The organism is Paracoccaceae bacterium (genome assembly GCA_012103375.1).
Taxonomy (GTDB): Bacteria; Pseudomonadota; Alphaproteobacteria; order Rhodobacterales; family Rhodobacteraceae; genus WLWX01.
Genome location: WLWX01000001.1, coordinates 1,012,341 through 1,935,086, shown reverse-complemented (window position 1 = coordinate 1,935,086; position 922,746 = coordinate 1,012,341). Strand labels below are relative to the sequence as shown.

The window sequence follows — 922,746 nt, the reverse complement described above, 5'->3', positions numbered from 1 at the left end:
GCTGCAAAGCGGCGCTGATGCGGGCGCGGCGGCGGCGGATCAGACGGCCCTTGACGAGCCGGAGGCGACCGATCTGACCTATGCGATAGAACCGCTCTGGCGGGTCGAGAATTCCAAGGGCAAGGCGTTCCTGGACATCCAGAATGACGTGACGGTTGATGATGTCCACCTGGCCTTGCGCGAAGGTTACGACAATGTCGAGCACGTCAAACGGTACACTACCGGCGGGATGGGGATTGATCAGGGCAAGACCGGCAATATCAACATTATCGGCACTGTGGCGATGCAACAGGGCGCGCCATTAGAGGAGATTGGCACAACGACTTTCCGTTCGCCTTATACGCCCGTCTCTTTCGGCTCGGTCGTCGGCAGCCGCGAAGACAGCGTCTCCCTGCCCTATCGCCACACGCCGATCACCACTTGGAACAAGGCGAACGGCGCGTTCATGTATGAATCCGGCGCACGCTGGCGCCGGCCCGGATATTTCCCGCGCGATGGCGAAAGCTTTCAGGACACGGTCAATCGCGAATGCCGCGCTGTGCGCAACGGGGTTGGGGTCTACGATGGCTCTCCGCTCGGTACGTTCGAGTTGAAGGGCCGGGATGTGGGGCGGTTCCTCGATCACATCTACACCAACATCATGTCGACGCTGAAACCGGGGCGCGCGCGCTATGGGCTGATGCTGTCCGATGACGGGCTGATCCTGGACGATGGCGTGGCGCTGCGCCTGTCGGCGCATCACTGGATCATCTCAACCTCGACCGGGCATGCCGATGCGATCAATTCGCATATGGAGGAGTTGCTGCAGACCCGGTTTCCCGACTGGAACGTGTTTGTCACCACTGTCACCAGCCAGTGGAACAACGCCACCATCTGCGGCCCGAAGGCGCGCGAGGTGATGGCCGCTTTGGGCACGGACATCGACATCTCGCCTAAGGCGCTGCCCTTCATGGGGTTCGCAGATGGCACCGTTGCAGGCATCCCGGCCTGCGTGGTCCGCGTCAGCTTCACCGGAGAGCTGTCGTTCGAGGTCAACGTCGCCCCGCGCCATCTGGCCGCGCTTTGGGACAGGATACTGGCCGCTGGCAAACCGTTCGGGATCGAACCCATCGGATCCGAGGCGAACCACGTTCTGCGGGTCGAAAAGGGGTTCCTGTCACTGGGTCACGAGGTTGACGGAACCGTGGATCCCTTCGATCTGGGCCTCGGCTGGGTGATGTCGAAGAAGAAGCCGGATTATCTGGGCAAGCATGCCGTTGCGCTGCGCCGGGCAGGCACGGAAAATCGACGCGAACTTGTGGGGCTGGTGCCGGAACCGGATACCATGATCCCAGAGGGCGCGCCACTGACCCCGGGTGGTGCGCGCAAAGCCACCGAAGGGCTGGTGACGGCCTGTGTTTTCAGCACGGTGCTTGACCGCTGGGTCGGGCTGGCATTGTTGGAAAACGGCCACGCGCGCCACGACCAGGTGGTCCATGCGCGCCTGAAGGATCGGACGATCCCGGCCCGCGTCACGGCGCCAATCCACTATGATCCCGAAGGCGAAAGGTTGCGGACCTGACATGCCCTATGACGTGATTATTGACCGATTGCCGATCTTTGCGCTGTTTGATCTGAAGGGCCGCCGGGAGGATCTGGCCACATGGGCGCCCTCTCTGCCCGGTTTTCCGACCAAGCCAAATACGATGACACGCACCGGCGATACTGCGCTGTTCTTCCTCGGGCCTGACCGCTGGCTGCTGTGCGCGGGGATCGAAGTGGAGGACGCTTTGGTCCGCGCGCTGCGCCCGTCCGAGGCACCACCAGGCATCAGCATCGTGACGGTGTCGGATACCATGACCTTCTTTCGCATCACCGGCCCGGATGCCGGTGCGGTTCTTTCCATCGCCTGCCCGCTGGACACGCACCCCGACGCCTTCGGCCCGGATGCAGTCGCCTATTCGGAGTTTTTCGGCCTCAGATCTCTGATCCTGCGCTGTGATGGCGGGTTTGACTGCGCGGTCGAGCAGAGTTTCGGTGACATGATCGCAGACCACCTGACCCGCGCGATTGCCTGAGGCCTGTCGCGGTGAAGCCCCCTGGCGCGGATTGTTTTTGCCCGGGCAGTGATCCGGGCATCGCGACTGTGCCTGAAAATGAGCCCTCCAACAGAACAGAGCGGCACCGCCTGGCACAGCTCTGATCTTCATGGCCTGCGATCAATTGGCAGCTGTCAGGATCCAGACCTGTGAGTCGTTGTTCTGCGCGTTGCGGGTCACGACGCGGTTGTCATTCTCGTTCTGATAAGCATCAAGGAAACGACCGTTGCTAAGCTGCTGGATCGTGTACTGCTTGCCGCCCAACGGCGTGATGATCCAGACCTGCGTGGCGTTGCCCTGCGAGGTGCGGGTGACAACCTGATTGTCGTTAATGCCTTCATGGGCGTCGACAAAGCGGCCATTGCTTTGCTGGCTGACAACATAGCGGTGCGTGCCCGAGACCGGCGCGATGTTCCAGCGCTGCGTGGCATTGCCCTGAAACGCGCGGGTCACCAAGGCATCGTCATTGCTGCCCTGATGGGCGTCCAGAAACAGGCTGGTGCTTTTCTGCTGGATGGTGAAAACGCCGTTCAGCTGAGGCGGGACGGACTTCTTGATGGTCCAGATCTGCGTTGCATTGCTTTGCAAATCGCGGGTCACGACCCGATTGTCGTTGATGCCTTCATGGGCATCCAGAAACCGGCCACTGCTTTGCTGTTGAATGACATAGTTGTCCGCGCTGACCTTGTTCAGGATCCAGACCTGCGTCGGGTTGCCCTGTGAACTGCGGGTCACGACACCATTGTCCGCAACCCCCTGATGCGCATCAACAAACAGAGCCGAGGCCTTCTGCTGGATCGAATAGGTGTTGCCGCCCAGGTGCTTGAAGCTCCAGACCTGCGTGTTGTTCCCCTGTTTGTTGCGGGTGACGACGTGGTTGTCCTTTTCGTTGATATAGGCGTCCAGATACCGCCCGTTGCTTTGCTGCTGGATGGTGAAATCGCCCGACAGGACCTGTGCAGAAGCTGCTGTCGCCAACGTTGCGACCATCATCAAGGCGGTGGCGAAGTACTTGAGTTTGCGGTGAAATATCATCTTGTCGTTCCCTTTGGTTATGGCCTCCGGCAACGTGAACGCTCCGGCGACGGTCTGGTTGTGGGTGCGACTGACAGGTCGAATGGTTCAATTTTTGCGCGATTACGGGCCGGAAGGCCCAAGCCGTCGCCGTCGTATGGTCGGCGTCAGTTCGCAATCGGCCAAGAATGGGCGCGCGCTGGCAAAATCGTCCCCTGGCAGGATCAACCTTATCCCGTAATCCGCCTTTGCAGAACTTCGGCCAATACGCTGACGGCCAGGGTGCGTGCGTCCCGGACCGATGGTATCAGACCAATCGGGCCTGCGACCTTCGCCAGGTCCGACCCCGTAACGCCCAGTTCGGACAGTTTGACCATGCGTTCGATTGCAGCGCTGCGGCTGCCCTGTGCCCCGACAAAGAAGGCCTCGGACGCAACCGCGCGGCAAAGGATCGGCGGTTCCCATTCGTGATCATGAAAGAACAGCACAATGGCCGAAAACCGGTCCGGGCAAAGGTCTTCGGGGAAGACGGCCGAGGTCAGGTGACGTGTCTGGCAACCTGCGTTCTGCGCCGCAGACAGGGTCTGTGTATCGGGGGACAACAGCAGGTTCGGATACCCCGCAGCCTGGACCAGCGCCGCGATCGAGATCGCCTCGGGGCCTTTGCCAAACAGATAGAAGAACGTCTCGGGCTCGATCCGGACGGTCATGGTGTCGCCTTGCCGCCGGGTTGCGCCCTGATCGTGCAGCCCCAATCGCCCCGATGACAGGTCGACATCAAGCACGGCGATCTTGCGGGCTTCGTGGTGCGCGACAAGGTCACGCAGTGTGGCCTGGTCGGGGTTTGGGATAAGCGCAATCTCAAGCCCGCCGCCGCAGGGCAATTTGATATCCACGAATGGCGAACCGCTGCCATAGACCAGGCGGGTCGGCACGCCGCTTTTTAGGCAACGGGCGGCATGGACGGCCATGTCAGCCTCGATACAGCCCGAAGACAAGCTGCCAACCAGCGCCCCATCACCCAATATTACCATGGTCGCGCCAAGCGGTCGATAGGACGGCCCGTCAACCCCGGTGATCACCGCCAGTACGCCAGCCCCCTGGGCCTGCGCCAGGGCGCGGATCGGTTCAACCTCGGATGCAGTTGGAAAGCTGGACTGATGTAACACCGGTGCGACCGATCTCCGTATTGAGGCATTCAACAGGTGCCTGGCCTGCGTCCTGGCACAGGCCAGGCGCGAACATCACCCAGACCGCGCCTCAGCCACCGTCATAAAAGCTGCGCAGCAGATCGAGTGCCGAGGCCGCCGTCGCCGGATTGGCATCGTTCCAGAACCGGTCACTGCCCAGGTCGGCAAACCCTTCGAACCCTTCCAGATCACGGGAATCAACGTTCTTGAAGCCCATGGACCAGTCGCCAAACATGCGCGTTTCAATCTTGCCTTCCTGCACGACGATGATCGTGTGATGCCTGTCGTCGCCGGAAATCCGGTGCCAGACATCGTCGATCCTGTCGTCAGGCCCTTCGAGCACCTGAACGAAATTCCCGCGCGCGAAGTCCTGATTGTACCGATAAATCAGCAGCCCGGTAATGTCGTCCGCAGCGTTGCGCGCCCGGCTGTGCTCTAGCAATACTGACAATTCATCAGTTTGAAAGGGCTTCTCGGCCTGGCTGACGTATACGATATGCTTCATGTTTCTTTCGCCCCTCAGAAGGACCGGATTATCGCAGCACCGGTAGCAGACTGTCCACCGAGGCTTTGGCGTCACCATAGAACATGCGCGTGTTGTCCTTGTAAAACAGTGGATTTTCGATGCCTGAATATCCCGTCCCTTGCCCGCGTTTGGACACGATCACCTGTTTCGCCTTCCAGACTTCCAGCACCGGCATCCCCGCAATGGGAGAGTTCGGATCCTCTTGCGCGGCCGGGTTCACGATGTCGTTTGAACCGATGACGATCACAACGTCTGTATCCGGGAAGTCGTCATTGATCTCGTCCATTTCCAGCACAATGTCATAGGGCACTTTGGCCTCAGCAAGTAGTACGTTCATGTGCCCCGGCAAGCGGCCCGCGACAGGATGGATACCAAAACGCACGGTCTTGCCCGCAGCGCGCAGCTTGCGCGTCAGTTCAGCCACCGATTGCTGGGCCTGTGCGACGGCCATGCCATAGCCCGGTACGATGATGACGCTGTCGGCGTCGTTCAGGGATGTCGCCACACCATCGGGGTCGATGGCGATCTGCTCACCCTCGATGGCCATTGCCGGACCCGAAGTGCCGCCAAATCCCCCAAGGATCACGCTGACAAAACAGCGGTTCATTGCCTTGCACATGATGTATGACAGGATCGCGCCCGAGGATCCGACCAGCGCCCCGACCACGATCAGCAGGTCATTGCCAAGGCTGAATCCGATCGCCGCCGCCGCCCAGCCGGAATAAGAGTTCAGCATTTAGACGACCACCGGCATATCCGCGCCGCCGATCCCCATGATCAGGTGATAGCCGATGAACAGGGCGGCCAATGTCATCAGCAGCAGCGGCAGGAAGCCACCGGTATTGAAATACCAGACCAGGCAGACCACCGATGCCAGCGCCGCGCCTGCATTCAACAGATGCCCGCCGGGCAGCTTGGTCGCCGCCGAAGTGACTTTGCCGGCCAGCTTTCCGAATGCCACGACCGAACCGGTGAACGTCACCGCACCGATGAAAACGCCAAGGAATAACTCGACCCGAAGAATGCTGACCTCGACCGAGGATTTCTTGGCGATCAACGCCGCAAAGCTGCCCATGTCGCCCGGATCCTGCCCGGCCAGCAGTGCGGCACCGACATTTCCAATCTCAAAATGCGCATTGAAGCCGACAAAGACCGCCGCCAGACCGACAAGCGAATGCATCGCCGCGACCAGCTGCGGCATCTCGGTCATCTGAACGCGTTGCGCCACATAGGTGCCGATGGCCCCGCCAACAACGATCAGCACCAGTGACAGCAGCCAGAAGCCCGAACCGGGACCGATAAGCGTGGCAACAACGGCCAGCGCCATTCCGGCGATCCCGTACCAGACCGCACGTTTGGCACTTTCCTGATCAGAAAGCCCGCCAAGCGACAAGATGAAAAGGACGGCTGCGACGATATAGGCCGCTGTTGTGAATCCCAGTTCCATTGCCGGCCCCCCTCACGATTTCTGGAACATGGCAAGCATGCGCCGTGTGACAAGAAAGCCACCGAATATGTTGATCCCGGCCATCAGGACCGAAAGTGCGGCCAGAATGATCACCAGCCACGCCCCCGATGCAATCTGCATCAAAGCGCCCAAAATGATGATCGAGCTGATGGCGTTCGTCACCGCCATCAGCGGCGTGTGCAGCGAATGCGCCACGCCCCAGATCACCTGGAAGCCGACAAAGACCGCCAGTACGAAAACGATGAAATGCTGCATGAAGCTTGGTGGCGCCACCGTCCCCAGTGCCAGCATCGCCACCCCACCGGCAACGATGATCGCGACCTGTTGTCTGGTTTGGGCCTTGAAGGCGGCAACCTCGGCGGCGCGTTTTTCTTCCGGCGTCAGTTCCGGCGGCGGGGGCGCTTTGGGCTGCGCGGCGATGGCCTGCACCTTGGGCGGCGGCGGCGGAAACGTTATTTCGCCCTGATGGGTTACGGTCGCGCCGCGGATCACGTCGTCGTCCATATCGTGATTGATCTGGCCGTCCTTTTCAGGGGTCAGATCCGCCATCATGTGCCGGATATTGTTGCCGTACAGGCTGGAGGCCTGCGCCGCCATGCGGGACGGGAAGTCGGTGTAACCGACGATGGTTACACCGTTTTCGGTCACGATTTTCTCGTCCGCAACGGTCAGTTTACAGTTTCCGCCCTTTTCGGCCGCAAGGTCGACGATGACTGAACCAGGCTTCATCGCCGCGACCATGTCTGCGGTCCAAAGCTCGGGCGCTTCGCGGTTGGGGATCAGGGCGGTGGTGATAACGATGTCAATTTCGGGGGCCAGTTCGCGGAACCTGGACAGTTGCGCTTCGCGGAATTCGTCTGACTGAACGCTTGCATAGCCGCCCGTTGCGGCGCCATCCTGGGCGTTATCCTCAAAATCGAGATAGACGAATTCGGCCCCCATGCTTTCGACCTGCTCGGCCACTTCGGGGCGCACATCGAACGCATAGGTAATGGCCCCGAGCGAGGTCGCAGTGCCGATTGTGTTGAAAAACTCCGAAATCAGAGCGTCGCGGATTTCTTGCGAAAACCTATGAAGCGAAATAGTCGGAAAGCTTTGACCACGAGACAGCGCATGGCTGCGCGTGAGCGCATGTAGGCGATTTGGGCCGACCCCCGCGCCAAAAATTTAGGATCGGGCTGCATGGAAAGAAAAATCATCGTTCAGGCCCTAAAACGGAGTTTTTCAACACAATCTGCCGATAGCGGCCAGTCCCGCAACGCCCGCGCCAACGACCAAAACCTTGGCGGGCGGCACCTTGCCCGCCGCTGTCACTTGGCCGGTAAAGAAGCGGCCAAAGTTGTTGCCCGCCTCGATAACCGCCCGGTAGCCCGCGATATTCGCCATGGACGACAGTGCGTCCATCTTCTGGGCGCGGCTGATGCGGGGCACCATCTCCATTGCGATGACATTCGTGCCAGCGGCTTTCGCGGCGTCCATGCCAGCTTGGTTCGCGGCTGGGTTGAAGAAGGAAATCAACGTCTGATCCTTGCGAAGCAATGCCAGTTCGTTTGCATCCGGCTGGCGGACCTTGGTGACGATGTCGGCGTGCTTCCACAACGCGTCTGCGGTCTGCAAAACCGCGACTCCGGCAGTTTCATAGGCCGCGTCTGAAAATCCGGCGGCGGCCCCGGCACCGGCCTCGATGGCGCAATCATAGCCCAGTTTTTGCAGGAAACCCGCACTTTCCGGCGTCATGGCAACGCGGGCTTCGCCGGGCCATGTCTCCCGGGGCGTTCCGATTTTCATTGGCTAGGCCTCCTTACCGGGGACGGGCTGCATGAAGGCGAAATCGCAGCCTTCGTCAGCCTGCAACACTTCTGCCGCATAAAGCCGGTCGTATCCGCGCCGCTTTTCCGGCGGCACGACATCGGGCGTCCATGCGGCGCGGCGGCGTTCCAACTCGTCGTCATCGACAAGCAATTCGATGCGCTTTTCTGCAACCGACAGGCGGATGCGGTCGCCATTCTGCACCAGCGACAATGGCCCGCCCGTGGCGGCCTCGGGCGCGACGTGCAGAACGATGGTGCCGAAGGCTGTACCGGACATGCGCGCGTCCGAGATACGCACCATGTCTTTCAGACCCTTGGCGCTGAGTTTCTTCGGAATTGGCAGATACCCCGCCTCGGGCATGCCCGAGGCACTTTTCGGCCCGGCGTTCTGCAAGACCATGAAGTCGTCTGCCGTGATGTCGAGGTCGGGGTCATCAACCCGGTTCGCCAGGTCTTCGAGGGAGGTGAAAACCACCGCGCGCCCCTCTTTCTCAAACAAGGTCGCATCCGCAGCTGAGCGTTTCAGGATGGCGCCGCGCGGCGCAAGGTTGCCGAAAAGCGCCACCAACCCGCCTTGCGGTTCAAGCGGTTCGCTGGCGCGCGAGATGATGCGGTGATCGACATAGCCGGGGTCAACTTCCAGGCGGTCACCCAGCGTTTCACCAGTGACCGAGATCGTGTCCAGATGCAGCAAGGGCTTCAATTCGCGCAAAACCGCGCTCATCCCGCCAGCATAGAAGAAGTCTTCCATATAGTCCGAACCGACGGGCTTGAGGTTCACCAGCACAGGCGTGGTGTCGGACAATTCGTTCAGCCGTTCCAGCGACACCGGGATGTTCAGGCGCCCGGCCACGGCGGTCAGGTGGATGATGGCGTTTGTCGACCCGCCAAGTGCCAACAGCACGCGCATCGCGTTTTCGACCGATTTTTCGGTGATGATCTGGCTTGGGCGGATCGGATTGACGATCATCAGGGCGGCGGCCAGGCCCGAAGCTTCGCCGGCCCGCAGCCGGTCCGCATGAACGGCCGGGATGGCCGCAGAACCGGGCAAAGACATGCCAAGCGTTTCGGCGATACAGGCCATGGTCGACGCGGTGCCCATCACCGCACAGGTGCCGCCGTGGTCGCCAGCTTGCCTTCGATCTGGTTAATCTCGGCGTTCGAAACTTCGCCCGCGCGATATTTGCCCCAGAACCGTCGGCAATCGGTGCAGGCACCCAGGCGTTCTTCGCCATGGCGCGAGGTCATCATCGGCCCCGCCACCAGTTGCACCGCTGGTAAATCCGCCGACGCCGCGCCCATCAATTGCGCAGGCACAGTCTTGTCGCAGCCGCCCATAAGCACAACCGCGTCCATCGGTTGGGCGCGGATCATCTCCTCAGTGTCCATGGACATCAGGTTGCGGAATTTCAGGCTGGTTGGGCTGAGGAAAACCTCACCCAGTGAGATCGTCGGAAACTCCACCGGCAGGCCACCGCCCAGCAGAACGCCGCGTTTCACCGCCTCCAGCAGTTCCGGGAAATGCCGGTGACAATTGTTGAACCCCGAAAAGCTGTTGGCGATGCCGACAATCGGTTTCTTCAGCACATCCTGACTGTAGCCCATCGACGACGCGAAGGACCGCCGCAGATACAGCGAAAAGTCGAAATCGCCATAGTTGGTCAGGCCCCGTGCGAAGCCATGCGCATTTTCATCAGTCATGGGCGTCTATCCTGCCTGCTTGATCTTGACGTATTTCGGATCGAGGTAGTCATGGATGCCCTGACTTCCCCCTTCGCGCCCCATTCCGCTTTCCTTGACGCCGCCAAAGGGGGCTTCGGCAGTTGCCAGAAGCATCTCGTTCACGCCAACCATGCCAACCTCAAGATCTTCATAGGCGCGGGTTGCCATGCTGAGGTTGTTCGAGAAGACATAGCCTGCAAGACCGAAGGGCAACGCGTTGGCGCGGGCCATCACCTCGTCATAATCAGTGAAGGTGGTGATGGGGGCGATGGGGCCAAAGGGTTCCTCGTTCATGACAAGGGCGTCGTCAGGCACCCGGCCCAGCACGGTCGGTTCGACGAAATAACCCTTGTTGAACCCCGCAGGCGGCTTGCCCCCCGCCAGAAGCTCGGCCCCGCGATCCAGGGCGTCCTGTGTCATCTTCTGAATCGTCTCAAGCCCGCGCTTGTTGGCCATCGGACCAACCTGAACTCCTTCGTCAAGGCCGTGGCCGATTTTCAGCGACTTGGCAATTTCCGCAAAGCGGGCCGAAAAGGTATCATAGCTGTTTTCGTGAACGTAAAACCGTGTCGGCGAAATGCAGACCTGTCCGCAGTTGCGGAATTTCGTTGGGGCGCAAACCTCGGCCGCGGCCACCGGATCGAAATCGTCGAACACCACAACGGGCCCGTGTCCGCCCAACTCCATCGAGACTTTCTTGACGCCCTCGGCAGCCAGCGCAAGGATCTGTTTTCCTACGGGCACCGACCCTGTGACGCTGACCTTGCGCACAATCGGAGAGCGGATCAGCTGTTCTGCGATCCCACCCGAATTGCCGGTGACGAAATTGACAACACCGGGCGGAATTCCGGCATCGGCGCAGGCCTGAACGATGGCAGCGCAGCAAGCCGGGGTCTCTCCGGCGGGTTTAACGATGATCGAACAGCCCGCGGCCAGCGCGGCCGCGATTTTGCGCGATGGCAGCAGCGCCGGGAAGTTCCAGGCCGAAAATGCAGCGACCACGCCAACCGGTTGATAGATCACGGCCATGCGGCTGTCGCCGGTGCGTGCCGGGATGGTTTGCCCATAAATGCGCTTGGTTTCCTCGGAAAACCATTCGAAGTGGTCCGAGGCAGCAAGCGTTTCGCCCATCGACTCGGCCAGGGGTTTGCCGGTTTCCAGCGACATGAGTTCGGCAATCTGCGCCTGACGTTCACGCATCAGGTCCGCAACCTTGCGGATCTTGGCCGCACGATCCCATGGCCCGGTCCTGCGCCAGACGGCAAAGCCGTCCTCGGCCGCTTTCAGGGCCGCGTCGATATCGTCGGCTGTCGCCACCGCGATTGTGCCAAGAACCTCCTCGGTCGCGGGGTTGTTGACCGGCTTGGTTGCCCGGTCCGAGGCCGCGCGCCAGGCGCCGCCGATAAACAGATTCATGTCCTGGTACATTCCAGCCTCTTTAGATTTTCACCGCTTGATAGCGGCCTTCAACGTCATCAACCCAATTGCCCACGTTCCACGACCCATAGGCGCCCATCCCCGCAATCGGATCGTGACCCGCGTAGACCGGGATATGGATCAGCGACAGACCTTCATAGGCATGGGCCGTTGCCAGCGCCTTTTCCAGATCGGCCCGGCAGAACCCGCCATGCAGTGCCTTCACGCCGCTGACCGCTGCGGCCATGGCGACATAATCGACCGCCACGCTGTCGTTGGTTTTGAACTCGCGCGCATACTGGGCGTGTTGCAGCCCGGTGATCGCGGCCATGCGACGGTTGTCGAACAGCGCCACCATGCCACGCACGCCGTGTTCCACCGCATCAATCAGAATCTGCGGATTCATCATGAACGATCCGTCGCCGGTGAACGCGATGGCGTATTTCGCGTCATCCATGCGCGCGCTGGCCAGAAGGGCGGACCCCGAGAAGCCCATATAGGACGCGCCGGTTTCGGTGAACGTCTGGAACGGGGCGGCGTCTTCGACGACCTGGAACCCGTTCGCCTGCACGTCGCCCGCGTCGAAGAACTTGATCGCACCAACCTTGTTGGCGAAGGATGACACCGTGTGGAGCGCCGCCGGTTGCGTCAGGACCGGGCGCTGCCAGACATCGTCATTCAACGGTGCGGCATTGATGCGGGCCGCCTTGAAACGGGTCCAATCGTCTTTCTTCGCCGCGCAATCGCTCAGCCAGTCGGCGCGCCCCGGCGCACCGGTATCTGCCCCAAGCGCGGCCAGAAGGGCATCAATCACCGCGGTGATATCGCCGGGAAGTCCGATCGTGTTGGCATAATGCGCCAGATCGTCGAGGTCACCGTTGATGTTCAACACAGCCTCGGCCTTCGGATAGCCGATGCCCGAACAATCCGACTGGCAGACGCCGCGACTGCCGATCATGATCACCGCATCGGCGTTTTCCATCGCATGATTGCCCGAGATTGAGCCCTTGGACCCGCCGACATGCATGTTCTGCAGATCATTGTCGGCCAGCACACCTGTCGAGCCTGGTGACAGGACCACTGGCGCGCCGATGGTGTGGGCAAAGCGGCGCACCGCGTCGGAATGGTGGCGCGTTCCGCCCCCCGCCTTGATGGCGATGCGTTTGAACTTGCGCAAAAATGTGACTGCAGCGGCCAGATCGTCCGACCGCACCGGGGCAATCGCCGGAACGCGGGCCGGTGTGGGCAATGTGGTGATGTTCAGGGTCATCCGCTGCGGCTGAGTGTTGATCGGTGCAAGGATGAAGTACGGCCCGGCCTTATAGGGGTGATGCACGCAGGACGTCCCCCGGCGCAGGCATTCGCGCAACGCGCCCGGCGTATGCAGCGTATAGGACTGCCCCATAAGCGCGGTCATTTTGCCAAAGATGCCCTGCTCGGGCTTTGGCACCTGCTGCATGTTGTACCCTTCACCGCCGGTCGTTTCATCGCCGTAGATGTGATAGACCCCAACCCCATTGGACGCAGCCGCCAAAGACCCTGCCATGGCCTGCAATCCACCCGGTCCGATCGACGTAATGACGGCGGGCGTTTTGCCATAAACCCAGGCATAGGCGGTGGCGGCATGGGCCATCTCGACCTCGTTGCGGCAGTTTATGACTTCAACTGCGCCCTCGGCCTCATAGATGCGCAGCACCTCGCCCAGATCGGTCGACCCGTGGCCGAAGATCGCGAAATAGCGGCGCACGCCTTGCTTCATCAGCCCGATCACAAGCGCTTCGGACAGCGTGGTTTCAATCACGCCCGGCAAAGCGTCGTCGACGCAAGCCGTGGCCAGTTGACGGGCGCGGCCCTGCATCGCTTGTTCCGCGTCGGACGGCGAAGAGTTTTTATCAAGCATCGGAAGTCTCGATCTTATCCTGAGGTTTCTTTTTCCGCGTGAGCTCGGATTTCAATTGCAGGCCAACGACCAGCAGCGCGAGCGCGAAGAAGACCAGAACGGTCGGAGAGGTATAGAAGATATCGGTGCTGCCACTGGACAGCATCATGGCGGTGCGGAATTCGTTCTCCAGCGTCGGGCCAAGCACCATGCCAAGGATAATCGGCGTGATCGGCACGCGGATCGCGATCAGCACATAGGCCAGCACGCCAATCAAACCCATGGCATAGATGTCGAAGGCGCTGTTGCGGATTGAATAGGCACCGATGGCGCATAGGACCAGAACCGCAACGGCCAGCATTTCACGCGGGATTTTCAGCACGTGGACGAATATGCGGATGCCGACCAGTTGCAGGCCAAGAACCCAGACATAGGCCAGGACGACGGCGACATAGATGCCGTAAACCTCGGACGCGTGGTTCATGAACAGTGCCGGCCCCGGCGTTATGCCGTGGATCATCAGCCCCGCCAGAACAATCGCCGTTGCCGGATCGCCGGGGATGCCAAGCGACAGAAGCGGGATCAGCGTTCCGCCGGTAACGGCATTGTTGGCCGTTTCGGGTGCGATGACGCCCTCGATGTTGCCCTTGCCGAACCGCTCTGGCGTCTTGGAGAACCGCCGCGCATTGTGATAGGCCAGGAACGAGGCGATGGCCCCTCCGGTTCCGGGGATGGCCCCGATGCCGGTGCCAAGGATCGAGCAGCGGATCATCAGCCAGAAGTTGCGCATCAGTAGGCCGATCTTGGGCAGCTCGGCCTTGACGCGGGCGACGCGCGCATCCTGTGCAGTGCTTCCCGAACGTTCGGAGCATGCTTCGATCACGAAAGGCACTGCGAACAGGCCGATCATGGCGACCAGCAGGTTCACACCCTGCAGCATGTTGATGCTGCCGAAAGTCATGCGCGGCACGCCTTCGATCGCGTCGATACCGATGGTCATGATCATCAGCCCCAGGATGCCCGCAATCAGGCCCTTCAAAAGCGAATCTCCGCAAAGCCCGCAGATCGTCGACATTCCGAACAGGACCAGCGCGAAAATCTCGGCAGGGCCAAAGCCGATGGCCAGTTTTGAAACAAGATCGACCGAAACGATCATCACCAGAAGGCTGAATACGTTGCCAAAGACCGAAACGATGACCGCCGTGCCAAGCGCAATCGACGCCTCGCCCTGTTTTGTCATCTGGTGGCCGTCCAGCACCGTGGCCGCCGCCGAGGGTGTGCCAGGGATCCCCAGCAGGATCGCCGAGACCGATCCACCCGTCATGCCGCCAATGTAGGTTCCAAGCAGCAATCCCATTGCAGGCACCGGGTCCATGCTAAAGGTGATCGGCAGCGCCAGCGCCAGGGCAACCGTGAAGGTCAGCCCGGGGATCGACCCGAAGATCAGCCCGACCAGTGCGCCCAGCCCGATGGCGCCAATGGCCAGGGGCGTCATCGCCAGTGACAGTGCCTGAAGAAAAAGGTCCATGCCGTTACCCGATGTTCATCCAGATACCATTGGCAAGATAAATGCCCAGCACCTTCTCGAAGATCAGCCAGCATCCGACCGTCAGCCCCAGCGCCATCGCAAGCAGTTTCGTGACCGAGCGTACCCGAAGGTTCACCAGCATCACCAAAAGCACGATGGCCGGGGTGGCCAGCACAAAGCCGATCTTCTCCAAAAGAAATCCGTAAAGCCCGATCTCGACCAGCAGCAAAAGTGCCGGACCCCACTTCAGGCCGTCTGAGTCGAGCAGTTCCGCATCGACCGGCCCCTGATCCGGGCGCCCCGGTCGCAGCATCAGTTGCAAAAGCAGAATGGCAGCCAGCACCAGAAGGATGATGCCAAAGGCCAGCGGGAATGCCCGCGCGCCAATCTCACCATCGCCAAAGCCGGGCGGAATGGTGTCGATGACCAACCAGGTCCAGATCACGGCCAGCACCATCAACGTGGTGGCCAGCACGATATCCTGCACGCGGTTGGTCATCTTATCGCTCCCGCGGTCCGGTTACTTCGCCAGGCCCAGATCGGTCAGCAACGCCCCATAGAAGGCATCGTCGCTTTCGATCAGCGCTCCGAAGTCCGCGGCATTCATATAGGCAGCTGAAAAGCCGATGTTGCCGGCAGCTTCCTGAAACGTGTCGCTTGCCACGGCGGCCTCTGCCGCAGCTTGCAGCGCCGCGACCGCGTCGTCCCTGCCGGGGCAGCCAGACCGCGCCACATCGAGATGTTGATGTCGACACCCTGTTCCTGCGCGGTCGGAACGTCCGGCAGAACGCCCACACGCTCGTCCCCGGTCACGGCCAGCACGTTCAACTCACCCGCTTGGGCGTAAGAGGCGAACTGACCCGGCCACTGAATCGCAGCATCAATACGCCCTGCCAGCAGTTCAACCGGCGCCTTGCCCTTGCCGTAAGAGATAAAGGCGACTTTGTCTGTCAGACCCATGGCGTCGAACAGCGCGGCCGAGGTCAAATGCGTGAACGACCCCTTGCCCGAGATACCGACCTTAAGCTTGCCATCCATGGCATTCACCGCGGCTGCAAAATCGTCGAGGTTGGTCCAACCGGTCGAGGCATTGACCGCCAGCGCCGGAATCTCGGTCGACACCCGCGCAATCGGGGTGAAGGCGGTATAGTCGAACGGCACCCGGCCCGTATGGTGCGTGGTGCTGATCGAGTTCGAATTCCACACGATGTTATAGCCATCCGGTGCGGTGCCGACGACATGGGAATACCCGACAGCGCCACCGCCCCCCGTGCGGCTGACCGGAACCACGGGCTGGCCGAGTTCGTCGGACATCAGCTCGGACAGCAACTGCGCGATGGTGTTGGCAGTACCTCCGAACAGGACCGTCATATCGACCGGTTTCTCGGGATATTCCGCCTGCGCAGCCCCGCCGAATGCGATCACCGCTGACGATATCGCAGCAATCAGACCGCCTTTGAGTTTGAGATTGAAATTCATGTCTTCCTCCCTTTTTTGTTGACTATTCGCCTGATCCGAGTGGATCAGGCCGTTACCGCACCATTTCGTGCGGCCTCTGCGCGTAATTGTCGGTTTTCCTGCGCAATCTGGGTGCGTCCGGGCACATGTTCGCGAAGTGATTTCAGGATCTTCTCGGGCGTGGCCGGAAGCGTTTTGATCCGTACACCGATGGCGTCGTAAATTGCGTTCATGATCGCCGGTGCGGTCGGCACCAGTGATGGTTCGCCGATCCCCTTGGCCCGCAAGGGACTCTTGGGATCGGGATCTTCGACGATGATCGAATTGATCTGCGGAATATCCAGCGAGGTCGGAAGGATATATTTGGCGAACCCGTGGGTCACAGCGTGGCCTTTGTCGGTGATGTATTCTTCCATCAGCGCCTGTCCCAGGCCCTGCACGACACCGCCTTCGATCTGGCCCTCAACGCCGCGCGGATTGATTGCGCGGCCAACGTCATGCGCCGCCCAGATGCCCAGCACCTGAACTTCACCGGTCCAGGTGTCCACCTCGACCTCGGCCACCTGGGTGCCGAAAACATAGGCCTGCCAGGGGCTACCAGAGCCATCCACCGGATCCAGCCCGGTCCCGTGCGCGGTGAACGAGGCCGCCCCCACCGGAACCACGCCGCGCGCCTTGCAGGTGGCAACTGCGTCTTCCATGGTCATCCGCAAGTTGGTGTCTATCGCCCAAAGCTCACCATCAAAGGCGCGCAGGACATCGACCTCGACATCCCAGTGGTCGGCGATTTCTTCGAACAGCACCTTCAGTGCCTCGCGCGAGGCCAAGGCCACCGAATTGCCGATCATATAGGTCTGGCGCGTGGCACCTGCATGCGCCGCCTCGGGTGAGCGCGCGGTGTCGTTGTCACCAATGGTCACGTCGCCGGGCTTGATGCCAAGTTCATCAGCGGCAATCTGCGCCAGAACGGTCAGGATACCCTCTCCGATCTCGGTCACGCCGGTGACAACCTTGGCTGTGCCGCCGTCATCCAGTTCGGCCCATGCGCCGGCGCGATCGATCGTCGCTGTGCGTGCAATTCCGTACCAGCTTGCCGCCATACCACGGCCACGCTTCATCCGGGTCATCATGCCACCTTTTCGGTTTTGTCGCTGTCGGTGTCGGCGTCCTTGATCCGCGCGCCCAATGTGCAGGGCTGGCGCGTGTCCGGGCCGTTCAGGTCGCCTCGCGTCGCACCACGCACCTTCGGCGCACCCTTTTCCCAGCGCGACGCCTGTTCCGCCGCATCAAGAACCCGATCCAGCGATGCGGTTTCCAGCTTCTGTTGCGTGTGGGTCCGCGCGCCGATCTTCATCATGTTGATCCGCCGGATTTCAAACGGATCCATATCGAGCGCCTCAGCCGCCATATCCATCATGCTTTCAGTGGCGAACTGCGCCTGCATGCCGCCAAAGGTGCGGAACGCACCTGACGGTGTGTTGTTGGTGTAAACCGCGCGGGTATCGACGCTCAGGTTGTCGACCTCGTAAGGCCCGCAGGACAGGATCGCCGCCTTGCGCATCACGCCTTCGCTGGACATCCCGAAAGCGCCGCCATCGGACAGCATGTCAAAGGCAATCGCCGTGATCCGCCCATCGAACCGTAGCCCCATCTTGTAGTGAACTTTCGACGGGTGCCGCTTGGCCGAGGCGATGAGGCTTTCCTCACGCGTGAAGTTCAGCTGGATCGGACGGTGTGTCTTCATCGCGCAAAGGGCCAGCATGCCCTGATAGATCATGTCTTCCTTGCCGCCGAAGCCACCGCCAACAGGGCTCATGATAAAGCGCACCTTGTTGATCGGCTTGGCGATGATCTCGGCCAGCATATGACGGTGGTGGGTGATGTTCTGGGAGGGAGAAATCACCACAACCACGTCATCGGGATCGACATAGGCAATCCCTGCTTCCGGTTCGAGATAGGCATGTTCCACCTGTTGCGTACCGAAATCGTCTTCCAATATCAGGTCCGCCTCGGCGAAACCCTTTTCGGGGTCGCCCTTGCGGACCGGAATATGCTTGACCAGATTGTCGGGCGCATAATCGTGAATGACCGGGGCACCGGGCTTCATCGCCTCAGCAGGGTCATAAAGGCCCGGCAGTTCTTCGTACTCGACCTTGATTTTTTCAAGCGCGCGCCGGGCCGTCAGATGATCCTCGGCTGCAACGGCTGCCACAGCCTCGCCCACGTGGCGCACCTTGTCGCGGGCCATGATGGGCTGGTCGTGGACAAATACACCAAAGCCATCGTTGCCCGGCACGTCATTGGCCGTAATCACACAGGCCACGCCGTCCATTGCTTCGGCCTCGGCGGTGTCGATTGAAATGATCCTGGCATGCGCGTGCGGTGACCGCAGCACCTGCATTTGCAACATGTCGTGCATTTTCATGTCGGCAGCGTATTTCAACCGTCCTGACACTTTCGACGGCGCATCAAGCCGGCGGACGTTGGCCCCGATATAGCTGTCCCCGACGCTGTCCTCTTCCAGCGCCGCATCAGGCAGATCGCCCGCGATGACGTCGCGGGCCATTTCGACCGCTTCGAAGATCTTGGTGTAACCGGTGCAGCGACAGATGTTGCCGCCCAGACGTTCTTTTATTTCTTCAATATCAGCATTGGGGTTTTCACGCAACGCAGATGTCGCCGCCATGACCATGCCCGGAATGCAATAACCGCACTGGCTGGCGCCGGTCTTGTGAAAGGCGCGCTGTACCGGTGTCAGGTTGCCGGGCGTGGCGAGGCCTTCGATGGTCTCGATCTTTGCACCTTGCGTTTTGGCGGCCGGCATCAGGCAGGATTTTACCAGCTTACCGTCCACGAATACCGAACAGGTTCCGCATTCCCCGGCGCCACACCCTTCCTTGGTGCCGGTCAGGTTCAGATCCTCGCGCAGGAAATCCAGCAACCGGCTGTGCGGAGCGGTGTCTCGCGATATCTTTCGGCCATTTACTTCTGCGTCGATGGTCAGCTTAGGCATTTGCCTGCTCCTTCGCGTCTTCGAATTTGATGTCCACATCGGGTTGGTTGACCAGGGCGTCTTCGATCGCGGCGCGCACGAAATTCACCACGACCTCGCGGCGGTAGTCCTGGCGGCTGCGCGATCCGACGGTGTCAGCGGCGGTCTGCGCGACCTGTTCGATCAACCGGTGCGAGATGCGTTCGCCGCGCAGTGCGCGTTCAGCATCGCGCAAACGGATCGGGCTGGGCCCGACGCCGCCCAGCGCCAGGCGCACGTCCTCGAACACGCGGCCATCGCTGTCAGCCTTCACCAGGCCAGCCGCGCAGGCGACCGAGATCACCAGCGAGCGGCGCTGACCGACCTTCTGGAACGACCCGCCATAGCCGTTGGCGGTGTCTAGAATGACGGCGGTTGCTATTTCGTCTTCTGCGATCTGCGTCCGGCCCGGGCCTTCGATAAATCCGGCAACCGGCACCAGGCGGCGCAGGATGGTGTCGCCGTCAAGGCGTGCCAGTTCGATCTCGCCGTTCAGGGCGACCACGGCGGGCGTGCCGTCCGCCACCGGCGACGCATTAACCAGATTGCCCGTGACCGAGGCCTGTTCGCGGATCTGATCATCGGCAAACCAGATCGCGCAATGGGGCATGCAGGGCAGAGAACGCATCAGCGTCCGGTCCGTCAGAAAATCCTGATAGACCGTGCGCGCGCCCAGCCGAACACGCCCGTTTTCGAATGCGTATCCTGCAAATTCGTCAATCCGGGTCACATCGACCAGTTCCGGCAAATGCACGTCACCGGCGCGCCCCTCACGGGCCCAGGGCAGGATATCTGTCGCGCCCGCGATAAGCCGACTTCCCTTCGCCGCGCCCGACCAAAGCGTCAGCGCCTCGGCCAGGGTTGTCGGCATGTGATATTGATCGCAGGTCAGCATGGCTTGCCTCCTCTGGTGTGCTTATTCAGCGGCCACTTTGCTGGCTTCGGCACGCGGGTTCTTGACGACGACCTTGATCGCGTCCTCGACCCGGTCCTTGGCATAGCGCAGCGCCTCTTTCAGGTCGGCCATGTCGAAGGTGTGGGTGTGAATCAGCGTGGCATCGAACCGCTTCTGGCGCATGAATGCCTCGGCCCGGTGGGTGGCGGTCTTGCCCTCGCCGCGAATGCCGAAAAGGTAGATGTTGTTGCGCACCAGATAAGCGACATCAATTTCATCCGGCTTGCCCGGGAACGCCGCAAGGCACAGCTTGCCGCCCCGGTTCAGCATCTGCGCTGCCTGGTTCACGCCGTCTGGCGCACCGGCGCATTCGACCACATAGTCGACGCCTTTTCCGCCCGACAGTTCGCGCACCTTTTCGACGACATCTTCGTTACGCACGTTGATGACATGGTCGGCGCCCAGTTGTTTGCCGATCTCCAGCCGGTTGTCGCGGGTGCCGGTCAGGATCACCGGCTGCGCGCCCAGCGCCTTGGCCACGGCTGCACCCATCAGACCAATCGGTCCGGGACCGGTGACCACGACGCTTTCGCCGGCAACCAGACCACCGAGTTCGGTCAGCCCGTACATGGCGGTACCAGCGGTCACGACAAGTGTTGCTTCCTCGTCCGACATGTTGTCGTCCACATGCACCAGCGTGTTGATGTTGTTCACGGCATATTCGGCAAAGCCGCCATCGGTGGTGAAGCCGTTGGCGCGGTGACCCTTGTCCACATTGCCATAGTTTTTGCCGTAGTTGTGGCACGAGGTGTACATGCCTTCGCGGCAGCGCTTGCACTGTCCACAACCCGCGTGGATTTCAACGGTCACACGCTCTCCGATTTCGTACTCATCGACGCCTGGCCCCAGAGCGACAACCGTGCCCATGTACTCATGTCCCGGCGTGAAGTTCTTGTTGTGCGGATCGCCGCCTTCGATCATCGCAGGCGGGCCATGGTGAATGATTTCGAGGTCGGTTGCACAGATCGCCACAGCGTCGATGCGCACCAGAACCTCGGCCTTGCCCGGTACTGGGACGGGCTTGTCCGTCAGCGTCAGTTCGCCGGGATCGCCCAGAACCCAGGCTTTCATCGTATCCGGGACAGGATGGGTTGAATCAGTTGTGACGTTATCAGGCATAGCCATGAGAGCACTCCATTCTTCGCTGTCGTTTTGCGCTAAGTTTTCAGGTCGCGCAGTTTGTTGGAAAAACTGTTGGCCGCCCTGATGACTTCCTTGATCAGGTACTGCCGGTAATCTTCTGTGGCGCGTTCAGCCGACACCGTGGTCGAGATTGATCCGATGACGGCACCAGCCCCTTCGCGGATCGTCGCGCCGATACACACGATCCCTTCGACGAATTCCTGATCATCGACGGCGTATTTTCTGCGTCGAACCAGTCGCAGTTCTTCGACCAGGCCGGACAAGGTGGTAATTGTCTGCGGTGTATATCCCGTCAGCCCATTGGCCGAGATCACCCGCACCAGTTCCGTATCCGGGATCCATGCCAGGATCGCCTTGCCGGTTGCGGTTGCATGCAGGGCGGTCATTTTTCTGACTTCATCAGGCTCGACAACGTTGTCGGCGCTGTTTGGAACGCTCAGCTTGGTCAGCAGAGAGGTTTCGCTGAGAACAGCAAACTGAACCCCGTGACCCAGCCGGGCGCCAAGCTCTCGCAGGTCCGGCTCCAACAGAATTGCGGGATCCGATTCCTTTTCCGAGGTTTCGACAAGCTCGGCCAGTTTTGGGCCAAGGGCATAGCCGCAGCTTCGACTGACATGGGTCACATATCCACGATAGACCAGCGTCGTAATCAGGTGGTGGCAGGTCGAAACATTCAGGCCGACCCGTTCGGACACTTCCGAAACCGTAATATCGTCAGAGGCTTCGGCGATCGTCTCAAGCACATGCAATGCCCGGTCAACCGACTGAATCGTGCGTCCCCGCTGATCGTCGCCCGCAGGGGATACACCCCCCTGGTGCAGGTTCCTTCCGATCTGATCCGAGCTTTCGAACTTCATCGTCACCATCGCTTTCCCTCCCAAGGGTTGATCTCGATGGCAATAATAGCAAGATATTTTGATATTGCGGTCTTTAATTTGACATTATCAAATAATGCGAGTCAGATGTGACGAAATGCAAATCTTCGCGGCGTGATGGCGAGGAAATCCACCGGCTCACTTCCCTTGGGCCGCCTTCAGATACCGCGCAGCCGATATAGACCGTTTGCGTCGTTCAGATCATCGGCACAATTTGCGGCGATGAGGTGAGTTGAATTGGCTTCCTGAACCAGGCAGCAGCAGGTGACATTGGGCAGCGGAAAGCCCTGGAAACGGGTAGTGCGTTGCCCATCAGCATAAACATCAATGCGCCCACCGCCCCAGTAGCTGACATAAAGGGCGTCATTCTTGTCGACGAACAGGCCATCAGGATAGGCCGTTGTTTCCGCCATTTTCAGATGCGAGGTGACTTCGCCCTTGTCGATGTCAAACTGCAGAATACGCCTGCCGAATGTGTCAGAGAGGTGGAGCCGCTTGTCATCCACACTGAAGGCAGGCCCGTTGGCGACGATGATCTGATCGCAGATACAGACCCATCCATCTGCACGCTGCAAATAGAATCCGCCGGTTGGCGATGTTTCCGCAATATCACTTATGGCGATTGCGATCAGGCCATCGCGGCCGACCGCGCCGTCATTGATGCAGGTCGCCGGTGTCAGCGGCAATGCGCCCGGAACCGAGGACAGCATCCGGTTTGAGAGGTGGAAGTAATAGAGTCCACGCTCAGAACCGATCAGCAGCCTGTCATCATCCACCGCCTTCACGAACCTCAGATTTCCATCTGTTTTCAGCGCGATCTGTTCAAAATCGCCCTCTGGATACCAGAAGCGCTGCAAAACCTGCGTCGCGTGATCCACCCAGAACAGCTGTTTGGTTGCCTTATGCCAGAAAGGCGATTCCGGAAGCGTATCTGGCGGCAGCGGCAGACGTTTGATCTGTGGTTCAGTCGACATTTCAGATGCTCGGTTGACGCAGCATATGCACTATGTATACATAACTTGAAATGTATACAATATGTGACATGCCCTGATGGACACCCAAAAATTCTCTGGCCCGATGACCGCGCGCATCGTCGATATGATCTCTAACGGAGAGTTGTTGCGCGCCCAGCGTGTGCGAGAGGTCGAGATCTCCAAGAAGCTGGGCGTCAGCCGCATTCCCTTGCGCGAAGCGATGAAGCAACTGGCATCTCAGGGTGTTTTGGAGGCGCGCGAACGTGGCGGAATGAATGTGAAAGCCTTCACCGCCACGCAGATTGACGAAATACGTTCGGTGCGGGCAGCCTTGGAACCGATTGCCTTTCGACAGGCCGCACCGCACCTGCAAGATCAAGAGCATCGCATCGCGCTGAATGCCATTCTTGAAGAGATGAAATGGGCCTGCAAAACCCGTGATCAATCGGCTGTCGCCGCAGCCGACATCGCCTTTCACAGCTTTCTGATTGCGCTGTCTGGCAATGATCTGATCCGCAACATCTGGCATGGCCTCGAATTTCAGTTGCGGATCATCTTCAGATTGGAGCTCTGTGTTCCGACAAATCTTGATGAGGTTGTCCCAAAGCATAAACGGCTTCGCGACGTCCTTTTGAACAATTACCTGGACGGGCTGGAGGCGTTGGTCGCCGATCATGTCCGCCCGGAATTGAGTGTTTCTGGCTGACAACAACTTGGGAGAGGAAATAAGATGAAACATAATGGATTGAAGCTTGCCGTATGTCTGGCTGCCCTTACCGCCGCCGGTGCGGCAACGGCGGGCGAAGTTCGGCTGCTTGCGTTTGAAGGCTACGCCGACGATGCCTGGCGCGTCCCATTCGAAGCAGCAACCGGGTGCACGGTCACGGCCAGCTATGTCGGTGGCGTGGATGAAATGTTCGCCAAGATGGCGGGGTCTGACGGTGCGGATTTCGATCTGATCTCGATCGATACCAGCTGATTGTGTTGAAAAACTCCGTTTTAGGGCCTGAACGATGATTTTTCTTTCCATGCAGCCCGATCCTAAATTTTTGGCGCGGGGGTCGGCCCAAATCGCCTACATGCGCTCACGCGCAGCCATGCGCTGTCTCGTGGTCAAAGCTTTCCGACTATTTCGCTTCATAGGTTTTCGCAAGAAATCCGCGACGCTCTGATTTCGGAGTTTTTCAACACAATCAGCTTGTACCCGCGTTACGCGCAGGCCGGGCTGCTTCAGGCCTATGATGATGGCATGCTGAAAAATACCGGCAATCTGTTGCTTGCGTTCCAGAATGTGGCCGAAGTGATGGACGGATCAGCCCGGATGGGCATTCCGATCGCCTGGGGATCGCAGGGGCTGATCTATGACGCTGATGAGTTTTCCGAACCTCCGACCTCATGGGCCGCCATGTGGGATCCGGCGAATGCCCAGCGAGTGATTTCACTGGATGATTCCAACAACAACATCGTTATGGCAGCCTTGCTTCTTGGCTTCGATGACCCCTTCAACCTGAGTGATGATCAGATGACGCAGGTGCGTGACAAGCTGATCGAACTGAAGGGAAATCTTCTAAGCTATTATGCCGGCTTCGATGAAGGGGTTTCGGTTTGGGAAAGTGGCGCGGCCACCATGATGCTGTCGATGGGCGAACCGCAGATCGGTCTGTTGCTGGAACGCGGCTATAATGCGGTTTATTCCATTCCCAGCGAAGGGGCCGTTGGCTGGCTTGACACCTGGGCGATGTCGGTAGGTGCCAAGGATATGGAATGCGCACATGCCTGGGCCGATTACATGCTGCGCCCCGAAGTCGGAACCGAGCTGATTGTGTTGAAAAACTCCGTTTTAGGGCCTGAACGATGATTTTTCTTTCCATGCAGCCCGATCCTAAATTTTTGGCGCGGGGGTCGGCCCAAATCGCCTACATGCGCTCACGCGCAGCCATGCGCTGTCTCGTGGTCAAAGCTTTCCGACTATTTCGCTTCATAGGTTTTCGCAAGAAATCCGCGACGCTCTGATTTCGGAGTTTTTCAACACAATCAGCTGAATACAAGCTATGGCTATGGCCCGACAACGGTTGCTGCCGAAGGTCTGGACTATGCCGACAATCTGGTATGGCTGAAGCCGGTCGAGGATATGGACGCCCGTGTCCGGCTGTGGAATGAGGTTAAGGCTGCCAATTAAGTCGCAGTCTTGTCATCTGCCGGGGCAATGCTCCGGCAGATTTTCATTCCGGGGTTCAATGATGAAAATTAGATCACTTGATGTGCACGTCCTATTGGCGAACGATTTTGATGAGACGTTAACATCTTCCGCGCAAGACAATCTGCTGGTTGTCATCGAAGACGAAGATGGGGTTCAGGGGATCGGTGAATCAGACGTAAACCCATGGATCGGTCGCGCGTGTATTGATGCGCCAGGCACCCACACGATGGGTTTGGGGCTGCGTGACATTCTGCTTGGCGAACCCATCACGGACATTCGCGCATTCTGGGAACGCGCCTATATCGGCACGGCAATGAATGGCCGCCGCGGCGCGGTCATCCACGCTTTGGGCGCGCTTGAAATGGCGCTGTGGGATCTGCGGGGCAAGCGGGAAAACAAACCTGTCTGGCAGCTGCTGGGGCGCGAAAAGCGCCCCGATCCGGTGGTGCCCTATGCGTCGCTGCAACCAAAAGGCGCCAGCTATCACGAATACCGCGAGGCGCTTTGCGCCGATTGTGTTGAAAAACTCCGTTTTAGGGCCTGAACGATGATTTTTCTTTCCATGCAGCCCGATCCTAAATTTTTGGCGCGGGGGTCGGCCCAAATCGCCTACATGCGCTCACGCGCAGCCATGCGCTGTCTCGTGGTCAAAGCTTTCCGACTATTTCGCTTCATAGGTTTTCGCAAGAAATCCGCGACGCTCTGATTTCGGAGTTTTTCAACACAATCCGCCAATGCCGAACGGGCAAAGGCACTAGGGTTCCGCGCCATGAAGGCCGAGGTTACCATGAACGGGCCATATGCCCATGACGGCATGCACGAACCCTATGACCGCCACACGCAATTGATCGCTGACGTGCGCAACACCGTCGGCCCCGATATTACGCTGATGGTCGATGTCCAATATATGTTCCCGGACGCCGCCACAGCAGCGCCGGTCATGAAAGACTGGGAAGATTTCGATCTGTTCTTCGTTGAAACACCGGTCTGGTGTGATGACTTGCAGGAGCACGCGAAACTGGCCCAGGCTGTGAATATCCCGATTGCCACCGGCGAATGGCTGGCGACGCGGCATGAATTTTCGGATCTGTTGGACCGTGGCGGAATCTCGGTCGCGCAACCTGATGTCGGTCGCGTCGGCGGCATGACCGAGGCTTTGCTAGTCGCTGACATGGCATCCGAAAAAGGGCTGACCATTGTACCCCATTGTTGGAAAACAGGGATCTCGACAACTGCGACGGCACATTTCGCAGCCGTGACGCCCAACTGCAAATTTATCGAATTCCTGCCCCAGGAACTTTGCGTGGAAACGCTGCGCAAGGAACTGACGACGGGCGGTGCGACGATGCAGAACGGGGTGATCACCGGCCTGGATGACGCACCTGGATATGGCGTCACGCTGAACTGGGATGCCGTTCGGGCCTATGCTCAGGCGTGACGCGATGGACCTGACCCTCGATCAGATCGGCAAGCGATACGGGAAGACCTGGGTGTTGGATCAGATTGATCTGACCATTCGCCAGGGCGAATTCTTCTCGCTTCTTGGCGGCAGCGGATCGGGCAAGACCACCTTGCTGAAACTGATCGCCGGGATCGAGGCACCGGACCGCGGGCACATCCACTTCGGCGGTCGCGATATTGCGGGCGATCCGATGGAACAGCGCCCGTTCAACACCGTGTTTCAGGGCTATGCGTTATTTCCGCATATGAACGTGTTCGACAATGTCGCGTTCGGATTGCGGGTGAAGGGGATCAGCGGCGATGCGCTGAAAAAAACCGTGACCGAGATGGTTGACCGGGTCGGTCTGGCGGATCGCCTGTCCGCCTTCCCGGCCCAGCTAAGCGGCGGTCAGCAACAGCGGGTTGCCGTGGCGCGCGTATTGGTTTGCGAACCCAGCGTCATTTTGCTGGACGAACCCTTATCGGCGCTCGACGCCTCATTGCGCGGCCAGATGCAGCGCTTCCTGAAAGAGCTGCATCGCGATCTGGGTCTGACCTTCATCTTTGTCACCCACGACCAGGACGAGGCGATCTCACTCTCTGATCGGATTTGCATCCTGAATAGGGGCAGGATTGAACAGGTGGACACGCCTGACGCGTTGTATCACGCGCCAAATACCCAATTCGTGGCGGAATTCATCGGGCTTAACAATCTGATCCGTGTCACTGGTCCGGGCCAGACCGAATTGGGGGCCGTGCCCATTCAGGCGAACGTGGGCTCGGTGCTGAGCATCCGCCCCGAGGCCATCAAGATCGGCCCGTCGGACCAGGCAATGCAAGTCAATGCAACCCTGATTGACCGACAATTTCATGGCGACAACACGATCATGATATTTCGAACCGAAACAGGGCACGAGATCACACTGCGCAGTGCAGGCACCGGCGCAGCGATTGCAATCACGGAAAACGTCAACCTAAGCCTGCCCTTTGATGCCTTTGCGGTCATCCCCGACGGGGCCGGCTGATGCCCGCAAACCTTCCCGAACAGCTGTGGAGAATTTCTATCTGGGCGCTGCTGCTTTGCGCTGTGCTGTTACCGATTGCCGCATTTCTGGTTTACGGGCTGTTTTCGGTTGAGGGCGGCAAGATCGTCTATGGCATGTCATTTGCCAATTATATCGAGGTTGTGAGCGACGCGGTCTATCGCAAGGTACTGGTCAAAACCGTGTTCATCGCCGCACAGGTTTCCGGCGTCTGTTTTGTTCTGGGCTATGTCGTCGCAATGTTTATCTGGCGGCGCGGTCCGTTCCTGAAATATCTGCTGATCTTCGCCATCGCGATCCCGCTGATGATGAGCTACGTGATCAAGATATACTCCATGCGCGGGCTATTGGGGCATACCGGATTCCTCAATCAATTCCTGATCTGGACCGGCGTAATCGACGCGCCGCTGTCGGTCTTTCTGTTCAACCTGACGTCGGTTCGCATGACGCTGGCCTTTGCGCTTGCACCGTTTTGCATCCTGACCACATTCGTCGGGCTTGAACGTATCTCGACCTCGACGATTGAGGCGGCGCGTGATCTGGGCGCATGCAGCGGCCGCATATTCTGGAAGATCATTCTGCCTCTTTCGCTGCCCTCGGCGATTGTCGGCGTCATGTTCACCTTCGTGCTGAGCGTCGGCGATTTCCTGGCCCCCGAACTGGTCGGAGGCGTCAACGGGCTTACCTACGGACGCCTGATATTCTCGCAATTCGGCATCGCCTATAACTGGCCGCTTGGCGCGGCCCTGTCATTGGTGCTGATGGGGATTTCCTTTGCCGTCATTGCACTGGCAGGATGGATCGGCAATCCGCGTTGGATGCGAAGGAATGCCCCATGAAACCTGCGCGCATCACGCTGAACTGCATCGCAGTTGCAACGATATTCATCTTCTATGCGCCGATCCTGATGGTGGTGCTGACCTCGTTCTTCACGGTACGTCGGGGCAAGGTCAATTGGTCAAGTTTTTCCTTCGACTGGTACGGCAAGCTGCTGTCCAACGAAGGGATCGGATTGGCCGTTCTAAGCTCTTTGAAGGTCGGGGCGATCTCGGTCGCGGTGTCCCTGGGGCTGGGCCTGCTGATCGCGGTCTATGTGACCCGTCAACGCACCCCCCGGTGGGAGGCTGGCGCGATTTCAACCCTTGTGTTCCTGCCGTTTCTGCTGCCGCCGATTGTCACCGGCATGTCCCTGTTGATCGCCATGAAAGAGGCCGGAATCGCCCGCGGCACCAATGCGGTGATCGTGGGTCATGTGGTTTTCATCCTGGCGATCGGGTTCCGCACACTTCAGGCGCGGCTGTCTGCGCTTGACCCCGCACTGGTCTGGGCCGCGCGGGATCTTGGCGCAGGGCCCTGGCATAGCTTCCGATCCGTCGTGCTGCCGCAACTGAAACTGCCCTTGGCCACATCCGCGATCATGTCCTTTGCGATTTCGTTCGATGAAACCATGATCACGCTGTTTTTGATCGGCGACGGTTTGACCCTGCCAATCCGGTTGTACGGGATGATGCGCTATGGCTTTACACCAGAGATATCGGCGCTGGTCACGCTTGTGCTGATCTTTACCGCGTTGCTGACCGCGCTGCTTGCGCTGTTTACACGCGGTCGCACCCAGGGAATTGCCGGATAGAAAGGGCGCGCGATGCAAAACAAAACCTACCTCGTCACCGGAGCGGCACGCGGCATTGGATTGGGCATCGCCCGGCATCTGATCGCGCAGGGGGCAACGGTTGCACTGGCGGATATCGACCTTGATGAATTGCAGGCGCTGGACGGGCTGGGTGCAGATAGCAGCATCCACCAATGCGATGTCTCCGTCGCTGAAGATTGCGCCAATCTGGTCTGCGATGTGTTGGGCGAACATGGCAAGCTCGACGGGTTGGTGAATAACGCCGCCATCGTCGATGTTTCGGCCTGGGACGAGTTGGACATCGCGCGTTATGAACAGGTCATTGCCACCAACCAATCCAGCGTTATGGTCATGTGCAAGGTGGCAACGCCTGCGTTGCGCGCCAGCAAGGGGGCGATTGTGAACATCGCCTCGATCATGGGCATGGTTGGGTCTGAAGAAACGGTGCCTTACTCGATGGCCAAGGGTGCCGTGCTGAACCTGACACGCTGCCTTGCCTGCGATCTTGGGTCCTACGGCGTCCGCGTGAACGCGGTGTCGCCCGGGTTCATCGACACGCGCATGGCGGTTCTGCCCGATGGCGGGCACGAGCATGAAACCGACTATTTCAAAACCGTGTACCTCAAGCACCGCAAGATCCCCCTGGGCCGCGCCGCCATGCCAGAGGAGATCGCCGGGCCTGTTGCGTTTCTGTTGTCGGATGCCGCCGCCTATGTAACGGGTACAAATCTGCCCGTGGATGGCGGGGTGACGGCGACGTTCTAGGGTTGGTCCGCCAAAGCCATGTTTCATCAGCTTCACAGCCCCTGCGCATCGGTCGCGCTGGATCTTCGTGTTGGTCATTTACGAGGTTTCGCCGCGCAGCATGACAACCGCAGGCTGACCCCGCTTTTTACCGCGCCCTGGGCAGATCAGGCGATCAGCCATGACCCGCCGGTGGAGCGGTGTTTGTCGGGCGATTTTTTCTGCGCGCCCTTTGCTGACAGCGATATTGAACCCGCACCGCTCCATGGGTGGTCGGCCAATAGCGCCTGGTCGCTGACAGAGGATATCAGCGAAGCGGAGGCGATCTTTGCGCTGAACCGTGAGATCCTGGGCGCCAGGCTTTTCAAACACCTGCGCTGTGCGCCCGATGCGCCGGTTCTGTATCAGCGTCATTGGTTCGTTGGCGGATCTGGCGCGATTCCGGTGGCGCATCACGTGGTGACCCATATGCGGGACGGCGGGCAAATCAGTCATTCCCCGAAACGGCTGGCGCTGACGCCCGACGCGGTGGTTGGCACGGACATGAATGCCTTGCAATATCCGGCACAGTCAGATGATCTGACCCGCTTTCCGGCTCTGACGGGCATCGCGGATCTGACACGTTTTCCGCTTTCACACTGCCACGATGATTTTGTTGCATTGATCGACGCCCAGACCCAGCAGATTGGCTGGACCGCTGTGTTGCGCAATGCCGAAGACGACATCCTGATCGTGCTGCGCGATGCGGCGGTATTGCCGACAACGATGCAATGGTTTGCCCATGGCTCGCTTCGTGATCCGCCGTGGGAAGGGCAGCAGGGGGTTTTGGGGATCGAGGACGGATGCAGCGGATTGCATAGCGGTCACCGGCGCAGCCTTGAACCCAGCCAGCTGACAGAGCTTGGGGTTCCCACGGCCCTCAACCTCGGGGCGGATCACGTCGTTGAAATCCGCCACGCAATAGTCGCGGTTGCACGACCGGACCAGTGGAATGCCATTGATCGAATTACGGTTCGGAACGGGGCGCTTAAAGTGACAGAGGCCGGTGGTAAACAGCTATGCCTGCCGTTTGACGACCAGTTCTTTGCGGATCAAAACACCTCGGGTTCCGCCTGAGGGGCCCTGCGACAGAATCCGCCTTCGACCCATCAGCCCACCAAACGCCTTGCATACCAGTTCAATCTTGAAGCATACCAGATGCAACGGGGGCGAACATGGCCAAGGCAGATCCGGCAATTGATTTCCTGATCGAGTATCTTGATCGCAAGGACAGCACATCGCCCTTGTATCAAAAACTGTCCGGTGCCCTGGCCGAGGCTGTGAACGTCGGCGTTCTGGGCACCAATGGTGTCCTGCCGAGTGAGCGGACGCTTGCAAGCCGTCTGAACGTCAGCCGGGTCACCGTTCGGCGCGCTCTGGATGACCTGGCCGCAAGCGGTCTGCTGAAACGACGGCAGGGCGCGCGCAGTTCCGTGACGCCTCGGGTCGAAAAGACGCTGTCTGCTAATTTTGTTGAAAAACTCCTGCTTGATCGAGGGCTATGGCGCTGATTCAATCCTCTCAACAAGCGGGAGGATCAGCCATGATGGGACCGAGGCAGGAAGCACAGGCGGCGCTGTTCTATGAGTTCTCGCTGGAAGACCATGTCCCGCAAGATCACCTGCTGCGATCGATTGATCGTTTCGTCGATCTGAGCAGCATCCGCGCCCATCTTGCCGATTTCTACAGCCACACCGGTCGTCCTTCGATCGATCCTGAACTGCTGATCCGGATGCTGATCGTCGGTTACTGCTTCGGCATCCGGTCCGAGCGGCGGCTCTGTGAAGAGGTACACTTGAACCTCGCGTACAGGTGGTTTTGTCGGCTCGACCTGGCCGATCGGGTGCCGGATCACTCGACCTTTTCAAAGAACCGGCATGGTCGGTTCCGCGAGAGTGAGCTGCTGCGCCATCTCTTCGAGACCACGGTCGCGCGATGCATCGCCGAAGGTCTCGTCAGCGGTCAGCGCCTGGCCGTCGATGCCAGCTTGATCGAGGCGGATGCCAACAAGCAGTACTCTGCGCCAAAGGAAGAATGGGACATTGCGCGGATCGATGCAGACGCTGCACCCCGCGCGGTCCGCGAGTATCTCGACACTCTGGATGAGGCCGCATTCGGAGCAGCGACACCGGTCGAGCCAAAGTTCACGTCCTATTCCGACCCAGCCAGCCAGTGGACGGCGGCGCGTAAGGGTCCCGCATTTTTTGCCTACTCCGACAACTATCTCATCGATACCGATCATGGTGTCATCGTCGACGTGGAAGCGACACGGTCGATCCGTCAAGCCGAGGTGGGGTCAACCAAGACGATGCTGAAGCGGGCCAAAGAGCGCTTCGATCTTCATCCCGAACGGCTGATCGCCGACACCGCCTACGGATCGGGACCCATGCTCGGATGGCTGGTGGGTGAAAAGATCGCACCGCACATCCCGGTCTTCGACAAAGCCGGGCGCACCGATGGCACCTGGTCCCGAGCTGACTTCGAATGGGATGCCGAGAACAATCAATACATCTGCCCGGAAGGCGAGGCTCTGAAGCAGTTCCGCCGAAACTACTCCGACCCCAATCGCGGCCCAACCGGCAAGGGCGTGGCCAAGTACCAAGCGCTGAAGCACACCTGCCAATCCTGTCCTTCCAAGCCGAAGTGCTGCCCGAATGCCGACGCCCGTAAGATCACCCGTGAGGAACATGAGGACGCTCGCGACATCGCCCGCGCAATCGCCAAAACGCCGCAATACAAGATCTCGGTGAAGCTCCGGAAGAAGGTCGAAATGCTCTTTGCCCACCTCAAGCGCATTCTCGGCCTGGGACGGCTCCGATTACGTGGACCATGCGGCGCAAATGACGAATTCCTGCTCGCCGCCACTGCCCAAAACCTTCGCAAACTGGCAAAGATCTTTCCTGCACCGCAGCAAACGCGCAAAGCCTGATCAGAAAGGCGCTCGCGCTATGTTCAAATCGCTACTTTCTGCGCCCGCAACACGTTGTTTTTCCACAGAATCGGCGATTACCGGCTTTTCGGAAGAACTGCGCGCCAGGGGGACCAAACCGGGGCAAAGGTGGCTGCTGCGTCAGGTGGCGCTGCCGACGCCCAGCGAGTCGTTGGCATTGGGTGTTCCCACGACAGATCAGATTGTCCGACTGGTGCGGATCAGGTTTGCTGACGACCTGCCCATCGCGATTGAGCGTGCGACAGTCCCCCAGGCATTTCTTCACAGCCATGAGTTGGTCAAGGACTCGCTTTACGAAGCATTGAGAAATGCCAGTTTCGCGCCCGCGCGTGGGGTCCAGCGGATTCGGGCCGGCGTGATGACCCGCGCCGAGGCTGATGCTTTGGACAGTGACGTCGGCCAGCCATTGCTGATCATCGAACGACGCTGCTTTCTGGCGGATGGGCGAACGGTGGAATTTACCGAAACGCGCTATCATGGTGAACGATATGACTTCGTTTCAGACCTCAGCACCGGGCAGTTGATCTAGGGCCAGGCGCTTGCCCTCCGACAAACTGCCATGGTGGGTCCTGCCCAAGCATCTTGGTCCATACCAGTTGGCTGAACATTGACTACTGGTATGTAAGTGGTGTTGTCTGACTGGCATGGGGGACGCCGTGTGCATCAGCTATTGAAACAACTCAGCGAAGGGCTTGTCGTTTCATGCCAGCCGGTTCCATCCGGCCCGCTGGATCAGCCGGACATCGTGGCGCGTTTTGCACTTGCCGCTTTGGCGGGTGGGGCGTGCGGGCTTCGCATCGAAGGGGCTGACAATCTGCGTGCCGTTCGCAAGGTCACGGATGTGCCGATCATCGGGCTGATAAAAAGTGACCGTCCTGATACCGCTGTGCGGATCACCTCGACCATCGAAGATGTGGACGCGCTGGCCCAGGCGGGCGCTGACATAATTGCCTTTGACGCGACCGACCGGGCGCGACCCGAACGGTGCGAGGTTCTGGCCAATACGGTTCACGGGCATGGAAAACTGGCGATGGCCGATTGCTCGACCAGCGAAGAAATGCGTAAGGCGGCGCAACTGGGCTGTGCGCTTCTTGGGACGACCATGTCCGGCTATGTTGATGCCCCGGCCCCGACCGAGCCTGATCTTGCGCTGGTGCGGTCTGCGGCCAGGCTTGGCAGGTTTGTTGTGGCGGAAGGACGCTATAACCGGCCCGACCTTGCAGCGCAGGCCATCGCTGCGGGCGCGGATGCTGTGGTTGTCGGTTCGGCCATCACGCGACCGGAACACATCACATCCTGGTTCGCGCGCGATATCCGCGCCGCGATGTCCCAGCGGAATGGCGACAAATGACAATCCTTGCCATTGACCTTGGTGGAACAAAAACGCTGGCGGCGCTGGCCGACGGCGGGCAGTTGCGCGACGTGCGTTCGTTCCCCACCCGTACCGGGGCAACGCCAGATCAGATGCTTGACGATATTCAGGGCCGCGTCGGTGATTGGCACGGGCGCTATGACGGAGTGGCCTTTGCGGTGACCGGCCACGTTGCAAGTGGGATTTGGTCGGCGCTGAACGACAAGACGCTGGATATTGATGGCAGGTATCCGCTGTCAGATCGCGTAGCGGACCGTTTCGGGCATGTTCCGGTTCTGGCAAATGACGCGCAGGCAGCCGCATACGGCGAATTCGCGTTCGGGGCCGACTTGGGATGGGATATGGTCTTCCTGACAATCTCGACCGGTGTCGGCGGCGGCATCATTGCGGACGGGCGCCTGTTAATTGGCGCATCTGGTCTTTCGGGGCATTTCGGACAAACGCGCGGCATTTCTGGCGAGCGTCTGGAAGACCGGATTTCCGGCAAAGCAATGGAACGCCAGGCGCGCGCGCTTGGCCACAATCTGACTGTCCCAGAGATCTTCGAACAGGCCAAAAACGGTGTGCCCTGGGCCGAGGGTATCTTTGATGCCTCAGCCAAGGGCGTCGCCGCACTTTGCGCAGATATCAAGCTTATCCTTGATCCCGCGCATATCGTGATCGGGGGCGGCATCGGGCTGGTGCCGATCTATCTGGATCGCGTGAAATCACATCTCAAAGGGTTGAGGCTGGAACTGCAGCCTGAACTTCGCCCTGCCGCGCTTGGTGCCAACGCGGGCGTTTCGGGCATTGCGGCACTGCACGATGCAACAAAAACTTAGGGAGCTATCATCATGAAACTGAATGCAAAATTACTGGGCGTCACAGCGCTGACATCCCTTCTTGCCGGGGCGGTGCATGCCGAAGTCACCGTTCTGGGCTGGCCCGGCGGCCCGGAAGAAACCGCATTGCGCGCGGCGGCGGAAATGTACAACGCCAGGGCAGACGTTGCTGACGAAGACAAGGTCGAGTTGCTGTTCACCTCTCGCGATGGGTTTTTTGACAAATTGCAGGTGGATCTGGCCGCCGGCAGCACCGCTTTTGACGCAAATTTGCTGGCGACCTATTCGATCGGGAAATACGCACCATTTCTGGAGCCAATTCCCCTTTCGGATGAGGCTGGCGCGGTGTTTGGCGACACAGTCCTGAAAACCATGCAGTTTGAGGGCGCCCAATACGGCGTGCCGACGGACCTGTCGCTCCACTTCCTTTATTATCGCACGGACCTGATCGAGGCTTTGCTTGCCGACGACGCGGCCAAGGCAAAATACTCCGAGATCGCGCAAGAGCATCTGGGCGAAGCGCTGGCGCCCAAGTCACCGGAAGACTGGACCTGGCAGGATTTTGTGGCCAATGCGCTGTATTTCTCGCAATCGGTGAATCCCGACAGCCCGACGCGCTATGGGACGGTGATTCAAGCCAAGAACCTGTTGTTCAACATGATGGTCTTTCATTCATGGCCGCGCAGCTATGGTGCGGATTGGATGGACGCCGATGGCAACATCACCGTGGATAGCGAGGCGTACAGAACCGCACTGTCGATGGCCAACAAACTGTTCGAACTGGGCGCAACACCCCCTGATTCCACCTCGTATGAATACGCAGAAGCCAACGCGGCCTATTCTTCGGGCCAGGTCGCTGCGATGGTGCAATGGAACGCCGCAGCAAATGATCTGATCGGCGCGCAGCCCGATACGGGAACTTTTGCACCGCCATCGGGCCCCGAGGGTCGGTTCACCCATATTCACGGGCTGGGCCTGGGCCTGAATGCGGCCGCGACCAACAAAGACGGTGCAATCGCGTTCCTGCAGTGGATGTCGACTGAAGAGGCCGCCATCGCCTATGCCAAGGCTGGTGGTGCACCGGGTTTGGCAGGCGCCACTGCGGCGAAGCTTGCCGATGATCGTCCCGATCTGGTGCAATCGGGCGAATACGCCTCGACCTATGGGTTTGTGATGAACGGCGGAACCTCGGCCAATGCGCTGTCCGTCTATGAAGCACAGGCCAAAGAGTTCACGGGCTTCTGGGCCGGGACGCAAGACCTCGACACGGCGCTGGGTAACACAACAGACGCGATGACCGAGCTTTTGAAGTAAACACTATCCGGAACGCGGCGGCTGATAAGATTGCCGCGTTCCATTCTGATTAGGGCACGCGGGCATGGTGAAAAAATACAAGCTTGAAAACGCCGTGCTGGCCAGCCCGACGACCCTGTTTCTTTTGGCGATCCTTGGCTTTCCGGTCATCCTGAGCCTGATTTACGGCTTTTCCGAAACCAGCTTCGAAACACTCAGATCGCCCGAGTTTTCGGGTTTGCAGAATTTTCGCGACGTGACCGCCGACAAGACCTTTTGGCAGGCGGCCTGGTTTTCATTGCGCTTCGGCACGATCACGGCAGTTCTGGAATGCGCGCTTGGGCTGGCGCTGGCCGTCTATCTTGCGCCGTTAATCCAGAAACATTCGTGGATTGTCGCGATCCTTATCATTCCGATGATTGTCGCCCCTGCGATGATGGGGCTGATGTATCGGTTGATCCTGAACGAATTCGCCGGGCCTATCCCCTATTACCTTTACAGCTGGCTTGGCTCCTCTCCCGCATTTCTGAGCCCGAAGAATGTGTTCACCACCGTGATCCTTGCAGAAACACTGCAATGGACACCTTTCGCCTTCTTGCTGTTTCTGACCGCCTATCAATCCATTCCCCAGGAAATGCGCGAGGCCGCGACCGTTGATGGCACAAGGCCTTGGCGGTTGTTCTGGAAGATCGAATTCCCGCTGATGCTGCCGACGTTGTTCGTGGCGGTATTCATCCGCTTCATCGACGGGTTCCGGGTGTTTGATAATATCTATACCCTTGTCGGTTCTGGGCCGGGCGGGTCCACGACGTCAATGTCGATTTATATATTCGAGACGTTTTTGCGCCGCGGAGAGATTGGCAAGTCAATGGCCGCGGCAATCCTGTTGTTCGCCTCTGCCTTTGTCGTTCTGTCAGTCGCCCAGTGGCTACTGCGGAGGGCATCACGATGAAGCGCCGCATGGGTCCGCGATGGATCGTTTTCATAATTGCCGCATTCGTCATGAACTTTCCGGTGATCGCGACATTTGCAACGGCCTTCAAAGGCCCCAGAGAGGTTAATCGCAACCCGTCGCTTTGGATCGAGGCACCGACACTGGAAAACTTCGCGACGGTGTTGACCATCAGTGATCGCCTGAACGTGTACGACTATCTGTGGAATTCGCTGGTGGCGGCGTTGATCGGGGCGATTCTGCCGATGATCGTTGCATTTCCGCTGGCCTGGCCGATGGTCCGGCGCGGTTATGGCCGCAGCATCCTGTTCCCGGCCATCGTGAACCTGCGTGCGCTGCCGTTGATCATCTTCGCGATCCCGATCTATCTAATGTACGCGGCTATCGGCCTGCTTGATACGCAATTGGGTTTGGGTCTGATCCTTGCGATCGTGAATCTGCCTTTGACGCTGATGTTGCTGGTCAATGCGATCGCCGATTTGCCCCTTGAACTGGAAGAGGCCGCGCGCATGGATGGCGCACGCACCGGGCGGCGGCTGCTTCGTGTCGTTCTGCCACTGTGCCGGCCCGCACTGATCACCACATTTGTGTTTGGCTTCATCACCGCCTGGAATGAATTCCTGTTTGGTTTGATGCTGACCACCAGCGATGCGGTGCCAATGACCGTTGGCGCGTCCTTCTTTTTCGCAACCTCCGGCGGCGGTGTTCAATGGGGGGTCGCGGCGGCTGTGATGGTCATCGCCGCGCTGCCGCCGCTTCTTCTGGGTCTGATCATGTATCGACGGATTACCGGCTCGATGGTGGCAGGGGCCGTAAAAGGGTAAATCATGTCTGAAATTCAGATCAGGAATCTAAGCAAATCTTTTGGCGATGTTCAGGTCATTCATGACGTCTCGCTGACGATTGCAGAACAGGAATTCTGCATTTTCGTCGGGCCGTCCGGGTGCGGGAAATCAACGCTGCTGCGCCTGATCGCCGGGCTGGAGGATGCAACATCCGGGCAGATTTCGATCGGTGGGCGGGACGTCACAAACCTGGAACCCTATGATCGCCAACTGGCGATGGTGTTCCAAAGCTACGCGCTTTACCCGCATATGAACGTGCGCGACAACATCGCCTTTGCATTGCGCACAGCGAAGATGCCCGAACCCCGGATTGCCCAAAAAATTGCCGATGCTGCGCGCATTCTTCAGCTTGGCGACTATCTTGATCGCAAGCCCTCCGCATTGTCCGGCGGTCAGCGCCAGCGGGTCGCAATCGGGCGCGCCATTGTCCGCGAACCGCTTGCGTTTCTGTTTGATGAACCGCTGTCAAACCTCGATGCGGCCCTGCGCGCCGAAACCCGCGTCGAAATTGCCGCGCTGCACCGTTCGCTGAATGCTACAACCATTTACGTCACCCATGACCAGATCGAAGCCATGACACTGGCCGACCGTATCGTTGTTCTGAAAGACGGCCGGATCATGCAGACCGGATCGCCAACCGAGTTATACAATCACCCGGCAAATGTTTTTGTCGCTCAGTTCCTCGGTTCGCCCAAAATGAATATCATGCAGGCGGACCTGACCCAGACCGGTATCAAGCCGCCCGGACACAAAGAAATCCCGGTGCAAGAATTCGCTGCCCCGCAAGCAATTCAACTGGGTATCCGCCCCGAATGCATTTCGCTGGCTGAACCTGAGGAGGCTCAGCTGTCCGGTCGCGTCACGCTGAACGAATTTCACGGCGGATCGCGCACAGTGATTGCCGATATCGGGGCAAATACCTCCGTGACATTGCAGATCCCCGCAAGCCAGTCGCCCCAATTGGGTGAGGTTATCGGAATGACGTGCAAGCCTGATGACTTCCACGTGTTCAACCAAAACGGGGACAGGTTGCAGCCGGATGACAAGGGCCAGCCCTGACGCAGGGGTCACTCCGGCAACCAGACCTGCCCCAGCGATTTCGCGCCACACCAACGCGACCAGGCCTCCCCCCGGTCAACGGTACGCGTCGCGGGTCGCTGCCTACTGGCATTGCAACACAAAGCGCTGTTAGTGTCGGACCTGGCGCAGGGGTTGGCCCTGCCCGTCGCCCGGCCTGCACCGACTTGCAAGAACGGGGACCGCAACACATGGCAACCGAAGGCCCCACAACATGAGTGACGCGATTTTCCCCGACTTGCGCGATGCATCGGTCTTCATCACCGGCGGCGGATCCGGCATCGGCGCCGCCCTGACAGAAGGGTTCCTGCGCCAGGGCGCGCGGGTGGCCTTTGTCCAACGCTCGGACGCCAGCGCGTTCTGTGACGAGATGGAGCAGAAAACCGGCATCCGCCCGCTGTTCATCCCCTGCGACATCACCGATACCGAGGCTTTGACAGCCGCCATCGACACCGCCGCCAAGGCCCATGGGCCGGTCACCCGGCTGGTCAACAACGCCGCGAATGACAAACGCATCGCGGTCGAGGAGATCGACAGCGATTTCTGGGATTGGTCGATGGCGATCAACCTCAAGGCTTATTTCTTCGCCTGCCAGGCAGTGATCGCAGGTATGCGCGCCGCCGGGGGCGGGGCGATCGTGAACTTTAGCTCGATCAGCTACATGATGGGCAATGAAGGCTATGCCACATACACCACCGCCAACGCCGGGATCACCGGCATGACACGCAGCCTTGCGCGCGAACTTGGGCCAGACAAGATCAGGGTCAACGCCCTGATGCCCGGCTGGGTACTGACGCAAAAGCAAATGGATCAATGGGCCACGCCAGAAGCCTTGAAAACGCACCTGAAAAAGCAATGCCTGAAAGAACACCTGAGTGAGGCCGACATCGTCGGCGGCACCCTGTTCCTGGCCTCGGACACGGCGCGGATGATGACCGGGCAGGCCATGGTGATCGACGGCGGCGTGGTGACAACGGGATGAGTACGGGCAACCCCATTCGGGCCGATTGGATCGCCGTTGACTGGGGCACCTCGAACCTCAGGGCCTGGGCGATGGACGCGAATGACGGTGTATTGGCCGAAGCGGGATCGGATCGTGGCATGTCCGCGCTAGCCCCGGCGGACTATGAAACCGTATTGCTTGACATGATCGGGGGCTGGCTGGGCGATGGCGTCACCGAGGTGTATGTCGCAGGCATGGCAGGCGCGCGCCAGGGCTGGGCCTAGGCGCCATATGCCGCCGTCCCCTGCGCCCCTGTCGGCCACCCCACCGTCACGCCGCCCACCGGCGACCCCCGGTTGGCCCTGCGCATCGTCCCCGGACTATGCCAGCCAACCCCCGCAGATGTGATGCGCGGCGAAGAGGTTCAGATCGCCGGATACCTTGCCAGCAACCCGGATTTCGACGGCGTCATCTGCCTGCCCGGCACCCATTCAAAATGGGTCGAGGTCAGCGCCGGAGAGGTTGTCAGTTTCCGAACCTTCCTGACCGGAGAGCTGTTTTCGCTGCTTTCCAACAACAGCGTACTGCGCCATTCGATTGGCACCGGCTGGGATGCGTCCGCGTTCGAAGCCGCCGTGTCCGAAGCCCAGAGCCACCCTGAAAGCTTGGCCCGGTCCCTGTTCGGCCTGCGCGCCGAAAGCCTGCTGGCCGACCTGCCGCCCGACACCGCGCGCGCGCCTGTCCGGCACGCTGATCGGGGCCGAACTGGCCGCCGCGCGACCCTATTGGCTGGGCCGTCCGGTGGCCTTGATCGGGGCGGCCAAGCTGGCCGATGTCTATACCGCCGCGCTGCGCCTGCAGGGGCTTGACCCTGCGCGCGCCGATGTCGCCGAGATGACGCGCCGTGGCCTGAGCGCTGCGCGCACCCCCGCCACCCCCACACCGACGCTGCACTGAAAGGACTGATATGAGCCGCCCCCTGATCGCCATCCTGCGTGGCATCACCCCGCCCGAAGCGACGCCCGTCGCCGCCGCGCTGATCGAGGCCGGCATCACCCGGATCGAAGTTCCGCTGAACTCACCCGATCCGTTCGACAGCATCTCGGCGATGGCACGGGCCTATGGCGATGACGCGCTGATCGGTGCCGGGACCGTTCTGACGCCGGGTGCGGTGGCTCACGTGGCGGATGCTGGCGGCAAGCTGATCGTTTCGCCCGATTGCAATCCCGAAGTGATCCGCGCGACCAAGTCGCTTGGTCTGCAAAGCTTCCCCGGCGTGCTGACCCCGACCGAGTGTTTCGCCGCCCTGGCCGCCGGGGCGGATGGTCTGAAAGTGTTTCCGGCCTTCAAACTGGGGCAAGACGGGCTGAAGGCGATCCGCACGGTGCTGCCACCAGCCACCGAAGTGTACATGGTCGGCGGCGTCGGGCCTGCCGGTTTCGCGGACTGGGTGGCTGCCGGTGCCTCGGGCTTTGGACTGGGATCGTCGCTCTATGCGCCCGGCGACAGCGCCGAGATCGTCAGCGCGCGCGCCAGCGAAACCGTCGCCGCCTGGGATGCAATCTGATGGGCGGCGCGACACTTTGGGATGCGCGTGCCTGCACCCTGGGCGAAGGGCCGCTGTGGCATCCGACCCGCAAGCAGTTGTTCTGGTTCGATATATTGGGGCAAAAACTCCTCAGCCGGGATGGCGACACGCCGCTGGAATGGGAATTCGACGAAATCGTCTCGGCCGCAGGATGGGTCAGCGACGACCAGTTGCTGATCGCCAGTGAGTCCAGCCTATCCCTGTTCAATCTTGGCAACGGCACGCGGCAGGTTGTCGCCCCGTTAGAGGCCGACAACCCCAAGACGCGAAGCAATGACGGGCGCGCCGACCCTTGGGGCGGCTTCTGGATCAGCACGATGAGCAAGACAGGCGCGCCGGCTGCGGGTGCGATCTATCGCTATTATCGTGGTGAACTGCGCGCGTTGCACACCGGCATCAGTGTACCGAATGCCATCTGCTTTTCGCCCGACCGCCGCTATGCCTATTTCGCTGACACACTCAGCGGGCAAATCATGCGTCAACCGCTGGCCGAAACAGACGGCTGGCCCAGCGCCCCGCCCGAGGTCTGGCTGGATCTGACCGGCGAAAGGCTGCTTCCAGACGGCGCGGTCACTGACGCAGCGGGCAACCTGTGGAACGCGCAATGGGGCGCATCGCGGGTGGCGCAGTACAGCCCCGAAGGCGTGTTCCTGCAAGCCGTTGCTGTGCCCGCGGCGCACAGCTCCTGCCCCGCATTCGGCGGTGCCGACCTGACAACACTGTTTTGCACATCAGCGCAGGAACACCTGTCGCCGGCCGAAATCGCCGACAACCCCTGCCACGGCCAAACCTTCGTGGCATCGGGATACGGGCCGGGCCTGGCCGAACCGCAAGTCCGCCTTTGATCGGTCGTTGGTTCGCACAGACCCAGGATCCATCGGGGACCACGCAAAAGGCGAACCGCCATGACCCGCCGGACCTGACACTGGCCCGGCGATGTGGTATTTTCCGCGGCCATCGAAAGGGACGCCCATGAAACTCTACTACGCCAAAGGCACCGCTGCCCTGCCCGTCCATATCGCGCTTGAAGAGACCGGTGCGGCCTATGACACACAGGTGCTGGATTTCGCAAAAGGCGAACAGCAAAGCGCGGCGTATCTGGCGATAAACCCGAAAGGCCGGGTTCCGGCGCTGGCGGTCGAAGACGGTATTCTGACCGAGGCTTTGGCGATCCTTGGCTACATCGCGCAAAGCTTCCCGAATGCGGCGCTGGCCCCGACGGACCCGTTCGGATTTGCCCGCGCGATGGCATTCAACGGCTATCTTGCTTCGACCGTTCATGTGGCGCATGCCCATAAACGCAGGGGCGCGCGATGGGCCGACGATGCCGCGACCCATGACGCGATGCGCGCCAAAGTGGCGCAAAACATGACCGATTGCGCCCGCGTGATCGAAGCGCATTACCTCGACGGGCCCTGGGTATTGGGCGACAGCTATTCGATCTGCGATCCCTATCTGTTCACGATCACGCGCTGGATGCCTGCCGATGGCGTCGACATGAGCGAATTTTCGCGCCTGACGGCCCACACCGAAGCGATGATGCAGCGCCCTGCCGTGCAACGGGTCGTGGCTTTGCACAGCTGACCGCCCGGGTCAGAACCACGCGCGGCGGATCAGGTTCAGGCCGAAGAACAGGAACACCAGCAGCATCACCATGCGGAACCGCGCCGGGCTGAGGCGGTTGCGCAGCCGTTCTCCGACGGTGAACCCGGCAAGCCCCGGCAGGATCATTGCCGCCGACAGAAGGGCCAGCCACCCGCCAAGCAGCCCCTGCGCAACATAGCCCGCCGCCAGCGGCAGGCTGCCCAGAAAGATCAGCAAGCCCGACGCGCGCACGAATTCCGCTTTGTCGACCTGTCGCGCCGTCAGATAGATCGCCAGCGGCGGCACCCAAACCGCCGTCAACCCGCCCATGACGCCCGCGACCAGCCCGGCCAGTACCTGCGCCCGTCGGTCCAGGCGATCCGGCAGACGCGGCAGCGACAGTGACAGGTTGGCGGCCACGAAGATCAGGATCGCGATCCCGGTCAGGCCCATCAACGCCCGGTTGGACACCTGCGCCGACAGGACCGAGGTCAGCGCCACTCCGATCATCAGGACGGTGATGAACGGCGCATAACGGCGCAGCGCGGCCAGGGTATCCCCGGACCGCCAGACCTGCCAGGCGTTCAGCGTGATCATCGGCATCAGGACGATCGCAATCGCACTTCTGGGGTCCAGCGTCAGCGTCATCAACCCGATGGCAGTTGTCGGCAGCCCCATTCCGACGACACCCTTGACCGTGCCAGCCAGCAAAAACGCGACTGTGACAAAGATCAACAGGGTGATCACATCCATCGACGTCTACCTCTGCCAGCGCGCGACCAGCGGCGCACCAATGATGACGATGACAATCCGCGCGATGTGATGCGTGACCACATAGGCGACATCCGCGCCCGCAACGATGGCCAGCAGCGCCATCTCGGCCTGGCCACCCGGGGACAGGGCCAGAATGATCTCGGCCAGCGGTGCGACGCCCAGACCATAGGCGACAGCGATGAACCCCGCCGACAAGCCCGCCAGAAGCACACAATAGCCCAGCGCGGCGGCGACAACGCGCCGGACCTCGGACCAGGTGATGCCGGAATAATGCGTGCCAACGGCCAGCCCGATGAAGAATTGCGCGACGACGATGGCCTCGGCGGGTGGGCGGTGGTGCAGCACACCAAGCAGGCTGGCCGCCGCGGTGACGATCAGCGGCCCAAGAATGGTTGCGCCGTACAAGCCGACCGCCTGGGCCAGTTTCCACCCGCCAATTGCCAGAACCACCATCAGCGCAAGTTCGCCAAGCGGCAGATCGCGGGCCGGAACACCCGGCGCGCCAGTCAAATCCAGACCCAGCCACAGTGCAAGTATCGGCGGCAGAACAGACACCACGATCAGCACCCGGGTGGCGTGGATCAGGCTCATGATGCGTGCCGAGCCTCCGGCCTCTTCCCCGAAGATCAGCATATCCTGCAAGCCACCCGGCATCGCGCCGTAAAAGCTGGTGGCCGGATCAAAGCGCCAGAGGTGTCGGAAATACGGATATCCGACCGCGCCGATCAAGACAATGAAAGGCGGGACCAGCGCAATGGACAGCGCCCAACCACCAAGTTGTCCCAGGACCGCCGGGGTGATTGAGGCACCGACCGCGACGCCAAGAATGGTGCGCACTGGCACGCTGATGACCGGCAATCCGGCCAGCGGCACCCCGATCAACGCCGCCGCAAGGCAGCCGAACATCGAGCCAAGCAACCACGGCAGCGGGATGCCCAACACCAGGAACAGCGCAACACCTGCCGCGGCTGCGCAGAAGGCATAAAGGGTGGCGATGCGCGGCACGGGGCCTCCGACCGATGGGGCAGCCCGGATCTGGCTGGTCGCGGTCAACATGTGGCCCCGGCGCGAAATGGTCCAGCGAAATGCGCGCATGACCTTGCCTGCGTCTGACCAATGGTCACTATGGCCCGGCCGGGTGCAGCTGTGCCGGGCAAGGGGGCGCGGCATTTCAACAAAGGGGTGGCCATGGGCGGACACGCATTGATCGCGGGCGGATCAATCGGCGGATTGTTCGCGGCAACGGCCCTGCAGGCGCAGGGCTGGTCGGTCGAGGTCTTTGAACGCTCGGACGTCGAGCTTGCCGGGCGCGGGGCGGGGATTGTCACCCATCCTGAGCTGATTGCCGCGTTGCAATCGGTCGGCGCCCCGGTCGAGAGGCTGGGTGTCGAGGTGACCGAACGGGTCGCCTTTGATCTGAACGGCGATCGCGTGGCGGAAATGCCATACCACCAGATCGTCACTTCGTGGACGCGGCTGCACCAGTTGCTGCGCGCGCTGGTTCCGGATGGGGCCTATCATCTGGGCCGGCATGCGCTGAGTTATGAACACGATGGCGACGGTGTGCGGCTGTCCTTTGCCGATGGAACCACGGCGCGGGGCGATTTGCTGGTTGGTGCGGATGGGTTTCGCAGCTCGGTCCGCGCGCAGATGCTGCCCGAGGTTCAGCCCACCTATGCCGGTTACGTCGTCTGGCGTGCGCTTGCGAAAGAAACCGATCTGTCGCCGGGCGTGCATCAGCGCATCTTCGCGCCCTTCGGGTTCTTCCTGCCCCGCGACACCCAGATCATCGGCTATCCCATCGCCGGGCCGGGCAATGATCTGCGCCCCGGCCACCGGCAATATAATTTCGTCTGGTACTCGGCGGCACCCAAGGCGGCGCTGGACGACATGCTGACCGACACCGCCGGGCATCGTCACGCCATATCCATTCCGCCGCCACTGGTGCGCAAACAGGTGCTGGAGGCGATGATGGAGGACGCGCGCGCCCGGCTGTCAGCGCCCTTTGTCGATGTACTGGCACGTGGCGAGCGGCCGTTTTTCACGCCGATCTACGATCATCACTCTCCGGTCATGGCTGCGGGTCGGGCCGCCCTTGTCGGGGATGCGGCCTGTGTCGCCCGCCCGCATGTGGGTATGGGCGTGACCAAGGCAGCGCTTGATGCGCTGACATTGGCGCGGTGCCTGTCCGAGGGCGACGTGCCCCCGGCCCTGCAGGCCTATTCCGAAGAACGGGTTCCGGCGGCGCGCGCGGCCTATGACCGCGCGCAGCATCTGGGCCGTTTGATATTCGAGGCTGGCGGCGCAGAGCTGAACCGCGATGGGAGGCGTCACCCGGATATGGAACAGATCATGCGTGATACGGCTGTGGCGATCTGAACGCGCGCGGGCTGTCGGATATTAAATCCGCCGGTTCCTGGCCGGGGGCGGTGGCTGCGCGTCCTGTGTTGCGGATGCGGCAACGTGGCATGCACGCAGCGCTGCGGCCACGGCGCACGCGCTGAAACCTGCCTCCGGCAGGGATATTTTGGACGAGAAGACGCCGGAGCGGTGCGTTACTTGATCGCCTGCGGATTGATCGGTGATCCGGCAGCGCCGGGGATGTGCAGCGGCGGGGCGGTGAAGAAGAACTCGTAAACGCCGTCGTCGGCGCAGTCTTCTGCGAGGTCTTTGAGGTAAAAGATCTCTCCCATCGAGACACCAATGGCCGGGATGACGACCCAGTGCCAAGGCTGGTTCGCCTCGTCGGTTTCGTTGGGCCTGACCTCACACCCCCAGGTGTCGGCGCAAATCGCGGCGATGTCGTTGTTCTTGATTCAATGCGCCGTTTCGAACGCCAGGCCCGGTGCGTCGCCACCCGCGTAGCCTGTCCAGTCTTCGGCGGCCAGGCAGCGTTCCTGATGCCCGGTGCGGACGATCACGAAATCGCCCTTGCGGACCTCGACCCCCTGCGCCGCCGCGCAGTCGTCCAGATCGGCGTTGTTGATGGGATAGCCGTCATCGAGGCTATCGACGCCCTTCCAACGGGCAACATCCAACAGCACACCGCGCCCGACCATCTTGTCGCGCACATTCTCGATCCCCAGCCGCTTGGCGCCGTTCACCGTCACATCCGTCGCCCGATAGCCATTGTACATCTTGTCATCGAGGAAGATGTGGCAAAGCGCGTCCCATTGGGTGGACCCCTGGCAGGGCAGGTTGATCGCATCGTCGGCGTAACGCAGATAGGCCTGACCGTCGCCGTCCTGTTCGCCGGTCACAGCATCCGTCCCGGTCGCAAGCATCTGGTGGATCAGATTCCAGCGCCCGCCGAACAGGCCGGACTGGATTTTCTCTTTCAGGTCCAGGCCCAGGGCGAATGTCTTGCCTTTCTTGATCAGCTTTCCGGCGTTCACAATATCTTCGGGGCTGATGTTGTTCAGCGTACCCAATTGATCGTCATCACCCCAGCGGCCCCAGTTCGATAACGCCTTGGCGGTGTCGTAGATGTCCTGTCGCGTCAGTTTTGCCATGTTCCATCCCCCGGGATTTGCCGCTAATTTATCGAGTGAAAAATAGATTCATGCCTCAAGTCAATCATGTTATCGGTCGATAAACAAATTCAGGAACGCAAGATGGCTGAGACGAAAACTTTTGACGTGATATTTGAGGGCACCGGCACATCGTCGGGAAAGATGCGCAATGACATCTCGGTCGAATGGCCGATGATGAAGGAAAAGTTCGAACTGGCCACGGACGAAGGCCCGTTTCATGGCGGCGACGGAACCGCGCCACCGCCGCTGGCGCTGTTTTGTGCAGCCTTGACCGGGTGCCTGATGACGCAGATTCGGGCGTTTGCGAAGCGTCTGAATATCGACTTGCGGCATGTCACGGTCAACACACGTCTGCATTGGCAGGGCGAGCAGGAGGGGAATGACCCTTACGTAACGCAGCCCGTCGGGTTTGACATGGATGTCGATATGGACACCGACGCCAGCAAAGACGACCAGATGGCGCTGTTGGCGGCGGCGAAAAAGGGGTGTTTCATCGAGCAGACGCTGATGCAGGGGCTGGTCGTCGGGCACCGGCTGAAGCTGGGCGACGCGTGGCACGATGCCTGACACATTGCCCGAAACCTCACCCGATACTGCGCCCGAAACCGCGCCAAAGGCAAAGCGCAAGCGCCTGCCCTCGGGCGAGCGACGCCAGGAGTTCATTGCCCAGGCCATCGAGTTCTTTGCAGAAAACGGCTTCGAAAGCTCGACCCGCGATCTGGCCAAGCGGTTGGGTGTGACGCAGCCGTTGCTTTACCGGTATTTCCCGTCCAAGGACGATCTGATCGCCGAGGTTTATTCCGCCGTCTACGTCAAGCGCTGGCGGCCTGAGTGGGAAATTCTGCTGGCAGACCGGACGCGCCCACTGGCGGACCGGATGCGGCAGTTCTATCGCGAGTACACAGATGTGGTCTTCACCCGCGACTGGATGCGGATCTTCCTGTTTGCGGGGCTGAAGGGCGTTGACATCAACATCCGTTATATGGGGCTGGTGCGCAGTCGTATCCTGGACCCGATCGTGGCCGAATCCCGTGCCGAGGCAGGTTTGCCCGATGCGGACGGACCGGCAGAATCCGATTTCGCCTGGCTGATCCATGGCGGGATTTTCTACAACGGCGTGCGCCGTGTGGTTTACGGCGAAGCGGACGCCACCAACAAGGATCAGATGATCGACAACGCGGTTGAAGCGATGCTGTCGGGGCTGGATCGGATTCGCGAGGGCGGGCCTGCGCCCCGGGTTCGGTCACTGTAATTCGTCGCGAATCCCAGGGTACTTTTGGCCTGGAGCGGACATCAGCAGTGCATCGCAAGTAGGGCGCGCGCCGGACCGGTGGGCTGGCGCTGCGCCATTGAGTTTGCATGATTTATGGCCCAGGTTAGACCGTCAACTTGCTTGGACGCGCCAAGCTCAGACCAGCGCCTGACCGGCGGGACCGGTCCGGCGCGCGCCCTGCGCCTAACGGCGCGCACCGGGCGCAGGGTCAAACTGCCTACATCCCCTCCACGCCAGTTGCGACGCTAACTACCCCGCGTTCGTCCCCCGCGCCGGATAACCATTCTCCATTGCGCCCACACGGCTGAGCAGCAGATCAAGATCCGGCCGCGCGAATGGCATGCTGGCGATGTCGATCAAGTACAGGCGGCCATCGGGGCGCACCCAGAAGGTGCCGGGCTCGGGGAAGACGTCGATTTCCGCCTCTTTGATCGACTTGGAAATCCACAGACCCCAGGACCGGGCCACCTCTTCGGTCATACCGTAGGCAACGGGCACGTCTGTCAGACCCCAATCTGTCTTCGCCTTCTCGGCCCGGTCTTGCGGGTCCATCGAGATTGCGACCAGATCGACGCCTTTGGCCGCAAACTCCTTGGCGACGGTTTGCAGCTTGCCCAGATAACCCTCACAAATCGGGCAATGCAGACCGCGATAGACGACGATCATCGAAAACGCCTTGGGCATGCGTTCAGACAGGGTCCAGGTGCCGCCGCCAACCAGCGGCAGTGACAAGGCAGGGGCCTGCTTGTCGGGGGTCAGTTTCATGGCGGCGTGGTCCTTTCGGGGTTTCAACTTTGGCTTGCTGTTTATTTATAGGTCGATAAATTACATGGGCAACAGTGCCGCGCGGATACTTTGGGGGATGATATGAAGGCTCCGGACTTTCGATACGAATGCCCCGGCGATGTGGATGCCGCGCTGGCGCTTCTGGCGGGCGGTGACGCCGCCGCCCTGGCTGGGGGGCAAAGCCTGATGCCGATGATGAACTTCCGGCTGGCCCGGCCCGAGGTTCTGGTGGATCTGAACCGGATCGACGGGCTGGCAGGGATTGCCGAGGATGACGCGCTATGCGGATCTGGCCCGCTCTGACCTGATCTCCGCCCACGCCCCGCTGATGGCCCGCGCCCTGCCGCATATCGCCCATGCGGCGATCCGCAATCGCGGCACCATCGGCGGCTCGGTCGCGCTGGCCGATCCTGCGGCGGAAATGTCTGCCCTGCTGATTGCCCTGAACGCGCGGATTGCCCTGCGTTCGGCCGAAGCGGCACGAGAGGTCGCGGCGGATGACTTCTTCCTCGGCCTGTATGAAACGGCGCGGGCAGAGGATGAACTGGTGACCGAGGTCATTATTCCGAAAGCCCAGGCGGGTACGCGGCACGGGTTTTACGAACTCGCGCGGCGGCATGGGGATTACGCGATGGCGGGGGTGGCGCTGTCAGTTGGGGCGCAGGCACGCGTCGCCTTCTTCGCGATCAGCGATCATGCGCTGCGCGCGCCGGATGCCGAGGCGGCGTTGGCAAAGGGCGACATCGACGCGGCGGTGGCGGGGCTGGAGGGCCTCGATTTCCACGCCGACCCGAATGCGGATGCCGCAACCAAGCGACACCTGGCGGGTGTCGTCCTGCGCCGGGCGTGGGAGGGCGCGGCATGAGCGAAGCGCACGACATAACCGTCACAATCAACGGTGAGGCGATCCGCGCCCGCGTCCCGGCACGCCTGAACCTGGTCGATTTTATCCGCACCGAGGCGGGCCTGACCGGCAGCCATGTGGGCTGCGAACACGGCGTCTGCGGGGCTTGCACCATCGAAGTTGACGGCGCGATGGTGCGCGGTTGCCTGATGCTGGCGGTGCAAGCCGATGGAGCGCAGGTCACAACGGTCGAAGGCTTCGCCGACACCGACTTTGGCCCGGCGCTTCAGGAAGCGTTTCAGAACAATCACGCCCTGCAATGCGGTTACTGCACGCCGGGGATGCTGGCCAGCGCGTTGGAATATCTGCGCGGCAGCGGCGGCCCGGACCGGGACGCGATCCGGGACCATATCTCGGGCAATTACTGCCGCTGCACCGGGTATCAGTCCATCGTCAACGCAATTGCAGACGTTGCGGAGGGCACGAAATGAGTGGTCCCCGGACGATCTTTGACACGCCAAACCGCTATATCGGCCAGCCGGAAGTGCGCAAGGACGCCAAGCGGTTGCTGCACGGGCGTGGGCAATATGTCGATGACCTCACCCTGCCCCGCATGGTCCACGCCGCCTTTGTGCGCAGCCCCTATGCGCATGCGAAAATCCTGTCGATTGACACGGGTGAAGCGCGCATCATGCCCGGCGTCGTGGCGATCTATACCGGGGCTGATCTGGCCGAGTCTGTGGAACCCTATGTCGGGGTCCTCAGCCATATGGTCGGGCTCCGCTCGGCCCCGCAGCATCCGCTGGCGGTGGGTACGGCACGTTGGCAGGGTGAACCGGTCGTCATGGTCGTGGCGCAGTCCCGCGCCGAGGCTGAGGACGCAGTAGAGCTGGTCGAGGTTGATTTCGACCCCCTGACGCCCGTGGTCGATGTTGAGGCGGCGCTGCATCCCGACACGCCGTTGATCCACGACCAGTTCGACAGCAATCTGGCGTGGGAACGCACGGTTGAGGCAGGCGATATCGACGCCGCGTTTGCCGCCGATGGTGTCACGGTCATCGAAAAGCGTTTCACCTTCGGTCGCCATACGGGTGTGACGCTGGAACCCCGCGCGGCGGTGGCCGAATTTGATCCCTCCAGCGACAGGCTGACGTTTCACTATTCGGGCCAGGCGCCCCATATGATGCAATTCATCTTCGCCAAGCACCTGGGGCTGAGTGAGGATAATGTGCGCGTGATCTCCCGCGATGTGGGCGGGTCCTTCGGGATCAAGATCCACACCTACGGGGATGAGGTCGCAACGGCCACGGCGGCAAAACTGTTGGGCCGCCCGGTGAAATTCATCGCCGACCGGATGGAAAGTTTCTCCACCGACATCCACGCCCGTGATCACATCATTGACGCAAAGATTGGCGTGGACCCGGAAGGAAAAATCGTCGGGATCGGCTTCGAGGACCTGACTGGGATCGGCCCGTTTTCGATGTATCCGCGCACCTCGGCGATTGAGGCGAACCAGATCCTGAACCTGACAGGCGCGCCCTATGCGATTGAAAACTATCGCGCAACTTCGCGCGTGGTGTTCCAGAACAAGAACATGATGTGCCAATACCGCGCGGTCGGGCACCCGGTGGCGATGGCAATGGCAGATGGCTTGATCGAGGCTGCGGCGGCCAGCATCGGCATGGACCCGGTCGATATCCGACGCAAGAACCTGCTGGCCGATGATTGCTATCCGACCGTCACTGCGACGGGGATGAAGCTGGACGATCTGTCCCATCACGCCTGCCTGACCAAACTGGTCGAGGCGATGGATTACGACGCCTTGCGCGCCGATCAGGCAGCGGCGCGCGAACGCGGTGTGCATCGCGGGATCGGGCTGATCTCGATGGTGGAAGTCACCAACCCCTCGTCAATGTTTTATGGCATTGGCGGCGCACCGATTGCCAGCCAAGACGGTGCGACCGTGCGGCTGGACGCGGGCGGGGGCTTGCATGTCAGCAGCTCGATCACTGAACAGGGTCAGGGCACCAACGCGATCCTGGCGCAGATTGCGGCGGGTGTATTCGGCGTTGATCTGGACCGGGTGCGGGTGACGACGGGTGACACGGAAACGACGCCCTATGGCGGCGGAACATGGGCCTCGCGCGGGGCCGGGATCGGCGGCGAGGCGATGCTGCAGGCCGCCCATGCGCTGAAAGGTCAGGTGCTGGATGTGGCGGCGGTGATCCTGCAAGGCAAGGCCGATGATCTGGACATCGTCGCGGGCAAGGTCGTCGATACAGGCACGGGGGCAGAGCGCATCGACCTTAGCGATCTGGCACGCACCGTCTATTATCGCGGCAACGAACTGCCCGCTGATCTGGAACCGGAACTGGTGGCCACGCGGCACTACCGCGTCACCGATTTCCCCTTCGTCTTCACCAACGGCGCCATGGCGGCTTATGTGGAGGTTGATACGGAAACCGGCTTTACCAAGGTTCTGAACTTCTGGGCGGTTGAGGATTGCGGGCGCGTCATCAACCCCGCACTGGTTGATGAACAGATCCGTGGCGGCGTCGTACAAGGCATCGGCGGCGCGCTTTATGAAGAGGTGATCTATGACGAAGATGGCCAGCAGCTGAATACCTCGATGGCCGACTATCTGGTGCCGATGGCAGCCGAGATGCCCGATATCGTCGTGGAACATGTCGAGACGCCGACCAAAACCTCGGCTTTGGGGGCCAAGGGCGCGGGCGAGGCTGGTACCGGCGGCGCGCCCGGCGCACTGATGAACGCGATCAACGACGCGCTGCGCCCCCTGGGGGCCGAAGTGACGCAGATGCCGATGACGCCGCAACGGGTCCTCAGGGCGTTGGGTGTGGTCTGAGCGTTCGCCGCGCGCCTGACCGCGCCCATTCTCATCGCGCATTGAGGCAGATCAAAGCGCGCAGAGACACTTCCCTTGCAGACTGCCGGGCACAGCAACGCGAGGTGCCCAATGGATTCGAAAACCGATACGATCCCGCCCGAAGCCGATCAGGCGGCGCGGGTGCAGCAGATCAGCGGGTTTGAGCAGGGCGAATACCCTTACGCAAAACGGTTGGGGCGCGCCACATACGAAGCGGAAAAGGCCGCACTTCAGGCGGAACTGCTGAAGGTGCAAATCTGGGCGCAGGAGACCGGGCAGAAATTCGTGCTGTTGTTTGAAGGGCGCGATGCGGCAGGCAAGGGCGGCACGATCAAACGCTTTACCGAGCATCTGAACCCCCGCACCGCCCGTGTTGTCGCCTTGAACAAACCGACGGAAACGGAACGTGGCGAATGGTTCTTTCAGCGCTACATCAGGCACCTGCCGACGCGGGGCGAGATGGTGTTCTATGACCGCTCTTGGTACATCGCGCGGGCGTTGAACGGGTCATGGGGTTTTGTGAGCCCAATGAATACCTGGAATTCATGCGCCAGACGCCCGAGATCGAGCGGATGCTGACCCGTTCCGGGATCCGGCTTCTGAAGTATTGGTTTTCGGTGACGCAGGGCGAACAGCAGTTGCGATTCAAATCCCGTGAAACGGATCCGCTGAAACGGTGGAAGCTGTCCCCGATTGACCGGGCCAGCCTGGACAAATGGGCTGATTATACCGAGGCGAAAGAGGCGATGTTTTTCTACACCGACACCGCTGACGCACCCTGGACGGTTGTGAAATCAAACGACAAGAAACGGGCGCGGCTGAACTGTATGCGGCATTTTTTGTCGATGGTTGATTACCCCGACAAGGACACCAGTGTCGCAACGCCGCCGGACCCGAAAATCGTTCGGCAGGCCAGTCAGGTGGTTCGACAGGCCGAGCATATTCTGGCCTCGTCACTGCATCCCGACACCCGCGTCACTAAATCCTGAGTATTGCGAAACGCGCAGACCCGGCGCAGATATCACCGGGACTTCAGCGCAAGCGCCCCATTTCGCCCCGGTACCAATCCCCAATTTCGGCCCCCGTCATCCAGGCCACATTTTCGTGGCCTTTTACATAGTCGAGCAGTTCTTCCAGATAGCGGATGCGATGCGGCACGCCGGTGATGTAGGGATGGACCGAGATTGCCATGATCCGGGCGTTGTCTGCGCCCTCGGCATAGAGGCGGTCGAACTGGTCGCGGCCCCGGTTCAGGAATTCCGGTGCCGGGTGGCCTTGCAGGGCATGCACAGCGATGTCGTTGTTTTCGACCGTGTAGGGCAGCGTGGTGACCGGGCCGCTCGGCGTTTCAATCGTCTCGGGCAGGTCATCGATCACCCAGTCGGCGACATTCTTTACGCCGTTGGCGGCCAGCAGGTCCAGCGTCTCGTCGGTTTCGGTCAGGCCGGGGCTTTCCCAGCTGACGGGGCGGGTGCCGCAGAATGCCTCGATCGTGTCCTGGGCGCGGGCAATCTCAGCCGCCTGATTGTCAAGCTTGTGCATCGGGCCCTGGATGTGGCCGTGGCCCATGAACTCCCACCCCGCAGCGGCAACGCGGGGGTATTCGGTGCAGACCGAACCGTTGATGGCGAAGGTCACGGGGATATCGCGGCTGGTCAGGGCGGCGTGCTGACGCCAGAAACCGCTGCGCATGCCGTATTCGTGCCAGCTCCAATTCGGGACGTCGGGCAGCAGCGGCTGGCCCATCGGCGGCGGCAGAACGGTGCGCGGCATCGCGCGCGTCATCGACCAGTGTTCGACGTTGACGATCACCCAGACGGCAATGCGCGCGCCGCCCGGCAGGGTCAACCGGGGCCGATCCGGTGCGGCTTGATAAGGGATGCGTTCAGATAGCAGCATGGAACGAAAGGGGCGCCCGAAAGCGCCCCGATCCAATCATTCGATGACGTAGTCGACGGGCATGTCATAGCCGACATCCGCCACCGCGGCGAGGTACGCCTTCATCACGTCAGACCCCGGCATCCCGCGACCATCAGCATCCTTAGCCTGCTGGTTCGAGAAGCTGGCGAGGCTTTGTGCCCATCCGGCACGCGCCTCTTCCGGGAGCGTCTTGATATTGGCGCCAACCTCTTCCAGGCCCTTCAGACCACTTTCCTGACGCGCATTCAGAGAGGCACCCGCCTGATCTTCATAGGCGCGACCAACCTCCATCAGGATGGTCTGCACGTCTTCGGGCAGACGGTCAAAGCTGCGCTGGTTCATGGTCAGGGCGTTCACGCCCATCGCACCGAAACCGATCAGCGTATAGTTCGGCGAGGGTTCATAGAACTTGAAGCCGAGGTAGGCGGACGGGAACATCAGCCAACCGTTGTAAACGCCGGTTTGCAGTGACAGATAGCCATCAGGCAGCGTCGACTGCACCGGCACCGCGCCCGCGAATTCCAGCCAGGGCAGGTTCGGTCCCGCGCCACCAACCTTGACGCCCTTCAGGTCCTCAACCGTGTCCCAGGGATCGGTGGTGCCAAGGTGATAGTTGTCCCAGCCATGCAGGCCCAGCAGAACCTGACCATATTCGCTGGTGAACTGTTCGGTTAGCCATGGCACCGCGTCATAGGTCGCGCGCACGGCGTCCATCGCCTGATCGCTGTCCTGCGGACCGAAGGGCGCGTAATAGGGGAAGTTGTGCAGGAACAGCTTGGCCGGTTCAAAACAGATGCAATAGCTGCCGATATCAAGGATGCCGTTCTGCACCGACTCGAGCGTTTCAGCCACGCCCGCGATCGCCCCACCATAGCCTTCGACGAACTCAATCTCATGCTCGGTCTCTTCGGCGACCCGGCGTTTGACTTCGGGAACGAAGAAATTCGCGGTGTCGGCGACATAGACTGCCGGGCCATTCGGGTGGCCAGAGCCGATGCGCAGCGTGAATGTCTCGGCCAATGCCGTGGTCGCGCCGAAACCGGCGATGGCGGTGGCCAAGGCCACTTTGCCTAGGGTTGTTGATTTCATTTTCATCCTCCCAGATGGTTGCGCGCCTTGCCCAATGGAGTAGCGCGTCGAAGATCGTTGCCGTTTATCGGGCGATAAACAGTCAATGCATCTCCCCACAGATTAAGGATTCGGTCAAGGGTCAGCGGCCCGGCGCGGTGCTTATTTATCGACTGCTAACTTTTGCGGCTTGACCGGTCGGGCGGACACGGTAGCGTGGCGCCAACGGGGAAGCCTGAGGCAAAGGGGGGACGAAGCGTGGGCGCATCTATCAAACTCGCACGTTCGATCCATCTGGTCAGCGCCTTCTGGACGCTGGGGCTGGCGATTGTGATTATGATCGACGTGCTAGGGCGCAGCCTGTTTTCGACACCACTGCCCGGCACGAAAGAGATTTTGCAGAACTCGGTCGTCTCGATCACCTTCCTGCAACTGCCGCTGGCGATCTATTCAGGCTCTCAACTTCGCACGTCGATCTTCGTCGATGCGATGCCGCCGTTTGGCAAAAAACTTCTGCGGACGTTCGCAGGCGTGCTGGGTGTGGGGCTGTTCATCGGGCTGGTCCTCAGCACCTGGCAGCCGTTCCTGGATGCCTACCGGATTGGCGAGTATGAGGGCGAAGGCGCGCTGCGGGTGCCCACCTGGCCGGTGCGGGGCGCGGTGCTGGTCACCTCGGTCTTCGGGACATTCGCTTACCTCGCGATGATCATCCTCGACTGGCAGGACAAACTGAACCCGGACCTGTCGGCACCGGGCAGTTTCCTTGACCAAGGGGCGGACTAAAGCGTTTCGACATTAACCTGAGACATATCCGGCGGCCTTAAAGTAGTTCCAGCATTCTACTGGGTCGTAGAGATCGCAGATTGCTCCGATTGCTTCGAAGACCTGGGTAAAGGACCTGACCCCGATCCGTCGCAAATGGGCTTTCAGTTTAGAGAAGGCCTGCTCGATGGGATTCAGGTCGGGCGAGTACGGTGGCAGGTAAAGGAACCAGCAGCCGTGATTGCGTAAAGCCTGCGTCGCCTCCTTATTCCGGTGGGTTGCCAGGTTGTCGAGAATGACGACAGTGCCGGGGTTGATCTCGGGGACCAGCACTTCGCGGATGTAGGCCGCGAAGGCGGGGCCATCTATCGCTCCCTTGATGACCCAAGGTGCGATCAGCGCGCCTTGGGTCAGGCCCGCGATCAAGGTTTGGGTTCCCCAGCTTCCGAAGGGCGCATCCATCGTCAGGCGCTTACCGCGCTTGGCTCTGCCGCGTAGGCGCGTGAGGTTTGTCTTCACTGCGGTTTCGTCAATAAAGACAACGCGCTCAGGAAAGGTCGCAATGGCTGGCGAGCGGTATCTGAACCAGTCGGCCCGTTGCTGCCTTACCTTGGCGCGGCGGCGCTCGGTTGCGACCAGCGACTTTTTTTGTACGTGAAGCCGAGCCGGGACAGAAGGTTGGCGATGGAGGAGTGATGCACCCGCACACCCTCTGCATCGGCCAGCGCATTACGCAACTCAAAGAGCGTGATGTCAGGGTCTTGTGCGATCAACTCCTCAAAGAATTCCCGATGCGGAGCCAGCTTTCCCTTGCCGCGCGGCGGTCCCTGCCGGGCAGGTTCCGCATGACCCTTCATCCTCACCTGACGCGCCCACCGCGCGCCTGTGGCAGGCGACAGCTTCAACCGCAACGCCGCCGCGCGCCCGCTCAACCCTTCTTCAATGTATCTCTGAAACCGTATCCGAAGCGCAGATGGCAAAGGTGCTGACATGATCCATCCTCCCAAACAGGATGAATCACAGATCAGGTCTCAAGGGAATCCCTCGCGATTCAGGTTCAAGCCGAAACGCTTTAGGGCCATGGGCGGGGATATCGCACTCTATATGCTGGGTCTGCTGATCGTGTTCATCCTGATGGGTGTGCACATCGGCGTGGCACTGGCGATCTGTTCGGCGCTTGGCGTCTGGCTGATGGTCGGGTTCCTGGATACCGCGCTGTCGATCCTTGGAAACACGGCTTACGAGGCGGTCAGGAAGGATGTCTTTGCAGTCATTCCGCTGTTCGTGCTGATGGGCGATTTCATCGGTCGAAGCGGGGCTGCGGGGGACCTGTATCGAATTTGCGACCGTACTCTGAAGCGGCTTCCGGGGCGGCTGGCGATTGCGACCATTGCGGGCAACACGGTGTTTGCCGCCGTGACGGGCGTTAGCATCGCCAGCGCGGCGGCGTTCTCGCGTATTGCCTATCCTGAAATGAAGAAGGTTGGCTGATTGTGTTGAAAAACTCCGAAATCAGAGCGTCGCGGATTTCTTGCGAAAACCTATGAAGCGAAATAGTCGGAAAGCTTTGACCACGAGACAGCGCATGGCTGCGCGTGAGCGCATGTAGGCGATTTGGGCCGACCCCCGCGCCAAAAATTTAGGATCGGGCTGCATGGAAAGAAAAATCATCGTTCAGGCCCTAAAACGGAGTTTTTCAACACAATCGGCTATAAGCAGACGTTTGCGCTGGGGGCCGTCGCCGGTTCGGCCTGTCTGGGGATGCTGATCCCGCCGTCGATCCTGCTGATCGTCTGGGCGGTCCTGACCGAGATGAGCATCGGCGCGCTGTTCATCGCCGGATTGCTGCCGGGCATCCTGCTGGCGCTGTTGTTCGCCGGTTATGTCATTGTCGCGGCCGCCCGAAATCCGGACATTGCACCGCCGTTTGAGGAGGCACTGGTCCCCCTGACGAAGGAGGAAATGCGCTCGGAGCTGATCGGCGGGCTTGGCATTCTGGGCCTTGTTCTGCTGGTAATCGGCGGCATCTGGACCGGCGCCTTCACCCCGACCGAGGCGGCCGGGTTCGGGGCCATCGGCGCGCTGATCATCGGTGTCATCAAGGGCATGCGGTGGCGCGACATTGTCGAGGCGATCTTTCAGGCAGGACGCACCACCGCGCCGATCATGTTCCTTCTGATCACGGCACAGATGTATTCCAAACTGCTCGCCTTCGGCGGCGCTGTGAATTACATCCAAGGGCTGTTTCTGGGGCTGGGCGCGGACCCTTGGGTGATCATCGCGATGATGATCGTGGTCTGGATCATCCTGGGCATGCTGATCGACTCTGTCTCGATTATCCTTCTGACAGTGCCGATATTCGCGCCCATTGCCATGGCGCTGGGGTTCGATCCGCTGGCCTTTGCGATCTTCGGAATTCTGGTGATCGAGGCGGGGCTGCTGACACCGCCGTTCGGGTTGCTGGTCTATACGGTGAAAGGGTCGGTCCCTGACCCGAGTGTCACGCTGGGGCAGATTTTCGCGGGATCAACGCCGTACTTCCTGCTGATCCTGCTGGCGGCCCTGATCGTCCTGCTGGTTCCATGGCTGTCAAACTGGCTGCCGGCGCTGATGCTGTAGGGGTCAGCACACTAGACCTTAGACGGACGCCTCGATCAGGCTTTGCGAATAGGGATGGCTGGCGTTTTTCTGGCGCAGGTCGGCGACTTCCATGATCTCGACAAACTCGCCGTCTTTCATCACCGCCAGCCGCCCGCACATGTGGCCGACAACCGACAGGTCGTGGCTGACCATCAGATAGGTCAGGCCCCGATCAGCGCGCAGATCGACCAGCAGGTTCAGGATTTCCGCCTGCACGGATACATCCAGCGCCGACGTTGGTTCGTCCAGTAACAGAAGGCGCGGTTCCGGTGCCAGAGCACGGGCGATGGCGACGCGCTGACGCTGCCCGCCAGACAGTTGGTGCGGATAGCGGAAGCGGAACTTCTGCCCCAGCCCGACGTCGTCCAACAACCTCACAACGCGGCTGTCGATGTCGTCAAAACCGTGCAGATACAACGTTTCGGCCAGAAGCTGATCCACCGAATGGCGGGGGTGAAGCGAGGCATAGGGGTCCTGAAACACCATCTGCACGGTCTTGTAGAAGGCGCGCGGGCGCTTCTTTCCAATGGTCTGACCGTCGACGGTGATTGACCCGTTCCAATCCGGGGCCAGCCCGGTAATGGCCCTCAGGATGGTCGATTTGCCCGAACCGCTTTCGCCGACCAGACCAAAGCTTTCGCCCTGATCGACCGCGAAGGTCGCGCCTTTTACGGCGTCGACCCGGTCGCGTCCGTTGCCGAACCAGACGTTGAGGTTATCAACCTGCAGCATCAGCCCGCTTGCCCGCTGATGCTGGCAACCTCGGCCCAGGCGGGATCGCGTTTCAGCACTTCCAGCCGGTCTTTTGGCTGGTCCAGCCGGGGCAGTGAATTCAGCAACCCGCGCGTATAGGGGTGTTTCGCTTCGTGCAGCTTGTCGGCGTCGCAGACCTCGACAATCCGGCCCGCGTACATGATCAGCACCCGGTCACAGAAATCAGCCACCAGGTTGAGGTCATGGCTGATGAACAGCAGCCCCATGCCGCGTTCCTTGACCAGCCCGTCCATGATATCAAGCACCTGACGCTGGACCGAGACATCCAATGCCGAGGTTGGTTCGTCCGCTATCAGAATCTCCGGGTTCGGGATCAGCATCATCGCGATCATGATCCTCTGACCCATGCCGCCCGACATCTCGTGCGGATAAGCGCGCATCACGCGTTCGGGGTTGCGGATCGACACCGCCTCCAGCGTTTCGATGGCCTTGGCGCGGGCTTGTGCCTTGCTGCCTTTGGCGTGCAGGCGATAGGCCTCGATCAGTTGCGCGCCGATTGTCATCACCGGATTCAGGCTGAATTTGGGATCTTGCATCACCATGGTGATCCGCTGGCCGCGCACCGCGCGCATCTGAACCTCGGATTTCTCCATCAGGTTCACGCCGTCCAGCGCGATCCGGTCGGCGGTAACCTGCCCCGGCGGGCGGATCAGGCGCAGAATCGCGCGGCCCGTCAGCGACTTGCCCGAGCCGCTTTCGCCTACGATCCCAAGGCGTTCGCGGCCAAGGGTAAAGGACACTCCGCGCACCGCCTCGAACACGCCGTGGCGGGATGGGAAGCGCACCCAGAGGTTTTCGACGTCCAGCAGATTGCTCATTCGCCGCCCTTCGGGTCCAGCGCGTCGCGCAGGCCATCGCCCAGCAGGTTGAACGCGAGTGAGACAGTGAAGATCGCCAGCCCCGGCACGGTCGCCACCCACCAGTGATCGAGGATGAACCGCCGCCCTTCGCTGATCATCGCACCCCATTCGGGGCTGGGTGGCTGCGCGCCAAGGCCAAGGAAGCCAAGCCCGGCGGCGGCCAGAATGATCCCGGCCATGTCGAGCGTCACCCGCACGATCAGGGACGAGATACACAGCGGCCAGATGTGCTTGGTGATAATCCTCACCGGCCCAGCGCCCTGCAGGCGGATCGCATAGATGTAATCGGACGAACGTATCGTCAGCGTCTCGGCCCGTGCCATCCGCGCATAAGGCGGCCAGGCGGTCAGTGAAATGGCCAGCACCGCGTTTTCGATCCCGGCACCCAGGGCGGCCACGAAAGCCAGCGCCAGCACCAGTCGGGGGAAGGCCAGGAAAATGTCGGTAATCCGCATCAGCACCGTGTCGGTCCAGCCGCCGACATAGCCCGAGATGGTCCCGACCAGCAGCCCGGCGATCGGGGCTATCAGGGCCACCAATGCAACGATATAAAGCGTAATCCGCGAGCCGTGGATCAACCGGCTGAGGATATCCCGGCCAAGGCTGTCCGTCCCGAACACATGCCCGTCCGAACCCAGCGGCGCCAGCCTGTTGCCCAGGTCCTGCACATAGGGATCATGGGGCGCCAGCAATGGCGCAAGCAGCGCGACCAGCAGCAGCGCCACCAGAATCGCCAGCCCGACCATCGCCATCGTGTTGACCCGAAACGCCAGCCAGCCGCGATAGATCGCCGCCAGTTTCGCGTGGCGGCGCGAGGTTGGAACCTCGCTCAGCAGCCAGGCGCGCAGGCCCTTGCCGGTGACGGACCCTCCATCCTGCGCAGCGTTGCGCACCAGTTGCGGGTCGCTGTTTTGCAGGGCGTTATTTGGCACGGGGGTCAAACACCTTATAGAGCAGGTCCGAGAAGATGTTCAGCAGGATGAACACCAGCCCGACGACGACCGTGCCGCCCATCACGGCACTCATATCCGCAGACAGCAGTGCCGTTGTGATGTAGCTGCCAATGCCCGGCCAGCTAAAGATAATCTCGGTCAGAACCGACCCTTCCAGCAGGTTGGCATAGCTCAGCGCGATGACGGTGATCAGTTGCACCCGGATGTTCTTGAACGCGTGTCGCCAGATCACCGCCCATTCCGACATGCCTTTGACGCGGGCCGTGGTGACGTATTCGGCGCTCAGCTGTTCCAGCATGAACGACCGTGTCATCCGGCTGATATAGGCCAGAGAGTAATAGCCCAGCAGCGACGCGGGCAGGATGATGTGGCTGAGGGCGTCTTTGAACACCGCCCAGTTCCGGTCGAGGATTGAATCCACCAGGATCATGCCGGTCACCGAGGGCACGATATCAACATAGAAAATACCAACCCGGCCCGGCCCACCGACCCAGCCGAGGATGCCATAGAAGACCAGCAGACCCATCAGACCCAGCCAGAAGATCGGCATCGAATATCCGACAAGGGCGACGACACGGGCGATCTGGTCGATCCAGCTGCCTTTGCGCACGGCTGCGACGACGCCCAGCGGAACGCCAAGGACGATGCCCATGGTCACGCCAAGGGTTGCAAGTTCCAGCGTCGCAGGAAACACGCGGCGAATATCATCGGCGACGGGCCGGGCGGTCAGCAAGGATTTTCCGAAATCGCCATGCAGCACGTCCCAGACGTAATAGGCGAATTGCACGATGATCGGTTTGTCGAGGCCCAGTTGTTCATATGCGGCGTCATAGGTCGACTTGGTCGCCTGTTCGCCGACGATGGCCAGTACCGGGTCGATGGGCATGACGCGCCCGATGATGAAGGTGATGAACATCAGCCCCAGCATCGTCACGGCAATCGACCCCAGTGTCAGGATTGTCGCCCTGAGCCACAGTTCAAGGGGCGCCTTCTGGCGCCCCCCGTTGGTGTTTTCGGCGATCGCCATCTACTTGGTGATCTGCCAGTAGGATGCCGACGTGATGGCCTGACCCGTCGAGAAGTTGGTCACGTTGTCACGCAGAGCCGATTGTTCGATCTGCTGGAACAACACCGCGAAGGGTGAGATCTGGCGGAATTCGGCCTGGATGTCCTGATACATCTGGGCGCGCACGTCGCGATCATTCTCGACCACGGCGGCTGCGACCTTTTCGGTCAGCCCGCCGGTATCCCAGGCGTTGCGCCAGGCCAGAAGGCCTGTGGCACCCGCTTCGTCCGAGTTATCGGGATTGAACGCAAACGTACCGGCATTGGTGTGCGGATCAGGATAATCCGGACCCCATGCGCCCATGTACATGTCCAGTTCACGCGCACGGTACCGGCCCAGAATGGCCTTGGCGGTGCCGACCGTGATGTTCAGCGTGATGCCCACCTCGGCAAAGGTGTTCTGCAGCGACTGGGCAATCTCGATACGTTCCTGCGCTTCACGCACTCCGACCTCAATCTCGAACGGTTCGATCCCGGCAAGCAGTTCCTTGGCCTTGTCGATATCCAGGCTGAACGGCGCTTCGCTGGACGAGCCAAGATAGGTGCGCGGCAGGAAGTTCTGGTGGATCGTGTACTGACCGTTGAGGAAGCTGTTCTGCATCCCTTCATAATCGACCAGATATTTGATCGCCTCGCGCACTTCAGGCTTGGACAGCTGCGGATGCTTCTGGTTCAGCGAGATATACATCAAGCGGCCTTTAAGCTCTTCCGAGATCTCGACACCATCTGCTTCGCGTGCACCGGCCACATCTTCCGGGTTCAGGTTGCGGGCAACGTCGATGTCGTTGCGTTCCAGCAGCAGACGCTGGGTTGCGCTTTCCTGCACGTGGCGCACGATCACGCGTTCCATCGCCGGAGCACCCAGATAGAAATCAGGGTTCGACGACAGGGTGACGCTTTCATTCGGCTTCCAGCTGTCGACCGAATAGGCGCCCGAACCGGCGGAGTTCGTCGCCAGCCAGGCGTTGCCCATGTCGCCGTCAGCTTCGTTGTCCATGACGGTTTTCATATCGACGATGGAGCCGATGGTGGCCGTCAGGCAGTTCAGCACGAAAGAGGTCGCATAGCGCTTGTCGGTCGTGATGGTCAGCGTGTTGCCGTCGGCCACGATGGTCTCATCCACGTTTTCCGGCGTGAAACCGAACTGGGTCAGGATGAACGACGGCGTCTTGTTCAGGATCACCGCCCGGCGCAATGAGAATTCGGCGTCGGCGGCAGTCACCGGGTTGCCCGAATGGAACATCACGCCTTCACGCATCGTGAAGGTGATCGACTTGCCGTCTTCGCTGACCGTCCAGCTTTCGGCCAGGTCCGGCTGATAGCCCGCATCGAGGTTCAGCGGGTCGAAGTTTACCAGCTTGCCATAAACGTTGCGGATCACGTCAGAGCCTGCAAATTCAAAGCTTTGCGCCGGGTCCAGCGTTGTGATGTCATCAATCCGATTGGCGATGACCAACATGTTCGGCGGCGTTTCGGCAAAGGCGGCGAATGACGTCACCCCCACGGCCAGCCCGATTGCGGCCCCGCTGAGTAATCTGGTGATTGCGTTCATTTTCTTGTCCTCTCAAGTTGCAGTTTCTTTTGGTTCGTTGCTCGATCCGCGCGGCTGCCCCGGCTATTCACCCCAGGTTTTTTCCAGCACACGCAGCCAGTTTCCGTGACAGAGCTTGGTCATCAGCGCATCGTCATAGCCATGCGCCGCCATTGCCCCCCTCAAATTCGGCAGATCGGCGCAGGTCGTCACCTCCTGCGGCACGATCGCGCCGTCATAATCCGACCCCATCCCGACCCGGTCTTCACCCAGATGGGTGATCAGGTGGTCCAGGTGCCGCAGCATCTGGTCCAGCGGAACTTCGGGCACCATGCGCCCGTCGTCGCGCAGGAACGCCACCGCGAAATTCAGCCCCACCATCCCGTCACTGTTCCGGATCGCCGCAAGCTGATCGTCGGTCAGATTTCGGCTGTGCGGGCAGATCGCGTTCACGTTGGAATGTGTGGCGACCAGCGGCGCGTCGGAATGGCGCGCAACATCCCAGAAGCCTGTCGCGTTAAGGTGCTACAAGTCAATCATTATGCCCAACTGATTGCAGCGTTTGATCAGCCGCACCCCTGCCTCAGTCAGCCCTGCGCCGATGTCGCCGGTAGCAGGATAACGGAAGGGTACGCCTTCACCAAAGATTGTCGGACGCGACCAGACCGGCCCGATAGAGCGCAGCCCTGCCTGATAAAGCGTGTCGAGCGTGTGCAGGTCCGGGTCAATCGCCTCGGCCCCTTCGATGTGGAAGATCGCGGCGATGATGCCATCGGCCAGCGCGGATCGGATGTCAGCGGCGCTGCGGCAGACGCGCAGGGCGCCGCGGCGTTCCAGCTCGAACAAAACCGCGGATTGCGCCATGACGACCGACTGCGCCGCGGACCAGTCTATGGCGGGCGGCAGTGGCAGGTCGTAAGATGGTTTGATCATCTCCTCAAATTTCACTTCAAGGTCGACGGGTGACGGCACGTAGACCGCGAAGAACCCGCCGCCGAACCCGCCCGCATGCGCCTTGGGCACATCAATCGCGCCGTCCATGCCGTTCAGGAAGTGATCAACTGCCGACATGCCGCCAGCCCGATATAGCTTGAGCAGCGCATCGTTGTGTCCGTCAAAAACGGCTGGCGTGGTCGCTTGGCTCACATGTCCCCCGATTTGTGGCTGGCCGCAGCGTATAGATTAGTTTGTCATAGGCGATGGCAAACTCTATGAGTTTTTATCATCAACTGATGATCATTCCGCAGGGAAACCCGATGGCCGCTAAAACCTGGCACTCTCTGCCCGAATATCAGGCGCTGCGCGCGTTGATGGAGGCGGGCACAACGGCGCAGGCGGGTGTGCGGATGGGGCTGTCGCAATCCGCGATCAGCCGATCCATCGCCAGCCTTGAGGCGCGGACAGGTCTGATCCTGTTTGACCGTGTCGGTGGACGGTTGACCCCGACGGGTGAGGCGGTGCGCCTGAACCGCCGGCTGGATCCCCTGTTTGCCGCGCTGGATCAAATCGATGGCCCCACGACCCCCACGCAAGAGCGTCTGCGCGTTGTCGCGCCGCCCACCTATGCGCACCGTTTCATGGTGTCCCATATCGCCACATTTCTGGAAACCAACCCGTCCTATTTCGTGGCACTTGAGGTTGCGCCCTCGGACGAGGTGATCCGGGGCATTCTGGAAAGAAGGTTTGACCTTGGAATAACCGGCGTGGAACTGTCGCGCGACGGGCTGAAGCTGACCCCGTTCCGCCTGTCGTCACCAGTCTGCGCCATGCCCGTCGATCACCCCCTAAGCGCGCAAGACGTCATCCACCCCGCGGACCTGCATGACCAACCACTGATCGCCCTGTCGCATCGCCATGCAAGGCGGGCGCAGCTTGAACAGGAGCTGACCGCCGCCGCCAGCAAGCCCCGGATCGTGGCCGAGGTTTCAACCTCGGTCGCGGCGGTTGATCTGGCGCATGCGGGATTGGGCGTTACCGTGGTCAATCCGTTTCCGATTGTGCAATTCCGCTCGGGCGATGTTGCGTTCCGGCCCTTTGCCTCGGGCATGGAATACCGCAGCTATTTCGTCACGCCCGACAACGCACCCCTGCACCGCCTGGCGCGCGCTTTTATCCGCCATCTGCGGCTGCACACCGCCAATGACCCGTTTTCGCGCAAGGCCTGACGCCCATAACGTTAACGAAAACCGCTTTAACCCGTCAGAGGTATTGTATCGCTGCGAACCGCGCGCGTGCTGCGTTTGTGGCCCAGCATCAGCATCGCCGGTGTTACGATCAGCGTCAGGATCGTGGCGATGACCAGCCCCCCGGCGATAGCACTGGACAGCTCGGTCCACCACTGGGTCGAGGGCGCGCCATAGACAATCTCGCGGCTGAAGAAGTTGATGTTGAGGCCGATCACCATCGGCATCAGGCCCAGCGCCGTGGTCACCGAGGTCAGGATCACCGGGCGCAGACGTTGGGCGCCGGTCCGCAAGGCCGCCTCCATCGGGGAACGGCCCGATTTCAGCAGGTCGTTGAAGGTGTCGATCAACACGATGTTGTTGTTCACCACGATCCCGGCCAGCGCGATCACACCTATACCGCCCATGACAACGCCAAAGGGGCGCCCGGTGACCAGCAGGCCCAGCAGGACCCCGGCGATCGAGAACACGATGGCACTCATCACGATGAAAGCCTGATAGAAGTTGTTGAATTGGGTCAGCAGGATCACGAACATCAGGAAGATCGCCGAAATAAACGCCCCCATCAGGAAGATCATGCTTTCCTGCTGATCTTCAGCCTCGCCCGCGAATGACCAGCCGACGCCGGGCGGAAACTCGGCAGCCTCCATCGCGGCGGTCAGGGCGATGACCTGATCGTTGACCAGCAGGCCGGGGGCGACGTTGGCTTCGATTGTCACCACACGCTTCTGATCAACCCTGCGCACAGTGCCGGTGCGCGGCGCGGGTTCGAACGTCACGAAATTCGAGATCGGGACCAGCCCGGCCGAAGTTGGCACCCGCAGGCCCTCAAGCTCTTCCAGGGTGCGATCCTGACTGGGGAAGCGGACGCGGATATCCAGCTCTCCATCAGAATCGTCGGGGCGGTAGTCGGCAACGTTGATGCCTTGCGTCAGAAGCTGGATCGCCTGCCCCAGCAGCGCAACATTGGCCCCGAAACGCGCCGCTTCCGAGCGGTTGACCCGCACCGCCCATTCCACCCCCGGCAGCGGGCGCGTATCGGTCACATCTGTAAAACCGCCGATCTTGGCCATCATTGTGCGGACCCCCTCGACAGCTATGGCTTGCTGTTCGGGTGACTTGGCGGTGATCTTCAGGTTCACCGGCTTGCCCGCACTTGGCCCGCCACTTTCGGTCTGAACCTGTACGTCAATCCCGGCGATGTCGGCCACATCGGCGCGAATATCTTCGCCAATCTCGGCGGCGGTGCGCCGCGTATCCCAATCGGTCAATTCCAGTTGCAGGGTGCCGATGGTTTCCTCATCCCCCTGTCCGGCGTTCAGCATGGAACGGGCATAGACGCTGGCAATCTCATCATACTCCAGCACGCGGTTTTCGACCGCACGCACCAGTGCGTCGCGTTCGAAGATCGAGAAGTTGTCCCGCGCGCGGACCTGGACTTGCATGAAATCCGGCTCGACCGAAGGAAAGAACGTCAGCCCGCGCCCGAATTGGCCGTAAGCGCCGAACGCGCCCAGCAGCAGCGCGATGGCCAGCAGAACGGTCGCGCCGGGGCGCTGGATGGCCCAGCTGAGCAGGCGCACATAGCCGCCGGTGAACCCCTTCATCTGGCGCGGATCGCCCAGTTCGGCAGCGCTGAGGGCGGCCTTTGCCCGCGCCGTCTGCGGCTGGCGCTTGCCGATCAGCCCGCCGACGACAGGAATGAAGATCAGCGCCATGAAGAGCGAGGCGAACAGGGTCAGGATAACGGTGATTGGCAGGAATTTCATGAATTCCCCCACCATGCCTTCCCAGAAAAGCAGCGGGAAAAACACGCTGAGCGTCGTGAGCGTAGAGGCGATGATCGGCCAGGACATCCGCTTGGCCGCGAAACTATAGGCGGTGCGCGCGTCTGCCCCTTCCTGCAATTTCCGGTCGGCCAGTTCGGTGGTGACGATGGCACCGTCAACCAGCATCCCAACCACAAGGATCAGTGAAAACAGAACCACGATATTCATCGTGTAGCCCATCATCGACAGCGCCGTGACCCCGGCCAGGAACGCACCCGGAATTGCCAGCCCGACCAAAATGGCCGAACGCAGGCCCAGCGCGAAGACGATCACGATCATGACCAGAATGACGGCGGCGATCACGTTCGCTTCAAGATCGCTCAGCAGGTCTTTGATCTGTTTGCTCTGGTCCTGAAGATATGTGACGGTGACGGAGTCTGGCCAGTCCGTCGAAAGCGTGTCGACCAGCGCGCGCACGTCCGCCACCGTTTCGATGATATTGGCGCCGGAACGCTTGGTGATCTCCAGCGCCAGTGCCGGTTGGCCGTTGATGCGGGCAAAGCCGGATGGGTCGTCAAAAGCGCGCCGGATGGTTGCGACATCGGCGAATGTGACGACCGTGTTGCCGCGCACCTTCACCGGCATGGCCATGACATCTTCCAGGTTTTCGATCAGCCCCGGCACCTTCAGCACCATGCGCCCGGCCCCGGTTTCGATGGCGCCAGCGGCGATCAGCTGGTTATTGCGGGTGATCTGGCCGATCAGTTCGTCGAAGGAGATGTTGTAGGTTTCGAACAATGTCGGATCGACCAACACTTCGAGGAATTCGAAACGCTGCCCGCCGATGTCAACCTCCAGCACGCCCTCAAGACCTTCGATGCCGTCCTGCAGATCTTCGGCCAGCGTTTTCAACGTCCGCTCGGGCACAGGGCCGGAAAGGATGGCGGTGATAATCGGGAACAGGGCGGTATTGATCTCGGTAATATGAATGTCGCGGGCATCTGCAGGCAGTTCGCCACCCGCCCGGTCTGCAGCCTCGCGCACTTTGGTCAGGGCCTGTTCACTGTCAAATCCGGGATCGAATTCCAGCTGGATGTTGGCGACCCCTTCGGCGGCATTGCTGGTCATGCTGGACAGACCGTTGATCGAGGCTAACTCGGTCTCCATCGGTTCCAGCAGCAACCGTTCGGCATCTTCGGGCGAAATGCCGTCCAGTCCCGTGGACACGTAGAACAGCGGCAGGGGAATGTCGGGGTTCGCCTCTTTCGGGATCGAAATGTAGGAAAACGCGCCAACGCTGAGGATGATGACCAGTCCCAGCACCATAACGCGGGACCGCGAAAAGGCGAGGTTGATCAGCGTGTTCATTGGGTCACCTCGGCGGTGGCGGTCTGTGGTGCGACGGTTTCCCCATCGTTGACATAGCCCTGGCCCACGGTGATGACGCGCGCTTCATCGGTAAGCCCGGTGACCCAGATTCCATCGGTTTGGGCGCGCACAATCTCGACAGGGGTGAACGCAACCTTGTCGTCTTCAACAACGGTCTTGATGCCCAAAGTGCCGTCTGTACCTAGCGACAGGATCGCGGGTGAAAGAAAATGCGCCGAAACATCGCCGGTCGGGATGCGCTCTTGCGCGCTGATGCCGGCGGGGACTTTGCCATTTGCATTATCAACCGCAACCTCGGCCAAAAACGTCCGCGTCGCGGCATCGGCATTGGTGCCCACGAAGGTCACAAGGCCGGGCAGGACGTCACCGGTGATGAATTCGACCTGCGCCATCTGGCCAACCTCAATCCGGGCCAGCGATTGCTGCGGCACCTGGATCGCCACGGTCAGGGGGGTGTTGTCGACGATCCGGGCGACCTCGGTTCCGGGCTGAACGAACTCTCCTTCGTTGATCGTCAGTGTTTCAAGGCGGCCATCAAATGGGACCGTCAGAACCGCGTTATCCAGCGCCTCGGTCGCGGCGGCGAGTTGCGCCTGGGCGGCGGCAAATGACGCGCGTGCGGTGGCAACACGATCCACCGTCGCGGTGCCGCGTTCCAGCAGGGTCTGGGCATTGTCGAATTCACGTTTGGTGCGATCAACCTCGGCTGTGGCACGCTCAAGATCCGCCTGGCGCTGCACCGGGTCAAAGCGCGCGATCACGTCGCCTTCTTCGACATCCGCGCCCTTTTCGACCAAAACTTCAGATATCTGCCCCGAGATTTCGGCGCGCACGGCAGTGTCGCGATCCGGCAGGGCCTGCCCCTCGGCCAGAAAAAACTGGGTGACCGGCTGCGCAACCGAGCGCGCCACGGCCACAGTCACGGGTTGCAGGACCGCGCGTTCTGCAGGCGCATCCGCAGGTTCCGAGGGCAGGACAAAGCCGCTTCCCATCCAGGCGACAAGGACCAGGACAATGGCCGCGGCGATCCAGGTCGAACGCGCCGCACCTTTGTCAGAGCTGAAATCCAGCGTTTCAGGCCGCCGTTCGTTGGTTGTGTCTTTCATGACATCATTTCCGTTCCAAAAAATGCGCGCTCAGGCGTCGCCGCCATCATCAAGTGTGGTCAGTGCGCCCAGCAGGCAAGTCTCCATCGCGCCATAAAAATCGGCGTAGGCGTTCAACCGCGTCCGCACATCAACGTCGGACGCGGGCAATCTGGCGATCGTTGCGTTTATGTCATCGCGGGCGTGGGACAGGCTGCGCTTGGCGCGGTCCAGCATCGTTGCATAGGGATTATCGGCCAGTTGGAAGTAATCCTGACGCTCTCCGGGGCGTGCGGTGCGCTTGACCAGGCCGCGTTCTTCCAGAAGCCGCACGCTGGAGCTGATGCTGCCCCGGCTGACCTGCAGGGTTTCGGCAAGGTCGCTGAATGCGATGGCCGCGCCATCAAAGACCAGAAGGCCAAAAACCCGCCCCGCGATGCGTGGCAGCCCTTCGGTCTGGGCAATCAGGCCGATTTTTTCGATGAACTCGGCGCGAATGGCGTCAAGGGTGTCGTGCTGCATGCGATCCTCAGAGTCGGTTGAGGCGCAGGTGGTACAGGATTGGTTTTCGTGATGTCAAGTTTGTTCAGTCAAAACTAAACGAATTATGTGACTAACCTCGCGTAACTCTGGCGGCAGCGGTCAGGTCTTTTGTTATTACCCGTTTGAAACGCGCCAATCGCGTGGATTCTTTCGTGCAGGCGGTGCACGATTTCGCGCGGAGATGCGCGGCGGCTGGTATCAGGCAGGGGCAACCATGTCGTCACTTCTCTCGAGAATACCTTCATCGGAAACCGGGGTAATCCATTGCTTCGCGGACCTCGAAATGGCCCCGACGCGTTTGGCGGCAGGTTTGTGGTAGCCTGCTGGCATGCGACGATTGCGTTATTTGTAAACCGGGTGGGTATCTGCGTTAAAGGACTGCAAATTATGCCAAAAATGACCTGACCGCAGCATCGGAGCAGGCGGCTCTGGCCCCGAACGGTGACCAAATTCACCCGTATCGCGTTAACATCCTTGCGACTCGCTCAAAGTGTGGTCTATGGTATACCATAGACCGAATGCCTGAATGGCCGGTTTGCTTGGATTGTGTTGAAAAACTCCGAAATCAGAGCGTCGCGGATTTCTTGCGAAAACCTATGAAGCGAAATAGTCGGAAAGCTTTGACCACGAGACAGCGCATGGCTGCGCGTGAGCGCATGTAGGCGATTTGGGCCGACCCCCGCGCCAAAAATTTAGGATCGGGCTGCATGGAAAGAAAAATCATCGTTCAGGCCCTAAAACGGAGTTTTTCAACACAATCCTTGGGGGATGGATGTCGGACAGGGTAACCCTGAAATCAGTCGACGTGAATTTCACGCTGAAGGACCACATTTACGAGGTTCTGCGCAGCGCCATTCTTGACATGAACATCTATTCCGACACCGCGGACCTGCGGCTGGACGAACGCAAGATGGCCGAGCAGCTTGGCATTTCGCGCACGCCGCTGCGCGAGGCTTTGGCGCGGCTGGAACAGGATGGGCTGGTGGAAATTCAGCCCCGCAAGGGCGTGTTCGTGCGCCGCAAGACCCGTGAAGAAGTGATGGACATCATCATCGTCTGGGCGGCATTGGAAAGCATGGCCGCACGCCTGGCGACGACCGAGGCCACGGATGCCGAGCTTCGTTCGCTGCACGCGCTGGCCGACAAGCACAGCCAGATCGATCCGGCCAATGACATCGAAAGCTATTCCCGCGCCAACATCCGGTTTCATCAACGCATCCTGGAACTGTCCAAATGCGTGGCCCTGAAGGCAATGACGGACACGATCTTCATGCACATGCACGCCGTCCGCCGGCGGGCAATATCGGAAGCAGACCGCGCAGCGCGGTCAGTGACGGATCACATGGCCATTGTCGCGGCACTGGAAGCACGCGACGCAGCATTGGCCGAACAATTGGTGCGCGATCACTCGATGCGGCTGCGCCAGCATATCGAAGACACATGGATCGAATTGGAACACGCAACCGCCAGCAAAGCGGCGCGTTGAACAGGATAACCGAGGACTGAATGGCAAACGACCAATCAACTGAGACGACGCAGGATCTGACCGACGGATTCCACCTGCTGATCGACGCCCTGAAACTGAACGGGATCGAGAATATCTATCACGTGCCAGGCATTCCAGTGACCGATCTGGGCCGGATGATGCAGGCCGAGGGGATGCGCGTCGTCTCGTTCCGGCACGAAAGCAACGCGGGCAACGCCGCGGCGATTGCAGGCTATCTGACGAAGACGCCCGGTGTTTGCCTGACCGTTTCCGCCCCCGGTTTCCTGAACGGGTTGGTCAGCCTAAGCCATGCGACAACCAACTGCTGGCCGATGATCCTGATTTCGGGCTCGTCCGAGCGTGAGATCGTCGACCTGCAAAAAGGCGACTATGAAGAAATGGATCAGTTGGCCGTCGCCAAGCCGCTGTGCAAGGCCGCCTATCGCATTCTGCACGCCGAAGACATCGGCGTCGGCGTGGCCCGCGCGATCCGTGCTGCTGTTTCGGGCCGCCCCGGCGGAGTTTACCTCGACGTGCCCGCCAGTCTGCTGGGCCAGACGATGGAGGCTGCGAAAGGCGCGCAGAGCCTGATCGAAGTGATCGACCCCGCGCCGGCGCAGCTGCCCGGCCCTGCGGCGATTGATCGGGCATTGGATGTTCTGAAAGGCGCCAAGAAGCCGTTGATCATTCTGGGTAAAGGCGCGGCCTATGCGCAATGTGATGATCTGGTGAAGCAGTTCGTCGAAAAATCCGGCGCGCCCTATATCGCGATGTCGATGGCCAAGGGCTTGCTGCCGGACGATCACGATCAATACGCAGGCGCGGCGCGGTCGCTGGTGCTGAAGGAAAGCGATTGCGTGATGCTGATAGGCGCGCGCCTCAATTGGTTGCTGAGCCACGGCAAGGGCAAACAGTGGGGAGAGCCGTTCTCCAAGAAATTCATCCACATCGACATCGACCCGAAGGAAATGGACAGCAACCAGCCCATCGACGCGCCGCTGGTGGGCGATATCGAAAGCACGCTGGGCCTGATGGTCGACAAGATGGGCGGTTGGACGCAGCCCCCGGCAGACTGGACCGACGCGGTGAAGGCCAAGCGGGACACCAATGTCGAACGCATGGCCCCCAAGCTGATGAACAACAATGTGCCGATGGATTTCCACGGCGCGCTGGGGCGATTGAAGTCCATATTCAAGGACAACCCGGATGCGATCCTGGTTAACGAAGGCGCCAATACGCTGGATTTCGCCCGCTCGGTCATCGACATGGCCAAACCGCGCAAACGTCTGGATGTTGGCACCTGGGGCGTAATGGGCATCGGCATGGGCACGGCGGTGGCCGCCGCGGTTGAAACCGGCCAGCCCGTCGTCTGCATCGAAGGCGATTCCGCCTTTGGTTTCAGCGGCATGGAGGTTGAAACCATCTGCCGCTATAACCTGCCGATCTGCGTTGTGATCTTCAACAACTCGGGCATTTATCGCGGCACCGATACCGACCCGACGGGCCGTGACCCCGGTACGACGGTCTTCGTGCCGGAAGCCAAATACGACATGATGATGCAGGCCTTCGGTGGTGAGGGCGTGTTGGCCCGCAGCCCCGATGATCTGGAACGCGCGGTGCGCGACGCAATCAAATCCGGCAAACCAACGCTCGTGAACGCGATCATTGACCCGAACGCCGGGACCGAAAGCGGTCGTATCGGCAATCTGAACCCGCAATCCGTCGTCTCGAAAAAGTAAGGTCTACGTTATGAAAGCTCTCGAAGGCGTCAAAATCCTTGATTTCACCCACGTCCAGTCCGGGCCGACCTGCACGCAGCTGCTGGCCTGGTTCGGGGCAGATGTTCTGAAGGTCGAACGCCCCGGTGTCGGCGATGCGACCCGCAAGCAGCTGGTTGATGTGCCGGGTGCCGACAGCCTTTATTTCACGATGCTGAACCACAACAAACGCTCGATTGAGCTGAACTCGAAAAACGAGGTTGGCAAGGAAGTGCTGACCCGGCTGATCGAGGAATGCGACGTGATGGTCGAAAACTTCGCCCCCGGTGCGCTGGACCGGATGGGGTTTTCGTGGGAGCGGATACAAGAGATCAACCCAAAGATGATCCTGGCGTCGATCAAAGGGTTCGGGCCGGGCAAGTATCAGGACTGCAAGGTTTATGAGAACGTCGCGCAATGTGCGGGCGGGTCAGCCTCGACCACCGGGTTTCTGGATGGGCCGCCGCTGGTTACGGGCGCGCAGATTGGCGACAGTGGCACCGGGCTGCACCTGTGCCTGGGCATCGTTACCGCGTTGTTCCAGCGTGAAAAAACCGGACGGGGTCAGAAGGTGACGGCGGCGATGCAGGACGGCGTGCTGAACCTGACCCGTGTGAAACTGCGCGATCAGCAGCGGCTGGAAAAAGGCCCGCTGGAAGAATACAGCCAGTTCGGTGAGGGTATCCCCTTTGGTGAGGCGACGCCGCGTGCGGGCAATGATTCCGGCGGGGGCCAGCCGGGGCGCATCCTAAAGTGCAAGGGGTGGGAGGATGATCCCAACGCCTATACCTATTTCATCACTCAGGCAGCGGTTTGGGGAAAGGTCTGTGACGTCATTGGCGAACCGGATTGGAAAACCAAGGAAGGCTATGCCAAGCCGAAAGATCGCCTTGATAAACTGAACGCAATTTTCGCGCGGATCGAAGAATGGACCAAGACCAAGACCAAGTTCGAGGTGATGGACATCTGCAACCCGCTGGACATCCCGGTCGGGCCGATCCTGTCGATGAAGGAAATCTCGGAAGATGAGGGGCTGTATGCCACCGGCACGCTGGTGCGTGTGCCGCACCCGGAACGCGGCGAATACATCAGTGTCGGCTGCCCGATCAAACTGAGTGACTCGAGCGTCGAGGTTGAGCGCTCGCCCCTGTTGGGTGAGCACACGACAGAAATCCTGTCACAGGTGCTGGGTTATGAAGGCGAAGCTTTGGCGCGGGTGATCGACAGCGGCGCCGTCGGCGAAGTCAAAGAGGCGGCGGAATAGATCATGCGCATAATCGTCATGGGCCAGCAGGCCTTCGGAAAAGACGCCCTTGCCAAGATCATCGAGGCCGGTGTGGATGAGGTTGTCGCGGTTTATTGCGAACCGGATCGCGATGGCAAGCCGGTCGATCCGATCAAGGAATTCGCGCTGGAGCAGGGCCTGCCCGTGCAACAGCCTGCAAACTTTGATGATGCCGAGACTCTGGCTATGCTTGCCGGGTTCGACGCTGACCTGATGGTCATGGCCTTCGTCAATGTCTTCGTCCCCGAAGCGGCACGTGACACGCCGAAAATGGGCTCGATCTGTTTCCATCCGTCACTGTTGCCGTTGCATCGCGGGCCAAGCGCGGTGAACTGGCCGATCATCATGGGCGCAACGAAGTCCGGCTACAGCTGGTTCTATCCTTCGGACGGCCTCGACGAAGGGGACAGCCTGCTGCAATGGGAATGCCCGATTGATCCCGATGACACGGTCATCAACCTCTATTTCAAGAAAATCTATCCTTCGGCGATCGAATCTGTGCTGACAGTCTGCGACCTGTTCCGCGCTGGAAATCCGCCCCATATCGTCCCGGACGAGGCGCAGGCGACGTTCGAGCGTCGCTGCACCAAGAAACATGCGCGCATCGACTGGAACAAGCCGGTCGGGCAGGTCTATGACCTGATCCGGGGCACAAACCCGGCACCGGGCGCGTGGACCACGCTGAACGGCGCCGAAGTTGGCATCTTCGATAGCGCCCGCATCCCCGGCGACGGTATTTCCGGGCGGGTCGTGGACATCTCGGATGACGGCGTGACCGTGCAATGCATCGGCGGCCGCATCCTTCTGAAACGTGTTCGCCCGGCGGGCGAAGGCAAAATCCCTGCATCTGAATGGGCGTCTGCGGCGGGTATCGCCGTCAAAGACGACCTCGGCACCTGAACCTCAAGGAATTCTGACCTATGTCCGACATTGAAATCGCCCGCGCTGCCTCGAAACGCCCGATTCAGGAGATTGGGTCGAAGCTTGGGATTCCAGAGGCTGATTTGCTTCCCTTTGGGCATGACAAGGCGAAGGTAAGCGATGCGTTCATCAAGTCGCTTGGGGATCGTGAGGACGGCGAGCTTATTCTGGTGACGGCGGTGAACCCGACGCTAGCGGGCGAGGGCAAGACCACGACGACGGTGGGGCTGGGTGATGGGCTGAACGCGATCGGCAAGAACGCCGCGATCTGTATTCGCGAAGCCTCCTTGGGTCCGTGTTTCGGCATGAAGGGCGGGGCGGCCGGGGGTGGTTACGCCCAGGTGGTGCCGATGGAGGAGATGAACCTCCACTTCACCGGCGACTTCCACGCCATCACATCGGCCCACAACCTGCTGGCGGCGATGCTGGACAACCACATCTACTGGGGCAACGCGCTGGAGATCGACATCCGCCGGGTGGCCTTCCGCCGGGTGATGGACATGAACGACCGGGCGCTCAGGCAGATCGTCTGCAATCTGGGCGGGGTCGCCAACGGCTTCCCGCGAGAGGCCGGGTTCGACATCACGGTCGCCAGTGAGGTCATGGCGATCCTGTGCCTGGCGCGCGATCTGGACGATCTGGAAAAGCGCCTTGGCGATATCATCGTCGCCTACCGGCGCGACCGTTCCCCCGTTTACGCCCGTGACATTAAGGCCGACGGCGCGATGACGGTGCTGCTGGCCCAGGCGATGCAGCCGAACCTGGTGCAGACGCTGGAAAACAACCCGGCCTTCGTGCACGGCGGTCCGTTTGCGAATATCGCGCACGGCTGTAACTCGGTCGTGGCGACCCGCACGGCGCTGAAGCTGGCCGATTACGTGGTGACCGAAGCCGGGTTTGGCGCCGATCTGGGGGCCGAGAAATTCCTCAACATCAAATGCCGCAAGGCCGGGCTGGCGCCATCGGCGGTGGTGCTGGTGGCGACGGTGCGGGCGATGAAGATGAACGGCGGCGTGGCGCGGGCCGATCTGGGCGACGAGGACGTCGCGGCGGTGACCAAGGGCTGCGACAACCTTGGCCGCCACATCGAAAACCTCAAGAAGTTCGGCGTGCCGGTGGTGGTGGCGATCAACCACTTCGTCACCGATACCGATGCCGAGGTGCAGGCGATCCGCGATCATACCGCCAAGCTGGGCAGTGAGGCGGTGCTGTGCCAGCACTGGGCCAAAGGCTCTGAAGGAACGAAGGATCTGGCCACCCGCGTGGTGCAGGTCATCGACGAGGGCAAAGCCAATTTCGCGCCGATCTATCCCGACGAGATGCCGCTGTTTGAAAAGATCGAGACCATCGCGAAAGAGATCTACCGCGCCGATGAGGTTGTGGCCGATGCGAAGATCCGCGACCAGCTGAAGCAGTGGGAGGATCAGGGCTATGGCCACCTGCCGGTCTGCATGGCGAAAACCCAATACAGCTTTACCACCGATCCGAACCGGCGCGGCGCGCCCGACGGGCATTCCCTGCCGGTCCGCGAAGTGCGCCTGAGCGCCGGGGCCGGCTTCATCGTCGTCATCTGCGGAGAGATCATGACAATGCCCGGCCTGCCCCGCGTCCCATCCGCCGAAGCAATCCGCATCAACGATGACGGACAAATCGATGGGCTGTTTTAGAAATTGAAAAGAAAGATTGCAAAACAACCATAAGGAGTTAGGCAAGAGTAGCGAGCACGAAGAGCGTCGTCGCAGGTCTGTGGAAAAATGGGCGCGGCGACATGAAACTGAACCAAGAGAGTAAATCCATGCTTACCAGACGTACACTTATGGCAGCCGCTGGGGCCGCCGCGATCACCTTTGGCGCTGCGCCGACGGTGCAGGCTGCAAGCCACGCATTCGAGCCGACAAAGCCAATTGACTTTGTTATCATGGCCGGTGCCGGTGGTGGTGCTGACCAGATCGCGCGTTTCATTCAGTCGGTCGCCGAAAAGATGGACCTGACGACACGTCCGTTGGTGCCGAACAACAAGGGCGGAGGCTCGGGCGCGGAAGCACTGATCGCGCTGAACACGGCTTCTGATCCGGATCACACGATCCTGGTGACGCTGAACTCGTTCTTTGCCACTCCGCTGCGCCAGGAAGGCCTGGGCATCGACATCCAGACCTTTACGCCGGTCGCAATGATGGGCGTGGATCCCTTTGTACTTTGGGTCCACAAGGACAGCGGCATCACCACGTTCGAGCAGTGGCTGGACGTCGTGAAAGAAGCCGATGGCGATTACATCATGGGTGGCACCGGGTCTGGTCAGGAAGATTCGACCGTCATCGCCTGGATGGAGGGTACCTATGACATCTCCATCAACTACATCCCCTACGATGGTGGTGGTGCGGTTGCCAAAGACCTGGCTGGTCAGCAGATCAAAGCCTCGGTCAACAACCCGGCAGAGGCCAAAGGCTTCTACGAGTCCGGCGACGTTTTGCCGCTGATCGCCTTCTCGGACGAGCGTTTGGCAGCCTATCCGGATGTCCGCACCGTCAAGGAACTGGGCAACGACTTCAGCTACTACAACCAGCGTGCTGTTGTTGGCGCACCGGGCATGTCCGATGCGGCGGCTGCTTACTATCAGGATCTGTTCAAGACCATCTACGACACTGAAGAGTGGCAGGGCTATATGGCTTCCGAAAGCCTGTCGCCTCTGTGGCTGGATGCCGATGAACAGCGTGCTTACTGGGCCACCCAGGTTCAGAACCACAAAGACCTGTTCGCAGCAATGGGCGGCTAAGCCCGCAAGCTAACGAACGATACAAAAACGGAGGGGGCCAGAATGCGGCTGGGTGAAATCATAACAGCGGGTGTTCTGGCCCTCTTCTCGATCTTTCTGATGTACTACAGTGCCCAGTTGCCAATCGGTTATGAACAAGGCCGGGGGCCTGGCGGCGGCGCATGGCCCTTCTGGTTGTCGGCCATCATGCTGGTGACCACCGGCTTCATCGCCTGGAACTGGTACCGAAAAACCTCACCCCCATCACAGTCCGAAGAACCGGTGCTGGATGGGTACGGGTGGAAGATGTTCGCGCAAGTCGGCGGCGGCCTTCTGGGCTTTATCATCCTGATCGACATCATCTCGATGTATGGCGCAATGGCCGTGTTCCTGCTGTACTACGTTCGGTTTTTGGGCAAGCACTCTTGGACGTTAACCCTGATCCTGGCGATTGCCCTGCCGATCGCCTTCTTTTTCTTCTTCGAAGGCTTGATGCGGATCACCATGCCATCAGGGATGTCCTTCACCGGACCGTTCTACGACATTATGTACGAAATCATCTACTAAGCAGCGGCTGAGGGGCAAGTTATGGAAGTTCTGGGTCTTCTTGGCGATGGCATGTGGCAGGCGTTACAACCGCTGAACCTAATGCTCATCCTGATCGGTGTGACACTGGGCCTGTTCATTGGCGCGATGCCAGGGCTGGGTTCGGTCAACGGGGTCGCGATCCTGCTGCCGATCACCTTTCTGGTGCCACCGGGATCAGCGATCATCTTCCTTGCCGCAATCTATTACGGGGCGATGTATGGGGGCGCGATCAGTTCGATCACGCTGGGGATACCCGGGGCCTCGACCGCCGTCGCAACAACCTTTGACGGACGACCGCTGGCGTTGAGTGGACGCGCCAGCCTGGCGCTTGTCACAGCCGCATTGGCGTCATTCATCGGCGGATCGGTGGCCAACCTGTTGTTCACCGGCTTTGCGCCGCTGCTTGCTTCGGTCGCGCTCAGCTTTGGTCCGCCTGAGATCTTTGCCCTGATGTTGCTGGCCTTTGCCACCTTCGTGGGTCTGGGCGGTGATGACATCCCGAAGACCATATTCTCGATCTGTATCGGATTGGTCTTTGCAGCTGTCGGGTTCGACAAGATCACCGGCACGCCGCGGCTGGTGTTCTTCGACATCTCTGGCTTCCTGCACGGCATCAATTTCCTGGTGTTGGCCATCGGTGTCTATGGCATCGGAGAGATGCTGTGGACGCTGGATTCGACGCGCGGCAAAATTACCAAATCCGATGCGAAGATGTCCGTCAAAGGCATCGTGAGCGATTCCAAGGAAGGCATGAGACGCGGCTGGAAGGGCACCGCAATCGGGTCGTTCCTGGGCTTCTTCGTGGGCATCCTGCCCGCCGCAGGCGCCACGCCCGGTTCACTGATGTCCTATGGCGTGGCCAAAATGGTCGCCCGTAAACCGGAAGAGTTCGGCAAGGGCCACCCGGGCGGTGTCGCCGCGCCTGAGGCTGCAAACAACTCGGCTTCGACCGGGTCGATGCTGCCGATGTTGACGCTGGGCATCCCTGGCTCCCCCACCACGGCGATCCTGTTGGGTGGCATGGTGATCTGGGGTCTGACCCCGGGTCCGCGCCTGTTTGTTGACCAATCCGAGTTTGTCTGGGGTCTGATCGGGTCCTTCTATGTGTCGAACTTCTTTGCGCTGGTGATCAACCTTGCGTTCATCCCGCTGTTCATCTGGATGTTGCGGATGCCGTTCACGGTGCTGGCCCCGTTAATCTTCGTTCTGTCGGTGGTGGGCGGCTATGCCGCGACGCGCGACATGCATGATGTCTGGCTGATGCTTGGCTTTGGCATCGGTGCGTTCTTTTTGCGGAAATTCGACTATCCTCTGGCACCGGCTGTTCTGGCTATCGTCCTTGGCCCGATTGCCGAACAGACCTTGCGGCAATCGCTGCTGATGTCCAAAGGCGATCCGATGATCTTTGTTGACCTTGTCAACCGGCCCATCGCCACACCCATCACGATCATCGCGATCATCCTGATCCTGTTGCCGCTGTTCAAATACATTCGCGACCGGCGGCGCGGGACGGCGCAGACGCCATCGGGGTAACAACCGGGAGGGCCGGATGAGCAGCGAACAACCGGCCTATCATGCATGGAACCCCGGCCTGACTTCGGACATACCGGGGCGGCTGAAGCCGCTGATAACCCTGTTCAGGCCGGAGAATGCGCGCGTTGGGTATGACGAAGCGCGCGAAGCTGCCGAGTTCTGCGGGCTGAAGCCGGTGCAAATGTATGCGCTGCGCCCCGAGCGTCTGATTGCGCATGAGTTGCTGATCAGGGTCACCGCCGATCTGTCCGTGCAGGACGGCCCAACCTATGAAGTTCTGGGCCGCAACTTGCGCCAGATGACGGCACGGATTCATGACGGATACGTGGCCCCCCGTTTGGCAGAATTAACAGATCTGTTCGAGCAAACGCAGGCCGAAGGCGCAAAGATCATCGACGCGGCGCTAAAGCGCGATCTGTTTGCGCCACCACCACAGCCTGCGCGCGCCGGATTGCTGGCGCGCCTGATCGGGCGTTCAGACACTGTTGCCGAAACGCCGGATCCCGCACCGGCGGCACTGGCGCGGTGGCAGGCTGAGGCGGCCAATTCGCCGGATCGCGCCCGGCGTGCCGCCCTGCGCGCGCTGGCGACCATCTTGCAAGCGTTGCTGGCCCATCGCGGGCGATTGATGGCCGACGCCGACATCATTGCCAGGCTGGCGCTGAACATGTTCACCAACAGCCATGGTAGTTGGGTTCTGGGTCAGGCCGTCACGCCAATCATGGCCGACGCCGCCAAGGCCGAGGGGTACCGCTTTCTTCCATCCCAGGACAAACCCGTCATCCTGAACGTCAAGGGGGCGTCCGCCTCGGGCAAAAGCACGATCCGTCCGCAGCAGCGCGAACTGGCCGAAACGCTGAACCTGCCATGGGAAGATTTCGCCTTGGTCAGCCCGGATTACTGGCGCAAATACTTGCTGGATTACGACAGTCTTGGCGATGATGCGAAATATGGGGCGATGCTGACCGGACACGAGCTTGAGATCATTGATCGCAAACTGGATGATTACGTCCAGCAGAAGGCCGAAGCTGCCAACATCCCACACCTGCTGATTGATCGCTTCCGTTTTGACAGTTTCGCCGCCGGGGCGGATGGGCAACCTTCGAACCGCTTGCTGACCCGATTTGGGCATACCGTGTTTCTGTTCTTCATGATCACCCCGCCCGAGGAAACCGTTCAACGTGCCTGGAAACGCGGGCAAGAGACGGGGCGCTTCAAGGCGGTCGATGATCTGCTGCACCACAACATCGAAGCCTATTCCGGCATGCCGCATCTGTTCTTTTCCTGGCTGGCATCGCGCGACAAGAACGTTCATTTCGAGTTTCTGGACAACGACGTTCCCTTGGAAAGCCGCCCGCGAACGCTGGCCTATGGCTGGAATGATGAGATGGTGGTGCTGCGCCCGGAGGGGCTTAACCTGATCGACAGGTTTCGATGCGTGAATGTCGCAGCAACCTCACCCGAAGAGGTGTACGACGCCCCTGCCCCAACAGGCCCCGATTTTCTGTCGCAGTGCCTGGAACGCATTCCGGTGGTGAATTTTGCCGACCCGGACCGGGGCGTGGTTTTTGCCCGTTTCGAAGAAGGTGACTGGACGCTTGCGGCAGATCCGGGTGGCGCCGAAAACGCCTGGCTGACGTCGAAGGGCTTTGCCGCAAACGAGGCGGACAGCGCGATACCACTGGACGCGGCAGGAAACGAACGCAAAGCGCACCGGCTGGGCCGATAGGATCAGACGGCCGCAGCCGCCAGACACAGATGTGTCAGTTTTGCCATCGCCAGATCCCGCCCCAGCATCGCCAAACCACAATCCGGGGCGGCAATCAGGCGGTCACGGTCGATATGTTCAAGCGCAGCGCCAAGGCGTTGCGCAATCTGTTCGGCCGGTTCCACCTGGCTTTGGGCGATGGCAACGGCCCCGAAGATGACCGTTGTGTTCGGAAATCTTTCAAGCAGGGTCAGATCATTGTGCCGGTGCGCGTCTTCAATCGACACCTGGTCGACGCTTGAACGATCAAGCGGCCCGGCCAATCGAAAATAACTCTGCGGGTCGGCCTTGTGATATGTGTGGTCGTCCAGGTGGCCGGGATAGCCACAGCACATGTGCATGACCCGTGTAACGGTGTCTGGCAGACCGTCGAAACAACGCTCCAGGCATTCAACCCCGAAGTTGAGCGCCCGTTGCGTGTTGCGGGCAAACAAGGGCTCATCAATCTGGATATGGGTGCAGCCGGCATCGGCAAGGGCGCGAACCTCGAAATTCAGCGCGTCGGCCAGATCGAAGGCAAGCGCGCGTTCATCGCCATAAAAGTCATCCGCACAGGTATCTATGATCGTCGTTGGTCCCGGCACGGTAATCTTGACGGGCCGGTCGCTGGCCGCCTGGGCCTGCCGATAATCCCGGTCCAGAAAATGACTGCCGTCCGGTTCAATCTTGCCCCGGATTGTCGGCAACTCGGCCTCATAAGCGCCATCCCGCAGGACGCGGCTGGTCAGGTCATGGAAATCGAAGCCCGTCAGATGGCGGCAATGGTAGTGAATGTAGTTTTCGCGCCGCTGCTCTCCGTCGGTCGGTATGTCGACACCGCATTCGATCTGATCGCCAACAGCCGCATGTGTCGCCTTCTGATACAGGGCGTCGTCGTTCGCGTCTTCCTGCGCTGCAGATCTGGTCGCCCGGCGCGTCACCTCGCCCGATGTTGAGGTCAAGCCAAGCTGAACCTGGAACCAGTCTTTGATCGGGACATAGTCAGGTTTCGGATAGGCACCGATGCAGGTGGTTTTTATGGGCACACGAGTTCCTTTTTCGGTCACTTTAGAACCAGCAAGGCACGCTGCGCAATCTATCTTCAATCCATATGTGTACGATCTCGTCCCCCCAACGCAACCTGCAGGCTTGGCGGTGTTTGACCCCATTCTGCAGGAATGCCGTTGCTGTGAAATTTACTTCATATTTAGATTAACCAAATACAATCAATCTATGGGAACTGCGGACAAACACACAATTTATGCCTGAATTTGTTTTGCTGCTTCCTTGCTTTGGCCGAGGTTCGATTGTTTTTTTGAATCGTAGGGCCGTGGCCGGGTTGCGCCATCGACCGATTGGCCGTGAAAACGGCATCAGGCGCGCGCGCTCTGCAGTCTTTCCATTTCCGGGAAATTCGAACCGTGGATTAGTAGATTCTCATCCGCAGTCATTTGAATTCGCGCGATCACCTTCACGCCCAACTCACATTCATGTGGTCAGTGGCGATGCCTGATGACGTACACATGCGCGAAGATAGTCCTCGGCTCGGCCAATGGATCGCCCACAACGCTCAACACCAAACACAGCTTCTTGGGTTGCGAAACCTATGCACCACCAAAAGCAGTAGGCGAATATCATAGAGGGCACCCACCAGCCCCCAAAAAAAAGAGGCTGCATTTCAATCACAGTAAGTCTGAATGATCGAATTGACGCTCAATTACGAACAGAGCGTTTCCGTCGAAATATGGCAATTTGTAGACATTTGGGCAAAACTGTGACAAGTTATTTTACCGTAATATCAAATGGATACGATCCAGAATAGTTAGTGGTAGAGTAAATGCACGTTAGAGTTGTGGCAAAAATGTGGCGGATCGTTGATAACTCCTTGAGTCATTGGACTTGCAGCAATCCAAGCCTGTCGGCCCCGCGCCGGCCATTCCAAAAGAGAATCGGCAAGGCATCTGAACGTAAACATTCGGTTATGGGTCCGTCAGCGGGCATTTGGAACAATCCACAACCGGCAATTTGTGATCAATCGGAGAAGATCAGAGAGTTTTCTGCGTATTGTTCACATCCTGCGCGACAGTTCTTCGACCGAATTGGGCCGGCAACACGACAATGGGTCGCGAATGCGGCCACACTCCTTTGGCGATTAGATGAAATGCTGCTGACACCGCAACTCATTCGGTCGGAAATCCCAGTCACAAGTTTATCGGAAACCACTCCATATCGGGACAACTGTTTCTTGAAGTATGAGGCATCACGATGAAAGTTCAGTCCCACAGCAACACGCAGCAGCGTATATTCCAGAACCCGAGACCTGCCATGAAAACTGTCCTGATCGCGGGCGGCGCTGGCTTCCTGGGCTCTTGGTTGTGCGATTCTCTTATCGCAAGCGGTTGCCGCGTCATCTGCCTCGACAATCTTCAGACAGGCGCGCATGAGAACATTGCTCATTTGCGGTCAAACCCGAATTTCCGGTTTCTTAGGCATGATGTGATTGATGAGATTGTGATCTCTGAAAACATCGACGAAATCTATAACCTTGCCTGCGCGGCCTCACCGCCAAGATATCAGGCTGATCCAATCCACACGTTCAAAACGAATATCTGGGGTTCGATGAACCTGCTGGAACTGGCTCGTCTGCATGATGCGAAGATTCTGCAAGCCTCGACATCAGAAGTCTATGGTGATCCGGAGGTCTCAGTTCAGTCTGAATCATATTTCGGCAACGTTAATACATTCGGACCACGCTCCTGCTATGATGAAGGAAAGCGTGCCGCCGAGACGTTGTTTCATGATTTCCATCATCAACATGGTGTGAAGGCCAAGATCGTAAGGATCTTTAATACCTATGGTCCACGTATGGACATTAACGATGGGCGGGTCGTCTCAAACTTTATTGTTCAGGCGCTTCGGGGTGATGCAATAACCGTTTACGGTAATGGCGAACAAACGCGTTCATTCTGCTATTGTGATGATCTGATCGCTGGCCTCCTGGCTTTGATGGCCACTGACGATGACGTGACCGGGCCGGTGAATATCGGGAACCCAATCGAGATAACGATGTTGGAACTGGCGCAGCACGTCATTCAATTGACCGGATCAAGATCATCGCTGGTCTATCGCGAATTGCCGCAGGATGACCCCAAAAAACGTCGTCCGGATATCAGTCTTGCTGCGAAGGCATTGGGCTGGCAGCCAAAAGTCGGGTTGGCAGAGGGTCTCGAAAGCACCATCACCTATTTCCGAGGCAAGCTGGTCGAAGAGTTGCAGACACGTTGCGTTGAGGCGGCCGAATGAAACCCGTCATCGTTACCGGCGGTGCTGGCTTTATTGGCAGTCACACGTGCAAGCGGATTGCAGAGGCCGGATACCTGCCGGTTACGGTCGATAACCTGAGCACCGGTCATGCCGACCATGCGAAATGGGGGCCGCTGTGCCATGTCGATGTTCGAAATTCTGACGCGATGTGCGATGTCATTCAGGCGCATGGCGCCAAGACCGTCATACATTTCGCGGCATCTGCATATGTAGGCGAATCCGTAGTCGACCCGTTGAAATACTACGACAACAATGTCGGCGGAATGCTTGCAGTGATGGATGCCGCCCGCAAGTCTGGCGTTGAGAGTTTCATTTTTAGCAGCAGCTGCGCGACCTACGGGATTCCAAACCAGCTTCCTATTTCTGAGGAAGCCGAGCAGAATCCAATTAACCCGTATGGGCGGACCAAGTTGGTATGCGAACAAATGCTCCGCGACGTGTCCGCGGCACACGGTATTCGCCACGCTATCTTGCGCTATTTCAACGCCGCAGGGTGCGACCCAAGCGGTGATTTGAGCGAGCGTCATGACCCCGAAACTCATTTGATACCACTGGCACTCCGTGCCGCGTTCGGGCTTACCGCGCCGCTTGAGGTGTTTGGCACTGACTACGACACGCCCGACGGCACCTGCATTCGTGATTATATCCACGTTTCTGATCTTGCAGATGGACATCTGGCCGCTCTGAAGCATCTAGAAGACGCTGGAGACAGCATCTCGATCAACCTTGGTACTGGCAGTGGCTGTAGTATTCTGGAAGTTCTTTCCGCGATAGAACAGGCCACCGGCAGGAAGGTTCCCGTAAGATTCGGGGCCAGGCGCGAGGGCGACCCTGCAGCGCTTGTTGCGGACGTTTCGAAGGCAAACAGGATACTTGGGTTCAAAACTCGGTACTCCGACATCGATACAATCGTCAAACATGCTGCACCTACGTTCGGAATGGGACAAGCAGATGCCGACTGCGCTTAACGATTTCAGGGCGATCCGCTTCGCAAACCAGCGCAAAGGCCATCCCGGGCCTTACCTGGTCCCCCTATTCAGCAAGATGCAGCGTCTGAAATATGCGACTCTGGCTATCCTGTGGGTCCTGAGCATTTCGTATTTCTGGGCGTGGTGGCTCCAGCCTGAGCATGTAATATCAACTCCGCGTTTCGTGATACTCAGCCTTGCGCTGGGATGGGCGACGTTTCTGGAATGCTATTTTCTAACCGTTCTATTAAGGTCGCGCAGACCAGCAAACAGACTGGGCGAGCTGTTTGGGTCCCGCGTTGCCATGATCGTGACGAAGACGCCATCAGAACCGTTTGATATCGTGCGCGTCACTTTGGAAGCCATGCTGGCGCAAGATTACCCGCACGACACATGGCTGGCTGACGAGGATCCATCCCCTGAAACGATAGCCTGGTGTGCTGAACGAGGTGTGCAGATTTCGACCCGAAAGGACCGTCAGGATTATCACCGGTCTGAATGGCCGCGGCGCACACGCTGCAAGGAAGGCAACCTGGCGTTCTTTTATGACCACTATGGATACGAACAGTACGACTTCGTCATTCAAATGGATGCCGACCACGTCCCGCAGGAGTCTTATTTGCGCGAGATGCTCAAGCCATTCGCCGACAAGGAAGTCGGTTATGTCAGTGGACCCAGTATCTGTGCAAGCAATCGGGCCGATAGCTGGGCGGCAAGAACGCGGCTGTACCGGGAATCAATGTTCCACGGGGTCCTGCAGGCGGGGTATTCCAACGGGATGGCTCCGATGTGCATCGGTTCACACTATGCGGTACGCACAGCAGCGCTGCGGGAAGTCGGCGGACTGGGACCGGAATTGGCCGAAGATCACTCAACCTCAATGATCATGAATGCCGGTGGTTGGCGCGGCGTCCACTCGCTTGATGCGATCGCCATAGGCGCGGGACCGGCCAATATCACAGACATGATCACGCAGGAATTCCAGTGGTCGCGCAGTTTGGTCACATTGCTCTTGCGGTATACACCGACATATTTCAAGCGGCTGAGACCCGCGCTGAAGTTCCAGTTCATATTCTCACAGCTCTGGTATCCGATTTCGGCGCTTTTCATGTTGGTCATGTACGCCGCACCTATCTATGCTATCGTTTTCACAGCACCCTTTGCTGCGGTCACCTACCCAGCATTCATAGGCCACCTGCTGCCCGCAGGATTATTGTTTCTGATCATAGCATACGTGATCAAACGCGATGGCTTCTACCGACCGAACTCGGCTGCGTTCATGAGCTGGGAAAAAGCGCTGTTTCCATGTCTTCAGTGGCCCTGGGTGTTTTGGGGATGCGCGATGGCGATCTTTGACAGCATTTCCGGCAGGTTCGTCGATTTTCGCATCACACCCAAAGGAGATTCACAGAAAATTAACCTTTCCTGGCGTGTGATCTTGCCATATTTCGTACTCGCAATCGGAGCGTTGGTCCCGGTTTTTCTTGCGCCTAACCCACAGACAATCCCGGGCTTCTTCGTATTGTCCATCATGAACGCGGCTTTGTTCGGAACAATATTTCTGATAATCGTGTGGGACTACTTACGGACCACAATGTTAACGGATTCGATCAATCCAATCGTTGCTGGAAAACTGGCTATGGCCGCTGTTGTTTTGATTGCAATGATGTCATCAGCGATCTGGATGCGTGGACGTGACAGCATTTTCGCACTAGTGTCTAGCCCCCAAGTTCTGGGCCATTTCTGATTAGAGTTTCTGGCATTGGTGGTCGCATGTTCAGAGCCTGGTGCGGACGTGTGTGGTTGTACTGCTTAAGCCAATGATTGATGACGATCTGTGCCTGTTTCGTTGTTGTGAACCATTCAGCTGTCCTTCCCCCCTAAAACTGGGCCACTACATTGGTCTTGAGAGGGGAATATGTAATGGCACGGAAACGGCATTCGGACGAAGATGTATTGAAGCTGCTGCGTGAGATTGAGCTGAAGCTGACGGGAGGAAGTGACGTTGCATCGGCGTGTCGTAGCGTCGGCATCAGCGATGCGACATATTACAACTGGCGGAAACGGTTTGGTGGTATGGGACGGTCGCAGTTGTCGGAGATGCGCAGCCTGGAAAAGGAGAATGGGCGTCTCAAGAAGATCGTCGCTGAGCTTGAATTGGACAAGCTGATCCTCAAAGAAAGCCTGAACTACTTAAAGCCCAGGGCCTGACGACTGGGGAGCTCCGTCAGGCCGTTATTCATACGCGCCAAAAGCTCGCGACCTCGGAGCGGAGGACCTGCCGGGTCGTCGGTCTTGCGCGAAGCTCTCTGCAATATCGACCCGCGCCAAAAGACGATGATGCTCTACGGCTCGCTTTGATCCGCCTGGCCAAGCAATATGGGCGCTACGGCTATCGTAAAGTTTCGGAACTCCTGCGCATCGAGGGCTGGCGGGTCAATCATAAGAAGGTTGAGCGTCTCTGGCAGGAAGAAGGACTGCAACTCCCGCAGCGGCACAGGAAGCGCAGACGGCTTTATCACAAGGACAGCTCGATCATTCGCCTCAGGCCGACGCATCCGAACCACATCTGGAGCATCGACTTCGTTCACGACAAGCTCAGCAATGGCCGGAGCTACAAGATGCTGACCGTTCTGGATGAGTACACCCGGCAGGCCCTGGCCGTGGAAGTTCGCAGCAGGATGGGCGCCGAAGATGTTCTGGAGGCGCTATATCCGCTGCTCCTCTGCCATGGCACGCCGGAGTATATCCGCTCCGACAACGGCCCAGAGTTCGTAGCCAAGGCGATGCAGGAGTGGTTGGTTCGCGTTGGTGTTCGACCAATTAGAATCTATCCGGGGTCCCCTTGGGAAAACGGATACAACGAGAGGTTCAACGGCACTCTCCGGCACGAGATCCTCAACGCTGAATGGTTCACAACAACGAAACAGGCACAGATCGTCATCAATCATTGGCTTAAGCAGTACAACCACACACGTCCGCACCAGGCTCTGAACATGCGACCACCAATGCCAGAAACTCTAATCAGAAATGGCCCAGAACTTGGGGGCTAGACAGCCGTCAGCAGCACGAACGCTAACTTTTGGCGACGGCTTTGGCAATGTTTCAGGTTCGAAATGTCCAAATCGCAACGCCGCCCAGCCCGGCGACTGTGGCGTATCAACATCATATTGCATCGCCTGATGATACCCTGCCGCAACGCGCCACACCATAGGCTTGCAGCATCGCCTCGGCCCGCGCTATCCCGTTTGTCATGGCAAAGCTCTATTTCCATTTCTCTACCATGAACGCCGGCAAAAGCACCCTTTTGATGCAGGCAAGCCATAACTACCGTGAGCGTGGGATGGACACCTATCTGCTGACGGCGCAGCTGGACAACAGGGCTGGTGAAGGACGGATCGGCAGTCGCATCGGCATCGGGGTTGAGGCCGATACCTATGCACCGGGCGATGATCTGTTCGAAAGGATCAGGTTGCGCCAGGGCAAGGGCCCGGTTGCTTGCGTGTTCCTGGACGAGGCACAGTTTCTGGAACCCGCTCAGGTCTGGCAACTGGCCCGCGCCGTGGATGATCTGAATGTTCCGATCATGTGCTATGGGCTGCGCGTCGATTTTCGCGGAGAGCTTTTCCCCGGTTCTGCCACGCTTCTGGCGCTGGCCGATGAAATGCGCGAGGCGCGCACGATCTGCCATTGCGGCAAAAAGGCCACGATGGTGGTGCGACAGGATGCGGATGGCAACGTCCTGAAGGATGGCGCGCAGGTGCAGATTGGCGGCAACGAAACCTATGTTTCCCTTTGCCGGAAACACTGGCGAGAAGCTGTCGGAGATCGCAAAAGTCAGTCACCGCAGGCATGAAGGCCAGCGCCTTCGTCAGTACATGCGTCCGCCCAGCGGCACATCCTTGTCGGGGGTCAGCAAGACGACCTCGCCCGCGTCATCCGGCACGCCCAGCACCAGCACCTCGGACATAACCGGACCGATCTGACGGGGCGGGAAATTTATCACTCCAAGCACCCGTTTTCCAACCAGGGTTTCGGGCGTGTAGTGCACCGTGATCTGGGCCGAGGATTTACGCTCTCCGATGTCGGGGCCGAAATCGACCCACAGCTTGAATGCCGGTTTCCGCGCTTCCGGGAAGGGTTCCGCACGAATGATCTGACCGACGCGGATGTCCACGGCCATGAAATCGTCAAAGCTGATCTGGCTCATGCGCCCAGTTCCCGACTGCGATCCGCCGCCGCCTTGATGGCGCGTTTCAGCAGCGTTGGAAAACCACTTCCTTCGTCCATCAAAACGCCCAGTGCCGCCGCAGTGGTCCCGCCCGGGCTGGTCACATTGACCCGCAGCTGAGCGGGAGGTTCGTCGGATTTTTCGGCCAGCTCGCCCGCCCCTGCCACGGTTGCACGGGCCAGTTGCAGGGCAAGGTCTTCGGGCAGACCTTCGGCGACCCCGGCCTCCGTCATCGCTTCGATCAGATGAAAAACATAGGCGGGGCCAGAACCGGACACCGCCGTCACTGCATCCATCTGATCCTCTGCACCCAGGCGCACAACCTGACCCACCGCGCTTAGCAGTGTTTCCGCCAAAGCCAGGTCTTCTTCGCCAACAGACGCATTGCCGACAATCGCTGTGATCCCGCGTCCAACGGCGGCGGGTGTGTTTGGCATCGCCCGCACAATCGTGGCATTTGCCCCCAGTGCAGCCTCATAACCGCGGATCGGCGTTCCGGCGGCTACCGTGATAAACAGCGTGTCAGCACCAAATCCGCTGATGGCAGGCAACGCCTCGGCCATCATCTGCGGTTTCACTGCGATCAGCACGATTGCCGGATTGTCAGGCAGCGCCTGGTTGATCGCAACGCCGGTGCCCAGAAGCCACTCAGACGGGGCCGGGTCGATCACATGCACCGAGGTCGCCGGAAGCCCACCATCCAGCCACCCCGCCAGCATGGCCGAACCCATCTTGCCGCACCCCAGCAGAACCAGACCGCGATCTGCAACAGATTTCATATTCATTGACGAACCCCACGGCCATTTCCGCACGAACCTAGTGGATGATGAAACGCAGCGAAACCGGTCACGGGGCAATTCGACCGCCTGTTTGGGTCAGGCGCGACCGTAAGCCTCGGCCATGACGATGCGCATGGCTTCTTCGGGGGTGTTGTTGGCCCAGGTGACCAGTTGCAGCGCCGGGTAATAGCGTTCGGCCGTGGCAACGGCTGAACCGATGAGGCGGTCAATCTGTACTGTCCCGGCAATCTGCCCGCCGGACAGAACCAAGCCATAGCGCCAGACCATCAGGCGTTGCAGATGCCAATAGGTAAAGGCCCCGTCCCAGCACAGGTCATTGATCTGGTTCAGCGCCTCATAAAGCTCGGGCAGGCGCTCCTCGGGCGGTTCCATTTCGAAGGTGCAGATCAGGCGCAGGGTCTCATCGGTTTCCGACCAGGCCAATGTGATCGAATAGGTGCGCCACTGACCCTCGACCGCCATGGCGATCTGGTCTTCGCCAACCCGGTCAAACTGCCAATCGTTATGATTGGCGAGGTTTTCGACGATGTCGATCGGATGTATGTCGCCGGAATCATAAAGCGGCTCGGAAAGCGACATATCGTGCCCTTCAGAGGTTCTAGCCGTTCGCACATTGCCTGCGGCGACGACTTGGGTGCTGCTCAAGGACGGGCGGATCGTTGCCGCCGTCCTACAACATATGGTGGTTGAAAGGCCGAATCGTGTAAACCCTTATTTCCGATTTACCCACAGAAACTTGGCCCGCGCAGGGCGCAGGCCACAAAAAAGGCGCCGCATTGGGCGCCTTTGGTGCATTTTGATGCGGGGCAGGTCAGCTTTTTGGCTTGGTCGCCGCCTTCGGCATTGATTTCGCCTTGGGCGCACCGCCTTCAAGCGCTTCGATCCGCTTGGCCAGTGCTGCATTTTCCTCGCGCGCTTTCTTGGCCATCGCACTGACGGCTTCAAATTCTTCGCGGGTGACGAAATCCCGATCCGCCATCCAGCGGTCAACCCAGCCTTTCATGGCCGTCTCGGCCTCGGACTTGGCGCCCTGGGCAACGCCCATGGCATTGTTCATCAGCTGCGAGATATCCTCGACGATCTTGTTGCGGTTCTGCATGGCACCTCCTTCGCGGTACACGACCATTCACGTGGCTGTCATATGTGTATTCGAAGGGTGTTTTGCAAGGTTGACGGCGCCGGGCAAGCCCTGTCTTTAGGGGGGTGATGATGCCGTTTGCGATCCCCTTCCCCAACATCGGCCCCGAGATTTTCTCGGTCGAGGCGTTCGGTACGACCTTCGCGCTGCGCTGGTACGCGGTGTCCTATATCGTCGCCATCCTGGTGGGCTGGAAGCTGGCGGCGATGACCCTGCGCAAGCCCCACGTCTGGGCGAACAGCACCCCGGTGATGACCACCCAACAGCTTGAGGAATTCGTCACTTGGCTGATCATCGGGATCGTCGGGGGTGGCAGGCTGGGATACGTGCTGTTTTACGCCCCCGAAACCTGGGCCCGCCCGATTGAGGTACTCTACGTCTGGCAGGGCGGGATGAGTTTTCATGGCGGGATGCTCGGCGTCGGGCTGGCGGTGCTGATCTTTTCGCGCCTTCGCAGGATTGAACTGGCCGGGATGTGCGATGTCATGGCGCTTGGCACCCCGACCGGATTGCTGCTGGGGCGACTGGCCAATTTCATCAATGCCGAACTCTGGGGCCGCCCGACGGATTTGGCATGGGGCGTGATCTTCCCGGGCGCACGCGCGCAGGACTGCCCCGGGGTCGAGGGGTTGTGCGCGCGCCACCCTTCGCAGCTTTACGAAGGGCTGATGGAGGGCGTGATCCTCTGGGCTGTGCTGTTCTGGCTGGCATGGTCGCGTGGCGCGTTGAAGCGGCCCGGCACGATCACCGGAGTGTTCCTAGCCGGATACGGGCTTGCGCGCTTCCTGGTCGAATTTGTGCGCCAACCCGACCCGCAGTTCATCAGCCCGGGCAATCCGCTGGGCTGGGCGGTCCATGCCGGGGGGCTGGGCCTGACCATGGGTCAGCTTCTGTCGCTGCCGATGATCGCGCTTGGCGCATGGCTGATCCTGCGCGCGCGCCGCGTACCTGCACCGGCGTGACTCCGCTGGGGCAACGGCTGGCGACGCGGATCAGGGCAACCGGGCCGATCACCATCGCCGACTACATGACCGCCTGCCTTCTGGACCCGACGGATGGCTATTACACGACCCGTGATCCCCTTGGGGCCGCCGGGGATTTCACCACCGCCCCCGAAATCAGCCAGATGTTCGGAGAGCTTCTGGGCCTTGCCATCGCACAAAGCTGGCTGGATCAGGGCGCGCCGGACCACTTTGTTCTGGCCGAGCTGGGGCCCGGTCGCGGCACGCTATTGTCCGACGCGCTGCGCGCCACCGCCAGTGTTCCGGGCTTCAACGCCGCCGCAGAACTGCATCTGGTCGAGGCGTCCCCGACCTTGCGCGCCCAACAGGCCGAGGCGCTGAAGACCCACGCCCCAAAGTGGCACGATACCGTCGACACGCTGCCGGACGCACCTTTGTATCTGATCGCCAACGAATTCTTCGACGCCCTGCCGATCCGCCAGTTCCAGCGCGACGGCGCAGGCTGGTCCGAACGTGTGGTCGGGCTGAAAGATGGTGCGCTGGCCCCAGGGCTGACGCCAGCGCTTCCGATAAGCGCGCTCGATACTCGCCTGGAAGATACGGTCGACGGCGACATCGTCGAAACCTGCTCTCCGGCGCACGCAATCACGGGTGCGATCAGTGCGCGAATTTCGCAACATGGCGGCATGGCCTTGATCATTGACTACGGCGACTGGCGCTCGCTCGGCGACACGTTGCAAGCGGTGCGCGCGCACGCACCCACCGACCCGTTTGAGGCACCGGGCCAAGCCGATCTGACCGCCCATGTGGATTTTGAGGCTTTGGCAATTGCCACCACCAAAGCAGGCGCAGCCCACAGCCGCCTGACGCCTCAGGGCGTTCTGCTGGAACGGCTGGGCATCTCGGTCCGCGCTGCGGCACTTTGCCAAGGGGGTGGCGACGATCAGGCGGCCACGATCACCTCTGCGTGTCACCGCTTGACCCATCCGTCGGAAATGGGAACCCTGTTCAAGGCACTGGCGATATCGCCGCAAGGCGCCGCCATGCCTGCCGGTTTCGCCCCCTGATGCGGGTTTACCCATGACACTGGAAATCCTGACCCACGATGACCTTGCCCCCCTGCAACACGGGTTTTTCACGCGACGTGGCGGCGCGTCTTCGGGGATATTCGACGGGTTGAATTGCGGCCTTGGTTCGACCGATCAGACCGAGGTTGTGCAGATCAATCGCGCACGGGTTGCCACCGCTTTGGACATTTCGCCTGACCGCCTTGTCGGGGTGCATCAGGTGCATTCGTCCAAGGTTGTCACAGTCGATGGGCCGCATCCCGGCGCTGCACCCCAAGCGGATGCGCTGGTTTCCGCAACGCCGGGCGTGGCCTTGTCGGTCCTCAGTGCCGATTGTCAGCCGGTTCTGTTCGCCGACCACTCTGCCGGGGTGATCGGTGCCGCGCACGCAGGCTGGAAGGGCGCGCTTTTCGGCGTTCTGGAGGCAACACTGGACGCCATGGAAGCACTGGGCGCTGACCGCGCATCGACCCATGCGGTCATTGGGCCAGCCATCAGTCAGGCCGCCTATGAGGTCAGTCCGGACTATTTCGAGGGCTTTATGGCCGAAGACCCGGACAGCCCCCGATTCTTCGCCAACGGCGTGGATGGAAAGTACCAGTTCGACCTTCCCGGTTACGGTTTGCACCGGTTGCGCGCCGCCGGTGTCGGGCAATGCGACTGGGTGCGGCATTGCACCTATGGCGACGCGGATCGTTTCTATTCCTACCGACGAAGCCAGCACCGCTCTCAAGCGGATTATGGCCGCCTGATCGCTGCGATCCGCCTGTAGGATCAGAACCCATCAACGCCACAATATTGCCCCGGCACCGGCGTGTTACGCGCGGGATTGGACGGTATTCATGCAAACACTGAATGCCAAACACAGGTTACCTGATGAAAACCCGACGCTGGATCACTGCCGTTCTGCTCGAATCTGAATGCCACGCCGCATCCGCCACCAAACGCGCCGGAAATCGAAAACGGACCTGAGGAGGCGAAAGCCAGACTTTCAACGAAATCATAAACTTACAGGTCACTGCCATGATCTTTGAAGATGTATCCTCGATCTTTGCGCCGACGCGCGCCAACCCGGTTTCGCAACCGCCCGCGTGCCAATTTGACGTGCAGGCCCAGACCCGCACCGGCGAAATCAAATTCGTCACGAAAACCGCGCCAGCGTCGGATCAGTTCCTGCGGGCCTTCGCCGTCATTGGACGCGGCACGGTGCTGGAAACCAGGCGCGGCGTTGTTGCAGTCGAAGACCTGATGCCGGGCGACCGGGTTATGACAGCATCCGGGCGGGCAGAGATCCTGAACTGGTGCGGTTCTGTCACGCTCGATCCGGCGCGATTGCCCGGCTTCGGGCTGGTGCGCGTGCCCGTCGATGCCTATGGCCCCGGGCGCCCAGCCACGGATACAGTGTTCGGCCCCGGCGCAATGCGGGTACATCGCTCTCCTGCGGTCTGTGCCCGACTGCGCGCGTCTGCCGTCCTGTCACCGCTTGTAGAATGCGCTGATGAAGGCGCGATGATCCCGATCGCGCCGACAGCCCCGGTGACGTTCTTTCAATTAGGGTTCAGCCGCCAGACCGGCCTGAATGTTGGCGGTATGGAGGTTGCCAGCCTGTTCGCCGCCCAGCCCGGGCTGGACCAGATCATCCCCGCGATACGCGCCCCCTATTTGTCGATGTTCCCGCAGTATCAGAACGTCGGGGCGGCAGGGCGCGCCATGGGTCCAACGCTTAGCCGCGCGGAAATCGACCAACTGGCGGCCTGAGCGTTGGGCGCCGGTCCCGGGACCCGCGTTAAAGATCAACCTCGCCATCGCCGTCCGGATCTGCCTGTTCCATCGGATCCAGCGGCACTTTGCGGCGGATTATGATATCGCCGTTGGGCAGAACTTCGGGCGGGTGATAGTCGTCAATGTCGCGGAACGTCAGACCGTTCCAGTTCAGGTCGCGCAGGGCTTCGACCATGTCGCGCAATGACGGCTCGGCCTCGTCACGAAGCCCGCGAAACAACAGCTCCGCGCCTTCGCCCAACAGCTCAAAACCGCGCTCAAACTCTCCGTCGTCGGACGCGGAGGGTTCCTGCGCCAACGACGGGGTCGCCAGCAAAAACAGGGACAGCGGATAAACAAGGATACGTGTCATACCCTCAATATAGCACGGATCGGGGCCAATTTTAAGGGGCGGTCGAAGCCTGTAGATCCAGATCGAGGGTGACCGGGAAGTGATCCGATGCGGTCAGCAACGCAGCCCGCAAATCGGCATCATCATAGCAGGGCTGATCATCAAACGGATGCCAGATGCGCCATTCGGGGCGTTTCGACATCAGTTCCGGGCTGATCATGATGTAGTCCAACAGCGCCGACAGCCAGCGTTTTTGCTTGGCCAGATAGAACCGGGCGGTGGCCGGCAGGGTCTGGCCACGCCGCCCCCACAACGCGCGGGCGTGCGGGTCGAACAATTGCAGCTCACCTTCGCCGCCCTGAACAACTTCGACACCCGATCGCCCGAACAGCTTTTCATATTCGTCCAGCCCCGGCCCATCATTGAAATCGCCCATGACGATCAGGGCTTCGGCAGCGTCCAGATGCTCGACCACACGTTTTCGCAGCCAAAGGCATTGCGCCAACTGTTTGCGGCGGTTGGCGATTGACATGCGCATCACTTCGGCAGCGCCGCGTGCGCCATGCGGGGCCTTCGATTTGGCGTGGACACCGATCAGACGCAGTTCGGTGCCATCACGGGTTTTCAATGCCGCCTCAAGCGGGGGTTTGGACCAGCGGACCAGATCCTCGGTCGCGTCGATGTCCAGATCTATGCGGAAAACGCCGTCAAAGCGTGGCGACTGGTCCGATCCCTTCTTGCCCGTCGCATCGCCCCTGGGGTCATGGTTGGCCGTCAACATGTCGGGGTCGTACAGCAGACAAATCTCTTGCTGCGTGTGGTTATCGAACCCCATCAGCGCTTTGCGAATTCTCAGGTCATAATGGGCCGCGAAATTTTCCAGCGCCTCGACCCCGGATCGCTTGCGGTTGCTTTCCGGGGCTTCGATCACCATCACAGCGTCCGCATCCAGCGCGTTGAAGACCCTTCCCAATGCGGCCAACTGGTCGCGGCGCGTCACATCGTGACGACCTGACCAACCATCATCGATCAGCAGCTGGCCATCATCGGCGAACAGGTTCGAGAACCATTCGACATTATATGTCGCAAACCTCATGCGGCAGGTGCCTGTGCCGAGATATCGTCCCAGGCGCGGTTGATCGCGATCAGGCGTTTCTCGGCCAGACGCACAGCTTCGGACGGCACCCCGCGGGCGATCATGCGATCCGGGTGACTGTCGCGGACCAGCGCGCGCCAGGCGGCCCGAATCTGTTCCATCGGCATGTCGGGCGTCACGCCCAGCACATCCCAGGGATCGGGATCGGCATCGGGGACGAAACGTGTGCGCACAGAACGAAATGCGCGCTGATCAATGCCAAAAATCTCGGCCGTTCGGGTCAGGAACTGATCTTCGGCATCATGGTATGACCCATCAGCGATCGCGATGTGAAACAACCCTTCCATCAGATCGCACAGGATACGTTGCCCGGCATCGTCGGCAAACATCGCTCCGATTCTGCGGGCGTAATCCTCAAATCCGGCCACATCCTGACGCGCAAGGTTGAAGACGCGCACGGCATTCGCTTCTTCCGCCTCGGGGATATGGAAGACTTCGCGGAATGCCGCCACCTCATCCCGCGTTACCTGCCCGTCGGCCTTGGCCATCTTGGCGCTGAGCGCGATAACCGCGATCCCGAATGCTGTCGAACGTTCGGGCGGGGTGCGCAGGCGTTCGAACACCACCGACAGTGGTTCTCCGGCGGCGAGCGCGGACAGGGCGTCGGATATGCGGGACCAAAGCGACATGACCCTTCCCTTAGCGGGTTTGACAGGGGTTGAAAATCGCCGCACTGCGGCGATGCCGCGGGCGGGAGTATTTTTGACAAGATGAGGCTGGGTCAGAGCCGTTTCTGCATCAGTACCAGATCCAGCCATCGGTCGAATTTCCGACCAACCTCGGGCAATCTGGCAATAGTTTCATAGCCAAGTGCCGCGTGGAATCTGACCGCACCTGCGTTTTCTGCGCTGACCCCGGCAAACATGCTGTGCACCCCGGCGGCACGTGCGTGGCCTTCGACGGCCAGCATCAAAGCCCGCCCAACGCCTCTGCCCCGCGCTGCCTGAGCGATGATCACCGTGTGCTCCATCGTATGGGCATAACCGACCCCGCCGCGAAACTGGGCGTAGGTGGCGAAACCGATAACACCGCCTTCGTCTGCTACGAAAAAAGCGTGACCGTCCGAGTGTCGGGCCGTGATCAGTGCGGTGACATCTTCGGGTGTTTTTTCGAGCGAATTGAACGTGGCAAGGCTGTCGCGGATCACCGGGTTCCAGATTGCCGCGATCGAAGCGCCGTCAGCGATTGTGGCCTCCCGGATCACATCAGCACACGCGGACCGTTCGGCGTGTCGATCTTGACCCTAAGGGCAAGCGGGCCAGCGGCCAAAACAACGTTCGGCATCGCCGGAAGGGCGTTGCCAAGTGCTGCGTGGTCCGGCGTCATGATTTCCAGGCGCGTCATCCGACAGCCGTTTTCAGGCAGCCGGTCCGAAGGATGCGCAGCGCCCGCCCATTCAATCAGCCCCGGAAACGCGCCATCAAATGGCAGACAGCCATCGGCCGGGATCGCCATACGCCATTTCAGATCGCCGCGCGCAGCGTCCATCGGGCGGCCGGCCCCTGACGGGGCCGCCGCAAGCGCCGCATCCAGATCACCTGTCCGGCAAATCCAGTTGGCCAGCCGGGGCGCGCCGGTGAACCCGTCCAGATTGAACCAGCGCGGATAGGGCGGCGGGTTGGCGTCCGGATCTATCGCAATAACCTCAAGATAGAACCCCGGCCCCAAGCCCAGCAATCGGTTGTGGGTGCCCATGAAATCGTGCCGCCCACCTGGCACCATGGCCACGCCCAGCGCCTCCTCAACATGGGCGACGCCCGCCTCGAGCGTTTCGGCGACAACGGCAAGGTGATCGGGCTGCATCAGGCGCGGCGCGCCCGGATCAGCCGCAGGATATCCGCGGCGGCGTCCGGGATGTTGGTGCCGGGCCCGAAGATTGCGGCAACGCCTGCGTCTTTCAGGAAGGCGTGATCCTGCGCCGGAATAACGCCGCCACAGATCACCAGAATATCCTCGGCCCCGGCGTCCCGCAGCGCTGCGATCAGTTTGGGTGCAAGGGTCTTGTGGCCCGCCGCTTGCGACGAGATTCCGACCACATGCACGTCATTGTCCAGCGCATCCTGCGCCGCTTCTTCCGGGGTTTGGAACAAGGGTCCGACATCGACATCAAAGCCGATATCGGCGAATGCCGTTGCGATCACCTTCGCACCCCGGTCATGCCCGTCCTGGCCCATCTTGACCACCATCATGCGCGGGCGGCGACCTTCTTCTTGCGCAAAAGACTCCACGTCTTTCTGTATCTTTTCAAAGCCTTCGTCGCCTGCGTAAGCGGCACCGTAGACCCCGGCGAGGGTTTTGACCTCGGCCCGGTGCCGCCCGAAGGCGTGTTCCATCGCCATCGAAATTTCACCCACGGTTGCCCGTGCGCGTGCAGCTTCGACGGCCAGTTCCAGCAGGTTCGCATCGCCCTTCGCACCAGCCTGCAACGCCTCCAGCGCCGCATCGCAGGCGGCTTGATCGCGGGTGCCGCGCACCCGTTGCAGCCGCGCCATTTGCGAGGCTCGCACGGCCATATTGTCAACGTCCAGAATGTCGATCTGATCCTCGGTTTCCAGGCGGAACTTGTTGACCCCGACGATCACCTCATCACCCCGGTCGACGGCCGCCTGTCGCCGCGCCGCAGCCTCTTCTATCCGCAGTTTCGGCATCCCGCTGGCCACCGCCTTGGTCATGCCGCCCAGTTCATCAACCTCATCAATCAGGGTCTGCGCGGCGTCGATAAGCTCGGCCGTCAGCGCTTCGACGTAATACGACCCCGCCAGCGGATCGACCACCTTGGTCACACAGGTCTCATTTTGCAGGATCAGCTGCGTGTTGCGGGCGATGCGGGATGAAAACTCGGTCGGCAGGGCCATCGCCTCATCAAAGGAATTCGTGTGAAGCGACTGGGTGCCGCCCAGAACCGCGCTCATCGCCTCATAAGCGGTGCGCACGATGTTGTTGTAGGGGTCCTGTTCCTGCAAGCTGACGCCGCTGGTCTGGCAATGGGTTCGCAGGATCGAGGATTTTTCTTTCTTTGGCTCAAATTCCTGCATGATCCGGTGCCACAGGAAACGTGCGGCGCGCAGCTTCGCAGCCTCCATGAAGAAGTTCATTCCGATGGCAAAGAAGAAGGACAGACGGCCAGCGAACGCATCCACATCCATGCCCCGCGCCACGGCAGTTTTCACATATTCCTTGCCGTCGGCCAGCGTGAACGCCAGTTCCTGTACCAGCGTCGAACCAGCCTCTTGCATGTGATAGCCGCTGATGCTGATCGAGTTGAATTTCGGCATCTCGCGGCTGGTATAGTCGATGATATCCGCCACGATCCGCATCGAGGGTTCGGGCGGATAGATATAGGTGTTGCGGACCATGAACTCTTTCAGGATGTCGTTCTGGATGGTCCCTGATAACGCGGCGCGGTCGACGCCCTGTTCTTCGCCCGCCACGATGAAACTGGCCAGAACCGGGATCACCGCACCATTCATGGTCATGGAAACGCTGACTTTTTCCAGCGGAATGCCATCGAACAGGATTTTCATATCCTCGACGGAATCTATGGCGACACCGGCCTTGCCAACGTCACCTTCGACCCGGTCATGGTCACTGTCATAGCCGCGATGCGTCGCCAGATCGAACGCGACTGAAACACCCTGCTGGCCCGCCGCCAGCGCGCGGCGATAGAAGGCGTTTGATTCCTCGGCAGTCGAAAATCCGGCGTATTGACGGATGGTCCAGGGGCGGCCAACGTACATTGTCGCCTTGGGACCACGGGTATAGGGGGCTTCCCCCGGTACGCTGTTCAGATGCGCAGCGGCCGACAGATCTTCGGGGCCATAGACGGGGCGCACGGCGATGCCTTCGGGCGTTTGCCAGATCAGGTCATCGGGGGTGCGATTGCGCAGCTCATCAGTTGCGCGTTTTGTCCATTTTTTGTCCATCGTTTGCCTATTGCCCGCCGCTTCAGGTGACATCCCTGTGACCCAAAGCAGATCGCCCCTTCGTATTCCTGCCGCTGCACCCTATATTCTGCCAGAACGGAGGACCGATGAAAACGACTCTTGCACTTGTTTTTGCTACCATACTTTGCGGACCCGCCTGGGCCGTGGGCGAGGGCGAAGCACAGACCCCGGTCGAAATCTGGCAGGAAGACCGCACCATTGTGCTGGACGCCGACGACGTCGAGCTGTCGGATTTCCAATGGATCGCACGCCCTGTGGTGGTATTTGCGGATTCCACTGCCGATCCCCGATTTATCAAACAGCTGGACCTGTTGGCCGCGCGCGCCGGGGAACTGGCGGATCGGGACGTGGTTGTGATCACAGATACCGATCCGGCGGAAAAATCGGCGCTCCGGACCGAGTTGCGCCCGCGCGGTTTCATGCTGGTGCTGATCGGCAAGGATGGCGGCGTAAAACTCAGGAAGCCCGCGCCCTGGAACGTCCGGGAATTGACCCGCGTGATCGACAAAACGCCCGAGCGGCAACAGGAAGTGCGCGACCGCGCTTTGCTGGCTGAATGAGGTTTAAGCATCATCCATACAACTTGCACCTTTCCCTGAAGGCGAGTCCCAGCCTTTAGCAGTGCGCGCGCAGGACCGGCGGGTTGGCGTAGCAACAGTGCATAGGCATGATTTATGGTGCCGGGTTAGCCGTCAACCATCCCGGATGTGTTCCCCTCGAACCGACGCCAGACCGGTGGGGCCGGTCCGGCGTGCGCCCTGCGCCTGCGGCGCGCACCGGGCCCAGGCCATTTCGGATGCGATTCAGATATTTGGGAAGGCGCTTTAACGCGCGCACGCGTCGGTGTTTGCAAAGACGAAACAGGCATCGGGAGGCAGGTCTGACACCCATGAATTCAGCGCCTTTTGCGCGGATTCGACGTCTTCGGTGGTTGCGGCGTAAAAGCTGACTTCGGCGTCGCCGACATACCCGGCAGCGCGCAGCATCACCAGTTTGCCCAGTGGCTGCCAGTCAGGCGAAATCCCCGCTTTGATGAAACTGTCATAGATCATGATGACCGCAACGTCGTGACGATCGACCATCGGCCCGGCCCAGCCCGGCGTGGGGTCGAATATGCGCGCGCGGCGCGCCGCGTCGTTGGCGAGACCATAAAGGTCCAGCACGTAATCCGGATTACCCCACACCGCGAGGCCCAGATCATTGACTGCGATCGGGCGTTGCAGATGCTGATGGGCGAACCGGCGCATCTGGGCCTGTTGCAGATATTGTGCACGGATGTTCCAAGGATAATCGCTGATCGTGCGCGGTACATAATTCCAGGCCGCAGGCAGCAATGCGGCGACGGCAATAGCGGTCGCCAGACCGCGCCGATCCCCAACACTGGCTGCAAGGATCAGGGCGCCAAGACCAAGGGCGGCAATTGCATAATGCTCATACCGTTCCATCCAGCCAACCTGTGCGAACAGCAGATGCCCCAGACCCGCCCCGGCAATCACCAGCGCCAGCCAGCCGATCCGCGATTGGCGCAGCCCGGCGTCCAGCAGCCGCATCGCCATGGCGGCAACCACAAGCGCCAGAATGGCCAGCCCGCCCGGTTTGGCGATGTTGATCCGGAATGTGCCGATCACGCGTTGCAGGCGACTGATGCTTTCCTCGCCATCGCTGATCAGCTTGGCCTGAACCGAGTTCGGCAACGGGTCGAGGCCGAGTGACACAAGATATCCCATGAACGCCGCAATCGGGATCAAGCCCAGTGCCGCCCCCAGTACGGCCAGTCGCCAACGCCCCACACTCATCAAAATTGCGATGCTAAGGACAACCAGCGCCAAACCTTCGAATCGCAGAAGCGGTGCGACGAACAGCCCGATCAGCAGCATCGGCACGCCGGTACCATCGCGCAAAAGACGCGCCAAACCAAAAATGATCGCGATGCTGGCCGCCCCGTGCAGCGCGTGTTCCATCCCGGTAAATGCTGTCGAATGTGCCCCGACAACAAGCGGACCAAGGAAGGCCAGAAACAGCCCCAGAAGGCCACGATACCCCGCCCAGCCCAGCGCCCGCCCCCAAAGCCACGCCCCAAGGCACAGACCAAACAGATTCCATGCAAGTGGCAGAAACCGCTGGAACTGGCTATCCGGGAAAGGCGTCAAAATCAGCGGGTAAAGCGCGGAAGAGGCTGCCGACGCGACCTCTCCGTTGTTGACGCCATAACCTCCGCGCGCAAATTCCGACGCCATGGCAAGGTGGATGTAGACGTCATCAAGCGGGTATTCGAAGTTCCAGCCGGATCGGGCCAGTGCTGCGATCATCAGCCCGCCATAGGCGATCAAAGCGCCAGCGACGGCAACACTGCCAAGGCGAAGTTGCTGGGTGTCGGCGTTCACTCGAACTCCAAAATCGCCTCATCCACGGCCAGGCTTGCACCGGGATCCGCATTGACCTTGGCGACTGTTCCCTTTTTCTCGGCGCGCAGGATGTTCTCCATCTTCATCGCCTCGACGGTTGCCAGCGCTTGCCCTTCTTCGACCGTGTCACCAACTTTGACCGCAACCGAGACCAACAGCCCCGGCATCGGACACAGCAGGAATTTCGATGTATCGGGCGGCGCTTTTTCCGGCATCATTGCCGCCAGTTCCGCCTGGCGCGGCGTGCGCACGACGGCCTTAAGATCTGCCCCGCGGTTGCGCAGTCGCGCCCCGCCGCGGATGAAATCGACCTTGACGATCATGAATGAACCGCCAACCTCGCCCTGGAACAGCCGGTCGCCCAGTGTCCAGTCGGATCGCACGCTTATTGTTCCGTCGTCCGCGAACCGGACTTCGGTACCTTCACCGTTTTCCTCGACATGTACTGGGAAGGTCTGACGACCCAGCGCCACCACCCACTCGGGCGCGATCCGGCGGCTGTGGTTCGCCATCGCACCAGAAATCTGCGATTCGCGGGCTTCCTTGTGCATCTTCACGTGCGCCGCAACGGCGGCAAGGCGGCGCAGCGTGCTTTCATCCGGGGTGACGCCAGCGAAACCGTCCGGGTATTCTTCTTCGATGAATGCTGTGGTGATGTCGCCCGATTTGAATTTCGGATGATCCATCACGGCTGCCAGGAACGGCAGGTTGTGGCCGATCCCCTCAACCTCGAATGCATCCAGCGCGTCGCGCATCCCGGCAATGGCCGCCGGTCGGTCCGGCCCCCAGGTGCAAAGCTTGGCGATCATCGGATCATAGTAGATCGAGATCTCGCCACCCTCGAAAACACCGGTGTCATTGCGGACGACGAAGTCTTCCTCGGCCACTTCGAACGGCGGGCGATAGCGGGTCAGACGCCCGGTAGAGGGCAGAAAATTTCGATACGGGTCTTCCGCATAAAGCCGGCTTTCCATCGCCCAGCCGTTCAGCGTGATGTCGTCCTGCGCCATCGGCAATTTCTTGCCAGCGGCGACGTTGATCATCTGTTCAACCAGGTCGACGCCAGTGATCAGCTCGGTCACCGGATGTTCGACCTGAAGCCGCGTGTTCATTTCAAGGAAATAGAAGTTGCGCTCTCCATCGACGATGAACTCGACCGTACCGGCACTGGTATAGCCAACGGCCGCCGCCAATGCGCAGGCCTGTTCGCCCATCTTCTTGCGTGTGGCTTCATCCAGAAACGGGCTGGGCGCTTCTTCGATAACTTTCTGATTGCGTCGCTGGATCGAGCATTCGCGCTCTCCCAGATAGAGGGTGTTGCCGTGACTATCGGCCAGAACCTGGATTTCGATATGGCGTGGCTGGGTTACAAATTTTTCAATGAATATGCGGTCATCGCCAAAACTGGCTGCGGCTTCGTTCTTCGAGCTTTGGAACCCCTCGCGCGCTTCATCGTCGTTCCAGGCGATCCGCATGCCCTTGCCACCGCCACCCGCGCTGGCCTTGATCATCACCGGATAGCCGATTTCGGTGGCGATCTTGACCGCGTGCTCCGCGTCGTCGATCAGCCCCATAAAGCCCGGCACCGTCGACACGCCAGCCTTCGCGGCGATCTTCTTGGAGGTGATCTTGTCGCCCATCTTTTCGATCGCACCAGGGGGCGGGCCGATAAATGCCACACCCTCTTTCGCAAGCGCTTCGGCGAAGGCCTTGTTTTCAGAAAGGAAACCGTATCCGGGATGCACCGCTTCGGCGCCGGTTTCCCGGATGGCTTGCAGGACGTTGTCTATCACGATGTAGGATTGGTTGGCGGGCGGCGGACCGATGCGAACCGCTTCATCGGCCATTTTTACGTGAAGCGCATTGCGGTCAGCGTCCGAGTAGATTGCAACGGTTGCAATGCCCATGCGGCGCGCAGATTTGATGACCCGGCATGCAATTTCGCCCCGGTTGGCGATAAGAATTTTTTTGAACATCGGCCCCTCGTGCGCGTTTTGGTTCCTTTTGCCCGCTACGCGCAAAAATGGAAAGGCCACCGGTGCTTGCGCGCCGGTGGCCCATCGTCGCATCCGGGCCTAAACCCAGAGCATTCTCAGCTTACGCCTTCAGGTGCTTAGCACTTCGGGTCGTTCGGGTAGGTCTGGCAGAATGCTGCGCCAGCAGCAGCGCCAACCACGATGCCGGTGCCAACATCGCCACCAGTTGCAGCAGCGGCAACGCCGCCAATGCCGCCACCGGTCAGCAACTGCTGGCCCAGGGTATCGCCGCAGGACGTAATACCAAGAACGGCGGTCATCGCAATGGCCCAGAATTTCGTTTTCATCTGCATAACTCCTTTGGAACACATCTCAGTCCCTACAATCGCCCGAGCGAGCAGAAAGTTCCAGTGGAAATACCCGCTGATGGGCAGATTGACGCCAAATGACGAATAAATTCACCCGGTATTGGGGCAACCCAGACAAAAGCGGCGGTCCGACCCGGGGAAGGTCGAACCGCCAGAATGGGAAGGGTAACGGTATTGACAACGAGGTCGACACCTTCAACGCCGCCTCATCCGCCACCATGATCCTGCGTGATACCTGTTGGAAGAGGGCGGTGTCACAACGGCATTTCTCAGCCGTTGGTCGCCGACAAATACAACCTATAGGCGAATAATTGCCTAATCGGGGTCCGTGAAGACCTCGGGGAAAGTGCGTTGTGCGGCGTCTGGGTCGATGCGCAGCAGGGCCTCGTAACTGGTTGGATCAAATGGATCTTCTGCGGCAACAACCTCGCGCCAGAACAGCCATGACAGGCGTCCGGCATCCAGGTTCCCACGCTCGAACGGCTGATCACCGAAATGCTGCCACAGGGCCGCCAGAAACCCGATGTCCGCACGCCGGTCGGGTGCACGCCGGTCGGCGTGGCGTTCGCGGATCGTAATCGGTGTCACGCCTTTTGGATTCGGGCGCCGAATGACAAACTGAAAGTCCGTCCCCGGTAGCCGCCCCGGAAAGCCGCGATGTTTCAGCATCTCAGCACGTGCCACGCGTATTGCCCCCGCTTCCTTGCCCCAGAAATGCCGAACGCGCCCGAAGGCGCGTTCGATCCGTCCAATCGTTCGGATGAACGATCAGTATTTGTTGTAAGTCGGCTCGGCCGTTACGGGCTCGGGCTCAACCATGATGATTTCTTCTTCCATGGCTTCTTCTTTGGCGCATGCTGCGACGAAAGCGACGGCACCGATGGCCAGGAATGTTGCGAATTTCGACATCTGTCTCTCCTTCAATAACTATGTGGCGCTTGACCGCGATCGTCGGCTGGCGCGCCCCCACACTCGAGTTGTTGAGGCCCCCGTGGGGAAACCTGCGGGCACTCTAGAGCATGGTCCATTTAATCTGCAACATATCCGGCAGCCTTGAAGAGGTTTCTGCATTCTTCTGGTGGAAAGAGGTCGCAGGTTTGTGCGACGGATTGGAACAGCGCGTCGAAGGTACGTGCTTTCAGCCGTCGCAGATGTGCTTTGAGCTTGGCGTATGCCATTTCGATAGGGTTCAGGTCGGGGCTGTAGGGCGGCAGGAAGAGGAGCCAGCTTCCCTGCGCTTTCAGGATGGCCTGTGCCTTTGCGGATTTGTGAGACGACAGGTTGTCAGCGATCACGACGTCACCTGGCTGCAAGGTCGGAACCAATTGGGTTTCAATGTATATGTCGAAGGCGGCGCGGTTCATGGGGCCGTCCAGAACCCAGGGTGCGCTGAGTTCATCCATCCGCAGCCCGGCGATGAAGGTTTGCGTGCGCCAGTGGCCGAAGGGCGCGTCCGCCTCAAGCCGAGTCCCCCGGAGGGATCGGCCCCGCAGGCGTGTCATCTTGGTGGTGACGGCGGTTTCGTCGATAAACACCAGCCTATGCGGCTCACGGCGCATCCTCGGCATCCGACGCCGCCACTCGTATCGCGCGGCGCGAACCCGTTTGCGCAGCCTTTCCGTTGCGATCAGCTATTTTTTTATATGTGAACCCAAGGCGATGAAGCAAGTGACGTGAGAGCATCGCCGGTGTGGCGATTAGGTCATGCTCCTGCTTCAACGCTTCGGCCAGCTCCGGCATGGTGATGTCCGGTTCAGCTTGCACGCGTAATTTCAACCACTCGGACGCCGCGTCCAACTTGCTGCGTCGAGGCCGTCCTTGAGGCGCAGCTTTCACGCCGCCGGTTCGCCTTTTGCGCTGCATGATCCGCACCGCGCTCGCGACCGATATCCGCAAACGCCGGGCCGCCTCATGGCAGGAAAGTCCTTCATCTACCAGCGCGACGACGCGCTCTCGAATGTCCAAAGACAGTGATTTCCCCATGATCCACCTCCACATTCGGTGAATCACAAAATCAGACCTCTGGGAATCCCATCGATTCAGATTTCAAGGACGGCGCTCTAAAGCGTTTCGGCTTGAACCTGAATCGCGAGGGATTCCCTTGAGACCTGATCTGTGATTCATCCTGTTTGGGAGGATGGATCATGTCAGCACCTTTGCCATCTGCGCTTCGGATACGGTTTCAGAGATACATTGAAGAAGGGTTGAGCGGGCGCGCGGCGGCGTTGCGGTTGAAGCTGTCGCCTGCCACAGGCGCGCGGTGGGCGCGTCAGGTGAGGATGAAGGGTCATGCGGAACCTGCCCGGCAGGGACCGCCGCGCGGCAAGGGAAAGCTGGCTCCGCATCGGGAATTCTTTGAGGAGTTGATCGCACAAGACCCTGACATCACGCTCTTTGAGTTGCGTAATGCGCTGGCCGATGCAGAGGGTGTGCGGGTGCATCACTCCTCCATCGCCAACCTTCTGTCCCGGCTCGGCTTCACGTACAAAAAAAGTCGCTGGTCGCCACCGAGCGCCGCCGCGCCAAGGTAAGGCAGCAACGGGCCGACTGGTTCAGATACCGCTCGCCAGCCATTGCGACCTTTCCTGAGCGCGTTGTCTTTATTGACGAAACCGCAGTGAAGACAAACCTCACGCGCCTACGCGGCAGAGCCAAGCGCGGTAAGCGCCTGACGATGGATGCGCCCTTCGGAAGCTGGGGAACCCAAACCTTGATCGCGGGCCTGACCCAAGGCGCGCTGATCGCACCTTGGGTCATCAAGGGAGCGATAGATGGCCCCGCCTTCGCGGCCTACATCCGCGAAGTGCTGGTCCCCGAGATCAACCCCGGCACTGTCGTCATTCTCGACAACCTGGCAACCCACCGGAATAAGGAGGCGACGCAGGCTTTACGCAATCACGGCTGCTGGTTCCTTTACCTGCCACCGTACTCGCCCGACCTGAATCCCATCGAGCAGGCCTTCTCTAAACTGAAAGCCCATTTGCGACGGATCGGGGCCAGGTCCTTTACCCAGGTCTTCGAAGCAATCGGAGCAATCTGCGATCTCTACGACCCAGTAGAATGCTGGAACTACTTTAAGGCCGCCGGATATGTCTCAGGTTAATGTCGAAACGCTTTAGTGATTTTCGCGCCGGATAACAGAGGCTTCTTCGTTTTTGGGGTTTTTTGCTTTGCGAGTCACAATTCGGGCCGGTTTTACGGGCTTTCGGCGGGGTTTCGCCGGTTCCGGGCGGCGTCAGAGGCCGTCCCAGACACAAGCCCCGTCTTCAGGGCGGAAGGTATCGAAATGTTGCGTGGCCTTGAGGTCGGTCTTCCCAAACGGAACCGGGCGGTCACTGATCGAGATTACGATCTGCCCCACCTCGCGCCCCGTCTCGGCCAGGATCGGCAGGGCGATGGCATCGCAAAGCACGGCGAGGTCGATCTCGATATCCTCGAACGTTGTGTCGGGGTCGAGGTCGGGCGTCAGAAAGCGCAACCGCAAGTCCGTCCCCGCGCCAGCGCTGTCGTCCCACATCGCCTCGATCAGTTCGGCAGAATTGCCAGAGGGCAGGACAAGGGGGGCGGCGTGGGCGGGGGAAATCCCCAGCCAGATCAAAATGAATACAAGTTGAGCGAAGCGCGGCTTGGGACGCATTTTGAGCGTTCGTGACCGATTCAGAGTTCCCGCAAAGCCCATCTCTGTTTCATCCCCTGGTCACAACAACCCGTCGGACTTTATTTCGGGACAACAATTGCTGAACCGTTCCCAGAGTTCCCAGTCTTGCAGATTGCTCGCGCGCTGTAGAGACTCGCAGATCCAGGATTATGCTGCCGCCTTCCGAGACCTTTTCGGCGAAGTAGCTGTAATAGCTGTCCACCGGGTAGTGAAATCCGCACGATAGGAAACTCACGGCCAGGTCCACATTCTCAGACGATTGAGCATCCGCAACGGCAGGGTTCATCGTCGTGATCCGGTCTGGTGCAATTCCGTTGTTTTCAAGGAACTTGCGCGCGACGGACAGAGAGGAGTATGCAGCCCCCTGATCCGCAAATCCGAAGTGACGTTCATCATTCTGTTCAAGGTCGATCAGAACGAGTTCGCTGCCATAGGTCCGTGCGGCAAAAAGATCCCAGAACGCATAGCCGCAGCCGATATTCGCAATTCGCCTAGGGGGCCAGTCCATCCAGGGTCGGGCGCATAGCCACAAATTCCGAATAGATGATTCCAGCGGCACGCCGCGCGATTTCCGTACCGAGGCGTTCAACCTCGGCCTCAATTGGTCCGGGATCGCCATCCATCCACGCGCGGATCACGCGCCCCGATCTGGGTACATCCCAAAGAACTCTTGACCGCTGAAGGATGATATTCAGCAGGTCCGTTGAACCGAAACAGCTGAAATCGAGGTCTGCAACCGCAGGGTCGACAGTATCGTTTTCGGACATGGAGTCAGCGGGCATTCAGTGGCCTTGTCATTTTTCTAAAGTGGCAAATTGTCGTGCTTCTTCCATGGGTTCTCCAGCTTCTTCCCCCGCAGCGACGCAAACGCCCGGCAGACCCGTTTCCGGGTGTTGTGGGGCTGGATCACCTCATCAATGAACCCACGCTCTGCGGCGACGAACGGGTTCGCGAAACGGTCTTCGTAATCCTTCGTGCGCGCCGCGATCTTGTCTTTGTCGCCCAACTCGCTCCGATACAGGATCTCGACCGCGCCCTTCGCGCCCATCACCGCAATCTCGGCCGTGGGCCAGGCATAGTTGAAATCACCGCGCAGGTGTTTGGAGGCCATGACGTCATAAGCCCCGCCGTAAGCCTTGCGCGTTATGACGGTCACTTTCGGCACCGTTGCTTCGCCATATGCATAAAGCAGCTTCGCGCCATGCTTGATCACGCCACCAAATTCCTGCGCCGTACCGGGCAGGAAGCCGGGCACGTCCACCAGCGTCAGGATCGGGATCGAAAACGCATCGCAGAACCGCACGAACCGCGCCGCCTTTCTGGATGAATCAATATCCAGGCACCCGGCCAGCACCGTCGGCTGGTTTGCCACGATGCCCACGGTCGACCCTTCCAGGCGGATGAAACCGGTCAGGATGTTCTTGGCGTATTCTTCCTGAATTTCGTAAAAGTCACCTTCATCCGCCAGTTTCAGGATCAGTTCCTTCATGTCGTAAGGCGTATTCGGATTGTCCGGGATCAGCGTATCAAGGCTGTGGTCGATCCGGTCCGGGCTGTCGAAAAACGGGCGCACCGGAGGTTTCTCGCGGTTCGAGGCGGGCAGGAAGTCGATCAGACGGCGCACTTCCATCATCGCTTCGGCGTCGTCTTCGAACGCACCATCGGCCACGCTGGATTTTTTGGTGTGGGTCGACGCCCCGCCCAGCTCTTCCGCCGTCACAACCTCGTTCGTGACAGTTTTCACAACGTCGGGACCGGTGACGAACATATAGCTGCTGTCCTTCACCATGAAGATGAAGTCGGTCATTGCGGGCGAATAGACCGCGCCGCCAGCACACGGCCCCATGATAACGCTGATCTGCGGCACCACGCCGGACGCTAAGATGTTGCGCTGAAACACCTCGGCATAGCCCGCGAGGGAGGCGACGCCTTCCTGAATGCGCGCGCCGCCGGAATCGTTCAGCCCGATCACCGGCGCGCCGTTCTGCAGCGCCATATCCATAATCTTGCAGATCTTCTGCGCATGGGTTTCCGACAGCGAGCCGCCGAAAACGGTGAAATCCTGCGCGAAAACATAAATCATTCGCCCGTTCACCGTGCCCCAGCCGGTGACCACACCGTCACCTGCGGGGCGCTGCGTGTCGATGCCGAAATCGGTGGCGCGATGGCTGACGAACATATCGAATTCTTCGAAGCTGCCTTCATCCAGCAGCAGGTCAATGCGTTCCCGCGCCGTCAGCTTGCCCTTGGCGTGCTGCGCCTCAATGCGCTTTGCGCCGCCGCCAGCACGTGCGTCCGCACGACGATCTTCGAGTTCCTGCAAGATATCGGCCATGAGTTCGTCCCTATGTTTGCGACCTCTGGAATACCGCGCCGAACCGGCGGTGGAAACGGCGAAATTGCCGCAAGCTGATTGCGATGGACGCCCCGCGCAACCCGCGATAGGTCATTGGCATGTCCACGAACGCCGACGTGCGGTTTTTAGATCGCGCCTCACCCCCGCATATTTCCACGCTGATCTTCATGGCCAGTGTCGCTGCGCTGTCGATGAATGTCTTCCTGCCCAGCCTGCCTGCAATGACGGCGTATTTCCAAACAGATTATCATGTCATGCAGCTGAGCGTGGCACTGTACCTTGGCATGAACGCCGTGATGCAGATGATGATCGGGCCGATTTCGGATCGGTTTGGCCGCCGTCCGGTGTTGTTGTGGTCTATCGGATTGTTCACGCTGGCATCGCTGGGCTGCGTACTGGCCACCACGGTTGAGGTTTTCCTGGCCTTTCGCATGGCTCAGGCGGTGATCGTGGCCGGCATTGTCCTTAGTCGCGCGGTGGTGCGGGATACGACGCCGGCGGACCAAGCGGCCTCCAAGATCGCATATGTGACGATGGGAATGGCGCTGGTGCCGATGATGGCCCCGGCGATTGGCGGGGTTCTGCAGGGCACATTCGGCTGGCAGGCGAGTTTCTGGCTGATGGTCATCATCGGCGTGGCGCTGTTCGTGCTGACCTGGGCCGATCTGGGCGAAACCGCGACCGAGCGCAGCAGCAGTTTCGCCGCACAGATCGCAGATTATCCCGAATTGTTCCGATCCCGCCGCTTCTGGGGCTATGCGACGACAGCAATGTTCGCCTCAGGCGCATTTTTTGCCTATCTCGGTGGGGCCCCTTGGGTCGGGACCGAAATTTTCGGGCTGGAACCAAAAGCCCTGGGGATTTATTTCGGCGCACCGGCCGTCGGTTACGTGATTGGCAATGGCCTGTCCGGGCGGTACTCATCCCGCTTCGGGATCAACGCGATGACGCTGACCGGAACATTGATCTGCGCGGCAGGGATGACTGTGTCGATGATCGTCTTTGCATCAGATGCGGGCGGGCCGATCAGCTTTTTCGGTCTTATGATTTCTATCGGGTTGGGAAATGGGCTGATCGTGCCAAACGCAACCTCGGGCATGCTCAGCGTGCGGCCACATCTGGCAGGCACCGCCAGCGGGGTCGGCGGGGCCATCATGATCGGCGGCGGGGCGGCGCTTTCGGCGCTCAGCGGGTCGGTGCTGAAACCGGATACCGGCGCGACAGTCCTGGTCGGGATCATGCTGGCCACGTCCCTGATGGGCGTAGTTTCAATGATCTATGTGATCCGGCGCGCGCGGGATATTGCGCCATCCTGAAGATCACCAGATGCTTGCCTGAACGGGTTGCCTGCCGCTAAGCTGGCAAAATGCGCAGTTTGCCGCCCCTGACAGAACCGGCACGATGCTAAGTGGCCCCCTTCTCAACCTGCTGGCAACCAGTTGGATTGCCGTCCTTGTCAAACGCGATGAGGCGCAGGTGGTCTATCCGTTTGATCCGGTTCGCACAGCGCCAATGGACGCCGGGCTGATCGGGTTTTCCGAACTGGAATTTGCCGCGAGCGACGGAACCGAGCTGGTCGTCTGGACCCACCCGCCCGCGTCGGGTCAGCCTGTGATCCTTTACCTTCCGGGCAACGCTGGCACGCTGGCCGGCCGCGCCACGCGTTTCCAGACGATTGCGCATATGGGCTATGGCCTGGTCACGATGGCCTATCGGGGGTCCAGCGGATCCGGCGGCAGCCCGGATGAGAACCTTCTGACCGCCGATGCCATCGCGCTGGCCGAACGGCTGGCACTGATTGCGCCCGGTGCACCTGTCGTCCTTTATGGTGAAAGCCTCGGGTCCGCGCTTGCGGTCAGGATCGCCGCCGCCGAAACCGTCAGTGGCATCGTGCTGGAAGCGCCCTTTACAACCTTCCCCGAAATTGTCGCCGCCCAGTTTCCGCGCGAAACCGGACTGGCTGAGATGTTCACGCAGATCTGGGACAACCGCGCATTGATCGGCAAGGTGACCGAACCGCTGCTTATCCTGCATGGCACCGGTGACCGGATGGTACCGTTCGAACAGGGCGAAGAACTTTTGGCGCGTGCCGGATCGACCAATAAATCGCTTTTTGCCATTACAGATGCGCGGCACGATGAAATGTGGACTCCGGCAACACAGCAGGCGCTTTACCACTTCCTTGACAGCCTCTAAGCCGTAAGAAGCAAAAGGGGCATTCGATATGGAACTCAAGGGCAGCCGCATCATCAACGCTGATCGCGCCGTGGTGTGGGAACACCTCAACAGCGCCGAAACACTGGCCGCCTGCATTCCCGGCTGTCAGAAGCTGACGGGTTCCCCCGATGACGGGTTTGAAGCGGTCGTCAAGCAGAAGGTCGGCCCGGTCAGCGCGACCTTCAAGGGGCGTGTGGAGCTTAGCGATATGGTGCCACCGGAAAGCTATCGTATCACGGGCGAGGGCAAGGGCGGCGTCGCCGGGTTTGCCAAAGGCGGTGCGACCGTAAGGTTACAGGACGTGCCCGACGGGACCGAGCTGATCTATGACGTCGATGGCAAGGTCGGCGGCAAAATCGCCCAGCTTGGCAGCCGGTTGATCGACGGATTTGCCAAGAAGATGGCAGATCAGTTTTTTGAACGTTTCCAGGACCGGGTCGAAGGCAAAAGCTAAAGCGTTTCGACATTAACCTGAGACATATCCGGCGGCCTTAAAGTAGTTCCAGCATTCTACTGGGTCGTAGAGATCGCAGATTGCTCCGATTGCTTCGAAGACCTGGGTAAAGGACCTGGCCCCGATCCGTCGCAAATGGGCTTTCAGTTTAGAGAAGGCCTGCTCGATGGGATTCAGGTCGGGCGAGTACGGTGGCAGGTAAAGGAACCAGCAGCCGTGATTGCGTAAAGCCTGCGTCGCCTCCTTATTCCGGTGGGTTGCCAGGTTGTCGAGAATGACGACAGTGCCGGGGTTGATCTCGGGGACCAGCACTTCGCGGATGTAGGCCGCGAAGGCGGGGCCATCTATCGCTCCCTTGATGACCCAAGGTGCGATCAGCGCGCCTTGGGTCAGGCCCGCGATCAAGGTTTGGGTTCCCCAGCTTCCGAAGGGCGCATCCATCGTCAGGCGCTTACCGCGCTTGGCTCTGCCGCGTAGGCGCGTGAGGTTTGTCTTCACTGCGGTTTCGTCAATAAAGACAACGCGCTCAGGAAAGGTCGCAATGGCTGGCGAGCGGTATCTGAACCAGTCGGCCCGTTGCTGCCTTACCTTGGCGCGGCGGCGCTCGGTTGCGACCAGCGACTTTTTTTGTACGTGAAGCCGAGCCGGGACAGAAGGTTGGCGATGGAGGAGTGATGCACCCGCACACCCTCTGCATCGGCCAGCGCATTACGCAACTCAAAGAGCGTGATGTCAGGGTCTTGTGCGATCAACTCCTCAAAGAATTCCCGATGCGGAGCCAGCTTTCCCTTGCCGCGCGGCGGTCCCTGCCGGGCAGGTTCCGCATGACCCTTCATCCTCACCTGACGCGCCCACCGCGCGCCTGTGGCAGGCGACAGCTTCAACCGCAACGCCGCCGCGCGCCCGCTCAACCCTTCTTCAATGTATCTCTGAAACCGTATCCGAAGCGCAGATGGCAAAGGTGCTGACATGATCCATCCTCCCAAACAGGATGAATCACAGATCAGGTCTCAAGGGAATCCCTCGCGATTCAGGTTCAAGCCGAAACGCTTTAGCGTCTTGTCCACTTAGTAAGTGTCGCATATCTAACTGTGCGCCACGCGCAAGCCGGATGCTTGGCCTCAAACACAGAGTAGAGCCACCGCTTTCCGCTCATGGGACTGAAACGCATGGATTGAATGCGATGTTTCCTTAACCGGGCAAAATACCGTGGAAATCGCTGCGCTTTTTCAGCCGATTTCTGGCGCATAGGTCAGGATCACCGGCACGATCAGGTCTTCTTCGTCGCACAGATGCCGGTCGAGGAATTTTTCGAACTCCCCCAGCGCGTTATCCAGGCTGCCAACAGACTCCCGCACATCCGCTTGGTCCAGCCGACGCAGAAACTGGTTTGTCTTATCGGCAAGCCCGTCAATATGCGCGCCCAGGGCGTCATGATCACTGTCGAGCAATTCGAACCCGTGCTCCAGGCGTTTGTCGAGCGTCTGGAGCTGCGGGAAATAGTGATGGTCTTCGATGTTATGATGCACATGCAGCTGGTTCAGCAGAAACCCGGCGTAGTGCTGCGTCTCACGCGCGTGGCGCACCAACTCGGCTTTGCCGTCCAGATAGGCGTGGCTGCCGTCGCGCAGTTTTTGCAGGACGGTGCGGAACATTAGGTGCCGATCCAGCCAGAACCGGGTCATGGCGGTGAAATTCGGGTGCGCCTCCCAATCGGCACGGGGCAGCGTTTCACGCAGAACCAACAGCTCTGGCGGCAATCCGGATCGGGTTTCAAGATCACTCATCAGCCTGCATTACCGTGCAATATCTCGCTCGGCTAGGGGCGTGGCCGGTGATCGGTTACGCCCGCCCTTCTCGCGCGGCAATCTCGGATCCTCGCCCCCGGTCTTAAGATCTCAGCGCTGCGCGACCTGCCAATTCGGATGAACCCAGGGCGCGGTGTTTTCTGCGGCCAGCGGTGCACGACCCAGCAGATGATCTGACATCTTCTCACCCACCATGATTGAGGGGCCGTTGAGGTTGCCGTTGGTTATCGCAGGAAAGACCGAGCTGTCGGCCACCCGAAGCCCATCCACCCCGATCACCCGGCCTTGCGGGTCAACCACCGCGTCCGGATCATCCGCCCGACCCATCCGGCACGTGCCGCATGGATGATACGCGCTTTCAGCGTGTTCGCGGATGAAACCGTCGATCTGGGCGTCGCTAGCCACATCCGTGCCCGGTTGAATTTCCGCGCCAGCGAAAGGCGCGAAGGCAGGCTGGGCGAAAATCTCACGCGTCAGGCGCAGGCATTTGCGGAACTCCTGCCAATCATCCGGGTGGCTCATATAATTGAACACGATCTTTGGCGCTGCGCCCGGATCGGGCGAATTTAATGAAACCCGACCCCGGCTTTTCGACCGCATCGGACCCACATGCGCCTGAAACCCATGCCCTTTGACCGCCGACGTCCCGTCATAGCGCACCGCGATAGGCAAGAAGTGATACTGAATATCCGGGTACTCAACCCCTGCGGCCGACCGGATAAACCCCGCGCTTTCAAACTGGTTCGACGCCCCGACCCCACGTCCAGCGAACAGCCACAGCGCCCCGACCCAGGCCTTCCCCGGCAACCACCAATACGAATAGAGCGAGACCGGCTTGGTCGCCTCCATCTGCACGTAAACCTCAAGGTGATCCTGCAGGTTCCCACCCACACCGGGCCGGTCTGCGACCACGTCGATCCCATGGGCGGCCAGATGCGACCCCGGCCCGATGCCCGAGTGCATCAGCAATTTCGGAGAATTGAACGCCGAAGCCGCCAAAATCACTTCACGCCGCGCCCGGATCACTTCGCGCGCGCCCTTGCGCAAGACCTCGACCCCCACGGCGCGTCTATCCTCGATCACAGCCTTTTGGGCCAGCGCGCGCACCAGGGTGCAGTTCGGACGCGTCAGCGCGGGCTTCAGATAGGCGTTCGCCGCTGACCAGCGCCGCCCTTTCCAGACCGTCGCATCCATCGGGCCAAAGCCTTCCTGCTGCCGCCCGTTGTAATCGTCGGTCGCCGGATAGCCCGCTTCGACCCCTGCCTGCACGAACGCCTGCGTCAGCGGGTTGTCGCGTGGTCCGCGCGTGACATGCAATGGCCCGTCCCTGCCACGCCAGCCGTCATCACCGCCTTGACCGCTGGCATGCCAATGCTCCATGCGCTTGAAATACGGCAGCACATCGCCATAGCGCCACCCCTGCGCGCCCGCCTCGGCCCATCCGTCATAATCCCTGGCGTGACCGCGCACATAGACCATCCCATTGATCGAGCTTGACCCTCCGATCACCTTGCCGCGCGGCGCGGCCAGACGCCGGTTGTTCAGGTTCGGTTCAGGTTCCGAGGCATAGCCCCAGTCGTACATCGGCATGTTCATCGGATAACTCAGCGCGCCGGGCATCTGGATCAACGGGCCTGCGTCACTGCCGCCATGTTCGATCACGATGACCGAGCTTCCGGCCTCGGATAACCGATAGGCCATGGCGCATCCCGCCGACCCGGCGCCGACGATTACAAAATCAGCTTCCATTCAGGCCTCCGGGTGCGCCAGCGGGGCGTAGTCGACCATGACATGCTGCACATATGCGGCGCGCGACGTCAGCCGTTGATAATAGGCCTCGACATTCGGTCGCGGCCTGCGCGGCACGTCGATCGAAAACCAGCGGAACAACAGATGACCGATCACGATGTCGGCCAGGCTCAGCGCATCGCCGGTCACATGGGCGCGCCCGTCAAGCTGACCTTCCAGCAGGTCGAGGTTGTCTTCAAACCTCGTGACCGAGGCTGCAAGCGCCCCCTCATCCCGATCCCGCGCTGCGGTCCGCACACGGGGCCAGAAAATCGGCGCCGTGAAGGCCTGCGCCAGTTCGTTCTTGCCCCACTCGGCCCACATATCGACGCCCGCGCGCGCCACCGGATCGGCTGGCCAGAACGCCCCACCATCGCCATAGCGCGCCGCCAGATAACGCAGGATCGCGCAGCTTTCCCAAATGACCGTGTCGCCATCCTTCAACACCGGAACCAGCCCGCGCGGGTTCATCGCGCGAAACTCCGGCGTGTCAGTGCCGCCATGCACATGTCCATAGTCAAGCCGTTCCGGCCTCAGCCCCAGTTCCGCCGCGCCCCACATCACCAGTTGCACGTTCGAGGATGTCGCCCGCCCGTAGATCGTCAGCGCCATCTCATTCACCCCTTGGAAAACGCTGGCCATCTTCCAGCACATTCAGGTCCATGTGATTTCGCATGAAACGCTCGGATGCTTTCTGCAGCGGCTGGTAATCCCAAGGGTAATAGCCGCCCTGGCGCAACGCCTCATACACCACCAACCGTCGCGCCTGACTGTCACGCACGGCCGCATCAAAGGCGCGCAGATCCCATTGATCCGCCGCCATCGCCCGCAATCGGATCAACATGTCAGAGGCTTCCGGATCGCCCGCCAGATCGGTCAGTTCATTCGGATCAGCCTCCAGATCGAACAATTGATCCCGGTCCTGCGGGCAAGCGGTGTATTTCCACTTGCCATCCCGCAAAGCCACCATCGGCGCAATCGACGCCTCAGCCACATATTCCATCGGCACTGGCCCGCGCGGCGCACCAGTGGCCACCGGCAACAAACTGACCCCATCGGTCCAGGGCGCGACCTGCGCCATGTCGATCCCCGCCAGATCACACAGCGTCGGGCAGACATCCAGCGTGCTGATCGGCGTTTCGACCAGCCCCGGTTCCAGCCCGGGCCCCGAGATCATCAGCGGCACCCGCGCCGACCCTTCAAAGAAGCTCATCTTGAACCACAGACCCCGGTCGCCCAACATGTCGCCGTGGTCGCTGACAAAAAGGATCACCGCCTCTTGCCGGGTGGCCTCCAACGCGGTCAACACCTCGCCGATCTTGTCGTCCAGATAGCTGATGTTGGCGAAATAGGCGCGGCGCGAGCGGCGGATATCTTCTTCGCTGATGTCGAAGGATCGCCAGTCATTGGCGTCGAAAATACGCTGCGAATGCGGGTCAAGGTCGTCGTATGGGATGGCCCCGACATCGGGCAGCAGATGCGCGCAATCTTCGTACAGATCCCAGTATTTCCGCCGCGCGACATAGGGGTCATGTGGGTGGGTAAAGCTGACCGTCAGATGCCAGGGGCGCGCGTCACCGCCGCGCGACAGGTCATAGACCTTCTGCACCGCGTGATGCGCAACCTCATCATCATATTCCAGCTGATTGGTTGTCTCGGCGATCCCGGCCCCGGTGACCGAGCCCATGTTGTGATACCACCAGTCAATCCGCTCACCCGGTTTGCGCCAGTCGGGGGTCCAGCCGAAATCGGCCGGATAGACATCGGTGGTCAAACGCTGCTCGAACCCGTGCAACTGGTCCGGGCCGACGAAATGCATCTTGCCGCTGAGGCAGGTCTGCCACCCCGCCGCGCGCAGATGATGCGCGAAGGTCGTCGTATCGGACGCAAACTCGGCCGCATTATCGTAAACGCCGGTGCGCGATGGCAACCGCCCGGACATGAACGACGCCCGCCCCGGCGCACATAAAGGCGAGGCGGTATAGCTGTTGGCGAACCGCACCGAACGCGCTGCCAGCGCCTTCAGGTTGGGTGCATGAAGCCACTCTGCCGGACCATCCGAGAACAGCGTGCCATTCAACTGATCCACCATGAAGATCAGGATGTTCGGGCCACTCATCGCGCCGCCCCCAACATGCTGTCCAGCGCCGCCGACAACTGATCCGCGGCCTTTTCCGCTGCACCCGGATCATTGCCCAGCGCCGCGCGCAGATAATGCCCGTCGATCAACGAGGCGAGGTTTTCTGCGGCATCCGGCGCACGCACGCCCAACAACGGGCGCAGATCGTGCAGCAGATTGCTGCGCAGGCGGGTCTGATAAATTTGCAACAACCGGCGCGCATCCGGGCTGGTCTGCGCCTGGACGTAAAAGTTCAACCAGGCACTGATTACCTCGGGCCGGAAACTGTCGCCGTCAAAACTGGCCCGGATGATCCCGTCCAGCCGTGCGCGGGGGGTCTTGGCGTGCGCCAGCGCGCCCCGAACTGCGGCCCCGTACATCGACAGAATATGCCCCATCGCCGCTGCAAAAATCTGATCCTTGCCGCCGAAATAATGAAGCGCCAATCCGCTGCTCATGCCCGCGCGCCGCGCGATCTGCCCGACGGTCACATCAAGCGACCCGGCAAAACCGACCTCGGCAATTGTTGCTTCCACCAATGCCGCCCGGCGGATCGGTTCCATTCCCAGTTTCGGCATCTCAACCCCTTCGCGATTCCGTTTGTCGGCCTAGCGTTTTTTATATTGACTGGTCAATCAATAAACCGCCCTGTCCTTCACCTTTTTGAAAATACTCCCGCCGGAGGCTGCGCAACGGATCTGCCACCACACACATGTCGTGAAGGGCTCACATTGCCACCGGCACCCGTAAAAAAGAACGAAGCCGCGAGGCTTCTCCGTTTCTCTGACCTCAGGGGGCGGCCACGGCGCGGCGGGCGACCGCTTCGCGCCAGCTGGTATAACTGACGGCGGCAACAATCAGCGCGCTGCCTAGGATGACAAAGGCATCCACGGCCTCTCCGAACACCAGCGCGCCGATCAGCGTGGCCCAGACGATCTGTAGAAACGTCACCGGCTGGGTGACACTGATCGGGGCGGCGCGGAACGCCATGCCCATGGTGAAATGCCCGCCCGTTGCAAACAGCGCGACCAGGGCGATCCACAGCACTTCCTCAAGGCTGGGCGGCACCCAGACCGCCCAGGCAAACGGCGCCAGCCCGATCGTCACAGCAACCGACAACCAGCCCACGACAACGCCCGGGCTGGCCTGATCGGTGAGTTTCTTGGCGATCAGATAGGACGAGCCAAGGAAGAACCCGGTCCCCAGCATTGCCAGATGCCCGTCCGAAATCTCGCGAAATCCGGGGCGCAGGATGATCAGCGTCCCGATCAGCGCGAGCGCGACCGCCAGCATCCGGCGCAGCGACAGCTTGTCACCCAGAAACAGCGCCGCCCCGATCATCACATAAACCGGCGCGAGGTAGTTCATCGCCGTCACCTCGGCCAGTGGAATGCGCGACATCGAATAGAACCACAGGATCACACCCAGCGTATGGGCCAGACCTCGCAACGCGATCAGACCAAACCCAAGGCGGTCCGGGCGATGCCGCCGCATTGCCGGCAACAACGGAATTACGAAAATCAACCCGATGGCATAGCGCAGAAAGGCCGACTCGGCAGCGGGCAGATCGCTGCCCAGATGTTTCACGACGACAGTGACCCCAACGAAAAACGCGCCCGTTACCAGCATCCAGAAAACGCCAATCAGGTTGGGGGAATCTCGGTTGGGCATGCTGCGGTTAGGTCACGAATGAACGATGGCGACAAGGCCGTCGATACGGCAAGGCCCCTCAATGCGCCAGGATCAGACTGGCCGCGATGGCCCACATCGTCAGCCCGACACCCGCGTCCAGCAGGCGCCACGCAGCAGGGCGCGCAAACACCGGGCGCAGGGCCGCCGCACCGTAACCCAGGCCGAAGAAAAACGCGAAACTGGCCAATACCGCGCCACTGCCAAACACCAGCGTTTCGCCTGAATAGGCCGCCGAGACCGATCCGATCAGCACCAGCGTATCCAGATAGACATGCGGGTTCAGCCAGGTCAGCGCCAGACAAGTGGCCAGCACCGGCCACAGGCGTTCGCTGACCTGCGCGGCCGGGTCCAGCACGCTGCCGCCCTTCCAGGCGGACCGCAGGGCCAGCGCGCCATAGACGGCCAGAAACGCCGCCCCGCCCCAGGTCAGCAGCGGCGGCAACCACGGCACCGACGATGCGATCCATCCCATACCCGCCACCCCGGCCATGATCAGGATCGCGTCAGAAACTGCACAGGTCAGACAAACGGCAAACACATGACTGCGGCGCAATCCCGGCCGCAGGACAAACGCATTCTGCGCCCCGATCGCCAGAATCAGAGAGAAGCTGAGGAAGAATCCGGCAACAAACGCAGTCATTCCCAAGGGGCTAACCCGCAGGGGTCGAAGCGTCCAGATATTCCCGGCCTATGTCCTGTCAGAGTTGACGGGCGCGCGCCTTGGCGTACCCTGTACGCGGACACCACGGTGAATGCTCCATGAAGACCAACCCGACCTCTGTGACAATCGTTCAGGCAACCACCGCGGAACAGGTTCGTGCGGCCCAGCGCATGAAATATAACATCTACGTCAAAGAAATGGGCCGCTATGGCGAGGTTGCCGACCACCACCAACGCCTGCTGATCGAGGATGACGACACCGACAGCCGGATCTTCAACGCCATGATCGACGGGCAGGTCGTCGGAACCTCGCGGTTGTCCTGCGGCGCCGACAATGCGCTGGGTGCCCGACAGGTCGCGCAATATGATCTTGCGAAATTCCTGAAAACCGTTCCCTCGGCCCAAATCGTCGTCGGAGAGCGTTTCATGATCCAACCCGCCTATCGCGGGACCGATCTGCTGAACCAGATTTTCGCAAGTTACATGGGGTTCCTGAATGCCTCTCGCATTCAGTTTGCTTTTGGTGATTGCGAACCGCATTTGCTGAACACCTATCAGGCGCTCGGGTTTCGGACCTACACCAAGAACAATGTCAACAGTCCAAGCACCGGCTTTCTGATCCCTTTGGTCTTCGTCGTCGAAGATCTGGATTATCTGCGGCGCATCGGATCGCCGCTGGCCGGGGTTCTGACCGACTTTGGCGAAGATGCGCGGGTGCCCGATACGCTGGACGCAATGCTTGCCGATGGTGCAGCCGTACAGTCCGAGCGTTTGCTGACGACCCCCGACTACCTTGCACGGGTCAAAGCCGCGACAGACACGGTGTCGACGCTGAATACCGGATTGTTTTCAGGCATGTCGGACAGCGATATTGAAACATGCATCGAAAAAAGCGTCCTGATTACCTGTCGCCGCGACGACCGGGTCATCAAGCAGGGGAATGTTGCCAAGAACCTGAACCTGGTCCTGTCAGGCGCCTTTGAGGTCCGGCAGGGCGATGAAACGATTGCGCAACTTGCCCCGGGCGATGTTTTTGGCGAAATCGCGTTCTTTCTGAAGATGCCGCGCACGATGGACGTGGTCGCCGCGCAGACGGATTCCCGGCTTTTGGCGTTTAATGAGCGGACCTTCAGACGCCTGATTGACGATGACGCGCCGCTGGCGGCGCGGTTGCTTTACAATATGTCGACAACGCTTTGCGCGCGCCTGGCGCAAACCAACGCGCGGCTGGGTGCCGGAAGCGCCGGGCGTGACCCGGTCTAAAGCTGCTCCATCACCTCGTCTGACACCTCGAAATTGGCCGTAACGGTCTGGATATCGTCGTCGTCTTCCAACGCGTCGATCAGCTTCATCAGCTTCTGCATTCCATCCAGATCCAGCTCGGTCGTGGTGGTGGGGCGCCAGACCAGTTTGGTGCTTTCGCTTTCACCCAATTCTGCCTCCAGCGCGTTGGACACATCGTTCAGATCGGTATCGGCGCACCAGATCACATGCCCGTCTTCGCTGCTTTCAGCGTCCTCGGCTCCGGCCTCGATCGCGGCCATCATCACAGTGTCTTCGTCGCCGACCTCAGCCGGATAGGTCACCTGCCCCTTGCGGTCGAACATAAACCCGACCGAGCCTGTCTCGCCCAGATTTCCGCCGTTCTTTGAGAACGTCGACCGCACGGTCGAGGCGGTGCGATTCTTGTTGTCGGTCATGGCCTCGACGATCACGGCCACGCCGTTCGGGCCATAGCCCTCATAGCGGATTTCGTCATAATTCTCGGCGTCGCCACCGACGGCCTTCTTGATCGCGCGATCAATGACGTCCTTTGGCACCGACTGGGATTTCGCTTCTTTCACTGCCAGCCGAAGACGCGGGTTCTTGTCCGGGTCCGGGTCGCCCATTTTGGCCGCCACGGTGATCTCTTTCGCCAGCTTGGAAAACAGCTTCGAGCGTGCGGCATCCTGCCGCCCTTTGCGATGCTGGATATTCGCCCATTTTGAGTGGCCCGCCATCTTGGCCTCCGTTCATGCAATCCGTTGGCCCCGGCTATACGTCAGCCGCATCGGGTGGGGCAAGCCATGGCGGGCAACACGCGGACACGGGCCTTTCGCATCCCGACCTGCCTGCGCTAGACAAGGCGGATGACAACAGACCAGATCATCCTTTTCGCCCTGTTCGCCGCCGTCTTTGGCATGCTGCTGTGGGGGCGGTTCCGATACGACCTTGTAGCGTTTGCAGCGCTTATGGCGGGCGTGGTGCTGGGCGTTGTGCCTGTGAAGGACGCATTTTCCGGGTTTGGCCACCCGGCCACCATTGTTGTGGCGCTGGTTCTGGTGGTCTCAGCCGGGCTGGTGCGATCCGGTGCCGTCTTTCTGATCACCCGCACGCTGGTCGATGCATCCCGCAGCCTTGGCGCCCATATCGCGATCATGGGCGCGGTCGGCGGCGTCCTCAGCGCGTTTATGAACAACGTCGCGGCCCTTGCGCTGCTGATGCCAGTGGATGTGCAAACCGCAAGGAAAGCAGGCCGGCCGCCGGGCCTCAGCCTGATGCCGCTCAGCTTTGCGACGATCCTTGGCGGCATGGTCACACTAATCGGCACGCCGCCGAACATTATCATCGCCACGATCCGCGAAGACGCGCTGGGCGAACCTTTTCGGATGTTCGATTTCGCCCCGGTCGGCAGTGTCGCCGCTATCGCGGGCCTTGCCTTCGTCGCCCTGATCGGCTGGCGCCTGATCCCGCGCGCGGCCGAGGGCGGCGCCGGGCAGCTTGACGAAGTGCGCGACTATATCGCCGAACTGACGGTGCCCGAGGCATCCGACCTGATCGGTCAGCGTGTCCGCGACCTAAACGAAGTTGCCGAAAAAAACGACGTCGCCATCATCGGCCTGATCCGGGATGGCAAACGGCGGTATGGCGCGGCGCGCGCCGTGCAGATTATGGCCGGTGACGCGCTGGTGCTTGAAGCGCGCCCCGACGCGCTGGACGAATTCCGCAGCGCCCTGAACCTCGACTTTGCCGAGGCCGAGCGCGAGGACAAACTGCGCGCAGATTCCGATGGTCTGACCCTGATCGAAGCCGTGGTTCCCGAAGGGGCCCGCATCACCGGGCGCAGCGCGCAACGGATTGGGCTGGGCTGGCGACGCCGCACTGTTCTGATGGGCATCGCGCGCGAGGGTCGCGCCATCACCAGCCAGGTGCGCAAGACCGACATTCGCGCCGGTGACGTTCTGCTTCTGCTGGCCCCATCAGAAACCGCCGACGATGTCGTCGACTGGCTAGGCGTGATGCCGCTTGCCGGTCGCGGCCTGGCTGTCACCGCGAATGAAAAGGTCTGGCTGGCCATCGGCATTTTTGCCGCCGCCGTCGCCGCCGCCGCTTTCGGCCTGCTCTATCTTCCCGTCGCGCTAGGTCTTGTGGTCGTCGCCTTCGTCCTCGCCAAGATTGTGCCGATCAAAGAGGTCTACGACCATATCGAATGGTCGGTTGTGGTCCTTCTGGGCTCGATGATCCCACTTGGGGCTGCCTTGCAAACCTCGGGCGGGACCGAACTGATTGCCGGGTCGCTTATTACGCTGACAGACGGCCTGCCTGCATGGGCGGTTCTGACCGTGCTGATGGTTGTGACGATGACGCTGAGCGATGTGTTGAACAACACAGCCACCACCATTGTTGCGGCCCCGGTCGGCATCCAGATGGCGCAGACACTTGGCGTCGACCCGGACCCGTTCCTGATGGCCGTCGCTGTCGCCGCATCCTGCGCGTTCCTGACCCCCATCGGGCACAAGAACAACACGCTGATCCTGGGCCCGGGCGGCTATGGTTTTGGCGACTATTGGCGCATGGGGCTGCCGCTGGAGATTCTGATCGTCGCCGTCTCGATCCCGGCAATTCTGGTGTTCTGGCCGATGTGATCGAAAGGCGCGTCAGCCGCCCTTGATCGCCTGCGCGGCGCAACGCTTCACAGGTTCACCCGCCTCATCCGGCACGTCCAACAGGCACAGGTTCCAGTTCGGACCGTTCTTGAATGTCCCGAACAGAATATTGCTGGTCGACAGCGCCATTCCCAGCGCTTCCAACCCGAAGAACTCTCGCTGAACAATGTGATAGTCGATCAGGTATTTGCACTGCGTCAACTGACCAGACCAGCCCGGACGGTCATCGGCGACCAGTGCAAGTTCATCCGGGCGAATACCATGGCAGGTCGACCCATCGTTCAGCCTTACGCGAAACCCGCCCGCGTTCATCCACAGCTTTTCGGGCGCAATACCCGGTGGTGGTGGCACAGGCGCACGGCTGACCGGCTCAACCGTCGGCAAACAACCGCACAGGGCCAGGATCATGCCAGCGAACACCGCGACCCTCATGGGGCGTGAAACTTCACGATGCTGCCGTCGTCGATCACCACCGACAGGCTGATGCGTGCCTGTGGCGACCCTTCGCCCGGTTGCAGCGGCAAACGCGCGACATTCGGCGGCACGCGTTCCTCGATTGTGAAACCGTGCAGATGCGGGCAGCCAGACAGGGCGCTGCCCCAGATCGACTTGGCCACCGGCCGGGTCGCCGCGCACAGCGCCTTGTCATCATACACCACGTTCAGCGCCTGTTTATACAGGATCGCGCTTACCGGCCGCGCACCGGCTTGCGACGTTGCCTGCGGCAGGTTTTCAGGTGGCGCAATCGTGCAGGCGACGAGCAGGAGTGGCATGGGCAAAGCGGATAGTCGGAACATCATAACGGCCAGATCATTGGAATTATTGCCGTGGCCAGAAGCCCCACGGACAGGTTAAGCGGAATACCAACCCGCATGAAATCGGTAAAGCGATAACCGCCGGGACCATAGACCAGCATGTTGGTCTGATACCCGATGGGTGTTGCAAAACTGGCGGAGGCCGCAACCATCACCGCCACCACCAGCGGGCGCGCATCGATGCCCAGGGCAGCGGCCAGCCCGATGGCAATCGGGGTGACGACGACGGCGACAGCGTTGTTGCTGACCAGTTCGGTCAGTACGCTGGTCAGCAAATAGATCGCCCAGACAATCAGGAACGGCGGCAGTTGACCCAGCGCTGGCGCAATCGCATTTGCGATTAAAGACACGGCCCCGGTGTGCTCTAACGCGGCCCCGATGGCGAGCATCGCGAAGATCAGCGCCAGCAATCGGCCATCGACCATGGCAAACGCTTCATCGGCGTCGATGCAGCGCGCCAACAGCACCAAAGCCACCGCAAGAATTGCCAGCAGAAAGATCGGCGCAACGCCAAAGGCCGCCAGCCCGACAATCGCAACCAGCGCCAGCAGCGCAATTGGCGCATGGCCGCGGCGAAACGCACGCCCCGTCGGTTTCGAGATATCGACCAGCCGCATATCACTGGCCAGCCGCTGAATATCCGCCGGCGCCCCCTCCAGCAGCAGCGTATCGCCGACCCGCACCACCAGACCATCCAGCGCCGTGCCGATGTTCTGGTTCCGCCGATGCACCGCCAGCGGATAGACCCCGTACCGCCGCCTGAGGCGCATCTCTCCCAGGCTGCGCCCGATCATCCGGCACCCCGGAGAGATCAGAACCTCGACCGTCGAGGTTTCGACCGAACTCAGCTTATCGACCAGCCGCACATCATCGTTGTCCTGCAAGACCAGTAATTCCGCCACCGGCGTGCGCAGGACCACCCTGTCACCGGCTTGCAGTTCTACCCCGTCCAGATTGCGCCTGAGCGAGGCATCGCCGCGCAGCACGTCAATCAGGCGAACGCCATCGCGTTTGAACTGGTCGGTATCCTTCGGCGCCCGCCCGATCAGCGACGACCCCTCGGGGATCGCGACCTCGGTGAAGAACTTCATCTTCGACCGATCACTCAGCAGACCCGCCATGCTTTCGCGATCCGGCAACAGGCGCGGCGCTATGAACCGCAGGAAAATCATGCCCCAGGCAACCAGAATGATGCCCAGTGGCGTCACCTCAAAAATCGTGAACGCCTCCATCCCGTTGGCCCGCGCAACACCATCCACCAGCAGGTTGGTCGAGGTTCCGATCAGCGTCAGCGTCCCGCCCAAAATCGCCGCATAACTCAGCGGGATCAGCATTTTCGAGGCCGAGACACCCAATTTGCGCGACAGCTGCACGAAAATCGGGATCATGACCACGACCACCGGCGTGTTCGAGACGATGCCCGAGGCGATGACGACGAATGCCATCATCACCCCGATTGCAAGCGCGGCGCGCACCTCGGCCTGGGCCTCGGCCTTCTGGGTGAACCAGTCGAGCGCGCCCGTCCGCACCAGCGCACCCATCACGATGAACATCGCGCCAATGGTCCAGGGCGCGGGATTAGACAGCACAGCCAACGCATCGTCATAAGGCAAAAGCCCCAGCAACAGCATCGCAGCACAGCCGCCGATGGCGACCACCTCGGTCGGATAGGATTCGCGCAGAAAAAACACGAACATCGCGGCCACGATCAGCAGCGCGGCAACAGCAGACCCCGTTTGACCAAAAGCTTCAGCAACCATGGCCTAAGTGTCGCCTGCCGCCGCTTGCTGTGCAAGACGCGTCGTCGGACGGGGCTGCACCAGAAACAGCCCGCCAAACATCAGCCCAAGCGCAAGCGAAACCCAGCCGGAATAGCTTTCGCCAAGCAAAACCATCGCCCATAGCACCCCGGACCCGGTCACCAGATAACTGCCCTGGGCGGCAAATACCGCCCCCGCACGCCCTACCAGCCAGACATAGGTGGCATAGACCACCGCGTGGATCAGTGCGGCCAGCACGACGGCCATGTCAGGCGCGCCCCAGGGCGGGCGCGGGTCGATCCATTGCCCGGTCGCCAGCGTAAGCGGCAGCGCAAGCAGCGTTCCGATCAGCGAAGCCCCGAACAACACCTGCACCGGATCCAGACCCCGCGTTCCCCATTTTGCAACCACGTTACCCTCCAGCGCGTAAAACGCCGGAGCAATCATCGCGACGGGCACCCAGGCGATCATCGCACGCTCCGGCAGGCTCGCCTCGGGTCCGACAATCAGCGCGACACCCGCCAGCCCAAGCAGCAGGCCGCACAACCGTGCCCAGCTGAACCGGTCCGTGGCCATCAACAGCGCAATCGGAAAGGCAAACATCGGCACCAGAGAGATCACGATCGAGATGACGCCTGCCGGCAAATACACCGCCGCCTGATAGGACGCCGAATTCGGCAAGACCGTCCCGATCAACGCAATCAGCACATAAAACCGCAGATGCGGGCCCGTCATCGGCAGGCCCTTGCGCCGAATGGCCGAAACTACGCCAAGCGCCACGGCCCCAATCGCCAACTGCCAGAACACCAATCCGAAATGCCGATACCCGTCGCTGACCGCGATCTTGGCCAGCGGCTGCGTCACGCCCCATCCGATTCCCAGCATCACCAGCAAGGCGATCAGTGGCGCGCGCCCGGTCATCGAAAGGTCACTCTGGCCCCGATTGTGGCAGATGCCCGCCCTGCTGCACCGGGACGAGTGTCTTGGCCACCCCAGTCGCATCGTCAGTTTCAACGAACAGACCACTCAACGTCGCCTCACCCGTCGCAGGGGTGAAACGCCCTTTTGGCATTCCGGTCACGAAACGGCGCAAGGGTTCGGCCTTCTCCATCCCGATGACCGAGTGATAATCGCCGCACATCCCCGCATCACTCAAGTACGCCGTCCCGCCCGGCAGGATCATCGCATCCGCCGTGGGAACATGCGTGTGACTGCCAACAACGACGCTGGCGCGGCCGTCGCAAAAATGCCCCATCGCCATCTTTTCCGAGGTCGCCTCACAATGCACATCCACCAGCGAGGCCTGCACCAGCCCGCCCCGCGGATGCGCCTTCAACACTGAATCAATCGCCGCGAACGGATCGTCAAACGGGCGCTTCATGAACACCTGCCCCAGAACCTGCGCCACCAGGATTCTGCGCCCGCCCGACACATCGAATACGCGCGCCCCGCTGCCCGGCGCCGATTTCGAGAAATTCAGCGGCCGGATAATCCGCGCATCGCTGCCGATATGGCTCAGCATATCCTTCTGATCAAATGCGTGATCGCCCAGCGTCACGCAATCAGCGCCTGCCTCGAACAGCGCCTTGGCATGCGCCCCGGACAGCCCCACACCCGAGGTCGCGTTTTCGCCATTCACCACCACGAAATCCAACCGCCAGTCGGCGCGCAAACCCGCCAACCGCTCAACCACGGCCCGCCGTCCGGCACGCCCCATCACATCGCCAAGATACAAAATCCTCATGACCCAAGCCCTAGGCGCGACGCGCACCGCTGTCCACATGATCCCGTCATCATTGACCCGAAAATATCCCCGCCGGAGGTATGAATCTCTTAAGCTACACTCAATAAAAACTCTGCGGATCAATATCTATCGACAACCGCAGGTTCGTGGGCAGCTTGACCTGCGCCACCCAGTCGATCAGCGCCGCCTGCAGCGGCGCGGCCTTGTCAGCCTTCACCAGCAACCGCACCCGATGCCGCCCCCGGATCCGCGCGATTGGGGCAGGCGCCGGCCCATAAACCTGCGCTCCGATCCGGCGCAATGGCCCGTCGCGGCGCGCCAGTTCGCCCCCGATATCAAACACCTGCTGCACATCCGGCGCGCTCAGCACAATTCCGGCAAGGCGGCCATAGGGCGGCACACCCGCGTTGCGACGCTCTTGCGCTTCGGCTTTCCAAAACGGTTCTTCCGCACCCGAAAGGATCGCGCGGATCACCGGGTGTTCCGGCTGAAAAGTCTGCAACAATGCCTCGCCGGGTTGTTCCACCCGCCCGGCCCGCCCGGCAACCTGCCGCATCAGTTGAAACGTCCGTTCAGCCGCACGCAGATCAGACCCTTGCAAGCCCAGATCGGCGTCGATCACACCCACCAGAGTCAGCTTGGGAAAATTATGTCCCTTCGCCACCAGCTGCGTGCCAACTATGATATCCGCCGCCCCTTCTGCAATCTGCACAATCGCCGCCTTCAAGGCTCGGGCCGAGCCGAACAGATCCGAACTCAGCACGGCCAGCCGGGCATCCGGGAACAGCGCCGCAACCTCTTCGGCCAACCGCTCAACCCCCGGACCGACCGGGGCCAGCTTATCCTCAACCTCGCACTCCGGGCAGGTGGTCGGCATCGGTTTCGTTTCACCACACTGGTGGCAGACCAGCCGCTTGAGAAAGCGGTGTTCGACCATCCGCGCATCGCAATGGTCACAGCCGATCTGGTGCCCGCAAGCCCGGCAGATCGTCACCGGGGCATAGCCGCGCCGGTTCAGGAACAGCAGCGATTGTTCCCCTTTGGCGATCCGATCGGCAACCGCGCCCTGCAATGTCGGGGAAATCCAGCGTGCACCGGGCAGGTCTTCAGCTCGCATGTCAATCGCGCGCATATCCGGCAGGATCGCCGGGCCGAACCGTTCGGCCAGCGTCAGCCGCGCGTATTTGCCCGCCTCGGCATTGGCCCAGCTTTCCAAACTTGGCGTCGCGCTGGCCAGCACCACCTGCGCTCCCAGGATCGAGGCGCGCAGCACTGCCATATCGCGCGCGTTGTAGAGAACGCCGTCCTCTTGCTTGTAGGACGTGTCATGTTCTTCATCGACGATGATCAGCCCCAGATGCTGAAACGGCAGGAACAGGGCCGAGCGCGCGCCAACAACCAGTTGCGCCCCACCCTGCGCCACCATCCGCCAACAGCGGCGGCGTTCCGTCATCGTCACGCCCGAATGCCATTCGGCGGGGCGCGCCCCGAACCGCGCCTCGACCCGCGTCAGGAATTCGGCCGTCAACGCAATCTCGGGCAGCAGAACCAGCGCCTGCCGGCCCTGCGCCAGACAGGCGGCGACAGCTTCCATGTAAACCTCGGTCTTGCCCGACCCGGTCACGCCGCGCAGCAGCGTGGTGCCGTAGTCCTGTGTGGCCACACCTGCGATCAGGGCCTGGGCAGCGGCGGTCTGATCCCCGGTCAGCTCCGGCCCCGGCAGGTTCGGGTCCAGACGCGGATAGCTGCTGTCGCGGGGCGCTTCGACTTCGATGACCGCACCCAGTTTCACCAATCCCTTGACCACCGAGGTCGTGACCCCTGCGGTTTCGCTCAGCTCTCCTATTGTCACCGGCATCCCGGCAAATTCATCCAGCGCGTCCAGCACCCGGGCGCGCGCGTCGGTCAACCGTGCCGGTTCGGCCCCACCGCGCTGATACAGGCGGCGCATGGATTGCGGATTGCCCAGACCAGGACTGCGCGTTGCCAGGCGCAGCATCGCGGACATCGGCGTCACGGTATAGGCCGCCGCACGGGCCAGAAAGTCGCGCATTTCATCGCGCATCGGCGGCACATCCAGCACCCGCGCGATTGGGCGCAGCTTGGCGGCGTCAAAACCGCCCTCGCCCGGCCCCCAGACCACGCCCAGCACCAGACGCGGCCCCAGCGGGCATTCCACGAACGCCCCTGTCACACAGCCGCCTTCGGGCGCACGATAATCCAGCATCCGGTCCAGCGGCTGGGTGGTCAGCACACCAACCCGTTCGCCGGGCGCGAAGTGGTGCACCTCAGTCACAGCTAAATCTTTGATTTACCGTCAAAAATTCGCTAACTCGCCGAAGGCGGACCCGTATTTTGGCAGCAACAGACAAGATGAACCGTAGATCCCCGATATTGGCAGAGGGGTGATACTGGCGCTGGCGCAAGGGGCGGTCAACCGATCGCGACAGGAACTTCGCGTGATCCGGGGCGGAAACACTTGAATTCGACACATTTCACACCGATATTGAGGTCAAACCGCCGTGGGATGGTCCTGCGGCGCATCTGAACACGCACTTCGGAGGATAGAATGGCGCAATATCAGACCACTCGCGCCGCTGCGGGGGTCCGCACGGCCGAGATTGACGAGGGCCTTCGCGCCCATATGAACAAGGTATACGGGCTGATGTCCGTCGGCCTGTTGTTGACGGCTGCTGTGGCATGGGGCGTCGGAACCAATGACGCGATGATCGCGGCAATCTTCGGCACACCGCTGAAGTGGGTGGTGATGTTCGCCCCGCTGATCATGGTGTTCGCGTTCAGCGCGATGATCAATCGCCTGTCAGCCGCCGGTGCACAGTTGTTCTTCTATACCTTCGCCGCGGCGATGGGACTGTCGATCAGCTTTATCTTCGCGGTCTATACCGGATTTTCCATCGCTCAAACGTTCCTGGTGACGTCCATCGCATTCGCGGGCCTATCGCTGTGGGGATACACCACCAAGCGCGACATCTCGGGCTGGGGATCGTTCCTTATAATGGGCGTGATTGGCCTGATCGTTGCTTCGATCGTCAACATCTTCCTCGGCTCGCCCGCGATCCAGTTCGCGATTTCGATCCTGGGCGTGCTGATCTTCGCAGGGCTTACGGCCTACGACACCCAGAAGATCAAGACCGACTATATCGCCCACGCAAGCGCGATGGACAGTGAATGGATGGCGAAATCGGCGATCATGGGGGCCTTGAACCTCTACCTCGACTTCATCAACCTGTTCATGTTCTTGCTGCAATTCATGGGCAATCGCGAGTAATTCGCGCAGAGATCCGACAGACCAAAGGCCGGCGGAAACGTCGGCCTTTTTCGTTTTGCCGCGCAGAAGAATGCGCCGGCCCGCCCTATATCAGTCAGGAGTATTTCAGGAATTATCACACGCGCATGGCGTCGCGTTGTGCGCACAAAATCCCCGCCGGTGTTCGACTGAACAACGTTCAGCTGGTGCAGCGTTGCACCGCCCCGTCCATCGCGTTTTTGAATTGGCTTGAGGCACCGTGAGCCAGCCAGAGCGCCATCCCTACAATCTGATTCGCGACTGGAATCACCTGCTCCTGTTGCGCGCCAAATGCGTAAAGCGCGCACGCCCGAACGGTCTCACCGGTCCGGCATTGGTTCGAATTAGGCGCTTCGCTTTCGGGTTGTCGGGTAATACATCCCCATAAATCATGCCCTCGCACCGTCGCTGCGCCAGCCCGCTGGTTCAGCGCTCGTCCTGCCAAGGGGCGGGCGTTCGTCTTCAGGCATGGTGCGGACCAAATGGATTTTTCTCAAGCGCTTTAAAACCTCTGACTTTAAGTCAGTATTGGCCGATACGCGTAATTCGAATACCGCACTAAAGCGTTTCGACATTAACCTGAGACATATCCGGCGGCCTTAAAGTAGTTCCAGCATTCTACTGGGTCGTAGAGATCGCAGATTGCTCCGATTGCTTCGAAGACCTGGGTAAAGGACCTGGCCCCGATCCGTCGCAAATGGGCTTTCAGTTTAGAGAAGGCCTGCTCGATGGGATTCAGGTCGGGCGAGTACGGTGGCAGGTAAAGGAACCAGCAGCCGTGATTGCGTAAAGCCTGCGTCGCCTCCTTATTCCGGTGGGTTGCCAGGTTGTCGAGAATGACGACAGTGCCGGGGTTGATCTCGGGGACCAGCACTTCGCGGATGTAGGCCGCGAAGGCGGGGCCATCTATCGCTCCCTTGATGACCCAAGGTGCGATCAGCGCGCCTTGGGTCAGGCCCGCGATCAAGGTTTGGGTTCCCCAGCTTCCGAAGGGCGCATCCATCGTCAGGCGCTTACCGCGCTTGGCTCTGCCGCGTAGGCGCGTGAGGTTTGTCTTCACTGCGGTTTCGTCAATAAAGACAACGCGCTCAGGAAAGGTCGCAATGGCTGGCGAGCGGTATCTGAACCAGTCGGCCCGTTGCTGCCTTACCTTGGCGCGGCGGCGCTCGGTGGCGACCAGCGACTTTTTTTGTACGTGAAGCCGAGCCGGGACAGAAGGTTGGCGATGGAGGAGTGATGCACCCGCACACCCTCTGCATCGGCCAGCGCATTACGCAACTCAAAGAGCGTGATGTCAGGGTCTTGTGCGATCAACTCCTCAAAGAATTCCCGATGCGGAGCCAGCTTTCCCTTGCCGCGCGGCGGTCCCTGCCGGGCAGGTTCCGCATGACCCTTCATCCTCACCTGACGCGCCCACCGCGCGCCTGTGGCAGGCGACAGCTTCAACCGCAACGCCGCCGCGCGCCCGCTCAACCCTTCTTCAATGTATCTCTGAAACCGTATCCGAAGCGCAGATGGCAAAGGTGCTGACATGATCCATCCTCCCAAACAGGATGAATCACAGATCAGGTCTCAAGGGAATCCCTCGCGATTCAGGTTCAAGCCGAAACGCTTTAGCCCCGCGAAAGCACACGACTACCACAACGCAGCGGCCCCCCAAATTGCGCGAACTAATTCGGTTTTCCGATGGCGGGCGCCTGCCGACAACGGCAAAACGCTGGCCGCAAAGCGCCAGCTTTACCGCTGCCAGATCTTCTGCCTGCGTATGCCCACACTCAGCCGCCGGCCCGAAGCAACAGAATCGCCACGGCTGCTGTCCGCCAGGGGCGCAAGGTCTCTCTCAACCCCGGTCGCCAGATCAGGAGCCGTCCGTAGATGTCGCGCAAACGGCGAAACACCCGTATTCGGGCGCCCCGGTTGATGGCGGCAAGATCATCGACCTGATGCAATATGTTGCCGGTCGGCATTTCCGCCGACAGGCGCTGAAGTTTATATTCCAGTTTCGCGTAATTGCGCGCTGCCGCGGCGGGGGTCATCGCGGTGACAATGCGATACCTCCTGTCGCGGACCGCATAGCCGATCAGCCGTTCCTGAACATGCGCCAAACCGCCGTCCACATGGTGAGGTTCCTCATTGTAATCCTCCCAACGCCAGGCCCACTCAAACATCCGCATCAGCGCGTCGGTTCGAAACCAGTACATCGTGCCATAGGGGGCCATCGGCGTGTGGTCATCCAGCGGCACGTCAATACCCATGTCGTTCATCAATGCGCCCAGCGGGGCCCGGTTGTTGAACCAGGCGTGACCCAAAGTGCCGAAACCCACATGCACCACCGGCGGTGCAACAAGGCCGATGTCGGGCTCCGCCTCTAGCATGGTCAGAAGGTTCGAAACATAACCGGCGCTGCCAATCAGATTGTCGAACAAATGCGCCTTGAAACTTTCCCCGACCCGTCGCGAAACCTGGGGGCTGCGTTTGGAGTGCAGCCGAAGTGCGACCTGGTGTTTGCGCGACAGGATCACGTCGCGCCAGGTGATGAACAGCGAAGACATATCGCGCCCGCGATTCTGCGCGACGACCCGAAGCGTGAAGTCATCCGGCCGCAACCCCCGATCCACCAGATAGGTGCTGATACGCGCCTGATCGTCGGGCGAGGCAGTGGTGATGTAAAGATGCGATGCGCAGGGCAGGCGCCGCACCAGTGCCCAGAACTCGCCAATCATCTCGGCATAATATGCGTGAATGAAGACCGCGACGGGGCCGAAACTCCATTCGGACTTCCCCGGATCGGCGGGCTGATTGGCGACCACTTCATATTGATCCGCAACGGCCGCATAGTCGCGCGGTTTGACATTGCGCACGGCGAAGGCATTCGCCGCGTCATACATCCGGACATCGAGCGAACGCAGGGTGGCCAGCGCGCTGCGCAGTTCGATCGCGTTCAAGTCATGCAACAGCGGATCCAGCGTCATCACCGCAAGCGGCAGGCAGGGTGCGCCGTCGCTCATCAATCGGTGCGCTTCATAAAGGCGCGGGTCAGCGGTTTCGAGGCGATCCTGTGGCACCGCATAGTCGACCCCAAACCCGGTATCTTCGGCCCACAGCGAAAAGGCCAGATCACAGCGCAGGAATTCTTCCCAATGATCACCGCTCGACTGCATATTTGCCCAGAATTCGCGAAACCCGGGCTGCGACAGCACGGCCTGTGCCAGGACGGTATGATCCAAAGACGCAATCCGCGCCTGCTGGGTCAGGTTTTTCAGGCGCGGATCCAGTGCCGGGCAGTGCCAATAGGGTGCGTGGATGTCCACGTTCGGCCGGGATGGTTGTGCTGACTGATCAGCACCCGAAATCGGCCCGAACACATGACCACCGCTCAGCAAGACCGGGCCGGGAGGCGCGGGCTGATCCAAAAGCGCCAATATCCCGGCCTTGTATCCCGCCCGAGAGGTTTGGCCGTCTTGGTGACTGATGACCTGATCCGGGGCCGCAGCGCCAAGCGCCGTTGCCGCAATCGCGGCCTCGCTTGCGCTGGCCACCAGGATGAGATTGCCCGTTCGCGTCCGAAGCCGCGACAGTGCCAGTCGTACATGCGGCGCATCAAGCTGACCGGGCAGCGCCACGTAGATGACGCTGCCATACTCGGCGGATTGACCGGTCACAGCGCATACCCCATTGCCTGCATCGCAGCGCCGTGGCGTTCGTGAAAGCGAGCGATCTGCGCCTCGCTCAGATGCGCTTTGTGCCCACCGCTGGACCGCTTCCAGAAAAACTTGCCATTGGCCGCAGTGCGCCGATCCGCGCCGCGAAAGGTGGCCTCCAGATCAACGTCATGCAGGCCGACGAACCCGCATAGCCGCGCCACCTGATGCGCAAAATCCGCCTCCAGATCTTCATAGCGCATCAACAAAACATCGCCGCCGGATGCAGCCAGCGCCGAAAACGCAATCCAGTGCCCGAACACCGATCCGAACAGTCGGTTTTGCGGCACCAGCGTGCCATGTTCCAGAAATATCGCGAACAGGGTTTCCATCTGCGCCTCGGTCAGCGCATCGACCGAGGCAAACCGGAACGGCAGCGCGGCGCCCGCCTGCGGCGCCACATTCCCCGACACGAAGTTCAGATACGACACAAAGACATCCAGCGGATGCCTGTGGATCGAAACGATCCGATCCGTGGCAAAATGATCGCCCTGATGCCGGGTCAGCACCTGCTGGTGATGAGATTTGTAAAAATACCAGTGCCGTCCCTGGAATGCCCAGGGATCCGTCATGACCCGCCCTTTGTGCGTGTCGGTGACATAGCGCTGAAGCGTGCCTGGATTGTCAGGCATCCCGCAGGCCGCCACAATGATCGAACGAACCCATGTGTTGCCGCTTTTGGGATAACTATAGAGCCCGACAATCCGCGCCGAAGCCTTGGTCATGACCGCCGGCTGATCCATCATCGGGCCGCGCCTTCCAGGCGCTGTTCGTCGCAAATCACATCCAGCGCACGCGCCACACGCACGGTTGCCGCATGTGCCCCGGAACTTGGTGCCCGCTGTCGTTCACCCGCGGCACCACGGGCCAAAGCATCCTCGCCCGCCGTGGTGAAATGCCGGGAGAATATCTTCATGACATGGCGCACGCCTGCCCGCTCGACCGAGCGATGGTCCGGCCCGAAATACCGGCCGCGGGACGACGCGGAGGTTATGATCTCATACGACGGGAAATAGGTTATTGCGGTGTCACCCTGTGCCAGTTGTTCAGCGGCAACCCGCAGTACCGTCTTGGAATAACTGGTCGCGGCGACCACATGCGCATCTGCCCGCGCCGTCGCGGCCAGCGGCACCGGCGATACCGTCAGGATGATCCGCAGATCCGGGTTGTCACGCCGAACCATGGCCAGGAAAGCCCGGAAGTCCGCCACGGTTTCTTCGACCGAGAAATTCACGAACTCATGCCGGTCCGGATCGAAACAGCCACCTGCGACGCCGGGCGCCAACGGATAGATCGCGTCATCGTCCCGGTCGCGCCAACCCTCGGTCAGGCCCAGCGTGAATATCAGAACTTCGGCGCTGCGCATCACCTCGGTCACTGCCGCAAAGTGGGCGCTGCGGTCAGCTTCGAAACTCGCCGCGTCCGGGAAGCCGCCCGGTTCAACCGTAGGCCGGAACGGGTCGATCAACTGACCGCCAGGTTCAGTCCAGCGATCTTCGCGCGGACAAAACGCGCCACCTGCGCGCTGGACCAATTGCAGCAGCTGGCGCGCGGTATAGATATTTCCATAGCGTGCAGAAAATACGCCATAGCCAAATCGCGCCGCAACCTCGGGCGAAATAACCGGATGCGGCGCCTCGGCATCCAGAACAGTATAGCCGCTGGTCCGCAGATGCTGGGCGATGTGCTGGGCAAAGCAGCTTCCTGCCGTCGCGATACGTGTGTCGCGATTCAGTTGGATACCGGGCGCAGTTTGCGGCGAACCGCCCGACTGGTCGGACTGGATCGCAACCGGGTCCAGCAATTGCCCGGTGTCATGCGCCTTCGACCAGAAGCAATGGTCGGGCAAATCGGTGTAAGGGTGCTTATGGCTCATGCTGCGTCCGCCCGGGCAGGGACCAAGCGCGTCAGTATCTGTGCCAGAACCCTGGCCCCATAGCGCGCGTTTGCGTGCGTCGGATCCTGCGCGCGCATGTCGGCGGCAAGGTAAGGTTGGCCCGCATGGCATTCAAAAACCGTGTCGGGCAAAGGCATCAGATCGGCCACGGTACCGGCAAGCGCGTGCGACAGGATATCAACGTATAGCGTCCAAATCCGTGCCCGCAGATCCGGCGGATTCAGCCCATATTCGGCGACTGCACTTGCGAAGCGCCCCGGATGCGCCCTGATATGCCCCTCATCGAAGATCGGTGGCGGGGGTGGCAGCGCAACAACCGGGCAATCCGCTGCGGCAGCAATCTCGGACAATATCAATAGGGCATTCCGTTCGGCCAGTGTCGCGATCTGCGCGCGCATCATGGCATAGGGAATCTGACAGACCCCAGGGGTCGGACGCGCGGTATCGTCCGGGGCAAAGAACTCGAACGGAGGGCCGACCGGTGTCATCGCGACAGCGTTGTATTCATTGCCCATTGGCAGGGCGACGATCAGGTCCGGAGCTTCGCCGCGCAGCAATTCATCAAGGGCCGGGCGAAAACCGGAGGCAATTCGGCGTCCGCCGCGACCCTGTTCAAAATTGGGCTGAAACCTGGCCGAGTTCAGATGCGCCGATCGGTAGTCTATCTGTTGAAGTCCGGCATCGCTCGCCTTCCACGCAAGATCCAGCGCGCCGATGTGGCTGTGCCCGAGGACCAGCAGGCGCGGCTTCCGGCCCAGCGCAGTAAACTGCGGTGCGTTCGATTCAATTCCGGCTGGATCAGTTTCTGCCGGATCAGTTTCCGGTGGGTCCGCAAGCGCAGCCGCTTCGCCGCCGGTCATCGAAACCGGCGCTTCAGCTTGCACAGGTGCGGCGTTGTCGCCCGCGCGCGGCAATGTCTGGTCCACCTGACCTATGGCGGTCGGAAAACCAGCCAGTTGGTCCGCGATCCTGACGATCGCACCCACGCTAAGCGCCGCGTCCGCATCAAAATACTCCAGCTTTGCCACACCGCGGCACAGCTCCACTTGCGTGTTTCGCCCGGTTGTCCAATGCCCGGCCAGACGCGCGCCCAGTTTGGACCACATCTCGGCCAACCCATCCGGCAAGGACAAGGCCAGTTGACGCGCGGTGCGGGGCGCATGTTCCTGCAACAGCGCGGCCAGTTCGGCCACTGCTTGTTGCGGCAGTTTTGCCAGCGCAGTGGCCCTTTCGGATGCATCTGCAATACCGCCGTCCCGGAACAGCACGGTCGATATCAGCCGCAGCGCGTCACTTTGCGCAATCGCGGCATTCGCGCGTTTATCCGGGTCATGCGGCGTTTTGTTCCCCGCAGGCTGCGTCGTGACGACCCCCAGAACGTCGCGGAGTAGGTGGTCAAGAACCGAGGTTTTCAATTGCGCCATTGGAACCGTGTGCAGGCGCAGATTGTCCTGGGCCAGCAACGGCGCACAACTGGCCAGCGGCATTATATCCGGCAAATGTTCGGCCCGGTCGTAAAGCGTTTCCAGCGCACGGTCCAGCGGGTCAATCAGACCGGCGGATACCCGTTGCGTCCAGTCATGCCACAACACATCCAAAGGGTCCGCCAGTGCGACAATAACTTCGATGATTGTTTCACTGCCATGACCCCTGGCAACCTCTGCCAGAACAGCCGGGGCAATTGCAGCCGCTCCGGTGCCCACAACCAGCAGGTCGAGGTTTCTTGCACTTGCCTGAGATCTGGATGTTGAAATCATGGCCGGCGTTGCGGCGGTCTGGCCATCGAGCACCACGCAATGCCAGCCGTCCTTGACCAGATCATCACCCCAGGCGGCGATTTCCGGGGCCAGGTTGCGTATCGGCACATATAACGGCAGTGAAAGGATCAGAGGCATCAAATACGGCCCTCTTCCACCAGGCCTGCGCGCAACACATCGCGAACCGCCCGCCAGGTGCTGCCCCTGTTTGCGCAGCCATGCTTTGCCTGCCGGGTCAGTGGTTTGTGCACCCTGGGGCGGTCAGCACTCGCGGACTGAACCTCGAAGTCCCCGACGCCGCGAAAATCGCCGTTGTCGGGCCTGCCTGGGCCGATTGCTGCCGCGGCAGCTTTATGGGGCACGCGCAACACCTCAGGCCACCGCATGTTTCGGTGCGGCCGCAGCCCATTCGGCAAATCTGACCAAGCCAGCGTCCAGATCCACATTGGGCCGCCATCCCAGCACCGCCTTGGCTGTCGAGATGTCGGCAAGCGCATGGCGAACATCCCCTGGCCGATAGGCCCCTGTCACGTGCAGGCCATCGCGGTCACCTTCCATCGTCTCCAACAGTTTTCCGGCGATTTCCAACAGCGTCGTGGCCTTTCCGGACCCGATGTCGATGGGTTGTGCGGTCACCACCGGGGTCTGCACCATGCTGACAAACGCTTCGACGGCGTCATCCACATAGACGAAATCACGCGTGATCGCGCCGTCTTCGAAGACCTCCAGCTTTTCACCTTCCGAGATCTTGCGCGCAAAGACCGACAAGACACCTGTATAGGGATTGCTCAGCGCCTGACCGGGGCCATAGACGTTCTGCATCCGCAACAGTCCGACATGCGTTCCACTGCCCCACAATCCCTGCGTCAGCAGGTATTCCTGCATCAGCTTGGTCGAGGCATAGATGGATGTCGGTGCTGCCGGTGTATCTGACGCCGTGGCCACAGGGCGCAGGCTGCGTCCGACCCGGTCTTTGGGCGCGTAATCGCCAACCGCCAGATCCGCTTCGCGGCGCGCCACGGCCGTCACGCGCAAACCGGCCCGGTCAACACACGCCCCTTCGCCATAGACCGCGCGCGACCCGGACAGGATGACGCGGCGCACGCCGCCGACGTTGCGAATGGCTTCGACCAGTCGTGCCGTGCCGGTGACATTCACATCGACATAATGCGCCGGTTCGGTATGGCTTTGCCCGGTGCCGGTTTCTGCGGCCAGATGAATGACGGTGCGCGCACGGCTTGCCCGCAACGCCCGTTCGATCAGATCGCGGTCACGCACATCGCCATGAAGCACAGAGATCCCGTCCACCGCCACACCGGCGCGCGCGGCGCTACCGTTGCCATGCACCTGTTCGGCAAAACTGTCGAATACCGTCACCGGATGCCCCAGCCGCGCCAGGCGCCGCGCCAGTCGGGCACCAATGAATCCGGCGCCCCCGGTAATCAGTATTGGCGCGTTGTCAGATGTCATCGGGCCGTCCTTCCAGTTGATGACCTGCGGCATGTTTCACACCATGCCACTTCGGTTCACCTTGGTTATCGGGCCGTAAATCTAAAAAAGTTCTTAATTTGTTCTAGAATTTGAGGCGAACCTTCGCCGATCCGGCACACCTCTTTATTCGCGTATCATTACAGATGGTTACGCGGTCCGGTGATCATGGCCGCTTTCGATCAGATCTTTGATCACGTCCAGCTCGAACCCATGGGCGCGGCGCATCCGTGCCCATCTTTCGGCGTCCATTCCCACATCACGCAATGCGGTCAGAATCAGCGTCGCGGTCGTTTCACCCTGGCCAGTCACAGATCCCGGGACAATCCGCACATAGATCCGCGGCTGCAGTGTCGCGGCTGTGTCACCAAGATGATAGTCGATCAGCAACCGGTCCGGGTCGGGGTCGATGCGCAGCAGGATGGGCGCATTGCTTGCCAGGGCGCGCCCTTCGAACAGCCCGTCGTCAAGCTCGGTCAATGACCAGGTTCCAAAGGACCACAATGTCATCTTCCCGGCATCGGCCATGAAATCGAAAACATCCTGCGCCGGAGCATGTATCACAACTGAAACGGTGTCCGTCCCGCTCATCCCGGGTTCGCCGAACCGCGCAGGGCCTCGACCTCCAGCTCGACATGCGCACCGGGCACGGCAAGCGGCGAACAGATCGTCGTATTCGTCGGTGAGGTGAACCCAAGCCGTTCCTTCAGCCGACCGGAAATCGCCATCACGTCGGCGGGGTCGGGCGCATAGACCCGCACGCGGACAATATCGCCCAGCGAGGATCCGGCCTCCTCCAGCGTGGCCTGGATCGTGTCCAGCGCCCGGTCTGTTTGCGCCTCGGGGCCATCGGCCAGTTCCCCGGTTTTGAAATCCACGCCGACCGTTCCGGAGACATAGATCGCGTCCCCCACGATCACCGCCCGGGCGTACCCGGCCATTTCTTCATAGATCGAGCCCGAGAAGACATGGGTGCGCGGCATGGTGCGTCCTTCAAACTGAAAAGGCCGGGCGCATAATACGCCCGGCCCGGTTGATCATCCGATCAGTTGGCGTCGAGCATCTTGATCAGCTCGGCGACTTCCTCGGTCGACAGATACCCGGTTTCGACGTTTTCATCGCCGTCCAGTTTCCAGGTCATCTTCGGGGCCTGCACATCGCCGTTCTGGTCGAATTGCAACGCGCCGGTTGCACCGACATAGCGAATGGCCTCACCCGCGGCGATTAGCTCTTTCGCGCGCTGAATGCCTTCGACACCGGGATAAACCTCGGTCCCGCCATCCGCCGTGACCACGCGGATGCCTTCGCGGATGTTGTCGCCGGTAATCTCATCGGACGCTTCCATCGCCAGAAGCACAACATTCACCGCATCGAAGACCGAGTGTAGGCCGGGCCCATCGGGGGGGCCGTCAAACTCAGCCTCGAACAGCTCGTTAAAGGTATCGACCGACGCCAGACGCGGCTGGGCGCTATCATAACCGACGAGGTTCGTCAGATACTGGCTGCCAACCGCTTCGAAGTAATCGGAAGAGCGCAGCGAGTTGTTCACGATCAGGTTGTCCGTGCCGCCCAGCGCCAGCCATTCGCGCGTAATCGTCGCGCCATCGACCGGGAAGGCGATCAGGAACAGCGAATCCGGCTCACCCTCCAACGCCTTGGTCACCTCGGCGCGATAGCTTTGCTGGCTTTCGTTGTAGGCGACCGAGGATGTGATCGTGCCGCCCAGCTTGGCGATGTCCTGCTCGAACCGTTTGGCCAGGCCGACGCCGAAGTCGGTGTTCACATAGATCACGGCGGTCTTCTTGAAGCCGCTGTCAACGGTCAGCTTTGCGCCCATCGCCGACTGGCTGCGATTGGTCGCATAGGTGCGGAACCAATAGCCTTCTGTCTTGCCCTCTTCAGCGAGTGCCGTGAAGGATTCGGACGAGCTACAGCAGGATACCTGCACCACCTTCGACGGCACCGCGACCGAGGTCAGAACCGGCAGGCTGACGCCCGAGCTGACGGCCCCGATCAGCGCCGCAACACCTTCCAGATCGACCAGCGATTTGGCCGCGTCGACGCCGATGGCCGATTGGCCTTGGGTATCGCGCAGAACGTATTCGACCGGGCAGCCTTTGACGCCGCCCGCCTCATTGAACAGTTTCACGGCAAAGGCGCCGGTGTTGGAAATCCGTTCACCCACCTGGCCCATCGGGCCGGATACGGGCAGAATCGCGCCCAGTTTCACCGGGCAGTCCTGGGCGCTTGCCGCGCCCGAAATCGCGAAGGTCGCGCCGAGGGCGAGTGCCCCGGCTGTCATCAGTCTTCTCATGTTACTCTCCTTGTTGGCCTCTGGTTTCATTGGGCCGCTTCCCGGCCACTTCGTTCATGTGTCGGCTGCGTGGCGGCTGACGTGGACGTCTTCGCCAATCATCCCCTTGGGACGCATAAGTAACGTCAGCACAAGGATAAGCCCAATCAGCACCGCCTGCAAAGCACCGCTTTGCGCCTGCCATTCGGGTGCCACGATTTTCGAGATCGCAAAGCCGCTGCCGGTCCAGACGCCCCAGACGACGGCGGCCCCCAGCAACGCGCCCTTCATGTTGCCGGATCCACCCACGATCAGCATGGTCCAGATCTGGAAGGTGATGATCGGCAGAAAGTCTGTCGCCCCGACAAAACCGATGAAACCTACGTACAGACCACCCGACAGCCCCATCAGGGCACAGCCCAGCACGAAGGATTCCAGCCGCACCCGCGTCGGGTTCTTACCAAGGCTGACGGCGGCGACCTCATCTTCGCGGATCGCCTTCAGGACGCGACCCCAGGGCGATTGCACGATGCGCTGCAAACCGACATAGGCAAGCACGGCGACCAGAACGACCATGCCCAGATAGATCGCATTCTGCCGCAACGGGCCATCGGCGAGCCCTTTCGAGGGGTTGGGAATACCAATCAGCCCCAGCGTACCGCCGGTCACATACTCCCAGTTCACCGCAACCAGCTGGATCGACACCGCGATGCCGAATGTGGCGACCGCCAGATATTCATCGCGCAGGCGCAGCGTCACAAGGCCGACAACGACGGCCACAAGGCCAGAGGCCAGCATCGCCCCCAACAACCCAACGACGAAGGGCAGTTCGAACCCGCCGAAAACCGCATCCCGCGCCGGGCCAGTCAGGATCGCATGGGTGTAACCGCCAACGGCGAGGAACCCGGCAACCCCGGCATTAAACAGCCCCGTGAACCCCCATTGCAGGTTCAGCCCCATGACAGCGATTCCGAATGTCAGGGCAAGGATCAGGAAGAAGATCAGGTATGAGATTACGCCGATCATTTCTTCTCTCCGAACAGCCCTTGCGGGCGGAAATAAAGGATGGCGAGGATTAACAGGAACGGCACGGCGGGCTTGTAGGTGGTGGGGATAATCATCACGGACAGGTTCTCGGAAAGCCCCACGATCAACCCGCCGATGACCGCACCATAAAGGCTACCAGCCCCGCCGAGGATTGCAGCCGCGAACAACGGCAGGATCAGCGCGAAGCCAAGTTCGGGCCTGAGTTGCACCGTCAGCCCGTAAAGAACGCCCGCCACCGCCGCGCCAGATGCACCGATCACCCAGACCCAGCGAACCACATTGTTGACGTTGACCCCGCTGACCCGCGCGAGGTCCGGGCTTTCCGCAGTCGCGCGCATGGCGATCCCGGTGCGCGAGCGGGTCATGAACAGGTGAAGGGCGATGACCACCACGATAGTCAATGCCAACAGGAACACCTGATCGGGCAGAACCCTGACGTTGCCGGGCAGAAGCACGGCGAATTGCAGCGTGTTCGAATAATAGATCGGGTCTGCCCCGAAAATCAGCAGGACCGCGTTCCTGAGGAGCAGCGCGACCCCGAAACTTGCGAAGACCATGGTCATATGACCGGTGACCTTGGCGAGGCGTTCAAAGATCAGATGATGCAACAGCAACGCCAGCACACTGGTCGCCACCGCCGCAAAAACCAGCGCCAGGATCAGCGGCCAGCCGAAACTTAGGGGTCCGAATGTGCCGCCAAACCCGCCCATCGCCGTTGCCACGCTGACGAAGATCAGGCCGAAGTAGGCGCCCCAGGTCAGCAGCTCGGAATGGCTGAAGTTGGCAAACCGCAGGATTTTCATCGTGAAACTAAGGCCAATCGCGCCAAGCCCGATAATCGCGCCCGACAGGATGCCGTCGGCGGTATGCTGCAGGATCATGTCACATCCTCCGGTCGTGCGCCCAGGAAGATGCGCCCGATCTCGTCATTTTCCAGCAGGTCCGACGCGACCCCGTCGATGCGGTTCTCGCCCTCGGCCAGGACATAGGCGCGGTCCGACATCTTCAATGCCGCCTTGGCGTTCTGTTCCACCATCAGAACGGCGGCCCCGTCCGCCACCAGCCCGCGCACCAGATCGAACAGTTCTGACGCCGCCATCGGCGACAGCCCTGCCGTGGGCTCGTCCAGCAATATGATCTTCGGAGAGGTCAGCAATGCCCGCGCAATCGCCAGAATTTGACGCTCTCCCCCCGACAACACCCGCGCCTTCTCGGACCGTTTCGTGGCCAGCATCGGATATTGGTCGAAAATCCTGTCGATCTGGGCCAACGCCTCGGCCTTCGGCAGTGCTGCGCCGCCAACGATCAGGTTTTCGCGGATCGTCAGCGTTGTGAACACGTTCCCGGTCTGCGGCACATAGGCGACGCCCGCCCCGGCCAGCAGATGGGCAGGCGTGCGGGTGCGGTCTGCGCCATCAATCTCGACAATGCCCGAGGTGATTTTCACCAGCCCGGCAATGGATTTGATCAACGTCGATTTACCGGCACCATTCGGGCCAATAATTGTCACCACCTCACCCGCGTCCAGATGGGCGCTGACACCGTGGAGGATTGGCAGATCGGGGCGATAGCCCGCGACGATATCCGTGGCGGTCAGGCGGCGGATCAATGGACATCCCCCAAATAAGCATCCAGCACAGCCTTGTCTTCGCGCGCCCCGGCGGCATCACCGCGATAGATCAGGCGTCCCTGCGCCATCACCATAATCGGGTCGCAGATCGACATCACGACATCCATATTGTGTTCGATGATCAGGAAGGTGTGGCCCCGCTGGTTCAGCGCCACGATCGTGTCCACCAGGTCGCGCATCAGTGACGGGTTCACCCCCGCCGCCGGTTCGTCCAGCAGGATGATCTTGGGGTCCGCCATCAGCACGCGCGCCAGTTCCAGCAGTTTCAACTGCCCGCCGGACAAGGTGCTTGCGGCATCACGCCGCACACGGGTCAGGCCGCAGAATTCGATGATCTCGTTTGCCTTATCGCGGGTCGCGCGTTCTTCGGCCCCGACCCGGCCCGGCAGGAACCAATTGGCCCAGAACGCCTCGCCCGCCTGGGCGCTTGGCACCATCATGCAGTTTTCCAGCACCGACATTTCCGGGAACGGGCGCGGGATCTGAAACGTGCGCGCCAGCCCCGCAGTGAACACCCGGTGCGGCGCGCTGCCCGAGATCTGCGCGCCATCCAGCGTGACCGAGCCTTCGTCCGGCCCTTCCAACCCTGCCAGCGCGTTAAACAGCGTCGTCTTCCCGGCCCCGTTCGGCCCGATCAGCCCGCCGATGGCGCCCTTGTCAACTTCAAAGCTCACACCGTCCACGGCGGTGAAGCCGTCGAACCGCTTGGTGACGTTGTTGAGTGCCAAAAGGCTCACGCTGCGCCCTCGTTCAGATTGTATTTCATGATCCGGCCATGTGGGCCGGTCTTATCACGTTCCAATCCGTAGACCGGTCCGGACGGCCCCGGCGCCTGTGCCTGAACCGCCGCGATCGCAGCGCGGTCTTCGTCGGTCAACGCGACGTCCAACGCCTTCAGCAGCCGGGGCAGATGCCGCGCATAGCGCGCCCCGATGATACAGGCGGCCACATCCGGATCATCCAGCATCGCGCGAGTGGCCACTGCGGCGATATCGCCACCGCGACGCTCGGCAATGCCGCGCTGCACGCCCAGCAGGGCCTGAAAGGCGTCCCAACCGCCGAATTCTTCAATGATCAGACGATATTTGATCAGGCTGCGGTTTTCGAAGTCGAAACCGGGATCGGGCTGGCCCAGCCAGTGATCGGTCAGGAACCCGCCCGCAAGTACGCCGAAAGCGATAATCGAAACGTCGTTTGCCCGGCACCACTCCGCGAACGCACCCTCGGGCCGCCGGTCCAGCAGCGAGAATTGCACCTGGTTCGACATCAGATCAACGCTGTCCGACACCTGCGCCATCCGCGCTTCGTCAAAATTCGTCACGCCGATCCGGTCAATCAGCCCCTCGCCCTGAAGCGCCGCCAGATAGGCGGCCATCTTCTCGACGCCCGACACCTCTGGGGCCCACCAGTAGAATTGCACCAGATCCAGGCGATCCCGCCCCAGCCGCTGACACGACCGGGCGATGATGCGGCGAATATCGGCGGGGGACAGATCGGCAAGGCTGTCATAGTCCGGCACGTATTTGGTATGGATCTTCACCCGCGCTGCGGCTTCGGCCCCGCGCTGATTGGCCAGCCGGCGCAGCCCTTCGCCATAAATCTCTTCGACGCCGGTATAGATATCCGCGCAATCGAACGTCGTTACTCCGGCATCATAAAAGGCGATCATATCGTCCGCCGCACGCGCGGTTTCGACCGCGCCATGGCCACCGGCCAGTTGCCAGCCACCCCGGATAAGGCGCGAGACCACATAGCCGGGGCGCAACGTGATCGTCGGAACCTCAGTCATCGTTGTGTTCGGGCAAGGGAACCAGCGTCGTCTCGGCATGGCTGAAGGTCGATGTCTTCAGTCGCGTGATCCGAAACCGCGCGCCACAATGCGGGTCAGGGCAGGCGATTTCGGCGTCTGTTGTCATCCAGTCATGGGGATGCGTCGGGCGCTGCTTGGCCGGAAAGAACGGGATCAGCGCGGCCAGCGGATACATTGCGATCCTGGGCCGGTCTTTGGGGAAGATCAGCATTTCCCCGACAACGCGAAAATAGCTCCCCTCCGGGTGGTCACAGACCATGGGCTTGTCCGTGGCCACGACTTCGACCTTCAGATCAAAGAGTTCGAAATTGTCGTCCATCCCCGCCCCCGCTGCGCCGCTCAAATACCACGCATCGTCTTTTATATTCAATTGCATATAAGTTGGACGAATCAAGACCGTGTCAAGCAAACAGCCGTGCGTTAGACGAATTGCCAGGCGCGCGGGTGATTGGTGGTGCTTCCGTCGGGCAAGGCATCTGAACGGGGCGCATCCGACCCATATGCAAACAACGAAGCGCTGATCGAGACCATTAGGATATGACCGACCCATTTGCCATTATGGCGATTTTTGCAGCACTTGCCCTTGGCGGTGTATTGAAAGGCGCGGTTGGCCTCGGCTCTCCGCTTTTGGCGGTGCCGCTTTTGGCGGCGATGTTCGACGTGAGGACGGCGGTCGTGGTGATGGTGCTGCCGAACCTGATCACCAATCTCTGGCAGTTCTGGACCCATCGGCAGGCCATCGTAGGGCGCGGGATGTTCTGGCGGTTTGCTGTCGCGGGCGCGATCGGTGCGATGTTGGGAACCATTGTGTTATCACAGCTGTCCGGGTCGGCGCTGTCACTGGGCGTCGCCGGGGCATTGGTCGCCTTCATTGTGATGCGACTGGCGCGCCCTGACTGGCGGCTTCCCCCCGCCCTGGCAGACAGGCTGACGGTGCCGATGGGCATCCTTGCCGGTCTGCTGCAAGGCGCATCGGGTATTTCCGCCCCGGTCATCGTCAGCTATTTCAATGCAATGCGGTTGGATCGCCATGTCTTCATTGCCGGGATCTCTCTGGCGTTCATCGCGATGTCGCAGGTGCAGGTGCCGCTGCAATTCTCTTTGGGCTTGATGACACCGGCGCTGATGGGCCTCAGTCTGTTTGCGCTAATCCCGTTGTTGACCTTCATGCCTGTCGGCGCATGGCTGGTGCGTACAATCTCAGCTGCAAGCTTTGACCGCATTGTGCTGATCCTGCTTGGCCTGCTAACCGTTCGCCTGATCCAGAGCGCCCTGACCGGATGAGCGCCCGCCCAAACGCATATATGATCTGCACCAGCCCGCGCAGCGGCAGCACCCTGTTGTGCCGCCTGCTGGCCGCCACCGGCTTCGCGGGCCTGCCTGACTCGCATTTCCACCGGCCCGAGCTGGCGGCCTGGCTGAAGACCTATGGTCTGTCGCACGCGGATTTCACTTCAAACCTATCGGCGCTGAAGGCGATCTTCGCGGCGGCGATCGAGCGGGGAACCGGCGCGACCGGCCTGTTCGGGCTACGCATGCAGCGCGTCAGTTTCGATTTCTTTATGCAGCAACTCACCCTGTTGCACCCCGATGCGCGCACCGACACAGACCGCATCGCCGCCACATTCGGCCAGACTCGGTTCATTCACCTGACCCGGCTGGACAAGCTTGCCCAGGCGATATCGCTGGTCAAAGCCCAGCAGACGGGTCTTTGGCATCGCGCCGCCGACGGTAGCGAGCTGGAGCGCGCCTCGGCGCCGCGCGCACCGGTGTATGACGCCGACGCAATCCACCGGGCCTTGTCCGAAGTGAAAGAGTTGGAAGCGGCCTGGGCGGAATGGTTCGACCAACAGGCCATCTGCCCGTCGCGGATTACCTATGAAGACTTGTCCAATAATCCGACCGCAACGCTGTCGAAGGTTCTGGATACGCTGGGGCTTGATCCCGCGTCGGCGGAGGGCATCCAGCCGCCCGTCGCCCAACTGGCAGATGCCACAAACGCAGATTGGGCAAGCAGGTTCCGCGCTCAAAGCAGGTCAATCGGGCGCTAAAGGTCAACCTCGATCACCCCATCGGGGTCCGCTGCGCGGCTTTGGCACAGGATCACCTCGGTTTCGCGCTGCTTCTTGGACAGCACAAAATCGCGATGTTCGACCGCACCCGCGATCAATCCGCATTTGCACACACCACACAATCCGTCCGAGCATTTGACGTCCACGGCCACGCCATTCTCGGTCAGAACATCCGTGGCAGATTTATCCGTCGGCACCAGAAGCTCGCGCCCCGATTTCGCCAGCTTCAGCGTAAAGGGGTGGTTCACATAGTCTGGCACCTCGGGGAGTGAGAAATACTCCAGATGCCGCGCGTCGTCCGGGAACCCGGCACCTTCAGCCGCGGCGATCACGCCGTCCATGTAACGATCCGGCCCGCAGGTATAGACGTGCCAGCCGGGCTGATACCCCGCCAGTGTTTCGGACAGATCACAACGGCTACCCTCGTCCGAGATATGCAGCTGTACCCGATGTGCCCATGGGACCGCGACGAGGTCATCCAGATATCCGGCAGAAGCACGACTTGGGATCGAATAGTGCACCTCGAAATCCGCGCCGATGGTGTGCAGGCGATGCGCGAAGGCAATCATTGGCGTGATCCCGATCCCGCCGCCCATCAGAAAGGTTTTGGTCGCCGCCTCGTCCAGTTCGAAATGGTTGATCGGCTTGGAGATGAAAACCTTCCGCCCTTCCGAGAAGATGCGGTGCATCAGCTTTGATCCGCCACGCCCGGCGTCTTCGCGCAAGACGCCGATCTGATAGACCGAGCGATCCGCCGGGTCGCCCGACATGGAATACTGGCGCAGGAATTCCGGCGCGACGACGATATCCAGATGCGCACCAGCGCTCCATTCCGGCAGGTCGGATCCGTCGAGGCTGCGGAATTCGAATTTGGTCACATCCGGCGACATGGCTTCGGCTTTCGTCACCTCGACCCGAACGACCGGCGCGTCGCCGTGATCCGGGTATTGGTGCATCGGCGGTTCACCACGGGCGGCGCGTTCCTGATACTCCTCGGCCGTGATCATCGCCTGATACGCCTCGATCCCGGCTTCGCGATCCATGTGAAACGGAAACGGCCAGGGGTGGGGGGCAAGCGGGGCGGGATAGACGGCCAGCGTCTGATCCTCATACTTCAGATTCAGGTCTTTTTGCAGATCACGCCAGTTCAGCGGGTGTTTGGAGGGGCGATAGCCGCCTTCCTCTTCCAGCTCGATATCCCACCACCATTTCTTGACGTCGTTCAGCCCGCCATTGCCGACCGCATCGTCGAGTTTCGCCAAGACCGGCGCGGCGGCGGGGATATTCCTCGCGGCCCAGCGAAACGGAGCCTCGGCGAACAGCCCTTCCAGGTTCCAGGGGCAGGTTTTCATGCAGCGCCCACACATTGCCCCGCCCGGCGTAGTAATCCGGTAGGTGGCGCATTTCTGGCTGTCGGATTTCCAGATTTCATAGCCGTTGAACATCAGCTTCGGCCCAGCGGTGATCGCCCCGCTGGGGCATTCGCGGGCGCATTTGTTGCAACTTTCACAGAACTTCTGCAGGCCAAAGTCGATGGGCTTGTCGTGATCCATCGGCATGTCGGTGGTCACCACCCCGGACTTCAGGCGCGGCCCGAGGTAGGGGTTCAGGATAACCTCTCCAATGCGCGAAACCTCTCCCAAACCGCTCAGCAACAGCAGGGGCGGCTGCAAAACCTCTCCGTCCATCACAGTATGCGATTTCGCGGAATAGCCCAGGTTGCGGATGTGCTTGGCGATCACCCCGCCCAGAAGCGAGAACCGCAAATAGGCGCGCATCGACTGCGCCACGGCAATCCAATCGTCGCCGCTGGACCCCTCCATCGTTTCATAGCCCTGATCGATGATCATGCTGATCGCCTGATCGTGGGGCGGATTGATCGGATCGCCGACTGCGTCATGGGAATACCAGGTCCAGTCCGGACAGCGCGACAGGCCCACCGCATCAACGCCCAGGAAGTACGATGCCGCCTTGAGGTTGGCCGCGTTCTGCGCAGCATCGCTGGGGCGTGGGCCGTTTACGGCAGGCTCTCCGTTCTGGATCAGCACGAACGCCCCAAGTGCGCGGCGCTGCGCGAAAGAGGGCGCAGATTTGCGGGCATAATGGCCGCCCTTGGCCTGATCCTGCACGGTCTTGTTCATGTCGCCGAATTGCGCACGTGCGAACATGTCGGCGCGTTTGGGAACACGGGCGACGTTGGGCTCGTCGAAATACGTGGTCGGATCATCGACCCGCTTCAGCTTTTCAAACGGCTGCGCCCCGTCGACGTATCGCCGCTTGGCATAGGGATCGCGGTTCAGCGCGTTCTTGGCGAACCCTTTGCCCAGCCACCAGGCGGGGCCCTGCGTTCGCAGCCACGGCTGATCCGCCATCGGCGCCAGGGGCGCATCCTCGGCCAGGGGCATCGCGGTCGTAATCGCCGCCACCCCGAACCGGGGTCCCACATAGGGCGCGATCAGTTGATCGCCCTCAGGCACGGCCAGCCCGGCGGCGACCGTCAGCCGGTTCAGATCAACGTCACTGGTCGCCGGGGTGTGCGCCTTGGCGTCGAAACCCAGCAGGCGGATGTAATTGGCGATCACCACAGCCGTTTCACTGGCACGCAGGCAGGCGCGATGATCCTGGGCATCGGCCAGCCATTCAGCCCCCGGTTCGTCGGGGTCGGGGTCGCGGTGATGTTCGACCAGAAAGACCAGCGCGTGGGTATGGGCGTCGATGCTGGACGGCGGTGCCTCCATCGATTCCTTCAGATCGGCCATGATCACGTCAATGCCCGAGGCCAGCGTCGCCGTCTGCTTGGTGCGCAGATCCTCGGCCAGGCGGTCAATGTCCGGATTGCGATACGGGGTCATTAACAGCGCCGCTTCGGGCAGGCGGCAAATCCCAACCATCGAACTGTCCGAGAAATAGCCGAATGCCTTCAAATGGTTCGCCCGCTCGGCCAGATCTTCGGGTATTTCGGCCCGCGCCTTGTTCACCAGACCATCCCGGATCGCATCCAGCATGGCCTGATATTCACCCATCGCATTGACGATGCTTTGCGGTTGATCAGGCCGGCGGAAACTCAGCTGTGGTGCCGTGGCGATCGCGGTCAAATCCGGCATTTCGCCGCGAACCAACCGCTCAAGCGGATAAGCGCTCAGATGCACCGGGCGGTTCTTGTCCGAGAAAAAACGCAACCCCATAACCCTGACCTTCAAACCTTGAAATTCGAACTTTGGGCAGACCTTAACGCGGCACTCGGCGGGATGCACGCGGGCAAGATTGGCGCGGTCGACCCCGGGCTTCCCGGCGTGATGAACGCGGCCAGGGGTCTGTTGGCGATCCGGGTTCGACTGCCCGCATCCAAAAACCCCCGCTGCCGATTTTGCTGGATTTCGGCGCAAGATGCGCAGAAACGAAGCGCCATGACACGTCTTGCCTGTTTCAAATCCTACGATATTCGCGGCCGGGTCGGTGACGAACTGACCGAGGCGCTGGCCCTTCGCATTGGCGCGGCCTTCGTCAAGGTCACCAGCGCGACACATCTGGTCGTTGGCCACGACTGCCGCGCCAGCAGCCCGGCACTGTCCAGCGCCGTGGCCCAAGGCGCGATGGCCGCTGGCGCTGATGTCTCGGACATCGGGCAATGCGGCACTGAGGAGGTTTATTTCGCAACCGATCACCTTGGTGCCGGGGGCGGGTTGATGATCACCGCGTCGCATAACCCGATCAGCGATAATGGCATCAAGCTGATCGGCACGGGCGCGACGCCGGTGTCACAGGATCAATTGCAGCGCATCCACGATCTTGTCGTGTCAGACGCCCCCCTGACCGCGCCCGACACCGGCAGCGTCGCGGCTGCAGACCCGCGCGCCGCCTATTGTGACCGGGTGCTGTCCTTCGTGGACCCGGCCGCCCTGCGGCCCATGCGGATTGTCGTGAACCCGGGCAACGGCACTGCCGGGCCGACATTTGATGCGCTGGCCGATGCACTAGCCGAAACAGCGGCCCCGTTGGAGTTCATCCGCCTCCATCACGACCCGGACCCGACATTCCCCAATGGCATTCCAAACCCGCTGCTGCCCGAAAACCGCCCTGTCACGGCGGACGCCGTGCGTGCACATAAGGCGGATCTGGGCATTGCCTGGGATGGTGATTTCGACCGCTGCTTCTTCTTTGATGAGGCCGGAGAATTCGTCGACGGGGAATATATCGTCGGCCTGCTTGCTGCTGCCATGCTCGACTGGGCGCCCGGCGGGCGCATCGTCCACGACCCGCGCGTGCAGTGGAACACGCTGGCCGAGGTTGCGCGCGCTGGCGGCATGCCCGAAGTGTCGCGCACAGGGCATGTTCTGATCAAGGAAACCATGCGCCGCGTCGATGCGGTCTATGGCGGAGAGATGTCGGCGCACCATTACTTCCGCGATTTCATGTATTGCGACAGCGGCATGATCCCCTGGCTGCTGGTCGCGGCCCGCATGTCGGCCCTTGGCCAGCCCCTGTCCGCGATCATCGCCGGAATGCGCGCCGCCTTCCCGTCATCGGGCGATATTAATTTCAGGGTTTCCGATGCAGACGCCGCCATCGATGCGGTCACGCGCAGGATGCTGGACGGCGCGCTGAAGACCGATCACCTTGACGGGTTGTCCGCAGAATTCGACGACTGGCGCTTCAACCTGCGCCGTTCGAACACCGAACCCCTGTTGCGCCTGAATATCGAGGCACGCGGCAATCCGGCATTGGTCGCAGAAACCCTCGCGCGGTTCCGGGCTTTTCTGGACGGCGCCTGACCGCCTTGCGCCTGACGCAACGCGGGCATGCATCTAATCCACCTACTCGTTCGGATGGCGCAGTCCTATTTTTGCCCCACGGGAGCGAAATTCCCGTGTATTCAACGAAATGAGAACAGAACAATGGCCTATGTATCCCACACCGCCCCGTTTGGCAGCGTAATCGGCGCCACATACGGCAAGGTCGCCAACGCGCTGGGCCGCGCCTTTACCATCATGATGAACAGCCGGGACCGGACCCATATCGTCCGCCTGCTACAGGCGAAATCCGATGCTGATCTGGCCCGCATCGGCATCCAGCGCGATCGCATCGTGCACCACGTTTACCGCGACCTGATCAACATCTGATCTGTCAGGAACAGCCGGTGTTGCGCCCGTCGGGTTGAAATCCGGCGGGCGCTTTGTCGGCGGTGGCTGTCGGCCTTTGACCCGAATGGGATGTATGGTCGCGGCTGTCGCCGTGAACGAAGGCGCGAAGCCCGGACATCCATTTCAGGTCACATCCGACCTGCGAACCAACCAAAGCCTCAGCGCGTTGCCGCACCCTCGGCCGTCTCGGACGACTGCGCCCAAAGGTTGATCGCCTCTTCATCGGCCAATCTGTCAATCTCGGCCAGTTCGGCGCTTGAAAACTCCAGATTGCCAACCGCCCCGGCGCAATCCGTCACCTGTTCGGGCCGGGATGCGCCAATCAGCGCCGTGGTGATCCCGCCGTCGCGCAAGACCCAGGCGATGGCCATCTGCGCCAGCGTCTGACCGCGCGCCGCCGCAACCTCATTCAGGCTGCGAATATTCTCAATCGCCCGGTCGCTCAGCATCTCGGGACGCAGGCTTTTGCCCTGGGTTGCGCGGCTGCCCTCGGGCACGCCGCCAAGGTATTTTTTCGTCAGCATCCCTTGGGCCAGCGGCGTGAACGCAATGGATCCGACTCCCAGTTCAGCCAATGTGTCCTTCAGCCCATTCCGTTCCACCCAACGGTTGAGCATGTTGTAAGACGGCTGGTGGATCAGGCAGGGCGTTCCCAGGTCTTCGAGGATTGAAACCGCCGCACGCGTTCGTTCCGAGTTGTAGCTGGAAATCCCCGCGTATAGCGCCTTGCCCGAACGCACGATCTGATCCAGCGCACCCATGGTTTCTTCCAGTGGTGTGTCGGGGTCGAATCGGTGCGAATAGAAAATATCGACATAGTCGAGGCCCATCCGCTTTAGCGATGCATCACAGGACGCGATCAGGTATTTGCGGCTACCCCATTCGCCATATGGGCCGTCCCACATATCGTATCCGGCCTTGCTTGAGATAATCAGCTCATCCCTGTGGCCCGCAAAGTCGGTCGCAAGGATCTGGCCAAACGCCTCTTCCGCGCTGCCCGGTGGCGGGCCGTAGTTGTTGGCCAGGTCAAAATGGGTGATTCCTGCGTCGAACGCCGTCCGACAAATCGCCCGCTTGGTCGAATGCGGCGTGTCATGCCCGAAATTGTGCCACAGCCCAAGCGACACCGCGGGCAATTTCAACCCGGACGCGCCGCAGCGGCGATATACCATTGAATCGTATCGGTTTTCGGCGGGAACATAGGTCATAAGCTTTCCCTTCTGGGTCATGTTCAGAAACTCGGCAGACATTGCGCCGGTCCGTAATTCCAGCGCAAGGCGGAATCGTGATGCGAATTGAGTGAACCATTCGGGCGTTATGTGATACTCACCTGAAGTTAACCGAGATTTGCGAGTTGTCTTCCCGTGTCCCGTGTCCCGCTTCCTGCTTTTCCTTGCCGTCGTGTTTGCCCTGTCGACACCGGCGCTGGCCCAGTCCCAATGTCGCCTCCAGCCCGGATCGGCGCTGCGTGATTTTCTGTCCAGCATCAATGCCGAACGCGCCGCCGAAAACCTGATCGCGCTGCGGCTGTCGGATCAGTTGAACCGCGCCGCGCAAGGGCACGCCTGTGATATGGTGCGGCGCCACTATTTCTCGCATCGCTCACCCAAACACGGGACAATGTCTGCCAGGATCAAGGCCGCTGGATATGATGCCTGCCGCGCAAACGAGAACATCGCACAGGGCCAGCCAACCCGTGATCGGGTGGTTGCAGCCTGGATGCGTTCGTCCGGGCATCGCCGGAACATTCTGGACAGGCAAATTACCGAGGTCTGGTTCGGCTATGCCGGAACCGGCGGCGCGCGACGATGGGTGATGGTTGGCGCACGGTCCTGCAACGATCACGCCCCGCGACATCCCGCACCAACGGATCAGAGCCCGAACAATTATTAAGGGGCCACTCCGCAGCCGGCGTTTCTAAGCCGCGCTGTCCATCCAGATTGTGACCGGCCCATCGTTGATCAGATGCACTTCCATGTCCGCACCAAACCGTCCGGTCGCCACGGAAATGTCCTGCGCCGCAAGCGCTGCTGCAAACCGCTCATACGCCGGTTCGCCCACATCCGGTGCCGCCGCGCTGGAAAAGCCGGGGCGATTGCCGCGCGTGGTATCGGCGGCCAGCGTAAACTGGCTGACCACCAGCGCCGCGCCTTTGGTATCCAGAAGTGAGCGGTTCATTCGCCCGTCATCGTCGCGGAATACCCGCAGTTTTGCGATTTTCGCGGCCAGTTTGTCGGGTGCATCCCCGGGGTCGCCATCCATCGCACAGACAAGGATCATCAGCCCCGGCCCGATCTCTCCGATGGTGGCGCCGCCGACTTCCACCCGCGCCTTTTTGACCCGCTGAACCAGCGCCCTCATGCCAGTTCGTGCGCCCATGGCGGGTTTGCGCCCGCGCGGCTGACAGTGACTGCTGCCGATTGTGCGCCCAGCGCCAGTGCGGCGCGGATCGCATCGCCGTCCAGCCCCGCGATACCGGGTTTGGTCAACGCGCCCGCGCGGTGCAGCGCGGCCAGAACGCCTGCGTTGAATGTGTCACCGGCCCCGACCGTGTCCACCACGTCGACCCGCGTCGCGTCGACCCAGACGTTATGGTCCCGGCTGACCCCACGCGCGCCCTTCGCGCCTTCGGTCACACAAATCAGCGACGGGCCAAGCTTTAGCAACACGCGCGCCTGATCGACGGGGTCGCCCGCACCCAAAATCCAGCTCAGATCCTCGTCCGAGATCTTCACGATATCCGCCGCCGCGATCATCCGATCAATCCGGGCGCGATATGCGCCCTCGTCCCGGATGAAACCGGGGCGGATATTGGGGTCGATCATCGTGACCCGGCGCGAAGCCTCGCGCAGCATCAACGCCTCATAGGTTGCACCGCAGGGTTCGACGACCAGGGAAATGCCGCCAAAGAACATCGCCTCGACCGCGTCGGGAATGTCGGGCAAATCAGCCTCGGCCAGCATCCGCCCCGCCGTATTCTCATCATAGAAGGCATAGGATGCCTGCCCGTCCGTCAGGGTCACGAAGGCCAGCGTTGTCGGACGGTCCGAGCGTGCCGCCAAAGCGGTATCCACATCGCTGTCTTCAAGCGAGGCGACCAGTTTCGCGCCGAACAGATCCGTCGAGATCCCTGAAAAGAAACCGGACGGCGCGCCAAGGCGACCCAATGCAATGGCCGTATTGAACACCGCACCGCCGGGGTAAGGCGCAAAGGCCGCTTCGCCAGCAGCCGTTTCACGGGGCAGCATGTCGATCAGCGATTCACCGCAACTCAGGATCATGATGGCCACTCCGCAACTGTTACAATTCACTTAAGGTATTCAGTTGCCAGCCAACAGATCAATTCATACTCGGCATCCCCGGCCTTCAAGCCGTGTTGCCGACCCGCTACGCCTTTTCGGGCTTCAGATACTCCAGCATCTCGCGCTCTGACTGGGGAAGCGCCTCCCATAGGTCCGCCAATGCGTAATTGCTGATCAGTTCGATATTTGTCTGTTCGGGATTAAACGAGGCCTCATTCCAATCCGAATCCGGATCACCCAGCTTGGTGTCGCATTCCTTTTCCCACTTGATTGTTTGCACGCGGGCATCGCCACGTGTCCGATACCGCCCGATGCCGCGAAAAACGCCGCCATTAGCGTCACGCAGTTCAAATGGTTCGGTCCAGATGATCTTGACGGTGCGCGTGCGCGTCGTATCCGAAACAATACGTTCGCCCAGATAGTCACAATGCCACCCGCACTGCGGAATCGTTATCGCATTGCGCGCCCTGATATCCGCATCAAGTCGGGCATTCAGATCCTGCAGTCGCTGCGCTGGGGTTTTCGATGGCGCGGGGGCTAATCTGGGCTGCTTTTCCAGGACGCCCAGGGTCGTGATGCCACGAACCTTGGTGTAGCGATAATAAGTCAGAACTTTTTTGCACTCATCGGACATGATTCACCTCCTCAAAATTGCATCGAGGAGCAATTATACCACTTTTGCGTGCAAACTCGGCGGAAATTTTACTGACTGTTCGCCGCGACAAAGCCCACCACCGCGGCAATCAGCAGCCCGACAACCACCGCAACCGCAATCTTCATCGGTGAATAAGGGCGTTCCCCCTGCACCTTGCCGGTTCGTCCGTTTACGACAAACCGATAGCTTTTTCCGCGATATTTATACGCCGCCATCCAGACCGGAAGCAGGATGTGTTTGAATGTCAGGTCGCGGATATCGGTGTCCACCTGCCCAACCCGCTGGCGGTCGCCGCCGATGTCAAAGCGCACGTCGCGTTCGATCATGCGGTCCATATGGGCGCGCGCCTCTCCAAAGGCATCTTCCAGCTCAACCCCGTAGGCCTCGGCGCGAAACCCGGCGAGGTATTCAACGCGGTATGGTTCCAACGGAGCCAGATCCCAGGGGGCCAACCCATCGGTGTATCGCTTGGGCAACGCGTGCGAGGCCAACACAAGCACGTCGTCGAAGAACCGGGCCACCCGGCCCGACACCGATTTCCAGCGCACTTTCGCAACCTGCACGTTCTGCCGCTTTCCGTCGCGGACCACGGATTTCGTTTCATAATATACCGTGCCACGCTGACCGGTATAGGATGACTTGGTATCCGCATCGAAGGTCCAGTAGGGCACATAGATCCCGTCCAGCCTGCGCCCCTTGCGTGCATATTGCTGCACACCGCCCGGCGCAAACCACAACCGGCCCAGCCAGCCTTTCAGCTCATCGCGGGCCTGATCCTCGGTCAGTGAAAACGGCAGAACGCCGCGTGGCTTGATATGGCGGGATACGCCCGTGTCCGCCACAAACGGCGTGCCGCAGAACGGGCAGTCGGCGGCGTGGATCGTCGGGTCATATTCCACCGTCGCGCCGCAGTTTTCACAGCCGACGGTGCGCGTCTCTTCCAGGTCGGCCTTGGGCAGTTCGGCGCGGATTGCGGCGCGAAAATCCAGCTCGTGAATCGGATGGGCGCTGCCGCCGCCGATAACTTCGGTATTGCCGCAGTAATCACAGGTCAGTTGATCCGCGCCAGGGTCAAACCGCATATCCGTCCCGCAGGTGTCGCAGGGAAAGCGGTGTTCGGCCATCACCTCAGCCATTCAGAGAAACCTGTGCAATACCTTCGGAGCCATGATCCTGAGCGCATTGTCCCGAACACGCAAGTGTCGCCAGATGTGAAAACCCGCGTGGCCTGTGACGATCACGCCGAGCAGGTAGAATTCATAGATGTGGAATGTCCCGATCCAGTCATTCGCCTGCTTCATTCCCAGGGGTGGCGCGATAGGCAGGAACCCCCCGGCCTTGAGCAACCGGTCCGATGTCAGCCCCAGCAGGAATCCGGTGATCGCCACGCCGAACAAGCCCCACATGATCAGCCTGTGTATCCACCAGTGAAACCGCCGCGCGCGGTTGCCCAGTTTCGGCCCCGGACGCCCCGCCAGCCCGCGCCGCATATAGTCGGCCATCCAGATCAGCGAGATTGTGACGAAGATCAGTGCCAGGACAGAATGAAACCTGAAGATGCCCATCGGCACGACGTCTTCAGGTGTCATCACGATGAACCAGATCAGCAGCGGGATCATCGCCCCGTGCAGCGCCTTCAGCCAGGTGCGGCGGTGCGGCAGACACAGATACAGGCGCTGCATCACTCCGGGTTTGGTCACTTTGGCATCCGTCATATCTCAGTCACGGCTGACCAACGGGAAAAGTTTCACCGCAGACACTTCAGAGGAACCTGTGAAGCGCCTTTGGCACCATGATGCGCAGCGCGTTATCGCGTACCCAGAAATGCCGCCAGATATGAAAGAACGCATGCGCGAATATGGCGATCAGCAGCAGATCGAAGACCAGTTCGTGCAGTTCCTCCATCAGATCCCACAGGCTTTTGATATCCAGATTCGGCACAAAAGGAATGACCCCGAAGGCCAGAATCATATAGGGCGCGAACAGGCCGATCAGTCCCCCTGTCGCCATCATCGCGACCAGCAGCCAGTGCAGACCCTTGTGCATGATCGGATGCACCCGGCGCGCCCAACCGGGCAGTTTCGGCCCGGCCCGCCCCGCCAGCCCCTTGACCAGATACATGCCAAACCACCCCAGCACGACAATCGCCAACACCAGCCCGACACCGGCATGCGTTGCCAGTGCAGCGGCGCCCAAACGCTCAACATCTTCCGGTTCCACCGCCCAGAAATAGAGGATGAGCGCGAGGCTGATCCAATGCAGCCATTTGATTGCCGTTCTGCGGGTCATGAATATCTCTTGTTGGCTGATTGTGTTGAAAAACTCCGTTTTAGGGCCTGAACGATGATTTTTCTTTCCATGCAGCCCGATCCTAAATTTTTGGCGCGGGGGTCGGCCCAAATCGCCTACATGCGCTCACGCGCAGCCATGCGCTGTCTCGTGGTCAAAGCTTTCCGACTATTTCGCTTCATAGGTTTTCGCAAGAAATCCGCGACGCTCTGATTTCGGAGTTTTTCAACACAATCGGCTGATGTCAGTGCTGGATCATGGACCGATCAGATTGCCTGGCTGATTGCCTTGGGTCCGCCCCAGCGACAATCGGTTCTTATCCCGTTTATGCGCCTGGTGGTGGCGGCGGCATGATCGTGAACAGCTGCGCCAGTTCGGCAACCTCGTCCGCGGTTTTCCAGCCGTCCTGCCCGGCAGCCCAGACCAGCGTTTCACGGCTAAGGCTGCCATCGGCGGCCTTGCGTCCCATGCTGGCGCGCGAAAACGGCCCCTCGGTCTTGCCACCCTCGGCGATGTGCCAAACCTTCTCAACCGGCGGCGGGGGTGGCGGCGGAGCTGCAACGGCAGGTGCGGCACCCCAGGGTCCACGCTGCGTCGCCATCTGGGTTGCCATCTGAAGGCCCATCCCGGCACCCATGCCGGTCGCCATCGCAGCACCTGCACCACTGTCGGCATTCGCCAGCGCTTCGGCGGCCTGAAACTGCGTGTACCTGCCCAGATCGCCCACCACACCCATCGAGGTGCGCTTGTCCAGCGCCTCCTCCACCGCCGGGGGCAGGCTGATGTTCTCGACATAAAGCTCGGGCATGGTCAGGCCATAGCTTTCCAATGTCGCCGAGATTTCCGCCGCCACCAGTTTGCCCAGATCGGCCGTGTTCGCCGCCATATCCAGCACAGGTATCCCGGACGAGGCGATCACCCGGCTGAATTCCTGCACGATGATGTTGCGGATCTGAAAGCTGATCTCGTCCATGGTGAATTCGCCATCGGTGCCGACGATTTCGCTCAGGAACTTCGCCGCATCGGTGACCCGGATCGAATAGGTGCCGAAGGCCCGGATCCGCACCGGTCCGAATTCAGGATCGCGGGTGATGACCGGGTTCTTGGTGCCCCATTTGAGGTCGGTGAACCGGGTGGTGTTGACGAAGTAGATCTCGGACTTGAAGGGCGACTGAAAGCCGTGATCCCAATGGTTCAGCGTCGTCAGGATCGGCATGTTGTTGGTTTCAAGCATGTAAAGTCCCGGCGTGAACACATCCGCCAACTGCCCCTCATGCACGAAGACCGCCGCCTGCCCTTCGCGCACCGTCAGCTTGGCGCCATACTTGATCTCATGGCCCTCACGCTCGAATCGCCAGACCATCGTGTCGCGGGTGTCATCGGTCCAGTGGATGACGTCGATGAACTGCCCGGTGAGGAAATCGAGAATGCCCATGGGGGGTCTCCGTTCTAACTGCTGCCGCCAAGCATTTCGGCGGCGATCTGGGTTACAATAGGGGTGGCCACATCTGCAGTCATCCCCGGTTTCAGGCGCGGATCATAGAGCATGCGCAGCAGCATTTCGTCATGGCCTGTCAGCAGCGCGAATTCTTCGTCGTCATTGAAGATCGACGGACGCGCATTAGGGCTGTCGTTGGACAGGCCCATGGCCTGTGCAAGCTCTTCATGAAAACAGGACAGGCGCAGCAGGTTGGGATGCTCCGCCCGTATGACAGCGACGGCGCGCTCATAAGTGCCATCACTTTGCGGATCAAACGCGAAGACAAGGCAATAGCTGGATCGCGGCAGATCGGTGACCGTGCGCACAGCCGAGGCTGAAATGCCGGGGATCAGCTGGCGCAGTCGCGGCCCCAGCGCGCGGCGTTCATCTTCATTGACGACGAAGACGTTAAAGTTGCCGCCACTTTCGACCTGAGTGACCCCAACACCGGTCAACTGCCCCAGCCGTGCGGCGTAAGCGATAATCGCCCGACGATCGAGGCTGGCCTGCGCTGGATCGACGGTCGCGCCAAAATCCACCTCCATCCGAATGGAGCGATCCCAACGATGCAACCGGCTGGCCGTCTGGCGGGCAATGATCGTGCCACCTGAATTATCGTATTCTTCGAACAAGGCGATGCGGGTGAAATTCTCGGCCAGTTGGCGTTCGTTGAACGGCGTATCCCTGCCGCCGGTGTCAATGCGCAACAATCCCTGTCGCAGCATCGTGGCTTCCACGCGCGCGTAATAGTCGCCGATATCGCGGCTGAGCGCGCTGCGCACCGGGGCGACCGGCGCCGCAACGGCAGGCGGCGCAGCCGGGCGCGCTTGTGGCGCAACGGCGCTGACAACCGGCGGCTGCGGCATAACACATCCCGCCAGCGCCCAGATCAGGCCCGTTGCTGCAATCGCCGCTCGCATGGTTGCCACTTCGCCCTTGTCAGTTGCCCGAAACCGCGCCGCCCACGGTTTCACCCGTGCCATCGGCGCGCGCCTTGGCAGAGGCGAGCGTGGTCTTCAGCTCACCTTCCATCTTCTTCAGCTCTTCTTCGGCGGCGGCCCGTTTGGCCTTACCTTCGTCAGCGATTTGCAGGCTTTCCTGGATCGTCGCGATCAGATCGGCATTGGCCTGTTTCACAGCCTCGATGTCGAACACGCCGCGCTCCATCTCGGTGCGGATTGTCGCGTTCGCTTCGCGAAGGTTCTTGGCGTTGGCCTTGAGCAATTCATTCGTCAGGTCATTGGCATCGCGCACCGCCTCAGCCGCATCTGCCGAGCGTTGAATGGTCAGCGCCTGCGCCAGTTGGGTTTCCCAAAGCGGGACGGTGTTCACCAGGGTCGAGTTGATCTTGGTCACCAACGATTTGTCGTTTTCCTGTACCAGCCGGATCGAGGGCAGCGACTGCATTGTCACCTGCCGCGTCAGCTTCAGATCGTGCACCCGGCGTTCCAGATCATCGCGCGCCGCGCGCAGGTCGCGCAGCTCCTGCGCTTTCATGACCGCCTGCTGTTCTGGCGCGGCCTCAACCTCGGCCGCCTTGGCCGGGATCACCGTTGCGTCCAGATCCTCGATCTTCGCCTCTCCGGCGGCAATATAAAGCGCCAGTTCATCGTAGAACGTCAGCGTTTTATCATAGAGCATGTCGAGCGATTTGATGTCTTTCAGAAGCGTGTGTTCATGCCCCAGCAGGTCATCTGTCACCTTGTCGATCTGGCCCTGCACGTCTTCGAAGCGCGCCACGAAATTCGCCATCGGTGCGGCGCGGCGCAACAGGCGTTCCCACCAGGTCCGTTTGCGCCGGGTGTCCAGCTCGTTAACCGAAAAGCCGCGGATCGTGCCGACAATCTGGCGCAGGCTGTCACCCGCCGGGCCGACATCCTTGTTTTTCACGTCAGCCAGCATCGCCTGACTGATTTCCTGCAATTCGGCCTGCGCCGATGACACGAACGATACGATGGACCCGGTATTGGTGATGTCGATCTCGTCCATGCGCTTGGAAATCTCGGCCTTCACATCCGCCGGAGCGGCCTCATAAGGCACCACATCTGTGGTCGGCTCTGCCAGCACGACGGCGTTGACCTCTTGCACGAGGCTCTCGGATCTCTGGGCCTTTTCGCGGATATCAATTGCAGGCATGGGTGTCCCCCTTCTTAGGTTTTATTCGGTGCGGATGCCTTCACGTTCCAACCGCTCGCGCAGCACCTCGATTTCAACGTCGAGGTCGGATCGGTCAGACAGCATCAGTTTTTCGGTGCGTGCCGCGAACGAGGTTTCAAGATCGTCCAACAGCGCTTCGTAATCTGCACGCGCCTGCGGGTCGCGGTTGCGGGCATAGATGTCGGCAAACTTGGCCGTCGCGTCGCGCGCGCCCAGCAAATACACGCTCAGGTATTTGCGTGCCGAGGTCAGATCGCGCGGGTCGTCCTGCAATGCCGCGAACATGTCGCGTGCCGTCGCCTGAAATGTGTCGACCCGACGTTCCAGCCCGCGATCTTTGGCCAGCAGAATGGCGTCTTTCATCGCGGCCAGATGTTTCTCGGCCTCGTCAACCGCGCGGGCGACCCGGTCGGTCTGAAAGGCGTCCACACCCTCCATCCCCTTGTCGCGCATCGGATCGACACCAAAGGCGGTGACATGAAGGGCCGTCGCAATAATGCCCAGAATGACCGGAGCGATGACACCGTTTTCGGGCGAGAATGCCGCCAGCGCCACGCCGATCCCGGTGAAAGCCGAGGCAAACATTTTGCGCGGGATGCCGGGGCGGCGGGCGACCTTGCGGGCGGCCCAGGCGGCCTCGGCACGCAGACCCTCACTCAACAGCCAGGCGGCCAGCAGCAGGATCGCCAGCGCGGCCAGATCGGTGGCCATCCCCAACGCGCCCTGTGCAAACGCGCTGATCAACAGCGGCAGCGGGGCGATGAACAGAAAGTTGCGTCGCGCAGCTGCACGACGCGGCGGCGCCATGGGCCGCTTGCCCGGCGCTGGCCCCGTCCCGTCGGGCGAGTGTTTTCCGCCAAAGCGCTGCGCCATCTAGAGCCCGCCCAGCCAGCCGAGCGACACACCCAGAATAAGCGCAACCAGCGCCAGATAAGCCCCTGTCTGTATCATCGAACGATCCGCCCCCACAGACGCCCAATCGGGACGCGCTTGCGCCAGACCGCGCACAATTGCCCGCAAAATGACCGCAGCGATGGCGACCAGGATGGCAATCAGGATCAGGGCCAGAAACAAACGCTGCACGACGCGGCAAACTCCTTTACGGGCGGTACTTTACGCAAATCAGGCTGTACGGGCCAGCGCGAAAGATTGCGACATTCGGGCCACTAATATGGGCACGCTGACCCGGATTGCCAGAGGGCACGGCCCAGCGCCAAAATCGCGGATCGCCCCATGCTTGATGCCGCATTCGCGCGACGGCATCCCCCCGACCCATGCGATGCTGGGGTCAGTGACGCTGTTCGGCGCTGCGTTCCGCGGCCAGCTTGCGCTGATAACCGGATTGCAGGATTTCCACTGCGAACAACACGATAACCGCGAAATAGAACGTCGACTTGGACATCGGAAGCAAGGCGAATCCGAATACCTTCAGCCCCAGATCGTCATTGTGCATCGCATGCGCAGCCGCCACGCCGGCCTCACCCAGAAGCACCACGCCAACAATCAGCAGGATGAACAGACCCAGAACCTCGTACATGCGGTTGGCCTTCAGGAAGTCCGTCACACTTTCCGCCAGCATCAGCATGGCAATTCCGGACAGGATGATTGCGGCGGCAAGAATCGGGAAAACATCGGTGATCGCCAGAGCGGACAGCACCGAATCAAAGCTGAAAATCAGGTTCATGAACACGATCAGCAGCACCACCTGGGTCGCCGATTTCCCGCGCTTGCCTTCGATGTCGGCCTCAAGATGCTCAATCGACAACATGTGCGAGATTTCTTTGACCGCCGTATACATGATGAAGATGCCGCCGAAGATGAAGACGACCGTGGCGAAATTGACCCCGCCGGTCAGCACACCTTCCCATTCGAACACGTAAAACGGCGCGCTGAGCGCTGCAATCAGCCGTACCATCACGAACAGCAGAATGATCCTTAGGGCCACCGCGATAATGATACCCCAAAACCGCACCGCCTTTTGCTGCGCAACCGGCGCGCGCTGACTTTCGATCGAAATGTACAGCAGGTTGTCGAACCCAAGCACCGCTTGCAGAAAGCACAGCATCAGCAAGTTGCCGATGTTTTCGAAAGTCAGAAGTTCGGCCATGACGCATGGATCCCTTGCAAAATACTACGCCGATATTACGCATGAAGTGCCGAGTGGTTTCAACCGCTCGTCGTTTTGCAGCATTGCCTGGCCCACGAACGATTGGGAGATTTCGTCAACGCGGGTTGGGCTGGATTGAAAGGATCGTCGGGCATTTGCAAAGTCCGGTTCGGATCAAGCGTCACGACATTTGGACAACTGCCCCCGGCAATCACCGCGCCGGTTTGCGCTGCGGCTTGTGCCCGTCGCGCGACCGCAGCACCGTTTTCGTCGTCGGCGCGCGCCGTTTGCCAAGATTTTCCGAGGGGTTGGCGGCATCGCCAGCCGGGCTGGCCATACCCAGCTGATCGCGCAGCACGCGACCCTTCACCTCGGACACCTCACCTGGCTTAAACTGACCCAGCTGGAAGGGGCCATAGCTGACGCGGATCAACCTGTTCACCGTCAGCCCAACAGCCGCCGCTGCCCGGCGAACCTCGCGGTTCTTGCCCTCGCGGATGGATACCGTCAGCCAGGCGTTCGCGCCCTGCACCCGATCTATCGAGACGGTCATGGGCTGAAATCTGACACCCTCAACCTCGATCCCCGCGCGCAACGGCGCAATCTGCGCTTCGTCCGGGGCGCCTTTGACCCGGACCCTGTATTTGCGCAGCCACCCGGTCGACGGCAATTCCAGCTTGCGCTTGATGCCACCATCATTGGTCAGCAGCAGCAATCCTTCCGAATTGATGTCCAGTCGCCCGACCGAAACCACGCGCGGCAGTTCTTCGGGCAGGGCGGCAAACACCGTCTTTCGCCCCTGCTCGTCCCGTTCGGTCGTCACCAGCCCCAGCGGTTTGTGATACAGCCAAAGGCGCGGCGCTTCTGGGGCGTCCACCGGCCTGCCATCGACACTCAGCTTGTCGCGCCCGGTCACGTTCAGTGCCGGGCTGTCGATCACCGCCCCGTTCACCGACACCCGGCCAGCCGCGATCATCCGCTCAACCTCGCGGCGCGAAGCGATGCCTGCGCGCGCCAGAACCTTGGCGATCCGGTCGCCAGGCGGGCTGTTGTCGGGTTTGTCGGTCATGCGCCCGCTTATCGCGTTGCGAAACCCCTTGTCCAGCGCCGCCAGCCGGGGCAGGGAAATGGGATGAGCCGCTTCGAAACCCAGATGCAAGCCGCCCTTGCGCAGGCCCGCGCCGCCGGTGCGCGCGGCGAGGTGCCGGTGGGCGCGGTCCTGACCGACGCCAAAGGCGCGATTGTGGCCCAGGCCGGTAACCGCACCCGCGAATGCGCCGACCCGACGGCGCATGCGGAAATCCTTGCGATCCGCGCGGCCTGCGCCGCTGCAGGGTCCGAGCGTCTGCCAGGCCACACCGTTTGGGTCACATTGGAACCCTGTACGATGTGCGCCGCTGCCATTGCTGCTGCGCGTATCGGGCGGGTCATCTATGGCGCAAACGATCCGAAATCCGGCGGTGTCGCCCACGGCGCAAAAGTGTTCGACCACCCGCAAGCGCACCACGCGCCCGAAGTCATCTCGGGCATTGCTGATGGAGAGGCGCGCCAGCTTCTGGTCGAATTCTTTGCGAACCGTCGCTAAGGCCAGAACCCAAACGCCAACCGCCCCAGCCAGTCGCGCACCAGCGCCTTGAACAGGGCCGGACGTTCCCATGCCAGACCATGCCCCGCTGTATCCAAAGCCGCAAATGTCGCATTCGGATAGGCGGGCAACAGTGCCATCGCCTCGGCATAGCCTGCCATCGCATCCTGTCGACCGTTCACGATCAGCGAGGGGCCAGCGTGCGGGGCGGCCTCAAGCTCAAAATCGAACTGAAACGCACCCGCCAGACGTTCGGCCAGTGCAGCGTCATGACGCTGATCGGCGGGAAGCTTGAGGCGCGCGATCTTGTCCGCAATCTCGGCCGTTTGCACCACCTGGCGCGCCAGCATCTGGCGCAGCACCTCGGGCAGACTGTCCAGCAGGGCCGGATCCGGAACGCGCACCTCATGCGGCGGGCGCGCGCTGGCATCCGTCGAACCCACCTTGTCGGTAACGATCAGGCACAGACCCGCCACCAGGTCCGGTGCCCGCGCCGCCAAGGCCCGCGCGTGATAGCTGCCGCGCGATTCCCCGATAATCGCGATCCTTGGGCCCAGGGTCCGTGCGAAGCGCAGCACACGTTCGAACACATCAGACTGGGTGTTCGGCCCGGTGCCATCGCTTTCACCGTGTCCCGGCAGATCGGCATAGACCCTCTGCCAGTCGCCTGCATCCACGAACGCCGGTTCCAGCGCGTCAATCATGTGGTGCCGGTCCAGACGCCCGCCATGAAGGACAAGAACCGCGGGACCGGAACCGCGTGTTTCAAAGGCAATCCTGTTTGCGGCCATCAAGGCCCCCCCTCAATAGAACGCGCGACAAAAATCCTCCGGGCTTTCGAATACTGCTTTATGCCGCCGCAACCGCGCAAGCGGGACATGACCCTTGCCATTGTCAACGCCACACCGCTTGAAGCCGCAGGGCCACGGCGCTAAACGGGCGCGATCTTCACCTGAAGGACCTGTCATGAGCATCGACACAGACACCGCGCGCCGCGTCGCCAAGCTGGCCCGCATTCGCGTCGAAGACGACGCCTTGCCCGCACTGGCGGGCGAGTTCAACGCGATCCTGGGCTTCATCGAACAGATGCAGGACGTTGATGTAACCGGCGTTGAACCGATGGTCAGCGTCACGCCGATGCGCCTGAAACGGCGCCAGGATGTGGTCACCGACGGCGATCAGCAAGACAAGGTTCTGGCCAATGCGCCCGACGCGCGTGAAGGGTTCTTTGCCGTCCCGAAGGTGGTCGAATGAGCGATCTGAACAAACTGGGCATCGCCCAAGCGCGCGATGCGATGAAGGCGGGCGATGTGACTTCTGTCGAACTGACCGAAGCATGCCTGAAGGCCATTGACGGCGCAACGGCGCTGAACGCTGTGGTTCACAAGACGCCGGATCTGGCCTTGGAACAGGCCCGCGCAGCTGATGCGCGCATTAAATCAGGCGACGCCCCGGCAATGTGTGGCATTCCGCTGGGCATCAAGGATCTGTTTTGCACCAAGGGCGTGCCCTCTCAGGCGGCCAGTGCGATTCTTGACGGGTTCACGCCGGAATACGAAAGCACTGTCACGCGTCAATTGTTCGACGCCGGCGCGGTGATGCTGGGCAAGCTGAACATGGACGAATTCGCCATGGGAAGCTCAAACGAAACCTCGACCTATGGGGATGTGGTGAACCCGTGGCGGCGCGGCAACGACGATGCCAGGCTGACGCCGGGCGGCTCCTCAGGTGGGTCGGCAAGCGCGGTTGCCGCTGACCTCTGCCTGGCCGCCACCGGCACGGATACCGGCGGATCAATCCGCCAGCCTGCCGCATTCACCGGCATCACCGGCATCAAACCGACCTATGGCCGGGTGTCGCGCTGGGGCGTCATCGCCTTTGCCTCGTCACTCGATCAGGCCGGACCGATGACCAAATCGGTGCGCGATGCGGCGATCATGCTGGAAACGATGTGCGGCCACGATCCGATGGATTCCACCAGCGCAGACATCCCCGTGCCGAATTTCGAGGCCGCGCTGACCGGCGATATTCGTGGCAAGACCATCGGCATCCCCCGCGAGTACCGCATGGACGGCATGCCGGACGAGATCGAAAAGCTGTGGTCCGACGGCACCGCGATGCTGAAGGACGCAGGCGCAAAGATCGTCGATATCAGCTTGCCGCACACCAAATACGCTCTACCCGTCTACTACGTGATTGCCCCTGCCGAGGCGTCGTCCAACCTCGCACGCTATGACGGGGTCCGCTATGGCCACCGCGCCCGGCTGGAACAGGGCGACGGCATCACCGAGATGTACGAGAAGACCCGCGCCGAAGGCTTCGGCCCCGAGGTTCAGCGCCGCGTGATGATCGGCACTTATGTTCTCAGCGCGGGTTTCTACGACGCCTATTACAATCGCGCGCGACAGGTTCGCACATTGATCAAGCAGGACTTCGAAACCGTCTTTGCCGATGGCATCGACGCGATTCTGACCCCTGCGACCCCCTCGGCCGCGTTTGGCCTGGGCGAAATGGCCGAGGCTGACCCGGTGCAGATGTACATGAATGATATCTTCACAGTCACGGTAAACCTGGCCGGGCTGCCGGGCGTTGCGGTTCCTGCGGGGCTCGACAAGCAGGGATTGCCGCTGGGATTGCAGTTGATCGGCCGCCCGTGGGAGGAAGGCGATCTGCTGAACACCGCCCATGTGCTGGAGTCCGCCGCCGGTTTTGTTTCCAAACCGGCCAAATGGTGGTAGAAGCCCCGCAAAACAGGCTCAAGAAAAGAAAACACCATGTATCGCGTTACAATTGCTTTTGTATTTGGCCTTGCGGCCTGCACGTCGACAGCCCCCAGCAACGTTCAGGGCGTCGGCTTTAACAGCTATGAAACCGCCCGTGCGTCACAATCGGGCCTGCCCGGCGGGTCCGGCGGCGTCATCAGCAATGCTGATCTGGCCGCTGCGGGCTTGCCGACCGGCGGAACCTCGGTCGCTGCTGGCGCGCGCCCAAGTGGCGTGTCCGACGAACAGGATTTCGACGCGGTCAGCAGCCGTGAAACCATCGAAAGCGATGCCGCCCGTCTGGCGCGCCTGCGTGACGGGTTCGAGGTTGTGCAACCCACCGCCGTCCCGACCCGCGAAGGCGAAACGCCCAGCATCGTGGCCTATGCGATCAAAACCACCAACCAGCCCGGCGAACGCCTGTACCGCCGCAGCCGGTTCCACGCGACCGCGAAATTCGAAAAATCCTGCTCCGGTCACGCGACCCTTGATGTGGCGCAGGAGATCTTCCTGGCCAACGGCGGGCCTGAAAAAGACAAGGCCGGTATGGACCCGGACGGCGACGGTTTCGCCTGTGGTTGGGATCCGCGCCCTTATCGCCAGGCGCTGGCCAACTGACTGTACCGACCGTACAGCAACACCCATCCCCGAACTGCGGACCGCGCCGCGACGGTCTGACGCCGTCGCTGATCGTGCTGCATTACACGGCGATGACCTCGGCCCGGGCCGCGCTAGTACGTCTGTGCTGCCCGGATCACGAAGTATCGTCGCATTACCTGATCGGGCAGGATGGTCAGACATGGCAATTGGTCGATGAAGATCAGCGCGCCTGGCACGCCGGGGCCGGGTCTTGGCAGGGGGTGAGTGACATTAACTCTCGCTCGATCGGGATCGAATTGTGCAACGACGGCACCTCGCCCTTTCCCGACCCTCAGATGACCGCGTTGGAGGCACTTTTGAAGGACATCCAGGCGCGCCGCCCGATCGCTGCATCCGGTGTTATCGGCCATTCCGACATGGCACCGGGCCGAAAAAGCGACCCGGGCCGCCGGTTCGACTGGGCGCGGCTGGCGCGGCTTGGGCTGGCCTATGCCGCGAGGTCCGGCGATTGCGCGGCAGTGGATCCGCCGCGCTTTGCCGTCGATCTGGGGCGCATTGGCTATGACACCACCGGCCCGGACCCCCTGCCAGCCTTCCGCCACCGCACCCGCCCCTGGGCCAATGGCCCGCTTGACGCATATGACATGGCCCTTGCCCGCAGTTGGGCCGACGCCGTTGACGCAGGCAGCGCCAGCGCCTAGGTGAACCCCGCGCGGAGGGTCGGATGATCGCCTGTGGCGCAGCCTTCGGGCCACGCTGCGGGAGGAAAGTCCGGACTCCACAAAAGCAAGGGTGCCGGGTAACGCCCGGCCGGGGTAACCCGAGGGATAGCGCCACAGAAAACAGACAGCCCCGTTCAGGCGGGGCAATGGTGAAACGGTGGGGTAAGGCCCACCGCGGGACGGGCAACCGCCCCGGCATGGCAAGCCCCACCCGGAGCAATGCCAAATAGGGACCCCGCGCCTGATGCCTGCAAAGGCAGAAGGCAGGGCGGCTTTGGCCCCAGGAGGTCCGGGTTGGCAGCTAGATCGCAGTGGTAACGCTGCGGCCAGAGGAATGGTCATCGACTGTCGGGGCAACCCGGCAGGAACAGAATCCGGCTTACAGACCCTCCGCGCGCTTCAACATCGCCCCCGCCGGGCGACTCCGGCCCACCCGCCAAATCCGGCATCGTCATTTGCATTAAATTTTCGGTAACTTCGCAGTAACTTAGCGGTAACTTAGAGCATGGTCCATTTAATCTGCAACATATCCGGCAGCCTTGAAGAGGTTTCTGCATTCTTCTGGTGGAAAGAGGTCGCAGGTTTGTGCGACGGATTGGAACAGCGCGTCGAAGGTACGTGCTTTCAGCCGTCGCAGATGTGCTTTGAGCTTGGCGTATGCCATTTCGATAGGGTTCAGGTCGGGGCTGTAGGGCGGCAGGAAGAGGAGCCAGCTTCCCTGCGCTTTCAGGATGGCCTGTGCCTTTGCGGATTTGTGAGACGACAGGTTGTCAGCGATCACGACGTCACCTGGCTGCAAGGTCGGAACCAATTGGGTTTCAATGTATATGTCGAAGGCGGCGCGGTTCATGGGGCCGTCCAGAACCCAGGGTGCGCTGAGTTCATCCATCCGCAGCCCGGCGATGAAGGTTTGCGTGCGCCAGTGGCCGAAGGGCGCGTCCGCCTCAAGCCGAGTCCCCCGGAGGGATCGGCCCCGCAGGCGTGTCATCTTGGTGGTGACGGCGGTTTCGTCGATAAACACCAGCCTATGCGGCTCACGGCGCATCCTCGGCATCCGACGCCGCCACTCGTATCGCGCGGCGCGAACCCGTTTGCGCAGCCTTTCCGTTGCGATCAGCTATTTTTTTATATGTGAACCCAAGGCGATGAAGCAAGTGACGTGAGAGCATCGCCGGTGTGGCGATTAGGTCATGCTCCTGCTTCAACGCTTCGGCCAGCTCCGGCATGGTGATGTCCGGTTCAGCTTGCACGCGTAATTTCAACCACTCGGACGCCGCGTCCAACTTGCTGCGTCGAGGCCGTCCTTGAGGCGCAGCTTTCACGCCGCCGGTTCGCCTTTTGCGCTGCATGATCCGCACCGCGCTCGCGACCGATATCCGCAAACGCCGGGCCGCCTCATGGCAGGAAAGTCCTTCATCTACCAGCGCGACGACGCGCTCTCGAATGTCCAAAGACAGTGATTTCCCCATGATCCACCTCCACATTCGGTGAATCACAAAATCAGACCTCTGGGAATCCCATCGATTCAGATTTCAAGGACGGCGCCCTAAAGCGTTTCGACATTAACCTGAGACATATCCGGCGGCCTTAAAGTAGTTCCAGCATTCTACTGGGTCGTAGAGATCGCAGATTGCTCCGATTGCTTCGAAGACCTGGGTAAAGGACCTGGCCCCGATCCGTCGCAAATGGGCTTTCAGTTTAGAGAAGGCCTGCTCGATGGGATTCAGGTCGGGCGAGTACGGTGGCAGGTAAAGGAACCAGCAGCCGTGATTGCGTAAAGCCTGCGTCGCCTCCTTATTCCGGTGGGTTGCCAGGTTGTCGAGAATGACGACAGTGCCGGGGTTGATCTCGGGGACCAGCACTTCGCGGATGTAGGCCGCGAAGGCGGGGCCATCTATCGCTCCCTTGATGACCCAAGGTGCGATCAGCGCGCCTTGGGTCAGGCCCGCGATCAAGGTTTGGGTTCCCCAGCTTCCGAAGGGCGCATCCATCGTCAGGCGCTTACCGCGCTTGGCTCTGCCGCGTAGGCGCGTGAGGTTTGTCTTCACTGCGGTTTCGTCAATAAAGACAACGCGCTCAGGAAAGGTCGCAATGGCTGGCGAGCGGTATCTGAACCAGTCGGCCCGTTGCTGCCTTACCTTGGCGCGGCGGCGCTCGGTGGCGACCAGCGACTTTTTTTGTACGTGAAGCCGAGCCGGGACAGAAGGTTGGCGATGGAGGAGTGATGCACCCGCACACCCTCTGCATCGGCCAGCGCATTACGCAACTCAAAGAGCGTGATGTCAGGGTCTTGTGCGATCAACTCCTCAAAGAATTCCCGATGCGGAGCCAGCTTTCCCTTGCCGCGCGGCGGTCCCTGCCGGGCAGGTTCCGCATGACCCTTCATCCTCACCTGACGCGCCCACCGCGCGCCTGTGGCAGGCGACAGCTTCAACCGCAACGCCGCCGCGCGCCCGCTCAACCCTTCTTCAATGTATCTCTGAAACCGTATCCGAAGCGCAGATGGCAAAGGTGCTGACATGATCCATCCTCCCAAACAGGATGAATCACAGATCAGGTCTCAAGGGAATCCCTCGCGATTCAGGTTCAAGCCGAAACGCTTTAGGTTAAATGTATTTAAGCATTTCCAATGCGTTAACGGGCCGCCTCCGCTAGGATCGTTTACGAATTGGAAAGGTTAACGATGCGCCCTCGCAGACTCCATTCCCAGGCAGATCAGCCCAGCGGCGCGGCCGGTGAAGGGGCGGATGGGCCGGTCAGCGACGGGGCCACGGAATCCGGCCAATCCACCTGTTCCTGCGTGCTGGATGACGACGGAAATCTGGTGCTGATCAGCGTCGCGGCCCGCGCGATGCTGGGACTTGGCCACAATTACCGCAGCGGCATGCACTGGCTTGACGCCTGGCCGGCCGAGAATCACACGTTGCTCGACCACGCGCTGGACCGCGCTCAATCCGGCCATCCGGTCGAGTTTTCGGTGTTCCGAAGTGAACCCAACGCACAGGCGCGCTGGATCAAGGTCACGATGGGTCCAGCCCGCAATGCTTCGGACCCCAGACACAAGCTGCACATCAGTTTGCGTGACATCACGGCCGAGAAATCTGCCGAATCTCAAAAGTACCGGTTCGAGATGTGATCCCGCCCGCGCAATCGCGGTTTACGGTTGACTTGGGCGGCGCAATCACTATCATGCGGACTTCAAGATTTCACGGGGCCCTACAACCGCCCCGCCGCAGGAGACAGTCTTATGGCGAAACCGACGACGATCAAAATCCGTCTGAACTCGACCGCTGACACCGGCCACTTTTACGTGACCAAAAAGAATGCGCGAACGATGACCGAAAAAATGGTCGTAAAAAAGTATGACCCCGTCGCGCGCAAGCATGTCGAGTACAAGGAAGGCAAGATCAAGTAAGCGATCTTCCACCCTTACGACCAGACAAGCCGCGCGACACACCGCGCGGCTTTTTCTTTGCCCCCTCGCCGCGCGGCCCAACCAGCCCCAGACGCGAGAGTGCGCCATGACCTGCCCGACCCTTACCATCCGCCCCGCAGCCAGCTGCGACCTTGCCAAGGTCGACGCCTTATTGGCGTCCAGCTATCCGGTGCTGCTGAAACCGGATTATTCGCCATCGGTTCTGGTCACGGCCCTGCCGCTGATTGCGCGTGCAAATCTGCGGCTGCTATCCTCGGGCAGCTACTTCGTTGTTCTGGATCAGGACCAGATCGTCGGCGCGGGCGGTTGGACATGGTCCGCGCCCCACGGCGGCGTTGGCCCGCGCGATATGGGACATATTCGCCACGTTGTGGTTGATCATCGCCGCACCCGTCGTGGCATTGGGCACACGCTGATGACCCGCGTTGTTGAGGATGCGGCCAGTGCTGGCGTTGGCGTCCTCGAATGCCTCAGCACTTTGACGGCGGTGCCCTTCTATTCGGCCTGCGGGTTTCATGCCATCGGCCCGGTCGAGGTCACGTTGCGCCCCGGAATTGGTTTCCCCGCCGTACGGATGCAGCGCCGGATTGCCTGACCGGCGTTGCCTTCGGGCCGACAGCCACGCGCGGTTACGCCGGCCCCAGGCATCGCGGATCTGCCAATCTGTTGCCCCGAAGCCCTACAACAGAAAGTCTGATGAAATCAGATCAATGACGCCTGTCAGTTCAACCTCGAAATCTGCCGCGCCATCGCCGTCGATATCCGCCTGCACCAGCGTGTGCCCGGCCCCGAGGTTTTGTTCATAGCGCACCTGCCCGACACCGGAAAATGCCGCGTCACCGATGAAGGCAAACACCTGATTTCCAGGCGTCACCGGGTCGGCGTCGAATCGGCTGATCTCAATCCGGTCCTTGCCGGTCTGAAAATCGGTAATGATGTCCCGTTGGCCCGCGCCAGGGCGCGAATCCGCGGTCGAGAAATAGATAAACCGATCACGCACCCAACCCTCGCCGCCGGTCATCACGTCAGCGCCTGTATTGCCGTAAAGCGCATCCGCCCCGCCTTCGCCAAACAGCAGATCATTCCCGGCGCGCCCGTACAGCCGGTCCGAGAATGCGCCGCCGTAGAATTCGTTATCGCCCGCATCCCCGCGCAATTGATCTGCAAACCGGGTGCCGTGAATCACCTCAACACCGGTGATCACATCGCCCAGGGCATCGCCCTTCATGAAGTTCGGATTCTGAAGATCGACCCAGACACCAGCAGTCGCATCCGTGTGGGTCACGACATCGCGGCCTGCGCCGCCGGACAGAACATCCGCCCCCGCGCCGCCGTTCAGCGTATCATCGCCGGTATTCCCGATCAGCACATCCGCCCCCGCCGAGCCCACCAGTTTCTGATCAACCACCACGCCCCACATCGGCATGCGCTGCAGATTGACGATCGACGCATCGGTGAAATCGCTTGCATCCAGAGGTGTGAAATCATGGCTGGTGATATTCAGAACCTCGGAAAAGAAGCTGATGGTTGCGCCGCTGCCCGTGCTTTGAATGTTCAGCTGGCTGACCGAATAGAGCAATCCCAGCGCCGACAGGTCCAGCGCGTCGACCGCCGGATTGTAATCCGTGATCGCGTCCGGCATCCCGTCTTCGGTCAAAACGAAGATATCCGCCCCCAGCCCGCCGATCATAACGTCGCTGCCCGCACCATCAACGATAATGTCGTCGCCTGCCCCACCATCCAGCGTGTCAACACCAGCGCCACCGGCCAAAATATCGTTCTGGCTGCCACCTGTCAGAATCGAACCACTGTGCGCCGCCTTCTGCACTGTGCCCAGCGCGCCGACATCGATTCGGAATTCGGTGATTCCCGGTTCATTCTGGCTGGCGACAAAAACCGCCAGATCCCCGGCCGAGGCTGTGGCAGCGATGTCGGTCACGTTGTTCAGCGTGGTCGCACCGGTGTCTGCCACGGTTCCGCGATGCAGCAACCGCCCGTCGGGCAGCAGGCTGAACAGGCTCAGACCATCGTCAGCGCCGCCAGCCAGCACGAAGGTCTGACCCGAGATCTGAACCGACGTCAGTGCCGTAACCCCCTGAAATCGTGTCTCAAGACCGTCCAGCACATGATCTGTCGGAAACAGGCTGCCACCGCCGGTCAGCTTTAGCACGCTGAGCGATCCACTGCCCGCCCCGGCCACAATGACGAAGGTCGTGCCAGCAACCTCGGCAGTGGTTATCGCCGTCGGCGTAGACAGCCCCAGCCCATTCGCCGCCCCGGTCGTTCCGGTCAACTCGGGCGTGCCGTCGGCAAGAATTCGAAAGGCGCTTGCCGCATTCTGCACAGACGAGATGGTGAACAGATAGTCCACACCAGCCACCGTCGCCCGGGCCATGTCGGCCACATCAACACCCTGATATCCGCTGCCGGATCCGTCCTGATCAACCGCGACCGGCGTTCCATTCTGCACCTCATAGGTGGTCAAACCGCCGGTCAGATAATGGCTGACATAGTGAAACGTCTGCCCGGCCGACGTGATGCTTTGGAAGGCCGTCACCGGACCGTCAGAAACATCCCCCACCGTTATCGCCTGGGCCCCTGACAGCGCGCCGGTTGCCCCGGTGAACCCATAGTCACTCATCCCCGCATCCGGACCCCCGAACACAGCCAGCACCGGCGAACCGCCCGGATCGAGGATTTCGATCCGCAGCGGCGTGATCCCGAATGCCTCGGCAGGGTCGTGGCTTTGCTGGTCCTCGATCACCGCTGCGATCGGTGCGCCGGTATCGACCAGATAACTGCTGATCCCGCCGCCCGACCCGGAAAGCGAGATCAGATGAGTCACCCCGCCGATGGTCACGATATCAAGGTCCGAAATACCGTCAACGAAACCCGCAATCCCGGCCGTATGTGTCTGGATAAGGGTGAACTGTCGCACGCCTGCGCTCCCAAAACTGAAGCTCCTAAAAGGCGAGGCAAATTGTTAACCATGTCTTTCCGGATCGGCGCAATTGCGCAAGAATACATAGGGTATTTCAGATAAGTTTGCCGCAAATTTTATATTCTGCGCAGCAAAGCGCCGCCGGTCAATTCAATCCAATCGCATCCAGGCAGCCTCACTCAGCCCAGGAACTTCACATGCCCCTCAGCGCCAAGCGCTGATGCCAGCGATTGAAACCGCGCCTCAGCAACCTCCCCGAACAGGGCGCGCGACGCGCCCGGAACGCGCATCTCAAGCAATTTTTTCTTTGGTCGCCAGGTAAGCTCACCCATCAGAGAGCTGTCCTGAACCGAAAACATCGCCCCGAACCGCATCGCCTTGCCCAGAATCTCGGCCTCCGCAATCTGCTTTTCACTCAGCAGTTCCATCAGCGCTTCGAACCGGGTGCCAGAGCGGCTGTTCTTGTAGCGATGCAGCAACGCCAGACCCAGGAACACCCGTTCGGAATGGGTCAAGCCGCCAAGGTTGGCGCGGGTGGCATTATCAAAACACACCTCGTGCCGGTAATCGGGATGCGCGCGCCAGGTCACGTCGTGCAGCAGACAGGCGGCCTTCACCAGCCGTTTTCGTGCGTCGCTGGAATTGACGTATAGCGGGCGCAAGAAGCCATAGAGCGCCTTGCCAAACCCAGGCATCCGCGCATCTTTGGCTTCGGCAAAACGGCATGCCTCAATCAGCGGGTCACGGCGTCGCAACCGTTCGGGCATCTGTTCATAAAGCATGCCTTCGCGAATTCCGTAAGCAGAGACTGCGATCTCGGCCGGTTTCAGGCGACGCACCAAACGGCGCAGCACTTCCGAGGCGATCGGGACCAGCGACATCCGGGCTTCAGAGGTGTTTGTGCGACCACGCAATTCAGTAAGGTCGTTGTCCGCAATCCATTCGACCGTGGCAACCACGGATCGCGGTGTCATCCGGTATTCATGCAGCACATGCAGCGGATATCCCCGCCGCTCCATATCCAGTCGCGCAATTGCGCGCCAGGAACCGCCAACCAGAAACAGCCGCTTGTGCCTGGTGCCGACCGCCTCGGCCAGCAGATCAAGGTTGCGATCAATCTCGACCTTGCGCGCCTTCTTGCCGCCCTTGATCCCCTCCAGCCGCAGGGGCCCCAGCGGAACAGTCAACCGCTTGCCGACCTTGCCTTCGGAAATAACTGCCAGTTCCAGCGATGATCCACCGATATCACACAGCAGCCCATCAGCCCCGGGCCAGCCCAGCAAGACGCCCTGCGCCGAAAGCCGCGCTTCTTCCTCACCATCAATCACCCACAGGCGCAGCCCGGTTTCACGCAGAACCTCGGCGCGGAATTCCGGGCCGTCCTTCGCCTCGCGCACGGCGGCGGTCGCAACGGCCGTCAAAGTCGGAATGCCCATGGCACTGGCCAGCAACTGAAACCGCTGGATCGCCGCCAGCGCCCGCGCGCGTCCCTGCGGATCCAGCCGCCCGGTTTCGTTAAACCCCTTGCCCAATCCGCACAGGATCTTTTCATTGTAGAAATACGCCGGGCTTCGCGCCGCCCCGTCGAAGATCACCAACCGGACCGAGTTCGATCCGACATCAACCACACCAACGCGCGAAAGCGCGCGCGCCGAAGGGTCGTCAAACAGTGGTTTATCAAACGGGGACCAATCGCCCCCTTCGCTGCCACCCATGATCGCCCCCGGTGCTGGATTCGCACCGCGACTGTGAAGCGCCACCCCGCTCAGGTCAATTCACCCAAGCAGAATCCGCCCCGGCAATTCCATCATTGACCCAAAAATATCCTCGGGGGTGAATTGCCCGGCACGGGCAAGAGGGGGCAGACAGCCCCCTGCCCGCCTCAATCGTCGTCGGTATGCGCCAGTTCGGGCACATCCGATGCACCCGCGCTCCCCCGTCCGGACAGCGACGGGTTTTCCATGAAGAACCGGTGGCAGTTGAACGGAGACTCGATCGCCGCAAGATCGGGCCGCGCATAGCTTCCATCCGCCTGCAGCACCCAGCTTTGCGCCTGATCAAACAGGTTTGCGGCCATGATCTGACTGACGATCTGCGCCTTCACGGTTCCATTGGTGATCTCGACCAGTGTTTCCACGCGATAGTTCAGGTTCCGCCCCATCCAGTCGGCTGAGGAAATGAACACCCGCGCCTTCTTTGCCGGCAGCCCGAAGCCCGCGCCAAAACACGCAATTCGCGAATGCTCCAGGAACCGCCCGACCACGGACTTCACCCGGATATTCTCACTCAGCCCGGTGATGCCGGGGCGCAGCGAACAAATGCCACGGACCACCAGATCAATCTGAACCCCACGCTGACTGGCACCGTAAAGCGCGTCGATCACTTCAGGATCGACCAGCGAATTCATCTTCGCCCAGATCTGCGCCGGACGCCCCGCCTCGGCATGGTCGCCCTCTGCAGCGATCAGATCCAGCAAAGTGGATTTCAGCGTCAGCGGAGAGATTGCCAGATTCTCCAACGCCTCGGGCTGTGCGTAGCCCGACAGATAGTTGAACACCTTGGTGGCATCACGCCCAAGGCTGGCGTCGCATGTGAAAAAGCTGAGGTCGGTATAAATCCGCGCCGTGATCGGATGGTAATTGCCAGTGCCATAATGGGTATAGGTCACCAGCTTGTCGCCCTCGCGCCGCACGACAGTGCTGATCTTGGCGTGAGTCTTGTAGTTGATGAAACCATAAACCACATGCGCCCCGGCGCGTTCCAGCGTGCGTGACTGGCGGATGTTCGCAGCCTCGTCAAAGCGCGCCTTAAGCTCGACCAACGCCGTCACGGATTTGCCCTGTTCGGCTGCCTCACACAGGGCATCGACAATCGGCGACTGGTTCGAGGTCCGGTACAGCGTCTGCTTGATCGCCAAAACATTCGGGTCACGCGCGGCCTGCGCCAGAAAGCGCACAACCATGTCGAAGGTCTCATACGGGTGATGCAGCAACATGTCCTTCTGGCGGATCGCCGCGAACATATCGCCGTCGTGGTCGGTCACGCGTTCGGGCACGCGCGGCGCAAAACTTGGCCACAGAAGATCGGGACGTTCCTCCAGCACCAGTTCCTTCAGGTCGGCAATCCCGATCAGCCCGTCAATCTCGACCACCTCGTCAGTGGTGACATGCAGTTCGTCCATGATCGTGCGGCGCAGCCCGCTGGGTGCTCCGGCACTGATCTTCAGGCGCACCACCTCACCCCGGCGCCGCCGCTTCAGTGCCGTCTCAAACTCGCGCACAAGATCTTCGGCTTCGTCCTCAAGCTCCAGATCGCTGTCACGCAACACGCGAAAAGCGCAATTGCCGGTTTCCTTGTAACCCGGAAACAGGCTGTCGAGGTGCAGCAACAGCAGGTCTTCAAGCGGCAGAAAACGAATGGCCCCATCATCGCCCGGAAGCCGAATGAACCGGTCGATCTGCGCCGGGATCGGCAACAGCGCCTTCAGCTTGCGCCTGTCACTTTTGCGTTCCAGTTGCAGTGCCAGTGAAAACCCGGACGTCGGAATGAAGGGGAACGGATGCGCAGGATCAATCGCCAGCGGAGACAGGATCGGAAACACCTGCGACAAAAACGTTTCTTCCAGAAATGCCCTGTCTGCTTTGGTCAGCGTGTCGCGCGCCAGCAGGTGTATGCCACTGTCCTGCATTTCGACCGCGATCGCCTGCCAGACGGCCTGCTGGCGCTCCATCAGGGCGCGCGCATCGGCATTGATCAGAACCAACTGCTCAGTCGGGGTCAGCCCGTCGGCGGCAGGTGTCACATTCCCCTCCTGCGCCAATTCACGCAGGCCCGCGACGCGGACGGTATAGAATTCATCCAGATTCGCCGCCGAGATCGAGACAAACCGCAGCCGCTCCAACAACGGCACACGCGGATTCTCAGCCTCTTCCAGCACCCGTGTGTTGAACGCCAGCCAGCTAAGCTCGCGATTAAAAAACCGCTCTGGGCCGGTCGGATCAAACCCGTCCGGAGTGACGCCGCCCTGCGGTGTGGAATGTAGAAAATCCGACTGCACCATGGTCCTGTTTTCAGATAGTTATGTGAAACTGGTGTGACTTTATGCCTGTTCCAAGACACCGATGTCCACCGGCATCGCGCGCAGACCGGGCGCGCCTGCACCATCATTGACCCGAAAATATCCCCGCCGGAGGCAAGAATCTTTTTCTAACCCGCCCCCAGAACCCGCCGCGCCAGATCGCGAGTCACATCGCGCCCCTCCGCCAGCGCCGCAGCGTCCAGCGTTGCAACAGCTGACTGCGCGCTTTGAAACGAACGCTCCGCGTGGCGCACCATCCAGTCAATCAGATTGGGCGCAACGCTCAACTGCCGATCCGCGAACAGTTTCACCAGAACGGCCGCGAACAGCGCGTCATCGGGCGGATCCAGCCGCGCCACCTGCGTGGCCTGCATCCGGCTGGCCAGATCGGGCAAACGCAATTGCCAGGCAGCGGGCGCGTTGCGGTCTGTCAGCAGCAGCGCGACCCCCTCAGCCAGTGCCAGATTGTGCAAATGAAACAATGCCCGCTCATCCTCCGCATGACCAGCCACGCCCGAGGCGTTTTCGACCACAATGGCCGGATTACCGGTCAGACCCGGAATATCCGCGTTCGCAAGTTCCTTGGCGCGGACGAATGCAGCACCGGATTCTGCCGCCCAGACGTGGCTCAGATGGGTCTTGCCAGCCCCCTCTGGCCCGACAAGCACCAGCTTGCCGCCCACCCAGTCGCGCCAGCCATCAATTGCCGCCACCGCCAGCGCATTGGACGGGGCCACGAAAAAAGCATCGCGCCCAAGGGCCGGGCGGGCAGGCAGATCAAAGCTGAGTTGCTGCGCCATGGATCAGTCGTCACGCTCGCCCGAGGTCGCGCCAAGCCCGGCATAGAGGCGGCTTTGCTTGTATTGCTCGATCGCGAACCGGGTCAGGACGCCCAGGGCTGCGGCCATCGGCACCGCGACCAGAAGACCGACAAATCCGAATACCGCCCCGAATGCCGACAAGGCGAAGATCAACCAGACGGGATGCAATCCGACACTGCCACCGACCAGTTTCGGGGTCAGCACGTTGCCCTCCAGCATCTGCCCGGCAACAAAGATCGCCGCCACTGCGCCGATCCAGACCCACTCTCCCCAGAACTGGAACAGCGCCATGCCGATGGCGACCCCACCGCCGACCACCGCGCCGACATAGGGGATGAACGACATCAGCCCGGCGGCAAACCCGATCACCAGGCCAAATTTCAGACCCACCAGCATCAGCCCGATGGCATAGAACGCCCCCAGGATCAGCATCACGGTGCCCTGCCCGCGAATGAACGCGGCCAGAGTGTTGTCCACTTCGCGCCCAAGCTGGCGGATCGTCGGGGCGTGATCGCGTGGCAGCAGCGCGTCGATCCGTGCGACCATCCGATCCCAATCCAGCAACAGATAGAAAGTTACCACCGGCACGATCACGAACAGCACCAGAACGTTGACGATGCCGCTAAGCGATCCGATGACACCGTTCAGAAGCTCTCCTCCTCGCTGGCGGATGGTTTCCCCGACCGAGGCCAGCGCCTCACGAACCGGGCCGCCTTCGTCCAGAAGGGTCGGAAACCGCTCGGCCAGGAAGGCCTGGAAGCTGGCGAACATCTGCGGCGCCGTTTCGAACAACTGGGTGATCTGGTTCACCAGCGTCGGGATCACCAGCAGGGCCAGCAGCGCGAACACCAGCACCGCAATCAGTGTTATCACGATGGTCGCGGCAAGCCGGGGCATTCCCATCCGCTCGAACCGGTCGGCGATGGGATCCAGACAATAGGCAATCGCCCCGCCCAGGATGAACGGCAGAATCACATCCCCCAGCCACCACAGGATGAAGAAGAACACTGCTGTCGCGATGCCCCAGTATTTCGCCTGATCCCTTACCGGCAATGCCATCGTCGCCTCCGCTTTTGTTGCGGGCACTCTGCCCCCGAGCGCGGGACAACCGCAAGGCCGCTGTGCTTGTCTGCCCCGACGCGATGTCCTATCCCGGCCCAAAGCCCAAGCCCGCAAAGGTCGAAGAACATGCGCCTGTCCAATTATTTCCTGCCCGTGATGAAGGAAACCCCGTCCGACGCGCAGATCGTCAGCCACCGCCTGATGCTGCGCGCAGGCATGATCAAGCAGGCCAGCGCGGGCATCTATTCCTGGCTGCCGCTGGGCTATCGCGTGCTTCGCAAGATCGAACAGATCGTCCATGATGAGCAGGCGCGCGCGGGCCACATTCCGATGCTGATGCCGACGATCCAATCGGCGGACCTGTGGCGCGAATCGGGCCGCTATGACGATTACGGCGAGGAAATGCTGCGGATCGAGGATCGCAGCGGTCGCGACATGCTGTATGGCCCGACCAATGAAGAACTGATCACCGATATCTTCCGCAGCCATGTCTCAAGCTACAAGGATTTGCCGCTGACGCTGTATCACATCCAGTGGAAATTCCGCGATGAGGTCCGCCCCCGATTCGGCGTCATGCGCGGGCGCGAATTCCTGATGAAAGACGGCTATAACTTTGATCTGACCAAGGAAGATGCGCTGCATGCCTATAATCGCCATCTGGTCAGCTATCTGCGCACGTTTGAGCGGATGGGCCTGCAGGCAATGCCAATGCGCGCCGATGGCGGGCCGATTGGCGGCGATTATACGCATGAATTCCTGGTCCTCGCCGATACCGGCGAGTCCGAGGTGTTCTATGACAGCGCCGTCACCGATCTGACCTTTGGTGACCGCGCCATCGACTATGACGACCACGCCCAATGCGCCGCAGTTCTGGACGAATTCACCAGCCGCTATGCGCGCACCGGCGAAACCCACGATGAAGCGCGCTATGCCGAGGTTCCCCAAGCCCGCCGCCGCAGCGCGCGCGGGATCGAGGTGGGGCAGATCTTCTATTTCGGCACGAAATACTCAGAGCCCATGGGCGCAACCGTTCAGGGCCCCGATGGCAAGCCGGTCCCGGTTCACATGGGCAGTCACGGCATCGGCGTGTCCCGTCTGGCCGGTGCGATTATCGAAGCCAGCCACGACGACAAAGGCATCATCTGGCCCGAAGAGGTCGCGCCGTTCAAAGTCGGAATCATCAACGTAAAACAGGGTGATGACGCCACCAATGCGGCCTGCGATGATCTTTATTCGCAGCTGACCAACGCCGGGGTCGAAGTGCTTTACGATGACCGCAAGGAACGCGCAGGCGGCAAATTTGCCACGATGGACCTGATCGGGCTGCCCTGGCGGGTGACCATCGGCCCGCGCGGATTGGAGAACGGCGTGGTTGAGCTGACCGAGCGGCGGAGCGGCGAAAGCGAGGAACTGTCGCTTGAAGCGGCGGTGAACAAGTTGACCGCGTGATGGTACGCGACGCGGGCGCGTCGTCGACAAGGTTACAGTTGGCCCGAAGTCTATGTTTGCTAATGCATCGCAAGCAGGGCGCGCGCCGGACCGGTGGGCTGGCGCTACACCATTGAGTTTGCATGATTTATTCATCAGGTTTGGCCGTCACCTCGCTTGGACGCGCCATGTTCAGACCAGCGCCTGACCGGCGGGACCGGTCCGGCGCGCGCCCTGCGCCTTGCGGCGCGCACCGGGCGCAGGGAAAGCTGCAAATGTCCGCTCCAAACCATCGCGAGCCAAGCCTAAGGCACGGCCGATCCATCGCGAATCTGGCCAATGACGCGAACAACCACTAAGTCGGGCGGGCGCTTATCAAAGGATCGCCGCTTGGCCCGCAACACCGCCCCGTTTTCCCGTTTCGAATGGATGATCGCCTGGCGCTATCTGCGTGCGCGGCGCGCCGAAGGCGGCGTCAGCGTGATGACATGGATCAGCCTGATCGGGATCACCCTGGCGGTCTTCGCGCTGATCGCAACATTGTCCGTCCGCTCGGGCTTTCGGGCCGAATTCGTCGATACCATCCTTGGCGCCAACGCCCATGTGACGATCTACAACGAAAGCACCGATCCGAACGCGACCAGCCGCACCGGCCCGATCGCCGAGTTTGACGCGCTGGCCGACCGGATCGCAGAGGTCCCCGGCGTCATTCGCGCAGCGCCCCTGATCAAAGGTCAGGTCATGGCCAATTCGCGCGAACGCAACGCAGGTGTGCAGGTTTTCGGCATCCGCCCCGAAGACCTTGCCACGATCCGCCGCGTTGCTGACCCGGAAACCGCCCAAGGCGACATCGCGCGGTTTCCCGAAGGGATCGCCCTGGGATCAGGCGTGGCGCGGGAACTGGGCGTCGGTCTGGGTGACCGGATCAAGATCATCAATCCGAACGGATCGCGCACGGCCTTCGGAACAACCCCGCGGATCAACGCCTATGAGGTCGTCTATATTTTCACGGCAGGCCGTTTCGACATCGACAAAGTCCGCGTCTATCTGCCCTTCGCCGAGGCGCAGACCTATTTTGACCGCGACGGGTTGGCGGACGAGATCGAAGTGATGGTGGACGACCCGGAGGGCGTGCGCTCCATGACTGCGGCCCTTCTTCAGGCTGGCGGTGACGGCACGTTGCTTTGGACCTGGCGCGATGCCTCGGGCGGGTTCCTGCGCGCACTGGACATCGAAGACAACGTGATGTTCGTGATCCTCTCGGTATTGGTGCTGATCGCGGCGATGAACATCGTTTCGGGCCTGATCATGCTGGTGAAAAACAAGGGGCGCGATATTGCCATTCTGCGTACCATCGGCCTGACCGAGGGCGCGGTGTTGCGCGTGTTCTTCATCTGCGGCGCCTTCACCGGCGTGATCGGCACGATGTTCGGTGTCATCCTCGGCTGCCTCTTCGCGATCTACATCGACCCGCTGTTTTCCCTCGTGAACTATGTCGCGGGCGGCGGCGTCTGGGATCCGTCTATCCGGGGCATCTATGCCCTGCCCGCCAAACTGCAGCCGGGCGACGTGCTGTCAGCCGTCGCCCTGTCATTGGGCCTGTCTTTCATCGTCACCATCTTCCCGGCGCGCCGCGCCGCGCGGATGAACCCGGTTGAGGCGCTGCGGTATGAGTGACGCGCTGACCCTTGAGGGGATCGAAAAGGCCTATAACCGGGGCCAGCCGAACGAGGTTTCGGTGCTGCGCGGTGCGTCGTTGACGCTGGCCGCGTGCGAGGTTGTGGCCCTTGTCGCGCCGTCGGGCGCTGGCAAGTCGACCCTGCTGCACATCGCCGGGCTGCTGGACACGGCGGATGCCGGTCGCGTTATTCTTGGCGGTACCGACATGACCGTGATGAGCGACAAACGCCGCACAATCGCACGGCGGCGGGAAGCTGGCTTCGTCTATCAGTTTCACCACCTGCTGCCCGAATTCTCGGCACTGGAAAACGTGGTTTTGCCGCAGTTGGCCAACGGCATCGCCCAATCCGATGCCGAAGCGCGCGCGCAGGAATTGCTGGCCCGGGTCGGCGTCGCAGACCGCGTCCGCCACCGCCCCGCTGCCCTAAGCGGAGGAGAGCAGCAGCGCGTCGCCTTCTGTCGCGCGCTGGCAAACGCGCCACGGGTTCTGCTGGCGGACGAGCCGACGGGCAACCTGGACCCCGAAACCTCGGACACGGTGTTCGCAACCCTGATGGACCTTGTACGCGACACCGGCCTTTCGGCCTTGATCGCAACGCATAACCTGGCGCTGGCAGATCGGATGGACCGGGTGGTGAAAATGGAAAACGGCGTGCTGAGCGACGGTTGAGAGTATCTTTCGTGCACAGCGATTTCTAATATGCCTGTAATCCGCACAAACGTCCGCACAACCTGGCCCGTCCTTGACATGGCGCGCACCATTCGAACAGAAACTCAGATAACCGAAATCGCACATGAGCAGGTGCCGCAAGCGTGATTTCACCGCCGCGCACAGCGTTGTTCATCCGCCGCTCAGTTCGACACGCGCCCCGCCCGGGTCGCTGCAGGCGCGCATGTTTTGATCCTCTGGAAGGTGGGAAATCTTGCGCGAATCCCGTTGAAAACGGGCGTTGCAGGGATGTGACTCACGGCGATGTTACCGGGGCCAAAGTACGAATTGCTTTGACGATTGACGCAACGGTACGCAAAAATCTGCCGACGCTGCCAGTTTGGAGAATCCCCCCCGTGTCCAAAAAAATCAAAGCTCTTTGCATTGCCCTATTGCTTAGCATGCCCGCCGCTGCTTCGGCCCAAACCATCGTTGCGCAGGTCGATATTTCCGACCAGCAGATGAAAGTCTATGTCGGCGGCAAGCTGCGCCACAAATGGCCGGTATCCACAGCACGTGCCGGCAAGGTGACGCCGCGCGGCGCATGGAAGGCCAAGTGGTTGTCGCCAAACCATAAATCCAGCCGCTACAACGGCGCGCCGATGCCGTGGTCGATCTTCTATTCCGGCAATTTCGCGGTACATGGAACGCCCCACATCAAGGGCCTTGGCCGCCCGGCAAGTGCGGGCTGCGTGCGCCTGCATCCCAACAATGCTGAGAAGCTGTTCAAGATGACCCAGAAGGTCGGCCTGAAGAACATGAAGGTGGTTGTGGTCAACTGACCGCGGCCAAGACATGGGCGGGAATCGCCGGTGTTTTGGCAGGGATCGGCCGGTTCGAAATCCGGCGGAATCCACGATGTAACCCCCATATGATCCGCATATGACGGACATACGACTTCGGGCGCGTCTGCGCGGGCGATCCCGGCGCAGGCGTTTGACCTGGATCAACGCCCACCCGTTTCCCTGTGATCAATCTGTGCCCGGGCAACCGAGTGAGGTACAGATGAAACTGGTCCAGATCGCAATTCTGACAGGCCTTCTTGGTGGCCCCGTTGCCGCGCAAGAGGCTGGCGACAACCTCGACGCTGGTCATGGGCTGTACTTCACGTTCTGTGCGACCTGCCACGGTGACGAGGCGAAAGGCGGCGGACCGATGGCTGACGTGTTGAAGGTTGAACCGCCCGATCTGACCGTGCTCAAAAGCGGCAATGATGGCGTCTTTCCAACCGCCCGCGTGGCGTTCCGCATCGACGGGCGCGACCCGATCCCGTCGCACGGCGGCCCGATGCCGCTGTTCGGGCAATTGTTCGAAGGGGACGCCGTGATGGTGGAAAGCGAAACCGGCCAGCCGATCCTGCTGGCGCGCGACATCGCAGACCTGATCGCCTGGCTGGAGAGCGTGCAGGAGTGAGCGGCGAAAAAGAAACTGTCCAGTGGACAGTTTCCGCCGCGAACGGGCGGAGCCCAAGGCGTAAGCCGCGAACGGGCGGAGCCCTGCGGCGGCAAGTGCAAACCTGCCGAACCCTACGGAGGCAAGCGCCATGTTTCAATTCCTGCTTGCCGCACCCGTTCCTCAAATCACCAAGGATCGCGCCCGGCCGAGGGGTGGGAGCATCGCTCCCGCCCCGTGGGGTCGGGCGGGCGCGATCCGGCCCTCGGGGGCCGGGGACTGGGTAGTGAGGGTCAAAGTTATCGGAAATAAGTGTGGGCGCGACGTCTCGTCTCTCTCAAGTGAACTGGCTTGGAGTTGCCCGGCACCGCCGGAGTCCAAGGTATGCAATTCACGAGCGCCCAGACGAGACGCCTCAAGATTTATTCGCGGGAGGGCGAAGTCCATTTCCACGGTCGGGGTCGCTCATGAGTTTGCACTACTGAGTTCCCGCGCGTTTCTGACCTATGTGCGAACCAACCTCCGGCAAGAAGTTGGCAACCATTCATCCGTTACCCATTTCAGCCCTCTTGGGCGCTCATACAGAATTGTCGTTCCGTATCTTCGAGCAAGGGACATTCAAAAGTTTGGTCAAAGGACCCTCCAGACTGCCCCGATGTATCGGGCTAATTTTAATCTAGGTGCGCTAGATGTGGTGTTCAAGGGGCGGCCACCCACTAAACATCCAACTCCTCCACAAACCGCGCGTTTTCCTGAATATACTGGAATCGCATCTCCGGCTTTTTCCCCATCAGACGCTCGACCAGATCGCCGGTCTCGCCCGGTTCATCCTCGTCAATTGTCACCCGGATCAGTTTCCGGCTGTCGGGGTCCATCGTGGTCTCTTTCAAATCCTTGGCGTCCATTTCCCCCAGGCCCTTGAAGCGGCTGACGTCGATCTTGCCTTTGCCGCCCAGGCCCGCCTCCAGCATCTGATCACGCTCGCCCTCATCCAGGCAATAGACGCGGCGCGCGCCTTGGGTCAGGCGGAATAGTGGCGGGCAGGCGAGGTAGAGGTGCCCGGTGTCGATCATCGGGCGCATCTGGGTGAAGAAGAACGTCATCAGAAGCGCCGCGATATGGGCGCCGTCGACGTCGGCGTCCGTCATGATGATCACCTTGTCATAGCGCAGGTCATCCACCCGGAACCTTGTGCCAAGGCCAACGCCCAGCGCTTGGCAGAGGTCGTTGATCTCGGCGTTCGCGCCCATCTTGGACGACGCCGCACCCAGCACGTTCAGGATCTTTCCGCGCAGCGGCAGCAGGGCCTGCGTCTTGCGGTTGCGCGCCATCTTGGCGCTGCCCCCGGCGCTGTCGCCTTCGACGATGAACAACTCGGTGCCTTCACGGTTGGTGGCTGAACAATCGACCAGCTTGCCGGGCAGGCGCAGTTTCTTGGTGGCGGATTTGCGGGCGGTTTCCTTTTCGGCGCGCCGCCGCAGGCGTTCTTCGGCGCGCAGCACTAGGAAGTCGAGGATCGCGCCCGCCGATTTCGTATCCGCCGCCAGCCAGTTGTCGAAATGGTCGCGCACCGCGCCTTCGACCATGCGCTGTGCTTCGACCGTGGCGAGGCGGTCTTTGGTCTGGCCGACGAATTCGGGTTCGCGGATGAAGCACGACACCAGCGCACAGCCGCCTGAGGTCATATCCTCGCGCGAGATGCTGGCCGCCTTGCGGTTCCCGGCCAGTTCGCCGTAGGCGCGGATGCCTTTCAGGATCGCGGCCCAGAACCCGGCCTCATGCGTGCCGCCTTCGGGGGTTGGGACCGTGTTGCAATAAGATTGGACGAAACCGTCGCGCGCGGGCGTCCAGTTCACCGCCCATTCGACGAAACCGGGGGCGTCGAATTTCTCGCGGAACTCGACCTTTCCGGCGAAAGGCTGGTCGGCATAGGTCGCCGCCGCGCCCAGTGTTTCGGTCAGATAGTCGGACAGGCCGCCGGGGAAGCGGAAGGATGCCTCGACCGGGGTGTCGCCATCGTCGATTTCCGATTTCCAGCGGATTTCGACGCCGGAGAACAGGTACGCCTTGGAGCGTGCCATTTTGAACAGGCGGGCGGGTTTGAGGGTCAGCGAACCGAAGATCTCGGCATCCGGGTGGAAGGTCACGGTGGTGCCGCGCCGGTTCGGGGCGGGGCCGACCTTGTCGACCGGGCCTTGCGGGATGCCGCGCGCAAACTCCTGCGCCCAAAGGGTGCGGTCGCGTGCTACTTCCACGCGCAATGTGTCGGACAGCGCATTGACGACCGAGACGCCGACGCCGTGCAGACCGCCGGAGGTTTCATAGGCGTCGCCCGAGAATTTGCCGCCTGCGTGGAGCGTGCACAGGATCACCTCCAGCGCGGATTTGTCGGGGAACTTGGGGTGCGGGTCGATCGGGATGCCGCGCCCGTTGTCGCGCACCGTGCAGGAGCCGTCGGCGTGGAGTTCCACCTCGATCCGGTTGGCGTGGCCTGCCACCGCCTCGTCCATGGCGTTGTCCAGAACCTCGGCCACAAGGTGGTGCAAGGCGCGTTCATCGGTGCCGCCGATATACATGCCGGGGCGCTTGCGTACCGGTTCCAGCCCTTCCAGGACTTCGATCGAGGTGGCGTCATAGGTCTGATCGGACGCGCCGGTCAGAAGGTCGTTGCTTGGCATGGCTGCTCGGGGCCTTATCCGTTGTTTTAGGCAGTATCGCAGGTTTCGCCCCTGTGCCGCAATGGTTGGATCGGCGCATTCTGATCGCCCGTCCAATTGGATCGACGGCGCGGCGGGGGCCTGTAGAGTGGGAGGCAGGACATCAAGGGTATTGCCATGACGGATGCGTTTGAAAGTTTTGATCTGGCCGCGTTCGAACGCGCGCGCGGTGCCCAGCGACGGGCGGCTGCAAAACAGCTGGATCGGATATGCCGAACGACCGGGTTTCTGATTCTGGCCGGGCATGGCGTTCCCGAGGCGGTGATCCGGGGCGTCCGGGATCAGGCCACGGCCTTCTTTGCCCAGCCTGCCGCAGCGAAACAGGCCCTGACGCCGGAACCCGGTGCGCCCTATGGGTACCTGGGTCCGGGGGCCGAGGCGCTGGCAAAGTCGCGTGGCGACGACACGCCGCCCGACCTGAAGGAAAGCTTCAATGGCGGGCCGTTGGCGGTTCCTGCCGGGCTGGACGACCCAGACGCGCTGGCCTTCTGCTTTGCGTCAACGCCCTGGCCGGACCTGCCCGGATTCCGCACCGCCTGGCAGGCGTATTACGCGGCGATGGAGGATCTTGCCGCGCGCATCATGGTCGCCTTCGCAGCGGCGCTGGACCTGCCCGAAGATCATTTCGCGCCGCTGATCGACGCGCCGATCAGTGCCATGCGGGCGCTGAACTATCCGGCCACGGGTCCAAGCGCTGAAGACGGTCAACAGCGCGCCGGGGCGCATACGGATTACGGCAGCCTGACGATCCTGGCCCCGCAACCCGGCAGTCGGGGCCTGGAGATTTTTGCGCCGTCGGGCGCATGGGTCCCTGTTCCCGTCCCCGAGGGGCGGTTCGTCATCAACATCGGCGACCTGATGGCCCATTGGACCAATGGGCGATGGGTTTCGACCCTGCACCGGGTGGTGCATGTGCCAGACCAGCCTGCGCGCCAAAGCCTGGCCTTCTTTCATCAGCCAAACTGGGACGCCTGGATCGCGCCGCTTGATGGAGCGGGCGGTGCCGCGCCGGTGCAGTCCGGCCCCTATCTGATGCAGAAATTCCGCGCCGCGACCCACTGAACCACAAGCCCACTTGCGGATCTTTAATTCCGGGCGTAGTGGGGCGGAATGTCGCAGGTCACACACTCCTGGCGGGCTCATTTCCGGGCCACGCTTGCCCTTGGGCTGCCCCTTGTCGGGGGGCAGGTGGCGCAGTTCGGCATTCACATGACCGACACCATCATGCTGGGCTGGTACAATATCGAGGCGCTGGCCGCGATGGTGCTGGCCAGTACGATGTTCTTTGTCCTTTATATTTTCGGGTCCGGCTTTGGCTGGGCGGTGATGCCGATGGTCGCTGCTGCCGACAGTGTCGGCGACGGGCAGGCCGCGCGGCGGGCAACGCGGATGGCGCTGTGGCTGTCGGCGCTGTTCGCGGCTGCCGTCATTCCGATCATGCTGATGGCGCGCCCGATACTGGAGGCGATGGGCCAGGACCCGGACGTCTCGGCCCAGGCGCAGCGTTACCTGCGCATCGCCGGCTGGGGCATGCTGGCACAGTTGCCCGTTGTGGCGTTCCGCAGCTATCTGTCGGCGCTGGACCGGGCGGGTATCGTCATGTGGGTCACGCTGGCAACGCTGGTGATGAACATATTACTGAACTACGCGCTGATCTTCGGCAATTGGGGCGCGCCCGAACTGGGCATTCGCGGGGCGGCCATCGCCTCGGTCACGGTGCAGTTCGTGACATTTGGCGCACTGCTGGTGATCTCGGCCCGTACACGGCCCGATCATCAGCTTCTGATCCGGTTCTGGAAGCCCGACTGGCGCGGCTTTGGCGAGGTGTTTCGCCTGGGCTGGCCCATCGGGCTGACCTCACTGGCCGAGGCGGGCTGTTCTCGGCCGCGTCGGTGATGATGGGGTGGCTGGGCACCAATGCGCTGGCGGCGCATGGCATCGCGCTGCAGATCGTGGCGACGATTTTCATGGTGCATATCGGGCTGTCGCAGGCAGCAACGGTGCGCGCCGGGCGCGCGCTTGGGCGGCGGGACGAGGCCGGTTTGCGCATGACCGGGATCGTGGCGATATCCATGTCTGCTGTCGTTGCGGCGATGACGGTGACGACGCTGATCCCCGAACCCCTGCTGAGCCTGTTTATCGACCCCGCCGATCCGGCGCGCGATGCGGTGGTGGCGATTGGTATTTCGCTGTTGGCAGCGGCAGCGGTGTTCCAACTGGTGGATGCCGCGCAGGTCATGGCGCTGGGCCTGCTGCGCGGCGTGCAGGACACCCGCGCGCCGATGATCATCGCGATCATCAGCTATTGGGTGGTGGGGCTGCCGGTCAGCTATGCGCTGGGGTTCCCACTGGGGCTTGGCGGGGTCGGTATCTGGCTGGGCCTGACCGTGGGTCTGGCGCTGGCCGCAGTACTGATGATGGCGCGGTTCTGGTTGCGCGCGGTTCGGATTGCGGTGGCTTAAGGCACCATCCTGAATATCTGAATCGCTGCGATAATGGCCTGCGCCCGGTGCGCGCCGCAGGCGCAGGGCGCGCGCCCTGCTAGGGGGCGGGGTGTTCATCTGTGGACCCTGGGGCAGATTGGCGGCCAAACAGCAGCCGCCTGCGGCCATCAACACCCATCGCCTTTTGCCAGCAATATCTGTTTCCAGATTGCCGTCTCATCGAACAGCGTCCATTCGCGCCGCAGCCCCCAGGGGCCGAATTCGGCGTGGGTGATCCCCATCACATAAACCTCAGCACCGCTTGGCGCGCTAAAAGCCCCGGGGCCATCGTGCGACCCTTGCAGGGACCAGCGCACGGCGGCGCGTGGGGGCATGCCCGGATCGTCGCGCCCGGTGGCATGTTCGATGCGGAACAGGGCTGACGGGAATGCGGCGCGCAAGCTCAACCAATGGCGATCCGCGGCACCATGGCCGTGGCCGTCCACATGGCCTGCGTAATGCACCTCGGCCGCGCGGTCCCACCCGGATGGGATCGCCGACATCTCGCCCGACATCACCCGTTCCAGCAGCCCCGCAAGCGTGGCCCCCAGCGGATGCCCGTCACCTGTCCCCCGATAGGGGCCGGGCAGGTCGATTGCTGGCGTGAACGGCGGAACACAGGCCCCCGGCCCGCCTTCGCGGGCGATCAGCGCGCGGGTCCACTCCTGCGGATCCTGTCCAAGCTGTCGGACAATCGCACCCTGATCGCGGACAAGCCATTCGTCTGCCACCTGATCCGCGCGACAAAAGCAGTCGGCCAAAATACGGTATGTCAGACGCTTGCCGGTCGGCGCACCATAGACGCCCGCGCCGCTGTGGGTCGCCGTACACAGCAACCGGTGCGAGCTGAGGAAGCAGCCTTCGTCCACCCCGCACCAAATCACATCCTCGCCCAGCAACGCGCGATCCGGGAATTCGGCCAGCGTTGCCAGCGTTGTCGCGATGATCCCCTGATTGCCTTTCACCACTGACGCGGGCGAACGCACGATCAGATCATCCGCATACCACTTCGTGAGGCCAGCGATCTGCCGCCCTTCCCAGATGTCATGGGTGATGCCAAGGACATAGTCTGCCTCGTCCCGCCAACGAGGATCGAACCCCGGACGGAACCCCATCAGCGCGCGCCGTAAAACAACCCGACGACGTGCTCAGCCTCGGCAAAGAACAACCAGCGGGCGGTCAGCACGCCCAGAACGTGGCTGATGATGGCCACTGCCGCGAATACATGGCCCGGCACGATGATCAGCACCGCAACCGGCACGACAACAGCCAGGATCAACGAGATCACGCGCAGCTGCGTCGCGCGTTTGCGCCCGATGACATAGACCATCTCGCGCGTCAGATAATTCGGCCCGGTGTGTGGGGATTCGAACGCGCGCACCTTGCCGCGCGGCCAAAGGCCGGTTGCGGTGCCGGTGTCCGACCCCGTCTCGGCCAGCGCCTTGTCGCCCATGTACCAGGCCAGCACCTGAACCACGCCGGCCAGCGCCAGCAGCGCAATCGCCGCCGAAATCTGCCCGGCCAGCAACGCTCCACCGCCCAGACCATAGGCAAAGAACAACGGCGGCGTGCTCCAGTGCCGCCAACGCGGCACGGTCTTCAACTGCCCATACATCATCGAGGTTGCGCCAATGGTGCCCAGACACAGCGCCGCACCGATCCAGCCCAGCGGAGCAATCCGTACCCCGAACAGCACCGCGGCTGTGCCATAGAGGCCCATGGTGATCAGCGCACCGCAAGCCAGCCATGCCTCACGGCTCAGCCAGCTTGACCGCCACTGGGTAAACGCCAGCAGCGCGCGTTCGGGATGCCCAAGATGGAAGGTCGAGGCGACAAGCCCGGCAACCGCCGCCGAAAAGGCCGTGCCAAAGGCGATAAAGCCAAGCCATCCGGTCACCACCGGTAGCCCCAGCCCAAGAAAGATCAGCAGCCCGAAGCCAATGCCCGAAAGTGTCGTGAAAACGATGATAGAGGGTGCCGGATGCATGTTACGTGCCTCCACCAGGCAGCTTGCCCAGCGTCCGGTCGATCCAGCCGAGGAAGCCATGTGCGTCGATGGCAACCGGTTCCAGCATCGGCGCCAGAACGTCAATCTCGACGTCCTTCTTTCGGGGCGGCAGGTACTTGTTGACCGGCTTGGTGCCTTGTTCTGGCATCAGATCGAAACCACGCCGATGCGCTACCAGTTCCGAAACCGCGCTGGTCGGATCGCCCAGATCGCCAAAATGGCGCGCGCCCGCCGGGCAGGTGCGCACGCAGGCAGGCTCCCGATCTTCGGGCTCCAGGTTTTCATTGTAAATCCGGTCCACACACAGAGTGCATTTTTTCATCACATTCTCGACCGGGTCCATTTCCCGCGCGCCGTAAGGGCAGGCCCAGGCACATAGACCGCAGCCGATGCAGGCATCCTCGTTCACCAGCACAATGCCATCTTCGGCCCGCTTGTAACTGGCGCCGGTGGGGCAGACGGTGACGCAGGGTGCATCTTCGCAATGCAGGCAGGATTTCGGGAAATGCACCAGCTGTGTGGGGCCTTCGTCGGGCTGCACCTCATAGGAATGCACCCGGTTCAAAAAGCTTCCGACCGGTTCGGCGCCATAGGGGTCTTCGTCGCCCAGCGGCGCGCCATAATTTTCGGTGTTCCAGCCCTTGCAGGCCACCACGCAGGCGTGACAGCCCACACAGGTGTCCAGATCAATGACAAGACCCAGCTTGACGTAGGATGGAGGCGGAAGCTGTGTCATCGCGCCCCCTTTCCATCATTGACCCCAAAATATCCCCGCCGGAGGCTCCGACGATGGCCGCCCGAACGGACGGTCGAGATTTGAACACCCATCACGCCGGCCCCCGCGGTTTGAATTTCGCCAGTTTCTCGGAAATTGTCGCCTGAACCTGCGCGCGGGTAAACGACCGCGCATCGCTTTCGCGGGCCAATTCATCCGGGCCCTTGCCAACCGGGCTGACCTGAGCGTTGAAGTTCGGCTTCACCTCATCGGGTGCGTCGGTCTTTTCCAGGCGGACCCGCAGGTCAAACCACGCTGCCTGCCCGGTGACCGGGTCCGAGTTGGCCCAACGCATGCCGTCGCCCTTGGGTGGCAGCAGTTCGTGAATCAGGTGGTTCAGCAGGAAGCCCTTCTTCGCCTCGGGCGCATCATCGTCCAGCGCCCAGGCGCCCTTGCGCTTGCCGATCGCGTTCCAGGTCCAGATCGTCTGATCGTTCAGCGCCGCCATATGGGCGACCGGCACGACAATCTCTCCATGCGGAGAGGTGACTTTTGCCCAGTCGCCATCCTCGAACCCGTTCGCCACCCAGACGGCGGTGGGGACATACATCGGGTTCACCCCGTGGATCTGGCGCAGCCAGGCGTTCTGACTGCCCCAGGAATGATACATCGCCATCGGGCGCTGGGTCAGCGCGTGCAGCGGGTATTCATCCATATCGGTATCGCCGAAGGGCGCGGACCAGATCGGCAGCGGATCCATCGCGGCGTGAACCCGGTCTTTCAGATGCGCAGGCGGCTGGCGGCTGCCCTGACCTTCGGCGGCCAGCTGGAACCGGCGCATTGGTTCGCACCACAGCGTGAACAGATAGGGCTGCGGCGCATCGAACAGACCCACCTCGACAGCCCAATCCTGATAGGCCTTGTTCCAGGGTTTGTAGTACAAAGCCTCGTCGGGAATATGGCTCATCCAGAAGCCGCCCGCGTCCTTGTAACGCTCGATCTGATTGGCATTGGGCGCGCCGCGCCCGCCCGATTTGCCGTCCTTGCCCCGCCACCCGGCCAGCGGGCCGATGCCGTCGCGACGCTCATGGCTGACCATATAGTCGGCGTAATCGCTGAACTTGGCGGTGCCATCTTCGGCCACGAACCCCGGCAGGCCAAGGCGGTGGCCAAGGTCCAGCAGCACGGACTGAAAGCCGCGCACGTTGCGGTCGGGATCAACGACGGGCCAGCGGATCGCATCTGCCGCCGCCTCAGCCTCCGATATCGGGCGGTCCAGCAGGCTGATGCAGTCGTGGCGTTCCAGATAGGTGGTGTCGGGCAGGACCAGATCGGCGAAGGCGACAGTCTCACTCGAATAGGCATCGGCGACGATCAGATGCGGGATGACATATTCGCCACCCTCATCCATCTCGGTCAGCATGCGCATCACGCCCGAGGTGTTCATCGACGAATTCCAGGCCATATTCGCCATGTAAAGGAACAGAGTGTCGATCTTGTACGGGTCGCCTGCATGGGCGTTCGAAATCACCATATGCATCAACCCGTGCGCGCTCATCGGGTGATCCCAGCTGAACGCCTTGTCGATGCGCAGGGGCGTTCCGTCGTCGTCAATCGCCAGATCGTCCGGCCCGTGGACAAACCCCAGATGCGGCCCGCCCAGCGGCTGACCGGGCACCGCGACGGCGTGGGGCTTGGGGTGTGCTGTCGCGGGCTTGGGATATGGCGGTTTGAAGCGGAACCCGCCCGGAACCTCGACGCTGCCAAGGATGATTTGCAGCAGATGCAGCGCGCGGCAGGTCTGGAAGCCGTTGGAATGGGCCGAGATTCCGCGCATGGCGTGGAACGCAACCGGACGCCCGATCATCTTGTCGTGTTTCTGGCCGCGGAAATCTGTCCAGGGCTGGGCAATCTCGATCGCCTGATCGAAGGCCACTTCGGCCAGTTCAGCAGCGATGCGGCGGATCCGGTTCGCATCCATCCCGATCACCGGGCCGACCACTTCCGGGGCATAGCTGTCGGACATATACCGGTCCGCCATTTTCGACATCACCGTGCGATAGGTGATACCTGCATGGCGCCAGCGCCCGGTCAGATCTGGAATGACGCCTTTCTGATCGAAGGGAACCCGCTGGTGCGTCTCACGGTCGATCACGACTTCCTTGCCATCCTCGTCCCGCAGGATCAGACCATATTCGTCCGAGCTGGCATCGTCGTTCACAAGGCAGGCCGCATTGGTGAAGTTCGCCAGATAGTCGAGGTCGATCTTCCCGGCCTTCATCAGGCAATGCACCAGGCTGAGGATGAACAGACCGTCTGTGCCCGGCGTGATGCCGATCCATTCGTCCGCCACGGCGTTATAGCCGGTGCGGATCGGGTTCACCCCGATGACCTTGGCACCACGTTCCTTCAGCCGCCCCAGCCCGATCTTGATCGGGTTGCTGTCGTGATCTTCGGCGACGCCAAAGATCATAAACAGCTTGGTGTTTTCCCAATCGGGCTGACCAAACTCCCAAAACGCGCCGCCCATCGTATAGATACCGGCAGCGGCCATGTTGACCGAGCAGAAGCCACCGTGGGCGGCATAATTCGGCGTCCCGAAGGCCTGGGCCCACCAGCTGGTGAAGCTTTGGCTTTGATCGCGGCCGGTAAAGAATGCCAGCTTTTCGGGGGCCGTTTCGCGCAGCGGTTCCATCCAGCTTTTGGCAAGTTCCAGCGCCTCGTCCCAGCTGATCTCGGCAAATTGGCCTGATCCGCGTGGGCCGACGCGTTTCATCGGTGCCTTCAGGCGTGCGGGCGACAGGTGCTGCATGATCCCGGCGCTGCCCTTGGCACACAACACACCCCGGTTCACCGGGTGATCGCGGTTGCCTTCGATATAGGCAACCTCGCCCCCCTTCATATGCACGTTGATGCCACAACGGCAGGCGCACATGTAGCAGGTCGTCTGGCGCACTTCGTCCGAGACTTTGGGCGAAGTGTCCACTTTGGGTTGTTGATGCTTTGTCATGCCAGACCGTGCTTTTTTCCACCGCGCACTAAATAGCGATTCCCGCCCCGGTGCGACCAGTTTTTTCCGATCTGAGGCCCAATTGAGGGACGTATGTTCGCCGACCGGTTCAAAAAGCCGTCCTCACCAGACCAAAGGCCGCAAGTCCGATCAACAGGGTCAGGCTGAACGGGCGATACCAGGGCTTGAACCGGGGGATGAACATCCGGCTGCCAATGAACACGCCGATTGAGGAGGGGACGGCAAGGACCAGCCCCCGGATCGCAGCCGTTTCGGTCATGACACCATAGAGCAAGAGGAAAACGATCGACATGAGCGAGCTGATGAACAAAAACAGCACCAGACTTGCGCGCATAACGCGCACGGGCGCGTTCCGTGACAGCACAAACAGCGCAATGACCATTCCCGCAAGCGAGGCGATGCCCGTCGCGATGCCCACTAAAGCGTTTCGTCTTGAACCTGAATCGCGAGGGATTCCCTTGAGACCTGATCTGTGATTCATCCTGTTTGGGAGGATGGATCATGTCAGCACCTTTGCCATCTGCGCTTCGGATACGGTTTCAGAGATACATTGAAGAAGGGTTGAGCGGGCGCGCGGCGGCGTTGCGGTTGAAGCTGTCGCCTGCCACAGGCGCGCGGTGGGCGCGTCAGGTGAGGATGAAGGGTCATGCGGAACCTGCCCGGCAGGGACCGCCGCGCGACAAGGGAAAGCTGGCTCCGCATCGGGAATTCTTTGAGGAGTTGATCGCACAAGACCCTGACATCACGCTCTTTGAGTTGCGTAATGCGCTGGCCGATGCAGAGGGTGTGCGGGTGCATCACTCCTCCATCGCCAACCTTCTGTCCCGGCTCGGCTTCACGTACAAAAAAAGTCGCTGGTCGCCACCGAGCGCCGCCGCGCCAAGGTAAGGCAGCAACGGGCCGACTGGTTCAGATACCGCTCGCCAGCCATTGCGACCTTTCCTGAGCGCGTTGTCTTTATTGACGAAACCGCAGTGAAGACAAACCTCACGCGCCTACGCGGCAGAGCCAAGCGCGGTAAGCGCCTGACGATGGATGCGCCCTTCGGAAGCTGGGGAACCCAAACCTTGATCGCGGGCCTGACCCAAGGCGCGCTGATCGCACCTTGGGTCATCAAGGGAGCGATAGATGGCCCCGCCTTCGCGGCCTACATCCGCGAAGTGCTGGTCCCCGAGATCAACCCCGGCACTGTCGTCATTCTCGACAACCTGGCAACCCACCGGAATAAGGAGGCGACGCAGGCTTTACGCAATCACGGCTGCTGGTTCCTTTACCTGCCACCGTACTCGCCCGACCTGAATCCCATCGAGCAGGCCTTCTCTAAACTGAAAGCCCATTTGCGACGGATCGGGGCCAGGTCCTTTACCCAGGTCTTCGAAGCAATCGGAGCAATCTGCGATCTCTACGACCCAGTAGAATGCTGGAACTACTTTAAGGCCGCCGGATATGTCTCAGGTTAATGTCGAAACGCTTTAGCAGCCCGGTCAGCCAGGTGCCCTGGGTTGAGGCAAGAAACGACAATCGGATACGCGCCAGTTGCAGTCCAGCCAGCGTCAAAATCAATGTCAAAGCGATGAATTTTGAGGTTTCGACCGGCAGCGAGGTTGTCAGCCACAGCCCAACCGGGATTCCCACGGCGGATCCCACGAACAAGGTCAGAACCATCCGGCGGTCTGCCTCGGCAGTGCCGCGGCGCAGCAGCATTAATGACGCGACCATATCGAGAACCCAGCAGATCGGGATCAACTCGATTGGCGCAAGAATTGTCACCGCACTGGCCATCACGAGGGCGCTAAGGGCGAATCCGGAAAAGCCGCGCACCAGCCCGGCGGCAAAACAGATGCCCGCCAAAATCATCAGCGTCGGTGCCGAAAACCCGGTTGCAGCCGATTGTGTTGAAAAACTCCGAAATCAGAGCGTCGCGGATTTCTTGCGAAAACCTATGAAGCGAAATAGTCGGAAAGCTTTGACCACGAGACAGCGCATGGCTGCGCGTGAGCGCATGTAGGCGATTTGGGCCGACCCCCGCGCCAAAAATTTAGGATCGGGCTGCATGGAAAGAAAAATCATCGTTCAGGCCCTAAAACGGAGTTTTTCAACACAATCAGCCAGCAGCGTTTCGATCATGGCGCGCTGACGATGGCGGCCAGCGCAGCCGAGGCAAGCCGCGCCGCGGGCGGGTCGGCCCGGCTGGTCAGCAGGATCGGCACTTTGGCCCCCATCACGATACCGCCCGCACAGCCACCCGACAGGTAGACCAGCGCCTTGAACAGCACGTTGCCGGATACGATGTCCGGCACGATCACCGCATCGGCCATTCCCGCAACGGGATGGCCGCTCAGCCCTTTCGTGGCCACCGCGTCAGGCGACAGGATCAGGTCCAGCGCCAGCGGCCCGGCCACATCCGCCCCGGCAACCTCGGTCGCGGCCCAGGTGGCCAGCTCTTCGCCCTCGACCGAGCTTGGGACCGAGGGGATGACCGATTCCGTCGCTGACAGGATCGCGATCTTCGGACGGCCGTTGCCAAGCCGGGTCAGCAGGTCGACGCAGCCAAGGATGGCGGATTTGCGTGTTTCGATATTCGGCGCGACATTGACCGCCGCGTCCGAGACCAGGATCGGGCGTCCGCCATAGGGGTGGGTGATGTGAAAGATGTGAAACAGCCGCTGATCGGTCCTGAGGCCCGCATCGCGCTGCAACGCCGCCTTCATGAAAGCATCGGTGTGCAACTGCCCCTTCATCAGAACATCCGCCTTGCCCGCGCCACACAGGTGGGCGGCAACCTCGGCGGCCTGATCCTCTCCGGTGGTGTTGTGCAGTGCGTAGGCTGAGATGTCCCAGTTCAGCGCCTGCGCCTCGGCATGGATATCTGGCGCCTCGCCAACAAAGACGGGGATCATGATGCCCGCCTCTGTCGCCTCTTGCGCGGCCTGCATCGGCAGGGGCGATCCGGCGCGGGCGATGGCAACGCGGGGCGTCGGAAGCGCCGCAGCGCGCGCGATCAGGTCCGGCGGACAGACCGGCGCGCGTTGGCAAAGAAATGGGGCGTTCTGGTCCATCGAAGCAGACCCTAGCATGTCGGGCGGGCCATAACCGCCGGTATTATTCCCGGCCCGCCGAGTGGCGGGCCGGGGTCGTCACAAATGCTCAGGCGACCTTCTGCGGGCGCATGTCGTCCTTGGAAATCCCGGCCACGGCGACCGGCTTTTTCATCGCGTCGCGGCGGAAAGGCTCACCCAGTTCCTGGTTGATCATCGCTTCGATGATCGTCGTGGTCCCGGCCTTCTGATCCTTGATCGCCTGATCCAGCGCATCGGTCAGCTCGTCCATGGTGCGCGCCACGACGCCTTTCAGGCCACAGGCCTTTGCGATCCCGGCGTAGGAGACCTGCTCATCCAGTTCGGTGCCGACGAAATTGTCGTCATACCACAGCGTGGAGTTCCGCTTTTCCGCGCCCCACTGGTAGTTACGGAACACGATCTGGGTGATCGCGGGCCATTCGCCACGGCCAATCGCGGTCAGCTCGGTCACGGCAATCCCGAAGGCGCCATCGCCCGAGAAGCCAACGACCGGCGTGTCCGGGCAGCCGATCTTGGCGCCGACCACGGCAGGAAGGCCATAGCCACAGGGGCCGAACAGGCCGGGGGCCAGGTATTTGCGGCTTTCCTCGAACGTCGGATAGGCGTTGCCGATGGCGCAGTTGTTGCCGATGTCGGACGAAATGATCGCCTCTTTCGGCAGGGCCGCCTGAATGGCGCGCCATGCCATGCGGGGGCTCATCCAGTCGGGCTTGGCGCCGCGGGCACGTTCGTTCCAAGTGGTGCCGGGATCGTCGTCTTCGTGGTCCATGCTGGACAGTTGCTGCGCCCAGGCCGATTTGGTCTGCGCGATGGTGTTCTTGCGCGCCTCACGGTCCGCATCGCCTGCTGTATCCGACAGTTTTTCCAACAGCGAGGTTGCGACCTTCTTGGCGTCGCCGATGATCCCCACGGTGACCTTCTTGGTCAGACCGATCCGATCCGGGTTGATATCGACCTGGATGATCTTGGCGTTCGTGGGCCAGTAGTCGAGGCCATAGCCCGGCAGGGTCGAGAACGGGTTCAGCCGGGTGCCCAGCGCCAGAACGACGTCGGCTTTCTGGATCAGCTCCATCCCCGCCTTGTTGCCGTTATAGCCAAGCGGGCCGGCGAACAGCGGGTGCGAACCGGGGAAGGCATCATTGTGCTGATAACCAACGCAAACCGGCGCATCCAGACGCTCTGCCAGGTCTTTGGAGGCCGGGATCGCACCGGCCAGCACCACGCCAGCGCCGTTCAAGATTACCGGGAACTTTGCGTTCGACAGCAGCGCGGCGGCTTCGTCCAGTGCTGCTTCGCCGCCGCCGGGGCGTTCGAATTCAACCATGGCGGGCAGGTCGATGTCGATCACCTGGGTCCAGAAATCGCGCGGCATGTTGATCTGCGCAGGCGCACTGGCGCGTTTGGCGTTCAGGATCACGCGGTTCAGCACCTCGGCAACGCGCGACGCGTCACGCACTTCTTCCTGATAGGCGACGCAGTCGGCGAACATGTTCATCTGTTCGATTTCCTGGAAACCGCCCTGACCAATGGTCTTGTTGGCGGCCTGCGGCGTGACCAGCAGCAGCGGCGTGTGGTTCCAATAAGCGGTTTTGACGGCGGTGACGAAGTTCGCGATGCCGGGGCCGTTCTGCGCGATCATCATGCTCATCTTGCCGGTCGCGCGGGTGTAACCATCCGCCATCATCCCGCCGGAACCTTCATGGGCGCAGTCCCAGAACTTGATGCCAGCAGCGGGGAAATTGTCCGAAATTGGCATGAACGCCGACCCGATGATGCCAAAGGCATGTTCGATCCCATGCATCTGCAGGGTTTTTACAAAGGCTTCTTCAGTCGTCATTTTCATCGGGAGGGCTCCGGTTTCAGATGCAGTCAGGTCAGGCCGCGCATAAATGGCCCGAGAATCGTGCAGACTATAGGGCCAGTGAACACGTCATAATAGGTCCAGATAGTCACAGCGCATAGAGCCAATATTGAGAATTTTGGTCTCAATTATTGATTAATGAGCGCCTTTGCGATCAAACCGACACCCTCTGCAATCCGTTCTTCCGGGATCGAGGAATAGGCCAGCCGATAATAGTTCGCCGGGGCGTCCCGGCTTTCAAAGAACGGACGGCCGGGTTCGATCAACACGCTGTCGCCCCTGAGGCTGCGCGCCAGTTCGTCCGTGTCGACCCCATCGGGCGCGCGCATCCAGAAGGATGACCCGCCGGTCATGCGCGGGTCCGCCATGGTCAGGGCGTTGTCGCGAATCGCCGCCTCCATCACCTTGCGGCGGCTGGAATAGGCGCGGCCCATCCGGCGGATCAGCGCGTCGTAGTGCCCCAGTGACAAAAAATGCGCCGCCGTGCGCTGAATAACGCCCGGTGGATGGCGCAGCACGGTGGCGCGCAGGGCGCGGGCCTCGGCGATAAACGCCGGAGAGCCGACGAGGTATCCAAGCCGCAGCCCCGGAAACAGCGACTTCGAGAACGAGCCGACATAGATCACCCGCCCATCCCGATCCAGCGATTTCAGCGCCGGAGAGGTCGCATCCTGGAACGCTATCTCAAATTCATAGTCATCTTCGACAATCAGGAAATCCTGCGCCTTTGCCCGCTTCAGCAAGGCACGACGGCGGTTCATCGGCATTGTCGCGGTGGTCGGGCACTGGTGACTGGGGGTGGCGAATACCACGTTGGTTCCGGGCGGAATCGCCTCGGGCAGGAGGCCTCCGGCGTCCACGGGTACGGGCGCAAGGTGGCAACGGGACTGGTTCAGGATTTCGCGCAACGATGGATAGCAGGGATCCTCAAAAGCCGCTGTGCGCCGCTGGGTCAGCAGCACCTGCGCGGTCAGCCACAGCGCGTTCTGCGCGCCCAGCGTGATCAGCACTTCGTCCGCATCCGCCGCGATGCCGCGGCGTGGCAGCGTATGTCGCAGAATGAATTCGACCAGGCGCGGGTCGTCGGCGTCATTGTAATCCACCGTCATCGCATCGAAATCGCGCTGGCCCAGTGCCCGCAGAGCCGATTGCCGCCAACTGGCGTGATCGAACAGCGCCTCATCCGCCTGACCATAGATGAACGGGTATCTATAGCGGCGCCAGTCGGTGGGTTTTTCAACCCGCGCCGCACCGGAAAACCGCTGACCGATGGCGCGGTTCCAATCCACGGTTTCGCGGCTTTGTGCGGCGGTGAACTCGGTCGGGCGCGGTGCATTCTCGGAGACATAGTAACCTGATCGCCCGCGCGAGGCGATGTAATCGTCGCTCAGCAATTCGGCATAGGCCAGCGTTACGGTAATCCGGCTGACACCAAGATGGCGGGCAAGCGCGCGGGACGACGGCAGGCGTTCTCCGGCGCGAAAACGGCCTGACAGGATCGCCTCGGCCACGCGTTCCTGAATGCGTGATTGCAGGGTTCCGTCAGCCTCGGGGTCGAGGATGATCATTTCGGCGGGAATCGTCATTCTGGACTTATCCAGACACTGGAACTGGATGTAAAGGAAAGCGGTCCGCAGGCGTAGGGTTCGGGCAGATGATTCTATGGGAGTGACCGTTATGGCGCTGGATGCAAAAACCAATTCGCTTGAAGAATTCTGGATGCCGTTCACCGATAATCGCGGCTTCAAACAGGACCCGCGCCTGATCGTCAGCTCGGCCGGTACCTATATGACCGATCACAAGGGCGGCCAGGTTATCGACGGGTCATCGGGGCTGTTCTGTTCGCCCGCCGGTCACTGCCATCCGAAGATCATCGAGGCTGTGCATGTCGCCATGCAGGACGCGACCTTCGTGTCGCCCTTTGGCTCGGCGCACCCGCTGAGTTTTGCGCTGGCTGAAAAGGTCGCGCGCCTGCACCCGGATGAGATCAATCATGTGTTCTTCGTGAACTCGGGCTCGGAGGCCGTGGACACGGCGATGAAGATCGTCATGGCTTATTGGACCGCCAAGGGCGAAGCGCGGCATCGGTTCGTCAGCCGTGAACGCGCGTATCACGGGGTGAACATCGGCGGCGTCAGCCTGTCGGGTCTGGTCAACAACCGCCGCGCCTTCCCGATAACCATGCCCAACATCGTCCACATGCGTCACACCTTTACCGAGGATGAGCTGTTCACGCCGGGTTGCCGCAAGAGCGGGGCAGATCGCGCCGAGGATCTGCAGCGCGCCATCGACAACTACGGGGGTGAGACGATTGCCGCCGTCTTCGTTGAACCGGTCGCGGGGTCAACCGGGGTGCTGCCGCCGCCCGAAGGATACCTCAAGCGCCTGCGCGAGATTTGCGATGCGCATGGCATCCTGCTGGTGTTCGATGACGTGATCTGCGGCTTTGGCCGGATCGGGGGCAATTTCTCGTCCGATGTGTTCGGGGTGACGCCGGATATCGTGACCATGGCCAAGGCGCTGACCAACGGGTCGATCCCGATGGGCGCGGTTGCGGTGAAAGATGAGATCTATGAAACGGTGACCGACAAGGCCGCCATGGGCGGGATCGAGCTGTTCCACGGCTATACCTACTCGGGCCACCCGGCGGCCTGTGCGGCAGGTCTGGCGGCGCTGTCGATCTATGAGGAAGAGGGGCTGTTCCAGCGCGTGCGCGACATGACCCCCTATTTCGAAGACGCTATGATGAGCCTGAAAGATCATGAACTGGTCCGCGACATCCGCACCATCGGCATGATGGGCAATGTCGAGATGTTCCCGCATCCAAAACCGGGTGTGCGGGGCGTGCTGGCCCAGACCAAGCTGTTCTGGAACGGCTGTCATGTAAAGTTCACCGGCGACAACGGAATCGTGGCGCCGATGTTCATCACCGAAAAGGCGCATATCGACGAGATTGTCGGCAAGATCCGCAAAACGATGGACGAACTGCCACGCTAAGCCGGCGCATGATCTGGTCAGGTCCGATGCAGATCTGATCCCGTGCGGCAGCCCCCGGATATCCGGGGGCTGTTGCGTTTTTGGCGACAGCTATCGACGGCCGGGGCCGGGCCGCAACGCGCCAAAGCCCGCGCCGGTGCCGAGGTTTCGGCACTGCGCATTGCTTGTTGCAGGCAGGCGCTCCGGGATTTCCGGAGTGTGGCCCTAGAGCATCGTCCATTTAATCTGCAGCGATTCCCAAAGTCGAACGCCCAACCTCAGCAGGGCGCGCGCCGGACCGGCGGGCTGGCGCAGCAACGGGGGAAAGGCATGATTTATGGTGCCGTGTTAGCCGTCAACTATCCCGGTTGTGCCCACCTCAAACCGACGCCTGACCGGTGGGGCCGGTCTGGCGTGCGCCCTGCGCCTGCGGCGCGCACCGGGCGCAGATCAGTTCTTTCGCGATTCAGATATTTGGGATGGCGATTTAGCTGGTTTCAGCCGCCGCCACGCGGGTTTCCAGCACATCGAATGGCACCCCGGGCGTGTCTTTGGCGACGCGGATCACCAGCGAGGTTTTGACGCTGCCGACGTTGTCGGCGGTTGTCAGCTCCTCGGTCAGGAAACTCTGGAAACTGCTCAGGTCCGGGGCGACGCATTTCAGCACAAAGTCCACTTCGCCGTTCAGCATGTGGCATTCGCGCACCAGCGGCCAGCCACGGCAGCGGTTTTCGAACGCGCTCAGGTCAGCCTCGGCCTGGCTTTGCAGGCCGACCATGGCAAAGACCTGCACTTCAAAGCCCAGCAAGCGGGCGTCGACATCGGCGTGATAGCCGACGATGAATCCGGCCTCCTCAAGCGCGCGGACCCGGCGCAGGCAAGGCGGCGCCGAGATGCCGACGCGGCGGGCAAGCTCTACGTTCGTCATCCGACCGTCCGCCTGCAGCTCGGCCAGAATCTGACGGTCGATCTCATCCAGTTTATGTCCGGCCATGGCCCCTCCGATTTTGTGAACCTTAGCCAATTGCACCATCCTGAGCAATAATATTTCAACATCACGCAAGAATATTAGGGTTGTGGTCCGAAGGACCGGCGCGACCGCTCACGGATAATTTGCGGGCCGGTGATCCTTGCGGCCTTTCCCCGCCCACCCCGGACGCCTATATCGGGGCGGTATTTCAGATCGATTCCCGGGGGAAACCATGTCCGAACACCGCCATGTCAAAGTGATGATCATCGGCTCTGGCCCTGCGGGGTATACGGCGGCGGTCTATGCAACGCGCGCGATGCTGGAACCGGTTCTGTTCCAGGGCATTCAGCCGGGCGGTCAGCTGACAATCACGACCGAGGTGGAAAACTGGCCGGGCGACACGATGGTCATGGGACCGGACCTGATGGTTCGGATGGAAGAACACGCCAAGGCCACGGGGGCCGAGATTATCTCGGACCACATCAATTCGCTGGACCTGTCGAAACGTCCGTTCACCGCCGTCGCTGACAGCGGTGCGGTCTGGACGGCGGATGCCGTCATCCTGGCAACCGGCGCCCAGGCAAAATGGCTGGGTATGGAGAGTGAGGAAAAGTTCAAGGGGTTCGGCGTGTCCGCTTGCGCCACCTGCGACGGGTTCTTCTATCGTGGGCAGGACGTCGTGGTAATCGGCGGCGGCAATACGGCGGTTGAAGAGGCGCTGTTCCTGACCAATTTCGCCAGCAAGGTCACCCTGATCCATCGGCGCGACAGCCTGCGCAGCGAGAAGATCCTGCAAGACCGCCTGTTCAAGAACCCCAAGGTCGAAATCCTGTGGGACACAACGCTGGAGGAGGTCATCGGCACCGAAAACCCCCTGGGCGTCGAAGCTGTGCGGGTGAAGAACGTCAAAACCGGAGAGACCTCGGAAGTACCTTGTAAAGGCGTGTTTATCGCCATCGGCCACGCGCCGTCGTCGGAATTGGTCAAGGACCAGCTGGAAACGCATATGGGCGGTTATGTGGTCACGGCCCCCGACAGTACGGCCACATCAATCCCCGGTGTCTATGCCGCCGGTGACCTGACCGACCACATCTATCGTCAAGCCGTCACCAGTGCCGGCATGGGCTGCATGGCCGCGTTGGAAGCCGAGAAATTTCTGGCCGAGATGGAGGCGGAAACCCCTGATAGCAAAGTCGCATGACGCTTCGCGCCCATATCTTCACGAAAATTCAACCCCAAAACCTGCTGAGATTGGTATCCGGCGGCTCGGACACTGTTGACGGTGTTACGTTCAGTTTCGGGTTCGACGTACCCGAAGACATTGATGCGCTGCTGGTCTACAATCGCGCATCATTTTCCATCCAAACACGACTGCCGAATTCCCGGACCATCTTCTTCGCAGGAGAGCCCGACGACATTCATCCCTACAGTGCCGTTTTCCTCGATCAGTTTGGCCTCGCGCATACCACGACCGAAAAACCGCTTCAAACCCGCAAGGTTCAGGCCAGCGCATGTGCGCCGCCGTTTGTCGGGCTGAATTTCGCGTCAGCATCGGATTCGCTGGATCTTGATTGGTTTCGAAACTTGTCGGAAAGCCCGCGGAAGGATGACTTGATATCGATTGTGACCAGCACCAAGGCGGACACGCCGTACCATCGCGCACGGCTGGCGTTTATCGAGCGGTTGCAGCACCGCATCCCGGATCGGATCCGACTCTATGGCAGGGGCGTCAATTCGATAGATGACAAGAAAGATGCCCTTCTGGGACACAAATATCATATCGCACTTGAGAATGCCGGCGGGCCATTCACCTGGACCGAAAAACTGGCCGATCCGCTGCTGTGCTGGGCGCTGCCGTTTCATTCGGGTTGCAGCAATGTCGGCGATGAATTGCCGGCGGAATGTGTCGTCTCGATCGACATTACCAATCCCGACGCAGCCATTGACCGGATCATCGCGGCGCAGCAATCCGATCTTTGGTCACAGCGCCTGGATGCAATCGCGGCAGCGCGCGCGATGGTGTTCACCAAGTACAATCTGATGCACAGGTTTGCGGCATTGGTGAAGGATGTCTGCGCAGCAAACCCCGACGTAGTGCTTTGCAAAACGGCGCGCCTGATCCGATCTGAAAGGTCGTTGTGGCCCGAACCCGGATGCCGTGGCAGTATCCCTGAAATGCTGTTCCGGCGCGCGATGCTGGCCGTTGATCCGGGGTTCGAAATGCGAACCCTTGGTTTGCGGACTCGATTACGCGGCTTTCACAGGGCACGCAAAATCCGCAAAGAGGCGCGAAGCGAAGCGAAGTTTCGCAAGGACAAGTCTGACGCGTGACGGACACGGCATCGCCCTAAATGACCACGACTTCCTTGGGCCAAAATTTTAGAACGTCGCAAGCGCCCCAGCGGCCAGGACGGCGCCGGTTGGTGCGCCGGTTGGTGACCCGCCAAGTGGTTCTTCGCTGATGGCCAGCGTCGCCATGGTGATATCTGCGCGCAGGTCTTCCGGGACGGCGATCACAACCTGATCGTCTGCGGGCAGCACCCCGAGGGAGACCGGGGCGTTGTCGCCGATGATGGCCCAAAGCTCCAAGTCGCGCTGGCTGGGTGCGGCGCCTGCTGTGCGGTTCAGTTTCAGCGCTCCGCTGCCCGGTTGATAGACGGCGATGACGCGCAGCGAGGCATCGCTTGCAGCGATATCTGCGGTCAGGATTTCCGCTGTGACGGCCGGCGCGCCGGGGCCAACGCCGGGTGCGGTGAGCATTGGTGAAAACGCCACGAACGCCGCAGCCGCCGCAACAGCGGCCATGCCGATGGCGGCGGCCTGCCAGAGGCGCAGTTTTGACATCAGCGTCGATGCGTGGCCGACATCTGCGAACAACTCACCCTCGATGGCGCGTTTCAGACCGGCGGGCGGCGTGACGGGCGCAACTTCATCCGCGAGCGATGCGAAATGTTCTGTCCAGAACGTCACCTCGGCGCGCACCTCGGGATCCCAGGCGATTGTCGCCTCGAAATCCTTGCGGTCCGCCGATGGCATCAGGTGCAGCACATATTCGGCTGCGTGCATGGCCCCGTCGCGTTCTTTTTTGGTCTCAACGCTCATTTACTCAAGCACTCTCGCAACTTCTCAAGCGACCTGCGAAGCCAGGTGCGCATCGTGTTCAGCGGAACGTCATGGGCCTTCGCCAGATCGGCGTAGGTGTAACCTTCCAGATATGCGCCCCGCACTGCGGCGCGCCGATCAGGCTCCAGCGTGTCCATGCAGGCCCCGATGCGCGCGGCCTCGGAACTGGCGATGGCGGCGGCTTCGGGTGTTGGGCCGGCAGATGGCACTGCGTCAGCCTCGGACAGATCCTCGCCCGCTGTCTTGCGACGGCGCAGGCTGTCGATTGCCGTATTCCTGGCAATCGTGATCAGCCAGGTCATCGGGCTAAGCCCGTTGGCCGCATATCTGTCCGCCCGCTTCCAAACCTTCACGAACGTGTCTTGCAGGGCGTCTTCTGCCGCTGCCCGATCATTCAAGACACGCAAGCACACCCCAAATAGTTTCGCAGATGTCTTGTCATAGAGCTGCGAAAGCGCCTTGCGGTCGCCCAGCGCCAGGCGGGACAACAGGTTTTCAATGTCTGCAGTCGTATTCACGGCCAGTACAAACCCCCAAGATTCGCAGATATTTAGCCTTTGAGAATACACCTTGGCCAGTGGGCATTTCCGATTGGCTGTCCGGGCCACCCCGTAGGATCGCGCATTTTATGAAACAAGCGGTTGTAATGGTACTGGCGGAAAGGATAGCACCCCGCCGAAACACCCACATCCCTGCCCCGTTCCGACTGGAAATCATGTCATGCAAGTCCTTGCCCCGATCCCAGAGCTTTATGTCTCCTACGATTCTGCCCAGAAGCTGAAAATCGACGCGGGCGACTTGCCCTCCTGGGATCTGAGCCCGCGCCAGATTTGTGATCTGGAGTTGCTGATGAATGGCGGGTTCAACCCGCTGAAGGGGTTTCTGGGGCGCGAAGATTACGACAGCGTCGTTAGCACCATGCGGCTGGCCGATGGGACGCTCTGGCCGATGCCGATCACGCTGGATGTCAGTCAGGAATTCGCCGATTCCATAGCGGAAGGCCAGGACATCGCCCTGCGCGATCAGGAAGGTGTGATCCTGGGCACCATGTCGGTCACTGACAAATGGAGCCCGGACAAATCGCTTGAGGCGGACCAGGTTTTCGGCGCCGATGATGCGGCGCATCCGGCGGTCAACTATCTGCACAACACCGCCGGGCCGGTGTATCTGGGCGGGCCGATCACGGGTATCCAGCCGCCGACGCATTACGATTTCCGCGCCCGCCGCGACACCCCGAACGAGATGCGCGCCTATTTCCGCAAAATGGGCTGGCGCCGCGCGGGAGGCCCAGGCGAACCTGCTGATCCATCCGGTCGTCGGCATGACGAAACCGGGCGACATCGACCATTTCACCCGCGTGCGCTGTTACGAGGCGGTGCTGGACCAGTACCCCTCTGCCACCACCAGCATGAGCTTGCTGAACCTTGCGATGCGCATGGCTGGCCCACGCGAAGCGGTCTGGCACGGGCTGATCCGCAAGAACCACGGCTGCACCCATCTGATTGTCGGGCGCGATCACGCCGGGCCCGGCAAGAATTCGAAGGGTGAGGATTTTTACGGCCCCTATGACGCGCAGGAGCTGTTCAAGCAGCACCAGGACGAGATGGGCATCGAAATGGTCGACTTCAAACACATGGTCTATGTCCAGGAGCGCGCCGAATATCAGCCTGCCGATGAAGTGGCCGAAGGGGATACCGTCCTGAATATCTCGGGCACAGAACTGCGCCGCCGCCTGTTCGAAGGGCTGGAGATTCCCGACTGGTTCAGCTTCCCCGAAGTCGTGGCCGAGCTGCGCCGCACCCGGCCCGCACGGTCCAAACAGGGGTTCACCGTGTTCTTCACCGGCCTGTCCGGGTCTGGCAAATCCACCATCGCGAACGCGCTGATGGTCAAGCTGATGGAGATGGGCGACCGGCCGGTGACGTTGCTGGATGGGGATATTGTGCGCAAGAACCTCAGCTCGGAACTCGGCTTTTCCAAAGAGCACCGCGATCTGAACATCCGCCGCATCGGCTATGTCGCCTCGGAAATCACCAAGAACGGCGGCATCGCGATCTGCGCGCCGATCGCCCCCTATGCCACCACCCGGCGCGCCGTGCGCGAAGAGATCGAGACATTCGGCGCCTTTATCGAGGTGCATGTCTCAACCTCGCTGGAGGAATGCGAGCGGCGGGATCGCAAGGGCCTGTACCGTCTGGCGCGTGAGGGCAAGATCAAGGAATTCACCGGCATCTCGGACCCATACGATGTGCCGGAACATGCCGAACTGGTCGTCGATACTGAAAATGTCGAGGTTGATTACTGCGCCCAGCAGGTTTTGCTGAAGCTGGAAGGCATGGGATTGATCGCGGCGAACTGACGCGCGATTGTGGCACATGTCCGATCTGATCATATCCCTGACGACCATCCCGCCGCGGATGCACCAGATCGCTCCGACGTTGCGCGATCTGGTGGCGCAGCGGGCCGATGTGGCCGAGGTGCGGCTGTATATTCCGCGCCGCTATCGCCGGTTCGACTTTGACCCGGCGACCGATCTGCCGGACCTGCCGGACGGCGTGACACTGTGCATGACGGACGAGGATTTCGGGCCCGCGACCAAAGTGCTTCCGGCGGTTCGGGATTTTTCCGGGCAAGATGTCGAGATCCTGTTTTGTGACGACGATCAGCCCTATGCACCGGACTGGGCGCAGTATTTTCTGGATGCCCGACGTGCCCGGCCCGACGCATGCATTGTCGAAAAGGGCTACGATCTGGACACGCGTCCGCCAGGGGCGCGGTACCGGCTGGAAAACCGCATGCAGCCACGCGCGCTGGCGCGCCACAAGGGCGTCGGATACCGCATGTTCCGGTTGCTGACGCTGACCACGATCAAGCCGAAACCCTATATCGTTGACGGCTATGTGGATGTGCTGGAGGGGTATCGCGGCGCGATGATCCGGCCAGAGTTTATCCCGCCCGAAACCTTCGACATTCCCGAGGTTCTTTGGACCGTCGATGACCCCTGGCTGTCCGGCCAGATGACCCGCAACAACGTACCGATCTGGCTGATGACCGCGCCACCGCTTTGGGGGCGGCCTTACGGCGCGCACCATCAGGACGGGCTGGCCAAAATGGTGCATCAGGATCACGGGCGGTTAGAGGCAGACACCGCCTGTATCGAACATTTCCGCAAGAACTTCGGCATCTGGCAGGGCGACGGGCCGTATTGATACTGTGCTGATGCCGCCCCGATGCCGCCCTGAGACCGGGCCGGTGTCGTTAGAGCGCCGTCCTTGAAATCTGAATCGATGGGATTCCCAGAGGTCTGATTTTGTGATTCACCGAATGTGGAGGTGGATCATGGGGAAATCACTGTCTTTGGACATTCGAGAGCGCGTCGTCGCGCTGGTAGATGAAGGACTTTCCTGCCATGAGGCGGCCCGGCGTTTGCGGATATCGGTCGCGAGCGCGGTGCGGATCATGCAGCGCAAAAGGCGAACCGGCGGCGTGAAAGCTGCGCCTCAAGGACGGCCTCGACGCAGCAAGTTGGACGCGGCGTCCGAGTGGTTGAAATTACGCGTGCAAGCTGAACCGGACATCACCATGCCGGAGCTGGCCGAAGCGTTGAAGCAGGAGCATGACCTAATCGCCACACCGGCGATGCTCTCACGTCACTTGCTTCATCGCCTTGGGTTCACATATAAAAAAATAGCTGATCGCAACGGAAAGGCTGCGCAAACGGGTTCGCGCCGCGCGATACGAGTGGCGGCGTCGGATGCCGAGGATGCGCCGTGAGCCGCATAGGCTGGTGTTTATCGACGAAACCGCCGTCACCACCAAGATGACACGCCTGCGGGGCCGATCCCTCCGGGGGACTCGGCTTGAGGCGGACGCGCCCTTCGGCCACTGGCGCACGCAAACCTTCATCGCCGGGCTGCGGATGGATGAACTCAGCGCACCCTGGGTTCTGGACGGCCCCATGAACCGCGCCGCCTTCGACATATACATTGAAACCCAATTGGTTCCGACCTTGCAGCCAGGTGACGTCGTGATCGCTGACAACCTGTCGTCTCACAAATCCGCAAAGGCACAGGCCATCCTGAAAGCGCAGGGAAGCTGGCTCCTCTTCCTGCCGCCCTACAGCCCCGACCTGAACCCTATCGAAATGGCATACGCCAAGCTCAAAGCACATCTGCGACGGCTGAAAGCACGTACCTTCGACGCGCTGTTCCAATCCGTCGCACAAACCTGCGACCTCTTTCCACCAGAAGAATGCAGAAACCTCTTCAAGGCTGCCGGATATGTTGCAGATTAAATGGACCATGCTCTAGTGGAATTTGCGGATTTCACCCGACTTCAGCCGCGCCTGATAGCTTTGAAGCTCTGCCTTCACGATCGGCATCAGCACATAAAGTGCCGCGATGTTGACAACCGCCATGGCAAAGATCGCCGCATCCGAGAAGTCGATGACCGGGCCAAGGCTGGCCGCAGCGCCGATCACGACGAAGATGCAGAAGATCACCTTGAACACCAGCTCCTTGGTGTCGCCCTCACCAAACAGGAAGGTCCAGGCCTTCAGGCCATAGTAGGACCAGCTGATCATGGTCGAGAATGCGAACAGAATCACCGCAATCGCCAGGATGTACTGGAAGAACGGCACCGCGGAAGAAAACGCCGCAGATGTCAGCGCCACGCCCTTGTTGCCATCGACCGTCTGGATCGTGCTTGCGCCTTCGTCCAGCAGATACAGGCCGGTGTTGGGATCGGTGATCAGCTGACCGGTGATGATGATCACCAGCGCCGTCATCGTGCAGATCACAACCGTGTCGATGAACGGCTCCAGCAGGGAAACGAAGCCTTCGGTAATCGGCTCTTTCGTTTTCACGGCCGAGTGTGCGATCGCCGCCGAGCCAACGCCAGCCTCGTTCGAGAATGCCGCCCGCTTGAAGCCCTGGATCAGCGCACCGACCATACCACCGGCAACACCTGCACCGGTGAAGGCACCGCTGAAGATTTCACCAAAGGCCCAGCCGATCAGATTGAAGTTCATCAGCAGAATGACCAGCGCGGTCAGAACGTACAGAACGCCCATGAACGGCACGACCTTTTCGGTCACTTTCGCGATGGATTTCAGACCGCCGACAATAACCGCAAACACGATCACGGCAAAGATGATGCCGGTGATCCAGCCCGGAAAATCACCAACGACATTGGTGATCTGCGCGTGCGCCTGATTGGCCTGGAACATGTTGCCGCCACCGAAGGCGCCAAGGATACAAAAGATCGAAAACAGGACCGCCATGAACTTGCCCGCCGGCAGGCCGCGTTCTTCGAAACCCTTGGTCATATAGTACATCGGACCACCTGAGACGGTGCCGTTTTCATACTCATTTCGGTATTTAACACCCAACGTACATTCGGTGAATTTCGAGGCCATGCCCATCAGGCCCGCCAGGATCATCCAGAATGTCGCGCCAGGACCACCGATGCCGACCGCAACCGCCACACCGGCGATGTTGCCCAGCCCGACAGTCCCCGAAAGCGCCGTTGCCAGCGCCTGGAAATGGCTGACTTCGCCCGCGTCATTGGGGTCGGAATAGTCGCCCTTGACCAGCGAGATCGAGTGCGGGAAGGCCTTGAACTGGATCAGGCCGAAGTAGACCGTAAAGATTGTCGCCGCGACCACCAGCCAAGCCACGATCCAGGGGAAGCTGGTTCCCGGAAACGGGCTGAAGATCAAGTTCACAAACCAGCCAGTCGAACTTGCGAATATCTGGTTTACCTTTTCGTCGATGGATTGCGCAATTGCGGGGACCGCGGACGCCATAAGCGCCGGGGCCGCCAGCCCTGTTATTTTCAGATTTTTATACATCTCTATCCCTGCTTTATTTTTTTATGGAACGATGGTGACCGGCACTGGCGACGCTTGCGCCAGGGTGCCAGCGACCGAACCGAAAAGACGCGATGTCAGCGAAGAGTGGCCCGTTCGGCCGATCACGATCTGCGCGGCATTCGCGGATTTTGCGACGTCGCAGATCGTATCGGCAATATGGCCGTATTTAATCTCAGATCGCGCTTCGACGCCTGCGGCGGAAAGCTTCTTCAGAACCGGCGCGACGACCATTTCTTCGGCGCGTTTCAGTTCTTCGGTCCAACGCGCGTGGCGCTCTTCGATTTCCTGGGGCGTCAGGAACGAATACGGCGACCATTCCAGCACATGCGCAACGGTTATTGAGACACCTTGCGATTTTGCGCGCTCTGTCGCGAAGTCGATTGCGCGATCCGCGCTTTCGCTTCCGTCGTAACCCACGACGATTGTTTTTGTCATGTCCTCTCCTCCAACGTTTTTATGTTTCTCTGGACAGTGTGAGTTTTACACAATCTCGTAAAGAAAAATCGCTCGATGTGGTCGCATTTTCGGAAATTTTCTGTAAGAAATGGGTTTATCCCCCATTGATGCAGGAAATTCTCCGATGGACAGCATAGATAAGAAAATCATGCAGACCCTTCAGACAGACGGCCAGATCTCGATGTCGCGGCTGTCCGAACAGGTCGGACTGTCGCTGTCAGCCTGCCACCGGCGGGTAAAACTTCTGGAAGCATTCGGCATGATCGCAGGCTATGCGGCGCGGCTGGATCGCTTGAAAATCGGGCTGGAATTGCAGATCTTTATCGAGATCAAGATCACCAATATGCGCCAGGAACATATCGAGGCGTTTGAGGCTGCGATCGCGATCATGCCCGAGATTCTGGAATGCCACCTGATTTCGGGTGAATTCGACTACCTCGTCCGGGTCGCTGCACGCGATACGCGGGCCTACGAAAACCTGTACCGCAATCGCCTGTCGCGCATCCCCTCGGTGGCAGAGATGAAGACCCTGATGACGGTGTCGACGGTCAAGGAATTTTCCGGCTACCACATTGATTGATTTAGGGCACCTTGGGCGGTGCATCCCTACCCCGGCGCCGTGCAGGCCCCGAAGCCGTCTGCGTCAGGAACTGGCCGCCAGCAACTCGGCATTGCCGCCCGAAGCCGTGGTATCCACGCAGATCGTTTGCTCGACCAGCAGATCGCGGTCCAGCGTTCGCGCGGTCACCAGCCTGACGATTGGCCCGTCCAGCGCCGCGCAGGCGCGCGCAAAACCCTGCGGCACATTCCCCCAGTAGATCAGGGCCGAAACCCCCTTTAGCTGTGCAACTTCGCCCGGCGTTAACTGTGCTTTGACCAGAACGTTCTGACAGCCCAGGGCGCGCGCAATATCGGCCTGCTGCGCCGCATCCTTGGCCCCCGGTCCGGCGCATATGACGCCGTGTCTGGGTTTCATTGCATAGGAATTGTCCTCTCCCGTAGGTCCGGGCAATCGGGAACTGGTTACTGCACCGGGGGTCGCGCCGGAAACCGCACCGACGTCGTTGCCGCGCGTGAACGCTTCAAGGTATCTGGGCCCCCCGGCTTTGGGCCCCGTCCCGGACAGCCCGTGCCCGCCAAAGGGTTGAGAGCCTACAATCGCCCCAATCTGGTTCCGGTTGACATAGATGTTGCCCACATCGACCCGATCCACGATGTGCTGAACCCGCCCGTCAATGCGGGTATGCACCCCGAAGGTCAGGTCATAGCCTGCGGCGTTGATATCATCGACCACGCGGTCAATCTGATCCGCCTCGAACCGGGCGATATGCAGCACCGGGCCAAAAACCTCGCGCGTCACCTGCCCGATACCGCTGACCCGGATCAGGCTGGGGCCAACGAAATGCCCCGCCTCCGGGGCGGGCCAGTGGCGGATCAGCTTGCCGTCTGCCTGCATCGCCGCGACGTAGTCATTGATCGAGGTCTTTGCCGCCGCATCAATGACAGGGCCAATATCAGCGCTCGGGTCGCTGGGGTCGCCGATTTTCAGGGCGTCCACCGCGCCGATCAGCATCTCCAACAGCGCGTCATGAATCCCCGATTGCACATAGAGGACCCGCAGCGCCGAACAGCGCTGCCCGGCAGATTGAAATGCCGAAGCGACGATGTCTTGCACCGCCTGTTCCAGAAGCGCGGTGGAATCCACGATCATCGCATTGATCCCGCCGGTTTCGGCGATCAGCGGCACCGGCGCGTCCGACCGTTCAGCCAATGCGCGGTTGATCGCCTGGCCGGTTGCGGTCGACCCGGTAAAAGCCACCCCGGCGGTTGCAGGATGCGCGCACAGCGCTGGCCCCACCACCGCCCCGCTGCCGGGGACCAGCGCCAGAACATCCGTCGGCACGCCCGCTTCATGCAGCAGCGCAACGGCGCGCGCCGCGATCAGGCTGGTGGCCTCGGCCGGTTTGGCAATAACCGCGTTGCCAGCGGCAAGTGCCGCTGCGACCTGGCCGGAGAAGATCGCAAGCGGAAAGTTCCAGGGCGAGATACAAAGGACGGTGCCAAGGGGACGTCCCGAAAGCCCGGAAATCCCGCCTGCGTAGTAGCGCAGGAAATCCACCGCCTCGCGCATTTCACCGATGCAATCCAGCAGGGTCTTGCCAGCCTCCTGCGCCAGCAGGGCAAACAGCGCGGGGCGATCGCGTTCAAAAAGCTCCGCAGCCCGGTTCAGCACCTCGGCCCGGTGATCCGGGTCCGCATCCCAGATGCGCAGACGTTCGGCGATTGCGACAACCCCGGCGGCGCTGTGGAATTCAACATGGCCAATCGTTGTTCCGGTCGCCGGGTTGGTGACCACTTGCGCGGACGGCGACGGCGCGCCCCATGGTCCGCAACAGGCATCGCGCGCCCCAAGAACAGAGGCCAGCGCATCCGGGTCCGACACATCCAGCCCGGCTGAGTTCACGCGCGGCGCGAACAGGTCCGCAGGCAGGGAAATCTTTGGCGCCGGTTTATCCAGATCCGCAAGCGGATCGCCGGCCACCACCTCGGCCGGAACCTCTTCATCGACGATCTGGTTCACGAAGGATGAATTCGCCCCGTTTTCCAGCAATCGCCGCACCAGATAGGCCAGCAGATCACGATGCTTGCCCACCGGGGCATAAATCCGGCAGGCGGTTCCATGGGCGTCCAGCACCTGCTGATGCAGCGCTTCGCCCATCCCGTGCAGGCGCTGAAACTCGTACCGTGCGTCCGGCGCAGCCATCCCGAGCACCGCTGCCACCGTATGCGCGTTATGGGTGGCGAATTGCGGATATATCCGGTCGTTGTAGCCCAGCAACTTGCGCGCGCAGGCAAGATAGCTGGCGTCGGTCGCAGGTTTTTTCGTGAACACAGGGAATCCGGGCAGGCCTTCGGTTTGGGCGATCTTGATCTCGGTGTCCCAATAGGCGCCCTTCACAAGGCGCACCATGATCCGGCGATCCAGATCCTGCGCCCGTTGGTACAGCCAGTCGATGACAGCGCCCGCGCGTTTGGAATAGGCCTGAACAACCACACCGAACCCGTCCCACCCCGCCAGTGCGGGGTCGGACAAAAGCGCATCGATAATGTCCAGCGACAGATCCAGGCGGGCGGCTTCCTCGGCGTCGATATTCAGCCCGATCCCTGCCGATCTGGCCAATGAAACGAGTGCGGCAACGCGCGGCACCAACTCATCCAGAATCTGGTCACGCTTCAGCGGTTCATAACGTGGATGCAGCGCCGACAGCTTGATTGAAATGCCGGGGTTCTGTGCGATATCGTCCGACTTGGCAGCCCGCGCGATCTGGGCAATGGCACGGGCATAGGCCAGATGGTAACGCGCCGCGTCCGCTTCGGTGCAGGCCGCTTCGCCCAGCATGTCGTATGAATAAGTATAGCCCTTCGCCTCCATCGCGCCGACGCGGGTCATGGCTTTTTCGATATCCTCGCCCACCACAAACTGGCGACCCATTTCCCCCATCGCGCGCGCGACGGCGGCACGGATCACCGGTTCGCCAAGCCGTTTGACCGCCCCGTGCAGGGTGCCGATCAGGCCGTTGCCGGTATCTTCGAGCACCTTACCCGTCAGCATCAGCGCCCAGGTCGAGGCGTTGATAAGCGGCGAATGTGACCGCCCCAGATGGCTTCCCCAGGCGCTTGGCACGATCTTGTCCTCGATCAGATCGTCGATGGTTTCGGTGTCGGGAACACGCAGCAAAGCCTCGGCCAGGCACATCAGCGCGACACCTTCTTCCGATGACAGCCCGTATTCGCCCAGAAACAGCTCCATCATCGACGGGTTCGCGCCGTCGCGGATCAGCCGGACTAGATCGGCCCCCCACCGCGCAAAGTCTTCGCACTCAGCTTGCGAAAACGCCGCCTGTTTCAGCAGCCGGTCCAGAAGTTCGGCTTCATCCGGATACTGTTGAAGAAGTCGATGTTTTGGTCGGCGCGTTGTTGAGCGAGAGGCGGCCGCGCGCCGTTTTCTTTCACGTTGGCACTGTTGCTGGCACCAACTTCGCCAGTTTCCGGAGGTTTTGAGCTGTTGCTGCGAGTTGGAACTGTTCGGTTGCGCCTTTGGGTCCTCGAAGCCGCATCATCTGCACGCCGATGTATCGTTTCAGGTGGGCAAAGAGCATTTCAACCTTCCGCCTTTGGATGAACGACGTCATGTAGGCATCTGTTTTTCGGATATCGCGAGCGACGTCTCGGGCGGCTTCGTGAACGGACCGCATAAGGCGTCTGCCGTCGTCCTTCGGACAGCATTGCGACTTCAGAGGGCATGCGTCGCAATCGTGCTTTGAGGCTCGGTATCTGATGAACCCGTCTTTGCTGCCATTGGGCTTTCGCGGTTTTGAGAAGTTCCGCCGATATGTTTGCAAGGCTTTGCCGGTCGGGCAAGTATAGCTGTCGGTCGCCGGGTCGTAGACAAAGTCTTCGCGTGAGAATGTGCCGTCAGTTCGTTTTGACTTATCCCAGACCGGAATGTGGGGTTCGATTTGACGTTCGTCCACAAGCCAGCCCAACATCTCGGCTGATCCGTAACCCGTATCACCCACAAGCTTGTCAGGTTTGATGCCAAACCGCTCATGTACACGATCGATCATCTCCCTTGCTGCCCGCGCCTCTGCAGGCCGGATCGGAGCCGTCGGCTCGACGTCCACGATGACTGCATTATCCAAATCGACCATATAGTTAGTGGAATAGGCAAAGTAGGCGGCTCCCCCGTCAGCCCCAGTCCAACGCGCTGCTGGATCAGCCGGTGAGATGTATTTGGGGACGACCTTGGTCGCAGCACCGAAGGCCACATCATCCAGCGTCTCGAGATATTCGTCGACGGCACGGGACGTCAGATCTGCTGGCAGTCCGTCTTTGCTTTCAACGCCGCGCGTCTGGTTTGCATTCGCGGGGATCAGACTGGCATCAACACCAAAGCTGTGGCCGCCAACCAGCCCCTCATCCATGCAGCGCTGCAAAACGACCTCGAACAAATGTCGGAACAAACCGCTCTCGCGGAAACGGCCATGCCGGTTCTTAGAGAATGTCGAATGGTCGGGCACTGGATCAGCCAAATCAAGCTTACAAAACCAACGATACGCCAGATTGACATGAACCTCTTCGCAAAGCCGTCGCTCGGAACGGATGCCCTGACAATAGCCCAACAACAGCATGCGGATCATCAGTTCAGGATCAATCGAAGGGCGGCCATTGGCACTGTAGTATGAAGCGAGCAAGGGGCGCACACCTGTCAGATCAAGGAAGCGATCAATTCCCCGGACGGGATGATCCTTCGGCACAAAACTCTCGATCGAGAACTCATAGAACAGCGCGCCTTGCGCAACTTGCCTTGGACCCATCATCGCCGAACCCTCCACCCTCAAAACAAGTGAATCAGAGCGTGCGCGGCCAATCAACGGACTTTTTCAACAGTATCTCCGCATAGGTATCCACCCGGATCCTGCGGCGCAGATCCATCACTCATCACCCTTTGCGCGCATCACCATACCAAACAGATCCCTCGGGTCGTCCGGATCGGCGATCATGTCGAGCTTTTGATAATCGCCGTAGTATTCCAGCCGTGCATGAACGTATTTTAGCGCAGAAAAATCCTCGGTCGCAAATCCGACGCTGTCAAACAGGGTCACCTGCCGGTCCGATTCCCGCCCGGGCACCTGGCCAGAGACCACTTGCCAGATCTCGGTCACCGGGTGATCGTCGGGCAGTTGCTGGATTTCACCCTCGATCCGGGTCTGTGGCGGGTATTCGACGAATATGTCCGAGCGCATCAGGATATCGCGGTGCAACTCGGTCTTGCCGGGACAATCCCCACCGATTGCATTTATGTGCTGGCCTGCGCCGACCATGTTGTCGGTCAGGATCGTGGCGCATTGCTTGTCGGCGGTGCAGGTGGTGATGATGTCGACGCCCGTGACGGCCTGTTCCGGGGTGCTGCATTCAACCACCTGCAACCCGCTTTCCCGCAGGTTGCGCGCAGCCTTGCTGGTTGCTGCCGGATCAATATCGAACAGATGTACCGTGTCGATTCCGATGATCTTCTGGAACCCCAGCGCCTGAAATTCACATTGTGCGCCGTTGCCGATCATCGCCATGGTCCGCGCGCCCGCTGGCGCCAGGTACTTGGCCGCCACGGCCGAGGTTGCGGCCGTCCTTAGGGCTGTCAGAACGGTCATTTCCGACAGCAGGATCGGATAGCCGTTGTCCACCCGCGCCAACAGGCCAAAGGCCGTCACCGTCTGATACCCCCGCGTCATATTGGCGGGGTGCCCGTTGACGTATTTGAACCCATATGTGATTCCGTCTGACGTCGGCATCAGCTCGATCACGCCTTCTTCGGAATGGGCCGGAATTCGGGGTGTCTTGTCGAACTCGGGCCAGCGTCGGAAATCGTCTTCGATCACCTGGGCGATGCCGGCAATCATCTCGGGCACGCCGATGCGGGTGACCAGCTTCATCATGTTTTCAACACTGACGAAGGGCACCATGGCAAGGGGGGATGGCTGCGGGATCATGTAGGTATACCTTTCAATGTTGGTTCGTCGGACGGTCGAGCACGGCATTCCCCATCAGCGAGGCCGTCAGATCCACCATCAGCTGCGCAGTTCGGCCGCGTTCGTCCAGAAACGGGTTCAGTTCGACCAGGTCGAGCGACGTGACCAGGCCGCTTTCATGCAGCAGTTCCATGACCAGATGCGCCTCGCGGAAGGTCGCGCCACCCGGAACGGTTGTCCCGACGGCGCAGGCAATGCCCGGGTCCAGAAAGTCCACATCCAGGCTGACATGAATGCAGCCGTTGGCCGTGCGGACGCGGTCCAGAAATGCGCTCAGCGGGGCCTTGATGCCGTTTTCGTCGATGGCGCGCATGTCGTGGGTTTCGATCCCAAGATCGGCCAGCAGGGACTTCTCTGCCGCATCGACCGAGCGCAGCCCCATCATGCAGATATTCTCAGGCTGCACTTTTGCCGGCAGGTCGGGGTAATGGCCGCCGAAACCATGACAGCCGGTGACATAGGCAACCGGGGTGCCGTGCAGGTTGCCGCTTTGGGTCGTCGACAGTCGATGCAGATCGGGGTGCGCATCCAGCCAAAGGACAAAGAATGGACGCCCGATGGACGCTGCATGACTTGCCAGTGCCGGGATCGACCCGGCGGCAACCGAATGATCGCCGCCCAGAATAATCGGCATATCCACCTTCTGCGCAGCCCGGGCGGTGGCCTCGGAAACCTCGGCAATCCAGGCCGACGTCTCGGCAAGGGCGTGGATGTTTGCGTTCTCATGCGCTGTCGGGTGGCATACAGGCGGGATCAGATTGCCCCAGTCCGTGGTCGCGATGTTGAGGTCTGACAAAGCCTCGACCAGCCCGGCAGAGCGATAGGCATCCGGCCCCATCGCACAGCCCCTTTGGCGCGTTCCCGATTGCGCCGGAACACCGATTAAAGCGTTTCGGCTTGAACCTGAATCGCGAGGGATTCCCTTGAGACCTGATCTGTGATTCATCCTGTTTGGGAGGATGGATCATGTCAGCACCTTTGCCATCTGCGCTTCGGATACGGTTTCAGAGATACATTGAAGAAGGGTTGAGCGGGCGCGCGGCGGCGTTGCGGTTGAAGCTGTCGCCTGCCACAGGCGCGCGGTGGGCGCGTCAGGTGAGGATGAAGGGTCATGCGGAACCTGCCCGGCAGGGACCGCCGCGCGGCAAGGGAAAGCTGGCTCCGCATCGGGAATTCTTTGAGGAGTTGATCGCACAAGACCCTGACATCACGCTCTTTGAGTTGCGTAATGCGCTGGCCGATGCAGAGGGTGTGCGGGTGCATCACTCCTCCATCGCCAACCTTCTGTCCCGGCTCGGCTTCACGTACAAAAAAAGTCGCTGGTCGCAACCGAGCGCCGCCGCGCCAAGGTAAGGCAGCAACGGGCCGACTGGTTCAGATACCGCTCGCCAGCCATTGCGACCTTTCCTGAGCGCGTTGTCTTTATTGACGAAACCGCAGTGAAGACAAACCTCACGCGCCTACGCGGCAGAGCCAAGCGCGGTAAGCGCCTGACGATGGATGCGCCCTTCGGAAGCTGGGGAACCCAAACCTTGATCGCGGGCCTGACCCAAGGCGCGCTGATCGCACCTTGGGTCATCAAGGGAGCGATAGATGGCCCCGCCTTCGCGGCCTACATCCGCGAAGTGCTGGTCCCCGAGATCAACCCCGGCACTGTCGTCATTCTCGACAACCTGGCAACCCACCGGAATAAGGAGGCGACGCAGGCTTTACGCAATCACGGCTGCTGGTTCCTTTACCTGCCACCGTACTCGCCCGACCTGAATCCCATCGAGCAGGCCTTCTCTAAACTGAAAGCCCATTTGCGACGGATCGGGGCCAGGTCCTTTACCCAGGTCTTCGAAGCAATCGGAGCAATCTGCGATCTCTACGACCCAGTAGAATGCTGGAACTACTTTAAGGCCGCCGGATATGTCTCAGGTTAATGTCGAAACGCTTTAGGGCGCAGGTTTTCTGATGTGTGACCGTCTGCATGGGAAAAACGATAGTGGGTGCGCATCGACCAACGCAGGCCAATAAATGATCATTAGGCAAAATTGATTTGCCATTTTGATCAATCTTCGTTCAATTCGGGCAATGCGCATGTTGGACAACACCGACCGGGACTTGCTGAAACTGCTGCGGCACAATGCGCGCACGACAGTGACCGAGCTGGCCGCGACGCTGTCGCTGACCCGTGCAACCGTCAAATCCCGCATGTCGGCACTGCTCGACGACGGTGTCATCCATCGCTTCACGATCGAAACCGCGGATGCCGCGGATGAGGATCACATCAACGCCATCTCGATGCTGGAAATCGAATTGGCCAAGGTCGAAAAAGTGCACCGCACCCTCAAGCGCCTGCCCGAGATTACGAGTTTGCACACAACAAACGGAAAATGGGCGCTGGTCGCCCGGTCCGAAACCCGGAACCTGACGGCGTTTGACCGCCTTCTGAACCAGATTGGCCGGGTCGACGGAGTGGCAAATGTGGAAACCTGCCTGCTGTTGACCCGTCTAAGCTGATGCGCCCGGATTGTGCTGGCTGATCTGGCCTGACTGATCTGGCCGAGTTCGGCCAACCGCCTCAGCCGACCAGCACGTCCTTCAGGCTGCGCCCGGGCATTTTGCGTTCATTAAGGTCAAGTGCCGTGTGCAGATGCTTCAGATGCTCAAGCATCAGGTCCGCCGCTTGCGCGCCGTGACCCTCTGCAATCGCCTCGACCAGGGCTTCATGAGCGTTTTGTTCGCACAGCGCACTTTCGCGTCGCCAATAGAGCGCGATGATCAGTGACGACCGGGCGATCAGGGCTTCGACAATGCCGGCAATGGTGGTCTGATCGGCGATCCGGGCAACCTCTACATGGAACTGGCCTGAAAGATGCAGTGCCTTGCCGCTGTCGGCTTTGGCCAGGGCGGCGTGTTCCTTCTTGATATGCGCCCGAAGCCGCCTGATGTCGGCCTTGGTGGCGCGGTCCGCCGCGTATTCGGCCATGCGCGGTTCGACCAGTTCGCGCGCCTCGAAAACCTCTTTTGCTTCGCGCACCGTAGGCTGCGCCACAAAGGCGCCGCGGTTCCTGCGAACCTCGACCAATTGGGAATGGGCAAGCGAGTGCAGCGCCGCCCGGATGATCGTCCGCGACACGCCGAAAATCTCGCTCAGCTCATCCTCGCCCAGCTTGGTACCGGGCAGGATGCGATGCTGGTGAATCGCGACGGTCAGCGCCCCGGTCACCTCATCAGTTTGAAGTTTGCGATCCGCGTTCGGCGATTTTTCAGCGGTGCTTTGCATCTGAATAATCCTGGGCAAAGGCCAAATCCCGTAGGCAGCACAGGTTAATTGTCCGCAATCCGCCACAGGTTGTATACAACATTTCGCATCAGTCTTTATCATTTTTGCTTGTAAGTGAAGCCATATCCGGCAAGACTTCCTGTATCGGAGAAACGCTGGGGCTGCTTTTCGTACAATAAACCCGGCGATCTCGTATACATGCGTGAGTGGGGAGAACGCGTGACAGCAAATAATACCGACCTTGAATTGGTGAATGTTACCAAGCGCTATGGAACCGCCGTGGCCGTGGATGCGATCAGCCACAAATTCCAGCCGAATTCCTATACCTGCCTGCTTGGTCCGTCCGGCTGTGGCAAGTCGTCGACCTTGCGCATGATTGCCGGGCACGAGATTGTCACCGAAGGATCGATCCTTCTGGGCGGCAAAGATATCTCGGACCTGCCGCCCGCCAGGCGCGGCACGGCGATGATGTTTCAGAACTACGCGCTGTTTCCGCACCTGAGCGTTGCCGAAAACGTCGCCTTCAGCCTGAAGATGAAGGGTGTCGGCAAGGACGAGCGCATGGCCCAGGGCGGCAAGATGCTAGAGCTTGTTGATCTGTCTGACCTGTCGGATCGCCTGCCCGCGCAATTGTCGGGCGGTCAGCAACAGCGGGTCGCGCTGGCGCGCGCCCTGATCACCAGCCCGCAGGCCCTGCTGCTGGATGAACCGCTGTCCGCACTTGACCCGTTCTTGCGCCTGCGCATGCGCGGAGAGTTGAAGAAGCTGCAGCGCGAACTGAACATCGGATTCCTGCATGTGACCCACGGCCAGGACGAAGCCCTGGCCCTGGCGGACGAGATTGTGGTGATGAATGACGCGGTGATTGAACAGGCTGGCCCGGCGCGCGAGGTCTTCAACGCCCCGAAAACCAAATTCGTCGCACAATTCATCGGCGGGCATAACGTCATCGTCCTGCCCGAAGGCGACGTTGCCGTGCGCACCGATGCCGTTACGACCACCACCGTGAAAGACGGCCGTTTTGAAGCCAGCGTGCTGGCGGTCGAATATCAGGGCAATCACGTGTCCCTGCTGGCGAAAATGGCCGGCGACCAGGAAGTGACCGCCCTGATCCCCGACGCCGAATTCTTCGGCAACCCGCATAATCCCGGCGATCAGATCGGGCTGAACTGGGATCAGAAGAACCAACACCAACTGACTGCATGACCGACGACCCCTAATCACCTAGAAGGAGAGACGAATGTCACGTTACACCAAACGAAATGGACTAAGCCGGCGAACGCTGCTGAAGACCGGCGTTGCGGCAGCGGCGGGAACCGTTGCGGCACCGATGGTCTGGGCGCAGTCCAACATCGTTCTTCGCCAGGCAGGCACCGGCGTTTCTGCGTTCAACGAGATTGCCGCGAAGGCCCAGGAAGATCTTGGCATCACGCTGGAAATGACGGCGCTCGATTCCGACAGTGTGACCCAGCGGGTCGCCACCCAACCTGACAGCTTTGACATTGCCGATATCGAATACTGGATCTGCAAAAAGGTCTGGCCGACGGGCAACCTGCAGGCGATGGATACCTCGCGGATCGAAAACTATGACAAGATCGCCGGGACGTTCCGGTCGGGCAAACTGACCCCCACCAGCGAGATTGCGCAGGGCACCGCGCCCCACACAGTCGGCTTTGTGGAAGGCGTTGACGGCAAAGAGTTCGTCGACAATGAATCCGGTTGGATGACCCTGATCCCGACGATCTATAACGCCGATACGCTGGGCATCCGCCCGGACCTGATCGGTCGCCCGATCGCCAACTGGTCCGAGTTGCTGAACCCCGAGTTCAAGGGCAAAGCCTCGATCCTCGACATCTCGTCAATCGGCATCATGGACATGTCGATGGTCGTCGAGTCGATGGGTGAATACATGTATCCCGACAAGGGTAACATGACCCGCGAAGAAATCGACCTGACGCTTGGCATCTTCACCGAAGCCAAGAAAAACGGCCAGTTCCGCGCCTTCTGGAAATCCTTCGATGAAAGCGTGAACCTGATGGCCTCGGGCGAGGTTGTGATCCAGTCGATGTGGTCGCCCGCGATCACGGCTGTGCGCAGCCAGGGTATCCCGTGCGTCTATCAGCCGCTAGAGGAAGGCTATCGTTCCTGGGGTGGCGGCATGGGTCTTGCGGCCAGCCTGGAAGGTGCCAAGCTGGATGCGGCTTATGAGTACATCAACTGGTACCTGTCCGGTTGGGTAGGCGGCTTCCTGATGCGTCAGGGCTATTACTCGGCTGTTCCCGAAACCTCCAAGTTGTTCATGTCGGATGACGAATGGGGCTTCTGGTACGAAGGCAAGGAAAGCCAGGGCGACATCGTCAGCCCCAGCGGCCAGAAGCTGGAAGGCCCGGGCGTCATCCGTGACGGCGGTTCATTCTTCGACCGGATGGGCAAGGTTGCCTGCTGGAACTCGGTCATGGACGAGAACCAGTACATGGTCCGCAAGTGGAACGAGTTCATCGCGGCCTAAACACTTGGCGGGGGTGCAGCGATGCGCCCCCGCACACCCACCTGAATATCGGCCGGATCCCATGAAGAACCTGTTCACGAAAAACAACGCTGCCGGCTGGCTGATGGTATCCCCGCTGGCGCTGGTGCTGTCGATATTTCTGGTCCTGCCGATCATCATGATCATCATCGTCAGCTTCTGGCAGGCGACCGAGTTTTCGATCATCCCGGCGTTCCAGTTCGACAATTACGAATTCCTGTTCGGCTCTCCCGTCACCTACACCGTTTTCGTTAATACCTTTAAATACGCGATCCTAACGTGGATTTTCACGTTCCTTATTGGCTTTACCGTCGCCTATTATCTGGCCTTTCACATCCGCAGCCTGACCTGGCAGGTCGCGCTGTTTTTGCTGTGCACGATCCCGTTCCTGACCTCGAACATCATCCGAATGATCAGCTGGATTCCGTTTCTGGGCCGCAACGGCATCGCCAATTCGACGCTGATGTCCTGGGGCGTGATTGACGAACCGGTGGAGTGGTTGCTGTTCAGCGATTTCTCGGTCGTGCTGTCGTTTGTGCATATTTACACGCTGTTCATGGTTGTGCCGATCTTCAACACGATGATGCGGATCGACAAATCCCTGATCGAGGCGGCGCGCGATGGCGGCGCGAACGGCTTCCAGACCCTGTGGAACGTGATCCTGCCGCTGACCAAGCCGGGCATCATGATCGGCACGATCTTCGTGGCCACGCTGGTGATGGGTGATTTCTTCACGGTGCGGATCATGTCGGGCAGCCAATCGGCGAACGTCGGGCGGCTGATCTCGAACGATATCGCGCTGCTGCAATACCCGTCTGCTTCGGCCACGGCGATTGTTCTGCTGGTCACGGTGTTGATCGTGATCGGCATTCTGTTGAAGTTCGTCGATATCCGGAAGGAGCTGTAGTGATGACCGTTGAAGCAGCCCGCACCGTCGGCACAGTCCCGGTTACTCAGCAAAAGGACGTGATCTGATGGAACCGCGCCCACGCTCATTCTACATTCTGACCGCGTTTTTCGTTCTGTTCATCCTGTTCCTTTACGGTCCGACGCTGACCATCGGCATCCTGTCGTTTCAGGGGCCGGGCGGCGGGCTGACCTTCCCGATGCGCGGCGTGTCGCTGTTCTGGTTCTATGATCTGTTCGAACAACAGGCGGTGGGGGATATCTGGGGCAGCTTCCGGCGCAGCCTGGTGCTGGGCTTCATGGTAATGGTGACCACCATCGTGGTGTCAGTCATGGGCGGGCTGGCGTTCCGCAAGAAATTCCCCGGCTCGACCATCCTGTTCTACCTGATCGTCACGGCGCTGGTGATCCCGTCGATCCTGATCTCCTTGGGCGTTGGGCTGCTGTTCAGCCAGGCGGGGATCAATGTGCATTGGGCGACGTCGGGATATGGCGCGCAGCTGACCTGGACCCTGCCTTTCGGCCTGCTGATCATGTTCGCGGTCTTCAACCGCTTCGACAAAAGCTATGAGGAAGCCGCGCGCGATCAGGGCGCAACCGCCTGGCAGACGATCCGCTATGTCGTCCTGCCGATCATCGCGCCGTCACTGATCGGCGTGGCCCTGTTCGGATTTACGCTCAGCTATGATGAATTTGCGCGCACGCTGCTGACCTCGGGCAGTCGCAATACGCTGCCGCTTGAGATCTACGGGATGACAACCAACGTGACGTCACCGATCCTCTATGCGCTTGGGACGTTGACGACTGCGTTTTCGCTGATCGTCATTGCGATATTCCTGACCGTGACGATCTGGACCACGCGGCGACGCGCACGGGCCGGGAATGATGCGGGCAAAGGCATGGTATGATCGTCCTGATCAACCCAAACTCGACCGAGTCGATGACCGCGGCCATGCTGGCCACCGCAAAAGCCGCCTGCCCGGATATATCGATCGAAGCCTGGACATCGCACGACGGCCCGCCCGCCATTCAGGGCCCCGAGGATGGGGCCGCCTGCGTTCCGCCGATGCTGAAGCTGGTGCAAAAGGCCTCGGACCTTGGGGCGCGGGCAATCATCCTTGGTTGCTTTGACGACACCGGGCTGGATGACGCGCGCGACATTGCAGCCTGCCCCGTAATCGGCATTGGACAGGCCGGTTATCATCTGGCCGCGTTGGCAGGGTCGCGGTTTTCGGTTGTCACGACGCTTGACGTTGCGACGCCAATTCTGGAAGGCAACATCAACTCCTACGGGCTTGGCGGTCATCTGGGCAAAGTCCGCGCGTCCGGCGTGCCGGTGCTTGCACTGGAAACCGACCTCGACGCCTCAGCCGACCGGGTCCTGCAAGAAATCCGACTGGCGCAGGACGAAGATGACATTCAGACCGTCGTGCTGGGCTGTGCGGGTATGTCCCATATCCCCCACCGCGCAGGCCCCGAGATCAAAGTGCGCCTTGTCGATGGCGTGAAAGCAGCCGTTCAGATCGGCGCGCTGTTATGAGCGATGAGCGCTTGTCCAAGGCCTGCGCCGTGGTTGCGGCCTACCTCGAACGCTCGATGGTGCCCGATCCGGAGGGGGCGGCGAAATACATGGCCCCTGGCGTCAGCATCACCTTCACCGGCGGGCGGCAATTCACCGCCCCGGCGCAGACCAACGGCTTCAACGCCAAGCGATACGCCTGGGTGAAGAAGCGCCCGGGGCGGATGCACGCAGCGCTGGATGCGGACAGCGGCGATATCCATGTCTACAACTCGGGCCATCTGTACGGTGCCTGGCCGGATGGCACCGAATTTGACGGCAACCGCTACATCGACACTTTCGTTATCCGCGACGGGCTGATCGTTGAAACCCAGGTCTGGAACGACAGCGCCGAATGGATACTGGACCGCGCGGGCCTGGCCGAGGCACCGTTGTGATCCCGGCCACACATGGTCGCTATGACTATGCGCCAATCACGGCGCGCCCGAAATTCGACTGGCCCAAGGGGAACGGGCTGGCCGTCTATCTTGGCGTCAATCTGGAGCATTTTTCCTTTGGTGAGGGGTTGGGCGCGGAACTCGCCCCCGGCGGGCCGCAGCCTGACGTGCTGAATTATGCCTGGCGCGACTATGGCAACCGGGTTGGCGCGTGGCGAATGCTTGACCTGCTGGACGCGCTGGACCTGCCCGCCACGGTGTTGGTGAATTCGACGATGTATGGCTACGCGCCGGAATTGCCGGCGGCGCACCGGGCGCGTGGCGACGAGGTCGCAGGCCATGGACGGACCAATTCAGAGCGCCAAAGCACGATGGACGAAGGCGACGAACGCGCCCTGATCGCTGATGCAACGGCCGCCATCAGCAGCGCCGAGGGGGCCGCACCGGCAGGCTGGCTCAGCCCCTGGATCGCGGAGTGTCACACGACCCCGGATCTGCTGGTCGAGGCTGGGTACACCTATACGCTGAACTGGTGCATGGATGATCAGCCGATCTGGATGCACACGCGCAGCGGCCCCCTGCTGGCCGTCCCCTACCCGCAGGAAGTGAACGACATTCCCGCCGTGATTGCCCGCAAGGACAGCCCGGCAGATTTCGCCGATCTGATTACGGATACCTTCGATGAGATGCTGGAACAGGCCTCGGCGCAGCCGCTGGTCATGGGCATCGCGCTGCATCCCTATATCGTCGGCCAACCCGCCCGCCTGCGCCATCTACGCCGGGCGCTGCTCCACATCACCGACCAGCGCGACGCCATCTGGCTGACCAAAGCGGGCGATATCGCCGCGCGTTTCGCCGCCCAGGTGCCGCCCCCAACCACAGAAAGGCAGGATCAATGACACGCAAACTGAACACCGCCGCTGCCCAGATGGGCCCCATCGCCAAATCAGAAACCCGCGCCGACGCGGTGAACCGATTGCTTGCAATGATGCGCGAGGCCAAGGGCCGTGGCTGTGAACTCGTGGTCTTCACCGAACTTGCCCTGACCACCTTCTTCCCGCGCTGGCTGATCGAGGATGAAGACGAACTCGACAGCTATTACGAGACAGACATGCCAAGCGCCGCCACCCAGCCGCTGTTTGATGAGGCGAAGAAACTGGGGATCGGGTTCTACCTTGGCTACGCCGAACTGACGGTCGAAAACGGGGTCAAGCGGCGCTATAACACCTCGGTGCTGGTGGATCAGCAGGCCCGGATCATCGGCAAGTACCGCAAGATCCACCTGCCGGGACACGCCGAACCGCAGCCGGGGCGCGACTTTCAGCACCTCGAAAAACGCTATTTCGAACCCGGCGATCTGGGCTTCAATGTGTGGAAGGGCTTCGGCGGCCACATGGGCATGGCGATCTGCAATGACCGCCGCTGGCCCGAGACGTACCGCGTGATGGGTCTGCAAGATGTCGAGATGGTGATGCTGGGCGGATTGTGTTGAAAAACTCCGAAATCAGAGCGTCGCGGATTTCTTGCGAAAACCTATGAAGCGAAATAGTCGGAAAGCTTTGACCACGAGACAGCGCATGGCTGCGCGTGAGCGCATGTAGGCGATTTGGGCCGACCCCCGCGCCAAAAATTTAGGATCGGGCTGCATGGAAAGAAAAATCATCGTTCAGGCCCTAAAACGGAGTTTTTCAACACAATCGGCTATAACACCCCTTTCGGCCATGTGGGCGAACAAGCGATGGACAGCCTGACCCTGTTTCATAACACCCTGTCGATGCAGGCCGGGGCCTATCAGAACGCCACCTGGGTCGTCGGCACCGCCAAATGCGGCAATGAGGAAGGCTCAAAAATGGGCGGGCAAAGCGTGATCATCGCCCCCTCGGGCGAGATTGTGGCCCAGGCCGTGACGGTCGAGGACGAGGTGATCACCGCCAGTTGCGACCTCGACATGGGGCGGCGCTATAAGGAAACCGTGTTCGATTTCGCCGCCCACCGCCGCCCGGAACACTACGGGATGATTGTCGAACGTACCGGCGCCATACCCCCCACCTGAACGGAGGACGAGATATGTCAACTCTCATCAAGGGCGGCAATATCCTGACCGCAGATCGCACCTACGACGCAGATGTGCTGATCGACGGCGGGAAAATCGCCGCAATCGGCGACGGCCTGTCAGGCGACACGGTGCTCGACGCATCCGGCTGTCACGTCATGCCCGGCGGCATCGACCCGCACACCCATCTGGAAATGCCGTTCATGTCCACCCGCACGGCAGAAACCTGGGAAAGCGGCACATTCGCCGCTGCCTCGGGCGGGACGACCATGGTGGTGGACTACGTGATCCCCGGCGAAGACGGCATCGTTGCCGCGCTGGACGAATGGGAGGAACGCGCCGCGCGCCAGGCCTCGGCCGATTACGGGTTCCACATGGCGATCACCGGCTGGTCGGAACAGATTTTCAACGACATGGCCACGGTGGTTGATCGCGGCGTCAACACCTTCAAGCACTTCATGGCCTACAAGGGCGCGCTGATGGTGAACGATGATGAGATGTTCGCCAGCTTCTCGCGCTGCGCTGCCCTCGGCGCGATCCCCTTCGTGCATGCCGAAAACGGCGATCTGGTGGCCCTGTTGCAGGAAAAACTGATGGCCGAGGGCAATACCGGCCCCGAAGCGCACGCCTATTCCCGCCCGCCGTCGGTCGAGGGCAAGGCGACGAACCGCGCCATCACCATTGCCGACAACGCGGGCGTGCCGGTCTACATCGTCCACACCAGCAGCGAGGATGCGCACGAGGCGATACGCCGCGCCCGCCAGAACGGGCAGCGCGTCTGGGGAGAGCCATTGATCCAGCATCTGCTGCTGGACGAAAGCGAATATGCTAACCCCGATTGGGACCACGCCGCCCGCCGCGTCATGTCGCCGCCGTTCCGCGACAGAAAGCATCAGGATGGCCTCTGGGCCGGGCTGGCCGCAGGCTCGTTACAGGTTGTCGCAACGGACCACTGCGCGTTCACAACGGAACAGAAACGCACCGGCTTTGGCGATTTCACCAAGATCCCGAACGGCACCGGCGGGCTGGAAGACCGGATGTCGCTGCTGTGGACCCACGGCGTTGCAACCGGGCGGCTGACCCCGCATGAGTTCGTGGCGCTGACCTCGACGAACATTGCCAAGATCCTCAACATCTTTCCGCAGAAGGGGGCTGTCCTGCCCGGCGCGGATGCGGATCTGGTTGTGTGGGATCCGAAAGCCTCCAAGACGATCAGCGCAAAGACCCAGAAATCCGCGATTGATTACAACGTCTTTGAAGGGTTCGAGGTGACGGGCATGCCCCGCTACACCCTGTCGCGCGGCGATATCCTGTGGGAGGCTGGCGCCAACAGTCAGCCGCAACCCGGACGCGGCCAGCACATCAAGCGCCCCGCCAACCCATCGACCAGCCGCGCGCTGTCCACCTGGAAAGACCTTGTCGCGCCACGCCCCGTGGCGCGCGATCCGAAACACATGCCAATCGGCGTCTGACGCCAGCTAAGGGAGACCACAATGACCAAGAAAATAATGTGTTCCATCGGAACAGACATCGATTCTGTCGCCGGCTGGATCGGGTCCTATGGCGGCGGCGACAGCCCCTCGGACATCCAGCGCGGCATCTTCGCCACCGAAGTCGGCATCCCGCGCCTGCTGAAACTGTTCAAGAAATACGACATGCCGACCAGCATTTTTATCCCCGGCCATTCGTTGGAGACCTTCCCCAAGGAAATGCAAATGATCGTGGATCACGGGCACGAGATCGGCGCGCATGGCTATTCGCATGAAAACCCCGTCGCGATGACCCCGACCCAGGAAGAAGACGTGCTGGTCAAATCCATCGAGCTGATCGACAAGCTGACCGGCAAGCCCCCGACCGGCTATGTCGCGCCCTGGTGGGAGATGTCGAATTCCACCGCCGCGTTGCTGCTGAAGCACGGGTTTTCCTATGACCACAGCCAGATGTACCGCGATCATCAACCCTATTACGCCCGCACCGGCGATGAATGGACGCTGATCGACTATACCAAGACGGCGGGCGAATGGATGAAGCCGCTGAAGCACGGGCACGAGATTGATTTGGTCGATATCTCGGCCAACTGGTATCTGGATGACCTGCCGCCGATGATGTTCATCAAGAAATCGCCCAACAGCCACGGCTTCGTCAGCCCGCGCGATGTGGAACAGCTGTGGAAGGATCAGTTCGACTGGGTCTACCGCGAAATGGATTATGCCTGCTATGCAATCACCATCCACCCGGATGTCTCGGGCCGCCCGCAGGTGCTGCTGATGCTGGAACGGCTGATCGAGTACATCAATGGCCATGAGGGGTGCGAGTGGATGACCTTCGATTCCATCGCCAATGATTTCCGCGCCCGCTTCCCCTTTGACGGTGATGCCCGGCCCGAGGTGATCTGATGTGTTCCAGTTGCGGCTTTCCGGCAGCGCCGGGCCATTGGACCGAAGCCGGGGCCGCAACGCCGCATGACCGGATGCGTGAACGATTTCGCCGGGTGCAGGTGCTTCAGAAGGTTCTGAAAGGCACCGGGGTGACGGCCCATGATGGCGGTGTTGTGCCGGGGATACAGGTGATCTCGCTCAACGGGGCGCAGACGATTGTACCTAACCTCGAAGGCTTGTGGGCCGAGGTGGAAGCCATGCGTGGCCGCCCATATGACCCGCTTGAGTGAGGGTGGCGAAAACCGCCTGCGGCTGACCATCCTTGGCGGGTTCCTCGGGTCCGGCAAGACCACCTGGCTGCGCCATCAGCTGCACAAAAACACCTATGGCCGTGTGCATGTCATCGTTAACGAGGCTGCCGAGGCCCCGGTGGACGATGCATTGCTGCGCGGCGCAGATGACATCTCGCTGCTTGCAGGGGCCTGCGTCTGCTGTGAAGGGCAGGACAACCTGCGCCGGGTTTTGCGCGGTTTATGTGATCGGCGCAGTGCCATTGCCGACCCCGCGCAACGCCTGAAAAACATCGTTCTGGAAACCAGCGGGCTGGCAGATCCGGCGGCAATTCTTGCGCTGATCCAGGGCGATCAGATCCTGATCCGCCAGATCGCTGTGGTCGAGATTGTGGTGATCGTTGATGCGTTGAACGCGCTGGAACAATTGCGCCACGAGGCGTTAAGCCGCGCGCAGATCGAAGCGGCGGACCGGCTGATCCTGACCAAGACCGACACCGCCGCGCCGGATCAACTTGGGCAACTGCGTGCAACCCTGGCCGCTTTGGCCCCCGGCGCTGCGCAATCGGCGGCCTTGTTCGGCAGCGCGGTCGACCTGCCAGCGCGAGACGCGAGCGCCGCGCCCGCAGCCCTTCCTGCCCTCGACAATCAGGGCGACACACCGATCCACGCCAGTCGGCTTGATCTTGGCGATGCGCCAGACTGGACCGCCTTCACGGTTTGGCTGTCGGCCCTGCTGCATGCCCGAGGGGACCAGATCGTGCGCGTCAAAGGCGTCGTGCGCACGCCCGCAGGCCGATTGCTGCTGCAAACCGTGCGCCACGGGGTTCAGTCGCCGGAAATCCTGCCCAAACAACCCGGAGCCGCGCGTTCCGATAATGAGATCGCCGTGATCGGGCGCGGGTTTACACAAGACCAGCTTGTCACCTCACTGGCACGATTTTCGCCCTGAGGGTCCGATAAGAATCAAACAAGATAAGCACCAGACAATCCGCTTCGCCGTGCTCAATCCGGCCTATAGTTTCGAGAACCGCTTTTCCTGCCGGGCGGTCATGCGGACGGACATGCGATAGCCGTCTTCGCCGGCCTGCTCATCCTCGACCACGCCCTGTTCGTGCAGCCAGGCGCGGCGGCGTCTCTTCGCCGACGCCCAGCCCGTCCATGATCGTGGCCACGTCGCTGGCCTGTTCGCCACTCTGGGGGTGGGCGATGTCGCGGACGTGCAGGATCAGATCGGCGTCCAGAACCTCTTCCAAAGTCGCGCGAAACGCGGCGACCAACTCGGTCGGCAGATCCGAGATGAAGCCGACTGTGTCCGACAGGATCACCTCGGCCCCGTTTGGCAGCTCGATCGAACGCATGGTCGGGTCGAGCGTTGCAAACAGCATGTCCTTGGCGAAGACCTTCGCGCCTGTCAGCCGGTTGAACAGTGTCGATTTCCCGGCATTGGTATAGCCGACCAGCGCCACCACCGGAAACGGCACCTTGGCGCGGGCATCGCGGTGCAACGTGCGGGTTTTCACCACTTTGGCCAGTTGGCGACGCAGGCGGGTCAGCTGCGTATCAATGGCGCGGCGGTCCGATTCAATCTGTGTCTCGCCCGGTCCGCCGACGAAGCCCAGGCCACCGCGCTGGCGTTCCAGGTGCGTCCAGGCCCGCACCAGCCGGGTGCGCTGATAGGACAGAGCCGCCATTTCGACCTGCAACACGCCTTCGCGGGTCCGCGCGCGGTCGCTGAAAATTTCCAGGATCAGCCCGGTGCGATCCAGCAGTTTGACCTTCCAGTCACGTTCCAGATTGCGTTGCTGAACCGGCGTAACCGGGCCGTCGATCAGGACCAGGTCCACCTCAGACGCCTCGAACATCGCGCCAAGCTCGGCCAGTTTGCCGGTGCCGAACAGGCTGCTTGGGCGTGCCTCGCGCAGGCGCACGACCTGTTCGCCGACGACCTCAATCTCGGGCAGGGCATTGGCCAGGGCCACGCCTTCGGCCAGCGCCGCGTCCGGATCCCGGCCACCAGCGCCCTGAATTTCGGGGTGGATTACAAACGCACGGGTCGCGCCCAAGGCTTACTCTTCACCGTCATAAAGGCTGATCGGTTGCGACGGCATGATGGTCGAAATCGCGTGTTTGTACACAAGCTGTGATTGACCGTCGCGCCGCAGAAGGACGCAGAAGTTGTCAAACCAGGTGATGACACCCTGTAATTTGACCCCGTTGATCAGGAAGATTGTCACCGGAACTTTGGTCTTGCGGACGTGGTTCAGAAACGCGTCCTGCAAGTTCTGTTTGTTCTCAGCCATTGTATTCAGGCCCTTTTTTTCTTTTTGCCGTCCCTGTTGGGCCGGATTTTATCCAACCATATGCGCGACTATGGGACGCGCCGGGCGCGGTGACCAGCAGAAAAGTTGCCAAAATCCAGATACGTGGCCTAGCTGCGCCAGTAGTCCGGGTTCAAAAGCGCGATCAGCGCCAGCGTTTCCAGCCGCCCAAGGATCATCGCCGCGCTCAGGATCGCCTTGGCCCAGGGCGACAGCAGCGCATAGCTGATTGGCGCTTCGGTGGCGATATTGGCCAGTGGGCCGGTGGTGGACAGGCTGGCGATGGTCAGCACCAGCGCGGGTTCGAACTCCAGCCCGCTCAGCGACAGGGCCAGCATCACCACGGCGATGGACATGGCGAACAGCATGAAGAATATCCAAGCGTAATAGGCCCCGTTGCGGCGCATGCGCCGGGCAATCTGACCATCGCCGCCGACCGAGGCCGGAATGGCGAGGCGCTCCATCTCGCGTACACCGTGTTTGTACAGCGCATAGACCCGCAGCAGTTTGACCCCGCCCGCCGTGGTCGCAACGCCGCCGCCGACAAGCGCCAGCCCCATCAGGATCAGCCCCGGCGTTGCAAGGCCCGACCAGTTGCGCGCAGCACCCCAGCTGGCGCTTTCGAAGCCGGTGGTTGTCAGAAACGACATCACCGTGAACACGCCGCCCCACAATGCCGCGCTTGCTGTTTGCAGATCGCCTGCGGCGTCCACCTCTAGCGCGCCGACCCAGTGGCGCAGGAACAGACCGACGGGCACCAAAGCGACCACGGCCAGCCCCATGCGCAGCTCGGGGTCGCGTATCAATTGCGCCGCGTCGCCACCCAGAACGTCCCGGCTGAACGTCAGGCGTGTGATGGCAAAGAACAGGAAAGCGAAAATCGCCAGCTCTCCGATGCCGCCAGAACCCGCCTCGGATGGCCCGCTGATGGCCGAGATGCCGCTGGTCGCCAGCGTCGACATGGCATGGGTGACCGCAACCAGCGGCCTGTCACCGGCAACCATTAGGATGATCCACAACACCAGCGTCAGCGCGCCATAAACCGGCGCAAGCCGCAAGGCATAGCGGCGCATGCGGTGCGAGGTTTCGGCCCCCTCGATATTCTGCAGCGCGGACTGCCACTTGTTGTGATCATCACTCTGACCCGCCGCGCGGACTTCGAATCCGCCCAGTTTCAGCGGCGCCAGGATCGCCGCCGCCGTCACCCAGATCAGTAACCCGCCCAACCAGCCGACCAGCGCGCGCCACAGGTGCACGGTATCGGGCAGGCGTTCGGGCTGATCAAACAGGGTCGCGCCGGTTGTGGTCAGCGCCGACACCATTTCAACATAAGCATTCAGATAGCGGGTATCGGGCACAGCCTCGGCAAAAGGGACCGCCAGCACCAGCGGCAACAAAACATAGGCCAGCACCAGCGATGCAAGATGCCCGACCGAGCGGCGCCTGGGCGAATAGCTGGCCGTGGCAAACCCCATCAGGATGAACACAACCGCGAAAATCGCCGCACCGAACAGGAAATCGCGGGCCGGGCCGAGGTCCCCCACCGACCAGCCGAACAGCGCCGGTATCAGCATCGCAACAGCCGCGATCCCGATCAGCAACACCAACAGCGGCAGATCACCAATGCGGCGCCACATCTTAGAAGAAGTCGATCGAGACTTGCAGCAAACGCTCGACCTCGGGGACATCGGCGGTCAGGGCAAAGATCACGATGACATCGCCCTCTTCGATCCTTGTGCTACCGGCCGGGCGCACCACCTTTTCGCCCTTCTGCAAGGCACCGACAATCACGCCTTCAGGGAAGCCCACGTCGCCCAACAACTGCCCCGCAATGGGCGAGGTTGACAGGACCTGCGCCTCAATCAACTCACCCTCGGCGTCACCGATCGAGTAAACGCCGCGCACCCGCCCGTGGCGGATGTGGCGCAGGATGCTGCTGACCGTGGTGGCGCGCGGGCTGATATAGGCATCTACGTCCAGCGGATCGAGCAGCGGCACCAGCGTCGGGTCATTGACCAGACAGATGGCCATTTTGGTGCCAGCAGATTTCGCCCGCACCGCGGTCAGCAGATTGGTCTTGTCATCATCCGTCACCGCCAGGATCGCGTCCGCCTTGGCGACATTCGCCTCGGTCAGCAGGTCCATGTTCATGCCGTCGCCGTTCAGCACGATGGTGCGTTCCAGCGCGTCGGCGGCCAGTTCCGCGCAGGTGCGGTTCTTTTCGATCACCTTGGCGCGAATGCGTTCGGGGCGCGCCTCCAGCGCTTTGGCCACCGCCAGACCGACATTGCCGCCGCCAACGATGATCACCCGATCTTGCCGGGTCTGGGATTTGCCAAAAATCTCAAGCGTCCGGTTCACGTCATCGGTATGGGCGCAGACGTAGATCTGATCGCGCGCATAAAGCTGGTCACCGGGGCTTGGCACGAACAAACGCCCTTCGCGCCGGACCCCGACGACAATGGTACGCAGGGTGGAAAACAGATCCGTCAACTGGCGCAGCGGCGTGTCGAGCACCGGGCAATCGTCGTCCAGCGCGATGCCCAGCAGCTGCGCGCGCCCTTCCAGAAAGCTTTCCGTATCAAACGCGTTTGGCGCGGCAAGTCGCCGCAAAGCCGCTTCGGCAACCTCGCGTTCGGGGCTGATCACCACGTCGATGGGCAGGTGGTCGCGCCGGTAAAGATCGGAATAGATCGCGGTAAGGTAGCTTTGCGCGCGCAGCCGGGCAATCTTGCGCGGGATCGAAAACACCGAGTGTGCGACCTGACAGGTGACCATGTTCACCTCGTCACTGTGGGTGGCGGCGATGATCATATCGGCGTCCTGCGCCCCTGCCCGCTCGAGCACGTCCGGATAGCTGGCAAAGCCGGCCACACCTTGCACGTCCAGCGTGTCGGTGGCACGACGCACCAGTTCGGCGTTGTTGTCCACCACGGTCACGTCGTTCTTCTCACCCGACAGGTGACGCGCGATTTGCCAGCCGACCTGGCCTGCACCGCAGATGATGACCTTCATACTGGCTTCCCTTGCCGGTCAGTGGCTCTGCTTGGCATGGGCAGACGCGCGGTTCAACAGCCTGTTCAGCTATCTGCGCCCTCGGGCTCATCCTCAAGCCGCGCCACACGCGCCCCGCCCTTGGCCGTTGTGACCACGCCCAGGCTTTTGAGTTTTCGGTGCAGGGCCGAGCGTTCCATGCCCACAAACGTCGCTGTGCGGCTGATGTTTCCGCCAAATCGGTTAATCTGGGTCAGCAGGTATTCGCGTTCGAACAATTCGCGCGCCTCACGCAGGGGCAGTGTCGCCAGACTGCCCGACAAGACGATCCGTTCGTCGCCGTCACCGGGCTGATCGTTTTGTGGCAACTCGCTTGCCAGAATCTCACCCTTGTCGGGACCAAGGATCAGCACCCGTTCGATCACGTTCTTCAACTGGCGCACATTGCCCGGCCAGATCATCGTTTGCAGCAGCGCCTGCGCATCGGCGGCGACCCCGCGCAGCGGCAGGCCCTGATCGCGGTTGAACCCTTCGATGAAATGGCTGGCGAGTTCGGGGATATCCTCTCGACGATCCTCAAGCGAGGGGACGTCAACCGGCACCACGTTCAGGCGGTGGAACAGTTCTTCGCGGAAGCGCCCGGCCTCAATCTCGTCGCTCAGGTTCTTGTTTGTGCTGGAAATAACCCGGATATCCACCTTGATGTTGTCGCTGCCGCCAACGCGCGCAAACTGCTGATCGACCAGCACCCGCAGGATTTTCGACTGGGTCCCGGCAGGCATATCGGCAACCTCGTCAAAGTAGAGGATACCGCCATGGGCCTGTTCCAGCAGCCCCTGTTCAATGCCTTTGTCACCTTCGCGGCCAAACAGAACCTCTTCCATCCGATCCGATTCGATCGACGCGGAATTGACCGACACAAACGGCCCGTTGGCGCGGTTGGAATTGGCGTGGATAAAGCGGGCGGCAACTTCTTTCCCGACACCGGCCGGACCGCTCAGCATTACGCGACCGTTGGATTTTGTGACCTTGTCCAGCTGCGATTTCAATGCCTTGAACGGAGAGCTTGATCCGATCATTTCAGTTTGGACGACATCCTTGCGCTTCAGAGCAACATTTTCGTGACGCAACCGGCTGGTTTCCATCGCGCGCCCGATGACCACCATCAGCTGGTCGATGTTGAACGGCTTTTCGATGAAGTCATAGGCACCCTGTTTGATCGCGGCGACGGCAATTTCGATATTGCCGTGGCCCGAAATGATGACGATGGGAATTTCCGGGTGGTCGCGTTTGACCGCCTTCAGAATGTCGATCCCATCCATCCGGCTGTCCTTCAACCAAATATCCAGAATCATCAGCGCCGGGGTTTCCTTGGCGATCTGCGCCATACATTCATCGGCGTTCGAGCCCAGCCGCGTCGAATACCCGTCGTCACCCAGAATGTCCGAGATCAGCTCTCGGATGTCGCGTTCATCATCAACGATCAGAATGTCAGCCATCGTTACTTATCCTTCTTTTCCGGTCGCAAGCGGCAACCGCACCTCGGCGCGCGCCCCGATCTGACCGGATTGATCCAAGGGATCAGCGTCGGTCAGGATCAGGCTGCCGCCATGCTCCTCGATAATTTTCTTGACGATCGACAGGCCCAGCCCGGTGCCCTTTTCGCGCGTCGTGACATAGGGTTCGAACAGTCGCGCGCGGTCTTCGGGAAGACCGATTCCATTGTCCGAGATCGTGATCAGCAGCTGCTTGTCCGCCGCATGCAAGGCCACATGAACCGAGGGTTCGTGCCCATCTGGCGCCCCCTTTTCGTTCAGGCTTTCAATGGCTTCCCCGGCGTTCTTGATCAGATTGGTAAGCGCCTGCGAGATCATGGTCGCATCCACGTCAACCCACACCGGCCCACCACCAATGTCCGAGGTCAGCGGCACGCCAAGCGCCTCTTCCTGCAAGGTTACGGCATCGCGCAGGATCACCACCATATCCTGTTCGGCGATCACAGGTTCGGGCATGCGGGCGAACTTGGAAAACTCATCAACTATGCGCCGCAAGTCCCCGGTTTGCCTGACTATTACGTCCGTCAGCTGTTCCAGCGTATCGGATTCTTCGCCCACCAGAGGCGCGTATTTGCGCCGGATGCGTTCGGCACTCAGCTGGATCGGGGTCAGCGGGTTCTTGATCTCATGCGCGATGCGGCGCGCCACGTCGCCCCAGGCGGCCATCCGCTGCGCGCTGACCAGATCGGTGACATCGTCAAAGGCCACAACAAAGCCTTCACGCTTGCCATCTGCCCCCTTTCGGGTCGCCATGCGGACCAGCAGGTTTTCCTGCGTTCCGCCGCGGGTGACCTTGATTTCCTCTTGAGCGACCTGTGACCGGCTGCGGCGTACCTTGTTGAAAAGGTCACCGAATTCGGGCACCAGGACTGACAGGCTGACCGCCTGGTCTTTGCCTTCGTCTACCTGCAACAGACGCTCGGCCGAGGTATTCACGAACATCACCCGCCCTTCGGCGTCCAGCCCGACGACCCCGGCTGTGACCGAGGACAGCACCGAATCAAACAGCCGCCGGCGCCGTTCGACTTGCTGAGTATTCTCGACCAGGGCCTCTCGCTGGCCTTTCAGCTGATGTGTCATCTGGTTGAAAACGCGGCCAAGCATTGCAATCTCATCGTCGCCGGGTTCGGCGGGAACCTGCACGTCCAGATCACCCGATCCGACCCGCTGCGCCGCCGCCGCCAGCCGCCCGACTGGGCGCGACAAACGCTCGGCAAACCACAGCCCCAGCCAGACAGCTGCTAGGATCAGGATGAAGGCGAAGGCCAGATAAAGCAGACCGAATTCAAGCACCAGCCGCCCACGTTCACTTTCCAATTGATTATAAAGATCAACGGTTTCGCGGGTATCGTCCAGCAGCGACAGGATTTGGCCGTCAACATCACGCGACACATAGAGAAACGTATTCGGCAGCGTTCGCAAAGGCACCAAAGCGCGAAATTCGTTCTGATCCCAATCCTTGATGATCTGGGTTTCGCCACTGCGCGCCGCGTCAATCACCTCGGCCGCGGGACGTTCGAAATCGAACAGATAGCTGCGTTCCCCGCGCGATATGATCTCGCCCGTTCCATCAATCACATAGGCTTCGCGCAGCCCCCGCTGGATCAGGCTTTGCCCTTCGCCCAGCACCTGACGCAGATCGCCGATAGTGGACCGGGCCTGATCACGGCGGCTGTTGTCGATGAACCCGGCCAACGCGACGGCGTCAGTGCGCAGGCCCTTACGCTCATTCTCCTCATAGGCTTCGGCAGCCACGCGAGAGGCCGAGACGACTTCGCGCACCCGGTCCGAAAACCAGCCCTCCAACCCGATATTCACGGTCAGTCCGGCGAATATGGCGACGGTAACGGTGGGGATCAGCGCGACCAGACCGAAGACGCCGGTCAGGCGCAGGTGCAGGCGGGAACCTGCCGATTGCGCGCGCCGGGCGGCGATCATCCGGGCGATGGTGGCGATAATCAGGGCGGCCAGAACCAGCACATAGACCAGATCGGCCAGAATCACGGCCCGCAATGTCGTGCTGTCGGCACCTTTGTTCAGCGGACCCAGAACCAGCAGTGTCAGCAGGCCCAAAACCGGGCCCAGCACGACCATCGCCAGCCGCCCAAACAGCATCAAACGCCGCCGGGACGGCCATTTTGCGAATGCGAACGCCGGTGTTGCCTGTGTTCCGTCGGCCACGCCCAAGGCCCCTACTTCCTGTGCCGCCCATCGGGCCGCACGCCGCCATTTCCCGGTCGCCGTTTCATTTCGGCCACTCTCTGTTGCCGTTTTACATCAATTTGCGACGGCGTGTCACGCGGATATCCAACTCGGTCAGCTTCTTCCTTAGGGTATTGCGGTTGATACCCAGAAGGTCGGCGCATTTGGCCTGATTGCCGCCTGTCGCATCCAACGCGATTTCCAACAGCGGCACTTCGACTTCGCGCAGGATCCGCTGGTAAACGCCGGGCGGCGGCAGCACCCCGCCGTGCATATCGAAATAGCGTTGCAGGTGGCGGGCAACAGACGCGCCCAGGCGATCCCCGTCCGGCGAAGATTGCAGTGGATCGGCGGCGGGCTGACCGGCCAGGGCGCCCTCAACCTCGGTCTGGGAAATCTCGGGCTCGGTTCCGGTGACCGACAGCTGGCGCATCGTGTGTTCCAGCTGCCGCACATTTCCCGGCCAGCTGTAGGTCCGAAGCAGTTTCAGCGCCTGCGCCGACAAGGCACGCGCCGCGCCGCCGTCGCGGTCTGCGCGGGCCAGGAAGTGCTCGGCCAGAAGCGGCACGTCGTCGATCCGGTCGCGCAGGCTGGGCGTCAAAAGCGTTGCCCCGGCAAGGCGATAGAACAGGTCTTCACGAAACGCCCCAACCTCGATCTTCGGGGCCAGATCGACGCGGCTGGTTGCCATGATCCGGGGCGCGTTGTCGCCCAGATCGTCCAGCAACCGCACCACACGGGCCTGCGCATCCGCGTCCAGATCGCCAACCTCGTCCAGAAGCAGCGTTCCGGCGCGCGCGCGCGACAGCAGGCTGGCCCCCGAATCGACATCTTGCAGATCACTGGCCGAGGCTGTGATGAACGGCAAGTTTCGGCGATCCGACAGATCGTGAATAATTCGGGATATCAGCGATTTACCCACACCACTTTCACCCATCACCATAACAGGAATATCGGTGTTCATCACTCGCGCGATCAACCGGTAAAGCGCCTGCATTGCCGGCGTCCGACCGACCAGCGGCAGATCATTGACCGCGGCAACGGGGCCCGGCGGTGTGGTCACCTTTTGGCGGCGCGCCAGGGCGCGGCCGGTGCGCTTCATCAGATCCGGCAGGTCAAACGGCTTGGGAAGATAGTCATAGGCGTCCGCCTCGGCCGCCTGAATCGCCGTCATGATCGTGTTCTGGGCCGAGATCACGATCACCGGCAGGCCGGGCCGCAACTCTGCAATTTTCGGCAATGTTTCCAGACCATTACCATCCGGCATGACGACGTCCGAGATCACCAGATCGCCGCGCCCCTCGGCGACCCAGCGCATCAGTGTCACCAACGAGGATGTGGCGTGCACCCGACATCCCGCGCGGGTCAGCGCCTGGGTCAGGACGGTGCGAATTGTGCGGTCGTCGTCTGCGACCAGAATGGTTCCGTCCATGGGGTTACTCCTTACTGGCGACGGGCAGCGACAGGCGGAAAACGGTCCGCCCCGGGGTCGAGGTGACGCTGATCCAGCCATCGTGATCGGCGACGATCTTGCTCACCAGAGCCAGCCCTAGACCGGTGCCGTTTTCGCGCCCTGATACGAAGGGATCAAAGGCGTTGGTGGCAATCTCGGGCGGCAGGCCGGGACCGTCGTCTTCGATTTCCACCTGAAGCGGTAAGGCGGCACCGGTTCCGTCTGTGCGGCGCAGGCGCAGGGTCATGTCGTAGAACGTTCTTATCTTGATAACTCCGTCTTCGTTATCAGCAGCTTGGGCGGCGTTCTTCAACAGATTTAGTAACACTTGCAGCACCTGATCCCCATCGACCCAGGTTGCAGGCAGTGAGGGATCATAGAGTTTTTCGATCCGCATATGCGCCGCGAAACCGACGGAAGCGGAGGCGCAGGCGCGGTCCAGCAGGTCGTGGATATTGGTTGCGGCGCGCTGCGGCGGGCGCTGGTTGCCGAAGTGTTCGACCTGATCCAGCATGGCAACGATGCGGCGGCTTTCCGCGACGATCAGGTCGGTCAGTTCGGCGTCTTCCCCGCTGAGCCCCATTGACAGAAGCTGCGCCGCCCCGGTGATCCCGGCCAGCGGGTTCTTGATCTCATGCGCCAGCATCTCGGCCATGCCGATCGCCGATCGCGCCGCCGTTTTCACGGAATGTGCGCGGCCCAGCTGATCGGCGATCTGGCGCGGCGTCAGCAGCATCAGCAATTGCCCGGCGCCGGTCGGCATCGGGGCAATCTGGATGTTACAGGCGACCGGGGCACCATTGCCGCCACTGACGTCTACGGTATTGATAAACAACGGGGATTGATCCGCGCGAACACGGGCCAGCGCACCGCCCAGCGGGGCATCTATGGCAAAACGATCCAGCACTGGCGCGCCAGAAACCGATCTGGCTGAGGCATTTAAAAACCCCTCGGCCGCGGGGTTGATATCGGCAATCGCTTCATCCGCACCGATCAGAACCGCAGGGATCGGCAGCGCCGCCCAAAGAATCGCATCGCCGGTCATGCGGCGTCACGGTGGTTTGTCAGCGCGTCACTCAGCAGCGCGTTCATGAGGCGCGGGTTCGTTTCCGTCAAAACCTCGCGCCGCAAATCCGGGGGGGTCCGGGCGCGGTCCATGTACCAGCCCAGATGTTTGCGAATGACCCTTCCGCCAAGGGGTTGGCCATAGAATTTAAGCGTATCTTCATAATGTTGCATGGCTATGTCAAAGTATTGCATCGGGTTTGGAATCGCGCTCACCGGGTCACCTGCCAGTTGCGATGCAACCTCCGCCAGCCTCCAGGGGGCGCCTTGTGATCCTCGCCCGATCATCACGCCCGCCGCCCCGGACAGGCGCAGCGCATTCGCCGCATCTTGCGGTGTCACGATATCCCCGTTGGCGATCACCGGGGTTGACACCGCCTGCACCACCGCGCGGATCGCTGCCCAATCGGCGCGGCCTTTGTAGAACTGGCACCGGGTGCGCCCGTGAATGGTGATCATCGCGATGCCAGCCGCCTCGGCCCGGCGGGCCAGTTCCGGCGCGTTCAGCAGGTCGTTGTCCCAGCCCAGGCGGGTTTTCAGGGTCACCGGCACCTTCACCGCCGCGACGACAGCTTCGATCAAGTGCAGGGCATGATCCAGATCGCGCAACAGGGCCGAGCCTGACCAGCCGTTGACGATCTTCTTGGCCGGGCAGCCCATGTTGATGTCGATGATCCGCGCGCCGCTGGCTTCGACCATCCGCGCCGCCTCGGCCATCCAATGCGCCTCACGCCCAGCGATCTGGACGGCGGTGTTTTCAACGCCAAAGCCCAGCTCGGCACGTTCGCGCACACCCGGTTTGGCCTGCACCATTTCCTGGCTGGCGACCATTTCGCTGACCACCAGCCCCGCCCCGAAGGACGAGACCAGGCGACGGAACGGCAGGTCGGTGATCCCGGCCATCGGGGCCAGGAAGACGGGCGCGTTCAACTTCACATTTGCCACTTGAACGGTCATTTGCCTAATCCTTGGGCATTCGGGCGCTGGTTAGCGGTTCGCAGCGACCCCGGCAAGCCGGTTGGACAGGCTGTCCGCCGCGCGGATCAGACATCGGTGCCGATTGCTCTGCGGGCGGGCAATGCCTAGACAGGCCGGGATTTCACCCTTGCGGAGGCGTCATGCCCATCACAGCCGCCATTATCGTCGCCGCCGGGCGCGGCACCCGCGCCGGGGGCGATGTTCCCAAACAGTGGCAGATGCTGGCTGGGCGTCCGGTGATTGAACACACGATTGCCGCGTTCAGCGCCGCGCCGGGGGTCGGGCCGATCGTTGTCGTGTTGCACCCGGACGATATGGCGCGCGCGGCGGATCTGGGGTCGGTTACTTGCGTACCCGGTGGGGCCAGCCGCAAAGACAGCGTTCTTGTCGGGCTGCACGCGGTTCCGCGCGACGTGACAAATGTGCTGATCCATGACGCAGCGCGCCCGATGGTCAGCGGTGACCTGATCGCGCGGGTTGTGGCCGCGCTTGACACGCATCGCGGCGCGGCACCCGGTCTGGCGATCACAGATGCGCTGTGGCGGGGCGATGGTGGCCGGGTCAGCGGGGTGCAGCCGCGCGACGACCTGTTTGCCGCGCAGACACCACAGGGATTTCGGCTGGATGCGATTCTGGCCGCGCACCGCGCCTATCTGGCGCCGGCAAGTGACGATGTCGAAGTTGCCCGCGCCTTCGGGATCGAGGTTGCGATTGTCGAAGGCGAGGCGAACAATTTCAAGATCACCCACCATCAGGATTTCGCCCGCGCAAAGGCCGTGCTAGGCGGGCACATGGATGTGCGGGTTGGCAGCGGGTTTGATGTGCATCGCTTTTGCGAAGGCGATCAGGTGACACTCTGCGGTGTCCCGGTGCCGCATCCACAGGCGTTGGAGGGGCATTCGGACGCCGATGTCGCGATGCACGCGATCACCGATGCGATCTATGGCGCGCTGAGTGCGGGCGACATCGGGCGACATTTCCCACCCAGCGATCCGCAGTGGAAGGGCGCCGACAGCGCGGTGTTTTTACGTCACGCCGCCGGGCTGGCCAGCGAACGCGGCTATCAAATCAGCCAATTGGATTGCACGATCATTTGCGAAGCCCCGAAGATCGGCCCGCATGCCGGAGCGATGCAGATCCGACTGGCCGAGATTACCGGCGTCGCGGCAGACCGGATCAGCGTGAAGGCCACGACCTCGGAACAGCTTGGGTTCACGGGGCGGGGCGAGGGTATCGCGGCGCAAGCCACCGCGACGTTGATCGCCGGATGACGCGGGCAATCGCGATCTTCTTTGGCGCAGGCCTGCTGCGCCCTGCGCCCGGCACCTGGGGCACCGCCGCCGCGCTGCCGGTTGGCTGGGTGATCCATGGGCTGTTCGGGTTTCCGGGGCTGGTGATTGCCACGCTGCTGGCCTTTGGCCTTGGCTGGTGGGCGACCGCAGTCGAAACCCGTGGCAAGGACGATCATGATCCCTCGGAAATCGTGATTGACGAAGTCGTGGGCCTTTGGATCGCGCTGATTCCGCTGTCTGCCGGGTTGTGGCATGCGGGCGCGGATCCGTGGCTGTTCCCCTGGCCCGGCTGGGTCGGCGCGTTTGTGTTGTTCCGCCTGTTCGACATCTGGAAGCCGTGGCTGATCGGCTGGGCCGACCGGCGCGGCGATGCGTTGGGGGTCATGCTGGACGATGTGATCGCAGGGGTTTTTGCGGCGATCATTCTGGCATTGGCGGCGGGCATTTCTCATGGGATGATACTGGGATGAGTGTTTCGACCCTGATCACACTGGCGCGCAACGCCAAGGCATCCATTGCCACCGCCGAAAGCTGTACTGGCGGCATGGTCGCGGCGGCGATTACCGCGATCCCCGGCGCGTCGGACGTGTTCGATCACGGCTGCATCACCTATTCCAACGCCGCCAAAGTGCGGATGTTAGAGGTGATGCCCGTCAGCATCGCGCAACACGGTGCGGTCAGCGAGGAAGTCGCGCGCGAGATGGCCGAGGGCGCGCTGAAATCGTCCAAGGCGACACTGGCCGTCGCGGTAACAGGAGTCGCAGGGCCGGGCGGCACTGACAAGAAGCCCGAGGGGCTGGTCTGGTTTGCAACCGCGATGAAGGGTGCCGAGACACTGGCCGAGATGCAGGAATTCGGCGCCATCGGGCGTGCCTCGGTCCGGGATGCGGCGACGGATCACGCGATTGCGCTGCTGGTGCGACGGCTGCGTTAGCAACCGCTGACCGGGCAGCCTGACCGGAGTATCCTTCGACATAACCCGCATACTGGTCGGAACATGGTGCAGCAGTTCCTGAACCATTTGCGCCAGGTGATTTGCGGACTTCCGATCTCAGCACAGCCAAAATCTGCCTGATCCTTGAGCATTTTGGCCTGATTTTGCACAATTATCGGGCAAACTCGCTTTTGCCGACGATTTCAGCACGCTCTGGCCCGCTGCCTGTTTTCATCCCGGCCACGTCCGTTTTCATGCTCAAAACATCGAAATCGGAGACGAAAATGGTCGGCGCAGACACAGCATGGATTATTACCGCAACGGCCCTGGTGCTGTTCATGACACTACCGGGCCTCGCCCTGTTTTACGGGGGGCTGGTGCGGGCGCGCAATGTTCTGAGCGTCTTCATGCATTGCTACGCCATCGCCTGCCTGATGAGCATTCTGTGGCTGGCAGTGGGTTATTCCATCGCGTTCGGGGACGGCAACGCGATTTGGGGCGGTCTGGGCAAGGCCTTCCTGAACGGGGTGACCGCCGACAGCCTGTCGGGTACCATCCCCGAGGTTCTTTTCTTCGCCTTCCAGATGACATTCGCGATCATCACCCCGGCCCTGATCGTCGGCGCCTATGTCGAACGCATCGGCTTTGGCTTTGTGCTTTTGTTCAGCGGGTTGTGGATGCTTCTGGTCTATGCGCCCGTGGTCCATTGGATATGGGGCGGCGGCATGCTGTCCGATGGCGGGATTTTCGGAGAGATCGGCGCGCGGGATTTCGCGGGCGGAATCGTAGTCCACGAAACCGCCGGATTGGCCGCATTGGTCATCGCGGTGATGCTGGGCGCGCGCAAGAACCGCACCACGCCGCCGCATAATCCAGGCTATGTCATGATCGGCGCGGCGATGCTGTAGGTCGGCTGGTTCGGATTTAACGGCGGGTCGCAACTGGCCGCTGACGGTGGGGCCGCGATGGCGCTTTCCGTGACGCATATCTCGGCTGCGGCAGCCTCGCTCAGCTGGGCGCTGTGGGAGCGGATCAAATTCGGCAAAGCCTCGCTGGTGGGCATGGTGACGGGCACAATTGCGGGGCTGGCGTCGATCACGCCCGCATCCGGTTTCGTCGGCCCGGTTCCGGCGTTGATCATCGGGCTGGTTGCCGGGGTCCTCTGTCAGGAGGCGGTGAACGTGATCCGCAACAAGGTGGGTATCGACGATACGCTGGATGTCTTCGCGGTCCACGGGGTCGGCGGCGTGTTCGGCACCATCATGATCGCGGTGTTCGGTGCCGGCGCCTGGGGTGCGCAGCTTGGGTCGCTGGTTATCGTCGGTGTCTATACGGTTGTACTCACCGCCATTCTGGTCGTGATCTGCCGCGCAGTAACGACATTCCGGGTGGATGCAGAGGCGGAAACCAACGGTCTTGACCTGTCATTGCATGGTGAACGCGCCTACGACATGTCATCGTAGAAGACACGCACGGCACAATTGGACGGCGCGCGCTTCAGGTGCGCGCCGTCCGCGTTTCCAGCCGGTTTTTTTCACTGCATCATCAGCGCCCGGCCAAACGATTTCGCCAGAGGCGGCGCCCGAAGCAGGTCCGGCGAGTGCAGCATCTTACCCCACAGACGGCGAAACGCTGTGGGCCCATGCGTTGAGGTTATTCCTGCGTAAAGTATGGCGGCGCGTACTCTGCCTCTGTCTCAACACCCCCCGATGTCCGAATTGGTCCAACCGCGCGGCTTGGCGGGACTTTCCCGGCGCGATGTTCTGTGGTTCTGTTCGCGCCAGATTGAGCGGCGGGATCGAGCGGCCACAGTGATAGCACACAGACTTCACGCAGCCGGGCGCGATGCCTCGGAAACGACTGTCAGCCTGGCGCTGATGCTGGGCGGGGCGCTGTGGGGCGTCATCTGGATCCCGATCCGCGCGTTGGAGGCGCAGGGCCTGCCCGGCGCCTGGCCCGGCATGCTGATCTACGCGGCGACCCTGCTGCTGCTGAGCCCGCTTCTGGCGATCCGCTGGCGGCACATCCGCGCGCGGATCTGGGCACTGGCGTTTTGCGGATTGGGCACTGGAGCCGCCTTCAGCCTTTATGCCACCAGCCTGCTTTTGACGGATGTGGTTCATTCGATCCTGCTATTCTACCTCACCCCGGTCTGGGGCACGATCCTGGGCATAATCTTGTTGGGCGAACGGCTGACAGCGCCCCGTATTGCGGCGTTATGCCTGGGCATCGGCGGGTTGGTGGTGGTTCTGGGCGACGAACCGGGCATCCCCTGGCCGCGCAACATCGGCGACTGGCTGGCGCTGGGTGCAGGACTGGCCTGGGCAATTGGCAGTTTCGGTGTCTATCGCATGAAAGCAATCGCCGTCAGCGACCAGATCCTGGCCTTCATGGCCGGAGCGCTGGTCGTCACCGGAGCGACGTTGGTGATCGGCGGCAATGCTCTGGGCGGGACCATCGCGCCACAGGTGTTTTTGGGCAATGCCGGCTGGGGGCTGCTGATTGCCTTTTACGTGGCACCGATGCTGGTCCTGACACTCTGGCCAGCAACGCGACTGACACCTGGCCGTGTCGGAGTTCTGTTGATGACAGATGTGATCGCCTCCGTCGCCTCGGCTGCCTGGCTTGCCGGGGAACCCTTTGGTACGCGCGAAATACTGGGGAGCGTGCTAATGATCTCGGCCGCGCTGGTGGAAGTGCTGGGAAAACGCAATTGAAATTGCTTGCGCCTGCGGCGAGCGGGGAAAAGGGGGGCCGTCTGCCCCCCTCTGTCGCTTCGCGCCATTCACCCCCCGAGGATATTTGTGGGTCAATGATGCTCAAGTAAGACTGTGTTAACCAACATTGCGGATACTCGCACCTGCGGTACAGGCAGGGATACTGATGACCGTGGTCGATGATGGCGGCCCGGCTTGTGAAAAGGTCGGGCCGTTTTCGATATCAACGTCGACGTCATCATTGACCCACAAATATCCCCGCCGGAGGCATAATTCTTTTTGGTCCGACGACGCTGTTAAGCATCCCGCAAACAGGTTGTGAGCGGTGTCAGATCGTGGTGTGCTTCGACCCCATCGACTCGCACCCGCGCGGCAGTTTCCGTCAGCGTTTCATCCCTAGTGATTTGCACGCGGTTGTGCAGCGCAACCAGGGCGGGGTCGGTGCAAGCAGCATCCGAGAACGAGGCGAGCGCGCTGGTATCCCGGCCGGTCAGGGCCATTGCCGCGCATAGTCGCAGTGAGAACTTCGCCTCCAATCCCGTTGTCGGTTCGGGAATGTTGCACACCGTCAGCCAGCGCGGATGGACAGCGACTTCGATCACATCCGGGTCGGGCGCATCCAGTGTTCGAAGCGCCTCGATCATCGCGTGGGTTCCATGGCAGCAGGCGTGAAGCTTGTGGCTGACATCCTCGAACAGCCAGGCAGCACCCATTCCCTCCCATGCGGCATCATCTGCTGCCCCGTAGTGGGTCGCGGCGAAACCGTTCATCCCGTCGAGGGCATCTGGTGTTGAGGTCATTCCGGCGCGCGCGAACAATGCCGCCTCAACCCCATTTGCCGCGGCGTATCCGGCATTCATCGGCTTTCCCATGGTGCCGAACTGCGCCTTGATCCCGCCTGCCCGGCTGGCAACCAGACCAAGCGCATGCCCCGTTTGTTCAGCATTCAACCGCATCAGTTTTGCAGCCGCCAGCGCGGCGCCGATCGCGCCGGCGGTGCCGGTCATGTGGAAACCGGCCTGATAGTGAGGGCGCCCCAGCCAGACGCCAAAGCGAACCGATGCCTCCAGCCCGATCAGCGCCGCCTGCGCGAATTCTGTGCCAGTTGCGCCCACCTCCTCGGCCACGGCCAGGGCTGCCGGGATCACCGCGACCGAGGCGTGGCCGATGTGGGCGAAATGCGTGTCGTCATAGTCCAGCGCATGCGACGTTGCCCCGTTCACCAGCGCTGCCGCGCGCGCAGGAACACGGGCCGCGGCCCCCACAACACTGGCGCGCGCGCCACCGCCGCCGGCAGCATCATGATTTTCTTGCAAAATCATGTCCCGTGCGATGCGCGACACGGGCTCCTCCACACCAGCGATGGCGCAGGCGGTCCAGTCCAGCAGCGACAGCGCAAAAATACGGCGGACCAGCGGCGTCGGCTGCGCCGTTTCGCAGAATGTGATGAGGCGGTCGGCGACCTTCATTCCGTCATCCCGTGGGGCCATAGAGGGTCGCGGCGCGGGTTTCGAAGGCGCGCACGATGCGTTGCATCGCCTCATTGAAGACGACGCCGATGACGGCTTGCAGGATGCGGTTCTTGAACTCGAAATCGGTTGTGAATGTCACCTCGCAACCGCCCGGTGCTTCAGCAAAGCTCCAGACCGAATCCATGGTCTTGAACGGGCCGTCGATATAGGTCGTCTCGATCCGGCGCGCATTTGGCCACAGCGTCACGCGGCTGGTGAATTTTTCGCGGTAGACCTTGAAGCTGATGACCAGCTCCGCCTCCATCACCGAATGATCGTCGTGTTCGCGATGGCGCAGGATGCGGGCGGCGGCGCACCAGGGCAGGAATTCGGGATACCGCGCGACGTCAGCGACCAGCGCGTACATCTGATCGGCGCTATAGGGCAGCTGGCGGGTTTCGGCGTGGCGCGGCATGGGCGCAGCATTAGCACCCCCGCCGCCACCTGCAAGCCACAGTCAAGCGCCCGTGTCATTTTGGTCTGGTGACATTTGCGCGCACTCTGCCCATGGTGCCCGAAACTGCGAATGACGCGACTGCCACGGACGAGACTGCGCATGCCTGATCCTTACGAAATTGACATGATGATCTCGGCCAAGTCCATTGCCGCACGGATCGAAGATCTGTCGCGCGACATTCGAGAGGCTTACAAAGACACCGACAAGCTGGTCGTTGTCGGCTTGCTGCGTGGCAGTTTCGTTTTCATCGCCGATCTGGTGCGTGAGCTGGACATGCCTGTGGAGGTCGATTTCCTGGAAGCGTCTTCCTACGGCGACGGGATGGAAAGCAGCCGCGAGGTGCGCATCCTCAAGGACCTGCGCGGCGCGATTGAGGGGCGCGATGTGCTGCTGGTCGAGGATATCGTCGACACCGGCCATACGCTGAAGCATGTGACCGCGTTGCTGGAAACGCGCAAGCCCAAGCGACTGGAAACCATTGCGTTGCTGGACAAGCCGACCCGGCGCGAGGTTGATATCAAGGCAACCTGGACCGGGTTTGAAATCCCGGATGAATTCGTCGTCGGATACGGCATCGATTTTGCCCAGCGGGATCGCAATCTGCCCTATATCGGCAAGGTGCGGTTTATCTGACTGGGTACGCCCTGACCGTGAGTCAATCCAGGCCCTGACCGCAGGCATAATGGCCTGACTGCAAAACATTTTCGAATAATTGAACCCTCCCCCGCGTTGGCGCGACACAGTTACGACAACACCGTCATAACGCTTTGGAGGACAGTCCAATGAACGCCACGAAAACAGCTTCCGCAACCGCCCTGATCCTGACCGCATTGGCCACGCCGCTTGCCGCGCAAGATTCTTCGGGCCTGACATTCAGCGGTGATATCCGGCTTGAGCACATGTCATTTGGCAGCGATGACGAAACTTTCTTTGTCGGCTCGGGCGATCTGAGCTTCGATTTTGGCAATGGTTTTGGCGTCGTCGGTGCCGCCGACGCTTTTGTCACAGATGGTTTTGATGCCGAAGCGCTGTGGCTTTCGCTGTCCTATTCCGGGGATTGGGGCAGCGTTCAGGTCGGTGTGCCGGAAAGCGTGATCGAGACCTATGCCTCGACCGGGGAATTCAACGGCGCGTCCAATGGCTATCTTTTCCCGATGACCAGCTCCTTTCGCCACTCCTAGTCAAAAGCGTCGCCTTGTTAGACGACGTAACGCCGTTTGGTCTGCGCTATGACGGGGCATCGGGCGACCTGAGCTATGGCCTGAGCTATCACAACTTTGAGGATGGCGCGCTGGAATCCGTTGGCGCGGCGTTCCGCTATGACATCAACGAATACGGTGTTTTCGGCGGTGTCGAGCATATCGCGATGGGCGGCGGCGACCTGACGGTCTGGCGCATCGGGGCCGATGCGGACATGGGCAGCCACGGCGGATCTGCGGTGATCGTGGGCTGGAATGACGGCTTTCCGACAACGATCGAATTGCAGGGCTTTTACCGCCCGAACGATCAGATCACCCTTGGTGCCGCAATTATGGATGTCGATGGGGATGGCACGCTTTACGGTGTGAATGCCGAATATGCCTTCGCCAACAACGCCTATGTGCGCGGAAGTGTCCTGGGGGCCGACGGGATGGATGACCCGATGGTCAACCTGGCGGTCGGGTTCCGTTTCTAACTGAATTTGCAAGCCGGAAGCCCGCGAATTTGTCCACAGGGGCGGTCAGTTATCTGGCCGTCCTTGTTGGATTCCATGGAGGTCGACGCAGCCTCTTGCATCGCAAGACTCACAAATTTGCATTATTTTACGGCTGCTTACCCCAAAAACGCGGTTTTCGATTCACACAGCGAAGCAGGTTCGAATCAGACAATTGTTGCGCCCGCGCTTTTTCGGTTTAATGGGCCCAATCAACCAAAAAACGCCCCCCGGAGACCGAGCAATGAAAAAACCTATGAAACAGACGGCCATTTTGTTGGCCACTTGCGCGCTTCCTGCCGTCACTTTGGCGGGATCCCCCCTATCAGGCCCCGATGTCGTCTATCGCGGGTATGTGGAACTTGAACATCTCAACAGCAGTGGCAGCGACCAGAACACGCTGGGCGGAGAGTTGTTCTTCAATTGGTCGCCCACCGCGATCAGCAGCTATGGCTTTGGTGTCACTGGTGGGTTCGAAGGCATCACCTTGCTGGACAGCAGCAGTGACGATTATGTCGCCCTGTGGCTGGCACTGACCTATTCGATGGCTGGCGGCAGCAGTTCCATGCCCGGCGGTGTCCTGTCGTTCGGCTTCCCGACCTCGCCGATTGATGATTATGCCAGCACGGCAATTTTCAACGATTCGATCCTGATCGACGCTGAGTTTTCGGTCGTCAAAAGCTCTTTCGTCAGATACGCCAACCTGCTGGAATCCGAACGGCCGTTCGGTGTTCGCTATGACGCGACCTCGGGCCCGCTGAGCTATGGTATTGCCTGGCATCACATTGATTTCGGGTCCGACGACGCGAATTCTTTTTCGGCGGCGGCCCGATATACCAGCGGCGCCCTGACCTTCGCAGGCGGCATCGAGCATATCGACGGAAGCGGCGGCGGATCGTTCACAGCGGTGCGTGCGGGGGTTGAGGCTGATTTCGACCCGCTGAAGGCGCATCTTTACATCTATGAAAATGACAGCAGCGGACCGCCGGGTGGTGTTGAAGTTGGTGTGTCTTATGAGGTGATGCCGAACCTGACCGTCGGCGCGAACTTCCTTGATATTGACGGGTCCGGGGATCTTTTCGGCGTCACGGCAAATTATGATCTGGCCAATGGTGGCTATGTTCAGGCCGGCCTGATGGATGGTGACTTTGGCGACTCGGTGATTGACCTGTCGGTCGGATACAGGTTCTGAAACCCGGTCTGACCTGAATGCACCTGCATCATTTTCTGCGGATGGCGCGTTGGGCGCGCCATCCGCCCTCGGCACGGCGGGTGAAACTGGTGCTTGGCGTCCTGCTTGCCTGCGCGGTTCTCCTCACAATCGAACGCACAATCGGATGGCCGGATTTTCTGAGCACGGATACCCCCGCGAGCGGGCGGATCATGCGCTGACGCCCGCGCAACAGGCGATTTTCCGCCTCACCATTCTGTGATCGGCAAACACTTACTCTGCGTAAATGCTCACTGGTTTTCACGGGGTTGTTGGGTATGCTTGCCGGACGAGTACAGTTTTTTTTTGGAGGTTCACATGAAACTCACCACACGCATTTTCGGCGGCGTTATCCTGACGGCTGCTATTGCGGGTACCAGCTTTGCCGCGTCTCATATCGACAAGGCGACGGCTGGGGCGATCAAAGCACGACAGTCGCATATGGAACTTTATCAGCACAACGCTGGTGTCTTGTTTGGCATGGCCGGTGGCAAAATCGACTATGATGCCGAAGCGGCATCGGCACATGCGGCAGATCTTGCTGCGCTGTCGACGTTGAACCAGCGTGGGTACTGGCTGCCGGGTTCGGATATGGAAACGCTTGGCGATTCGACGCGGGCTCTGGCTGCAATCTGGGCTGACGGATCCAACGTCGGAGAGATTGCCGGCCAATTGGCTGAGGCTGCCGCGACGATGAATGAAGTCGCCGGTGATGGGCCGATTGTGTTGAAAAACTCCGTTTTAGGGCCTGAACGATGATTTTTCTTTCCATGCAGCCCGATCCTAAATTTTTGGCGCGGGGGTCGGCCCAAATCGCCTACATGCGCTCACGCGCAGCCATGCGCTGTCTCGTGGTCAAAGCTTTCCGACTATTTCGCTTCATAGGTTTTCGCAAGAAATCCGCGACGCTCTGATTTCGGAGTTTTTCAACACAATCGGCTAGAAGCAGTTCAGGGCGCTATCGGTGCTGTTGGCGCAGCGTGCACCGCATGCCATAAAGCGTTCAGAGGTAGCTGAACTGTCTGAATGAAAGGCGGGGGGCTTTGAGCGCCCCCCGACCCAAAAGATGAGAAAATTGCTGACGCTTCTTGTTGTGGCTGGCCTGATCGGGCTGGCCATTTTCTGGTTTGTAACACAGCCCAAACCCCTGGGGCCCGAAGCATTGGCCGGGACCACAAGCGATGTTGAGGCGGGCAAATATGCTTTCTATGCCGCAGGCTGTTCGTCGTGCCATGCCGCACCGGGGGCCGAAGGCGACGAAAAGTTGAAGCTGGCCGGTGGCAAGCGCTTCGTGTCGGACTTTGGCACGTTCATTGCGCCCAATATCTCGCCCGATCCGCAACACGGCATCGGCGGGTGGAGCGATCTGGAACTGGTCAACGCCGTCATCAAAGGTGTCAGCCCCGGTGGCGCGCATTACTTCCCCGCCTTCCCCTACACCAGTTACGCACGGGCCGAGGTGGCCGATGTGGTCAACATCGCGGCCTACCTGCGCACCCTGCCCCCGGTCGCCGAAAGCGCGCCCGCGCATGAGGTCGGATTTCCCTTCAACATCCGCCGCAGCCTTGGCGGGTGGAAGTTCCTGTTCCTGGACGATAGCTGGCAGATCGACGGCGACCTGAGCGAACAACAAACGCGCGGGCGTTATCTGGTCGAGGCTTTGGGCCGATTGTGTTGAAAAACTCCGTTTTAGGGCCTGAACGATGATTTTTCTTTCCATGCAGCCCGATCCTAAATTTTTGGCGCGGGGGTCGGCCCAAATCGCCTACATGCGCTCACGCGCAGCCATGCGCTGTCTCGTGGTCAAAGCTTTCCGACTATTTCGCTTCATAGGTTTTCGCAAGAAATCCGCGACGCTCTGATTTCGGAGTTTTTCAACACAATCGGCCATTGTGGAGAGTGTCACACGCCCAGAAACTTTCTGGGCGCAACAGACGGATCACGCTGGTTGGGCGGGGCCAAGAACCCGTCGGGTAAGGGCCGGATCCCGAACATCTCTCCGGCGGTTCTGGACTGGTCCGAAGCCGATATCGCCGCGTACCTGAAATCCGGCTTTACGCCCGATTTCGACACCGCAGGTGGCGAAATGGTGGATGTCATCGCCAATACCAGCCAGCTGACGGATGAGGATCGCGCCGCGATTGCGGCCTATCTGAAAGTCGTGCCAGGGGTGGCCGATCCGGCGACGGAATAGATCACGCGGACTGCCGCGTGCAGATGGCAACAGACTGCACGGGCTGACAAGAATAGACCGGTGCGAATTTCTTCGCACCGGCCGAGCGTCATAAAAAAGGCTTTTCGAACGTCACTGGCTACAGGAGCGGGATGCAAAACGCGCCCGGCGCCGTCCGAAACACGCTCAAAAGGGGTCCGGTGCACAGCCGATTGTGACGGGGAGTGTCGAATTCCATCCCAGCGGCGCACTTTCACAAAGTGACAATTTCGTCTGTCTTTTCAAACAGTTCCGAAGCTGCCTAAAACTCTGCACTTGTGAACGTGGGATCATTCAAACCGATTGACCCCCCGTCAAGCAAGGGGTGGTCGGCGGTTCCGCGCGCAATTAACGGTTTATTCACGCTTGTCCGAGTTTTTGCTGCCGTGCAGCGCGCAATCGCGCAAAATCATCGCCTGCGTGATAGCTTGATCGCGTCAGCGGCGTGGCCGAGACCATCAGGAATCCCTTGCCGAACGCCGCCTTTTCGTAAGACGCAAACTCCTCGGGCGTCACGAAGCGGTCCACGGCGTGGTGCTTGGGCGTGGGCTGCAGGTACTGACCGATGGTCAGAAAATCGATGTCGGCGGCGCGCATGTCCTCCATCACCTGCAACACGGCCTGACGATCCTCGCCCAATCCAACCATCAGACCGGATTTGGTGAACATCGAGGGGTCAAGTTCCTTCACGCGCTGCAACAGCCGTAGCGAGTGGAAATAGCGCGCGCCGGGGCGAACCTCGGGATACAGGCCCGGCACGGTTTCCAGGTTGTGGTTGAAGACGTCGGGACGTGCCTCGACCACGACTTCCAGCGCCGAAGGGTCGCATTTGATGAAATCAGGCGTCAGGATTTCGATCGTGGTGCCAGGGGCCTGACGGCGGATGGCGCGGATGGTCTGGGCGAAATGTTCGGCGCCGCCGTCTTCCACATCGTCGCGGTCAACCGAGGTGACAACCACGTGGTTCAGCCCCAGCTTTTTCACCGCATCGGCCACCCGGCCCGGTTCGAAGACGTCCAGCGCCTCGGGCGGTTTACCGGTGGCGATGTTGCAGAAGGTGCAGGCGCGGGTGCAAACCTCGCCCATGATCATCATCGTGGCGTGGCCCTGGCTCCAGCATTCGCCGACGTTCGGGCAACCGGCTTCTTCGCAGACGGTCACCAGCTTGTGTTCACGCATGATGTCGCGGGTCTGTTTGTAGCCCGCCGAGTTCGGTGCCTTTACGCGAATCCACGACGGTTTTCGCGGCTGCGCCTGATCAGGCTTCTTCGCCTTTTCCGGGTGGCGCTGTTCGGGGATTTTCAGATCGCGTGCCATATTCATCCTCTTTCACATGCGTCTTAACGCATGCCCCCTGCCCTGACCAGATTGGCACGCGCATGGCAGCTATGCCAGATCATGCGGCGCGGCGGCGGATTCCAGTTGAACCTTCCGTCCGGCTGTTTAGAATCTTTCTAAACGATTCACTCAAACGTCAGGAGACTGCAATGGACGGCGATATGAAATGCCCGGTGTCGCACCAGAAAAAGACCACGAACCGCGATTGGTGGCCAAACCAGCTGAACCTGTCGGTGCTCCACCAGCATGGCGCCAGCCCCGATCCGATGGGCGAAGATTTTGATTACGCGGCCGAGTTTGCCTCGCTTGATCTTGAGGCGGTGAAGAAAGACCTGATCGCGCTGATGACGGACAGCCAGCCCTGGTGGCCTGCTGATTATGGCCATTACGGCCCGTTCTTCATCCGCATGGCGTGGCATTCGGCGGGCACCTATCGCACCGCAGATGGGCGCGGCGGCGGATCAGGGTCACAGCGGTTCGCGCCGCTGAATTCCTGGCCCGACAATGGCAACCTGGACAAGGCGCGGCGCCTGCTTTGGCCGATCAAGGCGAAATACGGGAAAAAGCTGTCCTGGGCCGATCTGTTCATCCTGACCGGGAATTGCGCCATCGAAAGCATGGGCGGCAAGGTTTTCGGTTTCGCAGGCGGGCGTGAAGATATCTATGCCCCGAACGAAGACGTCTACTGGGGGGCCGAAAAGGAATGGCTGGAAGCCTCGGGCGGGGAAAACAGCCGCTATTCGGGTGAGCGAGAGCTTGAGAACCCCCTGGCCGCCGTCGAAATGGGCCTGATCTATGTGAACCCGCAAGGCCCCGATGGCGATCCCGATCCGATCCGTTCGGGCCTCGACATCCGCGACACTTTTGGTCGCATGGCGATGAATGACGAAGAAACCGTTGCGCTGGTTGCCGGTGGCCACACCTTCGGCAAGGGCCATGGCGCGGGCGATCCCGCAAAGATCGGTGCCGAGCCTGAGGGCGAAGCCCTGCATCAAATGGGTTTTGGTTGGACCAATGCGCATGAAAGCGGGATGGGCGTGCATACCACCACATCCGGATTCGAAGGGCCCTGGACCCCGAATCCGACCCAATGGGACAACGGTTATTTCGACGTACTGTTCGGGTACGACTGGGAAAAAACCACCAGCCCGGCGGGGGCGATCATCTGGCACGCCAAGGACCTGGCCGAGGAAAACCACGCGCCCGAGGCGGACGGTTCGGACAAAAAGGTGCCGTTGATGATGACCACGGCGGATATGGCCATGCGCTATGATCCGATCTATGGGCCAATCTCCAAGCGGTTCCATGAAAACCCCGAGGAATTCGCCGATGCCTTCGCCCGCGCCTGGTTCAAGCTGACCCATCGCGATATGGGGCCCAAGGCGCGTTATCTTGGCCCCGATGTGCCCGAAGAAGACCTGATCTGGCAGGATCCGGTGCCTGCCGGGACGACCTTGTCAGATGCGGATGTGGCCGACCTGAAGGCGAAGATCGTCGCCTCGGGCCTGACGACGGCGCAGTTGGTCAAGGCGGCCTGGGCGTCAGCCTCGACCTTCCGCGCATCCGACATGCGCGGCGGTGCGAATGGCGCGCGGGTACGGCTGGCCCCGCAGAACGGTTGGGCGGCCAATGAACCGGACGAACTTGGCAAGGTTCTGTCGGTGCTGGAAGGCATTCAGGCCGGTCACGGCGCGGTGTCCCTGGCCGACCTGATCGTGCTTGGTGGCGCGGCTGCGGTCGAGGCTGCGGCAAAGGCGGGCGGGCATGATGTCACCGTAGCGGTGTCTACCGGGCGCGGCGATGCGAGTGCCGAGCAGACCGATGCGGACAGCTTTGAGCCGCTGGAACCTGTCGCCGACGGGTTCCGCAACTTCGCCAAGCCGGGCCTTCCGGTACGGGCCGAAGATATCCTGCTGGACAAGGCGCAGTTGCTGGACCTGACGGCGCCGGAAATGACGGCCCTGATCGGTGGCATGCGCGCCTTGGGTGCAACGCATGGCGGGTCTGATGCGGGCGTATTCACCGACCGGCCCGGCACGCTTAGCAACGACTTCTTCAAGGCGCTGCTGGACATGTCGGTGGTGTGGTCCCCGACCACCCCGGAAGAGGATGCGTATGAAGGCCGCGACCGGGCGACCGGCGCACTGCGCTGGACCGCAACACGGGTCGATCTGGTGATCGGGTCCAACGCCCAGCTTCGCGCGCTGGCCGAAGTTTACGGCGCCGACGATGGAGAGGCGCGTTTCGTGCGCGATTTCGTCGCCGCCTGGACCAAGGTGATGGACGCGGATCGCTTCGACATCTGATCACGTCCGGCCCGCCGATTGCGCGGGCCGGCGCCGCCCCTACCGGGCCGGTCAGCCGATCAGGCTGGCCGACCGGCTTTGCGCGCGATAGTGATCGCGCAACCGTTCCAGCGCGATTCTAAGCACGATCTTGCCTGAACGCGCCGACCAGCCCATGTGCTTTTCAGCCTCTTCCATCCCTTCCAGAAAACAGCAGCAGCGCAGCACGACATCGCCAAGACCGGGGCCAAGCGTGCCGAGCGCTTCGCACACCCGATCGCGCGCCGCACCACCGGCACCGGGGCTGCCGCCTGACGGGTCGGGGTGTGAACCGCCGGTCAGAAACGCCTCCCAATCCTGGGCGATGCGTGGCCCGTATTGCGCCAATTCAAAATCTTCGCGCAGGCGTTCGCCTGCGGCAACAAGATCGGCGGCCAGGAACGGGGTGCCATCGCGACGGCGGCGGCGCGCAAGCAATTGCAGCGGGCTTTCCACCGCGCAGTAACGCGCACCTGCGCGGCGGGGCGGCGCCGAGGCACCCGGCACCGCTGCGGCAAAGGGCGCGGGTGCTTCGGCCATGCCCTGCTGCGCACTTTCCGCCTTTGCCAACATCTCTCGCAGGGCGGCCCGCCCTGCCGGGGTGATGTGATACCGCGCGATACGACCCGGTGTGGCGCAGGCGATCCAGTCGGTCAGGGCCATCGCCTCGACCACGGCGCGGTCGGCGACGGCTGTGCGGAGATACTGTTGAAGAAGTCGATGTTTTGGTCGGCGCGTTGTTGAGCGAGAGGCGGCCGCGCGCCGTTTTCTTTCACGTTGGCACTGTTGCTGGCACCAACTTCGCCAGTTTCCGGAGGTTTTGAGCTGTTGCTGCGAGTTGGAACTGTTCGGTTGCGCCTTTGGGTCCTCGAAGCCGCATCATCTGCACGCCGATGTATCGTTTCAGGTGGGCAAAGAGCATTTCAACCTTCCGCCTTTGGATGAACGACGTCATGTAGGCATCTGTTTTTCGGATATCGCGAGCGACGTCTCGGGCGGCTTCGTGAACGGACCGCATAAGGCGTCTGCCGTCGTCCTTCGGACAGCATTGCGACTTCAGAGGGCATGCGTCGCAATCGTGCTTTGAGGCTCGGTATCTGATGAACCCGTCTTTGCTGCCATTGGGCTTTCGCGGTTTTGAGAAGTTCCGCCGATATGTTTGCAAGGCTTTGCCGGTCGGGCAAGTATAGCTGTCGGTCGCCGGGTCGTAGACAAAGTCTTCGCGTGAGAATGTGCCGTCAGTTCGTTTTGACTTATCCCAGACCGGAATGTGGGGTTCGATTTGACGTTCGTCCACAAGCCAGCCCAACATCTCGGCTGATCCGTAACCCGTATCACCCACAAGCTTGTCAGGTTTGATGCCAAACCGCTCATGTACACGATCGATCATCTCCCTTGCTGCCCGCGCCTCTGCAGGCCGGATCGGAGCCGTCGGCTCGACGTCCACGATGACTGCATTATCCAAATCGACCATATAGTTAGTGGAATAGGCAAAGTAGGCGGCTCCCCCGTCAGCCCCAGTCCAACGCGCTGCTGGATCAGCCGGTGAGATGTATTTGGGGACGACCTTGGTCGCAGCACCGAAGGCCACATCATCCAGCGTCTCGAGATATTCGTCGACGGCACGGGACGTCAGATCTGCTGGCAGTCCGTCTTTGCTTTCAACGCCGCGCGTCTGGTTTGCATTCGCGGGGATCAGACTGGCATCAACACCAAAGCTGTGGCCGCCAACCAGCCCCTCATCCATGCAGCGCTGCAAAACGACCTCGAACAAATGTCGGAACAAACCGCTCTCGCGGAAACGGCCATGCCGGTTCTTAGAGAATGTCGAATGGTCGGGCACTGGATCAGCCAAATCAAGCTTACAAAACCAACGATACGCCAGATTGACATGAACCTCTTCGCAAAGCCGTCGCTCGGAACGGATGCCCTGACAATAGCCCAACAACAGCATGCGGATCATCAGTTCAGGATCAATCGAAGGGCGGCCATTGGCACTGTAGTATGAAGCGAGCAAGGGGCGCACACCTGTCAGATCAAGGAAGCGATCAATTCCCCGGACGGGATGATCCTTCGGCACAAAACTCTCGATCGAGAACTCATAGAACAGCGCGCCTTGCGCAACTTGCCTTGGACCCATCATCGCCGAACCCTCCACCCTCAAAACAAGTGAATCAGAGCGTGCGCGGCCAATCAACGGACTTTTTCAACAGTATCCGGATCGTCTTGCCATTGGCGTCTTCGCGCACAACCACGGCCTGTTCCATGTCGGCCGCAACCGCAAGGCAGGCACCGGGTTCGTTCAGGCGGCGCAGGATCCGGGCGGATTCGGCCTGCATTTCATCATCACTTGGCAGGTTTGGGGATGTCGGTCGGGCGCGCGAGGCAGCGGGCATTTGGGCGTGCTCCTGTTTCGTTGAGGTCGGGGCTGTCTTGGGCTTCCGGGCGGCGTCCGGGGTCAGACCGCCAAGCGTGTTCAGCGCCTGATCCACCAGCCAGTCATCGCGCCGCGATTCAAACTGACGCACCTGGCGCAGGATGGTCGAGGCATGGCAATCCGCCTGCCGCGCAAGCGCGCGCAAGGATTGCAAGCCCACGGTATGCGACAGGTAATGACGCGCCGATTTCGGCACCCATCCCGGCAGATGTGGCAATGGCCCGTGATCAGATATTGCAGTCGGCATTCTTGGTTCCCCCCGGCAAATGCAGAAAAATATTGTCTGAACAATGATGCTCGATTCTGCGGATTTGTATAAAATTGTAAACAATCGTGAGTTGCAATTGTTACCGACTTGTTAACAATCCGAACGGTAGATGTCGATTAAATGATAATTCCTAACAACCTAAGGCTGCGTCGGCCGCCACTACCCCAGCTTACGCAACACCCGGCGTGCTGCCCGCATGATGGATATGTGCAACTATCCTTGGGGGATGACATGACCGACAGACTTGAAAACCTGCGCCGCCCGCGCCTGCTGATCCGTGCAGCGCGCTTTGGGCTTGCCACCTATCGGCGCGACCGGGATCTGAAGCGGCTGATCCCGTCCGTGGTGCCGCCATCCCCGGCCCGCGCGGTCGAGATTCTGATGGATCATGAAGCCGATATCGAGGCCAACCGAACCTCGCAATATGCCACATACAAGGTGGCCGAACACGTGAGCATCCTGACCGCGCTGATGGCCGAAGCGCTGCTTGCCGCGGCCAGCGCCGCGCCCGCCCTAATTGAAACCAAGGCGCTTAATGCACCGCTGCCCGCCAATGTCGTGCGACTGCGGCCCGGGCCGCGCCGTCAGCTCATCGTGTCCGGCAACTCCGATTTGCGCCGCGCCACATAGTCGTTCAACTGGTCGAGGATACCGGCGTCCAGCGCCGGTGCCTCGTACCGCGCCAGCATCGCCGCCACTCGGGCCGAGGCGAGCACTTGCGTATCCCGCGCGCCTTCCTCGTCCCAGGTCTCGAACGGTTTGTAGTCCAGCAATTCGGACCGCCAGAATGCCGATTTGAAGTTCGCCTGGGTGTGGGCGCAGCCAAGATAATGGCCCCCCGGCCCCACTTCGCGCAGGGCGTCCATTGCTTGCGCATTTTCGTCATGCTGCACGCCCGCCGCCATCCGGTGCAGAATGCCCAGCTGGTCCGCGTCAATCACGAATTTCTCGTAAGAACTGACCAGCCCGCCTTCCAGCCAGCCGCAGGAATGCAGCATGAAGTTGACCCCCGCCAGCAGCCCCGCGTTCAGCGAATTCGCCGTCTCATACGCCGCCTGCGCGTCCGGCAGTTTCGAGCCACAGAACGACCCGGCCGACCGATACGGCAGCCCAAGACGGCGCGCCAACTGCCCCACGCCATAGGTGATCTGCGCGGCCTCTGGCGTACCAAAGGTCGGCGCGCCCGAGTTCATGTCGATCGACGTCACGAACGCCCCCATGATCACCGGCGCACCGGGGCGCACCAGCTGCGAATAGGCGACCCCGGCCAGAACTTCAGCCAGCACCTGTGTCAGCGTGCCGATGACTGAAACGGGCGCCATCGCGCCCCCGACAATGAACGGAGAGACGATGCAGGCCTGCCCGGCGGCTGCATAAACCTCCAACGCGCCCATCATTGTCGCATCAAACGTCAGCGGAGAGTTGATGTTGATCAGCGATGTCATGACCACGTTGTTGTCGACGACGTCCTCGCCAAACATAATCTTGGCCATGTCCACCGAATCTGCCGCCCGGCTGGGTTCCGTGACCGAGCCCATGAACGGCTTGTCCGACAGCGTCATATGGGCGTGCAGCATGTCCAGATGGCGTTTGGAGACCGGAATATCCGTCGGCTCGCAAACCGTGCCGCCCGAATGGTGCAGCCATTTCGACATATAGCCCAGCTTCACGAAATTGCGGAAATCCTCCATCGTCGCATAGCGCCGCCCGCCATCGGCGTCGCGCACGAATGGCGGGCCGTAAACCGGGGCCAGCACCAGGTCGCGCCCGCCGATATTGACGTTTCGTGCCGGGTTGCGCGCGATCTGGGTGAACTGCGCCGGCGCAGTCTTGCACAGCTTGCGCGCCAGCCCGCGCGGGATATGCACGCGCTCGCCCCGCACATCTGCCCCCGCGTCGCGCCAGCGTTCGAGGGCGGCGGGGTTGTCGGGGAAGTTGACGCCGATCTCTTCCAGAACGACCTCGGCGTTTGCCTCGACAATCTCCAGCGCTTCGGCGCTGATGTAATCCATGTCCGGGGTGGTGCGGGTGATTGGGGGGACCATTTCGATGTGATGCGCTGTGCGCTCGGCCCGCCGGGCCGCCCCGCCGCCCGAGCGTCCGCGTCTGCTGCGTTCCGCCATGTCCCGATTCCTTTGACCGTTGGGTTGTCGTATTCCCGGTCATAGCGCGCAATGCGCCGCCCGAAGTCGCGATTTGCGCCATTTGCGTTGCGTTCCCGACACTGGCAACCATCGCGATGTCGGGAAAGGGGTCTTATGCGGTCGGTTTGCGCTTGCCAGCGGGCGCAGCACAGGCAACTTCGGGCCGGGACAGGACCAAGGGAACAGGCACATGAAAATCGGATTTATCGGGCTGGGCAATGTCGGCGGCAAGCTGGCGGGCAGCATCCTCAGAAACGGATACGACCTGACGGTGCGGGATCTGGACATGGGGCTGGCGCAGCCGTTCCTGGACCATGGCGCGCATTGGGCCGACAGCCCGGCAGAAATGGCCCGCGGCTGCGACTACATCATAACATGCCTGCCCAGCCCCGCCGCCTGCGCCGAGGTGATGGAGGGGGCCGGTGGTCTGCTGGAAGGACTGTCCGAGGGCAAGATCTGGGCCGAAATGTCGACCACCGACGCGGCCGAGGTTCGCCGCATGGCCGAAAGGATCGTCGCCAAAGGCGCGCAGGCCATCGACTGCCCAGTATCCGGCGGCTGCCACCGGGCGGCGACGGGCAATATCTCGATCTTCGCGGGCTGCACGCGCGACACGTTCGAAGCTGCCCTGCCCGTTTTGACCACGCTGGGACGACGGGTTCTGCACACCGGGGAAGTTGGAAGCGCTTCGACCTTGAAGGTGATGACCAACTTTTTGGCGACCGCAAATCTGCTGACCTGTTGCGAGGCGATGGTGACGATGAAGGCCGCCGGGCTGGACCTTGCCACGACGTATGAGGCGATCAGGATCAGCAGCGGCACCAGTTTCGTGCATGAAACCGAAAGCCAGGTGATCCTGAACGGCAGCCGCGATATCAACTTCACCATGGACCTTGTGGCCAAGGATATCGGGTTGTTCCAGAAAATCGCAGATGAGGCGGGCGTGCCGCTTGAAATCTCTCCGTTGATGATCGAGATTTTCCGCGACGGCATGGCGCGCTATGGCGAACGCGCGCAATCCGATGATATCATCAGGCGCCTGGAAGAGGCGACAGGTCTGGACATCACCGCCCCGGGCTTTCCGGCCGAGATGCTGGATGATGAACCCGAAGAACCCGGGTATGAGGTTGGACTGCGATGACGCCCGAGCGCCGGATCAAGGATGCATTGCGCAGGCTGACCGGGCGGCCCACCCGCGCCGATGAACAGGCGCGCTATGTCGAGTTTCTGCATATCAGCAAAACCGCCGGCGGTCAGATCAAGCACGTGGCCAAGCAGATCAATCAATCCACGGACAGCGTCTTCATTCGCACCCACGAGCATCCAAAGACATTGATGAAGCTGCGCGCAGGTCACCGGTACTTCTTTTCGATCCGCGAACCCGTCAGCCGGTTCCGATCAGCGTTCTATTGGTGCAAAACCGGTGAGTTTCATTCCGCACCCCGTGATCTGGAACCGGATGAGAAAGCGGCCTTTGCCCATTTCCCCGAAGCCAATGATCTGGCCGAAGCCTTGTTTGATGACGGAAAACGCGGCCAGCATGCGCGCGCAGCGATCATGTCGATCAATCACTGTTTCACATCGCAGGTCGACTGGATGCGCGGGCGCGGCGCGTTTCTGGACCTGCGCCCGCCCGTGTGGATCATCCGGCAGGAACGCTTTGACGACGATCTGAAGGAATTCATGGCCCGCATCGGGTTCGAGGGCGCAATCTCGTTAAGCGATGATCGCGATCAGGCGCATCGCGTCGATCACTCTGCCGCGCCAGCAATCAGCCCACGCGGGGCGGAAAACCTGCGCGCCTGGTACGTGCAGGACGTGCATTTTCATCGGGCCTGCTGCGATTGGCTTGATGCGGGCGGCGTCAGCCCAAGCTAGGCAGCAGGCTGTCGACGCTGGCTTTCGCATCGCCATAGAACATGCGAGTGTTTTCCTTGAAGAACAGCGGATTCTCGATCCCCGAATACCCCGTCCCCTGCCCGCGTTTGGACACGAACACCTGTTTGGCCTTCCAGCATTCCAGCACCGGCATTCCGGCGATCGGGCTGTTGGGGTCATCCTGCGCAGCCGGGTTCACGATATCGTTGGAGCCGATGACGATGGCCACATCGGTGTCGGGGAAATCGGCGTTAATCTCATCCATTTCCAGCACGATGTCATAGGGTACTTTGGCCTCGGCCAGCAGCACATTCATGTGGCCGGGAAGCCGTCCGGCGACCGGGTGGATGGCAAAACGTACGGTCTTGCCTGCAGCGCGCAGTTTGCGCGTCAGCTCGGCCACCGATTGCTGGGCTTGCGCCACGGCCATGCCATAGCCGGGGATGATGATCACACTTTCCGCGTCTTCCAGCGCGGCGGCCACGCCTGCGGCGTCGATTGGCACCATCTCTCCGTCGATTTCCTGCGCGGGGCCTTTGGTGCCGCCGAAGCCGCCAAGGATCACGCTGACGAACCGCCGGTTCATTGCCTTGCACATGATATAGGACAGGATCGCGCCCGAGGATCCGACCAACGCCCCGACCACGATCAGCAGGTCATTGCCAAGGCTGAAGCCGATCGCCGCCGCCGCCCAGCCAGAATAGCTGTTCAGCATCGAGACGACGACGGGCATATCTGCGCCGCCGATGCCCATGATCAGGTGATAGCCGATGAACAGCGCCGCCAGTGTCATCAGGATCAGCGTCCAGCTACCCGACCCGTTCAGGTACATCAGGATCAACAGCAGCGACAGCGCCGCCGCCGCCGCATTCAGCAGATGACCTCCGGGCAGTTTTTTCGCCACGCCGTCGACGCGCCCGGCCAGTTTGCCATAGGCCACGACCGATCCGGTGAAGGTCACCGCGCCGATCCAGATGCCCAGGACCAATTCAACTTTCAGAATTGCAATCTCGACCGGGGTTTTCTTGGCGACGAGTTCGGCAAACACGCCCTCGACCCCTTCACCAGCGGCTTTTGCCGCCTCGACCATGCCGATGGTCAGATCGGCGTTGAAGCCGACGAAGACCGCCGCCAACCCGACGAGCGAGTGCATGATCGCCACAAGTTCGGGCATCTGCGTCATCTCGACTTTAGCGGCAAGCTGGTATCCGACGACCGCGCCAATCGCGATCAGGATCAGCGATAGCAGCCACAGGCCTGCGCCGGGGCCGATCAATGTGGCGACAACCGCCAGCGCCATGCCGACAATGCCGTACCAGATCGCGCGCTTGGCGCTTTCCTGGTTTTTCAGCCCGCCGAGGGCCAGGATGAACAGGACCGCCGCGACCACGTAAGCCGCTGTTGTGAAACCGAAATCCATCTGTTCGTCCCCTTATGACTTCTGGAACATGGCAAGCATGCGCCGTGTAACCAGAAAGCCGCCAAATATGTTCACCGCCGCCATCAGGATCCCCAGCGCCGCCAGGATCATGATGATCCAACTGCTGGAACCGACCTGCATCAGCGCCCCCAGAATAATGATCGAGCTGATTGCGTTCGTCACCGCCATCAGCGGCGTGTGCAGCGAATGCGCGACGCCCCAGATGACCTGGAAGCCGACGAAGCAGGCCAGCACGAAGACGGTGAAATGGGCCATGAAACTTGCCGGGGCGACCAGCCCGACGGCCAGCAGCAGAGCCGCGCCAATGGCCAGCAGGCCGACCTGATTGCGGGTTTCGGTCTTGAACATCCGCACCTCTTCGGCGCGTTTCTGTTCGGGCGTCAATTCGACCGGTTTCGCCTTTGCGGGCGGTTTGGCGATGGCCGCGACCTTGGGGGGCGGTGGCGGGAATGTCACCTCACCCCCATGGGTCACGGTCGCGCCGCGGATCACGTCATCTTCCATATTGTGGTTGATCACGCCGTCATTTTCCGGCGTTAGATCGTCCATCATGTGGCGGATGTTGGTGGCGTAGAGTGTACTGGATTGCGCCGCCATCCGGGACGGGAAATCGGTATAGCCAATGATGGTGACGCCGTTGTCGCTGACGATCTTCTCATCCGCGACGGTCAGTTCGCAATTGCCGCCTCGTTCCGCCGCCAGATCGACAATGACGCTGCCGGGCTTCATCAGCTCGACCATATCCTTGGTCCACAGCACCGGCGCATCGCGGCCCGGGATCAGCGCCGTGGTGATGACAATGTCGATATCCGGCGCAATCTCGCGGAATTTCTCAAGCTGCTTTTCGCGGAATTCCGGGCTAGAGGGCGCGGCATAGCCGCCTGTCGCCGCCGAATCCTGGCTGGATTCCTCGAAATCCAGATAGACGAATTCCGCGCCCATGGATTCGATCTGTTCGGCCACTTCCGGGCGCACATCGAAGGCATAGGTGATTGCACCCAGTGAGGTTGCCGTGCCAATCGCCGCCAGCCCCGCGACCCCTGCCCCGACAACCAGAACCTTCGCGGGCGGCACCTTGCCTGCCGCTGTGATCTGTCCGGTGAAGAAGCGGCCAAAGTTGTTCCCGGCCTCGATCACCGCGCGGTATCCGGCGATATTCGCCATCGAGGACAGCGCGTCCATCTTCTGCGCACGGCTGATGCGCGGCACCATGTCCATCGCCACAACGGTCGCACCGGTCTTGGACGCCTGACCCAGCAATGCCTCGGACTGAGCGGGGTAAAAGAACGAGATCAGCGTCTGTTCCGGCGCAAGGCGCTTAACCTCGGCCGTGGTGGGCGGCTGCACCTTGGCGATCACGTCCACGCCCTTCCACAGGCCCGGCGCGGTCTTCTGCACGTTCACCCCTGCTTCTTCATATACCGCATCCGTGAACCCGGCTGCGGCGCCGGCGCCGGCCTCAATCACACAGTCGTGCCCCAGTTTCTGCAAGGCGCGCGCGCTGTCCGGCGTCATTGCAACGCGGGCCTCGCCCTCGGCGATTTCTTTCGGTGTTCCGATTTTCAAGTCGCGCCCTCCGGGTAACAATGTTGCGGCATAATTACGCCCCCGGTTGCAATGCGCAACAGCCTCTTTGACGCAGCGCAAACCAGCCATGCAAAATTCACACCTGACAATGCCCGCGCAGCCGGTTACAATATAGTTTAACGCTAAACCATTTGTAGCCCGGGGAGGGAACTGCACCAATGGCCGCACGAAAGACGACGAAGAAAACCGCCAAGCCGAACGTGTCGAAAGACGAGCTGCTACACTATTACCGCGAGATGCTGTTGATCCGGCGGTTCGAGGAAAAGGCAGGCCAACTGTACGGGATGGGCCTGATTGGTGGGTTCTGTCACCTTTACATCGGCCAGGAAGCCGTCGTTGTCGGGTTAGAGGCCGCTGCCGAAGACGGCGACAAGCGCGTCACCAGCTATCGCGATCACGGGCATATGCTGGCCTGCGGGATGGACCCCAAGGGCGTGATGGCGGAATTGACCGGGCGCGAAGGGGGTTACTCCAAGGGCAAGGGTGGCTCTATGCACATGTTCTCGAAAGAGAAGCATTTTTACGGTGGCCACGGGATTGTGGCGGCTCAGGTGCCGATCGGGGCCGGGCTGGCGTTTTCCGACAAATACCGTGGCAATGACCGCGTGACCTTTGCCTATTTCGGCGACGGGGCGGCCAACCAGGGTCAGGTGGCCGAAAGCTATAACATGGCCGAACTTTGGGACCTGCCGGTGATTTTCGTGATCGAAAACAACCAATACGCCATGGGCACCAGCGTCAAACGCGCCACCAAAAGCCCCGATTTCTGGGAACGCGGTGCCGCCTATGGAATCGAAGGCGAAGCGGTGGACGGCATGGATGTTCTGGCCGTGAAAGCCGCCGGAGAGAAGGCCGTCGCCCACTGCCGCGCGGGCAAGGGCCCCTATATTCTGGAAATCAACACCTATCGGTATCGCGGACATTCCATGTCGGACCCCGCCAAGTACCGCACCCGTGAAGAGGTTCAAAAAATGCGCAGCGAACGCGACCCGATCGAGGCTGTGCGCGACCTGCTGCTGACAGGCAAACACGCCAGCGACGCCGACCTGAAGGCCATCGACAAGGAAATCAAAGACATCGTGAACGAAGCTGCCGAATTCTCCAAGGAAAGCCCGGAACCTGACGTGTCCGAATTGTGGACAGACATCTACGCCCAAGAAGCCCCGCAAGAGGAGGACGCCTGATGCCACATTTTGAGATTCACGTATCCGATGTCGAGGCCGGCAAGAAATTCTACGGCGGGCTGTTCGGCTGGCGGTTCGAGGCGATGCCGATGGGCGAAGACATAGATTATCACCTGATTGAAGGCAGCGACATCGGCATGGAAAAAGATGTGACCGGAGGGATGATGCGTCGCATGGGCGACGCGCCCGACGCCGGAGCACCGGTGCGCGGCGGCACCATGACCTTTGACGTCGACGATTGCGACGAACGCTATGAATGGGCGTTGGCCAATGGCGGGGCCGAAGCGATGCCGCCCACGGACATGCCCGGTATCGGGCGCTTTGCCTATGTCGAAGACGGACAGGGCAACATCGTCGGGATGATCAAATCGGAAGGGAGCGCCTAGAATGGCCACAGAAATACTCATGCCCGCGCTCAGCCCGACGATGGAAGAAGGCACGCTGGCCAAATGGCTGGTCAAGGAAGGCGACGAGGTCGCCTCGGGCGATATCCTGGCCGAGATTGAAACCGACAAGGCGACGATGGAATTCGAAGCCGTCGACGAAGGGACCATCGGCAAGCTGCTGGTCAGCGAAGGCACCGAAGGTGTGAAAGTGAACACGCCAATCGCGGTGATGATCGCCGATGGTGAAAGCGCCGATGATGTGGAAACCGCAGGCGCAGCCCCGGCAGCATCGTCCGCCCCGGAACCCGAAGCCGCCAAACCCGCCGCCGCGCCGAAAGCGCCGGTCGCGGTCGCCGCAGTCGAACCGGATTATCCGGAGGGCACCGAAATGGTGACAACCACGGTCCGCGAAGCCCTGCGTGACGCGATGGCCGAAGAAATGCGCCGCGCGGAAGAAGTGTTCCTGATGGGCGAAGAGGTCGCCGAATATCAGGGCGCCTACAAGATCTCGCAAGGATTGCTGGACGAATTCGGCGCGCGCCGGGTTATCGACACGCCAATCACCGAACACGGTTTTGCCGGGATCGGCGTCGGCGCTGCCTTTGGCGGCCTTCGCCCGATTGCCGAGTTCATGACGTTTAACTTCGCCATGCAAGCCATTGATCACATTATCAACTCTGCCGCCAAAACGCTCTATATGTCCGGCGGGCAGATGGGATGTCCCATCGTGTTCCGTGGCCCCAACGGGGCCGCTGCACGGGTCAGCGCGCAGCACAGCCATGACTATGCCGCCTGGTATAGCCAAGTGCCGGGGCTGAAGGTGGCGATGCCGTATTCGGCGGCGGACGCCAAGGGCCTGCTGAAATCAGCAATTCGCGACCCCAACCCGGTCATCTTTCTGGAAAATGAAATCCTCTATGGCCAGTCGTTCGAGGTGCCGAAACTGGACGACTTCACCGTTCCCTTCGGCAAGGCGCGGATTTGGCGCGAAGGGTCGGACGTGACGCTGGTTAGCTTTGGAATCGGCATGAAGTACGCTTTGGAAGCCGCTGATAGATTGGCAGAAGATGGCATTTCTGCCGAGGTGATTGACCTGCGAACACTCAGGCCGATGGACACCGGCACGGTGATCGAAAGCGTCAAGAAAACCAACCGCTGCGTGACGATTGAAGAAGGCTTCCCGGTCTGTTCAATCGGCAACCACATCTCGGCCATGCTGATGCAGGAGGCGTTCGATTACCTCGACGCGCCTGTGATCAATTGCACCGGCAAGGACGTGCCCATGCCCTATGCCGCGAACCTGGAAAAACTGGCCCTGGTCACCACTGATGAGGTGATTGAAGCTGTTAAGACAGTGACTTACAGATGAATGCTAAGCTGAAACATTCGCCACTGTGCAGCCGCGATGGCGGCTGTGAGTTGTATTTCACCGTCAAGAAGGATGCCGCGAAGTTTCGTGTGACAGTCCCGCGCGATATGCTGGACGACGCATGTGGACAAGCCGCGACCGAAGCGTCCCGAAAGGCCTGGGCGAAAGCCAACATGCCGACCATGCTGCAGATCGTTGAAAAGCGACCCAACACCGTCAATCAGCCCCCCTTCAACCAAATTCTGGTCGAGGAGATCAGCTAATGCCCACAGAAATCCTGATGCCCGCCCTGTCACCGACGATGGAAGAAGGCACGCTTGCGAAATGGCTTGTCAAAGAGGGGGACGAGGTTACCTCGGGCGACCTGCTGGCCGAGATTGAGACCGACAAGGCAACGATGGAGTTCGAGGCCGTCGACGAAGGGACCGTTGGGAAATTGCTGGTCGCCGAAGGCACCGAGGCCGTGAAGGTCAACACGCCGATTGCCGTGTTGCTGGCCGACGGCGAAAGCGCGGATGACGTTGCTGCGCAGCCAAAGCCCGCTGATAAGAAGGCGCCAGAAACTGTTGAAAAAGAAGAAGTATCTGCGAAGCCAGCGACCCCCGCCCTGGCGCAATCAAACGGCATTGGCGGCACATCGGGCGGACCGGGCGACCGCATCTTCGCCAGCCCACTGGCCCGACGCATCGCTGCCGATAAGGGGTTGGATCTTGGCAGTATTTCCGGTTCGGGACCGCATGGCCGGATCGTGAAGGCAGATGTTGAAAACCTGCAAGCCGGCGCCGCCGCAGCTGCACCACAGGCCGCCGCATCCGCAGCCCCGGCACCCGTCGCGTCAGCCCCCGCCGGACCCGGAGCCGAACAGGTTCTGGCGATGTATCAGGATCGCGATTTTGAAGAGGTCAAACTCGACGGTATGCGCAAAACCATTGCCGCGCGCCTGACTGAGGCCAAGCAGACGATCCCGCATTTCTACCTGCGCCGCGACATCCGTCTGGACGCTTTGCTGAAGTTCCGCAGCCAGCTGAACAAAGAGCTGGAGCCGCGCGGCATCAAGCTTTCTGTCAATGATTTCATCATCAAAGCCTGCGCCCTGGCTTTGCAGGACGTGCCGCAGGCCAACGCCGTTTGGGCGGGTGACCGCATCCTCAAGCTGACGCCCAGCGATGTCGCCGTCGCTGTCGCCATCGAAGGCGGCTTGTTCACGCCGGTTCTGCGCGATGCCCATCTGAAATCGCTCAGCACGCTTGGCGCGGAAATGAAGGACCTCGCCGCCCGTGCCCGCGACCGCAAGCTTGCGCCACATGAATACATTGGCGGCAGTTTTGCGATCTCGAACCTCGGAATGTTCGGAATCGACAACTTCGACGCGGTCATCAACCCGCCGCACGGATCGATCCTGGCCGTTGGCGCGGGTGTGAAAAAACCGGTGGTGGATGCGGCTGGCGGACTTGCCGTTGCGACGGTCATGTCAACCACGCTCAGCGTTGATCACCGGGTCATCGATGGCGCACTTGGCGCGGAATTCTTTGACGCAATCAAACGCAATCTGGAAGCCCCGATCACCATGCTTGCCTAGGAATTATTGGTTCATCGACGCCGCCCGGTTCAGGCTTGCCAAGGGCATCAGTCGCCGCGAGGCGGCCCCGGTCCGCGCCGTCAGGCGTGGATCAAACCTCGGCCTCGCCACCCGCGGCGTTCAGGATCTGATCCATGCTTAGCGCCGGTTGTTCACAGCCCGCTTCGCCGACGATCTTGGCCGGAACACCGGCGACCGTCTTGCATGGCGGTACTTCTTCCAAAACCACCGATCCGGCGGCAATCCGGCTGCAATTCCCGACCCGGATGTTGCCCAGAACCTTCGCCCCGGCCCCGATCAAGACACCGTCACCGATCTTTGGATGCCGGTCGTCATCTTCCTTTCCGGTCCCGCCCAGCGTCACCGAATGCAGCATCGAGACGTTGTCGCCCACCACCGCCGTTTCACCAATGACGATGGAATGCGCGTGGTCGATCATGATCCCACGCCCGATTCTGGCCGCCGGGTGAATGTCGATCCCAAAGACTTCGCTGATCCGCATCTGGATGAAATAGGCCAGATCGGTCCGCCCCGTTTTCCATAGCCAATGACCAACCCGGTAAGCCTGAACCGCCTGATATCCCTTGAAAAATAACAGCGGCTGCAAAAACCGCGTGCAGGCGGGATCCCGATCAAACACGGCGACGATGTCGGCGCGTGCGGCTGCTGCAAGTTCGGGATCATTGGCATAGGCTTCATCCGCAATCGCGCGGATCGTCTGTTCCGACAACTCGCGCGAGGCCAGCTTGATCGCCATCCTATAGGCCAGCGCCGTATCCAGCGTTTCGTGGCTCAGAACCGAGGCATGCATCAGCCCGCCCAGCCGCGCCTCTGCATCGATCGCACGGCGCGCTTCATCGGACACACGCTCCCAAACGGGATCCAGCGTCGACAGTTTTGTGCGCGATTCAGCCATGACTTGCCCTCCGGTTCAGACGCGTTCTACATCAGTTGGGCACGGCTGGCAAAAAGTCCATAGCACGGGGGCACGCGATGACAGAAAGTGAACTGCAAGCCTTCAGGGCACGGATTCTAGCTGAGATTTCCGCCCTGACTGCGCAGGACGATCTGGGACAGGACGCGCAACAGACCGTCACGCTGGATCAGCAATCGGTTGGCCGCCTATCGCGGATGGATGCGATGCAGCAGCAGGCGATGGCCCAGGCCACCGCCCGCCGCCGGGCCGGTCAACGCCAGCGGCTGGAATCGGCACTGGAACGCCTGGATGCCGGCGAATTTGGAGAATGCGCGGATTGCGCCGACCCATTGCCACTGGGCCGGCTGGAACTTGACCCGACCGCAACACTTTGCGTGTCCTGTGCCGCAGGTTGAGCGAATTCTTCGCCCAACACACACAATACAGCCATCAATGCATTGATATAATGTGGATCATCTAAGAACAGCTCTGCACTTGGCCCAAGCCGCATCGCCGCCGCCATGAGTGACCCGTCGCCGAATTCGGGGTGAAACCTGCCCCGTACCCGCCGCCAGGCGTTTGCCCGGTTTGCGTCGGCCACCATGCGGCGCGCCAGTGCCTGCTGCGCATCCGGTGCCACCTGCATCACAACCCGCGCCGCTGCCGAGACATCGCCCAGCGTGGGCCGCATCATGCGCGCGGCAGGCTCAGCTCGATCAGATGAACCGCCAGGCGCACCTCGCCGGCCGCAAAATCACCGCCTTCGCCGGTCAGCGTCAGCGCCGTATCAGCGTAATAGGCCAGCGGCGTACCCGTTACGCCGCGCATCCACGATCCGGCCCCCAACCCGATACCGGACCCATAGCGGTCATCCGAAACACCGGCGATCCCCAATCGCCAGCTGGTCGCCGCCCCGGTTATTGCCGTCAACACCCGGCCCGTCACCCCCAGCACAATTGCGCCTGACGGAATGATCGTCGCCGTGGCCGAGGATGCCCCGGCCGTTATTGAATGATCCACTTCAATAACACGCGCCAACTGTCCAGCACCATTTGCAGAAACACTCAATCCGTCAAGCAGCCAATCGCCGTCATCAAACAGTGCCGCCGCGCTTTCATCCGCCACCCAAGCGCGCCAACCCGTCGCCGGATCCATGAACTGCCAGCCGCCGTTCGACCAGATCGCCAGCCGCCCCGCCTGCCCGGCCCAATCGTTCACCGCACCTGTGGGAACGGCAAATGTGTCCCCCTCAGCCGCAGCCCCCGGAGGTGTCGCCGTGCTGACCGACAGCAACGTCAGATGCGCCGCCGCATCCATCCGCACCAACGCCTCGTTCACCGTCACATGTTTCTGCGCCTGCGCCGCATCCAGCAGCGGCAGATCCAGTTTTGCAGTCTCAGCCATTGATCTCAATCCTTCTGAAAAGCCCCGGCCCGAACCGGTCCGAGATCTGCGCGACCTCGATCCCGTAACTGCCGCCAATCGCATCTGCCGCCTGCATCGCGGCGGTGTAACTCCACGACGGGGCGGTTAGCGTGGCATCCCGCACCGCGCTCGCCCCATCCAATACGCGCAGCAGATACGCCTCGGACGCCTCGCCCAGCGGCACGTCAGCCGCGCCCCAGATGTCGCCGTCAATCCGCGTGCGTCGTACCCAGCTGAGCGTCAGATCTCCGCCATTTTCCACCGCGCGCAGATGCGATGGCGCATAGGGGCGCAGCCCGATGCCGTCAAAGGCGCGCACCTCCTCGACATAGCTCGCGTCATCCACCGGCCGCGCCGCCGGGCCGACCCGCCATGTCCGCGCCAGCCCACGCGCCGCAGCAGGCAGATCCAGCTGCGCCATTGCGCCATTCAGCAGCACCACGATGCTGCCAATCGGCCAGGTATCGGGGATCAGCGCGTCGGTCCCCCGCTGCCCCCGCAGCCGCGCGCTGACCTCCCAGGTATCTTCGCCGACCAGAACCGCATCGCGGAACTGCAACACCTCCCAATGGTCCGAGGCTCCGTCGCCAATCGCCAGCGCGTTGGCACCGGCCAGCAGCTGCGCGTCGGTGACCGAGGCCAGCGTGCCACCGTAAACCTTGATCCGCAGCGCCGCACCGCGATCCAGAAACCCCGCCGTCGCACCGGGCAGCACCGTCTCGGTCACGCCGATCACCGATGGCCCGGGCACAATCCGGTTCAACGCAAATGCCCCGCCCGCGTCCGAGGCATAGGCCGCGACCGATCCCGGCCAGGGCGTTGCCGTTACTGCCAGATGCGGCGCATGCGCAACCTCGTCACCGGTCAACAGCGGCAGGTCCAGGAACACCGTAAACACCGGCACCGCGGGCACAAACGGGGTCAGGCGCGCGGCAGGCTCTACACTGTCGCTTGGTTGATAGAGGCCCGGCTCCACCCGCGTCGCCTCAACCAGGCGCGCGCCACCGTCCTGCACCCGGTCGATACGCCACAGATCGCCGTCGTTAAAGGACACCACATCGCCGACGCCATGCGCCAAACCACTGGGCGGCAGCGCAAACTGCACGGCATCGCGCGCAATCCGCGCCTCGGCCAGCCAGCGTTCGACGATGGCGCGCGCTTCAACATGGGTCAGCGCCAGCGGCAATTCGGACTGTGCCACGCTGGTCGTCGCCTGATCCGGGAAGATCGCCTCGGCAGTGCGCGCCTCGAAACTCCCGTCCGAGGCGACAAAGTTCAGCCGCAGCCGCCCGGCGGTTTCCGGTGCCGCACTGCGCGTATGATCGCGCGCCGCGCCCAGATCGCTCGACACCGCCAACCGATCCGCATCAACCACGCCATCAACCCGGCCATCCCGGTTCGAAAACCGCAAAACACCGTCGCGTTCAACCGCATCAAACCCATGCGCCAGCATCAGCGGCTGCAACGCCGCCCGCCCGGTCGAGACATCTTCGACCACATATCCCCGCACGATCCCGTACAGGCCCGAAACATCATAAGCCGCAACCCCTGCCGCTTCGCACACTTCGGCCACGACCGGCGCCAGCGACCGCGCCGTCACCCGCCCGGTCAGCCAATGGCCCTTGGCATAATTGCCGCCATCGCTCCAAAGCGCTGTATTGGCTGGAAAAACCGGATAGGGCCGCGCATCCCAGGCCCAGACATGCGCCCGCCCCATGTCGATCATCGACCCGCCATAGACGCCCGAAATCGGGTTGTTCGCAGGTTCACTCCAATAGTCCCCGATCGCCCGCACATACTGCATCTGAATCAAATCATCGCGCCGCCCGTCCGAGTACTTCGGCAACGAACTTTCCGAGGATTTCGGGTCCAGAAATTTGTTCGGCTGATTGGACCCCTTGTCGACCGCCGCGCAGCCGTATTCGGTGAACCAAACCGGCTTACTCTCAGGCACCCAGGCCGTCGGGCTGGCCTGCCGCACCCCCCCGATCCGCTCATGATGCGCATTCTCCCACCAGCCGCGGATGTCCTTGTACCGCCAGACCCAAGGTTCCCCATATTCTCCGTCGGTTATGGCGGTTCGTTGCTGCAAAACCTCGGCATTGGTGGAGGCGTAGTACCAATCGTACCCCTCACCCCCTTCAACATTTGCCTTCAGGTAATCCAGATTCCAGATCGCGCCCCAATCCGCGTCCGCGTGATCGTCCCCATCCCGCCAATCGCTCAGCGGCATGTAGTTGTCGATACCGACGAAATCGACGTTCGGATCGGCCCACAGCGGGTCCAGATGAAAATACAGATCGCCCGAACCATCCTGCGGGTGATAGCCGAAATACTCCGACCAATCAGCGGCATAGCCGATCTTGCACCCGGCCCCGAGGATTCCGCGCACATCCGCCGCCAGCGCCCGCAGCGCCGCCACTGCCGGAAAAACCGCCGGTATCATCGCGCACCTGCGTCAACCCACGCATTTCCGAGCCGATGCAAAACGCATCCACGCCGCCCGCGGCAGCGCACAGATGCGCATAATGCAGAATGAACCGGCGATAAGAGGTCTCCGCCGGACCTGAATAGGCAACCGTATTGCCCGAGGCCGAAAAATCACCCGCTGTGGCATTTCCGAAGAACGCCGCAACCTCTGCCGTTGCCTCACGGTCTGATCCGGGCTGCCCGCACGCCCCGGCGCCTCCGCCACCGTGATCCGCCCGCGCCAGGGCAGTTTCGGCTGATCCAACGCATCCGACCACGGATCATCCAACCCGTTCCCATCCAGCTGATCCATCAGAAGGAATGGATAAAAAACAATGGATTGTCCGGCGTTGTTGAGGCTTTGTATCGCCTGCACCACGGATTGATCCGTCGGTGTCCCGCCATAGATCGGACGACCTTCCTCCTCCGGCACCTCAGCCGCGCTCGCCCGGTTAAGCCCGGACACGCTCCACGGCATGCCGACCGCATCGGCACCGGTCGCCTCGACCTTGGGCTGCACCTGGCACGTCCCGCACCGCAGATCATCCCCAAACCACGACACGATAAGAGAAACGGATTCGCAACTGGGAACTTCCTCAACCAATGCATTCAGAGACGTCTGAAAATCACTCAATCCACTGGAAGAATTCACGTTCACGGTGTCGTTCACACCCGGCCCGCGATTAACGTGAAGCGCCTCGCTCGCCAGCACATATTCACCGCTGCCAGGCATCATCGCCACACCGCGAATGCTACGCGCAAAATCGGGGGGCGAGGACACCCCCGCAGGCTCTGGCCGCGTCACTTCGAAATTGAACGTCGGAACCCGCCCGCCATAGGGGGTCAGGTCCAGATCTTCGAACACAACATAGGCCGTGCCACGATAGGCCGGGGCATCACCCGCAACCTCGATCGCCGGGTCCGGCAGCTGATCTTCCGCGCCGTCATAGACCCGCATCACCAGATCTGCGGGCGAAACCTCCTGCCCGTCCGCCCAGACCCGCCCGATCCGCGCGATTCGCCCCTCGCAAACCGCCACCGCCAGGCTGACGGAATAGGAATATTCGCTCACCATCGGCTCATTCTTGCCCCCGCCCGAGGTCGCCACGTTTTCGCGAAATTCCGACGACCAGATCACCTGTCCGCGCAGCCGCATCCGCCCGAATACCCGCGCGACCGGCGCGCCCTCGCTGGCCCCCATCAGACGAAACCGGTCAATCCGCCCCATCTCGACCGCTTCCGAACCGCCGCCCATGATCGACTGGTCAATCGCCCGTCCGACCGTCGCACCAACGGCCCGCCCGATCACCACCGAAGACAGCCCCAGAATACCGCCGCCGAAGGATGCCCCGACAGTCGCGCCAATCGCAGATAGAACAATCGTGGCCATCACAAACCCCTGTCAGGAAACAAAAATACTTGAACCACGCGCCGCCGCCACGGGGCCGAATACGCGCTTTCAACGACGCCGTGGCGGCTGTAGGCGTGGATGAACGTGGCTTCTGCCAGGATCCCCAGATGACGCGCGCCGCCCGCATCCCGCATGCGAAACACCAGCACGTCACCGCGCGACGGCTGCGCCGTTTCGTCCATGTGCCGCCCCAAGGCATCGCCCAGCGACGGCCCGCCCGCCGCATCCCAGTCCGGCGCATAGGGCGGCGGCACCTCGGTAGCCGCACCCATCACCTCGGCCCAGATACCACGGATCAGCCCAAGGCAGTCACACCCCGCACCACGCACGCTTGCCTGATGGCGATAGGGCGTGCCGATCCAGCGGCGCGCCGCCGCGACAACGTCATTTTCCACCGCCACCCCCGCTTGCGCTCGCGCGTTTCGACGGCACTGCCATCAACCAATCCTCGCCGGGGATTGTTGGAAAGCCGCGAAAGTTCACCACATTGTCGAATTTCAGCCGGCAGGTTTCGATCGCCTTGTCACAGCCTGCGTCCAGCCGGATCATGTCGCCCGGCGCAACCGATGCGCGCAGACCCTCCCACAGCTCAATTTTACGCCCGGCCCCGCTCAGCCGGTCGTTCTTGACCAAAGCGACCAGCCCCGCCGCGGTCCCGGTCAGAATTCTGCAAGTCCCACGCTCGAACCACCGGTCGGAGTAGCTGGCAAGGTTCGAAAAATGAAAGTGCTTGCCACCCGAAATCCCCTCGACGGCAACCTCTGTCGACAGCCCCGGCGCCGCCAGATCAACGGCGCAATGTGCATCGCCCAGCACGGCCCCACACGTCGCCTGATAGACCCGCCCCTGCGGTTGGTTCAACGCCTCGGACAGCCCGCGCAACTCGGCCTCGAACCGCGCGCCCTTGCGCCGGATCTCTCCGATCGAGCCACGAAATAACAGGTGCCGCTTCGCCACATCGGCCCAATTGACCAACCACGCCTAAACCCCGGCCGCATCATAGCGTCCCGCTTCGATATCCGCGTCGGTAATCGCCGCATCACTCAGCACGCCCATCGCTTCGGAGTTATCCACCGACAGGCCCGAGGTTTGCTCCAACGCCCGCGCGGTCAGCCCGGATTCGGCCCGAAAATCCACCTCGTCGAACGACAGATCGCGGTCATGGTCCGTGAACCCCAGGGTCGCGCCATCCGCCCGGCGCACGACCCAACAACGGCACAGGATCGTCAGCCCGCCGTCCAGATGCGCCGCCAATTCCGGCGCGACGCTCATAACCGGATCTCCACGACCGGAACCGAGGGCACATCGCCCGCGCGGAAGCTGGCGACCGACACCTGTATGCGGTCCGTATCAAACCGCACCGGCACGTCAAATTCGAACCCCGCCGTCACCGCGGCAGCCTCGGCCGGGGCGGTGCCGATCGTCACCAACCCCGTGTCCAGGTCCAGATCGTAATCTACACCTAAAACCATGGGATCGCCCGCCAAACCTATCAAAACACTGTTGAAAACGGCCTTCTCAATCGGGCGAACATAGGTCTGCGCCCCGGACGCATAACTTTTCACCAGCTGAAACTCCGTCCGCACCCCGTCACCGAGCCCGATCACCTGGTCCTCGGCCCCCGGCACCTCGGACGGCAGGCAGGATTTGTAATCCGCCCAGTCCTTCCAGCGAAACCCGTGCAACTGCCCCTGGCGCGCTTCAAAGAACGCCAGCAATTGCTCTACATCATCCAGCGAGCGCAGGCTGACACCCGCGTCATAGCGCCGCCGCGACTGCGCCCAGGGCGTGTTGCGTTCCTCAAACCCGTTCTGCAGCGTCACGATCTCGGTCCGCCGCTCCGGCCCCCCGACCGAGCCGAAACTCAAGCTCGCCGGGAAGCGCACGTCATGAAATGTCATCGAAATTCTCCTCAGCGATTGCGCGCGCCACGCCCCAGCGCCCGGCCCATCATCGCGGCGATCTGCGCTTCGGATCTGCGGAACCCCTCGACGTCCGGCGTCTGGACATTCAGCGTCACGTTCACCGCGCGCCCCGCGTCCGCCCGAACCCCCAGCCGCCTGGCTGACGATGCCGCCCCGCGCGAAGGGCATCACGCGCCCCTGCGCAAAGCCAGCCCCGTCGCCGAACGGCAGCAGCCCGTTCACGACCCCCTCGACACTCTGCGCAAGCAGCCCGCCGAAATGGTTCGTCACCGGATTGATCGCCGCCGAATAGGCCGCGCGCGACATCGACTCGGCCACCTCTTTCAGCGCATCGCCCAGCTTCAGCCCATCAAACACCAGCCCGTCAAAGGCAGACCGCAGCCCCCGCAATATCCCCCGGCTCAGAACCCCAACCTCGCGTCCCGTATCCGCCACCGTCGCCTGCATGCGCTTCAGCTCCCCATCGAACGCCGCCGTCAGGGCCACAGCCCCGCCCAGCGATTGCGCCAGCGCGTCCACCTGATCGTCAAACTGATCAATCCCGTCCATCATCCACTCCTTTGTCAGGCCTATCGGGCCACTCCGCCGCCAACGCCTCGAACCGAGGCCGATCCAGCACCGCACGACCGTCGCCAAGCCCCGCCATCAGCATCAGTTCCACCGGCGTCAGCGCCCAGAAATCGCGCGGGTGCAGTTGCAATCCCTGCAACCCCAGTTTCAGCAATGCCGCCCAATCCATCACCCCTGGCCCGGCACCTGAAACGCCCGCGCCAACAGCAGCCCGGCAACGTGCCCCGCCTCCACCGGCCCGCCGCCAATTTCAACCGTCAGCAGATCCGCAGATGTCCCCTGCCAACCCCCGCCGCGCAGCCCCGCCACCAGCAGCGCCAGAACATCCCGCGTCGAAAACGCCCCCGTTTCGAACCGCTCAACCAGCGCCACCAGAGAGTCCGCGCCCAGCGCCGCCTCAAGCTCTGCCAGCGCCCCCAGCGTCAGCTTGCAGACGTGCCGCTGCCCATCCAGCACCAGCGCAACTTCTCCGGCAGCCGGGTTCACCATCAAAGCGCCGTGAAGTTCAGCGCGCCCGCGCTGGCCATCGACATCTCATACGTCGCCTCGCCATCATGGCTGCCCGCGTATTCCAGGCTGGTCACCATGAACGGCCCCTCGATGATGCCGAAATCTGGGATCACCACCTGAAACTCCGGCACTTCGCCGTCGAAAAAGATCTGCCGCGCCCGTTCGTCCATCGCGTCATCCTTGAACACGCCCGACCCCGCGATGGTCGCACTGCGCACGCCCGCGCCGCCCAGTAACTCTCGCCAGCCGCCCTGGCTTTCCAGGCTGGTCACATCGACGCTTTCGGCGTTGAAGCTCAGCCGGGACGCCCTCAACCCAGCGACGGTTTCAAACTGCCCGCCCCCGGTCAGGTCGATCTTGATAAGTAGGTCTTTGCCGTTCTGGGCACCCATGGCCGCCACTCCCGTATTAGAAAATCAGTCTTCGATCCGCGCCCGAAACGTCAGATCAATCCGCCGCACATCGTCATTGCCCACCCGCCGGGCCCGCGCCCGCAGAAAATTCAGGCTGACCAGCCGCCCACGGCCCAGCACCAGCTGAGCGTCCACCAAAACATCAGAAACCGCCCCGGCCGCGTCCTTGGCCACCTGAAACCCCGCCGCATCGCTGACCACGCTGACCACGAAATCATGCGCCGCCCCCGCCCCGGTTTTGTCCGAGCGATCCCGCACAACCTCTGGCCCCAGGCTGACGTACAACCCCGGAACCGGCCCCGCCGGAACCGCGTCGTAAATCGCCGTTCCAACCAACGCGCCCAGCGCCGCATCCCCCGCCAACGCCTGATAGACCGCCGCCTGCAACGCACCCGAAACCCCGTAACTCATGCCGAGATCTCCTCTCGTGCCACGCAGACCAGCCAACGCGGGTCGCCCGGTTTCTCGGCCACCGCATGGATCGCAAACACCTGCGCCCCGTCGCGAAATCGCTGCCCCGGCACTGGCCGCGACGGCGCGCCGTGCGCGGCCGCACGCAGCGTGATCCGATATGGCACCGTCGCCAGCGTCAGCGCCTCGGCCCCCGCCTCGCGCCCCGTTCCGGCGCGCAGCTCGACCCAATGCTCGCCCAGCGGAGTCCACACCTCGGCGAAGCCACCGGCCCCATCGGGCGCGCGTACGGCCGCCTCCAACACCATCTTACGATCGGGCGCGGGCATCACAGCGCCTGCCCGAACAGGCGCACATGGCGATGCGGTTCGATCAATGCGGCCACCTGCGCGGGCATGCCGCGCCCGGCATCCTCGGTCCGATGCTCGTAAAAATCCGCCGCCAGCATCAGCACCGCCTGCGCCAGGTCGCCCGGCTGTCCGGCCCAATCGGCGGCCAGCCCGGCGTCAAACACCACCTCGGCCCGCCCGCCAATCGGGATCGCAGGCAACAGCAGCCCGTTGGCCACCAGACTGGGCGCGTGGTCGTCAATCTCTACCCGGTACCGATCCGCATCGATCACCGTCGCCAGCCCCGCGATATCCTTCACCGTCAGGCTGACGATCCCCGCCACCGGCGCCACCGGGATCACCTGCCGCCCGGCATGCCGCCAGCCCAACAAGCTCCAGTGAAACTGCCGCTGGAACACCGCCTTGCCGGTCCGCGCCTCAACCGCCGCCAGCGCCGCACGCAGCGCCGCCTCCATCACGCCGTCCTGTTCAGCATCATCGCCAAACCCGGTGCCAAGGCGCAGATGATCGCGCAGCTGGGCAATCGGCAGCGCCGCCAGCGGCACCTGAGAGATCTCGAACAACGTCATCGGCTTCTCCGAAAAATTCCGCCCCATTCTGGGGCCAACTCTGCTTGGGATGGGCGCGCCCCGCCCCCGCGCCGCTCGGACGGAGGGAACAGCTAGACGAACGCGAGGGTTGTCGCTTGGCGCGCGCCCACCGACCGGCCCCCGCACACCCCGCGCGGGAACCGGCCTCCTCGGGTCACGTCGTTAGACGACCGAGAACTTCAGCAGCTTGATCGCGGCAAAATCGCTGACATCGCCGCCAACCCGCTTGGTGGCATAGAACAGCACATGCGGCTTGGCGCTGAACGGATCGCGCAGCACGCGCAGATCAGGGCGTTCGGCAATGGTGTAGCCCAGCGCGAAATCACCAAATGCAATCGCCGCCGCATCCGTGGCAATATCATCCATATCCTCGGCAATCAGCACCGGATAACCCAGCAAACGTGCCGGTTCCCCAGCCGCCAAACCATCCGACCAAAGAAAGCGCCCGTCGCTGTCCTTGATCTTGCGCACTGCGCCTGCGGTTTTCGAGTTCATCACAAAGCTCGCCCCGGCCCGGTACCGCGCGCCCAGCGCATAAACCAGATCAATGATCGCATCCGCCGGATTGGTGCCGTCAAAACCGCCGTCAACACCGGTGGCCACATAGCCCAGGTTGCTCCAGCTCCAGGACGCATCCGCCACCTGCGTGTGGGTCAGGAACCCGGTCGGCTTATCTACGCCGTCACCATTGACGAAGGCACCCGCCTCGGCCTCGGCAAATTTGTCGGCAATCCGACCGGCCAGCCAGCCCTCGATATCAAACGCGCTGTCATCCAAAAGCCGCTGAGATGCCTTGGGCATCGCCGACAACTCATGCAGCGGGATCGCAATCCGCTCAATCTGCGGCGTGCTGCTTTCCATCTGCGGGCCAGCCTCACTGGCCCAGCCAGCACCGACATCCGCCGAGTCAATCAGCACGTCGTAGGACGTCGCCTCGACCGCCACGACACTGGCAATCGCCCGGATCGACGCGGTCGAGTTCAGGACCGAGTTGATCTGCTCGGACGTCACCGCATCCACCAGATAGCCACCGTCACCGGCCACTGCCGTCGACATCGCCTTGCCTTCCAGCTCCTGACCGCGCAGCGCGTCGTCGTCGCCGGAACGAACGTAGGCCTCAAACGCCTTCTGATGCGGGGCAGCGGCGCTTTCAGGGGCCGCCAGCGCCGGGCGGCGCGTGGGTTCGGATGTCTTGGTCAGCATGGTCAATCGCTCTTCCTGTTTGCTCAACTTGTCGGAAATGTCGCTCATCAGCCCGGCCAGCGCGGTCTTCACATCGGCCGCCGGATCATTTGGGGCAGGCACATCGCGCCCGGCCCCAGACTTGGTCTGGGTCGTTGTCATCTCGTTTTCCCTGGTTAATCCGCCCTAAAGGGCCGCAAATTCCGTCCGCGCGTCGTCGATAGCCCCGGCCAGATCGCGCAATACTGCCGCGCTCTCCTGCTCGGCCTGTTTCGCCGCAACGCGCCCCCCGACACGGGCATCCGCCAGCATCGGAAACGTCACCAGCGAGACTTCCCACAATTCCAGCTCGGCCAGGTGCCGTTGCCCCTTCTCGTCCTTCGTCGCCCGCACCGTGCGATAACCGATGGACAACCCGTCAATCGCGCCCGCCGCCAGCAATTCCGCCGCTTCCCGCGCTTTCTCCACGCCGGGCAATAATGACCCTTAACGTACAGTCCGCGCCCGTCTTCGCGCACCTCGTCCCACACGCCAATCGGCTGCGTCGGATCATGCTGCCACAGCATCTTCACCCGCCGACCAGAGCTCGCCAGCCGGTCGAGCGAGGCTTGATACGCCCCCGGCTCGACCACATCGCCACCCTGATCGACCGCCCCAAAGACCGAGGCATAGCCTTCGATCATCCGCCCGTCTTCGACGCTCAAGGCCACATCTGGGCGGCAGAATTTGCGCTCCAGCCCGAATTCAGTCGTCTCATTCATCCACGCTTCCTTTGCAGCCGCATTCATGCGTCGTCCCCCATCTCGATCTTCGGCAACCCCAGCAACGCGCGCTTCTCGGCGTCGCTCAGAAACCCCGCCGCAGACACCCGCCGCCACTGCGCCTCACGCTCTGCCGCCAACGCCGGAACCTGATCCAGGTCCGGGGCCAGCGTCACCAAATCGCCGGTGAACTGCGCCAGCCAATGCGAAACCGACGCCGCCACCCGCGTCGCCAACGGCAACACCGTCAGCCGGTAAAACGCCCGGTGCGCTTCCTGATAATTCGCGTAAGTCGCATCCCCCGGAATCCCCAGCAGCATCGGCGGCACCCCAAATGCCAACGCAATATCCCGCGCCGCCGCATCCTTGGTCTTCTGGAACTCCATATCCGACGGGCTGAACCCCATCGGCTTCCAGTCGAGGCCCCCTTCCAGCAGCATCGGACGCCCCGCATTGCGCGCCCCCATATGGTGGGTCTGAACCTCGCTCAGCAGCCGGTCATACTGATCCGCGCTCAACGTTGCCTGCCCGTCCGCACCGGAATAGACAATCGCCCCCGAAGGCCGCGCCGCATTGTCCAGCAACGCCTTCGACCAGCCCGAGGCCGCGCTGTGCACATCCACCGCACGCGCCGCTGCCTCTAGCGGGGCAAAGCCATAGTGATCATCCTGAGGGTGAAAATTCCGCACATGGCAGATCGGCGACGGGCCGTCGCCCACCTGAAACCGATGTGTCTTTGCCCCGACGACGTAATCAAACGCCACCGGCCAGCCGTCCCCACCCGGAACCACACGCATCCGGTCGGATCGCAGCACGTGCAATTCTCGTGGGGCTTCGCCGCCACCGCCCACCGCCTCAACATAACCATTGCCCGACAGCAGCATCTGCGCGATCAGCGCCTCAAGCAAATCCGCCCGCCCCTGCGCCGGATTGGGCCGCCCCAGCAGCGCAAGCAGCGGATGCACGTCATAGCGACGCTCCGCATCGCTCAGCACCAGCGGCAGCGCCGCGCCCGCCTCAGCAATCATCTTGACGCAGCGAAACCCCACAGGATTGCGCTGAAACCCCGCCCGCGTCAGGCTGACCGTATCGCGCGGCGACCAGGCCGCACGCCCCGTCCCAAACATCCCGGCATTGCGCGCCACGATGGGGCCCGTTGCACTGGCCTTGGCCTGGACCGAGGCCTCAGGCACAGCACTGCGTTTCAGAAAATCGAACATCCAGCTCTCCGGCTTGCAATCGGGCGTCCTGCCCTTCGCGTTGCCAACCAGATGCCGCAGGGGTGATACCAACTGGTTACCCCAACGTACGCACCTGCGGATTGCGATAATCCTCGGCCGGTTTCAGCATCAGCGCCGTCAGCGCCCAGACCAGCGCGTCCACCCGGTCCGGGCTGCCCTTGCCGTCAAACCCGCGCGTCGTCATCTGGCACTGCTGATCTTCCAGCGCGCCAAGGCCCCGCAGATGCCGCACCCGCCCCTGCTCATACAGCGCCGCCACCGGCTCGGCCCGGACCACTTTGCCCTTGGTCGCATGCACCTTCGAATAAGCGACCAGAGGGTCCACTTGCCGCACCACGGCCTCAACCATATCGCCGCCCTGGTTGACCTCGGCCACCATCCGGTCCGCCTCATGCCGCCGCATTGCCGCCACCGCCGCGCGCGCCCATTCAACCGGGCTCGCCCCGGAAACCGAGGCATCCTCCAACACCACAGCCCGCCAATCCTGCGGCGGTCCCTCGGTCAGCGCCCCGACCACGACGATCCCGCATTCGTCACTCTTCGCCGTACCTGTCACCGGCGGATCAACCGCCACCACGATCCGGCTCAACTCTCCGGGCAGATCCACCTGAGCATTCTCGATCATTCCATGCGACCAGAGTGCCCCCTCAACATCCGCCAACAACACCCCGTCCAGCTCCTGCCGCCCCTGCCGGGTGCCCGCAAACCGCCGTTCAACCTCCGCCAAAAACGAAGCCGCAAGATTCGCTGCATTCGCCTTGGTCGGCGCATGGGTCGTCACCGTCGATTCCGCTGCCAGCAGGTCCTTCAGCACACCCACATTCTTCGGCGTCGTTGTCACGCAACACCGAGGGTCCTCCCCCAGCCGCAGCGCAAATTGCAAATTGTCCCACGCCTCCTGCCCGTTCGGCCATTTCGCCAGCTCATCCACCCAGGCCGCATCGAATTGCGGGCCACGCAAGCTCTCTGGCTGAAAGGCCGAGAAGACCTGCGCAATCGCCCCGTTCGGCCAAACCAACCGCTTCCGCACCGACTCCCACTTCGGACGCCGGTCCGGCGGAGAAATCGCCATGATCCCGCTGTCGCCGAACACCATCACCTCGCGCACCTGCTCGATGGTCTCACCCACCAGCGCCACGCGCGCCGCGCGCCCCGGATCACCGGGCCAGTCCCCTTCGACCTGCGCGCGCACCCACTCAGCCCCGGCGCGGGTCTTCCCGGCACCACGCCCGCCCAGCGCCACCCAGGTCCGCCAGTCACCGGGCGGCGGCACCTGATGCTCCATCGCCCAGAAGTCGAACAGATAGGGCAGCGCCAGCAGCGCCTCATCGCTCAGCCCATCCAGAAACTCAGCCTGAAGCGCTGGTGCTGCGCAGGCGATCCAGGCGGCTGTTGATTTCCCGTCGGGCCGCGCCAAGGTCAAGTTCTGCGCCAGCGCCGTTTTGATTTCCAAGGACGTTTTCAAGTTGATTCCTCTTCTCCAGAACCGTGATTTCGGCCTGGCTGAATAATGTGATTGTTTTGCGAACTTCCGCCGGCGCGGTCGTACTGCCAGCCTCCAGATCATCGGCCAGCGACGCCAGCGCCGCCGTCATCCGTTCCAGTATCGCCAGCGCGTCCCCCTGCAGCCGCGCCAGCTTCTCACCGTCCCCATTCGGGTCCATTGGTTCCATATGTCTTGAATTGCCTCTCATACGCGGTCCCGTACGAGAGAAACGAAAAGGCGGCCCCGAGTCTCCTCGAAACCGCCCGCCCATTTCTTCTAGCCTGCTCCGACTGCTAGGTCGGACAGGTCGATGCGTCAACCAACAAGGGGTTACCTGATCGGGCGCAACACATTGTTAACATTACGGACTATTACGATCCCGTTCAAATCGCCGCCAGGCCGCCACGTTCTTGTTGTGCTCGGCCAGCGTCTCGGCAAAGGCGTGCCCGCCGGTCCCGTCCGCCACGAAATATATATAGGGTGAGGTATCGGGATTCACCGCCGCCTCCAACGCGGCAAGCCCCGGATTGGCAATCGGCGTCGGTGGCAGCCCGGCTACCTTATAGGTGTTATACGGCGTCTCTCGGTCCAGTTCCGAACGCCGCAACCCGCGCCCCAACACGCCTTCGCCACCCGTCACGCCATAGATCACGGATGGATCCGTCTGCAGGCGAATGCCCTGGTTCAACCGGTTGGTAAAGACCGAGGCGACCAGCCCGCGTTCCTCCGGCTGACCGGTCTCCTTCTCGATGATCGACGCCAGGATCAACGCCTCCTCGCGCGTAGCGACCGGCAAATCCTCTGCCCGCTCTGCCCAGACCTTTTCAAGCCGCGCAATCTGCGCCGCTTCCATATCCGCGATCAGCGTCGCCCGGTCCGCACCCGGACGCACTTCGTAACTGTCCGGCGCTAAGGAGCCTTCGACCGGAAGCCCCTCAACCTCACCACTCAGGAAATCCGCAGCCTTCAAGCCTTCGACCGCCTGCCAGACAGTCGTGCCTTCCACCAGGACAACACTGATCCGCGTATCCGCATCATCGCGCGCAGATACGTAAATTTCCGGCGCCTCATCAACGCCCGGCTCGAACTCTGCCTTGACCTCGAACTTGTCCGTCTCCGGGTTCAGTTCCCGCACCTGCGCCTGCAATCCGTTGACCTTGATCCGATAGATCAGTTCCACCCCGCAGCTTGACGCGCCGCCCCTGGTGATGATCTCGGCAATTTCGTCCATCGAGGCACCGGGCGGCAGAAGGAAGCTGCCCGCTTTCAACAATTGCGACCGGTCGGTGTAGTCCGTCCCGACCCGAAACAACGCTTCGCTGCGAACAGCATTCGAATCCGCCAGCCTTGTAGCAATGCCGTCCATCCGCGAACCCGGCTCTACCTTCAGGCATATCGCCCGGTCCAGTGGCCCTTCGGCGACATATTCAACCTTCGCCCAGGCAATCGCACCCGCCGCCGCAATCAGCCCGACCAACAGGATGGTCAGACCGTTCGATGCAATGTGACGCCACATCAGCTGTCCCCTCGTCCAAAAATAACCGAGGCATTGGTGCCGCCAAACCCGAAAGAGTTCGACAACGCATAGTCTACCTTGCGACTGCGGGCCTCCCTCGGGGCCAGATCAAGCTTGGTCTCGACCGCCGGAGTGTCCAGATTGATCGTCGGCGGTGCCACCTGATCGCGGATCGCCAGAATGCTGAAGATCGCCTCAACCGCGCCAGCCGCACCCAGCAGGTGCCCGGTGGCCGACTTCGTCGACGACATCGTCGCCCCGCTTGCCGCATCCCCCAACAACCGCTCGACCGCGCCCAATTCGATCACATCCGCCATGGTCGAGGTTCCGTGCGCGTTGATGTAATCCAGATCGCCGGGCTGCAACCCGGCATTCTCAAGCGCCGCTGACATCGACCGGAATCCCCCGTCCCCGTCCGCAGCTGGTGCCGTAATATGATAGGCATCGCCCGACATACCGTAACCCAGAACCTCGGCATGGATCGTCGCACCACGCGCAATCGCATGTTCGCGTTCTTCCAACACGACAATGCCCGCGCCTTCCCCCATGACAAAGCCGTCGCGATCTTCGTCAAACGGGCGGCTGGCCGCCTGCGGGTCATCGCCGCGTTTGGTACTCAGCGCCTTGCAGGCGTTGAACCCGGCCACGCCGATCTCGGAAATCGGTGCTTCCGCCCCGCCTGCAACCATCACATCCGCATCATCCAGCATGATCAGCCGCGCCGCATCGCCAATCGCGTGCGCCCCCGTCGAACAGGCCGTGACAACCGCGTGGTTCGGCCCTTTCAGCCCGTGCTTGATACTCACCTGGCCCGAGGCGAGGTTGATCAGCGACGAGGGGATGAAAAACGGCGACACCCGCCGTGGCCCCTTTTCTTTGATCAGCACAGCCGTTTCCGCGATCGAAGACAGCCCCCCGATCCCCGACCCGATCAGCACACCGCTGCGATATTGATCCTCATCCGCCTCAGGCGCCCAGCCCGCATTCGCCAGCGCCATATCCGCCGCCGCAACCGCAAAGACGATGAACGGATCAACTTTGCGCTGATCCTTCGGCTCCATCCAGTCGTCCGCATTGAACGTCCCGTCGCTGCCATCGCCGCGCGGAACCTCGCAGGCATAGGTCGTGGCCAGATGGCTGGCATCGAAATTCGCGATTGTACCGGCACCGGACTGACCGGCCAGCAACCGCTTCCAGCTTTCCTCGACCCCGGACGCCAGTGGCGACACCATTCCCAGCCCGGTTATTACTACTCGACGCATGCGCTTTGCCTCTGAAAATCCGCACGAAATTCACTCGGGCCGTATTACACGCCATCAGTGAACAGGGGCAAGGGCGGGCGTTCCGTGACGCGCCAAACTAGCCGAAGATTGCGTGACCCCGCCGATCGGCGTATCTGTTACCCGGTTGCCAGCACGCATTCCAACGCCAAATCCTTATTCCGGATTACCAATTTCAGGCTTCCCGATGTCGCACTTACCCCAGAAAACCCTGCTTATTTGCACCGCCGGACGCTCGATGAGCTGGACATTCTGCCGTTGCCTCAAAGAAGCGGGCCTTGGCAATCCCGGCGAGTGGCTCGGAGCAGCCTGCTATAACAATAACGCCGCGGCATGGGCGCCCGAACTGACCGACGACGGCAGTTCGGAATTTGCCCTTGCCTGGGTCGCTGCAGTTGCACGCGAAACTTCGGCCAACGGTATTTTTGCCTCAAAACTGATGTTCAGTAACTTCCTGGATTTGCTCACCAATCCTTACGGACGCGAGCTTATGGAAAATGCAGTTCTGGTTTGGCTGGAACGCGCCGAGCCCAGGGCGCAAGTCACATCCCTTGCAGCGGCGATCGAGTCCGGTCAGTGGCTTTCGGGGGACGCGCAAACAACGCCATCGGCCCCCAAAACTCCAACCAAGGCGCTGCTGACCCGCAGCATTCAAGAATCTGCGCTTGATACCGCAGGCTGGCGCAGTTTCTTTGCCATGACCGGCCTGAAACCGATCACTCTGCGCGACACCGATCTGAAACAGGACATGCCCGGCGCACTGGAAACCGTGGCCAGCGCAATGGGAGTAACCATTGATGCGCAGGCTGCTGCCAAGGCGGGCGGCGCATATGATGGGGCCTACATGACAAATCTTGCGGGCAAGAAACGCCTGGATGCCGCCTGCACGGATCTGTTTTCAGACCTCGCCTACCGCAGAGACACCTATTGCCGACCGGTTGATTTTTCGCCGCCACCCGCACTCAAAACAATGCGCCGCAAGCTGCGGCATTCACTGCGCCGGGCATTGAAAATGCAAACGACGCCCCGAAAGGGACGTCGCTGAACCATCTCTGGTAATTGTCGAAGGCGTTTACTGCGCTTTTTTGATGAACCCGACTGCGTCGCCGAACGACTGAATCGTTTCCGCGGCGTCATCCGGAATTTCGATCCCGAATTCTTCTTCAAACGCCATCACCAGTTCAACGGTGTCCAGGCTGTCAGCACCCAGATCGTCGATGAACGACGCATTCTCGGTCACTTTGGCCTCTTCGACGCCCAGATGCTCGACGACGATCTTGCGTACGCGATCTTCAATGTCGCTCATATGATATATCCTCACGTTCCTTGGGGGCCGGGGCCCGCCACTGTCCTCGACCCCGAAGGATCATTCTAACCCTCTGAACAATCAGAGGAAATGCCATTCCCGATCACGGACCGGTGACAAACTGCGCCGCTTCTATCACAAGGTTCACTGAACGCAAACGATCATTGACGCGTTCAGAACATGGCCATACCGCCGTTCACATGCAAGGTCGCACCGGTAACATAGGCCGCTTCGTCACTTGCAAGGTACAGCGCGGCCGCGCCAATCTCGGCTGCATCGCCCATCCGCCCTGCAGGCACCTGCGTCAGGATCGCCGCCTTTTGGTCGTCGTTCAGCTTGTCGGTCATCGCCGTGGTGATAAAGCCCGGCGCGATACAGTTCACCGTAATCCCCCGGCTTGCGACCTCATAGGCCAGCGATTTACTCATCCCCGTCAACCCGGCCTTGGCGGCGGCATAATTCGCCTGCCCCGGATTGCCCGTCGCCCCAACGACCGAGGTGATGTTCACAATTCGCCCCCAGCGCGCCTTCATCATCCCCCGGATCGCCGCCTTGCACAGCTTCATCGAGGCGGTCAGGTTCACCGCAATCACCTGATCCCATTCCTCATCCGACATCCGCATGAAGATGTTGTCGCGGGTGATCCCGGCGTTGTTCACCAGGATATCCAGGCCACCCATCGCCTCGGCCGCCTGTTTCGGCAGGGCGGCAACCGCCTCCATATCCGACAGGTTGCAGGGCAAGACATGCGCGCGACCCCCCAACTGCCCGGCCAGATCGTTCAGCGGCCCTTCTCGCGTGCCCGACAGGCCCACAGTCGCCCCCGCGCCGTGCAACGCCGTCGCAATCGCCCCGCCGATGCCCCCGGATGCGCCGGTCACCAGCGCGGATTTTCCTGTCAGATCAAACATGTCGTCGCTTTCTTATTGTAATCTAGGCCGCATCAATCAACGGCGCGCGTTCCCCAAGGAAGTACCGGAAGACATCCGCATAGTCGAATGCCAGTGAAATCAGGATCGTCAGGATCACCACGCTGAGGATGCGCCGGGGCCAAACCGACATGTCCCGTCCCCGCAGCACCACAATCAGCCAGATCACAAGTGGCGTCCAAAGGATGATATGCGGCAGCCCGATCAGCTTGACGTATCCCAGACGCTCATACATCGCCACCACGCCAAAACCACTCAGGCCCGTTGCCAGAACCGTCAGTATCCCGGCAAGGCGCGTCGGCCTCCAGATCACCAACACCAGCGGCAGGGCGAGCGTTCCGACCAACAGCCAGTTCAACCACCAGGTCAGCCACTGCGGCTGCGTCGCGATTGCCTCCTCCAGCGTCATTGACCCCTCCTAGCCAGCCGCCCCTGCCGCCGCCTTCACATCGTCGGGGGATGACACTGCGCGTGTCCCCGCCTCTCGTGCGATCCGGCGCACCATGCCGCTCAGCGCCTTGCCTGCGCCGATCTCCCAGAATTCTGTGACACCGTTTTGCGCCATGAACTCAACGGATTCGCGCCACCGCACTGCGCCGGTCACCTGTGAAACCAGCAAGGATTTGATTTCGTCCGCATCAGCGGTCGCCGCAATGACATTGGCCACCAGCGGCACCTTGGGTGCCACGATGTCGACACCCTGGACGGCATCGCGCATCGCGTCCGCCGCCGGTTGCATCAATTCGCAATGAAACGGAGCCGACACCGGCAGCAAAATCGCCCGTTTCGCGCCATTCGCCTTGGCAATCTCGCAGGCGCGCTCAACCGCGCCTTTGTGACCAGACACAACCACCTGAGCGGGGTCATTGTCATTGGCCGCCTGACAAACCTCGCCCTCTGCCGCCTGGGCCGCGACGGCCTGCACCGCTTCCAGATCCAGCCCAAGAACAGCCGCCATCGCCCCGACGCCGACCGGCACCGCCTTTTGCATCGCCTCTCCGCGTACCCGCAACAGGCGCGCGGCGTCCGCAATCCCCAATGCGCCCGAAGCTGCCAGCGCCGAATATTCGCCCAACGAATGCCCGGCCACATATCCGGCCTTGTCGACCCCGACCCCTTCGGCCTCCAGCGCCGCCATCACCGCCAGCGAGGTTGCCATCAAAGCCGGCTGTGCATTCGCCGTCAGGGTCAGGGTTTCTGCGTCCCCCTCCCAGATCAGCGCGCTCAGCGACTCTCCCAATGCGTCATCAACCTGCTGAAAGACCGCTTTGGCGGCGGGATAGGCCTCGGCCAAGTCACGGCCCATTCCAACCGCCTGGGCGCCTTGTCCCGGAAAAATGAATGCGCGCATCGTCTGCCCCCTACACCGCAAATCCTGAGGGTCGCATACCGCGCCAAAGCCCGCCGCGCAATGCGGGCGGGCCATCAATGGACAGGGAGTGTTGGCTCAGGCGGCTTTGAACAACGAAGCGCCTGCGGCTTCCTGCATCGAGCGCTTTGCCAGACGTCGGCGGACGGGCTTCAGTTCGCCGCACATACGTTCGTGCAGCGCACTCAGTTCATCCTCGGATCCGACGGCAACGCGCTGCTGCCCCCCGCCACGCAACCGCAAATACAAAGTGGCCGGTTCCAACGGGTTTTTCGTGCGCTTCACATAGAAACTTTCAATATCGCGCATCGTCAAGGTCTTTTGCGGACGCGTGTTGCCCCGGCCATTGACGTATACAAGTCGGATTCTGCGATCCGAAACATCGACCTGCATCTGGGTTTTCAAACCCCGCGCGCCCAGCCAGGAAAAGACGAAACCGGTAATCGCCAGGACCACAGAAAACCCCAGCTTTGCAGGAACCGCTTCGGACCCGGGTAATGCCATCGGCAGGAACCATTGGCCCCCCGCGACAACCAGCATCGCCAGCCCGCTGAACCGAAGCACCAGTTCCAGGCAGGCATCAAAGTCGAAGCGTTTGGAATTTTGCTGCACCGCATATCCAGTTGCAGTGTCGCTGATGACAATAGATCCGGCCCGCTTTGCGGCAGCAGCTCCAAAAGGTTCCCATGCGTTTGTCATGATCTCGGCAATCTCCGACGTGCAGTCTCAATGCGCTTTTGGTGCACGTTAAAGTTGTCTTAATTGGGGCCATAGAAAGTTAACTTGTGACGCTCTTGCGCAGTTTCCGCGACACCCCTATAAGCCGCGCATCCTTCCACACGGATATGAACAGCGCAGCCTCTCGTGGGTCGGGTCGTGGAAGGTTTTGACCCCCCTTTGAAGTGCGCTCGAACATGAACGGAGAACCCATGCCGCTTTACGAGCATGTTTTTATCTCGCGCCAGGACTTGTCCAATACCCAGGCCGAGGGACTCATCGAACATTTTGGCACAGTGCTTTCTGACAACGGCGGCAAAATCGTCGAGCAGGAGTATTGGGGCGTCAAGACGATGGCCTACAAGATCAACAAGAACCGCAAAGGGCACTACGCCTATCTGCGCACCGACGCACCGGCACCCGCCGTGCAGGAAATGGAGCGTCTGATGCGCCTGCATGACGACGTCATGCGCGTGCTGACCATCAAGGTCGACAAGCACGAAGAAGGCCCCTCTGCCCAGATGCAAAAGCGCGAAGAGCGCGAGCGTCGCCGGTAACTCCGGTTGATCTATCGGATTAGAAAAGGACAATAACCAATGGCTTCAAAACCGTTTTTCCGCCGCCGCAAGACCGACCCTTTTGCCGGCGACAATGCACCGACGATCGACTACAAAGACACCCGTCTTTTGCAGCGCTATATCTCAGAGCGTGGCAAGATCGTCCCTTCCCGTATCACCGCTGTCGGTGCCAAGAACCAGCGCGCGCTCGCCAAGGCGATCAAGCGTGCACGGTTTCTGGCGCTGCTGCCCTATGCCGTCAAATAAGGAGATTCCCCAATGGATGTGATCCTTCTCGAACGCGTGGCCAAACTGGGCCAGATGGGCGAAGTCGTCAGCGTCAAGCAGGGCTATGCCCGTAACTATCTGCTGCCCCAGGGCAAGGCGCTTTGGGCATCGCCCGACAATGTCGCCAAGTTCGAAACCCAGAAAGCACAGCTGGAAGCGCGCAATCTGGACACCAAGAAAGAGGCCGAGTCGCTGGCCGAAAAGCTGGACGGCCAGCAGTTCATCGTGATTCGCTCAGCCTCGGACGCCGGTTCGCTGTACGGGTCGGTGTCGACCCGTGACGCGGCCGATGCGGCGACCGAAGAAGGCTTCTCGGTTGATCGCAAGCAGGTTGCCCTGACTGCGCCGATCAAGGAACTGGGATTGCACAAAGTTGTCGTGACCCTGCACCCCGAAGTTGAGGCGACGATCGAACTGAACGTCGCACGTTCCGCGGAAGAGGCCGAGCTTCAGGCCGCAGGCAAATCCATCCAGGATCTGGCTGCCGAGGAAGAGGCCGAGGCCGAATTCGAAATCGCTGAGCTGTTCGACGATATCGGTGCTGCCGGTGTCGAAGACTTTGGCGATGACGATGGCGCCCCGGCGGCAAAACAGTCCGCTGACGACGGCGACGACGCTTCGGACGACGACAAAGACTGATCAATCGATCACTTCTTGTTGAAAGGGCCGTGCCGCAGGGCGCGGCCCTTTTCTTTTGCCCAGATTGCGCCATCCTTACAGGGACCACCGATCTCAGGGAGTGTCCGATGCGCCAAATCGCGATTGCCATGATCTTTGCAACCCTCGCCAGCGGCGCGGCGGCCCAATCCGACGCCCCAGTGCCGCAAGGCGCACCAAACGTCCCCGAATTCTCACCCGCGTTCCCCGAACAGACCCGCGCCCCGGCGATCCAATCGACAACGCCCGAGGTCGCGGTGTTCGCCAGCGGCCTTGAACACCCCTGGGGCATCGCCGAACTGCCCGGCGGCGGCCTGCTGGTCACAGAACGCCCGGGCCGCATGCGCCACGTCAGCGCCGATGGAACCCTGTCGGCCCCAATCAGCGGCCTGCCCGCAATCTGGGCCGGTGGTCAGGGCGGCTTGCTGGATATCGCCATCGGCCCGACATTCGCAGACGACCGCCTGATCTACTGGACCTACGCCAAGCCGATGCCCGACAACCGCGAGGCAACCAGCGCGCAGGATCTGTCAAAGACCATCGGCAAGGTGATCCGTGTGACGCTTGACGGCAACGCACCACACGACAACCCGTTCGCCGACAAACCCGCCCCGCAACCAGAGATCTACAGCTACGGCCACCGCAACATGCAGGGCGCAACCATCGGCCCCGGCGGCGCGCTCTGGACGATCGAACATGGCCCCAGGGGCGGCGACGAATTGAACCGCCCCCAGCCGGGCGCAAACTACGGCTGGCCGCTGGTCAGTTATGGCGAGGATTACAGCGGCCAGCCCATCGGCGACGGACAGACCAGCGCTGACGCCGTGATCGAACCCGCCTATTACTGGGATCCCGTCATCGCACCGGGCGGCATGGCCTTCTATTCCGGCGATATGTTCCCGGATTGGCAAGGCGACCTGCTGATCGGATCGCTCAACCCCGGTGCCCTGGTGCGGCTGCGGCTTTCGGACGGAAAAGTCACCGGAGAGGAGCGGATCTTGCCGGGCATCGCCCGTATCCGCGACGTGGAGGTGATGGCCGACGGCGCGATCCTGCTGGCCGTCGACGCCCCGGACGGGGGCCTGCTACGACTGTCGCGTTAACCAATGAGCTTGGCAACAATCGCCCGATTTTGCCGTCATTGAGTTCAAAAACCGCCACAAATGCCCGATAGACCAGCAGCAGAAATTCGGGCGCAGAAACTATGACGCGACAGAAAGAACACGACGCCGAGGGCGGTTCGGGTTATTTTGACCCGCTGGCCGCAGTGACCCTGCTGGCGGGGCTGTATTTCTTTCAGATCTGGGGTTTTGCCAGCGCCGACACCGGGTCCGCGCTGGGCGGGCTGGTGCCGCTGATTGCACCCGCACTCATGGTGGCATCGCTGGCGATGGTGGTTCTGCCGCGGCTCGACGTGTTGTTGATCGTGAACGCGGCGGCGTTCTGTGGCTACTACGTTGCAAATGCGCCGGTCGCCTCGAACAACCAACTCACCGCTTTTGCGCTGTGCCTTGTGATTCTGGCCGCGCGCGCATCTGTTGCTACAAGATCGCAAGCTAATTTCCGCGCCGCCCTATTCACGGCCATCGCGGGTCCGGGGCGCTGGATATTGCCGGGCATGTATTTTTTCGGCATCTACCACAAGATCAACGCGGACTTCCTTGATCCGTCCGTTAGCTGCGCGGTCGAGCTCTACCGCATCGTCGCCGACCACGTCGCCCTGGCCGAGTTTCGCCCCGGTCATTACTTTGCAATTTACATAACTTTCATAGCCGAAGCCATTGCCATGGTTGCGCTTTTCGTACCCGGGTGGAAACGCTACGGCCTGTTGATCGGGGTGCCCTTCCACATCATCATCGGATTGACCGGCTATGCCTATTACAAGGATTTTTCGACCATTGTTCTGGTGCTTTACGCCCTGTTCCTGACCCCCGCGACGTTTCGGGTTGGATATGCGGCTTTCGTATCGCGATTTGGTGACGCCCCGCGCGCGATGCGCGTCGGGCGGCTGATGCTCCTCGCGCTGGCCCTGATCGTTGGCGCATCGGCACTGGCCTCACGCGGCCTTGTGCCGACCCATAACGGGTTCCTGATCCCTTTCGCGGTCTATGCCATCGCCTTCTACCTCGCCGCGATCCTGTATTTTCGCGAAGGCCGGATTTCTGGCGAGGGCAACGCGAAACCGGTCTGGCCAAAGTGGATGCTGATCATTCCCGCGCTTTACTTCCTGAATGGCTGGAGCCCCTACCTTGGTCTTCGCACCGAAGCCTCAATCGCGATGTTTTCCAACCTTCACACCGAAGCTGCCCGGACCAACCACCTGATCCACGGGCAACTTCCGTTCGCCGCCCTATATCAAAATGACGTTGTCGAGGTAATTTCCTCCGACCCGCCGTGGCTACAGGCCGCATTTGGCGGCCCTGGCAAAGCCCTTGTGCGGTATGAGTTTGATCGCATTCTGGCGCAAAACCCAAATTTCACCGCAACCTTCCGCCACAACGGTCAGGTGCGGGATACATCCGATTGGACCAACAGCTTCCTTGAACACGGGCCGCTGATGCGCGCCTACCTGCTGTTCAAACCAATCGACTTTGCCCGCCCGAAAGTTTGCACCCACTAAATCGGCCGTCGCCCCAGCAGTTTCAGCGTCGAATTTCGTCCAAATCGCAAGACCGGATACATGATCCGCGACAGCCTGGGCGAACGGAAAACCATGGCGTTAAATCGGTTGAAAAATCCCGATCCGGTGCTCATCAATGACAATCTGTGGATACAGTCTGCGCCGTGATGGATGGCCGAGCCATCAATCACCGCCATGCCGTCGTTCAAGTCAAACCCGGCCGCGCGCACCCGGTCAACCGCCGGATCTTCATGTCGTGCATCAACCAACCGGACCGGGCCGACAGCAGCGCGTAGTTTCAAAAGCGAGGTATATCGGCTGCAAAACGGGCATTCGCCATCGTAGACGATGATGATGCCGGGTTCTGCCTTGGGCTTGCCCATCGTTTTGTCCTTCCGGCCCCGTCGCTGATCTGGGCGTGACGGGGCCGGAAATCAAGTCATTTCAACTGACAGTTATTCGTCTTCCAGCGCTTCAATGGCCTTCTGCAGATCCTCTTTCGAGACATCCTTGTCGGTCACCTTGGCCAATTCGAATATATAATCCACGACCTTGTCTTCGAAGATCGGCGCCTGCAACTGCTGGCGCATTTGCGGATTGTTCTGCACAAACTCGAAGAACTGGCGTTCCTGGCCCGGGTACTGACGCGCCTGGTTCATCACCGCTTGCGTCATTTCGGCGTCCGAAACCTCGATCTCGTTCTTGCGGCCCAGTTCGGCCAGAAGAAGGCCAAGGCGCACGCGGCGTTCGGCCAGTTCGTTATGCTCCTTGGTCGGCTCGACCTCGGGGTGATCGTGGCCCTCAACTTCTGGGTTGTCTTCGTGCCACAGCTGATGCGCGATCTGCTTGGCTTCGGTTTCGACCAATGTGGGCGGAAGGTCGAATGTGACCAGCTTGTCCAGCTGATCCAGCAGGCTGCGCTTCATGATCGACCGGCTGGCACCGGAATATTCTTCTTCCAGCCGCTCACTGATCTGCGATTTAAGCGCCGCAAGATCGTCGGCCCCGAATTTCTTGGCCAGTTCGTCGTCAATCTCGGCCTTGGCGGGTGCTTTCACTTCTTTGATCGCACAGGCGAACACGGCGGTTTTGCCGGCCAGATGGTCGGCCTGATAGTCGGCAGGGAAATCGACGCTTACGTCTTTGTCTTCGCCAACCTTCACACCAACCAGCTGTTCCTCAAAACCCGGAATGAACGAGTTTGATCCCAGCACCAGCGGATAATCCTCGGCCGCGCCACCGTCGAAGGCTTCGCCGTCGATCGTGCCTTTGAAGTCGATGACAACCTGATCGCCGTCTTTCGCCTTCGAGCCCTTCTTGCGGCCCTCGAAATTCTGCGCATTCTCGGCCAGGTTTTCCAACGCCTCGGTCACGCTCGCGTCGTCGGCTTTCACCTTCATGCGCTCGATCTTCAGCTTTTTGGCGTCGAAGTCGGGGATTTCAGGCAAGGCTTCATAGGTCATCTCGACCTCGACGTCGTCGCCTTCTTTCCAATCTTCATTGGTCATCTTGACGTCCGGCTGCATCGCCGGGCGATCACCGGTTTCCTCAAAATGGGCCGACATCGCCCCATCAACGGTTTCTTGCATCGCCTCGCCCATGATCCGCGGGCCGAACTGCTTTTTCAGCAGCGCCATCGGGACCTTGCCCTTGCGAAAGCCCTTCATTTCAACGTCGGGCTGTGCCTCGACCAGCTTTTCCTGGACCTTCGCGTCCAGTTCAGTGGCGGGGATGCGGATGGCGTATCCGCGCTTGAGGCCTTCGTTCAGGGTCTCGGTGACCTGCATCTGTCGCGTCCTTATCCAGTCAGTTTGGTGCGGGTGAAGGGACTCGAACCCCCACGCCTTGCGGCGCCAGAACCTAAATCTGGTGCGTCTACCAGTTCCGCCACACCCGCTGAAATCGTAAGGGCAGCCGCATGGCCGCCCCAAAGTCGCGGCTTTCTAGCAAAGGGTGAAACCGGATGCGAGCGTAAAAATCATGCAACGTCATCACGTCAAAGTCGTTCTTTGGCCACATTTGCAACTTTAATTTGCTGTCAGGGCACTAACACATGATTCTAGGCCAATAGAGACCAGTATGAGTGAAGTCGGAATGGACCGCGCAACTATCAAGCCAGTGGTCGCGCCAGATACCGTAGGCGGCGTGAAACCAGCACGCCCTTTCCTTCCCGAAGGGTTGGCCGAGGGCACAACCGTCCTGACCCTGGATGGCGCAATCCCCGTCGAACATCTGCAGAATGGCGACCTGATCATCACCCGTAACCGCGGCCCGGTTGCCCTGCGCGCCATACATTCACGCACCCTCCAGGCTGTTCGCCCGGTAATGCTGGCACCTGATGCGCTTGGCAGCGGCAATCCTGAATTTGAGATCATCATGGCCCCCGGACAGCGCGTCATGCTGCGTGGCCAGGCGGCGATGGATCTGACCGGGCACGAAGAGGCGACGGTCAACATCCTCTACTTGTGCGACAACAGGTCGATGATGCAGGCCAAGAACCCGATCCAAGTGCAGATCTTCACTTTGGATTTCGAGGTTGAGCAGGTGATCTATGCCGCCGGAATCGAAGTTGTCTGCGCACCCTCGACGCAACGTTCGCGCCGCCCGAATACAACCGAACGGCCGGCCATCCTGCAGCAAGTTGCGACAGAACCGGTTAGCGAAATGCCCCAAAGCGCCCGCAGAGTGACCGTGCGCCGGGTCAAGCCACGGCCGCAACACGTGCTGGTTCTGTCAAACGATTCGGACTGACGCAGGCGCCTTGCCGGGGTCAGGGCATCCTGAAACCACAGTGATTACAGACCCAGATCGCGGAACAGGCCCGGCAGCGCTTCGGGCAGGTCCTCGGCAATCAGACCCGGGCCAACCCTGCGCGCGGCCCCGGCATGAAGCCAGACCGCGGTTTCAGCCGCCTGCATCGGGGCAATCCCCCGCGCCAGCAACCCGGCCGCAAAACCGGCCAGAACATCCCCCGTCCCCGCCGAGGCAAGCCAGGGTGCCGCAGTTTCGCCCTGCGCCGAAAAGATCGCCGCATCCCCATCTGGCCCGGCAATCACGCTTTGTGCCCCCTTGAACAGCACCACGCATCCGGCACGCAGGGCGACAGCCCGCGTCGCACTAACTTTGGCCCCGTCGCTGGCACCATCACGGCTTTGCGTCACCAGTCGTTCTGCGATGTCCGGGAACAGGCGTGCGAATTCACCAGAATGCGGCGTCAGGAGGCAGGCGTCGTGCAGCAGGCCGAACAACATGTCAGGGTCATCTGCGAATGCGCTCAACCCGTCGGCATCCACAACCGTCGCACGCCCGGCAGCCAGCGCGACAGGCACCATATCCCGTGCGCGGTCCTGCCCAAGACCGGGACCAACGCACAGGGCGTTGATCCGTGCGTCTTCCAGCAGCGCTGCAAGCGCATCACCATCGCGAATGCTGCGCAGCATGATCGTCGTCAACTGCGCCGCATTCTCAATCAGGGCGGCTGGCGGACAGGCCAGGGTCACCAGCCCCGCACCAACCCTCAGCGCGCCCCGCGCCGCCAGCCGCGCCGCGCCACCACGCCCGACGCCCCCCGACAGGATCAGCGCGTGCCCGTGATCATATTTGTGCTGATGCACATGCTTTGCCAGCGCATCGCGCATCTGGCTGGTCAGGGTGATCTGTCTGGGGTCGGACAAGAGATTCATGCCTCCGGCGGGGATATTTGAGGGTCAATGATGGCGTCAGAGGCCGATATCCTTGACGACGACCTTACCGCAGGCCGCAGGGCCATCGGCAAGCACATGGCCGGGTTTCAGGCGGTGGAAGGTGACGGTGAGGTTGGCCATGGGGCACGAGTCCGCGAAGTGTTCCGTTTCATAGCCCGGATAATGTCCGGTCTCGCTGTCTAAGCCGCTTGGCAGATCTATTGCCACAACATGAGGGAAGCCGGAATTGTGGCGCGACATGGACTGACAGTGATTCAATTGCATTTGTGTATGCTTCAAATCAAGGAACGGGCGCGATAGACCAATCCCGAAAATTTCATCGACGAACAGATCAGTGCGATCCCCTTCATCGGGATAACAATCAAAATACTCATCATAGAGCGGTCGAACTTCCCCACCCTCACACCACCGCTCATAATTCGCCCGCGCATCCGGGTGTCCTTCCCCCCTAAAACTGGGCCACTACATTGGTCTTGAGAGGGGAATATGTAATGGCACGGAAACGGCATTCGGACGAAGATGTATTGAAGCTGCTGCGTGAGATTGAGCTGAAGCTGACGGGAGGAAGTGACGTTGCATCGGCGTGTCGTAGCGTCGGCATCAGCGATGCGACATATTACAACTGGCGGAAACGGTTTGGTGGTATGGGACGGTCGCAGTTGTCGGAGATGCGCAGCCTGGAAAAGGAGAATGGGCGTCTCAAGAAGATCGTCGCTGAGCTTGAATTGGACAAGCTGATCCTCAAAGAAAGCCTGAACTACTTAAAGCCCAGGGCCTGACGACTGGGGAGCTCCGTCAGGCCGTTATTCATACGCGCCAAAAGCTCGCGACCTCGGAGCGGAGGACCTGCCGGGTCGTCGGTATGGCGCGAAGCTCTCTGCAATATCGACCCGCGCCAAAAGACGATGATGCTCTACGGCTCGCTTTGATCCGCCTGGCCAAGCAATATGGGCGCTACGGCTATCGTAAAGTTTCGGAACTCCTGCGCATCGAGGGCTGGCGGGTCAATCATAAGAAGGTTGAGCGTCTCTGGCAGGAAGAAGGACTGCAACTCCCGCAGCGGCACAGGAAGCGCAGACGGCTTTATCACAAGGACAGCTCGATCATTCGCCTCAGGCCGACGCATCCGAACCACATCTGGAGCATCGACTTCGTTCACGACAAGCTCAGCAATGGCCGGAGCTACAAGATGCTGACCGTTCTGGATGAGTACACCCGGCAGGCCCTGGCCGTGGAAGTTCGCAGCAGGATGGGCGCCGAAGATGTTCTGGAGGCGCTATATCCGCTGCTCCTCTGCCATGGCACGCCGGAGTATATCCGCTCCGACAACGGCCCAGAGTTCGTAGCCAAGGCGATGCAGGAGTGGTTGGTTCGCGTTGGTGTTCGACCAATTAGAATCTATCCGGGGTCCCCTTGGGAAAACGGATACAACGAGAGGTTCAACGGCACTCTCCGGCACGAGATCCTCAACGCTGAATGGTTCACAACAACGAAACAGGCACAGATCGTCATCAATCATTGGCTTAAGCAGTACAACCACACACGTCCGCACCAGGCTCTGAACATGCGACCACCAATGCCAGAAACTCTAATCAGAAATGGCCCAGAACTTGGGGGCTAGACACGCCACCACAAAACCGTCGCCGCCGTTGTTGCCTGGCCCGCACAGCACCACGGCGCGGTGGGTCGCTTTGGCCAATTCGGGCCATTCTTCGAACACCGCTTCGACCACGCCCTGCCCGGCGCGCTCCATAAGTTCCAGGCCCGTCACACGGCCACTGGCGATTGCCGCCTGTTCCAGCGCACGCATGTCTGAACTTGTAATGGTGTTCTGCATTGCAACCTCATGTTCTCAAATTGCACAGCCTGGATGCAAGTCGCCTATTTTTTGTGCAAAACCATATCAATTGGCCCTTGCCCCCGGCCCAAGGACGCCCCCCGAATTGCCGCCAACTAAGCCGCGTGATTTCCCCATCTCGACACATCAAAGGAGGCTGGTCCATGAAAAAGATCGAAGCGATCATTAAGCCGTTCAAGCTGGACGAAGTGAAAGAGGCGCTGCAAGAGATCGGCGTTCAGGGCCTCTCAGTTCTGGAAGTCAAAGGCTTCGGCCGTCAGAAAGGCCATACCGAGCTGTATCGCGGCGCCGAATATGTCGTCGATTTCCTTCCCAAAGTGAAGATCGAGGTTGTCCTGCCGGACGACCAGATCGACGGCGCGATCGAGGCCATCGTGAACGCCGCCAAGACCGACAAGATCGGCGACGGAAAGATCTTCGTTTCAACGGTCGAACAGGCCGTGCGCATCCGCACCGGCGAAACCGGCGACGACGCAATCTGATACTGATACTTCAAGACCAAGGGTAACGACCAATGAGCACCAAAGACTTCCTGAAAACCATCCGCGATGACGATGTCGAATACGTCGACATCCGCTTCACCGACCCGCGCGGCAAGCTACAGCATGTCACCGTCATGGCCGACCAGGTTGACGAGGATTTTCTGGACGACGGTTTCATGTTCGACGGCAGTTCCATCGCCGGGTGGAAATCCATCGAACAATCCGACATGAAGCTGATGCCCGATACGCGCAGCGCCTATCTTGACCCGTTTTATGCGGAAAAAACGCTGGCCGTGCATTGCTCGGTTGTCGAGCCCGACACCGGAGAGGCCTATGCCCGCGACCCGCGCGGAACGGCGGAAAAGGCCGAGGCTTATCTGAAATCCTCGGGCATCGGCGACACCTCGTTCTGGGGGCCCGAGGCTGAATTCTTCCTGTTCGATGACGTCCGCTTTTCGGTCGATATCAACAAGGTCAGCTATCAGGTCGATGCCTCGGACGGGTCGTGGAACACCGACACCGATTACGAAATGGGCAACATGGGCCACCGCCCGGGCGTCAAAGGCGGCTATTTCCCGGTGAACCCGATTGATGAGGGGCAGGACATCCGCAGCGAAATGCTGTCGACCATGAAGCGCATGGGCATGAAAGTGGACAAGCACCACCACGAAGTTGCGTCCTGCCAGCACGAGCTGGGGTTGATCTTCGGCACGCTGACCGAGCAGGCGGATCATCTGCAAAAGTACAAATACGTGATCCACAACGTCGCCCATGCTTACGGCAAGTCGGCAACCTTCATGCCCAAGCCAATCGCGGGCGACAACGGCACCGGCATGCATGTCAACATGTCGATCTGGAAAGACGGCAAGCCGCTGTTTTCAGGCGACAAATACGCCGACCTGTCGGACGAAGCGCTGTTCTACATTGGCGGCGTTCTGAAACACGCCAAGGCGCTGAACGCCTTCACCAACCCTTCGACCAACAGCTACAAGCGCCTGATTCCGGGGTTTGAGGCACCGGTCCTGCGCGCCTATTCCGCGCGCAACCGCTCGGGCTGTGTGCGTATTCCGTGGGCGGAAAGCCCCAAGGCCAAACGTGTCGAGGCCCGCTTCCCCGACCCCGCCGCCAACCCCTACCTGTGTTTCAGCGCCCTGCTGATGGCCGGTCTGGACGGGATTAAGAACAAGATCCACCCCGGCGAGGCGATGGACAAAGACCTCTATGATCTGCCGCCCGAAGAACTGGCAGGCATCCCAACGGTTTGCGCCAGCCTTCGCGAAGCCATGGATGAGCTGGAGGCCGACATGGACTTCCTGCTGGCAGGTGACGTCTTCACCCGGGATCAGGTGGAAGGCTACATGGATCTGAAATGGGAAGAGATCTATGCTTACGAACACACGCCACATCCGGTGGAATTCAAGATGTATTACAGCTGCTGACCCCAGCACATTGACGGATCAGCCAGGGCGCCTTTCGGGGCGCCCTGTTCTATTGATGTTCCGATTTCTGCGCGCCTGAACGTCAACAATCACCCCCTTAAAGCGTTTCGTCTTGAACCTGAATCGCGAGGGATTCCCTTGAGACCTGATCTGTGATTCATCCTGTTTGGGAGGATGGATCATGTCAGCACCTTTGCCATCTGCGCTTCGGATACGGTTTCAGAGATACATTGAAGAAGGGTTGAGCGGGCGCGCGGCGGCGTTGCGGTTGAAGCTGTCGCCTGCCACAGGCGCGCGGTGGGCGCGTCAGGTGAGGATGAAGGGTCATGCGGAACCTGCCCGGCAGGGACCGCCGCGCGGCAAGGGAAAGCTGGCTCCGCATCGGGAATTCTTTGAGGAGTTGATCGCACAAGACCCTGACATCACGCTCTTTGAGTTGCGTAATGCGCTGGCCGATGCAGAGGGTGTGCGGGTGCATCACTCCTCCATCGCCAACCTTCTGTCCCGGCTCGGCTTCACGTACAAAAAAAGTCGCTGGTCGCAACCGAGCGCCGCCGCGCCAAGGTAAGGCAGCAACGGGCCGACTGGTTCAGATACCGCTCGCCAGCCATTGCGACCTTTCCTGAGCGCGTTGTCTTTATTGACGAAACCGCAGTGAAGACAAACCTCACGCGCCTACGCGGCAGAGCCAAGCGCGGTAAGCGCCTGACGATGGATGCGCCCTTCGGAAGCTGGGGAACCCAAACCTTGATCGCGGGCCTGACCCAAGGCGCGCTGATCGCACCTTGGGTCATCAAGGGAGCGATAGATGGCCCCGCCTTCGCGGCCTACATCCGCGAAGTGCTGGTCCCCGAGATCAACCCCGGCACTGTCGTCATTCTCGACAACCTGGCAACCCACCGGAATAAGGAGGCGACGCAGGCTTTACGCAATCACGGCTGCTGGTTCCTTTACCTGCCACCGTACTCGCCCGACCTGAATCCCATCGAGCAGGCCTTCTCTAAACTGAAAGCCCATTTGCGACGGATCGGGGCCAGGTCCTTTACCCAGGTCTTCGAAGCAATCGGAGCAATCTGCGATCTCTACGACCCAGTAGAATGCTGGAACTACTTTAAGGCCGCCGGATATGTCTCAGGTTAATGTCGAAACGCTTTAGTATCCTGTTTATTTACAACCCGTTAACGCGTTCCGCGTTGAGTGCGCGTTCTGGCAATACAACCTAAGGTTGCGCACCGGATTTCCTTACCCGCGCCTCACTTCTTCCACATTCGCAGGGCAGTAATTTCCCGCAAGCTGGACAAACCACCGGCAACACCACGCGGCGGCGCGCACCTTGGGCGTCAGAGGGAACACAGATGACACAGCAAAACAGCATCGTGGCAACGCTGAGTTTCGAAGGCCCCGTCGCTTTCGACAGCTGTGCCCTGCGTGAAGAGCTTGGCGGTCTGTTCCGTGATGTGGATCTGGATCTGGTCGCCTGCCAGGGCACCAGCAATGCATTGACCTTCGCAGGGTCCGACATGCTGGTGGATGTGGCGCGCGCCGATGATGCCATAACCGTATCCGTAAGCGCCGCAGGCGATGGCAATGCGCTGCCCGAACGCGCTGGCCAATCCCGCCGGGCGGCCTGCTACAATGTTGTGCGATTGTTGCAGGCGCGCCTTGTGCCCGAATCGGTCCATTGGTCCGATTCCGACATGGCCACCGCGGCTGCAAAGTCCCGCCGGCGCCAGTTGAAAAAACAGCGCGAAGACCGCAATGGATTATCCCCGAAAGAGCGGATGAACCAGATCTTCGGCACGGTCGAAGGGGAAGGCGCGCAGGTTGATTGCGTCTCGCTTGCTGTGCCGCGCAGCCTCACGAACCCCGACGCCGCAGCCCTGGCCGCGACCCCCGCGCGCCCTGCGACGGATGATCTGGAACAGTTGGGCTACCGCGGGCCGCACGCCCGTCTGACAGCCGAGGAGGCCAGCCGATTTCCCGATCTGATGCCCGCCGAGATTGCCCTGCGCGAGGAGCGACGCTCTCTATTTGCCTGTGACGCGATCGAACTGACCCAGTCTTCGGTGCAGGACGAGACGACAAACCCGACGGAACGGGTCGAAGCCGATGACATTATGGCGCGCCTGACCGTTTATGTGCTGAACACCATCCTTCTGGTTCTGGCCTTCCCGGTCGGATTCGGAATGTTGATCTTCAACATTCTGGGTGGTGAGAACCTGCGCACGACGGCGCATGTGATGGCGCTGACTGGAATGGGTACTGCACTGGCTGCGGCGAATATCGACCTCCCCCTGATCCATCTGATCTGAGGCCGGATCATTCGCCTAAGCGCGGCGGATGATCGACGTGTGGATCGTGAAAACAATCGCCTTCGTCTTCGGCAATCGCAAAAGGCTTTGCCGTTCACTTCGCAGGAACCGGGCCGTGTCATCGCAGTGATATGGCGCGTCTGTTTCCCGGCGCGGGCTGAACAGGTCCGCCTTAGCTACACGCATCAGATTGCCCCGCCATACCGGCTGATCGACGCGCAGATTGTCGAAAATGCGCTGCACCCGTTTCGCAACCTGATCGTCGTAGCCCTCAACCGGCTGGTGGATGCGTGTCATCGGGCGGCCGATCTTCTCGGACAGGGTCCAATGCGATGGAAAGCACAGGATGGCACCGGTCAGCACATGTTCATTCCCCGGCTTCTGCATCAGGCACAGATCCTCGGCCACCAGCCGGCCAAGCGTCATCAAGGGGCGCGCCCGGTCCGGCGTGACCGTCACACCATCCGGGCGCAGCACCTCATCTGCGCCGACCCGGAAACCGGGACAGGACGGCAGATGCGTCAGAGCCATTGAATACAATTCGTCCGCCGCGTCTTGCGCTTGCGGCGTTAACGCATGCACCGCTTCGGGACAGCTGCGGATCAGCCGGTCGCGCAGCGACATCTGCCCGGCATAAGCCTCATCCAGCCGCAGCCAGTCGGCAATATCCATCGGCTGCAAACCCGGCAGCCGCCTGCCTGCTGGCGTCTCCCAGGGCGTCGCCGCTAATTCGTTCTGGAGTATCGCCATTCCCATCAGATAGCGCAGCCGCGCGCCGGTGGAATCGCGGAATGCGGATCGCTCAGGCGGCGCAGGCGATCAGTTCGGGATCAGGTTCGGCACAATCGTGACCACCCAGGGGAAGGCCCAAAGCAACGCCAGCCCGACCACCTGGATCAGCACGAACGGCAGCACCCCGCGATAGATGTGTCCCGTCGTGACGCTGGAGGGGGCAACACCGCGCAGATAGAACAGCGCAAAGCCGAAGGGCGGCGTTAGGAACGACGTCTGCAGGTTCACTGCGATCATGATCGTTACCCACTTCGGGTCCATCGTGCCGCCATAGATCACCGGCCCGACGATGGGCACGACGATGTAGATAATCTCCAGGAAATCCAGCACGAAGCCCAGGATGAACAGCACCAGCATCACGATCAGGAAGACGACCCACTCGCGATCGAAACTCTTCAGGAAGTCCTGAATATATTCCTCACCCCCGAAGGAAATCACCACCAGGTTCAGCAATTGCGACCCAATCAGGATCGTGAACACCATCGAGGTGACCTTGGCCGTTTCGCGCACAACGGGCGTCAGCACCGCCGTGCGGAACAGCACGAAACAGCTGTAAAGCAGCCCGCCGATCGCAGTGTAATAGGCGATCTGGGCCGCGAAAAAGGCGATCCATTCTTCTGCGGCGACCTGTTCGCGCCCGACCCGCAGGTCAAAGTTGATGCCAATCAGGATCATGATGACCACAGCAAAGGCGGTCATGATGACAATTTTGCCGCTGCGCTTTTCATCATTCAGCTTGCGATATGCCGCCAGCATGATCGCCCCCCCTGCCCCCAGTGCCGCCGCCGGGGTCGGATTGGTGATCCCGCCCAGGATCGAGCCGAGCACCGCCACGATCAGAACCAGCGGTGGGAAGACCACGCGCAACAGCTCGTTCTGGCCAAGTCGGCGCGCGGCAAAACGCACCCCGTATCCGGCAATGATCAGCGGCAGGATCAACAGCACCAGCGCCGTCCCGGCGGTCGTCGTGGGCGAGATCAGGATCACATCAACCATCGCCACAAGGATCAGCCCGATGGCCCCGGCGATCAGCGGGCGCGGATCGGCGGCGGGCGCGATGCCGCGCGCCACCGCCAGGATCAGCGCGAACAACAGCAGCCCGATGGCAATGCCGGTGCCAATGGGGCCCGCAGCGGCGATCTTGACGGCCAATGCCTCTGTCAGTTCCTCATCACTCAGGGCGCGGGATTGTTCGACACCCCCGGCGGCGTTGATCGCCGTCTGCTCCGCCACCGCGGCGTCCCATTTTTCCTGGCCGTGCAGCTCGATCATGCTGGCCTGGCAGGCGGGCGACACCCGCGTGCGCAGGCTGGCGGTCTGGCCCGCGTCCGAAAAGCTGGCGATGGTCACAGACTGCGACCCGACAACGCCGACCTGCCCCGCGATCAGCGTCCCGGCAATCAGCAGCACAGGCACCCCCAGGAACCATGTCAGCGCATTGCCCCGGCGCGCATCCCCGGCAGCGGCACCATCACCGGCAACCGGCGGCGCCTTGGACGGATTCAGCAGCGCAAACCCGAACGCATAAAGCCCATAGAGCGACGCCAGAAGGATCCCCGGCAGGATCGCCGCCTGAAACAGCGTCCCGACCGAAACCACGGCAGCCTCACCCAGGAACGTCAGCGCATCTGAACAGCCCGCCGCCTGTGCGCGGGTTTCCTGCGCCGCAGAATAAAGATCCCCGGCCAGCGTTCCCAGCAGCACGATCACGATGGATGGCGGAATGATCTGCCCCAGCGTGCCCGACGCGGCAATCACACCTGTCGCCAGTTCGGGCGAATAATTGTTGCGCAGCATTGTCGGCAGGCTCAGCAAGCCCATCGTCACCACCGTGGCACCTACAATCCCGGTCGAGGCTGCCAGGAACGTCCCCACAACCGCGACGGCCAGTCCACCGGGCAGAGGGCCAAAGACCCGCGCCATTGTGGTCAGCAAATCCTCGGCAATGCGCGACCGTTCCAGCGTGATCCCCATCAGCACAAACATCAGCACCGCCAGCAATGTCTCGATGCTTTGGCCCGCGAACACCCGTTCATTCATTCGGTTGACGACAAAGCTGATATTGCGGTCCAGCGCCTGTTCCCAGCCGCCGCTGAACACCGCCTCGGACACCCTCGGCAAGTCGGGAAACCTGAATTTCGAGATATTGAGCGGACTGACCCCGGAATTCACCAGCGTCTGATACTCGGCACTGGTCTTGCTGACCGCCTGATGGATCAGCAGGCCCGAACTATCCAGCGCCGCGATGATACCGAAGGAAATCACCGCCGCCCCACCAATCGCGAACCCCACCGGAAACCCCGACAGGATGCCCGCGAACAGGCTGAGGAACACAATGATCAGACCGATCTCGACGCCATCCAGGCCAAAAAGCATTGATCGAGTTCCTTAACTTAACTTGTCTGCGCGACAGGCGCTGCCAGATCGGCATCGTCGTCGCGCGGCGCTTCGGGTGGATTGTCACGGTCCAGATATTTGCCCGCACTCTCGGGTCCCTCTTTGAATTCGAGGTACGAGCGATAGAAGAACGCAATCGCCTGCAGGAAGACTATCGCGGTGAAGGCGACCAGTAGCACCTTGAACAGGAAGTAGCCGTTGAAACCGTTGGGCGAGAAACCGATGGTTTCGACGTTCCACTTCACCGCGCGGGCCTTCAGCAGCATCCGCTCCAACGTGTCACTGGCGCTGACCTTGGGGGTGATCAGATGGCGCCACAGGAAATACCAGGCGTACATCCATGTCAGCACCGCCGCCGGTATCATGAAGAAGATCGACCCGAACATGTCGATCACGCGTTTCTTGCGAAAGCTGATGGCGGAATAAATCAGATCAACCCGCACATGCCCGCCCTGAACAAAGGTATAGGTGCAGCACAGCGCGACAATCATCGCGTTATAAAGCTTCAGTTCCTCGCCCCACCAACTGAGGTCGAAGGTCACCGCAGACCCGATGCCAAGCGTCAGTTCAGACGCGGCAAATACCCGCTGCGAAAAGATGATGATAATCTGCTGCAGGACCATCAGCAGCCCGGCCCATGCGAAGAAACGGCCCACCGTATTGGCAAACCCTTCCAGCACACGGACAACGCCCCACATGATGGTGTTCTTCCAAAGGCCAACGGCTGTCAGGATGATCAGGGCGACGAAAATGACAAAGAAGAACTCGCGCGAGCCGCCGTAATAGATGAAGCGCATCATGGACTGAGGATCGGTCCAGTTCAGCCACAATTGCGGATGCGTGATCGCATAGCCGGCGTTGACGAACGCCATGCCGATATTGGTGAAAACCCAGACGACAAAGTCCAGCACGCGATCCCTCCCCATGTTGCCCCCGGTCGATCTTGGCCGATCTCAAGGGCGGTGAACCGGGCCAGATGCGGCCCGGTTCCAATGTATATTTATTTAGCCCATCAATCTGTCACGCTGGGCGACAAAGCTACCTTCTGAGATCGACACCCAGGATGAGACCGCCTTGCGAGCCGCTTCGGCGCTTTCGCGAATCTTAGCGTAGAGGGGGTCATCCATGTTTTCGTCCATTACCTCTTTGGTGGCGTCGGCAAATGCCGCCCAGATCTCGTCCGAAAACTGGCGGGTCTTGACGCCCTGGTCCTGAAGCTGGCCCAAAGAAGTGCCGTTCTTGGAAAGGTAAAGTGTCAGGGTGTGTTGATGCGCTTCGGCAGCGGCAATCTCGATTATCTTCTGATGTGCCGGTGAAAGTTCCTCAAAAACATCGCGCCCTACAGCCAACGACAGCGCCACGCCAGGCTCATGAAAACCGGACGTATAAAAGATGTCGGTAATCTCTTGGAAGCCGGCTGCCTGATCGGACCATGGGCCGATCCATTCGGTCCCGTCCAGCGCGCCAGAGGCCAAGGCCTGATAAACCTCAGAGCCGGGAATATTCTGCACCGAAGCCCCCAGCTTGCCCAGCGCTTGGCCGCCCAGTCCGGGCATCCGGAACTTGAGCCCCTGAAAATCTTCCGGAGAGTTGATTTCCTTACGGAACCAGCCGCCAGCCTGCGTGCCGGTATTGCCCGCCAGGAAGGACTTTAATCCGAATATCTGGCCCAACTCGTCATGCAGTTCCTTGCCGCCCATATGATAATACCAGGCTGCGGTTTCGGATGCAGTCAACCCAAACGGATATCCTGTAAAAAACGCATAGCCAGGATGGAGACCCAGAAAGTAGTAATCGGCGCCGTGGTATAGATCGGCCTGGCCCGACGTGACCGCATCGAAAACTTCAAATGCGCCCACAAGTTCGCCACCGGCTTTGACGTCAATGGTCAGACTTCCATCTGACATGGCGGCGACGGAATCGGCCACACGCTGAACAGAATCCCACACTCCGGCTGCGCCGCGGCCCCATGTCGTGACCATGGTCAGCGTGCGCGCGTGGCTGGCCGCGATGGCTGGTGCTGCAAGGCTGGTGGCGGCGGCTGCCGTGCCGCCAAAGGCCGAAGCCCGGATAAATGAACGACGATCCATTGATATTATCCTCCCGTTTGGAATCGCACTGCCCGTTTGTCGGGCGGTAGGTTGCTTCAAGTGGCGCGACACTAGCCGCTGATTGGCGGACTGAAAACACCTCGGCGAGCTGGATTCACACATCTTGCCGCAACGTTTTGGCCAGATCTGCGCCAGTTTGAAATCGGTGCAGCCGCCCAGCGGCGCCCATACTGTGGGTAGATTCACGAAATTTCTTCAAGCCGCGCAGTTGGGTAACTTTCGATCAAAAGAATCCGCTCGTGAATCACAAAAATGCGCAAAATCGCTGTTGACGGCCCTGCACACCCTTCTTAGGGTCCGGCGCGAACCTAACTGTCGGGGGTCAAAATGCTTTGCAATGTGCTGGTTGTCATTCCCGGGCGCAGGGGCTGTTAGCGGTTAACCGCAACAGACCTGTCAAGCGCCCCCGCCTGATCGGGGGCTTTTTTATGCGCGGCAGCTGTCGCGCGACCAGATGGACGGAGACGACGAGATGAGCGGCCGCAAGACGACGAAGAAAGACCAGATGACCGGCGCGAAGATGGTCGTGCAGGCCCTGAAGGATCAGGGGGTCGAGGTTGTGTTCGGTTATCCCGGTGGAGCGGTGCTGCCGATCTATGACGAGATCTTTCTGCAAAACGAAATCCGCCACGTGCTTGTGCGCCATGAACAAGGTGCCGTGCATGCCGCCGAAGGCTATGCCCGTTCCACCGGGAAACCCGGCGTTGTTCTGGTAACCTCGGGCCCCGGGGCGACCAATGCGGTCACGGGCATGACCGATGCGCTGATGGATTCGATCCCGCTGGTCGTGCTGACCGGGCAGGTTCCGACGTTCATGATCGGCAATGATGCCTTTCAGGAGGCGGACACCGTCGGCATCACCCGCCCCTGTACCAAGCACAACTGGCTGGTGCGCGAAACCGACAGTCTGGCCAACACCATGCACGAGGCGTTCCATGTCGCAACCTCAGGCCGTCCGGGTCCGGTGCTGATCGACATCCCCAAGGACGTACAATTCGCCAACGGCACCTATGTCGCGCCCCAAAATCGCAAGACGTCGCATTACGCGCCGCCCACCAAAGGGGACGCCGACGCGATTGCCGCGCTGGCCGAGGCGATGGAGACGGCGAAGCAACCGATCCTCTATACCGGTGGCGGCGTCATCAATTCAGGCCCCGAGGCCAGCAACCTGCTGCGCCAACTGGCGGCGGAAACGAACTTCCCCGTCACCTCGACCCTGATGGGGCTGGGCGCCTACCCGGCAAGTGGTGACAACTGGCTGGGCATGCTGGGCATGCACGGGCTGTACGAGGCGAACCTGGCCATGCACGACTGCGATCTGATGATCTGCATTGGCGCGCGGTTCGACGACCGGATCACTGGCCGGGTCGATGCCTTCAGCCCGAATTCGGTCAAGGCGCATATCGATATCGACCCAAGCTCGGTCAACAAGGTGATCCACGTCGACATTCCGATCATCGGCGACGTGGGCTCGGTGCTGACGGACCTGCTGGACGAATGGCGCGGTCGCGGTGGCAAAACCGATACCAAAGGTGTCGAGGCCTGGTGGCGGCAAATCCGCGACTGGAAGCGGATCAACTGCCTCGACTACACGCCGGATGCGAAATCCATTAAGCCGCAGCACGCGCTGGTGCGCCTTGAGGCACTGACCAAAGACAAGGACCGCTATATCACGACCGAGGTGGGTCAGCACCAGATGTGGGCGGCGCAATACCTGGGCTTTGACGAACCGGGGCGTTGGATGACCTCGGGCGGTCTGGGCACCATGGGCTATGGCTTCCCGGCTTCGGTCGGTGTGCAGATGGCGCACCCCGACGCGCTGGTCATCAATGTCGCAGGTGAGGCTTCGTGGTTGATGAACATGCAGGAGCTGGGCACCGCGATGCAATACAACCTGCCGGTCAAGCAGTTCATCCTGAACAACGAACGCCTCGGCATGGTGCGCCAATGGCAGGAACTGCTGCATGGCGAGCGTTATTCCCATTCCTGGAGCGAATCCTTGCCCGACTTCGTCAAACTGGCCGAGGCTTTCGGGGCCAAGGGCATCCTGTGCACCGACCCCGCCGATCTGGACGACGCGATCATGGAGATGGTGAACCACGACGGCCCGGTTCTGTTCGACTGCCTGGTGGAAAAGCACGAGAACTGCTTCCCGATGATCCCGAGCGGAGAGCCGCACAACAAAATGCTGCTGGGCGAGAATGCCTCGACCCAGGACGCCATCGGGTCCAGCGGCGCGGTGATGGTTTGAGGGCGGGGCCGCCGGATATGAAATCCGTCGGTTCCTGGCCGGGGGCGATGGCTGGGGGGCCAGCCCCCCAGACCCCCCGGCATATTTTCAACAAGAAGATGAGAAAGAGGGCGCAATGTCCCCATTGAAAATCAAAAAAGGCACGTCGCGGCATTCGGCCTATGACCTGAAGGACCCGAACGCCGATGTTGTGGAAACCCACACCCTGGCGGTGATTGTCGAGAATGAGCCGGGCGTGCTGGCCCGTGTCATCGGGCTATTTTCTGGACGGGGCTATAACATCGAAAGCCTGACGGTGGCCGAGATTGACCACACCGGGCACCGCAGCCGGATCACGGTTGTGACCACCGGGACGCCGCAGGTAATCGAACAGATCAAGGCGCAGCTGGGCAGGATCGTTCCGGTGCATGAGGTGCACGACCTGACCGTCGAAGGCCCCAGCGTCGAACGCGAACTGGCGCTGTTCAAGGTCGCCGGGGACGGTGACAAACGGGTCGAGGCCTTGCGCCTGGCCGATATCTTCCGTGCCAATGTGGTCGATTCGACGCTCGCCTCTTTCGTCTTCGAAATCACCGGCACGCCCGAAAAAATCGACGCCTTCGCCGATCTGATGCGCCCGCAGGGGCTGGTCGAAGTGGCGCGGACCGGGGTGGCGGCACTGGCACGCGGGGCGGAATAGTCAGTCCCGTCAGGCGGCAGCCTGATGGTCGGTATCGTCCTTCCAGGTTTGCCGCAACACCCGCATCCAGTTGCCTTGGCACAGCTTTTCCATCAGCGGCGCGTCATACCCATGTGCGACCATCGCGGCGCGCAGGGCGGGCAGGCCCGCGCAATCCCTGATCTGATCACTGACTGTCGCCCCGTCAAAATCCGACCCCATCGCGACGCCGTCTTCACCCAGGTGGGTGATCAGGTGATCCAGATGTCGCAACATGACCTCTGGTCCGAAATCGGTTGCCATCTGTCCGTCTGCGCGCAGAAATGCAGCCGCGAAGTTCAATCCGACCAATCCGCCGCTGTCGCGAATCGCCGCCAGTTGCCGATCGGTCAGATTGCGCGGACTATCGCACAGGGCATGGGCGTTGGAATGGGTGGCGATCAGCGGCGCATCGGACAGACGTGCCACATCATCAAACCCTGCCTCGTTCAGATGTGACAGATCAATAACCACGCCCAGTGCGTTGCATTCACGCACCAAATCCTGCCCGGCACCGGACAATCCGCCACCGATATCGGGATCTCCGGGAAACCGGAGCGGCACACCCTGGGCGAAGATATTGTTGCGGCTCCAGACCGGCCCGACCGAGCGTAGCCCGGCACCGTAAAGCACGTGCAGCATATCGAGGTCGTCGGCTATCGCCTCGGCCCCTTCGATGTGCATCACAGCCGCCATGGGGCCGGTTGGGTCGGCCAGCGTCGCCTCAATGGCATCGACCGACGTGCAGATACGAACCGCCCCGGCACGTTCCAGCGCGCGCAAAATCGCTGCCTGGCGCAGCGTGCCACGTGCACCAACCTGCCACGGGATCGGGTCGGGCAGCGGCAGGTCAAACGCAGGCTGCGCCATTGCGGCGAACATCGCCGGGCCATCCAGATCGCCGGGTACAAATATCGCAAACATGCCGCCCCCGAATCCACCGGCATGGGCGCGCGGCAGGTCCACGTGGGAGGGGCCGCCACCGGCAACCACCTGCTCAACGGATGTATTCCCCATCGAGATCTGCAACAGCAGGTCGTTATGACCGTCAAAAATCACCGGAGTCGTTTGCATTGCACGCCCAATCCTGTTGCAGCGACAGTCTGCGCCTGGACGGTCGAAACACAAGAGAATTCAACAAAAAAAGGGGCGCCCGAAGGCACCCCCAAGGTTTCGCTGATCAGGCTCATTCTCTCGTACCGCCCGGTTTCTGCCAGCGGCCCGATCCGCGTCAGGGGCGAGCGCACCCACCCCGTGTACGTTGAAACGCCCGAGGGCGTTTCAACGGAGCCGGACAGAGCGGGTTTTCATTTGAGAACCTGCGAAGTCCGCCCCCTATCAAGTTGGGCACACTAGGCGCGCCGTTGCTTGACCTAACCCAAGTTGTAGCTTTCGCTTCCATTTGGGTTTGAGCGAGGGATACGCCGCCCATCTGGCAGCGTTTGCACGTGATAGTCTGGGTGCAATCCCCGTTCGTTTTCATCTGCAAGTCTGCCTCTTGGCATCTCGCATCGACCCGGCACGTTAAAAAGCGTGTTCAGGCCAGTAGTTCTTTCACGCGTAACCGTGATACGTTTCTTAGCCATTTGCTAAGTTCCTTTGTCCACAGGCACCCCCAGGTTTTGGTGGGGAAATCCTGTATTTCTCAGCACGCTATTGATCCGCTCCGCCGTTCATGCCTTTTCATAGTAATCGACCCACCTGGGCCGGTTTCGCTTGTCCTGCAGCGTGCTATGCGATTGCAGGATGGGCTTAGGGGGTTGGTGTTCGCGCACCGACCCCCACTCTCAATTCCTCATCAACTACACCCCGACGTCCCGCCGCAGGTGTTGCACTTCATGCAGGTCCCGTTCCGGACCAGCGTATAGTTCCCGCATTCGCCGCAGGGGTCGCCCTCGTACCCTTGCATCTTGGCCTTGGTGCGGTTGTCGATCTGCACGGCGCCGGTCGCCAATGCAGTCTCGCCCGCTTCGGGCACCAGCGTTTGCAGTGCGGCGACCGGGTCGGCGGCATTGACCGCCACGGCCCCCGCCTGCCCGCCTTGCAGCACGACCAGACCCTGCGGCGCGCGGCCGCGCAGATAGCCCGTGGACACCACTTTCTTCAGCACATCAATCTGGCTTTCGCCCTCGGCGCCGGGCACCTCGGTGAAGTTGCGCTTGCCCTCGTCATCGCCGCGCCCAAGCTCATCAAAGCTGGTGCCTTCTGGCTGTACATGGGCCAGATCGGTCCGGTCGAGGTAGCTGACCGCAAGTTCCCGGAAGATATAGTCAAGGATCGAGGTCGCGTTCTTGATCGTCTCGTTCCCCTGAACCATGCCCGCCGGTTCGAAGCGGGTGAAGGTGAAGGCATCGACGAATTCTTCAAGCGGAACACCGTATTGCAGGCCGACGCTGACCGCGATTGCGAAGTTGTTCATCATGGCGCGGAAACCCGCGCCTTCCTTGTGCATGTCGATGAAAATCTCGCCCAGGTTGCCGTCGGCGTATTCGCCGGTGCGCAGATAGACCTTGTGTCCTCCGACGACCGCTTTCTGGGTATAGCCCCGGCGGCGTTCCGGCATGCGGTCACGCTGCCGATTAGCGACTTCCTTGACGATGATCTTTTCGACGATCTTCTCGGCCAGCACCGCAGCCTTTTCCTGCGGACTGCCGGTTTCCAGAACTTCGGCAGCCTCGTCGTCATCTTCCACCAGCGAGGCGGCCAGCGGCTGCGACAACTTCGATCCGTCACGGTAGAGCGCGTTGGCCTTGACGCCTAGTGACCAGCTCAGCTCATAGGCTTTCTGGCAATCCTCGATCGTCGCATCATTGGGCATGTTGATCGTCTTGGATATCGCGCCCGAGATGAACGACTGCGCCGCCGCCATCATATAGATGTGGCTGTCGACGCTCAGGAACCGCTTGCCCTTCTTGCCGCAGGGATTGGCGCAATCGAAGATCGCATAGTGTTCCTGTTTCAGGTGCGGCGCACCTTCCAGGGTCATCGTGCCGCAGACGTGGTCGTTGGCAGCCTCGATTTCTTTGCGCTTGAAACCAAGGTGAATCAGCAGATCGAAGGACGGATCGGTCAGTTTTTCCGCCGGAATGCCCAGCACGTCGGTGCAGAATTCCGCGCCCAGCGTCCATTGGTTAAACACGAAGCGGATGTCGAAGGCGGACGGCAGCGCCGCCTCGATCTTCTCGATCTCTCCGGGGCCAAAGCCGTGGCCGATCAGGCTGGTGTGGTTGATCCCCGGCGCGTTGCCCATGGATCCGTGACCGACTGCATAGCTGATGATCTCTTCAATCTCGGCCGAGGAATAGCCAAGGCTTTCAAGCGCTTGCGGGACCGAGCGGTTGATGATCTTGAAGTATCCGCCACCGGCCAGCTTCTTGAACTTGACCAGCGCAAAATCCGGTTCAATCCCCGTGGTGTCGCAATCCATCACCAACCCGATGGTTCCTGTGGGCGCGATCACCGTGGTCTGCGCGTTGCGATACCCGTGCTTCTTGCCCAGCTTCAGCGCCAGATCCCAGGCGTTCGTTGCCCGCTTGACCAGAGTTTTGTCTGGGCAACCGGCTTGATCCAATGCAACAGGATTGGTCGCCAACGCCTCGTACCCGCTGTCTTTTCCATACGCGGCGTTGCGATGGTTGCGGATGACGCGCTGCATGTGGTCGGCGTTGCGTTTGTGCCCGGGGAATGTCCCGAGCTCCGCCGCCATCTCGGCACTCGTCGCATAGGCCACGCCGGTCATTATCGCGGTCAGCGCACCGCACAGCGCGCGGCCCTCATCGGAGTCATAGGAATGCCCCATGTTCATCAGCAGCCCGCCGATGTTGGCATAGCCAAGGCCCAGCGTGCGGAAGTCATAGGACAGCTGCGCGATTTCCTTGGAGGGGAACTGCGCCATCGTCACGCTGATCTCCAGCGTCACGGTCCACAGGCGCGTCGCATGTTCATAGTCGTCAACCTGAAACTCCCCGTCCTTCAGGAAGGTCAGCAGGTTCATCGATGCCAGGTTGCACGCGGTATCATCCAGGAACATATATTCCGAACAAGGGTTTGAGCCGCGAATCTCACCATCTGCTTTACATGTGTGCCAGTCATTGACCGTGTCGTGATACTGGATGCCAGGATCCGCACAGGCCCAGGCGGCGTGGCCGACCTGCTCCCACAGGTCGCGGGCCTTGATGGTCTTCGCGACTTTCCCGTCCTTGCGGTTGATCAGGTCCCAGTTGTCGTCGTTTTCGACGGCTTTCAGGAACGCATCCGTCACCCGGATCGAGTTGTTGGAGTTCTGGCCAGAGACGCTCGAATACGCCTCGGAATCCCAATCCGTGTCATAGGTCGGGAATTCGATGCTGGTGTGGCCCTGCTTGGCGTAATCCAGCACCCGTTTCACATAAGTCTCAGGGATCGCGACTTTTTTCGCGTCCCGAATCACCGCCTTCAGGCTTTCATTGACCTTCGGGTCATAGGCATCCTCTTCGCGCCCGTCCCAGGATTTGATCGCCGCGAAGATCGCGTTCAGCTTTTCCTCGTGCATCTTGGAACCGGCGACGATGCTCGCCACTTTCTGTTCTTCGATGACCTTCCAGTTGATGAACTGTTCGATATCCGGGTGGTCCGCATCGCAGATCACCATTTTGGCGGCCCGCCGCGTGGTGCCGCCCGATTTGATCGCGCCCGCCGCGCGGTCGCCAATACGCAAGAAGCCCATCAGGCCCGAGGATTTGCCACCGCCCGACAGATGCTCGCCCTCGGCGCGCAGTGACGAGAAATTGGTGCCGGTGCCGCTGCCATACTTAAACAGCCGTGCCTCGCGCACCCACAGATCCATGATGCCGCCTTCGTTCACCAGATCATCGCTGACCGATTGGATGAAGCAGGCGTGCGGCTGGGGGTGTTCATAGGACGACTTGGATTTCGTCAGCTTGCCGGATTTATAGTCGACGTAATAGTGACCTTGCGACGGCCCGTCGATGCCATAGGCCCAGTGCAGCCCGGTGTTGAACCACTGCGGGCTGTTCGGTGCCGCGCGCTGGGTCGCCAGCATATAGCGCATTTCGTCGTAATAGGCGCGGGCGTCCGCCTCGGTCGTGAAATAGCCGCCCTTCCAACCCCAATAGGCCCAGGCCCCGGCGAGGCGGTCAAACACCTGTTTAGCGCTGACCTCACCGCCATAGTGCTGGTCTTCGGGCAGGTCGGCCAGCGCGCCCTCATCCGCGACCGAGCGCCACAGGAATTCCGGCACACCTTTTTCTTTGACCTTCTTCAGGCGCGCGGGAACGCCAGCCTTGCGGAAATATTTCTGAGCAATCACGTCCGAGGCGACCTGACTCCACCCTGCCGGCACTTCGACTTTGTCCAGCTTGAAGACAATGGTGCCGTCCGGATTGCGAATCTCTGAACTGGTCTCGGTAAACTCGATGGTGCCATAGGCACCGGTTTTCACGCCCGTGAAATTGCGGTCAATTTTCATTCCATGCCCCTTTTGGTGCGTCCTCGTCTGATGCGGGCGTCACCATTTCCATTTGCCTTGCGGCGCCGACGTTTTGCGGGTGCATTTGCCCCCGGTTTTCGTGCTAACCGGCCAGAGGTCGGGGCGTGGCACAACAAGTCGACTCATCCAGGCATCCCCGGACGTCGGCAAAACCCGGAGGTCGCTGCCAGATCAGTCGTATGTATTTCCCGTCCCGCTGCTCCGCCACTACATTTAGTGGTCTGCCGGTCAGCGCGCACAAACTGCATGAAGTGGCCCTATGGCGTCAACGATGATTCCGGGACCGGGAAAAGAATCTGTGTCTGAAATGTGAAACCGTCAGACCGCGCCCAGCGCCCGGTTAATCCGATAAGCGATTTTTTGCCCAGATTCCGAAACCTTGGCCCCGAAACATCAGGTAAAAGCGCAGCACAGACCCTGTTGCAAGCCTACAACGCCACCCGAAAATCCTGTGGATAACTTTTCGAACCGGGTGCTTTCCCATGGCCGGAATCGGCCCTTCCCCGCGCGGCAGCTGAGCGGCCCTTTGGGCGGATATTGTATATCCGGGGCCCGCAGCACACAGGGTTTTGTGGCGCAAATTCGCGATCATTTGAACAAAATGAACAGAACCGGCCCGGCCCGCTAATGCCGCTGTCGAAGACAATGATGGATCGGCGCGCGGGGGTGGCGAATTGCGCATCGCCATCGCTGACCGGGAAATCCTTGCACATTCCCCGACACCCAAAAACCGGGCCCCGACACCCAAAAACCGGGGCACCCAAGGCCCAGACACCCAAAGGTTGCATCCGGCAATCCCCGGCTGCAACAAGTGGAACACACTTATGGTTATGTCTTTAGATGGTCGGGGCGAGAGGATTCGAACCTCCGACCCTCTGTTCCCAAAACAGATGCGCTACCAGGCTGCGCCACGCCCCGACTGCGCCCCCTTTACAAAGACTGGACGCCAAGGGGAAGCCTTCGTTTTGGCAAATCCACTAATCAGTTGCCGGAACCGGATCACAGGGCCATGCGGCAAGATGCGGATCAAGCGAGGGATGCCGGATCTGACTGCCTTCGGTGATGCCGATCGCTTCGGCCATGCCGCCGTTAACCTCGAGCACCAGCAGCACGTCATCGCCGCCCGGAATCGGTGTCTCGTCCAGCGGCACGGCATTTGCGTGCACCCGCGTCACGGTCCCGGTTTCATCCGCAACGATCATGTCCAGCGGGATCAGCGTGTTGCGCATCCAGAACGCCGCGCGCTGGGGAAATTCATAGACGAACAGCATGCCCTTGCTTGCGGCCATCTTTGGCACGTTCATCAGGCCCTGCGCCCGCTCATCAGGGTCATCCGCGACATCGATGCTGAAGCTTGCGGTGCCCCAGCCGCCGCGCAGCTCTATTCGGTCGTCACGGCAGGCCCCTGCAAACGCCGGGGCGCAAAGCGTTGTGATCAGGCCAGATAAAACGGCACTGTGGAAGATTCGGGGCCAGTTGGCGCGGGGCAGGACGATCATGCGTCCTGTTTATGCGCCGCCTCCCAGCTTGTCACCAGCGTTGCCATGCGGCCACGCTCACCGTCGGTCACTTGTAGGGCAACGGCCTCTCCGGGTTGCAGATCGGCCAGGCCTGACCGGCGCAGAACCTCTACATGCAAAAAAACGTCTTCGTCGCGGCCAAAGATATTGGCAAACCCAAAGCCCTTGGCCTTGTCGAACCATTTCACCCGCGCGGGTTCCAGCGGGGTGCCGGGGTCAGGTTCGGCAAACAGCGCCGGCTCATCCGGATCGGCATCGCCATCCGTGGGCGGTTCGATGTGATGCACCAGAACGGCCTGCAGACCGCGCGCCGTTTCCTGTACATCGACGTCTACCAATGCCGCATCCGCGACCGAGCTTTGACCATAATTTCGCAGAACATTTGCATGCAGCAAGATGTCTGACCCGCCATCGTCGGCCAGAATAAATCCGAATCCCTTTGCAGGATCGAACCACTTCACCCGGCCATTTACACGCCGAGACACGGCAACTTGTTCGTCCATCATCCGCACTTCCCCACGCAAGCTCCCCAGTTTGCGCCGACTGAGTGTTGACAGGTTTTCGGCATGTTGCAAAGGGAAAGGGTCGTTATTTCACGGATTTTGTCGCATCTGAGGCCCGGAGTAGCGGGATTCAGGGGTGCAATCGCTGAATGTCCCAGGGTGCCGTTGCGGAAGTACGCCGCCAGCGAAATCTGTCGTGCAGGCGGAACTGGCCATCCGCCCAGAACTCGATCTCGACCGGGGTGATCCGATAGCCGCCCCAGAACGGCGGGCGTGGCGGGCTGGTTCCTTTGGTCGCCGTGATCATGGCGACCTTTGCCATCAGGGCGGCGCGTGAAGACAAGGGTTGCGATTGATCAGAGGCCCAGGCCCCCAGACGACTTTGCAGCGCACGGCTGTTGTAATAGGCGTCCGCCTGTTCACCGCCCACACGTGCGACCGAACCGCGCACACGGACCTGACGGCGCAGCGATTTCCAGTGCATCACGAAAGCGGCCTTGCCAGCGCTGTCGATCTCGACCGCTTTGGCGCTGCCATAGTTGGTGTAGAAAACGAATCCGTCATCCTCGACCTCTTTCAGCAGAACCATGCGCGCATTGGGCAGACCGTCGGCGTCAACCGTGGACAGGGCCATTGCCGTCGGGTCATTTGCCTCGGTCTTTTCGGCCTCGGCCAACCAGTCTCGGACCAGCTGAAACGGGTCGTCACCGGCAAAAATACCATCGCGTTCCGACATTTATCTACCTCCGGTTGTTGGCGCGCCCCTTGATGACCTTTGGTCAATGGCCTAAACGCCAAGAACCGACAACTAGCCAGGAGACACTGGATGTCAACGGGACCAACAGCCGGATTGATGGACGGAAAACGCGGCCTGATCATGGGACTGGCCAACGACAAATCCATCGCGTGGGGCGTGGCCAAACAGCTGTCTGATGCTGGCGCGTCGCTGTGTATCTCGCATCAGGGCGGGCCGCTGGAAAAACGGGTGCGCCCGCTGGCCGAGTCACTGGGCAGTGATTTTCTGGTGGAATGCGACGTGGGCGATCCCGCCTCGCTGGACGCCCTGTTCGCCGAAATCAAGAACCGCTGGGGGGATCTGGATTTCGTCGTCCACGCCATTGGCTTTTCCGACAAGAATGAGCTTCGCGGCCGCTATGTCGACACCAGCCCGGAAAATTTCCGCTCCACCATGGATATTTCGGTGTTTTCCTTCACCGCCGTGTGCCAGCGCGCCGCCGCGATGATGCCGAACGGCGGGTCGCTGCTGACGCTCACCTACCTCGGCGCGGAACGTGTCATGCCGCATTACAACGTCATGGGCGTCGCCAAGGCGGCGCTGGAAACCAGCGTGCGCTACATGGCCGAGGATCTGGGCAAGGACAATATTCGCGTCAACGCAATCAGTGCGGGCACAATCAAGACGCTGGCGGCCTCTGGCATCGGCGATTTCCGCTATATCCTGAAGTGGAACGAGCTGAATTCGCCCCTGCGCCGCAACGTCACCCAGGACGAGGTCGGTAAATCCGCGCTCTATTTCTGTTCCGACCTCTCCAGCGCTGTTACGGGAGAGATTCACCACGTCGATTCGGGCTATCATGTGATCGGTATGAAAAACCCCGATGCGCCGGATATGACCAAAGAGCTTTCGAAGGGCTGACACAAATGACTGACCGGCTGCCGCACGAAAAAGGGTTTCACGTCAGCTGGGACCAAATACATCGCGATGCGCGCGCGCTGGCCTGGCGGCTGGACGGGCATGGGCCCGATGGCGGCGACTGGAAAGCCGTGGTTGCGATCACCCGTGGCGGCATGGCCCCGGCGATGATGGGCGATGGCACCGGCGTTCTGATCGTGGATGATCTGGTCGACTCGGGCAAAACGCTGGAAGTGGTGCGCAACCTGTTCCCCAAGGCGCATTTTGCCACCGTCTATGCCAAGCCTGCGGGCAATTCGCAGGTCGACTCCTTTATAACCGAGGTCAGCCAGGACACCTGGATTTTCTTCCCCTGGGACATGGCAATGCAATACGTCCCGCCCTATCGCGGGACGGACTGACCGGTCGTCGCCCGGCGCGCGACGTGATCCTGCGCCTGCCCCCCCCAATGCGTCGCGGGTCGGTGACACCCTGCCCCCTTTCATCCAAGCGGCGGCGGCACTATGACATGGCAAACATCTAACAAAACGAGGGCACTCATGGCTGAACTCACCCATTACATCGGTGGCAACTACGTGGCGGGAAAGTCCGGTCGCTTTGCTGACATCTTCAACCCGGCAACGGGTGAGGTTCAGTCCAAAGTGCCATTGGCGACGCAGGCTGAAATGGACGCCGCCATCGCCGCCGCCGCAGCCGCACAGCCGGTTTGGGCAGCAACCAACCCGCAGAAACGCGCCCGCGTGATGATGGAGATGGTGCGCCTGATCAACCGCGATATGGAACGGCTCGCCGAAGCGCTCAGCCGGGAACATGGCAAGACCATTCCGGATGCAAAGGGCGATCTGCAGCGCGGCCTGGAGGTCGTCGAATACTGCATCGGCGCACCGCAGATGCTGAAGGGTGAATACACCGACAACGCCGGTCCGGGCATCGACATCTACTCGATGCGCCAGCCACTGGGTGTCGTCGGGTCGATCATGCCGTTCAACTTCCCCGCGATGATGCCGCTGTGGCATGTCGGCCCGGCACTGGCCTGCGGCAACGCCGTGGTCCTGAAACCGTCCGAGCGTGACCCCTCGGTCCCGCTGATGCTGGCCGAGTTGTTTGTCGAGGCCGGCCTGCCGGCGGGCGTATTCCAGGTCGTCAATGGCGACAAGGAGGCGGTCGACGCGATCCTCGACAATGACACCATCCAGGGCGTCAGCTTTGTCGGCTCGACCCCGATTGCCCAGTATATTTACTCGCGCGCCTGCGCGAACGGCAAACGCGCGCAATGTTTCGGCGGTGCCAAGAACCACATGATCGTCATGCCTGATGCTGACATGGATCAGGCCGCCGATGCGCTGGTCGGCGCGGGCTTTGGGGCCGCTGGTGAACGCTGCATGGCCGTTTCGGTTGCGGTCCCGGTGGGCGACGAAACCGCAGATCGGCTGATCGAAAAGCTGGTCCCGCGGATCGAGAAGCTGAAGGTCGGCCCCTACACCGCCGGTAACGACGTCGACATGGGCCCTGTCGTGACACGCGAAGCCAAGGAACGCATCCTGGGGCTGATCGAATCCGGTGTGGAGCAGGGCGCGGAACTGGTCGTCGACAATCGCAACTTCAGCCTGCAGGGCTATGAAGACGGTTTCTTCGTCGGCCCGCATCTGTTCGACCGCGTGACGCCCGACATGGATATCTATCAGCAAGAGATTTTTGGCCCGGTGCTGTCGACCGTGCGCACAGGCTCGTACCAGGAAGCGATAGATCTGGCCATGAACCACGAATACGGCAACGGCACCGCAATCTTCACCCGCGACGGCGACACGGCCCGCGATTTTGCCAGCCGCATCAACATCGGCATGGTCGGCATCAACGTCCCGATCCCGGTGCCGCTGGCCTATCACACCTTCGGCGGCTGGAAGAAATCCGTGTTCGGCGACCTGAACCAGCACGGCCCGGATTCGTTCAAGTTCTACACTCGGACAAAAACCGTCACCGCCCGCTGGCCCAGCGGCCTGAAAGAGGGTGGAGAGTTCGCGTTCAAAGCGATGGATTAAGGCGCCGCCCTGACGACCTGAACCGCTATCAGAATGGTCTGCGCCCGGTGCGCGCCGCGGGCGCAGGGCGTTTGATTTCGGGCATCGTTGCAAATGAATAGCACAATACCTCACTGGCGGGGATCACAGCGCAACGCTTTCATTTTGCGTGAGGCTTCGGCACAGTTGCGGACGCAACCAACCGTTCAGGAGCGTCCGCATGTCCGCCGCAAACTTTGTCATGGCCCTCGCAATGGGGGCCATTATCTCTCTTTATCTGCCGATGATCAGCCGTATGTCGCAACTGCTGGGGTCACCCACGATGGGCAATGTGCCGTTCTTTGCGGTCGCCCTGATCGCGTCGCTGGTGATCGCCCTGGCATCCGGGCAAGGGGCCGAGGCGTTCGGGCGCATTCCGTCGCTGCCGATGTGGCTGTTCCTGTCGGGGGTGGCGAGTGCGGTAATGATTGTCGGATCGTCTTATCTAGTGCCGCAGATCGGAACCGGCGCGTTCTTCGTCCTTCTGGTTGCCGGGCAGATCCTGTTTGGTGCGCTGATCAATCAGTTCGGCTTGCTGGGCGTGCCGGTTCAGCCCATCACAATGCTCAAACTGCTGGGCATCGTCATGGCCATCGCAGGTGCCGCAATCGTCAGTTTTGCCCCCGCGGCTTCAACTGGTTGAGCCTTTCGACCAGTTTGCGCCCAGATCGGCGCACCAAGACTAACCACGAATGAGGAGACCAGATCGTGTCAAAAATCACCCGCCGCACCGCCCTCGCCGGCATGACTGCTGCACCATTGGCCACGCTGATCGCCGCCCCCGCACAGGCGGCGACGCATCGCGTGATTATAAAAGGGTTCAAGTATCACCCCGCCGAACTGCATGTCTCGGTCGGCGACCGGGTGGTCTTTACCAATATGGATTCCACTCCGCACACCGCGACAGCCATTATCAAGCGCTGGGATACCGCACAGCTTGGCCGGGGCAAGTCGGCCAAGATCGTCATATCCTCGGCCGGGGATCATTCCTATTACTGCCGCCCGCATCCGGCCATGAAGGGGGTCATCTGGGCCAACTGACGCATTGTAACAAACCACACCATAGGTTCAGTTGCGCTTTCCGCAGGGTCACGTCAACGTGACACCATCACAGTCAAGGAGTTCAAGTTGTGACCAAAATTACCCGCCGTACCGCCATTTCTGGTCTTGCCGCCGCACCGATTGCCGCCTCCATTCCCGGCGCCGCACTGGCCGCCACGCATCAGATTTCCATCGAAGGCTTCAAATTCAATCCGGCCGAGTTGAGTGTCGCCGTCGGCGATACCGTTGTTTTCACAAACAATGACGGCGCCCCCCACACCGGCACCGCCGAAGACAAAAGCTGGAGCACCGCCCGCCTGAGCAAGGGCCAGTCGGAAGAAGTCGTGATTTCAACCGCAGGCGACCATCCGTTCTTCTGCCAGGTGCATCCCAACATGAAGGGCCTGATCAAGGCCGGCTGACACGCCCGGTTTGACAGACCGCCCTGCAATCCTGTCTGGTGGGGGGCAACGCCCGCCAGACGACTGGATCCTGCATGGACGACCCTGCCTTCACGCTTGGGATTGAAGAGGAATACATCCTCGTCGATCTGAAGACCTATGAACCCGCCAATGTTCCGCCCGGCATGCTGGATGCCTGCAAGGCCAAGCTGGGCGGACGGGTCAGCCCCGAGTTCAAGACCTGCCAGATCGAGGTTGGAACCGGCATCTGCCCGACAATCGGCGATGCACGCGCCGAACTGATCGAATTGCGCAGCTGCATTCGCGACATTGCCAATGGCCACGGGCTGACGCCGATTGCGACGTCCTGCCATCCCTTCGCCGACTGGAAGCAGATCGGCCAAAGCGACGGTGATCGCTACACCGATCTGGCCGACGCCATGGGCCATGTGGCCCGCCGGATGGTGACCTGCGGCTGCCACGTCCACGTTGGCATCGGCGACGACGATCTGCGCATCGACCTGATGAACCAGTTCGCCTATTTCCTGCCCCATCTGCTGGCACTGTCGGGATCTTCTCCGTTCTGGGAAGGCGTGGACACCGGGCTGGCCAGTTACCGCCTCTGCGTGTTTGACAACATGCCGCGATCCGGCCTGCCCCCGAAATTCACGGACTGGAGTGAATATCAGCGCTCAGTCGATGTGCTGATCGACACTGGCATAATCGAGGATGCCTCGAAGATCTGGTGGGATTTGCGGCCTTCATCGCGCTTCCCGACGCTTGAAGCGCGGATTTGCGATGTCATGCCCCGGATGGAAGATACGCTGGCATTGGCGGCGGCAATTCAGGCACTGATGCGGATGCTGTGGCGACTGAAGACACGCAACCAGCGCTGGCGGATTTATGACCGCTTTCTGGTGGGCGAAAACCGTTGGCGGGCGCAACGCTATGGCACGGGCGGGACGCTGCTGGATCTGGGTCGCCGCGCCCTGATGCCAATTGCCGAAGCGGTCGAGGAATTGATCGACCTCACGTCCGAGGATGCAAGCGCATTGGTCAGCGCCCCGGAAATTGCGCATCTGCGCAAGATCGTTTCAGTCGGGGCCAGTTCAGACCGCCAGCGTGCCGTATTCAAAGCCGCCCGCGACGCAGGCGCGACCGAGGAGGAAGCCCTTCGATCCGTCGTCGAAAGCATGGTAGCGGAGTTTTCTGCCGGTCTGTGATAACGGCGGAGTGCAAGATGACACCAAGTGCACGCGCCACCCCGCGAAATCCACCAAAGGCACCACCGGCGCGGTCTGAAAACGCCATTCCAAATACCTTAATCGCCACCGGAATCACCTGCGCCCGGTGCGCGCCGCAGGCGCGAGGCGCGCACGCCGGACCGGCCCCACCAGTCTGGCCTCGGTTCAAGGTGGGCACATCCGGGATAGTTGACGGCTAACACGGCGCAATAAATCATGCCTATCCCCGTTGCTGCGCATGCCCGCCGGTCCGGCGCGCGCCCTGCTAACGGCGGGCGTTTGATTTCAGGCATCAGTGCAGATCAAAATGGACGATGCCCTAGCCCAGCCGCTGCCCCACACCGGCCCCAACCGCCCGGTCATAGGCAAGGGCCGCCACCGCGAAATCGCCGATTGCCACGCCGCGGAACAAAAACGCCTGCCGTTTGCCGGGATCAAAGGCCGCTGGAACCGCCCCGGTCACGACCTCCGCCAGGTCGCCGCAAATCAGCGCGGGATCAATCATCGGCGTGCCGCTCTCCGCCTCTTGCGCGCGGTCATCCACAAAGGCCGCATCCAGCGCTGTCATGCCTGCATCCACCCATGGGATGCCCAGGTCAGTGATCGCCGCAAAGCCGCCCGGTTTCAGCCAGCGCGCATCCAGAAACGGCGCCACCCCGTGGTCCAGCGTGATCGACGTCACCACAAGGTCCGCGCCCTCTATCGCCTCACGCGGGGTACAGACCTCTGCGTCGAGACCCCGCGCCGTGCAGGCCGCGACCAGCCGGTCAATATTCGCCTGCCCCCGCCCGACCAGCCGCGCGCGGGCCAGCGGGAACATCGCTCCGAACGCCTCGAGATGGCTGCGCGCCTGTGCGCCGCAGCCGATGAATGCAATCTCGTGCGCGTCAGGATTGGCCAGACGCCGCGCCATCACCGCGCAGAGGCCCGCGGTGCGTACCTGGGTGATCCATTTGCCACCCATCGTCGCCCGCATCTCGCCGGTTTCCGCATCCAGCAGCAATATCGACGATTCGATCCCCGGCAGCCCGCGCGCCGGGTTGCGCGGGCTGACCATGGCAACCTTCACAACCGTCAGCCCCGGCCCGTCGCCCACCGACAATGTGGTCATCAAATAGCGCCCGTCACCGGGCATCAACGCCGACTTTGGCACTGTCCACAACCGCCCCGCGGCCTGATCACCAAGCGCACCCTCGATACAGTCGGCCACATCGCCAGGGCTGATCCCCAGACCTGCCAGATCCTGCTCACTCAGATACAGCGCCGGTATTGCCGCAGACATGATGCCCCCCTGTTTGCACCCACCCTAAAGCGTTTCGGCTTGAACCTGAATCGCGAGGGATTCCCTTGAGACCTGATCTGTGATTCATCCTGTTTGGGAGGATGGATCATGTCAGCACCTTTGCCATCTGCGCTTCGGATACGGTTTCAGAGATACATTGAAGAAGGGTTGAGCGGGCGCGCGGCGGCGTTGCGGTTGAAGCTGTCGCCTGCCACAGGCGCGTGGTGGGCGCGTCAGGTGAGGATGAAGGGTCATGCGGAACCTGCCCGGCAGGGACCGCCGCGCGGCAAGGGAAAGCTGGCTCCGCATCGGGAATTCTTTGAGGAGTTGATCGCACAAGACCCTGACATCACGCTCTTTGAGTTGCGTAATGCGCTGGCCGATGCAGAGGGTGTGCGGGTGCATCACTCCTCCATCGCCAACCTTCTGTCCCGGCTCGGCTTCACGTACAAAAAAGTCGCTGGTCGCAACCGAGCGCCGCCGCGCCAAGGTAAGGCAGCAACGGGCCGACTGGTTCAGATACCGCTCGCCAGCCATTGCGACCTTTCCTGAGCGCGTTGTCTTTATTGACGAAACCGCAGTGAAGACAAACCTCACGCGCCTACGCGGCAGAGCCAAGCGCGGTAAGCGCCTGACGATGGATGCGCTCTTCGGAAGCTGGGGAACCCAAACCTTGATCGCGGGCCTGACCCAAGGCGCGCTGATCGCACCTTGGGTCATCAAGGGAGCGATAGATGGCCCCGCCTTCGCGGCCTACATCCGCGAAGTGCTGGTCCCCGAGATCAACCCCGGCACTGTCGTCATTCTCGACAACCTGGCAACCCACCGGAATAAGGAGGCGACGCAGGCTTTACGCAATCACGGCTGCTGGTTCCTTTACCTGCCACCGTACTCGCCCGACCTGAATCCCATCGAGCAGGCCTTCTCTAAACTGAAAGCCCATTTGCGACGGATCGGGGTCAGGTCCTTTACCCAGGTCTTCGAAGCAATCGGAGCAATCTGCGATCTCTACGACCCAGTAGAATGCTGGAACTACTTTAAGGCCGCCGGATATGTCTCAGGTTAATGTCGAAACGCTTTAGCGGCGCAACAGCCGCCAAAACACCACCAAAGGGCGCAAAACCCGCCGGAATATTGCCAAATCCATGAAGCGTTAAGGAAACCCTCGACATTTTCTGCCGCGGCGTTAACCTTTTGGCAAACTGACAAAGGACGCACCCGTGAAAAAGCCTTATGCAAAACCCGCAGTAGCTCGCCGCGACAGCCTGTCGGCCATTACCCAAACCAAAAGCTCGGGTGACAGATAGCAAGGCAACGGCGCACCCGAAAGCTTGCAAACCGGGCCCGACAATGGCCCGCAATAACTGGTGCATAACAGGAGCAGTACCCCATGAAAAAACCCTATGAAAAACCGGCCATCCTGCGCCGCGACAGCCTGTCGACCATCACCCAGGGTGGTCCGTCGAAGAAAAAGGTCAGCGATGCGCGCCTGAAAACCGACATCACGCCGGTCGGCACGGCCACCAACGGGCTGAACCTTTACACATGGCGTTACCATGGCCAGTCCGAGGTTTGGCAAGGCGTGATGGCGCAAGAGGTTCTGCGCAGCCACCCCGACGCGGTCGAAACCGGCGCGAACGGGTTCTACGGCATCGACTATGACAAGCTGGGCCTGAAAATGGTGCGCGTCAGCTAAACCTCGCGCGATTACGTGCAAAAGCTGCCGCCGGGGGGTAACCCGGCGGTTGCCCCGCGCCCCCGCAACGTCTACATCCGCGCGCAACACCCTGCGGAGTGACCGATGGCGCTGGCCCCGAAAATTCAATCCGACGAAGATCTGGCCACCCTGTGCCGAACCGCGATGCTGTCCGAGGCGGACACCCTGCGCGATGTCGCCGACCGGGTTGCCGATGATCTGGCCGCCGCACTTGCGGTCATGCAACGGGTGACGGGGCCAATTGTTGTCGCCGGTGTCGGGAAATCCGGACATGTGGCGCGCAAGATCGCCTCGACCTTTTCCTCGATCGGGCGTCCGGCCGTCTATGTCCACGCGGGCGAGGCGAGCCACGGCGACATGGGCATCATCCGCCCCGACTCTGCCGTCCTGCTGCTGTCGAATTCCGGCGAAACCGGAGAGCTTTCGGACATGATCCATTTCTGCCGCCAACACGATCTGCCGATGATCGCGCTGACGGCGGACGCCAACAGCACCCTGGGCCGCGCGGCAGAGGTTGCGATTGCCTATGGCCCGGTGAAAGAGGTTTGCCTGATCGGCCTGGCCCCCACAACCTCGACCACTGTGGCGATGGCGATCGGCGATGCGCTGGCTGTCGGGCTGACGCAGTTGCTGAACACCCACCCGGAAGATTTCCGCCGCTATCATCCCGGTGGAAAACTGGGCGCGCGGCTGACGCAGGTGTCTGATTTCATGCACAAAGGTCCGGCCCTGCCGCGTGTTGCGCCCGATGCGCCAATGGCCGAAGTCGTGGTCGAAATCTCACAAAAATCGCTGAGCGTTGCAATCCTGACGGATGCCGATGACCGCATTCTGGGGATCATCACCGATGGCGACATGCGGCGGCGGATCGACAACCTGTGGGACAATCGCGCGGACGGCGTCGCTTCGAAAAACCCGATTACGATCCCGCCGACGACCACCGCCGATGACGTGATGGTGCTGATGACGGACCGCAAGATTACCTCGGTTCTGGTGGCAGACGACGCCGGGCATCTGCTGGGCCTGGTGCATATTCACGACTGCCTGCGGCTGGGGATCGGCGGATGACCCGCGCGGTGATCATCCCGGCGCGCTTTGAGTCCAGCCGTTTCCCCGGCAAGCCGCTGGTGGAACTGCGCGGGTCCGATGGCGTTTCGAAATCCCTGGTTCAGCGCGCTTGGGAGGCTGGCTGCGCCGCCGCCCCTGCCGAGGCGGTCTGGGTGGCCACCGATGACGACCGGATCGCCGATGCTGTGCGCGCCTTTGGCGGGCAGGTCCTGATGACCTCCAGCGCCTGCCGCAATGGTACGGAACGCTGTGCCGAGGCACTGGCGATGCTGCCTGAACGCCCGGACATTGTGGTAAATCTGCAAGGCGATGCGCCCTTGACCCCGCCGTGGTTTGTGACCGACGTCGCCGACGCGCTGGACGCTGCCCCGGCAGAATTCGGCATGGCGACCCCGGTTCTGCTGACCGATCCCGACGCGCAGAAGAATCTGCGCGATGATCGCAAGGCCGACCGGGTTGGTGGGACGACTGCGGTCTTCGGCGCGGACATGCGGGGGCTATATTTCTCGAAGGAAGTCCTGCCCTTCGCGGGCGATCCTGATGTTCCGGTTTATCATCACGTCGGCCTTTATGCCTATCGCCCGGATGCGCTGGAACGCTATTCCGGCTGGCCCGAGGGCGCGCTGGAAAAGACCGAAGGGCTGGAACAGCTCCGTTTCCTCGAACAGGGCGAACCGGTGCTCTGCGTGAAGGTCGAGGCGCGCGGCCGTGTGTTCTGGGAATTGAACAATCCCGTCGATATCGAACGGATCGAGGCTGTGTTATGACCGACCAGGTAACTGTAAAGATTGGCGAAGTTGCGATTTCGCGCGATCTGCCCTTCGCGCTGATCGCCGGCCCCTGCCAGCTGGAAAGCCGCGATCACGCGATGATGATGGCCGAGCGGGTGTTGGAAGCTGCCAGCGCTGCAAATGTGCCGGTGATCTTCAAATCCTCTTACGACAAGGCCAACCGGTCGTCGATCACCACCAAACGCGGGGTCGGGATCGAGGCTGGGCTGGAGATTCTGGCCGAGGTCAAACAGCGCTTCGGCTGCCCGGTGCTGACGGATGTGCACGCGCCTGAACACTGCGCGCTGGCCGCGCAGCATGTCGATGTCTTGCAGATCCCTGCCTTCCTGTGCCGCCAGACCGATCTGCTGGTCGCGGCGGGCGAATCCGGGGCCGCGGTGAACATCAAGAAGGGTCAGTTCATGGCCCCCTGGGATATGGGCAACACGGCGCAGAAGGTCGCCTCGACCGGGAACCGGAAGATCTTGCTGACAGAGCGCGGAACATCGTTTGGTTACAACACTTTGGTCAGCGACTTTCGTGCATTGCCTCAGATGGCGGAAACAGGCTGGCCGGTGGTGTTTGATGCAACCCATTCGGTGGCCCAACCCGGGGCCAAGGGCCTGTCGTCGGGCGGGGATCGCACCATGGTGCCACCGCTGGCGCGGGCCGCTGTTGCGGTTGGCTGTGCGGCGTTATTCATCGAAACCCATGAAGACCCCGACAATGCACCGTCGGATGGGCCGAATATGCTGCGCGTCGATGACCTTGGCGCGCTGCTGAAGACCCTGCGCGCCATCGAAGCCGCCGCCCGTTAGGTGCTGACGCTTTATCGCATCGCCGCCTTGCTTTGGGCGCCGTTTCTGATCGCCAAAACCCTGTTCCACCCCCGCTATCGACGCCCCGGCGCACTTGGCCAGCGCTTTGGCCGCAGCCGCGCGGAAGCCTCCGGCCCGGTGCTCTGGCTGCACGGTGCCAGCAACGGCGAGCTGACCTCGGCCCGCGCCCTGATCGAGCAACTTCTGTCCGATCACCCTGCCCTGCACATTCTGATTACCGCCCATACACCAACGGGTTACGACCTTGCGCGAGGTTGGAACATCAACCGCACATCCGTCCGCCTGGCCCCCTATGACATCGCCCCGGCGATCCGCGCCATCCTGCGCCGCTGGCAACCCATCGCCCATATCACCGTAGAAAATGAGGCTTGGCCGAACCGCATCCTGACCTGCCGCGCGGCGGGCATCCCCTGCTGGTTCGTCGGCGCGCGCCTGTCGGAACGCAGCCACGCAGGCTGGAAGCGCCGTGCGCCGGGGCTGGCGCGGCGGGTGTTTGCCGCGCTTGACCGGGTGTACCCTCAGGACGCGCAGTCTGGCCTGCGGTTCATCGATCTGGGCGTGGACCCGGACCGGATCGGAACCGTGGAAAACCTGAAGTCCTCAGTTCGCCCTGCTCCATTACCATCTGATTTTACAACGCTTTCCGAAATCTTCAAACGTGATCGTACTGTCTTTGCCGCCTCGACTCATCCGGGCGAGGAGGAGGTCGTCCTGACCGCTTTCGCCCGCGCCCGAACCCGCTTGCCAGGGCTGCGCCTGATCCTGGCCCCCCGCCACACACACCGCGCGGAGGAGGTTGCCGAACTGATCGAAAGCAGCGGGATCGCCTTCACCCGGCGTTCCACCGGCGATTTGCCCGGCCCGCTGACGCCGATCTATCTTGCTGATAGCATGGGCGAAATGACCGCCTGGTATCGCCTGTCCGGGGTGACATTCGTCGGCGGAACACTTGTCGATCACGGCGGCCATACGCCCTATGAACCCGCGTTGGAGGGCAGCGCCATCGCCCACGGGCCGCATGTCAGCAACCAGCAGGATGCCTTCGCCGCCCTGACCCGCGCCAATGCGGCCCTGCCGGTCACCAATGCAGATGAACTTGCCCGGGCGTTTCAAACGCTGGCGAAACCAGCAACGATCCGCACATTGGCCAACGCCGCCGAAGGCGCCCTGTTCACCGGCAACGAAGGGCGCACATCACGCGAAATCTCGGGCCTGATCGCGCCTTACGTCAGGTGACTTCCATTTCCGGCAAGGCGATGTTAATGTTCGAAAACAACAAGAAGAACGCCAACCTTAACGTCGAGCCGTGAAGCCCCGCAAGAAAATGAATGTCGAAAAGATAAAACCCCGCCCCATTCGCCTGTCGGCGGCCGGCAAGCGGGATGTCCGCACGCAATTCGCCGCGCTGTGCTGGCGCAAGCGGCGTGATGATGTGCAGGTGCTGCTTGTCACCTCGCGCCGGACCGGGCGCTGGGTGATCCCCAAGGGCTGGCCGATGGACGGGCTGACCCCGACCGAGGCTGCTGAGCAGGAAGCCTGGGAAGAGGCCGGCGCCGAAGGCAAGATCAAGGACACCTGTCTTGGCGTGTTCACCTACACCAAGAATATGGAAGACGATGACGACCTGCCCTGCGCAGTCGCCGTCTTTCCGCTGAAGGTCAAGAAGACCCGCAGCAACTGGCCCGAGGTTGAGGCGCGCAAACGCAAGTGGTTCTCGCTCAAAAAAGCGGCGGCGCAGATCCACGAACCCGAATTGCAACGCATCCTGCTGACCTTCGATCCGGCCCGCCTGGCGGCCTGATCCACCTTGCGTTTTCCGCGTCAGGGCCTAAATCTGGGCCACTGACCTCGGGAACCCACGCGCGCATGATCAACTACAGCCTGAAATGCGGAAACGGTCACGATTTCCAAAGTTGGTTCGCCAATGCCGAAGGGTATGAGGCGCTGCGAAAATCTGGCCATGTGGCTTGCCCCACCTGCGGCGACCCCGACGTTGAAAAGGCGCTGATGGCGCCACGGGTGCGCGCCGGGCGCGATAAGGCCACAGCGCCGGTTGAAAAAACCGACCTGTCCAAACCCGATACCAAGATCGAGGCTGAGTTGGGCAAACTGAAAGAAAAGGTCGAAGCAGAATCCGAATATGTCGGCACCAGTTTCGCGACCGAGGCCCGCGCGATGCATGACGGCGACACGCCGCACCGGTCAATCTGGGGAGAGGCGAAATTCGCCGATGCCAAGGCGCTGCATGACGACGGCGTACCGGTCATGCCACTGCCATTTGTCCCAACCAGAAAGACCAATTGATGACAATCCTGATTACCGGCACCAACCGTGGCATCGGCGCGGAATTGCGCGCCCGGTACCTGGCCGCTGGCCAGAGTGTCATCGGCACGGCGCGCGGTGCGGCCCCCGAAGGCGGCGTCGTGCTGGATGTGACGGACCCGGCCTCGATCGCCGGGCTGTCGAGCCATTTGGACGGTGCGCCGCTGGACCTGCTGGTGTGCAACGCGGGGGTTTACCTGGACAAGGGCGCGGATCTGGACACCGGCTTTGGCGCGGACCTTTGGGCACAGACCTTTGCCGCCAACGTCTCCGGCGTGTTCCTGACCATCCAGACGCTGCTGCCTAATCTTGCAGCCGCAGGCGGAAAGATCGCGATCATTTCCAGCAAAATGGGAAGTTCGACCCTCGCGCCCGGCGGATCCTATATCTATCGCGCCTCAAAGGCGGCGGCGCTGAACCTGGGGCGCAATCTGGCGTCCGATCTGAAGCCGCGCGGCCTCGCGGTCGGGATCTATCATCCTGGTTGGGTAAAGACAGATATGGGCGGCGGCGGTGCGGACCTGACGATCGAGGCATCCGCGCACGGCCTGATTGCGCGCTTTGAGGCACTGTCGCTGGATACGACCGGCGTGTTCGAAACCTATGACGGTCAGGCGATCCCGCTCTGAAACGATAACCACAACGCCAGACCCGCGCACAATGGCGAACCAACATCGCCGCACCCTTGCCCTTCCGCTGCGCGAACCCTAAGAGGTGCGCGAACCTCAGACAGGCAGACCCATGCCCATTTTGGTAATGAAATTCGGTGGTACCTCGGTGGCCACGCTGGACCGGATACGCCGGGCGGCCAAACGCGTCGGGCGTGAGGTTGCGAACGGCTATGACGTGATCGTCATCGTCAGCGCAATGTCAGGCAAAACCAATGAGTTGGTCGGCTGGGTCCGGGAAACCGCGCCGATGTTTGATGCCCGTGAATATGACGCTGTGGTCAGCAGCGGCGAACAGGTGACTGCGGGCCTGATGGCGCTGACGTTGCAGGAAATGGACGTGCCTGCGCGCAGCTGGCAGGGCTGGCAGGTTCCGCTGAAGACAACCTCGGCCCATGGCGCGGCGCGGATTGTAGAGATTCCGACCGAAAACCTGAACGGGAAGTTTAATGACGGCATGAAAGTGGCTGTTGTTGCAGGCTTTCAGGGCATCGGCGATGATGGCCGCGTGACCACGCTGGGCCGTGGCGGATCGGACACCACTGCAGTGGCCTTTGCCGCCGCCTTCGGGGCCGAACGCTGCGACATTTATACGGATGTTGACGGGGTCTATACCACCGACCCGCGCATCGTCAGGAAAGCGCGCAAGCTGGATCGGATCGCGTTCGAGGAGATGCTGGAGCTCGCCAGCCTTGGGGCCAAGGTGCTTCAGACAAGAAGCGTCGAACTGGCAATGCGTTACAAGGTGAAGCTGAGGGTCTTATCGAGCTTTGAAGACAACGATGAACACGCAGGCACGCTGGTTTGCAGCGAGGAGGATATCGTGGAAAGTAATGTCGTGGCCGGAGTGGCCTATTCACGGGATGAAGCCAAGGTCACGCTGATCTCGGTCGCCGACCGCCCCGGCATCGCGGCGGCGATCTTCGGGCCACTGTCCGAAGCGGGCGTGAACGTCGATATGATCGTGCAGAACATCAGCGAAGAAGGGCGCACAGATATGACCTTCTCGTGCCCGGTGGACGAAGTTGCGCGCGCCGAGGCGGCGATGAACGCCGCCAAGGACGCGGGTGAGATCAATTTCCACGATCTGGTCGCGGATGAGGGCGTCGCCAAAGTCTCGATCGTCGGTATCGGCATGCGCAGCCACGCCGGCGTCGCCGCCAAGATGTTCAAGTCGCTGTCCGACGAAGGCGTCAACATCAAGGTCATCACCACGTCCGAGATCAAAGTCAGCGTGCTGATCGACCGGAAATACATGGAACTCGCCGTGCAGGCACTGCATGATGCGTTCGAACTGGAACGGGCGGCCTGAACCCCGCCACGGGGGACGGATGAACGCAACCACCGAAAGCGAAAGCCGCAAGCTGCTGGGCCGACTGCGCGAAGCCTTGGCGAGCGAGGCTGCAGGACAGGAACGCCTGGACAAGGTCGTCGGTCTGGTCGCCGGTTCGATGCAGACCGAGGTATGCTCGATCTATCTGTTCCGCGATGCGGATACGCTGGAGCTTTGCGCGACTGAAGGTCTGAACCCAGAGGCCGTTCACCAGACCCGAATGCGCATTGGCGAGGGGCTGGTGGGTCGCGTGGCCCTGCGGGGCCGGCCCATCAACACGGCGGATGCGCCCTCGGCCCGGGGCTTTCGTTTTATGCCCGAAACGGGTGAGGAGCTTTACAGCAGCTTCCTGGGCGTCCCGATCCAGCGGCTGGGCGAACGCCTGGGCGTGCTGGTGGTTCAGTCAAAGACCGCGCGGGAATTCTCGGAAGACGAGATCTACGCCCTGGAAGTTGTCGCCATGGTTCTGGCCGAAATGACCGAGCTTGGCGCCTTTGCCGGTGAAGGTGCGGCGCTGAGTGCGCGCCACAAGCAGCCGGTCCAGTTTCGCGGCATGACCGGGCAGGAAGGCGCCGCCCAGGGTCAGGTCTGGCTGCATGAACCGCGCGTCGTCGTGGTCAACCCGATTGCCGACGATCCGCATGTTGAATTTGAACGGCTGACCCAGGCGGTCGACGCGCTGCGTCTGTCGGTGGACGAAATGCTGGGCCATGTCGCGCCCAACGAAAAGGATCAGAGGGAGGTCCTGGAAGCCTATCGGATGTTCGCAAATTCCCGCAGCTGGATGCGGCGGATGCAGGAAGACATCGCGCGCGGCCTGTCCGCCGAGGCGGCAGTCGAAAAGGAACAATCCAGCGCCCGCACCCGCATGGGCCAGGTGCCGGATGCCTATCTGCGTGACCGGTTGCACGATCTGGACGATCTGTCGAACCGTCTGTTGCGGATATTGACCGGTCAGGGGGCCGAAACCGGGGCCGAGATGCCGGATCGCCCGATCCTTGTGGCACGCAACATCGGCCCGGCAGAGTTGCTGGAATACGGACGCAGCCTGAAAGGCATCGTGCTGGAACAGGGCAGCGTCGGCAGCCACGCAGCGATTGTCGCCCGCGCCTGGGCCATCCCGTTGGTTATCAACGCGCGCAACATTACGACCGAGGCGTTGAACGGCGATTCGATCCTGGTTGATGGCGATCAGGGCATCGTCCATCTGCGCCCCGAAGACACGGTGGCGACCGCATTCCGCGACAAGATCGCCATGCAGACCAAGGCGCAGGAACGATACTCGGGCCTGCGCGATCTGCCTGCCGAAACCCTCGACGGCCACAAGATCGAACTGTTCATGAACGCGGGGCTGATGGCGGACCTGCCCTCACTGGAAAGTTCGGGCGCCGAAGGCGTCGGGCTGTTTCGCACCGAATTGCAGTTCCTGACCCGCAACACCGTGCCCCGCCGCGGAGAGCTTGCCGACATGTACACCCGCGTTCTGGATTCGGCCGGGGGCCGTCCGGTGACGTTCCGCACGCTGGACATCGGCTCGGACAAGGTTCTGCCCTATATGAAGCCGCAGGATGAACCGAACCCGGCGATGGGATGGCGGGCGATCCGGGTTGGGCTGGACAAATCGGGCGTCATGCGCATGCAACTCCAGGCGCTGGTGCGCGCAGCGAACGGGCGGCCCTTGACCGTGATGTTCCCCTTCGTCGCCCAGTTCGAGGAATTCAGCACCGCCCGAGAGCGCCTTTTGAACGTGATCGAATATGAACGCAAACTGGGCCATCCCGTCCCCGAAACCGTGAAAATCGGCGCGATGCTGGAAACCCCCAGCCTGGCCTTCGCGCCGCGCCAGTTTTTCGAACTTGCCGATTTCATCTCGATCGGGGGCAATGATCTGAAACAGTTCTTCTTTGCCGCCGACCGCGAGAATGAGCGTGTGCGCCGACGCTATGACACCTTGAACCTGAGCTTTCTGTCTTTCATCGAACAGATCGTCGGTCGCTGCACCGAGGTCGGCACCCCGGTCAGTTTTTGTGGCGAAGACGCCGGCCGCCCGGTCGAGGCTTTGTGTTTCGCCGCCATGGGCCTGCGCGCGCTGTCGATGCGCCCGGCCTCGATCGGGCCGGTCAAAAGCCTGCTCCGCCGGGTGGAACTTGGCGCGGCGCGCGATGTCATCAACACGGCCCGCATGGATGGCAGCCAGTCGGTGCGCGGCGCGGTGATGGATTGGCTGCGGAGTGTTCCGCAGGGTTAGTGGGCCGGGTTTTTTGTGGCCTGAAGCGGATATCAGCAATGCACCGCAAGCAGGGCGCGCGCCGGGCCGGTGGGCTGGCGCTGCACCGTTGAGTTTGCATGATTTATGGCTCAGGTTTGGCCGTCAACTCGCTTGGACGCGCCAAGTTCAGATCAGCGCCTGACCGGCGGGACCGGTCCGGCGCGCGCCCTGCGCCTTTCGGCGCGCACCGGGCGCGGGGACAATCTGCCAACATCCGCTTCAGGCAAACACCCGCCTTCTCGGCTCCTGTCAGGCAGGAACGCTAGTTTTCCAGCGCGGCCACCCCGGGCAAGGTTTTGCCCTCCATCCATTCCAAAAAAGCACCCCCGGCCGAGGAAACATAGGTGAAGTCATCCGCCACCCCGGCGGCATTCAGGGCGGCGACAGTGTCACCGCCGCCTGCCACGCTGACCAGCGCACCGGCGCGGGTCTCTGCGGCGGCCTGTCTGGCGGCAGCCAGTGTTGCGGTATCGAACGGCGGTGTTTCAAACGCCCCAAGCGGGCCATTCCAGACCAGTGTTTTCGCCGCCCCCAGCACGGCGGCAATTCGCGCAACCGTCTTCGGGCCGACATCCAGGATCATCGCGTCCGCCGGGCAGGCATCAGCGGCGACAACCGTGCTGGCGGCACCTTCGCGGAACTCGCGCGCGACCACCACGTCGCTTGGCAGCAGGATATCGCAGGCGACCTCTCCGGCGGCGGCGCGAATCTCTCGCGCGCGGTTCAGCAGGTCCGGCTCATACAACGATTTGCCGACATCGGCGCCCTCGGCGGCCAGAAACGTGTTCGCCATGCCGCCCCCGATCACCAGATGATCGACTTTGCGCACCAGGTTCCCCAACAGGTCCAGCTTGGTTGACACCTTCGCCCCACCCACAATTGCAACCGAGGGGCGCGCAGGTTTGCCAAGTGCTGCATCCAGCGCGGCCAATTCCTCGGCCATCAGACGGCCTGCCGCATTCGGCAGCATCCGCGCCACGCCTTCGGTGGACGCATGCGCCCGGTGCGCGGCCGAGAATGCGTCGTTCACATAAACCTCGCCCAGTTCGGCCAGATTGCGCGCGAAGGCGGGGTCATTGGCCTGCTCGCCGCCATGAAAGCGGGTGTTTTCCAGCAGCAGGACGGATCCGGCAGGCAATTCGGCGACCGCGCTGCCTGCGACCGGGCCGATGCAATCCTCGGCGAACTGCACGGGCGCGCCCAGTGCCGCCTCCAGCGCGGGGGCGATCGGGGCCAGCGACATCTCTGGCACCACCTTGCCTTTGGGCCGCCCGAAATGCGCCAGCAGGATCGGCTTGCCGCCTGCCGCAAGGATATCGCGCAATGTCGGCAGGATCCGTTCGATCCGCGTGGCATCGGAGATCTGCCCAGCCGCCATCGGCACGTTCAGATCCACGCGCACCAGCACGCGCTTGCCCGCAAGGTCAATCTCATCCAGGGTTTTCCAGGCCATTCAGGGCACTCCATTCTTTGTTGAATGCTACCTGCCCCGCGCCCGCCGTATCGTCAACCGATCAGCCGTTTCACGCCTGCGGGCTTTCCCTTTTGCGCGCGCCACACTAGGTAACGCCCAAACTTTCTTCAGGAGGGCCCAATGGCCGATATCAAAGACCCAGAAAACACCGTCATCATCGAACTGAAAGGCGGCAACGTCACGGTCGAGCTGTTGCCGGACGTCGCGCCCCAGCATGTCGCCCGCATGAAGGATCTTGCCCGCGCCGGCGCCTATGACGGCGTTGTCTTCCACCGCGTGATTGAAGGTTTCATGGCCCAGACCGGCGATGTCGCCAACGGCAATATGAACAAGGATTTCAACCTTGGCCGCGCTGGCACCGGAGGGTCGGACATGCCCGATCTACCCGCCGAATTCTCGAAACTGCCGCACGATCGCGGCACCATCGGTGCGGCGCGCAGTCAGAACCCGAATTCGGCCAACAGCCAGTTTTTCATCAACTTTTCCGACAATGCCTTCCTGAACGGCCAATACACCGTCTATGGCCTCGTGATCGAGGGGATGGAGCATGTCGACGCCATCACCCGGGGTGAGCCGCCCGCAGAGCCGGATCAGATGATCACCATGAAGGTCGCTGCCGATGCGTAAGCTGCTGATCGCCGCCTTGTTGCTGGGCACACCGGCACTGGCGCAGGATGTCGAAGACGGCGAAGGCCCGAACCTTGAGATTACGGTCGAGGGCAAGGCCAGCGGCAAGATCGTTCTGGACCTTTTTGACGACGTTGCCCCGCAACATGTCGAGCGTATCACCAAGCTCGCGTCCGAGGCTGCTTATGACGGCGTCGTCTTCCACCGCGTCATCGACGGCTTCATGGCCCAGACCGGCGATGTGGAGTTTGGTCGCATCGACGGAGATTCGCTTCAGATGGCCGGACGCGGAGGGTCGCCCCTGGACGATCTGCCTGCCGAATTCTCGAACATACCGTTTGATCGCGGCGTGGTCGGCATGGCGCGGGCGCAGAACCCGAATTCGGCCAACAGCCAGTTCTTCATCATGTTCGATGAAGGCCATTTTCTGAACGGTCAGTACACTGTTGTGGGCCGGGTGATCGAAGGGCTGGACGTGCTGGACGCAATCCAGCGCGGCGATCCGAACCTGAACGGCGTCGTGGTTCAGCCGGACGTAATGGCCGACGTGAACGTCATCAAAACGCCCGCCGAATGACCTGAAACCGGACTGTCCGCCTGCATGCACGTTCGGGCAGCCCGGTTTGCACAACCCTTCTCAAACTCCTGTGATACGGGCTATGCGCGCACGCCTTCCCCGTCTTAGTGTTCCCCGGATGATTTTTTTGGGGAGAACCGAGCAATGATAACCTCTCGATGGATCGGGGCCGCCGTTGCCCTTGCCATGACCGCAGGCGCGGCCCTGGCCGACCCAAGCCGTTGGCGCCATGAATGGCCCGACACCGATTTCACAATGACCGCGGTTGATGACTGGGGCGAAATCCTGTCTGGCGGCCCGCCCAAGGACGGCATCCCGGCGGTCAATGATCCGACCTTCATTCCGGTCGGCGATGAAGACCGGATCGGCGACCGTGAACCGGTTATCACGCTGGAAATCGACGGGGCCACGCCGCGCGCCTATCCGGTGCGCTATCTCACCTGGCATGAGATCGTGAACGATGTGGTCGGCGGCATTCCAGTTGCGGTGACCTTCTGCCCGCTGTGCAATTCCGGCATCACCTTTGACCGCCGCGTGAACGGAGAGATCTTGACCTTCGGCGTATCTGGCAAGCTTAGGAATTCTGACATGGTGATGTACGACCGCGAGACTCAAAGCTGGTGGCAACAGGCCATCGGTCGGGGCATCGTGGGGTCGAACACCGGCACCGATCTGGTCGCCATGGCCAGCTGGATGGAAAGCTGGGGCCAGTTCAAGGAACGCAACCCCAATGCCGAGGTGATGGATCAGCCGAATTTCCGCCGCTCTTACGGGCGCAACCCCTATGTCGGCTATGACGGGTCCACCAAGCCGTTCCTCTACAATGGCGAAATGCCCCCCCACGACATTCCGGCCCTGATGCGCGTGGTGCGTGTAGGCGACACCGCCTGGACGATGGAGCGTATTCGCGCCGAAGGCGTGATCAACGAAGACGGCCTCGTCATTTCGTGGACCGAAGGCCAGGCCAGCGCCCTTGACGGCCCCAGCCTTGCCGACAGCCGCGAAGTCGGCACCGTGCGGGTCCGCGACCAGGCCGGCAAAGACCTGCCTCACGACGTCATGTTCGCCTTCGCCTTCCACGCCTTCTGGCCGGATGGGACTTGGAAGTTGGGCAGCTGACGTCAACTGCACCCGTTGCGGTTGTGCTACACATTGCCGTCGTGTCAGGTGAACTGGTGCGGCGGCCTTGCCTTTGCAGGTGAGAGCCCAGACATTTTCGCAATATAGATCAAATCGAGTCGTTCGATCCACCATCGGGAGCACTGCCATGCCTGTCCGAATGCTACGAAACGGTCTTTTTCTTTTCAGCCTGACCGCCCTGCCCCTCCAAGCGGCAGATTTCACCTTTGACGCAGATACAGAAAGCCCCGGTGGGCTGTTTTCGGTCTGGGGCCAGGGGGTCATCCCGAGCAACGTGCTTCACAACGGCGACGATTGCGATTCAGGCGGCACCGATATCTGCGATGATGCACTCGGCGGCGGTGCCTATATCGGCCATGGCACCCAGTTAAATGACTCGTTCAACTTTTACGGCGATCTGACTCTGGACTACCACGAAGGCATGGACACCGACGGAGATGAAGATCAAAGCGCCTTCTACGCCGGGCTGGGCCTGCACTTTTATTCAAACGAGGCTGATCCCTGGGGCGTCTTCGCTCTCGCCGTTGGCGGCAGCAACTTATCATCTGACAACGAAGCTGGCATTGGCCTCGGCGGCGGCATTGAAAAGCGGTTTGGCAATCATTTCGTCCAGGCGGGTGGCTTCACCAACGTTAGCGACCCGGACGATGTGGATTCGTTCGAGGATTTCTATTTCGCAGGCGTCGGTGGTGATTACGCGCTTGGAAACGGCAATCTTGCGGCCTCCCTTTTCCTCGGGACGGGCGACGCCGACGAGGATTCCGATGAAGTAACGGCCTATTGGGCACAGATTGCCCTGACCTATACCGCACCGCTCGGCGACAGCGGCGTTAATTGGCTCGCCGGGGTGCAGCACGACTGGTACGAAGCGGATGACGGCACGCCCGAGCAGGCGTGGTTTAACACCGTTAAGCTTGGTATCGAAGTTCCGCTGGGCGGCAAGCCGGTGTTCAAGACCCCGAACCTACGCGCACCCGTTACCCTGCCTGGTGAGTTCAACTAGGTATATCGAATGGGGATCAAGACGTCGGTTAGGGGCCATCTGTTTCGCGCCCTTAGCCGATCAGCCCTGTAGCACCACCAACGCATGCCGCTTCTTGCCCGCCGACAGTTTCACCGGCTGCGACAGCGCATCCGCGTCCAGCATCAACCCCGCATTGGTCAGCGGCGCATCATTCAGCCGCGCGCCGTTCTCGGCAATCAGGCGTTTCGCCTCCTTGCCTGACCCCGCCAGCCCGCTGCGCACCAGCGCCTGCACGATGGACAGCCCGTCACCTAGATCAGCCGCGCTGATCGTCAGGGTCGGCAGGTCGTCCCCGACGCCGCCCTTTTCGAACACCTCGCGCGATGTCGCCTCGGCTGCCGCCGCAGCCTCGGCCCCATGGGCCAGGGTCGTCACCTCATTGGCCAGTCGGATCTTGGCCGCGTTAATCTCGGCCCCGTCCAGCGCGCCAAGGCGGTCACAATCCTCTACCGGCAGTTCGGTATAAAGCTTCAGGAAACGCCCGACATCCGCATCCGTCGTGTTGCGCCAGAACTGCCAGAACTGGTACGGGCTGCACATATCCGCATTCAGCCAGATCGCCCCGTCCTGGCTTTTGCCCATCTTCTTGCCGTCACTGGTGGTCAGCAGCGGACTGGTCAGGCCATAGATCTCATGATCCAGCACCCGGCGCGTCAGGTCGATCCCGTTGACGATATTGCCCCATTGATCCGACCCACCCATCTGCAGAACGCAACCATACCGCCGGTTAAGCTCCAGAAAATCATAGGCTTGCAGGATCATATAGTTGAATTCCAGAAAGCTGAGTGACTGTTCCCGGTCAATCCGCGACTTCACGGATTCAAAGCTCAGCATCCGGTTCACCGAAAAATGCCGCCCGATGTCGCGCAGAAAATCGAGGTAGTTCAGCCCGTCCAACCATTCGGCGTTGTTCAGCATCAGCGCATCGCTCGCGCCCGCGCCAAATGACACATAGTTGCTGAAGACATCGCGAATCCCGGCGATATTCTCATCAATCTTCTGGGGCGTCAGCAAAGGCCGCTCGTCCGAGCGAAAGCTGGGGTCGCCCACTTTGGTCGTGCCGCCACCCATCAGAACCAACGGCTTATGCCCGGTTTTCTGCAGCCAGCGCAGCATCATGATCTGGATCAGACTACCCACATGCAGGCTCGGCGCGGTGGCGTCAAACCCGATATAGGCTGGCACGACGCCCTTGATCAAAGCCTCGTCCAGGCCCTGATAATCGGTGCAATCGGCCAGAAAGCCGCGCTCGATCATCACACGCATGAAGTCCGATTTCGGGTGGTAGGTCATGGCAAACTCGGTGCAATCTAAGGGTTCAGGCCGCCAGCTATAAGGGCGCGGCGCGTGAAGGGGAAGAGATGGCGACCAAAGGGGCGATGACTGTGGTCGGCGCAATGTCCGGCACCTCGCTGGATGGTGTGGACGCGGCCGAAATCGTGACCGACGGCGTGACCGTGTTCGAACGCGGACAAACCGCCTATCGGCCCTATTCAGACGCCGAACGCGCCACCCTGCACGCCGCCCTTGGCCGCTGGCCGGACGATGATGTAAGCGCCGCGTCCGAGGTTGTCGAAACCGCCCACGCCGAGGTTCTGTCCCGCTTCGCCCAGGCCGAGGCCTTCGGATTCCACGGCCAGACGCTGGCCCATGACCCGGCCGGTCGTGGCACCCACCAGGCGGGCGATGGCGCCGTGCTGGCACAGGTTCTGCACCGCCCCGTGGTCTGGGATTTCCGCAACAACGATGTGGCGATGGGCGGCCAGGGCGCGCCGCTGGCGCCGTTCTATCACCACGCGCTGGTGCGCGAAATTGGTGCGACCGCACCCCTCGCCATCCTGAACCTCGGCGGTGTCGGCAACCTGACCTGGATCGACCCGAGCGCTGCGACACCCGAAACGCCCGGCGCGCTGCTGGCCTTCGATACCGGCCCGGCCAACGCGCCGCTGGACGATCTGGTCCGCGCCCGCACCGGGGCCCCGCGCGACGAAAACGGCGCGCTGGCCAGTGCCGGATCAGCGGACCAGGGCATCATCGACGCTTTCCTCAGCCACGGCTATTTCCCAAAGATCCCGCCCAAATCACTGGATCGAAACGACTTTTCTGCCCTTCCCGACATGATCGCCCCGCTTTCAACCGAAAACGCCGCCGCAACGCTGACCCAGATCGTCGCCGCTTGCGTCGCGCAGGGCCTGACCCACTGCCCGACCCCGCCAACCCGCCTGCTGGTCACCGGCGGCGGACGGCAGAACCCGGCCATCATGGCCGCCCTGGCCAGCCGCCTGCCCTGCCCCACCGCCCCGATCGAAGATGCGGGCCTCAACGGCGACATGCTGGAGGCCGAGGCCTTCGCCTTCCTCGCCGCCCGCATCCTGCGCGGCCTGCCAACCTCGGCCCCCGGCACCACCGGCGTGGCGGCGGCGATCGGCGGCGGCCAGATCAGCCACCCAACTCCCTGATCCCAGTCGTTGCAGCGCTGCATCACCGATCCAATCCCGCTGATTTTCGCGATTCAAGGGATTCACAAGCCGAATCACCTGTGACATTGTCTCCCGAACCGGCCCGAAAGCGGCCGGACCACAAGGCAGAGCATGACCCGCAAACACCCGGCCCGCGCCATCGGCGCCCTGATGTTTTTCGCCACAGCCATCGCGCTGGGGGTTTATTTCACCTTTGCCAGCGTGCAGGGCGACTATGGCCTGTTCCGCCGGATCGAGATCGAGGCTGAAAGCAAAGCCATCGCCGCTGATCTGGCCGACATCTCGGCCCAGATCGCCGTGCTGGAAAACAAGACCCGCCGCATGTCCGACAGCTATCTCGATCTTGACCTGCTGGACGAACAGGCCCGTGATGTTTTGGGATTTGTCCGCGCGGACGATGTGATCCTACGCTGACGCGAACACCCCTCCCCCTTGTCCATCATTGACCCAAAAATATCCCGGGGAGGTCTGGAGGGGCTGGCCCCTCCAGCCACCGCCCGCGGCCACGACCCGAGGGGTTTTCAATCCCGAGGCACCGCCCTCAGCCCGCAATCGCCGCGACGGCCTTGTCCACTGCCGCCTCAGTCACCTCAAAATCCGCCTCGCTCAGCGCCAGGCTGGGATAGAATTTGCCCGGCAGCTTGAACACGCCGTTCTCGCGCAGCACCCGGTTATAAGTGGCCGCCTTTGCGGCATCGCCGGTCTGGTAGCTGCGGTAATCACGCACCTCACCTTGGGTGAAGACCACGTCGAACAAGGTCACATCGCCAACAATCCGGTGCGCCACGCCGGCGGTATTCAGCGCCCTGGTCTGCATATCCCACAGGCGCTGACCGTTGGTTTTCAGCCGATCATACTGGCCATCGCGGCGCAGAATCTCCAATGTTTTCAACCCGGCCACAGCCCCCACCGGAAACCCCGACAGCGTGCCGAATTGTATCAGCCAACGCGCGTCATCGACCGCCGCCTTGTCAAAATGCGCCATCAGATCAGCGCTGGCTGCCAGCGCCGCAACCGGGAAGCCGCCGCCGATGACCTTGCCCAATGCGCATATGTCCGGGACAACCCCCCAACGTTCCTGCGCCCCGCCATAGTCCAGGCGGAACCCGGTCACGACCTCGTCAAAGATCAGCAAAACACCGTGCCGGTCACACTCCGCCCGCAGCCCTTCAAGAAATCCCGCCTCGGGCGCGACAACGCGCTGCAATGGTTCGACAATCACGGCGGCAACCTCGGGACCGTGTTCGGCCAGAAGCCCGCGCAGGAACGCCAGATCATTGAACGGGGCGATCAGCATCTGGTCGCGCACCGCATTGGGAATTCCGGCGGAATCCGGCACCGCTTGCGGAAAATTCACCCGGGCCGAGGGGGACAGTGACATCAGCGCCTCGGCACTCATCCCATGAAAGCCGCCTTCGAACTTGACGATCTTGTCGCGCCCCGTGGCCGCCCGGGCCAGCCGGATGGCGTACATGTCCGCCTCTCCGCCCTAGGCGACAAAGCGCACCTGCTGCGCGCAGGGCACCGCGCGCACGATCTCTTCGGCCAGTTCGATACCTGCGGTGTTGGTGGTAAAAAAAGTCATGCCGCGCGGCACCTGTTGCAGCACCGCCTCGACCACTTCGGGATGCCCATGGCCAAGCAACATCGGGCCGGACCCGATCAGGTAGTCGACATATTCCTTACCGTCAGCATCCCAGATTCGTGCGCCCTGCCCGCGATCAATCAGGACATCGTTCGCAAAGTTGCCAAATGTCGCCCCCGGAAGCACCGCGCCCGCGCGGGCAATCCAGTCGGCTTGTGAGGTGATCTTCTGCATACCGCCGCCCTCCCCCCTGTCTCCGGCAGCTTCCAACAGTCGCCGCCGGGTTGCAAGGGTCAAGCCAGCAGGGCGCGCGCCGCCTCGGGCGTCAGGGGATCGGGCCGTTCGCAGGTGGTTGTCATCTCGACAAACGCGCCGGTTTCACCTGATTTCAGAACCGAGGTCATGACATCCACCGCATGCACCGCCAGTTCGAGTGAGCATCGATGCCCCCGATCTTCCAGAATGCCCGCCGCCATATCCGCCAGCCCGGCACAACGATAATTCGCGTGGTTATCCGCAGCCTCGTTCACGATACCGAAGGGGTGGTCCCAGGGCGACACGTCCAGCGTATCCGGCTCCTGTCCTGTTACCTTAAGATCGCCACCGAAGAAGTTGGGATCGGGGATGAATATCGAACCCTTGGTGCCGTAAAGCTCGGTATTGGGATGATTGTGCGCCCAGACATCCCAGCTGGTCGACATGGTGATGGTCGCGCTGTTTTCGAACTCAAGAAGGGCGTGGATATTTGTCGGCGTCTTTACCGGAATCTCCTCGCCGTTTCGCGGTGCCGAGGTGATGGTGCGGGTCGCGCTGGCAGACGAGGTCAGCGCCCCGACGCGTTTCACAGGACCGATCAACTGGATCAGGTTGGTGACGTAGTAGGGCCCGACATCCAGCATCGGGCCAGCACCGGGCAGGAAGAAGAAATCCAGGTTGGGATGCCAATCTTCCATTCCGTGGCTCATCACGTGGCAGGATCCGGCGACGATTTTGCCCACCTCGCCCGCGTCGATGATCGCGCGCGCCTGCTGATGGGAACCGCCCAAAAACGTGTCGGGGGCCGAGCCGACGCGCAGCCGGCGCGCCTCGGCCGTATCGCGCAAGGTCTTGGCATCGTCCAGCGACAGGACCAGCGGCTTTTCGGAATAGGCGTGTTTGCCCGCCTCCAGAATGGACTTGGTGACCGCGAAATGCGCATCCGGGATCGTGAGATTGGCAATGATATCAATATCATCGCTGACCAGAAGATCATCAATACGCCGCGCGGACACACCAAATTCCTCGGCCCGCGCTTGCGCCGCATCCATGTTCAAGTCGGCAACCGCAAGCAGTTCGATATGTTTGAACATTGGTGCCAGGCGCAGATAAGCGCCCGAGATATTGCCGCACCCAATGATGCCAACGCCGAGTTTTTCCATTTGATTTATCCTAGAATGACGTCGCCGAGGCGATCGAACGGCTTGCAAAGCGGGCATCGTCGGATGGGTTGTCATGTTCCATCACGAAGTACCGGCAATTCGTGGCCCTCAGCGCGCCCATAAGCCCAGGCCAATTCATCGTGCCGTGGCCAACATCGGCCCAACCATCTTCATCCGTCGCCTCACCCTTGGGCGCGATATCCTTGATATGCGCCGCGATCAGACGGTTCTTGTATCCTGAAATCCAGTCGTTCGGGTTCTGCCCGCCGACCACAACCCAGGCGACGTCCAGTTCCAGCGCAAGACGGTCATCGGCGCCAAGGATCAGTTCCAGCGGCATGACCCCGTCTGAGAGTGCTGCAAATTCGAAATCGTGGTTGTGCCAGCCAAATGTCAGCCCTGCATCCCAGAACGGTTGCCCGGCGCGCGCAAGGCGCTTGCCGAAATCAGTCCAACCGCTGGCGTCGCTTGCGCGATCTTCCGGACCGATGTGCGGCACCAGAACAGCTTCGATCCCCAGGGCCTTGGCAACCTCCACAGCGCCCTGCGCATCGTTTTCGACCTGATCCAGCCCGAAATGCGCGGTCGGCATCGTCAGCCCGGTTTCCGTCAGACCCGCCTTCAGTGTCTCGACAGCCGCCGCATCGGAATGCAAGCCGCCGTATCCTTCAACCTGGGCATAGCCCAGATCGGCCACCATCCGAAGGGTCTGCTCCAGCGGGCCGAAATTGCGGGAACTGTATAGTTGGTACGAGAATTCAGTCATTTTCCTGCCCTTTCAAGGCATTGGCAGCAGATCATCAAGTTTCGCTTCGGGCAGGTGCGCCGCGGATCACATGCGGGTTTCGTCACCCTTGTGAAACAGCGAGGCACGCGCCGGGCCGCTTCCGATCTTCAGCGTATCACCCGCCTTGACCATCGCCTGCCCATCCATGCGGAAGCGGAATTGTTCGCCAGCCAGCGTCGTCCAGACCAGCGTGTCCGAGCCCATGGGCTCTACAATCTCAACCGTCACCTCGGTAGTGAAGCTTTCCTTATCGGCAGCCTCCCCGTACGAGATATGCTCGGGCCGGATACCCAGCCAGGCGGGTCCGCCGGACTTGCCAGCGGGCGCAAATTCATACCCGTCCAGCGGGATCGTCATGTCGGCGGTGCGGAACTTGCCGTCATCGACGACGCCCTCAAAGAAGTTCATCGACGGCGACCCGATGAAATCCGCCACGTATTTGTTCACCGGCTTGCCGTAGATCTCATGCGGGGGGGCAAGCTGTTGGATCAGCCCGTCGCGCATGATGGCGATCCGGTCGGCCAGAGTCATCGCCTCGATCTGGTCATGGGTCACATAGACCATCGTGTTTTGGAGTTGCTGGTGCAGGCGCTTGATCTCGACCCGCAGGTCGGCGCGCAGCTTGGCATCCAGGTTGGACAGCGGCTCATCAAACAGGAAGACATCCACATCACGCACCAACGCACGCCCGATGGCGACACGCTGACGCTGCCCGCCCGACAGGGCGCCGGGCTTGCGCTTCATCAGCGGTTCGATCTGCAGGATTTCGGCGGCGCGGGCCAGGCGCTTGTCAATCTCGGCCTTGGGCACCTTGGCGTTCTTCAGCCCGAACGACAGGTTCCCGGCAACGGTCATCTGCGGGTACAGCGCGTAGGACTGGAACACCATGCCGATGCCACGTTCGCTTGGCTCGGCCCAGGTGACGTTCTTGTCGTTGATGTGAATCTGCCCGCCCGAGACATCCAGAAGCCCGGCGATGCAGTTCAGCAGCGTCGATTTCCCGCAGCCCGATGCGCCCAGTAGGACCAGAAACTCCCCCTCGGCGATATCGAGGTTCAAATCCTTCAGCACTTCGACAGCACCGAAATTCAGGTCGAGGTTCTTGATACTTACGCTTGTCATGTGGCCCTTCCCGGCGCGGTGTGATTGCCTTGCACGTTCACCTTAGTAAACACGCCCCCGGCGCCTTCAATTTCCGTTCGAATACTCATCGTTCAGCCCTTCACCGCGCCAGCCGCGATGCCGCGCACGAACAGCTTTCCGGATATGAAATAGATGGTCAGCGGAACCAGCCCCGTCAGCAGCGTTGCCGCCATGTTGACGTTATATTCCTTCTCACCATAGGTCGAATTGACGATGTTGTTCAGCTGCACTGTCATCGGATAGCTTTCGGGCCGTGAATAGACGATGCCGAACAAGAAATCGTTCCAGATGCCAGTGACTTGCAAGATGATCGCCACCACCAGGATCGGGATCGACATCGGCAGCATGATCTTGAAGAAAATGCCCCAGAACCCGGCACCGTCCACCCGCGCCGCCTTGAACAATTCCCCCGGCAGAGAGCTGAAGTAGTTGCGAAACAGCAGCGTCAGGATCGGCATGCCAAAGATCGAGTGTACGATTATCAGCCCGGTCAGATCGCCGAATACGCCAAGTTCGCGCAGGATGATGACGATGGGATACAGCATCAACTGATAAGGCACGAAGGCCCCGAAGATCAGAATGGTGAAGAAGATGTTCGCGCCGCGATAGGGCCAGTTTGCCAGCGCATAGCCGTTCACACTGGCAATCGCGATGGATACGACCACCGATGGCACCGTGATCATCACCGAATTCCAGAACCCGCTGGCCAGCCCGTTACAGTTCAGCCCCGTACAGGCCGTGGACCAGGCCTTGAACCAGGGGTCGATTGTAACCTCTCTGGGTAGGGCAAAGACGTTGCCGTCGCGGATTTCTGCCACTGTTTTGAGTGACGTCACAATCATCACGTACAGCGGCGCAAGGTAGTACAGCGCCAGCACGGTGATCGTGCCATAGACGAAGATGTTGGTGATCCGGAACGGCGATGTTGGTTTCGGACCGCTGGGGCCGGTCAATTCAGTGCTCATTGCGGCGCCCTCCGAATTCATAGATCGACCATGGGATGATCAGCGCCAACACCACCAGCAACATGGTCGTCGAGGCGGCAAAACCCTGCCCCAGGTTCTGGCTTGAGAACATCATGTCATAGACGTATTTCGCCGGAACCTCGGTCGACAAACCCGGCCCGCCATCGGTCTGGGCCACGATCAGGTCGAAGATCTTGATGATGCCGGTGGCGACCAGCACAACGGCGGTCAAAAAGATCGGGCGCATCATCGGGATGACGATATAGATATAGGTTTTCCAGGTCGGTATGCCGTCGACGCGCGAGGCTTTCCAGACTTCCTGGTCAATGCCGCGCAGCCCGGCCAGCATGATCACCATCACCAGCCCCGTGCCCTGCCACAGCCCGGCAAGCAGGACGCCATAGATCGCCCAGTCACTGTTGGCCAGCGGCGCGAATTGAAACGTCTCCCAGCCCATATCGCGGACCAGTTTCTGCACGCCGAAATCAGGGTTCAGCAGCCATTGCCAGGTCAAGCCGGTGACCACAAAGCTAAGGGCGTAGGGGTAGAGGAATATGGTGCGAAAGACATTTCCGCCACGGATTTTCTGATCCAACAGGGCGGCCAGCAGAAAACCCAGCGCCAGCGACAGGATCATCATCAACGTGCCATAGATCGCCAGATTGCCGATCGAGATGATCCAGCGGTCGGTGTCCCACAGCCGCTCGTACTGATCCATGCCAACCCAGCGCCAGCGTGGCAACAGTTTGGAGCCGGTGAAGGAATAGGCCACCGTCCAAAGCGTGCAACCCACGAAGATCACCACCGCCGTCAGAACCATCGGGATCGAGGCGATTTTGGAGGCGGGATTGCGCAGAATAGAAATTGGCCGCTTGAACTCTGCCATAACGCCCCCCGTCTGTGTCGCGCAATGTCTTGCGCCGCGTGTCATGAATGTTGTGGTTCGGGCAGGCGCTGCGTGGCGCCTGCCCTGTCGGTTTGGGCCCGAATTACTCGGCGCTGCCGATCAGTTCGGCGTATTTGCCCTGAACTTCATCGGCCGACATGTCCGAGTTCCAGAACTGGACCATCAGGTCGTTGATCTGCTCGACCGTGTCGCGCGTCAGCGCCATGTCGCCGCCCGGAAGGATGTTGCCTTCGGCAAGGATCGCAAGACCCTTGTTCATGCAGTCATTGGCAGCCGACAGATCCACATCACCCCGGATCGGGAGCGAGCCCTTCTTGAGGTTGAAGCTGACCTGAACCTCTTTCGAGATCATCAGCGACGCCATTTTTAGCTGCGCTGCCTCGACATCGGGATCCGAGTTCTTGGGGAAGTAGAACGCGTCGCCGCCAAGCTGCAGCACCTCGTTCTTACCAAGACCCGGTAGGCAGGTGTAATCTTCGCCAGCAACCGCTTCGGCCACGGCGAATTCACCCTGCGCCCAGTCGCCCATGATCTGCGCGGCCGCCTGGCCGGTGATCACAGCCGCAGTGGCCAGGTTCCAGTCGGTGACATCAATGTCCTGGGACAGATCACGCGCAATGGCTGCTGCTTCGAAGACCGGCGCGTAGTCTGCGCTGGCCGCGAATTCGGCATCCTTGTCGACGTTCACTTTGCGCCAGGCATCGGTGCCCGCGATGTTCACCGCCAGAACGTTGGTGATCAGACCGCTGGACTGCCAGGCCTGCGAACCGGTAGCCAAAGGCGCAATTCCAGCTTCGCGCAGGGCCGGGGCGGCCGCGACGAATTCGTCCCAGTTCGCCGGAACGTCAACACCGGCCTTGTCGAAAGCGCCATTGCTCAGCCAGATCCACTGCCAGGAGTGGATGTTGACCGGAACGCAGTACAGCTTGCCGTCCAATGTGCAGGAATCCAGCAACGAGGTTGGGAACACAAAGTCGCGCCAGCCCTCGGCCTCGGCCAGTTCGGTCAGGTCTAGGAACAGACCTTCGGCCACCAGTTCTTCAGCCTGACGGCCGTGGTTGAACTGTGTCGCACCCGGAGGGTCGCCACCCAGCATCCGCGACACAACGGCCGGGATCGCGTTGGTGCCGCCGCCGCCGGCAATCGCGCCGTCGACCCACTTATGCTCGCCCGTGGCATCCAGCGCCTTGGCAAATTCGGCAACCGCTGCCGCTTCGCCGCCCGAGGTCCACCAATGCACGACCTCAAGGTCGGCCGCCATGGCGGGGGTGGCGCATAGGGCAGTCGCGCCCAGCAGGAATTTCAGTGATTTCACGATGAGTCCTCCCTGACTTCTGTATCGTTATCGGACGAACTATAACGTTATAGATTTACAAAACAAGATGGTTTCGTAGTATGATGCCAGAAATGATGCGCACCATAATACCGCAGATATCTTACAGGATTTCGGCACGTTAGCGCAAACACCTTCGGGAATCATGCGGTTGCGCCGCACCCGAATGTTCAGATGCCGGCAGGGTCAGACCCGCGGAAAACCGAAAGGCCAAGGTGAGTCCAGATGACTGATTCGGACCCCGCAGCGAACGAGATCACCGGCCTGGCGCCGGGCGAACGCCCGACGCTCAAGACCATCTCGCGGTTGACGGGGCTGGCGGTGGCAACGGTCAGCCGGGCGCTGAACGATGCCACCGACATTGGCGACGATACCAAGGTTCGGGTGCGCGAAACGGCCGCCAGCGTCGGCTATGTCCCGAACCGCGCCGGGGTGCGCCTGCGCACCGGCAAGACCAATGTGATCGCCCTGTTGCTGAGTACCGAACACGAGGTGATGAACCACACCGCGCGTCTGATTAACGCGGCAGCCGGGGCGCTGCGGGCCAGCCCCTATCACATGATCATCACGCCCTATTTCCCCGATGAGAACCCGATGGACCCGGTCCGCTATGTGGTCGAAACCCATTCCGCCGATGCCATCATCCTGAACCAGACCCAGCAAGAAGATCCGCGCGTCGAATATCTGATGCGTGTCAACTTTCCCTTTGTCACCCACGGGCGCACGATCTGGTCGGACCGGCACGCCTATTTCGACTTCGACAACCGCGCTTATGGTCACATCGCCGCGCAGGCGCTTGTAGATCGGGGGCGACGCAATCTGCTGCTGATCGCGCCGCCACTCTATCAGAACTACGCAACGGAAATGCGCGATGGCCTGCTGAGCGTCGCGCAGCAACAGGGCTATCGCGGCGTGGTACTGGACGGTGCCACAAGCGACGATCAGAACGACAAAATAGCCGAGGAAACCCGAAAGTTCCTGCAACAGAATCCGGACACCGACGGGATTGTCTGCGCGTCGGTCATGGCCTGTATGGGTGCGACTGCTGCGATCGAAGGATTGGGCGCGGTTGTCGGCAAAGACATTGATATCGTTGCGAAAGAAGCGATGCCCTTCCTGGCCACCTTCCGCCCGGCGATCCTGTCTGTGAAGGAAAACGTGATGGATGCCGGGCAATTCCTGGCCGATGCGGCGCGCCACGCCATCGACCATCCTGACGTGCCGCCGATGCAACATCTGGACGTTCCGAAAACCGTCGACTGACGGGCGCCGCCGCCCGGTCAGCCGCCTTCGTTCGCCAACATATAATCCACCAGCGCACGGGTCGATGCGTCCTTATCCTCCGCGCTCGCACGGCCTGCGATCAGCGGTTCCAGCGCGGCGGCCAGTTCTTTGCCCAGTTCGACGCCCCATTGGTCGAAAGAGTTGATGCCAAGGATCGCCCCTTCGACAAACACCCGGTGTTCATAAAGCGCGATGATCGCACCCAGCGTGGCCGGGTCCAGCAGCGGATAGACCAAAGTGGTCGAGGGGCGGTTGCCCGGAAACACCCGGTGGCGGGCCTGGCGATCCAACTCGGCCCCCTCCAGCCCTTTCGCGGCCATCAACGCGCGTGCTTCTTCAAGGCTGCGACCGCGCATCAACGCCTCGGACTGCGCCAGGCAATTGGCGATCAGCAGCCGGTGCTGATGGGTCAGATCACCCTCATGCCCATTGGCAGCAATCATAAATTCACAAGGGATTACCCGCGTTCCCTGATGTATCAGTTGATAAAACGCATGCTGCCCGTTGGTCCCCGGTTCGCCCCAGACAACCGGACCGGACGCGCGCGCAAGATCCGCGCCGTCCATCGAGACCCGCTTGCCGTTTGATTCCATCTCTAGCTGTTGCAGATACGCCGGAAGCCGTGCCAGCCGGTTGTCATAAGGCAGTACCGCGCGGGTGGCATGGCCCAGCCCCTGATTGTGCCAGATCCCGGTCAGCGCCAGCATCACGGGCAAATTCTCGACCAGGTCGGCGCTGCGGAAATGCAGATCCATCGCCTGCGCGCCCCGCAGGAAGGCGCGGAAGGCATCCGGGCCGATGGCGATCATCAGGCTCAGCCCGATTGGCCCCCACATGGAATAGCGTCCGCCGACCCAATCTTCGAAGCCGAAAACACGTTCCGGCGCGATGCCGAAGGCGGTGGTTTTTTCTTCGGCGCTGGACAAGGCGGCGAACTGCGCGCCCGGGTCGCTGACCTTTTCCGACATCCACGCCCGCGCGGTTTTCGCGTTGGTCATGGTTTCGATCGTAGTGAAAGTTTTCGACGCGACGATCACCAGCGTCCGCGTCGCATCCAGCCCGTGCAGCGTATCCGCGATATCCGCCCCATCGACGTTCGAGACGAAATGCACCCGCGGCCCGTCGTGATAGGGCGACAGCGCGCGCACCGCCATCGCCGGGCCCAGATCGGACCCGCCAATGCCGATGTTCACTACATTAGTGATTGCCCCGCCCTGCCCGGCAAAGCCTTCGCTGCGCACGGAATTCGCGAATGCCTCCATCCGCGCCAATGTGCCCAGAACGCCGGGCATCACGTCCGCGCCATCCACCATGACCGGATCGCCGTCCAGATTGCGCAACGCGGTGTGCAGCACGGCGCGGCCTTCGGTCTCGTTAATCAGGGCGCCTGCGAACATCGCATCGCGCTTGGCGGCAACGCCGGCGGCATCATAAAGGCCCAGCAGCGCGTCCCGCGCCGCATCGTCCATCGCTGTTTTCGAATAATCCAGCAACAGGTCGCCCGCGCGGGCCGAAAACCCGGTTGCGCGGTCATCATCCATCAGCGAAAGGATATCGCGTTCCTGCGCTGCTGCTGCCTGCGCATCCAAAGCGGCCCAGGCCTGTTTCATCACGTCATTCATTCCAAGCCCTTCGATACGTTACTCAGCCCAATGCACGGTTGCGCCGCCCCAGACGGCGTGAATTGGCGCATCCATGGCGCCAAGATGCCCCGCCTTGTCCAATGCCTCGCGCTTTTCCGGCCCGGTGATGACGATGTGCTTAATGATCGCCCCGTCCAGAACCGGCGCGCTCAGCGTTACCCGCGGCTCCGGCGCACCCGGTGCCCGCATCGCCAAAAGCGGAGGCGCGTGCGGGTCCAGCGCTTCGGCCAGACGATCCGTCCCGGGAAACAGCGAGGCGGTATGCATATCCGCCCCCATCCCCAACAGCAGCACCGAAAGCGGCAGATGCGGCGTCAGACCGGCGGTCAGCTCGGCCAGTTTATCTTCGGGTTCGGGTGCATCGGCAAACAGCGGCACCAGCGTCGCCGCCGCCGCGCGGTTCACCAACAGCCGTTCGCGCAGCAGCCGCGTGTTGGAACGCTCGGACTGTTCCGGCACCCAGCGTTCATCACTCAGCATCACGCGCACGCGCGACCAGTCCAGATCGGCCGCGCAGAGCGTATCGAACACCGGCCCCGGGGTCGTGCCGCCCGGCACCGCAAAGGACACGGTGTCATGCTGCAATAGCGCCATGTTCAGATCGCCTGCCAGCCGGTTGGCCAGGTCGATGGCCAGCATCTCTCGGTCGGGGTATTCGACGAAATTCATTGCTCGATCTCCCTCCAGCGGCGCCTGTCGCGATGCAGCAGCATCAGCGCATCTTCGGGACCGGATGAATAACTGTCATACGGCAGCGGTTTTTCTTCGCGCCCGCGCCAGTCTTCGATGATCGGATCGGTCCAGGCCCAGGCGGCCTCGACCTCATCGCCGCGCATGAACAGGGTCTGGTCGCCCCGGATCACATCCATGACCAGACGTTCATAAGCATCCGGGATTTCACCGGCCTCGGGGCCAAGTGCGTCTGCGAAGGTCATATCCAGCGGCACCTCGACCAGGCGCATGCCGCCGGGGCCGGGTTCCTTGATGGTGACGCTCAAGTCGATCCCCTCGTTCGGTTGCAGGCGGATCGTCAGGGCGTTGGAATGGGTGCCGGCATCAGATTCGAAAATCGAATGGGGCGGTTCCTTGAAACGCACCACAATTTCGGACATGCGCGCCTTCAGGCGCTTGCCGGTGCGCAGGTAAAACGGCGTGCCGTTCCAGCGCCAGTTCGACACCTTCACCTTCATCGCGATGAAGCTTTCGGTGATGCTGCCCGGGTCTTCGACATCTTCGTGATAACTGCTGAGGTCGTCGCCGCCCTTATACTGACCACGGACATAATCTTCGGGGCCGGCAGGTTCCAACGCGCGGATGACTTTCAGCTTTTCATCGCGCACCGCATCCGGGTCGAATCGGCTGGGCGGTTCCATCGCCGTCAGACACAATAGCTGCATCAGGTGGTTCTGCACCATGTCCCGCATCGCGCCGGACTTGTCGTAATAGGCGCCGCGCCCTTCGATCCCGACAGTTTCGGCCACGGTGATCTGGATGTGATCGACGTATTGCGCCTTCCACAGCGGTTCGAACAACACGTTGCCAAAACGGATCGCCATCAGGTTCTGGACGGTTTCCTTGCCCAGATAATGGTCGATCCGGTAAATCTGATGCTCATCAAAGTGTTCGGCCAGGGTTCCGTTCAGCGCCTTGGCGCTTTCCAGATCGCGCCCGAAGGGCTTTTCCACCACGATCCGGCTGTCGCGATCCGCAATGGTATGACTGTGGAGCCGTTCTGCAATCGCCCCGAACAGGCTGGGCCCGACCGAGAAATAGAACGCCCGGATCACCCCATCGCGCATATGCGCCTTGAGGTCCTTCCACCCCGCCGTGCCAACCGCATCCACCTTGACGTAGTGAAGATGGTTGACGAAGGCAGTGACATCCTTGGCTTTTCGGATCGCCTTGGGGGTAAATTCTTCAATCGCCTCCTTGATCATCCGGCGATAAGCGGCGTCGGTCAGATCGCCGCGCGCGCAGCCAATTACACGCGCATCTTCGGGCATTTGCCCAGCCAGGAACCGGCGGAACAGCCCCGGCAGGATCTTGTGCCGGGCCAGATCGCCGGTGCCGCCGAATATGACCAGATCAAACGGGGCGACGGGGATTGTGCGTGAAACCATGGGGCCTCCGATGGGCATCTGAATAGGCGTGTTCAAGGGCATCTTGTTAGCGCTAACGACAGTTCTGCCCGCTCTCTATCAAATCTTCGGGCGAAGTCTAGCGATGCGCGCAGGGTTCACAACTGCGTCAAAGTGATCAAGGCCGCTTTTCGCAGGCGCAACGGCGCGTTAAGACATTGCGACGCACAGGGGAATGTGGGAAAAATCATGGAAGATCAGGCACCTGCCGGTGGATACGGCAAATTCGATCACCCGTTTATCACCGCCAAAGGCGAAGAACGCGCACGCGTTGCCCTGACCGACCCGCAGACGCTGTGGTTCAATACCGGCACGTTGTGCAACATCGAGTGTGTGAATTGCTATATCGAAAGCTCTCCCAGTAACGACAGGTTGGTCTATATCACCACGGACGAGGTGGTGGCCTTTCTGGACCAGCTTGAGGCCCGCAAGTGGGGCGTGCGCGAAATCGGCTTCACCGGCGGAGAGCCGTTCATGAACCCCGACATCATCACAATGACACGCGCAGCACTTGAACGCGGTTATGAGGTCTTGATTCTGACCAACGCCATGCGCCCGATGATGCGCCCCCGCATGCGCGCCGGGCTAGAGGGGCTGGTCGCGGATTTCGGCGACAAGCTGACCTTGCGCATTTCGGTCGATCACTGGAGCGCGGATTTCCACGATCAGGAGCGTGGCACAGGGTCTTTTGATCTGACGCTGAAGGGCATGGAATGGCTGCGCGATGCCGGCATCGCGATGACCGTCGCCGGGCGCACCGTCTGGGGTGAAAGCGACGCGGATGCTCGCGCCGGATTTGCCCGGCTATATGCGAAGCATAACTTCATGATTGATGCACAAGATCCTATGGCAACGGTTCTTTTTCCAGAAATGGATGAATCCGTTGATGTGGCAGAAATTACCACCGCCTGTTGGGGGATCCTTGGCAAGGAACCAGACGGGGTGATGTGTTCCAGTTCACGCATGGTGGTCAAACGCAAGGGGGCCGCGCGTCCCGCTGTCGTCGCCTGCACCTTGCTTCCCTATGAGGCAGAATTCGAATTGGGCGAAACACTGGAACAGGCAGAGGGTGCAGTGCAGTTAAATCACCCGCATTGCGCCAAGTTCTGCGTGCTGGGCGGGGCCAGCTGTTCGGCCTAAGCCGCTGATTCGTTGTGGAAATCTATGTGGATGTGGTTGCCATCCACATCAAAGATATTGACCTGGGTAATCCCGAAGCCGTCAACCTCGACCAGTTTCGCGTCGATGTCTCGTGCCTTCAGATGCGCCAGGAAGTCCGCAAGCCCGGTGGCCCGCAGTGCAAAATGTTCAATCTGCGGATCGCTGTTGGCGGGTGTGTCCGCCTCCTCCACCAAATGAACGATCGCCTGATCGCCCAGGTACATCCAGGCACCGTTGAACGGGAAATTCGGGCGTTTTCCTGACACCAGGCCCAGAACATCCGAATACCATGCGATCATCCCGGCCAGATTTGCCGTGCGCACATTGACGTGGTCAAAACTTTGCATTTGCATTGTCGGCGCCCCTTTGCAGGCCTATTCTTGAAGTTCCGCATCCCAATACAGGAAGTCGACCCAGGTGTCGTGCAGATGGTTGGGCGGGAATTTCCGACCCAGGTTCTTGAGTTGCTCTGAATCCGGTTTCCGTGGCGACCTGTTCAAAGAAAGTCCTGACCTCTTAAGGCTTTGCGAACCCTTCCTTAGGTTACACTTCGAACAAGCAGCGACCACGTTTTCCCAACTGGTCACACCACCCCGGGCGCGTGGAATCACATGGTCGAAGGTCAGATCGTCCTTGGCACCGCAGTATTGGCACAGGAACTCATCGCGCAGGAACAGGTTGAACCGGGTAAAGGCCACACGGCGGCGCGGTTTCACATAATCACGCAGCACCACGACCGAGGGGATGCGGATTTCCGTGGTGGGGGATCGCACAACCTCGTCATATTCCGCGACGATCTGCACCCGGTCGAGGAAGACCGCCTTCACCGCATCCTGCCAGGGCCACAGCGACAGCGGATAGTAGCTCAGCGGGCGATAATCTGCATTAAGTACCAGCGCAGGATTGTCGTGCAACCCCTTGGTTTCACGGACAAAATTGGTTCTGAAGTCCCCGTCGAGCATCGCGTGATCCACACCCCGTTCGGCCATTCTCAGGCGCGTCCCGGGCGGCACCGGCTGTCCGGGCTTTGGCCGGACTATATCTGGCGAGCCGATGCAGGCAACCCCCTAGATATTCCCCGGACCAAGGCCGCCCGGGGGTGCTGGTTGCGGCACCGCGATGACTTGCCAATCGGTCGGCCCGCTGCCTAGAGTTACGCGGCCCGCCCGCAGGAAGTTACTGATGCCAAGCCTCCGCCATGACCCGTAAACCTGACGGCCCACTGCAGCGCGGCTGGACGACGGGCACCTGCGCGACGGCGGCGGTATCTGCGGCGTTGACGCGGCTGTGGGGTGGCGCCTTTCCCAGCACAGTCTCGGTCACCCTGCCCGGCGGCGAAACGCCGGAATTTCCGTTGCACCACAGGGGTTTCGGCGAAGGTTGGGCCGAAGCTGGGATCATCAAGGACGCAGGCGACGACCCGGATGTTACTCACGGCTGTCTGGTCATCGCACGGGTTGCCGAAGCGCCCGGCGGGGTGACCTTCCGCGCCGGAACGGGCGTCGGAACCGTCACCAAACCCGGCCTGCCGATCCCCGTGGGCGAAGCGGCGATAAACCCCAAACCGCGCGAATTCATGCAAGCCGTGGTCGCAGAGCGCGCCGCCCAGTTCGGGCGACAGCCCGACGTGGAAATCACCATCTCGATCCCCCATGGTGCTGAAATCGCCCTGAAAACCTGGAACCCCCGGTTGGGAATCGAGGGTGGGTTGTCGATTCTCGGGACCACCGGAATCGTCAGGCCATTCTCTTGCGCGGCCTGGATCGCCGCGATCCATCGCGGTATCGACGTGGCGCGCGCCGATGGGCTGACCCATGTCGCCGGCTGTACCGGCGCGACGTCCGAAGCGGCCGTCCAGGCGCTGTTTGGCCTGCCGGATCACGCGATGCTGGATATGGGGGATTTTGCCGGAGGCCTCCTCAAGTATCTGATAAAAAAACCGATTCCCCGCATCACGATCGGCGGCGGCATCGGCAAGATGACCAAGCTGGCCCAAGGCGCGCGGGATCTGCACTCGGGCCGGTCGCAGGTCGATTTTGCGCAGCTTTCGGGTTGGTCAGTCGCCGCAGGCCTGCCAGACGTGTCAGACGCCAACACGGCGCTGGAGGCGCTTCAACGTGCGGGCGACAAACTGGCAGACATCGTCGCACAAAAGGCGATGCAAAACATTCACTCCATGCTGAAAGCAACTGAAATAAAATCAGATATCGTCATCATAGATCGCAACGGCGCAGTGATCGCGCAGGCCGGACCATGAAGCTTCTGCTACTGGCCGGAACGGGTGAGGCGCGCCAGATCGCTGCGGCTTTGGCGGGGCGTGATGACCTTTTAGTCGTGGCATCACTGGCAGGTGCGACACGCACGCCAGCGGCCTTGCCCGTCGAAACACGGACAGGCGGGTTTGGCGGTGATGCCGGCTTCGCGGCCTGGCTGGATCACCACCGACCTGACGCAATTCTGGACGCCACCCATCCATTCGCCGCCCAGGTCAGCACCCGCACAGCGCGAATTTCGCAGGCACGCGGGCTTCCCTATTTGCAACTTCTCCGCCTGCAATGGACCCCGGTGGATGGCGACAGCTGGACCGAGGTTGCGGATGAAGCCGACGTCGCCAACATCATTCCGGAAGGCAAGACCGTCTTCCTGGCCACGGGTCGGCAAACCCTGCCAGGGTTCGCAGATCTTGCGAACAACCGCAGGTTGCTCTGCCGTCAGATTGACCCACCGAAGGCGCCATTTCCCTATCCGGTTGGCGATTGGATCATCGGCCGCCCACCCTTTTCAACCGCACAGGAAGTTGCACTTTTTCAAGATCTGGCCATCGACTGGCTGGTGGTCAAAAACGCGGGCGGCGCGGCCTCGGCCACGAAGCTTCATGCATCACGTGAACTTTGCATTCCGGTTGCGATGATCGCCCGCCCGCCGCAGCCTGATGCGCCAAGGGTCGCAACCGTGGCCGAGGCGCTGGCCTGGGTCGAGGCACTTTTGTGAGCGTCGGGCGGATCATCACCTCCGACGCCTGCGTCACCGAAGGGGCCGCAGCCCTCGCCGCGCGGCACCCGGAATTCGCCCGTGCCCTGCCCCTGACCGGCCCGCTGCCGCTGCGATTGCGCAAAGACGGCTTCGAAGAATTGCTGAGCGCTATTGTCAGCCAGCAGATCTCGACTGCCGCCGCCGCTGCCGTATGGAAGAAAATGAAAACCGCGCGTCTGACCGGGCCGCGCAAGATCATGGCGGCCAGCGATGACGATCTGCGCGCTGTGGGCCTGTCCCGTCAGAAGGTGCGCTATGCCCGCGAACTCGCCGCCGCGCGGATCAACTATGCCGCGCTGCGCAGCGCCCCGACGGATCAGGTGATCGCCACCCTGATCGCCGTTCCCGGCATCGGGCGCTGGACGGCCGAGATCTATGCGATGTTCAGCCTGGGGCGCGCAGACGTTTTCGCCCATGGCGATCTGGCCCTGCAGGAAGCGGCGCGCGTTCTGTTCACCCTGCCCGAGCGCCCGACCGAACGTGCGATGCGGCAGATCGCCGAAGACTGGTCGCCCTGGCGGTCGGTTGCGGCGCGCATCCTCTGGGCCTACTACCGGGTCGATAAACAGCGCGAGGGTATAAGGTGACATTGGAATTCAAACGGCGCGGGCCGGATCTGGCGACCTCTCTCGTGGTGTTTCTGCATGGTTATGGCGCGAATGGTGCTGACCTTCTGGGGCTGGCCGAACCGTTGGCGCCGCATATGCCGGGCACCGCCTTCGTGGCCCCGGATGCGCCGGAACAGAACGCGATGAACCCCGGCGGGTTTCAGTGGTTTCCGATCCCCTGGATGGACGGGTCCAGTCAGGAACAATCCGAAGCCTCGGTCGCCCGGTCTGCCGACGATCTGAACGCCTTCCTCGATCACATGCTCGAGGTTGAGGCGCTGAGCGCGGATCGGATGATCCTTGTCGGGTTTTCGCAAGGCACGATGATGTCGTTGCAGGTGGCCCCGCGCCGGGCCGAACCTGTCGCAGGCGTCGTCGGGTTTTCCGGGCGCCTGCTGGCACCGGAACGGTTGGAGGATGAAGTCCTCTGCCGTCCGCCGATCCTGTTGCTGCACGGCGATCAGGATCCGGTGGTGCCGCCGGAGTCGCTGCCCGCCGCTGCCAACGCACTGACCGCTACGGGGTTCGAGGTTTACGCCCATGTCATGAAAGGCACCGAACATGGCATTGCGCCCGACGGGTTGTCGGTGGCGCTGGCCTTCATGCGCGACAAGCTGGGGTTGGAAGGCGAAACCGGCGCATAAGGCGTCGCGCAGCGCCTTTTCAACCGCAACGCCACGCGCCATAACGACCCCATGAATGCGCCAGATCTTCCCAAGCACGATTGGCCCCAGCTGGATGCCGGCTGGGTCTGGTTGTGCGGTGCTGGCCCGGGCGATCCGGGGCTGCTGACGCTGCATGCGCTGAACGCGCTGCGACAGGCGGATGTGGTGGTTTACGACGCGCTGGTTGATCCCGCGATTCTGGATTTCGCGCCGGATGCGACGCATATCTATGCTGGCAAACGCGGCGGCAAGCCCAGTGCGAAACAGCGCGATATCTCGCTGCAACTGGTCGAACTGGCCCGCGCCGGGCGGAGGGTATTGCGGCTGAAGGGGGGCGATCCGTTCGTCTTCGGGCGCGGCGGGGAAGAGGCGCAGACCCTGGTGCAGCACGGCGTGCCGATCCGCATCATTCCGGGCATCAGCGCGGGTATCGGCGGGCTGGCCTATGCGGGGATTCCGGTGACCCACCGTGATGTGAACCAGTCTGTGACCTTTGTGACCGGACATGACCAGTCGGGCCAGACGCCCGGCAGCCTGAACTGGCAGGCAATCTCGGACGGCTCGCAGGTGCTGGTCATCTATATGGGCATGAAACACGCCGGGGTGATTGCCGAGGCGTTGCTGGGCGCGGGCCGGGCGGCGGACGAACCGGTGGCGGTGGTCACGGCCGCCACGACGGACGCGCAGCAAGTACTGGAAACCACGCTGGGATCGCTGGTCGCGGATCTTGCCGACAGCGGGCTGGAACCGCCCGCGATCATCTGCGTCGGCCGCTCGGTCCTGATGCGCCAAGCGCTGGACTGGCAGGCGATGGCGATGGGGGAACCCGCGCGCAACAGCGATCCGCTGGGCCGTGGGCGCCCTGCGGAAAGCGCGTGACCGCCGGTCCCTCCGCCAGCGGCGGCACCCGTTCAATCAGAACACCCCGCCCCAATCTTCTTGTCAAAAATATCCCCGCCGGAGGCATTGATCGGATTTCCGAAGGAAATTCGATTTGAAGTACCGCGGCCTGATCCTGGCGGCGCCGTCTTCGGGAAGCGGCAAGACCACACTGACCCTTGGCCTGCTGCGCGCGCTGAAACGCGCCGGGGTTGCGATGCGGGGCGCGAAATCCGGCCCCGATTACATCGACCCGCGCTTTCATGAGGCCGCCTGCGGCGCGCCCTGCATGAACCTGGATGCCTGGGCGATGAGCGCGCCGCGCATCAGCTCGTTGGCCTCCGGCAAGGGGCTGTTGCTGATCGAAGGGGCCATGGGGCTGTTCGACGGCGCACCGCCCGACGGCAAAGGCGCAACCGCCGATCTGGTGCGCATTCTGGGCCTGCCTGTGGTTCTGGTGGTGGACGCGGCACGGATGTCGCAATCCATCGCGCCCCTTGTGGCCGGTTTTGCCCGCCACGATCCGCGTGTCCGCATTGGCGGCGTGATCCTGAACCGCACCGGCAGCCCGCGTCACGCAAGACTGCTGAAAACGGCGCTGGAATCGCTGGCGATCCCGGTTCTGGGCGCGATCCCGCGTGATGCCAACCTGACGCTGCCGTCCCGCCATCTGGGGCTGGTGCAAGCTGCCGAGCACCCCGATCTGGATGCGTTTCTGGACCACGCTGCCGATACAGTCGCCAAGCACCTCGATCTGGAGGCCTTGCAAGGCTTGGCCGCGCGGTATCAGGAAAGCAGCCTGCTCAACACCTCAACACCGCTTGGTAACCTGCCCCAACGCATCGCGATTGCCCGCGATGCAGCTTTTGCCTTCGCCTACCCCCATCAACTGGCCATGTGGCGCGCGGCCGGGGCCACGCTGACGTTCTTTTCCCCGCTCGCCAATGAACCAGTGCCCAAGGCGGACCGCATCTTCCTGCCCGGCGGCTATCCTGAATTGCATGGCGCGCGACTGGCACAGAACTCGATCTTCCTTGAAAGCCTGCGGGATGCCGCGCAAACCACTGAAATATATGGAGAATGCGGCGGCTATATGGTTCTGGGCGACGCCCTGACCGATGCCGATGGTACGCGGCATAAGATGGCTGGTTTGCTGGCGCTTGAGACCAGCTTTGCCGAACGCAAACTGCATCTTGGGTATCGGCGCCTGCGCGGATACCTCGGGAACATGGCGCGCGCGAGGGGCGCTGTCGGCCACTTCGCAGGCCACGAATTCCACTATGCCACCACGCTCAAGGCCGAAGGCGAACCGCTTTGGCAGGCCGAAGATGCCGAAGGCAACGCCTTGGCGCCAATGGGTCTGGTTCAGGGAAATGTCTCAGGCTCTTTTGCGCATATCATCGACCAATGCTGAGCGTGCTGGACGTTGCCCAAAACCCGGCGTAGGCAGACCTCATGACAGACAGCGCCGCCCTGCCCGATTCCGACGCCCGCGCGCGGCGCAATGTGGCTGTTCTGGTCGCGGCGCAGGCGATCCTTGGCAGCCAGATGCCGATGACCTTTGTGGCAGGCGGGTTGGCGGGGAATTACCTGGCGACAAACCCGTGCCTGGCGACACTGCCAATCTCTCTCGTCGTGTTCGGGTCGATGACGACCGCGCCTTGGATCAGCCCGCTGATGCAGCGGCGCGGGCGGCGCTTCGGGTTCTTCATCGGCGCAATTGGTGGAGCGGTGGGGGCGCTGACCTCGGCCTATGGTTTGTGGATCGGGTCCTTCGCGCTGCTTCTGGCGGGCAGTTATATGACCGGCATCTATATGTCGGCGCAGGGCTTCTATCGTTTCGCGGCCACGGATACCGCGTCCGAGGCCTTCCGCCCCAAGGCCATCAGCTATGTCATGGCCGGTGGGCTGCTAAGCGCCGTGGTCGGCCCGCAGTTGAACAAATTGGTCCAGGACGCCTATGTCATCCCCTTCGTAGGAACCTATCTTGCGATTGCAGGGCTGAATATCGTCGGGATGTTCCTGTTCTTCGCACTCGACCTGCCCGGAAAGGTCGCGAAGGTCACGCGGGAAACTGCCGCGCGCACCCGCACGATCCCCGAGTTGCTTAGAACCCCGCGCATCATGGTGGCGGTGATCTGCGCCATGGTCGCCTATTCGCTGATGAACCTGGTGATGACCTCGACGCCGCTGGCGGTGGTCGGCTGCGGGTTCACCAAGAACAACGCGAATGACATCGTTTCGGCACATGTGCTGGCGATGTTCGCGCCCAGTTTCGTGACCGGCCATCTGATCGCCCGGTTCGGCGCGCCCCGGATCATCGCGGTCGGCCTGGTCTGCCTTGCCGCCGCCGGTCTGGTGGCGCTGCAGGGAATTACGCTGGGCAATTTCTTTGGAGCGCTGGTCCTGCTGGGCATCGGCTGGAACTTTGGGTTCATCGGCGCGACCAGCATGCTGGCCGGCGCGCATGAGCCGCACGAGCGTGGGCGCGTTCAGGGGATGAACGACATGATCGTTTTCGGTTTCGTCACCCTCGCCTCGCTGTCGTCAGGCGGGCTGATGAACTGTGTGGGGGGCGACGTTGTGCAGGGCTGGCATTCGGTCAACTATGCCATGGTGCCGTTTCTGGCGCTGGCAGGCGGCGCGCTGATCTGGCTGGCGCGCCGGGCGGCGTAAGTTGCGGCTGGGGACGGGTTTCGTCTGGGCGTGATCGTTGGCACTCCTAACCCAAGCAGGGCGCGCGCCGGACCGGTGGGGTGGTGCTACACCTGTGCTGTGGCGTGATTTATTCATCAGGTTTGGCCGTCAACTCGATTGAAGGAGCGTGACTCTGACCAGCGCCTGACCGGTGGGGCCGGTCCGGCGCGCGCCCTGCGCCTTGCGGCGCGCACCGGGCGCTGGGAAAGCTGCCAACGTCCACTCGCCCCGTCACTCACCACCCACCAGCGCCTTGGCCACCAGCAGTGCCGATTTGCGCAACGGCCCCGGTTCAAGCTGCCCGCCAGCCACCGCGCCCGGCATACGCGCCGCCCGTTTCAGGATCGCCGCCGCCTGCCACCCGGGCCTGAGCGCCGGGGTTGCCGCCGCAAAATCAGCCCGCCGCGCAGCTTGCAGGCGATCCTGCGCACGGAGCGCCAATTCCCGCACCGCCTCGGGCCGTCCATCGGGCAGTGGCATCCGACCTGCGGCCTCCAACGCCGGAACGGCCAGCAGCCAGTTGGCCACACCGATGGCATATCCGGCGTCCCGGCACGGCGCTTCCAGGGCATCCGGCGCACCCAATGCCATCGCCGCGGCCAAGACCAACCCGCCGGAGGTCGCATTGATATGCGCATCGAACGCCGCCCAATCGTCGAACGCCTCACGCGCGATGTCCCAGCGGCGCGCGTCGATCATCGCGTGAAGCACGGCAACCGGAATGCCGACGTCCCGGATCAAATCCGCCAGCGGATCGACAACCTCATGCCGCCGCGCCACGCCGCCCTCGGCGATTTCATCCAGCGCATCGCGCCACCATTGCAGCCGCATTTCCGCGATCAGCGGTTCTTCGGTCACCCATGGCGCGCGCGCGACCTCTACGTTGAATGCAAAGAGGGGCAGCAGCCGTTCGCGCGCTGGAACAGGTACGCTCATCACCGCGCGGAAACGGTCAGGATCCCCCTTGGCAACAACCTCGGCGCAGGCGGCAAGGGTCATTGGGGGGTGACCACGAAAAGGTCATAGGCAATGTGATCCGGCGCGGCGCGCCAGTTGGCGATGTCGGCGGCCTCGGCATCCAGAACCGCGGTCAGGTCGGTGCCTGCGCTTTGGCGCAAGGCGGCAATCCGCGCCTCTAACGGGTCGAAATAATCGGCCCAGCCCTGCCCGATCACCCGGCGCGTGCCCAGCACCCTATACCCGGCTTCGGCAATCCGCGCCCGGATCCCGGCGCGATCTGAGATGTCCGGGTACTGGCCCCAAAATTCGAGGGCGGCTTGTGGCGAGTTGCCATTCACCCAGACAGGTTCCGAAAACGCAAAATACCCGCCTGGCGCCAGCGCGCCGCGCCAGCGTTGCAGCCCCTTCGCCACGCCCAGAAAATACAGCGCCCCGGCACACCAGATCAGATCGTAAGGTCCTGTCAGGTCGGCCATATCGCCCTGCCAGACCCGCACCCGGTCGCCGATTCCGGTGCAGCGCCGTCGCGCCTCGGCCACAAAATGCAACTGCCCGTCAACCGCGTCGATCTGCGCTTCCGGCAGTGCTTCGGCCAGCACAACCGTATCCGCCCCCGGCCCACAGGCCGCATCGCAAACGCGCGCCAATGGCCCCACAACCGACAGGGCCCAGCGCACGTCATCCGCCGTCCCCGGCCCCTCGCGCGGCAGGTCGCTATGAAGCTGGAAGAATGGCGAAAGCGTCACATAACCTCCTGTGTCTTTTCGCAAAAAATACTCCCGCCGGAGGCATAATTTTTCGCAGAAAAATCACCCGCTCGCATCGCGCACCAGCTTCCAGCGGATCGCATCCAGCAGCGCCTCAAAGCTGGCGTCGACGATGTTGGGCGACACGCCCACCGTTGACCAGCGCCGTCCCTGCCCGTCCTGGCTGTCGATTATCACTCGGGTCACAGCCTCGGTCCCGCCCTGCGTGATACGGACCTTGAAATCCATCAGATGCATGTCGTCGATGGCGGCCTGATACCGCCCCAGATCCTTGGCCAGCGCGCGTGACAGCGCGTTGACCGGACCCTGATCAGACCCGTCCTCATCCCTGCTTTCACTGACGCTGAGGAATCGTTCACCGTCGATCACCACTGCCACCACAGCTTCCGAGACGGTGATTTTGCCGACACGTTCGATGCTGACGCGGTAGCGCTCGACCTCAAAAAAGCGCGGCAACTGGCCCAGCTCATCCCGTGCAATCAGCTCAAAACTCGCCTGCGCCGTGTCATAGGAATAGCCCGCGTCTTCGCGCGTCTTGATCCGCTCCAGTATGCGGCCCAATGCGGCGTCGCCCTTGGCCACCTCCAGCCCCATGTCCGACAGGCGGGTGCGCAGGTTGGACTGGCCGGCCTGATTGCTCATCGGGATGATGCGCTGATTGCCGACCACGGCGGGGTCGATGTGTTCGTAGGTGGTCGGGTCCTTGAGGATCGCACTGGCGTGCAGCCCGGCCTTATGCGCGAAGGCCGACGCGCCGACATAGGGCGCGGCGCGCAGCGGCACGCGGTTGAGGATTTCGTCTAGCATCCGGCTGGCGCGGGTCAGGCTGACCAGGTTGTCGCAGCTGACACCGATGTCATAGGCGCTGGCGTAAGGCTCCTTCAGCAGCAACGTCGGGATCAGCGTCGTCAGGTTGGCATTGCCGCAGCGTTCACCCAGCCCGTTCAGAGTGCCCTGGATCTGGCGCGCGCCCGCGTCCACGGCAGCCAGCGATCCGGCGACTGCGTTGCCGGTGTCGTCATGGGTGTGGATGCCAAGGCGTTCGCCCGGGATGCCCGAAGCGATGACCTTGGCGGTGATCGCTCCGATTTCCGCGGGAAGCGTACCGCCGTTGGTGTCGCACAGAACGACCCAACGCACGCCCGCATCAAAGGCGGAGTGGATGCATTCCAGCGCATAATCCGGGTTCGCCTTGAAGCCGTCGAAGAAGTGTTCGGCGTCAAACAGGGTTTCGCGCTGGTTGGCGATCAGGTGGTCGAACGACTTGCCGATATTCTCGACATTTTCGGCGTTGGAGATACCCAGCGCCGTCTTGACGTGGAAGTCGTGGGTTTTTCCGACAAGACAGACGGCAGGCGTGTTGGCGTTCATAACAGCGGCCAGCACGTCGTCATTTTCGGCGCTGATCCCGGCCCGCTTGGTCATCCCGAAGGCGGTGAACGTGGCGCGGGTTTTCGGAGCCTCGTCAAAAAAAGCCGAGTCGGTGGGGTTCGCCCCCGGCCAGCCACCCTCGATATAATCAAGGCCCAGCGCGTCGAGCGCCTTCGCGATCCGGTGCTTTTCGGGCGTCGAGAACTGAACGCCCTGGGTTTGCTGACCATCGCGCAGGGTGGTGTCGAAAAGGCTGAGGGGGGTGCGGGTCATTGGCTGTATCTTTCTTTACCGAATTGTCCACGCGTCGCCTCATGGCAGCCCCGCTGAAACGACAATGGATTTGTGACGGGATTTTCTTCTTTACTGGATTGCTCGCAATCCGGATCACGCCCGAACCGCCCCCACGTCACGCCGAAGGCGTGCCTCTGGCACGACGCGGGCGTGACCGCCCACCCCTCGGTCCGGGCGCGATCCTCGCGATGGTGTGTGGTTGAGGCGATCATTTGAGGGCCTCCAATTTGGAGGGGTCGAAGTCCACTTCAGGGATTAGTACGACGCCATCCTTATTCATTTGGACGGAAACATTGGCCAATGCGAGACGCGACTTCAAATCATCCAGCTTGGAAAAATCCTTATTCTCCTTAGCCAAGGCCCGCACATCTTCAAAATGTTGGGACACATCTTTCAAAATTGCGACCGCCTGATGGTGCTGTTCAACTCGCTCCTCCAATTCCCCAAAATTGTAGAGGCCTAAGAACTCCAGGTTGGCTGCGAGGCGAGTGGCCGTGCTTGAATCGTCCATCTTCGCCAAGCATTCCAAAGCCGCGTGTGTATTCAAGTCATCGGCAAGTGCGTCAATTATGGCCGCTTCGGGATCGATACCTTTGGCGGCGCCCAAATCTCCGAACTCCGCGATAGTGCCTAAAAACCCGTGCAGCTTGAATTGCGCATCGACAGCTTTTTCTACCGTCCAATCCATCGGCTTGCGATAATGCGTACTCAGCATCACGAAGCGGATCACCTCACCCGGCCAGCCTTGCTCCAGCAGATCGCGCACCGTGAAGAAATTCCCCAGGCTTTTGGACATCTTCTTGCCCTCGACCTGCAGCATCTCGTTATGCAGCCAGACGTTGGCGAAGCCGTGGCCCATGCAGCGGCTTTGGGCGATCTCATTCTCATGATGGGGGAACATCAGGTCGTTGCCGCCGCCGTGGATGTCAAAGCGTTCCCCCAAAAGCTCACTGGCCATGGCGGAACACTCGATATGCCAGCCCGGGCGCCCCCGGCCCCATGGCGAATCCCAGCCGGGCAGATCGTCGCTCGACGGTTTCCAGAGGACGAAATCCATCGGGTCTTCTTTGTAGGGCGCAACCTCGACCCGCGCGCCTGCGATCATGTCGTCGACCGAGCGCCCCGACAGCGCGCCGTAATCTTTGTAGGACGCCACCTTGAACAGCACATGGCCGTCTGCGGCATAGGCGTGGCCCTTGGCGATCAGCCCTTCGATCATCGTGACCATCTGCGCGATGTACTCGGTCGCGCGCGGGCTGTGGGTTGGCGACAGCACGCCCAGTGCCGCCATATCTTCCAGATACCAGCGTGTGGTTTCGTCGGAACGCTCGCGGATCAGGTCCTCCAGCGAACCTTGCGCGCCCGCTTCCTTTCGCCGCAAAGCCTCGGCGTTGATCTTGTCATCCACGTCGGTGATGTTGCGCACATAGGTGACGTGATCCGCGCCGTATTTGTGGCGCAGCAGCCGGAACAGCACATCGAACACGACGGCGGGGCGGGCGTTGCCCAGATGCGCGCGGTCATAGACGGTCGGCCCGCAGACGTACATTTTCACGTCCTCGGGGTCGATCGGAACGAAGGTGTCCTTCTTCCGCGTTGCGGTATTGGTCAGTCTGATCTCGGCCATAGTGCCCTCATACACGTGTCCCGCCCGGGCAGCGCGTTACTTTTTCGAAAGGGAAAAGAGGACCGGCCGCCTGACGATTGTCAGTCGATAATGCAAGCAATGATGCTAATCACGGTCATGGGCGTGTCATAGCGTGGCAGGGGGCCGCTTGCCAAGCCCTTTGCTGCACGGCAGGGTTCGCGCATGGAGATCAAGGAATTCGAAACCCGCGCCGCCGCCCTGCCCTGCACCGACCTGTCGGAACCTTTTGGCCATGGCACCCAGGTGTGGAAGGTCAGCGGCAAGATGTTCGCAGCCTATGGCGACTATGCCGAGGGCGTGACGCTGAAGTGCCGCGACGTGGAAACCGCCGACATGCTGGTTGAGGTCGGGGCCGCCCAGAAGGCGCGTTATCTGACGCGCGGCGGCTGGGTGTGCTTTGCCTGGGATGATGAAACGCTGCCCGACCGGTTGCAGGACAGTTACGACGTGGTCGTGGCAAAGCTGACGAAGGCGCAGCGCGCGGCGCTGGGGTCCTGACGCGGGGAAAACACCGGCTCAGAAATCCGTCGGCGCGCCGCCTTCTTCTTTGCGTTTGGCAACGAACGCCTCCAACTCCTCCCGGATGCCTTCGTCCATGGGCGGCGCTTCGAATTCAGCCTCGATCTTCTTCCAAAGATGGTGCGCGCGTTCTGCGGTCCAGACGCCGCCGGCAAGTTCCCAGCCTTCATAGTTGGTCCAATCCGACAGGAACGGTTGCCAGAACGCCTTGGTATAGCGGTCCTGCGTATGCTCGATCCCGAAGAAATGCCCGTCGCCCCCGACCGATGCGATGGCCTCCAGCGCGATATCGTCTGGCGTTGTGGCCGTTATTGCCGGTTCGAAATAACGCTGGATCTGCTGCAACACCTCGCAATCCATGACGAATTTTTCGGGGCTGGCGATCAGACCGCCCTCCAACCAGCCAGCAGCGTGATAGACCATATTGGTCTGGCTTTGCACTGCTGCCCAGAGGCTGTTGGAGGTTTCCCACATCGCCTGCCCATCCGGAACGTTCGCCGCACAAGTGCCGCTGGAACGCAGCGGAATGCCATAAAACCGCGCCATCTGGCCGGTCATCTGCGTGGCGCGGATGTAATCGGGCGTACCAAAGGCAGGTGCGCCCGACCGCATATCAACGTTCGAGGTAAACGTGCCCAGCACACAGGGCGCGCCCGGGTTGATCCACTGCGCCAGCGCAATCGCGCACAGCCCTTCGGCAATTGATTGCGCCACGGACCCCGCCATTGTGACCGGCGCCATGGCCCCGGCCAGTGTAAACGGCGTCACCACCGTCACCTGACCGCGCCCCACGCAGCGCATATAGCCATCCAGCATTGGAAAATCATGCTTCAGCGGGCTGGTCGAGTTGATGTTGGTGTACATCCTTGGCGATGCCTCAAATTCTTCGTGAGAATGGCCTCCGGCAATGCGCACCATCTCCATCACGTCCTCGACCCGTTCGCGCCCTAAAGAATAGGCGTGAGTGACCTTGTCGGTCAGGGTCAGCTTGTCGAACAGCACATCCAGGTGGCGTTCGCGGGCGTGAATATCCACCGGCTCTACCGGATATCCGCCGGACAGGTGAATGCAGTCGAAATATTGGGTCAACTTCAGCAATCGCGCGCAATGCGCACGGGTTCCGGGCAGTTTGCCGACCTCCATGTCCCAATAGTTCGGCGGCGACGAGACATTGACGAACACCATGTTCTTGCCGCCAATCGGGATCTTCCGGGCCGGGTTGCGCGGGGTGATGGTGAATTCAGCCGGGGCGCGGGCCATCATTTCCATCACAAAGTCACGGCCCATGCGCACGTTGGTGCCGTTGATTGTGCAGCCCGCCTGTTTCAGGATCGCCACCGCCTCGGGGTTCAGGAACTCGATCCCGATGTCTTCCAGTATGCGCATTGCGCCGTCGTGGATCGCCTGAACGCCGTCTTCGTCCAGCGGTTCGGTCGGGCGGTCGGTGTTGACGGGGATGCGCCAGGGCATCTGGTCAATTGCGCCAGAACCTGAGCGTGCGCGATTGCCTGCCCGACCGCCGGATCGTCCACCGGATCGTCCTTGTCTGGGTGCCATTGTGTCCCCTGTCCTGATCCCGAGTCCCGATCCCGATTGCCCTGCCCCACCATGCGAAGCCATCGGCCAATTGGTTTTTCGATTTGCGACGCATCGAGTCGTTTTTGCCGAACGCCCGACCCGGCCAGCGGATTTACGGTACGCCGCGGCGCGCGATGCGCGGGCTGAGGAATTTTTACGCCACATCACCCAACTGACGGGGCTGCGATATTGTCGCCCGTCTGAAACTGTGTCAGACCTGACGGGTGGAATTCTGAACAGACGGGTTCACTTATCAGATGTCCGATTTTGCCAGCCAGCGCACAACCATGGTCGATACCCAGGTCCGCCCGTCGGATGTGACCAGCTTCCCGATTATCGAGGCGATGCTGCATGTCCCGCGTGAGGCGTTCGTGCCGGACGCGCAACGCAGTGCCGCCTATGCGGGCGAAGCGCTGCCGCTGGCGCCTGGCCGGGTGATTGCCGATCCGCGGGTTCTGGCCAAGATGCTGGAAGAACTGGATGTTGGCCCGGATGATCTGGTCCTGGATATCGGTGCCGGGCTTGGATACTCCTCCGCCGTGATCGCCCGCATGGCGCAGGCTGTTGTGGCGCTGGAAGATGATGAGGCGCGCAGCGCCGATGCCGCCGCCGCGCTGGCGGCCCTGGGCGCAGACAACGTTGCGGTGACGACCGGCCCGTTGACCGAAGGCGCGGCCCAGCATGGGCCCTATGACGCAATTATTCTGCAAGGCGCTGTCGAGGATCAGCCAAAGGCAATCGCAGATCAGCTTAAGGACGGCGGCAAGATTGTCGCGATTTTCAATGAAGGAACGCTTGGCGTCTGCCGCTTGGGGCTGAAATCAGGCGACCAGATCAGCTGGCGCCGGGCATTTGACGCAACCGCCCCGGTGCTTCCGGGTTTTTCCAGCCAGCCAGAATTCGCGCTTTAACGACCGCCGCAAGGCAACCACCGTCCGGGGGGACAATGATGACAGGTTCGACGATCAGACGGGGGGTCCGCAATTTTGTTGCCGGGCTGCTTCTTGTGGCGACGCCGGTTGCGGCAACGGCCGAATCGCTTAGCGATGCGATGATCGCCGCCTATCGCCATTCGGGCCTCTTGGATCAGACGCGCGCGCTTCTGCGCGCTGCGGACGAAGATGTGGCACAGGCCGTGGCCACCCTGCGCCCGATCATTGGCTGGTCGGCCAATATCACGCAGTCAGAACCCAATCAGGGAGAGAATCTGAATGGCTCCCTGGCGCTGACGGCGGATCTGTTGCTGTATGATTTCGGCGCCTCGGATCTGGCGATCGAGGCGGCAAAAGGCGTGGTTCTGGCCACGCGCGAAGATCTGCGCAACGTCGAACAGCAGGTGCTGCTGCGCGCGGTTCAGGCCTTCATGTCGGTACGCCGCGCCATCGCCTTCGTCGACCTTGCACAGAACAACGAACGCGTCATCACGACCGAATTGCGCGCCGCGCGCGACCGCTTTGAAGTGGGTGAGGTGACGCGCACGGATGTGTCCATCGCCGAATCGCGGCTGGCCGCGGCCAAAGCCTCGGTCGCCGCCCAGATCGGTGTGCTGAGCCAGGCGCGTGAGGAATATAAGGCCGCCACCGGGCATTTCCCCGGATCGCTCAGCGCGCCACCCCGCCTGCCCGCCACGGCCAAATCCGAAGGCGACGCCAAGGCGGTTGCCGTGCGCACCCACCCCGATATCCGCGAGGCGCAGCAGAATGTCTCGGTCGCCGAGATCAATATTGCGCGCGCCCGTGCGAATATGAGGCCGACCCTGCGCGCCAACAGCCGGATCAGCGTCGATGACGATGGCAACGACAGCTACAGCCTGGGGCTGACGCTGTCAGGGAATATCTATTCGGGCGGCGCACAATCATCGCTGTTGCGACAGGCGCAGGCACGCCGCGATGCGGCGCGCGCCGGGCTACACACGGTGCGCCACGGGGTTGAACAGAACGTCGGCAACGCCTGGTCCAATCTGGCGGTGGCGGTGTCCAGCATCCAGGCCTCGGATCTGCAGATCAAGGCGGCGCGCGTCGCCTATCAGGGCGCGCAGGAAGAGGCGCGTCTTGGCGCGCGCACCACGCTGGACGTGCTGACCCAGCAGCAGGAACTGCTGGACGCGCAGGCGGCCCTGGTTTCGGCGCAGATCGATCGTTATGTCGCAACCTACACGCTGCTGGCGACGATGGGATTGCTGACCGTGGATCATCTGGGCCTTGGCATCGCCACCTATGATCCGCTGGCCTATTACGACGCAGTCAAGAACGCGCCCGTCGGCGCCGTCAGCCCCCAGGGTGAGCGTCTGGATCGCGTTCTGCGGGCCTTGGGGAAAGAGTAATCGCGCACCGGCGGGAATGCGCCCGCGGATGCAGCACTGTTGTGCCGCGCAGGCGGCAGGGCTAATGTCACTCAACGAAAATGCGTTACCATCGAAGCGGGAAATCCGGGCATGTCAGATGCGGCCAAAAGGGACGAGGATGAAGATGTCCTGACCTCGATTCGCCGGTTGGTATCGGCGGCCAGCCCAGCGCAGCCAAAACCGGTGACCCCGGCGCGCGACCGGCTGATCCTGTCGGAAACGGACCGAGTCGATTCCGGCACCGGAAGCGATCCCTGGACTAATACGCTGGAAAACCGGATTGCCGAACTGGAGGCCGCCGTAACGGCGCAGAAGGGCGAGTTTGAGCCCGATGGCTCGGAATTTCTGGACCGGGAAACGCCGCGCACCATCGACCATCTGGCGACCGCAAAGCGTATGGCGGCACAATTTCGCGACGATGACACGGCAGCGGACACGCGCGACAGCGCCGCTCCCGTTGACGATGAGCCGATTGCCCCGACGCCGATCGCGCCTGCTGCCATTACACCCGCCACCAATACGCCTGCATCCAACACGGATAACGCGCCATCGGTCACAACGGGCGAAGCCCAGGCAGAACCGGCAACACCCCAGACCGCCGCGTCCGTTTCCCCCGGTCCCGATTCTGCGCCGGAGGTCGATAAGCCAGTCACAGCAGACCCCGCGCCAATCGACCCGGTTGCGCAAATGGATGAAGACGCGCTGCGCCTTCTGATCTCGGGCATCCTGCGCGAGGAATTCCAGGGCGATCTGGGTGAACGAGTCACCCGCAGCATCCGCAAACTGGTACGCCAGGAAATCAAACGCGCGCTGGCGACGCAGGATCTGGACTAGCCACCAAGGCCAATCGCCGAAATCCTTGGCCGTGGGGCCGCGCGTCGGGCGTTCCGTTCGTGTCCAATGCTGCGCCCGCGCGGAGCGGCGACGGTTGCATAATGACGCAAGGGTGCCTGCGGCGGGAGTATTTTTGGCGAAAAGACGTTGGAGTGGTGCGCCTTGAGCCTTTGACGCGCGCCGTGTGCGGGCTTTTCCAACATCTGTTCAGATACTCGGGATGGCGCGATAGGTCTGGATCCGGGTCTGCATGGATCAGATTTCACGGGCCAGTTGCAGGATCGCCTCGACGTCCAGATGCGTGGCCAAGTGATCGGCCAGAGTGTCGAGGGTCGAATCGACCCCTGCCTCCCAATTCGTCGTGCTGCTGTGCCCGCCAACCTCGGCCAGCATCGCCGCGCGCGCGGCGTCGGCGGCGAAAACACCGTGCAGGTAGCAGCCGCGTACCCGGCCCGAGGGATTGGCCGCGCCATGGCGCTGCCCGTCGATATCAAGCCAGCCGCGCGCGCAATCCGGCCCTTCGGTGCTGCCGATGTGAATCTCGTACCCACGGATCGGATCGCCTGTCGGCAGATAGGTGCCTGACACCTCGGCCAGGCGTTTTTCGGGCTGCATCACGGTGTGGACGTCCAGATGGCCAAGGCCCGCATGGCGCCCCGGCGCGCCTTCGATCCCTTGCGGGTCGTCGATCCACTGGCCCAGCATCTGATACCCTCCGCACAGGCCCAGCACGTGGCCGCCGCGCCGGATATGGGCCGAAATGTCGATGTCCCAACCTTCGGCGCGCAGCGCTTTCAGATCCGCAATCGTGTTCTTTGACCCCGGCAACAGGATCAGGTCACAGGCAGGCAAAGCGCGGCCCGGCCCGATAACCTCGACAGTGACCGAGGGTTCGGCGGCCAGCGGGTCGAGGTCATCGAAATTGGCGATCCGGCCAAGGCGCGGCACAACGACTTTGGTGTCGCCCCCAGGCCGGTTGGTCAGGTCGAGGACATCTTCGGCAGGCAGCCGCCAGGCGTCTTCGAAGAATGGCAATACGCCGAGCGCGGCCCAGCCGGTGCGGGCCACAACCTCATCCAATCCGCTGGCAAACAGCGCCGGGTCGCCACGGAATTTGTTGATGATGACGCCTTTTATCCTGTCACGATCTTTGGGCGGCAAAACGGCATGGGTGCCGACGCATTGCGCGATCACCCCGCCCCGGTCGATATCGCCAATCAGGATGACGGGCAGGTCGGCGGCTTCGGCAAAGCCCATATTGGCAATATCGCCGGCGCGCAGGTTGGTCTCGGCCGGGCTGCCGGCGCCTTCGATCAGGATCAAGTCGGCGCCCTCGGCCAGGCGGGTGAAGGACGCCATGACGCGCGGCAGAAACTCGGCCTTGCGGCTGCCCCATTCGGCGGCCCGCACGGTTCCGACACGCTGGCCCTGGATGATGACCTGCGCGCCGGTGTCGGTTTCCGGCTTCAGCAGCACCGGGTTCATATCGGTCAGCGGAGCCACCCCTGCCGCGCGCGCCTGAAGCGCCTGAGCGCGCCCAATCTCGCCCCCGTCTGTGGTCACTGCGGCGTTGTTCGACATGTTCTGCGGTTTGAACGGACGCACCGCCAGACCTTGGCGGGCGAACAGGCGGGCCAATCCTGCGACCACCAGCGATTTGCCGACGTTCGAACCCGCGCCCTGGATCATCAGTGCTTTAGTCAACCGCGCCTCCGGCCTATGGTTCAAGCCTGCTGCCTTCGGGGAATAGCAAGCCTGCTGCCTTCGGGGAATAGAAGGAAGCGAGGGCGAGGGGAAGATATGAACACACCGGCGCATCTGGTGGTCGGGCTGGCGGCATTCGGCCGGCCCGGACGGACGGGGCTGATCTGTGCTGCTTTGGCGGGGTCGCTGATCCCCGATGCCTCGCTGTATCTGATGGCGGGCTGGGCGCTGTTTGTGGAAAATATTCCCGCCCGCGTTGTGTTCGGAGAGCTGTATTTTTCGGACAATTGGCAGGCGATATTCGCCGTGGATAATTCGCTGGTGCTGTGGGGCGGGTTGTGCGCGGTTGGGGTTGCGCTGCGGCGCGGATGGCTGATTGCCCTGTCGGGGTCAGCGTTGTTGCACCTGATCGCGGATTTCGCGCTGCACCACGATGACGCGCGCCGCCATTTCTGGCCGGTTTCGGATTGGGTCTTCGTCAGCCCGTTCAGCTATTGGGACAGTGCGCATCACGGCGGGCTGATCGGCGGGTTGGAGGTTGCGCTGGTCCTGGCCCTGTCGATCTGGATGCTGGCACGGTTCCGCAGTTGGGCGGTGCGGGGGCTGGTTGCGGTGCTGTGTGCTGCGGAACTGGCCCCGTTCGTGATCTGGCGGCTGGTGTTTTAAGGGGGCGGTTTAGCGCGGAGCGGACGCATCACCGATACACCGCAAGCAGGGCGCGCGCCGGACCGGTGGGCTGGCGCAGCGCCGTTGAGTTTGCATGATTTATAGCTCAGGTTTGGCCGTCACCTCGCTTGGATGCGCCAAGCCCAGACCAGCGCCTGACCGGCGGGACCGGTCCGGCGCGCGCCCTGCGCCTTACGGCGCGCACCGGGCGCGAGGAGAGCAGTCAACGCCCCCTCCATGCCAGAAACGCCACCGCAATATCACCCGTGGCATGCGAGCCATCGGACCAATCCCGTTACACCGCCACGACGCCCGCCCAACGAAAAACGCGCCCCCAATTGGGGACGCGCCTTCCTAACTTACCAATGTGGCGGGCTTTCAGGCGGCTGCGGCCTGCTCTTCCAGGGCGGCGGCGGCGTGGCGACGCTCACTCTCTTCACGGCTCAGCGCGACCGAGGTGCGAACACCTTTGCCGACGAAATCCATCAGCCCGGTTACCACCCGCTCGTTCGGGTCGATGCCAGCGCAGGACAGAACTTCGCGCCCATCGCGCGAGCGTGCCCAGCGGGCGATCTGTTCCGGCCCGTTGCCATATTTCTTGTCATCCGCGATTGCGTCATCCAACGCGGCCAGCACCACCGCCGCAAACAGTTTGCGCGAACGGTTGCCCTGTTCGTGGTTGAATGCGGTTCCGTCGACGAAGTCAGCCATCCGTTATCCTTTAGGTTTTCTTGTTGCTCTTGCGGTCTTTTTACCCGATAGGGGCCTTTATGACCGTTTTCAGGTGATTCTGCATATCATTTTCGGAATGGCTCCTATGCGTTCAGTGCATAGCTGCCAGCGCGCCCTTCCCTCATACGCTGCCTTGCACGCAGAAATCCCCCAATATATAGACCCCGCCACCACCCGATCAAGATTTCACCAAGGTTTTGCCGCATGCCAAAGATCAACGGAAACGAGATTCGCCCCGGTAATATACTGGAGCATAACGACGGCCTTTGGTCGGCGGTGAAGGTCGACCATGTGAAACCGGGCAAGGGTGGCGCCTTCGCGCAGGTCGAATTGCGCAACCTCAGGAACGGGTCGAAACTGAACGAACGCTTCCGGTCTGCCGACAAGGTGGAAAAGGTCCGGCTGGAACAGAAGGATCAGCAGTTCCTGTATGAATCCGATGGCATGCTGGTGTTCATGGACAGCGAATCCTACGAACAGATCGAACTGCCCGCCGAAATTCTGGGAGAGCGTCGCCCCTTCCTGCAAGACGGCATGACGATCCAGATCGAATACTACGACGACGAAGCGCTCAGCGCGCAGTTGCCGCAAAAAGTCACCTGCACCGTGGTCGAGACCGAGCCGGTGGTGAAAGGCCAGACAGCGGCGAATTCGTTCAAGCCCGCAACGCTCGACAACGGCATCCGCGTGTCGATCCCCCCCTTCGTGGGCGAGGGTGAGAAGATCGTCGTCAACACCGAAACCATGGATTATTCCGAGCGCGCCTGACCCGGGGACACGTGCTTCAAACGCCCCGTTTTGCTGGGGCGGGCCAATCCTCGGCGCTGCAAGCCGAGGATTGCCATGATCCGCCACCTTCAAGCCGATGAAATCCCCCTGATCCTGCCGCTTGTCGCGCAGGTGCAGGCGCTGCACGTCCGACGTGAGCCTGGTTATTTCCAGCCCGATCAGGACGCCGCCGCACTCATTGGATTTTTCAGCGCGCGCCTGGCCGAGGGTCAGACGCTTCTGATCGACGAACGGCAGGGCCGTGTGGCCGGTTATGCGCTTTTCTTCGTCGACGAGCGTCCGGAAAATCTGTTCAGCAAGGCACACCGGGTCGGGCATCTGGATCAGATCTGCGTCGATCACGGATTCCGCCGACAGGGTGTCGGGCGGGCGCTGATCGGCGCGATGCAGGCGCAGCTGCGGGCGCCTGGCATCGACGGTTGGACAGCGGATTACTGGGCGTTCAACGCGGCATCGGACGCCCTGATGCGCAGCAGCGGCGCGCGCCCTTTCTGCGTGATGGTGCGCGGGAAGACCGGTTGATCACAGTTGCGCGTTTGGCGGCGAATTGGGGGGCGTTCGCCCCTGCGAACCGCTAGCCTGCCGAAAAGTCGAATGCTGGAAGCGAACGCCTGCCCAAAGCCGGGCGCGCGCCGGACCGGCGGGTTGGCGCAGCAACGGTTGCAGGACATGATTTATGGGGAGGTGTTAGCAATCAACTTTGACGGATGCGCACACCTCGAACCAACGCCAGACCGGTGGGGCCGGTCCGGCGTGCGCCCTGCGCCTGTGGCGCGCACCGGGCGCAGGTAATACCTATGGCGATTCAGATAAAGAGTTCTACGCATTGATCTGCCAAATAATTGAATGCTGAAAGCGATGACCCGGAAATCCCACACAATCACTCTGCTTCTGGCCGCCGAGGTTGCCGCGATGAGCCTTTGGTTCGTCTCGGCCGCGATTCTGCCCGATATGGTGGCCGAGGCGGCAATCTCGACCGCGCGACAGGCGTTGCTGTCCAGCGGGGTGCAGGCCGGATTTGTGATCGGGGCGCTGGCCTCGGCCATCTTCGGGCTGGCCGACCGTTTTGATCCGCGCCGGGTTTTCGCGGCCTGCGCCCTGTTCGCCGCCCTGATCAATGCCAGCCTGATCCTGTCACCGCCGGGCAGCGCGGCGGCGATCACGGCCCGGTTTGCGACCGGCGCTTTGCTGGCGGGGGTCTATCCTGTCGGGATGAAGATCGCCGTGGGCTGGGGGCAGAAGGATCGCGGATATCTGGTGGGTGCGCTGGTCGGGGCGCTGACGCTCGGCTCGGCCCTGCCGCATCTGATCGCACTGGGTGGCGGTGCGGATTGGCGGGTGACGGTGGCGGTCGCCTCAGTCGCGTCGGGTCTTGCGGGGCTGTTGGTCCTGGCCACCCGCCTTGGCCCGCATCATGCCCGCGCCGCCCGCTTCGACCCGCGCGCGATCACCGCCGCCTGGACCAACCGCCGGGTGCGCCTGGCCTATGCGGGATACCTCGGCCACATGTGGGAGCTTTACGCGATGTGGGCCTGGATCGGTGCGGCGACCGTAGCCTCTTACGGGGCAAGCCTGCCCGAGGATACCGCCGCCTCGCGCGCCAAATTGACCGCATTCGTCGCCATTGCGGGCGGCGGGTTGATTTGCGCGGCCACCGGGCGTGTGGCGGATCGCATCTGCAAGGCGCGGGTGGCAATGTGGGCCATGGTCATCAGCGGCAGCGCCGCAATCGCCGCCGCGCTGACATTTGCAGGGCCTGCCTGGCTGTTCTTCATTGTCGTGGTGATCTGGGGTCTGTCGATCATCCCCGACAGCGCGCAATTCTCGGCCCTTGTCGCCGATGCCGCCCCGCCTGATCAGGCGGGCAGCCTGATGACATTCCAGACCGCACTCGGGTTTGCCCTGACAATCGTGACGGTTCAGGCCACCCCGGCGCTGGCCGAAATGCTCGGCTGGCCCGCGATTTTCGCCATCATGGCGCTTGGCCCGGCCTTCGGCGTCATCGCCATGCGCCGCCTGCAGGCGCTGGATTAATGCGGCGCTGACCACCCGATCGGCACAATCGCGCCGATCAGGCTTTGCCACGGGGCCAGCGAAGGTTTAGGTTTGCGGTTCGGGTCACCACACTTGGGGAGTGTGCCGAACCTTCCGGAGATGTGTGTAACGACGACAGCAGAGTGAGTATCCATGCGTATCGCGACCATTCGTTCAAAATCCCTCAGATCAACGACCAGCCTGGCACTATGTCTGGCCCTGGTGATGCCGGTTCCCGGCCCGGCAATGGCGCAGGGCAAGGACCGCTGCGCAGTCCTGGAAATCCAGCTTGGCGACACGCCCAGCAACCGCAAGGAACGCCGTTGCCTGCGCCAACTGAGGAAAGCAGCCGAGGACGCTGGCCTCGAAGTCCCCGAGATGAGCGAAGAGGAAATGGCGGCAGAGGCAGAGGCTGAAGCCGCCGCGCAGGCCGAGGCGAAAGCCACCGCGCAAGCCGAAGCAGAAGCTGCCGCGCAAGCAGAGGCAGAAGCTGCCGCGCAAGCCGAAGCGGAAGCCGCCGCGCAAGCCGAGGCAGAGGCCGGTGAAGCCAGTGTCGAAGTGACTGAAGAAGAGTTGATCGATGCCGAGATTGAAGCCGCCGAAGACGTCGACTTGCTTGCCGAAGGCGAAACCCCGGCCGCTGCGGCGTCTGAAGGTGGCGACACCGATGCCACCGTTCAGGTTGAAACCGTGACCGAAGGTTCGGCGCGTTCTAGCGACGAAGACTTCGAAACCTCGGCCCGCGGCAATCAGGAAACCCGTGCCCAGCGCCGCGCCCGCGACGAAGGCGACAGCGGTCTGTCCGATGTCGAAAAGGTCGTCCTGTTTGGCCTTGGCGCGCTGGCGGTCGGTGCGATCCTCAAGAACGGTGCCGAAGTCAAATCGAACTCGGGCGATCGTGTCGTTGTCGAACGGGACGGGCAACTGTTCGTTCTGAAAGACGACGATACACTGCTGCGCCAACCCGGGTCCGAGGTGCGCACCGAAACGTTCAACGATGGCTCCACCCGCACCACCGTGCAGCGCCCCAATGGCGTGCAGATCGTCACGATCCGCACCGCCGATGGCCGGGTGCTGCGCCGGACACGCATTCTGCCCGATGGGCGCCGTGTGGCCCTGATCGACGACACGGTCGAGGCCGAGCCCGTGCGACTGGAGGATATCCCGACGCGCCGCGCCGATCCGGTTTTCTTGGACACCAGCGATCAACGCGCCCTGCGCGCGGCCTTGATGGAAGCGGATGCAAGTGAATTCCGTCGCGGATACTCGCTGGCGCAGATCCGTCAGATCCGCGCGGTGCGCGATCTGGTCGCCCCAATTGATCTGGACGCGATCAACTTCGACACCGGATCGGCCGCGATCCGGCCTGCCGAGGCGCGCGATCTGATCCAGTTGGGCGAACTGATGCTGGACCTGATTGACGAAAACCCTGGCGAGGTGTTCCTGATCGAAGGCCACACAGATGCCACCGGCAGTGCCGCATTCAATCTGGCGCTGTCAGACCGTCGCGCTGAATCCGTAGCGCTGGCGCTGAGCGAATTCTTCGACGTCCCGCCAGAAAACATGGTCATCCAGGGCTATGGCGAGTCCAATTTGAAGGTGCGCACGCTGGACTCCGAACCAGCCAACCGCCGTGCCGTTGTTCGCCGGATCACGCCACTGTTGCAGACGGCGCGGTTACGCTGACCTCAGGCCGGGGGAGGCCAGCCTCCCCCGGACCCCCTCCGGGATATTTTCAACGAGAAGAAGATTATGGGTCGGCTTTCGCCTGCCTGTCTTCTTTTGGCGGATACTCCGGCCAGCGGCGCTTTGACATTTCGCTCTGGCACTGCCTCGCCGCGCGCCCCATGATACTGGCGCATTCTGCGAGGCACCTAAAGCGTTTCGGCTTGAACCTGAATCGCGAGGGATTCCCTTGAGACCTGATCTGTGATTCATCCTGTTTGGGAGGATGGATCATGTCAGCACCTTTGCCATCTGCGCTTCGGATACGGTTTCAGAGATACATTGAAGAAGGGTTGAGCGGGCGCGCGGCGGCGTTGCGGTTGAAGCTGTCGCCTGCCACAGGCGCGCGGTGGGCGCGTCAGGTGAGGATGAAGGGTCATGCGGAACCTGCCCGGCAGGGACCGCCGCGCGGCAAGGGAAAGCTGGCTCCGCATCGGGAATTCTTTGAGGAGTTGATCGCACAAGACCCTGACATCACGCTCTTTGAGTTGCGTAATGCGCTGGCCGATGCAGAGGGTGTGCGGGTGCATCACTCCTCCATCGCCAACCTTCTGTCCCGGCTCGGCTTCACGTACAAAAAAAGTCGCTGGTCGCAACCGAGCGCCGCCGCGCCAAGGTAAGGCAGCAACGGGCCGACTGGTTCAGATACCGCTCGCCAGCCATTGCGACCTTTCCTGAGCGCGTTGTCTTTATTGACGAAACCGCAGTGAAGACAAACCTCACGCGCCTACGCGGCAGAGCCAAGCGCGGTAAGCGCCTGACGATGGATGCGCCCTTCGGAAGCTGGGGAACCCAAACCTTGATCGCGGGCCTGACCCAAGGCGCGCTGATCGCACCTTGGGTCATCAAGGGAGCGATAGATGGCCCCGCCTTCGCGGCCTACATCCGCGAAGTGCTGGTCCCCGAGATCAACCCCGGCACTGTCGTCATTCTCGACAACCTGGCAACCCACCGGAATAAGGAGGCGACGCAGGCTTTACGCAATCACGGCTGCTGGTTCCTTTACCTGCCACCGTACTCGCCCGACCTGAATCCCATCGAGCAGGCCTTCTCTAAACTGAAAGCCCATTTGCGACGGATCGGGGCCAGGTCCTTTACCCAGGTCTTCGAAGCAATCGGAGCAATCTGCGATCTCTACGACCCAGTAGAATGCTGGAACTACTTTAAGGCCGCCGGATATGTCTCAGGTTAATGTCGAAACGCTTTAGATGACCCGTTTCGATGACATTCCGGAAACCGCGCTGGCCTGGCACCGCGACGGGCGCGGGGCTGTGCTGGCGACCGTCGTGGAAACCTGGGGGTCCGCACCGCGCCCTGTTGGCAGCCAGCTGGCGATTTCGGCTGGGGGAGAGATTGCCGGATCCGTCTCGGGCGGGTGTGTCGAAGGGGCCGTGGTCGCCGAGGCGATGGAGGCGCTGGATGACGCAAAGCCGCGATTGCTGACCTATGGGATCAGCGACGATGACGCCTTCGCGGTGGGCCTGGCCTGCGGCGGAACGATCCGGATTCTGCTGGAACCGGTTGGGTCGGCCCTGCTCGAGGGGGTGCTGGCGGATCTTGTTGCTGCGCGCGCAGACCGGCGTGCCGTGGCGCTGGTTGTCGATACCGACAACTGGCAGCGGGCGTTGATCCCTGCCCCCGGCGATTTTGCCGACCGCTTCGCCATGGATCGGTCCGGTTTTGAAGGCAGCCGCTTTGTCGCCATCCACAATCCCCCCCTGCGCCTGATTGTCGTTGGCGCCGTCCATGTCGCGCAACCATTGATTCAGATGGCCCGGCTGGCCAGATATGACCCGTATCTGGTTGACCCGCGCAGTGCCTTTGCCAGCGACGCACGCTTCCCGGGCGAGGTGATTTCGACGGACTGGCCTGACGCCGCCTTGACCGAGATCGGGCTGGACGCCCGCACGGCGGTGGTCACCTTGTCGCATGATCCGAAGATCGACGATCCGGCGATTGAAACCGCGTTGGCTTCGGACGTCTTCTATCTGGGCAGCCTTGGGTCGAAACGCACCCATGGCAAACGCCTGGAACGGCTGGGCGCGCGGTTCGATGATGGGGCTTTGGCACGGATCCACGCGCCGGTGGGCCTCGACATCGGCGCGAAATCCCCGGCCGAGATTGCAATCTCGATCCTGGCGGAACTGACCGAGCGCCTCAGACGGGGTTAACGCGCATCCAGCCAGGCGCGCAGATGGCCGATATCGGGCAGGACGACGTCGGCCAGCGGGCGCAGATCATCGGCTGGGCCCGGCCCGGTCAGAACGGCGACACAGGCCATGCCTGCCGCGCGCCCGGCGTCTAGGTCATGGGGGCTATCGCCGACCATGGCGCAACGCGACGGATCCAGATCGAGGGCCTCGGCGAAGGCCAGCAATTGTCCGGGCGCGGGCTTGCCGCCAAAACCGGAATCCGACCCCGCGATGAAATCGAAATGGGCGATCACCCCGGCGCCGGTCAAATGCGCGCGGGCCGGCATCTCGGTATCGTTGGTCGCAATCCCCAGGCGCAGATTGCGCGCGCGCAGGGTGTCAAACAGCGGTTCCAGTGGCACAACCGGATGTTGCGGCGCCAGGGCGGCAGTCTGATCCAGATGCGCCAACACCTCATCCACGGACCGATCCGGCAGATGGCCGCTCAGCGCCTCGGCGATTTCCCGGGGCGTTCCGGCGATGGCCACGCTGTTGGGCTGAAATCGCCGCCCGGGGACATCATAGCCGACCGCATCGCCCAGGCGGTGGGCCAGTGCGCTGTTTCCGCTGGCAAAATCGCTGATGACCCCGTGGGTCCAGCCCGACCATGCCGCTTCGAAATCGAACAGCGTGCCGTCCTTGTCGAATACTATGCCATCTAACCCGCTCATAAAGCTGGTTGTCGCAGGCTGGGGCGCGGGGTCAAGGTGCGATCATGTCCAGCTGACGTCCTGCCCGCCCGGCAGGGCCTGGCGCGCCCGCATCAACGTGTCGTAAGGCAGTGAATGGGCGTCACAGAATGCAATGACCCAGGCGTCATCCATCATCAGAAAATCCAGCACCGACCCCAGGAATTCCGGGCGATCCGCCTGCCCGCGCAGATCGGCACCATCCGCCCCGGTTGCGCCCAGAAACACCGGCAGCAGATCATCGCTGTTGGCAAGCCACGCCAACGCCTGTGCGCCCAGAATCTCAGCCTGCTCAGTTTTCATAGAATTCTCCGCAACACAGAAAGGTTTTCTTAACCTTTGTTTACGAAAGTTTGGTTAACCGGCGAAAGCCGTTTCGATTGGGAGGCGTCGAGAATATGGCCTGGCGGGTGTTGATTGCCGAAGGTGACGGGCCCCATCGCGCGGCGCTTGAGGCGGAACTTTCCAAGGCGTGTTACGACGTATCCTCGGTTGCGGACCCCGACGCGCTGGCCGCGTCGCTGGACACCGGGGCGCCCGATGTCCTGATGATCGGGACCGAGTTCCTGTCTGACGACATTCTGATCGACCTGCGGCGCAGTCGCGATGGGCAGGACACGTCAATCGTGGGCCTTCTGGACAAAACCCAGAATCGCGACTGCGCACTGATGTCGGGCCTGGACGAAGCCCTGCCCCGCCCGGTCGGCGGAACATTCCTGCAGGCGCGCCTGCGCAGCCTGATCCGCACCACCCGCGAAGTGAGAGAGCTTCGCCGCAACCAGATCACCGCCGGGACCTATGGGTTTGCCGAGCCATCGCTGCCCTGGCGCCCGGCCCCGGTTGCCGCACTGGTATCGCTGGATGGGGCGCGCCTTGCGGCCTGGGCCACGGCGTTGGGCTCCATTGCAACCCGCGCGCTGTCGCCTGACAACATCCTGACAATAAACCAGAATTCAGGCCCTGAACCCGACGCGATTGTTCTGGAGATCAGCAACACTCCGGCCGCCGCAAACGGGCTGACGCTGCTGGCGGAATTGCGCAATCGGCAGGCAACGCGGCGCATTCCGATCCTGGCGGTGCTGGACGGGCCAGCGGGCGGGACCGCCGCGATGGCGCTGGATCTTGGTGCCGATGACGTCTTGCCTGCCCCGGCGTCGGCTGACGAGCTGCGTCTGCGCGTCGATCGGCTGTTGACCCGCAAGGAGGAGGTCGACGCCCTGCGCGCGCCGGTCGAGGAAAGCCTGCGCCTTGCCGCCACCGACCCGCTTACCGGGCTGTTCAACCGCCGCTATGCGGTGAATGCGATGCGCGCCATGACACAGGGTGCCGAAACCAGCACGACCCCGGAACCGGTGGCTGTGATGGTTGCGGATCTGGATCATTTCAAGCAGGTGAACGACCGCTTCGGTCACGCCGCGGGCGATGCAATCCTGGCCGAGGTCGCGACGCGCCTGCGCGCCAGTCTGCGCCTTGACGACCTGCTGGCCCGGTTTGGCGGGGAAGAATTCCTGATCGTGATGCGCGGCTTGTCCGCAGATCAGGCTCGGCGCGCCGGGGAACGATTGTGCGCCAGCATTCGCGGACTGACCGCACCGCTGGGCATGGGCGGCACAAATCAGCCGGTGACCATCAGCGTCGGTGTCGCAACAGGCCACATCACCGCCAGCCCCGATAACCTGGACACGCTTTTTGCCAAGGCGGACGCGGCGCTTTATTCGGCCAAATCGGCAGGGCGCGATCGTGTCTGTCTGGTGCGCTCGGACGCACCCGGCGCGGTTGACTGCAGCGGACAGAACGCCGCCTGAAGCGCCATCGTTAGTACCTGAATTGCTTTTGGATTTGCCAATCCGCCGCAACTTCTCATCCGCGCCGAAGAACGCCCCGACGCTCAACGTCGCCGATAGCTTTGCGCCAGTTTTTCAGGATCAGCGCCCATCAGATACCGCGCCAGCGTCCAGAGGTTGCGCACCCCACGGCGCACCCATCCGCCTGACAGATAACGCTCGGCCGAGGTGCTGACCGTCGCGTCAAGCCCGCGCAATCGGCCCTTCAGCCTGCGCGCCAGCGCCACGTCTTCCATCAGCGGCATATCAGGAAAGCCGCCGACTTGTGCCAGCAGATCGCGGTGGATCAACAACCCCTGATCGCCATAGGGCAGCCCAAGCACCCGCGACCGCAAATTGGCCCAGCCCGCCACCCTCCGCGCCGCCCGCCCCGGCGCGCGATACCGCAACCGGAACCACCCCGCCTTGTCGGCGCGCGCCGCGATATGGGCCGCGACGGCATCGACCCAGTCGCCCTCGGGCCAGCTGTCGGCGTGGAGGATTAGTAGCCAGTCGGTCTGCGCCGCCGCGACCCCGCGCGCAATCTGCCCGCCGCGCCCGGCCGGCCCGACCGTCACCGTGGCGCCAAGGTCTTCCGCAACATCAATCGTCGCGTCCTGCGACCCACCGTCACTGATCACCAGCGCGCGAATCAGCCCCGCCTCGACCCCCGGCATCAGGGCAGCGGCCGCGGACGCCAAAGCCTCGGCTGCGTTAAGGGTCGGAATGATGACTGTGATCGGGGCGGGCATGGTATCCTTTCGGCTGGCCGCCTATATCACGGGACATGGATGCGATGAAAACAGCAGAAATCGCCCCGGACCGGACGGTTCTGCGCATTGGCGGCGCCGATCGCGTGGCGTTCCTGCAAGGCCTGGTGACCAATGACGTGACGAAACCCGGGTTGATCTGGGCCGCATTGCTGACGCCGCAGGGCAAATATCTGTTCGATTTCTTCCTTCTGGATCAGGGTGATGCCTTCTTGCTGGACGTCAAGACAGACGTGGCCGACGCGCTGATCCAACGCCTGTCCATGTACCGCTTGCGCGCCGATGTCACGATTGAGGCGGACGATATTCCGGTGGCGCGCGGGCTGGGTGATCCCCCCGAAACCGCCCAGCCGGACCCGCGCCACCCCGATCTCGGCTGGCGGGCCTATGGGCTGGCGGGTGGGCCTGCGGCCATCGACTGGGATGCTATCCGGGTTACAAACTGCATCCCCGATACCGGGGTCGAGCTGATCAGCAATGACTCCTACCCGCTGGAATCCGGTTTCGAGCGTCTGAACGGCGTCGATTTCCGCAAAGGCTGCTACGTCGGGCAAGAGGTGACGGCCCGCATGAAACACAAGACCGAACTGCGCAAAGGGCTGGCCCGGGTCGCGGTTGACGGGCAGGCCCCGGTCGGCAGCGACATAGCCGCAGATGGCAAACCGGCGGGAAGGCTGTTCACGCAGGCGGGCGGGCACGCCATTGCCTATCTGCGCTTTGACCGCGCCAAATCAGCGATGCACGCCGGGGATGCCGTCGTCACCCTAGCAGAAGTTGCGAGCTGAGGGATTGCGCCCCCTTCGGGGCCGCGATGCCTCCGGCGGGGATATTTGTAACAAGAAGATCGGGGCGCGGGGGTTGCCCTTTCGCGCCGCCCGATGTCCAGTCGCGCCATGCGACTTTCACAACAGATCAGCAGCATCAACGCAGGCGGTTCGGACGGCTGGGAGGTCTTCTATCGCGCCCGCGACATGATCGCCGCCGGGCAAGCGGTGACCGAGCTGACCATCGGCGAACATGACATCCCGACCGACCGGACCATTCTGGACGCCATGCACAACAGCGCGACCGGCGGCCACACGGGGTATCCGGCGGTTCCGGGCACAGATGCCCTGCGCCGGACAGTGGCGGACCGGCTGCAAAGCCGCACCGGGGTCGCCACCACCCCGGATAATCTGCTCATCACGCCCGGCGGACAGGCCGGGCTGTTTGCCAGTCTGATGGCGCTTTGCGATCCCGGCGTCCGCGCCCTGTTCATCGATCCCTATTACGCGACCTACCCCGGCACCATCCGCGCCACCGGCGCGGAGCCGGTTCCGGTCACTGCCCATGCCGACAACGGCTTCGTGCCGCGCGCCGAGGATATTGCCGCAGCCGCGCCCGGCGCCCGCGCCCTGCTGATGAACACCCCCAACAACCCGACCGGCGTGGTTTATTCCAAACCGGTGATCGCTGATATCGCGCGGGTCTGCTGCGATCATGACCTGTGGCTAATCTCGGACGAGGTTTACGACACGCAGGTCTGGAATGGCGCCCACCACAGCCCGCGCGCCGAACCCGGTATGGATGAACGCACGCTGATCGTCGGCTCGATGAGCAAAAGCCACGCCATGACCGGCAGCCGCATCGGCTGGATCGCAGGGCCCGAGCCGGTGATCGCGGCGCTGAGCGATCTGGCTACCAACACCACCTATGGCGTGCCGGGCTTCATCCAGGACGCGGCGGTCTTTGCGCTGAAACAGGGGCGCGCATTCGAAGATCGGATCGCGGCCCCGTTCCGGCGTCGCCGCGACATTGCTCTGAACCTGCTGGAGGGGCAAAACCTGCTGCGCCCGGTCGACCCTGACGGGGCGATGTATATCATGCTGGATGTGCGCGCGACCGGTCTGGATGGCGAGGGGTTCGCCAACCGTCTGCTGGACGAAGCGGCCATCGCCGTGATGCCCGGCAAAAGTTTCGGCGCAGCGGCCGCCGGGCATATTCGCGTCGCAATGACCGTGGATGACACTGTTTTCGCGGTGGCGCTGAGCCAGATGATCGCCGCCGCCGCGCGCTGGACCACATAACGGAGGATGACATGACCCAGGATATCGGCGCCGTATTTCGCGCCCTGCACCGCCCCGGCGATCCGTTCATTCTGGGCAATGCCTGGGATGCGGGTTCGGCAAAAATGCTGGCCGCGCTGGGGGCGCCTGCGATTGCCACATCCTCGGCCGCGCACGCCTTTACGCTGGGGCGAAAGGATGGCGGCACACTCAGCCGGGATGAGGCGCTGGCCCATGCAGCCGATCTGGTGGCCGCAGTTGATGTGCCGGTGTCCGGCGATTTCGAGAATGGCTTTGGCGACGCCCCCGAAACCTGCGCCGAAACCGTCCGGCTGAGTTTTGAGGCCGGGCTGGCCGGCATTTCCATCGAAGACACGGATTTTGCCGTCGGCGCCCCCTTTGACCGCGACCTTGCGGTAGAGCGGATCCGCGCCGCAGCCGCAGCCGCCCGGGCGGGCCCGCGCGACTTCGTTCTGGTGGCGCGCGCCGATGGAATCATGGAGGGGACATATGACATTGACGAAGCGGTGGCCCGCCTGGAAGGCTTTGCCGAGGCGGGGGCAGATTGCCTCTATGCGCCGCTGCCCAAATCATTCGAGGATCTGGCGCGCATCGTCGCGATCGGCAAACCGGTGAACGTGCTGGCCGCAGGGCCATGGGCGAACCGCAGCCGCCAGGTGCTGGCAGGTGCGGGCGCGGCGCGTATCTCACTCGGGTCGGCGCTGGCGCGGGTGACGCATCGGGTGATCCGGGATGCGGCGGTTGAAATGTTTGAAAACGGTAGCTTTTCCGCATTGGGCGACGGAATGCCAGGCGCCGATGTTGACAAATTGATGGGCTGAACCATGAACCACAACGACCTTAAACACTGGTCAAAGCAGGCCGCAGATTGGGCGCATGACTATCACTCAAACCTGCGCGACCGACCCGTGTGCCCCGATATGACACCCGGAGAGACGGCAGCGAAACTGCCTGATGCGCCGCCGGAACACCCCGAAACGCCCGCCGACATATTCGCGGATTTCAAATCCATCGTCCCGGATGCCCTGACCCACTGGCAACACCCGCGTTTCTTTGCCTATTTCCCCGCCAACGCTGCCCCGGCCTCGATGCTGGCAGAACAGCTGGCCAATGCCATCGCTGCGCAGGGGATGCTGTGGCAGACCGCGCCCGCCGCGACCGAGATCGAACAGGTGATGATCAGCTGGCTGCGCCAGGCCCTTGGTCTTGCAGGGCATTTCACCGGAACGATCCACGACAGCGCCACGACGACAACGCTTAGTGCGGTGCTGACGATGCGCGAACGTGCGCTGAACTGGCAGGGCAATGCAGACGGGTTGTCGGGGCTGGGCCGGTTGCGCATCTATGCTTCGGCGCAAAACCATTCCTCGGTCCTTAAGGCCTGCCGGATCGCCGGTATCGGGGATGCCGGGCTGGTCAGCGTTGCCCTGCGCGACGATTTGGGGATGGACCCGGACGCGCTGCGCACCGCGATTGAATCCGACAAGGCCGCCGGATTGATCCCGGCAGGCGTGGTGATCTGCACCGGCGGAACCTCGGTCGGGGCGATGGATCCGGTGGCCGAGGTGATTGCGGTCGCCAAGGCCCATGACCTGTGGACCCACGTCGATGCCGCCTGGGCAGGAAGTGCGATGATATGCCCTGAATTCAGGCATCTATGGGCCGGAGTTGATGCAGCAGATTCAATCGTCTTCAACCCGCACAAATGGCTGGGCGCGCAATTCGACTGCGCCGTTCAGTTCCTGGCCGACCCGGAACCGCAAGTGCGGACTTTGGGGCTGAGGCCGGATTATCTGGAAACGCTGGGCCAGTCCGACGTCACCGATTTCAACGAATGGACCGTCCCCCTGGGCCGCCGGTTCCGGGCGCTGAAGCTGTGGTTCGTGCTGCGTGCCTATGGGCTGACGGGTCTGCGAACCCGGATTCGCAATCACGTCGCCTGGTCGGAAGAACTGGCGCAGCGGCTGAACCGGATAGAGGGGGTGACGCTGACCTCGGAACCACGGCTATCGCTGTTCTCTTTCGCCCTGAACTCAGATACTTCAACGGAAAATCTATTGCAACGCATCAACGCTGATGGCCGGGTCTATCTGACCCAGACCCGCCATCAGGGCCGCTTTGTCATCCGCGTGCAGGTCGGGCAATTTGACTGCACGCGCGACGATGTCATGATGGTCGAAACCGTGATCCGGGAGTTGTTGGAAAACTCATGATCCGCCTGACCCTCACCTTGCTGTTCCTCTGGGCCGCACCTGTGTTCGCTCAGCCGTTCCCGAACGCCGACACCACGCTGGTGAATGATTTTGCCGGACTGCTGGACACCGGGGCCGAGGCACAGATTGCCGACGATCTGCAACAGCTGCGCGACGAACACGGGGTCGAAATGACCGTGGTGACCATCGAAAGCCGCAGTGATTACGGGGACTTCGCGTCAATCGAGGCTTTCGCGACCGGGCTGTTCAATGCCTGGGGAATCGGCAAGGCCGACCGCAACGACGGCATTCTGGTGCTTGTTGCACGTGCGGATCGTGAAATGCGGATCGAACTTGGCACGGGCTATTCCGAAGATTGGAACGCCGTTGCCAAAACGGTGATCGACGACGTTTTTCTGCGCGCTTTTGGCGATGATGACTATCAGGGCGGCATCCTCAACGGCACGTCCGAGGTTATTCGCCGCATCGCCCGCCCCCATACCGTCGACATGCCAGCTGAGCCGGTCAGCCGCCGTGACGATACGGATTGGGGCATCCTGGCGCTGATCGGCGCAGTCTTCGCAGCGATTTTCGGGCGCGGCATGCTGGGCGATGCCATGACCCGGTTTGGCGCCTGCCCGCAATGCGGAACGCGGCACCGAAGGCGCACACGCAGCATTCTGAAACGCGCAACCCGCACCAGCACCGGGCGGCGGCAGATCCACTATTACTGCACCAATTGCGACTTTGAGGATACGCAGATCCGCACCATTGCGCGGCGCTCCAAAAAATCCTCCTCCTCAGGGTTCGGAGGCGGATCGTCGTCAGGCGGGGGCGCATCTGGCCGGTGGTAGGCCATTTGCGACATCAGGGCGCAAACAGGACAGAATCACACCTTTGAACGCCGTACCTCAGCGGCAGGATAACTGGTGTGCCCATGGCCCGACAGGACTGGAAAATCGCGCTTGTGACACGCACCATCGGTGCAAATCGCGGGCGTGCGCCACGGGGGCGACCGGCGCAGGGTTGACGCCTGCGCCCACTTTTCCATTCCCCAAGATCCCGAGATTGCCCCATGACCGATCAATCCCCCCGCCGTTCCGGTGGTCGCGCCGCCCGCCGGGCTGAACGCGCCGCCCCCCTTGCCGATGCCATCCGCCCTGTCCGGGCCGGAATGGAAAGCGGCAGCTACAAACCGCTCAGCCAGGCGGATTGCCAGGCGATCCACGAAGCCGCGCTGGTAGCGCTGGCCGAAGTGGGGCTGGCCGATGCGCCGCAATCGGGCATCGACGTGATGACCCGCGCAGGTGCGATATTGGGCGACGACGGGCGGCTCAGGTACCCTCGGGCATTGGTTGAAGAGATGTTGGCCAAGGCCGCAAAAAGCATCACTTTATGCGGGCGCGAGCTCAGGCATGATCTGACCCTGTCCGGCGCGCGCGTCCACTATGGCACTGCCGGGGCCGCCGTCCACATGGTCGAACCTGACGGGCGCGATTACCGCGAAAGTACCGTGCAGGATCTGCATGATGCGGCGCGGATCGCAGATCAGCTCGACAATATCCACTTTCTGCAACGCCCCATGGTCTGCCGCGACATCCCCGACAACCGCGAGATGGATTTGAACACCGTCTATGCCTGCGCCTCGGGCACCACCAAACACATCGGGACCAGTTTTACCGAACCTGATTTCGTGCCCGACGCGATTGAAATGCTGCATATGATCGCAGGCGGCGAAGACAATTGGCGCGCCCGCCCTTTCATGAGCAATTCCAACTGCTTCGTCGTCCCACCGATGAAATTCGCAACCGAAGCCTGTCAGGTCATGGAACATTGCATCGCCGCCGGCATGCCCGTCCTGCTGCTTAGCGCGGGCATGGCCGGGGCCACCGCACCGTCGACCATCGCAGGCACCATCGTTCAGGAGGTGGCCGAGGTCCTCGCCGGGGTCGTCTATGTCAACGCCATCAAGCCCGGCCACCCGGCAATCTTCGGCACCTGGCCCTTCGCGCTGGACCTGCGCAGCGGCGCGATGTCGGGCGGATCGGGTGAACAGGCCCTGCTCAGCGCGGGCTGCGCCCAGATGCACCAGTTCTATGGTTTGCCCGGCGGGGCGGCAGGCGGCATCGCCGATTCCAAACTGCCCGACATGCAGGCCGGGTGGGAGCAGATGTGCTCAAACCTGGCCGCCGGGCTGTCGGGTGTGAACATGATCTATGAAGCGGCGGGGATGCATGCGTCCCTGCTGGGGTTCTGCCACGAGTCGCTGATTCTGGGCGACGACATCATCGGCCAGGCGCTACGCGTGGTGCGCGGGATCGAGGTGGATGAGGTGACGCTGGCCGTCGATCAGATCCGCCAGGTGTGCCTTGGCGGACCGGGTCACTATCTTGGTATGGATCAGACACTGGCGCGGATGCAGTCGGATTACGTCTATCCCAGCCTTGGCTGCCGGATCAGCCCCAAGGAATGGGTCGAAGTGGAAAAGCCCGATCTGATCAAAGCCGCCACAGCGAAGAAACAGACGATATTGGCGACCCCCTCGTCGGCGCGGTTCGATCCGGCCACCGATCAGGCCATTCGCGCGCGCTTTGCAATTCACCTGCCGCCGGGGTAATTTGGCTGGGTTCAACCGCCAACTGATCGGGTAACCCTATGAAATATCGTGACAACCTTCCGCAACTCAACGGCAAGGACGTCAGCGCCATGGGCGGTGTGGAAACCTGGCTGGAATATGCAGACGGCCTGCCCCTGCGCCATTTCTGTGCCTTTGAATGGCTGCGTGAGGCGACCGCCAAGCAGAAACTGGAAGAGTTCCACCGTTGCGAGATCGAGGCCGTAACCCCCCATGGTCTGGGCATGATTGTCGAAGGCATCCACTATCGCGCCAGCCGGGATTGGGGCGATCTGTGCGGGTATTCCCGCGACGACCTGCGGCGCACCAACGAAGAAGGCATCGCGCTGTATCGTGCGCTTGCCGATCAGTATGACTCGCCGGACACGCCGATGGTTGTGGGCGGTGATATCGGCCCGCGCGGCGATGCCTATAAACAGGGCCGCAAGATGACCGCCGAAGAGGCTGAGGAGTATCACTCGGAACAGATCGGCTGGCTGAAAGAGGCTGGGGCCGACATGATAACCGCCGTCACCTTCAGCCAGCCGCAAGAGGCGATCGGCCTGACCCGCGCGGCACGCGCCCACGGCATGCCGGTGGCGGTGTCGTTCTTCACCGATGGCCAGGGCAGGCTGTCGACCGGGCAGAGTTTCGCGCAAGGGGTCGCGGAAGTTGACGCCGCGACCGAGTCCGGCCCGGCGTACTACCTCATTAACTGCGCTCATCCGCTGGAATTAGCACCGGCGCTGGACGAACCGGGCTGGACGAAGCGTCTGGGCGGCGTCATGCCCAATGCGTCGGCCAAAGACAAAATCTCGCTGTGCCAGCTTGGGCATCTGGAGGATGGCGATCCCGAAGAACTGGGCCATCAGATCGCCGATATCGCCCGCCGGTTCCCGCATGCGCGGGTCTGGGGCGGGTGTTGCGGCACAGATGCGCGCCACTTGGGCCAGATCGCGCGGCGCGTATCCGAGGCGCGCAAAGAAGCCGCGTAAGGCCCAGCAAGACCGCGCCGCCCCAACCCGCATGACAAGGCAAACTCCCGCCGTCATAGGCGCATTTTAGCGCATGGTTGCGGGCATATGGCCGGTTTCAGCCTGTTAACACCCTCGTGACCGCACACCCCCCTGCGCCCGCGCCCAGGACACCCTAGATATCGGCCACGGCGTCGGCATGGGGTGCGTTTTGCCCCGGTGTTCAGCGGCGATCAAAGAATGGGGACCAGAAGCCCCGAAACAACGAGGTAAGACAATGGTACGATTTTCACTAGTAGCCGCCGCAGCCCTGATCGGGGCCCCGGCATTCGCAGGCAACCCACTTCCGCCGACCCCCGAACCGATGGTCGAAGCCCCGATCGCGGTGGCCCCGGTCGCGCAGTCCTACAGCGACTGGACCGGCGGCTATGTCGGTGCTCAGCTTGGCTGGGGCGATGCGGACGCAACCGGCGGCGGCGTCAACAGCAGCGGTGACGGCGCGCTTGGCGGTCTTCACGCAGGCTATCGCTATGATTTCGGCGGTATCGTCGCGGGTGTCGAGCTATCGCATGACTGGACCGATATCTCGCTTGCGGGCACGACCGACATCGACGTCGATTCCGTGACCCGTCTGATGGGCACCGTCGGTTATGCAAGCGGCGCAAATCTGTTCTATGGCGCGCTTGGCGTGGCCCGCGCCGATGCGGATGCGGGTGCCGGAGGTGAAACGCTGGATGGCACCGTGATCGGCGTCGGGATGGCGCATTTGCTGAACCCGAACACGACGCTGGGTGTCGAGATCCTCAGCCACGAATTCGACGCTGACGACCTGAACGCCGGAACCGATGCCGAGGCGACGACAATTCAGGCAAAAGTTGCATTTAAATTCTGAAGGTTGGCGCGGAAACGCGCACAAATTCAAGACATACGGGCGGCCCTTACCGGGGTCGCCCGTATTCGTTAACAAGCCATTTTCCGCCGGGAAAAGGTTAATACTGGGCCAAAACTGGCCCAATTCCCCCTGCCGACACTGCACGCCTGCGGGTCGAGGTGATTCAACCTAGGATTGCATTACTGATCGCGCAGTAAAGACCGCGCGCATTTGCATATCTGCACTTTTGACGAGGGGACTACCAATGAAATGCCTCCATCTTGCCGCCGCGACGTGCCTGATGGCCTCGCCGGTTGTCGCGGGCAACCCGGCACCGCCGCCACCTGACCCGGTGGTCGAGATAATCGCGCCCCCACCCATCATCGCACCGGCCTATGACTGGACTGGGTTCTATGCCGGCGCACAACTGGGCTGGGGACGTCTTAGCAGCGACAGCTCGGATGTGGACGTTTCCGGCGATGGCGCGATTGGCGGCTTGCATGTCGGCGGGCGCTACGATTTCGGAAGCTTCGTGCTGGGCCTTGAATACGCCCACGACTGGGCCGACATTGACGCCACCGTATTTGACAGCCCGGCCAGTCTGAATGCCGTCCAGCGCCTCATGGTGACCGGCGGCTTCGACAACGGCGGCAAGTCGCTATTCTACCTCGGGCTGGGTATCGCGGAAGCAGACCTGACGCAGGCCGGAACCGGCTATGATCTGGATGGTGAGGTCATCGCACTCGGCTGGGCGTATCGGCACTCGATGAACACAACGTTCGGGGTCGAGTTGCTGCACCATGAATTCGACGGCGACGTGATTGATCCGGGCATGACCGTGGATGTCGACGCCGTTCAGGCGCGGGTTTCATTCCAGTTCTGACGCCAAACCATTGCGGTTGAAACAAAAACGGGCACCTCCGGTCAAGGGGTGCCCGCTTTTTCTTCCAGCCTCAGCCAGTCATCTTCCGCCTGCGCCAGCGCCGCTTGACGCGCCACCAGCGCCGCGCTGGCCTTTTCGAATTTTGCAGGCTCTCGGGTGAACAGATCGGGGTCCGACAGCAGCTTGGTCAGCTTCTCGATCTCACCACTCAACCGATCCATTTCGGCAGGCAGCGCTTCCAGGTGGTGCTTTTCGGTAAAGCTCAGCTTTTCGGCTGGTTGCTGGGGTGCTTTCGCGCCCTGCATTTGCTTGGCCGCTTTAGCTTCTGATTTCACCGGCTTTTCGGTGTCCGTCGCCCCCCGCTGCGCGTGATAATCGCTCCACCCGCCGGCATAGATCGTTGCGCGCCCATCGCCCTCCATCGCCACGGTCAGGGTGGCGACGCGATCCAGAAAATCCCGGTCGTGGCTAACCAGCAGAACGGTGCCGGGGAAATCGCCGATCAACTCCTGCAACAGGTCCAGGGTTTCGATGTCCAGATCATTGGTCGGTTCGTCCAGAACCAGCAGGTTCGACTCGCGTGCCATGATCCGCGCCAGCAACAGCCGCGCGCGTTCCCCACCCGACAGGGAACGCACCTTGGCCCGCGCCCGGCTTTCATCGAACAGAAAATCCTTGAGGTAACCGACAACATGACGCGGCGCGCCGCGCACCATTACCTGATCGGACCGCCCTGATACCCGCATGTCGGGGTCGCCCGTCAGACTGTCCCAAAGCGTCATTTCCGGGTCCAGAGCGCTGCGGTTCTGATCAAACACCGCCATCTGGATATTCGCGCCCTGCGTCACCGTCCCGGCATCTGGCGCAATCTCTCCGGTCAGCATCTTCAGCAGCGTCGTCTTGCCAACCCCGTTCGGCCCGACAAAGGCGATCCGGTCACCGCGCGCGATCTTGATCGAGAAGTCGCGCACGATCTCCTGATCGCCAAAGCTTTTGGCGATGCCCACCGCCTCGATCACCTTCTTGCCGGATTTCTTGCCGACGCTCAGGTCCATCGCCGCCGCGCCCTGCCGGTTGATCTGCGCCGCCTGTTCGGCCCGCAGCCCCTGAAGCGCGCGCACCCGGCCCTGATTGCGCTTGCGCCGGGCCGAGATCCCCTCGACCGCCCAACGCGCCTCGGCCTTGATCAGGCGTTTCAGTTTGTGGCGCGCCAGATCTTCTTCTTCCCAGGTCTTGTCGCGCCAGCCTTCAAACGCATCAAACCCCTTTTCCTGGCGGCGCACCTGACCGCGATCGACCCACAGCGTCGCCCGCGCCACATTGCGCAACACGGCCCGGTCGTGGCTGATGATAACAAAGGCGGAACTGGTCGCGGCCAGCTGTTCTTCCAGCCAGCCAATAGCGCGGATATCCAGATGGTTCGTCGGCTCATCCAGCAACATCAACTCGGGCGCTTCAGCCAGCAGCTTGGCCAGCGCCGCCCGCCGCCGTTCCCCGCCCGAGGCTGTGGCCACCGGCGTGGCCGGGTCAAAATCCAACCCCTCGGCGGCCATTTCGACCCGGTAGGCGTCAGACGGTTCAAGCGCGCTTAGCGCAAAATCGCCCAGCGTTTCGAACCCGGCCATATCAGGGTGCTGATCCATATACCCGATGTGGGTGCCCGGCGTCGCCACGCGCGACCCTTCGTCCGGCGCAATCAGCCCGGCCATCACCTTCATCAGCGTCGATTTGCCGGACCCATTGCGCCCCACCAGCGCCAGCCGATCCCCCGGCTGCACCACCAGATCAAGGTCCGCAAACAGCGGATCACCGCCAAACCCAAGGCCAATGCCAGACAATTGCAGTAACGGAGCGCGCGCCATGCCCGCCCGGCTACAGCGCGCCGCCGGGATCGTCAATCAGCCTGTCTTTTCGCCCCAAATACTCCCGCCGGAGGCATGATTTTTCGCAGAAAAATCATCACCCCGCCAAACGGCGCAGGGACCGCGCGCGGGCGGCAGGCACGGCGCGAACCTCCAGCCCCGCAAAGACATGCAGCGTGCCAAGGTCGTGGTCCACCACCAGATGATCCGACACCAACCCGCCCATCGCCAGATAGCTGCGCAACAAGGGCGGGATGGCCACGGGCGATGGGCTGGCGTCGCCCGCAGCCTCGACCAGCGAAATCGTGGCGCGGCTTTGCCGCCCAACCTGCCAACGCCTGTGGGCGACGCGGGCACGCAGTTGCGCAAACGCCGCCGCATGGCGCGCCGGGTCGGTGCCGGGAAAGGACGCACAACCAAACAGAAACCCAGCGCCATGCGCATCGACCTGGCGCGTGACCTCGGTCCAGGCCAGGCGCAGAATATCCGGGTCCGCCGCGTGATCTTTGGCGATGCAGAAGCGCCCAACCTCAACCATCGGGTCCCGGCGCACCGCCAGTTCGCGCAGATCATATCGTTCTCCGGTGTAACTGGTGGTCACCGCCTCGGGGCCGTCGATCACCATCATCCGAAAGCAGCCTGCCAAAGCGCCGGTCACACGGTCGCGGATCAACACATGCCGACACCGCGTGTCCCAATCATCCCTGTCCGGCCCGCGCCCGTCGCGAAACTGGGCCGAGCGTAGCTGCCAGACCTCAGCCAGGGCCGTCACATCTTCGCGAACCTCGACACACAATCGTGGGGATGTCTGTGTATTGGAACCCAAGCCGCACACCATATATACCAGAACGAAACTCAGGGCAGGCCTAGCACGGCCTTCCCGTCAGATCGAAGAAAATCGAAAGGCCCGCCCGTGGAGAAAATCGAAAAAACCGACGCAGAATGGCGTGAACAACTGTCCGACCTTGCCTTCAAGGTGACCCGCAAACACGGAACGGAACGGGCGTTCACCCACGATGATTTTCCGAAGTCGGCCGGCGTCTTTCGCTGTGTCTGCTGCAACGCCGAACTGTTCGATGCCGCGCAGAAATTCGACAGCGGCACCGGCTGGCCGTCCTTCTGGGCGCCCAAAGCCGCTGAAATGGTGGGTGAATCCCAGGACAACAGCTGGCTGATGGAACGGACCGAGGTGCATTGCAACCAATGTGCGGCGCATCTGGGCCACGTGTTTCCCGATGGTCCGCAACCGACCGGGCAGCGATATTGCATCAACGGAGTCGCGCTGACGTTCAAAGCCGAAGAAAGCTGATCATACCGTCGGGCATCGCCCGGCGGCATCAGTTGGCCCAGGTTGGCGGGCGTTTTTCAAAGAAGGCGGCAATCCCCTCGGCCGCCTCGTCCCCCTCCCACTGGGCGATCAGGGCGTCGATGCTGTCGGCGATCACCGCGTCGTCAATGCGCGGACCCAATCGCCGGGTCAGCGCCTTGGCGGCGGCGATGGCCCCGGGCGCGCAGGCCAGATAGGGCGCAACCTCAGCCTCGACCGCGATGTCCAGATCGGCGGCAGGCACCGCGCGGGCGATCAAGCCCAGGGCTGTCGCCTCAACCGCGTCAAAACGGCGAGATGAAAAGAACACGCGGCGCGCCCGCGCTTCACCCATTCGCGCCACAACATAGGGGCCGATAGTGGCCGGGATCAGGCCCAGCCGCGTTTCCGTCAGGCCGAATTGCGCCGAGTCCACCGCAATCGCCACATCCGCGACCGAGGCAAGCCCAAGCCCGCCGCCAAACGCATTACCCTGCAGCCTTGCATTAACCGGCTTGGGCATTTCATTCCACGATCTCAACATATTGGCGATCGTCGTTGCCCCATCGCGTCGGGTTTGCGCATCTGCCGCCATCTGGTCTTTCATCCATCCCAGATCGCCACCTGCGCAGAATGTCGGCCCGTCGCCGGTCAGCACGATCACCCGGACCGCGGCATCCCCGGCCAGCGCCTTTGCATCCTCGGCCAATTCGCCGATCATCTGTGCCGACATGGCGTTGTGTTTCTGTGGGCGCGCCAGGCTGAGCGTCGCGATGCCCCGGTCGTCCGCCTCTATCCGAATCGTTTCAGCCATTTCGCAAACCCAGTGCAAATTTCGCAGCCTCTTCCAGCACATCCGGCCGCAGGCGGGTTTCAAATCCCATCCCGGTCAACTGCGCATTCAACGCACCCGTCGCCACATTTCCCGACGCACCCGGCGCGAACGGGCACCCGCCCAGCCCGCCGATCGCGGCATCAAAAACCCGCAGGCCATGCGCCAGGGCGATCTGGACGTTTTCCAGCGCCCGCCCATTGGTATCGTGGAAGTGCCCGGCGAGTTTTTCGGCAGGCACATCGCGCAACACCTCGACCAGCATCGCGCTGACCGTTTCGGGCCGTCCCTTGCCAATCGTGTCGCCCAGCGACACCTCATAACAGCCCATATCCGCCAGCGATTTTGCCACCAGCGCCACCATATCCGGCGGCGTCGGGCCGTCATACGGGCAATCCGTGACACAAGAGACATATCCCCGAACCGGGAGATTATCGACCTTCGCCATGTCGATGACCGACTTATACCGCTCAAGACTTTCCCAAATCGAACATCCCAGATTTGCGCGGCTGAACCCGTCACTGGCGCTGGCAAAGACGGCAACCTCATCCGCTTTGGCGGTGCGCGCCCGGTCTAGTCCGGTCAGGTTCGGCACCAGCGCGGCATAAGACACCTGCGGGTAGCGTTCGATGCCCAGCAATACCTCTTCCCCATCGGCCATCTGCGGAACCCGTTTGGGGGACACGACACTGGCCGCCTCGATCCGCTGAAAACCGGCGCGCGACAGGATGTCGATCAGCGCGATCTTGTCGGTATAGGGGATGGCGCGCGGTTCGTTCTGCAGACCGTCACGGGGGCCGACCTCAAAAATCTCGACCAGTTCAGCCATGATCCGGCACATCCCACGCGGGATAAAAATCCTTGTTATACAACCGCTTGGCCCCCTCTGGCGGCAGCGACATCTGAAAGGCGGGCCGCGCCGTTAACCTTTCATACCAATGTGTGACGCAGGCGAAATCGTCAAGCCTTGCAAAATGGCGCGCCATATAGACCGCCTGCCCGACAGCGATATCGGCGGCGGAGAACCCACCGGCCAGATAATCGCTGTCCGCCAGTTGCCCCTCCAGCGCAGCATAGCATTTGCCAATTCGCGCAGCCTCCAGCTTCATGACGATGGGGGATCGCATGTGATCATCGCGCAGCGCGATGTGCTGTTGGGTTAACGCGGCACTGTGCTGGCTGATCGTTTCGGCAAAATGCAGCCAGATCAGCCAATCGGCGCGCCCCGGATCGCCCGGCGCCCGCCCAAGACTCGCCGCAGGGAACCGTTCGCACAACAGCTCGATCATGGCGCCGCTTTCCCAGACGCGCTGACCGTCCAGGTCCAGCGCGGGAACGCGCCCGGCGGGATTGCGTGACAGAAATTCTTCACCACACATCGTCTTGTCAAAAGGCTGCACGACAACTTTGAAGTCACACTTCAACTCATACAGCAGCCACAGCACCCGCATCGAGCGGGTCTGGTGGCTGTGGAACAGGGTGATCATGCCTCCTCCAGCCGCGCCAGGACCGCCCCAGCCTCGACCTGATCGCCCTCGTCGCAGGTGACCTCGGCCAGGTAATCCGCGACGCCCGACAGGCGTGTGTGCACATCTCCGCCGCCAAGGTCTTCGGCGCTCACCACCTCTCCGGTGGCGGCCTTCACCAGTGGCGGACCGGCCAGGAAGATCGTGCCCTGATCCTTGACGATGATCGACACGTCCGACATCGCAGGCACATAGGCGCCCCCGGCGGTGCATGAGCCCATGACCACGGCGATTTGCGCGATGCCTTGCGCAGACATCTGCGCCTGATTGTAGAAGATGCGCCCAAAGTGATCCCGATCCGGGAAAACCTGATCCTGCTGCGGCAGGTTGGCCCCGCCCGAGTCCACCAGATAAATGCAAGGCAGACGGTTTTCCTGCGCAACCTTTTGCGCGCGCAGGTGTTTCTTGACCGTCATCGGGAAATACGTGCCGCCTTTTACGGTCGCATCATTGCACACCACCATCACCCAACGGCCTTGCACACGGCCAACCCCGGTGATCAGCCCGGCCCCCGGCGCAGCCCCGTCATACATCCCGTGCGCCGCCGTTGCGCCAAGCTCTAAGAACGGAGAGCCCGCGTCCAGCAAGCCCGAAACTCGGTCACGCGGCAGCATCTTGCCGCGCGCCGCATGGCGTTCCTGCGGGCCCGGCCCGCCCCCTGCTGCGGCGCGCGCGGCAGCCTCTGACACCTCGGCCAGCAACGCTGCATGGGCGGCCTGATTGGCCTTGAATTCGTCGGAACCCGGACGCGCCTGCGAGGTCAGGACAGTCACGCAGCGCCCCCGGAAAATGCGACCGGATTACGCATTCCCGGTCCTATCATCCGACTGCATCCTGATGCGTTCCGTCGATCAGCCCCTCGTTCAGTTCCAGCCAGCGCGCGCGATAGGCGAAACGCGCCGCCCGCGCGATATCGTTCTGGAACGCCGCATTGACCGACGCGCCAACCGCCGCCCCGACCACCGGTGCCAACTGCCCCAGTTTGCGCGTCGACAGGTTCACGCCCAGCACATGCGCGGCCTTCTGCGTCGCCGCGAAAGTGCCCGAGGCCTGCCCGCTGAGTTGTACGATATTCTTCCAATCCTCGCGCGGAATCTCGCGCCGTTCGGTCGCCAGCCGCTCTATCGCGGCGATCTTCTCAGCCTCGGAATTCGCGCCGGCCAGTTGCAGGATGTCGAGGATATGGATCCGCTCGGCCGGGGTATCTGCGCCGAAGCCATAGCACAGGCCCGTCAGGCGCGCGGTGCGCAGCGCCAGCGTGATCGTCGCGGGCATATCAATGGCAAGCCTCAGCGCGCCGAATGCCCCCGCCGCACCGCCGCCGGTGACCGCATAGCCAAGCGCCCAGCGGCGCACCTCGGCCACGGCTTCGTCACAGGCCTCCAGATCACTGAAATCATGGCTGATTGCCGCCGTTCTGATCGACGCCGATGCCGCCCAATCCGCGCCGCGCAACGCCGCCTCGATCGCTTCGGAGGGGATGATCCGCTGCGTGATAAACCCCATCGGCGCAGACAGCGCACGGGTCAGGCGCGGCAACATCGCAACCGGGGCCGCGCGATAGGCATCCTGTTCTTCAAGAACGACGGACAGATAAGGCGTTTCGATCAAGGTGTTTTCAGGCTTTTTCTCAGCGCTCAACAGCTTCTCCTCAGGCACGGGCCCGACGCCAGCGGACCCCAAGGCACGCCCCGCGTCAAGCGATGAGGCCGCGTAACTGGCGAACCTGGCATCCGCCGCCACGCCGACCCGCGATCCCGGATCGGATCGCGTCCCTGTATATATAGGTATTCCGGGGCCTTACCCCAAATCCGCAGCGATATCCTTGGTCTGCTCATAAAGCCGCCTGAACAGCGCATAACCGGTCTGATATGCGGGCTGAGGGCGCGCCGTGACCTGCCGCGCCACCGGATTCCAGCGCGCCATGTCGCCCGGTTCCACCCGCCCAAGCGCAAGTGCCGCCAGGAAGGCGTTTCCGTAACTCGCCCCCGTCGATCTTTCGCTGATAACCTGATCTATCCCACTGATATCACTGGTCGCTTGCAGCCAGAGGGTATTTTGAACGCCGCCGCCAACAGCCAGCAGCCGGGACGGCGGCGCGCCGACCTCGGCAAAGGTCTGCATAACGTGATTGGTGCCATTGGCGATCCCCTCGATCACGGCGCGATACATATCGCCGCGCGTATGCGTCAGGTTCAGCCCGAAAAATGCGCCCTTGGCGTTTACGTCGTGAATCGGGGTACGCTCCCCCGAAAAATAAGGAAGGAATATCAATCCATTTGCACCCGGAGCGGATGCATCAGCTTCACTTGCGAGCAATCCGAACGCCTCGGCCTGCGGCAGATCCCTTGCGAATTGATCGCGAAACCAATGCGTCAGCGTCCCCGACGTCGCCAGACCCGCCATCGAGGCATGCTGACCCGGAAACAGCCACGGCGCATACCACAGACGCGGATCGCGAATCCGCGCCTTCGACAGCGCGATGATGAAGATCGTCGATCCATACATCATCATCACATCGCCGGTGTTCTGCACACCCACGCTGACCGCTTCCGCCGCCGCATCAATCGTTCCGCAGGTGACCGGAGTCCCCTCGGCCAGGCCCGTCGCGGCGGCTGCCTTCGCCGTGATCTGCCCGGCAATCTCGGTCGACCACATCAGGCACGGCAGGCGATCCAGCGGCAGGATGTCGCCCGCCAATGCGTCGGTCCAACCCAGCGCGTCCACATCATAGAGCGGGCTGAAATTGGCCGCTGTGTAGTGATCAATCACACACTCACCAGTCAAGCGTTGCACTAGGTATGTCGTGGAACTGACTATTTTTGCGGCATTTTCATAGATCTCTGGCCGGTTCTTCTTGAGCCACAGAATCTTCGGCCCCACCGATTGACTGGTCAGCGCGTTGCCGCAGCGCTGCAAGATCACATCAGCGCCGATCCGGTCGGTCAGTTCGTCTATTTCGTCCCCCGCGCGCGTATCGACGCCATAAAGGACACCATTCATCAACGCATTGCCGTCCGCATCCACCGGCACCATGCAGGGGCCAATCGCGCTGACCGCCAGCCCCGCAATCTGCGCCGGATCGACCCCGGATTTCGCCAGAACCGCCATGGAAACCGTGACCAGATCGCCCCACCAGTCCTGCTCGGGGCGGTGTTCGGCCCAACCGGGCTGCGGCACCAGCATCTTGTGATCTGCGCGCGCCTCGGCCAGGACAGCGCCGTCACCGTCGACCAGAACACCCTTGGTCTGATAGGTGCCGATGTCGATTCCCAATGTGTAAGTCATGGACGTTCCAGCGAAAATTCGGGGTCAACGCGGGCCAGGGCAGAAATCAACAGCGTGGCCAACGCCTCAAGATCGCGGATATCGCAAACCTCACGACTGGAATGGGAATAGCGCATGGGGAACCCGACATCTATCGCGGCAACCCCTTCGCCAACCAGTTGCACATAGCTGAGATCGGTCAGCACCCCGGTTTGGGCCGAGCGTTGCAATGGCACCCCCTCGGCCTGCGCTGCATCCTCCATCAGTTGCACCATGGCGGGATGCGGGATCACGCCGTTCAGCGTTCCGCGCCCGTGAAACGAATAGAGGCTGATCCCCGGCCCGCCGCCCAGCACCATGTCGCCACGATCCGCCATGTCGGGCGTGTCGGTGGCCAGCATCAGGTCGATCTGGATCGCCATATCCGGCAGCAGCGCCTGTGCCGCGACCTGCGCACCGCGCAGGTTGAATTCTTCCTGCACCGACCAAACCAGATGCACCGTTGGCCCGCCGCTTCGCTTGGCCAGCGCTTCGGCCACTGCCAGCTGCACCGCACAGCCTGCGCGATCGTCGACCGCAGGCCCAACGATGCGGTGCGCGCCCATTTCGAATGACCCGGGCGCATAGACGACCGGCGTGCCGATCTGCACCCCGGCTGAAACCGCATCGGCTTTCGAAGCATAGCCGGCATCGACGTATATGTCAGGATAGCGCACGACCTGGTATTTCTCATCCGGGGATGTGGAGTGGTGGCTTTTATTTGCAATGATTCCAAATTGATCGCGGCCTTCGCCGATGCATAACATCACCTCTTGACTGGCCAATGCCCGCTCGGGCACTCCGCCGAGGCGTTCCAGCCGGATGAAGCCGTCATCTTCGATCTTTCGCACCACGAACCCAAGCTGATCCATGTGGGTAAACAGCATGACCGCGGGGCCGTCGCCTGCGACCGTGGCAATCAGATTGCCCAGGCGATCCGTCCGATGCGCCAGCCCGATGTCATCCAGCCGTGCGGCAATCGCGGCGCGCACGCGGTCCTCATGCCCCGACAGGCCCGGCACGGCCATCAGGGCGTGCAGATCGTCGCGGATGCTCATTCCCCGCGCGCCTTCCGCGCCCGTGCCATGAAATCGGCGGCACGGTCCGGATCGACCGTGTTCCAGGTATCGCCGTCCACCTTCAGCGACGATCCGACAATGCAGCCATCCGCAACGGCCAGCACATCTGCCACGGTGTCATGCTTGACGCCCGTGTTGGCCAGAACCGGCACATCGACGGCGGATTTTACGGCCTCAAGCGCGCTCATCTCGGCCGCTTCTCCGGTGATTTGCCCGCTGACCAGCACCGCATCTGGGATCGACGAAAACACCGCACTGCGGGCCCGATCTGCCAGTGGTCTTGCATCAAGACTGTGCGCGAACTCTGCCGAAACATTGAACAAAAGTGCCAGATCTTCGCGCGTCAAGCGCGAGCGATACCGCAGCGCCTTACCCGCGTCCGGCGCCCAGTGGCCCATGTCGGACGCATAGGTGCCGGTGAAGATCTCGCGCGCGAAATCGGCACCTGTGGCAGCGGCCAAAGCCACCGTGCTCATCGGGTCCCACAGGACGTTAACACCAAGCGGAACTTTAATGTCGCTGCGCAACTGGCCGATAACGCTGGCCATTGTCGCGAGGGAGGCACGATCCACGTCAAACTCATACGGGCGATCATTCTCATTCCCGAACATCACCGCATCGACGCCCGCCGCCTGCAGGGCATCCAGATCGGCCCGCGCGCCTGCCAGTATCCCGGCCACGCCCGCATCCGCATCATAAAGCGGAGTCCCCGGCAGCGCCCCCAGATGCACCATGGCGATCACCGGTTTGGTGTCCCCGAAGATATTGTAAAACCGTCGCATTCTCTGCCCCCTTTGCCGCGCACAACCTAACGATCTTGCCCTGAAGTGCAAAAGCAAATCATATGGGCGACAACACAGCGGAGGATGCCATGACACTTAGCGCACGCCATTGGGACCGGATCGGCAACGGCGGTGTTGCCCTGACCGAACTTGGCTTCGGGTCGGCCCCGCTTGGCAATCTTTATCGCGCGATCAGCGATGATGACGCCAATGAGATTCTTGAGGCCGCCTGGGCCGGTGGCGTTCGGTATTATGACACCGCGCCACTTTACGGCTATGGCCAGTCCGAAACGCGCCTGAACCGGTTCCTGAAGACCAAGCCGCGCGACGACTATGTCCTGTCCACCAAGGTTGGGCGGCTATTGAAGGCGGTTCCGCCAGAGCAGGCCGACGGTGCCGGAAAATGGTTCAATGTGCCCTCCCGGCGCGAGGTTTACGATTTTTCCTATGACGGGGTGATGCGGTCTGTCGAACACTCGCTGGAGCGCCTCGGGGTGGACCGGATCGACATGCTGTTTGCCCACGACATCGACGTCCCAAATCAGGGCAGCCGGGCGAATGTGAACGCCAAAGTCGATCAGCTGATGGCGGGTGGTTACCACGCGCTGGAACGGCTGCGCCTGGACGGCACGATCAAGGCGTTCGGCGCGGGCGTGAACGAATGGGAGGTTTGTCAGCAACTGGCCGAGCGTGGCGATTACGACATATTCCTGCTGGCCGGACGGTATACTTTGTTGGAACAGGACGCGCTGAACAGCTTTCTGCCGCTGTGCCAGGATCGCGGCATCGGGATCGTGATTGGCGGGCCGTATAACTCGGGCATCCTTGCCACCGGGCCAAAGCCGGGCGCGTTCTACAACTATGAGGTTGCGCCGCAGGATATCCTCGACAAAGTGACGCGGATCGAGGCGATGTGCCTGGAACACGGCACCGATCTGGTGCAGGCGGCGTTCCATTTTCCGTTGCTGCACCCCTCGGTCCTGTCGGTCATACCGGGCGGGCAATCGACCGGCGAAATGGCGCAGAACATTAAGGTGGCCCGCGCGGGCGCCATCCCCCACGCGCTGTGGGTGGCGCTGAAAGAGGCCGGGCTGATGCATGCTGATGCGCCAATCGGCACCCCCTGATGCAGATCGACGCGCATCAGCATTACTGGCAGCCCAGGCGCGGCGATTACGATTGGATGCCCGAAGGCCACCCGGTGCTGGACCGACAGTATCGCCCCGCCGATCTGGCGCAGCATCTAACCGCCCACAGGATCAACAAAACCGTGCTGGTGCAGGCCGCCGCCACCGTGGCCGAAACCGAATACATGCTGGGCATCGCCGATGCTACGGACCACGTTGCGGGCGTCGTCGGCTGGATTGATTTCGAAAACCCCAACGACGCCGCCACCTTGTCCCGCCTGGCCAAGCATCCGAAATTTCTGGGTGTCCGCCCGATGATACAGGACATTGCCGATGACAATTGGATGCTGCGCGAGGATGTGCAGTGGGCCTATCGCGCCCTCAGCGATCTGGGGTTGACCTTTGACGCCCTGGGCTTTCCGCGCCATCTGGATAACTTCGCAGAATTGTTGGGGAATCACCCGGATCTGAACGTTGTGATCGACCATTGCATGAAACCGGATATCGCCGGTCATTCGGATGCGGCATTCACCCAATGGGCCGATGGAATGCGCCGGTTGGCCGATCGCCCCGGCACCTGCTGCAAGCTGAGCGGTCTGGTCACCGAAGCCGCCGAGGGTTGGGCCATCTACGACCTGCGCCCCTACTGCGACGTGGTTCTGGACGCTTTCGGTCCGGATCGCGTGATGTGGGGGTCGGACTGGCCGGTCTGCCAGTTGCGCGCACCATATGGCGACTGGCGACGCGCGGCCGAGGCGCTTTGCGCGCAACTGTCGGCGGATGACCGCGCGCAGGTCTTTGGCGGTACGGCGGTACGCTTCTACGGGCTTCCTGTCTGAGCGGTCTGAGCGAACTGTTCCACCGCTGCCAGTGTGATGGCCCGGCGTTGATCAACCGGGGTTGCAACATGTAACGCGGCGGCCGCTTGCGCCAAGCGCGGCGCTTGTGCCAATGCGCGGCCTGCATCCAATGCTGCCGCCAATGCTCCGACAAAGGTGTCGCCCGCCCCGTGGGTCGAAATCACCTTGACCGGATGCGCCGCCAATGCCTCCGATTTCCCGTCGGGCCCCGCCCAGATCAGCCCATCGGCCCCCAGCGTGACGACGACCGAACCGCCGGTGCGTGCAGCCAGCATCCGCGCCTGTTCGCTCGACGTGGCGTCGCCGGTGAGTTCTGTGGCCTCGCCCCTGTTGACCACCAGGATATCGGTCAGTTCCAGCAACTCAGCCTGCGTGTCCCGCGCCGGGGCGGCGTTCAGAATGACCAGAACATTCGCGACGCGGGCCTTTCGGGCAAGGGCCAGGTTCACCGGTTCAGGAACTTCGTTTTGCAGACACAGGATTTTCGTTTCCTGATTTATCTCAACCCGTTGCGCATCAATCCTCAGGTTCGCGGCGGACACAATGACCGCCCCGTAATCGCCAGACGCATCGACAATTGCAGCGCTCATCCCCGAGGCACCGTCGTCCTGCTGGACACCGCTTCGATCCACCCCGGCGGCATCCAGTTCGCGCAGCAGATGCACGGCGAAATCATCCGCACCGACCCGCCCGGCTATTGCCACGGACGCGCCCATCCGCGCCGCTGCCACCGCCTGATTGCCGCCTTTGCCCCCAAAGGCATAGGCCACCGACTGGCCCGACAGCGTCTCATCAAGGCGCGGCAGGCGTGGGGCGTTGACCACCACGTTCAGATGCAGCGAACCGACGACCTGAACCGCCATCAGTCGGACCCGTAAAGCGCGCGCCCAACGATCCGCATCGAGGTTGCGGCATCCTGCCTGGAAATCGCGCCTGCAAGTTCGGCGTCATCGACCAGACCGGCGGCAACATCGCGCAGGCGCTCACACAAGGCGATATTCGTCGTCGCCTCGGCAACCGGATCAAGACCACCGTGATCCGGGAACGTATCAAAATATATGACACCGTCATAATTTGCGCGCGACAGCTCAACAAACAGCTCAACTGTCTGGATCGGATGCACCGTCCCGACCATCAGCCCGTCATCGCGTTTGCCATAGCCGTCGTTGAGGTGCACGCCCATCAGGCGGGAATGCCGCGCGATCAGATGCGCCGAATGCGCTGGCATCTCGTCGGCATAAAGCACATGCGCGAAGTCGAGCGTTACGCCGATGTTATCGCGCGCGGCCTCTTTGACCCCCAGCAGCGTGGTTGCCACATCGGGCATCAGCGCAAAGGCCCGCGGCTCATTCGGTTTGTACTCGATCGCGATTTCCAGCGCCGGGTTGTGGTCGGCAACCGTCTGCAATGCCTCGACCGTCCAATCCCACATCGCGCCGTAATCGCCTTGAAACGCATAGTCGAACCCGTCCTGCCCTATCCAGAGCGTCATCTGAGTGCCGCCCATCTCGGCCAGCGCATCCAGCCCCGCGCGCGTGATGTCGATCGCGGCCTGCCGCACCTTTGGATCTGGGTTGGTGAAGGCGCCAAGGCGAAATCCCGGATCAGTGTAATAGCGCATCGCCAGCCCGTTCAGCGCCATGCCGTGACCGGCCAGCACCTGCGCCATTTCGGCGGGCGAATGGCCCGCGAAATGGTCGGGATAATTCAGATCCGCCGCATCCATGCCCGGCACGGATGCCGCCCGCGCAATCATCCCCGGCAGGCCCGACCCTTTGGGCAGGCCGATCTTGAATGCATTCAGGCGCGCGGCATACCGGGGGCGGTTGGAAAGGTCAGGCATCGGGGTATCCCTAATTGAGGCCCGCCCAGACCTAAGCAATCCTGATAGGCGCCGCAATGCGGGCAGGCAGGCGCCGCCAAGGATGACGGCCCGCGCGCCACAGGGCCCCCGCAATGGGACGATCTTGCCGCCTATCCAGCTTGACCCCGCCTCCCGGCCACGGCAGCGTGGCACGATGTTCCCGATCCGCGATCACAACCCGTCCGAGCGTAGGCCCTATGTGACCTATGCCCTTCTGGCGGGGAACATCATCGTATTTCTGTTCACCTGGACCCTTGAAAGCCAGCCGCGCGCGCAGGCCGAATTCTATTTCAACTGGGCTTTGATCCCGGCGCTGAATTCGCCGATCACATTCCTCTCTTCAACATTCATCCACGCCTGGTTCATGCATCTTGCAGGTAACATGCTGTTTTTATGGATTTTCGGCGACAAGATGGGGCATGTCGGCTTCCTGGTGTTCTATCTTCTGGGCGGCGTCGGCGCGGGCCTTGTACAGGTGATGAGCGATGTCGGATCAAACGTGCCAATCGTCGGCGCGTCAGGCGCAATCGCCGCTGTCATGGGGGGATACCTGCTGCTGTTCCCGCGTGCAAAAGTTGACATCCTGCTGATTCTCATCGTGTATTTCAAAGTCTTCTCGGTGCCCGCATGGGTCATGCTGGGGCTGTGGTTCGGGCTGCAATTGTTCAATGGCATCACCACCGATCTGACCGGCGGCGGCGTTGCTTATTGGGCGCATGCGGGTGGATTTGTGGTTGGGGCCATCCTGACGATTCCGATCTGGCTGCACGCGGGCGGGTTCGCGTTCTGGAAACGCACCCACGGCCACCCGGACCACCCCGAAGCGCAGTATGATTTCGACAAATCGCGCATCCCACACGTGCGCCGCAAGTAAGCGCGCCGAACAAGAAAAACTGGCGCGCCTTTGGTGCGACACCGGCTGGCATGTGAGTTTACTTGCAATCTCACTGAGGGACGGCGGCTGCGCCTTGATTGCATGCACATGGGGCACTTTAGGCGCCATCCCAAATATCTGACACGCTGCTGGAGTTACCTGCGCCCGGTGCGCGCCGCAGGCGCAGGGCGCGCGGCGGCGTTGCGGTTGAAGCTGTCGCCTGCCACAGGCGCGCGGTGGGCGCGTCAGGTGAGGATGAAGGGTCATGCGGAACCTGCCCGGCAGGGACCGCCGCGCGGCAAGGGAAAGCTGGCTCCGCATCGGGAATTCTTTGAGGAGTTGATCGCACAAGACCCTGACATCACGCTCTTTGAGTTGCGTAATGCGCTGGCCGATGCAGAGGGTGTGCGGGTGCATCACTCCTCCATCGCCAACCTTCTGTCCCGGCTCGGCTTCACGTACAAAAAAAGTCGCTGGTCGCAACCGAGCGCCGCCGCGCCAAGGTAAGGCAGCAACGGGCCGACTGGTTCAGATACCGCTCGCCAGCCATTGCGACCTTTCCTGAGCGCGTTGTCTTTATTGACGAAACCGCAGTGAAGACAAACCTCACGCGCCTACGCGGCAGAGCCAAGCGCGGTAAGCGCCTGACGATGGATGCGCCCTTCGGAAGCTGGGGAACCCAAACCTTGATCGCGGGCCTGACCCAAGGCGCGCTGATCGCACCTTGGGTCATCAAGGGAGCGATAGATGGCCCCGCCTTCGCGGCCTACATCCGCGAAGTGCTGGTCCCCGAGATCAACCCCGGCACTGTCGTCATTCTCGACAACCTGGCAACCCACCGGAATAAGGAGGCGACGCAGGCTTTACGCAATCACGGCTGCTGGTTCCTTTACCTGCCACCGTACTCGCCCGACCTGAATCCCATCGAGCAGGCCTTCTCTAAACTGAAAGCCCATTTGCGACGGATCGGGGCCAGGTCCTTTACCCAGGTCTTCGAAGCAATCGGAGCAATCTGCGATCTCTACGACCCAGTAGAATGCTGGAACTACTTTAAGGCCGCCGGATATGTCTCAGGTTAATGTCGAAACGCTTTAGGGAGAGCATGCACCAGCATTCGGTTGCAACCCACGCTGTTGGCTTGAGTTGCGCCTTGCGGCCTGCCATCACAAGCAAACACAAGCCAGGCAGATCAACGAAATGGCAAATCCGAACCGCACGCGCTTTGACCGGCGCATCAAAGATCAGTTGCGCAAGTTGCGCGCGCGGATAAGCGCCCTCAAAGGCGCGCCAGAGATACACAAACGTTTTCAAAAGGTTCACGGCTATCCCTTGAACCTGAATGCGCCGCGGACCTGGAATGAAAAGATGCAGTGGCGCAAGTTGCGCGACAAAAACCCGCTTCTGCCGGTAATCTCAGACAAGGTCGCAACGCGCGAATTTGCACGGTCCCGGTTGCAGCCGTCCGATCATTGGGTCGTGCCGCCGTTTCTGCAGGTCGCCACGACTGCGGACCAGATCGACATCGCCGCCCTGCCCGACGATGTCATCCTGAAGCCTGCGCATGGGTCGGGTTGGCGTATGCCGCTTACTGCGGGTGAGCCCCGCGACGTTGCGGCCCTTCAAAAAACCCTGAGGTACTGGCTGGACCGCAGCTTCGGAACCGCGCTGGCCCTGAACGAGCCACTGCTGCACGGCCCGCAAGGGGGTCGCCCGGCTGAGGTCAAATTCCATCTATTCCACGATGAAATCCGTTTCGTTACCTTTACCGAAGCCGGTGACGAACTTACCCATGTCGGCGTGTTTGACGAGAATTGGCAGGTTCTGCCCTTCGCAATTCACAAACCACCGATGGAGGTCGCCCCGCCCGTACCGCAGCGCTGGGACGACCTCTGCCGGATCGCGCGCCAGGTCGGTGCCGGTTTCGACTATATCCGCGTCGATTTTCTGATGGCCGATGGTCAGGCGGTCCTAAAGCGTTTCGGCTTGAACCTGAATCGCGAGGGATTCCCTTGAGACCTGATCTGTGATTCATCCTGTTTGGGAGGATGGATCATGTCAGCACCTTTGCCATCTGCGCTTCGGATACGGTTTCAGAGATACATTGAAGAAGGGTTGAGCGGGCGCGCGGCGGCGTTGCGGTTGAAGCTGTCGCCTGCCACAGGCGCGCGGTGGGCGCGTCAGGTGAGGATGAAGGGTCATGCGGAACCTGCCCGGCAGGGACCGCCGCGCGGCAAGGGAAAGCTGGCTCCGCATCGGGAATTCTTTGAGGAGTTGATCGCACAAGACCCTGACATCACGCTCTTTGAGTTGCGTAATGCGCTGGCCGATGCAGAGGGTGTGCGGGTGCATCACTCCTCCATCGCCAACCTTCTGTCCCGGCTCGGCTTCACGTACAAAAAAAGTCGCTGGTCGCAACCGAGCGCCGCCGCGCCAAGGTAAGGCAGCAACGGGCCGACTGGTTCAGATACCGCTCGCCAGCCATTGCGACCTTTCCTGAGCGCGTTGTCTTTATTGACGAAACCGCAGTGAAGACAAACCTCACGCGCCTACGCGGCAGAGCCAAGCGCGGTAAGCGCCTGACGATGGATGCGCTCTTCGGAAGCTGGGGAACCCAAACCTTGATCGCGGGCCTGACCCAAGGCGCGCTGATCGCACCTTGGGTCATCAAGGGAGCGATAGATGGCCCCGCCTTCGCGGCCTACATCCGCGAAGTGCTGGTCCCCGAGATCAACCCCGGCACTGTCGTCATTCTCGACAACCTGGCAACCCACCGGAATAAGGAGGCGACGCAGGCTTTACGCAATCACGGCTGCTGGTTCCTTTACCTGCCACCGTACTCGCCCGACCTGAATCCCATCGAGCAGGCCTTCTCTAAACTGAAAGCCCATTTGCGACGGATCGGGGCCAGGTCCTTTACCCAGGTCTTCGAAGCAATCGGAGCAATCTGCGATCTCTACGACCCAGTAGAATGCTGGAACTACTTTAAGGCCGCCGGATATGTCTCAGGTTAATGTCGAAACGCTTTAAACGAAATGTCCGCCGTCCACATCAGCGGTTACGGGCCTGTCACGCCCGTCGAATACGACCGGATCATCGGCGATTGGTGGGATCTGTCTGCGAAGACGCGGAATCGTAGCGCTTGAGGGGGGGACGGATCGAACCCACTGTGCGATTTTGGAGCGGAACTTATCGATCTTCGCAACATAACGCGCAAATGCCGTCGCCCTCCATATCAAAACAATCAGGGCCGACCCCATCTGGCGGCAGATGTATTCAAGCGCGGAGCGATGCTCACCACCCACCGTCACCCGTCGATGCGGGCGCCCATGATGGCAATCGCCTGCTGATAGACTGTCGCCGCGTTCCATTCCTTGATCACGGCAAAGTTCGGCTGCCCCTCTTGATAGCCCAGGCCGGTGCACCAGCCCTTGCCGCGCAGGTAATTTGCCGTGGTCGCCAGCGCATCGTTCAGGTTGTACAGATCAACCCGCCCATCGCCGTTGCCATCCACGCCATAGCGCAGCGCATTGCCGGGCAGGAATTGGGTGTGGCCAAGCTCTCCATGTTTGGCGCCCTTGGTGCTGCCGGTGATGACGCCCTGATCCACCAGCTTCAGCGCCGCCAACGCGTGCGGCTGGAAGAATTCCGAGCGGCGGCAATCGTAAGCCAGCGTCGAAATCGCCGCCACGACCGAGCTGTCGCCCATAAAGCCGCCAAAGCCGGTTTCCATCCCGTGGATTGCAATCAGCACGCCCGCCGGAACGCCATATTGCGCCTCAAGATTGGCATAAAGGCCGGGGTTCTTTTTCAACCGGCGTTTGCCCTGCGCGATGATCGTTTCCGCGCCGCGCACTTGCATGAACTTGCTCAGCGAGTACTTGAAGCTTTTCTGGCCCCGGTCCGCCGCAATGGTCCGCGTGGCATATTTCGTCGCCTTCAGCGCGGCCAGCCCGCGCGCGGTCACGCCCTTCTGCGCAGCTTCCCAGGCGAAATCCCGTTTCCATTGTTCGTACCCCGCACCGGTGTTGCCGCAGGTCAGCGCACTGGCCGCCCCCGCAGTCAGGGTCAGGGCGGCGGACAGGATCAGGGACTTGGCAGAAATCATGACGAATGGCTCCGGACGTTGGACAAGATTGTTTTGCGAAGGGATACAATGGCGCGCGCCACAGGGGAAGCCCCGGTTCAGCCCAGAACGCGGTCCAGCCCGTCAATCAGTCGCGAAATGTCCGATTCCGAGGTGTAATGCACGAATGACATCCGCAACACACCGCGACCTGGGTCAACGCCAACACCCGCCAGCGCCCGCCCGGCGTAAAAGTCACCACCATCGCAATTGATGCCCAACCCGGCCAGTTCTGCCGCGATCGGCGCGCAAGGGACGGACAGCTCCACTGCAACCGTCGGCGCACGCTTCTCGGCCTGATCCGGCCCGATCAACCGGACCGAGTTCTTCGCCGACAGGTGATCCAGAAGTGGTTGCAGCAGGCGCCCCTCCTGCCTGCGCATCAGATCATGCACCGCTGCCGCACGCGATTTCACCGCCGCGTCGCCGCCAAAATGATGCGCGTGAAGGGCATCGACGAAATCCGCCATCCCGGCACAGGCCGCGACCTGCGCGTGGTCCGGCCCGCAGGGCGCGAACCGATTGGCCACAACGTCGCCGTTGAAATAATGCGCCTGATTTAGCAGCGCCTCTCCCAAAGTGCGGCGCACAACCATGATACCCTGATGCGGACCATAGGTCTTGTAGGCCGAAAACAGGTAGATATCTGCACCAAGCGCACCAACGTCGGGAAATCCGTGCGGAACATAGGAGACTCCGTCCACACAGGCCGCCGCGCCAGCCGCGTGAATGACCCGGACAATCGCCGCAACATCATTGATCTGCCCGATAACGTTCGAGCAATGCGGGAAACAGACGAGCCGCACTTTGGAGTCCAGCAAAGTCTCCAGATCGGCAATGCGCAACTGCCCCGTCGCCGGGTCCATGCGCCATTCGCGCAGCTCGACCCCGTCATCCGCCAGCCGCCGCCAGACGCCCGAGTTTGCCTCGTGATCCTGATTGGTCACGATGATCGCATCGCCGGGCCGCGCCGCCATCCGAAACGCCTGCGCCATGACATAGGTGTTTTGACTGGTCGAGGGGCCAAAGACCACCTCCTGCCCGTCAACACCCAGCATCGCAGCCAGCCGTGTTCGCGCCTCGACCATCTCGGCCGCACCCGCCTGCGCGGCCGCGTAAGGCGCACCGGGCTGAACCTTGCGCTGCGTATAAAACCGCGTCAGCCGGTCGATGACCTGCCGACAGGCAAATGACCCGCCCGCATTGTCAAAGAACGCCTGCCCCGCCAGCGTTGGTTCCTGAAAGGCAGGAAACTGTGCCCGAACGAATTCAAGATCGAGTTCCATTCAGACGACAAAGCGGTGATTCCACGGCGGGTCAAGGCCCGAGGGCACCCGAGCGGCCTTGAGGCGACGGGGAATCGCCACAGCACCCTCGACCAGGTGCGTTGACGGGCAGACTGCCCCGTCAACCACCTCCCCAGCAAATGGGCATTCTTGGCCGTTCACGCGCACTTCGAAATCCAGGCAAGCCTTGGCAGCGCGCGCCAATCCGGGTTCGAATGCGCCGCAGGCGCGCAACTTTCTTTGCTGCGAAACGCCAGCGGCCCCGCGCATCCCTGCACGGGGCCGCCAGATTCTTTTCAGTTGCGCTTACTCGGCAGGTGTTTGTGCCGTGCCGCCCGATTTCTGGCGCATGCCGTCGCGCACCAGGGCCTTGACCAGTGATATGGCCATCAGCACCATCACCGCCGAGAATGGCAACGCGCCAATGATCATCGCCGTGTTAATCGCGCCCAATCCGCCGGCCACCAGCAACACGCCGATCACCGCCGTCAGGATTGCACCCCAGACGATGATATGCACTTTCGCTTTCTGGCTTTCGTCACCGGCTGCCGCGATCGTGTTAATGATCAGCACCGCCGAGTCTGCCGAGGTCACAAGATACGTCAGCAGCAGCACCACGATGATAAGCGACATGATCGTCGCCAGCGCAGGCGACAGCATGTAGTTGATCGTCGCGAACAGCTGGCTGGAAATGCCGACGCCGGTGATCTTATCTTCGGCCCCGCCCGTCAGGGTCAGGTCAATCGCTGTGCCGCCAACGAAGGCGAACCAGACGAAGCACATGACCGAAGGCACGATCATTGCGCCCAGAACATATTCGCGCACGGTACGACCGCGTGAAATACGTGCCAGGAACAGCCCCACGAAGGGGGCAAACGCAATCCACCAGGCCCAGTAGAAGATCGTCCAGCCGCCCTGCCATCCGGCAAGACCGTTGACGACATTCTCTGCGCCCGTTCCATCCGGTGCCCAGACCGTCAGCGACATTGCCGGCAATGCGATCACATAGTCCCATATGCCCACAAACAGCGCCTTCAGTGCGAACAGCGTCGACCCGAAGATCAGGAAGAATGCCAGCAGGAAAAAGCTGAGGCCCATGTTGATGTTGGACAGCCACTTGATGCCTTTGCCAACGCCCGACAGAGCCGACAGCGTCGAACAAGCCATCACGATCGCCAGCGCAAGAAGCATCGCCCCGACAGTCGGATCACCATCGGCATTCATCAGCCAACCCGCGCCGGTAATGTTGAATACACCCGATGCGAACTGCGACACGCCATACCCGATGGTCACCGACACACCCAGGATGGTGGCAACGACCGAAACGATATCGACGATATGACCCAACGGCCCTTCCAGTGCGCGCCCAAACAGCGGCGTCAGACCCGACCGGATTGTCAGCGGAAGCCCGCGTGAATAGCTGAAGAACGCCAGCGTCAGCCCGACGATGGCATAGCAGCCCCAGGCCGAAAAGCCCCAGTGCAGGAACGACCATTGATAGGCCGAGCGCACGTTCTCAGCCGTGCTGCCTTCCTGGAAACCGCGGATCACGTCCGGGTTGGTGCCAAAGTGAAAGATCGGTTCCGCCGTGGCATAGGTCAGCATCCCGATGCCGATCCCGGCCCCGAACATCATCGAAAACCACGAAAAGCTCGAAAATTCCGGCGTGTCACCGGCCAGCCCCAGCTTGATGCGGCCCGTTGATGGCCACAGCGCAAGTGCGAGGCATACGACGATGAAAAACGCCATCGCATACATGTACCAGGCGCCGGTATTAGCGTCGATAAAGGCGCGGATTCCGTTCAGGGCGGCCCCTGCTGCTTCGGACCAGACGGCGGCCCAGACTATCAGCAATCCGATCAGTATCTTTGATCCAATTGTTACAAACTTACTAAATCCTTCATAGAAACCGCTGCTTGCGGTTTCGATATCCAGATCGGTTATCGGTGGTCGGATTGCCATTGCGTTCTCCCTTACGACAGGTATCCTTGCCGCAACCTACGGACAAATCCTGCGGTAACATAGGCTTTACACGCCGGGATTCCGCCAAAACCGACACTTTCTTTGGCAAACCGTTGAAAGGCCCGCCAAAAAAATATGGGATTTTGGCCTGCCGAATGCAGGATCAGTTCGACGTGGCGCGGGTCAGGCGTTGACGTCTACAACAACCCGGCCCCGAACCTGCCCTTTCAGGATCTCGTCGCCTAGACGCGGCAGATCTGACAGGGTTGCCGGTGCCACCATCGCCTCCAATTTGTGCATCGGCAGATCCCGGGCAATCCGGTTCCAGGCGCGGACCCGGTTGTCATAGGGTTGCATGACTGAATCGATGCCCAAAAGGTTCACGCCGCGCAGCAGGAACGGGATAACCGTTGCAGGCAGCGCCGCCCCCCCGGCCAGGCCCACGGCGGCGACCGAGGCGCCGAATTTCATCTGCCCCAGCACCCGCGCCAGCATCGCGCCACCGACCGCATCAACGCAGCCCGCCCAGGTTTCGGCCTCCAACGGGCGCTTGACCACCTCGTTGATCTCATCGCGGGCAACGATCTTTGCAGCGCCAAGGTCGGTCAGATACTCAGCCGTCTCGGGTCGCCCGGTGACGCCCGCCACCTGATAGCCAAGGTTGGCCAGGATCGCCGTCGCGACCGAGCCGACCCCGCCCGCCGCGCCGGTTACCAAAACTTCACCCTGATCCGGCGTCAGCCCGTGGTCTTCCAGCGCCATGACCGCCAGCATCGCGGTGAACCCGGCAGTCCCCACGGCCATCGCCTGCCTTGTATCCAGCCCAGCGGGCAGCGGCACCAGCCAGTCCGCCCTGACTCGCGCTTTTTGCGCATATCCGCCCCAATGCGCCTCGCCCACGCGCCAGCCGGTCAGGACGACCTTGTCGCCGGGGCTGTAACGATCATCGTCGCTGGCCTCGACCGTTCCGGCAAGGTCGATGCCCGGAACATGCGGATAGTTCCGCACCAGGCCGCCACCGGGGCCAATGCACAACCCGTCCTTGTAGTTGACCGTGGAATACTCGACCGCAACCGTCACCTCGCCTTCAGGCAGGCGCGACAGGTCGATCTGCTGGACCGAGGCGTTGGTCTTGCCCTCGTCATTCTTTTCCACAATCAGCGCATTGAACATTGGTCGTAACCTTCTCTAAATCCTGAATTTTTGCGGGGTCAGCGCATCCCGCGCACCGTCCGGCGTCCCCAAAGGCAACGTCGTTGCGGCATCCCTGTGCGGTGTCTCAACCGCGCCAAATACGATACTCACCCCGAAGTCCGCCGACTTATAGGCTGACGCGGCCTGCCAGACCAGCAGGTCACCCGGCATCAGCGGCCCGGCCCGGACCAGTCGATGGCGCAAACCTCGCCCGACTTGCCGTCAAAGTCCCAGACCCGGCCATAGTCTCGCAGGCGGCTTTTGGTGCCCTTGGCCACCACCACATCGGGACCCATCCAGTATTTCGTGTTTTTCACGATCACCGGGGTTTCGCGATCTGCGCCCATGACCATCTCAATCTCGCCCTGAATTTTGCGACCCACTGTGATCGCGCGGCGCATCCCGTCACGCTCAATCTGCACGGGCGCGCGTTCGGCGCCGATGATGGTGCTGACCAGCTTGGTGAACAGCCCCGTGGTGCCGCCTGCCGTTCCGGACAGGATTTTCAGCAACCCGTTATAGGCCTTCTGACTGGCCCGTTCGTCGATATAGGCGGCAACGCGCCAATCGCCTTCGGCCATCCGACCCGGAATCTCGACCATCAGGCCGATGTTGAGGCCGGACATATCCTCGCCCTCGTAATGCCCTTCATCAATCGCGATGGCCATCCAGGCGTGGCAATGCCCCTCGGTCGGCTTGTGCTTGCCCAATGAGACGACGCAGGGGCAGAACACCTCGCATGAGCAATTCAGGAACAACTCTCCCTTGATGGCCCAGTCGGTCGGTTCCTCGCGGCGGCGGCGCGGGTCCATGCGGGCGTCAATCCGCTGCTGGACATGGATGCGGTCCGAAGCGATTTTTTCGCGGGTCTTAACCATTCGGGTCCCTTTCAGAAAAACGCGGTGCTGAGCACACCCAGCCCCGCCGCAATATGAACAACGCCCAGGGGCCGCACGACCATGCGCGACATCCGGGGCAGTTTTTCAGACACCATCAGGACCGTGGCAAGGCCCATCCAGATCAGGTTCATCGTGCCACCAACGAAGGCCAGCGCCATCAGCGCCCAGCAACAGCCAAGGCATATTGCACCCAGTCGAAGGCCCATCGCGGCAGCGTTCCAGCGTGCGTCATTCCAATGGCTCATGAAAAACGCCATTGGCGACAAGCATTTGGATACGCAGCCCGCTTTCAGGGTCGAGAATTGATAGCCCCCGGCCACGATCAGCAGTCCGCCTGTCAGTAACGGGCTGAGGCTGGCGCCATCTGCGCCGATCCAGCCGCTTGCCGACAGCGCCAATTGCAGCGCCGCAGCGATGGCCGCAAAACCCAGCCAGATCGCCCCGTAGCCAGCGCAGAATTCAATGAAAATCCGCGCCCGCCCGCGTGACAGATCATCCAGAACCGTCAGTGCAGGCATCAATGTCGGGGCCATCATCGCCGCCGCCATCAGTGCCCACATCGCCAAGATCACGCGGTATCCTGCCCCGGCCCCGTCAACGCGGCATATGGCGGCCAGCCGCGCAAACAGCCCGTCAGCCTGCGCCCCCTGCATCGCCATCAGTGCAGCCCAGGCCGCGATGATGGCCGCGAAGAACACCAGCCAGTGAGCCGCTGCCAGCCGGGCGCGTGCAAATGCAATCACTCTGCGTCCCCTCCTCTGTCGCGGATCGCTGCCAAATCGACGTGACATTTCGCGCCTTGGTGGCAAATGTCAAACGCCAGTTTGAATGGTCGGGACCCCAAAGGGGTGCTTGTGGAATTTTCTTGTTGAACAGCCCCGCACTCCCTAAAAGCCCAAGCCAGATCATCCGGGGAGAACACGATGAAAAAACTGACAACAATGCTGAGCGTCAGCGCCGTCGCGCTGGCCGCTGGAAGTGCAACTGCTGATGACGCCGAACTGCTGGTCTTTGACTGGTCGGGTTTTGAGGAAGATGCCTATTGGGCGAAATACGCCGAAAAACACGGCGACAACCCGACCTATGCGTTCTTTGGCGAGGAGGAGGAGGCGTTTCAGAAACTCCGCTCGGGCTTCAAAGCCGATGTGGCGCATCCCTGTTCGCAATCCATCGACAAATGGCGTCAGGCCGGTCTGATCGAACCCTGGGATCTGTCGAAGGTGCCGAATTACGAAACCGTGGCCGACGTTTTCAAGACGGCGCCGATTTTCACCGACAATGGCGATGTTTATTTCATCCCGACCGACAACGGCACCACGGCGATTGCCTATAACATGGATGAGCTCTCGGCGGATGACCTGACCTCGCTCCAGGTGTTCCTGGATCCGAAGTTCGCCGGGCGCACCTCAATCGCGGATAACGTCGATGACGCCTATGCGCTGGCCTATCTTGCGACCGGCACGACCGAATGGACGACCGCAACAATGGACGATTTCGAACGCGCCAGCGCGTGGTTGCGCGAGGCGCATCAGAATGTGCGCGCCTATTGGGCAGACGGGGCGGAACTCAGCCAGTTGATGGCGACGGGCGAGGTTCTGATCTCCTGGGCGTGGTCCGAGGTTCCCGTGCAGATGCGCGCCGAAGGTCACCCGATCGGATTCAAGCGCGATACTGTCGAAGGATCATCCAGCTGGGGCTGCGGCTATGTCAATCTGGTTGACGGACCGGGCAGCGAAGACAAGGCCCACGACTTCATCAACAGCTTTCTGGACGCCAGCGTGACCGATTATATCGTGAACGAATGGGGCTATGGCCATTCCAACACGGTGGCTATGCAGAACATCGACGCAGAAACCCTGACCGAGGTTGGCCTTGGCCCGGTTGACGTGCCGATCCTGGCGCAACTGCCGATGAGCCTTGAGCTGCGCGAAGCCCAGGTTGCCGAGTTCGAGAAGATTAAGGCGGGCTTCTGAACTGAAAAACAAGGCTGGGGGCATTCTGCCCCCAGACCCCCTGAGGATATTCTCAGATCAATGATGGGCATTCGGTTGGTTCTTGATGCGCCGAGGTCTGCACCCTATATTGGTCATGTTCCCTCGGGGACTATGGACATAAACGCGCTCGTAATAAGCGGATCGGACCCGGGGGCGGTACCCGGCGGCTCCACCAAACATCCTTCATTTGGGGATCATGGGGCCGAAACAGGATCGACGGACGTCTAAAGGGGTTTGCTTTGTCTCGGTGAGGTACCACCGATATCGGTCCAATCAAGCTAGTTGCAAATGACAACAAAGCTCCGATGGCCCTCGCTGCGTAAGCAGTGCGGAATATCGAAATCTAAGTCCTTTCGCCTAGCAGCGTAAGGCGGGGCCCGCCGGAGCCTGGCAACAGAATCCGGCACCTTTCCCCCAAATGCTTGATTTCGGCCTTGGCTTGCGGCACTCATGCCCCATGGGGCGCGCGACAGCCTCGTGAGGCTACGGCCCGACGTTCGCATCCTGACATGACAAACCAAAGGATGCCCCATGCCCGGCCCGAATGAAATTTCTGTTCCGCAACTTCTGCGCCTGATCGGCACCCCGGATTGCCCGGTGATCGTCGATGTCTGCATTGACCCCGATTTCGCGGACGACCCGTATCTGATCCCCGGCTCAATCCGGCATCCGGATACCGACTTGCCGGGACTGCTGGACCTGCTGGACGGGCGTCCGTCGGTCATTTCCTGCCAAAAGGGCCTGAAGCTATCCCAGGGCGTTTGCGCGTGGCTGCGCGCCGAAGGGCTGGCCAGCGAGTATCTGGCCGGCGGCATGTTTGGCTGGCGTGACCACGAAGGCGCGCCGCGCATCCCGGTTGCCGCCTTGCCCGCTCCTGTCGATGGTGCGACGCTCTGGGTCACGCGCCACCGCCCCAAGATCGACCGCATCGCCTGCCCGTGGCTGATCCGTCGCTTCGTAGACCGGAACGCTCGGTTCCTGTTCGTTGCCCCGGATCAGGTCGCCGGTGTGGCCGATCGGCTGGGCGCAACGCCGTTCGACATTGAAGACGTGCATTTCAGCCACCGAGGCGACCTCTGCACCTTCGACGCCATGCTCGACGATTTCGGCTTGCGGACCGAGGCGCTGGACCGCCTCAGCACCGTGGTGCGCGGCGCGGACACCAACCGCCATGACCTGCACCCCGCCGCCGCTGGCCTGCTGGCCATGTCGGTCGGGCTGTCGCGCCAGTATCGGGACGATCAGGCGCAGCTGGAGGCGGGACTCGCGCTTTATGATGCGCTCTACCGCTGGGCACGCGACGGGCATGAGGAAGGCCATGACTGGCCCGGCGGGCGCGGCTGAGATGGTTCCGATTGCTGACCTGACCCGCGTATCCCTGCGCGTCGGGCTGCTGAGTTTCGGCGGCCCGGCGGCGCAGATCGCATTGATGCACCGGGAATTCGTCGAAGCCCGCAAGTGGCTGTCCGAAAAGGATTACCTCAATGCGCTGTCATTCTGCATGTTGCTGCCGGGGCCCGAGGCGATGCAACTGGCCACCTATGTCGGCTGGAAGTTGCGGGGCGTGCCGGGCGGGCTGATCGCGGGCGGGCTGTTCGTTATCCCCGGCGCGATCATCATTGCCGCGCTCGCCGCGATTTATGCGTGGTTCGGGCAGGTTCCCTTCGTTGCCGCACTGTTCCTCGGCGTTCAGGCCACCGTCGTGGTGATCGTGATCGAGGCGCTGCTGCGTGTCGCCAAGAAAGCGCTGAACGGCTGGGATCACTGGGTCATCGCCGCCCTCGCCTTCCTCGGCATTTCCGTCTTCCAACTGCCCTATCCGCTGATCGTCATAGCCGCTGGCCTCTGGGGTCTTGCGGCGGCGCGTGGCGAGGTGACTGAGGCACCGCCGCGCGCAAAGGTGAACACTCTTGCGACCGTCTCCATCTGGTTGGCCATCTGGGGCGCGCCGCTGGCGCTGCTCTGGGCGCTAGACGCGACGTTGTTGGTCGAAATCGGGGTGTTCTTTTCCAAACTGGCCGTGGTCACATTCGGCGGCGCCTACGCCGTGCTCGCCTACATGACCCAAGCCGTGGTCGGCGATTTCGGCTGGCTGACCCTGCCGGAAATGATGTACGGGCTGGGGCTGGCCGAGACGACTCCGGGCCCGCTGATCCTGGTGACCGAGTTCGTCGGGTTTCTGGCCGGTTACCGCGAGGGCGGGATCGGGCTGGCGCTGCTGGCGGCACTGGTGACAATCTGGATGACCTTCGCGCCCTGCTTCCTGTGGATTTTCGCAGGTGCCCCCTACATCGACTGGATCGCCGCCCGCCCGCGCCTGTCTGGCGCGCTGCGGGCAATTACCGCCGCGGTTGTCGGAGTGATCCTGAACCTGTCGATCTGGTTCGCGGTTCATGTGTTTTTTGCCAGCGTCGGCGCGACGTCCCTTGGCCCGGCCACCCTGCTGACGCCGGACCCGACCAGCCTTGATCCGGTTGCCGTCACCCTTGCGCTGCTGGCCGGCTATCTGATCCTGCGTCGCCACTGGGGGTTGCCCAGCGTGCTGGGTCTGGCCGCGTTGCTGGGGGCCGGGCTGGGCGCAATCGGGCTGGCATGACGACGGCGCGCCTGCGACCACTTTTCATCCCCTGCGAATCCACTATGGTTTTGACAAACGCCCAAACAGAAGCGCGCCCATGACCCGCCGGATTGATTATGGAAACCTGATGCACCGCGCCATGCGCGGCCTGATCCAGGAGGTGCTGACCGATATCGAGGCCAACGGCCTTCCCGGAGAGCATCATTTCTTCATCACCTTCGACACCCTGCACCCGGATGTGGAGATCGCGGACTGGCTTAGCGACCGCTTCCCGGAAGAAATGACAGTGGTGATGCAGCACTGGTTCGACAATCTGAACGTGACGGATGAAGGCTTTGCGGTCACACTGAACTTCGGCGATCAGCCCGAACCGCTTTACATCCCCTATGACGCCATCCGCACCTTCGTGGACCCCTCTGTCGAATTCGGGTTGCGCTTTGAATCGACCGAGGATGACGCAGAAGCGGGTGAAGAAACACCGGATGAGGCAAACGACGACGCCGATGCCGAACCCGATGCCGCCGGAGAAGTCGTCAGCCTGGACAGTTTCCGCAAATAGCTTAGGGTCAGGACCCATTAATCCGGCACCGCTGGCGCCAAATCCGCGAAATATCAGTGATTTGGGACGCGCGGGGAAGTGTGGTTCACTTTTCAAGCGGCTTAAACCGCTGAGATGAAGCGGATTTGACGTCCTTCGGATTTGACGGATTTCCAGCTTGACATCGTCCTAAAGCGTTTCGACATTAACCTGAGACATATCCGGCGGCCTTAAAGTAGTTCCAGCATTCTACTGGGTCGTAGAGATCGCAGATTGCTCCGATTGCTTCGAAGACCTGGGTAAAGGACCTGGCCCCGATCCGTCGCAAATGGGCTTTCAGTTTAGAGAAGGCCTGCTCGATGGGATTCAGGTCGGGCGAGTACGGTGGCAGGTAAAGGAACCAGCAGCCGTGATTGCGTAAAGCCTGCGTCGCCTCCTTATTCCGGTGGGTTGCCAGGTTGTCGAGAATGACGACAGTGCCGGGGTTGATCTCGGGGACCAGCACTTCGCGGATGTAGGCCGCGAAGGCGGGGCCATCTATCGCTCCCTTGATGACCCAAGGTGCGATCAGCGCGCCTTGGGTCAGGCCCGCGATCAAGGTTTGGGTTCCCCAGCTTCCGAAGAGCGCATCCATCGTCAGGCGCTTACCGCGCTTGGCTCTGCCGCGTAGGCGCGTGAGGTTTGTCTTCACTGCGGTTTCGTCAATAAAGACAACGCGCTCAGGAAAGGTCGCAATGGCTGGCGAGCGGTATCTGAACCAGTCGGCCCGTTGCTGCCTTACCTTGGCGCGGCGGCGCTCGGTTGCGACCAGCGACTTTTTTTGTACGTGAAGCCGAGCCGGGACAGAAGGTTGGCGATGGAGGAGTGATGCACCCGCACACCCTCTGCATCGGCCAGCGCATTACGCAACTCAAAGAGCGTGATGTCAGGGTCTTGTGCGATCAACTCCTCAAAGAATTCCCGATGCGGAGCCAGCTTTCCCTTGCCGCGCGGCGGTCCCTGCCGGGCAGGTTCCGCATGACCCTTCATCCTCACCTGACGCGCCCACCACGCGCCTGTGGCAGGCGACAGCTTCAACCGCAACGCCGCCGCGCGCCCGCTCAACCCTTCTTCAATGTATCTCTGAAACCGTATCCGAAGCGCAGATGGCAAAGGTGCTGACATGATCCATCCTCCCAAACAGGATGAATCACAGATCAGGTCTCAAGGGAATCCCTCGCGATTCAGGTTCAAGACGAAACGCTTTAGGTCTTTGAAATAGAAACACTATTCCTTCAGACCTAGTCCTTGTCAGACAGAAAATCTGTCAAACCAGCGGTGTCGGATTAATGGGTCCTGACCCTAGGAACGTCGGCAGAAACACGACGCCCGGATCGGCACATCCGCACGCGCCGCCACGATGTCGAGGCGCGGTTTGATCAGCGCCGCCTCAACCTTGTTACCCTTGCGCGTCAGGCATTCATGCAACCCATGCAGCGACCAGACGTTTTCCGGGTGCTGGTGCGGGCGCGCCAACGTGTCGTCATAACCCAGATCGGCGCGGTAAACCGCCTCAGCCTCGTCCAGATGCCCCTGTTCCATCAGTAGCGCGCCAAGCGCATGGCGCGCGGGCTGCATCCAACCCCATGGTTCGTCATAAGCAAGGTTGTCGGACAGGTGAACCGAGCGGCGCAGGTGGTTAAAGGCATCGTCATAGGCGCCTTTTCGATAGGCAAGTTCGCCTTCAAGCATCGCTTCCGCTATCGTCAGTATATCGTTGCTTTTGTTATTAAACAGCATCCATTCGTCCGGCACGGCAGCCTTCGCTGTGCGAAACAACTCTCGCTCTGCCTCTGCCTCGGCAACGTCACCCGTCGCCGAATGGGCAACTGATTTTCCATAGTGTACCAGCGCCGTGGACATCCGGTAGAGGTCCGGTTCCTCCGGCAGCGTTTGCGCCTTCAGCGCGTCCCAATCGCCAAAGCGCACCAGCACATGCGGTTTCATCGGCACGAAGGATTCGGCGAATTCGGGCATCATCGCGACCACTTCGCGCGACATGAACCCGGCCAATTCCTCCGCTGCGCTTAGCGCGACCGCTTTTTGTCCAAGCAACATAGCACCATAGACGGTGAAGTGAATGTTATGCGCCGCGTAAAGCGTGTAAAAATGCTCTTTCCCTTCGCGTTCGAAATATTGCGCGTCCGCCAGGGTCGCAATTTGATTTCGCTGGATCGTGCTGAGGTAGTCGCCGCACAAAACATCCACATGGGTGGCCATGTGCATCAGATGCCCCGACGCCGGAACCAGCCCAATCAGCGCATCGCCTGACACCAGCGCTGCCTCGGGCGTCGGGGACATTTCCATCAGGTGAATGTGCATATGCAACAATCCGGGATGCGCCCGCGCACCGGGTATCTTTGCGAAGGCGTTTTCCAAGACGGCCACCGCCTCGGCAGTATCAGCGCCTTCCGCTTCGGCTCCGGTTTTCAGATCCCATAGCTGCCATGGTGTTCGGTTCATCATCGCCTCGGCAAACAGCGTGATAATGTCCATATCATCGGGGGTTGCGCCGTGTACTTCACGCATCGCTTCTGCATAGGCATCATTGTACGGCCCGAAATCCTCGGGCCCCGGAACCCCCTTGGCCGCAAATCGCGCCCGAAGGGCGTCGATCAACTGCGCCTCGGCCCCCGTGGCCCGTGCCTCTGCCAGCACAGTGCGGCCACGATCCATGCAGTTCGCGCGTTCTTCATCGGTGAAATCGCCCCATTGAAGATTGTAATTCGGCCCGATTCCATAGGCGATGCCCCAGCGCGCCATCGCACAATCCGGGTCTGCGGCCAGTGCTTTTTCAAAACAAACCACCGCCTCTTCATGGTGATAGCCATAGGTCCAGTTCAGCCCGCGATCGAACCAGATCTGCGCCTCGGCCGAGGATGTCTGGATTTTCCGGCTGTACCCGCCAAGATCATAATAGTCGTCCATATCAGCGCTCCATTATCTGTCCCGCGACGATCATATCACATTGGAATCCGTTCGCATCAGTTGTAACTGATCCCCCAACCATCTTCGGACGAGGCATCCCATGACTGATACCCGCACAGAAACCGACAGTTTTGGCCCGCTAGAGGTTCCGGGCGATAAATACTGGGGCGCCCAGACCCAGCGCAGCCTGATGAACTTTCCCATCGGGTGGGAGCGTCAGCCGACCGCCATCGTGCGCGCCCTGGGTGTGATCAAACAGGCCTGTGCGCAGGCAAACCGCGATGCGGGCGCGCTGGACGCAAAACTGGCCGACGCGATGATCGAAGCCGCGTCCGAGGTGGTTACCGGCAAGCTGGACGATCACTTTCCGCTGGTGGTCTGGCAAACCGGGTCTGGCACCCAATCAAATATGAACGCCAATGAGGTGATCGCGAACCGCGCCATCGAGATTCTGGGTGGAGAGATTGGGTCCAAATCCCCGGTGCACCCAAATGACCACTGCAACATGGGCCAGTCCTCAAACGACACCTTTCCAACTGCGATGCACATTGCCACCGCGATGACCGCGCGGGACGTGTTGCTGCCGGGGCTGAAAAAACTTCATGTGGTGCTTGAAGAAAAGGTCGCAGAATTCGATGGAATCATAAAAATCGGACGTACTCACACCATGGATGCCACGCCGATGACGCTGGCTCAGGAATTTTCGGGCTATGCCCATCAGGTTGCCATGGGGATCGCCCGCGTCGAAGGTGCGTTGCCGCGCATCTATGAACTCGCGCAGGGTGGCACGGCGGTTGGCACCGGGCTGAACACACGCCCCGGCTGGAGCGAAACCGTGGCCGCGAATATGGCAGAAATCACCGGCCTGCCCTTTGTCACCGCGCCCAACAAATTCGAAGCGCTGGCCGCCCATGACGCCATGGTCGAAATGTCGGGCGCCTGCCGTACTGTGGCCGCCAGCCTGTTCAAGATCGCCAATGATATTCGCCTGTTGGGCTCCGGGCCTCGCTGCGGCCTCTATGAGCTGTTGCTGCCCGAGAATGAGCCCGGAAGCTCGATCATGCCGGGCAAGGTCAATCCGACGCAGTGTGAGGCGCTGACCCAGGTGTGCGCCCATGTCATGGGCAATGATGCCGCCGTGGGTTTTGCCGGGTCGCAGGGGCATTTTGAACTGAACGTCTATAAGCCAATGATGGCCTATAACCTATTGCAATCCATGCAGCTTCTGGGCGACGCGGCCAGTGCCTTCACGGACAATTGCGCCGCCGGTATCCGTGCATATACCGACCGGATCGACAAGCTGATGCGGGAATCGCTGATGCTGGTGACCGCGCTGGCGCCCGAGATTGGCTATGACAACGCCACCACGGTCGCCAAAACTGCCCACAAGAACGGCACCACGCTGCGGGAAGAGGCTGTGGCCCTGGGGTTCGTCGATGAAGCGACCTTCGACCGCGTGGTCCGCCCCGAAGCGATGATCGGCCCCAAGGCATGAGCCAGCCAGTCAACCTCAACAAATTCCGCAAGGCCCGCGCGAAGGTTGCGGCGAAGACCTCGGCAGGTGAGAATTCGGTGAAATTCGGGCGCAGCGCCGCGGCAAAAGCGCTGGATCACGTCGCAGCGGTCAAGCGCAAACGGAACCTGGACGGTCACAAAACGGAATGAGCAGACGGCCCGCCAAACGATCACTGACGCTGGCCGGCCACCGGACGAGTGTTTCGCTTGAGGATGAGTTCTGGGACGCCCTGCGCCACATCGCCGCCGATCAGGGCCTGCCGGTCAATACGCTGGCGGCGCAGATCGACAGCGCCCGCCCGCCCGATCAGGGGCTTGCCTCGGCGCTTCGTATCCATGTTCTTGAATGGTATCAGCGGCCTGGCAGCGATCCGTAATCCAAAGTCAGTTGCCGCGCAGCGACGACAGCTTGGACGTTTTGATGGTCAGGCCATCCGCGAACAATGCCTGCAACTGGCACCTGATCGCTGTGTTCACAGCCGTTTGGTTGCGGTTACTTCTTTCGAGGTGCTTACTCTGCTGACCGGGTTTGTGGAAATCTGTTGCGATAGACGGTATTGAGACCGCGTTAACCTATGTAAAGGTCATTCGGGTCAAAGGGTTGCCCCAGAAAAATCTGTTGGGTGATCCGCGGTTGATCCGCAACAATTTCATCATTTTCGGATGATTGTTTATTAATTCAACCGTTCCGAACCACTTTCGTCGGTTCAGTCGGTGCGCGCACAACATTCTTCAGGCGCGACATCAACGGTTTCCTGCGCAGCTCATCCGCAAACAACGCTCTCATGTGACTTTCGCTGAGGGACTCTGACTCCCGCTCACACATGGCCACGTTCTGGGTACGGATCGAAGGGACCGCCAATCGCAGGAACGACCGTCTGACGGGGCGTCCCTGTGTGCCTGCGTATTGTGCTACGTTTGTCATTGTCATCCCACCACCTAAAATTAATCAACCCCAGGTTGTTAGCGGCTTTCTGCCGATCGCCGAACACCTATTGACGCTTTCAGGTGGTTCGATGTTGTAAAGATGATACAAATCGAACCTCACCCAGATCGTTAACTATCTGTTAATACCGGCTTTTGTAGGAAATGCGGCGACAATCGCTTGCCCGCTTGACGCAACGTAATCATGCGCTTTTCTTCGCCTATTCAGGCTCCGCAACACGCGGAATCGTGGCTAATCCGGCAAAATGGGCCTTATTGTTGCGGCGATTCTGCTGCCTGGGCTTGTGATTCTCTGCGTTTTGAGAATCGCAGGGTGATGCCATCGCGCGCCCGAACGGTCAGATGCGCCACAGGAACCGGCACCGCATCGGGCACAGGCCTGATCAACCTATAGGCGACCAGATGCGCCAGCAGCAGCGGCCCCTCCACCATCGCAAACCCGGCCCCCGGGCAGACCCGCGCCCCGGACGAGAACGGAAAATACGCCTGCCGCGCCGACGCCCGCCCGGCGTCCGTTGTCCAGCGGTCGGGGTCAAAACCGTCGGGATTGTCCCAAAGCCGTTCATGCCGCTGCAAATGCCAGGGTGACAGGACCACCTGCGTGCCCGGCGTCACGTCACGATCGCGGAACCTGCACGCGGAATTCGCGCTGCGCACCATCATCGGAACCGGCGGATACAAGCGCAACGCCTCGCGAAAGACATCGCGGGTGAAAGACAGGGTCGACAGATTGGAGAACTCTGGGTTGGCCAGGAAAGTGGCAGCCTCGGCCGCGACACGGTCCTGCGCTTCGGGGTGGGTTGCCAGCAGATACAGCGCCCATGCCAGCGCCGAGGCCGAGGTTTCGTGCCCGGCCAAAAAGAAGATCGCCACCTGATCGACCATTTCAGCGGTCGAGAAGTTTTGCCCGGTTTCCGGGTCCGGCGTCGTCATGATCTTTGTCGCCAGGTCGTCCGGCGCGGTTCCGGCGGCAATCAATGCGGCGCGCTGCGCGGTCAATTGCCCGATCAGATCACGGATATGGCGGGCGCTGGCCCTGGTGCCGCGACGGTGGAACCGGGGCAGCCAGCGCGGCAGGGGCAGGAAGGCGGCGATATTCAGGATCGGCTGACTGCGCTGATAGACTTGGAACGCGTGGAACACCTGTGTGGCCTGCTTGTCCTCGATCGGGATCGAAAACAGCGTGCGAAAGATCACATCCGCTGCGGCGTGACTGGCCAGTGCTTCGACTTCGGCCTGCCCTTCGGGCAGGCGGGCGGCGGCGGCCCTTGCGGCTGCCAGCATTGCCGGAAAGGTATCGCGGATGCGGCCCCCTTCGAATGCGGGGTCGATGATGCGGCGCTGGCGCTGCCATGTCTGTCCGTTGGTCACGAAGACCGCGTTGCCAAGCAACGGGCGCAGCCCTTCGGCCACGCGGGCGGATTTGGGGAATTCCATCGGGCAGTCATTCAGCACGGTCTTGATCACCGCCGGATCATTCACCAGCACACTGCGGAAAAACGGCGTACGGAACTCTGCCATCCAGGCCCGGTAGAGGTGCGCGGGTTGTGCAGACAGGATGTCGCGCCGGAACAGTCGCAGATAGCGCCACAGCGAAACGCGCCGCGCGCGGTTCCGGCTTGGGCGGAATCATGGGGCCATGGTCGTATGTGGCGAGGTCGGAACCTCGATCCGGCTGGCCGAGGGGGCGCGGTGCCCGAACCGCGCCGCCAGCGTCTTTGGCCCGGCGGTGACGCGGAAATAGTCATATTCGCCCGGATTATCGAAGGCGCAGAGGTATTGAACATGCATCCGAAAGAACCGTCGTTTGATCGCGGCCAACGTTGCGGGCTTTAGCGTCTGGCTGAAGGCAGCGGACAAGACCAGCGGCCAACGCTTGTCCGGCGGCGCGACACCGCTGACCGCGACCGGATCACACAGTGCGAAAGAGGCGCCATCGCCCGGCGCGCTGATGTCCACCCATGTGATCTGCCCCTGCCCGGCCATCTGGTACAGGTCCCTGCGCAGCCCGCTGGCCCCCGGCAGGAACGCGGTCATCGGGATCACCTGCCCAAGCGTCAGCAACGACAACGCAGGGCTGCCGGTCGGCAAATCCCCCCGGCGCAGAAAATCAGCCAGTACCATCACCGCAACCTCGGCCCCGGATGAATGTCCAACCACAAGCACCTCGTCCACATCCTCGGACAATGCCTCGGCGATCTGGTCGGTGAACGTGGCCATCCGGTGGATCAGGTCGGGCGCCGGGGCGCCCCATTGGCTGGCGCTGAAGGCGTAGTCGTGCATCAGGTAATAGGCATAGATGCGCCCGTCGACGCGTTTGAAGGCGCGCAGGATCACCAGCGTGGTGATCAGCAGAACCGGCCAGAACAGCAGAGGCCAGATCAGCCCGGCGATCAGCACGCCGAAACCAGCGCCAAGCGCGACTGCGACGACCAATTGCAGGATCAGCATCACCGCCGGATAAAGCGCTGCGATGATCGGCCCGGCCCGAAGGCGCATCAGACGGCGCAACGCGCCGGATTGAAGATAGATCCAGGCGGTGCGCAGCATCAGCCAATAGGTGGCCGCAACGCCCCGATCCATCGAGGCCTGAACGATATCCGACCACAGCAACACCTGAACCTGAGTGTCGACCTGCGCCCCCTCGATCACGGCGCGCACAGTCCAACGGGTGCCGCCTTGTTTCGGATCGCCCTCAACAGCGATCTCATAGCCCGAGATTTCGGCCTGTTTCGCGCCCTCGCTGCGATACATCTCGCGATAGCGGCGCGGCGGGAACGGGTCGTATCCGGGGACAAAGATCACCCGGCGACGACGCACGGTTCCGATGTCTTCGGCGGGCACGTTCATGGCCCGCACCCTAGGGGATGAGGGTGGCGGGCGGAATGATGAAATGTGCCGCTTGGGGCCTGGCGGCGCGTTGGAAGAGAATTGTGCCTCCGGCGGGGATATTTGTGGGTCAATGATGGTGGGGAAGCGCCGCGTGCCGTGCTGAGCGTTCAGAACGCCGATTGTTGCTCGCTGCGCGGGCTTGAAAGGTGCCGGACGTGCGTAGATCTGCCCACGACTATCCGCCGTACACCTCACCCGCGGCGCCGACGTAATTGTCCCAGGCGAACCAATAGGCGATATGTCCGGCGACGCGTGGCAGGGTTCGACCGTCTGGCGCGTTCAGCGCATCTTCGGATCGATGCCATTGAACGCCGTCAGCGCGCAGGTCGGCCGAAAACTCCAAATCACCGCGCTCATATGCGCGAACGCTGCGCCCATCCGGGTCGCCGATCAGCACGATGTTCATTTCACCCGCGCGGTCATTGATGACCGGCTTGCGGGCGAAGGCGTCCAGCGGCCAGGCCTTGGCGACGCCGAAATGACGGATGCCGAAAACATAATCCTTCTGCGCATGTTCCGTCTGATCCACAGCTGCTGGAAACATCAGATCTGGGCTGGCGAAATATTCGCGATAGACATGGCCCGAGGCATAGTTGCGCCGATGCCCCGTCTCAAGGCTCAGCACTTTGGTCGTCGGATTGTCGCGCGTCCAGTCCGCCCATGTTGCGATCGCGACCGGGCGCTGGTTCAGCCGTATCCCCGATTTGGCCAGCTTGCCCAGCACCGGTTCCCCGGTGAACTGGTTCCACAGCGTGTTGGTGGCGCGATCGAACATCAGTTTGTTTGACCGGTAGAGGAAACCGGAAGAGCCAAAGACGAACGGCTTTTTGCGCCCCTGCACGGTGGTTTCAAACAGGATGCCCGACCCGCACAGCGTGCAATAGGCCAGCGCGACGGGGACGCCGCCGATCACCTCGTTGAACATCTCGTGCCAGCCCATGATCCGCAACGGATAGGCGTGGCTATCACCGTTGATCGACACGCCAAAGACAAGGTCGTCGTCGCGCAGATAGCTCGCTTCATCCGCTGCGATCAGCGGTGGGTTGTCCAACGACGGAATACCGTCCTTGACGACACCGCCCCAGGTGACCTTTTCAAACCGAATGCGTGCGGCGTCGGGTGTGATATAGCGCGACGCGATGAAGGGATCGAAAGCCGGGTCGATCTGCAACAGAACCTCGCGCTTGAAGTCGTAATAGGCGGGGTGCGAGGCGACCTCGGGGTGGGCCTCTTGCCAGAGCATCCAGTCGAACCAGCCAGTGCGGCGTTCGCGGGTCAGGGCCTGAAGTGCCATGTCAAATTTTTCCCGCGGCCCATAGGTGAATGGCATCAGGAAGATGAGCGAGCTGATCAAGTCCGTCCCGCCCCGCGCCGCGACCGAAGCGATGGCGCGATCAAATCGCGGCTGATCAAAGCCCAGCAGGTCGGTCAGAACCTGGCTGATCGGCTCAGACTCCTGCGCGGAGGATGGCGTGGCGGCAGCGGCGAGCGCGGCGGCAAGTATCTGTCGGCGGGTCAGCGGCATGGGGCCTCTCATGTGTCAGTGTTTCGCGGCACCCTGCCCCGGATCGGCAGGCACGGGGAATCACGAGGCGGTGAGGGCACGGGGGTGTGAGGGGTTGTGTAAGTATCCGTACTGTTGCGGCAGGCCAATTGGCGATAAAAACGCGCAACAATCAGATGCGGCACGCTCAATACTCAATCAAACGATAACCGGCTGGCACGACCCCGCACCTCTTCTTGTCAAAAATATCCCCGCCGGAGGCACGCAGCCGCAAGCGCCAGATCTGCCGTGCCGCGCGTGATCCACCTGTTCGGCTGGCGCAAGGGGTGACGCGCGGCCACCGCCCGCGGCAACGACCCGACGGATTTCATATCCGGCGGCCCGGTCGGCGTTTTTTCAAGCGGACCGCAGCTACCGATACAGCAGCGATTGCCCGTTCGAGAACACATGCACCTTTTCCGACACCGCGCCCAGGCGCACGACCTTCTTTCGCATATCCGCGTGAATGCCGGGCAGCTTGCCGATGACAGGATCGGCGTCGCCGACGGCTTCAAAATACAGCAACGTCACCTCACCCAGTGCCTCGGTAATGTTCACCGTGCCTTCATAGAGGTAATCTTCGCCGGTCGCTTCGACCATATCTTCGGGGCGCACGCCTACGTTGACTTTCATCCCCTTGTCGCTGTCCTTTGTCGGCACCGAAGACACGGCCAACCCGCCTCCGTCCAGCTTCACGGTGGTGCGCGCGCCGGTCTCGATCACCTCTCCGGGAAGCAGGTTCATTGCGGGGGAGCCGATGAACTGCGCGACGAACTCATTCTCTGGGCGCTCATAGAGGTCCAGCGGGCTGCCGACCTGCGCGATGCCCTTGTTGGCCAGCACCACGATGCGGGAGGCGAGCGTCATCGCCTCGACCTGGTCATGGGTGACGTAGATCATCGTCGAATCCGGCATGGATTCCTTCAGTTGCGCAATCTCGATCCGGGTCGCCACGCGCAGGGCGGCATCGAGGTTGGAAAGCGGTTCGTCGAACAGATAAACTTTGGGATCGCGCACGATGGAGCGCCCGATCGCAACCCGCTGCCGCTGCCCGCCCGACAGCGCCTTGGGCAGCCGGTCGAGGTAGTCGTCCAATTGCAGTATGCGCGCGGCTTTGGTGATGGCGGCGTCGATTTCCTCTTTCGATTTCTTGGCGATCTTCAGCGCGAAGGCCATGTTGTCGCGCACTGTCATATGCGGATAAAGCGCGTAGCTTTGGAACACCATCGCGATGCCGCGCTGGCTGGGCGGCATGTCGTTGACCACCTGCCCGTCGATCTGAAGCTCGCCCCCAGTGATCTTTTCCAACCCGGCGATCATCCGCAGCAGGGTGGACTTGTCGCAGCCCGAGGGGCCGACAAACACGATCAACTCACCCGTCTTGATATCCAGGTCGATGTTTTTCAGAACGTCCACGTCGCCATAGGATTTGGCAACATCGGTGAGCAGAAGATCGGCCATGAGAGCCTCCTTGGATCAGGCAGGTGCCGTGGCAAACAGAGCTTGCCAGGGCGCGAGGTGAGTGTTGGTTGCATCAGCGGAAAACGGTGCGTCGGCGCAGGTGGTCCAATCGCCCTTCGGCAGCGACAACGCAATCGCGTCATCGGACAGGTTGAACGCACAGAGCGTGCGCCGCCCGGCATGGGTGCGGATCAGGCTGATGTGGTCATCCCCGTGGCTGGTGATTTCCAGCGTGCCCTTTGACAGCGCTGGCTGGCCCGCACGGAACGCTATCATTGCGCGATAGAAGGCAAGCATTCCGTCCGGCTCGCCCTCCTGCCGGGCGACGGCCTTTTCCAGATGTTCCATTGCCATTGGCAGCCAGGGCTTGCCGCCCGAAAAACCGCCGTTGCGGTTGTCCTGCACCCAGGGGATCGGCGTGCGGCAGCCGTCGCGGCCTTTGAACTTGGGCCAGAAGCGGATGCCATAGGGGTCCTGAAGCTCCTCGAACGGAACGTAAGCCTCGGTCAGGCCCAACTCCTCGCCCTGATAGAGGCAGACAGACCCGCGCATCGCCATCAGCAGCGCGGCATAGGTGCGTTGGGCGGCGTCCGACAGGTTCCAGCGCGAGGTGTGGCGCATGACGTCGTGGTTCGAATAGGCCCAGCAGGCCCAACCGTCGCTGGCCACGGCTTCGAACTTCTCCAGCACAGTGGCGACCCGCGTGCCGGTCGGATAGGCGTTCGACAGGAAGGCGAAGTCATAGCACATGTGGACCTTGTCACCGCCCGATGTGTACTCGGCCTGAATTTCCAGCCCTCGCTGCGCGTCACCGACCTCGCCGACCGAGGCTGCGGCAGGATATTCATCCAGCACGGCGCGGAACCGGCGCAGGAAATCCAGATTCTCGGGCCGGTTCTTGTCGTGCAGATGGTCCTGCCAGTTGTAGGGGTTGACCGAGGGCGCGATGGTGTCGTTGCGATCCTCGGGCGCCAGCGCGGGGTTGTCGCGCAACTGGTCGTCGTGGAAATAGAAGTTGATGGTGTCGAGCCGGAAGCCATCCACGCCCCTGTCCAGCCAGAACCGCACCACGTCCAGCAGCGCATTCTGCACATTCACATTGTGCAGGTTCAGGTCCGGTTGGGTGGTCAGGAAGTTGTGCAGATAATACTGCATGCGCCCGCCGTCCCATTCCCAGGCGGAACCGCCAAAAATGCTCAGCCAGTTGTTCGGCGGCGATCCGTCCGGTTTCGCGTCGGCCCAGACGTACCAGTCACCGCGCGCGCCTTCGGCGCTGCCCCGGCTGTCCTTGAACCACGGATGCTCGTCCGAAGTATGGGACAGCACCAGGTCGATCATCACCCGGATGCCAAGCTCATGTGCGCGTTCGATCAGCGCATCGAAATCGCCCAGCGTGCCGAACATCGGATCAACGTCGCGATAATCGGAAACGTCATAGCCAAAGTCCTTCATCGGCGACTTGAAGAACGGCGAAATCCAGATCGCATCGACGCCCAGATCGGCAATGTGGCCAAGGCGGTGGATAATCCCGCTCAGGTCACCAATCCCGTCATTGTTGCTGTCCTGAAAGCTGCGCGGATAGATCTGATAGATCACCGCCCCGCGCCACCAATCCGGGTCTGCCGCCAGCACCGCGTGTTGCGGCTGTTGGTCTGTCATCAGCACGTTCATGCCCCTACTTCACCGAACCGGCCAGCAGGCCGCGCACCAGGTATTTCTGCATCATGAAGAACACAGCCAGCGGCACCGCGATCGAGATGAAGGCAGCCGTGGCCAGGATTTCCCAGTTACCGCCGCGGGTGCCCAGCAGCTCGACGATCTGCTTGGTCATCACGGTGGTTTCCCCGCTGGAGTCGATCAGGAACACAAGTGCGACCAGCAGGTCGTTCCATGTCCACAGGAACTGGAAAATCGCAAAACTGGCGAGTGCTGGGAAGGACAGCGGCAGGATGATCTTGACGAAAATCTGGAAGTCGCTGGCCCCGTCGACGCGCGCGTTTTCGATGATATCGCGCGGCAGCCCGACCATGTAGTTGCGTAACAGATAGATGGCGAGCGGTAGGCCAAACCCGGTATGTGCCAGCCAGACACCCACGTATCCTTTGCCGATCCCAATCTCGTTATGAAACCGCAGCAACGGGATCAGCGCCAGTTGTAGCGGCACCACCAGAAGCGCCACGACGGCGGCAATCAGCAGTGCCCGGCCCGGAAAATCCATCCACGCCAGCGCATAGGCCGCGAAAGCCGCGATCAAGATCGGGATGATCGTCGCCGGGATCGTCACCGTCAGCGTGTTGAAAAACGCCTTGGCCATCCCTCCGCCGGAGCCTTCGGTGAACAGCACGTCTTTGTAGTTCTGCGTCGTGAAATCCGGCGGCGTTACGGCGGTGGTAAAGATCCGCTGTCCGCGTCCCGACATTTCCTCGGGCGAGGTCAGGCGGAAATCGCCGTTGGCCTGAACCGTCAGCTCCTGACCGTCCTTCAGGGTGGCGGTTTCGCCAGCCGCGTAGGCGCTGATTTCGCGCGAGGATGTGCCCCAAACGCTGATCTCACCAACAGCCGCGCCGTCAAAGACATTGCCCTCGATCACGAACAGCGCGCCGTCGCGGGTCTGTACGCCCTCGTCATCCGGGTCTGCGGCGCGATAGGTCTGGTTCTGCTCGGCCGGGAACATCGCTTTCCACCAGCCACCGGTGGCGATCTGGTCGGCGGTGCGGAAGGACGACACCAGCAGCCCGATGGTCGGGAACAGCCACAGTGCCACCAGCAGGACGACCGAGATATGGACGACCCAGGTAAGGCTCGATTTGCTTCCGGCAATGTTATCCATCAGCGCATCTCCTTACGGGCGTTGTAGACGTTCCAGACCAGGATCGGGGTGACCAGCAGCATGATGATCATCGCGGCAGCGGACCCGACGCCCCAGTCACCGGCGCGGAACATCTTGTCGTACATGTAGTTGGCAAGAACCTGCGTTTCCCACTGGCCGTTGGTCATCGCGAAGACGATATCAAAGACCTTAAGGACGACGATGGTGATCGTGGTCCAGACCACGATGATGGTGCCCACGATCTGCGGCACCTTGATCTTGAAGAAGATCTGGAACGGGTTGGCGCCGTCGACAATCGCAGCCTCGATCGTTTCTTCCGGAATGCCGCGCAGCGCGGCCGACAGGATCACCATGGCAAAGCCGGTTTGAATCCAGATCAGCACGATCATCAGGAAGATCGAGTTCCACAGCGGGATCGTCAGCCAGGTCTGCGGCTCGGTCCCGCCAAGCGACAGGTAGACCGCGTTCAACACACCGATCTGTTCGACGTCCACGGGGCGGGTTTCATACACCAGCTTCCAGATCACGCCCGCGCCGACGAAGGAAATCGCCATCGGCATGAAGATCAGCGATTTCGCAACCGCGCCCCATTTGATCCGGTCGGTCAACTGCGCCGCCAGCAGCCCGAACCCGGTTGAGGCTGCGGGCACGATGATCAGCCACAGCATATTATTGCGCAGCGCTTCGGTGAATTTCGGTTCGTCCAGCATTTGTGCGTAATTGGCCAGACCCACGAACGCCCCGCCCTGATCGCGGTCAGTGACCGACAGCCAGAAGGTCGCGACAACGGGGTATGCCAGGTAAAGGCCAAGCGCCAGGATCGCCGGGGCCAGAAACAGCCAGGGGCGGATCATGTTGGCGTTGTTGATATTGCGCCCGATGTTCGGGCCTTTGGCCGGGACCAGCACTTTGTCGAGCAGTTGGTTCGAGAAGTAGAAATACCCCACGCAACCGCCGACGCCGATAAAGATGGTCAGAAGGCCCTGAAGTGCCGGATGCATCGCCTGTCCCCCCAGAATTCAGTGTTACACGGCCCGGCGCATTGGCCGGGCCGTGCAAGTGGTCTTACTTCGCGGCGTCCCAGGACGTCTGGATTCCAGCCGCCACATCGGCCGCGGATTTGCCACCGGTATAGTCAACCATGCCGGTCCAGAACGACCCCTGCCCCACGGCGGCAGGCATCAGGTCGGATCCGTCAAAGCGGAAGGTGGTCGCGCCCAACAGAATTTCGCCCTGCTTGCGCAGCGTGTCATCCTTATAGGCAGCCAGGTTCACACCCTTGTGCGGCGTCAGGAACCCGGTCTGCGCCATCATCACCTCATTGGCGAATGGAGTTTCCAGGAAGCTGATGAAGGCATCTGCAGCATCAGACGGGTTGGTGATGGCAAGCAGCGTTCCGCCACCCAGCACGGGTGAGCCGAGGTCTTTTTCCGCATAGCCCGGGAAATAGAAGAAGTCGGCATCCTCACCCACGACAACACCTTCCGGGAAAAATGCCGACGCGAACGAGGCCTGGCGGTGCATGTAGCACTGCGGAGGAGAGCTGAACATGCCCTTGGGGCTGTCGCGGAAGTCGGTTGAGGCAACCGCAGCTGCGCCACCGGCAACATGATCGTCGTTGCGCGCGAAATAGCCGAACTCATCAATCGCGGCCAGAACACGTTCGTCCGTGAACGGAATCGAATTGGCGACCCATTCGTCGTAAACGCCCGGTTCCTGCGTGCGCAGCATCAGATCTTCGACCCAGTCGGTTGCGGGCCAGCCTGTTGCGGCACCTGAACCCAGACCGATGCACCACGGGGTTTCCCCATCGGCCACGATCTGCTCGGTCAACGCTTTCAGGTCCTCCATGGATTCCGGCACTTCATAGCCGGCATCCTCAAAATTCTCGGGGCTGTACCAGACCAGGCTTTTGACGTTCACGTTGAAGAAAAAGCCAAACATCTGGTCGTTGCCATCCGCGTCGGCGTAGGTGCCCAGATCGACCCATGACTGCCCGGCGGCATAGTTTTCGCGGGTCCAGTCTGCGGTCCCTTCGGGCAGCGGTGACAGGAACCCTTTCGCGGCCATACCTGCGGCCAGACCCGGCTGCGGGAACACCGCGATGTTCGGGGCTGACCCAGCCTCGGCATCAATGATGATCTGTTGTTCAAAGCTGTCAGACCCGGTAAAAACCGCTTCAGCCCCGGTCGCTTCGTTGAAGTAGGCTAGCATGTTCCTAAAAAAATCATCCTCAGGCGTCAGCCAAGATCCAAAGATCGTCAGCTGCTGACCTGACAGGTCCGGCGCATTTGCTGCCCATTCCTTGTAGTTGTCCCAGTTGAACTCCCCCTCGCCCTCGGCGAAGGCCAGATGCCCCGCGGCAAACGCCGGGCTGGCAAGTGCGAAGGCCGCGACGCTGGCCATCAATGTCTTTTTCATTTGGTATTCTCCCTGTCTGTGCTGCATGGCACATGTGTCCGGATACTGTTGAAGAAGTCGATGTTTTGGTCGGCGCGTTGTTGAGCGAGAGGCGGCCGCGCGCCGTTTTCTTTCACGTTGGCACTGTTGCTGGCACCAACTTCGCCAGTTTCCGGAGGTTTTGAGCTGTTGCTGCGAGTTGGAACTGTTCGGTTGCGCCTTTGGGTCCTCGAAGCCGCATCATCTGCACGCCGATGTATCGTTTCAGGTGGGCAAAGAGCATTTCAACCTTCCGCCTTTGGATGAACGACGTCATGTAGGCATCTGTTTTTCGGATATCGCGAGCGACGTCTCGGGCGGCTTCGTGAACGGACCGCATAAGGCGTCTGCCGTCGTCCTTCGGACAGCATTGCGACTTCAGAGGGCATGCGTCGCAATCGTGCTTTGAGGCTCGGTATCTGATGAACCCGTCTTTGCTGCCATTGGGCTTTCGCGGTTTTGAGAAGTTCCGCCGATATGTTTGCAAGGCTTTGCCGGTCGGGCAAGTATAGCTGTCGGTCGCCGGGTCGTAGACAAAGTCTTCGCGTGAGAATGTGCCGTCAGTTCGTTTTGACTTATCCCAGACCGGAATGTGGGGTTCGATTTGACGTTCGTCCACAAGCCAGCCCAACATCTCGGCTGATCCGTAACCCGTATCACCCACAAGCTTGTCAGGTTTGATGCCAAACCGCTCATGTACACGATCGATCATCTCCCTTGCTGCCCGCGCCTCTGCAGGCCGGATCGGAGCCGTCGGCTCGACGTCCACGATGACTGCATTATCCAAATCGACCATATAGTTAGTGGAATAGGCAAAGTAGGCGGCTCCCCCGTCAGCCCCAGTCCAACGCGCTGCTGGATCAGCCGGTGAGATGTATTTGGGGACGACCTTGGTCGCAGCACCGAAGGCCACATCATCCAGCGTCTCGAGATATTCGTCGACGGCACGGGACGTCAGATCTGCTGGCAGTCCGTCTTTGCTTTCAACGCCGCGCGTCTGGTTTGCATTCGCGGGGATCAGACTGGCATCAACACCAAAGCTGTGGCCGCCAACCAGCCCCTCATCCATGCAGCGCTGCAAAACGACCTCGAACAAATGTCGGAACAAACCGCTCTCGCGGAAACGGCCATGCCGGTTCTTAGAGAATGTCGAATGGTCGGGCACTGGATCAGCCAAATCAAGCTTACAAAACCAACGATACGCCAGATTGACATGAACCTCTTCGCAAAGCCGTCGCTCGGAACGGATGCCCTGACAATAGCCCAACAACAGCATGCGGATCATCAGTTCAGGATCAATCGAAGGGCGGTCATTGTGAAATCGGTGTCGGGCCATTCATGGCGCCAACGGCTTGGGTCGGCCAGGGCCGCGCCTGTCAGATCAAGGAAGCGATCAATTCCCCGGATGGGATGATCCTTCGGCACAAAACTCTCGATCGAGAACTCATAGAACAGCGCGCCTTGCGCAACTTGCCTTGGACCCATCATCGCCGAACCCTCCACCCTCAAAACAAGTGAATCAGAGCGTGCGCGGCCAATCAACGGACTTTTTCAACAGTATCTCCGCAAAGCGCCCGACGGACAAATCCAAAGCGCTTTGAATGTCGCGCAACATCAAGGAACTTCTACCCGGAGTCAATCCAGGATTCGCGGATTGGCGTTGAAAATATCTGTTGATATGGGCAAAGGCAGTCGATTATCCCGTTTGACGGAAGCTTCAGGGCATTCTAGTGTCGCGCTGAATTGAAAGCGTTTTGGAAACTCGTTTGCCCTCAATCAACCTCAAACAACTGTCCGGAATTCTGGGGCTGTCCCCCACCACCGTCAGCCGCGCGCTGAACGGGTATCCCGAGGTGAACGAGGCGACGCGCAAACGGGTCGAAGATGCCGCCCGCCAGCATCATTATATCCCCAACACCCGCGCCAAAAGCCTCGCCACCGGGCGCAGCATGGCCATCGGGCATGTCATTCCGGTGTCAAAGCGCAACGAGATGGTGAACCCGATCTTCGCTGACTTCATTGCGGGCGCCGGTGAGATTTACCTCGAAAACGGCTATGACATGATGCTGTCCATCGTGCCGGATGATGACGAGGAACGCGCCTATCGGCAGATCGCCTCGCGCAGGTCGGTGGACGGGATCATCCTGCAAAGCCCGGTTCAGGGGGATCGCCGGATCAGCCTGCTGCGCGACATTGGCCTGCCGTTTGTGGTACATGGGCGTTCATCGCATGAAACTGCGGATTATGCCTGGATCGACGTCGACAACACGCGGGCCTTCCGGCGCGCGACGGCACATCTGGCGCAGCTTGGCCATGAACGGATTGCCCTGATCAACGGGCTGGAAACGATGGATTTCGCGATGCGTCGGCGTGCCGGGTATCTGGACGCGCTGGCCAGCGCCGGGATCGTTCAGGACCCTGAGCTGATGACCAGCGGCGCGATGACCGAGACTTATGGCCACCGGACTGCCACGGCGATGCTGTCCCTGCCCCGCCCGCCAACCGGGATCGTCGTCGCCTCGCTGATCACCGCCATCGGGGTGCGGCGCGCGGTGCAGGAACGCGGGTTGGAGATCGGGCGCGACATCTCGGTCGTGACCCACGATGATGAGCTTTCGTATTTCCGCAACGACGGCGTGAACCCGGTTTTTACCGCCGTGCGGTCTTCGGTCCGTCAGGCCGGGCGTCAGGCAGCGCTTATGCTGTTGGAGCAAATCCGCGACCCCGCCGCCGCTGACGTGCGGACCCTGTTAGAGGCCGAGCTGGTTCAGGGCCAGTCTTCGGGCCCACCGGTCTGATCCCCTGCCCTTGCAGGCCAGGGCGCATACGTCCTATCACCGCGCAAGCCCATCCAAGGACGCCTGATGCCCCACGCAGCCAACACATTGTCGCTGGTCGCCGATATCGGCGGCACCAATACGCGCATTGCGCTGGCCCGGGGCGCGGATCTGTTGCCCGACACGATCCGGCGTTATCGCAACGCCGACTGCCCCGATCTGGAAACCGCCATCCGCCGCTTTGTTCAGGCTGAGGGCGGTGTGAATTGCGCCGCTGCCTGTGTGGCCGTGGCCGGTCCGGTGCGCGATGGTCAGGCGAGCATGACGAACCTCGACTGGGCGATAGATACCGACACGCTGGCGCACGCAACCGGGGCGCAGACGGTGGCGATCCTGAATGACTTGCAGGCGCAGGGTCACGCGCTGGGACGGATCGACGACGACAAGCTGCGTCCGGTGATTTCGGGGGCCACGCCCGAAGCCGCCGCGCCGCAACTGGTGGTTGGCGTGGGCACCGGGTTCAATGCGGCGACCGTCTATCACGATGGTGCGGCGCGCTTGGTCACAGCCTCGGAATCCGGGCATATCACCCTGCCAATCCGCAGCGCGCATGATCTGTCGCTCAGCCAGTTTGTCGGCGACAGCCACGGGTTCCCGGCATTGGAAGAGGTTCTGTCAGGGCGCGGCCTGTCCAATGTCGACGCCTGGGTTGGTGCACAATCCGGGGCCACAGACCGTCGCGACGGTGGCACCATAATGGAGGCGCTGGCCGCCGGTGATGACCGCGCGCACCAGGCCGTGTTCACTTTCATCCGCCTGCTGGGCAACGCCATCGGAGACCTGTCGCTGATCCAGCTTCCGCGCGGTGGGATTTTCCTGATCGGCGGCGTGGCCCGCGCCGTCGCCCCCTATTTCGACGAGGCCGATCTGGCCAATGCCTTCCGCGACAAGGGCCGGTTCGGAGAGTTCATGGACGCATTCCCGGTCTGGCTGATCGAAGATGACTATGCCGCGTTGATTGGCGTGGCCGCCTATCTGGCACAACTGGCCGAGGGTTAGGGACTGTCCTTTCGGCACCTTAAAGCGCAGCCTGGACAATATGTTGAACCATCGGCGCCGACGATCCGACACACTGGCATGAAACGCCAGTTTATAAGGATCTTCCCCATGAAACGCTTTGCCTCACATACCCTCAAGTCGCTGTCGATGATCGCAGTTCTGTCGACCACAGTTTCGGCAGTGGATGCTGCCAGCAGCAAGAATTCAGCGCTGCGTGCGCAACCCGTCGCATCAACAACCCTTCGGGCACAGCGCGCGGCCCCCAAGAACGGGTTGGCCATCCGCAACCGTCAGGGCGGCGCGGGCAAGCCAGACCTGATTATCCTGCCGCGCTATTCGGGCAACAGCGGCCTGCCGCACTCGGGCTATTGCGGGGCATGGAATGGCGGCAATCAGAAAGTGCAGTATTATGTCAAGAACGTCGGCAGCGTTGCCTCACCCAACTCGGTGGTGCAGGTCAACTTTGGCGGCAGTAACTATGGCACAATCGCTGTCCCCTCGCTGGCGCCCAACCAGCAGACCCTGCGCAGTCGGTCGATCCCGTCCGAGGCATGGGGGCCATCGCCCTATCACGCCAGCGTGCAGTTCCTGATCGCCGCCGATCACAACGACGATATGGTCGAGGATAGTGAGACCAACAACTACGGTCAGAGCACCTGCATGGGTCCGGCAGGCTGATCTGATTGGTGGCGGCCCCGATTAACCGGGGCCAATGCCCGCAGCCCATGATCCACAAACGCAGGCGCCCTTCCGCGGGATGGGCGCTTGCTTAGACCGCACCCATTCTTTGCGCACGCATGACCGAAAGGGCGAATGCAGCGATGAAAAACCCGGTCATCACCAGAACCACGGTCGGGGCCGGTGCGCTGTCAATGAAGAAGCTGGTGTAGACGCCTGTCACGACCGAGGTGACCGCCACCCCGACCGAGACTGCCAGCATCGCAGCGAACCGGTGCGTCACCAGAAATGCCGTGGCACCCGGCGCGATCAGCAGAGCGATCGCTAAAATGATCCCGACCGCTTTCATTGCTGCGATCACGCAAAGCGTCAGCATGATCAGCAGCCCGTAATGCAGCACCCGCGCGTTCAGCCCCAGCGCCTGCGCGGGGTCGAAGGCGTGCAACACCATGTCGCGGCGCCGGATCAGGATTGCCGCGACGACGAACAGGCCGATGGCTCCAGCCTCGATCAGGTCCCGCGTGGCGACGCCCAGCATGTCACCGAACAGGATGTGATCCAGATGAACGTCGGTGCGGATTTTCGTATACATCACCAGCCCCAGCGCAAACATCGCTGAAAACACCACGCCCATCACGGTGTCGCGCTTGACGCGGGACCGTTCGGCCAGCCAGCCGGTCGTCAGGGCGCAGACCACACCCGTAATGAATGCGCCAAGCGCCAGTGGCGCGCCCAGAATATAGGCCAGCACAATCCCCGGCAGCACCGCATGACTGACCGCATCGCCCATCAGCGACCAGCCCTTCAGTACCAGAAAACACGACAGCATCGCCGAAGGCACCGCCACCATCAGGGTGATCAGAAACGCATCGCGCATGAATGGAAGTTGCAGCGGCAAGAGGAGTTCTTCGATCATGCGCGCCTCCAGACCGCGATCCGGCCATGGCGCGGGGCAAAGAAGAACGCCAGCAGGAAGCAGGCGGTTTGCAGCAGAACGATGATCCCGCCGGTGGCCCCGTCGAGGAAGAAGCTAAGGTAGGCACCGATGAAACTGGTCAGCGTGCCGATGACGATTGCAACAATGATCAGCGTGCCAAACCGGTCAGTCAGCAGATAGGCGGTCGCGCCAGGGGTGACGACAACGGCGATGACCAAAAAGGCCCCGACAGTTTGCAGGGCCGCGACGGTTGAAGCGGCCAGAAGTGCGAAGAAAATCAGCTTCAGCCGCCCGGTTGGCAACCCGATGGAGCGCGCGTGCCCTTCGTCGAAAAACGTCACCATCAGGTCGCGCCATTTGAGCGTCAGGACAAGCAAAGTAACGCTGCCGATAATCGCCAGTTGAACAGTGTCCGCCGGCGCAATGGCCAGGATATTGCCCAGTGTAATCGTCTGGATGTCCACCGCAACCGGGTTCAGCGAGACCATGAACAGCCCCAGCCCGAAGAACGAGGTGAAAATCAGCCCGATGATCGCATCTTCCCGCAGCCCCGTCTGGCGATTGAGGAACAGCATCGCGCCCGCCGCAAGTCCGCCCGACAGGAACGCCCCCAGCGCAAACGGCAGCCCCAGCATATAGGCCCCTGCAACACCGGGAACGATAGCGTGGGACAGCGCATCACCAATCAGCGACCAGCCTTTCAGCATCAAAAAGGCGCTGAGGAATGCGCAGATCGCCCCGACCAGCGCGGACACCCACATTGCATTGATCATGTAGGAATAGGCGAAGGGTTCGAACAGGACACTCATCTTACGGGTGCCGCCGGGCGCGGCCGGTCGGGGCCTCGGGATGTAAAATCCCTCGGGTCGTGGCCGCGGGCGGTGGCTGGAGGGGCCAGCCCCTCCAGACCTCCCCGGGATATTTTTGGGTCAATGATGGGCAAGGGGGCGATCATTCGTCACGTTCATCATAAAGGACGAAGGGGCGTTCGTCGTCGGTGAGGACCGTGACTTCGCGCGTATCGTCATCGTCGTGGTGCAGGTCGGCGCCGCCGAGGACGAAGCGGCGCAGGACCCCTCCGAATGCGGCTTCGAGGTTAGGGCGGGTGAAGGTCGCCTCGGTCGGGCCGTGGGCCAGAACGGTGCCCTTGATCAGGACCGTGCGGTCGCAGAATTCTGGGACCGAGCCAAGGTTGTGGGTCGAAACCAACATCACGCGCCCCTCGGACCGCAATTCGCCCAGCAGGGTCACGATCGCCTCTTCGGTTTGCACATCGACGCCGGTGAAGGGTTCATCCAGCAGGATCACCTGCCCGTCCTGTGCCAGGGCGCGCGCAAGAAAGACGCGCTTGCGCTGACCGCCTGACAGCGCGCCGATCTGGCGATGGCGGAAATCGGACATGCCGACGCGGGCCAGCGCGTCGGTGACGGCGGCCTGGTCGGCGGCACGCGGGCGCCGCAGCAGGCCCATGTGGCCATAACGGCCCATCATCACGACATCTTCGACGAGGACCGGGAAGGTCCAGTCAACCTCCTCCGCCTGGGGGACATAGGCGACGATGCCTTCCTTTAACGCCCGCGCGCCCGGGCGGCCAAGGATGGTGATCTTGCCGCTCGATAGCCGCTGAAACCCCATGATCGCCTTGAACATCGTCGATTTGCCGGATCCGTTGACCCCGACAAGCGCCGTGATGGTTCCAGTTGGAATTGCAAAGCTGGCGTCGCGCAGGGCGGTGACGCCGTTTGGATAGGTAACAGTGATCCCTTCGACCGACAGGCCAGGCGTTGTCATTTCGCCAGACCCGCCGCAATGGTTTCGACGGTCACACGCAACAGGTCGAGGTAGGTTGGCACCGGGCCGTCCGCCTCGGACAGGCTGTCGACATAGAGGATGCCGCCGTATGCGGCGCCGGTTTCGCGCGCTACTTGTTGCGCGGGCTTGGCGCTGACGGTGCTTTCCGAAAACACGACCTCAATCCCTTCGGCGCGCACCGTGTCGATCACCCGGCGCACCTGACCCGGCGTGCCCTGTTGGTCGGCGTTGATCGGCCAGAGGAACAGCTCCTTCAGGTTCAGATCGCGCGCCAGATAACTGAACGCCCCTTCCGAGGTGACCAGCCAGCGTTTGTGATCCGGAACCTCGGCCAGGGACGCGCGCAGCGGATCAAGCGCGGCGGCGATCTGTGCCTTATAGGCGTCGGCGTTGGCAGCATAGATTGCGGCGTTGTCTGGGTCATGTTCGGACATGGCGTCCCGAATGTTATCCACATAGATCAGCGCGCTTTCCGGTGACATCCAGGCATGGGGATTGGGCTTGCCCTGATACGGTCCATCGCCGATGCCAATAGGCGTGATACCATCGGAAACAACGGCTTGCGGAACATTATTCAGGTTTCGAAAGAACCGTTCGAACCACAGTTCTAAGTTCAGCCCGTTCCAAAGCACCAGATCAGCGTCACGCGCGCTGAGGATATCGCGGGGCGTCGGCGCATAATTGTGAATCTCGGCCCCCGGCCGGGTGATCGAGACAACCTCGGCCGCGTCCCCGGCCACGTTTCGGGCCATATCGGCGATCACGGTAAATGTTGTCACCACTTTGAAATCCGCCGCCAACGCGGGCAGCGGGCTGAGGGTAAGAATCACGGCAAGCGCGCGGATCAATCCTGGCATGGAGATACGTCCTATCAGAATGGTCTGACGGTCATTTATGAGAGTACGTAGTGTTCGTCAATGCAAATGCGAATTATTCGCAACTAAAGAAGGGCGCACACTAAAGACCTGATCATTGAGCACGCACGCCAGAGCGGTGAAGCGACAAGCCACCATTTATGTATCGCGCGAAAAACCGGCGTTTATACCTTGTTTTATAGAACTTCTGCCAAGAAACAACCGCGCGCGCCAAGATGGATTTCCGCGCCATCAACCTCGGCCGATTGCGCCAGAAGCACGGTCCTGACCTGCGCATTCAGCGGCAAAATGACAGGCTGATCCGAAAGATTGAATGCGCAGAGCACCCGCTGATCGCCCGAAGTCCGTTCGAATACCAACAACCGATCTGTCGCCTCAACAAACCGGCACGCGCCGGATTTCAGCGCCGCTGTCCCCGCCCGTAGCGCCAATACCTGACGATATTGCGCCAGCACGCTGTCGTTATCCGCCGCCTGCCCGGCCACGGCGCGCGCGGCTTGTGGAGGTTTGACCGGCAACCAGGGCGCGGCCTGTGAAAACCCTGCGTTCGGTTGCGATTTGTTCCAGACCATCGGTGTTCTGCAACCGTCGCGGCCTTTGGTTTCGGGCCAGAAGCGAAGGCCGGGCGGATCTGTTAACTCGTGATATTCCAGATCCGTTTCGGTTTGGCCAAGCTCCTCTCCCTGATAAACGCCGAGGGTTCCGGGAAAGCTTGCCAGAAGCGCGATCGACTGTTTTGCCAATGCATCCGTGTCGGTTTCGGGTCCCGCCCAACGGCTGACATGGCGACGCACGTCGTGGTTCGAAAATGACCAGCAGGGCCAGCCGTCCGGCGCGCCGTCAAAGAACCTTTCGATCCTGCTGCGGAAGTGTTCGGGGCTGTGGTCATCGCCCAGCATCGTGAAGGAATAGGGCATGTGCAGCCGGTCATCGCCACGGGTGTATTCGCCCATGACCTGCACGGAACGATCATCGGAAACGCCAACCTCTCCGACCATCATTCGGTCGCCGTATTTGTCCGTAAGTTTACGCAAACGTTGCAAAAACCCGATATTCTCGGGCCGGGTTTTCGAATGGATGTGATCCTGCATCTCATAGGGTCTAAGGTCGCGGTCACTGTTCATTGGCGGATTGTCGCGAAGCTGTTGATCGTGGAAGTAATAGTTCACCGTATCCAGCCGGAACCCATCCACACCGCGTTTCAGCCAGAAATCCATCGATTGAAGAAGTGCATCCTGAACGTTCGAATTGTGAAAGTTCAGGTCGGGTTGTGAGGCCAGGAAATTGTGCAGATAATATTGCCTGCGGCGCGGCTCCCACTCCCAGGCCGGGCCGCCGAATTCCGAGGGCCAATTGTTGGGCGGCGTCCCATCTTCGCGCGGGTCAGCCCAGACGTACCAGTCGGATTTCTCGCCAGTGCGCGAAGCGCGGCTTTCCACAAACCACGGGTGTTGATCCGAGGTATGCGACAGAACCTGATCGATGATCACACGCAACCCAAGGTCGTGCGCGCGCGCCAGAAGTGCGTCGAAATCGGCCAGCGTGCCGAACAGCTGATCAACATCGCAGTAATCGCTGACGTCATAGCCCATATCGGCCATGGGCGAGGTAAAAAACGGCGACAGCCAGATCGCGTCCACCCCAAGACTTGCCACATGGTCCAGCCGCGCGGTGATCCCTGGCAGATCCCCGATCCCGTTACCGGTGCTGTCCTGAAAGCTGCGCGGATAGATCTGATAGATCACCGCGCCGCGCCACCATTCCTGTTCCATCATCCCACCCTTTTCGATCGCCGCACAGTGCCGCGAACTGCGACGTTTTGCTTGTTGTTAGCGCTAACGAACTCGGATAACAGGCGCAAGAGAGCAATTTGAACGGAGCTGGCAATGCCCCTGCACCCAAAACTCGCTGAAGTCACCGATCGGATCGTTGAACGGTCGGCCAAGACGCGTGCGGATTATCTGCAGCGGATCACGGCGGCGGCAGGCGACGGGCCGCATCGGGCGCATCTGAGTTGTGGCAATCAGGCCCATGCCTACGCCGCGATGCAGGAAAAAGCCGCGCTGGCCGGCGGGCATGTAGCTAACCTTGGAATTGTAAGTACTTACAATGATATGCTGTCCGCACATCAACCTTTTGATCAATATCCAGAGATCATCCGAAATGCCGCGCGGGACGCAGGCGCCACGGCTCAATTCGCCGGCGGCGTCCCGGCGATGTGCGATGGGGTCACGCAAGGCCGCACGGGGATGGAGCTTAGCCTTTTCTCGCGCGATATCATAGCGATGGCAGCAGGGATTGCCCTGTCACATGATACGTTTGACGCGGCTGTCTACCTGGGTGTCTGCGACAAGATTGTACCGGGCCTTGTTATCGCAGCGGCCAGTTTTGGGCATATCCCGGGTGTTTTCCTGCCTGCGGGGCCGATGACCTCGGGCCTGCCGAATGACGAAAAGGCAAAGGTGCGCCAGAGGTTTGCCGCCGGTGATATTGGTCGAAAAGAGTTGATGGAGGCTGAGATGGCCGCCTATCACGGCCCCGGAACCTGCACGTTCTATGGCACGGCGAATTCCAACCAGATGCTGATGGAAGTTATGGGCCTGCACCTGCCTGGTGCAAGTTTTGTCAATCCGAACACACCCTTACGCGACGCGCTGACCCGTGCGGGCGTGCAGCGGGCGTTGCAGATTTCGGCCCTTGGCAATGATTATCGCCCCGCCGGTCAGGTGCTAGACGAACGCGCCTATGTCAACGGGATTGTCGGGCTGATGGCGACCGGAGGCTCGACCAATCTGGTGCTGCATTTGCCCGCCATGGCGCGGGCCTCGGGCGTGATCCTGGATTTGCAGGATTTCGCCGAAATCTCGGCGATCACGCCGCTGCTGGCGCGGATATACCCCAACGGTTTGGCGGATGTGAATCACTTCCACGCAGCGGGCGGCCTGGGATACCTGATCGGGCAATTGCTGGAGGGTGGCCTGCTGCATGACGATACCCTGACGGTCACCGGTGGCGGGCTGAACGATTACACGGCCGAGCCGGTTCTGAAAGATGATGTGTTGCATTGGCAACCCGGTGCAACCCGCAGTGAGAATGAAAAAATTATCCGACCTATCAGCGATCCGTTTCAGGCAACAGGCGGCCTTAGCCAGTTGGTTGGCAACCTGGGGCGCGGTGTCATGAAGGTTTCGGCGGTGCGCGAAGAACACCACGTTGTCGAGGCCAAAGCGCGGGTTTTTGAGACGCAGGATGCTGTCAAAACCGCCTTCCAGGCCGGTGAGTTTACCGAGGATACCATCGTCGTCGTCCGTTTTCAGGGGCCACGCGCCAACGGCATGCCCGAACTGCACGGTCTGACACCATTGCTGAGCGTGCTGCAGAACCGGGGACTGCATGTGGCGCTGGTCACCGACGGGCGGATGTCGGGTGCGTCAGGCAAGGTGCCATCGGCCATTCATGTCAGTCCGGAGGCTGCGAACGGTGGCCCGCTGGCCCGGGTGCGCGACGGCGATCTGGTGCGGGTCGATGCGACCGCTGGCACGTTGGACGTGCTGGAGGCGGACTTTGACGCCCGCGACGCGGTAACCCCGGACCTGTCGGCCAATGAGGTTGGTCTGGGGCGCGAATTATTCGCCGTCTTCCGCAACAATTGCGGCCTTGCGCAGGACGGCGCATCGGCCATTCTGTGATCCGAAGGGAAATGCAATGAACTCTGAAGCTGCTGCGCGCGAAGCCGCGCGTATTTGCGAATTGGCCCCGGTGGTTCCGGTGCTGGTGATCCATGACGCCGCAACCGCCCGTCCCTTGGCCGAGGCGCTGGTGGCTGGTGGGTTGCCCGCACTTGAGGTGACGCTGCGCACCCCTGCCGCGCTGGAGGCGATCGCTGAGATGGCGAAAGTGGACGGCGGCGTGGTCGGTGCCGGAACGCTGCTGAGTCCAGAGGATGTAAAGGCGGCGATCAAGGCGGGCGCGCGGTTCGGAGTCTCGCCCGGTGTGACGGATCGCCTGTTGGACGCAGTTGAGGGCGCGGACCTGCCCCTGCTGCCCGGTGCCGCCACCGCGACCGAGGCGATGGCCTTGCTGGAACGCGGCTATGTCACGCAGAAATTCTTCCCGGCCGAAGCCTCGGGCGGGGTTCCGGCCCTGAAGGCCATCGGCGCACCGATCCCGCAGGTCCAGTTCTGCCCGACAGGCGGCGTCAGCGCGGCGAATGCGGCAGAGTATCTGGCGTTGTCCAACACGATTTGCGTCGGCGGCAGCTGGGTTGCGCCCAATGCCCTGATCGAGGCGGGCGACTGGGCGGGGATCACCGAACTGGCACGCGCAGCGGCGGGGCTGACGCGCTAAGTCAGCCGTTCTGATTATCTGCATCGCCGTTGGTTTGGCCCGCGCCCTGCGTGGGATCGCGTTCGTGTTCGCGCAACGTTGCACTCGACTCGTCGCTGACGATAAACCAGTGCCCATGCCTGCGCGGGCATTCGATCCGCTGTGCGCCTCGGGCGCGGCGGCGGCGGCGACACAGCTTGTTGCCCTGTATCCGCCGGGTAATTTTCATGATGCGGATTCTGCGCGCCAGCTTGGCGCACGACTTCCCGACATGTATCGACTGCCCTGCTCGGGCGGGTATCACAACATTTTCCACACGATGATGGGTACACGCGGCGAAAGTGACTTCCTGCAGGATCTGTTCAATCCCGACTTCGACCTGGATGGTTTCTGTATCGAGGAGTATCGCAAGCGAACGGACCCGATGGAGTGGCAATAGCGGCCCGGCGGCAACGCAATTCGGCTAGCCCAAAAGGCGACCCCTTTGCCAGACGGCGGCCAGCGCCCCGTCCGCGTCCAGATGCACCATATCGGCAACGCCGCCTGCAGTGATCCGCCCGGCCCCGCCGCCCAGTCGTGCGATGCCAGCCGGAACAGAGGTGGCCATCTGCAAAGCCTCGACCAATGGCAGGCCCACGTCCGCAACCAGAACACGCACCGCTGTGGCCATATCCAGATCGGCCCCGGCCAGCGTTCCGTCCTCAAGCGTCAGCCGCCCGTTGCGCCGCTCGATCAGGCGCCCGTTCAGGTCGAAATGATCAATGTCACTGCCCGCTGGCGCCATCGCGTCGCTGACCAGGAACATCCGGCCCGGGCCGGTTTTGGCCTGCAAGGCGGTCTTCATCGTTGCGGGGTGCACGTGGATACCGTCCGCGATCAGGCCCGCGGACACCCCACCGTGGGCAAGTGCTGCGCCGACAACGCCGGGTTCGCGGCTGGCCAGCTGGCTTTGGGCGTTGAACAAATGCGTCACGCAGGTGACGCCAGCCTCGATTGCCGCGCCGCATTGGGCGAATGTCGCGTCCGAATGACCGATGGATAGCAACACGCCGGCGGCGGACAGGGCGCGGATCTGCGCGATTGTCACGGCCTCGGGCGCGAAGGTCAGTTTCAGCAGCGGCAGGCGTTTTGCGGCGTCAAGCAGCAGCGCCAGATCATCCTCTGTCATCGCCCGGATCAACGCCGGGTCATGCGCGCCCTTGCGCGACAAGGCGAAATGCGGCCCCTCAAGATGCAGACCAGCGATGCCGGGGACATCGGCGGCAATGGCCTGTACCACCGCGTCAATGGTTGTGCGGGTCTGGGCAGGTGTATCCGAAATCAGCGTCGGCAGGATCGAGGTTGCGCCAAGCCGCGCATGGGCCTGGACGATCCGGCGTAGCCCTGCAAGCGTGGGTGCGTCGTTCAGCATGATGCCGTCGCCGCCGTTGACCTGCAGATCGACGAAACCGGGCGCAAGAATGCCCGCACCCAGATCGGTAAGTGGTATGCCACCGGGCAAATCCGCACGCGGCACCACATCGACAATCGTGCCGTCGCGCAACAGGACGGCGTGGTCACGGTGCAGCACCTCTCCGTCGAAAATCTGCGCCGCGCTCAGGGCTGTGGAGGGCTGGCTCATACGGTTTCGGTCACTTTGCGCAGGTGGCGCGGGGTGTCGGGGTCAATGCCGCGTGCAGTCGCGTCGGCTTCGATCATTGCATAGAAGCTGGTGACCAGGCTGATTGGATCGGTCAGCGGATGCGCAGTGCGGATATGGTCGATCTGGGTCGCGGCGCGCACCTTGTCCGTTGTTGCGAAGACCGCCCCGCCTTTGCCCGCGATGTTGTCGGCGATCTCGGCAATCGGGCCTTCGGCGCGGTCGGCGGCGGCGAAGGCCAGAACCGGAAAGCCGGAATCGACGATGCTGACCGGGCCATGCAAAACCTCAGCCGATGAATAACTTTCGGCGTGTATCTGACAGACTTCCTTGAATTTTAATGCCGCTTCGGCCGCGATGCCCCAGCCCGGTCCGCGCCCCAGCGTGAAGGCCGAAGCATGCGGGCCGACGGCGGCGCGCACCTCGGGCCAGTCGATGGCAGTGGCGCGCTCCAGCGCTTTGGGAAGGGTGTGGAGGGCCGCTTTCAGGTCGGTCTCCTGTTGCCAATCGGCCAATAGCATAAGGCCCGCGACAATGGATGTGACAAAGGATTTTGTTGCGGCGACAGACAGTTCCGGGCCTGCATGCAGGTTCAACGCGAAGTCTGCCGCTTGCCCAAGCGGCGCGCCGGGGTCATTGGTCAGCGAGATGCTCAGCGCGCCGTCGCGCCGTGCCGCACGGGCCATCGCCACGATATCGGGGCTTTTGCCCGATTGGCTGACACTGATACACAGCGCCTGATCCAGACGCAGTTGTGCGTCATAGATCGAAGCGATGGATGGCCCGAGCGAGGCGACAGGCCGCCCCGTCAACAGCTCGCAGGCGCATTTCAGATAGGTACAGGCGTGATCGGATGACCCGCGCGCAACGGTCACCGCAAAGGCGGGGTCGCGCGTTCGGATTGCCTGTGCGGCTGCTGCGATATCGGACGCGCCACGCGTCAGAAGCCGGTCCACCGCTGCCGGAATCTCTTGCACTTCTGCATGCATCTGGCTGTATTTGGTCATCTAGTCCCCCTGCCCGCCTACGGGCCGATCCAGTCGAAGTTCTGCAATGAAATCATAAGTGTCGCCGCGATAGACCGAGCGCGTCAGCTCGGCCACGCGGTCATCTTCGAGGTATGAAAGTCGTTCGATCTTCAATCCGGCTGAACCCGGTGCGATCCCCAGCAACCCGGCGTCTTCTTCGCCCAAATTGATCGCCGAAATCCGCTGACGCGCGCGCACGGGGCGATGGCCGGACTGGCCAAGAACCTCATAAAGGGAACGATCCACGGCAAGCGGATTTGGCAGTATATCCTCGGGCAGCGAGGCACGTTCGATCGCCATCGGCTGCCCCTGGGCCAGCCGCAACCGTGACAGGCGCGCGACGGATCCGTTGGGGTCGACGGACAGGCCCTCAATCTCGTCACCGGTTGGGCGGAACAGCCCGCGTTCCAGCCAAACGGTCGTGGTTTCGAAACCGCGTCGCGCCATGTCTTCGGTGAATGACGTCAGGCGCGACAGCGATTGTTCGACCTTGACGGCCGCGTCGGTCACGAATGACCCGCTGCCTTGTATCTGCTTGATGACGCCGCCTTCGACCAGATCCTGGATCGCGCGGCGCACTGTGACGCGCGACAGGTCGGTCAGGGTGCCAATCTCGCGCTCTGCTGGCAGGGGCGCGCCGGGTTCGAACAGGCCCGATTGGATGCCCTGTTCGATACGCTTTCGCAGCCGGACATAGCGGGGGCCAGAGGTGCCGGTCATCCAATCGTCCGGGCTCAGGAATTCGGCAATCTCGGTCATGTCTCTTCAATCCTGGCTGCAAGTGTCAGGGCGCCGTCCAGCGCGCGGCCCGCCGGATCGCAGAGATCGGCAACCATCTGGTCGGGAAGATAGGCCGCATAGCGGGACGCAAGGCCGCCGATCAGGCACAGCGGTGTTCCCGCAGACCAGTCCAGCGCCTGACAGGACCGGACGATATAGCCCGCCCCACCCTGCATCAGCGCGATACCGTTCGGATCACCCGCCTGGGCCGCATCCGCCACTTGCGGGGCGAAGGCGGCGTATTGCTGCGGGGTGGCGGTATTGGCAAAGGTGACCAGTTTGGCCGGATCGTTTTTGAAGCCGTCCAACAGGGCCTCGGTCAACCCCGAGGGATCCTCCAACCCGTCGACCACATGCAGGACTCGCGCCAATGCGCTGCGACCTAAGTAGGCGCCCGAAGCCTCATCCCCCAGTTTCGCGCCCCAGCCGCCCAGAAACCGGATCTGTTCATCCATCTGCTGGGCGAGGAATGATCCCGTGCCAATGCCCGCAACGATCCCATCGCGGGTACCCAAGGCGCCGACAACAGCGGCGCGGCGGTCATCTTCGACCCGGATGCTGCGCATCGGCAATGCCGCCGTGATGGCCGCAACTTGATCATCGCCAAGCACGCCCGCAAGGCCGAGGTATCCGCGCGCCGGGGCAAGGTCCGCCACATCCAGCCCGGCCTGCGCTGCAAGATACGTGATGCCAGACAAAAGCGACGCGATGGTCGCGCCCAGATCGGTAGTCGCATTTGCGGGCGCGCCCACGGCTTCGAACACCCTCCCACCATGCGACAACGCAAAACGGCAGCGCGTACCGCCGCCATCAATCCCGATCAGACTTTGATCTGCGCGTCCATCCATAAAAGACCTTTATAATACCTATTCGCAAAAAGAAAGGCCTTTCAGCGGCCAATTGCATTCAAATTCCGCAATATTTCATGCGGATTTAAAAGGTTCAGAGAATCTTCTGGACAAAAGGTATTATATAGGTATTGTGTTCGTGAATTGGGAGATTCGCATGTCTGTAGCCACCACCGAACAGATGCATGACTGCGCGCCAGGGCTGGATGCCCGCCCGTCGGCTGAGGTTTTGGACGTTCTTCTTGCCGGTCAACTGGCCGCCGTTCAGGTGGTGAAAAGCGCCCTGCCCGATATCGCGCAAGGCGCAAAAGCGATGGCAGACGCCTATCGTGCAGGTGGCACACTCATATACGGGGCCGCCGGATCGTCGGGCCTGATGGCGCTGGCGGATGCCGCAGAGCTGGCCGGAACCTATGGCACCGACCCGGCGCGGGTACGGTTTCACATGGCCGGAGGCGTGCCGCAGGATACCGCGATGCCGGGCGACACCGAGGATGATCAGATCAGCGCCAAAGCCGCCGGACATGCGGCCCGCCCCGGTGATGTCGCAATCGTCCTGACGGCCAGCGGATCGACACCATACGCCCTGACGCTGGCCAGCACCGCCCGCGCCGCTGGGGCCACGACGATCTGCATCGCCAACAACGCCGATTCCGCGATCTTTGAACATGCCGATATTGCGATCTGCCTGCCCACCCCGCCCGAGGTTATCGCCGGGTCGACCCGGTTGGGTGCTGGCACCGCGCAGAAGGTGACGCTGAACATGATGTCGACGCTGATGGGCGTCCATCTGGGCGGCGTCCATGACGGGATGATGGTCAACCTGCGTGCCGACAACGCCAAACTGCGCAACCGCGCAGCAGGCATGGTGGCGCGGATCGCAGGTGTTGATGAGGCTGTCGCCGCAGATCATCTGGGGCGTGCCGAAGGGGCGGTGAAGCCCGCCGTGCTGATGGCAAAAGGCGTCGCGACGCTGGCTGCCGCCAATGACCTGCTTACAGAATCCAAAGATCAACTTCGCGCCGCACTGGAGCGACTTTGAAAAACCGGCCCTCGGGCCACAAAATCCAACTGGGAGGACAAGATGTCTGTTCAAAAAATCGGGGCCGCGCTGCTGGCCACAACTATCCTTGCCACGGGGGCCAGCGCACAGGATGTGACGCTGACCATCGAAAGCTGGCGCAATGACGACCTGACCCTGTGGCAGGACAAGATCATTCCGGCGTTTGAGGCTGCGAACCCGGGTATCAAAGTGCAGTTCACGCCCTCGGCCCCGGCAGAATACAACGCGGTGCTGAATTCCAAGCTGGATGCCGGTTCGGCCGGTGACCTGATCACCTGTCGCCCGTTCGATGCCTCGCTGGCACTCTATGACGCGGGCCACCTGGCTGCGTTGGACGATCTGGCCGGGATGGCAAATTTCTCGTCCGTGGCGAAGTCTGCCTGGCAGACGGACGATGGTTCGGCGACGTTCTGCGTTCCCATGGCCTCGGTCATTCACGGCTTCATCTACAACAAGGATGCTTTTGGCGAACTGGGGCTTGAGGTTCCGACGACCGAGGCGGAATTCTTTGCCGCGCTCGACACCATCAAGGAAGACGGCACCTACATCCCGATGGCGATGGGCACCAACGACCAGTGGGAAGCCGCAACCATGGGCTATAACAACATCGGACCGAACTATTGGAAGGGTGAAGAAGGCCGCACCGCGCTGATCGCGGGCGACCAGAAGCTGACCGATGAAGCCTGGGTTGCGCCCTATCGCACACTGGCCAAATGGGGCGATTATCTGGGCGACGGGTTTGAAGCGCAGACCTATCCCGACAGCCAGAACATCTTCACACTGGGCCGGGCCGCAATCTATCCCGCAGGGTCTTGGGAGATTACGGGCTTCAACGCCCAAGCCGATTTTGAAATGGGCGCCTTCAAGCCGCCGGTGCAGACCGCTGGTGATGAATGCTACATCTCGGACCACACCGACATTGCGATGGGTCTGAATGCGGCCAGCCCGAATGCGGACGCGGCGAAGACGTTCCTTGACTGGATGGGCACGGCAGAGTTTGCCAACATCTACGCCAACGCGCTGCCGGGCTTCTTCAGCCTGTCCAGCCATGACGTGCCGATGGAAGACGCGCTGGCGCAGGAGTTTGTGTCCTGGCGGGGGGAGTGTAACTCTACCATCCGCTCGACCTATCAGATCTTGTCGCGCGGCACGCCGAACCTTGAGAATGACACCTGGAACGCCTCGGCGCAGGTGATCAAGGGCGAAGAGAGCCCCGAAGATGCCGGCAAGCGCCTGCAGGACGGGCTGGCCAGCTGGTACGCACCGCACATGTAAGACGACCCGACCGGGCGGCACCGTGCCGCCCGGTCATCCCCCTTTCCCGAACAATCGGAGGTTGGATCAATGCGCACATCCCGCATCAAGTGGCATATTGTCGTGTTCCTGGCACCTGCGGTGCTGGTCTATACCGCCGTGATGATCTTCCCATTGTTCAATACCTTACGGCTGGCGCTTTACACCGAGGTTGAACAGACCCGCGTGTTCGTCGGCCTCGCCAATTTCAAGACACTGTTTGGCAACCCGCAATGGTCTGATGCGTTCTGGAATGCGCTTGGCAACAACTTCTGGTTTTTCATTGTTCACATGGTTGTTCAGAACCCGATCGGCATCCTGCTGGCGGCGATTCTGAGCCATCCGAAACTGCGGTTCGCTGCGCTCTATCGGTCAGCCATCTTCATCCCGACAATCCTCAGCTTCGTCATCGTCGGCTTCGCCTGGAAACTGATCCTGTCGCCGATCTGGGGCATCGCGCCCGGGATGCTGGACGCCGTGGGTCTGAAATTCCTGTTCGCGCCATTCCTCGGGAAAGAGGAATACGCGCTGACGACTCTCGCGTTAGTCTCGGTCTGGCAGTTCGTCGGCATCCCGATGATGCTGATCTATGCCGCGCTGCTGACCATCCCGGAAGAGGTTCTGGAGGCTGGCGAGATTGACGGCATCACCGGCGCTTCGGCTTTCTGGAAGATCAAGCTGCCACTGATCTTGCCCAGCATCGGCATCATCTCGATCCTGACATTCGTGGGCAATTTCAACGCTTTCGACTTGATATATACCGCACAAGGTGCACTGGCGGGGCCGAATTTCTCGACCGATATTCTGGGCACCTTCATGTACCGCACATTCTTTGGCTTCCAGCTGCAGCTGGGCGACCCGCACATGGGCAGCGCCATCGCAACGGCGATGTTCGGGATCATCCTGATCGGCGTCTGCATCTATCTTTTCGGCATCCAGACGCGCCTGCGTCGGTATCAGTTCTGAGGGGGATGAGCAGATGAACAAAGCACGCCGCAACCCCGTCAACATCGCCGCCGCGCATGGCATCCTGATCCTCTACACCCTGATCGCGCTGTTCCCGGTGTTCGTGATCCTGATCAACAGTTTCAAGACGCGAAAGGCGATCTTCCGCGATCCGCTGGCCCTGCCTGACGCCGAGAGTTTCAGCCTGATCGGATACCAGACGGTTCTGAAACAGGGGGATTTCTTCCTCTACTTCCAGAACTCGATGATCGTGACCGTCGCCACGCTGTTTTTCGTGCTGCTGTTCGGGGCGATGGCCGCCTTTGCACTGGCCGAGTATCGCTTCAAGGGCAACACGCTGATGGGCCTGTATCTGGCGCTTGGCATCATGATCCCGATCCGGATCGGCACCGTGGCGATCCTCGAGATGATGGTGGCCAGCGGGTTGGTGAACACGCTGACCGCGCTGATCCTTGTTTACACGGCGCAGGGTCTGCCGCTGGCGGTGTTCATATTGTCCGAATTCATGCGGCAGGTTTCTGATGATCTGAAGAATGCCGGGCGGATCGACGGCCTTTCGGAATACACCATCTTCTTCCGCCTGGTTCTTCCGCTGGTCAAACCGGCCATGGCGACCGTAGCGGTGTTCAACATGATCCCGATCTGGAACGACCTGTGGTTCCCGCTGATCCTCGCCCCGGCGGAAGAGACGAAGACGCTGACGCTCGGCTCTCAGGTGTTCATCGGCCAGTTCGTGACCGACTGGAACGCGGTGCTGAGCGCGCTTTCCATGGCGATCCTGCCAGTGATGGTGCTCTACGTCATATTCTCACGCCAGTTGATCCGGAGCATCATGTTGGGGGCCGTCAAATGACCCGGGTTCTGATCGCCGGGCTTGGCAACATGGGGCTGTCCCATGCGCTGGCCCACCACCACAACCCGGACGCCGAGGTTGTCGGGCTGGTCAATCGCTCACCGGCTGATCTGCTCGAGGGGCTGGCCGCGTATCCCTTCTTTTCCTCCCTTGAGGAAGGGTTGGCGGCCACCTCTCCCGATCTTGCCGTCATCGCAACCTATTCCGACAGCCACGCGGACTATGCCTGCATGGCGATGGAGGCGGGCGCGCATGTCTTCATTGAAAAACCACTGGCCACCACTGTCGCGGACGCTGAACGCGTGGTCGCCAAGGCGGTCGAGACCGGCAAAAAACTGGTCGTCGGCTATATCCTGCGCCACCACCCAAGCTGGATGCGTCTGATTGCCGAGGCGCGCGACCTTGGCGGGCCGTATGTCTTCCGCCTGAACCTGAACCAGCAGTCCAGTGGCGCGGAATGGGAAACCCACAAGGCGCTGATGCAGACCACCTCGCCCATCGTCGACTGCGGCGTCCATTATGTGGATGTCATGTGCCAGATCACCGACGCCGCCCCGGTGCGCGTCAACGGCATGGGCCTGCGCCTGACGGACGAAATCGCGCCCGACATGTACAACTATGGCCAGTTTCAGGTGGTGTTCGCGGACGGATCGGTGGGCTGGTACGAGGCGGGCTGGGGCCCGATGATGTCGGAAACCGCCTTCTTCGTGAAGGATATCGTATCGCCCAACGGCTCGGTCTCGATCACCGAGGGGAACAAGGGTGCCTCGGCCGATATCGACGGCCACACGGCGGTCGGAGGCATTCTGGTCCACCGGCCTGACGGCGACCAAATCATCACGATGCCCGATGAACCCGGCCATCAGGGGCTGTGCGATGCCGAACAGGCCTATGTCCTGCGCGCCATTGCCGAAGATATCGACCTGACCCGCCACATGAATGACGCCGTGCAAAGCTTGCGCATCTGCCTGGCGGCGGATGAAAGCATCCGCACCGGCCAGCCCATTGATCTTACGAAGGAAACGCCATGACCGCGCTTGTCCTGAAAAACATCTGCAAGTCCTTCGGCCCTGTCGAAGTGCTGAAAAACATCGACCTGACAGTGGAGGACGGCGAGTTCGTCGTCTTCGTCGGCCCGTCGGGTTGCGGCAAGTCCACGCTGTTGCGGGTGATCGCGGGGCTGGAGGATGCGACCGCAGGCACGGTCGAGATTGTCGGGCGGCAGGTCAACGATGTGCCACCCGCCAAGCGTGGCATCGCGATGGTGTTCCAAAGCTATGCCCTCTACCCCCACCTGACGGTGCGCGACAACATGGCGCTGGCGCTAAGGCAGGAAAAGCAGCCGAAGGCGGAAATTGAAGCCCGCGTGGCCGAGGCCAGCCGGATGCTGGAACTTGCCCCGCTGCTGGATCGTCGCCCTGCCGAGTTGTCCGGCGGTCAGCGTCAACGGGTCGCCATTGGCCGCGCCATCGTGCGCGAACCGCAGCTGTTCCTGTTTGATGAACCGCTGTCCAACCTGGACGCGGCCTTGCGGATGAACACGCGGATCGAAATTGCCGCCCTGCACCGCACGCTGAAGGCCTCGATGATCTATGTCACCCACGACCAGACCGAAGCGATGACGCTGGCAGACAAGATCGTCGTGCTGCGCGACGGCGTGGTTGAACAGGTCGGCAGCCCGATGGAGCTGTATAATGATCCGGCCAACCAGTTCGTCGCGGGGTTCCTCGGCGCGCCGTCGATGAATTTCATCCCCGCCAGCGTCGCCGGTGGGGACAGCGCAAGCACACTTGGCATCCGGCCCGAGCATCAGCGGATAAGCCCGGACGGCCCGATCAAGGGGCAGGTGACCCATGTGGAACGCCTTGGCGGCGATACCAATGTGCTGGTCGACGCAGATCAGGCCGGGCGAATCACGGTCCGTGTGTTCGGGCAGTATGACATTGACGTCGGAACATCCGTGGCGCTGCAATTTGACGAGGCCGACAGCTTTCGCTTCGATCAGGAAGGTGCGCGGATCCGGTAGCGGCGGCGGCGCTCCTGTCGGTTTTGGTCTGGAGCGAACGTTCGTGCGTGCGAACTGCAAGCCGGGTGAGCGTCTGGCCGGGGGTAGGCGATGCAACCTGCGTGCGTGGCAATTTATGGTTCAGCGTTAACTCCGGATTACGAAGGTTGCGCGACGCATCGATATCGCCTGCCCGCGTGACGGCCAGGCAATCGCCCGGCGCCCTTGCGGGCTTGATTCCGGGCGAATAAGTGGGCGGTGAGAACGCCCCCGCCCAGCCAAAACCCGCCTTGCAGTTTTTGCCGTTCCCCCGCATCCCTGACACACCGACGACGACTGAAAGGCCTGCCCCCCTTGTCCAATCCGCTTTACGATGCCCTCTTTGCCCCTCATCTGGGTGCCGGGACACCGTTCCTACACCTGCGTGACGGCACAACCTGGACGCATGCCCGCTTTCTGACGCTGGCTGCTAAATATGCCAACGCCCTGCGCGCGCACGGCCTGACCCCCGGCGACCGGCTGGCGGTACAGGTCGCTAAATCGCCCGAGGCGCTGGCGCTCTATGCGGCTTGCGTTCAGGCGGGCGTTGTCTTCCTGCCGCTGAACCCGGCCTATACTGCGGCCGAGGTCGCCTATTTCGTCGAAGATTCCGGCGCCAAACTGCTGATCTGCGACCCGACAGAGCAGGCCGCGCTGTCCATAGCCGGTGCGTCAACGGCAACGCTGGACGCTGATGGGCGCGGCAGTTTCGCCGATGCCACAGATACGCAGCCCGGAACTTTCGAAACCGCAGCGCGTGCGCCCAATGATCTGGCAGCTTTGCTCTATACCTCCGGCACCACGGGGCGGTCCAAGGGGGCCATGCTGACCCAGACCAATCTGTTGTCGAATGCCAAAGTGCTGACAGATCTCTGGCAGTTCACCGAAGACGACTGCCTGCTGCACGCGCTGCCGATCTTCCACACCCATGGGCTGTTCGTGGCCACCAACGTGATGCTGCTGGCAGGTGGGCCTATGATCTTCCTGCCGAGGTTCGACACGGATGGCTATGTGCAGATCGTCGGGCGCAACAAAGATCTGATCATCTCGGGCGGCTTCAACATCTATCCGAAAGAGGTTGAACTGGCGCTCGACGCCCTGCCCGGCGTGCAGGAAAGCGCCGTCATCGGCGTGCCACACCCCGATCTGGGCGAAGCCGTCGTCGCCGTCGTCGTACCAGAACCGAACGCTGAACCGGACCCGCAGGCAATCTCAGCCGCTCTTGCCGAAAGCCTGGCCCGTTTCAAACAGCCCCGACATATATTCACCGTCGATGCCTTGCCGCGCAACACGATGGGTAAAGTGCAGAAGAACCGCCTGCGCTACGCCTACGCAAAGACCTTCGCCACATAGTCACACGGACGGACCAATCCCCCCTCAGATCTTCTCGTCAAAAATATCCCGGGGGGTCTGGGGGGTTGGCCCCCCAGCCATCGCCCGCGGCCACGGCCCGAGGGATTTTACATCCCGAGGCCCCACCCTCAGCGCCGCGCGATCATATTGGCCATAAGGCGGAAAGCACCGGGCACCAGATGCTCCATCTGATGATGCAGGATCAGTGAGGTGTGGATGTGCCGCCCTTTGCCGAAATTCCCGGCAAGAAGCGCGCCAAGAAGGGGCTGTTCGTCGGGGTCGGCCATGCTCAGCAACGGTTGATACGCATGGTCCCAACGTTTCGCGAAATAAAGGCCGCGTTCCTTGACCCAGCCTGCCCAATCCTCGGGGCCGACGGGGTTCGGGCCGGTCAGGATCGGGTGATCCGGGGCCAGATAGGTGACAGCCGCCGCCTGATCCGTCACCCGCCAGCGCAGGCTTGGCTGGCCGATCTCCAGCGGCGCAAGGCCCGTATTCGTGGCGTCCCAATCATCCCATGGGCGGTGATACAGTGTCACCAGCGTGCCGCCTTCGCGGACCCAGTCTTTCACCGCATCCCAGATCGCACGCAGCGCCGGGCGGGTGCGCAGGGCGAAGATGCCGACGACCAGCGTGTCGAGGTCCGCCAACGCGCCCTCGGCCAGATCAGTATCGCTGAGCGCGCAAACATCCGCCCCCATCGCCTCCAACCAGTGATCCACCCGGTCATTGCCACCGCCGACATATCCGACCCGCACCGGGGGAACCGCGCAGTCCAGAACCTGTAAAGTCAGGACAGCAGGTGTTGCGATGGCGGTGGGTTCAATATGGGATTTTTCGATCCGGGTGACCGTCTGTGCCGCCTGCCCGTTCAGACGCAATGACAGCTTAAACCGCCCGGCGCAGTCTTTGGGCGCAGTAATACGGAATCCGCCCCCCTGCGCGGTGGCCTGCAATTCTTCTGGCGCATCGAGTGTGGCCAAAGCGCCGACCGGGCGCACATCGCGCAGCGCGATGTCCAGCGCCTGTCCCTTGACCATCAGGGCGCGCGGTGGGTCGAGTGTGGCTGTCGGTGCGGGCAGCACAACCGGCGTCACCTCAAGCGGCAGGCGCGCGGTCACGCCGCCCCCTTCGGTGCCATGCGTCACCAGCAGGCAAGGCGCATCCGGGTTCAGCGGATCATAGGCGGCGCGATAAGGGTCGCTCAGCGCGGCGGTTTCGGACAGTGTTACTGTGGTGCCCGACAGGGACCAGCCCTGTGGCAAATCCAATGCGGTTGTGACTTCGGACGTGGCCTCGAAAGAAACCTCGCACTGCGCGCCGGGATGTAACCAATCCTGGGACAGGATCGCGGCAGCCTGTTGCGATGATGACAGATGGATGACCCGTGCCAGTTGATCCTGCTTGCGCGCAATACGGTGCAGCACGGCATCACGGGCGCTGCCGGGACAGCCCTGTGCAGCAATCCTCAGCGCGCCAGCCGCCCTGCCAGCCGCTTGATGGATCGCCGCGACGTCCGGGAAGGCGTTGAAAATATTTGCAATCTCGCCGTCCACTTGCCGCAGCGCGGTGGCGGTATCACTGCTGCCACAATACTCAGCCAGATCGCTAAGTGTTTGCGGCAACCCATCGCTTGGCTGTGCATCGGCGCCCTTCACATGGCTTTCGGCCAGATGCAGCGGCCAGTCGCGGCCCGGCCCCGGCGGCACCCAGCGTCCCATGCCTTGGGTCAGGTGGCAGACGCGCGATTGTTGGCCGATCGCCTCAAAACTCCAACCGCTGACCGGATCGCCTGCGCTGGCCGCGACGGTCAGGGTTTCACGCGGCGGCGGCAGATCGTCGTCATAGGCCAGCCCGGCGCCGGACCATGCCGGCAGATAGAGTTTGGAGATCTGCCAAACCGGCAGGTCGCAGCCCGCAAACCCGGAATCGGCGGCAGCGCGCATCACCAGATGCGCCGCCTGGGTCATCGCGCGGTGGTGGCCATGCTGGCCGGGCACGTCGAGGAACGTCGGACACAGGATGTCAGGACGCTCGGTCCGCACAATCGCGACAAATCGTTCCAAGACCCTATCGCGGCCCCATTTTTCCAGGGTTTCGTCACCGCTTTTGGAGAATCCGAAGTCGGTGATCGGATCCTCGGGGCTGGTTGAGTGCCAATACATCCGCATGCCAAGGATGTCGCAAGCGGCCTCCATCTCTCGGGTGCGGAGCGCGCCGAGCGCTGCACCCGCTTCGGTGCCGATCACGTTCTGCCCGCCCTCACCCCGGGTCGAACAGGCATAGGACAGGTTCAGCCCGTCGCGGAACGCCAATGCGGCCAGCATTGCTGTGGTTTCATCATCCGGATGCGCCCCCGATTGCATGAAATTCACGACCGAGCGCAGCGGGGCCATCGCGAACCACAGCTCAGTTATCCGGGGGCGGGCGCGCTGCCGGGCGATTCGGGTCTGATCGGAAATCGGCATGGAGGCCCCCCTCAGGAATGAACGACAGTCATGCGCGGCGTGAATGCCTGCTTCAGGACCAGGGCTGCGCCGCCCAGGGTTGCCGTCATCCGCCCTGACCCGCCACGCATCAGGCGCGGGCGCGGGCGCGCGCGGCGCGGGCGGTCAGCGACGCTGTCGGGGTGAAACGTCACCTGCCCGATCAGGTGATCCAGAACCGGGTCCGGCATCGCGCCGCCAAGAACGATGGTTTGCGGATCGAACAGGTTTTCGATCATCGCAACGGCCTGCGACAAGGGCGATGCTGCCCTGTCGAGCCATGCCATCAACGCGGGATGGCGGGCCTGAAATATCGCATCGATATCTTCGATCCCGCCGACCTTCAGGCCCGCCTTGACCAGATGGCGCTGAACCGACAGGCGGCTGACCGCTTGTTCCAGCGCCAAAGGTCCTTGCGCGGTCTGAACGGGAATGCGCCCAACCTCGCCCGCGTTGCCATATCCGCCCGAAAGGCGCTGACCTTCGCTGATCAGCCCAAGCCCCAGACCGGCCCCGAAATAGATGAACGCATAGGTATCCAGCCCAGTCGCCACCCCTGTCAGGCCTTCGGAAATGGCGGCTGCGTTGGCGTCGTTTTCAACCTCGACCGGCAGGTCCAGCAGGTCCGAGAACCACTCCGTCGGTTCTATTCCCTGCCAGTCCTGCAATTCGGACCCGGCGCGCGCGGATGCCCCGGTGCCGAACGGCCCCGGCAAAACGACACCAGCGCCCAGCACCTTGTCGCGCGTAACCCGGGGCGCGGCCCATGCCGTTTCGCACAGCGTCAGAACCTGCGCGCGGACCGATGCGGGGTTTGATGATGCCAGCGCGGCGCGATCCGAAAACACCTCGCGACCTTCAAGGTCCAGCAATGCGGCAAAAACCGCATCCGGCCGCACTTCGATACCCAGTGCATATCCACCTTCGGGATCAATGCGATACTGGATTGGCGGCTGGCCGCGCCCAACCGATCGACGCCCGCATTCTTTCAGCCAGCCTTCACCCTGAAGATCCGAGATGATGTTGGAAACCGCCTGCGTGCTGAGGCCCGACAGGCGCGCAATCTCGGCACGGCCCATCTGACCGGACTGTCGAATATGGCCCAGCACCATCTGCCGATTGTGATTGCGCGAACGCAGCGCATTGGCGCCAACCATCTGGGTGTTGCGGTCATTCATGCAGCGGCGATAACGCAATCCGCTTGAAAGCTCAACTAAATTGAGTTAACCCGAACTCAGGCCGGAACCCGCAACAGACGGGTCCGTTTTGAAAACTTTCAACAAGGAGATGCCGTTATGCCATTCAACAAGATCAAGGGGCTTGCCCTTGCCACCGCGACCAGCATTGCGGCAAGTGCGGCGAATGCCGTCGAGATTGAGTACTGGCAGTATTTCTTTGACGCCCGCGTCACGGCAATGGAAACGCTGATTGACAACTTCCAGGCCGCGAACCCGGATATCACCGTCAAGATGAACCATTTTCCCTATGCCGATTACCGCACCAAGGTCGCCGCGGCGATCCCAGCGGGCGAAGGCCCAGATGTGGTGCAGCTGTTTTATGGCTGGCTGAACGACTACGTCGAGGCTGAGTTGATCCAACCCCTGCCCGCAGACACATTCCCGGCCAGCGAGATTGACGCGAATTTCTTCCCGATGGTTCAGGCGATGAAGGACGGCGACAACTACTGGGCGCTGCCGACCGCTGTGCGTTCGCTGGCGCTGTTCTACAACAAACGTCTCATGGAAGAAGCCGGGCTTGAGAATCCGCCTGCCAACCTCGACGAGCTGGTCGAAATGGCCGGAGCGATGACCAAGAAGGACGCCGCCGGCAATATCACCCAGGTCGGCATCACCACCGGAATGACGGCGCAGGATCACCATTGGTGGCGCGAGGTGCTGGTGCGCCAGTTCGGCGGCGATCCCTATCAGGACGACTATCAGACCGTGAACTACAATACTGACGCCGGCATTAAGGCGTTGGAGTTCTATACCGATTTGGAAAAGAAGCATGGCGTCACCGCGTCGGGTTTCATGGACCAACCACAGGCGGCCTTCAAAGCCGGGCGCGCAGGCTTTCACATCGATGGCTCGTTCCGCATCGGATCGCTGGCTGACATCCGTGGTCTTGAGTGGGGCGTGGCAGAGCTTCCCGCCGGTCCGGATGGCACGCGCTCGAACTATTCCTCCTACTGGGTGAACGCCGTGACCACCAAGGCCGAGGGTGAAAAATACGACGCTGCGCTCAAGTTCATGGCCTATATCACCTCGGACGAGGCGATGCAGATCTGGTTGGACGTTGTCGGAGAGCTTCCCGCGAAACCCTCAGTCGGCATGACGGACGCCAACGCCAATGACGAGACATTCGGCCCGTTCATCCGTGGTCTGGCTTATGCCAATACCACCAAATTCGCCAACGAAAGCGGTCAGCGCCAGATTCTGGTGGACATGGTCGCCCGCACGGATATCGAAGAGCAGCCGCTGGCAGACAGCCTTGCCGCCGCCGAGGCCGAGCAGGCCCTGCTTGACGAATACTACGCGGATTAAGCACACTGGCTGGCCCCGGTATCGCGCCGGGGCCAGCCACATCTGACGGGGATACCGCGTGAACCTCTACCGCAACCTGACAATCCGGCAGAAACACATCGCTTGGGCCTTGGCCTTCCTTGCCCTGCCGGTGGTATTCTATGTGGTGATCCGGTTTTACCCGACCGCCAACGCGATCCTGATCAGTTTCCAGAACTGGAACCTGCTGCGGGATCCCACCTGGGCGGGGCTGGAGAACTACGCCAAACTGTGGAATGATCCGGTGTTCTGGAAGGTCTTCAAGAACACCTTCGTTTACCTGCTGCTGGGCACGCCCATCAGCCTGGTGATTTCATTCATCATCGCCTACCACCTGGATCAGCTGCGCTTCATGCACGGCTTCCTCAGGATGCTTTACTTCCTGCCGTTCATGACCAGCGCGGTGGCCATGGCATGGGTCTGGCGCTGGTTCTATCAGCCGGTGCCCATCGGGTTGTTCAACAACTTCCTGGCCAGCTTTGGCATTCCGCAGATCGAGTTCCTGAATTCCACCACCAATGCGCTGCCTGCCGTCCTCGCACCCGCCGTCTGGGCCGGCCTTGGCTTTCAGGTGATCATCTTCATGGCCGGGCTGCGCGCGATCCCGAAAAGCTATTACGAGGCGGCGCGCATCGACGGCGTCGGCTGGTGGACCATCCTTTGGGAGATTACGATTCCCCTGCTGAAATCCACCATCGTGTTTATCGTGGTGTTCAGCTCCATCGGCTTCCTGCGCATCTTCGACCATGTCTTCAATATGACTACCAACAACCCCGGCGGGCCGCTAAATGCGACGAAACCGCTGGTTCTGATGATCTATGACACCGCCTTCACCGGCTTCGACATGGGCTATGCCGCCGCACAAACCGTGGTGCTGTTCCTGATCCTGCTGATCGTCAGCCTGCTGCAACTGCGCATTCTGCGGGTGACCTGAGCCATGGCCGTCACCGAAATCCGCGCATCCTCCGAGGCACTGCTAACTACCAAAGCCCCGCGCAAACCCGCGAACATGGGCCAGATCATCCGCTGGCTGCTGCTGTTCGGCGGTGGCGTGCTGATGGTGATGCCGATTGCCTATATGCTGTAGACCTCGCTGAAGTGGCCGCATGAGGTTTATAACGTCAACCTGATCCCGGATGAGCCGACGTTCGAGAACTATACCTTCGTTCTGGCCGACGGGCGGTTCCTGGGCTGGATCACAAACTCGCTGATCATCGCCGTCGCCACCACGATCAGCAACGTTCTGTTCGACAGTCTGGTCGGATACACCCTGTGCAAGTTCAAATTCCCGGGCCGCTACATCATCTTCATCGCGATCTTGTCGACCCTGATGATCCCCACCGAAATGCTGGTGATCCCCTGGTATCTGATGAGCCAGCAATTCGGCTGGCTCGACAGCTATTGGGGCATCATCTTCCCCGGCATGATGACCGCCTTCGGAACTTTCCTGATGAAGCAGTTTTTCGAAACCGTGCCAGACGATTTCATCGAGGCGGCTCGGATCGACGGGCTGAACGAGCTGCAAATCTGGTGGACCGTTGCCATGCCGCTGGTCAAACCGGCCCTCGCGGCACTGGCGATCTTCGTTTTCCTGGGCAACTGGACCGCCTTCATCTGGCCGCTGATCGTCACCAACTCGGTCGAGATGTATACCCTGCCCGTCGGCCTGTCCGGCTTCGGGGACGAAGCCGATGTCGCGTGGGAGCTGATTATGACCGGGGCCGCCATCTCGACCCTGCCGACCCTGATCGTCTTCCTGATCTTCCAGCGCTTCATCATTCGCGGCGTCGTCATGGCAGGGCTGAAAGGATGAAGCCCTCTGCCCGTCTTTTCGCCAAAAATACTCCGGGGAGGTCTGGAGGGGCTGGCCCCTCCAGCCTTGCCACACTCACCGAACCGACACTCACATGATCGACACCAGCAACTTCCCCGACCCGACCTACCGCGACACGGTCCTCGCCCCGCTGTTTGAGGATGCGAAAACTCATTTCGTCGCCCCGGTACGCGCGATCAATCAGGCGCATCTGGTAATGCTGGCGGACACCGGAATTCTTCCGCGCGAGATTGGCGCAGCGATCGCCGCCGCGCTCAGCGATATCGACGCGAACACCGACATTGCGCAGCAGGATTACACCGGCGAGCATGAAGACTACTTTTTCTTCGTCGAACACGAATTGATCCAGCGCCTGGGTGCGGATGTAGCGGGTGCGCTGCACACCGCGCGGTCGCGCAACGATATGGACCACACGGTCTTCAAGCTTGTGTTGCGCTCTAAGGCGGACGCCTTCCTGAAAGCCGCCAGCGCCCTTGCCGACACGCTGATCGCAACCGCGCGGCGGGAACGCGACACGGTGATCGTCGCTTACACCCATGGCCAGCCTGCCCAGCCGAGCACCTTCGGCCACTACCTCGCCGCTGTCGCAGATGTCCTGCTGCGCGACATCGCGCGTCTGTCGGCGGCCCGCGACGCGCTGGATGCCTGCCCGATGGGGTCCGCGGCGATCACCACCAGTGGCTTCCCGATTGACCGCCAGCAAGTCGCCGACCTGCTGGGCTTCGCCGCCCCGACACGCAATTCCTATGGCGCAATTGCCGGCGTCGATTATATCACCGGCCTTTACTCGGCGATCCGCCTGATGATGCTGCATCTGGGTCGCGTGGTGCAGGATCTGCAATTCTGGACGGCGTTTGAGGTTGGGCAGCTTTATGTCCCCAACAGCCTGGTCCAGATCAGCTCGATCATGCCGCAGAAACGCAACCCGGTGCCGATTGAACACCTGCGCCACCTGGCCAGCACGACAATGGGGCGGTGTGAGACGGTGATTACGACCATGCACAACACGCCATTCACCGACATGAACGACAGCGAAGGCGCGGTGCAGGTCAGCGGCTATGAGGCTTTCGCTTCGGGCCACAAAGTGTTGGCGCTGGTCAACGCGTTAATCCCGGCTTGCCGGATCAACGGCGACCGGGTGGCGGCAATTTTGGATGCGGCTTGCGTCACTGTCACCGAACTGGCCGATACGCTGGTGCGCCGCGAAGACCTCAGCTTTCGTCAGGCGCATGAGATTGCCGCCGCAACGGCGCGCGCCGTCATCGCGGAGCGTGCGCCACTGGGCAGCGGCTACGCCGCTTTCGCAGCCGCGTTCCAGGACGCAACCGGGCGATCCACAACGCTGGGCGAGGACGCATTCGCAACCGCCGTTTCGGCCGAAAACTTCGTCGCCATCCGTACCCGCCCCGGCGGCCCGGCACCGGCGCCGATGGACGCTGCACTGGACGATATGGCCGCTGACCTTGCCGCGCTTGGTACAGCGCAATCTGACCGCGCGGCCCGGATCAAGGCCGCCGAAACAACCCTCACCACCGCCTTCGCCGCCTTGCAGGAGTCCTGATCTTGGCCACCCTCGCCCTTCGCAACCTTGTCAAAACCTTCGACCGCACCGAGGTGCTGCACGGCATCAATCTGGACGTTGCGGATGGCGAATTCGTCGTCTTCGTCGGCCCCTCGGGCTGCGGCAAGTCCACCACATTGCGCCTGATCGCTGGCCTGGAAGAGGCAACCGCCAGCAACATCGAAATCGGCGACCGGGTGGTCAACAATCTGGAGCCCAAAGAACGCAACATCGCGATGGTGTTCCAGAACTACGCCATCTATCCGCATATGAGCGTCAAAAAGAACATCGCCTTCGGACTGCGCACCGCAAAGATGAGCAAGCCCGCCAAGGAAAAGCGGCTGTTGGAGGTCGCCGAAATCCTCGACATGACGGACCTGCTGGACCGCAAGCCAAGCCAATTGTCCGGTGGTCAGCGTCAGCGGGTCGCGATTGGCCGCGCCATGGTGCGTGATCCGGCGGTGTTCCTGTTCGATGAACCGCTGTCGAACCTCGACGCGCAGCTCCGCACCCAGATGCGGCTGGAGATCAAGAAACTGCATCACCGGGTTGGCAACACGATCATTTTCGTCACCCACGATCAGGTCGAAGCCATGACCATGGCCGACCGGATCGTCATCATGAAAGACGGCCATATCCAGCAGGTCGGCACCCCGGATGAGGTTTATCACAAACCCGCCAACACCTTCGTGGCGCGCTTCATCGGCGCGCCCTCAATGAACATGCTTGCCGGATCCAGCGACGGGTCGTCAGTCGCGCTGAAGACCGGGCAGAGTGTCCCGATGTCCGCCCGCGCGGGCGAGGTCATCCTTGGTGTCCGTCCCGATGATCTGACTTTGGATGGCGGCACGCCGCTGATCAACGGCCGGGTCGTGGTGCGCGAACCGCTGGGGCCGGAAACGCTGATCTACGTGGAAACGCCCGAGGGTGAGATCATCGCCAAAGCCGATGGCCGCACGCCGCCCAAGGTTGGCGCGGATGTGACGCTGTGCGCTGATCCGGCGAACCTGCATCTGTTTGATGCCTCCAATGGCGCGGCCTTGACCTGAGCGGGTTGCGTGGTTGCGTTCGGCTGCAACTGCGGGTCTGATCAGGTGCGACACTCATGAAAGACCGGCCATGCCCCTGACCCACACTGAAGGCGAATCCAATACCTCGGCAGCCCGTGCGGACTGGACTTCGCGCGCTACTGGTCCGCGGTCCAGGCCGCTGTTGCAGCGGGACTCGGACGCCTTTCTGCATCAATCCCTGTCCACGCCATGTGCGGCGACCATCGCCAGGGCCGAGGGGATCTGGATCGAGGATCTGGACGGCAACCGGTTCATGGATTTCCACGGCAACTCGGTCCATCACATCGGATATGGCCACCCCAGACTGATCGCCGCAATCAAGGATCAGCTGGACACCCTGCCCTTCGCGCCGCGCCGGTTTACCAATGAACCGGCGGTGGAACTGGCCGAAAAGCTGGCCGCGATCAGCCACGGCGATCTGTCCAAGGTGCTGTTCACCACCGGCGGGTCGGACGCAAACGAAGTCGCGCTGAAAATCGCCCGCGCGGCGACGGGCCGGTTCAAAACGCTCAGCTTCTGGGATGCGTTCCACGGCGCGGGGTTCGGTGCGGCCAGCGTTGGTGGCGAGGCCACCTTCCGGTCCCATATCGCCGGCCCACTGTTGCCAGGTGCCGAACACGTCGCCCCCTTCGCCTGTTATCGCTGCCCTTATGGCCATACAGGGCCCGACGTTTGCGGGCTGGCCTGCGCCAATATGGTCGACTTCGTGCTGGAACGCGAAGGTGACATCGCCGCCGTGATCGCCGAACCGATGCGCGCGGTTCCCTACGTGCCGCCACCCGGTTTCTGGGCGCAGGTCCGCACCGCCTGCAACCGGCACGGCGCGTTGTTGATCATGGACGAAATTCCGACCGGTCTGGGCAAAACAGGCCGGATGTTCGCGTTTGAACATGATGAGGTGGTGCCTGATATCGTGACGCTGGGCAAAGCCCTTGGCGGGGGTATCCTGCCCATTGCGGCGGTCGTCGCGCGGGCGGATCTGGACGTCTGCAGTGGCTTTGCCATTGGTCATTACACCCACGAAAAGAACCCTGTGACCGCCCGCGCCGCCCTGACAACGCTTGAGATTATCGAGGATGAGGGTTTGGTCGAACGCGCGGGCGAACTTGGCGACCACGCGATCGGCCGGTTGCGTGACAATCTGGCGGATTGCGCAATTGTCGGGGATATCCGGGGTCGTGGTCTGATGTTCGGCATCGAAATTGTGCAGGATCGCGCCGCAAAAACACCAGGCAATGACCTGGCCGAGGCGATCTATTACCGCTGTCTAGATGCGGGCCTCAGCTTCAAAATCTCGCAAGGCTGCGTGCTGACCCTGTCACCGCCGCTGACGATTGCGCGGGACGATCTGGACCGGGCGTTGGGGATTGTGGTTGCGGCGGTGAGGGATGTTGCAAAAGCTGGTTGAACGAACCGGGACGGATTAATTGTGTCCTGTGGCCGACCTTCATCGACCAATCTTAGAGACCCAAGAACTCGCACGATCCATCTGCGAAACTGTGGCACTCGGCGCGGATGCGCTATGCCCATGCGCCCCCGCGGGAGGGCATCGTGCAACAGCAGAAGTGTTTGGCCTGATGGAAGATATTCCAAAACGCCAACCTGAATATCTGAACCGCATCGGAATTCGCTGCCCCCGGTGCGCGCCGCAGGCGCAGGGCGCACGCTGGACCGGCCCCACCGGTCTGGCGTCGGTTCGAGGTGGCCACTTCGATCTGAGTTGACGGCTAACACCTCCCTATAAATCATGCCTCATCACCGGCGCTGCGCCAGCCCGCCGGTCCGGCGTACGCCCTGTTTATGATCGGCTCTCGGCTTGGGCCATTATTGCAGATTATTTGGATGAGTTTCAAAACCCGGCTGCACCAGGCCGAACTTCTTCCCCAGGTCGGGCATGGCGCATCTGCGCCTCAGCAACTGCCCCACAGCACAAATAGCCCCTCGCCCTCAATCCTGTCCCGGTGTCCCGTTCCAATGGTCAGGCGGACGGACGAAAAACTGCCAGGCCGCCAGCGCGCCCATTCCTGCGAAGACGCAGGCCCAGAAATATTGCCCCGTGACCACTTCGAACAGCGACCAGCCCGCGCAAAACAGCACCACGACTACACGCCGCCACATCGGCGCGAAGAACGGGTGATGCAGATCAAACAGGTTCATGCCAGAATATCCGCCACGGCCACGGCGCGGCCTTCAGCGACGGACAAGACCGCCGCATCCGCAAGCGCCAGCGCCATCAGCCCGTCGTGCCCTGTTACCGGCGATGGTTTGCCGTTGGAGACCGCATCGACGAAGGCCGCAATCTCGGCGGCGTATGCACCGGCGTAGCGGGTGATGAAGAAATGCTGGTTCGGCGGCACTGTATAACCTTCGGGACCGGCGAATTGCACCCGCGCCTCGGGGTGGTTCAGCGCGCTGACGGCACCTTTCGAGCCGTGAACCTCGATCCGTTGATCATAGCCATAGGTTGCGCGGCGTGAATTGTTGATCGTCGCCTGTTTGCCCGACGGGGTGCGCAGGATCACGTTGACACTGTCGAAATCGCCCAAGCGCCCGATCTCCGAATCCGTCAGGACCGAGGCGGCGGCGATCACGGTTTCAACCTCTTCCCCAAGCAGCCAGCGCGCGACGTCGAAATCATGGATCGTCATGTCGCGGAAGATACCGCCACAGCGCTTGATGTAGTCATAGGGCGGCGGCGATGGATCGCGGCTGGTGAGGGTCACCATCTCGACCGCGCCGATCTTGCCGTCGTCAATCGCGGCCTTCAGCACGTTGAAATCCGGTTCGAACCGGCGCTGGAAACCGACCATCAGGAAGGCGCCGGTGTCGACGACCACGTTCAGGCAGTCGCGGACGCGGGCGAGGCTTAGGTCCACCGGTTTTTCGCAGAAGATCGCCTTGCCGGCGCGGGCGAATTGTTCGATCAGATCGGCATGCGTGTCTGTGGGTGTGCAGATCACCACGGCGTCGATGTCGTCCGAGGCGGCAATCTGTTCGATGGTGCGGATGTCGCAGCCATGCGCGTCGCGCACCGCCTGTGCGGCCGCATCCACCGGATCCGCGATTGCCGTCAGGCGCGCACCTGGAACCGCCGCGATAGCCGTCCCATGAACCTGCCCGATCCGTCCCGCGCCCAACACGCCGAAATTTACAGTCATCCAGTATCCCTCAGTTCTTGTCCGTGTCCGGGTATATGCCGATCACCTGTTGGTCAAAGTCGATGATAGAACCGGTGACAACTCCGCTTTGCGGGCTGAGGCACAGTGCGACCTGCGCCGCCACATGCTCAGGCTTGAGCAGCATTCCGAAAGGCATGTTCGCCTCGGCTTGTTCCAGCCAGCCATCTTCGCGCCCATGGTACTTCTTTTGCACCGTATCCTCGCCCGGGGTGTCCATCCATCCGACATTGATCCCGTTCACACGGATCCGGTGCGGCGCAAGCGTATGGGCGGCGTTCTTGGTGATGTAGGACAGCGCCGCCTTCGACGCCCCATAGGGGGCAAGATCCGGCACGCCACCATGGGAGATGATCGACTGGATGTTCACCGCTCCGCCGGGCTGATCCCGCGCGATAAGCCGCTGCGCGAAGGACTGCAGCAGAAAGAACGGCGCCTTGGCGTTGACGGCAAAAATCGCATCCCAAAGGTCAGGCGACGTGCTGAGTATCGATCCCCGGTCGGTGATCCCGGCGCAGTTGACCAGCGCGTTGATCGGGCCGACCAGATCTTCGGCACGCTCCATCAGGGTAGCCACCGCGCCCAGATCGCCCATGTCGCAGGCGATAAAATGCGCGGTCACCGTTTCTGACGACAGCGATTGCGCGGCGGCCATGCCGGTTTCGGTGTTCCGATCGACAAGCACCAATCGCTGACACCCCTGCGCCACCAGCGTATTGGCAATCGCAAGGCCAAGCCCCTGCCCCGCCCCGGTGATCAGCGCCGTGGTATTGGCATGTGGCGCGTCGCTCACGCGGCGCCTTCGAATTCGGCCCCGGTTTTTGCGCCCGTGATATAGGCGACGATATCCTGACCGTCGGTTTCTTCTTTGCGAAGGTTCGCAACGATCCGCCCGCGCCGAAACACCACGATCCGATCCACCAGATCCATCACCTGACGCATGTTGTGGCTGACCAGAATCAACGGCTCACCTGCGTCTTTCAGCGTCTTGACGATGTTTTCAACCTGCGCGGTTTCCTGCACGCCGAGTGCTGCCGTCGGTTCATCCATGATCGTCAGGCGCGAATGGAATGTCGCGGTGCGCGCGATGGCCACGCATTGGCGCTGTCCACCCGACATATTGCGGATCGAGTTGCGGATGTTCGGGATTTTCACCCCGGTCTTCTGCAAACCGTCCATGGTTGCCTGCCGCATGCCTTTGTAGTCGAGGAAGCGAAACGGGCCCAGCCAGTTGAAGTTGGTCTTCTCGCGCCCCAGAAACAGGTTGTCGGGAACGTCCAGATCATCGGCCAGCGCCAATGTCTGGAACACGGTTTCGATGCCCGCCTCACGCGCGTCCAGCGGACCGGCGAAGTTAACCTCATCCCCATAAAGGGACACTTTGCCGCTGGTGCGTTGTTCGACGCCGGTGATCTGGCGCACAAAGGTGGATTTGCCCGCCCCGTTGTCGCCCATGATGGCGACATGCTCACCCGTTTTTATTTCAAAGTTGGCATCCACCAGCGCATGAACCCCACCGTAGTGTTTGGTCAGGTTCTCGGTCTTCAGGACAATGTCACTGCTCATCTCAGCCTCCTAAGCCCGGTTTCGCTGTCGGTATTGATCCAGGATCACCGCCGCGATGATGATGCCACCCATGGCCATCAGCTGATAGGATCCGTCCAACTTGATGTAGGTAAAGCCCGAGCGGATGAACCCAAGAACCATCGCACCCAGAACGGTGCCGATGATTGACCCGCGCCCACCTGTCAGGCTGATCCCTCCGATCACGGCCATGGCAATCGCAAACAGTTCGTAAAATTCGCCCATGCCCGCCTGCGCAGTCGATGATTTCGCGCTAAGCACGACGCCCGCAAATGCAGCCAGCATCGAGGCGATCATATAGACCATGACCTTGTGACGTTTGACGTTGATGCCCGACATCCGCGCCGCTTCTTCGTTCGAACCGATGGCATATGTGTGTTTGCCGTAGACCGTATAGCGCAGGATCACGTGGAAAATTGCGGCGAGGCCCAGGAACCAGACCACCGGCATCATGCCCGAACCCAGGGCCTTGTAGGACTCGGTCGGGAACGATACCGGGTTGCCGCCTGACCACCACAGCGCGATGCCCCGGCAGATCAGGAACATGCCCAGGGTCGCAATGAATGGCGGGATGCGCAGGTACGCGATGGAAAAGCCATTGATCGCGCCGATGCACGCACCAAAGGCCAGGCCAATGACGACCGGTATGATTACCGGTAAATCCATTGCCCAGACGCCAAAAAGGGCCTTGGGGTTGGGGTTGCCGTTCACCAGCTCGGTCTGTCCGAAACTCATCGCGATCATTGCTGTCGCCGCCACAAGTGGCCCGGAACTCAGGTCAATTCCCGCGGTGATGATCACCTGCGTCACACCCAGAGCGATGATCCCGATGATCGCAACCTGCAGAATGATGATCTGCAAACGCGCCACGTTGAACAACCCCAGCGCGCCGTCAAAACGATCCTTGGTGTCGAACAGAAAACTCTGCCCGTTCATATACGGCAGCACCTGCCCGAGAACTTCGAATTTTACGATGATGATGACCAGCGCGAGCGCGATGTTCAGCTCGTTCGGCCAAGTCCTTTTGGATTTGTCAAAAGTGAGGCCACCGGTGCCATGGCTGGTATCCGCCATTCTCATTTCCCCCGCCTGTTAAAGGCAGGGTGCCGCCACTGTGGCGACACCCTCTGTTACAAAAAGCTTATCAGCTTAGTTCGCGTCTAGGAACTCATCCATGTTCGCCGGGGTGACCAGCTTGAACGGGATATAGACCTTCTGGTCCACCTTCTCGCCAGCGGCCATCACAACCAGTGCGTCCTGGGATGCGTCGACACCACCAACCTGCACGTCGGCCATGTCCATGCCCGCAGCCTTCATCGCCTGAATGGCACCAATCGCCATTTCGTCGTTGTTGGCCAGAACGAAGTCGAAGGGCTCACCCGAGGACATCCAGTTGGTCATCAGGTCCTGGGCTTCGTCGCGCGACCAGTTTGCCGTCTGCTCGTCGATGATGGTCATGAAGTTACACATGTCCATGCCGATCACGTCATGCACGTCCTTGGACCGCTGCACAGCCGCCTGGTTGGACAGCTGACCGTTCATCAGGTAGCCGGTCGCCCCGCCCCCTTTGCCTGCTGCGCGCAGGTTCTTGCAGACCTCGAATGCCGACAACGTACCGGATTCGATTTCGTTGGACGCAACGAATGCCTGAGTCGGCGGAAGTTCGTTCACATTGTCTGGCTCGCGGTTGACGAAGACCAGCGGAGTCGAGCCCGCAGCTTCGGTGATCGCAGCACCAGCCGAGGTGTCGACGATGTTCACGATGATCGCGTCAACGCCCGATGCCACGAAGTTCTTCACCTGGTCGATCTGTTTGGCCAGATCGTCGGTGGCGTCTTCCTGCTGGTAGGTCAGGCCATCAATCGTGGCGGCATAGTCAACCATGCCATTGCGCAGAACGGTCAGCCAGTTGTCGTCAAACCGCGAAAAGGTCGCGCCGATTTCCTGCGCCATCGCGCCGGTCGTCATAAGGGCGGTCAGGCCCGTTGCCAGAAGATATTTCTTCATCTCTCTCTCCCTGTTAGGTGTCCGGCTCACCCGTAAGTAAAAGCCGCCGGAATGCCCGTCGCCGGGCGGTTTATCCATCAGCGCCGCCCCTCAGGCAGCATTCCGCAAAAGGTGTGACGTGATGAAATTGAATGACCCGGACAGCGCAGCCGCCGGATCGGTGAGGGCGTGAACGTCGGGCGAAAACGCCTCGACCGAGATCGGACCAGCGTAACCGGCGACCTGCAACGTCTTGATTTGCAACAGATTGCCTAGATTATCGTCCGCATCGACATGGCCCCGGTGTGCGTCGCACATCTGCGCCGGTTTCAGCGACGGGTCGGTAACGCCCGACACATGCACCAGCCCGGTATGAGCGGCGAAAATCGCGCCTCCCCCGGCCAGGTGGTGGTGGAAGGTATCGTGGATCAGTTTGAAGATGTCGCCCGCACCGATCGCGTCGATCACGGCAACGGCGTCCGCCTTGTGGCGCAGCCCGCATGTGGCAAAGCCAAGGGGTTCGATCAATCCAATCAGACCACGCGCACGAAGGATCGGACGCAAAGCCTCCAATGTGGTTGTCAGATCGGCGCGCACCTGAACGCTTTCAGTCCGGTGACCATCATTTCGAGGGATAAGGCTGATCGCCTCGGCCCCGCAGGCGACAGCGATATCGGCCAGGGCCAGCAGGCGTATCCCGGCAGCCTCAAGTGCTTCGCGCACATCCGCAGGATCGGCGCCGTCAAACAAGGCCCGGCCCAGATCATTGCGCAATTCAACCCCGATGCATCCGCAACGCCCCGCAAGGGTCGCCAGAGAATCATAGCGCAATGTCGGCGCAGTCATGTGATTCAAGGCAAATGGCAGCATCTGATCCATCGGTTCGGCCCGATGTTCCGGGCAGTTCGCGATTGATCCTAAAGCGTTTCGACATTAACCTGAGACATATCCGGCGGCCTTAAAGTAGTTCCAGCATTCTACTGGGTCGTAGAGATCGCAGATTGCTCCGATTGCTTCGAAGACCTGGGTAAAGGACCTGGCCCCGATCCGTCGCAAATGGGCTTTCAGTTTAGAGAAGGCCTGCTCGATGGGATTCAGGTCGGGCGAGTACGGTGGCAGGTAAAGGAACCAGCAGCCGTGATTGCGTAAAGCCTGCGTCGCCTCCTTATTCCGGTGGGTTGCCAGGTTGTCGAGAATGACGACAGTGCCGGGGTTGATCTCGGGGACCAGCACTTCGCGGATGTAGGCCGCGAAGGCGGGGCCATCTATCGCTCCCTTGATGACCCAAGGTGCGATCAGCGCGCCTTGGGTCAGGCCCGCGATCAAGGTTTGGGTTCCCCAGCTTCCGAAGAGCGCATCCATCGTCAGGCGCTTACCGCGCTTGGCTCTGCCGCGTAGGCGCGTGAGGTTTGTCTTCACTGCGGTTTCGTCAATAAAGACAACGCGCTCAGGAAAGGTCGCAATGGCTGGCGAGCGGTATCTGAACCAGTCGGCCCGTTGCTGCCTTACCTTGGCGCGGCGGCGCTCGGTGGCGACCAGCGACTTTTTTTGTACGTGAAGCCGAGCCGGGACAGAAGGTTGGCGATGGAGGAGTGATGCACCCGCACACCCTCTGCATCGGCCAGCGCATTACGCAACTCAAAGAGCGTGATGTCAGGGTCTTGTGCGATCAACTCCTCAAAGAATTCCCGATGCGGAGCCAGCTTTCCCTTGCCGCGCGGCGGTCCCTGCCGGGCAGGTTCCGCATGACCCTTCATCCTCACCTGACGCGCCCACCGCGCGCCTGTGGCAGGCGACAGCTTCAACCGCAACGCCGCCGCGCGCCCGCTCAACCCTTCTTCAATGTATCTCTGAAACCGTATCCGAAGCGCAGATGGCAAAGGTGCTGACATGATCCATCCTCCCAAACAGGATGAATCACAGATCAGGTCTCAAGGGAATCCCTCGCGATTCAGGTTCAAGCCGAAACGCTTTAGCGAGCGTTTGCACACATTGCAACCGGTTGCAAAAAATCATCGGAGTTCAATGGATCAGCGCATTTACCAAGCCGCCTTGCCACGGTGTTCGCGCCCCTCAGTCGTCGGGATACCCTGCAACTGCCTTGATGATCAGGTATTCCTCCATTCCCCAGACACTGCCTTCGCGGGCATTGCCCGAATGTTTCACACCGCCGAATGGCGTGTCATAGCCCAGGCCTGCGCCATTCACCTCGACCATGCCGGAATTCAACGCATGGGCCATGCGGCGCGCGCGCGCCGAATCCTGGGTCTGGACATAGTTGGTCAGACCGTAGGGCGTATCATTGGCAATCTCGATCGCCTCGGCCTCATCCTCGAACGGGATCATCGACAGAACGGGGCCGAAAATTTCCGTTTGCGCGATGGTCATGTCGTTGGAGACATCGGCGAAAACCGTTGGGCGGCCATAATAGCCGTTGTTCAAACCTTCAGGCCGGCCTGTTCCACCGGCGACCAGCCGCGCGCCTTCGTCGATGCCGGCCTGGATCAGGCCCTGCACCTTGTCCCACTGCGCCTGGCTGACCAGCGGGCCGAGGTGGCGACCCGGTTTGTCGGACCGGTCGACGCGCGTCGCCTCGGCCACTTCCGCCGCCTTTTCGACCGCCGCGTCATAGATCGAGCGTTGCACCAGCATCCGGGTCGGCGCATTGCAGGATTGCCCGACATTGCCGAAACACTCGCGCACGCCGCGTTTGACGGCATTCGCATCCGCATCCTCAAAGATCACATTCGCGCCTTTGCCGCCCAGTTCCAGCGAAACGCGCTTGAAGCTGTCCGCCGCGGCCTTGGAGATCAGCGCCCCGGCACGGGTCGAGCCGGTGAAACTGACCATATCGACACCGGGATGCGCACTAAGCTGCGCGCCGACACCGGGGCCGTCCCCGTTTACCAGATTGAACACCCCCGCCGGGACGCCCGCGTCGTGGATCATTTCGGCAAACAGATGGCCAGACAGCGGGGCCACTTCGGACGGTTTCAGGATCACCGTGCAACCAGCGGCCAGCGCCGGGATGACTTTCAGCACGATCTGGCTCATCGGCCAGTTCCAGGGCGTGATCAGGGCTGCGACGCCAATGGGTTCATAGAAGACATCGTCGTTCGAGGTTTTGCGTTCAAATTTGAATGCGCGTGCGGCGCGGATCGCCTCGCGCATGCCGCCGTCACCGGCGTCCCATTGCGCAGACAGGGCGTAATCAACCGGTGCGCCCATCTCCAACCGCATCGCAGTGGCCATTTCGTCCGCACGAGCGCTGTAATTTTCGACAATCCGGTCGAGCATTGCCAGCCGGTCTTCCAACGGCGTTGCGCGCCATGCCGGAAAGGCCGCACGCGCGGCAGCGACGGCCGCATCGGTATCGGCCTGCGACCCGTTTGAGATCACCGCGCAGGGCTGTTCCGTGGCCGGGTTCACGACCTCAAGATCGGCTGGTTTCGCGGGCGGGACAAACGCCCCGTTGATATAGAAAGTGCGCTTGTCCTGCATGGGTCTGCTCCGCTTCAGAGGTGTGATTCTGACTTGGCGCGCGGCGGCGAAAAATGCAATGGGGGCCGGGTCGGGAAATGCACGGGGGGGAAAGACTTTTTCCCTTGTGGCAGAGATTAACTTAATCCAATGCAAGCCGGGCGTGGGGCCATCTGCGGGTCCGCGCGACGTCTTTCGGGGTTGTGTCCGGGCGGAGGAGGAAATCCGTAAACATTCCCCCTCGACCACCGCATCAGTCGTGCGTCAGTCGTAGTTCCCCTTCACACGCTCTTTCGTCGGATCGAAGTGCGGGAACGGGCAAACCGTGGCCTTTAGACGCTTTTGCTGGCCGTCCAGCTGGCCAACCTCGATGGCGCTGCCGATTTCCGAATGCTTCACATCCACCCGCGCCAGCGCGATCACCTTCCCCAGGATCGGCGATTTCATCGCTGAAGTGACTTCCCCCACCTGCGCCTTGCCTATCCGCACACAGTCGCCGGGTGACGGCACCAGCCCGCCCTCGATATCCAGCCCGACCAGCTTGCGATGCGGATGGTCCTTGCGTTCGACCAGAGCCTCACGCCCAACAAAATCATCGGTCTTGGACTTCAGCGGCACGGTAAACCCGATCCCGGCTTCCATCGGGTCGGTCTGGTCATCAAACTCGCTGCCCGCGAAGATCAACCCGCCCTCGATCCGCAGCATGTCCAGTGCGGCGAGGCCGAGGGGGACCATGCCCATCGGTTCGCCGACCTTCCAGACGGCATCGAAGATCTCTTCGGCATCCTTCGGGTGGCAGAAGATCTCATACCCAAGCTCACCCGAATACCCCGTCCGGCTGATGACCACTGCCGTGCCGTGCACGTCACCGATCCGCGCGATGGTCAGGCGGAACCATGGCAATTCGTCAATCGTGGGCTGTTGTGGCGCGGTCCAGAATATCTGGCTGAGGATTTCGCGGCTGAGCGGCCCCTGAACGGCGATGTTGTGCATCTGATCGGTCGATGACCGCACCCAGGCGTTCAGCCCCAATTTCTGCGCCTGTTCGCGCAGCCACAGCCCGCTGGTGTCATTGCCGCCGATCCAGCGGAAATTCATCTCGCCCAGCCGGTACACTGTGCCGTCGTCGATCATTCCACCGTGGTCATAGCACATGGCGGTATAGACCACCTGCCCGACGCTCAGCTTCTTCATGTCGCGGGTCACGCAGGTCTGCATCAGCAGTTCCGCGTCCGGGCCGGTAACCTCGTACTTGCGCAGCGGCGACAGATCCATCACCGCCGCCTTTTCGCGGCAGGCCCAGTATTCGGCGATGGCACCATGGTTGGTCATCTGGTTGGCCAGCCAATAGCCGTTGTATTCCACGAAATCGCGGGTGTGCCGGGCAAAGCAATTGTGAAACCCGGTTTGTTTGGTGTCTTCCACATCCGCCTCCGCAGATTTTCTGTAGGCAATCGAGCGTTTGAAGTCTTCGCCCGCCTTATAGGTCCGAACCTGAATGTCGGTCGGGTTCCAGCCGTTGGCCGGATCGACGTCGCAGGGGCAGCCGGTGCTGACACAGACCAGATCGGTCAGGGCGCGCAGCAGGACATAATCGCCGGGCCGCGACCAGGGGTCGTCCATGCCGATGGCGTTGGTGTCGTCCAGCATCGTATTGAAGAAAAAGTTGATCGCAGGCCAGCCGCCGCGCGGGCGGATATCGAACCGCTTGAGGTCGGCATTCATATTGTCCGAGCAGTTCTTGTGCCCCGGATAGCCGAGGTCTTCGTAATACCGCGCCGTGCAGGCCAGACCAAAGGTATCGTGCTGGCCGCAAGTGTCCTGTACAATCTCGACCAATGGTTCCTGATCGCTGCTCCAGTACTTGCTGAAAATTCCCGGCTGCGGCCAGAGGCTGCCCATAAGGGACCGCGTGGTAGTCGGGTCAATCTCGCGCTCCTGCCCCTTGTCCAGCGCGCGGGCCGAAAATGCCTGGAAGTCGGAACACTCGCGCCCCTGCACGTCTAGGATCTGGATGAACTCGCCTTCCTTGACCTCATAAGCGGTGGCATTGCCGGGCTGGATGTTGAAATCCTGCAAGGCGTCGGCCAGCGGGTCGGGCGGGGCGCGGCCATCCTTTGGGTCACCCGGATCGGCGCGACGGACATAGAGGATCAGCTCGGTCGGGGCATTCTGGGCGTGGGCGTCCATCGGCCCGCCGGGGGCCGCGACGATTAGCAGCCCGTCAACGATGGCGGCGAAATGCTCCATATCTCCGGGGCGCGATCCTTCCGGGAACACACGCACCGCTTCGGCCCGGCCAAGATCGAAGCCCGCGGATTTCAGCGCCTTCAACACCTTTGCACCCGAGAGTGAGCCGTTCGCCAGAACCGCCTGCGTGCCAGTGGGCGCACCGGCCCCCTGCCCGCCGATCATGCCTGCGGAGGATGATCCATCGGGGGCGAAGAACACGACCTCTCCCACCTGCAACCCTTCGCGATCGAGCACCGAAACCTCATCCCCTTTGCGGATTGCCACGGCGCGGGAACCGCCGCCGGGTACGGGATAGCGCTCAGTCCCGTGGGGCAGGATCGGCAGGCCGGGGTTGACGATGCCGCGCCGTTCAAACGGCGTTTCGAATATCGGCTTCACGCCCATCAGGCGATCCCCAATGCGGCTTTACGCTCAGCCGCCCAGGTGTGGATCAGGTGATCCACCGCCAGACCGAAGAAGGCCACGCACAGGCCAAGCATCAGCCCGTTGCCGATGCCGTTTTTGTCCGACAGCGCCTTCAGGATGAATTGCCCCAAATCGTCGGTGCCGATCATCGCCCCGATGATCACCATGAACAAGGCAAACACGACGGTCTGGTTCACGCCCAGCATAATATGCGGAAAGGCCAGCGGCAGGTCGATTTTGAACATCCGCTGCAATGGTGTAACGCCCGACATCGCGCCCGCGTCCTTCAGGTTGGGCGGCACGTTTCTGATGCCTTCGATCGTGTACCGGGTTGCGGGGATCGTCGCATAGATGATGACCGCGATCAGAACGCTGGTGTCGGTTACGCCGAACAGCATGATCACCGGGATCAGGTAGATGAAGGACGGGAAGGTCTGAAACGTGTCACAGACCAGCAGCACTGCCTTGGCCGGGCCCTCGCGCTGTGCGGCAATGGAACCGGCCGTCACCCCGATCACCACCGAAACGATGACGGCGAATGAGGTCATATACGCGGTAATCAGCGCCCGGTCCCACCAGGGTGTCAGGGCGATGAACAGGATGAACCCGCTGACCACCAGTGCCGACTTCCAGCCACCGATGATCCAGCCGGTGCCCATCACCAGAAGGAATGTCGCCGCCACCGGCATCCCCAGATAGGCGGCCTTCATCGGTTGCAGGATGCCGGTGATCAGGAACACATTGAACCCCTGAAGACCCGCGTACCAATTCTCGACCATCCAATCGACGCCGGCCTGCCAGATCGGCTCGGTCGTGATGCCTTTGTTGTGGGGGATGATGTAGGCGTAGTTCGGCCCCTCGGTGAAGATCAGCGATCCGATCCAGGCCAGCACGACCCCTCCGGCGAAAATCGCCGCGAAGATCAGGCCAAAACGATGACGCTCAGTCCAGCTCAGGTCCGCGAAATAGTCGGTCTGCTTGTTGGCCCAGGCGAGCGACAGTTTGTCGAGCACGACCGCGATCAGCACGATGCAGATGCCCAGTTCCAGTGCCTGCCCGATGCGCAGCTGGTTCAGTGCCAGCAGCAGGTTGAACCCCAGCCCCTTGGCCCCGATGAACGAGGCGATGACCGCCATCGCCAGACATTGCATGATCACCTGATTGACCCCGATCAGCATGTCGCGCCGGGCGGTCGGGATTAGCACATTGAACAGGGTCTGACGGTTGGTGCAACCGCTCATAAAGCCCGCCTCAATCACCTCTTCGGGGACCTTCTTCAGGCCCAGCAAGGTCAGGCGGATCATTGGCGGGGTGGCAAAGACGATGGTGGCGATGGCCCCGGCGTGGTCGCCGACGCCGAAGAACACGGTGATTGGCACCAGATAGGAAAAATGCGGCATGGTCTGCGCGACGTTCAGCAGCGGCGACAGGACCGCTTCGACCGTGCGGCTTTTGTACGACCAGATGCCGAACGCCAGCCCCAGCAGGATCGACACCGGTGCAGCGACCAGAACGAAGCTAAGCGTTTCCATCGCCGGTTCCCACTGGCCGAATATCGCGATGTAGCCGATCCCGATCGCCGCCAGCAGCGCCAGACGCCAGCCGTTCAGAGTGTAGCCCAGCAGCACAGTGCCGCCCCAAACCACCGTCCACGGCAAGGCCGGCCAAACCGCCCAGGGGTTTTCGCCCTGCCAGTCCCAACTGGTGAAGGCGACGATGGTTTTCACCCCGCCCAACAAGATCTCTCGGATCAACTCAATCAGAAACAGCACCGCACGGGAAAATCCGCGCGTTACCTCGCGCAGCAGCGCCTTGTCTTCATAGTCGTCCAGATCCGCGTCATAGACCGGGATCTGCCACCAATCGAACATCAGATAATCGGCACCATTGTTGATCGCCGCAGGCCAGCCTGCCAGCAATGCAGGCAACCGCCAGAACACATTCGCCTCATCGGGCGCAATCAGCCAGTACAGCAGCAGGAACGCCACCAGAAGCAGCGCGAACTGCGCCGGTTTGGAGTTTCGCAGCGCCTCCATCTTAGGCCGTGACCCCGGTTTTATTGGCATCGCCGAACAGCAGATGGATCAGGTGGCGCGCATGGACGGTGCCGATGATCTTGCGGGCCTCATCCACGACGGCCACGCTGCGGGGTTCGCGCAGGATCGCCTCGGCCACATCCTCGATGATTGCATCGCCGGGTACCTGCAATTCGCTCAGGTCCTCGCCCGGTGTCACATCTTCCATGACCGAGGCGATTTTCAGCACCTTCTCGCGCGGAACCTCTTCGGTGAATTTGCGGACATACTCGGTCGCCGGGTTCAGCACGATGTTGGCGGGTGTATCGAGCTGTTCGATGATCCCGTCCTTCATGATCGCGATCCGGTCGGCAAGGCGCAGGGCTTCGGCAAAATCATGGGTCACGAACAGGATCGTCTTGTGCAGCACGTCCTGCAGGCGCAGGAATTCATCCTGCATTTCCTTGCGGATCAGTGGGTCGAGCGCTGGAAACGGTTCGTCCAGAAACCAGATATCGGGTTCGACAGCCAATGAGCGTGCGATGCCGACGCGCTGTTGCTGACCGCCTGAAAGCTGGCGGGGAAAATAGTTCTCGCGCCCGGTCAGGCCGACCAGTTCGACCATATCAACGGCGCGTTTGATGCTTTCGGCGGTGCTTTGACCCTTGACCTGCAGGGGAAAGGCAATGTTTTCCAGCACGGTTTTGTGGGGCAGCAGGGCGAAGCTTTGAAACACCATGCCCATCTTGTTGCGCCGCAACTCGATCAGTTTTTTGGAGTTCATCGCCAGCAGGTCTTCGCCGTCAATGAAAATCTGCCCGGCCGTGGTGTCAGTCAGCCGGGAAATACAGCGCAGCAGCGTCGATTTGCCCGACCCGGACAGGCCCATGACCACCAGCATTTCGCCGCGGTGAACCTTGAAACTGGCGTCGTTGACGCCGACCACACAGCCCGCATCCTGAAATTCCTTGGCGTCGACCTTGCCGTTGGCCGCCGCCATCATCTTGTTCGCGTTGTCCCCGAAGATTTTATAGACCGAGCGGCACTCGATCACCGGCTTGTCGGCTTTGCTGGATTGCCCATCCTGCACCATGGTGCGATTCCCCGTCATTCTTGTTTTTGCGCCTGACAGTCTATCGGGCGATTGGCGTTCTGTCTTGTCACAGGATACCCCCGCCGGTCGGAACCGCCGGGGGGCGTTGATCTTTGGATCACAGATGACCCCTTCACAATGGGATCAGTCCAGGAAAGGCTTCCACACGTTTTCGTTGTCGGCCAGCCACTTGGTGGCGGCGTCCTGATGGCTCATCCCGTCGATGTCGACCAATGCCGCCATCTGCCCGATCTCACCCGAGGTGAACGACAGTTTGGAGAACATTTTGTAAGCCTTGGGGTGTGTTTTCGGGAACTTGTAGTTCGCCGCTTTCTTCAGCCAGCCCTTGGGCGAACCGCAGGAACCGTCGCCACCATCGGCAACCCGGCAGCCATCTTCATAGGCCGGGAATTCGATGAACACGAAGCCGTCGGCATCCGTGAAGTTCGGCGTCCAGTTGAAGGTGATGATCCCGCGACCCTCTTTCTTGGCCGAGGCCAGCTCGGCCCAGATCGCGTCAGCGCCACCGGCAAACTTGACCGTGTAAAGGTCACCCAGACCCAGGGCTTCCAGGCGGACAGGCATCAGATCGCCATGCCAGCTTTGCGGACCTTCCAGCCAGCGGCCCTTGCCGTCGCTGTCAGCCGTGGCAAAGACGTCGGCACAATCCTTCAGCGCTTCCCAATTCGGCAGGCCGGGGCAAAGGTTGTCGTCGATCACGTACTGCGGCACGCCCATTTCTTCGAGGGTCGCGGCCTCATGCGTGCCTGCGTCGATCACGCCGCCTTTTTCCATGGCGTTGTAGAACGAGGCGCCAAAGGTCGACTGCCAGACTTCGTGGCTGATCGTCACATCGTCGTTGCGGATCGCCTCATACACTGCCTGGCTGTCGGCGGGCACGTATTCAACGTTGTTGCCCATCGATTCAAAGATGCCGCCGATCACATAGGCCATGACGACCTGGCTGGACCAGTTGTGCGTCGGAATGACGATCGGCTTGCTGCTATCTTGCGCAAACGCCGCCATTGGCGCGGCGGCAAGCAGACCTGCAGCGATTGAGGTGGTAAACTTGTTCATTTCATCGTTCTCCCATCGGTTTGTGCGGCGGAAATGCCGCGTTCTGGCGGGGCCTCCCGCCCCGGATGCCGCGGTTGACCCGCGTGTCGTTGTTCTCGTTATCGTGCCTCGTGTTTGATTGATGTGTCCCAGTCGGGTTCAAAGCCTAGCACCTCGGTGTCCGGGTGCAGGGCGGGGTTGAACAGCAGGTTGTGCGCCATGGTCGCCTGATAAAGCGGGTTATGTGCCGCCAGCCGCCAGACTTTGCAGTCCAGATCAAAGCGCTGGGCGTAGGCGTCGAATGTCAGCGTCACACGATCGGCGGCGCGGATTGCCGCGGCGCCTTCGGAACCGGGCACAAAGGTCGCCGTCAGAATATCGCTGAATTCGCGGTGCTTCTGGTAATAGGTCGCGCTGAAGTATTTCAGTGCGCCATCCCGAATCTGTGCCGGATCGTTGGTCTTTTTCGCCATGAAGCGCATTTCCGGCGTCACCGAATGCGCCGGGGCTTTGTTCAGCAGCGTGATGATCTGACCCATCGGTTCGCCCTGCCCGGCCAGTGTGACGGCAGGCATGATCGCATCATCGGGCCGCCCGTCTGCATCACGCATGGCGATCTGGCGCACCCGGCACTGCCACTTGAGGAAGCTGTCTTTCAACGGGCTGTCGGTGATCGACGCCCCGAATGCGGTTGCAAGCGAGCTCATGCAGCGCCCCTTTCGCCGGCGTCCACCAGCCTGTAGGCGCGGTCGTGCATCAGGCTGGGAATGCGGGCGCGGGCCGCGGCCACCTCAGCAAGGTTGATTGTGGCCGAGATGACGCCGGGCCGATCGCCGCCATCGGCCAAAACCTCTCCCCAGGGGTTCACGATCAGCGAATGGCCATAGGACGCGCCGCCGCCGGAGATATCTCCGATGGCGCAGGGGGCGACGACGAAGGCGCCATTCTCGATGGCGCGCGCCCGGTTCAGAACGTGCCAGTGGGCTTCGCCCGTGCGTTTTGTGAAAGCGGCCGGAACGGTCAGAACATCGGCCCCGGCCTGCGCAAGATCGCGGTACAGATGCGGGAACCGCAGATCGTAACAGATCGTGTGGCCGATCTTGCCGATTGGTGTGTCATGGATCACCGCCGTCCCACCGGGCGCGACGCATGCGCTTTCGCGGTAGACTTCGGCATCGCTCAGCTGGATATCGAACATGTGGATCTTGTCGTACCGGCCCCGGATCTGCCCGACATCGTCCAGCATCACGCCGCGATTGATGATCTTGTCGTCCAGCCCGTCCACCGCGATGGAACCCAGCATCATCCAGACGCCGCGATCCGCCGCAAAGGCACGCGCCTTCGCCAGAAACGGATGCGCCGCTTCGGGCGCAGAAGGTGGCGCAACGGCTGCCCCGTCGGTGGCCAACCCGCCGCAATATTCCGGCAGGAACAGCATCTGCGCCTCGTCCCATGCCGACTGGAAATCGGGCATGGGCCGGGTCTGCAAACAGGCGATATGTGCGGTGCGGTCGCTCAAAACTTCATGTAGGCCTTGCGCAATGTCACCAGCGGGTGGCGGTCCGACATCTGGAATTTCAACAGCAACTCGCGCGCGATCATGTCGCGATCCTGCTGATTGTCTGGCAGCTCGATCGTGTCCGGGATACGCACCCAGCCGTTGATATTGCGGTCAAAAACGGCTGGCATGCCCTCTTCATAGCCCATGTGGATATCCTCAAGCCAGTTGAGGTCATCCCAGCCCATCACCTCCATATACTTCGTCAGAAACGGAGTGATCCGGTTGTAGTCAGGCACCAGGTTCACATCATAGCGATAGCCGATGTGCTGCCCGATCTCCTTCTCGCGCTCGGACCCGAGGCCCGCCGCATCCTTCCTGAATTGATCCACATCTTCGATGTCAGACCCGCGGTATTGTGTTCCCGCCATGTGTTTCTCCTCTCGGGTGCCGGGTTGAAGCCCGGCCTACATAGTTCCGGCAGGCCGGGCTTTTGCCCGGCGCTCCGCTACAGGTGGTGATAATCGGCGACGCCGACCGTGTGATTGGTCCCGGCCAGGGGAACCCCGGCCATGGCGCTGGCCTCCATCGTCAACGCGGCAAGGTCTTCCGGTTCCAGCGAATGCACATGCGTCTTGCCACAGGCGCGGGCGAACAACTGTGCCTCGATCGTCAGAGTGTGGAGGAAGTTATACACCCGTTCCGCCGCCTCATCCGGGTCCAGACGTTCGCGCAGTTTGGGATCCTGCGTGGCCACGCCCACCGGGCAACGGCCCGTGTGACAGTGATAGCAGTATCCGGGGTCCGCGCCGATTTCCTCGGGGTAGTTCGCCTCGGGGATGTCCTTGTTGCAGTTCAGCGCCATCATCGCCGAATGGCCGATGGCGATGGCGTCCGCACCCAGCGCGATTGCCTTGGCGACGTCGGCACCGTTGCGGATGCCACCTGCGTAGATCAGCGTAATCTCTCCGCGTTTGCCAAGATCGTCGATGGCCTTGCGGGCCTGACGGATCGCAGCAATGCCCGGAACACCGGTATCTTCGGTCGCAAGGTGCGGGCCAGCCCCGGTGCCACCTTCCATCCCGTCGATATAGATCGAGTCCGGGTCACATTTCACCGCCATGCGTACGTCATCATAGACACGGCTCGCCCCCAGCTTCAGCTGGATCGGGATCATGCCGCCTGTTGCTTCACGAATCTCAAGGATCTTCAGCGCCAGGTCGTCCGGGCCCAGCCAGTCCGGGTGCCGCGCGGGTGAGCGTTGGTCGATGCCAGCGGGGAGTGAGCGCATTTCGGCAACCTGGTCGGTCACCTTCTGGCCCATCAGGTGGCCACCAAGGCCAACCTTACAGCCCTGCCCGATGAAGAATTCGCAGCCATCCGCCAGCACCAGATGGTTCGGGTTGAAGCCATAGCGTGACTGGATGCACTGATAGAACCACTTCGACGAATACCGACGCTCATCCGGGATCATCCCGCCCTCGCCCGAGCATGTCGCCGTGCCTGCCATGGTCGCCCCACGGGCCAGCGCGGTCTTTGCCTCATAGCTCAGCGCGCCAAAGCTCATCCCCGTGATGTAAACCGGAATGTCCAGTTCCAGCGGACGCCCGGCGCGCGGGCCGATGACCGTCTTGGTCTCGCACTTTTCGCGATAACCTTCGATCACGAAGCGCGTCAGCGTGCCGGGCAGAAAGGTCAGATCATCCCAATTGGGGATTTTCTTGAACAGGGAAAAGCCCCGCATCCGATACCGGCCCAGTTCGGATTTGATGTGGATGTCATCCATGACCCGCGGCGGGAAGACGAATGAATCGCCGATCCGGTTTACATCGCGGTCCAGTGGTTTCTTTGTCGGCGGGCTACCATCAGCCATCTTGGTGTTCCTTTCATCGGGTGCCAGGGCGGACCCCGGCCTACAATCGTGGGTAGGCCGGGGTTCACCCCGGCAACCCGTCAAAGAATGAGCTTCTTCTCGTTCGGTTCGAGGTTGTCGTAGTTCCACAGCATCTTGCCGGCGACGATCTTGGTGAAGTGATCCACGCCCTTGTCGGGCATCATGCCGTACTGGCTGAGCTTGCGGGTCAGCCAAGCCTTGTCGAGGTCCGTCAACTCGGCCTCAACCGCGTCAACGCCGCAGGACTTGATCTCTCCGCCGACAAAGATGGTGCCATCGTACATGCTGTCGCCCAGGTTCTTGCCCGCGTTGCCGCAAACAACCATGCGCCCACGCTGCATCATGAAACCGCTGAGTGCGCCGGTGTCGCCGCCCACGATGATGGTGCCGCCCTTCTGGTCGATGCCAGTGCGCGACCCGACCGAACCGCGGCACACAAGATCGCCGCCCCGAAGGTGGATCCTGCGTTCTTCTCGATCATGATCGTGCCCGACATCATGTTTTCGCCGCACGACCAGCCCACCCGGCCCGTCACACGCACATTCGGCCCGTCAATCAACCCGGTCGAGAAATACCCGGTCGATCCTTCGATGATCAAATTCAACTTGGAGAGGATCCCCACACCAAGCGAGTGCATGCCGCGCGGGTTCTGCAACACGATGGTGCCAAACCCTTCGGCCATCAGTGAACGGATGTTGGAGTTCACTTCGGTCGTGGTCTTGCCGTCGCAGTCAATCTCGGTCCGCTTGTTGAAGTCGACCGTTGGCGCCCAAGGGTATTCGAAGCGTTCCTCGGCGTCCGGGTCGAATTCGATATAGAGCGACTTTCCCGTCAGCTCTTCAGTGGTCATGCCCAGGGCTTTGACGCGGTCTTCCTGCGTCATTTCCTTCAGTTGGGCGTCGGTCACGCTTGCCATACGCGAACCTCCTCATCATAGGGGTCTGTGGTGTCGATTTCCTGGGGCAGGATCGCGCGGATCGCGACCTCTTCCGAGGCCATGGCGATCAGATCGTCGCTTTCGTACAAAACCAGCGGTTTCGCGGCCATCGTGTCCTTGGCCATGCCAAGCTGATCCTTGGTGGCCACCAGATAGGTGAACACACCGTCGATTTCCTCGATCGAGCGGCGCAGGCTGTCCTCCAGCGCCATCCCGTTGGATAGGTTGTGCGCGGTGTAGACGGCCAGCAATTCGCTGTCGCAATTGGACATGAAGCGATGGCCCTTACGCTCCATCTCGCGGCGCATGATCCAGTAGTTGGTGATCTGGCCGTTATGGACGACGCTGATGTCGTTATATGGGAAGGCCCAATAGGGGTGCGCCGATTTGATATACACGTCGGATTCAGTGGCCATCCGGGTGTGGCCGATCCCGTGCGTACCGGTGAAATCGTTCAGACCATAGGCCCCGGCCACATCAGCCGCATCGCCCAGATCCTTGATCAGCTCCAGCCCGTTGCCCATCGACAGGATTTCGGTGCCCTTGTCTTCTTCGATATGGGTCGCCATCGCCGCCGTGTCGCCATCATGGGTCAGCACATAACGCAGCGAATGTTCGACCGGCGCTTCCTTCGAAGACACGTTGGCCCCGTGTTCGGCCAGAATCTCATCCACTCGCGCGATCCGGTCGGCGATCAGCTTGTGAACCCCGTGGCCCACGGCGCGATCTTCGGCCTCGGCCACTTTGATCCGCATGATATAGGCGTCCGGGTCTGGAAGCCCCAGTCGGCAAAGACCGGCGCCCAGAAGCCTGTATCCCAAAGACGGCGATAGCTGTTGACGGTCGAACAGCCCACAGCCGTCAGCGCCTGCAAGTTGTGGACCACACCACCGATGGCCTTCAGCCCTTCGGCCCCCGGCATCTGCGGGTCGTCGTCGTCGGGCATGAAGGTATTCTCACCCCCTTTGACGTACATATAGTTGTCGCGCATGCCCGGCAGGTTGTCGGGATCATTGCCGACCTTCACAAACTCATCATCGCCACCGCGCCACAGGCTCATGTTGTGGTGGCAGCCGCTGGCCGAGACACCCATGAACGGCTTGGTCATGAAGCAGGCAAAGATGCCGTGTTCGCGGGCAACCTGCGCACAGATCTGACGGTATGTCGTCAGGCGGTCGGCGTTGCGCAGAACGTCGTCATACATCCAGTTCAGTTCCAGCTGTCCTGGCGCGTCCTCATGATCGCCCTGGATCATGTCGAGGCCCATCTTGCGGGCATAGCGGATCACCTGAAGGCTGACCGGGCGCAGGCTTTCGAACTGGTCGATGTGATAGCAATAGGGTTTGGAGAACCCGTCCTTCGGCTTGCCGTTCTCATCGTACTTTAGCCACATCATTTCCGGCTCGGTCCCGATGCGCAGCTGGGTGCCGTGCTTCTTGGTGAATTCCTCGTGCATCCGGCGCAGGTTGCCGCGGCAGTCGGCGGTCAGATAGGGGTCGATCTGAACCTCGTTCACCGGGGTTTCGACCTTATAGGGCGACGCCCCGCCCTGAATGCCGCCAAAGTGCCAGTCGGGCTTATAATAGATGCCCCACATCTCATCTGTGATCAGGCTGCCATCCACCGTGGAATAGAGCGGCGCATCGGTGTCCACATGGATCACCGGCGGCATCTTTCCGTCATCCGCATTGCCGGATTCCGGGGGCAGTTGCAGCACACCCTCTTCCAGCTGCCAGAACCGCCACATGTCGACATCGTCATGCACCTGACCATCCAGGCCCTTTACGGTGATCTTGCGCGGCTGACCCAGCATTTCCCAGAAATCACGCGCCCAGGGACCGGCCCCCATGATAACGCGTTCACAGGAAATCGTGCCCTTGTCAGTTTCGACCGAGGCGACGGCTTTGGAGCCGTTTTCCGAATTCAGCCCTTTCACGGTCACCCCGGTGATGATCCGCACGCCCAGCTTTTCGACCTTGTCGGCCAGCGCGTACATCGTCTTGGTCTGGTTCGAATAACCGCCGCGCTTTTCGTGCAGCACACTGGTGATCCCCTGCGCCTGCCAGTCACCGAAGATTGTCTTCATATAATCGCTGGACGCCTGCGCACCTTCGACAAAAACGCTTTCATACCCGATTGCCTGCTGTTGCGCATAAATGCTGCCGACATCGTCGCGCATGCTTTCGCTGGAAATCTGCATATAGCCGACAGGATGATAGCTGAGGCCTTCGGGATCGCTTTCCCAAACGTTCACCGAATGCGCCATCAGTTTGCGCATCGCGGGCTGGAAATAGTTGTTGCGCACCACGCCGCAGGCCACGCCCGAGGCACCCGCCGCGATCCCGGTTTTGTCGAGGACGACCACGCGCCCTTCAACCTGCTCACCCGCCGCTGCCAGACGCTCGGCCAGCCTCCAGGCGGTGGACAGCCCGTGAATTCCTGCACCGATGATCACAAAATCCGCGTGGTCCGGAAATGCCATGTTCGTCTCTCCCCCGGGCGGCAGTTCAAGCGGCTTGATCCGCTCCGTTTTCGCTCCGCAACTAGGGGCATAGTTTCAATTCCGATCCGGAAATCAACCTTTTCTGTACCAAATCTCCGATTTTTCTGGCTTTTTATATTCTTTGGTATAACTTTGGACTACTCCAGGGGGATGAATCCGATGACACTGTCCGAAAAACCACGATTGGGCGCGGCTGATATTGCCGCAACGATTCGCCGTGCCATCGCGGATGGCGAATACCTGCGGCACGACCGTATGCCCGCGGAACGGCGGATGGCGGACACCTATGGTGTTGCCCGCGGGACCGTCCGTGATGCCCTGACCCAACTGGCACGCGAAAACTATGTCGAGGTTCGCCCCGGAAGCGGAACATATGTCACCTATCGCGGGACTGATGCGATGGCCGCGCCAGTCGAACAGGCCAACCCGCTGGAACTGATCGATACCCGTTTCGCGCTAGAGCCGCATATTTGCAGGCTGGCGGTTCTGCATGGGCGGCGGGCCGATTTTGATGCGCTGGAACAATTGTGCCAGGCGATGGAACGCGCCACCGACAACCCAACCGAATTTGCCGAAAAAGATACCGAATTCCACCGGTTACTGGCCGCCAGCACCGGCAACGGGCTGTTGATCTGGATCATCGATCAGATCACCTCGGTACGCAGCATGGATGAGTGGACGCGGATGCGGCAACTGACCCTGAACCGATCCATCATCACGCAATACAACATGCAGCATCGCCAAATCCTCAGCGCGATCCGCACCCGAGAGCCCGAGCGCGCCGCCAATGTCATGAAGGAACATCTGGAAACTGCGCGCTTGTCCCTGACGCGCGCCTCCGAAACCTGAGGTCGTGAAACCGGTATCGTGGCGGCAAGGCAGCTTAGGTCCGCGCCACCGCCTGTAGCCAGTTCATGTAAATCCGCTCGGCCGCGGTATTGAAGTCCGCCATCCGGGCCGCGCTGTCCGCATTCATGCGCGCGGTGCCATCCTGGCCCATCGCCTGTTCCAATGCCGTCGCGTATTCGGTGATTTCGGCCCAATTGGTCACGGTGTCCGCCTCGACCTCGACATGAAACTGCATCGAATAGGCGCGGGTGCCCCACTTCATTGCTTGCACCGCGCAGGCGTCTGACGTGGCCAGACATTGCGCGCCGGGCGGCATCTGGGTCACCTCGGCACTGTGCCATTGCAGGCACGCCAGCGGAAAGCCGACCCCGTCGAACAATACGCCATCGGCACCTGCCTGGGTCAGATGCACATCCATCACGCCAATTTCAGGCGTCGCTGACGGCCCGACCGAACCGCCGAGCGCCTCGGCCAGCAGTTGATGGCCCAGGCACAGGCCAAGAAACGGCATGCCGTGGTCCGCAACAGCGGCGCGGATGAATTCCTTTTCTTCGGCAAGCCAGGGGTGAGCATCTTCCTGCCAGACATCCATCGGCCCGCCCATGACCCACAGGGCGTCATAGCCATCAAGCGCTGGCAACTCCTCGCCCTTCTGCAACTCCACAGCGTCCCATCTGTGGCCATCTTCGGCCAGAAAAGACCGGAATATTCCGGGATGTTCGATCGTCACATGTTGCAGGACAAGTATCTTCATTGGGGCCTCCGATTCTGGCGGCGACCCTAGGGGCAAGCGCGGCCTGGGGGCAAGTCACGCCCGAAATGTCGACGGCGCAGCCCCAAAACGGGCCGTATAGGCGCGGCTGAAATGGGAGGAGTTGGCAAAGCCGGTGGCCAGCGCAATCTCGGTCAGCGGCAGCGCCGAATTCCGCATCAGGTTCTGCGCCTTATCCAGCCTCAGATCCCTGTAATACCCCATCGCCGATTGCCCCAGCCGGGCCTGGAACAAACGCATCAATTGGCGCGCCGAAACACCGGCGAATTCGGCCAGATCAACCAGGCTCAGGGGGTCGGCCACGTGGTTTTCCATCGCCGAGACCGCCGACAGGATGGCCGCATTCGTCGTTCCAACGCGCGCCACCAGACCGCCACGCTGTGGCCCGCCCGAGGGGCGGATATCCGTGTGCAGGAACCAGTCGCTGACCGATTGAGCGAAGGTCGCGCCGTGATCCTGCGCGATCAGCGCGTGCATCAGATCCATCGGCGCCGTGCCGCCTGCGCAAGTCACGCGATCCCGGTCGATCACATAAAGCGTGCGGTCGATCATCAGATTTGGCGACACCTCGGCCAAAGCCTCGGCATGTTCCCAATGCACGGTCATGCGCCGCCCTTCCATCAGACCCGCGCGTGCCAGGATGACCGGACCGCCGGAAACACCGCCAAGGATCGCCCCGCTGCGCGCCATTCGGCCCAGCCAGCGAAACAGGGCGGCATCTTCGACCGACGCCGGATCGCCTCCGGCAATCACGAACAGATAATCCAGTTGCAGCCCCTGCCCGACCGTGGCCACGGGCACGACGCCCCCCTGCCCGGAACTTGCGATCATTTCGGGGCCTGCGCCGATGATCGTCACCTCATACAGCGCCCGCCCGCTGAGCAGATTTGCCGCCCGGAACGGTTCGACTGTCGAGGCATAGGACATCAGTGCAAAGCCCGCCAATGGCAGGACTCCGACCCGGGTTGCGCGCGCGTTTGATCCATTCTCGTCCATTTCAGCAAAATGAGCGTCCGTTCTGGAAAAGTCCAGCCATCGGCCAACGCTCATACTTCGCGCATCTGACACCGGGGCCACGCCATGCACTATTCCGCAATTCGCATTTTCAAAGAGGGTCTGACCGGCAACAAGGGCTGGAAACCTGTCTGGAGAGAGCCTGAGCCAAAGGCCGAATATGACATCGTAATTATCGGCGGTGGCGGGCACGGGCTATCGACCGCCTATTACTTGGCCAAAGAACACGGGCTGACCAATATCGCCGTGGTCGAAAAGGGCTGGATCGGGTCCGGGAACGTGGGCCGGAACACGACGATCATCCGCTCGAACTATATGCTTCCGGGAAACCAGCCGTTCTATGAGCTGTCGATGAAACTGTGGGAGGGGTTGGAGCAGGATTTCAACTACAACGCGATGGTCAGCCAGCGTTCGATCCTGAACCTGTTCCACAGTGACCCGCAGCGCGACGCCTTCGTGCGCCGCGCCAACGCAATGCTGATGAGTGGAGCTGACGCCGAGCTTGCCAGCGCGGAAGACCTGAAAAAAGAGCTGCCGTTCCTCGATTTCGACAACGCGCGCTTTCCGATCAAGGGCGGGCTGTTCCAGCGCCGTGGCGGTACTGTGCGCCACGACGCCGTCGCCTGGGGATACGCGCGCGGCGCCGACAGCCGAGGCGTCGATATCCTGCAGAACTGCGAGGTGACGGGCTTCGACATCGAAGACGGCACCGTGAAGGGCGTCCAGACCTCTCGTGGCCCGATCCGCGCCAAGAAAGTCGCCATGTGTGTGGCCGGCTCGTCAGGCCGCGTCGCCGCGATGGCCGGGATGCGCCTGCCAATTGAAAGCCACGTGTTGCAAGCCTTCGTGACCGAGGGGCTGAAGCCCACCCTGCCCGGCGTCATCACCTTTGGCGCGGGCCATTTCTATGTCAGCCAGTCCGACAAGGGCGGTCTGGTCTTCGGCGGCGACATCGACGGCTATAACTCCTACGCGCAACGCGGCAACCTGCCGGTGGTCGAGGATGTGTGCGAGGGCGGCATGGCGATCATGCCAATGATCGGGCGTGCGCGGCTACTGAGGTCCTGGGGAGGCCTGATGGACATGTCGATGGACGGCACACCTTTCATCGACGCGACCCATATCGACGGCCTCTATTTCAACGGCGGCTGGTGCTACGGCGGCTTCAAGGCCACGCCCGCCAGCGGGTTCTGCTATGCCCACCTGCTGGCGCGCGGCACCCCGCATCCGGTGGCCACGCAGATGCGCCTCGACCGTTTCAAAACCGGCAATCTGATCGACGAAAAAGGCATGGGCAACCAGCCCAACCTGCACTGAGGACGACAGCATGTTCACGCGCAATCTTCCCATCCTTCTTCGCTCGGCGGGCACCGCCGGGCAGCGCCCGCCCGCCCCCACGGCGGGCGCTTTCGCGCCCCCCTCGGACGGCCGCTGCCCTCGCTTTCGGAGCACGACTAAATGATCATCAACCACCCTCTGCTTGGCCCACGCGATGCCGCCGAATTTGTCTATCTGGGCGATGCATCTCTGATCGACCGACCCGACTGGGAGGCCGCCGATGCAGGCGAACAGTTCCTCGAATACGCCTACATGCGCGACAACCCGGCAGGGGACTTGCAAGAGCTTTGGTATCACGAACAGGGCGATCGGTCGTGGCTGGTCGTCACCCGAAACACCCTGACGCATGAAATCTCGAAGGTCGAACTCGCCCGCGATGTGGCGCTGGAACGGGGGCGCGACAGATGAGGCAATCGAACCGGATCAAAGGCGGGCTGATCGACCGCAGCCAGACGCTGAACTTCACCTTCAACGGTCAGGCGATGACAGGATATCGGGGCGATACGCTGGCCTCAGCCCTGCTGGCGAATGGCCAGCGCCTGGTCGGGCGCAGCTTCAAATACCACCGCCCGAGGGGGGTCTTCACCGCCGGAAGCGAAGAACCGAACGCCCTGGTGCAGCTGCGCAAGGGCGCGCACCGCGAACCGAACACGCGGGCAACTACGGCCGAATTGTTCAGCGGGCTGGAGGCGACCAGCCAGAACCACCTGGGGCCGCTGAAGTACGACCTGATGGCCGCTACCGACCTTCTGGCCCCGTGGCTGGGCGCGGGTTTCTATTACAAGACGTTCAAGTGGCCCAAGGCGTTTTGGGAAAAGCTGTACGAACCCGTCATCCGAGCTTCGGCCGGGCTGGGCGCGTTGTCAAAACAGGACGATCCGGACAGTTACGACAAGGGATTCCTACATTGCGATGTTCTGGTCATCGGCGCAGGCCCGGCGGGCCTGTCGGCGGCGCTGACGGCGGGGCGCAGCGGCGCGCGCGTCATCCTGGCGGACGAAGATTTTGCGCCGGGCGGGCGCCTGAACGCGGAAACGCTGGAGGTTGACGGCATGGCCGGGTCCGATTGGGCCGCCGGTGCGGTCGCAGAACTGGCATCGATGGACAACGTGCGGATCATGACCCGCACGACGGTCTACGGCGCCTACGACCACGGCGTTTACGGCGCGCTGGAACGCTGCACCGATCACCTGCCAGACGCGGGCGGCAAGCCGCGCCAGATCCTGTGGCGGATCTATTCCAGGCGCTCCCTGCTGACCGCTGGTGCCACCGAACGCCCCATCGCCTTCCCGATGAACGACCGCCCCGGCGTGATGCTGGCAGGCGCCGTGCGCACCTATGCCAACCGCTTTGGCGTCGCGCCGGGCAAACGTGTTGCGGTGTTCACCAACAACGATGACGGCTGGCGCACCGCCACCGATCTGGCCGCCAAGGGTGTCGAGATTACCGCCGTGATCGACACCCGCACGGGCGATGCCCCGGCCACACCCACCGGCGCAAGCGTGGTGATGGGCGGGCGCGTCGTGGACACCGCCGGGCGTGGCGGCTTGCGTTCGATCACGCTGGCAAACGGCCAGACGATCCCCGCAGACTGCCTAGCCGTGTCGGGCGGGTGGAGCCCCAACGTCCATCTGACTTGCCACCAGCGCGGCCGCCCCACCTGGCGCGACGATATCGCCGCTTTCGTCCCCTCGGGCGATCTGCCGCCGGGGATGTCCGTTGCCGGGGCCGCAAACGGCACCCTGACACTTGCCGCCGCCCTGGCCGAAGGGCGCACGCAGGCGAAGGCGGCTGTGAAAGACCTCAGGCTGTCAGCATCGCTCAAGACCGCGCCCAAGGCCGAGGATGAGGCCGCTGAAACATCAGCATTCTGGCATGTCACCGAAGGCAAGGGCCGTGCCTGGCTGGATTTGCAGAACGACGTGACAGTCAAGGACGTCAAGCAAAGCCACGCCGAGGGGTTCCGCTCTGTCGAACATCTGAAGCGTTACACGACCCTCGGCATGGCCACCGATCAGGGCAAGACGGCCAACATCCCTGCCCTTGCGATCATGGCCGAGCAGACCGGCAAAACCATACCGGAAACCGGCACCACGATCTTCCGTCCGCCCTACACCCCCGTTCCCATCGGCGCGCTGGCGGGCCGCGCACGCGGCAAGGAGTTCCGTCCATACCGCCTGACACCCAGCCACAAATGGGCCGAAGAACTGGGCGCCACCTTCGTGGAAACCGGCAACTGGCTGCGCGCCCAGTGGTTCGCCCGCCCGGGCGAAAAAGGCTGGCGTGATTCAGTTGATCGCGAGGTTGAGATGACCCGCAACTCGGTCGGCATCTGCGACGTGACCACGCTGGGCAAGATCGACATTCAAGGGAAGGACGCCGCCGAATTCCTCAACAAAATATACGCCAACGGCTTTGCAAAGCTGGCTGTCGGCAAGGTCCGTTACGGGCTGATGCTGCGCGAAGATGGCATCTGTTACGATGACGGTACGACCGCGCGGCTGTCCGAAAACCACTTTGTGATGACCACCACCACCGCCAACGCCGTGCTGGTGTTCCGGCGGATGGAATTCGCGCGCCAGTGCCTGTGGCCGAACCTCGACGTGCACATGATCTCGGTCACCGACGCCTGGGCGCAATTCGCCGTGGCCGGGCCGAATTCACGCAAACTGTTGGAGAAAGTCGTCGACGACTTCGACATCTCCAACGAAGGCTTCCCCTTCATGGGCTGCGCCGATCTGACGGTCTGCGGCGGCACGCGCGCGCGGCTGTTCCGCATCTCGTTCTCCGGAGAGCTTGCCTATGAAATCGCGGTGCCCGCCCGATACGGCGACTCGATGATCCGCGCGCTGATGAAAGCGGGCGAGGAATTCGACGCCATCCCCTATGGCACCGAAGCGCTTGGCGTGATGCGCATCGAAAAAGGCCACGCCGCAGGCAATGAGCTGAACGGCCAGACCACCGCGCTGAACCTTGGCATGGGGCGGATGGTCTCCAAGAAAAAGGACAGCATCGGGTCCACCCTGTCGGAACGCCCGGAAATGAACCGCGACGATGCGATCAAGCTGGTCGGCTTCCGCCCCGTCGATCGCGACAAACCGCTGAGTGCCGGGGCGCATTTCGTCGAACGAAACACCAAAGCAACGAACGAAAATGACCTCGGCTGGATGACCAGTGTCGCCTATTCCCCCAGCCTCGGCCACTCCATCGGCCTTGGTTTCCTGAAACGCGGTGACGAACGCATGGGCGAGGTTGTGCGCGCCGTAAACCTGATCCGCGATCAGGATGTCGAGGTCGAAATCGTCTCGGCCCATTTCATTGACCCCGAAGGGGAGCGTTTGCGTGCCTGAGTTTACCCTGACAGCCCAGCCATTCCTCGGCGGCTATTCCCGCGATTTCGGCGACACCAAACTGGTCGAACTTACGGAGGTGTCCATCACCTCCATTGCCGAACCCCGCAATGGCCGCGCCACATTGGAGGGGGCCGTGAAATCCGCCTGGGGCTGCGCCCTGCCCGCCGCTGGCCAATCGGTCGAAAGCACATCGGGTCGCCTGTTCTGCACCGGCCCGGACAGCTTCATGCTGGCAGGCCCGTCGCTGTTTGATCCGGCCGGCGACGCAACAAAAGCGCTGGATGGCGCCGGCTATGTCACCGATCAGTCCGAAGCCTGGGTGACCCTGCGCCTTGACGGCCCGCAGGCCCGCGCAGCGCTGGAACGCATCTGCCCGGTGGATCTGCACCCCGACGCCCTTCCCGCCGGGGCCTTTGCCCGCACGGTGATGGAACATCTGGGCGCGATAGTACTGGCCGAAGGTGGCGATGCGTTCACGCTGATGTCGGCAAGTTCCTCAGCAGGCTCATTCCTGCATGCCATCGAGGTGTCACTCACCAACCTTCAATAGCCAATACAGCAACACACACCCCGCCTACCCCGTCTTTTCGCCAAAAATACTCCGGGGAGGTCTGGAGGGGCTGGCCCCTCCAGCCACCGGGCATGCTGAAACGATTTCGCGGGTTATCTATCTAACAACCCCGCCGCCCTCAGAAAAACGCCTGCAACCCGGTCTGCGCGCGCCCAAGGATCAGCGCGTGGACGTCGTGCGTCCCCTCATAGGTGTTCACCGTCTCAAGGTTCATCATGTGACGGATGACCTGGAATTCTTCGGATATTCCGTTGCCGCCGTGCATGTCACGCGCCATCCGCGCAACCTCCAGCGCCTTGACACAGTTGTTGCGTTTGATGATGCTGATCATCTCAGGCGCGGCCCTGGCTTCGTCCATCAGCCGCCCCACACGCAGCGCCGCCTGCTGGCCCAACGAAATCTCGGTCTGCATGTTGGCCAGCTTTAACTGGAACAGCTGCGTCTGCGCCAACGGCTTGCCGAATTGCTTGCGATCCAACCCGTATTGCCGCGCCGCATGCCAGCAGAACTCGGCCGCGCCAAGCACACCCCAGGCGATCCCGAAACGTGCGCGGTTCAGACAGCCGAACGGCCCTTTCAGCCCTTCGACGTCCGGCAACAGCGCATCCTCGCCGACTTCGACGTCCTTCAGCACGATCTCACCTGTGACCGAGGCGCGCAGGCTTTGCTTGCCCGCAATCTTGGGCGCGCTGAGGCCTTTGGCGCCTTTCTCAAGCACGAACCCCTTGATCTTGCCACCATGGGCATCCGATTTGGCCCAGATTACAAACACATCCGCAATCGGGCTGTTGGAAATCCACATTTTCGAACCATTCAGAAGATACCCGCCCTGAACCGCCTTGGCCGTGGTCTTCATCCCCGCCGGGTCGGACCCCGCATCAGGTTCGGTCAGCCCAAAACATCCGATCCATTCGCCTGTTGCCAGCTTGGGCAGATACTTCGCGCGCTGCGCGTCGGTGCCGTAGGCATAGATCGGATACATCACCAAAGAAGACTGCACCGACATCATCGAACGATACCCGCTGTCCACACGCTCAATCTCGCGCGCGACAAGGCCATAGGTCACGTAGGACGCGCCGAGGCCACCGTATTCTTCGGGAATTGTCGTACCCAGCAGGCCCATTTCGCCCATTTGCGCAAATATGTCGGGATCAACGGCCTCCTCCGCGTAGGCCCTGATTGCCTTTGGCGCCAGCTTTTCTGCCGCGAAACTGGCCGCCGCGTCGCGGATCATGCGTTCATCCTCGCCCAGTTGATCTTCCAGCAGGAAGGCATCCTCCCAGGAAAACGACGACAGGTTCGGGCGGCTGTGGGCGGGCAGGTCTTTGGGCATGGCGGCCTCCGGCGATGGGAAAAGGGATGGCCCGATGTGTCCGGGAATTGCCGGACAAGGTCAACCGGATGCTGCCCGGTCTTGCGCGCTTTACAGCGATCGGTCAGGGTTTTGGCATGAGGCAGGATTTCGATTGCGACGTTATCATCTGCGGCGGCGGGCCGGTCGGCATGGGTCTGGCGATTGATCTTGGCCAACGCGGCGTGCGCACCGCGGTGGTCGAACGCTACCCCGAACCCCAGCCTATCCCCAAGGGTCAGAACCTGACCCAGCGCACAGCAGAACATTTCCGCGCCTGGGGCTGCGAAGACGCCCTGCGCCGGGCCCACCCGCTGCCCGAAGGGGCCGGAACCGGGGGCGTGAATTGCTATGGCACGCTGCTGGGCGCTTACAGCTATTCCTGGATTAACCGCGCCGCGGTCACGGCGTATTACGCCGCCGACAACGTCCGTTTGCCGCAATATGAGACCGAGAATGTCCTGCGCGCCCGCGCCGCCGAACTGGACGCTGTCGAGGTTTTCTATGGCTGGTCCGGCACGACCGTCGCGCAATCGGATGACAGCGTGACCCTGACAATCACGGAACACAATGGCCCGGCGCGGCGACCACTGACCGCGCGTTACCTTGTCGGATGCGACGGCAGCAATTCAACCGTGCGCACCAGCGCGGGCATCACCCAGACCCGCAATGACCACGACCGGCAAATGGCGCTGGTGGTGTTCCGCTCGACCGATTTGCACGATCTTCTAGGCCGTTATCCCGGCAAGGCATTCTTCAACGCCCTGCACCCGGATTTTGAGGGTTACTGGCAGTTTTTCGGACGTGTCGATGTCGGCCACAGCTGGTTCTTTCACGCGCCGGTGCCGGTCGGCACGACGGCAAACGGGTTCGATTTCGCGGCCATGATCCACCGCGCCGTGGGTGCTGAATTTGCGTTGGACATCGACCATGTCGGCTTTTGGGATCTGCGGTTTGCCTGCGCTGACAGTTACTGCGCCGGGCGGGTCTTCGTTGCCGGTGACGCCGCCCACAGCCATCCGCCCTATGGCGGGTTTGGCATCAATATCGGGCTGGAGGATGCCCGCAATCTGGGCTGGAAACTGGCCGCGCGGATCGCTGGCGGCGCGCAAGCACTTCTGGACAGCTATGACGCCGAGCGTCGCCCGGTCTTTCAATCCACCGCGCAGAATTTCATCGGCAGGTTTATCGAGGAAGATCGCGATTTCCTGGCCACCTACAACCCGTCCCGCGACCGCGCCGCGTTCGAGGCCGCCTGGGCCAACCGGGCCGGGGGCGATGCAAGCGTCACGGCTTACGAACCAAACTATGAAGGTTCGCCGATCATTCCCGGTCAGGCAGGCCGCACTCCTGGCGCGATCGGTGATCACCAATTCCGCGCCCGCGCAGGCCATCACCTTGCCCCGCAGCCTGCGGCGAAGGCGACAACGACATTCGATCACCTGCGCGACGGTTTCACATTGCTGATGGCACAGGATCGGGCTTCAGGCGAACTGGCCCGGTCGTTCCGCGCTGCCGCACGTCGTTTGGGCGTTCCGTTGTCGATGCAGGACGTGCTGACGCAAAGCGCCGTTGATCAGTATGGCGCACCGCTGATCCTTGTCCGCCCGGATCATTTTGTCGCCTGGGCCGGGGAAAGTTGTGAGCCTTTGGACGTGTTGAGGACCGCAGTCGGAGGATAGATCGGCACCCGTTTTTGCCGTGTTCGAGATGATTTGAGGCACCGTGTATTAGAGACGCACCATCCTGAAAATCAGGCTCGTTTTCGGGATTTCCTGCGCCCGGTGCACGCCGCAGGCGCAGGGCGCACGCCGGACCGGCCCCACCGGTCTGGCGTCGGTTCGAGGTGAGCACTCCGGTTCGAGTTGACGGCTAACACTTCGCCATAAATCATACCCACTAAAGCGTTTCGTCTTGAACCTGAATCGCGAGGGATTCCCTTGAGACCTGATCTGTGATTCATCCTGTTTGGGAGGATGGATCATGTCAGCACCTTTGCCATCTGCGCTTCGGATACGGTTTCAGAGATACATTGAAGAAGGGTTGAGCGGGCGCGCGGCGGCGTTGCGGTTGAAGCTGTCGCCTGCCACAGGCGCGCGGTGGGCGCGTCAGGTGAGGATGAAGGGTCATGCGGAACCTGCCCGGCAGGGACCGCCGCGCGGCAAGGGAAAGCTGGCTCCGCATCGGGAATTCTTTGAGGAGTTGATCGCACAAGACCCTGACATCACGCTCTTTGAGTTGCGTAATGCGCTGGCCGATGCAGAGGGTGTGCGGGTGCATCACTCCTCCATCGCCAACCTTCTGTCCCGGCTCGGCTTCACGTACAAAAAAAGTCGCTGGTCGCAACCGAGCGCCGCCGCGCCAAGGTAAGGCAGCAACGGGCCGACTGGTTCAGATACCGCTCGCCAGCCATTGCGACCTTTCCTGAGCGCGTTGTCTTTATTGACGAAACCGCAGTGAAGACAAACCTCACGCGCCTACGCGGCAGAGCCAAGCGCGGTAAGCGCCTGACGATGGATGCGCCCTTCGGAAGCTGGGGAACCCAAACCTTGATCGCGGGCCTGACCCAAGGCGCGCTGATCGCACCTTGGGTCATCAAGGGAGCGATAGATGGCCCCGCCTTCGCGGCCTACATCCGCGAAGTGCTGGTCCCCGAGATCAACCCCGGCACTGTCGTCATTCTCGACAACCTGGCAACCCACCGGAATAAGGAGGCGACGCAGGCTTTACGCAATCACGGCTGCTGGTTCCTTTACCTGCCACCGTACTCGCCCGACCTGAATCCCATCGAGCAGGCCTTCTCTAAACTGAAAGCCCATTTGCGACGGATCGGGGCCAGGTCCTTTACCCAGGTCTTCGAAGCAATCGGAGCAATCTGCGATCTCTACGACCCAGTAGAATGCTGGAACTACTTTAAGGCCGCCGGATATGTCTCAGGTTAATGTCGAAACGCTTTAACCATTGTTACGCCAGCCCGCCGGTCCGGCGCGCGCCCTGCAAAGGTTGGCGTTCGCAGCCTATTGTCCGCATGTCATTCCGATAGCAATTCAGATAATCAAGATGTCTCCCTAGCAACCGGTCGACTACCCGGATTGACCGCTCTTCGAACGACGCCCCGATCCTACCCCACAATCGCCCAAAGAAACCGCAGGCACACCACGGCCAGGAACACCCCGAACAACCGGCTGAGCGATTTTTGCGGCAGACGGTGCGCCTGCGCCACGCCGAACCGGGTCATCAGCAATGCTGTGGGCAGCGTCAGGATCAATGCCAGCAAAGACACAAAGCCAAGTGCGTCGGGTGGAAGGCCCTCACGCCCCCAACCGACCAGAATATACCCCGCCGTTGCAGGCACCGCGATGATCACCCCGACCCCTGCCGAGGTCGACACGGCCTCATGCACCGTTTTTCCGTTCAGCGTCAGGATCAGGTTCGAAACCGCCCCGCCGCCGATCCCCATCAGGGTCGAGATCACCCCGAGCGCGGCACCGTAAAGCCCGGTTCCGATCCGGCCCGGCATCGTGTCGCGTAGTTTCCAGTTGGTCGAACCGATCAGCATCTTGATCGACAACAGCCCCGCAACCGCAACAAAAACCGCCTGAAAAACCACTGGGGCTGCATCGCTGGCAATCGCATTGCCCACAACCACGCCCAAAAGGACCGGAATTATCCACGCCCGGATCACACCCATGTCGACAGTGCCTTTTGCCGCATGTTGGCGCGCCGACAGGATCGCCGTGGGTATGACCATTGCCAGCGACGTACCGACAGCCATCGGCATCGCAATCTCATCCGTTGCGCCCATTATGCGCAAAGTCTCGAAGAAAACCGGCACACTGATCGCGCCGCCGCCGACGCCGAACAGGCCAGCCAGCACGCCGATGGTCGCCCCGGCAATTAGAAAGGCCAGTACGATCAGCGGCGTCAGCCCTGCGGTCAGTTCGCCAATCACCTCCACCGGCATCTCCTTGACCTGCGCCCCGGTTCACGTGCCAGGTTCAACGAAACATCCTTTCGGGTGCCAAGTCCAGAACCGGCAGGGCCGGTCCATCGCCGTCTGGCACGTCAAATGCGTTGATCGTCATCGAGATCAGTGAATAATACCCGCAGATTGCCACCAGATCGACCAGGCCTTGCGTGCCCAGTGCCTGTTCCGCCTGCTGGTAAACACTGTCAGAAACAGCGCGATCACGATGCAATTCCACCGCGAAATCAAAAACCGCCCGCATTTCGGGTTCTGTAAGCTCGGGCCGTTGCCCCTGCCCGATGGCATTGATCACCCCCCACGATATTCCTGCCGACAGCGCGGTCGGCACGTGATGCGACCATTCGAACCCCGAAGACCAAATCCGCGCGGTGACCAATATCGCAAGCTCTGACAGATGTCGCGGCAGGCTGCTGTCATAGCGCGCATATTGACCGAGCGCCTGCGCCCGATCCGCCATCCGGGGTGAGCACAGCCAGACCTTCAACGGCCCGACAACCTGCCCACGCGGACCGGATGTAATCACCTCGGAAACGCGGCGCTGCGCATCCGTCAAGGCATCAGGATCCGGGCCGCCGTAACGTTGCGGCGTATCTGTGTTCATTCTGCCAATGTGGTCATAGCGCCGCGATAGAACAACAGCGGATCACCCGCACCCTCGGCGAAGTGTTCGATGCGGCCAACGACGATGATGTGGTCGCCACCGTCGTGAATGTCCCATTTGGCACACTCAAAATGGCAGAGGTTCCCATGAATGACCGGCAAGCCGTTGCGCCCGGCATACCATTTCACGCCGTCAAACTTATCCTCCAGCGGTTTCGCAAATTGCCACGCCGCGGCCTGCTGATCATGGGCCAGGATATTCACATTGAAGGCATCGCCCGCCTCGATCCAGCGACAGCTGACCTGTGACTTGCCGAGCGAGAACAGGCACAGCGGCGGATCAAGGCTGAGTGACGAGAATGAACTGATCGTGACCCCGGTTGCAAATCGCCCGAATGCGTTGCGCAACGCGCGCGGGTCTGAGGCAATTGCGTCCAGCACGGTGATCTCCTTTTCGCCAAGTGACTTGCCGATCTGTGTAAACCACTGGACAAATTACCAGAAATGATACTTCTTCATGCGTAGTATTGTGAAATCGGATAGGAGGCGACGTGCCGGTCCCGAAAATCAGCATCAATGGCCTACGCGCCTTCCTGGCCGTCTATGAGGCGCAGTCATTCTCGAAAGCGGCGGAACGCGAAAATGCAACGCAGTCGGGCATGTCGACCCAGGTGAAGAACCTGGAACTGAAACTGGGGACGCCGCTGCTGAACCGGAACCGAAAAGACTATAGCCTGACGCCAGCCGGGCAGATCGTCTATCGCGAGGGGCAGGCCATCGTTCAGGCGCTTCTGGCACTGGAAACCAACCTGTCCGAGATGAAGGACGATGTAACCGGGCTGGTCCGGTTCGGGCTGATCCCGTCGCTGACGCGTTCGGTCCTGACCCCCGCGCTGGAAGACTTCAAGGCCGCGTTTCCCAAGGTCGACCTGAGCCTGCTGGAAGAATACAGCGGCGCCCTTCTGCGCCACGTTCTGGACGGAGAGCTGGATTTCGCAATCGTCCCGTCAGGCGACATGCCAGCCGGCCTGACAGCCAGCTTCGTGGGGCGCGACCGCGAGATGATTGTCACCCGCCCAGGCACACTTTCCGATCACCCTCACCTTGGTCCGGCGCCCCTGTCGGTGCTGTCGGGCGCCAAGCTGATCGTGCCCAGCACGCTGAACATCCGCCGCAGCCGGATCGACACATTGCTGAACGCGCATGGTGTCCATTGCGCCGAGATCATGGAGATGGACGGCATGCTCGGCACGCTCGAGATGGTGTCGGCCACAGATTGGACGGCCATCTTGCCCTCTGCGATCTGTCATGCGGACAAGGACGGGCAGCACCGAAAACTGAACCTGCTGTCCGATCCCCCGATGAGTTTCGATTACGTTCTTGTGCAGAAAAGCGAATGCGCCCTGCCCCGTGCGGCACAGCTTTTGACCGATGTTCTGACACGCCATGTCAACATCATCCTTGACGACTGGGGTGACCTCAGACGGCCGACTATCGGATAGGCTGAAGCCGATCATCAGAAATGATCATGCCGGGGTGCGTTGTTCTTGGCGATATCGGCGCGAATATTGTTAGGGTTTGGCAAGGCCGGATCGGAGGGACAGTATGACCGTTGCAATCATTGGAATCGGCAATATGGGCCAGGCAATCGCCCAGCGGCTGATCGACCTTGGCCACACCCCTGTTTTGTGGAACCGAACCCGTTCAAAAGCGACGGCAATCAGCGTTGCCAGTGTCGCCCCCTCGCCCGTTGCGGCGGCGCAATCGGCTGAGGTGATCCTGTCGATCCTTGCCAATGACACCGCGATCGAGGCGGCGTATTTCGGACCGGACGGTCTGTGTTCCGCCGATCTGTCAGGCAAGGTCGTGGTGGAGATGTGCACGACCTCTCCGGCCCAAACACTGGCGCTGGAGGCTGCGGTTCAGGCGCAGGGCGGGCTGTTTCTGGAGTGCCCGGTGGGTGGTACCATCGGCCCGGCGCGCGCGGGTCAGCTGCTTGGGCTGGCCGGTGGATCAGACCCGGCTTTTAAGGCCGCCAAATCGGTTCTGACCCAGATCACCCGGCGGCTGGAACATCTTGGCCCGGTTGGCACCGGGGCCGCGATGAAACTGGCGATCAACCTGCCGCTGATGGTCTATTGGGGTGCGGTGGGCGAGGCGCTGGGCCTGGCACTGGGTCAGGGCATCGACGCAGATCTTGCAGCCTCCCTTCTGATCGACAGTTCCGGTGCCATCGGGGCCGCAAAAAACCGGGTGCCGCCGATCGCAGCGATGCTGAAAACCGGCGAACCGGGCGGGGTTGCCCTGTCGCTGGACAACGGGATCAAGGACATGGGCCTGATGCAGGAACTGGCCGGGCAACACGCAATACCCTCCGAAGTCATCAGCGCGGCACTGGCCAAGGCAACCAAGGCTGCCGCCGCTGGCTGGGGCGATCAGGATGCCTCGCTCTACGGCATATTCGGACAAGGACCATCCGCATGAGCTTGCCTGTCGCCCTTGTCGGGTTCGGCTGGTGGGGCCAGCATATCGCCAGACGGCTGAAGGATCATCCGGCGTTCGACGTACAACTGGTGGTCGAACCGGCCACAGATAATCACGAGGCGATCCGCGCGCTGGGTCTGCACCCGGTTGCCGATTTCAACGACGCGCTGACCAGTGATGCCAAGGCGGTGCTGCTGACCTCGCCCAATGATCAGCATGACACCCAGGTCGCGCAGGCGGCGGCGGCAGGCAAGCATGTGTTTTGCGAAAAGCCCCTGTCCCTGTCCGCCGAAGGCGCGCGCGCCAGTGTCGCGGCCTGCCACGACCGGGGCCTTGTGCTGGGCGTCGGTCACGAACGGCGATTTGAACCTGCCATTCTGGCGTTGCGCGACTTTTTGGATCAGGGCGCACTGGGCACGATCATGCATTCCGAGATGGCGTTCAGCCATGACAAGCTGATCGGCGTTCCCGCAAACTCCTGGCGCACATCGAAAGCCATGGCCCCGGCGGCGGGCATGACCCAGATGGGCATCCATCTGACCGATCTGCTGATTTCCTTCTTCGGACGGGTCGACAGTGTTGCGGCGGTCACCGCCGACCGGTCGCTGGGCTGGGAAACAGGCGACGTGGTCAGCGTACAGTTGCAGTTCAAGGCCGGGATGACCGCAACGCTGCAAGCGATCCTGCATACACCGCATTTCCTGCGCACCCACATATTCGGCACCGATATGTGGGTCGAGGTGCGCAACGCGACCCACCCCGACACCCCCGGCGGCAAGGCAACGATGCAGCGGTACCGCTCTATCGACGACACGCAAACCGAAGACTTCCCCTGGACCGATAGCGTCACCGCCAATCTGGAGGCTTTCGCCGACGCCATTGCCGGGCGCGCGTCCTACCCCAACACAGCGTTCGAAATGGTGCATAACATCGAGGTGTTGGACGCAATCGTGCGCGCCGCCGAAACCGGGACGGTGCAGCGCCCCTGACCCGGGCCGCGCGCCGGATCTGTTGATGATCTGCCGATAGCGACCTGTCCCGCCCGCGACATTCAATCAGGTCGCAAATCGGCGGGACGCGGGGCCGCCCCAACACCCAATCTGTGCCAAGCCGGAGGCGCAGATGAACACCCACCACCGCGACAACCGCAAGATCGACCCAACCCGTGGCGCAACATTGGGCGACGGCACACCGAACGATCAGGACCGGATCGAGATCGGCCCGACCAACCTCGCCTTCGCCGAATGGGCCGCCGCCGGGCTGGAACTTCCCGATCTGCCCGCGATGCGCCGCTATCGCTGGGAACGGCTTGTCGCGCATGTGAATGCACGCGATCTGGGCGGGGTTCTGATGTTTGACCCGCTCAACATCCGGTACGCCACCGACAGCACCAATATGCAGCTTTGGAACACGCATAACCCGTTTCGCGCGGCGCTGGTTTGCGCCGACGGCTATATGGTGATCTGGGATTACAAGAACGCACCATTCCTCAGCGGGTTCAATCCGCTGGTGCGCGAAGCACGTTCGGGCGCGGATCTGTTTTATTTCGACCGGGGTGACAGGATCGGGGTGCAGGCCGATGTCTTCGCCGGCGAAATCCGCGATCTGATCCATGAGCACGGCGGCGCCAACATGCGACTGGCCACCGACAAACCGATGCTGCACGCGCTGCGCGCCCTTGAACGCATCGGTTTCACGGTGACCGAGGGCGAGGAACTGACCGAAAAGGCGCGATCCATCAAAGGCCCGGATGAGATCAAGGCCATGCGCTGCGCCAGCCACGCCTGCGAGGTCGCGATCCGCGCGATGGAGGATTTCGCCCGCGCCAATGTCGGCGACGGGGTGACTTGCGAAGACGACATCTGGGCCGTCCTGCACGCCGAGAACATCAAGCGCGGGGGCGAATGGATCGAGACGCGTCTGCTGACCTCGGGCCCGCGCACCAACCCGTGGTTTCAGGAATGCGGCGGGCGGATCGTGCAGCCGAACGAGATTGTCGCTTTCGACACCGATCTGGTCGGCAGCTACGGCATCTGCGTCGACATCAGCCGCACCTGGTGGATCGGCGACCAGCCGCCGCGCCCTGACATGATCGCCGCCATGCGCCACGGGCACGAGCACATCATGCAGAACATGGCCCTGCTGGAACCGGGCCGCCCGCTTCGCGATCTGACGTTCAAAGCGCATCAGCTGGACCCGAAATACCAGCGCCTGAAATACGGCTGTCAGATGCACGGCGTCGGCCTGTGCGATGAATGGCCCCTGATCGCCTACCCCGATCATTTCGTCGAAGGCGCTTATGACTACCGGGTCGAGCCCGGAATGGTGTTCTGTGTCGAGACTCTGATCAGCCCGGATGACGGAGATTTCTCGATCAAGCTGGAAGATCAGGTGCTTGTGACCGAAGACGGGTTTGAAAGTTTGACGACATACCCGTTTGATGCAGCCCTGATGGGCTGACCACGGCGGTCGCGGCCGCGCCGGTTTGGGTCACGGCGGGTTTGTGCGATCAATCCAGTGTCGGACCGCCGAACCTGACGGGCGCCCTCCGGTAAACTTTTTCGCGGACCATAGTTTTCTAAACACACCGCGCGCACATCAGCGCGGGAACTTCAGCACCGCGCGCAGCCCGCCCAATTCGGCGCTTTCGCCAAGTTCCAGCGCGCCACCATGGCCGCGTGCCACATCCCGCGCGATTGCCAGACCCAGCCCCACCCCGGTGCCGCGATCCTGATTGCGCGCTTCATCCAGCCGGATGAAGGCACGGGTCGCCGCGGCGCGGTCCTGTTCGGCGATACCGGGGCCGTCATCCTCGACAATCACCGAAAGATGCCCAGATTCTTGACCAAATGAAACGACAGCCCGATTGCCATAACGCAGCGCGTTGCCGATCAGGTTGGACAGGGCGCGTTCAACCGCTTGGGATTTCAGCATCAGCGGCGCGACGGCCGCATCCGGTGGCCGGTAAGTCACATCGCCGCCCGCCTGCGCCGCTTTGGCGGTGACGCTGGCGACCAGCTCTGCCGGGTCCACCATCGCGGCTTCTTCCATCGCGTCGCCACGGGCAAATGCAAGGAAATCGTCGATCAGGCGTTCCATATCCACAACGTCGCGCTGCAACTGCGCCACTTCCTCGTCATCGCCCAGAATCGACAGGCTAAGCTTCAGGCGCGTCAGTGGCGTGCGCAGATCATGGCTGACGCCCGACAGCATCAGGGTGCGTTGCTCGATCGCGCGCTCGATCCGGCTGCGCATGTCCAGAAACGCAGCGCCCGCCGCGCGAACTTCGGTCGCGCCGCCGGGCTTGTATTCGACCATCTGGCCCTTGCCGAATGCTTCGGCGGCAGCTGCCAGACGGGTGATCGGGCGCAACTGGTTGCGCAGGAACCGATAGGCGACGAACGTCACAACGGCGGTGAAAAACATGATGATGACCAAAAGTTGATGCGGGTTCGAGGCGGTGAACCGCCGCCGCTGCACTTCGATCAATAACGGGCCGAACTGGCTGCTCATCCCGATCTGGACGACATTGGGCGAATGCTGGATGCGCACAGCCTCGACCGAAGGCAACTCGTCGTGAAGTGTGCGGACGATCACGGCCCCCGCCAGATCGGTTAGGCCGTAGTCATCCGGCCCTATCATCGTCTCGACGAAGGAGACGTCCATGCCCAGCGGCACAGCCATCGAGGCCGCCGCCGCAAGCCCTGCTTCGGGGGATGCGGCCGTGTCCACAAGGCGATGCACCTCGAACAGTCCCAAGATCGCGTTCTGGGTCATGCGCACCGTCACATCGTCGTAAAAGCGCTGGATGAATTCGAACGAGATCAGGAACTGGACAACGAAGATCGGCACCACAATGATTGCGGCGGCGCGCCCGTAAAGCGTTCTGGGCATGTAACGTTTGAGCCAGGCGAACCCCATGCGCTAAGCATAGCTTGCAGCGGGTGGCGGAAGGAAGCCAAGATGTCAGATGCGACGCAAATGGTGCCAGGGCGCATTGATGACGTGGGCCCCAGTGTGCGCCGCTTGGTGGCCCCGAACCCGTCTCCCATGACCGGACCGGGGACAAACACCTATCTGCTGGGTGAAAGGGCCGTGGCCGTCATCGACCCCGGCTCCGATGACCCCGGCCACATGGCCGCGATTCTGAAGGCAGTCGGCGACGCACCGATCAGCCACATCCTGATAACCCACACGCACCGTGACCATTCGGCCCTGGCACCAAGGCTGTCGCGCACAACCGGCGCGCCGCTCTGCGCATTCGGCCCCGCCGAGGCCGGGCGCACGCCCACCATGCAGGCCCTGGCGGACAACGGACTGGCCGGCGGAGGAGAGGGCATTCACGACGGATTCTCGCCCGACAGCCACCTGAGCGATGGCCTGCAGATCACAGGCGCAGACTGGCGCGCGACGGTCATGCACACACCGGGGCATTTCGCAGGGCACCTTGCCTTCTGTATCGGCGAAAACGCCGATTGTATCCTGACCGGGGACACAGTGCTGGGCTGGACATCAACGCTGATCTCTCCGCCCGACGGGGACGTGGGACAATTCATGGCAACCTGCCGACGCCTGCAAAAACTCGGCGCGCGGCAGTTTCTACCAGGCCACGGCGCTGCCATAACCGACCCGCACGGTCGGCTGGACTGGTTGATCGCGCACCGACAGACCCGCGAACGCAGATCATCGCCGCCCTCGGACATAAATGCGCGACCCCGGCAGAATTGGCGGCGCGAATCTATCAGGACATCCCTGCCCCCCTGATGCCCATGGCCGAACGCAACGTTCTGGCCCATCTCATTGATCTTGTTGAACGAAACAAGGCCGCCGCCGCCCCAACCCTGGCCACCGACGCCCAATTCTCACTGTGCCGCGACGAAAGGGGCGACAAACAAAAAACCCGCTAGACGCCCCGCAGAGCGCTTGCTATATGCGGCCCCGGTATTCCGGCGTAGCTCAGCGGTAGAGCAGTTGACTGTTAATCAATTGGTCGTAGGTTCGATCCCTACCGCCGGAGCCAAAATCCCTCTTGGATAACAAGGCAGTATCTAGCCGCCCCTCGGGGCGGTTTTTGGTTTCTGCAATATCTCTGCAACATGGTGTTTTGCTTGGGCGTAATACCGGACCATGCGATGGGGGCACGCTGCTTTTAGTACGCGCTGCCGAAGGTCAGGCCCAGGCTGACGCTTTGTGTATCTTGCTGAAATTCCTGAAACGTGGCTGAGACTGTTAAGTCTGAGTTGCCGATTTTCCGGGATCCGCCCAGTGTAATAGCCGGTGAATCCGTCTCGTAATTTTCACCGGTCGATGGAATATTGGGAAAGAACACTCTGAAATCCTTGTGTTCCCAGGCGACGCCGAAAAGCAAATCCATTGTTCCCATATCATAGATGAAATCCGCACCAAGGCGCGTGCGATCAACTTCAAACCGGCTTTGGGATGTTCTATCCTGCTCTCCAAATGTGTGGCTGACGAAGGGTTCAACCGACAGCGCGGAACCCAGCTTCAGATGCGTGCCCAGCCGAACATACGCAAACTCACGGCCGTATTCTGTCAGAAACGGGCGATCTTGCGTTTCAGAAATACCAATTGCCGCGTCCAGAAGTAACTTGTCGCCAAAATTGGCGGAAAGATACGGGGCAACAGCCACGGCCTCGACCGTCTTCGCATCGAAATCGAACTCTTGCTTTGAGATGGCCAGACCAATGGCAATTTCGGGCGTAACGCGTTTTTCGATTCCCAGGCTGACTTCATATCCACGGCCCGAACCTATGGCCCTTGTGGTATCCACATTGTGATACGTTGCGTGCGTCCAGACCGACACGCCGGAATCCGCGCCAAATGTGAACGCGCCGTCCTTTTCTGTTTTCCGCAGAGAGGCGCCAATACCAGCCGTCAAGGCATCAACCTCGGTAAATGCTGTGGTTTCGACCAAAACGGGCGACGGTTCGCCAGCCTGCGCCGGGTTCGAAATGCCGATGGCGATCAGCGCGCCGACGAACACTTCAAGGGTTCTGATATTCATGAGTGTGGTGGCCTTTCGGTTCGGTTCATCGCCGGCCCGGCCCCATTTTTCAGACGGGAAGACCACTGCGATTCTGTGTCAATTGTCATGGTATCTGACCCGATTTGCAAACAAGCCGACGTCATTGGTCAGGTGGATTTTTGGGCTGGGCAACCGCGTTCAGGATACCCGGGGCCGATCACTCGATCTCGATCACCACCGCCGTGTCGTCGCGAACCAGTCGGTAGGTCTTGACCGGTTCCATGCATGGCGGGGCGGTGACGCTTCCGTCACGGATGTCAAAGCAGCCGCCGTGGAAATCGCATTCGATGATGTGACCCTCCTGAAACCCCTCGGACAGAGAGCCCGGGCCATGGGTGCAGGCGTCATCGGTGACATAAAACTCATCCGCCACCCGGTACACCGCCAGCGTCAGGCCCGCGGCTTCAACCTTCAGGGGTTCTTCATGCTCAACCTCGGATTTGGCGCAAAGCCTGGCTGTCGTCGTCATGTCGCGGTTGGCTTTCTGTTCATGGGTCAGAGGTTGCGCGCCTTCAAGGCCGCGTCCAATCGCGGATAGACGCGGCGCGCGTTGCCTTCAAACACTTTGGCCCGGTCAGAATCCGACAGGTCGGCGGCTTCTATATAGCGTTTGGTATCGTCGAAATAATGCCCGGTTTCCGGATCGATGCCCTTCACCGCCCCGAACATTTCCGAGGCGAACAGGATGTTCTCGATGTCGATAACCTTAAACAGGCAATCAATCCCGGCCTGATGATAGACGCAGGTGTCAAAGAAAACGTTCTTCATCACGTGGTCTTTCAACAGCGGCTTTTTCAACATGTCGGCCAACCCGCGATACCGGCCCCAATGGTAGGGCACCGCACCCCCGCCGTGCGGGATGATCAGGCGCAGGTCGGGGAAATCCGCGAACAGATCGCCCTGGATCAGCTGCATGAAGGCTGTGGTGTCGGCATTGATGTAATGCGCGCCGGTCGCGTGGAAATTGGGATTGCAGGAGCCTGAGACGTGGATCATCGCTGGCACGTCCAGTTCCACCATCGTCTCAAAAAACGGATACCAGCTGCGATCCGTCAGCGGCGCGCCGGTCCATTTCCCGCCCGAGGTATCCGGGTTCAGGTTGCAGCCGACGAAGCCAAGGTCGAGGACGCAGCGTTCCAACTCAGCAATCGAATTCTCGATCGGAACGCCGACGGATTGCGGCAGTTGGCAGACGCCGATGAAATTGTCCGGGAACAGCTGCGTGACCCGGTGGATCATGTCGTTGGCGTGGCGTGTCCAGGTTTTCGATACACCCTCATCCCCGATATGGTGGCCCATGCCAGAGGCGCGCGGACTGAAGATCGTCATATCCGCGCCGCGTTCGCGCAGGGCACGAAGCTGATTGTTTTCAATGCTTTCGCGAATCTCACCGTCGCTGATGTCCGCCATCACGGGGGCAGGCAGGGACGGATCGTCGAAATGCGCGATCTGGGCTTTGCGGAAGGCCATGAAGGCCGGCGGTTCGGTGGTGTAGTGGCCGTGGCAGTCGATGATCACAGGTCGCCCTCCCATTCCTTCTGGGTCACATAGGTCAGGCCGATTGTGTTGAAAAACTCCGTTTTAGGGCCTGAACGATGATTTTTCTTTCCATGCAGCCCGATCCTAAATTTTTGGCGCGGGGGTCGGCCCAAATCGCCTACATGCGCTCACGCGCAGCCATGCGCTGTCTCGTGGTCAAAGCTTTCCGACTATTTCGCTTCATAGGTTTTCGCAAGAAATCCGCGACGCTCTGATTTCGGAGTTTTTCAACACAATCGGCCCTTTTCGGCCAGCCGCCCGCGCATATTGTTGACGTCCAGCCCCAGCTCGCCCGCCGCATAACGGGCGCGGTTCTTTTCTTCGGTCGCAACACGCTTGGCGGCGGCTTCGGCGACCTCAGCAACCTCCAGTCGTGGCACCACGACGACCCCGTCATTGTCCGCGACAATCACGTCACCGGGGTTGACCAGCGTTTCACCGACCGAGACCGGCACATTCACGTCGCCCAGCGTTTCCTTGACCGTTCCATGGGCGTGGATGCTGCGCGACCAGACCGGAAAGCCCATCTTTTCAAGGTCATCCACGTCGCGGCAGCCTGCATCCAGGATCAGCCCCTGCACGCCGCGCGCCTTCAGGATGGTGGCGATCAGGTCGCCGAAATAGCCTGAGTGCGCCTCGGATATAGTCGCGCCGACCAGCACGTCGCCCGGCTGGCATTGCTCGGTCGCGACATGGATCATCCAGTTGTCGCCGGGCGGTAGGGTGCAGGTGACGGTGGTGCCGGAAATCGCCGGGCTGCGGTAAATCGGGCGCAGGCGCTGGTGCATCAGGCCGGTGCGGCCCTGCGCTTCGTGCACCGTGGCGACGCCGTATTGCGCCAAGGCGGCGGCGGCGTCGGGGTCGGCACGTTTGATGTTGGTGACGCAGACGGGCATTGGGGCCTCCTTTACGCGGCGAGGTCGGCAGCGCAGGCGGTGAAGCCAGCGCGCAGTTCGGGTTTGTCGAAGTTACGCCCGATGAACACAAGTCGGGATTGGCGCGGGCCGGGCGGCCAGGGGCCAACCTCATCCCCTTCCAGCAGCATCTGAACCGCCTGCACGGCGAGCCTATTTGCATCCCCGGTGTCGAGTATGCCCTTGGTACGCAAAACGTCGGCGCCGCGTATGGCAAGCAGGTCGGTCAGCCATGCGTGCAGGCGGGCGGGGTCGATGGGTGTCTCGCTGGTCAGCGACAGGGTTTCGATGGCCCCGGTGTGGTCATGCGCGGGTTCGATCTGGTCAATTCGATCCGCAACCTGTTCCAGCGCGAAGCCGTGTGTGTTGAGCACCTGCGACGGGTCCACCCGCCCCCGATCGATCCGGTGGACCGGGGCAAACGGGTTGAGGGCACGCAACTGCGCCTCGACCCCGTCCAAACGCTTCGCTTCGCTGGCTTTGTTGAGCAGGATCACGCTGGCCAACGTGACCTGATCCTGGGCGTCGCCTTCACCCGCAACGCTCGCAAAATGCAGCGCATCTATGAGCGTCACGACCGCGTCCAGACGGCACCGCCCGGCAAGAATCTGATCAACCTGGAACGTCTGGATCACCGGTGAAGGGTTGGCGACTCCGGTCGTTTCGATCACGATACCGTCCAGTTCGCGCCCACTGTCCAGTAAGCTGCGCAGGGTGCGGATCAGATCACCGCGCACCACGCAACAGATGCAGCCTGAGCTGAGCTCGATCAGCTCCTCCTCACCCGTCTCAATCAGGTCACCGTCAATTCCGATGTCACCGAATTCGTTGACGATGACCGCAAGCCGCCTGTCCGTTTCGCGCAGCATATGGTTCAGCACGCTGGTCTTCCCGGCCCCCAGATAGCCGGTCAAAACAGTCACCGGAATGCGGGTGTCGGGGGTCATTCCCATGGCAACAACGAGGCGTGGATCACCTCGCTCGAGCCACCAACCGCCTTGATCGCGTCATGAGTCTGGTCCAACCCAAAGCGGTGGGTGGTGATCAGGTCCAGCGGAAAGCGGGTGGAGTTCAGCTGTTTCAGCGCCAACTCGCAGGATTCGTAATTGTGTCCCCGCGCCGCCTTCACAGTGATGTATTTGTTGGCAATCTTGCCGAACGGGAAGTTCGGGAACTCCGCCAACCCCTCGCCCTGGATCAACAGCGTTCCGCCTTTGCGTTTCAACGCCTCAATGCCCAGCAAGGTCGGGATCGTCCCGCCCCCGGCAGTGCAGTCCAGCGCGACATCCACCCCCTCACCCCCGGTGATTTCAGCAATCCGTTCCAGCGGGTCTTCGGCGTCGACGTTGATAACATGGTCGGCGCCGAGTTTTAACGCCACTTCCAACCGCTTCGCATCTTTCGCCGTTCCGGTAACAATGATCAGCGACGCACCGGCCTGCTTGCAGGCGACCACCTGGCTCAGCCCCTGCTGTCCCGGTCCCTGCACCAGCACCCGGCTGTCATAGCCCACGTTGCAATCAAACAGCGCCCATTGGATGCCGTTGGCCATTGGCGTGACCACTCCGGCGAGTTCCGCGCTCAGCCCGTCAGGCACCCGGTGAATGACCGAATTCCACGGCAAGAACATGTATTGCGCAAATCCGCCCCAAAGGTGCGGTGCACGTGTCGCGGGGGTATAGCCAAATCGGATGCCTTCAGGGTTCTTGCGCCAGTCGGTCGCCATGCACAGGCGATAATCGCCGCGATGGCAGTGTTCGCAGTTCATGCAGCCGACGTAGTGTTCGGCGAACACGCGGTCGCCTTCGCGCAGCCCGCGCCGTTTCTTGAAGGTCGCGCCGGCCTTGGCGATGACGCCGATATTCTCATGCCCCATGATCACCGGATCGTCGATCGGCGGTTTGGCGTAGAACTTGACGTCGGTGCCGCAGATGCCCGCAACCTCGACCTTCAAAAGTGCGCCATCATCGGGGATGTCGGGCATGGGAAATTCACGGAATTCGGTGGTTTCCGGCGCGGTGCGAACGGCAGCCAAGACCTTCTGAGACACCGTCGGATCCCCCGTAATCGTTGACCATTGGCTAGCAAAGCAGCAGACTGCATTCAAGAACAAAGGTCCACATACAGGAACAGCCGGAATTTCGGCGCTCGGAGGTCGGTGTGTTTCAACGGTTCGGCGCCAAGCCGGAAAACGTCGAATTCCTCAGCCGGATCGAAGGCTGGACGCGGGCACGGTTCGGGCTGGACCCCGCGGATATCGTGCTGGTCTCGGAAGAGGCTTCGGGCCTGCCCGGATTCCCGGCGCTGGACACCACCGTGCGGTTCTGGACCGACCCGATCACACGCTATCGCCTGCGGATCTTCAAGCCTGCGCGGGACATAGTTGCCGACGACCTGCCACCGGCCTGGCTGCTGCTTGCCCTGATCGACGATGGCGACCCCGACTGCTGCTAAAGGACCCCGGATGCCCAAAACCCGCCTGAAAACGGTCTTCATGACCCACGGCCACACCGCCGCCCTGAAGGATGGGCGGGTAAGCCTGCCCGACTATGACTTCGACTTTGAAGAGGTTCTGCCGATCCCCAAGGCGTTCCGCCGGATGATCATCGGCGGCGAATTCGAAGTCTCAGAAATGGCGATGACAACCTACCTCTGCGCCAAGGCGTTGGGGGCGAAGATGACGGCGCTGCCGATCTTCCTGACGCGCGGGTTCCATCATCGCGCCATCGTGGCGCGGCCCGAGGTTTCGACGCCGAAGGACCTGGAAGGCAAAGTCGTCGGGGTGAACCGGGGCTATACCGTGACAACCAGCCTGTGGGCGCGGGCGATCCTGGCTATGGATTATGGCGTCGATCTGTCGGCGGTCCAGTGGAGGCGGACCGGCCTTGAGCACGTGCCCGATTGGGTCCCGCCCGCGAATGTCGGGGATTTCCACGACAGCGCCAGTCTGGAGGATCGGTTGGCCAGTGGAGAGGCGGTGGCGGCAACGGGAATCCTCAAGGCTCCTGGCACCCGGCCCCTGATCAACGATGCTTTCGGGGTGGGTCTGGCAGCACTCCGCGACCGGGGGTTTTATCCGCTGAACCACGCGCTGGTGATCCGCGACGATGTGCTTGCGGCGCTTCCCGATTTGCCCGCGCAGCTGTTTGATGGCTTCGTGGCTGCCAAACGGCTTCATCTGAACGCGCTGAAGGCCGGTCAGGTAACGGGCGGGGCCGAGATGGATGAGATTCTGCGCGCCGTGATGGAGGTTCAGGACGACCCCCTGCCCTATGGCATCGCGCCGAACGCCAAGATGCTGGAGGTGCTGGTGGAGCAATGCCTGGCGCAGGCGATCATTCCGGAAAGTGTCGGCATTGAGGGGCTATTTGCGCCGGGCGTGCGGGAGTTGGTGGGATAGGCGGTTTTTGCCCAGGATTGTCTTTGCACCCTCAGGTCAAAACTAAAGCGTTTCGACATTAACCTGAGACATATCCGGCGGCCTTAAAGTAGTTCCAGCATTCTACTGGGTCGTAGAGATCGCAGATTGCTCCGATTGCTTCGAAGACCTGGGTAAAGGACCTGGCCCCGATCCGTCGCAAATGGGCTTTCAGTTTAGAGAAGGCCTGCTCGATGGGATTCAGGTCGGGCGAGTACGGTGGCAGGTAAAGGAACCAGCAGCCGTGATTGCGTAAAGCCTGCGTCGCCTCCTTATTCCGGTGGGTTGCCAGGTTGTCGAGAATGACGACAGTGCCGGGGTTGATCTCGGGGACCAGCACTTCGCGGATGTAGGCCGCGAAGGCGGGGCCATCTATCGCTCCCTTGATGACCCAAGGTGCGATCAGCGCGCCTTGGGTCAGGCCCGCGATCAAGGTTTGGGTTCCCCAGCTTCCGAAGAGCGCATCCATCGTCAGGCGCTTACCGCGCTTGGCTCTGCCGCGTAGGCGCGTGAGGTTTGTCTTCACTGCGGTTTCGTCAATAAAGACAACGCGCTCAGGAAAGGTCGCAATGGCTGGCGAGCGGTATCTGAACCAGTCGGCCCGTTGCTGCCTTACCTTGGCGCGGCGGCGCTCGGTTGCGACCAGCGACTTTTTTTGTACGTGAAGCCGAGCCGGGACAGAAGGTTGGCGATGGAGGAGTGATGCACCCGCACACCCTCTGCATCGGCCAGCGCATTACGCAACTCAAAGAGCGTGATGTCAGGGTCTTGTGCGATCAACTCCTCAAAGAATTCCCGATGCGGAGCCAGCTTTCCCTTGCCGCGCGGCGGTCCCTGCCGGGCAGGTTCCGCATGACCCTTCATCCTCACCTGACGCGCCCACCGCGCGCCTGTGGCAGGCGACAGCTTCAACCGCAACGCCGCCGCGCGCCCGCTCAACCCTTCTTCAATGTATCTCTGAAACCGTATCCGAAGCGCAGATGGCAAAGGTGCTGACATGATCCATCCTCCCAAACAGGATGAATCACAGATCAGGTCTCAAGGGAATCCCTCGCGATTCAGGTTCAAGCCGAAACGCTTTAATGCACGGGCCGTGACCAAGCGAGAGCTTTGGGATGCCAATATCTGCAACGGGTTGTAGAAGGATGTGACAAGCGGCAACACAGCAATAGTCAACTGAAGTGGGCATCAGCAGTGCATCGAAAGCAGGGCGCGCGCCGGACCGGTATGCTGGCGCTGCGCCATTAAGTTTGCATGATTTATGGCTCAGGTTTGGTCATCAACTTGCTTGGACACGCCACGTTCAGACCAGCGCCTGACCGGCGGGACCGGTCCGGCGCGCGCCCTGCGCCTTACGGCGCGCACCGGGCGCAGGGACATACTGCCAACTTCTGCTCCGGGCCAGTTTTACCCCCGCCGTTCAGGTCACAAAACATACGTTTCAACGCCGCGCTTTACACCCCGCCCACCGCCTGCAGAAACCCGGCCACCCGATCATTCGCCGCCTCTTCGTTCAACTCATCCGGCAGCACATCCCAATAGTCGGCCCCTTTCAGACACTCCTGCAGATAGCGGGCGGCGGATGTCGCGTGGAACCCATCCGCACCCGGCACGATTAGCGATGGGATGTCCAGTGCCATCAGCGCCTCAGGCTCGGCCCCCGGCGCGGTATCGCGGTCGATCAGATTGGCCAGCATCTGACGCACCGTTTCGATATAGGTGCCGGGGTCCATCGCCGCGTAAGTCTTTGCAAAATCGGATGAATTTCGGATCGGCTGCCCCCAGGGCCCGCCACGCGGATCGGCGCTGAAATTCTTGTCGTGGCTGTGCACCAGATCGACGACGCCATGCAGGCCCTCAGCCTCGACAAACGCGATATGTTCACCAAATCGCCTCTGGCTGCTGATCCGATAGTTCGGGCCGCCGACCGGCCAGAACAGCACCATCGAGGACACACGTTCCGGCATTGCAGTCGCGAATGCCGTGACCGGGCAGCACCCCATGCAGCCGCCCATCAGATGCGCGCGCTCGATCCCCAGATGATCCAGCAATCCGGCCCCCTGGCGGACGTAATCGTCCCAACGGATCGCCTCGACCCGGCCACCGGATTGTCCGTTTTCGCGCCGGTCGAACAGGATGCAGCGGAAGTGCTTCGGCAGATGGTCGAGCAGTTTGATGCGCTTGTAGACGCCCAGATCGCTCCATTTGCTGATCCGCGCGTCAAACCCACCGGGTGAGAACATCAGCAGCGGCGGCCCATCGCCCACCACCTGATAATGAGTGGTGATCCCGTCGATGTCGGTGAACGGCATCCGCTACCTCCCCGGTTGCCCTTTGATCTGGCCCGCGGCGCGCACGTCATCACCGCATTCAGCCAGCGCATCATGGATTGTGCGGGCAACATTGGCATAGCCCGTCGGCTCCCGGTCCAGCGCCGCCACGTTGTAGCCGACCGCCGCCTGCGCCAGCCGCACCCGGCCATCCAGCCACGGCCCGCCGCCGAAACCGCCAATCACCGGGATGTTGACAGCCTCGACCACCTTGGGGCCGACCAGGGGGCCAGAGTTGGTGAAATCCAGCAGCACCGCCCCGGCGCGTTCCAGCATCTGCGCATCCGACAGCATCCGGTCTTCCATCTCGGCCACGACATCGGGCCCGACCGCCGCCTGATTTTCGTATGGGATGCCCATCGCCAAAGCGGTCTGCGGCGTCAGGCCAAACTGCGCCCAGACCGGGATTCCCGCGCGGGTCAGCGCCTCGACCGCTTCGGGGTAATCCGCGGCCCCGTCGAGTTTGATCAGATCGACGCCCGCCTCTTTGACGAAACGGATTGCGGCGCTGACGGCGGCCTCGACCCCTTCCTGCAAGGGTCCGATTGTGTTGAAAAACTCCGAAATCAGAGCGTCGCGGATTTCTTGCGAAAACCTATGAAGCGAAATAGTCGGAAAGCTTTGACCACGAGACAGCGCATGGCTGCGCGTGAGCGCATGTAGGCGATTTGGGCCGACCCCCGCGCCAAAAATTTAGGATCGGGCTGCATGGAAAGAAAAATCATCGTTCAGGCCCTAAAACGGAGTTTTTCAACACAATCGGCCATAAGGAAAATCCGCGCTCAGCAGTGCATTCGTCACCCCGCGCCGCGCCGCGCGCGCAACGGTGATCATCTGATCCATAGTGATTTCCATGATCGTCTCATGACCCCAGAGGTTCTTGCCCACGGTATCGCCAACCGACACGATTTCGACCCCGACCCGATCGGCGATGGCAGCCATATGGGTATCCCAGGCCACGACCGCGAAGATCTTGTCGCCCGCGCGTTTCATGTCGTGCAACTGGGGTATCGAAACCTTGCTCATCTGGCGCGTTTCCTGCTTGTTTCGGATGTTTCGGTTGCTTCGCCGGCTGGCTTGCCCGCGCAAATGCGCCGCCGATCTGCAATGGTCATTTCAGACATAGACCGGCTGACGGCGGAAGAATCCCAGTCGTTCAGAGATCTGCTGCGCCGCCTCGATCGCCAGCGGGGCGAGTTTTGTGAATTCGCGCTTTCGTATCCGCACGCGCGGACCGGCGATGCCGACCGCAGCAATGATGCGCCCGTCGCCATTGTGGATCGGCGCGGCGATGCAGCGGGTGCCTTCGTCGCAATCCTCATCTTCCACCGCATAGCCCTGGCGTTTGGTACGCCGGATGCGGGCGCGCAGCGTGTCTTCGTCGATCGCGGTCCTGGCGGTGCGTGCATCGCGCGGATAGGACAGGAAAGCCGCCAGCTCGGGCTCTCGCAGGCCTGAGATCAGGCAGATCCCCTCAGCTGTGCAGAACGCCGGGCGCAGCTGTCCGGTGCCCGATCGCAGACGCAGCGTTTGCGGCGATTCAAAATCATGCAGGAACACCACGCTTTGGCGTTCCAGCACCGCCAGGCGCACGTTCTCTTGCGTTTGTTCGCGTAAGTCATTGAGGATAATCTTGGATTCGCTTGTCACATCCAGCCGCGCCCGCACCAGTGACCCGAGTGAGAATAGCCCTACCCCCAGACAGTAAGGGCCATTTTCCGGGTTCTGCTGTAACAGCCCTTCTTCCAACAGCGTCCCGGCAAGCCGGTGAACCGTGCTTTTTGCCACGCTCAGCCGTTTGGCAAGCTCACTGATCCCAAGTTCCTTGTCGTCCTCGGTAAAGGTCTTCAGCAGGTGAATCGCTGTCGTCACTGACGACAGTCGAGAGCTGTCGCGCCGCAGATTGCGGTTAATTTCTTTCCTTGGCGTCCGGGCTGGATTGCTCATGTCGGTCAATCGCGTTCCTTGATGCAGAACATGGTTCCATTAGTTGCGGATGCGCACCACCTGTCAACGCCGCTTGACGTGTGGGTGCGCATGTGGGTGATGATGGTGGTCGTGGTGATGGTCATGGCCTCGCGGCCCGAACTGCCGCCGCTCGGCCCGGCGCGGGCCACGCGGATCGTCCGAGAACAGCAGCGATTTGACGGTGACCGGCACCGTGTAAGACGGCAATCTGATCTTCCCAAGATCGACGTAGTCAAAGTCGCGCAGGGACAACCCGTCGAGGATAAGTAGCTCATTTTCAACGCCAATTTCGTCGCGCAGGATGCCGCCGAGCGTCTGCGCTATATCCCCGTCGATCATCACAAACAGCGGGTGATCGCCTTGCAGACGCGGGGCCATCGCCTCGGCGATCCCGTCCGCCAGCGCGCGGATCGACGCGTAATCCGGGGGCAGATCGAAATCGAAGGCCAGGGCGACTTCGTCGGTGGCAGGCGTCAGGTCGAAAGCCGCGAAATGATCGCGGATCGCCGCTGAAATGCGCCCGGCGCCCGGTTCATCCGCCAGATCCAGCGCCGGTTTCAGCACCTGCATCGACCGCCGCGGCAACAGCTTGCCGGGGGCGGTGACCGTGCTGGTCTGCCCGCTCAGCTGGACCGAGTACTCGGACGCCCCCAACGCCGTGGCCCGGATACAGGCCGCCGCCGGGATCAGCGGCGCGCCCAGGTCCCCGGCGGCGGCCCGGTCACGCAAGGCCTGGCCTAGTGGCAGGCCCAGGTCGCCGAAATCGCGAGATTCACGCCCCGCGACGTATTCGCCGACACCGCCGGACACCATGATGCCGTCCAGCGGGTCGATATCATCGGGGATGTCGGTCAGGAACAGATCCGCCACCGCATCGGGCAATGGTCGCTGTCGGACTGCCGTCTGCAAAGCGTCGGCAAAATGTATGGCAACCCGCCTCAGGTCATCGGCGGAAAGCGCGTCGCCGAGGGCCACAGTTACCCCTGCCTGCGCGGCCAGGTGGATGCCCGCTTCTTCGGCCCGGATCACCTTGCCATCCTGCACCGCGATCAGCCGCCCGCCGATGTGCAGGGCGGCGGTCCAGACAACTTCGCCCGCGTCACACACAGCCAGATTCGTCGTTCCACCACCGATATCGACGTTCAGGATGCGACTGCCTGCATCATGGCTGGCCTTCGCCGCGCCCGAGCCATAGGACGCCAGCAGCGCCTCCATATGGTTGCCCGCCGTCGCGGTGACGAAATCACCGCCCTTGGCCGAAACAATGTCGGCAATGGCCTGCGCATTTTCACGCCTAAGCGCCTCTCCGGTCAGGATCACCACGCCGGTGTCGATGTCAGCCGGGCGGATCGTCGCCCCGGCATAGGCGTTGTCGATGATCGCGCCAAGGGCGGCGGCGTCGATTAACGCGCCCGCGTATGGGGTCAGGCTGACCGGACTTTGATACGCCGTCGCCCGGTCCACGATGACATAGCGTGAGGCATGGCTGTCGGCCTTTCGTTGCAGATGCACGGTCGAGAATATCACCTGCGTCCCCGCTGACCCGATGTCGATCCCCACACTGGTCAGCGAGACGTTGTCGCGCAGCCAAATCGGGTTTTCCTCCAACGGACCGGGGTCGATATCGTCGTGGTCGTGATCCGCATCCGGCCCATGTTCGTGATCGTAGAAATCACCGAACATGTGGTCGTCGATCGTGTGGCGCGGCGGGTCCGTCGGGTCGGGCATTTCGTGTTCCTCTATGTGGACCGCCGGTCCATTGACGGCACCCTACCCCTGCCGTAGCGTTGAGGCAATTCCAAAAGCTGACAACAACGCGCGACGCGGCGGGAGAGATTGCGATGACCAAACATGCCGTTGTGTCCGACAAGATGGCGGACAAGTTCCGCACCGAGAAAGAGACGCCATATACAAGGTTTCTGGCCGCCGAAGGGCTGGAGCTGATCAACGGAAACTACGTCCCGTCGCTGCATGAGGTCGCGTTGAAACCCTGGGCGCGGCGTGGTGGCAATGCGGTGTTCATGAACCACGACGCCAGCCGCACCACCAACGATTGTTATGTCATGGAGATCCCTGCTGGCGGCAAACTGGCCCCGCACCGGCAATTGTTCGAAGAAACCGTGCTGATCCTGTCCGGGCGCGGGTCGACCGTGGTCTGGAACGACGCGGGCCAGAAGGTCAGCTTTGAATGGGGCCCGGGCGCGATCTTCGGCATCCCGCTGAACGCCAATCACCAGCATTTCAACGGCTCAGGGTCTGAACCGGCGCGCTATATCGGCGTCACCAACATGCCGCCCTTGATGAATGTCTTCGAAGAACCCGATTTCATCTTCGGCACGGCGCATGACTTCAAGGGCCGCTTTTCCGGTGAGCCTGAGTATTTCGGCGAGACCAAGGAAACCGACGGCTTCATGATGGAGACGAACTTCGTCGCCGACGCGGTGAACCTGCCGCTGGTCTATGCCAAGGAACGCGGCGCGGGCGGCGGGCATATCCGGTTCCAGCTGGCGAAATGCTCGATGAACAGCCACATCAGCCAGTTCCCGGTCGGCACCTACAAGAAATGCCACCGCCACGGCCCCGGCGCGCATGTGATCCTGTTGTCGGGCACCGGATATTCCCTGATGTGGCCGGAAGGAGAGGAGCCGCAGCGCTACGACTGGAAGCCCGGCACCATGATCGTGCCGCCGAATATGTGGTTCCACCAGCATTTCAACACCGGCACGACTCCCGCACGCTATCTGGCGTTCAAATACGAGGGCGTGGCGATCCGCAACGCGCAGGGCGTACCGAAGGCGTGGATTTCGCAGCGCATTGGCGGCGACCAGATTGACTATGCCGACGAAAGCGCGGCAGTGCGGACCATGTTCGCCGATGCTTTGGCCGAGAACGGCCTGACCTCGCAAATGGCCGAGGCGTATGAGTTGGAAAAGCCGGACCTGCCGCCGAAACCTTAACAGGAGCGTTTGCCATGCTTCGCAAGGACATCAACGAGTTACTGACGCAGACCGACCCCGGCACCGCCATGGGCGAGATGTTTCGCCAGTATTGGCAGCCCGCGCTGCTGGCCCGCGAACTGGCTGAGGATGACTGCCCGCCGGTGCGGGTGAAGCTGCTGGGCGAGCGGCTGATCGCGTTTCGCGACAGCAAGGGCCGCTATGGCCTGATGGATGAATTTTGCGCGCATCGCGGCGTGTCGCTGTGGTTCGGGCGTAACGAAGAAGGCGGGCTGCGCTGCCCCTATCACGGCTGGAAGTACGACTATACCGGACAGTGTATTGAAGTGCCGAGCGAGCCTGAAGAATCCGGCTTCTGCGCCAAGATCAAGCTGAAGGGTTACCCGCTGATCAAGGTCGGCGATATCCTGTGGACGCATATGGGGGACGCCGAGAACCGGCCCCCGGAACCGGAATGGGAATTTGCGACTGTTCCGGCGGAACAGACCTATACCTCCAAACGCTGGCAGGAATGCAACTGGTTGCAGGCGATGGAAGGCGGGATTGACAGCAGCCACGTAAGTTTCCTGCACTCCGGCAGCCTGAACACAGATCCGCTGTTTCGCGGCTCTAAGGGCAACAAGTACAATCAGAACGACAAGAAGCCGGTGTTCGAGGTTGTCGAAAGCGCTGGCGGCCTGTCCATCGGTGCGCGCCGGATGGCCGAGGACGACCATTATTACTGGCGGATCACGCCCTGGGTGATGCCCAGCTTCACCATGGTGCCGCCGCGCGGCGATCACCCGATGCACGGGCATTTCTGGGTGCCCATCGACGACGAAAACTGCTGGGCGTGGAGCTTCGATTACCACCCGACCCGCGCGCTGACCAAGGATGAGCGTCAGGCGATGGAGGACGGTTACGGGGTCCATAACCAGTATGAGGCGCCGGGCAGCTTCCGCCCGCGTCAGAACAAGGACAACGATTACCTGATTGATCGGGAGGCACAGGCACGGGGGGAGACATATTCCGGCGTCTGGGGCATCGCGATGCAGGATGCCTCGCTTCAAGAAAGCATGGGGCCGATTGTGGACCGAACGAAGGAGAACCTGGTCTCCACCGACAACGGGATTATCATGGCGCGGCATCGACTGCGCAAGGCCTGTATCGCGCTGCGCGACAAGGGGGTGGAGCCGCCGGGGCGGTCGGTGGACCATCAGCAGGTACGCTCCGCCGCGCGCGTGCTGCCGCCGGACCAGCCATTCAAAGACGCCATGAAAGACGACCTAACCGTGCGCCCCGGCGTCAAGCAGACCTCGGTCTGATGCCCCACGACGGTGAGGATATGTTCGAGGCCGACAACGCCACGCGGGCCGGGCGTGGGCCAGTGGACCATCCCACGATGCTGGGGGGCTGCGCGCGCGCGACAACTCGGGCCGAGGCGGCGTTCCGCGTGGACTATCCCAATTCGCGCACCCGAACCTCTCGCATTTTCGCGCTGGATGCGCGGGCTGCCGAGGCGATGTATGCGATCACCGAAGACCCCTGGAACAACGCGCATTTCCTGACCGTTTCGGCTGGCCCGGTGGGTCCCGACACCGCCGCCACCGACCTGCCGCTTAGCCATCCAGACGGCACCCGCGCCGATCTGCTGGACGAGGTTGACGGCGCGGATGTGGTGGTTCTGTTGGCGGCCTCTGGTGACAGCGAAGGTGCAGCCGGTGTCATCGCGCGGGAATGTTACAGCCGCGGCATCACCTGCGCGGGATTGGCGCTGGCAAACGGGCAGTTACAGGCTGAAGTCGACCGGGTCGTAAACGCAATGCGCCCATTCACCCGCGTGCTGGTGGTTGCCAGCGACGACGACTATATCCCCGCCATGCTGACAGGAATGCGCGCATGAACTGGCTTGATTTTCTTGGGGAACCGACCGCGTTCCTGGCCCTGGGCTTTGTCATCGGCATGGCCCACGCGCTTGAGGCGGACCACCTGGCCGCCGTCGCCACATTCGCCAACGAAGGCGACGGGCGTGCGCGGCTGATCGCGCGCGGCGCGCTTTGGGGGTTGGGGCATACCACGGCGCTGTTCGTGATCTGCTCGGTCGTGGTGCTGGCCGGGCTGACGATTTCGGGCCGGGTCGAGGCGACGATGGAAGGCGCGGTTGGGGTGATGATCATCGCGCTTGGTCTGCGCGTGCTGTGGAAGATGCGGCGGGATCGCATTCATGTCCACGTGCACGCACACGGGACCAAAAAGCACATCCACCTGCACAGCCACGCAGGCGAAGCCGCGCCCCACGGCGCGCATGACCACAGCCACAGCCACCGGGCGCGCGCGATGGTCGGGCGCGCGCGATGGTCTTCGGGGTCGGGCTGCTGCACGGCGCGGCAGGCTCTGCCGGGTTGCTGGTGCTGGCCGTCGCCGCGGCAGATACAGTGACGCAGGCGCTGGGATATTTTGCGCTGTTCGGCCTTGGCTCACTCGCCGGAATGGCGGTGCTGAGTGCGGTTGCCTCTTACCCCCTCGGGGTGATCGGGCGCGGTGCGGGTTGGATGCAGACCGCCACGGGTGTTGCGATTGCGGCGCTGGCCCTGTGGGTCGGTGGTTCACTTGTGGTTCACAGTTTTCCGGCGATACTCTCGCCAGCGCTATAGCCTTGAAAGGACTGGCCCATGTGCGGTGAAATCGACGAGCAATTGCTGATCAGCCAGGAAGTGCTGGAGCGGTTTCAGGGCATGTCCAAGATGCTTGGTCTGGATGCGGCTGCAACCGCGGCTGCGCCGAAAAATCTGGCCAGCGGCGAAGGGCGCGCCACCTATATGGAGGCGATATTTAACGACGGGCTGGCCCGCGCATTGGGCGATGCCACAGCCGCTGAAGAGGATGAGACGGTGGACGCCATTGCAAGTCAGGCCATCGCATTGGCGCGCCTTGCCGGGTTTCTGGCCGGGCAGCTGCCGCCCGAGGCTGATCTGTTCCGCGCCACCGTCGAAGCGTTGAGCGACGGCCACGCGCAGCCGCGCGAGCTGATGATCCAGAAAGCGCGCGACCATGACGCCGCCCACGGCCACAGCCACGATGACGACGCGGACCATGGGCATGGGCATGACGGGCACCACGGGCACGCCCCGCACGGCCACACGCATTAAGGCGCGGCGCGGGTGGCTGGGTTCGATTTCCTGCACGACCCGGATTGGCGCCGCAGTGTATTGCGTGACGGCTTCGGGCGCAGTTTCTTCGGATTTCTGGGCTTCGCCGTTGTAACGGGCTCGCTGAGCTATGTGCTGCGCGGACATGATGCCTTTGTCGCGGCGCTTTGGGGCGATCTGGATCTGGTGACCAATGTGCTGCCCCGGGTGGTGATCGCAGTCTCGATCGCGGCGCTGATCTGGTTTCTGATCCCGCGCGACAGGATCTCGGCACTGGTCGGATCCGAATCCGGGCTGCGCGGATTGCTGATCGCAAGTGTCGCGGGAACCATCACGCCGGGCGGTCCGGCGTCGGCCTATGCGTTACTGGCGGTCCTGGCAGGGTCCGGCGCCGACAGGGGCGCGATGGTGGCCTATATCACCGCCTGGGGGACGCTGGGGTTGCAGCGCATCCTGGTCTGGGACGTGCCCTTCATGGGACCCGAATTCGCCATCATGCGGTTCGCGATCAGCATGTCACTGCCAATTATCGCCGGTCTGATCGCGCGGCGATTGCCGATGCAGCTGACGGTGAAGGATCCAAGCCAATGAGCATTGGCCTCGCAGCCCTGCTTGGCCTGTTGGTCATCCTTGTGAACGTGGCTGTGGTCCGCCGTCAGGACGCCGCCCCGGTGGTCAAACGCTTCGCTGAACAATTCGCCAAGCTGGTGCCGCGCATGCTGTGCGCCCTTGTCGGGGCCGGGTTCGTCGCGACGCTGATCCCGAAACAGTTGATCGCGGGTCCGCTTGGCCCCGACGCCGGATTGCTGGCCTTGCCTGTTGCGGCGGCTGCGGGACTGATGGTGCCCTCGGGGCCGGTGATCTCTTTCGCGATCGCGGCGGTGTTTGCCAAGGCCGGTGCCTCGACCCCGGCGTTAATCACCTTCCTTACGTCCTGGAGTATTTTCGCAGTGCACCGTATCCTGATATTCGAACTGCCACTGGTTGGCGCGTCGTTTTTCCGGCTGCGCATCGCCTCGGTCGCGGTGATCCCGTTCATCGCTGGCGTGCTGGCCATGCTGGTCGGGCTGATCACCACATTCGGGCAGGCCGCCCCCTAACCCCGCCGGAGTACCCCCATGCCCGTCCCGCCCGAGTATCAGAAGTATCAATCCGACGTCATCGTCGACCTGCTGCAGGCCTATGACGTTCCCTATGTCGCCATCAATCCGGGCGCGAGTTTTCGCGGGCTGCACGACAGCATCGTGAACTATGGCGACAACGCACCCGAGGTGCTGGTCTGCCAGCACGAGAATACGGCCGTGCAGATCGCCCATGGCTATGCCAAGGCGACGGGCAAGCCGATGGCCTGTATCCTGCATGATCTGGTCGGGCTGCTGCATGGGCAAATGGCGATTTATTATGCCCATACGGATCGCGCCCCGGTTTTGGTGATCGGCGCGACGGGGCCGATGGACGAAAGCAAACGGCGGCCCCGGTCGGATTGGCATCACACGGCGCAAAGCCAGGGCGATGCGGTGCGTGATTTTACCAAGTTCGACTATCAGCCGATTGTGTTGAAAAACTCCGAAATCAGAGCGTCGCGGATTTCTTGCGAAAACCTATGAAGCGAAATAGTCGGAAAGCTTTGACCACGAGACAGCGCATGGCTGCGCGTGAGCGCATGTAGGCGATTTGGGCCGACCCCCGCGCCAAAAATTTAGGATCGGGCTGCATGGAAAGAAAAATCATCGTTCAGGCCCTAAAACGGAGTTTTTCAACACAATCAGCCACACACGATCCATGGTGTCACCGACAGTTTCCAGCGCGCCTGGTCAGCAATGGTCTGCGAACCGGCTGGTCCGGTTTACCTGTGCTATGACGCGTTGCTTCAGGAAACACCGCTGACGGATGAGGTGGCGATACCGGGGCCTGATACGGCCAAAGCCCCTGCCCCGATGGCCGCCGACCCAGGCGTTCTGGCACAAATTGTCGACCGGCTGTTGACGGCGGAACGCCCCTATATCATGGCCGAATTCACCGGGCGCCAGCCGGGCAATTTTGAAAAGCTGGTGGAACTGGCCGAGCTGTTGGGCGTTGCGGTCTGGGATGTGAACTCGGCCCTGTGCTTTCCCAACCGGCACCCGCAGAACCTGTCGATGGACACGGACGCGCTGGCCAAGGCGGACGCGATCCTGGCGCTGGATGTTGTGGATTGGGAAAAGGCGACTGCGAAGCTGGACAGCACCACCCGCCGGGTTGAGTCGTTTTTGGCCGAGGGCTGTGAGTGGATGGAGGTCGGGTTCCACGAAACCGGGATTTCAAGCTGGTCGCTGGATTATGGCCGGTCTCTGCCCAAAAGGCTTAGCGCGCTTGGCGATCCACGCCTGGCCATGCCGCAGATGATTGAGGTCGCGCGGGCGCGGCTGGCCGACGATGCGGCGCTGGCCGACCGGGTCGAGGCGCGTAAATCGACCATTGCGTCACGCCACGCCGAAAATTTCGCGCGATGGGCTGAACAGGCCCAAACCGACCGGGATGCCAGCCCCCTGACCACCGCGCGGCTTGCGCAGGAAGTGTGGGATGTCATCCGCGACGAAGACTGGGTGCTCGGCTCGGGCACATTGCGCCAATGGACCCGCAAGCTGTGGGATTTCGATGCCCTCACCGTCATCCCGGCAAGGGGCTTGGCACCTCGACCCAGATCGGCATCTCGCTGGGGGTGGCGCTGGCGCACAAAGGCAGCGACAAAGTGGTCGTTGCGCTGCAGCCCGACGGTGACCTGATGTTCGACGCAGGCGCGCTGTGGACAGCCGCCAAGCATGAGATCCCGCTGCTGATCGTGATGTTCAACAACCGCGCTTATTATAACGACTGGCACCATCAGATCCGCATGGCCCGCGCGCGTGGCACTGACGAGGGGCGCGCGCATATCGGCATGGATATCTCTGGCCCGGAACCGGATTTTGCCACCATTGCGCAAGGCATGGGCATGTGGGCCGAAGGGCCGATTGACTCGCCCGCAGCCGTGGCCCCGGCGATCCGACGCGCGCTGAAAGTCGTGAAATCCGGTAAACCGGCGCTGGTCGATGTCATTACGCAGCACAGATAGACCAAAATCGATCACTTCCTGTGCCAATATAGATCCAAAAATGATGCAAAATTGTCAGGATGCCAGTGCATACTGAGGTTTCGTCGGAATCCGCTACCTGATTCGCGCAACAGGGCCATACCAAATCGTAATTGGATCGGATTTGGAAAAAGTACGGAGTCTGCAATGAATATCCTGATACTGGGGGCGTCCTACGGATCGCTGCTGTCGACGAAATTCCTGATGGCGGGCCATGACGCCACGCTGGTCTGTCAGCGTCCCGGTGCAGCGCTGATCAATGCCGAAGGCACGGTGCTGCGCCTGGCGCTGCGGGGCGAGGATTCGCCCCGTCTGATCCGCTCGACCGGGCAGCCGGGAAAACTGCGCGCCATGGTGCCGGGCGACGTCACACCTGCGGAGTACGATCTGGTCTGCCTTGCCATGGCCGAACCGCAGTACAGCGCCCCGGAGGTGAAGGCGCTGATGGCGCGGATCGCCCGCGCGGGCAAGCCGGTCCTGTCGGTGATGAACATGCCCCCGCCGCCCTATCTGGCACGGATCGACGGGCTGCCGCCTGCGGCGCTGCACGGCTGTTACACCGATATTTCCGTCTGGGACGGGTTCGATCCCGGCCTGATGTCACTGTGCAGCCCTGACCCACAGGCGTTTCGCCCGCCGGACGAAAAACCGAACCTCGTGCATGTCGGCCTGCCGACCAACTTCAAGGCTGCCCCCTTTGCCGATCCCGCCCATACCGCGCTGCTGCGCCAGTTAGAGGCCGAGATTGACGCCGTAACCCTGGACGGGAAAGACGTGCCGGTGAAACTGCGGCTCAACGCGTCGATCTTCGTGCCATTGGCGAAATGGAGCATGGTGATGACCGGCAATTATCGGTGTGTGACCGATGGCGCTGCACGCCCGATCCGCGAAGCGGTGCATGACAACCTGGACCAATCCGCCCGCATCTATGGCTGGGTCGAGGCGCTGGTGCGTGATCTGGGCGCATCGCCCGACGATCAGGTGCCCTTCGACAAATACGCCCGCGCCGCTGAAAGCCTGCTGAAGCCGTCATCGGTCGCGCGCGCCATTGATGCCGGCGTAGCGCGCATCGAACGGGTCGACAGGTTGGTGCAAGCCGTGGCGGCCACGCGCGGCATGCAGAATGACGCGGTGGACGCGATTGTGGCGCGCGTTGATGCCAGATTGGCAGATAATCAGGGCGAGCGGCGCGTGGGTTAACACAGGGCCGCCCGGGTTGGCGCCGGCGATCACGATCGGTTTAACGGGCTTGCGCGCGCGTCCGGCGGCGTGACAGCGTCCTCCCCATGCGCCTTGCCCTGTTCCTTCTGTTGATCAGCCTCGCCGCGCCGTCGCTCGCGCAGGTGCCGCCCAGCACAAGCGAAATCGCGGCCTATGCGGGTCTGCATCAGGCGGCGCAAACCGACGATGCGGCGGCCATTCGCCAGTTGGTGGCCGCGGGTGCCGCGTTAGAGGCGCGCGACAGCGCCGGGCGTACCGCAGTCCATGTCGCGGCCTTTGCCGGGGCGACCGACGCCTTGCGCGCGCTGGCCGAAGCCGGGGCAGACATGAACGCGCTGGAACATCAAGCTTATGACGCGGTGACGATTGCCGCCGTTGCCAACGATCCCGACACCATGTCGGCGGCCATCGCATTGGGAAATGATCCCGGTCTGATGACCAGCCCCTATGACGGCACCGCATTGATCGCGGCGGCGCATCTGGGCCACGTCGAGGTGGTGAAACGCCTGATCGCCGCAGGCGCGCCGCTGGACCACGTCAACAACCTGAACTGGACCGCGCTGATCGAGGCTGTGGTACTGGGTGACGGCGGACCGGACCATATCGAAACGGTCCGCGCGCTGGTCGAAGCCGGTGCCGACCGGTCGATCACCGACCGCAGCGGGCGCACCCCGCTGGAATTGGCCGAGGCCTATGGGTTTTCCGAAATCGCCGGGATAATCCGGGGCGAATGAAAACGGGCGAGGCTTGCGCCCCGCCCGTCAGGATTTATCGCAGGTCGATCAGTTGGACTTGCAGTTGACCGCCTTGAATTCGATCTCGTCGCCCGCTTCATATTCGAAATCGCACATCATGCCGACGGCCAGATCGTCGCGCTTGGCCTCGGCCCCGTCGACCATCACGGCGGTGCGCTTGCCCGACACCTCGCCCATGGTTTCGGTGCCCATTGCGTCGAATGTGACCTGCTTGTTGCCGTCCGCAAGGCCGGTGATCGCGGTCGAGACCATCATGGTTTCGCCCGCGTCGGCCATTGCCGCGTGGCCTGTGCAGGTCAGAACCTTGAATTCGTTGGCCTCATGGGCCGGATCGAATTCAATCTCGCAATTCATCCCCACGGCCAGCGCGTCACGTTCCGCCGCTTCGCCATTGACGGTGACCTTGGTGCGCGAACCGGAAACCTCGCCCATCACCTGGGTATCGCCGGACATGAAGGTGACTTCCTTGTTGCGGTCGTTCAGCGCCAGGATGTCGCTGGTCACCTTGATGGTCGGAATCTCGACGTTCAGCGCCGCCGAAATGATCGCGACCGTTTCCGGGCTTTGCTGCATCGCGCCCTGGACCAGCGTTGCCACTTCGTCGCCGCGTGCGGCTTCGATTGGCAGGCCCAGTTTTTCGGCTTCGGCCAGAAACTCCGGGTCTTCCATCACGGCCATATAGGCATCTCGAAGCTCTTCCAGGATTTCCAGCGGCGTGTCCGGGGGGGCCGCAGTCAGACGGCCCAGGTTCGAGTTTGCGTTGATCAGGTTGACGATGCTTTTCGCCTTGTCGCTGGTGGCATAGTCGATGGCGCTGGGGATGCCCTCAGCCTCGCCCACGACCAGCGCGAAAAAGCCGCTGCCGGCATCCACGAAGGGCTGCAGTGAAGCTTTGGAGCCGACCTGCCCCACAACTTCGCCGCGCAGCATCGCCATCTCGCCCTCGTTACCCTGATAGCCGGGGATGATGTTGATGTTCAGATCGAAAGCATCGGCCAGCATGTTGGTTTCATTGAACGACGCCGACCCGACGCCCGAGGCGGCGAAATTCACCGTCGCCTCACTGTTCAGCAAATCCTCAAAGCTTTCCATACCGGCTTCGTTGCCAAGCGCGACGGCGCGAAGATCGGCGGCGGCTTTGCCGACCCAGGAAAATTCGTTCAGGTCAAACTGCACGCCTTCGGTCTGTAATATCTGCGCATAGATCAGGCCGGTGTTGAACGTCCCGATGGTGTAGCCGTCAGGGTCCGAGGCGAACAGCGTGTTGGCCCCGATGATATGGCCCGCGCCGGGCAGGTTCTTGAAGATCACCTTGTCGGCGCCAAGCTTGCCTTCCAGATGCCGCCCGATCAGACGGCCATAGGCGTCATAGTTGCCGCCCGGATTTGTCGCGATGATGTAGGTCACCGTCTTGCCGTCGAAATGCTGCGCAGCGGCGGGCATCGCCATTGCGCAGGCCAGGACGGTGGTTGTCAGAAATCTGTTCATTGCGTCTTCTCCCTCAGCGATCAAGGCGGTGACGCACATTCTAAGTGCGGCGTTCCCCGCTACAACTCTATTCGTCGGCGGGTGGCACCCACACGTCTTCAAATCCTTCCGCCGGTTCCAGCTGGTCGAACCAGTCAAGCCCGATGGCCTTCATCACCCGGCTGTTGCAGACGATGATACGCGCTTCGATGTCCGAGGTGTTAACGCGTTTATGCGCAACATAGGGCGGTACATAGATGAAATCGCCCGGCCCCCATTCATAGGTCTTGGGGGTGGTGTCCCAGGTCCACTCAAACTCGACCTTGCAGGCGAAATGCACGTCATAATGCAGGTCATGTCCGGTGCCTTCGATGACGAAGGCGATCTCTTCACTCAGATGGCGGCTGGTGCCGGTGGATTTGCCGGGGTCGAGGAACTGCATATAGGCGTCGATGCAGCATTCCTTGGTATCCATGCGTTCATTGATGATGTGCTTGATCAGGCCATCTGCCGAGCGTTCGAGCGGCATCTGGCTGTGCTTCACCACGTTCAGGCGGCGGTCGTACTCGGCGCGGAATTTCTGCGATTCTTTCAGCGCGTCACGGTAGAACGATACCTCGGGCGCGCCCTGTTTGGAGCGCTGGCGTTCGATGGCATCTGCGAAAGTTGACGGGTCCATGAGCGCGATCCTTAAAACGAGGCCGGTGGGGCGTAATCTTCATGCCCCGGCACCGGGTCTTCGGGTGGAAATTCGACCATTTCCTGAAAGATCATATGCATGAACAGGAACAGCGGCTTGGCCTTGAGGACCAGCACGAAAGTCTCGTCATCGCTGTCGTTCAGAAGCTGGTGCACGCAGGCGTTTTCGACGATCAGCGCGTCGCCCGCTTCCCAATCCATCCGGCGGCCATCGTGGATGTCATGCCCCTTGCCCTTCAGCACAAAGAACACGGCTGAATTCATGTGACCGTGGATCTGGCCATAGCCATGCGGCGCGAAGGCGTCGACATGCGCCTCGATCGATTGGGCGATCTTGTTGGCCTGCGGGTTGATGACCTTCTTGCCGAAGTTATGCGGCCCGCCCTTCCATTTCATGTCCGAGGTTTTGTAGATGCGGGGTTGGGCGTAAAGCTCATCCCGCATCTGGCTGTAGGTGCCTTCCAGCGCACGCACAAAGGTGCGCTTCTTGGTCCAGCGTTCCCACACGACTTTTTCGCGTTTTTCGCTGTTATGGCCAAGGCCGCCTGCGTCGTCTTCGGTATCAGCCATGCCGAACACTCCCCCTGATAGGCTGTTGTTTGAAACGATACGAGCGGCAACCATTCCAGTCAACGGTACGGCGTTTCACATGAAGGAACAGTTTTACGGTTCTCCGGTCACCTCATTCAGGGACCGGACTGCAATCGGCAGGCCAAGGTATTCTGCCTGATCCTCGTGCAATAACTGGCGCACCTGATCAGGGCCAAGGCGCTTGACCAACTGGTCCACGGCACCAAACAGAGGTAACGCCAATCCGGCCTGCTGAGCAAGGTCCAGCGCGACATCCATGTCCTTCTGGTGCCAGGTGAACTTCGATGTATCCCACCGTTCCAACGTCGTATTGCGCGCCGGGCATTTCAACAGCGTCTCGCGCATCTCCTGCGCGTCGATGCCACAGGATTTGGCCAGCTCCAGGACCTCGTAATTCGCCACGCAGGCGGCCCAGTGCATCATGTTGTTGCAGGTTTTGCCCAATTGCCCGCTGCCCACGGGGCCAAGGTGTTCGACACAGCGGCTGTAGCACTCCAGCACCGGGCGCACCTTGGCAATGTCCTGCGCCGACCCACCGCAAAGCGAGATCAGCGTGCCATGGGTCGCACCCTGCAGGCCGTAACACACCGGCGCATCAACAAAACCAACGCCGGAATAGGCGCAAACTGCGGCCAGGTTGATCATGGTTTTCGGGTGGTTTGTCGCCGCCACGACGATAACCGCGCCTTCGGGCATGCCATGGTCCAGCAGTGCGTCGATAACCGCGCGGCTTTGATCGTCAGAAGCGACCATCAGAATGACCACATCACAGAGGGCCGCAACCTCGGACAGGTCGGCGGCGACCTTTACGTCTGACTGCGTTGCCGCGGCCAGCGCTTCGGAATCGGTGTCGAACGCCACCACCTCGTGGCCCTGCGCGGCCACATGTTCGGCCATCAAGCCGCCCATCGCCCCCACCCCGACAAAACCAACTTGCATTGCACGCCCTTTCGCAAGACCCTCAGACAATCCTTACCAATAGGCCCGAGAGTAGCCGCTGTACATCATCGCCACCATCAAACATGTTCCTTTATGTGGAATGCCGGTCCACATAGGATTTGCCTGACCGACAGACCGTCCCTAAAGCGTTTCGGCTTGAACCTGAATCGCGAGGGATTCCCTTGAGACCTGATCTGTGATTCATCCTGTTTGGGAGGATGGATCATGTCAGCACCTTTGCCATCTGCGCTTCGGATACGGTTTCAGAGATACATTGAAGAAGGGTTGAGCGGGCGCGCGGCGGCGTTGCGGTTGAAGCTGTCGCCTGCCACAGGCGCGCGGTGGGCGCGTCAGGTGAGGATGAAGGGTCATGCGGAACCTGCCCGGCAGGGACCGCCGCGCGGCAAGGGAAAGCTGGCTCCGCATCGGGAATTCTTTGAGGAGTTGATCGCACAAGACCCTGACATCACGCTCTTTGAGTTGCGTAATGCGCTGGCCGATGCAGAGGGTGTGCGGGTGCATCACTCCTCCATCGCCAACCTTCTGTCCCGGCTCGGCTTCACGTACAAAAAAAGTCGCTGGTCGCAACCGAGCGCCGCCGCGCCAAGGTAAGGCAGCAACGGGCCGACTGGTTCAGATACCGCTCGCCAGCCATTGCGACCTTTCCTGAGCGCGTTGTCTTTATTGACGAAACCGCAGTGAAGACAAACCTCACGCGCCTACGCGGCAGAGCCAAGCGCGGTAAGCGCCTGACGATGGATGCGCCCTTCGGAAGCTGGGGAACCCAAACCTTGATCGCGGGCCTGACCCAAGGCGCGCTGATCGCACCTTGGGTCATCAAGGGAGCGATAGATGGCCCCGCCTTCGCGGCCTACATCCGCGAAGTGCTGGTCCCCGAGATCAACCCCGGCACTGTCGTCATTCTCGACAACCTGGCAACCCACCGGAATAAGGAGGCGACGCAGGCTTTACGCAATCACGGCTGCTGGTTCCTTTACCTGCCACCGTACTCGCCCGACCTGAATCCCATCGAGCAGGCCTTCTCTAAACTGAAAGCCCATTTGCGACGGATCGGGGCCAGGTCCTTTACCCAGGTCTTCGAAGCAATCGGAGCAATCTGCGATCTCTACGACCCAGTAGAATGCTGGAACTACTTTAAGGCCGCCGGATATGTCTCAGGTTAATGTCGAAACGCTTTAATGTCCGCACATCCGTCGGTGCCTTTCGCGCACGGCAAACAGCGGGATTGGGGATCGGCATGGACGCTTTCGGACCATTGCTGGACATTCTGACAACACCCTATCTGATGGGGCTGATCCTGCTGGCCATCCCGATCGGCATGTTCTTTGGCGCCGTGCCGGGCCTTGGCGGCAAGCTGGGCATCGTGCTGCTGATCCCCTTCGTCTTTGGAATGGATCCGCTGGCCGGGGCTGTCTTCCTGCTGGCGATGCACGCGGTTGTGCATACCGGCGGTTCGATCCCGTCGATCCTGTTCGGCGTGCCCGGCACCGGACCGGACGCGGCCACCATTGTCGACGGCTTTCCGATGGCCCAACGGGGTGAGGCGGGGCGCGCGCTTGGTGCCTCGCTGGGCGCATCGGGCATCGGCGGCGTTATCGGAGCCTTGTTTCTGGCGGCAATGTTGCCGGTGCTGCGACCGGTTGTGCTGGCCTTTTCCCCGGCCGAGTTCTTCCTGCTGGCGCTGTTCGGCATCACTTTTATCGCCATGCTGTCGGGGCGCAGCCTGATCAAGGGCATCGCGGTTGGTTTTCTGGGCATCCTGGTGTCCCTCGTCGGGCTTGACCCCCACACCGGATCGCAGCGCTATACCTTCGATCAGCTGTGGCTGTGGGATGGGGTCAGCGTCGTGGTCGCGGTGCTGGGCATGTTCGCGATCCCCGAAATGCTGGCGCTGGGCGTCAAGGGAGGGTCGATTTCCAAGGTCGAGGGCAAGGCCCACCGCTATGACTTCGGGCAGGTGATGCAGGGCATCTGGGACGTGATCCGCCACCCGTGGCTGACGTTCCGAACCTCGGTCATCGGGGCGGCCATCGGGGCGATCCCGGGGCTGGGCGGCGATGCTGCAAGCTGGCTGTGTTATGGCCACGCGGTGCAGACCTGCAAGAACCCCGAGAATTTCGGCAAGGGCGACGTGCGCGGGGTGATCGCGCCCGAAACTGCGAACAACTCCAAAGAAGGCGGTTCGCTGCTGCCAACGTTGTTCTTCAGGGTTCCCGGCAGTTCAGGTATGGCGATCCTGATCGGGGCCTTCGTGATGCTGGGCATCCAGCCGGGGCCGCATATGGCGCTGACGGGGATGGATCTGGTCTGGTCGCTGATCTGGGCGCTGGCGCTGGCCAACCTGCTGTCGATCCCGCTGTTCCTGGGCATGGCCCCGGCGTTTTCGCTGCTGGTCTATGTGCGCGGTGCGCTGCTGATCCCCTTCGTGATCGGGCTGGTGCTGGGCGCGATTGCCGAGGATTCCATTCACAAGGCACTTGCGATCTGGGGGCCGACCTTCTTCCTGCGCCCGCTGTCACTGGTGTTCATCGCCTTGATCCTGCTGACCATCGGCGCCTACATCTGGAAGCAGATGAAGGGGCAAGTTGCGGATGTCCACTATGATACTTAACGCGCGCTTTCTGACCACACTGGTGATGTTCGCCCTGTTCGTCGGGGCCTGCATTCTGGCACTTGGCCTGCCGACCAAAGCCGCCTTCATGCCGCTTCTGATCGGCGTGCCCGGTGCCCTGCTGTGCGGTGCGCAGCTGATCCTGGACCTGCGGCGCGGCCCCGATGCCCCGAAAGAGCCCGTTGAGGAAGCTGGCGACGCCAGCGCCCAGTCCGAGGCGCAGGCCTTCGTCTGGCTGGCACTGTTCTCGGTCGCGCTGATCGGGTTCGGATTTGTCTATGGCGGGCCGATCATCGTCGGGCTGTTCGTCCGCTTTTCCAGCCGCGACAGCTGGAAAAACGCAGGGATAGCCGCAACAGGCACATTCGTCGTGCTATGGGGCATCTTCATCTGGCTGCTGGAGCTGAGCCTGTTTGAAGGGCTGATCCTGGGCGCGCTGACCGGCTGAGCCATCGTGCGCCCGAAGGCGACGTCAGGGTTTCAGCGCCACTGAAACCGGGGCCAGTTTCACACCATCATCCAACGGGCGATCGACCCATTCGGCCAACGCCTGAACCGTGTCAGGGCGATTGCGTCCGATCAGGATGACCGCATCCGACTGGCGCGCCTGAAACGCGGCCTGATCCAGCAACAGCTTGACCTCGGGCGCGCCCTGATCGCCGCTGTCAATCTGGCGATAGACACGCGCCGTCGCCAGCCCCTGCTGCTCGCCCAACCGCTCGGCCGAGTTGAGCCCGCCTGGATAGATGATCATGCCGTGACCGGTTGCAGCCAAACCCACAACCACTTCGCCCACGGCAAATCGGCTGCTTTGAAACGGCTGTGTAGGCAGGTCCATGACGGCCACAGCCTCGGGGATGTTGTCCACAGCATCGGCCAGTTTGCGCGCGATGTCCGTCCGGCTGTCCCCGCCCGAGATTGGCGGGATCAGCACAACCTCGCGCCCGGCGTCGCGATGCGCCTGCGCCCGCTGTACCGACCCGACGGAGTTCGACTGGATCGCAATCGTCACCGTGCTTGGCAGCGCGCTGAGGTCGGCACTGCTGTTGCGATCGTCGATCAGAACCACCGCCAGCACAGATTCATCTTCGCCGCGTTCAAACGGCACCGAATTGGTATAAAGCGCGCCAGTGCCCTGCGGCTCATCCGTCGCGGCCTCGCCCTGTTCGGTCGCAACTTCCGGGTCCGACCCCTCTTCCGTTTCGCCATCAGCCGTGCCCGTGGCGGGGTCCTCAACCTGCTGGCCTGCATCCTCAGACGCCGCATCCGCAGCCGCGGCACCTTCAGCCGTCTCATCTTCAGCCACCGCTTCCTCACCTGGCAGCGGATCGCCAATACGCGGCAAACGGTTGACGACAACGCGCGCCGCCGAGCGCGCGGCCTCGGTTTGCGGCCCGCCGGAGGGTTCAGATCGCTCATCCGATTGGTCTGCGCCGGGCACCTCTGGTTGGGGAACGTCATCGGGCGCAAGAGCGGCCAGAACGTCATCACCCAAGTCATCACGCGCAACCGCAGTCGGCGCAGATGGGCGCGGCGTCGCGGGTCTGGCATCGCTGCCGGGTGCCGCGACCACTGCATTGTCCGGATCGCTGGGGGCCGTCGGGCCACCGGGGGACGCAATCGTTCCGGGGGCAGAAGGCGGGTTTGTGCCAGCGACCGTTGAATCGGCGGCGGCGCCACCCTCGGCCATCGGCGCACCCGGTGCCGCCGGAACAGCATCAATGCCGACTGCGGCACTTTGGGGCGCATCGGGCGCGTCACCCTGCCCTGTTGGCGCTGCCGGCGTTTCCGGCACGGCCACAGCTTCTGCGTCACCGGCCACCGGCGCATCCGGCACCCGTGCCGGAAGCCCGTCCGCCCCGGTTTGGGGCAAACCCGCCTGCGAGGTGCGCGGCCTGTCCGGGGCGCTTCCCTCGGACGGGGCGACCGCTGTTTCGGTATCGGGCGGAACCGCTTCAGCCGCGCTTTCCACGGCCAGCGTCGCAGGGCGCGCCACATCGGCGGACCCGTAAACGGGCGTCTCGGCCAAAGGTTGCTGACCCGGCTGGGGTGCTTCGCCAATCGGTGGCGGTGTTCCCAGCGCGGAGCCGGACGCGCCGGTCGTGGCATCAACCACCGGGGCCGTCCCGCCCGTTGCATCGACCGCAACAGGCGGCACCGCGGCCCGAACCACGTCAATGCGACCGCCGACCTGGGTCATCACAACCCCCAGCCCTGCGCTGAATACCGCACCCCAGATCAACCCCGAGATCATGCCACGTATCATGAAACTGCTCCGACTTTTTGCCTGCCGTGCCGTCCGGGATCTGATGTCCCCTTGACCGTCGGCGATGCCTCTGGGCAAGTATACCGCGACAATGCCGCCCCGACGACCCTTTTTTCCACGACCCGGATCTGAATGCCATGCTTCTGCTGATCGACAACTACGACAGCTTCACCTTCAACCTCGTCCACTACTTGGGCGAACTGGGGGCCGAGGTACGTGTCGAACGCAATGACGCACTGGATGTGCAGGCCGCGATGGCGCTGCGCCCGGCGGGTATTATCCTGTCGCCGGGCCCCTGTGATCCCGACCGCGCCGGGATCTGCCTGGCCCTGACCCATGCGGCGGCAGAAACCGGAACGCCGCTGCTGGGTGTCTGTCTGGGGCACCAGACCATCGGCCAGACCTTCGGCGGAAAAGTCATTCAAGCCGCTGATATCGTTCACGGAAAGCTTGGGGACATTCGCCATATCGGCACTGGCCTGTTTCGCAACCTGCCCTCGCCATTGAAGGCGACCCGCTATCACTCGCTGATCGTTGAGAGGCCGAGTTTGCCCGAGGTCCTGACGGTGACGGCAGAATTGCAGGATGGAACGATCATGGGCATTTCCCATAAAACCCTTCCAATTCATGGCGTTCAGTTTCACCCCGAAAGTATCCGATCCGAGCATGGCCATAAGATGTTGCAAAATTTCCTCGATCTGGTTCCGGTGGCGGCATGAGTGATGCGCTGAAACCCCTGATCGCAGCCGCCGCCGAACGCCCGCTGAGCCGGGCCGAGGCCGAATCCGCCTTTGCGATCCTGTTTGACGGCGAAGCCACGCCCAGCCAGACGGGCGGGTTGCTGATGGCGATGCGCACCCGGGGGGAAACGGTAGACGAATACGCCGCCGCCGCCGCCGTGATGCGGCGCAAATGCAAGGCGGTGCGCGCGCCGGACGGGGCGATGGATATCGTCGGCACCGGCGGCGACGGCAAAGGCACGCTGAACATTTCAACGGCGACGGCCTTTGTGGTGGCGGGCGCTGGCGTGCCGGTTGCCAAACACGGCAATCGCAACCTCAGCAGCAAATCGGGGGCCGCCGACGCGCTGACCGAAATGGGCATCGACGTGATGGTCGGGCCTGACGTGGTTGAGCGCGCGCTGGCTGAGGTTGGGATCGGCTTTATGATGGCGCCGATGCACCACCCGGCAACCGCGCATGTGATGCCCACACGAGCGGAACTTGGCACAAGAACGATCTTCAACATATTGGGACCATTGACAAATCCCGCAGGGGTGAAGCGCCAGTTGACCGGCGCATTCTCGGCCGATCTGATCCGTCCAATGGCCGAAACGCTGCTGTCGCTGGGGTCCGAGGCTGCTTGGCTTGTCCACGGTGGTGACGGGTCGGACGAACTGGCAATCTCGGCCCCGTCACAGGTTGCCGTGCTGGCCGATGGCCGGGTGAGCATGACCGAAGTTGCCGCCGAAGATGCCGGCCTGCCACAGCATCCGTTCGAGGCGATCGAGGGCGGAACCCCTGCCGAAAACGCCCAGGCCTTTCGCGCGTTGCTGGCAGGCGAAGCGTCTGCCTTCCGCGATGCCGTGCTGCTGAATTCGGCCGCCGCGCTGGTTGTCGCTGGCCGCGCCGCGACCCTGCCTGAAGGGGCCGAGATTGCGCGGGACAGCATCGACAGCGGCGCCGCGAAGGCCAAGGTCGACGGGCTGGCAAAAGTCACGAAAGGTGCTGCTTGATGGCCAATGTTCTGGACCGCATTCGCGACTATAAACTGGCCGATGTCGCCACCCGCAAGGCCGCCCTACCCCTGCGCGACGTTGAAGATGCCGCCCGCAACGCGCCGCCGGTACGCCCCTTCGCGGACCGGCTGATCGCCGCGTCGAAAACCGGATATGGCCTGATCGCCGAGGTCAAAAAAGCCAGCCCTTCCAAAGGTTTGATCCGCGAAGATTTCGACCCGCCCGCCCTTGCCAAAGCCTATGCCGCCGGGGGCGCAACCTGCTTGTCGGTGCTGACGGACGCTCCGTCCTTTCAGGGCGACGACAGCTATCTGGTTGCGGCGCGCGCCGCCGTCGATCTGCCGGTTCTGCGGAAAGATTTCCTCTATGATCCCTGGCAGGTTGCCGAAAGCCGGGCCCTGGGCGCCGACTGCATTCTGATCATTATGGCCGCCGTTTCAGACTCGCAGGCGGCCGAGCTGGAAGCCGCCGCCGAGGATCGGGGAATGTCCGTCCTAGTCGAAGTTCATGACGCGGAAGAGCTTGCGCGCGCCACTGCGTTACGCTCGCCCCTATTGGGCATAAACAATCGCAATCTCAAGACGTTCGAAACCAATCTTGCCACAACAGAACAGCTTGCGTCGCTAGCTGGTTCTGATCGAACGCTTATTGCCGAAAGCGGTCTGTTTACGCCAGCCGACCTCGCCCGGCTGGCAAAATTCGGCGCACGCGCGTTTCTGATTGGCGAAAGCCTGATGCGACAGGCCGACGTGACCGCCGCTACCCGCGCAATCCTTGCCGATCCGGTCGCCGCATGAGCGGCCTCAGCCATTTTGACGACGCCGGGCGCGCCCATATGGTCGATGTGTCTGAAAAGGACGTCACCGCACGGTCCGCGACGGCAATGGGTCACATAAAGATGAGCCCGCAAACCCTTGCAATTATTCAGGAAGGAAGCGCCAAAAAGGGCGACGTATTAGGCGTTGCCCGACTGGCCGGGATCATGGCGGCCAAGCGCACATCAGACTTGATCCCGCTTTGCCATCCGCTTGCGATCAGCAAAGTGTCCGTTGATCTGACACCCGATCCTGACCTGCCCGGCGTGCGCATCGCCGCAACGGTCAGAACCACCGGCCAGACCGGCGTCGAAATGGAAGCGCTGACAGCGGTGTCCGTCGCGGCCCTGACGGTCTATGACATGGTCAAGGCGGTCGAGAAGTCGATGGTCATTTCGAATATTCGTCTGATCCGGAAAGAAGGCGGAAAATCAGGAATTTATGAGGCGACCTGATGCTATCCGTTGAAGCGGCCCTACACCGCATCTTCGACCTCGTGTCGCCCTTGAATGGCGAAGCCGTTCCGCTGCGCCACGCTGCCGGGCGGGTACTGGCCCAACCCGTCGTCGCATCAGCCGATCAGCCGCCCTTCGCGGCCTCAATCATGGACGGTTACGCCATTTGTGGTCGCGCCAGCCCCGGCGACCAGTTTGACGTCATCGGGGAAAGCGCCGCCGGGCAGCGTTTCGAGGGTGGGATTTCACCCGGTCAGGCGGTCCGAATCTTTACTGGCGCGCCCGTTCCGACCGGGGCGGAAAGCGTTGTTATTCAGGAAGATACCAGGCGATCTGGCGACCGGATCATAATTGGAGATTCCCCCGAATCTGCCACCTATATCCGACCCGCCGGGGCCGATTTCCGCAAGGGAGAGGCGATCAATCCGCCCCTTGTCATCACCCCGTCCCACGTCGCGCTGTTTGCCGCGATGAATGCCCCGCACATCATCGCCACACGCCGCCCCGATGTCGCAATAATCGCTACAGGGGACGAGCTTGTGCAGCCCGGCGAAACCCCGCAGCCGGATCAGATCATTGCCTCAAACGCGCTTGGCCTTGCGGCGATGCTTGACGGGGCCGGTGCAATAGCGCGCCTGCTGCCGATCGCCCGCGACACGCCAGACGCGCTCCACACCGCGTTTGAGCTGGCACGTGGGGCCGACATGGTGGTCACAATCGGGGGCGCCTCGGTCGGGGAGCGTGATCTGGTGGCCCCGGTCGCGCAGGACCGTGGCGCTGACATGGCGCTGCACAAGATTGCAATGCGCCCTGGCAAGCCGCTGATGGCCGGGAGGCTGGATGGGGCGGTGATGATTGGCTTGCCAGGTAATCCTGTTTCTTCAATGGTTTGCGGTAATATCTTTATCCTTCCTGCTATCCGAAAGATGCTGGGGTTGCCCGCACAAGCTTTGGCACGGCGCCACGCCACGCTGGCGAGTGATCTGCCCAAAAACGGTCCGCGCGAACACTATATGCGCGCCCGATCTGATCAGGGCCGCGTCACCCCTTTTGAATGCCAGGACAGCGCCTTGCTGAGCGTTCTTGCAACCGCCGACTGCCTGATTGTGCAACCACCGGGCGCGAGCCCCGCCCAAGCCGGTGATCTGGTCGAGGTTGTTGACCTGTAGCGTTGCAACAGTTGACACGAAACAGGAACAGCCTTAGAACATACCCCGAACACAGATCAACGGGGTGCGAATATGTTGACGCGCAAACAACTGGAATTGCTGAATTTCATCAATCGTCGGGTGCAGCAAGATGGCGTCTCACCTTCGTTTGAGGAAATGAAAGATGCGCTGGATCTACGCTCCAAATCCGGCATTCACCGGCTGATCACGGCGCTTGAAGAACGCGGATTTATCCGCCGCCTTCCACATCGTGCGCGCGCGCTCGAAATCCTGAAACTGCCCGAAGCGATGGAAAAATCCCGCCCTGCGTTCACGCCCCGCGTGATTGAGGGTGACAAAGCGCCGCGTCCGTCTGCTGCGCAGCCGGTTGAGGCTGACGCGCTGGAAATCCCGGTCATGGGCCGGATCGCCGCCGGCGTCCCGATCGAGGCGATCAGTGAAGTGTCGCATAACGTGGCGGTGCCCGGGCAGATGTTGTCGGGCAAGGGCCACCACTATGCGTTAGAGGTGAAGGGCGATTCGATGATTGATGCCGGGATCAACGACGGCGATGTCGTGGTGATCCGTGAAACGCCGACCGCTGACAATGGTGACATCGTCGTCGCGCTGGTCGAAGGGCAGGAAGCGACGTTGAAACGCTTCCACCGGAACGGCGGCTCGATCGCGTTGGAGGCTGCAAATCCGGCCTATGAAACCCGCGTATTCCGGGACAGCCAGGTCAAGGTACAGGGGCGTTTGGTCGGTCTGATCCGAACCTACTGAACGGGGCTGCATCTGCGTTCGGGCTCAATCGGCAGGGGTCGACAGACCCGTCGCGGATTGCCAGATTTTGCGCGCTTCGGCGGCACGCCTGCAACGGCTCCATGGGCGCTGACCCTGATATTCACAGGCGCTGCGCAACCACAGAGCACCATTAGCATCCACCCGGATCGCAAGCGTTCCGGTATCGCGCAGAACCTGCTGATCCAGCATGACGCATGGCCCGGAATCGAGGCCATCCCCGGCGATAATGGTGATCGTACCGGTGGTGCAGAAACGATCGGCCAGCGCGACGCCAGCTTTGCCAAACAGGTGGTGCAGCGGGGTGCTGGCAAGATCATGGCTCCAGACGCCATCTATTGCCGGATCCAGGCGCGCCGCAGCGTCTTGTTGCGACGCCGCATCGCCATCGTTTTCCAGCCAGCTGCGCGCCACAAATCCACCGCCGCGCGGCTTGGACAGCGCCCGCCCTTGGGGTGTCAGCACCCCGATCAGGGCGCCGTCGCCGGCAATCAGGACATCGGGGCGTTCGTCAAGCACCCAGATTGAAAGGGCGGCCAGAACCGGAACGACCCCGATCCAACGCGCCCGCCCCTGCCAGAGGATCACCAACAAACCGCCGAGCGCCAGAACCGGCAACACCCAGGGCCTCGGCGCAGGCACCAGCGATACGGCATCATCACGCGCCGCAACCACGCTGGCCACGCCAAGGATCCAGTCGATCGACGGTTGCATTAGCGCCAGACCCAGCCCGGCGGCGCCAATCGGCCACAACAGGGCTGCGATGACGGCGCCGGGCACCACCGTGATGCCCATCAGTGGCACGCTCAGGACATTGGCGATCAACCCGAAATGCGCGACCTGATTGAAATGCGCCGCACCGAAAGGGGCTGTTGCGGCCCCCGCGACGGCGGATGAAATCACCACCGCCACCACTGGTCGCGCCCATCGGGGGACCGCGACGGTGTCGCGCCCGCGCAAGCCAGCAAAGACGGCGATCAGGGCTGTGGTGGCGGCGAAAGACATCTGGAACCCAGGCTCGATCAGCGCTTCGGGTCGCAATATCAGGACGATCAGCGCCGCAAGGGCCACGGCGCGCAGGGTCAGCGCGCGCCGTTCCAGCAGAACGGCGGTCAAAACGACGGCAACCATGATGAAGGCACGCTCGGTCGCGACGTTGCCACCCGACAGCGCCAGATAGAATGCACCGGCCCCCAATGCCCCGACGGCGGCGATTTTGCGGATCGGCCAGCGCAGCGCCAGCGGCGGGATCGCCGCCAGCCCAAGGCGCAGGGCGGCAAAGACGAACCCCGTCAGCAACCCCATGTGCAACCCCGAGATTGCCAACAAATGCGCCAGGTTCGAGGCCCGCAGCGCATCCAGCGACTCGCGCCGCATTGCTGAGCGATCTCCGGTGGTTACCGCGGCTGCAAATGCGCCGGTGTCGCCGGGCATCCGCGCCTGCATCGCCGCCGATATCCGCAAACGCAGACGATAAACCCAAAGCGTTGCACCAGCCGCCGGCTCGGCCAGCCGGACCACGGGCGTACGCGTATACCCAACCGCGCCAAGACCGCGAAAATAGGCCTGACGCTGAAAATCGAACCCGCCGGGTTCGTCCGGGCCCTGGGGCGGCGACAGATGGCCGGTGGTGGCGATGATTGCCCCGGCCTGCGGCGCGAAATCCCAATCGCCATGCAGGGAAACCCGCACCCGTCCGGGCGTTTTCGCGGGCGAGACTCGATCCAGCCGGACCCGGTCCAGCGTCAGCCGGGTCTTGTCGGACAGGGACCGGTCGATGGTCACCACGCGCCCCTCGATCGGGCCGTAATATCGAAAACCCAGCACCGGATCGGCAACCATATGGCTGCGCAGCCCGGCCAGCGCCAGCCCGCCCAATACCAGCACAAGCGCGATCAACCCGACATTGTGGCGCGCCCAGACCGCCCAGATCAGCGCCAAAAGCACCAGCATCCCAAGCAGCCCGGCCCATTGCGGCAGTGTCGGTTCGACCGGCAGCGAAAAATACCCACCAATGCCAAGCGCAAGGCACACGGGCACCCAGGGGAACAGATGCCCCCGCTGCCCGTTGATCAGCATTGTCAGCCCCGCACCCCCCCGGCGCAGAGGCCCGAACTGGGCCACCCTTGTCCTCCGCCATAGCATTCAATAGACCGTGCCGACTGCGCGCCGACTGGTGCGTCAACTGTCGCTCATTCTTGGTTTCCAAAAGGTTAACGCCCGATGCCTGACACCCCCGCCACCCCGGTTGTCACCCGATTTGCCCCATCGCCCACCGGCTATCTGCATATCGGTGGGGCGCGCACCGCGCTGTTCAACTGGCTGTTCGCGCGCCGCCATGGCGGGCAATTTCTGTTGCGGATCGAAGATACCGACCGCGCGCGGTCGACCCCTGCGGCGACGCAGGCGATCCTGGACGGGATGCGCTGGCTGGGCCTTGACTGGGATGGCGACCCTGTCAGCCAGGCCGCCGGGGCCGCGCGCCACGCAGAAGTGGCCCAGGCGATGCTGGACAGCGGCCATGCCTATAAATGCTTCTCGACCCCCGACGAAATCGCCGCCTTTCGCGAGGCTGCAAAGGCCGAGGGGCGGTCGACTCTGTTCCAAAGCCCCTGGCGCGATGCTGATCCTGCGACGCATCCCGATGCGCCCTTCGCGATCCGCGTGAAGGCCCCGCAGGAGGGTGAGACGGTGATCGAGGATGCCGTGCAAGGCACGGTGAAATTCCGCAATGACCAGTTGGACGATATGATCGTTCTGCGCAGCGACGGTACGCCGGTCTATATGCTGGCCGTGGTGGTTGACGATCACGACATGGGCGTGACCCACGTGATCCGGGGCGACGATCACCTGAACAACGCCGCGCGGCAAATCATGGTTTACGACGCCATGGGTTGGGACGTGCCGGTCTGGGCGCATATCCCGCTGATCCATGGCGAGGACGGCAAGAAACTGTCCAAACGCCATGGCGCGCTGGGGGTCGGCGAATGGCAGCAAGCAGGCTATCCGGCTAGTGGGATGCGCAACTACCTTGCGCGGCTGGGCTGGAGCCACGGAGATGATGAGTTTTTCACCACGCGGCAGGCGACAGATTGGTTCGATCTGGCCGGTATTGGACGCTCACCCAGCCGGTTTGACACCAAGAAGCTTGCCAATCTTTGTGGTCAGCATATCGCGGCCACGGATGATGCTGCACTCACAGCAGAAGTGGCGGAATTCCTGGCGGCAACGGGTCAAGCAGAATTGAGCGAAAGTCAGGCCGAAGGGCTGACCCGGGCGATGCCGCAATTGAAGGAACGTGCCAAGACGTATCCGGAACTTCTTGAAAAAGCGCATTTTATCCTGACCTCTCGTCCGATCACCTGTGACGAAAAGGCCGCAAAAGCGCTGGACGAACAGGGCCGCACCCTGCTGGCTGAATTGACGCCGCACCTGCAAAATGATAGCTGGTCGCGAGAGGCGCTTGAGGCTGCGGCAACTACCGTGACCCAGGCGCATGGGATCGGGCTGGGGAAACTTGCCGGCCCACTCCGATCAGCGCTGGCAGGCCGTTCGGCCACGCCCAGTGTCTTCGACATGATGGTGGTACTGGGGCGGGAAGAAACCCTCGCCCGGATCACCGATGTGACGGGGTAAACAACAATTCCGGACGCGCCCTGCGGGCCGACCGCCCAACGGGAGATGTTCAGATGACCGAACAATCAGGAACCGCCAAACTCAGCTTCGGCGATAAGGAAATTGATCTGCCGATCTATTCGCCGACCGCCGGGCCGGACGTCATCGACATTCGTAAACTCTACGCCAAGGGTGACGTATTTACATATGATCCGGGCTTTACCTCGACCGCGTCCACCGACAGCGCCATCACTTTCATTGACGGCGACAAGGGTGAATTGCTGCATCGCGGATACCCGATCGACCAGCTGGCGGAAAAATCGCATTTCCTGGAAGTCTGCTATCTGCTGCTTTACGGGGAACTTCCGTCAGGCAACCAGCTAGAAGAATTCGAAGCGCTGGTGACCAACCACACCATGCTGCACGAACAGATGCAGTTCCTGTTCCGGGGCTTCCGCCGCGATGCGCACCCGATGGCCGTCATGGTCGGTGTCGTCGGCGCGATGAGCGCGTTTTACCACGACAGCACCGACATCAATGACCCGCACCAGCGCGAGGTTGCGTCGATCCGGCTGATTGCCAAAATGCCGACGATCGCGGCCTGGGCCTATAAATACACGATCGGCCAGCCGTTCGTGTATCCGCGAAATGACCTGGACTATGCCTCGAACTTCTTGCGCATGTGCTTTTCGGTCCCGGCCGAGGATTATGAGGTCAACCCGATCCTGGCCCGCGCGATGGACCGGATTTTCACGCTGCATGCGGACCATGAACAGAATGCCTCGACCAGCACGGTTCGGCTGGCGTCATCGTCGGGCGCGAACCCGTTTGCCTGTATCGCCGCCGGAATTGCCTGTCTTTGGGGGCCCGCGCATGGCGGGGCCAATCAGGCAGCGCTGGAGATGCTGCAGGAGATTGGCACGGTCGATCAGATCCCTGAGTACATCGAGCGCGCAAAAGACAAGAACGACCCATTCCGCCTGATGGGCTTTGGCCACCGGGTTTACAAAAACTTCGACCCGCGCGCCAAGGTGATGAAGCAAAGCGCGGATGAGGTTCTGGACCTTTTGGGGATCGAGAATAACGAGACGCTGAAAGTCGCCAAGGCGCTGGAAAAGATCGCACTGGAAGATCCCTATTTCATCGAAAAGAAGCTGTATCCCAACGTTGATTTCTATTCCGGGATCATTCTGGATGCGATGGGGTTCCCGACGTCAATGTTCACGCCGATCTTCGCGCTGGCCCGCACTGTGGGCTGGATTTCGCAATGGAAAGAACAGCTTGCCGATCCACAGCTGAAAATCGGGCGGCCACGGCAATTGTATTGCGGGCCGACCGGGCGTGACTATGTGGATGTTGAGGATCGCTGAGCCGCGCAAGCCGGGCGGCCTGACCCAGGCTGCGTGAATGCGAATCCTACTGCGGCTAAAAGGCGGGCTTGGAAACCAGATGTTCCAATATGCCGCCGGACGCGCCCTGTCGCTGGACAGGGGCGCGCGGCTGGAATTCGATCGCCGTGCGCTGAACGGCAAACCAGCGCATGAACGGTACCGGCTTGACGCCTTTGCGATCGAAACACCGCCCGATTGCCCGAATTGGCGGCTGCCGAATGACGGCGACACTTCGCGCTCAGGTCTGCGCTTGCCGAAATTCCTGCGCCGATACCGGCGCGCCCGTGAACGAGACCCGCGCTCCGAGTTGCTGAGCGCGATCCATAACCGCAATATCTGGCTTTTGGGATTTTTCCAATCCCAACAGTGTTTTGAACATCACAGCGCACAGATCAGACAGGAATTCCAGTTCGCGAAACCACCGGAAGACGGCGCAAAGAACTGGCTGACGCGCATCGAAAAAGCGCCAATCCCTGTCGCACTACACATTCGGCGCAATGACTACCTGCCTGAAAGGAATCCGGTCGCGTCTTTGGCGTTTTGCGGGTTGGGATATTATGAACGGGCGGTTGCCCATGTTGCAGCAGAACTGTCGCGCGACATCACAGTCTTTGCATTCTCGGACGACCCCGAATGGGTGCGCGACAACCTGAGGCTCGATCACGAAATACAGGTGGTCAGCGACAATTCCGCGATTGATGACATGCGCCTGATGTCCAGTTGCGACCATGCGGTGATTGCCAATTCATCCTTTTCCTGGTGGGGTGCCTGGCTGATCGGGAACCCGGGCAAGATCATCACCGCGCCGGATCGTTGGCAATATCACCACTGGGATACGGTGCGGCAATCGGTGCCGGAAAACTGGGCGCGCTTTCCAATCTGTGACCCCTATCGCGCCGGTCCTTACCGCCCCTCATAACCGGGCGGGCGTTTTTCGGTGAAGGCCAGCACGCCTTCGCGGAAATCGCGGGTCTTGCCGCATTCGCCCTGCAGCTTAGCCTCCAGCGCCAGTTGGTCGTCCAATGAGTTGTCATAGGTTGCGCGCAGCGCCTGTTTCACGTGGGCATAGGCCTGTGTCGGGCCGCTTGCCAGATGCGCGGCGCGGGCGCGCCAGTGGTCGTCAAAATCGGCGTCGGCCACCGCCTCCCAGATCATGCCCCAGTCGCTGGCCTGCTGTGCGGTAATCTTGTCGGCAAACAGCGCCGCGCCCATGGCTTTGGCGAACCCCATTTGCCGGGGCAGCCAATAGGTGCCGCCTGCGTCCGGGATCAAGCCGATGCGGGTGAATGCCTGAAGAAACACGGCGCTTTCTGCCGCGATCACCACATCACAGGCCAATGCCAGATTGGCCCCGGCCCCGGCGGCGGGGCCGTTGACGGCGGCGATGGTCGGCACCGGGCAATCGTATATCGCCCTAAGCATGGGGATGTATTCGTCACGCAGCGTGCGTTCCAGATCCAGGTTCGCGACATTCGCCCGATCCCCCAGATCCTGCCCAGAACAGAAGGTCCGCCCCTGCCCGGTCAGCACCACAACGCGGTTGCGCGCCCCGGCGGCCTTTACCGCATGGGTCACCTCGGCCCGCATCCGGCTGTTCAATGCGTTCATCACATCGGGTCGCGCCAGCGCGATTTCGGCGATGCCGTCGGCCTCGGTCAGGGTAATCGCGTCATAATTCATTGGCTGATGCTCTTCTGAGTTTTCGGGTTCGCGCGCACCTTAGTGAACTGATCAGTTCAGCAAAAGGCCCGAACGGGGCCTACCGGTCTAGCAATTGGTCCAGCCGCGCCTGTTCTTCGGCGCTGAGTTGGGCAACTTCGGGCGCGGCGCGACGGCGGCGCAGAGTCATCACGGCGACCCCGATCCCCCCCAGCAGCATCAGCGGCGCGGCAATCCACAGCACCAGCCCGGCACCCTGTGCCTTGGGCCGCATACGAACATACTCGCCATAACGGTCGACGAAAAAATCCATTACCTCGGCGTCGCTTTTGCCATCGGCAATCAACTCGCGCACCAGCACCCGCGCATCGGCAGCCCAGGCGGCGTTGGATGACGCAATCGCCTCGGACTGGCATTTGACGCAGCGCAGTTCCAGATCCAGCGCCTGCGCGCGGGCCTCCAGCACCGGATCAGCCAGCATCTCGGAGGGTTCAACGGCAAGAAGCGGCGTGGCCAGCAGGCACAGGATCAGGGCAAGCCGTTTCATTCCGCAGGCACCGTGCGCACCACCTTGCGCGCCCCGGCGGCAATCCGGTGGCGTCGATCACTCAGCGACAGTCCGCCGCCAAGCGCCATAATGATCGCACCCGCCCAAATCCAGTTGGCGAAGGGCTTGATGTGGGTGCGCAGCGCATAGCCGCCGCCATCCTGCGGATCGCCAACCACGACATAGAGGTCACGGAACACGCCATTTGCAATCGCCGCCTCAGTCGTTGGCATGCCGGCGACGGGGTAAAACCGTTTCTCGGGCGTCAGTTGCGCGACGATATTGCCGTTGCGCCTTAACGTCACATCCGCCTCGGTCGCCTGCCAATTTGGGCCGCGCACGTCTTCGCGCACCGCGTCCAGCGTGACCCGATAGGCCCCGACATCGAAACTGTCACCGACTTGCGCGACGCGAATATCCTCGGTCTGCCAGGCGGTCAGCGCGGCGACCCCGAACAGCGTGATCGCAAAGCCCGAATGCGCCACTGCTTTGCCCCAGTCGGCACGCGGCAGTCCGGCCAGGCGCCGGAACTTCATCGCCGCGGCGCCTTTACCGGCGCGTGTCCAAAGCTCTACCAGGGTCCCGCCGATGATCCACACGGCCAGCACGGCGGCAATCGGTGCCAGGACCGAGCGACCAGATTGCATCGTCCAGACCAGGGCGCCGATGGCAATGGCGGCGATCAGGGCGGGCAGCAGGCTGCGCCCGGCACGCCCCAAGCGCGCCCGTTTCCACGGAATAATCGCGCCGATGGGCAGGATGATCGCAAGCGCCACCATGAAGGGTGTGAAGGCGGCATCGAAGAACGGCGGGCCGACGGACAACTTCTGACCCCAGGCAAGCTCGGCCACCAGCGGCCAGACCGTACCGATGAACACGACGAACCCGGCCACCGCCAGCAGAACGTTATTTGCGATAAGCGCGGTTTCGCGGCTGGCCAGCGCAAACACGCCCTTGGCCTGCAAGGCATGGGCGCGCAGCGCATAAAGCACCAGCGCCCCGCCGGTAAAGGCCACCAGAATCGCCAGTATGAACATCCCGCGTTCAGGATCATTGGCGAAGGCATGGACCGAGGTCAGCACCCCGGACCTGACAATGAACGTTCCGATCAACGAAAAACCGAACGCCAGAATCGCCAGCAGCACCGTCCAGCTTTTCAATGCCTCACGTTTTTCCACCACGATGGCCGAATGCAGCAAAGCGGCCGCAATCAGCCAGGGCATGAAACTGGCGTTTTCGACCGGATCCCAGAACCAGAAGCCGCCCCAGCCAAGCTCATAATACGCCCACCACGACCCCAGCGCGATGCCGATGGTCAGGAACAGCCATGCCGCCAGCGTCCAGGGGCGCACCCAGCGGCCCCAGGCGGCATCGACGCGCCCTTCGATGAGGGCGGCGACGGCGAAAGAAAAGCTCATCGAAAGTCCGACGTAGCCAAGGTAGAGGAATGGCGGGTGGAAGGCGAGGCCGACGTCCTGCAACAGCGGGTTCAGATCCTGCCCATTAAACGGTGGAATCTCAAGGCGTCCAAAGGGGTTCGATGTCCAAAGGATGAAGGCCAGAAACGCCACGCTGATCGACCCCTGCACACCCAGAACGCGGGCGCGCAACCGTGCTGGCAGGCCACCGCCGAACCAGGCCGCACAGGCCCCGAACAGCGCCAATATCAGCACCCAGAGAAGCAACGACCCTTCGTGATTGCCCCAAACGCCGGTCACCTTATAAAGCATCGGCTTCAACGTATGCGAATTCGACGCGACCAGCGCGACCGAGAAATCCGAGACCACAAAGGCGTGCGTCAGTGCGGCAAAACTGGCCGCGATCAGGATGAATTGCAGGCTGGCCGCTGGTTCACCGATGCGCATCCAGGCCGTCCAGCCCTTTTGCGCACCGATCAGCGGAACGACCGTCTGCAAAATCGCGATGCAGAAGGCGAGGATCAGGGCGAAATGGCCAAGCTCGGTATACATAGGGCGCAGACTAACCGGGGTGCGCGCCACTTCCAATGGGGTGCGGGGCGGCGAAACGCCGCCTCACGCGAAGGTGTCAGCGGCGGATCATCTCGGCCAGCGCGGGATTGTCGTCGACCGCCTCGCCTTGCTTCAACACGCTGAGCGCTTCGAGGTTGTCTGTGACCTGCTGCGCCCGCGCCAGCGTGGCCGCCATCGAGCGTTGGAAATCCTGCCCCTTGGTCTGATGGCGCGCGCCGAAATAGAAGCCAACAATCGCCCCAAGCAACCACCACAGCGGTTCCGGAACCAGCGCAACACCCTGCATTCGTTCGGCAAACCAGATCGGGTCAACCATCGCGGCCGCGAACAGGCCCAGGGTTCCCAGCGCCATCGCCGGGCGCGGAATGCGGTTCAGCGCGTCCATGAAACGATCAAAGCGGCTGCGTTCAAGCAGTTGGAATTCCTTGGAAAACTGATCCAACGCCGCCTGGGACATCACCGCATCGCGCACCGCCTGCGCCTCGGCGTTGGTGGTGAAGACCTCGGCGGTGTCCTTGACCAGATTGCGCCCGCCGCCGAACAGCAGGGTCATAAGTTGCGTGATCAGCCCCATTTTGCGCACCTCGCCCGGTGTTCAGCGTCGCTGAGGTGGAAGCGCGGAGAGATAAATTCTTCCGCCCGCTTGATCCAGCCACCTTTGCCGCCATCGCGGCGACGCGCATATTTGCGCGATTTGGCGCGCCGGTCGGCCAATGCATAGTAATAATTGCGCCGCGCAATCCCATAGGCATCCGCGATCAGGTCGGGCGATTTTTCCGCCGCCGTTTTGGCCGCGCCGATGGTCTGCGGCCCGATCGCGCCATCAACCTTGATCGTCTGGCCCATCCGGTTCAGCAGGCGCTGAAGGATCTTCACTGCGTTCGATCCGGCGTTGACCTGCATGTCAAACACCGTTGCGTGAAGCTGTTCGGGTAGTTCAGCGATCCGGGGGCGATTGAAATAGTGCTCGACGTAAATGTCGCGCGCCTGTTCGACCGTCAGGCGTTTCACATCCGCCGTGGTCACGCGCCCGTCGCCGGTCAGATCCAGCCCCAACGCGCGCATGGTGCCAATGGTGACGCCATGTTTGGTGGCCCCGCCCGGATCATCCGGATCGTTCACATAGCCACCTTCCAGCAAAACAATGGCTTGCGCGATGTCGTTGACAGATTGCATGAAGTAACCCCTCTGTGCTGAGGGGAAGCAGTTCTGTCAGATGTGGTTAATTTGTGGCTTCCGATGCGTTCGGATCGACATAGACACCCTGTTCCTTCAGCGCGTCGATAACCTCTTTCGGCATGTAGGTTTCGTCATGTTTGGCAAGGATTTCAGTGGCCTGAAAGGTTCCGTCAATCAAACGACCAGTCCCGACCATGCCTTCGCCTTCGGCAAAAAGGTCGGGCAGGATGCCGGTATAGCTGACCGGGATGGTGGCCGCACCGTCGGTGACAGCAAAGGTAATCTCCTCCCCCTGACCGCGTTGCAGGCTGCCCTCTGCGACTAACCCGCCGAGGCGAAATACCACACTTGGCGGCGGCGGGGCTTCGGCAACCTGCGCGGGTGCACGGAAGAAGTTGATGCCATCCTGCAAGGCGTACCCGATCAGCGCAGTGGACAGCGCCAGCGCCACCACTGCGACGATGATCACCTGCACCCTGCGTTTTTTCTTCAATCCCTTCATGGCGTTACGGATAGACCGGCGGCGCCAAAAGCCCCGTCGTCTCGTCCTCTCCCAGCATTAGGTTGGCATTCTGGATCGCCTGGCCGGACGATCCTTTGGTCAGATTGTCCAGCACCGACACCACCGTCACCCGGCCCGGAATCCGATCCGCCGCAACGCCGATGTGGCAGAAATTACTGGCACGGGTGTCTTTCATCTGTGGCACCTCTCCGAACGGCAAAACTTGGATGAAAACCTCATCCTCATAGGTGTTTTTCAACGTGTCATGAACGGTTTGCGCGTCCCCTTTAAGGTAACACGTCATCACGATCCCGCGCGATGCCGGGATCAGATGCGGTGACAGCTGCACGGTCACGGGTTGCCCGGCGATCTTCGAAAGCTCTTGATCGAACTCTCCCAAATGGCGATGCGTGCCGCCCATCGAATAGGGTTTCACGTTCTCGTAAAGCTCGGACAGCAGCAGATGTTCCTTCAACGACCGGCCCGCGCCCGAGGTCGCCGCCTTCAGATCCAAAATGATATCGTCCAGTGCAATCACACCCTCCCGCACCAGCGGCAGCAGTGCGAATAAACCCGTTGCTGCGTTACAGCCGGTGCCGGCGACAAGCCGCGCAGATTTGATCTGATCGCGGTAAAACTCGGTCAGGCCATAGACCGCTTCGGCCTGCTGCGCCGTCGCCCCATGGGGCTTGCCGTACCATTTTTCGTATTCGGCCGCATCGCGCAGCCGGAAATCCGCCGACAGATCGACGATCTTCAGATGGCCAGGAAGGTCGCGGATCACGGCCTGAGAGGTTGCATGAGGAAGCGCGCAGAACACCATGTCAATGTTCGAAAAATCAATATCCTCGATCCGCTTCAAAACCGGCAGATCAAGATGGCGCAGATGCGGATAAACCGATGTCATCGGTTGCCCGGCCTTACGGTCGCCGCTGAGTGCGGCGATTTCAAAGGTCGGATGGGTGGCGATCAGCCGGATAAGCTCGGCGCCGGTATAGCCGGACGCCCCAAGGATGGCGATTTGGTGGGTCATGTCGATGCCCTTTGTCAGTTGTAATGTGATGTAATGGCGAATGCGGCGCAGCGCAAATCAAGCCGCTGCGAAGTCAATTCGTCGTCGCAAAAACTGGGTGGCCCGGTCCGACACGCGCGCCGGATCGCCGGTGGTCAGGAAGGCGCCAACGCCCTGGCCATGCATGTTCGGATGCCGGGTCAGATAATCCGCCAGGCTGTCGGCCACCAGGTTGGCCTGGGAAAAGACCTTAACCTCGGGGCCCAATGCATCCTGAAACACCTGTTTCACCAGCGGATAATGGGTGCAGCCCAGCATCGCCGCATCGGGTTTCGGCATTTTGCGCTGCAACGCCTCAACATGGCCACGCACAAGCGCTTCGGCCAGGATCATGTCGCCGTCTTCAATCGCATCGACCACGCCACCGCAGGCTTGTGCTTCGACGTCGACACCGATGGCGCGGAACGCCAGTTCCCGCTGGAATGCCCGGCTGGAGACCGTCGCGGGGGTGGCAAACAGGGCGACGTGTTTGACGGCAACCTCACGCGGGGGCGAATTGTCGCCCCACTGGCGCTCGGTCATCGCCTCGATCAGCGGCACGAAGACGCCAAGGACGCGCTTGCCGTCGGGCACCCAAGCCTCCTGCATCCGCCGCAGCGCCACGGCGCTGGCGGTATTGCAGGCCAGGATCACCAGATCGCAGCCCGCGTCGAACAGACGCTCGGTCGCGGCACAGGTCAACGCGTAAACGTCATCGGCGGTGCGCACGCCATAAGACGAAGGGCACGTCCGGCAGCCGTGCGGCCGCCGCGTCAAAGACGGTCAGCCCGCCCAGCCCTGAATCGAATACGCCGACTGCCATGTTTCGCCTGCCGAGATGTCACGTGTGGGCGTGGCATAGGACGCCGTTCGCCGATTGTCCATCCGGGGATTTGGCAGCTATTCAGCCGCCGCCGGGGTCAGGCCTGCACGGTAGGCTGCCAGCAATTCTTCGCGCCGCTTTGCCGCCTTTGCCACATTCGCCATTTTGACGGGGCCGAAACCGAGGATCGTCAGCGGCAATTCAGCCAGGGCCACAGCGGCATCGGGGTTGCGGGCCGAATCGGACAGGATTTCGTCCAGGTCGCCTTCGTATTGGGCAATCAAAGCGCGTTCCATCCGGCGTTCGGCGCTGCGCCCAAACGGGTCGAAGGGCGCGCCGCGCAAGGGTTTGAGGCGGGCGAGCATGGGCCAGAGACGTTCGACCCATTGCCCGAATTGTCGCTTCACGGGACGGCCATCCGGGCCGGTTTTCGACAGGATCGGCGGGGCAAGGTGAAAGGACAGCTTCACGTCGCCATCAAAGGCGCTGGCCGCCTGCGCGCGGGTGTCACGCAGAAGCCGGGCGACCTCGTATTCATCCTTATAGCTCAGTAGCTTATGATAGCCCTGTGCCACAGCTTCTTTCAGGCGCGGATCGGTGATCTCGGCCAGCCGGGCGCGGTATTTCGTGGCCAGTTTTGGCCCCTGATAAGCGGTCAGGTGATCGGCGCGGAAGGCGATTTTCTGGTCCAGCGACCTGGGCCGCGCGACCACCGCCTCGGCCAGCACATCGGCCAGCTTATCCGGGTTCAACGCCGCCCATCGACCGGAGTCAAACGCCTGCTGATTGCGCTTTGGGGCGGCTCCGTTCAGGTCGATCGCGCGAAAGATTGCCGCACGCGACAATGGCACAAGCCCGCGCTGCCAAGCGGCGCCAAGAACGATCATGTTGGAATAGATCGTGTCGCCCAGCGTCACGCGGGCCAGTGCGGTTGCATCCAGAAGCGACAGATGATCTTGAAGTTTTGCCTTAAGTGACAACTTCAATTGTTCAGAAGGTAATGTAAAATTTGGATCCCTTGTGAAATCACCTGTCATAATCTCGTGGCTGTTCACCACCGCGCCCGCGAGATTGGACCGCAGCAGATTCAGCGTCCCCGGACCCGATGACACCACCAGATCGCCCCCGATCAGCGCATCACATTCGCCAACAGCCACCCGGATCGCATTGATATCATTAGGAGTTTCCCCGATGCGACAGTGGATATGCACCGCGCCGCCCTTTTGCGCCAGCCCGGCCATTTCCATCATGCCGACGCCTTTGCCTTCCAGATGCGCCGCCATGGCGAGGGTCGCGCCGATGGTCACCACCCCGGTCCCGCCAACTCCGGTGATGATCATGTTATGGGTGCCGTCAATCGCTGGCAGCGCCGGCTCTGGCAGGTCAATCAGGTCCAGATCGCGCGTGGCGGCCGCCTTTGGGGTGCCGCCTTCGACGGTTACGAAGGACGGACAGAAACCGGTCACGCAGGCGTAATCCTTGTTGCAGGATGACTGATCAACGGCGCGTTTGCGGCCCAGTTCCGTCTCGACCGGAACCAGTGACACACAGTTCGACTGCACCCCGCAATCACCGCAGCCTTCGCAAACATCCGTATTGATGAAGACACGTTTATCAGGGTCCGGAAACAACCCGCGCTTGCGGCGGCGGCGCTTTTCGGCGGCGCAGGTCTGGACATAGACGATCGCCGATACACCGCTGTATTCGCTGAATTTTTTCTGAACCTCCGGCATCTGGGCCCGGTCATGCCAGCCGATCCCGGCGGGGAAATCGGCGCGGCGCGGCTCCTCTTTTTCATCGAAAATCACCGCAAGGTTCTTGACGCCCATCGCCACCAATTCGCGCGCAATCCGGTCCGCCGTCAGCCCGCCATCGTTGCCCTGCCCGCCGGTCATCGCCACCGCGTCGTTGAACAGGATCTTGTAGGTCATCGTTGTCCCGGCGGCGAGTGCTGCACGGATCGCCTGCACGCCCGAGTGGTTGTAGGTGCCGTCGCCGATGTTCTGAAAAACGTGGCGCGTGGTCGAGAATGGTGCTTCACCCACCCAGTTCGCGCCCTCTCCGCCCATTTGGGTGAAGCCGACCGTTTCACGATCCATCCACTGCACCAGGTAATGGCACCCGATCCCGGCGTAGGCGCGCGCGCCTTCGGGCAGTTTGGTCGATGAATTATGCGGGCAGCCGGAACAGAAATACGGGGTGCGTTTGGCAAGCTCTGGTGCGTTATCGGCTTTTGCAGCCTTATCAAGGTGTTGCAGGGCAGACTTCATGCGATCTGTGCCGCGCCCCTCTTCAATCAGGATGTCGCCCAGGCGGCGCGCGATGAAGACCGGATCCAGCGACAGGCGCGTCGGAAACAGCTCGGGCCCGCCAGCCGTTTTGCGCCAGCCATAGACGCGGCGGCCTGCGCGGTCGTCAAATATCGCCTCTTTCACCTGCACTTCGATCAGTTTGCGCTTTTCTTCGACGCAGATGATCAGATCCAGCCCCTCCGCCCAGTCGTGGAAGCTGTCCATGTCCAGCGGCCAGACCTGCCCGACCTTATAGGTGGTCAGACCCAGGCGCGCGGCCTCTGCCGCGTCAATGCCGAGAAGATCGAGCGCGTGAACCAGGTCCAGCCAGTTCTTTCCGGCGACGACAAGTCCGATTTTCGCGCCCGGTTTTCCCCAGACCCGGTTGTCGATTTTATGCGCTTTGGCGAAGGCTTCGGCGGCGAAGCGCTTGTGATCAATCATCCGCGCCTCCTGATCGACCGGCGTGTCATTGATCCGAATATGCAAGCCGCCTTCGGGCATATCGAAGTCCGGCGTGACGAAACGCATCCGGTCAATGTGGCCATCGACCACGGCTGTCACCTCGACCGTGTCTTTCATCAGCTTCAGACCGGCCCAGACCCCGGCAAAGCGACTCAGCGCCCAGCCATACAGGCCGTAATCCAGCACCTCTTGCACACCTGCGGGCGACAGGACCGGCATATAGGCGTCGACCATGGCCCAATCCGATTGGTGCAGCGTGGTCGAACTTTCGCCCGTGTGATCGTCGCCCATCGCCATCAGCACACCACCCCTGGGAGAGGTTCCGGCCATGTTGGCGTGACGCATCACATCGCCGGATCGGTCGACCCCCGGCCCTTTGCCGTACCACAGACCGAACACGCCGTCGAAGCGACCCTCTCCACGCAATTCGGCCTGCTGACTGCCCCAAAGGGCGGTCGCGGCGAGGTCTTCGTTCAGGCCCGGATTGAAATGGATGTCGGCGGCGCGCAGGTCGTCCCCGGCGCGCATCATCTGTTGATCAACCGCGCCAAGCGGCGACCCGCGATACCCGGTGACATAACCGCCTGTGTTCCACCCCGCTGCCCGATCCCGCGCCTTCTGCATCAACATCAGTCGCACCAGCGCCTGCGTGCCGTTCAGCAACACCTGAGATTTCGACAGATCAAAGCGGTCGTGCAGCGAGACGTCGTTCAAATCCATCGGGAACCCCTCCTCGGGCCCGATCATTATAGGTCACCTTTCCTGACCTACAAAGCACTATTATCTCACGAGAATGTTTGCTTTCTGCGCCCCGCACCCCTTATGCAACGTATCAATGTCATACGCTCACACTTGCGGATACGGTTAAAATGGACTGGGACAAGCTCAGAATATTTCACGCGGTCGCCGATGCTGGCAGCCTGACGCATGCAGGCGACACGCTGCATTTGTCGCAATCCGCCGTCAGCCGTCAGATTCGGGCGCTGGAAGATTCGCTGAACACCACGCTGTTCCACCGTCATGCGCGCGGGCTGATCCTGACTGAACAGGGGGAGCTGCTGTTTGACGCAACCGTCGCGATGACCAAGCGGCTGGACACAGCCTCGGCCCGGATACGCGACAGCGAGGAAGAAGTGTTCGGAGAGCTTCGCGTTACCACCACGACCGGGTTTGGCACCATTTGGCTGGCCCCGCGCCTGCCGAAACTTTACGAGAAATATCCCGACCTCAACATCGACCTGATGCTGGAAGAACGTGTGCTTGACCTGCCAATGCGCGAAGCCGACGTGGCAATCCGCATGAAAGAACCCAGTCAGGCCGATTTGATCCGTCGTCGGCTGATGACGGTGCGAATGCGCCTTTATGCAACACCGGCCTATCTGGAGGTTCAGGGGTCACTGCAGCGGCCCGAAGACCTGTCAGACCATCGTTTGATCTGTCAGAACACCACATCTGCCCAGGTCAGCGCGGGCGCGCGGCTGGTTCAGGAACTGCTGACGCACAACATCTCGTCGACGCTGACCGTGAATAATTATTACGGAGTGCTTCAGGCCGTCCTGAACGATCTGGGCATCGGGGTGCTGCCCGACTATGTGACCGAGGACGTCCCGAACCTGATCCGGGTGCTTCCCGATCTGGAAAGCGCCGAGGTTCCCGTGTTTCTGGCATTCCCCGAAGAATTGAGGCATTCCAAGAGGATAGGCGCGTTCCGCGACTTTGTGACCGAAGAAATCGTGTCCCATCGCAAGCGCCAGAAGGCGGAAGCCCAAAGCTGACGTTACGGCAGATATGCAACAGGGGCATAGCCGAAATGCGTGACCGCGCCCCGTTTCCCCTTGATTGACTGACCGTTGGCGCCTAATTCTAAGCACAGAAGGCGGGCGTTGCCTGCTTTCTACCTCCCTGTTGGACTTCGGCCGAGCCTTGTGCTCGGCCTCTTTTTTTGTCCCAACGGTCGCGGGATGCAAGCCTGCGGTGGGACGCGCCGCATAAGCACTCGCCTTAAACGTGCAACAATGTCCATAATCGAACATCCGACCCCGCGTCGACCCGAAAATCGCCCGTCGGAAAAAATTCGCCGCGCGGTGAAACTTTTCCCGTCAGCCCTCCGTGACTTTGTCAGCGCGTCTTGGAAAAGGCGCTGCAACAAAGAACGGAAAGGACAATTATCATGACTGCACTTAAAACCCTGATGGCCGGAGGCGCCCTTATCGCGCTTATGGCCACCCCGGCCCTTAGCCTGGACATTGGCGGCAGCGTCTCGGGCGGTGCATCGGGCGGCGGATCCACGGGCGGCATCGCGACCAGCGTCGGCCTTAAAGCGTTTCGACATTAACCTGAGACATATCCGGCGGCCTTAAAGTAGTTCCAGCATTCTACTGGGTCGTAGAGATCGCAGATTGCTCCGATTGCTTCGAAGACCTGGGTAAAGGACCTGACCCCGATCCGTCGCAAATGGGCTTTCAGTTTAGAGAAGGCCTGCTCGATGGGATTCAGGTCGGGCGAGTACGGTGGCAGGTAAAGGAACCAGCAGCCGTGATTGCGTAAAGCCTGCGTCGCCTCCTTATTCCGGTGGGTTGCCAGGTTGTCGAGAATGACGACAGTGCCGGGGTTGATCTCGGGGACCAGCACTTCGCGGATGTAGGCCGCGAAGGCGGGGCCATCTATCGCTCCCTTGATGACCCAAGGTGCGATCAGCGCGCCTTGGGTCAGGCCCGCGATCAAGGTTTGGGTTCCCCAGCTTCCGAAGGGCGCATCCATCGTCAGGCGCTTACCGCGCTTGGCTCTGCCGCGTAGGCGCGTGAGGTTTGTCTTCACTGCGGTTTCGTCAATAAAGACAACGCGCTCAGGAAAGGTCGCAATGGCTGGCGAGCGGTATCTGAACCAGTCGGCCCGTTGCTGCCTTACCTTGGCGCGGCGGCGCTCGGTGGCGACCAGCGACTTTTTTTGTACGTGAAGCCGAGCCGGGACAGAAGGTTGGCGATGGAGGAGTGATGCACCCGCACACCCTCTGCATCGGCCAGCGCATTACGCAACTCAAAGAGCGTGATGTCAGGGTCTTGTGCGATCAACTCCTCAAAGAATTCCCGATGCGGAGCCAGCTTTCCCTTGCCGCGCGGCGGTCCCTGCCGGGCAGGTTCCGCATGACCCTTCATCCTCACCTGACGCGCCCACCGCGCGCCTGTGGCAGGCGACAGCTTCAACCGCAACGCCGCCGCGCGCCCGCTCAACCCTTCTTCAATGTATCTCTGAAACCGTATCCGAAGCGCAGATGGCAAAGGTGCTGACATGATCCATCCTCCCAAACAGGATGAATCACAGATCAGGTCTCAAGGGAATCCCTCGCGATTCAGGTTCAAGCCGAAACGCTTTAAAGCTGGAATTCCAGTCCGGCGTGGCCGAAGATACGCTGGTCTTCGGCTCGGTCCGCTGGGTCGAATGGGGGGCGTTCACGATTGTTCCGGCCGACTATGAAACGCTGACGACGATGCCATTGGTCGCCTATCCCGGCGATTACGTGACATGGTCCCTTGGGCTGGGGCGCCGGCTGAACGACATGTGGTCCGTCGCCGCGACAGTCGGGTACGAGGAACCGTTGGGTGAATTTGTGAACAACCTTGGTCCGACGGATGGCTTCGCAAGCGTTGGCCTGGCCGCAACGTACACCCGCGACAATATGAAGATCACCGGCGGCGTCCGGTTTATCGAGGTTGGCAGCGCCGAAACGGCCCTGCCAATCGCCGCCCCGGCCGGGATTTTCGAAGATAACACCGCTGTGGCTGCCGGGATCAAGGTCGGGTTCACGTTCTGAATTCACCACCCGTGTGATGCACAAGAAACGGGTCGCGCTGTGCGGCCCGTTTTGCAAATAACGCACCATGACACCGCAAAAAGCCCTCGACCGGTCGGCCTGGCTTGACCTGACAATCCTGTCCCTGATCTGGGGCGGATCATTTCTGGCCATGCGCATCGCTTTGGATGAAATCGGCGTGTTCACGGTGGTTGCCCATCGGGTCGGCTGGGCATCGGTGATCCTGTGGGGCTATGTGGCAATCCGGCGGCTGACTGTGCCGCGCGGGCTGCGCATCTGGGGCGCGTTCCTGGTGATGGGGTGCCTCAACAACGTGATCCCGTTTTCGCTGATTGCCTGGGGGCAGTTGACGATTGAGACGGGGCTGACCTCGATCCTGAACGCGACCACGGCAATCTTTGGCGTGCTGGTGGCCGCCATCGCCTTTGCCGACGAACGCCTGACCGCACGCCGCGCGATCGGGATCGCGCTTGGCTTTGCCGGGGTGGCAATCGCCATCGGCGTCAAATCACTGCTGGCTTTCGACCCACGCTCGCTGGCGCAGCTGGCGATCCTTGCCGCCGCACTCAGCTACGCGCTCGCCGGAAGCTGGGCACGCGCCACCCTGGCCGGGACGGCGCCACAGGTGGCGGCGGCGGGGATGCTGACCGGCAGTTCGCTGGTGATGATCCCGCTTGCCTGGGCGGTGGATGGGCCAATATCGCTGGCGCTGCACGGGGATACCCTACTGGCGATTGCCTATTATTCCGTGGCGGCAACGGCAGCGGCCTATCTGCTGTATTACCGCATTCTGGAACGTGCCGGGGCCGGGAACCTGTTGCTGGTCACTTTGCTGGTCGCGCCCGTGGCCATCATTCTTGGGGCCCTGTTCCGTGACGAGGCGCTGGGCGCGCAGGTCTATGCCGGATTTGCGTTGCTGGCGGCCGGAATGATCGTTCTGGACGGGCGCGCGTTAAGCTGGGTCCGCCGGGGGTAAGGCCCGGCGAGGCGCCGCCGCTACGGACCTATCCGCAGACCCGGCTAAGCGCCCCGATCACTTGTTGCCCGTTGTGATCCGCGCGCAGGAAGCCGACGCGCCGGTTCTCGGCAGCGTCCGGCCATTGCGCATTGATCAGCGAATGCTCACCCGCGCCGATGGCGATCATATGTGGCAGGTTCCAGCCGCCCTGAAGCGCCGATACCACCGCCGTGGCGCGCCGCCAGCTGAGGTCGCAGTTATAGCGATAGCTTCCTACCGCGTCGGTATGCCCGATCACCGCATATGGCGTGTCATAGTTCAGCCGATCACTCAGCGCGTGGCCGATCTGGGCGATCTTGTCGCGCTGATCCCAGCGGATCTTGGCAGACCCGAAATCAAACGCGATCGAGATTGCCACCGTCGGCACGGCGACATAATCACCGCACGCATATTCATCCGGCAATTTCACATCGCCGGCATAGCCATCGCGCTGCGGCGGCGGTGCGTAGGTACCATCGTCGGCCACATAATCATCTGCAGGCGGCACATAGTCATCGGCCGCATAATCCGGCTCGACCACAACGGATTTCACGGTGTCAGCGTCAGCGTCATAGATCACCAACTCCAACTGCAATGCGCCCTCGGCGGTTGCCGTGGATTCCAGATCGCCCCCGGCGTCACCCGGGGTCAGCCCCACACACACAGGGGAGCCTGGTCGCGCCATGCACAAGGCCAGCGGATCAACCGCAACCTCGGCCTCGACCTGCCCTGGCGCGGGCGCATCACCATCGGTCACGAACAATTCAATCCCGCTGTCATCATTGCTTTGCGCCTGCCCCAATGCGGGGGCCAGCGACAGCGCGGCGGCAAGTGCGATGCGGATCATGGCGTCACCTCAAAGCTGAACCGCGACTGGGTGATGTCGGGGTTGTGGGTCGACAGCGCGTCGTAATCCGCGCCCGAGCTCGTGGTTTTCGACGGCGCATCCAGATCGAGGATCAGCGTCTCGTACACATCATGCACCGTGATCGGCTTGTCCGGTTCATACCGCTGACCGGCATCGCAGCTGGTCTGATGCGTGTCCCGCGTTGCCCAGCCCAGCGCCTCATGCGAGCCGTTGCAGATCGCCAGGATCGTCTCGGTCCCGACTTCGCCCGTGGTCAGCGACCCGCGCGGCGGGAAGACATACTGACTGCCGCCGGTTATCGTCACATCATCGATCGAGGGATGCGGATACAGCACACAGGACTTGCCCGCACTGTCGATATTGATCAGCGTCAGGCGGCAATCGTGACGTGGCTCCACATAGATCCGCAGCCCTTCGCCCAGTTTATAGACCGGCTTTTCGGTATAGATCGTCAGCCCCGGATCGTGGCGATCCTTATAGGCGGCCGGGGTCGGAACCTCTTTGTAGGCGACCGTCGGCGGGGTGTATTCATCCACCACCTTCTTGACCGAATAGGACAGGTCCTTGTCGTAATCCGCCGCGCGGTATTCGGGATAATAGGGCGTGTAATCCGTCACCCGCTCAAGCATCACCGGATAGACCGCTTCCCATTCGTCCCGCGCAATCGGCGACTGATCCAGCCGCGCGATCAGCCCGGCAAGTTCGAACCCGGCGAAATTGGCGCGCTCGCGGAATTCATCCTCCGTCAGCCCCAATTCCGAGGCCGCGCGCGCATAATCTACATAGCCGTCCACGTGATAGACGAAGACACCCCGCACCGGTTCCAGCCCCCCGGCCTGCTGCGCCACATCAATGTCAGCCGCCGCCAGCGCCGCCGCAAACTGCGCCGCATCTGCCGTCAGCTGATCGTTGACGATGTCCTTGCCGGGGTAAATCGCGCCGATGATCTGACGCTCCTCTGCCGAAAACGACAGGTTCGCCATTGCACTGTCATGCACCTTGTCATCGCGGAACCGCATCCCCTTGGAATGGCAAGAGATACAGGAGATTCCGTTCACAACCTCGCCCGTGCCTTCAGGGTAATCATCATCGCGCACAATCTCGGTCGGGCCAACGTCCAGCCGCGCCCCGTCCGCGGTGTTGAGGTAGTAGGCATGGAATCCATTGGGCAGCGTGAAGATGCTTTCGCCCCCGTCATGTTCAAACGCCAGGTCGGGGCCGTAAACCTCTTTCGGGCCAAGCGGATATTCAAAGAAACTCTGCCGCCCTTTTGATCCTGCGAAGTCATAGCTGGTCCAGAAGAAGCCGGTGATCAGCGGATGACGCTCGATCATCCGGTTGTTGGTCGAGACGCCGGAATCCTGAAATCCACCGCGCATCACCTGTTCGTTCAGGATATTGGCGTTGATGTCGAGGTTCAGCAAATGCTCCGTATCCGGCAAGCCCAGCACGTCATAGTATAGCGGTGCCGCCGTAGCGTGCGCGACAAACCAGTCACCGCGAATGATCGGCACCTTGGCATGGGTCAGCTGGCGCAAGTTCGCATCGGTGTCGCCGGTCAGACCATAGGGATAGATCGCTTCAAGCAATTCCCACTTGCCGTGATCCCAGTTCAGATCCGGCAGGAAGATGCGCATCAGCACCTCATACTCGTCCACCGGCACGAACTTATAGGGCACCGGGTTCCAGCTCAGCGCGTTCATCGCCTTCACCACCCCGGCGCGATACCCCAACAGATTTTCGTCGCTGATCGTCTGATCATTTTGCATGTTGCGGATCGAGATGTATCGGATGCGGTCCCAACGGTTCGTCGGCACCGTTTGCAAGTCGGCATAGGCGGCCGCGTGCAGCGTTTCAAAACCGACGAAGGGGCGTGGCTCCGGCTCCTTATTGGCCAGATTAACGATCCAGTCTTCGATGATCTTCGCCTCTTCGTTCGTCGGGTAACAGGCTGCATTCAGACAGTCGTCGGGCATCGCCGGGAACGAATACTGGCCGATCACGTTATACAGCTTCGACGCCCCCGGATCGCCCACCCGAACATAGTCGGGGTCTTCCGCCAACCGCCGGATATCCAGCACATGCCCGAACCCGGATTTCGGCCCGGCCAGCCCCTCTTTCAACGCGCCGTCCTGATGGCAACGCGCGCAGTGCTTGTCGAGGACGCCATAAAGCGCCGCCTCCATATCCGTCGCGTCGCCGGGCAAGTCGTAAGCCGCCAGCGGGGCCGACAGGCCAAGCGCGGCAATCGGGGCAAGGGTCAAAGTGGTCAGCCAGCGCATGGGGCGCCTCCTTCTGATCAGTCAATGCACATCGTGTCGTTGCCCCGTCTGGGGCTGTTCTTGGTGCGCCCGGATGGCGCGGAAATTGTCAGCCCTCTGCGGCCAGAATACGTTGCCGGACCAGCGGCCAGATCTCGACGAAATTCGCGCCGGGGCAAGCGGTGCTGGCATGATGCTGGTGAAAGCCCAGGTTGGCCGGTTCAATCTGATAGGCCGCCATCATCAACTGGCCAAGGCGGATCGCCGCGTCGATCTGCGCCTCGGCAGGCAGTTCATTTTCGAAGTTGCCTTCCAGCACGATGGCGATATGGCCCTTGGGATCGTAATCCGTATTGGTATCGCCCGAAAAAGACACATCGCGCCCTTCCGCGACCGAGCCATCGGCGGCGATGTAAAAGTGATACGGCACATCCGCCCACGGCTTCTTGGTCCGCCCGTCAGCGAGTTTTTCCGAACTCTGCGAAAACCGCTGAAGCGACAGCATTTTCGAAGCTGTGGAGGCCGCAAGCCGCTGCCTGGCGGCCGAGTGGTGGAACGTCACATGGCTCGGCACCTGCGCCGTCATCGCCATGCTCGGCGGTTTCGCCCCCCAATCGCTGCGCGGCAGGATCGGCAGCGGTTCAGCCGCGAAAACCGGCGTCGCGGAGGCAATCAGGCACACAACAAACGCCCCAATCACCAATGAAACGTCCTTGAAACTAGAAACACTCATCACACCAATCACGGGTTCAATACCCCCGCTTCACAAACGCATCACTAACCGAGGCCCGCGCCAGCGACAGCCTGCTGACCGCTGTTGAACGATCGTAAGGCCCCTCTACCACGACCCACAGGTTCGGAGTCATCCCGGGGTATTCGTTGGAATTGACGACATAGGCACCAAGATTTTGCCCGACCAGACGATTGCGACGGTCCTGCGCGTTCGCTCGGTTGGTGTAGGACCCCATCACCACGAACCACGGCCCGGTGTTGATCTGCGGCGTCGTCGGCTGGGGCTGCGGCTGCGGCGTCACAACCGCCACATCCTCCTCCTTGTTCTGCAAATCATAGAGGCGCGAGCGTGCGATATCGGCATAAAAACTGCCCTCATAGCGATCAATATAGGCGATCAGCAGCTCTTCGTTGTAATCATCCTTGATCAGCGCCCAGGCCTCGGCCGCTGGGATGCCGGGATTCACCGGCGTCGGGTCCGGCTGCGGGGCCGGTTCGACAACCTCGGGTTCCGGGTCAGGCAGCGTTTCAGGTGCCGGGATCACATCTGCCCCGTCATAACCGGCGACGATCCCCCGCAAAACCGCCGAACTGGCAAGCAAACGATCCGCGCGCACGGCGGCATTCTCATCCGTGCCGGCCTTGCGGTAATGCAGCGCGACAACCTGACTGTCGCCCAGCGAATAGACCGGCGCCCCGGACGAGCCCGGCTGCGTGTCGCAAACATGATAAACGTCATCATCGCTGGCCCGGTTCGACCGGCACTTGCCCCCCGCGCTGACCACCATTGGGAAGCCCAGCGGGTGATGAACCACGACCAGCGACGACCGATCCGCAGGCGCACGCGACGCCAGCTTGACCGTCCCCCAATCCTTGCCCGGCGTGCCGGACTGCACCTTCAGGATCGCGTAATCCGGCGCGCCATCGGCACCGGGAAACCCAACCTCGACCGGGTTCCTCATATCAACGATGAACTGCGCGCCGCCCTCGGCCTCTCCGGCGGTCAAATAACCCATCCACAACAACCCGGCGCGCACCACATTTGTGCCGGTGCTGTCCAGCAGGCAATGCGCGTTGGTCAGGATCAGATCGTCCGAGATCAGCGAGGCGGTGCAATAGGCCGACTTGCCGTTCAGAAACTCCACCGCCAGCCGCCCGATGGGCTTGCCCAGACGGCGATAATAATCCGTCTCGTGAAACTGGTTCAGCGGCGTGGTCTCGTCCGATCCGATGACCTGTTCCAGATCCGTACTCTGCAACGCCGGCGGGTCCAGATTGAAGATCGAGCCTTCGAACTCCTGCGCCTGCCCGTGCAGCATCGTGGCAGCAGTTGTGGCGATGGCGGCACCGGAAATTCGGCGAACCCAGCGGCGAAGTCGTGGCATGGCAACCTTTCCCGCCCGCAGGTCACGGGCGTCTGATGGCACGAATCGTTGTTGGTTATGAGTGTAGCACCAAACCGAAATGGTTCAGTAATTCAGTTTCCCTTGGGGAAATCAGCGGTCCGGTGGCGTGGCCCGGCTGCCATACGTTTTGCATACGCTTTGCCGACGCATTGCTGACCCGGACGTCAAACAGCCTCCAACGCCAGCGCGACGCCTTGCCCAACCCCGACGCACAGCGTCGCCAGCGCCCGTTTCGCCTGACCATCACCCATCGCGCGCGCCGCCAACAGCGCAATCCGCGCGCCCGACATGCCCAACGGATGCCCCAGCGCAATCGCACCGCCATCGGGGTTCACATGATCGGCATCATCCGCCAGCCCCCAGGCCCGGGTACAGGCCAGCGCCTGGGCCGCAAATGCCTCATTCAACTCGATCCGGTCAAAGTCAGAGATCGATAACCCGCTGTCAGAACACAGTTTTTCGACTGCCGCCACCGGTCCGACCCCCATGATCCTGGGTGCCACGCCTGCCGATGCCGCGCGCACGATCCGGGCCAACGGGCGCAACCCATGACGCGCGGCAACGCTGCCCGAGGCCAGAACCAACGCCACCGCCCCGTCATTCACGCCCGAGGCATTGCCCGCCGTCACACTCCCACCTTCTCGGAAAATTGTCGGCAATTTTGCAAGCTTTTCCAGTGATGTATCACGCGGATGTTCATCCATCGAAACAACAACATCACCGGCCCGGCTTGCCACGGTCACCGGCACGATATCGCGCGCCAAATGGTCCCGCGACGCAGCCGCGCGCTGCTGACTACGCAGCGCAAACCCATCCTGATCCGCGCGAGAGATTCCGAAATCCGCCGCCACATTCTCGGCCGTTTCAGGCATCGAATCGATCCCGAATTCCTGCGCAATCCGATCATGCACGAACCGCCAACCGATTGTTGTGTCATGGATTTCTGCGTTCCGTGAATAGGCCGAGCCCGCCTTGGGCATTACAAAGGGCGCACGGCTCATACTTTCGACACCACCGGCAATCACAACCTCAGCCTCGCCCACCGCGATCGCACGCGCCGCCGCAATCACCGCATCAAGACCGGACGCGCAAAGCCGGTTGACCGTCAGCGCCGGAACCGTCTGCGGCAGGTTTGACAGCAACACCGCCATCCGCGCCAGATTGCGGTTATCCTCACCCGCCTGATTTGCGCAGCCAAAGATCACCTCATCAACTTCGAGGTCGCCTGCTACTGCATTGATAACATGCGCAGCCAGGTCATCCGGACGAACAGATGCCAACGCCCCGCCATAGCGCCCGATGGGCGTGCGCTTTCCGTCGCAGATGATTACCTCGCGGGTCATCTCGCCTCCAATTCGTCCAGGCCGGGCGCCGGATCATAGCGCGGTTTCATCGCGTCAGGCGCCAATTCCCGCAACTTTGCAAGCCTTTCGCGCACAGTCGCGATCCCGATGGATTCGGCCATGGCAAAAGGACCGCGCGGAAAATTGAGGCCCAGCATCAGCGCCGTGTCGATATCACCATGCGATATATCAGCGTTATTCCATAGTGTTACAGCTTCATTCACAAGCATAGCTTCAATACGCTCAACGATCTGTTCCGCGTCCGCAGGTGCCATGACCTCCACCGCGGGGGTCACGAAACCTGCCCCTGATTTGCGCCCAAGCCTGCCAGCCGAAACATTGTCCTTCAATGCGTCAAACACGTGATAGCGCGGATGATTGTCGAACCCCTGCGCAACCCCCTGCGTTGCCGCCAGATGCACATCCGCCCCGATCAGGTCGATCAGTGCAAAGGGTCCGATGCGATAACCCGCACGCGTCATGGCCGCGTCAATCTCTGCCGCCGAATGCGTGTTTTCTTCAAGGATCGCAAGCGCTTCGCCATAGAACGGGCGCGCGCATCTGTTGACGATGAAGCCAGGCGTATCTGCGCAAATCACCGGATGTTTGCCCGCCTTCTGCAAGGTTTCAAACACCCGCGCGCGCACCGCAGCGGGCGTTGTCGGCAGAAAGATCACCTCGACCAGTTTCATAACAGGCGCAGGGTTGAAGAAATACATTCCGATCAACGGGTTAGGCACATCCAATGCCGCCGCGATACCCGAGATCTGCAACGAAGAGGTATTCGTAGCCAGTACCGCCAATGGCGCATGACGCGCAACTTCGTTTAGTACCCGCGCCTTAACAGCCAGATCCTCAACAATCGCTTCAACTACAAGCTCATGCCCGGCCAGCGCGGCGAGATCATCGACAGGGTGAATTCGCGCAAGCGTTGCGGCGGCTGCCTCCTCGCTCACCCGCCCCTTGGCCACTGCCCGCCCGAGGATCGCTTGCAAGCTGTACATTGCGTCAACCAGCGCGGTTTTCGACTGATCGACCAACACAACCTCGGCCCCGGCCTGCGCGAATACCTGAGCGATTCCGCGCCCCATGACCCCGGCCCCGATGACACCGATACGCCTGTAAACATCTGGCATAGCTCAGAAACTTTCGATTGTCTTCAGCGCGCCGTCCAGCGCCTCACCATGTTCATCCTGAAGTGCTGCATCACGCAATCGCCGCAACCAAGCGGGCGCATCTTCGCGCCCGCTCAGCGTTGGCAGCGCCCCGATCACGCGGTCATATTTCGAAAGCCCGCGCGCGTGGGTATCCGAATACCCTTTGATCAACTGGCGACAGCGCAGCACTTCGACCCCAAGCGCCGCATCCGTCTGCGCCAATGCCAAAGCAAACCAGCGCTCCAGATGTTCCACTTCAACTTTATGTCTTAACATCCTGCGACGAAATGGTTTCAGACCTGAGACAACCCACAATGACAACCACCCGCGCAGCCCATCGGTGCGCAAACGGCGCCCACGATTGACCAGCCAGTCAAGGCCCCGCATCATCCAGCGCCGCCGCTCGAAAAACCCGCCGAGGCCTGCCGGAAAGGCACCAACAACCTCCTCCGCGCGCGGGTGAAAATACTCGGTGACATGCACGATGGCCTCTGCGTCAGCCCCCTGTTCACTGCGCAATCGCGCCTCGCGACTGGCGCGGGTTTTCAGATCGGCAACCCGGATCAGATCGTCGTAACACATCGCATTGGCCAGGAACTTCGCAGCCTCGGTAATGAACGCATCCCCTTTTTCGCGCGCGCGCTCCAGGTAGTCCAGATAGGTGCTGCCATAGGCAACATCCTGATAATCAACCACTTTTGCCAACCCACGCAACGCCATCGGGCGCGCCGCCTCTGACAGCGCGGCAACCCGGTCTTCAAGCGCGCGCCATCCGCCCAGCAATTCTGCCGGGCCTTCCGGAGTCGCGAGTCCGGCAGGGATATCCGGCGCGGGATCGGTCAAGTCGACGCCCGCCAGCGCGCCGTCAAACCCGGCGGCGAAGGCGGCGAGGCTGGCCTCAACCCCGCGCCCACTTTCGCGGATCACCTGTTCGTAAAGCGACCGATCAAACAGCAATGACCCCGATGCCGCAAGCGCCCCGAACAGGCTGGCCGAAATCACGCTTCCAGCGCCCGTTGCCGCCGCGTCGTAGTCGTGCCAAAGCGTGCGAAACGCCTGATCTTCCGCCTGCGCCATCACCGCCGAAGGGTCGGCGCGGCCATCGCCGGGCACGATCTTTTCATCCACCGCCAACACCCGGTGGGTGGAGGCGATAAGCGTCGTCTTATCCGCACTCACAAAGCCGCGCATCATCGCGCGCCCGGCCTCCATCAGTTCGGCGGCGATCAGGATATCCACGTCGCCGGTTGAGGGTGCGAGCGCGAAGACCGGCAGGCGGTCGGTGCGCGGGGCCATCTCGATGTAGTAGATCGTCGCCCCGGTGCGCTGCGCCACCCCCGCGACCGAGGTTGCCTGCGCGCGGTAACCGCCCGCCTGCGCCACCTCGGTGATCCAGTTGGTCAGCACCCCGCCGCCCTGCCCGCCCACGGCCATGATCGCCAGTTTGGTGACCCCGGCGGTGGTGTCGGGGCCTGCGGGCGGAAGGGTGTCGGAAAGGTCGTTCACGCTACGTCCTTTCGCAACAGAGGGCCGCGCCCGATCCGAGGGTTGGGCGAGAAGCGCCCGACCCGTGGGGTCGGATCGGGCGCTGCCCGGCGGTGCCGGGCAGACATGCAGGATCTGATTGCGTCCGCCTTCATAAGTGCGAAAACCTCAGCCGTTTCGCATCCCGCCGCGCCTGCAACCGCCCGATAACCTTCCGCCTCTGCCGGTCCCACCAGCGGTCCCAGGCGTTGGGATTGTGAACAATATCAGCCTGATAGAACGACGGGCACAGCACGGCGGCGTCCGCGACCTCTCCGCAGTTGCCGCAGCCCACGCAGGTCTGGTCGATGGCCGCCACCGGGTCATCGCGCAGCGGATCGTCGAGTTTCTTCACACTCAGTGAGGGGCAGCCCGACAGGCGGATGCAGGCGTGATCGCCGGTGCAGATGTCCTCATCCACGCCAAAGCGGGTGGCCACGACGCGTTTGCCGTCCTTCTTCGCCGCCGCTTTCAGGGGGCGTTCCCGGCGCTGCTTGTTCAGGCTGCATTCGCTGCTGGCGATGATGACTTTGGGGCCGGTCTCTTTCGTTGTCAGCGCCTCGGTCAGGGTCCGCCGGACCTTGCCCACGTCATAGGTCCGGTCGATCTGGCGGATCCATTTTACCCCCATCCCCGCCACCGCATCGCGGATCGGGTGCTGGGTGGATTTCGTCGCATTATCCGCCCGGCTGCTCAGGATGTCCTGCCCGCCCGTGGCGGCGGAATAATAATTGTCGACGATCACGATCACGCCGTCATTCTGGTTGAACACCGCGTTCCCGATCGAGGTCGCCAACCCGTTGTGCCAGAACCCCCCGTCGCCCATGAAACTGATCGAGTGGCGGTTCGCATCAGGCGCGTTGAAGGCCGCCGCTGACGCGGGCCCAAGGCCGTAGCCCACCGTCGTCGCGCCAATATCGAACGGCGCGTTGATCGAGAACAGGTGACAACCGATATCGCAGGCGATGTGGTGTTCGCCGAGGTCCTGTTCCACCAGTTTGGCGGCGGCAAAGATCGGGCGTTCCGGGCAACCGGTGCAGAAACTGGGCGGGCGCTGGGGCACCACATCGGTCAGAACCGGCACCGGAGGCGGCGCGTTTGACGCACGGCCCTCGGGCGGCAACAGCGCGGGCCCATGTTCGCCCATAAAGGCGCTGACGCCCGCCAGCATGACCTGTCCGGTCAACACTCCGGCCTTGGGGAACGGGCCATCGCCGACCAGTTTGCAGGTGCCCCCCGCACGATAGAGCATGGCGGCGACCGCTTCTTCCAGATGCTTTGGCTGCCCCTCTTCCACCATCAGCACGGCGTCCTTGCTGGCGCAGAACGGCATGATTTCTTCGGGGATCAACGGATAGGTCACGTTCAGGCAATAAATCGGGATCTGCGTCTCGCCATAGATATCCGCCAGCCCCAACCGCTGCAGCGCGCGGACCACGCCGTTGTACATCCCGCCCTGGCAGATAATGCCGACTTTGGCGTTATCGGGGCCGAAAACCTCATTCAACTTGTTATCGCGGATGTATTTGACCGCGTTCGGCCAGCGTTCGTGCACCTTTTCCTGTTCGTGCAGGTAAGACGACGGCGGCAGGACGACCCGGCTGTGATCGCGCACCGGGTTTTCCAGCGCATCTTTGACGGTGACAGGCGGCGGGATGTTGTCGCGCGCCTCAAACTCGCCCGTGACATGGCAGCACCGGATGCGGACCTGCAACATGACGGGGGTATTTGATGCCTCGGACAGTTCAAAGCCGTGGCGCACGGCGGCGGTTATCGACGGCAGGTTCGGGCGCGGGTCCAGCATCCAGACCTGTGATTTCATTGCAAACGCGTAAGAACGCTCCTGCATGATGGAGGAGCCTTCGCCGTAATCCTCGCCCACGATCAGCAGTGCGCCGCCCTTCACACCGCAGGATGCAAGGTTGGCCAGCGCGTCCGAGGCGACATTGGTCCCCACGGCGGATTTGAACGTCACTGCGCCGCGGATTGGATAATGGACGCTTGCGGCAAGGCTGGCGCAGGCTGCCGCTTCCGAGGCGTTGGCCTCGAAATGCACGCCAAGTTCGCCGAGGATTTCCTGCGCATCCGCCAGCACGTCCATCAGGTGGCTTATCGGCGCCCCCTGATAGCCGCCGACATAGCCGACGCCGTTTTCCAGCAGCGCCTTGGTGATGGCGAGGATGCCTTCGCCGCGAAAGGTCGCGCCTGCGCCGACGCGTAATTGCTGGACTTCGCGGGCGAAGGAGCGTTCAGCCATGAGCGTGCTTTCCGAAATAATGCGCAAGCCGGGCGCGCGCTTGTCTGGGGACTGGCGCTGCAACACTAGTTTGGGGCAATTTATGGTGCAGGGTTAGCTCTGACCGTGCGGATCCCGGCAACGTTGCTGAAGCGCCTGTCCGGGGGACAGACAGGCGCTCGCCCGGCGCCCTTCGGGCTTGATTCCGGGCGGAAATGCATCGTGGCGAATATGTCGCTCCGCCCCTCAAAACGGGTTCTGCCGCACGTTGCCGAGGATTTTTTGCAAGGTGCTGACGAAGGCCTCACGCTCGCCCTCATCAATGCCGTTGAACATCCCCTCGGCCGCCGCGCCCATTGCGGGCCATAGCCTGTCGAACAACGCCCGACCCTTTTCGGTTATGAAAATCCGGCGCGCGCGGCTGTCGTTGGCATCCTCTTCTCGGCGCACCAACCCCTCGTCCAGCATTGCCGTCAGGGTCCGGCTCATCGTGGATTGTTCGATAACGCAATACACGCTGAGTTCGTTGACCAGCAGCCCGCTTTTGGAAGACAGCACGGCAAGCGTGCGCATCTTGGCCGTGCTCAGCCCGGATTCGGACAGCACCGCCTGCATCGAGGCGTTATAGCGCCCCATGATCCGGTTCATCAGATAGGGCGCGAAGCGTTGCAGGCCGATCTCGCCCAGGGTCGAAGGGGTCGCGTCGTCCATCAAACCTCCTGCGCGACAAGAAAGCCGCTGCCGCCCGCCAGACCGGGGCCGGGGTGGGTGGAGGCGCCGATGTGATGCAGGCCCTTGATATGGGTGCGGTGGTTGACCGTGTCCGCAAAGGGGCGGAACAGGAAGAACTGGTCCAGCGTCGTCGCCCCGCCATAGGGATCGCCGCCAACAAGGTTGATATTCATCGCTTCTAGATCGGCGGGGGAATAGGCGACGCGCGTTCCCTTGATTGCATCGAAATTCTTGATATGCGCGCGCAGGATGCCCTCTACCCGGTCGGCATAACCCTCGCGCAGCGCTTCGGTCCAGGTGCCGTCGCCGGGGTCGATCTGCCCCGCCGCATCGCCTTTGATCACGCGCGGCGCTTCGGGCAGCTGGCACCACAGGATCGCATTGCCGTCCGCCGCGCGGGTGGGGTCGAGCACGGCGGGCTGGCCAACGCAGATTGTCGGAACCGCAGGCAGCATGCCGCGTTCCGCCTCATTCGTCGCCTTCGACACGCCATCCAGCCCCGGCGTCAGGTGCAGCAGGGCCACCTGCCCCAACGCGGCGTCGCCCCAATCCGGCTGGCCGTTCAGCGCATAATGTAGTTGGAAATTGCCCTTGCCGTGGCGGTATTGCTTCGCCGCTGTCCGCTTGTCGCCCGCCGCGTCCTTATCCAGCAACCGCCCATATAGCTGCCCCGGCGCGACGCTGGCGATGACACCCTTTTTCGCACCGTGATGTTCGCCGCCGACCAGCACGCCAGTCGCCTTGCCCTTGGTCACAACGATCCGATCCACATCCGCGCCCGTGGTGATCTGCCCGCCCTGTTCTTCGATCAGCGCCCGGAAGGCATCCAGGATCGCCCCGGCCCCGCCTTTGACGACCGGCGCGCCGGCAGCCTCCAGCGCGAAGGCGATGACCTGCGCCATACCGCCGGAATAACTCGCCTCCGGCGACAGGCCCGCGTGCAGGCACCAGGGTGCCAGCAGGTCGCGCAGCAGCGCGCCCTCGAACCGGGTTTCCAGCCAGCCGCGCGCCGGGATCAGCCCCGCGCCCAATGTGGCCGCCAGCTTGCGCGTGCCACCCTTTTTGAACATCGACTTGCCCAGCAGTTTGGCCGTCGCGCCCGACCACGCAGGCCCCCCGAGGATGCCGAACAGCAGCTCGGCGTTCTGCTCAACATGTTCAACCTCGGCCCGGTATGCCGTGCCGTCGCCAGCCGCCAGCGCCTCTAATCGCGCCACATTCGCGTCCCGATCCGTGGTCAGGATCAGCGACGAGCCGTCCGGGCGCAGCACGCCGGTGGGGGACGCCCCATTGCAGAACTCCAGCCCGTGGCGCGCCAGATCCTCGCCCAGTTCGGCAAACGCGGGCGAGGTGATGAACAGCACGAATGTCGCCGCCATCAGATCGTGGGTGAAGCCCGGATCGGTGATCTGACCCGAGCGGATGCAGCCGCCGATCACGTCATTGCGTTCGATCACATGGGCCGAGGCCCCCTTCCGGCCCAACATCGCCGCCGCCACCAACGCATTGATGCCGCTGCCGATAATCAGCCAGTCAGGGGTCCCCCGGTCTGCCATCAGCCGTTCGGAGCCAGCGCCATCGCCCGGATCGGGCTGCCGGTGCCGTTCTCGATCTTCAGCGGTGCGGCGATCAATACAGCACCCTTGGGCGGCAGTTGGTCCAGGTTCGCGAGGCTGGCCAGCCCGTATTTGTTATCCCGGTGCAGCATGTTGTGCGCCGGGTACGGGGGATCGAACTCTCCCGCCTTGCCTGCGTCGGTCCCGATGCATTCACTGCCCCAGCCGGTGATGCCCTTGGACAACAGATATTCGATGCAATCGACCGTCGGCCCGGGCGAGTGCGGGCCGTTTTCATCCACGTTCAGGAAGTCCTCCTTAGACCCGGCCCGCTTGTACCAGTCGGACCGCAGCACGACCCATTCGCCTGCCTTGATCTCTCCATGCTCGGCTTCCCAGGCTTTGACCAGATCGGCGGTCAGCAGGAAATCGGCGTCGGCTGCGGATTCGGCGGAACAATCAATCACGTTCACCGGCGCGACCACATTCTGCAACGGCAAGGTATCGGTGTACCCGTCCGTATAATCCTTGCCGGTGATCCAGTGGTGCGGCGCATCGAAATGGGTGCCCGAATGCTCGCCCAGTTTCAGCCAGTTCCAGGCGAAGAACGGGCCATCCTCGTCATATTCGCTGATCTTGTGGATCTCGACATCCGGGGTCGGTTTGGCAAAATCCGGCGGCAACTGAATGATCGGCGTGTCGGGGCCAAGGACCCCGGTGCAATCGACGACCCTCACATCACCGCTCAGCAGTGCGGCCCCCAGTGCGTTCATGGTTTCTGTGGATGACATTGTCTTCTCCCTGATCTGCGGAGCCGTGAATGCGCGCCGCCAAAGTGGTCCGAAAAATCCGTTATTACTGTGGACGCATTCCTGTGCATGTGCAACTATCTGCACGACAATCTTGCACTCTTCGCACAGAAATAGGGGCTTGAACGCGGCGAATATGTCTGCATTTGCACGAAAATCCGGAAAGCCAGGAACATGAGCTTTGACGCGCTGGTCATCGGCGCGGGCATCAACGGGTTGGTCGCCGCGGCGCATCTGGGCGCGCAAGGCCGGCGCGTCGGCGTGTTCGAGGGGGGCACGGTTCCCGGCGGGGCGGTCAAAACCGCCGAGGTTACCACCCCCGGCTTCAAGCACGATCTGGGCGCGATGAACTTGTCGCTGTTCGCCGGGTCCGCGTTTCACAGCGAACATGGCGCCGCGCTGGCCAGCCACGGCTTTGAACTGGCCCCCGCCACCGACACATTCGCCACCGCATTTCCGGATGGCCGCTGGCTGGGCGTGACCAATGATCTGGACACGACCGCCGCGCGGATCGCGGCGTTCGATGAACACGATGCGGCCGCGTGGCGCAAGATGTCGGCGGGCTTTATGGGAGAGTTGGAGGATATCGGCGGGTTGCTCAACACGCCGATGACGAGGGGGCGGCTGGCCAAATACCTTTGGAAGCTATGGAGGAAGCGTGGCACCGGTGGCACGGTGGAACTGGCGCGGTTCATGACCTCCAGCCCGCGCGCCTTCCTCGATGAAAACTTCCGCAGCCCGGAATTGAAGGCAATGATGGCGGCCTGGGGCATGCACCTCGACTTCGCGCCCGACGTGGCTGGCGGCGCTGTGTTCCCGTATCTGGAAAGCTTCGCCAACCAAAGCTTCGGCATGGTTCTGGGCAAAGGCGGCGCCGGTGGGCTGATCACCGCATTGGTCAAGATGATCGAGGCGCAGAATGGCGAGGTCCGCACAAACGCCCGCGTCACCAACATCTTGCGCACCGGGCGTACCGCAAACGGTATTCGCCTCGCCGATGGCACAACCGTTACGGCTCGCAAGGCAGTGATCGCCAACACCGGCCCGGCGGCGCTGGTGCATCTGCTGGACGAAGAAACCGGCGATGATCACTACGACGACCGGGCATTGGCGTTCCGCTACGCGCCCGGCACGATGATGATCCATCTGGCGATGGACGCCCTGCCGGACTGGACTGCGGGTGACGATCTGAAGCGCTTTGCCTATGTCCACCTTGCGCCGTCGCTGGGCATGATGGATATCGCCTATGCGCAGGCGAAGGCCGGGTTGTTGCCAGCCGAACCCGTCGTGGTTTGTGGCCAGCCCACGGCGGTTGACCCGTCGCGCGCGCCGGATGGTAAACACATTCTGTGGCTGCAAGTTCGCATGGTTCCCGCACATATTGAAGGCGATGCATTAGGAAAGATCGACGGCATCGAATGGGACGATGTCAAAGACGCCTACGCCGACCGGGTGCTGGATATCCTTGAACGCTATGCCCCCGGCACGCGTGACAAGATCATTGCCCGCCATGTGGTCAGCCCGCTGGACCTTGAGGCCGACAACCCGAACCTCGTCGGGGGCGACCAGATCAGCGGCAGCCACCACCTTTCCCAGAACTTTCTGTTCCGCGGCCCGCCGGGTCACGCCGACTGGTCCACACCCGTCGGCAACCTGTTCCACGTCGGCGCATCCACCTGGCCCGGCGCCGGAACCGGGGCCGGATCGGGATATATGCTTGCACAACGCCTCATCCGGGGGCGACACTGACACCAACGGGCGACAAAAGCCCGACCACCCAAAGGGAGACGACACAATGAACCTGACACGACGCAATACCCTGCAGCTGAGCCTTGCCGGCCTGGCCGCCGCTGGCATACCCAAATCCGTGCTGGCCGCCAGCCATGCCGGCAGCCTGACCATCGCCTATAACGTCAACCTGCCCGCCTTTGACCCGACCACCGGGCCAAGTGCGGTGAACCCGACGATCCAGGGGTTGTTCCAGTCGATCTTCGACATGTTCATCTATCAGAACCCGGACCTGAGCTTTGGCCCCGGCATCCTGACCGACTGGGGCTGGAACGACGACAAGACCAAGGTGATGATGACCGTCCGCGAGGGCGTGAAATGGCACAACGGGGCCGACCTGACGCCCGAAGATGTGGTCTGGTCGCTGGAACGCGCCGGGAAAGAGGAAACCGGCAACCCGATCCAGTTCGTCTGGTCCACCATCGGCAATTTCTCAATCGACGGGCAGGTGATTACCGGCGACGTGCTGCGGTTCGACCCAACGATCTTCAAGTGGATGGCGTTCCTGACCGGCTATGTCATGCCGAAGGCCTATTACGAAGAAGTCGGCGCAGAAGGTTTCGAAGCCGCCCCCATAGGCACCGGCCCCTATATGGTCGACAAGTTTGAACGAAACAGCTTCCTGACGCTGAAAGCCTTCCCCGATTATTGGGGCGAGAAACCGGCGTTTGAGAGCGTGACAATCAAGTTCGTCCCCGACGCCGCCAGCCGCATTGCCGAGGTGGAATCGGGCAACAGCGACGTGACGCTGGAAATCCCGTATGAGGAATTCGACCGCCTGAAGGACAAGGACGGCCTTTCAGGTGTCACAACACCTGTGTCCGATATCGGCATGATATTCATCAACGATATCGAGGTGATGACCGACCCCAACGTCCGTATGGCAGCGGCGCATTCCATCGACAAGAAGCTGCTGGTGGATCGTCTGCTGCGCGGTTACGGCGTGCCAATCGACACGTTGCAGGCCCCGGAATACGATGCCTATGACGCCTCGATCACAGTGGAATACAACCCCGACAAGGCGGTCGAACTGCTGGCCGCCTCGGGCTATTCCACCGACAACCCGGTGAAGTTCACGATCCAGACCACGCGCGGCTTCAAGCCGAAGGATTTCGAGATGATCCAGGCCATTGTCGGCATGTGGCGCAAAGTCGGGATCGAAGCCGAGATCGAGGTTTACGAGATCGCCAAACACTTCGAGCTGCGCGCAGCAGACCAGCTGGCCCCGGCGGCGTTCTATAACTGGGGCAACTCGGTCGGCGACCCGACGACCAGCACTGGATTCGCGATGTTCGGCCCCTCACCACATTCGGTCTGGGACGGTCAGGACGTGATCGACGCCATCGGCCCCCTGTGGGGCGAAGCGGATGAAGCCAAGCGGATCGAAGGCTGGAAGGCCGTGGACCGGCTGGTCGCCGAGAACGCCTATGTCATCCCGCTGCTGCAATATGTGCAGCCGGTTGTGCACAACGCGAATATTGCTGTGACTCCAAGCGTTTCCGGTGCGTTGCTGCCGCTGTTGATGAAGCCCGTGTAATGCAAGATCCGGCCACCTTTCCGGGGTGGCCGGACCTGCATAGAAATTTGCTGAGAACCAAATGGCAATGTAGCGCGAGCCGTGCGCTGGCCAGCCCGGGGGTTAGCGAACCGACAGTCGTTCGGGGCACTTGGATGGTTCGGCAATCCCGTCAAATCAGAAGGAAGCGCAAACCTCACCCATCGCCAACACGCCCGGACGGGCTGGCGAGTGCACGGCGGCTTCGCCTTAATTCCTCGCACGGGGAAATCTCGCCAATCTTGTGTTCAATTTACGCAGTTTTTTGCTGTCACTCGGGTTTCGCTAAACCATGCTTCTGATGCGCCTCCTGTCCCGCCTGACCTCTATCGCGGTGACGTTGTTCGGTGTCGCACTGGTGGTCTTCGTGGTGATCCGCCTGATCCCCGGCAACCCCATCGCGATGATGCTGCCCCCCGGCGCAACCGAAGATGACATCGCCCGCCTGACCGCCCTTTATGGGTTCGACAAGTCGATCCCGGAACAATTCATCATCTGGCTGTCGGGCGTTCTCCAAGGCGATTTCGGCACCTCAATCTCGCTGCGCCAGGACGTCCTCGCCCTCGTCCTCGGCCGCCTGCCGGGGACGTTGGAACTTGCCGGGCTCGCCCTGATCTTCGCGGTGCTCATCGGCGTTGCGCTGGCCATCCTCGGCACCATCCGTCGGGGGCGAAAAACCGAAACCGGGATCGACATCTGGAACGGGCTGACGCTGTCCACGCCTGATTTCCTTTGGGGCCTCGCCCTCATCCTTTTATTCGGGGTCGTCCTGCAATGGTTTGGAATCTCTGGCAGAGTCTCTCCGCAACTGGACCTGCCCTTCACAACGCAATTCTATCTTCTGGAAAGCCTTGCGCGATTCCGCCTCGACCTCACCGCCAACCTTCTGGCGCATATGTGGATGCCCGCGCTGGCGCTTGCCCTGCCGCTGTCCGCGATGATCGCGCAGGTCCTGAAAGTCTCACTAAAAGAGGTGATGACGCTGGACTACACCCTGCTGGCGCGCACCAAGGGATACTCAGAACGCCAGGTGATTTTCCGAGAGGCGCTCAGGAACGCCGCCCTGCCAACCCTTGCCCTGACGGGCGTGCAGCTGACCCATCTGATCGGCGGCACGGTGATTGTGGAGCGGTTGTTCAGCTATGGCGGCCTCGGCTCCATGGCCATTGATGCGGTCATCAACCGGGATTTACCGCTGATCCAGGGGATCGTGCTGACCTTCGCGGTGATCTTCGTCGCCATCAACCTGATCGTCGACGCGCTTTACACCGTGCTGAACCCAAGGCTGCGCCATGGCTGAGGCGCTCCGCATCCACCGCCGCACGCCGTTGCGCCTGTGGCTATCGCTCGGCTGGCTGACGGTATTCTTCGCCTGCGCGGTTTTCGCCGATGTGATCAGCCCGCAGGATCCGCTGGCGCAGGACCTGCTGTTCGAACGCCTGCCGCCATTCTGGGCCAGCGGGTCTGAATCCGGCTTTTGGCTTGGCACGGATTCGCTGGGCCGCGACGTGTTGTCCCGGATGATCCACGGTGCCCGTATCGCGGCCATCGTGGCGCTGGTCGCGGGCTTCGGGGCCTGCATCATCGGCACCACGCTGGGGCTGATCGCGGGCTATTATCGCGGCTGGGTCGACCAGATCATCAGCCGGGTGGTGGATATCTGGATGAGCTTCCCCGCCGTTCTGTTCGCCATCCTGCTGGTCGCCGTCATCGGCACCGGCCTCACCTCCGTGATCGTCGCCATCGTCGTGATCGACTGGACCCGGTTCTGCCGCGTGGTCCGGGCCGAGACCATGGCACAGGCGCGGATGGATTACGTCGACAGCGCCCGCATCGCCGGGTTTTCCCGCGCCCGCACCCTGCTGCGTGAGGTGTTCCCGAACGTCCTGCCCGTGATCATCGCCGTCCTGACCCTGGAAATGGGCATCGCCGTGGTGGTCGAGGCGGTCCTGAGCTTCGTGAACCTGTCGATTTCCACCGACGATCCGACCTGGGGCGGCATGATCTCGGAAGGGCGGCTGAGCATCCATCAGGCCTGGTGGGTCCTCGTCTTCCCGATGATTGCGCTGTTCCTGACGGTGCTAAGCTTCACCCAATTGGGCGAGGCCCTGCGCGAACGCTTCGATCCGGTGCTGCGATGAGTTTCCTTGCGATCCAGGACCTCGACGTCCGCCTGAAAACCTCAGGCCAGCGGCTGTTGCGCGGCGTTTCGCTAGCGGTCGCGCAGGGGCAGGTTCACGGGCTTGTCGGGGAAAGCGGGGCCGGTAAGTCGATGATCGGCAAGGCGATTCTGGATGTGTTGCCGCGTTCGGTCAACATCGCGGGCGGCCAAATCACCCTTGGCGACACCGATCTGACCGCGCTGGACCCCAAGGCCCGCCGCCATGAACTTGGCCAGCGCACCGCCCTGATCCCGCAGGACCCGCTGACCGCGCTGAACCCGGCGCGCCGCATCGGCGGGCAGATCACCGACCGGCTGACCCGCGTTCTGGGCTGGACGCAGGACCGTGCCGGTGCCCGCGCACTGGAATTGCTGGATGAGGTGCAGATCGCCGATCCGGTGCGGGTGATGACCAGCTATCCGCATGAGTTGTCGGGCGATATGCGCCAGCGCGTGCTGATCGCCGCCGCCTTCGCGGCCGAGCCGAAATTGATCATCGCGGATGAACCGACAACGGCACTGGACGTCACCGTGCAAAAGCAGATTCTGAAGATGATCGCCGCCATGCAGGCCGCCCATAACACCACGATGCTATTCGTCACCCACGACCTAGGCGTCGTCGCCCGCGTCTGCCAGCGGGTCAGCGTGCTGTTCGCCGGTCACGTGGTCGAAGATACCGACATCCGCACCCTGCTGTCGGTCCCCGCACACCCCTATTCGCAGGCCCTTCTGAACGCGACGCCGCGCTATGACGACCCGCGCGCCTCACTGCAGCCGGTGCCAGCCTCGGTCATCGCCGCGACCCGGGCCGAGGCGGAGGCGCGCGATGCCTGACACCCTCATCGCCGTGCGCAATCTTGAAGTCTCGCTGCCAGACATGGCGAAGAAACCGCCCATGGGGCGCGCGCCGCTGATCCACATTCTGAAGGGGCTGAACTTTGACGTGCCGCGCGGTTCGGTCGTCGGGATCGTGGGGGAAAGCGGGTCGGGAAAATCGACGCTGGGCCGGACGATCCTGCGGCTGATCGAACCGACGGGGGGGACGGTGATTTTCGACGACGAAGATATCACCCACGCGCCAGAGAAGGCGTTGAAAGGCTTCCGCCAGAAGGCGCAGATGATCTTTCAGGACCCGCTGAGCTCGCTGAACCCGCGGCACACGATCCTGGGCCTGATCGCCGCGCCGCTGACCCTGCGGATGGGCCGGGCTGAGGCCCGAACGCGTGCCGCCGAAGCGCTGGAGATGGTGGGTCTTCCGGGCAATTTCGCCCGCCGATACCCGCACGAGTTGTCGGGTGGCCAGCGCCAGCGCGTCGGCATCGCCCGCGCCATCGCCCAACGCCCCGCGTTCATTCTGGCGGATGAGATTGCAAGCGGCCTCGACGTCTCCTCACAGGCGGTGATCCTGTCGCTGCTGGAGGACCTGGTGCGCGACCTGGGTCTGACCCTGGCCTTCATTTCCCACGACCTGAGCGTCGTGCGCCGGTTGTGTGATCGCACCATCGTTATGGCCGACGGCCAGATCGTCGAAGACGCCGCGACCCCGGCGCTGTTCACCCGCCCGAACAGCGATTACACCCGCGCCCTGATCGACGCGATCCCCCTGCCGGTCATGGATCAGCTGTGGTGAGTTAAGGCGCGGGGCGGGTGAAATTGGCTTGGAGCAGATATTGGCGTATTGTCCCCGCGCCCGGTGCGCGCCGTAAGGCGCAGGGCGCGCGCCGGGCCAGTCCCGCCGGTCAGGCGCTGGTCTGAACATCGCTCGTCCAAGCGAGTTGACGGCCATACCTGATGAATAAATCATGCAAACTCAATGGCGCAGCGCCAGCCCACCGGCCCGGCGCGCGCCCTGCTTGCGATGCAACGGTGAACTTCCGCTTCACTCCAATCCAGTCCAGGGCAGCCCAATCCTCTGAGGTCGCGCGAACGGTTGGCCGCATCGTCAGGCCAATCTATGCGCGCTTGCAGGCGCACGACGCATCTGGCATCTGCCGCAAATTCAAATAGGCTGCGCCAATGCCCAAACTTGCAAACCGCATCACCGCCTCGGCCCCGAAGAATTTCGGCATGTTCGCCCGCGCGTTGGGCGTTCCCGGCGACCTGATCCACCTGGAACTCGGCATGCCCGCCGCTGATACGCCCGCGCATATCAAGGAGGCGACGATCCAGGCCCTGCGGGACGGCCACGTGCATTATTCCGACCTGCGCGGCATCGAACCGCTGCGTGCCGCGCTGGCGAAAAAACTGCGCGATCAGAACGGGTTGGACGTTTCTGCCGACGACATCCTTGTCACCAACGGCCTGACCCAGGCCAGTTTCGCCGCCTTCATCGCCCTGCTGGATCCCGGTGACGAATGCATCCTGCCCGAGCCCTACTACCCGCAACACCTCGGCAAGATCGAACTCGCCGGGGCGGTCCCGGTCCTTGCGCCACTAACCGGGCCAGATTTTCGCCTGACCCGCGCCGCGCTGGACCCGCATATCACTGAACGCACTAAGATGATCAGCATCGTGAACCCCTGTAATCCGACGGGCCGCGTCTATTCCCGCGAAGAATTGCAGGCCGTCGCCGATCTGGCGATCAAGCACGACTTGTGGGTGATCTCGGACGAGGTCTATGAACACATCACCTATGGCCCGCCCCATATCTCCATCGCTGCCCTGACCGGCATGGCCAAGCGCACCGTCACAATGTCAGCCTTCACAAAGGCTTACGCGATGGACGGCTGGCGGATCGGATATCTGGCGGCGCACCCGGATGTGATGCCCGCGCTGATGAAAATCACCACGAATGAGGTCACGCACGTCAACACCTTCATCCAATACGGCGCGGTTGCGGCGCTGGAAGGCCCGCCAGAGGCACTGGCCGGGATGGTGGCCAAGGACCGCGCCTGTCGCGATCTGGTCGTCGCGCGGTTGAACCAGATGCCGGGGGTGACTTGCGCAGAACCAGATGGCACGATTTATGCCTGGCCGGATATTTCAGCGACCGGCATGGCCGCGCAGGAACTGGCCGAGAAAATGATGCACGAGGTCGGCGTCGTGGTCGAAGCCGGGTCGTTCTACGGAGCTGCCGGTGAAGGGCACCTGCGCGTCTGTTTCGGGGCGCAGCCTATGGATAGCTTGGCAGAGGCGATGGGCAGAATGCAGCGGTTTTTCAACGGGTTGTGAGGTTACGAACCCCAAAGCGCGCCCTTTCATGTGTCAGTGGAAGCCGCGCGCTCGACAGCCCGGCGGGTTGGCGATCCGACTGTAATTCGGGGCAATTGGATGGTTCGGCATTACCGTCAACTACGTAGGAAGCGCGGACCTCACCCATCGCCAACCCGGGGGGCCGGGCTGGCGAGTGCGCGGCGGCTTCGCCTTGTTCCGCGCACAAGACGCTCTGCTGACAGAAAACTGCGCGGTTTAAGTCTTCAGCAGGCCGCCCAAAGCCTCAATCAACCGCGCCACATGTGCCTCCCCCGTCATCACCCCCGGCGACAGGCGCATCACCTGCCCCCGGCAGTCCGTGTGCAGCCTCTGCCCGCGCAACGCGTCGATCACCGCGCCGGCGTCCACCGAATTCGGCAGCCGGACCATGACCGAGCCGCCGCGCCGCGCCTCCTCCTCCGGTCCTGCCAACGACAGGTTCAGCCCCTGAACGCCATCGATAATCTGCGCCTGAAGCGCGCGATTGTGGGCCAGTATCGCGGCACCATCCTGCGCCGCGTGCCAGCGCAAGGCGGGAACACTCGCCACAGCCGCAAGAACCGAAGGCGTGCCGTGATCGAACCGCCGCACATCGGGCGCATAATCGAACCCGTCAAGGTCCCACGCGAAGGGATTCGGCTGGCTGAACCAGCCGCGTAACTCAGGCCGCAAATCGCGGATCAGGTCGGGGCGGATCTGGATAATCCCCGCCCCGGACGCACCGCACAGCCACTTCAGCGAGGTTGAAACCACCACGTCTGGCGCAAATTCTGCCAGGGAATAGGGAATGATACCAATACCTTGCGTCAGATCATGCACCACGATTGATCCCATGTTGCGACCATGCACCGTCAACGCCTTAAGGTCACAGCGCCAACTGGCGGTCGAGGTGACAAAGGTCAGCAAAGCCAGCCCCACATCCGGTCCCCAGCGGTCCAGAATATCTTCATCCCGCACCCAGCTTTCGCCCTGTCGCAGCGGCACGGTGTCCAGCGAGAAGCCGAACCGATCCGCCAGCCCGGCCAGCAGGAAATGCAGGCTGGGAAAACAATCCGCCGTGACAAGAACCCGCTTGCCGCGCAGCCGGTCCGCCGCAAGCGCGCCGATCAGCGAATAAAGCGCCGTCGTGACATTCTCGGCCGTCGTCAGCGTGCCTTGCGGCGCGCCAATCAACGCCTCCCACAGCTGGATGAACTCGGCCCGGCGTTCCAGAACGCGCGGCCACTGACTGTCGTCGCCTGCGGCCCAGATGGACGCGTACTCCGACAGGGCAGCGGTCATTTCCGCCGCCTTTTCAGGATATTGGCCGATGGAGTGATAAAGGAAGTAACCAGGCGTCATTGCGGGATCACCGCTGTCGCCTCAATCTCGATCAGGGCCTCATCCTCGATCAGCGCGCTGACTACCACCATCGTCATCGCCGGAAAATGCTTACCCAGAACCCGCCGATATGCCTGCCCAACTTCGCGCTGGCGGGCCAGGTATTCGGCTTTGTCGGTGACAAACCAGGTCAGCCGGGTCAGGTGATCTGCGGCACCTCCGGCGGCTTCGACCACGGCCAGAATATTGCGCAAGGCCTGTTCCATTTGACCGATAAAATCATGACTTTCGAACAGCTTGTCGGCAGTCCAGCCGATCTGTCCGCCAACGAACAGCACGCCATTTTCGGCCAGCATCCCGTTGGCATAGCCCAGCGGCGGCGCCCATCCATCGGGCTGAATTGGCTTGGCGGTCATGGCATCGGTCCTTCCATGCAGGCGGTCATGTTGTCACGCAGATCATCGGGCCAAGGGTCGGTTTTCATCGTGCCAAGGTTCAGCCAGACGATCGTCGCAGTGCAGTCGAACCGCACCACCCCGCGGCCCGATGCGACAATGCTAAGCCGCGCCGAACTGCGCCCGATATGCTGTGGCGTTATTACGAAATCTATCACTTCACCCAAACGTGCCAGAACTTTGAAATCAATGGACAATCCCGCCATTGGAACACCGTGCGCGTCTGGCCCGTGCATCTGATCGAAGGGCCGGTCCATGCTGGCCATCCAGTCTTCGACGCTGGCGTTCATCATCTCGAACCAGCGCGGATAAAACACGATCCCTGCCGGGTCGCAGTGCTGAAATCGAATGGTTCGGGCGACGGTAAAGGGCAATTTCAGACTCCGAGGTATTTTTTGGCAATGTCGCGGGTCAACGCATCGGGTGGTCCGTTCCAGACATCGCGGCCCCGTTCAAGGATGACGCATTGGTCGGCGATGGTCGAGAGTTCTTTGACAGATTTGTCAACAATCAGAATGCTCTGCCCGTCATCTTTCAGGCGATGGATCGCCTGCCAGATTTCCTGACGAACAACCGGGGCCAACCCCTCGGTCGCCTCGTCCAGGACCAACAGGCGCGGGTTGGTCATTAGGGCGCGACCGATGACCAACATCTGTTGCTCACCCCCCGACAGGGTGCGGGCGGACTGGCCCAGGCGTTCGCCAAGACGCGGGAAAAGGTCGATGACTTTCGCTTGATCCCAGGGGCCAGGACGCGCGGCGGCGATCAGGTTTTCGCGTACCGACAGCGGGGCAAAAGCGCGCCGCCCTTCGGGCACCAGACCCAGTCCCAATCGCGCGGCCCGGTGGCTTGGCAGGCGCATCAGATCGGTGTCGGCGAACCGTATAGAGCCGTCGGCAGGCAGCATCCGCAGCAGGCAGGAAATCGTTGTCGTCTTTCCCATTCCGTTGCGGCCCATCAGCGCGACGGCCTGGCCTTCGGCGACACCGAAGCTGACACCGAACAGCGCCTGGCTGGCCCCGTAAAACGATTTCAGATCCGTAACTTCCAGCAAGATCTTCATGCATCTTCACCCAGATACACACGCCGCACTTCGGGGTCATTCCGGATTTGATCCACATCACCCGTTGCAATAATGCGCCCGGACACCAGCACCGAGATCCGATCGCTAAGCGCAAACACCGCGTCCATATCATGTTCCACCAACAGGATCGGCGCGGTGGCGGCCAGTGGGCGCAGCAGCGTGCCCAGATCCGCCGCCCCTTCGGCGCCCATCCCGGCCATCGGTTCGTCCAGAAGAAAGGCGCGCGGGCGTAGGGCCAGCGCCATGGCAACCTCCAGCTTGCGCCGCTCTCCGTGAGAAAGTTTGGCCGCCGGAATGTCTGCGCGGTCCGCCAATCTGGCGGCGGCGATGTGGTCCCGTGCCGGGCCGGTCAGGCGGGCGTCGGCCAGCGCGGCGCGGAAGAACCGGAACGTCGCCCCGCCCGCGCCCTGTGCGGCCAGCATGACGTTCTGCAGCACGGTGAAATCGGCAACGACCGAGGATACCTGAAACGTGCGCGCCAGCCCGGCTTGCGCCCGCGCCGCAACATCCAGCCCGCCAATGTCATTGCCCAGAAACCGGATTTCGCCCGCGTTTGGTTTAAGTTCCCCGGTTATCAGATTGATAAGCGTCGATTTTCCCGCCCCATTCGGACCGATCAACGCATGAATCTCACCCGGCAACAGCTTCAGCGAGACATCATCGGTCGCCTTCAGCGCACCAAAACTGCGGCTGAGGCCGCTTAAGGATAGTACCGGATCAACCACGGCCATCCCTCGCCAGAACGCCGATGATCCCGCCGCGCGCGAACAGCACGACGCCCAGCAAGAGTGCGCCAAGGAACAGCTGCCAATAATCCGAAACACCGCCCAGATTGTGTTCCAGCAAGATGAACAGCCCCGCCCCGGCGAGCGGTCCGAACAGCCGCCCAACGCCGCCCAGAATGACGAAAATCAGGATCTCTCCCGAGGTTTGCCAGGACAGCATCGACGGACTGACAAAGCGGTTCAGGTCCGCAAACAAAGCCCCCGCCAGCCCTGTCAGCGCACCAGAAATCACGAAGGCAACCAGCAGCACGCGGTAGGGGCGGATGCCAACAGCCGTCAGTCGCTGCCGGTTCTGGCGGGCTGCCTGCAAGGCCAGACCAAATCGTGATCCGGTCAGCCGCCAGACCAGAAAAATCGCTGCCATCAGAAGGACATAAGCGATCGCGAAGAACTGGATCGGGTCCAGCGTGTTCAGCCCCGGAAAGCCACTGCGCACATAAATCGGCAAGCCATCCTCGCCACCATATGCGGGCCAGGAGATGGCGAAAAAGAAGAACATCTGCCCGAAGGCCAGCGTGATCATGATGAAGAAAATGCCCGATGTGCGCAGGCTGAGCGCCCCGATCAACAGCGCCGCCAGCGCCGCCGCAATCATTGCCACCGGCCATATGATCAGCATCTGCGTGGTGCCCGAAACCTCGAACGGCCAGGTGAGGATCGGCGTGTAAGCCAAGGCATTGCTTGCCAGAATCCCGCTGGCGTAACCGCCAATGCCAAAGAAAGCGGCATGCCCGAAACTGACCAGTCCGCCATACCCCAGCGCCAGGTTCAGCCCCACGCCCGCCAGTGCCAGCACCGCCACCTTGGTCGCCAGCGTGATCACAAACGGCGCATCCAGCGCCCATGCGGCAAGCGGTATCGCCAGCAGCGCGCCCGCGAGCGTGGCGTTGATCCAAGAAAGCCGGCTCACGCGGGCGCCCCGCCGAACAAGCCGCTCGGTCGCCAGATCAGCACCCCGGCCATCAGCACATAGATCGCCATCGAGGCCAGCGATGATCCAACCGCCGTGGCCGCCGCAGGCTCCATAATCAGCCCGAAGACCTCGGGCAGCAGCACCCGGCCCAGCGTGTCGGTCAGCCCGACCAGCAGCGCCCCGACCAGCGCGCCTTTGATTGACCCAATGCCGCCGATCACGATCACCACGAAGGCCAGGATCAGCACCGGTTCGCCCATGCCGACCTGCACCGACTGGATCGTCCCGACCAACGCGCCCGCCAGCCCGGCCAGCGCAGCGCCAAGCGCAAAGACCAGCGTGTAAAGCCGCCCGATATCGACGCCGAGGGCCGCGATTATGCTCCGATCCGCCTCACCCGCGCGGATCTGGATGCCGATGCGGGTGCCGCCGATCAGCCAGAACAACCCTCCGGCAACCGCCAAACCCGCCCCGATGAGGGCGAGGCGATAAAGCGAATATTCGATGCCTCCGGGCAGGGTCACAGCGCCGGAAAGCAGTGGCGGAACAGATAGATAGAGGGGGAATGACCCGAACAGCCAGCGCGTCCCTTCCGAAAAGATCAGGATCAGCGCGAAGGTCGCCAGCACCTGATCCAGGTGGTCGCGCGCGTACAGGCGGCGGATCACCACCAGCTCAACAATCGCGCCCGCAGCTGCTGCCGCCGCCAGCGCGGCCACCAGCCCCAGCCAGAAACTGCCCGTCGCCGTGGCCACCGCCGCGCATGCAAATGCGCCGATCATGTAAAACGAGCCATGTGCCAGATTGATCAGCCCCATGACCCCAAAAACCAGCGTTAGCCCGGCGGCCATCAGGAACAGCATCAAGCCGAACTGCAGCCCGTTCAGGACCTGTTCTATGAATAATATCAGGGACATGCGTGTCGGGGCGGACCGTGGCCCGCCCCGGATCCGATCAGAAGCTACACTCGGCCGCGTAGGCGTCGGCGTGATCTTCCAACGCCGTGCCCACGATCTTGTTGGTCAGAACGTCGCCTTCCATGATCACCTCGCGCACATAGATATCCTGCACCGGATGGTGGTTCGGACCGAAGCGGAAATCCCCACGGGTGCTGTCGAAATCGGCCGCTTCAAGCGCGGCCTGGAACGCCGCCGCATCTGACACGGGCGCCTTTGCCGCCGCGCTCAGCAGCAGGTTGGCGGTGTCGAAGCCCTGGCTGGCATACAGCGACGGCAGCCGCCCGTATTCGGCCTGAAACGTCTCGACAAAAGCGGCATTGGTCGCGTTGTCGATATCCTTTGACCATTGCGAGGTGTTCTTTACCCCAAGTGCTGCATCACCTACGGCCTGCAAGATTCCCTGATCAAACGAGAAAGCAGGGCCGACCAGTGGAATATCAACTCCGGACTCGGCATATTGCTTCATGAAGCTGATGCCCATGCCGCCGGGCAGGAAGAAGAACACCGAATCCGCACTCGATGCCCGGATCTGCGCAATCTCGGCGGCGTAATCGGTCTGACCCAACTGGGTGTAAACCTCATCCGCGACCACGCCCTGATACATCCGCTTGTACCCGGTCAGCGCGTCCTGTCCGGCGGGGTAGTTCGGGGCCATGATGAAGCTGTTGGCCAGGCCCGCCGTGTTGGCGTAAGCCCCTGCGGCCTCATGCAAATTGTCATTCTGCCAAGCGACGTTGAAGTACAGCGGGCTGCACCCTTTTCCGGCCAAAGCCGACGGCCCGGCGTTGGGTGACAGGTAGAATTTGCCCTGCGCCGTCGCTGCCGGAACCACCGCCATCGCCAGGTTCGACCAGATGATGCCGGTCAGCACGTCGACCTTTTCGGACTGGATCATCTTGTCCGCCAGTTGAACGGCGACCTCGGGCTTTCGCTGATCATCCTCGACGATCAGTTCAATCTCATGCCCCTCGGCCTGTTTCAGCGCCAGCATGAAGCCGTCGCGCACGTCGATGCCAAGCCCGGCGCCACCGCCCGACAGCGTGGTGATCATGCCGACCTTGACCGGTTCGGCGGTTGCCGCCGTCGCCAGCGCGAGGGCGGCGAGTGTGGTGAGTGTTTTTTTCATTGCATTCTCCCTGTGATGGTTCAGCTTTTAAGCAGAAACCGTTGAATTTTCCCGCTTTCCGTCTTGGGTAGAGCGTCACAGAACACAACGCTGCGCGGGTATTTATACGGCGCGATGGCCGCTTTGACGTGGTCCTGCAAGGCTTTGGCATCCTGCGCCGCCCCATCGCCCAATACAACATGCGCCTGCACGATCTGGCCGCGTTCTTCGTCCGCCACACCGATCACCGCGCATTCGGCGACATCCGGGTGCGACAGCAACACCGCCTCAACCTCGGGCGCGGCGATGTTATAGCCAGCCGACAGGATCAAATCGTCTGACCGGGCCGCGAAGTGGAAGTGGCCGTCTGCATCCTGCGAAAACGAATCCCCGGTCAGGTTCCAGCCATCGCGGACATAGATTTTCTGTCTATCGTCAGATAGATAGCGGCACCCGGTCGGCCCTTTGACGGCCAGATGCCCGACCGTGCCGCGCGGTACTTCAGCCATATCGTCATCCACCACGCACGCCTGATACCCCGTCACCGGGCGGCCTGTGCAGGCCGGGTGGCTGTCGCCGAAACGGTTCGAGATGAAGATGTGCAGCAGTTCGGTCGCGCCAATCCCGTCCAGCATCGGCTTGCCGGTCTTGGCCATCCAGTCGTCGTAGACAGGGGCAGGCAGCGTCTCACCCGCAGAAACTGCGGCGCGGAGGGAGCTTAGGTCAGCACCTTCATCCATCGCACGAAGCATAGCGCGGTAAGCCGTTGGAGCCGTGAAACAAACCGTGGCTTTGTAGGTTTCGATGATCTCGATCATGTTGGGGGGCGATGCGGCCTCCAGCAATGTCGCCGCTGCGCCGAACCGTAGCGGAAAGACTGCCAGCCCGCCAAGGCCGAAGGTGAAGGCCAGCGGGGGAGAGCCGACGAAGACATCCTCGGGCGTGACTTGCAGAACCTCGCGCGCGTAACCGTCGGCGATGATCAGAAGGTCGCGGTGGAAATGCATCGTCGCCTTCGGGACCCCGGTAGAGCCGGAGGTGAAGCCCAGCAGGGCAACGTCATCGCGGCCCGTCTTGACCGCTTTGAAGCGCACAGAATGGGCCAGCGCGGCACGGTCCAGCTCGGCGTCATGATTGGCGGTGCCGTCGAAACCCACGACTGTTTTCAGATGCTTGGAGGTTTTGGCGCAAGCCACCATTTCGTCCATCAGCCGCGTATCACACAGCGCCAGCGTCACCTCGGCCTTGTCGACGATCTTGGTCAGTTCGGCGGCGCGCAGCATCGGCATGGTATTGACCACAACAGCCCCGGCCTTGGTCGCGGCCAGCCAGGCGGCGACCATCGCCGGGTTGTTGGCGGATCGGATAAGGACGCGATTCCCGGGTTTTACACCGTAGTTCTCAACCAATGCCGCAGCCAAGCGGTTGGTCCAGTCGGTCAGTTCCTTGTACGTCCGCTGCCGCCCGTTGCCGATCAGGGCGGTGTGATCGCCGAAACCTTTTTCCACCATGGAATCCGTCAGTTCCACGGCGCAGTTCAACCATTCAGGATAGTCGAAACCGTCCAGAATGATCTCCGGCCATTGCTCTGCCGGGGGCAGGTTTTCGCGCGCGAATATGTCGGTGTGGCCAGTTGGTCCGAGGGTCATGGCGCCCTCCCGTGGTCTGCCAAAGCGCTGCGCGCGATGACGATTTTCTGTACGTCGGACGCGCCTTCGTAGATGCGCAGCGCGCGGATTTCGCGGTAGAGGCGTTCGAAGATATGGCCTTTGCGCACCCCGTCGCCACCGTGAAGTTGCACCGCCTTGTCAATGACTTGCTGGGCCTGATCGGTTGCGAACAGCTTGGCCATCGCGGCCTCACGCGTCACCCGCTCGGCCCCCTTATCCTTGGCCCAGGCGGCGCGATAGATCAGTAATGCGGCGGCGTCGACGTCCAGCGCCATGTCGGCAAGGTGGCCCTGGACCATTTGCAGGTCGGCCATCGGACCGCCGAACAGGTGGCGGTTCTGGACGCGGGTCAGGGTTTCGTCGAGCGCGCGGCGGGAGAAGCCGAGGGCGGCGGCGCCAACGGTGGAACGGAAGATGTCGAGGACGGACATGGCGATGCGGAAGCCCCCTCCGGCTGCGCCGATCAGGGCGGCGCCGGGCAGGCGCAAGCCGCCGAATTCGAGGCGTGCAAGGGGGTGTGGGGCGCCGGTTTCGAGACGTTCGGCAATGATTAATCCGGGCGTGTCGGCGGGGACGAGGAAGGCGGAGAGGCCTTTGGCCCCGGGGCCTTCGCCGGTGCGCGCGAAGACAGTGTAGATGTCGGCGATGCCGCCGTTGGAAATCCAGGTTTTTTCGCCATTCAACACCCAGCCGTTGCCATCTACCTCGGCCGTCGTCTCGATGTTGGCGACGTCCGATCCCGACTTTGGCTCGCTGAGGGCGAAGGCGGTAATCGCCTGCCCCTTCGTGGTTTTCTCCAGCCATTTCCGTTGCTTGCCGCTGCCAAACAGGCTGACAGCACCCATGCCGAGACCCTGCATCGCGAAGGCGAAATCGGCGAGGCCGTCGTGGCGGGCGAGCGTTTCGCGCGCCAGACACAGGGTGCGCACGTCCAACGTTCCGCCGGTGTGTTTCAACCAGCCGTCGCGGCCCAGACGCGCCACCAGATCGCGGCAAGTGGCGTCGGTATCGGCGTGGTCGAGGGCTTGCAAATTGGTTAACGCCCACGCGTCCAATTCATCCGCGAAATCGCGGTGGAGGGCGTCGAAGAACGGCCAGTTGAAGAAGCTGCGGTCCACCATCAGTTGCCTTCAAACATTGGTTTATCTTTGGCCATGAAGGCATTGTATGCACGCCGGAAATCCTGCGTCTGCATGGCCAGTGCCTGGGTCTGCGCCTCGGCCTCGATCGCCTGATCGGGGGTCATGGTCCATTCCTGGATCAGCATGGTTTTGGTCAGCATATTGGCGAAGGTGGGCCCGTCGGCAATGCGTCGGCAAAGCGTATGCGTTTCGTATGGCAGTTGGTAGGCGGGGACGATGCGGGAGTAGAAGCCCCAGGCCGCGCCCTCCTCCGCTGTCATGCTGCGGCCGGTGAACAGCAATTCGGCGGCGCGGGACTGACCGATGATCCGCGGCAGGATCGCGCAGGCCCCCATGTCGCAACCGGCCAGCCCGACGCGATTGAATAGGAAGGCAGTTTTCGCCTCGGGCGTGGCGAGGCGGATGTCAGAGGCCATGGCGATTATCGCCCCGGCCCCGACCGCGATGCCGTCGACCGCCGCGACGATGGGTTTGCCGCAGTGGAGCATTGCGCGTACCAGATCGCCGGTCATCCGGGTGAATTCCAGCAGGCCTTTCATGTCCTTGTCCAGCAGCGGGCCGATAATGTCCTGCACGTCGCCACCGGAACAGAAGTTGCCCTCGTTCGAGGTGAAGGCGACGGCGTTGACGTCTTCGGCGCTGGCCAGCGCGCGGAACCAGTCGCGCAGCTCGGCGTAGCTGTCAAACGTCAGCGGATTCTTGCGGTCCGGGCGGGTCAGGTGGATGGTCGCGATGCCTTCTTCGACCCGGCAGGCGAAATGTTCGGTTTTTGTATCTGCGATGCGAGTCATTCGGCAGCCTCGATCTGGCGTTCCGGGGTTGTGCGCCCAATAAATGCTGAAAGTTCAGTGGCTTCATCAGCGGTGATATTGCCCAAAAGCTCATCCACCCATTTTTCATGTGCACAGGCAAGCTGTTCGAAATCTGCAAGTCCGGAGGGCGTCAGCCGCACCGAAAATGCGCGTCTGTCACCCGGTACGGGGCAGCGTTCGGCCAGGCCTTCGCCTTCCAGCCGGTCGACGATTCCGGTGACGTTACCGTTGGACACCCGCAGCAGGCCGGAAATGTGGCTCATCCGCAGGCCATCGGGGTTGCGGTGCAGTGCGGCCATGACGTCAAAACGCGGCAGTGTGGTGGCGAATTCGGTGCGGAAGCGATCGCGCAATTCCGCCTCGATCCCTTGCGTGGTTTTCAGCATCCGCAGCCAGAGGCGCAGGCGTGATTTGGATGCGTCGGTCATACAAACCCGCCAGACAGCGACAATGCGTGCCCGTTGACCATCGCCGCTTCGGGCGAGGCGAGGTAGCGCACCGCCGCCGTCACTTCGTCAACCGAGATCAGGCGACCGACGGGGTTGTTGGCGACCATCTTGGACACGGCCTCCTCACGCGACAGGCTGAATTTGGCTTGCAGGGATGCCGCCGCACGGTTCGCCATCGGGGTTTCGACATAATAGGGGCAGACGGCGTTGACCGTTATTCCGTCGCGCGCAACCTCCTGAGCGAGCGACCGGACAAGCCCCAAAACGCCATGTTTTGCAGCGGTGTATGCGGCGACATTCGCCTGACCAATTAAGCTGGCGCTAGAGGCCATGGCGATCAGTCGGCCACCGGTTTCCATGCCCTGCAATGCACCGCGAAATGTCAGGAATGTCCCGGTCAGGTTCACTGAAATCTGCGTGTTCCAATCGGCAAGGCTGGTCTTTTTGACCTTGCCAGCCATGCCCTCACCAGCGTTGGCAATGACCACGTCGAAGGGCGCATCAAACAGCGCGTTCACGCTGTCTTCGTCGGTGATGTCTGCGATGCGGCAGGTCATGCCGCGCCCGTCGTCGGTTTCGGACAAGGCGCTGGCGCGGCGTCCGGTGATCGTCACCGCGTCACCATCATCGGCGAATGCGCGCGCCAGGGCGCGTCCGAAGCCTGATCCGCCGCCGGTTACCAGAATACGCCTCATGCCTCAGCCTCCATTTCCGCGGCCCGGTCCGCAAGCCGCCATTCTTGATCGCGGCCCGCCTCATAGGGCAGCGGCCAATCGGCGTGGCGGTCGCCGATGCCGGTGGCGGCGTGCAGCGTCCAGTAGGGGTCGGCCAGATGCGGGCGGGCGAGCGCCACCAGATCTGCGCGGCCTGCCATCAAGATCGAATTGACGTGGTCCGCTTCATAGATGTTGCCAACCGCCATGGTGGCAATCCCGGCTTCGTTGCGGATCCGGTCCGAGAACGGCGTCTGGAACATGCGGCCATAGCGTGGTTCGGCGTCGATCGAGGTTTGCCCGGCAGAGACGTCGATGATGTCGGCGCCTGCGTCCGAGAAGGCTTTGGCGATCAGCACCGCCTCATCCGGGGTGACACCGTCGTCGCCGACCCAGTCGTTGGCGGAGATGCGCACCGACATGGGTTTTTCCTGTGGCCAGGCGGCGCGCATGGCAGAGAAGACTTCCAACGGATAGCGCAGGCGGTTTTCGAGGCTTCCGCCGTAGTCGTCGGTGCGGACGTTGGATTTCGGGCTGATGAAGGAGGAGATCAGATAGCCGTGGGCGGCGTGGAGTTCGATCATGTCGAACCCGGCGTCCTGTGCCATTTTGCTGGCAGCGACGAATTCGTCGCGCACCCGGTCCATATCGTCGCGCGTCATCTCGCGCGGGATGGCGTTGTCGGGGCTCCATGGGATGGCGGAGGCGCTGATCAGGTCCCAATTGCCGGATTTGAGGGGGGCGTCCATCGTCTCCCAGCCGAGTTGGGTGGAGCCTTTGCGCCCTGAATGGCCGATCTGGCAGCAGATTTTCGCGTCGGTTTCGGTGTGCGTGAAGGCGACGATCCGCGCCCAGGCGTCGCGATGTTCGGGCGCGTATAGGCCGGGGCAGCCGGGGGTGATGCGGCCTTCGGGGGAAGTGCAGGTCATCTCGGTATAGACGAGGCCTGCGCCGCCCTTCGCGCGTTCGCCCAGGTGGACGAGATGCCAGTCGGTCGGGCAACCGTCGATGGCTTTGTATTGTGCCATGGGGGACACGACGATGCGGTTCTTCAGGGGCATGTCGCGCAAGCGATAGGGTGCGAACATCGGGGCGCGGGTCGGGGCAGACGATTGATCGGGGCCGCCTGCCCGTTTCTGGAACCAGGCCTCGGCGCTGCCCAGCCAGTCGGGATCGCGCAGGCGCAGGTTTTCGTGGCTGATCCGCTGGGATCGGGTCAGCAGGGAATAGTTGAATTGGACCGGGTCGAGGTGCAGGTAGCGGCCGATTTCCTCGAACCATTCCATCGAGTTGCGGGCCGCCGATTGCAGGCGCAGAACCTCAAGCCGCCGGGCGTCTTCATATTTGGCGAAGGCGGCGGCCAGCGTGGGTTCGGTGTGGATGTAGTCGGCCAGCGCTATGGCGGATTCCAGCGCCAGTTTGGTGCCCGAACCGATCGAGAAATGCGCCGTGGCGGCGGCGTCGCCCATCAGGACGATGTTGCCCGCGTGCCATGTCTCGCACAGCACCCGGGGGAAGTTGATCCAGGCGGAACCCCGAATGTGGTTGGCGTTGGTCATCAGGGCATGGCCGCCGAGGTGGGCGGCGAAAATCCCCTCACACACCGCGATGCTTTCGGCCTGGGACATGTCGGCGAAGCCGAATTTGTCGAAGGTTTCGGGGCTGGTTCCGACGATGAAGGTCGCGGTGTCATCGTCGAATTGGTAGGCGTGTGCCCAGATCCAGCCGTGCCGCGTCTCCTCAAAAATAAAGGTGAAGGCGTTGTCGAAATGCTGGTGCGTGCCCAGCCAGACGAATTTGCAGGGGCGGGTTGAGATATCGGGGCGAAACGTCCCCTCATGCGTCTTGCGCGTGGCAGAGTTCAGGCCGTCGGACGCGATGACGAGGTCGTGGGTTTTGGCCAGGGTGTCGGCATCTTCCTCAGCCTGGAATTGGAGGGCGACGCCCAGCTCGCGGGCGCGGTCCTGCAACAGGATCAGCAGTTGCTTGCGCCCAATGCCGCAGAAGCCGTGGCCGGTGGACAGCATGGTCTGGCCGTCCTTCAGGACCGCGATATCGTCCCAATAGGCGAAATGTTCGCCGATGGATTTGGCGCTGACGGGATCGTTTGCGGCGAGGTTCTCCAGCGTCTCGTCCGACAGCACCACGCCCCAGCCAAAGGTGTCATCGGCCTTGTTACGCTCATACACCGTGATGTCGTGGTCAGGGTCCCGCAACTTCGCCGAGATCGCGAAGTAAAGACCCGCAGGGCCGCCGCCGAGGCAGGCGATTTTCATGAAATGCGTCCTGTCATGGGATGGAAGGTTAGCGGGGGCAGAATTTATTTCAAGTATAAAATTTCGTGGTATGAATTAATTCAGAAAACGGTCAAAGCGTTGCAATGGCTGATGCCCCCTCAAATCCGGCGGGCCGGTCGCGATTGGTAACGCATCTTGCGAAACTGCGCCAATTCAATTCTAACGCACAGGACCCAGCCGAATGGCCAGCCTTTGACCCCGCGCCGCGCGGCTAAGCCGACAACACCACGCCACCCATCGGAGCCGAGCCTAAGATGTCTTCAAATCCGAAAATTTTTCAGATCGGATTCAACAAATGCGGAACAACCTCTCTCCACAGATTTTTTCTGGCAAACGGGCTGACCTCGGTCCATTGGGCGCGTGGCAAGATTGCGCGAAAACTTTACCTGAACCACACTGCGGGGCAGCCGCTGTTAAGCGGAATGGACAAATACGATTGTTTCACGGATTTCGAGGCGCCCGAGATCTGTCTGTTCGGAAATCAGTATTTCAAAGAGCTATATGCCCAATATCCCGGTTCCTTTTTCATCCTGAATACGCGCGACAAGGCGGCATGGCTTAGAAGCCGGGCCCTGCATGCCAATGGGTTTTTGTTGAAAATGATGCGCATGCAGTTCGGGTTTTCGCCGAAAGAGGCTTCAGAGTACTGGTCCCACGAATGGGACACGCATCACAGCCGGGTGCGCGACTTCTTTGACAGCAAGGATTGCCTGCTGGTTTTTGATATCGAACAGGATGATCCGCAAAAACTGGTCGGGTTCCTGGCCCCGACGTTCACTTGCGATGCCCGGCATTGGGGCAGGGCCAACCCCTCGTCCGAGTCGGCCTGAAGCAGTTCTCGAAGATGCTGGTGTCGGGCAGACCAGACGGGCAGCGCCGCGATTTTCCACCCGTCAGGGTTCGTGATCCGGTTTGGCAAGCGGTGCCGACATCCAGTTGGGATGCAGATCGTCCACCACCATCGGGTGCCGGTGCGCGCCGTCGCCTTGCAGGTGCGGGTGGTCGGCGGGCAGGTCATCATGGGTGTGGGCCACGGAAGCGGGCCATATGCGCCAGGCGATGCCGGTCAAGGCGACCCCGGCGAGGCCAAGCGCCACGAATGCCGGGATCAGCCCGCCCGCGCTGCCCAGCCACCCCGCCAGCGGATAGGCGATCAGCCAGCCTGCGTGGCTGAGGGTGAATTGGGCCGCAAAGATCGCCGGGCGGTCAGCTTGCGTGGCCGAGCGTTTCAGCAGCAATCCCCCCGGTGTCAGCACCAGCGATGCGGCGAGGCCGAGCAGCAGCCAGAGCGCAAGGCCTGCAGGGTAGAGGCTGGCCAGTGGCAGGCTGAGTGGCAGCAGGCCCATTGCGATTGCGCCGGTCAGGATCACCCGGCGTTCCGTGGTTCGGGCCAGCAGGAACGGAACCGAGACTGCGCCGAAGATCGCGCCCACTCCGTATGCGGCCATCAGGCCGGTGAACGCGGTGCCGTCGGCGCCAAACACTGCACCCGCGTAGCCGACCGTATTCACCAGCACCCAGGCGAATGGCAGGGACATGGCGAAGTTGGCGGCCAGCAGCCCGCGCAGGCGCGGCGTGGCGAGGTAGATCGCGAAGCCTTTGGTCAGGCGGTCTCGGAACCGCTGGCCGGGGGGGCAGTGGCGCGGGTCGGCAGGCGCGTGACGCTCAGGATGCCTGCGGACAGGGCGAAAGCCGTGGCCGTGATTGCGAAAAGGCCGTTTGCGTTGGCGAGTGTCAGAAAAGCGGCGGCCAGCAGCGGGCTGAGCAGGGATTCCAGGCTGGACGCGGCGCGGGACAGCGACAGCGCGGCGGTGTAGTCAGCGTCGTCGCTCAGCAGCGAAGGGATCACCGCCTGCATCGCCGGGGTGAAGGCCGCGGCGGCGAGGTAGAAGACCGCGACGAGTGCGTAGATCTGCCATGTCGCGGTGGTGGTCAGCAGGGCCAGCGCGATCAGCAGGCGGACGATGTCGAGGCTGGCCAAAAGCGGGCGGACCGGAAGGCGTTCGCCCAGTGTGGCGGCGATCGGGGCGAAGCCGACATAGGCAATCATCTTGACGGTGAAGACGCCGGACAGGACGAGGCCTGCGCCAGAGGCTCCGCCAATTTCGAACGCTTTCAATGCCAGCGCGATGGTCAGCAGCCCGGTGCCGAAAAGCGACAGGACCTGCGCGGCGAACAGGCGGCGGAACTGCGGGTGGCGAAGGGCAGAGAGCATGTGTGGGCCTTGGGTGTCGATCGCTGGTCCGGATTATCGCATGTTGGGCGTTCTGGGGAAGCGCCTTGGGTGGGGCGAAGGTTGTGAGTTGGCGCAAATACAGAGCATCTTCCATTTGATCTGCGACAATGCCCGAAAGCGAACACCCTCCCTGAGCAGGGCGCGCGCCGGACCGGCGGGCTGGCACAGCAACGGTGCATAGGCATGATTTATGGGGAGGGGTTAGCCGTCAACTATCCCGGATGTGCCCACCTCGAACCGACGCCTGACCGGTGGGACCGGTCCGGCGTGCGCCCTGCGCCTGCGGCGCGCACCGGGCGCAGGAAATCCCGAAAACGATTCAGATAGTTCGGACGGCACATTGGCCGTCCATAGGAGAGCAAACAGTTAAAGCGCTCGAATGAGCTGGCACGTTCGCAGAATGATCGGTCGTCGCCAGCCGCACCCTAATCGGGCCGCGCCCAAACAACCAAATCATACGCCTGCCCAAGATCCGGGATCACCGCGACGCAATGCGCCGCCATCGGCTGTGCATGCGCGCCAAGCCCGATTGTCGCGATCCCGGCTGCGGTGGCCGAGGTTATGCCGGCGGGTGAATCCTCGAACGCGATGACATGCTCGGCGCGCAGGTTCAGTTGGCGCAGGGTTTCCAGATAGGGGGCTGGGTCGGGTTTGCTGCGCGGCATGCCAAAGCCGCTGACACGCGGGCCGAAGGCGTCGGCAATCCCCAGAATGCCAAGCGCCTGTTCGATCAGATCCTCCGCTGATGAGGAACAGACTGCCAGCCGCGCGCCCTGCCCTTGCAAGTGGCGCACAAACGCGATGGCGCCGGGCATCGGGCGGGTAACCTCGGGCAGGTAGAGGCGCGCACGGCGGGCAACTTCGCGCACAAGCGCGGCGCGGCAATCCGGCGCATGATCCGGCAGAACATGTTCAAGGAAGTCGAGGATCCGGCGGCCCGTAAAGCTGTCGAGCAGCGGATCGCTGACACATGCACCTTCGGACTGTGCAACCTCGGACTTGGCGCGAATCCACGCAGGCTCGGTATCCGCAAGGGTTCCGTCGAGGTCGAAGATGAAGGCGGCTGGCGGGTTGGGGATGTTCATGGCCGCAATGCCTAGCAACGAAGCAGGCCGCGTACAAATGCGCCGCGCCGCGCAGTGACATATTCCGAAATCTTGCGCTAGGTCGGCTGTCATGCGCCGCTGGTCTGGGCAGGAAGATGCAGGCGCATTGGCGGTCCTGCGCATGGCCCGGATCTGACGCAGTGACCGTCTGGAATTCTGATCCGTTTCCCGTTATGGAACCCGCGAACGGCCTTGACCGGTCGCACAACCCGGAGCCTCAGTTGACAGATTTTGCCGCAACCCGCGCCCAGTTTCACCTGCCTGATCGGGTGGTTTATCTTGACGGTAACTCACTGGGGCCATTGCCGAAAACGGCAACGGATCGTGTGGCGCAGGTCATGCGGGACGAATGGGGTGAGTTGCTGATCACCGGGTGGAATCGCGCCGGTTGGATGGAGATGCCGCGCCGGGTCGGGGACCGGATCGGGCGGCTGATCGGCGCGCCCGAAGGCTCGGTCGTGATGGGCGATACGCTGTCGGTAAAGGTCTATCAGGCGCTGGCGGCAGCGATTGAAATGCGCCCCGACCGCCGGGTGATCCTGTCGGACTCGGGCAATTTCCCGTCGGACCTTTATATGGCGTTGGAGGTGGCGCTGGATGTCTGGGACGGGATTGATCTGGCCGACATTCGGGCACGCTCGATCGAACTGTCCGAGCGGTTTTTGGCCGGTGTCGAAGCCGCTTGCCCTGATCTGAAGCTGGCTTCGCCACGCGATCCGAAGGCACGGGGCAGTCAGGTGTCGTTCCGCTTCGCGGATGGCTATGCGGCGATGCAGGCGCTGATCGCCAACGGGGTGATCGGGGATTTCCGCGCGCCCGACATCATGCGTTTCGGGATCACACCGCTTTACCTGAACGAAACGGATATTGATCAGGCTGTGGCGACCTTGTCCCGGATCATGGAGAATCGCCTGTGGGATACGCCCGTCTTCAAGAAACGCGCCGCCGTCACATGAGCCGGTCTGGCAATCAAAACCCGCGCCAGTCTGACTGGCACGTGCGCACCTATCGCGCCGATGATGCCGCCGCCTGCGCCGAGGTGTTTCGCCATGCGGTGCTGCAGGGGGCGGCCGCGCATTACGACCAGAAGCAGCGCGATGCCTGGGCTGCGGGGCCGGATGCGGACAGCCTGCACCGGCGGCTGGCGGCGCAACTGGCGCTGGTCTCGGTCGATACGGCCGGACAGGTCAACGGCTTCTTCTCGTTGACTGACGGCGGCCTTGTGGATTTTGCTTTCGTGATGCCGGACCTGCGCGGGACGGGCCTGGCGGATCACCTGTTGGAGCGGTTGACCGAAGCGGCGCGGGCGCGCGGTCTGACCCGGATGACGACCGAGGCAAGCCTGGTCGCGCGCAGTTTCTTTGCCCGCAACGGCTGGTCGGAAGAACGCCGCCAGACCGTCACCAAGGGCGATGTTCAGCTGGACAATTTCGTTATGTCGCTGGACCTTGGGATCGCCGAAAGCGCCGCATGACCACGCCCGAGGATCCGGCCCGCGACGGGGCGAAGATGGATTTCTCGGACGCGATGTCTTACGGCGACTATCTGCATCTGGGCGCGCTGCTGACCGCCCAGCATCCGATCAGTGATGCCCATGACGAGATGCTGTTCGTGGTGCAACACCAGGTCTCGGAATTGTGGATGCGGCTGGCCCTGCACGAGCTTGACGCCGCGCGCGCCCTGATCGCCGCCGGAGAGTTGCGCCCCGCCTTCAAGATGCTGGCGCGGGTGTCGTGGATATTTGAGCAGTTGAACAACGCCTGGGATGTGCTGCGCACGATGACGCCCAGCGAATACACCCGGTTTCGCGAAATACTGGGGGCGTCCAGCGGGTTTCAGTCGTTGCAATACCGGCTGATCGAATTCGCCGTCGGCAACCGCAATCCGGCCATGCTAAAGCCGCACGGGCACGATCCGGCGGCAATTGCCGCGCTGGAGGCTGAGCTGGCGCGCCCGTCGCTTTACGATATCGCGCTCGACCGGCTGGCCGCTGCCGGCTTTGCGGTTCCGCACGGCGTGCTGACCCGTGACCGGCGCGAAAAACACCAGCCCGATCCGGCGGTCGAGGCTGCCTGGGCCGAGGTGTACCGCAAGCCCGAAGCGCATTGGGAGCTGTATGAATTGGCCGAAAAGCTGGTCGATTTTGAGGATTACTTCCGCCGCTGGCGCTTTAACCACGTCACCACAGTTGAACGGATCATCGGCCTGAAACGCGGCACCGGCGGCACCGGCGGCGTCAACTATCTGCGCCGCATGCTGGAGGTCGAGCTGTTCCCCGAACTATGGAGCGTTCGGACGGTACTCTAGGCGGCCCACCGCATGTTGACTTCCGGCGCGCCATGCGTAACCTGTATGTTACCGTAACACACAGGCTACCAACAAAATGCCCCACCCCGCCGTCCAGCATGCCGAGGTTTTCGACGCTTTGGGAAGTGACGTGCGGCGTGAATTGCTGGATCGGCTGGTGCAACAGCCCCGCACGGTTGGCGAATTGGCACGCGGGCTGCCGATCTCGCGCCCGGCTGTGTCACGGCATCTGAAGGTTCTGCAGGATGCCGGGCTGATCGCTTGTGAGGCGCAGGGCAATCGAAACCTCTATCGCGTGCGGCCCGATGGGTTCGGCGCGGCGCAGGATTGGCTGGGCCGGTTCTGGGGCGATGCGCTGAACCGGTTCAGGCTGGTGGCCGAAAACACCGCGCCGAGGCACGATGACTGAGCGCGCGCTGGACATCTCGGTCCGGGTGAACTGCGCGCCCGATCACGCTTTTGCGGTGTTCACCAATCGGGTCGATCTGTGGTGGCCGCCCTCGCACCGCCGGTGTGCGGGGTCGACGCTGGAACTTGACGCGGTGCCGGGCGGGCGATTGGTGGAACGGGCGGCGAACGGGGATGAAGCGACGATCGGCGACGTTCTGGACAGCGATCCGCCGCATTGGCTGCGGCTGAGCTGGCATCTGGGAAAGATCAGCGCCCCGACCCATGTGACTGTGACCTTTCAGGCCGACGGGGCGCAGACATTGGTTGCGGTGCATCATGCGGAAGGCGACAGCGCCATGGGCGATCAGTGGCCTGCGCGCGCCGCGATGTTCGACCGGGGCTGGACAGCGGTTCTGGCGGCGCTGGCGGAATTCATTACGAAAAACGAAGGGTGAGACGATGGAACCAAACTATGCCGAGTTGAACTGGCTGGCGATCCTGGCCTGCGTGATTGTCGGGCAGATCTTCCTGACGGTCTGGTTTCTGGTGGTCTTCGCAGATCCCTGGGCGCGCGCCTATGGGGCTGCGGACAAGGCGCAGCACACAGCCGAGGTTCCGCCCTATACCTATGCCGTCGGGCTGGTCTGCATGATCCTGCTGACGATGGGTCTGGCCACGTTGCAGCGCGGGCTGGGCGTTGCGGGTGTCGGGGCAGGCTTGGCGTTCGGGTTCTATATCGCGCTGCATTTTGCGATTGCCACAGCCGTACCCGGCTATGCGTTTCTGCGCCGTTGGTCGGCTTGCTTCATGGCCGTCGGCAGTCAGAGCGTTCTGATACTGATCCTGTCGGTGATCCTGGCCGTCTGGCGCTGAGCGTCGCGGTTGCCCGCCCTAATCGCGCCAGGTTGACGGAACCTCATCCCCGAAACGGGCACGCATCGCGTCATAGACCGGGGCCAGCTTTGCACGCATCTGCGCGGCCCAATTGGCGGGGATATCGCCCCCCGGACCGGCATTTATTGCGCGCGAATAGTCTCCGGCCAGCCCGCCAATTCCCAGGAAATCGGTCAGCTGCGCCATGCCCGCATCGCTGAACATGCGTTCGTGGAACAGTACCAGCATCCGCGTGGCCGGGACCGCATCCTCCAACGTCTCCAGCATGCGGCGATAATCTGACCGGGGTGGAATGCCGCCCGCTTTCAGCGCCTGTTCAGCCGCCACCCCAACATCACCGGCGGCGCGCCACTTCACGTCCGACCACGCCCGCGCCACCGGATCGCGCAGCAGCAGGACAAACCGCCCGTGCGCGTGCGCCGCTGCCATGGCGCGGTAGGCTTCGGCATCAAGCAGCGAATAGTAGGAGGAGACATCCGCCAGAACCGGCGCATCCGAACCTTGCCCGAAAAAACTGACGAAATCACCGCGCAATGCCGCCAGCCTTAGCGCCAAAACCCGAGGGTGCCCGCCCGCCACCAGGACCGCTTTGGCGGCGCGCATCCGTCGCGGGATCAGCGGCATGCGGCGTGATGATTTGGCTGGGTCATAGCGCGGGTCGTCAATACTACGGTAAAGGTGGGCGAAATAATTGCCCTCTTTCGCAAGACCGGTCGACACCTCGGGATGTGTGGTCAGATAGTCGTGCAGCCAAGTCGTGCCACAGCGCTGCGCCCCGACGACAAATGCGAGTGTGCGCGGGGCCATGCCCGCCGCTTAGGCGCTGTCCTTTTCATCCCCCGGCAGGATGTATTCGGCACCCTCCCAAGGCGACATGAAGTCAAATTGGCGGTATTCCTGAACCAGGCTGACGGGTTCATAGACGACGCGCTTTTCGGCTTCGTCATAGCGGACCTCGGTATAGCCGGTGGTCGGGAAATCCTTGCGCAACGGGTAGCCGCGAAAGCCGTAATCGGTCAGCAAACGCCGCAGATCCGGGTGGCCGGTGAACATCAGGCCGAACATGTCAAAGACCTCACGCTCGAACCAATTGGCGGAGGGGTGAACGTCGACCAGCGAGGGCAGCATCTCTCCGTCCCGCGTGGCGACGCGCAGACGGATGCGGTGGTTCTGGTACATGGACAGGAAGTGATAGACGACGTCAAACCGCGCTTCCCGCGCCGGATAGTCGACGGCGGTGATATCAACCAGTGTCGAGAAGCGGCAGTTGCTGTCGGACTTCAGGAATTCGACGAAAGAGATCAGCGAGGATGGGCTGACATCCACCGTCAGCTCATCAAAGGCCACGTCCCAGCCGATGACGCAATCGGTGCGTTTGGCCTCGATCAGGGTGGCAAGGTCGCGCAGGGCTTCGGTCATGTCAGATCTCCAAAACGCGCCTAGCGCACAATCGTTCCGGTGCGCCGGATCTTTCGCTGCAATTGCAGGATGCCGTACAGCAGCGCCTCAGCCGTGGGCGGGCAGCCGGGGACGTAGATGTCCACGGGGACGATCCGGTCGCAGCCGCGCACCACGGAATAGCTGTAGTGATAGTACCCGCCGCCATTGGCGCAGGAGCCCATCGAGATCACGTAACGCGGCTCGGGCATCTGGTCATAAACCTTGCGCAGCGCCGGGGCCATCTTGTTGGTCAGCGTTCCGGCGACGATCATCAGATCGCTCTGACGCGGAGAGGCACGCGGCGCGGTGCCGAAGCGTTCCAGATCGTAGCGCGGCATGGACGTATGCATCATCTCGACCGCGCAGCAGGCCAAACCGAATGTCATCCAATGCAGCGACCCGGTGCGCGCCCAGTTGATGATGTCGGCGGACGAGGTCACCAGGAACCCCTGATCCTGAAGCTCTCGGTTCAGGGCGGCGGTGGCATGGTCCTTATCGGCCCCCACCTGCGTTCCGGTCATCACTCCCATTCCAGCGCGCCTTTCTTCCATTCATAGGCAAACCCGATGGTCAGAACGCCCAGGAACACCATCATCGACCAGAAGCCGACATCGCCGACATACTGGAAGCTGACCGCCCAGGGGAACAGCATCGCGATTTCCAGATCGAAAATGATGAACAGGATCGAGACGAGGTAGAACCGCACATCGAACTTCATCCGCGCATCATCGAAGGCGTTAAAGCCGCATTCATAGGCTGACACCTTTTCCGGGTCCGGATTGCGCACCGCGACGATCACGGCAGCCAGGATCAGCACGATGCCAAGCCCGATGGCCAGGCCCAGGAAAATCAGGATCGGAAGATAGTCGCGTACGATGTCGTCCAAGGAAACGCTCCGAACAAATGGCGGAGGGGCCAGATGGCGCAACCCGCAAGGTGCCCGATACCTAGCGCCGCCCCGGACAAGGGTCAACGGCTGCCGGTGCAGACCGACAGCCGATTTTCACCCGGATTCAGGTTGTCGCAATGACGGGCGCGGGGGATTTCCCGCGTGCTGCGTATAAAAGGGCCGTTGCGCCCATGATGCCCGACAGCAGGCTGCCCATCAGAACGCCCATGCGAACCGCGTTCAACTGCGCCTCGGTCTGGAAGCTCAGCGTTCCGATGAACAGCGACATGGTAAAGCCGATGCCTGCCAGGCAGGCGACGCCATAGATGTGAATCCAGTTCGCGCCATCGGGCAGTTTGGCAAGCCCCAGCCGGACCACCGCCCAGGTGATCCCGAAGATCCCCACCTGCTTGCCCAGCAGCAGACCCAGCGCAATGCCCAGCGGCAGCGGCGCGAACAGGTCGCCCGGTTGCAAGCCCGTCAGCACCACTCCGGCATTCGCAAAGGCGAAAATCGGAACAATCACGAAGAAGACATAGGGGGCCAGCGCATCCTCCAGCATATGCAGCGGGGATCCTGCGCGCGTGTCCTTCAGCGGCACGAACAGCGCAGCCACCACCCCGGCCAGTGTTGCATGCACACCCGATTTCAGCACCAGGACCTACAGCACCGTGCCAAGGATCAGGATCGGCGCAACCCGGGGCGATTGGCGCTGGTTCATCGCATACATCAACGCCAACGGCACCAGCGCGTACAGCAGATAGGTGGCCTTCAGCTCGGCTGTATAAAACAACGCGATGATGATGATCGCGCCAAGGTCATCGAGGATCGCCAGCGTCAGCAGAAACACCTTCAGCGAGACCGGCGCGCGGGTTCCGATCAGCGCCAGCACGCCAAGGGCAAACGCAATATCCGTGGCCGCCGGGATCGCCCAGCCGCCGATGCTTTCGGGCGCATTCCAGTTGAACATCAAAAAGACCAGCGCCGGCATCGCCATGCCGCCGATCGCGGCCGCACCCGGCAGAATAATATCCCTGGGGTTTCTGAGTTTGCCTTCGAACACCTCGCGCTTGATTTCCAGCCCGATCAGAAAAAAGAAGATCGCCATCAGACCGTCATTGATCCACAGGATCAACGGTTTCTCCAACCCGTCACCGGACAGAAGGATCGCCAGTTTGGTGTCCAGCATCGCGCGGTACAGCGGTTGCCCGTCCGAATTGGCAATCACCAGCGCCAGGACCGCCGATAACATCAGAAGAATCCCTCCCGAAGCCTCGTGTTTGAAAAAAGCCCTGGCGGCGCGAACCAGCATGATACCCTCCGAATAAATGACATTGATGCGGAGACATCTATGCATTTGCATATGGTTTTCGAGGCGGCGGAGCACCTTATGTGACAAAAACAGTCGGATAAATTGTCGCAGGCCCGTGGGGCGGGCCCGCTGGCGGCGCGCAGCGGGGAAAGTGACAGGCAATCGACCGGAATTTTCCCAGTTGCGGGCAGAACCCTTGTTGCCCCGGCCAATCCTTTGCAATGTCACGGTTGAATTGCCCGTAATCGAAAAGCTGAGGCCGCGAACATGCCACTCCTCCCCTCCCTACCCGATGCGGCGCATCTGTCGGACCTGTTGGTGCGGTATCCTGACCATGTGCAAACGCTGATGGCACTCACCAATCAGGTGATGCGCGACGATGGTGCGCTGGATGTCGCCACGCGCGAGTTGATCGCCGCCTATGTTTCGGGGTTGAATGCCTGCCAGTTCTGCCACGGCTCGCATCGCCTTTATGCCGAGGTTTTTGGGATCGCGCCCGAGCTAATTGACGCAGTGCTGGACGATCTGCAGACCGCGCCGATTGACCCGTCACTGCGGCCTGTGCTGGCCTATGCGGCCAAGTTGAACACCCTGCCCAGCCGTCTGGTCCCGGCAGATTCGCAGGCGATTCTGGACGCCGGCTGGCCCGAGGCCGCGATATTCGACGTGGTCGAGGTTGTGGCGCTGTTCAACTTCTACAATCGTCTGGTTGAGGGTGCCGGGGTCAATTTCTCATATGACGGCGCAGAGGGCCATTCCGCCTTCGCCCCGGATAGCGACCACAGCCGATCCTACCTCAACTATGCCGACAGAATTGCCGAACAGGTCAAGACAAACGCAGGCTGAGCCTGCGGGGGACAGATCGCCAACGATTGAAGCCGCGCATTGCGGCGCGCCCGGCGCTGGGTCTTGCGGTTCCTTGCGACTTATTGCGCCATTATGAAAATCTGAATCTCAAATGAAGCTGCCTGAGCCCGGTGCGCGCCGAAGGCGCGAGGCGCGCACGTCGGACCGGCCCCACCGGTCAGGCGCGCGCCCTGCTAAGCGCGCTTGTTCGACCTTAGGCATCGCAGCAGATCAAAAGGGCCGAGCTTTAGCCGCCGGTGATCTGATCCGCGCTCAGCGTGCCGATGTTGCCGAACAGCTGTTTGATGATCGAGATGTCGGCGACGTTGCTGTCGGTCACCCGGCGCGACAGGGGAACCACACGTCCGTCCTGCAGGCCATAGGTTTCGACATTGGCGACGACGCCTTCCTGGAAGGTCACGGCCAGCACTTTGCGCTCAACCTCTTCCGGTTCGCGCCAGGCATAATGCTTCCAGCGGCTTTGTACGTAATACCAGCCTCCGCCGGTCAGAACGCCGGTGGAGCTGGGCCGCCCGATGATCTGCGCCGCCTCGTCACGGGTGGTCACGCCCGGCGTGACCGATGCCAGATCTTCGGGGGGTGGAACGAAGCCGTGATTGCGAAAGACCGAGGTGCAGGCCGCCGTCGCGCTGAGCGCCAAAATTGCCAAGGCCAATGCCGCTTTGCGACGATACAGCGTAAAATCCATGCTCTGCCCACCCTTGCCAAGCCATTCGGCGCGTCCTAATCGGCTTACAGAAGGTCCGTGCCCGGTTCAAGAATGGAAGCGCGAATGCCCGAACAACCGCCGAATAACGCTTATCAAATTCCTGTCAGTCAGATCATCCGTCTGGCTGACCTGAACGCACGGGGCACAAAAGCGGTGTCTGTCACCCCTGACAGCGCGGCGCGTGCGGCCGTGGCCGATGCGCTGGGAATCACCGCCGTGAAGAAGCTGACGTTCAGTGGCGCGCTGATCCCGGAAGGCAAATCCGACTGGCGGTTGCAGGCTGATCTGGGTGCGACGGTCGTGCAGCCCTGCGTCGTGACACTGGACCCGGTCACCACCCGCATCGATGAACCTGTCGTGCGGCGCTATCTGGCCAGTCTGAACGCAGCCCCCGACCCCGACACCGATCCGGACGATGGCGAATTCGAGATGCCCGAGGATGACACGCTGGAACCCCTGCCCGTGACGATCGACCTTGGGGCGGTCATGCTGGAGGCGCTGGCGCTGGCCCTGCCGCAATGGCCGCGCGCCAAGGGGGTCGAATCAGGGCCGGTACAACATACCGAACCCGGCAGGACGCCAATGACCGACGAAGACGCCCGCCCCTTTGCCAATCTGCGCGCGCAACTGGACGCGAAAGGTGACGACGACGGGTGATGTGATGGGTGACAGGAGGTCCACAGTGCAGTTGCGGACACGGAGGCCTGCGCCCGTCGCGCGCTCCAGGCGAGAGGCGCGCACGCCCCGCTAAGCGCGGGTATTCGTCTTCGCGCATCGTTGCGGTCCCAATGGATGCGACCCCAGCGCGACGTATTTGCGATCAAACGCCCGCGCCCACGCCCCTTCATCCTATGACCCCTGATTGCTCCTTGCCCCGAACCGCATACAAAGGCGCAAAATCCCCTTGCGCCGCAACGGAATCGCAGTATGTTCCCGGCCTTGCTTTCACGACGGGTGGACAGGGGTGCGCGGCTTGGCGTATCAGCCACCTGAAGTAACGAAATCCCAACTGGCGTGTGACATCACCGCCCATCAGCGCCCGAGGTTGTCCCATGGCCGTCCCACAGAATAAAATCACCAAGTCGCGCCGTAATATGCGCCGCGCCCATGACGCTCTGGTTGCTGGCAACCCGGCGGAATGCCCGAATTGCGGCGAGCTGAAGCGCCCGCATCACGTCTGCGCCTCTTGCGGTCACTATGCCGACCGGGAAATTGTCGCCCAGGCGGATGAAATTGACCTCGACGACGAAGACGCGGCGTAAGTAGCGCCAGGCCCGGCGGGGAAATATGTCTGACCCGGTCGACAGTACCGACGGCGCGGACGGGCATTCTAGCCCAGCCAAAATCCTGATTTCAGTCGATGCGATGGGTGGCGACCACGGTGCGGAAGCGGTGGTCGCCGGCATTGCCGATTCTGCGGCGCGCAATGCCGATATCGGGTTTATCGTCCATGGCGATGCCGAAGAGCTGACGCGCCTGATCGCCAAACGCAACATTGCCGGGCGCTGCGACATCCGCCACGCGTCCGAGGTTGTGACGATGGACGCCAAACCCAGCCACGTGATGCGGCGCGGCAAGGCGACCTCGATGTGGGGGGCCATCGCATCGGTCAAGGATGGCGAGGCTTCGGCGGCGGTATCCTGCGGCAATACCGGCGCGCTGATGGCGGTGTCGATGCTGCAACTGAGGAAGCTTGAGGGCGTCAATCGCCCGGCCATCGCCTGCCTGTGGCCGTCGCGCAACCCGCAGGGGTTCAACATCATGCTGGACGTAGGCGCGGACATTCGCGCCGATGAACGCGACCTTGTACAATACGCTCTGATGGGCGCGTCCTATGCGCGCAACGGTCTGGATCTGGCCCTGCCGCGCGTCGGGCTGCTGAATGTCGGGACCGAAGACCACAAAGGCCGCGCCGAACTCCAGGCCGCTGGTGATCAGCTGAGCGACCTCGGGCAGGCCGCGAATTTCGATTATGTGGGTTTTGTCGAGGGCGGGGATATCCCGTCGGATCGGGTGGATGTGATCGTGACCGATGGGTTTACTGGCAATGTGGCCCTGAAAACCGGCGAAGGCACTGCCGGGCTGGTTCGCGATTTCCTGCGCGATGCGTTTTCCAAGACGCTTCTGTCGAAGGGTGCCGCGCTGTTGGCGTCAACCTCGCTGGGCCGGTTTGCGCGCCGGATTGACCCGCGCCGGGTGAACGGCGGCGTGTTTCTGGGCCTGAACGGGACGGTGGTGAAATCCCACGGCTCGGCCGATGCGACCGGGATCAGCAGTGCGATCAAGCTGGCCTATACGCTGGCGCAGTCGAACTTTACCGACCGTCTGGCCGCCCGCGTCGCCCTTGCACCGGCGCAGGCCGTGCCGAACGAGGCCGCGCAATGACCCGGCGCGCGGTTGTGCGCGGTGTCGGGCACTACCTGCCCGAAAACGTCGTCAGCAACGACGATCTGGCCAAAACAGTCGATACCTCGGACGACTGGATCAGGGGCCGCACAGGGATCGAGCGTCGCCATTTTGCCGCCGAGGGTCAGACAACGTCAGACCTGGCCGTGCACGCCGCGCGCGCTGCGCTGGAGGATGCGGGGCTGGCGGTTGGCGATATCGACGCCATCGTTCTGGCAACCTCGACCGCCGATCTGACCTTTCCATCGGCTGCCACGATGGTTCAGGCCGCGCTTGGCATGAAACAGGGATTCGCCTTTGACCTTCAGGCTGTCTGCGCTGGATTCATCTATGCGCTGAACATGTCGGACGCGCTGATCCTGTCTGGCAAGGCCAACCGAATTCTGGTCATCGGGGCCGAGACATTCTCGCGCATCATGGACTGGGAAGACCGCACCACCTGCGTGTTGTTCGGCGACGGTGCCGGGGCCGTGGTGCTTGAGGCGGTGGATGGCGACGGCACCGCAGCGGACCGGGGTATTCTGGCGACCGATCTGCATTCGGACGGTCATTTCAAGGACATCCTTTATGTTGACGGCGGCGTGTCGACCGGCACCACCGGATATCTCAGGATGCAGGGTAAAGAGGTGTTCCGCCACGCGATCGAAAAGCTTGCCGCGACCGCGCATACGGCGCTGGACCGGGCCGGTTTGGAGGCGGATGACGTCGACTGGATCGTACCCCATCAGGCCAACCTGCGAATCATCACCGGCACGGCGCGCAAGATGGGTGTGCCGATGGACCGGGTCGTGGTCACGGTTCAGGATCACGGCAATACCTCGGCGGCGTCGATTCCGCTGGCGCTGGCCGTTGCAAAGGCCGAGGGCAAGCTGAAAACCGGCGATTTGATCGTGATCGAGGCCATCGGCGGAGGCCTTGCCTGGGGTTCGGCGGTTCTGCGCTGGTAATTTACCTTCAAGACACGTCCGCAACCCGTTGAGATTGATTCATTTTCCGCCTATCGTGGTGGCAACTGATTTCATTTGGGGATGTCACGATGGCCGGAAAAACTCTGACACGTATGGACCTGACCGAAGCTGTGTTCCGTGAAGTGGGCCTCAGCCGTAACGAATCTTCGGCACTTGTTGAAAGCGTTCTGGGCCATATGTCCGACGCGCTCGCCTCGGGCGAGACGGTCAAAATCTCGTCCTTCGGTACGTTTTCGGTGCGTGACAAGGCCGCGCGTGTGGGTCGCAACCCCAAGACCGGCGAAGAAGTGCCGATCCTGCCGCGCCGTGTCATGACGTTCCGCCCCTCGCACCTGATGAAGGATCGTGTGGCCGCCGGAAACAAGTCGTAAACCATGGCCGACAATACATCTGACAAATCTGCGGACGCATTCCGCACCATCAGCGAAGTTGCCAATTGGCTGGGCGTTCAGACCCATGTGCTGCGGTTTTGGGAAAGCAAGTTCACCCAGATCAAGCCGGTCAAACGCGCCGGCGGGCGGCGGTATTATCGCCAAGCGGATATGGAACTGATCGGCGGCATCAAGATCCTGCTGCATGACAACGGCATGACGATCCGCGGCGTGCAGAAAATCCTGCGCGAACAGGGTGTCGCAGCGGTGACGAAATTTGCGCCCGGCGTGGATGGCGATGACGCCCCAATGGCCGTGGACGTGATGCCAACGGACAATGTGGTGCCCCTGAAGCCAGCGCCGCGCAAGGCGGCCAAGCCGAAACCCGCGCCCGCACCAACCGCCGCACAGGACGACTTGCCGCTTGAGGCTCCCTCACCAGCGGAAGCTCCGACACAGGCCCCGGACACTGCGCCCGAACCTGTTGGCGAAGCGCCGGCGCCGGATGCGGAAGCTGAAACCGACGATGCGCAGGCAAAACTGGTCGCCCTGCGCAACCGCCTGGCCGCATTGCGCGACCGCAGCGCCGGTTCCTGACGCCTGACACCGAAAGCAGCAAGAATGATCCTGTTTCCTGCTTGCCCCCGCCGCATGATCGGCTATGACTGCGGCGCGTCGGGCTATGGCGCAGCTTGGTTAGCGCGTCCGTCTGGGGGACGGAAGGTCGCAGGTTCGAATCCTGCTAGCCCGACCAGAATTCAACCATGAAGCCGTTCGGCGTTCTGCCTGCCCAGGGCATCCGCGCCTTGATCGACGACGGAGCCCTGACGTCCGATTTTCCGTTCGAAGATGGCCAGCTTCAGCCAGCCTCGCTTGATCTGCGGTTGGGGACCGAGGCATTTCGCGTCCGCGCGTCCTTCCTGTCCGGGGGCGGTGCGTCGGTTGCGGATCGTCTGGAAGAATTCACCATGCACCGGGTTGATCTGACCGGCGGGGCGGTGCTGGAAAAAGGCTGCGTCTATGTTGTGCCGCTGATGGAGCGCCTTGCCCTGCCCGGTGACATTCAGGCGGTGGCGAACGCCAAATCCTCAACCGGGCGGCTGGACCTGCTGACCCGCACCATCACCGATGGCAGCACCGAATTCGATCGTATCCCGAAGAATTACTCCGGACCGCTGTTTGCCGAGATCTGCCCGCGCAGCTTTTCGGTCCTGGTGCGGCCCGGCATGCGCCTGAACCAGATCCGGTTTCGGCGCGGCCATGCAGTGCTGAGCGATTTTGAACTGCGCGCCCGCCACCAAGACAGCCCGCTGGTCAGTGGCGAGGCGGTGATTTCGGACGGGCTGGGCTTTTCCGTCGATCTGATGCCCCATGAAACCACGCTGGTCGGATACCGCGCCAAACCGCACACCGGGGTGATTGATCTGGACCGGATCGGCCACTATCCGGCACGGGAATTCTGGGAAGAGGTTCATTCCGACCAGGGCCGGATCATCCTCGACCCCGGCGCGTTCTACATTCTGGTCAGCCGAGAGGCGGTGACCATCCCCCCCGATTGCGCCGCCGAAATGGCCCCCTATCTGGCGATGGTCGGCGAATTCCGCGTCCATTACGCCGGGTTCTTCGACCCCGGCTTCGGCCACGCATCTGCAGGCGGACAAGGATCACGCGGCGTTCTTGAGGTCCGCTGCCACGAGGCGCCCTTCGTTCTGGAGCATGGTCAGGTCGTCGGGCGTTTGGTGTATGAGAAGATGTCAGAACCACCTGAAACGCTGTATGGCGCGGGGATCGCTTCGAACTATCAGGGTCAGGGATTGAAGCTGAGCAAGCATTTCAAAGCCTGACTGGTGGACAAAAGATTCTTGCCTCCGGCGGGGATATTTTTGGGTCAATGATGGACGGTGTTTCTTGCCATCATTGACCTGTAAATATCCTCGCCGAAGGCATTATGTTCTTTCAGAGCGTCAGAGCCGTCCCATGCGACGCCCAAGTTTTGCGCCTTGTTTGGCCTTGCTCGCAACCTCTTTGGCGGCGGCGGATTGGTCGCGATCTGCCAGGGTGACAGGCGGATCGGGTTCAATGACGATCTCGGGTTCCGCAGGTGGTGGCGCGGTTTGTGGTTCGGGCGTGTTCGGGGCGCGTTTGGTTTTGGAGCGATTGCTCACAGCGGCGATCCCGGCGTTTACGCTGCGCCCGATGACCTGTCGCATCACCATGTTGATCACCATCTGGATTATGCGGTCTATACTCATTCGTCATCCTCCTCAGCGTCGGGCACGAACATGTCGGTCTGATCTTCGTCCGCCCCGTCGCCATCTTCAACATCGTCGCCGGGCGGCGGGCGATTGTCGAGCAATCCGGCCGAGCGCAATTCGCGCAGACCCGGCAGGTCACGTGCGCTTTCAAGCCCGAAATGGTCAAGAAACTCTTGCGTGACCACAAATGTGACCGGTCGGCCCGGCGTCATCCGGCGGCGGCCAAAGCGGATCCATTCCAGTTCAAGCAGTTGATCCACCGTGCCGCGCGATACGCTGACGCCGCGAATCTCTTCAATTTCGGCGCGGGTGACGGGCTGGTGATAGGCGACAATGGCCAGGGTTTCGATCGCGGCGCGGGACAGTTTGCGGGTTTCCACCGTTTCCTTCTGCATCAGAAAGCCCAGATCAGGCGCGGTACGGATCGCCCAGGCGTCACCCACTTTCACCACTGCTACACCACGCCCTTCATAGCGCTTTTGCAGATGTTGCACCGCCACAGCCGCATCGGCCCCATGGGGCATACGGGCGTTCATATCCGCCACGCTGACCGGTTCGGCGCTGGCAAACAGGATGGCTTCGACCATGCGCTCCTGTTCGCCCTCGGGCGGGGCTTCGAACAGGCTTTCGGCGACGGTTTCGCCCATGTTTTCTTTGGCGTCATCAGGCATCGGGGCGCTTTCGTATCTTGATGGGCGCGAAGGTGTCATCCTGGCGGATGTCGATGGTTCCGGCCTTCGCCAGTTCAAGCGAGGCCGCAAAATGCGAGGCTGTGGCGGACCGGCGCCGTTTTGGATCAACCTCCCACCCTTCGGGGAGGTAGCTTGACAGGTCCGTCCATTCACCTGCGAAACCGACAAGGCCCCGCATCCGGTCCAGCGCCTGTTCCATCGTCATCACCGCCTCGCGGTCCATGGTGTAGGGGCGGAAATCGTCGCGGGTGCGGATGCGCGCATAGCCCTGCATCAGGTCCAGCAGCGTCGCGGTATAGGTCACGCGGCGCACCCGTTCGACGTTTTCGGGGATGCCGCGCGCGAAGAAATCCCGGCCCAGCTGGTCGCGGCCCATCAGGCGGGCGGAACAATCGCGCATTGCCGCCAGGCGTTCCAGCTGAAACGCCAGATGCGCGGCCAGGTCTTCGCCCGAGGGGCCATCCTCGGCCGGGTCAGGCGGCAGCAACAGGCGCGACTTCAGGAAGGCCAGCCAGGCGGCCATGACCAGATAGTCGGCGGCCAGTTCAATGCGCAGTTTGCGCGCCTGTTCCACGAATTTCAGGTATTGCTCGGCCAGGGCCAGGACGGAGATCTGGCGCAGATCGACCTTCTGGGTGCGTGACAGCGTCAGCAGCAGGTCGAGCGGGCCTTCGAACCCGTCAACATCGACGATCAGCGCCTCGGCGGCCTGACGTTCGGCAATATGGCTTACGGGTTCAGTCATCGCCATCCGGCTAAGCGACAGCCAGAAGCGCGTCAAGTTCTGCCGCTGCGGCGGCGATGTCGGTGTCGTCGGATGCGCGGCGCTGCGCCAATGCGGCGTCGGCACGGGCCTGTGCGGCGGGCGTCATGCGCCCAAGGTCGGCAACCGCCGCCATCTGGTCCATTTCGCCATTGCAATGCAGCACCAGATCACAGCCCGCATCCAGCGAGGCGCGGCCCCGCGTCGCCACATCGCCGCCAAGCGCATTCATCGAGATATCGTCGGTCATCAACAGGCCACCGAAGCCGATTTCCTCGCGCATCACCCGTACCATTTCGGGCGATTGGGTCGCCGGGCGATCCGGATCGTAGGCGGCAAAAACCTGGTGCGCCGTCATTGCCATCGGCAAGTCGGACAGCGCCGCGAAGGGCGCGAAATCCTGCGCCGTCAGCGTCGCCGCATTGGTATCGACACGCGGCAGTTCGTGATGCGAATCCAAGGCGCTGCGCCCGTGCCCCGGCATGTGCTTCATGATCGGCAGAACGCCCCCCGCGATTGAACCATCCGCCAGAGCGCGTCCGGCGCGCGCCACCTGATCCGGTTCACTACCGAGGCAGCGGTTCTTCAGGAACGGATGCGTCTCAGCCCGCACCAGATCGAGGTTCGGGATGCAGTTCATGTCGATCCCGACGCGGTTCAGATCATCTGCGATCAACCGCCCACGCAGCCACTGGGCGCGCATCGGGTCGTTTGCGGACTGCATCTGATCGAGTGCGGGCAGGAATTCGCGCCAATGTGGGGCGCGCAGACGTTGCACCCGCCCGCCTTCCTGATCGACCAAAACCGGGGCATCACGGCCCACCGCGTCGCGCATTTCTGCCGTCAGCGCAGACAGTTGCGCCGGATCGTTCACGTTACGCGCAAACAGGATAAAGCCCCAGGGTTGGGACTTGGCGAAGAAGGTTTTCTCCGCCCCGGTCAGGCGCGTTCCTTCGCAGCCGAAGATATACGCGCCCTGCCCGGCCATTCGCGGTTACTTGACAGCGACCGGAATGCAGTCGGCCTTTTTCGAGGTCAGCACCGCACAGAACCGGCGCGCATCGGCCAGATCGTCAAAGCCTGAAACCCGCAGGCGATAGAACGTCTTGCCACGCGATTCCGCTTTCTGAACAACGCGTTGGTGGTTTTCAAACAGGGCACCGAAGGCGCCGCTGATCCGGCTCCATTCACTGCGCGCAACCTCGGGGCTGGCGTAGGCACCAAGTTGCACCAGGCGGCTGCCCGGTGCGATGGCATCGGGCGAAACCTCGACCGGGGCGGCGGGTGCGGGCAGTGAGGCCGGAACGACCACCGCGCGGTCGGCAAGCGCAGGACGCGGACGCGGCACCGGAGAGCGGCTGTTGAATGCGCTTTCAGGCATCGCGAATGCCGGACGTGCCTGTTGCGGGGCGACGAAACTGGCGTTCTGGACCAGCGCACCTTCAACGGCCTGCCCGGTGGTGAGCGGCTGCACCCCGGCGGTCAGCATCTCGGCCAGCGCAAATGTGGTTTCCTGTGTCCCGTCCATGGCCTGCGCAACCGCAGGCGTCAGATCGACCAGCGCGTCGGCGACGGCGTCGTCAATGGCGTCGACGGCCATAACCTGCACGGCTTGCTCGGCCGCTGGCGCATCGTCTTCGGCCAATGTTGCAAGCGCCACGGCAATATCCGGGACGGTTCGGTCTTCTTCTTCCAGATCAATGGGTTGCGGGGCAAGGATAACCTGATCCACCGGGCCGCTTTCGGGCGTTTCGGCGGCAACGTCGTTCACCGCCAGACCCTGATATTCAGCCTCGGCACCGCCGGGGCTGTCGGGTGTGATGCGCATGTCGCCTTGAAGCGCGCGGACCACCGGAACGCCGGTCACATCGCGCACCAGAAGCTGATAGCCCCAGACACCGATCCCGCCGATCAGGCCGACCGACACCAGCGCGCCGACGAAATTGACCAATGGCCCGGCGACGCTGCCACTGTCTGTCGCCTCGATCGAGCCGGTGAAGTCATCTGCGTAAGCATTCGAATAGGAATCGGAATCCGAGTACCCCAGATCTTGAATCGTCATGTTGATTACCGCCCGCAGGGCCACACCTGATGGCCCCCGGTCCTTGCTGTTCCTGCCTCAACCCCGGAACCGGCGTCGCGCCTGTTAGGTCAGCGCAATTCATCCAGCGGGGTTACGCCAAGAATACCCAAACCGGCCGAAATAACAACGGCTACGGCGCGTGGCAGCGCAATTTTGGAAGCTGAGGCTTCCGGGTCACTATCTTGAATGAAGCGCAGCGATGCATCATCGTTGCCCCGGTTCCAGAGGGCATGAAATTCTGACGCCAATTCATAGAGATAGAAGGCAATCCGATGCGGTTCATGGGTCCGGGCGGCGATTTCCACCAGACGCGGCCATTCGGCAATCTTGCGCGCAACGCTGAGTTCGGATGCGTCGCTCAAGGCCGGTGACAGGTTGGTCGCGATGCCCGCCTCGGCCGCTTTGCGCAGCACCGATTGCACCCGCGCATGGGCGTATTGCACGTAGAACACCGGGTTTTCGCGGCTCTGTTCCAGCACCTTGGCCATGTCGAAATCCAGCGGCGCGTCGTTTTTCCGCGTCAGCATCACGAACCGCGCCACATCCGGGCCGACCCGGTCGACAACGTCGCGCAGGGTCACGAATGTCCCTGCCCGTTTGGACATCTTGAACGGTTCGCCGTTCTGGTAAAGCCGCACCAGTTGCACCAGTTTCACGTCCAGCGGCACCCGGCCATCGGAGAGGGCCGAGACAGCGGCGTTCATCCGTTTGACATATCCGCCGTGATCCGCCCCGAAGACATCAATCAACGCATCAAAGCCGCGTTCTATCTTATCGTAATGATAGGCGATATCGGGCGCGAAATAGGTCCACCCGCCATCGGATTTCTTCACCGGGCGATCCACATCGTCGCCGTGTTCGGTGGATTTGAACAGCGTCTGTTTGCGCGGCTCCCAATCCTCGGGCTTCTTGCCTTTGGGCGGTTCCAGCACGCCTTCATAAATCAGGCCCTTGTCGTCCAGCGCCTTCAGCGCCGCCTCGATCCGGCCCGTACCATAGAGCGATTTTTCGCTGTAGAAATGATCCATCCGAACGCCAAGCGCGGCCAGATCGTCGCGGATCAGCCCCATCATCGCGTCGGTGGCAAATTTCCGCACCTCGGAAAGCCAGAATTGTTCGCCCTTGTCGACAAAGGTATCACCAACCTTGTCTTTCAGCGCTTCGCCCACGGCGATCAGATAGTCGCCGGGATAGGTCCCGTCCTCAAACGCCACCTCGGTCCCGTGCGCCTCAAGATACCGCAGGTACACCGACCGGGCCAGCGTATCGACCTGCGCGCCGCCGTCGTTCACGTAATACTCGCGCGTCACCTCGTAACCGGCGTAATCCAGAAGAGACGCCAGCGCATCGCCAAAGACCGCGCCGCGCGCGTGGCCGACATGCAGCGGCCCGGTTGGATTGGCCGAGACATATTCGACGTTGATCTTCACGCCTGCCCCGATCCCGGAGTGGCCATAGCTTGCGCCGCCTTCCAGCGCCGCTTCGACCACATCTGCCCAGACCGCGTTTTCCAGCCGCAGGTTCAGGAATCCGGGTCCGGCAACCTCGGCCACCGCGACCCGCGGATCGCTTTGCAGCAACGGGATCAGCGCTTCGGCAATCACCTGCGGGGCCATGCCGGCGGGTTTGGCCAGAACCATCGCGGCGTTGGTCGCCATGTCGCCATGGGCGGCATCGCGCGGCGGTTCCACCGTCACCGGCCCATCGTTCAGCCCCGGCGGCAGCGTGCCTTCGGACACCAGCGCATCGATGGATTCCAGAACGAGGGTGCGGATTTCGGCGAATATGTTCATCTGTTTGATTCCCTGATCGGGCTCAGGGTTTACCATGGCATGACATGGGCGCAATTCCGCAGTAGGATTTATCTTGTTTGATTGACACATTGCGCGGACTGTTGATTTGAAAAGACCCGAAGGATTCACACTTGCCGGGCTGGCGATTTGGTTTTTGATCCTGCTGTTGCTGGTCAACACCAGCTTCGGGTTGGTGCCGCCGTTGACCGATTTGCCGCTGCCCGTTCTGCTGATTCTGGTGGGTGTTGCGGTTTTCTATTTCGTGATGCTGGTGTTCCTGCTTCCCGCTGCGCCGACACCGCGGACCCTGAACATTCAGGAATACCTGCTGCGCATCGGGGTTTCGGCGATGCTGACAATTGTCGCTTTCGCATTGTATTTCGCCCAGACCGGGGTCGACGGGGACGGCGGATTGGTGATGAACGCGCTGGCGGCGACCTATTTTTCGATGGTGACGTTTTCGACCCTGGGATACGGCGACTATGCGCCCGCAGCTGGACACCCCCAGCTTATCGCGGCCAGCGAAGCAATCATTGGCAACATCCACCTGGGTCTGTTCGTCGCGGCGGCTTTCTTCCTGTTGCAGGATTCGGCGCGAAATGGTGGTGGCGACAACGGCGGCGATGGAGATGGGGATGGTGGGCCCCCCGGCCCAAAACCGTCTGAACCCGAAAACTCTGACCTGACCCAACAGGTCAAGGCAGCGCAAAAACCCAAGGCTGGCAGTGCTGCAAGCCGTCCGTCAGAACCAGGCTCCGACCCCGACAACGGCCACGACGCCCGCGACAAACCAGACGCTGCGGCGGTTTAGCCATGCGTTCAGTTTCTCGGCCCTGAGGACCATCGGCTTTTTGACTGTCTGGGTCATGGCTCACCTAATGTTGAGTAGTTCACTCAGGTATATAGGAACACCGTCTACAATTCCCTAATCGCACAAACGCTCCCACTCCTGCAAGGCAAACCGATCTGTCATGCCGGATACGTAATCCGCCACGATCCGGGCGCGGGCTGCGTCATCTGCGCCTTCAACGTCTGATCGCCATTCCTCGGGCATCTGACCTGGCTGCTCCATGAACAGCGGGAACAGCGCGTCGACCACCTTGGTGACCCGTGCGCGTTCGACCATCACACTGGGCGCGCGGTACATGCGATCAAATAGGAAGCGGCGGATCTGTTGCAGATCGGTCCATAAATCGGGCGAAAACCGCACAATCGGGCGGCCCGCGCCGCGCACATCATCCGCCGTTTCGGGGCGCAACTCGGTCAGTTCTTCCAGCGAGGCGCCCAGCACATCCGCAACCATCGCCCCAACCACCCGGCGCAGCGCCTCGTGCCGCCGCCGGTCGGCTGCCAGATCGGGATAGAGCGCATCAACCGCCTCATACGCGGGCGCAACGATCGGCAGCTGAGCCACCTCATCATCGGTGAACAGACCGGCGCGCAGCCCGTCGTGCAGGTCGTGATTGTTATAGGCGATATCGTCTGAAATTGCGGCGACCTGCGCCTCGGCACTGGCGTGGGTGTCGAGTTCCAGGTCATGGCGCGCGTTGTATTCGGCCAGGGCCAGCGGCACGTCGCCAGTCACGGGGCCGTTGTGCTTGGCCAGCCCCTCCAGCGCCTCCCACGTCAGGTTAAGCCCGTCGAAATCGGCATAGTGGCGTTCCAGCGCGGTGACGATGCGGATCGCCTGCGCGTTATGATCAAAGCCGCCCCAGGGTTCCATCAGGCGGTCCAGCGCCTCTTCCCCTGTGTGACCAAACGGTGGATGCCCCAGATCATGGGCCAGGGCCACAGCCTCGGTCAGTTCGGTGTTCAGCCCAAGCGCCCCGGCGATGGTTCGGGCGACCTGCGCAACCTCGATCGAATGGGTCAGGCGGGTGCGGAAATAATCGCCTTCATGTTCAACGAAGACCTGCGTCTTGTGCTTCAGGCGCCGAAACGCGCTGGCGTGGATGATCCGGTCCCGATCCCGTTGAAAACACGTTCTGAACGCGCTTTCGTCTTCCGAATAAAGCCGCCCCCGGCTGTCTTCGGGAAATACTGCATAATTGCGCACACATTCGCCTTCGTCTTGTCGCCCCGTCCCCCGGTTCATATATTCGATTCTCAAGCCGGAGGACACCATGCTGACCCTGCCCCTAAAAGTGACCCCCCGCGCGTTCGAGCGTTTGGCCGAGATTGGCGCCAATGCCGATGGCAAGGCGCTGCGCGTCGCGGTCGAGGGCGGCGGCTGTTCCGGGTTTCAATATGAGATCAAGCTGGATGACCCTGCCAAGGATGATCTGGTGCTGGAAGGCGCGGGCGAGCGGGTCGTGGTCGATTCCGTCTCGCTGCCGTTCCTGACGGGTGCGGTGATCGACTTTTCCGAAGAGCTGATCGGCGCGCGGTTCGTGATCGAGAACCCGAATGCGACCAGTTCCTGCGGCTGCGGCACCAGCTTTTCGATGTGAAATAAGGCCGCAGGCCAAACGGGCAGAGCCTTCGGGGGCTGGAGGGGTCAACCCCTCCAGACCTCCCCGGGATATTTCTAACAAGAAGACGGGATCAGGCGCATTTGTTGCGGGACGGGCGTTCGTAACTTGCCCCCGGTCGCGCGGCGGGCAATACATGGCGCATGAAAATCGCGACATTCAACATCAACGGCATCAAGGCCCGGATCAACGCCCTGCCCGAGTGGCTGGACGAGGCGCAGCCGGATGTGGCCCTGTTGCAGGAAATCAAATCCGTCGACGAGGGTTTCCCGCGCGAGATCTTTGAGGATCGCGGCTATACCGTCGAAACCCACGGGCAAAAGGGGTTCAACGGCGTTGCGATCCTGTCAAAACTGCCGTTGGAAGACGTGACCCGTGGGCTGCCCGGTGATGATACCGACGAACAGGCGCGCTGGATCGAGGCGACCGTGATCGGTGCCGTGCCGATCCGGGTCTGCGGCTTGTACCTGCCCAACGGCAACCCGGCGCCGGGGCCGAAATATGACTATAAGCTCGCCTGGATGAAACGGCTGGAGGTGCGCGCCAGGCAATTGTTATTGCTGGAAGAACCCGCCCTGATGGCAGGTGATTACAACGTCATTCCGGCCGCAATTGACGCCGCCCGCCCTGAGGCCTGGCGTGATGACGCGCTGTTCCGCCCCGAAACCCGAGAGGCGTTCCGCCGGATCGTCAACCTGGGCTTTACCGAAGCGTTCCGCGCCCGCAATCAGCTGCCAGAGCAATACTCGTTCTGGGATTATCAGGCCGGGGCATATCAGCGAAACGACGGCATCCGCATCGACCATTTCTTGATGACCCCGCAATGCGCCGACCTTCTGACCGACTGTCAGATCGACGCCTTCGCGCGCGGGCGCGAAAAACCAAGCGACCACGTGCCGGTCTGGGTGGATCTGGCTGCGTGAACCATTTTTGCGGGTGGAATACCGGGCCGACCCGGGCTGATTGCCCTGCGAACCTATTGCCCGCGCGCGTGACATCGTGAGTGAGATTGCGACAATCGCCGGCTGGCTTGCGGCCCTGATGACATTGGGCGCCTATTCCATGCGCACGATGCTGCCGCTGCGCACGGTTGCCATTTGTGCCAATATCTTCTTCATAATTTTCAGTGCGATAGAATGGATTCTGCCCACACTCGTCCTTCATGCCATCCTGCTTCCGTTCAACTGCTATCGCCTGTGGGAAATCGTGATGCAGACGCGGATGATGCGTGTGGCGCGAACGGATGATTCAGATCCGCTGAAATTCCTTGAACCACTGTTGCGGCCTTCGACTTACGCCGCTGGCGATGTTGTTTTTCGCATTGGCGACCCGCCGGACAACCTGTTCTACCTCAAAAGCGGCAGAATCCGATTTGATGAGGTCGGGGCAGAAATCTCGGACGGGGCATTGTTCGGTGAAATTGCGTTTTTTTCCGATCAGAAGCGTCGAACGGCCACGGCCACCTGCCTGACAGATTGCGAGGTCATGTCCGTGGACGAAGCGGGGTTCATGCGCCTGTTCTATCAAAACCCAGCCTTCGGATTGTATGTGATGAAATTGGCGGCCAAGCGGCTGATCAAAAACGCCGACGAAATCGAAGGCCGCACCACGGGCGCTTGACGGTCAGGTGTTTTTTGGGGGAGTCTTGCCCCATGTGGCGCGCGATCTTCATTCTTTGCCTTCTTGGCACACCGGCGCAGGCCTGCCTGACCGCCGGATCCGGTGCGAAATGCGCAACCGCCGCTGAAAGCCGGTTCGGGATTGGCGCGGGCGCGTTGAGTTCCGGCGGCGCGAAGTTCCAGAAAGCGCCCGAGCGGGTCTATCCGGTGCAGATCGGCGACACCCTGCCCGACACCTATTACATCCTGATGAACACGCGCCGCTATGGCCTGCCGCCGCCGAAAGACGGCTGGATGTACTTCCGGGTCGAGCGTGAGGTTTACCGCGTCGACAGCCGCACGCGCGAGGTCTTGGAACGTGTGACCGATCAGGCGAACCGGGCGGTCAACTAATTCTATAGGTTGCCCAGATGGGTTTCCTTGAAGCTGCCCGGCAGTTTCAGCCCGTAACCCAGGGCGCGGTCAAACCCCGCATGGCCCAGCCAAAGTGCGCCGACGAAGGCCAGCGCGGGCAGGCCGAACAGCAGCCCGGCCCCAAGCAGCAGTGCCCCGCTCGCATAAAGATGCGCCAGGTTGTAGATTGCGGCACCGATCCGTGGCCCGACGAGGTATCCGGCAAACGTCATGTCCGGCGCAAAGAAGATCAGCAGCGCGGCCCACCAGCTCCACCCCGCGCCCAATGCCCAGGCGAGCGCCAGCGATCCGATCAGAACGCCCGCCCCTTCGGCGCGTTGCCAGGCGACGGCCCAGGTCATTCCGCTGCCACCCGCGCGACGCCCAGCATGTCGGCCAGATAGCGGCCCGTGTGGCTGTCCTTTGCGCCGGCCACCTGTTCTGGCGTGCCGGTGGCCACGATCCGCCCACCGCCGTCACCGCCTTCGGGGCCGATGTCGATGATATGGTCGGCGGTTTTCACCACGTCGAGGTTGTGTTCAATCACCACCACCGTGTTGCCCTGATCAACCAATTCATGCAGCACTTCCAATAACTTGCGCACATCTTCAAAGTGCAGGCCGGTGGTTGGTTCGTCGAGGATATAGAGCGTCCGCCCCGTCGACCGCCGCGCCAGCTCCTTCGACAGTTTCACCCGCTGCGCCTCGCCCCCTGACAGGGTCGTCGCAGGCTGGCCAACCTTGATATAGCCGAGGCCAACGCGCATCAGCGCATCCATCTTTTCACGGATGCTGGGGACCGCCTTGAAGAATTCCTGCGCGTCTTCAACTGTCATATCAAGAACGTCGGATATGCTCTTACTTTTGAACTTTATTTCCAGGGTTTCCCGGTTGTAGCGTTTGCCTGCACAAGTCTCACACGTCACATAAACGTCGGGCAGAAAATGCATCTCGATCTTGATCAGCCCGTCGCCCTGACATGCCTCGCACCGGCCACCCTTGACGTTGAAGGAAAACCGCCCCGGTTTATAGCCGCGCGCCTTGGCTTCGGGCAGGCCGGAAAACCAGTCGCGGATCGGGGTGAAAGACCCGGTGTAAGTGGCTGGATTTGAACGCGGAGTCCGCCCGATGGGGCGCTGATCAATGTCGATGACTTTGTCGAGGTGTTCGAGGCCCTTGATCGTCTCACACGGCGCCGGGGTCTGGCGCGCGCCGTTCAGGCGCATGCTTGCGGTTTTGAACAGCGTTTCAATCGTCAGGGTCGATTTCCCGCCGCCAGAAACTCCCGTAACACAGACGAATTTGGCCAGCGGGAACTCAGCCGTCACATTTTGCAGATTGTTGCCGGTGGCATTCTTCACCGTGATCTTCTTCTTGTTGCCTTTCCGGCGCTTATCCGGGACCGGGATTGAGCGTTTGCCCGACAGATAGGCCCCGGTGACCGAGGATTTGTGCCGCGCGATCGCCGCCGGTTTGCCATGGGCCACAACCTCGCCGCCGTGCACGCCTGCGCCGGGGCCGATGTCGAAGACGTAATCAGCCTCGCGGATCGCTTCCTCGTCATGCTCGACCACGATCACCGTATTCCCTTGGTCACGCAGGTTCTTCAGGGTCAGCAGCAGGCGGTCGTTATCGCGTTGGTGCAGCCCGATCGACGGTTCATCCAGAACATACAGAACGCCTGTTAACCCACTGCCAATTTGGGATGCCAGGCGGATACGCTGGCTTTCCCCGCCGGACAAAGTGCCGGAGTTTCGGCTCAGCGTCAGATACTCCAGCCCGACGTTGTTGAGGAACCCCAGACGTTCGCGGATCTCTTTCAGGATGGCGCGCGCAATCTCGTTCTTCTGCTTGCTCAGCTGGTTTGGCACATCTTCGATCCAGGCCAGCGCCTCGCGGATCGACATCTGCACCACCTGCCCCACATGCAGCCGCTTGTCGGCCTTGCCCTTCGCCGGGCCGATTTTCACCGCCAGGGCTTCGGGGCGCAGGCGGAAGCCTTCGCAAACGCCGCAGGGGCGGTTGTTCTGATAGCGTTCGAATTCTTCGCGGATCCAGTTGCTGTCGGTCTCGCGGTAGCGCCGCTCCATATTCGGGATCACGCCTTCGAAGGGGCGTGTCACCTGATAGACGCGCCCGCCTTCGTCATAGCGGAACTGAATTTCCTCATCACCCGAACCATAGAGGAATACCTGCTGCACCCTCTCAGGCAGGTCGATCCACTTGGTGTTGCGATCAAATTCATAGTGTTTGGCAATGCTTTCAATCGTTTGCAGGAAATACGGCGACTTGCCCTTGCGCCAGGGGGCCAGCGCGCCGTCATAGATTTTCAAGCTTTGATCCGGCACGACGAGGCGTTCGTCAAAGAACAACTCCACCCCCAGACCGTCGCAGGTCGGGCAGGCCCCGAAGGGGGCGTTGAAGGAAAACAGGCGGGGTTCAATCTCGGGGATCGTGAAGCCGCTGACCGGGCAGGCGAAGTTTTCGGAAAACGTGATGCGTTCCGGCTCATCATCCTTGGGCGCGGTTTCAAGGATCGCGATGCCTTGCGCAAGGTCCAGCGCGGTGCGGAAGCTATCAGCTAGGCGAGTTTCAATTCCCTCCTTAACAACAATACGGTCCACGACGACGTCAATGTCATGGCGGAACTTTTTGTCCAGCTTGGGCGCGTCGTCCAGTTCGTGGAATACGCCGTCCACCTTGACGCGCGCGAAGCCCTGTTTGCGAAGTTCCAGCATCTCTTTGCGGTATTCGCCTTTGCGGTCGCGCACGATGGGGGCCATCAGGTAGGCGCGCGTGCCCTCTTCCATCGTCATGACGCGGTCGACCATGTCCTGCACCTGCTGCGCCTCAATCGGCTGGCCGGTGGCCGGGCTGTAGGGTGTTCCGGCGCGGGCGAACAGCAAGCGCATGTAGTCGTAAATCTCGGTCACCGTGCCGACGGTGGAACGCGGGTTTTTCGAGGTTGTTTTCTGTTCAATCGAGATCGCCGGGGACAAGCCGCTGATGTGATCCACATCCGGCTTTTCCATCATATCAAGGAACTGGCGGGCATAGGCGGACAGCGATTCCACATAACGCCGCTGCCCTTCGGCATAGATCGTGTCGAAGGCCAGTGACGACTTGCCTGACCCTGACAGCCCGGTGATCACGACCAGCTTGTCGCGCGGAATATCCACGTCGATCGACTTGAGGTTATGTTCGCGCGCGCCGCGCACCTCGATATTTTTCAGCTCGGCCATCGCCACCCCACCTGTCCAGACCCGACACATAGGTGGCGCGTTGTGAGTCGCCAACCGGATGTGCGGAACATTACTAGAACATTAATCGCCAGATGGCGCAATGCTGACAATTCTGCCAAAGACCAGCGCCAGCGCCACGATCCCGGCCAGGCACAGCGCCGCCGTCAGCATCGCGATCCCGCCCAATCCGCCCATTGCCAGCACCACCGCATACAGCGCCGGTCCGCCGGCCGTGCCCAGGTTGCCCAGCTGCGCCAGCGCACCGCCCGCCCGCGCCTGATCGCGCGGGTCATCGTTCAGCACCGGGATGGCGGCGAACATGGCACCGGGCGCGAATCCGACGACCGCGATCGCCAGCAGCGCCAGCCACATGCGCGCGCCCTCGGGCGTCAGCCACAGTATCAACATCAGCACGGCAGTGGCCGCGAAAGACCCGCTTGCGATCCAGCGGGGCGAGATCCGGCGCGCCATAACCCCACCTGTAAAGGTGCCCGCCAGCGCCACCAGCGGCAGCGCGCTGGCGAACCAGACCGCCCCGGGTGCGACCAGTTGCGGCAGGAATGTCAGCAGGGCCAGGAACATCGACGTATGCCACAAAAAGCCCAAGCCGGGGGCCAGCAGGCGCGGATTGGTATAGATCGCGACATGTTCGGCCAGCCAGCTGCGCTGTTCAGGGGCCGAGGCCGGAATACGCTGCACCAGCAGCGGCACCAGCGCGGCCAGCACAAACAGCGCGCCACCATGGGTCAACAGCACGGCCCGCACCCCGCCCAGCGCCAGCAAGCCCGGCGCAAGGGACGCCGTCAGCGCAAAGCCGACCCCGAAAAACATGCCCCAAAGCCCCATGACCATGGTGTGATGGCGCGGGGCGGCGGCATTCACCATCAGAACGGGCGCCGCGATGACGATGGCCAGATGGGCGAACCCTTCCAACAGGCGCAGTGCCAGAAGGGTGGCAAAGCCTGACGTCAGCGCCTGCGCCAGCGCCATCATCCCGCCCAGAAGCATCCCCGCCACCAGCGCCCGGCGCGGTCCGACCCGTGCAATCGCCGCACCCGCAGTCGCACCGAAGACCAGCCCAGCGATTCCATTCATCGAAATCGCCAGCGCCGCCTGTGGCCCGGCGTCATACAGTGCCGTCACTTCGGGCAGCATGACCGCAATCTTGGCAAACTGCCCCGCCGCCAGCAGGCCGATCAGCCACAGCAGGAAGACCGCTGGCCAGTTGGTGTTCATCCGCATCTCCATGAAGGGCCACCCCTACGCCCGCGCCGTGGCACCCACAAGCCAGACTCGCAAATGACGCTGACCCATGGATTGTGTTGAAAAACTCCGAAATCAGAGCGTCGCGGATTTCTTGCGAAAACCTATGAAGCGAAATAGTCGGAAAGCTTTGACCACGAGACAGCGCATGGCTGCGCGTGAGCGCATGTAGGCGATTTGGGCCGACCCCCGCGCCAAAAATTTAGGATCGGGCTGCATGGAAAGAAAAATCATCGTTCAGGCCCTAAAACGGAGTTTTTCAACACAATCCCATGGTTAACTTGCGCAACAAAAGACATTGCCGGAGATTTGATATGCGCATTCTGCTTGCCTGCCTGTTTTCCCTGTTCACGCTGCCGCTTGCCGCCCAGGACCGCCCGAGTGCGATCCTTGTGCTGGACGCCTCAGGCTCGATGTGGGGGCAGATTGACGGCAAGGCGAAGATCGAGATTGCGCAATCCGTGGTTGGCGATCTGCTGACCGATCTTCCGGCAGAACAGGCGCTGGGGCTGACCGTCTATGGCCACCGTGTGAAAGGCGATTGCAGCGATATCGAAACGCTGGTGCTGCCCGGCGGCGACACGCGGGCGGCGATTGCCAGCGCGGTGAACGGGATTTCTCCGAAAGGGAAAACGCCGCTGTCGGACGCGGTGATCCAGGCCGCCGAGGCGCTGAAATACACCGAAGAGGCGGCGACCGTCATTCTGGTCACCGACGGGCTGGAGACCTGCGAACGCGACCCCTGCGCCGTTGGCCGCGCGCTTGAACAGAACGGCATCGGCTTTACCGCCCATGTCATCGGCTTTGATGTCGCGGTTGAAGATCGCGACCAGTTGCAATGTCTGGCCGATGAAACCGGCGGCAAATTCCTCAGCGCGTCAAACGCCGACGAACTCAGCCTCGCCCTGACCGAAGTGGCCGAAGAACCCGCCGCCCCGGCCCCGGTTCTGATCACCTTTGTCGGCGCAGAAACCGAAAACGGCCCGCCTGTGGCTTACGACCTGATCTGGGACCTCAGCGGGCCAGACGGGCGCGTGTTCACCGGCTTTCAGGGCAGTTCATCCGACGCCCAGCTTCTGCCCGGTGGCACATATCAGATCACCGCCCTGCGCCCGGAAGATTCCGCCCAAACCTCGGCCAGTTTCACCGCGCCGGATCAGGCCGCGACAGTCACCGTGGTCCTGCCCGTGTTGCTGCCCCAAGCCTCACTAAGCGCGCCGGACACGGCCAGCATTGGCGCGCTTGTCGATGTGACGTGGGACGGCCCGGATGCGGAAAACGATTACGTTTCGGTCGCCGACCCGGAGGAGGAAAACCGCTATATCCGTTATGGTTACACCCGTAAGGGCAACCCGACCGAGGTCCGCATGCCGCCCGAACCCGGCACTTATGAGCTTCGCTATCAACTCGGCGACGGCGGAGATATCATCGCCCGCCGCATGATCGAGGTTCTGGATGTGCCGGTCACGTTGACGGCGCCCGACACAGCCCCGGTCGGATCCGTGGTCGACGTGGTCTTTGAGGGCCCCGATGAAGATCGCGACTATATCTCCGTCGCCGATCCGGACGAGAAAACGCGTTACATCCGGATTGTGTTGAAAAACTCCGAAATCAGAGCGTCGCGGATTTCTTGCGAAAACCTATGAAGCGAAATAGTCGGAAAGCTTTGACCACGAGACAGCGCATGGCTGCGCGTGAGCGCATGTAGGCGATTTGGGCCGACCCCCGCGCCAAAAATTTAGGATCGGGCTGCATGGAAAGAAAAATCATCGTTCAGGCCCTAAAACGGAGTTTTTCAACACAATCTCCGCTATGGTTACACCCGCAACGGCAGCCCGACCGAGGTGCGCATGCCCGACACACCGGGCCTATATGAATTGCGCTATCAATTCGGCGAAGGCGGGCGCATTCTGGCACGGCGCCCAATCGAGGTCACCGGGCTCGAGGTCACGCTGACCGCCCCCGACACAGCGCCCATCGGCTCAGTCGTTGATGTCGAATGGATCGGCCCGTATGAGGATCGCGACTATGTCTCGGTCGCTGATCCGGACGAGAAAACCCGCTACATCCGCTATGGCTATACCCGCAATGGCTCGCCCGCCGAGGTGCGGATGCCGGACACGCCGGGTACCTACGAGTTGCGCTATCAACTCGGCGAAGGCGGCAAAATCCTTGCCCGCAGACCCATCGAGGTCGTCGCGGTCGAGGTTACCCTGACCGCCCCTGACACCGCGCCGATCGGCTCGGTCGTTGATGTCGAATGGATCGGCCCGGATGAGGATCGCGACTATGTCTCCGTCGCTGATCCGGACGAGAAAACCCGCTATATCCGCTATGGCTATACCCGCAATGGCTCGCCCGCCGAGGTGCGGATGCCGGACACCCCGGGTACCTACGAACTGCGCTATCAACTGGGCGAAGGCGGCAAGATCCTGGCCCGCAGACCCATCGAGGTCACAGGGCTGGACGTCACGCTGATCGCGCCCGACAGTGCGCCGATGGGGTCAACGCTGGGCGTCGAATGGATCGGCCCGGATGAAGACCGCGATTGCGTCTCGGTCGCAGATCCGGACGAGAAGACCCGATACCTCGCCTATGGCTATACCCGCCACGGCAGCCCGACCGACGTGTTGATGCCGGACGCACCGGGAACCTACGAGCTGCGCTATCAACTTGGCGAAGGCGGCAAAATTCTCGCCCGCAAGATGATCACCATAACCGAGGTTTCGGCCACATTGAGCGGTCCGACCACGGCCAAGGTGGGCGAAACGATCGAGGTGACCTGGGACGGCCCGGATTATGACCGCGATTACATCTCGGTCGCCGACCCGGACGAGAAAACGCGCTACATCCGTTACGGCTATACCCGCAATGGATCGCCCGCCGAAGTGCGGATGCCGGACACGCCCGGCGCTTACGAGCTGCGGTATCAGATGGGTGGGACCAACAAGGTGATCGGAACACTGCCCATAACGGTCACCCAATAATCAGTACGCAGCCGGGAAGCCCCCGGCCCGGCTGCGAAATTGAACGGACGCAGATTTTAAAACGAAAGGACTGGAAATGCCTGTATTTCACGAAACGCACAGATACGCGTATCCGGTCCAAACCTCGACATCCGGACCCTGGCTGGGCGAAACCGGGATGACCGTATGCGAATTTCACGGTGATGCGGCCCTGGCCTTCCTGACCCAGACCGGCGGCGCGGACGAGGTGGTGTACTATAAGCTCTGGTGCGACGTCGAATTCTCGCGACACGCCACACCGCCGGGGCGCAATACGATCGCGGCTTTGGCGTTCAACCCGGTCACCAAACGGATCTGGTGCGGGAACTCGACGGTCGATGCCAACCTCGTCACCGCGTTCGAAGTCGGCACAGGCGTCGAAACCAACGTCCTGACCCTGCCGCCATCAACAAACAGCGTGCTGGGCACCGGCCTTGCCACCAACGGACAGGTCTTTGCCCGCGGCTCTTACGAGACCATCGAACTCTTCACCATGAACGGCATCAAACTGGGCGAACGCACCTACCCCGGCCGCCATGTCGAAGGGATCACCGCATCCCCCTGGAGCTGGACTTTCGTGGATTCCAACGCGGGCGAGATCGTGATCATCAACCCGCTGGGAATTGAGGTTGCCAGCATCCCCGGCGTCGGGTCGCCCGGCGGGATGGGGGCGATTGCCTTTGACACAGTCTCAGACCCCGACTTCATGCCGCAACTCTATGACGGCACAAACTGTAATCTGGGTGATCCGGGGACGCTGTACCATTATGACACCGACTGGTCGCCGCAGCCGCTGTTACAGCGCCACCGGCTTTACGTGGCCAACACGATAGATCAGATCATCTATGCGGGCTATCTGACAGCCTGAACGGTCAATCCCGGTCGGCCACCAGCGTCACAAACGGCTGAAAACCATAGAGGGTCCCCGAAGCGACCCGCCGGTCATGTTCTTCCAGCAGTGCATCCGCCAGTGGCCGCCCAATGAGGCCTTGCGCTGCCAGATCATCCCCACTCAGCTTGACCCAGGCGCGCATGCCGGGCGTGTCGGTGACCAATCGCGATGTCACCCGAAACGCCCGCTGCGTGAACCCGGCCCCGGCCACCAGCGCCCGCAGCTTGCCCGTCAGATGCGGGTCGGTCACGTAATTCTGCGCAAAATGCCGCGCACAGATGTTCAGCGGGTCATTGTCCGTTGCCGCCAACGACGACTTTGAGAAATCGCCATCACAAACCACTAAAGTCCCGCCGGGCCGCAGAATGCGCCGCGCCTCGGCCAGCAGAACGCAGGGGTCCGGCACATGGCTCAGCACGGTATGGAACACCACCACATCGGCGGACGCGTCCTCCAGCCCGGTGGCCGCTCCGTCGCCGACCTCCAGGTCCAGATTGCTGATCCCGGCGGCCAGGCCGCGCCCGTGGTCCAGCAATTCCACCGAGGGCTCGGTCCCCAGCACCCGCCCGTTCACACAGCGCGCCGCCATCGCCCGCGCAATCGGCCCGGTGCCACAGCCCAGTTCCACGGCCAGCGAAACGCCCGACCAATCCACATCATCCAGATAAGCCTCGACAATCGCGCGCATGGCAGGCTCTGCCGCGCGCACCTCCAACTGCGTGGTGAAGGCCGCAATAAACGCCTCACCCGCTGCCGACACATTCTGAAACGGATCAGCCATTGCGCCACCCCCCTGCCATCATTGACCCAAAAATATCCTCGGGGGGTGTCGAGGGCCCGGCCCTCGACTTCGGGGGGCAGACAGCCCCCCGCCACCGGTCCGGCACATCCCTACATGTGAATGACGCGTCCATAGGCATCCAGCACCGATTCATGCATCATCTCGGACAAGGTCGGATGCGGGAAGACGGTGTTCATCAGGTCTTCCTCGGTCGTTTCCAACTGCCGGCCGACGACATAGCCCTGGATCAGTTCGGTCACCTCGGCCCCGACCATATGGGCACCCAGCAATTCGCCGGTCTTGGCGTCAAAGACGGTTTTCACCATCCCCTCAGCCTCGCCCAGCGCGATCGCCTTGCCGTTGCCGATGAAGGGGAAGCGACCGACCTTGACGTCATAGCCCAGCTCTTTCGCCTTGGCCTCCGAATAACCGACGCTGGCGACCTGCGGGTGGCAATAGGTGCAGCCCGCGATGCTTTCCGGGCGCACGGCGTGTGGGTGGCCGCCTGCGATCATCTCGGCGACCATGACGCCCTCGTGGCTGGCTTTGTGCGCCAGCCAGGGCGCGCCGGCGATGTCGCCGATGGCATAGATCCCTTCGACCCCGGTGCGGCAGTATTCATCGACCACCACATGGGTGCGGTCGAGTTTTACGCCGACCTCTTCCAGACCCAACCCTTCGACATTGCCGACGATCCCGACGGCGGAAATCACGGTGTCAAACTCCAGCTTCTCAACCTTGCCGCCCGCCTCGATATGGGCGGTCACTTTGCCTTTGCCGCGGTCCAGCTTCTTGACCATGGCCTTTTCCATAATCGTCATGCCCTGCTTGACGAATTGCTTCTTGGCGAAGGCCGAAATCTCGGCGTCTTCGACGGGCAGCACCCGGTCCATCACCTCGACCACGGTCGTGTCCGCGCCCAGCGTGTTATAGAAGCTCGCGAATTCGATCCCGATCGCGCCCGAGCCGATGACCAGCAGCTTCTTGGGCATCCGCACCGGATCCAGAGCATGCTTGTAGGTCCAGACCAGATCGCCGTCCGCCTCCAGCCCCGGCAGCTCCCGCGCCCGCGCGCCGGTGGCGACAACGATATTCTTGGCAGTCAGTTCCTCGGCGCCCTTGTCGGTCTTGACCGAGACTTTGCCCTTCCCGGCCAGTGTCGCCTGCCCCATCACCACGGTGATCTTGTTCTTTTTCATCAGATGCCCGATGCCACCTGACAATTGCCCGGCCACCTTGCGCGAGCGTTTCACCACGGCGTCCAGGTCATAGCCGACATTGTCCGCCTTCAGCCCGAACTCCTTGGCGCGGTGCATCAGGTGGAACACTTCCGAGCTGCGCAGCAACGCCTTGGTCGGAATGCAGCCCCAGTTCAGGCAGATGCCGCCCAGATGCTCTCGCTCGACAATGGCGACCGACAGACCCAGCTGTGCGCCCCGGATCGCAGCGACATAGCCCCCCGGCCCCGCGCCGATAACGATCAGATCAAAATTCTTAGCGGCCATGCCCGCGTCCCTCCGGAAAATATTGGTTGAGGGTCAAACTACCTCGCATGGCGGATTAAGCAACGGGGGCGGGGGAAATGCCGGATTGCGTGGGGTGCATGGGTGGAATGGGATGCGGCAACGGTCTGAAGCAGACGTTGGCAATGCACCGAAAGCAGGGCGCGTGCCGGACCGGTGGGCAGGCGCTGCGCCATCGAGTTTGCATGATTTATGGCTCAGGTTTGGCCGTCAACTCGCTTGGAAGCGCCAAGTTCAGCCCAGCGCCTGACCGGCGGGACCGGTCCGGCGCGCGCCCTGCGCCTTTCGGCGCGCACCGGGCGCGGGGAAAATCTGCCAACGCCCCCTCCAGTCCACAAGCGACGCATCCGCAGCGTTTATCCCCGCAACCGCTCCCCCCCAGGGTCAAATAGAGGCGTCGTCACCAAACGTGCCGGCCTCATATCCCCCAAAATCTCAATCTCAACCTCAAGCCCCGCGACCGCGCGGTCTGTTGGCACAAAGCCCAGCGCCACGGACTTTTCCGCGTGGTGCGAATACCCACCTGAAGTGCAAAACCCCCGCACCGCACCATCAATCCAGATCGGCTCAAACGCCACCACGTCTGCATCATCTGCATCGACGATGAAGGCACATAGCTTGCGTTTCGCCCCCTCGGCCTCAGCCGCCGCCCGTCCAATGAAATCAACGTTCTTCTTCCACGAAATGAACCGGTCCAGACCGGTTTCTCCGGCGGTGTAGTCGGGCGAGAATTCCCGGCTCCAGGCCCCGAAAAACCGATCCAGCCTGAGCGACATCATTGCCCGCATCCCGAACGGGCGTATACCCATCGGCTGCCCGGCCTCCCACAGCGTCTGAAACACCTGCCGCTGCTTGGTTGGCTCGGTGAAAATCTCATACCCCAGGTCGCCGGTATAGCTGACGCGCTGCACCAGACAGCGGCTCATCCCCACGGTCATCCAGCGCACATCGAGGAACCTCATCGAGGCCACATCGTCGCGCGTACAAGCGCTCAACAAATCGCGCGCCTTTGGTCCCGCAATCTGGAACCCGGTCCAGTCGTCCGAGATATTCCTGACCTCTACCCCGTCATCCATGTGGTCCATGAACCAGCGCAGATGCTGATCCTGCGCGCCGTAGCTGGCAGTCAGCTGGAAGTCTTCCGGCCCCAGGCAGGACACCGTGAAATCCCCCATCAACCGCCCCGAGGGGGCCAGCATCGGCGTCAGGCTTAGCCGACCCTGTTGCGGCATCCGCCCCGCCATCACCCGGTCCAGCCAGGCCCGCGCGCCGGGCCCGGTGACGCGGAACTTGCCGAAGTTGTGCACCTCGTTGATGCCCACGCCGCCGCGCACCGCGCGCACTTCTTCGCCGGTAGCGTCGAAAGCATTGGAGCGCCGGAATGAGGGGGTTTCATACCGCGCCTCTCCCTTCGGCGCGAAATAGTTCACGACTTCAAGACCATAGGTCTGCCCGAACACGGCACCCATGCTGTCCCAGATGTCATACATCGGCGTCGTGCGACTGGGCCGTGCGGCGGGCAGTTCCTCGTTCGGATAGCTGACCGAGAAGCGATTCTGATAGTTCTCAATCACCTTCGGAACCGTGTAGCCCGGCGTTGTCCAATGCCCAAAGCGGGCGACGTCCATGGCGCGGGGATCACGCTCGGTCTCTCCATGGGTCATCCACTGCGCAAGCGACAGGCCGACTCCGCCACCCTGAGAAAACCCAGCCATCACCGCGCAGGCCGCCCAATAGTTCCGCAAGCCGGGCACCGGCCCGACAAGCGGATTTCCATCCGGCGCAAATGTGAACGGCCCGTGGATCACATTCTTGACGCCAGCGGTTTCCAACACTGGAAAGCGTTTGTAAGCGAATTCAATGCTGTCCGCGACTTTCTCCAACTGATCATTCAACAGCTCGTGCCCGAAGTCCCAAGGCGTGCCATCCACCGACCATGCCTCGCACGGCTGTTCATAGAATCCGATGCACAAGCCGCGCCCTTCCTGGCGCAGATAGCTTTCACCGCCTGGATCAATAACATGCGGGAACTCACTGGCGCGATTATAGATTTCCGGAATGTCGTCGGTCACCAGATACTGATGCGCCATCGGTAGAAGCGGCAGATAGACCCCCGCCATCGCCGCCACCTCCCGCGCCCACAACCCGCCTGCGTTCACCACGTGCTCGGCGTGGATTGTGCCGTATTCGGTCACCACATCCCAGGTGCCATCGGGGCGCTGGTTGGTTTCCTCGACCTTGCAATGAGTCTCGATCTCGGCGCCGCCCATCTTGGCGGCCTTGGCATAGGCGTGTGTGGTGCCCGAGGGGTCCAGATGACCGTCGAGCGGGTCATAGAGCGCACCAAGCACCCCGTCGATATTGACCAGTTCGGCGCGTTCCTTGATCTCCGCAGGCCCCAGAATCTCGGTCTCCAGCCCCATATAGCGGTGCTTGGCACGCTCCGCCTTCAGCATATCGAAGCGTTCCGGCGTATCCGCTAGCGTCAGCCCGCCGACATGGTGCAACCCGCATTTCATGCCGGTTACCTCTTCCAATTCCGCATATAAACCAATGGTATAGCCCTGCAGCGCCGCCATGTTGGTGTCGCCGTTCAGCGTGTGAAACCCGCCCGCCGCATGCCAGGTTGAGCCGCTGGTCAGCTCGGACCGTTCCAGCAGGATCACATCGCTCCAGCCGAGTTTCGTCAGGTGGTAGAGGACCGAACAGCCAACCACCCCGCCACCAATCACCACCACGCGCGCCGTCGTTCGCATCACCGCATCCTTCGACAATCCATGGTGCAAATCTGACCGCGTCACCGCGCAAAGTGACACCCTGTTCGCGGCACATCGCGTCGTTTTCGAACCCTGCCCGTCTTTTCGCCGGAAATACTCCCGCCGGAGGCATTAAGGTTCTTTCACATATCGACGGCCTGCCCGGTGAGTGCTGATTGCTGCGCCGCTTGTCCCATGGCAACGGCTTTTGCACCGTCCTCCAACGTCACCTCGACCGTCCCCTCACCGCGCAACACAGCCGCGAATTTCTGATGCTCGAAAAAGGTCGAACCATTGTGCGAACCGGCCTTCAGAATTGTCGGATCGACCGGCGTTTCCAGAACCTCGAACCCGGATTGATCGCGCGGGCTGAGCACGACTTTCGGCACCGGCAAATCCCCAAGGTCCGGCGACCAGTGCTGCGCCGCGCCCGGCACGAACGCCTCGATCTTGCCGGTGGGGCCGACAACGCTGAATTCTTCCTGATACCGGCTGCCATCGGCGAACATGCAGAGTTCAAGCATCGCTTTCGCCCCACTATCGAAATCGATCAAAACATATCCGGAATCCCAGATGTCCGACTCGGTATCGTCATAGATTTCGCCCTTGTGATTCACCGCCTGACCAGCACTGGCCATGACGCGCACCGGCTCGGCCTTCAGGATCAGGCGCATCAGATCGAAGAAGTGGCAGCATTTTTCCACCAAAGTCCCACCGGAGTTGCGGTTGAAACGATTCCAGTTGCCGACCTTGTCCAGGAACGCAAACCGATGCTCGCGGATCGACAGCATCAGCGGCCCGCCGGTCGCGGACTCGACCCGGTCCAGCAACGCCGCAATCGGCGGCATATAGCGGTATTCCATCGCCACCCAGATCGGCGCGCCATAGCTGGCCCCAAGTGCTGCCAAGGCGGGGCCATCGGCAGGGTCGGTGAACAGCGGTTTCTCGACCAGAACCGGCAAGGCGCGGGTCGCCGCAATCTGGATCAGCTGGGCGGCGTGACAATGATTCGGGCTGGCGATGATCAACGCATCCAGCGCATCAACCGCCAGCAATTCCGCAATCGAACCGACCATTTTTGTCCCCGGCGCCATCGCCTGCGCCTGTGCGGCCATACCTGCGTCGGGTTCAAAGATCGCGGCCACATTGGTGGCCGGCAGCAGCGCCAGATTGCTGAGGTGTTCACGCCCCATCATGCCGCAACCGATCAGTCCATAGTTCAGTGTTTTCAAGTGACTGTCCCCGTTACTTCATCCTGGTGACATGGCGCGCAACTTCTGCGTCAAACCATGTCCTGGAGGTTTCGACAACCCGGTCATCGCCGTCCCTGGCGATGCGATCCACCTGTCCGCACCAGGCACCTGGCTTTGGCCGCATCTGCGCTGGGGTCCAGGCGGGCATCCGACCGATCCCGACCCGATCTTCGGCCCGCGCCACGGTGAAGCCCAACTGGCGTTTGTAGAAAAGATAGAGCGATTCCGTCAGCTCTGCGGGGCGCACCGCGCCGACCTGCGCACCTTCGAGCCAGATTTCCTCGACCGCGGCAGCGATCCCCCCCAGATACCGGATGCGCCGGATGCGAAAATCGGCGTGCCGCCCGTCTGCCAGCGCTGGCCCATCTTTGGCCCGACCCGCCGACAGGACCTTGGCGGTGGGCAATCCGCCACCCTCAACCAATTCCAGGCGGAACATCGCATAAACGCTGTCGACATCCGCCCTGTGGCGCACGTAATTGCCCGAGCCCTGACGCCGTTCCAGAAGGCCCTTAAACTCAAGCTCGGCCAATGCCTTGCGCATTGTTCCGACAGATTGGCCCATGGACTTTGCCAACGCACGCTCGGGCGGCAGGCGCGCGCCATCGGGCAAACGACCGGCCGCGATTTCGCGGATCAGCGCTTCGGCAGTGCGCAGATAAAGCGGAAGGGCGGCGGAATCGGGCATCGTGTCCTGATAATTGATACAGCATTGATGCACAGGCTTTCGCCTGCTAGGCAAGTGCGAATCCGCAGCTTACCAAAGGCCCGCCCATGACCGTCGTTCCCGTCACATCCCAAGACCTCGACGCGCTAGAGGTTTCGTGGTTTTCCGCTTTGTGTTCAGATGATTACCGGTATCTTGGTGTGCCGGATGGTGCATTGCGCTCCAGCTGGGATCATTGCCGCGACATCCTTCTGGAGGCGGAAAATCAGGGCTTTCGCAACATCCTGTGCCCGTCGTCCTATCAGGTTGGGCAGGACACGCTGAGCTTTGTTGCAGGCTGCGCGCCGCTGACCGAAAAGATCAACATGCTGGCCGCCGTCCGCTGTGGTGAGATGCAGCCAATCATGCTGGCCCGCACCATCGCGACCCTGGACCACATGATGAAGGGGCGGCTGACGGTCAACATCATCAGCTCGGACTTCCCCGGAGAGAAAGCCGACAGCGGATTCCGCTATCAACGTTCGCGCGAGGTGGTGGAGATACTGAAACAGGCGTGGAGCCGGGATCAGATCAACTATTCCGGCGAAGTCTATGATTTCAAAGATGTTCCCACCGATCCTGCGCGGCCCTATCAGACCGGCGGGCCCTTGCTGTACTTCGGCGGCTACTCGCCCCCGGCGCTGGACCTTTGCGGGCAGCACTGCGACGTGTATCTTATGTGGCCCGAGCCGAAGGGTAACATCAGGCAACGTATGAAAGACGCCAATGAAGCTGCTGAGAAATATGGGCGAACACTGGATTATGGCCTGCGCGTCCACATGATCGTCCGCGATACCGAGGCTGAGGCGACGGAATACGCTGAAAGCCTGACCAGCCAGTTGGACGATGACTATGGCAAGCTGATCCGCGACCGGGCGCACGACAGCATCAGCCTGGGTGTTGCGCATCAGGCCAAGGCGCGCGAGCTGGCGGATAAATTTGGTTATGTCGAACCGCATCTGTGGACCGGGATCGGGCGCGCACGTTCGGGCTGCGGGGCGGCGCTGGTCGGGTCGACCGATCAGGTTCTGTCAGAAATCGAGGCCTATCAGAAAATGGGCATCCGAAGTTTCATTTTCTCGGGCTATCCGCATATTGAAGAGTGCATTTCCTTTGGCCAGCGGGTATTGCCGCAGTTGAAAACATGCTCTCTGCCGCACGCCTATGGGCGGGTGCCGAGCGAAACCCCAATGACGCCGCTTGGCGCCGGAGACCGCCACTGATGGACCGCGTTCAGATCGCCGAAGACTTGAGTTTTTCGCGCATTGTCTATGGCATGTGGCGGATTGGCGATGTCGAGGATACCTCGCCCCAAACCGTGCGGGCCAAACTGGACGCCTGTCTGGATCAGGGCATCACCACGTTCGATCAGGCCGATATTTATGGCGGCTATGAAGCCGAGGCGATCCTTGGCGCGGCGCTGACCCCTGCGTTGCGCGACCGGATGGAGATTGTCACCAAATGCGACATCGTCGCGCCGGTAGGCCGCTATGCGGAAAAGCGGGTGAAATACTATGACACCTCACGCGATCATATCCTTGCTTCGGTCGATGCCTCCTTGGAGGCGCTTGGAACGGACCGGATTGATCTGCTGCTGATCCACCGCCCCGATCCGCTGATGGATCACGCCGAAACCGGGGCCGCGCTGGACGAGGTTATCGCCTTGGGCAAGGTGCGCGCCGTGGGCGTGTCAAATTTCCGGCCCTGGGACTGGTCGCTGCTGCAATCGGCCACCAAGACGCCGCTGGTTACAAATCAGATCGAGCTTTCGCTGACCCACAACGCGCCGCTGACCAATGGCGATGTGGCGTTTCATCAGGAACATAACGTCCCACTGATGGCATGGTCACCGCTGGGCGGCGGCGCGCTGATGCAGGGGGATGCAGCGCTCAGCGACCTGCTGCATCGGATCGGGGCGGATCACGGCGTCGATGCCGCCGCGGTCGCGGTGGCCTGGCTGCTGCGCCACCCGGCCAACATCATGCCGATCATGGGCACCAACAATCTGACCCGAATTCGCGCCCTTTCCGATGCTTGCAAGGTGAAACTTGACCGACAGACATGGTTCGAGCTTTACACCGCCGCGCTTGGCAGTGAGGTTCCCTGAGGCATGGACGAAACCATCATCCCCGGCCCCGAAACGGTGCGCGCCTATCGCGCGGCGTTGGGGCGTTACGCGACCGGCGTGACAATCGTGACCGCCGCCAGCGACTGGGGGCCTGTCGGGATCACCGCGAACAGTTTCGCCAGTGTATCGCTCGCCCCGCCTTTGGTGTTGTGGTCGCCAGCGAAAGCCTCGCTCAGGTTCCAGGCGTTCACCGAAGCGGATAAATTCGCGATCCATATTCTGGCAGAAGAACAGAACGACATCTGCCACGCCTTTGCGCGTGATGGTGCGGCGTTCGAAGGCTGCGAATGGGATACCGACAAAGACGGCGTGCCGCGCATTCTGGGCTGTTTGTCGCGGTTCTCTTGTGATCGCCACGCGGTCCACGATGGCGGCGATCACGCGATCATCGTCGGGCGGGTCACCAGCGCAATGTCGCGCCCGGGCGGAGAGCCGCTGGTCTTCCATGACGGTGGCTTTGGCCAGTTCCTGCGGCCCGGCTAAACACGATGCCAAATGGCTTGCCGACATTTCAGGTGGTGGCGTTGGCGTTGGAACGTGCCGACCTTATCAATCGTTTCGCGACCTACCATCTTGGCGTCGGGGCAAAGCGCGTCGTGATCTATCATGACGGTCCGCTGGATCCGGGCCTGCACCATGGCGACAACATCCAACATATCGTGGCGGATGACGGTTTCTGGGCAAGCCTTGGCATCGCACGCCCGGAAGACAGCAATCAACGCCAGCGCGCAGTCTACGGCCATGCGGCCGAGCAGGCCGAGGTTGATTGGACGTTTCCCCTGGATATCGATGAATTCCTTGTCGCGCCAATGCCGCTGGCGCAATCCCTGGCGCGCATCCCCGCATCCGATCTGGCCTTGCGCATTCGCAATGAAGAGGCTGTCTGGGGTCCGGGCGACGGGCTGGGAAGCACACTCGGGGCGACCTGGTTTCGCACGAATATCCGCCCAGGACGCGCGCGCCGCCTGATGCGGCTGCTGCATGGGCCGCAGGGCAGCCTGCTGCGCATGGGGGTGACCGCCTATAGCCATGGAAAGCACCTGGTCAGGAACAGGGCTGGCGTCAGCGTCGGGATTCATTTCAGCCGCCACAACGGAGAGGAATGCGGCGTCTGGCTGCACGAGGTCTGTCCCGACATGAAGGACACGTTCATTGCGCATTTTGACGCGGTCGATTTCGATCACTGGCAGGTCAAATGGCAGCGGCGGCGCGGATCACCCTGGGCAAGACGCATCAGTACGGGCGCCCGCCACACCATCATGATGGCGGCGATTTGTGACGCGCTGGACGCGGATGACGATCTGCGACGCGCGCGCAGGCTGTTTGCGACCCTGCACGCGGCGAACCGCTGGCAGGCGATGTGTCTGCGTCTGGTCGGCAAACTGCGCAAGCGGCAGGTTTTTCGCGACCGCTCCACGGGCGCGCCCTATTACGGCGATTGACCTTGGCGGGACAAGCGGCCACCCCATGCAGATGAGAATTTCGCCACACACCCCGGCGCGCCCATGCGCATGACCGCCCCCGCACCCCTAACACATGAGGTCGTGCTGGTCGGGGGTGGGCATTCGCATGCGCTGGTTTTGCGCAAATGGGGGATGGATCCGCTGCCCGGCGCGCGGCTGACGCTGATCAATCCCGGGGCCAGTGCGCCCTATACCGGGATGCTGCCGGGATTTGTCGCCGGGCATTACACGCGGGATGCCTTGCAGATCGACCTGATGCGGCTGTGCCGTTTTGCCGGGGCGCGGATTATTCTGGACCGCGCCACCTCGATCGACCTTGCCGCGCGGCGGATCGGGCTGGCGGGGGGGCGATCGCTTCGATTTGACGTGGCATCCGTCAATGTCGGCATTCGCTCGGGCCCGTCCGATGTGCCGGGGTTTGATGACTTCGCGATTTCGGCAAAACCGCTCGAGCGGTTCGCCGATGCCTGGGACGCTGTGGCGCGTGATCTGCCCATCGCCGTTCTGGGCGGCGGCGTCGGAGGATGCGAGCTTGCCATGGCCATGGCCCACGCGCGCGGCACCGGCAACGGTATCACCGTGGTCGAGCGGGATCGCGCGCTTGCCGCCCTGCCCCAGCGCCCGGCCATTCTGACCCGAATGACCTCTCTGGGCATCACCCTGATCGAAAAGGCCGAGGCGTCGCAGGTCACCCGCGACGCCGTGATCCTGTCGGATGGCCGCCGGATCGCGTCGGTGTTCACTGTCGGCGCCGCGCAGGCCTTGCAGGCCAGCTGGCTGGCCGAAACCGGGCTGGACCTGCACGATGATGGCAGCCTGCGCGTGACACCCACATTGCAGACCAGCGATCCGGCAATCTTCGCCGCCGGGGATTGTGCCCATATGGCCCATGCGCCGCGCCCCAGGGCCGGAGTCTTCGCGGTACGGCAAGCGCCGGTGCTCCATAACAACCTGCGCGCGGCGGTAAGCGGCGCAGCGATGCGCAGCTTCACGCCGCAGCGGCGCTACCTCAAGCTGATTTCGCTGGGGGGGCGCAGTGCTGTGGCTGCGAAATGGGGACGGACGGTGCTGGGGCCGTGGGTCTGGCACTGGAAAGATCGGATCGACCGGCGCTTCATGGATCGGCTGAACCACCCGCCCGCAGTGGGGGACAGCGACGATCCGATGCTGTGTACCGGCTGCGGGGCCAAGGTGGCCCAGGGTGCGCTGGACCAGGCGCTAAGCGGTCTTGCAACGGTCCTGCGGGACGATGTGACCAATCTGGCGGGCGATGACGCGGCGGTGTTGCAGATCGGCGGGGCGCGCCAGGTCATCAGCACCGATCATCTGAGCGCGGTTACCGATGATCCGCATCTGATGGCCCGGATCGCCGCCATCCACGCGCTTGGCGATATCTGGGCGATGGGGGCCGCGCCGCAGGCCGCGCTGGCCAGCGTGATCCTGCCCCGGATGGCCCCCTCGATGCAGGCGGACTGGCTGGCCGAGATCATGGGCGCGGCGGGCGCGGAATTTGCCAAGGCCGGGGCCGCGATTGCAGGCGGGCATAGCTCTCTGGGTGAGGGCCTGACGATTGGATTTACCGTGACCGGCCTGCTGAAGGTTGCGCCGATCACGCTGGCAGGCGCGCGCGCTGGCGATGTTCTGATCCTGACGAAACCCATCGGCACCGGAGTGCTGCTGGCAGGCGCGATGCGCGGCCTGGCGCGGGGCGACGATGTGGCGGCGGCGCTGGCCTCGATGGCGCAGGACCAGAACGCGGCGGCGGCGGTCTTGCGGGGCGCAAACGCGATGACCGATGTGACCGGCTTTGGGCTTGCCGGGCATTTGATGAACATGTGCCGCGCCTCGGACGTGGGGGCCGAACTCACGCTGGACGCGATCCCGTTCCTTGACGGCGCGGCGGACCTGGCGGCGCGGCACGTCCGCTCGACCCTATGGCCAGAGAACATGGCGGTCGCAGCCGACATGTCCTTGCCCAAGGACCCGCGCGCCGACCTGCTGTTCGACCCACAAACCGCCGGAGGGTTGCTGGCCGCCGTGCCGCCGGATCAGGCCGACGCGATGTTAGAGGCGCTTGGGACGACAGGCCACCGCATCGGCAGCGTGGTTGCGGGGGATGCTGCTGTGCAGGTGTGCTGAGCCACGGCGCCTGGACCGCGCTTGCGCGCAAGAAGACGCGAAATTCGGCAGCGTTCGTTCACAGACACTGGCAAGGCCCAGCACGACGTTCAATGCGCCATCCCAAATATCTGAATCGCCACTGGAATTACCTGCGCCCGGAGCGCGCCGCAGGCGCAGGGCGCACGCCGGACCGGCCCCACCGGTCTGGCGTCGGTTCGAGGGTGGCACATCCGGGATAGTTGACGGCTAACACCCCGCCATAAATCATGCCTATGCACCGTTGCTACGCCCGCCCGCCGGTCCGGCGCGCGCCCTGCTTGGGGTTGGCGTTCGTCTTTGGACATCGTTGCAGATTAAGGCGATGACGCTTCAAAACGCGGCCACTTTCGCAGCAATCTGATCTGCCAGCTGTTCCAGTGCGGCGTCATCCAGCGTCTCGGTTTCAAACACCGCAGCCGTATCTGCATTGCGCGCGGCACCACGGGCATAACGCGGATCGTAGTGCTGCGCGATCAGTTCTGCGGCCAGCGCCTGGAACTCGGCCGCTGCAGCCAGCCCTTGCCAGCGCGCCACTGCTGCGCCACCGGCCAGGCGTTTCAGATTGCTGATCGCGGCGTCCAGCGCGGCGCGATCCGCGATGATATCCCCGTAGGCCCGCGTCAGATAGGCCGCCCGCGCCGCCACCGGAGCCTCGATCCGTAAACGCGGCGCGCCCCGCATCGCCGCCCAAAGGCTGGGCGGGACCAACCGCGCGCCGATCTTTGAACTTTCCGCTTCGACCACCAGCGGTCTGTCGGCCGCCAGCCGGGCCATGGCACTGGCCAATGCCGACTCGAATGCCTTCTGATCGGGCTGTTCACCCGTGGCCCCGAAGACCGATCCGCGATGACCGGCCAGCCCTTCCAGATCAATCGTCTGAATACCGCGCGCGGCCAGCAGGGCCAAAACCTCGGTCTTTGCGGTGCCGGTATTGCCGTCCAGCAGGATCACGCGGGTCGGCCAATCGGCCTTGTATAACGCATCAACCACCAGCCTCCGCCAGGTCTGATAGCCGCCTGCCACCATCTCGGCCCGCCAGCCGATCTGGGTCAGGATCGACGCGAAAGAGCCGCTGCGCTGCCCGCCGCGCCAGCAATAGACCAGCGGCTGCCAGCTGCCGTCCTTGTCCGCCAGGGCCCCCTCCAGATGCGCGGCCACGTTGCGCGCCACCAGGGCCGCGCCGATCTTGCGGGCGTTGAACGGGCTGTCCTGAGTATAAATCGTCCCGACCCGCGCGCGCTGATCGTTGGACAGCGCGGGAAGGTTGATCGCGCCGGGAATGTGATCTTCGGCAAACTCGGCCGGGGATCGCACGTCGATCAGCGTATCGACGCCGTGGTCAAGCAAGCTCGACAGGGTTGGGAAGTTGCGGGGCATGTGGGGTGTCTAAGGGGTTTCGCGGCCCGGCGGTATCGGGAAAATGCGCTGCCCCCGACGCTTGCCGGGACGACAGCAGAAGCATTCCTGTCGCGCAGATCCGCGCGGCCAGCGCCGCCATTCGATGACAATTCACCAGCGTAGGCCAGTGCCAATCCGCCAACTGCCATGTCGATTGTACCGCCAAGCCCGTTTTCATCGGCCCGCGACCTGAGCTATGAAGGCGCGACCAATTCGCAAAGGCCCGCCAATGCTTTATACCTCTGCCAAAGACTGGGCCGACGCGCCGGCCAAACGCGTGCTGTTGTTCGGCATGTCGGGGCTTGGGAAAACCCATGTCTCGGACCTGTTGCGCGCCACGGATGACTGGTTTCACTATAGCGTCGATTACCGCATCGGCACGCGGTATCTGGGTGAGCATATTGCCGACAATGCCAAGGCCGAAGCGATGAAGGTGCCATTCCTGGCCCAGCTTTTGCGCACCGACAGCATCTATATCGCCAGCAACATTACGTTCGAAAACCTTGCGCCGCTGTCCAGCTATATGGGCAAACCGGGCGATCCGGGCAAAGGCGGCGTCCCGATTGAGGAATACCGGAGGCGACAGGCGCTGCATGCCGAGGCTGAGCAATCCGCGCTGCTGGATACCGGCCATTTCATCGCGAGGGCCAAGGCCTTGTATGGCTATGACAATTTCGTCTGCGACAGTTCGGGATCATTCTGTGAAGTTGTGGACCCCCACGACCCGTCAGACCCGATCCTTTCAACGCTAAGCCAACATCTGCTTCCGGTCTGGATCGAAGGCAGCGAGGCGCACACCGAAGAACTGATCCGCCGCTTTGATCGTGCGCCCAAACCTATGTGCTATGCGCCCGATTTCCTCGACCAGAGCTGGGCCGCCTATCTGGCCGAAACCGGCCAGCCCGATTACGCCATCGACCCGGACGCCTTCATCCGCTGGACCTATGCCCGCGCCATGGTCCACCGCCAGCCACGCTATGGTGCGATTGCCAAGAACTGGGGTGTGACCGTGGCCGCCAGCGACATCGCACAAGTGCGCGATGCAGCGGATTTCGATGCGCTTATGATGCGCGCTCTTGAGGGCTGACCCCCTCTGCCCTATCTCACCCCTTCTGACCCAACCGGAATATCCCATGCCCATCAAACTGCCTTCGGACCTGCCTGCCTTTGACGTGCTCAGCCACGAAGGCGTCATGGTCATGTCCGATAGCGCGGCGGCGCGGCAGGATATCCGGCCGCTTCGCATTGGCCTCCTCAACCTGATGCCGAAGAAAATCCAGACCGAGACGCAGTTCGCCCGACTGATCGGCGCGACGCCATTGCAGATCGAATTGACCCTGATCCGGATGAGCGAACATGTCACCCGCAACACCGCCAGCGAGCATATGGACGCCTTCTATCGCCCCTTTGAAGAGGTTCAGGGCGAGTATTTCGACGGGTTGATCATCACCGGCGCGCCGATCGAACATCTGCCGTTTGAAGAAGTCACCTATTGGGACGAGCTGCGCCGCGTCATGGACTGGACCCAGACCAACGTGCATTCCACCTTCGGCGTCTGCTGGGGCGGGATGGCGATGGCGTGGCACTTCCACGGCGTCAAAAAACACATGCTGGATGCCAAGGCCTTCGGCTGTTTCCGCCACGATGTCGTGGTCCCCGACAGCCCCTATCTGCGCGGCTTCTCGGACGACTGCGTGATCCCGGTCAGCCGCTGGACCGAGATGCGCCGGGCTGAGCTGGACGCGGCCGGGTTGACGACGCTTATGACCTCGGACCAGGTGGGGCCGTGTCTGGTGCAGGATGCGGACAAACGCGCCCTCTATATTTTCAACCACTTCGAATATGACAGCGGGACGCTGAAAGAAGAATACGACCGCGATGTGGACGCGGGCACACCGATCAACGTGCCTTGTAACTATTATCCCCTAGATGATCCAAAACAGCCGCCGCTGAACCGGTGGCGCGGGCATGGGCATCTTTTGTACGGGAACTGGATCAATGACATCTATCAGACCACACCGTTCGATCTGGCGAAGATTGGCGCTTAGCCTTGGCATCCTGGCGCTGCTGATCGCAGTCGCCGCCATCTGGACCGACCGGCGCGCCGATGCGCGAGAGGCGGGAAATCTGGCCGGTTTCCCGCCGGTGGGTCAGTTTGTAACCCTGGCGGGAGGAGAGCGCGTGCACGCCGTCGTGCGCGGCAGTGGCCCTGATCTGATCCTGATTCATGGCGCGGGCGGTAACTTGCGTGATTATTCCATTGATCTGCTGAACCGGCTGGCCGACGATTACCGTGTCATTGCGTTCGACCGGCCCGGGCATGGCTATACCGACCGGCTGCGCGGTTACGGCGGGCTGGCCGCGCGCGGCGAAGGCCCCGAGGCACAGGCCGCCATGCTTCACGAAGCGGGCCTGCAACTGGGCGTCAAAAACCCGATCATTGTCGGCCATTCCTTTGGCGGGGCGGTGGCGATGGCCTGGGCGCTGAACTATGATCCGGCGGCGCTGGTAACCCTCGCCGGGGTCAGCCACCCCTGGGACACCGGGCTGGACTGGACCTATGACGTCAATGGCTCGGCCATCGGCGGGGTGATCCTGCCGCCTCTGGTCAGCGCATTCGCGACCGAAAAGCTGATCCAGCAGGGGCTGGCCAATGTCTTTGCGCCCAATCCGGTGCCGGTGGGGTATCGCGCCTATTTCGGGCCCGAACTGACAATCCGTGCGGCCAGTCAGCGCGCCAATGCCCAGCAGGTAAAAGCGTTGCTGGCCCATGTCCGCGCCATGGCCCCGCGCTATCCGGACCTGACCTTGCCGATCGAGGTCATCCACGGCAGCGCCGACACCATCGTCTACCGCGACATTCACGCAGAAGCGATGGCTGCCCGCGTCGCAAGCGCCAATCTGACCGTGCTGGACGGTGTGGGCCACATGCCGCATCATGCCGACCCGGAAACCGTCATTGCCGCAATCCACCGCGCCGCGACACGTGCGGGTTTGCGCTGATCCCGCGCAATGCTTAGATGTTAAACGAATAAACAATTCGGGATCACCCGCCATGCCCTTGCCCTTTGATGGCGCCATCAGCAAGTTTTATGAAACCGAGGCTCCGCCAGCCCTGCGCCAGCAGATCGCCAAGGCCGGCAAGGCCGACATACTCGCCGCAGAATTCCCGTATCCCACGCGCATGAAGCGCAAGGTGTATGAGGCGGATATGGCGACGCTCCAGCACGAGCTTGTTCGCCTGCAAGCCGATGTGCACCAGACCGGAAAACGCATGGTCGTGGTGTTCGAGGGGCGCGACGCCGCCGGAAAAGGCGGCACGATCAAGCGGTTTCGCGAAAACCTGAACCCGCGCATCGTGCGCACGGTGGCCCTGTCCAAACCCAGCGACCGCGAAATGGGAGAGTGGTATTTTCAGCGCTACATCCGCCAGTTGCCAACCGACGGTGAAATCGTTCTGTTCGACCGCAGCTGGTACAATCGCGGTGTGGTCGAAAAGGTCTTCGGTTTCTGCACAGACGATCAGCGCAGGCGGTTCTTCCAACAGGTGCCCGATTTTGAGCGGATGTTGATCAACGATGGGATCACGCTGGTCAAATTCTGGCTGAACGTCAGCCGGGGCGAACAATTGCGCCGCTTCCTTGCCCGCGAGAAAGATCCGCTGAAGCAATGGAAACTCAGCAGTATCGACGTCAAGGGATTGTCCAGATGGGATGCCTATACCGATGCGATTGCCGAAACATTCGAAGCCAGCCACACAGCGGATGCGCCCTGGACCGTGGTACGCTCTGATGACAAGAAACGCGCCCGGCTGGCCGCGATCCGTCATGTGCTGAACCGCGTCGATTATGCGCATCAGTCCGATGTTGGCCCGGCCGATCCCGGTATCGCGGCGGGTCCGGACATCTGGCATGCCTAAACGCGGCTATCATCACGGCAACCTCAAGGCGGCGCTGGTCGAAGGCGCGCTGCAACTGATCGAGGCGAAAGGCCCGACAGGCTTTACCCTGTCCGAGGCCGCAAAGCAGGCTGGCGTGACCCCGGCGGCCGTCTATCGCCATTTTGAGGGGCGCGATGATCTGATCGCCGAAGCCGCACGCGAAGGGTACGAGGTGTTCGGCGACCTGATGGAATACGCCTATGCGGGCGGCCAGCCCTCGGCCCTGGCCGCGTTCGAGGCGACGGGCCGCGCCTATCTGGCCTTCGCACGCAAGTACCCCGGCCATTACGTCGCGATGTTTGAAAGCGGGATTTCGATCAACCGCTCACCCGAATTGGCCGCCGTCGCGAACCGCGCGCTCGGCGTGCTGGAAAAGGCCGCCACCGACCTCAGCGAACACATCCCTCCGGAAAAGCGCCCGCCGCCGCAAATGTTCTCGGCCCATATCTGGGCGCTGAGCCACGGCGTCGTCGAGTTGTTCGCCCGCGGCGCCCCCGGCACCAAAAGCCCGTTCCAGCCCGAGGATCTGCTGGAAACCGGCATCGGGATTTACCTGCGTGGGCTGGGGCTGATCAAGCCGGATGAATAGGTTTCTGCGACATCTGCCACCGCGATACCAGTATATCTGGCTGGAACATGGCTGGATGTTAGGCGTCGCCGCTGGCTCACTCCTTATCGCAGGCGCATACCTATGGTTTGCACGCCCTGACCCCTACGACGTCAACGGGCATTTCACGGCACCGGTTCTTTCATCATTCGACACTGGCACAGACACCGGGTCGAGCTGGAATTTTTTTGTTGCACTGCCGGACAATCGCCGCGCGACGGTCAGAACCCGTTCAATGGTGCTGGCCCAAACTGTGGTTCAGACCGCTTGTATCGAGGAGCGCACGCATGAAAGCGGTCGCATTTCCTACATACTCGTTGCACCTGGCAGGTGCGACTGAGCTAAAGGTACTTCTTGCCCCGCCCTCAATCTCTGAACACCACCAGCGCGCGAGGGTCCCAGCCAACCCGCGCCCGTGCGCCGCGGTCCAGAACCGTGCGCCCGGCAAGGTTTTTCATTGAGATCGTGACCGGCGTTTCCGCGCCGTCAAAGCGCACATCGTAATAGGTCATGTCGCCGTAATAGGTCACTTCGACCACGTCACCTTCAGACACCCGGCCAGGTGCGTCTGCGTCATCATAAAGCACCTGCAACGTTTCGGGCCGCAGGCCAACCACGACGGCGCCGTCGTCCTGATCGATCAGATCGACCCGGCCCAGACCGGCAATCTCGGCCTGGCCGCCGCGAACCTGGGCGGGCAGGAAATTCATCACGCCTATGAAATCCGCCACCTGCCGGGTGTTTGGCTGGCGGTACAGCACCTCGGGCGTGGCCAGTTGCGCGATCCGTCCTTCGAACATCACCGCGATCCGGTCGGACATGATCAGCGCTTCTTCCTGATCGTGGGTGACCAGAATAAAAGTGATCCCGACTTGGCGCTGAAGACGCCGCAATTCGCCCTGCATCTGTTCGCGCAGCTTCTTGTCCAGCGCGCTCAGCGGTTCGTCCAGCAGCAGCACCTTGGGTTTCAGGATCAGCGCGCGGGCCAGCGCGACTCGTTGACGTTGGCCGCCGCTCATCGCGTGGGTCGGGCGCGGGCCGTAGCCGTCCAGCCCGACCATGGCCAGCGCCTCTTCCACGGCCGCGGCTTTCTGGGCCTTCGTGTCCGTCGACCGGCGCAGGCCAAAGCCGACGTTTTCGGCCACGCTCAGATGCGGGAAAATGGCGTAGCTTTGGAATACCATGTTCGTCGGGCGCCGGTTCGGCGGCACCCCGGCCATACCCGCGCCGTCGATCTGCACCGCCCCGCCCGAGGGCGTTTCGAACCCCGCAATGGTGCGCAGCAGCGTGGTCTTGCCGCAACCAGATGGCCCCAGCAGCGAAAAGAACTCTCCAGCTTCGATATCCAGATCGGTGGGCTGGAGGGCCTGAAACGCCCCGTAGTGCTTGGTCACCCCGGTCAGGGAAATGATCGGTCCGCTCACAGGAACCCTCCGCTGTCGTTTTGGCCAGCGCGGCGCACGCCCCGGCGGCGGTAAATCTCGGCAATGGTCAAAAGCAGGATCGAGGCAAGCACCAGCAGCGTCCCCAGCGCCATGACCACCGGAATGCGCGCCGGAAAGCGCAGCAAACCCCAGATGTAGACCGGCAATGTCGGCTCGCCTCCGGTCAGGAAGAAGGCGATGATGAATTCATCCAGACTGATGGTGAAGGCGATCAGAAGCGAGGCGATAATCCCCGGCGCGATCAACGGCAGGGTGACCAGCCGGAAAGAGGACCAGCGCGTCTCTCCCAAGTCAATCGCGGCCTCCTCTAACGAGGCATCTAGGTTCTGAAACGCCGAATTCAGGATTGCGATGGAAAACGGCATGCAGATCAGCGTGTGTGCCGCAATGATCGTCCACAGCGACAGCCCGATCCCCAGCACGTTGATCGCCACAACCAGAAGCGAGACGGCGACGATCACCTCGGGCAGGACCAGCGGCAGCATGATCAGCCCCATGATCGGCCCCTTGCCCGGAAACCGGTGCATGACCCCGGCGCGGGCGGCAAACATCCCCAGACAGGTCGCGAAGACCGCCGTGATGATCGCCACAAAAAGCGAATTCCACAGCGCGTCATGCAACGCCTCAACCTCGGTCAGTTCGGCGAACCACTGGGTGGTGAATCCCTCCAGCGGGAAGGCGATGATGGTCGAAGAATTGAACGCGAACAGCGGCAGAAGGATGATCGGCGCATAAAGGAACAGCAGATAGATCAGCGCATAAACGCGCAAACCCCCGCCCTTGAATTGCGGCCCCTTCATCGCCGCGCCCTCAGGTTGCGGCGGTTGAACCAGATGAACAAAAGCGAGATTGCCGTGACACTGGCCATCGCCACCACGGCCAGCGCGGCGCCCAGGGGGGCGTTGTTCAATTTCAGGAACTGCGTCTGGATCATATTGGCGATCATCAGCCCGTTCGGCCCGCCAACCAGCCGGGGCGTCACATAGTCGCCAATCGTCGGGATGAACACGATCAGGACGGCGGCGACCAGCCCCGGGACAGACAGCGGTAGTGTGACCCGCAGAAAGGTGCGGAACTTGCTTTCGCCCAGGTCCTGGCTGGCCTCTAACAGCGACCGGTCAATGCGTTCCAACGCGACGAAGATCGGCAGGATCGCGAAGGGCGCGAAGGCATGTGCCAGCGTGATGACCACGGCGTTCTGGTTATAGAGAATGAAGGTCAGCGGCTCTTCAATCAGCCCGACGCCCATCAGCGAGGAATTCAGCACCCCGTTGAACCCCAGGATCACCTTCCACAGGAACACCCGGATCAGATAGCTGGTCCAGAATGGAATCGTGATCAGGAAAATCCACAGGCTCTTTCGGCTGGGGTGGACGTGGAAACTGACGAAATAGGCCACCGGATAGGCCAGCGCCACGGTCACCACTGTGACCGCCAAGGCGATGGCAATCGAACGGATCAGCAGCGCGCGGTACAGCGGATCACTGAACGCCTCGACGTAATTCTTCGTCGTGAACGACCGATCAATCGTCAGGAAATCCTGGCTCCAGAATGAAAACAGCAGCACCGCAGCCATCGGTGCGGCCAGCATCAGCAGCGCATAGATCGCCGGTGGGCTGACCAGCAGCAGCCCGCGTCGCGCGTCATCCTGCCCGGTGGCGATCTGCGGTCCCTCCCCGTGTCCGGCACCCTCAGAATAAAAGACCTGACCCCTTCGGCAAGTCGTATCTTGCGGTGGGCCGCAAAGAAAAAGGGGTGCCCCAAGGCACCCCTTTGCAATGTCGAAGTCGCGAAAGCCTTAACGTTTGGAGAACTGGAAGCTCTTACGGGCCTTAGCCTTACCGAACTTCTTACGTTCCACTACACGGCTGTCACGGGTCAGGAAGCCAGCGGCCTTGAGCGCCGGGCGCAGGCTGGGATTATAAAGCTGCAGCGCTTTCGAAATCCCGTGCTTCACCGCACCGGCCTGGCCCGAAAGGCCACCACCGGCAACCGTCGCCATCACGTCGAACTGACCGTCAACACCGGCCACCTGAAACGGCTGACGCAGGATCATCTGCAACACGGGGCGCGCGAAATAGACCGGCATTTCCTTGGCATTGACGACAACCTTGCCGGACCCAGGCTTGATCCAGACACGGGCAACCGCATCCTTCCGCTTGCCCGTGGCGTAAGAGCGGCCCAATTCGTCACGAACCGGTTCGCGGTGGATCGCAGGGGTGGATTGTTCAACCGGCGCGGCAGGGGCTTCAGCCGCAGGTGCGTCCGTGGCCGCCGCGTCGTCGCCAACAGCGTCGCGCAATGCGTCGAGTGATTTGATTTCATCAGCCACGTTCAGGAATCCCGCGTGTTTTTAGGGTTCATGGATTTCACGTCCAGAACGGTGGGCTCTTGCGCTTCATGCGGATGCTCGGCCCCTGCATAGACGCGCAGGTTGGTCATCAGCTGGCGGCTCAACTTGTTGCCCGGCAACATGCGCTTGACGGCCAGGGTCAACACGCGCTCGGGGAACTTGCCCTCGAGAATCTTCTCAGCCGTGGTCGACTTGATGCCACTGGGATGCCCGGTGTGGCGGTAGTATGTCTTCTCGGCGCGCTTGTTACCGGTCATCTGCACCTTGTCGGCGTTGATGACGATGACATTGTCGCCCATGTCCATATGCGGCGTAAACGACGCCTTGTGCTTGCCGCGCAAGCGTGTGGCGATTATCGAGGCAAGGCGGCCCAGAACAACGCCCTCGGCGTCGATCAGGATCCAGCTTTTCTCGATATCCGCCGGAGTAGCGGTGAAAGTGCTCATGTTCTCTGTGCCCTATCAGGGAAATCTCGGATGGGCGGGTTGTAAGGGAATTTGCGTGCACGTCAATGGCCGTCAGGCAGAAATTACTGTTCTAATTCAATGCCTTAATATTTAGGTATTATAATACCCCAAACTCTTCCCGGAAAAAATATCGCGGGGGATTGGTGGCTGGCCCCCAGCTATCTCACGTCTGGGGGCCCGCCCTCAGTCGTCCGCCCGCCCCTGACCCAGATGCTTCCTCAGCCGCGACGGCGTGGACTTCTTGCGATTCTTGTATGGATTATCTTCCGCCTGAGACCGCATGGTCAGGCGGATCGGCGTGCCCGGCATGTCGAAATCCTCGCGCAGCCCGTTAACCAGATACCGGGTATAGCTCGCCGGCAGTTTTTCGGGCAGCGAACACATCACCACAAACCCCGGAGGCCGCGTTTTCACCTGCGTCATATAGCGCAGTTTGATCCGCCGCCCGCCGGGGGCCGGTGGGGGATGCGCCGCAACCATATCGCCCAGCCAGCGGTTCAGCACGGATGTCGAAACCCGCCGGTTCCAGACCTCATGCGCCTTGATCACCGCCGCCCGCAGCCGGTCCAGCCCGCGCCCCGTCTTGGCCGAAACGGTGACAAGCGGCGCACCGCGCAGCTGCGGCAACAACCGCTCGAACGCCTCGCGCAGGTCTTTCAGCTTGGCCTGTTTGTCGTCCTCGATATCCCATTTATTGACCGCCACGACGACCGCGCGGCCCTCACGCTCTGCCAGATCGGCCAGCCGCAAATCCTGCTGCTCGAACGGGATCGCCGCATCCAGCAGGATCACCACCACCTCGGCGAATTTCACCGCGCGCAACCCGTCCGAAACGCTCAGCTTTTCCAGCTTTTCCTGAACCTTCGCCTTTTTCCTGACCCCGGCGGTGTCAAACATCCGGATCGCCCGCCCGTCCCAGTCGAGCGTCACCGAAATCGCATCCCGCGTGATCCCCGCCTCCGGCCCGGTCAGCAATCGCTCCTCGCCCAGAAACTGGTTCACCAGCGTTGATTTGCCCGCGTTCGGACGGCCCAGAATGGCGACCTGCATCGGCTTGGAGGTGTCATAGCCTGCGTCTTCGTCAAACTCACCGTCTTCGACCGAGACATCCACATCGGGCGCATCCGCCGCCGCGCGTTCGGCGAATTCATCCGCCAGCGGCGTCAGCATCGCCAACAGCTCGCTCATTCCCTCGCCATGTTCCGCGCTCAGCGCCAGCGGCTCGCCCAGCCCAAGGCTCCACGCCTCGATCAGCCCCGCCTCAGCCGCGCCCCCCTCGGCCTTGTTGGCGGCCAAAACAACATGAGCGTTCTTCTTGCGCAGGATATCGGCGAACACTTCGTCCGTCGGCGTCACCCCGACCCGCGCGTCAATCAGGAACAGGCAGACATCGGCCATCTCGACCGCGCGTTCGGTCAATCGCCGCATCCGCCCCTGCAGACTGTCATCATTGGCGTCTTCCAGCCCGGCGGAATCGATCACCGTGAACCGCAGATCGCCCAGCCGCGCCGCGCCTTCACGCAGGTCGCGGGTCACGCCCGGCTGATCATCAACCAGCGCCAGCTTCTTGCCGACCAGCCGGTTGAACAGCGTCGATTTGCCCACATTGGGGCGCCCGACAATGGCAAGGGTAAAGCTCAACGCACCATGCTCCGATTAACGAAAGCCCGCCCTTACACCCCTTGGCCGCGCACGAAAAGGCCTTGGATGGGACGCGCCCCTAAAAACCGGCGCCCCCCTTATTCTCAGCAATCTTCCAGGAGCAGCCCCAACAGGACACCACCGCCACCCGCCACACTCAGTGCCGGAGGCACGGCCTCACCATCACCGCCCGCACCCGATCCGTTTAACGATAGGCGACCAATTTGCCCTTGGCCGTCACCACATACAGCGTCCGCCCCGCCACAACCGGGTTCGAGGCCGCGCCGCCGGCCAAGGCAAAACTTGCCACCTGCGCGCCGTTTTCGGGGTTGAACGACCGGATCAACCCGTCGCTCGAGGCCAGGATCAGCCGACCGCCAGCCAGTACCGGGCCATAGTGGGCAAAGATCTTCTTGCGCTTCTTGATTTTCGATTTCACGAACAGCGGCAGTTTCGTGCCCCAGATGCGCCGCCCGTTGCTTGCATCCAGCCGCACCAACTCGTTCTGGTCGGACATCAGAAAGACCGAGCCGCCAGCGACCCACATCGGGCTGACCGCACCTTCGTTGGCGATCCATTTTTCCTCGCCCGAGCTCAGCGAGAATGCCTTCGCCTTGCCGGTATAATTGGCCGCATAGACCGTATCGCCGACAATCACCGGATCACCGGAGATATCCGTCACCTCGGTATAGCCACGCCCAAGCCGCCCACCGGACACTTGCCCCGACCACAGCCGCGAACCACCCTGGCGCGAGGCCGCGATCATCTGACCCGATGAAAATGGGAAGATCGCGACCCGGTCATTAACCGCAGGCGCCGCCCCGCCGACCGACCCCGACAGCGAAGGCGTTCCCTGCAACTGCCAGCGGATGCGGCCGCTGTTGGTGCTCAGCGCCCAGGCGCGTCCGTCGCGTGAAACCACATAGACCAGATCGCCAACCACCGTCGGCGCGGCGGCCACTGCGCTTTCAAGATCCTGCTGCCAGATCACCCCGCCGCTGACCATGTCGAGCGCGGCAAGCCGTCCGAAACCGGTTGTCACAAAGACCCGCGCCCCGCCTACGGCAATTCCGCCGCCCGAGGCATCGCCGGATTTTTCGCCCGGCGGCACCAGATCGCGCGACCAGATTGATGCGCCGCTGGTCGAATGCGCCATCACCCGGCTTTCGCTGTGCAGCGTGAAGATCCGCCCGCCTGCAACCACCGGGTCCGCCGTTATCTGGTTCTTGCGGCTGTTGCCCTTGCCGATTGACGCGCTCCAGGCGACCTGGAGTGTCGTGTTCAGCGCCGGGTGCTGAAGTGAATGGCTGGCCGTGCCGCTGCGATGGGTCCAGCTGGAGTTCACCGCCGGGGCCCCCACCGCCAGCGGCAGCGATTGGTTCGCCGCGCGCGCCACGGTCGGCCCGGAAATCGGCACAAAGCCATCGCTGCGCAGCGACCGCACATCCTGCCGCTGTCCGGGCAGGATCAGGTCGCGTTCAAAACACCCCGTCAGGGCCACCAGAAATACGAGTGCGCTCAGTCGTTTCATTGCCACTGCTGTCATTCCCGTTCCGTCCAATTCACACCAGCGCCTGCGCGCTGCAAACTTACTCGGTCGCTGCCGCCTCTGACGGATCGGCGCCCAGCGCTACAATCAACTGAGTGGCGCGACGACGCAAGCCCTCGGTCGCCTCGCTGTCGACAAGGATGCCGCGCAGCCCCGAAATCGCCGATTCGGCATCTCCGGCTTCGACCTGGGCAATGGCCGTCTGTTCCAGTGCCAGCAGACGATATGGTGCCCCCACAACGGTCAGCGGGCCAAGGGCGGCAATCCGCTCATCAGGGGCGCGTGTATCGGCGGTCGCCATGATACGCTTCAATGTCGCCAGATGGCGGTAGTGTTCGGGCAGGTTCATATCCGCCTCGATCGCGGTCAGCCGTGCAACACCGGCGTCCGGATCATCACCGTCAATTTCGCCAGCCGAGGTCAGAAACCCGACAATCGCAGCGCCTGCCCCGTCGGCGGCCAAGGCATCCAGCGCCTGGGCGCGATCGGCGATGTCGCCTTCAAGCGCGGCGGTGATCCCGTCACCCAACGCTTCGGCTGCGGCCCGTTCATTGGATTTGCGGATCTCGTTATAAGTGGCCCCGCCCACCAGCAGCACGACCAGCAGGATCGGCAGCCAGCCCCAGCGGCGCACCAGACGCCACAGCTGTTCGCGGCGGACTTCTTCACTGACTTCGTCGATGAAACTGTCGGTATTGCTCATGTTTTTCCTGCTATGTCGAAGACCCGGTTTGGGCTGATTGTGTTGAAAAACTCCGAAATCAGAGCGTCGCGGATTTCTTGCGAAAACCTATGAAGCGAAATAGTCGGAAAGCTTTGACCACGAGACAGCGCATGGCTGCGCGTGAGCGCATGTAGGCGATTTGGGCCGACCCCCGCGCCAAAAATTTAGGATCGGGCTGCATGGAAAGAAAAATCATCGTTCAGGCCCTAAAACGGAGTTTTTCAACACAATCGGCTTGCGCATCTCTTAGACGCTACGGGATCAACTGCCAAGTGCGCGATATTGGACGCTGGCCTTAAGCGCCATTCACAGTTGTCGCGCCCGGCAGACTGAACTAAACGGTTCAGATAGACTTTACCAGCGGACCCTGCCGCCCCACATACTACCAGAATGCGCCGGTTTCGCACCGGTTACTGACCCTGAAATAGATACCGAGGCCGCCATGCGCCTGTTTCCGATCCTGACCGCGATTGTCGTAGCCGCCGCCCTGTACCTGCTGGTGTTCGAACGTTCGGCCCTGTTGTCCTATGCCCGCGGAGATACGGATGCCGGCGCATTGGGTGCAGCCGTGTCGGATGGAATTGCCCAGGAACCAGTTTCCGACGCGGACACCGGCGATGCAATTGAAACCGCCGCCGCAGATCCGGGCGTTTCCGTTGTCGCGATGAAATCGCTGGCCCGTCATGTCGACAGCGCGGTTCTGGTGCGCGGGCGCACCGAAGCGGCGCGCCAGGTCGATCTGCGGGCCGAAACCTCGGGCACGATCATATCCGATCCGCTGCGCAAAGGCGCGTTGGTTGCCCAGGGGGATGAGGTCTGCCGCCTTGACCCCGGCACCCGCCAAATTGCACTGGCCGAGGCCACGGCCCACCTGCAAGAGGCCCAAAGCCGCCTGCCCGAAGCCCGCGCCCGCGTCGCCGAGGCCACCGCCCGCCTGAAAGAGGCCGAGATCAACGACAACGCCGCCACCCGTCTGTCCGAAGGCGGGTTCGCCTCGGACACGCGGGTCGCCGCGACCGGGGCCGGGGTTGAATCGGCGCGTGCCGGGGTCGAAGCCGCACGCTCTGGCATCGACGCGGCCGAAGCTGGCATCCAGTCGGCGCAGGCCGGTGTTGCAGCAGCAAAGAACGAGATCGGCAAGCTGATCATCCGCGCGCCCTTCGGCGGTTTGCTGGAATCCGACGGGGCCGAGGTTGGCAGCCTGCTGCAACCCGGTGGGCTGTGTGCAACGGTCATCCGTCTGGATCCGATCAAGCTGGTCGGGTTCGTGCCGGAAACCGATGTGGATAAGGTCACCGTGGGTGCCATCGCCGGCGCGCGACTGGCGACAGGCCGCGACGTACGCGGCGAAGTGACGTTCCTGTCGCGCAGCGCCGACCCGACCACCCGCACCTTCCGGGTCGAGGTTCTGGTGGCCAATGACGATCTGTTGATCCGCGACGGGCAAACCGTGGAAATCGCCATCGGGTCCGACGGCGCGAACGCACATTTTCTGCCCCAGTCGGCGCTGACTTTGGACAATGAAGGCGCGCTGGGTGTGCGCCTTGTCGGCGAAGACGACCTCGTCACCTTTGCGCCGGTCAGCGTCTTGCGCGACACGCCCGATGGCATCTGGGTTCAGGGCCTGCCTGAGGCTGCGAATGTCATCGTCGTCGGGCAGGAATTCGTCGTCGCAGGCGTGCGCGTCGACCCGACCTATCGTGAGGAGGCGACCCAATGATCGGCGTCGTCGACTGGGCGGCGGGCCGTGCGCGCATGGTGCTGGCGTTCATCGCGCTGTCGCTGCTGGCAGGCGGCCTCGCCTACGCCAACCTGCCCAAGGAGGGTGAGCCGGACATCGAAATCCCCGCGATCTTCGTCTCGGTCCCCTTCCCCGGCATTTCTGCCGAAGACAGCGAAAAGCTGCTGGTCAAACCGATGGAGACCGAGCTTTCGGACCTCGACGGCCTTAAATCCATCAGCGCCACAGCCTCGGAAAGCTATGCCGGGGTCGCGCTGGAATTTGAATTCGGCTGGGACAAGACCAAGATCATCGCCGACATCCGCGACCGGATGAACACGGTCGAAGCGGAATTCCCTGTGGGCGCCGACAAATACACCATTACCGAGATCAACTTCTCGGAATTCCCGATCATCATCGTCAACCTGACCGGCGCTGTGCCCGAACGCACGCTTCTCAGGGTTGCCAAGAAGATGCAGGACCGTCTGGAAGGCCTGGACGCGGTGCTGGAGGCCGGTCTGTCGGGCGACCGGGATGAAATGGTCGAGGTTATCATCGACCCGCTGAAGCTGGAGGCCTATGACGTCACCGCGGCAGAGCTGATCAACGTTGTGGTCAACAACAACCAGCTGATCGCGGCGGGCGAGGTTGAGGGCGACAGCGGTGCATTCTCGGTCAAGATCCCGTCTTCCTTCGACGATCAGCGCGACATCTATTCCCTGCCTGTCAAAGTCAACGGCGACTCGGTCGTCACGCTGGGCGAACTCGCCGATATCCGCCTGACGTTCGAAGACCGCGCCGGAACTGCGCGCTTTAACGGTAAAACCACGGTCGCCTTGCAGGTCGTCAAACGCAAAGGCTTCAACCTGATCGGCACCGCCGAACTGGTCAAGGCCGAGGTCGAGGCCGAGCGTCTGACATGGCCGCCCGAGCTGCAAAACGCGATCGAGGTTGGCACATCGAACGACCAAAGCCGCATCGTCGGATCAATGGTCAGCCAGCTTGAAGGCTCGGTCCTGACGGCGGTGGCGCTGGTGATGATGGTGGTGCTGGCGGCACTTGGCACCCGTTCGGCGCTGCTGGTCGGCTTCGCGATCCCGACGTCGTTCCTGCTATGTTTCGTGCTTCTGGGGATCATGGGCGTGTCGATTTCGAACATCGTGATGTTCGGGCTGATTCTGGCCGTCGGCATGCTGGTGGACGGGGCCATCGTTGTGGTCGAATACGCGGACCGGCGCATCCGCGAAGGCTCTGGCCCCATGGCCGCCTATGTCGAGGCCGCCAAGCGGATGTTCTGGCCCATCGTCAGTTCCACCGCGACAACCCTATGCGCGTTCCTGCCGATGCTGTTCTGGCCGGGCATCCCGGGGCAATTCATGGGCATGCTGCCGGTAACGCTGATCTTCGTGCTGTCCGCCTCGCTGGTGGTGGCGCTGATCTATCTGCCGGTGATGGGCGGCGTCGCGGGCCGCCTCAGCCGGTCGTTCGGCAACGCCTCTGACATGCTGCGCCACCTGTTGCCGTGGTACGTTCGCGTCGCCCTTGTCCCCGTCGCGCTGTTCTTCCTGTTCATCGCCGCCATGCAGGTCCTGAACCACGGCTATCTGTTCGGCGGCACCTCGCCCCTGTCAGGGTTCGCCGCGATCCTTCCCGGAGCAATCCTGTTCCTCGGCGGCGCGGTCGCAGCCTCGGTCGTCATGGGGTCCGCCACGCCGATACCGCGCGAAGCCGCCATCGAAGCCGGTCGCCGACGCCGCTTCTTCGGTCACATCATCAAATTCATCGCCGGCAATCCGATCATGCCGTTGGTCAGTATTGGGGCGGTCATCGGCTTTGTCATGGTCACTTTCCAGACCTTCGGGGCCAACAACAACGGCGTCGAATTCTTCGTCGAAAGCGAACCGGAACAGGCGATCATCTATGTGCTGGCGCGTGGCAACCTCAGCCTGTCGGAAAAAGACGCACTGGTGCGTCAGGCTGAAGACGTGGCCCGCGCGACCGACGGCATCCAAAGCGTCTTTGCCTTCGCAGGCGAAGGCGGGCTGAATTCCAACAACGGCGGCGCGATCATCCCGCTGGACACCATCGGACAGGTCCAGATCGAGACTGTCCCCTGGGAAGACCGCGCCGCCTATGCCGCCACCGACGCAACCGATCTGACGTTCGAAGAGTTGGACGGCGATCTGGTGCTGGAACGGCTCCAAAAAGGCCTCGACGCGATCCCAGGCATCCGAACCCAGATCCTGAACCTCGCCCAGGGCCCATCCTCGGGCAAACCGGTTCACCTGCGCCTGAAGGGCGACAACTGGGAAGCGCTGCTGGCCGCCACCGCCAAGGCGCGTGCGAAGTTCGAGGGTACGCCGGGCCTGACCGACCTCGAAGACACCCGCCCCCTGCCCGGCATCGACTGGCAGATCGACGTTGACGTCGAAAAGGCAGGTCGCTTCGGGGCGGATGTGGCAACCGTCGGCGGCATGGTGCAACTTGTGACCCGCGGCATCCTGCTGGACACAATGCGGGTGCCATCCTCGGACGAAGAGATCGAGATCCGCGTCCGCCTGCCCGAAAGCGACAGGGTGCTTTCCACCCTCGACACGCTGAAAATCCGCACCCGTGACGGGCTGATCCCGCTGAGCAATTTCACCACCCGGCAGCCAGTGGCGAAGCTGGGTCAGATCGACCGGGTCGACCAACTGCGGTACTTCGACGTCAAGGCGGATGTCGCACCGGGACTGGTTAAGCTGACCGGCGCGGATGACACCGTTCTGGGTACCGCGAAGGTGCTGGAAGACGGCGCAGGCAGCGAGGGCGGCGACGTGTTCGAATTCTCTGGCAAGCGCTATGAACTCTGGTCGCTGGAACCCACGGTCAGCCGCTCGGATCTGACTGCGGCGGTGGATCAGGGTGACCTGGCCACCATCGCCATGAACCCGACCGAACGCATCGGCGTGCTGACCGAATGGCTCGAATCCGGCGCCTTGCCGGGATTGGAGTGGGAATGGACCGGCGATCAGGAAGAACAGGCCGAAAGCGGCGCGTTCCTGATGCAGGCCTTTGCGGGGGCGCTGGGGCTGATGTTCATCATCCTGCTGGCGCAGTTCAACAGCTTCTACAACGCCATGCTGGTGCTGTTGGCGGTCGTCCTGTCAACCACCGGGGTGCTGATTGGCATGCTGGTGATGGAGCAACCATTCTCGATCATCATGACCGGCACCGGGATCGTCGCGCTGGCCGGGATCGTGGTGAACAACAACATCGTGCTGATTGACACCTATCAGGAATACGCGCGCTACATGCCAAGGATCGAGGCTATCGTGCGCACCGCCGAAGATCGCATCCGCCCCGTGCTGCTGACCACGATCACGACGATGGCGGGGCTGGCCCCGATGATGTTCGGCCTCAGCCTTGATTTCATCGGCGGCGGCTATTCCATCGATTCGCCCACCGCGCTCTGGTGGAAGCAGCTGGCCACGGCGGTTGTCTTCGGGCTTGGCATCGCCACGGTGCTGACGCTGATCTTCACACCCTCGATGCTGGCGCTCAGGGTCTGGGTCTCGACCTATGCGCTGTGGCTGGCACGGTTTCTTGCGAAACTGTCCATGGGCAAATCCAGCAACGCGGCCCGCGACTGGGCGCTGAAGCGGCAGGCGCGCAAGATATCCTCGCCCGAGATTGTCTGGGACACCGATGCCGTCTATCCACCGCCCCGGATCGCGGTTGAGGAAATCGAGCGTCTGGCCCCGCCCGCGTCCGAAACGCCCGAGGATGAACCCCCCGATCTGCCCGATACCCCGGCTCAACCAGCCGAATAGGTCGCGCCACCAAGAAAATGGCGCTGCGCCCCCGGGCGCAGCAACAGCCAGATCAGCGCTGCATGCATGGCGCTGGCAATAAAGAACATCGCGCTGCCCATCAGTTCGATCATGAAAAACTCGGGCCAGGGCGCGGTCAGATGGATCAGCCAGGCTGACAGCGCATCCCAGATTGCCGCCGCGTTCCAGACAATCGCCGCGACCCAGACACCAAGCCCTCGTCGCGTCGCAATCAGCCAGGCCACCACCAGCCCCGTCAGCCCGACAACCGCGTCCCCGACCAGCGGCATCAGCCACACTGCCGGGGGATCGCCCGGCCCGCCACCCCCAGCGCGATGAATATACGCCAGCGTCATCATGCGCCCGGACATCATCAGTGTCAGGGCAAGGATCAGGGGTTTGTTCATGGCAGCCTCCGGCGCTGATTCACTTGCATAACGCAAGCAAACGCCAGTTACTTGCAAAAAGCAAGTACTCGCCATATCACCTCCCAATGACCAACCCCGGCAGCGGCAAATGCCCGGTGGCCTTCGCCCTCGATATCATCGGCGACCGCTGGAGCCTTCTGATCATCCGCGACATGCTGTTTCGCGGCAAATCCCGCTATGGCGAATTCGCAAAATCATCCGAAAAGATCGCCACCAATATCCTGTCCAATCGCCTGATCCGGCTGGAAGACGCCGGCATCGTCACGCGCATCCCCGACGGCAAGCGCCACGCCTACCGGCTGACAGCGCGCGGCGCTGATCTGATCCCGGTGATCCTGGAACTGATCATCTGGAGCGCCCGCCACGACCCGCAGCCCAATGGTCGCGAAAACATCCTCCACGGCGCCCCACCCGACCTGTTGGAGCGTGCCGAAAATGATCGCGACGCGCTGGTGGCCGAGCTTCGCGCGAGCCTCGCCCCAGGCGCGCCCTGACCCCATCATTGACCCGAAAATATCCTCGGGGGGTTTCGGGCATTCCTGAATGCCCGAATTCGGGGGGCAGACAGCCCCCCGCCACCGCCTCAACCCGGAGCTGCCTCAACCATCAAACGCGGCAGGATCCACCGCGCCAACCCAAGTGCACCCAACGAGCAGAGCGCAATCGTGATCACCATCGGCGTCGCGGTCCCGTCAAAGAACGGCCCCGCCAGAACGATCATCACCCCGCCCGTCAGCATCTGCATGGTGCCACCAAGTGACGAGGCCAGGCCCGCAATCTCTCCATGCGGATCCAGCGCCATCACCATGGTGGTCGGGACCACCAGACCCAGACTGCCATTGGCAAAAAACAGCATGCCCACAACGACGCCCAGGCTGGCATAGCCGGCCAATGCGACCGCCGCCAAGGCACAGCTGATCAGCGCAAACCCCAGCACCGCCAGCGCCATGACCCGGACCATCCCAAATCTTTCCCCCAGCGGGGCCGCCAGTTGCGAAGCCGCGAAAAACCCAATGGCGTTGATCGCAAACGCCAGGCTAAAGCCCGTCGGGCTCAGGCCGAACTGACCGGTGTAAACAAACGCCGCACTGGCGATGAAGACGAAGAAGCTGGCCATCCCGAAGCCGCCGATGAAAGTCAGCCCCATAAACACCGGATCGCGGAACAACACACCCGCGCCCCGCTTGAGCGAGCGTAGGTTGACAGGCACGCGGTCTTCTGGCCGCAGGGTTTCGGGCAACAAGACCGCGCTCAGCGTGATACTGGCAACAGCCGCAACCACCATCACCCAGAAGATCAAACGCCATCCGCCCAGCAGCATCAGCCCGCTACCCGCCAGCGGCGCCAGCATCGGCGAGACGCTGATCACCAGCATGATCATCGCCATCAGCCGGGTCGCCTCGGTGCCGGTGTGCAAATCACGGATCACCGCGCGCGGCACCACCATAACGACAGCCGCCCCCAGCCCCTGAACAAACCGCGCCAGCGTCAGCCAGCCAATTGTCGGCGCCAGTGCGCAGCCGACCGAGGCCACCAGAAACAGCCCGATGCCGAAAAACAACGGCACCCGCCGCCCGGCCTGATCCGCCCAGGGGCCATAGACCAGCTGCGACAGCCCGAAGGCGATAAAGAACGCCGTCAGCGTTGCCTGCGCCCCGGCGACGCTGGTGTTCAGGTCCGCCTCGATCAGCGGCAACGCGGGCAGGTACATGTCGATCGAAAACGGACCCACTGCGGACAGCAGGCCCAGAATCAACGCGGTGCGGAGCATCGAGTTCGCCATTACGGACACCTTCAAAGGAACGGGGCGATTGTCTGATCAGACAACCGCCCCGATGGCTACGGCGTTCACGCGCCGCGTGCAATCACGCTCCTGTCAGTTCACAAGGCCGCTGTCCTGCAAATAGCGCGCCATGCCTTCGATATTCAGGCCGCGCCAGTCGGCATACTGGCTCCAGTCGGCATAGGCATCCAGCGTCAGGTCGGCCTGGATCGCATCCACCGATTTGCCCGCCTGCAACCCTTCCAGCACACCGGCGCGAAGATCGTTCATGTAAGACAGCGCATCGTCCAGATCAGCCGGGGTGCCGACCGCCCCGTGACCGGGTGCGAAAATCTCGAACTCCAGGCCCTGCGCCACTTCGATCTGACCGATCCAGTCATCCATATTCGCGCCCCCCAGGTTGCGGAACGGCAGGCGCTTGGGGGCCGCGACATCGACGATAAAGGCGACGTTTTCCGGCCGCACGACCACGGCAAGCATATCCTCGCCATGCCCCGGGCCCAGCGCCGTCAGCTCGAAGGTCTTGCCGCCGACCTCCAGTGAGTGGTTTGCCCCAACCCGGATATCCGGCGCGACGCCGTCAATCTGGTCGGGCGCGTTTTCGTGCGCTATCACGGTTGCGCCCTCATGCACCGCCCCGCCTGAGGCGTGGTCCAGATGGCTGTGGGAATAGATTAGATGGCTGACAGGCGCGGCATCTATGGTCCCAAGATTGTCGGCCAGCCAGGCCGAGGCTTCGGCGTTGATCGGATCAACCCGCACCGTCCCCTCGCTGGTCGCCACAATCAACGAGTTGTGGAAGTTGTTCTGAAACAGATAAACGTCGCCCGCCACATTGGTCAGCTTGCGCATGACGTCCTGCGCGTGAACAGGCGCTGCAAGCGCCAGCATCGCCACCGTCAAAACTACGTGCCGCATGGGTCCCTCCAATTCTGTAAATGACTGCGCTCAGCCTGCCCGCGCGCCGTGGCGGCAGGCAAGGGAGCCCGAGTCACCAAACCGTGAAGACGGCAAAGAATTGCTGAGCCGGGTCACCCATACAGCAGCCTCAGGCAGCGTCTTCCTCGGATTGCTGACGGTGCCAAAGGCTTGCGTAACGCCCTGATTTCGCCAGCAGATTGTCGTGGGTTCCCTGTTCGGCAATCACACCGTTTTCCAGCACCACGATCAGATCGGCATGTGCAACGGTGGACAGACGGTGTGCAATCGTCAACACCGTGCGCCCCTGCCCCATCTCCTGCAGACTGTCCTGAATGTCCTGCTCGGTCTCGGAATCCAGCGCACTGGTGGCCTCATCCAGCAGCAGGATCGGCGGGTTCTTGAGGATCGTCCGCGCGATCCCAACCCGCTGTTTTTCACCCCCCGACAGCTTCAATCCACGTTCGCCCACAGTCGTCTCATACCCGTCCGGCAGGCTGGAGACGAAGTCGTGGATCTTGGCCGCCTTCGCTGCCTCTTCCACCTCGGCACGGGAGGCTTCGGGGCGGCCATAGGCGATGTTGTAATAGATCGTATCGTTGAACAGCACAGTGTCCTGCGGCACGACGCCGATCTCGGCGTGCAGGCTGGTCTGGGTGACATCCCGCACATCCTGCCCGTCGATCTTCAGCGCCCCGCCGCTGACGTCGTAAAACCGGAACAACAGCCGCCCGATGGTGGACTTGCCGGAACCTGAGGGTCCGACAATCGCCACGGTTTCCCCCGGTTTCGCAGTGATGCTGACACCTTTCAGGATCGGGCGCGCAGCGTCATAGCCGAACAACACATCGTCCAGAACGACCTCTCCGCCCGTCACCTCCAACGGCTTCGCGCCGGGCGCATCCACAACCTCGGCCGGTTGCCCCAGCAGGCCGAACATATCGCCCATATCGACCAGCGCCTGCCGGATTTCGCGGTAGACGGTGCCAAGGAAGTTCAGCGGCATGGTGATCTGGATCATATAGGCGTTGACCATGACGAAATCGCCCACCGTTAGCACCCCATTCTGCACGCCAATCGCCGCCATCACCATAACGATGACCAGCCCCGCAGTGATCAGCAACGCCTGCCCGAAGTTCAGAAACGCAAGGCTGTACGAGGTTTTCAGCGCCGCCGCCACGTACCGCTCCATCGAGCTGTCATAACGCTCTGCCTCACGCGCCTCGGCCCCGAAATACTTGACGGTTTCAAAGTTCAGCAGACTGTCGATCGCCTTCTGATTGGAGTCGGTGTCCTGATCGTTCATCTCTTTGCGGATCTTCACCCGCCATTCGGTCACGGCGAAGGTGAACCAGATGTACAGACCGATGGTGACGGCGACGACGGCCAGATACCAGATGTCGAAAACCACGGCGAGGATGACGCCGATCATCAACAGCTCCAACACCAGCGGCCCGATCGAGAACAACAGGAACCGCAGCAGGAATTCGACGCCTTTGACGCCTCGTTCAATGATCCGGGACAGCCCGCCGGTCTTGCGGGAGATGTGATAGCGCATCGAGAGGCGGTGAATGTGGGTGAAGGTCTCCAGCGCCAATTGGCGCAGCGCGCGTTGCCCGACCGGCGCGAACAGCACATCGCGCAGCTGCTGAAAGCCGACCGCCATCAGCCGGGTGACGCCATAAGCCACCGTCAGGCCAACTGCGCCCATCCCCAGCATCCACGCCGCCGAGACACCGTCCCCCGCCAGCGCATCCACCGCCGCCTTGTAATAAAACGGCGTGATGACCGAGATCAGGCGCCCGAAAAACAGCACCACCAGCGCGATGACCACCCGGCGCTTGACCCAAGGGTGATCATCCGGCCACAGGTACGGGCCGACCCGGCGCACCGTGGTCCAGCCGCTGGCCGCGGGCGCGTCATTCATCGTCGTGTCTGTCATTCCGGCACGCTCACGTTGGTTGATTTTGTCGTCAATGCTGTCTAAAGCATGCAGTTACAACATTTCAAGAGGTGTTGAAAGATGCAAGAGTCCACCGCCCTGCGCGCCTTCGCCGCCCTTGCCCATGAAACGCGGCTGGCGGTGCTGCGGCTGCTGGTCCCGCAAGGCGCTGACGGGCTGAGCGCGGGTGACCTTGCAAAACAAACCAACTGCAGCGCCTCGGCCCTGTCCTTCCACCTCAGCACGATGGAGGACGCGGGGCTCGTCACCTCGGCCAAGCAATCGCGCAACGTCATTTACCGCGCCGATTATGACAATCTGTCCGGCCTGATCCACTATCTGACCGAGGATTGCTGCTGCGCCCATCCGGATGTGTGTGGGTCCCTAAACCATTCATCTTCTTGTTGAAAATATCCCCGCCGGAGGCATCGAGCCTTGTTCAACTGACCGAAACACCAACTGGGCGTTCGTTGTGTGCGGCTTGCGTTGTAATTGCGACGACGGTAGCGAAATCAGAACAATCTAGCTCCTACGCATTCCCCGCCTACTCATCCCCCTCCGGCACCGAAAAAATCTGGCCCGGATAAATCCAATGCGGATCTGCGATCTCTCCCCTATTCGCCTCAAAAACCCGCACGAACAGCACCCCGCGTCCGTATTCCTCACGCGCAATTCCCCAGAGGGTCGATCCCGGTTGCACCGTGATCAGGCGCGGGCCGGTTGAGGTGACTTGTTGCTCTTCCGCCAAGGCCACGATCCGCGCTGCGTCTTCACGCTGGAACGGCGTCACCGTGCGCGAGGTCACTGCGCCCGAGGCGTCCAGCTCATCCACGCGCAGCTGATACACCCCGGTATCGACCACCGGCAGCGGCGTGCGCCACTGTCCATCGGCGGCAACCGGAACCGTCTCAACCGGGCGGTTGTCCAGATAGATCCGGACCGTCCCGGACCCGCGCCCTGACAGAACCACCGTTCCTTCAACATCATAGGCAATTGCGTCGATACTGACCGCCGTCTGCACCGCCGGACGCCCGGTTCCGGGCTGCACCACGCGCATACCTTCCGGGTCCGCCAGCAGAAGGCGCGGCTGCGCGGCCGGGGCGCGCGCGGTCGGCACATCGGGTTCCGCATTGGTCTGCGCCGCATCGGCACCGCCGGACACGTCGGGCGACGGCGGCAGCTCGGGCGACGGCGCGATGATCAGGGTTTCCGCCCCGCGCAGAACCGATCCATCCGCCCCCTCAGCCGTCAGGGCCACCTGTTGCGGTGCAACGCTTGGAGAGACCAGAAACAGCGCCGCGAATTTCCCGTCATCACCCGCGCGTGCCGTTGTCACCGCCTTTCCGCCCAGCAGGACCGAGATCAGCGCCCCGGGAACCGCACGCCCGGCCAGCACCGCCGTCCCATCGGCATCGACGCGCACAAGATCGAAGCGCGGCGCATCCGGGGACGGGGCGGAGGCCGGTGTATCGGGGGCCGGTGTGTCGGGAACCTGCACCGCGACCGGCGCGCTGATCGTGGCCTCAGGGTCCGACGGGGCCTCTGCACCCGGTCTGTCCGCCACCTCGGGCACTGCCAGGGCGATGATGTCGCCTCCTACGGCCCCGGCCTCGGCAGTGTCATCTTCCGACGCCAGCGGCTGTGGCGCTGCGATGGAGCTGACCGCTGGCGTTGCCGCCGCTTGCACTGGTTCGTCCGCAGAAGGGGCCGCTATTTTGATTGCTGTATCGGTTGCTGTATCAGTTACGGAATCAGTTGTGGTTTCAGTTTCTGGTCCAGTTTCGGATGAAACCACCCCTGCCCCAGATGGTTCCGCAGTTGTAATCGTCGTCGGTGTCGGCGGCGAAGTCGGTGCCGTTTCCGGTTCCGGAACAGCCACTTCGTTCCCGTCGGGGGAGTCCGGCGACGCCGGGCCCTCGCGCTCTGCTGCCGTTTGGCTAGCTACGACCTGATCGGTTGCCTCTGGTTCAGACGCAGGCTCAGCATCAGCCGCAGGCGTCGTTGTCGGATCTGCCGCCTCAGGCGCCGCCAGTGGCTGCCCGGTTGCCGCCACTTGCACGTCCGCCGGTTGTGACTCCGCCCCGGCCTGTTGCCCGCGGGCTTCGCCGGTATCCGAAGGTGCCGGCACCACCAGCTGGCCCGACACCGGCAGGTTCGCCGCCCCGACCGAGACCACGATGACCCCGATCAGAACGCCCTCGGCCAGCCAGCCGGGCCTGGAATTGTCTGTCGCACGCGCCATGCCCTTGCCCCCGCCAGGTTCCCGGTCCATTGCTGGACCAGTCTAGCCAATTCGACCTCAGAGTCACGCCGCCATCGTTGAACCGGAAAGGACCGCCATGCCCCCGATCACATCTGTCTGCGTCTATTGCGGTTCGCGCGACGGCATCGCCCCGGCATATGCAGACGCCGCCCAGGCCCTTGGCCGCGCATTGGCCGAAAACCGGATGCGGCTGGTTTACGGCGCGGGCGACGTCGGCCTGATGGGCCGCGTTGCACGCGCGGCCGGCGCTGCGGGCGGCGACACATTCGGCGTGATCCCCACCCACCTGATCGACATGGAGGTCGGCAAGCGCGACCTGAACACCTTTGTCGTGACCGAAACGATGCACGAGCGCAAAAAGGTCATGTTCATGAACGCCGACGCAGTGATCGTGCTGCCCGGTGGGGCCGGTTCGCTGGATGAATTATTCGAGGTGCTGACCTGGCGCCAGCTTGGCCTGCACTCCAAACCGATCCTGCTGCTGAACATCGAAGGCTATTGGGATCCGTTGGTCGGGCTGATCGACCACGTGATCGCGCAAGGATTCGCAGGCGACGATATCCGCGACTACGTCACTGTGGTCCCCACGGTCGAGGCTGCCCTCGCCGCCCTGCGCCCGACCTGATCGGCCCTGACCGCGGCAATCGAATAGATTGCCAAGGCAGTCCAGATGAACCCGAAGGCCAGCACCTGGCCGCGGCTGAACCCTTCGCCAAACACCACGATGGCACAGAAAAACTGTAACGTTGGATTGATGTATTGCACGATCCCGATCGTCGCCAGACGAATGCGCCGCGTGGCATAGCTGAACAGGATCAGCGGCCCGGCCGTGATCGGACCGGACAGGATCAGCAGGCTGGTGGTCCAGACGTCGGACCCAAAGCCGCCGACATTGCGCCCCACCAGCCCGTTCCAGCCCTGTGAATGGACGCCCCAAAGCCAGATCATTGCCAATGGCGCCAGCAACACCACTTCGGCCGTCACGGTAATAACCGGTCCGGCCGACATCCGCCCTTTGATCAGCCCATAAAAGCCGAATGTCAGCGCCAGCGAAAAGCTAAGCCAGGGCACCACGCCGACGCCAAGGATCAGCACGCCAACCCCGAGGGCGGCAAGCGCTACGGCACTTAACTGCGCGCGTCCCAACCGCTCACCCAAGACAAGCCGTCCCAGCACCACTGCCACCAGCGGGAAGATATAATAGCCCAGACTGCTTTCAGTGACCTGCCCGATCTGCGTTGACAGGATGAACAGGAACCAATTGGCCGATATCATCAGCGCCGCGATTGCGACCAGCACCAGCGATCGGGGCCCGATCATCAGGCGCGCGACCTGCCGCAGGCGGCCCTGCACCAGCAGAATGATCCCGAAGAACCCCAGCGACCACAATGTCCGATGGCTTAGCAATTCCAACGGCGGTACATGGGCCAGCTGCGTATAGAATATCGGCGACAGCCCCCAGACCGAACAGGCGGCGATCATCGCCAGGACGCCCCGCGCCGGATCGGTCATGCGCCCAACTCCACCACTGTCCCTTCGGGCACCACGCCGAAGCGCACCGGGATGATCGAGCACCCCAACCCGCCCGAGGTCACGATACAGCGCCGCCCCTCGGTCACCGGGCCATAGGCAAAGCGCGCGCCAAAGCGGCTTGGCACTACAGGGCGCCAGCCGAACAGGTTGAACTGCCCGCCGTGCGTGTGACCCGACAGGGTCAGGGCGATGCGGTCGGGCACCTTCGGGAAAATATCGGGCTCATGCGCCAAAAGGATCGCGGGCGCGCCATCGTCGGGGATCTGCGCCATGGTTCCGGGCAGGTCGTCGACGCCAACCCAGCGGCCTTGCCGCCGGTACGCAATCTGATCGCCCAGCCCGGCCAGCCAGAATGCGGCGTCGCCCTCGCCCAGTTTCAGAACCTGATTTTCAAGCACCGGAATGCCATTGTCCTGCATCGCCAAACCCGCCAGCACCGGCCCTGTGCCGCGCCGCTGCGCGGTCAGATCATCCCACCAGTCGTGATTGCCAAGCACGGCAAAGACACCCAGCCGCGCCTGCAGCCCGCCCAGCACCCGCCCGGTATCGGCCACCTTCACCGGGGCCTGAACAAAATGATGCCCCGCCGCCAGATCGCCCAGCACAACGATCAGATCCGCCCCGATGGCGTTGGTGCGCGCGACGATCTTTTCCAGCCGCGCCAGCGTCATCCAGGGCCCGCCCATATGCAGGTCGGTGACAATCGCAATCGACAGTTTCTGCCCCTTTGGCCAGCCGGGGACATCCGGCGCCCAGCGTTTCACCCGAAACCGCAGCGCCGGTTCCAGGAAGAACGCATAAAGCGCAGAAAAAAGGCCCGCCAAGAATACTCCAAGCAGGCCTTTCAGAAAACCCCGTCGGGTCACGCGCGGTGCCCTTACATGCGGCTTGCGACGTTCTCCCAGTTGACCAGATTGTCCAGGAAGTTGGTCAGATACTTCGGACGCGCGTTGCGGAAGTCGATGTAATAGGAATGCTCCCAAACGTCACAGCCCAGCAGCGCCGTCTGACCAAAGCACAGCGGGTTCACGCCATTTTCGGTCTTGGTTACGGCCAGACCGCCATCGGCGTTCTTGACCAGCCAGCACCAGCCCGAGCCGAACTGCCCGGCGCCCGCCGCGCTGAATTGCGACTTGAAGTCATCGACCGAACCAAAGCTGTCTTTGAGCGCGGCTTCCAATTCGGACGGCATCGCCGACTTGCCCGGGCCCATCATCTCCCAAAACTGGTTGTGGTTCCACAACTGGCTGATGTTGTTGAAGATTCCGTTCTGCGCGACGGCGGATTTGTCATAGGTGCCGGTGATGATCTGTTCGAGGGTCTTCCCCTCCCATTCGGTTCCCTCAATCGCCTTGTTGCCGTTGGTCACATAGGCGTTGTGGTGCAGGTCGTGGTGGTATTCCAGCGTTTCCTTCGACATGCCGTTTTCGGCCAGCGCGTCATGCGCATAGGGAAGATCGGGAAGGGAGAATGCCATGTCAGGTGCCTCTTTTCAGGTGTGAACGTGTCGGAACAACGCGCGTCACCGCCCGCCGTTCCGTTACCCGCAAACTGCCGCATCCGGCAAGGACGCTCAACCCCAATCGACCCGGATCAGCGCCTTGCGGCTATCCGGGCCGAAATCAGGTCAGGAAACCTTGCAGGTGCCGCTTGCCGAGAACTTGTTGGAATAGCCATTGGGCTGCGCATTGATGCTGAGCTTGCCCGAGCTTTTCAGATAAGTCGCGCGATACACCATATTGGCGCGTTGTCGCGACTTGTTGACTGCTTTGACTGTCCAGCCAAATGTCACCCGCCTTTCGTTGTCATGCTTAACCCGCACACCAATTGGCTTGCCATAAAAGTGATGGATGATTGGATCACTTACCGTCGCCGTATTCGACCCCGCCTTGTGCGAGACGAACAGCTTGACCGGCAGCCAGTTGTGCGACTTCGAATCAATGTCACATTCATAAACCGCAGCCGAAGCCGAAACGCCGTAAAGACTTAGAATCGTTGCGAAAAATGCGGTTCGAAATTTCATGAAATCAGATCCCCTAAACTGTAATTGCGTGACTAAACAGCCGCAGGATATCCCGTTTGCCCGCCTTGTCGAGCCGATTCTGACAGAAGATCGAACACGTAGCGCGCGACCGAGCGGAAGCAGACAACCTCGAACCCATGCGCATCCGGCATCCAGAAAGCGCCCGCCACCTGGGCCAGACGCGTGCGTCGGATGTCGCCGGGGCCAAAGGCGTCCGGGTGCAGATCGACCGGCGCCAGTTTTGCCAGAACCTCGCGGCAGGCCGCGCCTTCAACCCGGAACAATGCGCGTGCGTCCGAAACGTTGATGGCCATCGCATGCTGTTTGGTAAGCGCGTCGGACAGCTGCGCGGCGGCGTCAGCGGCGTCGTCGTAGGGCAGCAAAAACAACAGCTCATCCGGCGACATCCACGCCAGGGATCGCGCGCCGTCATGCGTGATCCGGCGCTGGTCCGGTATGGCCATGCCGGTTTCTGCCTTGATGACATCCGCGAATTCCGCCGACGCGAATTCACCGCGCAGGGTAATCATGCCGCACAATTCGGACTCTGAGATTTTGCAGTAACCGTCGAAACTTGCACCACCAAGGGCAGTCATCACATCAGACATTCTGCTTCTCCCCCTCAGGGTCATAAAACACCGGGCTGACGATCTTTGCCGGGTTCGACTTCCCGTCCGTACTAGGGAAATCGATCACCTCGCCCATACGATCCGGTCCGTTCAGAACCAGACCCATGGCAATCCCGCGCCCCAGAGTCGGCGAGTGATAGGTCGAGGTCACGCGCCCCTGTGTGTTGCGCTGTCCATTCGCATTGGTCCCCTCAGCCACCGCATAGGCCCCATCGGGCAGAACCGAGCCATCGGGCGTTTCCAGTCCGACCAACTGCCACCGCTTCGGATCGGTCATATGCAGGCGCGCCTGCGCCCGCTTGCCCAGATAGTCGTCCTTTTTCTTCGAGATTGCCCAGTTCAGGCCCAGATCCTGCGGGATGATCGTGCCGTCCGTCTCATCCCCGATCATGATGAACCCTTTCTCGGCCCGCATGATGTGTAAAGCTTCGGTCCCATAAGGAGTTACGTCAAATTCCTCACCTGTTGCGTGAAGCATATCCCAAAACGCCCGCCCGTGGCTTGCGGGCACGGCGATTTCGTAGCTGAGTTCGCCAGAAAACGAGATGCGGAATGCGCGCGCAGGGATCCCGGCCAGCTCTCCCTCGGTCCAGGTCATGAACGGCAACGCCTCGGCCGAGACCTCCATTCCGCCGATTTTCTCTAACACTTTGCGTGCGTTAGGGCCAACAACGCCGATCTGCGCCCATTGCTCGGTGACGTTGGCCGTATAGACCTTCCAATCCCACCATTCGGTCTGAAGCCATTCTTCCATGTGGCCGTGGATACGCTCGGCCCCGCCGGTCGTCGTGTGGCACAGCCAGGTATCTTCGGACATTCGCGCCACGACGCCGTCGTCGATCAGGAACCCGTTTTCCGAGCACATCAGCCCATAGCGGCATTTGCCGACCGCCAGATTGGACATCATGTTGGTGTACATCATGTCGAGGAATTTCCCCGCATCCGGCCCTTTGACGATAATCTTGCCAAGGGTCGAGGCATCAAGCAGGCCCAGCGAATCCCGCGTCGCCGTCACCTCACGCGCGACGGCCTGATCCACGGTTTCCCCTTCGCGAACAAAGGCATAGGGCCTGCGCCAGTGGCCGACAGGTTCCCAATGCGCGCCGTTCGCAGCGTGCCAATCGTGCATCGGTGTGCGGCGCAGCGGCTGGAACAGATCGCCCTTCGCTTCACCCGCAATGCTGGACATCGAAATTGGCGTATAGGGTGGTCGGAACGTGGTCGTTCCGGTTGCAGGTATCTCCTGATGCAACGCATCCGATAATACCGCAAGTCCGTTGATATTGCTTAGTTTACCTTGATCCGTTGCCATGCCCAGCGTGGTGTACCGCTTGGCGTGCTCGACACTTTCATACCCCTCTCGGGCGGCCAGCTGAACGTCGCTAACTTTCACGTCGTTCTGAAAATCGAGGAACATTTTCGCGCGCTTCTCGATCCCCGCGCCTTGCGGCATTACCCAAACCGGCAGGATCTCGCCTTCGGCAACGCCGTCCGACTTTGGCGCCGCACCACCACCGCCAGCGGCCATGTGCGCATCCGAAAGCACCGTGTCCATCACCAGTGCGCCAGATGCACTTCCAGCTGTAATAACAAAGGCTTCGCCATCATGGCTGATCGGCGGGCGGCTCGGATCGGGGCGGAAATGGGCGTGATCCTCATCCCACAGCAGCTTGCCACCGCAATGGCTCCACAGGTGAACCACCGGGGACCAGCCGCCTGACATGGCAATCGCTTCGCACGGGATCGTTTCCAACACCGCACCTTCACCGGCGTGCAGGCAGACCTGAACGCCCTGCACCCGGCCCTTGCCAATCGCCGCGGCCACGCCGCGCCAGGCTTCAACCCGGATGCCGATTTCGCGGGCCTTTTCAATCAGTTCCCCCTGCGGATCCGGCCGCGCATCCAGGATTGCCGGAACTTCCAGCCCAACTTCTTTCAGCGCAATTGCGGTGCGATAGGCGTCATCGTTGTTGGTGACCACAACGGTGCGATCCCCGGCGCTGACGCCGTGATCGGCGATGTAATCGCGAACCGCGCTGGCCAGCATGACACCCGGCAAGTCATTGTTCGCAAATGACAATGGCCGCTCAATCGCACCAGTCGCCGTGATGATCTTCCCGGCCCTGATCCGCCACAGGCGGTGGCGCGGTGCGTCTGCATCATGGGTCTGTTCATAGGCCAGCGCATAGCCGTGATCATAAACACCCGCGCCCATGGTGTTCGCACGGATGGTCACATTCGACATCTTTTCAAGGAGTTGAAGGGTAATTTCAACCCATTGCATTACATTGAGCCCATCAATCGAGCCACCGTCAACCACGGCCCGGCCACCCCAGGCGCCGGTCTGTTCGATCAACATGATCCGCTGCCCGCCCTTTGCCGCCGCCAGCGCCGCCGTCAGCCCGGCAATGCCGCCGCCAACAACCAGCACATCGCAGAAGGCATAGAGATGCCCGTACCGGTCGGGGTCACGCTCGGTCGGGGCTTTGCCCAGCCCGGCGGACCGGCGGATCACCGGTTCGTACACATGTTTCCAGAAGGCGCGCGGCCAGTTGAATGTCTTGTAATAAAAACCGGCGGGCAGAAATCGCGCCATCCGGGCGTTGATCGCACCGACATCGAATTCCAGGCTGGGCCAGTGGTTCTGGCTGGCGATCACCGCGCCTTCGGTCAGCGGCGTCGTCGTCATTCGCTGGTTCGGTTCGAACGCCGCGCCGGACCCGAAATTCGCCAGCGCATTGGGTTCTTCCGCCCCGCGCGCGATGATCCCGCGCGGCCGGTGATATTTGAAACTGCGCCCGACCAACATTTGCCCGTTGGCCAGCAAAGCCGAGGCCAGCGTGTCCCCCGCATAGCCCGTCATCCGCTTGCCATTGAAGGTGAAATTCAGCGGCTTTGAGCGATCGATCAACCGGCCGCCGGTTGCAAGACGGGTGCTCATGCCAGATTCTTCCAGGTCCAGCCAGGGCGTTTGACGCGAATGGTTTCCAGGATTTCCGCAGGCGGTTCAGTGGTTTGCGCGCAATAGGTGCCAAACACCTCGAGCGTCGCAGTGCAACGTGCGGCGTGGAACCATTTTCCGCAACCATTGGCGTGCTGCCAGCGTTCGAAATGCACGCCGAACGGGTTTTCGCGGCGGAACAGGTAATCCTCAAAATCCGCGTCACTCGCATCGGGGCCGAAGCGCGTGATATGCGCCTCTCCACCGGCGTGAAGCTCAGTCTCTTCGGCGGCGACACCGCAATTCGGGCATGTTATCAACAGCATAGCGCACAGACCATTGCGGCCACCCCCCAACAGGTCTGACGATCCGGTTCACAAGGCATCCAGAACCTCCTCAAAAATCCGCGCAGCCTTGTCGGCCGGGTAGCTGCCATAGAGCCGCAAGGTCGAGCCCCATTTCTGGTCGGCATAGACCGGGCCGTCGCCGTCATAGGGCAAGCGGCTTTTGAAGTTCGGGTTGAAGTAGTGTGACGGGAAAATAACAACTTCGTCTTCTCGCCCGGCGACGAATTGCCCGATGTACCGATTGCCGGTCGAAATCCATGGGGCCTGCAGTGACGTCGCGGATTGCTGGATCTCCAGATCCTTGAGAATATCCTTCAGCATCGCCTGCCCCGGAGCTGCCGCGACGAAATGGCTGATATAACCAGGTCTGTGTTCTTCGTTCTCGTAGACACAGTATAACGTGGGATTCGGAAACAGGTCGTCGACTGGTTTCAGGCAAACCGAATCTGCTTCTGGGATGACGCCACCGCGTTCAAGCAGCAGTTCATACCGCATCAGGTCAGAAACGCCGTGAAATAATCTGCGCGCGAAATATTCGGCGATCAGTGCCTGGTTGCGCCAGCGACGACCAGACAGAAACGCATTGTCGTAAACCCGATACTCCCAATCCGGATGCTGATCACGCCAGCTTTGCATCCAATGGACCGGCGCCGGGCGATCGCCGACCCAGATATGTGCCATCGAGCGAGGTATTGCCAACGGGCCATGATCAATCGGGCGGGCGGGCGCCAATTCTGCATCAACGCTTTCATTCACCGCTGGAAATACGGGGTTTTTGCTGTGATAGCCCATAAGCCCCAGCATCAGCGAAACCTGAGTCGGAAAATTTGAACGGTTGACACAGATAAGGTCGCCATCGACGCTGAACACCTCGAACCCGCTATGTGACATTTCCTCAATGAAAATATCCGTTTCGGGTTTGCCGTCACCACCGGTTGCAACGACAAGCCGGGTGTTCAGCGCGTTCAAATCAAGTCCGTGCATCATCAGCAGGCTGTTTGTCACCGCGTCGAGGTAAAACAGGTCAACATGGTGATGCTCAAGGTCGACCAGAATGTCCCAAACCGGTTTCTCTCCGACAAGGCCGACCGCAGGCTCAACAATATCAAGGCGCGGATCACCCGCATGAAGGGCGGCGGTTTCTTCGGCGCGGTGCCGATCCTGTTCGATCAAAAGGATGCGCCAGTGTTCCGGATGACGCGGTTCATCCGAGAAGTTCTCGAGAAGCACGGTATTGGTGCCGATTGCGACACATAGAACATCGTCGGGGCATAGTGCGTCGAGCGCCACAAGCAGGCTTTGCTGCAAGTACGGCGATTGATGCTCGACGACTGGCTGGCGTGCCAACCGCATTGCGAGTGTTGTGTTACGAAATGACATTGCACCCCCTGGCGACGATCCCAACATGAGTCGATGCAAGATAACTGCAAGACGCAAGTTTTAATGGCAGACCGGGTTCGCCTGGCGTCCCTGAAACGAAAGCGCTGCAGCCATGGATGCTTCCCGATCTGGAGCAATCACGCGCACACCACTTTTGCCGTTGACGATGCCGCCCGCACTGATGACGCCCATGGTATCCTGGTTCAACCGTCCGAGGCGGGCAGCTTGATCTCGGTATCCGCGTCGTACGGGGCTTCGCCGCCGAGGTAGAAGTGGGCGAGGATTGCCACCACAACGACAAATGCGCCGACGATGAAGGCAAGCCCGGTGTTTCGGCTTTTTTGGGCCGTGAGAGTCTCTTGTTTGATTGCGTGCCGGATATCAAATGCGTGTGAGTAACTCGAATGCAGGGGGTGATGGAGCGATCTAAGGGGTGACTATGGGTGTGATCGACCGATGGCCGAGCCCGAACCGAAGTGGCGGTTCGGATAGGTGCTGTCGGCCTTAAACTCATCTTGGGCACACCGGCAAATTTTGACGGTGCAGACCACAAACTAACAAGTCGCCGTAGCCCCAAACGAGAGTCCCAACAGCAATCAGTCCGAACTGCACAATGACATCAGCGAGGACCAATCCTCGATACTCGTGAAGTGACGCTTTCTTGAGCTTTTCGGCAATTTTCCAATCGGCGATCCGAGAATTGCTAATCGCTAAAAAGCAAACTCCGAAGAACACCATCATACTGCCGAAGCGTTGAAAAGTGACTGGATTGGGTTCACAATAGGCCATGTACAAGAGGTTCGCGAGGCAAAACAAGACAAGCATTCCTTGAATGCCTGCGACCATCAAACTTCTTGTTGAATTTCCCAAAGTCAATGCGCCACCCCCGCAGCCACTGACTCATCAATAAACCGCCCCTCGCGGAACCGGTTCAGCCCGAACTCTGCGGCCAGTGGCCCCGGCGCGCCTTTGGCGATCATCTCGGCCGTGGCCCAGCCGCCGCCCGGGATCGCCTTGAAGCCGCCCGTCCCCCAACCGCAGTTGACGAAGACGCCGCCCACTGGCGTGGGTGAGATGATGGGAGAGCGATCCCCTGTCACATCCACGATCCCGCCCCATTGGCGCAGCATCTTCAGGCGGGCGATCATTGGGAAGGTCTCGACCAGTGCGCGCACCGTTTCCTCAATATGGTGGAAGCTGCCGCGCTGGGTGTAGTTGTTGAAGCCGTCGGTGCCGCCGCCGATCACCATCTCGCCTTTGTCAGACTGACTCATATAGCCGTGGACCGTGTTGGCCATGACCACCACGTCCATGCGGGGTTTGATCGGCTCGCTGACCAGTGCTTGCAGGGCCACCGACTCGAGCGGCAGGCGGAATCCGGCCATCTGGGCCAGTACGCCCGAATGCCCCGCCGCGACCAGACCCAGCTTGGAACAGCCGATGGGGCCGCGCGAAGTCTCGACCCCCGTGACCTTCCCGGCCTCGGTCCTGATCCCCGTCACCTCACACTTCTGGATGATGTGCATGCCCATGTCGCTGCACGCCCGCGCATAGCCCCAGGCCACGGCGTCGTGCCGCGCGGTGCCGCCACGTGCCTGCCACAGCGCGCCGAGCACCGGATAACGCGGGCCGTCGATGTTCATGATCGGACACAGCTCTTTCACGCGCGCGGGGCCGATGAATTCGGTCTGGACCCCTTGCAGGGCGTTGGCGTGGGCGGTGCGGACGTAACCGCGCACCTCATGCTCGGTCTGGGCCAGCATCATCACGCCGCGCGGGCTGAACATGACGTTCATGTTCAAGTCCTGGCTTAGCCCTTCATATAGGCTGCGGGCCTTTTCATAGATCGCCGCTGAGGGATCCTGAAGATAGTTCGACCGGATGATCGTCGTGTTCCGCCCGGTATTGCCGCCGCCCAGCCAGCCTTTTTCCAGCACCGCGACATTGGTGATGCCGAAATTCCTGCCAAGGTAATAGGCGGTCGCAAGGCCGTGCCCGCCAGCCCCGACGATGATCACGTCATAACGGTCGCGCGGTTCGGGGGATGCCCAGGCGCGGTCCCACCCTTGATGGTGGCGCATGGCCTCTCGGGCGATGGCAAAGGCGGAATAACGGCGCATTGGCGAATCCCAGGTCTGGTACGGCGCGAATGTGCGTGCGACGCGGCGAAATTGGAAGTGTGTGAACGTCGCAGTGGTGGTGAATTGCGACATTGGTGCAGACCGATGCGGCAAAGACAGGGGCGCGGCGCATGCGCCCCGACACGGCCCACCGCGCGAGACCGTGAGTTGCGCTGCGCACGCGAACGTCTAGATAGAGGCGGCAATGAAAGTGAACCGATGATTTTCTGGCTGATCGCCGCCGCCGTCGCGGCAACCGCTGTCTGGGTTTTGCTGGCTCCGCTGCGCGCGCAGCCCCCGGCGCAGAGCACAGGCGACAGCGCCGACATGCGGATTTACCGCGACCAACTGGCCGAGGTGGATCGCGACCTTGCCCGTGGCACCCTTGACGCGGGCGAGGCTGCGCGCCTGCGCACCGAGGTGCAGCGCCGTTTGCTGGACGCGGACCGCGCGCATCAGCAAGCGGTCGTTGCCGCAGGCGCACCTGTCGGATCGCTGCGTGTCCTGACTGTCGCGGTGCCGCTGGCGCTGATCGGTGGCGCGCTTGCGCTTTACGCCACGCTGGGTGCGCCGGGCGCGCGGGATTTTTCGATGCAGGATCGCCTGGCCCTGGCCGAGCAGATGAACAATGCCCGCCCCTCGCAAGCCGACGCCGAGGCGGCGGCGCCAAATCGAGAAGTTGCCGGCACCGACCCGAAGTTCCTGGACCTGATGACACAGCTGCGCGCCGCAGTCGCGGATCACCAGGACGATCTTCAGGGCCATCAGCTGCTGGCCCTGAACGAGGCCGTGCTGGGCCGCTATGCCGCCGCTGCGGCCGCGCAGGCAAATGTGGTCCGCCTGAAAGGCAACGCCGCCACCGCCAGTGATGTTGCCGAACACGCAGGCCTGATGATCCTGGCCGCCGACGGGATCGTCTCGCCCGAGGCGGAACAGGTTGTGATCCGGGCGCTGCAGATGGACCCTTCACACGGGGTCGCGCGTTATTACGCCGGATTGCTGCATGCCCAGGTCGGGCGCCCTGATCGCGCTTTCCAGATGTGGCGCAGCCCGCTGTCCGAGGGGGGGGCCGATACGCCCTGGGACGCCCCGATACGGGCGCAGATCATTGATGTCGCGCGCGCCGCCGGTGTCAGCTATACCCCGCCGCCAATCGCGCAACAGCGCGGCCCAAGTGCCGCCGATATTGCCGCCGCTGCGGATATGTCGGCAGAGGACCGCGACGCCATGATCCGGGGCATGGTCGATGGCCTGTCCGAGCGTCTGGCGACCGAAGGCGGCCCGGCCAGCGACTGGGCGCGTCTGATCGGAGCGCTGGGTGTCTTGGGCGAGGTTGCGCGCGCCGCCGAAATCTATGCCGAAGCGCGCGAGGTGTTCGCCGCCAACCCCAATGATCTGGCGCTGCTGGCCCGCACCGCAAGCCAGGCGGGGATCACCGAGTGATCCTGACCGACATCACGGGCTTTGCCTCCGCCCTGCCCCGCCACGGCGCGCTGATCGGGCTTGACCTTGGGGACAAGAACATCGGTCTGGCGGTATCGGACACACTGCGCGGGATCGCCAGCCCGTTGGAAACGATCCGGCGCAAGAAATTCTCGGTCGATGCGGCGCGGTTGCTGGATGTCATCGGCGCGCGCGAGATTTGCGGGATTGTGCTGGGGTTGCCGATGAACATGGATGGCTCGGAAGGGCCACGCTGTCAGTCGACGCGGGCCTTCGCGCGCAATCTGGAACGGCTGAGCGATCTGCCGATCACCTTCTGGGACGAACGCCTGTCCACCGTTGCCGCCGAACGCGCGCTTCTGGAAGGTGACACCAGCCGCCGCCGCCGGGGCGAGGTCATCGACCACGTTGCCGCCGGGTTCATCCTGCAAGGCGCGCTGGACCGGTTGCGCGTTCTGGAAAGCGCGCCATGAGTGATGAGATATGGCAGCGGGACGAGGTCGACAGCCCCTGCATAAAGATCTGTCTGATCCACCCGACCGAGCGTCTGTGCACCGGCTGCTATCGCAGCATCGACGAGATTGCCGCCTGGGGCGCGATGTCGCCCGAGGCCCGGCGCGCCGTCATGGCGACGCTGCCGGATCGCGCGCCACGGCTGAAAAAACGGCGCGGCGGGCGCGCCGCGCGTCAGGCGCGCGACGACTGACAGAACAAAAGCAAGCTCGGCTCAGGGAATGATCCGGGTGTATTTCGTGCCCTCGATCACCGCGCTTGCGATCAGGCCCGCCTGCCCGAAGATCACCGCGACAACCGGTTCCAGCGTGGTAATCGTTTCGGCCGAAATATTCTCGCCCACGTCCATAACCGCATATTCCGCATCCGCCCCGGCAGACCAGCCGATGGTGGTGCGGAAGTTGGTCAGGCTTTGCTCGGTCATGAAAAACAGGACGTGCGCGTATTGCTGCGCACCGATCTGCAGGCCCGCGCTGATCTGCGCGGCTGAGTAATAATCGACAGTGACGCCCTGAACACGCAGCGCCCCGCGCCCATAGCTGCCGCCGATGCCAAGCCCCGCCTCGGTCACCAGCGGCATCACCAGGATGCCGGCGGCATTGCGGCCAACCTCGGCCACGCCGGGATAGGTTCGGTACAGGTGGTTCAGCGTCTGATCAGCGCGTTGATCAATGATCGCGCCGCCCTGGCTGCCGACCGTGTTCATACAGGCCGACGTCAGTAACGCGGCAGCGGATGCGCCTGCAATCAGCGCACGACGAGTCGTTTGGGTCATGATGGTCCTATGGGTCTACTGCTCTGGTTTGTTGCGGCATTCTGTTGGCCGCTTGATCGCAATCATAGCATCAGAAATTGGCGCTGTCACCAAACCATCAGCGATTCTGCCCTCCGGCGGATGTCTGCCGGACAGCGACCGGGTTGCCCCCACTGGCGGATGGCGCAATAAGCTGGACGTGCACGAATTTGGCGCGCGGGAATGGCAAGAACTATTGTTTGCATGGAATGGGGCTCACTTTACGGGCCGGACTACGTGAACGTGTTGTTCCGGGCGGTTTCAGCACATCTGAGCGGCGCCTTCCGCTTTGTCTGTTTTACCGATGACCCGGCGGGCATCGACGAGCAGGTCGACTGCGTCAAAATCCCCGAGATGTCGCTGGATGACGCGGGCTGGGAGCGCGGCGGCTGGCCGAAATTATCCGTGTTCGCAGAATGCGACGCAGACCTGACGGGCCGGTGCCTGTTCATCGACCTCGACACGATCATAACCGGACCGCTGGAGGAGCTGTTCGAACTTCCCGGGGAACCAGTGATGATCCGCGAATGGCCCCGGCTGGCGGATCGGTTACGTAAGCGTAAGCATTTTTGCGCCAGCGGGATTTTTGCATGGAACGCCGATCGCCTGCACCATGTCTGGCAGAACTTCGCGGCCTCACCCAGGCGCGCGCGTGAGGGGTTTCGTAAGGAGCAGCGGTTTCTGGAACACCACGCGGAAAACCTGCAGTTCTGGCCCGAGGACTGGGTGATTTCGTTCAAGCGCACGCTGATGGCACCACCGCTGCTGGACCGGGTGATGGCCCCGAAACCAGTGCCGCCCACGGCGCGCATCCTTGCCTTTCACGGCGATCCCCGGCCCATCGACGTGGTGCCCGAGAAGGGACAGCGCTGGGGCAAGGGTTGGCATTACGGACGCGGGGCCGTGCCCTATGTGCGTGACTATTGGCTGAAGTACGGCGGCGAAGACCCAGGCTAAGGCGCCGTTCAAACTATCTTAATCGCTATCGATTTGATCTGCGCCCGGTGCGCGCCGCAGGCGCAGGGCGCACGCCGGACCGGCCCCACCGGTCTGGCGTCGGTTTGAGGTGGGCACTCCGGTTCGAGTTGACGGCTAACACGGCCCCATAAATTATGTCCGTCAATCGTCGCTGCGCCAGCCCGCCGGTCCGCCGCGCGCCCTGCTTGGGTCGGGCGTTCGTCTTCGGTCGGCCAGCGCAGCCTCCGCACTCAGCCGTTCAGCAACTCGGCCACGTCGGGTGCAAAATACGTCAGGATGCCGTCGCACCCGGCCCGGCGGAAGGCGATCAGGCTTTCCAGCATCGCCTTTTCCGGCTCGATCCAGCCTGCGTCGATGGCGGCGCGGATCATCGAATACTCTCCACTTACCTGATAGGCGAAGGTCGGCACCGCAAAGCGATCTTTCACACGCCGACAGATATCAAGATAGGGCATCCCGGGTTTGACCATGACCATATCCGCGCCTTCGGCCAGATCGCGCGCGACCATGCGCAGCGCCTCCTCCCCGTTGGCCGGATCAATCTGATAGGTCGCCTTGTCCCCGATCAGCCGCCCCGAGGCCCCGACCGCGTCCCGGAACGGCCCATAGAAGGCGCTGGCAAACTTGGCGGCATAAGACAGGATCACCACGTCCTGATAACCGGCCTCCTCCAACGCGCCGCGCATGGCACCGATCCGCCCGTCCATCATGTCACTGGGCCCAAGGATATCCGCACCCGCCGCCGCCTGCGCCAGAGCCATGCGCACCAGCGCGTCAACGCTTTCATCGTTTACGATCACACCGTCGCGCACAATCCCGTCATGGCCATTGGCGTTATAGGGGTCGAGCGCGACATCGGTCATCACCGCCACCTCGGGAACCGCGTCCTTGATCGCCCGGGTGGCACGGTTGGACAGGTTATCGGCACTCCAGGCTTCGGCGCAATCTTCGGTGCGCCGGTCAGCCTCAGTATAGGGAAACAGGCAGATCGCCGGAATTCCAAGCGATTGCGCCCGCCGCGCCGCCGAAACCGCAAGATCCACCGACAGGCGCGCCACCCCCGGCATCGAGGGCACCGGATCGGTGACGCCGTTGCCTTCGGTCAGGAAGATCGGCCAGATCAGATCGGCGGGCGACAGCCGTGCATCACGCACCATCGCGCGCAGCGCAGCCGTGCGCCGCATCCGGCGTGCGCGGGCCAGCGGGAAAGGCGCAGGCAATGTTGGATGGTTTGTCATCTGAATACGGCCTTTGTTGATCCTATCGGGCCAAGCTGCCCCGGCCACAGCGTTACGTCGAAGTGCCGCACAGCTCAAGGTCTGGCCAAGCCGCGCGCCCGTCCCTATGGTCCGCGCGGCACTGCTTTGGGGACCCGCACGCGTGGATTGGTACAAGACCGTTTTCGAACTGATCGATATGCGGTCGTTTTCGAACCTGTGGTTCTGGATCGCGTTGGCTGTGGTCTGGTCGACAACCTCGCACTGGGTGCTTGGGGTGCCTTTTGACATGCTGCAACGCGCCCGTCGCAGCGGTGGTCAGGCCGAGGCGGATTTCGAGGATATGGTCCGCATCAACGTCAATCGCCTGCTGCACATCAGCGAGGTTTCGGGCCTGTGGATCCTGACCATCGGTTCCGGCATCCTGACCGCATTGGTGATCCTTGGGTTCTGGTACGAGGTCGAGATTGCCCAAGCGCTGTTTCTGATGGGCCTGCCGATGTCGATCGTGGGCTTGCTAAGCCTGCGCACAGCAAGAATAATTCGGCGAACCAATATCCTCGGAGAGCCATTGCGCAAACGCATGGTGCGCCACCGATTGTGGACCCAGGTGATCGGCATGATCGCGATTTTCGTGACCGCCATGTGGGGCATGTACCAGAACCTGTCGATCGGCGTGCTGGGCGGCTGAGGGCGCCCCCCACCGGCGAGACAGCCGGGGGCCAGCCCCCAGACACGAGATCGCTGGGGGCCAGCCCCCAGACACGAGATCGCTGGGGGCCAGCCCCCAGACCCCCGGGATATTTATGGGTCAATGATGGGCAAAGAAGATCGGTATAGGCGGCGCGGCGTTTATGGTGTTGCACGGTTTTGGTTGACCGGGGCGGGCGTGGCGCAGGTGCGTGTTCGCGATCCGGATCGCAGAACTCTCGGTTGACACCGCCCACGGCGCGTATACCCACCCCGCCCATGGCCAGTACCAAACATATCACCGTCGGCGGCGCGCCCGAAGGGTTTGACGCGCGGCTTTTGCTGGCCGAGGCGGAGCGCGGGCCTGCGATCCACATTGCGCGGGATGACAAGCGGATGGCGGCTATGGCGGCCGCGCTGGCGTTTTTTGCCCCCGACATGCCGGTGGTCACGTTTCCGGGGTGGGATTGCCTGCCCTATGACCGGGTGTCGCCAAACCTGGATGTGTCGGCCACCCGAATGGCGACGCTGGCCGGGCTGACCCATGGAATGCCGAAACGCTTCATCCTTTTGACCACACTGAATGCCGCCACCCAGCGGGTTCCGGCGCGCGATGTCCTGGCCGAAGCTGCGTTTACTGCCGTAGTCGGGTCGCGCCTGGACGAAAGCGCTTTGCGTGCCTTCCTGGTCCGGATGGGGTTTTCTCAGGCGCCCACAGTCACCGAACCGGGCGATTATGCGATCCGGGGCGGGATCATCAACGTTTGGCCGCCGGGGCACGACATGCCGGTGCGCCTGGACCTGTTTGGCGACGTACTGGACGGTGCGCGCCGGTTTGACGCGGTCAGTCAGCGCACGGCTGAAGCGCTGGAGGTGGTGGAGCTTGCACCGGTGTCCGAGGTGATCCTGGACGAGGCAGCGATCACCCGTTTCCGGCAGAACTATCGCCTGGAATTTGGGGCGGCGGGCACTGACGATCCCCTGTATGAAGCCGTCAGTGCGGGCCGAAAACACGCAGGCATCGAACACTGGCTGCCGTTTTTTCATGAGCGGCTGGAAACGCTGTTTGACTATCTGCCCGATGTGCCGGTCTGCCTTGATGACCAGCTGACACCGGCCCGCCTGGCGCGGTGGGAGGCGATTGCCGATCAGTATTCCAACCGGGCCGAAGCGCTGGCCAGCAAGGCGCGGCTCGATTCCGTATACAAGCCCGCCCCGCCGGGATTGTTGTATCTGGATGATGCGTCATGGAACGCTCAGTTGGAGGGCCGCCGGGTGTTGGGTTTTCATCCCTTGCCGCAGGCCAGCGGGCCGGGGGTGATCGACGCAGGCGGGCGGATCGGGCGGAATTTTTCGCCCGAACGACAACAGACAAACGTAAGCCTTTTCAATGCATTGTTTGGACATATTCAAACAAAACGTGAAAATACTCAGGTCATCATCGCCAGCAATTCCGATGGTGCGCGGGAGCGTCTGTCCGGCTTGATCGAGGATGAGGGGCTAGCCGACGCCCGCGCCATCGGCGATTTCCGCGATGTGCCCGACGCCACCGGCGGCGTCTTCCTGACCGTCTGGCCGCTGGAGCACGGGTTCACAGGTAACAGCCTGACCGTGATCTCGGAACAGGACGTTCTGGGCGACCGGCTGATCCGCCAAACCCGCAAGAAACGCCGCGCCGAAAACTTCCTGACCGAGGCGCAGAGCCTGTCGCCCGGCGACCTGATCGTCCACATCGACCACGGCATCGGCGTTTACCGCGGGCTGGAGGTGGTGGAAGCGCTGGGGGCGGCGCATGAGATGATTTTGCTGGAATACGCCGGTGGCGATCTCCTGTACCTTCCCGTTGAAAACATTGAACTTCTCAGCCGTTACGGGCATGAGGAAGGGCTGCTGGATCGCCTGGGGTGGTGGGGCCTGGCAGTCGAAGAAAGCGCGGCTGAAACAGCGCATTCGCGACATGGCCGACAAGCTGATCCGGGTCGCCGCCGAACGGATGCTGCGCCGCGCCCAGATCATGGAACCGCCCGATGGCATGTGGGACGCGTTTTCGGCCCGCTTCCCGTATGAGGAAACTGACGACCAGCTGACCGCCATCGGCGCGGTGCTGGACGACATGGCCGCCGGCACGCCAATGGATCGCCTGATCTGTGGCGACGTGGGTTTCGGCAAGACCGAGGTGGCGATGCGCGCCGCCTTTGTTGCCGCGATGAGCGGTGTTCAGGTCGCGGTGATCGCGCCGACCACGCTGCTGGCGCGGCAACACTACAAGAGTTTTGCTGAACGATTCCGGGGTTTCCGGTCGAGGTGCGGCAACTGTCGCGGTTCGTCGGTGCGAAGGAAGCGGCGGATACGAAATCGCGGATGGCGGACGGGTCGGCGGATATTGTCATCGGCACTCATGCGTTGCTGGCCAAGAATGTGCGGTTCAAGAACCTCGGGCTGTTGGTGATCGACGAAGAACAGCACTTTGGTGTGGGGCATAAAGAGCGGTTGAAGGCGCTGCGATCGGACGTTCATGTGCTGACATTGACGGCGACGCCAATTCCACGAACACTTCAACTTAGCCTTACAGGTGTCCGTGATTTATCGATAATTGGCACTCCGCCAGTCGACCGATTGGCGATCCGCACTTATGTTTCCGAATTCGACGCGATCACCATTCGTGAGGCTTTGTTGCGCGAACATTATCGTGGCGGTCAGAGCTTTTATGTGGTCCCCAGGATCAAGGACTTGCCGGATATCGAGGATTTCCTGCGCGAACAGGTGCCCGAAGTTTCTTACGTCGTCGCCCATGGCCAGATGGCTGCGGGAGAGCTGGATGACCGGATGAACGCTTTTTACGATGGCAAATATGATGTTTTGCTGGCCACCACAATTGTCGAAAGCGGGCTGGATATTCCGACGGCGAACACCATGATGGTGCATCAGGCGGATATGTTCGGGTTGGCGCAGCTGTATCAGATACGTGGGCGGGTCGGTCGTTCAAAAACACGTGCTTACGCGTACTTGACGACCAAACCTCGTGCAAAGCTTACAGATACGGCGCAGAAGCGGTTGCGTGTTTTGGGCAGCCTGGATTCGCTTGGGGCTGGCTTTACGCTCGCCAGCCAGGATCTGGACATTCGCGGTGCTGGCAACCTGCTGGGCGAGGAGCAATCCGGTCAGATGCGCGATGTGGGTTATGAACTTTACCAGTCGATGCTGGAAGAGGCGATTGCCAAGATCAAAGCCGGAGAGATGGAGGGGCTGAGCGAAGCGGATGACCAGTTGGCACCGCAAATCAACCTGGGTGTTCCTGTCCTGATACCAGAGGTTTACGTACCCGATCTTGATGTAAGACTTGGCTTGTATCGTCGCTTGTCAGCCCTCAGCACAAAAGTTGAACTGGAAGGCTTCGCCGCAGAATTGATCGACCGGTTCGGCAAGCTGCCGCGCGAGGTGAATACCTTGCTTCTGGTGGTGCGGATTAAGGCGCAGTGCAAAAAGGCCGGAATTGCCAAGCTGGATGCGGGGCCGAAGGGCGCGACGATCCAGTTTCACAACGACAAGTTTGCCAATCCGGCGGGACTGGTCACCTTCGTGCAGGATCAGCGCGGGTTGGCGAAGGTCAAGGACAACAAGATCGTCGTGCGGCGTGATTGGAAGAAGGCGAAGGACAAGATTCAGGGCGCGTTCGCGATTGCGCAGGATCTGGCGAAACATGCGCGGGCGGCGAAGTCTTGATGCCCAGCTGTAGAATCTGAGGCCGTTTCGGGCTTCAGAAACTCAATGTCCGACAGTGCAGATTCGCGAAATCACCGCCCAATTCGCAGTTGATCTTTCACAAATCCAACATCCCGCTTATTTCCCCCGCAACCGCTGGATCAGCGCGCTGGTGTCCCAGCGTCCGCCGCCCATACGCTGCACGTCGCCGTAGAACTGGTCGATCAGCGCGGTCGTCGGCAGGCTGGCGCCGATCTCATCCGCCGTGTCCAGGCAAATCCCGAGGTCTTTCCGCATCCAGTCCACTGCAAAGCCGTGTTCAAAGTGGTCGTCCAGCATGGTTTTGTGCCGGTTGACCATCTGCCATGATCCGGCGGCGCCCTGGCTGATCACCTCGACCACCGCGCGCCCGTCCAGACCGGCTTTCTCGGCAAAGGCAAGCCCTTCGGACAGGCCCTGAACCAGACCGGCAATGCAGATCTGGTTCACCATCTTGCACATCTGCCCGGCACCGCTGTCCCCGATACGGCGACAAATCTTCGCATAGGCGTCCAGCACCGGTTCGGCGCGATCGTAATCCGCCTGCGCCCCGCCGCACATGATCGACAGGGCCGCATTCTCGGCCCCCGCTTGCCCGCCCGAGATCGGCGCATCGACATAGGCCAGACCAGCCGCGCCCGCTGCCGCGTGCAGTTCCGCCGTCACCGCAGCGGATACGGTTGTGTGATCCACGAACATCGCGCCCGCCGCCATGCCCGAAAACGCGCCATCGGGGCCGGTACAGACCTGGCGCAGATCGTCATCATTGCCGACGCAGGCCATAACGAAATCGGCCCCCTTGGCGGCCCCGGCAGGCGTATCCGCCGCCGCGCCGCCGTGTTCACCGGCCCATTTTGCCGCCTTGGCTGCGCTGCGGTTATAGACCGTCACGTCATGCCCGGCCGCCGCCAGATGCCCCGCCATCGGGTATCCCATCACCCCCAGGCCCAAAAACGCCACTTTCGCCATTGCCGCACCTTCCCTTTTTGTCCGCTTCCGGCTTATCTACGCACCTTCCTGCCCGGCGTAAACAAAGGCCCCGATGTTCCAGATTTTTCGATGGTTGCTGCGGATATTGCTGGTGGTGTCCGCCGTCATCCTGCTGGGTCTGGGCGGGATTTACTGGTTCGCGTCCCGGTCGATCCCAGAATATTCGGGCACCTATCAGGTCAACGGGCTGACCGCCCCGATCGAGATTGTGCGCGATACCGCCAACGTGCCCCACATCTTCGGCGAAGGTGACCGTGACGTCTATTTCGGCCTGGGCTATGCGCACGCACAGGACCGCCTGTGGCAGATGACGATGATGCGGCGTACCGCACAGGGCCACCTGTCCGAGATTTTCGGCGAACGCACCTTACAGATTGATGAGTTGATCCGCCGCCTCGACCTTTATGGTCTGTCGATCAAGTCCAAGGCCGCGCTGGAGGAGGAGACGCTGGCCAACCTCAACGCCTATTCCGCCGGGGTGAACGCCTGGCTGGCTGAGGTGAACAGCGGCGCGCTGGGGCGCGGTGCGCCGGAGTTCTGGATTTTCCCGCGCGCAATCTCTCCCTGGACGCCGAGTGATTCCATTGCGCTGGTCAAGCTGCTGGGTTTGCAAACCTCGGGGCATTTATCGGCCGAAGTTCGGCGCGCGCGCGCCTCACTGATCCTCGACCCTGAGCGAGTGCGCGATCTGATCCCGGATGCACCGGGCGGCGGGATTGCCGCGCTGCCGGAATATGCCGCACTGGTGCCGGATGCACCGAAGTACGCGGCCAATACGCGCGGGCCGCGCGATCCGCTGTCGCCCTTCGCCCCGCCGGGCTTGCCGGGGGCGTCGAACGGCTGGGCGGCGGCCCCGTCCCGGTCGGCGGCGGCCAGCACGTTGCTGGCGAACGATCCGCATCTGGGGCTGACCGCCCCGGCGATCTGGTATCTGGCCCGGATGGAGCTGCAATCCGGCGGCGTCATCGGCGGCACGATTCCGGGCATTCCGGCGGTAATGGTTGGGCGCTCTGCCAGCCTGGGCTGGGGCATCACGTCGAGTTATCTGGACGATCAGGACGCCTATATCGAAAAGCTGAACCCGGACGATCCGACCGAGGTTCTGACCCCCGGCGGCTGGCAGCCCATGGTGACACGCCCGTCGATCATCACGATCAAGGATGCGCCCTCGAAAACCATCGAGCTGGCGTGGAGTGATAATGGCCCGATCCTGCCGGGCGGGCATTATGATCTGGGAACGGTGACGCCGCCGGGGCATTTGACCAGCCTGGCCTGGACGGTCCTCAGCGATAAAGACACGTCGATCCAGGCGGCGATGAAGCTGATGGCGGCGCAGGATGTGACCGAAGCGATGGCGGCGGGGGCCGATTTCGTTGCGCCCAGCCTTAATCTGGTGCTGGCGGATCGGCGCAATATCGCGATGAAGACTGTCGGCCAGATGCCGCGCCGGTCCGAGCGTCATCAAAGCCAGGGGCGATTGCCGACCCCCGGCTGGCTGGCCGAAAATCGCTGGCTGGGCACCCAGCCCTATGGCGCGAACCCGGCCTTTATCGCGCCGGTCGGCGGATTGCTGGGCAACACCAACAACAAGCTGCTGGACCGCCCCTTCCCGCTGCACGTCAGTTTCGACTGGGGCGACACGCAGCGGATCCAGCGCTGGCGGCGCTTGATGCAAACGCGCGAGGTTCATACCCGCGAAAGCTTCGTCGAGGCGCAGCTGGACACCGTCAGTTACACCGCGCGCACCCTGCTGCCGCTGATCGCCGCCGATCTGTGGTTCACCGGGCAGGCCGCGCCCGAAGGCACGCTGGAACGGCAGCGTCAGCGGGCGCTGGAATTGCTGGCCGAATGGAACGGAGAGATGAACGAGCATCTGCCCGAACCGCTGATCTATGCCGCCTGGTTGAACGCACTACAGGTGCGGTTGACGCAGGACGAACTCGGGCCCCTGTCGGGCGAATTCGAACGCCCCGACCCGATCTTCATCGAGCGGGTGTTCCGCAACACCGAAGGTGCGGGCGTGTGGTGTGACGTGGCGCAATCGGCCCCGTCCGAAACCTGCGCCGATATCGCCCGTGATGCGCTGGATGATGCGCTGTTGTTGCTGGAAGAACGCTATGGCAACGCGGTCGAGGCGCTGCGCTGGGGCGATGCCCATCAGGCCGCGCATGATCACCCCGTTCTGGGAGAAGTTCCCGGCCTGAACTGGATCGTCAACATTCGCCAGTCAACCTCGGGCGGGGATCATACGCTCAGGCGCGGCAGTACGCGCGGTCGGGGCGCGAACCCGTTCATGAACGTCCATGCGGCGGGGTATCGCGGGGTCTATGATTTCGCAGACCCGGACAGTTCGGTCTTCATCATCTCGACCGGGCAATCCGGTCATCCGTTGTCGCGGCACTACGATGATTTGGGGGAGTTGTGGCGGCGCGGCGAGTATATCCCGATGTCGCTGGACCCGGCCCTGGCACGGGCGGCGGCGACGGGGGTGACGGTGCTGGAACCTGAATAGGGTTTTGGGTCGGGACACGGTAGCCTGAGGCGGAATAAACGGCTGACTCGCCCCCCGTTTCAGCCGTAGTTTCGCGAAATTGACCGCGGCCCCCATTTCAACCTTTCCGCGCCGACCGTTTTCGGGCGACAAACCCACATGGTCTCGCTTCCCGATAATTTCGCCGACTGGTTCACCGCGCGCGGCTGGTCGCCGCATCCGCATCAGCGTGCCATGCTGGAACGTGCCGCCGATCCCGCCCTGCTGCTGATCGCGCCAACGGGGGGCGGCAAAACGCTGGCCGGCTTCCTGCCGACGCTGGCCGAACTGGCCGATGGCGCGCACCGGGGGATGCATACGCTCTATGTCTCGCCATTGAAGGCGCTGGCGGCGGATATCGGGCGCAACCTGCGCCGCCCGGTCGAGGATTTGCGCCTGCCGATCCGGATTGAGGACCGCACTGGCGACACCTCGCAAAGTATGCGTAAGCGCCAGCGCGCCGACCCGCCGCATATCCTGCTGACGACGCCGGAATCGCTGGCGCTGCTGCTGAGTTATGAGGATGCGCCACGCATTTTCGCCGGGCTAGAGCGGGTGATTGTCGATGAAATTCATGCACTTGCGGATAGCAAACGCGGCGATCAGCTGCTGTTGGCGCTGTCACGCCTGCAAGCGCTGCGCCCCGGCCTGCGTCGCGTCGGCCTGTCGGCCACCGTTGAGGACCCCACCGCCATCGCGCATCTGCTGGCGCGGCACCCGGACCCTTGTGCGATCCTGCACGCCGATCCGGGGCCGGACCCGGATATCCGCATGCTGACCACGGATGCGCCCCCGCCGTGGTCGGGGGGTGGCGGGAAATACGCGATTGCGGCGGTCCTCGACCAGGTTCGACAGCACAAAACCACGCTGATTTTCCACAACACCCGCGCCCAGGCCGAGATCTTTTTTCACAACCTCTGGCTGGCCAACACCGACGATTTGCCCATCGGCATCCACCACGGATCGCTGGCGCGCGAACAGCGCCAGAAGGTCGAAGCCGCGATGGTCGCCGGCAGCCTGCGCGCGATTGTTTGCACCGGCACGCTGGACCTGGGGATCGACTGGGGCGATGTCGATCTGGTGATCCAGATTGGCGCGCCGAAAAACGTCAAACGGCTGGTGCAGCGGATCGGGCGCGCCAATCACCGCTATAACGCGCCCTCAAAGGCGTTGCTGGTCCCGGCCAACCGCTTCGAGATTGTCGAATGTGTCGCCGCGCTGGAGGCAGCGAAAGAACGCAACCTTGATGGCGACCCGCGCGGCCCCGGCCCGCGTGACGTGCTGATCCAGCACATCCTGATCGCCGCCTGCGCCGGGCCCTTCGATGCCGATGACCTGTTCCCCGAGGTGACCAGTGCCGGGGCATATAGTTCGCTGACCCGCGCGGATTTCGACGCCTGCCTCGAATTCGCGGCGACGGGGGGGTATGCGCTGAAGGCCTATGATCGTTGGCAACGCCTGATGCAGCGCCCCGACGGGCTGTGGCAGCTGCGCGACCCGCGCGCCGCCGCGCGCATCCGCATGAACATCGGCACCATCATCGACACCGAGGTGATGCCCGTCCGCTTGCGCGGTCGCATGGGCGGCAAGCCCCTGGGCGAGGTTGAGGAGGCTTTTGCCGCCACCCCTCACCCCCGGTGATACGTTTCTGATCGGCGGGCGCGTGGTACGCTATGACCGCCTGCGCGAGATGACGGTCGAGGTATCGCGCGAGGCGACGAAGCCGCCAAAGATCGCCGTTTTCGCAGGCACGAAATTCGCCACATCCACCCAGTTGTCGCAACGCATTCTGGACCTGTTCCAGCAACCGGACTGGCCCCAGCTTCCGACCCATACGGCCGAGTGGTTGGCGCTTCAGCGCAAGGTCTCTCACCTGCCCAGCCGGTCCCACATACTTGTCGAATCCTTCCCTTTTGACGGGCGAGAGCATACCTGCATCTACGGCTTTGCCGGGCGCAATGCGATGCAGACGCTCGGTTTGCTCATCACTCAAAGAATGGAGGCGATGGGATTGAACCCACTCAGGTTCGTGGCCACCGATTATGCGGTTCTGATCTCTGGTCTGACGCGGGTAAGTGACCCGCGGCCACTGTTTTCCGCCACCACTTTGCGTGCAGATTTCGAACATTGGCTGGGTGGAAACGCGGTTATGAAACGCACCTTCCGCGATGCGGCGCTGATCGCCGGGCTGATCGAGCGCAACCATCCGGGCAAGCGGAAATCGGGGCGGCAGGCGACATTTTCGTCCGACATCCTTTATGACACGCTGCGCAAGTATGATCCCGACCATGTCCTGATGCAGATCACCCGGGAAGAGGCGCAGCGCGGCATCGTCGACTTTGCCCGGATCGACGACATGCTGACCCGCACCAAGGGGCGGATCGACCACGTGACGCTGGACCACGTCACCCCGCTGGCCGCGCCGCTGTTTCTGGAAGTCGGTATAGTGCCGGTGGAAGGCGCGGGCCGTGACCAAATGGTCCAGATCGAGGCCGCCAGGCTGATGGCCGAGGCGGGGTTGGCCTAAAGCGTTTCGGCTTGAACCTGAATCGCGAGGGATTCCCTTGAGACCTGATCTGTGATTCATCCTGTTTGGGAGGATGGATCATGTCAGCACCTTTGCCATCTGCGCTTCGGATACGGTTTCAGAGATACATTGAAGAAGGGTTGAGCGGGCGCGCGGCGGCGTTGCGGTTGAAGCTGTCGCCTGCCACAGGCGCGCGGTGGGCGCGTCAGGTGAGGATGAAGGGTCATGCGGAACCTGCCCGGCAGGGACCGCCGCGCGGCAAGGGAAAGCTGGCTCCGCATCGGGAATTCTTTGAGGAGTTGATCGCACAAGACCCTGACATCACGCTCTTTGAGTTGCGTAATGCGCTGGCCGATGCAGAGGGTGTGCGGGTGCATCACTCCTCCATCGCCAACCTTCTGTCCCGGCTCGGCTTCACGTACAAAAAAAGTCGCTGGTCGCAACCGAGCGCCGCCGCGCCAAGGTAAGGCAGCAACGGGCCGACTGGTTCAGATACCGCTCGCCAGCCATTGCGACCTTTCCTGAGCGCGTTGTCTTTATTGACGAAACCGCAGTGAAGACAAACCTCACGCGCCTACGCGGCAGAGCCAAGCGCGGTAAGCGCCTGACGATGGATGCGCCCTTCGGAAGCTGGGGAACCCAAACCTTGATCGCGGGCCTGACCCAAGGCGCGCTGATCGCACCTTGGGTCATCAAGGGAGCGATAGATGGCCCCGCCTTCGCGGCCTACATCCGCGAAGTGCTGGTCCCCGAGATCAACCCCGGCACTGTCGTCATTCTCGACAACCTGGCAACCCACCGGAATAAGGAGGCGACGCAGGCTTTACGCAATCACGGCTGCTGGTTCCTTTACCTGCCACCGTACTCGCCCGACCTGAATCCCATCGAGCAGGCCTTCTCTAAACTGAAAGCCCATTTGCGACGGATCGGGGCCAGGTCCTTTACCCAGGTCTTCGAAGCAATCGGAGCAATCTGCGATCTCTACGACCCAGTAGAATGCTGGAACTACTTTAAGGCCGCCGGATATGTCTCAGGTTAATGTCGAAACGCTTTAGGGTGAGGACCAATTAATCCGACACCGCTGGTTTGACAGATTTTCTGTCTGACAAGGATTAGGTTTGACGGAATAGTGGTTCTATTTCAAAGACCTAAGACGGTGTCATGGTGGAAATCCGTCAAATCCGAAGAACGTCAAATCCGCTTCATCTCAGCGGTGTCGGATTAATTGGTCCTGACCCTAGCCTTCGGCGTCCCGCTGATCACACCAGGCGCGTACCACCTCGGCCAGTTCTGTACGGCCCGCATCAAGCGCGGCCTGGTCCGCGAATTTCATCGTCCGCGCCTCTTTCCCGTCGCCCTGCAACAGCGGGAAATCACCCGCAATCGTGGCCCCTTTGTGAAACATCAGCGTCACATGGGCCTTCGCCTTTGGGAAGAAGCTGGCAATATTGCCCTTGTAGATGAAGGTCGGCGCCTGCCATTTGATCGCCTCGCTCACGCGCGGATCGGCGGACATGATTGCGGCGCGAACGGCTGCGACCAGTGACTTTTGCGGGTTGTCATAGGCTTGCATCCAGGTGTCGACATCTTGCGTGCTCATGCGTCCTCCAGCGTTGTGAACAGTTCGGCAATCAGCCCGTCGCGCATGACATAGCGGTTCCGGCCATTGCCCGACCCGCCGGGGATCGCGGGCGAAAAACAGGTCCAGGCCACGTGAATTTCATCCCCTTCGGTGCGGGCGTGGTTGATCCGGATGCGCATGTCGGGCATCGGGTTTTCCCACCCCATCGCCATCGCCGACATCACCGCCTTGCGACCTTCGTGGCGGCGCAATGTTCCGGTGAAGGGTTCTTCGTAAATCGCATCCTCGGCAAAGCAGGCGGCCAGCGCCTCGGCACCGGCGCGGCCCGCTTGCATGGCCAGGAAGAAGTTGCTTACCTCAACGGGAACAGATGACATGTTGGGGGCCTTTCAATGCTGGACGAACGGATGACGCGCGATCTGGGTCAGGCGCTGGCGGCGTTGCAGGATGGCGATGCTGCGCCATGGGCAGCGCTGGCGCCGCTGTCGCGATTGCCGCAAAACGGCGTCGATGTGGCGATCGATTTCACTGCGAGTGACAGGCTGGGCGCGGCGATTGTTATCGCGCGCCCGCATGCCCCGCACCAACATGCGCTGAACGCTTTGACGCCGCGCCAGCGACAGGTGGCTGAGGCGCTGGCGCGGGGTGACTCGAACAAGGAAATCGCCGTCGCACTTGGCCTCAGCCCCGCGACGGTCAAAGATCACGTGGAAAATCTGCTGCGACGGCTGGGCCTGCGGCGGCGCGGACAGGTGGCGGCTGTGTTCCATGGCACCACAGATTAGCCCCGCAGTTCGCCCCTGACCATCCGCCGTATGGGGGGACCTGCCACCAAATTAGTCCGCCCCGCCAATTGGATTTCCAAAACTCAGTCGATGCGTTAGGGCAGGATGATGCGGATCGAGGCCGAAAATCTGAGTGTTGCGCGCGGCGGACTGCCGGTGCTGGACGGCGTGACATTCACGCTGGACGCGGGTGCGGCGCTGGTGCTGACCGGGCCGAACGGGTCGGGCAAGACCACCTTGTTGCGCACCATCGCCGGGTTGCAGCCCGCCCTGTCCGGGCGGTTACAGGTGGACGCCAACGCGGTCGCCTATGCCGGGCACGCCGACGGCATCAAGGCAACGTTAAGCGTGGCCGAGAATCTGGAGTTCTGGGCCGGTGTGTTCGGGCAATCCGGCATAGATGCGGCGCTAGAGGCATTCGCGATAACCCCCCTGCGCCGCCGCCCTGCGGGCAACCTGTCGGCGGGTCAGCGACGTCGCCTGGGGCTGGCGCGATTGCTGGTCACGGGTCGGCCGATCTGGGTGCTGGATGAACCGACAATCTCGCTCGACACAGATGGGGTCGCGCTGTTCGGGCGGGTCGTGGCGGCGCATCTGGCTGGCGGCGGCTCTGCCCTGATGGCCAGCCATATTGATCTGGGCGTGGATGCGCAAACCCTTGATATGACAGCGTTCAAGGCGCGCAGCGGTGCAACCGCCTTTGACGGGGTTCACGCATGATCCGCCTGATTGTCCGCGACCTGAAACTGGCAATTCGCGCCGGGGGTGGCTTCGGCCTGGGCCTGGCCTTCTTCCTGATCGTCGCAGTGCTGGTGCCGCTGGCCGTAGGGCCGGAGCGCAGCCAACTGGCCGCGATCGCGCCGGGCATCCTCTGGGTTGCGGCGCTGCTGGCCTGCCTGTTGTCGCTGGACCGGATGTTCGCGCTGGATTGGGAGGATGGAACCCTTGACCTGCTGGCGACCGCCCCGGTGCCGCTGGAATCAGTGACGCTGGCCAAAGGCATCGCGCATTGGCTGACGACGGGATTGCCGCTGACGCTGCTGGCGCCGCTGCTGGCGCTGTTCCTGAACCTGCCGGTGGGGGCCTATCCGATGCTGGTCGCCACACTGGCGCTTGGCACGCCCGCCCTGTCGATGATCGGTGCCTTCGGCGCGGCCCTGACTGTTGGCCTGAAGCGTGGCGGGCTGCTACTGGGCCTGCTGGTGCTGCCGATGTATATCCCGACGCTGATCTTCGGGGCCGAGGTGGTGCGCCGCGCCGCGCTGGATCAACCCTATCAGACACCGCTGCTGCTGCTTGCCGGGATTACGCTGGGCGCAATTGCCCTGTTGCCCTTTGCATCCGCAGCCGCCCTCAGAATCAACCTTCGGTGAGGTGGTTGAGCCGCCCCCGAACCCCGCGTAGGTAAGCCCCATGTCACTCTGGGAATATGCGAACCCGGCCCGCTTCATGGCCCTGACCGCCCGCGCCCAACCTTGGGTCTGGGGCGCGGCATTGCTGTGCCTGGCCGTGGGGTTGATCTGGGGCTTCTTCCTGACGCCGCCTGCGGAAAAATTTGGCGCAACGGTCAAGATCATATTCATCCATGTTCCCAGCGCCCTGATGGCGATCAACGCCTGGGCGATGATGCTGGTGGCCAGCCTGATCTGGCTGATCCGCCGCCACCATGTCAGCGCGTTGGCTGCCAAAGCCGCAGCACCTGTGGGCGTGGTGATGACGCTGATCGCACTGATCACCGGCGCGATCTGGGGCCAGCCGATGTGGGGCACCTGGTGGGCCTGGGATCCGCGCCTGACCAGCTTTCTGATCCTGTTCTTGTTCTATCTTGGCTATATCGCGCTTTGGGCCGCGATCGAGGATCCCGACACCGCCGCCGACCTGACCAGTGTGCTGTGTCTTGTCGGCTCGATCTTCGCGATCCTGTCGCGCTATGCCACGATCTTCTGGAATCAGGGGCTGCATCAGGGGGCGACGCTGTCATTGGACAAGGAAGAGAATATTTCGAACGTGTTCTGGCTGCCGCTGGTGATCTCGATGGTGGGGTTCGGGTTGTTGTTCCTGGCGCTTGTGATCCTGCGCACAAGGACCGAGGTGCGTGCCCGCCGCCTGCATGCGCTTGAACTTCGCGCGCGGATGGCCTGATGGTTGATCTGGGCAAATACGGGGCCGAGGTGGCCGGGTCTTACGTGGCCGCGATTGTGCTGCTGGTCGGGCTGGTGGTGATCAGCGTTGCGCGCGCCCGGCGGGTGCAGCGTGATCTGGCGCAGGCCGAACGTGATGAGTGACAAGCCCGGCCTGAACTGGATGGGCCTGCTGCCGGTCGGCATTTTCCTGGCATTGATCGGCGGCTTCTTCATCCCCGGACTGCTGCACGATGATCCTGACACGCTGCCCTCGGCCTTTATCGGGCGCGATGCCCCGGCGATCGAAGCCATCCCGCTGGGCGACCTGCCGACATTTTCGTCCGAGGTCTTCGCCGACGGGCAAGTCAAGCTGGTCAACTTCTGGGCCAGCTGGTGCGCGCCCTGCCGGGTCGAGCATCCCAACATCACCGCGCTGGCCGCCGAAATGCCGGTCTACGGCGTCAACCAGAAGGACCGCCCCGAGGCTGCGCTGCGGTTTCTGGCCGAACTGGGCAACCCCTATGCCGGGATCAGCACCGACCCCAAAGGCCGCCAGTCGGTCGATTGGGGCGTCTATGGCCTGCCCGAAACTTTCGTGGTGGACGGAGAAGGCCGCGTCGTTGCCCGCATCGCCGGGGCGTTGACCCAACGGGTTATCGCCGACACCCTGCGCCCGGCGCTGGAGGCGGCGCAGTAATCCAAACGCGCTTAGACCGGGATCAGCGCCGCCCCAACCCGCCGTCCTTCGGCCAGCAGCATGTTGAACGTCCGGCAGGCAGCGGGTGTCGCCATCGGCTCTACCCCGATGCCGACATCTTCCAGGGCGTCGCGAAATTCTGGCGGGACGGCGGCAATCTCGGCCCCGGTGCCGATCAGCAAAACGTCAATGTCACCCGCTGCCGCGATCAGCGCCGCAGGATCGGTCAGACCGCCCCAGGCAGCGGTTCCGCTGGGCAACACCGCCACCACGCCTTCAATGACTTGTCCGCCGATGCGAAAAAACCCCGGCCCATAGCCATCAATCGGACTGGCATCGGGATATGAAATCTCGGTCAGTTGCATGGCGTCAGTCCCAAAGCGGCAGCCCGCTGAGGGCTGAGGCTGCGATGATAAGATAGGCGACCGCGCGATAGGTGCGCTCCGCCTCGGGGCGGAAAATAGCGGCCCCGGCGACATTGGCCAAGGCATAGACGGGGATCAGCGCCAACCCCGTCAACAGAGCGGCTGACACCATCTGACCGGACACCCAGAATGCGATCAGAAGGGCGATATCGGTCAGAAACAAGAACAGCAGGATATTGGCGCGGATCACTTGTGCGCTATGTCGGCTGGCCATGTAAAACAGGATCACCGGCGGGCCCGCAATCCCGGCGGCACCGCCTGTCAGCCCGGCAATGCCGCCGATCAGGTAGACCAGCCACCGCGTTAGCGTTCCGCGATAGCGAATACCCAGCATCAATAACGCCAACAGCCCAAGGGCCAGCGTTGAGACGGTGTAACGAAACCCGTCCGAGCCGATGTTCAGCAGCACCCACACGCCCAGTGGCATCACAATGGCATAGCCCAGCGACAACCGCAGCACATCTCGCCGATGCGCCACCTTCAGTGCGCGTGGCACATTGGGCAGCGGCCCGACTGCATCCATCACGATCATTGTGGTCACGGCCTCGAACGGCCCAAGGATCTGCCCGGCAATCGGCAGGAATACCAGCGCAGTTCCAAAGCCCGAAAACCCGCGCACCAGACCGGCCAGAACAGCCGCTGCTGCCAGCCAGAGGAAGCCGTCGGTCAATTCTCAGACCCCGATGCTCTTCTCGTCGAAAATATCCCCGCCGGAGGCTCCGACGCGCCTCACGCGTCAATGTTGGCGTATTGTCCGCCCGCTTTGGGCCCCGATTTCGACCAGTCCCGCTTGACGCCAAGACGCAGCAGGATCGCACTGGCCACGAAGACCGACGAATAGGTCCCCACGATCACGCCCCAGATCATCGCGAACACGAAGCCCCGGATCACGTCACCGCCCAGAATGAAAAGCGAAATCAGCGCCAGCAGTGTCGTGACAGAGGTCATGACCGTCCGGGACAGCGTCTCGTTGATCGACAGGTTCAGCACATCTTTCAGATCACGCTGTTTGAACTTGCGCAGATTCTCGCGCACCCGGTCAAACACGACCACGGTGTCGTTCAGCGAATAGCCAACGATGGTCAGCAGGGCCGCGATGATCGCCAGATCGAACTTGATCTGCAACAGCGAGAATATGCCAATCGTCAACGTCACGTCATGGACCAGTGCCGCCACCGCACCCAGCGAAAACTGCCATTCGAATCTAAGCCAGATATAGATCAGCACTGCCGCGATGGCCGCAAAGACGGCCAGAATGGCGGTCTGCACCAGCTCTCCGGATACTTTCGGGCCGACGCTTTCGACCGACGGGAACGTCATCGTGGGGTCGATCTGGTTCAGCGCTGCTTCCATCGCGACAATCGTATCGCTGGACACAGACTCATCGCCTTCCTGCGCCTGAATGCGAATCATTGCGACGTTCTGGTCCAAGTTCGTCGGGTCGAACACCTCGGTAATCGACACGTCCCCCAGGTTCAGCACCTCAAGCGCATCGCGATACGCACCGACATCCACCGCAACCTGACTGTCGGTGCGGATCGTGGTGCCGCCGCGGAAGTCGATGCCGAAATTCAAGCCGACAACAAAGAACATCACAATCGAAGCGATCATCGCCAGTCCCGACAGCCCCAGCGTCAGTTTTGACACCTTGAAGAAGTCGAGCGTGGTTTCCTTGGGAACAAGTCGCAGACGCATGGGTCAGACCTCGATTGTGCGCGGGCGGCGGCGCTCGAACCACATGATGATCATGATCCGGGTGACGAAGATCGCCGTGAAGACCGAGGTCAGGATACCCAGTCCCAGCGTGATCGAAAAGCCGCGCACGGGGCCAGAGCCCATGACGAACAGGATCACGGCTGTGATGAAGGTGGTGATATTGGCGTCCAGAATGGCGCTGAGCGCCTTTTCGTAGCCAAGCTCGATCGCGCGGGCCGGGCCTTTGGCGGTCTTCAGCTCTTCCCGGATCCGTTCGAAGATCAGCACATTGGCATCCACCGCCATGCCGATGGTCAGAACGATCCCGGCGATACCCGGCAGGGTCAGCGTGGCACCGATTGCGGACAGCAGTCCGAAGATCAGCGCCACGTTGATGATCAGCGCGATATTCGCGAACAGCCCGAACAGACCATAGCTGAGGCCCATGAAAACCAGCACCGCGCCAAAGGCGACAAGGCAGGCGATGCGCCCCGCGTCGATACTGTCCTGCCCCAGTTCGGGGCCGATGGTGCGTTCTTCCAGGAACGTCAGTTCGGCAGGCAAGGCGCCGGCGCGCAGCAAAACGGCCAGATTGGTGCTTTCAGCGACCGAGAAATTCCCGGTGATGATGCCGGACCCGCCCGGAATGTGGGACTGGATGACGGGGGCCGAGATAACCTCTTCATCCAGCACAATCGCGAAGGGTGAACCGATATTCTCGGCCGTGTAATCGCCGAATTTCCGCGCGCCGGTCGGATTGAACCGGAAGCTGACGGCGGGCTGGCCGTTCTGATCGAAAGAGGGTTGCGCATCGAACAGATCTTCGCCCGAGACGACGAAGCTCTGTTCGAGAACGTAATGGATCGACGGCGTGTTATTCCCTTCCACGACCTCGGGCAGCAGAATCTGGCGCGGGCCGGGGTTGGCGTTGGGGTCGGTCGTCTGGTTCACCACCGGGTGGAACGTCAACTGCGCAGTCGTGCCGATCAGCGCTTTCAGTTCCTCGGCAGACCCAATTCCCGGCACCTGGATCAGGATACGGTCGGCCCCCTGACGCTGGATCGTCGGTTCGCGGGTGCCGACCTCATCCACGCGACGGCGAATGATTTCAAGGCTTTGCTGGATTGTCCGGTCGTCGGTGGCGAGTTTTTCTTCGTCACTCAGCTGCACCGTCAGAATGTCGCCGTCGCCTGCGGCCACGAAATTGGTTGACCCCACGCCGGTCAGGCTGACCACGGGCTGGAACAGCGCGCGCACCGCTTCCAGCGCCTGCGCCATCCCCTCGGGCTGGGAAATGCGGACGCTCAGCACATCTTCGGGGCCACCCTGTCGGCGGATCGTGCCGACATTGTCGCGCAGATCGCGCAGGGTGTCGCGCACCTCGGGCCACATCGCATCGACGCGGGTGGCATAGACATCCTCGACCTTAACCTCGGCCAGCAAATGCGCTCCGCCCCGCAGATCGAGCCCCAGATTCACCAGCGCCGAGGGCGCCCAACCGGGCCATTGTTCGGCCAGTGCCGTCCGTTCGGGGGTCGCGCCCTCAACCTCGATCGCAATTCGGGCGTCGTTGGATTGTTCGACCCGGGTGTAAAACGCATTGGGCGTCGCCAGAACCACCCCAAGGGCCACCAGCCCCCAGATAAGTACCCGTTTCCACAGCGATATCTGCAGCATGTTAGCTGGACGCCGGTTCGGTTTTCGACATCACTTGTGCGACGGTCGACTTGACCACGCGCACGGTGACGCCCTTGGCAATCTCAACCTCGATCTCGGTCTCGCCTTCTTTGACCTTGGTGACTTTGCCGATCACGCCGCCCTGGGTGATGATCTGGTCACCCCGGCGCACGGCTTCGACCATGGCGCGGTGTTCCTTGACCTTCTTTTGCTGCGGACGGATCAGCAGGAAGTACATGATCGCGAAGATCAGGATCAGCGGGATGAAAGACCCGAAGGCCCCCGCGCCGCCGGCGGATTGCGCAAATGCTGGTGAGACAAACATGGATCGTTCCCCGTTTCTGTTGGGGTCAGCCCCCTGTCATATCGGCGCGCACCCTAGTCGCGCACCCCGGAAGGCGCAAGCGAGCCTGTGTGCATTTCCCGGTTCAAATGCCGGGGATTAGGGGGCATATGGGTGGGGACGCGCGCGCATTCAATTACGAAGGTGGCGAGGATGGTGAAAAAGAGCGGCTCTTTGATGGATTGGCTGGGATTTCGCGATCCGCCGGATTGGATGGCAGCACCATGGTTTGGGCGCATGCTCGGCCGTTTTGTCCTTCTTTTGATGGGCTTGGTCGCCATAGGCGCCCTTGCAAGCCTTTGGCAATTTCTGGCGGTCGCCTTTCATTACGAGGCTGGCACCTCCGGTGAGGCGATCCGAAACATCGGCCTGGTCCTGGCTGCTGCATTTGGTGCGCCATTCATTGCGTGGCGATCCTACGTCGCACAGCGCCAAGCGAATATCGCAGAGCAGGGCCTGACAACAGATCGGATCAACAAGGCAGTTGAGGGGTTGGGGCGCGAAAAGACGGTCCGACGTCACCGCAAGAACAATAAGGGCACCCTGCTTTACGAAGACGGGCCGGACGGCAAACCAGACTACAAGAAACCGATAATTGAAGAACTAACCGAACCCAACATCGAAGTCCGCATCGGCGCGATCTATGCGCTGGAGCGCGTCGCGCGGGAATCCCTGAAAGACCACATCCAGATCATGGAGATCCTCTGCGCCTATATCCGCGCCAATGCCCCGACTGACGGTTTGGATTCGGCACCGCCCCATGACGCCGCCGACCCGGACCAGTGGAAAAAGGACTTGGACAAATGGACCAAGGCCCTGCCAACAACGCGCGACGACATTCAGGCGGCGCTGGAGGTCATCGGGCGACGTGACCCTGAACAGATTGCCATGGAACGCGCTGCGACCGGGCCGGGGCGTGACAAAGGGTATGTGCTGGATCTTCGCAACACCAACCTGCGCCGCTGCGACATTACCCAACTGAATGTTGACCGCGCCCGATTGGAGAATGTGCATCTGGAGGAGGCGGGTCTCGACGGGGCGCATCTGGAGGGGGTGAGTCTCGACGGGGCGCATCTGAGTTCTGCAACGTCTCTCAAGGCTGCTACTCTCCGAGGTGCAGCCTTGAGAGACGTTGATTGTAGCAAGTGTGCCACAGTCGACAGCCTTGTTGAAGCCTACGGCGATGCCTCAGTCAAACTGCCCGATGGCCTGACCGCTGGCGAAGGCAAACTGGCCCATTGGTCCACAGACGAACTGGATTGGGACGACTTCGACACACAACGGCGCGCCTACCAGAAATCCATCGGTTACACCCCGCCCGAATCTGAGTCATAACCCACCGGACTCAACACCAAGGACCACCCCATGCACGACATCCGCGCCATCCGTGAGGCTCCTGACGCCTTTGACGCCGCCCTGAAACGCCGGGGGCTGGACCCTGTTGCGGCCATCATTCTGGCGCTGGATGAATCGCGCCGGTCCGCCATCACGGCGGCGGAAACCACGCAGGCGGATCGCAATGCGGCCTCCAAGCAGGTGGGGGCGGCGAAGGCCAGTGGGGATGACGCCGAATTTGAGCGTCTGCGCGCCCTGGTTGCGGCCAAGAAAGAGGAAGGGGCCGCATTGGAGGCACAGGCCAAAGACGCCGACGACAAGTTGCGCGATCTGCTGCTGGGCCTGCCGAACCTGCCCTATGACGATGTGCCCGACGGTACGGACGAAGATGACAACGTCGAAATCAATCGCTGGGGGACCCCGCGCGAATTCGATTTCACGCCGCTTGAGCATTACGAGATTCCGGGTGCCAAGCCCGGCTTCGACTTTGAAACCGCCGCCAAGGTCAGCGGGTCTCGGTTCATGTTCCTGTCCGGCGCGGTCGCGGCCCTGCATCGCGCGCTGGGGCAATTCATGCTGACGGTTCACACCACCGAAAACGGGCTGACCGAAACATGGACCCCGGTTCTGGTGCGCGCCGAAGCGATGCTGGGAACGGACAAGCTGCCGAAATTTGGCGAGGATTCCTATGAAACAACCGATGGGCGCTGGCTGGTCCCGACTTCGGAAGTGTCGCTGACCTACTCGGTCGCTGAAAGCATCTTGGACGCCGCCGACCTGCCGATCCGTCTGACCGCGCATACGCAGTGCTTCCGCTCGGAAGCCGGATCCGCCGGGCGGGACACTGCCGGCATGCTGCGCCAGCATCAGTTTGAAAAGGTCGAGATGGTGTCGATCACCCACCCGGACGAGAGCGATGCCGAACATGCCCGCATGACCCGCTGTGCCGAGGATATTCTGGAACGCCTCGGCCTGCCCTATCGCACCGTCGCGCTGTGCACCGGCGATATGGGCTTCGGCGCACGGCGCACCCACGATGTCGAGGTCTGGTTGCCGGGGCAGAATGCCTATCGCGAAATCTCCAGCGTTTCGACCACCGCCGCGTTTCAGGCCCGGCGGATGAACGCCCGCTTCCGCCCCGAAGGTGGTGGCAAGCCGGAGTTCGTGCACACCCTGAACGGATCGGGACTGGCCGTCGGGCGCGCCCTGATCGCGGTGCTGGAAAATGGTCAGCAGGCGGATGGGTCCGTGGACCTGCCCGAGGCGCTGCACCCGTTCCTGCTGGGTAAAAGCCGGATTTCGGCAAAGGGCGCGCTGGAATAAGCATCACCCGTTTGATCTGCAACGATGCCCGCAGACGAACATCCGCGCCTAGCCGGGCGCGCGCGCGTCCGGCGTGCGCCCTGCGCCTGCGGCGCGCACCGGGCGCAGGGAATTCCAGAAGCGATTCAGAAATTTGAAGCGGCGCGTTATCCTCATGGACCTAGCGGCGGGCGGAGGTGCGGGTTCATCCGCGTCCGCTCCAAGACACTTGCGCCAGGGCAAACGACATCGAATTCCGCGGCCACATCCGCTGCCACAGCCTCGGGCGCGCGCAGGGCCGCATCGCCATAGCCGCCGCCGCAGGGACCGTAAGACACCAGCTTGTCGCCCGCGTTCACCTTGAAATACGGCACTTTCGACGGCAGCGCCTGCGTCGTCCCGTCCGGGTGAACCAACGTTAGCGAGGCGACATGACCGTCCGCGCCGCCATCAAACCCCCAGGGTTCAAACGCGTGACCATCGCCTTCCAGCGAAAAGCCTGCGTCATCCAGGAACACGAACTCTCGCACCGTGCCGATCCCACCGCGCCACTGGCCCGGCGCCATCGCATCTTCGCGCAGTTCATAGCGTTCGATCCTCAGCGGGATGTGCGACTCAATATCCTCAACCGGGTTATTGCGGGTGTTGGCATAAAGCGTGTCGACCGCGTCCATTCCGTCCAGCCCGAAACGCCCGCCATAGCTGCCCTCCATAATCTCCATATGGACCCAGTGGTTGCCATCCTTCAGCCCGGAAATCGCGACGACCCGCAGGTTGCCGATCCCGCCGGAGACCTGCTTCGGAACGATCTGCGAAAACGCCTTCATCACCGTGTCAGCCAGTTGGTTGCCGGGGCAGAACCGCGCAATCACCGGGGCCGGGAAGATCGGATTGGCCAGACAGCCTTCGGGCGCGGTAATGGTGATCGGCCGCGTCAGGCCGGAGTTCTGCGGGATCGCCCCATAGGTCACCGAATCCAGCAGGATCGAGCGGATCGTCAGCCAGACCGCGCAATCCACCGTGCCAACCAGCGGCATGTTGATCGGCTTGTCGGGGATTTGCGGCGCGGTGCCGGTCAGATCAACCTCCAGATCATCACCCCGCACCTTCAGGGTCACGACCAGAGGCAAGCGGCTGCGCGTCGGGTCCGGATCATCCAGAAACCCGTCGATATGGGTTTTGGCTGAATAATCCCCATCCGGCAGCGCCCGGATAGCGTCGCGCATCAACCGTTCGGAGTAATCCATCAGTTCGTGAAACGCCGTCGTCACATCGTCGTGGCCGTATTGCCGCACCAACTCCAGGAACCGCGCCGCGCCGATCCGCGCACTTTCGATCTGCGCCTCCATATCGCCAACGACCAGTTCCTGCGCCCGGATGTTGGCGCGCAGGATGTGCCAGACAGCCTCGTTCTTCTGGCCCTGATCATAGACCTTGATCGCCTTGAATTGCAGGCCTTCGGCGTAGGTATCGACCGCATCGACAATGCCGCAACTGCCCGGCGACAGCGCGCCGATGTCCAGGTGATGTGCCGTGGTGACGGACCAGCCGATCAGCGCCTCATCCAGAAACACCGGCACGCAGAACGCCACGTCCGGCCCGTGGCTGGCCCCGCCATAGGGGTCGTTGTGCATGATGACATCGCCGGGGCGGATCGGGTCGCCGCGTTCCTTCAGAACCGCGACCACATTGCGCACATAGCCCGGGATCGGCCCGGATTGCAGCGGCGTGGACATCTTGCATTCGCACATCTGCAAGCCATCGGCGTCGGTCAATGCCGCGCCAAAATCCTCCGACTCGCGAATGATCGAGGAATAGGACATGCGCATCAGCTTGTGCCCCATCTCAATCGCGATGTTTTCCAGGCCGCCCTGAATGACGGCGGCGGTGACGGGATCAATCCGGGTCATGCGCGTCCCTCCAACGAGATGATGAGACTGCCCGAGGCATCGGCCCGCGCCGTCGCCCCCGGCGGCACGACGGTCGTGCTGTCCTTCTGCAACAGGATGGCCGGGCCGTCGAAGGCCACACCGACCGGCAGGTCGTCGCGGCGGTAGACGCTGGTTTCGAAGGTTTTCAGTGCCCCCTCGGCCCGGAAAATACTGTCACGGGTATAGAGCAACGCGTCGTCGAGGCTGCTGCCCGACCTATCTGGCAACTTCTCGAGTTTGCTGTGGCTGCCAATGGCGGTGACGCGCAGGTTCACGACTTCAATCGGGCTCGCCTCGAACGCGTGGCCGTATTCGGCGGCGTGGATCTTGTGGAACTCGGCCCAGACTGCGGACAGACCGGCATCGTCAACGGTGCCATCGGGGAACGGCACCTTCAGCTCGTACCCCTGCCCGACATAACGCAGATCGCTGGAGCGCGCGAAAGTCACGTCATCGGCGCTGATCCCATCGTCGGCCAACCGCGCGGTCGACTGCGCCTCCATATCCGCGAAATCGCTGTTCACCCGGTTCAGATCGCAAGCGGTCGAGGTCTGGATCTGCGTGCGGATCGCATCGTATTTGAGATCCGCCGTCAGCAAGCCCATGGCCGAGGTGATGCCCGGAAACGGCGGCACGATAACCTCGGGGATTTGCAGCATCGCGGCCACCTCGGCCCCGTGCAGCGGCCCTGCCCCGCCCATCGCCACCAGTGCGAAACCGCGCGGGTCGATGCCCTTTTGCACGGTGCGCGACCGTATCGCGTTGGCCATATTGGCGTTCAGAATCGTCAGCACACCTTCGGCGGCCTCGTGTTTGTCGAGGTTCAGGTCGATGGCAAGCTTGGAGATGACGGCGTCCGCGGCTTTGGCGTCCAAACCCATCTCTCCGCCCAGAAAATCGCTGGGTTCCAACCGGCCCAGCACCAAATTGGCGTCCGTCACGGTGGGTTGATCGCCGCCCTTGCCATAGGCCGCCGGTCCCGGAACAGCGCCGGCACTTTGCGGACCGACGCGGAACGCTCCACCCTTGTCGACATAGGCGATCGAGCCACCACCCGCGCCAATCGTATGAATATCCAGCATCGGCATCAGCAGCGGAAACCCGGCAATGGACGTGGACCGCGCATCGGTTTCCGAAAACACGCCATCGACACAGATCCCGATATCCGCCGAGGTGCCGCCGATATCGAAAGTAATCAGCCGATCCCGCCCGCATTGCGCCCCGACCCAGGCCCCGCCAAGCACGCCCGCCGCCAGGCCCGACATCAGGGTCAGCGCCGGATTTTCCGTCACCATGCGCGGCGTCGCCACCCCGCCGTTTGAGGCCATGACCCGCAGGTCGCCCTTGACGCCCAGCCCTTTAAGCGCATCCTCCAGCCCGACGATATAGCTGCCCACCTTCGGTCCGACGAAGGCTGCAAGCGCGGCGGTCGTGAAACGCTCAAATTCGCGAAACTGAGGGGAGATTGCCGCCGAGGTGGTCACGAAGGCGTCCGGCATAACCTCTTGCACGATGTCCTGCGCGCGCAGTTCATGCGCGGGGTTGAGGTAGGAAAACAGGAAGCAGATTGCCACCGAGTCAACGCCCGCCTCCAGCAACTCCTCAGCGGCGGCGCGCACTTCGGCCTCATCCAGCGGTGCCAGCTCTTCGCCGGTCGGGGGAACCAGCCGCCCTCCGACGGTCTTGCGATAGCGCCGTTTGATCAGCGGGCGGCTTTGCCAGGGCAGCTCCTGCATGATCGAATAGTGCTCGACCCGCTGATGCCGCCCGATATGCAGGATGTCGCGAAACCCGTCGTTGGTGATCATGCCGGACCGCGCGCCCTTGGCCTCTAGCACCGCGTTCGTCGCGGTCGTGGTGCCGTGGAACACATGATCGACGTCAGAGGGCGCGACGCCATTCAATTCGCACAGCGCCTTGATCCCGGTGATGACCCCGCGCGAGGGGTCGTCGGGCGTGGTTTCGACCTTGTGGATGCCCAGCGCTTCGCTGGACGTATCCAGATAGATCAGGTCGGTGAAAGTTCCCCCGACGTCGACACCAATGGTCTTCATGCCTGTGTTCCCCGTCCCACTCCCGCAATTGAACCCATCTTGCCGGGTCCGCCGCGTCATGGCCATCAAAGATTTTCGCGCTGCGGCTGGACGGGGCTGGTTCGCACGCCTAGCCTTTCGGAATGAAAAACTCGCCCTTCCGATGATCGACCCGCAGCGCGTCGAAGATATGATCATGACCCTGGGCGCGATTGGCGCGCATTCAGGGACCGGCGTCTGGCGAACGGCCTATTCGCCCGAATGGGTTGCCGCGCAGGATCTGGTCGCCGACTGGGCGCGCGAGGCCGGGCTGGATGTTCGGTACGATGCGGTCGGGAACCTCTGGGCGCGGGCCGAGGGGCAAGAAGGTGGCGCGGCCATCGTCTCAGGCTCCCACATCGACAGCCAATGCCCCGGCGGGCGCTATGACGGGGCGCTTGGCGTTCTGGCGGGTTTGATCGCGATCAGCACGCTGAAGGCGGAATTCGGCCGGCCGAAGGTTCCGTTGGAAATGGTATCCCTGTGCGAAGAAGAGGGCAGCCGCTTCCCGACCGCCGGGTTCTGGGGATCGCGGGCGATTGTCGGAAGGGTCACGCCTGAAGATTGCGAAACCGTGGTCGAGGCCAACGACGGCACCATCGGCGCGGCCATGGCCGCCATCGGGTATGACCCCGCCCGTATTGGCGAAGCCGTGCGCAAAGACATCCGTGCCTTTATCGAGTTGCATATCGAGCAGGGCCCGATCCTGGAAGATGCCGATTTGCCCGTGGCGGTGGTCGATGCGATCACCCATATCCGTCACACGCGCGTCACGCTGTCCGGGCAGTCGAACCACGCCGGGGCCTTCCCGATGGACCTGCGCTGCGATCCGATGGCCGGTTTTGCCGAGGTCGCGACCGCGGTGATCGACCACGCCCACGCGCTTGGTCGCCCTGCGGTCACCACCGTCGGGCAATGCATCCCCGACCCGAACGCCCCCGCAATCATCCCCCGCGCCGTCACCTTCACAATCGACGCCCGCCACCCGGACCCGGACGCGGCAGCCGCAATGTACCGTACCCATGACAAAACCCTGGCTGACGTCGCCGCACGGCGCGGACTGACGCTGGAAACCAGCATCCAGATCGACCATCCCGCCTGTCTGAGCGATCCGGCGCTGCTGGCCGCCCTTGATCGCGGCGCGACGGCAGCGGGGGTTCGGGTGATGCATATGGCCAGCGGCGCAGGCCACGATTCTCAGCAGATGGCGCGGATTTGCCCGGTCGCGATGATCTTTGTGCGCAGCGAAGGCGGGCGCTCCCACACGCCCGAGGAATTTTCGACCATCGACGATATCGTGGACGGGATCCGGGTGCTGACTGGCGCGCTTTACGATCTGGCCTATTGAGCGAAAGGAAAACACCCATGCGTGCCGTGATTTTTGAAGCCCCTGATGGAAAGCCCGCTTCGACCGTTATCAAGGACGTGCCCAAACCGGCCCCCGGACCGGGCCAGGTGCTGGTTCGGGTGGCCTTCGCCGGGCTGAACTATGCCGACCTGATGATGCGCACCGGCATCTATCCGCATCCCAAAGGCTATCCGCTGGTTGCCGGGCTGGAACCTGCCGGCATCATCACCGAGGTCGGCCCCGGAGTGACGGGCCTGGCCGTTGGCGACCGGATCGCGGCCTTTGTTGAAGACGCCGGGGCATTTGCCGAATATTGCATCGTCCCGCAGGAGCGTGCCGTCAAACTGCCTGATGAAATGGGCCTGGACGTGGGGGCGGCCTTTTTGCTGCAAGGCATGACCACCTGGAACCTGCTTCATGGCGTCAGCAAGACCAACCCCGGCGACACGGTGTTGATCCACGCCATCGGCGGCGGTGTCGGGCTGTATCTGACGCAGCTGGCGAAAATGGCCGGGGCGCGGGTGATCGGAACGGTCGGAACGCCCGGCAAAGAACAGCGCGCGCTGGAGTTCGGGGCCGACCTTGTCATCAACCGCGCCGATCAGGATTTCGTGGTCGCCACGCTGGATTTTACCAAGGGGCGCGGGGTCGACAAGATTGTCGATTCGACCGGTGCGACGATCCTGGACCGCAGTTTCGACTGCATCCGCCAATTGGGTCACGTGGTCAGCTATGGCGAGGCTGAGGGTCCGCCCCTGCCAAACCTGTGGGAACAGCTGGTCAAGAAATCCCTGACCTTCACCCGGATGCATCTGGGGCATCTTGATTACACCTCGGACAGTTGGAACAGCGGCGTCGCATCGGTGGTCGGTGCCATTGTCGACGGCACCCTAAAGGTGCCCATCGAAGGCACATTCGCGCTGGATGACGTGGGCCAGATGTTTGCCGCGCTCGCCTCGCGCAGGGTGTCGGGCAAGGTGATCCTCAAGCTGGTTTGACCCGGATGCGGGAATGCGGCGGCTGAGTGCACGCCAAACCGGGCCAGTCCGATCGTTTTGCTGATAACGTTCTGATTTTTCGGCGCATCCCGCTTGGACTCGGCCATTGACCGTTGTACGCTAACATGACATTGGATCGAGGGGTGCGGGCGCAAGTGACTGATATCGACACGATTAGTCTGGACATCATGGACCGCCTGGACCAGCTGGCAGAGATCACTGAAACACCCGGTTTTCTGACGCGCCGCTGTTACACGCCGCAGCATCGCGCCGCCAACGATCTGGCCGGTCAGTGGATGCGTGACGCAGGCATGGAGGTCTGGCAGGACGCGGTCGGCAACATGATGGGCCGCTACGAAGGCAAAATACCGGGCGCACCGGCGATCCTGCTGGGGTCGCATCTGGATACGATCATCAAGGCGGGGAAATACGACGGGGGCCTGGGCGTTCTGTCGGCAATCGACGTGGTGAAATCGCTGAACGAACGCGGCGTGCGTTACGACAACGCGATCGAGGTTGCGTGTTTCGCCGACGAAGAAGGCGTGCGGTATCAGTCGACTTTTCTGGGCAGCCGCGCATTGGCCGGAACCTTTGACATGGCCCTGCTGGATCGGCCTGACAAGGACGGCATCACCCTTGCGCAGGCCATGACCGATTTCGGGCTGGATACGGCCCGGATCGGCGAAGCCGCGCGCAGGCCCGGCGACATCCGCTGCTATCTTGAGGTTCACATCGAACAGGGCCCCGTGCTGGAAGCCGAAGACCTGCCAACTTGTGCCGTCACCGCCATCGCCGGGGCCAACCGGATGACGGTGCGGATCACTGGTGCGGCTGGCCATGCCGGAACCGTTCCGATGGATGCCCGGCAGGATGCACTGTGCGCGGCCAGCGAATGCATTTTAGCGGTCGAGAACGCCGCTGCCGCGCATGAACATGCTGTCGGGACGGTCGGGCAGATCAGTTCTGGCCCCGGCGCGACCAATGTCATCCCCGGAACTGCCGAATTCTCGGTCGATTTCCGCGCCGCCGAAGATGCCGTGCGCAACAAGGCCGTCGCCGAACTGCTGGCGGACTTCGAAAGTATCGGCGGCAAACGGGGCGTGACGCTGAGCATCGACCACAGCCATGCCGCCGACGGCGTCACCTGCGCGCCCGATCTGGTGGACACGATCGAGGCCGCGATGGACGATCTGGGCCAGCGCCCGTTCCGCCTGCCAAGCGGCGCGGGCCATGATGCGGCGGCCCTGGCTCATATCACCGATGTCGGCATGATCTTCGTGCGCTGCGACCGTGGCATCAGCCACAGCCCGGACGAAAGCATCACCGGTGAGGACGGCATCGCAGGCGCGAATCTGCTGCTGAGAACCGTAGAAAGACTGGGGACGACCAACATATGACCGAGCTATTCGAAGACCTCTCCCCCAGCCCGCGCCTGTTGATGGGCCCCGGCCCGGTGGACGTTTATCCCCGCGTTTTGCGCGCCATGTCGGTGCCGATGCTTGGCCAGTTCGACCCGGAATTCACCGAATACATGAACCAGGTCATGGCGCTCTATCGTCAGGTCTTTCGCACGCAGAACCACTGGACGCTGCTGGTCAACGGTACGGCTCGGTCGGGGATCGAAGCATGCCTCGCCTCGCTCGTCGCGCCGGGTGATACGGTGCTGGTGCCGCAGTTCGGGCGCTTCGGTTTCCTGCTGAGCGAGATTTGCGGCCGCGTTGGCGGCAAGATCGAAACCATCGAAACCGACTGGGGCAGTACTTTCCCGGTTGATCAGATTGCCGACGCGGTGCGCAAACACCGCCCGAAAGTGCTGGCACTGGTGCACGGCGATACTTCGACCACGATGGCGCAGCCGCTCGACGGTCTGGCCGAGGTCTGCCGTGAGGTTGGCACCCTGCTTTACGTGGACGCAACCGCCACCCTAGGCGGCATGCCGGTCGAGGTGGACGCCTGGGGCATCGACGCCATTTCAGCCGGGTTGCAGAAATGCATGTCAGGTCCGCCGGGGACGTCTCCGGTCACGCTGAGCGAGGCTGCGGCAGAGGCGATCAACGCCCGCAAACACATCGAAGGCGGCATCCGGCCCGAAGGCTATGTCGGGGCCGAAGGGCCGCGGATTTCGTCCAACTACCTCGATCTGGGGATGCTGATGGATTACTGGTCGCCCAAGCGGTTGAACCATCACACGGAAAGCACCTCGATGCTTTACGGCGCGCGGGAATGCGCTCGGGTGGTCCTTGGCGAAGGGTTGGAGGCGGGTCATGCCCGCCACGCGCTGGCCAGCGACGCCCTGCGCGCCGGGTTGCAGGCGATGGGGCTGGAGCTGTTCGGGGATGAGGCCAACCGCATGGCCAATGTCACCGGCGTCTATATCCCCAAGGCCTGCGGCAATGGTGAAGGGGTGCGCAGCGCCATGCTGAACGATTTCGGGATCGAAATCGGCACCTCGTTCGGGCATCTGGCGGGCAAGATCTGGCGCATCGGCACCATGGGCCACGTCTGCCACAAACCCAACATCCTGCGCTGCCTGTCGTCACTCGATGCCGTTCTGCGGCGCGCCGGCTATGACGCCCCGGCCAACGCCGGTGTCGATGCGGCCTATAAAATCTATGCGGAGGCTGGGCAATGAGCGGCACGATCAAGGACCTGCTGGCCGGGCCCGTCAAGGTGGTGAACATCGGCCTGGAAGGGTTCGAAGCTGAGTTGTCCCAACAAGGGGTCGAGGTTGTGCAGGTTGACTGGTCCCCGCCCGCCGGGGGCGATCCGAAACTGGCCGACCTGTTGTCGAAACTGGGGGCCTGAGCCATGGAAGCCATTGAAAAGGCGAACGCCCTGACGATCGAGCGGATCCTGACAAGCGATCCGGTCCTGATCGACGTTCAGACGGCGCGCGATGTGGTTCCGGACCTCAAGGATGGCATGATCCTGCACGCAGGCCCACCGATTGAGTGGGACCGGATGTGCGGCCCGATGAAGGGCGCGATCACCGGCATTGCCGTCTACGAAGGCTGGGCCAGCGATCTGGATGACGCCGAGGCCAAGGCGGCGGCGGGCGCGTTTGAATTTCACCCGAACCACCATTTCGACTGTGTCGGCCCGATGACCGGAATGACGACGGTATCGCAACCGATGCTGGTCGTCGAAAATCGCACTTTCGGAAACAGGGCCTATTGCGCGATCAACGAAGGGCTGGGCAAGGTGATGCGCTTTGGCGGCAATGATGCCGAGGTTCTGGACCGCCTGCGCTGGCTGCGTGATGATTTCGGCGCGGCACTGGGGGGCGCGATCCGGCATAACGGCGGGGTGGAGTTGAAAAACATCATCGCCCGTGGCCTGACCATGGGCGACGAAATGCACCAGCGCAATGTCGCCTGTTCCGGCCTGATCCTGCGCGCGCTGGCCCCGGCGCTGGCCGAAACCGCAACCGACAATGCCGCGCTTGCCAAGGCGCTGGCCTTCATCGCGGGCAACGATCAGTTCTTCCTCAACATCGCAATGGCCATGGGCAAAAGCATGACCGACGCGGCGCGCGGCATCGACGGCTCCAGCATTGTCACGGCGATGTCCCGCAACGGAACCGACTTTGGCATCCGGGTCAGCGGCACCGGCGACGCGTGGTTTGTCGCCCCGGTCGAAATGCCCGAAGGGCTGTACTTTCCCGGATTCTCGGAAGCCGACGCCAACCCCGACATGGGCGACAGCGCCATTGTCGAAACCATTGGGTTGGGCGGATTTTCCATGGGGGCCTCGCCCGCCGTTGCGGGGTTCGTCGGGGCGGGATCAGCCTCGGACGCGGGGAATTTCACGCGGGCAATGGGCGAAGTTACGGCCGCCGAAAGTCCTGAATGGACGATCCCGGCGATGGATTATCTGGGCGTGCCGACCGGCATCGACATCCGGCTGGTGGTTGATACCGGCCTGGCCCCGACGATCAACACCGGCATTGCGCATCGAAAACCCGGGATCGGCCAAGTCGGCGCAGGCGTCGTCAAGGCCCCGATGGGGTGTTTCACCCAGGCGTTGACCGCCTTTGCCGACCGCATGGGGGTCAGCTGATGGCGCATGTTCTGAACGAAGTCCGGCGCGGATTTTATCTGGATTCAGTCGCGCTGATGCGGATGAGCCGGGCAATCGCAGGCGCCGAAGGCGTCGAAGAAGCCGCCCTGATGATGGGCACCCCCGCCAATCACGAGATTATGGCCGATGCGGGCCTGCTGGACGAGACTGGCAGATCCGCCGCGGGCGGCGATCTGATCCTTGGCATCCGCGCAACAGATCAGGCAACGGCCAAGGCTGCACTGGCCGAAGCCATCGCCCTGCTGGACGCTCCGGCCACACGCGGCGAAGGCGCAGCCTATCGTCCGAAATCGCTGCGCGCCGCACTCGGGATGGTTCCGGGCGCGAACCTGGCGCTGATCTCGGTCCCCGGTGATTTCGCCGCTGCTGAGGCGCGGAAGGCGATCCGGCGCGGGCTGGATGCGATGATCTTTTCCGACAATGTCAGCCTTGCGGCTGAGGCTGCGTTGAAGACCGAAGCGCGCGACCTTGGCCGCCTGGTCATGGGCCCGGATTGCGGCACCGCGATCATTGCCGGAACGCCGCTGGCGTTTGCCAATGTGGTGCCGCGCGGCCCAATTGGCATGATCGGCGCATCGGGCACAGGCCTGCAAGAGGTTACCTGCCTTGTCGCCCAACTGGGCGGCGGCGTCAGCCACGCCATCGGCGTCGGCGGGCGCGATCTGAAGGCCGAGGTTGGCGGGATTTCCACCCTCATGGCAATCGACGCATTGGCAGCGGATGCGGGCACGCAGCGTATCGTCCTCATCGCCAAACCACCGGGTGATAACGTTGCCAAGGTCGTCCTTGACCGGCTTGCCAACGCCGGGAAACCCGCGATCGTCTGCTTCATGGGCGCGGCGGAAATCCCGATGCCCGCGAATGTCACCCAGTGCTTTTCGCTGAAAGATGCGGCCTATGCGGCACTGGACGTAACGGCAGAACCCCCTGGCCCGCCAGCCATGCAAGGCACTGACAACACACAGCTTCTTGGCCTGTTCGCGGGTGGAACGCTCTGTGCGGAAGCTCAGGTGATCCTGCGGGACGCGGAGTTGGCGGTGCGGTCCAACGCGCCGGTCACGGGGATTGGGGCACAGGATAGCGACGGCCACCTGATGCTGGACCTTGGCGATGATGACTACACCCGTGGTCGCCCGCATCCGATGATTGACCCCACCGTACGGGATGAGGCTTTTACCGAGGCGTTGGGGCGAACCGATCTGGCCGCGATCCTGTGTGACGTGGTGATCGGATACGGGGCGCATGACGATCCTGCCGGGCATCTGGCCGCGCTGGTCAGCGAACACCGGACCGGCGGCGGCCCGACCGTCATCGCCTCGGTCTGCGGTACCGACGGCGACCCGCAGGGCCGCGCCGGTCAGATCGCAAAGCTTCAGGCGGCGGGCATTCTGGTTGCGCCCAGCAATGCGGATGCCGCCCGCTGGGCATTGGCCGCGGCCGGCGCCGGATGATCCCGCCGTTCGATATCCCCAAACGGATCGTCGTCGCCATCGGCGGCAACGCCACCCATCCTGAGGATATCGAGGGCACCTCGAAAGAACAGAAGGACATCGCCCGCGCAACAGCGCAGGCGCTGCTGCCGCTTGCCCTGCGCGGTGAAGAACTGATCATCACCCACGGCAACGGCCCGGTGGTCGGCAAGATCCTGTTGCGCCAGGCGCTGACGCGCGACACGATTGCCCCGATGCCGCTGGATATCTGCGTGGCGCATTCGCAGGGCGGCATCGCCTATCTGCTGGTGCAGGCCATGGAAAACGCATTGCGAGAGGCTGACAACCCCCGCCACGTCGCCTGCCTGCTGAGCCAGGTCGAGGTGGACCCGGACGACCCCGCGTTCCAGACCCCCTCAAAACCCATCGGCACCTTCTATTCCGAGGCTGAGGCCAAGGTCGTCGGCGCGCAAATGGGCTGGCGCATGCGCGAGGATTCCGGGCGCGGCTGGCGCCATGTCGTCCCCTCACCCCGGCCCCGGCATATCTGCGATATCTCGCTGATCGAGCAATTGGCCAAGCGCGGCACCATCGTCGTTGCCGGTGGCGGTGGCGGCATCCCGGTGGTGCGCGGCCCCAAGGGCGTGCGCCATGGGATTGACGCGGTGATCGACAAAGACCTTACCACTGCGCTGATCGGCAATGTCCTGGGCTTTGACTTGATGATGATCCTGACGGCTGTGCCGCAGGTGTCGATCAATTTCGGCAACCCGGATCAGCGCGAACTGGGCATGGTCACCATGGCCGAGCTTGCGCAGTTTCAGGCCGATGGGCAATTTCCGCCCGGTTCGATGGGCCCAAAGATCGACGCTGCGTTGCAGTTTCTGAAAGGCGGCGGTCGCCGCGTCATCATCGCGCATCTGGATCAGGCGCAGGCGGCGCTGCGTGGTGATGCGGGAACGCATGTGGTCGCTGACACCGATGGCTGATTGCCCGGTCCACTCCACGCTGAGTATCGGACCAATCGCCGCCGATCATCTGCGCGAACGGGTGCAACGCGGATCCGTTGCGGCGGTGTTTTCCTCGGTCTTCTATGTGCGATTGCCCGGCGGCCTGGTCTGCGTGACGAACGCGGATGTTGAGGACGGGCCAATCTCGGTACGGGCCAATATGTCCCGCGACTGGCAGCGCGCGGGCCTGATCCTGGGCCAGCCAGTCGCGCTTGCCCACCCGCATCTGCGCATCGCGGGGCTGCTGAGCCTTGATCTTGCGACTGCGCGGGTCTGGCACCCCGAAATCGTGGTTTCAGGCGCTGTTCAGCGCCCCGAGGGCCTTGCCCTGCGCCAACTCGACGCAAGGCTGGCCGGGCGCGGCACACTTCCGGGGCTGGGCGCGCTGCTTGGCGCCAGCGGCCAGCCGCAGCCGGGCGATGCGGTGCTTGGCCGGGCCGCCGTGCAGATCGATGCCGCCCGAAACTGGATGACAACCGCGCTGCGCGGCGCACCCCAATGCGCGCCGGACTGGGCCGTTTCGCTTTTGGGGTATGGTGCGGGCCTGACGCCTTCTGGTGACGACGTGCTTGGGGGCATGCTGATAGCCCTGCACGCCACGGGCCACGGCGCTGTTGCCAGGGCGCTGTGGCAGGATATCGCCCCGCATCTTGCCACCCGCACGAACCGGATCTCGGCCGCGCTGCTGACCGCCAGCGCCGATGGTCTGGGCAGTGCCTCGGTGCATGACGCCATCGCCGCATTGCTGCGCTTTGACGTCGATGGGCTTGACCGGGCGCTTGTGGCCATAGACAGGATCGGCCATTCGTCGGGCTGGGATACGCTGCTGGGCGTCGTGACCGTGCTTGACGCGCTGACCGCGTCGCCCGATCAACGCGCTGCCTGAAAGAAAGAGGGTTCAGATGCTTCAAACCAAACGCGCCTATGGCGGCATGGTCACCGCCCCCCACCACCTGGCCGCCCAGGCCGGGTTGCGGGTCTTGCAGGACGGCGGCAACGCGATCGAGGCGATGGTCGCCGCCGCCGCCACCATGACCGTGGTTTATCCGCATATGAATGCGCTTGGCGGCGATAATTTCTGGCTGATCCACCAACCGGGCCACGATGTCACGGCCATCGACGCCTGTGGTGCGGCGGCTGAACGGGCCAGTATAGATTTCTATGCGCAGGAATGCGGCGGGATCATCCCCTCACGCGGGCCACTTGCGGCGCTGACCTGCGCGGGCGCCGTGTCCGGTTGGCAGAACGCGCTGCGCCAGAGTGCGGCAGTCGGCGGCAGGATGCCGCTGGATCGCCTGCTGGAAGACGCCATTCACCACGCCGAAAACGGTGTGGCGGTGACGACCACTCTGGCCCACAACATCGCCGCCAAACGCGATGAGCTGGCCGGGGTTCCGGGCTTTGGCGCGGTCTACCTCCCCGACGGTCAGCCACTGACGCTGGGACAGCGCCTGCGTCAGCCAAGGATCGCTGCAACACTGCGCCAGCTTGCCCATGCGGGCCTGGACGATTTCTATCGCGGCGATCTGGCGCAGGCGATTGCTGCCGATCTGGCGCGCGCCGGATCGCTGGTGACGCGCGATGATCTGGAACGCCACACCGCGCTGGACGTTGACCCGCTAAAGCTCTCGGTTGCCGGTCACGATCTCTACAACATGCCACCACCGACGCAGGGCCTCGCCTCGCTGATGCTGCTGGGTATCTACGCGCGCCTTGGTGTCCAACGGGCCGAGGGGTTCGACTTTGTCCACGGGCTGCTAGAGGCCACCAAACAGGCCTTCGTGATCCGCGACACCCATGTGACCGACCCGGCCTATATGCCCGTCGATCCGTCGAACTTCCTGACCGATCAGGTGATGGACCAGATGGCCGCCGACATAGATCCCGCGACGGCCTCTCCCTGGCCCCGTGAGGCCACCAAGGGCGACACATGCTGGCTGGGCGCGGTCGACAACGAGGGCCGTGCCGTCAGCTTTATCCAAAGCATCTATTGGGAATTCGGCAGCGGCGTGGTGCTGGATGACACCGGCATCACCTGGCAGAATCGCGGAACCAGCTTTTCTTTGGATCCGGCGCACCACAAGGCGCTGAAACCAGACCGCCGCCCGTTCCACACCATCCAGCCCGCACTGGCCCGTCTGGGCGACGGCCGCGTGATGCCCTATGGCACCATGGGCGGCGAAGGTCAGCCGCAGACGCAGGCGATGATATTCGCCCGCCACGTCCTGTACGGGCAGGATCTTCAGGCCGCAATTACGGCGCCGCGCTGGCTTTTGGGGCGCACTTGGGGGGCCGAAACCACATCGCTCAGGATCGAGAACCGGTTCGACCCGGAAGTCATCGCCGCGCTGGATGCCGCAGGCCACGACCCTCAGGTTGTCGGAGGTTATGACGAGGTGATGGGCCACGCAGGCGCCCTGGTCGTGCACCCCGATGGCCTGATTGAGGGCGCAAACGATCCGCGAAGCGACGGAGCGGCCCTGGGGTTTTAGCGCAACTATCACGCAATTGAACCGGCCGTGCGACAGGTTGCAGCCGGACATGATGTCGAAATCTACGCCCGGTTCATTGCACAATTCGCAGCAATCCGGGGCGCCAGACCGGACAGCCGGATTCCGCCGCCCCGGTTTGCATGGTCTTTCGGGGCGAATTCAAACGATCGCAGCGGCTGAAGTTGTACTTGAAATGCCACAATCGAGAGCCGCTCGTACAGGTCGTGATGTACAGGCCGTCGAAATCGGCTGCTTTGAATGGTTTCGCGCTAGCGAGTCCCAAGCTTTTCGTTTCATTTGATGCCGGGCTTTTGCCTTGCCGGACACTGACAATTCTTTGTCCCGGCGCTTGTCGCACTGCAGCCATTTGCGGCCTATACATCAATTCCTTAAGGCGATAGGGGCAGTCTTCTTGTGGCCGGGCACTGAATTTCGGCACATCGTTATGGAAAGTTGGCCCCGTGAAACAAGCATTGGCACAGGCACTTGAGGCCAAAGGGTATACTTCGCTGACGCCAGTACAAGTGGCCGTAACAGCGCGCGATGTACTGGGTAAAGACATGTTGGTGTCGGCGCAGACCGGGTCAGGAAAAACTCTCGGATTCGGGTGTCCTTCCCCCCTAAAACTGGGCCACTACATTGGTCTTGAGAGGGGAATATGTAATGGCACGGAAACGGCATTCGGACGAAGATGTATTGAAGCTGCTGCGTGAGATTGAGCTGAAGCTGACGGGAGGAAGTGACGTTGCATCGGCGTGTCGTAGCGTCGGCATCAGCGATGCGACATATTACAACTGGCGGAAACGGTTTGGTGGTATGGGACGGTCGCAGTTGTCGGAGATGCGCAGCCTGGAAAAGGAGAATGGGCGTCTCAAGAAGATCGTCGCTGAGCTTGAATTGGACAAGCTGATCCTCAAAGAAAGCCTGAACTACTTAAAGCCCAGGGCCTGACGACTGGGGAGCTCCGTCAGGCCGTTATTCATACGCGCCAAAAGCTCGCGACCTCGGAGCGGAGGACCTGCCGGGTCGTCGGTATGGCGCGAAGCTCTCTGCAATATCGACCCGCGCCAAAAGACGATGATGCTCTACGGCTCGCTTTGATCCGCCTGGCCAAGCAATATGGGCGCTACGGCTATCGTAAAGTTTCGGAACTCCTGCGCATCGAGGGCTGGCGGGTCAATCATAAGAAGGTTGAGCGTCTCTGGCAGGAAGAAGGACTGCAACTCCCGCAGCGGCACAGGAAGCGCAGACGGCTTTATCACAAGGACAGCTCGATCATTCGCCTCAGGCCGACGCATCCGAACCACATCTGGAGCATCGACTTCGTTCACGACAAGCTCAGCAATGGCCGGAGCTACAAGATGCTGACCGTTCTGGATGAGTACACCCGGCAGGCCCTGGCCGTGGAAGTTCGCAGCAGGATGGGCGCCGAAGATGTTCTGGAGGCGCTATATCCGCTGCTCCTCTGCCATGGCACGCCGGAGTATATCCGCTCCGACAACGGCCCAGAGTTCGTAGCCAAGGCGATGCAGGAGTGGTTGGTTCGCGTTGGTGTTCGACCAATTAGAATCTATCCGGGGTCCCCTTGGGAAAACGGATACAACGAGAGGTTCAACGGCACTCTCCGGCACGAGATCCTCAACGCTGAATGGTTCACAACAACGAAACAGGCACAGATCGTCATCAATCATTGGCTTAAGCAGTACAACCACACACGTCCGCACCAGGCTCTGAACATGCGACCACCAATGCCAGAAACTCTAATCAGAAATGGCCCAGAACTTGGGGGCTAGACAATCGCGAATGGATTGCTTGGCCAAGATGAGGGTCTACCGGCTGCCGCCGCTCCGTTGGCGCTGATCATTGCGCCAACCCGCGAATTGGCCCTTCAGGTCAAACGCGAGCTGGCTTGGCTCTTTGCCGGAGCACGTGCAACTTTGGCTTCGACTGTTGGCGGCATGGACATGCGCGACGAGCGTCGGGCCTTGGCGCGTGGGGCTCATATTGTCGTAGCCACACCTGGGCGATTGCGCGATCACATCATGCGCGGCTCGATTGATCTAAGTAAACTGAAAGCGATCGTGTTGGACGAAGCCGATGAAATGCTGGATTTGGGCTTTCGAGAGGACTTGGAATTTATTCTTGAGCAATCGCCAACCGAACGGCAAACGCTGCTGTTTTCGGCGACGGTGCCTGCCTCCATTGCGCGACTTGCCAAGAATTATCAGAAGGACGCTGTTCGTGTTGCCACAACCAGCGGCGGCAGCCAGCACGCGGATATCGAATACCGGGCGTTGAATGTTTCGGCCCGCGATGGCGAAAACGCGATCATCAACGTTTTACGGTACTACGAAGCCCCCAATGCCATCGTGTTTTGCAACACACGCGCGATGGTGAACCGGCTGACCACGCGCCTGTCTAACCGTGGTTTTTCAGTTGTGGCATTGTCAGGCGAGCTGTCACAAAACGAACGCACTCACGCCCTGCAAGCGATGCGCGATGGTCGTGCGCGGGTCTGTGTGGCGACGGATGTGGCCGCGCGTGGTATTGATTTACCGAACCTTGAGCTTGTCATCCACGCCGAGCTTCCGACGAACCAGGATACGCTGTTGCACCGCTCTGGTCGCACTGGGCGCGCGGGGCGCAAAGGGATCAGCGCGCTGATCGTGCCGCCTGCTGCACAAAAAAAAGCGCATCGATTGTTGGGGTGGGCCAAGCTGAAAGCCGAATGGGACACAGCGCCTTCGGCTGAGGAAGTTAGTGCGAAAGATGATGAGCGCATGCTGGCCAGTTCTGATTGGACGGATCCTGTGGAACCTTCCAACGCGGCAACTGTGAACGGCGTTGTGGCGCGTTTTTCGCCGGAACAAATCGCCGCAGCCTACATACGGCTATATCGCGAAAACCGTTCAGCGCCCGAAGAACTTGTTGACCCATCAACACCGGCCAAACCCCGAGAGGCGTTTGGCCCAAGTGTTTGGTTTTCGCTGGACGGCGGTCGAAAGGTAAATGCCGAGCCACGCCTATTGCTGCCGATGCTATGCAAGTTGGGCAAAATTTCTCGTGAAGATGTTGGTGCCATTCGCATACAAAACGATGCGTCGTTGATTGAACTCCGACAAAGTGCCGTCGAGCGGTTTTTGAGCGCTGTCGGTCCCGGAATGGTGTTGGAAGGCGGTTCCAAAATTGTGCAGATGAAGGGTGCGCCAAGCCTTGATCACGGAATTGGTAAGCGTAAAGGTGCGTCGGCGCCAAAGGAAAAAACCCGCGCAGACAAGAAAACAGGTGGCCACGATCTCGCCAAAGGCGTGAGCCCTGCGGCCACGAACGCTCAAAGCGGTACCCCGCCCATTGATTGGAACGACGCCCCGGCCCCACGGAAGAAAAAGCCCAAGCCCGGTTCGAAACCGAGCGGTGCATCAAAACCCAAATCCCCAAGAACGGAAGCCGAACCCCCAAAGGCCAAAAAGTGGAAACCGCGCAAGGCAAAGGGCGGATCGCAGGGGTCTGACCGATTGTCTGAGAAACTTCGCGGGCCGAAACCGCCCGCAGGCAAGTCGTCCAGCAAAAAGAACCGCGTCCGACAACTTGCCAAATCCATCACAGGAGGCCATGCGCCGCCAGCTAACAAAAAGAGCGGTAAATCTAGAGGCAGTTGACGTTCACCTCGTGTGAAGGATTGCTGCTGCGATTGAGATGAGTGCCTTGAAGCTCAAGTCTGTTTGCAAGATCGCATTTCTATCCCTTTGTTTTCTTTCAGTTTACCGAAATGATTTTCAATCAAGTGCCGCCATTTGTAGGTCTCTATATCGAACTCTGCTGGAAACTTCCGATTGGATTTTGGTGGTATGACCGGGGTAATGTCACGTGCCAGAAGGTCATTGCGCAGCCAATCGGCATCGAAGACGCTGTCCGCCAGCAGGGACCCGGCAAGCAGGCCGCATTTCAGCGAACCCTTCTCGCGAAAATCATGGGCTTGGCCGGGCATCAATCTGAATTCGACGCGGTTGCCGAGCGCGTCCGTCAGCGCCAATATCTTCGTCGTTATGCCGCCGCGAGAGCGTCCAATGGCCAGGCACAGAGTCCCCCCTTTGCGCCCTGAGGCCAGCAATGAACGTCTGTGTGCCCCATGAGCCGAACGGGGCGTCCATGATCAGGCGATCCCCGCGCGGAGCCCATCCGCGGAGGCGGGTCAGATTTGTCTTCACGGATGTTTCGTCAATGAACACAACGCGCTCGGGCTGAGCGGATACTGCCGGAAGGCGATGTTTGAACCAGCCCTCGCGCTGCCGCCTTACCTTGGTGCGTTGCCATTGTCGCTCGGACCAATGGCGCAACAATGGCAACCGTTCGGCGGCCACCAGCGACTTTTTTTGTGTGTATAGCCGAGCTTGCGAAGGAATTTTCCGATCGCGTTCGGGTGCGCGCGCACGCCGGTCGCGTCTTGCAAGGCGGCTGCCAGCTCCGGCATCGTGATGTCGCCATCCTGCGCGATGATCTCCGCAAAGAAGGCCCGGTGTGGATCGAGCTTGCCCTTGCCTCTGGGTCGGCCTTGAGGGGCCGCGCGGGCCTGACCAGTGCGACGGATCGCAAGCCCCCACCGCGCCCCGGTGGCAGGCGAAAGCTTCAAGCGCAACGCCGCCGCTCGCCCGCTTAACCCTTCCTCAATCAATCTCTGAAACCGCATCCGCAGAGCGTCTGGCAAAGGTGCTGACATGATCCATCCTCCCAAACAGGATGAATCACAGATCAGACCTCAAGGGAATCCCAACGATTCAGGCTTTTGGCGGGACGCTTTAAAGCCATGGGAAGTCATTTCATCGCCGGAATAGCCCATGCGCCGTAGTGCTCCGTCGAGGGTGTTCTCGCTAATCGGGCGCAGGTGTGACCGCAAAAGAGGGAAACAGGTATTCTCCTGATCTGTCTGACGTCAGCGCCTACCGGACAGATTTAGGTGTTTGATCAACGGAGGATTTCTGGTTCATCGAAGCCATTATGGAGCGAAGATGAAACAGAAATCCGGAACATCGAAAGACGCCGCTGACAAGTTGGTCAGGGGTATCAAGCGGAAGACCCGCAAACACTATTCAGCAGAAGAGAAGATCAGGGTCGTGCTGGCCGGCCTGCGCGGCGAGGAGAGCATTGCCGCATTGTGCCGCCGCGAGGGCATCGCTGAGAGCCTATACTATTCGTGGTCGAAGGAGTTCCTGGAAGCGGGAAAGAACCGCTTGGCGGGCGACACGGCACTCCAAGCGACGTCTCCCGAAGTCAAAGAGCTACGGTCGGAATCTGCCGCCCTGAAGGAGGTAGTCGCCGAACTGACGCTGGAGAACCGCCTGCTCAAAAAAAGCATGCTCGGGGATGGGGAGGCCGACGCATGAGGTATCCCGCATCCGAGAAGTTTGAAATCATCCGCACGGTGGAGGCATCCCATCTGCCTACGCGTCAAACCCTGAAGATGCTCGGCATTCCCAGCAGCACCTATTACGACTGGTACGCGCGTTGGAGCGATGGCGGCCTCGATGGCCTAGCCGATCGTTCTCCCAAACCTGCGTCGGTCTGGAACCGCATCCCGGACACGGTTCGCGACGATGTCGTCGACTTTGCCCTGGAGCACGAAGACCTGACACCGCGCGAGTTGGCGGTCAAATACACCGATGAGAAGCGCTACTTTGTGTCTGAGTCGTCTGTCTATCGCATCCTCAGCGCGGAGGATCTGATCACGGCACCAGCCCATGTGGTAATCCGGGCCGCGGATGAGTTCAGGGACAAGACAGTCCGACCGAACGAACTGTGGCAAACCGACTTCACCTATCTCAAGGTCATCGGCTGGGGCTGGTTCTATCTCAGCACCATCCTTGACGATTACAGCCGGTACATCATCGCCTGGAAGCTCTGCACGACGATGAAGGCCCAGGATGTCACCGACACGCTGGAGCTGGCGTTGGAAGCCTCAGGCTGCGACAACGCTACGGTCGTGCACAAGCCAAGGCTGCTCAGCGACAACGGCGCGTCTTACGTGGCAGCCGATCTGGCCGAGTATCTTGAGAACAAGGGCATGGATCACGTCCGCGGTGCGCCGCATCACCCGCAGACCCAAGGCAAGATCGAGCGCTGGCACCAGACGATGAAGAACCGCGTCCTCTTGGAAAACTACTTCCTGCCCAGCGACCTGGAACGACAGATCGCCGCCTTCGTCGACCACTACAACAACCATCGCTACCACGAGAGCCTGGCCAACCTGACACCCGCCGACGTCTATCACGGCCGAGGCTCGAAGATCCTAAAGATGAGAGAGGAGATCAAGAAGAAGACAATCCGAAAACGTCGGTTGTCTCCCCCAGTATGGGTAAGATCAGCTGGGTGTCATGACCTGACAAAAGGGTTGTCCGGTAGATGTCTTGTAGCTGCTCTAAGGTAAAGGTGCCTCGACGAGATACGTCCGACCCTTCGTTCTTTATGATCAATCGACTGAACGGGTTTCGCTGTTGAACGTCAGCTTCCATCAACCCGAATTCGATGACCGCATGGATGGAGTTCAAACGTCGCCTGATAGTGCCAGTTCGGTTTCCTCGTTCACAAAGACTGGTCACGAACGATCTTGCATCTGGCCTTGCATAGCTTGTGATGGGCTTGTTGCCCGAAACCTCAACCAACGCTCTGACTGCCAGTCGGACAGGTTTTTCTTCGATGTTCCTCGTTCCCAAGTAGTCTTCAGTACATTGCAGCAGGTCCAACTGCTCGGGCCGCACAGACTTGATGAGCTTAGACAGGTCCACAGGCCTTACGTCTTCGACATTCCAGAGCTCATTCAATGTTTCGGTTAGGTGGGCTGCAACTTCTGCTGCTTCATCTTCGTCCCTCCCCAGCTTGAGGCGCACAGCCCTCATTCCGAAGGCAGTTCTGACCCGGTCAGGAACCCTACGATTGTAGTAGTATGAACCCGAACGAAGGATTGTGTGTGACAGATTGTGTGACATATGGCGTTGTCCTCATAGGTATAACCCGTTGACAACGAAGATATTTATGTCGGTAGAATGGTGCCGGTTGAGGGACTCGAACCCCCGACCCACGGTTTACAAAACCGTTGCTCTACCAGCTGAGCTAAACCGGCGCGCGCCCGATCTAGGGGCAAAGCCGGGGCCATGCAAGCCCTTCAGCGTGCTGCGCGGGCCAGAACCATGACGGCACCGATCCCCACGGCCACAACCAGCAGTGCCGCCGGGGCGGCGTCGCCGATCCGTTCGAGTGAGGCTTGCTCGTAAACCCGGGTTGCCAGCGTGTTATAATTGAACGGCCGCAGCAGCAGCGTGGCGGGCAGTTCCTTGACGCAATCGACAAAGATCAACAGCAACGCAGTCGCCACCGAGGCGCGCATCAGCGGCAGTTCGACCAGCCACAGCGTGCGCGCGCGCCCGCGCCCCAGCGTGCGCGCCGCCATCCCCAGACTGGGCGGAATGCGCCCCATAGAGCCATCCAGCGCCCCCTGCGCAATGGCAAAGAACCGAACCCCATAAGCCAGCACGATGGCCCCTGCCCCACCGGTCAGCAAAAGGCCCGGATCGCCCAGCCCAAACGCCACAGCCGCATCGGCAACCCGGTTGTCGAATGCCGCCAGCGGGATCAGCAGACCCAGCCCAAGCACCGCCCCCGGCGCGGCATAGCCTGAGGTGGTGACCGGCAGCACAAATCGCGGCAACAGCCGTCCCGACTGACGCACGCCATAGACCAGGAACAAGGCCGCCAGAACGGTCAGCCCGGCCGCCAGCGCCCCGGTCGTCAGCGTGTGAAACAACGCGCGGCCCAGGCCGGGATCCACCCAACGCTCGGGCCGATCTGCCGCATGCCAGGCCAGAACACCCACCGGCAGGGCAAATCCGACCAGAACCGGCACGATACAGGCGAGCGTCGCGCCCCAGGCGGCAACCCCTGTCAATTCGGTCGTCTCGGCCGTTTTGTCGCGCCGCGCCAGTCCGAAATGGCGCTGATGGCGACGGCTGGACCGTTCGATTCCGACCAGCCCTGCCATCAGGATCAATACGATGACAGCAATCTGCGCCGCCCCGGCGGCGTTCCCGGCCTCCAACCAGGTTGAGAATATGCCGGTCGTCAGCGTCTGAACGGCAAAGAACTCGACAACGCCGAAATCGCCGGCAGCCTCCATCATGATGATCGCCGTGCCCGCGGCAATTGCCGGGCGGGCCAGGGGCAAGGCCACACGGAAAAAGCGCCGCCACGGCCCCGCCCCCAGGGTGCGCGCCACATCATGGGCCAGGGCGGATTGTTCGGCGAAGGCGGCACGCGTCATCAGATAGACATAAGGGTAAAGCGCTGCCGCCAGCACCAGAATCGCCATGCTGCGCGACCGCACCCCCGGCAGCCAGTCGATCCCGGACAGGGAAATGCCAAGCCCATCGCGCAGCATCGTCTGAACCGGCCCCGCAAACTCCAACAGGTCAACCAGCGCATAGGCGCCCACATAGCCCGGAACCGCCAGTGGCAACAGCAAGGCCCAGCGCAGCCAGCCGTGCCCCGGGAACCGATACGCCGACACCAGCCAGGCCGCACCAGTCCCGAACGTTGCAGCCAATGCCCCGGTCCCCAGCACGATAATCAACGTATTCGCAACATAACGCGGCAGCACCGTTGCCCACAGATGCGCCCAGATACCCTGCGACGGACCAAGCGCCAGCCAGCCGATCGCGCATATCGGCAGCGCGACCAGAAGCGCAATCGCCAGCGCCCCCAGCGACCAGCGATCAAGCACCGCAATTCTGCGCGCTCGGTTAACTTGAGTGTTTTGCTCAACCATTTACGCGCCCTTAACGCATAACCGGTTCCCCTGTCCAGAATTCAGCCCTATGATCCGGCCAAACTGGGCAAGCAGGCAGGTCCGACACGTCGATGCAATTCGTATTCCACATTGGCGCGCACGGAACCGATGCCGAGCGTTTGTTGATCGCTTTACGCAAAAACCTCGCGCGGCTGGGAGAGCTTGACGTGGGCGTCCCCCGGCCCCGGATTTATCGCACGCTTCTGAACAGAGAGGCGCTGCGCCTAAAAGGTACGAATACCACAGCTGACGAACAGGCGGCGATCAAATCTCAGATCCTGGGTTCAAGTAATGCGGATCGCGTTATATTTGATCACGACAGGTTTCTTGGCGACGAACGCCAGGCAATTGCCAATGGCACGCTTTACGATGGCGCGCAAAAAACCACGTGGCTGCGCGCGTTGTTTCCAGACGATCAGGTGGAATTCGCACTTGGAATCCGAAACTCGGCGACATGGGTGCCGACGATGTTCGCGGTTTATGGCGGTGATCAAAGCTTTTCGGAATTCCTCAACGAAACCGACCCGCACAGCCTGTCCTGGGCCGATCTGGTTCAGCAGATTCAGGACGCAAACCCCGGATGCCGGATCATCCTGTGGTGCAACGAAGACCTGCCGCTGATCTGGCCAGAGGTTCTGCGCATGGTCGCGGATCTTGAAGATGACGAAGTGGTGGATGGCGACACCGATATCCTGGCCGAGATCATGCACCCCGAAGGCCTGAAAGGCATGCTGGAGTATATCGAGGCCCGCCCCCCAAACTCGATCGCGGCCCGGCGCGAGGTGACATCCGCGTTTCTGGACAAATTCGTCATCGAGGCTGAGATTGAAGAGGAATTCGACCTGCCGGGCTGGACCCCTGGTTTGATCGCCAAACTGACACGCCGTTATGAAGCCGATATCGAGAAACTGGCGCAAATGAAGGATGTGGTGTTCATCCGGCCGTAACGCTCAGGGCCACAGCACATCGTGCAAATACATCGAATGCGGCAGCCAGAACACATGCACCGCCAGCCAGCCCAGCGACAGGATCTTGGCCGGCACCACCAGAACCGGAAGACGTGTTGCGACCAGAAAACCGGCGCAAAACAAGGCCTGATCGGTAATCAGCCGGTTGGCCCAATGTTCGACCCCGGCGAACCAGGCCTGCACCCCGGTTCCGAGCAGCCCCAACTCCAGATAGATCTCGACGATTTCCCAGGCGGATGACGCGGCCAGACACCAGATCAGCGCCTGACGGGTCGCAAGCGTCTGCGGGGCAAACAGGCGCAGGGTCGTCAGCATCGCAAAGCCGGACAGGAAATGCGTGATCGACCAAAGATCGAACAGCGCCAATGTCTTGAACCCGAATAATTCGGGCCAGAATGGAAAGGTCTGGGGTGTCAGGGCGGCCTCCGGCGCTATCTGGGTCGAAGGTATCGCGCCAACGACGCCTGTCCACCGAAAAAGCCGAGGGCGTCAGCGATGACTTGTTGAACCGAACTCTTTTCTGCGCGACCAATGGTTAATGGCTGCAAAAACCACCTTGAACAGATCGGGCGTACCCACGGCACCGGAGGTGACCCCGATTCTCGATGCCGATACAGCCTGTTTGCTGGCGCGCCTTGGCCGGACCGAGGATCTGCGCTTTTCACCCAATTGCCGCAAGCTGGCCCTGGCGGGCTATGCGGCAAATTGCTGCCTGATCCTGAACGTCGACATCGATTGCACCGCCCCCGCGCCGCGTATCGCCATCACCGGCGCGACCGAATTTTCCTCGGGTGACCTGTGCGACCCACACGGCTTCGATTTCGTCGACGATCAGACGCTGGTGGTCGCAAATCGCGGGGGCTGCGTTGCGGTGTTCGACCTGCCCCACAGCGCAACAAGCCCAATCCGAATTGCCGCGCGCCATCGGATCACGCGCGCCAGTTGGACGCGCCGCCTGCATTCGCCGGGCTCAGTGCTGGTCAGCAGCGTGGATGATGCGGGCTTTGAGCTTCTGGTCTGCAACAACTATCGCAACCGCGTCACCCAACACCGGATCGCGCATAGCGGAGGCCAGCGAAATCGGATTCTTCTGCAACGCGGGCTGAAAGTTCCCGATGGCATCACCCAAACGCCCGATTGCCGATGGCTGGCCGTCAGCAATCATTTCACCGCAAGCGTGCAGATCTATGACAGAACAAAACTGTTGAACCATCGCTCAGCATCGCACGGCCAGTTAACCGGCACCGGCTTCCCGCATGGCGTGCGTTTTTCACCTGATGGCCGCCACGCCTTCGTTGCCGATGCGGGCGCGCCATTGGTCCATGTGTTTCATGCGCCCGACGGCCAGTGGCAGGGCGATCACGCCCCGCGGCGCAGTGTCCGGGTTCTGTCAGAACAGGTATTCAGGCGCGGCCGCACGAACGAGGCTGAGGGCGGGCCAAAAGGCCTCGACATCGACGCCACCGGCCACATCCTCGCCGTTACCTGCGAAGAACAACCGCTGGCATTTTTCGCAATCGCCGACCTGATTTAGCGCATTCCCAACGCTTCTTTGTATAGGTCCAGCACCGCCTCTTCCTCGGCGATATCATCGGCGTCCCTTTTGCGAAGGCTGATGAGTTTGCGCATGACTTTTGTGTCGTACCCCCGGCCCTTCGCTTCGGCCATCACCTCTTTTTGCTGGTCGGCGATGTCAGCTTTTTCCGCCTCAAGACGTTCGAAACGTTCAATAAACTGGCGCAGCTCATCAGCTGTGACGCGATAGGTTGGGTCTGTGACTTGATCGTTCATGGCGGGCCCCGGTCTGGCAAAATCATCTGGCGACACGCCTAGCGCCGGGCCGCAACGGGGGCAAGCCCTTGCCCGCGAAGCCGCTTGCCGCTAGGCGGGTTTCAACGGCTGCGGAGGCAAGCATGAACTGGATAATCTGGACGGGCGCCGGGGTTGCGCTGCTTGGGCTGGCAGGCATTTTCTGCGCCATCTGGCTGGTCATGAAGGCCCGGAATGCCGGGCTGAGTGATGATGAATTACGCGCGCGCGTTCAAAAAGTGCTGCCGCTGAACATGATTGCCGTGTTCGTTTCGGCCATCGGCTTGATGATCGTCGTCCTCGGGATCGTCTTCTGAACGCTCCGCAGGCACACTTCAGTCCATCATTGACCCGAAAATATCCCCGCCGGAGGCATTAAGTTTTTGGCGACGGCGCCACCTTGTCGCCCCGGTCGAAGGCTTCCCAACCTTCGCCGTCAAATACGTCTTTCCCAAGTTTCGCCAGAACATGCGGGAAATCCACCATCACCCAGTTATCGCTGATCTTTCCATCCTCGACCTTCCAGAAATCCATATAGCGGATTTCGATGCGCTTTCCGGTTGGCGCGATCCCCATGAAGGTGCCGGAATGCGTCGCCTCCTGCCGGCCGAAGGCGGCGGCCCATTCGCCCATGTAAAGGCGCGCTTCGTCGATGCAGACCTTGTCGGAAAACGCCGCCTGAAACGGTTTCTGCCAGTTGTCCTGGAATTCACGCAGGCCAGCCTTGGTGCCGCAACCGGTGTTGCCCATCCAGCGAAAGGACTCGGCGAAAAACGCGCCGATATCGTCAATTCGATGATCGTTAAGACCATCAACCATGCCTTCAATCACCGCACGGGTCTCGGCGGTTTTCGACATATCGGTATCGCGGCTCAGTGCGGCTTGTTCGGGGCGGGATCCTTTCATGGCTCAGAACGTCGCATTAATGACGCCGCCGTCCAGCAGAATATTCTGCCCGACGATGAACCCGGCGTGCTGGCTGCACAGAAAGGCGCAGGTCGCGCCAAATTCTTCGGCCGTTCCATATCGGCGCACTGGGATCGTCGCCTCGCGGTTGGCCTTGGCCTGTTCCGGCGTGATCCGCTGCGCATCCGCCACGCCGCCATCCAGCGATATCGCCCGATCCGTTGCATGAATGCCGGGCAGCAAGTTGTTGATTGTGACACCTTTATCAGCAACCTGCCGCGCCGTTCCGGCAACAAACCCGGTCAGCCCGGTGCGTGCCGCGTTCGACAGGCCCAGCACCGGGATCGGCGCCTTGACGGACATTGAGGTGATGTTGACCACCCGGCCCCAGCCACGGTCCATCATCCCGGGCAGCGCCGCCTGCATCAGCGCGATCGGGGTCAGCATGTTGGCATCCAGCGCACCGATGAAATCGTCGCGCGACCAATCCGTCCACATCCCCGGCGGCGGCCCGCCCGCGTTGGTGACCAGAATGTCAACGTCCCCGGCGGCGTCCAGTAGCGCCGCGCGCCCGTCTTCGGTGGTCACATCAGCAGCCACGGTGGTGACAGTTACGCCATGTGCGGCACGGATCGCCTCAGCGGCCTCTTCCAGCGCCTCGGCCCCGCGGGCGTTCATCACCAGATTACAGCCCGCCTCGGCCAGGGCCTGGGCGCAGCCGAGTCCCAACCCCTTTGACGACGCCGATACCAACGCCCGTTTGCCTTTGATCCCCAGGTCCATACCAATCCCCTTCGCAGTTTCAGCAATCGCTAACACTTTGCCCCGCCCAGCGAAAGACACGCGATTGCGCGCCGGTGCCGGGTAACCTATATCGCCGCAATGTCACTCGATCAGCCCCTCAGCAATACGCCCGATCTGCCGGCAGAAATCGCCCGGCGGCGGACCTTCGCGATCATCAGCCACCCGGACGCGGGCAAGACCACGCTGACGGAAAAATTCCTGCTTTATGGTGGTGCGATCCAGATGGCCGGTCAGGTGCGCGCCAAGGGCGAGGCGCGGCGCACGCGTTCTGACTTTATGGCGATGGAAAAGGATCGCGGCATTTCGGTCTCTGCTTCCGCAATGTCGTTTGATTTCAAAGACTTCCGATTTAACTTGGTGGACACGCCGGGCCACAGTGACTTTTCGGAAGACACCTATCGCACGCTGACAGCGGTGGATGCGGCGGTCATGGTGATTGACGGGGCGAAGGGTGTTGAAAGCCAGACCCAAAAACTGTTCGAGGTTTGCCGCCTGCGCGATCTTCCGATCCTCACCTTCTGCAACAAGATGGACCGCGAAGCCCGTGATACGTTTGAGATTATTGACGAGATCCAGGAGAACCTTGCGATTGACGTAACCCCGGCATCCTGGCCCATCGGCATGGGGCGCGAATTCATCGGTTGCTATGACATGCTGAACGACCGGCTGGAACTGATGGACCGCGCCGACAGGAACAAAGTGGCCGAAAGCATTGCCATAGACGGGCTGGATGATCCGCGTCTTGCGGATCATGTACCTGGCAACCTTCTCAACAATTTGCGCGATGAAGTTGAGATGGCACGCGAACTTCTGCCGCCGTTTGATGCCAAGGCGTTCCTGGAGGGCTCTCTGACCCCGATCTGGTTTGGCTCGGCGATCAATTCTTTCGGTGTGAAGGAGCTGATGGACGGCATCGCCACCTATGGCCCGGTCCCACAGCCGCAATCAGCCGAGCCGCGCCAGATCAGCCCGGATGAAACCAAGGTCGCCGGGTTCGTCTTCAAGGTTCAGGCCAACATGGACCCCAAGCACCGTGACCGCGTGGCATTTGTGCGCATGGCCTCGGGCCACTTCATGCGTGGGATGAAGCTGACCCATGTAAGATCGAAGAAACCCATGGCAATTACCAATCCGATGATGTTCCTGGCCAGCGACCGGGAACTGGCGGAAGAGGCCTGGGCCGGTGACATCATCGGCATCCCGAACCATGGGCAACTGCGCATCGGTGACACATTGACCGAAGGCGAAAACCTGCGCGTCACCGGCATTCCCAGCTTTGCGCCCGAACTGCAGCAAACCTGCCGCGCGGGTGATCCGCTGAAATCCAAGCATCTGGAAAAGGCGTTGATGCAATTTGCCGAGGAAGGTGCCGCCAAGGTGTTTCGCCCGATGATCGGCGCTGGCTTTATTGTCGGCGTGGTGGGGCAGTTGCAGTTCGAAGTCCTCGCCAGCCGGATCGAGTTGGAATACGGCCTGCCGGTCCGGTTTGAGGCATCGCAATTCACATCGGCCCGATGGGTCACCGGCCCGCAGGACAAGCTGGACACCTTCATGGACGCCAACAAGGGCCACATGAGCAGTGATCACGACGGCGACCCTGTCTTTCTGACCCGCCTGCAGTGGGACATTGACCGGATTGAGCGGGATCACCCGGCCCTGACATTGTCAGCAACCAAGGAAATGATGGTGTAACGCCCGGCCCGCGCCACAATTTTGGCGCGAATTGAGCCGGGCGAGTATCCGCATGTGCAACCCGCAATACCTGATGCGGGCCGCCGCTGCGATTGCTTAGTCGGCGGCCACTTCGTTTTCTTCACGCTCGGCCGCGCGGCGCTTCAAAGTCCGCGATAACACCAGATAAAGCAGGGCCACGCCGCACAAGATCGAGGCAACGGCCATAGCGGCCTGGCTGTTCAGTATGTTCTGCATGGAAGTTCTCCGTTCTATAATATCGACTGCCGCAACCTACACGTGCATCCTGTCTTCAATGCGGGACCTTTCGTGCAAAAGTAAGGCATGTTCGATTTGGCTATTTAATTCGCTGAGGGTCCGATCCCGGGTTCCAATTGCGATCAATGGGGTTTTCGCGCCGCGCAAACCCTGCGTTGACCGCTGGCTAAAAAGCCCGTAGGGCAACGGGCAAGATGCATTGCAACCGGGATTTCCCGGTCGGTCATATGGGCCAAGCAATACGGGACGCGCGGGCCAGGGGACGGGTTCGCAAACATACGGATGCGAATGACCAAATTCTCTGACCTGAAGCTGGACCCAAAGGTCCTATCCGCCATTGCCGATGCAGGCTATGATTCACCCACTCCGATCCAGGAAGGCGCGATACCGCCCGCATTGGATGGCCGCGACGTTCTGGGTATCGCCCAGACCGGCACCGGCAAAACGGCGAGTTTCGTTTTGCCGATGATCACGCTGCTGCGGCGCGGACGCGCCCGCGCGCGGATGCCCCGGTCGCTGGTGCTGGCCCCGACGCGCGAACTGGCCGCGCAGGTGGCCGAAAACTTCGACACCTATGCCAAGAACACCAAGCTGACCAAGGCGCTGCTGATCGGCGGGGTCAGTTTCAAGGAACAGGACGTGCTGATCGACAAGGGCGTCGACGTACTGATCGCCACGCCGGGCCGCCTGCTGGATCATTTTGAGCGTGGCAAACTGTTGCTGACCGGTGTTCAGGTCATGGTCGTGGACGAAGCTGACCGGATGCTCGACATGGGGTTCATCCCGGATATCGAGCGGATCTTCGGCCTGACCCCCTTCACCCGCCAGACCCTGTTCTTCAGCGCCACCATGGCGCCCGAGATTGAGCGGATTACCAACACGTTCCTTTCCAACCCTGCTAAGATCGAAGTGGCGCGCCAGGCCACGGCCTCGGAAACCATCGAACAGGGCGTGGTGATGTTTCGTGGCGGCAGCCGGGGCAGCATGGCCAGCGAAAAGCGCAAGCTTCTGCGCGCGCTGATTGATGCCGAAGGTGACAAATGCACCAACGCGATGATCTTCTGCAACCGCAAGACGGATGTGGATACGGTGGCGAAGTCGCTGAAGAAATCGGGTTACGATGCCGCGCCGATCCACGGCGATCTGGATCAGAGCCAGCGAACGCGCACCCTGACCGAATTTCGCGATCAGACGCTGAAATATCTGGTGTGTTCTGACGTTGCGGCGCGCGGCCTCGACATCCCGGATGTCAGCCATGTGTTCAATTTCGACGTGCCCAGCCACCCGGAAGATTACGTCCACCGGATCGGACGCACGGGGCGTGCCGGGAAATCTGGCAAGGCGATCATGATCTGTGCGCCGCTGGACACCAAAAACCTGGATGGCGTGCAGCGCCTGCTTGGCAAGGACGTCCCGGTATTGGACAACCCGCTGCAATCGGGCGCGGCCCCTGCCCCGACCGACACCCCGGATGCGGATAAGAAACCGACCCGCACCCGGCGCGGGCGCAAGAAAGCCGATCAAGCGACAGATGATGCGCCGGCCCCCGAAACAATGGCCGAAACAGCCACGAAAACAGCCGACGTACCTGCCGATATCAAGGACGCCGCAGCAGAGGCACCCGCCGATGCGCCGTCCGATACCCCAAAGCGCAGCCGTGGCGGGCGTGGGCGTGGCCGGGACAAGGGCGACAACGACCAAACCAACCGTGGCCGTGACTCCGAAAAAGACGACCAGGCCGGACGCGGCAAATCCCGGGACCGGGGGCGCGATGGCGGCAATCGGGTGGTTGGCATGGGCGATCACATGCCCTCGTTCATCGAGCTGAGCTTCGAGGACCGGCGGGAAAACTCCTGACCAAAACCATGGCCGCGCGCCTCATTTCCCGTTAGCATCCGCCCATCACAGTGGCGGAGGCCCTGATGCGCAAATTGCTGACCCTGATCGCGGCCCTTGTTGCAGGAACGGCGCTGGCCGGACCAGTGGACGACGCGCGGCAAATGTACCTGGACGGAGAGTTTGAGGCGGCGCTGAAAACCCTGATTCCGGCCGCCGAGGCCGGTGATGCCAATGCGCAAAATATCGTCGCGGACGCCTATGACGAAGGCAACGGGGTGACGCAGGATCACGACAAGGCGTTGGAATTGTGGATAAAATCCGCAAATCAGGGATTTTCGCGCGCCCGCTATAACCTTGGGCTGCTATATGAAAATGGCCGGGACGGGATCGCGCCTGACATTGAAGAAGCGATCAGGTGGTACCTGAAGGCCGCGGCCTCCAAGAACCCGGACGCGTTTACCAACCTTGGTTACATCTTCGAATCCGGCAAGCGCGGCGCGCCCGATTTCGATCTGGCCCAGCAATATTACCGTGGCGGGGTCGCCCTGGGGGCATCCCAATCCATGAGCAATCTGGGCAAACTTTATATCGACGGCACCGGCGTCACGCAGGATTATTCAGACGCGCTGGCGCTGTTTCAAGAGGCGGCCCTACTTGGCAATGGGAACGCAATCTCGAACCTTGGGGCGATGTACGAAAACGGCTATGGCGTGGTGCGTGATGTCACCGCGGCCTATGCGCTGTATTTCGAAGCGCTGTACCTGAACCATCCGCGCGCGGCCCTGAATATCGCGTTTCTGTTGCGCGATGTCGAAGGCCATTGGGCGTATGACCCGGTTGAGGTTCTTGCCTATTGCCTCAAAGCGGTTGATCTGGCCGAACAGGATGCGCGGCCAGATCTGGTTGCCGAATTTGCCAGTGATTGCAATGATTTCGCCGCCGGTCTTTCGACAAAAGATAAAGCAGACGCCGCTGCCTTGGCGGGTGAGCTTTAGGCGCGCGCTCAGTCCGCGTGAACGCAGTAGTCTTCGCGCGATCGCCCATCCAGGCAAGACCGCAACTCGGACGAGATTAGGACGACTTCGGATACCTCACAGCCCAGGCGGGCCGATGCTGCGCCGATGTCTTCCTTTTCGGCGGCCACTGTGGAGCATTTCTTGTCAACAAAAGTCGGCCAGGCAGAAAGCAGATCAACCAGCGTGGCCCCGCCTTCGGGTGTCACGGTTTTCAGAACTTCGGTCTGGCGAAGCTGCATATCGTGGCGCCAGTTTTCGCGCAGGCCAAACAGGCAGGCGGCGTGGTCACGGGTGCCGACCGCGCCGGGATCACAGGACTCGAACATCAGGTTCAGGCACTGGTTCCAGCTGGTCCCGTTGTCAACATCGCGCAGGCAGTCCAGAACGCCATCGCGGGCGGCTGCGTCCTGCGCCAGCGCAGGCCCCGAGATCAACGTCAGGGCAAGGGTCAGGGCGAGGTGTTTCATCAGTGGTGCTCCGATAATAATCGTTTGTGATTTGGCGCCCGGTCAGGCGGGCAATGTCGGGCTCGGCGCGCTATTGCTTGCACCAACCGAACCGAGGCGGCGCGTGGTCGCGCCCATCGTCAGATCATCTTCTCCATCATCTCTCGCCCGATCAGCATCCGGCGGATTTCGCTGGTTCCTGCGCCAATCTCCATCAGTTTGGCATCGCGGAACAGCCGTGCCACGGGCGCGTCGGCGAGGAACCCCGCGCCGCCCATCGCCTGCACCGCCTGATGTGCGACCTTCATCGCCTGTTCGCTGGCATACAGTACACAGGCCGCCGCGTCAGCGCGCGTCACAGTGCCGCGATCACAGGCGCGCGCGACCTCATAGGTATAGGCGCGGGCGGAATTCAGCGCGGTGTACATATCGGCGATCTTGCCCTGCATCAGCTGAAACTCCCCGATCGGTCGCCCGAACTGGCGCCGCTCGGACAGGTAGGGCATCACTTCATCTAGGCAAGCGGCCATGATGCCAAGGCCGATGCCGCTGAGGACGACGCGTTCATAGTCGAGGCCCAACATCAGGACGGCGACGCCGCGCCCTTGTTCGCCTAGCACGTTCTCAAACGGGACCTGAACGTCATCAAAGATCAGCTCGGCGGTGTTGGAGCCGCGCATCCCCAGCTTGTCGAAATGCGGGCTGGTGGCGAAGCCGGTCATGGATTTTTCGATGAGGAATGCGGTGATACCCTTGGAGCCGGCCTGAGGGTCAGTTTTGGCGTAGACCACCAGTACATCCGCATCCGGGCCGTTGGTGATCCAGTATTTGTTGCCGTTCAGCAGGTAATGATCGTTCCGTTTTTCAGCCGAAAGCTTCATCGACACCACATCGCTGCCCGCCCCCGCTTCGGACATTGCGAGCGCGCCGACATGGTCGCCGGGCACCAGGCCAGGCAGAAACCGCTGTTTCTGATCCTCGCTGCCGTTCAGGTTGATCTGATTGACGCAGAGATTTGAATGCGCCCCGTAGGACAGGCTGACCGAGGCGGAGGCGCGCGCCAGTTCCTCCACCGCGACCACATGGGCGAGGTATCCCATATCCGCCCCGCCGAATTCTTCGGGCACGGTGATCCCCAGCAGGCCGAGGTCACCCATTTCGCGCCAAAGCTCGGACGGGAAGACGTTGTCGGCATCGATCCCGTTGGCCATCGGTATCAGGCGTTCCTGCGCCCAGCGGTGGGTCAGGTCGCGCAGGGCGTCGATGTCGTCGCCAAGGGCGAATGTCATGGAATGGGTGAACATCTTTGCGCTCCGGTACGGTGGGTTCAATGGTCGGGTGCAAGGCGCGTGGAGTCAACGTTGTGCGCCGACCGGGCCGGGGCCGTCGGATGTAAAATCCGCCGGTTCGTGGCTGCGAGCCGTAGCTGGAGGGGCCAGCCCCTCCAGACCTCCCCGGGATATTTCTGGGTCAATGATGGGGTTGGGGCGGGGTGTGGTTTCGCACCTCGTCGGCAATAATTCGGGCGATCAGGGCGGCGCCCTCGGTGGTGAATGTTAGTGGCAGGCGCATGTCGATCAGGGTTGACAGGATCGCCTCGGTCCTGGGCAGCGGTTCGGGGTTGGCGTAGTGCCAGTGGGAATGGCGCGAAGTGAAGCCGGTGGGCGTGGCAGCACCGAACCATTTCAGGGCCACGCCGCGGGTGGCACAGGCGGCGATCAGCGCTTCGATGGCGGCGGCTGGCCATTCGGGCAGCCGCCACTGGATTGACGAGGCGACAAAGCCTTCGCGGGGGTCGCGGTCGATCAGGGCGAGTTGGTTGAGGCCGCGCAGACCATCTTCGACCGCTGCATAGAGGGCGTTCCAGGCGGCGCGGCGTTCGGGCAGAAGCGGGATTTGCGGGCGCAGGATGGCGGCGCGCAGGTGGTCCATCCGGGCGGACATGTTGGGGGTGTCGTAGCGGTGCGCCTCGAACACCTCGCGCGCGGGCGCGGTGCCGTGGTGGGCATAGAGCATATAGCTGCCCGACATCAGCACCGCCTTGGCGGCAAGGTCCGGATCGTCGGTGGTCAGCAGCCCGCCTTCGCCCGAATTTATGTGCTTGTAGGTCTGGGTGGAATAGCAGGCCAACGCCCCGTGACGGCCCGAGGGCGTGCCGTTCCAATCCGCCCCCATGGTGTGGGCGCAATCCTCGATCACCGTCACGCCCGCGCCGTCGCAGATCGTCATCAGCGCGTCCATGTCGGCGATGTGCCCACGCATGTGGGACAGCAGCAGGTGGCGGGCCCTGGTGGTCGCGATCTTTGCCGCAAGATCATCAAGGTCGATTGTCAGCGCCTCGGTCGTGCCGACGAAGACCGGTTGCGCCCCAACCGCCGCGATGGCGCCGGGAACGGGGGCGAGTGTGAAAGCGTTGGTCAGCACCGGCGTGCCGAGGGCGACGCCCGTGGCGCGCAGGGCTATGGCCATGGCCTGCCCGCCCGAGGCGACGGCGACGCAGTGGCGCGCGCCGGCGAAGGCGGCGAATTCGGATTCGAGCAATGCGGCCTCTCCGACTTCGCCCTCGGTCAGGTTATAGCGGTGCAGCCTGCCAGATCGCATGACGGCATTCGCCGCTTCGATCGCCGCCGGTGGCAGGGGATCCTGCTGGGTGAAGCTGCCGGTGAAAACCTCAGTCATCAGTTGCCCCTTCGTTTGTTCAGGCCGTGCATGGCGCAGGCTGTCAGGAATGTTCTTCCGCAGCTGTTGCGGCCAGTGCGCGGTTGTAGGCCCTGAGCGCGTCCACCTGATAAAGCGCGCCCAGAAGTTCTGGTGCGCTGCCATCCTCGGCCTGCGTAACCACGGGAACATAGGCAAGGTTCGACACCTCAAACAATGGCATTGCGACCTCCAGCGTGGCGTCAGCGTCAACCTGAACGCCTTCGGCGATCAGATCCCAGCAAGCCTCGGTCGCCTCATCCCCGTCGACCGGGCGCATCACGTGGCGGGCGCTGAACATCGCCAGCAGATAGGCCTGCGGCCCGGCGGCCAGATGCACGCCGCGCCGTTCGATCTGGGTGAGGAAGAACGAGCGATGCACAAGGCGCGAGGCCAGCGCCGTCGACAGCGACACCGCGACCATGACCGCCAGCCCGGTTTGCCAGTCGCCGGTCAGTTCAAACACGATCAGCGTTGTGGATATCGGCGCCCCCAGAACCGCAGCCGCCACCGCCCCCATTCCGGCCAGCGCGTAAAGCGTTTCGGATCCCGACACGTTCGGGAACACCGCCGTTGCGATCAGCCCGAACGCCAGCCCGGTCAGCGCCCCGATCATCAGCGAGGGCGAAAACACCCCGCCCCCCATCCGCCCCGACATGGTGATGGCAACAGCGACGACCTTCAGGGCGGCTAAAATAATCACCTCGCGCAGCAGCAGGTTCCCGGTCAGCGCGTCCGAGGTCGTCTCATATCCGACGCCGATGATATGCGGGAACCAGATCGCCAGCGCGCCCAGCATCGCACCGGCCACTGCGGGGCGCAGGATCCGTGGCAGGCGGGTGCGGGCCTGGACCTGGCTGGCAAAATCATCCGCCCAGAAGATCCCGCGCATCAGGATGACCGCGACGACACCACAGACCAGACCAAGCAGAATGAAGGCGGGCAATTCAACATAGAATTCCAATGCGCCGTCTGTGCCCAGCGTGAATTCGGTGACATCGCCGAAAGCCAGACGGCTGATGACGGTGCCCGCGGCGCTGGCGATAACAATGGGCGCAAAGGCGTGGACCGCAAAGTGGCGCAACACGACCTCCAGCGCGAACAGCGCCCCAGCGATGGGGGCGTTGAACGACGCGCTGACGGCGGCGGCCACGGCGCAGCCCAGCAGATCCCGGCCGGTGATCCCGTCTGCATTGATCCGGTTCGACACCCAGGAGGAGATCATCGCCGCCAGATGCACCACCGGCCCCTCGCGGCCCGTTGATCCCCCCGAAGACAGTGTGATCAGCGAAGCCGCCGCCGAGGCGAGCCCGGCTTTGGTTTCGACCCGCCCCTCATGCAGGGCCGCCCCTTCGATCACATCGGCAACCGCGCGCACCTGACCATCGGGCGTATACCGGTTGAGGAGGATGCCAACGATCAATCCGCCCGCAATCGGAATCAGCAAAATCCAGTACCAGGCGAGTGTTTCCGCAAAAGTGTGCAGGCGCGCCGTGTCATCTGTGCCGTACAAAGCGGCCTGTAACAGGTTGATGCCCTTGCGAAACAACAATGCCGCGAACCCGGCAGAACACCCGATGATCAGCGCGATGATCCAGAATTGCAGCTGACTGGGGCCGCGGCTGCGCAGCACCCGCCAGGCGCGCCGCTGCGCGGCCATCGCCCTGGCCCATCGGGCCATCAGAATGGTGCGCGTGCGGTCGTTCATCGCCCTGGCTGCGTGCTCCGGTCAGGCGATCCGTCGGACTTCCCCATGCCGCCTGACTGGCTTAGGGTACTGCCCGGCAAGACCAACGAGGATCCGCGTCATGACGATTTCTGCCGCCATTGCCGAACTGCAGACCCTGTTAGGCGAAGGCTTGAGCACCGCCAAGGCCGATCTGGAGATTCACGGTAAGTCCGAGGTGCATTTTTCCGATGCACCACCTGATGCGGTGGCATTCCCGACGTCGACGCAACAAGTCTCGGACATTGTGAAGATTTGCGCGCGCTTTGGCTGTCCCGTGGTTCCCTGGGGCACGGGGACCTCGCTTGAAGGGCACTCGCTGGCGACGCGCGGTGGGGTGACGGTCGACTTCTCGCGCATGAAAAAGGTGACCGAGGTGCATCCCGAAGACCTGACCTGCCGGGTGCAACCTGGTGTGACCCGGCGCGAGCTGGATGAGGAGCTGCGCGCAACCGGCCTGATGTTTTCGGTCGATCCCGGCGCCGATGCGGCACTGGGCGGCATGGCGGCGACGCGCGCTTCGGGGACGACGGCGGTACGCTATGGCACGATGCGCGACAACGTGCTGGGGCTGGAGGTCGTGATGGCCGACGGGCGGATCATCCAAACCGGGACACGGGCGCGCAAATCCTCGGCCGGATATGACCTGACGGCGTTGTTCGTCGGGTCGGAAGGCACGCTGGGGCTGATCACGGAACTGACGCTGAAACTGCATGGCCGGCCCGAGGCGACGATGGCCGCAATGACCAGCTTTCCAAGTGTGGCAGCCGCCGTCGATACGGTGATCGCGACCATTCAGGCGGGCATTCCGATGGCCCGGATTGAGTTGCTGGACACGCTGTCCGTTCAGTCCTTCAATGCCTATGCCGGGACGGACTATCCCGAATTGCCGCATCTGATGCTGGAATTCCACGGCTCTGACGCATCGGTCGCGGAAAGTGCGGCGCGCTTTGCCGAGGTGGCGAATGATTTCGGCGCCGGAGAGTTCCAGCAAGCCAGCCGTGAAGAAGATCGCCGCGCCCTGTGGCGGATGCGCCATGACGGGTTTTACGCCCATACCGCGCTGCGCCCCGGTGCGCGCGGGCAGGCAACCGACATCTGCGTGCCGATCTCTAATCTCGCCGAGGCGGTTGCGGAAACCCAGGAAGACCTGGCCAAGGCGCCGTTTCCGGGGCCGATCCTGGGGCATGTGGGTGATGGCAACTTCCACGCGACACTGCTGGTGGACGTCGATAACCCGGAAGAAGTCGCCGCCGCCAAGCAGATCAGCGCCCGGCTGGCGGAACGCGCGCTTCGCCTGGGCGGGACGGTCACCGGTGAACACGGCGTCGGGATCGGCAAAATGGCCGATATGGCCGAAGAACACGGGCCAGCCTGGGGCGTGATGGGCGAGATCAAGAAGGCGCTGGATCCGGGGAATATCCTGAACCCCGGGAAGGTTGTGCAGGTGAATTGAGGTGGAGTCGGATGGGTGGCAAGCCTAAAGCGTTTCGACATTAACCTGAGACATATCCGGCGGCCTTAAAGTAGTTCCAGCATTCTACTGGGTCGTAGAGATCGCAGATTGCTCCGATTGCTTCGAAGACCTGGGTAAAGGACCTGGCCCCGATCCGTCGCAAATGGGCTTTCAGTTTAGAGAAGGCCTGCTCGATGGGATTCAGGTCGGGCGAGTACGGTGGCAGGTAAAGGAACCAGCAGCCGTGATTGCGTAAAGCCTGCGTCGCCTCCTTATTCCGGTGGGTTGCCAGGTTGTCGAGAATGACGACAGTGCCGGGGTTGATCTCGGGGACCAGCACTTCGCGGATGTAGGCCGCGAAGGCGGGGCCATCTATCGCTCCCTTGATGACCCAAGGTGCGATCAGCGCGCCTTGGGTCAGGCCCGCGATCAAGGTTTGGGTTCCCCAGCTTCCGAAGGGCGCATCCATCGTCAGGCGCTTACCGCGCTTGGCTCTGCCGCGTAGGCGCGTGAGGTTTGTCTTCACTGCGGTTTCGTCAATAAAGACAACGCGCTCAGGAAAGGTCGCAATGGCTGGCGAGCGGTATCTGAACCAGTCGGCCCGTTGCTGCCTTACCTTGGCGCGGCGGCGCTCGGTGGCGACCAGCGACTTTTTTTGTACGTGAAGCCGAGCCGGGACAGAAGGTTGGCGATGGAGGAGTGATGCACCCGCACACCCTCTGCATCGGCCAGCGCATTACGCAACTCAAAGAGCGTGATGTCAGGGTCTTGTGCGATCAACTCCTCAAAGAATTCCCGATGCGGAGCCAGCTTTCCCTTGCCGCGCGGCGGTCCCTGCCGGGCAGGTTCCGCATGACCCTTCATCCTCACCTGACGCGCCCACCGCGCGCCTGTGGCAGGCGACAGCTTCAACCGCAACGCCGCCGCGCGCCCGCTCAACCCTTCTTCAATGTATCTCTGAAACCGTATCCGAAGCGCAGATGGCAAAGGTGCTGACATGATCCATCCTCCCAAACAGGATGAATCACAGATCAGGTCTCAAGGGAATCCCTCGCGATTCAGGTTCAAGCCGAAACGCTTTAAGATATCCGAAGTGGACATGGCCCCGCGCAGAGGTTGGTGATCAATCGCCAAGCCGGGCGAGCGTCTGACCGGGGGTAGGCGATCCAACTTGCGTGTGTGGCAATTTATGGCGCAGCGATAACTCTGAGATAGGAAGAACTCACGACCCGACGAAATCGCCTGCCCGGGGGACGGTCAGGCGATCGCCCGGCGCCCTATCGGGCTTGATTCCGGGCGAAGAAGTGGGCTGTGCGAACATCCACTCCAGGCCAACAGCGCTGCACCCATACCCCTACCCCGCCAACAGCGCCCGTGCTGCCGCGCGTGCCTCCTCCGACACCGTGTCGCCTGCCAGCATCCGCGCAATCTCGTCCACGCGGGCGGGTGGATCCAGTGGGATGACGGCAGATGTCGTAACCTCTCCGGCGACCGATTTGCTGACCTGCCAGTGGTGCCCGCCGCGCGCCGCGACTTGCGGTGAGTGTGTGACGACCAGCACCTGCGATCCTTCGGCCAATGCGGCCAGCCGCCGCCCGACCGCATCCGCCGTGGCCCCGCCGACACCGCGATCAATCTCGTCAAAGATCAGCGTCAGGCCGTCGTTGCCCGCCGTCAGGCAGACCTTCAACGCCAGCAGGAACCGGCTGAGCTCTCCGCCCGAGGCGATCTTGTTCAGCGCACCGGACGGCGCGCCGGGGTTGGTGGCGACGGTGAAAGTGACCGCCTCGGCCCCCTCAGGGCCGGGATCGGCAGGCATGATTTCGGTTGCAAAGACAGCACGCTCCATCTTCAGCGGGGCCAGTTCAGCGGCCATCGCCGCATCCAGCCGTTTCGCCGCCGAGGTGCGCCGCTTGCCCAGCTTCATCGCCGCCTTGTCATAGGCGGTTTCGGCGCGCCGCAGATCCTCCGCCAGCTGCGCCAGATCCCCTTCGCCCGCGTCCAGAGCTGCGATTTTGGCGCGCAGCGAATCGGCGAAGGCAGAGAGGTCATCGGGCAGAACCTCGTGCTTTCTGGCAAGCGCGCGGATCGCAAACAAACGCTCTTCTGCCTGTTCCAATGCGCCGGGATCGAAATCCAGCGCCTGCAGGCAGCCCGCGACCCCCTGTTCCGCTTCGGCCAATTCGTTCAACGCGCGCCCCAGGGCCGCCAGAGGCGCGTCCAATCGCCCCTCAACCTCACCCGCTGCGTCATCCAGCCAGCGCTGCGCGTCCAGCATCGGGCCTTCGGCACCTTCAGTGCCAAGTGATTGATGTGCTTTGGTTATTCCTTCGCGAATCCGTTCGGCGTTCTGCATCAGGCGGCGGGCGGCATCCAGTGTCGCCTCCTCCCCCGGTTGCGGATTCAGCGCGTCAAGCTCACCCACCGCGTGGCGCAGAAACTCCTCCTCAGCGCGGACCTCGGCCAGGGCGGTCTGCGCGGCCTCCAGCGCGGCTTGCGCCGCCGCCTTGCCGCGCCACCCCGTGCGCACCGCAGCAATTGCCGTGTCGTTCCCGGCGAATTCATCCAGCAACGCGCGATGGCCGCGCGGGTTCAACAGCCCGCGATCATCATGCTGCCCGTGCAATTCCACCAGCGTATCGGACAGGGCGCGCAACACCTCGCCCGAGGCGCGGCGGTCGTTCACATAGGCCGTCTTGCGCCCGTCGGCGGAATTGACCCGGCGCAGGATCAACTCATCCTCGACCGGCAGGCCTGCCTCTTCCAGAACCCTGCGTGCGGGATGGTCTGCGACCAGATCGAACCAGGCGATCACTTCGCCCTGATCAGCCCCGGCGCGCACCAGTTCGGCGCGGCCCCGCCAGCCCAGCACAAACCCCAACGCATCCAGCAGAATGGATTTGCCCGCACCCGTCTCTCCGGTCAATACGTTCAGACCCGGCTGAAACCCAAGTTCCAGCCGGTCAATGATCAGCAAATCACGGATATCAAGGCCGCGTAGCATGCGCCCTGTGTGTCAGAGCCATTGGCCCTTCACAACCTGTCGGTAAATCTGGCTCAGCCAGCCGCTGCCCTTGGCTTCGGGGCTAAGCCCGCGCCCGCGCAGCAGCGCAAAGCTGTCCTGATACCACTCGGTCGAGCGATAGTTGTGGCCCAGAATCGCCGCCGCTGTCTGCGCTTCGGCATCCAGACCAAGCGCCAGATAGCTTTCGACCAGGCGGTGCAGGGCTTCCGGCGTGTGGGTCGTGGTCTGGAATTCCTCGACCACCACGCGGAACCGGTTGATGCCGCTGGTGTAGTGTTTCTTGCGCAGATAATAGCGCCCGATCTCCATTTCCTTGCCAGCCAGATGGTTGAAGGCAAGGTCGAATTTCAGACTGGCCGAGCGGGCATATTCGCTGTCGGGGTATTTCTCGATCACTTCGCGCAGGGATTGCAGCGCCTGAAAGGTCAGCCCCTGATCACGGCCCACGTCGTCCACCTGATCGTAATAGGACAGCGCCAGCAGATATTGCGCATAGGCGGCATCTTTGTCAGCCGGATAGATATCGACATAACGCTGCGCCGCAGAACGCGCGTTTTCGTAATCCTTGTCCCGGTGATAGCTGAAGGCCTGCATGATCAGCCCGCGCTTGGCCCATTCGGAATAGGGGTACAGGCGCTCAACCTCGCCAAAGTATCGGGCGGCTTCTTCTTCGTCGCCTTTCTCCAGCTCAAATTCGGCCCGTTGATAGATTTCCTCGGCCGAGAAACTGTCCAGCGGCTTTTCATCCGTCGCAAACATGTTCTTGAGCACGCCAGCGCCTGGAATGCCGCCACCACCGCCACTGCACCCTGCGATCAGCAGAACCGCCGTTGCAGATGCCATCAGCTTGAGACTGAGTCGCGCCATCGGGCCACCTATACCTGTCTATTCTTACAGTTCGGACGACAAAACCGCGCCATCCGCGCTTCGGTCTAGCACAGGTCACCGGTCAGAGAAAACGCCCTTTGGCGGAAACATGCGCAGATCATCGTGAAGACCGCCTTACGCGGTCAGCGGCGCGTCCGAACGATCAAGACCGGCACCGGGCAATTGCGCGGTGCGCGCATCGTCGCAATCCACCATGCGGTAGGCATCCGGGTTGGCAAACAGCGCCCGCAGCAGCGCGTTGGTCAGTGCATGCCCGGCGCGGTGGCCGGAATAGCTGCCCAGGATCGGGGCACCGGCCAGGGCCAGGTCACCCAGCGCATCCAGCATCTTGTGGCGCACCGGCTCATCCTTGTGGCGCAGGCCGCCGGGCGACAGAACATCAGCCCCGTCAACAACCACGGCGTTTTCATAGGTGCCACCCAGCGCCAGACCACGGGCGCGCATCGCGTCCACGTCGATCGAGCGGCAGAAGGTGCGGCTGTCGCAAAGTTCGTGAACGAACGTGCCGTTGGCCATGTTCAGCGATTTGTCCTGAACGCCAATTGCGGCGTCGGCAAAGTCGATGTGAAAGTCGATGGACAGGGTCGCGCCCGGGTCCAGACGCGCCCATGCGTCGCCGCGGCGAACCTCGACCGGTTCCAGAATTTCGATGGCGCGCACAACCGCATCAGACCGGCGCAGCCCACGTGCCAGGATGGCGCTGACGAATTCGGCCGCGCTGCCGTCCAGGATCGGCACTTCGGGGCCGTCGATTTCGATCAGAACGTTGTGGATGCCGCAACCAGCGATGGCTGCCAGAATGTGTTCGACGGTCGAGACCGAGACGCCTTCGTCATTGCTGATCCGGGTGCAGAGTTCCGATTCACTCACCGCGTGCCATTTGGCGGCGATCAGAGCGTCACGGTCGGTGATGTCAGTGCGGCGGAACCAGATGCCGAATTCGGCCGAAGCCGGGTGCAGTGTCATCCGAACCGGCTGACCGCCATGCAGGCCGACGCCGGAAAAACTGATCGGTGATTTCAGAGTGGCTTGCACTAAAGTCCCCATTTTTTTGTTGGCCGGGCATTACGCACCCGGCATCAGTTTCCTAGGCTTTGGGCGCGGTATCCTCAACTCAATCTTTGCAACGGGTTGAAACACGGGCGTCAGGCGTTCGGCGATAAATTGCCTATTCCCAACATCGCGCCCGCAACCCGCTGATCTGCAACGAAAAAGGGCCGGCGATTGCCAGCCCCTTCGTGTCACAATTGGCCCGGATTAATTTGCCTGACGGCGCAGGAACGCGGGGATTTCGATCCGCTCATCCTCGGGCGAGAATGTGTCGTCTTCAACCCGCAGCCTTGACGTGTCGGTCGATGCCGCCGGTGCAGCGGGACTGCTGACGGGTGGCTGGCGACGCGCCGGGGCGGCGGATGCGGTCGGTTCCTCATCCTCGTGATGGCCGGTCATACGGTGGATCAGTGTGTTGATGCCAAAGCGCGGTTTGTCCGCATCCGCTTCCCTGGCCGGGGCGCGATCTGTGCTTCCACGCTGAACAGCGGCCTGAAGCCGGGCCAGCGTTTCCGGTGCCGGGGTCGAGTTGCCCGCGCCGAAATCAGTGTCGGCCACCATATCGTCGCTGTCGGCATAGGCCACATCTTCAGCCACCGAAGCCTCTGGCTGATAGGCGGGCGGCGGCACCATGTCCGCGCCGTCGTCAACGTCATCGCTGAACAGGCCCATATCCGATGTGTTCTGGACGGCAGGCTCTTCCAGAGCGCTAAATAAAGGGCCGTCGTCTTCGGTCACCTCCTCTGCCTCAGGCTCAACCGGGTCGAAATCAGAGGTCGGCGCACCGTTGTCCATCGGCACAGCACTTCCCAGCGGTTCAGACAGGCGACGGCGTGGCACCGGAACGTCCAGCGTCACGTCAGCCGCATCAATTCCGGTCGCAACAACCGAAACGCGCATCATGCCGTCCATTTCGGTATCCATGGTCGAACCGACGATGATATTCGCGTTCGGGTCCACCTCTTCCCGGATCCGGTTGGCCGCTTCGTCCAGTTCGAACAGCGTCAGATCGGTGCCGCCGGTGATGTTGATCAGCACGCCATGGGCGCCTTTCAGGCTGATCTCGTCCAGCAGCGGGTTGGCGATGGCCTTTTCGGCGGCCTGCGTGGCGCGATCTTCGCCCTCAGCCTCGCCCGTGCCCATCATGGCTTTGCCCATCTCGTCCATCACGGCGCGGACGTCGGCAAAGTCGAGGTTGATCAGCCCCGGACGGACCATCAGGTCCGTCACGCCTTTGACGCCCTGATAGAGCACGTCATCCGCCATCGAGAATGCCTCGGTAAAGGTCGTCTTCTCATTCGCCAGTCGGAACAGGTTCTGGTTCGGAATGATGATCAGCGTGTCGACCATCTTTTGCAGCGATTCAACGCCTTCCTCAGCCTGGCGCATCCGCTTGGCGCCTTCGAACTGGAAAGGTTTGGTGACAACGCCAACGGTCAGAACGCCAAGTTCCCGCGCCGCCTGCGCGATGATCGGGGCCGCGCCGGTGCCGGTGCCGCCGCCCATTCCGGCGGTGATAAAGCACATATGTGCGCCGGCCAGGTGATCCACGATCTCTTCAATGGTTTCTTCAGCGGCTGCTGCGCCGACCGAGGGGCGCGCGCCTGCGCCAAGACCTTCGGTGACTTTCACGCCCATCTGAATCTTCTTGGGTGCCTTGGACGCCGACAGCGCCTGACTGTCGGTATTGGCGGAAACGAATTCCACGCCCTCAAGTTGTTTTTCGATCATATTGTCGACGGCATTGCCGCCTGCACCACCGACACCGAATACGGTGATCCGTGGCCTCAGGTCCACCTCGGTGGGCATATTCAGGTTGAGTGTCATTGGTCTGCCGCCTCTCAGTTTTTTTGCTTTGTTGTCCCGCTACGCTGTCGCGCTTATTATTACCCAGATTCTTTATCGGTTTACAGCCCCAAGGTCACGGTGTTTTTGACCTTTTCGCACAAAATATATTGTTGATTCGCAACGCCTCAGCGGTATCTTGCCGTTTTCGCCACATCTAAAGCGTTTCGACATTAACCTGAGACATATCCGGCGGCCTTAAAGTAGTTCCAGCATTCTACTGGGTCGTAGAGATCGCAGATTGCTCCGATTGCTTCGAAGACCTGGGTAAAGGACCTGGCCCCGATCCGTCGCAAATGGGCTTTCAGTTTAGAGAAGGCCTGCTCGATGGGATTCAGGTCGGGCGAGTACGGTGGCAGGTAAAGGAACCAGCAGCCGTGATTGCGTAAAGCCTGCGTCGCCTCCTTATTCCGGTGGGTTGCCAGGTTGTCGAGAATGACGACAGTGCCGGGGTTGATCTCGGGGACCAGCACTTCGCGGATGTAGGCCGCGAAGGCGGGGCCATCTATCGCTCCCTTGATGACCCAAGGTGCGATCAGCGCGCCTTGGGTCAGGCCCGCGATCAAGGTTTGGGTTCCCCAGCTTCCGAAGAGCGCATCCATCGTCAGGCGCTTACCGCGCTTGGCTCTGCCGCGTAGGCGCGTGAGGTTTGTCTTCACTGCGGTTTCGTCAATAAAGACAACGCGCTCAGGAAAGGTCGCAATGGCTGGCGAGCGGTATCTGAACCAGTCGGCCCGTTGCTGCCTTACCTTGGCGCGGCGGCGCTCGGTGGCGACCAGCGACTTTTTTTGTACGTGAAGCCGAGCCGGGACAGAAGGTTGGCGATGGAGGAGTGATGCACCCGCACACCCTCTGCATCGGCCAGCGCATTACGCAACTCAAAGAGCGTGATGTCAGGGTCTTGTGCGATCAACTCCTCAAAGAATTCCCGATGCGGAGCCAGCTTTCCCTTGCCGCGCGGCGGTCCCTGCCGGGCAGGTTCCGCATGACCCTTCATCCTCACCTGACGCGCCCACCGCGCGCCTGTGGCAGGCGACAGCTTCAACCGCAACGCCGCCGCGCGCCCGCTCAACCCTTCTTCAATGTATCTCTGAAACCGTATCCGAAGCGCAGATGGCAAAGGTGCTGACATGATCCATCCTCCCAAACAGGATGAATCACAGATCAGGTCTCAAGGGAATCCCTCGCGATTCAGGTTCAAGACGAAACGCTTTAGGGGTCACCAGTTGTCGCGAAACCATTTGACCGCGCGCCGGAATGACCGGGCCGGATAGCGATCTGCCGGAATCTCGAAGTCCCACCATTCGTCCTGCGGATTGGCCGCGAACAGGCACAATCCTACGGATGCCGAGAATGGCGCGCCAGTTGCCGCCTGCGGCAATCCCTGAACGCGCAGCGGTCTGCCGATCCGAACCCGCTGACCCAGAATTTTCGGGGCCAGCCCATCGAGGCCGGGTATCTGGCTGCCCCCACCCGTCAGCACCACCTGCTGGCTTGGCAGATGTTCAAACCCGGCAGCGTCCAGCCGGGTGCGGACCTCTTCCAGGATCTCTTCAACCCGTGGTCGCATGATGCCGATCAGTTCAGCCCGGCTGACAGTGCGGCGGTCGCGTTCCCAATCGCCGGTATCGCCACCGATCTCGATCATCTCGCGGTCGTCCATGCCGGTGGCAACAACGCCGCCGTGGAAGGTCTTGATCCGCTCGGCCACGGACAGCGGGACTTGCAGGCCCTTGGAGATATCGCTGGTTACATGGTCACCGCCAAGACGCACGGTATCGGCGAAGATCATGTGTTTCTTCATGAAAATCGAAACCGAGGTCGACCCCCCGCCCATATCGACGCAGGCCGCGCCAAGTTCCTGTTCATCCTCAACCAGGCTCGACAGTCCGGCGACGTACCCGGACGACGCGATGCCCGCCACGTCCAGATCGCAGCGCGTCACGCAATGCACCAGATCGCGCACCGCCAGCGCATCAACCGTCAGCATATGCATGTCACAGGCCAGCGTGTGGCCGATCTGACCGCGCGGATCGCCCAGGCCCGACCGATGGTCGAGCGCGAAGTTCACTGGCTGGGCGTGCAGCGTGTCACGCTCATCCCCCACGTCGGGCACATCGCAGGCCGCCATGACGCGCGCCACGTCGGCTTCTTCCACCTCGCGCCCGTCGACGTCGATCTGCCCCGCCAACCCGTAAGAGCGCGGCTTGCCCCCCGAAAAGCTGAGGATGATGTGATCGACCCTGACTTTCGCCATTTTCTGGGCCGACTGGACGGCGGTGCGGATGGCACGCTCGGTTTCCTGCAAGGCGCGGCTTTCGCCGAATTCCATCCCGCGCGACCGGGTTGTCGCCGCCCCGATCACCCGAAACCGGGATTGCCCGGCAAGACTGCCGGTCAGATCATCGGTGTCCAGATGGTCGATGGGATCAAACCGCAGGACCAGACAGGCGATTTTGGTGGTGCCGACGTCCAGAACGGCGATCACGCCGCGTTGCATGGCGGCGGTGCGCATGGCGCGCATGGCGCGCTGGGTTTCGTATAGATCGTTCATGGGCTCAGTTCTCTCCCATTTCAAAGGCAATGGTACGGCGATGATCGGCAGCGGCGGCAGGGCCAAGGCGAAGTGTCGGGCGGTCGGGGCGGCGCATATCCACATGCACCACGTCACGGGCCAGGATTTCCTGGGGCGCCTTGTTCAGAGCCAGAACCGCTTCGAGCGCGGTTACGGGGTCACCCTCGGGCAGAAGAATCCGCTGATCGCGGTCCAACATGACGTCCCAGCGGCGTTCCCCCACCCGGCGCAATCCGCGCAGGCGTGCCTCGATCGGGCGGGCGGCGGCAATGACGGCCAGCGCTTCGGGGACATGTGCTTCGGCCCCATCACCCAGGATCAGCGGCAGATCGGGGCGGTCACTGCGCTGATCCAGCGGCGCGACCTGATGACCCTTTGCATCCAGCAGCGCCAGCCCGGCGCCGGTGCGCCAAACCACGGCGGGAACCCGTTCGACAACCTCGACCCCCAACACCCCGCCCGAACGGACCCGCACAGTGGCCGAAGCGACAGCATCGAGTTTTTCGACCGACACCCGCATCGCATCCAGGTCCAGATCGAACGAGCTGACCGGGAATTCCACCGGGATCAGCGTGCGGATTTCCCCGTCGACACCTTCCGTTGCCCCGTCGATCGTCATCAGACGCACCATGAATTCGGGACGCTGCTGAATCTCGGTCCGTACATCCTGAACGAAATTGCGGATTACTTCGCGTCGGTTGGCATCCGACAGCAGCAGAATAAAAGCCATGCAGACCGCCAGAATCGGCAGACCGGTGGTCACCAACCCACGATAAAACGGCGTCAGCAAAACTCGTTCGGCCTTGTAGACAAGGCGCGAGGGGGCCGGATCGCGGCGGCGTATGCGTTTCATCTGTTGCATGAGGCGTCCTCGACCATCCAGCGGCACAATTTGCCGAAATCCATACCCGCATGCGCCGCCTGTTCGGGCGCAAGTGAGGTTGGCGTCATCCCGGGCTGGGTGTTTGTTTCCAGCAGGATCAACCCCTCCAGCCCGCGCGCCTCGTCCCAGCGAAAATCCGTCCGGCTGAGGCCCCGACACCCGAGGGCCGCATGCGCACGCAGGGCGTAATCATTGCAGGCGGCTGTAATCTCTTCGGGAATGTCGGCGGGGATCACGTGGCGCGAGCCGCCTGTCGCGTATTTCGCGTGATAATCATACCAGCCGTCGGTGATGATATCCGTCACCCCCAATGCCCGGTCGCCCAGTACCGAGGTCGTCAGCTCTCGCCCGGCAGCGAATGCCTCGACCATCACAATCTCGGGCATGGTGTCGGCCAGTTGCGGTGGGCCGTTGGCATCTTCGTGAACAATGTAGATGCCGACGCTGGAGCCTTCGTTGTTCGGCTTCACCACATAAGGCGGCTGCATCACATGGCGGCTGCGCACGTCATCGGCGCGGGTCAGAACGCTGGAAACAATCGGCAGGCCCGCCGAAACATAGGCCGCCTTGGTCTTTTCCTTGTCCATCGCCAGGGCCGAGGCCAAAACGCCCGAGTGGGTATAGGGCATGCGCAGCCATTCAAGAATGCCCTGCACGCAGCCGTCTTCGCCCCAGCGGCCATGCAGCGCGTTGAACACCACGTCAGGCGCAACCTCGATCAGGCGCGCGGCGACATCCGGACCTGCGTCCAGTTCGACCACCTCGAAACCTTCACCCCGCAGCGCCTTGCCACATTCGGCACCGGACGACAGCGAAACTTCACGCTCCGCCGACTGCCCGCCCAAAAGGACCGCAACTTTGGGGTTTGTCCTGCTCGACATACCCACCACCGTTTCAGGCCATTTTCGGCCCGTTATTGTTATTTCTTACGCAGTTCGGGGTCGCCGACCCGCATAATCTCCCATTCTAGCTGAATCCCAGCGTTTTGGAAGACCCTGCGGCGCACTTCTTCACCCAGATTTTCAAGATCGGCGGCGGTTGCGCCCCCGGCGTTGGTCAGAAAGTTCGGGTGCATCGTATTCATCACCGCCCCACCCAGCGTCGCGCCGCGCATTCCGGCGTCGTCGATCACCTTCCAGGCCTTCAGATCCATCGCGTCATCCGCCTGCCCGGTAGAGCTGTATCCGGCCGGATTGCGGAAGGTGGAGCCCGCCGTGCGATCCTTCGTCGGCTGGCTGGCGTCCCGCTTGGTGAGTTGACCTTCCATCACCGCGGCCAGCGCGTCAGGTTCGCCATTGGGTCCGTCAAACGCCGCCTCGACAATCACCAAACCGGGGGGCAGCGCGGTCTGGCGATAGGCGAATTGCAGGTCGTCGGGGGCCAGCATGATGACCTCGCCCGCCCGTGTCACCGCCGTGGCACTGACGAAATGATCGGCCACATAGCGCCCGTAACAGCCCGCATTCATCCGCACCGCGCCGCCGATGGCCCCGGGGATGGTGCGCAGGAAAGTCAGATCGATGCCCGCCTCAGCCGCTTTGCGCGCCACATGGGCATCTAATGCGGCGGCCCCGGCGATGACGCGCTGGCCATCGATACGGATCGTGTTGAACCCCCGCCCCAGCCGGATCACCACACCGCGAATACCGCCATCACGCACGATCAGGTTGGACCCGACCCCCATCGGGAAAACAGGTATCGCCGGGTCGAGGTCCCGCAGGAAGTCCGACAGGTCGTTCAGGTCCGCCGGTTGGAACAGCCAGTCGGCAGGGCCACCGACACGCAGCCAGGTGAGGCTGTCGAGCGGGCGGTCGGGGGTCAGGGTGCCGCGGGGTTTTGGTAGCGTGATACTCATTTTTTGATTCCGCTTCCGCACATTACTGCTTCCCAGGCCGATTCTTTGATCGAAAGTACGCGATAGTTGAACCTAGCAAGAAACCGGACGTTACCAGAACCATTGGTAAAAAGAACAAAAACAGCCAACCAAGAAGTGCTTCATCTTTCGGAGAAAGGTAGAAGCCAATAAGCCATGCGCTCGTGAACACTGTGAATATCGTCCAGATATCCAACTTTGCCGTAGTCATTGACAAGATTGAATGAGGCGTACGCCACCATCAAAAAGACCAACACAACAACTGAGAAAACGATAACCGGGGCCATGGGTACTAGCTCCTAACAAATGCAACGCTAACTTATACCCAAAACCCGCCGCACCCAGCGCCACAGGAACAACACCGGCCAGCGCAAGATGCTTGCGGCGGCGATCAGCAGGATCAGGGCGATCAGGGCACCCTCCTCCATAAACACCCAGACCAGCAGCGGCAGACCGATGGCGATCAGCACATAGGCGGTCGGCCAGTGGCTGTGCTTGCTGGGAAACATGCCCGAGACATTGGCGACCACCAGCCAGATCAGGCCCAGGATCAGCGGCAGGCTCATCTGGATTTGTCACGCAGTTCGGGCGGCAGGTCGACCGGAATACGCCGAAAGCGTTTCCAGAAATAAATCAGCGGGTTACGGAACATCGACAGCAAGGCCAGCACAGCGATCAGTGCCAGCCAAAGCCCGTGCTGCCAGCCGAGGAAGGCGATCAGTGCCGGTGCCGCGATCAACAGCGAAACCCCCGGCACATATTGCCGCCGCATCGGCAGCAGGGCGACAATAGTGGCCGCCAACACCCACAAACACCCGAGGATGACTGATACGCTCATGCCTGCAGCCGCCCCGGCAGATCGTTGGCCCAGGCGGTGATCGTACCGGCGCCCAGGCAGACCACCAGATCGCCGGGCCGTGCTTCGGCTTTTACCAGCGCAACCAGCGCGTCTTCATCGGCCACCGCAACCGCATGCCGGTGACCGTGGCGGACAAGCCCGGCAACCAGATCGTCGCGCGATGCGCCCTCAATCGGATCCTCCCCCGCGGAATAGATATCGGCGATCCCGACAATATCGGCGTCGTTGAATGCGGCGCAAAAATCCTCGAACAAGTCGTGCAAACGCGTATAGCGGTGCGGCTGATGCACCGCGATCACACGCCCGCCGTCGTCACCCAGCGATTGACGCGCGGCTTTCAGCACCGCCAGAATTTCAACCGGGTGATGTCCGTAGTCGTCGATGATGGTCACGCCATCAACCTCGCCCACTTTGGTAAATCGCCGGTTAACACCGCCAAACCCGGCCAGGGCGTCGCGGATCGTATCGGGCGCAATCCTCAGGAACCGCGCCACGGCAACCGCACTCAGCGCGTTCGAGACGTTGTGATCCCCCGGCATCGGCAGCGTGCACCCCTCGATCCGGTCATCTTCGCCGTTCAGCTCGATATCAAATTGCGCCACGCCACCTTCATAGCGCAGGTTCACCGCCCGCACGTCGGCCTGTGCGTTGAACCCATAGGTCACGATCCGCCGGTCGCAGATCCGCCCGACCAGCGCCTGAACCTCGGCATGATCGGTACACAGCACCGCCAGACCGTAGAACGGGATGTTCGAGACGAACTGGTGAAACGCATCGCGCAGCGTGTCGAAATCGCCCCAATGCTCCATATGCTCGGGGTCGATGTTGGTGACGATGGCGACCGTTGCCGGAAGACGATTGAAGCTGCCGTCGCTTTCATCCGCCTCGACCACCATCCATTCGCCGTCACCCATCCGGGCGTTGGAATCATAGGCGTGGATCACCCCGCCGTTGATCACCGTCGGGTCAATCCCGCCCGCATCCAGCAGTGCCGCCACCATTGTCGTCGTCGTCGTCTTGCCGTGGGTTCCGGCCACGGCAATGTTGGATTTCAGGCGCATCAGCTCGGCCAGCATCTCGGCCCGGCGCACCACCGGCAGCCCGCGCGCCCGCGCCGCGTCCAGTTCCGCATTGCCCGGCTTGATCGCGGTCGAGACCACGACAACCGAGGCCCCGTCGAGGTTTTCGGCCCGCTGTCCGATCTTCACACAGGCGCCCAACCGCTCCAACCGTTTGGTGATCTTCGACGCCTTCAGGTCAGACCCCTGCACCTGATAGCCCTGCTCCATCAGCACTTCGGCGATGCCAGACATTCCGATGCCGCCAATGCCGACGAAATGGATCGGGCCGATGGTCGTGGGCAGTTTGGTCTTGGGGCTCATGTGCGATTGCCTGCCAGATTTTCGACCAGTTCGACCAGCCGCTCGGTTGCGTCGGGCCGCCCGTATTCGCGGGCCAGATCGGCCATGCGGGCGGCGGATTTCGGGTTGCTTAGCACTGCGGCTATCTGGCTGGAAAGCGCTGCCGGCTCAAGCGCGTTTTCAGGGATGTGGATCGCAGCGCCCGCATCAATCAGCCCGCGCGCGTTGGCGGTCTGGTGGTCTGCGGTGGCAAAGGGATAGGGGATCAGGATCGCAGGGCGCCCAATGGCCGAAATATCCGCGATCGAGGACGCCCCCGCGCGCGAGATGACCAACTGCGCCTCGGCCATGCGGCGGGGCAGATCGTCGAAAAAGGGCTGAACCTCGGCCGCGATGCCGTGATCGGCGTAATACTGGCTGACCGTTGCGTGATCTTCGGCCCGCGCCTGATGCGCGACGCTGATCTTTTCGCGCAGCGCGTCGGGAAGCTGCCAGATCGCCGCAGGGACATTCTGGCTGAGCGCGCGCGCACCCTGCGAGCCACCGATCACCAGCACATTGATCGGCGGCTTGCGTGGCGGGCGGTATTTTGCGCCGGTCATCGCGCGCACGGCGGCGCGCACCGGGTTGCCGGTGTGGATGCCCTTGGCGCTTTGCGGAAGTTCGGTCGGCCAGGTGCCGCAGGCGACACAGGCGACGCGGCGCACAAACAGCTGGTTCACCCGGCCCAAGACGCCGTTCTGTTCGTGGATCATCCGCGGGATCCGCAGCGCGAACGCAGCCGACAGCGCGAGGATCGAAGGATAGCCGCCAAAGCCGACAACCACCGTCGGTTTGCCGCGAAAAAACTGCGCTGTCGCGCGCGTGATGCCGCCCGCAATGCGCAGCGGCACCATCAGTTTCGCCAGCCCCGTGCTTTGCGCGAAACTTGCCGAGTTCAGCCGGTGAATGCGTACCGCCGACGGAAACCCGCCCGCATAGCGCGCCCCGCGCGCGTCCGTGGCCAGCGTCACATCCCAGTCGCGCAGCAGCATCGCCTCGGCCAGGGCCTGCGCCGGGAACATGTGCCCGCCGGTGCCCCCGGCCGCAATCACAAGATGCCGTTTCATCGCATGGTTCGCTTGAGGATGTCCTTGATCTCGCCCTGTGGCCGCGTCCGGGTGAACGCCAGCAGCATACCAACCGTGATACCCCCCGCAATCAGGGACGAGCCGCCATAGCTGACAAACGGCAGGGTCATGCCCTTGGCGGGCAACAGGCGCACCGCGACGCCCATATTGATAATTGCCTGAATGCCGAAGGCGCAGGCCAGGCCGGTTCCTGCCAGGCGCACAAACGTATCGCGTTCGCGCATCAGCCGGATCAGGCTGCGCACAACGATAGTGGCATAAAGCGCGATGATCGCCAGGACCAGGATCAACCCGTATTCTTCGGCCGCAACCGCGATGATGAAATCTGTGTGGGCGTCAGGAAGGGACCACTTGACCTCTCCGCCGCCGATACCGACGCCGAAAAACCCGCCTTCGCGGATGGCGTTGCTGGCATATCCAAGCTGCGTTGTCGGGTCGAGGTCGGGCGACAGGAAGCCGTCGATCCGACGCGCGAAGTGGTCCGAGGCGCTGTAGGCGAAGGTTCCGGCCAGCGCGACGGCGCCTGCCAGCCCGATCAACAGAACGATGGGGGCCCCGGCGACGAAGTACATCACGCCCCAGGCAAACAGGATCAGCGCCGCCTGTCCGAAATCCGGCTGGATCGCCAACAGCCCGACAACCGCCAGCGCCAGCGCCAGCGACATCGTCCGCCCCGGAGGGCCGCCAATCTCTTGCCCCGCGGCAAGCAGCCAGGCAGCGACCACGACGAAACCGGGTTTGAGGAACTCCGACGGCTGGATCGCGGCGAAGCCCAGCGAATACCAGCGCACGGCGCCTTTGCCGAAATCCGTGCCAAAGACCGGCAAAAACGCCAGCCCTGCCAGCGCAATGACAAAGCCCAGCACCGCCAACCGGCGCACCAGACGCGGCGACATCATCGTCGTCAGCAGCATCGCGATCAGCGCCGCGCCGCCGAATATCGCCTGCTTTTCAACATAGTGGAATGCGGCAAAGCCGTTGCGTGCGGCCAAGGGCGGGCTGCTTGCCAGCCCCAACAGAATACCGATGCCAAACAGCGCCAGAATGCAGATGATCGACCACTTGTCGATCGTCCGCCACCAACGCGGCAAAATCGGCTCGCCCCGTTCAACGGGAATCGTGCCATGGACCATTTCTGTCATGCCGTACCGCCTGATCTACCTCAAACCGCCCGGTTATCCGGGTCTCGGGGCGTAACTTAGCCTGAAATGTCAGGATTGTGCCAGTGTTTTAAGGCAGATACCTTCGCAAAATGTGCATGTTTTGACGGAAAGGCCGGTGAATGATGGCGCAGGACATGGAATTTCGGTGCGGTTGTGGCGCGCTCACGGGCGTTATTGCGGGGGCCGGACCAAGGGCCGGGCACCATGTCGCCTGCTATTGCAGGGATTGCCGCGCCTTCGTGCGCCATCTTGCGCAGGACGCGCGGTTTCTGGATGCCGCTGGCGGAACTGACCTGTTTCAGACCAGCCCGGCGCGGGTGCGGCTGACCAAAGGGGCCGAGCATCTGGCCAGCCTGCGCCTGTCGCCCAATGGGCTGTACCGCTGGTATGCGGGTTGCTGCAACACGCCTCTGTTCAACACCGGCAAGGGCCCCGGCCTGCCGTTCGCCAGCGCGATGACGGCGAACTTCGTCGACGGGGTCGCGCCGCTTGGGCCGGTCAAGGCGCGGGTCAACACCGGATCAGCATTGGCCGAGGTCACGCCGCCGAGTGGCCTCGGCACGACGCTGCGCGCAGTCGCTGCGCTGATCGGGTCACTTCTGGTCGCCCGATTGCGCGGAGATCACAAACGCTCGCCGTTTTTTGACCCGGTGACGGGTGCGCCAGTGGCCGAGGCGGCGGTTCTGACGTTGGAGGAGCGGCAGGCGGCAAGTGCGCCGCGCTGAGGCCGGTTTCGGGCTGGCCGGATCGGAGGCTTCACGGCGCCTTTCAGGCTTGATTCCGGGCGGAAAAAAGGAGTTCATCTGTACCTCAGTTCAGACCAAAAAAAGCCGTCTGAACAGCCACCCTACCCCGTCACATCACCAACCAGCGCGATGAAATCCTCGCCCCGCTTTTCGAAATCCGGGTACTGATCAAAACTCGCCGCCGCCGGGGCCAGCAGGACGGTATCGCCCGCCTCAACCTCTTCGGCCGCCCGCGCCACCGCCTCGGCCAATGTCGCGAAAACCTCATGCGGCACATCGCCAAGCTGCAACGCAAATTCCCGCGCCGAGTGGCCGATCAGATAGGCCTTGGCGACTGAGCCCAGATGCGGCACCAGCGCCGCGATACCGCCATCCTTGCCAAGCCCGCCGGCAATCCAGCGAATGCGCTTGAACGCCTGCAGCGCCTTCGCCGCGCTGTCCACATTGGTCGCCTTGCTATCATTCACCCAGGTCACGCCATCCTTCACGGCGACGATCTGGCTGCGATGGGGCAACCCTGCAAAGCAGCGCAGCGCCGCCTCAATCACCTTTGGCGCGATCCCCAGCGCCCGGACCGCCGCGTAGGCCGCGCAGGCATTCTGATGATTATGCGCCCCCGGCAGCCCGGCAATCTGGCGCAGATCGATCGCGGCGACTTGCTTGCCCTTGCGCCGTTCGGCCAGGAACCCCTTTCTGGCCGCAACGCTCCACCCCGGCCCGCCCAGTTTGCGTTCAGCCGACACCCGGATCACCCGGTCATCGCCCGCGCCTTCGGCCATCTGCCCGGCCAGAAACCGCCCCTCGTCCTCGTCCACGCCAATCACCGCGCGGTCTGGTCCGCCTTCCGAGAACAAGCGTCGCTTGGCCGCGAAATACCCTCCCAGCCCGCCGTGCCGATCCAGATGATCCGGGCTGAGGTTGGTGAACACGGCGATATCGGGCGTCAGCGACCGGGCAAGCTCGGTCTGATAAGACGACAGCTCCAGCACCACGACGCCGCCATCCCCCGGTGGGTCGATATCCAGCACCCCGCGCCCGATGTTCCCGGCCAGCTGGCTGTCCTTGCCCGCCTCCTCAAGAATGTGGTGGATTAGCGCTGCCGTGGTCGATTTCCCGTTCGAACCCGTAACCGCGATCACCCGTGGCGTGGTGTCGAACATGTTCCAGTCCTGCGTCGCTAGGGAGCGGAAGAACAGCCCGATGTCATTGTCCAGCGGCACGCCCGCCTCTTCGGCCAGCGCCACGATCTTGTTGGGCGTCGGGTAGAGGTGCGGAATACCCGGAGAAACGATCAGGCTGGCAACCCCGTCGAAGGCACCGGGGCGTGACAAATCGACCGGGGTAAAACCCTCGGCCTTGGCAGCGTCCCGCCCCGCTTCGCTATCGTCCCAGGCCAACACCTCGGCCCCGCCTGTGCGCAACGCGCGCGCAGCGGCAAGCCCGGACCGGCCCAGGCCGAGGACGGCGGTTTTCTGGCCCGAGAAGCCCTGAACCGGGATCATGGATGACACTTTTTCATATCACGATCTGGCTAGCGGATTCGCAGATGCATGGGAAGGCGCGATGCGATTGGAGCGGGTTCAGGATGTTTTGGCTTGTTACCTACTTTGGTGGCGATGCAGAACAAGCCGGGTGGGCGCCTGTCTGCGGGTAGGCGCAGTCACAGTCGCGAGGGGCAATTTATCCAGCAGGGTTAACTCTGACTTCGGTGATTTGTGCGCCGTCGCAGAAGCGCCTGCCCGGGCGGCAGACAGGCGCTCGCCCGGCGCCCTTGCGGGCTTGATTCCGGGCGTTGGATTTTTACGATCTGAACGTCTGCGGTGGGTAAGGATTGCCACCTTACCGAACCTTCAGCGTCGCCAACCCAACCAGCGCCAGGATCAGTGCGATGATCCAGAACCGGATCACGATGGTGCTTTCGGCCCAGCCCTGTTTTTCAAAGTGATGATGGATCGGGGCCATCAGGAACACGCGCTTGCCGGTCTTCTTGAAATAGAGGACCTGGATGATCACGCTCAGCGCTTCGACCACGAAGATGCCGCCGACGATGGCCAGCACGATCTCGTGCTTGGTGGCCACCGCGATAGCGCCCAGCGCACCGCCGAGGGCCAATGAACCGGTATCCCCCATGAAAACCGCCGCCGGGGGGGCGTTGTACCACAGGAAGCCCAAGCCGCCGCCGATCAGACCGGCGGTGAAAATCAGGATCTCGCCCGTGCCGGGGACATAGTGCACGTCTAGATACTCGGTAAAATCGACCCGACCCACAGCATAAGCGATAACACCCAGCGCCCCGGCGGCAATCATCACCGGCATGATCGCCAGCCCGTCCAACCCATCCGTCAGATTGACCGCATTCGCCGCCCCGACAATCACGATCATCGCGAAGGGAATGAACAGGATCCACAGGTTTAGCAACGTCTCTTTGAAGATCGGCATCGCCAGCCGGTTCGACAGCTCATCCGGGTGCATCGCGCTGGCCCAATAGGCCGCTGCCGCTGCAACCAACAGGCCCAGACCGAACCGCATCCGCGCCGACACACCCTTGTGGCTGTTACTGGTAACCTTTTGATAATCGTCGGCAAAACCAATCGCCCCGAAGCAAACCGTCACCAGCAGGATCATCCAGACATAACCGTTATCCAGCCGCGCCCACAGAAGGGTCGAAACCACCAGCGCCCCTAGGATCAGCATGCCGCCCATGGTTGGCGTTCCGGCTTTTTCCAGAATATGGCTTTCCGGACCGTCATCGCGGATCGGCTGCCCGTGTTTTTGCTGTTTGCGCAGCAGGTTGATCAGCGGCTTGCCAAACACGAACCCGAAGATCAGGGCGGTGAAAAACGCGCCGCCTGCGCGAAAAGTGATATATCTGAAAAGGTTAAAAACGTCGCCGCCGTCGCTTAGCAAGGTCAGCCAATAAAGCATTTTATCCGTTCCCGTTTTTGTGATCGCGGGCATGGCCCAGTTTTCGGATCGCGTCAACGACAAGGCTTATTTTGCTGCCCTTGGAGCCCTTGACCAGCACAATATCGCCTGCATCAACCAAGGCGTGTGCCCGGCTGACCAGGTCGCGCGCGTCGGTGACATGCTCTCCGCGCTGGTCCTCGGGCAGCGCTTGCCAAAGATGGTGCATCAGCGGGCCGACGCAGTGGATCACATCAACGCCCACCAGATGCGGAGAGGTTGCAACAGCCGCATGTTGGGCAACCTCATCCCTGCCCAGTTCCAGCATATCCCCCAGCATCGCAATCCGCCGTCCGCGCCCGACACGGCCCACCCCATCGGTTGGCGTCTGCGCGGTCAGGATCTCCAGCGCCGCATTCAATGAGGTCGGATTGGCGTTGAACGCATCATCAATCAGCGTCAGCGACATGCCTTCGGCGAAATCGTCAAGCACCAGGTCCTCAAGCGTGCCGCGCCCGGCGGGCGGCGCCCAGCGCCCGAGGTCCGCAATCACCAGCGCCATATCGGCATCCAGCGCCTGCGCGGCGGCCAGAACGGCCAGCGCATTTTCGGCGAAATGCCGGCCCGGGCTGGCGATCTTGAACAGCAACGGGCCGCCCGGCGAAGCGGCCTTCGCCGTCACCGCCGCCGCACTGACCCGGACGTCGCCCAGCCGCCAGTCGTTGCGCGGGTCATTACCGAAACAGATCGCCGTCTTTCCGGCGGCCTCGCGCAGGATGCCTGAAACGGTCAGGTCACCGGGGATGATCGCGGTGCCGCCCGGTTCAAGCCCCTCAAAGATCGCCGCTTTTTCACTGGCGATCCCGTCAAGGCCCTCAAACGCCTCCATATGTGCGCCGACAACCGTGGTGATCAGGGCCACATGGGGCCGGGTCAGGCGCGAGAGCGGCGCAATCTCGCCGGGGTGGTTCATGCCGATCTCGATAATCGACACATCGGTGTCGGCAGGCATCCGCGCCAGCGTCAGCGGCACGCCCCATTGGTTGTTGTAACTCGCCTCGGCCGCGTGAACCCGGCCCGTCGAGGTCAGCGCAACGCGTAACATTTCCTTGGTCGAGGTCTTCCCAACCGAGCCTGTGACCCCGATCACCTTGGCGTGCGTGCGCGCGCGTCCCGCCGCGCCGAGCGCCGCCAACCCGTCCAGAACGTCATCGACAATCAAAAGCGGAGCGTCCGCAGACACGCCGTCCGGTATCCGGCTGACCAGGGCCGCCGCCGCGCCCTTTTCCAGCGCCTGCGCCACAAAGTCATGCCCGTCACGGACGTCCTTCAGGGCAACGAACAGATCGCCGGGCCGCAGGCTGCGCGTGTCAATGGACACGCCTGCCGCAGCCCAATCCGTCGTCGCCCGCCCGCCTGTTGTAGCGGCGGCATCTGCCGCTGTCCACAGCGCAGTCACGCCAAATGTCCGTCTAGCGCGGCGACCGCGACACTCGCCTGTTCCACGTCATCAAAGGGAAACACCGCATCGCCGACGGTCTGGCCCGTTTCATGGCCCTTGCCGGCGATCAGCACCGCATCGCCAGGCTCCAACGCATCGACGCCGCGCAGGATCGCCTCGGCCCGGTCGCCGACTTCGGTTGCCTCGCCCGCCGCGGCCATGATCGCGGCGCGGATGCTGGCGGGATCTTCGCTGCGCGGGTTGTCGTCGGTGACGAAGACCAGATCCGCGTTCTCGGCCGCCGCCTGCCCCATCAGCGGACGCTTGCCCCGGTCGCGGTCGCCACCCGCGCCGAACACCACGACCAGCCGCCCCATGACATGCGGGCGCAAGGCCTGAAGCGCGGTGCTCAGCGCATCCGGCGTATGGGCGTAATCCACGAACACCGCCGCGCCGTTGTCGCGCGTGGCCGCCAGCTGCATCCGGCCCCGCACGCCAGCAAGCCCCGGCAGCGTATCGAAGACATCCCCCGGCGCCGCCCCGGCGGCAATCGCCAGCCCGGCGGCGACCAGCACGTTTTCCGCCTGGAACCCGCCGATCAGTCCAATGCGCACCTGTCGCGTTGCGCCATTCCAGGAAAAACGCAGATCCTGCCCGGTCGCGTCGAACCGAAGGCCGAGGATGCGCAGGCCCGCGCGTTCTGACCGACCCACTGTCAAAATCTCTTGCCCACGCTCGCCCGCGATGGTCGCCACCTCGCTCCCGCGCGGATCGTCGAGGTTGATCACCGCGACCCCGTCTTCGGGCAAAACCCGGTCAAACAGGCCCGCCTTGGCGGCAAAATACTCGGCGAAATCAGCGTGGTAATCCAGATGATCCTGGCTGAAATTGGTAAACGCCGCCGCCGCGAGATGCACCCCGTCCAGGCGCCGTTGCGCCAACCCGTGGCTGGAGGCTTCCATCGCGCAATGGGTGACCCCCTCGCCCGCTGCTTGCGACAGCAGCCGGTGCAGGGTGATCGGCTCGGGCGTTGTCATCGCCAGCGGTGCGGTCCAGTCGCCTTCGACCCCCGTGGTGCCAAGACTGATCGAGGCATGGCCCAGCGCGGCCCAGATCTGACGGGTGAAGCTGGCGACCGAGGTTTTGCCGTTGGTCCCGGTCACCGCGACCGTGGTTTCAGGCTGTGCCCCGAACCAAAGCGCGGCAGCATAGGCCAGTGACTGACGCGGATCGTCGACGATGATCACAGGCGTATCGCCCAGTGCCGCCCCGGCCCGATCGACGCCCTGCTGATCTGTCAGCACCGCCGCCGCACCCTGACGCACCGCATATTGAATAAAATCGCCGCCGTGGACATTGCTGCCGGGAAGGGCTGCGAACAGGAAACCGTCCTGAACCTCGCGACTGTCCACGGCCAACCCGGTAATTTCGATCCCCTGCCCGCCCGGCAGGGTCAGCCCCAGATCGCCCAGCGTTTTTGTCTTGCCCATCGCCCCACCTGACTTCAAACCGTTCAGTTCGAGCTGAGCAATAGCCTATCCACTGCCACGGGTTCAATCTCTGGCCTGAGGCCAAGAAGCGGTGCCACCCGGCGGATCACTTCGGCGGCGACCGGAACAGCCGTCCAGCCAGCGGTGCGGCGTGGCTTGGGACCGGAGTTCTCACTGGGTTCATCGAGCGAGACGATCAGCACGTATTTCGGATCATGCGCCGGAAAGACGCTGGCGAATGTCGCCACGACCCGGTCTTTGTAATACCCGCCCTTGGGTTTTGGCTTGTCCGCAGTGCCGGTCTTGCCGCCCACGGCATAGCCCGAAACCTCGCCAAAGCGCGCCGTGCCGCGCACAACGACTTGGCGCAGCATGGCGCGCGCCGCCTCGGACACTTCGGGGCGCACGATCCGTGGGCCGACCGGCGCCGGGCCATCGCGCTTCAACAGCGTTGGCGTGACCTTGGTGCCGCCATTCAGGAGCGAAGCATATCCCGTCGCCAGATGCAGCGGGCTGGACGAAAACCCATGCCCGTAACTGGCGGTCATCACCACGATGTCGGACCAGTTCTTCGGCAACAACGGCTTGGCATAAGGTGCCTCGACCAGTTCCACAGGGGTTGGTGTGAAGAAACCAAGATCGCCAAGGAATTCCTGCTGCCGGTCCGCCCCGGCCTCCAATGCCAGCCGCGCGGACCCTACGTTCGAGGATTTGACGATCACATCGGTGGCCGACAGATGCGGGCCATAGTTGTGGAAATCGCGGATCCGATACCGGCCCCAGCGCATTGGGCCAGTGGTGTCGACCATGCTGGTGGGTGTCACCTGGCCATCCTGCAGCGCCATCGCCATGTTGAATATCTTGAAGACCGAGCCGAGTTCATACACCCCCTGAACCGCCCGGTTGAACAGCGGGCTGTCACCCGCATCACCCGTTGTCGGCAGATCGGGCCGCGCGTTTGGATCAAAGTCCGGCAAGCTGACCATCGAGATCACTTCGCCCGAGTTCACCTCCATCAGAACCGCTGTCGCTCCCTTGGCATTCATCAGCTTCATGCCACCATAAAGCACCTGCCGGATCGCCGACTGCACCGTGACATCAATCGACAGCTGCACCGGCGCACCTTCGCGGGCCGGGTCGCGCAGAGTCGCGTCCATCGCCTTTTCGACGCCCGCAACACCGATCACTTCGGCCGAGTGCACGCCTTCGCGCCCGAAACTCGCCCCACCCAGAATATGTGCGGCCAATCGACCGTTGGGATAAAGCCGCATCTCTCGCGGGCCGAACAACAGGCCGGGTTCGCCGATGTCAAAGACCGCCTGCTGCTGTTCCGGGCTGATTTTCTTCTTGATCCACAGAAACTTGCGCCCGCCGGTGAACTGTTTGATCAGCTTTTCGGCGTTCAGATCCGGGAAAACCTCGACCAATGCGTGGGCCGAACGCACAGGGTCCACCATCTGCAGGGGCTGCGCGTAAAGCGAGTTTGTTGACAGGTTCGTGGCCAGCACCCGACCGTTGCGATCCACGATGTCCGCACGGGTCGCGACGATCGCCGCCCCGGCGGCCTGTGCGCGGGGCTCATGCGCTTCGGACGCGGCCATCAGCCCCATCCGCGCGCCCACGACCGAGAATGCGACGAAGAAAAACACACCCAGCACCAAAAGCCGCCCTTCGGCCCGCATCCGGTGACCGTCGCGCAGTTCTTCATGGCGCTGCGCCAGATTCTCACGTTCAATCGCGTCCGGATTCTCGCCCTTGCGGCGGGCCTCCAGAATGCGGGGCAGCGGGCGCAGCGGCGTGCGGGTCATTCGGTGGCCTCCGGGGCGATGGTGTCGTCGCTGTCGTTGCTGTCGTCGGTGATCGCCATAACGTCGACCGGGTTGTTGATAAGCGAGATGCGCGGCGGAAAGCTGACCTGCCCGACGCGGCCAAACTGTTCCGGTTGCAGCGGCATCAGCCCAAGGCGTTCAAAGTTCAGGTCCGCCAGATCGCGCAGCCGTTCGGGGCGGTTCAGATAGGCCCATTCGGCGCGCAAAACCGACAAACGCTCATGCGCCGCGCCAAGCTTGCGCTGCAACGTGTTGTTTTCCTGCAAGGCTTGCTGAGTCTCGTAATTCTCACGATAGGCCCAGAACGCCAGCGCCATCACGGCAACGGACACGAAGAAAACCAGAAAGCCGCGCATCAGCGCCCCCTTTGTACATGTTTCGGCAGGCCTAAAGCGGAATGATCCGCAGGGCCTGCCGCGGCATCGGTGCGCGTCCCCACCCGCAACCGCGCCGATCTTGCCCGGGGATTGACGGCCAGTTCGGCGTCATCCGGGCCTTTTCCCTTGATATCCAGCGTAAAGCGCGGCGCGTCCTGCGCCGCTTCGGGCGCATAGCGGTTTGACCGTCCGCCACCGCCGGAACGTTCGGTGAAAAACCGTTTCACCACGCGATCTTCCAGCGAATGGAAGCTGACAACGGCCAGTTTCCCGCCGGGTTTCAATGCCCGCTCAGCCGCCTCAAGCCCCTGAACCAGCTCACCAAATTCGTCATTCACGGCAATGCGGATCGCCTGAAAACTGCGCGTCGCCGGATGGCTTTGCCCCGGCCTCGGGCGCGGCAGGCAGGATTGGATGATCTCGGCCAGTTGGCCAGTTGTTTCGATCCGCGCCTGGGCACGCGCCGCGACGATTGCGCGCGCAATCCGGCGACCGGCGCGTTCCTCGCCATATTGAAACAGAATGTCGGCAAGCGTGGAGTCTTCGGCCTCGTTCACCAGATCCGCCGCCGAGTACCCGCTTTGGCCCATGCGCATGTCCAGCGGGCCGTCCTTCATGAATGAAAACCCGCGTTCGGCCCGATCCAACTGCATCGAGCTGACGCCAAGGTCCAGCGCCACGCCATCAAGTGGCACATCATTAGCCCGGTCCAACACGCTGAAATTGCTTTGAACCACGCGCAGCCGATCACCATAGGGCGCGCCCCAATCTACCGCCATATCCAGCGCCAGCGGGTCACGATCTACGCCGATCACCTGATCCGCCCCAGCCTCTAGCAAACCGCGCGCATAGCCACCTGCCCCCAGCGTTCCGTCCAGCCAGATCCCACGCACCGGCGCGACCGCGTCCAGCAACTGGCGCAGCAGAACCGGGATATGCGGGGTGGGCGTCCTGGCGGCGGCAACAACCATAGACATTATTCCGTCGCTGGGCTGGGCGCGCTGTCCAGCAGGGTCAGCGGATCGAAATCCTCGGGCTGATCGTCCAGCCAGGCCTCGGTCCGCGCAAGCTCTTCCGTTTCATAGGTGTCCGGCTTCCAGATCTGGAAAGTGTCGCCAGAGGCGATAAAGAACGCCTCCCCCTCCAGCCCGATCTTGTCGCGCAACTTCTGCGCCAGAACCAGGCGGCCATCGGGGTCAAGTTCGGTCGGCATCGACTGACCGTTGAACATGCGTTCCAGCATTTTCCGCTGGGTGGAGCCGCGCGGCAACGCATCAATACGCGCATCGACGTCGGCAATCGCCTCCATCGTGTAACATTCAAGGTATTTGCGGCGATGATCGCCATAAACGATCACAAGGCCCGCGCGCTTGCCATCAGTACAGCCCGGATCGCCGGCAACCAGAACAGGGCGAAACAACGCTGGGATAGACACCCGACCCTTTGCATCCACCTTGTGGTGGCTTTCACCTCTGAACCTGCGCGCCACTTTGGCGACCCCTTCGTCCCGTACCGTCCCCCGAAATAGGAAACGGCGGATCGAGCTGCTGCCACTGCCCGATCCGCCGCCCTCGTCCCGTTTCCGGGATGTCCGACCGCGCGCGCCACCTGGGGGGATGTCTGCTCGCTCGCGCGCCGGATCTCAGTCAGATGAAGTGGGTGCCTGTATGAAACCTGCGTTTTGCCTTTGTGGGGTCTTAGCGCCCCGATTTCCCAACTCATCGTGTGAATGGGTATAGCTGGGAATTCATGGAACTCAAAGGAAAAATGTGGTGCAGAAAGAACTTTCGGTCTCCAGGGGCGCCCGGATTGTCAGAAAATTGCGTAAATTGCGACCCGTGATCACACGTCATAGCGTCATCGCGCCGCGATTACTACTAGATGTAGTATAGAAAGAAAATTGAAGTTTTTTCCGTGATTTCCCGAAGATCTGCGTCCATCAGGTGGGAAATCGGACATCCGCCACGCAAAACCGCCCAGAATCCAAGCGTAGGCGTCGCTTGATTCGCCTAAAGCTCAGCAGTTTCCCGCGATTTCCCGTGATCTGGAACAGTTCAGGACATTCCGCCCTTGATCAGCCGATCCGCAAGCTGCGCATAGGCCTCAGCCACCGGCCCCTCGCCCGCAGCGATGGGCGTGCCGCCGTCCCCGGCGATGCGCACATCAAGGCTTAGCGGGATTTCCCCAAGGAACGGCAGATCGGCCTTCTCAGCCTCGGCGCGCACGCCGCCATGGCCGAACAGATGCGCTTCGTGGCCACAGTTCGGGCAAATATAGGTCGACATGTTTTCGATCAGGCCCAGAACCGGCGTGTTGAGCTTGTTGAACATCGTCAGCGCACGACGCGCATCCAACAGGGCAACATCCTGCGGCGTGCTGACGACAATCGCGCCGGTCACTTGGGTCTTCTGGCACAGCGTCAGCTGCACATCCCCGGTGCCGGGCGGCAGATCGACGATCAGCACGTCCAACTGCCCCCATTCCACCTGCCCCAGCATCTGTTGCAGCGCCCCCATCAGCATCGGCCCGCGCCAGACCACGGCCTCCTCTGGCGGCAGCATCAGGCCGATGGACATCATCGTCACGCCATGGGCTGTCAGCGGCAGGATCTTCTTGCCATCCGGTGAGGCCGGGCGCTTGCTGACGCCCATCATCCGGGGCTGCGATGGTCCATATATATCTGCATCCAGCAGGCCGACGCGCCGCCCGGCCCGCGCCAGGGCCACGGCCAGGTTGCTCGAGACGGTGGATTTCCCCACCCCGCCTTTGCCCGAGCCGACGGCCAGGATCCGGTCCACCCCGGCGACCTGCATCGGCCCCTCCTGCGGGGTCGGATGCCGCCCGATCTTCAGATCCGGCGGCGGTGCTTTCTGCGGTGCAGGCCCATGTGCCGTCAGCACGACCGAAGCGCTGGTCACGCCGGGGATCGCTTTGACCGATGCTTCGGCAGCGTCCCGAATGCGCCCCATCTTCTGCGCCGCCCCGGCATCGGGCGCTTCGATCACAAAGCTGACCGTGCCGCCGTCCACCCGCATGGCGCGGATCAGGTCGCGGGACACCAGGTCGCCGCCTTCGGGCAGCGCAATTCGCGCCAGTGCGGCCAGTATGTCGTCCTGTGTCACGCTCATGGATTGTCCCTTCTGCCCGGTGTCGCCGCTATAGGTGTTGTAATTTGGGCAAACCTCAACCCCCAACGGCACCAATGTCCGCCGCAAGTGCAGAATGCGCCGGGATTACGCAGGGAAACTATGCAATTGCTGCATAGCAGCATTGCCCAATTCCGGGATTGCGGCCCAACGCCAGAGGCTTACCTTCATACCCGAGGCCGCAACAATGCAGTTGCAGCATAACGAGTATCAGGAGGACAAAATGTCCCACGCACTAGACCTACACCGCCCCGGCATGGGCCTGTTTGGCCGTCTGGCTGCCGCGCGCATCGCAATGCGCGACCACGCCCGCCGCGCCAAAACCTATCACGATACGCGCCGCGAACTGTCGCTAATGAGCGACCGTGACCTGTCCGACATCGGCCTGACACGCGGCGATATTGACGACGTCGCACTGAACGCGGCGATGCAGAAGTAACAATCCCAATTCAGGCCCGCCGGTCCTCCCCCGGTGTCGCCGTTTTTTCGTTTCCGGGGCCGTCGCACTCTTTAAAGTCTATCGCATTCCTGCCGTTTCATTGTCGCGATTTTCGAAACAGCATCATATTGTCGCCTAACTTTGTCTCTAGCCCTCGGCCTTGATGAGTATGACTGCAAAACTGCCTCGCCGATCCTCGCGCCGGATACGCGATACCTTGCTGCTGGGCGGGCTGCTGGCGTTTGTGGTGTTCGGCCTGATCGGGCTGGCGTCGGCCACCGGCTGGGAGGAAACACGCACCGCAATCGCCCGCCTCAGCCTTTGGCAATTCGCCGGGCTTCTGGGCCTGTCGCTGGTGAACTATGGCCTGCGCGGGCTGCGCTGGCATTTGTTCACGGGTTGCTTGAGGCTGGGCACGAGCTTGGTTCAGGATCTGCGCCATTTCTTCGGCGGCTTCGCGATGACGGTCACGCCGGGGCGTGTGGGTGAATTGGTGCGGATGCGCTGGATTTCGCGGGAAACCGGCGCAAGCTTTGAAGATACCGCCCCGCTGGTGCTGATCGACCGCGCCTCGGATCTGGCGGCGATGGCGCTGCTGCTGGCGGGCGGTCTGGCGTTATCCACCACAGGCGTTGCGGGTGGCGTTCCGGTCGCGATCATCGCCCTGCTTTTGGCCGTCGTCGTCACCCGCCCTGTCCTGGCAGAGCGTATTGCCGAAGCCCTGTTTGCCCTGATCAACCGCTGGCCGCGCCTGTTCGCCAAACTGCGCCGCGCCGCAAGGACGCTGGAGCATTTTTCGACCGCCCCGGTGATGGCCGGGGCCATCGCCCTTGGCCTGATCGGTTGGCTGGCCGAATGCTATGCCTTCCATTTGCTGCTGGTCTGGATGGGCGCCGACATTGGGCTGGCCAAGGCCACCGCCATCTTCGTCTTCGCCACCATCGCCGGTGGCCTGACCGGCGCGCCCGGCGGGCTTGGCGGGGCCGAGGCGGCGATGATCGCCCTTTTGACGCTGGAGGGGATCCCGCTGGAGGTTTCGGTGCCCGCCACCGCCATCATCCGCGTCACGACACTCTGGTTCGCAATTCTGATCGGTCTGGGCGTGTTCCCGTTCGCCGAATCCCGTTCCCGAAAGGCCGCACATGCGCTGGAAAACTGAGACTGTCACCGGCTGGGGCCGCGCGCTGAGCGCGACCGAACAGATCGCACGCCCTGAAAAGCGCGCCGGTCTGGCCGAGCTGGCCGCTGACACGCCCTGCCCCGCCTTCGGCATGCGCCGCAGCTATGGCGATGCCTGTCTGAACAGCGGCGGCAAAACGGTCAACATGACCCGGCTGGACAGATTGCTGAGCTTCGATGACGCATCCGGCGTGCTGGAGGTTGAGGCGGGCGCGACCCTGGGCGACCTCGCGCGGGTCTTCGCGCCAAAGGGCTGGCTGCCTCCGGTGATGCCGGGCACCGGCTTTGCCACTGTCGGCGGCGCCATCGCGATGGATGTGCACGGGAAGAACCACCACGGCGCGGGCAGCTTCGGGCAGCATCTGGCGGCGATCACCCTGATTGCGCCGGGCGGCAAACCCCGAACGATCACGGATAAAGACAAGACGCTGTGGCGCGCCACCATCGGCGGACTGGGGCAAACCGGCGTGATCGCCAGTGCCAAGATCAACATGCTGCGCGCCAAAGGCGACGTGATGATCGTGACCGAGCGCCGGATCAGCGACTGGGACGAACATATCGCGCTGCTGGATGCGTCCGAGGCGACCTATACAGTCGGCTGGGTCGATGCGACTGCCAAGGGTGCCGCGCTGGGTCGCGGAGTGCTGGAGGAAGGCGAAACGGGCTCGGGCCTGCTGCCACGCAAGAAGGGCGCAAAATCGGTGCCGTTCAATGCGCCGGGCTTCGCGCTGTCCGGGCCTGTCGTGCGGACCTTCAATGCGGCCTATTGGCGACGCGTGCCGGTGACGGGGCGCACCTCGGTCAAGCCGATCGGCGACTTTTTCTTCCCGCTGGACCGGATCCACGACTGGAACAGGCTTTATGGCAAGCGCGGATTTCACCAATTTCAATGCGTCGTCCCACTGGAACGGGCGAATGCGCTGCGCGACATGCTGGCGACCATCGCCGCAAGCGGCCTCGCCTCCCCCCTCGCCGTGTTGAAACGTATGGGGGCCGGGCGCGCGGGCATGATGTCATTCCCGATGGAAGGCTACACGCTGGCCGTCGATTTCCCGAACCGGGGCGGCGTGAGCACCCTGATAGCAGAGCTTGAACAGGCCGCAGCCGACGCCGGCGGGCGCATTTATCTGGCAAAGGACGCGCTGGCCACTGGCGAAACGATCCGCGCGATGTACCCCGAACACAGCGCTTGGGCGAAAGCCTGCGCCAAGGCCGATCCAGGCGGCGTGCTGCACACCGACCTGATCCGGCGCCTGAACCTGAGGAGTACGTGATGCAACAGACCTGGATCATTCTGGGCGCGACCTCGGCAATTGCCCGGTCGTTCGCCCGCCAGATGGCCGAGGACGGCGCCGGGCTGATCCTGGCCGGGCGCGACAAGGCAGAGCTGGCAACACTGGCCAATGACGCCGCCCTGCGCGGGGCGCGTTTCGCCGAGGCGATGGCATTTGATACCGCCGCCCCTGAGGGTTTTCGAAACATCCTCTCGCGCGCGGCATACGAAGAAGGCGCGCTGAATGCGGCGGTTTTCACAGGCTCGATGCCTGCGCAGGACCAGATCGACGCCGACACCGCCCTTATCGAGGCGACGGTGATCGACAATTACGCAGGCCCCATGCGGTTTCTGCAAATGCTGGCCCCGATGATTGAAGAGCGTGGGCGTGGCACAATCGTCGGTGTCGCCTCGGTCGCGGGGGATCGCGGGCGATTGGGGAATTACGTTTACGGGTCCACCAAGGCGGGGTTTGCCACCTACCTCAGCGGGCTCAGAAACCGGCTGAACCGCGCAGGCGGGCATGTTGTTACAGTGAAACCGGGCATGGTGGACACGGCCATGACCTGGGGCCTTGACGGGCTGGTTCTGCTTGCCAGCCCGGACAAGGTTGCCGGCGATATCGTGAAGGCGGTGAAGAAACGGCGCAACACGATCTATTCCCCGGCGATCTGGATGGTGATCATGGGGATCATCCGCACGATCCCGGAACCAATTTTCAAGAAGCTGAAGATCTGAAAACTTCTTGCCTCCGGCGGGGATATTTTCGGGTCAATGATGACCTGTGCTCAGACCACCATCATTGACCTGGAAATATCCTCGCCGAAGGCATTGAGTTCTTTAGCCGCCGAACCACTCGGCCCAAAGCCCGGCGGCATAGAACATCAGGCTTACCGTGATCAGCAGCAGTCCGATGCCCAGTTTGTCGCGCATCGCAAAAACGATGGGGTCGTAATCCTGCCGCCCCAGAAACCCCAGCGCCAGCATTCGGATCAGCCAGATGGCAATCGGGATCAGCGCCAGCCACAGCATCCAGACTGTCGGGTATAGCTCGGCATCTTGCGGCGTTCGCGAATACAGAAAAAGATCACCAACGCCCCGACAATGCCCAACGCACCCACGTTCAGCAGGTCGCCCCTGTCGTTGCGGCCATAGCCGCGCCCTGGCAGGGGTTCGTCGCTGGTGGCCAGAGTCAGTTCGGTCAGGCGCTTGACGCAGCCCAGAGTGACGAAAACCGGGAAGATAAAGACCAGCATGTAGAAAGACGCCTCGACCCCGCTGGCCGCGGCCCCGGCGATCACGCGTATTGTGTACAGCATCGCCAGCGTTGCGATGTCGATCCAGCGCATCCGCTTGAGGCGCAGCGAATAAGACAGCGCAAGCACCATATAGCAGAATATGACGGCCAGGAATGCCGGGCTCAGCACTGCCGCAAGGCCCAGCGCGAACACCCCGAGGGCCGCGCAGGTCGCCATACCGACCTGTATCGGCACCGCTCCGCTGGCAAAGGGGCGGTTCTGTTTGGTCGGATGCAGGCGATCCGCTTCAAGATCCAGCAGATCGTTCACTATATATATGCAACTGGCCACGGCCGAGAATGCCATGATGCCCAGCAACACCAGCCCGATGGTCGCCAGCGCGAATTCATGGGCGGCGATCATCGGCAAGAACAACAGCACGTTCTTAACCCACTGGTGCGGGCGCAGGGCGCGGATCAGGTCGCGCAGGCTCCAGCCGCCCTCAACCCGGGTCACACGATGGCCAGCGGCCTTCAGCGCTTCGGCGGTGGCGTCTTGCTTGCCGACAATCAGCGCACCATCGGCGCGGTCCCAGATCTTGCGATCGACCGGCGCGTCCCCGGCATAGTCAAAACCGCGTTCTCCGAAAGCGGCAACCAGCGCCTCCGCCTTCGCCTGCCCCTTCAGATTTGTTTCACCGTCCGAAGCGAACACCGTTTCCGACAGCGCATATTCATCGGCCAGCGCACGCACCAGCGTCTGATCGGACGCCGAGGCCAGCACCACGTCGCGCCCATCCGCCACGGCCGAGGCCGCATAGCCCGCCACATCAGGGTTAACCGGCAGCAGGTCAGTCCGCAGTGGCGCGATCTGCGCCAGTTCCGCCTTCAGGCGCTGGGGCTGCCGAAAATGCAACGCGCAGGCCTTCAGCGTCGCCAAAGGCGCGCGGCCCAACCCGGCCCAAAAACACTCGAACAGCATATCGGTCTTCAGGAACGTCCCGTCGACGTCCAGCACCAGCGGGCGCAATTCAGCCATCGCTCGCGGCCTTTCCCTGGATGAAGACGCAGGCATCTGTAATCAGCTCGGGCCGGGTCTTGCACAATCCGCGCGCAACCTCCCACGCGGCCAGGACCTTCGGGACATAGGCACGGGTTTCCACGTAGGGCGGCACCCCTGAATGAGAGGTTACCGCGTTTTCACCCGCATTATACCCGGCCAGCGCCAGCATGACGTCGCCGTCGAATTTGTTCGTCAACCAATCCAGATAGGCCGCCCCACCAGTGATATTCTGGCGCGGATCCGATGTGTCGGTGACGTCAAATCGCGTGGCGGTATCCGGCATCAGCTGCATCAGCCCCTGCGCCCCTGCACCGCTGAGCGCTGCCACCTGCCCCGCAGATTCCACCGATATCACCGCCAGTACCAGCGCGGGCGAGACATCTTTGCCCAGCGTGGCCAGCAAAATGTCGCTGCCATGGCGATCCACGATTTTGCGCAGCGACTGCAAGCGCGGGCCAGAGATCGGCGTGCCATCGGCGCCTTTCGACAAGGCGGTCATCGCCCTGGACAATCGCTCCGCTCCGGAAATGCCGAGGGCCGAGGGCACCTCGGCCCAGAACCACTCATAACCGGAAACCTTCGGCGCCGCAGCTTTAACCGTGTCTTCGTCGGCTGCCTGGGTTGTGCCCGCACCTGCATCGGCAGGGGCTGTCGCGAAAACATCCACCGTCGGATCAACCTGAACCGTGATTTTCGGACGGCTGCCGGATTTCGGCGGCTTCAGGCGTTTGAACGTAAAATCCTTGAACGCGGGCGGCGCGTCTTGCGCTGCCCCCGGTCCCACAGCGCCTATGGCTGCGAATATTGCTGCTGTTACGAAGCGCCGCATCTGCGGTTCCTGCTCTGCCCCGTTATTATTTTCCGGCACAATTGCAAAAAATTGCCCCTCTGACCACCCATTGGACAGAAACGGGATGGCGATTTTGTCACATTCAATGGTCCGGCGCTGATCGGATGCGATTTTTATTGTTAGAAAACATCACATTACAAGATTTTTCGGCTGAATTGCGCACATCTACAAAATCGTACGATGCGCGACAAACTCTTGCCCAATTTGGACGCGCATAAAGCATCACACCAAGGCGGAAACGGGTCACATACCAACGTCCCAATCGACCGGCGCGGTAAGTGACTAACAGACGTGTCAAATGAACGGAGTATACCATGTTTAAGAATTTCCTGAACGACGAAGCCGGTGCTGTAACGGTTGACTAAAGCGTTTCGACATTAACCTGAGACATATCCGGCGGCCTTAAAGTAGTTCCAGCATTCTACTGGGTCGTAGAGATCGCAGATTGCTCCGATTGCTTCGAAGACCTGGGTAAAGGACCTGGCCCCGATCCGTCGCAAATGGGCTTTCAGTTTAGAGAAGGCCTGCTCGATGGGATTCAGGTCGGGCGAGTACGGTGGCAGGTAAAGGAACCAGCAGCCGTGATTGCGTAAAGCCTGCGTCGCCTCCTTATTCCGGTGGGTTGCCAGGTTGTCGAGAATGACGACAGTGCCGGGGTTGATCTCGGGGACCAGCACTTCGCGGATGTAGGCCGCGAAGGCGGGGCCATCTATCGCTCCCTTGATGACCCAAGGTGCGATCAGCGCGCCTTGGGTCAGGCCCGCGATCAAGGTTTGGGTTCCCCAGCTTCCGAAGAGCGCATCCATCGTCAGGCGCTTACCGCGCTTGGCTCTGCCGCGTAGGCGCGTGAGGTTTGTCTTCACTGCGGTTTCGTCAATAAAGACAACGCGCTCAGGAAAGGTCGCAATGGCTGGCGAGCGGTATCTGAACCAGTCGGCCCGTTGCTGCCTTACCTTGGCGCGGCGGCGCTCGGTGGCGACCAGCGACTTTTTTTGTACGTGAAGCCGAGCCGGGACAGAAGGTTGGCGATGGAGGAGTGATGCACCCGCACACCCTCTGCATCGGCCAGCGCATTACGCAACTCAAAGAGCGTGATGTCAGGGTCTTGTGCGATCAACTCCTCAAAGAATTCCCGATGCGGAGCCAGCTTTCCCTTGCCGCGCGGCGGTCCCTGCCGGGCAGGTTCCGCATGACCCTTCATCCTCACCTGACGCGCCCACCGCGCGCCTGTGGCAGGCGACAGCTTCAACCGCAACGCCGCCGCGCGCCCGCTCAACCCTTCTTCAATGTATCTCTGAAACCGTATCCGAAGCGCAGATGGCAAAGGTGCTGACATGATCCATCCTCCCAAACAGGATGAATCACAGATCAGGTCTCAAGGGAATCCCTCGCGATTCAGGTTCAAGCCGAAACGCTTTAGGTTGTGCTGACGGCAGCAATTGTTGGCCTGGGCATTGCGGTTCTGACCGCTGTCAGCGGCGGCGCTGTGTCGCTGTCGGGCAAAGTCAGCTCTTCGCTGATTGTGTTGAAAAACTCCGTTTTAGGGCCTGAACGATGATTTTTCTTTCCATGCAGCCCGATCCTAAATTTTTGGCGCGGGGGTCGGCCCAAATCGCCTACATGCGCTCACGCGCAGCCATGCGCTGTCTCGTGGTCAAAGCTTTCCGACTATTTCGCTTCATAGGTTTTCGCAAGAAATCCGCGACGCTCTGATTTCGGAGTTTTTCAACACAATCCGCTGAATGCACAGACGGTTGCAACCTACACGGTTCCGGGCAGCTAATCTGAACATTGTCTGAGCGGCACCCACATGCGGGCGCTGCAGGACATCAGACGGACCGCCATAACAGGTTCCAAGACAAATGGGGTCGCGCATTGCTGAAAGATGCGCGACCCCACATTCTTTATTAAGAATGGCGCAGATAACATTCTCGAAGAAACAAACCCGATCGGTGGTCAGACGATACCTGGGTCGAGTGTTGGAGGCAGAGATATGGGGATGATCAGAAACTTCTCGAATTTCATGACCTGCGAATATGGTGCAGTCACAGTTGACTGGGTTGTACTGACAGCGGTCGTCGGCCTCGGACTTCTTGCGGTTGGTGTCGGTACCGCGACAGGCGCGCTCGGCGGCAAAATCAGCACGTCATTGTCCGCAATGACGGTCGCAACGTACTAAAACGATTGTGCCGCTGGCGCCGCATTGTTGCGAAATCATGTATTGACCATGCCAAATTCACGCTGATGCCGCATTTCACAACCAAATTAAGGTCAATTCCCGGCGGAGTGTGATTCTGGGTTGCCCTGAAGCCGTCTTCCGCCGCGGGAACATGGGGCGAAAGGACAAGACATGCGAATGATGTTTGGGTTGGTGTTGCTCGTGGGGATCGGCTTGGCCGGATTCGCAGTATACATGGCGCAGGGTTACATTTCCGAGAACCAGGCCGCGCTGGAAGCGGAACGTGCGGCCCGCGGGCAGATTGTCCCGACAGTACAGGTATTTGTGCTGACCAAGCCGGTTCGCTATGGCGAACGGATTGGTCCTAAGGATGTCCGCACCGTGATGTGGCCCGAGGACAGCGTGCCGCCGGGCGCATTCCTGTTCAGCGACGAAGGCAAGCAGGATCTGTTCCCCGAAGGTTCTGACGAGCTGCGCGCGGCGTTGCGTGCGATGGAGAAGAACGAGCCGATTCTGGCCGTAAAAGTCTCTCAACCCGGTGAGGATGCCGGCGTTGCCTCCAGCCTGAAGGCAGGCATGCGGGCCTTTTCGATCCGTGTTGACGTGGCATCAGGCGTCGCCGGATTCCTGCGTCCCGGCGACTTCATTGATGTTTACTGGACCGGGCGCGGTGGCCAGGACCTCAACCAGGATATCACCAAGCTGATCGACAGCAGCATCAAGATCATCGGCATCGACCAGACCGATGACGGCGATCGCAGCAACGCACAGGTGGCACGCACCGTGACGGTCGAAGTCACTCCGCGCCAGGTTGCCGCATTGGCCCAGGCGCAGGCCACCGGCCAGCTTTCGCTGTCACTTGTCGGCATTGAAGATGAAACCAAAGTCGGCGCACTGGAAATTGACCAGCGCGAGTTGCTGGGCATCGAAGAACGTCAGGTGGTCGAGGTTGAACGTGAAAAAGTCTGCACCGTGCGCACTCGCCGCGGCGCTGAAGTGATCGACATTCCGATCGCCTGCACGAATTGACCTTATCGAACTTCTGCCCCGGGGCACAGCATCTTGGGGTTGTATAGTGATTTGGGCGCAACCCCTGCCGGGTGTTGCGCCCAAACTACATAAATGTGCCCCTTTAAGCACTTGATTCTTGCTATTATTCTGATTGTCACGCAGTCTCTGATCCAACGGGCATTCTAAAAGGTCCGAACTGAGGCGTGATCGGAAAGGCAGGTCACATGTATATTAAGAATCTGATCAAGGCGGCATGCGCCGCCCTTGCACTGACTCTGCTCAATCCGGAAATCGGACAGGCGCAGACCCTTAAGATTATGAAAGGGGCGGCGTCCAGCAGCCTCAAGGTTGATATGAACCGGGCGGTGGTCGTTGAAAGCGATGCACCGTTTGCGGAACTGTCGATTGCCAACCCCGGCATCGCCGATATCTCGACCCTGTCGGATCGCACGATCTACGTGCTCGGCAAGGCGCCGGGGCGCACGACGCTGACGCTTCTTGGTCCTGACGGGCGGTTGCTGGCCAATGTCGATGTGCAGGTTTCACCCGATATCGCCGAGTTCAAAGAGCGTTTGCAGCAAATTCTGCCGCGCGAGAATATCGAGGTACGCACCGCGAATGACGGAATCGTGCTGTCCGGTACGGTGTCGTCGATCATCTCGCTTGACCGCGCGCTTGATCTGGCAGGCCGATACGCGCCGGGGCGGATTTCCAACCTGATGGTTGTCGGCGGCACGCAGCAGGTGATGCTGAAAGTGCGCTTTGCAGAAATGCAGCGTTCGGTTTCCAAGGGTCTGTCGTCGTCACTGGCCGTGAACTCTACCAGCGCTGATGTTGGTGGCGTGGGCGGCAACGGCGTCTTTGCCAACGGCGCCAACAGAACGGCGGTGTTTGGTGATCCCAACACCGTTGGCAGCAGCGGCGCGACAACCGGCAATCTGACACTGGGCTTTTCTGCCGGATCGCTGCAATTTGCGGTTCTGCTGGAAGCCCTTGAAGCCAAAGGCGTTGTTCGCACGCTGGCCGAACCGAACCTGATTGCACTTTCAGGTCAGGAAGCACGCTTTCTTGCAGGTGGCGAATATCCGATCCCTGTTGTCGGTGAAGAGGGCCGGGTGACGGTGCTGTTCAAACCCTTCGGTGTCGAACTGCTGTTCACGCCGCGTGTTGTGGACGGTGACCTGATCAATCTGCAACTGACCGCCGCCGTTTCCGGCGTCGACGAATCCAACGCGGTTGTCACCAACGGCTTTGCGGTCAGCGCATTCAAACGGCGCGAAACCTCGACGACCGTGGAAATGCGCGACGGTGAAAGCTTTGCAATCGCCGGCCTGCTGCAGGATGACTTCTCCGATCTGGTCGGCCAGGTGCCGTGGCTGGGTGACATCCCCATTCTGGGCGCCCTGTTCCGGTCATCCGAGTATGAACGCCAGCAAAGTGAGCTGGTCATCATCGTGACGCCGCATCTGGTCACCCCTGTCCGCGGCGAGGCGCTGGCCCTGCCGACCGACCGGGTCCGCATTCCGACTGAACGCGAATTGTTCCTGTCCGGCAGCGTGGTTGGCAAAACCCAAAAAGGTGCCGCCGGAGAGGTTGCGCGCCAGGACTTCGGCGGTTCCTACGGCTATGTGATGGAGTGAAGGCGATGAAGATGACACATCTGAAAATGACTCTGTCCGGGCTGGCGCTTGCCTTACTCGTCGGATGTCAGAACATGGGCCAGTCGCTGGACGTGACGGCAGGGTCCAGCGTCGATGACGGTAGCTTCGGCAACCCGACGATGCAGAACACGCTGATCCAAAGCGGTGAAGCCAGTGGTCAGCACGTAATGGTGAACCTAAACAACAGGTTCTCGTCCGAAATTGATCCAATGATTAACTTTGCTTTCAACAGCTCTCAGCTTGATGCTGCCGCCCAGGCCACCCTGCGGCGTCAGGCAAATTGGATCCGGCAATTCCCCGAGGTCCGGTTCCGGGTCTATGGGCACACCGATCTGGTTGGTTCGGCCACCTATAACAAACGCCTTGGGCTGGCGCGCGCGCAGGCCGTTGTCAGCTATCTGGCGACGCAAGGCGTCTCGCGTCGCAGGCTGGAGGCCGTGGCATCGCTTGGCGAAACCCAGCCGCTGATCGTCACCGAAGGGCGCGAACGCCGCAATCGCCGTACTATCACCCAGGTGTCTGGCTTCGTGGGCGCTGGCAACGGGAAGAATTGTTGCCTGAATGGCAAATATGCCGCCGTCATCCAGCGCGAATACATCCGCTCTGCGCTGGCAAGCCCGACGATCGAACAGGCCGATTCCAACTAGGGCCCAAGAAACAAATTCCGAATGATTGTGACGCCGTGGCCCTGCTGCGACGTCACTTTTTTTATCTTCCATAAAATTTGATCGTCCATAAAAATCGAATAATTACGATTTTTTAGCCTCAATGTTGTCACCATTGAGGGTCATCGTCGCTCTGTAGGGAGTATTGCGCGCAGAATCAGTGCGCGCGGGTGGGTTTTGCCCAGGGGTGACACCGCAGGTTGCGGTCCGTTCCGATGGGCCAAGCCGGGGTTATACGAAGGGGAAACCGATGGCGACGAGCGCCGTAATGCAGCCGGAACCAGCGCCCATCCTGGCCTGCACCGTCAGCCGCGATGTGCAGAAGTTCGATCTGCTGATCGAGGACATGGAAACGGAACTCGGAGAGAGCTGGGGCGACCTGACTTATGAAGACGCGTCGCTGTTTCTATCCCAGTCGGACGCAGATTCCCTTGAATTCATTGCCATCGCGATGGATGAGGAGGACGAGGCTGACCTGACCACCGTTTCCCAACTGATCAAACTGGCAAGCGCCAGAAAAATCCGAACGCTTCTGATCGCCGAAAAGGTCACCCCGATTACCCTACACCAGTTGCTGAAACTGGGCGCTCAAGAATTCGTCCCCTACCCTCTTCCCGATGGTGCGCTGCACGACGCGATCGCGCGGATGCGCAAACCGGAAGTGATTGAAAAAGCAGAAGCCGCCGACACCACCACCCATATCAAGGCGACTGGCGACCGCGACGCCGTCCTGTTGCCGGTGCACGGGCTTGCCGGTGGCGTTGGGGCCACAAACTTTGCCGTGAACCTTGCCTGGGAACTGGCAAATCTTGACGTCAACGGTCAGGCGCCGCGTGTGCTTCTGATTGATCTGGATCTGTCGCGTCGCGACGCCGTGTTCGAAGTTCTGTCCACGACTGAAACGATGGACCAGGAAAGCTTCATGCAGTCCCTGCAGACGTTTGAAGACAAGATGCAGGTTCTGACCGCACCTGCGGAAATGCTACCGCTGGATATCGTTGGTCCCGATGACATCGGGCGCATCCTGGAAATGGCGCGCACCAACTTCGACTATGTCGTGATCGACATGCCGCCCACGGTCGTTTCCTGGACCGAAACGGTGCTGCATTCCGCACATGTGTATTTCGCGATGCTGGAACTGGACATGCGTTCGGCGCAGAACACCCTGCGCCTGATCCGCGCCTTGAAATCCGAAGAGCTGCCGTTTGAAAAGCTGCGTTACGTGCTGAACCGGGCGCCGAAATTCACCGATTTGGCGGGCAAAAGCCGCGTGAAGCGGTTGGCGGAAAGCCTTGAAATCACGATTGAAGTTCTGATGCCCGACGGGTTGAAGCAGGTCGCGCAGGGGTGCGACCATGGCATCCCGCTGGCCAATGGCGCACCAAAAAACCCGCTGCGCAAAGAAATCCAGAAACTGGCGGAATCAGTCCATGAACTGAACGAGTCGGTGTCAGCCGGTAGTCATTAGAAGGTAGATCTCAGTGTTTTCAAAGTACAAGAAAGGCGCCGCCAAGGGGCAAGGCCAGCCAAACCTGACCTCGATTGACGGCGGTACCGACATGTCCGCGCAGGCGGCTGAACCTGCCCGCGTTCTGCGCAAACCTTCCCCGACTGAGGCCGGCAACAGTTCCGCGCCGCAGGACGAAAAAGAACGTAAGCGCAAGGAACGGCTGGCCGAAATCAAGGTCGAATTGCACAAACGCCTGCTGGACAACCTGAACCTGGCCGCGCTGGATGGTGCGAACGAAAAAGACCTGCGCAACGAGATCATGGCCATCACCGCCGAGGCGCTGGAAGAACTCGGCATCGTTCTGAACCGCGAAGAACGCACCACGCTGAACCAGGACCTGTTTGACGAGGTAACCGGCCTTGGCCCGCTGGAAGCGCTGCTGAAAGACGATGGCGTCAACGATATTCTGGTCAATGGCCCTCAGCAGATTTTCGTGGAACGCGACGGCAAGCTTGAAATCAGCTCGATCACGTTCAAAGACGAACGCCATCTACTTCGGATCATTGACAAAATCGTCAGCGCGGTGGGTCGCCGGGTCGACGAAAGCAACCCCTATGTGGACGCCCGTCTTGCGGACGGATCGCGTTTTAACGCGATGGTGCCGCCGATCGCGGTCGATGGCTCTTTGGTGTCCATCCGCAAATTCAAGAAAGAGAAGCTGGCCATTGACGATCTGGTGGATTTCGGTGCCTTCACCGAAGAAATGGCCGCCTATCTACAGGCCGCTGTCGCCTGCCGTCTGAACGTCATCGTCTCGGGCGGTACGGGTTCTGGTAAAACGACCACGCTGAACGCGCTGTCGAGCTTTATCGACAACTCCGAACGTATCCTGACGATCGAGGATACGGCCGAACTTCAGCTGCAACAGACGCATGTGGGCCGGATGGAAAGCCGCCCGCCCAACGTCGAAGGCAAGGGCGCGGTAACCCAGCGCGATTGTTTGAAAAACGCGCTTCGGATGCGCCCCGACCGCATTATCGTGGGTGAGACGCGCGGCGAAGAAGTCATCGACATGCTGCAGGCCATGAACACCGGCCACGATGGATCAATGACGACGATCCACGCTAACTCGGCCCGTGACGCGGTTTCCCGTCTGGAAAACATGATCGCCATGGCCGGGATCGAGATGCCGATCAAGGCCGTGCGCGCGCAGATCGCTTCGGCTGTGAACCTTGTGGTACAGGCCAGCCGCCTTCAGGATGGATTGCGCCGGATGGTTTCCATCACTGAAATCACCGGGATGGAGGGCGACGTTATCTCGATGCAGGAAGTGTTCCGGTATCAACGCACCGGCCTGACACCCGAAAACAAGATCATCGGACATTTCACGGCCTCTGGCGTGCGATCCCATTATTCCGAACGGTTCAAGATGTGGGGCTATGACCTGCCGCCTGAATTGTTTGAACCAACGGCAGCGGAGTAACCTGTTATGACAATCAGTCCCGAACCGATTATTTACGGCCTTATATTCATTGCCGTTCTGCTGCTGGTCGAAGGCGTCTATCTGACCATCTTCGGCAAATCCATCAGCCTGAACAGCCGGGTCAATCGCCGACTTGATATGCTGGAAAAGGGCGGCGGGCGCGAGAAGGTGCTGGAACAACTCCGCAAGGAGATGAGCCAGCATATGAAATCACGCTCGATCCCGCTGTATTCGATCCTGGCGGGCAAGGCACAGCGGGCGGGTATCGCGTTTTCACCGCCCCAGCTGATCGCGGTGATGGTTGGTTTGGCAGGATTTGCCTTTGTCGGCCTGACCTTCGGAACCGGCGCAAACCTGCCAATCCGTATCGCAGTCTCGATCGCGATGGGCGTCGGCGGCGTTTATGTCTGGGTGAACAATAAGGCCAAGAAACGCCTTAGCATGATCGAAGAACAACTGCCTGACGCGGTGGAACTGATGGTGCACAGCCTGCGCGTTGGCCACCCGTTCTCGTCCGCGCTTGGCATTGTCGCGACCGAGGTTGCGGATCCGCTGGGCTCGGAAATGGGCATCATCTCGGACGAAAGCGCCTATGGTCGTGACGTCGGCGACGCGTTGAAAGCCATGGCAGAACGGCTTGACATGCAGGATTTGCGCTTCCTTGCTGTGGCGGTGACGATCCAGCAAACCTCGGGCGGTAACCTTGCCGAGATCCTGGGTGGTCTGGCCAAGGTGATCCGGTCACGCTTCAAACTGTTCCGCCGGGTCCGCGCGATCACCGCCGAGGCGAAATGGTCCGGCATGTTCCTGAGTGTGTTTCCGCTGGGCGCGCTGGTGATGATCAACGTCATTCAGCCAAATTATTATGACGAAGTGAAAGAAACAGCCGCCTTCATTCCCGCCTGCCTTGTCGTGGCCGGTTTTCTGGTCGCGAACGTGTTCGTCATGCGCGCACTCGTAAACATCAAAGTCTGAGGAGGGCGCGATCATGGAAGCCATCAATGAATTCCTGACCTCAAACATGGGTCCGCTTGGCCCGTTATTCGCGGTCGGTGGGCTTGGTCTGCTGCTGATCATTCTGACCCTGCCGATCATGCTGAGAAAGCAGGTCGACCCGCTGTCCAAGCTGAAGGATGAGCCCAAAACCGCCGGGGACGCGCCCGAGGGGAAGCGCAAGCTTCGCCATGAAGAGAAGAAAGACAAGCTCGAAAAATACTCGAACTTCCTGGAACCCCAGGACGCCGAAGAACTGTCGGCAGCGCGGCTGAAGCTGCTACAGGCCGGATACCGCAGCAAGAATGCGGTGCGCACCTTCCACTTCCTGCAATTCGCGCTGGGGGTTCTGGGGCTGCTGGCCGGGGTCGGCTATGTTGTATTCCGCAACGCAACCGGGGTGGAAACTACGGTCTCTATGATGATGATCTACATCATCATTCCGGGTTCGATTGGGTACATGCTGCCCAAATACTGGGTCACCAAGCGGGTCCAGACCCGGCAAGAGGAAATCACCAACGGCTTTCCCGACTCGCTGGACATGATGCTGGTCTGCGTCGAGGCCGGGCAATCGCTGGATCAGTCGATCATCCGGGTCAGCAAGGAAATCCGCGCAGGCTTCCCTGCGCTGGCCGATGAATTCGAAATGGTCAGTCACGAGTTGAAGGCCGGTAAAGATCGCGTTGCCGTGCTGCGCGATATGTCCGAACGCGCCGGGGTGATGGATGTGACAAGTTTTGTGACTGTGTTGATACAGTCAGCCACCTTCGGCACCTCAATCGCAGAAGCGCTGCGGGTCTATGCCGCCGAAATGCGCGACAAGCGCGTGATGCGTGCCGAGGAAAAGGCCAACACCCTGCCAACCAAGATGACACTGGCGACCATGATGCTCACGGTTCCGCCACTTCTGATTATTCTTATTGGCCCGTCGATCTATAGCATCTATGAAACGTTGCAGAACATCAGCTTCTAGGCGTTTATGAAACGACAGTATTGCGCAGGCATCTTGGCAGCGGCAGGCATAACGCTTGCCGTTTCCGGCTGTCAGAAGGGTCTGAAACCGATTGAGGGCAGCCCCTATGCCCCCGGCACCCGCGCCGCACCACTAAGCGACAGCGTCGACGGCCTGGCCGTTGGGCACCGCCTGATGGAAGCGGGCGAATTTGAGCTGGCGTTGAAATCCTATTACCGCGCGGCGGGACGCCAGGGGGTGAATGTCGATATCCTCAGCGCGATCGGATCCGCGAACTTGCGGCTTGGGCGGTTGGGTCAGGCCGAACAGATGCTGCGCCGCGCGTTAGAGGCGGACCCGAAATTCGTACCCGCCCTGAACAATCTGGGCGTCGTGCTGATCGAAACCGGCCGCGCAGGCGAAGCAGAACACGTTTTTCGCAACGCTTTTTCGCTGGATAGTGGCCAATCTGCCGCCATTCGGGAGAACTTGAGATTAACGCTCGAAATTCTTGAGAATCCAGACTATTCTGCCGAGGATAAAACCGAGTTCGCGCTGATGCGCCGTGGCACCGGGGATTACCTGTTGCTGACGACGCCCTAGCACAAAAGCGGACCGACCCGAGCAGAACAGAGGACGCAGGCACATGCGCCATTGGACAATTACGACACTCGCAGTTTGCGGGGCATTGGCCCTGTCCGGCTGCGATAAACTTCGCAACGGCATGACAGGCGGTGACGCGGAGGTGGAACGCGCGATCCAATCCGTCAACGTGATCGACGAAACCAACATGAACGACATCATGCTGACCGTCGCCGACCCGAACGAGGCGGTGGCCTATTTCAAACGCGCCACCGGCGACAACCCCGACCGGATCGACCTGCAGCGCGGGCTGGCGAAATCGCTGATCCGCGCCAAGCGCCCGACCGAAGGCGCGACCGCCTGGGCAAAGGTGGGCACGATGGAGGGGTCGACCACGGACGACCAGATCTCATTGGCCGACGCGATGGTGCGCGCGGGCGAATGGGACCAGGCCGAGGCGCAGCTGGATCGCATCCCGCCGACACTGGAATCCTTTGACCGGTATCGGCTAGAGGCGATGATGGCCGACAAGAACGAAGATTGGAAACGCGCCGACAGCTTTTATGAAACCGCCGCCGGGCTGACGACCACGCCCGCCGGTGTTCTGAACAACTGGGACTATTCCAAACTGACGCGCGGCGAATACCGCGATGCGGAAAAGCTGTTCGTGCGCGCAATCACCTACAATGAAAAACTGTTCACCGCCGATTGTGTTGAAAAACTCCGTTTTAGGGCCTGAACGATGATTTTTCTTTCCATGCAGCCCGATCCTAAATTTTTGGCGCGGGGGTCGGCCCAAATCGCCTACATGCGCTCACGCGCAGCCATGCGCTGTCTCGTGGTCAAAGCTTTCCGACTATTTCGCTTCATAGGTTTTCGCAAGAAATCCGCGACGCTCTGATTTCGGAGTTTTTCAACACAATCCGCCAAAAACAACCTGGTGCTGGCCCGTGGCGCACAGCGCAATTACGACCTTCCCGTCGTTCCGATGGATCAGGTCGAACGGGCGCAATTGCTGCACACGCTGGCACTTTCGGCGATCAAGCAGGGTGACGTAAAAACTGGCAAGGGCCTGTTGCGCGACGCGATCGACACCCATCCGCAGCATTTCGAGGCCGCCGTGCGCAGCCTGCGTGCCCTAGAAGCCAACGTCCAGAACTAGGGACGACGTAACCATGATGAGCCTTCAATCGGGAACCGCGCTCTGGTTCCTGATCCTGACCGCGCCGGTCTGTCTGTACACGGTCTGGACCGATCTGGCGTTCATGAAAATCCGCAACACAGCGGTCCTGGCACTGGTGGTCGTCTACGCTGCGGTCGGGTTGATGACCCTGCCGCTTGTGGACTGGGGCTGGGGCTGGGTCAGCCTGGTGGTGGTCCTGGCACTGGGTTTCATCGCCAACAGCCTGATCGGCTTTGGCGCCGGTGACGCCAAATTCGCCGCCGCAATGGCCCCCTTCGTGGCCTATCCGGACATTACAAAGGTTGTGTACCTTTTGGCGGCCTTCACCATCGTCGGCCTGATCACCCACCGCGTTGCGCGCCGCATCCCGGCCGTGGTGAACGCGACCCCGCATTGGGAAAGCTGGGGGCGCAAGGATTTCCCGCTGGGCATCGCCCTGGCCCCCACGTTGATCGCCTATCTGGCGCTTGCCGCTTTTCGCTAAAGCGCCAACCTGATCTTCCAAGTCGCTGTTGAATGGCCGGTGCGCGCCGCAGGCGCATGGCGCTCGTCCTCGGCACTGGTTCCTATCGAATGGATGATGCCGAAGGTTGCCAACCCCTGGCACCCAACCTCGCCGTACCTGGCGTGCCTCAGGGCGCATCTACTTTCAGCAGGACGTAATCCGGCGTGCGGTGCACCTCGGTCAGTGGCACGTTGAATTCCGCAACCTCGTCCAGCACGCGTTTTCGCGTCACTTCATGGTTCGGGCAAAGCGGCACAAGCATGACATCCGCGTTTTGCAGCCCCGTCAGCCCGCCATAATACCAGGGCGCGCCGCTTTCCAGCGCGTCCTGCGGACCATAAAGCCAGAAGGCGGAAAAGACATCGGCGGTGAAAATTTGCGTTCCTGCGCCATAGCCCGCCGCCGCCAGATCCGCCGAGATCGCCGCCGTCCAGGCCGAGATTCCCAATTGAGTCTCGCATGGTTCCAGCGCCTCACCCAGCAGGATTGCAGGCTCGTCGCGTAAATCGGGGTCGTTCCAGGGCGCATCCGTCGCCCCCGGCATCGTCAGGTCCACACGCCGGTTCAGCCGCAGGGCACGGATGTCAACGGTCAACAGATCGGCCAGCCGGGGGTCACCTGAAATCAGCGCGACATAATCTGACTTGTCAGTGGCGACATGGCGAAACGGGCTTAGCAGAATGTTGATGAACGTGCCGAAGGACAGCGCCATTGCCATCGCCGCCACCAGCGTCAGCGCCCGCCGACCGCGCAACCAGTCGCCCGCCTCATTGTCGATCCGCAAGCCCAACGGCACCAGCATCAGCCCCAGAAGCCACAGCCATCGCGGCTCGTTCCCCCAATTCTGCCAGGCGATCAGCACAAAGCCGGGAAACAGCAACATCAACGCCAGCCCGGCGTTTTTCGCACCTGAACGGCGCAGGATCACCACAGCCGCCAGCGCCAGAAGCGACCCACCCAGAAACGCCGGGCTGGCCGCCGTGCCGGCATATCCGGCACCGGGGTGCGGGCGCGTTTCGGCGGTGGCAACGACCAGCAGATCACGCGCATAGCTTGCCCAGAAATCAACGCCACCCCACAGCGCGATCCCGACAGCAACCAGCCCGCCAACAATCACCGCCACGCCCAGCGTCGCCATCTTGCGGCGCACCACTAGGATCAACAGGATCGCGGGACCAACACCGACGAAAAACGCCATCTTGGTCAGAACCAGCGCAGCCGCCCCGGCCCCAAGGATGACCCCGTCGATCCGGGGTCGCGGGCGCCCAATCACCGGCAGCACGGCGACCGAGACCATCAGAAAAGTCACCGCCCAGGCCCAGCGGTTGTAATGCATCGAAATCGAGGCTTCGGTCCCGCCAAACATCATGCCCAGAACCAGCGTCAGCGCGACAGCCGCGAACACCCAGGCCCAGCGACCGGGATACCGGCTGAGCGCGACCCACCAGATCGCGGGCGCAAGCACCGCCGCAACCAGAAACTGCGCCGCCAGGATCGACATGCCGACCCCCAGTCCAGTCTTGAGGAACAGGACAATCGGCGCAAACGCCAATGCCCCGATCGGGGTCATGAAATCCAGATGCGGGCGCTGCCCGTCCTCCATCCGCAGCAGGATCGAGACAAGATGCAGCGTGTCACCTTCATGCAGGCGGATGTAGAACGCGCCCGGCCAGAAGGTCACTCCCCCCAAGACGGCGGCGAATCCGATCATGATCGCCGCAAGAATGGCTGGATTTGCTCTGCTCATGCCCACTCTCATTCATTTTTTGGCCACAATAAACAGTCAGGGTGGCTGCAACAGGATTGTTGCCGCCGAACCCGGCGATTTTCAGGCGACGCGATGGAAAGAACACGCAATGCGCGTGGGATGAAAGGGGCAGACGATGAACATGCACACCACGACCGGGGTAACGCCGCCGCCGGCACCGCGCACATTGCAAGACATGCGGCTGACCCATGTGATGATGCGGGACATTCTGCTGAAGACGATCTTCCGCCAGAACGTCGAACACGTGACCGAGATTGCGCGCATCGTCTGCCTGCCCGTCGCCGTAACGCAGGAGCTGGTCGACATGGCGCGCGATCAGAACATGTTGCAGGCCACCGGTACGCTGCACGCGAACTCGGGCAACGAAATGGGGTATCAGCTGACCGATTACGGCAAGGCCCGCGCGCTGGACGCGCTCAGCCAGTCGGAATATTTCGGCGCAGTGCCTGTCCCGCTGGAGGTTTATGCAGAACAGGTCAAACGACAGTCGATCCGAAACATCCACATGAGCCGGGATCAGCTGACCGGGGCCATGGGCCATCTGGTGCTGCCGGATGAGTTGCTGGACCATTTGGGCCCGGCGGTCGGCTCGGGCCGGTCGATCCTGATGTACGGCCCGCCGGGCAACGGCAAATCCTCAATCTCGAACGGTATCAGGGATGCCTTGGGCGACAAGATTTATGTGCCGCGCGCAATCGAATATTCCGGTCAGGTGATAACGGTTTACGACCCGATTGTTCATTCAAAAGCTGAAGAACAGCAGGACGACCCGAACTCCCTGCGCCGCACCAGCAACGTTTATGACCGCCGCTATGTCTATTGCGAACGGCCTACAGTGATCACCGGTGGTGAACTGACCATCTCGATGCTCGATCTGGTCTATAACCCCACGGCGCGAACCTATCAGGCGCCGCTGCAACTGAAGGCAACCGGCGGCGTCTTCATCGTCGACGACCTTGGCCGACAGGTCGAACCGCCGCAGGCGCTGGTCAACCGCTGGATTGTTCCGCTGGAAGAAAACAAGGACATCCTGGCCCTGCAATCGGGCGAGAAGTTCGAGGTTCCGTTCGACACGCTGGTGATCTTTTCAACCAACTTCCACCCGAACGAGATCTTCGACAAAGCCGCCCTGCGCCGGATCTTCTTCAAGATCAAGATCGACGGGCCGAACCAGGAAGACTACCTCAAAATCTTCTCGATCGTGGCCCGTGCCCGAAAAATGGAGCTGGATGAGGCGACCCTGCGCCATCTGCTGACGGTGAAATACCCAACCATCGACAATGTCTATGCAAACTATCAGCCGATCTTCCTGATCGACCAGATGCGCGCGATTTGCGACTTCGAGGATATCCCCCACCAGATGTCCCCGGACCTGATAGATCGCGCCTGGGCGAACATGTTCGTCAAGGAGGAAGAGATTATTCACTAAGTCGGGTCGGTCCCGCTGCGCTGTTGCCACCTACGCCCATTGCACGTGGCGCCCGGTGCGCGCCGCAGGCGCAGGGCGCACGCCGGACCGGCCCCACCGGTCTGGCGTCGGTTCAAGGTGGACTCTTCCAGTTTAGTTGACGGCTAACATGGCACCATAAATCATGCCCGCCAACCGTCGCTGCGCCAGTCCGCCGGTCCGGCGTGCGCCCGGCTCAGGGCAGGCGTTCAACTTCGGGCAGCGTTGCAGATCAAGTGGAAGACGCCCTAACCCAGCGCCTTGCCCAACCGTGGCAAACGCGCCCGTTTGAGCAATCCACGCAGCGGCAGCGCCGTCCCCGACATCCGTTGCGCATCACCGTGAACCCCGGCAACGATCCCGGCCAGATCGACGGATCCGGTGTGGAGCACCTCCAACAGAAACTCATCCGGGTGCCGCCGGATAATCCCCTCGGCCGCCAGGGCGCGGGTCGGGAAATCGCGGGTGTTCAACGTCAGAAGCTCGGTCGCGCCGCCGTCAATGGCGGCCGCCAGAACGTGATGATCATCGGGGTCCGGCAGGTGCAGCCGCGCCGTGGTGGCCGGGTTGACCGTCACTTCCGCTTCGGGCCAGTCCGCGCGCAACAGCGCAATCTCGGCCCCGCCATCTGCCCCGTTGCGCGCCGCGGCGCGCGCCCATTCTTCCAGGATCCGCGCCGACCAGAGCGGTACAAACGCCCCTGCCCCGGCGGCCCCGATCACGATCCGGCGCAGCACCGTCGGGTACAGAACGCAGGCGTCGATCAGAACCTTCATGACAGGCGGAAGAACAACGCCTTGAGGTAGCCGCTTTCGGCCAGCGCCGGGTGCAGCGGATGATCCGGCCCGGCGAACCCGGTGTGGATCAGCTGCGCCCCCCGCCCGCCAATGCCCCGGATCGAGGCGGCGCGAAACTTCTCAAGATCAACCGCGTGTGAGCACGAGCAGACCACCAGATACCCCCCCGGCGCCACCAATGCCGCGCCCAATCGTGCCACCCGCTGATAGGCACGCAGACCCGCTTCCAGCGCACCCTTGCCAGGCGCGAAGGCAGGTGGATCGCAAATAACGACATCAAATTCCGACCCCTCAACCGCCAGCGCCTCCATCACCTTGAAAGCGTCGCCTTTGCGGGTGTCGAAACGATCGGCAACGCCCATCGCTTCGCTGCCTTTTGTCGCCAACGCCAATGCCGCCTCGGACCCGTCAACGGCCAGCGCCCTGTCAGCCCCGCCCGCCAATGCCGCCAGGCCGAAGCCGCCCACATGGCTGAACACATCCAGCACCCGCGCGCCTTTCGCCAGCCGCGCCGCCATCGCCTGGTTCGCGCGCTGATCGAAGAACAGCCCGGTCTTCTGCCCCGCCAGTAAATCCGCCAGATAGATCGCGCCATTCATCGGCACCTGAATTGGCGCGCCAAGGTCGCCCACGACAACAGAAGACACGTCATCCAGCCCCTCAAGGCTGCGCGCCCGTCCGCCCGCATTCTTCACCACCGTCCGCACCCTGGTGACAGAGGTCAGCGCCGCGACGATCTGATCAAACATAACCTCTGCCCAGGCGGCGTTTGGCTGAATCGCGGCCACATCGCCGAAACGGTCGATGATGACGCCGGGAAAGCCGTCCGCCTCGGCATGGATCAGGCGATAGAATGGCGTGTCGTACAGACGCTCTCGGTGGCGCAGGGCTGCCGACAGGCGGTCCTTCAGCCAGCCCTCACCGATGTCGGCCACTGGATCTGCATCCAGCACCCGGGCCGCGATTTTCGAGGATGGGTTCACAGCAACCCGCGCCAATGGCCGGCGGTTGGTATCCTCCAGCACGGCGATGCTGCCGGGGGCCAGCGCTTTGGTGCGCCGGTCCATCACCATCTCATTGGCATAGACCCAAGGGAAGCCGCGTAAGACCCTCCGCGGGTCGGTCTTTGGCAGCAATCGGACGGTCGGTCCGGCGGTGGTCTGATCGTTTTTCTGTTCCATGGGCGGCTACCTATCGCAGCCTTGCCAGCGGCGAAATCACAATCCGCCGCAAACCGCCCGTCAGGTCACCGCGCGCGTGATCATCACCCCGGCCCAGGCCGCAAATCCGGTCAGCGCCCCGCCCCAGATCGTATCCACGACAACCTGCTGGCCCGACCAGTCCTGTAGCGTTGCATAGTTGGTGAACTCATAGGTTCCATAGGCCATCAGCCCAAGTATCACCCCCCCGATCAGCGCCGCGACCGGATCGTTTGCCCGCATCGCGGGGACCGCGACAAACCACAACACACCCGCGACATAACCAAGATAGAACACGCCCGCCGGCACAAAGCGAAACGGATCAGCCATCAGATGCCCGATATGGCAATCAAAGACCGGCTTGATCAACAGGCGAAGGCCAATCGCGTCCACAACAAGGAAGACAAGCGCGGTCGCGACATAGAGGATCAGGATTTTCATGGGCATATCGTCTTTCTTGCTGGAATTTCCGGGCCTTGCAGGAATCGCGAGCGTGCATCCGGCAGCAACGCCTGCTCAAACTGGCACTCACCTGGCCCGCTCATTTCGCAAGCCGCCCGGTAAGCGGCAAAAGCGCCCAATAGGGCAAGGCCGAAAGCAGTTTCATCAGATAGGTCATGCGCCTGGGGAAATGCACCTCGAACCGGCGCCCGTTCAGCCCTTTGATGATGGCCTCGGCTGCGGCCTCAGTGGAAATCAGGAACGGCATCTGGAAATCATTGCGCCCCGTCAGGCGGGTTTCCACGAAGCCCGGATTGATCAGGCGGACGTCGATCCGGCCCGCCAGTTCGCCACGCAGGGATTCGGTCAGATTGATCACAGCGGCCTTGGTCGCGGAATAGATCTGCCCCTGTGGCAGCCCGGTGAACCCCGCAGATGACCCGCACATCGCCAATTGCCCACCGGCGCGCAGCACCTGCGGCGCAAGCTGCGCCACATGAAAGCTGCCCGTCAGATTGACCGAGACGATTTTGGCCGCCATTTCGGGATCAAGGTCACTGATCTGGCCCGGATCATAGATCGCCGCCAGATGAACCACACGGTCTGGCGTGCCGATCTGTCGAATCTGGTCAGCGGCCGCCGCGAGACTTCCCCGATCAGCAACGTCCAGCGGCAAGGCCACATGCCCGTTACCCAACTCCCTCGCCAGCGCCGTCAACTTGTCGGCCGAACGTGCCGACAGCACCAGCCGCACGCCGCGCCCGGCCCATGCGCGCGCCAGCGCAGCACCAATGCCATCGGACGCGCCGATGATCCAGATCAGCTCAGGCTGCGTCATGGCGCGACCTTTCCGAGCATTGCGTTGATGCGCAGGCTGTTGTGCTTCGGGCGGGCCATCAGGAAACCTCGGACTCGGGTGGCACCGGCGCCGGGCGATACCGCGCGCCTTTCAGCTTCAGCTTCAGCGCCTGCCAATAGATCAGGCCGATGGTGCGCAGCGCGCCCATCGGTCTGCGCAGGCTGGCCCGCAACAGGCCCGCATTCGTCATCGGTGCGCGCGGGCCTGACAGGGTAGCGACCACGCCATCGGGCCCATTGCGATGGACGATCCGGATCGCGATTTGATCCGCACGGACGTCAAATCCGAACCTATACCCCCCGGCGACATCCTGAAACTGCGACACATGCAGCCGTTTTGGCGCCTCCATCCGGCTGTCAGGCTTGATTTCCGCAAATTCCGGCAGGCTGCAAAGATAGGAATGCCGATCCCCAAAGGGGGTAGAGACCTCGGCGATCACCGCAACCAGCGCCGCTCCGCGCATGGCCAGCCAGAAGCTGACCGGATTGAATACATAGTTCATGAACCGCGGCTGCGTCAGCAGCAGCAGACGGATATCAGACCCCTCCAACCCACGCTCTGCCAACACCTCACGCGCCCAATCCGCGCCGCGCCCGGCTTTCAGCGGACCGCCGTGGTCCTTGTCATGCACGGAAAACAGGTTCATGCGATTGCGCGAAAACAACCACGGCCCGCGCGTGCGGACCTCTGGGTCGATCAGCACATAATCAACACCATAGCGAAAGCTGTTGCGGATCACCCCGGCGCGCGCATGGGTTGTCACACCGACAATATGTACCGGCCGATGGGTCATGCGAACTGGCGATCCATCTGCGTGGCAATCCGCTGTGCGCTGGCGAACCCGTCCTCGTGGAACCCGTGCCCGGTATAGGCGCCCGCAAACCAAGTGTTGTTCTGGCCCTGCAATTCCTGCAACTGACGCTGCGCCGTCAGCGCGCCGGTGTCGAACACCGGATGGCGAAAATTGGTCTGGTCATAAATCATCTCGTCCGGCACCTGCCGCGTCGGGTTCAGCGACACGAACAGCGGATCACCTTCCGGTATATTCTGCAAACGGTTCATCCAATAGGTGACGCCGATGGCAGGTTCGGGTCTTGTGGTGTCAGACTTGTAAACCCAGCTGGACCAGACCGCCTTGCGGCGCGGCATCTGGCTGGTGTCCCGGTGCAGGATCATCTGGTTGTCCTGAAAACGGATCGCGCCAAGGGCCGCACGTTCCTGCGCACTCGGGCGCGCCAGCAGACGCAGCGCCTGATCTGCGTGGCAGGCGAATATCACCTGATCGAACGGCGCATCGGCGCCTGCCGCCGTGCGCACAACGCTCTGCCCGCCGTCACGAACCACCGCATCCACCGCAGAATGCGTGCGGATCGCAACACCGCGCCCGCGCAGATGATGCTCCAGCCGCCGCACATATTCGATACTGCCGCCGTCCACCGTCCACCACTGGTGCTGTCCGAAGGTATTGAGCAATGCGTGGTTTCGAAAGAACTGGACCAGCGTCTTTGCGGGGAACGAGCGGATCTCGTCCGGCGGAGTTGACCAGATCGCGCCACAGAACGGCATCAGGTAAAAGCGCTGGAACCACTCCCCCAGGCGCAAAAGCTCCATCAGTTCTCCGACCGTGGTGCTGTCGTCAATCGCCGCCGATTCCGCACGTCGGTTGAACCGCAGGATATCGCGCAGCATCCGCGCAAACCCTGGCCGGATAAGATTGCGCCGCTGCGCTGTCAGCGAACGAAAGCCCAGCCCATACTCGATCTCTCCGTCATTGATCGACGCCCCGAAGCTCATCTCGCTTTTCGCGACCGGCACGCCGAGGTCTTTGAACATCCGTGTCAGATGCGGATAGTTGGCATAGTTGAAGACGATAAAACCGGTATCCACAGGCTGTGTGCCCCGCAGCCCGGCCATGACGGTGCGCGCATGGCCGCCCAGCTTCGGGGCCGCTTCGTACAGCGTCACCGCATGATGGGGCGACAACAGATAGGCGGCGGCAAGCCCTGAAATGCCCCCGCCGATGATGGCAACGCGTTGCGGGACGATGGGCATGGCGTCAAATGACATGATGGCTCCGGGGTTGGTGTTCCTTGGAATTACGTCCCGGAGTCCTTTTCGGATCATTTTTGATCCATATTCTGCGGCAGCCCGTATAGAGGTCATGTTGACCGCAACCCTAAAGCCCCGACAGTCCCGGCATTGCCCCATGAAGCGTTCGCGAAAGGAAATCAAACAGGTGACGAAGCCGTCCCCCGACGTTTCCCCGCTGACCTCGCTGATGTTGGCGGTGCGCGACAGGCGCGATCGCGCCGCTTTTGCCGAATTGTTTGACCACTTCGCACCGCGCCTGAAGGGGTTCATCATGCGGTCCGGCACCGGGTCCGGTCAGGCGGAAGAGATTGTGCAGGACGTCATGCTGACTGTCTGGCGCAAGGCCGAACAATTCGATCCGGCCCGCGCCCAGGTCTCGGCCTGGGTGTACCGGATTGCCAGAAACCGGCAGATTGACGTGATCCGCAAGGAGCAGCGGCCCATGCCCGAAGATCTGGACCCTGTCCCCGATAGCGAACCGGATGCGGGCCAGATCGTCGCCATAGAACAAGAAGCCAGCCATCTGAAAAAGGCCCTGAAGAAACTAAAACCCGCCCAGCGGACCATGATCGAGAAAGCTTACCTTGGCGAACTGTCGCATCAGGAAATCAGCGATCAGACCGGCCTGCCCCTGGGAACGATAAAATCGCGGATCCGGCTTGGGCTGGACCGCCTGCGCCACGATTTGAAGGACATGCGCTAAGATGACCGCAATAACCCACCACACGCCCGACGCAATTCTGGCAGCCTATGCAGCCGGTAACCTGCCCGGCCCGTTCAGCCTCGTCGTGGCCGCTCATATCTCGCTGTGCCTGGAATGCCGCGCCAGTTTTGAGGCGCATCAAGCCGCCGGAGGTGCAGTGCTTGAAACCACCCGCGCCGAGGGTCTGTCGGCCGATCTGAAAGCGTCGGTTCAGGATCAACTGGATACCCCGGTCGCGCCATCGCGCAGCTTTCAAAGATCCGGCGCCTATCCCGGCCCGGTGATGGAGGCGCTGAAAGGCAAGCCGCCGCGCTGGAAATCCCTTGGGCTGGGCGTGCGCCAGTGCATTGTGTCGTCCGGGGCCGAAGGCTCGGTCCGCTTGCTGCAAATTCCGCCCGGACAGGCGGTGCCGGACCACAGCCACAATGGCTTGGAACTGACGCTGGTTCTGCAGGGCAGTTTCAGTGACGAAACGGGCCATTTCGGCGTCGGCGACATGGAAGTTGCGGATCACGACCTGGAACATACGCCAATCGCCGGGGCGGGCGATGCCTGCATCTGCCTTGCGGCAACGGATGCGCCTTTGAAGTTCAACGCGCTGCTGCCCAGAATTCTGCAGCCGATCTTTCGGATCTGACGCAGCCCAACAGCCACCGTGCAAAATGGTTGCCAATCCGCGCCATTCACGATTCTCTGGCAACATCTCAGCGAAAGCCCCCCAAGATGTTCCAGACATTCGACGCCCCGACCAGCCCCGATCAAGGCCCCCCACGGCTGAGCGCGCTGCGCGATCAGATCGCAGCCGAGGGGCTGGACGGCTTCCTTGTCCCGCGCGCCGATGCCCACCAGGGAGAGTATGTCGCCGACCACGATCAGCGCCTGGCCTGGTTGACCGGGTTCACCGGGTCAGCCGGGTTTGCCGCGGTTCTGGCCGATGTCGCGGGCGTCTTCATTGACGGCCGTTATACGCTTCAGGTACGCGATCAGGTCGCCGATGTGTTCACGCCGGTCAGTTGGCCGGCCACCAAACTGGGCGACTGGCTGGCCGCGCAATTGCCGGATGGCGGGCGTGTCGGCTTTGATCCCTGGCTGCATACCCGCGCCGAAATTGATGCCACCGCCAAAGCAGCCCCAAATATCGATCTGGTCCCCACCGACAACCTTGTTGATCGCATCTGGCCCGATCAGCCCGCGCCGCCCGACGGCAAAGCCATCCCCTATCCGATTGAGTTTGCGGGCGAAAAATCCGGTGACAAGCGCAAGCGCATTGCCGCAACCCTTAAGAAAGACGGTCAGCGCGCCGCCGTCCTGACGCTGCCTGACAGCATCTGCTGGCTGCTGAACATCCGCGGGTCCGACGTGACCCGAACGCCACTGGTCCACGCCTTCGCCATCCAGCACGACGACGGGCGTGTGGCGTTGTTCGCCGACCCGGCAAAATTCAGCGACCTTGGCCCCGACCCCGCGGTCGACGTTTCGCCACCCTCGGACTTCGCCCCGGCCCTTGCGCACCTGACCGGGCCCGTTCGGATGGACCGAAATACCGCCCCGGTCGCGGTCTGCGATGCGCTGAAGACCGCCGGGATCGAGGTTGCATGGGCCGATGATCCTTGTGTCTTGCCCAAGGCCCGCAAGAACGAAACCGAACTGGCCGGCACCCGTGATGCCCACCTGCGCGACGGGGCCGCGATGGTCGAATTCCTTGCCTGGCTGGACCGCGAAGCCCCCGAAGGTGGTCTGACCGAGATTGACGTCGTCACAGCGCTGGAAGGATTTCGCAGCGGCACGAACGAGCTGCGCGACATTTCATTCGACACCATCGCCGGTGCCGGGCCCAACGGGGCCATTGTGCATTACCGCGTCACCCATGACACCAACCGCCCCGTGAAACCGGGTGAGTTGCTGCTGGTCGACTCAGGCGGCCAGTATCTGGACGGGACCACCGATATCACCCGCACCGTGGCCATTGGCACGCCCCGCCCCGATCACATCGCCTGTTTTACCCGCGTGCTGCGCGGCATGATCGCAATCAGCCGCCTGCGGTTTCCACGCGGGTTGGCAGGGCGCGACCTTGACGCGGTTGCGCGCGCGCCGCTGTGGACGGCAGGGCAGGATTACGACCACGGAACCGGCCACGGCGTGGGCACGTTCCTAAGCGTTCACGAAGGCCCGCAGCGCCTGGCCCGCACCGGCGAAGTGCCCTTCGAACCCGGCATGATCCTGTCCAACGAACCCGGCTATTACCGTACAGGCGATTTCGGCATCCGCATCGAAAATCTGATCATCGTGCAGAATGCGCGCCCGCTGGACGGCGCGGATGACCGCGACATGCTGGGCTTTGAAACCCTGACCTTCGCCCCCATCGACCGCCGCCTGATCGACCCCGCCCTGATGACGGGCGAAGAGGTTACCTGGCTGAACGCCTATCACGCCGAGGTCCGCGACAAGATCGCCCCCCGCGTCAGCGCCGAGGCGTTGGAGTGGCTGGACCAGGCAACAAGACCGGTCTGAGGTGGGCGCGCAGATGCAAGACGGCAGGCATAAGCTCTGACTTCAGCCAAGCAGCCCCGCCACCACAGATTGCAATTCATCATAATGATCCAGCAGGCCTTCGGGCTGCATCGCCTCAACCGCGCGTCCGTTCGGCCCGAAGGTGACCAGAACGCAAGGCACACCCGCCGCCGCCGCCGTCTTGCGATCAGTCATCGTGTCGCCGATCAGAACCGAATCGATCACCTTGCCACCGGCACGCTCGACCGAGGCGACATAGGGCGCCGGGTCCGGCTTGCTGACCGGGAATGACCCCGCCCCCACCAGCGAGGCAAAAAGATCCCGCACGCCCAGCCGGCGCATCAGATCCTCGGCCAGTGCGGTTGGTTTGTTGGTGCAGATGCCGACCGCATAGCCTGCGTCCCGCAGCCCGGTCACAGCAGCCTCGGCCCGCGGATAAAGCCGCGTGTGCCGGTCGATATCGCGGGCGTAATGGTCAATCAAAACCGGGTAATCCGCACTGATCTGATCTTCGTCCGCGTCCCGCCCCAGCCGGGAATAACCCAACCGCAGCATCGCCCGCCCGCCGCCAAATGCGGTCGCCTTGTCGGCCACCGGGTCCAGCGGGCTGCCAAACCCATGCCCAACAAAGGTAGCATTGGCCGCCGCAATCAGATCGTCGCCGGTGTCCGCCAACGTCCCGTCCAGATCAAATATCACCGTCCGCAAATCACCCCTTCCGGCAGGTTCCCGCCGGGGTGCTGTAACCCACCGACATGAGTTTTGACACCACGAAGGCTTGCGGGGCGGCTGATTGCGGCTAGAAAGCACTGAAAAAAAGCAAAGGGGCAGGCATGGCCACCAATCTGATCGTTCTGGCCGCCGGGCACGGCACACGCATGCAATCGGACACACCAAAGGTGCTGCATCAGGTTGCGGGGCTGGAGTTGTTCGCCCATGCGCTGACCTCGGGCGCGGCGCTGGAACCTGTCGCGCAGGTTCTGGTGATCGGCGCAGGCGCGGATCAGGTGAGGAGTGCCGCGCAAGCGTTTGATCCGGAGATAAAAACCGCAATTCAAGACCCCCCGCAAGGAACCGGCGACGCTGTGCGCTGCGGCCTGACAGCCTTGGATGGCCTTGGCGGCGACGCGGTCGTCCTCTATGCCGACACACCGTTCATTCGCGCCGAGACGCTGGCCCGCATGGCCCGGGCGCGCAGCGCTGGAAGTGACGTCGTGGTTCTGGGGTTCGAGGCCACAGACCCCGCACGTTATGGTCGGCTGGTGACACAGGGGGATCGGCTGGAACGGATTGTGGAATACAAAGATGCATCAGATGAGGAACGCGCCATAACCCTTTGTAACAGCGGCGTTATAATGGCCGATTGCGCCTTGATGGCTGACCTTTTGTCCGAGGTGACGAATGACAACGAAAGCGGCGAATATTATCTGACCGACATTGTCGGTATCGCCTGCGCACGCGGGTTGACAGCGACGGCCGTGACCTGCCCCGAAGATGAAACCCTTGGCATCAATTCCCGCGCCGACCTGGCCAAAGCGGAAGCGGTGTTTCAATCCCGCGCCCGCGCCGCAGCGCTGGACGATGGCGTGACCCTGATCGCGCCGGAAACCGTTTATATCTCATACGATACGGTCATTGGCCGCGATGCGCTGATCGAACCAAACGTGGTTTTCGGGCCCGGAGTCACGGTCGAAACCGGGGCGACAATCCGCGCATTTTCGCATCTGGAAGGCTGTCACGTGGCACGCGATGCCGTGGTCGGCCCCTATGCGCGCCTGCGTCCCGGCGCCGAATTGTCCGAAGGGGCGAAAGTTGGGAATTTCGTCGAGATCAAGAATGCCACCCTGGGTGAGGGCGCGAAGGTCAATCACCTCAGCTATGTCGGCGACGCCTCGGTCGGGGCGGCGGCGAATATCGGTGCTGGCACGGTGACCTGCAATTATGACGGCGTCTCCAAACACCGGACCGAGATCGGCGCGCGCGCCTTCATCGGATCCGACACGATGCTGGTTGCGCCGGTAAAGGTTGGCGATGACGCGATGACGGCGACCGGATCGGTGATCACTAGTGACGTGCCAGACGGGGCGCTGGCCGTGGCCCGCGCACGGCAGGAAACAAAGCCGGGGCTGGCCAGACGGATGTTCGAAAAGCTCAGGTCCGCCAAGGCGAAACGCGAAGAAAGCAGCAAATAATGTGTGGAATTGTCGGTATTCTTGGGGATCATGAGGCGGCTCCGATCCTGTTGGAGGCGCTGAAACGGTTGGAATACCGCGGTTATGACTCCGCCGGGATCGCGACCGTTCGCGACGGACATCTGGATCGCCGCCGCGCCGTCGGCAAGCTGGTGAACCTGTCGGATCATCTGGTCCACGAACCACTGTCAGGCCGCGCCGGAATTGGCCACACGCGGTGGGCCACCCATGGTGCGCCAAGCGTGTCGAACGCGCATCCCCACCGCGCCGGACCCGTCGCCGTTGTGCACAATGGAATAATCGAGAATTTCCGAGAATTACGGGCCGATCTTCAAGCATCAGGTTCAACCTTTGAAACCGAAACCGACACCGAAACCGTGGCGCTGCTGGCCGAGCGCTTTCTGGGCGACAGCCTTGCCCCGGCAGAGGCTGCTTTTGCCACGCTCGACCAGCTGCAAGGTGCCTTCGCGCTCGCCTTTCTGTTCGACGGGCAGGACGACCTGATCGTGGCGGCACGCAAGGGGTCGCCGCTGGCCATTGGGCATGGGACGGGGGAAATGTATCTTGGGTCCGACGCAATGGCGCTGGCGCCGATGACTGACCGCATCACCTATCTGGAAGAAGGCGACCGCGCGGTCATCACCCGCGCTGGGGCGACGATCACCGATGCGGACGGGAGGCTGGTGAACCGTGAGGTGCGGCAAGTCTCGCTGGATGCCGGTCAGGTCGAAAAGGGCGGTCACAAGCATTTCATGGCCAAGGAAATCGCCGAGCAGCCTTCGGTTTTGGCAGATACGATAGCGCATTACGCGCCAGATGATATTCAACAGGTAAACTTTGGCGACCAATCCGTTGATTTCAATGACTTCAACCGGATCATCATGGTTGCCTGCGGCACCGCTTTCCTGGCTTGTCAGACCGCGAAATACTGGATCGAACGGCTGGCGGGATTACCGGTCGAGGTCGATATCGCCTCGGAATTCCGCTATCGCGATGCGCCGGTTGGAGAGCGGACGCTGGCGATCTTTGTCAGCCAGTCGGGCGAAACCGCCGACACGCTGGCCGCCTTGCGCCACGTGCAGGGGCGCGCTCGGATCGCGGCGGTGGTGAACGTCACCGAAAGCTCCATCGCGCGCGAGGCGGACGTGGTGCTGCCGATCCACGCGGGGCGCGAGATTGGCGTCGCCTCGACCAAGGCGTTCACTTGCCAGCTGACGGTGCTGGCGCTGATGGCGCTGAAGGCGGGGCATGATCTGGGGCGGACCGACGGCCCAGGACTGGCCGCCCATCTGGACGATCTGCGCCGCCTGCCCGGATTGCTGAGCCATGCGTTGACCAAGGGCGAGGAAACCGCGCGGGTGTCACGGCGGCTGGCCGACGCCAGCGACATCCTGTTTCTGGGGCGAGGTCAGATGTATCCAATTGCTTTAGAGGGCGCTTTAAAGCTAAAAGAAATCAGTTATATCCATGCCGAAGGCTATGCATCAGGTGAACTGAAACACGGCCCCATCGCGCTGGTCGACGATACAGTGCCGATCATCGTCATGGCCCCGCGCGATGCGTTGTTCGACAAGACAGTCTCGAACATGCAGGAGGTGATGGCCCGGCGCGGAAAAGTGGTGCTGATCACGGATTCCGCCGGCGCGGGTATCGCCAGCGATGGCGCGTGGGAGGTGATCGTCATGCCCGAAGTGCCCGACCTGCTGGCCCCCATCGTCTATGCGGTGCCCGCACAACTGCTGGCCTATCACACCGCCGTCGCCAAGGGCACCGATGTGGATCAGCCGCGCAACCTCGCCAAATCGGTGACGGTGGAGTGACGCCCGAAGCAGCGATTGCCGAACTGGCGGACCACGCCCGCCCCGGCAAGGCAGAGGAGATGGCGGCCTATCACAAAGTCGATCGGCCCTATCTGGGTGTCGCCAATCCCGACATCGACGCCTGCGCCAAGCGGTGGCGCGCGGCGCTGGATCTGGACCAGCGGCTGGCGCTGACGGCGGGTCTTTGGGACAGCAATATTCACGAAGCGCGGGTGGCAGCGGCCAAACTGCTAACGCAGGCGCGTATTCGCCCCGATGACGGCGCGGCGTGGGATCTGATCGCCGGTTGGGTGCCGCAGTTCGACGCCTGGGCGATTGCCGATCATGCCGCTGGCGCGGGTGCCAAGCGACTGGTCTGGGATCCGGCGCGGCTGGACCGGGTTGAGGGCTGGACGACCAGCGATCATCTGTGGACCAAGCGCGCCGCGCTGGTGATGACCCTACCCTGGACCAAGCAGAACCACCCCAAACCGCAAGAGGTTGCGGCGCGTGAACGGGTGCTGGGTTGGGCGGCAGACTATGTGAGCGATCCTGAATGGTTCATCCAGAAGGCCGTCGCCTGGTGGCTGCGCGAGTTGTCCAAGCACGACGCGGACCGGGTGCGGCGATTTCTGGCTGCGCATGGCGAAGCGATGAAGCCCTTCGCCCGGCGTGAAGCGGGCAAGTATCTGGGCGAGGAAGGTTAGCGGCGCTGGGATGTATGAAGGCGGGCGGCCCGACAGCTTTCGTATTGGTGCGTGTTAGTGGGACGGAGCGCCGGTGAATTCAAGTGCTGTCGGTCGACTGAAACGATGTCCGAGAGAACCGTAACATGTTAGTAATTGGCCCACGCGCGGACGTTTGCGATCAACGGACTAGCCGGGCGAGCGCCTGACCGGGGGAAGGCGATGCTACATAGCTGTGTGGCAATTTATGGTTCAGCGTTAACTCTGACCCACGAAGCTTTCGCGACCCATCGAAATCGCCTGCCCTCGGGACGGTCAGGCGATCGCCCGGCGCCCTTGCGGGCTTGATTCCGGGCGAAGACGTGGGCGGGGGCAATGACCGCTCCGATCACAAAATGGCAGTCTGATTAGACGACGCCCTACCGATACGCTTCGCGCAACGCCCGCCGCATGATCTTGCCTGTCGCGGTCATCGGCAGGGCATCCGCCCGGATGATCCGACGTGGGGCAACGTGGGGGCTGATGCGGTCCCGGACCAGGGCGATCAGGTCACGCTCCAGCCCAGCCCACTCTGCCCCGTCGCGCAGAACGACATGGGCGACGACAACCTCGGTCCGGGCCGGATCGGGTACGCCAATGGCGGCGGCTAAAGCGTTTCGGCTTGAACCTGAATCGCGAGGGATTCCCTTGAGACCTGATCTGTGATTCATCCTGTTTGGGAGGATGGATCATGTCAGCACCTTTGCCATCTGCGCTTCGGATACGGTTTCAGAGATACATTGAAGAAGGGTTGAGCGGGCGCGCGGCGGCGTTGCGGTTGAAGCTGTCGCCTGCCACAGGCGCGCGGTGGGCGCGTCAGGTGAGGATGAAGGGTCATGCGGAACCTGCCCGGCAGGGACCGCCGCGCGGCAAGGGAAAGCTGGCTCCGCATCGGGAATTCTTTGAGGAGTTGATCGCACAAGACCCTGACATCACGCTCTTTGAGTTGCGTAATGCGCTGGCCGATGCAGAGGGTGTGCGGGTGCATCACTCCTCCATCGCCAACCTTCTGTCCCGGCTCGGCTTCACGTACAAAAAAAGTCGCTGGTCGCAACCGAGCGCCGCCGCGCCAAGGTAAGGCAGCAACGGGCCGACTGGTTCAGATACCGCTCGCCAGCCATTGCGACCTTTCCTGAGCGCGTTGTCTTTATTGACGAAACCGCAGTGAAGACAAACCTCACGCGCCTACGCGGCAGAGCCAAGCGCGGTAAGCGCCTGACGATGGATGCGCCCTTCGGAAGCTGGGGAACCCAAACCTTGATCGCGGGCCTGACCCAAGGCGCGCTGATCGCACCTTGGGTCATCAAGGGAGCGATAGATGGCCCCGCCTTCGCGGCCTACATCCGCGAAGTGCTGGTCCCCGAGATCAACCCCGGCACTGTCGTCATTCTCGACAACCTGGCAACCCACCGGAATAAGGAGGCGACGCAGGCTTTACGCAATCACGGCTGCTGGTTCCTTTACCTGCCACCGTACTCGCCCGACCTGAATCCCATCGAGCAGGCCTTCTCTAAACTGAAAGCCCATTTGCGACGGATCGGGGCCAGGTCCTTTACCCAGGTCTTCGAAGCAATCGGAGCAATCTGCGATCTCTACGACCCAGTAGAATGCTGGAACTACTTTAAGGCCGCCGGATATGTCTCAGGTTAATGTCGAAACGCTTTAGAGTCTTCACCTACAAACACAAATGTACCAGGGCTACCATCAAACAAAAAGCGATGGTGTTTCTCAAACATGTCTCTTGCATCAAATAGTCTGGTAAAAAGCGACAATGCAATCGCGCGCCGCGCCTTAAAGTCCGACTTTTCCTTGGAAGATTCTTGATGGGAAATAGCCAGTAGTACAGATGCTAGAGCAACTGATCCCGAAATTACTCCACCAATTACCGCGCCAATTACAGCTCTATCAAAAAACGAAGATCCGCTATTGTCGGATTGTGTTGAAAAACTCCGAAATCAGAGCGTCGCGGATTTCTTGCGAAAACCTATGAAGCGAAATAGTCGGAAAGCTTTGACCACGAGACAGCGCATGGCTGCGCGTGAGCGCATGTAGGCGATTTGGGCCGACCCCCGCGCCAAAAATTTAGGATCGGGCTGCATGGAAAGAAAAATCATCGTTCAGGCCCTAAAACGGAGTTTTTCAACACAATCGTCGCCAAGCAATAGTACGACAAGTATTGTTGCAACCACGCCAATGGTCACACCAAGCGCGAATTTCCCATTTAGTAAGAGCCAGTTCACCTTGCGATTGTTCCCTCAAACTCCCGCCATTCCCCCTTGCTCATGCCCGAGGTCTCCTGCGTGACCTCTTCCCCCGCCAGCATCCGCTTGACGCATTCCAGACCGGTCGCGCTCAACTGTGCGCCGCCCATGCGGTAATCCTCGAACGCCGAATAGGCATGCGGGACCCAGTCGGCGACGACTTTGGCGATCGCCTCGGCGTAGACGCGGATTTCGTATTGCGCGTGGGCGTCGGCGCGCAGGCGCAGGAAGTGGAACAGGTTGTGCAGGTCCACTTTCCAATACCATTGGGTATAGACGTTGGCGGGCAGGTTCATCCGCGCCAACTCGCGCGCCAGGCCCTGCTGGCCGTCCTGTGACAGCATCGCCTCATAATGATCATAGGCGGTATCGGCGTCGTCGCGCAGCATTCCCAGGACGCGCGCGGCCTCCTCCCCCTCCAGCACGGCGCCGCGGCCCTGGTTGTTGACCTCGGACTGTGCGGCCAGGTGTTCGGGCGCGGGGATGTAGAATTCGCGGTCCAGGATCGAATAGCGGGCGGAATATTCGTTCACATTCGCCGTGCGGTGGCGGATCCACTGGCGCGCCACGAAGACAGGCAGTTTCACGTGCAGTTTGATCTCGCACATCTCGAAAGGCGTCGAATGCCAGTGCCGCATCAGATAGCGGATCAACCCGGCGTCATTCTGCACGTGCTTGGTGCCCGCGCCGTAACTGACCCGCGCCGCCTGAACGATGGCGCTGTCGTCGCCCATATAGTCGACGACGCGGACCAGACCGTGGTCCAGAACGGGGATGGCGGTATGCAGATGCGCCTCGATCCCGGGGGCGGTGGCGCGATGCGTTGGTTGCGGGTTTGCGCGCAGATTTTCAATCTCGGCGGCTTGTTCTGGTGTCAGTGGCATGAATTGATTCTCTCCCCTAGGGCTGCGCGTGGCACACTTTATATTGGTTCTGCTGGAACGTCAGCCTCTAGATACGGTAGGGAAAAGCGCGATGTTTTAGCACCACTCTGCCATGGAAGCGTTTGATCATAATTGACTTTTTCCAACATCCGGCGAAACCTGACCTCCAAAAATAAGAACACTCTCGAGGCAGACGGAGCAAGAAAACAGTGAAAAAGATTCTGGGCATATTGTCCCTGGCTGCGGCCGGGGGACTGGCAGCATGTGATGGCAACCCGCTGATACCAGCGGCTGCGGTCGCCCCCGGTGCAGGGGGCGGCGCAGGCGGTGGCACAGGTGGTGGCGTCGGCGGAGGCTCTGGCCTGCCACCGGGCACCGCAAGTCCGGTTGCAACCGGCGCCATCTTCCGCATGGAAGACGGCAGTGCGGCGCAGACATTCGTTTATGATGATGCGAATGATGAATTCACGATCGACAACCTGCCCTTCGATGGCAACGACAACCTATATGTCCGTGTTCCGGGACCAGGCACGATAGGCAATCCGGTGGTCACGTTGGATCCCAACGTTGCGTTACCGCATCAGTTCGCTGTTTACGACAACGATTCCGGCGTGAACGCCTACAAACTGGTCTATGGCGTCGGCACCAGCACCCAGACACGTTTCGCCATCGTGCGCAGCCCATCCTATACCGATTATGGCTTTGGCGGCTTTGTCTACGAACGCGATGGGTCAGTCGCGATCCCGCAAGGCGGCAGCGCGGACTTCACCGGCGAATACGCGGGTATCCGCAATTTCGACAGCCAGGGTGGGGTTTAGCTTGTGGACGGAGATATCCTGATCAATGTCGACTTTGAGGACCTCAACGCCGGCGATGCCGTTCAGGGCTTCATTACGGGTCGTAACGTTTATGATCCCGATACCGGCAATGTGCTGGTGGCCAATCTTCCAACGCTCACACTCAACACCGGATCAATCTCGGATGCGGGTGAGATCAGCGGCACGGCCAGCAGCGTCGATAGCGGTGGCGATCCATTCGAAACGGGTGAGTACTTCGGCATCATCTCGGGCACGAATGCGGATGAAATTGTTGGTATTGTGGTTGTCACCAGCGACAACCCCGGAACGGCAGGTGGCAAGATACAGGAAACCGGCGGTTTCCTGGCGAATTCGCCCTAAGCCAGAAATGGCCCGTACGTTCATCCGCCGCGGTCTGATCGCGGCGGTCATCTGCTCAGCGCAGGCGGCCGCCACGGCGCCGCATGTGCTGAGCAGATGACCAAATGCGGGTGCTTGCCGCGCAGACCCTGCAAGCGGGCGACACCAGCATGGCGCGCATTTTTGCCAAGGCGTTGCTGAAACGCGATGCAAAGGATGCCCAGGCCCGTCTGATCCTTGCCAGTGCCGAGGCACGCGATGGAAACATCGCTTCGGCAACGGCGAATGCCAAGCGCGCCCATGGCGACGCGCCGGATGACACGGGCAAGTATTACTCGGCCAGGCAGGTGGCGCATCTGCTTCATAAGGATGGCAAGCACACCCGCGCGGGTTGGTGGCTGCGCCGGTCCTATCAATTCGCCCCCGACGATGCGGCGGCAACCCGGTCGCAGCGCGATTTTCATATCGTCAAGGCGGCCAACCCTCTGACGATGAAGCTGAATTTCTCGACCAGCCCGACGTCCAACGTCAACAACGGGTCCAGCGCCGAGACCATTGAAATCTTTGGCCTTCCGTTCGCGCTTAGCCCCGATGCCCAGGCACTTTCGGGGTGGGAAACCACCTTGGGGCTGCGTGCGGATTACCGGTTCGACAACGGCGTTATTGCCGGGGTGTCGCTTGAAACTTCGGACAAGCGCCTGTCATCGGAAGCCAAGGATGCGGCACCGGGCGCAAAGGGGTCGGATTACGACACCGCATTGCTGGCCTTCCGGTTGGGCAAATCTTTCGATCTGGCCGACGGCAAGGTCTTCGGCGAGGCGAGCATCGGCCAAAGCTGGGTCGGCGGCAGCGAACTGTCGCATTATGCCGATTGTGTTGAAAAACTCCGAAATCAGAGCGTCGCGGATTTCTTGCGAAAACCTATGAAGCGAAATAGTCGGAAAGCTTTGACCACGAGACAGCGCATGGCTGCGCGTGAGCGCATGTAGGCGATTTGGGCCGACCCCCGCGCCAAAAATTTAGGATCGGGCTGCATGGAAAGAAAAATCATCGTTCAGGCCCTAAAACGGAGTTTTTCAACACAATCTGCCAAGCTTAGCGCCTATTGGCGGCGCCCGCTGGATCAGCGCACCAAATTCGGTTTTGGCGCAACTCTGGAACACTCCGTTCCGGATCGTGCGGGCGTGGCAACCACGACAACATTCGGGGTGACCGCCGACTGGATGCGCATGCAAGAGGGCGGCACATTGGCGTTCAACACCGGTTTCGCCGTCACCAAGGCCGATCTGGACGATTCCGAGAATACCGTTCTACAGCTGGGCGCGAATTGGAGCCCCAAACAAGAGGTTCTGGGCGGCAAGGCCACGATCTATGGCAAGCTGGAGTATCGCGATTTTCCCACCAGCGCGTTTGACCCCGATGGCCGACAGGATGCGGGCATCACAATCGGCGCGTCGCTGCATCTGACGCAATACGACTATATGGGTTTTGCGCCGACAATCGGGGTCGAAGCACGGCACGTCGCCTCGAACGTCGATCTTTATGACCGCGAAGAATACGGGTTGAGCATCGGGATCAAATCCAGCTTCTGATGAACCACCCCAACACAACGCGCCGGATCGAACGCCGCCTTGGCGACCGGGTTCGCGCCCGGCTGCCCGGCTGGTTTGGCGAATTCGTGATGTTCGTTCTGAAACAGGGCTGGGCGGCGCTGTTCGGGGGGGTGATGCTGGGCGCGATCATCGTGACCTCGGCCATCTGGCAGGACGGCTGGGCGCTGCGCCGCTATGACTTCCTGTTCCTCTTCGCGCTCAGCAATCAGGCGATCTTTCTGGCATTGCGGCTGGAAACCTGGGCCGAGGCACGGGTGATACTGCTGTTTCATCTGACCGGCACCGCGATGGAGGTTTTCAAGATCGCCGCCGGAAGCTGGGCCTATCCCGAAGCCGGTCTGTTCAAGCTTGCGGGTGTGCCGCTGTTTTCGGGGTTCATGTATGCCGCGGTCGGCAGCTATATGGCCCGCGTGATCCGCATTTTCGAGATGCGTTTTGCCCCCTATCCGCCGTTCTGGGCCACGCTGCTGCTGGCCATCGCGATCTACGTCAATTTCTTTGCGCATCACTTTGTGCCCGACATCCGGCTTGCCCTGTTCGCTGTGACGATCCTGATGTTTGCGCGCACGCGCATCTGGTTTTTCATCGGCGACACGGCGCGCTGGATGCCACTTCCGCTGGCGGCATTCCTGTCCAGTATCGCCTTGTGGGTGGCCGAAAATGTCGGGACGCTGACTGGCACCTGGGTTTATGCCGGGCAGGATCAGTTCCAACTGGTCAGCATTGCCAAGATGGGATCGTGGTACCTGTTGCTGTTTGTCGCCTTTGTCACCGTGACCCTTGTGGTACGCGGGCCGCTGTCGCGCGCGCGCCTGACCGCATCAGCCCTGTCCGCGGCGCGCACTCTGCCCTAGGTTGGCCGCGCAACAACAGCGGAGAGCCACGACATGACCCTCAGATACCTGCACACGATGGTGCGCGTTCTAGATCTTGACACCTCGATGGCGTTTTACCGGCTGCTTGGCCTGGAGGAGGTCAAGCGCCGTGACGATGAAGGCGGGCGTTACACCAATGTGTTCATGGGCGCCCCCGGACAGGAGGAGTGTCTGTTGGAACTGACCTATAACTGGGACGGCGATGACGGTTTGCCCGCAGACAGCCGCCATTTCGGCCACCTGGCCTACCGCGTTGGCAATATTTATGAGGTTTGCCAGCACCTTATGGACAATGGCGTCACCATCAACCGCCCGCCGCGCGACGGGAATATGGCGTTCGTACGCTCCCCCGACAATATCTCGATCGAGCTGCTTCAGGACGGCGACGCGCTGCCCCCGGCAGAACCCTGGGCCAGCATGGGCAACACCGGGCACTGGTGATGCTGCGCGCCGTTTTTCTGGCGCTGACGTTTTGGGCAAGCGCGGCGCAGGGTGCGTGCCGTCAATCGCTGGTTCTGGCGCTTGATGTCTCGGGCTCGGTAGATGGGCGCGAATATGTGCTTCAGCTGGAAGGGGTGGCCCGTGCGCTGGAAGACCCCGCCGTGCGGGCGGCATTGCTTGACATGCCTGCTTCCCCGGTGGCCTTGGCGGTGTTCGAATGGTCGGGCGGTTCGTATCAGCGGTTGATCCAGGATTGGATCAGCCTGACCTCGGGCGCGGATATCGCGCGGGTTGCCGAACGTCTGCGCCATTGGCGCCGTGCCCATGCCCCAGAAACGACGGCCCTTGGTGCGGCCATGGAGTTCGCCACAGCGCTGCAAAAGCGGGCGCCGGAATGTTGGCGGCAGGTTCTGGATATTTCAGGCGACGGGCGCAACAACGTCTGGCCCCGCCCGCGTGACGTGCGTGCCTCGGGCCGGTTGGGTGCGATGACGGTCAACGCGCTGGTGATCGCCCCGCCGCAGGCGGGCAACGCAGGCGCAAATGACGCGCAGGTCACCGCGCTGACGGACTATTTCCGGGCCGAGGTCCTGCACGGCCCCGACGCCTTTCTGGAAACCGCGCTGGGGTTTGAAGATTACGCTGATGCGATGGCGCGCAAGCTTCTGCGCGAGTTGCCCACCCTGCCTGTCGGGACCGCCCCGGTTCCTGGGGCTGACAGGCGATTTGCGGACGCTCAGTAGATGTACCTGATCTGATCCGACCAATAGCGTTCGACCCGCCGCAAAGAGACGTTGGTGTCTTCGATCCCATCCGGGCCAAGCACGCCGCGCGATTGCAGCCCTTCGGCGTGACGCGCAAACAGATCGTTGACGATCCCGCGCACCTCTCGCCCTTTTTCGGTGAGTTTGACACGGACCGAGCGGCGATCAATCTCGCAACGTTGATGATGCATGAATCCGGCATCGACCAGTTTCTTGAGATTATAGCTGACGTTTGACCCCTGATAGTAGCCGCGGGACTTAAGCTCTCCGGCAGTGACTTCATTGTCGCCGATGTTGAACAGCAACAGGGCCTGGACGGCGTTGATTTCCAGCTGTCCCAGACGCTCAAACTCATCCTTGATGACATCCAGCAACAAACGATGCAGCCGCTCGACCAGCGCGAGGCTGTCGAGGTACTGCCGCATAAACCCCGTATCGGGTGTCGCGCCCACCGCCTGGTGAATCGCCATGATACTCTCCGCCGAATGGTTCGGTTGCCAAACACTCGACGGAAAGTAAGAACAATCGGTTAAGGAATAACCTTTCGTTAAAATTTTCGCGGTAATTAGCGGCCGTTTGTGCGAATTTTGTCCATAAGTTGTTGATAACGTTCAGGCGTTTCGGCGCGCCCCGAGGCCCAGTCGTACAGGTCCTGGTCCATCTCTTCGAGCAGCAATTCATACAGATCCAGATCCTGGTCCGTTAACGCGGACAGATGCCAGTCGGCAAAACCGCCAAGAATCAGATCCATCTCTTTCATGCCGCGCCGCCAACTGCGCAGCCGGATACGTTTCTTCCGATCTTCCGCTGTCATTACCATGCCACTCTGCCCTTGATCCCGATCGGGTCGCACCCTAGGACGCTGGGGAACCCTGAACCAGCCCGAAGCGACGCCCCCATGCCGTTCCTGTCCGACAGCCTCGCCCGCATCTCGCCCTCACCGACCATCGCGATCAGCAATGCCGCCGCTGAAATGAAGGCCGCCGGGCAGGACATCATCAGCCTGTCCGCCGGAGAACCGGATTTCGATACGCCCGAACATATCCGACAGGCCGCCAAAGACGCGATTGACCGGGGTGAGACGAAATACACCGCCGTGGACGGTATCGCCGAACTGAAGGCGGCGATCTGCCGAAAGTTCAAACGCGACAACGGGTTGGATTATGACCCCGCGCAGGTCAGCGTCAGCACCGGCGGCAAGCAGGTGCTGTTCAATGCGCTGATGGCAACGCTGAACCCAGGGGACGAGGTGGTGATCCCCGCCCCCTATTGGGTCAGCTATCCCGATATGGTCAGCCTGGCGGGGGGCACGCCCGTCACCGTCGCGTCCAGCCTTGCCAGCGATTTCAAGATCACGCCGGACCAGTTGGAAGCGGCGATCACGCCTGCGACCAAATGGTTCATCTTCAATTCGCCCAGTAACCCGACCGGGGCCGGGTATTCGCACGACGAACTCAAGGCGCTGACCGAGGTTCTGATGCGCCACCCGCAGGTCTGGGTACTGACCGATGATATGTACGAACACATCGCCTTTTCCGGCTTCACCTTCGCCACCCCGGCGCAGGTTGAACCCGGTCTTTATGCGCGGACGCTGACGGTGAACGGTGTCTCCAAGGCCTATGCCATGACCGGCTGGCGCATTGGATATGCGGCCGGTCCGGTCGAACTTGTCAATGCGATGCGCAAGCTGCAATCGCAATCCACCACCAACCCCTGTTCGATCAGCCAATGGGCCGCGGTCGCCGCCCTGGACGGTCCGCAGGATTTCCTGATTGACCGGAACGCAGCCTTCCTCAGAAGGCGCGACAATGTGGTTGCGGCGATGAATGCCTGCCCCGGCATCACCTGCCCGACACCGGACGGGGCGTTCTATGTCTATCCCTTCGTCGATGGCTGCATCGGCAGGACTTCGGCGCAGGGCAGGCTGATTGACACCGACGAAGCCTTTGCAACGGCGCTTCTGGCGGAACAGGGGGTTGCGGTGGTGTTCGGCGCCGCCTTCGGCCTATCGCCAGCCTTCCGCATCAGCTATGCTACGTCGGATGACGACCTGGCCGAGGCCTGTGGCCGCATCGCCGCCTTCTGCGCCGGGATGACCTGACCCAAGGGGCCGCAATGCGAGGTGAGTTGCCAGAATACTATTTCCGCGTCCGCGACAACGGCGCTTTCGTCTTTCGCATTGATCCCGATGCCCGAAACCTCCGGCTAGAGATGGACCAGATCGCCGTCGTCAACATCAGGAATGGCGAGGTTAAGCCCCATGGCGGGCGCAGCCTTTCGGACGCAGATATGGCCGCGATCAAAGGGTGGATGGATGAACGCCGCACCCTTTTGGCGCGCCGTGACATCGACGACATTCATCGCACAGTCGATCACCTGAACCTGACGGCCCACTGGGCACAGTCGAAGGCCAGCGACGGCGACCTCGACGAAGTCACCGACCGGCTGTTGCTGGCGATGCACGATCTGCGCTCAGTTCTGGTGCGAAAGAAAGCGGATCGGCAAAGCGGTGGAGATTAATGCGAAGCGCGCGCCGCGTCCGGTGTTCGATCCCGGGGAAGGAAAAGGGTGAGCGCCTGTTTGCGAGGCGGCGCAGCAGCGATAGGCTGGGGAAATTGATCGTTCAGCGTTAACTCTGCCCACTGCAAAGGCGGCAATCCGAAACCCCGCCCATCATTGACCCAAAAATATCCCCGCCGGAGGCATAATTCTCTTCCCGCGCAACCCTCAGCGGCAATAACTGCCCTTGCGATAGCGCGCCGTGTCAAAATGGAAGTGATCGCGATGGTGCCGGTCGGCATTCGGCCCCAGCACCGTCCCAAAGGGTCCGCAGGCGCCTTTGTGCATCGCCGCCAGAATCCGCCCGCGCTTGCCCTTGCCCCAGTGTTCCGCCACCGAAATGACCGATCCGTCGCGCAATGTCACAGCAGCAATATCAATGGCATGGCCCTTGCCGTGTTCCGAGATCTTCGCCCCCGGTTGGTTGTTGCGTGATCTGCAGGAATAGCTCGCCGCCACGCTCAGCGCGGCCGGGCCACCGCCGCGCCGCCCGATGGACTTGCGCAAACTGTTCTGCACCCAGTGCCTGAGGGTCTGCGCCGTCTGACAGTCCATCGTCGCTGGCGTGCTGAGTGCGACACCGTCGACCGCCGTCACCCGCACCGGTTTGGCAATTCCACATCCACGCAGTTTGCCCTTGATCCGCTTGATCCGCGTCCCGACGATCCCACTGTCACCGCAGACCCGCCCGGCGCCGGTGACCCGTGTGACGGCGCGGGCGACAACGCCCTGGGACTGCGGCGCGGGGACAACCTCGACCACGCGCGCCGCCGGACGCGGTGACTGGCCAAGACCGGCCATCGCCTGATCCACCGCGGCGCGTACCTGCGCGGCGCGATCCTGTGTCCAGGGGCGTGGTTTCGGGCGAAAGGCCGCCCCGGTATAGACCGGAATGAACCGTTCGCCCGTATGCGCCAGAAGGGGCGTGGCGGGCAACAGCAGCCCCAGGATGATCAGCGCACGGATCATGTGTTGCCGCGTCCGAAATTATCGGCGTCGGTATCTTGCCCGGCTTCGATAATGCCGCGCCGGATCGCCCGCGTGCGGGTGAAATAGTCGAACAAATGGTCGCCATCGCCGGTGCGGATGGCGCGTTGCAGGGCGAAAAGTTCCTCGGTGAAGCGGCGCAGAATCTCCAACGTCGCTTCCTTGTTGGTCAGGAACACGTCGCGCCACATGGTAGGATCACTGGCCGCAATCCGGGTAAAATCCCGGAAACCGGCGGCCGAAAAATTCACCACTTCGCTGTCGGTCACCCGGCCCAGATCATCGGCAACCCCGACCATCGTATAGGCGATCAGGTGCGGCGCGTGGCTGGTCACGGCAAGGACCAGATCGTGGTGATCCGCATCCATCACGTCAACATTGGCGCCCATCGCCTCCCAAAGGTCACGCAGGCGGGCCAGCGCGTCCGGGTCGGTCCCCTCAAGCGGGGCCAGCAGATGCCAGCGGTTCTTGAACAGGGTCGCGAAGCCCGAGGTTGGCCCCGATTTCTCGGTTCCCGCCAGCGGGTGGCCGGGGATAAAGTGAACGTTTTCGGGGATATGTGGGGCGACGGCTTCGATCACCGCGCGCTTGACGCTGCCGACATCGGTGACGGTCGCGCCCTGTGCCAGATGCGGCGCGATGTCCGCCGCAATCGCGCCCATAACGCCGATCGGAACGGCCAGAACGACCAGATCGGCCCCGGCCACCGCCTCGGCCGCGGTCTCAACGACCCGGTCACAAAACCCAAGCTCCTCCACCGTGGCGCGGGTTTCGGCTGAGCGTGCAGTGCCCACAATCTCTCCGGCCAGGCCATGTTCGCGCATCGCATGGGCCATCGAGGACGCGATCAGGCCCAGCCCGATCAGGGCGACGCGTTCATAAATTTGGGTCATCCCTGCCCTTCCCGAAAAGTTCCGACCAGATGCGCCACACGGGTGCAGGCCGCATGATCGCCGATAGTGATGCGCAGGCAATTGGGCAGGCCATAGCCCGCAACTTTGCGCACCAACACGCCTTGGTCCCGCAAGTGATCGTAACAGGCGTTCGCCTCACCTTCGTCCCGGAAGCGTGCCAGACGGAAGTTCGCCAGCGAGGTATCGCTGGGCACGCCCTTTTCGGCCAGCGCCTCGGCCAGCCAGGCCCGCAGGCGCGTGTTTTCGGCGCGGCAGTGATCGACCCAGTCGTTGTCGCGCAGCGCCGCCTCGGCCGTTTCCAGCTGTGTGGTGGACAGGTTGAACGGCCCGCGCACCCGGTTCAGCGCGTCGATCACATGGGTCGGCCCATAGCCCCAGCCGACGCGCAGCGCGCCCAGCCCGTAGATCTTCGAAAACGTCCGCGTCATCACCACGTTGTCGCGCGCATGGACCAGCGACGCGCCGCCGTCGAAGCCGTCGACAAACTCGGCATAGGCCCCATCCAGCACCAGCAACACGTGATCCGGCAAGGCGGCGGCCAGCCGCGACAGGTCGCCCGCATCCACCATTGTGCCGGTCGGGTTTCCGGGATTGGCTATGAAGACCAGCGTGGTTCGGTCGGTGACACCGGAAAGGATCGCATCGACATCGACGGTGCGATCCCGCTCGGCCACCTCGACCGGGGTCGCCCCGGCGGCCAGCGCCGAAATCCGATACATGGAAAACCCGTGCTGCGTGTAAATCACCTCGGACCCCGGCCCGGCGTAGGTCTGGCACAGGAAGGCGATAACCTCATCAGAGCCTGCGCCGCAGATAATCCGGTCTGCGTCCAGCCCGTGTTCCTCGGCCAGTGCGGCGCGCAGGCGGGCGTGGCTTTGATCCGGATAGCGATGCAGTGACTGCGCGGTCTGGGCGAACGCCGCCTTGGCCTTTTCACTCGGCCCCAGCGGGTTCTCGTTCGAGGACAATTTGACCACATTCGAGATACCCGCCGCCGTCGATGTCCCGCCCACATAGGGCGAGATTTCGAGGATTCCGGGTTGCGGGCGGATCGTATGGGTCATCAGGGTCACTTCAACTGCTGTTCGCGGTGTTCTAGCGGCGCGTCCGGGGCATGACCAGTGCGCGATGACGCGCCCTTTCGCATTCGGTCATGGAGTGGCAGAATACCTGGGATGAGCGATGCAGCCCGCCACGAAACCCTTGCCGGTCGTTATGACGGCGCCGCCAACCGTTGGCGCGACAAGATGCGTGCGCTTGGGTATTATGACGGCTACCTCGGGTTTTTGTCTGCGCAATCGCGCGGGCGTGCCGCGCCGCAAACCGTCATCGACATGGGATGCGGCTCTGCCGCGTTTGCCGAAGCCTGGGTCGCGGTAAACGGCGCACCGGAACGGCTAACGCTGGTGGACCCATCGCCCGGGATGCTGGATCGCGGTGTCGCGGCACTGGCCGAGCGTGATGTCGTCGCTGTCCCGTTGGAGGGGTTGCTGGGCCAGACCCCGACGCTGGCACCTGCCAGAACGGTTCTGGCCGCCCATATCGTTGAACATTGCCCTGATCCGGTCGCGGCGCTGCGCCAGTTGGGCGCGCTTCTGGCACCGGGCGGTCGGCTGTGGCTGGTCGCTTCCAAACCCCATTGGTGCAACGCGATCATCTGGCTGCAATGGCGGCATCGGTGCTTTCGGCGCGACGAAATGCTGGTCTTACTTGATCAGGCGGGGTTCGAGGTTGAATTCGAATACGCCTTCCCCGCCGGGCCGCCATCGCGCACCAGTCGGGGCTATGTGGCGCGGCTGCGTTAGCAAACGCCTCAGTCGATCCGCTTAGGCCGCTATTCCCAGTCGCCTGAGAATCCGCGCGGGACATGCAGGATATCCCGGTCCACCATGGTCACATCGCGCCGCCCGCACAGCGCCATCGACACGTCGAGTTCCTTGTGCATGACCTCTAACGCGCGGGTCACACCCGTCTGCCCCATCGCGCCGAGGCCATAGATATAGGATCGGCCCAGCATCACCCCCTGCGCGCCCAGCGCCAGCGCCTTGAGGATGTCCTGACCCGAGCGGATGCCGCTGTCCATGTGAACCTCGACCTTGTCGCCGACCGCATCCAAAATGCCGGGAAGTGCGCGGATTGCGGATAAGGCGCCGTCCAACTGCCGCCCGCCGTGGTTTGACACCACGATGGCATCGGCCCCGATGTTCAGCGCCATTTTCGCATCCTCGGGGTCCAGAATACCTTTCAGGATCAGCGGCCCGCCCCACATCTTCTTGATCTCTTTTACCTTGTCCCAATCAAGACGCGGATCGAAGCTTTCGCTGGCCCAAACCGACAGAGACGTCAGATCACTGACGCCCCTGGCATGGCCGACGATATTGCCGAAGGTCTTGTGCTTCGTCTTCAGCATCTCCAACCCCCAGGCCCATTTCGTGGCCATATCCGCCAGATTGCCCGGCGAAGGCCTGAACGGCACGGTGAAGTTGTTCTTCAGATCCTTATGACGCTGCCCCAGCAATTGCAGATCCAGCGTCAGGACCAGTGCGGAACATTTCGCCGCCTTGGCGCGGTCGATCATGTTTCTGACGAAGTCTTCGTCCCGCATAACGTAAAGCTGGTACCAGAACGGCGCGGTCGTCGCTTCGGCCACAGCCTCGATCGAGCAGACCGACATTGTCGACAGGCAATAGGGTACGCCGAACGCCTCGGCCGCGCGGGCGGCGAGGATTTCACCGTCGGCGTGCTGCATGCCGGTGGCCCCGACAGGGGCAAGCGCGGCGGGCATGGCGACCGGCTGGCCGATCAGGGTGGAGGCGGTCGAGCGTCCCTCCATATTCACCGCGACGCGCTGGCGCAGGCGGATCTGGTCGAAGTCCGAAGAGTTGTCGCGAAACGTCTGTTCCGTCCAGCTGCCGCTTTCGCAATAGTCGAAAAACATCTTCGGAACGCGGCGTTTGTGCAGGCGCTTCAGGTCTTCGATTTCAGTGATGATCGGCATTGCGGACCCTTTGCTGGCACCCTTAGGCGCGGTGCGCACCGTCGGCGAGGGTCTTGACGAAGGCCAAGACTTCGGCAGCCGGTTTGCCCTGCCCCATCAGATCAACAATGGCTGATCCGACGACGGACCCGTCCGAGATTTTCGCAATTGCCTCGGACCGTTCCGGTGTTTTGATGCCAAATCCGACGATGACCGGCAGGTCGGTGGCGGATTTGATGCGGGCGACTTCGGGGCCGACATCGCCTGCCTCAGCCTCGGCCGCGCCAGTGATGCCGGTGATCGAGACGTAGTAGACGAAACCGCTGGTGTTCTGCAGCACCTTTGGCAGGCGCTTGTCATCGGTCGTGGGCGTGGCGAGCCGGATGAAGTTCAGCCCCGCCGCCTGCGCCGGAATGCACAGCTCACTGTCTTCTTCGGGTGGCAGGTCAACAATGATCAGCCCGTCGATCCCGGCAGCTTTGGCGTCGGTCAAAAACGCTTCGACCCCGTGCGAATAGATCGGATTATAGTATCCCATCAGCACGATGGGCGTAGTGTCGTCGCCTTCGCGAAAGCTGCGCGCCAATGCCAGCGTCTTGTTCAGCGTCATGCCGCCTTCCAGCGCCCGCTGTCCGGCCAGCTGGATCGTCGGGCCATCGGCCATCGGATCGGTGAAGGGCAGCCCAAGTTCGATAATATCGACGCCCGCACCCGGCAGGCCGCGCACAACCTCTAGCGAGGTATCGTAGTCGGGATCGCCCGCCATCACATAGGCAACAAAGGCCTTCTTTCCGGCGGCAGTCAGGTCGGCGAATTTGGCGTCGATACGGGTCATGGTGGGCCTGCGATTTGTGTCGCTCTGGGTTTGGCGCAGGCGGGCGCGAAGATCAATGGGCCTCAGCCCCCCGCAGGCAATGGGCAGTTGATGATCCAGGGCGTTCCGAACCGGTCCCGGCAGATCCCGAAACCACTGGCCCAGAAGCTGCGTTCGAAAGGCATGATGACCTCTCCGTCTTTCTTGAGGCGCGAAAAGATGCGGCTGGCGCGGTCGCGATCGTCCAACGTGACCTGCACATAGATGCCGCGCACCGGTTCATAGGGCGTCATTGTCGCGTCCGACGCATAGATCGTGCGCCCGGCAATGTTCAGCGCGGCGTGCAACACCTGATCCTGCACCTCGGCCGGCAATTGATCAGCGGCGGGGCTGTTGGCGACGCGCTGCATGAAGGTGATATCGCCGCCGAAAACCTCGGCATAGAACTCACAGGCCTCCAGACAGGTCCCGGGGAATGTCAGATAGGGGGTCAGGTCCATGGCATGCCCTTTCGCGGGGCCAGTTTAGCGGCGGGAGTGCGCTGCGCCTAGGGGAATGGGTTGGGGAAGGAGGAGCGATTGATGCTGAAGATTTATTGCAGTTGCGTAGGGTCAGGACCCAAGCCCCAGTCGGCCATTGCCAAAGGTGAGCGTAAGCCGTGCGAGCGCCTGACCGGGGGCTGGCGCTGCGACGGTTCTATCTGGCACTTTATGGTGCTGTGTTAGGGTGAGTTCTGAAAATTGTGCTTCATAGCCAAAGCGCCAGACCGCGGGACGGTCAGGCGCTTGCCCGGCGCCTTGCGGGCTTGATTCCGGGCTGTGGGCCTGCGCTTGGCCGATCTCCGGATCAGCCAAATCGTTGGTATGACCCCTTCGCGAAGACGCCTTGCGCCTAGCCGCTTGCGCCAGCGGAGCGCGCAGCATAGATGACGGCGCGACCAGACAAAGGACGGCATCATGGGTTTCAGAACCGGCATCGTGGGCTTGCCCAACGTGGGCAAATCGACCCTGTTCAATGCGTTGACCCGCACGGCGGCGGCGCAGGCGGCGAACTTTCCCTTCTGCACGATTGAACCCAACGTCGGCGCCGTCGCCGTGCCGGACACGCGGCTGGATACGCTTGCGCGGATCGGCAAATCGGCCAGTGTGATCCCGGCGCGAATGACATTCGTGGACATCGCGGGGCTGGTCAAAGGGGCCAGCAAGGGCGAAGGCCTGGGCAACCAGTTCCTGGCCAACATCCGCGAATGTGACGCCATCGCCCATGTCCTGCGCTGTTTTGAGGACAGCAACGTCACCCATGTTGAAGGGCGCACCGATCCGGTGGCCGATGCGGCAACGATCGAGACCGAACTGATGCTGGCCGACCTCGACAGTATTGAACGCCGCCTCCAAAACATCGTGCGCAAGGTGCGCGGCGGCGACAAGGAAGCTGTGGCCCAGGAACGCCTGTTGAAGGCCGCGCAAGCGGTGCTGGAAGACGGCAAACCGGCGCGCACCGTGGACGTGGCCGAGGATGACCAGGCCGTCTGGGACGGGCTGCAACTGCTGACAACAAAATCCATCCTTTATGTCTGCAACGTCGATGAAGCGGATGCGGCCACCGGCAACGCGCATTCTGCAGCTGTCGAGGCGATGGCAGCGGCTGAAGGCGCCGGGGCGGTCGTGATCTCGGCCAAGATCGAGGAAGAGATTGCCCAGCTGGACCCGGAAGAATCTGCGATGTTTCTGGAAGAACTGGGGTTGGAGGAAGCGGGCCTCGACCGGCTGATCAAGGCCGGTTACGCGCTACTGGGCCTGCAGACCTATTTCACCGTCGGCCCGAAAGAGGCACGCGCCTGGACGATCCCCGAAGGCACCGCAGCACCCCAGGCCGCTGGCGTGATCCACGGCGATTTCGAAGCCAAGTTCATCCGCGCCGAGACGATCTCTTACGATGATTTCGTGGCGCTGGACGGCGAACTGGGTGCGAAAGAGGCGGGCAAGATGCGCGCCGACGGAAAGGGATATATCGTGAAGGATGGCGACGTGTTGCACTTCCTGCACGGCGGATAGGCGCAGGAAAAGGGCGGGCACCAGCCTGAGACGGCGAAAGCACACCCGTTTGTTAACTTCCTCGCCAGACACCGAAAGACTTGCATGCCCGTTAACGCAATACCTAGGCTTGGTATTGGAAGGACTTCGACGGATCATGGAAAAGACTGAGTCTCAGATTTCGCAAACGGACGGCGCTGCGGATCCACAGCTTCAGGTCATTCTTGAAAAGCTCGAGCTGATTCAGAGCGATATCAACGCGATGGACAACGACATCGCAGATTTCCAAACCGCCCTTTTCCGCCGGGTCTGGATCGTGGCCATTTTTGCGGTAATATTCTCGGTTATATTCATGCGGCTGCTGATCTGACGCGGGCGAGCCGCGGCCGCGACCGACGGTGCAGCCTATCCAGTTTCAGGCCCGGCACCCGTATTGCCGAATATCAGAACAGTCTGAACGCAGGGGCCTGACAAGGACCCTGCCACGCAGCGATTGCAGCCGTGGTATTCGCGCGCGCAAAACCTGCCTTGGACCGGTATTCCAAATCACTCAACCAGGCACCCACCCCGCGTCTTTCCACTTGTCCCCGCCAAATGCCTTCGCTACACGCGTCGGCGGAGACGTGGCCGAGTGGTCGAAGGCGCTCCCCTGCTAAGGGAGTAGGCGGGAAACCGTCTCGAGGGTTCGAATCCCTTCGTCTCCGCCACCTTCTAACCTGTTGATATTGAACATAAAGTTGTCTCCGATAGGAGTCGGGATTTCCGGGGCTTGATTAGGTGCCCGGTCTCTAGAGCATGGTCCATTTAATCTGCAACATATCCGGCAGCCTTGAAGAGGTTTCTGCATTCTTCTGGTGGAAAGAGGTCGCAGGTTTGTGCGACGGATTGGAACAGCGCGTCGAAGGTACGTGCTTTCAGCCGTCGCAGATGTGCTTTGAGCTTGGCGTATGCCATTTCGATAGGGTTCAGGTCGGGGCTGTAGGGCGGCAGGAAGAGGAGCCAGCTTCCCTGCGCTTTCAGGATGGCCTGTGCCTTTGCGGATTTGTGGGACGACAGGTTGTCAGCGATCACGACGTCACCTGGCTGCAAGGTCGGAACCAATTGGGTTTCAATGTATATGTCGAAGGCGGCGCGGTTCATGGGGCCGTCCAGAACCCAGGGTGCGCTGAGTTCATCCATCCGCAGCCCGGCGATGAAGGTTTGCGTGCGCCAGTGGCCGAAGGGCGCGTCCGCCTCAAGCCGAGTCCCCCGGAGGGATCGGCCCCGCAGGCGTGTCATCTTGGTGGTGACGGCGGTTTCGTCGATAAACACCAGCCTATGCGGCTCACGGCGCATCCTCGGCATCCGACGCCGCCACTCGTATCGCGCGGCGCGAACCCGTTTGCGCAGCCTTTCCGTTGCGATCAGCTATTTTTTTATATGTGAACCCAAGGCGATGAAGCAAGTGACGCGAGAGCATCGCCGGTGTGGCGATTAGGTCATGCTCCTGCTTCAACGCTTCGGCCAGCTCCGGCATGGTGATGTCCGGTTCAGCTTGCACGCGTAATTTCAACCACTCGGACGCCGCGTCCAACTTGCTGCGTCGAGGCCGTCCTTGAGGCGCAGCTTTCACGCCGCCGGTTCGCCTTTTGCGCTGCATGATCCGCACCGCGCTCGCGACCGATATCCGCAAACGCCGGGCCGCCTCATGGCAGGAAAGTCCTTCATCTACCAGCGCGACGACGCGCTCTCGAATGTCCAAAGACAGTGATTTCCCCATGATCCACCTCCACATTCGGTGAATCACAAAATCAGACCTCTGGGAATCCCATCGATTCAGATTTCAAGGACGGCGCTCTAGAGAACTGATATTGCAGGATAAATCACCCGCAAACGGCCACAAGTCTCTGTTTGCGATTTTGACGGGACGACTTTTGGGGAATGTGAGCCCTGTGGGATCAGGTTTCAGCGAATATTTCGCGTTGTTCCAACCAATTGGCGGAGATGTCCGACTTTATCAACCTGTCTGTGTTCAGGCCCTCGGGCTGCGTGCCTGAAGCAATTGCGTCGAGAATGTCCGGCGCCAGCAGGGCAAGATCGGTGACCATCCGGATCCGGTGGGACGTCGTCTGGTCTTGCTTGGCGATCTCGACCAGGGATTTGCCGTTGATGATCATGTCCAACCAGCGTTATGCTTTCACGATGTTCTGCACCAGGGCTCTGTCGATTTCCGGGGGCGCTTCGTTCAGATGAAGTTTGAGTTCGACCCCGCGACGGCGCATCCGGAAAGGGGATGTGATCGTGAGGGCATCGAGGTTTAGGCTGTCCGACTTGCAATCAAGCAAGTCAGCAAGCAGCGCTTGATCGAGCGTTGCCGTTATCGAGCCCGGTTGCAGATCTATACGAGCGACCAGTTTCAACCAGCTTGACGCGTGCCTGTTCGCAGACAAGTGTTTCCTGGCCTTGATCAATTGGGATGCAGTTACCTGAGGGAGAAGCCTAGATACGGCCGTCGGCTTGCTTAAATTCTGTTGTACTAGTTCGACGATCAGGTTTTCCAGCTGCTCCGCTGGGAGCCGCCAGGCATCGGGATGTTTGCGTCGGCGATCGACCACGAGCCGACGGGAGATGTAGTATCTGAGCCGCTTTCCGTTTTTGCAGCTGTGGCTTGGGGTGAGACGATCGCCGGTCTCATCAAAAAGTTTTCCAGCCAGCGGGGAACGATCTGCCAGTTGTTTGCTGCCGCGCTCCTTGGCAGCGCCCGTTGCCAGTAGCTTCTGGATCTTTTCCCATCCTGCCGGTTCAATGATCGCCGGATGCTGGCCATCATAGACATTGTCTTTGTGCCGGATCAGCCCAGCGTAGATCGGGTTGGTTAGGATGTGGTAGACGTGCCCCCGGCAGAACAGATTGCCGCCCTTGGTGCCACCATCAGGGCAGTGACGCGTCCTCGTCCGAAGCCCAAGTGCGTTTGCGCGTTCCGCCACTTCACGAACCGTTTTGTGCTTCTCATAGAGATCATAAATCGTTCGAATGGTTGCTGCTTCGATCTCGTCAATTGCAAGCGTTCTTCCATCCGGGCGGTAACCCAGTGGAACGCTCCCACCCATCCACAGCCCCTTTTTCTTGGAGGCCGCGATCTTGTCGCGGATGCGTTCAGCGGTGACTTCCCGTTCGAATTGGGCAAAGGGCAGCAGCATGTTGAGCGTCAGCCGTCCCATGCTGGTGGCGGTATTGAAAGACTGGGTGACAGACACGAAGGATGTTTCGGCAGCATCCAGCACATCGACGATCTTTGCGAAGTCAGACAGCGACCGGGTCAACCGGTCTATTTTGTAGACAACGATCTGGTCGACGCGCTTGTCTTTGATCGCCTTCATCCGCTCTTTCAGCGCTGGCCGCTCCATATGCCCGCCGGAGATACCACCATCGTCAAATCGATCTGGCAGCATCTCCCAGCCCTCATGCTTTTGGCTAGCGATATAGGCCTCGCAGGCCTCGCGCTGCGCATTGAGGGAGTTGAAGTCCTGCTCCAACCCTTCTTCGGTGCTCTTGCGGGTGTAAATTGCGCAGCGGATCCGGCGCATCAGCCGACCCCAAAGAAGCGCGGCCCGGACCAATGGGCTCCAGTGATGTGCCGCGCGATGGCCGACAGGGACCGCCAGGGCTTGCCGTCCATGACGTAACCCTCATCGGTAACTTCGACCTGATAGGCCCGACCGTTCCACTCGCGGACCAAATGCGAACCGGGCCTGGCGATGGTCGCAACAGCCTTCCCGCAAGCAATCTGCTTCAGCCGTTTCTGGGTCTTTGCCGATATACCACCCAGGATCCGGTTCTGCAAATCCCAGATCAGCACCTTCTTCATAAACGGCTGCGAGAGGTGTTTTGGTGGCGGTCGTCCAAAGATGTCTCGCCATTGGTCCAGGCAGGCGGTTCGCTCAAGCCCTTCGATCTCAGCAATCAGGCCGGGCAGAACACTAAACTTCGGCGCCGTCATTGCCGGGCCTCGACCGAGACGGCGCGATAAACCAACCCCTTGCTGCCAACCTGGCGTTCGATCTTGACCCCGGTCTTGCGCAACCGCGAGATCGCCGCCCGTGCCGTATGCGGCTGCCAGCTAAACGCTGTCTGGATTTGCGGGATGGTTGCCCCAGATTTACGGTCAAGTAATCTGCGCAGCTGGACCTCGCGGTTTGGTTTTGATTTTGCTTTCGGCGATTTTCTTGCCGTTCCGGCCTTGGGATTGATGGTCATAGTGCTCTCCACTCTTTGGGCGCCAGCCAATCCAGCGCCTTGTACCGAGTGGAGCCCGACATTCCGGGCGGCGACACAATGCCAGCACTACCGCTTCGCGTGGCCGCAAAGTCCAGCACTATTTGTCGTGATCAAGGATGCTGTTGATATCCATGAAGATTTGGCGAGGCTGTGCCAGATACCGGTCGATTTTGAGCGTGATTAATCCCAAATCAGCAGTCGACAAATCCCGCCCCTGACCCTCAACCGCCAAAGCCGCAGCGTCTTCAAAAACATCGGTCAACGTGGCAAATCGTTCCCTGAGCTTATCATCGGCTGAGTCGTCCATACCGACACACAGGCTTGCAGTGGCGTGGAAGTCCAGTGCTGGAAGAGAGGGCGAATTTTGTTGAAAAACTCCTGCTTGATCGAGGGCTATGGCGCTGATTCAATCCTCTCAACAAGCGGGAGGATCAGCCATGATGGGACCGAGGCAGGAAGCACAGGCGGCGCTGTTCTATGAGTTCTCGCTGGAAGACCATGTCCCGCAAGATCACCTGCTGCGATCGATTGATCGTTTCGTCGATCTGAGCAGCATCCGCGCCCATCTTGCCGATTTCTACAGCCACACCGGTCGTCCTTCGATCGATCCTGAACTGCTGATCCGGATGCTGATCGTCGGTTACTGCTTCGGCATCCGGTCCGAGCGGCGGCTCTGTGAAGAGGTACACTTGAACCTCGCGTACAGGTGGTTTTGTCGGCTCGACCTGGCCGATCGGGTGCCGGATCACTCGACCTTTTCAAAGAACCGGCATGGTCGGTTCCGCGAGAGTGAGCTGCTGCGCCATCTCTTCGAGACCACGGTCGCGCGATGCATCGCCGAAGGTCTCGTCAGCGGTCAGCGCCTGGCCGTCGATGCCAGCTTGATCGAGGCGGATGCCAACAAGCAGTACTCTGCGCCAAAGGAAGAATGGGACATTGCGCGGATCGATGCAGACGCTGCACCCCGCGCGGTCCGCGAGTATCTCGACACTCTGGATGAGGCCGCATTCGGAGCAGCGACACCGGTCGAGCCAAAGTTCACGTCCTATTCCGACCCAGCCAGCCAGTGGACGGCGGCGCGTAAGGGTCCCGCATTTTTTGCCTACTCCGACAACTATCTCATCGATACCGATCATGGTGTCATCGTCGACGTGGAAGCGACACGGTCGATCCGTCAAGCCGAGGTGGGGTCAACCAAGACGATGCTGAAGCGGGCCAAAGAGCGCTTCGATCTTCATCCCGAACGGCTGATCGCCGACACCGCCTACGGATCGGGACCCATGCTCGGATGGCTGGTGGGTGAAAAGATCGCACCGCACATCCCGGTCTTCGACAAAGCCGGGCGCACCGATGGCACCTGGTCCCGAGCTGACTTCGAATGGGATGCCGAGAACAATCAATACATCTGCCCGGAAGGCGAGGCTCTGAAGCAGTTCCGCCGAAACTACTCCGACCCCAATCGCGGCCCAACCGGCAAGGGCGTGGCCAAGTACCAAGCGCTGAAGCACACCTGCCAATCCTGTCCTTCCAAGCCGAAGTGCTGCCCGAATGCCGACGCCCGTAAGATCACCCGTGAGGAACATGAGGACGCTCGCGACATCGCCCGCGCAATCGCCAAAACGCCGCAATACAAGATCTCGGTGAAGCTCCGGAAGAAGGTCGAAATGCTCTTTGCCCACCTCAAGCGCATTCTCGGCCTGGGACGGCTCCGATTACGTGGACCATGCGGCGCAAATGACGAATTCCTGCTCGCCGCCACTGCCCAAAACCTTCGCAAACTGGCAAAGATCTTTCCTGCACCGCAGCAAACGCGCAAAGCCTGATCAGAAAGGCGCTCGCGCTATGTTCAAATCGCTACTTTCTGCGCCCGCAACACGTTGTTTTTCCACAGAATCGGCCAAAGAGATACCATTCGCTGCGGTATGGTGGTCGAGCGCGGATGCAAAATCTTCGAACTTCTTGCCAGCGTGCTCAGACACACTCAGCACACTCCCCGTCACCGCATTCGGGCGGTAGGTCGTGCAGCCCTTGCAGCCCTGATCCCAGGCGGCCATGTAGACGTCCTTGAACGCCTCGAACCCGATATCCTCGGGCACGTTGATGGTCTTGGAAATCGAGCTGTCCACCCATTCCTGCGCCGCCGCCTGCATGGCGACGTGGTCCATCGGGGCCAGCGATTGCGCGTCGACGAAGTGCTCCGGCAGCGGCACGTCGCCTTTCACCTGACGCCAGAGGCTTACGGCGTAATCCTCAACTTCTTCTTCAACCCGACTCCCGTCTTTCTGGAGCACCTTGCGGGTGTAGGCATGGGCAAAAACCGGCTCGATCCCGGAAGAGACATTGCCCGCAAACAGACTGATCGTCCCGGTTGGCGCGATCGAGGTCAGCAGGGCGTTGCGGATGCCATGTTCGGCAATGGCGCCGCGCACGTCCGCATCCATCTTCTGCATCGTCCCGCTGGCCAGATAAGCATCGCTGTCGAACAGCGGAAACGCTCCCTTTTCGGCGGCCAAATCCGCCGAGGCCAGATAGGCGGTGCGGGCCAACGCGCGCAGCCAGTCCGAGGTCTGACGCGCCGCCTCGTCCGAGCCATAGCGCAAGCCCACCATCGCCAGCGCGTCGGCCAGCCCGGTCACGCCAAGGCCAATGCGCCGTTTGGCGTGTGCCTCGGCCTTCTGCGCCTCCAGTGGGAAGCGGCTGGCATCGACGGTATTGTCCATCATCCGAATGGCCGTCGTGACCAGGTCGCCAAGCTGCGTTTCGCACAGATGCGCGCCGTTTTCGAACGGCGCCTCAACCAGTCGCGCCAGGTTGATCGAGCCAAGCAGGCAGGCGCCATAAGGCGGCAGCGGCTGTTCGCCACAGGGGTTTGTCGCTGCAATATCCTCGACATAGGCCAGGTTGTTCATCTGATTGATCCGGTCGATGAAGATCACCCCCGGTTCGGCAAAATCATAGGTCGAGCGCATGATCTGTTCCCACAGATCGCGCGCCTTCAGGGTGCGATAGGTCTTTCCGTCGAACACCAGATCCCAATCGTCGCCCGATTTCACCGCCTCCATGAACGGGTCGGTGACCAGAACCGAGACGTTGAAGTTGCGCAGGCGCGCAGGGTCGGATTTGGCCGTCACGAAGGCCTCGATATCCGGGTGATCACAGCGCATCGTGGCCATCATCGCGCCGCGCCGTGACCCCGCTGACATGATCGTGCGGCACATCGCGTCCCAGACGTCCATGAAAGACAAGGGGCCCGAGGCATCCGCCGCCACGCCTTTCACATCTGCACCTTTGGGTCGAAGGGTCGAGAAATCATAGCCGATGCCGCCGCCCTGTTGCATGGTCAACGCGGCCTCTTTCAGCCCCTCGAATATGCCGCCAAGGCTGTCGGGGATCGTGCCCATGACAAAACAATTGAACAGCGTGACAGATCGGCCCGTCCCGGCCCCCGCCAGAATGCGGCCCGCTGGCAGGAACTTGAAATCTTCCAGCGCGTCATAGAACCGCGTTTCCCAGGCGCCGGGATCACTTTCGACCGCTGACAGCGCGCGCGTGACCCGGCGCCATGTGTCTTCGACCGTCACGTCAATCGGTGTGCCATCGGCGTCTTTCAGGCGGTATTTCATGTCCCAGATCTGTTCGGCAATCGGGGCGGCGAATCGAGTCTTGGCAGGGGTCCGATCAAATCGTATGCGGGTCTATATGATCGCGGAATCGCACGCAGGGAAACCGAAACATTTCAGCCCCTGATCACACGGCCCCGCAAGTGGCGAAACACCGGAGTTACCGTCTGGCAGAATCGCTCTGGGGAAACTAAGATACCACATCCTGTGGATAACTCCACCACTGATGCTACATGCTGGAAACAATGGGTCAGCTTCACCTGATAAAACTTTGCGTCGGGATCGACTCGGTCGAGGATCTGATCGCGTGGCGCGCCAAGAACAACCCCAAGGGGCTTGAGGCGCTCAGCCAGCATGTCACCCGCATGTGGCCGAAACGCGCCGTTGAACTGCTGGACGGCGGGTCGCTTTATTGGGTGATCAAGGGCAACATTCAGGCGCGCCAGCGGATCACCGCGCTGGAAGAGGTGACGGGCACGGACGGCATCCGCCGCTGTGCCATCGTGATGGACCCGAACATCATCCGCGTGGCCCCGGCGCGGCGGCGTCCGTTTCAGGGCTGGCGCTACATCAAGGCCGAAGATGCCCCGCCCGATCTGGCCGACCGGCGCAGTGGCGACAGCAGCCTGCCGGTCGAGATGAGCGCGGCCCTGGCCGAAATCGGCGTTCTGTGACCAACGTCCTGCTGGAAGTCTGCGTTGACACGCTGGCCGGTGCGCAGGCGGCCATTCGCGGTGGCGCGCGCCGGATCGAGCTGTGTTCAGCCCTGTCCGAGGGCGGTCTGACCCCGTCTGCGGGGTTGATGCAGGCGGCTGCTGCCTTGCCGGTTCCGGTCTACGCCATGATCCGGCCCCGCGCAGGGCTGTTCCAATTCGACGCCCATGATGCGGCAATCATGCTGGCCGATATCGCCACGGCGCGCGCGGCCGGTCTGGCCGGAGTCGTCCTGGGGGTACAGGATGGCGATGGCGGGTTGGACATGGGTCTGCTGGCGCGCCTGTCGGATGCCGCCGGGCCAATGGGGCGCACGCTGCACCGGGTGATCGACGTGGTGCCCGATCCGCTGCGCGCGCTGGATCAGGCGGCCGAACTGGGGTCGCACGGGTCCTGACCTCGGGCGCGCAACCCCAAGCGCCCGAGGGGGCGGCGTTGATTGCGCAGATGGTGGGTCGGGCAGCCGGTCGCATCGGGGTCATGCCGGGCTGTGGGTTGGCGGTGGCCAACGTGGGCGACCTCGTCGCGATGACCGGCGTGGCCGAGGTTCACGCCGCCTGCAATGCAGCCGCAGTGGGTGATCCGGCGTTTTCGGATTTCGACCCCGCAGGCGGGCGCAAGGAAACCTCGGAAGACGCGGTTCGCGGGATGGTCACGGCCCTGTCGGGATGATCCGCGCGGTGGGGATGCTGGGGGCATGGCCGGACGCCACGAGTGCACCCTATCCAATGATCTGATCCTTACTGCCAGCGCCCGCCCTGGCGGACCAGTTCGCGCTGAATATCCGCGACTGGCAGATCGGCCAGCGCGCAATTGCGGCGCAGCGACAGTGCCGCCGCGATGCCCGCGCCCTGACCGCCGACCGCGCAGCAGGCCATGTTGCGGGTGGCCGCGTGGCTGATCCGGTCGCCGCCGGTGGCGCGGCCTGCGACCAGCAGGTTTTCGACCCCCTTGGGCAGCAGGTTGCGGTAGGGGATGTGGAAATAGCGCCCCGTGGTCGGCAGGATCAGGATGCCGTAACCGTCGATGAATTCGGGGAACATCCCGATACTGTCGTCGAACCGCGCCTGATCGCGCACGTCGCCCTCGGTCATATTGTAAAGGCAGTCGACCTTGCGGGTGTCGCGGATGCCGATGGACATGCCGAAGTTCCTGAGCCGGATGCCGTCGCAGCCGGGCGTATAGCGGCGCAGTGCCTCGATCGCCAGCATCGCCTGGCGGCGACCCTCGATCTCGAACGCGGTCAAGCTGTCGGGGTCGGTGCCGTCGCAGCCGTCGAGGTGGATCAGGTTCATGTAGGTCAGTTCGCCCGTGTCATGCACCGCGCCCCAGGTGCCTGCGATGGTGTTCAGATGCGCCGGGATCAGCCCGTCTTTAATCGCCCGGTCGAAGGGTTTCTTGAGGAAGGGAGAGAACATCTCATCCTCCTTCCCGGAGGTCTCGATCACCCATTCGCCGCCACCGCCCCAGTCGGCATAGGTCTGCGGGTCGGACTTGATGCCGTCCATGAAGGTGCGTTTATCGACGCCTGCGCAGTGGAACATGACGCTTGCGGCCATCATGTCTTCGCGGTCGGTCTTGGTGGTAGGTGCCCCGGCGCGGGCGGCGATGTCGGCGTCGCCTGTGGCGTCGATCACGCGGGCAGCCAGGATCGCCTCACGCCCCGCTTTACTTTCGGTGATGATCCCGGTGATGCGGTTGCCGTCCATGATCGGGGCGACGAACTGGCGGTGCAGCATCGGGGTGACGCCGGATTCGGAGACCAGCGTGTCGGCGACCAGTTTGAAGCCTTCGCTGTCAATCTCGTGGCTGAGCGACTGGCTTTCCGGCACCGCCGCGCCCATTTCCTTGGCGCGCTCTTCGAATTCGCGGGCGATGCCGTTGCTTTCGACCGTCTGTTCGTGGCGATACCAATGCATCCCTTCGACGCCCACAACGGTGAGGTTGCCACCGAAACAACCGAAGCGTTCGACCAGCGTGGTTTCTGCGCCTGCGCGGGCCGAGGCGAGTGCAGCGGGTAACCCGCCGGGGCCAGAGCCGACGACCAGCACTTCGGTTTCGCGTACAACGTCGATTTCGCGGGCGGGTTCGGTGATGGTGCGGGTCATGCGCAGGTTTCCCCTTCTGTTTTTTCGCCCGGAATCAAGCCTGAAAGGCGCCGGGCGAGCGCCTGTCTGCCCCCCGGGCAGGCGCTTCTGCAACGTCTCGAACTCTACTGCCGTCAGAGTTAACCCTGCGGGATAAATTGCCCCACACTACCGGTTCAGCGCCTCCCCGCAGACAGGCACGCGCCCGGCTTGCACTTCACTGCGAAGTCACCCCCCCGCGTCCACCTCAACCCCCAGCGCCTTGGCGACGGTGAAGATATCCTTGTCGCCGCGCCCGCACATGTTCATCACCAGCAGGTGGTCCTTGGGCAGGGCAGGGGCGATCTTCATCACATGGGCCAGCGCGTGGCAGGGTTCCAGCGCCGGGATGATGCCTTCCAGCGCGCAGGACAGCTGGAACGCCTCCAGCGCTTCGACATCGGTGATCGAGACATATTTGGCGCGCCCAATCTCGTGCAGCCAGGCGTGTTCCGGCCCGATTCCGGGATAATCGAGGCCCGCCGAAATGCTGAACCCCTCCAGAATCTGCCCGTCGTCGTCCTGGAGCAGGTAGGTCCGGTTGCCATGCAGCACGCCGGGGCGACCGCCGGTCAAGGATGCGCAATGCTCCATTTTGGCGTTCACGCCCTTGCCGCCGGCTTCGACGCCGATGATGTTGACCGACTTGTCGTCGAGGAACGGGAAGAACAGGCCCATGGCGTTCGAGCCACCGCCGATGGCGGCAATCACCGTGTCGGGCAGACGCCCCTCGGCGGCTTGCAATTGCTCCTTGGTCTCCTTGCCGATGATCGCTTGAAAATCGCGGACCATGGCGGGGTAGGGGTGCGGACCGGCGACGGTGCCGATGCAATAGAAGGTGTCGCGCACGTTGGTCACCCAGTCGCGCAGCGCGTTGTTCATCGCGTCCTTCAGGGTGCCGCGACCGCTGGTCACCGGCACAACCTCGGCCCCCAGCAGGCGCATGCGAAACACGTTTGGCATCTGGCGTTCCACATCATGCGCGCCCATGTAGACGATGCATTTCAGCCCGAACTTGGCGCAGACCGTTGCCGTCGCCACCCCGTGCTGACCGGCACCGGTTTCGGCAATGATCCGGGTTTTCCCCATGCGTCGCGCCAGAAGGATCTGCCCCAGCACGTTGTTGATCTTGTGCGCGCCGGTGTGGTTCAGTTCATCCCGTTTGAGGTAGATTTTCGCGCCCCCCAGATGCTCGGTCAGCCGTTCGGCGTGATACAGCGGGCTGGGGCGGCCCACATAATGGGTCCACAGGTCGTCCATCTCGGCCCAGAAGCTGTCGTCGGTCTTGGCGCGCTCATACTCGGCCTCAAGATCCAGGATCAGCGGCATCAGCGTTTCCGATACGAAGCGACCGCCGAAATCGCCGAAGCGGCCGTTTTCGTCCGGGCCATTCATGAAGGTGTTGAACAGGTCGTTGGGCATTCCGGGCTCCTTCGATGCGACGCTGTGGTGTAGCCCGTGCCGTCGAAACGGTAAAGCGACGAAAGCTATTTGCCCGGACGCCAGGCGCGCCACCTAAGTGCCAGCCAGCGCCGCCCGACAATCACCGCGCCCACGATCATCGGCCGCAGAATCGGCATATCAATCGCAAGCAACGCCAGGCCCACCGGCAGCATCCACAGCCCGAACACCGGCAGGATCGCAAGCACGCTGCCGGCGATCAAGACGAGGGCGATGGGCAGGCGGAACATCCACAGATTGCGCTTCAACAGCCCGCGCAGTACCGAACCAACCAGCGGCACATGCCGCGAGATCGCGTTCAATTGCCGGGTCAGCCGGATGCGGTTTTTCGTCGGATCGTCGTCAACCAAATACTGTCTCCGAAGGTGGATGCCGACGCGAATGGCCACGGCCAATTCTGGCATATAGGCGTTCAGTCGATCGGCTCCAACGGGCGTTTGAAGCCGGTGTGCGATGCAACAAATCCAAGACTGGTGTAGAATTGCGCCGAGTCTGTCCGGCTGGCGTTCATGGTCAGTTGCATCAGCGTACAGCCCGCGGCGCGGGCGCGTGCCTCGGCATCCGCGAACATGGCGCGTCCGACCCCCTGACCCCGCAGGGTGCTGGCCACGCGAACGCTTTCGATCTGTGCCCGCCGCGCCGCGCGCAGCGACAGCCCCGAGATGAACGTCAGCTGATAGGTCGCCACAACTTTCCCGGCATCCTCGCCCACGATCAGCGTATTGGCACCCTCGGCCATCATTGCATCGAAGGCGGCGAAGTAGCGCGCCATCTCGGCCCCTTCGCGTTGCGAACCCAGCGCGTCGTCTTGCAACAGCGCCAGAACGGCAGGCACGTCATCGCGGGTCGCCGGGCGGAAACTCACCGGCATAAGCGTACCGCCGTCAGGAAATCGCGGATCAGGCCCGCGTCTTTCACCCCCGGGGCGCTTTCGACGCCGGAACTTACGTCGACCTGCCGCGCGCCGGTCAGGGCAATTGCCTGCGCCACGTTAGCGCGCGTCAGCCCCCCGGCCAGCATCCAGGGGCAGGCCCACCGCCGGTTGGCGATCAGCCGCCAGTCGAAGGTCAACCCGTTACCGCCGGGCAGCACCGCATCTTTGGGGGGCTTCGCATCGACCAGCAGTTGATCGGCGACGGCACCGTAGATATCCAACTGCGCCAGATCCTGCGCATCGGCCACCCCGACCGCTTTCATCACCGGCAGGCCGTACCGGGCGCGGACTTCGGCCACACGTTCGGGCGGCTCGGACCCGTGGAGTTGCAGCATGTCGATCGGCGTGTGTTCCAGGATTGCGTCCAGATCGGCGTCTGACGCGTTCACCACCAGCGCCACCTTGGCCACGCCAACCGGCACATCAATCGCCAATGCGCGCGCGGCCTCGATCGATATATGCCTTGGGGATTTCTGAAAGAAAACGAAGCCGACGTAACCGGCGCCAGCCTCGACCGCGGTCGACAGATGCTCTGCCGTCGAGAGTCCACAGATTTTCGTGCGTGTTTTGGCCATGGGCCGGGGTCTAGCGCGCGGCGGTCGGAGCCTCAAGCATCGCCAGGACGTCGTCGCCTGTGTCAGAGCCGGTGTCGGTCAGACGGTCAACCTCGGCCTCAAGCCGTTCCCGTTCGCGCCGTTCGTGGCGCGCCTCCGCGCGGTGCTTGTGTTCGCGCAGCCATTCCCAGACGAAGCCGATGGCGACACCGGCAACGATGCTGCCCAGGATCACCAGAAACAGGGGTAAGGAAATCGACCATTGATAGCCAAACAGCCCCGCCATTTCTTCTGGCAGAACCCGCAGGGTGACGAAGCCCCTGTTGGCAAGGGCGGTCGCGATCAGGACAATCGCAAGGCCGCCAAGGAAAGCATATCGGATCAGGCGCATGGCGCCGTTCTAGCCCTTGTTCAGGCGGTCGCGCAACAGCTTGCCGGTCTTGAAAAACGGTACGTGCTTTTCTTCGACATTCACCGAGTCCCCGGTGCGCGGATTGCGGCCGACGCGCGCGTCACGCTTCTTGACCGAAAACGCGCCGAAACCACGCAGTTCGACCCGGTCGCCCCGCGCCATGGCCGAGATAACCTCTTCAAAAATCGTGTTCACAATGCGTTCGACATCGCGGTGATACAGGTGCGGATTCTCATCCGCGATTTTCTGGATCAGTTCAGAACGGATCATATCAAGTCCCCCTGCGCGCCTCTTGTGGCAGACTGGGCGCGATACCGAACTATAGGCGAAACCGGGGCGGACGCAAAACCCCCATGCGACCAAAATAGGCGATAATGCGCTGAATATTGGGGATAAACACGGATGATCCTGCGGAAACTGCCACTCAGCGGTACGCAGGCGGGTGACTCGGCCTGCAATCCGCGCGCGCTGATTCGGGTGCGGCGCGGGCGGCAGCGAACCCGCCGCGCGGACCAATCGGCCTCGGGTTTCGGGGCAAGATCGCTGGCGGCGCAAGCCCGGCTGCGCGCCGGTCGGTCCCGGTTCAGCCGCGCGACGGGCGTGGTGGCCTTTGCGGTGTGCTGACCCTAGGGTGGCCCGACGGATTGGCGATCGGAGGGTGCGATGGCATCGCCCAGCGAAGCGGTGGAACAGCTGTGTATGGGATGCGGGTTTTGCTGCGACGGATCGCTGTTTGCCTGTGCCAGCCTGCAAAAGGACGAAAACCCGCCAGTGGGCCCAACGTGGGAAGGCACCGGAGGCAATCTGGTTTTTGCCATGCCGTGCCGCTGTTTTGACGGAAAATGTACGATCTATGACGCCAGACCGAAAACCTGCATCGGGTATTATTGCGATACCGCTAAGCTGGTGAAATCCGGCCGGCTTGGCCTTGCCCGGGCGCAGACCCGGATCGAGACGATGCGCGCGCATATTGCCGATTTCCGCAAGCTGACCGGGGATTTTGAAACGCCCGTCCCAAAACTCGTCTGCAGTACCATTGATGGCTACAAACTACAGCGCAAAGCCCGCAGCTGTACGGAAGCCGATCGCAGGACTGCACGGGCTGCGTATCGTTACCGGGTGTTGAAGAACCGCTATTTCGCCGGACGTTACAAGCGGCGCATGCGGCGGCTTTCGCGGGCAATTTCCCGACTGCTGCCGCACTGGGCAAGGGCGCGCGGCAAGAATTCCTGACCGAGCGCGTATCGGCGAAAAAAAAGCCCCGCGCCAGTGGCACGGGGCTTTTCCAACGTTATGTCAGACGCTTATGCGTCGTCGTCGCTTTTCAGCGCTGCACCCAGGATGTCGCCAAGCGAAGCACCGGAGTCCGACGAACCATATTGTTCGACCGCTTCTTTTTCTTCTGCGATCTCGCGCGCTTTGATCGACAGGCCCAGACGGCGGGTCTTGGCGTCGACATTGGTGACGCGTACGTCGACCTTGTCGCCAACCCCAAAGCGTTCGGGGCGCTGTTCGGCACGATCCCGGCTGAGGTCACTGCGGCGGATGAAGGATTTCGCACCCTCGTATTCCACCTCAATGCCGCCATCTTCGATCGAAGTCACCTCGACCGTGATGATCGATCCGCGCTTCACGCCGTCGGTCGCCTCGGTAAAGCTGTCGTCCAGACCTTTGATTGACAGGCTGATACGCTCTTTCTCAACATCCACTTCGGTGACCACGGCATTGACCGAGTCGCCCTTGCGGTAGTTCTGGATCGCATCTTCGCCACGTTCGTTCCAGCTGATGTCGCTGAGGTGAACCATGCCGTCGATGTCGCCGTCCAGGCCGACGAACAGACCGAATTCGGTGATGTTCTTGACCTCGCCTTCGACCGGCGTGCCTTCGGGGTGGGTTTCTGCAAACACCTCCCACGGGTTGCGCATGGTCTGTTTCAGGCCAAGGCTGACGCGGCGTTTGATCGGATCAATCTCAAGCACTTTGACGTCGACTTCCTGGCTGGTCGAGACGATTTTGCCCGGGTGGACGTTCTTCTTGGTCCAGGACATTTCGCTGACGTGCACCAGACCTTCGACGCCCGGTTCCAGTTCAACAAACGCACCGTAATCGGTGATGTTGGTCACGCGGCCCTTGTGGTCGCTGTCCAGCGGGTACTTGCCTTCGACGGCGTTCCAGGGATCGTCCTGCAACTGCTTGAGGCCAAGCGAGATGCGGTGCGTTTCCTTGTTGACCTTGATGACCTGCACTTTGATCGTTTCACCGATGGTGACGATCTCGGACGGGTGGTTGACCCGGCGCCAGGCCATGTCGGTGACGTGCAACAGCCCGTCAACACCGCCCAGATCCACGAAGGCACCGTATTCGGTGATGTTCTTGACCACACCGTCAACTGCCTGACCTTCGGTAAGACCACCGATAACCTCGGCACGCTGTTCGGCGCGGGATTCTTCAAGGATCGCGCGGCGCGACACAACGATGTTGCCCCGGCGACGGTCCATTTTCAGAATCTGGAACGGTTGCTTCAGACCCATCAGCGGGCCAGCGTCACGCACGGGGCGCACGTCAACCTGAGAACCGGGCAGGAACGCAACTGCGCCGCCCAGATCGACGGTAAAGCCGCCTTTGACGCGGCCAAAGATGGCTCCGTCGACTTTTTCTTCTTCGGCGTAAGCCGCTTCCAGACGATCCCAGGCAGCCTCGCGGCGGGCCATTTCGTGGCTGATGACAGCCTCGCCCTTGGCGTTTTCGACCTGGCGCAGGAAAACCTCGACCTCGTCGCCCACTTCAATTTCGGGGGCTTCGCCGGGGTTTGCGAATTCTTTCAGCTCGACACGGCCTTCCATTTTATAGCCGACGTCGATGATGGCTTGTCCCGCTTCAACTGCGATGACTTTGCCTTTAACAACAGACCCTTCCTGGGGCGTGTCAATCTCGAAGCTTTCGTTGAGGAGGGCTTCGAATTCCTCCATCGTTGCTTTAGCGCACATGCGTGTTCAGTTTCCTATCATAAGCGTTTTATCTGGCCGCGCGGTTGTCTCCGCCGGTCTTTCTGGTTTCGATTGGTCGCCGGTTGCCCGGCCGGAAATAAAGTCAGGGCCGGAGAATTCCGACCCTGCCCATATGCCCGTCCACAACTGTTGCCGTCGTGTTGACAGGCGGGCGTATAGGCCGCGCGGCCCTGTCTTGCAAGGGGTTTGCGCGCGATCCCCTTGACCCCGGCGCGTCCAGCGCGTTGTCATGGCGGTGATCAGAAGGATTCCCCCCATGCCCAGCGATTTCAAAGCCGAACTTACCGACCGCCTTGTCCGTTATTGCGCGATTGACAGCCAAAGCGACGAACGATCCCCAGCAGCCCCAGCACCGGCATCCAGTTCGACATGCTGAACTTGCTGCGCGATGAGTTGGAGGGCATCGGGGCTCAGGATGTACAGATCACCGACTACGGCGTGGTTCTGGCGACGATCCCGGCGACAACTGACGCCGCGGCCCCGACCATCGGCCTGCTGGCCCATGTCGACACCGCCCCGCAATTCAACGCGACCGGCGTGAAGCCCGTCGTTCACAACGCCTACAACGGTGGCACGATCAGTTTCGCCGACGCGCCCGAGTTGGAGTTATCGCCCGAGGGGTCGCCCCATTTGGCCAATTGCGTCGGCCATGACATCGTAACCGCAAGTGGGCTGACCCTGCTGGGCGGCGACGACAAGGCCGGGGTGGCGATCATCATGACCGCCGCGCGGCATCTGTTAAAGAACCCGTCGATCCCGCACGGCAAACTGCGCATCGCCTTCACCCCGGACGAGGAGATTGGCCGCGGCGTGAACGAGCGTTTGCCTGCCGACCTTGCCGCCGATTTCGCCTTCACCTTCGACGGTCAGGAGCCCGGCGGTCTGGAGGTTGAGACATTTTCGGCGGATGGCGCGGTTGTAAGGGTTGAGGGTGTGTCGATCCACCCCGGCGACGCCAAGGGCAAGCTGGTGAACGCGCTGCATCTGGCCGCGAAGATTATCGACACGCTGCCCCAGACGCGTCTGACGCCCGAGACCACCGAAGGGCGCGAAGGGTTCATCTTTGTGGGTGAGGTGACGGGCAATGCGGCAAGCGCCGAGATCAAGCTGATCCTGCGCGATTTCGAGATGGACAAGCTGGCCGCCCATGGTGACCTTCTGCGCCAAGTCTGTGCGACCATCGCGGCAACCGAACCGCGCGCGACGATTATCTGCGACATCCACCCTCAATACCGCAACATGGCCTATTGGCTGGACGACGATCCCCGCGCCGCCGAACTTGCCCGCGCCGCCTATCGCGCCTGCGGGATCCAGCCGGTGTCGCATCCGATCCGGGGCGGCACGGACGGGTCACGGTTGACGGAACTGGGCGTGCCGACGCCGAACCTGTTCACCGGGATGCAAAATATCCACGGCCCACTGGAATGGATCAGCGTGCAGGACATGGAGGCCGCGACGAACGTTTGCCTGAAGCTGGTTGAGCTTGGGGCGGGGGATTGAGGGCGGTATGCTAAAGTGACGCATCGGATCGCTGCACTTTTCGGATCAGTTTGGACGTTCTGTCGGTTTCCGTTCTGCAGCCCGGAATCAAGCCCGAAGGGCGCCGGGCGATCGCCTGACCGTCCGTCGCACCAAAGGTGCGCCGTGATTCTTTGGCACGCCTCTGGCGTGACGAGCAGGCGAATTCGATGGGTCGCGAAACCTTCGTAGTCTGGAGTTAACGCAGAACCACTAATTGCCACACACCACTGTTGCATCGCCTACCCCCGGTCAGGCGCGCGCCCGGCTTGCACTTGCATCCGGGCGATACCCGCAACGGCTCAGAAGACCACCAATCCGCTTTGTGGCTCAAGAACGGTTCCCCAACCACCCGTCATCACCTCACCACTGACCAACCCCCGCTTCTTCCAAATTTCGGCTTTCCGGAAGACCTCACAAACACAGGGCGCAACGAACCACCCCTCCCGCTCCATTCCAAGTGACCGGGCGATTCCGCGTGGACCTGTCCGGCAGCCTAAAGCGTTTCGGCTTGAACCTGAATCGCGAGGGATTCCCTTGAGACCTGATCTGTGATTCATCCTGTTTGGGAGGATGGATCATGTCAGCACCTTTGCCATCTGCGCTTCGGATACGGTTTCAGAGATACATTGAAGAAGGGTTGAGCGGGCGCGCGGCGGCGTTGCGGTTGAAGCTGTCGCCTGCCACAGGCGCGCGGTGGGCGCGTCAGGTGAGGATGAAGGGTCATGCGGAACCTGCCCGGCAGGGACCGCCGCGCGGCAAGGGAAAGCTGGCTCCGCATCGGGAATTCTTTGAGGAGTTGATCGCACAAGACCCTGACATCACGCTCTTTGAGTTGCGTAATGCGCTGGCCGATGCAGAGGGTGTGCGGGTGCATCACTCCTCCATCGCCAACCTTCTGTCCCGGCTCGGCTTCACGTACAAAAAAAGTCGCTGGTCGCAACCGAGCGCCGCCGCGCCAAGGTAAGGCAGCAACGGGCCGACTGGTTCAGATACCGCTCGCCAGCCATTGCGACCTTTCCTGAGCGCGTTGTCTTTATTGACGAAACCGCAGTGAAGACAAACCTCACGCGCCTACGCGGCAGAGCCAAGCGCGGTAAGCGCCTGACGATGGATGCGCTCTTCGGAAGCTGGGGAACCCAAACCTTGATCGCGGGCCTGACCCAAGGCGCGCTGATCGCACCTTGGGTCATCAAGGGAGCGATAGATGGCCCCGCCTTCGCGGCCTACATCCGCGAAGTGCTGGTCCCCGAGATCAACCCCGGCACTGTCGTCATTCTCGACAACCTGGCAACCCACCGGAATAAGGAGGCGACGCAGGCTTTACGCAATCACGGCTGCTGGTTCCTTTACCTGCCACCGTACTCGCCCGACCTGAATCCCATCGAGCAGGCCTTCTCTAAACTGAAAGCCCATTTGCGACGGATCGGGGCCAGGTCCTTTACCCAGGTCTTCGAAGCAATCGGAGCAATCTGCGATCTCTACGACCCAGTAGAATGCTGGAACTACTTTAAGGCCGCCGGATATGTCTCAGGTTAATGTCGAAACGCTTTAGGGGTGTTGGTCTCTGGCATCATTTCAGGCAAAATGGATGACGCTTCATGTAATGACGACAAGCTATTGACGGACCCGCGAAATGGCGCCGCCCGAATACCGCCTTAGCGTCGCAAATGCAGCAGCGACATCAACCGCGCTTGACGGCTGAATCCATCGGTCTGAACCGGCCCGATCACCGCAGCCCGTGCCATAACCCGTTGCGCCAGCCACCAGGCCCAGATCCCGAAGATCAGCCCGCCGACCGCTTGCCCGATCAATATCCCCTGCGCCCCCAGCAACCAGCCTCCGACCATTGCTGTCGGGATGGTGCCCAGCGTGTGCCGGCCCCAATTCAGCCATGTCGAATAAAACGGGTGGCCCAGATTGTTGAATGCCGCGTTCGACACGAACAACATGCCGTTGAAAAAGAACATCAACGCCAGTGGCCCGGCGAACAGGAACACCAGATCGCGGGTCAGCCCATCGGCGCTGAACAGCCCGGCAATCGGCCAGCGCAGCGCGTATAACGCGGCCGAGACCAGCAAAACAACGACCGCCGTGAAGATCAGCCCGTCACGAAACGCCCCCTTCACCCGATCATGCAACCCGGCCCCGAAATTCTGCCCGATGATCGGACCAATGGCCCCGGACAGCGCAAATGTCACCCCATAGGCCACCGGTGTGATCCGGGCCACAATGGCCATGCCCGCCACGGCATCCTCGCCATATTCGGCCATCGAGCGTGTGACATAGGCCTGCCCGATCGGGGTGGCCAGCTGGGTCAGGATCGCCGGACCGGCGATGCTGAAAACCGGGGTCAGATCGCGAAAAAGTTCGGCACCTGAGGGGCGCGCGAACCCGCCATAGTGGCGGATGATCGGCAACAGTGCCGTGGCTGCGATGGCAAGGCGCGCGGCAACGCTGGCCAATGCGGCCCCGGTCAGTTCCAGATCCAGCCCGAAGATCAGGATCGGGTCCAGCACCGCGTTTACCAGCCCGCCCCAAACCGTCGCCATCATTGCACGCTGCGCATCACCATGGGCGCGCAGAATCGCGCCGCCGACCATGCCGGTGATCAGAAACGGCAGCGAGGGCACAATGATTCTGAGGTACGATGTCGCCAGTTCCAGCGTCGCACCGCGCGCGCCGATCAAGGACGCAAGCACCGGCACGTATATCCAGACAATCGCGGCGAATATCGTGCCAAAGACGACGCCATAAATCAGCACATTGGTCGCCCGCCGCCGCGCCAGCTCTTCGTTTCCGGCACCCAGGGTCCGCGCCACCAGCGCCCCGGCGGCAATCGCCATGCCGATGCCGAAGGATGTCGTAAAGAACAGGATCGCGCCAGCATATCCGACCGCAGCGGCCAGCTCGGCCTTGCCCAGCATCGAAATGAAGATCATGTCGATGAAATCGACCAGAAACACCGCCATCAACCCGACCGAGGCGGTCAGCGACATCACCGTGATATGCCGCATCAATGACCCGTCGAGGAATTTTGCCTGCTCGCTCATGCGCTGTCCCCTTTGCGCACAAGTCTGAGGCATCGCGCGGCCGGGTTCAATCCAGCGTTTTCGGCGCGCGCAGCAGCGCGGTTTTTGTCTGCCTCAGCGTCCTCAGGAATTGCCGGGTTTGGCGCAGCCGGGCTTCGACCTCGGCGATTTTTGCGTTCAGGAACGCCTCTCCATCCAGATCATCGCCTGCCGCCCCAAGCTGGCCCAGGAAGACGGTCACATCCGCCAGCGTCATGCCTGCCGCCCGCGCCTCGGCAATGATCTCCAGCGTCATCATCGTGTCGTCGGAATAGTTGCGATAGCTGTTCGTCGCACCCGGTTCAGGGGTCGAGTGGATCAACCCGGAACGTTCGTAAAACCGCAAGGTATCCCGGCTGAGGCCGCTTTTTCTGGCCAGATCACCGATGCGCATGGGTGTGCGAAAACCGTTGACTCAACTCCATGGTTTTATCTAACGTGACACATCCGAAATGGCCAGAGGCATCCGCGCATGGCGAAAAGTTGTGAAAGCTGCGGCATGCCGCTAAACAAAGACCCCGAAGGCGGCGGGTCCGAAGCGGATGGCTCGCGTTCGGCGCGCTATTGCTCGCTATGTTACGCCGATGGCGCGTTTCGCCATCCTGATGCGACGGTGGTGGAGTTTCAGGCCCATTGCCTTGACGCCCTTGCTGGCAAGGGCATGCCACGGATCATGGCATGGCTGTTCACGCGCGGAATTCCGCGATTGCCGCGCTGGGCCGATTGTGTTGAAAAACTCCGAAATCAGAGCGTCGCGGATTTCTTGCGAAAACCTATGAAGCGAAATAGTCGGAAAGCTTTGACCACGAGACAGCGCATGGCTGCGCGTGAGCGCATGTAGGCGATTTGGGCCGACCCCCGCGCCAAAAATTTAGGATCGGGCTGCATGGAAAGAAAAATCATCGTTCAGGCCCTAAAACGGAGTTTTTCAACACAATCGGCCAATAAATAACCAAGGCCCCCATCTGGTCGGTTTCCCCTGACCGCCCGTTTCGCAGACTGTTTTCAGACCATTTACTGCTAAGGTCCGCACAGAGAATCGACGCCAGTCCGGCCTTCGCAAAAGCAGATCCCGCATGACCCAACCGCCGCGCCATCACGGGACTACGGTCATGTTCGCCGCGTCAGTTCTGTCTGCGGTCCTGGGGTCCGTGCATGCATTCTCGGTCTTTCTTATCCCGCTTGAACAGGCATTCGCAGCGTCCCGAGGGGCAGTTTCGCTGACCTACTCCCTGGCATTGGGCTTTCTGACCCTTGCTGTACTGTTCGGCCATAGCATCTTTGCGCGTTGGAGTGCGCCGAGTTTTGTCATGGTAGTCTCCACCCTCGCCGCAGCAGGGGCGCTGATCGCCGGGTTCGCCCCGTCCTTGTCGATGATCTGGCTGGGCTATTCGCTGCTGTTCGGGGCGGCCAATGGTCTGGGATATGGCTTCGGCCTGCAATTGGCCGCACAGGCCAACCCGCGCCGCGCCGGGTTCGCGATGGGGGTGGTGACCGCCGCCTATGCGCTAGGGGCAGGGGTCGCGCCGCTGCTGTTTGCCGCCGCGCTGTCGCTGGGTGGATTTGTCGCCGCGATGATCGGTCTTGCGGCTGTTCTGATCGGCGCAGGCATCATCTGTGCAGCCATGTTGCGCGCGACAGGCGCAGTGTTCACGGCCGCGCCCGCGCGGTCGGCACAAACCGAAGTTCGCGGTGCCAGTTTCGCGCTTCTCTGGATCGGTTACGGCGCGGGTGTCGCCGCCGGATTGATGGCAATCGGCCACGCCACCGCGATCGCCACCGGCGCCGGATTTCCGGGGCCGATCTGGATCGCGCCTGCGGCAATCGCGGTCGCAAATCTGCTGGGCAGTCTTGTGGCCGGTCGGCTGACTGACCGGGCGAAACTGGGTGTCGTCCTGGCCTGCCTGGCGCTTTTGACGGCAGCAGCGGTTCTGGCGCTTGGCACGATTGCGGGGCCGGGTTCCACCATTGCGATGCTCGCGGCAGCAGGCTTTGCCTATGGCGGCACCATCGCGGCTTATCCCGCCGTGATCGCCAAACTGTTCGGCATGGCCGACAGTCCGCGGATCTATGGCCGGGTCTTCACCGCCTGGGGGGCCGCTGGCCTGTTCGCACCCTCATTGGCTGGCGCGCTGTTCGACCTCAGCGGCACTTACCGGGTGGCTTTGCTGGCAGCTGCCGCACTTGCGGTCATCTCGGCATTGGCGGTTGTGGCCTTGTTCCGGGTCGAGGTCAGGCGCGCGGCTTGATCTGTAACAGCGGCATCACATCCGCCATTTCCGGTCCGCGATTCCGGCCCGTCACGGCGCGGCGCAGGGGGGCAAACAGCGCGCGCCCCTTGCGGCCCGAAGCCTCCTTGGCGGCCGCTGTCCATTCCGACCACGTCTCGGGCCCATAGGGCGGCTGACCCAGCAGGGCGATCGCCTCGGCCACGAAATCGGCATCCTCGGCCTCGGGCGCGGCAGTTGCCCCTTCGGCGAACACCGACCACCAGCCCGACAGGTCGGCCAGCGTGTCGATATTCTCACGCACGACGGTCCAGAACTGATCGGCCAGCGCATCCGGCACCCCGGCGGCGCGCAAGTCTTCTGCCACAGCCTCCAGCGGCAGACCGGCCAGATGCCGCGCGGTCAGCGGCTTCAGGTCTTCGGCGTCAAATTTCGTCGGAGCGCTGCCGAAATGGTCCAGGTCGAACCCTTCGATCAACTCATCATGCGAATTGCGCAACTCCACCGGATCGCTCGACCCCAATCGCGCCATCAGGCTCAGCAGCGCCATCGGTTGAATCCCCGCTTCGCGCAGATCGCGCAGCGCCAGTGTGCCGAGGCGTTTGCTCAGCGCCTCACCCTGCGGGCCGGTCAGCAGCGAATGATGCGCGAAAGATGGATGATCGTGGCCCAGCGCCGCCATGATCTGAATCTGCGTCGCCGTGTTGGTCACATGGTCCGATCCGCGCACCACATGGGTCACGCCCATATCCGTGTCGTCCACCACGCTGGCAATCGTATAGAGGACCTGACCATCGGCGCGGATCAGCACCGGGTCGCTGACGCTGGCGTCATCAATTGAGATGTCGCCAAGGATGCCATCGGTCCATTCGATCCGTTCCCGGTCCAGCTTGAACCGCCAGACCCCGTTGCCACGCTCGGCGCGCAGGGCGTCCTTTTGCGCCCCGCTCAACTCCAGCGCCGCGCGATCATAGACCGGCGGGCGGTGCATGTTCAGCAGCTTCTTGCGCTTCAGGTCCAGCTCGGTCGGGGTCTCGAACGCCTCATAAAGCCGCCCGTTGCTGCGCATCTCATCCGCTGCCGCCGCATAGCGGTCCAGCCGGTCAGACTGTTTCTCAACCCGGTCCCAATGCAGGCCCAGCCAATCGAGGTCTTCCTGGATCGCGTCCGCGAAGGCCTGGGTCGATCGTTCAGGGTCGGTATCATCCAGCCGCAGGATGAAAGTGCCGCCCGCCTTGCGGGCAATCATCCAGTTCATCAGCGCGGTGCGCAGGTTACCGACGTGGATATGGCCGGTGGGCGAGGGGGCGAAACGGGTGGTGGTCATGGGGCAAACTCCTTGTCGCACGCTCTTTCACAGGCGGGCAAACATGTCCATATCGGGGGCATGGATGTAAGCCTTGACCAGATGCACGTGCTGGCGCTGGCGGCGCGTGATGCCTTGCCAGACGCCTATCGCGCCGCCGCGCGCGACGTCGCGCTGCGGGTCGAGGATACGGCCCCGCGCGATATCCTGGCGGATGTCGGGGTCGCCGACCCGCTAGAGCTGACGGGCCTTTACGACGGCATCCCCCTGACGCAGAAATCGGTCGCCGATCAGCCCCATGGCCCGGACACGATCTGGCTGTTCCGGCGTGCCATTCTGGCCGAGCTGGCGGAACGCGGGAACGTGACCCTGGCCGAGCTTGTGGCCCATGTTTACGTCCACGAATTGGCGCATCATTTCGGCTGGTCTGACGATGACATTGCCCGGATTAATCGCTGGTGGGAATGATCGCGGAGCTGTCGCAGCTGCCATACGTTTCGCATACGTTTTGCCGACAGGCGATTTTCGGCCCAGATCACCGGGCTGTGAAGTCGAAAAACGGCCGGGTTGCCCTATGGTTAGACCAAGTCAATCTCATACACGGAGGTCTGCCATGAAACTCACCCGTCGCCAGGCGCTGGACAGCGCCGCGATCCTGCCGCTTGCCGCAGGCGCCACGCCAACGCTGGCCGCAAGCCACGCCGAACCCAGCCCCTTGCCGACGCACCGGGTCCATAACCTGGGTGATTTCAAGGTCGTAACCCTGCTGGCAGGATCGCGCGCCGTGCCCGATCCGCATACCATCTTCGGGCTGAACGTCCCGGATGAGGAGTTCGACGCCGTGTCCGAAGCGGCCTTCCTGCCCAACGACAATTCGCAGTTCTTCTTCACCCCGACATTGGTCGACACGGGCGAGGCGAAGATCCTGTTCGACACCGGCCTCAACCCCGGCGGCATCACCGCTGTTGCTGCCCACGGCCACACGCCGGGGCACATGGCCTATATGCTGGACAGCGGCGGCAAGCAGATGCTGCTGATCGCCGACACCGCCAACCACGCGGTCTGGTCGCTGGAACGCCCGGATTGGGAGGTGCGCTTTGACATGGACAAAGCCGCCGCCGCCGCCACCCGGCGCAAGTTGCTGGGCATGGTCGCGGCGGATCGCATTCCGCTGATCGGTTACCACCTGCCGTTCCCGGCGGTGGGCTATGTCGAGGTCAGGGGCGACGGCTTCGCCTATGTCCCGGCGAGTTATCAGTTGATGCTCTGATCGCGTTTCACCCGCCAGCGGCGGCATCGGGATCGACGAGCGGATGCCTCCGGCGGGGATATTTTTGGGTCAATGATGGAGCGGGCGCGCCTCAAACCTCGCGCCAGTCGCTTTCGGCCAGCGCGTCCTGAAACGGGCGCGCATCGACTGCGTGCAGCATCTCATCGAAAGGGAACGCTCGGCCCTGGTCGTGTTCTGAACGCGCGGATAGATCGGGGCGGGCCGGTCGTTCAGGATCGGGGCGTCCCAGCCGTCGGTGGTCTGGAAGAACCGGGCGACACCGTCGCGGCCCCAATGTGTCAGGAAGCCCTGCACCACAGTATCCAAGTAGCTGAGAAGGATCGGGTTTTTCCGGGTCGGTGCCTCATGCGCATCCTCCGCAATGGCATAGACCGCCAGATCCAGCGGGCCAGGGGGTGGCGCACGTCCGGGACCGCGACCCGTGCATAAGCCGCCTCTCGTGCGTCGAGGGCTTGCCAATCCGCACCGGGGACCGAGGCGATGACGCCCTCGATACTGCTGGTCGGATCGCGCATTACGGTCACATAGGCCGCCGCGCGGCCATGGGCACGCCGCCAGGCGCGGCGCCAGCCGGGCAGGGTGGCGGGATGAAATTCGGGGTAGGCATGGGTGCCGGAATTCACCAGCGAGCCATAGCCAAAAAAGAACGGATCAGCCATTCGCCAGACAAAGCCCTGAACGCATTCGAAACGCAAGACTTGCCCGGTGCGCCAAGGCGCGCTAATCCAATCCGGTCAACGACGGGAGAATCGGGTCCGCCCCGATGCCGAAGGAGCAACCGCCCCGGTAAACTCTCAGGCACCAAGGACCGCCGTTGGCAACAGACTCTGGAGAGTGGCCCCGCAGGGCCCGCCGAAGGGATAGCGATCTCAGGCGAAGGGACAGAGGGGGCACTGGCGACACCTGAATGTGGGGTGTCGGGGAACAGTGCCGGGCGAACATCCGGCTGAACGACAGGGGATGGGAATGCCGGAGCTGAACCGAACACCGCTTTACGATCTGCACCTGGAACTGGGCGGCAAGATGGTGCCGTTTGCGGGCTATGAGATGCCCGTGCAGTACCCCATGGGCGTGATGAAAGAGCATCTGCACACGCGTCAAAAGGCCGGGCTGTTTGATGTCAGCCACATGGGTCAGGTGGTGGTCAGGCCAAAGTCGGGCCAATACGAAGATGCCGCATTGGCGCTGGAAACGCTGGTTCCGGTGAACGTTCTGGGGCTGGGCGAAAAGCGCCAGCGCTATGCGATGTTCACCAATGACGCGGGCGGGATCGAGGATGATCTGATGCTGGCCAATATGGGCGACCATGTTTTCGTCGTCGTCAACGCCGCCTGCAAGGACGCCGATATTGCGCGGATGAAAACCCATCTGTCTGAAACCTGCTGGATCGAGGTTCTGGATGACCGCGCCCTGCTGGCGTTTCAGGGGACTGCGGCGGAAGGGGCGCTCGCTTCGCTCGCGCCCGCTGTCGCGGAAATGGCGTTCATGGACGTGGCCGAGGTGGGGATTGCCGGGGCGGACTGTGTCGTCTCACGCTCGGGCTACACCGGTGAGGATGGGTATGAGATTTCGGTGCCGAATGCGCAGGCCGTCGATCTGGCGCGTGCTCTGCTGGCGCATGACGATGTGGAACCTATCGGTCTTGGCGCGCGGGACACGCTGCGGCTGGAGGCGGGATTGTGCCTTTACGGCAATGACATAGACGCCACCACCAGCCCGGTTGAGGCGGCGCTGACCTGGGCGATTCAGAAGGCACGGCGCGCCGGGGGCGATCGGGCGGGCGGCTTTCCAGGTGCAGACCGTATCCTTGATGAGATGGCGAATGGCACCTCGCGCCGCCGCGTTGGTCTGCTGCCCGAAGGCCGCGCCCCGATGCGCGACGGGACGCGGTTGTTCGTCGAAGGATCGGACACGCCGGTTGGCACAGTGACGTCGGGTGCCTTCGGGCCAACCGTCGAACGCCCCGTTTCAATGGGCTATGTCGAGGCTGCCTACGCCGACGTCGGCACCGCCCTTCTGGGCGAGGTGCGCAGAAAACTTTTGCCGGTTACAGTGGCGGCAATGCCGTTCCGCCCGGCGCAATTCAAACGATAATCAACTGGGAGAGACTGAAGATGAAATACACCGAAGAACACGAATGGCTGCGCGTCGAAGATGATCTGGTCGTGGTCGGGATCACGGCACATGCCTCGGAACAGCTGGGCGATGTGGTGTTCGTGGAACTGCCGGACGTGCCGATGACGGTCACCAAGGATGACGAAGTTGTGGTGATCGAAAGCGTCAAGGCCGCGTCCGACATCCTGGCCCCGCTGGACGGCGAGATTGTCGAGGTGAACACGCCGCTGGGCGATGAACCCGGCAAGGTCAACGATGATCCCACCGGCGACGCCTGGTTCTTCAAGATGAAGATCGAGGATATGTCCGTTCTGGATGATCTGATGGACGAAGCCGCCTATAACAAGTTCATCGCCTAGGCGCTGTGGTGCGCGTTCTGCGCATTGTCAGCGATCTGGAGGTTTCAGACCCACAAGCTCTGGCTGGATTTTACGAACGGCTGTTCGGTCTGAAGATCGTGATGGACGCGGGCTTCATCGTCACGCTGCAGGGGGACGCGCCTGCGCCCATTCAGATCAGCCTTGCCAGCGAAGGCGGGTCCGGCACGCCGGTGCCCGCGCTTTCGATCGAGGTGGATGATCTGGACGATGTGATCGCACGGCTGGCCGCGATGGGCGTGACGCCCAGCTATGGCCCGGTCGATGAACCCTGGGGCGTGCGCCGTTTGTATGTGCGCGACCCCGCTGGAACCTTGTTGAATATCCTGTGCCACGCCCCGGCTGGCGCACCGACCTGAACGGAGACTTTCATGCCCTTCTCACCCACAGATTATCAGCCCTATGATTTCGCCAACCGACGCCACATCGGCCCCTCGCCCGAGGAAATGGCCGAGCTGCTGAAGGTCGTGGGCGCGGACAGTCTGGATGACCTGATCGACCAGACGATCCCCAAAAGCATCCGGCAGGACAAACCGCTGGAATTCGGGCGCGCGCTGAGTGAGCGGGAATTGCTGTATCACATGCGCGAGGTTGCCTCGAAGAACCAGCTGTTCACCTCGCTGATCGGGCAGGGGTATTACGGCTGCGTCACGCCGCCGGTGATCCAGCGCAACATCCTGGAAAACCCGGCCTGGTACACGGCTTATACGCCCTATCAGCCCGAGATTTCGCAAGGCCGGCTTGAGGCCTTGTTGAACTATCAGACGATGATCTGCGACCTGACCGGACTGCCGGTCGCCAATGCCTCACTTTTGGACGAAGGCACGGCGGCGGCCGAGGCGATGGCGATGGCGCAGCGGGTGTCAAAATCGAAGGCGACGGCGTTCTTTGTTGATCAGGAATGCCACCCTCAAAGCATCGAGGTGATGCGCACCCGGGCCGAGCCGTTGGGGTTCGAGATTGTGGTGGGCGACCCCGTTGATCTGGACGCCGAAGCGGTGTTCGGCGCGATCTTCCAATATCCGGGAACGCGCGGGCATCTGATGGATTTCACCCCGCAGATCGAGGCGCTGCATGCCGCCAAGGCCATCGGCATTGTCATTGCTGACCCGCTGGCGCTGACGGTGCTGAAGGAACCGGGCGCAATGGGGGCCGATATCGCCGTCGGCTCGACTCAGCGGTTCGGGGTGCCGATGGGATACGGCGGTCCGCACGCGGCCTATATGGCCTGCACCGACGCAATGAAGCGGACGATGCCGGGGCGTTTGGTCGGCGTGTCGATTGATGCGCGCGGCAACAAGGCCTACCGGCTGAGCCTGCAAACGCGCGAACAACACATCCGGCGCGAAAAGGCGACCAGCAATGTGTGCACGGCTCAGGCGCTGCTGGCCGTGATGGCCAGTTTTTACGCTGTGTTCCATGGCCCCGAGGGGCTGAAAGCCATCGCTCAGCAGGTCCATCTGAAGGCTGCCCGTCTGGCCGAAGGTCTGGAGGCGGGCGGTTACAAAGTCTCGCCCAAGTCGTTCTTCGACACGATCACGGTCGCTGCCGGGGAAAAGCAGGCCAAGATCTATGCCGCTGCGCAGGGCCTGGGGCTGAACCTGCGCATCCTGCCAGCCGGAGAGATCGGCATTTCGGTCGATGAAACCACGCGCCCGGAAACGCTGGAACTGGTCTGGCGGGCTTTCGGGATCGTGCGTGCGGAAGACGGGGCCGATCCGGCCTATCGGATGCCGGACGCGTTGATCCGCAAGACCGATTACCTGACCCACCCGATCTTCCATCTGAACCGGGCCGAGACCGAGATGATGCGCTATATGCGCCGTCTTGCTGACCGCGATCTGGCGTTGGATCGCGCGATGATCCCGCTGGGCAGTTGCACCATGAAACTGAATGCGGCGGCCGAGATGATTCCGATCACCTGGCCCGAGTTTGCGCATATTCACCCGTTTGCGCCGGTGGATCAGGCGGCAGGATACGGTGCGATGTTGGCAGACCTGTCCGAGAAACTCTGCGCGATCACCGGCTATGACGCGATGTCGTTGCAGCCGAATTCAGGCGCGCAGGGGGAATACGCCGGGCTGCTGACCATCTCCGCCTATCACCGCGCCAATGGCGATGACGGGCGCAACATCTGCCTGATCCCGGTTTCTGCCCACGGCACCAACCCGGCCAGCGCGCAGATGGCGGGCATGAAGGTCGTGGTGGTCAAATCTGCCGAGAACGGTGACGTGGATGTCGAGGATTTTCGCGCCAAGGCTGAGGCTGCCGGGGACGCTCTGGCCGCCTGCATGATCACCTATCCCAGCACCCACGGCGTGTTCGAGGAAACAGTGCGCGAGGTCTGCCAGATCACCCATGATCACGGCGGGCAGGTCTATATCGACGGGGCGAACCTGAACGCGATGGTCGGGCTGGTACAGCCGGGTCAGATCGGCGGTGATGTCAGCCACCTGAACTTGCACAAGACCTTCTGCATTCCCCACGGCGGCGGCGGGCCGGGCATGGGGCCGATTGGCGTCAGGGCGCATCTGGCACCGCATCTGCCGGGGCATCCCGAAACCGGTGGCAGCGAAGGGCCGGTCAGCTCTGCGCCCTTCGGATCCGCCTCGATCCTGCCGATCAGCTGGGCCTATATCCTGATGATGGGTGGGGCCGGGCTGACGCAGGCGACGCGCGTTGCGATCCTGAACGGCAACTATATCGCCAAGCGGCTGGAAGGGGCCTATGACGTGCTGTTCAAAGGTGGCAAAGGCCGCGTCGCGCATGAATGCATCCTCGACACGCGGCCCTTTGCGGACGCGGGCGTCACCGTGGACGATATCGCCAAGCGCCTTATCGACAACGGTTTCCACGCCCCAACGATGAGCTGGCCAGTCGCCGGCACGCTGATGGTCGAACCCACCGAGTCAGAAACCAAGGCCGAGCTGGATCGGTTCTGCGACGCGATGCTGGACATCCGCGAGGAAATTCGTGCCGTTGAAAAAGGCGAGATCTCATCCGAAGACAGCCCCCTGCGCCGCGCGCCGCACACGGTCGAAGACCTCGTCGGTGACTGGGATCGCCCCTACAGCCGCGAACAGGGCTGTTACCCGGCGGGCGCGTTTCGGGTCGATAAATATTGGGCCCCGGTCAACCGGGTCGACAATGTCTATGGTGACCGCAACCTTGTCTGCACCTGTCCGCCGCTTGAAGACTACCTCGACGCGGCGGGATAGGGTCAGGTGAACCGCGTTGCGCTGCCGCCACGGTGTCCGGGCGGCAGCGCATTTGCTGGTTGAGATTTCGTCCGCCACGGCTAGAACAGGTCACAACTGCGCATTTGCGGTAACGTTGGGTTGATCAAGGCCGGACAAGGCCGAACAGGGGAAAAAGATATGATCCGTGGAATTTTCGTTGCGGCGTTTGTGCTTGCGCTGGCCGCCTGTGAACCGGTGGATGAAGACGGTGTCAGCGGCAAGATCGAGCTGGACATGATGGATGACGGAACGATCGTTTCCAATATCTGACGGCCCGGCGCGCTGCTTGACAGCGAATTCCGCATCACCCATCTAAGATTCCAGTGGGGCCGTAGCTCAGTTGGGAGAGCGCGTCGTTCGCAATGACGAGGTCGTCGGTTCGATCCCGATCGGCTCCACCATTTACCTCTGCACGATCACCCGATAATGTCCCAGTGTGTTGCGCCGTGTCGACTGCAGGTCAGCCCTTTCCAACCACCCAGTCCAGTGCGCGCGTTGGCAGCACCCGCCCGAGGAACGCAGCGCCCCATGTGGGTGCCGTCACGAAATAGCGGGCTTTGGGGCGTGCTGCCTCAAGCGAATGGATCAGTTTTCTGGTCACTGCCGAAGGCGGCAATTCGAAGGCGTCCTTGCCCTCGGTCGCTGATTTCAGGCGAGCCAGAAGGCTGGATTCATATTGATCCCGACGGGCCGAGGCCTGCCAGTCGATCCAGCGCGCGAACTCTTGCGCGGCGTTGACGCGGAACCGTGTCGTGATCGGGCCGGGTTCGATCAGGCTGATGCGAATGGGAGTCTCGGCCATTTCCAGGCGCAGGGTGTCGGTCAGCCCTTCCAAGGCGTATTTGCTGGCCACATAGGCCCCGCGCCACTTCATCGGGATGAAGCCAAGAACGGAGAAGCATTGCACGATCCGCCCATGGCCCTGGGCGCGCATCACCGGGATCACCTGCCGCGTCAATTCGTGCCAGCCAAAGACGTTGGCCTCGAAAATGGCGCGCAAGGCGTCGGTGGGCAGATCTTCGACCGCGCCGGGGATCGCATAGGCCCCGTTGTTGAACAGCGCGTCCAGCCTGCCGCCAGTGGCTGCAAGAACCGCGTCGAGGGCTGCGCCGATGCTGTCCGGGTCATTGTAGTCGAGGCGCGGGCTGGCAATGCCCTGGGCGATCAGCGCATCACAGTCGGCCTGCTTGCGGCAGCTTGCGAAAACCTGCCAGCCGCGCGCGCTGAGTGTGTGTGCCGCATCGCGCCCGATACCGGACGAACAGCCGGTGATCAGGATTGACCGCTTGGGATCGGAACTTGGTTCGCGCACTGCACCCGCTTTCATACTTTGGTTGGGGTGCAGTTAGGTCAGGCGGTGGGGCGTGGCAACGGCGGCGTTGCGGCAATCACGTGGCCATTTGCGCAGCCTGGCCTGATATCAGTTCAGACTGGCAAGGACCGTGACGCCTTCTTCAATTTCGGCATCCATGAACGGCGCAAACCGGGTCAGCGGGGCGGGCTTGTGGTTCGCGCGTGTCGCTGCAAGCGCCATTTCGATCGCTTGGGCGTCGCTGACGGGAACCGCTTCGCCGGACGCCTGAGCGGCGTCTATACCACTCAACGCAACAAGGCGTTCGACGGTGTCACTGTTCAGCCCGGCCAGCAGCGGGATTGCGGTGGCGTATAGGGCGATGATCGTGGCGTTGATGATGCGGTTCATTGTGGCCTCCCCAGGTTTGGAAATCGTGTCTTCCTGTTCATGGGTCGGTTGCAGGGGGGACTCGGTTCAAAATTCTGCTTTGCCAGCGCTTGCCGCCCTGAATCGCAAGGGGTATCACCGGCGCAGATGTCCGATGCTGATGATCTGACCGGTGATGTGCCGGACGACCTTGTCGAACCGCTGCGCCGCGCGATTGGCGAGCGGTATCTGACCTATGCGCTGTCCACGATCATGCACCGCGCCCTGCCGGATGCGCGCGACGGGCTGAAGCCGGTGCACCGGCGCATTCTTTATGCAATGCGCGAATTGAAGTTGAACTCGACCGGGGGATTTCGGAAATCGGCGAAGATTTCCGGCGATGTCATGGGGAATTATCACCCGCACGGGGATGCGGCGATCTATGACGCGATGGCGCGGCTGGCGCAGGATTTCAACGTCCGCTATCCGCTGGTTGACGGGCAAGGCAACTTTGGCAACGTCGACGGCGATAACCCGGCGGCGGCGCGATACACCGAAGCGCGGATGACGGCGGCGGCCGAGGCGTTGCTGGAAGGTCTGGCCGAAAACGCGGTCGATTTTCGCGACAATTACGATGGCACATTGCAGGAACCCGTTGTCCTGCCCGCGACCTTTCCGAACCTGCTGGCCAATGGGTCCAGCGGGATCGCAGTGGGGATGGCGACGAACATTCCGCCGCATAATCTGAACGAATTGCTGGATGCCTGCATTCATTTGGCCAAGGCGAAGAATTCCGAACTGGTGCGCGAAGACACGCTGATCGACATGGTGCCGGGGCCGGACTTCCCGACCGGTGGCGTGATCGTTGAACCACCCAAGAATATCGCCAACGCCTATCGCACCGGGCGCGGCAGCTTCCGGCTCCGCTCCTCCTGGGAGGTTGAGGATCTGGGCCGCGGCCAGTGGCAGATCATCGTCACCGAGATCCCGTATCAGGTGCCGAAATCCCGGCTGATCGAAAAGCTGGCCGAGCTGATCCAGACCAAGAAGCTGCCGATCCTGGCGGACGTGCGCGACGAAAGTGCCGAGGATATCCGCATCGTCCTGGAACCGCGCGCCCGCACCGTGGACCCCGAACAAATGATGGGGATGCTGTTTCGTGCGTCCGATCTGGAAACGCGGTTCTCGCTGAACATGAACGTGCTGATCGACGGGCTGACGCCGAAGGTCTGTTCGCTGAAGGAAGTGCTGCGCGCCTTCCTTGATCACCGGCGCGACGTGCTGCTGCGCCGCAGCCAGCACCGGCTGGATAAGATCGACCATCGGCTGGAGGTTCTGGAAGGGTTTATCGTTGCGTTCCTGAACCTCGACCGGGTCATCGACATCATCCGCTATGACGACGATCCCAAGGCGGCGCTGATGGCCGAGGATTGGGACCGCGAATTCCCCCGTGCCCTGGACGAGGGCGATTACATTGGCCCCATCGGGCTGGGCCTGGAGCCGTACCCGGCGCTGAGCGAGGTTCAGGTCGAAGCGATCCTGAACATGCGCCTGCGCAGCCTGCGCCGGTTGGAGGAAATGGAGCTGCTGCGCGAAAAACAAGCGCTGGAGGACGAGCGTGCAGACTTGCGCGATCTGCTGTCCTCGGACGATCTTCAGTGGAAACGCATCGCCGACGAATTGCGCGAGGTTAAGAAAGATTTTGGCAAAGACGCCGCCCTGTCCGCCCGCCGCACGCGGTTCGAAGAAGCCAGCGAAGTGGAAGAAGTTCCCCTTGAAGCGATGATCGCCAAGGAACCGATCACCGTGGTCTGTTCGTCGATGGGCTGGATTCGCGCCATGAAAGGCCACATCGACCCGGCCAGCGATTTGAAGTTCAAGGACGGCGACGAAGGACGGTTCCTGTTCCACGCCCAGACCACAGACAAGCTGATCCTGTTTGGCGGCAACGGGCGCTTCTATACGATCCCGGCCAGCAATCTGCCCGGCGGGCGCGGTATGGGCGAACCAGTGCGCCTGATGATCGACCTGCCGAATGAGGCGTCGATTGTCGATCTGTTCGTGCATGACCCGGATAGGCGTTTGCTGGTCGCCTCGTCCGCAGGGGACGGGTTCGTGGTGCCCGAGGGTGAGATCATCGCCCAGACCCGCACCGGCAAGCAGGTGCTGAACGTCAAAGGTGACGTGGTGGCGCGGATCTGCAAACCGATCAGCGGTGATTCCGTGGCAACCGTGGGCGAAAACCGCAAGGTGCTGATTTTTGCGCTGGATGAGCTGCCCGAAATGACCCGCGGCAAAGGTGTCCGGTTGCAGAAATACAAGGACGGCGGGCTGAGCGATCTGACGACCTTCACGCTGGCCGACGGCCTGTCATGGCACGATCCGGCAGGGCGGACCCGGACCGAGACTGCGCTCGGCGAATGGCGCGGCAAACGCGCCGCCGCCGGCCGAATGGCACCGCGAGGATTCCCCCGCGACAATACATTTACATGAGTGCGCTTGCCGACCTGAGCACCAGCTTTGTTGGCCGGCGCGGGCGCTTGTTCTGGCTGGCGTTGAAGACCAGCGTACTGACGGTTCTGACGCTGGGGTTTTACCGCTTCTGGATGAAAACCCGGCTGCGCAGGTTCTATTTGTCGTCCATCCGACCCGGCGGGCAGCCCCTTGAATATCTTGGCGAACCTCTGGAGAAGCTGCTGGGTTTTCTGATCGCGGTGGTGTTTCTGGCCTTTTACATCGGCGTTGTGAACCTGATCCTGATGTTCCTCAGCTTCGCGCTGCTGCAGGGCAATGTTGCCGCCTATGTCCTCAGCTTTGTGGGGGTGATCCCGATCTTGTTCTATGCGCAGTACCGCGCACGACGTTATATCCTTGCGCGCACCCGCTGGCGTGGCATCCGGTTTGGCCTGGAACCCGGTGCCTGGGGATACGCGGGTCGCGCATTGTGGCACTGGATCATCACGCTGGCCTCACTGGGTGTGTTCTGGCCGCGCATGACCTATCGGCTGGAAAAATTCCGGACCGACCGGACGACTTATGGAACGGTGACGCTGACGCAGGGTGGCGGTTGGGGCATGCTCTATCCGGCTTATCTTCTGTTCTACATCCCGGCGCTGGTGACGGCGGGCTGCGTTGCGGTTGCAGTCTGGTTCGACGACGAAATCGCGTTGGTTGCGATGATGATAAGCGTGCCGGTCGCCCTGTTCGGCTGGGTGTTCTATCAGGTTGCCGCATTCCGGTTAATGGCGGCCACGAAATCGGCGGGCGATGTCGGGTTCATTGCCGCACCGCGCAGTTGGCGGGTGTTCTGGATCTATGGCTTCGGGTATTTTCTGGCCGGGCTGGTCATGTTCAGCGTGTTGATTGCTGCCCTGATCCTGCTTGGCGCGGCCCTGGGGCTGTCGGGGTCCTTGAGCATTGATCTTGATAACATCGACAGTCTGACGAATGCAGGCTTGCCGTTTTGGGCGGCGACCGCGATCGGCGTTGCCTTCTATTTCTCATTCTTCATCGGCTGGGGCGTGTTGCGCCAGGTCTTTGTCACTTTGCCGCTGATGAAACACTATGCAGAAACGCTCAGCATTACCGGCGTGTCGGGCCTGTTGGCGGTGCGACAGACCGAACGCGACCGCTTTGCCGAGGCTGAGGGCTTCGCCGAAGCGCTGGATGTCGGGGCGGCGATATGACGACGATCCATGTGACCGACGGCGCGCCGCAGTTTTCGGCCTATGCGGATTTCCTGGACGGAGAATCGCCGGTCGTTCACCGGGTCGGGATCAACATTGACGAAGGTGGACCCAACGCGGCGTTGGTTCTGGCGCTGCCCGGCAAGCCCGCGCGCAGGTGGCCATTGGCCGAGTTGCGCGCCCTGCGCGATCAAGCGGGCAATGACATGCTGGTTCTGGCGCGCCAGGGCAATCCGCTGGCCCGGCTGATGGTCAGCGATGGCGAAGCGATGCGCATCCTGTCAGCCCGCGCGCCGCGCCTGCGCCACGCACCCCACGCGCCGGGCCGTGGGCGGCTTCTGGCATGGGCTGCCGGGGCCATTGCTTCGGTTGCCTTGATCATTCTGGTTCTGGTGCCGCTGATGGCGGATCAACTGGCCGAGCTTTTGCCACCGGATGGTGAACGCGCGCTTGGCGACACCACGTTCGAACAGATCCGCACGGTGTTGAGTGGTAATCCACTTGCGCCCGTCGCGATTTGCGATGACCCGGACGGCCTTGCAGCGCTGGCGAAAATGACAGACCGGCTGACCGCTGGCACGACACTGCCGTCTGAATTGAACGTCCATATACTGGACCACGATCTGATCAACGCCTTCGCCCTGCCGGGCGGGCAGGTGATCCTGTTTCGTGGTCTGATCGACGCGGCCGAGTCCCCGGAAGAGGTTGCAGCCGTACTTGCACATGAAATCGGCCATGTCGTGGCCCGTGACCCGGCGCGTATCGCGCTGAGGACGGCCGGTTCAGTCGGGGTTCTGGGCCTGTTGTTTGGTGATTTTGCCGGCGGCGCGGCGGTCCTGTTCATGACCGAGCGGTTGATTCAGGCAAGCTATTCCCGCGAGGCTGAGAACAACGCGGATATTTTCGCGCTGGATATTCTGGACCAGGCCGGTTTGCCGCCCGCCGCCCTGGCAAGCATGTTTGAACGTTTCCGCGAAGCCGGGGGTGAGGCGGAAGGGCTGATCGCGCATTTCAGCTCTCATCCGGCGCTGGGCGACCGGATTGCGCGGGCTGGCGAACTGACGCAGGTTTCGGGCGCGCCGGTTCTGAGCGTGCGTGAATGGCGGGCCTTGCAGAATGCCTGCAGCCCCGGTGGCCTGACATCGGGTGGGCGTCAGCGCGAGTCCAGGAAGAAGTGACATGGTCCCGACCGGTCGGGTTCAACATGGTGTGCAGCATGGTCGGCAGATGGTTTCATGGAACATTCCGTTCCAGCGGCGCGCCTCACAATCGCGCTTGATATCCGCGCGTCCATTGCCTAGGACACCGGCACTGGTTCTAGGGGTTTAGCTCAGTTGGTAGAGCATCGGTCTCCAAAACCGAGGGTCGTGGGTTCGAGTCCCTCAACCCCTGCCAGGAACATCACCGCACGATTGTTGATCCTGCCTGCCGTGTCCGGCAGTGGTTGCGCCGCAACCAGTGCATGGCGTGGGGCACAACAGGCTATCGGTCAGCGAAACGGACTTGCACGCCCCGGTGCTTGCAGTAGCGTTGTGCCATGACGGATGCGGTCCTTTTTGCCTGTGCCCTGCGCACCGATGTCGGGAACGTCGTGCTGCGCAGCGATGCATCAATCGTCGCGGCACTGCGCGCGCAGGAACCTGCCTGGGTGCATCTTGCCGCCGATGCGCCGGGATTGCGCAAATGGATCGCGACCTGGCTGGGCTATCTTGATCCGCATGTTCTGACAGCGCTGCTTGCCGACGAAACCCGCCCCCGTGCGATGCCGCTGAATGACGGGCTGATGCTGATCCTGCGTGGCGTGAACCTGAATGACGGGGAAGAACCCGAAGACATGGTGTCGGTGCGGATGTGGCTTGAACCGGCGCGCATTGTCACGGTTGCGCGGCGGCGGCTGGCCTCGCTCGACGACATGCGCATCGGGTTGGAATCGGGTCGTGGACCAACCCGCGCCGGGGCCTTCCTGTGTGACGTGGTTGACCATCTGGGCAACCGGATCGAGACGTTTTTGCGCGATCTGGACGAAGAGGTCGACGCGCTGGAAGAAAACGTGATGACCGATCATTCGGCAGATCTGCGCAGCCGGATCACCGAAACCCGGCGGCGAATCGTCTCTTTCCGTCGCCACATCGCGCCACAACGGGACGCGTTGTCATTGTTGGCACAGGCGAATGTGCGCATGCTGGACGAAACCGATCATCGGCGCCTGTTCGAAGCGCATGACCGCCTGGTGCGCACCGTCGAAGAACTCGACGCGATGCGCGAACGGTTGCAGGTCGTCAAGGATGAACTGCAGGCGGCGCTGGCGGACCGGCTGAACCGCAACCTCTTTGTCCTGTCGGTGATTTCGGCGATATTCCTGCCATTGGGGTTCCTGACCGGGCTGATGGGGATCAACGTCGCGGGCATTCCCGGTGCGGATTGGCCGATGGCTTTCTGGACATTCTGCAGCGGTCTGGCCATCGTCCTGGCACTGCAGTTGCTGATCCTGCGGCTGATCCGCTGGATATGATGTGAACGCAATCGTCTTGAAACACCCTGCCAGAGCGCGTATCTGCGCCCCGAAGGAGACCGCACATGGCAACCCGTACCAATCCGTTTCAGTTCATCCAGCAGGTCCGCTCGGAAGTGTCCAAGGTCGTCTGGCCCGGACGTCGCGAGGTTCTGGTAACGACCGGTATGGTTTTCGTGCTGTGCACGATCACGGCGGTGTTCTTCTTCGTCGTCGACTTTGGAATTCGTGAGGCATTGAAGCTGGTCTTGGGATACTTCGGCTGACGATTTCCCGAACGCCCCTTGAAATAATCCCCTGCGGGGGATAATCGGGGCATCATTCCGAGACATGGCGCGCGGCGATTCGAGTTGCGCGCCGCTTTTTGTTTCGGGACTGCCTTTTAAGGGCTTGAGAGCATTTTGGAATTTAGGCCCGACGGGTCGGCAAAAACGGGCAAGGGCGATCATGGCGAAACGCTGGTATTCGGTGAGTGTGCTGTCGAACTTCGAAAAGAAGATCGCCGAGCAGATCCGGCATTCTGTCGTGGATGCCGGCCTTGAGGACGAGATCCAGGAAGTCCTGGTCCCGACCGAGGAAGTGATCGAAATCCGCCGCGGCAAGAAGGTCCCGACCGAGCGTCGTTTCATGCCCGGCTATGTGCTGGTGCGCATGGAGATGTCGGACGAGGGGTATCACCTGATCAACTCGATCAACCGCGTCACCGGATTCCTGGGCCCGCAAGGGCGCCCGATGCCGATGCGCGACGCCGAGGTGAACCAGATTCTGAACCGCGTTGAAGAAGGCGAACAGGCACCACGCACGCTGATCCACTTTGACGTGGGCGAAAAGGTCGCTGTGACCGACGGCCCGTTCGAAGGTTTCGACGGCATGGTCGAAGGCGTCGACGACGAAAATCAGCGCCTGAAAGTCAGCGTCTCGATCTTCGGCCGCGCGACCCCGGTCGAATTGGAATACACTCAGGTGACCAAGCAGAGCTGAGCGCCTTTGGCGTCACGCAAGTTTTCGCCCTGCGATTATTTGGCGATGTAACGCAATGGGCAGACGGTCCGATTGAACGCTTCCTGGGCGAGCATTTGCAATGAGGCGATTCTGTGGAAAAACAACGTGTTGCGGGCGCAGAAAGTAGCGATTTGAACATAGCGCGAGCGCCTTTCTGATCAGGCTTTGCGCGTTTGCTGCGGTGCAGGAAAGATCTTTGCCAGTTTGCGAAGGTTTTGGGCAGTGGCGGCGAGCAGGAATTCGTCATTTGCGCCGCATGGTCCACGTAATCGGAGCCGTCCCAGGCCGAGAATGCGCTTGAGGTGGGCAAAGAGCATTTCGACCTTCTTCCGGAGCTTCACCGAGATCTTGTATTGCGGCGTTTTGGCGATTGCGCGGGCGATGTCGCGAGCGTCCTCATGTTCCTCACGGGTGATCTTACGGGCGTCGGCATTCGGGCAGCACTTCGGCTTGGAAGGACAGGATTGGCAGGTGTGCTTCAGCGCTTGGTACTTGGCCACGCCCTTGCCGGTTGGGCCGCGATTGGGGTCGGAGTAGTTTCGGCGGAACTGCTTCAGAGCCTCGCCTTCCGGGCAGATGTATTGATTGTTCTCGGCATCCCATTCGAAGTCAGCTCGGGACCAGGTGCCATCGGTGCGCCCGGCTTTGTCGAAGACCGGGATGTGCGGTGCGATCTTTTCACCCACCAGCCATCCGAGCATGGGTCCCGATCCGTAGGCGGTGTCGGCGATCAGCCGTTCGGGATGAAGATCGAAGCGCTCTTTGGCCCGCTTCAGCATCGTCTTGGTTGACCCCACCTCGGCTTGACGGATCGACCGTGTCGCTTCCACGTCGACGATGACACCATGATCGGTATCGATGAGATAGTTGTCGGAGTAGGCAAAAAATGCGGGACCCTTACGCGCCGCCGTCCACTGGCTGGCTGGGTCGGAATAGGACGTGAACTTTGGCTCGACCGGTGTCGCTGCTCCGAATGCGGCCTCATCCAGAGTGTCGAGATACTCGCGGACCGCGCGGGGTGCAGCGTCTGCATCGATCCGCGCAATGTCCCATTCTTCCTTTGGCGCAGAGTACTGCTTGTTGGCATCCGCCTCGATCAAGCTGGCATCGACGGCCAGGCGCTGACCGCTGACGAGACCTTCGGCGATGCATCGCGCGACCGTGGTCTCGAAGAGATGGCGCAGCAGCTCACTCTCGCGGAACCGACCATGCCGGTTCTTTGAAAAGGTCGAGTGATCCGGCACCCGATCGGCCAGGTCGAGCCGACAAAACCACCTGTACGCGAGGTTCAAGTGTACCTCTTCACAGAGCCGCCGCTCGGACCGGATGCCGAAGCAGTAACCGACGATCAGCATCCGGATCAGCAGTTCAGGATCGATCGAAGGACGACCGGTGTGGCTGTAGAAATCGGCAAGATGGGCGCGGATGCTGCTCAGATCGACGAAACGATCAATCGATCGCAGCAGGTGATCTTGCGGGACATGGTCTTCCAGCGAGAACTCATAGAACAGCGCCGCCTGTGCTTCCTGCCTCGGTCCCATCATGGCTGATCCTCCCGCTTGTTGAGAGGATTGAATCAGCGCCATAGCCCTCGATCAAGCAGGAGTTTTTCAACAAAATTGGCCGAAGTCGCTCGCAAGTCAAACGTCTCTTACGAAGCTCTCAAAAAGATCAAGCAAAGAAAGACAACGTCGCCCTCAGCTGAATCAGCATCGGCAATCGCCAAGGCGTTTGGGATGTCGTTTGACGAATTTCACAGTTTGCCCGGCACCGCCGGGCCGCCCCCCCGGGCGGGGGCCTTGCCCCCACCCGCGGCCGGGAACTGCCCTCAACACAGGGCGATGTCGTCTATATTTCCGACCCCCTGGACCGCCCGCAAGAACTCGAAGGCACCACCTACAAGCTGAAATGGCCGATGAGCGAACATGCGATCTATATCACCATCAACGACATCCTGCACGCCGGACGGCGCCAACCGTTCGAGGTGTTCATCAACTCAAAAAACATGGAGCATTTCGCCTGGACCGTGGCCCTGACCCGGATGATCAGCGCCGTATTCCGGCGCGGCGGGGACGTCAGCTTCGTGGTCGAGGAAATGAAGGCCGTGTTCGACCCGCGCGGCGGTGCCTGGATCGAAGGCAAATACATCCCCAGCATCCTTGCCGCCATCGGCGGGGTCATCGAAAAGCATCTGATCGCCATCGGGTTCATCGCCGGGGAAGGCATGGGCCTCAAGGCCGATCCGCGCGCCGAAATCAGCCGCATCGGCCCCGCGAAAGCCTGCGAAAGCTGCGGCAATTTTGAAATGCGGATGGTCGAAGGTTGCATTACCTGCGCCAACTGCGGCTATTCAAAATGCGGCTGAATTGGCGGCCTGAACCGCGTTTCAGGCCGTCGCCCATGTCCTTTTCGAACCAAATACCCGCGTAAGGCGAGCGATTTGTGCCCCCGCGGCCACTTTTGGCGCGAATCACAGGGTAATTTCGTCAATATTGTTCGCTTTACGTTAAAGGCATGCGTTATCCTGCCCGATAATAAGAAAAAACGACGGGCGAGCGGGAATGTTTTCAAATATCAGGGGCAGTTTTGTGCTGGCCTGGTCGCAGACCTACGTTGACGGTCTGGGCATGGCACCTGTGTCGGCACTCAGCATCGGGGCGACCTGGCGTTGGAGCGGGTCCGCGACGCGCGTTGATGGCGCCGATGACCGCCTGGTGCTGGACGGCGCCCCGGGCGTAGCCGCACTGCGCGAACGCGCGGCAAAAACGGTGCGCAAGATGATGCACGGGCGGGTGGCCAACGGCAATCGCCTGTCCGATCTGGATGACGCCGAACCGCTGTTCGAGCGCAGCTTCTCGATGACCGATGGGCGGCGCGTCTTTTCGGCCACGTTGATCGACGTGGCGACATCTGCGCGTCCGCTGGTGATGTTCGCGGATGGGTTGCCCCCATCAGACACCGATCTGTGGATCACCCGCTGCCCGGACGGGCTGGGCGCGCTGCGGCTGTCCAAAGCGGTCGATAACGTCATGTGCTTTACCCGTGGCACCTGGCTGGATACGCCCGCCGGTCGCAAACAGGTCGAGGCGCTGCGCCCCGGCGATCTGGTCGCGACCATGGATGACGGCGCGCAGCCGGTGCGCTGGATCGGCACCCGCACGATCAGCGGCGCGCGCTTGCAGAGCTTCCCGGATCTGCGGCCCGTCTCGATCAAAACCGGGGCCTTCGGGGCCAGCCACCCGCAGCCCGATCTGCTGTTGTCGCCCCGGCACCGGGTGCTGGTGCGCGGCGCCGCCGCGCGCAACCTGTTCAACACGCCCGAGGTTCTGGTGGCCGCGTCCGATCTGCTGAACGACGGCAGCATCCGCCGCGTCACACCGCCGCGCGGCGTCACCTATATCCATCTGATGTTCGACCGCCATCAGGTCGTCTGGGCCAACGGCATCCTGTCGGAAACCTTCCACCCCGCCTCGGCCGATCTTGGCGCGCTGGAGGCTGCGGAGCGCGACGCGCTACTATCGCTCTGCCCAGAGCTGTCCAATAGCGCATACGCCTATGGCAGCACCGCACGCCGATCGCTCAGCGCCGCCGAAGCGGCGGTGATGGTCCACGGCACGCGCCACTAGGGTATCATCCATCAAATCTGCCCCGATGCACGAAGACGAACACCCTTAGCAAAGCGCGCGCCATTCCCATGACGTTTGAAGTATTCAGGATCGTGCTTCAAAGCCTGTCGCAACCGGCGTTGACTCGGCCCCGAACCGCTGTATAAGCCCCCGGTCCCGATCAGTCGGTCCGGGGCGTTTATTGGTGTTGGTGGCCCCCGCAAGGGGAAGCCTGTCGGGGGTCAAACCCAAAGGACAACGCCCTCATTAGTTAGAGGAGATCAGACGGTGACAAAACGCACCTCTGCCAAGTACAAACTCGACCGCCGGATGGGCGAAAACATCTGGGGTCGTCCAAAATCCCCGGTCAACCGCCGCGATTACGGCCCCGGCCAGCATGGTCAGCGCCGCAAGGGCAAACTGTCTGACTTTGGTTTGCAGCTGCGCGCCAAGCAGAAGCTCAAGGGCCACTACGGTGACCTGACCGAAAAACAGTTCCGCCGCATCTTTGCCGAGGCTGAGCGCGTTAAGGGCGACACCGGTGAGAACCTGATCGGCCTGCTGGAACGCCGCTTGGACGCCGTCGTTTACCGCGCCAAGTTCGTCGCGACGATCTTTGCCGCGCGCCAGTTCGTGAACCACGGCCATGTCAAGGTGAACGGCAAGCGGGTCAACATCCCCAGCTACCGCGTCAAGGAAGGCGACGTTGTGGAAATCCGCGACCGCTCCAAGCAGTTGGCCGTCGTGATGGAAGCTGCCGGCCTGCCCGAGCGGGACGTGCCCGATTACATCGACGTCGATCACTCCAAGATGACCGCAACCTTCACCCGCACGCCGGGTCTGGGCGATGTGCCCTTTGCGGTGCAGATGGAACCGAACCTGGTCATCGAATACTACGCGCAGAACTAATCCCTGCGTCAGCGATTTTCTGGGCCGCCCTGGGGAAACCGGGGCGGCCTTTTTCATGCCCGCCACGCTGGCGCATTTGCGCCGCCTGCGCGCGATCAGGGTCCAGATCCGGTCGGCGGAACCACGCCAATGTGACGTAATATGTCGTCGTGAACTGTTCAGTTGCGCCGCTGTACGCTGCGTGGCACTCCGGTGCGATGAAAGCGATCCTGACCTCTCTCAGCCATGCTCCGGCGCCGGTTGCCGCATTCCTGATTGTCGGCGCGTTCTGGGGAACTTTTGCGGCCTATGTGCCCGAGATCAAGGCAGGCATCGGCGCGTCGGATGCGGCGTTTGGCGCCGCATTGCTGTTCAGTGGGCTGGGGCTGTGCACCGCGCTGATCCTGGCCCCTGTCGCGGACCGGATGCTTGGGCCGCGCGCGATGCAGGTCGGGGCGGGGCTGCTGGCGATGGCCTTTCTGCTGCCCGCATCCGTGCCGAACGTCTGGACCTTCGCGCTGGCGATGTTCTGTGCGGCGGCGGCCTCGGGCCTGCTGGACGTGATCATGAACGCCCGGGTGTCGGAACTGGAAAGCCGCACCGGGCGCAGCCTGATGAATTCGCACCACGCGGTGTTTTCCGTCGGCTATGCCATCACCGCCCTGCTCAGCGGCCCGGCGCGCGATTTTTGGGGTGCCCGCGGTGATGGCATTCGCGGTTGTCGCCCTTGGCACCGTTGCGGCGCTCAGCTGGCTAAAGATGGACACCCAGACGGCCACAGACGACGCCGAGACTGCGCAGATCCGCATGGGTCCGGTGGTGTTCTGGGGCGGGCTGATCACCCTGATTGCATTCATGTCTGAAGGGGCCACGGAAAACTGGTCGGCCCTGCATATCGAGCGCACCCTGGGCGGGCGCGCCGCCGAAGGGGCGTTCGGGCCCTTCATGCTGGGCCTGACCATGTCCATCGGGCGGTTTTCCGGTCAGGCCGTGGTCGAAAAGCTAAGCGAAACGCGCGTGATCAACGGCGCGGCGCTGGTGTCGGCAATTGGCGTGGTCATCGTGGCGCTGGCCCCGGTGCCGCTGGTCGCCTACGTCGGCTTCGCGATCTTCGGTCTTGGCGTGTCGGTGATTGCGCCCATGGCGCTGGCGCTGGTCGGAAAAAAGGTCCGCGCGCGGAACCGGACGGCCGCAATCTCGCGTACCGCGGTGATCGGATTTGCCGGGTTCGTCATCGGACCACC

Annotated in this window: 828 protein-coding genes, 8 tRNA genes, 2 other RNA genes, 61 pseudogenes and 1 riboswitch (2 of these 900 running past the window's edge); of the genes and pseudogenes, 427 read left to right on the top strand and 472 right to left on the bottom strand. The window is 61.8% G+C overall.

Annotated features, from left to right (window positions below; translation table 11 throughout):
- Both GKR99_09805 and GKR99_09800 read left to right on the top strand, forming a co-directional pair.
- Window positions 1-1,561 carry the 3' portion of a sarcosine oxidase subunit alpha family protein gene (locus GKR99_09805; GenBank protein NKB27819.1) on the top strand. The gene continues 1,352 nt to the left of window position 1, outside the view, so only the last 1,561 of its 2,913 coding nucleotides appear in the window; its start codon lies off the left edge, out of view; the stop codon is at window positions 1,559-1,561.
- A gap of 1 nt (window position 1,562) precedes the next feature.
- Window positions 1,563-2,057 (top strand): sarcosine oxidase subunit gamma, encoded by a 495-nt coding sequence (locus GKR99_09800; GenBank protein ID NKB27818.1) that lies wholly within the window; start codon window positions 1,563-1,565, stop codon window positions 2,055-2,057.
- Window positions 2,058-2,198: 141 nt separating this feature from the next.
- On the opposite strand, the gene GKR99_09795 is transcribed toward GKR99_09800, so the two are convergent.
- The 18 genes and pseudogenes from GKR99_09795 to GKR99_09710 form a co-directional block, all read right to left on the bottom strand.
- Window positions 2,199-3,113: a hypothetical protein gene (locus tag GKR99_09795; protein NKB27817.1), complete on the bottom strand. Its 915-nt coding sequence runs from the start codon at window positions 3,111-3,113 to the stop codon at window positions 2,199-2,201.
- Window positions 3,114-3,322: 209 nt separating this feature from the next.
- Entirely contained in the window at window positions 3,323-4,261 is a 939-nt protein-coding gene (locus GKR99_09790) for an XdhC family protein (protein NKB27816.1), read from the bottom strand.
- A gap of 91 nt (window positions 4,262-4,352) precedes the next feature.
- Window positions 4,353-4,865 (bottom strand): hypothetical protein, encoded by a 513-nt coding sequence (locus GKR99_09785; GenBank protein NKB27815.1) that lies wholly within the window; start codon window positions 4,863-4,865, stop codon window positions 4,353-4,355.
- Window positions 4,816-6,255, bottom strand: a pseudogene (gene pntB, locus GKR99_09780) (Re/Si-specific NAD(P)(+) transhydrogenase subunit beta). Before pntB (GKR99_09780) ends, GKR99_09785 begins: the two are co-directional and overlap by 50 nt.
- A 12-nt stretch (window positions 6,256-6,267) precedes the next feature.
- Window positions 6,268-7,296, bottom strand: a pseudogene (locus GKR99_09775) (Re/Si-specific NAD(P)(+) transhydrogenase subunit alpha).
- 216 nt (window positions 7,297-7,512) lie between these two features.
- Window positions 7,513-8,064 (bottom strand): annotated as a pseudogene (locus GKR99_09770) (NAD(P)(+) transhydrogenase (Re/Si-specific) subunit alpha).
- 3 nt (window positions 8,065-8,067) lie between these two features.
- Window positions 8,068-9,788: pseudogene (locus GKR99_09765) on the bottom strand (dihydroxy-acid dehydratase).
- Between the two features lie 6 nt (window positions 9,789-9,794).
- Entirely contained in the window at window positions 9,795-11,237 is a 1,443-nt protein-coding gene (locus GKR99_09760; GenBank protein ID NKB27814.1) for an aldehyde dehydrogenase family protein, read from the bottom strand.
- A 10-nt stretch (window positions 11,238-11,247) separates the two neighbouring features.
- Complete coding sequence (locus GKR99_09755) at window positions 11,248-13,083, bottom strand: thiamine pyrophosphate-binding protein (GenBank protein ID NKB27813.1); 1,836 nt, start codon at window positions 13,081-13,083, stop codon at window positions 11,248-11,250.
- Window positions 13,084-13,117: 34 nt separating this feature from the next.
- Complete coding sequence (locus GKR99_09750) at window positions 13,118-14,632, bottom strand: hypothetical protein (GenBank protein NKB27812.1); 1,515 nt, start codon at window positions 14,630-14,632, stop codon at window positions 13,118-13,120.
- A 4-nt stretch (window positions 14,633-14,636) separates the two neighbouring features.
- Window positions 14,637-15,131, bottom strand: a complete 495-nt coding sequence (locus tag GKR99_09745; GenBank protein ID NKB27811.1) for a hypothetical protein — start codon at window positions 15,129-15,131, stop codon at window positions 14,637-14,639.
- A gap of 104 nt (window positions 15,132-15,235) precedes the next feature.
- Window positions 15,236-16,111: a tripartite tricarboxylate transporter substrate binding protein gene (locus GKR99_09740; protein NKB27810.1), complete on the bottom strand. Its 876-nt coding sequence runs from the start codon at window positions 16,109-16,111 to the stop codon at window positions 15,236-15,238.
- 44 nt (window positions 16,112-16,155) lie between these two features.
- Window positions 16,156-17,217 (bottom strand): molybdopterin-dependent oxidoreductase, encoded by a 1,062-nt coding sequence (locus GKR99_09735; protein NKB27809.1) that lies wholly within the window; start codon window positions 17,215-17,217, stop codon window positions 16,156-16,158.
- Complete coding sequence (locus tag GKR99_09730; GenBank protein ID NKB27808.1) at window positions 17,217-19,103, bottom strand: molybdopterin-dependent oxidoreductase; 1,887 nt, start codon at window positions 19,101-19,103, stop codon at window positions 17,217-17,219. The genes GKR99_09735 and GKR99_09730 overlap by 1 nt, the downstream gene beginning before the upstream one ends.
- A complete protein-coding gene (locus GKR99_09725) occupies window positions 19,096-20,016 on the bottom strand; it encodes a molybdopterin dehydrogenase (GenBank protein NKB27807.1) in 921 nt (306 codons plus the stop codon). Before GKR99_09725 ends, GKR99_09730 begins: the two co-directional genes overlap by 8 nt.
- Before the next feature lie 21 nt (window positions 20,017-20,037).
- Window positions 20,038-21,201, bottom strand: a complete 1,164-nt coding sequence (locus GKR99_09720; GenBank protein ID NKB27806.1) for a zinc-binding dehydrogenase — start codon at window positions 21,199-21,201, stop codon at window positions 20,038-20,040.
- A 32-nt stretch (window positions 21,202-21,233) separates the two neighbouring features.
- Window positions 21,234-22,085, bottom strand: coding sequence for a helix-turn-helix domain-containing protein (locus GKR99_09715; protein NKB27805.1), 852 nt, complete (start codon window positions 22,083-22,085; stop codon window positions 21,234-21,236).
- Window positions 22,086-22,252: 167 nt separating this feature from the next.
- On the bottom strand, window positions 22,253-23,068 hold the full coding sequence (locus tag GKR99_09710; GenBank protein NKB27804.1) for a hypothetical protein: 816 nt from the start codon (window positions 23,066-23,068) through the stop codon (window positions 22,253-22,255).
- A 76-nt stretch (window positions 23,069-23,144) separates the two neighbouring features.
- Here GKR99_09710 and GKR99_09705 point away from each other — a divergent pair, with 76 nt between their 5' ends.
- From GKR99_09705 to GKR99_09695, 3 genes are all read left to right on the top strand, one after another.
- Window positions 23,145-23,774: an FCD domain-containing protein gene (locus tag GKR99_09705; GenBank protein ID NKB27803.1), complete on the top strand. Its 630-nt coding sequence runs from the start codon at window positions 23,145-23,147 to the stop codon at window positions 23,772-23,774.
- A gap of 24 nt (window positions 23,775-23,798) precedes the next feature.
- The gene (locus GKR99_09700; GenBank protein NKB27802.1) at window positions 23,799-24,047 is read left to right on the top strand and encodes a hypothetical protein; all 249 of its coding nucleotides are present in this window, start codon (window positions 23,799-23,801) and stop codon (window positions 24,045-24,047) included.
- 66 nt (window positions 24,048-24,113) lie between these two features.
- A complete protein-coding gene (locus tag GKR99_09695; GenBank protein NKB27801.1) occupies window positions 24,114-24,926 on the top strand; it encodes an extracellular solute-binding protein in 813 nt (270 codons plus the stop codon).
- A gap of 58 nt (window positions 24,927-24,984) precedes the next feature.
- On the opposite strand, the gene GKR99_09690 is transcribed toward GKR99_09695, so the two are convergent.
- Complete coding sequence (locus GKR99_09690) at window positions 24,985-25,137, bottom strand: hypothetical protein (GenBank protein NKB27800.1); 153 nt, start codon at window positions 25,135-25,137, stop codon at window positions 24,985-24,987.
- A gap of 87 nt (window positions 25,138-25,224) precedes the next feature.
- Between GKR99_09690 and GKR99_09685 the strand changes: the two genes are divergently transcribed.
- Window positions 25,225-25,812: a hypothetical protein gene (locus GKR99_09685; GenBank protein ID NKB27799.1), complete on the top strand. Its 588-nt coding sequence runs from the start codon at window positions 25,225-25,227 to the stop codon at window positions 25,810-25,812.
- A gap of 65 nt (window positions 25,813-25,877) precedes the next feature.
- On the opposite strand, the gene GKR99_09680 is transcribed toward GKR99_09685, so the two are convergent.
- Window positions 25,878-26,039 (bottom strand): hypothetical protein, encoded by a 162-nt coding sequence (locus GKR99_09680; GenBank protein NKB27798.1) that lies wholly within the window; start codon window positions 26,037-26,039, stop codon window positions 25,878-25,880.
- Here GKR99_09680 and GKR99_09675 point away from each other — a divergent pair.
- From GKR99_09675 to GKR99_09580, 20 genes and pseudogenes are all read left to right on the top strand, one after another.
- The gene (locus GKR99_09675) at window positions 26,038-26,706 is read left to right on the top strand and encodes a hypothetical protein (GenBank protein NKB27797.1); all 669 of its coding nucleotides are present in this window, start codon (window positions 26,038-26,040) and stop codon (window positions 26,704-26,706) included. The two genes, GKR99_09680 and GKR99_09675, sit on opposite strands and share 2 nt — an antisense overlap.
- A 4-nt stretch (window positions 26,707-26,710) precedes the next feature.
- Window positions 26,711-27,733 (top strand): ATP-binding cassette domain-containing protein, encoded by a 1,023-nt coding sequence (locus GKR99_09670; protein NKB27796.1) that lies wholly within the window; start codon window positions 26,711-26,713, stop codon window positions 27,731-27,733.
- Entirely contained in the window at window positions 27,733-28,590 is an 858-nt protein-coding gene (locus tag GKR99_09665) for an ABC transporter permease subunit (GenBank protein ID NKB27795.1), read from the top strand. The genes GKR99_09670 and GKR99_09665 overlap by 1 nt, the downstream gene beginning before the upstream one ends.
- On the top strand, window positions 28,548-29,381 hold the full coding sequence (locus tag GKR99_09660; GenBank protein NKB27794.1) for an ABC transporter permease subunit: 834 nt from the start codon (window positions 28,548-28,550) through the stop codon (window positions 29,379-29,381). Before GKR99_09665 ends, GKR99_09660 begins: the two co-directional genes overlap by 43 nt.
- A gap of 12 nt (window positions 29,382-29,393) precedes the next feature.
- Entirely contained in the window at window positions 29,394-30,146 is a 753-nt protein-coding gene (locus GKR99_09655) for an SDR family oxidoreductase (GenBank protein ID NKB27793.1), read from the top strand.
- Window positions 30,147-30,164: 18 nt separating this feature from the next.
- Window positions 30,165-31,241 (top strand): hypothetical protein, encoded by a 1,077-nt coding sequence (locus GKR99_09650; protein NKB27792.1) that lies wholly within the window; start codon window positions 30,165-30,167, stop codon window positions 31,239-31,241.
- Between the two features lie 98 nt (window positions 31,242-31,339).
- Window positions 31,340-31,675 (top strand): GntR family transcriptional regulator, encoded by a 336-nt coding sequence (locus tag GKR99_09645; protein ID NKB27791.1) that lies wholly within the window; start codon window positions 31,340-31,342, stop codon window positions 31,673-31,675.
- 32 nt (window positions 31,676-31,707) lie between these two features.
- Window positions 31,708-33,093 carry an IS1182 family transposase gene (locus tag GKR99_09640; GenBank protein NKB27790.1) on the top strand — a complete coding sequence of 462 codons (1,386 nt, stop codon included), beginning with the start codon at window positions 31,708-31,710 and terminating at the stop codon, window positions 33,091-33,093.
- Between the two features lie 19 nt (window positions 33,094-33,112).
- Complete coding sequence (locus tag GKR99_09635; GenBank protein NKB27789.1) at window positions 33,113-33,643, top strand: UTRA domain-containing protein; 531 nt, start codon at window positions 33,113-33,115, stop codon at window positions 33,641-33,643.
- Window positions 33,644-33,772: 129 nt separating this feature from the next.
- Complete coding sequence (locus GKR99_09630) at window positions 33,773-34,465, top strand: putative N-acetylmannosamine-6-phosphate 2-epimerase (protein ID NKB27788.1); 693 nt, start codon at window positions 33,773-33,775, stop codon at window positions 34,463-34,465.
- Complete coding sequence (locus tag GKR99_09625; GenBank protein ID NKB27787.1) at window positions 34,462-35,307, top strand: ROK family protein; 846 nt, start codon at window positions 34,462-34,464, stop codon at window positions 35,305-35,307. The genes GKR99_09630 and GKR99_09625 overlap by 4 nt, the downstream gene beginning before the upstream one ends.
- A 12-nt stretch (window positions 35,308-35,319) precedes the next feature.
- A complete protein-coding gene (locus tag GKR99_09620) occupies window positions 35,320-36,621 on the top strand; it encodes an extracellular solute-binding protein (protein ID NKB27786.1) in 1,302 nt (433 codons plus the stop codon).
- A 64-nt stretch (window positions 36,622-36,685) separates the two neighbouring features.
- Window positions 36,686-37,552, top strand: a complete 867-nt coding sequence (locus GKR99_09615; GenBank protein ID NKB27785.1) for an ABC transporter permease subunit — start codon at window positions 36,686-36,688, stop codon at window positions 37,550-37,552.
- Window positions 37,549-38,376: an ABC transporter permease subunit gene (locus GKR99_09610; GenBank protein ID NKB27784.1), complete on the top strand. Its 828-nt coding sequence runs from the start codon at window positions 37,549-37,551 to the stop codon at window positions 38,374-38,376. The genes GKR99_09615 and GKR99_09610 overlap by 4 nt, the downstream gene beginning before the upstream one ends.
- 3 nt (window positions 38,377-38,379) lie before the next feature.
- Entirely contained in the window at window positions 38,380-39,456 is a 1,077-nt protein-coding gene (gene ugpC, locus GKR99_09605; GenBank protein ID NKB27783.1) for a sn-glycerol-3-phosphate ABC transporter ATP-binding protein UgpC, read from the top strand.
- Window positions 39,457-39,688: 232 nt separating this feature from the next.
- Complete coding sequence (locus GKR99_09600) at window positions 39,689-40,456, top strand: SDR family oxidoreductase (GenBank protein ID NKB27782.1); 768 nt, start codon at window positions 39,689-39,691, stop codon at window positions 40,454-40,456.
- Window positions 40,453-41,374: pseudogene (locus GKR99_09595) on the top strand (2-keto-3-deoxy-galactonokinase). Before GKR99_09600 ends, GKR99_09595 begins: the two are co-directional and overlap by 4 nt.
- 10 nt (window positions 41,375-41,384) lie before the next feature.
- The gene (locus GKR99_09590; GenBank protein NKB27781.1) at window positions 41,385-41,984 is read left to right on the top strand and encodes a 2-dehydro-3-deoxy-6-phosphogalactonate aldolase; all 600 of its coding nucleotides are present in this window, start codon (window positions 41,385-41,387) and stop codon (window positions 41,982-41,984) included.
- Window positions 41,984-42,850 carry an SMP-30/gluconolactonase/LRE family protein gene (locus GKR99_09585; protein NKB27780.1) on the top strand — a complete coding sequence of 289 codons (867 nt, stop codon included), beginning with the start codon at window positions 41,984-41,986 and terminating at the stop codon, window positions 42,848-42,850. Before GKR99_09590 ends, GKR99_09585 begins: the two co-directional genes overlap by 1 nt.
- A 127-nt stretch (window positions 42,851-42,977) precedes the next feature.
- Window positions 42,978-43,589, top strand: coding sequence for a glutathione S-transferase (locus tag GKR99_09580; protein ID NKB27779.1), 612 nt, complete (start codon window positions 42,978-42,980; stop codon window positions 43,587-43,589).
- 9 nt (window positions 43,590-43,598) lie between these two features.
- On the opposite strand, the gene GKR99_09575 is transcribed toward GKR99_09580, so the two are convergent.
- Both GKR99_09575 and GKR99_09570 read right to left on the bottom strand, forming a co-directional pair.
- A complete protein-coding gene (locus GKR99_09575) occupies window positions 43,599-44,342 on the bottom strand; it encodes a TSUP family transporter (GenBank protein ID NKB27778.1) in 744 nt (247 codons plus the stop codon).
- Window positions 44,343-44,348: 6 nt separating this feature from the next.
- Entirely contained in the window at window positions 44,349-45,419 is a 1,071-nt protein-coding gene (locus GKR99_09570) for an AbrB family transcriptional regulator (protein ID NKB27777.1), read from the bottom strand.
- A gap of 60 nt (window positions 45,420-45,479) precedes the next feature.
- Here GKR99_09570 and GKR99_09565 point away from each other — a divergent pair, with 60 nt between their 5' ends.
- Entirely contained in the window at window positions 45,480-46,742 is a 1,263-nt protein-coding gene (locus GKR99_09565; protein NKB27776.1) for an FAD-dependent oxidoreductase, read from the top strand.
- A 176-nt stretch (window positions 46,743-46,918) separates the two neighbouring features.
- On the opposite strand, the pseudogene GKR99_09560 reads toward GKR99_09565, so the two are convergent.
- Window positions 46,919-47,875 (bottom strand): annotated as a pseudogene (locus tag GKR99_09560) (cyclase family protein).
- 66 nt (window positions 47,876-47,941) lie between these two features.
- Between GKR99_09560 and GKR99_09555 the strand changes: the two are divergent.
- Entirely contained in the window at window positions 47,942-48,463 is a 522-nt protein-coding gene (locus GKR99_09555) for a hypothetical protein (protein ID NKB27775.1), read from the top strand.
- Window positions 48,456-49,148, top strand: coding sequence for a TetR family transcriptional regulator (locus GKR99_09550; protein NKB27774.1), 693 nt, complete (start codon window positions 48,456-48,458; stop codon window positions 49,146-49,148). The genes GKR99_09555 and GKR99_09550 overlap by 8 nt, the downstream gene beginning before the upstream one ends.
- Before the next feature lie 270 nt (window positions 49,149-49,418).
- Here GKR99_09550 and GKR99_09545 read toward each other — a convergent pair whose 3' ends face one another.
- Window positions 49,419-49,934 (bottom strand): redoxin domain-containing protein, encoded by a 516-nt coding sequence (locus GKR99_09545; GenBank protein NKB27773.1) that lies wholly within the window; start codon window positions 49,932-49,934, stop codon window positions 49,419-49,421.
- A gap of 102 nt (window positions 49,935-50,036) precedes the next feature.
- On the opposite strand from GKR99_09545, the pseudogene GKR99_09540 reads away from it, so the two are divergent.
- The 4 genes and pseudogenes from GKR99_09540 (at window position 50,037) to ppk2 (GKR99_09525) (ending at window position 54,675) form a co-directional block, all read left to right on the top strand.
- Window positions 50,037-50,820: pseudogene (locus tag GKR99_09540) on the top strand (xanthine dehydrogenase family protein subunit M).
- Window positions 50,817-51,290 (top strand): 2Fe-2S iron-sulfur cluster binding domain-containing protein, encoded by a 474-nt coding sequence (locus GKR99_09535; protein NKB27772.1) that lies wholly within the window; start codon window positions 50,817-50,819, stop codon window positions 51,288-51,290. Before GKR99_09540 ends, GKR99_09535 begins: the two are co-directional and overlap by 4 nt.
- Window positions 51,287-53,665, top strand: coding sequence for a molybdopterin-dependent oxidoreductase (locus GKR99_09530; protein NKB27771.1), 2,379 nt, complete (start codon window positions 51,287-51,289; stop codon window positions 53,663-53,665). The genes GKR99_09535 and GKR99_09530 overlap by 4 nt, the downstream gene beginning before the upstream one ends.
- Before the next feature lie 111 nt (window positions 53,666-53,776).
- Window positions 53,777-54,675, top strand: a pseudogene (gene ppk2, locus GKR99_09525) (polyphosphate kinase 2).
- 43 nt (window positions 54,676-54,718) lie between these two features.
- Here ppk2 (GKR99_09525) and GKR99_09520 read toward each other — a convergent pair.
- Together GKR99_09520 and GKR99_09515 are read right to left on the bottom strand one after the other, a co-directional pair.
- Window positions 54,719-55,585 carry a polysaccharide deacetylase family protein gene (locus tag GKR99_09520; GenBank protein ID NKB27770.1) on the bottom strand — a complete coding sequence of 289 codons (867 nt, stop codon included), beginning with the start codon at window positions 55,583-55,585 and terminating at the stop codon, window positions 54,719-54,721.
- Between the two features lie 36 nt (window positions 55,586-55,621).
- Window positions 55,622-56,701: a hypothetical protein gene (locus GKR99_09515; GenBank protein NKB27769.1), complete on the bottom strand. Its 1,080-nt coding sequence runs from the start codon at window positions 56,699-56,701 to the stop codon at window positions 55,622-55,624.
- 231 nt (window positions 56,702-56,932) lie between these two features.
- On the opposite strand from GKR99_09515, the gene GKR99_09510 reads away from it, so the two are divergent.
- Window positions 56,933-57,457 (top strand): TRAP transporter small permease subunit, encoded by a 525-nt coding sequence (locus GKR99_09510; GenBank protein ID NKB27768.1) that lies wholly within the window; start codon window positions 56,933-56,935, stop codon window positions 57,455-57,457.
- A 12-nt stretch (window positions 57,458-57,469) separates the two neighbouring features.
- Here GKR99_09510 and GKR99_09505 read toward each other — a convergent pair.
- Window positions 57,470-58,428, bottom strand: a protein-coding gene (locus tag GKR99_09505) for an IS630 family transposase (protein NKB27767.1) whose coding sequence is annotated in 2 segments (ribosomal slippage) — window positions 57,470-58,084 and window positions 58,087-58,428 — 957 coding nt in all. Because the reading frame shifts where the segments join, the coding sequence is not laid out codon by codon here.
- 88 nt (window positions 58,429-58,516) lie between these two features.
- Here GKR99_09505 and GKR99_09500 point away from each other — a divergent pair.
- Both GKR99_09500 and GKR99_09495 read left to right on the top strand, forming a co-directional pair.
- A pseudogene (locus GKR99_09500) lies at window positions 58,517-58,918 on the top strand (TRAP transporter large permease subunit).
- A 132-nt stretch (window positions 58,919-59,050) separates the two neighbouring features.
- Window positions 59,051-60,055, top strand: a complete 1,005-nt coding sequence (locus GKR99_09495) for a TRAP transporter large permease subunit (GenBank protein ID NKB27766.1) — start codon at window positions 59,051-59,053, stop codon at window positions 60,053-60,055.
- 18 nt (window positions 60,056-60,073) lie between these two features.
- Here GKR99_09495 and GKR99_09490 read toward each other — a convergent pair whose 3' ends face one another.
- The 6 genes and pseudogenes from GKR99_09490 to GKR99_09465 form a co-directional block, all read right to left on the bottom strand.
- Window positions 60,074-60,808 carry an ATP-binding cassette domain-containing protein gene (locus GKR99_09490; GenBank protein ID NKB27765.1) on the bottom strand — a complete coding sequence of 245 codons (735 nt, stop codon included), beginning with the start codon at window positions 60,806-60,808 and terminating at the stop codon, window positions 60,074-60,076.
- Window positions 60,808-61,668 (bottom strand): ATP-binding cassette domain-containing protein, encoded by an 861-nt coding sequence (locus GKR99_09485; protein ID NKB27764.1) that lies wholly within the window; start codon window positions 61,666-61,668, stop codon window positions 60,808-60,810. The genes GKR99_09490 and GKR99_09485 overlap by 1 nt, the downstream gene beginning before the upstream one ends.
- Window positions 61,665-62,603 (bottom strand): ABC transporter permease subunit, encoded by a 939-nt coding sequence (locus tag GKR99_09480; GenBank protein NKB27763.1) that lies wholly within the window; start codon window positions 62,601-62,603, stop codon window positions 61,665-61,667. Before GKR99_09480 ends, GKR99_09485 begins: the two co-directional genes overlap by 4 nt.
- Before the next feature lie 28 nt (window positions 62,604-62,631).
- Window positions 62,632-63,690, bottom strand: coding sequence for an ABC transporter permease subunit (locus GKR99_09475; protein ID NKB27762.1), 1,059 nt, complete (start codon window positions 63,688-63,690; stop codon window positions 62,632-62,634).
- Window positions 63,691-65,280: an ABC transporter substrate-binding protein gene (locus GKR99_09470; protein ID NKB27761.1), complete on the bottom strand. Its 1,590-nt coding sequence runs from the start codon at window positions 65,278-65,280 to the stop codon at window positions 63,691-63,693.
- A gap of 63 nt (window positions 65,281-65,343) precedes the next feature.
- A pseudogene (locus tag GKR99_09465) lies at window positions 65,344-66,330 on the bottom strand (peptidase M19).
- A 185-nt stretch (window positions 66,331-66,515) separates the two neighbouring features.
- Between GKR99_09465 and GKR99_09460 the strand changes: the two are divergent.
- Window positions 66,516-67,424, top strand: coding sequence for a LysR family transcriptional regulator (locus GKR99_09460; GenBank protein NKB27760.1), 909 nt, complete (start codon window positions 66,516-66,518; stop codon window positions 67,422-67,424).
- Between the two features lie 26 nt (window positions 67,425-67,450).
- Here the strand turns inward: GKR99_09460 and GKR99_09455 are convergent, their stop codons facing one another.
- The 3 genes from GKR99_09455 to GKR99_09445 are packed head-to-tail and all read right to left on the bottom strand — an operon-like array spanning window position 67,451 to window position 72,207.
- The gene (locus tag GKR99_09455) at window positions 67,451-70,579 is read right to left on the bottom strand and encodes an AcrB/AcrD/AcrF family protein (protein NKB27759.1); all 3,129 of its coding nucleotides are present in this window, start codon (window positions 70,577-70,579) and stop codon (window positions 67,451-67,453) included.
- Complete coding sequence (locus GKR99_09450; protein NKB27758.1) at window positions 70,576-71,706, bottom strand: efflux RND transporter periplasmic adaptor subunit; 1,131 nt, start codon at window positions 71,704-71,706, stop codon at window positions 70,576-70,578. Before GKR99_09450 ends, GKR99_09455 begins: the two co-directional genes overlap by 4 nt.
- A gap of 30 nt (window positions 71,707-71,736) precedes the next feature.
- Window positions 71,737-72,207, bottom strand: coding sequence for a MarR family transcriptional regulator (locus tag GKR99_09445; protein ID NKB27757.1), 471 nt, complete (start codon window positions 72,205-72,207; stop codon window positions 71,737-71,739).
- Window positions 72,208-73,000: 793 nt separating this feature from the next.
- On the opposite strand from GKR99_09445, the gene GKR99_09440 reads away from it, so the two are divergent.
- The 9 genes from GKR99_09440 (at window position 73,001) to GKR99_09400 (ending at window position 84,279) form a co-directional block, all read left to right on the top strand.
- Window positions 73,001-73,714 carry an FCD domain-containing protein gene (locus GKR99_09440; protein NKB27756.1) on the top strand — a complete coding sequence of 238 codons (714 nt, stop codon included), beginning with the start codon at window positions 73,001-73,003 and terminating at the stop codon, window positions 73,712-73,714.
- A 20-nt stretch (window positions 73,715-73,734) separates the two neighbouring features.
- A complete protein-coding gene (locus GKR99_09435) occupies window positions 73,735-75,453 on the top strand; it encodes an oxalyl-CoA decarboxylase (protein NKB27755.1) in 1,719 nt (572 codons plus the stop codon).
- Window positions 75,454-75,463: 10 nt separating this feature from the next.
- Window positions 75,464-76,735 carry a formyl-CoA transferase gene (gene frc / locus GKR99_09430; GenBank protein ID NKB27754.1) on the top strand — a complete coding sequence of 424 codons (1,272 nt, stop codon included), beginning with the start codon at window positions 75,464-75,466 and terminating at the stop codon, window positions 76,733-76,735.
- Between the two features lie 18 nt (window positions 76,736-76,753).
- Window positions 76,754-77,656 carry a methionyl-tRNA formyltransferase gene (locus GKR99_09425; protein NKB27753.1) on the top strand — a complete coding sequence of 301 codons (903 nt, stop codon included), beginning with the start codon at window positions 76,754-76,756 and terminating at the stop codon, window positions 77,654-77,656.
- Window positions 77,657-77,676: 20 nt separating this feature from the next.
- On the top strand, window positions 77,677-79,344 hold the full coding sequence (locus tag GKR99_09420) for a formate--tetrahydrofolate ligase (GenBank protein NKB27752.1): 1,668 nt from the start codon (window positions 77,677-77,679) through the stop codon (window positions 79,342-79,344).
- Window positions 79,345-79,472: 128 nt separating this feature from the next.
- The gene (locus GKR99_09415; GenBank protein NKB27751.1) at window positions 79,473-80,450 is read left to right on the top strand and encodes a tripartite tricarboxylate transporter substrate binding protein; all 978 of its coding nucleotides are present in this window, start codon (window positions 79,473-79,475) and stop codon (window positions 80,448-80,450) included.
- A 42-nt stretch (window positions 80,451-80,492) separates the two neighbouring features.
- Window positions 80,493-80,996 (top strand): tripartite tricarboxylate transporter TctB family protein, encoded by a 504-nt coding sequence (locus GKR99_09410; protein ID NKB27750.1) that lies wholly within the window; start codon window positions 80,493-80,495, stop codon window positions 80,994-80,996.
- 21 nt (window positions 80,997-81,017) lie between these two features.
- On the top strand, window positions 81,018-82,550 hold the full coding sequence (locus GKR99_09405; GenBank protein ID NKB27749.1) for a tripartite tricarboxylate transporter permease: 1,533 nt from the start codon (window positions 81,018-81,020) through the stop codon (window positions 82,548-82,550).
- Between the two features lie 16 nt (window positions 82,551-82,566).
- Window positions 82,567-84,279, top strand: coding sequence for a hypothetical protein (locus GKR99_09400; protein ID NKB27748.1), 1,713 nt, complete (start codon window positions 82,567-82,569; stop codon window positions 84,277-84,279).
- A gap of 2 nt (window positions 84,280-84,281) precedes the next feature.
- Here the strand turns inward: GKR99_09400 and GKR99_09395 are convergent, their stop codons facing one another.
- The gene (locus GKR99_09395) at window positions 84,282-85,343 is read right to left on the bottom strand and encodes a 5-methyltetrahydropteroyltriglutamate--homocysteine methyltransferase (GenBank protein NKB27747.1); all 1,062 of its coding nucleotides are present in this window, start codon (window positions 85,341-85,343) and stop codon (window positions 84,282-84,284) included.
- 1,279 nt (window positions 85,344-86,622) lie between these two features.
- Here GKR99_09395 and GKR99_09390 point away from each other — a divergent pair.
- Genes GKR99_09390 through GKR99_09380 form a run of 3 tightly spaced genes read left to right on the top strand, consistent with a single transcriptional unit; the run spans window position 86,623 to window position 90,336 of the window.
- A complete protein-coding gene (locus GKR99_09390) occupies window positions 86,623-87,600 on the top strand; it encodes an NAD-dependent epimerase/dehydratase family protein (protein ID NKB27746.1) in 978 nt (325 codons plus the stop codon).
- Window positions 87,597-88,589 carry a UDP-glucose 4-epimerase GalE gene (gene galE / locus GKR99_09385; GenBank protein NKB27745.1) on the top strand — a complete coding sequence of 331 codons (993 nt, stop codon included), beginning with the start codon at window positions 87,597-87,599 and terminating at the stop codon, window positions 88,587-88,589. Before GKR99_09390 ends, galE begins: the two co-directional genes overlap by 4 nt.
- Window positions 88,540-90,336 carry a glycosyltransferase gene (locus GKR99_09380; GenBank protein ID NKB27744.1) on the top strand — a complete coding sequence of 599 codons (1,797 nt, stop codon included), beginning with the start codon at window positions 88,540-88,542 and terminating at the stop codon, window positions 90,334-90,336. Before galE ends, GKR99_09380 begins: the two co-directional genes overlap by 50 nt.
- On the opposite strand, the gene GKR99_09375 is transcribed toward GKR99_09380, so the two are convergent.
- Window positions 90,308-90,424 (bottom strand): transposase, encoded by a 117-nt coding sequence (locus GKR99_09375; protein ID NKB27743.1) that lies wholly within the window; start codon window positions 90,422-90,424, stop codon window positions 90,308-90,310. The genes GKR99_09380 and GKR99_09375 overlap by 29 nt on opposite strands.
- A gap of 88 nt (window positions 90,425-90,512) precedes the next feature.
- On the opposite strand from GKR99_09375, the gene GKR99_09370 reads away from it, so the two are divergent.
- The 3 genes from GKR99_09370 to GKR99_09360 all read left to right on the top strand — a co-directional run bounded on the left by GKR99_09370 (window position 90,513) and on the right by GKR99_09360 (window position 92,445).
- A complete protein-coding gene (locus tag GKR99_09370) occupies window positions 90,513-90,800 on the top strand; it encodes a transposase (GenBank protein ID NKB27742.1) in 288 nt (95 codons plus the stop codon).
- On the top strand, window positions 90,746-91,642 hold the full coding sequence (locus GKR99_09365; protein ID NKB27741.1) for an IS3 family transposase: 897 nt from the start codon (window positions 90,746-90,748) through the stop codon (window positions 91,640-91,642). Before GKR99_09370 ends, GKR99_09365 begins: the two co-directional genes overlap by 55 nt.
- Before the next feature lie 200 nt (window positions 91,643-91,842).
- Entirely contained in the window at window positions 91,843-92,445 is a 603-nt protein-coding gene (locus tag GKR99_09360) for a thymidine kinase (GenBank protein NKB27740.1), read from the top strand.
- Between the two features lie 15 nt (window positions 92,446-92,460).
- On the opposite strand, the gene GKR99_09355 is transcribed toward GKR99_09360, so the two are convergent.
- The 4 genes from GKR99_09355 to GKR99_09340 form a co-directional block, all read right to left on the bottom strand.
- Complete coding sequence (locus GKR99_09355) at window positions 92,461-92,799, bottom strand: tRNA-binding protein (protein NKB27739.1); 339 nt, start codon at window positions 92,797-92,799, stop codon at window positions 92,461-92,463.
- Window positions 92,796-93,605 (bottom strand): pyrroline-5-carboxylate reductase, encoded by an 810-nt coding sequence (locus tag GKR99_09350; protein ID NKB27738.1) that lies wholly within the window; start codon window positions 93,603-93,605, stop codon window positions 92,796-92,798. Before GKR99_09350 ends, GKR99_09355 begins: the two co-directional genes overlap by 4 nt.
- 90 nt (window positions 93,606-93,695) lie before the next feature.
- On the bottom strand, window positions 93,696-94,199 hold the full coding sequence (locus GKR99_09345) for a diacylglyceryl transferase (GenBank protein ID NKB27737.1): 504 nt from the start codon (window positions 94,197-94,199) through the stop codon (window positions 93,696-93,698).
- Between the two features lie 232 nt (window positions 94,200-94,431).
- The gene (locus tag GKR99_09340; protein ID NKB27736.1) at window positions 94,432-94,719 is read right to left on the bottom strand and encodes an accessory factor UbiK family protein; all 288 of its coding nucleotides are present in this window, start codon (window positions 94,717-94,719) and stop codon (window positions 94,432-94,434) included.
- A gap of 110 nt (window positions 94,720-94,829) precedes the next feature.
- On the opposite strand from GKR99_09340, the gene GKR99_09335 reads away from it, so the two are divergent.
- From GKR99_09335 to GKR99_09320, 4 genes are all read left to right on the top strand, one after another.
- Window positions 94,830-95,720 carry a prolipoprotein diacylglyceryl transferase gene (locus GKR99_09335; protein NKB27735.1) on the top strand — a complete coding sequence of 297 codons (891 nt, stop codon included), beginning with the start codon at window positions 94,830-94,832 and terminating at the stop codon, window positions 95,718-95,720.
- Window positions 95,678-96,787, top strand: coding sequence for a class I SAM-dependent methyltransferase (locus GKR99_09330; protein ID NKB27734.1), 1,110 nt, complete (start codon window positions 95,678-95,680; stop codon window positions 96,785-96,787). Before GKR99_09335 ends, GKR99_09330 begins: the two co-directional genes overlap by 43 nt.
- A 13-nt stretch (window positions 96,788-96,800) precedes the next feature.
- Window positions 96,801-97,559: a peptidoglycan editing factor PgeF gene (gene pgeF / locus GKR99_09325; protein ID NKB27733.1), complete on the top strand. Its 759-nt coding sequence runs from the start codon at window positions 96,801-96,803 to the stop codon at window positions 97,557-97,559.
- Between the two features lie 251 nt (window positions 97,560-97,810).
- Window positions 97,811-98,545, top strand: a complete 735-nt coding sequence (locus GKR99_09320; protein ID NKB27732.1) for a hypothetical protein — start codon at window positions 97,811-97,813, stop codon at window positions 98,543-98,545.
- Between the two features lie 28 nt (window positions 98,546-98,573).
- Here GKR99_09320 and GKR99_09315 read toward each other — a convergent pair whose 3' ends face one another.
- The 6 genes from GKR99_09315 to scpA all read right to left on the bottom strand — a co-directional run bounded on the left by GKR99_09315 (window position 98,574) and on the right by scpA (window position 103,979).
- The gene (locus GKR99_09315) at window positions 98,574-98,921 is read right to left on the bottom strand and encodes an AAA+ family ATPase (protein ID NKB27731.1); all 348 of its coding nucleotides are present in this window, start codon (window positions 98,919-98,921) and stop codon (window positions 98,574-98,576) included.
- 31 nt (window positions 98,922-98,952) lie between these two features.
- Window positions 98,953-99,996, bottom strand: a complete 1,044-nt coding sequence (locus GKR99_09310; GenBank protein NKB27730.1) for an endonuclease — start codon at window positions 99,994-99,996, stop codon at window positions 98,953-98,955.
- Complete coding sequence (locus tag GKR99_09305) at window positions 99,993-100,685, bottom strand: molecular chaperone DjiA (protein ID NKB27729.1); 693 nt, start codon at window positions 100,683-100,685, stop codon at window positions 99,993-99,995. The genes GKR99_09310 and GKR99_09305 overlap by 4 nt, the downstream gene beginning before the upstream one ends.
- A gap of 92 nt (window positions 100,686-100,777) precedes the next feature.
- Window positions 100,778-101,260 (bottom strand): GNAT family N-acetyltransferase, encoded by a 483-nt coding sequence (locus GKR99_09300; GenBank protein ID NKB27728.1) that lies wholly within the window; start codon window positions 101,258-101,260, stop codon window positions 100,778-100,780.
- Window positions 101,257-101,859, bottom strand: a complete 603-nt coding sequence (locus GKR99_09295) for a VOC family protein (protein NKB27727.1) — start codon at window positions 101,857-101,859, stop codon at window positions 101,257-101,259. The genes GKR99_09300 and GKR99_09295 overlap by 4 nt, the downstream gene beginning before the upstream one ends.
- Entirely contained in the window at window positions 101,859-103,979 is a 2,121-nt protein-coding gene (gene scpA, locus GKR99_09290; GenBank protein ID NKB27726.1) for a methylmalonyl-CoA mutase, read from the bottom strand. The genes GKR99_09295 and scpA overlap by 1 nt, the downstream gene beginning before the upstream one ends.
- Before the next feature lie 107 nt (window positions 103,980-104,086).
- Between scpA and GKR99_09285 the strand changes: the two genes are divergently transcribed.
- Window positions 104,087-104,560, top strand: a complete 474-nt coding sequence (locus tag GKR99_09285) for a DUF4174 domain-containing protein (GenBank protein NKB27725.1) — start codon at window positions 104,087-104,089, stop codon at window positions 104,558-104,560.
- Between the two features lie 264 nt (window positions 104,561-104,824).
- Here GKR99_09285 and GKR99_09280 read toward each other — a convergent pair whose 3' ends face one another.
- The 5 genes from GKR99_09280 to GKR99_09260 form a co-directional block, all read right to left on the bottom strand.
- The gene (locus GKR99_09280; GenBank protein ID NKB27724.1) at window positions 104,825-106,384 is read right to left on the bottom strand and encodes a hypothetical protein; all 1,560 of its coding nucleotides are present in this window, start codon (window positions 106,382-106,384) and stop codon (window positions 104,825-104,827) included.
- Complete coding sequence (locus GKR99_09275; protein ID NKB27723.1) at window positions 106,381-108,381, bottom strand: DUF2118 domain-containing protein; 2,001 nt, start codon at window positions 108,379-108,381, stop codon at window positions 106,381-106,383. Before GKR99_09275 ends, GKR99_09280 begins: the two co-directional genes overlap by 4 nt.
- A gap of 137 nt (window positions 108,382-108,518) precedes the next feature.
- Window positions 108,519-108,734: a hypothetical protein gene (locus tag GKR99_09270; GenBank protein NKB27722.1), complete on the bottom strand. Its 216-nt coding sequence runs from the start codon at window positions 108,732-108,734 to the stop codon at window positions 108,519-108,521.
- 330 nt (window positions 108,735-109,064) lie between these two features.
- Entirely contained in the window at window positions 109,065-109,418 is a 354-nt protein-coding gene (locus tag GKR99_09265) for a hypothetical protein (protein ID NKB27721.1), read from the bottom strand.
- A gap of 359 nt (window positions 109,419-109,777) precedes the next feature.
- Window positions 109,778-110,732 (bottom strand): IS630 family transposase gene (locus tag GKR99_09260; protein ID NKB27720.1). Its coding sequence is split into 2 segments (ribosomal slippage): window positions 109,778-110,380 and window positions 110,382-110,732, totalling 954 coding nucleotides; the frame shifts between segments, so codons are not numbered across the junction.
- A gap of 161 nt (window positions 110,733-110,893) precedes the next feature.
- Here GKR99_09260 and GKR99_09255 point away from each other — a divergent pair.
- Window positions 110,894-111,852 (top strand): annotated as a pseudogene (locus GKR99_09255) (IS630 family transposase).
- A 132-nt stretch (window positions 111,853-111,984) separates the two neighbouring features.
- Here the strand turns inward: GKR99_09255 and GKR99_09250 are convergent.
- From GKR99_09250 to GKR99_09240, 3 genes and pseudogenes are all read right to left on the bottom strand, one after another.
- Complete coding sequence (locus tag GKR99_09250) at window positions 111,985-112,386, bottom strand: acetolactate synthase (protein NKB27719.1); 402 nt, start codon at window positions 112,384-112,386, stop codon at window positions 111,985-111,987.
- 49 nt (window positions 112,387-112,435) lie between these two features.
- A pseudogene (locus GKR99_09245) lies at window positions 112,436-113,189 on the bottom strand (class I SAM-dependent methyltransferase).
- 20 nt (window positions 113,190-113,209) lie between these two features.
- Window positions 113,210-114,742, bottom strand: a complete 1,533-nt coding sequence (locus GKR99_09240) for a methylmalonyl-CoA carboxyltransferase (GenBank protein NKB27718.1) — start codon at window positions 114,740-114,742, stop codon at window positions 113,210-113,212.
- Window positions 114,743-114,861: 119 nt separating this feature from the next.
- Here GKR99_09240 and GKR99_09235 point away from each other — a divergent pair, with 119 nt between their 5' ends.
- The 3 genes from GKR99_09235 to GKR99_09225 all read left to right on the top strand — a co-directional run bounded on the left by GKR99_09235 (window position 114,862) and on the right by GKR99_09225 (window position 117,434).
- Window positions 114,862-116,079, top strand: coding sequence for a Bcr/CflA family efflux MFS transporter (locus GKR99_09235; GenBank protein ID NKB27717.1), 1,218 nt, complete (start codon window positions 114,862-114,864; stop codon window positions 116,077-116,079).
- Window positions 116,080-116,164: 85 nt separating this feature from the next.
- Window positions 116,165-116,959, top strand: a complete 795-nt coding sequence (locus tag GKR99_09230; protein NKB27716.1) for an alpha/beta hydrolase — start codon at window positions 116,165-116,167, stop codon at window positions 116,957-116,959.
- A gap of 28 nt (window positions 116,960-116,987) precedes the next feature.
- Window positions 116,988-117,434 (top strand): carbon monoxide dehydrogenase, encoded by a 447-nt coding sequence (locus GKR99_09225; GenBank protein NKB27715.1) that lies wholly within the window; start codon window positions 116,988-116,990, stop codon window positions 117,432-117,434.
- Between the two features lie 12 nt (window positions 117,435-117,446).
- Here the strand turns inward: GKR99_09225 and GKR99_09220 are convergent.
- The 8 genes from GKR99_09220 to GKR99_09185 form a co-directional block, all read right to left on the bottom strand.
- Window positions 117,447-118,405, bottom strand: a protein-coding gene (locus GKR99_09220; GenBank protein ID NKB27714.1) for an IS630 family transposase whose coding sequence is annotated in 2 segments (ribosomal slippage) — window positions 117,447-118,061 and window positions 118,064-118,405 — 957 coding nt in all. Because the reading frame shifts where the segments join, the coding sequence is not laid out codon by codon here.
- A 258-nt stretch (window positions 118,406-118,663) separates the two neighbouring features.
- Window positions 118,664-119,221 carry a hemerythrin domain-containing protein gene (locus GKR99_09215; protein ID NKB27713.1) on the bottom strand — a complete coding sequence of 186 codons (558 nt, stop codon included), beginning with the start codon at window positions 119,219-119,221 and terminating at the stop codon, window positions 118,664-118,666.
- Window positions 119,222-119,332: 111 nt separating this feature from the next.
- Window positions 119,333-120,991 carry a choline dehydrogenase gene (gene betA, locus GKR99_09210; protein ID NKB27712.1) on the bottom strand — a complete coding sequence of 553 codons (1,659 nt, stop codon included), beginning with the start codon at window positions 120,989-120,991 and terminating at the stop codon, window positions 119,333-119,335.
- Window positions 120,992-121,642, bottom strand: coding sequence for a glutathione S-transferase (locus GKR99_09205; protein NKB27711.1), 651 nt, complete (start codon window positions 121,640-121,642; stop codon window positions 120,992-120,994).
- Window position 121,643: 1 nt separating this feature from the next.
- Window positions 121,644-123,149, bottom strand: coding sequence for a choline-sulfatase (betC, locus tag GKR99_09200; GenBank protein ID NKB27710.1), 1,506 nt, complete (start codon window positions 123,147-123,149; stop codon window positions 121,644-121,646).
- Complete coding sequence (betI, locus tag GKR99_09195; protein ID NKB27709.1) at window positions 123,146-123,727, bottom strand: transcriptional regulator BetI; 582 nt, start codon at window positions 123,725-123,727, stop codon at window positions 123,146-123,148. Before betI ends, betC begins: the two co-directional genes overlap by 4 nt.
- A 211-nt stretch (window positions 123,728-123,938) precedes the next feature.
- Window positions 123,939-124,820 (bottom strand): EamA family transporter, encoded by an 882-nt coding sequence (locus tag GKR99_09190; protein ID NKB27708.1) that lies wholly within the window; start codon window positions 124,818-124,820, stop codon window positions 123,939-123,941.
- A 58-nt stretch (window positions 124,821-124,878) separates the two neighbouring features.
- Window positions 124,879-125,481, bottom strand: coding sequence for an amino acid transporter (locus tag GKR99_09185; protein ID NKB27707.1), 603 nt, complete (start codon window positions 125,479-125,481; stop codon window positions 124,879-124,881).
- 119 nt (window positions 125,482-125,600) lie between these two features.
- Here GKR99_09185 and GKR99_09180 point away from each other — a divergent pair, with 119 nt between their 5' ends.
- The gene (locus tag GKR99_09180) at window positions 125,601-126,764 is read left to right on the top strand and encodes a cyclic nucleotide-binding domain-containing protein (GenBank protein NKB27706.1); all 1,164 of its coding nucleotides are present in this window, start codon (window positions 125,601-125,603) and stop codon (window positions 126,762-126,764) included.
- Here the strand turns inward: GKR99_09180 and GKR99_09175 are convergent.
- Window positions 126,761-127,501, bottom strand: a complete 741-nt coding sequence (locus GKR99_09175) for a YebC/PmpR family DNA-binding transcriptional regulator (GenBank protein NKB27705.1) — start codon at window positions 127,499-127,501, stop codon at window positions 126,761-126,763. The genes GKR99_09180 and GKR99_09175 overlap by 4 nt on opposite strands.
- A 129-nt stretch (window positions 127,502-127,630) precedes the next feature.
- On the opposite strand from GKR99_09175, the gene GKR99_09170 reads away from it, so the two are divergent.
- Window positions 127,631-129,406 carry an SLC13 family permease gene (locus GKR99_09170; protein NKB27704.1) on the top strand — a complete coding sequence of 592 codons (1,776 nt, stop codon included), beginning with the start codon at window positions 127,631-127,633 and terminating at the stop codon, window positions 129,404-129,406.
- A 12-nt stretch (window positions 129,407-129,418) separates the two neighbouring features.
- On the opposite strand, the gene GKR99_09165 is transcribed toward GKR99_09170, so the two are convergent.
- From GKR99_09165 to GKR99_09140, 6 genes are all read right to left on the bottom strand, one after another.
- Window positions 129,419-129,859, bottom strand: coding sequence for a hypothetical protein (locus GKR99_09165; protein NKB27703.1), 441 nt, complete (start codon window positions 129,857-129,859; stop codon window positions 129,419-129,421).
- On the bottom strand, window positions 129,856-130,200 hold the full coding sequence (locus tag GKR99_09160) for a hypothetical protein (protein ID NKB27702.1): 345 nt from the start codon (window positions 130,198-130,200) through the stop codon (window positions 129,856-129,858). The genes GKR99_09165 and GKR99_09160 overlap by 4 nt, the downstream gene beginning before the upstream one ends.
- Before the next feature lie 23 nt (window positions 130,201-130,223).
- Entirely contained in the window at window positions 130,224-132,002 is a 1,779-nt protein-coding gene (locus tag GKR99_09155) for an SLC13 family permease (GenBank protein NKB27701.1), read from the bottom strand.
- A 3-nt stretch (window positions 132,003-132,005) separates the two neighbouring features.
- A complete protein-coding gene (locus tag GKR99_09150) occupies window positions 132,006-132,923 on the bottom strand; it encodes an EamA family transporter (GenBank protein ID NKB27700.1) in 918 nt (305 codons plus the stop codon).
- Between the two features lie 7 nt (window positions 132,924-132,930).
- Window positions 132,931-133,746: a metallophosphoesterase gene (locus GKR99_09145; GenBank protein ID NKB27699.1), complete on the bottom strand. Its 816-nt coding sequence runs from the start codon at window positions 133,744-133,746 to the stop codon at window positions 132,931-132,933.
- A 100-nt stretch (window positions 133,747-133,846) separates the two neighbouring features.
- On the bottom strand, window positions 133,847-136,033 hold the full coding sequence (locus GKR99_09140) for a primosomal protein N' (GenBank protein NKB27698.1): 2,187 nt from the start codon (window positions 136,031-136,033) through the stop codon (window positions 133,847-133,849).
- 282 nt (window positions 136,034-136,315) lie between these two features.
- On the opposite strand from GKR99_09140, the gene GKR99_09135 reads away from it, so the two are divergent.
- Entirely contained in the window at window positions 136,316-137,035 is a 720-nt protein-coding gene (locus GKR99_09135; protein NKB27697.1) for a BAX inhibitor (BI)-1/YccA family protein, read from the top strand.
- A 592-nt stretch (window positions 137,036-137,627) separates the two neighbouring features.
- Here GKR99_09135 and GKR99_09130 read toward each other — a convergent pair.
- The 15 genes from GKR99_09130 to GKR99_09060 form a co-directional block, all read right to left on the bottom strand.
- A protein-coding gene (locus GKR99_09130) for an IS630 family transposase (protein NKB27696.1) occupies window positions 137,628-138,586 on the bottom strand; the annotation gives its coding sequence in 2 pieces (ribosomal slippage) (window positions 137,628-138,242 and window positions 138,245-138,586; 957 coding nt in all).
- Window positions 138,587-138,828: 242 nt separating this feature from the next.
- Window positions 138,829-140,820: a hypothetical protein gene (locus GKR99_09125; GenBank protein NKB27695.1), complete on the bottom strand. Its 1,992-nt coding sequence runs from the start codon at window positions 140,818-140,820 to the stop codon at window positions 138,829-138,831.
- Window positions 140,712-141,500: a hypothetical protein gene (locus GKR99_09120; protein NKB27694.1), complete on the bottom strand. Its 789-nt coding sequence runs from the start codon at window positions 141,498-141,500 to the stop codon at window positions 140,712-140,714. Before GKR99_09120 ends, GKR99_09125 begins: the two co-directional genes overlap by 109 nt.
- Entirely contained in the window at window positions 141,497-142,630 is a 1,134-nt protein-coding gene (locus GKR99_09115; protein NKB27693.1) for a GSCFA domain-containing protein, read from the bottom strand. The genes GKR99_09120 and GKR99_09115 overlap by 4 nt, the downstream gene beginning before the upstream one ends.
- A complete protein-coding gene (locus GKR99_09110) occupies window positions 142,627-144,546 on the bottom strand; it encodes a hypothetical protein (GenBank protein NKB27692.1) in 1,920 nt (639 codons plus the stop codon). Before GKR99_09110 ends, GKR99_09115 begins: the two co-directional genes overlap by 4 nt.
- Before the next feature lie 234 nt (window positions 144,547-144,780).
- Window positions 144,781-145,878: an NAD-dependent epimerase/dehydratase family protein gene (locus GKR99_09105; protein ID NKB27691.1), complete on the bottom strand. Its 1,098-nt coding sequence runs from the start codon at window positions 145,876-145,878 to the stop codon at window positions 144,781-144,783.
- 168 nt (window positions 145,879-146,046) lie between these two features.
- On the bottom strand, window positions 146,047-146,487 hold the full coding sequence (locus tag GKR99_09100) for a hypothetical protein (GenBank protein ID NKB27690.1): 441 nt from the start codon (window positions 146,485-146,487) through the stop codon (window positions 146,047-146,049).
- Window positions 146,484-146,879 carry a RidA family protein gene (locus GKR99_09095; protein NKB27689.1) on the bottom strand — a complete coding sequence of 132 codons (396 nt, stop codon included), beginning with the start codon at window positions 146,877-146,879 and terminating at the stop codon, window positions 146,484-146,486. The genes GKR99_09100 and GKR99_09095 overlap by 4 nt, the downstream gene beginning before the upstream one ends.
- Window positions 146,880-146,941: 62 nt before the next feature.
- Window positions 146,942-148,240 carry an ABC transporter substrate-binding protein gene (locus GKR99_09090; protein ID NKB27688.1) on the bottom strand — a complete coding sequence of 433 codons (1,299 nt, stop codon included), beginning with the start codon at window positions 148,238-148,240 and terminating at the stop codon, window positions 146,942-146,944.
- A gap of 24 nt (window positions 148,241-148,264) precedes the next feature.
- Entirely contained in the window at window positions 148,265-149,215 is a 951-nt protein-coding gene (locus GKR99_09085) for a branched-chain amino acid ABC transporter permease (protein NKB27687.1), read from the bottom strand.
- Window positions 149,212-150,117: a branched-chain amino acid ABC transporter permease gene (locus GKR99_09080; protein ID NKB27686.1), complete on the bottom strand. Its 906-nt coding sequence runs from the start codon at window positions 150,115-150,117 to the stop codon at window positions 149,212-149,214. The genes GKR99_09085 and GKR99_09080 overlap by 4 nt, the downstream gene beginning before the upstream one ends.
- Window positions 150,114-150,845, bottom strand: a complete 732-nt coding sequence (locus GKR99_09075) for an ATP-binding cassette domain-containing protein (protein ID NKB27685.1) — start codon at window positions 150,843-150,845, stop codon at window positions 150,114-150,116. Before GKR99_09075 ends, GKR99_09080 begins: the two co-directional genes overlap by 4 nt.
- Window positions 150,842-151,603: an ATP-binding cassette domain-containing protein gene (locus GKR99_09070; protein NKB27684.1), complete on the bottom strand. Its 762-nt coding sequence runs from the start codon at window positions 151,601-151,603 to the stop codon at window positions 150,842-150,844. The genes GKR99_09075 and GKR99_09070 overlap by 4 nt, the downstream gene beginning before the upstream one ends.
- On the bottom strand, window positions 151,600-152,655 hold the full coding sequence (locus GKR99_09065; protein NKB27683.1) for an aldo/keto reductase: 1,056 nt from the start codon (window positions 152,653-152,655) through the stop codon (window positions 151,600-151,602). Before GKR99_09065 ends, GKR99_09070 begins: the two co-directional genes overlap by 4 nt.
- Entirely contained in the window at window positions 152,648-152,995 is a 348-nt protein-coding gene (locus GKR99_09060) for a TIGR04076 family protein (GenBank protein NKB27682.1), read from the bottom strand. Before GKR99_09060 ends, GKR99_09065 begins: the two co-directional genes overlap by 8 nt.
- Window positions 152,996-153,213: 218 nt before the next feature.
- Between GKR99_09060 and GKR99_09055 the strand changes: the two genes are divergently transcribed.
- Window positions 153,214-153,960 carry a TSUP family transporter gene (locus tag GKR99_09055; GenBank protein ID NKB27681.1) on the top strand — a complete coding sequence of 249 codons (747 nt, stop codon included), beginning with the start codon at window positions 153,214-153,216 and terminating at the stop codon, window positions 153,958-153,960.
- Window positions 153,957-154,727 (top strand): sulfotransferase, encoded by a 771-nt coding sequence (locus GKR99_09050; protein ID NKB27680.1) that lies wholly within the window; start codon window positions 153,957-153,959, stop codon window positions 154,725-154,727. The genes GKR99_09055 and GKR99_09050 overlap by 4 nt, the downstream gene beginning before the upstream one ends.
- On the opposite strand, the gene GKR99_09045 is transcribed toward GKR99_09050, so the two are convergent.
- Window positions 154,724-157,933, bottom strand: a complete 3,210-nt coding sequence (locus GKR99_09045; GenBank protein ID NKB27679.1) for a reductive dehalogenase — start codon at window positions 157,931-157,933, stop codon at window positions 154,724-154,726. The two genes, GKR99_09050 and GKR99_09045, sit on opposite strands and share 4 nt — an antisense overlap.
- A 222-nt stretch (window positions 157,934-158,155) precedes the next feature.
- Between GKR99_09045 and GKR99_09040 the strand changes: the two genes are divergently transcribed.
- Complete coding sequence (locus GKR99_09040) at window positions 158,156-159,520, top strand: phosphomannomutase (GenBank protein NKB27678.1); 1,365 nt, start codon at window positions 158,156-158,158, stop codon at window positions 159,518-159,520.
- A 123-nt stretch (window positions 159,521-159,643) separates the two neighbouring features.
- Window positions 159,644-159,868 (top strand): hypothetical protein, encoded by a 225-nt coding sequence (locus GKR99_09035; protein ID NKB27677.1) that lies wholly within the window; start codon window positions 159,644-159,646, stop codon window positions 159,866-159,868.
- Between the two features lie 179 nt (window positions 159,869-160,047).
- Here GKR99_09035 and mgrA read toward each other — a convergent pair whose 3' ends face one another.
- Window positions 160,048-161,097 (bottom strand): L-glyceraldehyde 3-phosphate reductase, encoded by a 1,050-nt coding sequence (gene mgrA, locus GKR99_09030; GenBank protein ID NKB27676.1) that lies wholly within the window; start codon window positions 161,095-161,097, stop codon window positions 160,048-160,050.
- 139 nt (window positions 161,098-161,236) lie between these two features.
- Here mgrA and GKR99_09025 point away from each other — a divergent pair, with 139 nt between their 5' ends.
- Entirely contained in the window at window positions 161,237-161,782 is a 546-nt protein-coding gene (locus tag GKR99_09025; GenBank protein NKB27675.1) for a CAP domain-containing protein, read from the top strand.
- Between the two features lie 24 nt (window positions 161,783-161,806).
- On the opposite strand, the gene GKR99_09020 is transcribed toward GKR99_09025, so the two are convergent.
- From GKR99_09020 to GKR99_08960, 13 genes are all read right to left on the bottom strand, one after another.
- On the bottom strand, window positions 161,807-162,250 hold the full coding sequence (locus GKR99_09020; protein NKB27674.1) for a D-tyrosyl-tRNA(Tyr) deacylase: 444 nt from the start codon (window positions 162,248-162,250) through the stop codon (window positions 161,807-161,809).
- A complete protein-coding gene (locus GKR99_09015) occupies window positions 162,247-163,170 on the bottom strand; it encodes a carbohydrate kinase (protein NKB27673.1) in 924 nt (307 codons plus the stop codon). The genes GKR99_09020 and GKR99_09015 overlap by 4 nt, the downstream gene beginning before the upstream one ends.
- Before the next feature lie 106 nt (window positions 163,171-163,276).
- Window positions 163,277-163,825: a hypothetical protein gene (locus tag GKR99_09010; GenBank protein ID NKB27672.1), complete on the bottom strand. Its 549-nt coding sequence runs from the start codon at window positions 163,823-163,825 to the stop codon at window positions 163,277-163,279.
- A 68-nt stretch (window positions 163,826-163,893) separates the two neighbouring features.
- Window positions 163,894-164,982, bottom strand: a complete 1,089-nt coding sequence (locus GKR99_09005) for a primosomal protein N' (replication factor Y) - superfamily II helicase (GenBank protein NKB27671.1) — start codon at window positions 164,980-164,982, stop codon at window positions 163,894-163,896.
- The gene (locus GKR99_09000) at window positions 164,983-165,528 is read right to left on the bottom strand and encodes a cytochrome B (protein NKB27670.1); all 546 of its coding nucleotides are present in this window, start codon (window positions 165,526-165,528) and stop codon (window positions 164,983-164,985) included.
- A gap of 79 nt (window positions 165,529-165,607) precedes the next feature.
- Complete coding sequence (locus tag GKR99_08995) at window positions 165,608-166,135, bottom strand: cytochrome B (GenBank protein NKB27669.1); 528 nt, start codon at window positions 166,133-166,135, stop codon at window positions 165,608-165,610.
- A 325-nt stretch (window positions 166,136-166,460) separates the two neighbouring features.
- Window positions 166,461-167,570, bottom strand: coding sequence for a DUF4339 domain-containing protein (locus GKR99_08990; GenBank protein ID NKB27668.1), 1,110 nt, complete (start codon window positions 167,568-167,570; stop codon window positions 166,461-166,463).
- 14 nt (window positions 167,571-167,584) lie between these two features.
- Window positions 167,585-168,535: a DUF2927 domain-containing protein gene (locus GKR99_08985; protein ID NKB27667.1), complete on the bottom strand. Its 951-nt coding sequence runs from the start codon at window positions 168,533-168,535 to the stop codon at window positions 167,585-167,587.
- Between the two features lie 19 nt (window positions 168,536-168,554).
- Entirely contained in the window at window positions 168,555-169,751 is a 1,197-nt protein-coding gene (locus tag GKR99_08980) for a toxic anion resistance protein (protein ID NKB27666.1), read from the bottom strand.
- A gap of 21 nt (window positions 169,752-169,772) precedes the next feature.
- Complete coding sequence (locus GKR99_08975; protein NKB27665.1) at window positions 169,773-170,645, bottom strand: hypothetical protein; 873 nt, start codon at window positions 170,643-170,645, stop codon at window positions 169,773-169,775.
- On the bottom strand, window positions 170,646-170,855 hold the full coding sequence (locus tag GKR99_08970; GenBank protein ID NKB27664.1) for a hypothetical protein: 210 nt from the start codon (window positions 170,853-170,855) through the stop codon (window positions 170,646-170,648). It lies immediately after the preceding gene.
- A 205-nt stretch (window positions 170,856-171,060) separates the two neighbouring features.
- Entirely contained in the window at window positions 171,061-171,879 is an 819-nt protein-coding gene (locus GKR99_08965) for a tellurium resistance protein TerC (GenBank protein NKB27663.1), read from the bottom strand.
- A gap of 211 nt (window positions 171,880-172,090) precedes the next feature.
- The gene (locus tag GKR99_08960; protein NKB27662.1) at window positions 172,091-172,948 is read right to left on the bottom strand and encodes a pseudouridine synthase; all 858 of its coding nucleotides are present in this window, start codon (window positions 172,946-172,948) and stop codon (window positions 172,091-172,093) included.
- Between the two features lie 84 nt (window positions 172,949-173,032).
- On the opposite strand from GKR99_08960, the gene GKR99_08955 reads away from it, so the two are divergent.
- On the top strand, window positions 173,033-173,464 hold the full coding sequence (locus GKR99_08955) for a nucleoside deaminase (GenBank protein ID NKB27661.1): 432 nt from the start codon (window positions 173,033-173,035) through the stop codon (window positions 173,462-173,464).
- Here GKR99_08955 and GKR99_08950 read toward each other — a convergent pair.
- Window positions 173,461-174,255, bottom strand: coding sequence for an alpha/beta fold hydrolase (locus tag GKR99_08950; protein ID NKB27660.1), 795 nt, complete (start codon window positions 174,253-174,255; stop codon window positions 173,461-173,463). The two genes, GKR99_08955 and GKR99_08950, sit on opposite strands and share 4 nt — an antisense overlap.
- Window positions 174,256-174,430: 175 nt before the next feature.
- Here GKR99_08950 and gatC point away from each other — a divergent pair, with 175 nt between their 5' ends.
- The 5 genes from gatC (at window position 174,431) to rnpB (ending at window position 177,946) form a co-directional block, all read left to right on the top strand.
- Window positions 174,431-174,718 (top strand): Asp-tRNA(Asn)/Glu-tRNA(Gln) amidotransferase subunit GatC, encoded by a 288-nt coding sequence (gene gatC, locus GKR99_08945; protein ID NKB27659.1) that lies wholly within the window; start codon window positions 174,431-174,433, stop codon window positions 174,716-174,718.
- Entirely contained in the window at window positions 174,715-176,202 is a 1,488-nt protein-coding gene (gene gatA / locus GKR99_08940; protein ID NKB27658.1) for an Asp-tRNA(Asn)/Glu-tRNA(Gln) amidotransferase subunit GatA, read from the top strand. Before gatC ends, gatA begins: the two co-directional genes overlap by 4 nt.
- A 36-nt stretch (window positions 176,203-176,238) precedes the next feature.
- Window positions 176,239-176,844, top strand: a complete 606-nt coding sequence (locus tag GKR99_08935; protein NKB27657.1) for a hypothetical protein — start codon at window positions 176,239-176,241, stop codon at window positions 176,842-176,844.
- Window positions 176,805-177,527 (top strand): N-acetylmuramoyl-L-alanine amidase, encoded by a 723-nt coding sequence (locus GKR99_08930; protein NKB27656.1) that lies wholly within the window; start codon window positions 176,805-176,807, stop codon window positions 177,525-177,527. The genes GKR99_08935 and GKR99_08930 overlap by 40 nt, the downstream gene beginning before the upstream one ends.
- An 11-nt stretch (window positions 177,528-177,538) precedes the next feature.
- Window positions 177,539-177,946: RNase P RNA component class A (rnpB, locus tag GKR99_08925), an RNA gene on the top strand.
- Window positions 177,947-178,062: 116 nt separating this feature from the next.
- On the opposite strand, the gene GKR99_08920 is transcribed toward rnpB, so the two are convergent.
- A protein-coding gene (locus GKR99_08920; protein ID NKB27655.1) for an IS630 family transposase occupies window positions 178,063-179,017 on the bottom strand; the annotation gives its coding sequence in 2 pieces (ribosomal slippage) (window positions 178,063-178,665 and window positions 178,667-179,017; 954 coding nt in all).
- 93 nt (window positions 179,018-179,110) lie between these two features.
- Window positions 179,111-180,069, bottom strand: a protein-coding gene (locus tag GKR99_08915; protein ID NKB27654.1) for an IS630 family transposase whose coding sequence is annotated in 2 segments (ribosomal slippage) — window positions 179,111-179,725 and window positions 179,728-180,069 — 957 coding nt in all. Because the reading frame shifts where the segments join, the coding sequence is not laid out codon by codon here.
- A 162-nt stretch (window positions 180,070-180,231) separates the two neighbouring features.
- Between GKR99_08915 and GKR99_08910 the strand changes: the two genes are divergently transcribed.
- From GKR99_08910 to GKR99_08900, 3 genes are all read left to right on the top strand, one after another.
- A complete protein-coding gene (locus tag GKR99_08910; GenBank protein NKB27653.1) occupies window positions 180,232-180,684 on the top strand; it encodes a PAS domain-containing protein in 453 nt (150 codons plus the stop codon).
- A gap of 111 nt (window positions 180,685-180,795) precedes the next feature.
- Complete coding sequence (rpmG, locus tag GKR99_08905; protein ID NKB27652.1) at window positions 180,796-180,963, top strand: 50S ribosomal protein L33; 168 nt, start codon at window positions 180,796-180,798, stop codon at window positions 180,961-180,963.
- A gap of 106 nt (window positions 180,964-181,069) precedes the next feature.
- A complete protein-coding gene (locus GKR99_08900; GenBank protein ID NKB27651.1) occupies window positions 181,070-181,579 on the top strand; it encodes a GNAT family N-acetyltransferase in 510 nt (169 codons plus the stop codon).
- 84 nt (window positions 181,580-181,663) lie between these two features.
- On the opposite strand, the gene GKR99_08895 is transcribed toward GKR99_08900, so the two are convergent.
- From GKR99_08895 to GKR99_08875, 5 genes are all read right to left on the bottom strand, one after another.
- On the bottom strand, window positions 181,664-183,922 hold the full coding sequence (locus tag GKR99_08895) for a hypothetical protein (protein ID NKB27650.1): 2,259 nt from the start codon (window positions 183,920-183,922) through the stop codon (window positions 181,664-181,666).
- Window positions 183,923-184,104: 182 nt separating this feature from the next.
- Window positions 184,105-185,640, bottom strand: a complete 1,536-nt coding sequence (locus tag GKR99_08890) for an exopolyphosphatase (GenBank protein ID NKB27649.1) — start codon at window positions 185,638-185,640, stop codon at window positions 184,105-184,107.
- A gap of 167 nt (window positions 185,641-185,807) precedes the next feature.
- Window positions 185,808-187,985 (bottom strand): RNA degradosome polyphosphate kinase, encoded by a 2,178-nt coding sequence (locus tag GKR99_08885; protein ID NKB27648.1) that lies wholly within the window; start codon window positions 187,983-187,985, stop codon window positions 185,808-185,810.
- A gap of 146 nt (window positions 187,986-188,131) precedes the next feature.
- Window positions 188,132-188,803: a chromosomal replication initiator DnaA gene (locus tag GKR99_08880; GenBank protein ID NKB27647.1), complete on the bottom strand. Its 672-nt coding sequence runs from the start codon at window positions 188,801-188,803 to the stop codon at window positions 188,132-188,134.
- Between the two features lie 3 nt (window positions 188,804-188,806).
- Window positions 188,807-189,883, bottom strand: a complete 1,077-nt coding sequence (locus GKR99_08875; GenBank protein NKB27646.1) for an AI-2E family transporter — start codon at window positions 189,881-189,883, stop codon at window positions 188,807-188,809.
- Window positions 189,884-190,012: 129 nt separating this feature from the next.
- Here GKR99_08875 and GKR99_08870 point away from each other — a divergent pair, with 129 nt between their 5' ends.
- The 5 genes from GKR99_08870 (at window position 190,013) to GKR99_08850 (ending at window position 195,116) form a co-directional block, all read left to right on the top strand.
- Window positions 190,013-191,335: a proline--tRNA ligase gene (locus tag GKR99_08870; GenBank protein NKB27645.1), complete on the top strand. Its 1,323-nt coding sequence runs from the start codon at window positions 190,013-190,015 to the stop codon at window positions 191,333-191,335.
- A gap of 408 nt (window positions 191,336-191,743) precedes the next feature.
- The gene (locus GKR99_08865) at window positions 191,744-192,991 is read left to right on the top strand and encodes a lipoprotein-releasing ABC transporter permease subunit (GenBank protein NKB27644.1); all 1,248 of its coding nucleotides are present in this window, start codon (window positions 191,744-191,746) and stop codon (window positions 192,989-192,991) included.
- Entirely contained in the window at window positions 192,984-193,664 is a 681-nt protein-coding gene (locus GKR99_08860) for an ATP-binding cassette domain-containing protein (protein NKB27643.1), read from the top strand. The genes GKR99_08865 and GKR99_08860 overlap by 8 nt, the downstream gene beginning before the upstream one ends.
- 440 nt (window positions 193,665-194,104) lie before the next feature.
- Window positions 194,105-194,485: a L,D-transpeptidase family protein gene (locus tag GKR99_08855; GenBank protein ID NKB27642.1), complete on the top strand. Its 381-nt coding sequence runs from the start codon at window positions 194,105-194,107 to the stop codon at window positions 194,483-194,485.
- A 223-nt stretch (window positions 194,486-194,708) separates the two neighbouring features.
- On the top strand, window positions 194,709-195,116 hold the full coding sequence (locus tag GKR99_08850) for a c-type cytochrome (protein ID NKB27641.1): 408 nt from the start codon (window positions 194,709-194,711) through the stop codon (window positions 195,114-195,116).
- 695 nt (window positions 195,117-195,811) lie between these two features.
- Here the strand turns inward: GKR99_08850 and parE are convergent.
- Window positions 195,812-197,773 (bottom strand): DNA topoisomerase IV subunit B, encoded by a 1,962-nt coding sequence (gene parE / locus GKR99_08845; protein ID NKB27640.1) that lies wholly within the window; start codon window positions 197,771-197,773, stop codon window positions 195,812-195,814.
- Between the two features lie 156 nt (window positions 197,774-197,929).
- Here parE and GKR99_08840 point away from each other — a divergent pair, with 156 nt between their 5' ends.
- Together GKR99_08840 and GKR99_08835 are read left to right on the top strand one after the other, a co-directional pair.
- Window positions 197,930-198,874 (top strand): isopenicillin N synthase family oxygenase, encoded by a 945-nt coding sequence (locus tag GKR99_08840; GenBank protein NKB27639.1) that lies wholly within the window; start codon window positions 197,930-197,932, stop codon window positions 198,872-198,874.
- Between the two features lie 48 nt (window positions 198,875-198,922).
- A pseudogene (locus GKR99_08835) lies at window positions 198,923-200,274 on the top strand (MATE family efflux transporter).
- Window positions 200,275-200,423: 149 nt separating this feature from the next.
- Here GKR99_08835 and GKR99_08830 read toward each other — a convergent pair.
- The 5 genes from GKR99_08830 to GKR99_08810 form a co-directional block, all read right to left on the bottom strand.
- On the bottom strand, window positions 200,424-201,410 hold the full coding sequence (locus GKR99_08830) for a nuclear transport factor 2 family protein (GenBank protein ID NKB27638.1): 987 nt from the start codon (window positions 201,408-201,410) through the stop codon (window positions 200,424-200,426).
- Complete coding sequence (locus GKR99_08825; GenBank protein NKB27637.1) at window positions 201,410-202,282, bottom strand: dibenzothiophene desulfurase; 873 nt, start codon at window positions 202,280-202,282, stop codon at window positions 201,410-201,412. Before GKR99_08825 ends, GKR99_08830 begins: the two co-directional genes overlap by 1 nt.
- A gap of 1 nt (window position 202,283) precedes the next feature.
- A complete protein-coding gene (locus GKR99_08820) occupies window positions 202,284-203,039 on the bottom strand; it encodes a 4Fe-4S dicluster domain-containing protein (GenBank protein ID NKB27636.1) in 756 nt (251 codons plus the stop codon).
- A gap of 91 nt (window positions 203,040-203,130) precedes the next feature.
- Window positions 203,131-206,028 (bottom strand): molybdopterin-dependent oxidoreductase, encoded by a 2,898-nt coding sequence (locus GKR99_08815; protein ID NKB27635.1) that lies wholly within the window; start codon window positions 206,026-206,028, stop codon window positions 203,131-203,133.
- A gap of 109 nt (window positions 206,029-206,137) precedes the next feature.
- The gene (locus GKR99_08810) at window positions 206,138-206,467 is read right to left on the bottom strand and encodes a hypothetical protein (GenBank protein ID NKB27634.1); all 330 of its coding nucleotides are present in this window, start codon (window positions 206,465-206,467) and stop codon (window positions 206,138-206,140) included.
- Window positions 206,468-206,550: 83 nt separating this feature from the next.
- On the opposite strand from GKR99_08810, the pseudogene GKR99_08805 reads away from it, so the two are divergent.
- Window positions 206,551-207,509: pseudogene (locus tag GKR99_08805) on the top strand (IS630 family transposase).
- Here GKR99_08805 and GKR99_08800 read toward each other — a convergent pair.
- Window positions 207,481-207,906: a hypothetical protein gene (locus GKR99_08800; GenBank protein NKB27633.1), complete on the bottom strand. Its 426-nt coding sequence runs from the start codon at window positions 207,904-207,906 to the stop codon at window positions 207,481-207,483. The pseudogene GKR99_08805 and the gene GKR99_08800 sit on opposite strands and share 29 nt — an antisense overlap.
- On the opposite strand from GKR99_08800, the gene GKR99_08795 reads away from it, so the two are divergent.
- A complete protein-coding gene (locus GKR99_08795) occupies window positions 207,890-208,057 on the top strand; it encodes a hypothetical protein (protein ID NKB27632.1) in 168 nt (55 codons plus the stop codon). The two genes, GKR99_08800 and GKR99_08795, sit on opposite strands and share 17 nt — an antisense overlap.
- Before the next feature lie 115 nt (window positions 208,058-208,172).
- Here GKR99_08795 and GKR99_08790 read toward each other — a convergent pair whose 3' ends face one another.
- The 3 genes from GKR99_08790 to GKR99_08780 all read right to left on the bottom strand — a co-directional run bounded on the left by GKR99_08790 (window position 208,173) and on the right by GKR99_08780 (window position 212,576).
- Window positions 208,173-209,108, bottom strand: coding sequence for a phosphate acetyltransferase (locus tag GKR99_08790; protein ID NKB27631.1), 936 nt, complete (start codon window positions 209,106-209,108; stop codon window positions 208,173-208,175).
- Between the two features lie 88 nt (window positions 209,109-209,196).
- Complete coding sequence (gene xsc, locus GKR99_08785; GenBank protein NKB27630.1) at window positions 209,197-210,972, bottom strand: sulfoacetaldehyde acetyltransferase; 1,776 nt, start codon at window positions 210,970-210,972, stop codon at window positions 209,197-209,199.
- A 146-nt stretch (window positions 210,973-211,118) separates the two neighbouring features.
- Window positions 211,119-212,576: an aminotransferase class I/II-fold pyridoxal phosphate-dependent enzyme gene (locus GKR99_08780; GenBank protein NKB27629.1), complete on the bottom strand. Its 1,458-nt coding sequence runs from the start codon at window positions 212,574-212,576 to the stop codon at window positions 211,119-211,121.
- 91 nt (window positions 212,577-212,667) lie between these two features.
- Here GKR99_08780 and GKR99_08775 point away from each other — a divergent pair, with 91 nt between their 5' ends.
- On the top strand, window positions 212,668-213,987 hold the full coding sequence (locus GKR99_08775; protein NKB27628.1) for an aminotransferase class III-fold pyridoxal phosphate-dependent enzyme: 1,320 nt from the start codon (window positions 212,668-212,670) through the stop codon (window positions 213,985-213,987).
- Between the two features lie 466 nt (window positions 213,988-214,453).
- Here GKR99_08775 and GKR99_08770 read toward each other — a convergent pair whose 3' ends face one another.
- A complete protein-coding gene (locus GKR99_08770) occupies window positions 214,454-214,972 on the bottom strand; it encodes a winged helix-turn-helix transcriptional regulator (GenBank protein NKB27627.1) in 519 nt (172 codons plus the stop codon).
- A gap of 196 nt (window positions 214,973-215,168) precedes the next feature.
- Between GKR99_08770 and trxB the strand changes: the two genes are divergently transcribed.
- Both trxB and GKR99_08760 read left to right on the top strand, forming a co-directional pair.
- On the top strand, window positions 215,169-216,137 hold the full coding sequence (gene trxB, locus GKR99_08765) for a thioredoxin-disulfide reductase (protein ID NKB27626.1): 969 nt from the start codon (window positions 215,169-215,171) through the stop codon (window positions 216,135-216,137).
- Window positions 216,134-217,267, top strand: coding sequence for a hypothetical protein (locus GKR99_08760; GenBank protein ID NKB27625.1), 1,134 nt, complete (start codon window positions 216,134-216,136; stop codon window positions 217,265-217,267). Before trxB ends, GKR99_08760 begins: the two co-directional genes overlap by 4 nt.
- A gap of 48 nt (window positions 217,268-217,315) precedes the next feature.
- Here the strand turns inward: GKR99_08760 and GKR99_08755 are convergent, their stop codons facing one another.
- Together GKR99_08755 and GKR99_08750 are read right to left on the bottom strand one after the other, a co-directional pair.
- The gene (locus tag GKR99_08755; protein NKB27624.1) at window positions 217,316-218,002 is read right to left on the bottom strand and encodes a hypothetical protein; all 687 of its coding nucleotides are present in this window, start codon (window positions 218,000-218,002) and stop codon (window positions 217,316-217,318) included.
- 32 nt (window positions 218,003-218,034) lie between these two features.
- Entirely contained in the window at window positions 218,035-218,577 is a 543-nt protein-coding gene (locus GKR99_08750) for a sigma-70 family RNA polymerase sigma factor (protein ID NKB27623.1), read from the bottom strand.
- 202 nt (window positions 218,578-218,779) lie between these two features.
- On the opposite strand from GKR99_08750, the pseudogene GKR99_08745 reads away from it, so the two are divergent.
- The 3 genes and pseudogenes from GKR99_08745 to GKR99_08735 all read left to right on the top strand — a co-directional run bounded on the left by GKR99_08745 (window position 218,780) and on the right by GKR99_08735 (window position 222,353).
- A pseudogene (locus GKR99_08745) lies at window positions 218,780-220,418 on the top strand (bifunctional sulfate adenylyltransferase/adenylylsulfate kinase).
- 31 nt (window positions 220,419-220,449) lie between these two features.
- Window positions 220,450-221,268: a glycosyltransferase family 2 protein gene (locus tag GKR99_08740; protein NKB27622.1), complete on the top strand. Its 819-nt coding sequence runs from the start codon at window positions 220,450-220,452 to the stop codon at window positions 221,266-221,268.
- 130 nt (window positions 221,269-221,398) lie between these two features.
- A protein-coding gene (locus GKR99_08735; GenBank protein NKB27621.1) for an IS630 family transposase occupies window positions 221,399-222,353 on the top strand; the annotation gives its coding sequence in 2 pieces (ribosomal slippage) (window positions 221,399-221,749 and window positions 221,751-222,353; 954 coding nt in all).
- A 12-nt stretch (window positions 222,354-222,365) separates the two neighbouring features.
- Here GKR99_08735 and GKR99_08730 read toward each other — a convergent pair.
- Window positions 222,366-223,910, bottom strand: coding sequence for an amino acid carrier protein (locus GKR99_08730; protein NKB27620.1), 1,545 nt, complete (start codon window positions 223,908-223,910; stop codon window positions 222,366-222,368).
- Window positions 223,911-223,931: 21 nt separating this feature from the next.
- Window positions 223,932-224,366: a universal stress protein gene (locus GKR99_08725; protein ID NKB27619.1), complete on the bottom strand. Its 435-nt coding sequence runs from the start codon at window positions 224,364-224,366 to the stop codon at window positions 223,932-223,934.
- Between the two features lie 145 nt (window positions 224,367-224,511).
- Here GKR99_08725 and GKR99_08720 point away from each other — a divergent pair, with 145 nt between their 5' ends.
- Window positions 224,512-224,967 carry an AsnC family transcriptional regulator gene (locus GKR99_08720; protein NKB27618.1) on the top strand — a complete coding sequence of 152 codons (456 nt, stop codon included), beginning with the start codon at window positions 224,512-224,514 and terminating at the stop codon, window positions 224,965-224,967.
- A gap of 63 nt (window positions 224,968-225,030) precedes the next feature.
- On the opposite strand, the gene putA is transcribed toward GKR99_08720, so the two are convergent.
- The 4 genes from putA to rocF form a co-directional block, all read right to left on the bottom strand.
- Window positions 225,031-228,309 (bottom strand): bifunctional proline dehydrogenase/L-glutamate gamma-semialdehyde dehydrogenase PutA, encoded by a 3,279-nt coding sequence (gene putA / locus GKR99_08715; GenBank protein ID NKB27617.1) that lies wholly within the window; start codon window positions 228,307-228,309, stop codon window positions 225,031-225,033.
- 88 nt (window positions 228,310-228,397) lie between these two features.
- A complete protein-coding gene (locus GKR99_08710) occupies window positions 228,398-229,768 on the bottom strand; it encodes a transposase (GenBank protein ID NKB27616.1) in 1,371 nt (456 codons plus the stop codon).
- A gap of 114 nt (window positions 229,769-229,882) precedes the next feature.
- Complete coding sequence (locus GKR99_08705; GenBank protein NKB27615.1) at window positions 229,883-230,938, bottom strand: ornithine cyclodeaminase; 1,056 nt, start codon at window positions 230,936-230,938, stop codon at window positions 229,883-229,885.
- Between the two features lie 13 nt (window positions 230,939-230,951).
- Window positions 230,952-231,923 carry an arginase gene (gene rocF / locus GKR99_08700; protein NKB27614.1) on the bottom strand — a complete coding sequence of 324 codons (972 nt, stop codon included), beginning with the start codon at window positions 231,921-231,923 and terminating at the stop codon, window positions 230,952-230,954.
- A gap of 20 nt (window positions 231,924-231,943) precedes the next feature.
- Here rocF and GKR99_08695 point away from each other — a divergent pair.
- Window positions 231,944-232,902: pseudogene (locus tag GKR99_08695) on the top strand (IS630 family transposase).
- 151 nt (window positions 232,903-233,053) lie between these two features.
- Complete coding sequence (locus tag GKR99_08690) at window positions 233,054-233,482, top strand: winged helix-turn-helix transcriptional regulator (GenBank protein NKB27613.1); 429 nt, start codon at window positions 233,054-233,056, stop codon at window positions 233,480-233,482.
- Between the two features lie 61 nt (window positions 233,483-233,543).
- Here GKR99_08690 and GKR99_08685 read toward each other — a convergent pair whose 3' ends face one another.
- Window positions 233,544-234,248, bottom strand: a complete 705-nt coding sequence (locus tag GKR99_08685) for an FCD domain-containing protein (GenBank protein NKB27612.1) — start codon at window positions 234,246-234,248, stop codon at window positions 233,544-233,546.
- 198 nt (window positions 234,249-234,446) lie between these two features.
- Here GKR99_08685 and GKR99_08680 point away from each other — a divergent pair, with 198 nt between their 5' ends.
- From GKR99_08680 to GKR99_08620, 13 genes are all read left to right on the top strand, one after another.
- Window positions 234,447-235,454 (top strand): ATP-binding cassette domain-containing protein, encoded by a 1,008-nt coding sequence (locus GKR99_08680; GenBank protein ID NKB27611.1) that lies wholly within the window; start codon window positions 234,447-234,449, stop codon window positions 235,452-235,454.
- A gap of 34 nt (window positions 235,455-235,488) precedes the next feature.
- On the top strand, window positions 235,489-236,757 hold the full coding sequence (locus GKR99_08675; GenBank protein ID NKB27610.1) for an extracellular solute-binding protein: 1,269 nt from the start codon (window positions 235,489-235,491) through the stop codon (window positions 236,755-236,757).
- A 61-nt stretch (window positions 236,758-236,818) separates the two neighbouring features.
- Window positions 236,819-237,682: an ABC transporter permease gene (locus tag GKR99_08670; GenBank protein NKB27609.1), complete on the top strand. Its 864-nt coding sequence runs from the start codon at window positions 236,819-236,821 to the stop codon at window positions 237,680-237,682.
- A 67-nt stretch (window positions 237,683-237,749) separates the two neighbouring features.
- Window positions 237,750-238,589, top strand: coding sequence for an ABC transporter permease subunit (locus GKR99_08665; GenBank protein NKB27608.1), 840 nt, complete (start codon window positions 237,750-237,752; stop codon window positions 238,587-238,589).
- Complete coding sequence (locus tag GKR99_08660; GenBank protein ID NKB27607.1) at window positions 238,586-239,221, top strand: HyuE hydantoin racemase; 636 nt, start codon at window positions 238,586-238,588, stop codon at window positions 239,219-239,221. Before GKR99_08665 ends, GKR99_08660 begins: the two co-directional genes overlap by 4 nt.
- Entirely contained in the window at window positions 239,218-239,637 is a 420-nt protein-coding gene (locus tag GKR99_08655) for a nuclear transport factor 2 family protein (protein NKB27606.1), read from the top strand. Before GKR99_08660 ends, GKR99_08655 begins: the two co-directional genes overlap by 4 nt.
- The gene (locus GKR99_08650; protein NKB27605.1) at window positions 239,595-240,536 is read left to right on the top strand and encodes a polysaccharide deacetylase family protein; all 942 of its coding nucleotides are present in this window, start codon (window positions 239,595-239,597) and stop codon (window positions 240,534-240,536) included. The genes GKR99_08655 and GKR99_08650 overlap by 43 nt, the downstream gene beginning before the upstream one ends.
- Entirely contained in the window at window positions 240,533-241,129 is a 597-nt protein-coding gene (locus GKR99_08645) for a hypothetical protein (protein ID NKB27604.1), read from the top strand. Before GKR99_08650 ends, GKR99_08645 begins: the two co-directional genes overlap by 4 nt.
- Window positions 241,130-241,375: 246 nt before the next feature.
- The gene (locus tag GKR99_08640; GenBank protein ID NKB27603.1) at window positions 241,376-241,690 is read left to right on the top strand and encodes a hypothetical protein; all 315 of its coding nucleotides are present in this window, start codon (window positions 241,376-241,378) and stop codon (window positions 241,688-241,690) included.
- Between the two features lie 14 nt (window positions 241,691-241,704).
- Window positions 241,705-243,162: a dihydropyrimidinase gene (gene hydA / locus GKR99_08635; protein ID NKB27602.1), complete on the top strand. Its 1,458-nt coding sequence runs from the start codon at window positions 241,705-241,707 to the stop codon at window positions 243,160-243,162.
- 21 nt (window positions 243,163-243,183) lie between these two features.
- On the top strand, window positions 243,184-244,086 hold the full coding sequence (locus GKR99_08630; GenBank protein ID NKB27601.1) for a polysaccharide deacetylase family protein: 903 nt from the start codon (window positions 243,184-243,186) through the stop codon (window positions 244,084-244,086).
- Window positions 244,086-244,358, top strand: coding sequence for a hypothetical protein (locus tag GKR99_08625; protein NKB27600.1), 273 nt, complete (start codon window positions 244,086-244,088; stop codon window positions 244,356-244,358). Before GKR99_08630 ends, GKR99_08625 begins: the two co-directional genes overlap by 1 nt.
- Complete coding sequence (locus tag GKR99_08620) at window positions 244,351-245,310, top strand: GTP-binding protein (GenBank protein ID NKB27599.1); 960 nt, start codon at window positions 244,351-244,353, stop codon at window positions 245,308-245,310. The genes GKR99_08625 and GKR99_08620 overlap by 8 nt, the downstream gene beginning before the upstream one ends.
- 63 nt (window positions 245,311-245,373) lie before the next feature.
- On the opposite strand, the pseudogene hflX reads toward GKR99_08620, so the two are convergent.
- From hflX to dusB, 9 genes and pseudogenes are all read right to left on the bottom strand, one after another.
- Window positions 245,374-246,424 (bottom strand): annotated as a pseudogene (gene hflX, locus GKR99_08615) (GTPase HflX).
- Between the two features lie 3 nt (window positions 246,425-246,427).
- Window positions 246,428-246,661: an RNA chaperone Hfq gene (gene hfq / locus GKR99_08610; protein NKB27598.1), complete on the bottom strand. Its 234-nt coding sequence runs from the start codon at window positions 246,659-246,661 to the stop codon at window positions 246,428-246,430.
- 128 nt (window positions 246,662-246,789) lie between these two features.
- Window positions 246,790-248,316 (bottom strand): TrkH family potassium uptake protein, encoded by a 1,527-nt coding sequence (locus tag GKR99_08605; protein NKB27597.1) that lies wholly within the window; start codon window positions 248,314-248,316, stop codon window positions 246,790-246,792.
- Between the two features lies 1 nt (window position 248,317).
- Window positions 248,318-249,694 (bottom strand): Trk system potassium transporter TrkA, encoded by a 1,377-nt coding sequence (gene trkA / locus GKR99_08600; protein NKB27596.1) that lies wholly within the window; start codon window positions 249,692-249,694, stop codon window positions 248,318-248,320.
- 65 nt (window positions 249,695-249,759) lie between these two features.
- Complete coding sequence (locus tag GKR99_08595; GenBank protein ID NKB27595.1) at window positions 249,760-251,172, bottom strand: response regulator; 1,413 nt, start codon at window positions 251,170-251,172, stop codon at window positions 249,760-249,762.
- A gap of 6 nt (window positions 251,173-251,178) precedes the next feature.
- Complete coding sequence (locus tag GKR99_08590) at window positions 251,179-253,344, bottom strand: HAMP domain-containing protein (GenBank protein ID NKB27594.1); 2,166 nt, start codon at window positions 253,342-253,344, stop codon at window positions 251,179-251,181.
- A gap of 157 nt (window positions 253,345-253,501) precedes the next feature.
- Window positions 253,502-254,863, bottom strand: coding sequence for a response regulator (locus GKR99_08585; GenBank protein NKB27593.1), 1,362 nt, complete (start codon window positions 254,861-254,863; stop codon window positions 253,502-253,504).
- A gap of 4 nt (window positions 254,864-254,867) precedes the next feature.
- Window positions 254,868-255,929, bottom strand: a complete 1,062-nt coding sequence (locus GKR99_08580) for a PAS domain-containing sensor histidine kinase (GenBank protein NKB27592.1) — start codon at window positions 255,927-255,929, stop codon at window positions 254,868-254,870.
- Window positions 255,926-256,906 (bottom strand): tRNA dihydrouridine synthase DusB, encoded by a 981-nt coding sequence (dusB, locus tag GKR99_08575; GenBank protein ID NKB27591.1) that lies wholly within the window; start codon window positions 256,904-256,906, stop codon window positions 255,926-255,928. The genes GKR99_08580 and dusB overlap by 4 nt, the downstream gene beginning before the upstream one ends.
- A gap of 161 nt (window positions 256,907-257,067) precedes the next feature.
- Here dusB and GKR99_08570 point away from each other — a divergent pair, with 161 nt between their 5' ends.
- From GKR99_08570 to GKR99_08550, 5 genes and pseudogenes are all read left to right on the top strand, one after another.
- Window positions 257,068-258,198, top strand: coding sequence for a bifunctional 2-C-methyl-D-erythritol 4-phosphate cytidylyltransferase/2-C-methyl-D-erythritol 2,4-cyclodiphosphate synthase (locus tag GKR99_08570; protein NKB27590.1), 1,131 nt, complete (start codon window positions 257,068-257,070; stop codon window positions 258,196-258,198).
- Window positions 258,195-258,689 (top strand): phosphatidylglycerophosphatase A, encoded by a 495-nt coding sequence (locus GKR99_08565; GenBank protein ID NKB27589.1) that lies wholly within the window; start codon window positions 258,195-258,197, stop codon window positions 258,687-258,689. Before GKR99_08570 ends, GKR99_08565 begins: the two co-directional genes overlap by 4 nt.
- Window positions 258,686-259,153 (top strand): nicotinamide-nucleotide amidohydrolase family protein, encoded by a 468-nt coding sequence (locus tag GKR99_08560; GenBank protein NKB27588.1) that lies wholly within the window; start codon window positions 258,686-258,688, stop codon window positions 259,151-259,153. Before GKR99_08565 ends, GKR99_08560 begins: the two co-directional genes overlap by 4 nt.
- A gap of 284 nt (window positions 259,154-259,437) precedes the next feature.
- Window positions 259,438-260,616: pseudogene (gene amt, locus GKR99_08555) on the top strand (ammonium transporter).
- Between the two features lie 207 nt (window positions 260,617-260,823).
- Window positions 260,824-261,870: an EamA family transporter gene (locus tag GKR99_08550; GenBank protein NKB27587.1), complete on the top strand. Its 1,047-nt coding sequence runs from the start codon at window positions 260,824-260,826 to the stop codon at window positions 261,868-261,870.
- Window positions 261,871-262,166: 296 nt separating this feature from the next.
- Here GKR99_08550 and GKR99_08545 read toward each other — a convergent pair whose 3' ends face one another.
- Both GKR99_08545 and GKR99_08540 read right to left on the bottom strand, forming a co-directional pair.
- Window positions 262,167-263,339 carry an MmgE/PrpD family protein gene (locus tag GKR99_08545; protein NKB27586.1) on the bottom strand — a complete coding sequence of 391 codons (1,173 nt, stop codon included), beginning with the start codon at window positions 263,337-263,339 and terminating at the stop codon, window positions 262,167-262,169.
- 4 nt (window positions 263,340-263,343) lie between these two features.
- The gene (locus GKR99_08540; protein NKB27585.1) at window positions 263,344-263,796 is read right to left on the bottom strand and encodes a type II toxin-antitoxin system RatA family toxin; all 453 of its coding nucleotides are present in this window, start codon (window positions 263,794-263,796) and stop codon (window positions 263,344-263,346) included.
- Between the two features lie 141 nt (window positions 263,797-263,937).
- On the opposite strand from GKR99_08540, the gene hpt reads away from it, so the two are divergent.
- The 8 genes and pseudogenes from hpt (at window position 263,938) to GKR99_08500 (ending at window position 268,935) form a co-directional block, all read left to right on the top strand.
- On the top strand, window positions 263,938-264,471 hold the full coding sequence (gene hpt, locus GKR99_08535; GenBank protein ID NKB27584.1) for a hypoxanthine phosphoribosyltransferase: 534 nt from the start codon (window positions 263,938-263,940) through the stop codon (window positions 264,469-264,471).
- A 149-nt stretch (window positions 264,472-264,620) separates the two neighbouring features.
- Window positions 264,621-265,019 (top strand): hypothetical protein, encoded by a 399-nt coding sequence (locus tag GKR99_08530; GenBank protein NKB27583.1) that lies wholly within the window; start codon window positions 264,621-264,623, stop codon window positions 265,017-265,019.
- Window positions 265,020-265,033: 14 nt separating this feature from the next.
- Complete coding sequence (locus GKR99_08525; GenBank protein ID NKB27582.1) at window positions 265,034-265,513, top strand: hypothetical protein; 480 nt, start codon at window positions 265,034-265,036, stop codon at window positions 265,511-265,513.
- A 274-nt stretch (window positions 265,514-265,787) separates the two neighbouring features.
- Window positions 265,788-266,723 (top strand): hypothetical protein, encoded by a 936-nt coding sequence (locus tag GKR99_08520; GenBank protein ID NKB27581.1) that lies wholly within the window; start codon window positions 265,788-265,790, stop codon window positions 266,721-266,723.
- A gap of 336 nt (window positions 266,724-267,059) precedes the next feature.
- Window positions 267,060-267,500, top strand: a complete 441-nt coding sequence (locus GKR99_08515; GenBank protein ID NKB27580.1) for a cytochrome c — start codon at window positions 267,060-267,062, stop codon at window positions 267,498-267,500.
- 171 nt (window positions 267,501-267,671) lie between these two features.
- Window positions 267,672-267,758: pseudogene (locus GKR99_08510) on the top strand (hypothetical protein).
- Between the two features lie 58 nt (window positions 267,759-267,816).
- Complete coding sequence (locus GKR99_08505) at window positions 267,817-268,419, top strand: c-type cytochrome (protein NKB27579.1); 603 nt, start codon at window positions 267,817-267,819, stop codon at window positions 268,417-268,419.
- A gap of 57 nt (window positions 268,420-268,476) precedes the next feature.
- Window positions 268,477-268,935 (top strand): c-type cytochrome, encoded by a 459-nt coding sequence (locus GKR99_08500; GenBank protein NKB27578.1) that lies wholly within the window; start codon window positions 268,477-268,479, stop codon window positions 268,933-268,935.
- 378 nt (window positions 268,936-269,313) lie between these two features.
- Here the strand turns inward: GKR99_08500 and lipA are convergent, their stop codons facing one another.
- On the bottom strand, window positions 269,314-270,270 hold the full coding sequence (lipA, locus tag GKR99_08495) for a lipoyl synthase (GenBank protein NKB27577.1): 957 nt from the start codon (window positions 270,268-270,270) through the stop codon (window positions 269,314-269,316).
- Between the two features lie 170 nt (window positions 270,271-270,440).
- Between lipA and katG the strand changes: the two genes are divergently transcribed.
- A complete protein-coding gene (katG, locus tag GKR99_08490) occupies window positions 270,441-272,597 on the top strand; it encodes a catalase/peroxidase HPI (GenBank protein ID NKB27576.1) in 2,157 nt (718 codons plus the stop codon).
- Between the two features lie 51 nt (window positions 272,598-272,648).
- Here katG and GKR99_08485 read toward each other — a convergent pair whose 3' ends face one another.
- The 3 genes from GKR99_08485 to GKR99_08475 all read right to left on the bottom strand — a co-directional run bounded on the left by GKR99_08485 (window position 272,649) and on the right by GKR99_08475 (window position 275,299).
- Window positions 272,649-273,278: a helix-turn-helix domain containing protein gene (locus tag GKR99_08485; protein ID NKB27575.1), complete on the bottom strand. Its 630-nt coding sequence runs from the start codon at window positions 273,276-273,278 to the stop codon at window positions 272,649-272,651.
- A gap of 109 nt (window positions 273,279-273,387) precedes the next feature.
- A complete protein-coding gene (locus GKR99_08480) occupies window positions 273,388-274,758 on the bottom strand; it encodes a transposase (protein ID NKB27574.1) in 1,371 nt (456 codons plus the stop codon).
- Window positions 274,759-274,789: 31 nt separating this feature from the next.
- Window positions 274,790-275,299, bottom strand: coding sequence for a hypothetical protein (locus GKR99_08475; protein NKB27573.1), 510 nt, complete (start codon window positions 275,297-275,299; stop codon window positions 274,790-274,792).
- Window positions 275,300-275,551: 252 nt separating this feature from the next.
- On the opposite strand from GKR99_08475, the pseudogene GKR99_08470 reads away from it, so the two are divergent.
- A pseudogene (locus GKR99_08470) lies at window positions 275,552-275,809 on the top strand (hypothetical protein).
- A 95-nt stretch (window positions 275,810-275,904) separates the two neighbouring features.
- Here GKR99_08470 and GKR99_08465 read toward each other — a convergent pair.
- Window positions 275,905-277,443, bottom strand: a complete 1,539-nt coding sequence (locus GKR99_08465; protein ID NKB27572.1) for a trimethylamine methyltransferase — start codon at window positions 277,441-277,443, stop codon at window positions 275,905-275,907.
- A gap of 211 nt (window positions 277,444-277,654) precedes the next feature.
- Here GKR99_08465 and GKR99_08460 point away from each other — a divergent pair, with 211 nt between their 5' ends.
- Complete coding sequence (locus GKR99_08460) at window positions 277,655-278,605, top strand: NAD-binding protein (GenBank protein ID NKB27571.1); 951 nt, start codon at window positions 277,655-277,657, stop codon at window positions 278,603-278,605.
- Window positions 278,602-279,342 carry a hypothetical protein gene (locus GKR99_08455; protein NKB27570.1) on the top strand — a complete coding sequence of 247 codons (741 nt, stop codon included), beginning with the start codon at window positions 278,602-278,604 and terminating at the stop codon, window positions 279,340-279,342. Before GKR99_08460 ends, GKR99_08455 begins: the two co-directional genes overlap by 4 nt.
- On the opposite strand, the gene pntB (GKR99_08450) is transcribed toward GKR99_08455, so the two are convergent.
- Window positions 279,329-280,762, bottom strand: coding sequence for a Re/Si-specific NAD(P)(+) transhydrogenase subunit beta (pntB, locus tag GKR99_08450; protein NKB27569.1), 1,434 nt, complete (start codon window positions 280,760-280,762; stop codon window positions 279,329-279,331). The two genes, GKR99_08455 and pntB (GKR99_08450), sit on opposite strands and share 14 nt — an antisense overlap.
- A 12-nt stretch (window positions 280,763-280,774) precedes the next feature.
- A complete protein-coding gene (locus GKR99_08445; protein NKB27568.1) occupies window positions 280,775-282,349 on the bottom strand; it encodes a Re/Si-specific NAD(P)(+) transhydrogenase subunit alpha in 1,575 nt (524 codons plus the stop codon).
- Window positions 282,350-282,528: 179 nt separating this feature from the next.
- Between GKR99_08445 and pdhA the strand changes: the two genes are divergently transcribed.
- From pdhA to GKR99_08420, 5 genes are read left to right on the top strand one after another with little or no spacing between them, the layout of a single operon-like run.
- A complete protein-coding gene (pdhA, locus tag GKR99_08440) occupies window positions 282,529-283,554 on the top strand; it encodes a pyruvate dehydrogenase (acetyl-transferring) E1 component subunit alpha (GenBank protein ID NKB27567.1) in 1,026 nt (341 codons plus the stop codon).
- Window positions 283,554-283,940, top strand: coding sequence for a VOC family protein (locus tag GKR99_08435; GenBank protein ID NKB27566.1), 387 nt, complete (start codon window positions 283,554-283,556; stop codon window positions 283,938-283,940). The genes pdhA and GKR99_08435 overlap by 1 nt, the downstream gene beginning before the upstream one ends.
- 1 nt (window position 283,941) lies before the next feature.
- Window positions 283,942-285,309, top strand: a complete 1,368-nt coding sequence (locus GKR99_08430) for a pyruvate dehydrogenase complex E1 component subunit beta (GenBank protein NKB27565.1) — start codon at window positions 283,942-283,944, stop codon at window positions 285,307-285,309.
- A complete protein-coding gene (locus GKR99_08425) occupies window positions 285,306-285,572 on the top strand; it encodes a hypothetical protein (GenBank protein NKB27564.1) in 267 nt (88 codons plus the stop codon). The genes GKR99_08430 and GKR99_08425 overlap by 4 nt, the downstream gene beginning before the upstream one ends.
- Window positions 285,572-286,888 (top strand): pyruvate dehydrogenase complex dihydrolipoamide acetyltransferase, encoded by a 1,317-nt coding sequence (locus GKR99_08420; protein ID NKB27563.1) that lies wholly within the window; start codon window positions 285,572-285,574, stop codon window positions 286,886-286,888. Before GKR99_08425 ends, GKR99_08420 begins: the two co-directional genes overlap by 1 nt.
- Window positions 286,889-286,979: 91 nt before the next feature.
- Here GKR99_08420 and cysE read toward each other — a convergent pair whose 3' ends face one another.
- Window positions 286,980-287,804, bottom strand: a complete 825-nt coding sequence (cysE, locus tag GKR99_08415; GenBank protein ID NKB27562.1) for a serine O-acetyltransferase — start codon at window positions 287,802-287,804, stop codon at window positions 286,980-286,982.
- A gap of 77 nt (window positions 287,805-287,881) precedes the next feature.
- On the opposite strand from cysE, the gene GKR99_08410 reads away from it, so the two are divergent.
- The gene (locus GKR99_08410; GenBank protein NKB27561.1) at window positions 287,882-288,220 is read left to right on the top strand and encodes a TraR/DksA family transcriptional regulator; all 339 of its coding nucleotides are present in this window, start codon (window positions 287,882-287,884) and stop codon (window positions 288,218-288,220) included.
- Window positions 288,221-288,494: 274 nt separating this feature from the next.
- On the opposite strand, the gene GKR99_08405 is transcribed toward GKR99_08410, so the two are convergent.
- From GKR99_08405 to fabF, 18 genes and pseudogenes are all read right to left on the bottom strand, one after another.
- Window positions 288,495-289,292, bottom strand: a complete 798-nt coding sequence (locus tag GKR99_08405; GenBank protein NKB27560.1) for a DUF2793 domain-containing protein — start codon at window positions 289,290-289,292, stop codon at window positions 288,495-288,497.
- Window positions 289,201-293,088, bottom strand: a pseudogene (locus tag GKR99_08400) (host specificity protein). Before GKR99_08400 ends, GKR99_08405 begins: the two are co-directional and overlap by 92 nt.
- Window positions 293,088-293,504 carry a peptidase gene (locus GKR99_08395; protein NKB27559.1) on the bottom strand — a complete coding sequence of 139 codons (417 nt, stop codon included), beginning with the start codon at window positions 293,502-293,504 and terminating at the stop codon, window positions 293,088-293,090. Before GKR99_08395 ends, GKR99_08400 begins: the two are co-directional and overlap by 1 nt.
- A pseudogene (locus GKR99_08390) lies at window positions 293,494-294,381 on the bottom strand (DUF2163 domain-containing protein). Before GKR99_08390 ends, GKR99_08395 begins: the two are co-directional and overlap by 11 nt.
- On the bottom strand, window positions 294,378-295,010 hold the full coding sequence (locus tag GKR99_08385) for a TIGR02217 family protein (GenBank protein ID NKB27558.1): 633 nt from the start codon (window positions 295,008-295,010) through the stop codon (window positions 294,378-294,380). The pseudogene GKR99_08390 and the gene GKR99_08385 overlap by 4 nt, the downstream one beginning before the upstream one ends.
- An 11-nt stretch (window positions 295,011-295,021) precedes the next feature.
- Window positions 295,022-295,586 (bottom strand): annotated as a pseudogene (locus GKR99_08380) (phage tail tape measure protein).
- Window positions 295,570-295,773, bottom strand: coding sequence for a phage tail assembly chaperone (locus tag GKR99_08375; protein NKB27557.1), 204 nt, complete (start codon window positions 295,771-295,773; stop codon window positions 295,570-295,572). The pseudogene GKR99_08380 and the gene GKR99_08375 overlap by 17 nt, the downstream one beginning before the upstream one ends.
- Window positions 295,773-296,093, bottom strand: a complete 321-nt coding sequence (locus GKR99_08370) for a gene transfer agent family protein (protein ID NKB27556.1) — start codon at window positions 296,091-296,093, stop codon at window positions 295,773-295,775. Before GKR99_08370 ends, GKR99_08375 begins: the two co-directional genes overlap by 1 nt.
- A complete protein-coding gene (locus GKR99_08365) occupies window positions 296,093-296,506 on the bottom strand; it encodes a phage major tail protein, TP901-1 family (GenBank protein NKB27555.1) in 414 nt (137 codons plus the stop codon). Before GKR99_08365 ends, GKR99_08370 begins: the two co-directional genes overlap by 1 nt.
- A gap of 24 nt (window positions 296,507-296,530) precedes the next feature.
- Window positions 296,531-296,938 carry a DUF3168 domain-containing protein gene (locus GKR99_08360; protein ID NKB27554.1) on the bottom strand — a complete coding sequence of 136 codons (408 nt, stop codon included), beginning with the start codon at window positions 296,936-296,938 and terminating at the stop codon, window positions 296,531-296,533.
- Window positions 296,935-297,267 carry a head-tail adaptor protein gene (locus tag GKR99_08355; protein ID NKB27553.1) on the bottom strand — a complete coding sequence of 111 codons (333 nt, stop codon included), beginning with the start codon at window positions 297,265-297,267 and terminating at the stop codon, window positions 296,935-296,937. Before GKR99_08355 ends, GKR99_08360 begins: the two co-directional genes overlap by 4 nt.
- Complete coding sequence (locus GKR99_08350; protein ID NKB27552.1) at window positions 297,267-297,857, bottom strand: hypothetical protein; 591 nt, start codon at window positions 297,855-297,857, stop codon at window positions 297,267-297,269. The genes GKR99_08355 and GKR99_08350 overlap by 1 nt, the downstream gene beginning before the upstream one ends.
- Before the next feature lie 183 nt (window positions 297,858-298,040).
- Window positions 298,041-299,222: a phage major capsid protein gene (locus tag GKR99_08345; GenBank protein ID NKB27551.1), complete on the bottom strand. Its 1,182-nt coding sequence runs from the start codon at window positions 299,220-299,222 to the stop codon at window positions 298,041-298,043.
- Window positions 299,223-299,246: 24 nt separating this feature from the next.
- Window positions 299,247-299,821: pseudogene (locus GKR99_08340) on the bottom strand (HK97 family phage prohead protease).
- Window positions 299,822-299,844: 23 nt separating this feature from the next.
- Window positions 299,845-301,041 carry a phage portal protein gene (locus tag GKR99_08335; GenBank protein NKB27550.1) on the bottom strand — a complete coding sequence of 399 codons (1,197 nt, stop codon included), beginning with the start codon at window positions 301,039-301,041 and terminating at the stop codon, window positions 299,845-299,847.
- A 76-nt stretch (window positions 301,042-301,117) separates the two neighbouring features.
- Window positions 301,118-302,629: an ATP-binding protein gene (locus GKR99_08330; GenBank protein NKB27549.1), complete on the bottom strand. Its 1,512-nt coding sequence runs from the start codon at window positions 302,627-302,629 to the stop codon at window positions 301,118-301,120.
- A gap of 280 nt (window positions 302,630-302,909) precedes the next feature.
- On the bottom strand, window positions 302,910-304,064 hold the full coding sequence (gene mltG / locus GKR99_08325; protein ID NKB27548.1) for an endolytic transglycosylase MltG: 1,155 nt from the start codon (window positions 304,062-304,064) through the stop codon (window positions 302,910-302,912).
- Window positions 304,064-305,326: a beta-ketoacyl-ACP synthase II gene (gene fabF, locus GKR99_08320; GenBank protein ID NKB27547.1), complete on the bottom strand. Its 1,263-nt coding sequence runs from the start codon at window positions 305,324-305,326 to the stop codon at window positions 304,064-304,066. The genes mltG and fabF overlap by 1 nt, the downstream gene beginning before the upstream one ends.
- Before the next feature lie 112 nt (window positions 305,327-305,438).
- Between fabF and GKR99_08315 the strand changes: the two genes are divergently transcribed.
- Entirely contained in the window at window positions 305,439-306,389 is a 951-nt protein-coding gene (locus tag GKR99_08315) for a hypothetical protein (GenBank protein ID NKB27546.1), read from the top strand.
- 27 nt (window positions 306,390-306,416) lie between these two features.
- Here the strand turns inward: GKR99_08315 and GKR99_08310 are convergent, their stop codons facing one another.
- The 5 genes from GKR99_08310 to GKR99_08290 all read right to left on the bottom strand — a co-directional run bounded on the left by GKR99_08310 (window position 306,417) and on the right by GKR99_08290 (window position 309,560).
- Complete coding sequence (locus GKR99_08310; protein NKB27545.1) at window positions 306,417-306,650, bottom strand: acyl carrier protein; 234 nt, start codon at window positions 306,648-306,650, stop codon at window positions 306,417-306,419.
- Window positions 306,651-306,823: 173 nt separating this feature from the next.
- Window positions 306,824-307,561 carry a 3-oxoacyl-[acyl-carrier-protein] reductase gene (fabG, locus tag GKR99_08305; protein NKB27544.1) on the bottom strand — a complete coding sequence of 246 codons (738 nt, stop codon included), beginning with the start codon at window positions 307,559-307,561 and terminating at the stop codon, window positions 306,824-306,826.
- Between the two features lie 22 nt (window positions 307,562-307,583).
- Complete coding sequence (locus tag GKR99_08300; protein ID NKB27543.1) at window positions 307,584-307,988, bottom strand: hypothetical protein; 405 nt, start codon at window positions 307,986-307,988, stop codon at window positions 307,584-307,586.
- A gap of 9 nt (window positions 307,989-307,997) precedes the next feature.
- Complete coding sequence (gene fabD / locus GKR99_08295) at window positions 307,998-308,930, bottom strand: ACP S-malonyltransferase (GenBank protein ID NKB27542.1); 933 nt, start codon at window positions 308,928-308,930, stop codon at window positions 307,998-308,000.
- Window positions 308,931-309,026: 96 nt separating this feature from the next.
- The gene (locus GKR99_08290; protein NKB27541.1) at window positions 309,027-309,560 is read right to left on the bottom strand and encodes a hypothetical protein; all 534 of its coding nucleotides are present in this window, start codon (window positions 309,558-309,560) and stop codon (window positions 309,027-309,029) included.
- Window positions 309,561-309,877: 317 nt separating this feature from the next.
- On the opposite strand from GKR99_08290, the gene rpsF reads away from it, so the two are divergent.
- The 5 genes from rpsF (at window position 309,878) to GKR99_08265 (ending at window position 313,787) form a co-directional block, all read left to right on the top strand.
- Window positions 309,878-310,222, top strand: coding sequence for a 30S ribosomal protein S6 (gene rpsF / locus GKR99_08285; GenBank protein NKB27540.1), 345 nt, complete (start codon window positions 309,878-309,880; stop codon window positions 310,220-310,222).
- A gap of 39 nt (window positions 310,223-310,261) precedes the next feature.
- The gene (gene rpsR, locus GKR99_08280) at window positions 310,262-310,489 is read left to right on the top strand and encodes a 30S ribosomal protein S18 (GenBank protein NKB27539.1); all 228 of its coding nucleotides are present in this window, start codon (window positions 310,262-310,264) and stop codon (window positions 310,487-310,489) included.
- Window positions 310,490-310,501: 12 nt separating this feature from the next.
- A complete protein-coding gene (gene rplI / locus GKR99_08275) occupies window positions 310,502-311,149 on the top strand; it encodes a 50S ribosomal protein L9 (GenBank protein ID NKB27538.1) in 648 nt (215 codons plus the stop codon).
- Window positions 311,150-311,256: 107 nt separating this feature from the next.
- On the top strand, window positions 311,257-312,270 hold the full coding sequence (locus GKR99_08270) for a PQQ-dependent sugar dehydrogenase (GenBank protein ID NKB27537.1): 1,014 nt from the start codon (window positions 311,257-311,259) through the stop codon (window positions 312,268-312,270).
- A gap of 101 nt (window positions 312,271-312,371) precedes the next feature.
- A complete protein-coding gene (locus GKR99_08265; GenBank protein ID NKB27536.1) occupies window positions 312,372-313,787 on the top strand; it encodes a hypothetical protein in 1,416 nt (471 codons plus the stop codon).
- On the opposite strand, the gene GKR99_08260 is transcribed toward GKR99_08265, so the two are convergent.
- The 3 genes from GKR99_08260 to GKR99_08250 all read right to left on the bottom strand — a co-directional run bounded on the left by GKR99_08260 (window position 313,784) and on the right by GKR99_08250 (window position 315,684).
- Window positions 313,784-314,170 carry a DUF393 domain-containing protein gene (locus GKR99_08260; GenBank protein ID NKB27535.1) on the bottom strand — a complete coding sequence of 129 codons (387 nt, stop codon included), beginning with the start codon at window positions 314,168-314,170 and terminating at the stop codon, window positions 313,784-313,786. The genes GKR99_08265 and GKR99_08260 overlap by 4 nt on opposite strands.
- Before the next feature lie 72 nt (window positions 314,171-314,242).
- A complete protein-coding gene (locus tag GKR99_08255) occupies window positions 314,243-315,574 on the bottom strand; it encodes a trigger factor (protein NKB27534.1) in 1,332 nt (443 codons plus the stop codon).
- 25 nt (window positions 315,575-315,599) lie between these two features.
- Window positions 315,600-315,684, bottom strand: a tRNA-Leu gene (locus tag GKR99_08250).
- Window positions 315,685-315,866: 182 nt separating this feature from the next.
- On the opposite strand from GKR99_08250, the gene GKR99_08245 reads away from it, so the two are divergent.
- The gene (locus GKR99_08245) at window positions 315,867-316,538 is read left to right on the top strand and encodes a hypothetical protein (GenBank protein ID NKB27533.1); all 672 of its coding nucleotides are present in this window, start codon (window positions 315,867-315,869) and stop codon (window positions 316,536-316,538) included.
- Between the two features lie 44 nt (window positions 316,539-316,582).
- Here GKR99_08245 and GKR99_08240 read toward each other — a convergent pair whose 3' ends face one another.
- A complete protein-coding gene (locus GKR99_08240; protein NKB27532.1) occupies window positions 316,583-317,470 on the bottom strand; it encodes an NAD(P)H-hydrate dehydratase in 888 nt (295 codons plus the stop codon).
- Between the two features lie 36 nt (window positions 317,471-317,506).
- Window positions 317,507-317,755, bottom strand: coding sequence for a hypothetical protein (locus tag GKR99_08235; GenBank protein NKB27531.1), 249 nt, complete (start codon window positions 317,753-317,755; stop codon window positions 317,507-317,509).
- Window positions 317,756-317,982: 227 nt separating this feature from the next.
- On the opposite strand from GKR99_08235, the gene GKR99_08230 reads away from it, so the two are divergent.
- On the top strand, window positions 317,983-318,270 hold the full coding sequence (locus GKR99_08230) for a transposase (GenBank protein NKB27530.1): 288 nt from the start codon (window positions 317,983-317,985) through the stop codon (window positions 318,268-318,270).
- Window positions 318,216-319,112 (top strand): IS3 family transposase, encoded by an 897-nt coding sequence (locus GKR99_08225; protein NKB27529.1) that lies wholly within the window; start codon window positions 318,216-318,218, stop codon window positions 319,110-319,112. The genes GKR99_08230 and GKR99_08225 overlap by 55 nt, the downstream gene beginning before the upstream one ends.
- On the opposite strand, the pseudogene GKR99_08220 reads toward GKR99_08225, so the two are convergent.
- Window positions 319,089-319,328: pseudogene (locus GKR99_08220) on the bottom strand (bifunctional ADP-dependent NAD(P)H-hydrate dehydratase/NAD(P)H-hydrate epimerase). The gene GKR99_08225 and the pseudogene GKR99_08220 overlap by 24 nt on opposite strands.
- 164 nt (window positions 319,329-319,492) lie before the next feature.
- Between GKR99_08220 and GKR99_08215 the strand changes: the two are divergent.
- The 4 genes and pseudogenes from GKR99_08215 (at window position 319,493) to GKR99_08200 (ending at window position 323,582) form a co-directional block, all read left to right on the top strand.
- Complete coding sequence (locus GKR99_08215) at window positions 319,493-319,831, top strand: P-II family nitrogen regulator (GenBank protein ID NKB27528.1); 339 nt, start codon at window positions 319,493-319,495, stop codon at window positions 319,829-319,831.
- 32 nt (window positions 319,832-319,863) lie between these two features.
- On the top strand, window positions 319,864-321,270 hold the full coding sequence (gene glnA / locus GKR99_08210; protein NKB27527.1) for a type I glutamate--ammonia ligase: 1,407 nt from the start codon (window positions 319,864-319,866) through the stop codon (window positions 321,268-321,270).
- Between the two features lie 181 nt (window positions 321,271-321,451).
- A pseudogene (locus GKR99_08205) lies at window positions 321,452-322,410 on the top strand (IS630 family transposase).
- A gap of 215 nt (window positions 322,411-322,625) precedes the next feature.
- Window positions 322,626-323,582, top strand: a complete 957-nt coding sequence (locus tag GKR99_08200; GenBank protein NKB27526.1) for a hypothetical protein — start codon at window positions 322,626-322,628, stop codon at window positions 323,580-323,582.
- 15 nt (window positions 323,583-323,597) lie between these two features.
- Here GKR99_08200 and GKR99_08195 read toward each other — a convergent pair whose 3' ends face one another.
- The 4 genes and pseudogenes from GKR99_08195 to GKR99_08180 all read right to left on the bottom strand — a co-directional run bounded on the left by GKR99_08195 (window position 323,598) and on the right by GKR99_08180 (window position 328,861).
- Window positions 323,598-324,332 carry a DUF3445 domain-containing protein gene (locus tag GKR99_08195; protein ID NKB27525.1) on the bottom strand — a complete coding sequence of 245 codons (735 nt, stop codon included), beginning with the start codon at window positions 324,330-324,332 and terminating at the stop codon, window positions 323,598-323,600.
- A gap of 69 nt (window positions 324,333-324,401) precedes the next feature.
- Window positions 324,402-326,750 carry a TRAP transporter large permease subunit gene (locus GKR99_08190; GenBank protein NKB27524.1) on the bottom strand — a complete coding sequence of 783 codons (2,349 nt, stop codon included), beginning with the start codon at window positions 326,748-326,750 and terminating at the stop codon, window positions 324,402-324,404.
- Window positions 326,751-326,833: 83 nt separating this feature from the next.
- Window positions 326,834-327,682 (bottom strand): annotated as a pseudogene (locus GKR99_08185) (C4-dicarboxylate ABC transporter permease).
- 93 nt (window positions 327,683-327,775) lie between these two features.
- The gene (locus tag GKR99_08180) at window positions 327,776-328,861 is read right to left on the bottom strand and encodes an ABC transporter substrate-binding protein (GenBank protein ID NKB27523.1); all 1,086 of its coding nucleotides are present in this window, start codon (window positions 328,859-328,861) and stop codon (window positions 327,776-327,778) included.
- Window positions 328,862-329,354: 493 nt separating this feature from the next.
- Here GKR99_08180 and GKR99_08175 point away from each other — a divergent pair, with 493 nt between their 5' ends.
- Together GKR99_08175 and ilvN are read left to right on the top strand one after the other, a co-directional pair.
- The gene (locus GKR99_08175; protein NKB27522.1) at window positions 329,355-331,133 is read left to right on the top strand and encodes an acetolactate synthase 3 large subunit; all 1,779 of its coding nucleotides are present in this window, start codon (window positions 329,355-329,357) and stop codon (window positions 331,131-331,133) included.
- Between the two features lie 115 nt (window positions 331,134-331,248).
- On the top strand, window positions 331,249-331,812 hold the full coding sequence (ilvN, locus tag GKR99_08170) for an acetolactate synthase small subunit (GenBank protein ID NKB27521.1): 564 nt from the start codon (window positions 331,249-331,251) through the stop codon (window positions 331,810-331,812).
- Window positions 331,813-331,821: 9 nt separating this feature from the next.
- On the opposite strand, the gene GKR99_08165 is transcribed toward ilvN, so the two are convergent.
- From GKR99_08165 to pdxH, 6 genes are all read right to left on the bottom strand, one after another.
- Complete coding sequence (locus tag GKR99_08165) at window positions 331,822-332,904, bottom strand: peptidase M19 (GenBank protein ID NKB27520.1); 1,083 nt, start codon at window positions 332,902-332,904, stop codon at window positions 331,822-331,824.
- A 724-nt stretch (window positions 332,905-333,628) separates the two neighbouring features.
- Window positions 333,629-337,297: a vitamin B12-dependent ribonucleotide reductase gene (locus GKR99_08160; protein NKB27519.1), complete on the bottom strand. Its 3,669-nt coding sequence runs from the start codon at window positions 337,295-337,297 to the stop codon at window positions 333,629-333,631.
- A gap of 862 nt (window positions 337,298-338,159) precedes the next feature.
- Window positions 338,160-338,236, bottom strand: a tRNA-Pro gene (locus GKR99_08155).
- Between the two features lie 59 nt (window positions 338,237-338,295).
- Window positions 338,296-338,817 carry a DUF192 domain-containing protein gene (locus GKR99_08150; GenBank protein ID NKB27518.1) on the bottom strand — a complete coding sequence of 174 codons (522 nt, stop codon included), beginning with the start codon at window positions 338,815-338,817 and terminating at the stop codon, window positions 338,296-338,298.
- On the bottom strand, window positions 338,814-339,341 hold the full coding sequence (locus tag GKR99_08145) for a cold shock domain-containing protein (protein ID NKB27517.1): 528 nt from the start codon (window positions 339,339-339,341) through the stop codon (window positions 338,814-338,816). Before GKR99_08145 ends, GKR99_08150 begins: the two co-directional genes overlap by 4 nt.
- Window positions 339,342-339,471: 130 nt before the next feature.
- The gene (gene pdxH, locus GKR99_08140) at window positions 339,472-340,077 is read right to left on the bottom strand and encodes a pyridoxamine 5'-phosphate oxidase (protein NKB27516.1); all 606 of its coding nucleotides are present in this window, start codon (window positions 340,075-340,077) and stop codon (window positions 339,472-339,474) included.
- Between the two features lie 90 nt (window positions 340,078-340,167).
- Between pdxH and fabI the strand changes: the two genes are divergently transcribed.
- The 7 genes from fabI (at window position 340,168) to GKR99_08105 (ending at window position 345,717) form a co-directional block, all read left to right on the top strand.
- On the top strand, window positions 340,168-340,998 hold the full coding sequence (fabI, locus tag GKR99_08135; protein ID NKB27515.1) for an enoyl-ACP reductase FabI: 831 nt from the start codon (window positions 340,168-340,170) through the stop codon (window positions 340,996-340,998).
- Window positions 340,999-341,003: 5 nt separating this feature from the next.
- Entirely contained in the window at window positions 341,004-341,396 is a 393-nt protein-coding gene (locus GKR99_08130) for a xanthine phosphoribosyltransferase (GenBank protein ID NKB27514.1), read from the top strand.
- A gap of 138 nt (window positions 341,397-341,534) precedes the next feature.
- Window positions 341,535-343,034, top strand: coding sequence for a CoA-acylating methylmalonate-semialdehyde dehydrogenase (gene mmsA / locus GKR99_08125; protein ID NKB27513.1), 1,500 nt, complete (start codon window positions 341,535-341,537; stop codon window positions 343,032-343,034).
- Window positions 343,035-343,233: 199 nt separating this feature from the next.
- The gene (locus tag GKR99_08120; protein NKB27512.1) at window positions 343,234-343,695 is read left to right on the top strand and encodes a hypothetical protein; all 462 of its coding nucleotides are present in this window, start codon (window positions 343,234-343,236) and stop codon (window positions 343,693-343,695) included.
- 101 nt (window positions 343,696-343,796) lie between these two features.
- Window positions 343,797-344,093, top strand: a complete 297-nt coding sequence (locus GKR99_08115; protein ID NKB27511.1) for a copper-binding protein — start codon at window positions 343,797-343,799, stop codon at window positions 344,091-344,093.
- Window positions 344,094-344,209: 116 nt separating this feature from the next.
- Window positions 344,210-344,515, top strand: coding sequence for a copper-binding protein (locus GKR99_08110; protein NKB27510.1), 306 nt, complete (start codon window positions 344,210-344,212; stop codon window positions 344,513-344,515).
- Between the two features lie 74 nt (window positions 344,516-344,589).
- Window positions 344,590-345,717: a carboxylate-amine ligase gene (locus tag GKR99_08105; protein NKB27509.1), complete on the top strand. Its 1,128-nt coding sequence runs from the start codon at window positions 344,590-344,592 to the stop codon at window positions 345,715-345,717.
- Between the two features lie 340 nt (window positions 345,718-346,057).
- Here the strand turns inward: GKR99_08105 and GKR99_08100 are convergent, their stop codons facing one another.
- The gene (locus GKR99_08100; GenBank protein NKB27508.1) at window positions 346,058-347,020 is read right to left on the bottom strand and encodes an ornithine cyclodeaminase family protein; all 963 of its coding nucleotides are present in this window, start codon (window positions 347,018-347,020) and stop codon (window positions 346,058-346,060) included.
- A 108-nt stretch (window positions 347,021-347,128) separates the two neighbouring features.
- Here GKR99_08100 and GKR99_08095 point away from each other — a divergent pair.
- From GKR99_08095 to ptsP, 11 genes and pseudogenes are all read left to right on the top strand, one after another.
- Window positions 347,129-348,086 (top strand): annotated as a pseudogene (locus tag GKR99_08095) (IS630 family transposase).
- 324 nt (window positions 348,087-348,410) lie between these two features.
- Window positions 348,411-348,716: a hypothetical protein gene (locus GKR99_08090; GenBank protein ID NKB27507.1), complete on the top strand. Its 306-nt coding sequence runs from the start codon at window positions 348,411-348,413 to the stop codon at window positions 348,714-348,716.
- 105 nt (window positions 348,717-348,821) lie between these two features.
- Window positions 348,822-349,805 (top strand): KpsF/GutQ family sugar-phosphate isomerase, encoded by a 984-nt coding sequence (locus GKR99_08085; GenBank protein NKB27506.1) that lies wholly within the window; start codon window positions 348,822-348,824, stop codon window positions 349,803-349,805.
- Entirely contained in the window at window positions 349,802-350,572 is a 771-nt protein-coding gene (gene kdsB / locus GKR99_08080; protein NKB27505.1) for a 3-deoxy-manno-octulosonate cytidylyltransferase, read from the top strand. The genes GKR99_08085 and kdsB overlap by 4 nt, the downstream gene beginning before the upstream one ends.
- On the top strand, window positions 350,569-351,393 hold the full coding sequence (gene kdsA / locus GKR99_08075) for a 3-deoxy-8-phosphooctulonate synthase (GenBank protein ID NKB27504.1): 825 nt from the start codon (window positions 350,569-350,571) through the stop codon (window positions 351,391-351,393). Before kdsB ends, kdsA begins: the two co-directional genes overlap by 4 nt.
- Window positions 351,394-352,650 carry a 3-deoxy-D-manno-octulosonic acid transferase gene (locus tag GKR99_08070; GenBank protein NKB27503.1) on the top strand — a complete coding sequence of 419 codons (1,257 nt, stop codon included), beginning with the start codon at window positions 351,394-351,396 and terminating at the stop codon, window positions 352,648-352,650.
- Between the two features lie 88 nt (window positions 352,651-352,738).
- A complete protein-coding gene (locus GKR99_08065; protein NKB27502.1) occupies window positions 352,739-353,215 on the top strand; it encodes an NUDIX domain-containing protein in 477 nt (158 codons plus the stop codon).
- Between the two features lie 65 nt (window positions 353,216-353,280).
- Entirely contained in the window at window positions 353,281-353,718 is a 438-nt protein-coding gene (locus tag GKR99_08060) for a DUF1178 family protein (protein ID NKB27501.1), read from the top strand.
- On the top strand, window positions 353,718-354,365 hold the full coding sequence (locus GKR99_08055; GenBank protein ID NKB27500.1) for an SDR family NAD(P)-dependent oxidoreductase: 648 nt from the start codon (window positions 353,718-353,720) through the stop codon (window positions 354,363-354,365). Before GKR99_08060 ends, GKR99_08055 begins: the two co-directional genes overlap by 1 nt.
- A 112-nt stretch (window positions 354,366-354,477) precedes the next feature.
- A complete protein-coding gene (locus GKR99_08050; GenBank protein NKB27499.1) occupies window positions 354,478-355,716 on the top strand; it encodes an aspartate kinase in 1,239 nt (412 codons plus the stop codon).
- A 19-nt stretch (window positions 355,717-355,735) separates the two neighbouring features.
- A complete protein-coding gene (ptsP, locus tag GKR99_08045) occupies window positions 355,736-357,985 on the top strand; it encodes a phosphoenolpyruvate--protein phosphotransferase (protein ID NKB27498.1) in 2,250 nt (749 codons plus the stop codon).
- Window positions 357,986-358,268: 283 nt separating this feature from the next.
- Here ptsP and pgk read toward each other — a convergent pair whose 3' ends face one another.
- On the bottom strand, window positions 358,269-359,459 hold the full coding sequence (gene pgk / locus GKR99_08040) for a phosphoglycerate kinase (GenBank protein NKB27497.1): 1,191 nt from the start codon (window positions 359,457-359,459) through the stop codon (window positions 358,269-358,271).
- A gap of 141 nt (window positions 359,460-359,600) precedes the next feature.
- On the opposite strand from pgk, the gene GKR99_08035 reads away from it, so the two are divergent.
- The 4 genes from GKR99_08035 (at window position 359,601) to GKR99_08020 (ending at window position 362,827) form a co-directional block, all read left to right on the top strand.
- Window positions 359,601-360,107: a peptidylprolyl isomerase gene (locus GKR99_08035; GenBank protein NKB27496.1), complete on the top strand. Its 507-nt coding sequence runs from the start codon at window positions 359,601-359,603 to the stop codon at window positions 360,105-360,107.
- Window positions 360,100-360,684 (top strand): peptidylprolyl isomerase, encoded by a 585-nt coding sequence (locus GKR99_08030; GenBank protein NKB27495.1) that lies wholly within the window; start codon window positions 360,100-360,102, stop codon window positions 360,682-360,684. The genes GKR99_08035 and GKR99_08030 overlap by 8 nt, the downstream gene beginning before the upstream one ends.
- A 144-nt stretch (window positions 360,685-360,828) precedes the next feature.
- Entirely contained in the window at window positions 360,829-361,803 is a 975-nt protein-coding gene (locus GKR99_08025; protein ID NKB27494.1) for a DUF3179 domain-containing protein, read from the top strand.
- Window positions 361,804-361,951: 148 nt separating this feature from the next.
- Complete coding sequence (locus GKR99_08020) at window positions 361,952-362,827, top strand: hypothetical protein (protein ID NKB27493.1); 876 nt, start codon at window positions 361,952-361,954, stop codon at window positions 362,825-362,827.
- Between the two features lie 60 nt (window positions 362,828-362,887).
- Here the strand turns inward: GKR99_08020 and GKR99_08015 are convergent, their stop codons facing one another.
- Window positions 362,888-364,141 (bottom strand): tyrosine--tRNA ligase, encoded by a 1,254-nt coding sequence (locus GKR99_08015; GenBank protein ID NKB27492.1) that lies wholly within the window; start codon window positions 364,139-364,141, stop codon window positions 362,888-362,890.
- An 86-nt stretch (window positions 364,142-364,227) separates the two neighbouring features.
- On the opposite strand from GKR99_08015, the gene GKR99_08010 reads away from it, so the two are divergent.
- Complete coding sequence (locus tag GKR99_08010) at window positions 364,228-365,307, top strand: anhydro-N-acetylmuramic acid kinase (GenBank protein ID NKB27491.1); 1,080 nt, start codon at window positions 364,228-364,230, stop codon at window positions 365,305-365,307.
- 132 nt (window positions 365,308-365,439) lie between these two features.
- Window positions 365,440-365,742 carry a septum formation initiator family protein gene (locus GKR99_08005; protein NKB27490.1) on the top strand — a complete coding sequence of 101 codons (303 nt, stop codon included), beginning with the start codon at window positions 365,440-365,442 and terminating at the stop codon, window positions 365,740-365,742.
- A gap of 127 nt (window positions 365,743-365,869) precedes the next feature.
- Here GKR99_08005 and GKR99_08000 read toward each other — a convergent pair.
- The 7 genes and pseudogenes from GKR99_08000 to GKR99_07970 form a co-directional block, all read right to left on the bottom strand.
- A pseudogene (locus GKR99_08000) lies at window positions 365,870-367,147 on the bottom strand (aminotransferase class III-fold pyridoxal phosphate-dependent enzyme).
- A gap of 59 nt (window positions 367,148-367,206) precedes the next feature.
- Window positions 367,207-368,331, bottom strand: a complete 1,125-nt coding sequence (locus tag GKR99_07995; GenBank protein NKB27489.1) for a gfo/Idh/MocA family oxidoreductase — start codon at window positions 368,329-368,331, stop codon at window positions 367,207-367,209.
- 10 nt (window positions 368,332-368,341) lie between these two features.
- Window positions 368,342-369,097, bottom strand: coding sequence for a TIM barrel protein (locus tag GKR99_07990; GenBank protein NKB27488.1), 756 nt, complete (start codon window positions 369,095-369,097; stop codon window positions 368,342-368,344).
- Window positions 369,098-369,163: 66 nt separating this feature from the next.
- On the bottom strand, window positions 369,164-370,240 hold the full coding sequence (locus GKR99_07985; protein NKB27487.1) for an ATP-binding cassette domain-containing protein: 1,077 nt from the start codon (window positions 370,238-370,240) through the stop codon (window positions 369,164-369,166).
- 92 nt (window positions 370,241-370,332) lie between these two features.
- Window positions 370,333-371,247: an ABC transporter permease subunit gene (locus tag GKR99_07980; protein ID NKB27486.1), complete on the bottom strand. Its 915-nt coding sequence runs from the start codon at window positions 371,245-371,247 to the stop codon at window positions 370,333-370,335.
- Window positions 371,216-372,112, bottom strand: a complete 897-nt coding sequence (locus GKR99_07975; protein ID NKB27485.1) for an ABC transporter permease subunit — start codon at window positions 372,110-372,112, stop codon at window positions 371,216-371,218. Before GKR99_07975 ends, GKR99_07980 begins: the two co-directional genes overlap by 32 nt.
- A 103-nt stretch (window positions 372,113-372,215) precedes the next feature.
- Complete coding sequence (locus GKR99_07970; GenBank protein ID NKB27484.1) at window positions 372,216-373,394, bottom strand: extracellular solute-binding protein; 1,179 nt, start codon at window positions 373,392-373,394, stop codon at window positions 372,216-372,218.
- Between the two features lie 297 nt (window positions 373,395-373,691).
- On the opposite strand from GKR99_07970, the gene GKR99_07965 reads away from it, so the two are divergent.
- Window positions 373,692-374,729, top strand: a complete 1,038-nt coding sequence (locus GKR99_07965) for a substrate-binding domain-containing protein (GenBank protein ID NKB27483.1) — start codon at window positions 373,692-373,694, stop codon at window positions 374,727-374,729.
- Between the two features lie 17 nt (window positions 374,730-374,746).
- On the opposite strand, the gene GKR99_07960 is transcribed toward GKR99_07965, so the two are convergent.
- Genes GKR99_07960 through zwf form a run of 3 tightly spaced genes read right to left on the bottom strand, consistent with a single transcriptional unit; the run spans window position 374,747 to window position 378,513 of the window.
- Window positions 374,747-376,360: a glucose-6-phosphate isomerase gene (locus tag GKR99_07960; GenBank protein ID NKB27482.1), complete on the bottom strand. Its 1,614-nt coding sequence runs from the start codon at window positions 376,358-376,360 to the stop codon at window positions 374,747-374,749.
- A 30-nt stretch (window positions 376,361-376,390) separates the two neighbouring features.
- Window positions 376,391-377,062, bottom strand: coding sequence for a 6-phosphogluconolactonase (gene pgl / locus GKR99_07955; protein NKB27481.1), 672 nt, complete (start codon window positions 377,060-377,062; stop codon window positions 376,391-376,393).
- Window positions 377,059-378,513 (bottom strand): glucose-6-phosphate dehydrogenase, encoded by a 1,455-nt coding sequence (gene zwf / locus GKR99_07950; protein ID NKB27480.1) that lies wholly within the window; start codon window positions 378,511-378,513, stop codon window positions 377,059-377,061. Before zwf ends, pgl begins: the two co-directional genes overlap by 4 nt.
- Before the next feature lie 207 nt (window positions 378,514-378,720).
- Between zwf and GKR99_07945 the strand changes: the two genes are divergently transcribed.
- A complete protein-coding gene (locus GKR99_07945; protein ID NKB27479.1) occupies window positions 378,721-379,671 on the top strand; it encodes a radical SAM protein in 951 nt (316 codons plus the stop codon).
- Here the strand turns inward: GKR99_07945 and GKR99_07940 are convergent.
- Together GKR99_07940 and GKR99_07935 are read right to left on the bottom strand one after the other, a co-directional pair.
- Entirely contained in the window at window positions 379,668-380,045 is a 378-nt protein-coding gene (locus GKR99_07940) for a glyoxalase (protein NKB27478.1), read from the bottom strand. The two genes, GKR99_07945 and GKR99_07940, sit on opposite strands and share 4 nt — an antisense overlap.
- 21 nt (window positions 380,046-380,066) lie before the next feature.
- Window positions 380,067-380,654, bottom strand: coding sequence for an HNH endonuclease (locus GKR99_07935; protein ID NKB27477.1), 588 nt, complete (start codon window positions 380,652-380,654; stop codon window positions 380,067-380,069).
- A 236-nt stretch (window positions 380,655-380,890) separates the two neighbouring features.
- On the opposite strand from GKR99_07935, the gene GKR99_07930 reads away from it, so the two are divergent.
- The 7 genes from GKR99_07930 (at window position 380,891) to GKR99_07900 (ending at window position 387,553) form a co-directional block, all read left to right on the top strand.
- Window positions 380,891-381,949 (top strand): cobalt-precorrin-5B (C(1))-methyltransferase, encoded by a 1,059-nt coding sequence (locus GKR99_07930; protein ID NKB27476.1) that lies wholly within the window; start codon window positions 380,891-380,893, stop codon window positions 381,947-381,949.
- On the top strand, window positions 381,946-382,683 hold the full coding sequence (locus GKR99_07925) for a cobalt-precorrin-6A reductase (GenBank protein ID NKB27475.1): 738 nt from the start codon (window positions 381,946-381,948) through the stop codon (window positions 382,681-382,683). Before GKR99_07930 ends, GKR99_07925 begins: the two co-directional genes overlap by 4 nt.
- The gene (locus tag GKR99_07920; protein NKB27474.1) at window positions 382,680-383,312 is read left to right on the top strand and encodes a DNA-3-methyladenine glycosylase 2 family protein; all 633 of its coding nucleotides are present in this window, start codon (window positions 382,680-382,682) and stop codon (window positions 383,310-383,312) included. Before GKR99_07925 ends, GKR99_07920 begins: the two co-directional genes overlap by 4 nt.
- Complete coding sequence (locus tag GKR99_07915; protein NKB27473.1) at window positions 383,309-383,977, top strand: alpha/beta fold hydrolase; 669 nt, start codon at window positions 383,309-383,311, stop codon at window positions 383,975-383,977. Before GKR99_07920 ends, GKR99_07915 begins: the two co-directional genes overlap by 4 nt.
- A gap of 51 nt (window positions 383,978-384,028) precedes the next feature.
- Window positions 384,029-384,877 (top strand): uroporphyrinogen-III C-methyltransferase, encoded by an 849-nt coding sequence (gene cobA, locus GKR99_07910; GenBank protein ID NKB27472.1) that lies wholly within the window; start codon window positions 384,029-384,031, stop codon window positions 384,875-384,877.
- Window positions 384,878-384,992: 115 nt separating this feature from the next.
- Window positions 384,993-386,291 carry a cobyrinate a,c-diamide synthase gene (locus GKR99_07905; protein ID NKB27471.1) on the top strand — a complete coding sequence of 433 codons (1,299 nt, stop codon included), beginning with the start codon at window positions 384,993-384,995 and terminating at the stop codon, window positions 386,289-386,291.
- A gap of 41 nt (window positions 386,292-386,332) precedes the next feature.
- A complete protein-coding gene (locus tag GKR99_07900) occupies window positions 386,333-387,553 on the top strand; it encodes an MFS transporter (GenBank protein NKB27470.1) in 1,221 nt (406 codons plus the stop codon).
- A gap of 252 nt (window positions 387,554-387,805) precedes the next feature.
- On the opposite strand, the gene GKR99_07895 is transcribed toward GKR99_07900, so the two are convergent.
- From GKR99_07895 to GKR99_07880, 4 genes are all read right to left on the bottom strand, one after another.
- Complete coding sequence (locus GKR99_07895) at window positions 387,806-388,573, bottom strand: phytoene synthase (GenBank protein ID NKB27469.1); 768 nt, start codon at window positions 388,571-388,573, stop codon at window positions 387,806-387,808.
- Window positions 388,570-389,280 carry a methyltransferase domain-containing protein gene (locus GKR99_07890; GenBank protein NKB27468.1) on the bottom strand — a complete coding sequence of 237 codons (711 nt, stop codon included), beginning with the start codon at window positions 389,278-389,280 and terminating at the stop codon, window positions 388,570-388,572. Before GKR99_07890 ends, GKR99_07895 begins: the two co-directional genes overlap by 4 nt.
- A gap of 63 nt (window positions 389,281-389,343) precedes the next feature.
- A complete protein-coding gene (locus tag GKR99_07885; GenBank protein ID NKB27467.1) occupies window positions 389,344-390,945 on the bottom strand; it encodes a citramalate synthase in 1,602 nt (533 codons plus the stop codon).
- A 229-nt stretch (window positions 390,946-391,174) separates the two neighbouring features.
- Window positions 391,175-392,593, bottom strand: a complete 1,419-nt coding sequence (locus tag GKR99_07880) for a cysteine--tRNA ligase (GenBank protein ID NKB27466.1) — start codon at window positions 392,591-392,593, stop codon at window positions 391,175-391,177.
- Window positions 392,594-392,776: 183 nt separating this feature from the next.
- Here GKR99_07880 and GKR99_07875 point away from each other — a divergent pair, with 183 nt between their 5' ends.
- On the top strand, window positions 392,777-393,112 hold the full coding sequence (locus GKR99_07875; GenBank protein ID NKB27465.1) for an MmcQ/YjbR family DNA-binding protein: 336 nt from the start codon (window positions 392,777-392,779) through the stop codon (window positions 393,110-393,112).
- A gap of 18 nt (window positions 393,113-393,130) precedes the next feature.
- Here GKR99_07875 and GKR99_07870 read toward each other — a convergent pair whose 3' ends face one another.
- Window positions 393,131-394,690, bottom strand: coding sequence for a methyltransferase (locus GKR99_07870; GenBank protein NKB27464.1), 1,560 nt, complete (start codon window positions 394,688-394,690; stop codon window positions 393,131-393,133).
- A 278-nt stretch (window positions 394,691-394,968) separates the two neighbouring features.
- On the opposite strand from GKR99_07870, the gene GKR99_07865 reads away from it, so the two are divergent.
- The 3 genes from GKR99_07865 to GKR99_07855 all read left to right on the top strand — a co-directional run bounded on the left by GKR99_07865 (window position 394,969) and on the right by GKR99_07855 (window position 397,889).
- Window positions 394,969-395,622, top strand: coding sequence for a protein-L-isoaspartate O-methyltransferase (locus GKR99_07865; protein NKB27463.1), 654 nt, complete (start codon window positions 394,969-394,971; stop codon window positions 395,620-395,622).
- A 38-nt stretch (window positions 395,623-395,660) separates the two neighbouring features.
- On the top strand, window positions 395,661-397,034 hold the full coding sequence (locus tag GKR99_07860; GenBank protein ID NKB27462.1) for a TolC family outer membrane protein: 1,374 nt from the start codon (window positions 395,661-395,663) through the stop codon (window positions 397,032-397,034).
- 111 nt (window positions 397,035-397,145) lie between these two features.
- Window positions 397,146-397,889, top strand: coding sequence for a hypothetical protein (locus tag GKR99_07855; GenBank protein ID NKB27461.1), 744 nt, complete (start codon window positions 397,146-397,148; stop codon window positions 397,887-397,889).
- A gap of 255 nt (window positions 397,890-398,144) precedes the next feature.
- On the opposite strand, the gene GKR99_07850 is transcribed toward GKR99_07855, so the two are convergent.
- The gene (locus GKR99_07850) at window positions 398,145-399,593 is read right to left on the bottom strand and encodes a cobyric acid synthase (protein NKB27460.1); all 1,449 of its coding nucleotides are present in this window, start codon (window positions 399,591-399,593) and stop codon (window positions 398,145-398,147) included.
- Window positions 399,594-399,689: 96 nt separating this feature from the next.
- On the opposite strand from GKR99_07850, the gene GKR99_07845 reads away from it, so the two are divergent.
- Window positions 399,690-400,259: a cobalamin biosynthesis protein CobQ gene (locus GKR99_07845; GenBank protein ID NKB27459.1), complete on the top strand. Its 570-nt coding sequence runs from the start codon at window positions 399,690-399,692 to the stop codon at window positions 400,257-400,259.
- Window positions 400,260-400,637: 378 nt separating this feature from the next.
- Here GKR99_07845 and GKR99_07840 read toward each other — a convergent pair whose 3' ends face one another.
- On the bottom strand, window positions 400,638-400,970 hold the full coding sequence (locus GKR99_07840) for an elongation factor P (protein ID NKB27458.1): 333 nt from the start codon (window positions 400,968-400,970) through the stop codon (window positions 400,638-400,640).
- Between the two features lie 225 nt (window positions 400,971-401,195).
- Between GKR99_07840 and efp the strand changes: the two genes are divergently transcribed.
- The 6 genes and pseudogenes from efp to GKR99_07810 all read left to right on the top strand — a co-directional run bounded on the left by efp (window position 401,196) and on the right by GKR99_07810 (window position 407,710).
- Entirely contained in the window at window positions 401,196-401,759 is a 564-nt protein-coding gene (gene efp, locus GKR99_07835) for an elongation factor P (GenBank protein ID NKB27457.1), read from the top strand.
- A gap of 75 nt (window positions 401,760-401,834) precedes the next feature.
- The gene (locus GKR99_07830; GenBank protein NKB27456.1) at window positions 401,835-402,302 is read left to right on the top strand and encodes a GNAT family N-acetyltransferase; all 468 of its coding nucleotides are present in this window, start codon (window positions 401,835-401,837) and stop codon (window positions 402,300-402,302) included.
- Between the two features lie 324 nt (window positions 402,303-402,626).
- A complete protein-coding gene (locus tag GKR99_07825) occupies window positions 402,627-403,814 on the top strand; it encodes an MFS transporter (GenBank protein NKB27455.1) in 1,188 nt (395 codons plus the stop codon).
- A gap of 153 nt (window positions 403,815-403,967) precedes the next feature.
- Entirely contained in the window at window positions 403,968-405,500 is a 1,533-nt protein-coding gene (locus tag GKR99_07820; protein NKB27454.1) for an OmpA family protein, read from the top strand.
- Window positions 405,501-405,772: 272 nt separating this feature from the next.
- A pseudogene (locus tag GKR99_07815) lies at window positions 405,773-406,731 on the top strand (IS630 family transposase).
- A gap of 16 nt (window positions 406,732-406,747) precedes the next feature.
- Complete coding sequence (locus tag GKR99_07810) at window positions 406,748-407,710, top strand: XdhC/CoxI family protein (protein ID NKB27453.1); 963 nt, start codon at window positions 406,748-406,750, stop codon at window positions 407,708-407,710.
- Here the strand turns inward: GKR99_07810 and GKR99_07805 are convergent.
- Both GKR99_07805 and GKR99_07800 read right to left on the bottom strand, forming a co-directional pair.
- On the bottom strand, window positions 407,707-408,402 hold the full coding sequence (locus GKR99_07805; protein NKB27452.1) for an HAD-IA family hydrolase: 696 nt from the start codon (window positions 408,400-408,402) through the stop codon (window positions 407,707-407,709). The genes GKR99_07810 and GKR99_07805 overlap by 4 nt on opposite strands.
- A 42-nt stretch (window positions 408,403-408,444) precedes the next feature.
- Window positions 408,445-408,723: a DUF3572 family protein gene (locus GKR99_07800; protein NKB27451.1), complete on the bottom strand. Its 279-nt coding sequence runs from the start codon at window positions 408,721-408,723 to the stop codon at window positions 408,445-408,447.
- 77 nt (window positions 408,724-408,800) lie between these two features.
- On the opposite strand from GKR99_07800, the gene GKR99_07795 reads away from it, so the two are divergent.
- Window positions 408,801-410,225 carry a diguanylate cyclase gene (locus tag GKR99_07795; GenBank protein NKB27450.1) on the top strand — a complete coding sequence of 475 codons (1,425 nt, stop codon included), beginning with the start codon at window positions 408,801-408,803 and terminating at the stop codon, window positions 410,223-410,225.
- Between the two features lie 83 nt (window positions 410,226-410,308).
- On the opposite strand, the gene GKR99_07790 is transcribed toward GKR99_07795, so the two are convergent.
- A complete protein-coding gene (locus tag GKR99_07790; GenBank protein NKB27449.1) occupies window positions 410,309-410,995 on the bottom strand; it encodes a glycosyltransferase in 687 nt (228 codons plus the stop codon).
- 44 nt (window positions 410,996-411,039) lie between these two features.
- Between GKR99_07790 and GKR99_07785 the strand changes: the two genes are divergently transcribed.
- The 9 genes from GKR99_07785 to GKR99_07745 all read left to right on the top strand — a co-directional run bounded on the left by GKR99_07785 (window position 411,040) and on the right by GKR99_07745 (window position 420,613).
- A complete protein-coding gene (locus tag GKR99_07785; GenBank protein NKB27448.1) occupies window positions 411,040-411,798 on the top strand; it encodes a folate-binding protein in 759 nt (252 codons plus the stop codon).
- A gap of 108 nt (window positions 411,799-411,906) precedes the next feature.
- Window positions 411,907-413,079 carry an aminotransferase class I/II-fold pyridoxal phosphate-dependent enzyme gene (locus GKR99_07780; protein NKB27447.1) on the top strand — a complete coding sequence of 391 codons (1,173 nt, stop codon included), beginning with the start codon at window positions 411,907-411,909 and terminating at the stop codon, window positions 413,077-413,079.
- Between the two features lie 11 nt (window positions 413,080-413,090).
- Entirely contained in the window at window positions 413,091-413,900 is an 810-nt protein-coding gene (locus tag GKR99_07775; GenBank protein NKB27446.1) for an isocitrate lyase/phosphoenolpyruvate mutase family protein, read from the top strand.
- 3 nt (window positions 413,901-413,903) lie between these two features.
- Window positions 413,904-415,292 (top strand): aspartate aminotransferase family protein, encoded by a 1,389-nt coding sequence (locus GKR99_07770; GenBank protein ID NKB27445.1) that lies wholly within the window; start codon window positions 413,904-413,906, stop codon window positions 415,290-415,292.
- Complete coding sequence (locus GKR99_07765; GenBank protein NKB27444.1) at window positions 415,289-416,125, top strand: hypothetical protein; 837 nt, start codon at window positions 415,289-415,291, stop codon at window positions 416,123-416,125. The genes GKR99_07770 and GKR99_07765 overlap by 4 nt, the downstream gene beginning before the upstream one ends.
- A gap of 221 nt (window positions 416,126-416,346) precedes the next feature.
- On the top strand, window positions 416,347-417,888 hold the full coding sequence (locus GKR99_07760) for a methyltransferase (protein NKB27443.1): 1,542 nt from the start codon (window positions 416,347-416,349) through the stop codon (window positions 417,886-417,888).
- Between the two features lie 38 nt (window positions 417,889-417,926).
- Window positions 417,927-418,880, top strand: a complete 954-nt coding sequence (locus tag GKR99_07755) for a homocysteine S-methyltransferase family protein (protein NKB27442.1) — start codon at window positions 417,927-417,929, stop codon at window positions 418,878-418,880.
- A gap of 178 nt (window positions 418,881-419,058) precedes the next feature.
- Window positions 419,059-419,751: an outer membrane beta-barrel protein gene (locus GKR99_07750; GenBank protein ID NKB27441.1), complete on the top strand. Its 693-nt coding sequence runs from the start codon at window positions 419,059-419,061 to the stop codon at window positions 419,749-419,751.
- Window positions 419,752-419,995: 244 nt separating this feature from the next.
- Window positions 419,996-420,613: an outer membrane beta-barrel protein gene (locus tag GKR99_07745; protein NKB27440.1), complete on the top strand. Its 618-nt coding sequence runs from the start codon at window positions 419,996-419,998 to the stop codon at window positions 420,611-420,613.
- Between the two features lie 41 nt (window positions 420,614-420,654).
- Here the strand turns inward: GKR99_07745 and GKR99_07740 are convergent, their stop codons facing one another.
- On the bottom strand, window positions 420,655-422,475 hold the full coding sequence (locus tag GKR99_07740; GenBank protein NKB27439.1) for an ATP-binding cassette domain-containing protein: 1,821 nt from the start codon (window positions 422,473-422,475) through the stop codon (window positions 420,655-420,657).
- A 97-nt stretch (window positions 422,476-422,572) separates the two neighbouring features.
- Window positions 422,573-423,313, bottom strand: a complete 741-nt coding sequence (locus GKR99_07735) for a GNAT family N-acetyltransferase (protein ID NKB27438.1) — start codon at window positions 423,311-423,313, stop codon at window positions 422,573-422,575.
- A gap of 75 nt (window positions 423,314-423,388) precedes the next feature.
- On the opposite strand from GKR99_07735, the gene msrB reads away from it, so the two are divergent.
- Window positions 423,389-423,784 carry a peptide-methionine (R)-S-oxide reductase MsrB gene (gene msrB, locus GKR99_07730; protein ID NKB27437.1) on the top strand — a complete coding sequence of 132 codons (396 nt, stop codon included), beginning with the start codon at window positions 423,389-423,391 and terminating at the stop codon, window positions 423,782-423,784.
- 28 nt (window positions 423,785-423,812) lie between these two features.
- Here msrB and GKR99_07725 read toward each other — a convergent pair whose 3' ends face one another.
- The 8 genes and pseudogenes from GKR99_07725 to GKR99_07690 form a co-directional block, all read right to left on the bottom strand.
- Window positions 423,813-424,595: a crotonase/enoyl-CoA hydratase family protein gene (locus GKR99_07725; GenBank protein ID NKB27436.1), complete on the bottom strand. Its 783-nt coding sequence runs from the start codon at window positions 424,593-424,595 to the stop codon at window positions 423,813-423,815.
- Window positions 424,588-425,442 carry a hydroxymethylglutaryl-CoA lyase gene (locus GKR99_07720; GenBank protein NKB27435.1) on the bottom strand — a complete coding sequence of 285 codons (855 nt, stop codon included), beginning with the start codon at window positions 425,440-425,442 and terminating at the stop codon, window positions 424,588-424,590. The genes GKR99_07725 and GKR99_07720 overlap by 8 nt, the downstream gene beginning before the upstream one ends.
- On the bottom strand, window positions 425,435-426,100 hold the full coding sequence (locus tag GKR99_07715) for a glutathione S-transferase (GenBank protein ID NKB27434.1): 666 nt from the start codon (window positions 426,098-426,100) through the stop codon (window positions 425,435-425,437). Before GKR99_07715 ends, GKR99_07720 begins: the two co-directional genes overlap by 8 nt.
- Window positions 426,101-426,162: 62 nt before the next feature.
- Window positions 426,163-426,903 (bottom strand): annotated as a pseudogene (locus GKR99_07710) (methylcrotonoyl-CoA carboxylase).
- A gap of 55 nt (window positions 426,904-426,958) precedes the next feature.
- On the bottom strand, window positions 426,959-427,780 hold the full coding sequence (locus tag GKR99_07705) for a hypothetical protein (GenBank protein ID NKB27433.1): 822 nt from the start codon (window positions 427,778-427,780) through the stop codon (window positions 426,959-426,961).
- Between the two features lie 159 nt (window positions 427,781-427,939).
- Window positions 427,940-429,427 (bottom strand): carbohydrate kinase, encoded by a 1,488-nt coding sequence (locus tag GKR99_07700; GenBank protein ID NKB27432.1) that lies wholly within the window; start codon window positions 429,425-429,427, stop codon window positions 427,940-427,942.
- A complete protein-coding gene (locus GKR99_07695; GenBank protein NKB27431.1) occupies window positions 429,424-430,503 on the bottom strand; it encodes a M20/M25/M40 family metallo-hydrolase in 1,080 nt (359 codons plus the stop codon). The genes GKR99_07700 and GKR99_07695 overlap by 4 nt, the downstream gene beginning before the upstream one ends.
- Window positions 430,500-431,306, bottom strand: a complete 807-nt coding sequence (locus GKR99_07690; GenBank protein NKB27430.1) for a BtpA/SgcQ family protein — start codon at window positions 431,304-431,306, stop codon at window positions 430,500-430,502. Before GKR99_07690 ends, GKR99_07695 begins: the two co-directional genes overlap by 4 nt.
- 89 nt (window positions 431,307-431,395) lie before the next feature.
- On the opposite strand from GKR99_07690, the gene GKR99_07685 reads away from it, so the two are divergent.
- Together GKR99_07685 and GKR99_07680 are read left to right on the top strand one after the other, a co-directional pair.
- On the top strand, window positions 431,396-432,433 hold the full coding sequence (locus tag GKR99_07685; protein NKB27429.1) for an aldo/keto reductase: 1,038 nt from the start codon (window positions 431,396-431,398) through the stop codon (window positions 432,431-432,433).
- The gene (locus GKR99_07680) at window positions 432,433-433,272 is read left to right on the top strand and encodes an amidohydrolase family protein (GenBank protein ID NKB27428.1); all 840 of its coding nucleotides are present in this window, start codon (window positions 432,433-432,435) and stop codon (window positions 433,270-433,272) included. Before GKR99_07685 ends, GKR99_07680 begins: the two co-directional genes overlap by 1 nt.
- Here the strand turns inward: GKR99_07680 and GKR99_07675 are convergent.
- Both GKR99_07675 and GKR99_07670 read right to left on the bottom strand, forming a co-directional pair.
- Window positions 433,254-434,156 carry a ribokinase gene (locus tag GKR99_07675; protein NKB27427.1) on the bottom strand — a complete coding sequence of 301 codons (903 nt, stop codon included), beginning with the start codon at window positions 434,154-434,156 and terminating at the stop codon, window positions 433,254-433,256. The two genes, GKR99_07680 and GKR99_07675, sit on opposite strands and share 19 nt — an antisense overlap.
- Entirely contained in the window at window positions 434,156-435,136 is a 981-nt protein-coding gene (locus GKR99_07670) for a TIM barrel protein (GenBank protein NKB27426.1), read from the bottom strand. The genes GKR99_07675 and GKR99_07670 overlap by 1 nt, the downstream gene beginning before the upstream one ends.
- Before the next feature lie 175 nt (window positions 435,137-435,311).
- Between GKR99_07670 and GKR99_07665 the strand changes: the two genes are divergently transcribed.
- From GKR99_07665 to GKR99_07645, 5 genes and pseudogenes are all read left to right on the top strand, one after another.
- Entirely contained in the window at window positions 435,312-436,031 is a 720-nt protein-coding gene (locus tag GKR99_07665) for a rhomboid family intramembrane serine protease (protein ID NKB27425.1), read from the top strand.
- 255 nt (window positions 436,032-436,286) lie between these two features.
- On the top strand, window positions 436,287-436,538 hold the full coding sequence (locus GKR99_07660; GenBank protein NKB27424.1) for a transposase: 252 nt from the start codon (window positions 436,287-436,289) through the stop codon (window positions 436,536-436,538).
- On the top strand, window positions 436,505-437,110 hold the full coding sequence (locus GKR99_07655) for an IS630 family transposase (GenBank protein NKB27423.1): 606 nt from the start codon (window positions 436,505-436,507) through the stop codon (window positions 437,108-437,110). The genes GKR99_07660 and GKR99_07655 overlap by 34 nt, the downstream gene beginning before the upstream one ends.
- Before the next feature lie 118 nt (window positions 437,111-437,228).
- Complete coding sequence (locus GKR99_07650) at window positions 437,229-438,044, top strand: hypothetical protein (GenBank protein NKB27422.1); 816 nt, start codon at window positions 437,229-437,231, stop codon at window positions 438,042-438,044.
- Between the two features lie 39 nt (window positions 438,045-438,083).
- A pseudogene (locus GKR99_07645) lies at window positions 438,084-439,042 on the top strand (IS630 family transposase).
- A gap of 293 nt (window positions 439,043-439,335) precedes the next feature.
- Here GKR99_07645 and GKR99_07640 read toward each other — a convergent pair.
- From GKR99_07640 to GKR99_07610, 7 genes are all read right to left on the bottom strand, one after another.
- Window positions 439,336-440,136 (bottom strand): murein transglycosylase, encoded by an 801-nt coding sequence (locus GKR99_07640; protein ID NKB27421.1) that lies wholly within the window; start codon window positions 440,134-440,136, stop codon window positions 439,336-439,338.
- Window positions 440,137-440,213: 77 nt separating this feature from the next.
- The gene (locus GKR99_07635) at window positions 440,214-441,440 is read right to left on the bottom strand and encodes an aminotransferase class V-fold PLP-dependent enzyme (GenBank protein ID NKB27420.1); all 1,227 of its coding nucleotides are present in this window, start codon (window positions 441,438-441,440) and stop codon (window positions 440,214-440,216) included.
- A gap of 306 nt (window positions 441,441-441,746) precedes the next feature.
- The gene (locus tag GKR99_07630) at window positions 441,747-443,402 is read right to left on the bottom strand and encodes a BCCT family transporter (GenBank protein NKB27419.1); all 1,656 of its coding nucleotides are present in this window, start codon (window positions 443,400-443,402) and stop codon (window positions 441,747-441,749) included.
- A 183-nt stretch (window positions 443,403-443,585) separates the two neighbouring features.
- Window positions 443,586-444,575 (bottom strand): acryloyl-CoA reductase, encoded by a 990-nt coding sequence (locus tag GKR99_07625; GenBank protein NKB27418.1) that lies wholly within the window; start codon window positions 444,573-444,575, stop codon window positions 443,586-443,588.
- 15 nt (window positions 444,576-444,590) lie between these two features.
- The gene (locus tag GKR99_07620) at window positions 444,591-444,767 is read right to left on the bottom strand and encodes a hypothetical protein (GenBank protein NKB27417.1); all 177 of its coding nucleotides are present in this window, start codon (window positions 444,765-444,767) and stop codon (window positions 444,591-444,593) included.
- The gene (locus GKR99_07615) at window positions 444,767-445,474 is read right to left on the bottom strand and encodes a DUF1326 domain-containing protein (protein NKB27416.1); all 708 of its coding nucleotides are present in this window, start codon (window positions 445,472-445,474) and stop codon (window positions 444,767-444,769) included. Before GKR99_07615 ends, GKR99_07620 begins: the two co-directional genes overlap by 1 nt.
- An 11-nt stretch (window positions 445,475-445,485) precedes the next feature.
- Complete coding sequence (locus tag GKR99_07610) at window positions 445,486-446,214, bottom strand: DUF2182 domain-containing protein (protein NKB27415.1); 729 nt, start codon at window positions 446,212-446,214, stop codon at window positions 445,486-445,488.
- Window positions 446,215-446,418: 204 nt separating this feature from the next.
- On the opposite strand from GKR99_07610, the gene GKR99_07605 reads away from it, so the two are divergent.
- The 5 genes from GKR99_07605 (at window position 446,419) to GKR99_07585 (ending at window position 450,626) form a co-directional block, all read left to right on the top strand.
- Complete coding sequence (locus tag GKR99_07605; GenBank protein NKB27414.1) at window positions 446,419-447,468, top strand: polyamine ABC transporter substrate-binding protein; 1,050 nt, start codon at window positions 446,419-446,421, stop codon at window positions 447,466-447,468.
- Between the two features lie 78 nt (window positions 447,469-447,546).
- Window positions 447,547-447,897: a transfer-messenger RNA gene (gene ssrA, locus GKR99_07600) on the top strand.
- A 123-nt stretch (window positions 447,898-448,020) separates the two neighbouring features.
- Window positions 448,021-448,833: a sulfurtransferase gene (locus tag GKR99_07595; GenBank protein NKB27413.1), complete on the top strand. Its 813-nt coding sequence runs from the start codon at window positions 448,021-448,023 to the stop codon at window positions 448,831-448,833.
- 1 nt (window position 448,834) lies between these two features.
- Window positions 448,835-450,085, top strand: coding sequence for a chromate efflux transporter (chrA, locus tag GKR99_07590; GenBank protein NKB27412.1), 1,251 nt, complete (start codon window positions 448,835-448,837; stop codon window positions 450,083-450,085).
- Window positions 450,086-450,164: 79 nt separating this feature from the next.
- Window positions 450,165-450,626, top strand: a complete 462-nt coding sequence (locus GKR99_07585; protein ID NKB27411.1) for a hypothetical protein — start codon at window positions 450,165-450,167, stop codon at window positions 450,624-450,626.
- Window positions 450,627-450,810: 184 nt separating this feature from the next.
- Here GKR99_07585 and GKR99_07580 read toward each other — a convergent pair.
- A protein-coding gene (locus GKR99_07580; GenBank protein NKB27410.1) for an IS630 family transposase occupies window positions 450,811-451,769 on the bottom strand; the annotation gives its coding sequence in 2 pieces (ribosomal slippage) (window positions 450,811-451,425 and window positions 451,428-451,769; 957 coding nt in all).
- Between the two features lie 177 nt (window positions 451,770-451,946).
- The gene (locus GKR99_07575; protein NKB27409.1) at window positions 451,947-453,572 is read right to left on the bottom strand and encodes a hypothetical protein; all 1,626 of its coding nucleotides are present in this window, start codon (window positions 453,570-453,572) and stop codon (window positions 451,947-451,949) included.
- 100 nt (window positions 453,573-453,672) lie between these two features.
- On the opposite strand from GKR99_07575, the gene fumC reads away from it, so the two are divergent.
- From fumC to GKR99_07560, 3 genes are read left to right on the top strand one after another with little or no spacing between them, the layout of a single operon-like run.
- On the top strand, window positions 453,673-455,067 hold the full coding sequence (gene fumC / locus GKR99_07570) for a class II fumarate hydratase (protein NKB27408.1): 1,395 nt from the start codon (window positions 453,673-453,675) through the stop codon (window positions 455,065-455,067).
- A complete protein-coding gene (locus GKR99_07565; GenBank protein ID NKB27407.1) occupies window positions 455,064-455,237 on the top strand; it encodes a DUF4169 family protein in 174 nt (57 codons plus the stop codon). Before fumC ends, GKR99_07565 begins: the two co-directional genes overlap by 4 nt.
- The gene (locus tag GKR99_07560) at window positions 455,234-455,464 is read left to right on the top strand and encodes an aryl-sulfate sulfotransferase (protein NKB27406.1); all 231 of its coding nucleotides are present in this window, start codon (window positions 455,234-455,236) and stop codon (window positions 455,462-455,464) included. Before GKR99_07565 ends, GKR99_07560 begins: the two co-directional genes overlap by 4 nt.
- Window positions 455,465-456,284: 820 nt before the next feature.
- On the opposite strand, the gene GKR99_07555 is transcribed toward GKR99_07560, so the two are convergent.
- From GKR99_07555 to GKR99_07515, 9 genes and pseudogenes are all read right to left on the bottom strand, one after another.
- Entirely contained in the window at window positions 456,285-457,625 is a 1,341-nt protein-coding gene (locus GKR99_07555) for a cytochrome P450 (protein NKB27405.1), read from the bottom strand.
- 36 nt (window positions 457,626-457,661) lie between these two features.
- Entirely contained in the window at window positions 457,662-458,882 is a 1,221-nt protein-coding gene (locus GKR99_07550) for a hypothetical protein (GenBank protein NKB27404.1), read from the bottom strand.
- 217 nt (window positions 458,883-459,099) lie between these two features.
- Window positions 459,100-460,449, bottom strand: a complete 1,350-nt coding sequence (locus GKR99_07545; GenBank protein NKB27403.1) for a DUF3179 domain-containing protein — start codon at window positions 460,447-460,449, stop codon at window positions 459,100-459,102.
- A 390-nt stretch (window positions 460,450-460,839) separates the two neighbouring features.
- Window positions 460,840-461,928, bottom strand: coding sequence for a sn-glycerol-3-phosphate ABC transporter ATP-binding protein UgpC (gene ugpC, locus GKR99_07540; GenBank protein NKB27402.1), 1,089 nt, complete (start codon window positions 461,926-461,928; stop codon window positions 460,840-460,842).
- 15 nt (window positions 461,929-461,943) lie between these two features.
- On the bottom strand, window positions 461,944-463,587 hold the full coding sequence (locus GKR99_07535; protein NKB27401.1) for a DUF3459 domain-containing protein: 1,644 nt from the start codon (window positions 463,585-463,587) through the stop codon (window positions 461,944-461,946).
- Window positions 463,588-463,603: 16 nt separating this feature from the next.
- Window positions 463,604-464,758: an ABC transporter permease subunit gene (locus GKR99_07530; GenBank protein NKB27400.1), complete on the bottom strand. Its 1,155-nt coding sequence runs from the start codon at window positions 464,756-464,758 to the stop codon at window positions 463,604-463,606.
- Window positions 464,758-465,759 (bottom strand): ABC transporter permease subunit, encoded by a 1,002-nt coding sequence (locus GKR99_07525; GenBank protein NKB27399.1) that lies wholly within the window; start codon window positions 465,757-465,759, stop codon window positions 464,758-464,760. Before GKR99_07525 ends, GKR99_07530 begins: the two co-directional genes overlap by 1 nt.
- A gap of 64 nt (window positions 465,760-465,823) precedes the next feature.
- The gene (locus tag GKR99_07520) at window positions 465,824-467,179 is read right to left on the bottom strand and encodes an extracellular solute-binding protein (GenBank protein NKB27398.1); all 1,356 of its coding nucleotides are present in this window, start codon (window positions 467,177-467,179) and stop codon (window positions 465,824-465,826) included.
- A 112-nt stretch (window positions 467,180-467,291) separates the two neighbouring features.
- Window positions 467,292-468,685, bottom strand: a pseudogene (locus tag GKR99_07515) (transposase).
- 287 nt (window positions 468,686-468,972) lie between these two features.
- Between GKR99_07515 and GKR99_07510 the strand changes: the two are divergent.
- The 3 genes from GKR99_07510 (at window position 468,973) to GKR99_07500 (ending at window position 471,711) form a co-directional block, all read left to right on the top strand.
- Window positions 468,973-469,995, top strand: coding sequence for a LacI family DNA-binding transcriptional regulator (locus tag GKR99_07510; protein ID NKB27397.1), 1,023 nt, complete (start codon window positions 468,973-468,975; stop codon window positions 469,993-469,995).
- Window positions 469,996-470,061: 66 nt separating this feature from the next.
- Window positions 470,062-471,033, top strand: coding sequence for an ROK family protein (locus GKR99_07505; GenBank protein ID NKB27396.1), 972 nt, complete (start codon window positions 470,062-470,064; stop codon window positions 471,031-471,033).
- Window positions 471,034-471,111: 78 nt separating this feature from the next.
- A complete protein-coding gene (locus GKR99_07500) occupies window positions 471,112-471,711 on the top strand; it encodes a hypothetical protein (protein ID NKB27395.1) in 600 nt (199 codons plus the stop codon).
- Between the two features lie 91 nt (window positions 471,712-471,802).
- On the opposite strand, the gene GKR99_07495 is transcribed toward GKR99_07500, so the two are convergent.
- From GKR99_07495 to GKR99_07475, 5 genes are all read right to left on the bottom strand, one after another.
- On the bottom strand, window positions 471,803-472,627 hold the full coding sequence (locus GKR99_07495; protein ID NKB27394.1) for a hypothetical protein: 825 nt from the start codon (window positions 472,625-472,627) through the stop codon (window positions 471,803-471,805).
- Window positions 472,624-473,457: a hypothetical protein gene (locus GKR99_07490; GenBank protein NKB27393.1), complete on the bottom strand. Its 834-nt coding sequence runs from the start codon at window positions 473,455-473,457 to the stop codon at window positions 472,624-472,626. The genes GKR99_07495 and GKR99_07490 overlap by 4 nt, the downstream gene beginning before the upstream one ends.
- A gap of 142 nt (window positions 473,458-473,599) precedes the next feature.
- A complete protein-coding gene (locus GKR99_07485) occupies window positions 473,600-474,439 on the bottom strand; it encodes a manganese/iron ABC transporter ATP-binding protein (protein ID NKB27392.1) in 840 nt (279 codons plus the stop codon).
- Window positions 474,436-475,317: a metal ABC transporter substrate-binding protein gene (locus tag GKR99_07480; protein ID NKB27391.1), complete on the bottom strand. Its 882-nt coding sequence runs from the start codon at window positions 475,315-475,317 to the stop codon at window positions 474,436-474,438. Before GKR99_07480 ends, GKR99_07485 begins: the two co-directional genes overlap by 4 nt.
- Before the next feature lie 194 nt (window positions 475,318-475,511).
- The gene (locus GKR99_07475; GenBank protein ID NKB27390.1) at window positions 475,512-477,107 is read right to left on the bottom strand and encodes a DUF3459 domain-containing protein; all 1,596 of its coding nucleotides are present in this window, start codon (window positions 477,105-477,107) and stop codon (window positions 475,512-475,514) included.
- 114 nt (window positions 477,108-477,221) lie between these two features.
- Here GKR99_07475 and GKR99_07470 point away from each other — a divergent pair, with 114 nt between their 5' ends.
- The 3 genes from GKR99_07470 to GKR99_07460 all read left to right on the top strand — a co-directional run bounded on the left by GKR99_07470 (window position 477,222) and on the right by GKR99_07460 (window position 480,100).
- On the top strand, window positions 477,222-479,024 hold the full coding sequence (locus tag GKR99_07470; protein NKB27389.1) for a phosphogluconate dehydratase: 1,803 nt from the start codon (window positions 477,222-477,224) through the stop codon (window positions 479,022-479,024).
- A 16-nt stretch (window positions 479,025-479,040) separates the two neighbouring features.
- On the top strand, window positions 479,041-479,682 hold the full coding sequence (gene eda / locus GKR99_07465) for a bifunctional 4-hydroxy-2-oxoglutarate aldolase/2-dehydro-3-deoxy-phosphogluconate aldolase (protein ID NKB27388.1): 642 nt from the start codon (window positions 479,041-479,043) through the stop codon (window positions 479,680-479,682).
- A 115-nt stretch (window positions 479,683-479,797) separates the two neighbouring features.
- On the top strand, window positions 479,798-480,100 hold the full coding sequence (locus GKR99_07460; GenBank protein NKB27387.1) for a hypothetical protein: 303 nt from the start codon (window positions 479,798-479,800) through the stop codon (window positions 480,098-480,100).
- 24 nt (window positions 480,101-480,124) lie between these two features.
- On the opposite strand, the gene nagA is transcribed toward GKR99_07460, so the two are convergent.
- Genes nagA through GKR99_07440 form a run of 4 tightly spaced genes read right to left on the bottom strand, consistent with a single transcriptional unit; the run spans window position 480,125 to window position 483,956 of the window.
- Window positions 480,125-481,282, bottom strand: coding sequence for an N-acetylglucosamine-6-phosphate deacetylase (gene nagA / locus GKR99_07455; protein ID NKB27386.1), 1,158 nt, complete (start codon window positions 481,280-481,282; stop codon window positions 480,125-480,127).
- Window positions 481,279-482,307 carry an SIS domain-containing protein gene (locus GKR99_07450; protein ID NKB27385.1) on the bottom strand — a complete coding sequence of 343 codons (1,029 nt, stop codon included), beginning with the start codon at window positions 482,305-482,307 and terminating at the stop codon, window positions 481,279-481,281. Before GKR99_07450 ends, nagA begins: the two co-directional genes overlap by 4 nt.
- Complete coding sequence (locus GKR99_07445) at window positions 482,308-483,087, bottom strand: UTRA domain-containing protein (protein NKB27384.1); 780 nt, start codon at window positions 483,085-483,087, stop codon at window positions 482,308-482,310.
- A complete protein-coding gene (locus tag GKR99_07440) occupies window positions 483,084-483,956 on the bottom strand; it encodes an ATPase (GenBank protein NKB27383.1) in 873 nt (290 codons plus the stop codon). The genes GKR99_07445 and GKR99_07440 overlap by 4 nt, the downstream gene beginning before the upstream one ends.
- 157 nt (window positions 483,957-484,113) lie before the next feature.
- Here GKR99_07440 and GKR99_07435 point away from each other — a divergent pair, with 157 nt between their 5' ends.
- From GKR99_07435 to GKR99_07405, 7 genes are all read left to right on the top strand, one after another.
- Window positions 484,114-484,998: an N-acetylmuramic acid 6-phosphate etherase gene (locus tag GKR99_07435; protein NKB27382.1), complete on the top strand. Its 885-nt coding sequence runs from the start codon at window positions 484,114-484,116 to the stop codon at window positions 484,996-484,998.
- Between the two features lie 42 nt (window positions 484,999-485,040).
- Window positions 485,041-486,294 (top strand): extracellular solute-binding protein, encoded by a 1,254-nt coding sequence (locus GKR99_07430; GenBank protein ID NKB27381.1) that lies wholly within the window; start codon window positions 485,041-485,043, stop codon window positions 486,292-486,294.
- Between the two features lie 69 nt (window positions 486,295-486,363).
- Complete coding sequence (locus tag GKR99_07425) at window positions 486,364-487,278, top strand: ABC transporter permease subunit (protein ID NKB27380.1); 915 nt, start codon at window positions 486,364-486,366, stop codon at window positions 487,276-487,278.
- A gap of 13 nt (window positions 487,279-487,291) precedes the next feature.
- Entirely contained in the window at window positions 487,292-488,131 is an 840-nt protein-coding gene (locus tag GKR99_07420; protein NKB27379.1) for an ABC transporter permease subunit, read from the top strand.
- Window positions 488,128-489,162, top strand: coding sequence for a gfo/Idh/MocA family oxidoreductase (locus tag GKR99_07415; GenBank protein ID NKB27378.1), 1,035 nt, complete (start codon window positions 488,128-488,130; stop codon window positions 489,160-489,162). The genes GKR99_07420 and GKR99_07415 overlap by 4 nt, the downstream gene beginning before the upstream one ends.
- A complete protein-coding gene (locus GKR99_07410; GenBank protein ID NKB27377.1) occupies window positions 489,159-490,157 on the top strand; it encodes an ATP-binding cassette domain-containing protein in 999 nt (332 codons plus the stop codon). Before GKR99_07415 ends, GKR99_07410 begins: the two co-directional genes overlap by 4 nt.
- Before the next feature lie 333 nt (window positions 490,158-490,490).
- The gene (locus GKR99_07405) at window positions 490,491-491,528 is read left to right on the top strand and encodes an AMP-binding protein (GenBank protein NKB27376.1); all 1,038 of its coding nucleotides are present in this window, start codon (window positions 490,491-490,493) and stop codon (window positions 491,526-491,528) included.
- A gap of 128 nt (window positions 491,529-491,656) precedes the next feature.
- On the opposite strand, the gene GKR99_07400 is transcribed toward GKR99_07405, so the two are convergent.
- Together GKR99_07400 and GKR99_07395 are read right to left on the bottom strand one after the other, a co-directional pair.
- Window positions 491,657-493,996, bottom strand: coding sequence for a PIG-L family deacetylase (locus tag GKR99_07400; protein NKB27375.1), 2,340 nt, complete (start codon window positions 493,994-493,996; stop codon window positions 491,657-491,659).
- 11 nt (window positions 493,997-494,007) lie between these two features.
- Window positions 494,008-495,192, bottom strand: a complete 1,185-nt coding sequence (locus GKR99_07395) for an ROK family protein (GenBank protein ID NKB27374.1) — start codon at window positions 495,190-495,192, stop codon at window positions 494,008-494,010.
- A gap of 117 nt (window positions 495,193-495,309) precedes the next feature.
- Between GKR99_07395 and GKR99_07390 the strand changes: the two genes are divergently transcribed.
- The 6 genes and pseudogenes from GKR99_07390 to GKR99_07365 all read left to right on the top strand — a co-directional run bounded on the left by GKR99_07390 (window position 495,310) and on the right by GKR99_07365 (window position 502,448).
- Window positions 495,310-496,557: an extracellular solute-binding protein gene (locus GKR99_07390; protein NKB27373.1), complete on the top strand. Its 1,248-nt coding sequence runs from the start codon at window positions 495,310-495,312 to the stop codon at window positions 496,555-496,557.
- Between the two features lie 58 nt (window positions 496,558-496,615).
- Entirely contained in the window at window positions 496,616-497,509 is an 894-nt protein-coding gene (locus GKR99_07385; protein NKB27372.1) for an ABC transporter permease subunit, read from the top strand.
- 3 nt (window positions 497,510-497,512) lie between these two features.
- A pseudogene (locus GKR99_07380) lies at window positions 497,513-498,388 on the top strand (ABC transporter permease subunit).
- A 94-nt stretch (window positions 498,389-498,482) separates the two neighbouring features.
- Window positions 498,483-499,970 (top strand): argininosuccinate lyase, encoded by a 1,488-nt coding sequence (gene argH, locus GKR99_07375; protein ID NKB27371.1) that lies wholly within the window; start codon window positions 498,483-498,485, stop codon window positions 499,968-499,970.
- Between the two features lie 2 nt (window positions 499,971-499,972).
- Window positions 499,973-501,019 (top strand): sn-glycerol-3-phosphate ABC transporter ATP-binding protein UgpC, encoded by a 1,047-nt coding sequence (ugpC, locus tag GKR99_07370; protein ID NKB27370.1) that lies wholly within the window; start codon window positions 499,973-499,975, stop codon window positions 501,017-501,019.
- A gap of 70 nt (window positions 501,020-501,089) precedes the next feature.
- A complete protein-coding gene (locus GKR99_07365; GenBank protein ID NKB27369.1) occupies window positions 501,090-502,448 on the top strand; it encodes an aspartate aminotransferase family protein in 1,359 nt (452 codons plus the stop codon).
- A gap of 539 nt (window positions 502,449-502,987) precedes the next feature.
- Here GKR99_07365 and GKR99_07360 read toward each other — a convergent pair.
- The 20 genes and pseudogenes from GKR99_07360 to GKR99_07265 all read right to left on the bottom strand — a co-directional run bounded on the left by GKR99_07360 (window position 502,988) and on the right by GKR99_07265 (window position 524,899).
- Window positions 502,988-503,191 (bottom strand): DUF3329 domain-containing protein, encoded by a 204-nt coding sequence (locus GKR99_07360; GenBank protein ID NKB27368.1) that lies wholly within the window; start codon window positions 503,189-503,191, stop codon window positions 502,988-502,990.
- Between the two features lie 2 nt (window positions 503,192-503,193).
- Window positions 503,194-504,198 (bottom strand): inositol 2-dehydrogenase, encoded by a 1,005-nt coding sequence (iolG, locus tag GKR99_07355; GenBank protein NKB27367.1) that lies wholly within the window; start codon window positions 504,196-504,198, stop codon window positions 503,194-503,196.
- Window positions 504,199-504,208: 10 nt separating this feature from the next.
- A complete protein-coding gene (locus GKR99_07350) occupies window positions 504,209-505,009 on the bottom strand; it encodes an SDR family oxidoreductase (protein ID NKB27366.1) in 801 nt (266 codons plus the stop codon).
- Window positions 505,006-505,782 (bottom strand): ATP-binding cassette domain-containing protein, encoded by a 777-nt coding sequence (locus GKR99_07345; GenBank protein NKB27365.1) that lies wholly within the window; start codon window positions 505,780-505,782, stop codon window positions 505,006-505,008. Before GKR99_07345 ends, GKR99_07350 begins: the two co-directional genes overlap by 4 nt.
- Before the next feature lie 9 nt (window positions 505,783-505,791).
- The gene (locus tag GKR99_07340; GenBank protein ID NKB27364.1) at window positions 505,792-506,874 is read right to left on the bottom strand and encodes an ABC transporter permease; all 1,083 of its coding nucleotides are present in this window, start codon (window positions 506,872-506,874) and stop codon (window positions 505,792-505,794) included.
- A gap of 75 nt (window positions 506,875-506,949) precedes the next feature.
- The gene (locus GKR99_07335) at window positions 506,950-507,807 is read right to left on the bottom strand and encodes a substrate-binding domain-containing protein (GenBank protein ID NKB27363.1); all 858 of its coding nucleotides are present in this window, start codon (window positions 507,805-507,807) and stop codon (window positions 506,950-506,952) included.
- A gap of 90 nt (window positions 507,808-507,897) precedes the next feature.
- On the bottom strand, window positions 507,898-508,656 hold the full coding sequence (locus GKR99_07330) for a hypothetical protein (GenBank protein ID NKB27362.1): 759 nt from the start codon (window positions 508,654-508,656) through the stop codon (window positions 507,898-507,900).
- 63 nt (window positions 508,657-508,719) lie between these two features.
- Window positions 508,720-509,678, bottom strand: a protein-coding gene (locus GKR99_07325) for an IS630 family transposase (GenBank protein ID NKB27361.1) whose coding sequence is annotated in 2 segments (ribosomal slippage) — window positions 508,720-509,334 and window positions 509,337-509,678 — 957 coding nt in all. Because the reading frame shifts where the segments join, the coding sequence is not laid out codon by codon here.
- A gap of 181 nt (window positions 509,679-509,859) precedes the next feature.
- Window positions 509,860-511,287, bottom strand: coding sequence for an aldehyde dehydrogenase family protein (locus tag GKR99_07320; protein ID NKB27360.1), 1,428 nt, complete (start codon window positions 511,285-511,287; stop codon window positions 509,860-509,862).
- Between the two features lie 243 nt (window positions 511,288-511,530).
- Window positions 511,531-513,903 (bottom strand): DUF1989 domain-containing protein, encoded by a 2,373-nt coding sequence (locus GKR99_07315; protein ID NKB27359.1) that lies wholly within the window; start codon window positions 513,901-513,903, stop codon window positions 511,531-511,533.
- Window positions 513,903-515,960 (bottom strand): ABC transporter permease subunit, encoded by a 2,058-nt coding sequence (locus GKR99_07310; GenBank protein ID NKB27358.1) that lies wholly within the window; start codon window positions 515,958-515,960, stop codon window positions 513,903-513,905. The genes GKR99_07315 and GKR99_07310 overlap by 1 nt, the downstream gene beginning before the upstream one ends.
- 1 nt (window position 515,961) lies before the next feature.
- Window positions 515,962-517,032, bottom strand: a complete 1,071-nt coding sequence (locus tag GKR99_07305) for an ATP-binding cassette domain-containing protein (GenBank protein ID NKB27357.1) — start codon at window positions 517,030-517,032, stop codon at window positions 515,962-515,964.
- A gap of 144 nt (window positions 517,033-517,176) precedes the next feature.
- A complete protein-coding gene (locus GKR99_07300; GenBank protein ID NKB27356.1) occupies window positions 517,177-518,109 on the bottom strand; it encodes a glycine/betaine ABC transporter substrate-binding protein in 933 nt (310 codons plus the stop codon).
- Window positions 518,110-518,207: 98 nt separating this feature from the next.
- Window positions 518,208-518,795, bottom strand: coding sequence for a hypothetical protein (locus GKR99_07295; protein NKB27355.1), 588 nt, complete (start codon window positions 518,793-518,795; stop codon window positions 518,208-518,210).
- Window positions 518,792-519,562, bottom strand: a complete 771-nt coding sequence (locus GKR99_07290; protein NKB27354.1) for a carbon-nitrogen hydrolase family protein — start codon at window positions 519,560-519,562, stop codon at window positions 518,792-518,794. Before GKR99_07290 ends, GKR99_07295 begins: the two co-directional genes overlap by 4 nt.
- Before the next feature lie 41 nt (window positions 519,563-519,603).
- Window positions 519,604-520,017 (bottom strand): hypothetical protein, encoded by a 414-nt coding sequence (locus GKR99_07285; protein NKB27353.1) that lies wholly within the window; start codon window positions 520,015-520,017, stop codon window positions 519,604-519,606.
- Between the two features lie 77 nt (window positions 520,018-520,094).
- Window positions 520,095-521,459, bottom strand: coding sequence for an FMN-binding glutamate synthase family protein (locus tag GKR99_07280; GenBank protein ID NKB27352.1), 1,365 nt, complete (start codon window positions 521,457-521,459; stop codon window positions 520,095-520,097).
- An 80-nt stretch (window positions 521,460-521,539) separates the two neighbouring features.
- A pseudogene (locus GKR99_07275) lies at window positions 521,540-522,363 on the bottom strand (GXGXG motif-containing protein).
- Window positions 522,364-522,383: 20 nt separating this feature from the next.
- On the bottom strand, window positions 522,384-523,172 hold the full coding sequence (locus GKR99_07270; GenBank protein NKB27351.1) for a glutamine amidotransferase: 789 nt from the start codon (window positions 523,170-523,172) through the stop codon (window positions 522,384-522,386).
- Window positions 523,173-523,906: 734 nt separating this feature from the next.
- Window positions 523,907-524,899: pseudogene (locus tag GKR99_07265) on the bottom strand (FAD-dependent oxidoreductase).
- Between the two features lie 180 nt (window positions 524,900-525,079).
- Here GKR99_07265 and GKR99_07260 point away from each other — a divergent pair.
- Window positions 525,080-525,769, top strand: coding sequence for an FCD domain-containing protein (locus tag GKR99_07260; GenBank protein ID NKB27350.1), 690 nt, complete (start codon window positions 525,080-525,082; stop codon window positions 525,767-525,769).
- 34 nt (window positions 525,770-525,803) lie between these two features.
- Here GKR99_07260 and GKR99_07255 read toward each other — a convergent pair whose 3' ends face one another.
- Together GKR99_07255 and GKR99_07250 are read right to left on the bottom strand one after the other, a co-directional pair.
- Window positions 525,804-526,523: a type 1 glutamine amidotransferase gene (locus GKR99_07255; GenBank protein NKB27349.1), complete on the bottom strand. Its 720-nt coding sequence runs from the start codon at window positions 526,521-526,523 to the stop codon at window positions 525,804-525,806.
- A 54-nt stretch (window positions 526,524-526,577) separates the two neighbouring features.
- On the bottom strand, window positions 526,578-527,573 hold the full coding sequence (locus tag GKR99_07250; protein ID NKB27348.1) for a helix-turn-helix domain-containing protein: 996 nt from the start codon (window positions 527,571-527,573) through the stop codon (window positions 526,578-526,580).
- 48 nt (window positions 527,574-527,621) lie between these two features.
- Between GKR99_07250 and GKR99_07245 the strand changes: the two genes are divergently transcribed.
- From GKR99_07245 to GKR99_07230, 4 genes are all read left to right on the top strand, one after another.
- The gene (locus tag GKR99_07245; protein NKB27347.1) at window positions 527,622-528,872 is read left to right on the top strand and encodes a sarcosine oxidase subunit beta family protein; all 1,251 of its coding nucleotides are present in this window, start codon (window positions 527,622-527,624) and stop codon (window positions 528,870-528,872) included.
- A 141-nt stretch (window positions 528,873-529,013) separates the two neighbouring features.
- On the top strand, window positions 529,014-529,301 hold the full coding sequence (locus GKR99_07240) for a sarcosine oxidase subunit delta (protein NKB27346.1): 288 nt from the start codon (window positions 529,014-529,016) through the stop codon (window positions 529,299-529,301).
- Entirely contained in the window at window positions 529,298-532,243 is a 2,946-nt protein-coding gene (locus tag GKR99_07235) for a sarcosine oxidase subunit alpha family protein (protein NKB27345.1), read from the top strand. The genes GKR99_07240 and GKR99_07235 overlap by 4 nt, the downstream gene beginning before the upstream one ends.
- Complete coding sequence (locus GKR99_07230; GenBank protein ID NKB27344.1) at window positions 532,179-532,796, top strand: sarcosine oxidase subunit gamma; 618 nt, start codon at window positions 532,179-532,181, stop codon at window positions 532,794-532,796. The genes GKR99_07235 and GKR99_07230 overlap by 65 nt, the downstream gene beginning before the upstream one ends.
- Before the next feature lie 139 nt (window positions 532,797-532,935).
- Here the strand turns inward: GKR99_07230 and GKR99_07225 are convergent, their stop codons facing one another.
- Window positions 532,936-534,150 (bottom strand): acyl-CoA dehydrogenase, encoded by a 1,215-nt coding sequence (locus GKR99_07225; GenBank protein ID NKB27343.1) that lies wholly within the window; start codon window positions 534,148-534,150, stop codon window positions 532,936-532,938.
- A 116-nt stretch (window positions 534,151-534,266) separates the two neighbouring features.
- On the opposite strand from GKR99_07225, the gene GKR99_07220 reads away from it, so the two are divergent.
- Both GKR99_07220 and GKR99_07215 read left to right on the top strand, forming a co-directional pair.
- Window positions 534,267-535,850, top strand: a complete 1,584-nt coding sequence (locus tag GKR99_07220; GenBank protein NKB27342.1) for a monooxygenase — start codon at window positions 534,267-534,269, stop codon at window positions 535,848-535,850.
- 301 nt (window positions 535,851-536,151) lie between these two features.
- Window positions 536,152-537,110: pseudogene (locus GKR99_07215) on the top strand (IS630 family transposase).
- A 179-nt stretch (window positions 537,111-537,289) separates the two neighbouring features.
- On the opposite strand, the gene GKR99_07210 reads toward GKR99_07215, so the two are convergent.
- The 3 genes from GKR99_07210 to GKR99_07200 are packed head-to-tail and all read right to left on the bottom strand — an operon-like array spanning window position 537,290 to window position 539,197.
- Window positions 537,290-538,132: a TSUP family transporter gene (locus GKR99_07210; GenBank protein ID NKB27341.1), complete on the bottom strand. Its 843-nt coding sequence runs from the start codon at window positions 538,130-538,132 to the stop codon at window positions 537,290-537,292.
- A 34-nt stretch (window positions 538,133-538,166) separates the two neighbouring features.
- A complete protein-coding gene (locus GKR99_07205) occupies window positions 538,167-538,757 on the bottom strand; it encodes a carboxymuconolactone decarboxylase family protein (protein NKB27340.1) in 591 nt (196 codons plus the stop codon).
- Window positions 538,754-539,197, bottom strand: coding sequence for a flavin reductase (locus GKR99_07200; protein NKB27339.1), 444 nt, complete (start codon window positions 539,195-539,197; stop codon window positions 538,754-538,756). Before GKR99_07200 ends, GKR99_07205 begins: the two co-directional genes overlap by 4 nt.
- 110 nt (window positions 539,198-539,307) lie before the next feature.
- Here GKR99_07200 and GKR99_07195 point away from each other — a divergent pair, with 110 nt between their 5' ends.
- The 4 genes from GKR99_07195 (at window position 539,308) to GKR99_07180 (ending at window position 543,700) form a co-directional block, all read left to right on the top strand.
- Complete coding sequence (locus GKR99_07195; GenBank protein ID NKB27338.1) at window positions 539,308-540,258, top strand: LysR family transcriptional regulator; 951 nt, start codon at window positions 539,308-539,310, stop codon at window positions 540,256-540,258.
- Between the two features lie 103 nt (window positions 540,259-540,361).
- On the top strand, window positions 540,362-541,240 hold the full coding sequence (locus tag GKR99_07190) for an NAD-binding protein (GenBank protein ID NKB27337.1): 879 nt from the start codon (window positions 540,362-540,364) through the stop codon (window positions 541,238-541,240).
- Window positions 541,237-542,229, top strand: a complete 993-nt coding sequence (locus tag GKR99_07185) for a hypothetical protein (GenBank protein NKB27336.1) — start codon at window positions 541,237-541,239, stop codon at window positions 542,227-542,229. The genes GKR99_07190 and GKR99_07185 overlap by 4 nt, the downstream gene beginning before the upstream one ends.
- Window positions 542,230-542,362: 133 nt before the next feature.
- Window positions 542,363-543,700 carry a M24 family metallopeptidase gene (locus GKR99_07180; protein NKB27335.1) on the top strand — a complete coding sequence of 446 codons (1,338 nt, stop codon included), beginning with the start codon at window positions 542,363-542,365 and terminating at the stop codon, window positions 543,698-543,700.
- A gap of 138 nt (window positions 543,701-543,838) precedes the next feature.
- Here the strand turns inward: GKR99_07180 and GKR99_07175 are convergent, their stop codons facing one another.
- Window positions 543,839-545,161 carry a HAMP domain-containing protein gene (locus GKR99_07175; protein ID NKB27334.1) on the bottom strand — a complete coding sequence of 441 codons (1,323 nt, stop codon included), beginning with the start codon at window positions 545,159-545,161 and terminating at the stop codon, window positions 543,839-543,841.
- A gap of 42 nt (window positions 545,162-545,203) precedes the next feature.
- Between GKR99_07175 and GKR99_07170 the strand changes: the two are divergent.
- Window positions 545,204-546,147: pseudogene (locus GKR99_07170) on the top strand (MBL fold metallo-hydrolase).
- A gap of 38 nt (window positions 546,148-546,185) precedes the next feature.
- Window positions 546,186-546,260: transfer RNA gene (locus GKR99_07165), tRNA-Asn, on the top strand.
- 129 nt (window positions 546,261-546,389) lie between these two features.
- Here the strand turns inward: GKR99_07165 and GKR99_07160 are convergent.
- From GKR99_07160 to GKR99_07130, 7 genes are all read right to left on the bottom strand, one after another.
- Window positions 546,390-547,265, bottom strand: coding sequence for a hypothetical protein (locus GKR99_07160; GenBank protein ID NKB27333.1), 876 nt, complete (start codon window positions 547,263-547,265; stop codon window positions 546,390-546,392).
- A 178-nt stretch (window positions 547,266-547,443) separates the two neighbouring features.
- Complete coding sequence (locus tag GKR99_07155; protein ID NKB27332.1) at window positions 547,444-547,755, bottom strand: Rieske 2Fe-2S domain-containing protein; 312 nt, start codon at window positions 547,753-547,755, stop codon at window positions 547,444-547,446.
- 26 nt (window positions 547,756-547,781) lie between these two features.
- Complete coding sequence (locus GKR99_07150) at window positions 547,782-548,804, bottom strand: amidohydrolase family protein (protein NKB27331.1); 1,023 nt, start codon at window positions 548,802-548,804, stop codon at window positions 547,782-547,784.
- 139 nt (window positions 548,805-548,943) lie between these two features.
- Window positions 548,944-549,126 carry a hypothetical protein gene (locus tag GKR99_07145; GenBank protein NKB27330.1) on the bottom strand — a complete coding sequence of 61 codons (183 nt, stop codon included), beginning with the start codon at window positions 549,124-549,126 and terminating at the stop codon, window positions 548,944-548,946.
- Window positions 549,053-549,721 (bottom strand): 4-carboxy-4-hydroxy-2-oxoadipate aldolase/oxaloacetate decarboxylase, encoded by a 669-nt coding sequence (gene ligK, locus GKR99_07140; protein NKB27329.1) that lies wholly within the window; start codon window positions 549,719-549,721, stop codon window positions 549,053-549,055. Before ligK ends, GKR99_07145 begins: the two co-directional genes overlap by 74 nt.
- An 11-nt stretch (window positions 549,722-549,732) precedes the next feature.
- Window positions 549,733-550,692, bottom strand: coding sequence for a GTP-binding protein (locus GKR99_07135; GenBank protein NKB27328.1), 960 nt, complete (start codon window positions 550,690-550,692; stop codon window positions 549,733-549,735).
- Window positions 550,683-551,789, bottom strand: coding sequence for an alcohol dehydrogenase catalytic domain-containing protein (locus GKR99_07130; protein NKB27327.1), 1,107 nt, complete (start codon window positions 551,787-551,789; stop codon window positions 550,683-550,685). The genes GKR99_07135 and GKR99_07130 overlap by 10 nt, the downstream gene beginning before the upstream one ends.
- A gap of 110 nt (window positions 551,790-551,899) precedes the next feature.
- Between GKR99_07130 and GKR99_07125 the strand changes: the two genes are divergently transcribed.
- A complete protein-coding gene (locus tag GKR99_07125; GenBank protein ID NKB27326.1) occupies window positions 551,900-552,193 on the top strand; it encodes a hypothetical protein in 294 nt (97 codons plus the stop codon).
- A 10-nt stretch (window positions 552,194-552,203) separates the two neighbouring features.
- Window positions 552,204-553,139 (top strand): ABC transporter substrate-binding protein, encoded by a 936-nt coding sequence (locus GKR99_07120; protein ID NKB27325.1) that lies wholly within the window; start codon window positions 552,204-552,206, stop codon window positions 553,137-553,139.
- Between the two features lie 58 nt (window positions 553,140-553,197).
- Here GKR99_07120 and GKR99_07115 read toward each other — a convergent pair.
- From GKR99_07115 to GKR99_07095, 5 genes and pseudogenes are all read right to left on the bottom strand, one after another.
- Window positions 553,198-554,156, bottom strand: a protein-coding gene (locus GKR99_07115) for an IS630 family transposase (protein NKB27324.1) whose coding sequence is annotated in 2 segments (ribosomal slippage) — window positions 553,198-553,812 and window positions 553,815-554,156 — 957 coding nt in all. Because the reading frame shifts where the segments join, the coding sequence is not laid out codon by codon here.
- Window positions 554,157-554,611: 455 nt separating this feature from the next.
- The gene (locus GKR99_07110; protein ID NKB27323.1) at window positions 554,612-555,469 is read right to left on the bottom strand and encodes an alpha/beta fold hydrolase; all 858 of its coding nucleotides are present in this window, start codon (window positions 555,467-555,469) and stop codon (window positions 554,612-554,614) included.
- A 3-nt stretch (window positions 555,470-555,472) separates the two neighbouring features.
- A pseudogene (locus GKR99_07105) lies at window positions 555,473-556,513 on the bottom strand (hypothetical protein).
- 90 nt (window positions 556,514-556,603) lie between these two features.
- Window positions 556,604-557,434 (bottom strand): helix-turn-helix domain-containing protein, encoded by an 831-nt coding sequence (locus GKR99_07100; GenBank protein NKB27322.1) that lies wholly within the window; start codon window positions 557,432-557,434, stop codon window positions 556,604-556,606.
- 63 nt (window positions 557,435-557,497) lie between these two features.
- Window positions 557,498-559,183 (bottom strand): recombinase, encoded by a 1,686-nt coding sequence (locus GKR99_07095; protein ID NKB27321.1) that lies wholly within the window; start codon window positions 559,181-559,183, stop codon window positions 557,498-557,500.
- 113 nt (window positions 559,184-559,296) lie between these two features.
- Between GKR99_07095 and GKR99_07090 the strand changes: the two genes are divergently transcribed.
- The 11 genes and pseudogenes from GKR99_07090 to GKR99_07040 all read left to right on the top strand — a co-directional run bounded on the left by GKR99_07090 (window position 559,297) and on the right by GKR99_07040 (window position 568,604).
- Window positions 559,297-560,412 carry an ethanolamine ammonia lyase-activating protein gene (locus GKR99_07090; protein NKB27320.1) on the top strand — a complete coding sequence of 372 codons (1,116 nt, stop codon included), beginning with the start codon at window positions 559,297-559,299 and terminating at the stop codon, window positions 560,410-560,412.
- A 14-nt stretch (window positions 560,413-560,426) separates the two neighbouring features.
- Window positions 560,427-561,716 carry a Rieske 2Fe-2S domain-containing protein gene (locus tag GKR99_07085; protein ID NKB27319.1) on the top strand — a complete coding sequence of 430 codons (1,290 nt, stop codon included), beginning with the start codon at window positions 560,427-560,429 and terminating at the stop codon, window positions 561,714-561,716.
- Entirely contained in the window at window positions 561,716-562,294 is a 579-nt protein-coding gene (locus tag GKR99_07080) for a hypothetical protein (protein NKB27318.1), read from the top strand. Before GKR99_07085 ends, GKR99_07080 begins: the two co-directional genes overlap by 1 nt.
- Window positions 562,291-563,045 (top strand): annotated as a pseudogene (locus tag GKR99_07075) (high frequency lysogenization protein HflD). Before GKR99_07080 ends, GKR99_07075 begins: the two are co-directional and overlap by 4 nt.
- A gap of 396 nt (window positions 563,046-563,441) precedes the next feature.
- Window positions 563,442-563,516: pseudogene (locus GKR99_07070) on the top strand (urease accessory protein UreE).
- A gap of 54 nt (window positions 563,517-563,570) precedes the next feature.
- Window positions 563,571-564,131 (top strand): hypothetical protein, encoded by a 561-nt coding sequence (locus tag GKR99_07065; protein ID NKB27317.1) that lies wholly within the window; start codon window positions 563,571-563,573, stop codon window positions 564,129-564,131.
- Window positions 564,128-564,640, top strand: a complete 513-nt coding sequence (locus tag GKR99_07060; GenBank protein ID NKB27316.1) for a hypothetical protein — start codon at window positions 564,128-564,130, stop codon at window positions 564,638-564,640. Before GKR99_07065 ends, GKR99_07060 begins: the two co-directional genes overlap by 4 nt.
- An 18-nt stretch (window positions 564,641-564,658) precedes the next feature.
- The gene (locus tag GKR99_07055; GenBank protein NKB27315.1) at window positions 564,659-565,147 is read left to right on the top strand and encodes a hypothetical protein; all 489 of its coding nucleotides are present in this window, start codon (window positions 564,659-564,661) and stop codon (window positions 565,145-565,147) included.
- Between the two features lie 213 nt (window positions 565,148-565,360).
- Window positions 565,361-566,631, top strand: a pseudogene (locus tag GKR99_07050) (thiamine pyrophosphate-binding protein).
- Window positions 566,632-566,796: 165 nt separating this feature from the next.
- Window positions 566,797-567,849, top strand: coding sequence for a hypothetical protein (locus tag GKR99_07045; GenBank protein ID NKB27314.1), 1,053 nt, complete (start codon window positions 566,797-566,799; stop codon window positions 567,847-567,849).
- Between the two features lie 86 nt (window positions 567,850-567,935).
- The gene (locus GKR99_07040) at window positions 567,936-568,604 is read left to right on the top strand and encodes an ankyrin repeat domain-containing protein (GenBank protein NKB27313.1); all 669 of its coding nucleotides are present in this window, start codon (window positions 567,936-567,938) and stop codon (window positions 568,602-568,604) included.
- A 48-nt stretch (window positions 568,605-568,652) separates the two neighbouring features.
- Here GKR99_07040 and GKR99_07035 read toward each other — a convergent pair whose 3' ends face one another.
- From GKR99_07035 to GKR99_07020, 4 genes are all read right to left on the bottom strand, one after another.
- Window positions 568,653-570,152, bottom strand: coding sequence for a hypothetical protein (locus GKR99_07035; protein ID NKB27312.1), 1,500 nt, complete (start codon window positions 570,150-570,152; stop codon window positions 568,653-568,655).
- Window positions 570,153-570,180: 28 nt separating this feature from the next.
- Entirely contained in the window at window positions 570,181-570,771 is a 591-nt protein-coding gene (locus GKR99_07030) for a cupin domain-containing protein (GenBank protein ID NKB27311.1), read from the bottom strand.
- Window positions 570,772-570,782: 11 nt separating this feature from the next.
- Complete coding sequence (locus GKR99_07025; protein NKB27310.1) at window positions 570,783-571,361, bottom strand: cupin domain-containing protein; 579 nt, start codon at window positions 571,359-571,361, stop codon at window positions 570,783-570,785.
- 93 nt (window positions 571,362-571,454) lie between these two features.
- Window positions 571,455-572,321: an NAD-binding protein gene (locus GKR99_07020; protein NKB27309.1), complete on the bottom strand. Its 867-nt coding sequence runs from the start codon at window positions 572,319-572,321 to the stop codon at window positions 571,455-571,457.
- Between the two features lie 225 nt (window positions 572,322-572,546).
- Between GKR99_07020 and GKR99_07015 the strand changes: the two are divergent.
- The 3 genes and pseudogenes from GKR99_07015 to GKR99_07005 all read left to right on the top strand — a co-directional run bounded on the left by GKR99_07015 (window position 572,547) and on the right by GKR99_07005 (window position 575,401).
- A pseudogene (locus GKR99_07015) lies at window positions 572,547-573,505 on the top strand (IS630 family transposase).
- Window positions 573,505-574,953 (top strand): hypothetical protein, encoded by a 1,449-nt coding sequence (locus tag GKR99_07010; GenBank protein ID NKB27308.1) that lies wholly within the window; start codon window positions 573,505-573,507, stop codon window positions 574,951-574,953. The pseudogene GKR99_07015 and the gene GKR99_07010 overlap by 1 nt, the downstream one beginning before the upstream one ends.
- Window positions 574,934-575,401, top strand: coding sequence for a hypothetical protein (locus tag GKR99_07005; GenBank protein ID NKB27307.1), 468 nt, complete (start codon window positions 574,934-574,936; stop codon window positions 575,399-575,401). The genes GKR99_07010 and GKR99_07005 overlap by 20 nt, the downstream gene beginning before the upstream one ends.
- 24 nt (window positions 575,402-575,425) lie before the next feature.
- On the opposite strand, the gene GKR99_07000 is transcribed toward GKR99_07005, so the two are convergent.
- Window positions 575,426-577,219: a hypothetical protein gene (locus tag GKR99_07000; GenBank protein NKB27306.1), complete on the bottom strand. Its 1,794-nt coding sequence runs from the start codon at window positions 577,217-577,219 to the stop codon at window positions 575,426-575,428.
- A 137-nt stretch (window positions 577,220-577,356) separates the two neighbouring features.
- Here GKR99_07000 and GKR99_06995 point away from each other — a divergent pair, with 137 nt between their 5' ends.
- From GKR99_06995 to lexA, 6 genes are all read left to right on the top strand, one after another.
- Window positions 577,357-577,938 (top strand): aminodeoxychorismate/anthranilate synthase component II, encoded by a 582-nt coding sequence (locus GKR99_06995; GenBank protein ID NKB27305.1) that lies wholly within the window; start codon window positions 577,357-577,359, stop codon window positions 577,936-577,938.
- Window positions 577,935-578,954: an anthranilate phosphoribosyltransferase gene (gene trpD / locus GKR99_06990; GenBank protein ID NKB27304.1), complete on the top strand. Its 1,020-nt coding sequence runs from the start codon at window positions 577,935-577,937 to the stop codon at window positions 578,952-578,954. The genes GKR99_06995 and trpD overlap by 4 nt, the downstream gene beginning before the upstream one ends.
- Window positions 578,954-579,754, top strand: coding sequence for an indole-3-glycerol phosphate synthase TrpC (gene trpC / locus GKR99_06985; protein ID NKB27303.1), 801 nt, complete (start codon window positions 578,954-578,956; stop codon window positions 579,752-579,754). The genes trpD and trpC overlap by 1 nt, the downstream gene beginning before the upstream one ends.
- Window positions 579,751-580,227, top strand: coding sequence for a cyclic pyranopterin monophosphate synthase MoaC (gene moaC, locus GKR99_06980; protein ID NKB27302.1), 477 nt, complete (start codon window positions 579,751-579,753; stop codon window positions 580,225-580,227). Before trpC ends, moaC begins: the two co-directional genes overlap by 4 nt.
- A complete protein-coding gene (locus GKR99_06975; protein ID NKB27301.1) occupies window positions 580,227-581,396 on the top strand; it encodes a molybdopterin molybdenumtransferase MoeA in 1,170 nt (389 codons plus the stop codon). Before moaC ends, GKR99_06975 begins: the two co-directional genes overlap by 1 nt.
- Before the next feature lie 72 nt (window positions 581,397-581,468).
- On the top strand, window positions 581,469-582,158 hold the full coding sequence (gene lexA / locus GKR99_06970; GenBank protein ID NKB27300.1) for a transcriptional repressor LexA: 690 nt from the start codon (window positions 581,469-581,471) through the stop codon (window positions 582,156-582,158).
- Window positions 582,159-582,182: 24 nt separating this feature from the next.
- Here the strand turns inward: lexA and GKR99_06965 are convergent, their stop codons facing one another.
- Window positions 582,183-584,255 (bottom strand): DUF4131 domain-containing protein, encoded by a 2,073-nt coding sequence (locus tag GKR99_06965; protein ID NKB27299.1) that lies wholly within the window; start codon window positions 584,253-584,255, stop codon window positions 582,183-582,185.
- 144 nt (window positions 584,256-584,399) lie between these two features.
- Here GKR99_06965 and GKR99_06960 point away from each other — a divergent pair, with 144 nt between their 5' ends.
- The 3 genes from GKR99_06960 to GKR99_06950 are packed head-to-tail and all read left to right on the top strand — an operon-like array spanning window position 584,400 to window position 588,101.
- Entirely contained in the window at window positions 584,400-585,812 is a 1,413-nt protein-coding gene (locus tag GKR99_06960; protein ID NKB27298.1) for a glutamate--tRNA ligase, read from the top strand.
- Between the two features lie 53 nt (window positions 585,813-585,865).
- Complete coding sequence (gltA, locus tag GKR99_06955; GenBank protein ID NKB27297.1) at window positions 585,866-587,161, top strand: citrate (Si)-synthase; 1,296 nt, start codon at window positions 585,866-585,868, stop codon at window positions 587,159-587,161.
- A gap of 37 nt (window positions 587,162-587,198) precedes the next feature.
- Entirely contained in the window at window positions 587,199-588,101 is a 903-nt protein-coding gene (locus tag GKR99_06950) for a hypothetical protein (protein ID NKB27296.1), read from the top strand.
- On the opposite strand, the gene GKR99_06945 is transcribed toward GKR99_06950, so the two are convergent.
- The 9 genes and pseudogenes from GKR99_06945 to GKR99_06905 form a co-directional block, all read right to left on the bottom strand.
- Complete coding sequence (locus GKR99_06945; GenBank protein ID NKB27295.1) at window positions 588,086-588,862, bottom strand: 2-(1,2-epoxy-1,2-dihydrophenyl)acetyl-CoA isomerase; 777 nt, start codon at window positions 588,860-588,862, stop codon at window positions 588,086-588,088. The genes GKR99_06950 and GKR99_06945 overlap by 16 nt on opposite strands.
- Before the next feature lie 79 nt (window positions 588,863-588,941).
- Entirely contained in the window at window positions 588,942-589,388 is a 447-nt protein-coding gene (locus tag GKR99_06940; protein ID NKB27294.1) for a cytochrome C biogenesis protein CcdA, read from the bottom strand.
- The gene (locus tag GKR99_06935; GenBank protein ID NKB27293.1) at window positions 589,385-591,358 is read right to left on the bottom strand and encodes a heme lyase CcmF/NrfE family subunit; all 1,974 of its coding nucleotides are present in this window, start codon (window positions 591,356-591,358) and stop codon (window positions 589,385-589,387) included. The genes GKR99_06940 and GKR99_06935 overlap by 4 nt, the downstream gene beginning before the upstream one ends.
- A gap of 76 nt (window positions 591,359-591,434) precedes the next feature.
- Window positions 591,435-591,947, bottom strand: coding sequence for a carboxylesterase (locus GKR99_06930; protein NKB27292.1), 513 nt, complete (start codon window positions 591,945-591,947; stop codon window positions 591,435-591,437).
- Window positions 591,944-592,555, bottom strand: a complete 612-nt coding sequence (locus tag GKR99_06925) for a peptidoglycan-binding protein (GenBank protein ID NKB27291.1) — start codon at window positions 592,553-592,555, stop codon at window positions 591,944-591,946. The genes GKR99_06930 and GKR99_06925 overlap by 4 nt, the downstream gene beginning before the upstream one ends.
- A 46-nt stretch (window positions 592,556-592,601) precedes the next feature.
- Entirely contained in the window at window positions 592,602-593,060 is a 459-nt protein-coding gene (gene ccmE / locus GKR99_06920) for a cytochrome c maturation protein CcmE (protein ID NKB27290.1), read from the bottom strand.
- Between the two features lie 4 nt (window positions 593,061-593,064).
- On the bottom strand, window positions 593,065-594,093 hold the full coding sequence (locus GKR99_06915) for an N-acetyl-gamma-glutamyl-phosphate reductase (GenBank protein ID NKB27289.1): 1,029 nt from the start codon (window positions 594,091-594,093) through the stop codon (window positions 593,065-593,067).
- Between the two features lie 57 nt (window positions 594,094-594,150).
- Window positions 594,151-594,934: pseudogene (locus GKR99_06910) on the bottom strand (glutamate racemase).
- Between the two features lie 77 nt (window positions 594,935-595,011).
- Complete coding sequence (locus GKR99_06905; protein ID NKB27288.1) at window positions 595,012-598,410, bottom strand: indolepyruvate ferredoxin oxidoreductase family protein; 3,399 nt, start codon at window positions 598,408-598,410, stop codon at window positions 595,012-595,014.
- A 149-nt stretch (window positions 598,411-598,559) separates the two neighbouring features.
- Here GKR99_06905 and GKR99_06900 point away from each other — a divergent pair, with 149 nt between their 5' ends.
- Together GKR99_06900 and GKR99_06895 are read left to right on the top strand one after the other, a co-directional pair.
- Entirely contained in the window at window positions 598,560-599,465 is a 906-nt protein-coding gene (locus tag GKR99_06900; protein NKB27287.1) for a LysR family transcriptional regulator, read from the top strand.
- A gap of 395 nt (window positions 599,466-599,860) precedes the next feature.
- On the top strand, window positions 599,861-600,025 hold the full coding sequence (locus GKR99_06895; protein ID NKB27286.1) for a hypothetical protein: 165 nt from the start codon (window positions 599,861-599,863) through the stop codon (window positions 600,023-600,025).
- On the opposite strand, the gene GKR99_06890 is transcribed toward GKR99_06895, so the two are convergent.
- A protein-coding gene (locus tag GKR99_06890; protein ID NKB27285.1) for an IS630 family transposase occupies window positions 600,022-600,980 on the bottom strand; the annotation gives its coding sequence in 2 pieces (ribosomal slippage) (window positions 600,022-600,636 and window positions 600,639-600,980; 957 coding nt in all). The two genes, GKR99_06895 and GKR99_06890, sit on opposite strands and share 4 nt — an antisense overlap.
- 20 nt (window positions 600,981-601,000) lie before the next feature.
- Here GKR99_06890 and GKR99_06885 point away from each other — a divergent pair.
- Together GKR99_06885 and GKR99_06880 are read left to right on the top strand one after the other, a co-directional pair.
- Window positions 601,001-601,501 carry a hypothetical protein gene (locus tag GKR99_06885; GenBank protein NKB27284.1) on the top strand — a complete coding sequence of 167 codons (501 nt, stop codon included), beginning with the start codon at window positions 601,001-601,003 and terminating at the stop codon, window positions 601,499-601,501.
- Window positions 601,502-601,568: 67 nt separating this feature from the next.
- Entirely contained in the window at window positions 601,569-602,477 is a 909-nt protein-coding gene (locus GKR99_06880) for an EamA family transporter (protein NKB27283.1), read from the top strand.
- Between the two features lie 28 nt (window positions 602,478-602,505).
- On the opposite strand, the gene GKR99_06875 is transcribed toward GKR99_06880, so the two are convergent.
- From GKR99_06875 to GKR99_06825, 11 genes are all read right to left on the bottom strand, one after another.
- Window positions 602,506-603,345 (bottom strand): OmpA family protein, encoded by an 840-nt coding sequence (locus tag GKR99_06875; GenBank protein NKB27282.1) that lies wholly within the window; start codon window positions 603,343-603,345, stop codon window positions 602,506-602,508.
- Complete coding sequence (locus GKR99_06870) at window positions 603,342-605,648, bottom strand: DUF4384 domain-containing protein (GenBank protein ID NKB27281.1); 2,307 nt, start codon at window positions 605,646-605,648, stop codon at window positions 603,342-603,344. The genes GKR99_06875 and GKR99_06870 overlap by 4 nt, the downstream gene beginning before the upstream one ends.
- A gap of 88 nt (window positions 605,649-605,736) precedes the next feature.
- On the bottom strand, window positions 605,737-606,360 hold the full coding sequence (locus GKR99_06865) for an N-acetylmuramoyl-L-alanine amidase (GenBank protein NKB27280.1): 624 nt from the start codon (window positions 606,358-606,360) through the stop codon (window positions 605,737-605,739).
- 16 nt (window positions 606,361-606,376) lie between these two features.
- Entirely contained in the window at window positions 606,377-607,744 is a 1,368-nt protein-coding gene (locus GKR99_06860) for a trypsin-like serine protease (protein ID NKB27279.1), read from the bottom strand.
- 185 nt (window positions 607,745-607,929) lie between these two features.
- Complete coding sequence (locus GKR99_06855; protein NKB27278.1) at window positions 607,930-609,108, bottom strand: acetyl-CoA C-acyltransferase; 1,179 nt, start codon at window positions 609,106-609,108, stop codon at window positions 607,930-607,932.
- Entirely contained in the window at window positions 609,105-610,244 is a 1,140-nt protein-coding gene (locus tag GKR99_06850; GenBank protein ID NKB27277.1) for a 3-hydroxybutyryl-CoA dehydrogenase, read from the bottom strand. Before GKR99_06850 ends, GKR99_06855 begins: the two co-directional genes overlap by 4 nt.
- 3 nt (window positions 610,245-610,247) lie before the next feature.
- Window positions 610,248-611,699, bottom strand: coding sequence for an indolepyruvate oxidoreductase subunit beta family protein (locus GKR99_06845; protein NKB27276.1), 1,452 nt, complete (start codon window positions 611,697-611,699; stop codon window positions 610,248-610,250).
- Window positions 611,700-611,901: 202 nt separating this feature from the next.
- Window positions 611,902-614,046: an indolepyruvate ferredoxin oxidoreductase gene (locus GKR99_06840; protein ID NKB27275.1), complete on the bottom strand. Its 2,145-nt coding sequence runs from the start codon at window positions 614,044-614,046 to the stop codon at window positions 611,902-611,904.
- A 225-nt stretch (window positions 614,047-614,271) separates the two neighbouring features.
- Window positions 614,272-614,736 (bottom strand): MarR family transcriptional regulator, encoded by a 465-nt coding sequence (locus tag GKR99_06835; GenBank protein NKB27274.1) that lies wholly within the window; start codon window positions 614,734-614,736, stop codon window positions 614,272-614,274.
- Complete coding sequence (locus GKR99_06830; protein ID NKB27273.1) at window positions 614,736-616,313, bottom strand: NAD(P)-binding protein; 1,578 nt, start codon at window positions 616,311-616,313, stop codon at window positions 614,736-614,738. The genes GKR99_06835 and GKR99_06830 overlap by 1 nt, the downstream gene beginning before the upstream one ends.
- Complete coding sequence (locus tag GKR99_06825; GenBank protein NKB27272.1) at window positions 616,313-617,104, bottom strand: cyclase family protein; 792 nt, start codon at window positions 617,102-617,104, stop codon at window positions 616,313-616,315. Before GKR99_06825 ends, GKR99_06830 begins: the two co-directional genes overlap by 1 nt.
- A 192-nt stretch (window positions 617,105-617,296) precedes the next feature.
- Here GKR99_06825 and GKR99_06820 point away from each other — a divergent pair, with 192 nt between their 5' ends.
- From GKR99_06820 to GKR99_06790, 7 genes are all read left to right on the top strand, one after another.
- Window positions 617,297-618,871 (top strand): FAD-dependent oxidoreductase, encoded by a 1,575-nt coding sequence (locus GKR99_06820; GenBank protein ID NKB27271.1) that lies wholly within the window; start codon window positions 617,297-617,299, stop codon window positions 618,869-618,871.
- A 46-nt stretch (window positions 618,872-618,917) separates the two neighbouring features.
- Window positions 618,918-620,447, top strand: a complete 1,530-nt coding sequence (locus tag GKR99_06815) for a peptide ABC transporter substrate-binding protein (protein NKB27270.1) — start codon at window positions 618,918-618,920, stop codon at window positions 620,445-620,447.
- 310 nt (window positions 620,448-620,757) lie between these two features.
- The gene (locus tag GKR99_06810) at window positions 620,758-621,765 is read left to right on the top strand and encodes an ABC transporter permease subunit (protein NKB27269.1); all 1,008 of its coding nucleotides are present in this window, start codon (window positions 620,758-620,760) and stop codon (window positions 621,763-621,765) included.
- Complete coding sequence (locus GKR99_06805; GenBank protein NKB27268.1) at window positions 621,758-622,606, top strand: ABC transporter permease subunit; 849 nt, start codon at window positions 621,758-621,760, stop codon at window positions 622,604-622,606. The genes GKR99_06810 and GKR99_06805 overlap by 8 nt, the downstream gene beginning before the upstream one ends.
- The gene (locus GKR99_06800; GenBank protein NKB27267.1) at window positions 622,603-623,460 is read left to right on the top strand and encodes an ATP-binding cassette domain-containing protein; all 858 of its coding nucleotides are present in this window, start codon (window positions 622,603-622,605) and stop codon (window positions 623,458-623,460) included. Before GKR99_06805 ends, GKR99_06800 begins: the two co-directional genes overlap by 4 nt.
- On the top strand, window positions 623,453-624,256 hold the full coding sequence (locus GKR99_06795; protein ID NKB27266.1) for an ATP-binding cassette domain-containing protein: 804 nt from the start codon (window positions 623,453-623,455) through the stop codon (window positions 624,254-624,256). The genes GKR99_06800 and GKR99_06795 overlap by 8 nt, the downstream gene beginning before the upstream one ends.
- Window positions 624,257-624,642: 386 nt before the next feature.
- Window positions 624,643-625,797 carry an aminotransferase class I/II-fold pyridoxal phosphate-dependent enzyme gene (locus GKR99_06790; GenBank protein ID NKB27265.1) on the top strand — a complete coding sequence of 385 codons (1,155 nt, stop codon included), beginning with the start codon at window positions 624,643-624,645 and terminating at the stop codon, window positions 625,795-625,797.
- Between the two features lie 237 nt (window positions 625,798-626,034).
- Here GKR99_06790 and GKR99_06785 read toward each other — a convergent pair whose 3' ends face one another.
- The 14 genes from GKR99_06785 to GKR99_06720 form a co-directional block, all read right to left on the bottom strand.
- A complete protein-coding gene (locus GKR99_06785) occupies window positions 626,035-627,159 on the bottom strand; it encodes an aminotransferase class V-fold PLP-dependent enzyme (protein NKB27264.1) in 1,125 nt (374 codons plus the stop codon).
- Complete coding sequence (locus GKR99_06780) at window positions 627,156-627,554, bottom strand: RidA family protein (GenBank protein NKB27263.1); 399 nt, start codon at window positions 627,552-627,554, stop codon at window positions 627,156-627,158. Before GKR99_06780 ends, GKR99_06785 begins: the two co-directional genes overlap by 4 nt.
- On the bottom strand, window positions 627,551-627,886 hold the full coding sequence (locus GKR99_06775) for an acyl-CoA thioesterase (protein NKB27262.1): 336 nt from the start codon (window positions 627,884-627,886) through the stop codon (window positions 627,551-627,553). Before GKR99_06775 ends, GKR99_06780 begins: the two co-directional genes overlap by 4 nt.
- A gap of 83 nt (window positions 627,887-627,969) precedes the next feature.
- On the bottom strand, window positions 627,970-628,656 hold the full coding sequence (locus GKR99_06770; GenBank protein ID NKB27261.1) for an ATP-binding cassette domain-containing protein: 687 nt from the start codon (window positions 628,654-628,656) through the stop codon (window positions 627,970-627,972).
- Complete coding sequence (locus GKR99_06765) at window positions 628,653-629,402, bottom strand: ATP-binding cassette domain-containing protein (protein ID NKB27260.1); 750 nt, start codon at window positions 629,400-629,402, stop codon at window positions 628,653-628,655. Before GKR99_06765 ends, GKR99_06770 begins: the two co-directional genes overlap by 4 nt.
- Entirely contained in the window at window positions 629,395-630,372 is a 978-nt protein-coding gene (locus GKR99_06760) for a branched-chain amino acid ABC transporter permease (GenBank protein ID NKB27259.1), read from the bottom strand. The genes GKR99_06765 and GKR99_06760 overlap by 8 nt, the downstream gene beginning before the upstream one ends.
- The gene (locus tag GKR99_06755) at window positions 630,369-631,292 is read right to left on the bottom strand and encodes a branched-chain amino acid ABC transporter permease (GenBank protein ID NKB27258.1); all 924 of its coding nucleotides are present in this window, start codon (window positions 631,290-631,292) and stop codon (window positions 630,369-630,371) included. Before GKR99_06755 ends, GKR99_06760 begins: the two co-directional genes overlap by 4 nt.
- A 37-nt stretch (window positions 631,293-631,329) precedes the next feature.
- Window positions 631,330-632,460 (bottom strand): ABC transporter substrate-binding protein, encoded by a 1,131-nt coding sequence (locus GKR99_06750; protein ID NKB27257.1) that lies wholly within the window; start codon window positions 632,458-632,460, stop codon window positions 631,330-631,332.
- Window positions 632,461-632,480: 20 nt separating this feature from the next.
- Entirely contained in the window at window positions 632,481-634,088 is a 1,608-nt protein-coding gene (locus GKR99_06745; protein ID NKB27256.1) for an AMP-binding protein, read from the bottom strand.
- Window positions 634,085-635,230, bottom strand: a complete 1,146-nt coding sequence (locus GKR99_06740; protein NKB27255.1) for an acyl-CoA dehydrogenase — start codon at window positions 635,228-635,230, stop codon at window positions 634,085-634,087. The genes GKR99_06745 and GKR99_06740 overlap by 4 nt, the downstream gene beginning before the upstream one ends.
- Complete coding sequence (locus tag GKR99_06735) at window positions 635,230-636,042, bottom strand: enoyl-CoA hydratase family protein (protein ID NKB27254.1); 813 nt, start codon at window positions 636,040-636,042, stop codon at window positions 635,230-635,232. Before GKR99_06735 ends, GKR99_06740 begins: the two co-directional genes overlap by 1 nt.
- The gene (locus GKR99_06730; protein NKB27253.1) at window positions 636,039-636,491 is read right to left on the bottom strand and encodes a MarR family transcriptional regulator; all 453 of its coding nucleotides are present in this window, start codon (window positions 636,489-636,491) and stop codon (window positions 636,039-636,041) included. The genes GKR99_06735 and GKR99_06730 overlap by 4 nt, the downstream gene beginning before the upstream one ends.
- Complete coding sequence (locus GKR99_06725; GenBank protein ID NKB27252.1) at window positions 636,488-637,207, bottom strand: SDR family oxidoreductase; 720 nt, start codon at window positions 637,205-637,207, stop codon at window positions 636,488-636,490. The genes GKR99_06730 and GKR99_06725 overlap by 4 nt, the downstream gene beginning before the upstream one ends.
- The gene (locus GKR99_06720) at window positions 637,204-639,501 is read right to left on the bottom strand and encodes a bifunctional salicylyl-CoA 5-hydroxylase/oxidoreductase (GenBank protein ID NKB27251.1); all 2,298 of its coding nucleotides are present in this window, start codon (window positions 639,499-639,501) and stop codon (window positions 637,204-637,206) included. The genes GKR99_06725 and GKR99_06720 overlap by 4 nt, the downstream gene beginning before the upstream one ends.
- Window positions 639,502-639,944: 443 nt before the next feature.
- On the opposite strand from GKR99_06720, the gene GKR99_06715 reads away from it, so the two are divergent.
- Window positions 639,945-640,352, top strand: a complete 408-nt coding sequence (locus tag GKR99_06715; protein NKB27250.1) for a hypothetical protein — start codon at window positions 639,945-639,947, stop codon at window positions 640,350-640,352.
- 63 nt (window positions 640,353-640,415) lie between these two features.
- Here GKR99_06715 and GKR99_06710 read toward each other — a convergent pair.
- Window positions 640,416-641,737: pseudogene (locus GKR99_06710) on the bottom strand (MFS transporter).
- Between the two features lie 446 nt (window positions 641,738-642,183).
- The gene (locus GKR99_06705; protein ID NKB27249.1) at window positions 642,184-642,987 is read right to left on the bottom strand and encodes an HAD-IA family hydrolase; all 804 of its coding nucleotides are present in this window, start codon (window positions 642,985-642,987) and stop codon (window positions 642,184-642,186) included.
- A gap of 98 nt (window positions 642,988-643,085) precedes the next feature.
- Here GKR99_06705 and GKR99_06700 point away from each other — a divergent pair, with 98 nt between their 5' ends.
- The 6 genes from GKR99_06700 (at window position 643,086) to GKR99_06675 (ending at window position 646,434) form a co-directional block, all read left to right on the top strand.
- Window positions 643,086-643,820, top strand: a complete 735-nt coding sequence (locus GKR99_06700; protein NKB27248.1) for a hypothetical protein — start codon at window positions 643,086-643,088, stop codon at window positions 643,818-643,820.
- A complete protein-coding gene (locus GKR99_06695; GenBank protein NKB27247.1) occupies window positions 643,817-644,338 on the top strand; it encodes a GNAT family N-acetyltransferase in 522 nt (173 codons plus the stop codon). The genes GKR99_06700 and GKR99_06695 overlap by 4 nt, the downstream gene beginning before the upstream one ends.
- Window positions 644,335-645,171, top strand: coding sequence for a tryptophan 2,3-dioxygenase (gene kynA, locus GKR99_06690; GenBank protein ID NKB27246.1), 837 nt, complete (start codon window positions 644,335-644,337; stop codon window positions 645,169-645,171). Before GKR99_06695 ends, kynA begins: the two co-directional genes overlap by 4 nt.
- A 76-nt stretch (window positions 645,172-645,247) precedes the next feature.
- Complete coding sequence (locus GKR99_06685) at window positions 645,248-645,580, top strand: metalloregulator ArsR/SmtB family transcription factor (protein ID NKB27245.1); 333 nt, start codon at window positions 645,248-645,250, stop codon at window positions 645,578-645,580.
- Window positions 645,573-646,016: a hypothetical protein gene (locus tag GKR99_06680; GenBank protein ID NKB27244.1), complete on the top strand. Its 444-nt coding sequence runs from the start codon at window positions 645,573-645,575 to the stop codon at window positions 646,014-646,016. The genes GKR99_06685 and GKR99_06680 overlap by 8 nt, the downstream gene beginning before the upstream one ends.
- The gene (locus GKR99_06675) at window positions 645,898-646,434 is read left to right on the top strand and encodes a DUF1761 family protein (GenBank protein NKB27243.1); all 537 of its coding nucleotides are present in this window, start codon (window positions 645,898-645,900) and stop codon (window positions 646,432-646,434) included. The genes GKR99_06680 and GKR99_06675 overlap by 119 nt, the downstream gene beginning before the upstream one ends.
- Window positions 646,435-646,452: 18 nt before the next feature.
- Here GKR99_06675 and GKR99_06670 read toward each other — a convergent pair whose 3' ends face one another.
- The 5 genes and pseudogenes from GKR99_06670 to nhaA all read right to left on the bottom strand — a co-directional run bounded on the left by GKR99_06670 (window position 646,453) and on the right by nhaA (window position 650,096).
- On the bottom strand, window positions 646,453-647,262 hold the full coding sequence (locus GKR99_06670) for a hypothetical protein (protein ID NKB27242.1): 810 nt from the start codon (window positions 647,260-647,262) through the stop codon (window positions 646,453-646,455).
- Between the two features lie 9 nt (window positions 647,263-647,271).
- Complete coding sequence (locus GKR99_06665; protein NKB27241.1) at window positions 647,272-647,874, bottom strand: NADH-quinone oxidoreductase subunit C; 603 nt, start codon at window positions 647,872-647,874, stop codon at window positions 647,272-647,274.
- A 20-nt stretch (window positions 647,875-647,894) separates the two neighbouring features.
- Window positions 647,895-648,416: an NADH-quinone oxidoreductase subunit B gene (locus GKR99_06660; GenBank protein NKB27240.1), complete on the bottom strand. Its 522-nt coding sequence runs from the start codon at window positions 648,414-648,416 to the stop codon at window positions 647,895-647,897.
- Window positions 648,416-648,781, bottom strand: a complete 366-nt coding sequence (locus GKR99_06655) for an NADH-quinone oxidoreductase subunit A (GenBank protein ID NKB27239.1) — start codon at window positions 648,779-648,781, stop codon at window positions 648,416-648,418. Before GKR99_06655 ends, GKR99_06660 begins: the two co-directional genes overlap by 1 nt.
- Window positions 648,782-648,908: 127 nt before the next feature.
- Window positions 648,909-650,096: pseudogene (gene nhaA / locus GKR99_06650) on the bottom strand (Na+/H+ antiporter NhaA).
- Between the two features lie 267 nt (window positions 650,097-650,363).
- Between nhaA and GKR99_06645 the strand changes: the two are divergent.
- A complete protein-coding gene (locus tag GKR99_06645) occupies window positions 650,364-650,942 on the top strand; it encodes a peroxidase-related enzyme (GenBank protein ID NKB27238.1) in 579 nt (192 codons plus the stop codon).
- A gap of 247 nt (window positions 650,943-651,189) precedes the next feature.
- Here the strand turns inward: GKR99_06645 and bamE are convergent, their stop codons facing one another.
- On the bottom strand, window positions 651,190-651,651 hold the full coding sequence (bamE, locus tag GKR99_06640) for an outer membrane protein assembly factor BamE (GenBank protein NKB27237.1): 462 nt from the start codon (window positions 651,649-651,651) through the stop codon (window positions 651,190-651,192).
- An 84-nt stretch (window positions 651,652-651,735) separates the two neighbouring features.
- Between bamE and GKR99_06635 the strand changes: the two genes are divergently transcribed.
- From GKR99_06635 to GKR99_06600, 8 genes are all read left to right on the top strand, one after another.
- Window positions 651,736-652,329, top strand: coding sequence for a DUF177 domain-containing protein (locus GKR99_06635; GenBank protein ID NKB27236.1), 594 nt, complete (start codon window positions 651,736-651,738; stop codon window positions 652,327-652,329).
- A 395-nt stretch (window positions 652,330-652,724) separates the two neighbouring features.
- Window positions 652,725-652,934 carry a 50S ribosomal protein L32 gene (gene rpmF, locus GKR99_06630; GenBank protein NKB27235.1) on the top strand — a complete coding sequence of 70 codons (210 nt, stop codon included), beginning with the start codon at window positions 652,725-652,727 and terminating at the stop codon, window positions 652,932-652,934.
- A 25-nt stretch (window positions 652,935-652,959) separates the two neighbouring features.
- The gene (gene plsX, locus GKR99_06625; GenBank protein NKB27234.1) at window positions 652,960-654,057 is read left to right on the top strand and encodes a phosphate acyltransferase PlsX; all 1,098 of its coding nucleotides are present in this window, start codon (window positions 652,960-652,962) and stop codon (window positions 654,055-654,057) included.
- Window positions 654,054-655,025, top strand: coding sequence for a beta-ketoacyl-ACP synthase III (gene fabH, locus GKR99_06620; protein NKB27233.1), 972 nt, complete (start codon window positions 654,054-654,056; stop codon window positions 655,023-655,025). The genes plsX and fabH overlap by 4 nt, the downstream gene beginning before the upstream one ends.
- Before the next feature lie 89 nt (window positions 655,026-655,114).
- Window positions 655,115-655,417, top strand: a complete 303-nt coding sequence (gene ihfA / locus GKR99_06615) for an integration host factor subunit alpha (GenBank protein NKB27232.1) — start codon at window positions 655,115-655,117, stop codon at window positions 655,415-655,417.
- Between the two features lie 3 nt (window positions 655,418-655,420).
- Complete coding sequence (locus GKR99_06610; protein NKB27231.1) at window positions 655,421-656,014, top strand: MerR family transcriptional regulator; 594 nt, start codon at window positions 655,421-655,423, stop codon at window positions 656,012-656,014.
- A 79-nt stretch (window positions 656,015-656,093) separates the two neighbouring features.
- Window positions 656,094-656,171: transfer RNA gene (locus tag GKR99_06605), tRNA-Pro, on the top strand.
- Between the two features lie 10 nt (window positions 656,172-656,181).
- Entirely contained in the window at window positions 656,182-657,261 is a 1,080-nt protein-coding gene (locus GKR99_06600) for a 2'-deoxycytidine 5'-triphosphate deaminase (protein ID NKB27230.1), read from the top strand.
- Window positions 657,262-657,381: 120 nt separating this feature from the next.
- On the opposite strand, the gene GKR99_06595 is transcribed toward GKR99_06600, so the two are convergent.
- From GKR99_06595 to GKR99_06570, 6 genes are all read right to left on the bottom strand, one after another.
- Window positions 657,382-657,669 (bottom strand): hypothetical protein, encoded by a 288-nt coding sequence (locus GKR99_06595; protein NKB27229.1) that lies wholly within the window; start codon window positions 657,667-657,669, stop codon window positions 657,382-657,384.
- On the bottom strand, window positions 657,666-658,343 hold the full coding sequence (gene scpB / locus GKR99_06590) for an SMC-Scp complex subunit ScpB (GenBank protein NKB27228.1): 678 nt from the start codon (window positions 658,341-658,343) through the stop codon (window positions 657,666-657,668). The genes GKR99_06595 and scpB overlap by 4 nt, the downstream gene beginning before the upstream one ends.
- A complete protein-coding gene (locus tag GKR99_06585; GenBank protein NKB27227.1) occupies window positions 658,336-659,115 on the bottom strand; it encodes a segregation/condensation protein A in 780 nt (259 codons plus the stop codon). Before GKR99_06585 ends, scpB begins: the two co-directional genes overlap by 8 nt.
- Window positions 659,116-659,119: 4 nt before the next feature.
- Window positions 659,120-660,115, bottom strand: a complete 996-nt coding sequence (locus tag GKR99_06580) for a beta-hexosaminidase (GenBank protein ID NKB27226.1) — start codon at window positions 660,113-660,115, stop codon at window positions 659,120-659,122.
- Window positions 660,116-660,121: 6 nt separating this feature from the next.
- Window positions 660,122-661,189, bottom strand: coding sequence for an SPOR domain-containing protein (locus tag GKR99_06575; GenBank protein NKB27225.1), 1,068 nt, complete (start codon window positions 661,187-661,189; stop codon window positions 660,122-660,124).
- 89 nt (window positions 661,190-661,278) lie between these two features.
- A complete protein-coding gene (locus GKR99_06570) occupies window positions 661,279-663,003 on the bottom strand; it encodes an arginine--tRNA ligase (GenBank protein ID NKB27224.1) in 1,725 nt (574 codons plus the stop codon).
- Between the two features lie 265 nt (window positions 663,004-663,268).
- Here GKR99_06570 and GKR99_06565 point away from each other — a divergent pair, with 265 nt between their 5' ends.
- A complete protein-coding gene (locus tag GKR99_06565) occupies window positions 663,269-663,814 on the top strand; it encodes a hypothetical protein (protein ID NKB27223.1) in 546 nt (181 codons plus the stop codon).
- 114 nt (window positions 663,815-663,928) lie between these two features.
- Here GKR99_06565 and GKR99_06560 read toward each other — a convergent pair whose 3' ends face one another.
- Window positions 663,929-665,098 (bottom strand): deoxyguanosinetriphosphate triphosphohydrolase, encoded by a 1,170-nt coding sequence (locus tag GKR99_06560; GenBank protein ID NKB27222.1) that lies wholly within the window; start codon window positions 665,096-665,098, stop codon window positions 663,929-663,931.
- Window positions 665,099-665,129: 31 nt separating this feature from the next.
- On the opposite strand from GKR99_06560, the gene GKR99_06555 reads away from it, so the two are divergent.
- The 4 genes from GKR99_06555 to GKR99_06540 all read left to right on the top strand — a co-directional run bounded on the left by GKR99_06555 (window position 665,130) and on the right by GKR99_06540 (window position 667,486).
- Window positions 665,130-665,453: an iron-sulfur cluster assembly accessory protein gene (locus GKR99_06555; GenBank protein NKB27221.1), complete on the top strand. Its 324-nt coding sequence runs from the start codon at window positions 665,130-665,132 to the stop codon at window positions 665,451-665,453.
- A 164-nt stretch (window positions 665,454-665,617) separates the two neighbouring features.
- Window positions 665,618-666,397, top strand: a complete 780-nt coding sequence (gene xth, locus GKR99_06550; protein ID NKB27220.1) for an exodeoxyribonuclease III — start codon at window positions 665,618-665,620, stop codon at window positions 666,395-666,397.
- Window positions 666,398-666,473: 76 nt separating this feature from the next.
- On the top strand, window positions 666,474-667,094 hold the full coding sequence (locus tag GKR99_06545) for a cyclic nucleotide-binding domain-containing protein (GenBank protein NKB27219.1): 621 nt from the start codon (window positions 666,474-666,476) through the stop codon (window positions 667,092-667,094).
- A 32-nt stretch (window positions 667,095-667,126) separates the two neighbouring features.
- Window positions 667,127-667,486: a hypothetical protein gene (locus tag GKR99_06540; GenBank protein NKB27218.1), complete on the top strand. Its 360-nt coding sequence runs from the start codon at window positions 667,127-667,129 to the stop codon at window positions 667,484-667,486.
- A 2-nt stretch (window positions 667,487-667,488) separates the two neighbouring features.
- Here GKR99_06540 and GKR99_06535 read toward each other — a convergent pair whose 3' ends face one another.
- The 3 genes from GKR99_06535 to GKR99_06525 all read right to left on the bottom strand — a co-directional run bounded on the left by GKR99_06535 (window position 667,489) and on the right by GKR99_06525 (window position 671,975).
- Window positions 667,489-667,848: a DUF4260 family protein gene (locus GKR99_06535; protein ID NKB27217.1), complete on the bottom strand. Its 360-nt coding sequence runs from the start codon at window positions 667,846-667,848 to the stop codon at window positions 667,489-667,491.
- Window positions 667,845-670,727 carry an excinuclease ABC subunit UvrA gene (uvrA, locus tag GKR99_06530; protein NKB27216.1) on the bottom strand — a complete coding sequence of 961 codons (2,883 nt, stop codon included), beginning with the start codon at window positions 670,725-670,727 and terminating at the stop codon, window positions 667,845-667,847. Before uvrA ends, GKR99_06535 begins: the two co-directional genes overlap by 4 nt.
- 81 nt (window positions 670,728-670,808) lie before the next feature.
- Entirely contained in the window at window positions 670,809-671,975 is a 1,167-nt protein-coding gene (locus GKR99_06525; GenBank protein NKB27215.1) for an MFS transporter, read from the bottom strand.
- Window positions 671,976-672,262: 287 nt separating this feature from the next.
- Between GKR99_06525 and GKR99_06520 the strand changes: the two genes are divergently transcribed.
- From GKR99_06520 to GKR99_06510, 3 genes are all read left to right on the top strand, one after another.
- Window positions 672,263-673,636, top strand: a complete 1,374-nt coding sequence (locus GKR99_06520; protein ID NKB27214.1) for a VWA domain-containing protein — start codon at window positions 672,263-672,265, stop codon at window positions 673,634-673,636.
- Window positions 673,637-673,840: 204 nt separating this feature from the next.
- Window positions 673,841-674,977 (top strand): hypothetical protein, encoded by a 1,137-nt coding sequence (locus GKR99_06515; protein NKB27213.1) that lies wholly within the window; start codon window positions 673,841-673,843, stop codon window positions 674,975-674,977.
- A 76-nt stretch (window positions 674,978-675,053) separates the two neighbouring features.
- Window positions 675,054-675,863, top strand: coding sequence for a hypothetical protein (locus tag GKR99_06510; GenBank protein ID NKB27212.1), 810 nt, complete (start codon window positions 675,054-675,056; stop codon window positions 675,861-675,863).
- A 4-nt stretch (window positions 675,864-675,867) separates the two neighbouring features.
- On the opposite strand, the gene GKR99_06505 is transcribed toward GKR99_06510, so the two are convergent.
- The 5 genes from GKR99_06505 to GKR99_06485 form a co-directional block, all read right to left on the bottom strand.
- Window positions 675,868-676,668: a methyltransferase domain-containing protein gene (locus tag GKR99_06505; protein ID NKB27211.1), complete on the bottom strand. Its 801-nt coding sequence runs from the start codon at window positions 676,666-676,668 to the stop codon at window positions 675,868-675,870.
- A 110-nt stretch (window positions 676,669-676,778) separates the two neighbouring features.
- A complete protein-coding gene (gene lpdA, locus GKR99_06500; protein NKB27210.1) occupies window positions 676,779-678,173 on the bottom strand; it encodes a dihydrolipoyl dehydrogenase in 1,395 nt (464 codons plus the stop codon).
- Window positions 678,174-678,547: 374 nt separating this feature from the next.
- Entirely contained in the window at window positions 678,548-680,947 is a 2,400-nt protein-coding gene (locus GKR99_06495; protein NKB27209.1) for an FAD-dependent oxidoreductase, read from the bottom strand.
- Between the two features lie 143 nt (window positions 680,948-681,090).
- Window positions 681,091-682,179 (bottom strand): gfo/Idh/MocA family oxidoreductase, encoded by a 1,089-nt coding sequence (locus tag GKR99_06490; GenBank protein ID NKB27208.1) that lies wholly within the window; start codon window positions 682,177-682,179, stop codon window positions 681,091-681,093.
- A gap of 13 nt (window positions 682,180-682,192) precedes the next feature.
- On the bottom strand, window positions 682,193-682,888 hold the full coding sequence (locus GKR99_06485) for a GntR family transcriptional regulator (GenBank protein ID NKB27207.1): 696 nt from the start codon (window positions 682,886-682,888) through the stop codon (window positions 682,193-682,195).
- 86 nt (window positions 682,889-682,974) lie between these two features.
- On the opposite strand from GKR99_06485, the gene GKR99_06480 reads away from it, so the two are divergent.
- The 5 genes from GKR99_06480 (at window position 682,975) to selD (ending at window position 688,636) form a co-directional block, all read left to right on the top strand.
- Complete coding sequence (locus tag GKR99_06480) at window positions 682,975-684,129, top strand: LLM class flavin-dependent oxidoreductase (protein NKB27206.1); 1,155 nt, start codon at window positions 682,975-682,977, stop codon at window positions 684,127-684,129.
- The gene (locus tag GKR99_06475) at window positions 684,129-685,013 is read left to right on the top strand and encodes an oxidoreductase (protein NKB27205.1); all 885 of its coding nucleotides are present in this window, start codon (window positions 684,129-684,131) and stop codon (window positions 685,011-685,013) included. Before GKR99_06480 ends, GKR99_06475 begins: the two co-directional genes overlap by 1 nt.
- 3 nt (window positions 685,014-685,016) lie before the next feature.
- Complete coding sequence (locus tag GKR99_06470) at window positions 685,017-685,517, top strand: flavin reductase (protein NKB27204.1); 501 nt, start codon at window positions 685,017-685,019, stop codon at window positions 685,515-685,517.
- 5 nt (window positions 685,518-685,522) lie between these two features.
- On the top strand, window positions 685,523-686,476 hold the full coding sequence (locus tag GKR99_06465) for a hypothetical protein (protein ID NKB27203.1): 954 nt from the start codon (window positions 685,523-685,525) through the stop codon (window positions 686,474-686,476).
- Between the two features lie 69 nt (window positions 686,477-686,545).
- Complete coding sequence (gene selD / locus GKR99_06460) at window positions 686,546-688,636, top strand: selenide, water dikinase SelD (GenBank protein ID NKB27202.1); 2,091 nt, start codon at window positions 686,546-686,548, stop codon at window positions 688,634-688,636.
- Between the two features lie 351 nt (window positions 688,637-688,987).
- Here selD and mnmH read toward each other — a convergent pair whose 3' ends face one another.
- A complete protein-coding gene (mnmH, locus tag GKR99_06455) occupies window positions 688,988-690,034 on the bottom strand; it encodes a tRNA 2-selenouridine(34) synthase MnmH (GenBank protein ID NKB27201.1) in 1,047 nt (348 codons plus the stop codon).
- 250 nt (window positions 690,035-690,284) lie between these two features.
- On the opposite strand from mnmH, the gene GKR99_06450 reads away from it, so the two are divergent.
- The 5 genes from GKR99_06450 to GKR99_06430 are packed head-to-tail and all read left to right on the top strand — an operon-like array spanning window position 690,285 to window position 694,584.
- Window positions 690,285-691,142: an ATPase gene (locus tag GKR99_06450; protein NKB27200.1), complete on the top strand. Its 858-nt coding sequence runs from the start codon at window positions 690,285-690,287 to the stop codon at window positions 691,140-691,142.
- A 46-nt stretch (window positions 691,143-691,188) separates the two neighbouring features.
- Window positions 691,189-692,103: a homoserine O-succinyltransferase gene (locus tag GKR99_06445; protein NKB27199.1), complete on the top strand. Its 915-nt coding sequence runs from the start codon at window positions 691,189-691,191 to the stop codon at window positions 692,101-692,103.
- Window positions 692,054-693,058 carry an alpha/beta fold hydrolase gene (locus GKR99_06440; protein NKB27198.1) on the top strand — a complete coding sequence of 335 codons (1,005 nt, stop codon included), beginning with the start codon at window positions 692,054-692,056 and terminating at the stop codon, window positions 693,056-693,058. Before GKR99_06445 ends, GKR99_06440 begins: the two co-directional genes overlap by 50 nt.
- Window positions 693,059-693,110: 52 nt before the next feature.
- Window positions 693,111-693,974: a polyphosphate kinase 2 gene (gene ppk2 / locus GKR99_06435; protein NKB27197.1), complete on the top strand. Its 864-nt coding sequence runs from the start codon at window positions 693,111-693,113 to the stop codon at window positions 693,972-693,974.
- Window positions 693,967-694,584 (top strand): TetR family transcriptional regulator, encoded by a 618-nt coding sequence (locus GKR99_06430; GenBank protein NKB27196.1) that lies wholly within the window; start codon window positions 693,967-693,969, stop codon window positions 694,582-694,584. Before ppk2 (GKR99_06435) ends, GKR99_06430 begins: the two co-directional genes overlap by 8 nt.
- Window positions 694,585-694,967: 383 nt before the next feature.
- Here the strand turns inward: GKR99_06430 and GKR99_06425 are convergent, their stop codons facing one another.
- The 8 genes from GKR99_06425 to GKR99_06390 all read right to left on the bottom strand — a co-directional run bounded on the left by GKR99_06425 (window position 694,968) and on the right by GKR99_06390 (window position 702,760).
- Window positions 694,968-696,026, bottom strand: coding sequence for an ATP-binding cassette domain-containing protein (locus GKR99_06425; protein ID NKB27195.1), 1,059 nt, complete (start codon window positions 696,024-696,026; stop codon window positions 694,968-694,970).
- Entirely contained in the window at window positions 696,023-696,847 is an 825-nt protein-coding gene (locus GKR99_06420) for an ABC transporter permease subunit (GenBank protein NKB27194.1), read from the bottom strand. The genes GKR99_06425 and GKR99_06420 overlap by 4 nt, the downstream gene beginning before the upstream one ends.
- A complete protein-coding gene (locus GKR99_06415) occupies window positions 696,844-697,638 on the bottom strand; it encodes an ABC transporter permease subunit (protein NKB27193.1) in 795 nt (264 codons plus the stop codon). Before GKR99_06415 ends, GKR99_06420 begins: the two co-directional genes overlap by 4 nt.
- A gap of 207 nt (window positions 697,639-697,845) precedes the next feature.
- A complete protein-coding gene (gene rpsI / locus GKR99_06410; GenBank protein NKB27192.1) occupies window positions 697,846-698,379 on the bottom strand; it encodes a 30S ribosomal protein S9 in 534 nt (177 codons plus the stop codon).
- Between the two features lie 2 nt (window positions 698,380-698,381).
- Window positions 698,382-698,846: a 50S ribosomal protein L13 gene (rplM, locus tag GKR99_06405; GenBank protein NKB27191.1), complete on the bottom strand. Its 465-nt coding sequence runs from the start codon at window positions 698,844-698,846 to the stop codon at window positions 698,382-698,384.
- A gap of 204 nt (window positions 698,847-699,050) precedes the next feature.
- Window positions 699,051-700,508, bottom strand: coding sequence for a ribosome biogenesis GTPase Der (locus tag GKR99_06400; protein NKB27190.1), 1,458 nt, complete (start codon window positions 700,506-700,508; stop codon window positions 699,051-699,053).
- Window positions 700,509-700,713: 205 nt separating this feature from the next.
- Complete coding sequence (locus tag GKR99_06395) at window positions 700,714-702,039, bottom strand: PQQ-binding-like beta-propeller repeat protein (GenBank protein NKB27189.1); 1,326 nt, start codon at window positions 702,037-702,039, stop codon at window positions 700,714-700,716.
- A gap of 58 nt (window positions 702,040-702,097) precedes the next feature.
- On the bottom strand, window positions 702,098-702,760 hold the full coding sequence (locus tag GKR99_06390; GenBank protein NKB27188.1) for a hypothetical protein: 663 nt from the start codon (window positions 702,758-702,760) through the stop codon (window positions 702,098-702,100).
- Between the two features lie 463 nt (window positions 702,761-703,223).
- Here GKR99_06390 and GKR99_06385 point away from each other — a divergent pair, with 463 nt between their 5' ends.
- Both GKR99_06385 and GKR99_06380 read left to right on the top strand, forming a co-directional pair.
- A complete protein-coding gene (locus GKR99_06385) occupies window positions 703,224-704,501 on the top strand; it encodes an efflux RND transporter periplasmic adaptor subunit (GenBank protein NKB27187.1) in 1,278 nt (425 codons plus the stop codon).
- Window positions 704,498-708,313: an AcrB/AcrD/AcrF family protein gene (locus GKR99_06380; GenBank protein NKB27186.1), complete on the top strand. Its 3,816-nt coding sequence runs from the start codon at window positions 704,498-704,500 to the stop codon at window positions 708,311-708,313. The genes GKR99_06385 and GKR99_06380 overlap by 4 nt, the downstream gene beginning before the upstream one ends.
- Here the strand turns inward: GKR99_06380 and GKR99_06375 are convergent.
- On the bottom strand, window positions 708,298-708,720 hold the full coding sequence (locus GKR99_06375; protein ID NKB27185.1) for a hypothetical protein: 423 nt from the start codon (window positions 708,718-708,720) through the stop codon (window positions 708,298-708,300). The genes GKR99_06380 and GKR99_06375 overlap by 16 nt on opposite strands.
- A gap of 86 nt (window positions 708,721-708,806) precedes the next feature.
- Between GKR99_06375 and GKR99_06370 the strand changes: the two genes are divergently transcribed.
- Complete coding sequence (locus tag GKR99_06370; protein ID NKB27184.1) at window positions 708,807-709,235, top strand: transcriptional regulator; 429 nt, start codon at window positions 708,807-708,809, stop codon at window positions 709,233-709,235.
- Between the two features lie 89 nt (window positions 709,236-709,324).
- On the opposite strand, the gene GKR99_06365 is transcribed toward GKR99_06370, so the two are convergent.
- From GKR99_06365 to GKR99_06355, 3 genes are all read right to left on the bottom strand, one after another.
- Window positions 709,325-710,512, bottom strand: coding sequence for a Bcr/CflA family efflux MFS transporter (locus tag GKR99_06365; protein NKB27183.1), 1,188 nt, complete (start codon window positions 710,510-710,512; stop codon window positions 709,325-709,327).
- A 105-nt stretch (window positions 710,513-710,617) separates the two neighbouring features.
- Window positions 710,618-711,442: a hypothetical protein gene (locus GKR99_06360; GenBank protein ID NKB27182.1), complete on the bottom strand. Its 825-nt coding sequence runs from the start codon at window positions 711,440-711,442 to the stop codon at window positions 710,618-710,620.
- A gap of 130 nt (window positions 711,443-711,572) precedes the next feature.
- Window positions 711,573-713,384 (bottom strand): ATP-binding cassette domain-containing protein, encoded by a 1,812-nt coding sequence (locus GKR99_06355; protein ID NKB27181.1) that lies wholly within the window; start codon window positions 713,382-713,384, stop codon window positions 711,573-711,575.
- An 81-nt stretch (window positions 713,385-713,465) separates the two neighbouring features.
- Between GKR99_06355 and GKR99_06350 the strand changes: the two genes are divergently transcribed.
- Window positions 713,466-713,792 carry a metalloregulator ArsR/SmtB family transcription factor gene (locus tag GKR99_06350; GenBank protein ID NKB27180.1) on the top strand — a complete coding sequence of 109 codons (327 nt, stop codon included), beginning with the start codon at window positions 713,466-713,468 and terminating at the stop codon, window positions 713,790-713,792.
- Window positions 713,793-713,928: 136 nt separating this feature from the next.
- On the opposite strand, the gene GKR99_06345 is transcribed toward GKR99_06350, so the two are convergent.
- A complete protein-coding gene (locus tag GKR99_06345; GenBank protein NKB27179.1) occupies window positions 713,929-715,656 on the bottom strand; it encodes a LysM peptidoglycan-binding domain-containing protein in 1,728 nt (575 codons plus the stop codon).
- Window positions 715,657-715,723: 67 nt separating this feature from the next.
- Here GKR99_06345 and GKR99_06340 point away from each other — a divergent pair, with 67 nt between their 5' ends.
- A complete protein-coding gene (locus tag GKR99_06340) occupies window positions 715,724-716,272 on the top strand; it encodes a TIGR00730 family Rossman fold protein (protein NKB27178.1) in 549 nt (182 codons plus the stop codon).
- Here the strand turns inward: GKR99_06340 and rarD are convergent.
- From rarD to GKR99_06290, 10 genes are all read right to left on the bottom strand, one after another.
- The gene (gene rarD, locus GKR99_06335; GenBank protein ID NKB27177.1) at window positions 716,215-717,159 is read right to left on the bottom strand and encodes an EamA family transporter RarD; all 945 of its coding nucleotides are present in this window, start codon (window positions 717,157-717,159) and stop codon (window positions 716,215-716,217) included. The two genes, GKR99_06340 and rarD, sit on opposite strands and share 58 nt — an antisense overlap.
- A complete protein-coding gene (locus tag GKR99_06330; GenBank protein ID NKB27176.1) occupies window positions 717,156-718,046 on the bottom strand; it encodes a metallophosphoesterase in 891 nt (296 codons plus the stop codon). The genes rarD and GKR99_06330 overlap by 4 nt, the downstream gene beginning before the upstream one ends.
- A gap of 11 nt (window positions 718,047-718,057) precedes the next feature.
- Window positions 718,058-718,657 (bottom strand): superoxide dismutase, encoded by a 600-nt coding sequence (locus tag GKR99_06325; GenBank protein NKB27175.1) that lies wholly within the window; start codon window positions 718,655-718,657, stop codon window positions 718,058-718,060.
- Window positions 718,658-718,807: 150 nt separating this feature from the next.
- The gene (locus GKR99_06320; protein ID NKB27174.1) at window positions 718,808-719,203 is read right to left on the bottom strand and encodes a hypothetical protein; all 396 of its coding nucleotides are present in this window, start codon (window positions 719,201-719,203) and stop codon (window positions 718,808-718,810) included.
- A 32-nt stretch (window positions 719,204-719,235) separates the two neighbouring features.
- A complete protein-coding gene (locus GKR99_06315; protein ID NKB27173.1) occupies window positions 719,236-719,811 on the bottom strand; it encodes a sarcosine oxidase subunit gamma in 576 nt (191 codons plus the stop codon).
- The gene (locus tag GKR99_06310; protein NKB27172.1) at window positions 719,804-722,773 is read right to left on the bottom strand and encodes a sarcosine oxidase subunit alpha family protein; all 2,970 of its coding nucleotides are present in this window, start codon (window positions 722,771-722,773) and stop codon (window positions 719,804-719,806) included. The genes GKR99_06315 and GKR99_06310 overlap by 8 nt, the downstream gene beginning before the upstream one ends.
- Window positions 722,770-723,099: a sarcosine oxidase subunit delta gene (locus tag GKR99_06305; protein ID NKB27171.1), complete on the bottom strand. Its 330-nt coding sequence runs from the start codon at window positions 723,097-723,099 to the stop codon at window positions 722,770-722,772. The genes GKR99_06310 and GKR99_06305 overlap by 4 nt, the downstream gene beginning before the upstream one ends.
- A 48-nt stretch (window positions 723,100-723,147) precedes the next feature.
- Window positions 723,148-724,527: a hypothetical protein gene (locus tag GKR99_06300; GenBank protein ID NKB27170.1), complete on the bottom strand. Its 1,380-nt coding sequence runs from the start codon at window positions 724,525-724,527 to the stop codon at window positions 723,148-723,150.
- A gap of 483 nt (window positions 724,528-725,010) precedes the next feature.
- Window positions 725,011-725,289, bottom strand: a complete 279-nt coding sequence (locus GKR99_06295; GenBank protein NKB27169.1) for a hypothetical protein — start codon at window positions 725,287-725,289, stop codon at window positions 725,011-725,013.
- A gap of 83 nt (window positions 725,290-725,372) precedes the next feature.
- Window positions 725,373-726,620, bottom strand: a complete 1,248-nt coding sequence (locus GKR99_06290) for a sarcosine oxidase subunit beta family protein (protein ID NKB27168.1) — start codon at window positions 726,618-726,620, stop codon at window positions 725,373-725,375.
- 219 nt (window positions 726,621-726,839) lie between these two features.
- Here GKR99_06290 and ccmI point away from each other — a divergent pair, with 219 nt between their 5' ends.
- Genes ccmI through GKR99_06275 form a run of 3 tightly spaced genes read left to right on the top strand, consistent with a single transcriptional unit; the run spans window position 726,840 to window position 728,769 of the window.
- A complete protein-coding gene (gene ccmI, locus GKR99_06285) occupies window positions 726,840-728,063 on the top strand; it encodes a c-type cytochrome biogenesis protein CcmI (GenBank protein NKB27167.1) in 1,224 nt (407 codons plus the stop codon).
- Window positions 728,060-728,536 carry a Holliday junction resolvase RuvX gene (gene ruvX, locus GKR99_06280; protein ID NKB27166.1) on the top strand — a complete coding sequence of 159 codons (477 nt, stop codon included), beginning with the start codon at window positions 728,060-728,062 and terminating at the stop codon, window positions 728,534-728,536. The genes ccmI and ruvX overlap by 4 nt, the downstream gene beginning before the upstream one ends.
- Window positions 728,533-728,769 carry a DUF1289 domain-containing protein gene (locus tag GKR99_06275; GenBank protein ID NKB27165.1) on the top strand — a complete coding sequence of 79 codons (237 nt, stop codon included), beginning with the start codon at window positions 728,533-728,535 and terminating at the stop codon, window positions 728,767-728,769. Before ruvX ends, GKR99_06275 begins: the two co-directional genes overlap by 4 nt.
- Window positions 728,770-728,790: 21 nt before the next feature.
- Here the strand turns inward: GKR99_06275 and GKR99_06270 are convergent, their stop codons facing one another.
- A complete protein-coding gene (locus GKR99_06270; GenBank protein NKB27164.1) occupies window positions 728,791-729,351 on the bottom strand; it encodes a twin-arginine translocation pathway signal in 561 nt (186 codons plus the stop codon).
- A 201-nt stretch (window positions 729,352-729,552) separates the two neighbouring features.
- Between GKR99_06270 and GKR99_06265 the strand changes: the two genes are divergently transcribed.
- Window positions 729,553-730,326: a glycosyl transferase gene (locus tag GKR99_06265; protein ID NKB27163.1), complete on the top strand. Its 774-nt coding sequence runs from the start codon at window positions 729,553-729,555 to the stop codon at window positions 730,324-730,326.
- Window positions 730,327-730,577: 251 nt separating this feature from the next.
- On the opposite strand, the gene hemB is transcribed toward GKR99_06265, so the two are convergent.
- A complete protein-coding gene (gene hemB, locus GKR99_06260; protein ID NKB27162.1) occupies window positions 730,578-731,585 on the bottom strand; it encodes a porphobilinogen synthase in 1,008 nt (335 codons plus the stop codon).
- Window positions 731,586-731,727: 142 nt separating this feature from the next.
- On the opposite strand from hemB, the gene GKR99_06255 reads away from it, so the two are divergent.
- Together GKR99_06255 and mfd are read left to right on the top strand one after the other, a co-directional pair.
- Window positions 731,728-732,255 (top strand): component of SufBCD complex, encoded by a 528-nt coding sequence (locus tag GKR99_06255; protein ID NKB27161.1) that lies wholly within the window; start codon window positions 731,728-731,730, stop codon window positions 732,253-732,255.
- A gap of 278 nt (window positions 732,256-732,533) precedes the next feature.
- Window positions 732,534-735,977, top strand: a pseudogene (gene mfd / locus GKR99_06250) (transcription-repair coupling factor).
- Between the two features lie 117 nt (window positions 735,978-736,094).
- Here the strand turns inward: mfd and GKR99_06245 are convergent.
- The gene (locus GKR99_06245; GenBank protein NKB27160.1) at window positions 736,095-736,964 is read right to left on the bottom strand and encodes an NAD-binding protein; all 870 of its coding nucleotides are present in this window, start codon (window positions 736,962-736,964) and stop codon (window positions 736,095-736,097) included.
- 73 nt (window positions 736,965-737,037) lie between these two features.
- Here GKR99_06245 and GKR99_06240 point away from each other — a divergent pair, with 73 nt between their 5' ends.
- From GKR99_06240 to GKR99_06230, 3 genes and pseudogenes are all read left to right on the top strand, one after another.
- Complete coding sequence (locus GKR99_06240) at window positions 737,038-739,497, top strand: penicillin acylase family protein (GenBank protein NKB27159.1); 2,460 nt, start codon at window positions 737,038-737,040, stop codon at window positions 739,495-739,497.
- Between the two features lie 138 nt (window positions 739,498-739,635).
- A pseudogene (locus tag GKR99_06235) lies at window positions 739,636-742,042 on the top strand (ligase-associated DNA damage response DEXH box helicase).
- Between the two features lie 80 nt (window positions 742,043-742,122).
- Window positions 742,123-743,081 (top strand): annotated as a pseudogene (locus tag GKR99_06230) (IS630 family transposase).
- A 198-nt stretch (window positions 743,082-743,279) separates the two neighbouring features.
- On the opposite strand, the gene GKR99_06225 reads toward GKR99_06230, so the two are convergent.
- Window positions 743,280-743,642 (bottom strand): hypothetical protein, encoded by a 363-nt coding sequence (locus GKR99_06225; GenBank protein ID NKB27158.1) that lies wholly within the window; start codon window positions 743,640-743,642, stop codon window positions 743,280-743,282.
- Window positions 743,639-744,001, bottom strand: coding sequence for a hypothetical protein (locus GKR99_06220; protein ID NKB27157.1), 363 nt, complete (start codon window positions 743,999-744,001; stop codon window positions 743,639-743,641). The genes GKR99_06225 and GKR99_06220 overlap by 4 nt, the downstream gene beginning before the upstream one ends.
- 15 nt (window positions 744,002-744,016) lie before the next feature.
- Here GKR99_06220 and GKR99_06215 point away from each other — a divergent pair, with 15 nt between their 5' ends.
- The 6 genes from GKR99_06215 to GKR99_06190 all read left to right on the top strand — a co-directional run bounded on the left by GKR99_06215 (window position 744,017) and on the right by GKR99_06190 (window position 747,229).
- Window positions 744,017-744,409, top strand: a complete 393-nt coding sequence (locus GKR99_06215) for a hypothetical protein (GenBank protein ID NKB27156.1) — start codon at window positions 744,017-744,019, stop codon at window positions 744,407-744,409.
- A gap of 108 nt (window positions 744,410-744,517) precedes the next feature.
- Window positions 744,518-745,129, top strand: a complete 612-nt coding sequence (gene ccmA / locus GKR99_06210; GenBank protein ID NKB27155.1) for a heme ABC exporter ATP-binding protein CcmA — start codon at window positions 744,518-744,520, stop codon at window positions 745,127-745,129.
- Window positions 745,126-745,782, top strand: a complete 657-nt coding sequence (gene ccmB, locus GKR99_06205; protein ID NKB27154.1) for a heme exporter protein CcmB — start codon at window positions 745,126-745,128, stop codon at window positions 745,780-745,782. The genes ccmA and ccmB overlap by 4 nt, the downstream gene beginning before the upstream one ends.
- Before the next feature lie 40 nt (window positions 745,783-745,822).
- Complete coding sequence (locus GKR99_06200; protein NKB27153.1) at window positions 745,823-746,551, top strand: transcriptional regulator; 729 nt, start codon at window positions 745,823-745,825, stop codon at window positions 746,549-746,551.
- The gene (ccmD, locus tag GKR99_06195) at window positions 746,548-746,694 is read left to right on the top strand and encodes a heme exporter protein CcmD (GenBank protein ID NKB27152.1); all 147 of its coding nucleotides are present in this window, start codon (window positions 746,548-746,550) and stop codon (window positions 746,692-746,694) included. Before GKR99_06200 ends, ccmD begins: the two co-directional genes overlap by 4 nt.
- 19 nt (window positions 746,695-746,713) lie before the next feature.
- Complete coding sequence (locus GKR99_06190; GenBank protein ID NKB27151.1) at window positions 746,714-747,229, top strand: DsbE family thiol:disulfide interchange protein; 516 nt, start codon at window positions 746,714-746,716, stop codon at window positions 747,227-747,229.
- An 11-nt stretch (window positions 747,230-747,240) separates the two neighbouring features.
- On the opposite strand, the gene GKR99_06185 is transcribed toward GKR99_06190, so the two are convergent.
- Genes GKR99_06185 through yajC form a run of 5 tightly spaced genes read right to left on the bottom strand, consistent with a single transcriptional unit; the run spans window position 747,241 to window position 751,351 of the window.
- On the bottom strand, window positions 747,241-747,594 hold the full coding sequence (locus GKR99_06185) for a hypothetical protein (protein NKB27150.1): 354 nt from the start codon (window positions 747,592-747,594) through the stop codon (window positions 747,241-747,243).
- Window positions 747,595-747,598: 4 nt separating this feature from the next.
- Window positions 747,599-748,324, bottom strand: a complete 726-nt coding sequence (locus GKR99_06180; GenBank protein ID NKB27149.1) for a TSUP family transporter — start codon at window positions 748,322-748,324, stop codon at window positions 747,599-747,601.
- A 59-nt stretch (window positions 748,325-748,383) separates the two neighbouring features.
- Window positions 748,384-749,349 (bottom strand): protein translocase subunit SecF, encoded by a 966-nt coding sequence (gene secF, locus GKR99_06175; protein ID NKB27148.1) that lies wholly within the window; start codon window positions 749,347-749,349, stop codon window positions 748,384-748,386.
- Between the two features lie 3 nt (window positions 749,350-749,352).
- The gene (secD, locus tag GKR99_06170) at window positions 749,353-751,026 is read right to left on the bottom strand and encodes a protein translocase subunit SecD (GenBank protein ID NKB27147.1); all 1,674 of its coding nucleotides are present in this window, start codon (window positions 751,024-751,026) and stop codon (window positions 749,353-749,355) included.
- Between the two features lies 1 nt (window position 751,027).
- Entirely contained in the window at window positions 751,028-751,351 is a 324-nt protein-coding gene (gene yajC / locus GKR99_06165) for a preprotein translocase subunit YajC (GenBank protein NKB27146.1), read from the bottom strand.
- Between the two features lie 171 nt (window positions 751,352-751,522).
- Between yajC and GKR99_06160 the strand changes: the two genes are divergently transcribed.
- Together GKR99_06160 and serS are read left to right on the top strand one after the other, a co-directional pair.
- On the top strand, window positions 751,523-752,704 hold the full coding sequence (locus tag GKR99_06160) for a hypothetical protein (protein ID NKB27145.1): 1,182 nt from the start codon (window positions 751,523-751,525) through the stop codon (window positions 752,702-752,704).
- A 30-nt stretch (window positions 752,705-752,734) separates the two neighbouring features.
- A complete protein-coding gene (gene serS, locus GKR99_06155; protein ID NKB27144.1) occupies window positions 752,735-754,027 on the top strand; it encodes a serine--tRNA ligase in 1,293 nt (430 codons plus the stop codon).
- Between the two features lie 152 nt (window positions 754,028-754,179).
- Here the strand turns inward: serS and GKR99_06150 are convergent, their stop codons facing one another.
- Both GKR99_06150 and GKR99_06145 read right to left on the bottom strand, forming a co-directional pair.
- Window positions 754,180-755,916 carry a hydantoinase B/oxoprolinase family protein gene (locus tag GKR99_06150; protein NKB27143.1) on the bottom strand — a complete coding sequence of 579 codons (1,737 nt, stop codon included), beginning with the start codon at window positions 755,914-755,916 and terminating at the stop codon, window positions 754,180-754,182.
- Complete coding sequence (locus GKR99_06145; protein ID NKB27142.1) at window positions 755,913-757,991, bottom strand: hydantoinase/oxoprolinase family protein; 2,079 nt, start codon at window positions 757,989-757,991, stop codon at window positions 755,913-755,915. The genes GKR99_06150 and GKR99_06145 overlap by 4 nt, the downstream gene beginning before the upstream one ends.
- A gap of 142 nt (window positions 757,992-758,133) precedes the next feature.
- Between GKR99_06145 and GKR99_06140 the strand changes: the two genes are divergently transcribed.
- The 12 genes from GKR99_06140 to GKR99_06085 all read left to right on the top strand — a co-directional run bounded on the left by GKR99_06140 (window position 758,134) and on the right by GKR99_06085 (window position 773,026).
- Window positions 758,134-759,357 carry a hydantoinase/carbamoylase family amidase gene (locus GKR99_06140; GenBank protein NKB27141.1) on the top strand — a complete coding sequence of 408 codons (1,224 nt, stop codon included), beginning with the start codon at window positions 758,134-758,136 and terminating at the stop codon, window positions 759,355-759,357.
- Window positions 759,358-759,374: 17 nt separating this feature from the next.
- Window positions 759,375-760,355, top strand: coding sequence for a zinc-binding dehydrogenase (locus tag GKR99_06135; protein NKB27140.1), 981 nt, complete (start codon window positions 759,375-759,377; stop codon window positions 760,353-760,355).
- A 125-nt stretch (window positions 760,356-760,480) separates the two neighbouring features.
- Window positions 760,481-761,752 (top strand): allantoate amidohydrolase, encoded by a 1,272-nt coding sequence (locus tag GKR99_06130; GenBank protein NKB27139.1) that lies wholly within the window; start codon window positions 760,481-760,483, stop codon window positions 761,750-761,752.
- Complete coding sequence (locus tag GKR99_06125; GenBank protein ID NKB27138.1) at window positions 761,749-762,987, top strand: aminotransferase class V-fold PLP-dependent enzyme; 1,239 nt, start codon at window positions 761,749-761,751, stop codon at window positions 762,985-762,987. Before GKR99_06130 ends, GKR99_06125 begins: the two co-directional genes overlap by 4 nt.
- A 176-nt stretch (window positions 762,988-763,163) precedes the next feature.
- Window positions 763,164-764,414 carry a DUF1116 domain-containing protein gene (locus GKR99_06120; protein NKB27137.1) on the top strand — a complete coding sequence of 417 codons (1,251 nt, stop codon included), beginning with the start codon at window positions 763,164-763,166 and terminating at the stop codon, window positions 764,412-764,414.
- Window positions 764,411-765,886 carry an acyl-CoA synthetase FdrA gene (gene fdrA, locus GKR99_06115; GenBank protein ID NKB27136.1) on the top strand — a complete coding sequence of 492 codons (1,476 nt, stop codon included), beginning with the start codon at window positions 764,411-764,413 and terminating at the stop codon, window positions 765,884-765,886. The genes GKR99_06120 and fdrA overlap by 4 nt, the downstream gene beginning before the upstream one ends.
- The gene (locus tag GKR99_06110) at window positions 765,883-766,854 is read left to right on the top strand and encodes a carbamate kinase (GenBank protein NKB27135.1); all 972 of its coding nucleotides are present in this window, start codon (window positions 765,883-765,885) and stop codon (window positions 766,852-766,854) included. The genes fdrA and GKR99_06110 overlap by 4 nt, the downstream gene beginning before the upstream one ends.
- Entirely contained in the window at window positions 766,814-767,761 is a 948-nt protein-coding gene (locus GKR99_06105; GenBank protein NKB27134.1) for a DUF2877 domain-containing protein, read from the top strand. Before GKR99_06110 ends, GKR99_06105 begins: the two co-directional genes overlap by 41 nt.
- Window positions 767,762-767,777: 16 nt before the next feature.
- A complete protein-coding gene (locus tag GKR99_06100) occupies window positions 767,778-769,367 on the top strand; it encodes a gamma-glutamyltransferase (GenBank protein ID NKB27133.1) in 1,590 nt (529 codons plus the stop codon).
- A 663-nt stretch (window positions 769,368-770,030) separates the two neighbouring features.
- On the top strand, window positions 770,031-770,318 hold the full coding sequence (locus GKR99_06095; protein NKB27132.1) for a transposase: 288 nt from the start codon (window positions 770,031-770,033) through the stop codon (window positions 770,316-770,318).
- Window positions 770,264-771,160, top strand: a complete 897-nt coding sequence (locus GKR99_06090) for an IS3 family transposase (GenBank protein ID NKB27131.1) — start codon at window positions 770,264-770,266, stop codon at window positions 771,158-771,160. The genes GKR99_06095 and GKR99_06090 overlap by 55 nt, the downstream gene beginning before the upstream one ends.
- A 3-nt stretch (window positions 771,161-771,163) precedes the next feature.
- The gene (locus GKR99_06085; GenBank protein NKB27130.1) at window positions 771,164-773,026 is read left to right on the top strand and encodes a DEAD/DEAH box helicase; all 1,863 of its coding nucleotides are present in this window, start codon (window positions 771,164-771,166) and stop codon (window positions 773,024-773,026) included.
- A gap of 53 nt (window positions 773,027-773,079) precedes the next feature.
- Here the strand turns inward: GKR99_06085 and GKR99_06080 are convergent, their stop codons facing one another.
- The gene (locus GKR99_06080) at window positions 773,080-773,400 is read right to left on the bottom strand and encodes a hypothetical protein (protein NKB27129.1); all 321 of its coding nucleotides are present in this window, start codon (window positions 773,398-773,400) and stop codon (window positions 773,080-773,082) included.
- Window positions 773,336-773,968, bottom strand: coding sequence for a hypothetical protein (locus GKR99_06075; GenBank protein NKB27128.1), 633 nt, complete (start codon window positions 773,966-773,968; stop codon window positions 773,336-773,338). Before GKR99_06075 ends, GKR99_06080 begins: the two co-directional genes overlap by 65 nt.
- Window positions 773,969-774,373: 405 nt before the next feature.
- Here GKR99_06075 and GKR99_06070 point away from each other — a divergent pair.
- Window positions 774,374-775,701 (top strand): annotated as a pseudogene (locus GKR99_06070) (IS3 family transposase).
- A gap of 704 nt (window positions 775,702-776,405) precedes the next feature.
- Here the strand turns inward: GKR99_06070 and GKR99_06065 are convergent.
- Together GKR99_06065 and GKR99_06060 are read right to left on the bottom strand one after the other, a co-directional pair.
- A tRNA-Thr gene (locus GKR99_06065) sits at window positions 776,406-776,481 on the bottom strand.
- A 42-nt stretch (window positions 776,482-776,523) separates the two neighbouring features.
- The gene (locus GKR99_06060; GenBank protein ID NKB27127.1) at window positions 776,524-778,179 is read right to left on the bottom strand and encodes an ABC transporter permease subunit; all 1,656 of its coding nucleotides are present in this window, start codon (window positions 778,177-778,179) and stop codon (window positions 776,524-776,526) included.
- A gap of 92 nt (window positions 778,180-778,271) precedes the next feature.
- On the opposite strand from GKR99_06060, the gene GKR99_06055 reads away from it, so the two are divergent.
- On the top strand, window positions 778,272-779,147 hold the full coding sequence (locus GKR99_06055; GenBank protein NKB27126.1) for a hypothetical protein: 876 nt from the start codon (window positions 778,272-778,274) through the stop codon (window positions 779,145-779,147).
- A gap of 3 nt (window positions 779,148-779,150) precedes the next feature.
- On the opposite strand, the gene GKR99_06050 is transcribed toward GKR99_06055, so the two are convergent.
- On the bottom strand, window positions 779,151-779,534 hold the full coding sequence (locus GKR99_06050) for a hypothetical protein (GenBank protein NKB27125.1): 384 nt from the start codon (window positions 779,532-779,534) through the stop codon (window positions 779,151-779,153).
- 172 nt (window positions 779,535-779,706) lie between these two features.
- On the opposite strand from GKR99_06050, the gene GKR99_06045 reads away from it, so the two are divergent.
- The gene (locus GKR99_06045) at window positions 779,707-780,702 is read left to right on the top strand and encodes a hypothetical protein (GenBank protein ID NKB27124.1); all 996 of its coding nucleotides are present in this window, start codon (window positions 779,707-779,709) and stop codon (window positions 780,700-780,702) included.
- On the opposite strand, the gene GKR99_06040 is transcribed toward GKR99_06045, so the two are convergent.
- A complete protein-coding gene (locus tag GKR99_06040; GenBank protein ID NKB27123.1) occupies window positions 780,699-780,959 on the bottom strand; it encodes a DUF2312 domain-containing protein in 261 nt (86 codons plus the stop codon). The two genes, GKR99_06045 and GKR99_06040, sit on opposite strands and share 4 nt — an antisense overlap.
- A gap of 122 nt (window positions 780,960-781,081) precedes the next feature.
- Here GKR99_06040 and GKR99_06035 point away from each other — a divergent pair, with 122 nt between their 5' ends.
- Window positions 781,082-781,294: a hypothetical protein gene (locus GKR99_06035; GenBank protein ID NKB27122.1), complete on the top strand. Its 213-nt coding sequence runs from the start codon at window positions 781,082-781,084 to the stop codon at window positions 781,292-781,294.
- Window positions 781,295-781,352: 58 nt separating this feature from the next.
- On the opposite strand, the gene GKR99_06030 is transcribed toward GKR99_06035, so the two are convergent.
- Both GKR99_06030 and GKR99_06025 read right to left on the bottom strand, forming a co-directional pair.
- Window positions 781,353-781,883 carry a polyketide cyclase gene (locus tag GKR99_06030; protein ID NKB27121.1) on the bottom strand — a complete coding sequence of 177 codons (531 nt, stop codon included), beginning with the start codon at window positions 781,881-781,883 and terminating at the stop codon, window positions 781,353-781,355.
- Between the two features lie 3 nt (window positions 781,884-781,886).
- Window positions 781,887-782,666 carry an SDR family oxidoreductase gene (locus GKR99_06025; protein NKB27120.1) on the bottom strand — a complete coding sequence of 260 codons (780 nt, stop codon included), beginning with the start codon at window positions 782,664-782,666 and terminating at the stop codon, window positions 781,887-781,889.
- Between the two features lie 99 nt (window positions 782,667-782,765).
- Between GKR99_06025 and GKR99_06020 the strand changes: the two genes are divergently transcribed.
- On the top strand, window positions 782,766-784,379 hold the full coding sequence (locus tag GKR99_06020; GenBank protein NKB27119.1) for a peptide chain release factor 3: 1,614 nt from the start codon (window positions 782,766-782,768) through the stop codon (window positions 784,377-784,379).
- A 96-nt stretch (window positions 784,380-784,475) separates the two neighbouring features.
- Here the strand turns inward: GKR99_06020 and GKR99_06015 are convergent, their stop codons facing one another.
- Window positions 784,476-784,616: a hypothetical protein gene (locus tag GKR99_06015; GenBank protein NKB27118.1), complete on the bottom strand. Its 141-nt coding sequence runs from the start codon at window positions 784,614-784,616 to the stop codon at window positions 784,476-784,478.
- A gap of 309 nt (window positions 784,617-784,925) precedes the next feature.
- Between GKR99_06015 and GKR99_06010 the strand changes: the two genes are divergently transcribed.
- Together GKR99_06010 and GKR99_06005 are read left to right on the top strand one after the other, a co-directional pair.
- Window positions 784,926-786,494: a DEAD/DEAH box helicase gene (locus GKR99_06010; protein NKB27117.1), complete on the top strand. Its 1,569-nt coding sequence runs from the start codon at window positions 784,926-784,928 to the stop codon at window positions 786,492-786,494.
- 65 nt (window positions 786,495-786,559) lie between these two features.
- Window positions 786,560-787,471: a hypothetical protein gene (locus GKR99_06005; GenBank protein ID NKB27116.1), complete on the top strand. Its 912-nt coding sequence runs from the start codon at window positions 786,560-786,562 to the stop codon at window positions 787,469-787,471.
- A gap of 8 nt (window positions 787,472-787,479) precedes the next feature.
- Here the strand turns inward: GKR99_06005 and GKR99_06000 are convergent, their stop codons facing one another.
- The 4 genes from GKR99_06000 to GKR99_05985 all read right to left on the bottom strand — a co-directional run bounded on the left by GKR99_06000 (window position 787,480) and on the right by GKR99_05985 (window position 792,343).
- Window positions 787,480-787,959, bottom strand: a complete 480-nt coding sequence (locus tag GKR99_06000; GenBank protein NKB27115.1) for a hypothetical protein — start codon at window positions 787,957-787,959, stop codon at window positions 787,480-787,482.
- Between the two features lie 119 nt (window positions 787,960-788,078).
- The gene (locus GKR99_05995) at window positions 788,079-789,242 is read right to left on the bottom strand and encodes an isovaleryl-CoA dehydrogenase (GenBank protein NKB27114.1); all 1,164 of its coding nucleotides are present in this window, start codon (window positions 789,240-789,242) and stop codon (window positions 788,079-788,081) included.
- Between the two features lie 166 nt (window positions 789,243-789,408).
- On the bottom strand, window positions 789,409-790,617 hold the full coding sequence (locus tag GKR99_05990; protein NKB27113.1) for an aminotransferase class I/II-fold pyridoxal phosphate-dependent enzyme: 1,209 nt from the start codon (window positions 790,615-790,617) through the stop codon (window positions 789,409-789,411).
- 43 nt (window positions 790,618-790,660) lie between these two features.
- On the bottom strand, window positions 790,661-792,343 hold the full coding sequence (locus tag GKR99_05985; protein ID NKB27112.1) for a chloride channel protein: 1,683 nt from the start codon (window positions 792,341-792,343) through the stop codon (window positions 790,661-790,663).
- Between the two features lie 100 nt (window positions 792,344-792,443).
- Here GKR99_05985 and GKR99_05980 point away from each other — a divergent pair, with 100 nt between their 5' ends.
- Window positions 792,444-793,817, top strand: a complete 1,374-nt coding sequence (locus GKR99_05980) for an FAD-binding protein (protein ID NKB27111.1) — start codon at window positions 792,444-792,446, stop codon at window positions 793,815-793,817.
- 40 nt (window positions 793,818-793,857) lie between these two features.
- Here GKR99_05980 and GKR99_05975 read toward each other — a convergent pair.
- The 15 genes from GKR99_05975 to GKR99_05905 all read right to left on the bottom strand — a co-directional run bounded on the left by GKR99_05975 (window position 793,858) and on the right by GKR99_05905 (window position 810,448).
- A protein-coding gene (locus GKR99_05975) for an IS630 family transposase (GenBank protein NKB27110.1) occupies window positions 793,858-794,816 on the bottom strand; the annotation gives its coding sequence in 2 pieces (ribosomal slippage) (window positions 793,858-794,472 and window positions 794,475-794,816; 957 coding nt in all).
- 355 nt (window positions 794,817-795,171) lie between these two features.
- Window positions 795,172-796,821: a DNA repair protein RecN gene (gene recN, locus GKR99_05970; GenBank protein NKB27109.1), complete on the bottom strand. Its 1,650-nt coding sequence runs from the start codon at window positions 796,819-796,821 to the stop codon at window positions 795,172-795,174.
- Window positions 796,822-796,833: 12 nt separating this feature from the next.
- On the bottom strand, window positions 796,834-797,709 hold the full coding sequence (gene bamD / locus GKR99_05965; GenBank protein NKB27108.1) for an outer membrane protein assembly factor BamD: 876 nt from the start codon (window positions 797,707-797,709) through the stop codon (window positions 796,834-796,836).
- 135 nt (window positions 797,710-797,844) lie between these two features.
- Entirely contained in the window at window positions 797,845-798,765 is a 921-nt protein-coding gene (locus GKR99_05960; GenBank protein NKB27107.1) for a UDP-3-O-acyl-N-acetylglucosamine deacetylase, read from the bottom strand.
- A gap of 222 nt (window positions 798,766-798,987) precedes the next feature.
- Complete coding sequence (gene ftsZ / locus GKR99_05955; GenBank protein NKB27106.1) at window positions 798,988-800,607, bottom strand: cell division protein FtsZ; 1,620 nt, start codon at window positions 800,605-800,607, stop codon at window positions 798,988-798,990.
- 191 nt (window positions 800,608-800,798) lie between these two features.
- Window positions 800,799-801,757, bottom strand: a protein-coding gene (locus GKR99_05950; protein ID NKB27105.1) for an IS630 family transposase whose coding sequence is annotated in 2 segments (ribosomal slippage) — window positions 800,799-801,413 and window positions 801,416-801,757 — 957 coding nt in all. Because the reading frame shifts where the segments join, the coding sequence is not laid out codon by codon here.
- 87 nt (window positions 801,758-801,844) lie between these two features.
- The gene (gene ftsA / locus GKR99_05945; GenBank protein NKB27104.1) at window positions 801,845-803,179 is read right to left on the bottom strand and encodes a cell division protein FtsA; all 1,335 of its coding nucleotides are present in this window, start codon (window positions 803,177-803,179) and stop codon (window positions 801,845-801,847) included.
- A 4-nt stretch (window positions 803,180-803,183) separates the two neighbouring features.
- Window positions 803,184-804,053 (bottom strand): cell division protein FtsQ, encoded by an 870-nt coding sequence (locus tag GKR99_05940; protein NKB27103.1) that lies wholly within the window; start codon window positions 804,051-804,053, stop codon window positions 803,184-803,186.
- Entirely contained in the window at window positions 804,050-804,970 is a 921-nt protein-coding gene (locus GKR99_05935) for a D-alanine--D-alanine ligase (protein ID NKB27102.1), read from the bottom strand. Before GKR99_05935 ends, GKR99_05940 begins: the two co-directional genes overlap by 4 nt.
- A 32-nt stretch (window positions 804,971-805,002) precedes the next feature.
- Window positions 805,003-805,938: a UDP-N-acetylmuramate dehydrogenase gene (gene murB, locus GKR99_05930; GenBank protein NKB27101.1), complete on the bottom strand. Its 936-nt coding sequence runs from the start codon at window positions 805,936-805,938 to the stop codon at window positions 805,003-805,005.
- A 332-nt stretch (window positions 805,939-806,270) separates the two neighbouring features.
- Window positions 806,271-806,522 carry a DUF2484 family protein gene (locus GKR99_05925; protein ID NKB27100.1) on the bottom strand — a complete coding sequence of 84 codons (252 nt, stop codon included), beginning with the start codon at window positions 806,520-806,522 and terminating at the stop codon, window positions 806,271-806,273.
- A complete protein-coding gene (locus GKR99_05920; protein ID NKB27099.1) occupies window positions 806,519-806,794 on the bottom strand; it encodes a DUF2484 family protein in 276 nt (91 codons plus the stop codon). The genes GKR99_05925 and GKR99_05920 overlap by 4 nt, the downstream gene beginning before the upstream one ends.
- Entirely contained in the window at window positions 806,791-808,197 is a 1,407-nt protein-coding gene (locus GKR99_05915) for a UDP-N-acetylmuramate--L-alanine ligase (protein NKB27098.1), read from the bottom strand. Before GKR99_05915 ends, GKR99_05920 begins: the two co-directional genes overlap by 4 nt.
- Window positions 808,194-809,285 (bottom strand): undecaprenyldiphospho-muramoylpentapeptide beta-N-acetylglucosaminyltransferase, encoded by a 1,092-nt coding sequence (gene murG / locus GKR99_05910; protein NKB27097.1) that lies wholly within the window; start codon window positions 809,283-809,285, stop codon window positions 808,194-808,196. Before murG ends, GKR99_05915 begins: the two co-directional genes overlap by 4 nt.
- Window positions 809,282-810,448, bottom strand: coding sequence for a cell division protein FtsW (locus GKR99_05905; GenBank protein ID NKB27096.1), 1,167 nt, complete (start codon window positions 810,446-810,448; stop codon window positions 809,282-809,284). The genes murG and GKR99_05905 overlap by 4 nt, the downstream gene beginning before the upstream one ends.
- Before the next feature lie 140 nt (window positions 810,449-810,588).
- On the opposite strand from GKR99_05905, the gene GKR99_05900 reads away from it, so the two are divergent.
- Window positions 810,589-811,194: a hypothetical protein gene (locus GKR99_05900; protein ID NKB27095.1), complete on the top strand. Its 606-nt coding sequence runs from the start codon at window positions 810,589-810,591 to the stop codon at window positions 811,192-811,194.
- A gap of 122 nt (window positions 811,195-811,316) precedes the next feature.
- On the opposite strand, the gene GKR99_05895 is transcribed toward GKR99_05900, so the two are convergent.
- From GKR99_05895 to GKR99_05855, 9 genes are all read right to left on the bottom strand, one after another.
- Window positions 811,317-812,717 (bottom strand): UDP-N-acetylmuramoyl-L-alanine--D-glutamate ligase, encoded by a 1,401-nt coding sequence (locus GKR99_05895; GenBank protein NKB27094.1) that lies wholly within the window; start codon window positions 812,715-812,717, stop codon window positions 811,317-811,319.
- A gap of 337 nt (window positions 812,718-813,054) precedes the next feature.
- Window positions 813,055-814,140 carry a phospho-N-acetylmuramoyl-pentapeptide-transferase gene (locus tag GKR99_05890; protein ID NKB27093.1) on the bottom strand — a complete coding sequence of 362 codons (1,086 nt, stop codon included), beginning with the start codon at window positions 814,138-814,140 and terminating at the stop codon, window positions 813,055-813,057.
- Window position 814,141: 1 nt separating this feature from the next.
- On the bottom strand, window positions 814,142-815,578 hold the full coding sequence (gene murF / locus GKR99_05885; GenBank protein NKB27092.1) for a UDP-N-acetylmuramoyl-tripeptide--D-alanyl-D-alanine ligase: 1,437 nt from the start codon (window positions 815,576-815,578) through the stop codon (window positions 814,142-814,144).
- On the bottom strand, window positions 815,575-817,050 hold the full coding sequence (locus GKR99_05880; protein ID NKB27091.1) for a UDP-N-acetylmuramoyl-L-alanyl-D-glutamate--2,6-diaminopimelate ligase: 1,476 nt from the start codon (window positions 817,048-817,050) through the stop codon (window positions 815,575-815,577). Before GKR99_05880 ends, murF begins: the two co-directional genes overlap by 4 nt.
- Window positions 817,051-817,073: 23 nt before the next feature.
- Complete coding sequence (locus tag GKR99_05875; protein NKB27090.1) at window positions 817,074-818,858, bottom strand: penicillin-binding protein 2; 1,785 nt, start codon at window positions 818,856-818,858, stop codon at window positions 817,074-817,076.
- Window positions 818,855-819,235, bottom strand: a complete 381-nt coding sequence (locus tag GKR99_05870) for a cell division protein FtsL (protein ID NKB27089.1) — start codon at window positions 819,233-819,235, stop codon at window positions 818,855-818,857. The genes GKR99_05875 and GKR99_05870 overlap by 4 nt, the downstream gene beginning before the upstream one ends.
- The gene (gene rsmH / locus GKR99_05865; GenBank protein NKB27088.1) at window positions 819,235-820,227 is read right to left on the bottom strand and encodes a 16S rRNA (cytosine(1402)-N(4))-methyltransferase RsmH; all 993 of its coding nucleotides are present in this window, start codon (window positions 820,225-820,227) and stop codon (window positions 819,235-819,237) included. Before rsmH ends, GKR99_05870 begins: the two co-directional genes overlap by 1 nt.
- 5 nt (window positions 820,228-820,232) lie before the next feature.
- Window positions 820,233-820,745, bottom strand: a complete 513-nt coding sequence (gene mraZ / locus GKR99_05860; GenBank protein ID NKB27087.1) for a division/cell wall cluster transcriptional repressor MraZ — start codon at window positions 820,743-820,745, stop codon at window positions 820,233-820,235.
- A 565-nt stretch (window positions 820,746-821,310) separates the two neighbouring features.
- Window positions 821,311-822,384 carry a P-loop NTPase gene (locus GKR99_05855; GenBank protein ID NKB27086.1) on the bottom strand — a complete coding sequence of 358 codons (1,074 nt, stop codon included), beginning with the start codon at window positions 822,382-822,384 and terminating at the stop codon, window positions 821,311-821,313.
- Between the two features lie 274 nt (window positions 822,385-822,658).
- On the opposite strand from GKR99_05855, the gene GKR99_05850 reads away from it, so the two are divergent.
- From GKR99_05850 to GKR99_05835, 4 genes are all read left to right on the top strand, one after another.
- The gene (locus GKR99_05850; protein ID NKB27085.1) at window positions 822,659-822,841 is read left to right on the top strand and encodes a DUF1127 domain-containing protein; all 183 of its coding nucleotides are present in this window, start codon (window positions 822,659-822,661) and stop codon (window positions 822,839-822,841) included.
- Between the two features lie 163 nt (window positions 822,842-823,004).
- Window positions 823,005-824,000 carry a flippase-like domain-containing protein gene (locus GKR99_05845; protein NKB27084.1) on the top strand — a complete coding sequence of 332 codons (996 nt, stop codon included), beginning with the start codon at window positions 823,005-823,007 and terminating at the stop codon, window positions 823,998-824,000.
- Window positions 823,984-825,294: an FAD-binding protein gene (locus GKR99_05840; protein NKB27083.1), complete on the top strand. Its 1,311-nt coding sequence runs from the start codon at window positions 823,984-823,986 to the stop codon at window positions 825,292-825,294. Before GKR99_05845 ends, GKR99_05840 begins: the two co-directional genes overlap by 17 nt.
- Window positions 825,294-826,031, top strand: coding sequence for an SDR family NAD(P)-dependent oxidoreductase (locus tag GKR99_05835; protein ID NKB27082.1), 738 nt, complete (start codon window positions 825,294-825,296; stop codon window positions 826,029-826,031). The genes GKR99_05840 and GKR99_05835 overlap by 1 nt, the downstream gene beginning before the upstream one ends.
- A 102-nt stretch (window positions 826,032-826,133) precedes the next feature.
- Here GKR99_05835 and GKR99_05830 read toward each other — a convergent pair.
- From GKR99_05830 to GKR99_05815, 4 genes and pseudogenes are all read right to left on the bottom strand, one after another.
- Window positions 826,134-827,569: pseudogene (locus GKR99_05830) on the bottom strand (UbiA family prenyltransferase).
- Window positions 827,562-828,422: a transglycosylase SLT domain-containing protein gene (locus tag GKR99_05825; protein NKB27081.1), complete on the bottom strand. Its 861-nt coding sequence runs from the start codon at window positions 828,420-828,422 to the stop codon at window positions 827,562-827,564. Before GKR99_05825 ends, GKR99_05830 begins: the two are co-directional and overlap by 8 nt.
- Window positions 828,423-828,820: 398 nt before the next feature.
- A protein-coding gene (locus GKR99_05820) for an IS630 family transposase (GenBank protein NKB27080.1) occupies window positions 828,821-829,779 on the bottom strand; the annotation gives its coding sequence in 2 pieces (ribosomal slippage) (window positions 828,821-829,435 and window positions 829,438-829,779; 957 coding nt in all).
- Window positions 829,780-830,059: 280 nt separating this feature from the next.
- A complete protein-coding gene (locus tag GKR99_05815; protein NKB27079.1) occupies window positions 830,060-830,203 on the bottom strand; it encodes a hypothetical protein in 144 nt (47 codons plus the stop codon).
- A 239-nt stretch (window positions 830,204-830,442) separates the two neighbouring features.
- Here GKR99_05815 and GKR99_05810 point away from each other — a divergent pair, with 239 nt between their 5' ends.
- The 12 genes and pseudogenes from GKR99_05810 to GKR99_05755 all read left to right on the top strand — a co-directional run bounded on the left by GKR99_05810 (window position 830,443) and on the right by GKR99_05755 (window position 841,086).
- The gene (locus GKR99_05810) at window positions 830,443-830,622 is read left to right on the top strand and encodes a hypothetical protein (protein NKB27078.1); all 180 of its coding nucleotides are present in this window, start codon (window positions 830,443-830,445) and stop codon (window positions 830,620-830,622) included.
- A 171-nt stretch (window positions 830,623-830,793) separates the two neighbouring features.
- Window positions 830,794-831,651: a Flp pilus assembly protein CpaB gene (gene cpaB / locus GKR99_05805; GenBank protein ID NKB27077.1), complete on the top strand. Its 858-nt coding sequence runs from the start codon at window positions 830,794-830,796 to the stop codon at window positions 831,649-831,651.
- A 206-nt stretch (window positions 831,652-831,857) separates the two neighbouring features.
- Window positions 831,858-833,273 (top strand): BON domain-containing protein, encoded by a 1,416-nt coding sequence (locus GKR99_05800; protein ID NKB27076.1) that lies wholly within the window; start codon window positions 831,858-831,860, stop codon window positions 833,271-833,273.
- An 11-nt stretch (window positions 833,274-833,284) separates the two neighbouring features.
- On the top strand, window positions 833,285-833,941 hold the full coding sequence (locus GKR99_05795) for an OmpA family protein (GenBank protein NKB27075.1): 657 nt from the start codon (window positions 833,285-833,287) through the stop codon (window positions 833,939-833,941).
- Between the two features lie 268 nt (window positions 833,942-834,209).
- Window positions 834,210-835,427, top strand: a complete 1,218-nt coding sequence (locus GKR99_05790) for an AAA family ATPase (GenBank protein ID NKB27074.1) — start codon at window positions 834,210-834,212, stop codon at window positions 835,425-835,427.
- A 91-nt stretch (window positions 835,428-835,518) separates the two neighbouring features.
- Window positions 835,519-836,892 (top strand): CpaF family protein, encoded by a 1,374-nt coding sequence (locus GKR99_05785; protein ID NKB27073.1) that lies wholly within the window; start codon window positions 835,519-835,521, stop codon window positions 836,890-836,892.
- A gap of 12 nt (window positions 836,893-836,904) precedes the next feature.
- A complete protein-coding gene (locus GKR99_05780) occupies window positions 836,905-837,867 on the top strand; it encodes a pilus assembly protein TadB (GenBank protein NKB27072.1) in 963 nt (320 codons plus the stop codon).
- Between the two features lie 13 nt (window positions 837,868-837,880).
- Complete coding sequence (locus tag GKR99_05775; GenBank protein ID NKB27071.1) at window positions 837,881-838,858, top strand: type II secretion system F family protein; 978 nt, start codon at window positions 837,881-837,883, stop codon at window positions 838,856-838,858.
- Window positions 838,859-838,864: 6 nt separating this feature from the next.
- Entirely contained in the window at window positions 838,865-839,440 is a 576-nt protein-coding gene (locus GKR99_05770) for a tetratricopeptide repeat protein (GenBank protein NKB27070.1), read from the top strand.
- A gap of 43 nt (window positions 839,441-839,483) precedes the next feature.
- Window positions 839,484-840,158 (top strand): tetratricopeptide repeat protein, encoded by a 675-nt coding sequence (locus tag GKR99_05765; protein NKB27069.1) that lies wholly within the window; start codon window positions 839,484-839,486, stop codon window positions 840,156-840,158.
- Window positions 840,159-840,341: 183 nt separating this feature from the next.
- Window positions 840,342-840,581, top strand: a pseudogene (locus tag GKR99_05760) (hypothetical protein).
- 16 nt (window positions 840,582-840,597) lie between these two features.
- Complete coding sequence (locus tag GKR99_05755; GenBank protein NKB27068.1) at window positions 840,598-841,086, top strand: hypothetical protein; 489 nt, start codon at window positions 840,598-840,600, stop codon at window positions 841,084-841,086.
- A 148-nt stretch (window positions 841,087-841,234) separates the two neighbouring features.
- On the opposite strand, the gene GKR99_05750 is transcribed toward GKR99_05755, so the two are convergent.
- On the bottom strand, window positions 841,235-842,854 hold the full coding sequence (locus GKR99_05750) for a hypothetical protein (protein ID NKB27067.1): 1,620 nt from the start codon (window positions 842,852-842,854) through the stop codon (window positions 841,235-841,237).
- Between the two features lie 136 nt (window positions 842,855-842,990).
- Between GKR99_05750 and GKR99_05745 the strand changes: the two genes are divergently transcribed.
- The gene (locus GKR99_05745) at window positions 842,991-844,304 is read left to right on the top strand and encodes an ATPase (protein ID NKB27066.1); all 1,314 of its coding nucleotides are present in this window, start codon (window positions 842,991-842,993) and stop codon (window positions 844,302-844,304) included.
- Window positions 844,305-844,570: 266 nt separating this feature from the next.
- Here the strand turns inward: GKR99_05745 and GKR99_05740 are convergent, their stop codons facing one another.
- The 6 genes from GKR99_05740 to GKR99_05715 form a co-directional block, all read right to left on the bottom strand.
- Window positions 844,571-845,098 carry a PIN domain-containing protein gene (locus GKR99_05740; GenBank protein ID NKB27065.1) on the bottom strand — a complete coding sequence of 176 codons (528 nt, stop codon included), beginning with the start codon at window positions 845,096-845,098 and terminating at the stop codon, window positions 844,571-844,573.
- On the bottom strand, window positions 845,095-846,300 hold the full coding sequence (locus GKR99_05735) for a methyltransferase domain-containing protein (GenBank protein NKB27064.1): 1,206 nt from the start codon (window positions 846,298-846,300) through the stop codon (window positions 845,095-845,097). Before GKR99_05735 ends, GKR99_05740 begins: the two co-directional genes overlap by 4 nt.
- A 60-nt stretch (window positions 846,301-846,360) precedes the next feature.
- On the bottom strand, window positions 846,361-846,759 hold the full coding sequence (locus GKR99_05730) for a DUF2177 family protein (protein ID NKB27063.1): 399 nt from the start codon (window positions 846,757-846,759) through the stop codon (window positions 846,361-846,363).
- Window positions 846,760-846,859: 100 nt separating this feature from the next.
- On the bottom strand, window positions 846,860-847,597 hold the full coding sequence (locus GKR99_05725; GenBank protein ID NKB27062.1) for an SDR family NAD(P)-dependent oxidoreductase: 738 nt from the start codon (window positions 847,595-847,597) through the stop codon (window positions 846,860-846,862).
- A gap of 58 nt (window positions 847,598-847,655) precedes the next feature.
- Window positions 847,656-848,411, bottom strand: a complete 756-nt coding sequence (locus GKR99_05720; protein ID NKB27061.1) for a DUF1365 family protein — start codon at window positions 848,409-848,411, stop codon at window positions 847,656-847,658.
- A complete protein-coding gene (locus GKR99_05715) occupies window positions 848,408-849,685 on the bottom strand; it encodes an FAD-dependent oxidoreductase (protein ID NKB27060.1) in 1,278 nt (425 codons plus the stop codon). The genes GKR99_05720 and GKR99_05715 overlap by 4 nt, the downstream gene beginning before the upstream one ends.
- A gap of 211 nt (window positions 849,686-849,896) precedes the next feature.
- Here GKR99_05715 and GKR99_05710 point away from each other — a divergent pair, with 211 nt between their 5' ends.
- From GKR99_05710 to GKR99_05700, 3 genes are all read left to right on the top strand, one after another.
- Window positions 849,897-850,412 carry a sigma-70 family RNA polymerase sigma factor gene (locus GKR99_05710; protein ID NKB27059.1) on the top strand — a complete coding sequence of 172 codons (516 nt, stop codon included), beginning with the start codon at window positions 849,897-849,899 and terminating at the stop codon, window positions 850,410-850,412.
- A 1-nt stretch (window position 850,413) separates the two neighbouring features.
- On the top strand, window positions 850,414-851,049 hold the full coding sequence (locus GKR99_05705; GenBank protein NKB27058.1) for a transcriptional regulator: 636 nt from the start codon (window positions 850,414-850,416) through the stop codon (window positions 851,047-851,049).
- Window positions 851,050-851,135: 86 nt separating this feature from the next.
- Window positions 851,136-852,923 (top strand): M24 family metallopeptidase, encoded by a 1,788-nt coding sequence (locus tag GKR99_05700; GenBank protein ID NKB27057.1) that lies wholly within the window; start codon window positions 851,136-851,138, stop codon window positions 852,921-852,923.
- A gap of 42 nt (window positions 852,924-852,965) precedes the next feature.
- Here GKR99_05700 and GKR99_05695 read toward each other — a convergent pair whose 3' ends face one another.
- Entirely contained in the window at window positions 852,966-853,631 is a 666-nt protein-coding gene (locus tag GKR99_05695) for an HAD hydrolase-like protein (GenBank protein ID NKB27056.1), read from the bottom strand.
- Between the two features lie 125 nt (window positions 853,632-853,756).
- On the opposite strand from GKR99_05695, the gene glmU reads away from it, so the two are divergent.
- Genes glmU through GKR99_05680 form a run of 3 tightly spaced genes read left to right on the top strand, consistent with a single transcriptional unit; the run spans window position 853,757 to window position 857,621 of the window.
- On the top strand, window positions 853,757-855,115 hold the full coding sequence (gene glmU / locus GKR99_05690) for a bifunctional UDP-N-acetylglucosamine diphosphorylase/glucosamine-1-phosphate N-acetyltransferase GlmU (GenBank protein ID NKB27055.1): 1,359 nt from the start codon (window positions 853,757-853,759) through the stop codon (window positions 855,113-855,115).
- Window positions 855,115-856,935: a glutamine--fructose-6-phosphate transaminase (isomerizing) gene (glmS, locus tag GKR99_05685; GenBank protein ID NKB27054.1), complete on the top strand. Its 1,821-nt coding sequence runs from the start codon at window positions 855,115-855,117 to the stop codon at window positions 856,933-856,935. The genes glmU and glmS overlap by 1 nt, the downstream gene beginning before the upstream one ends.
- Window positions 856,932-857,621, top strand: coding sequence for a DNA alkylation repair protein (locus GKR99_05680; GenBank protein ID NKB27053.1), 690 nt, complete (start codon window positions 856,932-856,934; stop codon window positions 857,619-857,621). Before glmS ends, GKR99_05680 begins: the two co-directional genes overlap by 4 nt.
- A gap of 398 nt (window positions 857,622-858,019) precedes the next feature.
- Here GKR99_05680 and GKR99_05675 read toward each other — a convergent pair whose 3' ends face one another.
- Complete coding sequence (locus tag GKR99_05675; GenBank protein NKB27052.1) at window positions 858,020-858,310, bottom strand: hypothetical protein; 291 nt, start codon at window positions 858,308-858,310, stop codon at window positions 858,020-858,022.
- 20 nt (window positions 858,311-858,330) lie between these two features.
- Between GKR99_05675 and GKR99_05670 the strand changes: the two are divergent.
- Window positions 858,331-859,289: pseudogene (locus tag GKR99_05670) on the top strand (IS630 family transposase).
- A gap of 586 nt (window positions 859,290-859,875) precedes the next feature.
- On the opposite strand, the gene GKR99_05665 reads toward GKR99_05670, so the two are convergent.
- On the bottom strand, window positions 859,876-860,784 hold the full coding sequence (locus GKR99_05665) for an FAD-dependent thymidylate synthase (protein NKB27051.1): 909 nt from the start codon (window positions 860,782-860,784) through the stop codon (window positions 859,876-859,878).
- A gap of 209 nt (window positions 860,785-860,993) precedes the next feature.
- Between GKR99_05665 and GKR99_05660 the strand changes: the two genes are divergently transcribed.
- From GKR99_05660 to GKR99_05630, 7 genes are all read left to right on the top strand, one after another.
- Window positions 860,994-861,602 carry a hypothetical protein gene (locus GKR99_05660; GenBank protein NKB27050.1) on the top strand — a complete coding sequence of 203 codons (609 nt, stop codon included), beginning with the start codon at window positions 860,994-860,996 and terminating at the stop codon, window positions 861,600-861,602.
- A 3-nt stretch (window positions 861,603-861,605) separates the two neighbouring features.
- The gene (locus GKR99_05655) at window positions 861,606-861,962 is read left to right on the top strand and encodes a hypothetical protein (protein ID NKB27049.1); all 357 of its coding nucleotides are present in this window, start codon (window positions 861,606-861,608) and stop codon (window positions 861,960-861,962) included.
- A 104-nt stretch (window positions 861,963-862,066) separates the two neighbouring features.
- On the top strand, window positions 862,067-862,930 hold the full coding sequence (locus tag GKR99_05650) for a hypothetical protein (protein NKB27048.1): 864 nt from the start codon (window positions 862,067-862,069) through the stop codon (window positions 862,928-862,930).
- Window positions 862,931-862,975: 45 nt separating this feature from the next.
- Entirely contained in the window at window positions 862,976-863,533 is a 558-nt protein-coding gene (locus tag GKR99_05645) for a hypothetical protein (GenBank protein NKB27047.1), read from the top strand.
- On the top strand, window positions 863,533-864,408 hold the full coding sequence (locus GKR99_05640) for a DUF817 family protein (GenBank protein NKB27046.1): 876 nt from the start codon (window positions 863,533-863,535) through the stop codon (window positions 864,406-864,408). The genes GKR99_05645 and GKR99_05640 overlap by 1 nt, the downstream gene beginning before the upstream one ends.
- A gap of 33 nt (window positions 864,409-864,441) precedes the next feature.
- A complete protein-coding gene (locus tag GKR99_05635) occupies window positions 864,442-864,870 on the top strand; it encodes a lactoylglutathione lyase (protein ID NKB27045.1) in 429 nt (142 codons plus the stop codon).
- Window positions 864,870-865,613: a DUF1194 domain-containing protein gene (locus GKR99_05630; GenBank protein ID NKB27044.1), complete on the top strand. Its 744-nt coding sequence runs from the start codon at window positions 864,870-864,872 to the stop codon at window positions 865,611-865,613. Before GKR99_05635 ends, GKR99_05630 begins: the two co-directional genes overlap by 1 nt.
- On the opposite strand, the gene GKR99_05625 is transcribed toward GKR99_05630, so the two are convergent.
- On the bottom strand, window positions 865,607-866,104 hold the full coding sequence (locus tag GKR99_05625) for a winged helix DNA-binding protein (GenBank protein NKB27043.1): 498 nt from the start codon (window positions 866,102-866,104) through the stop codon (window positions 865,607-865,609). The genes GKR99_05630 and GKR99_05625 overlap by 7 nt on opposite strands.
- 95 nt (window positions 866,105-866,199) lie before the next feature.
- Complete coding sequence (locus tag GKR99_05620; GenBank protein ID NKB27042.1) at window positions 866,200-866,454, bottom strand: succinate dehydrogenase assembly factor 2; 255 nt, start codon at window positions 866,452-866,454, stop codon at window positions 866,200-866,202.
- 78 nt (window positions 866,455-866,532) lie between these two features.
- Between GKR99_05620 and GKR99_05615 the strand changes: the two genes are divergently transcribed.
- Window positions 866,533-867,735 (top strand): aminotransferase class I/II-fold pyridoxal phosphate-dependent enzyme, encoded by a 1,203-nt coding sequence (locus tag GKR99_05615; GenBank protein NKB27041.1) that lies wholly within the window; start codon window positions 866,533-866,535, stop codon window positions 867,733-867,735.
- Between the two features lie 14 nt (window positions 867,736-867,749).
- A complete protein-coding gene (locus GKR99_05610; GenBank protein ID NKB27040.1) occupies window positions 867,750-868,154 on the top strand; it encodes a hypothetical protein in 405 nt (134 codons plus the stop codon).
- A 207-nt stretch (window positions 868,155-868,361) separates the two neighbouring features.
- Here the strand turns inward: GKR99_05610 and GKR99_05605 are convergent, their stop codons facing one another.
- The 3 genes from GKR99_05605 to GKR99_05595 all read right to left on the bottom strand — a co-directional run bounded on the left by GKR99_05605 (window position 868,362) and on the right by GKR99_05595 (window position 871,158).
- Window positions 868,362-868,994, bottom strand: coding sequence for an extensin family protein (locus GKR99_05605; protein NKB27039.1), 633 nt, complete (start codon window positions 868,992-868,994; stop codon window positions 868,362-868,364).
- Between the two features lie 164 nt (window positions 868,995-869,158).
- The gene (locus GKR99_05600; GenBank protein NKB27038.1) at window positions 869,159-870,073 is read right to left on the bottom strand and encodes a prephenate/arogenate dehydrogenase family protein; all 915 of its coding nucleotides are present in this window, start codon (window positions 870,071-870,073) and stop codon (window positions 869,159-869,161) included.
- Window positions 870,070-871,158: a histidinol-phosphate transaminase gene (locus GKR99_05595; protein ID NKB27037.1), complete on the bottom strand. Its 1,089-nt coding sequence runs from the start codon at window positions 871,156-871,158 to the stop codon at window positions 870,070-870,072. The genes GKR99_05600 and GKR99_05595 overlap by 4 nt, the downstream gene beginning before the upstream one ends.
- A gap of 183 nt (window positions 871,159-871,341) precedes the next feature.
- Here GKR99_05595 and GKR99_05590 point away from each other — a divergent pair, with 183 nt between their 5' ends.
- The gene (locus GKR99_05590) at window positions 871,342-871,899 is read left to right on the top strand and encodes a methyltransferase domain-containing protein (protein ID NKB27036.1); all 558 of its coding nucleotides are present in this window, start codon (window positions 871,342-871,344) and stop codon (window positions 871,897-871,899) included.
- A 29-nt stretch (window positions 871,900-871,928) separates the two neighbouring features.
- Here the strand turns inward: GKR99_05590 and GKR99_05585 are convergent, their stop codons facing one another.
- From GKR99_05585 to GKR99_05575, 3 genes are all read right to left on the bottom strand, one after another.
- Window positions 871,929-873,092 carry an L-lactate dehydrogenase gene (locus tag GKR99_05585; protein ID NKB27035.1) on the bottom strand — a complete coding sequence of 388 codons (1,164 nt, stop codon included), beginning with the start codon at window positions 873,090-873,092 and terminating at the stop codon, window positions 871,929-871,931.
- Window positions 873,093-873,114: 22 nt separating this feature from the next.
- On the bottom strand, window positions 873,115-873,906 hold the full coding sequence (locus GKR99_05580; GenBank protein NKB27034.1) for a tryptophan synthase subunit alpha: 792 nt from the start codon (window positions 873,904-873,906) through the stop codon (window positions 873,115-873,117).
- A gap of 62 nt (window positions 873,907-873,968) precedes the next feature.
- Window positions 873,969-874,385, bottom strand: a complete 417-nt coding sequence (locus tag GKR99_05575) for a VOC family protein (GenBank protein ID NKB27033.1) — start codon at window positions 874,383-874,385, stop codon at window positions 873,969-873,971.
- A gap of 456 nt (window positions 874,386-874,841) precedes the next feature.
- Here GKR99_05575 and ychF point away from each other — a divergent pair, with 456 nt between their 5' ends.
- From ychF to GKR99_05560, 3 genes are all read left to right on the top strand, one after another.
- A complete protein-coding gene (gene ychF, locus GKR99_05570) occupies window positions 874,842-875,939 on the top strand; it encodes a redox-regulated ATPase YchF (GenBank protein ID NKB27032.1) in 1,098 nt (365 codons plus the stop codon).
- Between the two features lie 136 nt (window positions 875,940-876,075).
- Window positions 876,076-876,288, top strand: coding sequence for a hypothetical protein (locus GKR99_05565; GenBank protein NKB27031.1), 213 nt, complete (start codon window positions 876,076-876,078; stop codon window positions 876,286-876,288).
- A gap of 247 nt (window positions 876,289-876,535) precedes the next feature.
- Window positions 876,536-876,625: transfer RNA gene (locus tag GKR99_05560), tRNA-Ser, on the top strand.
- 97 nt (window positions 876,626-876,722) lie between these two features.
- Here the strand turns inward: GKR99_05560 and GKR99_05555 are convergent.
- The 5 genes and pseudogenes from GKR99_05555 to GKR99_05535 form a co-directional block, all read right to left on the bottom strand.
- A protein-coding gene (locus GKR99_05555; GenBank protein ID NKB27030.1) for an IS630 family transposase occupies window positions 876,723-877,677 on the bottom strand; the annotation gives its coding sequence in 2 pieces (ribosomal slippage) (window positions 876,723-877,325 and window positions 877,327-877,677; 954 coding nt in all).
- Window positions 877,678-877,855: 178 nt separating this feature from the next.
- Window positions 877,856-879,484, bottom strand: a pseudogene (locus GKR99_05550) (recombinase family protein).
- Entirely contained in the window at window positions 879,484-879,897 is a 414-nt protein-coding gene (locus tag GKR99_05545) for a DUF2924 domain-containing protein (GenBank protein ID NKB27029.1), read from the bottom strand. Before GKR99_05545 ends, GKR99_05550 begins: the two are co-directional and overlap by 1 nt.
- The gene (locus GKR99_05540; protein ID NKB27028.1) at window positions 879,894-880,154 is read right to left on the bottom strand and encodes a DUF3489 domain-containing protein; all 261 of its coding nucleotides are present in this window, start codon (window positions 880,152-880,154) and stop codon (window positions 879,894-879,896) included. Before GKR99_05540 ends, GKR99_05545 begins: the two co-directional genes overlap by 4 nt.
- Before the next feature lie 118 nt (window positions 880,155-880,272).
- Entirely contained in the window at window positions 880,273-880,482 is a 210-nt protein-coding gene (locus GKR99_05535) for a hypothetical protein (GenBank protein NKB27027.1), read from the bottom strand.
- 130 nt (window positions 880,483-880,612) lie between these two features.
- On the opposite strand from GKR99_05535, the gene GKR99_05530 reads away from it, so the two are divergent.
- Complete coding sequence (locus tag GKR99_05530) at window positions 880,613-881,998, top strand: IS1182 family transposase (protein NKB27026.1); 1,386 nt, start codon at window positions 880,613-880,615, stop codon at window positions 881,996-881,998.
- Between the two features lie 147 nt (window positions 881,999-882,145).
- Here the strand turns inward: GKR99_05530 and GKR99_05525 are convergent.
- A pseudogene (locus tag GKR99_05525) lies at window positions 882,146-883,798 on the bottom strand (adenosylcobalamin-dependent ribonucleoside-diphosphate reductase).
- Between the two features lie 242 nt (window positions 883,799-884,040).
- Here GKR99_05525 and GKR99_05520 point away from each other — a divergent pair.
- Both GKR99_05520 and GKR99_05515 read left to right on the top strand, forming a co-directional pair.
- The gene (locus GKR99_05520) at window positions 884,041-884,469 is read left to right on the top strand and encodes a DUF1489 family protein (protein NKB27025.1); all 429 of its coding nucleotides are present in this window, start codon (window positions 884,041-884,043) and stop codon (window positions 884,467-884,469) included.
- 32 nt (window positions 884,470-884,501) lie between these two features.
- Window positions 884,502-885,181, top strand: a pseudogene (locus GKR99_05515) (copper homeostasis protein CutC).
- A 68-nt stretch (window positions 885,182-885,249) separates the two neighbouring features.
- On the opposite strand, the gene GKR99_05510 reads toward GKR99_05515, so the two are convergent.
- The 7 genes from GKR99_05510 to ihfB all read right to left on the bottom strand — a co-directional run bounded on the left by GKR99_05510 (window position 885,250) and on the right by ihfB (window position 890,266).
- A complete protein-coding gene (locus tag GKR99_05510) occupies window positions 885,250-886,617 on the bottom strand; it encodes an FAD-dependent oxidoreductase (protein ID NKB27024.1) in 1,368 nt (455 codons plus the stop codon).
- Between the two features lie 207 nt (window positions 886,618-886,824).
- Window positions 886,825-888,057: a tryptophan synthase subunit beta gene (trpB, locus tag GKR99_05505; protein ID NKB27023.1), complete on the bottom strand. Its 1,233-nt coding sequence runs from the start codon at window positions 888,055-888,057 to the stop codon at window positions 886,825-886,827.
- 65 nt (window positions 888,058-888,122) lie between these two features.
- Window positions 888,123-888,500 (bottom strand): tryptophan synthase subunit beta, encoded by a 378-nt coding sequence (locus tag GKR99_05500; GenBank protein ID NKB27022.1) that lies wholly within the window; start codon window positions 888,498-888,500, stop codon window positions 888,123-888,125.
- Between the two features lie 8 nt (window positions 888,501-888,508).
- Window positions 888,509-888,967, bottom strand: a complete 459-nt coding sequence (locus GKR99_05495) for a GNAT family N-acetyltransferase (protein NKB27021.1) — start codon at window positions 888,965-888,967, stop codon at window positions 888,509-888,511.
- Entirely contained in the window at window positions 888,958-889,605 is a 648-nt protein-coding gene (locus GKR99_05490; GenBank protein ID NKB27020.1) for a phosphoribosylanthranilate isomerase, read from the bottom strand. Before GKR99_05490 ends, GKR99_05495 begins: the two co-directional genes overlap by 10 nt.
- 10 nt (window positions 889,606-889,615) lie before the next feature.
- A complete protein-coding gene (locus GKR99_05485) occupies window positions 889,616-889,975 on the bottom strand; it encodes a DUF1049 domain-containing protein (protein NKB27019.1) in 360 nt (119 codons plus the stop codon).
- Window positions 889,976-889,984: 9 nt separating this feature from the next.
- Entirely contained in the window at window positions 889,985-890,266 is a 282-nt protein-coding gene (gene ihfB / locus GKR99_05480; GenBank protein ID NKB27018.1) for an integration host factor subunit beta, read from the bottom strand.
- A 132-nt stretch (window positions 890,267-890,398) separates the two neighbouring features.
- On the opposite strand from ihfB, the gene GKR99_05475 reads away from it, so the two are divergent.
- Both GKR99_05475 and GKR99_05470 read left to right on the top strand, forming a co-directional pair.
- The gene (locus tag GKR99_05475; protein NKB27017.1) at window positions 890,399-890,620 is read left to right on the top strand and encodes a hypothetical protein; all 222 of its coding nucleotides are present in this window, start codon (window positions 890,399-890,401) and stop codon (window positions 890,618-890,620) included.
- A gap of 282 nt (window positions 890,621-890,902) precedes the next feature.
- On the top strand, window positions 890,903-891,229 hold the full coding sequence (locus GKR99_05470; protein NKB27016.1) for a hypothetical protein: 327 nt from the start codon (window positions 890,903-890,905) through the stop codon (window positions 891,227-891,229).
- 71 nt (window positions 891,230-891,300) lie between these two features.
- Here GKR99_05470 and rpsA read toward each other — a convergent pair whose 3' ends face one another.
- Window positions 891,301-892,965 (bottom strand): 30S ribosomal protein S1, encoded by a 1,665-nt coding sequence (gene rpsA / locus GKR99_05465; GenBank protein NKB27015.1) that lies wholly within the window; start codon window positions 892,963-892,965, stop codon window positions 891,301-891,303.
- Window positions 892,966-893,260: 295 nt separating this feature from the next.
- Here rpsA and pepT point away from each other — a divergent pair.
- Together pepT and GKR99_05455 are read left to right on the top strand one after the other, a co-directional pair.
- Window positions 893,261-894,504 (top strand): annotated as a pseudogene (pepT, locus tag GKR99_05460) (peptidase T).
- 598 nt (window positions 894,505-895,102) lie between these two features.
- A pseudogene (locus GKR99_05455) lies at window positions 895,103-896,061 on the top strand (IS630 family transposase).
- A gap of 119 nt (window positions 896,062-896,180) precedes the next feature.
- On the opposite strand, the gene GKR99_05450 reads toward GKR99_05455, so the two are convergent.
- Both GKR99_05450 and GKR99_05445 read right to left on the bottom strand, forming a co-directional pair.
- Window positions 896,181-897,575, bottom strand: coding sequence for an MATE family efflux transporter (locus GKR99_05450; GenBank protein ID NKB27014.1), 1,395 nt, complete (start codon window positions 897,573-897,575; stop codon window positions 896,181-896,183).
- Between the two features lie 46 nt (window positions 897,576-897,621).
- The gene (locus GKR99_05445; protein ID NKB27013.1) at window positions 897,622-897,987 is read right to left on the bottom strand and encodes a MerR family transcriptional regulator; all 366 of its coding nucleotides are present in this window, start codon (window positions 897,985-897,987) and stop codon (window positions 897,622-897,624) included.
- 78 nt (window positions 897,988-898,065) lie between these two features.
- Here GKR99_05445 and GKR99_05440 point away from each other — a divergent pair, with 78 nt between their 5' ends.
- Window positions 898,066-898,434 (top strand): hypothetical protein, encoded by a 369-nt coding sequence (locus tag GKR99_05440; GenBank protein ID NKB27012.1) that lies wholly within the window; start codon window positions 898,066-898,068, stop codon window positions 898,432-898,434.
- Between the two features lie 235 nt (window positions 898,435-898,669).
- Window positions 898,670-899,842 carry an MFS transporter gene (locus GKR99_05435; GenBank protein NKB27011.1) on the top strand — a complete coding sequence of 391 codons (1,173 nt, stop codon included), beginning with the start codon at window positions 898,670-898,672 and terminating at the stop codon, window positions 899,840-899,842.
- Here the strand turns inward: GKR99_05435 and GKR99_05430 are convergent.
- Window positions 899,826-901,148 carry a glutamate--tRNA ligase gene (locus tag GKR99_05430; GenBank protein NKB27010.1) on the bottom strand — a complete coding sequence of 441 codons (1,323 nt, stop codon included), beginning with the start codon at window positions 901,146-901,148 and terminating at the stop codon, window positions 899,826-899,828. The two genes, GKR99_05435 and GKR99_05430, sit on opposite strands and share 17 nt — an antisense overlap.
- A 60-nt stretch (window positions 901,149-901,208) precedes the next feature.
- Between GKR99_05430 and GKR99_05425 the strand changes: the two genes are divergently transcribed.
- Entirely contained in the window at window positions 901,209-901,595 is a 387-nt protein-coding gene (locus GKR99_05425) for a neutral zinc metallopeptidase (protein ID NKB27009.1), read from the top strand.
- A 145-nt stretch (window positions 901,596-901,740) separates the two neighbouring features.
- The gene (locus GKR99_05420) at window positions 901,741-902,397 is read left to right on the top strand and encodes a hypothetical protein (GenBank protein NKB27008.1); all 657 of its coding nucleotides are present in this window, start codon (window positions 901,741-901,743) and stop codon (window positions 902,395-902,397) included.
- Between the two features lie 69 nt (window positions 902,398-902,466).
- On the opposite strand, the pseudogene GKR99_05415 reads toward GKR99_05420, so the two are convergent.
- A pseudogene (locus GKR99_05415) lies at window positions 902,467-903,077 on the bottom strand (gamma-glutamylcyclotransferase).
- Window positions 903,078-903,149: 72 nt separating this feature from the next.
- Window positions 903,150-903,239, top strand: a riboswitch (glycine riboswitch).
- A 145-nt stretch (window positions 903,240-903,384) separates the two neighbouring features.
- Here GKR99_05415 and gcvT point away from each other — a divergent pair.
- The 5 genes from gcvT (at window position 903,385) to GKR99_05390 (ending at window position 908,550) form a co-directional block, all read left to right on the top strand.
- Window positions 903,385-904,512, top strand: coding sequence for a glycine cleavage system aminomethyltransferase GcvT (gene gcvT, locus GKR99_05410; GenBank protein ID NKB27007.1), 1,128 nt, complete (start codon window positions 903,385-903,387; stop codon window positions 904,510-904,512).
- A 20-nt stretch (window positions 904,513-904,532) separates the two neighbouring features.
- On the top strand, window positions 904,533-904,892 hold the full coding sequence (gene gcvH, locus GKR99_05405) for a glycine cleavage system protein GcvH (protein ID NKB27006.1): 360 nt from the start codon (window positions 904,533-904,535) through the stop codon (window positions 904,890-904,892).
- An 8-nt stretch (window positions 904,893-904,900) separates the two neighbouring features.
- Complete coding sequence (locus GKR99_05400) at window positions 904,901-905,269, top strand: glyoxalase (protein ID NKB27005.1); 369 nt, start codon at window positions 904,901-904,903, stop codon at window positions 905,267-905,269.
- Window positions 905,270-905,281: 12 nt separating this feature from the next.
- On the top strand, window positions 905,282-908,128 hold the full coding sequence (gene gcvP / locus GKR99_05395) for an aminomethyl-transferring glycine dehydrogenase (GenBank protein NKB27004.1): 2,847 nt from the start codon (window positions 905,282-905,284) through the stop codon (window positions 908,126-908,128).
- A gap of 346 nt (window positions 908,129-908,474) precedes the next feature.
- A tRNA-Ala gene (locus GKR99_05390) sits at window positions 908,475-908,550 on the top strand.
- 59 nt (window positions 908,551-908,609) lie between these two features.
- On the opposite strand, the gene GKR99_05385 is transcribed toward GKR99_05390, so the two are convergent.
- Both GKR99_05385 and GKR99_05380 read right to left on the bottom strand, forming a co-directional pair.
- Entirely contained in the window at window positions 908,610-909,476 is an 867-nt protein-coding gene (locus GKR99_05385; GenBank protein NKB27003.1) for an SDR family NAD(P)-dependent oxidoreductase, read from the bottom strand.
- 93 nt (window positions 909,477-909,569) lie between these two features.
- Window positions 909,570-909,851: a hypothetical protein gene (locus GKR99_05380; protein ID NKB27002.1), complete on the bottom strand. Its 282-nt coding sequence runs from the start codon at window positions 909,849-909,851 to the stop codon at window positions 909,570-909,572.
- Window positions 909,852-909,977: 126 nt separating this feature from the next.
- Here GKR99_05380 and GKR99_05375 point away from each other — a divergent pair, with 126 nt between their 5' ends.
- The 7 genes from GKR99_05375 to nusG all read left to right on the top strand — a co-directional run bounded on the left by GKR99_05375 (window position 909,978) and on the right by nusG (window position 916,988).
- Window positions 909,978-912,302: a DNA topoisomerase 4 subunit A gene (locus GKR99_05375; GenBank protein NKB27001.1), complete on the top strand. Its 2,325-nt coding sequence runs from the start codon at window positions 909,978-909,980 to the stop codon at window positions 912,300-912,302.
- Between the two features lie 14 nt (window positions 912,303-912,316).
- Complete coding sequence (locus tag GKR99_05370) at window positions 912,317-913,495, top strand: DUF898 family protein (GenBank protein NKB27000.1); 1,179 nt, start codon at window positions 912,317-912,319, stop codon at window positions 913,493-913,495.
- The gene (locus tag GKR99_05365; GenBank protein ID NKB26999.1) at window positions 913,492-914,673 is read left to right on the top strand and encodes a M48 family metalloprotease; all 1,182 of its coding nucleotides are present in this window, start codon (window positions 913,492-913,494) and stop codon (window positions 914,671-914,673) included. Before GKR99_05370 ends, GKR99_05365 begins: the two co-directional genes overlap by 4 nt.
- 141 nt (window positions 914,674-914,814) lie before the next feature.
- A tRNA-Trp gene (locus tag GKR99_05360) sits at window positions 914,815-914,890 on the top strand.
- Window positions 914,891-915,032: 142 nt separating this feature from the next.
- Window positions 915,033-916,007 (top strand): zinc transporter ZntB, encoded by a 975-nt coding sequence (locus GKR99_05355; GenBank protein ID NKB26998.1) that lies wholly within the window; start codon window positions 915,033-915,035, stop codon window positions 916,005-916,007.
- Between the two features lie 65 nt (window positions 916,008-916,072).
- On the top strand, window positions 916,073-916,273 hold the full coding sequence (secE, locus tag GKR99_05350) for a preprotein translocase subunit SecE (protein ID NKB26997.1): 201 nt from the start codon (window positions 916,073-916,075) through the stop codon (window positions 916,271-916,273).
- 181 nt (window positions 916,274-916,454) lie between these two features.
- Complete coding sequence (nusG, locus tag GKR99_05345; protein ID NKB26996.1) at window positions 916,455-916,988, top strand: transcription termination/antitermination protein NusG; 534 nt, start codon at window positions 916,455-916,457, stop codon at window positions 916,986-916,988.
- 179 nt (window positions 916,989-917,167) lie between these two features.
- On the opposite strand, the gene GKR99_05340 is transcribed toward nusG, so the two are convergent.
- Window positions 917,168-918,553 (bottom strand): IS1182 family transposase, encoded by a 1,386-nt coding sequence (locus tag GKR99_05340; GenBank protein NKB26995.1) that lies wholly within the window; start codon window positions 918,551-918,553, stop codon window positions 917,168-917,170.
- Window positions 918,554-918,568: 15 nt separating this feature from the next.
- Between GKR99_05340 and GKR99_05335 the strand changes: the two genes are divergently transcribed.
- The 5 genes and pseudogenes from GKR99_05335 to GKR99_05315 form a co-directional block, all read left to right on the top strand.
- Window positions 918,569-918,916, top strand: a complete 348-nt coding sequence (locus GKR99_05335) for a helix-turn-helix domain-containing protein (protein NKB26994.1) — start codon at window positions 918,569-918,571, stop codon at window positions 918,914-918,916.
- Window positions 918,847-919,374: pseudogene (locus tag GKR99_05330) on the top strand (ribonucleoside-diphosphate reductase, adenosylcobalamin-dependent). Before GKR99_05335 ends, GKR99_05330 begins: the two are co-directional and overlap by 70 nt.
- A gap of 196 nt (window positions 919,375-919,570) precedes the next feature.
- Window positions 919,571-920,635 (top strand): hemolysin-type calcium-binding protein, encoded by a 1,065-nt coding sequence (locus GKR99_05325; protein NKB26993.1) that lies wholly within the window; start codon window positions 919,571-919,573, stop codon window positions 920,633-920,635.
- Between the two features lie 267 nt (window positions 920,636-920,902).
- On the top strand, window positions 920,903-921,523 hold the full coding sequence (gene rpsD, locus GKR99_05320; GenBank protein ID NKB26992.1) for a 30S ribosomal protein S4: 621 nt from the start codon (window positions 920,903-920,905) through the stop codon (window positions 921,521-921,523).
- A 197-nt stretch (window positions 921,524-921,720) separates the two neighbouring features.
- Window positions 921,721-922,746 (top strand): annotated as a pseudogene (locus tag GKR99_05315) (MFS transporter) (it continues 118 nt past the right edge of the window).

Excerpts from the sequence above, each read along its gene's own strand:
- GKR99_09800 (NKB27818.1), top strand. The coding sequence starts at position 1,563 with ATGCCCTATGACGTGATTATTGACCGATTGCCGATCTTTGCGCTGTTT.
- GKR99_09795 (NKB27817.1), bottom strand. The coding sequence starts at position 3,113 with ATGATATTTCACCGCAAACTCAAGTACTTCGCCACCGCCTTGATGATG.
- GKR99_09785 (NKB27815.1), bottom strand. The coding sequence starts at position 4,865 with ATGGTGACGCCAAAGCCTCGGTGGACAGTCTGCTACCGGTGCTGCGAT.
- GKR99_09760 (NKB27814.1), bottom strand. The coding sequence starts at position 11,237 with ATGTACCAGGACATGAATCTGTTTATCGGCGGCGCCTGGCGCGCGGCC.
- GKR99_09755 (NKB27813.1), bottom strand. The coding sequence starts at position 13,083 with ATGCAGGGCCGCGCCCGTCAACTGGCCACGGCTTGCGTCGACGACGCT.
- GKR99_09750 (NKB27812.1), bottom strand. The coding sequence starts at position 14,632 with ATGGACCTTTTTCTTCAGGCACTGTCACTGGCGATGACGCCCCTGGCC.
- GKR99_09745 (NKB27811.1), bottom strand. The coding sequence starts at position 15,131 with ATGACCAACCGCGTGCAGGATATCGTGCTGGCCACCACGTTGATGGTG.
- GKR99_09740 (NKB27810.1), bottom strand. The coding sequence starts at position 16,111 with ATGAATTTCAATCTCAAACTCAAAGGCGGTCTGATTGCTGCGATATCG.
- GKR99_09735 (NKB27809.1), bottom strand. The coding sequence starts at position 17,217 with ATGACCCGGATGAAGCGTGGCCGTGGTATGGCGGCAAGCTGGTACGGA.
- GKR99_09730 (NKB27808.1), bottom strand. The coding sequence starts at position 19,103 with ATGCCTAAGCTGACCATCGACGCAGAAGTAAATGGCCGAAAGATATCG.
- GKR99_09725 (NKB27807.1), bottom strand. The coding sequence starts at position 20,016 with ATGCTGACCTGCGATCAATATCACATGCCGACAACCCTGGCCGAGGCG.
- GKR99_09720 (NKB27806.1), bottom strand. The coding sequence starts at position 21,201 with ATGGCTATGCCTGATAACGTCACAACTGATTCAACCCATCCTGTCCCG.
- GKR99_09715 (NKB27805.1), bottom strand. The coding sequence starts at position 22,085 with ATGGTGACGATGAAGTTCGAAAGCTCGGATCAGATCGGAAGGAACCTG.
- GKR99_09710 (NKB27804.1), bottom strand. The coding sequence starts at position 23,068 with ATGTCGACTGAACCACAGATCAAACGTCTGCCGCTGCCGCCAGATACG.
- GKR99_09705 (NKB27803.1), top strand. The coding sequence starts at position 23,145 with ATGGACACCCAAAAATTCTCTGGCCCGATGACCGCGCGCATCGTCGAT.
- GKR99_09700 (NKB27802.1), top strand. The coding sequence starts at position 23,799 with ATGAAACATAATGGATTGAAGCTTGCCGTATGTCTGGCTGCCCTTACC.
- GKR99_09685 (NKB27799.1), top strand. The coding sequence starts at position 25,225 with ATGAGGTTAAGGCTGCCAATTAAGTCGCAGTCTTGTCATCTGCCGGGG.
- GKR99_09675 (NKB27797.1), top strand. The coding sequence starts at position 26,038 with ATGAAGGCCGAGGTTACCATGAACGGGCCATATGCCCATGACGGCATG.
- GKR99_09680 (NKB27798.1), bottom strand. The coding sequence starts at position 26,039 with ATGGCGCGGAACCCTAGTGCCTTTGCCCGTTCGGCATTGGCGGATTGT.
- GKR99_09670 (NKB27796.1), top strand. The coding sequence starts at position 26,711 with ATGGACCTGACCCTCGATCAGATCGGCAAGCGATACGGGAAGACCTGG.
- GKR99_09665 (NKB27795.1), top strand. The coding sequence starts at position 27,733 with ATGCCCGCAAACCTTCCCGAACAGCTGTGGAGAATTTCTATCTGGGCG.
- GKR99_09660 (NKB27794.1), top strand. The coding sequence starts at position 28,548 with ATGGATCGGCAATCCGCGTTGGATGCGAAGGAATGCCCCATGAAACCT.
- GKR99_09655 (NKB27793.1), top strand. The coding sequence starts at position 29,394 with ATGCAAAACAAAACCTACCTCGTCACCGGAGCGGCACGCGGCATTGGA.
- GKR99_09650 (NKB27792.1), top strand. The coding sequence starts at position 30,165 with ATGTTTCATCAGCTTCACAGCCCCTGCGCATCGGTCGCGCTGGATCTT.
- GKR99_09645 (NKB27791.1), top strand. The coding sequence starts at position 31,340 with ATGGCCAAGGCAGATCCGGCAATTGATTTCCTGATCGAGTATCTTGAT.
- GKR99_09640 (NKB27790.1), top strand. The coding sequence starts at position 31,708 with ATGATGGGACCGAGGCAGGAAGCACAGGCGGCGCTGTTCTATGAGTTC.
- GKR99_09635 (NKB27789.1), top strand. The coding sequence starts at position 33,113 with ATGTTCAAATCGCTACTTTCTGCGCCCGCAACACGTTGTTTTTCCACA.
- GKR99_09625 (NKB27787.1), top strand. The coding sequence starts at position 34,462 with ATGACAATCCTTGCCATTGACCTTGGTGGAACAAAAACGCTGGCGGCG.
- GKR99_09620 (NKB27786.1), top strand. The coding sequence starts at position 35,320 with ATGAAACTGAATGCAAAATTACTGGGCGTCACAGCGCTGACATCCCTT.
- GKR99_09615 (NKB27785.1), top strand. The coding sequence starts at position 36,686 with ATGGTGAAAAAATACAAGCTTGAAAACGCCGTGCTGGCCAGCCCGACG.
- GKR99_09610 (NKB27784.1), top strand. The coding sequence starts at position 37,549 with ATGAAGCGCCGCATGGGTCCGCGATGGATCGTTTTCATAATTGCCGCA.
- ugpC (NKB27783.1), top strand. The coding sequence starts at position 38,380 with ATGTCTGAAATTCAGATCAGGAATCTAAGCAAATCTTTTGGCGATGTT.
- GKR99_09600 (NKB27782.1), top strand. The coding sequence starts at position 39,689 with ATGAGTGACGCGATTTTCCCCGACTTGCGCGATGCATCGGTCTTCATC.
- GKR99_09590 (NKB27781.1), top strand. The coding sequence starts at position 41,385 with ATGAGCCGCCCCCTGATCGCCATCCTGCGTGGCATCACCCCGCCCGAA.
- GKR99_09585 (NKB27780.1), top strand. The coding sequence starts at position 41,984 with ATGGGCGGCGCGACACTTTGGGATGCGCGTGCCTGCACCCTGGGCGAA.
- GKR99_09580 (NKB27779.1), top strand. The coding sequence starts at position 42,978 with ATGAAACTCTACTACGCCAAAGGCACCGCTGCCCTGCCCGTCCATATC.
- GKR99_09575 (NKB27778.1), bottom strand. The coding sequence starts at position 44,342 with ATGGATGTGATCACCCTGTTGATCTTTGTCACAGTCGCGTTTTTGCTG.
- GKR99_09570 (NKB27777.1), bottom strand. The coding sequence starts at position 45,419 with ATGTTGACCGCGACCAGCCAGATCCGGGCTGCCCCATCGGTCGGAGGC.
- GKR99_09565 (NKB27776.1), top strand. The coding sequence starts at position 45,480 with ATGGTCACTATGGCCCGGCCGGGTGCAGCTGTGCCGGGCAAGGGGGCG.
- GKR99_09555 (NKB27775.1), top strand. The coding sequence starts at position 47,942 with ATGTTATCGGTCGATAAACAAATTCAGGAACGCAAGATGGCTGAGACG.
- GKR99_09550 (NKB27774.1), top strand. The coding sequence starts at position 48,456 with ATGCCTGACACATTGCCCGAAACCTCACCCGATACTGCGCCCGAAACC.
- GKR99_09545 (NKB27773.1), bottom strand. The coding sequence starts at position 49,934 with ATGAAACTGACCCCCGACAAGCAGGCCCCTGCCTTGTCACTGCCGCTG.
- GKR99_09535 (NKB27772.1), top strand. The coding sequence starts at position 50,817 with ATGAGCGAAGCGCACGACATAACCGTCACAATCAACGGTGAGGCGATC.
- GKR99_09530 (NKB27771.1), top strand. The coding sequence starts at position 51,287 with ATGAGTGGTCCCCGGACGATCTTTGACACGCCAAACCGCTATATCGGC.
- GKR99_09520 (NKB27770.1), bottom strand. The coding sequence starts at position 55,585 with ATGCTGCTATCTGAACGCATCCCTTATCAAGCCGCACCGGATCGGCCC.
- GKR99_09515 (NKB27769.1), bottom strand. The coding sequence starts at position 56,701 with ATGAAAATGAAATCAACAACCCTAGGCAAAGTGGCCTTGGCCACCGCC.
- GKR99_09490 (NKB27765.1), bottom strand. The coding sequence starts at position 60,808 with ATGCTGCAGGTTGATAACCTCAACGTCTGGTTCGGCAACGGACGCGAC.
- GKR99_09485 (NKB27764.1), bottom strand. The coding sequence starts at position 61,668 with ATGAGCAATCTGCTGGACGTCGAAAACCTCTGGGTGCGCTTCCCATCC.
- GKR99_09475 (NKB27762.1), bottom strand. The coding sequence starts at position 63,690 with ATGGCGATCGCCGAAAACACCAACGGGGGGCGCCAGAAGGCGCCCCTT.
- GKR99_09470 (NKB27761.1), bottom strand. The coding sequence starts at position 65,280 with ATGAACGCAATCACCAGATTACTCAGCGGGGCCGCAATCGGGCTGGCC.
- GKR99_09460 (NKB27760.1), top strand. The coding sequence starts at position 66,516 with ATGGCCGCTAAAACCTGGCACTCTCTGCCCGAATATCAGGCGCTGCGC.
- GKR99_09455 (NKB27759.1), bottom strand. The coding sequence starts at position 70,579 with ATGAACACGCTGATCAACCTCGCCTTTTCGCGGTCCCGCGTTATGGTG.
- GKR99_09450 (NKB27758.1), bottom strand. The coding sequence starts at position 71,706 with ATGAAAGACACAACCAACGAACGGCGGCCTGAAACGCTGGATTTCAGC.
- GKR99_09445 (NKB27757.1), bottom strand. The coding sequence starts at position 72,207 with ATGCAGCACGACACCCTTGACGCCATTCGCGCCGAGTTCATCGAAAAA.
- GKR99_09440 (NKB27756.1), top strand. The coding sequence starts at position 73,001 with ATGTCGGACAGGGTAACCCTGAAATCAGTCGACGTGAATTTCACGCTG.
- GKR99_09435 (NKB27755.1), top strand. The coding sequence starts at position 73,735 with ATGGCAAACGACCAATCAACTGAGACGACGCAGGATCTGACCGACGGA.
- frc (NKB27754.1), top strand. The coding sequence starts at position 75,464 with ATGAAAGCTCTCGAAGGCGTCAAAATCCTTGATTTCACCCACGTCCAG.
- GKR99_09425 (NKB27753.1), top strand. The coding sequence starts at position 76,754 with ATGGGCCAGCAGGCCTTCGGAAAAGACGCCCTTGCCAAGATCATCGAG.
- GKR99_09420 (NKB27752.1), top strand. The coding sequence starts at position 77,677 with ATGTCCGACATTGAAATCGCCCGCGCTGCCTCGAAACGCCCGATTCAG.
- GKR99_09415 (NKB27751.1), top strand. The coding sequence starts at position 79,473 with ATGCTTACCAGACGTACACTTATGGCAGCCGCTGGGGCCGCCGCGATC.
- GKR99_09410 (NKB27750.1), top strand. The coding sequence starts at position 80,493 with ATGCGGCTGGGTGAAATCATAACAGCGGGTGTTCTGGCCCTCTTCTCG.
- GKR99_09405 (NKB27749.1), top strand. The coding sequence starts at position 81,018 with ATGGAAGTTCTGGGTCTTCTTGGCGATGGCATGTGGCAGGCGTTACAA.
- GKR99_09400 (NKB27748.1), top strand. The coding sequence starts at position 82,567 with ATGAGCAGCGAACAACCGGCCTATCATGCATGGAACCCCGGCCTGACT.
- GKR99_09390 (NKB27746.1), top strand. The coding sequence starts at position 86,623 with ATGAAAACTGTCCTGATCGCGGGCGGCGCTGGCTTCCTGGGCTCTTGG.
- galE (NKB27745.1), top strand. The coding sequence starts at position 87,597 with ATGAAACCCGTCATCGTTACCGGCGGTGCTGGCTTTATTGGCAGTCAC.
- GKR99_09380 (NKB27744.1), top strand. The coding sequence starts at position 88,540 with ATGCTGCACCTACGTTCGGAATGGGACAAGCAGATGCCGACTGCGCTT.
- GKR99_09370 (NKB27742.1), top strand. The coding sequence starts at position 90,513 with ATGGCACGGAAACGGCATTCGGACGAAGATGTATTGAAGCTGCTGCGT.
- GKR99_09360 (NKB27740.1), top strand. The coding sequence starts at position 91,843 with ATGGCAAAGCTCTATTTCCATTTCTCTACCATGAACGCCGGCAAAAGC.
- GKR99_09355 (NKB27739.1), bottom strand. The coding sequence starts at position 92,799 with ATGAGCCAGATCAGCTTTGACGATTTCATGGCCGTGGACATCCGCGTC.
- GKR99_09350 (NKB27738.1), bottom strand. The coding sequence starts at position 93,605 with ATGAATATGAAATCTGTTGCAGATCGCGGTCTGGTTCTGCTGGGGTGC.
- GKR99_09345 (NKB27737.1), bottom strand. The coding sequence starts at position 94,199 with ATGTCGCTTTCCGAGCCGCTTTATGATTCCGGCGACATACATCCGATC.
- GKR99_09340 (NKB27736.1), bottom strand. The coding sequence starts at position 94,719 with ATGCAGAACCGCAACAAGATCGTCGAGGATATCTCGCAGCTGATGAAC.
- GKR99_09335 (NKB27735.1), top strand. The coding sequence starts at position 94,830 with ATGCCGTTTGCGATCCCCTTCCCCAACATCGGCCCCGAGATTTTCTCG.
- GKR99_09330 (NKB27734.1), top strand. The coding sequence starts at position 95,678 with ATGGCTGATCCTGCGCGCGCGCCGCGTACCTGCACCGGCGTGACTCCG.
- pgeF (NKB27733.1), top strand. The coding sequence starts at position 96,801 with ATGACACTGGAAATCCTGACCCACGATGACCTTGCCCCCCTGCAACAC.
- GKR99_09320 (NKB27732.1), top strand. The coding sequence starts at position 97,811 with ATGATCTTTGAAGATGTATCCTCGATCTTTGCGCCGACGCGCGCCAAC.
- GKR99_09315 (NKB27731.1), bottom strand. The coding sequence starts at position 98,921 with ATGACACGTATCCTTGTTTATCCGCTGTCCCTGTTTTTGCTGGCGACC.
- GKR99_09310 (NKB27730.1), bottom strand. The coding sequence starts at position 99,996 with ATGAGGTTTGCGACATATAATGTCGAATGGTTCTCGAACCTGTTCGCC.
- GKR99_09305 (NKB27729.1), bottom strand. The coding sequence starts at position 100,685 with ATGTCGCTTTGGTCCCGCATATCCGACGCCCTGTCCGCGCTCGCCGCC.
- GKR99_09295 (NKB27727.1), bottom strand. The coding sequence starts at position 101,859 with ATGCAGCCCGATCACCTTGCCGTTGTCGCCGAAACGCTCGAGGCGGGC.
- scpA (NKB27726.1), bottom strand. The coding sequence starts at position 103,979 with ATGGACAAAAAATGGACAAAACGCGCAACTGATGAGCTGCGCAATCGC.
- GKR99_09285 (NKB27725.1), top strand. The coding sequence starts at position 104,087 with ATGAAAACGACTCTTGCACTTGTTTTTGCTACCATACTTTGCGGACCC.
- GKR99_09275 (NKB27723.1), bottom strand. The coding sequence starts at position 108,381 with ATGTTCAAAAAAATTCTTATCGCCAACCGGGGCGAAATTGCATGCCGG.
- GKR99_09270 (NKB27722.1), bottom strand. The coding sequence starts at position 108,734 with ATGCAGATGAAAACGAAATTCTGGGCCATTGCGATGACCGCCGTTCTT.
- GKR99_09265 (NKB27721.1), bottom strand. The coding sequence starts at position 109,418 with ATGCTGAAACATCGCGGCTTTCCGGGGCGGCTACCGGGGACGGACTTT.
- GKR99_09250 (NKB27719.1), bottom strand. The coding sequence starts at position 112,386 with ATGCGTCCCAAGCCGCGCTTCGCTCAACTTGTATTCATTTTGATCTGG.
- GKR99_09240 (NKB27718.1), bottom strand. The coding sequence starts at position 114,742 with ATGGCCGATATCTTGCAGGAACTCGAAGATCGTCGTGCGGACGCACGT.
- GKR99_09235 (NKB27717.1), top strand. The coding sequence starts at position 114,862 with ATGTCCACGAACGCCGACGTGCGGTTTTTAGATCGCGCCTCACCCCCG.
- GKR99_09230 (NKB27716.1), top strand. The coding sequence starts at position 116,165 with ATGCTAAGTGGCCCCCTTCTCAACCTGCTGGCAACCAGTTGGATTGCC.
- GKR99_09225 (NKB27715.1), top strand. The coding sequence starts at position 116,988 with ATGGAACTCAAGGGCAGCCGCATCATCAACGCTGATCGCGCCGTGGTG.
- GKR99_09215 (NKB27713.1), bottom strand. The coding sequence starts at position 119,221 with ATGAGTGATCTTGAAACCCGATCCGGATTGCCGCCAGAGCTGTTGGTT.
- betA (NKB27712.1), bottom strand. The coding sequence starts at position 120,991 with ATGGAAGCTGATTTTGTAATCGTCGGCGCCGGGTCGGCGGGATGCGCC.
- GKR99_09205 (NKB27711.1), bottom strand. The coding sequence starts at position 121,642 with ATGGCGCTGACGATCTACGGGCGGGCGACATCCTCGAACGTGCAACTG.
- betC (NKB27710.1), bottom strand. The coding sequence starts at position 123,149 with ATGAGTGGCCCGAACATCCTGATCTTCATGGTGGATCAGTTGAATGGC.
- betI (NKB27709.1), bottom strand. The coding sequence starts at position 123,727 with ATGCCGAAACTGGGAATGGAACCGATCCGCCGGGCGGCATTGGTGGAA.
- GKR99_09190 (NKB27708.1), bottom strand. The coding sequence starts at position 124,820 with ATGCCCAACCGAGATTCCCCCAACCTGATTGGCGTTTTCTGGATGCTG.
- GKR99_09185 (NKB27707.1), bottom strand. The coding sequence starts at position 125,481 with ATGACTGCGTTTGTTGCCGGATTCTTCCTCAGCTTCTCTCTGATTCTG.
- GKR99_09180 (NKB27706.1), top strand. The coding sequence starts at position 125,601 with ATGAAGACCAACCCGACCTCTGTGACAATCGTTCAGGCAACCACCGCG.
- GKR99_09175 (NKB27705.1), bottom strand. The coding sequence starts at position 127,501 with ATGGCGGGCCACTCAAAATGGGCGAATATCCAGCATCGCAAAGGGCGG.
- GKR99_09170 (NKB27704.1), top strand. The coding sequence starts at position 127,631 with ATGACAACAGACCAGATCATCCTTTTCGCCCTGTTCGCCGCCGTCTTT.
- GKR99_09165 (NKB27703.1), bottom strand. The coding sequence starts at position 129,859 with ATGAGGGTCGCGGTGTTCGCTGGCATGATCCTGGCCCTGTGCGGTTGT.
- GKR99_09160 (NKB27702.1), bottom strand. The coding sequence starts at position 130,200 with ATGCCACTCCTGCTCGTCGCCTGCACGATTGCGCCACCTGAAAACCTG.
- GKR99_09155 (NKB27701.1), bottom strand. The coding sequence starts at position 132,002 with ATGGTTGCTGAAGCTTTTGGTCAAACGGGGTCTGCTGTTGCCGCGCTG.
- GKR99_09150 (NKB27700.1), bottom strand. The coding sequence starts at position 132,923 with ATGACCGGGCGCGCGCCACTGATCGCCTTGCTGGTGATGCTGGGAATC.
- GKR99_09145 (NKB27699.1), bottom strand. The coding sequence starts at position 133,746 with ATGAGGATTTTGTATCTTGGCGATGTGATGGGGCGTGCCGGACGGCGG.
- GKR99_09135 (NKB27697.1), top strand. The coding sequence starts at position 136,316 with ATGGCGCAATATCAGACCACTCGCGCCGCTGCGGGGGTCCGCACGGCC.
- GKR99_09120 (NKB27694.1), bottom strand. The coding sequence starts at position 141,500 with ATGATGGATCAGCCGGCGGTCATGACCAAGGCTTCGGCGCGGATTGTC.
- GKR99_09115 (NKB27693.1), bottom strand. The coding sequence starts at position 142,630 with ATGAGCCATAAGCACCCTTACACCGATTTGCCCGACCATTGCTTCTGG.
- GKR99_09110 (NKB27692.1), bottom strand. The coding sequence starts at position 144,546 with ATGCCTCTGATCCTTTCACTGCCGTTATATGTGCCGATACGCAACCTG.
- GKR99_09105 (NKB27691.1), bottom strand. The coding sequence starts at position 145,878 with ATGACATCTGACAACGCGCCAATACTGATTACCGGGGGCGCCGGATTC.
- GKR99_09100 (NKB27690.1), bottom strand. The coding sequence starts at position 146,487 with ATGAGCGGGACGGACACCGTTTCAGTTGTGATACATGCTCCGGCGCAG.
- GKR99_09095 (NKB27689.1), bottom strand. The coding sequence starts at position 146,879 with ATGCCGCGCACCCATGTCTTCTCGGGCTCGATCTATGAAGAAATGGCC.
- GKR99_09090 (NKB27688.1), bottom strand. The coding sequence starts at position 148,240 with ATGAAACCAGAGGCCAACAAGGAGAGTAACATGAGAAGACTGATGACA.
- GKR99_09085 (NKB27687.1), bottom strand. The coding sequence starts at position 149,215 with ATGATCGGCGTAATCTCATACCTGATCTTCTTCCTGATCCTTGCCCTG.
- GKR99_09080 (NKB27686.1), bottom strand. The coding sequence starts at position 150,117 with ATGATCCTGCAGCATACCGCCGACGGCATCCTGTCGGGCGCGATTATC.
- GKR99_09065 (NKB27683.1), bottom strand. The coding sequence starts at position 152,655 with ATGACTGAGGTTCCGACGATCACGTTGCGCCCCGGCTATGTGGTCTCG.
- GKR99_09060 (NKB27682.1), bottom strand. The coding sequence starts at position 152,995 with ATGGACGACAATTTCGAACTCTTTGATCTGAAGGTCGAAGTCGTGGCC.
- GKR99_09055 (NKB27681.1), top strand. The coding sequence starts at position 153,214 with ATGACCGACCCATTTGCCATTATGGCGATTTTTGCAGCACTTGCCCTT.
- GKR99_09050 (NKB27680.1), top strand. The coding sequence starts at position 153,957 with ATGAGCGCCCGCCCAAACGCATATATGATCTGCACCAGCCCGCGCAGC.
- GKR99_09045 (NKB27679.1), bottom strand. The coding sequence starts at position 157,933 with ATGGGGTTGCGTTTTTTCTCGGACAAGAACCGCCCGGTGCATCTGAGC.
- GKR99_09040 (NKB27678.1), top strand. The coding sequence starts at position 158,156 with ATGACACGTCTTGCCTGTTTCAAATCCTACGATATTCGCGGCCGGGTC.
- GKR99_09035 (NKB27677.1), top strand. The coding sequence starts at position 159,644 with ATGGCCTATGTATCCCACACCGCCCCGTTTGGCAGCGTAATCGGCGCC.
- mgrA (NKB27676.1), bottom strand. The coding sequence starts at position 161,097 with ATGACCTATGTTCCCGCCGAAAACCGATACGATTCAATGGTATATCGC.
- GKR99_09020 (NKB27674.1), bottom strand. The coding sequence starts at position 162,250 with ATGAGGGCGCTGGTTCAGCGGGTCAAAAAGGCGCGGGTGGAAGTCGGC.
- GKR99_09015 (NKB27673.1), bottom strand. The coding sequence starts at position 163,170 with ATGATCCTGAGTTGCGGTGAATCGCTGATCGACATGCTGCCCCGTGAA.
- GKR99_09010 (NKB27672.1), bottom strand. The coding sequence starts at position 163,825 with ATGTCCGATGAGTGCAAAAAAGTTCTGACTTATTATCGCTACACCAAG.
- GKR99_09005 (NKB27671.1), bottom strand. The coding sequence starts at position 164,982 with ATGGCTGAGGTGATGGCCGAACACCGCTTTCCCTGCGACACCTGCGGG.
- GKR99_09000 (NKB27670.1), bottom strand. The coding sequence starts at position 165,528 with ATGCAGCGCCTGTATCTGTGTCTGCCGCACCGCCGCACCTGGCTGAAG.
- GKR99_08995 (NKB27669.1), bottom strand. The coding sequence starts at position 166,135 with ATGACCCGCAGAACGGCAATCAAATGGCTGCATTGGATCAGCCTCGCG.
- GKR99_08990 (NKB27668.1), bottom strand. The coding sequence starts at position 167,570 with ATGGGCATTCTCGATTTCCTCACCGGGCAGTTCATCGACGTCATCCAC.
- GKR99_08985 (NKB27667.1), bottom strand. The coding sequence starts at position 168,535 with ATGCGAGCGGCGATTGCAGCAACGGGCCTGATCTGGGCGCTGGCGGGA.
- GKR99_08980 (NKB27666.1), bottom strand. The coding sequence starts at position 169,751 with ATGCCTGCAATTGATATCCGCGAAAAGGCCCAGAGATCCGAGAGCCTC.
- GKR99_08975 (NKB27665.1), bottom strand. The coding sequence starts at position 170,645 with ATGGCGCAGCGCTTTGGCGGAAAACACTCGCCCGACGGGACGGGGCCA.
- GKR99_08965 (NKB27663.1), bottom strand. The coding sequence starts at position 171,879 with ATGGCCGAACTTCTGACTTTCGAAAACATCGGCAACTTGCTGATGCTG.
- GKR99_08960 (NKB27662.1), bottom strand. The coding sequence starts at position 172,948 with ATGACCGACAAACCCGACAACAGCCCGCCTGGCGACCGGATCGCCAAG.
- GKR99_08955 (NKB27661.1), top strand. The coding sequence starts at position 173,033 with ATGCAAGCCGCCCTTGCGCAGGCCCGCGCCGCCGGTGCGCGCGGCGAG.
- GKR99_08950 (NKB27660.1), bottom strand. The coding sequence starts at position 174,255 with ATGGCCGCAAACAGGATTGCCTTTGAAACACGCGGTTCCGGTCCCGCG.
- gatC (NKB27659.1), top strand. The coding sequence starts at position 174,431 with ATGAGCATCGACACAGACACCGCGCGCCGCGTCGCCAAGCTGGCCCGC.
- gatA (NKB27658.1), top strand. The coding sequence starts at position 174,715 with ATGAGCGATCTGAACAAACTGGGCATCGCCCAAGCGCGCGATGCGATG.
- GKR99_08935 (NKB27657.1), top strand. The coding sequence starts at position 176,239 with ATGTATCGCGTTACAATTGCTTTTGTATTTGGCCTTGCGGCCTGCACG.
- GKR99_08910 (NKB27653.1), top strand. The coding sequence starts at position 180,232 with ATGCGCCCTCGCAGACTCCATTCCCAGGCAGATCAGCCCAGCGGCGCG.
- rpmG (NKB27652.1), top strand. The coding sequence starts at position 180,796 with ATGGCGAAACCGACGACGATCAAAATCCGTCTGAACTCGACCGCTGAC.
- GKR99_08900 (NKB27651.1), top strand. The coding sequence starts at position 181,070 with ATGACCTGCCCGACCCTTACCATCCGCCCCGCAGCCAGCTGCGACCTT.
- GKR99_08890 (NKB27649.1), bottom strand. The coding sequence starts at position 185,640 with ATGGGTGGCAGCGAAGGGGGCGATTGGTCCCCGTTTGATAAACCACTG.
- GKR99_08885 (NKB27648.1), bottom strand. The coding sequence starts at position 187,985 with ATGGTGCAGTCGGATTTTCTACATTCCACACCGCAGGGCGGCGTCACT.
- GKR99_08880 (NKB27647.1), bottom strand. The coding sequence starts at position 188,803 with ATGGCGCAGCAACTCAGCTTTGATCTGCCTGCCCGCCCGGCCCTTGGG.
- GKR99_08875 (NKB27646.1), bottom strand. The coding sequence starts at position 189,883 with ATGGCATTGCCGGTAAGGGATCAGGCGAAATACTGGGGCATCGCGACA.
- GKR99_08870 (NKB27645.1), top strand. The coding sequence starts at position 190,013 with ATGCGCCTGTCCAATTATTTCCTGCCCGTGATGAAGGAAACCCCGTCC.
- GKR99_08865 (NKB27644.1), top strand. The coding sequence starts at position 191,744 with ATGATCGCCTGGCGCTATCTGCGTGCGCGGCGCGCCGAAGGCGGCGTC.
- GKR99_08860 (NKB27643.1), top strand. The coding sequence starts at position 192,984 with ATGAGTGACGCGCTGACCCTTGAGGGGATCGAAAAGGCCTATAACCGG.
- GKR99_08855 (NKB27642.1), top strand. The coding sequence starts at position 194,105 with ATGCCCGCCGCTGCTTCGGCCCAAACCATCGTTGCGCAGGTCGATATT.
- GKR99_08850 (NKB27641.1), top strand. The coding sequence starts at position 194,709 with ATGAAACTGGTCCAGATCGCAATTCTGACAGGCCTTCTTGGTGGCCCC.
- parE (NKB27640.1), bottom strand. The coding sequence starts at position 197,773 with ATGCCAAGCAACGACCTTCTGACCGGCGCGTCCGATCAGACCTATGAC.
- GKR99_08840 (NKB27639.1), top strand. The coding sequence starts at position 197,930 with ATGACGGATGCGTTTGAAAGTTTTGATCTGGCCGCGTTCGAACGCGCG.
- GKR99_08830 (NKB27638.1), bottom strand. The coding sequence starts at position 201,410 with ATGGGGTTCCGTCCGGGGTTCGATCCTCGTTGGCGGGACGAGGCAGAC.
- GKR99_08825 (NKB27637.1), bottom strand. The coding sequence starts at position 202,282 with ATGCATCCGGCACCCTCTATCATCGTTTTCACGACACTTTCGGGCATT.
- GKR99_08820 (NKB27636.1), bottom strand. The coding sequence starts at position 203,039 with ATGACACAGCTTCCGCCTCCATCCTACGTCAAGCTGGGTCTTGTCATT.
- GKR99_08815 (NKB27635.1), bottom strand. The coding sequence starts at position 206,028 with ATGACAAAGCATCAACAACCCAAAGTGGACACTTCGCCCAAAGTCTCG.
- GKR99_08795 (NKB27632.1), top strand. The coding sequence starts at position 207,890 with ATGCCCGCCAAAATCATCAGCGTCGGTGCCGAAAACCCGGTTGCAGCC.
- GKR99_08800 (NKB27633.1), bottom strand. The coding sequence starts at position 207,906 with ATGATTTTGGCGGGCATCTGTTTTGCCGCCGGGCTGGTGCGCGGCTTT.
- GKR99_08790 (NKB27631.1), bottom strand. The coding sequence starts at position 209,108 with ATGGACCAGAACGCCCCATTTCTTTGCCAACGCGCGCCGGTCTGTCCG.
- xsc (NKB27630.1), bottom strand. The coding sequence starts at position 210,972 with ATGAAAATGACGACTGAAGAAGCCTTTGTAAAAACCCTGCAGATGCAT.
- GKR99_08780 (NKB27629.1), bottom strand. The coding sequence starts at position 212,576 with ATGACGATTCCCGCCGAAATGATCATCCTCGACCCCGAGGCTGACGGA.
- GKR99_08775 (NKB27628.1), top strand. The coding sequence starts at position 212,668 with ATGGCGCTGGATGCAAAAACCAATTCGCTTGAAGAATTCTGGATGCCG.
- trxB (NKB27626.1), top strand. The coding sequence starts at position 215,169 with ATGTCCGAACACCGCCATGTCAAAGTGATGATCATCGGCTCTGGCCCT.
- GKR99_08760 (NKB27625.1), top strand. The coding sequence starts at position 216,134 with ATGACGCTTCGCGCCCATATCTTCACGAAAATTCAACCCCAAAACCTG.
- GKR99_08755 (NKB27624.1), bottom strand. The coding sequence starts at position 218,002 with ATGCACGCAGCCGAATATGTGCTGCACCTGATGCCATCGGCGGACCGC.
- GKR99_08730 (NKB27620.1), bottom strand. The coding sequence starts at position 223,910 with ATGTATAAAAATCTGAAAATAACAGGGCTGGCGGCCCCGGCGCTTATG.
- GKR99_08725 (NKB27619.1), bottom strand. The coding sequence starts at position 224,366 with ATGACAAAAACAATCGTCGTGGGTTACGACGGAAGCGAAAGCGCGGAT.
- GKR99_08720 (NKB27618.1), top strand. The coding sequence starts at position 224,512 with ATGGACAGCATAGATAAGAAAATCATGCAGACCCTTCAGACAGACGGC.
- GKR99_08710 (NKB27616.1), bottom strand. The coding sequence starts at position 229,768 with ATGATGGGTCCAAGGCAAGTTGCGCAAGGCGCGCTGTTCTATGAGTTC.
- GKR99_08705 (NKB27615.1), bottom strand. The coding sequence starts at position 230,938 with ATGATCCCGCAGCCATCCCCCCTTGCCATGGTGCCCTTCGTCAGTGTT.
- rocF (NKB27614.1), bottom strand. The coding sequence starts at position 231,923 with ATGAATCACAGATCAGGTCTCAAGGGAATCCCTCGCGATTCAGGTTCA.
- GKR99_08690 (NKB27613.1), top strand. The coding sequence starts at position 233,054 with ATGCGCATGTTGGACAACACCGACCGGGACTTGCTGAAACTGCTGCGG.
- GKR99_08685 (NKB27612.1), bottom strand. The coding sequence starts at position 234,248 with ATGCAAAGCACCGCTGAAAAATCGCCGAACGCGGATCGCAAACTTCAA.
- GKR99_08680 (NKB27611.1), top strand. The coding sequence starts at position 234,447 with ATGCGTGAGTGGGGAGAACGCGTGACAGCAAATAATACCGACCTTGAA.
- GKR99_08675 (NKB27610.1), top strand. The coding sequence starts at position 235,489 with ATGTCACGTTACACCAAACGAAATGGACTAAGCCGGCGAACGCTGCTG.
- GKR99_08670 (NKB27609.1), top strand. The coding sequence starts at position 236,819 with ATGAAGAACCTGTTCACGAAAAACAACGCTGCCGGCTGGCTGATGGTA.
- GKR99_08665 (NKB27608.1), top strand. The coding sequence starts at position 237,750 with ATGGAACCGCGCCCACGCTCATTCTACATTCTGACCGCGTTTTTCGTT.
- GKR99_08660 (NKB27607.1), top strand. The coding sequence starts at position 238,586 with ATGATCGTCCTGATCAACCCAAACTCGACCGAGTCGATGACCGCGGCC.
- GKR99_08655 (NKB27606.1), top strand. The coding sequence starts at position 239,218 with ATGAGCGATGAGCGCTTGTCCAAGGCCTGCGCCGTGGTTGCGGCCTAC.
- GKR99_08650 (NKB27605.1), top strand. The coding sequence starts at position 239,595 with ATGGATACTGGACCGCGCGGGCCTGGCCGAGGCACCGTTGTGATCCCG.
- GKR99_08645 (NKB27604.1), top strand. The coding sequence starts at position 240,533 with ATGACACGCAAACTGAACACCGCCGCTGCCCAGATGGGCCCCATCGCC.
- GKR99_08640 (NKB27603.1), top strand. The coding sequence starts at position 241,376 with ATGGACAGCCTGACCCTGTTTCATAACACCCTGTCGATGCAGGCCGGG.
- hydA (NKB27602.1), top strand. The coding sequence starts at position 241,705 with ATGTCAACTCTCATCAAGGGCGGCAATATCCTGACCGCAGATCGCACC.
- GKR99_08630 (NKB27601.1), top strand. The coding sequence starts at position 243,184 with ATGACCAAGAAAATAATGTGTTCCATCGGAACAGACATCGATTCTGTC.
- GKR99_08625 (NKB27600.1), top strand. The coding sequence starts at position 244,086 with ATGTGTTCCAGTTGCGGCTTTCCGGCAGCGCCGGGCCATTGGACCGAA.
- hfq (NKB27598.1), bottom strand. The coding sequence starts at position 246,661 with ATGGCTGAGAACAAACAGAACTTGCAGGACGCGTTTCTGAACCACGTC.
- GKR99_08605 (NKB27597.1), bottom strand. The coding sequence starts at position 248,316 with ATGTGGCGCCGCATTGGTGATCTGCCGCTGTTGGTGTTGCTGATCGGG.
- trkA (NKB27596.1), bottom strand. The coding sequence starts at position 249,694 with ATGAAGGTCATCATCTGCGGTGCAGGCCAGGTCGGCTGGCAAATCGCG.
- GKR99_08595 (NKB27595.1), bottom strand. The coding sequence starts at position 251,172 with ATGGCTGACATTCTGATCGTTGATGATGAACGCGACATCCGAGAGCTG.
- GKR99_08590 (NKB27594.1), bottom strand. The coding sequence starts at position 253,344 with ATGCTGTTTGGGCGGCTGGCGATGGTCGTGCTGGGCCCGGTTTTGGGC.
- GKR99_08585 (NKB27593.1), bottom strand. The coding sequence starts at position 254,863 with ATGGACGGAACCATTCTGGTCGCAGACGACGACCGCACAATTCGCACC.
- GKR99_08580 (NKB27592.1), bottom strand. The coding sequence starts at position 255,929 with ATGACCGGCGATGCGATTCTTTGGGCGGCGCTGCCGATCCCTGCGGTT.
- dusB (NKB27591.1), bottom strand. The coding sequence starts at position 256,906 with ATGACCGTTCAAGTGGCAAATGTGAAGTTGAACGCGCCCGTCTTCCTG.
- GKR99_08570 (NKB27590.1), top strand. The coding sequence starts at position 257,068 with ATGCCCATCACAGCCGCCATTATCGTCGCCGCCGGGCGCGGCACCCGC.
- GKR99_08565 (NKB27589.1), top strand. The coding sequence starts at position 258,195 with ATGACGCGGGCAATCGCGATCTTCTTTGGCGCAGGCCTGCTGCGCCCT.
- GKR99_08560 (NKB27588.1), top strand. The coding sequence starts at position 258,686 with ATGAGTGTTTCGACCCTGATCACACTGGCGCGCAACGCCAAGGCATCC.
- GKR99_08550 (NKB27587.1), top strand. The coding sequence starts at position 260,824 with ATGGCGGCGCGTACTCTGCCTCTGTCTCAACACCCCCCGATGTCCGAA.
- GKR99_08545 (NKB27586.1), bottom strand. The coding sequence starts at position 263,339 with ATGAAGGTCGCCGACCGCCTCATCACATTCTGCGAAACGGCGCAGCCG.
- GKR99_08540 (NKB27585.1), bottom strand. The coding sequence starts at position 263,796 with ATGCCGCGCCACGCCGAAACCCGCCAGCTGCCCTATAGCGCCGATCAG.
- hpt (NKB27584.1), top strand. The coding sequence starts at position 263,938 with ATGCCTGATCCTTACGAAATTGACATGATGATCTCGGCCAAGTCCATT.
- GKR99_08530 (NKB27583.1), top strand. The coding sequence starts at position 264,621 with ATGAACGCCACGAAAACAGCTTCCGCAACCGCCCTGATCCTGACCGCA.
- GKR99_08520 (NKB27581.1), top strand. The coding sequence starts at position 265,788 with ATGAAACAGACGGCCATTTTGTTGGCCACTTGCGCGCTTCCTGCCGTC.
- GKR99_08515 (NKB27580.1), top strand. The coding sequence starts at position 267,060 with ATGAAACTCACCACACGCATTTTCGGCGGCGTTATCCTGACGGCTGCT.
- lipA (NKB27577.1), bottom strand. The coding sequence starts at position 270,270 with ATGGCACGCGATCTGAAAATCCCCGAACAGCGCCACCCGGAAAAGGCG.
- katG (NKB27576.1), top strand. The coding sequence starts at position 270,441 with ATGGACGGCGATATGAAATGCCCGGTGTCGCACCAGAAAAAGACCACG.
- GKR99_08485 (NKB27575.1), bottom strand. The coding sequence starts at position 273,278 with ATGGCCCTGACCGACTGGATCGCCTGCGCCACACCGGGTCGTATCGCG.
- GKR99_08480 (NKB27574.1), bottom strand. The coding sequence starts at position 274,758 with ATGATGGGTCCAAGGCAAGTTGCGCAAGGCGCGCTGTTCTATGAGTTC.
- GKR99_08475 (NKB27573.1), bottom strand. The coding sequence starts at position 275,299 with ATGCCGACTGCAATATCTGATCACGGGCCATTGCCACATCTGCCGGGA.
- GKR99_08465 (NKB27572.1), bottom strand. The coding sequence starts at position 277,443 with ATGGCGGAACGCAGCAGACGCGGACGCTCGGGCGGCGGGGCGGCCCGG.
- GKR99_08460 (NKB27571.1), top strand. The coding sequence starts at position 277,655 with ATGAAAATCGGATTTATCGGGCTGGGCAATGTCGGCGGCAAGCTGGCG.
- GKR99_08455 (NKB27570.1), top strand. The coding sequence starts at position 278,602 with ATGACGCCCGAGCGCCGGATCAAGGATGCATTGCGCAGGCTGACCGGG.
- pntB (NKB27569.1), bottom strand. The coding sequence starts at position 280,762 with ATGGATTTCGGTTTCACAACAGCGGCTTACGTGGTCGCGGCGGTCCTG.
- pdhA (NKB27567.1), top strand. The coding sequence starts at position 282,529 with ATGGCCGCACGAAAGACGACGAAGAAAACCGCCAAGCCGAACGTGTCG.
- GKR99_08435 (NKB27566.1), top strand. The coding sequence starts at position 283,554 with ATGCCACATTTTGAGATTCACGTATCCGATGTCGAGGCCGGCAAGAAA.
- GKR99_08430 (NKB27565.1), top strand. The coding sequence starts at position 283,942 with ATGGCCACAGAAATACTCATGCCCGCGCTCAGCCCGACGATGGAAGAA.
- GKR99_08425 (NKB27564.1), top strand. The coding sequence starts at position 285,306 with ATGAATGCTAAGCTGAAACATTCGCCACTGTGCAGCCGCGATGGCGGC.
- GKR99_08420 (NKB27563.1), top strand. The coding sequence starts at position 285,572 with ATGCCCACAGAAATCCTGATGCCCGCCCTGTCACCGACGATGGAAGAA.
- cysE (NKB27562.1), bottom strand. The coding sequence starts at position 287,804 with ATGGCTGAATCGCGCACAAAACTGTCGACGCTGGATCCCGTTTGGGAG.
- GKR99_08410 (NKB27561.1), top strand. The coding sequence starts at position 287,882 with ATGACAGAAAGTGAACTGCAAGCCTTCAGGGCACGGATTCTAGCTGAG.
- GKR99_08405 (NKB27560.1), bottom strand. The coding sequence starts at position 289,292 with ATGCGATTGGCGGCAGTTACGGGATCGAGGTCGCGCAGATCTCGGACC.
- GKR99_08385 (NKB27558.1), bottom strand. The coding sequence starts at position 295,010 with ATGACATTTCATGACGTGCGCTTCCCGGCGAGCTTGAGTTTCGGCTCG.
- GKR99_08375 (NKB27557.1), bottom strand. The coding sequence starts at position 295,773 with ATGGATTGGGCGGCATTGCTGAAACTGGGGTTGCAGGGATTGCAACTG.
- GKR99_08370 (NKB27556.1), bottom strand. The coding sequence starts at position 296,093 with ATGGTGAACCCGGCTGCCGGAGAAGTTGCGCTGGTGCTGGATGGGCAG.
- GKR99_08365 (NKB27555.1), bottom strand. The coding sequence starts at position 296,506 with ATGGGTGCCCAGAACGGCAAAGACCTACTTATCAAGATCGACCTGACC.
- GKR99_08360 (NKB27554.1), bottom strand. The coding sequence starts at position 296,938 with ATGAGTTACGGGGTTTCGGGTGCGTTGCAGGCGGCGGTCTATCAGGCG.
- GKR99_08355 (NKB27553.1), bottom strand. The coding sequence starts at position 297,267 with ATGCCCGCGCCCGATCGTAAGATGGTGTTGGAGGCGGCCGTACGCGCG.
- GKR99_08350 (NKB27552.1), bottom strand. The coding sequence starts at position 297,857 with ATGACGTTGTTCGAGATCTCTCAGGTGCCGCTGGCGGCGCTGCCGATT.
- GKR99_08345 (NKB27551.1), bottom strand. The coding sequence starts at position 299,222 with ATGACAACGACCCAGACCAAGTCTGGGGCCGGGCGCGATGTGCCTGCC.
- GKR99_08335 (NKB27550.1), bottom strand. The coding sequence starts at position 301,041 with ATGTTCGATTTTCTGAAACGCAGTGCTGTGCCTGAGGCCTCGGTCCAG.
- GKR99_08330 (NKB27549.1), bottom strand. The coding sequence starts at position 302,629 with ATGATCTGGAGGCTGGCAGTACGACCGCGCCGGCGGAAGTTCGCAAAA.
- mltG (NKB27548.1), bottom strand. The coding sequence starts at position 304,064 with ATGTGGCGTCACATTGCATCGAACGGTCTGACCATCCTGTTGGTCGGG.
- fabF (NKB27547.1), bottom strand. The coding sequence starts at position 305,326 with ATGCGTCGAGTAGTAATAACCGGGCTGGGAATGGTGTCGCCACTGGCG.
- GKR99_08310 (NKB27545.1), bottom strand. The coding sequence starts at position 306,650 with ATGAGCGACATTGAAGATCGCGTACGCAAGATCGTCGTCGAGCATCTG.
- fabG (NKB27544.1), bottom strand. The coding sequence starts at position 307,561 with ATGTTTGATCTGACAGGAAAATCCGCGCTGGTGACCGGCGCATCCGGG.
- GKR99_08300 (NKB27543.1), bottom strand. The coding sequence starts at position 307,988 with ATGACGCTGGAGGAGGCAATCGCGACGCAGCCGCAGTGGCTGACCTGG.
- fabD (NKB27542.1), bottom strand. The coding sequence starts at position 308,930 with ATGCGCGCATTCATTTTTCCGGGACAAGGCGCCCAGGCGGTTGGAATG.
- rpsF (NKB27540.1), top strand. The coding sequence starts at position 309,878 with ATGCCGCTTTACGAGCATGTTTTTATCTCGCGCCAGGACTTGTCCAAT.
- rpsR (NKB27539.1), top strand. The coding sequence starts at position 310,262 with ATGGCTTCAAAACCGTTTTTCCGCCGCCGCAAGACCGACCCTTTTGCC.
- rplI (NKB27538.1), top strand. The coding sequence starts at position 310,502 with ATGGATGTGATCCTTCTCGAACGCGTGGCCAAACTGGGCCAGATGGGC.
- GKR99_08270 (NKB27537.1), top strand. The coding sequence starts at position 311,257 with ATGCGCCAAATCGCGATTGCCATGATCTTTGCAACCCTCGCCAGCGGC.
- GKR99_08265 (NKB27536.1), top strand. The coding sequence starts at position 312,372 with ATGACGCGACAGAAAGAACACGACGCCGAGGGCGGTTCGGGTTATTTT.
- GKR99_08260 (NKB27535.1), bottom strand. The coding sequence starts at position 314,170 with ATGGGCAAGCCCAAGGCAGAACCCGGCATCATCATCGTCTACGATGGC.
- GKR99_08255 (NKB27534.1), bottom strand. The coding sequence starts at position 315,574 with ATGCAGGTCACCGAGACCCTGAACGAAGGCCTCAAGCGCGGATACGCC.
- GKR99_08245 (NKB27533.1), top strand. The coding sequence starts at position 315,867 with ATGAGTGAAGTCGGAATGGACCGCGCAACTATCAAGCCAGTGGTCGCG.
- GKR99_08240 (NKB27532.1), bottom strand. The coding sequence starts at position 317,470 with ATGAATCTCTTGTCCGACCCCAGACAGATCACCCTGACCAGCCAGATG.
- GKR99_08235 (NKB27531.1), bottom strand. The coding sequence starts at position 317,755 with ATGCAATTGAATCACTGTCAGTCCATGTCGCGCCACAATTCCGGCTTC.
- GKR99_08230 (NKB27530.1), top strand. The coding sequence starts at position 317,983 with ATGGCACGGAAACGGCATTCGGACGAAGATGTATTGAAGCTGCTGCGT.
- GKR99_08215 (NKB27528.1), top strand. The coding sequence starts at position 319,493 with ATGAAAAAGATCGAAGCGATCATTAAGCCGTTCAAGCTGGACGAAGTG.
- glnA (NKB27527.1), top strand. The coding sequence starts at position 319,864 with ATGAGCACCAAAGACTTCCTGAAAACCATCCGCGATGACGATGTCGAA.
- GKR99_08200 (NKB27526.1), top strand. The coding sequence starts at position 322,626 with ATGACACAGCAAAACAGCATCGTGGCAACGCTGAGTTTCGAAGGCCCC.
- GKR99_08195 (NKB27525.1), bottom strand. The coding sequence starts at position 324,332 with ATGGCGATACTCCAGAACGAATTAGCGGCGACGCCCTGGGAGACGCCA.
- GKR99_08190 (NKB27524.1), bottom strand. The coding sequence starts at position 326,750 with ATGCTTTTTGGCCTGGATGGCGTCGAGATCGGTCTGATCATTGTGTTC.
- GKR99_08180 (NKB27523.1), bottom strand. The coding sequence starts at position 328,861 with ATGGATCGTCGTTCATTTATCCGGGCTTCGGCCTTTGGCGGCACGGCA.
- GKR99_08175 (NKB27522.1), top strand. The coding sequence starts at position 329,355 with ATGAGCGGCCGCAAGACGACGAAGAAAGACCAGATGACCGGCGCGAAG.
- ilvN (NKB27521.1), top strand. The coding sequence starts at position 331,249 with ATGTCCCCATTGAAAATCAAAAAAGGCACGTCGCGGCATTCGGCCTAT.
- GKR99_08165 (NKB27520.1), bottom strand. The coding sequence starts at position 332,904 with ATGCAAACGACTCCGGTGATTTTTGACGGTCATAACGACCTGCTGTTG.
- GKR99_08160 (NKB27519.1), bottom strand. The coding sequence starts at position 337,297 with ATGAAAATTGACCGCAATTTCACGGGCGTGAAAACCGGTGCCTATGGC.
- GKR99_08150 (NKB27518.1), bottom strand. The coding sequence starts at position 338,817 with ATGATCGTCCTGCCCCGCGCCAACTGGCCCCGAATCTTCCACAGTGCC.
- GKR99_08145 (NKB27517.1), bottom strand. The coding sequence starts at position 339,341 with ATGGACGAACAAGTTGCCGTGTCTCGGCGTGTAAATGGCCGGGTGAAG.
- pdxH (NKB27516.1), bottom strand. The coding sequence starts at position 340,077 with ATGTCGGAACGCGATGGTATTTTTGCCGGTGACGACCCGTTTCAGCTG.
- fabI (NKB27515.1), top strand. The coding sequence starts at position 340,168 with ATGTCAACGGGACCAACAGCCGGATTGATGGACGGAAAACGCGGCCTG.
- GKR99_08130 (NKB27514.1), top strand. The coding sequence starts at position 341,004 with ATGACTGACCGGCTGCCGCACGAAAAAGGGTTTCACGTCAGCTGGGAC.
- mmsA (NKB27513.1), top strand. The coding sequence starts at position 341,535 with ATGGCTGAACTCACCCATTACATCGGTGGCAACTACGTGGCGGGAAAG.
- GKR99_08120 (NKB27512.1), top strand. The coding sequence starts at position 343,234 with ATGTCCGCCGCAAACTTTGTCATGGCCCTCGCAATGGGGGCCATTATC.
- GKR99_08115 (NKB27511.1), top strand. The coding sequence starts at position 343,797 with ATGACTGCTGCACCATTGGCCACGCTGATCGCCGCCCCCGCACAGGCG.
- GKR99_08105 (NKB27509.1), top strand. The coding sequence starts at position 344,590 with ATGGACGACCCTGCCTTCACGCTTGGGATTGAAGAGGAATACATCCTC.
- GKR99_08100 (NKB27508.1), bottom strand. The coding sequence starts at position 347,020 with ATGTCTGCGGCAATACCGGCGCTGTATCTGAGTGAGCAGGATCTGGCA.
- GKR99_08090 (NKB27507.1), top strand. The coding sequence starts at position 348,411 with ATGAAAAAACCCTATGAAAAACCGGCCATCCTGCGCCGCGACAGCCTG.
- GKR99_08085 (NKB27506.1), top strand. The coding sequence starts at position 348,822 with ATGGCGCTGGCCCCGAAAATTCAATCCGACGAAGATCTGGCCACCCTG.
- kdsB (NKB27505.1), top strand. The coding sequence starts at position 349,802 with ATGACCCGCGCGGTGATCATCCCGGCGCGCTTTGAGTCCAGCCGTTTC.
- kdsA (NKB27504.1), top strand. The coding sequence starts at position 350,569 with ATGACCGACCAGGTAACTGTAAAGATTGGCGAAGTTGCGATTTCGCGC.
- GKR99_08065 (NKB27502.1), top strand. The coding sequence starts at position 352,739 with ATGAATGTCGAAAAGATAAAACCCCGCCCCATTCGCCTGTCGGCGGCC.
- GKR99_08060 (NKB27501.1), top strand. The coding sequence starts at position 353,281 with ATGATCAACTACAGCCTGAAATGCGGAAACGGTCACGATTTCCAAAGT.
- GKR99_08055 (NKB27500.1), top strand. The coding sequence starts at position 353,718 with ATGACAATCCTGATTACCGGCACCAACCGTGGCATCGGCGCGGAATTG.
- GKR99_08050 (NKB27499.1), top strand. The coding sequence starts at position 354,478 with ATGCCCATTTTGGTAATGAAATTCGGTGGTACCTCGGTGGCCACGCTG.
- ptsP (NKB27498.1), top strand. The coding sequence starts at position 355,736 with ATGAACGCAACCACCGAAAGCGAAAGCCGCAAGCTGCTGGGCCGACTG.
- pgk (NKB27497.1), bottom strand. The coding sequence starts at position 359,459 with ATGGCCTGGAAAACCCTGGATGAGATTGACCTTGCGGGCAAGCGCGTG.
- GKR99_08035 (NKB27496.1), top strand. The coding sequence starts at position 359,601 with ATGGCCGATATCAAAGACCCAGAAAACACCGTCATCATCGAACTGAAA.
- GKR99_08030 (NKB27495.1), top strand. The coding sequence starts at position 360,100 with ATGCGTAAGCTGCTGATCGCCGCCTTGTTGCTGGGCACACCGGCACTG.
- GKR99_08025 (NKB27494.1), top strand. The coding sequence starts at position 360,829 with ATGATAACCTCTCGATGGATCGGGGCCGCCGTTGCCCTTGCCATGACC.
- GKR99_08020 (NKB27493.1), top strand. The coding sequence starts at position 361,952 with ATGCCTGTCCGAATGCTACGAAACGGTCTTTTTCTTTTCAGCCTGACC.
- GKR99_08015 (NKB27492.1), bottom strand. The coding sequence starts at position 364,141 with ATGACCTACCACCCGAAATCGGACTTCATGCGTGTGATGATCGAGCGC.
- GKR99_08010 (NKB27491.1), top strand. The coding sequence starts at position 364,228 with ATGACTGTGGTCGGCGCAATGTCCGGCACCTCGCTGGATGGTGTGGAC.
- GKR99_08005 (NKB27490.1), top strand. The coding sequence starts at position 365,440 with ATGACCCGCAAACACCCGGCCCGCGCCATCGGCGCCCTGATGTTTTTC.
- GKR99_07995 (NKB27489.1), bottom strand. The coding sequence starts at position 368,331 with ATGGAAAAACTCGGCGTTGGCATCATTGGGTGCGGCAATATCTCGGGC.
- GKR99_07990 (NKB27488.1), bottom strand. The coding sequence starts at position 369,097 with ATGACTGAATTCTCGTACCAACTATACAGTTCCCGCAATTTCGGCCCG.
- GKR99_07985 (NKB27487.1), bottom strand. The coding sequence starts at position 370,240 with ATGACAAGCGTAAGTATCAAGAACCTCGACCTGAATTTCGGTGCTGTC.
- GKR99_07980 (NKB27486.1), bottom strand. The coding sequence starts at position 371,247 with ATGAATTCGGAGGGCGCCGCAATGAGCACTGAATTGACCGGCCCCAGC.
- GKR99_07975 (NKB27485.1), bottom strand. The coding sequence starts at position 372,112 with ATGGCAGAGTTCAAGCGGCCAATTTCTATTCTGCGCAATCCCGCCTCC.
- GKR99_07970 (NKB27484.1), bottom strand. The coding sequence starts at position 373,394 with ATGGCGGCCGACCTTGAGGTCGTGCATTGGTGGACCTCGGGCGGCGAA.
- GKR99_07965 (NKB27483.1), top strand. The coding sequence starts at position 373,692 with ATGACTGATTCGGACCCCGCAGCGAACGAGATCACCGGCCTGGCGCCG.
- GKR99_07960 (NKB27482.1), bottom strand. The coding sequence starts at position 376,360 with ATGAAACAGGCCTGGGCCGCTTTGGATGCGCAGGCAGCAGCAGCGCAG.
- pgl (NKB27481.1), bottom strand. The coding sequence starts at position 377,062 with ATGAATTTCGTCGAATACCCCGACCGAGAGATGCTGGCCATCGACCTG.
- zwf (NKB27480.1), bottom strand. The coding sequence starts at position 378,513 with ATGGTTTCACGCACAATCCCCGTCGCCCCGTTTGATCTGGTCATATTC.
- GKR99_07945 (NKB27479.1), top strand. The coding sequence starts at position 378,721 with ATGGAAGATCAGGCACCTGCCGGTGGATACGGCAAATTCGATCACCCG.
- GKR99_07940 (NKB27478.1), bottom strand. The coding sequence starts at position 380,045 with ATGCAAATGCAAAGTTTTGACCACGTCAATGTGCGCACGGCAAATCTG.
- GKR99_07935 (NKB27477.1), bottom strand. The coding sequence starts at position 380,654 with ATGCTCGACGGGGACTTCAGAACCAATTTTGTCCGTGAAACCAAGGGG.
- GKR99_07930 (NKB27476.1), top strand. The coding sequence starts at position 380,891 with ATGACCCGTAAACCTGACGGCCCACTGCAGCGCGGCTGGACGACGGGC.
- GKR99_07925 (NKB27475.1), top strand. The coding sequence starts at position 381,946 with ATGAAGCTTCTGCTACTGGCCGGAACGGGTGAGGCGCGCCAGATCGCT.
- cobA (NKB27472.1), top strand. The coding sequence starts at position 384,029 with ATGAATGCGCCAGATCTTCCCAAGCACGATTGGCCCCAGCTGGATGCC.
- GKR99_07900 (NKB27470.1), top strand. The coding sequence starts at position 386,333 with ATGACAGACAGCGCCGCCCTGCCCGATTCCGACGCCCGCGCGCGGCGC.
- GKR99_07895 (NKB27469.1), bottom strand. The coding sequence starts at position 388,573 with ATGACCCTTGCCGCCTGCGCCGAGGTTGTTGCCAAGGGGGATCCTGAC.
- GKR99_07885 (NKB27467.1), bottom strand. The coding sequence starts at position 390,945 with ATGACCCGCACCCCCCTCAGCCTTTTCGACACCACCCTGCGCGATGGT.
- GKR99_07880 (NKB27466.1), bottom strand. The coding sequence starts at position 392,593 with ATGGCCGAGATCAGACTGACCAATACCGCAACGCGGAAGAAGGACACC.
- GKR99_07875 (NKB27465.1), top strand. The coding sequence starts at position 392,777 with ATGGAGATCAAGGAATTCGAAACCCGCGCCGCCGCCCTGCCCTGCACC.
- GKR99_07870 (NKB27464.1), bottom strand. The coding sequence starts at position 394,690 with ATGGCACCCAGACAAGGACGATCCGGTGGACGATCCGGCGGTCGGGCA.
- GKR99_07865 (NKB27463.1), top strand. The coding sequence starts at position 394,969 with ATGTCCGATTTTGCCAGCCAGCGCACAACCATGGTCGATACCCAGGTC.
- GKR99_07860 (NKB27462.1), top strand. The coding sequence starts at position 395,661 with ATGACAGGTTCGACGATCAGACGGGGGGTCCGCAATTTTGTTGCCGGG.
- GKR99_07855 (NKB27461.1), top strand. The coding sequence starts at position 397,146 with ATGTCAGATGCGGCCAAAAGGGACGAGGATGAAGATGTCCTGACCTCG.
- GKR99_07845 (NKB27459.1), top strand. The coding sequence starts at position 399,690 with ATGAACACACCGGCGCATCTGGTGGTCGGGCTGGCGGCATTCGGCCGG.
- GKR99_07840 (NKB27458.1), bottom strand. The coding sequence starts at position 400,970 with ATGGCTGACTTCGTCGACGGAACCGCATTCAACCACGAACAGGGCAAC.
- efp (NKB27457.1), top strand. The coding sequence starts at position 401,196 with ATGCCAAAGATCAACGGAAACGAGATTCGCCCCGGTAATATACTGGAG.
- GKR99_07830 (NKB27456.1), top strand. The coding sequence starts at position 401,835 with ATGATCCGCCACCTTCAAGCCGATGAAATCCCCCTGATCCTGCCGCTT.
- GKR99_07825 (NKB27455.1), top strand. The coding sequence starts at position 402,627 with ATGCTGAAAGCGATGACCCGGAAATCCCACACAATCACTCTGCTTCTG.
- GKR99_07820 (NKB27454.1), top strand. The coding sequence starts at position 403,968 with ATGCGTATCGCGACCATTCGTTCAAAATCCCTCAGATCAACGACCAGC.
- GKR99_07810 (NKB27453.1), top strand. The coding sequence starts at position 406,748 with ATGACCCGTTTCGATGACATTCCGGAAACCGCGCTGGCCTGGCACCGC.
- GKR99_07805 (NKB27452.1), bottom strand. The coding sequence starts at position 408,402 with ATGAGCGGGTTAGATGGCATAGTATTCGACAAGGACGGCACGCTGTTC.
- GKR99_07800 (NKB27451.1), bottom strand. The coding sequence starts at position 408,723 with ATGAAAACTGAGCAGGCTGAGATTCTGGGCGCACAGGCGTTGGCGTGG.
- GKR99_07790 (NKB27449.1), bottom strand. The coding sequence starts at position 410,995 with ATGCCCGCCCCGATCACAGTCATCATTCCGACCCTTAACGCAGCCGAG.
- GKR99_07785 (NKB27448.1), top strand. The coding sequence starts at position 411,040 with ATGAAAACAGCAGAAATCGCCCCGGACCGGACGGTTCTGCGCATTGGC.
- GKR99_07780 (NKB27447.1), top strand. The coding sequence starts at position 411,907 with ATGCGACTTTCACAACAGATCAGCAGCATCAACGCAGGCGGTTCGGAC.
- GKR99_07775 (NKB27446.1), top strand. The coding sequence starts at position 413,091 with ATGACCCAGGATATCGGCGCCGTATTTCGCGCCCTGCACCGCCCCGGC.
- GKR99_07770 (NKB27445.1), top strand. The coding sequence starts at position 413,904 with ATGAACCACAACGACCTTAAACACTGGTCAAAGCAGGCCGCAGATTGG.
- GKR99_07765 (NKB27444.1), top strand. The coding sequence starts at position 415,289 with ATGATCCGCCTGACCCTCACCTTGCTGTTCCTCTGGGCCGCACCTGTG.
- GKR99_07760 (NKB27443.1), top strand. The coding sequence starts at position 416,347 with ATGACCGATCAATCCCCCCGCCGTTCCGGTGGTCGCGCCGCCCGCCGG.
- GKR99_07755 (NKB27442.1), top strand. The coding sequence starts at position 417,927 with ATGAAATATCGTGACAACCTTCCGCAACTCAACGGCAAGGACGTCAGC.
- GKR99_07750 (NKB27441.1), top strand. The coding sequence starts at position 419,059 with ATGGGGTGCGTTTTGCCCCGGTGTTCAGCGGCGATCAAAGAATGGGGA.
- GKR99_07745 (NKB27440.1), top strand. The coding sequence starts at position 419,996 with ATGAAATGCCTCCATCTTGCCGCCGCGACGTGCCTGATGGCCTCGCCG.
- GKR99_07740 (NKB27439.1), bottom strand. The coding sequence starts at position 422,475 with ATGGCGCGCGCTCCGTTACTGCAATTGTCTGGCATTGGCCTTGGGTTT.
- GKR99_07735 (NKB27438.1), bottom strand. The coding sequence starts at position 423,313 with ATGGTGTGCGGCTTGGGTTCCAATACACAGACATCCCCACGATTGTGT.
- GKR99_07725 (NKB27436.1), bottom strand. The coding sequence starts at position 424,595 with ATGGCTGAAACGATTCGGATAGAGGCGGACGACCGGGGCATCGCGACG.
- GKR99_07720 (NKB27435.1), bottom strand. The coding sequence starts at position 425,442 with ATGGCTGAACTGGTCGAGATTTTTGAGGTCGGCCCCCGTGACGGTCTG.
- GKR99_07715 (NKB27434.1), bottom strand. The coding sequence starts at position 426,100 with ATGATCACCCTGTTCCACAGCCACCAGACCCGCTCGATGCGGGTGCTG.
- GKR99_07700 (NKB27432.1), bottom strand. The coding sequence starts at position 429,427 with ATGACTTACACATTGGGAATCGACATCGGCACCTATCAGACCAAGGGT.
- GKR99_07695 (NKB27431.1), bottom strand. The coding sequence starts at position 430,503 with ATGAGCATCCGCGACGATCTGCACGCCCTGATGGCCGTGCCGGGCCTG.
- GKR99_07690 (NKB27430.1), bottom strand. The coding sequence starts at position 431,306 with ATGCGACGGTTTTACAATATCTTCGGGGACACCAAACCGGTGATCGCC.
- GKR99_07685 (NKB27429.1), top strand. The coding sequence starts at position 431,396 with ATGACACTTAGCGCACGCCATTGGGACCGGATCGGCAACGGCGGTGTT.
- GKR99_07680 (NKB27428.1), top strand. The coding sequence starts at position 432,433 with ATGCAGATCGACGCGCATCAGCATTACTGGCAGCCCAGGCGCGGCGAT.
- GKR99_07675 (NKB27427.1), bottom strand. The coding sequence starts at position 434,156 with ATGGCGGTTCAGGTCGTCGGTTCGCTGCATCTGAACGTGGTGGTCAAC.
- GKR99_07670 (NKB27426.1), bottom strand. The coding sequence starts at position 435,136 with ATGCCTGACCTTTCCAACCGCCCCCGGTATGCCGCGCGCCTGAATGCA.
- GKR99_07665 (NKB27425.1), top strand. The coding sequence starts at position 435,312 with ATGTTCCCGATCCGCGATCACAACCCGTCCGAGCGTAGGCCCTATGTG.
- GKR99_07660 (NKB27424.1), top strand. The coding sequence starts at position 436,287 with ATGAAGGGTCATGCGGAACCTGCCCGGCAGGGACCGCCGCGCGGCAAG.
- GKR99_07650 (NKB27422.1), top strand. The coding sequence starts at position 437,229 with ATGGCAAATCCGAACCGCACGCGCTTTGACCGGCGCATCAAAGATCAG.
- GKR99_07640 (NKB27421.1), bottom strand. The coding sequence starts at position 440,136 with ATGATTTCTGCCAAGTCCCTGATCCTGTCCGCCGCCCTGACCCTGACT.
- GKR99_07635 (NKB27420.1), bottom strand. The coding sequence starts at position 441,440 with ATGGAACTCGATCTTGAATTCGTTCGGGCACAGTTTCCTGCCTTTCAG.
- GKR99_07630 (NKB27419.1), bottom strand. The coding sequence starts at position 443,402 with ATGGCAATCCGACCACCGATAACCGATCTGGATATCGAAACCGCAAGC.
- GKR99_07625 (NKB27418.1), bottom strand. The coding sequence starts at position 444,575 with ATGTTCAATGCGCTGATTGTGGAAAAGAATGACGAGGGCAAGACCAAC.
- GKR99_07620 (NKB27417.1), bottom strand. The coding sequence starts at position 444,767 with ATGCCGGGTGACCTGCTGGTCTGGCAGGCCGCGTCAGCCTATAAGTCG.
- GKR99_07615 (NKB27416.1), bottom strand. The coding sequence starts at position 445,474 with ATGGTTAAGACCCGCGAAAAAATCGCTTCGGACCGCATCCATGTCCAG.
- GKR99_07605 (NKB27414.1), top strand. The coding sequence starts at position 446,419 with ATGAAAAAACTGACAACAATGCTGAGCGTCAGCGCCGTCGCGCTGGCC.
- GKR99_07595 (NKB27413.1), top strand. The coding sequence starts at position 448,021 with ATGCCCGGCCCGAATGAAATTTCTGTTCCGCAACTTCTGCGCCTGATC.
- chrA (NKB27412.1), top strand. The coding sequence starts at position 448,835 with ATGGTTCCGATTGCTGACCTGACCCGCGTATCCCTGCGCGTCGGGCTG.
- GKR99_07585 (NKB27411.1), top strand. The coding sequence starts at position 450,165 with ATGACCCGCCGGATTGATTATGGAAACCTGATGCACCGCGCCATGCGC.
- GKR99_07575 (NKB27409.1), bottom strand. The coding sequence starts at position 453,572 with ATGGACGACTATTATGATCTTGGCGGGTACAGCCGGAAAATCCAGACA.
- fumC (NKB27408.1), top strand. The coding sequence starts at position 453,673 with ATGACTGATACCCGCACAGAAACCGACAGTTTTGGCCCGCTAGAGGTT.
- GKR99_07565 (NKB27407.1), top strand. The coding sequence starts at position 455,064 with ATGAGCCAGCCAGTCAACCTCAACAAATTCCGCAAGGCCCGCGCGAAG.
- GKR99_07560 (NKB27406.1), top strand. The coding sequence starts at position 455,234 with ATGAGCAGACGGCCCGCCAAACGATCACTGACGCTGGCCGGCCACCGG.
- GKR99_07550 (NKB27404.1), bottom strand. The coding sequence starts at position 458,882 with ATGAACGTGCCCGCCGAAGACATCGGAACCGTGCGTCGTCGCCGGGTG.
- GKR99_07545 (NKB27403.1), bottom strand. The coding sequence starts at position 460,449 with ATGCCGCTGACCCGCCGACAGATACTTGCCGCCGCGCTCGCCGCTGCC.
- ugpC (NKB27402.1), bottom strand. The coding sequence starts at position 461,928 with ATGGCCGATCTTCTGCTCACCGATGTTGCCAAATCCTATGGCGACGTG.
- GKR99_07535 (NKB27401.1), bottom strand. The coding sequence starts at position 463,587 with ATGACAGACCAACAGCCGCAACACGCGGTGCTGGCGGCAGACCCGGAT.
- GKR99_07530 (NKB27400.1), bottom strand. The coding sequence starts at position 464,758 with ATGGATAACATTGCCGGAAGCAAATCGAGCCTTACCTGGGTCGTCCAT.
- GKR99_07525 (NKB27399.1), bottom strand. The coding sequence starts at position 465,759 with ATGCATCCGGCACTTCAGGGCCTTCTGACCATCTTTATCGGCGTCGGC.
- GKR99_07520 (NKB27398.1), bottom strand. The coding sequence starts at position 467,179 with ATGAAAAAGACATTGATGGCCAGCGTCGCGGCCTTCGCACTTGCCAGC.
- GKR99_07505 (NKB27396.1), top strand. The coding sequence starts at position 470,062 with ATGCCCCACGCAGCCAACACATTGTCGCTGGTCGCCGATATCGGCGGC.
- GKR99_07500 (NKB27395.1), top strand. The coding sequence starts at position 471,112 with ATGAAACGCCAGTTTATAAGGATCTTCCCCATGAAACGCTTTGCCTCA.
- GKR99_07495 (NKB27394.1), bottom strand. The coding sequence starts at position 472,627 with ATGATCGAAGAACTCCTCTTGCCGCTGCAACTTCCATTCATGCGCGAT.
- GKR99_07490 (NKB27393.1), bottom strand. The coding sequence starts at position 473,457 with ATGAGTGTCCTGTTCGAACCCTTCGCCTATTCCTACATGATCAATGCA.
- GKR99_07485 (NKB27392.1), bottom strand. The coding sequence starts at position 474,439 with ATGACAACGCCTGGCCTGTCGGTCGAAGGGATCACTGTTACCTATCCA.
- GKR99_07480 (NKB27391.1), bottom strand. The coding sequence starts at position 475,317 with ATGCCAGGATTGATCCGCGCGCTTGCCGTGATTCTTACCCTCAGCCCG.
- GKR99_07475 (NKB27390.1), bottom strand. The coding sequence starts at position 477,107 with ATGGAACAGGAATGGTGGCGCGGCGCGGTGATCTATCAGATCTATCCG.
- GKR99_07470 (NKB27389.1), top strand. The coding sequence starts at position 477,222 with ATGCCCCTGCACCCAAAACTCGCTGAAGTCACCGATCGGATCGTTGAA.
- eda (NKB27388.1), top strand. The coding sequence starts at position 479,041 with ATGAACTCTGAAGCTGCTGCGCGCGAAGCCGCGCGTATTTGCGAATTG.
- GKR99_07460 (NKB27387.1), top strand. The coding sequence starts at position 479,798 with ATGCCTGCGCGGGCATTCGATCCGCTGTGCGCCTCGGGCGCGGCGGCG.
- nagA (NKB27386.1), bottom strand. The coding sequence starts at position 481,282 with ATGAGCCAGCCCTCCACAGCCCTGAGCGCGGCGCAGATTTTCGACGGA.
- GKR99_07450 (NKB27385.1), bottom strand. The coding sequence starts at position 482,307 with ATGACCAAATACAGCCAGATGCATGCAGAAGTGCAAGAGATTCCGGCA.
- GKR99_07445 (NKB27384.1), bottom strand. The coding sequence starts at position 483,087 with ATGACCGAGATTGCCGAATTCCTGAGCCCGGACGATTGGATGACCGGC.
- GKR99_07440 (NKB27383.1), bottom strand. The coding sequence starts at position 483,956 with ATGGATGGACGCGCAGATCAAAGTCTGATCGGGATTGATGGCGGCGGT.
- GKR99_07435 (NKB27382.1), top strand. The coding sequence starts at position 484,114 with ATGTCTGTAGCCACCACCGAACAGATGCATGACTGCGCGCCAGGGCTG.
- GKR99_07430 (NKB27381.1), top strand. The coding sequence starts at position 485,041 with ATGTCTGTTCAAAAAATCGGGGCCGCGCTGCTGGCCACAACTATCCTT.
- GKR99_07425 (NKB27380.1), top strand. The coding sequence starts at position 486,364 with ATGCGCACATCCCGCATCAAGTGGCATATTGTCGTGTTCCTGGCACCT.
- GKR99_07420 (NKB27379.1), top strand. The coding sequence starts at position 487,292 with ATGAACAAAGCACGCCGCAACCCCGTCAACATCGCCGCCGCGCATGGC.
- GKR99_07415 (NKB27378.1), top strand. The coding sequence starts at position 488,128 with ATGACCCGGGTTCTGATCGCCGGGCTTGGCAACATGGGGCTGTCCCAT.
- GKR99_07410 (NKB27377.1), top strand. The coding sequence starts at position 489,159 with ATGACCGCGCTTGTCCTGAAAAACATCTGCAAGTCCTTCGGCCCTGTC.
- GKR99_07400 (NKB27375.1), bottom strand. The coding sequence starts at position 493,996 with ATGCCGATTTCCGATCAGACCCGAATCGCCCGGCAGCGCGCCCGCCCC.
- GKR99_07395 (NKB27374.1), bottom strand. The coding sequence starts at position 495,192 with ATGAATGACCGCAACACCCAGATGGTTGGCGCCAATGCGCTGCGTTCG.
- GKR99_07390 (NKB27373.1), top strand. The coding sequence starts at position 495,310 with ATGCCATTCAACAAGATCAAGGGGCTTGCCCTTGCCACCGCGACCAGC.
- argH (NKB27371.1), top strand. The coding sequence starts at position 498,483 with ATGATCGACACCAGCAACTTCCCCGACCCGACCTACCGCGACACGGTC.
- GKR99_07365 (NKB27369.1), top strand. The coding sequence starts at position 501,090 with ATGCCCCTGACCCACACTGAAGGCGAATCCAATACCTCGGCAGCCCGT.
- iolG (NKB27367.1), bottom strand. The coding sequence starts at position 504,198 with ATGACTGTAAATTTCGGCGTGTTGGGCGCGGGACGGATCGGGCAGGTT.
- GKR99_07345 (NKB27365.1), bottom strand. The coding sequence starts at position 505,782 with ATGAGCAGTGACATTGTCCTGAAGACCGAGAACCTGACCAAACACTAC.
- GKR99_07340 (NKB27364.1), bottom strand. The coding sequence starts at position 506,874 with ATGGCGGATACCAGCCATGGCACCGGTGGCCTCACTTTTGACAAATCC.
- GKR99_07335 (NKB27363.1), bottom strand. The coding sequence starts at position 507,807 with ATGAAGAAATATCTTCTGGCAACGGGCCTGACCGCCCTTATGACGACC.
- GKR99_07330 (NKB27362.1), bottom strand. The coding sequence starts at position 508,656 with ATGCTGCCATTTGCCTTGAATCACATGACTGCGCCGACATTGCGCTAT.
- GKR99_07320 (NKB27360.1), bottom strand. The coding sequence starts at position 511,287 with ATGCAGGACAAGCGCACTTTCTATATCAACGGGGCGTTTGTCCCGCCC.
- GKR99_07315 (NKB27359.1), bottom strand. The coding sequence starts at position 513,903 with ATGGGCGTGAAGCCGATATTCGAAACGCCGTTTGAACGGCGCGGCATC.
- GKR99_07310 (NKB27358.1), bottom strand. The coding sequence starts at position 515,960 with ATGGAGGCGCTGCGAAACTCCAAACCGGCGCAGTTCGCGCTGCTTCTG.
- GKR99_07305 (NKB27357.1), bottom strand. The coding sequence starts at position 517,032 with ATGGTGCAGGATGGGCAATCCAGCAAAGCCGACAAGCCGGTGATCGAG.
- GKR99_07300 (NKB27356.1), bottom strand. The coding sequence starts at position 518,109 with ATGAACAAGTTTACCACCTCAATCGCTGCAGGTCTGCTTGCCGCCGCG.
- GKR99_07295 (NKB27355.1), bottom strand. The coding sequence starts at position 518,795 with ATGAGCTCGCTTGCAACCGCATTCGGGGCGTCGATCACCGACAGCCCG.
- GKR99_07290 (NKB27354.1), bottom strand. The coding sequence starts at position 519,562 with ATGCCCGATTTCCAGTCGGCATGGGACGAGGCGCAGATGCTGTTCCTG.
- GKR99_07285 (NKB27353.1), bottom strand. The coding sequence starts at position 520,017 with ATGGCGGGAACACAATACCGCGGGTCTGACATCGAAGATGTGGATCAA.
- GKR99_07280 (NKB27352.1), bottom strand. The coding sequence starts at position 521,459 with ATGGCTGATGGTAGCCCGCCGACAAAGAAACCACTGGACCGCGATGTA.
- GKR99_07270 (NKB27351.1), bottom strand. The coding sequence starts at position 523,172 with ATGCGGATCAAAGTGGCCGAGGCCGAAGATCGCGCCGTGGGCCACGGG.
- GKR99_07260 (NKB27350.1), top strand. The coding sequence starts at position 525,080 with ATGACACTGTCCGAAAAACCACGATTGGGCGCGGCTGATATTGCCGCA.
- GKR99_07255 (NKB27349.1), bottom strand. The coding sequence starts at position 526,523 with ATGAAGATACTTGTCCTGCAACATGTGACGATCGAACATCCCGGAATA.
- GKR99_07245 (NKB27347.1), top strand. The coding sequence starts at position 527,622 with ATGCACTATTCCGCAATTCGCATTTTCAAAGAGGGTCTGACCGGCAAC.
- GKR99_07240 (NKB27346.1), top strand. The coding sequence starts at position 529,014 with ATGATCATCAACCACCCTCTGCTTGGCCCACGCGATGCCGCCGAATTT.
- GKR99_07235 (NKB27345.1), top strand. The coding sequence starts at position 529,298 with ATGAGGCAATCGAACCGGATCAAAGGCGGGCTGATCGACCGCAGCCAG.
- GKR99_07230 (NKB27344.1), top strand. The coding sequence starts at position 532,179 with ATGTCGAGGTCGAAATCGTCTCGGCCCATTTCATTGACCCCGAAGGGG.
- GKR99_07225 (NKB27343.1), bottom strand. The coding sequence starts at position 534,150 with ATGCCCAAAGACCTGCCCGCCCACAGCCGCCCGAACCTGTCGTCGTTT.
- GKR99_07220 (NKB27342.1), top strand. The coding sequence starts at position 534,267 with ATGAGGCAGGATTTCGATTGCGACGTTATCATCTGCGGCGGCGGGCCG.
- GKR99_07210 (NKB27341.1), bottom strand. The coding sequence starts at position 538,132 with ATGCCGGTGGAGGTGATTGGCGAACTGACCGCAGGGCTGACGCCGCTG.
- GKR99_07205 (NKB27340.1), bottom strand. The coding sequence starts at position 538,757 with ATGAACACAGATACGCCGCAACGTTACGGCGGCCCGGATCCTGATGCC.
- GKR99_07190 (NKB27337.1), top strand. The coding sequence starts at position 540,362 with ATGACCGTTGCAATCATTGGAATCGGCAATATGGGCCAGGCAATCGCC.
- GKR99_07185 (NKB27336.1), top strand. The coding sequence starts at position 541,237 with ATGAGCTTGCCTGTCGCCCTTGTCGGGTTCGGCTGGTGGGGCCAGCAT.
- GKR99_07180 (NKB27335.1), top strand. The coding sequence starts at position 542,363 with ATGAACACCCACCACCGCGACAACCGCAAGATCGACCCAACCCGTGGC.
- GKR99_07175 (NKB27334.1), bottom strand. The coding sequence starts at position 545,161 with ATGGGGTTCGCCTGGCTCAAACGTTACATGCCCAGAACGCTTTACGGG.
- GKR99_07160 (NKB27333.1), bottom strand. The coding sequence starts at position 547,265 with ATGAATATCAGAACCCTTGAAGTGTTCGTCGGCGCGCTGATCGCCATC.
- GKR99_07155 (NKB27332.1), bottom strand. The coding sequence starts at position 547,755 with ATGACGACGACAGCCAGGCTTTGCGCCAAATCCGAGGTTGAGCATGAA.
- GKR99_07145 (NKB27330.1), bottom strand. The coding sequence starts at position 549,126 with ATGCGGCGGGCGAGCTGGGGCTGGACGTCAACAATATGCGCGGGCGGC.
- ligK (NKB27329.1), bottom strand. The coding sequence starts at position 549,721 with ATGCCCGTCTGCGTCACCAACATCAAACGTGCCGACCCCGACGCCGCC.
- GKR99_07135 (NKB27328.1), bottom strand. The coding sequence starts at position 550,692 with ATGGGAATGACCCCCGACACCCGCATTCCGGTGACTGTTTTGACCGGC.
- GKR99_07120 (NKB27325.1), top strand. The coding sequence starts at position 552,204 with ATGCCCAAAACCCGCCTGAAAACGGTCTTCATGACCCACGGCCACACC.
- GKR99_07110 (NKB27323.1), bottom strand. The coding sequence starts at position 555,469 with ATGCCGTTCACCGACATCGACGGGATCACCACTCATTATCAGGTGGTG.
- GKR99_07100 (NKB27322.1), bottom strand. The coding sequence starts at position 557,434 with ATGAGCAATCCAGCCCGGACGCCAAGGAAAGAAATTAACCGCAATCTG.
- GKR99_07095 (NKB27321.1), bottom strand. The coding sequence starts at position 559,183 with ATGCCCGACCCGACGGACCCGCCGCGCCACACGATCGACGACCACATG.
- GKR99_07090 (NKB27320.1), top strand. The coding sequence starts at position 559,297 with ATGACCAAACATGCCGTTGTGTCCGACAAGATGGCGGACAAGTTCCGC.
- GKR99_07085 (NKB27319.1), top strand. The coding sequence starts at position 560,427 with ATGCTTCGCAAGGACATCAACGAGTTACTGACGCAGACCGACCCCGGC.
- GKR99_07080 (NKB27318.1), top strand. The coding sequence starts at position 561,716 with ATGCCCCACGACGGTGAGGATATGTTCGAGGCCGACAACGCCACGCGG.
- GKR99_07060 (NKB27316.1), top strand. The coding sequence starts at position 564,128 with ATGAGCATTGGCCTCGCAGCCCTGCTTGGCCTGTTGGTCATCCTTGTG.
- GKR99_07055 (NKB27315.1), top strand. The coding sequence starts at position 564,659 with ATGCCCGTCCCGCCCGAGTATCAGAAGTATCAATCCGACGTCATCGTC.
- GKR99_07045 (NKB27314.1), top strand. The coding sequence starts at position 566,797 with ATGAATATCCTGATACTGGGGGCGTCCTACGGATCGCTGCTGTCGACG.
- GKR99_07040 (NKB27313.1), top strand. The coding sequence starts at position 567,936 with ATGCGCCTTGCCCTGTTCCTTCTGTTGATCAGCCTCGCCGCGCCGTCG.
- GKR99_07035 (NKB27312.1), bottom strand. The coding sequence starts at position 570,152 with ATGTGCGTCACCGCCTTGATCGCTGAGGGAGAAGACGCAATGAACAGA.
- GKR99_07030 (NKB27311.1), bottom strand. The coding sequence starts at position 570,771 with ATGGACCCGTCAACTTTCGCAGATGCCATCGAACGCCAGCGCTCCAAA.
- GKR99_07025 (NKB27310.1), bottom strand. The coding sequence starts at position 571,361 with ATGGCTGATACCGAAGACGACGCAGGCGGCCTTGGCCATAACAGCGAA.
- GKR99_07020 (NKB27309.1), bottom strand. The coding sequence starts at position 572,321 with ATGCAAGTTGGTTTTGTCGGGGTGGGGGCGATGGGCGGCTTGATGGCC.
- GKR99_07010 (NKB27308.1), top strand. The coding sequence starts at position 573,505 with ATGTCGAAACGCTTTAATGTCCGCACATCCGTCGGTGCCTTTCGCGCA.
- GKR99_07005 (NKB27307.1), top strand. The coding sequence starts at position 574,934 with ATGTCCACTATGATACTTAACGCGCGCTTTCTGACCACACTGGTGATG.
- GKR99_07000 (NKB27306.1), bottom strand. The coding sequence starts at position 577,219 with ATGATACGTGGCATGATCTCGGGGTTGATCTGGGGTGCGGTATTCAGC.
- GKR99_06995 (NKB27305.1), top strand. The coding sequence starts at position 577,357 with ATGCTTCTGCTGATCGACAACTACGACAGCTTCACCTTCAACCTCGTC.
- trpD (NKB27304.1), top strand. The coding sequence starts at position 577,935 with ATGAGTGATGCGCTGAAACCCCTGATCGCAGCCGCCGCCGAACGCCCG.
- trpC (NKB27303.1), top strand. The coding sequence starts at position 578,954 with ATGGCCAATGTTCTGGACCGCATTCGCGACTATAAACTGGCCGATGTC.
- moaC (NKB27302.1), top strand. The coding sequence starts at position 579,751 with ATGAGCGGCCTCAGCCATTTTGACGACGCCGGGCGCGCCCATATGGTC.
- GKR99_06975 (NKB27301.1), top strand. The coding sequence starts at position 580,227 with ATGCTATCCGTTGAAGCGGCCCTACACCGCATCTTCGACCTCGTGTCG.
- lexA (NKB27300.1), top strand. The coding sequence starts at position 581,469 with ATGTTGACGCGCAAACAACTGGAATTGCTGAATTTCATCAATCGTCGG.
- GKR99_06965 (NKB27299.1), bottom strand. The coding sequence starts at position 584,255 with ATGCTGATCAACGGGCAGCGGGGGCATCTGTTCCCCTGGGTGCCCGTG.
- GKR99_06960 (NKB27298.1), top strand. The coding sequence starts at position 584,400 with ATGCCTGACACCCCCGCCACCCCGGTTGTCACCCGATTTGCCCCATCG.
- gltA (NKB27297.1), top strand. The coding sequence starts at position 585,866 with ATGACCGAACAATCAGGAACCGCCAAACTCAGCTTCGGCGATAAGGAA.
- GKR99_06950 (NKB27296.1), top strand. The coding sequence starts at position 587,199 with ATGCGAATCCTACTGCGGCTAAAAGGCGGGCTTGGAAACCAGATGTTC.
- GKR99_06945 (NKB27295.1), bottom strand. The coding sequence starts at position 588,862 with ATGAATTATGACGCGATTACCCTGACCGAGGCCGACGGCATCGCCGAA.
- GKR99_06940 (NKB27294.1), bottom strand. The coding sequence starts at position 589,388 with ATGAAACGGCTTGCCCTGATCCTGTGCCTGCTGGCCACGCCGCTTCTT.
- GKR99_06935 (NKB27293.1), bottom strand. The coding sequence starts at position 591,358 with ATGTATACCGAGCTTGGCCATTTCGCCCTGATCCTCGCCTTCTGCATC.
- GKR99_06925 (NKB27291.1), bottom strand. The coding sequence starts at position 592,555 with ATGCAATCTGTCAACGACATCGCGCAAGCCATTGTTTTGCTGGAAGGT.
- ccmE (NKB27290.1), bottom strand. The coding sequence starts at position 593,060 with ATGAAGGGATTGAAGAAAAAACGCAGGGTGCAGGTGATCATCGTCGCA.
- GKR99_06915 (NKB27289.1), bottom strand. The coding sequence starts at position 594,093 with ATGACCCACCAAATCGCCATCCTTGGGGCGTCCGGCTATACCGGCGCC.
- GKR99_06905 (NKB27288.1), bottom strand. The coding sequence starts at position 598,410 with ATGGATTTGAACGACGTCTCGCTGCACGACCGCTTTGATCTGTCGAAA.
- GKR99_06900 (NKB27287.1), top strand. The coding sequence starts at position 598,560 with ATGGACTGGGACAAGCTCAGAATATTTCACGCGGTCGCCGATGCTGGC.
- GKR99_06895 (NKB27286.1), top strand. The coding sequence starts at position 599,861 with ATGACTGCACTTAAAACCCTGATGGCCGGAGGCGCCCTTATCGCGCTT.
- GKR99_06885 (NKB27284.1), top strand. The coding sequence starts at position 601,001 with ATGAATCACAGATCAGGTCTCAAGGGAATCCCTCGCGATTCAGGTTCA.
- GKR99_06880 (NKB27283.1), top strand. The coding sequence starts at position 601,569 with ATGACACCGCAAAAAGCCCTCGACCGGTCGGCCTGGCTTGACCTGACA.
- GKR99_06875 (NKB27282.1), bottom strand. The coding sequence starts at position 603,345 with ATGATCCGCATCGCACTTGCCGCCGCGCTGTCGCTGGCCCCCGCATTG.
- GKR99_06870 (NKB27281.1), bottom strand. The coding sequence starts at position 605,648 with ATGCGCTGGCTGACCACTTTGACCCTTGCCCCGATTGCCGCGCTTGGC.
- GKR99_06865 (NKB27280.1), bottom strand. The coding sequence starts at position 606,360 with ATGAGTGTTTCTAGTTTCAAGGACGTTTCATTGGTGATTGGGGCGTTT.
- GKR99_06860 (NKB27279.1), bottom strand. The coding sequence starts at position 607,744 with ATGCCACGACTTCGCCGCTGGGTTCGCCGAATTTCCGGTGCCGCCATC.
- GKR99_06855 (NKB27278.1), bottom strand. The coding sequence starts at position 609,108 with ATGACCCGCGAGGTAATCATCTGCGACGGAAAGCGCACGCCCATCGGG.
- GKR99_06850 (NKB27277.1), bottom strand. The coding sequence starts at position 610,244 with ATGCCAGATGTTTACAGGCGTATCGGTGTCATCGGGGCCGGGGTCATG.
- GKR99_06845 (NKB27276.1), bottom strand. The coding sequence starts at position 611,699 with ATGGCCGTGGGCGGGCAGGGCGGCGGGGTGCTGACCAACTGGATCACC.
- GKR99_06840 (NKB27275.1), bottom strand. The coding sequence starts at position 614,046 with ATGGCTGAACGCTCCTTCGCCCGCGAAGTCCAGCAATTACGCGTCGGC.
- GKR99_06835 (NKB27274.1), bottom strand. The coding sequence starts at position 614,736 with ATGGACGACGCGACCCCTTCGACCCTGGGCGAGATCGGCCTGCAACGC.
- GKR99_06830 (NKB27273.1), bottom strand. The coding sequence starts at position 616,313 with ATGGCAGACCGGGGGACCCCTGACTGGCTGATTATCGGCAGCGGCATC.
- GKR99_06825 (NKB27272.1), bottom strand. The coding sequence starts at position 617,104 with ATGTCATCCACAGAAACCATGAACGCACTGGGGGCCGCACTGCTGAGC.
- GKR99_06820 (NKB27271.1), top strand. The coding sequence starts at position 617,297 with ATGAGCTTTGACGCGCTGGTCATCGGCGCGGGCATCAACGGGTTGGTC.
- GKR99_06815 (NKB27270.1), top strand. The coding sequence starts at position 618,918 with ATGAACCTGACACGACGCAATACCCTGCAGCTGAGCCTTGCCGGCCTG.
- GKR99_06810 (NKB27269.1), top strand. The coding sequence starts at position 620,758 with ATGCTTCTGATGCGCCTCCTGTCCCGCCTGACCTCTATCGCGGTGACG.
- GKR99_06805 (NKB27268.1), top strand. The coding sequence starts at position 621,758 with ATGGCTGAGGCGCTCCGCATCCACCGCCGCACGCCGTTGCGCCTGTGG.
- GKR99_06800 (NKB27267.1), top strand. The coding sequence starts at position 622,603 with ATGAGTTTCCTTGCGATCCAGGACCTCGACGTCCGCCTGAAAACCTCA.
- GKR99_06795 (NKB27266.1), top strand. The coding sequence starts at position 623,453 with ATGCCTGACACCCTCATCGCCGTGCGCAATCTTGAAGTCTCGCTGCCA.
- GKR99_06790 (NKB27265.1), top strand. The coding sequence starts at position 624,643 with ATGCCCAAACTTGCAAACCGCATCACCGCCTCGGCCCCGAAGAATTTC.
- GKR99_06785 (NKB27264.1), bottom strand. The coding sequence starts at position 627,159 with ATGACGCCTGGTTACTTCCTTTATCACTCCATCGGCCAATATCCTGAA.
- GKR99_06780 (NKB27263.1), bottom strand. The coding sequence starts at position 627,554 with ATGACCGCCAAGCCAATTCAGCCCGATGGATGGGCGCCGCCGCTGGGC.
- GKR99_06775 (NKB27262.1), bottom strand. The coding sequence starts at position 627,886 with ATGATGAACGCCAGCGTCGAAGACTGGATGGCCAGCATGGACCGGCCC.
- GKR99_06770 (NKB27261.1), bottom strand. The coding sequence starts at position 628,656 with ATGAAGATCTTGCTGGAAGTTACGGATCTGAAATCGTTTTACGGGGCC.
- GKR99_06755 (NKB27258.1), bottom strand. The coding sequence starts at position 631,292 with ATGTCCCTGATATTATTCATAGAACAGGTCCTGAACGGGCTGCAGTTC.
- GKR99_06750 (NKB27257.1), bottom strand. The coding sequence starts at position 632,460 with ATGAAAAAAACACTCACCACACTCGCCGCCCTCGCGCTGGCGACGGCG.
- GKR99_06745 (NKB27256.1), bottom strand. The coding sequence starts at position 634,088 with ATGACCCTCGGACCAACTGGCCACACCGACATATTCGCGCGCGAAAAC.
- GKR99_06740 (NKB27255.1), bottom strand. The coding sequence starts at position 635,230 with ATGGTGGACCGCAGCTTCTTCAACTGGCCGTTCTTCGACGCCCTCCAC.
- GKR99_06735 (NKB27254.1), bottom strand. The coding sequence starts at position 636,042 with ATGACTCGCATCGCAGATACAAAAACCGAACATTTCGCCTGCCGGGTC.
- GKR99_06730 (NKB27253.1), bottom strand. The coding sequence starts at position 636,491 with ATGACCGACGCATCCAAATCACGCCTGCGCCTCTGGCTGCGGATGCTG.
- GKR99_06725 (NKB27252.1), bottom strand. The coding sequence starts at position 637,207 with ATGAGGCGTATTCTGGTAACCGGCGGCGGATCAGGCTTCGGACGCGCC.
- GKR99_06720 (NKB27251.1), bottom strand. The coding sequence starts at position 639,501 with ATGAAAATCGCCTGCCTCGGCGGCGGCCCTGCGGGTCTTTACTTCGCG.
- GKR99_06715 (NKB27250.1), top strand. The coding sequence starts at position 639,945 with ATGGACAAATACGATTGTTTCACGGATTTCGAGGCGCCCGAGATCTGT.
- GKR99_06705 (NKB27249.1), bottom strand. The coding sequence starts at position 642,987 with ATGCGCAGGACCGCCAATGCGCCTGCATCTTCCTGCCCAGACCAGCGG.
- GKR99_06695 (NKB27247.1), top strand. The coding sequence starts at position 643,817 with ATGAGCCGGTCTGGCAATCAAAACCCGCGCCAGTCTGACTGGCACGTG.
- kynA (NKB27246.1), top strand. The coding sequence starts at position 644,335 with ATGACCACGCCCGAGGATCCGGCCCGCGACGGGGCGAAGATGGATTTC.
- GKR99_06685 (NKB27245.1), top strand. The coding sequence starts at position 645,248 with ATGCCCCACCCCGCCGTCCAGCATGCCGAGGTTTTCGACGCTTTGGGA.
- GKR99_06680 (NKB27244.1), top strand. The coding sequence starts at position 645,573 with ATGACTGAGCGCGCGCTGGACATCTCGGTCCGGGTGAACTGCGCGCCC.
- GKR99_06675 (NKB27243.1), top strand. The coding sequence starts at position 645,898 with ATGCGGAAGGCGACAGCGCCATGGGCGATCAGTGGCCTGCGCGCGCCG.
- GKR99_06670 (NKB27242.1), bottom strand. The coding sequence starts at position 647,262 with ATGGCCCCGCGCACACTCGCATTTGTCGTCGGGGCGCAGCGCTGTGGC.
- GKR99_06665 (NKB27241.1), bottom strand. The coding sequence starts at position 647,874 with ATGACCGAAGCCCTGCGCGACCTTGCCACCCTGATCGAGGCCAAACGC.
- GKR99_06660 (NKB27240.1), bottom strand. The coding sequence starts at position 648,416 with ATGACCGGAACGCAGGTGGGGGCCGATAAGGACCATGCCACCGCCGCC.
- GKR99_06645 (NKB27238.1), top strand. The coding sequence starts at position 650,364 with ATGCCACTCCTCCCCTCCCTACCCGATGCGGCGCATCTGTCGGACCTG.
- bamE (NKB27237.1), bottom strand. The coding sequence starts at position 651,651 with ATGGATTTTACGCTGTATCGTCGCAAAGCGGCATTGGCCTTGGCAATT.
- GKR99_06635 (NKB27236.1), top strand. The coding sequence starts at position 651,736 with ATGCCCGAACAACCGCCGAATAACGCTTATCAAATTCCTGTCAGTCAG.
- rpmF (NKB27235.1), top strand. The coding sequence starts at position 652,725 with ATGGCCGTCCCACAGAATAAAATCACCAAGTCGCGCCGTAATATGCGC.
- plsX (NKB27234.1), top strand. The coding sequence starts at position 652,960 with ATGTCTGACCCGGTCGACAGTACCGACGGCGCGGACGGGCATTCTAGC.
- fabH (NKB27233.1), top strand. The coding sequence starts at position 654,054 with ATGACCCGGCGCGCGGTTGTGCGCGGTGTCGGGCACTACCTGCCCGAA.
- ihfA (NKB27232.1), top strand. The coding sequence starts at position 655,115 with ATGGCCGGAAAAACTCTGACACGTATGGACCTGACCGAAGCTGTGTTC.
- GKR99_06610 (NKB27231.1), top strand. The coding sequence starts at position 655,421 with ATGGCCGACAATACATCTGACAAATCTGCGGACGCATTCCGCACCATC.
- GKR99_06600 (NKB27230.1), top strand. The coding sequence starts at position 656,182 with ATGAAGCCGTTCGGCGTTCTGCCTGCCCAGGGCATCCGCGCCTTGATC.
- GKR99_06595 (NKB27229.1), bottom strand. The coding sequence starts at position 657,669 with ATGAGTATAGACCGCATAATCCAGATGGTGATCAACATGGTGATGCGA.
- scpB (NKB27228.1), bottom strand. The coding sequence starts at position 658,343 with ATGCCTGATGACGCCAAAGAAAACATGGGCGAAACCGTCGCCGAAAGC.
- GKR99_06585 (NKB27227.1), bottom strand. The coding sequence starts at position 659,115 with ATGGCGATGACTGAACCCGTAAGCCATATTGCCGAACGTCAGGCCGCC.
- GKR99_06580 (NKB27226.1), bottom strand. The coding sequence starts at position 660,115 with ATGGCCGGGCAGGGCGCGTATATCTTCGGCTGCGAAGGAACGCGCCTG.
- GKR99_06575 (NKB27225.1), bottom strand. The coding sequence starts at position 661,189 with ATGACGATTCAAGATCTGGGGTACTCGGATTCCGATTCCTATTCGAAT.
- GKR99_06570 (NKB27224.1), bottom strand. The coding sequence starts at position 663,003 with ATGAACATATTCGCCGAAATCCGCACCCTCGTTCTGGAATCCATCGAT.
- GKR99_06565 (NKB27223.1), top strand. The coding sequence starts at position 663,269 with ATGCTGGTGTTCCTGCTTCCCGCTGCGCCGACACCGCGGACCCTGAAC.
- GKR99_06560 (NKB27222.1), bottom strand. The coding sequence starts at position 665,098 with ATGAACCGGGGGACGGGGCGACAAGACGAAGGCGAATGTGTGCGCAAT.
- xth (NKB27220.1), top strand. The coding sequence starts at position 665,618 with ATGAAAATCGCGACATTCAACATCAACGGCATCAAGGCCCGGATCAAC.
- GKR99_06540 (NKB27218.1), top strand. The coding sequence starts at position 667,127 with ATGTGGCGCGCGATCTTCATTCTTTGCCTTCTTGGCACACCGGCGCAG.
- GKR99_06535 (NKB27217.1), bottom strand. The coding sequence starts at position 667,848 with ATGACCTGGGCCGTCGCCTGGCAACGCGCCGAAGGGGCGGGCGTTCTG.
- uvrA (NKB27216.1), bottom strand. The coding sequence starts at position 670,727 with ATGGCCGAGCTGAAAAATATCGAGGTGCGCGGCGCGCGCGAACATAAC.
- GKR99_06525 (NKB27215.1), bottom strand. The coding sequence starts at position 671,975 with ATGGAGATGCGGATGAACACCAACTGGCCAGCGGTCTTCCTGCTGTGG.
- GKR99_06520 (NKB27214.1), top strand. The coding sequence starts at position 672,263 with ATGGTTAACTTGCGCAACAAAAGACATTGCCGGAGATTTGATATGCGC.
- GKR99_06515 (NKB27213.1), top strand. The coding sequence starts at position 673,841 with ATGCCCGACACACCGGGCCTATATGAATTGCGCTATCAATTCGGCGAA.
- GKR99_06510 (NKB27212.1), top strand. The coding sequence starts at position 675,054 with ATGCCTGTATTTCACGAAACGCACAGATACGCGTATCCGGTCCAAACC.
- GKR99_06505 (NKB27211.1), bottom strand. The coding sequence starts at position 676,668 with ATGGCTGATCCGTTTCAGAATGTGTCGGCAGCGGGTGAGGCGTTTATT.
- lpdA (NKB27210.1), bottom strand. The coding sequence starts at position 678,173 with ATGGCCGCTAAGAATTTTGATCTGATCGTTATCGGCGCGGGGCCGGGG.
- GKR99_06495 (NKB27209.1), bottom strand. The coding sequence starts at position 680,947 with ATGCGAACGACGGCGCGCGTGGTGGTGATTGGTGGCGGGGTGGTTGGC.
- GKR99_06485 (NKB27207.1), bottom strand. The coding sequence starts at position 682,888 with ATGCCCGATTCCGCCGCCCTTCCGCTTTATCTGCGCACTGCCGAAGCG.
- GKR99_06480 (NKB27206.1), top strand. The coding sequence starts at position 682,975 with ATGACCGTCGTTCCCGTCACATCCCAAGACCTCGACGCGCTAGAGGTT.
- GKR99_06475 (NKB27205.1), top strand. The coding sequence starts at position 684,129 with ATGGACCGCGTTCAGATCGCCGAAGACTTGAGTTTTTCGCGCATTGTC.
- GKR99_06470 (NKB27204.1), top strand. The coding sequence starts at position 685,017 with ATGGACGAAACCATCATCCCCGGCCCCGAAACGGTGCGCGCCTATCGC.
- GKR99_06465 (NKB27203.1), top strand. The coding sequence starts at position 685,523 with ATGCCAAATGGCTTGCCGACATTTCAGGTGGTGGCGTTGGCGTTGGAA.
- selD (NKB27202.1), top strand. The coding sequence starts at position 686,546 with ATGACCGCCCCCGCACCCCTAACACATGAGGTCGTGCTGGTCGGGGGT.
- mnmH (NKB27201.1), bottom strand. The coding sequence starts at position 690,034 with ATGCCCCGCAACTTCCCAACCCTGTCGAGCTTGCTTGACCACGGCGTC.
- GKR99_06450 (NKB27200.1), top strand. The coding sequence starts at position 690,285 with ATGCTTTATACCTCTGCCAAAGACTGGGCCGACGCGCCGGCCAAACGC.
- GKR99_06445 (NKB27199.1), top strand. The coding sequence starts at position 691,189 with ATGCCCATCAAACTGCCTTCGGACCTGCCTGCCTTTGACGTGCTCAGC.
- GKR99_06440 (NKB27198.1), top strand. The coding sequence starts at position 692,054 with ATGACATCTATCAGACCACACCGTTCGATCTGGCGAAGATTGGCGCTT.
- ppk2 (NKB27197.1), top strand. The coding sequence starts at position 693,111 with ATGCCCTTGCCCTTTGATGGCGCCATCAGCAAGTTTTATGAAACCGAG.
- GKR99_06430 (NKB27196.1), top strand. The coding sequence starts at position 693,967 with ATGCCTAAACGCGGCTATCATCACGGCAACCTCAAGGCGGCGCTGGTC.
- GKR99_06420 (NKB27194.1), bottom strand. The coding sequence starts at position 696,847 with ATGAAGGGGCCGCAATTCAAGGGCGGGGGTTTGCGCGTTTATGCGCTG.
- GKR99_06415 (NKB27193.1), bottom strand. The coding sequence starts at position 697,638 with ATGCTGGCCGCACCGATGGCTGCGGTGCTGCTGTTTTCATTCTGGAGC.
- rplM (NKB27191.1), bottom strand. The coding sequence starts at position 698,846 with ATGAGCACTTTCACCGCTACTCCGGCGGATATCGAGAAAAGCTGGATC.
- GKR99_06395 (NKB27189.1), bottom strand. The coding sequence starts at position 702,039 with ATGAAACGACTGAGCGCACTCGTATTTCTGGTGGCCCTGACGGGGTGT.
- GKR99_06390 (NKB27188.1), bottom strand. The coding sequence starts at position 702,760 with ATGAGCAATACCGACAGTTTCATCGACGAAGTCAGTGAAGAAGTCCGC.
- GKR99_06385 (NKB27187.1), top strand. The coding sequence starts at position 703,224 with ATGCGCCTGTTTCCGATCCTGACCGCGATTGTCGTAGCCGCCGCCCTG.
- GKR99_06380 (NKB27186.1), top strand. The coding sequence starts at position 704,498 with ATGATCGGCGTCGTCGACTGGGCGGCGGGCCGTGCGCGCATGGTGCTG.
- GKR99_06375 (NKB27185.1), bottom strand. The coding sequence starts at position 708,720 with ATGAACAAACCCCTGATCCTTGCCCTGACACTGATGATGTCCGGGCGC.
- GKR99_06370 (NKB27184.1), top strand. The coding sequence starts at position 708,807 with ATGACCAACCCCGGCAGCGGCAAATGCCCGGTGGCCTTCGCCCTCGAT.
- GKR99_06365 (NKB27183.1), bottom strand. The coding sequence starts at position 710,512 with ATGCTCCGCACCGCGTTGATTCTGGGCCTGCTGTCCGCAGTGGGTCCG.
- GKR99_06360 (NKB27182.1), bottom strand. The coding sequence starts at position 711,442 with ATGCGGCACGTAGTTTTGACGGTGGCGATGCTGGCGCTTGCAGCGCCT.
- GKR99_06355 (NKB27181.1), bottom strand. The coding sequence starts at position 713,384 with ATGACAGACACGACGATGAATGACGCGCCCGCGGCCAGCGGCTGGACC.
- GKR99_06350 (NKB27180.1), top strand. The coding sequence starts at position 713,466 with ATGCAAGAGTCCACCGCCCTGCGCGCCTTCGCCGCCCTTGCCCATGAA.
- GKR99_06345 (NKB27179.1), bottom strand. The coding sequence starts at position 715,656 with ATGGACCGGGAACCTGGCGGGGGCAAGGGCATGGCGCGTGCGACAGAC.
- GKR99_06340 (NKB27178.1), top strand. The coding sequence starts at position 715,724 with ATGCCCCCGATCACATCTGTCTGCGTCTATTGCGGTTCGCGCGACGGC.
- rarD (NKB27177.1), bottom strand. The coding sequence starts at position 717,159 with ATGACCGATCCGGCGCGGGGCGTCCTGGCGATGATCGCCGCCTGTTCG.
- GKR99_06325 (NKB27175.1), bottom strand. The coding sequence starts at position 718,657 with ATGGCATTCTCCCTTCCCGATCTTCCCTATGCGCATGACGCGCTGGCC.
- GKR99_06320 (NKB27174.1), bottom strand. The coding sequence starts at position 719,203 with ATGAAATTTCGAACCGCATTTTTCGCAACGATTCTAAGTCTTTACGGC.
- GKR99_06315 (NKB27173.1), bottom strand. The coding sequence starts at position 719,811 with ATGTCTGATGTGATGACTGCCCTTGGTGGTGCAAGTTTCGACGGTTAC.
- GKR99_06310 (NKB27172.1), bottom strand. The coding sequence starts at position 722,773 with ATGAGCACCCGTCTTGCAACCGGCGGCCGGTTGATCGATCGCTCAAAG.
- GKR99_06305 (NKB27171.1), bottom strand. The coding sequence starts at position 723,099 with ATGCTGTTGATAACATGCCCGAATTGCGGTGTCGCCGCCGAAGAGACT.
- GKR99_06300 (NKB27170.1), bottom strand. The coding sequence starts at position 724,527 with ATGTTGGGATCGTCGCCAGGGGGTGCAATGTCATTTCGTAACACAACA.
- GKR99_06295 (NKB27169.1), bottom strand. The coding sequence starts at position 725,289 with ATGGCCTATTGTGAACCCAATCCAGTCACTTTTCAACGCTTCGGCAGT.
- GKR99_06290 (NKB27168.1), bottom strand. The coding sequence starts at position 726,620 with ATGCGCCGTTATTCCGCCTTTGCCATCGCCCGAGAGGCCATGCGCCAC.
- ccmI (NKB27167.1), top strand. The coding sequence starts at position 726,840 with ATGATTTTCTGGCTGATCGCCGCCGCCGTCGCGGCAACCGCTGTCTGG.
- GKR99_06275 (NKB27165.1), top strand. The coding sequence starts at position 728,533 with ATGAGTGATGAGATATGGCAGCGGGACGAGGTCGACAGCCCCTGCATA.
- GKR99_06270 (NKB27164.1), bottom strand. The coding sequence starts at position 729,351 with ATGACCCAAACGACTCGTCGTGCGCTGATTGCAGGCGCATCCGCTGCC.
- GKR99_06265 (NKB27163.1), top strand. The coding sequence starts at position 729,553 with ATGGCAAGAACTATTGTTTGCATGGAATGGGGCTCACTTTACGGGCCG.
- hemB (NKB27162.1), bottom strand. The coding sequence starts at position 731,585 with ATGACAAACCATCCAACATTGCCTGCGCCTTTCCCGCTGGCCCGCGCA.
- GKR99_06245 (NKB27160.1), bottom strand. The coding sequence starts at position 736,964 with ATGGCGAAAGTGGCGTTTTTGGGCCTGGGGGTGATGGGATACCCGATG.
- GKR99_06240 (NKB27159.1), top strand. The coding sequence starts at position 737,038 with ATGTTCCAGATTTTTCGATGGTTGCTGCGGATATTGCTGGTGGTGTCC.
- GKR99_06225 (NKB27158.1), bottom strand. The coding sequence starts at position 743,642 with ATGAGCACGCAAGATGTCGACACCTGGATGCAAGCCTATGACAACCCG.
- GKR99_06220 (NKB27157.1), bottom strand. The coding sequence starts at position 744,001 with ATGTCATCTGTTCCCGTTGAGGTAAGCAACTTCTTCCTGGCCATGCAA.
- GKR99_06215 (NKB27156.1), top strand. The coding sequence starts at position 744,017 with ATGCTGGACGAACGGATGACGCGCGATCTGGGTCAGGCGCTGGCGGCG.
- ccmA (NKB27155.1), top strand. The coding sequence starts at position 744,518 with ATGCGGATCGAGGCCGAAAATCTGAGTGTTGCGCGCGGCGGACTGCCG.
- ccmB (NKB27154.1), top strand. The coding sequence starts at position 745,126 with ATGATCCGCCTGATTGTCCGCGACCTGAAACTGGCAATTCGCGCCGGG.
- GKR99_06200 (NKB27153.1), top strand. The coding sequence starts at position 745,823 with ATGTCACTCTGGGAATATGCGAACCCGGCCCGCTTCATGGCCCTGACC.
- GKR99_06190 (NKB27151.1), top strand. The coding sequence starts at position 746,714 with ATGGGCCTGCTGCCGGTCGGCATTTTCCTGGCATTGATCGGCGGCTTC.
- GKR99_06185 (NKB27150.1), bottom strand. The coding sequence starts at position 747,594 with ATGCAACTGACCGAGATTTCATATCCCGATGCCAGTCCGATTGATGGC.
- secF (NKB27148.1), bottom strand. The coding sequence starts at position 749,349 with ATGCGTCTGCGACTTGTTCCCAAGGAAACCACGCTCGACTTCTTCAAG.
- secD (NKB27147.1), bottom strand. The coding sequence starts at position 751,026 with ATGCTGCAGATATCGCTGTGGAAACGGGTACTTATCTGGGGGCTGGTG.
- yajC (NKB27146.1), bottom strand. The coding sequence starts at position 751,351 with ATGTTTGTCTCACCAGCATTTGCGCAATCCGCCGGCGGCGCGGGGGCC.
- GKR99_06160 (NKB27145.1), top strand. The coding sequence starts at position 751,523 with ATGGTGAAAAAGAGCGGCTCTTTGATGGATTGGCTGGGATTTCGCGAT.
- serS (NKB27144.1), top strand. The coding sequence starts at position 752,735 with ATGCACGACATCCGCGCCATCCGTGAGGCTCCTGACGCCTTTGACGCC.
- GKR99_06150 (NKB27143.1), bottom strand. The coding sequence starts at position 755,916 with ATGACCCGGATTGATCCCGTCACCGCCGCCGTCATTCAGGGCGGCCTG.
- GKR99_06145 (NKB27142.1), bottom strand. The coding sequence starts at position 757,991 with ATGAAGACCATTGGTGTCGACGTCGGGGGAACTTTCACCGACCTGATC.
- GKR99_06140 (NKB27141.1), top strand. The coding sequence starts at position 758,134 with ATGATCGACCCGCAGCGCGTCGAAGATATGATCATGACCCTGGGCGCG.
- GKR99_06135 (NKB27140.1), top strand. The coding sequence starts at position 759,375 with ATGCGTGCCGTGATTTTTGAAGCCCCTGATGGAAAGCCCGCTTCGACC.
- GKR99_06130 (NKB27139.1), top strand. The coding sequence starts at position 760,481 with ATGACATTGGATCGAGGGGTGCGGGCGCAAGTGACTGATATCGACACG.
- GKR99_06125 (NKB27138.1), top strand. The coding sequence starts at position 761,749 with ATGACCGAGCTATTCGAAGACCTCTCCCCCAGCCCGCGCCTGTTGATG.
- GKR99_06120 (NKB27137.1), top strand. The coding sequence starts at position 763,164 with ATGGAAGCCATTGAAAAGGCGAACGCCCTGACGATCGAGCGGATCCTG.
- GKR99_06110 (NKB27135.1), top strand. The coding sequence starts at position 765,883 with ATGATCCCGCCGTTCGATATCCCCAAACGGATCGTCGTCGCCATCGGC.
- GKR99_06100 (NKB27133.1), top strand. The coding sequence starts at position 767,778 with ATGCTTCAAACCAAACGCGCCTATGGCGGCATGGTCACCGCCCCCCAC.
- GKR99_06095 (NKB27132.1), top strand. The coding sequence starts at position 770,031 with ATGGCACGGAAACGGCATTCGGACGAAGATGTATTGAAGCTGCTGCGT.
- GKR99_06060 (NKB27127.1), bottom strand. The coding sequence starts at position 778,179 with ATGGTTGAGCAAAACACTCAAGTTAACCGAGCGCGCAGAATTGCGGTG.
- GKR99_06055 (NKB27126.1), top strand. The coding sequence starts at position 778,272 with ATGCAATTCGTATTCCACATTGGCGCGCACGGAACCGATGCCGAGCGT.
- GKR99_06045 (NKB27124.1), top strand. The coding sequence starts at position 779,707 with ATGGCTGCAAAAACCACCTTGAACAGATCGGGCGTACCCACGGCACCG.
- GKR99_06040 (NKB27123.1), bottom strand. The coding sequence starts at position 780,959 with ATGAACGATCAAGTCACAGACCCAACCTATCGCGTCACAGCTGATGAG.
- GKR99_06035 (NKB27122.1), top strand. The coding sequence starts at position 781,082 with ATGAACTGGATAATCTGGACGGGCGCCGGGGTTGCGCTGCTTGGGCTG.
- GKR99_06030 (NKB27121.1), bottom strand. The coding sequence starts at position 781,883 with ATGAAAGGATCCCGCCCCGAACAAGCCGCACTGAGCCGCGATACCGAT.
- GKR99_06025 (NKB27120.1), bottom strand. The coding sequence starts at position 782,666 with ATGGACCTGGGGATCAAAGGCAAACGGGCGTTGGTATCGGCGTCGTCA.
- GKR99_06020 (NKB27119.1), top strand. The coding sequence starts at position 782,766 with ATGTCACTCGATCAGCCCCTCAGCAATACGCCCGATCTGCCGGCAGAA.
- GKR99_06015 (NKB27118.1), bottom strand. The coding sequence starts at position 784,616 with ATGCAGAACATACTGAACAGCCAGGCCGCTATGGCCGTTGCCTCGATC.
- GKR99_06010 (NKB27117.1), top strand. The coding sequence starts at position 784,926 with ATGACCAAATTCTCTGACCTGAAGCTGGACCCAAAGGTCCTATCCGCC.
- GKR99_06005 (NKB27116.1), top strand. The coding sequence starts at position 786,560 with ATGCGCAAATTGCTGACCCTGATCGCGGCCCTTGTTGCAGGAACGGCG.
- GKR99_06000 (NKB27115.1), bottom strand. The coding sequence starts at position 787,959 with ATGAAACACCTCGCCCTGACCCTTGCCCTGACGTTGATCTCGGGGCCT.
- GKR99_05995 (NKB27114.1), bottom strand. The coding sequence starts at position 789,242 with ATGTTCACCCATTCCATGACATTCGCCCTTGGCGACGACATCGACGCC.
- GKR99_05990 (NKB27113.1), bottom strand. The coding sequence starts at position 790,617 with ATGACTGAGGTTTTCACCGGCAGCTTCACCCAGCAGGATCCCCTGCCA.
- GKR99_05985 (NKB27112.1), bottom strand. The coding sequence starts at position 792,343 with ATGAACGACCGCACGCGCACCATTCTGATGGCCCGATGGGCCAGGGCG.
- GKR99_05980 (NKB27111.1), top strand. The coding sequence starts at position 792,444 with ATGACGATTTCTGCCGCCATTGCCGAACTGCAGACCCTGTTAGGCGAA.
- recN (NKB27109.1), bottom strand. The coding sequence starts at position 796,821 with ATGCTACGCGGCCTTGATATCCGTGATTTGCTGATCATTGACCGGCTG.
- bamD (NKB27108.1), bottom strand. The coding sequence starts at position 797,709 with ATGGCGCGACTCAGTCTCAAGCTGATGGCATCTGCAACGGCGGTTCTG.
- ftsZ (NKB27106.1), bottom strand. The coding sequence starts at position 800,607 with ATGACACTCAACCTGAATATGCCCACCGAGGTGGACCTGAGGCCACGG.
- ftsA (NKB27104.1), bottom strand. The coding sequence starts at position 803,179 with ATGAACGATCTATACGAAACCCAGCGCGCCATGCGCGCCATGCGCACC.
- GKR99_05940 (NKB27103.1), bottom strand. The coding sequence starts at position 804,053 with ATGAAACGCATACGCCGCCGCGATCCGGCCCCCTCGCGCCTTGTCTAC.
- murB (NKB27101.1), bottom strand. The coding sequence starts at position 805,938 with ATGAGTATCACGCTACCAAAACCCCGCGGCACCCTGACCCCCGACCGC.
- GKR99_05925 (NKB27100.1), bottom strand. The coding sequence starts at position 806,522 with ATGAGCCTGCCGCTGATCCTGGGCCTGATCTGGCTGGTGGTCGCCAAT.
- GKR99_05920 (NKB27099.1), bottom strand. The coding sequence starts at position 806,794 with ATGAGCGTATCAGTCATCCTCGGGTGTTTGTGGGTGTTGGCGGCCACT.
- GKR99_05915 (NKB27098.1), bottom strand. The coding sequence starts at position 808,197 with ATGAGCCCCAAGACCAAACTGCCCACGACCATCGGCCCGATCCATTTC.
- murG (NKB27097.1), bottom strand. The coding sequence starts at position 809,285 with ATGAAACGGCATCTTGTGATTGCGGCCGGGGGCACCGGCGGGCACATG.
- GKR99_05905 (NKB27096.1), bottom strand. The coding sequence starts at position 810,448 with ATGACAGAAATGGTCCATGGCACGATTCCCGTTGAACGGGGCGAGCCG.
- GKR99_05900 (NKB27095.1), top strand. The coding sequence starts at position 810,589 with ATGATGGCGCAGGACATGGAATTTCGGTGCGGTTGTGGCGCGCTCACG.
- GKR99_05895 (NKB27094.1), bottom strand. The coding sequence starts at position 812,717 with ATGATCCCGGTTCAGGGCTTCTCGGGCCAGAAAACCGCCGTCCTCGGC.
- GKR99_05890 (NKB27093.1), bottom strand. The coding sequence starts at position 814,140 with ATGCTTTATTGGCTGACCTTGCTAAGCGACGGCGGCGACGTTTTTAAC.
- GKR99_05880 (NKB27091.1), bottom strand. The coding sequence starts at position 817,050 with ATGGGCAAGACAAAAACGCTGGGCGATCTGGGGCTGACCCTGCCGGGC.
- GKR99_05875 (NKB27090.1), bottom strand. The coding sequence starts at position 818,858 with ATGACCCGCACGCCGCTGCGCCCGCTGCCCCGCATTCTGGAGGCCCGC.
- GKR99_05870 (NKB27089.1), bottom strand. The coding sequence starts at position 819,235 with ATGCGCGGCTTTCTGGTTTTCTTCGTGTCCGTTGCCGTGATGGCGCTG.
- rsmH (NKB27088.1), bottom strand. The coding sequence starts at position 820,227 with ATGGTTGTTGCCGCCGCCAGGACGCCCACCCCGCATATCCCGGTTCTG.
- GKR99_05855 (NKB27086.1), bottom strand. The coding sequence starts at position 822,384 with ATGAGCGTGACACAGGACGACATACTGGCCGCACTGGCGCGAATTGCG.
- GKR99_05850 (NKB27085.1), top strand. The coding sequence starts at position 822,659 with ATGGGCCTGTTTGGCCGTCTGGCTGCCGCGCGCATCGCAATGCGCGAC.
- GKR99_05845 (NKB27084.1), top strand. The coding sequence starts at position 823,005 with ATGAGTATGACTGCAAAACTGCCTCGCCGATCCTCGCGCCGGATACGC.
- GKR99_05840 (NKB27083.1), top strand. The coding sequence starts at position 823,984 with ATGCGCTGGAAAACTGAGACTGTCACCGGCTGGGGCCGCGCGCTGAGC.
- GKR99_05835 (NKB27082.1), top strand. The coding sequence starts at position 825,294 with ATGCAACAGACCTGGATCATTCTGGGCGCGACCTCGGCAATTGCCCGG.
- GKR99_05825 (NKB27081.1), bottom strand. The coding sequence starts at position 828,422 with ATGCGGCGCTTCGTAACAGCAGCAATATTCGCAGCCATAGGCGCTGTG.
- GKR99_05810 (NKB27078.1), top strand. The coding sequence starts at position 830,443 with ATGATCAGAAACTTCTCGAATTTCATGACCTGCGAATATGGTGCAGTC.
- cpaB (NKB27077.1), top strand. The coding sequence starts at position 830,794 with ATGCGAATGATGTTTGGGTTGGTGTTGCTCGTGGGGATCGGCTTGGCC.
- GKR99_05800 (NKB27076.1), top strand. The coding sequence starts at position 831,858 with ATGTATATTAAGAATCTGATCAAGGCGGCATGCGCCGCCCTTGCACTG.
- GKR99_05795 (NKB27075.1), top strand. The coding sequence starts at position 833,285 with ATGACACATCTGAAAATGACTCTGTCCGGGCTGGCGCTTGCCTTACTC.
- GKR99_05790 (NKB27074.1), top strand. The coding sequence starts at position 834,210 with ATGGCGACGAGCGCCGTAATGCAGCCGGAACCAGCGCCCATCCTGGCC.
- GKR99_05785 (NKB27073.1), top strand. The coding sequence starts at position 835,519 with ATGTCCGCGCAGGCGGCTGAACCTGCCCGCGTTCTGCGCAAACCTTCC.
- GKR99_05775 (NKB27071.1), top strand. The coding sequence starts at position 837,881 with ATGGAAGCCATCAATGAATTCCTGACCTCAAACATGGGTCCGCTTGGC.
- GKR99_05770 (NKB27070.1), top strand. The coding sequence starts at position 838,865 with ATGAAACGACAGTATTGCGCAGGCATCTTGGCAGCGGCAGGCATAACG.
- GKR99_05765 (NKB27069.1), top strand. The coding sequence starts at position 839,484 with ATGCGCCATTGGACAATTACGACACTCGCAGTTTGCGGGGCATTGGCC.
- GKR99_05755 (NKB27068.1), top strand. The coding sequence starts at position 840,598 with ATGAGCCTTCAATCGGGAACCGCGCTCTGGTTCCTGATCCTGACCGCG.
- GKR99_05750 (NKB27067.1), bottom strand. The coding sequence starts at position 842,854 with ATGAGCAGAGCAAATCCAGCCATTCTTGCGGCGATCATGATCGGATTC.
- GKR99_05745 (NKB27066.1), top strand. The coding sequence starts at position 842,991 with ATGAACATGCACACCACGACCGGGGTAACGCCGCCGCCGGCACCGCGC.
- GKR99_05740 (NKB27065.1), bottom strand. The coding sequence starts at position 845,098 with ATGAAGGTTCTGATCGACGCCTGCGTTCTGTACCCGACGGTGCTGCGC.
- GKR99_05735 (NKB27064.1), bottom strand. The coding sequence starts at position 846,300 with ATGGAACAGAAAAACGATCAGACCACCGCCGGACCGACCGTCCGATTG.
- GKR99_05730 (NKB27063.1), bottom strand. The coding sequence starts at position 846,759 with ATGAAAATCCTGATCCTCTATGTCGCGACCGCGCTTGTCTTCCTTGTT.
- GKR99_05725 (NKB27062.1), bottom strand. The coding sequence starts at position 847,597 with ATGACGCAGCCTGAGCTGATCTGGATCATCGGCGCGTCCGATGGCATT.
- GKR99_05720 (NKB27061.1), bottom strand. The coding sequence starts at position 848,411 with ATGACCCATCGGCCGGTACATATTGTCGGTGTGACAACCCATGCGCGC.
- GKR99_05715 (NKB27060.1), bottom strand. The coding sequence starts at position 849,685 with ATGTCATTTGACGCCATGCCCATCGTCCCGCAACGCGTTGCCATCATC.
- GKR99_05710 (NKB27059.1), top strand. The coding sequence starts at position 849,897 with ATGTTGGCGGTGCGCGACAGGCGCGATCGCGCCGCTTTTGCCGAATTG.
- GKR99_05705 (NKB27058.1), top strand. The coding sequence starts at position 850,414 with ATGACCGCAATAACCCACCACACGCCCGACGCAATTCTGGCAGCCTAT.
- GKR99_05700 (NKB27057.1), top strand. The coding sequence starts at position 851,136 with ATGTTCCAGACATTCGACGCCCCGACCAGCCCCGATCAAGGCCCCCCA.
- glmU (NKB27055.1), top strand. The coding sequence starts at position 853,757 with ATGGCCACCAATCTGATCGTTCTGGCCGCCGGGCACGGCACACGCATG.
- glmS (NKB27054.1), top strand. The coding sequence starts at position 855,115 with ATGTGTGGAATTGTCGGTATTCTTGGGGATCATGAGGCGGCTCCGATC.
- GKR99_05675 (NKB27052.1), bottom strand. The coding sequence starts at position 858,310 with ATGAATCACAGATCAGGTCTCAAGGGAATCCCTCGCGATTCAGGTTCA.
- GKR99_05665 (NKB27051.1), bottom strand. The coding sequence starts at position 860,784 with ATGCCACTGACACCAGAACAAGCCGCCGAGATTGAAAATCTGCGCGCA.
- GKR99_05650 (NKB27048.1), top strand. The coding sequence starts at position 862,067 with ATGCGGGTGCTTGCCGCGCAGACCCTGCAAGCGGGCGACACCAGCATG.
- GKR99_05645 (NKB27047.1), top strand. The coding sequence starts at position 862,976 with ATGGAAAGAAAAATCATCGTTCAGGCCCTAAAACGGAGTTTTTCAACA.
- GKR99_05640 (NKB27046.1), top strand. The coding sequence starts at position 863,533 with ATGAACCACCCCAACACAACGCGCCGGATCGAACGCCGCCTTGGCGAC.
- GKR99_05635 (NKB27045.1), top strand. The coding sequence starts at position 864,442 with ATGACCCTCAGATACCTGCACACGATGGTGCGCGTTCTAGATCTTGAC.
- GKR99_05630 (NKB27044.1), top strand. The coding sequence starts at position 864,870 with ATGCTGCGCGCCGTTTTTCTGGCGCTGACGTTTTGGGCAAGCGCGGCG.
- GKR99_05625 (NKB27043.1), bottom strand. The coding sequence starts at position 866,104 with ATGGCGATTCACCAGGCGGTGGGCGCGACACCCGATACGGGGTTTATG.
- GKR99_05620 (NKB27042.1), bottom strand. The coding sequence starts at position 866,454 with ATGGTAATGACAGCGGAAGATCGGAAGAAACGTATCCGGCTGCGCAGT.
- GKR99_05615 (NKB27041.1), top strand. The coding sequence starts at position 866,533 with ATGCCGTTCCTGTCCGACAGCCTCGCCCGCATCTCGCCCTCACCGACC.
- GKR99_05610 (NKB27040.1), top strand. The coding sequence starts at position 867,750 with ATGCGAGGTGAGTTGCCAGAATACTATTTCCGCGTCCGCGACAACGGC.
- GKR99_05605 (NKB27039.1), bottom strand. The coding sequence starts at position 868,994 with ATGGCCGGTCTTGGCCAGTCACCGCGTCCGGCGGCGCGCGTGGTCGAG.
- GKR99_05600 (NKB27038.1), bottom strand. The coding sequence starts at position 870,073 with ATGACCCAAATTTATGAACGCGTCGCCCTGATCGGGCTGGGCCTGATC.
- GKR99_05595 (NKB27037.1), bottom strand. The coding sequence starts at position 871,158 with ATGACCCATACGATCCGCCCGCAACCCGGAATCCTCGAAATCTCGCCC.
- GKR99_05590 (NKB27036.1), top strand. The coding sequence starts at position 871,342 with ATGCGTGCGCTTGGGTATTATGACGGCTACCTCGGGTTTTTGTCTGCG.
- GKR99_05585 (NKB27035.1), bottom strand. The coding sequence starts at position 873,092 with ATGCCGATCATCACTGAAATCGAAGACCTGAAGCGCCTGCACAAACGC.
- GKR99_05580 (NKB27034.1), bottom strand. The coding sequence starts at position 873,906 with ATGACCCGTATCGACGCCAAATTCGCCGACCTGACTGCCGCCGGAAAG.
- GKR99_05575 (NKB27033.1), bottom strand. The coding sequence starts at position 874,385 with ATGGACCTGACCCCCTATCTGACATTCCCCGGGACCTGTCTGGAGGCC.
- ychF (NKB27032.1), top strand. The coding sequence starts at position 874,842 with ATGGGTTTCAGAACCGGCATCGTGGGCTTGCCCAACGTGGGCAAATCG.
- GKR99_05565 (NKB27031.1), top strand. The coding sequence starts at position 876,076 with ATGGAAAAGACTGAGTCTCAGATTTCGCAAACGGACGGCGCTGCGGAT.
- GKR99_05545 (NKB27029.1), bottom strand. The coding sequence starts at position 879,897 with ATGACGGCGCCGAAGTTTAGTGTTCTGCCCGGCCTGATTGCTGAGATC.
- GKR99_05540 (NKB27028.1), bottom strand. The coding sequence starts at position 880,154 with ATGACCATCAATCCCAAGGCCGGAACGGCAAGAAAATCGCCGAAAGCA.
- GKR99_05535 (NKB27027.1), bottom strand. The coding sequence starts at position 880,482 with ATGGACGACTCAGCCGATGATAAGCTCAGGGAACGATTTGCCACGTTG.
- GKR99_05530 (NKB27026.1), top strand. The coding sequence starts at position 880,613 with ATGATGGGACCGAGGCAGGAAGCACAGGCGGCGCTGTTCTATGAGTTC.
- GKR99_05520 (NKB27025.1), top strand. The coding sequence starts at position 884,041 with ATGGGTCAGCTTCACCTGATAAAACTTTGCGTCGGGATCGACTCGGTC.
- GKR99_05510 (NKB27024.1), bottom strand. The coding sequence starts at position 886,617 with ATGACCCGCACCATCACCGAACCCGCCCGCGAAATCGACGTTGTACGC.
- trpB (NKB27023.1), bottom strand. The coding sequence starts at position 888,057 with ATGCCCAACGACCTGTTCAACACCTTCATGAATGGCCCGGACGAAAAC.
- GKR99_05500 (NKB27022.1), bottom strand. The coding sequence starts at position 888,500 with ATGCCAGAATTGGCCGTGGCCATTCGCGTCGGCATCCACCTTCGGAGA.
- GKR99_05495 (NKB27021.1), bottom strand. The coding sequence starts at position 888,967 with ATGCCGGTGAGTTTCCGCCCGGCGACCCGCGATGACGTGCCTGCCGTT.
- GKR99_05490 (NKB27020.1), bottom strand. The coding sequence starts at position 889,605 with ATGGCCAAAACACGCACGAAAATCTGTGGACTCTCGACGGCAGAGCAT.
- GKR99_05485 (NKB27019.1), bottom strand. The coding sequence starts at position 889,975 with ATGCGCCTGATCCGATATGCTTTCCTTGGCGGCCTTGCGATTGTCCTG.
- ihfB (NKB27018.1), bottom strand. The coding sequence starts at position 890,266 with ATGATCCGTTCTGAACTGATCCAGAAAATCGCGGATGAGAATCCGCAC.
- GKR99_05475 (NKB27017.1), top strand. The coding sequence starts at position 890,399 with ATGATCCTGCGGAAACTGCCACTCAGCGGTACGCAGGCGGGTGACTCG.
- rpsA (NKB27015.1), bottom strand. The coding sequence starts at position 892,965 with ATGGAGGAATTCGAAGCCCTCCTCAACGAAAGCTTCGAGATTGACACG.
- GKR99_05450 (NKB27014.1), bottom strand. The coding sequence starts at position 897,575 with ATGAGCGAGCAGGCAAAATTCCTCGACGGGTCATTGATGCGGCATATC.
- GKR99_05445 (NKB27013.1), bottom strand. The coding sequence starts at position 897,987 with ATGCGCATCGGTGATCTGGCCAGAAAAAGCGGCCTCAGCCGGGATACC.
- GKR99_05440 (NKB27012.1), top strand. The coding sequence starts at position 898,066 with ATGGCGAAAAGTTGTGAAAGCTGCGGCATGCCGCTAAACAAAGACCCC.
- GKR99_05435 (NKB27011.1), top strand. The coding sequence starts at position 898,670 with ATGACCCAACCGCCGCGCCATCACGGGACTACGGTCATGTTCGCCGCG.
- GKR99_05430 (NKB27010.1), bottom strand. The coding sequence starts at position 901,148 with ATGACCACCACCCGTTTCGCCCCCTCGCCCACCGGCCATATCCACGTC.
- GKR99_05425 (NKB27009.1), top strand. The coding sequence starts at position 901,209 with ATGGATGTAAGCCTTGACCAGATGCACGTGCTGGCGCTGGCGGCGCGT.
- GKR99_05420 (NKB27008.1), top strand. The coding sequence starts at position 901,741 with ATGAAACTCACCCGTCGCCAGGCGCTGGACAGCGCCGCGATCCTGCCG.
- gcvT (NKB27007.1), top strand. The coding sequence starts at position 903,385 with ATGCCGGAGCTGAACCGAACACCGCTTTACGATCTGCACCTGGAACTG.
- gcvH (NKB27006.1), top strand. The coding sequence starts at position 904,533 with ATGAAATACACCGAAGAACACGAATGGCTGCGCGTCGAAGATGATCTG.
- gcvP (NKB27004.1), top strand. The coding sequence starts at position 905,282 with ATGCCCTTCTCACCCACAGATTATCAGCCCTATGATTTCGCCAACCGA.
- GKR99_05385 (NKB27003.1), bottom strand. The coding sequence starts at position 909,476 with ATGAAAGCGGGTGCAGTGCGCGAACCAAGTTCCGATCCCAAGCGGTCA.
- GKR99_05380 (NKB27002.1), bottom strand. The coding sequence starts at position 909,851 with ATGAACCGCATCATCAACGCCACGATCATCGCCCTATACGCCACCGCA.
- GKR99_05375 (NKB27001.1), top strand. The coding sequence starts at position 909,978 with ATGTCCGATGCTGATGATCTGACCGGTGATGTGCCGGACGACCTTGTC.
- GKR99_05365 (NKB26999.1), top strand. The coding sequence starts at position 913,492 with ATGACGACGATCCATGTGACCGACGGCGCGCCGCAGTTTTCGGCCTAT.
- GKR99_05355 (NKB26998.1), top strand. The coding sequence starts at position 915,033 with ATGACGGATGCGGTCCTTTTTGCCTGTGCCCTGCGCACCGATGTCGGG.
- secE (NKB26997.1), top strand. The coding sequence starts at position 916,073 with ATGGCAACCCGTACCAATCCGTTTCAGTTCATCCAGCAGGTCCGCTCG.
- nusG (NKB26996.1), top strand. The coding sequence starts at position 916,455 with ATGGCGAAACGCTGGTATTCGGTGAGTGTGCTGTCGAACTTCGAAAAG.
- GKR99_05340 (NKB26995.1), bottom strand. The coding sequence starts at position 918,553 with ATGATGGGACCGAGGCAGGAAGCACAGGCGGCGCTGTTCTATGAGTTC.
- GKR99_05325 (NKB26993.1), top strand. The coding sequence starts at position 919,571 with ATGTTTTCAAATATCAGGGGCAGTTTTGTGCTGGCCTGGTCGCAGACC.